The organism is Paraburkholderia adhaesiva, assembly GCF_021390575.1.
Taxonomy (GTDB): Bacteria; Pseudomonadota; Gammaproteobacteria; order Burkholderiales; family Burkholderiaceae; genus Paraburkholderia; species Paraburkholderia adhaesiva.
In genome coordinates, this window is sequence record NZ_JAJEJQ010000002.1 from 1 (window position 1) to 915496 (window position 915496).

Genomic DNA, 915496 nt, shown 5'->3' on the forward strand with positions numbered 1-915496 from the left:
ATGGCCACGAAGCGTGTGAAAAAAACCGATGTGGTAAGCCCCAGTTCGGCCGAATTACGCAAGGCCGTCGAGGCGATCGCGATTCAGCCGAAAAGCGGCAAGATCACGTTGCTGACCCGCAAGCTGTTCAACGTTCTCCTTGCAGTCGCCCAGCAGGCAGACGAGTCGGGGGATACCTATCGTGCCCTGTTATCCGACATCGTCGCGAATTCGGCATTCGACTCCAACGACACCGCCCTTGTGAAGGAGCACTTGCGCCGCATGGTGTCGGTGCAGGTCGAATGGAGTCAGGGGACGTCGAGTCAGAAGCCTGGCCGGAAGTGGGGTATTTCGACGCTGATTGCCGACGCCGAAATCCTCGAGGATCCAGCTACACGACGCGTCTGGGTCGAATTTTCGTTCGCGCCGAAGATCAAGAAAAAGCTGCTCGACCCGGTGCAGTATGCCCGGTTGAGCCTGCAATTTCAGAGCCAGTTGCGCAGCAGCGCAGGCCTTGCGCTCTACGAGATCTGTGTGCGTTACCTGACGAATCCCAGCCATCTCACGATGCGTGAGACCTGGGAATGGTGGCGCCCGATCCTCTCGGGCACGCCGGATACCGAGGCGGGCGACGAGGCCAAGCGCGAATACAAGTATTTCAAACGCGACTATCTTCGCCCCGCGATCGCGGAAGTCAACGCGGTCACGAACATATTCGTCGAGTTGATCGAACATCGCGAAGGTCGCCGGGTAGCTGAAATCCAGTTTCGCGTCACCGAGCGCAAGCAGCCCATGCTGGCGCTCGACGAGCATCCGAACGTATTCGACAGCACACTCGTCGACCGGATGGTGAAGATCGGTATTCCTCTGAAGGAAGCGCAGTCGCTTTACGCTGACAGTGAGGAGAACCGGATTCGCGCCGCGCTCCAGCTGACCGAGCAGCGTTTGCGCAGCACGAGCCTGCCGCCCGTCCGCAGTGCGGCGGCCCTGTTCAAGGATGCGCTCAAGAAAGGCTATGCGCCGCCCGTCGATGAGACGGCGTCGGGCTCGGCGGCTACCGGCAAGGGCGCCGTGGCCGTGCTGGGCGGGGACGATCCAAAAGCACGTCTACTCGACGAATACTCGGCTTATCGCCGCAAAGAGGCGCGCGCACTCTACGAGGAACAGGGTGAGATGGAAAGGCAGATTGCGCGCCAGTCGTTCGAGAGCGACGAACTGCCGGGTCTCGGTGCTCATATGCGAGACGACTGGCGTCGGCGCGGTCTCGAATCGAAACTGGCAGATACTGCATTCTTCGACTGGCTCGCGAGGAAGACCTGGGGCGAGCCGACCGACGGTGATCTGCTCGCATTCACGTTGGGCCAGTCGCGCGCGGCCTGAGCAAAATGTCGCCGGGCAATCCGGCGACGCGATCTTCAGCGGGATAGGCCGGAAATTGACTTCCGGAAATTCCCGCGAGTAATTATCTGGTTTGCAAAATCTGTTCGATCTGATGCAGGATTTCGTCGCGTCGATCCTTGGACAGTCCTTTGAGGCGCAGTTCGAGTCGATCGTCGCCGTATGACTTGAGATCGCCGACGGATACACCTTCCATCTTGATCTCGAGGCGCTGAGCGTAGCGTTGGCGTCCCGGTGTCTTGGCACTCTCCTGTGCGTTCGACCGTCCTTTGACGATATCTGCTACCTGGCGCGTGCTCAGGTCGTCCGCAAGAATCCGGTTGATCAAGCGCAGCGTAGCGTCGGTGCCACGGGCACCGTGGTAGCGGCCGACTTGATATGCCATGTTCGACCCGAAGCGGTCCGTGCGGGCAACCATTTCCTGCATCACGGATTCCGGTAACTTCGCAATCGACAGCGCGACAGCAACCGTCGATTCGTCGAGTCCGAGATGATCAGCGAGCTCACGCTGGCTCTGGAAGAACTTGTCGTCGATAAACCGTTTCCACACCACAGCGTTGTCGAAAACGGTCTGCGAATCCCGTTGGACGTTGAGATCGTAGCCAAGCTTGTAACTCTGAATACCGATGGGCAAATCAACGACGATTGCCTTGACCGTTTCCTTATTCGCTTCCTTCAGTGCACGTACGCGGCGTCCGCCGTCGCTCACGTAATAGCTGCCGGGCGTAACGTAATCGGGAATGACATGGATGGCCTGCTGCTGGCCTTGTTTCGCGAGGTTGACTGCAAGCTCTGCGATCGACGACTTCAGGTAAAAGTGGCGAGGATTGAACGGGCTCGGCTTGATAGCCTTCAACGGCAGTTCGATGATTTGTCCGGGCCGGTATCCATGTTCGACTCTCCAGGTACGATATTCGGACGATTCGTTTTCAACCGGATCAGGCACGGTGTCGGCCGGAATGTGGGCGTCGGCTGCTGGCTCGCGCGAATGGTCGGCGACTTCTTTGGTTTTCGACGTGTCCTGGACGAGTCCATCGATGGCATTGAGTCTGTCGAGCGCCGTGCGCTTTTCGCTGCTGGTCGTATCAGGCCTTGCCTGAAAGCCTTTGGCAAATTGGGAGGGTTTCATTCAGGGTCCTTTATGCGCATAAAGTCAGGGGAGCATCGACGCAATTTCGTCGGCGACGGCGCGCACCTCAAGCGCGGCTAGCCGCGCGCCACGGTCGTTCATCTGCAGGACCGTCTGGCCGAGGGCCATGGCTTGTTTGTACGCCTCGCGGGTAGGAATCTGCGTTTTGAGCAGCGGGAAGCCAAGGTCTTCGAGTGCGCGCTTTAGCTCACGTGTGAGCATGCGCTTCTCTTCCGTCTTGTTCAGCAGGAATACCGCACGCAAATCTTCGTTCATGACCTGCGCCTGCTGTATCAACTTGACCAATCCAACACTCGACCAATAATCGGCGGGCGATGACGAGGTGGGAACGATCGCGATCGAGGCAGCCAGCAGCACGACGCCAGAGACTTTCTCGGTTATTGACGGTGGGCAGTCGACCACGATGACGTCGTAATCGCCGATGAATTTTTTGATCTCCCGGTGGATCTGTCCGCCCGCTTCGGAGAGATTCACAACCGGGAACGGGATGCCGACTTCTTCGTCACCTGAAGCACTGGCCCAATGAACGAGGGTGTTTTGGCCATCGGCGTCCACGACGAGCACCCGCTTTCCTTTCTCGTGGAAGGCCGCGCCGAGATGCATCGCGATCGTGCTTTTACCGACCCCGCCCTTTTGTTGCGTGACTGCGATTATCTCTGCTGCCAATTGATTTTCTCCGTTTTCCTGATCGCTAGGAATTTTACCTGGAATGAATTTCAATTCAACGACTTTTGTCGTGATAACCCAGCGAATTGGCCATTTGACCAAGATTTATGCGCATAAAGCTGATCGCAGCGCCGGATCAGCACTGCCGGATTTGACTTAGGCGTCAATGGATGAGGCTGTCCTTCGCAACTGAGATGCGGTACTAGTGATCGCTTTATGCGCATAAAGTCCCGAGCTCTCGGACGCAACTGGCCAACCCAATGGGTCACGCCTCGGCTCATATCCATTGGCGGGTTCCTCGCGAAAGACGCCAATTTCCGGCCAACCTCTCGGATAGACCCGCAAACCGAGCTTCGGCGTGTCCGGGAGGCCCGGTAAAATCGGGTGATTCATCGGCAGCACAATGTGTGGCCGCACACCAGTTCTCTCGTCACTTGGTAACCATGATCACGATCTATCACAACCCTCGTTGCTCCAAATCTCGCGGTGCTTGCGAGCTCGTTACTCACGCCTACAACGCGGCCAATGAGGCTGTCGAGGTGATCGAGTATCTGAAGACTCCGCCAACAGTCGACCAGTTGAAGGCACTGCACGCGATGCTTGGATGTCCACTGCGCGAAATGATCCGGACTGGCGAAACCGAGTACAACGAACTCGGTCTTGACGCAGCCGACGTCACAGATGATCAGCTCTACGAAGCAATCTCACGTCATCCGATCCTGCTCCAGCGACCGATCGTGGTACGCAACGGCCGTGCCGTGATTGCCCGTCCGCCTGAGAATGTCGCCGCGCTTTTTGGCTGAGCGCACGCGGCCTCCGTGCTTGAACATTTGCATGCGCTGAGCGACCGCTATTTGAGGCCCGCGTCATGACTCGCGGCTAGATCTCACCGACCAGACGGCAGTGGGCTGCCACCACGGCCGGCTTTCGCTCGATCGAGACGTGTTCTGATCTATCGAGCGAAAGCAGCATCGAAAACCTCGAAATATAGAACGCCCAATATATGGGCAATCGAAATTCTCCTGTGCGATCCCACGCAAGGCCCCGTGGCATCGACCCTCACGCTAAATTGTCCACAAGGTTATCCAGAAAAAATGTGGATAAACCCGGTGACACTCGACTTATCCACAGCCGGCCCCGGGCGCACGGCTCAATGGCCATCGCCCGCTCATCAGATTGGTCTCGTGCCTATGATGAAGTTCTCTTTCATTGCGCTTCGCGCGCACTAGTGAGAGCACTGAGGAGGACACTGAGATGGCTTATCAAATCGCGGTCGTGGTCGGCAGTCTGCGCAAGGAGTCGTTCAACCGGCAGCTCGCACATGCGGTGACGTCGCTGGCTCCGCCCGACTTTTCGTTCGATTTCGTCGACATCGGCGTACTGCCGCTCTACAGCCAGGACTATGACGCCAACTTTCCCGAGGTCGCGCGCAAGTTCAAGCAGCAGATCGAGGCGGCCGACGCGCTGCTTTTCGTGACGCCCGAATACAACCGCTCGATTCCGGGCGTGTTGAAAAACGCAATTGACTGGGGATCGCGTCCGCGGGGACAGAGTTCGTGGCGAGGCAAGCCGGGCGCGGTGCTCGGCACATCGCTGAGCCCGCTCGGCACGGCCATCGCGCAGCAGCATCTGCGTACCGTGCTGGCTTGTCTCGATGTCGCACTGCTCGGTCAGCCTGAAATGTTCATCAAGCACGAAGGCGGCAAAATCAACGAAAAAGGCGAGATTATCAACGACGATATGCGTAAATTCCTGCAGTCATTCGTCGATCGCTACGTCGCGTGGATCCAGCGACAACTCGGCCGCTGACGCCGCTCGCAGAAAGACGCCCGGACGCGCGACGCCCGGACCTCCCGCGAGCCGCAATCATCCGGCACTCAATGCAGCGTCCGATGGTGTGCGGGCGTGTCGTCTTCGTACTCGAGAAATTCGTCGGGAATTTGTGGTGCAGCGTCTTTGGCTGGTCGGGTTGCTTCTGGCGCGGCGGGTACGTCGACGTGGTGACCCATCACAGCCCCCGCGCCCGGAGCGCTCGCCGCGGTCAGCACCGTGGCCTCGGCCTCGTTGCCGGGATTGCCTGAACCGGAGGTGTCCGCCGTCTTTCGCTCAGACGCGGGCATCGGCGAAGACGCGGTGGCAACACGCTGCCGCACTGCATTGGCCAATCCCGCGAGCCCCAGTTCCTCGAGTGCCGAGTGCTCGCGCGCGACAGGCGTGTCCTGCGTCACCCAGCCCCAGCCCGTGCCGCGTGTCGCGATGTCGATCGCGTGCTCCTGAAGTAGCGTCTCGCGGGCGAGCTCCGCGTGGTCTTCGTCTTCGACGTGCACGCCGACCAGCACCATATCGCCCGGCGCCATCGGCGCGTGCTCCGCGTCGTGCCCGCCTCGCGCCAGCGGATCGCTCGAGAAGAAGCTGCCGATGAGGCGCTCGATTCCCGCGAGGACGCCCGAGCTATGCACGGGCAATTCGATATCGCCCGCAGCAAAACCCTTCAGCATCAGTACGTCCTGCGCGTGCACCGCGTCATTCCAGGTCTTGAAGCGACCAGTCACGGTTTGTCTCATGGCGCCCTCCTCGACTGCAAAGCTCGGTGAGTGAGGATCACATGATGCGCTCAATCGTGCATCGTGCGTCGATCGGTGCTGCAATCGCCGTGCCGTGCCGGCGCGCCGCATCCACATCGGCCCTGCCTCAATCCGAATGCCACGCCGCCCGACGACCCGCGGCGCAACCCCACCTCAGAGCGTCGCGTCGCGCTCCCGCTGCGCCCGTTGCGACCGATCTCGCTGAATCTGCTCGAGCATCTTCTCGAGCAGTCCGATATCGAACGGCTTCGACAGCACGCGCACGTCGGCGTGACGCGCGCGCTCCAGCTCCTCGGCGTAGCCGGTCACGAGGATGATCGGCAGTTTCGGTTCGATGTCCTGCAGTGCCTCCGCGAGGTCGATGCCGTTCATCTCTCCCGGCATGTGAATATCGGAGATGACGAGATCGAAGCGCGAGGAGGTGGCGTCCCCGCTCGCATCCGCGGTGTCATGCCCCGCCTCCATAAGCGCGAGCGCGCTCGCCGCATCGTTCGCGCAGGTGACTTGATGACCCATCATCTGCAGCAGCGCTTCGGTGCCCGCTGCGACTTCGTCGTTGTCCTCCACGAGCAGTACGTGCAGCCCCTCTGGCGGGTTCACGTCAGCCTTGCGCGGCTCAGGCGGACGCTGCGCGGCGGGCGCTTGCAGCGTACGCGGGAGATACAGGTGCACCGACGTGCCGGCACCGATCGCACTGTCGATGGCTGCGAGACCGCCCGAGCGCTCGCAGAACGCGAACACCTGCGGCAGCCCGAGGCCGGTGCCCATGCCCTTCGGCTTGGTGGTGTAGAGCGGCTCGAAGGCGCGCGCGAGCACGTCGGAAGGCATGCCGACGCCCGTATCTTCCAGCGAGATCTGCACGAAGTCGCCGTCGAGCGGGAATCCTTCGCCCGGACGGAAGCTGATGTTGCGCGCGCGAACGGTGAAGCGGCCGCCGTTGGGCATGGCGTCACGCGCATTGACGGCGAGGTTGATGAGCGCGAGTTCGAATTCGGCGACATCGACGAGCACAGGCCACACGTCTTCGTCGACGTCGAGCACGAGCGACACCTTCGCGCCGAGCGACGCGCCCAGCAACTCGCGGCTGGCCGGCAGCCAGCGGCTGATCAGAATGGTCTCGTTGCGCAGCGGCTGCTTGCGCGCGACGCCGAGCAACTGGCGTGTGAGCGACTGCCCGCTCTTGAGCGCGCGCTCGATCGCCGAAAGTTCGCGTTCGAGGCCCGCAGCGCCGCGCCGCCGTGCGATCTGCACGTTCGCGGAGACGATCATCAGCAGATTGTTGAAGTCGTGGGCGACGCTGCCGACGAGGTTGCCGAGCGCCTCCATCTTGCGCGACTGCCGGTAGGCCGATTCGATGGAGCGTCGCATCGATGCTTCGGCTTGCCAGCGCTCCCACGCTTCTTCCTCGGCAGCGAGGCGGCGCAGCGAGAGCCAGATCACGCACCAGAGCGCGATCGACGGCGTGAACATCGAGATGAACAACACGCTCAGGTGTTGCCGCCACTCCGCCCAGATTGCCGAGGTCCGATAGCCGCACGATACGTAGACCGGATACGCGCCGACGCGCCGATACGCGAGGATCACATCGTCGCCCACGACCTGCGAGTGCATTCGCACGACGCCGGAATCGGCGCCGCGGGCTAGTGCGTCGACGAACGCGGTGTGCGGTGTGATGTGTGTCGCACCGGCGCGCGGCGGGGGATAGAACGCGAGGATCGAGCCGTCGCTGCGCACGAGGCCCAGGTCCATGGGCGATTGCGCGCCCAGCAGGTCGCGGTAGAACGCGCCGAAATACTCGGGCCGCAATGCGACCGAGACGAGGCCCGCGAACGCGCCCGTATTGCTCTCGCGAGCGACGCTGGTCGTGAACATGGGCTTGACGGTCACCTGGCTGACCACCACGGGCGAGACCTGATCGATCTTGCGGCCATCGCGGATGCCGACGAAGTCCGCGCGCGCGGCAATCGAAACAGGCGGCGGCGGAGACTGGCGGCTGCTCGCGAGCAGGTCGCCGTCGTGTCCGAAGATCGACAGGGACGCCACCTGCGGATAACCGCCGCCGAATGCGTCGAGTTTTTCGTGGATCAGGGGTTCCGTCGCGCGGATGCCGTCGTCGTCGAGGCCCTGCACGAGCTCGATGATGCGCGCGTTGAGCGCCTCGTTCATGTCGAAGACCTTCACCGCATGCTCTTGTGCGACACGCACCGTGCGCAGCGTTGCGTCAGTGGCTTCGGCTTCGCGCACGCGCAGGTCGTTGTAGGCCATGGCGGCGACGTAGACGCACGGCAGCACGATTGCCGCGATGAGGAGCGCGATCAGTGTGCGCCGGCGGACCTTAAAGTCGTGGCTGGGCGCCGCCGGTAGCGGCGCATCGTTGCGGGGTGGCGCGGGGATGCGATCGTCTGGCCGTGGGGGCCGATCAGGAGTCATTTTTTGGGAGGGCGAAATCCGACAGCAGAGGCTTCCGACATCATAAACGACCCCGCCCGTGCTCTGCGGCGACAAGAAAATGGTGCGAACCGGCACGGTAATGGGTGCAATGGCGCGGAACCGGCGCGTACAGCCGGTTTCTCTGCGTGCCGAATTCGCGAAATTCCGCGAAGCGCAAACGTACACAAAAGCGAAATCTACGCGACATTAGCAGCACGGTGATCGTTAGTTTTTCGTGGATCGGCGTATTTGAGTTAAATCTCTCGGATTACGCCTTTCTGCCGAGTTGCATTTGACTTCAATTGATTCGAGAATCAATCAAAACGCAAATAAAGGGCCATACATACTGGGCTTCGTTCACCGTGACGTTTCACGCACGGTGCCACTGCGGGGTGACTTCTCTCATGCGAACAGGAACGGCGCGGCTTACGGGCGGTGCCGCGCGGTAATGCGCCTTTTCGCTGCCCGAACCCTCCTCCGACAGCATCGGGCCTAAAGAAACCGCTAGCGCCGCCGTTATACCGTGGCAATGCAGTCCGTCCAACGCATATTTGTTTCGCATATACATGCTCGCGCCGTCCTTGCCTATCGTGATTGCCGACGATTCTCTGCTCGCCCGAAAGGTGCTCGCGAAAGCGCTGCCCGAGGACTGGCGTGTCGACATTTCATACGCGTCGAACGGGCGCGAAGCGCTGACGCTCTATCGCGCCGGCCGGGCGGCGGTGATGTTTCTCGACCTCACGATGCCCGACATGACGGGGTTTCAGGTGCTCGAGGAACTGCAGCACGAGGACCTGAATTCGTTCGTGATCGTCGTTTCCGCCGATATCCAGCCGCTGGCCAAGGAGCGCGTGCGCACGCTTGGCGCGGTGGCTTTCGTCGAGAAACCGATCACCCAGGAGGCGTTGCTCCCAATCCTGAAGGAGTATGGGTTGTATGGCTGATCCAGTCTTCACGGAAGTGCAGCGCGACGCCATCCAGGAGATCGCCAATCTGGGGATGGGGCAGGCCGCCACGCGGCTGTCGGGGCTGCTCGGCTCGTTCATCGAGCTGTCGGTGCCGCGCGTGCGCGTCGTCGAGGTGGCCGAGGCTGCGGCCGCGCTGCGCGAGATGACGGGCATCGACGGTCCGGTGACGGCCGTGCGCCAGGGCTTTCGCTCGGAGATCAAGGGCGAGGCGCTCGTGATCTGCAGAAGCGGCGAGATCATGGCGCTCAGCACGCTGCTGGGCGGTCCCTACGCCTCGTTTGCCTTCGAGCCGGTCGAGGAAAGAGAGCTGATGTTCGACGTGGCCAACGCGCTGACGGGCGCCTGCGTCTCGGCGATGCTCGACCAGCTCGGGCGACTGCCCGTCTTTACGCAGCCCGGGCTGCTCGGCGAGAACGTCATGCTCGACGAGGTGTTCCGACCGGGCCTTCTGGCCTGGGACCTCGCCTTGCTCGTCGAGGTGAACTTCGCGCTGGAGGACCAGCGCTTTCGCGCTCACCTCGTCATGCTGATGGCGGAAGAGTCGCTTGACCACGTCAGCCAGGCGATCGACGCCCTGCTGCTCAGCCTATGACCGGATCAGCGGATCTGCCGGTTCCGTTGCCGTCGCTGTCGGATCTCGTTGTCGAGCGGGTCGGTTTCGGCATTTTCGTGCTGGACCGGAACATGAACGTGCTGATGTGGAACCGCTTCATGCAGGACCACAGCGGGTTCGCGCCGGAGGCGGTGATCGGCCGCCCGGTTTTCGACATGTTTCCCGAGTTGCCGCGTGCGTGGCTTGCGCGCAAGGTCGAGAGCGTGTTCCAGCTAGGCAGCTTCGCGTTCAGTTCGTGGGAGCAGCGGCCCTGGCTGTTCCGCTTCGATCACGATCGGCCCATCACGGGCGGCGTCGACTACATGCAGCAGGACTGCACGTTCATGCCGCTGATGCATGGTCGCGAGGTGATTGCCGTCTGCGTCACGATTTCGGACGTGACACACGTAAGCATCATGCAGCGCGAGCGTGAAGAGGCCGTCGAAAAACTGCGCGAATTTGCGGACCGCGACGGCCTGACTGGCATCGCGAACCGCCGCTTTTTCGAGGCGCGGCTCACCGACGAATTCACGCGCTGGCAGCGCTACGGCGGCGAACTCTCGATGCTGCTGTTCGATCTCGACCACTTCAAACTCATCAACGACCAGTTCGGCCACGTTGCCGGCGATACAGTGCTGCGCGTGGTGGCGCAGCGCGTGTCGGACATGGTGCGCAAGCAGGATGTGTTCGGCCGTTTCGGCGGCGAGGAATTCGCGCTCCTCTTGCCGTGCACGCCGCTCGCCGATGCAATGGGCGTCGCCGAGAAGATCCGCCGCTCGATCGCCGATACGCCGATCGAGGTGCAGGGCGTGGCCGTCTGCGTGACCGCGAGCTTTGGCGGGGCCGCCGCACGTGTGGGCGTGCCCGACTACGAGGCCATGGTCAACGAAGCCGATGAGGCCCTTTATCGCGCCAAACGCGAGGGACGCAACCGCTCGGTTGCGCTCGGCTAAGGGCATCCGTCCCCTGTTTGTCCTGGACCGGTGGGTGCCCGACTGCGGTGCCATGCAAAGGTTGATATACTTTTGCCCGTTTCCGGCCGCAAATTGCATCCATGAGGTTGCGAGCGAACCGGCTGCCTCGTGCGTGTCCGCGCGCGCGGGCGACCCGCACGAGTGCAAGTCACCCGCGGGCCTGAATATCTGATAGCCCCCGTTGCGGGCGCCCCCTCAGCGGAGATCGTCTTGGCCGTTTCCAACCTCGTCGTGGACGATACACAACAAATTGATGCGGCTGCCGCTTCCTCGGGCAGTTCGTTTTATCTGGCGATGCGTATCCTGCCAGTGTCGCAACGCGACGCGATGTACCAGGTCTACGCGTTCTGCCGGGCCGTCGACGACATCGCCGACAGCGACCTGCCGCGTGCCGAGCGCGCGGCCGGGCTCGACCGCTGGCGCGCGGACATCGACGCCTGCTACGCCGGCACGCCGCCCGCGGCGCTCGCGGCGCTGACGCGCCACATCCACACGTTCGGTCTGCGCCGCGAGGATTTCCACGCGATGATCGACGGCATGGCGATGGACGCAGCGGCAGACATCTGCGCGCCCGACGAAGCCACGCTCGACCTCTACTGCGATCGCGTCGCGAGCGCGGCGGGACGTCTATCGGTGAGGATTTTCGGGATGGCCGAGGAGCCGGGGCGTGAACTTTCGCACCATCTGGGGCGCGCGCTGCAACTTACGAACATCCTGCGCGACATCGACGAAGACGCCGATATCAATCGAAGCTATCTGCCGCGCGAACTGCTCGCGCGCGAAGGCATCGCGATAACGGGCCCTCATCAGATTGCCGCCGATCCGTCGCTCTCGCGCGTATGCGAGACGCTCGCCGAGCGCGCGAAGCACTATTTCGCCAAAGCCGACGCGATCATGGACGCCGCGCCGCGCTCGCAGGTGAAGGCGCCGCGCATCATGTCGGGCGTGTATCGCGTGCTGCTCGAACAAACGCTGGACCGCGGCTTCGACCTGCCGCGCACGAAAATCACCAAGCCGAAAGCCCGGCTGATGTGGATCGTCGCGCGTTACGCGCTGTTTTGATGCCGAGGCTTGTCCATGTGATCGGCGCGGGGCTCGCTGGCCTCGCGACGGCGGTCCGGCTGCAGCGGCGCGGGGTGCAGATCGCGCTATACGAGGCGGCCGGGCAGGCAGGCGGACGCTGCCGGTCTTACTACGACAGCACGCTCGGCGCGACGCTCGACTGCGGCAATCATCTGATGCTGGCGTCGCACGCGAACACGCTGGCCTACGCACGAGCGATCGGCGCGGCCGACGCACTCGTCAGTCCGCCCGATCCTGGCTTCGCGTTCATGGATCTCGCGGCGCGCGCGCGCTGGACCGTGCGCTTCTCGCGCTCGCGCTTGCCGTACTGGATCGGAGATGCGAACGCGCGCGTGCCGGGCACGAAGACGGTTGATTACCTGGGTCTGCTGCCGCTCCTGTTCGCGAAGCCTGGCCGAACGCTGGCGCAGACCATGCGCTGCAACGGCACGCTGTGGGACAGGCTGCTAAACCCGTTGTTTCTCGCGGCGCTCAACGTCGAGCCGCGCATGGCGAGCGGCGAGCTTGCGGCGAACATGCTGCGCGAGGCGCTCGTCGCTGGCGGCGACGCGTTTCGCCCGCTCGTCGCGAAGAGCGGCCTGTCCAGTGCGTTCGTCGATCCGGCGCTGCGCATGCTGCAGCACGGCGGCGCGGCGATCCGGCTCAAGTCGCCGCTCGTGGAGATCGTGTACGACGACGCGGCGCGCCGCGTCGTCGCACTGGATTTCGCCAATGGCCGCGTGGTGGTGGGCGCCGACGAATCCGTCGTGCTGGCGGTGCCGCCCGAGGCCGCCCAGACGCTCGTGCCCGCGATCCAGACGCCGCGGCGTTTCACCTCGATCGTCAGCGTGCATTTCGCGATCGAGCCGCCGCACGGACTCGCGTCGCCGATGGTATTGCTGAACGGCACGGCCAACTGGCTTTTCGCCGCGCACGGACGCCTTTCCGCGACGATCCACGATGCGCACGCCGTGCTCGACGTGCCGCCCGAGGTGCTCGCGCGCAAGGTCTGGGCGGATGTGGCCGAAGCGGCGTCGCTGCCTGCCGACCGTCTGCCGCCGTGGCAGGTGGTCGAGGCGCCGCGCGCGACATTCGCGGCTGTACCCGATGAGGAATTGCGTCGCCCCGCGACGCGCACACGCTGGAACAATCTGATGCTCGCAGGGGACTGGACGGCCACTGGTCTGCCCGCGACTATCGAAGGCGCGCTCCGCTCCGCCCGCAAGGCAGCGGACCTGCTGCTTACAGAAAACATGGAACACCGATGACCGACCTATCCCAAGCCATGCCGACCGAAGACCTCGCGAGCGGCGTCGCCACCGCCGCCGACAGCACTCCCGCCGATCCGCTCGCCCACGCCGCGGCCACGGATCGCGCCGCTGCGCCGGTCGACGCGCTGGACGAGAGCATCACGCGTGCAACCGACGCGATCCTCGCGGCACAGCGGGCAGACGGCCACTGGGTCTACGAACTCGAGGCCGACGCCACGATTCCTGCCGAATACGTGCTGCTCGTCCACTACCTCGGCGAGACGCCGAATCTCGAACTCGAACAGAAGATCGCGCGCTACCTGCGCCGCATCCAGCTGCCCGGTGGCGGCTGGCCGCTCTTCGCCGAAGGTGCGATGGACGTGAGCGCGAGCGTGAAGGCGTATTTCGCACTGAAGATGATCGGCGATGCGCCCGACGCGCCGCACATGGTGCGCGCCCGCGAGGCGATTCTCGCGGCGGGCGGCGCGGAATCCGTGAACGTGTTCACGCGCATCCTGCTCGCGCTCTTCGGCGTGGTGACGTGGTATGCAGTGCCGATGATGCCGGTCGAAATCATGCTGCTGCCGAAGTGGTTCCCGTTCCACCTCTCGAAGGTGTCGTACTGGGCGCGCACGGTGATCGTGCCGATGCTCGTGCTGACTGCGAAGCGCCCCGTCGCGAGGAATCCGCGCGGCGTGCGGATCGACGAACTGTTCCATCGTGCGCCGGTCACGACCGGCCTGAACAAGCGCGCACCTCACCAGAGCAAGCGCTGGTTCGGCTTCTTCCGCGCCGTGGACAGCGTGCTGCGCGTGGTCGATCCGCTGCTTCCGAATTACCTGCGCCAGCGTTCGATCGACGCGGCGGTTGCGTTCGTCGACGAACGCCTTAACGGCGACGACGGCCTCGGTGCGATCTTCCCGGCCATGGCCAACTCCGTGATGATGTATGACGTGCTGGGCTATCCGGCCGATCACCCGCATCGCGCGATCGCGCGCCAGTCCGTCGAGAAGCTGCTCGTGATCCACAAGGACGAGGCGTATTGCCAGCCGTGTCTTTCGCCGGTGTGGGACACGTCGCTCGCCGCGCACGCGCTGCTCGAAACGGGCGAGGCGCGCGCCGAAGAAGCGGCGCGCCGCGGCCTCGAATGGCTGCGTCCGCTCCAGATCCTCGACGTGCGCGGCGACTGGATCTCGCGCCGTCCCGATGTGCGTCCTGGCGGCTGGGCGTTCCAGTACGCGAACCCGCACTATCCCGACGTGGACGACACCGCGGTCGTCGCGCTGGCGATGCATCGCGTGGACAAGCTTGACAAGACGAACAAATACGACGAGTCCATCGCCCGCGCGCGCGAGTGGGTGGTCGGCATGCAGAGCAGCAACGGCGGCTGGGGCGCGTTCGAGCCCGAGAACACGCAGTACTACCTCAACAACATTCCGTTCTCCGATCACGGCGCATTGCTCGATCCGCCGACGGCCGACGTGTCGGGCCGCTGCCTGTCGATGCTCGCGCAGATCGGCGAGATTCCGTCCGCGAGCGAACCGGCGCGCAGGGCGTACAACTACCTCCTCGAAGAGCAGGAAGCCGACGGCAGCTGGTACGGCCGTTGGGGCATGAACTACATCTACGGAACGTGGACGGCGCTCTGCGCGCTGAACGCGGCGGGCCTCCCGCACGATGACGCGCGCATGAAGCGCGCTGTGCAGTGGCTCGTGCAGATCCAGAACGCGGACGGCGGCTGGGGCGAGGACGGCACGAGCTACAAGCTCGAATACCGCGGCTACGAGCGCGCGGCGAGCACGGCGTCGCAGACGGCCTGGGCGCTGCTCGGGCTGATCGCTGCGGGTGAGGTGAATCATCCGGCGGTCGCGCGTGGCATCGAATGGCTGCAAAAGACGCAGTGCGAGGACGGCCTCTGGGATGAGACGCGCTTCTCGGCGACCGGCTTCCCACGCGTGTTCTACCTGCGCTACCACGGCTATCGCAAGTTCTTCCCGCTGTGGGCGCTCGCACGATATCGCAACGTCAAGCGCTCCGGCACGACGCTCGTGACGACCGGGCTGTGACGGTGTCCGCTACGCCATCGACGCGCGCAGGGCGCAACGACGCGCGGCCCGTGATCGCCGTCGCGGGAATGGCATTCGAGGCGCGCGTCGCGCAAGGCGACGGGCACGACGACGTCGTGGCGGTCTACGCTGCGCGCGCCGATCTGCTCGACCGCGCGCTGAAGTCCGCGCTCGAGCGTGGGGCTTCGGGTGTGATCAGCTTCGGCACTGCTGGCGGACTCGCACCCGATCTTGAACCGGGAACGATCGTCATTGCCGAGGCGGTGGACGGCCCATTCGGGCGCATCGAAACCGATGCCGCATGGTCTGCGCGGCTCGCCGCGGCGTTGCAGGCGTCACCGCTCGCGGCTCGCGTGCGGCGCGGCGTCGAGGCGGCCGTTGCGAAGCCGCTCACGGGCGCGGCGGACAAGGCCGCGCTCCACCGCTCGACGGGCGGCGCGCTGGCGGTCGACATGGAATCGCATCTGGCGGCGGTCGCCGCGGCCGCACGCGGCTTGCCATTCGCCGTGTGCCGCGCGATTGTCGATCCGGCGTGGCGCAGCCTGCCCAAGGCGGCTATGGCGGGCCTGCGCGACGACGGCTCGACGGCGATCCTTCCGGTCCTGCGTGAACTCGCGCGCGAGCCCGCGCAACTGGGCGGCCTGCTGCGCATCGCCGCCGACGCCCGCGCGGCTCGCCAGTCCCTCGCCGCCGCACGACGCGTGCTGGTAGCATCTGGAGCCCTTTTCCCTGCGTGATCCGCTCGGGCCATCGAGTGATGTAGGGAAAACCCTTATGTCTGGTAAAATCTAAGCGTTAACCCTAGGTTCAATCTGAGAACCGGGGACAAATCATTACCGCGAGATTTACCAGTCATGAATTTTCACACCCGCAAATGGGTCAAGCCTGAAGACCTGAATCCGAACGGCACGCTCTTCGGCGGCAGCCTGCTGCGCTGGATCGACGAAGAAGCGGCGATCTACGCGATCTGCCAGCTCGATAACCAGCGCGTCGTGACGAAGTTCATTTCGGAGATCAACTTCGTCAGCTCGGCGCGGCAAGGCGACATCATCGAACTCGGGATGAAGGCCACGGATTTCGGCCGCACGTCTATCACGCTGCGCTGCGAAGTGCGCAACAAGATCACGCGCAAGAGCATCCTGACGATCGAGAAGATGGTGTTCGTGAATCTGGGCGAAGACGGCAAGCCCGCGCCGCACGGGCGCGAGCGTATCCGTTACGCCGACGAGGCCTTCGAGCGTTATCGCCAGACCATGCAGACCACGGCCCGGACGGCTGAAGCGCCGGAAGAAGACGCGGTGCATTGATCCATTGCCGCCGCCCGGGCCTGTTATTTGTGTGAACAGGCCCAGGCCCCGATCAGCCGAACGTGAAGGCGAATGCGTCGACGCCGGGATCGAGAAAACGGATCTCGAACGTGTGCTCCTTCACCGGGCCGGATTGGCGCACGAGCTGGTAAAGGCGCGTTTCGGTGACGACACCTTTACCGTTGGCGTCGGTGTCCGTTCCATGATTTGCGCCCGGCGCGCTGCCATCGACCGTCACCTGGAATCGAACCGGACTTCGGCCGGCACCCGGTCCCAGGACAAGATGCAGATCGCGCGCGCTGAAGCGATAAACGATGCCGCCGCCTGCCCGGTTCAGGCTCGCGCGCTCCGCGCCGACCGTCCAGTTACCTGCAAAACTCCATTCATTGAGCCCCGGCGTGCTTGCCACGTAGTCGTGGGCAACGTCCTCCTTCAAGCCACCGCGTGAGACGTAATTCGACGCCTGCGCGTAACCGACATAGGTTTCGCCGGAGCCCAGGTGCGCGATGTCGGGCGAAGCCTGCTCGTCGCCGGCCTGCGGCGCGGTGAGCGCGCCCATCGCATCGTGCTTGCCGGCTTCGGCCAGCAGCGACTGGATCGCCTTCTCCACCTTGTCGTAATTCCCTTCGCCAACGAAGCGCGCTCGCACCTGTCCTTGCGCGTCGGCGATATAGAAGACCGGCCACGCGTTGTTGTGGAAGGCGTCCCAGATGCGATGGTCGCTATCGACCGCAATCGGGTAATCCAGCTGGAAACGGGCTATCGCTTTGCTGATATTCGCGGTGTCTTTCTCGAAGTCGAATTCCGGCGTGTGTACGCCGATCACGACCAGACCCTGGTCGCGGTACTTCTGCGCCCACGCGCGCACATGCGGCAACGTGCGAATGCAGTTGATGCAGGAATAGGTCCAGAAGTCGACCAGCACGACCTTGCCGCGCAATTGCGCCGCGTCGAGCGGGGGAGAATTCAGCCACGTCGACGCACCATCCAGCGACGGAAGAGGGCCCAGCTTCGGCAAATCGCTTCGATACGTCTGCATGGTTTTGTCTCCCGCCGCGCTGGCGGCGGGCAAGGTTGTGAACGTGGCCACACCGACGCCAAGCGCTGCGCAAGCACCGACTGCGATGCAGAGTTTTTTGAGCGTCGAGGTCATGAGAATTCTCCGCGCTGTGAAGTGATTTCAGCCGGACAAGCCGCAGAACGAGGGGCCGACCAGCGCCCGCTCGCCGCATCGCAGTCCGGATGGTTTCGACGATGGCTCATGCCAGCGCGATGGTCACGTCGATGTTGCCGCGTGACATCTTCGAATACGGGCAGAGCTGGTGTGCGGCCTCGATCAGCTCCTGAGCGACACCTCGCGGCAGGCCGGGCAGGCTCACCGTGAGACGCGCCTGCAGGAAGAACCCGCCATCGCCGGTACCGAGGTCGACTTCGGCATCCACAGCCGTGTCGGCGGGTACGGCGACACGCCTCTCTTTGGCAGCCCGTCCTATCGCGCCGATGAAGCAGGCTGACCAGCCCGCGGCGAAAAGCTGCTCCGGGTTCGTGCCCGTGCCGTTGCCGCCGGGCGGCGACAGCTTTATGTCGAGGCGGCCGTCGTCGCTTCGCGCGACGCCGTCGCGGCCGCCGGTGGTGTGGGTCTTTCCAGTGTAGAGGACGTTTACGATCGTGCTCATGATGTTTCCTTTCAGGTGTTGAACGATGGAGCGATATGTTTCGGATGACTTAATGACTGACGCTTAAAGCTGGCCGACTTCGATCACGGCATTGGCGAAGGCGCGCGGTGCTTCCTGCGGCAGGTCGTGACCCACACCGCCGGTGATCAGCTCGTGCTTGTACTTGCCGGTAAAGCGCTTCGCGTACGACGCCGGATCGGGATGAGGCGCGCCGTTCGCATCGCCCTCCAGGGTGATCGACGGGACCGTGATGGCAGGGAACTTCGCGAGCCGCGCTTCCAGTTCGTCGTACTGGGGCTCGCCTTTTGCCAGGCCGAGACGCCAGCGGTAGTTATGGACCGTGATGGCGGCCTGATCCGGATTGTCGAGCGCGGCGGCACTGCGCTCGAAGGTGGCGTCGTCGAAGTGCCATTGCGGCGAAGCCGTTTGCCAGATCAGCCTGGCGAAATCATGGTGATTCTTTTCATAGCCGAGGCGGCCACGCTCGGTGGCGAAGTAGAACTGGTACCACCATTGCAGTTCCGCTCCCGGCGGCAACGGCTGCTTGCCCGCGTCCTGGCTGCCGATCAGATAACCGCTCACCGAAACCAGTCCGTTGACACGCTGCGGATACAAGGCCGCCACGATATCGGCGGTGCGCGCGCCCCAGTCGTAGCCGGCGAGCGTGGCCTTGTCGATTTTCAACGCGTCCATCAGGGCGATCACGTCGGACGCGAGCGCTGCCGGCTGGCCGTCGCGCGGGGTATTGGCGTCGAGAAAGCGCGTCGTGCCGTAGCCGCGCAGGTAGGGAACGATCACGCGATAGCCTGCCTTGGTCAGGATGGGCACGACGTCGATGTAGCTGTAGATGTCGTACGGCCAGCCGTGCAGCAGGATGACCACGGGACCGTCGGCCGGACCTTCGTCCACGTAGCCGATGTTCAGCACGCCGGCGTCGATCTGCTTGATCGACTTGAACGTGGCGGGCGTCTGGCTTGCCGTCGTGGTCACAGTCGCAGCCGGTACGTCGTTTGCCGACTGGGCCTGCGCCGCGCCCGACAGGGCGAACTGTGCCCCGGCAAGAACGAGTGCCGCGACCATCCGGCGGGGACTGAGGTTGAGGTGCTTGCTCATCTGCTTTCTCCTGAAGTGGTGGATGCCTGACCGTGTGGATGTCTTCCGTTGTTTCTCTTGCGCGACGCTGGCGCGTCACAAACTTCATTTACTTATCGCGATAATCATTTGTGAGCGAACTATAGCCGAGCCATCTTCGACATTCAAGTACAATAATGATTATCGTGATAAATATTTTGAGAGGTGCCAGATGGGCAAGAACGGCGAACCCCGTAAGGAAACGGCAAAGCTGGGCGACTTCATGTGCTTCGCAATCTATTCCACGAACCTGGCCTACTCGCGGGTCTACAAGCCCGTGCTGGAGAGGCTCGGCCTCACGTACCCGCAATACGTGACCATCATTTGTCTTTGGGAAGAGGACAACCAGACCGTCAAGGGTCTGAGCGAAAACCTGTTCCTGGAGCCGAGCACGATGACGCCGATGCTGAAACGTCTGGAGGCGATGGGCTACGTGCGGCGCGAGCGTGACAGCGAGGACGAGCGCAGCGTGCGCGTGTTCTTGACCGAGGCAGGCCGGGCGTTGCGGGAAAGGGCGTTTGCCTTCCGCGAGGTGACGGCGAAGGCGGCAGGCCTGGCACCGGAGGAGTTTCGTGCGCTGCAGAAGGCCATCGTCAACCTGCGCAGCAATCTGATTGCTGCATCGGAAAACGTAGCCGACGCCACGGAGAGCGTCGTTTTGCACGACGAGTAAGGCGCGCCGGATCGGATGCGGGTCGCGCGGGGGCGATGGTCAACGAACCGCGCCGAGCGGCGCGCGCGAAGCGATCACGTCAAACGGCCGCCCGGTGCAGCTATTGCGGTTAAGGGCACGCTGCGGTTCGCGTGCGCGCTGCGGCGGCCAACGCGCACGAGCGGTCGCAGGCTGCGCGAACGGGCGTGAAGACGTGTTTCAGGTTGTCATCCCGCCGCAGCGGGGCGCAAGTCACTGGGCAGGCGCCGATGCAGGGACGGCAGGCCCTGGTGCGGTGAGAGCCGGCGCGGCAGGCGCTTGCGCTGGAACGGCAGACGCCGCCACCGCAGCGGATGCGGCCGCAGGCGCCGCTGGTGCGGCCATCCGAGCAGTCTCGGACGCGCTGGCTGGTGCAGCAGCGGCGGCGGACGCGTCATTCGCGACAGGGGCCGAAGCAGGCACCGGAACGGCGGGATTCGGCGTGGTCTCTGCCTGCGCTGCAGGCGCTTGCGCTGGAACGGCAGGTGCCGCAACCGCAGCCGATCCCGATGCAGCCACGGGCACCGCCGGAGCGGCCGCTGCAGCCGTTTCGGACGCGCCTGCGGGCGCGGCAACCGCAGCCGAGGCGCCATCCACCACAGCGGCTTCACCGGCCGCCCCTGCTGCCGTCGACGTGCCGTTAGCGTTGCCACTGTCGTCCGACGCGCCCGGATCTTCGTAATTCGGCAAGCCGTTACTGTCCGCGCCACCCTTGCCGCCCTTACCACCCGCTCCGCCGGAATCACCCGGATCCTCGTAATTGGGCACGCCGTTCGACTTGTCCGAGCCGTCCGGGTGGTCCGGGTCGCCGTAATCCGGCAGCGCCTGTCTGCCCGCCGCGCCGCGCAGCAGCGACTCGCGTTGCTGGCGGAACGCATCGCGCACGAATGAATATTTATCGAGCGCCGCCTGCTCGAGCAGATTGGTCGCGCCGAGCAGATCGGAACGCGTGCTGACGAACTGCGTCAGGTACAGCGGATTGCGCACTGCGGGCTCGATGTAGTTCAGCATGTTGAACTTCACATCGACCGCCATGCCGATCCCGTCGCGTACCGAACTCGGCCCGAACAGCGGCAGCACGAGGTACGGACCGGCGGGCATGCCGTAACGGCCGAGCGTGAGGCCGAAGTCCTGATGGTGCTTCGGCAGGCCAGCAGGCGTCGCGAAGTCGATCAAACCGCCGAGGCCGAACGTCGTGTTCATCGCGAGACGCATCAGGTCTTCGGTCGCGTCGACGATCTTCAGCTGCAGCAGGTTGTTGGCGAAGTTGCCGATGTCGCCGAGGTTCGAGAAGAAGTTGCTGATTGCCTGGCGCAGCGGTTGCGGCGTCACCTTCTGGTAGCCCTTGGCGACCGGCTGCGCGATGGTGCGATCGACCGCGTCGTTGAACTTGAAGATGGCGCGGTTCGCCGGTTCGAACGGATCGCCCGGCGTGCGATCGGGGCCGGTGGCGCAACCCGACGTCACGAGGAGCACGAGGCTCGCCGCGGCCATGATCAGCCCGGCTCGTTTAATTTTCATCGATTGATTCCCGACGTTGCGCCCCCGCGCGTTTCACGACGCGCGGCTTGCCCATCAGCACTGGCTGGAACACCACCGCGCCGATCAGCGTACAGAACAGCGAAAGCGCGAGCAGCTTGCCCATGCTCGACGTGCCCGGATGATGCGACAGCCAGAGGCTGCCGAACGCAGTGGCGGTCGTCGCAGCCGAAAAGAGCACCGCGTGCGTGAGGCTCGACTGGAGCAGGCCGGTCTGGCCCGCGCGCCACGCCATCACGAAGTAGATTTTGAACGCGACGCCAACCCCCAGCATCAGGGGAAGCGCGATGATGTTCGCGAAATTGAGCTGGATGCCGAACACGACGCACAGCTCCAGCGTCACGAGCGCCGATACCAGCAGAGGGATCAGCGTGCGCAGCACGTCGCCGAAATGGCGCAGCGTGATCCACAGGAGCACCGTGATGAGCACCACCGACCACGCCGCCGCCTGCAGGAACGAGAGGATGATCACGTTCGCCGAATGCAGGATCGAAATCGGCCCGCCGATTGCGCGAGGCTCCGCCGCCTTCACCGCATGAGAAAAGCGCGCGAGCATCCGGTCGTCGTTGGGATCGATGCCCGCCGGCACGCGCGGCGCGATGTCGACGAGCGCCTCGCCCGTCGGCGCCACCCAGTCGCGCACCATTTCGGGCGACAGGGACTCACGCGTGATTTGCGTCGGCTGCAGCAGGTTGGCCAGTTGCGAGAACGCGAGCTTGAGCGGCGCGCTGAAGGCCCGCTCGGCGCGATCGCGCGTGGCAGCGTCGGCGTTGGCGAGCTTTGTCAGCGCCTCGGACAGATGCTTCGCCTCTGCCGCGCCCGGGCCCGGATGATCTTCCGCCGCGAGCGAGAGCTGATTCGCAGTGCGCTTGAGCGTCGCTACGCGCACCTCGTCGGTCACCGGCGCGGACGGCTGCTGCGTGAGCGCGGGCAAGAGCTGCTGCGCGGCGCTGGAGATCAGCATGAGCTTTTGCTGCTGGTCGTCGGGGATCAGCGAACTCAACGTCGTCGCGCGGCCCACGTCCGGCAGCTTCGAGAGCTTCGCGGCGATCTTGTCCGCCTCCTCGAGCGACGGCGCGAGCACGTTCACATTGTTGATCGAGATGACCGGCGAATTCTTCAGCGCGATGAGCGTGGCCATCGACTCCGTATGCGGGTCCTTCAGGTGCAGCGGATTGAAGTCGAAGCGCAGATTGAACAGCAACGGCGTCGCACCGACCACGACGATGAGCGTGCCGATGAGCACTCTGTTGCGGTGCTCGGCGAGCCACGTGTCGATGGGCGCGAGGAACGCGAAGCCAGGCGAGTGCGCCTCGCCGTGCGGCTTTAACACGCTGATGAGCGCGGGCAGCAGCGTCATGTTCGCGAGGTACGCGACGAACATGCCCACGCCGGCAATCTGGCCGAGTTCGGCGAGGCCTCGATAGGCAGTGGGCAGGAATGAAAAGAAACTTTCGGCGACGGCGATGGCGGCGAGCGTGAGCGGCACGCCGATCATGCGCGCCGTCTTGAGGAGCGCGAAGTCGAGACGGTCGTCGAGATGGCGCGCCTCGCGGTACTTCACGCCGAACTGCACGCCGAAGTCCACGCCCAGTCCGACGAACAGCACCATGAACGCAACCGAGAGCATGTTCAGCGAGCCGACCATCATGAGGCCGAGCGCGGCGGTGATGACGAGGCCGATCACGAGCGTGATGAGCACGGCGCCGATCAGCTTGCCCGAGCGCAGCGCGAGCCACAGGATCACGAGCACGACGATGGCGGTCAGCACGCCGTTGAGCACGGCGCCGTCCTGAACCGAGGCGAATTCCTCGTCCGCGAGCGGCTGCTGGCCCGTCAGGCGCACACGGGCGCCGTAGTCGGCGTCGAGGTGCAGCGACGCGGCGGTCTCGCGGATCGCGTCCGACGCGCTCGCGCTCGCCTTGAGCGCCGCGAAGTTGAGCACGGGCCTCACGGTGATGAATGCGAACGCGGGCTTGACGGCCGAATCCTTGTCGACGAGCGCGCGCCAGGAGAACGCCGCCGGTTTGCCGGCGACGACCTGATCAACGACACCAGCGGCGCGGCCAAGCAGATCGGCCATATCGGGCAACTTCACCTGGCCGATCTGCAGCGGCAGCATCAGTGTCGTCGAGAGCGTACCGGCGAGGCCCGTGAGGCTCGGGTCTCGCGCGAGCTGGTTCACGAGCGGTCGTGCCTGCACGAGCTGGCCCGTGGTCGAAAGCACGGTCGATGTGGGGAGGAACAGCAGGCCGTTGTGTTCGAAGAACGGTCCGCCCGCCGGCTGCGTCACCGCGCTGAATTCGCGGGCGTTCTCCCGGAGTGCGGCGGCGAGCTTGTTGGCGGCGGCGTCGGCGAATTCAGGCACATCGGCTTCGACGACGACCAGCAGCGCCTGATCGCGCTGCGGGAAGGCCCGGTCGATGGCTTCGCCGAGCTCGGCCCACGTCCCTTTGTTCTCGACGAGTCCGCTGACGTCCGTGTTGATCTTGAAGTGCTGGACGACGTATACGCCGCACAGCGCGGCCAGCACGACCGCGAGGGAGATGACCCACGCTGCGCGTCGTACTGACCAGGCGACGAGGTGGATGATGAATGGCTTCAGCATACAGGCGAGGGAGCCCTGTCAATGACGTTATTCTTGGTGAAGCGCATAAGTATACCGGCGTCGACCGTTCGGACGCGGCTCGCGCACATAAGCGACGTCCGCAAAGCCGTTATACTGGTTCGCCCGTCCGGTATGCGCCACTGCGGCCCACCGTGGCCCGGCGCTTGAATCTTACTGTTCCGATGAGCGTATGAAACGTTATTTCACCGCATTTCTCGCAGCCGCCTTCGTGTCGGGTGCCGCCTTTGCCCAGAGTTCGCCGGATACCACGGTCAGAAACGCCGTGGAAGGCACCGTGAAGGCCATGCAGGCCGACCCGCAGGCACGCGGTGGCGACATGGCAAGGATCACCCAGGTGGTCGAAACCCATTTCGTTCCGGCCACCGACTTCCAGCGCACCACGCGTATCGCCATCGGCAAGGCATGGGCCACCGCCACGCCCGAGCAGCAACAGAAGCTGTACGAGCAGTTTCAACTGCTGCTGGTGAAAACCTATGCGGCGTCGCTTTCGCAGTTGCGCGATGCGCAGGTGAGCTTCAAGTTCCTGCCGTCCAGCACGGCCGCGGGCGCGAAGGACACGGTCGTGCAGTCGCACGTGATCAGCAACGGCGGCGACGATGCCATCGACTATCGCCTCACGTACACGCAATCCGGCTGGAAAATCTACGACATCAACATGATGGGCGCCTGGCTGATCCAGGTGTACCAGACGCAGTTCGCCGAACAGATCGCCAAGGGCGGCATCGACGGGCTCATCAAGTTCCTCGTCGACCACAACGCGCGCAGCTGACTAGCTGACTCAGCGTACCAGCAAGAACCGGGCACGGCCCTCGCGGCCCGCCCGGTCACTTCCTTCGGTTCTCCACCGCGAACTTGATCAACTCCGCCTGACCTTCGATATCGAGCTTGCGCTTGAGGTTGAGCCGGTGCGTCTCCACCGTGCGCACCGAGAGCCCCTCGCGCTGCGCGATCTGCTTGCTCGATAGCCCTTGCGCAAGCGCATCGAGGATGTCTAGCTCGCGCGGCGTCAGCCGCTCGACCGGCGTCGCCTTCGCCGAAGCCTGGATGATCCGCGCACCCAGGCCCGCACTGAAAAACGTCCGCCCCGCGAGCACCGCTTCGATCGCGCGCACGATTTCCGTCGACGGCGAATCTTTCAGCACGTAGCCGCTCGCGCCCGCGCGCACCGCTTCGGTCACGTATTCGACGTTGTCGTGCATCGAGAGCATCAGCACCCGGATGGCAGGAAAGCGCTCGTGAAAAATGCCCGCGAGCGCGATGCCGTTCATCCCGGCCATGCCGACGTCCATCAGCACGAGGTCGGGTTCGAGCGTGGCGGCGAGGGCGAGCGCCTCGTCGGCGTTGTCGGCCTCGCCCGCGACGACGAACCCAGCGACCGCTTCGAGCCGGGCTCGCAGGCCGTCGCGCACGAGCGGATGATCGTCGACGAGCACGATGCGCGCCTGCCTGGCTGTCTCATTCATGATGTCTCTTTACTTGTTGCCGTTACCGTTGCAGTTGCTTTCTTCGCCATGACCGGCACCCAGGCGGTCAGGACCGTGTGTCCGGGCTGCGAGCTGATCGTGAGCTGGCCGCCGAGCGATTCGAGCCGCTCGCGCATGTTCCGCAGCCCGAGCCCTGCCCGCAGATCGGACTGGGCGTGCGCGACATCGAAGCCGCGGCCGTTGTCGGCGATGGTCAGCGTGACGCCAGTCGCGTTCACGTCGAGCGAGAGTTGCGCGCGTGGCGCGTGGGCGTGGCGCACGATGTTCGTGAGCGCCTCCTGCGCGATGCGGAAGAGGGCTGTGTTCACGGCGTCGGGCAGTGCCCGGGCGCGGGCCTTCCGTTGTGGTGGCGGCGAGACGGTCTGCGTGAAGCCGATCGTGATGTCCGACTCCGCGCTGAGTTCTCGTGTGAGTTGTTCGAGCGCTGCGGCGAGGCCGAGGTCGTCAAGCATCGACGGACGCAGCGCGTGCGAGATGCGTCGCACTTCGCGCAGCGTTTGGGACAGGCGTGCGAGGCCCGTGGCGAGCGAGCTTTCGGCGGCCGGGTCGCGCGTCGTGCTGCCTTCGAGCCGTGCGAGCGCCGATTCGAGCATCAGCTTGACGGAGACGAGCATCTGGCTGATGCCGTCGTGCAGTTCGCGCGAGAGCCGTGCGCGCTCCTCTTCCTGCGACTCGACCACCTGCTGGGCGAGGCGTTTGAGCTTCGCATCGGTGCTGCGGTATTCCGTTACGTTGAGCACCAGCGCGCCGAGCGCGATTGCGCCGACGCCCGCGAGCGCGATCGCGCCGAGCCACCACAGCGTGTGTTCGATGTTGGCGGACGCACGTTCGTCGATGTGCGCGAGTGTGGAATCGACGTCGTCCATATAGATGCCGGTGCCGACCATCCAGCCCCAGCGTTTAAGCGGAATCACATAGCCGAGCTTCGGCGCGAGTTTGCCCGTGGTGGGCCGCCGCCACATGTATTGCACGAAGCCTCCGCCTTGCGAGGCTGCGGCGATCAGCCGCTGGATCGTGAGCGCGCCCTGCGGGTCGCGAAGATCCCAGAGATTGTGGCCTACGAGATTGGGCTCACGCGGGTGCATCAGCGAGCGGCCATGCATGTCATAGACGAAGAAATAGCCATCCGGGCCGAAGTCCATCTTTTGCAGCGTGGCGAGTGCCTCGCCCTGGCGTGCGGCGATATCGGCGGGCGAGGCATCGGCGCTCGCGTCGTAGAGCGGCTCGATGGCGCTCATCGCGAGTTCGACGTAGTGGCGCAACTCCTCCTGCTTGCTCGACAGATACGCGCCCTGCATTGTCGCGTGCTGCGTCTGCGCGAGCGTGGTGGCCTGGTGACGCACACCGATGCCGATGCCCGCGATCGCGGCAAGAAATGGCACAACGGCGAGCAGAAAAATCTTCGTCTTCAGGGTCATGGTGAACTGCCTGTATCTACGTAATTCCACGTAGATCACTTACGTAGTAGTCCGCTTGTAAGGTAAATGGCGAAAGCGAATACTACACGCCCAGAGCATGGCACACATGCGTCATGCACTGCGCTGCAATTCGCCGCGATTTTCCGTTGGGTGCATGCGCAATGGGGCCCGGTCCCCGTACCGGGTATGACTTATTCCGATAAACAAAAACAGGAGACGCCATGAATCGGGCATCCAGTTTTGTCGTCTGGACGTTGGTCGCGCTACTAGGCGCGTTTGCGTTCGGCACCATCGCGCTTGCACACGGCGAGCGAATCAGCGCACTGTGGATCGTGATCTGCGCGGTCTGCGTCTACTTGATTGCGTACCGTTTTTATAGCCGCTTCATTGCGAACACGGTGCTGCAACTCGATGGCCTGCGCATGACGCCGGCCGTGCGCCACAACGACGGGCTCGATTACGTGCCCACCAACAAGTTCGTGCTATTCGGCCACCATTTCGCGGCGATCGCGGGCGCGGGTCCGCTGGTCGGTCCGGTGCTGGCCGCGCAGATGGGCTACATGCCCGGCATGCTGTGGATTCTCGCAGGCGTGGTGTTCGCGGGCGCCGTGCAGGACTTCGTGGTGCTGTTCCTTTCAACGCGTCGTGACGGCCGCTCGCTCGGCGACCTCGTGAAGATGGAACTCGGCCCCGTACCTGGCGTGATCGCGCTGTTCGGCACGTTCCTCATCATGATCATCATTCTCGCGGTGCTCGCGCTGATCGTGGTGAAGGCGCTGACGAACTCGCCGTGGGGCACGTTCACCGTCGCCGCGACGATTCCTATCGCGATCTTCATGGGCCTGTACGTCCGCTACATCCGCCCGGGCAAGATCGGTGAGATCTCGATCATCGGCTTCATCCTGCTGATGGCTTCGATCGCGTTCGGCCAGCACGTGCACGATTCGCCGACGCTCGCCGCCTGGTTCACGTTCACGGGCACGCAGCTCACGTGGATCCTGATCGGCTACGGCTTCGTCGCTTCGGTGCTGCCGGTGTGGCTCCTGCTCGCGCCGCGCGACTACCTCTCGACGTTCCTCAAGATCGGCACGATTCTCGCGCTCGCGATCGGCATTCTGATCGTCGCGCCGGAACTGAAGATGCCGGCCTTCACGAAGTTCATCGACGGCTCGGGTCCGGTCTGGTCGGGCAACCTCTTCCCGTTCCTCTTCATCACGATCGCGTGCGGCTCGGTGTCGGGCTTCCATGCGCTGATCGCCTCGGGTACGACGCCGAAGCTGCTCGATAACGAAACCAACGCGCGCTTCATCGGTTACGGCGCGATGCTGATGGAATCGTTCGTCGCGATCATGGCGCTCGTCGCCGCTTCGGTGATCGAGCCGGGCGTGTACTTCGCGATGAACGCACCGCTCGCCGTGCTCGGCACGACGCCGGACGCCGTCGCGCAAACGGTCGGCCAATGGGGCTTCATGCTCACGCCTGACATGCTCACGCACACGGCGCAGGCCGTCGGCGAGACGACCATCGTCGCGCGCGCCGGTGGTGCCCCGACGCTGGCGGTCGGCATGGCGCAGATACTGCACCAGGTGATCGGCGGCGAGGCGATGATGGGCTTCTGGTATCACTTCGCCATCCTCTTCGAAGCGCTCTTCATCCTTACCGCTGTTGACGCTGGCACGCGTGCAGGCCGCTTCATGCTGCAAGATCTGCTCGGCACGTTCCATCCGTCGCTCAAGCGCACGGAATCGCTGCCGGCCAACCTGATCGCTACGGCGCTGTGCGTGACCGCGTGGGGCTACTTCCTCTATCAGGGCGTGGTCGATCCGCTCGGCGGCATCAACACGCTGTGGCCGCTCTTCGGCATCTCGAACCAGATGCTGGCGGGCATTGCGCTGATGCTGGCGACCGTCGTGCTCTTCAAGATGAAGCGCGAGAAGTTCGCGTGGGTCACCGCAGTGCCGACGGTATGGCTGCTCGTCTGCACGATGACGGCCGGCTGGCAGAAGATTTTCGACAGCAACCCGAAGGTCAGCTTCGTCGCGCATGCGCAGAAGCTCGCGGCGGCGGCTGCCGAAGGCAAGATCGTCGCGCCGGCGAAGTCGATCGAACAGATGCAGCGCATGATCTTCAACGACTACGTCGATGCCGCGCTCTCCGGGCTCTTCATTGTCGTGGTGGCGAGCATCGTCGTGTATGGTCTGATCGCGATTGCGCGTGCGCGTCGTATCGCCCATCCGACCGTGCAGGAAACGCCGTTCGAGCCGATGCCCGCCGACGCAGCAAGCCTGGTGGGACGCACGACCGCCGCTCACTAAAGACGATACTGCAGACGAGGTACATCATGTTCTCGGAACTTCGCGACAACGTGCAGACCGCAGGCCGGTATCTCGGTCAGGCGATGCGTCTGATGGTCGGTCTGCCGGATTACGATGGCTACGTCGCGCACATGCGCGCGACGCATCCCGATCGTCCGGTGATGACTTACGAGGAATTCTTCCGGGAGCGGCAGGACGCGCGGTATCGGTCCCGCACGGGCAAGTGCTGCTGACGCACTAAGATACGGCGCGTCGCGTTTGATGCACGCCATGAAGGCGCAACGGGTTACCGCCCGTTGCGCCTTTTTTGTCACTCCAGTCCGGAAGCGAACGCGGGGTTGAACCTGGGAATACGAAGCAAGGGATTGGGATCAGACGCGCCCGCGGTTTGCGTGGTCCCAGGTTTCGCGGCTGGACTTGCCTGACGCAACGGTTACTGTCCACCGCCGGCCGGTTCCCTGCTGTGACCTCACAGGCTTACGGATCAGGTACCGCGCGAGGGGCGAATTCCAGCGGGGACAACTCGTCGTCACGCACAAGGTCGGAGCCCGAACGCAAGCATTCGCTTTGCTCACCGCGACTGCTGCGCGATCGCCGGAGTGCGGATCAGCTTGTAGAGCAGCCACGTGCCGAGACCGCCGCTCGTCAGCGCAGCGAGCCACCACGACGCAGGCCAATCCGTGAGGGACGCGTCAGGCGACGCCCGCGGCACACCGAATACCACCGCCGTGTTGTAGCAGGCGTGCAGCAGTATGCCTGGGAGCAACGAGCGCGTGCGCTCATACAGTTTTCCGATGATGAGTCCGATACCGAACGCGACGACGAACTGATACACGTTCAGATGCGCGAGCCCGAATACTGCGGCTGAATTTGCGATGGCCGTTCCGGGGGGATATTGCCGCAGAAAGCTACGCAGAAAGATTCCGCGAAACAGCATCTCTTCGACTATCGGTGCAATCAGACAGACCAGCACGGTGGAACCGAGCCCCCCGGCAAGGAAATTGTCGTTGGCCCCTTGCGCCCAATCCCAATCACCCGTCGGGAAGAATCGGACCACAACGGATAGCAGCAGGTTCATTCCCATCAACAGGCCAGGCGTCAGCAGCAGAATGGGTAGTGCGAATAGCCCGATCGTGGTTGCCCATGAACTCGGGTTGTCGTGGAACAGATCGCGGTATGTCAGCTTGCTGTGGTGCAGTAGGACCGTAAACGCGAGTCCGTGTGCAAGTACGCGCCCGATGCTGAATCCCGCCATCGGCTGCAGACCGGCCTCACGCCCGATTGGCCCGATGACGGAGTTCATCAGGTATTCAACGAAAAACAGTACGACCACCACAAAAAACGCTTCCAGAAGATTTGGAAAGCAATATGGGTTGGTTCTGGATCTCATAATTTTTAGTCCAGCATAGGATGGCATGGCATCCGTCATCAGGCGGCTTGCGCCCCATCGCCTGACGCGTGGTTGATGGTCTCGATCGCGCTGCCTTTCAGGTCGCGCCGCGCTTCGCGTTGATCCGGAAGCTACGACAGTCCACCCAGGCACGAAGCTGCGAGTCTGCCAGACGACGCGTTCGGCCTATATTGATTTACATCGCATGACGAACCCGCTTCAGACCGACAGGTCTGCCGTCGCGCTCTACTGTTTCATGGCTGCGGTTGCCGATATCGTTCGTTGGCAGACAAATGATGAGTGGTCCCGATCTCGTGTGGCCGGTCACGCAGGTTGTCTCAAGCGAGCTAAGCCAATTGTTGGCTAGTCAATCAAGATTTTTGACAATCGCCTGATTCTTTTCTGTCGGGGGCCATCAAGCCAGAGTTGTTGATGGATATTGATTTCGGCGAAGCTTCGTCAGCGAAAACCCTGGTTCCCGCATCAATCCCTATCAAATATCTTGTATATACAACTATGCAGGCGTAGCGCCTCTTATTGGAAATGCCACCGGTCGCGGCGGCGCTGACGACCTACTTGAGACTCCAGATCAATGAAGAAACTTGCCTTTTGCCTGGCGATCCTTGCGATCGCAACCTCCGCCTTCGCGAAGGACTGGTCCACGGTCCGGTTCGGCGTCGATGCGAGCTATCCCCCGTTTGAATCGAAGAGCGCGGACGGCAAGCTGGTCGGCTTCGACATCGATCTCGGCAACGAGATCTGCAAGCGCATTAACGCGAAGTGCGTCTGGGTCGAGAACGCATTCGACGGCATGATTCCCGCGCTGAAGGCGAAGAAATTCGACGGCGTCTTGTCGGCGATGTCGATGACCCCGCAACGTAAAGAGCAGATCGCATTCTCGGACCGGATGTGGCGCACCCCGACCCGCCTCGTCGCGAAGAAGGGCTCGAATGTCCAGCCGACGGTGGCGTCGCTGCAAGGCAAGTCCGTCGGTGTCGAGCAGGGCTCGATCCAGGAAACGTATGCGAAGGCCAACTGGGCGACAAAGGGCGTGAACGTCGTGTCTTACCAGGACCAGGACCAGGTCTATACGGACATGCTTTCGGGCCGTCTGGACGCGGCGCTGCAAGACGGCGTGCAAGTCGAACTCGGCTTCCTGGCCAAGCCGCGCGGCGCGGGTTTCGCGTTCACGGGTGGCGAGCCGGACGATCTGAAGACGCTCGGCAATGGCGCGGCCATCGGCCTGCGCAAGGACGACGCCGATCTGAAGGCGAAGATCGACCAGGCGCTCGGCGATATGGTCAAGGACGGCACCTACAAGAAGATCGAAGCCCGGTACTTCCCGTTCGACGTGCACGGCAGCTGACACGCAACGGCGCGGGAAGCTTCCTGCGCCTGGCGCCTTGCGTTTTCCGGATGAAAAGCAGAAAAGGCTCCGCACATGACGGAGCCTTTTCTGTTTTCGAACCTGCCGGCTGCCTCCTTGGGTGGCCGGTCAGCGGATAATTGCCGGAACCCCATTTCCTCATACCGCTCGCTCACACAATCATGCAGACGCAAACCCATCCGTTGATTTACCCGGCGCTCGGCACCGAACGGCACCTGACGAGCTTCCACTACGGCCCCTCGGGCGGCCAGAAGATCTACATCCAGGCGTCGCTGCACGCGGACGAACTGCCGGGCATGCTGGTCGCCTGGGAACTGCGCAAGCGCCTCGCGGCGCTCGAGGCGGCCGGCAAGCTGCGCGGCGAAATTATCGTCGTGCCCGTGTCCAATCCGATCGGCCTCAACCAGCAGCTGCTCGGTCACATGCTCGGGCGCTTCGAAACGAGCACCGCCTCCAACTTCAACCGCAACTTCCACGATCTCGCCGAGCTTGTGTTGCCGCGCATCGAGTCCCGTTTGACCGGTGACGAGCAGCAGAACCTGCTCGCCGTGCGCGCCGCCATGCGCGAGGCGCTGGCCGAAGAGATGCCGACCACCGAACTGGAATCGCATCGCCTCGCTCTCCAGCGCCTGTCGTACGATGCGGACGTGGTGCTCGACCTGCACTGCGACTTCGAAGCCGCGATGCATCTCTACACCAATCCTGACTTGTGGCCGGATGTCGAGCCGCTCGCGCGCTACCTCGATGCGAAGGCATCGCTCTTCGCGCTCAATGCACTCGGCACTCCGTTCGACGAAATCCACAGCTTTTGCTGGTCCGAACTGCGCGCGCGCTACGGCGAGCGCTATCCGATTCCGATGGGAACGATTTCGGTGACGATCGAGCTACGGGGCCAGGCGGATGTGAGCTATGCGTTCGCGGAGAAAGACGCCCAGGCGATCGTTGATTACCTGACGCACCGTGGCGTCATCGACGGGACGCCCGCACCGTTGCCGCCGCTCGAGTTCGGGGCCACGCCGTTGTCCGGCACCGAGACGCTTCTCGCGCCGATCTCTGGTGTGCTCGTGTTCCGCGCGCCGGTCGGTGCGAGGGTCGAGCCGGGCGAGGCGATTGCCGACATCGTCGATCCGTTGACCGATCGCGTCGTCACGATTACGAGCTCCGTCGCCGGTGTGATGTTCGCGCGACAGCGCACGCGCTTCGCGACCGCGGGAATGGTGGTGGCGTGGGTTGCCGGTGCCGAACCGCTCCGGAGCGGCTCGCTGCTGACGAACTGAGCGCGTAGCGGCGCGCAAGCGCCGGTGCGGCCCGCGCAATCGCATAATCGCGCGATCGCACATTCGCGCAAAAGAGAAAGGGCGCAACGGTCTGAACCGTTGCGCCCTCGTGGAAGCTTCCGGGGCACCCTCATCGGGCGCCCGATATCGCGCGCGTCAGCTTGCGGCGACGGTGGCCGGCTTCTTCGTCTGCACGGCCTTCTGGATCTCTTCGAGCTTGATCTCGACGTGGCGCGAGAACACGTACTCGGCGGGACGCTGGCCGTCGAGCGGGATGTCCTTCGAGAACGCACCTTCGGTCTTCGGGCCCGCGAGCGCAACCTTCATCGCCTTGAGCGGATGCGCGACGGTGTCCAGAACGGCCGTCGCCTCAAAGCCGCAGTGGACCATGCAGTTCGCGCACTTTTCGTAGTTGCCGGTGCCGTACTTTTCCCACTCCGTGGTTTCCATCAGTTCCTTGAAGGTCTTCACATAACCTTCGCCGACCAGATAGCACGGCTTCTGCCAGCCGAACACCGTGCGCGCCGGGTTGCCCCACGGCGTGCATTCGTAGGTCTGGTTGCCCGCGAGGAAGTCGAGGAACAGGCTCGACTGGCTGAACGACCAGTTCTTGCCGTTGTTGCCGCGCTTGAAGATTTCGCGGAACAGCGTCTTGGTCTTTTCGCGGTTCAGGAAGTGCTGCTGGTCCGGGGCGCGCTCGTAGGCATAGCCCGGCGAGACCGTGATGCCGTCCACGCCGATCGGCTTCAACGTATCGAAGAACTTCGCGACACGCTCAGGCACGGCGTCGTTGAACAGCGTGCAATTGATGTTCACGCGAAAACCGCGGCGCTTCGCTTCCTTGATGGCCGCGACGGCCTTGTCGTAGGTGCCTTCCTGCGAGACCGAATGGTCGTGCGCTTCGCGGTCGCCGTCGAGGTGGACCGACCAGACGAAGTACGGGCTCGGCTCGTAGTCGTCCATCTTCTTTTCCATGAGCAGCGCGTTCGTGCACAGGTACACGAACTTCTTGCGCGCCATGATGCCCTTCACGATTTCCGGCATTTCCTTGTGCAGGAGCGGCTCGCCGCCTGCGATGGAAACGACCGGCGCGCCGCACTCGTCGACGGCTTCGAGGCATTCCTCCAGCGACAGGCGCTGGTTCAGGATGGGATCCGGATAATCGATCTTGCCGCAGCCGTTGCAGGCGAGGTTGCAGCGAAACAGCGGCTCGAGCATGAGCGCGAGCGGATAGCGTTTATTGCCGCTGAAATGCTGGCGAGCGATATACGCGCCAACGCGGACCTTCTGGAGCAGCGGAATAGACAAGACAGTCCTCCTTAAACTTCGCGCACGACGAGCGGTTGCAACAGCTTCGACGGCAGCTTGAATTCGACTTTTTCTTCGATGCCCGTCATCGTCGACACCTCGACGGGCCCCAACGCGCGCAGCGCGTCGATCACGTTCTCGACCATTTCCTCGGGCGCCGATGCGCCGGCCGTCAGGCCCACCGTCTTCGCACCGTCGAACCACTCGGCTTTGACTTCCGAGCCGTCGGCGACGAGGTAGCTCGCCACGCCCGACTCACTTCCAATCTCGCGCAGACGGTTCGAGTTCGAACTGTTAGTCGCGCCCACCACGAGCAGCACGTCCACCTGGGTGGACAGCTCGCGCACGGCGGCCTGGCGATTCTGCGTCGCGTAGCAGATGTCGCGCGTGTCCGGGCCGACGATGTCGGTGAAGCGGGCGAGCAGCGCGTCGATGATCCCGCGCGTGTCGTCCACCGAAAGCGTCGTTTGCGTCACGTAAGCCAGCGGCGCATCGAGCGGCAGGTCCAGCTTCGCGACTTCCTCCTCGCTCTGCACGAGCAGCACGGTGCCCGGAATCTGGCCGATCGTGCCTTCCACTTCGGGGTGGCCCGCGTGACCGATCAGGATCAGCGTGCGGCCCTGGGCGACGTACTGACGACCCTGCACGTGCACTTTCGTGACGAGCGGGCAGGTGGCGTCGAGCACTTCGAGGTTGCGGTCGTCTGCAGCGCGCTCGACCGTCTTCGCAACGCCGTGGGCACTGAAAATCGCAACTGCGCCCTCGGGCACCTCGTCGAGTTCTTCCACGAAACGCGCACCCTTGTTGCGCAAGTTTTCGACCACGTGACGGTTGTGGACGATTTCGTGGCGCACGTACACGGGAGCGCCGTGCTTTTGCAGGGCGCGATCCACGATTTCGATGGCGCGGACAACCCCCGCACAAAAGCCGCGGGGTTGGGCAAGGATGACTCGCATAAGGCGGCGAACTCCGACTGGCGCGGGCTTCGATCGAGCCGGTAAAAATGACTTGATCGCCGCGACCACAATATTAATTAAATACTTGGGTCCAGCCTGTCGGACCGGACCTAAAACCAGACGCGCATTTTAACCCCTTCGCCGTCCCTTTGCTGTGTGGCGCACCGCAGGATGGGGCATGCGCAACACCCGGCGCTGGCCGATTTCGTCCGACCGGGCTCTGACGCGTTGCCGGACGGCCATTACGCGATGTCGCGCTGCAACATACCGCCGGAACCCTTAAACTATCGGGTCCGCGCCCGGGCAGCCCGGCGCACGCGGATCTGACCTCATTCTGGACGCGTTGATGGAAGTCGCCCACTACGAAAACTTTCCGGTCGCGAGCGTGCTGCTGCCGCGCTCGCTAAGGGCGCCAGTCGGTGTGATCTATCACGTCGTCCGCACCGCCGACGACATCGCGGATGAAGGCGACTGGAGCCCCGCCGAGCGCCACGAGCGCCTCGCGGATTTCCGCGATGGTCTCGACGCGGTGGCCCACGGCCGCGAGGCGCGCGTGCATCCCACGCTGTTTGCGAAGCTTGCGGACGTGGTGCGGGAGCGCCGCCTTCCGATGCGGCCGTTTGACGACCTCGTGTCGGCGTTCGCTCAGGACATCGACACGGTGCGCTACACCGACCGCATCGATCTGCTCGACTTCTGCCGCCGGTCGGCCAATCCGGTCGGCCATCTGATGCTGCATCTGATCGGCGAGGCGACGCCGGAAAATTTTGCCGATTCCGACGCGATCTGCACGGCGCTGCAACTGGTCACGTTCCTGCAGGACGTGAGCGCTGACTACGGGCGCGGCCGCATCTACCTGCCGCAGGCCGACCGCGAGCGCTTCAACGTGACCGAGGCGCAGATTGCGGCGGGCATCGTCGACGATGGCTGGCGCGCGCTGATGCGCTACGAGGTGGGCGAGGCGCACGCACTGCTGGTGAGCGGCGCGCCGCTCGCGCTGCGCCTGCCGGGCCGCTTAGGGCTCGAGCTATGCGGCACCATCCACGGCGCGCTGCGCCTGCTCGAGCGCATCGAGCGCGCCGACTACGACGTATTCACCGGGCGCCCCACGCTTGCCGCCTCCGACTGGGCGGTGGTGCTGTACCGCACCGCCGCGATGTGGCTGTCGCGGCGCCTGAGCGGACGTGCGCCTTCAATCAAGAGCAACAACGCATGATGACGACAATCCTTTTTGCCCTGTCCTGTCTTTCGCTGCTGATCTGGCTCGTATTGCTGTTCGCGCGTGGCGGCTTCTGGCGCGCGCGTCCGCCGCTGCCGCTGCCGGTGGTCGAGCCGGCGTCCGGCTGGCCCGCCGTCTGCGCCGTGGTGCCGGCCCGCAACGAGGCCGACGCGATCGGCGAAGCGGTGACCTCGCTGCTCACGCAGGACTACGCGGGCGAGTTCCACGTCATCGTGATCGACGATCACAGCACCGACGGCACCGCCGAAGCCGCACGTGCGGCCGCGCTCGCGCTGCAGTGCCCGGAGAAACTCTCGGTTATCGCTGCAAAGCCGCTGCCTGCGGGCTGGTCGGGCAAGGTGTGGGCGCAGTCGCAGGGTATCGAGGCGGTGCGCACGCTCGGGCTACCCGCCGAATGGCTGCTGCTCACCGATGCCGACATCGGCCATCCCGCCGACGCGGTCGCTCAACTCATCGTGCGCGCGCGAGCCGAAGGGCGCGACCTGGTTTCGCTGATGGTGCGGCTGCGTTGCGACTCGTTCTGGGAGAAGGCGCTGATTCCTGCGTTTGTCTTCTTCTTCGCGAAGCTGTACCCGTTCTCGTGGGTCAACAATCCGCGCAACAAGACGGCGGCCGCGGCCGGCGGATGCATGCTCGTGCGCCGCGCGGCGCTGGAAGAGGCGGGCGGCATCGAGTCGATCCGCGCCGAGCTCATCGACGATTGCAGTCTCGCCGCGCGCATCAAGCATCGCGGTGATGGACACCATCCGATCCGGCTCGATGTCGCGGACAAGAGCGTGTCGCTGCGACCGTACGATTCCTGGAAGGACATCTGGAACATGATCGCGCGCACGGCGTTCACGCAACTGCACTACTCGGCCTGGCAGCTCGCGGGGACGATAGTCGGCATGACGGTCATCTATCTCGCGCCGCCCGTGGTGGCGCTCGTGCTCGGCGCGGCGGGGTGGCCCGCCTGGGTCGCGTGGGCGCTCATGTGCTGCTCCTACGCGCCGATGCTCGCGTACTATCGCCGCTCGCCGCTGTGGGCGCCGTTCCTGCCGCTCGTCGCGCTGTTCTACGTGGGCGCGACGTTCGCGTCGGCGTGGCGCTTCTGGCGCGGCAAGGGTGGGCAGTGGAAGGCGCGCGTGCAGGCGCCGGCGCAGGAGCGCTGAGCGCGTTTTTAACGGGGACGCTTGCAGAATTGCTCGCGTTCCCGGGCACATAAAAAAGCCGTCGCATGCGACGGCTTTTTTACTGGTGCGTGCGGCTGAAGCGCAGCTGCGCTTCAGCGCTGCGTCAGCATCATGTACATCTGGATGACCATGTCCGGCGAGAACGTGAACGGTACCCAGCCGTGACCCGTGTGCCGCATCACCAGCAGACGGTCGCCGTTCGACTGCTTCTGCACGGCCATCGCGGGATTTTTCGTCGACACGAATCGCCAGCCGGGCGGAATGCCGGGCGGCGGCTCAGGCTGCATCGAAGCGCGCGCGTTCGCGAGTTCCTCGATCAGTTGTCCGATCTGCAACGGATGCAGCGACACCGTCTGGCCGCCGATCGTCATCGTGATCACGTTCTGTGCCGGACGGCCGATCTCAAGCGTCGGTCCTTCCTCGACGGATTCGTCGGGCTGCGTTGCGCTCGCTGGTGCGGGCGTGGCGGCTTCGAGATCGTTCTCGACGGGTGCTTCGGTCGTGACCACTGTTTCTGCTGTATCGGTTGATTCAGCCGCTTCAACGTCCGCATTGACGTTGAGGGCAGGCTGCGCGTGGCCGACGTCTGCGCGGACTTCGGCTTGTGCTTGTGGCTGTGCGGTGGGCGCGAGCGCGACGTCGGTGGTATCGGCGTGTGCGACAGCGGGCTGGTTCGCGGACGCCGTCTCTGCCGCGCGCGAAGTGCTGGCGGTGGCGGCCACGAGGAGCTGATCGACGCCAGCTTCGAGCGCGCCAATCTGATCGTGTAGATTCATGCGAGGCTTCTCAGGTAAGACCGGCGATTTTACCCACAGCGCGTCGCGATTGCCTTTACGGCGTTGCTCTCAGGTCGCAAGAAAAGTTGTAACAAAATGCGAACCGATCACGCCAATCCGCTCGAGAAAAAAGGTGCCGGATAGCAGTGGTGGCGCGCGGCATGTGTGTCATGCGCGCGCCGTTGCGTTTTCGCTTACGCGTTCAGATAACCGGCTTCCCTGAACCAGGCGAGCGCGTCCTTAAGCCCCTCGCGATACGGCCGCGCGCGATAGCCGAGTTCGCGCTCCGCCTTCGCCGACGTGAAGTACATCTTGTTCTTCGACATCCTGAGGGCATCGACGGTGACGAACGGTTCGCGCTTCGTGAATTGCGCGACCGCTTCCGCACCGAGCGCGATCGGATAAAGCGGCCAGCGTGGGAGCGCGACAGTCGGCGGCTTGCGGCCGACCATTCCGGCGATGTCGGCGAGCATCTGCTGCAGCGGCAGATTCTCGCCGCCGAGGATATAGCGCTCGCCGATGCGCCCACGCTCCAGCGCGAGAAAGTGGCCGTGCGCGACGTCGTCGACGTGCACGAGATTGAGGCCCGTATCGACGAATGCGGGGATTTTGCCCGTCGCTGCCTCGACGATGATGCGGCCCGTCGGCGTCGGCTTGACGTCGCGCGGACCGATCGGCGTCGACGGATTGACGATCACGGCGGGCAGGCCGTCGCGTTCAATCATGCGCTCGACCGCGCGCTCGGACAGCACCTTGCTGCGCTTGTACACGCCGATGGCCTGATCCGCCGTGAGCGGCGAGGTTTCGTCGGCAGAGGCGCCCGAACTCGTCACCTTGAGCGTCGCGACGCTGCTCGTGTAGACGATGCGTTCGACGCCCGCGTCGAGCGCCGCGCGCATCGTCGCCTCGGCGCCTTCGAGATTCGCGCGCTCGATTTCGTGCGGGTCGGGCGCCCAGAGGCGATAGTCGGCGGCGACGTGGAACAGGTAGCGCACGCCCGCGAGCGCCGCGCGCATCGACGCGACGTCGCGCATGTCACCGGTGACGACTTCGGCGTCGAGCGCGGCGAGGTTGGTGCGCGGGCTCGTCGGGCGCACCAGCACGCGCACGGCATAGCCTTTCTCCTGCGCGATGCGGGCGACGGCCGAGCCGACGAAGCCGGACGCGCCGGTGATCAGCACGAGATCGCGGTGGTTGGCGGTCATAGGGGGTTCGCTTCCTCGTCGGTTGATTCTGTTGCTTTGGCTGCAAAAAAGAGGGCGGCAGTGCGGCCGGTGTGGCACGGATTGTACGTGGCGCGCCGGTTCTCTGGCGCCGCCGTCCGCGTGAAACGCACGGCGCGTGTCAACGATGCGCTACGCGAGCGCGCGATGGCGTCTACAATCCCGCGCAGATGGAAGGACAGCTTTGCATGGGACCCGAGTAAGTGCTGAAGCACTAACTCGGGTCGACAGCTTTGCATGGGACCCGAGTAAGTGCTGAAGCACTAACTCGGGTCGACAGACAAACGAAGGAGATTGAACGATGACCGGACCGGATCTGGATTCGCGCGTCGAAACGTATCACGTGCGCGTGCGCGGAACGGTGCAGGGTGTGGGCTTCAGGCACGCAACCGTGCGCCAGGCGCACGCGCTGCGCATTCGCGGCTACGTTGCCAACATGGAGGACGGGTCCGTCGAGGCCGTGATCCAGGGATCGGCCAATCAGGTCGACCGCATGCTGTCGTGGCTGCGTCACGGGCCGCCGGCGGCGCGCGTGATGGAGGTGATTAGCGAAGAGCAATTCACCGACAAGCGCTACGAGCGCTTCGAGCAACACTGAGCATCACGTCAGGAAACAGAGGTGGCCTCACTCGTTCGGACAGTCATCTGAGATTTTTAAGTGGAACGTCCGAGGCAATCATGCTGCCGATTTGATCGGAGGCAGCGTCGCGAAGTATGCCTCATCCGGGGTCTGATCCGCCAGGCTCGAATGGGGCCGTTTCCGGTTGTACAGCTCGACGTATTCGCCGATGGAGCGCCGGGCATGGCTGACCGACTCGTACGCTTTCAGGTAGACCTCTTCGTACTTGATGCTGCGCCACACCCGTTCGACGAACACGTTGTCGCGCCAGGCCCCTTTGCCGTCCATCGACAGCCGCACGCCCCGGCTCAGCACCGCCTCGGTGAACGCGCCCGCCGTGAACTGGCTACCCTGATCGGTGTTCACGATGTCGGGCAGTCCGTAGCGGGCGAACGCCTCTTCCAGCGCCTCGACGGCGTGCGTGGCTTCCAGCGTGATGGCGACCCGGTACGCGAGAATCTTGCGGCTCGCCCAGTCCACCACTGCCGTCAGGTACACGAAGCCGCGCGCCATCGGAATGTACGTCGTGTCGAGGGCGAACACCTGATTGGCACGCTCGATCTTCATGCCGCGCAGCAGGTACGGCCAGATCTTGTGCTGCGCGTTGCGGCGGCTCGTGTTCGGCTTGCAGTACAGCGCCTCGACGCCCATGCGCTTCATCAGCGTGCGTACGCGACGGCGACCCACCTCATGGCCTTCCCGGCGCAACAGGCGCGCCAGCATCCGCGCCCCTGCAAATGGGAACTCCATGTGCAGTTCGTCGATTCGCCGCATCAGCAACTGATCGACCTCGCTGACCGGCTGCGCCCGGTAATATGCGCTCGATCTCGCGATGCCAACCAGTCGCGTCTGTCGCGAAACCGGCAGCGCATGCGTACAGTCAATCATCGCTTTGCGCTCAGCAGTCCGGCTTTGCCGAGCGCTCCTGACAAAAAATCGTTCTCCAGCGTCAACTGCCCGATCTTCGCGTGCAGCGTTTTCACGTCCACCGGCGGATCGCTCGACGGTGCACCTGTCGCACCAAACACGTCTGCCGCACGCTCCTGCAACTGCCGCTTCCATTCCGTGATCTGGTTCGGATGTACATCAAACTGCTGTGCCAGTTCGGCCAGCGTGCGCTCACCTTTGACCGCTGCCAGTGCCACTTTCGCTTTGAACGCCGCTGAGTGCGTCCGTCGGGTTCTCTTCGTCATTTCCTCGGTTCCTTTGCCAGCATTATCGCTGGCTCAGGCCCCGGCCAAACCACTTATCCGACTGTCCGAATTTGCGCGGCCACCTCTAACGTCATGTCGCGGCGAGCAGGCTCTCCGCGAATCCCCATTCCTTCTCGACCCATTGCTGCACGCAGGTGAAGCCCGCATCGGCGGCAATCGCGGGGATCTCATCCGCGTGGTACTTGTGGCTGCTCTCGGTCCAGATCGTCTCACCCGCTTCGAGCGTGACGGCTAATCCCGCCACGCCCACGCGCGCCTCGACGTGCGATTTCGCGCGCAGGTGCATCTCGATGCTGCGGGCGTCGGGGTTGAAGCGCGCGACGTGCTCGAAGGCGGCGAGTTCGAAGTTGCCGTCGAGTTCGCGGTTGACACGCGCGAGCAGGTTCAGGTTGAACGCGGCGGTCGCGCCAATCGAGTCGTCATAGGCCGCGAGCAGCGTTTTCACGGGCTTCACGAGGTCGGTGCCGAGCAGCAGCGTGTCGCCGGGCTCAAGCATCGCCCGGATGTCGCGCAAAAAACGCGTGGCCGCGAGCCGCGCGAAATTGCCGATCGTGCTGCCGAGAAAGAGCACGAGCAGTTGCTCGCCGCTCGCCCGGTTGCGGCTCACTTCGGCGAGACCCGCGAGGTAGTCGCGTTCGTAGCCGACGATCGAGATGCGCTCGATATCGGCGAGTTCGCGGCGACACAGTTGCAACGCGGTGCGCGAAATTTCAATCGGACTGTATGACGTGGGGCGCTTGCGGCACAGCGCTTCGAGGATGCGCCGCGTCTTGCGGCCGCTGCCGCTGCCGAGTTCGGCGACGCTGACATCGGCGGGCAGTGCATCGACGATTTCGGTGGCGTAGCGCGTGAGCAGGCGCTCTTCGGCGCGCGTCACGCCGTACTCGGGCAGCACGGTGATCACTTCGAACAGCGCGGAACCAACTTCGTCATACAGATACTTTGAAGGCAGTTCTTTCTGTGGCGCGTGCGTGAGGCCGTCGCGGACTTCGGCGGCGAAAGTGGTAAGGGCGGGAGACAGGCGGGCGACAGCAGGGCGGGGCGCGGGACGGCTCATGCGGGCTCCAGTTGCACAGGACGGCTGGCAGTTCCGTTGCGAGACTTACGTTCTAGTCCATTGTGGCGCGATCTGCACGGACTAAATTGCCGAATGCTTCCGCTCTCGCAGGGGTCATGGACAGGAGCATCGTGCGTGCCTGCCCAGCCGGGCGCGTGCTAACCAGTGCTAACCAGACTAGAATGCGCGCTGGCGGCCGGGCACACCGGCCGCAGCCTTTTCCCCGACCGATACCAATGACAACGCCTTCACTCGCGTCCTGCCCGCTTGCGCCGGAGGGACGACGCACCGCTCGCCTTTCCCGACACTCTCGCAACGCCCGGACGGCAGCGCGCCGATGAACCAGTACGAACCTGGACGTGGCATTGCGCTTTCGACTGGCGCATCGGCACTGTTCGCGCTGCTGTCGGCTTATGCGCTGCTGCTCAAGCCGCTCGACGGCCTCGACATCTTTGCCTGGCGCGTGATCTGGACCGTGCCGGGCGCGCTCGCGCTGATCTTCGTGCGCGGGCGCGGCGCGCAATTGCGCGAGCTGGCCGTGCGCATGGTGACTCAACGGTACACGGCGCTCGCGCTCGTGGTGAGCGCGGCGCTGCTCGGCTCGCAACTCTGGGTATTTCTCTGGGCGCCGCTGCACGGGCGCTTGCTGGAGGTCTCGCTCGGGTATTTCCTGCTGCCGCTCATCATGGTGCTCGTCGGACGTTTCTACTACCACGAGCGGCTCGACGCGCTTCAGTGGCTCGCCGTGATGTGCGCGGCGGTCGGCGTCGCACATGAGCTTTGGGCCACGCACGCGTTTTCATGGCCGACGCTCCTCGTTTGCCTCGGTTATCCGCCGTATTTCGTGTTGCGCCGCAAGATCCACGCGGACTCGCTCACGATCTTTGCTGTCGAAATGATGCTGCTGCTGCCGGTCGCGTTTTTCTATGTCTGGGCGCGCGGTTCGCTCGCGCTACTCGACGCGCGCCCGGTTCTGGCGTTCGCGCTGCTGCCGGGGTTGGGCGCGATCAGCACGGTCGCACTCGCCTCGTACCTCAAGGCGAGCCGCCTGTTGCCGATGGCGCTGTTCGGCATCCTTGGCTACGTCGAGCCGGTGCTGCTCGTGATCGTCTCGGTGACGTTGCTCGGCGAACATCTCGGCGCGCGCCAACTCGCGACCTATGTGCCGATCTGGATGGCCGTCGCGTTGACGGCGCTGCATAGCGCGCGGCTCGTGCGGCTGTCGCGCTAGGGCGCGTCGCGAGTCGAGGTGTTCCGCACGGCGGCGGCGCGGCTCGGCACGGCGATGTGCGGCGGGGCGGCATTGGCCGCCTGCGAGCGCCCACTGGCCGCTTCGCGCGGCGGGTTGATGCGCGTGGGACCCGCTTTCGCCTCGATGGCCGCACGCAGCGCGGGGCGCCAGCCGGGGCCGAAGAGTGCCTCGGCGAGCACGAACAGCGGGCCGATGACGAGACCGATCACGTTGTCGACGAATGCGGGCTTGCGTGGAACGCGCACGCTTCGCCTGATGCTAATGGAGCAATCTTGATCGATATGAATAGATATTGATTCAAATGATCAATATATCCCGCGCATTTTGGACGACGCCCCATCCGGGCATTGCACCCATTTCAGGTTTACATCGACAATGACGCCGGTTTTGCCGCCCACCGCGGCATCGCCTCCTCCTAATTTATTCCACCGTCCGGCTCCTGATACATGAACGACCGCGTCGTCGCCGCTTTCGATTTCGATGGCACCATCACCACCACCGACAGCTTCCGCGCGTTCCTGCTGGACGCTGGGGGCCCGGTGCGCTTTGCGCTCGCCGCGCTGCGTTGCCTGCCGTGGCTGGCGGGCATTCCGCCGGGCTGGTCCGAGCGTGGACCCACGAAGGCGCGATTCATGTACGCGATGCTCGGACCTGTGCGACGCGACGCGCTCGAAGTGGCCGCGCAGCGTTTCGTCGACACACGACTGCCCGCGCTTCTGCGTCCCGAGATGCTGGCGCGTGTGCGCGAGCATCAGGCGTTGGGACATGAGGTCGTGCTGGTGAGCGCGTCGCCTTCTGTGTATCTGCGTAAATGGGCGGCGACCGTTGGTATCCAGACCGTGCTATCGAGCGAACTGGATTGGCGCGACGGCGTTTATACGGGACGACTGGCGGGCCAGAATTGCTGGGGACCGGAGAAGGTGGCGCGACTGCGTGCATGGTGGGGCGAGCGCGCCCCCGCCACGCTCTACGCTTACGGCGACAGCCGCGGCGACCGCGAAATGGCCGCGCTCGCGAATCATGCGTGGATACGCGGGACCTCGGCGCTGCCGCCGCTCGTGGCCGCCGGAGGTTTCGGCACGTCTTGAATGGGGCGTGAAAGGGGCTGAACCGTTCACGGGCTCGCGTATTGCTTCTGGTTGACGCTGGGCATCGACATGCGGCATCGACGGCTGATCGCGGATCAGTGGTTGGGGCCGCTGCCCATCCACCCGAACGGAAGGAGGCAGCCCATGAACGGACAGTGGACCCAGGTGAAATCGCGCGACGGTGGCACGTTTCGCGCCTACACGGCGCTGCCGGCGAAGGGCAACGGTCCCGGCCTCGTGCTGTTGCAGGAGATTTTCGGCGTAAGCGCGTACATGCGGTCGATGGCCGACCAGTACGCTGGAGAGGGCTACGTCGCGATGGTGCCGGACCTTTACTGGCGGCTTGAGCCGGGTGTCGATCTTGGCTACGAAGACGAGGACCTCGCAAAGGCGCTCGCGCTTCTGGAGCGTTTCGATAACGATCTCGCCGCGGACGACGTCGCCGCGACGCTCGCCGCGCTGCGGGCGCTCCCGTCACATCGCGGCAAGGCGGGCGTGCTCGGCTACTGCCTCGGTGGACGGATCGCGTTTCTGGCCGCCGCTCGCACCGACACCGATTGCGCGATCGGCTACTACGCGGTGGGCATTGAAAATTATCTCGGCGAAGTGCAGAAGATCCAGTGCCCTCTGATGCTCCATTTCGCAGCCGCCGACGCCTATTGCGATGCCGCCACGCGCGATCGCATTGCGAAGGCGCTCGCGGGCAAACCTGGCGTCGAGCTTTACACCTACGAAGGCTGTGACCACGCGTTCGCGTCGCCATCGCGGCCGCACTACGACGCGTCCGCAGCGGCGCTGGCGTATTCGCGCTCGCTCTCGATGCTGCACCGCGCGCTTGGCTAGGTCCAGGATTTCAACGCGCTGAGGGAAGCGCACTGCTGTCGCGAGTTCGTCGCGCAAACCGTACTAGCGCCTGCGGGACGCGTTCAACGGAACGGATTGTCGACGACGCCTGGCTTTTCGTCGGGTTCGTCGGCAATCCTTGCGGGCAGGTGCGGATCGGCTTGCAACTTCTGCACGACACTGTCCAGCGCCGCCTTGAGCGCGAGCGCGGCTGCGAGCCCGCGCTTGTCGCGCGTAAGTGCTAGCGTGCCAGAGAGCCTCACGCGCGTCGTGCCGTTCGTGACCGTGAGCGCGTCACCCTCGACGTTCAGGACGTCGTCGTCGTTTGCGTATGCGTCGAACACCTTGCGATCCTCCTTGAAGTGCCATCGTCGGCATTATAGATAGCCGGTCGCGATGGGCTCGACCGTCTTCTTCCTTCGTCCCGCGCTGCACGCATTGTCAAATCTTTGTTAGAAACACGAAGTTTCGCGGTTCGCCGACTGATATCGGTCAAAGTCCGCGCGCGTAGCACGGTGGGCCGTCGCGTAAAGCGACGATCATTTCGCACTTGTGCCTCGTGGCGCCGCGTGTGTGTCGCGTGTCTCGCAATTCGCAGGAAGAAGGAGTGTGTCGTGAGTTTTCTTGAAAAAGTAGCGGAACCTGTCGTGGTCGTCGCCTGTTTCAACTATGGTGGCACACCGGCCGCGCTCGCACGCGTCGCGCACCTGACTGAAACAGATCATTCGCATAACTGATGATGCGCGCACCGACTTGCGGGGCCGTGCGTCGCGGCTTCAGACTGGGTTTGACGACGCGAGGCGCTGCGTGTTCGGTCGCGTTGGCCGCGGCGCTGTGCGGCTGCACGTTCACGCCATGGCCTGCTTCTTCAAGCGATGCAAGCAACACGGCGTCCGCGTCCGCGAAGCAGGAGCAGCCACCGCTCCTGCCCACCGGATCTGCGTCGGCGGCGGCGCCCGACGCCGATGCGCCGGCGGGCTTCTACCGCGTCAAGCCAGGCGACACGCTATATCACGTCGCTACAACGCACGGCCAGCGCGTGGCCGACGTCGCGAGCTGGAACAAATTGCCCGACTCGGGGCTCGTGCAGGTGGGCCAACTGCTGCGCGTTTCGCCGCCCGGCACCGACACCACCTCCGGCAGCGCCCAGGCGCAGCCAGCGACGGCGTCTTCCACATCCACCGCCGCCACGAATCAGAGCAAGTCGCGCTTCGTGTGGCCCATTAACGGCGGCGTGAATGCGCCGTTCGTGACGGGCAAGTCGCGCGGTGTGGTGATCGTGGGCACGGCAGGCCAGTCGGTCAAGGCCGCTGCGGCGGGCCGTGTGGTTTACGCGGGCGATGGCATCAAGGCTTACGGAAATCTCGTCATCATCAAGCACGACACGCAACTGATCACGGCGTATGGCCGCAACAGCAAGCTGCTCGTGCATGAGGGAGCTACGGTGAAGCAGGGTGAAGTGATCGCGCAAAGCGGCACGGACCAGGCGGGCAAGGCGTCGCTCGTGTTCGAGATTCGCGAGGACGGCAAGCCGGTCGATCCGCTCCCGCGCCTTCCAACGCCGCGCCCGTAGATAAACACAAACACAAAAGCGATGTCGATGCATCGAATGGCGAACGAACAATGAACAGAAGGCAATTCCTTGCTGGCGGCCTGGTCGCCGCCGGTGTGCTCGCGGGCTGCACGACGACAAGCTTGTCCACGGACGCCGCGAGCCAGAACGCACAGGCACGCCGTGAAATCGATACCGGTTGCGACGCCACGCTCGCGCGACTGTACAGCACGGTGCCGGGCTCCGGCGAACTCATCGGGAAAGCGCGCGGTGTGCTCGTGTTCCCTTCCGTGATCGGCGCAGGATTCTTCGTGGGGGGCAATTACGGGCGCGGTGCATTGCGCATCGACGGACGCACCGCTGGCTACTTCAATTCGATCGGTGGCTCGTTGGGTTTCCAGTTTGGTGCGCAGTCGCGCGCTATCGTCTACGCGTTCATGACGCAGAGCGCGCTCGATCGCTTCATGCACAGCAGCGGGTGGAAGGCGGGCGCCGATGCGACGGTCGCCCTCGTCAAGATGGGTGCGAACGGGAAGGTGGATACGTCGACGGCGGTCAATCCGATCGAGGCGTTCGTGCTGACGAACACTGGCCTGATGGCGGGTGTATCGCTCGAAGGCGCGAAGGTTTCGCGCCTCGACATCGAAAGTCCGTAACTCACGCGAAGTCCGCGTGTGCGAGCGCCTCGCTCACCAACCCCACTTGCGCATGCCGAATGTGCGGCCGTTGAATGACACTTTCGTCGCCTCGGCGGCACTCGCCGGAATGCCAGGGAAACTGATCCCGCTCTGCTGTTCGAGTGTGCGCACTGAGCGCACGTCGTAGCGCTCGGCACTGGTGTTGTCGGCGACGATCGCGAACGCCAGCTGCTGAGACGGCACGTACACAACCTTGTAAATCTGCGTCGGTACCAGCACGCGTGACGGGCCGATCGTCTGCAACTGCGCGCCCGTGAAGAGCGGGCCAGTCACGACCCACGCTTCACCATATTTAGCAGCGAGCCGGCGCACGGCTGCTTCGATGCGTGCCCACAGACGTTCGTTGTTCTCGCGGTCCTGGGGCACGATGTTCGCGAGCGAGAACGACTCCGCCATCGCCTGCGGATTCCAGCGGTTGCCTGCGGGGCTCATATGACCGCGGTCGAAGCCACTGCGCCTGTAGTCGGCAAGCGTCGCGCCTTCCCCGGCGGGCAGCCGGTCGTCTTCGAAGAAGCGGTTCGTGCGCGTCATGTCCTTCGCTGCTTCGAGGTGTTCGCGCGTGAGATGCTCGGCGGACCACAACGGACCGTGCGTGACACCCGAATGCAGCACGGCGAAATCCGAATAGCAGAGCACGCGCGTCTTTGACGCCATGCGCGGATTCGTGAGCGTGGGGAACTGGCCGCCGGGAGCGAACCCGGCACAGTCCGGCGCGGCGAACGCATGGCTTGCGACAGCCATCAGGAGACAGGCAACGAATTTCTTCATCGGCGAGGCAGGCAAATTCAAACGGGGTGACGGCGGGCTGAAAGTATAGCGGGCGCGTTCGCACGCGGCCAGCCACGCCATTGCGCCGGGTTCATGCGGCGAGCATGAGCGGCCAATGGGTGGCACTGGAAATCGTCGAGTGTGATCGATACGATGTCCGCGCCTTCCGCGGTGGGTATATTCAGGAATGGAGCGGCCCTGCGCGACTACCTCTCAAGGGCATATCGCGCGCGTATCACGCATCCACGCGACCATCAACGCGCGACGCAACGCAACGCGGCGCCGGATGTACGGCGCCGCGTGCTTGCAAAAAAACTAAAGTGATTCCGGGTGGAACCGAAGCGGAACTGCGCGACGCGCTACGTCGTCAGCCCGCGAATAATGCGTGTTCGGCGTGCACGACCTGGCGGTCGACCGCTTGCAGACGCCATTTGCCTTCCATTGGCTCGTGCGACGACTCGCACGACCAGGTGGCGTCGCCGTACGACGAACTGATTTCCTGCCGGCGATTGACGTGCAGACCGCGCAATGTACAGAGCGGCGAGTCGTCGAGGGGTGCGCACAGCGATGTCACCCCGTCCGCGTCGTGCACCTCGCCCCACTTGGGCAGGTCGATGCCGTCGTGCGACTCGCGCGACCAACGGCGTTGGTCCGTATCGAGCCAAAGAACGGCGTAGTCGTGATTGACGGTCGGGTCAGAACCGTTGATCAGGATGGTAAGTCTCATGTCAGCTCCGATAGAGCGTGTTGAGGTGAGCAATTAACTGTAGAACGTTTGCGGGCGGCTGCAAGGGCGGAATGTGCATGTTGACCGGGGCAATTCGTCGCCGGTGAATATATTCGCGGCCCGCGCCTTGCTGCGCGCGGCCATCGGCGACGATCCGTGACTATCGGCGGGATTGAAAATCACAATTGGGAAGGTCCCAGCCGCCTCCTAGATTAATAGATGCGGTGTAACCGCGTCAGATCACTGTCCTGTTGCACTGCAAGGTTGCGGGTAGCGCTGCGTCCCCACAAATCACGCTGATGGATGGAGGAATCGATGACACAGCTAAAAGGCTCGAAGACGGAACAAAACCTCAAGGATGCATTCTCGGGCGAATCGCCGATACCTTTACTTCGCGGCAAAGGCCGATGTGGAAGGCCAGAATGACGTCGCCGCGCTGTTCCGTTCGACCGCCGAAGGCGAAACCGGCCACGCGCACGGTCACCTCGAATATCTGGAAGCCGTCGGCGACCCGGCGACGGGCCTGCCGTTTGGCTCTTCACGGCTGAACCTCCAATCGGCGATTGCAGGCGAAACGCACGAATACACCGATATGTACCCCGGCATGGCGAAAGTAGCGCGCGATGAGGGATTCGACGAAATCGCGAACTGGTTCGAAACGCTGGCGAAGGCGGAACGCAGCCACGCGAATCGCTATACAAAGGCGCTGGACGCGCTCGCGGACTGATCGCGCGCCTGTGATGTATCCGGCATTCGCGCGAGAAACGCCCACACGCATACAGTAGCGGTGTGCGTGGGTCGCTGTGCCGTGTGCGCGCGTTGAAAACGGGATGTGCCCGGGTCGGGCCGACTGGCGCGCCGGTTCCGCACCGGCGCGCGGCAAACGCATGGCTGGCCGCCCGCGCTCGCGCCCTCATAACTAGAACTGGAGACGTCATGCCCCACAAGGAAGGCAGTCTCGAAGCACCGACGCGGCATCCACTCGACTGGCAGTCTGAAGCGTTCTACGACAAAGAAAAGCTCGACATGGAACTGGCCCGCGTGTTCGACATCTGCGCGGGCTGTCGCCGCTGCGTGTCGCTGTGCGGCGCGTTTCCCGCGCTCTTCGATCTCGTGGACGAAACCGACACCGGCGAGGCGCACGACGTCGACAAGTCGAAGTTCGGTCAGGTCGTCGATCAATGCTACCTGTGCGACCTCTGCTACATGACGAAATGCCCTTACGTGCCCCCGCATCCGTGGAATGTGGATTTTCCGCATCTGATGCTGCGAGCTAAGGCCATCGACTATCGCAATGGCGAGGTGAAGTTGCGCGACCGCGTGCTCTCGAATACGGATGCGCTCGGGCATCTCGCGGGCATTCCGGTCGTCACGCAGACCGTCAACGCCGTGAATCACACGAGGGCAATGCGCGGTCTGATGGAGGACACGCTCGGCGTCGACCGAAAGGCGTGGCTGCCCGACTTCGCGGCGCGCAAGTTCCGCAGCGCGGCGAAGCGTGCGGCATCGAACGAAGTGCGCGACGGCGAGCGCACGCCGGGCAAGGTGGCGATCTACGCGACCTGCTATGTGAATTTCAACGAGTCCGGCATCGGCCACGATCTGCTCGCCGTGCTCGATCACAACGCCATTCCCTGGGTGCTCGTGAAGAGCGAAGCGTGCTGCGGCATGCCGTTGCTCGAACAGGGCAATCTGGAAGGCGTCGCGCTGAAGCAGGCGCAGAACATGCCCGTGCTCGCGCAGTACGCGCGCGAAGGTTACGCGTTGATCGGCGCTGTACCGAGTTGCGTGCTGATGTACAAGCACGAGCTTCCACTCATGTTTCCCGACGACCCCGACACGCGCGCGGTGAGCGAAGCGTTCTGGGATCCGTTCGAATACTTCGTTTCGCGGCATCGCGACGGCCTGCTCAACACCGATTTCCGGACGCCGCTCGGCAACGTTTCGTATCACGTTCCGTGTCACGCGCGCGTGCAGAACATCGGGCGCAAGACGTCCGATCTGCTGTCGCTCGTGCCCGAAACGAAGGTCAATGTCGTAGAGCGCTGCTCTGGGCACGCGGGTACGTTCGGCGTGAAGAAGGAGTTTCACGCGATGTCGATGAAGATCGGCACGCCCGTCTTCAAGCAGATGGCGCAGGGTGAGCCGGCCTTTATCTCGTCGGATTGCGCGCTGGCGGGGCATCATATTGCGCAAGGCATCGGCGAGAATCAGCTCGGCGATCCGCCGCTTGCGCATCCGCTCACGCTTCTGCGTCGCGCTTACGGTATATAAGGTATCCGAAGCAATTTGTGTACATATACGACTTCAGGAAATGACGATGACTATTGCGAGAATCGCGAGAAATTCGCTGCTGACGCTGGAGGCTTACGCCAAAGTTCGCGGCGACATGCGCAACCGCATCATCGAGCACAAGAAGCGGCGTGCGGTCACGCTCGGCAATCACTTGACGTTCCTGTTCGAGGACGAAACGACGATCCGCTATCAGATCCAGGAAATGCTGCACATCGAGAAGATTTTCGACGAGGACGGCATTCAGGGCGAGCTGGAAGCATATCTGCCGCTCGTGCCGGATGGCAGCAATCTCAAGGCGACGATGCAGATCGAGTACGTAAGCGACATCGAGCGCCGCGCGGCGCTGGCGCGGCTCATCGGCATCGAGGACCGTATCTTCGTGCAGGTGGACGGCGCAGCGCCGGTCTACGCGATCGCCGACGAAGATCTCGAACGCGAGAACGCCGAGAAGACCTCGGCGGTACATTTCGTGCGCTTCGAGCTAACGCCTGAAATGAAGACGCGATTGCGCGATGGCGCCGCGCTCATGATCGGCTGCGATCATCCGAACTATCGCGTGGCCACGCAGACGATCGACGGCGACACGCGCGCAGCGCTTGTCGCCGATCTCGACTGACGCAGTCTCAAACGTCCTTTCGGTACATGACGAAGCCGGGCTTGTCGGCGACGCCGTCGTAGAGGCGCATCGCCGTGTGGTTCGTCTCGTGCGTGTGCCAGTACACGCGCGACGAGTTCGCCGCCTTCGCGGCAGCATAGACACCTTCGATCAGCGCGCGCCCCACGCCTTTGCCACGTTCGTCCTCGACGGTGAAGAGATCCTGCAGATAGCAGATCGGGCCGTCGAGCGTCGTGCTGCGGTGAAAGATGTAGTGCACGAGGCCAACGACACGCCCCCCGCGCAGCGCGACTAGCGCGTGCATCGGCTCGATGCCGTCGAAGAAGCGTGACCATGTCGTGCGCGTGATCGATTCCGGCAGCGCGGTCGGCCCGAAGCGACCGTAGAAACGGTTGTAGCCATCCCACAGCGGCAGCCAGGCGTCGTAGTCGGCGCGCGTGACGGCGCGCACTTCGAGGGTGTCGGTCAAGATCGTTCTCCTTCGTTCGTATTGGAATGCCGAGGTGATCGGTGAGTCAGGGCGGTGAGCGAGCGCACGCGAAAAACCAGCGCCGCTCGGCCGACGACAGAACCAAGCGTAAGCGAACTGTGGCACCATTGTTAGTCCAACGACAGCGAGAATTCATGGAGCCACCGATTGGACTACGCCTTGATGATGGCGGCCTATGCGCGCCGCACGGCACGCAAGCTCACGCAACAGGACCTGCTGTACGAGAGTTTGCGCCGCGCGATTCTTGATGGCGATATCGGTGAGGGCACGCGGCTTGCGTCAAGCCGCGCGCTCGCCGAGCAACTGGACATCGCGCGCAATTCGGTGCTCTACGCGTACGAACGGCTCGTGGAAGAGGGATTCGTAACGGCCACGCGCCACGGTTCGATCGTCAATGCGGTGACGCACGGCGCTGTGTCGCTGCAAACGCATGCGGAGCGGGCCAGCGAAAGTGGGCCGATTCTTTCGCGCCGCGTGCGCGAACTTCCGCCGCGGCGCGGCAGCCCCGGCGGCGTCACGGCGTTGCGGCCCGGGGGCCCCGCGCTCGACGCGTTTCCGTTCGTGCAATGGCGCACGTCGGTCGAACGTGCGATGCGCCGTCTGCGCGCGAGCGATATGAGCTACGGCGACAGCGCGGGCCATCCGGCGTTGCGTCAGGCGATTGCGCAGTACGTGCGCGTGTCGCGCGGCGTGCGTTGCCAGCCGGAACAGGTGTTCATCACCGATGGCACGCAGTCGAGCCTCGACCTGTGCGCGCGCCTCTTTGCCGATCCGGGCGAACGCCTGTGGATCGAAAATCCCGGCTATCTCGGCGCGCGCGTCGCCATGCTGGCAGCAGGGCTGCAACTCGTGCCGGTGAGCGTCGATGCAACAGGTATGGCGCCGAGTGCGGCGGACTGGCGCGATGCACCGCCGCGGCTCGTGTATCTCACGCCGTCCCATCAGTATCCGCTTGGCAGCGTGCTGAGCCTCGAGCGCCGCCTCGCGCTCATCGAGCATGCTCGCGCGTGCGGCGCCTGGATCATCGAAGACGACTACGACAGCGAACTGCGCCACGACGGCCCGCCGCTGCCGTCGATCCAGGGGCTGGCCGACGACACGCCCGTGGTCTACCTCGGCACGTTCAGCAAGACGATCTTTCCGGCGTTGCGCATCGGCTTCATGGTGGTGCCGCAGGGCGTGGCGCAGCAGGTTGCGAAGGCCATCGGCACGCTCTGGCGGCAAGGGCGCGTGGCCGAGCAGATGGCGCTGGCCGAGTTCATCGAAAGTGGGCGTTTTGCGCGGCATTTGCGTCGCATGCGCAAGCTTTACGAGCAGCGCCGCGACGGTCTGGTTGCCGCAATTGAGCGGCATCTCGCGGGAATTGTGACGGTGTCCGCCGACGCTGGCGGCATGCATCTGACCGTGCGCCTCGACGTGCCTTTGCGCGATATCGACGTGAGTGAGGCCGCGCACGCGCACGGCCTCAATCTGTCGCCGCTTAGCGCATACTGCCTCCCCGGTCCGGGCATCGCGCGCTACAACGGCTTTTTGCTGGGTTACGCCGAGGCGCCGCCAGACGTTGCCGACACGCTGATGGCGACGCTAGCGCGCGTGGTGCGCGCGATGCTGGCCGGCGCCGTCTGACCGACGGGGCAGACTGACACGGCGGAGTCGCGGCTCACTCGTGTCCGGCCACCGGGTGCGGGACGTACGGTGCTTCGAGCGCGTCGACCTCCTCGTCGGTGAGATCGAGCGAGAGCGCCGCGACGGCGTCCTCGAGATGCAGCGGTTTCGAGGCGCCGATGATGGGCGAAGTCACCTCCTGCTTCTGCAGCAGCCACGCGAGCGCAACCTGCGCGCGCGACACGTTGCGCGCCTTCGCAACCGCCGAGACGGCACCGATAACCGAGCTATCGGAATCGGCGGTGGCTTCGTAGAGCCGCTTGCCATAGGCGTCGCTACGCTCGCGCTCGCTCGTTTCGTTCCAGTCGCGCGTGAGGCGCCCGCGTGCGAGCGGGCTCCACGGCATGACGGCGATGCCCTGATCGGCGCACAGCGGCAGCATTTCGCGCTCTTCCTCGCGATAAAGCAGGTTCAGGTGATCCTGCATGCTCACGAACGGCGTCCAGCCGTTCAGATACGACGTGTAGAGCGCCTTGCTGAACTGCCACGCGTACATGGACGAAGCGCCGATGTAGCGCACTTTCCCCGCCTTCACGAGATCGTGCAGCGCTTCGAGCGTCTCTTCGATCGGCGTGTAGTAATCCCAGCGATGGATCTGGTAGAGATCGACGTAATCGGTTCCGAGGCGACGCAGGCTGTTGTCGATCTCCGCGAAGATCGACTTGCGCGAAAGGCCCGCGCCGTTCGGGCCCGGACGCATGCGGTTGTAGACCTTCGTCGCGATCACGACGTCGTCGCGCTTCACGGAGTCGAGCAGCACGCGGCCCACGATTTCCTCGGATGTACCGTCCGAGTAGGTGTTGGCGGTGTCGAAGAAGTTGATTCCGGCGTCGAGCGCCTGGCGAATGAGCGGCCGTGCGGCGTCTTCGTCGAGCGTCCACGGATGCGTGCCGCGCCCGGGCACGCCGTAGGTCATGCAACCGAGACACAGCCGCGAAACTTCCAGGCCGGTCGAGCCGAATCTGACGTAGTCCATTGCTGTTGCTCCTTGTGCGAAAGCGGATGACTGAGGCGACGTTGCCGCGATGTCGTGCGCAGGCAATGCGTTTCCCGCCTGGCGCCTGGCGGCGATTTCGCCAGCGTATCTCAGCCGGAGCGATTGCGCAGCAAGGGCGTCACCCGCGGCGAGGAGGTATGGCGATCAAGCGTCGAATTTCGAGAAAGCGAGGTTGCCGAATTATGTGCTAATTTATGCCGGGTAATATTTATCCTGTGCAGGATAATCCAACCAATATGATTCGGAGTGCGTATCGGCCTTGGGCTATAGGTCCGATGCATTTTCGCCGTTTCGATCCAGCGGGAGCCATTGTGGGGCACAGCGATGTGGGGCACAGCGATGTTGACTACAGCATTCCGGTCGACGAATTCGGATTCATGTCCGACGATGAAAGGGCTCAGAGTGTCGCGCAACAAGACGCCGGTTGCATACAAAGTACAACTTACCGTCAAGCATGGGTGCTTCTTGAACATGTGTTGTTTATGGCGAAGATGAAAAAGCACCCGGAACACGCGAGACCGCGTTCGCCGGCTTCAAGTACGCCGTTGACGCGGGAACTAGACACGCCCGCAGCCGATAGCCGACGAATCACAAGCACGTTCTGGCTCGGAGAAGACGTTGCCGCAGCGCTTCGGGCGAACAGGCAGGGATCGATGGATCCCGCTCCGGGCAATCGCCGTGCGTGGTGGCGACGTCTCAGCCGCCTGTTTGCGTGCTTAAGACTCTACTAACTTCACCCATTTGCCCGATGCCGACTGACTACATCGCGCCTTTCGCCCTCTGGATCGTCGTGCGCCGCGTACATCGGCGTGACGGTTCGTATTTCGCCGAGCCCGCGTGTGCTGGGTGGGGCGGAAACGGCGGTCTCGCCGTATTCGTTTCGCGCCTTCATGCCTGCGTCTACGCCACGCTGCGCAATGTCCATCGTGCGCAGGACGACACGGACGACTGGCGGTGCATTCCGCTGCAGGCCTTCGATCTGCATAGCGATATCCGCGACGTGAACGGAGAGCTCAACTGCGCGATGACTTTCGCGTTCGCATGCGATTCCACAGGTGCGCTGACCGTTGCAAACGGTGCGCCGGGTCTTTGCTATATCGAAGCCACATTCGATCTGCCCGACCTCGGTCCGGAGCCGGTCTTCAACTTCAGCCAGTGGGCGTTCGACATCATGCGCGAGCTTTGGGAGCGCGTTGGCGCGCACGGCTACCCGGAATCGATCGATCGTACTGCGGTGATGGATGACATGACATTCGCGTGTGCGCTGAGCGTCGCGCTGGAGGTTGCTTCGCTAACACGCGCGGAGCCGGATGGCGATCACTGGACTGTCTACGACGCTGAAACGGTGCGCTGGATTTCGACGCCTGCGCGATCGTCCGGCGCATTGCAAACAATGCGGACGATCCACTGATAACGTGCGCAACGTGCACGATGCCGGGCAGAACGAGCGTGCTGAAACAGGTGTGGCCGCGCACATCGTTGCGTGGTCTATACGCGTTCAACGACTCGCTAATGCGACGCTACGTCCCTCGCTGTGAACCGTGTGCAGATCAAACCACGGCGTTCCGACGGAGGGCGCGTAAGTTTGAGGTAAGTGAATGCGGTTATCAATACGTGACGCGACACGCCATAAAAACAAGAGTCGCCTGCAGTTTAGATGTAACCAATAAATAAGGTAGCTATCGCTCACGCAGCGGTAGAACAGATGATGGAGACAATCAAATGTTGGAATCCGTACTGCGGGAAGACCGCGTTTTCGCGCCGTCCGCACAAATCGTAGCGAGTGCCACGGTGTCCGGCATGGACGCCTACCAGGCGCTGTGCGCGGAAGCCGAACGCGATTACGAGGGCTTCTGGGCGCGCCTCGCGCGCGAGACCCTGACGTGGCAGAAGCCGTTCACGAAGGTGCTCGACGAATCGAACGCACCGTTCTACACGTGGTTCGAGGACGGCGAACTCAACGCTTCATACAACAGCCTCGACCGTCACGTCGAAGCCGGCAATGGTGCACGCGTCGCGGTGATCTTCGAAGCCGATGACGGCACCGTCACCCACATCACCTACCAGGACCTGCTCGCCCGCGTTTCGCGCTTTGCCAATGCGCTGAAGAAGCGCGGCGTGAAGAAGGGCGACCGCGTGGTGATCTACATGCCGATGTCCGTCGAGGGCATCGTCGCGATGCAGGCGTGCGCGCGGATTGGCGCGACGCACTCGGTGGTGTTCGGCGGTTTTTCGTCGAAGTCGCTGCACGAGCGCATCGTCGACGTGGGCGCCGTGGCGCTCATCACCGCCGACGAGCAGATGCGCGGCGGCAAGGCGCTTCCGCTCAAGAACATCGCCGACGAAGCGCTCGCGATGGGCGGCTGCGAAGCGGTGCACAGCGTGATCGTGTACCAGCGCACGGGCGGCAAGGTCGCGTGGCACGCGGGCCGCGACTACTGGATGCACGAAGTCTCGGCAGCCGAGAGCGACACGTGCGCGCCGGTGCCGGTGGGCGCGGAGCATCCGCTGTTCATCCTCTACACGTCGGGCTCGACGGGCAAGCCCAAGGGCGTGCAGCACAGCACGGGCGGCTATCTGCTGTGGGCCGCGCAGAGCATGAAGTGGACGTTCGACTCGAAGCCGGGCGACGTGTTCTGGTGCACGGCCGACATCGGCTGGATCACGGGCCACAGCTACGTCGCGTACGGACCGCTGACGATCGGTGCGACCCAGGTGGTGTTCGAGGGCGTGCCGACGTACCCGAACGCGGGCCGCTTCTGGGACATGATCGCGAAGCACAAGGTCACCACGTTTTACACCGCGCCCACGGCGATCCGCTCGCTGATCAAGGCGTCGGAAGCCGATGCGAAGGTGCATCCGAAGAGCTACGACCTCTCGTCGCTGCGCATTCTCGGCACGGTGGGCGAGCCGATCAATCCGGAAGCGTGGATGTGGTACTACGAGAACGTGGGCGGCGCGCGCTGCCCGATCGTCGACACGTGGTGGCAGACCGAGACGGGCGGCCACATGATCACGCCGCTGCCGGGTGCGACGCCGCTGGTGCCGGGTTCGTGCACGCTGCCGCTGCCGGGCATCATGGCGGCGATCGTCGATGAAACGGGCCAGGACGTGCCCAACGGTCAGGGCGGCATTCTGGTGGTCAAGCGCCCGTGGCCGGCGATGATCCGCAACGTGTGGGGCAATCCGGAGCGCTATCGCTCGGGGTACTTCCCCGAGGAACTGGGCGGGCGTCTGTACCTGGCCGGTGACGGCAGCGTGCGCGACAAGGACACGGGCTACTTCACGATCATGGGCCGCATCGACGACGTGCTGAACGTGTCGGGTCACCGGCTGGGCACGATGGAGATCGAGTCGGCGCTGGTGGCCAATCCGCTGGTGGCGGAGGCGGCGGTGGTGGGTCGTCCGGACGACACGACGGGTGAGGCGGTGGTGGCGTTCGTGGTGCTCAAGGGCGCGCGTCCGCATGGTGACGACGCCGTGAAACTCGCCAACGATCTGCGTGCGTGGGTGGGCAAGGAGATCGGACCGATCGCCAAGCCGCGCGACATCCGCTTCGGCGAGAACCTGCCGAAGACGCGCTCGGGCAAGATCATGCGGCGTCTGCTGCGCTCGCTGGCGAAGGGCGAGGCGATCACGCAGGACGTTTCGACGCTGGAAAATCCGGCGATTCTCGATCAGCTCGTGGAAAACGTGTAACGGCTCGGGCCGTGAGCTTCAAAGCATAAAAGCGTTAATCACCGGGATGACAATCCCACAAGGAAGGAGACAGTAAGCATGGCAAACGAAATCAAAAAATTCCCCAATCCGGCGCCTCTCGGCCTTGCAGGCTTTGCGCTGACGACGTGGCTGCTCAGCATGGTCAACGCAGGATGGTATTCGGGTGAGGCAATGGGCATGGTGATGGCCGTCGCCCTCGCTTTCGGCGGCACTGCACAGATGATTGCTGGCGTGATGGAATTGCCGCGCGGTAACACGTTCGGTGCCACTGCGTTCACGGCTTACGGCGCATTCTGGTGGTCGTTCGCGCTCTTCGTGCTGTTCCTGCACGACAAGGTGCCGGCAACCTTCGTGGGCTGGTACCTCTGCCTGTGGGGTGTGTTCACCTTCTACATGTGGCTTGCCACGTTCCGTTCGCCGAAGGTTCTGCAGGCCATCTTCCTTGTCCTCTGGATCACCTTCTTCCTTCTGGCCGCTGGTGACTTCACGGGCTCTGCGACCCTGCACATGGCAGGCGGCTACGCAGGTATGCTCACCGCCATCCTGGCCTTCTATCTGTCGGCAGGCGAGATGCTGCTCGAAACGTACGGCCGCGAGATCCTTCCGATTGGACTGGGTCGCGCTGCTCCTATGCCCGTTATGGCACGCTGACATAACCTGGCGGTTCAGCTGGACTGCATCGAGCCTTCGCTGTCGATGGCATGACGCTTGATCCGGGCTGAACGGCCTGAACTTGCCAGTTGATCTCGGCCCGCGCTTTTCAAAAGCGCGGGCTTTTTCATTTCAGAGCGGGTTATCGGTGGCTGCTTGCGTCGAATTGAATGAAACGCCGACGCTCGTCACTCCGTGGTGCGTAACAACCCGTCTTTTGTCGTTGGCCGGCAACGCCATATTCCGGTAGCGGACGTGGCACTGCGGGATCGTGAAGAGGGCAAAGAAATTGAATGAGCCGCCGACGCTCGTCACTCGGTGGTGCGTAGCAACGCGTCTTTTGTCGTTGACCGGCAACGCCACATCCCGGCAGCGATCGTGTCATTGCGGGATCGTGAAGAGGGCAAAAAAATTGAATGAGCCGCCGACGCTCGTCACTTACTGATTCGTAGCAACGCGTCGTTTGTCGTTGGCCGGCAACGCCATATCCCGGTAGCGGACTGGCACTGCGGGATCGTAAAGAGATCAAAAAAAATCGGTCTTTTCCCGGAGGAAAAGACCGATGCAGTTAGCTGCCGGACTGGCAACCGGCGTACCGGTTGCCATGTCACGCAAAATTAGAACTTTTGCGTCATGCCGACCATTGCTGCGACTTGCTTGTTGTTGGCCGATGCACCCGAGCCCGAACCCAGTTGAGCGCGGGCCTTGGCGCCGGTCGAATCCGTGCCCGAAGCCAGCTCGTACCAGCCCAGTGCGTAGACCGAGGTGCGCTTGGACAGCGCGTATGTGGCACCCAGGTTGAACTGGTTGTAGTGCGCACCGTCAACCGCGTTGCTCGCACCGCTGTTATGGGTGTAGATGTACGCCGCGCCCAGTTGCAGTGCCGGGGTCAGGTTGTACGTTCCGTTGATTTCACCCGTGTTAAACGTTGCTTTGCCAGTCGCCCCCGCAGTGGCCTTCCCGCCTGTCGCAGTAACGTTACCGAGACCACCGAACTGCGTGTTCGTGTAGACGAGACCGATGTTTGCCGGACCGAATGCGTACGAACCGCCAACCGTTGCCACTTGCAGCGACGAAGCCGACGCATAGCCTTGCCAGATCGGGCTGGACATGTTGTTGCCCGAGGCCGTCGTCCCGACCGTCCCCGGCACCGAAGCACCGGCAACCGTGCCGAACGATGCGTAGTACGGATTCTTCGTGAAGGTGTAGCCTGCACCCGCCACGATCGGGCCATTGTTGTAGGCAAGGGCTGCTTCGAGGATCTGATTGCCGGTGAAGTTACCCGCTTGGCCACCGAGGCTGTACAGGAAGCCAGCTTGCAGACCCGAGTAAATCGGGCTTTGGTAGCGAATCGCGTTGTTCAGGCGGTTGGTCGTGTTCAGGTTGCTGACATCACCCACCGGCGTACCGAAGTTCGTGCCCGAGCCGGCCCACGTGTCACCCGACTGGAGGATACCGACCATGTCGGCGACCACCGAACGCTGGTGACCCAACGTCAGCGTACCGAACTGGTTGCTGCTCAGACCGACGAACGCCTGGCGACCGAAGAGCAGGCCGCCTTGAGCCGATGCGCCGGTGGCGGTTGTGAAACCGCTTTCGAGTGTGAAGATCGCCTTCAGGCCGCCGCCGAGGTCTTCAGCACCCTTCAAGCCGAAGCGCGACGAATTCGCCTGGCTCATAGCCACAAGCCCACTGCCGTGGGTGGGGTTAACGGTGGCGCTGACTTGCTTGTTATTCACATACAGCACGCCTGCATCGACGAGGCCGTAGAGCGTGACGCTGCTTTGCGCGTGAGCTGCACCAGCGAATGCGCTCAGTGCCAGAACGGCCGCGGTGGTCTTGGTGAATTTCATCTGTATATTTTTTCCAAATAACATCGGGCTATTGTGGACAGGCCACAATCAGCGTGAAAACCCCGATGATTCGATTAGTAATTGAATAGCCTGAACTCTCTGGCACAAGATGGTTTCATTGGATTCTCCAAACCTTTTTTGGCTTGCTAATGAACCTGTACCAGCGGCACGATGCTAGCAGCTACATGTCAGCTTCTGTATGACTGACTTACTTTGTGTTGCACCGATGCGACACGCTTGCTGGAACAACAATTCCGTTCAACGCGCAAACGTTTGGTTTGCGACGATGCGCGGCTAAGGCTGCGCAAAAAGTGACAATCCGCCGCGAGTTCGCGTCGTCTTCCAGATGGTCCTTATCCGGTCACAGGTCACCGGAAAGGTCACCAGCTATTTCACTAATTCGCTCATTTCATCAATTCGATTTTGAAATATCGAATCGACACTTCGCGCTGCCAGATTGCGCGCATCGCTCCAGATCGTTGACCGTATAAACGAGAATTCCCAGGCCCGCCGTTTTTAGCGTTGCGAGGCGCGACTCGTTCAGCGTGCTGAGGCCATTGCGTGCATCACTTCGTGTGGTTTATTCAGGGCGCTCATGAAGCACGCAAGCCGGTCGCCGAATCGAAAAAGTGCAAATGCTGAGATGGCAACGCCACTTCCATTCGTTCGCCCGCACGCGGCCGATGTGTGGCCGCAAGACGAACGACGATTTCCTGATCTCCGAATCGGCCATGCACGAGATTGTCTGCGCCCAGTAGTTCGCACGACTCGACCGTCAACGCTACCGATTTCGCACCTGGCACAGTGGCAATGTGCTCCGCGCGAATACCGAGCGTATATTCCCGTCCGGCGTCGAGTCGGCTGACGATGGAGTTCTCGTTCTGTGAACTTCGCTCCCCGACAGTGTGATCGAACCCTGAGTCGAGGGGCAGGCGTGGCCCGTTGCCACTAACCTCGAAGAAGCGGCTGTCCTCCGAGACGCGGCCCCGCAGCAGGTTCATTGCCGGAGAACCAATGAAGCTCGCCACGAACAAACTCGCAGGCTTTTCATACACTTCGCTGGGTACACCGATCTGTTCGATGTAACCACCGTTCATAACCACAACCCGATGCCCAAGGGTCATCGCTTCGATCTGATCGTGCGTGACATACAAGCTCGTAGTCTGCAGTCGCTGGTGCAGCCTCTGGATTTCGAATCGCATCTGGACGCGCAGTTTCGCGTCGAGATTCGAGAGGGGTTCGTCGAAGAGGAACACCGCCGGCTCGCGGACGATCGCGCGCCCCATCGCCACCCGCTGACGTTGCCCACCGGAGAGATCGCGCGGTAGACGTTCGAGCAGCGAGCCGAGTTCGAGGATCTTCGCGGCAGCGGTTACGCGTTCGTTGACCGTGCGCTGATCCACGCCACGAATCTTCAACCCGTACGCCATGTTCTGCGCCACGTTCATATGCGGATAAAGCGCGTAGTTCTGGAAGACCATTGCGATGTCGCGGTCTTTCGGTTCCAGCTTGTTGACCACCCGGTCGCCGATCGAAATGGCGCCTTCGGTCACGCTTTCCAGACCAGCGACCATTCGCAGCAGCGTCGACTTCCCGCAGCCCGATGGACCGACGAGCACCACGAATTCGCCGTCGGCAACGTTGAGGTCGACCGAGTGCAGCACCGTGGCTTTGCCGTCATAAGACTTGCGTACGCGGTCAAGAGTCAGGGTTGCCATCAGATGAACTCCCGTGTCGATCCGACATGAGTCGTTTGAAATCCAGATCCGCTAGTGCGACGAGCCTGTCGCGATGCCGATTCACCCATCATGAAAATCTCTTTAGCCATCATTTTTCGGAATCGACCAGCCCCCTCACGAACCACCGTTGCATGGAGAGCACGACGACGAGCGGAGGCAGCATCGCGAGCAACGTCGCCGCCATCACCAGATGCCATTGGGTGGCGGCATCGCCACTCGCAATCATGCTTCTGATGCCGACGACCGATGTCGTCAGCGTCTGTGAGCTCGTAATCAGAATTGGCCACAAATACTGATTCCACCCGTAAATAAACGTGATGACGAAGAGCGCCGCAATGTTCGTCCGGGACAACGGCAACACCACGTCCCAGAAGAAACGCAATGCGCTTGCACCGTCGATGCGCGCTGCTTCCAGAAGCTCGTCGGGCAGCGTCAAAAAGAACTGGCGAAACAGAAAGGTTGCGGTGGCCGATGCCGTCAACGGCAACGTCAGCCCGGCATAGGTGTTGGTCAGATGCAGCGCTGACACGACCTCGACGGTCGGAAATATCCGCACCTCGACCGGCAGCATCAATGTGGCGAAGATCAGCCAGAACGAAACTTTGCGCAGCGGGAAGCGGAAGAAAACAATCGCATAGGCCGAAATGACGGATACGGCGATTTTGCCGATCGCAATGGCCAGCGCCATGATCAGGCTGTTAGCCAGCATTCTCCCGAACGGCGAAGCGGCGTTTCCGGTGCCATGCGTCCACACCGTATGCATGTTTTCGAAGAGGTGCGTACTGGGAACGAGTGACAGCGGCACCGTGAATACTTCCGACTCGTTCATCGTCGCAGCACAAAAGGCGACGTAAACGGGAAACACGATGATCAGCACACCCACAACCAGCATCGCGTGGCAGAACAGGTCAAAACCTCGGCGATTCTCGATCATGAGTATTTCACCTTGCGCTCGACGAACCGGAACTGGATCACGGTCAAACCGACGACGAGCAGCATCATGACAACCGACTGGGCACCCGAGCTACCGATGTCGAGTCCCTGAAAACCTTCCGTGAAAATCTTGTAGACGAGTGTCTTGGTCGCCTGAGCCGGGCCACCGCCGGTGGCCGCATCGATAACGGGAAACGTGTCGAAGAATGCGTAGACGAGATTGACGACCACAAGAAAGAATGTCGTCGGTGATAGTAGTGGTAGCGCTATTCCAAAGAAGCGCCGTACCGGACCCGCGCCATCGATGGCGGCCGCTTCGATCAACGATCGCGGAATGGCCTGCAGACCGGTGTAAAAGAAAAGGAAGTTGTAGCTGATCTGTTTCCAGACCGAGGCCACGACAACAAGCGTCATGGCCTGAGTGCCATTCAGCGCGTGATTCCACGTAATGCCGACCTTCGACAACGAAAACGTCACGATTCCGATGCTCGGGTTAAACAAAAACGCCCAGAGGACCGCGGCAATTGCAGGCGCCACGGCATACGGCCAGATCAGCAACGTCCGATAGATGAGTTTGCCGCGGCTGATGCGATCGGCCATCGCCGCCAGGAACAGCGAGACGACGAGACCGATTGTCGTGACGAGCGAACTGAATACGACTGTCGTGCGAACCGAATCGAGGTAAAGCGGATCGGCAAACAGGTGCCGGAAATTCGCGAAACCGACGAACTCGGTTGAAATGCCGAACGCATCCTGAGACGACATCGACTGCCAGAGTGCGACCCCCGCAGGCCAGAGAAAAAAGACGCCCGTGATCAGGAGTTGTGGCGCAATCAACAGGAAAGGCAGCAATCCCGCGCCAAAATGCGTTCGACGTTCCATTCACCTGCCCGCAGCTTAGTTAGCGGTCTTTTCGAAGCGGCGCAGCAGTTCGTTGCCGCGCGTGTTCGCGTCATCGAGTGCCTGTTGCGGCGTCTTCTTGCCTTCCCAGACCTGTTCCAGATCTTCGTCGACGACCGTACGGATCTGCGGCATATTGCCAAGACGCAGGCCACGCGTGAACGGAAGGGGCGGCTTGTTCAGCATCTGGATCATCGCGGTATCGGCGCCCGGATGCGACGTGTAGAAGCCCTGTTGACGGGTCAGATCGTACGCAGCCTTCGTGACCGGCAGATAGCCCGTATCCTGGTGCCATTTCGCGGCGACCGGGGCAGAGCTCAGGTACGAGAGAAACTCGGCAACGCCCTTATACGTATCGGGATTCTTGCCGCCGAGCACCCAGAGGCTTGCGCCACCGATGATTGCATTCTGCGGTGCGCCCTTGATCGACGCATCGTACGGCATCATGCCGGTGCCGTACTGGAACTTCGCGTACTTCTGGACGTTAGCGAGCGTGCCCGACGAGCCCATCATGATGCCGCAATCGCCGCTATAGAACTTGGGCGTTGCTTCGTCTTTCCGGCCGACGTACGTGAACGTACCTTGTTCGAGCATCTTCTGCAGGAAAGCGATGTGCGCGACCTGCAGCGGCTTGTTGATTTCGAGCTGCGCGTCGAGGCCGTCGAAGCCGTTCTTTTGCGTCGCGATCGGGGCAGCGTGCCACGCGCTGTAGTTTTCGACCTGGATCCATCCTTGCCAGCCGGTCGTCAAGCCGCACGTCATGCCCGACTTCTTGAGCTTCGCGGCATCGTCGGCCACTTCGCTCCACGTTTTCGGCGGCGCATCCGGATTCAGACCGGCCTTCTTGAACGCATCCTTGTTGTAGTAGAGAACCGGCGTCGAGCTGTTGAACGGCATCGACACCAGATGGCCCGTCTTCGCGTCGCTGTAATAGCTTGCGATCGTCGGCACGAACGCCTTCTCGTCGAATTTGATGCCGGCCTTCGTCATGACGTCGTACACGGGAACGACAGCCTGCTTCGCGTTCATCATCGTAGCCGTACCGACTTCATAGACCTGCAGGATCGCCGGCGCGTCGCCACTGCGATAAGCGGCAATGCCAGCGGCCAGCGTCTGGTCGTACGTACCCTTGAAGACGGGAACGATCTTGTACTGGCTTTGCGTTGCGTTGAACTGCTGGGCGATGTCGTTCACGCGATCGCCGAGCGCGCCTTCCATCGCATGCCAGAACTGGATTTCCGTTGCGGCGTGGGCCGTGTGGGCCAGTCCGGCGAGCATCAGCATCATCGAGGCAGCGCGCAAGCGGGCGCCGAGTGCTCCATTCAACTTATCGATCTGTTTCATGAATACCTCTTGTTGTTGCTTTCAGTTAAAAATCCCGTAGCGGCGAAAATCGACGATTCAACCGTCGTGTTTCGACAGCGATTTCTTCTGCGACGTGGGTTGCGGCTCGACCATGAAATGCGGTAGAGATCCGCGCGGTCGATTTCATGACGCGCTACGCGCGGAACATTGCGACGGCGCTTTCCGGGCGTTCTGACGGGTACGATTCACGAAATGAGGGCGTTGCGACGGACCGTGCGGCCATTTTTCTGCCGGGCGAGTTGTCTGCGAGTCTCCAGTTGTCAGTCGCTTTTGATTCTTGAGTCGCATGGCAATTCGCCGCACTTCATTGCGCCGTATGGACAGAACGAAATAGTGAAGGACAGTTGCCCTCATCTGCGGAGGGATAAACGCACGCCTTCCATGCACTCTGATCTTCGCGCCACCACGCGTATGCGATGTCGTGCGAGCGACGCTCACACAGAATTCAATCCCGTGGGTGAATGCCGATCCGATTCGAAATTCTGATTGTTGTGTGCACAATGATCATCGGAAGGCGCGATGTTACTAAACGTATATTTCACGCCCGTGACGATGAAAAGTCAAAGCATGTGTTGGCCGGAACGTACAGTGGTGTTGCACACCAGGGAAAATCCGGAGTTCGTTCGGGTTGGAATTATTTTCCGCCAGGCGCTGTCCAGCGCCATTCCGGGTTTTATATTTCGCGTCGACCCAAAGCCGTACGGGCGTCACAGCCTGTTACCAATCTCGCATAGCCGTTTCACCTGCGTCCAGACCGCCACCCTAAACTCCGAGCCGTGTTCACGATGAACGCACTTGATCTGCGAGGAGCAGCACTATGAACAAGAAGCTTGTTGTGGCGGCACTCGGAGGTGCCATCCTTGTGGCATCGACTGCGGCGTCGGCCCATGTTGACGTGGGAATCGGCATCGGACTGCCGGGTGTCGTCTATGCCCCGGCGGAACCGGTTTATGTCGCGCCGCCGCCGCCCGTCGTCTATGCGCCGGCGCCTGTCGTGGTCGGATATGGCGACGGCGATTGGCGCGCGCGGGAGTGGCGTGAACATGAATGGCGTCGCCGCGAATGGCGAGATCACGAATGGCGAGATCACGGGTGGCACGGCCGTGACCGCGAAGACCGCGATTGAATTGATGTTCAACTTCAGGGCGGCGCCCCGGATTTGCCTGATCTTGTCGTCGGCTAATCAGGTTACGGGGCAGTCGCACCATTCTCGCGGCGAGCAATTCGTGCGTCAGGCCCATGCGGTACCGCTTGTACGGACCCTAACGCCGCTTCCCTGACGCTCCACGAGCGCAAACTCACAGCATGTCCATCACCCGGTGATAAAGCATGCCGATTTCGACCGCGGGCCGCCGCCATGCGGGGCCACCGGGGAAGCGTGCATGCCGCAACTGCGCGAACAGATCGAACGAAGCGCTTTCCCCCGCGATCGCCTGAGCGACGACGCGTCCGGCGATGCCAGTCAGCGCAACGCCGTGGCCTGAAAAACCCTGCACGTAGAAGTAGTTCGGATCGATCACGCCGAAGTCCGGTGCGCGATTGCGCGTGACGTCAACGAAGCCACCCCACGCATAGTCCACCTGCGTACCCGTGAGTTGCGGGAACACGTCAGCCATGCGCTTCTTCATCGTCTCGGTCAACTGCGCGGGCGACGCGCCCGTCGAGTCGGCCCGGCCGCCGAACAGCATGCGGTGGTCAGCGGAAAGACGGAAATAGTCGAGAAGGAAATTGTTATCGCAGACAGCGGCGCGCCCGGCAATCAGTGCGTCGGCGCGTTCTTTTCCGAGCGGTTCGGTCGCGATGATGTACGACGCGATCGGCGCAATGCGTGCGGCGACATCCGGCGGAAGCACGCCGCCAGGCACGGCGTTGCAGCACGATACGACAAAGCGGCAGCGCACTTCGCCACGCGCGGTCTTCACGACACGACGCACGCCGCGCACGACTTTCAGCGCGCGCGTATGTGCGAAGAGTTGTGCGCCTTCGCGGCGAGCTGCATCGGCGAGACCGAGGCAGTATTTGAGCGGGTGCAAATGGCCGGAGACCGGATCGAACACGCCTGCCAGATAACGCTGCGATGCGACGCGCGCATGCGTCGCATCGGCATCGAGCCATTCGAGCCGGTCATAACCCCAGCGCGAGCGCGCGGCGTCCATCCATGCGCGCAAGTCGGGTATGCGCCTGGTCCTGGTTGCGACTGTGACGTAACCGGCCGTGAAATCGCAGTCGATGCCGTAGCGTTCGATGCGCTCGCGCACGAGTCCGACGCCCTCAATCGAAAGCGCCCACGCGGCGCGCACACCTTGCGCGCCGAGTTGTTTTTCGAGCACTTCGTCCTTGGCAAAGCCGACGAGCGTTTGTCCGCCGTTGCGTCCGGACGCGCCCCAGCCGGGCCGGTGTGCATCGAGTACGACGACCGATAATCCGCGCGCGCGGCATTCCAGCGCGACGGATAAACCGGCGAAGCCAGCACCGATCACGCACACGTCGGCGTCGAGCGCGCCTTCGAGCACGGGATCGTCGTCAGCGGCTCGGGTGACCGTTGCTTCGTAGTAGGAGTTACGGGCGAGAGAACTCGCCTGGGCGTCGAGAGTTGCAGTCATTAAAGTAGGTCCTTCATTCGATACCACGCCATTGCGAGCACGAGGGCAGGGGTTCGCAACAGGGCTCCGCCGGGGAAATCGCGGTGACGGATCTTACCGAACAGGTCGAAGCGCGCGGCCTGGCCGTCGATGGCCTCGGCGATCAGCTTGCCCGCGAGCCCCGTCGTGTTGACGCCGTGTCCTGAGAACCCCTGTGCGAAATAGACGGTCGGCTTGAGCCGGCCGAAATGCGGCGCGCGATTCATCGTGATGTCGACGAAACCGCCCCACGCGTAATCGACTTTCACATCGGCAAGTTGCGGAAAGGTCTTCAGCATGTCGCCCCGCATTGCCTCACCGAGGTCGCGCGGCTCGAACGTCGAATAGCTCACCTTGCCGCCCCACAGAAGACGCGTGTCGGGCGCGGGCCGGAAATAGTCGAGCACGAAGCGGCTGTCGCACACGGCCGCTTGGGCCGGCATCAACGCGGCCATGCGTTCCTTTCCGAGCGGCTCGGTGGCGATCACGTAGGTGCCCACCGGCATGATCTTGCGCGAGAGTTGTGGCGCGAGCTTGCCAAGATAAGTGTTGCAGGCCAGTACGACGAATTTCGCTCGTACCTTGCCGCGCGCGGTTTCTACAACGTGGCCGCCTTGCTCGTCGTAAAGGCGCGTCACGGCGCTGTCCTCGAACAGGCGCACGCCCGCAGCGACTGCGGCGCGCGCGAGGCCCAGCGTGTAGTTGAGCGGGTGCAGGTGGCCGCTGTCCGGATCGTAGAGACCGCCTTCATACCGCGACGATTGCACGTACTGGCCGACGTCGTTCGCGTCGACATACTGGAACCGGTCGTAGCCGAAACGTGAAGCTGCTTCGTCGCACCAGCGCTTGAGGGAATCGACATCGCGCGGCTTGTTCGCAGCGGTGAAGTAGCCGTGCGTGAGCGCGCAGTCGATATTGTGTTTCGCCACGCGTGACTTCACGATGTCGAGCGTTTCGAGGCCCATGGCCCAGATCTGCTTCACTTCGTCCTCGCTCATGAACGAGGCGAAGGCGTCGATGTCACAGGCGAAGCCGCCAATCAGTTGTCCGCCGTTGCGTCCGCTCGCAGCCCATCCGACCTTCGACGCCTCGACGAGCGCAACGCTATAGCCGCGTTCGGCGAGGTTCAGTGCCGCCGAAACACCGGTCAGGCCCGCGCCGATCACGCAGACATCGGCGGTGATCGTGCCTTCCAGCACGGGATGACGAGTCGAATCGTTGGCGGTGGCCGCGTACCACGACGGGGCGTGAGACTGATTGGCGAATTTGAGCATAAGTGAGCGTCCAAACAAAAAGCGGACGGCGCCGCAAAGGCCGCCGTCCGCCACAGGCTCGTTAGAACGAGTAGATGAACTGCGCGCCGAGCAGGTCGTTGTTCTTGCTGTACGAGCCGTCGCTGCGCAGGAACACCTTCTGCGTAGCCCAGTCGTGGCGATACTCGACCTTGACCTGGATCTGCTGGGTCGGGAAGAACAGCAGATCGAGTGCTACGTCCTGACGCGTCGCGCCCTTGCACTCGGTGCCGAAAGTCGACGAATTGACAACGCAGTCTGCACCGATGCCAAAGCCGTTGTTGGTATCCATGCCGTTGCCATTGAGCGCGATGCCGCCGCCGCCGCCGCCGTTCTTGGTGTTGACGAGCACGTCATAGCGTGCGGTCACGCCCATCGGGCCCACCGACGGCAAGCTGAACTTGCGGTGCGCAAGCAGCGACAGACCGTACCACTGCGCGTTGCCGCCGTTGAACGCAGCACGCTGCTGCTGGCCGTAATCGACCTGGGCGTTGTATTGCAGGTCCGCGAGCGTGTAGGTCGCGTCCATCTGGCCGAAGAGGAAGTAGCCTCCCGAGCTCGTCGCAAAGCCGCCCGGACCAAAACCAGGGCCACCCGTAAGCGGATTGGTGCCGCTTGCCAGCGTCTGGCGTCCGATGTTGAACGAACCGCCGACATCCAGCGCGCTCGACCAGGTGTAATCAACACGCGCGGTAAACGTCGGGACCCTGTTGCTCACCGTGATCGGATCGCCCAGGGCGTTCGTGCCGGTCTGCGTTTGCGCGCCATACGTGCGGTACTGCTCGTTGGCGATCATGAACTTGTACGACCAGTTGCCGCTCGGTGCCCAGTTCCAGCCCACGCCTACGTAGCTGCCCGGATCGGAGAAATCGTAGAGCAGGTTGTGCGTGAGGGTCAGCATCAGGTTGGACTGCTGCACTTCATAGCCGCCGAAGCTCGGCATCAAACCTGCAACGAACGTTCCCGTGGAGGTAACCGGCACGGTGATGATCGCCGTGTTCAGGATGTTGTTGCCGATCTCGCCCTTATGGTTGGCCAACAGATTAATACCGTTGCCGCGGTTAGGCATGATCGAAACTTCTGCCGACGGTGCCATCGGTCCGACACCGAACGTCTTCTTGATGTCGAGGTACAGGTCGCCGAACGTACTGTTGAAGTAGTTGTAGTCGGTCGAGTGGTTCGCAAACAGGAACGACGACGTATTCTGCGCGCGATTGTAGATGTACGTCGGGTCGATGTAGCCCGTGATCGACAGACCCGAGAGCGGTCCGGTGTTCGCTGCGTCGGTGAGCGAATCAACCTTGAGCTGCTGGTTGGCGATCTGCTGCTTCATCGTATCGACCTGGTCGTTGGTCAGACGCGCCGGTGCACTGCCGTACTCGGGCGAGGTCACGTCCACAACCTGAGCGGGCGCTGCAGCCACCGGTGCCGGTGCCACTACCGCCGCGTTCTTCGTGGCGCTCTTCGCACCCTTCGATTCTGCCAGTTCGGACTTGAGCGATTTCACCTCTTTTTGCAGCGCGTTCAATTGCGCCTGCAGGGCTTTGATCTGGTCACTGGTCGTGTCCGCCATGGCGAGCCCCGGCAGCGCCCCGGCAACCAGCAAACAGATTAACTTCTTCCTCATCAGGATTCTCCTTGTGGGTCGTTATTGCAAAGACATCGGCGTGTGAATCAGGTACCCCGTTTGCGTACGGCTCGCCCCTGCGAGCCGTACGCCCCTCTACACGTTTGCCGCGTGATGTTGCTTCGCGTTGTGCGTCAGGTTGTATTTCCAGTGCTGCAGATCTGCTCCGCTCAGGCCGCTCTGCGGCCAAGCGGTTGGCCCACCGCGCCCACAGGTGCTGCGGGCTTAACGGACTCGGCGGGTTCGGGTTGCATGAACGCCAGCTGCATATCGCGCAGGCGCTTTTTCTCGCGGGCCGTCATCAACTGGTTCACGATGACCACCCCGATCGTCACCGCGCTGATAAAGAGCGTGGCCAGCGCGTTCATCTCGGGATTCAGGCCAAGACGTACGCGCGAGAACACAACGAGCGGCAACGTGGTCGAACCCGGGCCCGAGAGGAACGCGGAGAGCACGAGATCGTCGATCGAGAGCGTGAACGAGAGCAGCCAGCCGGAGAGCAGGGCCTGCGAGATCAGCGGCAGCGTGATGACGAAGAACACCTTCAGCGGCGTGGCGCCCAGATCGAGTGCGGCTTCTTCGAGCGAGCGGTTCATCTCCTTCACACGCGACTGAACGATGATCGCGACGTAGGAGACGCACAGCATCACGTGACCGATCCACATCGTGATGATGCCGCGGCCCTTCGGCCAGCCGAGCGTCTGCTCGAGCGCCACGAACAGCAGCAGGAGCGAAATACCCTGAATGACTTCGGGAATCACGAGCGGTGCGTTGATCATGGCCGTGTAGAGCGTGAAGCCCTTGAAGCGGCCCATGCGCGCGAGCACATAGCCTGCCCACGTGCCGATCGCGACCGACGCGAACGCGGTCATCAGGCCGATCTTCAGCGAGAGCCACGCGGCGGTGAGCAGTTCGTCGTCGTGTAGCAGCGCGGCGTACCACTTGAGCGAGAACCCAGACCAGACGGTAACGAGCTTCGACTCGTTGAACGAATAGACAATGAGGCTGATGATCGGGATGTAGAGGAACAGAACCCCGATCGTGAGCACGCCTGCCGAGAGTGCGCGGTTTGGCTTGATCATTTGCCTTCCTCCAGTTCCTTGACCTGGTAGTACTGAAAGACCGCCATCGGCACGAGCAGCAGCAGCACCATCGCGACCGTCACTGCGGACGCCATCGGCCAGTCCATGTTGTTGAAGAACTCGTCCCACATGACGCGGCCGATCATGAGCGTGTCGGCGCCGCCGAGCAGCTCGGGAATCACGTACTCGCCCACCGCCGGAATGAACACGAGCAGGCTGCCCGCGATGATCCCGTTCTTCGAGAGCGGCAGCGTGATCTGCGTGAACGCGACCCACGGCTTCGCGCCGAGGTCATACGCGGCTTCCAGCAGCGTGAGGTCCATCTTGACGAGGTGCGCGTAGAGCGGCATCACCATGAACGGCAGATACGAATAGACCATGCCGATCTGAACGCCCACGTCGCTGTGATAGAGCCGCAGCGGCGAAGAAATGAGGCCGATCGCCATGAGCGCGTGATTGAGCAGGCCGTCGTCCTTGAGGATGCCGATCCACGCATAGACACGGATCAGGAACGACGTCCAGAACGGCAGCATCACGCCCATCATGAGCACGTTGCGCGTGGCCGGATTCGAGCGCGCGATGAAGTACGCGATCGGATAGCCGATCAGCAGGCACAGGATGGTGGAGACCGCGGCCATCTTGAGCGAGCTGATATAGGTGGCGATGTACAGGTCGTCCTGCAGCAGGAACGCATAGTGCGAGAGCTGCAGCGCGAAGTGCACGACGCCGTCTTTGATCTGGACGATGCTCGTGTACGGCGGCACGGCCATCGCCTGGTCGGTGAAGCTGATCTTCAGCACGAGCAGGAACGGCACGGCGAAGAACAGCGTGAGCCACAGGAACGGGATGCCGATGACGGCGGTGCGGCCCGAGGGCACGAAGCGCGAGAGGAAGCGCACAAGCGCACCGCGCCTCACGCCGCCGGCCGCTACCGGCGCGCCGCTGGTGGGAATAGAGGTACTCATTTCGGCATCCTCCTCATTGCGTGAGCACGACGCCGCTGGCCGGCGCCCACGAGACGTAGACGTCGTCGTTCCAGGCGGGAGCACCCTCGTTCAGGAGGTGCGAACTCGAGAGGTTCGAAACGACCACCTTGCCGCCCGGCAGGCGCACGTGATAGAGCGAGTAGCTGCCCATGTAGGCGACGTCGGTGACCACGCCGCGCGCCCAGTTGGTTGTCGTGCCGGGTTTCTCGCGCGTGACGCGCACGCGCTCCGGACGCACGGAGATACCAACGGGCATGCCGAGAGGCCCGGTGATGCCGTGGCTCACGTACATGCGTGTTTCGAGTTCGTCGCTTTCCACGAAGATGTGATCGGGTTCGTCCTCGACCACGCGGCCCTCGAAGAGGTTGGTCGAGCCGATGAACTCGGCCGAGAAGCGGCAGTTGGGGAATTCGTAGACTTCGCTCGGCGAGCCGATCTGCATGATGCGGCCCTCGCTCATGACGGCGAGGCGGTTCGCCATGGTCATCGCTTCTTCCTGATCGTGCGTGACCATCACACAGGTGACATCGACCTTTTCGATAATGTTCACGAGTTCGAGCTGTGTCTTCTGGCGGATCTTCTTGTCGAGCGCGGACATGGGCTCGTCGAGCAAGAGCAGCTTGGGGCGCTTGACGAGCGAGCGCGCGAGCGCGACACGTTGCTGCTGGCCGCCCGAAAGCTGATGCGGTTTGCGCTGGCCATAGCGGCTCATCTGCACGAGGTTCAGGGCGTCGGCGACGCGCTCCTTGATCTCGTTCTTCGGGACGCCTTCCTGCTTGAGGCCGAATGCGACATTCGACTCGACGCTCATGTGCGGAAACAGCGCGTACGACTGGAACATCATGTTGACCGGGCGCCGGTACGGGGGCAGCGTCGCGAGGTCTTCGCCGTCGACGTAGATGCGGCCCGACGTGGCAGTTTCGAGTCCTGCGAGCATGCGCAGCAGCGTGGACTTGCCGCAGCCGGAGCTGCCGAGCAGCGCGAACAGTTCGTTCTTCGCGATGTTCAGGCTCACGTTGTCCACGGCGGTGCTGTCGCCGAATTTTTTGACGACGTTTTCGATTCGCACGAAAGCGTCATTGGAGCTGGCCCTGGTGCCCGATGCACCCACGGCTGGATTGGCGTTGACTTTTGACGTCGAATTCATGATGTAACCTTGGTTCCTTTCTGATCGCAGGCACGAGTCGACCCGCACGGGGCGCATGACGCGACTCGCGGACTTCTGCGAACGAGGCTCGGGGAAGGCTGCGCGGCCTTAGTGCAACTCACACAATTGAGGCGACCGAGGTGACCTGGGCGCGCGCAGCCGGACTACCACCGCTGACTTCAGGCGGAGAGGGGTCGAGCGATCCCTCTTCCGCAGTGTCTCCTTCGCTTCATTTCCAGACGGCTTCTGTCAATCAATGGCCCGTCTTGAGCTGAGCCCACAGACGGTTTTCCAGACGCAGGATGTCGGCCGGCATCGGCTTCATTAGCGTCATCTTCTTGAGAACTTCATCCGACGGGTACACGGTCGGATCCTGGGCGACGCCCGGCGTCACGAAAGTGCGTGCGGCCTTGTTTGCCGTCGGATAAAACACTTCGTTCGTGATCTGCGAGTTGACCTTCGGATCTTCGATGTAGTTGATCCACTTCATCGCTGCTTCGGGGTGCGGTGCATCCTTCGGCACGACCATCACGTCGAACCACAGCAGACCGCCTTCCTTCGGGTTCGTGAACTTGAGTTCATACGAACGCTTGGCTTCTTCGGCACGGCGGTGCGCGATGCCGACGTCACCCGACCAGGCCACTGCGACGCAGATGTCGTTGTTCACGAGGTCGTTGATGTAGCCCGACGAGTTGAACTGGGTGATGTACGGGCGGACTTTCTTCAGCACTTCAAAGGCGGCCTGATAGTCAGCCGGATTCGTGCTGTTCGGGTCCTTGTGCATGTATTGCAGCGTGGCGGCGAACACGTCCACGGCCTGGTCGAGGAACGACACGCCGCAGCCCTTCAGCTTCGAGAGATATTGCGGATCGAGCACGAGCGCCCAGCTGTCCAGCGGCGCGTTGTCGCCGAGTGCCTTCTTGACGGCCTGCACGTTGTAGCCGATGCCGTCGGTGCCGAAGGCCCAGGGCACGCCGTACTGATTGCCCGGATCGGCGTCCGCGATCATGCGCATGAGCGTCGGATCGAGGTTCGACAGGTTAGGCATGTGCGCCTTGTCGAGCTTCTGGTACACGCCTGCCTGAATCTGCTTGGCCATGTAGTTCGAGGTCGGCACGACGATGTCATAGCCCGAGCTGCCTGCGAGCAGCTTGGCCTGCAGCGTGTCGTCGCTGTCGTAGTTGTCGTACTTGACCTTGATTCCGGTCTGCTTTTCGAAGTTCGGAATCGTGTCCTTCGCAATGTAGTCGGACCAGTTGTAGACGTTCAGCACCTCATCGGCCGCGCTGGCCGTTTGGCTCGAAGTAGCCGTGAGACCCGCGCACAGGGCGAGGGCAGCTGTCGCGACCGCATGACGAAGATGACAAACACTCATGTTGGTTTCCCCTGAAGATGAAGATGGATCGGCAGTGCCTTTACCCCGAGACATGCCACCGACCCCTGACAAGTGGTATTACAAAAGACCCAGTTGCTGCGCCGTTGCGTCGATGGCCTTCTTCGCCTTCGACACGAGTTCGTCGATTTCGCTACGCGTGATCACGAGCGGCGGCGAGAGCAGCATCCGGTCGCCCGTCGCACGCATGATCAGATTGCCGTTGAAGCAGAAGTCGCGGCACAGCGTGCCGACATCGCCGCCGTTCGCGAAGCGCTTGCGCGTCTTCGGATCTTGAGCGAGTTGAATGCCTGCAACGAGACCGACGCCGGAGATGTCACCCACGATCGGATGATTGGCGAGCGCTTCGCGCAGGCGTTGCTGGAAGTACGGTCCGGTGTCGTGCTTCACGCGCTCGACAATGCCTTCGTCGCGCAGCAGCTTGAGGTTCGCGACCGCGACAGCGGCTGCCACCGGGTGACCCGAGTACGTGAGACCGTGATTGAAGTCGCCGTTCTCGATGATGGCCTTTGCGACGCGATCATGGAGGCCCACCGCGCCCATCGGCACGTAACCGCTCGTGAGGCCCTTGGCCATCGTGATCAGGTCAGGCTCGAAGCCGAAGTGCTGATGCGCGAACCATTCGCCGGTACGACCGAAGCCGCCGATCACTTCGTCGGCGCAGAGCAGGATGTCGTACTTGCGGCAGATGCGCTGGATTTCCGGCCAGTAGGTCGACGGCGGGAAGATCACGCCGCCCGCGCCCTGGAACGGCTCGCCGATGAACGCAGCGACGTTCTCCGCGCCGACTTCGAGGATCTTCGCTTCGAGCTGCTGCGCACGCGCGAGGCCGAATTCTTCCGGCGTCATGTTGGCTTCGGCTTCGCCGAAGAAATACGGCTGGTCGATGTGAACGATGTTCTCGACCTTCGACGGCATCTGTTCGTGCATGTACCCCATGCCGCCCAGCGTTCCGCCCGCGATGGTCGAACCGTGATAACCGTTCTTGCGCGAGATGACGATCTTCTTCGATGCCTTGCCCTGCGTGAACCAGTATTGATGCACGATGCGCAGCACCGTGTCGTTGCCCTCGGAACCGCTGTTGCAGTAGAAGAAGTGGTTGAACGGCGCCGGCGCGAGTTGCGCGAGCAGTGCCGACAATTCGATGACCGGCGGGTGCGTCGTCTTGAAGAACGTGTTGTAGTACGGCAGTTCCTGCATCTGCTTGTAGGCGGCGTCAGCGAGTTCCTTGCGGCTGTAGCCGACGTTCACGCACCAGAGGCCGGCCATGCCGTCGATGATCTGGTTGCCTTCCGAATCCCACAGGTACACGCCCTTCGCCTTCACGATCACGCGGCTGCCGTGCTTGTTCAGCGAGCCCATGTCCGAGAACGGATGAATGTGGTGCGCGGCGTCGAGGGCGCGATACTCGGCCGTCGAGCGCGCGGTTTCTGCGCGCAGCGTCGTCGGTGCGGCCTGGATCACGCTTGCGGGGGCATCGATTCGATAACTCATTGCTTGTCTCCTGTCGATGGGACTTGGCGCTTCAGCGCTTAGTCCCATCCCATGTAAAACGGTTGATGGGATGGGGCGCTTTAGCGCTTCGTCCCATCCCATGCAAAGTATTCAGTTACACGTGCAGCAGAAGATGCTTGCGTTCCCACGAACTTATCACGCGGAAATACGCTTCATATTCCGTTTCCTTGAGCGCCAGATACGCACGCACGAACTTCTCGCCGAGCATCTCCTTCATCGGCTCGCACGAACTCATCAGCGTGATGCCCTCTTCGAGGTTGCGCGGAAGTTGATACGGCAGCGCGTAGCCGTCGCTCACGAGCGGCTCGGTCGGCTTCAGATGCTGCGTGAGGCCGAGATAACCTGCGGCGAGCGTCGCGGCGATAGCGAGGTACGGGTTCGTGTCCACGCCCGGAATGCGGTTCTCGACGCGACGCGCGGCCGGCGACGAGTGCGGCACGCGGAAGCCCACCGTGCGGTTGTCATAGCCCCACGCGACGTTGATCGGCGCAGCCATAAAGCGCGACAGACGGCGGTACGAATTGATGTACGGCGCGAAGATCGGCATCAGCGCAGGCGTGTATTTCTGCAGGCCCGCGATGTACGCGTAGAACATGTCGGTGGCCTTGCCGTCTGCGCCGGTGAACAGGTTCTGGCCGCTTTCCGCGCTGACGAGGCTCTGGTGAACGTGCATGGCCGAACCCGGCTCGTTCTCCATCGGCTTCGCCATGAAGGTCGCGTACATGTGGTGGCGCAGCGCAGCTTCGCGGACCGTGCGCTTGAACAGGAACACGCGGTCGGCGAGATTCAGCGGATCGCCGTGCATGAAGTTGATTTCCATTTGCGCGGCGCCGACTTCGTGAATCAGCGTATCGACTTCGAGGTCCTGGACGTCACAGTACTCGTAGATGTCTTCGAAGAGCGGGTCGAATTCGTTGACCGCTTCGATCGAGTACGCCTGGCGGCCCGTCTCCGGACGCCCCGTACGACCGACCGGCGGCACGAGGGGAAGGTCCGGGTCCTTGTTCATGTCGACGAGGTAGAACTCCAGCTCCGGCGCGATGACCGGCTTCCAGCCCTTCGCCTCATACATTTCGAGCACGCGGCGCAGCACGCGGCGCGGCGAAATTTCGACGGGCGTGCCGTCGAAGTGGACGCAGTCGTGAATCACCTGGGCGGTGGGGTCGACGGCCCACGGAATGATGCGGATCGTCGAGGCGTCCGGCACGCAGACCATGTCGGGGTCGGTGACGCCAGTGAAGCTGTCGTCTTCCGGATACTCGCCGGTGACGGTCTGGATCATGACGGCTTGCGGCAGGCGCATGGATTCGCCCGATTCGAACTTGCTGCGCGGGATGATCTTGCCGCGCGCGATGCCCGCCATGTCGGGGATGATCGCTTCAACTTCGGTGATGTGATGCTTCTTCAGGAATTCGTCGATGTCATGCATGATCGTTCTCTCTATCTGTTGGGGCGCTTCAGGCGTGCACGGCGCAAGGCGCCTCGGCGTTCTGCCTGGTTGCCCCGCCCGGTATTCGGGCGAGCATGCGTGCACGGCAGGCTTCGCCGAACGCATGGAATATCGCGGTGGAAAGGGCGTTTTGTGCGTGCTCCCACTCGGGGTGCCACTGCACACCCAGGGCGAAAGTGCGCGCGTTGGCAACGCTCACGGCTTCGATGAGACCATCCGGCGCCTGTGCTTCGGCCACGAGGCCCGCGCCGAGCCGGTCGATCCCTTGACCGTGCAACGAGTTCACGTGTGCTTCGTGCGCGCCGCCTGCGAGCCGTTGCAGCAGACCGCCATCGACGAGCGAGATCGCGTGAGCCGGACCATATTGCTCAGCGAGCGAATCGGCCTTGTTCTCGCGGTGATCGTCGAAGCCTTCCACGGCGTGGACCTGTTGATGCAGCGTGCCGCCGTACACCACGTTCATTTCCTGGAAACCGCGGCAGATCGCGAGGACCGGCACGCCGGCCTCGATCGCGGCGCGCATCAGCGGCAGCGTCGTGGCGTCGCGGTGCGAGTCGTGCAGCGTGCCCGGCTCGCTTGGCGCACCACCATAACGATGCGGCTCGACGTTCGAATAGCTGCCGGTGAAGAGCAGTCCATCGACGGCGTCGAGCAGATCGGCTGCGGCCTGACGCTCGCCGAACGCAGGCACCAGTAGTGCCAGCGCACCGGCGCCATCCACCGCAGCGGCGATGTACTTCTCGCCGGTGACGTGCGACGCGTGCGGTCCCATCATGTTTCGATCGGCAGTGACGCCGACCAGGGGTTTCATTCGCATGGCTAAAGTTTCACTTCCTTAACCCGGGTGCCGCGTATTGACTTGTATTGCAGCGATACCACGGGCGTGACATGACCTTGCAACCCTGCATCAAGCAAGGCCGCAAACCTGAGGCACGGCAGGACGGGCGCTAACGCATCGCACTGCGCGTGGAGATCATGTAGGCGGTTCGTTTCCGGCCGTTGTGGGGCGCAACCGTGGTGAGGCGCGCGCAGCCACGTCGCTCGCGTAAGGCAGGCTTCGCGTGCGAACTACGGCAACTGCAACGGCAGCGGCAACGAACTACGCTGGAAGGGAAGGCGCTATGGCAGGAGCGATGCGACTTCGTCGGTGTGGACAGCGATGAAGGCGCGCGCGGAGACGGCGTTACGACGCCGGACCGACCGGCGCGAAAGTATCGTGATGGCGGAAAGGTGCAGGCGAGGGGCAAGCCTGCCGCTACTGCCATCGGCGATGGCAGCGCAGTCACCGCGAAGACACCTCGCATGACTACGTTTCCACCTGACCAGAGGGCCACGGACTCTCACAATTGCACTCGACTGAGTAATGTTGAAGTTGGGTCATTCCAGCGATAAAGATTCGCATGGCGAATGCTTCGTCAACCGGAATGCAGTCGCCGCCTGAAGCCCTTCACATTGCTACGCTTATTGCTGCGTTGCAGTGTGGCGGAGAGAACTCCATAACGTTCGACCTGTGATTGAGGATATACGAGCCAAAAAGGCCGTCAATTATTTTTTTACGCTTTTTTTGTTAGCACTTACCCGAATTCCAGAAAAAAGCCTGTCGCCATAAGCAGATAGGTACTAAATATTCGTCAATTTCAAATGGCTTGCACGGGTTTCTACTAACAGAAAAAAAAGCAAACTGATTAGAATATTCAACACGTTTCCCACGCCGTCCGCGTGAACGCTCTTATGTAAACGGTTCCTAACGTGTCCGATTCCGTGTCGTCGTCCACTGAAGTTGCTGTCCGCCTGCGCTGCGTTCGCAAGCGGTATGGTCTATCTCAGCGCGAGCTTGCGAAGCGAGCGGGCGTCACCAATGGTGCGATCTCGCTGATCGAACAAAGCCGGGTCAGCCCATCAGTTGGGTCGCTCAAGAAATTGCTCGAATGCATTCCGATGAGTCTCGCCGAGTTTTTTACGTTCGACCTTGACGAAGGGGGCAGCGTGGTCTCGCGGCGCGACGAGATGCCGAATCTCGGCAACGCCTCCATCGAGTTCTACCTCGCCGGCGCGAACGTGAAAGACCGCAACATGGGCATCATGCGCGAGGTGTACCAGCCGCTCGCCGATACGGGCCCCGAAATGCTGACGCATGCGGGGCAGGAAGGCGGCGTCGTGGTGTCCGGCCAGATCGAACTGACCGTCGACGGCACGACCTGGCTGCTCGACCCCGGCGACAGCTACTACTTCGAAAGCCGCTTGCCGCATCGCTTTCGCAATCCCAGCGCGAATGACATCTGCGAGCTGGTGTCGGCGAATTCGCCGCCCACGTTCTGATCTATCTTTCGCGCGAACCCCGGGCGTACGCCGCAATGTGCGCGGCGCTCACGGCCCATTGCACAACATTGAGGCATCCTGATGGAAAAGAAGACCCTCGCTTTCTGGCAAGACAAGGCCGCGACACTGTCGATTGAAGGCCGAGCATTCATCGATGGCGCGTATCGCGACGCTTACTCGGGCCGCACCTTTGATTGTGTGAGCCCGATCGACGGCCGCGTGCTCACGGCCGTCGCGGATTGCGGTGCCGCCGATGTAGATGCGGCGGTAGCCGCTGCACGCCGCTCGTTCGACGCGCAGGTGTGGGCCGGCCTGAATCCGCGAGCACGCAAGGCAATCCTGCTGCGCTGGGCCGCGCTGATGCGCGAGCACCTCGACGAACTATCGCTGCTCGAAACGCTCGACGCGGGCAAGCCGATTGGCGACACGACGACTGTCGATGTGCCGGGCGCAGCGTATTGCGTGGAATGGTTCGCGGAGGCCATCGACAAGGTGGGCGGCGAAGTCGTGCCCGCCGATCATCATCTCGTTGGCCTCGTCACGCGCGAGCCGATTGGCGTGGTCGCCGCTGTGGTGCCGTGGAATTTTCCGATCCTGATGGCATCGTGGAAATTCGGCCCGGCGCTCGCGGCGGGCAACAGCGTCGTGCTGAAGCCCTCGGAGAAGTCGCCGCTCACGGCCATTCGCGTCGCGCAACTCGCGCACGAAGCAGGCATTCCGGCGGGCGTGTTCAACGTGCTGCCGGGTGGCGGAGAGCCGGGCAAACTGCTCGCGCTGCACCGGGACGTGGACTGCATCGCGTTCACGGGTTCGACGGGCGTCGGCAAGCAGATCATGCAATACGCGGGCCAGTCCAATCTCAAGCGCGCATGGCTCGAACTGGGCGGCAAATCGCCGAATATCGTGCTGCCGGACTGCCCGGATCTCGACCGCGCCGCGAACGCCGCTGCCGGTGCGATCTTCTACAACATGGGCGAGATGTGCACGGCGGGTTCGCGCCTGCTCGTGCATCGTGACATCAAGGACGTGTTTCTCGCGAAGCTCGTCGAGGCCGCGCGCAACTACGTGCCGGGCAATCCGCTCGATCCGAAGACGACGATGGGCGCCATCGTCGACAAGATCCAGCTCGAGCGTGTGCTCGGCTATATCGAGGCGGGCCGCAAGGAATCGAAGCTGCTGCTGGGCGGCAAACGTGTGAACGAAGCAAGCGGTGGCTACTATATCGAGCCGACCGTGTTCGACACGCACCACGATTCGAAGGTCGCGCGTGAAGAAATTTTCGGGCCGGTGCTTTCGGTCATTACGTTCAGCACGATCGACGAAGCGGTGCGCATCGCCAACGATACCGACTACGGCCTTGCCGCCGCGGTCTGGACGTCGAACCTCACGCACGCGCACGATATTTCGCGCCGTCTGCGCGCGGGCACCGTATGGGTCAACTGCTACGACGAAGGGGGAGATATGAACTTCCCGTTCGGCGGTTTCAAGGAATCGGGCAACGGCCGTGACAAGTCGCTGCACGCACTGGAGAAGTACACCGAGCTGAAGTCCACGCTCGTGAGGCTGCGCTAAAGGATTCGCAAGCCAGCGCGGCGGCAGACACGGAAAGCCTGCCGCTGCGTTCCCAATGAATCCGACCGCCGCGGCGCGCTTTTATCGATTCGAGCGCTGCGGTCCTTTCAATCAGGTCATTGCATGAGTGCCATCATTCATGGCGACGGCGCAATTCGCCGTCCATCGCTTTACGGTTCATCCATCGAAAACACCTACGGCGGCGTGCTGTCGTTCATGCGACGCAACTACACGCGCGAACTCGACGGCGTCGATGTCGTCGTGTCGGGCGTGCCGCTCGATCTCGCCACGACGTTCCGCTCGGGCGCGCGACTTGGGCCCAGCTCAGTGCGTGCAGCCAGCGTCCAGCTGGCCGAGCTGCATCCGTACCCGTGGGGCTTCAATCCATTCGACACGCTCGCCGTGACCGATTACGGCGACTGCTGGTTCGACGCGCACAATCCGCTGTCGATCAAGCCGGCCATCATCGAGCACGCGCGCACGATCCTGCGCTCGAACGCAAAGATGCTCACGTTCGGCGGCGATCACTTCATCACGTATCCGCTGTTGATCGCGCACGCGGAGAAGTACGGCAAGCCGCTTTCGCTGATCCACTTCGACGCGCATTGCGACACCTGGGCCGACGATTCACCGGACAGCCTCAATCACGGCACGATGTTCTACAAGGCTGTGAAGGACGGCCTCATCGATCCGAAGACTTCGGTGCAGGTGGGCATTCGCACGTGGAACGAGGATTTTCTCGGCATCAATATGCTCGATGCGGCGTGGGTTCACGAACACGGTCCGGCGGCTGCGCGCCAGCGAATTCTGGACATCGTGGGCGACCGGCCCACGTATCTGACCTTCGATATCGACTGTCTCGATCCGGCGTTCGCGCCCGGCACGGGCACGCCGGTGCCCGGCGGACTTTCGTCGGCGCAGGCGCTTTCCGTCGTGCGCGGACTCGAAGCCGTCAACCTGATCGGCGCCGACGTGGTGGAAGTGGCGCCGGCCTACGATCAGAGCGAGATCACGGCGATCGCTGCCGCGCACATCGCGTGTGATCTGCTGTGCCTGTGGCGCCAGCGCAAGGTGGCGGGAAAATAACGGGCGTTAGCGTTCGACGAGCGGACCCAGATTGGCGCGCACGCGCTGAAGCATCTGGCTGAACTGCTCGGCTTCTTCAGGCGTGAAGCCCGAGAGGGCTTCCGCCTGCACTTCATCCCCCACGCGGCGCGCGGCCGCGAGCACGCTTTCCGCCTTTGGCGTGAGGCTCACCTGCAATTCGCGCCGGTCGTCCGGATTGGCCGTGCGCGCAACCCAGCCGTTTTCCTCCAGTCTTTCCAGCAGCCGTCCAGCCGAAATTGGCGCGACTTCGAGCCGCTCGGCAAGGCGCGCCTGATTCATGTCGCCGTAATGGGAAAGGTACGCGATCGTCCGGCATTGCGCGCGCGTGAGTTCCAACGACGACTTCGCGAGGTCGTCGTAGCGCTTGCCGTAGAGCCGGCCCACATCGGCGATCAAGAAGCCGAACCGTTTTTCGAGGTCGCTAGTCATGGGCGCGATTATACGGACGAAGGGTGCAAGCTCGGACAAAGCGCGGCCCCACATTCGGGCGATGCCCCGATTTCCCCCGAATTCTTCCCGCATTTCCCCCGATTGCACCGCGCATTGCTATCCGTATAATAAGCAGGCTTATTATTTCCCCCAGCAACCGTTCCTTTCACGATGACTGCAGTCGCCCAGGGCGGCAAGACCGCGCCGCTCAACCGGGGCATGATCACGCTGTCGATCATGCTCGCCACGCTCATGCAGACGCTCGACAGCACGATCGCCAACGTCGCGCTTCCGCACATGCAGGGTTCGATGGCGGCATCGCAGGACGAGATCACGTGGGTGCTCACGTCGTATATCGTCGCGGCGGCCATCGCCACACCGCTCACGGGGTGGCTCGCCGACCGCTTCGGCGTGAAGCGGTTGCTTGGTTTCGCGATTGCGGGCTTTACGGTGGCGTCGGCGCTGTGCGGCCTTTCGAACTCGCTCGGCGAGATCGTTGGCTCGCGGCTCTTGCAGGGCGTTTTCGGCGCATCGCTCGTGCCGCTCTCGCAGTCGATCCTTCTCGACATCAATCCGCGCGACCGCCAGGGCCAGGCCATGGCGGTGTGGGGCATGGGCGTGATGGTCGGGCCGGTGCTTGGCCCGACGCTCGGCGGTTGGCTCACGGACAGCTATAACTGGCGCTGGGTGTTCTTCATCAATGTGCCGGTCGGTGCGTTCGCGTTCTTCGGCGTGTCCACTTTTCTGCCGGCCCGCGATCCCGCACGCCAGACGCGATTCGATATGTTCGGCTTCGCCACGCTTGCGCTCGCCATTGGCGCGCTGCAGGCGATGCTCGACCGCGGCGAGCAGCTCGACTGGTTCAGTTCGCTCGAAATCCGCATTTACGCACTCGTCGCGGCGCTCAGCTTTGCGTTCTTCATCGTGCATACGGCCACCCACGGGCCGCACACGTTCTTCCGCTATCAGTTGCTCAAGGACCGTAACTTCGCGACGGGCACGTTCTTCATCTTCGTGATCGGCGCGGTGCTCTACGCGACGCGCGCGCTACTGCCGCCGATGCTGCAGGGCCTGATGGGCTATCCGGTGGCGCTCACGGGCCTCGTCACTGCGCCAAGTGGCGCGGGCACGATGGTCGCGATGCTGATCGCGGGGCGTTTGCTGAGACGCGTCGATGCGCGCGCACTGCTGCTGTTTGGCTTTGTCGTTTCCGCGTTTTCGTTGTGGCAGATGATGCAGTACACGATTGTGCTGTCGCGCTCGGACATCGTGTGGCCGGGCGTCATTCAGGGCTTCGGTCTCGGCTTTGTGTTTGTGCCGCTATCGGCGCTCACGTTTTCTACGCTCACGCCCGAACTGCGCGCGGACGGCACAGCGACATACAGCCTGATGCGCAATATCGGCAGCAGTATCGGCATTTCGGTCGTGCAGACGTTCTTCACGCGCGGCACGCAGGTCGCCCACGCGAATCTTGCGGAGCACATCACGCCGTTCGATCCCGCGGTCCAGGCGATGCTAGCGAACGGATCGCCGTACAATCTCGGCGTGCTCAATCAGACGATCACGCAGCAGGCGCAGATGATCGCCTACCTGAACGACTTCAAGATGATGTTCGTCGCGACGCTGCTCGTGATTCCGCTGCTCGTGCTGATCCGGCCTTCGTCCCACAGCGCCCCCGCCGCAAACTCGAGCCACGCGGCGATGGACTGAGCATCCGGCCGCAGTGTCGACCGCCTTTCAACAAAAACGCATGCTTTCCGCTGTCTCCATTCTGTTGCCCGTATTCGGGCTGATTTTCGCGGGCTTTGCGTGCCGTCGCTTCGGCGTGCTGGGGCCCGCTGCCGCTTCGGAACTGAACCGCTTCGTTGTGTGGCTCGCGCTGCCGGCGCTGCTTTTCGACATCGTCGCGCATGCCACATGGCACGAACTGTTCCAGCCAGCTTTCATCGTCACGTTCGGCGGCGCGTGCCTGCTCGTCTTCGCGGGCGTGGTGGCCGTGCGGCTTTTCCTCGGCCGTCCGCTTGCCGATGCGAGCATCGACGGTCTCGCCGCCGCTTATCCAAACACGGGCTACGTGGGCTTTCCACTGGGCATGATCGCGTTCGGGCCGTCGAGCCTCACGCCGACCACGATTGCGTCGATCATCGTCGTGTGCGTTCTGTTCGCGTTTGCCATCGTGCTGATCGAGACAGGGCTGCAAAGCGAGCGTCGGCCGCATCGGCTCGTGATGAAGGTGGGGAAATCGCTGTTGCGCAATCCGCTACTCGTTGTGCCTCTGCTCGGCGCGATCGTTTCGGGTGCACACATTACGCTGCCCGCGAGCGCGCAGACGTTCCTGAAGCTGCTGGGCAGCGCGGCGAGCCCATGCGCGCTAGTGAGTCTCGGTCTGTTCCTCGCGGAGCGCCGCAGCACTGAGACGGCGCCGCGCGAGTCGTCGTGGTGGATCACACTCACGAAGCTCGTCGCGCAACCCGTGCTGACGTGGTGGCTTGCGGTGCGCGTGTTTGCGTTGCCGTTTCCGCTCGCGCAGACAGCGCTGCTGCTCGCGGCACTGCCCACCGGCACTGGCCCGTTCATGCTGGCCGAATACTATCGGCGAGAGGCGCACGTCACGTCGCGGACCATTCTTCATTCGACGATCGGCTCACTGGCCACGCTTACGCTGATTCTGCTGTACCTCCACCGCTGAGGACGACCACGCGCGGCACGCGGCTTGCGGCAACAGGGTCATGCCATCGAAAGGGGGTTCGACGATGAAATGGCTTAAACGCAGTGGGGCGGCGCTCATGCTCGCGATCGTTGCCGTATCGGCCACTGGGGCGTGTACGCTCGGCGGTGCGGTCGCGGGTGGTTACGTCGGCAACAAGGCGACTAACGGCAGCGCGATCGGCACGGTGGGCGGCGCGGTGGCGGGTGGCGTGGTGGGGTACGAACTCGGGAAATAATCGCGATGCGGCTAACGAGCAATCGCTGCAGGGTGTCGAGCGCGTGATTAACAACGCGCTCGCACCCGTTTCCATCACTTGACCGCGCCGAGCGCGAGGCCCTTCACCATATACCGCTGCAACCAGGCGAACACCACCGAGACGGGGAGCGTCGCCGCGAGCGTGGCGGCCATCACGAGTTGCCATTCGACGGTGTATTTGCCAGCCACCATGTCGGTGACCTGCACCGTGAGCGTCTTGTTCTCGGGCGAGCGGATCAGCGTATAGACCACCGCGAATTCGTTCCAGGCGCTGATGAACGTGAAGATCGCGGTGACCACCACGGCCGGTACGGCAAGCGGCAGGAACACGCGAAACACCGCGCCCGTGCGGCTCGCGCCTTCGAGCCACGCCGATTCTTCGAGATCGCGTGGCACCGTCTGGAAGTACGACGACAGCATCCAGACGGCAAACGCGATATTGAACGCCGCATAAGAGACGATGACGCCGATCTTCGAATCGACGAGATTGCCGTCGCCCCACGGGATCATCGCGGCAAGCCGGAACAGGCCCACCACCAGCAGGATCGGCGAAAGCATCTGGGTGACGAGCAGGAACTGCCGGTACAGCCCGCGACCGCGGAACGGAAAGCGCGCGAGCGCGTAGGCGGCGGGCAGGCTCACGGCAAGCGCGAGGCTCGTGGAGAGCACGCTGACCACGATGCTGTTGCGCAGCGCGACGCCGAAGTTCGCGGCCTGCCACATGTCGACGTAGTTTTGCCAGCGCCACTGCATCGGCAGCCAGCGCGCCGGAAAGACGAACACTTCCGATGCGGGTTTGAACGACGTGAAAAACATCACGGCGAACGGAAACAGCACGACGACAACGAGCGGCAACAGTACGAGCCAGCAGATCAACGAGCGTTTGAGCTTCTGGTTCATGCGAGATCTCCTTCTGCATTGCCGCCGCGCTTCGCCTGCAGCTTCAGATAGGCGACCGAGAACGCGAACAGGATCACGAGCATGACGAGCGAAACCGCCGCGGCTTCGCCGGGGCGTCCGAGGCGGAAGCCCAGTTCGTAGAGGTACGTGACGAGAATGTGCGTGCTGTTGTCGGGGCCGCCCTGCGTCATGACCCAGATGATCGGGAACGAGTTGAACACGTAAATCACGTTCAGCAGGATCGCCATGTTGATAAACGGTTTGAGAAGCGGCAGCGTGAGCTGGCGGAACTGCTGCCAGGCGCTCGCGCCATCGATTCGCGCGGCCTCGTAGATGTCGCCCGGCACCGACGAGAGCCCGCCGAGCAGGATCGTCGTGGTAAAGGGAATCGACACGAGTATGCCCACGCAGATCTCCACCGGGAACGCGTATTCCGGGGTGGCGAGCCAGTGGATCGGCCCTGATATGAGGCCGAGACGCTGCAACGTCACGTTGACCATGCCGTAGTCGTCGTTGAATGACCAGCGCCACACCACGGCGGTCATCGTGAGCGAGACGGACCACGGCAGCATCACGATCGTGCGCGCGATGCCGCGTCCATAGAAGTCCTGATTGAGCACGAGCGCGACCGGCACGGAAATCAGCACGGTGCCCGTGACCACGAAGAACGTCCAGATCAGCGTGTTCTTCAGCGCGCTCATGAACACGGGATCGCTGAGCACGTTATAGAAGTTCTGCAGGCCGCTGAAATCGCGGATCTGTCCGAAGCGCGACACATCGTGCAGCGACTGGTACACGATGTTGAAAATCGGATAGCTGATGATGAACAGCGCGAGCACCAGACTCGGCACGATCAGGAGCCAGGGCGCGCGAGGCGTGGCGACGGCACGGTTGGAGCGGCTCATGCGGGTGGGTTCGCGTGTTCGGTCAGGGGTGCCGCCGGTCGCCGGACCGGTTGGCTGCGGTTGCCCGGATTGTCTCAGGGGACCGGAAGTCATGTCATTACATCCTCGGTGCTGCGATCTTTCAATGCTTTGTCGGACTGTCGCGCGCGTGAAATGCGGCGCGCGCGACGGTCCGTACCGGAGTCAGGCGGTCATTACTTGCCGAGCGCCTTGTTCGCTTCGACAGCGGCCTGATTCAGTGCGTCGGCGGGCTTGGCCTTGCCGAGGTAAATCGCCTGCATCGCGTTCGTCACGGCCTTCGCGGTGTCTTCCCAGCCCGTCACAGTCGGTGCGAAGCGTGCGTGCGGCAGGAGCGCGATGAATGCCTGCGTGTCCGGGTCCTGGAATTCCGGGGCAGTCGCTTCGGCCTTCGTCGTCGGCAGGAAGCCTTCCGTGCTCGTGAACAGCACGCGCGGCTCCTTCGTGAACAGGAAGTCGAGGAACTTCCAGGCAGTCGGCTTCACCTTCGAGTTCTTGAACATCATGATCGAGTCGGTCACCGCGTAGGTCGCCGGCGTCGTGGCCACCGGGATCGCGTCGATGCCGTACTTGATGTTCGGGGCTTCCTTCTTCAGCTGCTTCGCGAGGAACGGCGCCGAGATCATCATCGCCACGCGGCCCTGCTTGAAGAGGTTCTGCACGTCTTCGCGGCTGTAGCCCGTGACGCCCGGCTGCGTGAGACCTTCGTCGATCATCATCTTGTAGAGCGTCGCGGCCTTCACGCCTTGCGCCGAATTGAACGCCGCCTTGCCGTCCTTGCCGACCACGTCGCCGCCGTGGGTCCACAGCGCGTAGTAGAAGTACACGTCGGTTTCGATTTCCTTGCCTTGCAGACCGAAGCCGGCGATGCCCTTGGCCTTCAGCTTCTTCGACGCATCGACCACGTCGTTCCAGGTCTTCGGGCCGCTCGGATAGCCGACCGACGCGAGCATGTCCTTGTTGTAGTAGAGCGCGCGAGCCGAAGCGGCGATCGGCAGGCCGTACGTCTTGCCGCCGATCTGGCCAGGAGCCAGGAACGGACCGATGAAGCGGCCCTTGAAGTTCGCGTCCATGTAGCCGTCGAGCGGCTCGGCGATGCCGTCCTTCACGAAGTCGAGGAGCCAGCGCGTGCCGATGATCGCGAGGTCGGCGTTCGCGCCGCCGGCGATGTCCGTTTGCAGCTTCTGTTGCAGCGAGTCCCAGTTCACGTCTTCGATCTTGATCGTCGTGCCGGGATTGGCGGCTTCGAACTGCTTGGCCATTTTCTCGAAGTACGGTGCGGTGGCGTCGCTGTAGTGCGCGACGGTCACGCGAACCGTATCGGCGTGTGCCGCAATTCCGATGCCGGCAAAGGCGAGCGCGACGGCGACTTTGCCGAGCGCAGTGGTTGCACGTTGCTGAAACGACATTCTCACTCTCCTGTGTCGATGGGACTTGGCGCTTCAGCGCTGGGTCCAATCCCTTGCGGGTGGTTGCTGGGTGGTTATTCCTGCTTATGCCTGCTTACACCGCCGCCGGGACCCCGGCCGCTGGGTTGCGTTGTTTGAAAAAATCCTACAGGATGAAAAAAGCGTTGTCACCTGGTAAACGCGATATTGTTTTTCCCTCGGTGTTTTGCCTAACATGCTGTTAAACAGGGATAATTCATGCGCTGCAGCAGAATTCTATGTGCGTGTTAACCCGAATTTTGTCGCGTAGTATTTGGTATGTTTGTTGGAAATTTACAGGCTTGCGGGCATGGCTGGCGGGCCGATTCGGAGAGTCGAACATGAGCCGGGTGGTGCTGGTGACGGGCGCGAGCGGCGGCATAGGCCGCGCCCTGTGCAAGCGGTTTCTCGATGCGGGAGACACCGTTCTCGCGCTCGATCGCGACGAGGCGCTCGCAGAGTCGCTGCGCGTGGATTTCGGCGGCGAGCGGCTCGAGGCGCTAGTCGCCGACGTGAGCGATGCCGCAACGATGAGCGATGCCGTGTCAGCCGGGGTCGCCGCGCGCGGGCCGGTTGACGTCGTCGTGGCGAACGCGGGCGGTGCGCTTGGCACGACGCTCGCGCTCACCGACGCGGCCGGCTGGCGACGCGACATCGACCTGAATCTGAACGGCGCGTACTACACCGTCGAGGCGGTGCGCCAGTCGATGATCGCGCGGCGGAGCGGCGCGATCGTGCTGATCGGTTCGGTGAACGGGCTCACCGCGCTCGGGCATCCCGCCTATAGCGCGGCGAAAGCGGGCCTCGTGAGCTACACGAAAGCGCTCGCGATCGAGCTGGGCCAGTACGGCATTCGCGCGAATCTCGTCTGCCCGGGCACCGTCAAGACGCCCGCGTGGCAGGCGCGCGTCGATCGGCATCCGCAAATCTTCGAAGAACTGAAGAAGTGGTACCCGCTCGGCGACGTGGCGGCACCCGAGGACATCGCCGACGCCGTGCATTTTCTGGCGTCGCCGCAGGCGCGCGTGATCACGGGCGTCGCGTTGCCCGTGGACGCAGGTCTCATGGCCGGCAACCGGATGATGGCAAACGAACTGACGCTCGACCCGCTCTGACGCGTCGAGCCGATCACACGTAAAACACGCGCAATTCACACGCACGACAGCGTAACCAGCGAACGAGGACAGCATGGCAGCGGTACAACTGAACGGCATCTACAAGCGCTATGGCGAAACGCAGGTCGTGCATGGCGTCGATCTCGACATCGAGGACGGTGAGTTCGTCGTGCTCGTCGGCCCGTCGGGTTGCGGCAAGACCACGCTGATGCGCATGATCGCGGGTCTCGAGGACATCAGCGGCGGCGATCTCACCATCGGCGGCACGCGCGCGAACGGGCTGCCGCCGCAGCAGCGCAACGTGTCGATGGTTTTCCAGAGCTACGCGCTCTATCCGCATCTGTCCGTGTACGACAACATCGCGTTCGGTCCGCGCATCCGCAAGGAACGCGAGGACACGTTCAAGCCGCGCATCGAGGCGGCGGCGAAGATGCTCAATCTGTCGAGCTATCTCGAACGCTTGCCGCGTGCGCTCTCGGGCGGGCAGCGCCAGCGTGTGGCGATGGGCCGCGCCGTGGTGCGCGAGCCATCGCTGTTTCTCTTCGATGAACCGCTCTCGAACCTCGACGCCAAGCTTCGCGTACAGATGCGCACGGAAATCAAGGCGCTGCACCAGCGTTTGCGCAACACGGTGGTCTATGTGACGCACGACCAGATCGAGGCGATGACGATGGCCGATCGCATCGTCGTGATGAACGCGGGCCGCATCGAGCAGATCGGACGTCCGCTCGACCTCTACGACAAGCCGGGCAATCTGTTCGTCGCAAGCTTCCTCGGGTCGCCCTCGATGAACTTTGCTGCGGGCACGGTCATGAGCGACGCGCGCGGCACCGCGCTCGTGCTTGAAGACGGCGTGCGCATCGCGCTGCCCGAGGCGACGGCGCGCATGACGCAGGCGGGCGCACGTGTGACGCTCGGCATTCGCCCGGAGCACATCGAGGCGGGAGGCGACGTGCCATTCAACGTCGACGTGATCGAACCGACTGGCGCCGAGACCCACTTGTACGGGAAAATAGCCGATTCCACCTGGTGCGTTACCACGCGCGCGCGGCCGCAAGTCGCGCCGGGGCAGCGCATGACGCTCGGTCTGCCTCACGCGCATCTGCATCTGTTCGATACCGAAAGTGGCAAGCGGCTCGATCTGAACTGAATTCGAAGCTGAACGAGGCTTGAAAAATCGGGCGCATTGGTCAATCCACGGGATATTGAGCTTGCCGGTCTCCAACCTGATCCATCACATCCGCGACGTCGCCGAGTCGCTGCGGCCTGCCGAGCGCAAGGTCGCCGACATGGTGCTGGGCGACGTCGACTTCGCGATGCGCGCGAGCATCACCGAACTCGCGCTGCGCGCGGATGTGTCCGAGCCTTCGGTCACGCGCTTTTGCCGCGCGGTGGGCGCGCACGGCCTGCGCGACTTCAAGATGCGGCTCGCGCAGAGTGCAGCCGGTGGATTGCCGTATGCGTCGTCGCTGGCTGAAGTCGAGAGCGGCGACGAGATCGGCACGCTGCTCGACAAGGTGACCGAGTCGGTTGTGCAAGGCGTCACTTACGCGCGCGCGTCACTCGATCCCGCCGTGTTCGCGGCGGCCGTGGCGGCGCTCGGCAGCGCGCGGCGCGTGTACTTCTTCGGGGTGGGCGCGGGCTCCGGGCTCGTCGCGCAGGACGCGGCGCTGCGCATGCTGCGGCTCGACGTCGCCGCGAGCGCATTCACCGACGCGCATCTCCAGCGGCTTTATGCCGGCCTGCTCGAACCCGGCGATGTGGCATTCGCGATTTCGCATTCGGGGCGCAGCGTCGAAGTCAACGAGAGCATCCAGATCGCGAAGGAACGCGGCGCGACCACCATCGCGCTCACCAGTGCGGGTTCGCGGCTCGCGTGGGTCGTCGATATTCCGCTGCTGCTGCGCGTGCCCGCTGCCACGGAACCGCACGGGCCGGGCGTGTCGCGCATCGCTCATCTCGCGGTGATCGACGCGCTCGCGATCGGCGTCGCGCTCGGCCTCGGGCCGAAGACGCTCGCGAAAATGCGCGACGCACAGGCGCGCAGTAATGGGGATGTGGCTGAGGCGTCTGACGACGGGGCGAAATAGTCGCCTGGGCATTTCTGGCAGTGCAGTCGATTCGTGCACGGGACGTGCCTCCATCGCGCGCCCACCGCGCGCGAATCGAATGCGGTTATAGCGCTGCCGCCGCTTCTTCCACGTAGCTGAAGCGCCGCGAGAGCCGCTGTGTGGCGGCAATCCGCAACTGCGCGGGCGCACCCACTTCCGCGAATCGAATCCCGCTACAGCGCGGCGACCGTCGCCCCTTCCACATAGCCGAAGCGTCGCGAGAGCCGCTGTGCTGCGGCGATCAACAACTGCGCGGGCGTGCCCCCGAGCGCGGTGTCGATTGTGCCTGTGGGGCCCATCATTGCGAGCACGAGACACACGTTGCCGGTGTGATCGAAGACCGGCGCGGCGACCGTGCTGATGCCTGGAATCGGCTTGTCGAGCGCCGTATCGACACCCTCCGTTCGGATTTCAGCGAGTCGTTTGCGGTACGCGGCCGTCACAGCGGCACCGCGCGTTTCGCCCGCAAGGCGCAAGCCGTCCTGCGCGAGCAGCGTGTCGCGCACATCGTTGTCGAGCCACGCGGCGAACACGCGTCCGATCGACGTGTTCACGAGCGACATCACCGTGCCGGGCCGCAGGCTCACATGCAGCGGCAGTGCCGATTCCTCGAGCCGCACGACCGTCGGCCCGAGCGGCCCCGGCACAGCCAGCGCGACGCTCATGCCGGTCGCGGCGGCGAGCCCGACGAGTTCCGCATCGGCTTCACGCACCGGCGAAAGGCGCGCGAGGCCGAGCAGGCCGAGTTCGAGACTGAGTGGTCCCGCTTCGTAGCGGCCCGCCGCGTCGCGGCCGAGCAGGCCGATCTTCTGCAGACTCACCAGATGCGGAAATGCTTTCGCGCTCGCCATGCCCGCTGCCGCCGCGAGGTCGCGCAGGGAGAGCGGTGTGCCAGCCGCGACGAGCACGGCGAGCAGCTCACCCGTGACGTCGAGCGACTGGATGCCCCGTTGCGGTTTGTCGGCCGATCCCGCGGCAACGACTTCCGGTTCGGCGGGCGCTACGCGCGCAGGCTTGGAGCTTGTTCGGGGCATGGCAGAGTCGAAGTCGAGGGAAAGGCAGCCGCGCCGATCGCAGAGGCTGCATCGCGCAGCGCACGCACCACCGCACCGGACGCGCGCACGTCGAGCGAAGCGCTCGCGCCGATGGCGGTCAGCGTGAGGCGCAGTGCTTGCGCTTCGTCGAATACGGGCACGCAGACACTGCTTACGCCGGGGCTCGGCGCATCGACGCCGGTTTCGAAACCGCGCTTGCGAATGGTGTCGAGCGTGGCGGCGAACGCAGCGTCGGAGGCTGGTTCGAGCGCGGCATCGCGTTGTGCGTGCGTAGCGCGCTGGGTGGTCTGGGCGGCCTGGTTCGTCCACATTGCACGCATCGCGTCGGGTGCGAACCAGGCGCAGAACACGCGGCCCGTGGACGTTCCCGGCAGCGACATCACCGTACCGACGTGCAGGTTCACATGCAGCGGCAGACTCGCGTGCTCGTAGCGCACGATGGTCGGCCCTTGTGGTCCGGCGATACACAACGCGACGCTGCAGCCGAGCGTCTGGGCAAGCGCCGCCGCGCGCGGCACGGCCTCGCGCAAGGCAGGCTGTTGCGCGAGATGCAGGAGGCCGAGGCGTAGTGCGAGCGGCCCCGGCTCGTAGCGGCCCGATAGCGCGTCGCGCTTGATGAGGCCAAGGCGTGTGAGGCTCACCAGATAGGCATGCGCTTGGCTCGACGGCAACTCGCTCATAGTCGCGAGATCGGCGGGTGCAAGCGGGGCGCGTGCTTGCGCGAGCGCGAGCAACATCCGGCCGCCTACCTCCACACTCTGGATGCCGCGCTGCGTGCGCCCGGCGGCCGTCTCGGGCGGCGCGATCGCTTCGTGCTCGTTGCGACGTCTGTTCACACCTGGTCTCTGGCTGAAAAAGGGGTTCATGTTAACCGAACGGGCGGCCCATATCGGCTGCTTCGACTGCTGCCGTTCGTTAATTTATAGCGAGTATATTCGCTATTGACAAATTTTCTGGAGGGGGCCTAAGATGGCCTCACCCCAGCAGAACCACAATCGATTCATTCCAACACGGGGCGAGACATCCTGACTGACCGGCTGGCGCCGCTCGCGCGCTTCCGTGCGCCCTCTCGCCTCGCGTTCCGCAAAACGTCCCTCGATACGGAGACTCACGATGGCAAAGGCGTTCGCATCCCAGGCCGACCTCGAAGAGAAGCAGGTCACCTTTACGCAGCTCTCTGAAAACGCCTACGCGTACACGACGGAAGGCGATCCGAACTCGGGCGTCATCATCGGCGACGACGGCGTGCTGATCGTCGATACCACGGCGACGCCGGCCATGGCGCATGATCTGATCGCGAAGATCCGCAGTGTCACCGACAAGCCCATCAAGTACGTCGTGCTCTCGCACTATCACGCAGTTCGCGTGTTGGGTGCATCGGCGTATTTCAAGGAAGGCGCGCAGCAGATCATCGCGAGCCGCGGCACGTACGAGATGATCGTCGAGCGCGGCGAGGCCGACATGAAGTCCGAGATCGAGCGCTTCCCGCGTCTTTTTGCGGGCGTCGAGACCGTGCCTGGCCTGACCTGGCCGACGCTCGTGTTCGAAAAAGAAATCACGCTTTACCTCGGCAAGCTCGAAGTGAAGATCGCGCACCTGGGCGCTGGTCACACGAAGGGCGACACCGTGGTGTGGCTGCCGTCGCAGAAGGTGCTGTTCTCGGGCGACCTCGTGGAGTACGACGCCGCCTGCTATTGCGGCGACGCGCAACTCGCCGACTGGCCCGCCACGCTTGAAGCGCTGCGCGCGCTGAACCCCGAAAAGCTCGTGCCGGGCCGCGGCCCCGCGCTCCTGACGCCCGATGAAGTGAACAAGGGCCTCGATTACACGAAGGATTTCGTGACGACGCTGCTCGCGCAAGGCCACAAGGCGGTGGAACGCAAGCTCGATCTGAAAGCGTCGATGGCGCTCACGCGCGAAGCGATGGATCCGAAGTTCGGGCACGTGTTCATTTACGAGCACTGCCTGCCGTTCGATGTTTCGCGTGCTTATGACGAAGCCAGTGGCATCAAGCATCCGCGCATCTGGACTGCGCAGCGCGACAAGGAAATGTGGGACGCGTTGCAGGGGTGATGTAGCAGGAGGGGATGGGGCTGGAGTTGGCGCTTTGGCGCTGATTCCAGTCGACAGCTCTGCATGGGACCGGAGTAAGTGCTGTGCATGGGGCCGGTGTAAGTGCTTTGCATGGGACCGGAGTAAGCGCTAAAGCGCTAACTCCGGTCGACAGCTAAAGCGCTAACACCGGCCGACAGCTAAACCACTAACTCCAGTCGACACGACAAAAAGAAGAGACCGGGAGACACACCGATGATCGACTATCAGACGCTGACGTTCGACTACACACCCTGCTACGAACAGAGCGCGAACGCAAAGGCGAACACGCATCCGGTGGCCGTGATCGGTGCAGGGCCTGTGGGCCTCGCCGCCGCCATCGATCTCGCGCAGCAAGGCGTTAACGTGGTGCTCGTCGACGATGACTGCACGCTCTCGACGGGCTCGCGGGCCATCTGCTTCTCGAAGCGTTCGCTCGACATCTTCGACCGGCTTGGCTGCGGCGACCGCATGGTCGAGAAGGGTGTGAGCTGGAACGTCGGCAAGGTGTTCCGCAAGGACGAGCTTGTCTACACCTTCAACCTGCTGCCGGAGAGCGGGCATCATCGCCCGGCGTTCATCAATCTTCAGCAGTACTACGTGGAGGGCTTCCTGCTGGAGCGCGCGCAAGAACTGCCGAACCTGGAAATCCGCTGGAAAAACAAGGTGACGAGCGTCGCGCAACGCGGCACACCTGGCACGGCTGACGCGCACGTTGCACTGACCGTCGACACGCCCGATGGCCCGTATCAACTGCTCGCGCGCTACGTGGTCGCGGCGGATGGTTCGCGCAGCCCCGTGCGCACGATGATGGGCCTCGATAGTCATGGCCGCACGTTCAAGGACCGCTTCCTGATCGCCGACGTCAAGATGGAAGCGGACTTCCCGACTGAACGCTGGTTCTGGTTCGATCCGCCGTTCCATCCGAACCAGTCGGTGCTGCTGCATCGCCAGCCCGACAACGTCTGGCGTATCGACTTCCAGCTCGGCTGGGACGCCGATCCGGTGGTCGAGAAAACGCCCGAGCGCGTGATCCCTCGCGTGCGCGCGCTACTCGGTCCGGACGTGAAGTTCGAACTGGAGTGGGTGAGCATCTACACGTTCTCGTGTCTGCGCATGGACAGCTTCCGGCACGGCAATGTGCTGTTCGCGGGTGACTCGGCGCACCTCGTTTCGCCGTTCGGCGCACGCGGCGCGAACAGCGGCTTCCAGGACGGCGAGAACCTGGCGTGGAAGCTCGCTGCTGTGCTGGAGGACCGCGCACCCGACGCGCTGCTCGACACGTATGGCAGCGAACGCGAATATGCCGCCGACGAAAACCTGCGCAATTCCACGCGCTCGACCGACTTCATCACGCCGAAGAGTGCGGTGAGCCGTGTGTTCCGCGATGCCGTGCTCACGCTCGCTCGCGATCACGCGTTTGCGCGGCAGCTCGTGAACAGCGGACGGCTTTCGGTGCCGGCGGTATTGCGCGAATCGCCGTTGAACACGCCTGACGAAGATGCGTTCAGCTCATCGATGGAACCGGGCGCTTCATGCGCCGATGCGCCGGTGCTAAGCGGCGACGGACGCGAAGACTGGTTGCTCGCGCACCTTGGCGACCGCTTCACCGGACTCGTGTTCTGTCGTGGGGCTTCGCCATTGGATGCTCAATCACTCGATGCATTGCAGACGCTCGCGCGCGGACCGATGCCGCTCGCCTTCGTCGTGATACTCGAGGGCGATGCCGCGGTGCCCGCGGGCCTGCCGGAAACGGCTGTGATCCTTCGCGACGTGCGAGGGCTCGCGGCGCGGCGTTACGGTGCCGAAGACGGCGCGTTCTACCTGATCCGTCCGGACCAGCACGTATGCGCTCGTTTCAAACGCTTCGATGCGGCTCGCGTCGAAGCCGCGCTCAAGCGGACTTTGTGCGTGCAGGGCACGGCGTAAAACGAGAAGCGGACCACGGCCACGTGGTCCGCTCGAATGAATTAGCTTTGCATGGGACCAGAGTAAGCGCTAAAGCGCTAACTCTGGTCGACAGGAGACAACGATGCTCAATACTCAACCGAACCTGGCGCGCCCCGACGACTTCTACGAAGCGCTCATCGACATGCACCGCGATCTGGACGAGGCGCAAAGCCAGTCGGCCAACGCACAATTGATCCTGCTGCTGGCGAATCACGTCGGTGAGCATGCGGCGCTGATGGACGCGATCCGCCTGGCGCGTGCAGGCGTGGCGTCGGTGGAGGGCGCGAGCGCCGGCAAGATCGCAGCGTGAGCGTCTGAACGGCGGCGTTGAACACCAAACGCCGCGCCGTCATGTCGGTCAATGTCGGTCATCGGGCGCTTCGCGAATCAAGACGCGCCCGATGCCGACGCAGCCGATCGAGGCGTACCGGCTACACCTGCATCGACGGCACGTCCTTCATGCAGCGCAGCGCAAACATCGACCGGCTGTGCCGGATGCCTGCAATGCGATAAAGCTTCTCGCGCAGGAAGCGCTCGTAACCCGCGGTCCCGTCGACCGCAACCTTGATCCAGTAGTCGTACTCGCCCGAGACGAGATAGGCCTCCAGCACCTCGGGCAGCGCGGCGAGCGCTTCGCCAAAACGCGCGAGGGCGTCGTCCTCGTGGCGGTCAAGCGTCACTTCCAGAATCACGATGTCCGCGTAGCCCAACCTTTGCTGGTTCACGAGGGCAACGTAGCCATCGATATAGCCATCGGCTTCAAGCTGGCGGGTGCGATTCCAGCACGCCGTCGTCGACATACCCACCTGTTCGGCCAGTTCCGCGTTCGAGACGCGTGCGTTCTTCTGCAGTGCGCGCAGGATCTTGTGGTCCTGGCTGTCGAGCGTTCGGGTAGGGCGTTCGCGGGTGGTCACGGTGAAAAAGAATTTCGTTCAGTGAATTCGAATATTACCGGAAGGGCGTTCTGCACTGGGCGTCAATCTGCGCAAAAACGGAAGCCTTTACAGGGGGCTGGGCGGTATATTTTCCGACATGCCTTCACGCCCGGCACGACCCGTGCGGCCACCTCGCCGACGCGGGGCGCGCCGCCGCTGCCACGAGCAGCGGCGGCCCGTCAGGCCCGGATGCCGTCTTATCGCGGCGGCCGCCGGACGTTTCGCGCGAAATCCGCGGGACGAGGAGCGTCCGAAGGGCGTGAAGGCATGTAAATACGCCGATTCCATTGCCTTACGCACAAGAACAACGATGTCGATCCAGCTGTATCTGTCCTTTCTCGCCGCCGCGCTCGTACTTGTCTACACCCCCGGTCCCGTGAACGTGCTAACCATGAGTCAGGCACTGCGCGCCGGTTGGCGCCGGGCGCTGCCCTGCGTCTGGGGCGGGACGGCCGCCGTGCTGCTCCAGCTCGCGCTGACTGCGCTTTGCCTCAATTCGCTGCTTCTCATTAGTGAGCACTCGCTAACAATGCTGCGCTGGCTCGGCGCGGCTTATCTCGTCTGGCTCGGCTTCAAGCAATGGCGCAGCGGCGCACTCGCCGAGCCGGGCGTCGATGCGTCCGGTGCCAGCCAGCAGCGCGGCCTGTTCTGGCGCGGCTTCGCTACGTCGGGGCTCAATCCGAAGACGCTGCTGTTCTTTCCGTCGTTTTTTCCGCAGTTCATGAGCACCGGCGCGCAATGGAGCGCCGACCGTCAATACCTGGTGCTGGCGGCGACGTTTGTCGTGCTGTTTGCGCTTGGCGTGGCGTCGATGGCGCTTTTCTCGCATCGGCTGCGCCACGTGCTGCAACGGCCGAAGCGCGCTCGCGCGGTGAACCGGCTGATGGGCAGCCTGCTGGTCGGAATGGGGGCGATGATGGCGGGGCTGGGCTGAGGGTTCCGCACGACGCCATGCAGCGAAGGGCGCGTGAGCGAGCGCTCACCTCACACAGCGTTGCGGTGTTTCAGGTGTTTGGGGTACTTAAGGTGCTTAAGGCGCTTAAGGTTTAGCGGGCACCGTTGCTGACGATGCTGCGCTGCTGGCGTTGAGCGCCGGAGCCGGCGAAACCGCTGCCGAAGAGACAGTCGCCGAACTGGAAGCCGCAGGCGCTTCCGCCGGCGTTGCGGCGGTTGCCCTGCTTTCCGGCGATATCGCGGCAGGCGCGGTGCTGGTGGAATGTGCGACGGCGGCGGGCGCGAGTGTCGTCGCAGGCGCCGTGCTCGCTGTCGCGCCGGTTGCCGCCACACTGGGCTGCACGCCCGCTGCGACGGCAGGCACGACCGGCACAAGCACAGGCGTTGCCGCGCCCGGCACCGTCACCGGCTGTGGCGCCAGTGTGCTGACCGCCGCAGTCGCGGGCAAAACGATCGGCGGCAGTGGCGTGATCTTGATCGCACCCGTGTCCGGCACCGCCTCGCTGCGCGCGGCTGTGCCCAGATAGCGGCCGACCAGCTCGAAGAAACGTTCGTAAAAAACCTTCGACTGGATCGTTTCGCTGGAAATCTTGACCATCGAGTCGCTATTCGAGCGGATCGGCAGCGAAACCGACCCCAGAATCGACAGCCCCACGCTGGCCGAAGTGTCGCTCTTCTTCAACGCATAGCCGTTCTGCACGGCGTTCACGTAGACCACGCTCATGTTCGAGGCATCGCCGTCGGTGCAGACCACGTGCACTTCGACGACGATGTGCGAATCGCTCTCGGGCTGGAAGTTCTTGGTGGCGTCGACGGTGTCGTTGTGCGTCATCGTCGTCATGTAGCCCTGGCTCAGCAGGGCGCGGCGCGACGCTTCACAGGCTTCGGCACTCGCATAGTTGAAGTTGTGCGAGAACTGGTTCGGCGCGCTGCTCAGCAACTGATCGTCCGAAAATTTGGGCTTCGTCGACGAGCACGCGCTCACGGCGACGACAGCCGCCGCGAGAAGCGGACTCAGCAAATAGGGGGCGATTCGCGGAAAACGGGGCATGTTCGGAGCGGGCAGCGCAGCATTACATCGGACGGCATGCATTGTAGTTCGGTTCCGGTGCGCATGTCGGAAACGCCCTTTTTTGCTGCGACCCTTAAATCTGGCCCGCGTAGCGCGTGCCGCTCACTGCGCGCTCGATCGAAGTGGCGCGTTTGAGCTTGAGCGGTATTCGGCGCGTGAGATCACGGTGCGGCTCGATACTCGTTCGACACCGGACGTGCATGCAAAAAGTACCCCCGCGCGTTACCCGGCGTGAGATCGTGATCGGGGATGTTTGCGCTGATCATCGCATCCGGCACGCGCGACGGCGTACCAGGCTTTGCAGCACTCAGAACTCGACGAGCGCGAAATCTTCCTTGCCGACGTCGCAGAGCGGACAGCGCCAGTCGTCGGGCACGTCGGCCCAGCGTGTGCCGGGCGCGAGACCGTCGTCGGGGGCGCCGGTCTCTTCGTCGTAGACCCAGCCGCAGATCACGCAGACCCATTGCTTGAAGCCGTCGCCAGAAGACGCGGTGTTCGCGTCCGCGGTGACCTGGGGCGCGTCGGCATCGTTCGCGGGCGGCGTGTCGAGCGCGACGACGAGCGGCGCCGACGTGCCACCCTCGCGGGCGTCAAGTTGGGTCTGCAGCGTCTTCAGCAGCCGGGCGGCCTCGTCGGCGGTGAGGTCGATCCAGAAGGGATCGCCTGCGCCGTCATTCAGGCGTTCGGGGGAAAACTGGATTTCGAGGGCAACGCCTTTCTTGTACATGGGCAAAAACGGGGCGGGCTATCCGGAGGACTGCCGCGCTTAGAGAAAGTACCGGGCCGCGAGCGACACCGCGATTCCTGCTACGCCGATCAGCGCCAGAAACTGGAGCAGGGTGAGCGACTTGCTGGGCGTTGCGTTCGGGGTGGCCGGGAGAGGATTACGGGAAGTCATGTTCATGATGCGTGCGGTTGGACGGTGGGCGTCGTGGACGCGGCCCAGACAGGCGCGCGGCGCCAGAGTGTCGCACGATTTGGCTGGTGCGGGTGCGAATCGTTGCGAACTGCGCGCACGGGCCGCACCGGCGCGTGCGTGTTACTCACCGTCAATCATCGTCGCACTGCGGCCGAGATTATCGCCGCTAAACCGGCCCCGATTCGTGCACGAGCGCAGATGGACTGTTTCCCGATGGTTGATTCAGGCAAGCAGCCATCGGCGCTCCGCATACTCGAAGAGCCAGCAGACCGGCAGCGCGCACACCATGCCCAGCGCGACCTGGGCGACGCGGAACAGCGCGACGTCCCACACCGGACCGTGCGCCGGGACGAGCAGGACGATCGTCGTCGTGATGCCCGCGAGTCGGGCGGCCGTACCCACGTTCAGGCACCAGCACGCGGTGATCACGATCGCCACTGCGACGAGATATACGACGATGTTTTCATGGCCAAGCGTGGCGGCCGCGAAGCCGCCGACGCCGCCCGCGAACGCGCCGATGAGCTGGTCTCGCGACTGGCTGAGCGTGTCGGCGTAGTCGTGCTGGGTGACGGCGATGGCCGTAATGGCGGCCCAGAACGCCTGCTCCGTGTGCAGCGCGCGGCCGATGCTGTAGGCGAGACCCGCGCCGCATACGGCGCGCAGCGCCATCAGCGTGCCCTGTGCCGCGCGGCTCTTGAGCGGCAGGCGCTTGAGCGCACTCACGGCGGACTGCTGGAGCGAGGTGAGGTAGGCGAAGAGATTGTCTTGCGGATCGTGCATCGCGCGTGCCGGACGTGAGGGTCGAGCCCCGGGGCGGGCTCGCGTGCCGCCAAGGATACCAACTCTGAGGCTTGCGATCTTGCCCGTCTATAACGCTCGCTAACGTTTGATCGCGTGAAAGATTTTTTTAAGCGAATTATGGCGTCGATATTCGGCGACCGGCGTGCCAGCAAAACTTAGCCGGAAACCAGAGCGATCCGGCTGGAATTAACCAGATGGCATGAAAGCAGTGACAGGGGTGTTGCTACTGCAAACGTATGGTGGAAATTCGATTGAGGATTGCGAGAAAAAGGTGAGCGGTTCGATAATCGGGATTATTTCTTGTGGCGCAAAGGTTTCGTTCTCTATCGAGAAAAGCAATCGTAAGCCGGAATGAATAAAAATCGGGCGGCATCCCAATTTGGTGCATCACGTGTAATTTCTGATTGGTCCAGTATTTTTTGAGCTTTTGCGCCACTCTCTGCTCAGCAATGCAAAGCAAAAATCGTGCGTCTTTGGTGATGCATTTTGCTGTAAGTCTGGAGTCCAGCGAATTCGAGCCGCTCGGGAAGGCGTTGCGGAATCGGATGCGGAAACTATTGGCAATTCTCGATGTAATCAAACAAGCGTTGTTTGAATCGTCGAATATGCGGACTGATTGAAGTCCATTTTATAAACGGTAATAAAGTGTGTCTTTATTCCAACGCTTGTGGAATTTTTGTATGCGTGGCCCGCGCCGGATGAATAAACTGGCCGCCTGTGTGGTCGAGATTTGAATCCACGCGATTGCCGGGCACGCAGTTTCTGATACCGATTTAATGCTTTCCAGATTATTGCGTTTATTCGCCATTTCAGTCGCGAAAAAAGACAACAGATGACGGCGAGCGTCGTACGTCTGCGCACAAAAAAGTGCCCAAAAGAGCAATAGCTGAAAAGCGGCCGCTTCGGTTCTGTACAAACTGAGCCGCTTGAAACGACAAAGGAAACCACGGCGCCGCGCCTTTATGGGCGGTGGATTTCGAAACGTCGTCCTCTGGACTGTCTTGGAGTCAAGAAGCATGAGAAAGAAAATTCTGGCCGCAAGCCTGATGGGCTTCTTCGCTGCAAGCGCGGCTCACGCGCAGAGCAGCGTCACACTGTACGGTTCGCTCGACGCAGGTATCGTCTACGTGAACAACGTGGCTGGCGGCGGCCACGCCTGGGTGCAGAGTTCGAGCGCGTTATCCCCGACGTATTTCGGGCTGCGGGGCGTCGAAGATCTCGGCGGCGGGCTCAAGGCGATCTTCGACCTGGAGAACGGCTTCAACCTGAACAACGGCACGCTTGGGACTTCAAGCACGATGTTCAACCGCAAGGCTTTTGTGGGCCTGGCGAGCGACCAGTATGGCGCGCTCACGCTGGGTCGCCAGTATGACTTTGTGGCCGAAGACCTCGGGCCGCTGTCTTCGGCGGGGCAGAACGCCGGGGTCCAGGTCGCAGGTCATCCGTTCAACAACGACAACGTCGCCGCGCTTTACTCGCTCGCTAACACGATCAAGTACACCAGCGCGAACTATTCGGGTTTCCAGCTCGGCGGCATGTACGGCTTCAGCAACTCGACGGACTTCGCGAATAACCGCTCATACAGCTTCGGCGCGACGTATAACAACGGCCCGCTCAGCGTTGGGGCGGCCTATCTGCAGATCAACAACAATCCGAACGCCGTGTTCAATACGGCCGGCACGTTGAATGCAGCGTCGGCAACCATCCTTGCGGAGACGCAGCGTTCGTATGGTATCGGTGGCACGTACGCGTTCGGACCGGCGAAGGTCGGTCTTCTGTTCACGCGCTCCCAGTACTTCAACCTCGCCGGGATTGCGCAAGGCGGCGTCTCGCCGTCGATCACGACAGGGCAGGGGCTGAACATCAACAACTATGAAATCAACGGCACGTACAGCGTGACCCCGGCGATCGCGGTGCTCGGTTCGTACACGTTCTCGGACGGCAAATCGGGTGGCGGTGCGGTGACGGGCGGCAACCAGTTCCCGAAATGGCATACGGCGATGCTCGGCGGCGACTATGCATTCAGCCGCCGCACCGATGTGTATGTCGCGGCCGTCTACCAGCACGCGACCGGCTCGCTCGGTCTGAACCCCGATGGGACGGCGGCGCCCAACGTCGCGGCGATCAGCACGCTGCCGCCGTCGTCGACACAGAATCAGGTCGCCGCGGCGGTTGGGTTGCGTCACCGGTTCTGAGTGATGCGTTGTGCGGTGGATGTGGGGTGTCTGGTGATGCAAGATGTGACGCGCACGCGGGAAACTTCTCGTGTGCGCGTTTTTTTGGGGAACTGCGGATGCATGGGTGGACCGGAAATGGACGCGGTCCGCTTGAACATCTCTAACCGGACGATCAACTCCGCGGTTTCGCCTGAGACGAGCGACGGCGTACCGGTGTACGCACGCGCAGACCGCCTGGCCTATCGCCACATACATCGGATGCCTCAGGCAAACAGTGCTTGCGCAACTGCTGCGCAGCGTGCCGCAGGTCACGTTCAATCGCACGCCGCACGCCTTCCGCATCGCGGCGCTTGAGCCGCCGCATCAAGCCATCGTGGGCATCGTTGAGCGATGCCGCAAAACCGCTGTCGTCGAACAGCAGGTTCGAGATCGGGCCGACTTGCAGCCACACCGTCTCAATCAGCTCGACTAGCAGCGGCGATCCGCTCGCGCGGTACAGCGCGAGGTGAAAGTCTTCGTTGACGTCCAGATAGCGCGTGGGTTTGTTCTCCACCAGCGCATCGGCCATTTGCGCACACAGCGCGTCGAGTTGTGCGATTTCGTCGTCCGTGAGTCGCGCGGTGGCGAGACTCGCCGCCTCGCCTTCGAGCATGACACGCACGTTCAGCACGTCGTCGAATTGCGCGCGCGTGAGTTGCGGCACCAGCACGCCGCGGTTGGGCAGGTTCACGAGCGCCGATTCCGCCGCGAGCCGAACGAGTGCCGCGCGCACCGGCATTTCGCCCACGCCCAGTTGTTCGGCGAGGGCGTGGATGCGCAGCCGCTCGCCGGGCACGAAGCGTCCGAGGCTCAACCATCTGCGCAGCGTCGCGTAGGTCTCGTCCTGAAGCGACTGGTGTGCGCGCGTTTTCATCGCGATGTGTCCGGCGTAGCGGGGCTCATTTCAGTTCCGTCACGCATGCCTCGAATGCTTCGAGCAGACGGTCCACGTCGGCGGCCGTGGTGTCGGGGCACACGAGCATCATGTTGTGGAACGGCGTAATCAGCACGCCGCGGTTCAACAGATACAGATGCACGATGTGTTCGAGTTCGTCGTCCATCACGGCGCGCGCTTCGGTGCCATTACGCGGCGGAGCAGCGCAGAACTGGAACTCGGTGCGAGCGCCCACGCGCGTCACGCACCACGGCAGGTCGTGTCGTGCGATCGTCGCGGCAAGGCCATCGGCGAGCCGTTGCGCCAGCGCGAACATGTGTTGGTACGCGGAAACGGTCATCACTTCGGTCAGCGTTGCGCGCATCGCACTCATCGAGAGCATGTTTGCCGTGAGCGTCGTGCCGATGCCCGAATGTCCAGGCGGCGCGTCGTGCTTCGCCTGCTGCGCGCGCGCGGCGAAATCAGCGGAAAAGCCGTAGACCGCGCAAGGGACACCGCCGCCGACGGGCTTGCCGAGCACGAACAGATCGGGTTCGATGCCGTGCTCGCGCGCGTAGCCGCGCGGGCCGCTGCTGATCGTGTGCGTCTCGTCGATGGCGAGCAGCGTGCCGTAGCGGCGCATGAGCGCTTGCGCGTCGCGCCAGAAGCCAGGTTCGGGCAGCACCATGCCGACGTTGGTCATCGCTGGCTCGGCCAGCACGCACGCGACTTCGCCATCGGCGAGCGCCTTTTCCAGCGCGTCGAGATCGTTGAACTCCACCACGCGCGTGTACGGTAACAGGTCGTGTACCTGGCCGAGCAGGCTCGCGCGTTGCGTCGGTACGCCGTCGATGAGATCGACGAACACGTCGTCCACCGTGCCGTGATAGCAGCCGTTGAACACGACGATCTGTTTGCGTCCCGTCGCGGCGCGCGCCCAGCGCAGTGCGAAGCGGTTCGCGTCGCTGGCGGTCATCGCGAACTGCCAGTACGGCAGGCCGAAGCGGTCAGCGAGCGCTTCGGCCACCACCGCGGCGTCCTCGCCCGGCAGCATCGTCGTGAAGCCGCGCTGTGCCTGCGCCGCGATAGCGCGTGCGACGGGCTCCGGCGCGTGGCCGAACATCGCGCCCGTGTCGCCGAGGCAGAAGTCCGCGTAGCGGTGGCCGTCGGCGTCGGTGAAAGTCGCGCCGCGTGCCGCTTCGACGTAGAGCGAAAACGGCGTCGACCAGTCGTTCATCCAGTGCAGCGGCACGCCGAACAACAGATGCTGTGCGGCGCGCTCCGAAAGCGATTGCGATTTCGGGCGCGCCGCAATGAAGGCTTCGCGTTCACGTGCGAGAACGCGCTGCGCGCGGTCCCAGTTCACGCCTTGACGGGTTTGCATGGGGCGTCTCCTGTGTGCATTTTCCGGACGTGCGCCGCGTGTCAGCGGCGCGCGTCACGATTTGATCAAATCATCGCACGGGAGAGAGGAGAAAGTAAATTTGATCAAATTTACGGAAACGGGGCAGGGGTCGCCGGATCATTGCGTCGGTTTCTGTGCGTCGAGCAGCGAGCGCACGCAGACGTCCACGCTAAGTTCGTGCAACGCTTCGGGCGGTAGCGCCTCGGTCGTCGCGCGCGTGAGCACGCGCAGCGCGCGTGGCTTCAGACGCGCTAGAACAAGTCGCCGGCCGTCGCGTGCCATCTCGGCGGCGTAGGTCTGCAGCGCCTCGATCGACGATCCGTCGATGTCGCCCGATTCTTCGAGGCTGATGATCGTGTATCGCACGGTGTCGCCCTGCGACGCCGCGAGCGTACGCAGATACGCGAGCACGCGCTCGACGTTGGCGAAAAAGAGCGGTGCTTCGGGCCGCACGATCAGCATGCCCGGCACCGGCTGGGCGTCCTGGTGGCTGCGGGTATCGACGTAATCGTGGGTGTCGCCGAGCCGTCCCAGTACGCTGACGACGGGCTCGGAGAGATTGCGCAGCGTCCAGAGCAGGCTCACGGCGATGGCGAGCAGCAAGCCATCCAGCACGCCGAGCAGGAGCACGGCGAGGCAGGCGCCGAGCACGAGAAAGCGGTCCCGCCGCCACTTCAGGTAAGGCGCGAAAATGCGAGGGTCGATCGTATGGCCCACCGCGTGTATCACGATGGCCGCGAGCACGGGCTCCGGAATGAGTGCGATCTGCGGCAGCAGGAGCGCGACCATCAACGCGATGACGACGGCAGCGCCCCATGCGGACACGCGCGACTGGGCGCCCGCTGCCTCGTTGGCCGAGGTCGCCGAATAGCCCGCGCCCACCGGCATGCCGCCAAGCAGCCCGGAGAACAGATTACTCGCACCGAGCGCGGCGAGATCGCGGTTCGGCGAGAACGGGTCGTCGTGCTTCAAGGCGAAGCCACGTATCGAGCCATACGATTCGGCGTAGGTGATGAGCATCATCGCGAAGGCCAGTTCGCCGCAGCGCAGCCATTGGGCGCGATCGAGATCGGGTGGGCGGATGCCGACGTGAGCGAGGTCGATGTGACCCACCTGTGCGATGCCGTATTGCGAGAGATTTACGGCATAGCCGAGCCCGATGGCGAGCACGATGACGATGAGCGTTGCAGGCATGCGCGGCCAGCGCTTGAGCACACTGAGAATGACGAGCGCGACGATGGCGAGCACGCCGCCATAGATGTGCCAATGGCTCGACGCCTGCAGCAGCCCCCACAGATAACGCGGTGCGTCCGAGTGCGCGGGGCTCACCTGCAGCGCGAGACCGACCTGCTTGAGGACGATGGTGATGGCGAGCCCGAACGTGAAGCCGCGCAGAACGGGCTTGGCGATGAAGTCGGACATGTTGCCGAGGCGCGCGGCGCTCGCGGCGAGGAAGAACAGGCCGGTCATGATGACGATGCCCGCGCCGATCAAGAGCCGCGTGGCAGGGTCGCCGCCCGACGCGGAGAGCGTGACGGCGGCGAGCACGGCGGCCGACGAGGATGTCGACGATACAACGGCAAAACGGCTGTTGCCGATCACGCCATAGAGCACGAGGCCGACGAGCAGCGCGATGATACCGGCCTGGGGCGGGACGTTGCCGATATTGGCATAGGCAACGGCTTCGGGCAGCAGCAGGCCGGCGATTGCGCAGCCGGCGAGGAGGTCCTTCAGGTGGCGATTGAAGAAGCCGGGGGTGGCGTCTGGTGTGGCCGTGGACATGGTGTGCCTCCCATCTTTGTTTTGTCTGGCGTGTGACGTAGCAGGAAATGGTAGCGCAGACGCGGCGTGACTTGAGACATACGGATCAAGGCGGGTGGCGGATTAAGGCCGCGCCAGATGGGTGGACTGATCAGCCCGGCTGCCGCAGTGCAACAGCAACGAAAAAAGCGCGATGCGTTTATCGCATCGCGCCTGGTCGATGGCGAGCCGTTGCGCTCGCGATTCGCTTACTTCCGGTCGATCGAAAAGCGTCCGGGACCGGCCACGGCGAGCGCCAGCAGGCCGCCCGCGATGCTGACGTTCTTGTAGAAGTTGATCATGTTCATCATCTGTTCGGTGCCGGTCTGGTTCCAGAAGTGATGTCCGATGATTGCGGTGCCGACGGTATAGAGTGCGAGCAGCACGGCGAGCGGTCGTGTATAGAAGCCGACGACGATCAGGATCCCCACCACGAATTCCATGACGACCGCGATGATCGCCGACACCATGGGCACCGGTGCGCCGACGTGCGCCATGTAATCCACCGTGCCCGAAAAGCCGGTGAGTTTGGTCCAGCCGAACAGCACGAACAGCGCGGCGAGCAGAATGCGCGAGACAAGCAGGACAGAGTCGCTACCCGGGCCGAACAGGTTGTATCGCATGTTTTTCTCCGATTTGTTGATGTCGTTTGAAGTGTTTTTGCTGCGTTTGTTGAATATGCGCTGCCCGTATGAGAGGCCCACGTGGGCCTCTCATACAGAGTAGGCAATCTGGCGCGTTACGACCAGAGTTCCGAAACTTCTATGTTGCGAAGGTCGAAGACCAGCACTTCGGCGTCTTCGCCGTTGCTGAAGGTCAGTTCGCGTTCGTTGCGGATACGCGCACCGTCGCCTTCGCCCAAAGTCACGCCATTCACGCTCACGCCGCCGCGTGCGACGTGCACATAGACATAGCGGTTCGCGTCGACGTCGAGCTTCGCGGTCTCGGCGCCATCGAAGAGGCCGGCATAGACGCGCGTGTCCTGACGCAGCACGAGCGAGTCTCCGGCGCCGTCCGGCGAGAGCACGAGGCGCAGCTTGCCGCGCTTTTGGGCTTCGGGAATGTTCTTCTGGTCATAGCGCGGTTGCGCGTTCTTCACCGACGGCGCGATCCAGATCTGCAGGAAGTGCACCGGCTCGGTCGTCGAGTGGTTGAACTCGCTGTGCGTGACGCCCGTGCCCGCGCTCATCAACTGAACATCGCCGGGAACGATCACCGAACCCGTGCCCATCGAATCCTTGTGCTCGAGCGCGCCTTCCAGCACGTACGAGAAGATTTCCATGTCACGGTGCGGATGCTTGCCGAAGCCGCGTCCCGGGCTGACACGGTCGTCGTTGATGACGAGCAGGTCAGAGAAGCCGATCTGCGCCGGATCGTAGTAGTTCGCGAAAGAAAACGTGTGACGCGAGCTGAGCCAGCCGTGTTCGCCACGACCGCGTTGGTCTGCCTTGCGAAGTTCAATCATGTCGCCCTCCAGTGAAGTTGTCCGGTTGGATGAACAGCAGTTTAGGTCAATCCGGATGACTGTAATCGATGTAAAATCTGACTCACTGTCACATAACGGTGGACAATTGCCATGCAACTGGACGACATGCGGATCTTCGTGGCCACCGTGGAGGCGGGCAATTTCACGGCGGCGGCCAACCGGCTGCGGCTCTCAAAGCAGTTCGTGAGCCGGCGCGTGGCGGCGCTGGAGGCGAGCCTCGGCGTGCGGCTGCTCGTGCGCAACACGCGCAATCTGACTGTCACGGATCTCGGGCAGGATTTCGTCGAACGCGCGAAGCGCATTCTCGCGGACGTGGGCGACGCCGAGCGGGCCATGTCCGCACGCCGCACCGAGCCGCGCGGGCTCCTGAAAGTGAGCGCGCCGATGTCGTTCGGCATGTCGCATCTTTCGGTGCTCGTTGCCGAATTTCTGCGCGCGCATCCGGATGTCCGCTTCGAGATGGATTTGAGCGACCGCACCGTCGATGTGATCGGCGAGGGCTTCGACATGGCGTTGCGCATCGGGCGCCTGCAGGATTCGACGCTCATCGCGCAGAAGCTCATCGACGTACGCATGATCGCGTGCTGCAGTCCCGGCTACCGGCGCCGGCGTCAGGGGCTCGCCACGCCCGCCGACCTCGCTCAGCACGCCTGCTTGCCTTATGGACAGCAAGGACGTGCGTCGTGGGAATTCATCGTCGATGGAGCGAGAAAGCCGTTCGACGTGCAGGGCCCGCTGCGTTCAAACAACGGTGAAGTGCTGCGCGACGCGGCCGTCGCAGGACTCGGCATTGCGTATCTGCCGGACTTCATCGTTGCGGGTTCGGTCGATGCGGGGCTGCTGGTCGAAGTGCTCACGCCGTACATGCCGCCACCCAGCGCGCTGCATGCCGTGTATCCGCGACATCGCGAGGCTTCCGTGACGATTCGCGCTTTCACGCAATTTCTGCGCGAGCGCCTCACCGCGCGTGCGGCGACCGTGCGCGGAGGCGCACTCTGACGCGGCAGCCCTTGCGACGCCGCCATATCGTCCGCACGTGTTGATTTCGCACTGGCCTGATTCAGGCAAGCGGAACTGCTCGCAAGATCTCGCATCACATTCAATGTTTGCGCCGGTCGCAGCGGTGCCGCGCAATAGCGACACGCACCCGTCCCGGCACGGTTTGCATCGCAACACCTTATTAAGAGATGGGTAAATGAGGCGTAGTGTCGCAGTTTCGTTGTATGCTCTGCGCCCGCGATGGTTGCGCGGTCCCGCTCTCGCGTGCGCCCACAGGGCTTCGCGGGTCACTATGGGGCCCGATAGCGACAGACAATACCCGCGATCAAAGCAAACAATTTTTCAAGCGGACGCGATTCCCGTAAATTTCGTCCATACCTTTTCCACACCAGAGCAAGGAAACACTGCATGTCTCTCATCAACACGCAAGTCAAGCCGTTCAAGGCTACCGCTTTCCACAACGGCAAGTTCGTTCCGGTTTCGGAAGAAAATTTCAAGGGCAAGTGGTCCGTCGTCGTGTTCTACCCGGCCGACTTCACGTTCGTGTGCCCGACCGAACTGGGCGACCTGGCCGACCAGTACGCTGAATTCCAGAAGCTCGGCGTCGAAATCTACGGCGTCTCGACCGACACGCACTTCACGCACAAGGCATGGCACGACACGTCGGACACGATCGCCAAGATCAAGTACCCGCTCGTCGGCGACCCGACCGGCGCGATCACGCGTAACTTCGACGTGATGATCGAAGAAGAAGGCCTCGCACTGCGCGGCACGTTCGTGATCAACCCGCAAGGCGAAATCAAGCTGTGCGAAATCCACGACAACGGCATCGGCCGTGACGCGAAGGAACTGCTCCGCAAGGTGCAAGCCGCTCAATACGTCGCGTCGCACCCGGGTGAAGTCTGCCCCGCCAAGTGGACGCCGGGCGCAGAAACGCTGAAGCCGTCGCTCGACCTGGTCGGCAAGATCTAAGCGTTGCACCCGCAGTAAAGCTGAAGCGGCCATCGCGGCCGCGTCAGTTGCGTTATCACCGGGCCGCGCCCTCGCGGCTTGCGGCCCGGTAGCCCTATCAAGCATCCCCCCGCTTCATCTCTAGCCGGAAAACGCCATGCTCGACGACAATCTCAAGACTCAACTCAAGAACTATCTGGAAAAGATCACGCAGTCGATTGAGATCGTTGCGTATCTGGACGACGGCGAGAAGTCGCAGGAACTGCGCTCGCTCTTGCAGGACATCGCTCCGCTTAGCGATCGCATCAGCTACGAAGAACGCCGTGGCGCCGCAGCCGGCGACGCGCGTGTGCCTTCGTTCGAATTGAAGCGCGCGAACTCGGACGTCAAGGTGACGTTCGCGGGCATCCCGATGGGCCATGAATTCACGTCGCTCGTCCTTGCACTGCTGCAGGTCGGCGGCCATCCCGTCAAGCTCGAAAACGAAGTGATCGAACAGGTACGCGGCCTCGATGGCGAGTTCTCGTTTGAAGTGTATATGTCGCTGTCGTGCCAGAACTGCCCGGAAGTCGTGCAGTCGATCAACGCGATGGCTACGCTGAATCCGAACGTGAAGATCGTCACGATCGACGGCGCGCTGTTCCAGGACGAAGTCGAGAAGCGCCAGATCATGGCCGTGCCGACCATCTACCTGAATGGCGAAGTGTTCGGCCAGGGCCGCATGGGTGTCGAAGAGATTCTCGCGAAAATCGACACCGGCGCCTCGGCGCGTGCCGCCGGGAAGCTGAACGAGAAAGAGATTTTCGACATGCTCATCGTCGGCGGCGGGCCCGCTGGCGCCGCGGCTGCGATCTACGCAGCGCGCAAGGGCATTCGCACCGGCGTGCTCGCCGAACGCTTCGGCGGCCAGGTGCTCGACACGATGGCGATCGAGAACTTCGTGTCGGTGCAGGAAACGGAAGGGCCTAAGTTCGCAGCGGCGCTCGAGCAGCACGTGCGCGCCTATGACGTCGACATCATGAATCTGCAGCGGGCCGTTGCACTCGTGCCGGGTGACAAGGCGATCGAAATCCGCACGGCGAGCGGCGCGACGCTGCGCGCGAAGAGCGTAGTGCTGGCGACCGGCGCACGCTGGCGCAACGTCGATGTCCCGGGCGAGCAGGAATACCGCAACAAGGGCGTGGCGTATTGCCCGCACTGTGACGGCCCGCTCTTCAAGGGCAAACGCGTCGCGGTGATCGGTGGTGGTAACTCGGGCGTCGAGGCCGCGATCGACCTCGCGGGCATCGTGAGCCACGTGACGCTGCTCGAATTCGGCGCGCAACTGCGTGCGGACGAAGTCCTGCAACGCAAGCTGCGCAGCCTGCCGAACGTCACGATTCACGTGAATGCCCAGACCACCGAAATTTCCGGCGACGGCCAGAAGGTCAACGGTCTCGCGTATCTCGATCGCACGTCGGGCGAGAAGCATCACGTCGAGCTGGAAGGTGTGTTCGTGCAAATCGGCCTCGTGCCGAACACGGAATGGCTCAAGGGCACGGTGGCGCTGTCGAAGCATGGCGAGATCGAAATCGATGCGAAGGGCCAGACGTCGGTGCCGGGCGTGTTCGCCGCGGGCGATGTGACGACCGTGCCGTTCAAGCAGATCGTGATCGCCGTGGGTGAAGGCGCGAAGGCCTCGCTCGGTGCGTTCGAATACCTGATCCGCTCGTCGGCGGAGCAGGATGAAGATGCAAAGGCGGCCGCTGCGCTGGCGTAAGTGCACATGGCGCTGCGGTTTAAAAAAACGCCGGCTGAAGCCGGCGTTTTTCTTTTCCTCTGTGGAATGCGCGGGCCAGGTGATGGCGTGCAGCATTTTTGCCGTCGTGGCAGACTTCCTCGGACCGGGCGATGACACCGCCCGGGGAGGACTACGTAATGCAACGCGACGCATTCATCCGCAAACTGGCAGAGGAAGGCTTTCCAGAACCCATCGTCGTTACCCGCGAGGCGGGTGAACTCAACGAGCACGCCCACACATTCGAAGCGAAGGCGCTGGTCCTTGACGGCGAGATCCATATCCGCGTCGGCGGCGAAGAGCGACTCTATGGCGTCGGCGACGTGTTTCATCTGCGCGCCAATGAACGCCATGCCGAGCGCTATGGCCCGAACGGCGTGCAGTATCTCGTCGGCCGCAGGTGACGGCCGCACTGCGATTCACTTCATTCACACAGTGTCGATTTTCGCTGCAAGCCCGCCGGGACAATTCCCGGCATGGCGCTTGCGCGCATCCAGCGATTGCGACGCCTGTTCCGGGCAATGACCTGTATCACTTCGCGCACGCCACGCCAGTAGTGATTCGTCTGCCGCGGTGACTTTCGTGCTGCCGATCTTCGCATCTGCGGCAATGGTCGCGATCGCGCTTTTAACGCCGCGAATACAGGTTCACAAACTTGTCGTACCAGGGTCCGTTGGAGCTGTGCACTGTGCTCGCGCGCGGTGCACATTGCACCGTTTCGCACGGCTGTGGTGCACCAGGGCAAGGTGGGTCCTGAAGCGATCAGGATGTGGTGGACGGCGTTTGTCCGCGTTGCGCGGATTGCACGTTTATTGCTCGCAAATCCGTAGTGAGCGAGTGGTATGTCTGTTCGCATTGCCTAGAATGAAATGGCGCGCGGGTCCGACCCGCGATGGCGCCGCACCTTGCGCGTATCCCGACAAATCGATTTGAAAAGGAGGAGCGTCATGGGAACGTATGTAGTGCTCGCACAATTCACGGATCAAGGTATCCGCACCGTCAAGAACAGTCCGCAACGGGCTGACCAGACGGCAGAAATGGGCAAGGCATTCGGTTGCGAAGTGAAAGACATCTACTGGACGTTGGGCCAGTACGATCTCACGATCATTCTTGAAGCGAAGGACGACGAGTCCCTGACTGCCTTCGGGCTCGCGCTCGGTTCCGCAGGCAATGTCCGCACGCAAACCATGCGCGCTTTCAACAGGAGCGAATTCGGCTCGCTCATCAGCAAGCTGCCCTGATCGGCGGCCTGTCAACGGCATGATTCCTGTTACCTCGTCGGCGGGTACGGGCGATGCTTCGTATGATCTTTCTTGTGGAGGTCAGATGAACGCTAACGATAAAGGCGACGTGCACGCATTCGTGCAAACGGCCGAGCGGATCGGCGGCTGGGTATGGGTTATTACGCTTGTCGACTTCACCGCGCGCGAAGTGCGGCGCTCGTTGGTATCCGATGAGACGTACTCTACGCAACGTGCAGCGAAAGACGCGGGCGATGCACGTCTACAGGCGCTTTCACACGATCAGTAGTTAAGACGGGAGAATCCCCATGTCCAGTCCACAAGGTGCATCGGCATTCCAGGTATCCGTCGACGCCGGCAGCTATCGCGTTGCGCGTCCCGAAACGCCGCAACATATCATCGAGCTGCTACGCGAACACGCGATCCAGATCGTCGATCTCAAGTTCACCGATTTGCCGGGTCTATGGCAGCACTTTTCCATCACCCTTCCCGAAGTGCACGAAGGCTTGTTTGAAGATGGAATCGGTTTCGACGGCTCTTCGATTCGCGGTTTTCAGGAAATTCAGGAATCCGACATGTTGCTCAAGCCGGATCCGACTACCGCGTTCATCGACCCCGCAAGCGAGATACCCACGCTCTCATTGATCTGCGACGTGGTCGATCCGGTGCTGCATCAACCGTATTCGCGCGATCCGCGATACGTTGCGAAGAAGGCCGAAGACTATCTGCGCCAGACCGGCATCGCAACGACGTGCTACTTCGGGCCCGAGCTTGAATTCTTTATTTTCGATTCGATCCGCTTCGGTCAGGATTCGCATAGCGGCTACTACTACGTCGAATCGGCCGAAGGGGACTGGAATTCCGGTGCCGATGAAGGTGCGTATGGCGGCGGCAACCTCGGCTACAAGCCGCGCTACAAGGAAGGCTATTTTCCGGTGCCGCCGCATGACACGCTGCAGGACATCCGCTCGGAGATCGTGCTGATGCTGCAGCAGGCCGGTGTGCAGGTGGAGGTGCATCACCACGAGGTGGCGACCGCGGGACAGAACGAAATCGACATGCGCTTTTCGACGCTCAAGCGGATGGCCGACAACGTGATGATCTACAAATACATCTGCAAGAACGTGGCGCGCCAGCACGGCAAGGTGGCGACCTTCATGCCGAAGCCGCTTTTCACCGACAACGCGAGCGGCATGCACTGCCACCAAAGCCTGTGGAAAAACAGCGAGAACCTGTTCTACGACGCGCACGGCTGGGCGCTCACGTCGAACCTTTGCCGCTGGTACATAGGCGGCCTGCTGAAGCACGCGCCGGCGCTGATGGCGTTCTGTGCACCGACCACGAATTCGTACAAGCGGCTTGTGCCTGGCTACGAAGCACCGGTGAATCTTGCGATGTCGCAACGCAACCGCTCGGCTGCCGCGCGCATTCCGATGTACTCCGATTCACCGGGCGCGCGGCGCGTCGAGTTCCGTTGTCCGGACCCGTCGGCCAATGCCTACCTCGCGTTTTCGGCGATGCTGATGGCCGGCCTCGACGGCATCGAAAACAAAATGGACCCGGGCGATCCGCTCGACGTCAACATCTACGACCTGCCGCCGGAGCTGGCGAAGAACGTTCGCCAGGTGCCGGGTTCGCTCGAAGAATCATTGAACGCGCTCGAAGCCGACAACGAATTCCTGCGTAAAGGCGATGTGTTTACGGAAGACGTGATCGACACGTGGCTCGAATACAAGCGCACGCGTGAGCTCGATCCCATCAGGCTGCGGCCGCATCCATGGGAGTTTTATCTGTACTTCGATATTTGATGCTTTGCTGGCGGCGTCGAAGCCAGTTTCAAAATCGGCTTCATGGCCAGCTTCATAGCCTCAAGCCAGCCGCAGACGTTCCCCGCGCCGGGTAAACAGGATTAACCGGTGCGGATTTCTTCGCAGGGCGCGACACGTGCCTCGCCCTGAAGCCCCTGCCTGTTAGCTGCGCGCCGCGATTTCCTTCTTCCAGCCAGCGATGATTTTCGCGGCAAGCCCGGTGTAATCGCCGTCGAAGTGGTGATTGCCGGTCGTCTTGACCACGTCGATCCCGGTGTTCGCGAGTGCCGGGCACAGCGTTTCCTTTTCTTCCACGCCGTAGACGCACTGCACGATCGACGCGGGTACCTTCGCGATTTCCGGCTTCACGGGGAGGGCCTTGTCGCTCGCTGGCATCCCGAGCCATCCGGTCACGCGAATCTGGAAGTCGGCGTCCGGGGCGAAGCCCAGCAGCGACATGTACGACACTTTCGTGCGCAACGCGTCCGGCAGGCGGTTATACGCGAACGGCATCACGTCGGCACCGAACGAATAACCCACCAGTGCGATGTGCTTCGCGTGCCAGCGTGCGCCGTACGTTTTGATCACGCGCGCGAGGTCGTGGCTCGTCTGCGTGGGCGGCTTCTCGCTCCAGAAGTAGCGCAGGGAATCCCAGCCCACCACGGAGATGCCGTCTTTCTGCAGCGCCTCCGCGACCGACTTGTCGAGGTCGCGCCAGCCGCCGTCGCCGGAGATCACGATCGCGAGCATGTCAGTCGGATGCGCCGCGGGCAGTTCGACGAGCGGCAGGTCGGAGATGTCCTCTTCGTTTTCCGGCAGCACGCGCAGATGCGGCGTGGTCAGCGCGACGAGCTTGTCGGCGTCCGTGATGTTTGACGCAAAAGCGTGCGGAATCGAAGAAGCGCCTGCGGCCACCGGTGCGCCTGTTGCGCCGCGCGTCACGCCTTGCTCGAAGAAGCCCGGCAGGCCCGTGCCGCGGCTCAGCTTCGGATCGGCGGCACATGGCGCGAAGCGCGCGTCGAGCTGCGCCGTGGGATCGAGCGACACCGCGCCCGCGAGCGTGTTCGCCGGCGCCTGCGAGAGCATGCGGGCGGCGATCAGCGCGCCCTGGCCGGTGCCGATTGCGATCGGCGCGAAATACTGGCTCGATTCCTGTTGGCGCTCCAGTTGATGGCCAATCGCTTCGGCGTCGCTATAGAGCTTGTGGCAGGTCTCCGTTTTCACGGCTGCGAGGTTCGCCGCGTATTTCGACGTGTCCACGCCCACCACCATCGCGCCGTGCTTGGCGAGGGCGTTGGCGCGCGCCTGGTCGTTGTCGGTCCAGTGTTCGCCTGCCGAGAACAGCACGGCGAAACCGCGCATCGAGCCTGCGGGCTTCGTGAGTGCGACGTCGCCGTAACGGCCGCCGCTCACGTGGGTCACGGTCGACCCAGCCGTGTTGATCGTAGCGTGCGCCGGGACGCACGCGAAGGACGCGAGCAGGGCAGCGCCGGCCGCGATGACGCGCGGCAGCGTTGAAAATCGAATCGTCATGAACGCCGGCCTCCAGCCAGCAAGGAAAGATCGGCGAGTGTAATGAACACGCTGATCGAGCCGGAAGCGGCCAGATAGCGCGGTTCCCAGCGCGGCGCGAACTTGTTCTTGAAGCCGCGCAGCCCCCGGAAGTTGTAGAACTTGCCGCCGAAACGCCAGATCAGTCCGGCGAGGCGGTGCCAAGGCGAGGCAAGCGGCGTCGGCCCCATGCCCGAGAGCGGCGCCATGCCGAGCGACAGCGCCTCGTAGCCTGCGGCCTTCAGCTGGAGCGCGAGCTGCGTGAACAGATACTCCATCGCATACGGCGACGTGTCCGGCAGATGGCGCATCACGCCGACTGTCGCCTCGGTGTTGAGGTCGGTCGTCATGAACGTGACGAACGCGATCGGCTCGTCGTTCTGGCGCACGAGCAGCACCGACTGCGCCGCGAGATAGTCATCGTCGAAGGCTGCCACCGAGAAGCTCTTCTCACGCGCGTCGCGACTGTCGAGCCAGGCGTCGGAGATCGCGCGCAGCACCGGCAGATGCGCGCTAATCTGCGTGCTGTCGATGTGTTCGATCGTCAAGCCGTCGCGTTCGCCGCGCTTGAGCGCATAACGCAGATGCGCGCGCTGCGGGCCCTTGAGATCGAAGTCCTTGAGCATCACGCGCGCTTCTTCGCCGAGTTTCATCAGCGTGAGGCCGGCGTCGAGATAGAGCGGCAGCGCGTCGGCGCGGACCTGGTAGAACGCCGCGCGGCCGCCGTGTGCATGCGCGAGCGTGACGAACTGGCGCACGAGCGCGGGCCATTCTTCTCGCGGGCCGACGGGATCGTGCAGCGCGGCCCATGTGCGGCCGCGTTTCGCAAACATCAGGAACGCGTTGCGCTTTTCCGAGAACAGGAAGCTCTTGTCGCCCATCAGCGCGAGGCCTGCGTCGCTGCGTTCCTGCGCGCGCACGATGCGCGCCGCTTCCGCGAGATCTTCGCTCGGCGGCATCACGAAGCGGCCCTTCGCCGGACGCATCAGTTGCCACAGTGCGAGTGCTGCGGCGAGCATGCCGGCGCCGAGCGTCGCACGCAGTGCGCGCGGGGCGCGTTCGTCGAATGCGAACTGCCACCATAGATTGTGCGAGTACTGCACGTCGCGGAACGCGAACAGCAGGACCCACACGGCGAGCGCAATCACGCAGCCGACCGACGCGAGCCAGCCCGGGGTGAAGCGCTCGGCGAACAGCGACGAATGCCGGTTGAAACGGTGCCGCGTGGCGAAGAGGAGCACGATCAGCGCGCAGAGCACGCCAGCTTCGACAAACGCAAGTCCCTTCGCGAACGAGAGCACGAGGCTCGCGCAGGCGATCATCAGTGCGAGCCACCACGCGGCGTCGAGTCGGCGCAGCAGCCCGCGCGCGACGAACAGCAGCCCCACGCCGAGCAGGCTGCCGAGCAGTTGCGAGCTTTCGAGCACCCAGAGCGGCACGATGGTTTGCAGCACAGCGATGCGGCGTGCGAACGCGGGCGTCGCGCCCGAGATCACCAGCATGCTGCCGGTCACGAACGTCACGATCGCAAGAAAGAGGGGGGCGAGCTGGGAAACGCCGTCGGCGCCGCGGCGGGCTAGCTTCGCGCCGAGCGGCGTGGCGAGCGCACGGCCTTCGAAGACGGCGAGCAGCGCAGCTGAGAGCGCGAGCGGTGCACCGAAGTAAATCGCGCGATAGGCGAGCAGTGCGCCGAGGACCTTCGAGGCCGGCACGTCCGAGCCCAGTGCGAAGACCATTGCCGCTTCGAACACGCCGATGCCGCCCGGCGTATGCCCGATCAGGCCGAGCAGCATCGCCGCGGAATAGACGGTCAGGAATTCGGGGAAACCGATGTGCGCGCGCGGCATCAGCGCCCAGAGCGCGAGCCCGGCGCCTACGACGTCGAGCGCGGCGAGCAGCAACTGCGCAACGAGGTCGCGCCGTGCGGGCACGGCAAAGCGCAGCCAGGCGCGGCCGAACGGCACGATCTCCCGCGACTTCGCGGGGCACGCAGCGATCATCACGGCGCCGCATACGAGGAGCGCGCCACCGATCCAGCGCAGGGCGTCCGGCGCGGTGTGCAGCACACCGGCGAGCGTGTCCGCGGCGCAGACCATGCCGAGTGCCGTCATCAGCGCGAGGGCGAGCGCGAGCGTGACGCTCGTGAACACGGTCATGCGGCCGACCTGGGCGGGGGTGACACCGGCGCTGCCATAGACGCGGCAACGCACGGCACCGCCGGTCAGTGCGCCAAATCCGGTGACGTTGCCGAGCGCCGAACCGGCGATTGCGCCGACCCAGAGCGCGCCGCGCGAGACGCGCACGCCGAGATAGCGCAACCCGACGGCGTCACGCCCGACGAGCGCGGCGAAGCTCAGGGCCGTGGCGGCCATGGCGCCCAGCCACTCTTCCGGGGCCAGATGCCACAGGTGGCGGATCACCGATCGGTAGTCGACTGACTGCGAGATGTGCTGGAACACCAGGAGCAGCAACGCGCAGATGCCGAGCGCCAGGGCCGGAGCGACAAAACGCTTCAGGCGAAAGGCGGTCGCGCGACGCCGCAGTGCGGCGATAGCACGCATCACGCGAGAGGGTTGCGAGAGAGACATGGACCGGTCCGAAATTCTTCGATGCCGCCGTTTTGCGCACCGGGCTTCCCCGGGGAACGGCATCTCCCTTCATTTATGGCGTTTCGTGGCGGTCTCATGATCTTGCGACACACCGTGCAGCGGAACGTAAACGTTTGGTAAAGGACTGGTAAAACTCAGCAAACGTTCCAGACATCGATGTGGTTGACCACGCAAGGGAAAAATATGGCGAATGGGTGCCGGAGCAATTTGGCTTCCGATAAGCTGGATCTAATTCGAGTGGGCGCGATTATAAACATATGTTTGCAAATAAAAAAACACTAATTTCAGTATGTGATTTGTGTCGCCGGTATTCTCCTGATCATTCCGTTTGGATCGGGATCTGTCTGCAGAATACATGCGGCGGATATTCGGGCGAGTGCTTCCGGAGCCAGGAAGCGAAGCGCTGCTGGCGTATCACGGGGTCGGATTATTTATTTTCCGGCTTCAATTAATTAATAAAAATAAGAATAAAAGCGGGAGTGGCTGTTAACAAATTGAGACAGCACTTTTAATCCTTTTTACTTCGCCGCTCCGGAGGATTAGTCTCATTTGGTCAAGTGACGTTTTCTCAAGCCAGGAGAATGATGTGAACCGATTCGCCTTGACTTCCCTTTCACTGGCGGCGCTCGGCGCCGCAGGCGTGGCCCACGCTCAGTCGAGCGTGACGCTGTACGGCACCATCGACACTTCCATCACCTATGTCAACCATGCCGCCGGAAGTAACAGCCTGTGGTCGCTCGGCAATACGTCCAATGGCAATCTCTCGGGCTCGCGCTGGGGCCTGAAGGGCGCCGAGGATCTCGGCGGCGGTCTCAAGGCAATCTTCCAGTTGGAAAACGGCTTCAACCCATCGACTGGCGGGCTCGGCCAGGGCGGCCGGATGTTCGGCCGTCAGGCCTTCGTCGGACTGACGTCCGATCAGTACGGCGCGGTCACGCTCGGCCGTCAGTACGATCCGCTGATCGATCTGGTTCAGGGGATCACGGCGGATAACTACTTCGGTTCCGCTTTCGCGACCGCGGGCGACGTCGACAACTACGACAACAGCTTCCGCGTGAACAACGCGGTCAAGTACACATCGCCGGTGTGGAGCGGCCTTCAGGTCGTGGCGCTGTACGCTTTTGGCGGCGTGGCCGGCTCGACGGGCTCTGAACAGACCTGGTCCGCGGCCGTGGCCTACAACACCGGACCGTTTAGCCTCGCGGGCGGGTACCTCTATACGGCGAACACACAGGCTGGCGTCATTCCGCGGACTGGCTGGACGAGCACATCGGACGGCACCTTCAACGGCCCCATCAACATCGGCTACGAGACGGCGCGCTCGCTCGCGATCGCGCGGGTGGCGGGGCAATACGTGATTGGCGCGTTCACGATGGGCCTCGGTTACAGCAACGCGCAATACACGCCAGACGGCAGTTCGGTGTTCCGCGACAAGCAGAAGTACAACACGGGGCAGGGCTTCCTGAACTACCAGCTGAATCCGTCGATGTTGCTGGGCGTCGGCTACAGCTTTACGCGTGCGACCGGCGACACGTCGGCGAGCTACCACCAGGTGTCGATCGGCGCCGATTACAACCTGTCGAAGCGCACCGACATCTACATGACGGCGGCCTGGCAGCACGCCAGCGGCGAGACTGGCGACGGCGCGGGTGGCGCGATACCGGCGGAAGCGTCGGTCGGCTCGTATGGCTACGCGGGCACGAATACGCAGACGATCGTGAACCTCGGGTTGCGTCACAAGTTCTGAAGCAGTCCGCTTTTTCCCGACGCCGGGTGACCCGCAGGAGCGGTTCACCCGGCGTTGTCGTTTGGACGAGCGGCGGAAAGTACGCGGGTCCCCGGCTTGAATTCCGGCATGTGGACCAGTTTCGGGCGTCCGTGACACCTGGCCCTGACCGTTTGCCGCCGGGGTCGGGTACTATCCAGGATTGACGGTTTTAACGGCAGGTCCAGCCCGCACGGGGCCTGCCGCGTGTCTTTCGGGCGAAGACCATGGAGGCTGTGTTGCAGCGAAACGACGATATCTGATATATCACATACGAAATATTGCTTTTTGTCGCGACGCAGCATATGATTCAGTCATTGGATGACTCAATCATATGGAGCTTGAAATGGATCTCGTCTCTCTTGCACTCTTCAGCGTCGCTGTCGTTGGGTTAGGTGCCGCCGCCACTGCTATCTACGCCAAATGGCTGCCGAAGTCGGCCATCGAACAGGCAGCAGTACATGGCCGGTTTGTCGGTCTGGGCGAAGCACCGGTCGTGAAACAGCCGGCGTATCGTCCGCAGGTCCGCAAAGAGGTAATGAATGTCGTCAGAACTTCAAACTGAAGTCACCGCTAGTTCTTCTTCCGCATCGCTCAAGCTCGCGCTGCAACCGATCAACGCGACGCTGAGCCTGCGCGATCAGGCGTACGCGATGCTGCGTCAGGCCATCGCGGACGCCGACATCTACCAGTCGCGCGAGGAGATCCGTCTCGACGAGCGCGTGCTGAGCGAGACGCTCGGCGTGAGCCGAACTCCGGTGCGCGAGGCGATGACGCTGCTCGAGCAGGAAGGTTTTCTGCGCATGGTGCCGCGTCGCGGCATTTACATCGTGCGCAAGAACAAGCGCGAGATCGTGGAGATGATCCAGATGTGGGCCGCGCTTGAAAGCATGGCCGCGCGCCTCGCGACACTCAACGCCACCGACGAGGACATCGCGAAGCTGCGCCACATGTTCGACGATTTCCGCGACAGCACACCCGCCGAGCATATCGCCGAGTATTCGGACGCCAACATCGCGTTTCACCAGGCGATCGTCGAGCTTTCGAAGTCGCAGTTGATTCTCGACACGATCAAGAACATCTTCGTCCATGTGCGCGCGATCCGGCGCATGACGATCTCGCAGAGCGATCGCGCGTCGCGTTCGATCGTCGACCATCTGCGCATCATCGAGGCGCTTGAAAAGCGCGACACGGAGCTGGCGGAGACGCTCGTGCGTCAGCATTCGCTCGATCTTGCGGCCTACGTCGAGAAGCATTGCGACTTCCTCGATTGAGCGGCAGGGCGCACGCGCGCGCAATGCGGTAAACGTGAAACGGGAGACCTCCGGGCCTCCCGTTTCGCGTTTACGGCGTCTTGCTCGTCGCCCCGCCGGAGCGAGACTTTATGCGCATCAATTCCCGCCTTCTATTTTTGAGATAGCAGCGGTGCTACACGGTTTTTCGCGAGTTAGCCCCGAAACTTGCGCGGATTTCACCGATTCCGTCGTTTTTGCCACATTTTTGAAATGGCGCGACGCTGCACGTTTTTTCGCGATTTAGCCCCCCAAATCGCGCCGATTTCACCGATTTCGTCCTCGCCGCCACCAGCGCGCTGAGTCCAGCGTCCGCCGATCGCGCGAAAGTGCGCCCAAATCTCGGGGTTTTCCCGTCCCTGCACCGCAGCAATTCATGTCGAATCGCCGCAAAGCCTTACTGGATATGCCTTCGAGGCGATTGCGCGGGCATTGCCCCGGGGACAACTACCCCCTTGCCTCCTTGTGATATATCACATACCGTATTGCTAACCGACGCAGCCCTTCGCCACCCCATGCGAACGTTGGCGCGACAGCAGCCCACACCGATTTTCGATAACTCGCCCGGCCAGGACTAATAAGGAGACATGACATGGGCAAGGCACTGGATGGCGTGCGCATTCTCGATTTCACGCACGTACAGTCGGGTCCGACCTGCACGCAACTGCTGGCATGGTTCGGCGCCGACGTCATCAAGGTGGAGCGCGCCGGCGCAGGCGATATCACGCGTGAGCAGTTGCGTGACATCCCCGACGCGGACAGCCTCTACTTCACGATGCTCAACGGCAACAAGCGTTCCGTCACGATCGACACCAAGAATCCGCAAGGCAAGCTGGTGCTCGAACGGATGATCCGCGACTGCGATGTCCTCGTCGAGAATTTCGCGCCCGGCGCGCTCGACCGGATGGGCTTCAGCTGGGAGCGTATCCAGGAGCTGAATCCGCGCATGATCGTCGCGTCGGTGAAGGGCTTCGGACCGGGGCCCTATCAGGACTGCAAGGTCTATGAGAACGTCGCGCAATGCGTCGGCGGCGCGGCTTCGACCACGGGCTTCGACGACGGACCGCCCGTCGTCACGGGCGCGCAGATCGGTGACAGTGGCACCGGCCTGCATCTCGCGCTCGGCATCGTCACGGCGCTCTATCAGCGCATGCACACGGGACGCGGGCAAAAGGTGCTCGCCGCGATGCAGGACGGCGTGCTCAACCTGTGCCGCGTGAAGTTGCGCGACCAGCAGCGGCTCGATCGCACCGGCGTGATGAAGGAGTATCCCCAGTATCCGAACGAAGCCTTCGGCGACGCTGTGCCGCGCGCCGGCAACGCGTCGGGCGGCGGACAGCCGGGCTGGATTCTCAAGTGCAAGGGTTGGGAGACCGATCCGAACGCCTATATCTACTTCATTGCCCAGGCGCCGGTGTGGGATCGCATCTGCAAGCTGATCGGCCGCGAGGAATGGATCGACGATCCCCGCTACGCGACGCCCAACGCGCGGCTGCCGCACCTCAGGGACATCTTCGACGAGATCGAGCGCTGGACGATGAATCGCACGAAGTTCGATGCGATGGCCGTGCTCAATCGCTACGACATTCCGTGCGGTCCGATTCTCTCGATGAAGGAGATCGCATCGGATGACTCGCTGCGCGCGAGCGGCACGATCGTCGAAGTCGAGCATCCGGTGCGCGGCAAGTATCTGACCGTCGGCAATCCGATCAAGCTCTCGGACAGTCACACCGAAGTCACGCGCTCGCCGTTGCTTGGCGAGCATACGGACGAAGTGCTCGCCGAATTCGGCTACTCGGGCGACGACATCCGTTCGCTGCGCGCGGCCGGCGCGATCTGAACGCAGCGCGGGGCGTGCGAGTCGCATGACGCCCGCGTGCAAAGTGAACACGAAGGACCGCGCGCCGCACCATGGCGCGCGTCTTTGAGGGAGCGAAACATGAGTACCTGGATGCGCTTGATGGCGAACGACGGCAGCATCGTGTTCGGCCGCATCGAGAACGGATATCTGCACGAATACGAAGGGCTCGATCAGCCCGTGCCGACCGGCGCGGTGCTGTCGCTGCGCACGCTTACACCACTCGCGCCATGCGCGCCGGGCAAGGTAATTGCGCTATGGAACAACTTTCATGCGCTCGCCGCGAAGCTCGAGAAACCGGTGCCCGAGCATCCGTTGTTTCTGCTGAAGCCGGCGGAGTCGGTGATCGGATCGGGCGAGCCGATCCGTCGTCCTGCCCACTACGCGGGAAAAATCGTTTTTGAAGGCGAGCTCGGCATCGTCATCGGCAAGCGCTGCCGCAACGTGAGCGTCGAGGAGGCGGAGGCTGCGATCTTCGGCTACACGATCGTCAATGATGTCACCGCTGCCGGCGTGCTCACCGAGAATCCGCACTTCCCGCAATGGTGTCGCGCAAAAGGTTTCGATACGTTCTGCTGTATGGGGCCGGCGATCGTCTCGGGCTTCGACTGGAACAGCGCGCGTGTGGTGACGCGCCTCGACGGCGTCGAACGCCAGAACTATCCGATCGCCGATATGGTGTTCACGCCCGCGCAGCAGGTAAGCCTGATTTCGCAGGACCTCACGCTGGAACCGGGCGATGTGATCGCTTGTGGCACGTCGCTTGGCGTGGGGTCGATCGGGGATGGCGCAACGGTCGAGATCACGATCGAGGGAATCGGCACCTTGTCGAACACGCTCGCGGCGACGCGAGTCGAAACGCAAGCGGCTGACGCGGTGGTTGGGGCGGCCTGACGAGCTTGAAAACGCGCGCGGCGTGATCCGCCGGACGCGAGGAGGAACGATGCGGGAGCAACTGGCTGGCGACATCGTCTGGTTGGGCGGCGGTCTGTTCTATGCCTGGCTGACATGTGCACTCGCACAACTGGCGGCGCTCGCCCCGGTGTGGGCGCGTCGCGCGGCTGCGCCCGCCCGGGTGAAGCCGGGCTGTGCGCGGTGCACGTCGCCACGGCGCGAATACCGTGTCGCTTCGGCCATATGTTTTGCACTACTGCTGACCGTGCCGCCCGGTGTGCTGGCAGCTAGTGTCGCTCATGCGGCCGGCGCTGCTGCGGCGGTTGTCGTGGGCGCCTTCGCGGGCGTGTGGGCCGGCATCTTGCTCGATGTGCGCGCGCGCGTGCGTACTACCGCCGTGGCGGGCTGTGTCGGCGGCCTCGCGGCGCTTGGCGGCGGATTTGCCTGGTTTCTCGCGCGGCCCGAACCCGGGTTGCTCGCACAACGTGTGGCCCTCTATCTAGCGGTCGCACTGGGTGCACTGTTGCTGGGCGCCGCTGTGACTGCGTTGTGCGGCGCAGTGCGTGTGGGGCCGCGCCATCCGTTCACGGCGAGCGAGCGCGTGGTTCACTTCGTCGCGTTGCTGCTCGGCATCGCACTTGGCTGCGGATTTGCGACGGCATCTGCGGGGCACGAATCAGCGCTCTCGATGCTCGTCAGCGCGAGCGTGCTGGGTGCAGCGCTCGGCATGCGTGTCATGTCCGGTGCACAGCCGCAGCGCATGGCGCGGTTCGCCCTCGCGCGACATGCGAGCGGAGGGTGGCCTGCCACAGGCACAGGTGTGCTGCGGCCAAGCTTCGCCGGCGTGCCCGACGACCTGCTGGTCGAAGCGTGCGGCAGCGGCTCGTTCGCTCCGGAGTGTCTTTATGCGCGTGCTGCGCCGGAGGAAGGGGCAGTACACGCCGTTCATCACGTATCACGCGACTTGCCGAGGCGCCGGCGCAGCCGTCATCGCGCGCTGAGGCACAGGCAGGGGCCGCACTGAAGCGGTACGTCATCGAGGCGCCACGCCCGCGCGACTCTCGTCGCTCGATGAGCGGCAGACGACGTGGCGCTGCACAACGGCGGATTCAGGGGAAGGTGGCCCGAAGGTTGTCGCGGCAGATTTGCCCGAGCGGGCAACAGAGGGCTGTTTCGTGCGGTTACGGACGAAGGATCAGCTATGTCTAAAGGATCCGGGTCGAACCATAGCACCTTACTTATGAAAGCTAGCTTCCGTCACGCGCGTGATGTTTTCGATGAGGTGCGCGCCTTCCTCCATGAGGAAGTGCTTGAACGCGAGCGCGACGGGCGGAAGACGCTTGTTTTTGCGGTGTACGACGTACCAGTTGAGCATGACCGGAAAGCCTTCGACGTCGAGCACGGTCAGGTGACCGACCTGCAGTTCAAGGCCGACCGTGTGTGCGGAGAGGAAGGCGATGCCCATGCCCGCGATCACCGCCTGCTTGATCGTCTCGGTGCTCTTGATTTCCATGGCGATCTTCAGGTTCGTGATCTTGCCTGCGAACCCTTCTTCCATCGAATTCCACGTGTCCGAGCCGCGCTCGCGCACGATGAACGCCTCGTTGGCGAGCGTACTGAGCTTGATGCCGCGCTTGTTCGCGAGCGGGTGCGAGGGCGCCGCCACGATCACGTACGGGTGCGGTGCAAACGGCTCGTTGATCGCGTCGGTGGCGTGCGGCGGACGCACCATCACCGCGAGATCGGTCTGGTTCGTCGCGAGTTGTTGCAGCAATTGTTCGCGGTTGTGTACCGCGAGATTGAGCGAAACGCCCTTGTAGCGGCGCGTAAATTCGGCGAGCAGGCGCGGAAAGAAATAGTCGCCCGCGCTGATCACGGCGACATTGAGCTTGCCGCCCGAGACGCCCTTCAACTGGCTCATCGCCTCGTCGACTTCGTGGAACTGCTGGATGATCGCGCGGCTGTAGTGAAGCATCTCCGTGCCCGCGGGTGTGAGGTAGATCTTCTTGCCGAGCTGCTCGAAAAGCGGCAGTCCTGCGTGATCTTCAAGCTGGCGGACTTGTGTGGAAACGGCTGGCTGGGTGAGGTGCAGCTCTTCGGCGGCGCGCGAAAAACTGAGGTGGCGTGCCACGGTTTCAAAGACCTTCAGCTGCCGTAGCGTGGCGTTCCGCATTGTCATGGTCGATCCATAAAGGAACGTGAATCCACATAATAACAAAGTTTAATTATTAGTAATTCAGCAATGACCCTAGCATGACAATGAAAGGAGTCCGAATGCCCGCCATGAGGCCTTCGGGTAAACGAGACGGGGTAGGGAAAACGAGGGGATGTCATGGCAAGAATGGACTGAAAAACCCTTGTGTAGCGAGCTGATTAAGGGCAAGCGGCAATATCTCGAGTGGTCATGAATTGGTAAATTTTCATTCAGATTCCCGCATTGTCTGTGTAAGCAAAGTTGAAGGTGGAAGAAGGGCGAAATTCAAAACCATAAGTTGAAATTTATGAAGGCTGGCATACCGCTGGCTTTCGTGAATAGATAGCGGAGACAAGCGAGATGAGTGCAATCAGTCAAAAGAGCGAGGTCGGTCCGTTCTGGACCAATCGCTGGTTCCAGCTGGTCGTCGGTATGGTGTGCATGGCGCTCGTCGCCAATCTGCAATACGCGTGGACGCTGTTCGTCGCGCCGATGAATGCGCGTCACGGATGGGGCGAAGCGTCGATTCAACTGGCGTTCTCAATCTTCATCCTGACTGAAACGTGGCTCGTGCCGGTCGAGGGCTGGCTGGTCGACAAGTTCGGTCCGCGTCCGGTCGTGGCGGTCGGTGCAGTCTGCGCCGGGCTAGCGTGGGTCCTCAACTCGTATGCGACGTCGCTGACAACGCTCTATGTCTCGGCTGTGATCGCAGGTATTGGCGCAGGCGGTGTGTATGGCACCTGCGTTGGCAATGCGCTCAAGTGGTTCCCGGATCGCCGGGGTCTCGCAGCAGGCCTCACGGCCGCCGGTTTCGGCGCGGGCGCAGCCGTCACCGTCATTCCGATCGCGAACATGATCACGCGTTCGGGTTACGAGAGTGCGTTCTTCTTCTTTGGCATTCTGCAGGGCGTGTCGATTCTCCTGCTCGCGTTCCTGCTCGTGAAGCCGGCGCCTCGCGCAACGGCCGTGGCGGCTCGGCGTCTCGTATCGCGTGTCGATTACACGCCGGGGCAGATGGTCAAGCAGCCGGTTTTCTGGTTGATGTATGCGGCGTTCGTGGCCGTGGCCGCGGGCGGTCTGATGGCGACCGCCCAGATCGGCCCGATCGCGAAGGACTGGGGCCTCGCAAAGATGCCGATGACCGTGTTCGGCGCAACGCTTCCGCTCCTCACGTTGACGCTCTCGATCGACAACATCTGCAACGGCTTCACGCGCCCACTGTGCGGGTTTATCTCCGACAAGATCGGCCGTGAAAATACGATGTTCTTCGTGTTCTGCGGTGAAGGTCTCGCGCTGCTCGGCATGATGCAGTTCGGCACGAACCCGTACGCGTTCATGACGTTCGCTGCGCTCATCTTCCTCTTCTGGGGCGAAATTTTCTCGATCTTCCCGGCAATCTGCGCAGACACGTTCGGCAGCAAGTTCGCGTCCGCCAACGCAGGCACGCTGTACACGGCGAAGGGTACGGCGTCGCTGCTGGTGCCGGTGGCATCGATTCTCTCGGCCAGGGGCGGCTGGAGCGCCGTGTTCGTCGCGGCGGCGGTCATCACGATCACTGCGGGCATCAGCGCGAAATTTATCCTCGCGCCGATGCGCCAGCGCCTGCTCGAACGGCAGAGCGACGCACGCACGGCTGACCTTTCGCAGAGCGCGCCGTCGGGTCTCTCGCAGTTGTCGAACCAGACCGGCGAATAAAACGTCGCAACGAGGGCCGCGATGAACGTATCGCTTCAGCAGCTCAAGGTCTTCGTCGCGGTCGCGCGGTCGCGCAGCTTCACGCGCGCCGCGCAAGAATTCGGTCTCACGCAGTCGGCAGTCAGCCGCTGCGTGCGTGACCTCGAAGAGGTCATCGAACTGAAGTTGTTCGACCGCACCACGCGTCACGTCGAACTCACGCTCGCGGGCAGCGGCTTCGAGCGTCGCATCGGCCGCCTGCTCGACGAAATCGATATGGCGATCGCAGAGGGTCGCGAAGCGCATCAGTCGCATAGCGGCGTCGTGCTCGTGGCAAGCAATCCTGTGCTTTCCTCCACCTGGGTGCCCGCCGCCATGGCGCGTTGCGCCGCCGCCTTTCCCGCGCTCACGCTTCAGCTTCAGGATCTTCCGCAGACCGCGGTCGTGCGGGCCGTCGAGCAGGGGGAAGCGGACTTCGGCGTGATTGCCGAGACCGTGCCGTTTGCTAGCGGCAATCTCGACGTGCAGCCGCTCGCGGCAACGCCGCTGTGTGCCGTCATGCCGCCGTTCCATCCTCTCGCGCAGCGCGGCGCGCTCCAATGGGCCGATATCGCAGGCGAATCGCTTGTCACGCTCAATCGCGATGCCGGTTGCACGGGCGCCGTGACGCGTGCGCTGGCCGGACTGCGCGCACAAGCGAGGCCGTTGCAGGAGATCGCGCATGTGGCCGGCGTGGCGCGCATGGCGCAGCTCGGGCTCGGCGTTGGCGTACTGCCCGTGTGTCTCGACGGCGCGCAGGCGAGCGAGGCGGACGATGCCGCCTGCCATTGGCCTGTGCCTTCCGGATCACTCGTGGTGCGCGTGCTGCATCCGGTCGTCAATGTGACGACGATGCTCGTGCGCCGCCGCAATCGCTCGCTTAGGCCGTGTGCGCAGGTCGCGTGGTCGCAGTTCGTCGCGCAAGCAACGGGCGGCGGACAATCGCGTGTGCCGACGCGCGAGGCGTCGCGCGAATCGACGTCCGTTGAATCGTATGCATCGGTGGACGTGGGCTAGATTTTTCGACTTCGCTTCACACCAAAAAAAATGGACCACGTAGCGTGGTCCATTTTTATTTGCGCGGCCAGGAAATCCGGCCGCGCAGCGATTACGCTGCCAGCAGCGCCATGCGCTCGCGTTGCTTGACGAGGGCGAGCACGACGTCGATGGTCGGCGTGGGTTCGCCAACGAGGCGTCCCATTTCCTGCACCACCGTCAACAGCGGATCGATTTCCATCGGCCTGCCGTTTTCAAGGTCGACGAGCGTCGAGGTCTTGTGAGCACCGACCGCGCCCGCGCCGTTGATGCGCCGCTCCACGTCCACGCGGAAATGCACGCCGAACTGCTCGGCGATACCCTTCGCTTCGAGCATCATCGTGCGCGCAACGTCGCGCGTGGCCGGGTCGCCGGTGATGACATCGAGCGTGCCGTGCGTGAGCGCGCTGATCGGGTTGAAGCAGAGGTTGCCCCAGAGTTTCAGCCAGATTTCGTCGCGGATGTCTTCGCGGATCGGCGCATCGAAACCGGCGGCCTGCATGATTTCGTGCAGTTGCGTGATGCGCTGCGTGCGCTCGCCCGAAGGCTCGCCGATCGGAAACTTCTTGCCGTAGACATGGCGGATCACGCCGGGTGCTTCGATTTCGGCAGCCGGATAGAGCACACAGCCGATGGCGCGCTCGGGTCCGAGGCGGTTCCATTGCGAGCCGTCCGGATCGATGCTTTCGAGCCGCGTGCCCGCGAACTTGCCGCCGTGCTGATAGAAGTACCAGTAGGGGATGCCGTTCGTGCCTGTGACGATGGCTGTGTGCTTGCCGATGAGCGGCTGCATCGCGTCGATCACACCCGCCACCGAATGCGCCTTGAGCGTGATGATCACAACGTCCTGAACACCCAGCTCACGCGGATCGGACGAGCAGCGCACGTTGGCGACATATTCTTCGCCGTCCATCAAAAGACGTGCGCCGCGCTCGCGCATCGCGGCGAGATGCGGCCCGCGCGCGATGAAGCTCACATCGGCGCCCGCGCGTGCGAGTTGCACGCCCATCATGCCGCCTATCGCCCCTGCCCCAAAGATGCAGATTTTCATAACGAAACCCCAATGACGTTGAAAACCGCGTGTCCGTCGCCGCGCGAATCGCGCCGTAAAGCGCGCCGCTCGCTGTATCGACAGACGATGGGTCGAGCATAGGGGCATGCGTCGATTAACGACAGTTAAAGTTTCTCGGTAGAAGCATTAACAATAGTTTATGGAAGTCGCGCGACGTTCAGCTCCGCTTCACGAGCAGGAAACCCACGCCGATCACGCCGAGAAAGGCGCCGCAGCAGCGGTTGAACCAGCGGCGCACGGTGGCGCGCGTGAGCCATCGTCCGAGGTACATGCCCGCGAGCGAGTAGAGCGCGATGGCGATCCATTCGAGCACCAGAAAGCTCGCGCCGAGCACGGCGAACTGGGCGGTCATGGGTCGCGTCACATCGACGAATTGCGGCAGAAACGCCGTGAAAATCAGAATCGCTTTCGGATTTCCCGCAGCGACGAGACATTCACGCCGTGCGATGCGCGAGAGCGCGGCGTCGCCTTCGAACGTCATGCCGACCGGTGCTGCATCGCTGCGCCAGAGCTGGATCGCGAGCCAGACCAGGTACGCCGCGCCCGCAAGCTTGACGATGAAGAACACGGCCTCGGAGGCGCGCAGTACCACCGCGAGCCCCGTGGCCGCGAGCGCGATCATCGCGGCGAACGCAATGAGCCGTCCCGTGCCGCCCACGAATGCGCGCGTGAAGCCGTAACGTGCGGCTACGTTGATGGACAGCAGGTTGTTCGGCCCCGGCGCCATGTTGAGCGCGAAGCAGGCGGGAAGAAAAAAGAGCCAGGTGGTGAGGGACATGATGGATCTCTGCGCATATGGGGCGCGTCAGGCGGTCGATTTTATCCGAATATCGCGGTCCGTCCGGCGGCGCTCAATGGAATATCGGTAGCATGAGAAAAAGCTTGATGGCGATGGCGTTGGCGATATCGATGAAGAATGCTGCCACCAATGGCACGACCAGAAACGCGAGGTGCGAGTGCCCGAAGCGCGCGGTTATCGCCTGCATGTTCGCGATGGCCGTGGGTGTCGCGCCAAGACCGAAACCGACGTGGCCCGCCGTGAGCACGACCGCATCGTAGTCGCGGCCCATCACGCGGAACGTGATGAAAAGCGCGTAGAGCACCATGATGATTGTCTGCACGGCGAGGATCGAGAAGACCGGTAGCGCCAGATCGGCGAGATCCCAGAGGCGCAGCGACATGAGCGCCATCGCGAGAAAGAGTGCGAGGCTCACGTTGCCGATCAGCGCAACCGCTTGTTCGGCGACGGGGCGTCCGAGGAGGGCGAGCCCGTTGGTGAGCAACACCGCGACGAACAGCACGCAGACGAAGGTCGGCAACTCGTACACGGTGCCCGCAAGGAGATCCGCGATCTCGCTACCCGCAGCGAGGCTGATCACGATGAGCGTGAGCGTGTTGATGAACGCGCCCGGTGTGGTGGGTTTTTCCGCTTTCGGTTCTTCGAAGGCGTAGGCGTCAGGCGTGGCCTGGTCGTCGTCGCGTACCGGACCGTGGCCGATGCGCTTGAGCAGTCGCTGCGCGACCGGCCCGCCGAGGATCCCGCCCATCACGAGGCCGAACGTCGCGCATGCGATCGCAACCTCTGTCGCGGCCTCGAGGCCGTGATGCTCGGTGAAGATCGCGCCCCATGCCGCGCCCGTGCCGTGTCCGCCAGCGAGCGACACCGAACCGCCAAGCAGTCCGAAGAGCGGGTCGATGCCGAGCAGGAGTGCCATGCCAATGCCGACGACGTTCTGCAGCACAAGCAGCCCGACCACCACGATAAAAAAGCGTACGAGTATCGGGCCGCCCAACTTGAGGTTCGCCAGATTCGCGTTCAGGCCGATGGTGGCGAAAAAGGCGAGCATGAGCGGAGTCTGCAGGGCCACGTCGAAGCGAACGTCGACGTGAACGAGCGAATGCAGCCCGAAGGTGAGGAGCGCGGCAACGAGACCGCCCGCAACCGGCTCGGGAATGGTCCACCGGCGTAGTAGCGGCACGGCGGCGACGAGCAGTTCGCCGAATAGCAGCACGATCGATGCGGCAACCAGTGTTCCGTAGACGTCGAGGTGCATGTTGGGCCTCGCGGTGCCATGGACGGTAGGGGCGGGCGCCCCGCACGGGCGGCACCGTCGTCCACGGTACACGAGGGCGGCGCGTGTTGCGCCAGCGATGCGCGCTGTCGTCGATCGTGTTTCATGGACGACATCCGTTAACGCACTAGCGTCGCGCAGTTGCATGACCAGTCAGCGCCTGACGCCGGAGAATCGTCAGGCGTGAAAAATCCCGCTCCGCCATTAGCATCGAGCTGAAACTCGATGCCCATACTACTCTAATGCGCTTCCGTGCCGTTATGCACGCGCGCACGGCGTCACGCCCGAATTCGTCCTGATCCAGAGCGTGCGCGTTTTCATGGATACCTTTTCGCTTCGCCAGCAGCCCCCGTCGGATAACCGTCAGTAGCCAGTCAACGAATAAGCAACGAAAGGAGTCCCGGCATGACGCGCGCCTGGCTGATCGATCCGTTCACCTGATTAATCGCCACAGTCGCCAGATTTTGTCATTTGTCAGGGTTTGAGGTGTTTATGCGCACCACATGGTTTCTTTGACGTTTCCTGAAACTTCCTTGATTGCCGCATCGGCGAAACCCGTGAAACACTCACTAACTTGGTGTAGGTGTGTTTGGGGATTGCGCGGCAGGTACGACAGAATCCATCTTCAGGATTCCGATAGGCCGTATGCGACGGGAGTATTGTGCCACCGGAGTGACCTGCATCGGTGGGCCCGCGCTGGAATTCGCAACGCTGCGCACCGGTACGCGCAAGATCTTCTGAACGGTCCTTATCGCTTTTGTTTCCCTGCATGGAGTCTGCGATGTCGTGGTTCAAGCAGTCCCGCATTCTGGAGTTATCGGGCGCAGCGCTGCCCACCTGGCGCGAGATGCCGCTCTTTACGGTGTCGCGGCTCTCGGGCAAGGAAAAGCTCGGCCACCTGTACCACTACACGGTCGAGGTGGCGACCATCGAGGACATGATGTTCGGTGTGCGCGAGGCGCAGTCGCTGGTCGATGTCGACAAACTGGTTGGCAAGGAAGTGACCGTGAGCATCGCCATCGAGGGGCGTGGAGACGGTTTCATCGGTGCGGCCAATATCGGAGCGGACACGCGCACCATCACCGGCCTGATCGTCTCGGCGCGCTGTGTCGGGGCCGATGACCGGCGCGCGTTTTACCAGTTCCGTATACGCCCCTGGCTCTGGTTAGCGAGCCTGAAGATTGATTCACGCATCGACCAGGATAAAACGGTGATCCAGATCACCGATGCCATACTGGAAAAATACCCCTACCCGTATGAGAAGCGCCTGAACGGTCCAGGCTTCAGGCGCGGCTATCCGGCGCGCGATTATCAGCGTCAGGCATGGGAATCTGATTTCGCCTATTTGCGCAGGCTATGGCAGGAATGGGGCATTTCGTTCTTTTACGAGGACAGTACGCTGGTGCTGGTGGATTCGGTTGGTGGCTTCAGGAAGCATGGCCCGGCCTATGCCACGCTGCGCTATCTCGCGCCCGAGGGCCAGCGCATCGACGAGGAACACGTCTCGCAGTTCGAGATCGCCCGCACGCTCACGACTGGCAAGGTAAGCGTCACCGACTACGACTACACGCGCTCACGCGCGGATCTGGCCGCGAAAGACCAGGATTTCCAGAAGCGCGCATTCGACAACTATGAGGAATACGCGTGGGGCGACTACTCGCAGCCGCTCGCGGGGGCGATGGGTATCGAAGGTGAGCCCAACGATGCGTGGTTCGAAGGCGAGCATCTGGCGTGTGTGCGGCTCGAAGCGCACCGCGCGAAGAGCCTGCGCGGCAAGGGACGCGGCAACCTGCGCGGTCTCATGACCGGGCACATCTTCAGCCTTGAGGGCTACCCGCAGAAGCTGGGTAATGCCGGGTATCTGGTCGTCTCCACGCACATTGATATCCGCAACAACGACACCTCGACCCAGGCACCGGGAGCGGCGGCGCACTATAGCTGCGAGACGCGCTTTACGGTGCAGCCGGCCAACACCCCGTTCAGGACGCCGCAGAAAGCGAAAAAGCCTCGTCTGCACAGCGAGATCGCCGTCGTCACCGGCTACGACAACTCGCCAGTGTGGACAGATTCTTACGGCCGCGCACGCCTTCAATTCGTCTGGGACCGGCAGGGGCAGATGGACCAGAATTCGAGCTGCTGGATACGGGCGGTGTCGCCGTGGCAGGGCGAAAACTACGGCGCGATCTTCATTCCGAGGCCGGGACAGGAAGTGGTGGTGGGCTACTACCATGGGGACCCGGACAAGCCGTATATCGCGGGGCGGCACGTGAACCAGTTCAACGAGCCGCCATGGGTGCTGCCGCACAACGATGCGCTCTCGGGCTGGAGGAGCCAGTCGCTGGAGGGCCCGGGCTCGAACACGGTGGTCACCGACGACACGCCGGGCAAGCTGCAGGTGCAGGTGTCGAGCGACCAGGCGAACTCGCGGCTGGTGCTCGGCAGTAACACGCACATCGACGGTAACCAGGGACGCGCCCAGGCACGCGGTGAAGGCTTTGAGCTCGCAACAGAAGCGCATGGTGTCGCGCGTGCGAACAAGGGCCTGCTCATCACCACCGAGACTCGCGCGGGGGCCACCGCACCGATGAAGGACATGGGCGAGACGGTGCAGCGTCTCACGCAGGCACGCCAGCAGCATGAGGACCTGGGCGCGCTCGCACTGAAGCACCAGGCACAGACCACCGCCGCGGGCCAGCAGCCCGTGGCACAGACGGTCAAGACCCAGAACGACGCCATCAGGGGCGGTGCGGCCAGCACCGGCAACCCCTCGCCGGAAATGACGCGGCCCGATCTTGTGCTCGCAAGCGCCGCGGGCATTGCCACGACCGCCACTGACAGCACGCACCAGGCGAGTATCAACGACCACGCGGTAACCGCAGGCCGTGACTACAGCGGCTCGGCGGGGCGTCACTATCACCTCTCGGCGCGCGGTGCGGTGTCGCTGTTTGCTTACCAGGACGGCATGAGGTTCCATGCCGCGAAGGGCAAGGTCCAGATTCAGGCGCAGAGCGATGAGATGGCACTGGCGGCCCTGAAGGACCTCACCATCAGCAGCACGGACGGAAAAATCATTATCACCGCCGCGAAGGAAGTGTGGCTCGGCGCTGGCGGCTCGTTTATCCAGATCAACGCCAACGGCATCGTCAACGGCTCGCCGGGACCGATTCTGGAGCGGGGAGCGAAGTGGAGCAAATCTGAGCCGACAACGGGCAATTTACCCATGCCGGTATTTCCAATTGCTAATTTGTATGACCAGCAATTCAGGGCTTTAGATGAGTCTGCCAATCCGATTGCTGGTCTTGCGTACTACATTGAAACCGGAAAGGGTGACATCTACACGGGTATTACCGACGAAGAAGGGTTTTGCGACAGAATAATGACCAACTCCTCGGCAGATTCGCTGAAAGTTTGGTTTGGATCGGAAGCAATTCATAAGCAATACGGGGAAATACTAAATGGCTGAACTTGCACCACATGGAGTAGTCAATACAGACACCACGCCCGCATCGCACGCGCCAGTCACACTTCCCACGCCCAAATTTTGGCTCGACGGGCGTATAGCCGCAGGGTTCGTCGGAAATGTTGGTTATCTTTACGGTATTACAACTGATATCCAGCGCAGTGTCCGAGATACGGAGTGTCCGCTTTGTTCAATGATTGACCCGGATTATGAAAAGCGTTTAAATGATGAAATAAAGCGAAATGAGAAGCAGCGGCTGCCAGATTTGCATCTTACCTTAATCATTGAGGATGGGTTGGGATCAACGTGGGGGGTTGATGGTCAACCGGTAGTAGCGATGAGTAGATCTATTAAGACATTAAAGTCTAATTATTACATAAATAAAGAGCCGGGTGGTCTCGTGTTCAGAATTGAAATATTTCCACCTAAAAATATGAGTCCTCAGGTGTTCAGGCAAAAATTGATGGAAAACGCAAAGAATTTTCCAGAAGGCGTTTTCGATTATTCGGCGCCGGAAGGTATAACGGGATCAGTCATGAAGCCGGGGGAATACAATAGTAGCTCATACATGGCTGGATTGATTAATAGCGTGGCCGGCATGGATTATGTTAAATCCATTAAATTTCCGTCCGGCTACAAATCGCCTGGGTGGGAAAGCGTTATTCCGGAAAGTGCATTCGCGAAAAAATAGCGGAAATACTCATTGATGAAAAAATTCTTCTACTTGTCGCTAAAAATTTTAGCTTGGCTTGTGGCGTTGATTATATCGGTATTTCTTTTTCATTACGCTGGGAGTATGTCTGGAAAACAAACTCTCCTAATGATAATCGGATTATTTTTGTTTTACTTTTTTCTGGCTATATATATATATCGCGGAGTGGATGCGAGCGTTCTGTCTGGTGTGATATATTTTTCGGTGATGGCAGTTTTGTTTGCGTTTGGTTTGTTTGCCGGTGTGGTTGCCATTTTAGGTGTATTTGGGGAGTGAAATTGACTAGTCTTTATTGGTTCACTCACGCCAAATTTCGGCAAGGTTATCACCGCATCTGACCGCGCAACGGTGGTCGGAGCGAAAGAATTAGAAAGGAGAGGAAAATATGGGCAAGGCACTCGTATGTAACGGCGATGAAACGACGACGGGCGGACATGTGATCGCGAAGGCATCGACCATGTTCGACGGCGAGCGGCGCATTGCGTTAGACCTGGAAATGGCGACGTGCGGTATGTAAATGCAATAAATTTTGTCTTGAGAAAATATTTTCCCATCAACAAAATTAGGGTGAGCCACTTTTTGGGCCAAGTTGCCCATGAAACAGCAAGTCTTGATGGGCCGATGGTCGAGCGCGGGAATAATGCACTAAGCAGACGGTACGAAACTGCTACCAACTACTATACTGGGCCCGACACATATTCCTATTTCGTTATCGGTGAGGGTTATGAAAAATTGCATAATACGCTCGGAAATAAGTACAACTCTGGAGATGGAATTAAATTTCGCGGACGTGGTTCGCTCCAAATTACCGGCCGCGCGGCATATTCCGTTTATTGGCTTTACCGAGGTTGGATAGATGCAGGAGATTTCGATGCAAATTGGTGGAGTAAGTCAGGTTGGTGGTCTACTCCAGTCAATTCGTCAATTCGTCCGGCAATTATCGACTCGCCGCAATTAATTTCTGCCAGATCAAGCGGAAACGAATTCAATCCAATCGACGTTGGTGGCTGGTTTTGGGCGCTGCACAGTATCAACGCGATCTGTGACCCCGAAAATAACAGCGATTCCCAGGCGCCTCTATCCAACGGTGTCTCGGCTGTAATCAATAGATACGATACGCCAACCTTTCCAGGCAGGAAGGTCCACGTAGAATCCGCAAAGAAGATATTATGCGACGCAATTTAAGATTTCTTTGGATAATTTCATTTATTTTGTCATGCAAGCTCGCCCATGCAAATTGCATTGATGAGCAGTCGGTCGACGTTCAGCTTCCGCACCAAAGTGGTGGACACGTGCAAGTCCACACGTGCGGAAAGGATCAGGATCGTGGCATCGTCTACCTGAATATCGTCATCAACGGAGCGGCGGCAAAAACTGCAAATTTCGAATACGCCTCTCAAGCATATAGCTTATCGATTCAAACTGACATCTCATTTAACGGTAATCAAGGTATTGGTGTGTCGACGGGCGCCGGACGCAACGGAGACGGTATGCATTATTGGATGCTCACCAAGCCACAAGGCGACTTAATAGACTTGGGTGATGCGCCAGCTCTTCAACAAAGTCCATTTGCAGATAATAGCTATTCTGCATTGATGTCCAGCACTGATCCAAGATATCAGTCCATACGTTATTTTTATACGTTAAAAGATGAAAAAATTACCCCAACTACAGCAGTAGGATTCAATTCAGATGGGATAAACTATGTGGTAACAATAATGAGTGTCGACGCTGACGGACAATTCAAGGTGAAACATACCCGACATGTCTCTTCGAAAAACTACGTCTCCTGCCAGAATGGCAAGATCCTTTGCTGGTGAGAATCTGTTCAGGCCGAGATGACTCACTAACCAGAAAATTTTCATCATCAATGCGTCCTCCAGCCCAATCCTGGAGAAAACGCCCTGTGAAGCAAGAGCGCTGCCGATACGCAGCGCGTTCCCGTGCCGCAAGGAACAACCGAGAAATGAATTGGTAGAGGAACAAACGGAATGGGCAAGTCAGTAGTATGTGACGGCGACGAAACGACGATGGGCGGACACGTCATCGCGAAAGAGTCAACCATGTTCGACGGTGAACGACGCGTCGCCCTCGACCGGGAAATGGCGACGTGCGGCAACTGTCCCGGCGAGTATCCGATAGAGGGCAGCGGGACGAACGTGGGCGAGGGCGGCCGCGCTACTGTGCTCGACGGTGACCAGGTACTGTGCCCGTGTGGCAGGAATCACGTCAAGGCCCATCCCAATGCGGGCTGTGCGGCCTGATTTCATGGATTGCGTGAATGAGCGTCAAGGTTACCCTCGAGGACATACAGCGCGTTGCTTTCGCGCGAGGCGGCGTGTGCCTCGCGCAGGAGTATGTCCATGGCAGCGTTGCGGTCGAGTGGCAATGTGCTGAGCGCCATCGGTGGCACGCGACACCCAATGCCGTCAAAACGCGGACCTGGTGCCCGGTCTGCGCCCGGGCGAGAAAGCGCGATAACCTGGCAACCATGCAGCGGGTAGCCGCGGAGCGCGGCGGGCGATGTCTTTCCACTGTGTACGTCGACGGTGCTACGCCGTTGGAGTGGCAATGTGCCCGGGGCCACCGGTGGAAGGCGAAGGCGTGCCTGATCAAGCGCGGCGGATGGTGCCCGGAATGCGCGCGGCTCGCACGCCTCGGCCATACCATCTGGGAAATGCACGAGCTGGCCCGAACGCGGGGCGGACAGTGCCTGTCGGATACCTATGTGAATGGTCAGGCTGCGCTGCAATGGCGATGTGCAAACGGGCATGAATGGTCCGCTTCAGCCACACGCATCCTGAAGGGCAGTTGGTGCAGGCAGTGTTATTTCGACAGCATGCGCGACACCCTGGCCGACATGCAGGCGCTGGCGGCACCGCGTGGGGGGCGCTGCCTTTCCGCGCGCTATGTGAATGCGTGGACACATCTGCTCTGGCAGTGTTCGCGGGGCCATGAGTGGAAAGCCGTGCCGTACTCGATACGGGTAAGCTGGTGTCCGCAGTGTGCGATCCTGGACCGGATCAAGGCTTCGAACAGTTCGAAGCGAAAGCGGTATGAGACGACGGGCAAGCTGGTTGGTCTGTAAGGGGTGCCTTCAGGATTCGGGATTTATAGCCCGATAGCTGCAACGCACAATCGATGGAATCAAGTGCGTGGAGCCCTACAATGTCGCGAACCCCCAATGCGCCAGACGCAGGCGCAGGCCCCGAACCCGCGCTGAATGCGCGGCAAGCGCGCCTCGCCGCAGCCCTCGAAATCCGACACAGAGAGCCCAACCATGAACGAACCGCAGTCCGACGTGACTGGCAAGATCGCCCTCGTCACGGGCGCGGGTAGCGGCATTGGCCGCGCTTGCGCGCGCAAGCTGCTCGCAAACGGCTATACCGTCGTGCTGGCGGGCCGCCGTGCCGAACCGCTCGACACGCTCGCCGCCGAGGCAGCAGCGCTCGGCCAGCACGCGCTTGCCGTGCCGTGCGACGTGAGCGATGCGGCCGCCGTCGAAGCGCTCTTCGAAACGATCCGTACGCGCTATGGCCGCCTCGATCTGCTCTTCAACAACGCGGGCCGCAATGCTCCTGCCGTCGATATCGACGAACTCTCGGTGGACGACTGGCGCGGTGTCGTCGACACGAATCTCACGGGCGTGTTTCTCTGCACGCGCGCGGCATTCGCGCTGATGAAGCGGCAGACGCCGCGCGGCGGACGCATTATCAATAACGGTTCGATTTCGGCGCACGCGCCACGGCCGTTCAGCATTGCCTATACGGCGACCAAACACGCAGTTCCGCTAAGTATATCACAACCGAAAATCGCCCAAAGCCTTGCCCAGTAAGGTTTTGCGTCCGGTAAGGCAGCACCGTGCCTAAAGCGCAAAATCGTTTGTCGGCAGCTTGCTAGGCTGCCTAGTACGAAAAAAGACCGACCGTTCAGTTCGACTTTTCATGCAGTGTTCTCGCTTGTTGCCGACAGGTTCATGGACGAACATATGCTAAAGCACTAACCTCGCGCAGTTACATGACCAGCCAGCACCTGACGCCGGAGAAGCGTCGTGCGTAAAAAATGGTTCTTCGCAGATTTCCGGGGAAGGGCTCTGTTCGACCCGTTTCCCCCGTTTAGGCTCATCACTCCGTCCGGCCACTCTCGAATATGTAACAGCCATTCGTTCACGCGGGGTCAACCGCCGCGTACTGGCCAAAGTCGTCCAATACGGAGAGGCAGATATTTCGAGATATGAACCATCTAAAGCGTCCGACATCTTCTATGACCGAGATCAGCCATCCAACCATCAGTGCTTGCACGGTGGCCGTCAAATCTGTCGTCGTCACGACAACAAAATTAAGGGTGTTACTGTACGAGCCATAGGTCACTTGGCGTTCACTCGTCGCTTCCAGTCTTTCGGAATCAGCCCTTTCCCAGATGCCCGCGTCCATCGCTCCTTCGTCGCAGACACGTAGCGTGGATCTTGAGGGAAGTAGGCATGCTCGAGGAGTAGCACTTGCAAGCCGTCACGCGCCTCGACCTCATTGAACAGGAAGTCGATGTGCTGACGCATCGCCTCATAGTCTTCGTCGTCCGACTCAATCGAAACGACATCTTGACGCCCGTTTTCAGAGTCTTCGTCACGGTCTTCGTCGTCAAGGTCGCCGTCAGTGTCTTGCTCGCGGCCGCTATTGGGAAAATAGGGGCGACTGAGCTGGTCGAAAACGAGGACACCAGGAACGGGGCGACGCTCCTTTTCAAAGTGCCGCTGTAAACCAAATGCGAGCGCAACGTGCACCGCGAGCCAGTTCTGATCCGATCCGAGGTCAGCCATGGACAGAATAGCGCCGTCCGGACCCGGTTCAATCACGTTGGCTTGAGGCACCCGAGCCGAAAAAATTAGTTCCGCTTCGACGCAGGGTTCTACCTTCGGTAGCTGGGAGAATGCTTCTGACGCGAACTGGGATACAGCCGCTTCAGCTCGTTGCATGCGCACCCGCCTGTTGTCGCTATCAACCAGAGCTTCCAGTTCCGCAATCTCGGCTTGTTGTGCGTGCAGGTCCTTCGCTGGCAAAAGGAGTTGGTCGTCTAACGTCTCAAGAAAATAACTCGCTTTCCCACGAAAATAGGCCCGAATCTGAGAGAGATCGGCGAATCGCTTGCCTTCCGCCATCTGGCTGAGTGTTGAAGCGATACTCGCATCGAGCTCACGGAGCAATCCACTCAAATCGTCCGCACGCTTGCTAAGTACGCCTGCCGCCGAGTCAAGCTGAGGGCGGAGGCGACCCACTGCGCTCGCCTCGGCACGAATGGTTTCGAGTGAGCGCTTCATCCCCAATGAGAGGTGGCCTCACTCGTTCGGACAGTCATCTGAGATTTTTAAGTGGAACGTCCGAGGCAATCATGCTGCCGATTTGATCGCAGGCAGCGTCGCGAAGTATGCCTCATCCGGGGTCTGATCCGCCAGGCTCGAATGGGGCCGTTTCCGGTTGTACAGCTCGACGTATTCGCCGATGGAGCGCCGGGCATGGCTGACCGACTCGTACGCTTTCAGGTAGACCTCTTCGTACTTGATGCTGCGCCACACCCGTTCGACGAACACGTTGTCGCGCCAGGCCCCTTTGCCGTCCATCGACAGCCGCACGCCCCGGCTCAGCACCGCCTCGGTGAACGCGCCCGCCGTGAACTGGCTACCCTGATCGGTGTTCACGATGTCGGGCAGTCCGTAGCGGGCGAACGCCTCTTCCAGCGCCTCGACGGCGTGCGTGGCTTCCAGCGTGATGGCGACCCGGTACGCGAGAATCTTGCGGCTCGCCCAGTCCACCACTGCCGTCAGGTACACGAAGCCGCGCGCCATCGGAATGTACGTCGTGTCGAGGGCGAACACCTGATTGGCACGCTCGATCTTCATGCCGCGCAGCAGGTACGGCCAGATCTTGTGCTGCGCGTTGCGGCGGCTCGTGTTCGGCTTGCAGTACAGCGCCTCGACGCCCATGCGCTTCATCAGCGTGCGTACGCGACGGCGACCCACCTCATGGCCTTCCCGGCGCAACAGGCGCGCCAGCATCCGCGCCCCTGCAAATGGGAACTCCATGTGCAGTTCGTCGATTCGCCGCATCAGCAACTGATCGACCTCGCTGACCGGCTGCGCCCGGTAATATGCGCTCGATCTCGCGATGCCAACCAGTCGCGTCTGTCGCGAAACCGGCAGCGCATGCGTACAGTCAATCATCGCTTTGCGCTCAGCAGTCCGGCTTTGCCGAGCGCTCCTGACAAAAAATCGTTCTCCAGCGTCAACTGCCCGATCTTCGCGTGCAGCGTTTTCACGTCCACCGGCGGATCGCTCGACGGTGCACCTGTCGCACCAAACACGTCTGCCGCACGCTCCTGCAACTGCCGCTTCCATTCCGTGATCTGGTTCGGATGTACATCAAACTGCTGTGCCAGTTCGGCCAGCGTGCGCTCACCTTTGACCGCTGCCAGTGCCACTTTCGCTTTGAACGCCGCTGAGTGCGTCCGTCGGGTTCTCTTCGTCATTTCCTCGGTTCCTTTGCCAGCATTATCGCTGGCTCAGGCCCCGGCCAAACCACTTATCCGACTGTCCGAATTTGCGCGGCCACCTCTATGCAACCATTGCACCCGCCTCGGTTCGGGATTCACACACTGGACACGTGGTCGGGACGTCAAGCAGGTGAAGGTGCTCGGCAATGCGCAACTTCTCGCGCTGGCTGCTGACCGCGGAGTCGTAGTCCGCCGATTCCTGAACAGCCGCCGTCATCGCCCGGAGTTTACGTTTAGTCTGATCCAGTTCTCTAAGCGTGGCGCGTCGGCGTTCATGGAGCGAGTCGAGCTGTCCTTCACTTGGATACTGGAACGCGGCGACGTCTTGCGACATGGCCTCTTGCAGTAGCGAAAGCAACTCAAGTTCATCCGCGGATTCGGTGGGCGCCCTCGTAAGGCCTAGCTGCTGCGCCTCGCCCAGCAGCACACGTGTACGTTGCTTCAGCAAACTATCTTTCGACCGACGAGCCTCCTCGCGAGCCAAATCGATTTCAAGGGCCCTGCGCGCTTGTCGCAGACGTCTCTCGGCGGCGACCGTTGATTCTGTCGCAACGCCCAAGAAGTACGGCATGGTCGAAAGGATATGCCCAGCCTTGCGGTTGTCGTCAAGGCCATGCAAAAGAACAGTCTCGCTGTCAATAACCTCCTTGGTAACAAAAATATACGGAGTGAACTGGCGTACGGATGGGCGGTCACGAGAGTCACGATCGTGCGGTAATGTCTCAGCCTTCGCTGCGTCTCCGATCCCGAAGGCCTGTCCTAAACTGACCTTGCTGACCTCAACTGTCGCTCGGCCCTCGAACTCTTCGATAGATCGAGGAATGTTCAAATTTCGTCCCGTGGTGACATACATGTGAGCACTAGGCGCCTTGCCGACAGGAGGTACCTGGCGACAGGAGATCAGCTCGTCTTGCCCCCGTATCCACTTAACGCCGACTGCCACGCAACGACGGCGCACATACACCGGCAACTGGCACTCAGAAGAGCCGAGACAGTAGTCCAAGGCCTTGATCACCGCAGACTTGCCGGTTCCTGAGGCACCCGTAATGACGTTCACGCGTCCCACGTCTAGCTTAATCATGCGGAACTTACTTTCTTCACCGAAAAAAAAGATGCTCTCGATGTTCCACCTTTTCATACCGAAACTCCTAATGCTTCAAGCACCGCTCTCGGAGACCCCATGGTGGCGAACCATGCTCCGAGCAGCTTGGCTCGTTTGAGAGAGGCCCTGGCGACACCGCCCGAGACTGACGCGGGAAGCTTCTCTAATGAAGAGACCAGTTCACCTTCATGCGTCAGGCGGAGCATGCCTGTGAGGCATCCGAAGCGGATTGCCGCCGTAGTCATGTCCAGCGTCGCATTGGTCCTCTTAGCGAGATCTTCCAACACGCTAGGGCTACGATTCAGCCAAGCCAGCAGACCCGTGCTCTTGTTGCAGCCATCAAAAGTGGGCGCTAGGTCTTCAGAAAGGGCGATCGGCAACGCCAAGTAAACAATTGCGACGGTCGGAGCACGCCCCACAGCTCGGCCCTGAGCATAGGCCTTGCAGAATTGAGTGAGGATAGAGACACAATAGGCCGGATTCGTCTCGGCAAAAACGTCGCGCGCAGCAGTCATACCTTTTTCTCAGCGAGCAATTTCTCAAAGTCGGGATGCCAGCCAACTGTCAGTTGAACTGCCATGACTTGGTAACTTCCTCGGACGTAATATGACGCGCTCCAGTTTTGAGCGAAGGGCCGAACTTGTGCGTGAGCTTGGTTAAACGACCACCTGAACAACTCCAGACCGGAGGCTTGCTTCGTTTCATCGTCGGCCAACTCACAGGTTTCCGACATGACGCCGTGTTTGTCCTCCCAAGCCTCTCGAAGGAGCGCGTCGTACAGGTCTATGCGGACGGCCATATCAACGCGATTGGTCATCCATTTGTGTCGCTGGGATCGGGCTCGCCACTCTTCTCTCTCGGCAGACTGAATCTCGCGCTTTGTACCGCCAACGAGATCGATCTGGCGAGCGATCATCGAGTCTGGAATGTAGTCCCCGGGAGGCAGGGAAAGCTCGAAATCAGCGATTAATTCATCGCGCTCAATCTCGCCAGATAGCTCCGACACCTTTTGCTGAACTTCAAGCTTTGAGATGACTCTTTCCCGCTTGTCACACAGCGAGTAGACGACCTGAAGGTCCCACCATTCAATAAGCCTTGTGCCAATGGATTCGCGACGTCCCGGGGGGAAGTTGGTAAGCGTGTTCGAGATTTCGTTCGATATTCCGGTGATGTCGCTGACCCCCGGAACTACCGTGATACGCGAGATGAGCCGGCTGCGAATTGGTTCGCCGAGTTTCAGGAATGCAGCACAGCTACTTTGACGGTCTGCGTGAGGCGTAGGGCTTACGCCGCTCAACTTCCCTTGTTGATGTTCGTCCACTACGCGTTGAGCTTCCTCAACAAGCGAAACGATCAACGAAGTTCGGTCTGCCGACTCATTCAAAAACGCGCCGAGTGAATGCTCTATGCTGAGTGGTGCCACGGTAACGAGTTGGAAGCGGGTGTCCTTCAGTTCTACCTTCGGCAACACATCTATCCACGCCTTCAGCGTTTTCCAAAGCGCACGTGAACTTATGCTCACCGAGGTCGGCTTCTCACTCAAGGAGTGCTTGAGCTGCGTCAAAAGCGGTTGCCCGTTTGAAATCACCTCTACGTCATCCAGCCGTTCTAGGCAGACTGCCGCATCGTCGTGGGGAGCCTTAAGTACGGAGAGTAGCGCGTACAACGATTGAAAGTAGAAGCCCAAGGCCGCACTCGCGGCGGAGTGCGCTCCATCTTCGATATGTCCCGTCGAAGTCAAATCGATTCCCCCCTGATGCCGTTTGAAGCAATAGCGGTTGCGTGTTCTGATATCGGTTCGTGTCTTTTCGACACAGAATGTACCAGAGACGTCTCCGCAGGACATGTCAGTGCCAATCCTGCTTAACGGCAGTCAGACCTTCAACTTGAGATAGGTGGGATGGCCGTTTTCGGATAGGCCATCGACATTCGAATGTCCGAGTCGGCGTTCCTGTAGACGACTCATCATGGCCGACTAAAGCCTGTCCGCAAACGGTCTCCCCGGAAATCCGCGAAGAACCAGAAAAATCCCGCTCCGCCATTAGCATCGATCTGAAACTCGATGCCCATACCACCGACCTTCTGCGCCGCCATGCACGCACGGCGTCACGTCCGCATCCGTCCTGATCCAGAGCGTACGCGTTTTCATGGATACCTTTTCGCTTCGCGAGCAGTCATCCCCGCGCATAACCGTCAGGAGCTGGCCGACGAATAAGCAACGAAAGGAGTTCCGGCATGAGGCGGGCCTGGCTGATCGATCCGCTTACCTGATTAATCGCCATAACAGCTGGATCTTGTTGTTTGTCGAATCTTGAAGCGTTTATGCGCTTTGCGTTTGTTTCTAACTTTTCTTTAAACCTTGTCTGATTGTCGTGTCGGTGCAGTCCGTGAAACACTGAACAGTTAATAGGTGCGGATGCGTTCCAGCACTGCGCAACAGGTCAGGCGGAGCCCTCCTTGCAGGACTCCGACGGCTCCGACATGACTGGACCATCGCAGCGCCGGATTGGCCGGTATCGGTGAACCTGCGCTGGAATTCGCGGCGCTGCGCACCGGTACGCACAAGATCTTCTGAACGGTCCTTATTGTTTTCATTTCCCTGCATGGAGTCTGCGATGTCGTGGTTCAAGCAGTTCCGCATTCTGGAGTTATCGGGCGCAGCGCTGCCCACCTGGCGCGACATGCCGCTCTTTACGGTGTCGCGCCTCTCAGGCAAGGAAAAGCTTGGGCACCTCTACGACTACACGGTCGAGGTGGCGACGATCGAGGACATGATGCTCGGCGTGCGCGAAGCGCAGTCGCTGGTCGACGTCGACCAGCTCGTTGGCAAGGAAGTCACCGTGAGCATCGCCATTGAGGGGCGTGGTGACGGTTTCATCGGTGCGGCCAATATCGGCGCGGACACGCGTACCATCACGGGTCTGATTGTCTCGGCGCGATGCGTCGGGGCCGATGACCGGCGCGCATTTTACCAGTTCCGCATCCGTCCATGGCTCTGGCTAGCGGGTCTCAAGATCGATTCGCGTATTTTTCAGGATAAAACAGTCATCGGGATCACCGATGCGATACTGGAAAAATATCCCTATCCGTACGAGAAACGCCTGAACGGTCCAGGCTTCCGGCGCGGCTATCCACGGCGCGACTACCAGCGTCAGGCATGGGAATCCGATTTGGCCTATCTGCGCAGGCAATGGCAGGAATGGGGCATCTCGTTTTTCTACGAGGACAGCACGCTGGTGCTGGTGGATTCTATCGGTGGCTACAAAAGGCATGGTCCCGCTTATGCGACGCTGCGCTATCTCGCCCCCGAGGGCCAGCGCATCGATGAGGAACACATCTCGCAGTTCGGGATCGCGCGCACGCTCACCACCGGCAAGGTCAGTGTCACCGACTACGACTATACGCAATCACGCGCGGATCTCGCTGCCAAGGATCAGGACTACCAGAAGCGGGCGTACGACAACTACGAAGAGTACGCGTGGGGCGACTACTCGCAACCGCTGGCTGGCATGATGGGCATCGAGGGCGAGCACAACGACGCGTGGTTTGAAGGCGAACACCTCGCGTGCGTGCGGCTCGAAGCGCACCGCGCAAAGAGCTTGCGCGGCAAGGGCAAAGGCAATCTGCGTGGTCTCATGGCCGGGCATATCTTCAAGCTCGAGGGTTATCCGCAAAAGCTCGGTAATGCCGAGTATCTGGTGGTTGCCACGCATCTGGATATCCGCAACAACGACACCTCGACCCAGGCACCGGGGACGAACTCACTCTACAGCTGCGAGACGCGCTTCACCGTCCAGCCCGCCAACACCCCGTTCAGGACCCCGCAGAAGGCGAAGAAGCCGCGCCTGCATAGTGAAATCGCCGTCGTCACAGGCTACGACAACTCGCCCGTCTGGACAGATTCGTACGGCAGGGCGCGCCTCCAGTTCGTCTGGGACCGGCAGGGGCAGATGGACCAGAATTCGAGCTGCTGGATACGGGCCGTGTCGCCGTGGCAGGGGGAGAACTACGGCGCGATCTTCATTCCGAGGCCAGGCCAGGAGGTTGTGGTCGGTTACTACCATGGGGACCCGGACAAGCCGTATATCGCGGGGCGGCACGTGAACCAGTTCAACGCGCCGCCGTGGGTGCTGCCGCACAACGATGCGCTCTCGGGGTGGAGGAGCCAGTCGCTGGAGGGCCCGGGGTCGAACACGGTAGTCACCGACGACACGCCAGGTAAGTTGCAGGTTCAGGTGTCGAGCGATCAGGCCAACTCGCGGCTCGTACTCGGCAGTAACACCCACATAGATGGCAACCAGGGACGAGCGCAGGCGCGCGGTGAAGGCTTTGAACTCGCAACAGAAGCGCATGGTGTGGCACGCGCGAACTGGGGCATGCTGATCACGACCGAGACACGCGCGGGGGCGAGCGCACCGGTGAAGGACATGGGCGAGACGGTGCAGCGCCTGACGCAGGCGCGCGAACTGCATGAGGACCTGTCGCAACTGGCCGTCAGGCACAACGCCCAGACAACTGCTGCGAGCCAGCAGGACGCCATGCAGACGATCAAGGCGCAGAACACGGCCATCAAGGGTGGCGTGGTCTCATCCAGTAACCCGTCGCCCGAAATGACGCGGCCCGATCTCGTGCTGGCGAGCGCGGCGGGCGTCGCAACGACGGCCACCGACAGCACACACCAGGCCAGTATCAACGATCACGCGGTGACGGCGGGACGCGACTACAGCGTATCGGCGGGGCGTCACTATCTGATGTCGGTACGTGGCGCGATCTCGCTGTTTGCCTACCAGTTGGGGATCAGGTTTTTCGCGGCAAAAGGCAGGGTAGAGATTCAGGCGCAGAGCGACGAAATGGCACTCGCCGCACTGAAGGACATCACGATCAGCAGCACGGATGGCCGGATCGTCATCAATGCGGAGAAGGAAGTCTGGATCGGCGCGGGAGGCTCCTACATCCAGATCAACGGCAGCGGGATCATCAACGGCACACCGGGAGCAATCCTGGAAAAGTGCGCGACGTGGAGCAAGCAAGGCGCGGTGTCAGAGGCGATTCCGTTTGATGCGGTCAAGCCGGATTTTCAGGCCCAATACGTTCTGGTCAACGAAAAAAGCGGCCTTCCGCTGCCCCGGCGTCCGTACCAGCTCAAACTGCCGGACGGGCGCACTCTGAACGGTATCACGACGGACCAGGGTGAAACGATGCCGGTATTTACGGCGGCCTCGCAGCCAGTCCAGTTGCAGGTCGCCGGTATTGGCAAGACGCCGCCACCCGAGACGTGGCATCTGGTTGGCGGGGGCGACAGCATCTTTGCTGATCATAAAGATAGCTAAAAGGATAATTGAACATGGCAACGCCAATGACCCCTTTTGACGAGACGGTCACCATTACGGAAGACACGCGGACGTATGTCCGGTTGCCCGACCAGGCGATGGGCTATCTGGAGGAAAAAATCCGCTCGGCCATGTGGTGGCCGAATACCATCTTTACGGTGCCGAAAGGCGACGGGCTGGTGGGCGTCAGCCTGCTCAAGCAGGTCGCGATGAGCGGCGCAATCCGCAAGGACGAAACAGACCGCCAATTCCACTTCCCCTACAAGGCGGAAGTGTCGTTTGACATGCGACCATACATAACCAGCCTTGGAATAAATGCTCCGAGGCCATTTCTGAGCACGACGACCGATACCGGAAATCCGGGCCGTCGCCATAGCCAGAATCCGTTTCCCGTGCTGCGGCTTGCCGGCGCGGTGGTGCGCGCGGTCAGGGGCGATGTGCGTCGCCCGGATGTCATCATCGTGACAAACCCGGACAACCGGTGGCCGGGACGCGGTGACGTTGACGAGGATGGAAAGGATCAGGATCCGAACCTGAAGCGGCTGGTTGAGGTCAAGTTTCCGGGCGACACTTGGGGATGGAACCAAGAAGACGATTATGTTGCGATTGCGGGTGACCCCGGGCACATGACCTTGCTGAAGGTGGAAGGCGGCGACCAGCGGTCGAAGGAAGTGGTCGAAGCGGCCGTCCTGTCCGCCTTTCTCGTTCTGCTGGCAGGCAAGACGCGGATTCGGGGACGCCTCCGCGCCCCGAAACCGGTACCTAAACCTGCCTTTTTTGAAGCGTGGAGCGCGCTGGAGGCGGCTGCGGATTCGGCTGAAGGCAAGGTTGCGGCCTTGTGGGATACGACTAGGCAGGGTGTGCGCCAGCTCTCCGACGAAACCCAGGCGTGGTTGCGCAAGGGTGCCGGATGGCTGTTCGATGAGGGGCGCTGGGCTGCGGACTTCACAGGCAAGGAATGGCAGTATGTTTCCAGTCAGGGCCGCATCCTATGGCGCTATACCACTGAGGAACTGATCGCGGGCTGGCGACAGATACGCAGGCAGACCGATCTTGCAGCAGAACAGCTCAGGCAGATCAACTGGGGGCAGGTTCTGATTACTGCCGTCGAGGGCATAGCGACTGTCGCGCTGGTGGTGGCCGGCGTCGTCGTGGTCGTGGTACTGGCCGAAGCGCTGGTCTGCATACTCGCCGCGCTGGTCGCAATTGTTGTAACCGTAGGTGGGTCCGTGCTGATCGCCGAACTCGCCTAGATTGCCAAACTTGCCTCGCTTGTAGCTCCTGGATTTAACGACTTTTCAACGGGATGGATAATGAGTTCTAATGCGCCAAGACCAGTGCTGACACCGGAAGAAGCCCTGCAGCGCTATCGTGAGGAACTGTGCCTGCATGACAGAAAGGGAAGGCTTGTCGTACTGCCTGGCGTAATCGGCACGGTATTTTTCCGGGGCGGTTCAACGCTGGAAGTGCGCAAGGGTATCCTGGCCTGCTTTGACCGCTTCGCGGAACTCTTTGGCGAATACATGAAGGGCGGCAGGGGGCCGGAGGGGACTGGCAACTTTGGCCGCAGGACGCCTGCGGGGATCGAGTCGATCCGCCGTGCCATTGTCGAGACGCCGTCCTATGAAGCCGTCGAGGCGGTACTGTCGAGTACGGATGACCCAGACGCCGCACCAGCCTACCAAATCGGGACGTTGACCAGTCGGGCGCTGGCTGAGGACTACCAGATGCCGGGCAGCCCACTCGTTCACAAGAAGGGAACCGACCGGCTAATGTCCTACCTGAAATTCTGGATGCCGATGGATTTCGTCAATACGCCCGAAGGTGTCCGGCAGTACGAAGCCTTCCTGCGGTTCGTCTGCCAGCAGCTTCCGGTATGTGGTGGCTACGGCGGTCTGTCGGCCATCCTGCCATATGACATGCATGGCTACCTGTCGCAGGAATGGGTGATGGCGCAGCGGTTCCGGGGGCTGGAAATCGACAGCTACGCGTTCTTGCAGGGTAAGGAATATCTTGTCGGTTCGTATGAAGGCAAATCGATGGAACGTATGACGGCAATTTATGATGATCTTCATCCCGGAGCTAAAGTTGCCAGATACGGTTACGTCAAGAGTGTGAACTGGTACACGCTGATTGGCGACCTGTTTGTAGACCGCCTGGGCGGTGAGGAAAAGGTGCGTGCCGAACTCGCACGCCCGGATATCAATATCGAGCGGATCGGAAAGTGCCTGCTCATCCGGGCGGGAGATTTCCCTTGGCTGGGTGCGCCCGAGGAAGCATGGTCAGAGCCTTACCTGGTTGTCAACAGTGTGCTTCGCGTGCTACGCAATCCCGATCCGCAAGGCTTGCAGACCAATGTTCCAGGCGCACCCCATGCAGACAGGGAGGGTACGCGGCGATGGGAGGCACGGTTTGATTACCGGGACGCGCCCCCGCCTCCTCCTACGCCCTTAATTGTCCCCCTGAAAACCAATTGACGAGGGAAATCGCATGAGCAAGGCAGCAGTGTGTGATGGCGACGCAACCACCACGGGCGGACACGTGATCGCGAAGGCATCCACAATGTTCGACGGCGAGCGGCGCATTGCGCTCGACCGGGAAATGGCGACGTGCGGCAACTGTCCCGGCGAATACCCGATAGAGGGCAGCGGGACGAACATGGGCGAGGACGGTCGCGCGAGCGTGCTCGACGGTGACCAGGTGCTGTGCCCGTGTGGCAGGAATCACGTCAAGGCCCATCCGAATGCGGGCTGTGCGGCCTGATTTCACGGATTGCATGAATGAGCGTCAAGGTTACCCTTGAGGACATCCAGCGCGTCGCTTTCGCGCGAGGCGGCGTGTGCCTCGCGCAGGAGTATGTCCATGGCAGCGTTGCGGTCGAGTGGCAATGTGCTGAGCGCCATCGGTGGCACGCGACACCCAATGCCGTCAAAACGCGGACCTGGTGCCCGGTCTGCGCCCGGGCGAAAAAGCGCGATAACCTGGCAACCATGCAGCGGGTAGCTGCGGAGCGCGGCGGGCGATGTCTTTCCACTGTGTACGTTGACGGTGCTACGCCGTTGCAGTGGCAGTGTGACCGGGGCCACCGATGGAAGGCGAAGGCGACCGCGATCAAGCGTGGCCGATGGTGCCCGGAATGCGCGCGGCTCGCACGCCTCGGCCATACCATCGGGGAAATGCACGAGCTGGCCCGGACGCGGGGCGGACAGTGCCTGTCGGATACCTATGTGAATGGTCAGGCTGCGCTGCAATGGCGTTGTTCAAACGGGCATGAATGGTCCGCTTCAGCCTCAAGCATCCTGCGGGGCGGTTGGTGCAGGCAGTGTTATTTCGACAGCATGCGCGGCACCCTGGCCGAGATGCAGGCGCTGGCGGCATCGCGTGGGGGGCGCTGCCTTTCCGGGCGCTATGTGAATGCCTGGACACATCTGCTCTGGCAGTGTTCGCGGGGCCATGAGTGGAAAGCCGTGCCGTACTCGATACGGGTAAGCTGGTGTCCGCAGTGTGCGATCCTGGACCGGATCACGGCTTCGAACAGTTCGAAGCGAAAGCAGTATGAGACGACGGGCAAGCTGGTTGGCCTGTAAGGGTTGATCGGCTTCTGCGCGTCAGCCCCTCACTTTGTCGCCGGAGCTATCTGGCGAAAAACGCGCACCGGATGGTCCTGCGTGCGCACGGCCCCCGTCCTTCATGGGATGAAGGGTGTCCCCCTTCCACAGGTCTGCGAAAGTCTCCTGCGTGCTGGTCACGCGTGGGAGTGGTTGTGATCTCCCTCCTGCCGTAAATCCCCCTTTTTTCTATTGATGCGTGTGACACCTCACCACACGCAACTGCCGCACTATGCGTAGCCGTCTTAATCGTCTTAATCCATAATCAAGATGAAGGGAAAGGAAACAGACGGAACGGAGAAGGGCATGAAAGTCATCCTCAAGATCGGACTCGGTGGATACGGAGCGGTTCCGGTTGTGAAGGAACCCGGCGAAGTCCTCGAAGCACTCAAGGCGCACGGGATGGTGGTTCCCCACCATTACGTCGAGGTCGTGGAGTACGAGGGTCCCGAGGGTCCGGTCGCAGAGGGTGTGGTGGTCGCGGAAGTCAAGGGTGCACATCACGAAGCGATCTACGCGGTCGCAGAAGAACTCCACGAGGCGTGCATCGCAGTGGGTTACCTGCTCGGTGGTGCGCTGATCGGTGGCGAACTGATCGGACCGGATGCCGTAGCGTGGGGCGAGTTCAACCCCGAGTTCTTCCACATACCCGAAGAACTCGCGGTGGCCTAGTGGCCGGGTCGTACCCGTCTTAATCGTCTTAGGCCAGACTGATTGTGCAGGGTAGTTGAAGGAGAGGTGCGATGTTCAACGGACACAAAAACTGGAACCACTGGAACGTGAGCCTGTGGATCAACAACGATGAGGGGCTTTACAACATGGCGCGACGTGCCGTGCGCAAGTACCCGACGCGTGAGAAGGCGGCGCGGGCGGTGTTTGAGGAATTGCAGTTCCTGGACATCTCCCACACCCCGGACGGTGCGCCGTACAGCGCGACCACGATCCGCGCCGCGATGGTTGAGATGTAACTACAGCCCCCGCGAGGGGGCACAACCAAGTAGAGGAAACAGACCATGGCCAATGAAAGGATCACGCGCACGGCGGTGCCCGAGTCCACGCGACTCAAGTTCCTGCCGAAGTACTTCACCCCGCGTCTCATGATGCAGGCCGAGGCGATGGTGTACGGCAAGGCGGGCGAGCTGTCGCAGGACTACACGGGCGGCTACTGGGAGTTTTATGAACTCTCGAACGGTGGCTTCTACCTTGCGCCGACACCTACCGCCGCGACCCCCGCCTATAACGTGGAGGTGCACGGCAACGGGTACGAGGGCGAGATGGACGCGGACGCGTTCGGACTGACGGTGACCATGTTCGTGCTCGGTGCGCTCTGCTGGTTCGAGAACGAGACACTGCGCGAGCATTTTTCGGAGATGTACCACCGTCTGCGTGCGTACATCATTGAACAGGAGCACGGCGGTGAAGTACTTGCGGCGATTGACTGAAACCACGGGCGACATGTGACCTCATGGGCCATGCACTCGCAATGGTAGACTGGCTCGGCCTTGCGGTTGCGCCAGGTGACCACATGGACTTTGCTTTGATCAAGGGCGGATCGTGACCACGGGAAAAATCAGGTGCGGTATCTGCGGGAAGCCGTTCACCCCGGCGCACCACCGGCAGCAGTACTGCTCCGAGGTGTGCCGGAAAGAGGCGCGGCGCCTGCGCAACGAACGTTACTACACGTCACGCGACACCGGGAACGGCTGGAGTGACCCCGAGGTGCGGGCGCGTCGCAGCGTGAAACAGAAGTGTCGCGTGCTGCTGGAGAACGGCACCTGGACGCAGTATCGCAGTATCGGTGCGGCGTTCACCGATCTCCAGCTAGAGGGGTCCGCGAAGGCGTACCGGCTCGCGATGAAAGCCGCCTGGGAACAGGCGCGCACGGGTGCGGCGTATCTGGAAGGTGGTCGCCATCTCGTGTTCATGGTCGTGGAGGATGACGAGGGCTGACCCCGCGTCCCGCGTCCCGCATAACCCGCTTCGGCGGGTTTTTTTTCGCCCGCAGACCACGACTGTCGAAACACGCCTGTGGTGGTTTACCGGCGTGCTGGCTGACCTACCACGCCGGGAAAGGTCGACGAAGCCGCCACGGGCCCGGAATTCGAGTCGTGGGGCCGTTCCCGGCTTTCTGCCCAGGTGGATTGCCCAGTGTCCGTCCAGTCGATCAGGCGAGACCGGGTGTGTAGGTCACCCGGCCATTGCTGCTGAAGTGGGCGGTGAGCACCTGTCGCCGCGCACCCGCGTCCAGTGCGGGGACCGAAAAATGTGTCCACGTCCCCTCCATGATGAGTTGTTCGAACCGGATGGGCGACTGCGAGATCGCGCGACATACCTGCAGCGGAGTGCCGAACCCCGGACAGATGAAGTCCGCCGCGCGCCCGCTCATGTGGTCACTGTTCGCGGCACCGCCCACGAGCCGGTTCACACCGGGCGAGCGATAGCCCGACGAGATCAGGACCGGCAGATCGCCCAGCAGCGAACGCACCTGCTCAAGCTCGTCCGCGAGCCGCACGAGGTTATCCATCTCGCCGGGTCCTGGCTGGTTCGAGATGCCGTGCCGGGTTGCAGTCTCCGACTGCGTGAGTTCTTCGAGCGTGAAGTGTGGGGAGAGCTTCATCGTCTGCTCCTTCGACCGAGTACCGAGTCGGCAAACCAGAAGGTGATCACCCCGGCGAAGATCGCCGCGTCATCCTCGTTCCATACGATGCTCACGAGCGACGTGACGGTGGCGGTGGTGGCGGTGCTTTCGGCCTGCAGCACGGCGTCGCGGATCACGATCAGCTTGAACGCGATATAGAGCAGCAGCATGAGGTAGGTGGTGACCGGTCGCACGGACAGGGTGAGTGCGTCCGCCCACTTCACGCCCGAAAGTTGCGCCTGTCCCTGCTGGGCGATCACCATCGCTTCGGCTTTCGCCCGATCGAGCGCGGCGCGTCCTTCGGCTTCGATATTCGCCGCGCCGAGCTTCGCGATGTCGAGCCGGTTGGCGAGTTCAGCACGGACTGTTTCAAGATGGAGTTCCGCGAGACGCACCGCATCGTCCTTCTGCTGGCGCGTAGTCCATGCGCTGATCATCTCGGGTATCAGGCGAAGCGCACCTCCACCGAACGCGCCGATGAGCGTCATGATGGCCGAGATCATGGTGAGCCTCCCTTCGGTTGTGCGGTGCCTGTGACGAGCGCAAGCACATCGGGGTTCGCAGCAAGGAACAGACACAGCCTGTCGACGGGATCAATGGTGATCGGCGGTGTCGCCGCGCCGGATGCCGGAACGACGGGTGGCGGTGGCGACGTGAACCTGAACGGCATCGGCTCCGCACCGTCAGTCGGTGGCGAGACCGTACCGAGACCGGGCGGGGGCTTCTCGTACACCATCGGCGGCGGGTTAAACGAGGTGGTGGTCGGAATCTCATCCGGGACATTCAGCGGCGGCAGCACCGGTCCCTGCGACGGTTCATCGGGCACGGGCAGTTCCGCCACGCTGTCCGGTGACTCGTGCGGCGTGCGCGGGGCCTCCACCTTCGGGACCGTGGTGCTCGTGGTGCGCACCTCGGGATACGGGTCCGGCGTCTGGGAAACGGGCGTCGGCGGCAACGGTACGGTCTCGCTTGTTGCCCTGGTGGTCTTGTCCATGTCACTCCTTCGGCTTGTCGGGCCACTTGATCCGGTGCGGGAACCCCGTCTGCTGGGGAACATCACGCAGCGCTTTCCGGTAGTTCCGCCAGGCGCTTGCATCACCACCCCCGTCCTCGATCCGGTTGATGGTGGTGTCCACGTCCGACAACATGCTGTTGCGCTGCGTGCGGGCCTTGTTCGATGCGGCGATGTCGTTGTATTCCTTGCCGTGCTTCTGCCATAGCGCCTTGATGTCGGCGTCGCTCGGCACGGCAAGGTCGCCGCGCTTCCAGTCGATGATCGTGGCGGGTCCGGTCTGTTTCGCGCTGCCGTGGTCGACCCAGTGCGCGGTGAGGTAGTCCACGCCGTTCACGGTGCCGGGGTAGAGCTTCTGGAGCAGGAACGCCAGTTCCTCGTGAGAGAGCATGTGCTCGATGATGCTGGCCATGATGTTTACGCGTTCCGCAGGAGAATGAAACGGATGAACTGGCTGTTGGTGATCCAGTTGCCGTCCGAGGTCGAACGCCAGCCGACCGACACCCACGGCGCGGGCGCGTCGATGGTCTGCCGCACGCTGATCGGTCCTGCCTCCAGAATCCCCGAGTTCCACTGGCACGTGGCATAGATCGGCGCGCGGTCATAGGCGCTGCTGTAGGCTCCCCATGCGATGTTTTTGGCATCGAAAATGTGATCCCATACCCAGCCGTAGCCCGAGCACCAGATATTCGAATTCGCGCCCATCACGACAGCACCCCAGCCGTTATTGACAAATTCCAGGTAATCGTTACTGACGTTGTAATGGATGCGCCAGCGAAAATCCTGATCGCGCGTGCGTGCGAAGTCGGCATAAGCCCCGTAGCCCCAGTGAGCCATCTTGATTCCGCCGTGCATGACACGAGCGCTGCCACCGTTATAGTCAGCACCCCAGAATTCAACCTCATTCTTGATGCGCCCGTTAAACTGCAGGTTGCCGCCGTCGTCGATATTCGCGACGACGGCGTTATAGGCGTTATTGATGAACTCAACGCCAGAACCTGCCGTCGAATCGGGGCCGCGCAGGTACATGAACACCTGGTCGGGCAGACGCTTGAGCGCGATCTCGGGACGGTTGCCCGCACCGTTGCCCATCGTCAGCCGCCCGGTCATCGTGTCACCGGTGCGGGCGACCTTCTGGTTCGCTACGTCGATGGCGTAGTTCACGTTGCCCTTCACGTCACCGAGAAAGTCATCGAGCGGACCGATGTCGACCCAGCCATCGTTGGCGTTCGTGCGGCGATAGAGCCGGTGGTTCGAGGTGTTCCCCCACATCATGCCGGGGAACGTCTGGGTGGGCTCGGTGGGTCCCGTGTTATCCCCGATCAGCGCCAGAATGATCTGGTTTAACTGCGTGCGCATCTCCAGACCGGACGGGTGAGCGGGGACCTGATAGTTCGCGACCTGTGCCATGTTCAGTTCACTCCTTTCGGTGCGTTCGTGAGTGCGATGCGTTGCGCACGCAGTTGCGCGGTGCTGCCGCCGATGAGGGCGCGATAGCCCATGCCGTTCAGCTGCTGGTGCTCGTAGCCGTAGCCGCGCGCAATCCAGTCCGCAGTTCTCGCGACCGGGTTGCCGCCCGCCGCATAGAACGCGATGTGAAAGCCGGTGCGTGACTGCTGCGTGATCTCCCAGTAGTCACCCGTGCTCAACCCCTGGGCGATGATGTTGATGGCGGGGGTCTGCATGAACGGCACCGTGAAGGTCACGTCCGCACCTCCCACCGGCACCGGGATGTTGTTGCGCGATTCAATCCGGTCGGGCACGTCGACCTCCACGCCACAGTCGGTGATCCCCATGCCCCACGAACGGTCCTTCACGCTGATGAGCAGGGCGAAGCGCGCGGCACGGAACGTGAGGTCGGCCGAGATCAGCCGCTTCCACGGACTCCAGTCCTCGTCCCCGGCTTCCTCGGGCTTGACGTTCGTCATCGACACCACGATCTGTCCGCCGCCCTCGTCGATGCGTTCGCCGTCCACGTCGAGCCGCGCGTCCCAGTCGGGCCAGCGGTCAACGCTGTCGAACAGGCCGTACACCGCACCCTCCAGCATCGCCTGACACTTCACGGTGTAGACCTGTCCCATGTCGAGTGCCGGGTCCGGGTCGAAGTAGTAGCCCGCCTCGGTCGACACCGCGTAGTCGTTCTCGTCCTGTGCGATGTACAGCACGCCATAACGCACCGTGGTATTGACGCGTACCCCTTCCCATAGCGGCGGCTGGTCGAACGTGGCGACCACGTTGTAGTCGCGCAGGGTCCCCACGGTGCTGATGATGTACGCCGTGTTCTCCGAAAGTCGCCCGGACGAGTTCATGAACCTGCCCAGGTATGTGCCCCGCATGAGCGGCACGAAGCCGTTGGACTGCGCGCCCGCGAAGCGCATGATCTCGGTGGCTTCCTCCCACATCACCTCGGTCGACATGCGCGACGAGTAGCGGATGACCACCTGTCCGCCCACGATCACATCAAGGTTCTCGGCAGGACGCCAGCGCAGTTGCGCCGCGTCGTTGATGATGTCCAGTTGAAAGTCCTGCATGTCCTCGGGCGGACGATTCAGCGCCACGATCTCGACCGTGAGCGCCGACGCGACGCTTCGGATACCGAGCGAGTTCACCGCCACGACCGTGAAGAACCACGTGCCCGCCCGTGTGGGCTGGATGTCGATGCTCGACATGAAGCTCTGCGTAAATACCGGCGTATCGTCCTGGAACTGATGGCTGATCTCGAAGCGCACGGCACCGACCGGCGCGAGCCACGAGAAGGTCGCGCGGGCTGCGACCACCACCGGATTGACCTGATACAGCGACTCCATCACGCGCAGTTCGGTCGGCGGACCGACGAAGAACGGATTCAGGATGCCGGTGGGGATCGGCTGCAGCCGCAGGTTGTGTTCGATGGCGGCGAACTTGTCGGGGCGGTAGGCGACGCCCTGCATCTCGACGTTGCCCTCGTCATCCTCGGTGCAACTCACACATCGCCACTGTTCGTTCTCCGCAACGTTGGCCGAGAGTGCCCACATCGCCAGGCGATCGGGCAGCGCACGCAACGCCGAGGTGAGCCACACCGAGTCGGTTGTCGCCATCGGATTCAGGATGCCGACACGCTGCATCGATCCATCGGGCAGCAGGAGGGTGATGGAGTAGGACACACCGGGCAGGAATTCGACCGGGGAATCAAGCTGCAGCCACGTCGCCGTCGCATTGAGCACGCGCCCGCCGTTGCGGAAACCTGCGCGCACCGGGTCTGCCGTGTAGAACACATCGCCCGGTCGGGCGAACGCCCCGTTGATCGAGGTCTTGAACGTGACGGTCTCGGAGAGCATCTGCTCGGTGAGCAGTATCCATCGACCGGTGCGCGCGGCCTGTCCGCGTGAGGTACAGCCCGTCGCCACGACGCTGATCTCACGCAGCCCCCACTTGTCGATGCCGTCGCGGTCCTCGACGTATTCAATCTCCTGCTCGTACCGGTTAGCGGGATTGCTCCACGTGACGAGTGCGACCGTGTGCCGTTGATTAAGCGGCGTGCCCTGGTAGGTAAAGCGTCCGTCGATCACGTTGGCCGGGGTGAACGTCATCACCGGCTCGCCGGGGATGTCCGCACCGATGATCATCTGGCCGGCACTCCAGAACACGATGCCGTTGAAGATCGAGGCGAGGTTCTGCACGAGCGAGATGGCTTCCTCCCGGCTCTGCAGATAGATGTTGCAGGTGTAGCGCGGCTCCCATCCGCCGAAGCCATTCGGCACCATCCCGTCGCAGTACTGGCCGATGGAGTAGAGCGTCCACTTGTCGATCATCGCGGGTGACACGTAGTCACCGAGCCCGAAGCGTGACGTGGTGATGAGGTCATAGAGCACCCACGCCGGGTTATCCGTCCACGCAACCTTGAAGTCGCCCGCCCAGAAGCCGTAGTACGCCCGTGTCCACGGATCGTAGTTGCTCGGCACCTGTACCCGGCGCATCCGCATGTCGAAAGCGAGCTTGGGAATCTGCCGGAACGTCGACGCGTCGATCTGCACGCCGCAGATCGCGCTGTTGCTGTACATCAGGTTCGACTGCACGATCTCGGTGATGCTTTCCCACTGGAAAGAATCGACGAGATACACCGTGTTCGAATCGGGGGTGAGCCGCCTGATGCGGAAGTCATAGGACCCGCCACCGCCGAAGCGGGCAAGCTGGATGCGGTAACTGCGCTGGTAGCGGCTCGTGGTCTTGCCGCTCACCGTGTCGATCCACACCTGCTGCCAGCCGCCACCTTCGCGCTGCAGGTCAATCGCAAGCTGTACCGTGGCACCGGTCACGTCTCCCGTGCCCACATCGGTCGACGAGAGCGATGGAAAGCCGATGGTCAGTCGCACGGCGTCGAGGTTCGGATTCGTCACGCTGCGCACGACCGGCGCGTGAACGGTCACGGTGATACCGACCGACTGCTCGGACTCGACCTCACTGAAGCCGTTGATCGGTGCCTGTACGGGTGTGCCGCTACGCCATTCGATAGCCGCGCCGACAAAGTTGAACGTGCCGTCCGGGTTCTGCAGTGGCGTGTCATCGACGAACACGCTCTGCCAGCCGTTCACAAAACCCTCGAATTCGCCCTCACCGATGAGGTTGATCACACGGGCGAACTGGGTGGAGCGCAACGAGTCGGGTGACTCCTGCGGCGTGCGCGCACCGCCTCCGCTGCCACCTCCCTTGCCGCCACCACCGCCCCCCGCGCCGATAACGACCGGGAGCCGTTCGGTATCCATGACCGTCAGAGCAGCAGTTCGTTATTGGTGGAGAAGCCGACACTGATGATCGCGGAACCCACCCGCATCCGACCGTAGCCGAGCGGCACACACCCGCCCTGGCCCATCGTGTTCACGGCACCATCGAACGCGAGCGACGGCTCGTTCTCGGGCTTCTCGGGGGTGGGTTCGGCCTTCTGTCGTGGCGAGAGCAGCTGCGCGATACCGGAGAGCGCGAGCGCCGCGCCCATGCTCGCCATCGCGGTCGTGATCCCGGCCAGCGACGCAGGCAGCACGAACGCGAGTGCCACGAGGGCGATCCCGGCGAGAATCTTGCCGAACGCGCCCGCGCCCTGCACGAGCGGCACCACACACAGGGTCCCGGTCGACTGTGGATAGTGGAGGTCGCTCTCGTCATAGTCCTGGGTGTCACCACGCACGAGGAACGGGCGGTTGGCGTTGTCCTGAAAGTACGCGCGCAGTCCTGGTAGCTGCACGATTAGTGCGTGAAGCGCCTCGCGTGGCGAGTGGACATCAAGCGTCCACCCGTCACCGAAGCGGGTCCGCAGACCGCCGAAAAAACGCACGGTGAGCATGATCAGCCCTCCTGCATGAAATTCCGGTGACGAAGGATTGCGGTGGTGCGGCGCTGGTAGAACTCGCCGTAGTACTCGCGGCGCGACGGCTGGTCGATCAGGTGATGCAGCAGGACGTTCCCGCCGACATAGACCGCCGCATGGTTCTCGCGCGGTGTGCGGATGCGCATGAGGATCACGTCATGCGGGCGCAGCAGCCGGAGCGCGTCGGCGTCGATGCCTTCCGCCTCGGGTGATGCGTGGTCCCATACCGCCGTGAGTCCTTCGCGTGCGAAGTTCTCGCGGTAGAGGTCCGGCCCGTCGGTGTGTTCCCACCATCCCCACTTGCGCGGGTAGTCGGTGAGTGCGATCCCCAGTTCGGTTGCGTAGTAGTCGCGGATGATCCCGTAGCAGTCGTGAACCCCATGAACGAACGTGCGACCGGTAAGCGGCGCGATGAACGGCGCGGGATCGTTGATCGTGAACGAGCCGGTGGGGTGGTTCACGATCAGCCAGGGCAGACCGGTGCGTGACATCCAGTCCCGGTCCGCGTCGGTGGGGACCGGTGAGGTGTATACATGCGAATGCGCGTAGGCCACCGGGGTTCCGGCCTGTTCCGCGGCAATGAGGTCCTGCGGGTGCATCGCGAACCGGTCACGCTCATTTGCCACGTTGCGGCACGGCATGTACTGGAGTTCACCGTCGACGCGCCGCACGATCACGCCGCAGCACTCGTGGGGCGCTTCAGCCCCGGCGTGGATGCGCACCATCGGCACCATCGTCGAAAGATCACTGTTGCGTGCCATCGTGTGTTCCCGGTGCGGGCATCGGTTGCGCGTCGATGCCGAGCGGCTGGCCGACCGCCGCGCAGATAACATGACCGGCCTCGATCTGCTTCGGGGTCAGCAGCACATCAAAAATCTGTGCCTGATGCAGCCTGCAGAACGTGGTGAGAACGGCCTTCGCGGTGCTCCCCCCATCAGGGACGTTTTCACAGGCCGCGAGCAGCAGTGACGCGATCAGCACATAGCGCAATTTCATGGCGGTTCTCCTATCGGAATTCGCCTGCTCCGGGGAAGCCCCCGAATGGCAACCACGCGTGTTCACCGAAACGCAACTTGCACGACTGGAGACGCTTGCCGCACACGTCGAGGTGGTATTCAGTGACACGCGCATCGTTCACGTCTGCGACCGGCCCACCGCCGTAGCCGCACCCTTCGCCGCGATAACGCCACGGACACGAGTTGCGGATGATCTGGCGGCGTGGCAGCTGCACACCGTCAACGTCGAACCCCACGGCGAGGGTGAACTCGATCACCTCAAGGTCCTCGCGGGTCTTCTGCATCACGAAATAGATGTCATCGGGGAACTGCTCGTCGGGGTTCGCGGTGGGATTCCCCTCGGGGAAATTCACGGCGTCGAGATAGCGGGCGAGCGTGCGTTTGCGCACGACGCGTGCACCCACGAGGTCGTGATACATGCGGCACAGTGCGGAGATCACATACATGACGTTCGAGACAACGAGGGTAGGGCGCGGTAACGTGCCCTGTGCCTTCATCTCGAATCCTTCGGCCTTGACCGGGTAACGCGCGTACACACGGCCCTGCCACGTCACGTCACTGTCGAGCTTGTTGGTGCCCGCGTGGAAGTAGATCGGCTGTTCGTTGAAGCGCGAGAGGTCGAGCATGAAAAACTCCAGCACGGCACCCGGCGCAAGCGAGTTCGACGCGCCCCGGATGTTCACGAGTACACCTGGTGGAAAGTCGCGCTCACGTTCATCGTGAGTGAGAAGTCAACGAGGCGCTGGCCGTAGCTGGAGCCCCATGTCGGGCAGATCACGTCGAGCGTCCTGTCCAGCCGGGGAGGTGTCCAGTTGAATACATCGACTCCGTTGCGTGCCTCCAGAAAGGCGAGAATGGCCTTCGCGACAGGGATGCGGATGTCCGTGAATTCGAGGGACCACTCCTGCTCCCGCGTATTCAGACCGGCAGGGCGGCGCTGCGCGTAGCCGTCGAAGAACTGCACGACGATCACGCGCGGCTCAACGGTCATGTTCGCGCTCGTCGGACACCACCCGAAGATCGCACCCGAGGCACGTGGCGCCGCATCCGCGACCATGCGACGCCATATCTGTGCAGGTACGCTGTTCTGCCGGATGAGGTCGCGACCGGGCCGCGCCGCAATGGGCGCTTCGTAAATCAGGGTGTTCATGGGATTACGCTCCTGCGAGCAGGCCGCCTGCGCGTTTCTCGTTGGAGATGACCTGACGCGCGACTGCCGCCATGCGCTTGCCGAGTTCGACGGCGCGGGCGTTGTCGCCCTGTACATCGGTTTCGCCGGTCTGCGCGTACACGTTGATCTGCACGTTCATCGGCGTGGTGTCCTGCTGACGTTCGACACGTCCCGGCACGCTTGGGGTGAATATCTCGGGCGAGAGGAACGGGAACTCGTTCACGCGATATAGCTGGCCGGGATACACCGCGCCACCGGCTGCGCGCTGTCCGCCATACGTTGCTGGTAACGCTGCGCTGCTGCCGAACAGACCACCGAAGATTCCACCGCCGCCGCCGATCCCCTTGAACAATGGCTCGATGATGTTTTTGTAGACGAGCATCTTGGCGATATCGCGCAGGATCGAGGCGGTCATCTCACCGAACGACTTCGACGAATTGCTGGCCCCGCTGATGAAGTCGATGAACGTGTCGGTCGCCTGTTTGCCGTAGCCGAGAATGGCGTCCTTCAATTCGTCGAGTTGCTTCTTCATCGGGTCCATCTTTTTCCGCGCGTCCTCCAGCTTCTCCGCTGCCATCTGCTGTGCGGCGGCGAACTGCGCCGTGTTGAGGTAACCGGCCTCAAGCGCTTCGACAAGCTGTTCAATCGTGCGGGTGTATTCACGGGTCGGGTCCAGCGCGTCGAGCGTGGCGCTGGCGAAGTCCTTCATGTTCTCGACCTGCTTGCGGTAGTTCTCATCCGCAATCCGTTCGACTTCCGCCTGCCACTCCATCTCCTTGCGATAGCGGGCACGGTCATCGATCAGGTCATCGATCTGCTTGCGCAACGCGATGAGCGATTCCTGCTGCTGGTCGGTCATCGCGAGGAACTTGGGGTCGGTCAGCATCTCCATCATCTTGTCGCCGTCCGCCGCCGTCTTGCGTAGTTCGTCCTCCAGCGTTTTCAACATGCGCGCGAACTCGTCGACTGGCTGCTTCGCGGCGCGTGCCTTGCCGCCCGCCTTGTCGAGCGCATCCGAGAAGCGCAGGACCTTGCCCCCGGCTCCGGTCGCTGCGGTGCCCAGGTCCCCCACGCCCGCCATGAGGTCCTTGTAGCGCTGCCGCGAACGGTTCTTCATCTGTTCGACGGTTGAATCGAGTTCCGCGAGACCCTGCTTTGGTTTCTCCCAGATGTCTCCGATCGCCGCGCCCGCGCCTTTCCAGTCGAAATTGAATATCGACTTCGCGGCACGTCCATAATCTCTAAGGACTTCCGAGAAAATCTGCACGCGCCCGGTGATCTGCTGTATCTCGGCGGCGGTGAGGATTGCCGTCTCGGCTATCCAGTCGAACACCTTCTGGAGCACACTGCCCTTGCTCGCCCCTTCGAGAAACCACTTCGCGAGTTCTTCGAGCGCCGGGAGCAGTGCCACGGCAAGCTGGTTCCTCACGCCCTGCGAGAGCGCCGAGATGCGCGTCAACTGATTGTTGAATTCGACCATCGCCTGCGCGGCCTGATTCGTCAGCACGAGACCAAAGTTCTCCGCTTCGCGTGCGGCCTCGTCGAAGCCCTGGGCACCGGTATTGAGAAGCGGGATAAGCTCCTGCCCGCCACGCCCGAACAGGGTGGTCGCAACGGCACCTTTCTCCATGCCGTCCTGATACTGCGACATCGCCCCGGCGATGGAACGCATCGCCTGTGCGGGGTCCATGCGCCGCAGTTCGTCGACCGACAGGCCGATGGAAGTGATCGCCGCCGCTGCCTTCGACGAGGGGTCGCGCGCTTCGAGCAGCGCCTTGTTCAGAAAGCGGAAGCCGGTCGTGAGGGCTTCGGTGTCGACGTTCGAGAGCTTCGCGGCGTACTGCAGTTTCGCCAGTTCCTCGGCGGTGGTGCCGATGCGCTGCGAGAGGTTGTTCAGCGCGCTCGCCTGATCGTAGACGGCCTGCACGGACTCCGCGATGCTGCTCACGAGTCCCTTGATCATCGCGACACCGATGCCGATACCGATGAATCTCGCGGCCTTCTGGATGCCCTGCAGCGATTGCGTGATAACGTCCGACGCCTGCTTCATGTCCCGTCGCAGGTGTGCCACGTCTGCTGCGATGTCGAAAATGAGTGATCCCGCAGTTGCCATCTCTCATCCCCTCCACGCCGCGATCTCATCCTCGACGCTCAGTTCAACCGGTTCATCTCCTGACGCCTGTTTCATCGCGCGTTCGGTGGTGCTCGCGCGTTCGGTCAGAAGGTACTGCCAGCACATCAGTTCGTGCGCGCCCATCGTGTCGAGCACCGCCCCGGCGGTCATGTGCAGGTGTTCGGCCACTGCATAGACCAGACGGGCAACCGGGGCGCTCAGGCTTTTTCCACGTCAGCCTTGTTCAGCCCGTTCAGCCGCGCCGAGACCTTCATCAGCGCGGCGATGTCGCTCTGGCCGCGTGTCGGTATCGACTCCAGCACCTCGGGTGTGAGGCGTTCGCCATGCGCTCCGCGCACCGTCTCGCACAGGAGGCGGTATGCGAAGCGCAGGCCCGACACCTCGTCGGTGCCGTTCGGCGGCGCGTCGGCCATGATGGTTTGCAGCAGCCGACCGGGAAGTTCGGACACGGTGACCTTGCCGAACATCACCGTGTCGACTTCCTCGGAAAGAAAGTGCACCTCGAATACCGGTGCGTGTTGCGGCTGGGGCGTTCGTGCATTCATCATCGGGTCCTCTCACGCAATGGCCGCGCGAAGCCGCGCAACCGAAACCGTCATCTGCGCCGGGGTCGCGGGCGAGACCACCACGGCATTCGCGGTATAGGGGGGTGAAGCGTTCGCGCCGTGCATGGCGGTCACGACCGGCGCGAACGTGCCCGGTGCCTGATAGCGATGTTCCGCACCTGCGGCGGTGACCCCGGTCTGTATGGGGGAACCGTCGTCCCAGTCGACCGTGAACGAATCAGCGTGGCCGTTCACCTCGGTCACCACGAGCGTCACGTCGAGCGGTGTGACACCAAGCGTCGGCCACACACTTACGCTGAACGCGTAACCGCTCCCCGCGACGGTAATCGTCGGGGCGAGTACGGCATCGAGCCGTACACCTGAAACGACCGGCGACACCCGGATCGTGTACTCGCCTGGCTCCTCATACACGTGCGTCGCCACGGTCGCCGTGATGCGGTGTTCCGGCGAACCATCGTCCCAGTTGATATTGAAGGCTGACGCGTTGACGAAGCGACCGGCGATTTTCAGGTCGACGCGCATGCCGGTCTCTAGCGAGGCGGCGCGTCAGCCGGTAGTGGTGTGTTACCCGCTGCGAGCCAGCGCTCGTACAGATCGAAGAAGCGGTGACCACGTGGCACAAAACTCCAGACGATCCCGGTCTGCGGTTCGGTGTACTGGATTGCATCCGGGTTGATGTCGCCCGTCAGGCCATTACGGACCCGCTTGAACGCATCACTGCCGGGTAGCGGTTCGTCGTTAATATCGGACACGGGATAGCCTCCTAGACACGCGCATCGGCGGTTACGGTAGCCGTAGCGACGGAGCTGTTCGCTGCACTCTGGTAGCAGCCATTGTTCGCCGGGCCGAGGTTGGAAAATGCAGCGCCCGAGCCGCTATTGACTGATGCAGTCAATGCAGGAGCGCTGCGCATGACCACGGGGTAAGAAATCTGCTGCTCATTAATGGCGGTCGTGACATTGCACTGGAAAATGCTGTACTGACGCTGCACCCGTGCCAGTTCCGCCTGATGTCCGCGCCATTCAAACGCCGTTGGCGCTCCACCGTTGCCGTTAATGTCCGAGGACGAGAGCGGGCTGGATGCTTCAAGTTGCGCCTGTGCCGCGAAGATCGAAAATGTCACGCCTGGCGGAAGGAATATGCCAACCCCAAGCAGGTCGTCACCGTTAGTGCCAATGTTCCTGCCCGCAACACTGGGAATGTCGAGACGCACGCTAAAACGTCTCCATGCAGTCGTGACAGTCCAGCTAACCTCCTTGTCGCGCCTCACCATTCCAGCAGGAGATCCACCTGTGCCGAATGACTGCTCAACGAGAACGCCGGGTATCGTGATGGACACACTGGAACGCAGCCAGACAGAAAACGTTGCGCTGCGCCCGTGCAGTGTCCTGACGGATTCGACGGTCTGGAGCAGATTCGGCAGGGTACGCGATGCAAGCGTTCCGGTGCTCGCCGTGGTCTGGTTGTGTCGAAGGGCGTACCTGACCGGTGAGGTCATGCCCACGGGTTCGTTGCCATTAAACGGATCGGCCTGAATGGTGCCCGCGCCGGATGCGCTGCGGCTTGACCGCCAGATGGTTGAGGCCGTCCGGATACTTGTCGTTGGCATCGCGACCGGCCCCGTGTCGATCCAGCTATCGAAGTTGCCATCCACGAAGTAGTTGCGGTTTGACTGTGGCGCGGAGTCGCCCAGTAGCGCGCGGATTGCATCAAGCAACTGCGATACGTCCTGTTCCTCGGGCGTCATGCCTGCCGCGCGTATCACGTTGAGAATTTCATCGGTGACCGCATTGCCCCATTCGGCAACGATCAGCGAGCCGGGGATACCTTGCGCCGCGTCCTCGTTGACGAACCTGCCGTCAACGAGGTCGGTGTTCGACGGGAAGTCCACGCGCCTCTCCTGTGAACCCTGCATTGCTGAACCGGTCGCGCCCGAAGCGCGCCACACCAAAGCGCGCCCAGCGCGAGCGCACGACCACTTCACCCGCGAGTACCGGCGCGAGCGCCAAGCCGTTGCGCGTCGCCGTCACCGTGACCCCGAACGTGCCCGGTGTGCCATAGGTGTGCGTATAGGTGCCGGGTGCCAGCACGGCTTCACGGTCGCCGTTGCCCCAGTCAATCGTGAACGACTCGGCCGTGCCGTTCTGCTGGCTGATGGTCAGCGTCACCTCGTGCGGCACCGGTCCCGTGAGCGGCGCAACGCTGGCGCTGTAGCTGTACGGTGCGAGCAGCGTCACGGTGCCCGCAAGCACTTCCGGGCCGTAGGTTCCGCCGTAGAGCGCCTGCACGATGACCTGGCGGTTGCCCGTCGCGGTCCCCGTGTAGGTATGCGTTGCGGTGGTTGAATAAATGGTGTCGTAGGTGCCGTCTCCCCACTGCACCCGGAAGTTCCATCCAATGCCGTTGTGGTTGGTGATCGTGATGGTGACCGTGAACGGCAGGTTGCCCGACAGCGGCGCGACGCTCGCGGTGATGAAGAACGGCAGGAACGTCACAACCACGGTTCCTGCCACCACCGGGGTCTGCGCCACGCCGTCGAGATACGGCGTCACGGTCACCGTGAACGTTCCGCCCGTGGTGTAGGAGAACTGATGCACGAGACCGGTGAGCCCGGTCTGCACCGTGCCATTGCCCCAGTTCACCGTGAAGCTCTGCGCGGGCCGCTTCGGCTCGGTGAGCGTGAGCGTGACCACGAGCGGTGCGATGGCACTCGTGGTGCCGCTCGTGGGCGAAACCGAGGCTTCAAGCGCATACGGTGTTGTCACCACGACCGGCGCGAGCGTGTAGGGCACCTGGGCCACGCCGTTGTAATGCGCCGTGACGATGATCGTGAACGCGCCCGTGGTCGTATAGGCGTGTTCGTGCGTGAGGCCGGTCAGCCCGGTCTCCACGGTCCCGTCACCCCAGTTGATATCGAAGCTCCCGGCGCTGCCGTTCGCCTCGGTGATGGTGAGGGTCACCGGCAACGGTGGGTCACCCTCGGTGGGCGTGACGCTCGCGCTGTAGGTGTACGCCGGGGTCACCTCGACCGTACCTGCTTCCACGGTCGCGTCACGCAGGCCCGCAAAGACCGGCGTCACCGTCACGTTGAACGTGCCCGCACTCACGTAGGTGTGCGTCGGCGTCGTGGTCTGCACGATGTCGAGACCGCTGCCGTCCCCCCAGTCGACTTCGAACACATCGGCGGCATCCCACTGCTCGGTGATCGTGAGGGTGACCAGCAACGGGGCCTGCCCGCTGCTGGGGCTCACCTCGGCGGTGACCTCGTATGGCGGGATAACCACGACCACGACGCCCGCAGAAACCGGTGGCAATGATTCGCCGCGGAATGTCGCGGTGACCGAGACCTCGAACGTGCCGTCTCGCGTGTAGGTGTGCTCGTTCGGCGTGGTGGTGGTCGTGGTGGTGCTCGTGGTCCCGTCACCCCAGTCGATCCTGAATTCGCTCGCGACGCCGTTGCGCTGCGTGATGGTGCAGGTGACCGTGAGGGCCGGCAGTTCGCCGTGCTGCGGTTCGACACTCGCGCCATACGTGTAGGGGGGAAGCAGCGCCGTGACGGGTGCCAGCGTCACGGATTCTCTCGGGATGCCGAATACGACCGGCGTGACCGTGATCGAATACGTGCCCACCGACATATAGGTGTGGGCGTGCATGGGTCCGGTCAGCGTCGCGATGGGGGTGCTGTCACCCCAGTCAATCCGGAAGCTGTCAGCCTGTGTATCGGGTTCCTCCAGGGTAACGGTGACCGTGAACGGCACGGGTCCGCTCGACGGTGACCGGTCCGCGATCAGGACATAGGGCGCGGCGACGAGAACGGTCGGCGCAACGACATCAGGCATCCGCACGCCGCCCAGCATCGCGGCGACAGTGATGCGATAGGTCCCGGTATCGACATATTCATGGGTGACGGTCGGCGCAGGCGGTATCTGCTGTTCCGCGCTGCCGTCATCCCAGTTGATCCAGAAACTATCTGCGGTGATGCCGCCGATGCGCTCCGGTAGCCGCAGGGTGAACTTCACTTGCTGCCCTTGCTGCTACGCGCGGTCTGTTCGCTCTCGTTCATGGACAGCGTCACATCGAGCGGCGCCGTACCCGCCTTCGGATTCACGTCGACATCGAGCCGGTAGGTGCTGCCCACGCTGATCGTCGGACCGGTGACCTCGGGTGTCGCGCTCGCGTCCACGGTCGGCACGACCTTGATGAGATAGACGCCATCGACCGTGTACTGATGCGTATGCGTGAGACCGGTCACGCCTTCCGCAATCGCGGTGCCGTCGCCCCAGTCGATATCGAACGAATCCGCCGTGCCGTTGACTTCCGACATCGTGAGCGTGACGTTCAACGGTGCAGGACCGGCGCTCGGCTGGGCGGTCATCGTGAGCGTGTAGACGCCACCACTCATCGTCACCTCACCACCCGTCACGGCAGGCAGTTGTGAGCCGTCGACAATCGCAATGAGCGACGGCGTAAAGGTGCCGTTCGACATGTAGGTGTGCGTGCGCGGCGAGACCGGCGCGGGCGTCGTTTCGTCCGCTGTGCCATCGCCCCAGTTGATGATGAACGAGTCGGCAGGCCCGTTCGTTTCCGTGATGGTCATGGTGACCTGTGCCGGTGGTGTGCCGCTCGTCGGCGCGATATGGATTGCCACCGAGTATGGCGGACGCGAGACCACGACCGGCGTCGCGTTCACGAACGGCTGGCGTTCGCCATCGAGCGTGGCGATGACGGTCGGATTGCGGATGCCCTGCGAGACGTACTGATGGGTCGCGGTGAGTGCGGTGATGGTGTCCAGTGGCGTGCCATCGTCCCAGTTGATCTCGAATTCCTCGGCGGGACCGTTGGTCTCCGCAAGCGTCATCGTGACATTGAGCGGCGCGGCACCCGTGGTCGGCGTCACCGTCGCGACGAGCGTGTACGGCGGACGCTGTGCGGTCACGATGGTCTGCGCGTTGAACGGTGCGGTCTCGTTGCCTGCGATGGTGGCGACGAGGGTGGGGCGGTACTGTCCTGCGACCGTGTAGGTGTGGAGCGCCTGATGTGTCGTGATGGTCTGCGGTGCGCTGCCGTCCTTCCAGTCGATCACGAACTTGCTGGCCTGCGCGCCCACCTCGTTGATCGTCATCACCACGTTCAACGGGATGTTGCCGCTGCTCGGTGCGATCACGGCGATGAGGACATAGTGGGGGACTTCGCCACCCGTTACCGGCTGCGTGAGGACCGATGGTCCCGCCACGCGCATCGTCACGCTGCCCTGGATCGCCTGGTCGACGCCGCCGCTCTCGTTCACGGCCTGTACGATCACGGGCAGCGTGCGCACCGCACCGTTGCGGTAGTGAATCTCCAGCATCCGGGTGTCGCCGTTTCGCTGTGCCTCCATGAGATCGAGATAATCCGGGTCCGTGGGATCGATGAAAAACTCGAACGTGAAGGTGCCGGGGTCCCCGAAGCCCACGAGACTCGTGCGCTCGTCATCGCACAGGGTGGTGGTGTCGATGGTTGCCGCCTCGTTCTGGTTCAAGGCATAACTCACGACACACAGATCGATCAGCGCATGGAGAATCCACGCGCCGTTGTTGGAGAACTCGCCGGTCTCGCGTGAAGTGTCGCTATTGGCGAGAATGCAGGATTTTGTCTGCTCGTCGATGCTCTGCACGACCCATGTCTTGTTGTCGATGCTCGCGAAGCCGGTGCCGAGAATGTAGATCGCGTTGCCGTTTTTCAGTTTCGACACGTCATCCAGCACCACGGCAGTCGGCTGGGATTTGCTGATGCTGCGAATAAGCCCTGTGGCGGCTGCGGGCCGATCCGACCCGGCTTCGAGATACATGTGAGTCCGCTGGGCGGAGATGGCGCGCTTTGCCATGTCACTGCTCCTGTACGGGTTGATCGGGTTGCCATGACAGTGAAACGACCACGCTCACCCGATGTATGCGCGTGTCCTGTTCGTGCATCTCCTGCCAGTCCTCGTACATGGGGTCACCGTTGCAGGCGTCGATGATCCGCAGAATGCGTTTCATGATTTCCTTCGCGTCCTGATGGGTTCGCGCATACGAGTCCACGCGGTAGTTCATCTGCCACAGGGGAGTCGCACCGCACAGGGTCATGCGGGGCTGTGCGCTGATCACGGAGATAATCACGTAGGGTTCCCGAACATCCTGGGGAGCCAGGATGCGAAAGACGCGTCCCGGCAGGGCGGGGTTGAGCAGCGCGAAGAACTCGGCCTCGTTCATCACGTTCCCCGTTCCTCGAACCTCACGTTGTTTTTCTGGCACCACCGTTTCACGCTGGCGCGCAGGGTCTTGCGAAAGGCGTTGATTGCTTCGGGCGTCTTGGCCGTGATGCCGGGATTGAAGAACGGGTGTGCCCGCATCTTCGACGTGCCGTATTCGAGGTAACGACCGTAGGCGGACGGCCCACGCTTGACACGGCCCCCCTTGACCCGGCGCGCACGTACCGTCACGTCGATGCGCTTCGCGTATTGCGTGCGCCGGTTGGCGCGCGAGAGGATCGCGTCGTGGAGTTCCCCGGTGTAGTCCGCCGAGCTTCCGAACTGCTCCAGCACGTTGCGCCTGATTTCTTCGAGCATCGGCTTTCCCGCACTGCGCAGTGCGGCGCCGAGCATCCGTGTCGCCATCTCGGCAGGCATCTGCTTGAGGAACCGTTCAAGTTCGCTCAAACCCTGTACCTCCCTGATCTCGATCACGGCTGACCTCCTTCGGTGATGACGCCGCTCGTGCACATGAGCATGAGATCGGGACGGTTCGCCACCATGTTCGGGATCACGGCTTCGATGTTGTAGATCGTGTCGCCGTGAATCACACGGTTGGCCGTGGTGATGTCGTTGCGCCAGCGGATCGTGATGCGCGTGGTCACCTGCGGTCGCCACTCCTGCGACGCCAGCCACTCACGCCCGCTCATCGGTGAGATCGCGGCCCACACACGCCCGTCGTTGCGTGGTGTGGGTACGGGTTCCCACCCGGCCACACGCGGTTCACCCGTATCGAGCACTTCACGCTTCGGGCGTTCGAGCCGCACGCGGTACTTGAAGCGGCCTGCCTGCGCGCCCGAGGTGCTGGTCGAGGTCGCCATCACGCAAGCGTCGGCGTGCGACGCGGATAGAGGATGTTCATGACATGCTTCGGCAGGTAGCCCATCTCCAGCTGCGCGGCCTCCACACCATCGGGGTCACGGATCACGTAACCGACGCCCGCGAGCGTGGCGAGCTTCACCTCGGGGGGGATCGCGTCATCCCCGAAATTGCGGCGACGCTTGAGGTAGGTCATCACCATCTCGCTCACACCGGCAATGGCGACCTTGATGTTTAGCTCCATCTCGTCGGTGTCGATGCGCAGCCACTCCTTCGCTTCGTCGACCGTGCACAGCATCTGGACTTCACGCACGCCGCCTGGGTGGTCCTCGTCGGGGGGCATGTGGAAGTGAATCCACTGCTGCCCGCGCTCGTCGCCCCAGATGAACGGTGCGTACATCCAGTCGAGATAAATCCTGCGGTCGACGATCCACCAGGCCATCACCGTTCTCCTTCGCGCAGGTCGCGCCCGTCACGCCCGTGCTTCACGGCGAGCGTCCACGCACCACCGCCCGCGTCGGGCTTTACGGTGGTGGGCGCGTTGCAGTGCCACATCGAGCCGCCCCACGTCACCATGTCGCCGGGTTCGTACTCGTGGCCCGGTTCGAACACACCGCGATAGATCACGACCGGCAAGGTGAAGGTGTGAGGCTCGACCACGCCATCGGAGCGGTGAACCACGAACGTGAACCCGCGCGAGCCGTTGTGGATCATGTCGACCGACGAGGTGCCGGGCATCACGCAGCGCCACCCGGTCATGCCGCTCGTCTGGGTCTCGGCGCGCCACAATCCCCCCTCGTGCCACGCGAAGGTTCCGCGCGCATAGGTGTGCTCCGGCTCGATCCCCTCGATCACGACCATCGTTGCGGCGTCCCTGCCGTCCGCACCGTCGCGGCCATCCTTTCCGTCACGGCCATCCTTGCCGTCGCGTCCATCGCGCCCGTCGAGGCCCGGAGCGCCATCCCTGCCGTCCTCACCGTCTTCGCCGTCCTCACCGTCCTCACCATCACGACCGGGTGGACCGGGCGGACCGTCGACGCCATCACGGCCCGCAGGACCGGGGAGACCCTGCGGACCGGGAGGACCTTCGGGACCTTCAGAACCCGGCAGGCCATCCACACCGGCAGGACCCACCGCGCCGTCACGTCCTGGCTCGCCCTGCGCACCAGGAGGACCTTCAGGACCGGTCGGACCCGGCAGGCCATCCACACCGGCAGGACCCACCGCGCCGTCACGTCCTGGCTCGCCCTGCGCGCCGGGAGGACCTTCAGGACCGGTCGGACCCGGCAGGCCATCCACACCGGCAGGACCCACTGCGCCGTCACGTCCTGGCTCGCCCTGCGGACCCGGTGGACCGTTGACACCATCCCGACCCGGCTCACCATCACGACCGTCGACGGGTCTGCGTTCTTCGAGCACACGCATACGTGCGATCAGGGGAGCCAGCCCGTTGCGCACGCCTTCACCGATCAACTGCGTGACGACGCCCATGAATTGCCTTGCTTCAGCCGGTGTCATGGTGTGCGCGCTCCATCGGTGGGGGCGAGCGCTTCGCGCACGAGGCCCTCACGCCCGAGCCGCAACATGTCCTCGACCGACACGGCGTTCTGTGCGGGGACCGGTTCATCGGGCGGGTTCGACGCTGCGGGTGGTGCGGGCGCGGCGGGCGGGGTGATGGTGGTCGGCGCGGCACCCGTGCGATCGCGGGCGTCGAGTGCGGACAGTGAGTAGTTCTGCTGCTGCAGGTAGGGGGTCTGTCCACCGAGTACGGGACGAAGGTTCAACCGCCTGCGACCCTCGTTCGGCGCAAGCAGCCCGCCGGTCACGCCTTCCTTGAGCATGCTCATCAGCGCTGCGCTGTCCATGCGCAGCAGCCCGTCGAGATCGAGTTCCGTGCGGTAGTCGGTCGGCAGCGCCAGCCCTTCGTCCATGCACAGTTCGTATGCCTCGATCAACGACTGGAGGCATTGCGAGTAGTAGAACTGCAGCAATGCTTCGATGTTCTGATAACCGGGGATACGCCCCACGTCGAGCATGAAGCCGGGAACGTGGAACACACTGCAGACGATCTCGGCATTAAACTTGGCCTGCTCGACAAGCTGGGAGTCCGCCGCACTCAAACCCAGTTGCTCGAACTTCAGCCCGTCTCCCATCACGGCGATGCGGCCACGGTTCGGACCGGAAAACTTTTCCTCCCACTGACGCTTGAGCCGGTCCGCCGCCTCGTTGCTGATCGCACCGGGTGCCACGAGAATCCCGCCAGGGTACGCACCGTTTTCGAAGAAGCTCGCGGCGTTCCCTTCGAGCGCGAGACCGTGACGGGCGGCGAGCGCGCACGCGAAGATCGGGGAGGTGCCGACAAGCGGATGAAAGATGCAGTTCATCCGGTCGTGGATCATCTCGCTGGCGGGCACCGTGATCTGATGTTCCCAGTCGCGCCCTTCGATCTCCACCCCGGCGATCCAGTCAACATCCCAGTCGGCAATGCCCGACAGGTTGTCGGCGTTTAGCTGGTAGTACACGTCGCCACCCGTGGTCACCACGGGCGTCACGTTCTCGGGGTCGAGGATGTAGATGCGACGCACCACACCGCGTTCGTCGCGTTCCTTCAAACCGTATGTGTTGCCACGGGTGAGCTTCGAGACGATCCAGTTCTCGGTGAACTGGATGTGGTTCTGGTAGTGGTTCGGTCGACGCAGTACCGGCGAGTAGGCCGGGTTCGAGACGGGAAGCCAGATGCCGTCCTCGTCGCGCTCCATCAGCCTGATCTCCAGCTTGCCGATGTCGTTGCTGATCAACGTGATGCACGCATAGATCGCGTGGTACGCGAGCAGTGTTTCGGGGGCGAGTTCGACGTTCTGCTGCCACGCGCCGGAAAACGGTTCGCGGATGATGAGCGGCCACCATCCGCCCGTACCCCAGCCGCCGCCTGTCCAGTTCCATAGCCGCTCGTCGTTGTTGCCGCTGGATGTGACGGCACCACCACGCGGTGCGGCGCGCGTGATCTCCATGCCGAGAATGCGCATGGTCACGCTCCGTCATCGGTCGCGCGCATGTCGCGCCGGTTGTAGCGGCCTTTCTTCGGCTTCGCGCCGACACGCGCCACGGGTTGCTCCGCACGGTCCTTCGCACGGCGTTTCTTCTGCTGCCGGTCCTTCTCGCCCTGTGGTTTCATGTCGAACGCTCCCATGAAAAAGGGCGGACCCGGACAGGTCCGCCCCAGTTACGCGCGCTTCGTGTCAGCTTTTGTCCTTGTCCTTGTCCTCCTGTGACGTGCGACGTGAACGCCGTGCTTCTTCGGTTCCCGGCGTGACACCGGCAAGGGGACGCCCACCCACGCCGAGACCCGGCATCAGACCGGCATAGCCACCCGGTTCACCGGGCTCCGGTACGGTCGGTGAACCGGCAAGGTTCGGCTGGTAGTCCGCATCGCTGATATAGGCCGCGCACTCGGGGCGACGGGGAGCCCAGTTGATGAAGCGCTCCGCACGCACGCCGACCATGTTCTGCTGCCACAGGCTGACGAGACCCACGCCGTTACCGGTCGGCGCATCGTCCATCTGCACGGACGCTTCGCGCGAGATGTCGATGGTCACGCCACGGTCATCGGCAAGCAGGATGTCGCGCGGCTGCACGAGCACGATGAGGTTCTGCGCGGTCATCGACACGATCACCGGGAGTCCGAAGAACACGCCGCCGTTCTGGTTGATGCCGGGGAACTCCTGCTGACCCAGCGGGTTCTGCATCATGAAGATCGCCAGCGCGTTGACCGGACTCATGATCCAGTACGCACCCGCGAGCGACATGTTTGCGCCGACGAACATCCCGAGCAGCGCGAACACATCGGCGCGCAGCGAATACGGGTCGCTGCCCGTCGCGTCGATATGCGCCGCGCCGTAGGTGATCGACGCCGGGTGAACACCGGGCACCGGTCCCACGGTCGGATCGATGAACTGCTCGTCAAGGAACCGGGCGATGGTCTCGATCATGTCGCGGCGGACCACGGCTTCCGCCGAGGGGTCCGAGAAGCGCACGAGTTCTTCAGTCAGCACGACGATGCCTGCTGCCTTCGCGAAGCCGAGGGTGATGAGTTCGAACGTGAGCTTGCTGACGGGTTTGGGTTTTGCCTCACCGACCCACGATGCCGAACTCGGTGTTAGCTGGGCGGGCATCTTGACGTTGAACGGCACGCGCCGGAAACCTTCGATGCGCCCGATGATGGTCTCCGGTCGCAGCAGTTCGATGAACTCGTCGGCCATCGTGCGGTACGGCACGAGCGCACCGGCCCACTCGGGATCGGTGGTCGTGCCTGCCGCCACCGCCGCGCGCAGCACGATCTCGACCTCGGGTGTCGTGTCGCGCCACGACTGGGCGATCTCAGCAGCCTGCATGAGATTACCTTTCGAGCGGGCGATTGCCATCACGTACCGGGTGAACGCCGTGCCGCGTTCGACGTTGCGCTGCACGGTGATGATGGGTGACACGCTCGTGCTACGGGATGCGGTTGCGGCCTTCGGGTTCGCACCGGCAACGGGCTTGGCGCTTGCCACTTCCGACTGTTCGACGATGCGCAGCCGCTTGAGGTGTCCGTCGATCGCCTCGATCTCGCCCTGCAGGGTGTCGAATTCCTCCTGCTGCTCGGTGTCGAGGGTTTCACCCTTCTCACCAGAGAGCGCGATGATCTCGGACATACGGGCTACATGTGCCGCGCGCCTGGCTTCATACGCGGCGATCTGCTCCGCGATGTTCATGGCATTACTCCTTCACGTGAACCTTATGGATCACGAATGGTTTTGCGCCAGCGCGCGCAGGGTTCTGATCGAGCCGCACGACCACGCCACCCTCTGTGCCTGACGCGGCTCGGGTAGTGCGGTGCATGGATCGGATCGTGTGGATGGTGGCTTCGGGATTCGCGGGAATGGTCACGAGCGAAAGCTCGATCCACTCCCACTTGATGAAGCGCACACCGCCGTGTTCGAGGCGGGATTCTTCGAGCGGCAGGAAGCCGATGGAGACGGCGCGCACGAGATTGGCCTTGACGCTCTGCCATGCCTCGTCAAGCCGGTCCTTCAGCCTGCCGGGTTCATCGAGCCGTGCGACGCGCGCCCGGAACGGGATGCCCTTGTCATCGGGTTGTGCGAACTCGACGTGACCCACGGGCTCGTGGTGGTTGTGTTGCCAGAGCAGCGGCAGGGGCAGCTTGTAGAGCGCCCCCATCGGTTCCACGATGTCCTCGTAGCGGTCGGGCACGGGGGTAGTCGCCACGCCTTCCAGCACGCGCACGTCCTCATCGACGCTCCGGACTTCGAGCGCCCAAAAATCGCGGTTCATGGTGGACTCCTGCTTAGAGGATGAACATCTGGTACTCGGGCTCACGCTCGGTGGATTTGTTGAGCGCGAAACCGACGGCCATCGTGAGAGCCACGATGCCGTCAATGCGTCTGCCGTTTTCCTTGCGTTTCTTGAACATGCGGTTGTTCTTCGCGTCGGTTTCGATCACCGCACACGAGACGTTCCAGTGAAGGCACGGGTTGAACAGGACGCGCAGCTTGCCGTCGAAAATCAGCTGCTCGATGAGTTCGATGGAGCGCGGCATCCATAGCTGTGAATCGGACGCGCGGTAGAAGCCCTGTCCGTGGGACACCATGTCGACCGGGAGTGCCGCGGACTCCAGTTCGTCACGGAAGTACTTGATGCGGTACGGGTCATACGCGATGCCTTCGAAGTGCATCGTCTCCATGTGTTCACCGAGCCGTTTGACCGCCACGCCGTACTTGATGACCTTGCCCGGTGTCGTGTAGAGATAACCCTTGCGTACCCACGCGTCATAGGGCACGTGATCGTGCCGCGCCCGTTCGAGCATGGTGTCCTCGGGCGTCCAGAAGTCCACGAACGCATCGACCGAGCCATCGTCATTGCGCCTGGCGACGGCGAGCGCCGTGAGGTCGCGCAGTCCCGAGAGGTCAAGCCCGCCGTAGACCACCGCATCCTTGAAGTCATCAAGCGTGAGCGTGGTGCTTTCGCACGAGCGCCACACCTCGTTGGTGATCCACGGGTTCTCTGCGTCGACCCACTGGCAGAAATTCAGGCGCCGCACCACCGATTCGAGCGACGGCATCCCGCGTGCAAGTCGTACCTGTTCTTCGAGGTAGGACCGCTGGATCGTCACGCCGAGTGACGGGTTCGCCTTGAACCAGCAGCGCTCATCCTCGAACGGGTCCTCACCCTCGTCGAGTGCGCAGATGTAGGCAAAGAACGCATCGTCATCGAGCGTGCCGTCAGCGACCTTCGCGCCGTACTCGTGCTTCTCGTAGCACAGTGAGGTGCGGTCGACCCCGGAGTTGGTGATCTGGAAAATGAGCGGCTGGCGGCGACCTTTCTTGCCCGCCTGCATGATGTCGATGACGGTGCGATCCTTGTGCTCGTGCACCTCGTCGATCAGCGCGCAGTGGGGGCGCGGTCCGCTCTGGCCGCTGGAGTCGCTGGAGATCGGGCGAAAGAAAGAACCCTTGGCGAGATAGGCGAGGTTGTAGCAACGTTCACCCCGCCCGCTCTTGAGCAACCGGCGCGAGAGTTGTGGCGAGAGGTCGACCATCGCCACGGCATCACGGAACAGGATCATCGCCTGATCACGGCGCGTCGCCGCCGCATACACCTCGGCGCGCATCTCCTGATCGGACATCAGCATGTAGAGACCGACACCGGCTGCAAGCGGTGACTTGCCCGAGCCCTTGCCGCTTTCGATGTACGCCTCACGAAAGCGCCGGGTCCCGTCGACCCGCAGCCACCCGAACAGGGAGCCGACGATGAACGCCTGCCAGTCGAGCAGCACGAAGGCAAGCCCCTCGAACTCGCCACCGTTCAGCCGGAGTACGTCACGGAAAAATCCGACAGCACGTCGCGCGGCTTTCCCATCCCACACGAGCCCGCGTTCGTGACCGTGTTCAAGATCGTCGAGGTGCCGCACACACGCATCCCTGACGTGAGGACCCGCGACCACTTTCCCGGTTACCACAGCACGCGCGTAGCGCGCCACCACGTCAGAAGTAGTGCCGCGCCTCGTCCGGCTCGTCGCCATTGGGCACGCCCGGTTCGATACGGGTCCGCGCTGCAGGGGTCATGCCGAACTCGGACGCGAGTCTCGACATGATGAGCATCGCCCGGTTCGCCACGCCCACGAGCGGGTTCTGTATGGCGTTGCCGTTCGTGGTCTTGATCATCAGGGCGGATGTGAGCTGGTCGCGCACCTTCATGCGCTGGATCGCTTCCTCGGCGTCGATCCAGCGCGAGTACGCCATGCAGTACGCGGCGAGCACCGCGACATCGATACTCGTGAGAATTCCGGCTACGCGCAGTTCGGGCACGAGCCGATCCCACTCGGCACATGCGTTCGCGTCGAGGTGGCGCGGTCGACGCAGGACTCCCGTGCGTGGCTTCGGCTCACGTTCCGGCAACGGGCGTCCACCCGGATTGCCCGTGATCACCTTCAGGGCGGTGGGTTTTGGCCTGGTTCCCCTCGTGGGCATGGGCACCTCATCGGATTGAAATGAACTTGTGTGTCTGCAGTGACACGCGCCACCCGTAGCGTTGCGCGGCTTCAATGCAGAGCGCGGTCGCGGTGGGTGACTGGCTCAACGGCTGAAGCCACAGGGCCACGCCGTCGAACGGGGCGAGACGGTCACGCGCCCGGTCGATGTCCGCCTGCCTGCCTACCGGGACCTTGAACTCGTCGGCGCGACTGAGCGCCGCGTCGAGCACCGCACGGCCACCGGGCATGTGCCACTTCGGGCTCACGGTGAGAAACGTGGTGGGGCTCACCTGGGGGGCGTAGGTGCCGCTCGTCTCGACCTGTACCCGGCACCCCTGCGCTTCGAGCAGGGCGATGAGGGGACGAAGGTCGAACTGGCACGGCTCACCACCCGTGATCACCACGTGTCGTGCACGCGTACTGCCAACGATGCGGGCGACCGACTGGAGGTCGAACCATGTCCACGTCTCGACGGCTTCACCCGTTTTCGCGTTGATCACCTCCATGCTCACCATCGCGTCGATATCGCGTCGCCACGTGTGCTTCGTGTCACACCACGGACAGCCCACGTCACAGCCCTGCAGACGGATGAACACGGCAGGGGTGCCGGTGAAGCTGCCTTCACCCTGCAGCGATTCGAACGTCTCGTTGACGGGGTAGGCGATGGAGTTCACCGTCACCGGCTGTAGGTCGCGCTGCATTTGCGCGTCTCCTCGACGGTCACCTCGACGAGCCGCACACCGGTCCCGTCGAGCACCACCGGTCCCACAAGCATCACGAGGTGCTGGGCCATGTTCTCGGCGGTGGGGTTGAACGGGACACTCACGACCGTCGCATCGATCTCGCGCACGAAGGGGAGCCACGGGTCATCGCACCACAGGAGCATCCGGTGGTCCCACTGATCCTCAAGCCACCCGCACAGCCGTTCCTTGATCACACCGAAGTCGATCACACGACCGATGGCGTCGAGCGCAGCGGCTTCGCACGAGAAGTGCACCCGGTAGTTGTGGCCGTGGAGGTGAACGCACTTGCCTTCATGACCCACCACCCGGTGACCGCACGAGATGTCGTGGTAGCGCGTGGCGCGGATCACGTCAAAACTCCTGCCCGCGCACGATACGCATGAACTCGTCACGCGCGGCGTGTTCCCGGAGAAGGCCGCGCATCACGCTCGTGGTCATCGTCGTGTCGTGTTCGCGCACGCCCCGTGTGGTCATGCACGAGTGCGTGGCGCGGATGATCACACCGAGCCCCTGTGGCCGGATCGCCGCCTCGATCTCGTCAGCCAGTTGCATCACGGCTTCCTCCTGTATCTGCGGACGGGACATCACCCAGTCTGTGAGCCGGTTGAACTTCGACAGGCCGATCACCCGTTCGCCGGGGATGACGCCGATCCACGCACGTCCCGTGACACTGCACAGATGGTGGGAACACATGGAACGCACGCTCACCGGACCCACGGTGTATAGCTCGTCGAGCCTGCGAACGTTCGGAAAGTCGGTGAGGTCCGGTCGTGGCTCGTACCGACCACGGAACACCTCGTGCAGATACATCCGCGCCACCCGTTTCGGGGTGTCGGCGGTGTTGTGGTCGTGGTCGATCACGAGGGAGCGCAACAGTCCCTCCACCTTTTCCTCGACCTCGTGCTCAAGCGCCTCCAGTTCACCCGGATGGATAAACGCCGAGATGTTGTCGTGAGCCAGATGGGAAGCACCCGCACTGAGCAACCGGTCGCGGATGACTTCCGAGATCGCGGTCATGACATCACAGCCTGATCCTGAAACACCGGATCGGTGAGACCGTTACGCATGAACGCAATGCGTCTCATGTGACACGGGCCACACACCCCGCAGTGTTCGTCACCACCCCGGTAGCACGACCACGTGAGGCCGAACGGAACACCGAGACGGGTGCCCAGTGCCACGATCTCGTGCTTCATCAGGTTGCCCACGGGGGAGAGCAGTTCGACCTTGCGGTTGGCCTGGACGGCGAAGGGAAGCACCGCGTTGAGCAGTTCGGTGAACCGTTCCTCGTTGTCGGGGAAGGCACCACTTTCCTCAAGGTTGTTGCCGAGGGCGACCGCCCCGTAGTCGTTCGCCTCGGCGTAGGCCACGGCCCGTGCGACCATGAGAAGGTTGCGGGCGGGCACCCACTCATGGGCGAACTCCGCACCACGAACCCCGGTGGCGATCTCACCATCGGTGAGCAGGGGGGAGTCGCCGTCGCTGTCACCGTAGTCGAGCGACTGGAAGATCGCACGGCACCCGAGATCAGCTGCGATGTCACGGACCCGGTTGACTTCACGGGTCTGTGCGTGACACCCGTACATGAAGTGCACGAGGTCGACACTCCACCCGTCATGTCTGAGCACATACGCAACGGTCGTGCTGTCCAGTCCCGACGAACAGATGACGAGTGCACGGCGACTCGTGTGACGTGGGAGCATCACCGTCTCGTGGGTGGTGAGGTCAAGCACGCTGTACGGGTCGAGTGCCACGGGTCGACGCCCGAACGGTGCCAGTGACGAGAGGTGCCGCTCCATCGACGAGAAGTAGATCGAGCCGTCGATCTCCAGATAGTGCAGGGGCTTGTAGTTCGCCGCGAGAAAGACCGTGTGCGGACTGCGGACCGCGAGTGCGAAAGAACCCTTCAGGTGCCGGAGTGCATGGGCGAGTGACGAAACACCCGTCCGCCCCTCGTGCCGGTCGATCACCACCGGGATGATCCGGCTGTCTATCACCCCGTGCGGGTTACCCAGTTCGTGATCGTTGGCGATGGTGCCGTTGTGTACCACGCCGTCATAGGGCTGAAGGTCGGTGCCCGTGACGATCTCGGTGGTGGGTGTCGCCCTCCAGTTCCCGAGGACTGCCACCCGGTCACCGGAGAGGGGATACGCCTCCATCCGTCCACCGTCACGGCCCCGGTCCCGAGCCGCTTCACGGATGGCGTCGATGATCCCGTTGTCGACGTTATGACCGATGGCACCGAAGATCGAACACATGGCTAGGTTTCCTGATCAGTTGCGTTAAGGTAGGCTTCCCACGCGTGAGACAGCGCATCGACTGCACGGGAGGCGTTCAGACCGAGATACAGCCGGGTCCCGATACGTTTGAGCATGTCCTGCTGGAGTGTCACCCACGAGAACGCCGTGATCTGTTCGAGGATGCTTCCTTTCCCGTGCCAGTCCTGCTCCCGTCCGAGTCGTTTCGGGTCGAGTCCCGCACGGGTCACGTAACGGATGAACTCGTGAGACGGTGCTCTCATGAAGTCCTTTCGGGCGACGTTCTTCATCTGTCCGTGACCCACGTATATCTGGGCGTGTCCGTATATCCGCGCCGCGTCCCACGACGACGAGTCGGTGGAGTACGGTCGGTAGAACTTCACGACCGGCATACTCGTGACCCCGAGCAGGTGAATCTTTCGGTCTCCCACGTGTTTCATGACCCGGCCAAGGTAGGTCTTGCCGTAGTTCGAGTACTGTCCCGCCACACCCCCACACGCGATCCAGTCCGTCAACCCGTAGAGTTCGTCCATGTAGTCGAACGTGGCACCCGGTGTGAAGATCGGCATCGGGTCATAGCCCCTCGACCTCATCTCGTTGAAGTTCCTTTCGGTTTCGACCGCGTTCTCGATCACGTCGAGGGTGAAGTAACGCACCGGTTTGACCGGTAACGAATCGATGAACCGGCAGTACCCGTCGAGGGTCACTTTCTTTCCGAGGGTCCACGCCGTGAACGCACCCGAGTCGATCATCAGTTCCATCGTTCCCGGCCACCGTGTCTCGAACCCCACGAGGGCATCCATCAGTCGTTTGTCCGTGTAGGCATAACTCGCAAGAATCAACAGGGTTGGACGGTCACCGTCATTCAATTTTCACTCCCGGAAAACCCACAAGAGCGGCTTTGATTGTGTCCACAACCTTCGCCTTTTCGGTGTTGTCATCCCCCGTCACCTTGATTGCAAAACCGGGTCGGTCGGGGTCGGTCTCGTCGAACTTGAGGTCACTGTCCCACCCGTTGATGATCACCCCGAGTTCTTCGGTCGAGAACCCGACGAGAGCCATGTCAAAACCCATCTCCTGTAAGTCCGAAAGTTCGACCGCCAGTAATTCCTCGTTCCATTGACCGTTCAGCGTGAGCTTGTTGTCCGCGATCATGTAGGCGCGCTTCTGTCCTTCCGTCCATCCCTTCGCCACCATCACCGGGACCTCGGACAGACCCAGCAGCCTCCCCGCAAGCACCCGCCCGTGACCCGCGATCAACCCGCCCGCCTCGTCGACGAGCACCGGCATCGTCCAGCCCCATTCGCGGATCGAACCCGCGATCTGTGCCACCTGCGTGTCGGTGTGGGTCCGGGCGTTCCGGGCGCTCGGGATCAGCCGGTCGATGGGCCAGCGCCGCACCGAATCGGCCGGCCAGCCACGCGTCTCACGTTTCGGCGTCGGTGTGCGCTTCGGGGTGGTGGTCATGACCGAATCCCCGTGCTCACGTCCCGGAAGCCCCTGGGGGCTCTCCCTGCGTTTGCCTGCCGGTTTTGGGCGGCGCCCCCCCGCGTCGCAATGCGCGCTTCAGGAAGCAAAGGTTGGCTCTCGGTTTCCGGCGACGCCGCTTTGATCTGACGAATCCCCCCCGGCAACCGCCCCCGCAGCGCGCCGCCCGCGTCGCGTCAGCGGAACCACGGATGAAGCGGGTCGAGTGGCATCCCATCGGCATCACACCCGGTCGGATGTCCGCAGCCGTTCTCGCGTGCGGTCTTGTCCGCGTGGCATTCATGGCAGAGGCTCTGCAGGTTGCTCGGGTCATCGGTTCCTCCATCGGCCACGCGCACGATGTGATCCACTTCCGTCGCTTCGGTAACGTGACCGGCGCGCAGGCATCGGGCACAAAGCGGATGCCTCCGGAGTTGTCGCGCACGGATGCGCAGCCACTTCCGGCCACGGGTGCGCGGTGTGGTCTGCATGGTCGTGTGACTCCGGGTCGGGGAAAGCTCGGCGCGGCGGGCAGGGGCAGGGAGGTCGAGTGCCGCGCCGGGGAAGTCCGGAAAAGCTCGGGAAGCGAGGGTGCGGTCCAAAACAAAAAGCCCGCACCTGTGACGGTTGCGGGCTTTGCGTTTCCTGTGGACACACTGCTCCACTCGGAAAAGAATGCTAGGCGACGGAATTCCGGTTTGTCAAGCCTGTGTCACGGGTGAGGTCATCGACGGTGAGCAGTCCGCCCGTGACCAGCTTCGGTCCGAGCATATCTTTCGCGAGCGCGTAGTCCTCGTCCTGCGACTCCGGGAAGCGTGGATTGATCCACACCTCGAACCCGGCGTGGAGGTTCCGCACGGCGGTATTGACGGCAAGCCTCGGTCGCACGTCGAGTGCCATCACGAGGGGACCGACGATGCGCGCCGTCGCCTCCAGCAGCCCACGTTCCACCTCGTCATTCAAGTCGTCGAGACTCATCCATTGCCGCGAACTCTGGAACATCGCACACGTGGCGTCATCCCGTCCGTAGCCCGCGACGGGTTCCCAGCCGAGTTCCCACTCGTGCCAGTCGAGCAGCAGACGGTCAACCTTGTCCATTGCCCGACTTCCACGTGCGGTTGCGTTCGTGCGTGCGCAGCGCGATCCACATGCCACGTTGCGGTCCCTCCATGAACATCGCGCTCACGGTGTCATCGTTCGCGGAGAACACCACGGCCCTGATCCACCGGTCCGGTTCGAACGCATACGCCACTCGGATCGTGATCATGTCGCCGGGTTCGAGGGGGCGATAGGGCATGGCCGTTCATCCGCTCTGCTGGCGGTCCGCGTGCTGGGCGATCCACGCGAGCGCAGCCGTGTGAGCGTCGCGCCATGACTGGTTCGGATGACTACCGGTCATCTGCCCGTAGCGGTAGGCGCGACCGATCCACGCGCGCAGATCGTTCGGCAGAGCGCGCCAGTGCTGCGGACAGCCCCACATGGTCGACGGGACAGCCGTCCTGCATCCCGGCCACGGACAGCGGTGGCTCATCGCGTCATCTCCGGGTGCGGTGGCTGTGACGGCGCGAGTGCCGAGCGGGCGATCTGTGCGATGGTGCGCATCGACTTCGGGTCGGGACTCGTCGCGGCGATGTCCTCGATCACGTGCAACGCCTCACGCATCCGCTCGTTCTCGTGCTGCAGATGCACGCGCATCGCCAGCGCGTGACGTGTGAGGTGGTGGTGGGTTTCGTTGCTCATGCTTCGATCAGTTCGAACGGGTCAAGGGTTTCATCGAGCGCGAACTCAAGCTGCTGTGCCTCAAGTGGTTCGATGATGATGTGGGCGCGCGGGTTGTGCCGGTCGATGCCGTGGAGGATCACTTTCTGCCGAACCTGCCGGTCGTTGCGGTACACGCCGTGATGGACGAGCGTGCGGCGTTCACCCGTGCCGTGTGGCGAGAACGCATACCGGTCCTGCAGGCAGTCGAGGATCACCGACTCGTCGAGGTCGGGGCGCTCGCTCGCGTACCAGATGCGGATCGCCACCCGCACGGGACCCGTGAGACGCTGCCGCGCCTTCGGTGGTATCTGCCGCAGCATCGCTGTCTCGTAATCGCGTGCCTTGTCCGACTTGATGCTCATGGGTCGGGTCCTGAGTTCGCCGCTTTCCCGGTCGCGGGTGGTGCGTGCCACGATCTCGCGGCTGTTCGCTTTTGAAGCAGGCTCACCGAGGATCACGAATTCGATTCGCATGGTTTTGTCCTCACTCATCGTCGGAGCCGGGTTCGCGCACGTGGTTGTTTTCGTTCTTTCCGTGCGTGACGTTGAAGGCCGCGATAGCCTCATTCGCGAGTTGCAGCTGATGGATCGTGATGTGTTCACCGTTGCGGTAACGCCTGATGATCCGGTACGCCCATTCAACGCCGTTCTCACCGCTGTGCTGGTGAAGGGTGTCCGTCGCAAGATCGTGCACCTTCGCAAGCTGCTCGCGCGCCTGCTCCGGTGGGGTGCGCTGCTCGTCAGTGAGTGCAAGGGGAGACTGCCGGTACATCGCCGGGGTGGGCGAGCACAGTTCGATGAACTCGGGGAGGTTCGGCGGGCGCTTCGTGCGAAAGAGTGCGGCCACTCCGCGTCGCAGTCCTTCGTCCGTGAGGTTCGCGGCGCTCAAGCCCTGCCGCCATGTCGACTTCATCTCGTCGGCGTCGGCTGCGCGCCACATGTCCGCGAAGGGAGCACCGTAGATGGTGTCCATTTTCACGAACAGTTTTTCAACCCATGTTTCCGGTATTGCGTGGCCCATGATGAGCGATCTCCGGCATGTCAACATCGATCACATTCGGATCGGCTGACACGGCGTTACGCTTATCGCGGCCCGTGAGCTTCGAAACGAAATCCTTGCGTGCTCTCGCCTTTTCATCGACGGAACCACCACTGCCGTTCGGAACGGGTGGATGGAGTCCGGCTTCGATGAACCGGTCGATATGTTCGGCATCACGAAGGATCAATGCGATGCCGTTGTACTTCACACCACCTTCATTCACACCCATGTTGTACGGCGTGAGACTGCACCCATGTATCGCCTCACACAGCTGCTCGGCGTTATAGCCCATTGCGATTGCAGCGCGGATGACCTTGCACCGTTTCTCGTCGAGGACAGACCTCGGTGAGTTCATGGTCTGCTGCCAGCAGGTGAAAATTCCGGCGACCACATCGGCGTCGATGTTCGCGGATTTTCGCGAACTCGACAAGGGTTTTAGCCCGGAGGGCGAAGTATCAGAAGGCTTAGAAGGCTTAGAAGAAACAGAAGTATTAGAAGTATTAGAAGAAAGAGCCCGGTCAGTTCGCACCTGGGTATGAACCGGGTCATTACCGGGTGTGAACTGGCCCGCACCTATAAATTGCACCCTTGACTGACGGGCGTTTGCGGGCGGATCAGGTGGTGGGGCCAGTTCGCTCTTGGCTTCTTTCGGATGTGGGTGCTGATGGGTTTTCCACTTCGTGATGAATATGAGGGGGCGACCCTCAACCACGTAACGCAGGATCAGATCGCGGTGGTCGAGGATGTTGAGCAGGTCATCGACGTGCTGCTCGGTGATGTCAAAATCGTAAGGAAACGCCTCGTCGCGGATTTTTGACGGCAGGTCCTCAAGGCGTCCGTCACGGTCGGCCTGTGTCCACAATGAGATGAACAGCAGCCGGCAGTCGACGGGGGTGTGCTGGATATCAGGTGAACGAAAGAATCCACCCTTAACCGTGCGTGAGCGTGGCATGTCAGTTCCCCGGTCGACCTCACACATTGGTGTCCGGCAGTGCACGCACCGTCATCAGGTTGCGTGCCCGCATCTCCCGGTCGATGTCGACCGACACATCGATGGTCAGCCATGAGAATGGACGCTTGCGGTACGTTGCCTCACCGAAATATCGACCACATTGGGCAAGCATCGCGTCCAGTTTTTCCTCGTCGATCCCGATCCTGATCGTAGTCTCTGCCGGGCTCATCTTTCGTCTCCGGTTATGCGCGCCACGACACCGGCGCGCGTGGTCTCACTTCATGCCGTGTACGCGACGATGCGACTTCGCGTCATGCCTGTGATGACGTTCGAGGTAGTGCTCGATTGCTTCGGCCCGTTCCTCGGCGGGCAGGTCGATAAACTTCACACGGTGAGGGCTGGGCACCCTGAGAAGCCGTTCCGCGAGCTTGAGTGAGAGAAGCCCGCTCATCACGGCGCGCTCGATCATCACGTCACCGATGACGGTATGGGCACGGTAGTAGCTCGCCCGCGAGACATCACACGCGTGGAGAAACACGTCGAGGTGGTGACTGTTTTTCAGCCGCGTCGCCATCCCGAAGTCATAACGGTCGAGCCACCTGGGGCGCGCGAGAACGGCACGCACGAGCCGCGCACACACGATGGCGCGCATGAAGGTCGGGGGCTCGGGCTGACGCGCGGTCATGGCACGCGCGATGATCAGGGCAGGGTGATCGTCGCGTGTGGCGTTAAGGGTGATGCAGGGACACGGGATGTCCAGACTGATCGCCTGATGGATGCGCGCACGACCATCGAGCACCCAGCCGTCGACCAGCACGACCGGGTTCTGGATGCTGCCGCGCACGCTCACGTGATGGCTCGACGGTACAAGTTCCGCGAGCGGATGAGGTGAAAGGGTTTTCAGCGCCTCTCCCTCGACGAGCGTAACAACGCTTTCCACTTTTCGTCCTTTTCTGGAATAAACCGTATTGGCGGCACGTTTAAACGTGTTGCACGATGCTTTCCCGGTTGGTGCAATTGTGATATTTTCTGACGGCGTTCCACTTTAGTCCGGCATCAAGCCCGTGGCTAAACCTCGATCCTCAAGTTATCCGCTTGGGGATTTTTTTCGAGTGGAACGAACGCAAAAAAGCCCACATGGTTTCCATAAGACACCAAGCAGGTTTTTTGTAATTCACAAATGAAACCCGGTTCAAATGTCGGGTTTTTTACTCCAGCCGTTTCCGTCGCATCCGCCGTTCGGCGGCCAGTTGCCGGTCGAGCCGTCTCCAGCCCTGCGCGTACTCGGGACACAGCCGCAGGACGGTGACCCGGTTGCCCACCGCTTCGGCAATGAACGGGGCAATCAGCGGCGGGACGGCAGTGCCGTTACGCAGCCACCGGTCGATCCGGGCGGTATTGCACGGAACGTACTCGTTCACCCGCCGCGCAAGTTCACCAATCGATCCGCAGAGATCAATGGCGTCGAGCAGGGCAACGTGACCCAGGGGGATACCTGGTCCTCGCGCGCACGCCATGTTGGTTCCTGGGTTGTTCCGGGGGATGACGACAGAAGATCATGCTAGTCCGCGCTTTTGCCGAATTCAACACGTGAAACGCGACAGACGGTGCGTGTTCCCCGATAACCCCAGTGCTGGCAAGCCTTTCAGACATGAAGATTTTTTCTCAGGCGTCTGACGCCCTCGCTCCACCATCCGACATATTTTGTAGGCGTATACCCTTATGACTTCGGGTGGTGACCGGGAGACTGGCAGGAGACTACGGGGAGACGGGCGGGAGACTGCGGGGAGACTGGCGGGAGACTGACTGCTTCAAAGCCCCGTCAATAAAAGCATCAGGCTTTTTGTAAAAATAGATATTGATTAATAAAACCGAATCAGATTGTGCAAAATACAATCTATAGCTTGTTTTTTATTCACCCGACACATCCTTTTTTCGCCTGTTGCGTAATTCGAATTGAAGTCTATTCTTCACCGTCATTAACGCGGCGAAGGAAATGCGGGCATGTACACGACAATCCAGCGTGACATCGACGAGTGCGGTGCACCTCGTGTATGGGTGACCGGCGTGGATCGTGAGACCGTGTTCAACACTGCGCTCGACGTGAAGAACGCTACACCGCCCGAACAGTGCCCCGAGGTGTACGGTCCGAAGCTCGATCTCGACTCGGGCTACTGGCACGCGATGGTGAGCGTCCACAAGGCAGCGCCATGAGCACCCGCCGTGCCCGTCGCCGTCCGCGCGCCCTGGACATCGACGCACTGTGCTTCTCGCGCGCCATCGACCGGGGACTGCGTGAGGGCGGTGTCGAAACGATCCGTGACCTGTGCGCGAGCCGTCCGCGCGACCTGATGAAGCTCCCCCATGTCGGTCCTGCCGTAGTCGAGACCATCCGCTCGGTGCTGCAGATGTACGGGCTCGATCTCGTGATGGAGGACTCGTGATGGACTCCGATCACCCGGTCGACGTGCGGCACGAGAACTACACCGGTTCGCGCCGGGTGATCGTGACCGGTCTCACCCTGCAGTCCGTCGACGCCGCCGCGCAGGGCATTGTCGACACCGCACCGCCCGAGGCAGACGCCGAGCGTTTTCCCACCCAGTTCGACGCCACCACCGGGGGCTACCGCACGGTCGTGTGGCTGCGCACGGGACCCTCGGGATGACCGGCATATAGGCGTTCTGGAAACGTGCGGCACCGTTGTCCTCCCCGTCATCCGCTGCACGTGTCACCCCGTCGACGGGAGCAGGAGACTGCCATGACACTCACCGCCAAAGGTCGGGCACGCATCAAGCCGTCGAACTTCGCGCTGCCCGGTCGGCGTTACCCGATCAACACGACTGCCCGCGCCCGCAATGCGCTGGCCCGTGTTGCGCAGTTCGGCACCCGTGCCGAGCAGGTCAAGGTGCAGAACGCGGTTCACCGGCGCTGGCCATCCATCGATGTGACGAAAACCGGCAGGAGATAGGCCACTGAACGCGAGCGCCACCGCGCGCTCGCACTTGCATGCTTTTCGGAGGACACATGAACGCGGTAACGATGACGAACCTGCCGACCGTAGATGACGCACGCCTGCCCACGAACTACCAGGCAGCGGTCGTGGCGCTTGAACAGGTAAGCACGTGCGATGAGTGTCAGTCATGGGCCGACAAGGCGATGGCGATGGCGTCCTACGCACGCCAAGCGAAAGACGACGTGCTCCAAAAGATGGCGATGCGCATTCAGGCCCGCGCAATCCGGCGCTGCGGCGAACTGCTCGACACGGTGCCGCGCAATCCGGGTGGAAGTCCGGCGCACAAAGCTACTCAGGTGGACGCCAGCCCGAGTAGCCAATCAACCGGTTTCGTTACTAATGGCGTTAAGCGTGTCGATGGAATCTATGCCACAGGGCACGACGCCAACATGAGCACGGGCCAGATAAAAACGGCTTTGCGCGTTGCCGCCGTGCCGAAGGCCGAGTTCGAAAAACAGGTTGAGAGCAACGATCCGCCCACCGTAACGAAGCTCGCGAAGCAAGGAACGCAACCGAGAACGCGACCGCTTGTTGACCTCGAAGGCATCGCCCCCGAGGACTACAAGGCGGCGTCGGTGTTCGGTGGTGAAATCCGGCGTCTTGCCGACTACTGCCAGTCACACGATGCAGTGCATGTGGCTCGCGGCTTCAAGCAACACGAACGCGCCGCGCTTCGCGCGAATATCGCCACATGTGGCGAGTGGATTCGCGACTTTTGCTTGCACTTGCCGGAGTGACATCATGGGTTACAACGCCGAAAGCCTTACCGCCGAAATAAAGCAAATCATTCGCGACCTCGAAAGCAGGAACGAGCGCAAAGTACCCGACTGGATTACGAACGTGGTGTTGAAGAAACACCCGTTGCCCAAGAATATGCCCGACGACGACGCGGACTTTGCGCTGCTCTGTGAGCACGCACACGTTCGCTCGACGGTCGGACAAGTATTAGGCCGTCCGAAGCTGGAAGTGAACCCGACACCGAACCCGCAACTGATCCTTGAAGGTTTTGAGCATCTTCAAAAGGAATACGTCGTAACGGCGGAACACGGTGCAAAGGTATCGGTCCCCATCGAGCAAATCAGCGACGAGCAGTTACTTGAAAAAGCCGACGAACTGGACGCCACCTCATTAACCCTCGCCGCACATGCCGTTGAAATGCGGCGGTATGTTGCCGAGCGCGGTCAGAAGCGCGCTGCAGGGGGGCGCAATGAATACCTGTAACTCAGCACGAAAAATCGCGTTCTTTAACGTATTCCGCGATGCGTTTTCTCGCGTGGTGCCGCGTGAACGTATGCAGGTACTCGGCTACCTGGTGAATGCTGCCGAAAACGCCGAAACACGCGCCGAACGCGAACATGCAAGGCAGGTAATGGATACCTACGTTGAGATGTTGATCGAGCTTTACTCGGGAACGATGCTTTTGCGGGGAGAGTTGCCGGGGGCGTTCAATGAACGCGCGTGAAGAATGGCTGGCCGGTCGAAGGAAAGGACTTGGCGGCAGCGACGCGGCGGCGGCGCTCGGACAGTCACGTCACGTGACCGCTTTCCAGCTGTATCAGGAAAAGCTCGGGCTGATTCCCGACGATATGGTGGTGTCGCCCGAGGCGGCTGAACGCATGGAGTTCGGGCAACTCATCGAGCAGGTGATCGCGGACATGTACGCGAAGCGCTACGGTGTGAAGCTGCGGCGACACAACAAGCTCGCGCAGCACGCGCGCTTTCCGTACATGCTCGCCTCGTATGACCGGACCATCGACGGCAGGCATGAGGGTGTCGAATGCAAGAACGTCGACGCGCTCTCGTACCGTTTCGGTGAGTGGGGTGAAGAACACTCGGATCAGGTGCCGCAGGAATATCTGCTGCAGTGTCATCACTATCTCGCCACCTCTGGCTATGACGTGTGGCACCTCGCGGCGTGTGTCGGTGGTAACTCCCTCAAGGTCTACCACATCGAACGGGACCCCGAGATGATCGACCTCGTGGAACAGGGCGAAGCCGAGTTCTGGGAGCACGTAGAACGCCGGGACCCGCCGCCGCTCGACTACCGGCACAGGAGCGCCATCCCCCTGCTGAAAAAGATGTATCCCGGTTCGAACGGCGAAACCGTCAAGCTGCCATTCGAAGCCGAGACCATGCACTACGCGCGCCTGCAGTTCGAGGACGATGCCGCGCTCATGGAGACCGGCGCGAAAGCGGCGAAGGCACGCATCCTTCACATGATGGGCGAGGCGTCCGTGGGACTGCTGCCGAACGGTGGCGGTTACACGCGCAAGCTCGTCAAGCGTGACGGCTACACCGTCGAGCCCACCACTTACATCGATTTTCGTTTCTCAGCCCGTAAAGGAGAGAAGTGATGAACGACAGCAGCGACACCCCGCTCAGTCCGCAACGGGACCTCACCGAGACCTCGGGTTCACGCGCGGACTCGAACCGTGAACTGGCCGACCTGCAGGTGGTGTACGTCATGGCCGGGAAGAACCCGCGCGACGAGTTGCGGGCTATCGACCGGATCGAGAACGCGTTCACCCGGCTCGGTCTCGCGGAGAAAGCCCAGTACGCCTACTCGCGCGGCGGCACCGACATCCGTGGTCCGAGCATCAAGGCGATGGAACAGATCGCCGCCATCTGGGGGAACGTCGACGCGGCGTGGCGGGTGCGCTCGCGCGGGGTCGATCAGCACGGCATTGGCTACAGCGAGATCGAGACGGTGGCGGTCGATCTCCAGACCCGCACGCGCAAGCGCATCGGCTTCATCGTTCCGCACTGGCGCGACACGAACAAGGGCGGCTACATGCTGCAGGATGAGCGCGACATCTATGAACTGTGCGCGAATCAGGCCCAGCGCCGGGTACGCGCCTGTCTCGAAGCCATCATCCCCGGCGATGTGGTCGAGATCGCCATGCTGCAGGCGGACAAGACCCTGAAGGCCAAAGCCGACACCGGCCCCGAGGCGATGCTCAAGATGGTCGACGCATTCGCGGAGTTCGGTGTGACGAAGGAACAGATCGAGAAGCGCATCCAGCGCCATCTGAGCGCGATCACGGCAGCACAGGTGGTGGGTCTGAAACGCATCTACGCCTCGCTGCGTGACGGCATGAGTGATGCCGGTGAGTGGTTCGAGGCGACCGGACCGAAGTCCGCCGAGGGGACTGCTCCAGCCACCGAGGGAGCCGGGACCGCCGCGGTGAAGTCGCGCATGAAGGCGAGCGCGAAGAAGAAGGGTTCCACGGCACCGGCCGGCAAGGGTGCAACCGTGATGAGCTACGCGGAAGTGGTGGACGCGATCAACGACGCCACCACGCTCGATGCCGTGAACGATGCCGGTGACCTCATCAAGCACGTGGCGGACCCGCAGCAGCGTGCAGAACTGGAGACCGTGTACCGCGCCCGCGCCGCCGAGTTCGAGGGATGACCATCATGTACACCATCGAGGAACGCTGGATGAATTTCCGGTTGCACTGTATCGATCCCGAGGCATCCACCGTCCAGCTTCACGATATGCGGATCGCGTTCTACGCCGGATTCACGTCAATGCTCGAAGCGAATATGGAACTGGCCTCGCTTGAGCAGGCCGTGGCGATATCGCTGCTCAAGCGTCTGAGTATCGAAACGCTTTGCTTCGCTAACGATCAGGTGTAACGACAGGAGGATGTGATGCTGGCACTCAAGCGGCACACGGTCAAGATCGCCCATCTCAATCTGCGCACCGAGAAACACGGCGACAAGGATGTGAACGCGCTCGACATAAAGATCACGTTCGACGTGCCGAACGGACGGCTCGATGATCTCGCGGGCGGTCTGCGCGCCTCACTGTATGAGCAGTCGGGCAAGCCCGATCTGCTCGGGCCGGACAAGAACCATCTCACGCACCTGCGGTTCCCGCAACTGGGCAAGGTCAAGTGGGGCGGCGCGTGGTCACCGGTCGGTTTCCACCTTCACGTGGGCAACGGTCGCGGCAAGGGCGATCTGCTGTTCGTGCAGTCGAAGTTCGATCAGGTTGAACTCACTCCGAAGGAGGGCGGCACGTGCACATGCGTGGCCCGCGCGCAGGTGTTACCGACTCCCGACGAGACCGCCAGGCTCGTTGGGCTGCTCGGTCACGAGGTCCCGGCATCGACCGACTTCACGAACGCGGTCGGCAGCGACGAGACCGGTGATGACTGATGCGCCACGTATCTCCCGCGTCCGCATGAGCGTGACCGCACGTGTCTTTTTCGCGGCGCTGATGGGGATGCGCTTCGCGGTGGTGGCGCTCGTGATCACGGGTGCTGCCGCGCTGATCCTTCGCCTGTTCCGCTGGGCGATCCTCAAGTGCTGACATGGAGTGAACCATGAAGCTCACCACGACTTACCTGCTCACGCTTCGTAAACAGGGGGTGTTTAATTTTGTCGCGGAGCAACTGCTCCACCAGAACGCCCGCGCAATGGCACCCGGCACGGCGAAGTGCATGTACCGCGCACCGGACGGTCGACGCTGTGCGATCGGCTGGCTCATGCCCGACGAGGTGTACCGGTCCCGCCTCGAATACATCGGTGTGAACGAACTTGCCTCGGAGCTGCTCACGTCAACGAATCCGGAACACTTCCGCTTCGCGGAATTCCTCCTGCGTCACATGTGGCTGCTGCGTGAACTGCAGGGGCTGCACGATGCGCACACGCCCGATGCGTGGCCCGTGCGGTTGCGGATGATCGCCGCCGAGCATCGGCTGGACACCTTCGTGATCGACCACATGGCGCCGGTCATGACGTTGCGTCAGGAACGCCCCACGGACCTGCTGCAGCGCACTCTCGCTCCGTACATCAGTGACCACGAACCGGAAGCGGTGACATCATGAGACCCGGTTACCCCACGGTTCGCGAGCTTGTCGAGTGGAACGGACAGGAGGTGTTCAACCACGTCTCGTGGCACCTGCTCGCGCAGGGCCAGCGCTGCACGAAGGGCGCGACGCGCGTCTGTTTTTTTCGCAACGCACTCGGACAGGAGTGCGCGGTCGGGGCCGTCATCCCCGAAGCGCTCTATCACCCGGCGATGGAGGGGAAGAACGTTGCGGCGCTGATGTTGCTGCTCACAGAAAGACCGTTCGATAGTGGCGGATACGAGGTGCTGCGCATGTTCCTCTGTGCTCACGCGACACTGCTCATGCGCCTCATGCAAGTCCACGACGAGGTGACGCCGGTCATGTGGCCGGAAGCACTCGTCGATGTCGCGGAATCCATGAGGCTCGACACCACCGTGATCGGTGCGTTCGTGTTTGAGTCGATGCGCGACGGCCTGCCGGAACGGTTCACCGGAGCGCGCCATGTCATCACATAGCCGACGAGCCCGCGAGCGCATCGACACCATCGCGCAGTGGCTCGGTCCCGAGAACCCCGAGATCGACGCATGGGTGCCTGACTACGGGCGCAAATGCGAGGCATGTGGTGCGACGCCGTGTGTCACCGGGCTCTCGAACGGGCAGGTGGTGTATGAAGGGCCGAAGTGCGGTGCCTGCATGTGGGGCGAAGCCGTATATGTCGATCCGCTCAATTGGTGAGGCACGCCATGTCACGTCAGCCCATCTATCGCACCCACTGCGTTTCGTGTGGTGCGCGCTTCTCTGACGTGAACGTGTACAGCGACGCGGGATGGATCGAGACGCGGATATCCGGTCTGTGCGAAGCGTGCTTCGATACGTTTGTCGAACTGATGGTGGTGACGAGGACCGGTGATGAGCACGACGACGATGAAGCGGGCGATAGGCGGACCGGTGGCTGAACTCGACCTGTCCGGTGCGCGCCCGCTCGTACTGGTCGACGGTGAGCCTTTACAGGGAGTCGCCACGGCGCGCGTCGAGGTCAACCCGGATGACGCGCCAGTACACGTGCTGCGGATCGTGCGTTTCGAGGTCAAGGGCGGATCACTCCCGCACGGTGTACGCCTGATCAGCAGAAGGGAGAACGAGTGATGGGCACTACACGCAAGACATATACTCAAAACCCGGAGAGCGCACCTGTGCTGAAGCACTCGACCGTGACGGCCCTGATGTGGGAGAGATACAGGATCACAAGCGAAGACGGCAAGCCTGCCACGCTTGCCATCATTGATGAAAAGGGTAACGTGCTGGATGCTGGTCCTGAAGTCGCACGCGAGCTATGGGAGCTTGCGTTACTTGCGTATCGCCAATATCTGAGCGGTGAAGGTTTGCTACGCATCTACTCCACGCCAGATGGTTTATTGCAGGACCATGAATAAGCAAGGGCGACCTAGATGGATCGCCCTTTTTGATGCAGGCAGGGCCTTTACTTGTCAAAGTCTGGACTTGGTCGGCCGGAGGATGTCCGATAGTCTGGCTCAGTTCGGCCGAGGCTGTGTGAAAACTCGAAAGTAGCCGATTTTCGGGTGTCGCTTTACCCCTCCCGAACCGCTTCGAAGCCCATACGAGGCGATCTGGTGAGCCGACTTCGTCGGCTGGCGCGTTCGGCGCGAGTTTTCACACAGCCTCGACCATGAAGGGACGTTCGACATCGTCTCAGGGATCGTCGACAACTTGGGCCATATCCGCCGTAGCAAAGGCATTGGGCACCGACCAAATGGCTAATGTTCAGGCGCGCTCGCGCTGTGGTGCTGGCTCGTCATTCTTCGTCCACCACTGGTCGGCACGCTAGCTAGTTTGCCAAGAGAGAAACTAAAAAGCCCCTCGCAAGGGGCTTTCTTGATGTGGCGTCTGAGAGGTCAGTTGTAATGATGATCGGCTTGCAGCCGTACCCCGGGGATCGGCTTATAGCCATCGGGCACCGAATGAATGCCTTCCTGCAACGCGACGGTTGACTCAATTTCACCGTTGAAACGCTGATCTATTGCCCATACGGTCTGCTGGTCCAGCGCGTCTAGAAGTGCAATAGACCCATCCACCACGTGCGACAGCAACGCTTCGTCAGCACAAACTGCGAGATACCGCGTGAGTTGTTCCGACCGATCGAACGTGGACTCGTACACAAGGAGTGCGCATTCATGCCCGTGCGACGTAAACAGTTTCGGGCTGTCGTCTTCGTACAAGACCTCATCAATCTGGAGGCTTCCGAACTTCGACGGATCGACCGGCGTCCCGCGAGCTTTCCACATTGCTATCTCCATAGTCACTTGAATAGTGACACCCTATCTACTCCATCGCACGGCCACCATGTGTGATGGGAGGTCGCCATCTTCGGTGGCGTATGCGCAATATCGCCATCTTTAGCAGTTAGAACGGCTGTCGCAATGTACGTTCCACCACCATTCGGCCACGCTTGCTGCCGGTGCACCGCATCCCTGCGATCGGTGAACACGCTGATGCCGTAACTTTTGCAAACTGCACTTGGCGTGTTGTATTTCAGAGGACGCCCTTCCTCGGCGTACGTTAGTACGTCATCGGCAACAGGCGGATTTCCCTGAGTCAACCGATACACCGTATCGTTACACTGCCGCGCCGCGGCGAGCGGACAGTTTGCCGGAAGTCCAGAAAATCTGCTCATGTAGGTCGCTCTTGCGCTTCTTTCGGCCGAGTATAACAAGCTAAATATCTTCCGACGCGCACAGCGAGCGCACTCCGTTGTGGAAAAGCGAAGCGCGGGTAGCAGAAGGACCGGGATATGTCCGCACAAATCCGAGAGACGAAGTATGGGTCTCATTGTGGAGAGGCACAAAAGATAAATCCTGCTTATATAGCCACATCCTGAGCGGACTATTCTGACGGAAAGGGTGGTGCGCGAACGTTCGTTTCACAGAAAGCCGTAAGCCTCGTGTGGGTCGGTTTATGCGCTTCGCATATATCCTGCGATCACCGAACAATCGGTGTCTGCGTCGGACCGTGTTCAGCCAATAGGAACCAATCGATTTCGGGCGAAAAGGTGCCAAGGCGTTTCCGGTGCGCCCGTGTCAACCGGCTCCCACGATGCTGTCGAGACAACCCCTGCAAGCCCCTCGCACCGAGGCCAGCGCGGTCACGCCGGGTGGCTTCGCAAACCGAAGAGCACGAAACAGCCAAGGCCGTCACGCCGAGCAAGCGTCGTTTCGCGGAGACGCGGTCCCGCGCCGGCGGGCAATTTGAGCACCGCAGCATTAGAATACCTCGACTCGGCGAGAGCCAAGGCGGCGCATACACAAGACTCACCGGGGGAATCATGCAGATCAAGGCTATACGCCAACTGATTCATTGGATGTTCCCGTTGGCCATTGCGGCATGCGGTGTGGTTGCAAACGCCGACGAAGTGACACTTTTCAACGCGAGAGGCGCAGCCGAGGCATACATTGCTATAGACGACGAGCTGACAATTTACTTGTGGAGTGGCGAGCCCGTGGCATACCTTGAAAAGGCTGGCATTGGCGAAGGCTACAACGTCTACGGGTTCAATGGGAAGCACCTTGGCTGGTTTACAAAGGGGGCAATATATGCCCACGATGGGACCGCGGCATGCGCCACCGCTGAGGTCATGACCTCAGCCCCCCAACTCGAACCACTCAAATCGCTTAAGCGACTCAAGCCCCTTCAGTCTTTGACGGAGCTTGCACCTCTTCAGCCATTGCTTGCCAGCAGGTTCGGTGACACTCCGTGCGGTTTCCTATTAGGCGCCGGGGCGAAATAAAGTGATATCGGGCGTTGCTCACGCAGCGAAACTTGGATGAGGTTCGCGAACTCGCTTATCCGATCGCCACGGTCCTTGGCTATAGGTGGCCTGGGCCGTTCTGACGGCTCCGTGCTGATTCACGAGGGACCGCTTTAGGGCGATGCGTATGTCCCTTTTGGGTCGGGTGCTGCCAAAGATATCGCGCGGTCGTCGGCCAGGAGCCGTCATAAGTCAGCTTCACCACGTATGACCCTCTGGCGTCTGTATCAGTCGAGAAGCTGTCGTCGACCAAGGGGCTCAGCGAACGGCGGAGACGGGGCGGTCGCGACCCCTTGCCTCGAAAACGGTTGGAACCCGATCTGACTGTGACTGTTACACCGAGTCCCGACTTTTACACTTTTTACTTGAGGCGAGGCTTGCGCTCGACGTGCTTTCCTGCGGCCACCTTCTCGCGGCTCGGCACCTTTACGGCTTCGTCCACGAGTTCACCCGTGAGCCGATGAAAGTCAAAGCCGACTACCACGCCCCGCTTGGATGTAAGCCGCATATGCATAGGCTTGACATTCCCTTTATCCTTGACTGCTACCATAAATATATCGATGCGCTCAAAGGTCTCCGCAATGAGCTTGCGGACCTTCATGCGAGCGTCGTAGTCTAGGGCTAACACATCGTCGACTAGCGCTGCCCATGCTTTTGCTGTTGAGGGCTTTGCACGGTCATGTACTTTCAGTTCGCGCTCTAGTTTTACTGCAGCCTTCGTCGCCTCTCGTTTCTCTGCTTCCAGCTCACGCATCCCTTCCATGAAGGTATCCGGCAAGTCATCACTTTCCAGCATGATTTGCTTGAGCTTGCCGAGTTTAAGATCTAGCTTCGTAAGTACACTGCGCTTTGCAACAAGCTGCTTCATGAGCGGATCGGCCGCATTGTCGCTAGTCATGAGCTTGTCGAGGTTTACCTGATTCATGCAGTAGGTCATGAGGGCGCGCTCGACAGCTACAGCCGAGCAGCTTTCAACGTCGCTAGGACAGTACTGGCCTGTGCGGTAGTAATAGCCGCAGCGCAGGCGACGCCTGCGCTTCTCCGGGGGTGAATCTGGAATAGCTGTAGTTTTTCCGTTCGCAATCCGTTTACGCTGATTCATGTTCTGTGTAGCGAGCAGCGAGCCACAATAGCCACATCTGCCAATGAGCGTGCCAGTAACGATGGAAGGAATAGCGCCCTTTCCCTTCTTGTAGCCGCGCTTATTAACAATCATCTGCAGTTCATCCCACTCTGCTTCCGTTACGAGCGCAGGATAGTAGCCAGCAAGGGTGAAAGTCTGCCCATCTGCCTTTACAACTTTGTCGCCCCTGAGTGCCGGTGATCCGATAACACGGGTCACACGCGTAACAGGATACTTTTCACTGATCGCGAGACCTTCAGCCTCAAGGCGTCGTGTAATTTCTATTGCGCCGTAGCCGTCGAGGTAGAGCCCGATCATCCGACGCATAGCCTGAGCCTGCGGAACGTCGAGTTCAAAACGTTGGTGCACCTGGTCATAGAGCACCCATGAGGGATCAGTGCCGGACACAAGTTTGCCCTCTGCATTGATGTGTCGGGTAGCTCCCACGGTGCCCGTCTTGGTTTCGAGCCACCTTTTGCATTTTGCTGCATAGGCTCCCCTGATGCGTTTGCTTTTACTTTCACTTTCCTCGTTCGCGCGCTGCATGATAACGAGTGACTTCATGAGCTTCCAGGGATTTGCACGCACCTGTTCGCTGTTATAGATTTCACCGTCCGTGCCAGTAACAACCGTAATACCGGCGTTAATAATGTTGAGAAGCTGCGCCATTGCCACGTCAACGGTAGCGCGTGACAAGCGATCCAGCTGTTCGACAAATAGTACTGACTGCTCCGGCACATGTCCTTCCTCAATTTCCTTGAGAAAAGCGCCGAGAGCACCATTCTTTACGTGGTTACCGTGATAGGCCGAGCGGCCTTCATCACGCATGGCTAGCGACTCGTCGAGTTCGTAGTTGTTCTCAGTCGCCCATTCTTTCGCGATGGCAAGTTGGCGTTCGATGGAACTACCCTTCGCCTGCTCGGTATGGGAGTAACGAAGATAGCTGTAGACCCTGCGCGATGATGCAGGGCGGGCGGCTGGGGCCTTGGTTCGTGCGGCTTTTACTTGCATGGCGCGTATCCTTAACTGCTGGACGATTCGAGTATATACATAGGTGAACCGCGTACAAACATGCGATCACGGGCCTCACGAAGTCGGTTTCGCTCGATGGGCGGCGCTACGACATCGCGTGCGGGCAGATCGACATCGGCAATGCGGCGACGGAGATGGCCGAGCGCATGGCGCGCGGCGTGCCGCAGGCAAACGGCGAGATTGCCGTCGAACCGCTCATGGACGTCGAGCTCGTCGCCGATGCGGTCCTGAACATGGCGCAACTGCCGCTCGAAGCGAACGTACAGTTCATGACGATCATGGCGACCAAAATGCCGTTCGTCGGGCGCGGCTGAGCGTCCCGGGCGGCAGTCGCAGCGCGCGATGCGGCCCCGAACGCTCGCGCGCGACGTCCCGCGATGTCTCGTATACTGACCGACGACCCGTCACGACGCCAAAGCGCCCATGCCTTTGCCCACGCGCCCCGACGACGATCCGCGCCCTGACCCACCCGAGCGTCCGGACAACGACGCCTGCTGCCACTGCGGCTGCGATCCGTGCATCTTCGACCTGTACGACGCAGAGGTTGCGCGTTGGCGCGCCGAGATTGCTGCCTGGGAAAAGCGCAAGCCGGCTGCGGGCGGAACCCGGACGCACGCCCCACGCGACGTTGGGGACAAGCCTGAAGGCGCACGTGCGGAGAGGGCTGTCACAGGACGCGACCCGGCCGTCAACCGAGCCGGAAAGACTGCACCAGTGCCAGCCCACAAACCGGTCCGAAAGCCAAAGGCATAAGCGCATCGCGCGCGCGTCCCGATCGTTAACTCGAAGCCGTCATGACCGAATCCGCCCTGCTCAACGCTCCCGCTCTCACACCTGACACACTCGACGCACTTCACGCGTTCGTCGAGCGCCATCCGCGCCTGTTCGTGCTGACCGGCGCGGGCATCAGCACCGATTCAGGCATCCCGGGCTATCGCGACGAAAACGGCGCCTGGAAGCGCTCGCCGCCCATCACACTGCAGGAGTTCCTCGGCTCCGAAGCGTGGCGGCGACGCTATTGGGCGCGCAGCATGCTTGGCTGGCCGTCCGTGGGCCTCGCGCAGCCGAACGGCGCGCATCTCGCACTCGCGCGGCTCCAGAGCGCGGGTTATGTGACGACGCTCGTCACGCAGAACGTCGATGGACTGCATCAGCGCGCGGGCAGCCACGGCGTCATCGAACTGCACGGCAGCATCGGCCACGTCCATTGTCTCGATTGCGGCGCGCAGTACACGCGCGCGTCGATCCAGCCGCTGCTCGAAGCGAACAATCCCGAAGTGGCGACCGCGATCGCCGAACCCGCCGCCGATGGCGACGCCCATCTCGACTTCGACGGCAACCTGCCGTTCGCCGTGCCGGCCTGCGCTGCGTGCGGCGGGATGCTCAAACCGTCGGTGGTGTTCTTCGGCGAGAACGTGCCGCGCGAACGCGTCGCGGCGGCGTCGGAGGCGCTCGATGCCGCCGATGCGGTGCTCGTGGCCGGTTCATCGCTGATGGTTTATTCGGGCTATCGTTTCTGCGCCTGGGCGCAGCAGCGCGGCAAGCCCATCGCGGTCGTGAATCTGGGACGCACGCGCGCCGATCCGCTCCTCGCGCTCAAGGTCGAGGCGCCGTGCGCAGCGACGCTCGATGCGCTCGCCGGTCGCCTCGCCGCCTGATCCGTCTCGTCAACCACAACCGATAAACTCGACGCTCGCGGAACCCCAAGCCCCGATGCGATCCGTCACGAATCACGACAAACGCAAACCATGAGCGACCCGCAAACCGACGCACGCCTTTTCGCACCCGCCACTGACCGCAACGCAGCGCCGATTCTCGATGTCCTGCGCGGCGCGCTGCCCGCGCGCGGCACGGTGCTGGAAATTGCGAGCGGAACGGGCCAGCACGCAGCGCATTTCGCCGCCGCGCTGCCGGACCTGGAATGGCAGCCGAGCGACACCGATCCGCGAGCGCGTGCCTCCATCACGGCCTGGCGCGAGCACGTGGGCACGGCGAACCTGCCGAACCTGCGCTTACCGCTCGATCTCGACGTGTGCAGCGAGCCGTGGCCCATCGATGCCGTCGATGCGATCGTCTGCATCAACATGATCCACATCGCGCCGTGGGAGGCGGCCATCGCGCTCGTGAAAGGCGCGGGCAAGCGTCTGCCTGCGGACGGGGTGCTGGTGCTCTACGGACCCTACCGGCGCGGTGGCGCGCACACCGCGCCGAGCAACGAAACCTTCGATACACAGTTGCGCGAGCGCGACCCGCACTGGGGCGTGCGCGACATGGAAGCCGTCGAGGCGCTGGCGCAGGCAGAAGGGTTCGTCTGCGAGCGGGTCGTGACGATGCCGGCGAACAACTTCAGCCTGGTCTTCCGCAAGCGCTGAATCCACGCGCGGCGTGTTCGCATTCGCGCACCGCGAAGGCGTTTCCCTTATCCTTGCACGATCGACGCCGCGCGCGTCGCCTTCATCGCGAAGCGGAGAAACGACATGAGCAAACAGGCAATTGGCGTGGTGGGACTGGCGGTGATGGGCCGCAATCTGGCGCTCAACATCGAGAGCCGGGGCCACGCGGTATCGGTGTTCAACCGCACCCGCGAGAAAACCGACGAGCTGATCGCCGAATTCCCCGAACGCAAGCTTGTGCCGGCCTACACGCTGGAAGCGTTCGTCGAGTCGCTGGAGAAGCCGCGCCGCATCCTGCTGATGGTGAAGGCGGGCGAGGCGACCGATGCGACGATCGCGGCGCTCAAGCCGCTGCTGGACAAGGGCGACATTCTGATCGACGGCGGCAACACCCATTTCACCGACACGATCCGCCGCAACCAGGAACTCGCGAACGCGGGACTGCATTTCATCGGGACGGGCGTGTCGGGCGGCGAGGAGGGCGCGCTCAAGGGCCCGTCGATCATGCCGGGCGGCCCGCGCGATGCTTACGACCTGGTTGCGCCGATCCTCACCGAAATCGCAGCGAAAGCGCCGGATGGCGCGCCGTGCGTCGCGTATATGGGTCCGGACGGCGCGGGCCACTTCGTGAAGATGGTTCACAACGGTATCGAGTACGGCGACATGCAACTGATCGCCGAAAGCTACGCGGTGCTCAAGCAGGTGCTCGGCCTCTCGAACGAGGAACTGGGCGGTGTGTACACCGAATGGAACCAGGGCGAACTCGACAGCTACCTTATCGAAATCACCTCGAAGATCTTCGGCAAGAAGGACGAGGAGACGGGCAAGGATCTCGTCGATGTGATTCTCGACCGCGCAGCGCAGAAGGGCACCGGCAAGTGGACGAGCCAGAATGCGCTCGACCTCGGCGTGCCGTTGCCGCTCATCACCGAATCCGTGTTCGCGCGTGTGCTTTCGTCGCTGAAGACGCAGCGCGTTGCGGCGAGCAAAGTGCTCGCAGGTCCGTCCTCAGGCGCGCGCACGGGCGAGCGCGCGGCGTTCATCGAAGCCGTGCGGCGCGCGCTTTACTTCAGCAAGGTGATTTCGTACGCCCAGGGCTTCGCACAACTGCGCGCCGCCTCCGACGAATACAAGTGGGACCTGCAATACGGCACGATCGCGAAGATCTTCCGCGCGGGCTGCATCATTCGCGCGCGCTTCCTGCAGAAGATCATGGACGCCTACGCAAACGAGCCGCAGCTCGCCAACCTGCTGCTCGATCCGTATTTCCGCGACATCGCCGCGAGCTATCAGGCGGCGCTGCGTGAGGTGGTGATCGCGGCGGTGTCGGCGGGCGTGCCGGTGCCGGCGTTCTCGTCGGCGATTGCCTACTTCGACGGCTATCGCTCCGAACGCCTGCCTGCGAACCTCGTGCAGGCGCAGCGCGACTTCTTCGGCGCGCATACGTTCGAACGCATCGACAAACCCGGGAGCTTCCACGCCGACTGGGCCTGATCGCACGCGGGGCGCGGTCAGGGACCACTGGGTCGTTGCGGTCGCTGTTGAAATTGAAAGGTGAGTCTACGCGACTCACCTTTTTTATTGCTAATTCCGCAAAGGTGTTTTATCTATTAAGGGTTTACCCTAGATCAATCTAACTCCTACACTGTCATTAAGCGCTCACGAACAAGGTGTTCGAAGCGCACGTAAAAGTACACAGACGGAGGTTAGATCTTGAAGAAGCTCATTCCCGCAGTTGTCGTTGCAGCCGCCCTTGCCATTCCGGCAATCTCGTTTGCCCAGTCGAGCCAGCAAGGCTTGACCCGCGCTCAGGTGCGCGCCGAGTTGGTCGAACTCGAGCAGGCTGGCTACAAACCGGGAGGGGGTGACGAGAATTATCCGCAAAACCTGCAGGCCGCCCAGGCCCGTGTGAATGCGCAGAAGCTCGCAGCCGGCGAAACCAGCGGCTATGGCGCTCCGGCGGCTGGCACGGCGCAGGCAGGTGGTGCGGTGCAGCCGCAGCATCTCGCCCCGCATCAATCGGTGTATTTCGGAAACTAAGCGGTACGGCTCCGGCCGGGACAACGCTGAACGAAGCCGTCTCGCACGGCTTCCCGGTTCCGGCGACGGAAGTTGCAGTAGCGGTAGAAGTCGCAGTGCTGTGAAGCTGGAGTAGCAGTAGCGGTAGACGTTGTATTGCTGTGAAGTTGAACTAGCAGTGGTCGTAGACGTTGTAGCGCTGTGAAGCTGAAGTAGCAGTAGCCGTAGATGTCGTAGTGCTGTTCTGTTGAAGAAGCAGTGGCTGTTGCAGTGCCATGCCGTAGAAGTAGCGGTAGAAGTTGCAGTGCAGAAGTACCTGAGAGGTTGGACAAGAAGTAGCAGTACTTGTAGCACGTAGTTGAGCGCGGCCCGGTCGAAAACCGGTCCGCGCTTTTTTCATCTGGGGCCGCCGCGGCTATCGACGGCTAGCGCCCCGTCATGTGCGGCACGCCTTCGTTGGTCGTCATGCTGAGCTGGTGGATCGCCCGATGTGCCTTGTTCAGTTGCGCCTGAGCGGCAACGCGTTGTGCTTCCAGTTGCGCGACCTCTTTGCGCACCTGATGCTGGCGTCCAGTCACGCGATGTTCCTGCTCCGCATGGCGCTGCAGGTTGGCGCGCAACCGCTCGGCCAGCGCTTCCGATTCCTCGACCTGCCGCAGCAACTGCTCGTTCTGCGCGATCAGTTGCGCCCGGCGGGTCTCGCCATCCGTGAGACGGGTGGCTTGCTCTTCCAGGTGGTGGAATGCTGCGCCCGCGGCGTCGACGTCGTTTGCCTTTAGTGCACGCCAGAGCATGCCATCCTGATGCAGCGCCACGTAGTAGCTCAGTGACGGCGCGTGAAAGAACAGGCTGACCGTAAAGTCGAAACTGCGAAAAACCCGGAACGTTGCGAGTGATTTGCCGGCAGCGAGTGCCTCGAATGCAGCACCGTCGGCGATCTGCACCGGGCGGCCGTTGAACTGCGAAGGCACGACCGGTACCGCGCGCAGTGTCGGCACCGCACGCGCTGCATTCGCGACGTCGGCGTCGAGGCTGTCATGCGGCGTCTCCTCAACGACGGGTTCCGCCGGTTCCGCGGCGGCGGGATGAGTGGTGCGCGAAACGGCGACGAGGTGCGACGGGCCGCCCGAGAGCACGGCATTACGGCGATTCAGAAACGTTTTCACGGCGATTCCCCCAAATGGCACGCCGATGCGCGAACCGCGCCTGCTTAATGCAGGAGGCGCGGCCGGCGTGCAATATCGTTGAAGAGCGCGCGGCCGGGCTCGAGCGCGAAAAACCAGGTTTCGTCATAGCCGCTCAGCGTGTCGAGTGCGTCGCGCAGACGCTCGACCACCAGGGCGGGAATTTCGACCGTCGCCTCGACGCCACCCGACAGGCGCGCGACGCTCGCGTGCTGGACCAGTTCGTCGGCCGCTTCGGCGACGTCGGCTGCGAAAACGAGGTGGTTGTTCAGCAATTCGACGAGGCCCGGCGACCCTGCGATGTCTTCGACATTGAGCTGCACGGAAAGGAAGGTGGCTTTGTTCATCCTCGGATTCCTCACGAATGTGGGACCGCAGCGGGAGGCCTGTCGTTATTTTTATGGGGCAGCAGGACGCAGTATAGGCGAGCGTCGCGCGAAGTGAGTGCCGCCGGGTTCGCGAGGGCCTCGAGCATCGAACGATATAATGGGGCCGTTCGCCATTTCCGGGTCTGCTGTGTCACGAAGCGCGGCCCCGTGGCGTACGTCTGCGGACCGGCGCGCATCGAATGTACGTAGCATCTAGTGTACGTAGCGAGGCACCAGCGAGGAACTGCAAGATGAATCGACACCGGCGAAACCCGGGTGCGGCGGTAGTGCTTGCCGCCCTCACGCTCCTGATGAACGCCTGCGCGTTTCCCCCTTTGGGTGGAACGGCTGGCACGCCTGCTCCCGCCGCGGCCGGTGGTGTCCCCGCCGGCTATTACCGCGTCAATCCTGGCGATACCCTTTCGCGCATCGCGGCCGCATTTGGTCAGCGCACGCAGGACCTCGCAACCTGGAACCAGTTGCCGCCCAACGCGACCATCGTGGCCGGCCAGGTGCTGCGCGTGGCGCCGCCGCCGAGCTTCGCACCCTCTGTACAACAGCCGCTGTCGCCTGCGCCCGCTGCAGCGGGCGTCGCGATGCCGGTGCCGGTCGAACCGGGCATCACGCTCGCGTGGCCTGCTCACGGTCCGCTGCTGGAGAGGTTCGTGCCCGGCAAGTCGACAGGTATCGTCATCGGCGGCGTGGCCGGCGAACCCGTGAAGGCCGCTGCGGCTGGCCGCGTGGTTTATGCCGGAACCGGCATCGAGGCCTATGGGCCGCTCATTATCATCAAGCACAACGATACGGTCGTTACCGCCTACGGCCATAACAGCAAGCTTCTCGTGAAGGAGGACGATGCTGTGACGCAAGGTCAGCCGATCGCCGAAATGGGGGTCGATCCGCACGGTGTCGCTGGCGTGCAGTTCGAAGTGCGCAGCGGTGGAAAGCCGGTTGATCCGTTGCCGTTGTTGCAGCGTTAGCGCGACGGTGCACTTCGGGGATGCGTCGGGTATGCGTTATTTACAGAGCCGCCGCTGGCGCTAATTCATGAACGATGGCGCGTCGCGCGGAGCGAAGCTTCGACTGCGCCTCATCACCTCTGCCACCTGAATCGCGAATCAAATGAGGCGATGCGAATCGCGCCGCGTTGTTGTTGGCCGAGTGTGGTCATTTGCCTGCCCATGCGGTTCGAAACTACACTTCTGGATTCTCACGCCGCGTTGCGCGCGCCGATTCGCGCGCGCCGCCCGTAACGGCCGAACCACACACGCACACGCGCTACGCGTAGCGGCCAGGGCAGCATCGCGCGAGCGTCAACCACAAGGATTTCATCGCATGATCGACCTGCGTAGTGACACCGTTACCCGTCCAAGCCCTGACATGCTGGCCGCCATGACCCGCGCCGAAACCGGCGACGACGTCTGGGGCGATGACCCGACCGTGCTGCGCCTGCAGGCGCGCGTGGCAGAGCAGGCCGGCAAGGAGGCGGGTCTGTTCTTCCCGAGCGGCACGCAGAGCAACCTTGCCGCCTTGATGGCGCACTGCGCGCGCGGCGACGAATATATCGTCGGCCAGGCGGCCCACACGTACAAATACGAAGGCGGCGGCGCGGCAGTGCTCGGCAGCATCCAGCCCCAGCCGCTCGATAATGCCGACGACGGTTCGATCCCCCTCGATCGCATCGCGGCCGCAATCAAGCCCCTCGACGATCACTTCGCACGCACGCGGCTCCTCGCGCTCGAAAACACGATCGGCGGGAAGGTGCTGCCCGCCGCTTACGTCGCTGAGGCAACGCAGCTCGCCCACGCGCGCGGACTCTCCACGCACCTCGACGGGGCGCGCGTGTTCAACGCAGTGGTTGCCTCGGGGCAGCCGCTCGAAGCGCTGGCCGCAGGGTTCGATTCGGTTTCGATCTGCTTTTCGAAGGGGCTCGGCGCGCCGGTGGGATCAGTGCTGGTCGGCAGCAAGGCGCTGATCGACGTGGCGCACCGCTGGCGCAAGGTGCTCGGCGGCGGCATGCGTCAGTCGGGCTTGCTGGCGGCCGCCTGTCTCTACGCACTCGATCACAATGTCGAACGGCTCGCCGATGACCACGCGAACGCTGCGCGTCTGGCTTCGGGCCTCGCGCAGATCGCGGAAGTGTCGGTTCTCGCGCAGGCGACGAACATGGTGATGGCACGGTTCCCGCAGGAACATTGCGCGCCGCTCGAAGCGTGGCTCAAGGAGCGCGGCATCCTCACGCAGATGCTTTACGCGTCGCGCTTTGTCACGCACCTCGATGTGTCGGCTGCGGATGTCGATACGTTTGTCGAGACCGTTAAGGCCTATTTCGCGCGGTAAAACGTAACTGCGCGAACCGCAGTGGAAGGCACGCCAGCCGGCGTGCCGGCCCGCATCGCTTTACGCGCCGCGTGCGCCGCGATGCGTCGGCGCGAAAAGCCGCAACCCGCTCACCACACTCGCGGCGCCCGCGAATACCGCGCCGATCGTCACAGCCAGCGTCGGTCCGTGGCGCCCCACCAGCCCAAAGCAAAGTGCGACGAGCGCCGCCCCTGTGGTCTGTCCGAGGAGCCGCGAGGTCGCGATGATCCCGCTCGCACCACCGCTGCGCTCGGGCGGTGCGCTCGACATGATCGCCCGCAGGTTGGGCGACTGGAAGAAACCGAACCCGGCTCCGCAGATCGACATACGAATGGTGATGTCGAGCACGCCAGGATGCGCGGGCATCAGTGCAAGCGATGCCATGCCCGCCGACAATATGGCGAGCCCGATCGCGCCGAGCAGGCCGGGCGGATAGCGATCCGAGAGGCGCCCTGCAATCGGTGCGGCGGCAGCCACGACAACGGACCACGGCGTCATCAGGAAGCCCGTTTCCACCTGGCTGCGCATCAGCACGGTTTCAAAGTAGAACGGCAGCGCGACGAACGCGAGACCCTGAGCTGCGAACGAACAAACCGCCGTCAATGCCGATAGCGCGAACATCGGCCGCCTGAACAGATCGACGGGCAGCATCGGCGCGGGATGGCCGGCTTCGCGCCGGATCAGCAGCGCACCGAAAACGAGCGCGACGCCTGCGGCGATGACCACTTCCGTAACGCCAGCCTGCTGCGCCGATTCTCCGAGCGCGAAGATCAGCGCGGCGAACGCGATGATGTTGAGCAGCGCGGCAACGGGATCGAATGCGTGCTTGCCTGTCGCGGTGTGCGGCAGCGCGGGCAGGGCGAACACGAGCGCGATGACGCCGAGCGGCACGTTCACGCCGAAGAGCCACGGCCACGTACCCGCCGAGAGAATCAGCGACGCCATGGTCGGCCCCACCGCAAACGAAACGCCCACGACGAGCGCATTCATGCCGACTCCGCGGCCGAGTCGATGCGCGGGATACAGGAAGCGGATCAGCGCCGTGTTGACGCTCATGATCGCGCTTGCCCCGAGGCCCTGGAGCACACGCGCGCCGGCTAGCGCACCGAGGGTCGGCGCGAGCGCGCACGCGAGCGAGGCCAGCGTAAAGACCGCGAGTCCACTGATATAGATGCGCCGGTGCCCGATGATGTCGCCAAGCGCCGCGAGCGGCAGGAGCGTCGCGACCATCGCGAGCTGATAGGCGTTGATGATCCACACCGATGCGGCCGGCGCCGCGTGCAGGTCCGCCGCGATCGACGGGAGGGCAGTATTGGCGATGGCGGTATCGAGCGTCGCGAGCGCAACGGCGAGCATCACGGCGGCCATCGCACGGCGGTTTTTCGCGGACATCGGCGCGTCGGCAAGCTGGGCAACGCCCGGCGCGGAGGTGGTATCGGACAAGTTCTTCTCGTGTGATCGGCAGACGGTGCGGCTCGATGCCGCTAGACACGCGATTGTTACAGAGCCTGGGCGATCGTGCAGCGCACGCCTCGACGTGTGAGCTGACTGTAAGGTCGCGTTCGACGGCAGCTGGCGGACGTCCGAACGCAACTAACTGTGCACCCCTTCACGCGTCCCCAAACGCCCGTGTGTTGCACGGGCGAAGAATGTCCCCACTTTTCGCTTCATGCCGTGCTGCCGCAAGTGGCTAGAAAATGTCCTACTCTGCAAACTGATCTGCGTTGGAGCCCGGTCTGTCCTGCGGGCGTTCCGCACGCGCAGCCCAAGAACGCGCGGCGCGTGCGCCGCCTTTTGCGGGAGGCTCGCATGACCGCGCATCTCGAGTTCGACCAGTTGCAGAGCAGCGCCGAAGCGCTGCGCCGTTCCATCTCCAATCGCCTGATGTATGGCGTCGGCAAGGACGCTGTCACGGCTCTTCCGGCGGACTGGCTGCATGCCGCGGCGCTCGCCGTGCGCGATCGCCTCGTCCAACGCTGGATGGTCACCACGCGCCGCCAGTACGAGCAGGACGTGAAGCGCGTCTATTACCTGTCGATGGAATTCCTGATCGGCCGCACGTTCTCCAACGCGCTGCTCGCACTCGGCATCTACGATCAGATGAAAGAGGCGCTCGCCGATGTCGGTGTCGACATGGAATCGATCCTCGATCTGGAACCTGACGCCGCACTCGGCAACGGCGGCCTCGGGCGCCTCGCGGCGTGCTTTCTCGACTCGATGGCGACGCTGGGCATTCCGGGCTTCGGCTACGGCATTCGCTACGACTACGGCATGTTCCGGCAGCAGATCGTAGATGGCGAGCAGGTCGAAGCTCCCGATTACTGGCTGCGCGCGGGCAATCCGTGGGAGTTTCAGCGGCCCGAGGTGCAGTACAAGGTGCACTTTGGCGGACGTACCGTGCGGCGCGACGGTCACGTCGAATGGCTCGACACGCAACACGTCAATGCGATGGCCTACGACACCGTGATCCCCGGCTACGCGACCGACGCCACGAACACGCTGCGCCTGTGGTCCGCGCGCGCCGACGAAGAACTCGATCTCTCGGCGTTCAATCAGGGCGACTATCAGCGTGCGGTGGAGTCGCGCAACATCTCCGAGAACGTCTCGCGCCTGCTTTATCCCGACGATTCGACGGTGGCCGGGCGCGAGTTGCGACTTCGTCAGGAGTACTTCTTCGTCTGTGCGACGATGCAGGATCTGATTCGCCGCTACCTGCGCACGCACAGCACGCTGGCGCGCTTCTCGGACAAAGTCACCGTGCATCTGAACGACACGCACCCGGTGCTCGCGATCCCCGAGTTGATCCGCCTGCTCGTAGACGTCCATCGCATGCCGTGGGACGAGGCGATCGGCAATATCCGGCGCGTGTTCTCGTACACGAATCACACGCTGATGCCGGAAGCACTGGAAACCTGGGATGTCGAACTATTGGGGCGGCTTTTGCCGCGGCATCTGCAGATCATCTACGACATCAACGCCGCTTTCCTCGACGAGGCGAGCGACAAGGGCGCGCACGATCTCGACATGATTCGCCGCATGTCGCTCGTTGATGAATCCGGCCAGCGACGCGTACGCATGGCCCATCTGGCGATTGTCGCGAGCCATAAGGTCAATGGCGTTTCGAAGCTGCATTCGCAACTGATGCAGCGCGATATCTTCGCCGATTTCGCGCGACTCTATCCCGATCGCTTCACGAACGTCACGAACGGCATTACGCCGCGCCGCTGGCTCGGGCAGTCGAATCCGCCGCTCGCGCGGCTCATCGACGAGAACATCGGCACGAAATGGCGCACCGACTTGACTGAACTGGCGGGGCTGCGCGGGCTATGCGGCGATTCGGCCTTCGAAGCCGCGTTTCGTGCCGCGAAGCGCTGCAACAAGGTTCGTCTCGCGCAACGAGCCAAGCTGCGCACCGGCATGGTGTTCGATCCGGACGCGCTCTTCGACATGCAGGTCAAGCGTATCCACGAATACAAGCGTCAGCTGCTCAACGTGCTGCATGTGATCGTGCGTTATAACCGCATCGTCGCGGAGCCGCAGCGCGACTGGGTGCCACGCGTGGTGCTGTTCGCGGGCAAGGCGGCGTCCGCGTATCGGATGGCGAAGACCATCATCAAGCTCATCAACGACGTGGCCGCGAAGGTGAACAACGATCCCGTGGTGGGCGAACGGCTCAAAGTATTGTTCGTGCCGAATTACGGCGTGAGCATCGCCGAGTTGATGATTCCCGCCGCCGACCTTTCCGAGCAGATTTCGACTGCCGGCACGGAGGCGTCGGGCACGGGCAACATGAAGCTCGCGCTAAACGGCGCGCTGACGATCGGCACGCTCGACGGCGCGAACATCGAGATCGGCGAATCGGTGGGACAGGAGAACATCTTTATCTTCGGCAACACCGCGGAGCAGGTGAATGCGCTGCGCGCGGCGGGCTACCGGCCGCGCCAGATCTACGAGGAGAACGCCGAATTGCGCAACGCGCTGGACCAGATTCGCACGGGCTTTTTCTCGCCGGACGATCCCGCACGCTTCTCCGAAATCTTCCACACGCTAGTGGATTGGGGCGACCACTATCTCGTGCTCGCCGATTTCGCGGCGTTCGTCGCGGCTCAGGAGGCCGTCGATCGCCGTTTCGTCGACGTGCCGGGCTGGACCGCGAGCGCCATCGCGAATGTGGCGGGCGTGGGGCAGTTTTCGTCGGATCGCGCGATTGCTGAATACGCGCGCGATATCTGGAGCGTCAAGCCGATCAATATGGGCTAGGGTGCTGCCCGTCGCATTTACCGTCCGTTCGGCGCGCTGGAACGTGTCGTCGCGCTTTCGCCGTGACTTGCCTTTGCAAAGCGCACGGCCTTTTCGACGCGTTCGACGAACATGGGGTCGAGACTCGTCAGCGCTTCGCGCCGCTCCTTACCCGTCACGACGATCAGTCGATGCGTGATGTCCTGGCTGTACCACGTGAGTATCCCGATCACGAACACCATGAGCCCGCACACGAACGCGGTCGGCGAGTCGAGCAAGTAACCTCCCACACCGAGTATGGCGCCACTTGTGCTCAGGCAGATGGGTACGACGTGGTTGCGGCGGACGGTGACGATCTGCAGATCGTCGATGTCGCGAAGCGGGAAAACCTGGCCCGCAACCGAAAGTGCGGCGCGCGTGACTGAAACACCGGCCTCGTTAAAAGGTAGTTCCATCGATTCCAGAGATGCGAGGGGAATGTGGGCAGGTTAGCAGAAATCCGTCCCTGATCTCATCCCCGAACGAAAAGCGGATCCGCCAATGTCACGGCAACTTCGCGGTAACGTTTACGCGGTATAGATTCGCGATCTCACTCTTGCCGCTCCGGAACATCTGACAAAACCTGGTTTGACCGCTCAAGACTTCATGTTCGATAGAGAAGTTGCCTCCACAATATTCGGCGACGGCTTATGTGTTCATTTCCGGCTAGACGCGGAACCAGAACTCAAGTAGTTTGACGCTTCTGCCGGCCGTTACGATTAGTCCGCCTCGCAGTGAAGTGAAACATTGCCAGATTTTTGAAATGAGTTTGTTTTCATTTCTTTGAATTGCGTTGATGTCCTGCTTCACTGAACAATCCAGAATTATGCGAGGCATTATGGACAACAAAGAATTTTCGATTCATCAGTCGATAACGCCGGTACATAGCAAGGTCTTTTGCTATGGCTTGCTTCTCGCCTTTGGGTGCATTTCGTCTATCGATGCCTATGCCGCAGATGCGATCGGCATAATTAAAACAGAGGTGGCCTCACTCGTTCGGACAGTCATCTGAGATTTTTAAGTGGAACGTCCGAGGCAATCATGCTGCCGATTTGATCGCAGGCAGCGTCGCGAAGTATGCCTCATCCGGGGTCTGATCCGCCAGGCTCGAATGGGGCCGTTTCCGGTTGTACAGCTCGACGTATTCGCCGATGGAGCGCCGGGCATGGCTGACCGACTCGTACGCTTTCAGGTAGACCTCTTCGTACTTGATGCTGCGCCACACCCGTTCGACGAACACGTTGTCGCGCCAGGCCCCTTTGCCGTCCATCGACAGCCGCACGCCCCGGCTCAGCACCGCCTCGGTGAACGCGCCCGCCGTGAACTGGCTACCCTGATCGGTGTTCACGATGTCGGGCAGTCCGTAGCGGGCGAACGCCTCTTCCAGCGCCTCGACGGCGTGCGTGGCTTCCAGCGTGATGGCGACCCGGTACGCGAGAATCTTGCGGCTCGCCCAGTCCACCACTGCCGTCAGGTACACGAAGCCGCGCGCCATCGGAATGTACGTCGTGTCGAGGGCGAACACCTGATTGGCACGCTCGATCTTCATGCCGCGCAGCAGGTACGGCCAGATCTTGTGCTGCGCGTTGCGGCGGCTCGTGTTCGGCTTGCAGTACAGCGCCTCGACGCCCATGCGCTTCATCAGCGTGCGTACGCGACGGCGACCCACCTCATGGCCTTCCCGGCGCAACAGGCGCGCCAGCATCCGCGCCCCTGCAAATGGGAACTCCATGTGCAGTTCGTCGATTCGCCGCATCAGCAACTGATCGACCTCGCTGACCGGCTGCGCCCGGTAATATGCGCTCGATCTCGCGATGCCAACCAGTCGCGTCTGTCGCGAAACCGGCAGCGCATGCGTACAGTCAATCATCGCTTTGCGCTCAGCAGTCCGGCTTTGCCGAGCGCTCCTGACAAAAAATCGTTCTCCAGCGTCAACTGCCCGATCTTCGCGTGCAGCGTTTTCACGTCCACCGGCGGATCGCTCGACGGTGCACCTGTCGCACCAAACACGTCTGCCGCACGCTCCTGCAACTGCCGCTTCCATTCCGTGATCTGGTTCGGATGTACATCAAACTGCTGTGCCAGTTCGGCCAGCGTGCGCTCACCTTTGACCGCTGCCAGTGCCACTTTCGCTTTGAACGCCGCTGAGTGCGTCCGTCGGGTTCTCTTCGTCATTTCCTCGGTTCCTTTGCCAGCATTATCGCTGGCTCAGGCCCCGGCCAAACCACTTATCCGACTGTCCGAATTTGCGCGGCCACCTCTAACCGTCAAAGGCAGCGTGCACATCGAGCGAACCGGGCAGACGCAGAATGTCACCGTCGGCAGCGAGCTTTATAACAATGATCGTGTCGTGACCGGTCCCGCGTCGGCCGTCGGAATTACGCTGCGCGACAACACCTTGCTGACCGAGGGCGCCAATTCTCTTCTCGACCTCAACAAATTCGCCTTCGACACGACGACGCATGCGGGTGCGCTCGATGTGTCGATCAAGCGCGGCTCGCTCGCAGTAGTCGACGGCAAGCTCGCGAAAACAAATCCGGAGTCTGTGCGTTACAGCACACCCACGACCACATTGGGCGTGCGTGGCACGGAATTCATCATCGAAGTAGGCGGAGATGGGGAGGGGCATCGTTGAAGACGATAAGCGGGAGACGTCGCCTGAACGGCGCTACAGCGTGTGGCATGCTCGCCATCCTTGGCGGATGTAGTTCGGTTCAGGACAAGATCACCTTGTTGCCGGATCCCGATGGCAGCGTGGGCGGGGTCATCGTAACGAGCGGGAAGAACAAGCAAGTGATCGACGAGCCTTATGCGCGCGCCGAAGTCAAGACAAACGGCACCATCGAAAAAGCAGCCGACAACAAGTCCAGCGTGCAGACCCACTATGGCGATCTGCTGGCCGCTGCGCCTCCGCGGCCGCAGACGTTCACCATCAATTTCGTGTTCGACTCCGCCACCCAATTGGCGCCCGATTCCGCGGCAACGGTCGCAAAGCTTAAGGCTGTGCTCGCGAACTGGCCAGCGCCGCGCCTCATGGTCGTCGGGCATACCGATCTGGCGGGCTCGCAGGAATTCAATGACCAGCTCTCATTGCGCCGCGCACAGAGCGTGGCGTCATTTCTGGAAAAGCAAGGTATCCCTGCCCGACAAATCGAAGTCGCGGGACGAGGCAAGCGCGAGCCGCTCGTGCGCACGGCAGACGGCGTGCCCAATCAGATGAACCGGCGCGCGGTCATTACCATTCAATGAGCGGCGCGACCTCATCGAAATGAAACGCCACCGCGACGCCCTATTCACTGTCCTCAGGAATATGATGCGGGCGCAAAAGGGACGCCCCTGGGCGCTCGCGGTCCTGCTCGCCCTTGTCCTGTTCGACCTGTGCAGCGAATGGCCCAACAACTTACCGCGCCCGTTCTTTCTCAATACGATAAATGACGTGCTGCCGGATACGTTCGGATCGGCGCGCCAGCTTTTGTTTGACCAGTTTCAGCGCCGCAATCCACGCATTCCCGCGACGCAGCCGGTGACTATCGTCGAGATCGATGACAAGACGCTCGAATCGTTCGGCCAATGGCCCTGGCCGCGCAACCGGCTGGCAAAACTCATCGACATGATCGCCGCGAAAAAGCCGCTCGCCATCGGTATCGACGTGTACATGCCGGAACCCGATCAAACTTCGCCCGACAAAGTGGCCGACAATTTGCCGCCCGATGCAGCGGCGCTCGCCATGCAATTGCGCGCACTGCCGAGTCACGAGCGCATTCTCGCCACATCGTTGCGCGCGTCGCCGTCCATCCTCGGCGCGGCGGCGTTCGATCACGCTACCTCCACGACCAGCACGGACATGCTGAGCGCGCCGGTTCTCGTGCATGGTGCCGACCCGCTCGGCAGCGTGCACCGCTTCAACAACGTGCTGGCCAGCCTGCCGGAACTGCAGGGCGCAGCGCATGGCCAGGCCATGCTCAACGTGGCGCTGGAGCAAGGCACTGTGAGGCGTTTTCCGATTGTCATGGGCCTCGGCGACAAACTGGTACCGAGCCTGCCGATCGAGGTCCTGCGCGTAGCGACTGGCTCGCCGGCGGTCGACGTGTACGCCGATACGTCGGGCGTGCAGGCGGTAGGCGTCGCGGACGTACAGGTGCCCACGCAGTCCAACGGTGACATCTGGCTGCATTTCGCGTCGATCCAGTCGACCGGACAACGCTACGTGTCGGCAGGCGACATTCTGCGAGGTACCGTCGATGCGGATCGTATCCGCAACAAACTGATCCTGGTCGGTCTCACCGGCACCGGTCTGACCGATATGCGCACGACCGCGCTAGGCGAACTGGTGCCCGGCATCGAGATTCAAGCACAAGTCATCGAGACGATTTTTGAAGGCCGTTACCTGCGGCGGCCACTCTGGCTGATCTGGGTCGAGACGGGCTTTATTTTGGCGGCCGGATTGCTGTTCATCTGGTACGTGCCGCGCGGAGGCACCCGGTTTGCCGCCTTCATGCACACCGTGCCAAAGGCTTCCGCTGTCATCGGAATCAGCCTGAACGTGGTGACTCTTTCCGTCTGCTTTATCGCGTTCAAGTATTTCGGTTTTCTCGTAGATGCGGCGTCCATCTTCATCATTCTTTCTGCGGTCATGAGTAGCTTTTTCTCTATTACTCTGACCGACCCGTCAACCCAGAGCGGAACGCACGCGGCCAGTACGAAGGCCGCAGAGGCGTTCGATCACCGCGGTAATGTGGCTGGTGAAGCGTTGACCCGCGGACGGCCAGGGGTGCTTCCACTCGCTGAAAAGGCTTCCGATTTCGACGAGCGGTAGGGGCTGAACGTGCAAGTGGGCACCGCGATCGAGTGACCCGTCCGATGCGGGAAAACGAGCCTGACTATTCGGTGCATCGTGCACTAGTGTTTTTGCACACGGAGCAGATGTTTCGTCCGCACAAGTTGAGGCATCAAAGCGGCCTGCGTCATTGTATGAACGGTGGTGTGCCCGGGAAACGGTTTCTGATCCGTGTCGCCCTGAATCTGGCGCTGGCAACACGTTTCCAGTAAGCAGCAGATCTACCTGCGCGTCCGGACCGACGCCTGGCTTCCGTCATCAGGGGGCAGACTCCATGAACGCAACATTCAAGCGTATCGGTCTGAATACGCTCCTGGCCGGCTCATTGTCCATGTTCGTAGCGACCGTTCACGCAGCGGATATCGCGGTCATGAGCGACAGCCCGCTCGAGCCTGCATTGACGAAGGTGGTCGACCTTTATCGCCAACAGACCCATAACTCTGTGAGACTGGTGTTCGACCCATCGCCCGCTGTAAAGAAAAGGATTGAAGACGGCGAAGCAGCCGACGTGGTTATCGTCCAGCCGGACTTTGCGGACGATCTTGCGAAATCGGGCAAGGTCAGTGTCGGGGACAGGCCGATCATCGCTCACGTTGGCATCGGCCTCGGTAACCGCAAGGAGGCTCCGTCGTACGATATTTCGACCGTCGATAAATTCAGGAGTACTTTGCTAGGTGCTGATCTTATCGTCTTTAACAGCGTTAAATCCGGGCAAGCATTTGAAAACGCACTCGAGCGGCTCGGAATTGCAGAAACGCTTAAACCGAAGATTTTGCGCACGACACCCAACGGGATCTTTGAGCCGGTGCTAGAAGGCAAGGGCAACGATGTGGTGGCGGGTACGATACCGCTCATCGAAACAACACCCGGAATAAAGTTACTCGGCGCTCTTCCGGGCGATCTCCAGAGCACGCTCACATACACTGCGGTGATCATGGCGAACACGACGCAACGCGATACAGCTGAAGGGTTCATCAAGTTCCTTGTCTCGCAAGCGGCCAAGGAGGCTTTCGCCGCGAACGGCGCCAAGTGAATTAACGATTCGATGTATGACTCAGCCCCGAGCATCGTGCAGCACTTCGATTGCGAGGGTTTACCGCTCCACCGACAGGCAGGAGGCCATCGTCCTATGCACGAAATCAGCGGTATTGTTCGCGGGTTTATCGAGGAAGTCTTGAATGAAGGGCGGCTCGATGCCGCTGACCGGTTTTTCTGGGAGGACGCGGTCGAGGAGGTGCCGTTCCCGGGCCAGGGCCCCGGCGTCGAGGGCCTCAAGGACGTCGTGCGAGGGATGCGGGCCGCGTTCCCGGACATGCACTGGGTGATCGAGGAACAACTCACCGAAGGTGAGCGCGTGCTGACTCGCTTCGAGTGGACGGGTACTCATCGGGAAGCGTTCCTCGGCATACCGGCTACGGGGCGGAGCGTAAAGGTATGGGGTATGGTCATCGACCGCTTTCAGGAAAAGCGGATCAAGGAAACTCGCATCATCATGGACACGCTTGGATTGATGATGCAACTCGGTGCCGTTTCCGCTCCGGGGTGATGAAAAGCGGGATGGCTAGGCGCGGGTTGGCTGGTATGGCGGCGCGGATGAGCGCCGGCATACCCGAAGCTGTTGTCGAATGGGTGTGGGGCGAATTACCGAAGGGGGGCGACAGTCGCTACTCGTCCCCCACAAGTCCACTTAGAACCAAAAAAGTTCCTTGCGGCTTTCCGGGGGAGACAGCTTGCGGACAGGCTATAGCCGGCGGTGGATTCAACCGGTCGATGCAACGATTTGGTTAAATCGCTCCCGGCCTTCGCGGACGAAATACTCCGCGGGGCGGAACACGCTCGTCGACGCGCTCGATGCCCCCGTCACGGTGGGCAGCGCCCACCGCAGCATTTCGAATTGCCAAAACGCCGCTAGCGGCTCTCCGCGAGTGCGGCGGCGCGAATAAGGTGCGGCGCGCCAGTCGGCGAACACAGCACGACTTGCGCAAAGCACCTCACCCCGTCGGCACACCAGCAACCGGCGGCTCCGCGTCATCGTCGCTTGCCCGCCCGAGCGAAGGCAGATAACTACCGAAGTTCATTTCAAAGTCGCCAGGAACTCCATAGTCCAGCCTACGGAGCCTGGCACGCCGTGCCTGCCCACTCGGCGATGCCAGGGCCGGGAAAAACAGGTCGATGCTCGACTGAAGTTCAGCACTCGTCGGCGTTCCGAACCGATTGACCTGGGCCTTCGCCGCGCCGAGTGTTTCACGGTCGAATGACGCCAGACGTCGGGCAAGCGTCTCGACAAAGGCGTCGAGGTCATCATCGTCCAGCGTGCGGTTCACCCAGCCATAGCGCTCGGCGATGTCAGCGTTGAAGTCGTCGGCGCTGAGGACGATCTCAAGTGCCCGCGAGCGGCCGACCACGCGCGGGAGCCATTCCAGTGCTCCGCCACCCGGAACCAGGCCGACGCCGACTTCGGGGTTGCCGAACACGGCGCGTTCCCGGCTGGCGAAGCGCATGTCGCAGGCCAGCACGAACTCGTTACCGATGCCGCGCGTGCGGCCGCGAATCTTGGCGATGCTCACGATTGGCGCGGACGAAAGGCGCAGAACGATATCGCGCCAAAACCCCAGCACCTCGGGTCGCTCGGCTGCCTTGGCCACGTCGAGATGGGCGACGAAAAAAATGGGATTCGCCGACTGGAACACGACGACCTTCACGGACGGGTCCGCCTCCAGGTCAGTCATTAGCGTTCCCAATTCGTCGATCGTTGCAGGGACAAACATATTGATCGGCGGGTTGCTGAAGGTAATCGTCCACAGGCCTGGATAGCTGCGGTCGACGTCGAACTGCGAAGAGTCGGGCATGGTGCTTCTCCCAAGGCGATGGGTAGACCAGCGTTGCGCTCAAGGTGGTCCCGGATCCCGGCAGCGTGCGCATCGGGGACCTCTGGCGCGCGGATCAGCGGACTCAGGAAACAGCCCGCATCTCTCCGAGCATGGTCGGGATGAGTTCAGATACGGTCGGGTGTATCGGGACTGCCTGCTGGAGCGTCGTATACGGGATGTCGGCGTTCATCACGTCGAGGATGCCGTGGATCGCTTCGTCGCCACCGGTGCCCAGGATGGCCGCACCGAGGATTCTCGAAGTCTGCGCGTCCACGACCACCTTCATGAACCCCTGGGTCTCATCCTTCTCGACGGCTCGCCCGACACGGGTCATAGGCCGGCGGCCGACCAGCAGCGGTCGGCCGCTCTTCCGCGCCTCGGTCTCGGTCATACCGACGCGGCCAAGCGGCGGATCGATAAACAGGGCGTAGGCCGGGACCCGCTGGCTCACCCGGCGCGCCTGGCCATCGAGCAGGTTGGCGGCGACGATCTCGAAGTCGTTGTAGGACGTGTGTGTGAAGGCGCCGCGGCCGTTGCAGTCGCCCAGCGCCCAGATGCCGGGCACGTTGGTTGCAAGCTGATCGTCGACGCGGATGTAGCCGCGCGGGTCGGTCGCGACACCGGCCAGGTCGAGCCCGAGGTCGTCCGTGTTGGGGCGACGCCCCACGGCCAGAAGGACGTGGCTGCCCTCTATCTCCGGCTCGCCGGCCGTGCAGTCGACGCCAACAGCAACGCCTGCCGCGTGCGGCGCGAAGCGAATGCATTGGGCACTGGTCCGCACGGTGATGCCCTCGGCCTCCAGAATCTCCCGAATCGCAGCGGAGACCTCTTCGTCTTCGCGCATGACGAGGCGCGGCGATTGCTCGACGACGGTCACCCGGGCGCCGAACCGGCGATACATCTGGGCGAATTCCAGCCCGATATAGCTGCCGCCGATCACGACCAGATGCTCGGGCACATGGTCGAGCGCCAGTATCGACGTGTTGGTCAGCGTGCTCACGCGATCGACGCCGGGCAGATCCGGGATGTTGGCGCGCCCGCCAACATTGATGAAGATGCGCGGTGCGCGCAGGCGCTCGTCACCCACGGCGAGCGTGTCCGGCGACTCGAAGCGCGCGGCGCCTTGCAGCACCGTGCACCCCTTCATGCCGCGCAGCCATTTCTCGACGCCCGTGCGCGCGTTACGCGAGACTTCGTCGGCGCGCGCCTTCACTCGCGTCATGTCGATCCGGACGGGCCCATCGAGCACGACACCATAGTCGGCGGCGCGCCGCGCAAGGTGCGCGGCATAGGCGCTGGCGACGAGCGTCTTGGTCGGCATGCAGCCGGTGTTCACGCAGGTTCCCCCGAAGAGCTTGCGCTCGATGAGCGCGACGCTCATTCCGGCATCGGTCAGCCGGCCCGCGAGGGATGGACCGGCCTGGCCAGCGCCGATGATGATTGCGTCGAAGTCACGAGGCATGGGCGTCCTCCCGTTCCAGGGGTGTGAGGAGTATTGGCGGGATCAGGGCCAATTCACGCAATCGCGGCGGCGAAGTTTCGACCGCCGCGATTGAGACAGCGAGCGTCAGAACCGCTAGCTCTCACAAGGGTAGTTCCTTACCTCCCTGCTCGCTAATCATGTACGTTGCGTACCAGTCGGGCCAGTTCTCATCGCGTTGGCCGCCGGTCCGCTTCTCGTGCTCGCCGTGCGCGGCTTCCGCCCGACGGAGCGCGGACGCGAGATCGGCTGACGAGGTGAAGGTCGTGGCGTCCGTGTCCACGCGACCTGGCGCCCGCTGAGTGAGTTCCTGGAAGAGCCAGCCGTTGCCGTCCGGATCACTGAACGAGGCGAACGAGCGGTAGCTGCGATGCCCGGGGTCCGGACCGCTAACGCGGATCCGCCCGAACAGATAGGGATCATCCGAACCGGCGTACGTGCCAGCGGCGTCGTGGAACACGTCACTCATTGCCACGCCACGTCCCAGCAGATCCTTGCGAGCCGCCTCGACGTCGGAGACGATCAGGTACAGCCCCTGGCTGGAGCCGGGTGCAGCCGTGGTGACGTTCTTGCCGAAGATGACCGAGCACCCGGAACCGGGCGGCGCGAACTGGATTACGCGGAAATAGCCATCGTCAGAGGCATAGTCGGCGTCGAGCCTCCACCCCAGGCCGCCGTAAAACAGCTTGGCGCGATCGACGTCCGAAACAGGGATGACGATGACTTCGAGCTTCGTGTCCAGGGCCCGCTCGTTTGGGGTCCCGACTGCAGCGCTGCTCATGTGAACCTCCGATTGCCCTGGTCGCAACACGGCCTGCGAGAGTGGCGACAACAACACCTGGCGAAGGAAATGTCCGTGAATTGCCGGACAGGATCAGCTGGCACGAAGCATCGTTCGGATCGAGTCCCGCAGAGGGAGCACATCGTACCGGTGCTGGGCACCGGCGCCGTTGCCGCGGCTTACTGCCTATGGCAAGCAGCCGTCGACGATCTGGCTTCGTATTGGACGGACGCAGCGGCAACGCACAACCCATGCCCCGGCGCTGGAAACGCCCGCGGTTTGCAGTGTAGGTTGGCCTGATCACGAAATGCTTTCAGCGTGAGGTCGCGTTGCAGGTTTTGGAGCCGTCTTCGGCCGTGGTATCCGAAAGACGACAGCCAGGGGCCGTACGACTCCCGGCCGCAGCGCCCGGAATCCGAGACGTCATCTATCGCAGCGTTGCCTGGAAGAACTCCACGCGTCCTTCGGCATTGAGATGTCCATGGGCCGCGGTGTGGTCGAAACGCAGCAAAGCGGCGCGACTCTCGATTCGTCGGCGTCGGTTTTCAGTTCGTGCGAAGGTCCCTCTCGGGTCGAACAGAGCCCATCCCCGGAAATTCATTCAGAGCAAAAAAAAGCCCAGACCTAAGTCCGGGCTTTTCAGCCACCGCGCTAACGAAGCCCTAAGGCATCGCGATGCGGTGTGCGCTAAAAGCGCAATTAGCTGCCGTACACGTCGAAGTCGAAGTACTTGGCAGCAATCTTCTTATACGTACCGTCCTTGATCATGTCTGCGATGGCCTTGTCGATCTTCGCCTTCAGGTCCGTGTCTTCCTTGCGCAGACCGATAGCAGCAGCACCCGTCGGGATTTCTGCGCCAGCGAATGCGAAGCCCTTGCCGCGCGGCGTCTTCAGGAAGCCCAGGTCGGCTTGCACTTCGTCTTGCAGCGCAGCGTCCAGACGGCCCGACAGCAGGTCGGCGTAGACCTGGTCCTGGTTCTGGTAGGGAACGACGTTCACGCCCTTCGGTGCCCAGTTGGTCTTGGCGTACGTTTCCTGGATCGTGCCTTGCTCGACGCCAACCGACTTGCCCTTGAGCGCGTCAGCCGTCGGCTTCAGGGTCGAACCGGTCTTCGCGACCAGGCGCGTCGGCGTGTTGAACAGCTTGGCCGAGAAGGCGATCTGTTGTTCGCGCTCCGGCGTGATCGTCATCGACGACAGAGCGCCGTCGAACTTCTTGGCCTTCAGGCCCGGGATCATGCCGTCGAAATCCTGCTCGACCCACACGCACTTCGCGTTCAGGCGCTTGCAGATTTCGTTGCCGAGGTCGATGTCGAAGCCGATCAGCTTGCCATCCGGTGCTTTGGATTCAAAAGGCGCGTAGCTGGCGTCGACGCCAAAGCGCACGGTGGTCCAGTCTTTCGCGTGGGCGGCACCGGCCGATACGGCCAGCAGGGCAACCGACAGGGCGGCAAGCAGTTTCTTCACTCTGTGTACTCCTCGAGATGGTCATGGAGCGCCGCGTGCGTCATGGACGCCGCAGTGCATTTGTCCGGTGCGGATCGAGCCGGAGCTTTCGTTGGGTCCGCTGGCGCTACCGCCAACGGCGCGCGCCAAGATTACCCGGTCAAAATAAAAGCGTCGCTAGTGTAATACGAGATGCTGCAGGAGGGCGCACTCTAACGAATGATCTGAAAACGGGTGCTATGGCCCCAAAGCCGCGCTGGGTAAGGGGTTCGAGGCGGATGTGGGTCATGTATCGGGGCGTTCGCGAGACGCGTCGCGCGATGCTTCGCCGCAACACAAGGGGACATGTTCTGCCCCGTAGAAAGCAGGTGTATGGCAAATGAAATAAAAACGATGGAGTGTTGTCGGCTTCTCAATCCGTAGGTCGAGTGTTCGAGTCACTCATGCCCCCACCGATGAATTCAAGCACGTGGCCCATTCTTAGCCGGATGGGTTTTTTGCTTTCTGCGGTCGTGTAGGCACTGTATATAGGCAAATTCGGTCAACGCCCGATGCGGCCCCACGGCCTGGTCCCCAAGTTTCGACGACATGTTGGCCAAAGTGATGGGCAGGGCTGCACTGCTATGCCCGCGATCTTGCAGAGCGGGCGCTTGCGCATACGGTCGCGAACAAGGTTGAAGCGGCCTATCACCGAACTGATCTCCTTGAAGCTCGTGCCGCGATGATGGACGCGTGGTCACGGCACGTTATTTCGCTCGATTGGCAATCGCATGCAGACAACGATAGGCCAGCATTCGCGCGGGCCGTTTCGATCATTCCTTCGATGAAGAGCTATCCGGCTCCTTTAAGCGCTCGCTGTCCCACTTACCAAGCTCAATAGCGCGCTGGAGAATTCCCACTGTCAATGGCATCCGCGTGTACTCCGTATTGGCTTTGCGGAATATCAGCCGTGCAAAGGCGGAAAACGGATTGAACACACCTTCACCCTCGAAATATTGGATGCAATTGAAGTCCGCTGGCTCGACATCAAATTTCTTAAAAAATGCCTCCATAAAAATGATCGAATCGTCACCAGTTACACCCAGGTCATCCTCCACACTGGTTTCTGTCGTTATCGGATATTTCACTGGATACAATGTTCTCTTTCGGATGAATTCTATGAGCTCATCCGGAATGGGCAGCCTTTCCATTTTCAGCTTGACCCTTCTATTTCGTTGAAGAATTGCATAATTCAACCCAGGGTGCCTACTGTCATATCATTAATTTGGTCTTCCGGTTTAACCAATCTGTTATATCGCATAGTTGCTTTCACATTAATAACGATGGCATCGTATACACCAATAAGCCAGCCTAAATATGGAATTTTCCTCCCGATGAACCCACCGAGATTGGTTGTCCATCTAACCCTGAGGGTTGACAGCGTTCTTCCTGTAAGGGTAGAGGTGGCCTCACTCGTTCGGACAGTCATCTGAGATTTTTAAGTGGAACGTCCGAGGCAATCATGCTGCCGATTTGATCGCAGGCAGCGTCGCGAAGTATGCCTCATCCGGGGTCTGATCCGCCAGGCTCGAATGGGGCCGTTTCCGGTTGTACAGCTCGACGTATTCGCCGATGGAGCGCCGGGCATGGCTGACCGACTCGTACGCTTTCAGGTAGACCTCTTCGTACTTGATGCTGCGCCACACCCGTTCGACGAACACGTTGTCGCGCCAGGCCCCTTTGCCGTCCATCGACAGCCGCACGCCCCGGCTCAGCACCGCCTCGGTGAACGCGCCCGCCGTGAACTGGCTACCCTGATCGGTGTTCACGATGTCGGGCAGTCCGTAGCGGGCGAACGCCTCTTCCAGCGCCTCGACGGCGTGCGTGGCTTCCAGCGTGATGGCGACCCGGTACGCGAGAATCTTGCGGCTCGCCCAGTCCACCACTGCCGTCAGGTACACGAAGCCGCGCGCCATCGGAATGTACGTCGTGTCGAGGGCGAACACCTGATTGGCACGCTCGATCTTCATGCCGCGCAGCAGGTACGGCCAGATCTTGTGCTGCGCGTTGCGGCGGCTCGTGTTCGGCTTGCAGTACAGCGCCTCGACGCCCATGCGCTTCATCAGCGTGCGTACGCGACGGCGACCCACCTCATGGCCTTCCCGGCGCAACAGGCGCGCCAGCATCCGCGCCCCTGCAAATGGGAACTCCATGTGCAGTTCGTCGATTCGCCGCATCAGCAACTGATCGACCTCGCTGACCGGCTGCGCCCGGTAATATGCGCTCGATCTCGCGATGCCAACCAGTCGCGTCTGTCGCGAAACCGGCAGCGCATGCGTACAGTCAATCATCGCTTTGCGCTCAGCAGTCCGGCTTTGCCGAGCGCTCCTGACAAAAAATCGTTCTCCAGCGTCAACTGCCCGATCTTCGCGTGCAGCGTTTTCACGTCCACCGGCGGATCGCTCGACGGTGCACCTGTCGCACCAAACACGTCTGCCGCACGCTCCTGCAACTGCCGCTTCCATTCCGTGATCTGGTTCGGATGTACATCAAACTGCTGTGCCAGTTCGGCCAGCGTGCGCTCACCTTTGACCGCTGCCAGTGCCACTTTCGCTTTGAACGCCGCTGAGTGCGTCCGTCGGGTTCTCTTCGTCATTTCCTCGGTTCCTTTGCCAGCATTATCGCTGGCTCAGGCCCCGGCCAAACCACTTATCCGACTGTCCGAATTTGCGCGGCCACCTCTGGTTGGCATTCTGAAGGGCATATCAATATCCAATAATGCCCTGAAAATTGTTGATGCAACGGAAGTACCTTGAATGGCGTATTTAACCTTGGCTCTCGTAGATATGTTGGGGCGACCAAGGAGAAAGAATATCACGCCATATACATCCTGCACGCCTAGTTGTTTCATCGTCTCTTCAACCATCAGGCAAAAATATAATTCCTGAATAGTAAGATCCTGGTCGACGTATTTATAGAGGTTAATATTTTGTATGGACGCATTATGCGATGCTTCGCCGCAACACAGGGGAACGTGTTTTGCCCCGAAGAAAGCGGATGTATGGCAAATGAAATCAAAGCGGCGGCGTGTTGTCGGCTTCTTGCTCCGTGGGTCGAATGTTCGAGTCACTCACGCCACACCAATAAATTCCAGCACGTAGCCCAGCCCTAACCGGCTGTGCTTTTTGCTTTCTGCCCCCATGTAGGCGCTGTCTAGATAAATTCAGCGCAAAGGCGCGGTGTAGTCTCACGGCACTGCCTGCCTTAAGTCCATGGTTCGTGCACCCGAGCAAGTAGAATGCCCCGCCGAAGCGGCGCTTATCAGAAGCCGAATCGATGTCGCAATCTGCTCCACAGTCCTTCAACCTGTTGATTGCCCGTCTGAACATGGAGACCGTCCAGGCGAATCTGAGCCAGGGTGTTATCGTTCGCCACTCCGATCGCCAAGGTCGGGGCTATTGCGTACCAAGTTGAAATCTCGCCCCACGAAAGATAGAACGTGCCGCGAATCGGTTCATAGAACTCCGTTGGCTCTCCAGTGTAAGCACGTCCGTTTTCATCGAATTCCGCATCAATATGAGCGGTCGCGGGTACGGCTTCCTCAAAGCCGCGCTCCCCTCGAATCCATCGATTCGGGTTGGTATAGATAGACCAATCCACAATTCGCTTCTGTGGATCAAGCGCCATCGAAAAAAAACCACCGGTCAGAATATAGCTTTGCTCTATGATGTTGAATTGCCGATCCAGTTTCTCACTGAGAGTAGGCACCCTTGGCGGGTTCACGTCAATGTATCTGATATTGCACATTATGGAATGACCGTATGCATCCCATGTAGTTTCTGCGATAGCATCAATATGCTCTCCAATACGAACGGCGATGTTCTTCATTTTATAGGGCTATATTGGAAATGATAAATTATATAATCTTTTTCTTTAACGAGAACTTCGAGAATATATTTCTTGCCCACTTGATATCTCCCCAAACGAGTCACCGCAATTTTGTACATAAAAAACCCTGGTGTCCCTCTAGGATCAGGAGTGCGCTTACCATACTTTATGGCAAGTCGAAGAATATGAACTGGTACGAACCGGCCTGGCTCTTTCATGTGTGCGAGGGGTTCAGCGGCAAATCGTAACGGCTGCTGCATGAGCGCGTAATAACGCGCGCGCAGCCCGTACAACGTCGTTCGCTCAAGCGACGCTCCTACACCCTTCACACCCCACTCAGTCAAACCACGAAGCCCGCTCCGCCAGATTCCACCTACCATGAAGACAACATCAAGCGGATCAAAAAGCGGGGTTTCCAGTGGTCTTTCACTTACCGAAATGTCGCCGCCCAGAGAGTACGTTCGAAATACTCCAGCATCCTCTTTTTGATATCCAATGATGCAATCCAAGTCTGTATCGTAGACAGGTTTTGCATCAATCGGCACGCCTGGCGGACGAAGATCGAACAACCCTGCGCCTTTGGGCTTTAGGTGCACGTCCCATTCAAAAGACGGCTTATCCGCCGTATATGTCATCGGAGTAGACATATTTAGCTCGTCGTATTCGCCTTGATATCAATGATCGCGGTAATCGCGCCTTGGCTTCCACCAAACGCGTTTTGCACCAGGTACTCCTGTTTCATTCGTGAAAACGACAAAGCGACATGCTCCAGTGCCGAGCCGCTACCCGCAACGGGTTCAACGTGGGAAACAATCACGTCGTACATGGTGATTTTGAAATATTCGAGCGGCACAGTCCCGGCCTTGCGCATGGTAAGTACAGCTTTGGGTATATGCTGACCGCGAAAACAGTAGCCTGCGAGATTCGGGGTCGCCCGATCTATCGCATGAATAAAACGCAAATCCGACACTGAAGCCTTTGCGGCTCCGCCTCCCGAGCCGGAGTGCATACTGGAACGCTGCGTAACCGTCCAATTCCAGTTGCGTACTTCGATTTCGTTGGGATGCGTTGCATCCTGCGATTCACCATCAATGCCGTCGATCTTGATAAAAATGTCGTCCATCTTTGTATTTCAATCTGATTTGGGGATATTCAGCGTACCTCGCATTGGAGAGTGCAATTGAAAAAAATGGTCAAGATTATGAGCGCCCGAAATGCGCTCATTTATCGCACCGGCTTCAATCGGGTGACGACTGCAGCGCGTTTTCCCAGACTTACATTGCGCATATTGCAGGCGCTTCTTTGCGCGGGAATTCAGCGCCCTAGCCACGTGAATTCGCGTTTGGGGGCGTTCAGTTAACGTAATTGGGCCCGCAAATGCTGTGTATGGGCGCATTGCTAGCGGATAAAACCGTATTCGCGCGTGATCAGCGCGATCTATTTTACTTTTTATGGATCTTTACAAGGCCTCGCGGCCCGGCGGTCACGCCGTCGCCGCGAGGCGCGCTCGCCGCTCAGACCACCCGCTTGCCCGCCCGGTAGGTCGCGCGCGGCACCGGCAGCGTGTCGAGCATCGTGACGCGGACGAAGTCGGCGCGCAGTCCCGGCACGATCGCGCCGCGGTCGGTCAGCCCGGATTTGTGGGCCGGCTCCCACGAGACGGTCGTCATCGCGCGCGGCAGGGTCCAGCCGGCCTTGGTCACGAGGTCGAACGCTGCCGTGAGGAGGCTCGACGGCACGTAATCCGACGACAGGATGTCGAGCAGATCCGCCTGCGCCATTTCCAGCGCCGACACGTTGCCCGAGTGCGAGCCGCCGCGCACCACGTTCGGCGCGCCCATGATCGTCGCGATGCCGCGTTTTTTTGCTTCCGTCGCGGCGGCGCGCGTGGTCGGGAATTCGGCGAGCACGATGCCTTCGGCGGCGGCCTGCTCGACGTGCTCGATCAGTGTGTCGTCGTGGCTCGCGAGCGGGATGCCGCGTGCCTGGCAACGTTCGACGATCTGGCGCCGGTGTTCGTCGGCGAAACGCTGCTGTTCGTCGGCGAGTTCGGCGAGCGTCGTTGCGGCTTGCTCGTCGGTCCACTTGCCGTGACGCTCCTGGTATTTGCGCCATTGCTCGCGGTCGTGCCACTGACGCTGGCCCGGTGTGTGGTCCATCACCGAGGCGAGGCGCAGTAGCGGGTGCTCGCTCAGCGTGTCGAAAAGTTCGACGACGTCCTGGGTCGCGATTTCGCAGCGCAGGTGCAGGAAGTGGTCGGCGCGCAGGAGGTCGCGATCGGAAAAGCGCGAGAGCGCATTCGCACACGCGAGCTGGACTTCGCGGCCGCGCACGCCCACGTTCAGGCGCGTGCCGATGGCGAGCGCATCGAACACCGTCGTGATGCCCGCCGCGGCGATTTGCGCGTCGTGGATCACGAATGCGGCGTCGGTGTTCCAGTGCACGCCGGGGCGCGGCGCGAGGTGCTTTTCCAGGTTGTCGGTGTGCAGTTCGACGAGGCCGGGCAGCAGATAGTCGCCGTGCCAGTCTTCAGCGTCGAGGGCCGAGGTCGTGCCGCGCGAAAGCTCGCGGATCTGGCCGTCCTCGACACGCATCGTGCCGGTGAAAACCTCTTCGCGCGTCACGATGCGCGCGTTTTTGATCAACATCGTCAGGCTCCGTAATCAGGTCAGGTCGTTATTGCCGGTGGCAGTTTCAGGCGGCAACGCCCAGTGGTGTTTGTGTGCGCGGTGCGACGAGCGGCAGGCGCCGCGTCGCGACTCGCTCGCGCGTGTCTTCGTCGTGGAATACGCCGACGATCGCAGCCCCTTGCTCGCGCGCCTCGACGATCAGGCTCGATACGACTTCGCGGTTTTCCGCGTCGAGCGAGGCCGTCGGCTCGTCCAGCAGCAGTACGCGATGCCGGGCGATCAGTCCGCGCGCGATGTTCACGCGTTGCTGTTCGCCGCCGGAAAACGTCGCGGGTGCAAGCGACCAGAGTCGCTGCGGCACGTTCAGTCGCGCGAGCAGCGTTTCGGCGCGTGCGTGCGCTTCGTCCTCGGCGACACCGCGCGCAACGAGTGGCGCGGCGACGAGGTCACGCGTCGTCACGCGCGGAATCACGCGCAGAAACTGGCTCACGTAGCCCACAACGTTGCGGCGCAGGCGCAGCACATCGTGGGGCGCTGCACCCGTGATTTCGAGGTGTTGAAGCGGGGCGTTGTCGTCCCGGATCGCGATCGAGCCGCCGCTTGCCAGATAGTTGCCGTAGAGGCAGCGCAGCAGCGTACTCTTGCCCGCGCCCGACGGCCCCACGAGCACGACGCATTCGCCGCGCTCGACGTCGAGCGAGACGCCCGCGAGCGCCTCGATGCCGATAGCGCCCTGGCCGTGCAGCGTGAAGGTCTTGCGCACGTTTTCGGCGCGCAGCATCAGCGCGGCGCGTTCGACGAACGCGCGCGTCGCGTGCTTTGCGGCGTGAGTGGCACCGGCGTTGGCGGTGGAATTCATGTCGGTCATGTCGATCATCCTAGACCGGCAGCACGGAGGCCACCAGTGTCTGCGTGTAGGGATGCTGGGGGTCGTCGAGCACCTGGTCGGTGAGGCCCGATTCGACGACCGTGCCGCCCTGCATCACCATGAGCCGGTGCGCGAGCAGTCGCGCGACGCCAATGTCGTGCGTGACGATCAGCACGGAGAGATGCAGCGTCGTGGTGAGCGTGCGCAGCAGGTCGAGCAGGCGCGCCTGGACCGAAACGTCGAGGCCGGCGGTGGGCTCGTCCATGAACACGAGGCGCGGTCCTGTGACGAGATTGCGCGCGATCTGCAGACGCTGCTGCATGCCGCCCGAAAAAGCCGAAGGCAATTCGTCGATGCGCTGGGCGTCCAGTTCGACGCGCTGCATCCACTGTTGTGCAGTGTGGCGAATCTGGCCGTAGTGACGCGCGCCGACTGCCATCAGCGGCTCGCCGATGTTCGCGCCCGCCGAGACGCCCGCACGCAGCCCGTCACGCGGATTCTGCTGCACGAAGCCCCATTCGGTGCGCATGAGCAGGCGGCGGCGCGGCTCGGAGAGCGCGCGCAAATCGAGCGCTTCGCCGTTGGCGTTCATGTAGCTCAGCTCGCCTGAATCGGCTTCGGTGCGCAGCGCAAGCGTGTTGAGCAGCGTGGTCTTGCCCGAACCCGATTCGCCGACGATGCACAGCACCTCGCCCGGATACAGGTCGAAGCTCACATCGCGGCAGCCGTTGCGGCCGCCGTATTGCTTCGTCAGATGACGGGCGCTCAAGAGGGGCGTCATGCGTGTTCTCCGTTTTGCTGTGGCTGTGCGGCGTCATCGGTGTCGTCTGTGTTGTCGATGTTGTTGCGACGCTCGTGGCAATAGTCGCTATCCGAGCACACGAACATGCGCTTGCCCGAGTCGTCGACGATCATTTCATCGAGGAAGGTCTCGCGCGAGCCGCACAGCGCGCACGCGTGTTCCCAGCGCTGCACTTCGAACGGATGGTCGTCGAAGTCGAGGCTCTTCACCGGCGTGTACGGCGGAATCGCGTAGATGCGGCGCTCGCGGCCCGCACCGAACAGTTGCAGCGCCGCGTTCATGTCGAGCTTCGGATTGTCGAACTTCGGGATCGGCGAGGGCGCCGTGAGGTAGCGGCCGTTCACCGTCACGGGGTAATCGTAGGTCGTCGCGATGCTGCCGTGCTGCACGATGTCCTCGTAGAGCTTCACGCTGATGAGGCCGTAATCGGCGAGCGCGTGCAGCTTCTTGCACTCGGCGACGCGCGGTTCGAGGCGAAAGAGCGGCTCGGGCATCGGCACCTGGTAGACGAGGATCTGGTCTTCCGTGAGCGGCGTTTCGGGAATGCGGTGACGCGTCTGTACGATCGTCGCTTCGCGCGTGCGGCGCGTCGTCTTCACGCCCGTCGTGCGTGCGAAGAAGCGGCGGATGTTCACGGCGTTCGTCGTATCGTCGGAGCCCTGGTCGATGACCTTGAGCGTGTCGTCGGCGCCGATGATCGCCGCCGTCACCTGGATGCCGCCCGTGCCCCAGCCGTAGGGCAGCGGCATTTCGCGCGACGCGAACGGAACCTGGTAGCCGGGCACCGCGACGGCCTTCAGCAGCGCACGGCGGATCATGCGCTTCGTCTGCTCGTCGAGGTAGGCGAAGTTGTAGCCGTCGGCGGCCTGCGTCTCGTGGGACGCGATGGCGGTGGAGAGGTTGTCTGGCGCGTTCATTCGGCCTCCCGCCGGGCAGCGAACGAACGTGAGCGTGGGTAGTTCATTTTTCCTCCTCGTTCTGCTGGCCCTCTACCCGATGCTGCGCACGCAAGCGGCGCACGAGTTCGAGTTCGGACTGGAAATCGACGTAATGCGGCAGTTTCAGGTGCTGCACGAAACCGGACGCTTCCACGTTGTCGCTGTGCGAAAGCATGAATTCGATGTCCTGAGTCGGCGAGGCGAGCGTTTCGCCGAGTTCCTCGGCACGCAGTGCGCGATCGACGAGCGCCATCGCCATCGCCTTGCGCTCGGCATGGCCGAACGCGAGGCCGTAACCTTGCGTGAAAACCGGCGGCACATCTTTACTGCCGGCGAACTGGTTGACCATCTGGCATTCGGTCAGCTCGATTTCGCCGATTTCGACGGTCTCTCCGAGTTCGTCCAGCATCATTTCTACGGATACCGAACCAAACCGGATTTCGCCTGCAAACGGATGCGAGTGCGCGTAGCCGCGCTGCGTCGCATAGCCCATTGCGAGCAGGAAGCCTTCGTCGCCGCGAGCGAGGTTCTGCAGGCGGATCGGACGGTCTGCCGGGAACGCGAGCGGTTCGCGCGAGAGGTCGCCTGGTTCCAGCGTTTCAGGCGAGGGCGTTTCCTGTTCGATCAGACCTTCTTTGTCGAGCAGGGTAACGACACGCGGCATGGATTCACCAGCTGCACGCTCAGGCATGCTCGCTTGCGTGTCTTCACCGGACGTGTCGCCGTTTTCGGCGAGCAGCGCGAAATCCAGCAGACGCTGCGTGTAGTCGTAAGTCGCGCCCAGCACCTGACCGCCCGGCACGTCCTTGAACGTGGCCGAGATCCGGCGCTCTACCTGCATGTTTTCCGTTTCGACGGGCTCCGTGTAGCCGAAACGCGGCAGCGTCGTGCGATACGCGCGCAGCAGAAAGATCGCTTCGACCAGATCGCCTGCGGCCTGCTTGATCGCGAGCGCGGCGAGTTCCTCGTCGTAGACCGAGCCTTCGGCCATCACGCGCGCGACGGCGAGGCGCAACTGCTCGCGGATCTGCGCGACGCTCAGCTCGGGCACGCGCGTGTCGCCCCGACGTGCCTTGTCGAGCAGACGCCACGATGCTTCGATCGCACGCTCTCCACCTTTGACGGCGACGTACATCAGTTCATCTCCACGTAAGTCGTACGCGGCAGGCCGACCAACTGGTCGCCGCAGACGAGATAGAAGTCGATGCCGCACGGAAACTGCGCGGCGAGCGCAGCGCGTTCTTGCCAGAAACGCTCGGGCAGACCCGCGGGCGCGATGGTGTGCGCATCTTCGATGCCGGGGCCGCGCAGCGTGATGCTCGCGCCGCCCGTGAGCGAGTCGACGCGCACGAACACCGTGGCCGATTGCTCAGGCGATTCGGGCGTGCCGCTTGCGAGCGTTTCGAGCGGCGGCAGCGAAGCGGCGTCGTGGACATAGGCGAACGCGGCTTGCGCTGGGACGTCGGTAAGCGGCGCGCCTGCGTGAAAGCGCAGCGCGGCGGCCAGCGCCGCGTCGGGTTGCGCGAGCCACACAGGCGTTGCGTAGTCGCACAGCGCGAGCAGCGAAGCGAACGCCGCGAGACCCGCGCGTTCGACAGCATGTACGGCGTCGGCGGCGGGCAGCCTGGTTTCGATCACGCCGATGCGGCCCGGACGCGCGAGCGCATCAAGCAGCGTGCGGAATACCGCTTGTGTGTCGTGAACGGGATCGGCGAAGCCGGGCGCGAGCGTGTCGAGCGCGATGCCCGCGGCATTGGATGTCTGTCGTGAGTGGCTCATTAGTCACCTCGAACCATGGTGAAGAACTCGACTTTCGTGCTGGCGGCATCGTCGCGTCGAGCGTTGCGGCGTGCTTCGAGGCGTGCGGCCAGCGGTGCGATGAGTTGCGCGTGCAACTGGGCGTGGCGCTCTGGCTGCTGCAGGAGAGCGTCGACGAGCGCGGCGAGTTCAGCGCGGCGCTTGTCGCGTCCCAGGTGGCAAGCGACGCCGACCGTGCCGCCGTTCGCTGCGGAAAGACGCAGCGTGGCCCGCGTGAGCGTGGCTTCACCGAGATTGAAGGCGTCGCCGGTGCCGCCGATCCGGCCTCGCACCATTGCAAGGCCCGTTTGCGGTGGGCGCAGCCAGTCGAAGGCGGGCGCGGCGGCGCCATCGAGCGCGGTCGCGAGCGCGGCTTCCAGCTCGGAGCGCGGCGTGCGCGCGAGTACCGCCATCCATGCGCGCCGCGAGGCGGCCGGGGGCGTAGTGGGGGAAACGTTCATCAGGGTTCCTGTGGCGAAAGCGGGATGACGAGGCGAACGTCGGCATTGAAGCATCTATTCGTCTAAACGTCTAGACGTCTGGTGATACAGTTGTCGGAAGGCGACGAAGGAAACGTTTTCATATTTCCATCATGCCGCGCGAACTACAATGCGGAAAACGCTATTGAAACCGAGAGGAATGACAGCACCATGACATCCAGTGACGACGCGACGCGCGGTGCGTCGCTCGAGCGCGGCGCGGGCGTGGCGGTGTGGCGGCAGATCGAACAGATCCTTGCGGCCGAAATCGCGGCGAAAGGCTTTGGCGATGATGGACGCCTGCCGAGCGAAGGAGAGTTGGCCAAACGCTTCGATGTGAACCGCCACACGGTGCGGCGCGCGATGCTGGGCCTCGCGGCGCTCGGGCTCGTGAGCGTCGAGCAGGGGCGCGGCACGTTCGTGCAACCCGGCGCGATCGACTACACGATCGGCAAGCGCACGCGTTTCACCGAAAACCTCCAGCGGCACCAGCATTCGGCGGCGGGCAAGCTGCTCGCTTCGTCGCGCGTGAAGGCAGATCCCGCTGTCGCGAAGGCGCTTGGTATTCGCGCGGGCGCACTCGTCTACCGGCTCGAAACGTTGCACGAGTCGGATGGCGTGCCGCTCACGTATGCCCGCAGCTGGTATCCGGCCGCGCGGTTTGCCGATCTGCCCACGGTGATGGAGCGCGTGGAAAGCTCATCGAAGGCGCTCGCTGAATTCGGCGTGCGCGACTATCTGCGCAAGTGGAGCCGCATCGGCAGCGTGCTGCCCGAACCCGAAGTGGCGCGGCGGCTGAATATCAACCGGCAGCAGCCGGTGCTGTGGGTCGAGAACGTCGACGTCGATATGGACGGCGTGCCGATCAAATACGGTGTCACGCATTTTGCGGCGGACCGCGTGCAATTGATGGTGGAACACGACGTATGACCGCCGCTCACGAAAACTGGAATGGGCAGTCGCGCTTTGCGATCTACTATGCGCCGCCGCGCGAATCGGCGTGGTGGCGGGCGGGCTGTGCATGGCTCGGTCGCGATCCCGAAACCGATGAAACGTTGAGCGCGCCACAGCCTGATGGCCTTTCGCGTGCGCTCACTGATATAACGATCGCGCCGCGTCGCTACGGCTGGCACGGCACGCTAGTGCCGCCGTTTCGTCTCGCGCCTGGTGTGACGCCCGAAGCGCTCTACGCCGCCGCGAGGCAGTGGGCCGCAACGCGCGCGCGTTTTGCAGTGGCTGTGGAGGCCGCGACGCTCGGCAGCTTTGTCGCGCTGCGTCCCGCCGACGATGATGGCGAAGCCGCTCTGCGCGAACTCGCCGCCGACGCGTTGCGCACGCTCGCGCCCTTGCGCGCCGCGCAGACGAGCGCCGAACTCGCGCGCCGCCTGGACGCGCCGCTCACGGCGCAACAGCGCGCTCACGTCGAGGAATGGGGCTACCCCTATGTGTTCGACGAATTCCGCTTCCACATGACGCTCTCCGATTCGCTCGACGACGCGCAGGCACGCGAAGCGCTGGTCGCGGCATGGAATGCGCAGATGCGCGACGCAGGGACGTTGCCAGTGGACGGCGTTGCGCTCTTCGTCGAGCCACAGCCGGACGCGCCGTTTGTGCTGTGGCGTCGCGCGGCGTTTCTGAGTGAGGAGCGGCACGCATGAAAGCGCGATTGATCTATGTGATGGGACCGTCGGGGGCGGGCAAGGACTCGTTGCTCGGCTTCGCGCGAACTCGCCTCGCGACGGACGGCATCGTGTTCGCGCATCGCTACATCACGCGTCCCGAAGGCGCCGGCGAGAACCACATCGCGCTCACCGACGACGAGTTCGAACTGCGTTCGCGTCACGGTCTCTTTGCCATGCAGTGGCACAGCCATGCGATGCGCTACGGTGTCGGCGTGGAAATCGACCAGTGGCTCGCGCTCGGCTGCACGGTGGTCGTGAACGGCTCGCGCGCGTACGCCAATCAAGCGCTCGCGCGCTATCCGCAGATGATGTTCGTCCACGTCGAGGCCGCGCCTTTGGTGCTCGCAGCGCGTCTCGCGTCGCGCGGACGCGAAACGGCCGAGCAGATTGCCGCGCGCCTTGCGCGCCAGGCGCGGTTCGAGGCCCCGGCGGGCGCGAGCGTCGTGCATATCGACAACTCGGGGCGCCTCGCGGACGCGGGCAATGCGTTCGTCGACGTCGTGCATCGCGTGGCGGCCGGGGGCTGAGCGCACTGCAGACGCGCCAGTAAGCTGGAAGGGCGCGCGAAAGGAGCGCGAAGGCCGCGCGGATTTTCCTCGCGCGCTGCATCCGTGAGAACATGGACGCGCCCCGCGAACTCATACGAGAGAGCCATTGGACCGCTTCCAGCAGATGCAGATTTTCACGCGGATCGTCGAGCGCCACAGCTTCACGAAGGCGGCCGAGGACCTGAACCTGCCGCGTGCGACTGTCACGAACTCGATCAAGAGTCTTGAAACGCGACTGAACGTGCGACTCCTCGAGCGCACGACGCGCCACGTGAAGCCGACGGCCGAGGGCGACGCCTACTACAGGCACTGCGTGCGCCTGCTCGCCGACGTCGAAGAAACCGAGGGAGCGTTTAGCGAGACCGAACCGCAAGGGCGTCTTCGCGTGAACATGCAGGGCACGCTTGCCCGGTACTTCGTCGTGCCGCGGTTGCCGGAATTTCTGGCGCGCTACCCGCGCGTCGAACTGTTCCTCGGCTCGGGCGACCAGTACGTCGACCTGGTGCGCGAAGGGGTCGACTGTGTGCTGCGCGCGGGCGAACTGTCCGATTCGTCGATGATCGCAAGACGCGTCGCGCTGCTGGAGCAGGTGACGTGCGCGAGCCCGGCATATCTCGAACGCCGCGGTGAACCGGATTCGATCGACGCGCTTGCCGAGGGGCACGAGGCGGTCAATTACCTTTCGCCCGCGACCGGGCGCGCGCACCCGCTGGAATTCACGACGCCTCAGGGCGTGCGCAACGTGACGCTGCCTGGCCCCGTGGCGGTAAATGGCGCGGAGTTGTATACCGCCGCGGCGATCGCAGGACTCGGGATGGTGCAGGTGCCGCGCTACCGGGTTCACGAACAACTGGCGAACGGAGAACTGTGCGTCGTGCTGCCCGCGCACCCGCCGCCGCAGATGCCCATTTCGGTGCTTTATCCGCAGAACCGGCAGTTGTCGCTGCGCGTTCGAACGTTCGCGGACTGGCTCGTGCAGTTGTTTGCGGACGTGTCGTGATGGCGTGGTGAGGGCCGTGGGCGCGGGCCAGACGATTGGCGCGCGCTGCCGCCATGCTGTGCCCGCCGTGTTCCAGAGGCCGCCACGTGCGGCCAGTCGCGCTCAGGTGCGCAGCGCAACCATACTGGAGACGCGCTGGGCAGCTTGCTGAAGCGGTCCGAGGAACGTCTTGACCATCTGCTTCGCCGACGTGCGCTGCGCATTCCCGCTAATGTTCATCGCCGCGATCACGCGGCCTTGGCGGTTCCGGATCGGCGCGGAGATCGAGATCAGGCCGCCTTCCAGTTCCTGATCGACGATGGCCCAGCCCTGCGAGCCCACCTGCGCGATGATTTTCTTCAGCTTGTCTATGTCGGTGACGGTGTTCGGCGTGTGCGCGCGGAGCGGCGTGGCACTGAGCGTGGCGTCGAGCGTTTCCTCGTCGAGGGCGGAGAGCAGCACGCGCCCCATCGATGTGCAGTAGGCGGGTAGCCGGCTGCCGATCGAGAGGTTGATCGTCATGATCTTGTGCGTCGGCACGCGCAGGACATAGACGATTTCGGTGCGGTCGAGCACGGCCGCGGAGCAACTCTCGTGCACCTCGGCCGACAGTTCCTCCATGACGGGCTCGGCGAGATTCCAGAACGGCATCGACGTGAGGTAGGCGAAGCCGAGGTCGAGGATCTTCGGTGTCAGGCGGAAGAGCCGGCCTTCGGCTTCGACATAACCGAGCGTCTGGAGCGTAAGCAGGATGCGGCGAGCGCCGGCACGGGTCAGGCCGGTGGCGGTGGCGACGTCGGTGAGCGTCTGTGCGGGACTGTCGGCGTTGAACGCCCGGATGACCGAAAGCCCGCGCGCGAACGACTGCACGTAGGAATCGCCCGGTTTGTCGGGGATCTCTGCTGGCTCGGCGAAACGGTCGGGCGAGGCGCTGGATGCGGAGGTCATGGGCGACGGAAAGGGCCGACGGGGGCCTTATAAACCGTACACAATAACGCAAGCATCCTGTTTCGCCAACCTGCGGCCAGGCTTGCGTGGGGGCGGGCTGGGGAAGTCCCCGGCGCATGTCCGGGAAGTGCCTCCGGCGCGCCGCGACGGCCTGCGCGGACTGCAGTGCACGGTACGCGCGGCGCGCGCGAGGCGCTATGCTACTCGCCTTGCCGCGCCGGCGCCGGCGCATACGAACCGACTGAAAGGAGACCACGACCATGCCCCGCTTTGCGGCCAATCTGACGATGATGTACAACGAGCACGCCTTTCCCGACCGCATCGCGGCGGCGGCGCGCGACGGCTTCGCGGCGGCCGAGTGCCTGTTCCCCTACGACCTCGCTGCCGATGACCTGAAGTCTCGCCTCGATTCGAGCGGCATCGAACTGGTGCTCTTCAACGCGCCGCCCGGCGACTGGGCCGCCGGCGAACGCGGGATAGCTTCGTTGCCGGGCCGCGAGGACGAATTCCGCCGCGGCGTCGATCGGGCGCTCGACTACGCCCGCGTGGTGGGAACCCGCCGCGTGCATGTGATGGCGGGGCTGCGCGACGCGGCGACGCCGCTCGAGGCGCAGCGCGAGCTTTACCTGCGCAACCTGGCCTGGGCGACTGAGCAGGCGCGGTCCGACGGCATCACGATCCTGATCGAGCCGATCAACACGCGCGACATGCCCGGCTATCTGCTGAACCGCCAGGACGACGCGCAGGCGATCCGCACCGAACTCAACGCGACGAACCTGCGAGTGCAGTTCGACTGCTACCACTGCCAGATCGTCGAGGGCGACCTGGCGATGAAGCTGCGTCGCGACATCGCCGGGATCGGCCACGTTCAGATCGCGGGCGTTCCCGAGCGTCACGAGCCGGACACCGGCGAGGTGAACTATCCGTACCTGTTCGCGTTACTCGACGAACTCGGCTACGCGGGATGGATCGGCTGCGAATACCGTCCGCGTAAAGAGACGTCGGCGGGACTGGGTTGGCTGCAGCCCTGGTTGCCGCGTCGCGCGTGATATCAGTACAAAAAGACGCCGGGTGAAATTTATCCGGCGTCTTTTTTGATATAAGGCAAATTCAATAATTCTGAAATTATTGACGCGTGTTTTTGGGATTCGGTATTAGTCACATACGCCCAGTTTTTCCGCTATTTCAGCCGGCCATTCAAACGAACTCGCAAAATGTGAGATAACGGGCCGCTGAAATTTCCTGCTTCTGGCGCGGCAAATCGTCCGCTCGCGCCCAGTCCTGGCCGTCCTTCCTCGCTCCGTCGCACCGTGCCCTCCGGGCCTCGAAAGCACGTTGAAAGTTAATTGCGTCGTTCCGTCGCAGTTGCCCTTCTGACACCCGAGGCAACCGGGATTGTTTAGCAAAGATCAAATTTAGCGTTTGACTCCTTACGTAGAATTGCGCCGAATGCGACACGGGTGCATTTTGCGTCGCTTTTTGAGACGCAAATGTGGTTGAGCGTTTAAAAGGTGTTTAACGGAAAAACGTGCAAATATGACAAACAGAAAAGCCTTAAAAAGGTGGCTCATCCCCCTCGGCAGCGGGCTGACCGTATTACTTTCAGGCTGTAGCGGCAACTTTGCGCTGCTCGACCCGAAGGGCAGCATCGGAGTTGCCGAAAAGTCGCTGATCACCACTGCAACAGTGACCATGCTGGCGGTCGTAGTGCCGGTGATCATCCTCACCCTGTGGTTCGCTTACCGGTATCGCGCCTCGAACCGCAACGCCACGTATGCACCGAAGTGGGCCCACTCCACGGCCATCGAAGTGGTGGTCTGGGGCATTCCTGCCGCCATCATCCTTTTCCTCGCCATCCTCACCTGGCGCACCACGCACGAGCTCGATCCGTACCAGCCGATCCAGTCGAACGTGAAGCCCATCAACGTCGAAGTCGTCGCGCTCGACTGGAAGTGGCTCTTCATCTATCCGGACCTCGGCATCGCGTCGGTGAACCAGCTGGCCGTGCCGGTCGGTACGCCCGTGAATTTCCGCATCACGTCGGATTCGGTGATGAACTCGTTCTTCATTCCGCAGCTGGGCACGCAGATCTATGCGATGGCCGGCATGCAGACGCGTCTGCACCTGATCGCCGACCACGCCGGTCAATACGAAGGCATCTCGTCGAACTTCAGCGGCAAGGGTTTCTCGGACATGAAGTTCAACACGCTCGCAACGAGCCAGCAGGACTTCGACGCGTGGGTTCAGAAAGTGAAGGCATCGTCGACGCAGCTCTCGATGGATCAATACGCGACGGTCGCTCAGCCAAGCGAGAAGGCGCCGGTCCAGTACTTCTCGACGGTTGCTCCGAAGCTCTTCAATAACATCATCGCAAAGTACAACAACGGTCACGTCACCGAGTTCAACGACGCGTCGTGCGGTACTAAGGTGAAGGGGTAAAGCATGTTCGGAAATCTTACATTAGAGGCGATTCCGTTCGATCAGCCGATCATCATGGGCGCCACGGTGTTCATGGCGCTGCTCGTGGCCGGTGTGCTCGGTCTCGTGACCGTGATGGGGAAGTGGAAGTACTTGTGGACCGAATGGTTCACGAGCGTCGACCACAAGCGCATCGGCGTGATGTACATGATCGTCGCGGTGCTCATGCTCGTGCGCGGCTTCGCCGACGCTGTGATGATGCGTATCCAGCAGGCCATTGCCTTGAATGGTCCAGGCTATCTTCCGCCGCATCACTTCGACCAGATCTTCACGGCGCACGGCGTCATCATGATCTTCTTCATGGCGATGGCGATCATGGTCGGCCTGTTCAACCTCGTCATACCGCTGCAGATCGGCGCACGCGACGTGGCGTTCCCGTTCCTGAACTCGCTCTCGTTCTGGATGACGGCGATCAGCGCGATCCTGATTAACCTGTCGCTCTTCATCGGCGAATTCGGCCAGGTGGGCTGGCTCGCGTACGCGCCGCTTTCGGAGCTGCAATACAGTCCGGGCGTGGGGGTCGACTACTACATCTGGTCGATTCAGTTGTCCGGCGTTGGCACCTTGCTCACCGCGGTCAACTTCTTCGTCACGATCCTGAAGATGCGCGCCCCGGGCATGACGATGATGAAGATGCCGGTGTTCACGTGGACGGCCCTGTGCTCGAACGTGCTCGTCATGGCGATTTTCCCGATTCTCACGATCGCTCTCGCACTGCTCGGCTTCGACCGCTACATCGGCACGCACTTCTTCACGAATGACGGCGGCGGCAACGCGATGGTCTACCTGAACCTGATCTGGGCATGGGGTCACCCCGAGGTGTACGTCCTCGTGCTGCCCGCGTTCGGTATCTATTCGGAGATCATGGCCACGTTCTGCAAGAAGCCGCTGTTCGGCTACAAGACGATGGTCTACGCGTCGTGCGTCATCATGGTTCTGGCGTTCCTCGTCTGGGCACACCACTTCTTCACGATGGGTGCAGGCGGCGACGTCAATGCGTTCTTCGGCATCATGACGATGATCATCGGCGTCCCGACGGGCGTGAAGATCTTCAACTGGCTGTTCACGATGTACCGCGGCCGTGTGCAGTTCACCGCACCGGTGCTCTGGACGATCGGTTTCATGGTGACGTTCTCGATCGCCGGTATGACCGGCGTGATGCTGGCTATCCCCGGCGCGGACTTCGTGCTGCACAACTCGCTCTTCCTCGTTGCGCACTTCCACAACGCGATTATCGGCGGTGTGGTGTTTGGCTACCTCGCAGGCCTGCAGTACTGGTTCCCGAAGGTTTTCGGCATCAAGCCCAACGAGAAGCTCGCCAAGGCGTCGTTCTGGTGCTGGTTCGTCGGCTTCTGGGTCGCGTTCACGCCGATCTATGTGCTCGGCTTCATGGGTGCAACCCGTCGTCTGAATCACTACGACAACCCGGATTGGCAGCCGTACTTCGTCATCGCAGCGATTGGTGCGGCCATCATTGCCCTTGGCATCGTGTTCCAGGTGCTGCTGTGGGTGATGGCGTTCGTCAACCGCAACAAGGTGGAGTGCAAGGACCTGACGGGCGATCCGTGGGGCGGCCGTACGCTCGAGTGGTCGATCTCGTCGCCGCCGCCGGTCTATAACTTCGCGGTGATCCCGCATGTGCATGAACTCGACGCCTTCGCCCATATGAAGGAAACGGGCCAGGGTCTGGGGCTCCAGACGAAGTACAACGACATCCATATGCCGTCGAACACCGCAGCGGGCTTCCTGATCGGCGTGTTCAGCCTGGTGCTCGGTTTCTCGGGTGTGTGGCACATCACGTGGCTGGCTGTGCTGGCACTCGTCGCCATCGTGGTCACGGTCGCTGCCCGCAGCTTCAGCGACGACGAGGGTTACTACATCCCCGCCGCACGCGTGCGTGAGATTGAAGAAAAGCGTCACCGTGCAGTCGCCGGCGATCGCGAACTTGCCGCAGTGGAGGCCAACTGATGCTGCAGAAAACCAATACGGCGACCCTCGCCGACTTTGAGCACCACGATCACCCGGAGTCGCAGTCTGTTTTCGGCTTCTGGATCTACCTGATGACCGACTGCATTCTGTTCGCGGCGCTGTTCGCGACGTTCGGATGCTTCGTCCATCAGTTCGCGGGTGGCCCCACGGGCAAGGAACTGTTCGATATCCCGGGCGTCGCGCTCGAAACCGGCGTGCTGCTGCTTTCCAGTATCACCTACGGCTTCGCGATGTTGGGCGCGCACCAGCGCAAGTCGGGCACCGTGCTCCTGTGGCTCGCGGTGACTTTCTTGCTCGGCGCGATGTTCCTCACGTTCGAACTGCGTGAGTTCTCGCACCTGATCGCAGAAGGCGCGGGTCCGCAGCGCAGCGCGTTCCTGTCGTCGTTCTTCGTGCTCGTCAGCACGCACGGTCTGCACGTGTTCTTCGGTCTCGTCTGGATGGGTGTGATGATGCTGCAGGTGATCCGCCGCCCGAACCTGGGCGAGAAGGAACTCCGCCGCCTCACGTGCCTGAGCCTCTTCTGGCACTTCCTCGACATCGTGTGGATCTGCGTGTTTACGTTTGTTTATCTCGGGAGCGTGATCTAAATGGCTCATTCTCAGTCACAGGCTCACGGCAGTCTTGGCGGCTACGTCGCGGGCTTTATCCTTGCCGTGGTCCTCACGGCAGCCGCGTTCGGCGTCGTGCTGAACGGCACGTTCTCGTCGAGCAGCGCGCTGATGGTGCTCGGTGTCCTTGCGTTCGTGCAGGTTGTCGTTCACCTCGTGTTCTTCCTGCACCTGAATGGCAAGGGACAGGGCATGAATGTGCTGGCGCTTAGCTACACCGTTCTCGCTGCTGCATTCCTGATCTTCGGCACGATCTGGGTCATGAATAACGTCACGATGTTCATGATGTCGCGTTAAGCGCGAGTGCTGCGTCGCGGTGGTGGGTTGCCGCGATGCTGTCCTGAACGGCCGCACAGACTTTGTGTCTGTGCGGCCGTTTTCTTTTTGGTGCGCCGGTTGGCGTTAGGGGCACTGGTTCGGTATGTCCAACTGGCATCAGTCTTATTTTTGGTTCTTCGCAGATTTCTGGGGAGACCGCTTGCGGACAGGCGGTAGTCGGCCACGTAGAGACGGTGGTGGTTTCGCGCCAAACGACCGAAATCCGTGCGAAAGCGAACGTTCATCCTTCGCAACCATGCGGCACATTGAGGCCGATCGTTCGCCTGCTCAACCGGATCAGATTGCCGTCCCACCACAACGAGGAAAAAATGCGGCCTTTACGATCTTTCGTCACGCCTTTGGGCTTAATCGTCGCGCTTACATTTTGTGCAAGCTGGTCCGCGCGAGCAGAAACCTCTCCGGCGCACAACGCAGGAGGTTTAGTGGGCGCAGTCGCGCCAGTTTTCGATCAGATCGTATATTTTCGCGTACCTGTTAGCTTTGTATCTGTATTCGAAAAAGCGCACGGAGATCGCTACATCCATGAGTGGGTTTTGTCCGGCGAGAGCGCTTCGAACTGGACACAGATGGTCACACTTACGGGCGCACAAAATGTCAGCTCAAGGCACCCCGAGGCCACGCCTAAAGCGTTCGCCAGTGCCATCGCCAGTGGGTTCCAACGTGCGTGCCCGACATCGTTTTCAGCAAAAGGAATCTACGAGGGGCAATTGAACGCGCAAGGCACGTTTATTATGGTCGTCGGTTGCGGTAACACGCCGACTAGTGCCGGACACAGCGAGACAGCCGTTATCGCTGTGGTCAAGGGAGAAAAGGACTTCTATACGTTGCAGTGGGCTCAACGAGCTGACGCAACGCCGACGCCGAAGGACATCGACGTGAGCTTGTGGGCCGGGCGGATAAAAAGCCTCATGCCTTTGAAGCTATGTCCAATCGTAGCTGGAGAGCGGCCACCATATCCAAGTTGTGTTGGAAGTTGAGTGAGCGCTCATTCGTTTTCAGCGTCATTGCCATCGCTTCCGGCGAGCGACAGGTCTAAGTCAAAAAAGAGTCGTTCGCGAAAAGCAGTTGTGCGACCGAGAAGGGTCGAACAGAGCCCTTCCCCGGAAATCTGCGAAGAACCTTTTTGCGGCCAACGACCGCTGTTGCGCCCAGGATCGAAGCCGCAACATGCGCGGCGTGATCAGGTGCCTCTACACCATGCCGCGCGATAAACGTGCCTCCAAATAAAAACGCCGGTGCGCAGCGATAAAACCGCTACGCACCGGCGTTTTGCACAGGGCGCCCCGAGGGCGCCCGCTTTGCTTTACAGCCCGCCCATACACATGTACTTGACGACGACGTAATCGTCCACGCCGTAATGCGAGCCTTCGCGGCCGAGGCCCGACTGCTTCACGCCGCCGAACGGCGCGACTTCGTTCGAGATCAGGCCGGTGTTGATGCCCACCATGCCGTATTCGAGCGCCTCGGCGACGCGCCATACGCGGCCGATGTCGCGGCTATAGAAGTAAGCCGCAAGACCGAACTCGGTATCGTTCGCCATCTTGATCACTTCTTCATCCGACGAGAAGCGGAACAGCGGCGCGAGCGGGCCGAACGTCTCATCGCGCGCGACCTTCATCGCGGGCGTCACGCCCGTGAGGATCGTCGGTTCGAAGAAGCCGTGGCCAAGCGCATGGCGTTTGCCGCCCGTGATGACCTGCGCGCCCTTCGCAAGCGCGTCTTCGATGTGCGATTCCACCTTCAGCACGGCTGCTTCGTTGATGAGCGGACCCTGCGTCACGCCCGCTTCGGTGCCGAGGCCGACCTTCAGCTTCTCGACGGCTTCGCGCAGTTTGGCCGCGAACGTGTCGTACACCTTGTCGTGCACATAGAAGCGGTTCGTGCAGACGCAGGTCTGGCCGCTGTTGCGATACTTCGAGGCGACGGCGCCCGCAACGGCTGCGTCGATGTCGGCGTCCTCGAACACGATAAACGGTGCGTTACCGCCCAGTTCGAGCGAAACCTTCTTGACGGTCGGCGCGCACTGACCCATCAGCAGACGGCCCACCGGCGTCGAGCCCGTGAACGACAGCTTGCGCACGGTCGCGTTGCTCGTCAGTTCGCCGCCGATCGCCTTCGGGTCGCCGGTGATGACGCTGAAGATGCCAGCCGGCACGCCCGCACGCTGCGCGAGCACGGCCATGGCGAGCGCGGAGAACGGCGTGGCTTCAGCCGGCTTCACGACGATCGGGCAGCCTGCGGCCAGCGCCGGGCCGACCTTGCGGGTGATCATCGCGGCCGGGAAATTCCACGGCGTGATCGCCGCGCAGACGCCGACCGGCTCCTTCGTGACGACGAGGCGGCGGTCGTTCGCGACCGTCGGGATCGTGTCGCCGTAGATGCGCTTGCCTTCTTCCGCGAACCATTCGAGGAACGAGGCGGCGTAGCCGATTTCGCCTTTCGCTTCGGCGAGCGGCTTGCCTTGTTCGGTGGTGAGGATCAGCGCGAGGTCGTCGGCGTTTTCCATCATCAGGTCGTGCCACTTGCGCAGGATCGCGCCGCGCTCTTTGGCGGTCTTCGCACGCCAGGCCGGCCAGGCGGCGTTCGCGGCGGCGATCGCGCGTCGCGTTTCCGCCGCGCCCATGCGCGGCACCGTGCCGAGCAGCGCGCCCGTGGCGGGGTTCGTCACGTCGAGCGTGGCACCATCGTCGGCGCCTTGCCATTCTCCGGCGAGGAACGCCTTGTTTTGCAGCAGCGATGCGTCTTTCAGGTTCATGGATGAACTCCGGACAAGCTTCGATTCAATTGATCAGTGATGCGAACGGATATTAGTTTCGTGCCTTCGATGCGCGAACCTCTAAACGGCGGACGGCACAGCGGCGTGCGCCGGTGTGCCGTCCCGAGCGCGTAAGGTTACGCGCTTTCGCTCGATCAGGCAGCGACGCCGACCGCTTCCTTCAGCGATTCTTCGACGATCGCGAGCGCTTCGTCGAACACGTTGTCCGGCGTGGTCAGCGGGAACAGGAAGCGCACGACGTTCGAGTACACGCCGCAGACGAGCAGAATCAGACCGCGCTCGAGCGCCGCCGTCTGCACGCGCTTCGTGAAGTCGGCGTCCGGCTCGGTCGTGCCAGCCTTGCAGAGTTCGACGGCGATCATCGCGCCCGGGCCACGCACGTCGGCGATCTGCGGGACTTCCGCCTTCATCGCGTTGAGCTTCGCCTTGAGCTTGTCGCCGAGCTTCGTGGCGCGCTCGCAGAGCTTCTCTTCGTCGATGACGTCGAGCACCGCGTGCGCTGCCGCGACGGCCAGCGGGTTACCCGCGTAGGTGCCGCCGAGGCCGCCCGGCGCTGCTGCGTCCATGAGTTCGGCGCGGCCGACCACGCCCGACAGCGGCATGCCGCCGGCGAGGCTCTTGGCGATCGTCATCAGATCCGGCGCGACGCCATGGTGTTCCATCGCGAACAGCTTGCCGGTACGTGCGAAGCCGGTCTGGACTTCGTCGGCGATCAGCAGGATGCCATGCGTGTCGCAGATCTTGCGCAGGCCTTGCACGAAATCGGTCGGTGCCGGGCAGAAACCGCCTTCGCCTTGGACCGGTTCGAAGATGATTGCGGCGACACGCTTCGGATCGACGTCGGCCTTGAACAGCGTTTCGATGGCCTTCAGTGCGTCGGCGGTCGTGACGCCGTGGAGTGCGTTCGGATACGGTGCGTGGTAGACGTCCGACGGGAACGGACCGAAGCCGAGCTTGTACGGGGCGACCTTGCCAGTGAGCGCCATGCCCATCAGCGTGCGGCCGTGGAAGCCGCCTGCGAACGCGATCACGCCCGGACGGCCCGTTGCGGCGCGCGCGATCTTCACGGCGTTTTCAACGGCTTCAGCGCCGGTCGTGAAGAAGGTGGCCTTCTTCGCGAAGTTGCCCGGCGAGCGCTTCACGATCTTCTCGGCGAGCGAAACGTACGACTCGTACGGCACGACCTGGTAGCAGGTGTGCGTGAAGTGGTCGAGCTGCTCGCGGATGGCGGCGATGATCTTCGGATGGCGGTGGCCCGTGTTGCACACGGCGATACCGGCCGCGAAGTCGATGAAGCGGCGGCCTTCGACGTCCCACAGTTCCGCGTTTTCGGCGCGCGCTGCGTAGAAGTTGCACATCACGCCAACACCGCGCGGGGTGGCGGCGTCCTTGCGGCTTACCAGTTCAGCGTTCTTCACGGTTCATCTCCTTCACATTCGATTCTGAGTATGTGTGTATCGGTGGTCTCAGGCCGCCTGGCGGCCGATGGAGCGACTATACTCACCTTTGGCTCTAAATTTCAGAGCCATTTGATGAAATTCATAGGAGCCAATTTCGATGCGAGCGAGCGTCTTGTCCGACTGGCTGGCCCAGCGGCTCGAGCGCGGGAGCGGTCAGCCGGTCTACCGGCAACTGCACCGGCTGCTGCAACAGGCGATCCTGTCGCGCGAATTGCCTCCGGGGACGCGCGTGCCGTCGTCGCGGCTGCTGGCGGCCGAGCTGGGGATTGCGCGCAATACCGTCACGCAGGTCTACGAGCAACTGGTGCTCGAAGGGTACGTGAGTTCGGCGACTGGGCGCGGGACGTTCGTCGCGGATTCGTCGCCGGACGAGATCGTGGGGGCGAACGAGTCCGGCTACATGGGGACGGATCAAATGCCACTGGCGCGCGGTGTCGCCGCGAGCCTGGCCCCTGCCGCGGCGCCCTTGAGCAGCCCAGTGGCGCCCACGGCCGGCACGTATTCGTCGCGCGAAGCCGCGCGGGCGCTCTCTTCACGCGGCGCGCGGCTGATCGCGGGCGCGGGCGTCTCGAAGCGCCAGGGCGGGGCGTTCATGCCCGGCGTGCCCGACGTTTCCCGCTTCCCGTCGCGCGTGTGGACGCGGCTGCACAACAAATACTGGCGCAGCCTGCGCCCGGACCTGCTCACTTACGCGCCGGGCGGCGGCCTCGCGCTGCTGCGTCACGTGCTCGCCGATTACCTGCGCACGTCGCGTTCGGTGCGCTGCTCGCCGGAGCAGATCGTCATCACGACCGGCATCCACCAGTCGGTCGACCTGGCCGTGCGCCTGCTCACGGATTCCGGCGACGTCATCTGGACCGAGGACCCGTGCTACTGGGGCCTGCGCAGCGTGCTGCACGTATCGGGTCTGAAGTCGCGTCCGATTGCCGTGGACAGTGAAGGCATCAATCCCTCAGCCGATGACTTCGCCGCGCCACCCAAGCTGATTCTCGTCACGCCCTCGCATCAATATCCGCTCGGTATGGTGATGAGCCTCGCGCGGCGCCGCATGTTGCTCGAATACGCGCGCCAGCATCAGTGCTGGATCATTGAAGACGATTACGACAGCGAGTTCCGCTACGGCAGCCGTCCGCTCGCGTCGTTGCAGGGCCTCGATGACGCGGGCCAGGTGATCTACGTGGGGAGCTTCGGCAAGACGCTGTTTCCGGGGTTGCGCGTGGGCTATCTGGTCGCGCCCGAGCCGCTCGCCGAGAGCTTCGCGATGGCAAGTGCCGAGTTGTATCGCGAAGGGCAACTGCTCCAGCAGGCCGTGCTCGCGGAATTCATCGCCGAAGGGCATTTCACGTCGCATATCCGCAAGATGCGCGGGCTGTACGGGCAGCGTCGCGAGGCGCTGCTGCATGCCGCCGCGAACCGCTACGGCGACGCGCTGCCCGCGATGGGCGGCGACGCGGGCCTGCACGTCGTGATGCAGTTGCCCGAGAGCTGCGATGACCGTGCCGTGGCGGAAGCCGCGCTCGCGCGCAATATCGTCGTGCGGCCGTTGTCGGGCTATTACGCCGAGCGTTCGCGCGCGGCGTCAGGCTTGCTGATCGGCTATGCGTGCGTGCCCGACGAGGAAATCGCACCCGCGTTCAATACGCTCGCCGAAGCAATCGACGTGACGCTCCCGGCGATTGCCTGAAGCGAAACACGGCGCGACGCGTTCACAGCCGGATCAGCACGGCACCGCCCGTCACGAGCGCGCACGCGATCACGCGGCGCGCCGTGAGCTTTTCCTTCATGAAGAGCCAGCCGATCAGCACGGCAAAGATCGAGCTGAGTTCGCGCAGTGCTGAAACCGTCGCGAGCGGCAGATAGCGGAACGCTTCGATCACGAGGCAGTACGCGGTAAGCGCGATGAGGCCGGCCAGCATGCCTTTCGCGACCGCGGCCTTCGACGCGAAAAGCTGCTGCCTGCCGCCGCGCAGTTGCCAGACCATGACGAACTGCGGGATGTTCCAGAGCAGATAGACCCACATGATGTAGCTGAGGCTATTGCCCGCGAGCCGCGCGCCAAGGCCATCGACGACCGAATACGAGGCGATGAAAAAGCCCGTGAGCAGCGCATAGGGCACGCTTTCGCCGGAGAAACGCATGCCGCGCCGGAACGCGAGCGACATGATGCCGACCGAGACGAGCGCCACACCGGTTGCCGCGAGCGGCTTGAGCGCCTCGTGCGCGAACACGAGCGCGCCGATGAAAACGAGCATCGGCGAAAGCCCGCGTGCGATCGGATAGATTTGCCCGAAGTCGCCGCTGCGATAGGCGCGGATCAGCGTGATGCAGTAGGCGAACTCCAGCACCACCGATGCGGCGATATACGGCCAGCTCGCGGGCAATGGCGCGGGCAGCACCACCACGCCGATCGCGCCGACGACGATGTACGGAATCGACATCATGCCGAGCAGCCAGAGGCGGTCGCCGGACAGATGGAGAAAGGCGTTCCAGCTCGCGTGCAGAAGTGCCGAGAGCAGGACCAGCAGAACGACGAAGGTGGCCATCAGGGAAGGCGGGCGCGTTACGCGTCTTTGTTGTGTTGGGTTAGGACGCGATTATTCCAGCTTTTTCAACATGCGACGCGCGCCGCCAGCCTGGCTTCGCGACAGGCATCGTGAACACGTTCAGATAACGCGCTCGCGCAGCCAGGCGGAGATGAGATCGATCAGCGTGACCACGGCGATCACCATGATCAGCACGGCGCAGGTCTGCCCGTAGTCGAACGAACGGATTTCCTCGTACAGCACGACCCCGATGCCACCCGCGCCGACCATGCCCACCACCATGGCGGAACGCACGTTCGACTCGAAGCGGTAAAGCGCATACGAGATCCACAGTGGCATCACCTGCGGCAGCACACCGTAGATGATTTCATCGAGTGGTGTCGCGCCTGTCGCGCGCACGCCTTCGGCGGGACGCGGGTCGATGGCTTCGACGGCTTCGGCGAAGAGCTTGGCCAGCACGCCCGTCGTGTGGACCCACAGCGCGAGCACGCCCGCGAATGGGCCGAGCCCCACCGCGACGATGAACAGCATCGCGAACACCATCTCGTTGATGGCGCGGCACGCGTCCATTGCGCGGCGCACGGGATGGCGGATCCACGCGGGCGTGAGATTGCTCGCGGACAGCAGCCCGCACGGCACCGAACAGACGATCGAGAGCACTGTGCCCCACAGCGCGACTGCGAGCGTCACCCACATTTCGTGGACGTAGGTACGCCACTCCGTGAATTTCGGCGGAAAGAAATCGCTTGCGAACTGGGCCATGTTCCCGGAATCGGTGAACAGGTCGAGCGGACGCATGTCCGCGCCGCGCCACGCGGCGCCGAGCAGAATGAACAAGATGGCCCAGCCCACCAGCGAGGACCAGCTGCGCTTCGGAGGCTGGACCGCCACGACGCGCGGCGCGCGTGCATCAGCCGGCGCCGGGCGCGCCGGGGCCGTCGACTGTGCACCGGCGCCGCCAGGGGCGGCGCCGTCCTGCACGACGCGTGCGGCGTCGAGGTCCGTCATGTTCATTGCTTCGACGTTGCGGTGAGCGCGCTGATCTTCGCGTCGATGGCCGCGATCTGGCTCTTGCGGTCGCCCTCGGAGAGACTCGTGTCGGCGGCGATCTTCTGCTTTTGCTGGAACAGCGCGATCTGGCGGACCGGATCCAGCTGCGCATCCGTCGACGGCGCGAAGCCAGCGTAGCCCGTGATATCAGCCATGATCTTCTTCTCACGCGGATCGGTCTTGGCGTAGTGATAGAAGAAGTCGCGCAGCTTCTGCTTCGTCGCTTCAGGCAGATCCTTGCGGAAGACGAGCGGGTCCGACGCGATGAGCGGCGAAGTCCACAGCACGCGCACCTGCTTGAAGCCAGCGGGGTTCTTCTTCTCCAGCGTGGCGAGTTCGATCGTGTTGTTGGTGGCGATATCGACCTTGTTGTTCACCACGGCGAGAAGGTTCGCTTCGTGGCTCGACGGCAGCACCGTCTTGAACGACGTCGAGTTGACCGGCACGTTGTGCTGCGCGAACAGGTAGTAGCCCGGGACCAGCGTGCCCGAGGTCGAGTTCGGATCGCCCCAGCCGAGCGTCACGTCTTTCGTGTTTTTGAACACATCGTCGAGCGTCTTGAAACGGCTGTTGACGTTGGTGATCAGAATCGACTTGTAGCCCGTGTCGCCGTTTGTATACAGCACCTTCGCAAATACTTCGCCATCCGAACGATCAACGGCTTGCATCGCCGATGCATTCCCGAAATAGCCGATCTGCACCTTGTTGAAGCGCATGCCTTCGATGATGCCCGAGTAATCGGTCGCGAAGAATGCCTCGACGTGCAGGCCGGTCTGGCGATTCAGGTCGTCGATGAACGGTTGCCAGCGCTGTTTGAGCACCGCGGACGAATCCGTGGAGATGATGCCGAAGCTCAGGTCTTCGGCGTGTGCAGCGGTTCCGGCAAACGCGAGGCACGCGGCGCTCACGGCGAGCAGGGAGCGAAGCAGTTTCATGGGTTACGGTCCGTTTTCAGGGGGAGAAATTGTTCAGGCCACTTTCGGTTGCGTGCCGAAGTGGTGTGCAGTAGTCGGGGCCGCGGGGTCGAGCAGTTCACGCGCGGCGCTGCCGTAAAGCTGTTGAAGGAGCGCGGGTGTGAGCGCCGCGCTCGGGCCGTCGTAGACGACGCGGCCGTCGCGGAGCGCGATCGTGCGCGCGCAGTACTGCATGGCGATATCGACCTGATGCAGCGACACGACCACAGTCAGCTGGTGATTGCGGTTCAGCATGGTCAACATGTCCATCACGCGACGCGACGATTCGGGGTCCAGTGAGGCGATCGGTTCGTCGGCGAGAATGAGGCGCGCATGCTGAACGAGCGCACGCGCAAGCGCCGCGCGTTGCTGCTGGCCGCCCGATAGATTCGCGGCGCGTTCGTGCACCTTGTCGCCGATACCCACTTCCGCAAGCGCTTGCCGCGATAGTTCGCGTTCGCTTTGCGGAAAGCGTTTGAGCAGACGGCGCCACAGCGGCAGGCGCGCGAGCGCGCCGATCAGCACATTTGTCTCGACCGTCAACCGGTGCACGAGATTGAACTGCTGGAACACGAAGCCGACGTCGCGACGGATGCTGCGCACCTCGCGCACGATGCGCCCGTTTTGCTGGATGGGGCGGCCGAGAATTTCGATCTGCGAAGGTTGCGGGTCCGAAGCGGTGAAGCCCGCGATGTGGCGCAGGAGCGTCGACTTGCCCGAGCCCGATGCGCCGATCAGCGCAACCATCTCGCCGACGCCGACGCGCAGGTTGATTTCGTAGAGTGCCTTGCGGCCGCTCGAAAAGGTCTTCGACAGGCGTTCGATGCGTATGGCGTCCATTTCAATCCGCGACCGGAGTCAGGCGTAAGCCGTTGTGTCGGGGACATTCTAGAAAGGGAGTGTGACGGTTGAGTGAAGGTGTCGCGACGTCTAGACGACTATATGTTTTAGAGTGCTTTTAGAGCCGGGTTGTGACAGTCGCGTGACGCCGCGAATGTGTCACGCGCACGGCGCCGTTAAGGGGCTATATTGTGGTTTACAGATGTGCTGTCCCCTGTTTCATGGCCACGCGCGGCAGAGTCTTTTCATACAACTTTCGAACCGGCGCCGGACGACCACAGACTGAGGGGGTGACGCGCAGCAGCCGGTCACCCCTACAGGCCAACCAGCTTGCCCGTCGTCACATACTGCTTTCGCTTCGACCTGTTCGAAGCCGTGATCCGGTCCAGGATCGCACATTGCGGACACCAGCTTACCCGTATCGAGTACGGCACGGCTTTCCACTCATGGCCCCGCGAACACTGCCAGAGCAGATGTGTCCACGCATTCACATAGCGCCCGGAAAGGCAGCGCCCCCCACGCGATGCCGCCAACGCCTGCATGTCGGCCAGGGTGCCGCGCATGCTGTCGAAATAACACTGCCTGCACCAACTGCCCTGCAGGATGCGTGTGGCTGAAGCCGACCATTCATGTCCGTTTGCACATCGCCATTGCAGCGCAGCCTGACCATTCACGTAGGTATCCGACAGGCACTGCCCGCCCCGCGTTCGGGCCAGCTCGTGCATTTCCCCGATGGTATGGCCGAGGCGCGCGAGCCGCGCGCATTCCGGGCACCAACTGCCACGCTTGACCAGGGTCGCCTTCGCCTTCCATCGGTGGCCCCGGTCACACTGCCACTCCAACGGCGTAGCACCGTCAACGTACACATCGGAAAGACATTGCCCGCCGCGCTCCGCCGCTACCCGCTGCATGGTAGCCAGGTTATCGCGCTTTCTCGCCAGGGCGCAGACTGGGCACCAGGTCCGCGTTTTGACGGCGTTGGGTGTCGCGTGCCACCGATGGCGCTCAGCACATTGCCACTCCAGCGGTTCAGTGCCACGAACATATTCCGTTGCGAGGCACTGCCCGCCGCGCGCAAGCGCGATCTGCAGGACTTCTTCAAGCGTGACCTTCCTGCTCATTTACCTGATGCTCGAAACCAAGCTGCACCCACAGGTGCCGTGATGCCCATGGCGCGCGCAGGGCACACCGTGATCGGTAATCTTCGGATCGCCTTCGGTGATGACGTTCGGGTTCACATCAGGATGCTTCAGACACCTGATCTTGTCGCCCTTGCGAGCAACGCGCCTCCCGCCGTACTTCATGGTTTCGGAAGCGGAGATGACTTCGCCACCGTGGTCGGTGGTGTCGCCGAGTCTAATGAGGTCGATCATTGTTTCTTCGCGAGAGGGAACGGGTCAACGAGGTCCGATGTATGAATCCAGCCACTCGCAAAAGGCCCCGCGGTTGAACTTGGGCCAGTGAAATTTACATCAGGAAAGAGAATGTACGAATACATACCTCTTTTTTGCAAAACCAATACCGAATCCGATTTTACAAGATGCCCGCTCCTTTTTACAAAAACCCCATTCCTTTCGCTGTAAAAATGAGACGGACCTTTAACAACTCGAATTCCTATTGCAGGGATTCTTTTAATAACGTTATATTTTGCTGCATAGATGTCGTGAGCTGGTCGAGTAAAACCTCCGGCTGCGGTACCGCAGCCGGGCGGCTCTTGTTGGGTATTTATAATCCATTCATCCAGATCAACATAAATATGACCGGCCACATCAAACGACGAATCTCTTTCTGAAAAAGCAAGCGATTTATCGCCAAGAATGAATGTATTTATATTAAACGATGATTTCTCGCCGCCTTTAAAGTCAGATTCCAACTCTGACTTGTAAAATAAAAAATAGCATGAGAAATTTTCCGCCTCGGCCCTATAGTATCCATATACCCCACTGCGACTCTGAAATGCAATAAGATTCGGGGAGTCAAAAATCAATGCAGTTTGCGCATTCGCTCCCGCGGACAGCGAAAGCAAAATGACAATTATAAATTTATTTAAATTCCACATAATATTTCGCCAAATTAGTTGCATAGTGGGGGTTCTTCTTTTTCCAACCGCCGCCGTTGTAATATGTGGCAACTTTCTCCCATTCATGCTTCTTAAGGCCTTCAACAGCCTGCGGCTTTACATTTTTCATGAAGAGAATAAAAATATTCATCTGCCCGTCGGTTCCTGATAAGAACCGATCAGCAAATTCGATTGAGGAATTGCATCCGCATTTATCGTAGTTATCCCCCATTATCTGGAATCCCCCCCATGAGCACGACTGTATTGCTAGATCAAGATCCAGTTTTGCTGCTCTCGCAAGTTTTTCGTATTGGTGAAGCCCATCCCCGCCATATTCACCATCCGCATGTGTTTTAAAGCATAAATCCGGATACGCTGGATAAGGATTTTTCTCTGCACCAGTTTTTTTGGTCGCTCGAAGCTTTAATACCGCCAAACGATAAAAATACGTTCTTTCATATAGAATTGTAGGCAACCCGTTTTCCATAAATGGATGGCCTTGCGATTCCTGCTGAACAATCGCCTTGATTGCAGCAATTTCAACGCCGAGTTGGGTGGCCATATATTTGTATTGATCCTCAGAAAACGTCTCCGGCCTAGGATAATTCAACCTCGATCCAAGGACATTCAACGCTACCGTTTTAGGCTTACCGGTATCAATGATCCGGTAATGATGCTCTATCGTGATTTTCGTTTTTTTCTTATGGGTTTTTGCGTCTTCGGTTACATTTTTCTTTCGCTCTGGGAAATCTTTTCTGATCTCGCCTTGCTCGGTCACTTTCTGCGTCCATCCGATGTATGGTCCAAAGTCGTTCACCAAGCGTTCAATGGTCATGACTTCGCCATCCTGCACCACCGGCAGGTTGAGGTCCTGCTGAAACGCCTCGGTCGGCGTCAGTTTGGTTGTCGCCTCCAGGTGATATTCAGGGCTGACAATCGTAAAAGCGGCAATATCCTTCGTTGGTTTGACGGTCGCCTTCCAGACGTATTGTCCATGCCGGTTCTGCACCAGCACGTCTATCGGCTGGCCCCGTGCGGCATTCTGGATCGTTACGGCGTAGCCATCCGCATTAGTCGTTGCCTGCGTCTGGTTGCTGACCATCGGCTCGGCAGCCGATGTAGTACCAGGAGCCGATGCTGGCAAGTCACCAATGTCCGGAGCGGTTTTCCAAGCGGGGGCATCGGGTGCGCCTGCACCCGCCTTGATCTGTACTGCCAACCCTGCGATAGGCTTTTTCAGGGTGTCCCGGAAAACGAATGTTGCCTCCACAAAGGGAGACGGCGGAGTCTTGGGAGCCGCCGGGCGATGATGCGGATGTGCCATTTGTTACCTTTCGCAAGTGACTTTAAAAAGATCTGCCATCAGGCCGTTCCGGAATCGTCGTCGGACTCCTGATGATCATGGGCATCTTCGACTACCCCCCAATCACCGGCTCCGACTTCGCATCTGACCTCGACGGACTCCGGCGTATTGACCGTAATCGTGGCTCCATCACTCAGCATGCCCTGCTGCTTGAGCGTGCCGTCCGGCAGATAAATCCGGTACGGTTGATCCGCGAGTGTCAAACCGTCCCCCTGGTTTTCTGCAACGCTACTGACGTCGAAGGTCTGTGAGTACAACTCCTGCGGATTCTGCAGAATGGGCGTAACGGGCATGACCGGCAGGGGAATGCGTTGGGACGATGCACCCGGCACATCCCACGACGCGCCCTTCTCCAGGATTGGCCCCGGTGAGCCGTTGGTAATGCCGCTGCCGTTGATCTGGATATACGAGCCGCCCGCGCCAATCCACACTTCCTTGGCCGCGGTGATGACGACCTTGCCATTGGTGCTTGTGATGGTGAGATCCTTGAGGGCGGCGAGCGCCATTGCATCGCTCTGCGCCTGGATCTGGACCTTGCCCTGCGCGGCATGGAACTTCATGCCGTCCTGGTAGGCGAAGAGCGACACCGCACCGCGCGCCGACAGGTGATAGTGGCGCCCCGCCGAGTTGCTGTAGTCACGGCCCGCCGTCACCGCGTGATCGTTCACGCTTGCCTGGTGCGTGCTGTCGGTGGCGGTCGTCGCAATGCCTGCGGCGCTCGCCAGAACAAGATCGGGCCGCGTTATTTCGGGCGAGGGGTTGTCGGTGCTTGCCGCGCCGCCCCTGATGGCGTCGTTCTGGGTCTTGACCGTCTGTGCCACGGGCTGCTGGCCCGCGGCGGTGGTCTGTGCCTGGTGCTTCAGTGCGAGCGCGCCCAGGTCCTCGTGCTGCTGGCGTGCCTGCGTGAGGCGCTGCACCGTCTCACCCATGTCCTTCACTGGTGCGCTCGCTCCCGCGCGCGTCTCGGTGGTGATCAGCATGCCGCGGTTCGCACGCGCCACACCATGTGCTTCGGTGGCCAGCTCAAAGCCCTCACCACGCGCCTGCGCGCGCCCCTGGTTGCCATCGATGTTTGTGTTGCTGCCGAGCACCAGACGCGACTGCGCCTGGTCGCTCGACACCTGCACCTGCAGCTTGCCCGGCGTGTCATCGGTCACGACGGAATTCGAACCCCGGCCTTCGAGCGCCTGACTGCGCCAGCCCGAGAGCGCATCGTTGTGCGGCAGCACCCACGGCGGCTCGTTGAACTGGTTCACGTGCCGCCCCGCGATGTACGGCTTGTCCGGGTCCCCGTGGTAGTAGCCCACCACGACCTCCTGGCCCGGTCGCGGAATGAAGATCGCGCCGTAGTTCTCCCCCTGCCAGGGGGACACCGCCCGTATCCAACAGCTCGAATTCTGGTCCATCTGCCCCTGCCGGTCCCAGACGAATTGAAGGCGTGCGCGGCCGTAAGAATCTGTCCACACGGGCGAGTTGTCGTAGCCCGTGATCACGGCGATCTCGCTGTGCAGGCGGGGCTTCTTCGCCTTCTGTGGCGTCCTGAACGGGGAGTTGGCCGGCTGCACCGTAAAGCGCGTCTCGCAGCTATAGTGCGCCGCCGCTCCCGGTGCCTGGGTCGAGGTGTCGTTGTTGCGGATATCAATGTGCGTGGAGACGACCAGATACCCGGCATTACCCAGCTTCTGCGGGTAGCCCTCAAGGCTGAAGATGTGCCCGGTCATGAGACCGCGCAGGTTGCCGCGTCCCTTGCCGCGCAGGCTCTTCGCGCGGTGCGCTTCGAGCCGCACACACGCCAGATGCTCGCCTTCGAACCACGCATCGTTGGGCTCACCTTCGATACCCATCGCCCCCGCGAGCGGCTGCGAGTAGTCGCCCCACGCGTATTCCTCATAGTTGTCGAATGCGCGCTTCTGGAAATCCTGGTCTTTCGCGGCCAGATCCGCGCGCGAGCGCGTGTAGTCGTAGTCGGTGACGCTCACCTTGCCGGTCGTGAGCGTGCGGGCGACCTCGAACTGCGAGACGTGTTCCTCGTCGATGCGCTGCCCCTCGGGCGCGAGATAGCGCAGCGTCGCATAGGCGGGGCCATGCTTTTTGTAGCCACCGACCGAATCCACCAGCACCAGCGTGCTGTCCTCGTAAAAAAACGAAATGCCCCACTCCTGCCATTGTCTGCGCAGATAGGCGTAATCGGATTCCCATGCCTGACGCTGATAATCGCGCGCCGGATAGCCGCGCCTGAAGCCTGGACCGTTCAGGCGCTTCTCATACGGGTAGGGATATTTTTCCAGTATGGCATCGGTGATCTGGATCACCGTCTTATCCTGGTCGATGCGTGAATCGATCTTCAGGCTCGCTAACCAGAGCCATGGGCGGATGCGGAACTGGTAAAATGCACGCCGGTCATCGGCGCCGACGCAGCGCGCCGAGACGATCAGGCCGGTGATCTTGCGGGTGTCCGCACCAACGTTGGCCGGGCCGATAAAGCCATCGCCGCGCCCCTCGATGGCGATGCTTACGGTCACTTCCTTGCCCACAAGCTGGTCCACATCCACCAGTGACTGCGCTTCGCGCACGCCGAGCATCATGTCTTCAAGCGTTGCCACCTCGACCGTGTAGTCGTACAGGTGGCCGAGCTTTTCCTTGCCCGAGAGCCGCGACACCGTAAAGAGCGGCATCTCACGCCAGGTGGGCAGCGCTGCGCCCGATAACTCCAGAATGCGGGACTGCTTGAACCACGACATCGCAGACTCCATGCAGGGAAATAAAAACGATAAGGACCGTTCAGAAGATCTTGTGCGTACCGGTGCGCAGCGTTGCGAATTCCAGCGCGGGCCCACCGATGCAGGTCACTCCGGTGGCGCAATACTCCCGTCGCATACGGCCTATCGGAATCCTGAAGATGGATTCTGTCGTACCTGCCGCGCAATCCCCAAACACACCTAGACCAATTTATTGAGTGTTTCATGGGTTTCGCCGATGCGGCAATCAAGGAAGTTTCAGGAAACGTCAAAGAAACCATGTGGTGCGCATAAACACCTCAAACCCTGACAAATGACAAAATCTGGCTACTGTGGCGATTAATCAGGTGAACGGATCGATCAGCCAGGCGCGCGTCAGCCGGTACTCCTTTCGTTGCCTATTCGTTGGCTGGCTACTGACGGTTATCCAGCGGGGGCCGCTGGCGAAGCGGAAAGGTATCCATGAAAACGCGCCCGCTCTGGATCAGGACGGATTCGGGCGTGACGCCGTGCGCGTGTGCATAGATCGATGCTAATGGCGGGGCGGGATCTTTTTCACGCCTGACGCTTCTCCGGCGTCAGGCGCTGACTGGTAATGCAACTGCGCGAGGCTAGTGCTTTAGCGGATGTTCGTCCATGAACCAGTCTACCGCAAGCGAGAACAGGGCCGACCGGTTCAGGCCGCCGTGCCGCTTACGATATGCATCGATGCGATCCAGTACTTCGGGTGGAACTGTAATGCTGATCTTGATACGCGGGCCTTCTTCGTCCTCCAGCTCCCACGTATCCTCCACACGTTTCTTTGCCGGTGCCATATAAGCCTCGCCTCATTAGAGCTTTGGCACTATAGCAACCAATTTTATTAGTTTGATATCCGGTCATGCCCCGTACTCCCCTGACCCTACTCGGTGAGTAATTCGCCATACCTACGAGCCTTAAAAAAGGCGCATATGCGCCACCTGTTTTACCGTTTAAAACAACGTCGGGCGCTGATGCTACAGGAATGGTATAGCGCCGAATGCTTTGCAATGCACAAAAAATGTAGCTCGATCCGATATACCGATGGCTGTTGTGATCGCATTTGTTGGTCTCGACGCACCGGCCAACACTCCCGATGTACGGCAGTCATGTGGAGCGATTATATTGGCGGGAAGCGTGGCCCACTGTCACCGTGAACGCGGCCCTTCCATTGACCGACCAACGTTCCATGCAGGCTCTTAGCTTTCTACCTGATAGCTTCGAGGAATACGAAGACCTGAAAGCGCTGCTGGAGGAGGGGGCGCCGTGGTTCGACACGCGCAGTCTGGCGACTGTTGAGGTGCGAGGGCGCAGATTCGACCTTTACATGACATCGGTCGGCTCGCCGGATCCGCAGGCTCCGGCGGTGGCATTCTTCGGCGGCATCCATGGACTGGAGCGTATCGGCTCCCGCCTCGTGCTGGACTACATGCGGTCACTGATTTCGCGGTTGTCGTGGGACGATATTTTGCATCAACTCCTTGATTCTATAAGGATTTATTGCTGCCCAATCGTCAATCCCGGCGGCATGTGGCTTGCCACGCGCGCGAACCCGAACGGCATCGACCTGATGCGCAACGCGCCGCAGGACGCCGACGGTCACGTCCCGTTTCTCGCGGGCGGTCAGCGTCTGGGTTCCTGGCTGCCGTGGTATCGCGGACATCGCGGCGAGCCGATGGAGATCGAGGCGGCGGCCTTGCTGAGGATCGTCGAAGAGGAACTGACGCAGCGGCCGCTCAGTTTCGCGCTCGACTGCCACTCGGGCTACGGCTGGGGCGACAGCATCTGGTTTCCGTATGCCCGCACGCATCAGCTCATGCGTCATCTTCCCGAGATGTACGTGCTCAAGACGATGTTCGAGCACGCGCATCCGCATCACGGCTATACCTTCGAGCCGCAGAGCCATCAATATCTGCTGCACGGCGATCTCTGGGACTTCGCCTACGATCGCGCACCCGCGCAGAACGCGTTCTTGCCGCTCACGCTCGAACTGGGCTCGTGGCTCTGGATCAAGAAGAATCCGCGTCAGATCTTCTTGCGTCAGGGCATGTTCAATCCGTTGCTGCAGCATCGCACGGCGCGTGTGCTGCGGCGTCACGCGAATCTGTTCGAGTTTCTCACGCGCGCCGCGTATTCCTCGTCGCATTGGCTGCCGCAAGGGCGGTCGCGGCAGCAGTTGCTGCACCGCGCGATCGAACATTGGTATCGCAAGTCGGACGTATGAGCACGTGGATTCTGCTGCGAGGCCTCACGCGGGAAACCCGGCACTGGGGCCGGCTGCCGGTCCTGCTTCGCGAAGCGTCGCCTGCCGTGCGCGTGCTGATGCTCGACCTGCCGGGCAATGGGGCAAGCGCCGCGTTGCCCGCTCCGCTCTCGGTGGAGGACATGGTGACGTTCGTCAGGCGTGCCGCTTTGCAGCACGGTGCGACGCCGCCGTATCGCGTTCTCGCCATGTCGCTCGGAGGGATGGTGGCGACGGCCTGGGCTCAGGCTCATGCGGACGAGGTGGAACGGCTCGTTTTGATCAATACGAGCATGCGACCCTTCAGTCACGCATGGGAGCGGCTGCGTCCGCAGCGATGGCCCGACGTCATTCGACTCGCTATGTGCTGGCGCGACGCGCGTGCCGCGGAGACCATGATTCACCGCATCACCTGCAACAGCCGCGACGCGTTCGATGCCGACCTCGCGGAGTGGGTCGCGATTCGCGAAAACGCGCCGGTCAGCCGGGAGAATGCGGTCCGCCAGCTCATCGCGGCGGCGCGATTTCGAGCTTCGTCGAGCCCGCCCGCCTGCCCGTTGCTGCTGCTGTCTTCGCAGCAGGACCGGCTCGTGAACCCGGCATGCTCGGCGAGCCTTGCCACCGCATGGCGCGCACGCCACGTTCAGCACGCCTCGGCAGGGCATGATCTACCGCATGACGATCCTGACTGGACCTGTGCCATGGTCGGGCGCTGGCAGGCAGAACTGGCGGCGGACCCGGTGCGCAGCGCATGAAATCCGATAATTCGGATTATAAGATTAATCCAGATAATGGTTATTAAACGTTGCAGGTGATTATATTTGCAATTATTGTGTGCCAGAGCACGTAGCTCTTTGGCACCCGCCGTGACGTTTGTGTTAAATTGAATCGTATGGAAATGTCTTGGGTTTGATGTTTATTTACGTGCGCCGCCAGTTAAAATAAAGACGCGATGCCGGACGGGTGAGGTCGTAAAAGATACGTTTTTCGATAAGCGGTGTTTTTGGTTGAGAGGTCCTGTTTATAAGGTTCTTTAGCCGCTTTCCCCGATGCACCAAGGGCGTGCAGATGAATATATACATTAATGATATTAAACCTTGATGTAATTACTGATGTGGATCATGTAAAAAGAGAAACGTTTTTTGGCTGGTGATTTTAACGTCAGATGAAAAATATAATTAATTGAATTTAAAGGATTTTCCTGATTTACGTCGCGTGCTTGCCGGCGCGGCCCTGATTTACATGTTTCACTTCTGAAACATAAACAGCAGTCCGGGCACCAGGTTGCCTGGTCAACCCGTGGTTGACGCTGTTTTTCTCTGTAAATTCAATCACTTAAGTGCATGGCATCGCCTATGCGTGGAGTCGCCCGGATTGGCGCAGTCCGGCCAAGCCGCCCCCTTCATCAATAGGAGGATCCCATGCGAATGACAATACTGGCGACCGCTGCTGCCCTGGCCCTGGGTTTCAGCGGATACGCGATGGCAAATCCATGCAGTGGCAGTAGCGATTCATGCACTCAGGACGCGGCTGGTGGCTCGAACACGCTGACAAGCTCGGCAACTGCGACCCAGTCGGCGGGCACCGGTAGTAACGCCAATGAAGTTGCGGGTAACGTCTGGCAAGACAGCGGCAACAGCACCAAGGTTGTGGCGCTAAGCCGGCTCGATGGCACCGTCTCCAACGTCGGCGTTTCGGGCATCGGCAATTACGCTTCCAACTCCGGTAGCGTGGCTGGCGGTCGTGGCGGTCGTGGCGGTACGGGCTTTGGCGGCATTGGCCTAGGTGGTAACGGCGGTAAGGGCGGCGCAGGCGGTTCCGGTGGTTCAGGCGGCAGCGCGTCGATTGGCAACGCGTCGGCTGGCGACGCGACGATCGGCGATGCTACGGCCGGCAACGGCAACGCTGGCAATGGCGGTAAGGGCGGTTCCGCGCACGCAGGCGGCACGCAGGGCGGCAGTGGTACCGGTGGTGGCGGGTCAGCCGCAGGCGGTAGCGCAGCGCTGGGCGGCCTTGCTGCAGGCGCTGGCGGGACCAACGGCGGTGCCGGCGGCAGCGGTGGTTCTGGCGGAAGCGGCGGAGCCGGCGGCAACGCGAGTGGCGGCACGGTAGCAACGGTCACGTCGAGTGGTGGTGGCGCGGGCGCTGCAGGTGGAGCTGGCGCTGGCGGTGGCGGTACGGGCGGTGCTGGAAGCGGCACGGGCGGCGCGGCGACTACTGGCGCGGCTACCGGTACGGGCGGTGCAGGTACGGGTACCGGCGGCAATGGCGCGGCGGCGACGTCTACGGCTGGTGTCGGCGGAAACGGCGGCACGGGTACGGGCGGAAGCGCAACCAATGGTTCAGCGACTACCACGGCCTCGAACGGCGCGGCAACGGCAGGCGGCGGTGCTGGCGGCGCAGGTGGTGGTGCTGGCGGCATGGGTGGCACGGGCACGGGTGGCGTGGGCAATGGCGCAGCGGGCGGAGCAGGTGGAGCAGGCGGTACCGTCACAGTCGATGCCGGCACGTTCAACATGTCCAACACCATGACGGGCGCTGCGCAATCGGCAGCGGGCATCGTGGTGATGAGCCAGAACAGCGGCGCAGCTTCGCTCGTGCAACAGGCTGTTACGGTGCAGGCGAATCTGACTGTTGGCCACTAGCCATCGGGAGGCTCTTATGCAACGAACTCTGATGGCGGCAGCTGCAGCGCTGGCATTAGGCTTCAGCAGTTATGCAATGGCCAACCCGTGCAGCGGTAACAAGGACTCCTGCGATCAGACCGCGGCGGGCGGTTCCAATACCGCGATGGTCTCCGCGACCGGAAACCAGACGTCCACGACGTCAGGCAGCAATGCCAACGAAGTGGCCAGCGGTGCAAGTGTCACTCAGGACTCCTTTAACAGCAGTACGGCAGTAGCTGCGAGCAAGCTGAACGGCACGGTCAGCTACCTCGGTGTCACGCACATTGGCAACGTTGCCTCCAACACAGGCAGCGTCGCTGGTGGTAACGGCGGCTCAGGCGGCACGGGCTTCGGTGGCATCGGTATCGGCGGCAAAGGCGGCAAACCTGGCAGTAGTGGCAGCGGTGGCGACGGCGGTACGGCCACGGTTGGCAATGCCACTGCCGGCGATGCCTCGGTCGGCAACGCCACGGCCGGTAACGGCAATGGTGGCGCCGGCGCTGCTGGCGGTTCCGCGTCTGCAGGCGGTACGCAGGGCGGAAGCGGTCATGGCACGGGCGGTGGCGCGCTTGCTCTCAGCGGGGCTGCGGGTGGTCTAGCGGTCGGCCTCGGCGGTAGCAACAAAGGTGGTGGCGGAAGCGGCGGAAGCGGCGGGAGTGGCGGTGACGGTGGTGTAGCGACCGTTACCGGCACCGGCCCCGGCGTTGCCACGGTCTCGACGTCGCCAGGCGGCAATGGTGGTACTGGTTCAGCGGGCGGCACGGGTGCTGGGACGGCAGGCGCCGCCACAGCCACGGGCGGCACGGCGACGACCGGCACAACCACGGCCACTGGTGGGGCGGGCAGCGGCACCGGCGGTAATGGCGGTACGGCATCCGCCACTGCTGGCAACGGCGGTGCAGGCGGTATGGGCACCGGCGCTAACGGTAGCAATGGTTCAGTGTCGACGAGTGCGAGCAACGGCAATGCAACCGGAGGGGGAGGTGGAGCCGGTGCAGCAGGCGTTGCAGGTGCGACGGGTGGCGCCGGCGACGGCGGCACGGGCTCGGGCGGAGCAGGTGGTGCGGGTGGAGCAGGCGGCAGCGCGACGGTCAACGCTGGTACGTTCGATATGAGCAACACGATGACGGCGGCAGCACAGTCGGCAGCGGGCATTTCGATCATGACCCAGAACAGCGCAGCAGCAGCCCTCACGCAACAGACGGTCACCGTTCAGGCCAACCTGACCGTGGGCCACTGAGCCGTTTTTGTCGTGCATGAATGCCGGGGGATCCTCCGCGGGGCGTGCGCCAGTACGCCCCGCGGCTACCGCGCCGAGGTCTGGTGAACCGTTCCGTTTTACCGGTTCGCTCTTTCCCGACCGAGGTCCCGAACACGCCGTTTTTGCGCCCATCCAGGAACGTGGCGCACAAAGGCAAAGGAGACGCCCATGCAAGCGCGAAGGAGTATTTCGCTGCTGTTAGCATCAACCGTGACGGCACTGCTCGGTGTGAGCGCTTATGCGGACGACGATCCGCAGGCGAGTGCCGCGCAAACCGTTGCAACGGATTCCGGAGCGACGTCCACGGCGCCTGAGTCCGTGGTCACGCCCAAGGCGCCCGATACGCTCGCCGGGGTGACGACACCCGCGACACCCGCGACACCCGATAGCGACACTGCGACGCCCGCAAGCAATACGACGGCCGCAGCCCCACCGGAAAACAACGTTTTCGGTGTGGCAATGTCGCCGGATCAGCTCGACCAGCAGCGCGGTGGCGATGCTTTGGTCGGCCAGAATTTCTTGACGGGTGACGTGGCGAACAACGTCGCGTCGCGAGTCCAGACGGGTTCCAACACGATTACCGACGGCTCGTTCTCGGGTGCCAGCGGACTGCCAACCGTGATCCAGAATACCGGCGCCAATGTGTTGATCCAGAACGCGACGGTGCTCAACGTGCACTTCGGGAACTGAGGTCATGAAGTCCTTCGCTGTCATCGTTGCGCTAGTGGGCGGCCTCGCCGCGTCGGCGGCGCTGGCCGATCCCATCGATGTCACCGATCCGTCCGGCGGGTATTACGCGTTGCACGTGACGAGTCTGAAAGAGGCCCGGTTCAAACGGACCATCAGACAGCAATTCGACTTCAGTTGCGGCTCGGCGGCGGTGGCGACGCTGCTGACTTATCAGTACGACTATCCAGTCACCGAGCAGCAGGCCTTCGTCAACATGTACCAGAACGGCGATCAGGCAAAGATCCGCCGCGAAGGATTTTCGCTCCTTGATATCCGCAACTTTCTCGCGTCGCTCGGTTTTCAGGCCGATGGCTACGAGGTGCCGCTCGACAAACTCGAGCAAACCCATACCCCGGCGATCGTCCTGATCGTCGAGCATGGCTATCACCACTTCGTGGTCATCAGGGGCTTGCGCAATGGGCGCGTGCTGATCGGCGATCCGGCGACTGGAACACGGGCCATGTCGCGGCAGGCTTTCGAGGAGAAGTGGCAGGACCGTGTGGTGTTCGTCATTCACAACAAGCCTCAATTGGCCAGATTCAACGATGAGCGTGACTGGCATATCGCGCCGGATGCGCCGCTCTATACCGGCGTTTCGCGCAGCGGCCTGTTTAGCGTCGTGGTGCCGAAGCTCGGTCCAGGTGAATTCTGAGGACGATGATGAAACCTCAACCTCTAAAGCTCGCTGGCATGGTTGTCCTCGTGTTCGGCGGGGTGACATCAATCGGTGTGGGCGCGATCGAGCAGGAAACGCCCGCCGTAACCGTGGGCAGCGTGATGACGCCCGACGATGCGCTCGCCGCGCCTGCTCCGATGTCCGCGGACGATAGCGTGCCGCTGAAGGACGCCGCATCGCGCGACGACGACGTCGTTGCCGCCGAGTCGCTGCCGCTGCCGCCGCCGTTGCAGCCGCAGCCGGAACCGGAGCACAACGCCGATCCGCTCAGCGTAATTGCGCCGCTCGATCTTGATGTTTTACCCGTCAAGGAGACCGTGTTGTCCGCGGCGCCGATCGCCATGCCTGCGCAAACTGCGGACGCACCGGACACGTATGCTGCCAGCAGTGATCCCAACTGGCCGCCTCCCGGAACCATTGCCTTGACGTCCGAACGACTGGACACCATGCGCGGCGGCTTCGACCTGCCGACAGGATTGAAGGTGTCATTCGGTATCCAGCAGGTAGCGTTCGTCAACGGCAACATGGTGGCGTCGACCAACTTCAACATTCCCGATATCAGCGCGATGACGGCGCAGCAGGCGCAGGCCCTGGCATCGGCGAACACGAGCGGCCTCGTGCAGGTCGGGCATGGCAACACGGTGCAATCTGGCGCGTTGCCAGGACTGACTGGCGGCGTGATCCAGAACACGCTCAGCAACCAGCAGATCCAGGCGCTGACGACGATCAACACGTCGGTCAACTCGCTGGGCACGTTCAAGTTGCTCAATGTCAGCTCGACGATTAACAACGCGCTGGCGAACGCAGTGCGCCCCCGTTAGCGGTCGGGGGGCGTACTGCAGTTTGCGATTCGATGGTGGAGGCGGGGCGCGTGCTGCCGTTTCAGAGTGACATCGGTATACGCAGGGTCAGCGTCACGTCAGGCGTATCGCGCGTGAGGCCCGCGCCGATGGAGAAGTTCAGCGTCGTCGTGGGCGACAGCCGGTACGAATAGCCGATCAATAGCGTTCCGAGTACCACGCGCACGGATCCGGGCACCGTCTGGCCGTTCTGCGAGGTCGGCAATATGATGCTCTGGTCGTAGCCGATACTGACCGAGGCCTTCTCGTTCAGCGCGAGGCCCATGCCGATATTGAAGCCCCAGATGTCGCCAGGTTGAACGTTGCCGAGGAACTGGGTCGCACCGTTTCTCAGTGTCAGCGTTTCATCCTTGCCGAAGCTGTGCAGATAGCTGAAGTTGCCGAAGAACACCACCGGGTCAGTCGGGAACAGCCAGGTCAGGCCCGGCTGGATCGCCCAGAACCCGGAACCGGTCGGTTGCTGCAATGGCAGGCCGGTGCCGGTTGTGTTCGAAATACAGGTTGTCGTGCAGTCGGTGACGACGTCGAACGGGCTCTTTCCGGTTGCAGTCTTCAAGCGCAGCCAGCCGACGTAATAGAACTTGTCCGGGCCACCCTGATTGAACTGGTAGCGCATTGTCATCTCGACGTCGCCGATGCCATTGCCGTTGCTGCTGATCACGCTGTTGGCCGCAGCGCCCGTGAAGATCTGGCGTCCAACCGTATCGTTGGTCTGATAGACATACGGCACGCGCACTTCAAACTCCATCCGGTTCGTGATCCCGTAGCGCATCGCGACGCCACCCGTCAGCGTGGTGGTCTTGACTTCGCTTACGTTGATGAGGCCGATCAACAGCGCCGGGATGATCGTGTAGCCGACCAGCGAGAGCTGGTTCTCCGACGAATACGCGAACTCGAAGTATGGTTCGATTACAAACGTGTGCTTCGGCGTCAGCACGCCTGGCTGATCGAAGATCGGCGCGACCGCGGGAGGCCGGGTATCGACAACGGGGGCCTGGCCCACCGGTCCATTCTGAGCGGAGCCAGCCTGCCCGGTTTGCACCGGCGCAGACGTGACGCCGCCTGACGCAGTGCCCTGCACCGGCACGTTCTGACCGGGCGTCGCGGACTGTGCGTTGGTGGTCTGCGGATTGGTGGTCTGGCTGGGTGCCGCGGACTGCGCGCTCGTGGCCTGGTCGGTCGTCGCGCCTTCCGTGGTTGCGGTTGCGCCGCTCGTCGCCGCTGCGCCTACGGGGAGACCATTGGCGTCCGTTCCGCCCGTGCCGCGTTGTTGCTCGAGCTTGCCGGTATCGAGTGCGCGGCTCAGTCGTGCGAAATTCGCTTCCTCTTCGGCGAGCTTGTGTTTGAGTGCTTCGAGTTCCTTGACGCGCCGGTTGAGTTCCTGACGCAGAGTGCTGATGTTGTCCTGGGCCGTCTGGTCTTCCAGCGACTGCGCCTGGCCCGCTACGCTAAACAGCGCGAGCGTTGCATACGTGACCGCTCGCATCCGACGAAATGGCATGCGCTTCACGGAGTCTCTCCATGATTAGGCCTGCTGGTTTTCCCCCGAGAGGTACTACGGCAACAAGCCAACGTGCACGGCGGTGTTCGAAAGCCGCACTCCGGCGCTCACCTCCTGTCGCCATGAATACGTGGGACGGATGGTGGACTCGTCGGGGTACGCGCAGGCATTGGCGAGACGATGTCTCCGCGAAACCAGACGGTTCGATGTTTCGAATCGCTGTGCTGCGCGAAGTGGTTTTTATTGAGTACACCCGCTTCTGATCCGCTGCTTGCGGGACAAGTAGCAGGTTACTCGATAAGCGTAGCGCACGTACTTTCGCAGGCCAATAAGGTGAAGCCCGGCTTATGATCGTTACATAACAGAAGCGCCTATTTTCCAGAACGTTTTCATGCATTCATCACGATACGTTTCGCATGGCGCGTCTTCGCATTGACATATTTATCGAGGTCGCACATCAGCCTCTGTGCAAACGCACAGCACCGTGGTTAATTCGGCAGTTGGAGAAACGCTTCCTGAGCAACACGAGGCACGGGCGCTGAAGCGGTGTGAGGATGGTGCGGCGGCGCGACAGCCGCGCGCGTGCAGGGACTGCCGGGAATGGCGATAATAGCGGTTACGCAATTTTGTCACTCACCATCATGACCGATCCAGTCGTTGCTCCGTCCGCCGCTGTGCGCCTCACCAGTCTTTCGCATGGTGGCGGCTGCGGCTGCAAGATCGCGCCGGGCGTGCTTTCCGCGTTGCTCGCGCGCAGCACGCCGCTCACCGCTGCGTTCCCCAATCTGCTGGTCGGCACCGAAACCGCGGACGACGCCGCCGTCTACAAGCTCAACGATGAGCAGGCGATTGTCGCGACCACCGACTTCTTCATGCCGATCGTCGACGATCCGTACGACTTCGGCCGCATTGCCGCCACGAATGCGCTTTCGGACGTCTACGCGATGGGCGGCAAGCCGATCCTCGCGCTCGCGCTCGTCGGCATGCCTATCAACGTGCTGCCGCACGACGTGATCGCCGCTGTACTGCGCGGCGGCGAGGATGTCTGCGCAGCGGCGGGTATTCCGGTCGCGGGCGGCCATTCGATCGATTCGGTCGAGCCGATCTACGGCCTCGCGGCGATCGGCGTCGTGCATCCGGATCGGGTGAAGCGCAATGCGTCGGCGCGTGCGGGCGATGTCCTCGTGCTGGGCAAACCGCTCGGTGTGGGCGTGCTCTCGGCGGCGCTCAAGAAGGACCGGCTCGACGCCGCCGGTTATCGCGCGATGGTCGACGCAGCCACGCGGCTCAACACGCCGGGCGCGAAGCTCGCCGAGCTCGATGGCGTTCACGCGATGACCGACGTGACCGGCTTCGGCCTGCTCGGTCATACGCTCGAGATTGCGCGCGGTGCGAAGCTGACCGCGCGTGTGCGCTACGCCGACTTGCCGTTCTTGCCAGGCGTCGAGGCGTTTGTCGCGGACGGCGTCTTCACGGGCGCGTCAGGCCGCAACTGGACCTCGTATGGCGAAAGCGTGACGCTTGGCGCCGGACTGCCGTCCGTCGCGCAGGCGCTACTGACCGACCCGCAAACTTCGGGCGGCCTGCTGATCGCCTGCTCGCGCGATTGCGTCGCCGACGTGCTCGCGATCATGCATGCGGACGGCTTTGCCGATGCCCGCATCGTCGGTGAACTTGACGCGGGCCCGGCGCGCGTCGAGGTCGTATGAGCGGGGAGTCACCGAAAGCCATTTTCTATGCACTCGCTGCGAATATAGGCATCGCGGTGTGCAAGTACGCGGCGGCGGCGTTTACCGGTTCCGGCTCGATGTACGCCGAGGCGATTCACTCCACCGCCGACTGCGGCAATCAACTGCTCCTGCTGTTCGGACTGCGTCAGTCGCGCAAGCCGCCAACGCCTGTGCATCCGATGGGATCGGGCCGCGCGATCAACTACTACTCGCTGATTGTCGCGCTGCTGCTGTTCTTCGTAGGCGGCGCGTTTTCGGTGTACGAGGGCGTTCACCGGCTGTTCGCGCGCGAGCCGCTGCAGCATGTCTACATCGCGCTCGGGGTGCTCGGCATTTCGGTGGTGCTGGAGGCGCTCTCGCTTAGGGGCGCGCTCCGTGAGATACGTGCGGGCGCACCGAAGAAGTCGCTGTGGCGCTGGTTCCGCGAAACGCGCGAGTCCGATCTGCTCGTGGTGGCCGGTGAGGACATCGCCGCGCTCGCGGGTCTTGCCATTGCCTTCGCCGCCGTGCTGCTCACGCTTGTCACCGGCAATCCCGTGTGGGACGCGTGCGGTTCGATCGGCGTGGGTGCGCTGCTGATGTTCATCGCCTCGCTGATTGCGCGCGAGGTGAAGTCGATGATCGTCGGTGAATCGGCGAGTCCGGAAATGCGTCGCGACATTGAAGCCTTTTTGCGTGCGCGCAGCGAAATTCGCAGCATCATCAATCTCATCACGCTTCAATGGGGCAAGGAGATCGTTGTCGCCGTGCAGGCTGAGATGATCGACTACGCCGAAAGCCGTGCGATGGTCGAGGCAATCAACGTGATCGAAGCAGACCTGCAGGCGAAATTTCCGCAGGTGCGCTGGGTGTTCTTCGAGCCTGATTTCGCGGTACGGTGACGGCCTTCGTCACACGTGCTATGCCAAAGCCCGGTTCGGTATGCGGTTTCCCAAATACTCTTCATGCCCGGCAAGTTAAAGCTTGCCGGGCGTATTCCTGCTTCTTGCGTTCAGTGACGGAATGGCGTCCACACGGGCGTAGTTGTGTCCCAGTGGTCGAGTTCAGACGGTTGAACCGGTTTCATGATGAGCCCTCCTTCAATTCGAAATCCTGAATAAAAATCGATGCGTTGCCTTAGAGCCGCTAACACAAGTCATCAACGAAGCGTGAACAGATAACGGCAGCAGCGAGAGAAAGCAACGCAACATGGATGTCGAGACGACGCTCGAAACGAATTCGCAGTTTGCCGAAACCGGCGAACCAGGCATGCGTGCGCTCGACCACCCAGCGATGCCGTCCGAGCCGCTCCTTGCTTTCCACTGCGCGCCGGGCGATACGGGCCGTGATACCGCGCTGCTTCAGGTAACGACGACAGCGTGCGAAGTCATAGCCTTTGTCTGCATGCAACTTGCCGGGGCGTTTGCGAGGCTGGCCATTCAGGCCCGACACCGCCGGAATGGCATCAAGCGTGGGCTCGAATGCCATCGAATCGTGCCGGTTGGCACCGGTAACCTTGATGGCCAACGGAATGCCGCGCGCATCTACGACGATGTGCCGTTTCGACCCGAGCTTGCCCCGGTCTGTCGGGTTGGGGCCGGTTTCCTGGCCCCCCGGGGGCTGGAAACACTGGCGGCATCAAGACTCGCCCGTTCCCAATCAATCTGGTCATGTTCACGTAACCGGCGAAGCATCGCCAGATGCAGTTGCTCCCACACGCCTGCGGCCTGCCAGTCTCGCAGCCGTCGCCAGCACGTCATGCCGCTGCCGAAACCCAGTTCCTTCGGCAGGTATTCCCACGGAATGCCTGTTTGCAGGACGTACAGGATGCCATTCAGTGCTGCGCGGTCATCCACCGTTCGGCGTCGTCCGCCCTTGGGAGACGGTGTGAACACAGGAATTAGCGGCTCCAACGCCGCCCACAATTCATTACTGATTCTGCGCCTGGACATGCCGCCAGGATATGGCTTTCACGGCTTCATGTCCAGGTTGTGTTAGCCGCTCTTACTGGCCCGCGCGGGCGAGACGCGTGGCGTTGCCGCGGTTCTCTTCGATCGCGATGCGTTCGGCTTGCGTGCGGCCGATCAGGCTTTGCTCCGGATAGCTCGTCTTGTTGAGCGAGGGCAGCGTGCCGTCGCGATACGCTTCGACGATTTCGGCCTTCACTTCAGCACGCGTTTTTTGTGCGCCGCTATTCGCTTGCTGCGGTTGCGGACCATAGGTACCGGACAACCCGATCCCGCCAGCGAACGCGGCGGGGCTAGCGATGAGTGCGGCGAAAAATGCGGCGGCGAGAGTGCGTTTCATGATCTGCTCCTTAAATCGAAACGCCGCGCTGCGGTCTGGATACGAACGCGGCTTGGCAACAGGAGCAAATGTAGTTGTGCGATTGCCATAGGTTAATGAATATAAACCGCGAAAAGTTGCGCCAGCGCAACTGGGGCGGACCGGAGAATCCCGCCCGGCGGTGCCGCGAGGTTGCCATCAAGGGTGACGGGTCACTCCCTGCCTTCAAAGTCCCATTTGAGGCGCTTCACCCGGTTTTTTGTGGACCGAAGAATTGCGCAGTTCCGGCACCATTGCCCCCTGCTCTTCACGTTCGAGGGCGTCGCCTCCCAGACATGGCCCCAGTGACATTGCCAGGTCAGTTTCACATGGGCGCCCAGGTACTGCGTTGACAGACACAGACCGCCGCGCTCTGCCGCCAGCGCCTGCATGGCCTCAAGCGTGAGGCGACGCGCCAGACCGGCACATTGCGGGCACCAGTGGCCGCTCACCACCATCTGGCCCGAAGCCTCCCAGCGATGGCCCTGTGAGCACTCGAACCCGTAACGATCGCGGCTGCGCATGTACTCCGTTGCCAGACATCGCCCATGATGCTGCTGTGCAATTGCCTGCAGCCTTGCCAGTCCATCCGCCAGAATATTGCATCGTGCCGATTTTTCCCGCCCGCACTCAGGGCACCACTGACCCTTGCGAATCGCCTCGCCCGTGGTTTCCCACTCGTGGCCCACCGCGCAACGCAGGCGGTAACGTCCAGCCAGCCCCATGAACGGCCCGTTCAGAAGCTCTCCACTCCGGGCGGCAACCGTTGCCAGCCAGCGATCCCTGATCACCTCGCCCTCGCACACCTCGCAACGGGCATGCTCGCCGTGGTACAGCAATGCTGTCGCGTTACGCTGAAACTGGTGCCCGCTGGCACATTCGAATTCGTAGCTGCCGTAGCCCTGCCACGTGCCAGACAGGCATCGCCAGCCGAGCGCCGCAGCAGCAACGCGCAGGCGTTCGAGCGCCCCCACGTCCGCCTCGGCCTGCCGGCATTGCGTGCACCATCCTCCGTCGAGCACGGTTCCCGCAAAGGACTGCCACTCATGACCCGCAGCACAACGAAACCGGTATCGCGACATCCTGCCCGTATAGCGGTCATCCAGGCAAACCCCGCCACGGATCGCAGCCGCTGCCCGCAACTGCTGCAAGCCATCAGGCCTGCGAAACTTCTCGCCTTGCTGCAGGGACCGGCATCGTGGACACCAGTGACCATTCAGAATGATTTCCCCTTTCGTCTGCCAGCGATGCCCATGGGCGCATTCGAGTTCATAGGTCGCCGCCCTGCCGGCATATTCCGTCGACAGGCAGCGGCCACCCTTGTCCCTTGCCGCAGCCTGCAGACGCGCCAGACCGTCCTTGTCCATCAGGCGCGCGGATCTCGCTTCGGTTGCACATTGCCGGCACCAGCTTCCTGCAACGATCTTGTCGCCCTGCGCCACCCACTCGTGTCCTTTCGCACAGCGCAACCGGTAACGCGACCGCATTCCCGTAAAGGTCCCTTCGACAAGCGTGCCGCCTCGCTCCGCAATCGTCGTCATCAAGCGATCACGCAGCGCATCGGCTTCGCAGGCCTGACACGTGGGGTTCTTGTACACCACCGTCGTCCCACGGCAATCGAACCGGTGACCCTTTGAACATTCGAACGTGTAAGGGGTGTGGTAGCCAAACCAGGCATCCGACAGACATCGCCAGCCAAGCGCCTTCGCACGTTCGTGCAGCTTCGCCAGCGATGTGTTGCTCTCGCCCCCGGCACGCCGCTTTCGGCCGGACCTGAGCGCGCACGCTATCGGCATATCACGAGGTCTCCGCATGGCACCCCGTCAGAACTGCGCCGTCACCTGAAAGCCGAGTGTCACACTCGACGCCGGAAACCCGGACGGCGCGTAGATCGGCATGCCCGCGAAGACGTCGTAGCTGTACGCGCCGAAGCGTGTCGGTACCCCCCCGCGTATTCCCACGGCTGCGCCCGCCAGTTGTGTGCCCACCAGCAGCGCAGTAGACGGTCCCCATACGCGACCGTAGTCCAGCCCCGCATAGACCGCCTGCCCCGTCTGCCCGAGCGGATACTGCAGTTCGTTGCGCCAGTAGAAGCCTTTCTCCGCCGCGAGCATCGTTTCACCGCTGAAGCCGCGCACGGTGTAGCGGCTGCCGATGGTCAGGTCATCGATGTAGTTCAGCTCGTCGTTGGTGAACTGCCCGTGCAGCGTACCGACATAGCGGAACGACTGCCCCGCGAGCGCGAACGGCACCGAGAGGTTCGCGTCGAGCGTCGCCATCCTGAAGCGGTAGGTCGGGCCACCCGCCGTATCGGGCTGCGCACCGAGTCCACCGATGCCCTGCCGGTAAGCGAGCGTGCCGTCGAACTGCGACGCGCCGAAGTAATGACGGTTGGTCAGCCCCGCCTCGATGAAGGTGTTGTCGCGGTGCTGCTGCGGTATAGAGGTATCCGCGATAAAGCTCTCGCCCCACCGCTTGATGAGCTGGAACTCGACGCCCGTTACGTCGCTCTGGCTGCGGCGAATGACCCGCTCCAGCTTGAGGCCCACCGTCTGCGCGTTGCCGCTCGCTACGAAAATCTGGCTGGCCTGCGCGATCTGCTGGTAGTACGTATTCGTGTAGCCGTACAGCGTGCCGGTCCAGTAGCCCCACGGCACTGCATACGAGGCATTCCAGCCATGCGTGCCGAGATCGTGATTGCCGAACTGCAGATCCTGGTTCAAACCTGCCGAAAGCACATCATTCAGGCCCAGCAGGTTGTACAGGCCGAGCGACACGTTACCGATATAGCCGCCCGTCTCACGCGTGCCCGAGTTGTCTGCGGAGACCACGAGCGACCACGGTTTGGTGCGCTTTGCGGTAATGACCACATCGCTTTCACCCGGCACCGTACCGGGCACAATCTCCATGGTCGCGTCCTGGTTCGGTACGCGCTTCATCTGCTCCAGGCCCTGCTCCAGGTCGCGCAACTGGAGTACGTCGCCGTCCCGCGCCGGGAACGCGGTTTTGAGGGTGCCGCGCGTACTGGCGTCGGCAAACTTGAGATGGCGGATAACGCCCGGTATGAGGGCGAATTTAAGCGTTCCCTTCGAGAGGTCCTGCGCCGGCAGCAGGACGCGCGTCGTGATGTAGCCCCGGCTCAGGATGACGCCCTGCAGCCCCTTCGTCAGCACGTCGAGGCCCTGCTTGCCCACGCACTGCCCCTCGTAGTGCCGCAGCCAGTCGTGCAGGAATGCAAACGGGTCCATTGGCAGGGAAGACGCGCCCTTCACACGGGTCACCTCGGGCAGTGTGTCGGGCACCTCGACCGAGAAGGTATCGATGCGGAAACACGGCGTTTCGACCGGCAGGACCGGCCATTCTCCTGCTACCGGTGCGGCGGAGCGTACAACGGGCGCGGCAACGGTGGCCGCACGCTGCTGCGCGTCGCGCTGTTGCTGAACCTGCTGTTGCTGTTCGGCGTTCGCACGGGCCGCCGCTGCCTGTTCGGCGGGCGTCGGGGTCTGTGCAGCGGCGTCGAATGTGACAAGGGATGCTAGGAAAGGCAGGGTAAGACGCGCGTACATTTTCATTATCGTCAGCGCCCGAACATATATATACCGCCATCTGTGCCGCAGCCGACGTATCTATTGGAACAGCGTTTTCTCAAAGTTTCCGCTATCTTCGTCGCTACCATTACCCCATTCTCGCGGATGGCTACCTTTCCGGATATCACCTCCCCCGATCCAATGGCCTTGTCAGAGTTTAAATCAAACATATCTACACCCGTATAAACATATGGTACATATAAATTATTTTGAATTAAATTGTCGATTACAGGTTTGTGGATAAAAATTATGTATTTTGCACCAATATTATTGGCCGCATAATTTCTAACATCCTTGGGCGGAGCCGTAGCGCTATTTACATCTTTAACGATTGCTTTAATGCCAAATTTTTCAAGGGTAGATTCAATATTCGCCATGATTTCTACGCACAAACCACTCAGTTCTGGCATTTGATGACGCCGAGCCTCCAGGCTCAAATAAACGGCGGGGGACACATATTCCGCCAGCATGCCACGTAGATTGTAATCACATGACTCGACATAAACCACGGCCGGATTGATTTCTTCGTTATCCGGCAAGCCTTTTATTGGCCCCGCACAAGCTGCAAAAAACAAAGGGTAAATCAATAATGGGAGGATAAATTTTATTATATTTGAGAAATCCATAGTTTTGACTGGTTATTTTTTTCGTGCGCCGCATTAGTTGCGGTGGCGCATTAAATTTCAAGTGACATTATATGCAAATCTTCGGGGCGACTTGCTGCCAAACAAACATCATCGTCCCGAACGTATTTTTTCGTAATACCACAGCAAAGTACCAACCAGCAGACTGAACAGGATGACGAACACAGCCATACGCCCAGCCCGACTCCACGTTGGTAATTGATATGGAACATCGTAAAACAACCACTGCAAGGCTGGGCCTGCGATCAATTCGCTAATGGTTACAATCAGCGCGGCCCCGATAAACCAAAGCAGTACGTTATATACCCATCGGAACCATTCAAAGCTTGTCTTTGGTTTCATTTTTGAGCACCATTAACTTTATTTTGTACAGCTTCCCCAGCCTTTTCTTGTATTACGCCACCGCCGAAACCACCCATCCATGACGGAATCACACTCGGCGCAACATACTTAGAGATCCCCATACCGATATCCTGCCATTCCTGCCGATACCAAGGATTCAGTACGCTATTAAGAAGTCCCTCTATCTTCGCGCCTATCGGATATCCGATAGCCGTTCCTACTGCAGCCCCCGCCATTGCCCCGTTCGGGTTCTGACCTTGCAAGGCAGAACCAGTTAATGCCGAACCAGTTCCTATCAGCAGTACCGGAACAAATCCCATCCCAGTCGATACCGCACCTGTTCCGCCGGCCAGAGCAAAGCTCGTCCAGTCGAAAGGTTGGTTCCCGGCAAGCTGCACCCCTCCATTAGCAGCCCCTCCGATAATCGCACCTATGCTCATCATCCCTGCGGAGGCGAGTGGGCCGCCTGTAACTACACCTAACCCCATCATTCCGACCCCTGCCGCCGCAGAACTAACCGGATTGTTCTTGATGTTACTGGTGACAAGACCGTTATAGGTCTGCCCGGTTTTTTGCTGGCTCACCCCCAGGTTATATTCAGCCTGATTCGCCGCAATATACTGAGAATTATAATTGTGATTCCAGTAGTTCGGATCGGTGGATGATGCAGTGCATTCCAGCACTTCACAGCCGAGAACTGACCTCACCTGGTAATCATGTATGCCGCCCGCAGCTTGCGAAGTGGCTCCGTCAACGTTCCGCTGCATTTCGGCGACTATACGTCCCTCAGCATCTTCGACAGAGATACCAAGTTGTTGAGCGACTAGCGCCGCATATTTCTTCGCGGTGTTGTATTCGCTTTGATCAAGTTGCCGGTTGAAGACTTCATTGGCCGCCGCCGAGTTTGCGCCAGCCAGTGCGCCTGACGAGCCGCCGCCCGCCACTGCGCCACCGACAGCCCCCCCGGCAGTGGCAACAACTTCGTTCAGCGCATTTCGCATCGCGTCCTGATACTCCGCTGGAACCTTTGCAACGTATTGTTCGATGATTGGAGCGGCCAGCGACTGCAACATGTCACCCGCCAGCGAGCCACCGACTGCACCCGCAATGTTTCCGCCCCCAAGCGCCGCACCGATCGCAGCAACGGCAGCGTGCATCGCGTCGCGGGCCACGCCGCCCTCGGCGAATGGACTGTCTTTGCCGTACGCATCCACCAGTGCATCGGCAACCTTGCCCGCCGCATATGTTGCTACCTTCGAAAATGCCTGCTGGAACGCCAGGTCGTTCTGGACCTGTTGCAGGTTGAAGGTGTTCTGCACCGTCTGGTTCGCATTGGCCGTATCGCGCGACAGTCCCGCAGTGCTGTCCGTGCCGTTTTCTTCGTCGGACTTCACCGTGATCGTCGCAGGACTCACCGCTGCCTGCGTCACGCCGCTCGCGCTGTCGCTCGTCTGCGCAAAGCTTGGCCCGCCTGACAGCGAAAAGCCCTCCGACGAACCGGAGTACGACATCGAGTTCCGGATGTTCGAGAAGCCGAGGCTACCGGTCGTCAGGCTGTTGCTTGCCGCCGGCGCTGCGCTCGCAATCTCGGCGCCGTTGAGCTGCGTGTGGCCTGCTACATTCACGTCGAAACCGCCCGTACCGGCCACGATCCCCGTCTGCTGGTTCACAGACGCGTAATTGCTGTCGATGCCCGTATGACCGATCGAGGCGTCAACGTTGCTGCCGGAGCCAAATGTCAGCGTTCCACTGATGCCGCTACTGTGCTGGTTGCTCCCGTAGTTCGACGTATCCTGGAGACTCGTCATCGTCAGGTCGCCGCTCACGTCCGCCTTGACGGTATTGCCGGAAACCTGCGCGCCCGCGAGCGTCGTGTCGCCGCCCGACTTCATCGTCAGCGTGTCGCCCGCTGCAATCGTCGTGTTGTCCTGCGTGACGCTGCTGCCGTTACCCTGGCCGTGCGAGTTTGAGCCGTTCGCAAAGATGCTGATACCTGTGTTCTTGCCAACACCAATCCCCACGCCCGCATTCCAGCCAGTCGAACTGTTGGAGCTGGAATCCGTTTCCGTGCTCTGCGCGCTTTGCAGCGTGATCGCGTTATTCGCGTCGAGCCCCACATTCTTGCCAAGCACTGTCGCGCCGGTCATCGCGATGTCGCCGGTTCCAGCCTGTGCGTTGCCATTTGCATCGGGCGCGCCGGTTGCCGTGATCGACACATCGCCGTTGCCGATAATCGATGAGCCTTTTGCGGTCGTGATCGACGTGCCCGAATTGCTGCTGCTATGGCTCGACCCGATGCTGATCCGCAGCTGGATACCCTGGGTTGCAGTGCTGACATCGCCATTCGCCAGTCCGCTCGCTGCCGCTTCGAGCGCACCGCGGTCCTCGTAGGCCTGCTCGGCCGCGCCGACCGCCTGCACCGCAGCCAGACGCGAGTCTCCCGACTGGACACCCTGACGTACCGTGCCTGCCATCGCTTGACCGAGGCCGACCAGTCCGCCACCTAGGCCGATGGTCAGCCCTGACTGACTGAACTGCTGCGACTGCGAGCCGTTATAGGTGTCATACGCAGAATTGACCGTCACGTTCTGGCCGGTCAGCGCTACATTCTGGCCTGCAATGACTTCGCTACCTGTGATGCCGACGTTCTGGCCGGCCGTAATCGACACATTGCCGTCCGATGCACCCACGACACTGGCGTTGTTCGTGACGGTCGAGGTTTGAGTTGTATCCGCCTGCGACTGCTTGCCGATCGTCACGCTCAGACCGCTTGCCATCAGGCCGGACTTGCTGTGATGGTAGTAGTCGCTCTCCGATGCCGTGTTCTGCGTGGTCGTGATATTGACGTTGTTGGTCGCAACCAGGTTCACATCATTCGTGCCGACCACCGCGCTACCCTGAATGTTCAGGTCATGTCCGGCGCTCGCCGTGACGGTGTCCCCCGATATCAGCGAACCATTTGCGTTCGTACCCGCATACTGCCGTGCCGTGTCGGTACTCGAATGCGAGAGGAACCCGCTCGATTCGGAATGGCTCGTATAGTCGCCCGCCGCCTGCGTATAGGTTGCCCCGAGGTTCACGTCGCCGGTCGCGCCGAGCTGGACCGCACCGTTGCCCTGACCATTCGTGCCCGCCACGATGCTGGAGCCCAGCACCGACAGGTTGCCGGGCGTCGCCGACTGGCCGGCCAGCACGGTCGCGCTGTCGCCCGCCGACAACTGGCTCCCCACATTGGTCTGCACCATCCGGTTATCGACTGCCCAGTCGTCGCCACTCCGGCCTTTCCCATTGAACGTGGACGTATCCGTCGCGCCCTGGATCGTCACGTTACCCGCACCGACGAGCGCCATGCTGCCGCCGGAAGTGAGGTTGCTGCCGGTGACGGTGATATCGCCGCCGCTCGCCGCCGCGAGGGTGCCACCGGCCGATACCGTGCTGCCGACGTTGTGGGTATTGCCCCACTGCGACGCGTTCTGGCTGTCGGTCGCGGTTGCGATCGTATCGCTCGTCTGTACCGTACCGATGTTCACCGCATGACCTGCCGCCATGCTGATATTGCCGCTCGCGCTGGTCTGTGCGCCCCGGACCGTCAGGTCGTGGCCAGCCTGCATCGTCAGGTCGCCGCCGGTCGCCGTGATCTGGCCGGGTGCCGACACCACCGTATGTGTGGACGTCCCCGTCGCGAACTGGTCCACCTGTGTACGGGTCGTGGACTGGTCGACGATGTCGTGACCTGCCGCGAGCGCGACTGTTCCTCCGGAAATCTGTCCGCCGAGATTGGTGATGTCGCCGTTCGAGACCATCACGACATTGCGGTTGCCCTGGATCGTGCTGTCGCTGTTGGTGATGCTGTTCGCGCCAAGCGCAACGGAGTCGCCCGCGATCAGCGCGCCGTTCGCCTGGAGCGTCGCGTTGCCGGACGATGCAAGATAGACCTGTGGGACGAGCACCGTCTGGGTGGTGCCATCGGGCAGCGTCACGGTCTGGTTGACCATCCAGACGATATCGCTCGTGAGCGCCGCCATCTGTGCGTCGGTCAGCGCCACGCCCACTTCCAGCCCGAACTGCTGTGCCACCGTGACGCCCGAATTCATCAGCGCCGTGTATTCGGACATGTTGTCCGAATAGCCCTGCAGGTACACCTTGCCGGTCAGTTGCGTGATCTGGTTCTGCACGAGCTGTTCTTCGTATAACCCGTCACCGAGACGCTTTTCGGTGCTTTGCGGGTTAAGCCCAAGCTGTTGCAGCATGTAGTTGCTGCTGATGAACTGCGTATAGCTCGTGAAGCGCGGATCGGTCTCGACCAGATATTGCGCCCCGGGTGCGGGATGCAGCGAGTACAGGCCGCTCGTCGGCAACGTGAGAACCGGCGTACCAGCGCGTACACCGTCGACCGTGCGTACCGCACCCGGCCCGTTGCCGGTGAAGCTGACCGAGGACAGTCCGAGCGCCTGCGCGCTCGTGCCGGTCGGCACGTTGCCCCCGACCACGGCGGTGTTGCTGATCGAGCCGCCCGTGATCGTCACTGCCGCGTTGGACGTGATCGTGCCGCCCGCCGTGCCCGTATTGAGCGTGATCGACGGATTGGTCCATGTCGTCCAGGTGGTCGGCACGAACGTCTGCGCGTTGCTGCCAACCGGGCCGTAGCCCGAACGGTTCACGAACGAGTACGTTGTCGTCAGTTGTGTGGCCGTGTTCTGGATGACTGCACTGCTGCCGCCATCCGCCTGCGCCTGACCATTCACGTTCAGGTTGCCGCCCGCGGCAATCGTGCCGTTATCGTTATTGAGCAGCGAACCGATGGCGAGGTTCATCGCGCCGCCCGAGGTCAGCACGGCGGGCGCACCACTCGACGCGGAGAGTGTCGTGCTCGTGACCGTCTCGGTTGCATCGCGCTCGATTTCGAGCGGGTTATTCGGGCTGGCCGTGCGCCGTTCCGAGCCCTTGATAATCTGCGTGTTCGGGTCGGTGTAGTCCAGGTACGTTTCAAGCCGCACGCAGTTGGTCGTGCAGTCGCCATACTGGCTGTCGTAGGTGACGGTCCCCAGCTGGTTCACCACGGTCGTCACCGAGGCAATCGGCCAGGCGCCCGACGTACCCGCGACCTGGTCCGGGTTCGACTGGTCCGCGGTATAGTTGGTCACGTAAAGCGTGACCTGCCCCGCAGAAGGGGTCAGGCGCGACTGCTGCCCGTACTGGACCTGCTGGCCGCCGTTCGGTTCCGAATAGCTCAGGCCGCTCTGTTCCCATTCGAACGCGGAAACATTGGCAGGCAGGTTGACGACCACCTTGCTGAGGGCATAGCCGTCCGGCGTGACGATAGTTGTGATCGACACGATATCGGCCGGATTCACGTAGTACGCGTTCGAGATGACCGTGTTCGCGTCGGTGAACGGCGCGCTTGAGCCAGGCGCGGACGTATTCCACCACGGCAGCTCGCGCATCACATAGGTCTGCGAAGTCGACGTGGTGTCGGTCTGTATGTTCTCGCGGACGTTGTTCAGCACGTTCGCCGCGATGTTGAGTGCACCCTGTGCCTGGATGGTCGAAGACAGGTTGTTCACCGTGCCGGTCTGGTTGACCAGATTGCCATCCGCGTCCGTGGCGCCGTTCGCCGCGATGTTCACGTCGCCGAGGCTGTACACCATCGCGCCGTTGCTGTTCGTGAACGTACCCGGCACCCACAGGTTCACCTGGCGCGCGCCCGCAATGATCGCGGCCGCTCCGACGTTCGTCAGCGTACCGGCGTTCGCCGTTACCGTGTCCCCGATCATCGAGCCGGCATTTTCGAGGGTGGCGCTGTTCGTCGTGACCGCGTTGCCCTCGATGGCGCCAGCGTTGCTGATGTCGTATGTCACATTGACGGTGGTCGCGCCGGCGGACAGATCGCCCGGATTACCCGACGCGATGGTCGCGCCGGCTGCATTGATCACGTTCGCAGCCGTGATGGTCGCGTTGCCGGCCGCGCCGAGCATGCCGTTATTGGTCAGCGTGCCGGGGATCGTAAACGACAGGTTGCGGTTTGCCGTGATGAGGTTGGCCGCGTCGTAGGTGTAGTCCCCGCCCAGGCTCACATTCGCGTCACGTCCGCCGATGATCTGGCCGTCACCGCCCAGCGACGCGGCATTCAGGTTCAGGTCCGTGGTGCTGCCGATCATGCCGCCGCCGTTGGCGAGTGCACCGGTCTGGATGGTGATGTTGCCGGTGCCGCCCGCAGAATTGGCAATCTGGCCGTTGCTGTTGTCCAGACTCGCGGCGTCCAGCGACACGTCTGCGCCGCTGATGGAGCCGTTTACGTTCGAGGCCGATGCATTGGACCCGTTCAGCGCGAGCGCGCCGCCGGACGCCAGCACGCCGCTGTTGTTGTTCAGGGCCGCCGAGACATTCAGCGCGAGCGCTCCGGCAGCGGACACCGTAGCGCCCTGGTTCACGAGGTCCGGCGTACTGATTCCCACGTCGCCGTTGCCTGCGATCAGGCCCGCGCCCGCAGCGCCCGACGTGTTCGCATTGGTGACCGTATCTGTGGCCGTGACGTTCAGCGGGCCGGTCCCGGCATTCGTGATCGAGCCGTCCGTATTGTCAATGGACGACGCGGAAACGTTTGCCTGACTGGCCGCACCGAGTGCTTCGATATGGCCTTTCTGGTTCGACAGCGTGCCGCCCGCCGTCACGTCGACATTGCCGCCTGCCTCCGCTGTCGCGTTGTCATTGGTCAGCGTCGTGTCCGAACTGACCGTGAGATTTTTTGCAGCAGCAACACTGCCTGCGCTGTTGTCAATCGAACCGCCGTGAACCGTCAGGTCGGCGTTGCTGCTGATTTCGCCGTTGCGGTTCGTGAGCGCCCCGCTCGCGTTGACGCTGACGGGCGATGACCCGAACGCGCGGATTGCGCCGCCGTCGTCGTTGATCGTCTGGGCGGTCACGTCGAGCGCCGTGTTCGACTCAATGGTGCCTGACGCGTTGTTGATCGCGCCGGTCCCGGTGATGGCCACCGCGTTCGCACCGACATAGCCGCCCGCGCTGTTGTCGAGCGAACCGGCATTGATCGTCGCGGACGACTGCGCGGCCATCTGGCCGCCCTGGTTCGATACGGTATCAGCCTGTATGCCGAGCACACCATTGGTCGCGATCTCGCCGCCCTGATTCGACAGCGACGACGTATTGATGGACAGCGTGCCGGTGCCGGCGTTTGCGATCGTGCCACCGTCGTTCACCAGGACGGCGGGCGTCAGCGACAGGTCCGCGCTGTTGGTCTGGAGACTGCCGCCGGTATTGTCGAACGTGCCAGTAACCGCCACCGAAACCGGCCCGGTTCCCGTCTGCGTGATACTGCCCGCGCGGTTCGACAGGTTCGCTGCGCGGATGGCGAGCTGCGGCGCGTTGAACGACCCGCTGTCGTTGATGAACGTACCGGCCGCGCTTGCCGTAATCGACGTACCGGCGCCGGTCGTCGCGGCCGACAGGTTCAGGTTGCCCCCCGTTGCGGCGAGCGTGAGTGCCGTTCCGGCCCACGTCTGCGCGTTCGACAGATCGAGCGTGGCGCCGTAGAGCGTCGCCGCTCCCGCCGCAAGGTTGTACCCGTTGGCGGACAACGTCCCCGCAGACGTGATGCTCAGGTTGCCGCCCGTACCGGCCGTGCCATCGGGATTGATTCCGGCAGCAAGCGTCCCGGACGACGCGACTGACCCGGCGTTTATGGCCGTGTTCTGCTGCGCGGCGAGCGTTCCGCTGTTGCTGAAAACGCCGCCCGCTGTCACGGCGGTATTCTGCTGCGCGTAGGTGGAACCGCTGTTCGCCACGCCTGCCGCGCCGTTAAGCGTGACGTTACCGCTCGCGCTTGCCTGACCGGACTGCTGGATCTGTCCGCCCGTCGTCAGCGTGAGGTCGCCGCCCTGGGCGGAGAGCGTGCCACTGCTGGCGAGCGTGCCGCTACCCGACGCGAGCGCGACGGCCTGCTGCGCAACGATGGAGCCGGCATTGCCTGTGCCGCCTGCGGCGTTCACATCGATGTTGCCGCTGGCGTTCATCTGGCCGGTCGATGCCTGGACGAGCTGGCCCGAGGTCGTGAGAATGAGGTCGCCCGCCTGCGCGGCAATCGTCCCCGCATTCGCGACTCCGACGCCGTTCTCGTTGCCCACCAGGGTAATGCGGTTAGCGTACATGCCGCCGAGCTGCGCGACGTCGATGGCGACAGACGGGACTGCGCCCGTACCGGCAACCGGCGTCGGCGTCAGGCTCGCGTAGTCGATGTTGTTCGAACCGGTTGTAACGTTCAGGGTATTGGCGTAAATCGCCGCGTTCACTTCCAGGGCACGGGACAATAAATCAACCTGGTCAATATTCGACGCATTCAGGCCCGCACCCTGGACCGTAATCGTACCTGCGATAACATTAAACCCGGTAAGATTTCCGCTGGCATCAAACAGCGGATTGCCAGTCGTGAGAATACCCCGGGACGTATTGATAAAACCGCCGCCGTCGACCACAATCCCCGAACCGTTCGCGATGACAACAGCGGCCTTCTGGCCCGCGACCTCGACGTAGCCTTTCAGAACGGATGGATTATTGCTGTTGACCTGATTAACGATGATCTTCGCGGCGTCGTTGGCTCCGAAATTCGGATTGCCATTGATCTGTCCAGCGAGATTCGTGTTCGTTATGACAGGGGAATTATTCAGTATAACTCCCTGTTTTTGCACGTCGAACTGCGAGTACGTATTCATGGATACGCCCGCGCCCGACGGCTTCGTCACGTTCACCTGTTGCAGGCCATTGGCCGTACTGATGACGTTCGGCGCGTGCGCGCCCGAGGGCACAATCTGCGCATCCGCGAGGACAGGTGCAAGTCCGAAAAACGCCAGCGCGGCAAAGGCAGCGTGACGCATGGCGAAAAGCGTGAAGGACCGAAGTACGGGTGAAGGCCCGGTTTCACCATGACCTGTGCTGTGACCGATGGCTGTTTCAGAAACGGCCACCAGCATACCCCGGAGCTTGCTGAAGACAAGCCGGTAACAATTGTTATTCATTCTTATCCACCTTGTGATACCGGATGAAACCCCGCCTTTGCAGGGTGCTATCCAGCGACTTCACACAATGCCAAGCGTGGCCTCGCCTCGACAATAGACCGCGCGCGCCATTAAGACTGAATATTCGCGTATGCCGACTAAAATATCTGTCAACAAAGGTCAGATTCGCCTGAATAGCGTTGTCTAACCGCAAGAGAGCCTGAACAGGGTACTTCCAGGGCTCTTCGCGAGGGCATCTGACGCCTGGAGCCCGCGCAAGGCGGGCTCCGTCGTTTCTGGGTAACTCCCCGAATCTCCTCACCATGGGCGACTTCGACACGGCCCCCCCCGCTGGCGCAGCGCCTCAACGATGAGCACGGCATCCTCGCGCGCACAGGATTCGGCCTGCTGGCTGACCTGCCGGAACACGTCCATCAATGCCTGACACTGGGTTTCGGCGGTGCCCGGCCACACGCTGCTGCGCGTGACTGGCCGCGAGCATCGCGAAGCTTTCGAGGCGGTCGTTCTCGCGCTGCAGGGCCTGGACCTGATCGGCAGGAAAAAGATCACTCCAAGCCGTCAATATTGTTAGATATCCATATTAACCATCACAAAATGATAAAGCAGCAGAACAGCGGAAACATACGGGAGAGGAGATTCCGGCGTTCTGCGGGAACAGCCCGCAGCACCGGCCAGGACGGGAAAGCGGACGAATGCGAGGGTTGGACGACCGGCGTAGAACCAGACCGGCGAGCCCGAAGGCTCCCCCCGACATCACCCGCCCGTAGAGCAATACAGGGACGAGCCGTTGACTGTCAGACCTCGCGAACGAGGATGACAAAAAACGACACGCTTTCGGTTCTGTCGCATGATGGTGCCCGCCGGATATCCGGATGTGACCACCCCGCCCGGCTACCGCACTCACTGCGCTGCGTTCTTCGGGCGACGCAGGACTGGCGGATGCCGCGCGAACAGCAGTCCACCAAGCAGCAGGCAGCACGCGACGGTAATCACCGGCTCGCCGGGCCAGTCACGCGCGTTGTGCAGCCAGATCAGGCCGGTCAGGTTCCACCACGCGCCCGCGAGAATCAGCCCGAACACGATGCGCCAGTAACGCGGCTGCGCGGACAGCATAACCAGCCACGCCGCTGCCACACCCAGCACGACGTACAGCGCAGCATGCAGGATCATCATCTGTCATCTCCCGGCTCATGTCCGGCACGGTCCCCGAAGCGGCGTGCAAACCGGTCGGCCATCCGGTCCGCCACACTGTCGCCGCGCCGCTGCACGAGGTGAATCAGGATCTCCACGATGAGCGGCCCGAGCGCACCGATCGCGAACGCCACGGCGCGCTGCATTTCAAGGCTGTCGGTCGACAGCCAGTGCAGGTCAATGGCGGGTGCGACGAACAGCGCCATCAGCGCACCGGTTGCGAGATGCGCGATACGCATCAGCGTGCCCGGCGGCGCCATCACCACCACACGCACGAGCGCGCCGGAGATACCCGCCGCGAACACCCATAGCGGCTCATGGTAGAACGGCTGGACGTCCATCATGCGAGCGCGAAGGCGCTCTTTGCCGCAGTCCAGTACGTTTCGCGCTTGGCCTGCTGGTCCATGGCCGGGCCGTTGATGAGGCGCGTGGTCTGCGCGAAATCGCCCTTGTCGGCCGCTTCATTACAGCCGTGCGCGCTCCAGAACCACGCCGCGGAGCGGGCCGCGAGCGTGTCGTCGGTTACCAGCCCGTCAGGATTGCTGACGAGATCGACGCCGAGCGCGCGAGCGCAGTCGCGGTAGTTGTCGCGAAAGGTAATCTGCTTGAGTCCCCGCCCGCGAAAACGCCAGCCATCTCCGCTCGCGGCATCCCCATTGCCATAGCGGCTCGCGTAGGCCAGATTGGCGATCTGCTGCTGGCGTGCCAGCGGTACGGTCGTTTCGTTGGGTCGCCGTCCGAGCGTCGCGCGCATCGCCGCCGGGACGCGCGAGAAGATCGCAAGGGCTTCGGGTCGATAGTTGAACGATTCGGTGAGTTGCGTCAGGCCTCCCGATTCGTGGCGGATCTGCGCGAGGAAAGCTGCCCGCCGGGCTGGGGTGTTAATGGCGAATTCGGTCATCGCCGCCGAGACCGGCGCGAACCATCGCATCGTCAGCGTATCAGTGAGCGCGAGCGCGCGCTGGAAGGTATCGCGGTCCATGGTGCCTCCGGACGAAAAAAAACCGCCACAAAAGTGGCGGTCGGTTCGGGATGGGTGCGGCACGTCCAGAGCGTGCCCCTGTCACGGCTACGGCGTGCCCCAGTAACCCTTCTGGCTGGCGTAAAGCGTGGTTTGATCTGAGGCGCTCAATAGCGCGCCGAACTGGATAATTTCGCTAAAGGTGGCGCTCGCGCCCGCGATTTCGGTGAGCACACCAGCGAGGCAAAGCTCGGCGCCGTCACCACCGGAGCCGGTCGAGCCGTTCGTGACCGTGCCGTTGACGACGAGGCTGCTCAACGCGGTGTTGTAGTGCTCCGTGACGCTGTTGATCGCGCCCGCCGTGACGGCGTTGCCTGAGGTGAACCCCACGTTGTAGTCGACCATCTGGTAATGGAGGTTCACCGCGTTAAGGGCAATGACTGAATCATTCGCACTGCCCGTCATGATCGTATAGCTGCTGCTGGTTGCGCCGGCCGGAATGCCCGTCACGCTCGCGCGACTGAACGGCTGGTTGAGCGTGAGCTTCGCTGCGCTCGCCAGCAGGTTCTGAAGCGAATTTGCCGACCCGGCCATGAGCATGGCGGGTCGTGCCGATCCGGTCGCGGCGGTATTGAGTACGCCATTCGCGACGATCTGCGGCTGCTGGCTGGCGGTGGTACGCGCGAGGTTCGAGGCCGTTGACGCGTTCGCGCTCTGGTCGTAGAGGGTCGTGACAAACCCGTTCGCGGTCCCGGTGAAAGCGAGCAGGCTCGCCATGTCGAGGTCCCCCGCCGCCGTAAAGCCGATATCCTGCGTCGCGCTATCGCTGTCCCGCCGTACATTCAGGCATGGGCCGGTGTAGCCGCCGCGCAGCCGCCGCAGACTCCACGCGCCGACGACCGGCGTCGCCAGACCGTCGAGTATGGCGGTCCGCGAAGCGATACCCGCTGCATAGTGGGCCGCGACCTGGGACGCCGTGAGCGCATAGTTGTAGAGGGCGACCTCGCCGATCACGCCCTGCAGTGCGCCGAAGTTCCAGCCGATCGAGCCAATCTGCAGGATGCTCTGGATCGTTGGCGCATTCAGCAGGTTCGCGTTCCCGGCGTTCGTCACCAGGTTGCCGTTGACGTAGATCGACGGGGGGTGCGAGAGGCCCGTGCCATTCATCACGTAGACGTAATGCGCGGTCGTCCCGGGCGGTGCAACGGTCTTGTTGGCGGAAAAATACTGGGCGTTATTGCCCGTCCAGTAGTAGATCACGTCCGCCTGGCCACCCTGGTTCTGGTGCTGGATGCCCAGGTCCAGCCCATTCTGACGGCTGCTGCCGCCAGTCCAGGTCGAGTTACCGAGAAAGCGCACGCCGGTACAGGGCGGATACGAGCCGTTCGCGCCCGCTGCCGGATAGGCTGCCACATTGACCCAGCATTCGATACTCCACGGTGTACTGGCGCAGAAGCTGGCGGCAGCGCTGACATCGACATACGCATTCGACGCGCCGTTCAGCGTCACGTAGGCCGCGCCCATGCCGGGCAGGAGCAGACCCGATGCGAGCTGTGCACCGGCCTGGTAGGTGCCATTGCGGCCATTCCCCGAGATATCCGCCGCGACCGTACCGCCCGTCTCGTTGAGCGGCCAGTACGCATAGGGACCGTCCGCGAGCACAACGCTGCGGTAAGGGGATGGCGTCTGCCAGTAGCTGCACTGATCGTTCAACAGTGCGCCCTGGTCGCTGGCAGAGAGCCTCTGGGCAAATACGATGGCTTCGCCATACAGCGCCAGGAAATTCCGGTAGCCGCCCCATCCGTACCCCCCCACGGCCATCGCGCCTGAACCGAGCGCGCCTGATCCGACTGAGCCTTTTGTGGTCGCGGAGTTGAACGCGCAGGAACTGGCGGCTGCGTTGAACAGTTCGAGAATCGTCCCTGACGAACCCGCCGTAATCCCGTTGATCGCCACAAAGCCCGCATTGGCGTACATCGTCAGCTGGCCAGATCCGGTGTCGTACAGCTCGACCGAAGTGGAATTGCTGTTCAGCAGGACTGGATTCGGATACACACCGGTCGGTGCGATCGGAAACGACACGACGGACGATCGGGTAAGCGGTTGCGCAAAGGTCAGCGAGGCCACCGAGGCAGCCGTCGAAAGCACCTGCCCGTTGGTCGGCGATGCGCCCACGGTGCCACCATTGGTTGACACGGCAGGCCGCGCGGCAGGCGTGAGCAGGGTCACGACTGCGCCCGCATTCACGATCTGCGGCTGAAAGGCCGTGGTCGTTTGCGTCAGCGACGCCTTGTTGCCGGTCTGGTCATACCATGCCGTCACGTATCCGTTACCGCTTCCGACGAACGAGAGGAGCGCGGTGACGTTCAGGTCGCCCGAGACGGTGAAGCCGATATCCTGGGTCGCGCTGTCCGAATCGCGCCGCACGTTCAGGCACGGTCCCCCATAGCCGCCGCGCAGCCGCCGCAGACTCCACGCGCCGGCTGCAACCGTCGCGAGCTGGTCGAGGATGCCGGAATACGGCGGCGTCGTGACCATCAGCAGCCGCTTCGCAAGCCTGCTCACTGATCCTGGCCCGCGACGAAACCGCAGTACGTCGCGCCACCGTCCTGCGTGTAAATGATGAACGTGTCGAGCTTGCCCGCCGCCCCCGAGAGCGACGGCGCAATGCCTTGCGGCCACTTGATCGTCGAGGGCCAGGTGATCGCCGAACTGGCGCTGTTGTGGACGACGAGTACGAACTCCGCGAGGACACCCGCCGCGGGCGGATTCGTGATCGAGAGCGTGGTGCTGGTGCTCGCGGCCACCGGCAGATTGAAGAGGATTTCGGGCGCGCCGTGCGCAAGCGGTGTGAGATCAAGCGCCACGTTCGCCGCGCCGCTCAGGTTGATGATCGTCGTACTCGTCGCGCCCACCGAGAGCGTGCCGTCCGGTGCCACCGAGAGGCCCTGACCGGCGATGACACCGCCCAGCGTCGTGGCCGTCGCGGCCGGCAGCGTGTAGTCCACCGGGATGCGCGTGACGAGCACATCGTATTCGCCGTTCACGCGCGCGAGACAGACCGCGAACTCGCCGGGCTGCAGGACCACCTCCGCCACCGCGGTCGGCCCGCCCATCCAGATGAAGTCGCTACCCTGCGCGACCAGGTTCAGCACGCCCGCGCCGTGGTTGTAGATGAGAAACGCAATGGCGCTCAATGGCAGGGTCGAGGTCGGCGCGAGCGTCAGGGTGCCGCCATCCGGACCCGCCCACTGGATCGCCATGCCGGCATCGGTCGCATTCAGTCCGGTATCCTCACCATAGGTCACCTGGCCCGCGTAACTGCCGAGCGCGCGCTGCACGAAGGCGCTCGTCGCGGCAGCGGTGCTGACATCAAACTGCGGCGGCGTGGTGAACACCGGCTCGCCGGTCAGGTCGCTGTACTGCCCGGTCGTCGCAACCGCCGCCAGATCGGGGCGGTTGAGGATCCGCGCGGGGCCGCTGGCAGCGTCCCAGTCGGCGTTGATCTGGGCAGCGGGAATCTCCGGCACATCCGTGAGATCGTCATAGCTGCCGCTGGTCGCCACCTTCGCGAGATTCGGGCGATGGAGGATCTGCGCGAGGCCCGAGGTGGCGTCCCAGTCGGCATTGGCGGGCGCGGGGGGCGTACCGGTGAGGTCGCCATATTGTCCGCTGGTTGCGACTTTCGCGAGATTGGGGCGGTTGAGGATCTGCGCGGGGCCGCCCGTGGCATTCCAGTCGGCATTCAGGAGCACCCACCCGCTCGCACTGCCGTCGTTGGTGATATCTGCGGCGTCGGGATCGATGGTGTTGTCATCCCGCAGGTTCAGCCACAGCCCCTGGCCATTCGCGCGCAGCAACACCACGCCTGCCGGATAGCCGCCGATGTTCGGGTCATTGGCGAACGTCGCATCGTAGACGAGCGGGCCACCGGCCATCAGCCACCGCACGGCCTGCGAAAGCACGAACAGGATGCCGTTCATGTCCACGCCGAACGGCGGGATGCCCCCCTTGAGCGGGTCGGTCATCGTCAGCGGCGGGAAGCCGTCATTGAACGAGGCCGCGCCTTTCGTCATGCCGGTCTGCGAGGCGACCGGGATCGTGTTGCGGTTGCCGTTCTGCGCGAACGGCACCGTGACCGGCGGCGGGCTATCGGTGAGGCGCATGGTGGTGACTCCGCTAACGTGTCAGGTCGCCTGCCAGGTGATGGCCTCGACATCGGCGACCGTGGTGGCCACCATCACCGCGCCGATCTTCGCGAGCAGTGATGGATAGTCAGGCGGCGTGCGATTCGTGATGGCCTGCGCGAGTCCCTCCAGATCGCCCCACGTGAAGGGCGTCACGGGCTGGTCTGCCGCGTTCAGCCAGAGGTCCGGCAGCCAGGTGCACGTTTCGGCGTGGGCTGCCCGCATCGCGTCGAGATTCGCGATGCTCGTGGCATCGCACGCGTACAGGTCGGTCTGGCCTGCGGCGGTCGTGAAGCTGACCGGGGCTTCGCCCGCCGATTGCCAGGCCGCGCGCAGTTGTGCGATTCGCGCGGCCTGCGCTTCGGCCAGGCTCATCGAGGGTTCGGGCGGTGCCGCAAACAGCGCGTTTTCGGGTGGCGTCTCGCCCAGCGCCGTGATGCGGTGTGCGCTGCCGTCCGCCAGCCAGTACGCTGTGTCGCGCCAGTCGGCGACCACGGCCCACTGGCCGTCAACGATCACCGCCGTTTCATGCGTGCCGGTGACGGGCCGGTTCTGCGGTGTCGGCACGATGCCGGACGGCGGGACGGGCGACACAGTGTCGTCGGGCGTGGCTGCGGCGGCGGGCAGATCAGGCAACGGGAGATCGTGCACGGCCCATGTGCCCTCTTGCCAGACGGCGGTCTGCGACACCGGTTCGAACGCGGGCGGCGCATGCAGCACGCAGCCCGGCGGCAGCAGAAACGTGCCCGGCGTCAACGGGTCCTCCTGGACGATCGTTTCGCCAATGAACACGCCCTGCGCGTCGCATTGCCAGGCAGTCCGGATTGTCATCCTGCGCGCCATCGACGCGTCAGTACGCGATGAGGAAGTTGACGGCGAGGTTCTTGCCGCGCGTTTCGGTGCTGCCCGCCGCGGCGATGCTGATGCCCGTGCCATTGCTGTAGATCCCTATGCTGGTGACGGCACCGTAGATGCCGATACCCGTGCCCGAGCCGCCGATATAGATGCCGGTACCGTTTGCGCTGGTGTTGTTGCGCGTGCCGTTGTAGGCCCCGTACTGATTCGGCGGGCTGACCGCACACGCCCCGCCGTTGTCCTGGCCCGCCTGCACCCAGCCGCCTGCGGGCATCGCGTGCGCGTGACCCGGGTCGCCCACGCCGTGCGCGTGGCCGGGGTCCGCGACGCCATGCGCGTGTCCCGGATCGGACACGCCGTGGGCGTGGCCGGGGTCCGAGACGGTGTGCGCGTGCGAGGCGTAGGCGTCGGCCTGGTAGCTGCCGAGCGCGCGGCCCGAATCGAGCCCGCGCCCGTTATCGAGTCCCCGCAGACACACGCCGCGCGTGTCGGGCAGGTTGAAGGTCGTTGTGCCGTCGCCCGCGCCGTAGGTCGTGCCGATCGCGAGAAAGAGCGACGCATAGGTCGCGCGCGACACCGCTGCACCGTTCGCGAGCAGAAAGCCCGCAGGCACTGCGCTACCCGTGAAGGGCAGCAACGCACCTGGCGGGATGAACGAGCCCGGCACACCGGTCAGGTCGCGGTACTGGCCGGTGGTCGCCACCTTTGCGAGATCCGGCCTGTTGAGGATCGCGCCCGGCCCGCCCGTCGCGTTCCAGTCGGCGTTCAGCGCCAGCCAGTTGCGTGCCGCATTGGGGTCATTCGCATCGGTCGCGTCGGGGTTCGTCGTGTTGTTGTCGGCGCAGTTGAACCAGAAGCCGGTGAGGTCCGCGCGCAGCACCACCGCCCCCGCCGGATAGCCGCCGAGGTTCGGGTTGCTGGTGAACGCGGCGTCGTAGACGAAGGAGCCGCCCGCCTGCATCCAGCGCGCCACCGCTGAAATGACGAACAGGATGCCGTTGAAGTCGAGGCCGTCCGGCGGTATGCCCCCCTGGGTCTTCGGCTGCATCGTGAGCGGCGGGAAACCGTCGTTCAGCGACGCCGCCCCTGCGGTGATGCCCGCCTGCGACGCCTCGGGGATGCTATTGCGCAGGCCGTTGGCGGCGAACGGCAGCGTGACGAGGGCCGGTGACTGGTCAGCCTGCACTGAGCACTCCCGTCGAGAACACCCCCTGGTTGAACGGCTGGAAGTCGTCGACCGCGTTGGCGAAGCCGAACACCTCGTGCGAGGCCTGCACGAGATTGCACAGCACGCCGGTCGGGCGCGGCAGCACGCCCGACTGCGTAAGAAACGCCACTTCGAGAATCGTCAGGTCGAACTCGAACACGTACAGCATCGTCATCGCGCCGGTGTCGAGCGCATAGCAGCGACCACGGCCCGCGAAGAGGTACTGCAGCATCTGGTTGAGCGACGCGCACGAGCCCGCCGTGATGTTGCCCATCGCTTTGGTCATGATGAGCGTGCGATAGGTGGTGTCATCGAGCGCGACGTTGCGCACCACGGGCGGCGAGCCGTCGCTGAACACGCCGTAGTTGAACGGCTGCACGCCTTCGGTCGGGTTGGCCGCATCGAACGCTTCGGCAAAGCCGAACCCGGCGGGCGGCAGGGCCGCCGCCACACCACGCGTCACGTTGACGATCCTGCCCCACACGTCCAGCCCGTTGCCGATGGCGGTCGCGACATTCCAGATCGTGTCGTAAAAAGCGTCGAGGTCCGCGTGCGGCTCGATGTCCTGGTTGAGACACCCGATCAGCGCCGTAATCGTGGGGCTGTTCGCATACTGCGCGAGCAGCGTGGCGGTCCAGTCTTTCATGACGTGCTTACCTGGATCACCGCCACGTTGGTCGGATCGAGCGTCGGGTACTCATCGATGCCGAACGCAAGCGACGTTTGCGACACGTCCAGCGGATCGGTGCCGAGCGCAATCGAGAAGATGTTCACGTTCGCGTCGGTCGCGGCGACGCCTGCGTAGTAACGCCCTGCATAGGTGGTCGAGCCGATGCGCGCCCTGATGCCTCCACCCGCCCCGCCGTCCTCGCCATTGAAGGCCGACACGATGGCCGCCTGGATCAGTGAGGTGATGTCGTCCGGGAGCTGGTCGTTCGCCTGGATCGTCACGGTAAGAAAGCACTGCACCGGCGCGGGCGTCTCCCAGCTCACCGTGTACTGCGGCTGCGGCGGCGTGTAGCTCGTGTCATGGAGCGTGTACGAGGTGTTGCCGTTGTAGTCGCAGCCGGGGGCCTTCCTGCTCCAGATCGCCTGAGCGATGGCGGCGGGGTCGCCGCCAATGGCCGAGACGAACAGCGAATGGCCCGCGAGCGGATAGTTCGTCGCGCCGTAGTTCACCACCGCACTCGTGGGGTTGTCGATCACGAACGCATCGAGCACGTTCGGCACGTTCAGCACCGCGCCGTAGACCGCCTGCACGCTGTTCACCGAGTTGATCGCCACCGACAGGCGCCGCCGTGCCTCGAACGCGGCGCGGCTCTCGGCAAGCTGCCCCGGCGTGCCTGCTGTCGTGTTGGTGACGCGGTCCCACCCCTGCGCTGCGGTGTAGATCGTTGCGAGCGCTCCGATCGGACAGGCGACCGGCCCCATCGTCTGGCACTGGAACGGCACGTCGACCGAGCCTGAGGCGGGGATCGTTGCGGCGGCCAGCGATGCGTACAGATAGCCGTTCACATCCTGTGCGACGGAGCCTGCCGGGATCACCGCCCCGACGAGACCGATACAGGTCGCGGTCACCACCGTGCCGGAGGCCGCGATGCGGTTCAGGAAGTAGATGCGCCCGATCGCATCCTGCCAGCGACCCGAGGCGACATCGGGATCGATCTGGTTCGCGACCTCGAGGATGTCGGCGTTCTTGTCGCCGATGATGGCGGTGAGCGACTGCGCGAGCTGTCCCTGCGGCGAACTGAGCTGCGGATTGACGCCGCCGCCGAAGGCCGCGTCGATATCGGCCTGCACACCCGCGAGGATCGCCGATTCGGCAGGCACGACCGGCCCCTGATCCGTGAACTGGATCGGCGGGACACTGGTCTGCATGGCTGCGCGGGCAGCACGAAAGACAGCAATTCGACGGCAATCTAGAAGGTTACGGTCTGCGTATTACCGCTGGTATCGGTCACGTCGATCTCGCCGGCGAGCTGCCGCCCGTTGAGCACGAGCTGCGTGACGGTGGCCAAGGCGACGTTCGGCACCGTGAGTGCCGCGTTGACGAGTTCGGAGCGGATGAACGAGGCCGGCGGCAACTGGCCTAGTACCGCCTGCCAGTACGGGACGCCGAGCGTCGTGTCGTAGAAACACTCGCTACGAAACGTGCGAATCGCACTCGCCACGTCCTGTGCGACCTGGTACGGATCGGACGCGCAGGCGATATCGCCGGATGTGTCGAGCACGAGATCCAGGGCCGTGCGGTCGAGCAGGAGAGTTTTCATGAAAATTAGTCTGATATGATTAGGACATTATGGATTTCGCGCTCGACGCATGTTCTAGCTCGGCGCCGGTCCACCAACAGACATTCGGATTTCCCAGAAAGGGAACGCTGCGTAATACCAAGCGCCATCAGAAACAGGTGACTTTCCTCACGCAAGGCCAAATTCTAGAACGATCTTTATATACCTTCCCGGATCAACGGGGTGCGCATTGACCAAGAAATCAGAAATCAACAAAAAATCCTTCAACGGGAAAGCCGTGTTGCCGTTCGAGTTGCGCATCAGCGACTTTGAGCACGCGATGCAGGACATTTACGACTTCTTCTATGATGTCAACACACTCCTCTCCGAGAAGGGTCTTCATCGGCTAGATGACATGATGCGGCCCGCCGCCATGTCAGGACTTATCTCTGACATGGTGACAGCTTCGCTCGCGAAATTCTCGCGTTCACTCGTGGAGAATAAACACTTCAATGGCCACCCCGACCTGATCCTGCGTGGCAAATATCCAAACGACTCGGTTGCGGCGGGCACGCATGGGATCGAAATCAAAAGCACCCGCAAGGCGGGAGGGGCCGTGGACACCCACGGTGCGCGAAAGCAATGGATGTGTGTGTTTGTCTACGAGGTAGACAACACGACCGAGCCAGCCTCCGAAAGAAGGGCCATGCGCTTCACAGAGATTTATCTCGGCGAAGTCGAAGAAGCCGACTTCCGCAAAAACGACCGTGGCGATCTGGGAACCAGGACGGCGACCCTCCACAAGGAGGGCATTGCAAAGCTACGCAAAAGCTGGATCTACAAGGAACAGCGCGACGAGGAGTAACCCAGTGTCGCGCCCCTTCTAAAACATTGAGATCTCGCTATCTTTTGTAGAGAGAGCTGTGAGCTGTGGCAGTGCCTTTGCAGCCAAAGCAAAAAATTCCTTGTCCAGCTCTACCCCACAACTGTCATAACCAACCGCGTTGGCCGCTGCGAGCGTGGAGCCAGCCCCCATGAATGGGTCAAGCACAGTTCCCTGACCGAGCGGCAGTACCGCGCGCACAACCTGACGCATGAACGCCTGTGGCTTAAGCGAAGGGTGCGGCGCAATCTTCCTTTCACTCGCATGCGTCGGATGCGAACGAATCAGGTCACCAAACGGGCGCTCTTTCGAAGGGCGGCGGAAACCACCTGTACCCCAGCGCCGAAGATTGTCTTGTACTCGGCCATCAAGCGGTGCGCGCAACACGACCCATGGCTCCCACTGGGAGCGCGGCATCACAGACACATCGTCGAATTCCAGATGAGCATTTTTCGGTCGATCCCCGCCGCGCATCGTCATTACCTGACGCGCAATATAACCTCGCAGTTCCAGTCCCGCCTGCCCCATCGCTTCCGCCACAATGTGTGCAAGGAGTGGATTTGATGCAACTACGACATTCGCACCTGGCACTACGACCTTGGCTACGAGCGTGCCGAATCGTTTAAAAAAAGCATGAAGGGCTTGTCGGTCGGTATCCGTTAGAACAGTGAAGCGCGGCAGCGGCGCACGTTGATGACCATCAAACGAGGGTGGGATACGCCAGACCCCGCCTTTCCCCGCTCGCAGCTTCGCCGTTTCCTTGGCTGTGTACTCAACCAGGCCATAAGGTGGATCAGTGACTACTGCATGAACAGAAGCGGGCTTCTGGCTCGCAAGCCATTCAAAGCAGTCGTCTTGATACAAGTAAGCGCGTCCTACTTTCAACGACTTCTTTTCAGTAGCCGTACGAGAGTCATGCAATGAAGAGCTTTGAAGCCGATATCTCCCCCGGCCTACACGCTCGAATGTGTTCGGTGTATTCAAACTCAAATACGATCGCACCGATGAGGTCGGGACAGATGGGCCGATCGCGCGCCTTACTGCTGCCACGATCTCGTCTGTTGACGCATCATTTCCAACCATCGCCAGATACTCGACGATTGAATCCCGTATTAAACCTGGAGCCAGCGACATGAATTTTGGGTTCTTGTTGAGTTGGCAAAGTTTAGGTTTTTGACGTCTGGACGTCAAGAGAATTCGCCAACGACACGAACTTCAGCGACTCCGGTCTCCAGGACCTGTCAGGCGTGACATCAACGACTTAAAAACCATCACAATGGAGAACTAGTTGTGCCGCCCATCGAGTCGCGGTGCTCGTGGCCATGCACGCTCGTCCCGGCAGCGGTCACGTCCTGCTGCACCGTCAAGGGTCCCGCCATGCTCGCGTCGCCGCCCTGCGGCCCTTCGCCCTGCGTGACCGCCCCGTCGAGTTCGATGGCCGGAGCCGAATCGGTGATGCCGCTGCCTGCCGTCAGACCGATCGTGCTGTCGGCCTGCAGCACGATGGTGGGAGCCGAGAGGCGAATCTGCACGGGCGACACGATATCGATGCCGTCCGGCGCGAACGCCACGTACTGCTGCGGGGCTGCGCCCAACACGGTCGTGACGTACACCGAATCCGACAGGTCGTGGCGACGCAGGCTGCCCGGTGCCGCCGGTCCCGCGTTCGCGATCACCGACGAGCTGTCACGGTCGCACACGGCCACCAGGCCAATGTCGCCCGCCTGCGGATCGAGAATCACCGCGTTCGCCCCACCCGCCAGGCGCAGGTACGGGATGCCGTAGATCACGCCGTGGGCGATGACGTTACCCGCGCCGTCGAGCTGGCCCGCGAGCGGCTGCACATCAACCGTGCCTGCGCCTTGTACTGCACCGTTCTGGCGGGCCACGATCACCTTGCCGAGATAGGCCGTGCGCACGCGCGTGAGCAGCTGCTCGACCACCGTCCTCTGCCGCGCGTACTCGCCCGCGAGCGACCACGGACGGATGCTCGTGACGGCGGCGCTAGTTGGGGCTGACACCGAGATATCCCACAGGAGACAGGTTGAGCGTGCTGAACCAGGGCCCGTCCGGCGTGAGCGTCGAGAGTTCGTGGCTCGCGCGCATCACCTGCCAGGTGCCCGAGGCCATCGGCACGACCGACTGCACGTTCGCGGTGGCACCGAACAGAATCGCCGCATTCCACTCGCAACTGACCTCGATGCCGGTGGGCGTGAAGGTCGGATAGCCGCGCATGCCGGTCGAGGCCGACAGTGTGACGGCGGGAAAATCCGGTGCGCCACCGTTGGGCCATATGTGCAGCACGCCCTGGTCGAGCAGCACGAGCGTCTGCGTCGCCCCCGCCACCTTTTCGATCTGGTCCATCAGCGTGCCGGCCAGATACTGCCCGGAGATCTTCGCGGTGACGCCGTGATTCTGGAAGGCATAGCCCGCCTGTTTCGCCAGCCCGCCAATGATGCTCGCGACATCCTGCGGCCCTGGGTACGTGTTCGGCGGCGCGGCCTGGATGCGCTGCAGGAAGCCGCTCGACGCATTGACCACGAACGACACTTCGGGGCTGCCGCTGAAGTCGGTGACCGCCGACCAGATCGTGCCCACGAAGATGGTATTCATGAGGCCATTGCCGGAGCCGCCCACCGAGCCCGCCTCGATCGTCACCTGGTCGCCGTTCACGGCGAGGCCCGTGAGGCCCCGCGTGGCCAGCGCCCCCATGTCGGCGAGCGGCATGCCGTAGATGCGCAGCGAGAGCGTCGGCAGCGCCAGGCCTCCGCCGTTGTTGGCGAGGCTGACCTGCACACGATGCCCTTCGAGGTCGAGGATCTGCGAGCCATCGGGAAACGTCGTCTTCGCCAGCGCAAATGTCACGTTGATGCGGCGCTGTGCGAACGGCATGGCGCACCTTCACGCGCTCGCAACCGCGCTGGCCTGAACGTACAGCAGCGGCCAGCGCGCGCCGAGGCCCGTGTAGTCGGGATCGTCACTGCCCGCCGTATCGGCAAACACTAGGTCCCCGGCAAAACCCAGATACGCCTCGCGCACCAGGTACACGCCTGTGCGGCACAGCACGCCCGCCATGACGAGGTTGCCCGCGACGTACAGATCAAGGTACAGGCCCGTACGTTTCTGGTAGAGCGCGAGACCGCAGTTCTGCTGCGCCAGCGCCACCGACAGGCGCTGCGAGGGCACCGCCGCCAGCGGTACGGTCTGCATCGGATCCGCCTACGCGAAGACGCCCGAAAAGGCGGTCTCGAGTGACGCAGCCACGCCCGAGAAACCCTGCGTGAGCTGCGTCGAGATGGCCGCCTCGATCTGTGTGACCGACTGCTGCGCATTCGCGAACATTGCCGCGACGCTCGCCGACGCCTGCTGCAGCGGCGTTTGCTGGTTTGTCGGCGCGGGCAGATCCGCCGCCGTGCACACCCACCCCTGGCTCTGCGGATCCGCGCCCGAGGGCTGTGCCGTGTTCGAATACGATGCCTGGGCGCTCGTGCGGATCTCGGCGAAGTGGACCTCCGCCGTGATCAGCGACAGGCCCGTCGAGCTTTTGCGCGCATAGTCGACCCGGTCGACGTTGTAGCTGCGATAGGTGATCTCGGGCGTCACGATGTTCACGAGCGTAAGCGACGTGCGCAGGAACCCGAGTTCTGCGAGGAAGGTGTCGCGACCCATGTTCTTCCCGCCGCACGACAGGCGCAGCGTCAGCTCCTGCGGCTGTGTGGTCTTGTTGTAGGAGGCGAACGAGCCCTGCTCGACCGGATAGGTGGCCACGCGCCCCTCGCCGCGATAGCCGAGGTCGACCAGCGAATCGGGCGTAATGAGCGCGTTGCCCTGGTCGTCGGCGAGGATCCACTGCGGCGTATCACCCGGCAGGAATCCGAAATAGTCGAGCCCCTGCAGCGTCTGCGCAGCCTGCACTGCACCGGTCAGCACACCTATGGCAAGCGGCACGCGGGCGAGGTCCGGCACGCCCGCCACGGCTGGCACATCGGGAAACGGGATCAGCGGCATCACCTCACCTTCAGCTCATGCCGTAAGCCGCGCCCGCGATCAACCCGTTCTGGTTCAGCTCGTCGCGCATGTCCGCCACCATGGCGTGCCCATCACGCGTGTCCGAACCATAGACGTTCACCGTGCCGATATGGGTGTCGGTGCGGTTGTGGCTGTTGACCATCGATGCGCCCGCGCTCGCCTGGTACGCCGCGCTCATCATCGGGGCCGCGGCGGGCAGCGCAGCGCCAACCCCGCCGGGCAGCGACGCATACAGCGCGCTTGCTGCCGCCGAGCGTTTGCCGATCTCCTTCTCGACATTCAGGGGCCGCTCGTATTTCGCCGACACGATCGCGCCCGCCTCGCCTGCGGATCTCGCGCCTCGCAGCGCACGGCCTGCGGCCTGCTCCTGGCCGCGCGTGAGTTCATAGTTGACGAACTGCAATTGCTCCTCGAGCGACGAGCCGCGAATGTCGTGACCAAACACGCGCTTGAATTCGGCCTGCCGGTCGGCGTGCCACTGGCCGATGCCATAGGCGGCACCGCGATCGCCCACGATGTTGGGCCGCAGTCCACTCTCGATATTGAGGTTCGCTGCGATGCCCGCTGCCTGCTCGCGCGACCAGCCCATCTTCATGAACGCCGCCGCAGCGGACTTCGCACTTCCGGTCACGACCGACCCGGGAGCCGCCCCTGCGCCTGCCGGTAGCTCAGCCGCAGCGGCGTTCGTCGACACTGCACCGGCGAGATCCTGCGCCGCATCGATAAGCGCCTGCGAGGCCGCCTTTGCCCCATCAAGTTGTGACTGCGCGGCCTTGTCCTGCGCTTTGGCTGCCGTCTCGAGCGGATTCGCGCCCTTCGCGATGGCCGCGGCAATCTGCTCGTTCGTCCGCCCCCCGGATCGGGCCGTCAGCGCGCGCATCAGATCGAGCGGGTTCATCTCGGCGGAGGCCGTCCACCAGTTGCCCTTGCGGATATCCTCTGCGGCCTTCCTGCGGTCCACATCCGGCAGGCCTGCCGCTTTCGCGACCTGCAGGCCGCCATAGGCCGCGAGACCGGCAATGCCCAGCGTGGAAGCGAGACCGCCCCCCGCCGCCGCCGTGGCGGCCCCTTCAGCGGCGGCTGCACCGCCCGCTGCACCACCGAGCCCCAGCATGCGACCCACGCCCCCCAGCACGGTTTTCAGGCCACCGAGCGCCCCCGTGAGCTTCATGATGCCGCCGAGCGTTGAAGCCGCCATCAGCGTGCCGAAGAGGCCCGCCGTCAGATCCGGGTGCGCCTGCATGAAGGTATTCAGGCCACCGAGCGCGGTATTGAGGCCCCCGATCGCGGGCGTCAGGTCCTGGAACAATGTGTTCTTCACGTTGTCCCACGTGGTGGCCAGCCGCGCCCAGGCGCGGCGGGTCTCGTCGGCCTGCTTCGCGCTCGCTTCGCTGACCGCCGAATTGCGGTAGCTCTCGTCATAGAGGGCCGACAGCGCGCCGCGCCCCTGGCGCAGCATGTTCAGCGTCCCCTCGTCGATCCCCAGACGCCCGGCCCACACGATCTGGTCCTGGCGGTTCGGCATCTTCTGGAACGCCGCCGAGAGATCGAGCAGCACGTCCTTCATCGGACGCATCCGGCCCGACGCATCAGTCACCTTCACGCCCAGTTGCTGCAGCGAGGCGACCACCGTGTTCGACACGTCGCCCGCCTTGAACGCCTCGATGCCGCCGAGGATCGACTGCACCGATTTGTCGAAGCCCTCGGCGGTGCCCCCCAGGGCCTGCTTTGCGCTCTGGTGCCACGCGTCGAGTTCGCGCGCGGACAGGCTGAAGTCTTTCGAGGTCTGCAGCAGCCGCGACTGCCCGCCCACCACCGACGTGAAAAAATCCTTGATGGCCGACGCGCCGAACGCGGCGGCGGTCATGCCGAGGATCTCGTTGCGCACCTTCTCGTACTGGCGCTCGAGCTTCTTCGCCTCGGCCCCGGCGGCCTTCGCCGCGCGCACCTGTTCGGCGGCGGCCTTCTTCGCCGCCTTCTGGGCTTCGGCTGCCGCCTTCTTCGCGGCCTTCTCCTGTTCAGCACCGGCCTTCTGCGCGGCTTTGGCTACGGCCTGCGCGGCCTTGTCGGCGCTCGCCCCCTGGTCGTTCGCGAGCGCCTTGCCCGTGGCACTCGCCTCGTCGACCCCCGCCTTGTAGGCCGCCGTGTCGAGGCCGAGCCTGACGATCAGCGTATCGATGACGGTCGGCATCATGGACTCCGCTGCGCTTTGGCGGCTTCGGCTGCGTTATGACAGTTCACGGCGTGGATCTCGATCAGGTCCCACAGGTCCTCAACGCCATAGACGCTCTGCAGTTCAGCCAGGCTCGCCAGACCGCTCGTGACCACGAAGCCGATCGAGGGCGGCACGTTCAGGTAGTCCATCCGGCGCGCGGGTTGGCCATGAACCGGGCCGTCAGGAATGCCGAAGTCGAGAACCTGACGGCCCGTCAAAAACCCGTGTGCAGGCGCATCACCTCGCGCCGCAGCGCCAGGCGCGTGGCGATCTCCTCGATGTCCTCGGGCACCAGCTCGCGCACGATCGCCGGATTGGCGGGATTGGGCTGGAAGCGCACGCACGCCATCATCTCGTCGAGCAGCGGTCCGGCGTCGCTGAAATCGATGCGCATGAGCGCCGACAGGCCAATGCGCGCGAGCGCTGCCATGCCTTCGTGCTCGATGCCGGGCGGCAGATCGACACCCGCGCGACCGATCGCCAGCAGCACGCGGATCGCCCACCGCTCGCCCGCGTCGGCGGGCATCTCGGTGAGATGAAACACCTTGCCCCTGTCGCGGCCTTCGGCCTGCACGGTATAGGCGAGGGTCTTTCTCATGATGTGCTTTCGCCCACGATGCGCTCGAACGCGATCACATACGAGACGTATTCGAGCACGCGCTTGGCGTTGACGATCGGGTTGCCCGAACGCAGGATGCCGTTGAGCAGCGTGTACTTGCGCGAGATCGACGGCACCGCGATCGATCCGTTCGCATAGAACACCTCGCGCGCGGTGCGCTGGTAGGTCATCCAGTTTTCGAACACCGGCATCGACGGCGAGTCGGGCATGATCGCCACCTTCAGCAGCGTCGGATTGAAGATGAACCCGCCCGACATGTGGCCGTCCACGCCCATGACGATCTCGGCCAGCTCGATCGCCTCGGCGCTGAACGCGTCGTCGGCGGCGTAGCCCTGGATCGACTGCGGCGCGGGATAGAGGTTGGTCACCGCGAGACTGAAGGCCGAGTTGGCGGAAGTGATGGTGGACATGCCGTGCCCCCCTTGTCGAATGACCGTGCCTGTCACCGCTGTGCCGTCACCGGTGTGTCATCACCGCTGTTTCGTCACATCACGCAGATGCTCGCGAGCGTGAGCGTCTGGATGCTGCCGCCGTCGGTGTAGTACAGCGTCATCGAGGGGCTCGCGCGCGCTGCGCGGATGGCGGCGGTGGCCGGGGCGATCTGCAGATAGAAGCCCTTGGCCTCAATCGACGGCGAGGCATCGAAACCGAGTGCGTTCTGGATGGCGCTGACTTCGCTGTCCGAGAGTTCGATGCCGGTGCGGATCGCGCCGAAGTTCACGGCATTGCCGATCGGGTCCATGCAGGCCGCCTCGACCATCGCGTAGCCCGCGTCGTTGTACGGCAGCGACCCCACGTTCATGAGCAGCGTGATCATCGCGAGCTGCAGGTTCGCGTTCAGCCAGATCTGGTCGAGGAACGAATCGAGCCACGCCCACTGGCCCGAGATCGAGCCGGGGTAGGCGAAGTTGAACGATTGCGTCGCGGTGGCCCACGCGCCGAAGAAGTTGTAGCCGTTGGCCTGCAGCGCCAGTGCGTCCGAGGCGTTGGTGACGCCTGGCACGAGCCCACCCTGGTTGCGAAACGCGAGCGTCGTGCGGCCATTCAGGCGGTCGAAGTCGAGCGAGGCCGCAAAGCCCAGCACGAAGGCCGCGTGCGTCGCATCGCCAAAGAGCGGCACCGAGCCGTCGAGCGCGTCGGCCTTGAGCACCGCGCCCCAGCAGGTGGTCGACCCCGAGACCTTCGCGCCCGGATCGGAGTCGTAACCCACGTAGCCAAAGCGGTACGACGTGCCGTTGGCCCACTGCGAGAACGCGAGCTTGTCCGCCAGCGGCGGCTCCCACGTGGTGGCGAAGAGCGCCCAGTTCTGCGAGACGTTCGTGATGAGGTCATCGAGAAACGTGGCCGGGTCAGCGGCGTCCGCACCCGGCGAGACGGTCGCGCCCGAGGCCGCGTCGAGCGCGAGCGCCGTGGCTGCCGGGCCAGTCGCTGCGGCGATCGTCGAGGCCGCGCCCGTCGTGGCCGAGGTAATCACGAACGCCTGGCGCTGCGCATCGAACGTCACGTCCGCGCCAAGGTCGGTCGCAAGCGTCGCTGCCGCATCCGAAAAGCTCGTCGCGCTGGAGAGGTCCACCGTGGCGTCCAGAACCACGCCGTCAACCGTGACGCTGAGGTCCCCTGCGACGGCCTGCAATGCGCTGAGGCTCATCGACGCGAGCGACGCCCCGCACAGCCACGCCGCCACCGGCACTTCGTTGTACTGCGCGAAGTACAGGGCACCCGGTGTCTTCGTGCAGTTCGTGTAGCCCGCGAAATAGATCGTCGCCATCGCAGCCTCGGTCGAGGCCGCGCCGAAGGTCGAGATCACGTCCTGCTTGTCGGCATACACCGGTGCCTGGCCGATGGGGACCGACGCGGAGTGCGTCAGAACCAGACCGTTGAGGTTGACGGCATTGCCCGCCGCCGCGAGCACGCCCGGGTTGACCCGGACGATCTGTCCAATGGGAATACTGCCGGGAATCGTGTTCGGCATGACCGCACCTCAACGGTGAGGGTTTTCGGGAGTCCGGAGCAAAACGCTGTCGACCAGTCACGCGGGTTTGTGTCGACCTCGCGTGTCGATCTCGATGAGGCCATCCCAGGGCTGGACGGTCGTGGTTGTGGCGGTCGCGGGGTGGCCGGCGTTGCCGATCTCAAGCGAGGCGGCGAAGTCCTGCGGCACGGCGACGGCGGGGTTGACCTGCAGGACGAGGTCGACGCTCCAGCGCGTCTCGACCTGCTGCTCGCCGTTCGCGAACGGGATCTGGCGGGCTTCGCTCGCATAGAGCGGTGCCAGGTCCAGGCCCTGCGTCTGTCCATCCCCCGCAAGCGCCTCACACGCCGTCGTATCGCGCCACAGCGTGGTCACGAGCTGGGTGGCATCGGCGCCCGCCGGGCCGTGGAGGTCGAGCTGCACGGTGAGCTTCGTGGCCTGGCGCACGGCCTTCTCACAGGGTGCATCCGGGTAACCGTCGCTGTACGTGGTAACGTTGGTCGACAGCCGCTCGCGCAGCACCGGCGTCATCACGACGAAGTCCACGCCGACCGGTGGAGGCACACGATTGTCCTGACCGGCGATGACCTCCGTGCCCTCCGGCAGCACCGCCAGCAAAAACGCGCGCAACACCGCCAGCGCCTGACTTTCGTTCAGGCTCAGCAGCGGGCGAGGCATGATGCAAACTCAGGCGATCAAGGGTGGGCGTGCGATGAGGCGTGCTCAGTGGCCGGGTTCAACTGTCGGGTACAGCAGACCTTGCACCAGCCATCGGTGAGCCACCAGTTCTCCAGCACGAGCGCCACGAGCCACAACGAGCCCGAATCTGATCCATCGGGCAGCGTGACGAGGTCGCCGCCCTTCACCTCGGGGCGCAGCACGCCCTGCCAGTTGCCGTTCAGGTACAGCGCGCGACGCTCGCCCTGCAGGTTCAATCCGTCGAGCTGCAGCAGGTCGCGCCAGGTGAGCGCCTGCACCTGGGCCAGTACCGGCACCGGGTCGGCGTAGGCCGGCGTGCGCCGTCCGTCCGGCCCGGTCGTGTAGCCGGTCGACGCAGCCAGCGTCACGGTCAGCCACGGATTGACCGCCGCGACGCAGGGGCCGACCACGCCGTGAAGATTCATGACTCACGCCCCGGTGCCACCGGGGTCGATGCGCCAGGTGGTGCCCCTGAGCATCGTGCCGCTGTCGACGAGCGGGTCGTCGACACCCTTCTTCGCGATGGTCGAGGGCGCGTTGGGCGGGTCCGTGAAGTTGCGGATCGACTCGATCAACTCGCCGTTGATGGCTTCGCCCATCAGGTCGAGCGCACGACCGGCGTCGTAGTTCACGGCGACGAGCACGCGGCCGAGGTCACCGCCCCAGTGCGGACTCTCCTTCGCGACCATCGAGCGGAAGAACGGCCGCGGCGGGATCGTCACGGTGTAGGCCGGCACCTCGTGCGTGGTGCCGAAGTTCGACTGTTTTGCCTTCACGAAGCGTCCACCGCGCAGCAGCGCCCCTTCGCGACCGAGCTTGCGGTAGACGGTGGTCTCGTGCGCGGGTACGTTCACCGTGCCGCCGAATTCGTTCACGGTGGCCACCTCGACCACCGGGGTGTTGTCCGCTTCGGTGGCGCGGCTCATGAAGCCCACCTCGAGCGTGCCCGCTGCCGCGAGCTTCGCGGTGGCCGCGCGCAGGACCGCCTCGAGCTTCGCGCCGCCGGTGATCGTCGCCGCCATGTTGCTGACCTCATCAACGTGTGATGAAGGGTGCATAGGGATCGAGGTTGCGCGGCGGGGGTGCCGCGATGTAACGCATGGTGCGGTACGCGGCAGTGGCGGCCCAGAACTCGGCGCCATACGGCGTCTGGTTAAACCACTGCGCACTGCCCGGCGGCACGTCCATCTGCGTGGCGACCGACACGCTGCCTTCGGTGGCGCTGGTGATGCGCCCCACCAGCGGTGAAGGCCCTGCCGAAGCCGCACTGGTCGAGCCGCCCGACGTGGCACCTGACGCCGTGCCCTGGGGCATATTCAGCATGGCCAGGTGTGCGACGAGCAGGTTCAGGAGCGTCGCGCGGATCGCAAGGTTGCGCACGGGACTCATCGGTGTGTTGTCGCAGAACAGTTGCGCCTCGCCGAAATACGCCTGCGCCTGCTTCGGCTTGACGCTTGCCGCCAGCGACGGATAGCGCGCGGCCCACGTGCGGTACGAGAACACCCCCCCCCCGGTCGGCATGATCCTGCTCACTCTTTCGACAGCGGCGCGAGATCCTTGCCGGGCTTCTTCGGGTCCATCGGATCGAGCCCGCTCTTCACCTCGCCGCGCTCGCCGGCCTGGTCCTCGACCGATGCCTTCTGTTTGTGCGCGAAGATCAGGCCGTGCTTCACGGCGGGCAGCTCCGCATGGTCCGCCAGCCACTGCTCGAAGAATGCGCGCGGCACGTGCTCGGTGATGCCGAAGCCCGCCACCGCATGCGGTGAATTCGCGCCATTCAGGGTCACGCGACGGCGCAGCTCGCCGTGCTTGACGATGTCCAGATGCAGGCCCTGCGGCAGGCGGCACGCCACCGTCACGGTGTCGCTGGAGGCTGCCGGTGCGACCGGGGGCGTAGCGGCAGCGGGCTGCAGGACCGGTGAGCCGGGTGTCTTGTCGGGTGATGGTTCAGCTTTGCCTGCAGTGGTGGTCGCGGATTTGCTGCCGCTGGTACGCGTAGCCATGTCGTGCTCCTCAGACGCCGAGCATTGAGGCGATCGCGAACGGCTGGAACAGCACCGTGCCCCACGAGCCCTGCGACTTCTTCTGCTTGAAGCTGCTGGAGTCGCGCACGATGCCATGCGCGCGCAGCTTCTCGGTGAACGCGCAGTAACCGGTCTTCTGCCCGTCGATGGCCTCGGCGATCAGTTGCAGCAGGTTGCCGCCCGCCGGGTTCTGGTACTGCACCGCCGTCTCGATCTTGAGGTTCGGGAAGTTCTTCTTCAGCAGGTCGGTCACGTTGACGTTGTACATGTTCGTCGTCGTGAGCGCGACGCTTGAGGACGGGGCCATCGCCAGCGTCATGCGCGCGTCCATTTCGATGAGCCCCCCCGACTGCAGCACCAGCTCGTTAAAGAGCGTCTGGATGTCGGTGTAGATCTCGTTCGCGCTCGCGGTCACCGCGCCGTTGGTGATCCATGGTCCCGAGGCGTTGTCGTTGAACGCCTTGGCTCCTGGTGTGAGCGAGGCCGCCAGGCGCGGGTCGTTCAGGAGGCCGTAGTTCTGCAGGCCCGCCACGCCGAAGAAGTACGTGTTGTTCTGGAACTTGTCGAGCACGATGGCCGAGGCGATGTTCACGCGCGACACGTAGTCGATCTTCGCGAGCGAACTCATCTCCAGTTGCCGTTCGCCCCACTGCGTCATGGTCTGGTAGTGGTACGACTGCCGCTGCGGGAAGTCGGCGTTCGCGCTCACCGAGCCGTTCTCGTTGTAGTCCCCATAGCTGGAGACCTCGCCGGTCGATTCGATCACCGGGAAGGTGGCGGTCAGCGTGGTCCAGTTACCCTTCTTTGCCTCGCCGAGGATGGCGGCGGCCTTGTTGGGCGTGACCAGGATCTCGATGAACTCCGGGTCGATGAAGTTGGCGAGCCACGCGGGAATGCCGGCGTTTGGCGCGGTGACGAGCGGCCCCTGCGCGTCCATGGCGAGCAGCGCCGTGGTGTAGTCGAGCACCTCCGGCATGACGATGCCGAAGGTGCGCTCGAGCTGGTCGAAATCGCTATGTCGCATGATGGCCTCGCGCGTTAAAAAGGAAGGCCCGCGACTGCCGGGTCAACACACCGGTGTCAGTCGCGGGCCTTCAACGGGGACGTTTCGCTGGGCGTTGGGCGCTGGGCGATGGCCACGCCTTTATCCGGGCGGCCAGGACGAGATCTTCATGAGTTCGCCAGGCGCTGCCGCCGACATCACGAACCACTTGGTTTCGACCGCCCCGGCCACGCTCGCGCCCGCAGCACCCGGCGAGGCCGAGCCATCGGTGGTGCTGGCGAACGCCTTGTCGCCCGCCGCAGACGGTGCGCTGCCCGCGTTGCGCGCCCAGAAGTCGCCCGCGCTGTGCAGCGTCACCGGCAGTCCTGCGGGCACGAGCAGCGTCGATTCAGCGAGCCACTGCGTGATAAGCGCCTGCTGCTCGCGGTGCACGAATCCGGCGGGCACACCGGTGCCCGCGTTCGATACGAGGTTGTAGAAGTCGACCTCGCCGGAACTGGCGTTCTCCTCACCGTTCGACGCGGCCCAGGCAAAGCGCCCCACCATCACGCCGTCGGGTCCGGCCACCAGCGACCCCGGGCCTGCCAGCACCGAGGCGCGCGGATTGGCCGAGGCGAAATCGCCCTCAACGGCGGGCGAAGGCTGCACATAAACCTGCTGCTGGAATCCCATGACTGTCTCCCGGGTCGAGCTGCTTCAGCCAAGCTGTTTCACATTGGCCGCATGCGGGAAGCGCTCGGCGAAGCTCTTCATCGAGGCCGCGTCCATGGCGGGTTGGCCACGATTCAGCGGGCGCTGCAGGCCGGGCTTCGCTTGTGCTTCGAGGATCGCGCGGTACGCGCTCGGGTGAACGCCGTCCAGCCGCACGCCGAGCGTCGTGAGCGCGGCGCGGTAGACCTCCTCGGCACTGTCCTGCGCGAGCGCCAGGTGCCCCACCCACGGCTGCACGAACGTCTCGGCATCGGCCACCGCGCGCATGCGCCGGATCGCGGCGGTCTCGGCATCCTTCGCGGCCTGCTGGGTGGCCTGCCTGACCGCCTCGCGCATGGCCGCGTCCATCGCCACGCGTGCGTCCCGTCGCACCTGGGCGATGGCCGCATCCATCGCGGGACGGCTCACCGGATCGGTGTCCTTCGCGGCCGCAGCAGATCCTGTGGCTGGCACGGGCGGCGCGGGCGCACCCGGCGTCGGTGGCGGCGTGTCGAGCGCTGACATTTCGTCCTCCTGATCGCCCGCGAGCTTCAGCGCGCGCAGCTTCGGCTCGATCGCGGCCAGATCCTCGTCGCTGAGCTTGCCGCGCAGCGCGCCGAGAATCTCCGCGATCGGGTCCGCGTCCTGGGTGCTGCCCGGCACGGGCGGCGCCGGTGGCCCATCCGGCTTCGTCGTCGGGTCTTCGTCCCCTGCATCCTCCGTGTCGAGGCTGTCGAGCAGCGACACGAGGTTCTCGATGTCGGCGTCGGTGGCCAGCTTCGGCTTGAGCGCCGCAAGAATCGAGGTCTTGCCTGCCGCCCAGTTCGCGCACGTGAGACCCGAGAGCGTCGGACCCAGACCGCTACAGGCGTCGGCGGCCAGCGCGGGGCGAAAGCCCAGCAGCGCGCCGCGCACGAGCGCGCCACGGCGCGAGAGTTTCGGCCCCTTCGGTACCACTGCGGTTGTGCTGCCCATGATCGTCTCCAGTGCTGACGGTTTTGCATCCCCCACCGCCACGTCGGGTCCGGCGCGGCCCGCGCGCACCAGCGCCACGTGGTTGCCGCGGATGTCGCGCATCACGCCGTCGTAAGGCTCGCCCCCGTACACGCCCGGCGTCATGTCGGCGCGGTAGTAGTAGGCCGACGAGATCTCGCGGCGCGTGTCGGTTTCGATCCCGCGGATCGCCTTCGCGTCCCACACCACGAGGCTGTTGCGCAGATACGGGGCCTCGAACACCGCGTCGCTGCCGGTGCTGCCGACCACGATCTCCTTGCGCGGCACAGCGGCGCTGACCTGGAGGTGCTCGCGCCCGGTCTCGTCGAACGCGTCGATCAGCGGGATGCCGTTGAAGGTCAGGGCCGCGCGCGCGAGTTCGCCGGGATCGCGCAGGAGGCGATAGGTACGCTGCGCGTCCAGACCCAGCGCGTCGCCCTCCGGGATCTCGCTGCCGAGGTACGGCGAGACGTTGGCCTTGCTGATCGGCGTGATGGCGACATGCAGCCGCCCGTCCTGATCGTAGGTGCGCACCGACGCGCGGTCGAACGCGAGGTGCCGAGCGTTGCGGGTCTCGCACCGCGCATCGCCGGCGCAGTCACCTCGATAGCCATGTGCATGGGCCGCAGCGCCCTGACGCTCGGCGTCGGAGCGCTCGCGATAGCAGTGGCCATGCGCACCCCACCGCCAGCCCTCGCCACCCTCGGGCAGCGTGCAGCGTTCGACCGGCATGGGGCGTTCTCACAAGACGGCGCGACTTATCCACATTTCTGGTGGATAAGCCTGGGGACAAACTGAAGGGGACGGGTTAGGATGCCCAGTACTGCGCGGCGCCGGTTATGCTGTTACTTGAGGCACCATGCGTGTTCCTTGAAGAAAATCTTCCACCGGTTGCTACTGAGGTATGTTGACCATGACCACGCCGATTTCCCGACAGGAACCAAAACCTTTTGGAGAGGACGTGGTGAGCGCCGCCTTTCTCGGCGCATGTGCGGGTGTAGTTACATTTGTGGTTTTCGGTTTCGTCATTGAGTCGATAACACTTTCATTCTTCAATGGCGCGCTTTTACGCAATATCGGTTTCGGAATAGTGTGGGTACCAATAACTCTCCTGATTTTTGGGCTGCCTGTAACGATCGTGGCCATGGTCCTGCTTGGAGTTGCCGTCGCTACTGGATACCAGTTTGAGATTCGGCGCGCGACGTTCTACTGCGCCGCAGGCATTGCGACTAGCACGACAATCGTGCTTCCAATATTTTGGAAGGTGGCCGTTGGTCGTCACGGAACCGGCGTCGTCGGGCAGGTAGACCTCGGATTCAAAATCATATTAGCCGGGCTCCTGGCGGGGCTCGTACTCTGGAAACGGGCAAACAAACGGTTCGCAAGTCAGCGCTCGAACATGCGCACTAACCAGGCAAGTCCGCGCTGAGCCCTGGGATCACCGAGCGACTCACGCAGCGGCAGTTAGGCTCCCGTCCCGGCCACGTCCACACGCCATCCAGATACAGGCCCTCGCTGATCGTGTAACGCTGGCCGTCTGCCGCCACATGAGAGGGCCTCGGATGCCTGCCGCCATGGCTGTGCAGCCAGATCGCCTCGGTAATGCCGAGCCCCGCCTGCCTCACCCGCACCACGGTCGCCGTCGCCTTGCTGTTCTGGTCGCGCGCGATGAACGCCGCACGCCGGCGCGTGAGCGCATAGCGCTCCTGCAGCTCCTTCGTGAGACCGCCCACGTCCTGGCCGGTCTGCACGCTCCTCATCACGATCCCCTGCACGTCCGCCAGATGCGTCTGCGCGACCGAGCGGATCAGTCCGATGTTCTCGCCGATGGTGGCCTGCAGCGCGTCGTTGGCCTCGCGCGTGAGGCGAAAGTCGACCGCAAAGCCCTCGCGTTTGAGCGAGGCCGCGAACGCGCCATCGGTGTGGCCCAGCGCACTGCCGGCGAAGCGTTGCGCCAGCGTCGGCGCGATCTCGTCGAAGCGGCGCTGCCAGCGGCGCGCCAGCTTCGCCATGGTCCGGCGCAGCAGCCTCGCGGGGCTGGCATCGTAGGCCAGCGTCATGGCGACATCACCCGCCAGCTCGGGCTCGTTCGCGCGGTAGCACGCGCGCAGCCAGTACACGAGGCTCGCGTGCATCAGGTCGATCGGGCGCTCGAGCCGCCGCCGGTAGGCTGCCTCGAGGCCCGCGTTCGGGCGCACCGGCACGAGCGTCACCGGCTTCGCGGTCGGCGCCACGATAGAGTGGCCCATGATTCGCCCGCCCCATCACCCATCACGACGCGTGCTGGAACTCCAGCTCCGCGCCGCCCGCACTGCGCAGCGTCTTGAGCGGCGGCTCGGGCGGCTCGACGTTCAGATCGAGCGACGCATACGGGCCGTCCTCCTGGTCCGCCAGCCGCACGCGCGCTTCGTCGGGGCTGATCACGCCCGCGTTGATCAGACCGATATCGGTGTCGGCCTCGACCTTGCGCATGTTCGCGAGCTGCTCCTCCGAGAGCGTCCACAGCGGCACATAGCTGAAGCCGATGTCCGGATCGATCCCGCCGAACAGCGACAGCTGGATCACGTTCAGCAGGCGCGTGAGCGGCGCGGTAAACAGCGCCTCCTGCTGCGCCTCGATCCATGCATAGAAGGTGCGAAGCTCCCCCTCGCTGGTGGCGTTCAGGCCCGAGGGCGTGATGCCGAGCAGCACGATCAGCGGGATGCCGGTGACCGCCGCCATGTGCTCCTGCGACTGCGCCTGCAGGCGGTCCAGACTGCCGAGCGGCGCGGACACGTTGGCGAAGTCCTCGGTGTCGCGGTCGATCATCATCAGGTGCCGGTTGTCGCGCGCCTGGTTGAACAGCACCGCGCGGCGCAGCATCTGCTCGGCGCCTTCGGCGTTCAGGACCGCCGCCAGGTTCGTCTTGAGCACCATGGTCGAGAACGAATGCAGCAGATCCGACACGCTCTGGCGCGTGCGCAGCCAGTTGTCGACGTAGGGCTTGGCGATCTGCGAGAGGCTCAGGCCCCCGAACGCATAGGCCGGTTTCAGCATGTCGGGCAGCGGGCGCGACACGAACGTGAGCAGGCGGCTGGCATGCACCTGGCGGTTCATCACGAACCAGGTCTGCGGCTGGTAGAAGTCGGCAGCGAGCGGATCGGTCGAGTTGTACACGCCCGGGTAGGTCCAGACCGGCTCGACCACCTGCAGACGCCTGAGGCCCCCGGGGCCGATCTTGGTGCGGCTGTCCGCGAGCGGCGCCACCAGCTCCTCGGGGCGGTCGTCGCCCATGTCGAGAAACAGTTGCGCGCGCCCGAAAAAACCGTCCTGCTCGGCGGCGCGGCGAAACGCCGCCTGCACGTTCAGGCGTTGCATCTCGGCGTCGATCTGCGCGATCTTCTCGCTGCGGTCCTCCTCGCCCGCACTGTGCAGGCGGATCCACTTGCGCGTCATCTCCTTGGCGAGAATCTCGGCGGGCCGCCGGTACTCGGGGCGCTGTGTGAGTTCGGCCAGATACGGATAGCCGAGAAAGCCCAGCCCCTCGGCGAACGCACTGCCCAGGGCCCAGCGGTAGTTTGCATCGCACGCCGCGTCGCAGGCGAGCTTGGTGTCCTGCGCAATGACACCCGGCGCAGCCGGCGGCAGCGTGAACGCCTGTACGCGCGGGGCGGGCGCGCCCAGCACGCCGAGCGCCGACTCGCGGATATGGTGGGGCCCGGGGCCATCACGCGCCGGCGCGTGCGGCGGCAATGCCTGCGGCGTCGCCTGGACAGCCGTGCGCCTGCGCCAGCGCTGCAGGAACGAGATGCCAGCCATGACAGGAGATGCCGGGTTTGACGCAGATCACAGACCAGGCGGGATTGACCTCACCGCAGTCCGCCATTGCGGTCTAATGACCATCTGATTTCCTGCGGCAATAACACGCATGCATCTGACAGTCCTCGAGCGCAACAGGTTAAGAATGGCGTCCCGGATCAGCCTCGCAGCCATCGAGACGGTCACGGCGCAGTTGCATGAGAGCAATCCCCTGGCGTTTCACACGGCCCACACCATGGCCCTGCGGTTTTTCCTCCACAGGCCCCGACACATTATCCCGATGGCAGGCTACGTCTATCTGGCGCGCCGGCAGGAATGCGACGGGATCGCTATACCGCTGCCAGCGCCGCATCCGAAATCCGCATCGGACGACGGGCAATGAGCAGCGCGAAGGCGCGCGAGAGCGCATCCACCTGGTCATCGTGCGTGCCGAACGGGAAGCCGCGCAGCTCGGCAACGAGCGCCGCATTCCAGTCGCCCCGCAGCATCAGCACGTTACCCACGTTGACCTGCGCGGCAAAGGGCTCCGCGCGTGTGACCTTGTCGCCAGTCTCGGGCGACGAGGTAACGCGATAGCCCTCGAGTTCGCGCGTCAGATACAGCACCTGCGTGCGGCCAGCCTGCCCGGGATCCTGGGGCAGGCCCACGCGCGTGCGCGCGCTGTCGAGCGCTGCGGTGGCCGCGATGATCGCGTCACGCCGGTCCGGTCCCCAGCGACCCCGCGTCATATCGCCGATCACAAACCGTCCATCCGCGAGGCGTCCGAGCTTCGCGCCCGCCGTCCAGTCGCCATCGCCCTCGACGCTCGCCAGATCCCAGCCGCGCACCCAGTCGATCCATGTCGACGGGACGATGTCGACGACCGCGATCTGCTCGGGTTTGAACAGGTCGCCCTCGGGCGGCACCGGACGCTGCTGGTAGAGCGACGCCCACGTGCGTGGGTTGGCCTCGTACTGCGCCCAGTGCCGCGCGTCGAACCACTCCGGCCACAGGTACTCGCCCGCCGCACGACCGAGCGGATCGGTGTCGGTCTCGCAGCGCGCCTGCAGGCACAGCACCTCCCATGTGTTGCCGTCGCGGCACGCAATCTGACCGCTCTCGCCCGTCCAGCCTTCGGGGAGGATGCGGCCCGCCAGATCGTCCTCGTGCCAGCGAGTCATCACCAGAATGATCGAGCCACCTGGACTTAGCCGCGTCTTGATGTCATTCTCGTAGACATCCCACACATTTTCGCGAACGACTTCGGACTCTGCCTGCTCCCGTCCCTTTACAGGATCGTCGATGACGACGCAGTTGTGGACGAGGATGCCGTTCGCGAAAAGACAGCGGGTTCCAGCCACCTGGAGGTCGTAGACCGTGGCTGCGCTGCGTACGCACTCAACCAGGACCACAGGATCCGCTTCGGTTTCGAACGCTCGCCTGCATGCAACTGCTCGTGACAGGTCTTGCACAGCGTCACGAGATTGCTCCAGCGATTGTTGGTGGGGTTCAGGTCGATATGATGCACCTGCAACGGCCCGGTTGAAGCACAGACCACACACCGGTTGCCGTCGCGCTCCCGGATATGAACGCGGACCTTGCGAAACGAGCGCGCCCCACGAGGGTCCCTTCGCGCCGGATATAAACCATGTCGCCAGCCCGGATTGGCCTGCCCCAGCATCTGCATTGCATGACCGTGATCCGCGCATTCGCGCGAGCAGAACCGTCCCGGTGTTTTCGAGGTCTTCGGCCTGAACAGCCGGTTGCAGACTTCGCAGGGCCGCAGCGCAATCGCCGAATGCTCGCGCGCATGTGCCCGCCTTTGTACCCGCGCCTGCGCCCGACACGCGTCCGAACAATACCAGTGGTGAGGTGCAAGCCCCGTACGCCCACACTGCCTGCAGGTCGATTCGGCGAAACCGCGCGCGTGGTTCACTGCCCTCTGCTGGCACGCGTGACCGCAATAGATCCCCTTCAATCCGTTGCGCCTTGCCTTGTTCAGCATGTACGCCGGGCGCACCAGGCTCGCATGGCACCAATCGCAGCAGACGATCACCTTTGGCCAGAAAACGCGCCTCGACCCATCCCCGCGTGGTCCAGAACCGATGATCTCCTGTAGCTTCGACCACTGCTCCAGCGTAACTGACGATGCGATAGAAACCTCGCGCCTCACGCCGAGCCACGGCCTCGACGCGTCGATAAACCACGCGTCCGGTATCGTGTTCGTAGCTGAGCACGTCACCGGAGTAGTTCCTGTCAAACAGCGCTTCGATCGCTAGTGGTCCACCACGCGTGTGAATCATCGTGCCTGTACACAGACAGTTAGCACGGTTACCCGTCAGGCCGGACAGAATCCCGCACGCCAGATACTCGCTGCCGTTCGTCAAGGCGAACGCGTGCGCGGCGTGCGAGTCGGCGGTCAGCTCCGTGCCCCAGATGCGCTGGTATCGCACCTGCCGCACGATCGAGCGGGTGCGCCGTCCCATGCGGCTGGCGAGCGCATCGCCATAGCTCGCGAGGATCAGGCGTCGGTCGGGCGCGGCTCCGAGGTAGTACGACGGGAACACCACCGAGGCATACGAACTTTTACCTGCGCCCGGCGGCGTGAAGATCATCAGCCGTCCATGCGGCGTACGGCTCGTGACCTCCACGCGAGTGAGGATCAGCCGGTGGTGCGCGGCCAGCGGCGCGGATACCGGCTCGAACTGCTCATCCTCGTCGAACTGCGCGTCGGGGTCGGCATCCTCGCCAGCGGCGTCGCCCACCGGGCGGCCCGGCACCTCGATCGCGTTGGCGTAGTCGAGGATGTTCGCGCGCGCACGGCGGCGCACCAGCAGCTCGGCGGCGGCGGCATCCGGACCGACCGCCTGCGGGCCACCGCGCTCCCCCTTCATGGCATCAGGACCCCGCCAGCACGACATTCATGGCGACTCTCCCGAGGGACCCGGCAGTCTGCGCCGCCGCTGACGCGCTTTCGCGACAATGGCTTCGAGTTGCGCATCGGTCATCGACTGCACGATCAGCGGCCCGCCGCCCGGCCCCGTCAGCTCCAGCGCCTGGGCGCTCTCGCGCCAGTGCGCGCGGCACTTGAGCCAGAAGATCGCCGCGATGGTGTCGCCGCCGGTCGCCTTGCTGTAAAGCGACTGCGCGACGTTGCTGTTGGCGCGCACCGCGCCCTCGAGCAGCTCCTGCGCGAAGTGTAAGCGCAGCGTCGTCTCGGTGACGGGCCGTCCGCGCGCGCCGTTAACCAGCGCGCAGATCTCGCGCACCGGGGTGCCGCACGCGGCCAGCTTGAGCACGAGCTGGCGCTGCGCGAGGGCGGGCGTGAACTGGCTGCGCGGCATGATCGAACCTGTCGTCCACCTGTCAATCCGTCAGTATTCCTGTTCGATACACCGCTCAAGTCCTGCGCACGATCATCCCGTGCCGGTCACGTGGCGCGACCCCGCAGAAAGGACTGGATGATGTGCGCGCAGTACGCGTAAATGGCTTCACCGCCATGCACTCCGGAGTGACACGATGAACATCAGCACGAACCCCACACGCCAGGACACTCCCCAGCCAGTCCCCGCGCCGCTGAAGCCCGGTGCAGCCTGCTACGGCTGGATGGACCAATACGCCGCGCAGACCTGGCCGCTCGCGATCCGCGCGGTGGCGCGCGCCACCGACGGTTCGTTCGAGAACGCCCGCGCGTTTCTGGAAGGCAGCCTCGGCGAAAAATTCGCGCATGGGATCTACGGCGCGATAGCCCAGGGCACCCCGGCGGACGAGGCAATCACGCAGGCCATGCGGCACTGGTTCAGGCACCCGGGCTGCTGAGCCCCACGCACACCCTGCTCACGATCATGCAATCGCCTGCCAGGACGCAGAATTGACTCGATTGATCGACAGAACAGAGCGTTAATGGTCCCATCGCAATGCAGCGGAAACACATCATGACCATGCCCCTGCACCAGGTCCACCACCGCGAACTGCGCGAAGGCGATGTGCTCTACGACGCGCAGGGCCGCGAGGTCGACGAGGTGCTGTGCTTCAGCTATGGACTGAAGCACAGCGAGCGCATCGTCCATACGCGCGCAGGCTACGCCTGGGCCACGCGCGGCGGGTACCTGCAGGGCCTGTCGAACCGCAAGCCCGAATAAACCCGCCCGCACTCCCCATGCTCACGATCATTTCATCGCGCACCGGGTTGCAGGATTGACTGGATTGCTCAGGAAACCAGAGCGTTAATGGGTTCACCGCAACACACCCCGAGCGGCTAACCCAACGAAGGAAACCTGATCATGAACACCAGCACGCTGCCCACCACGCACAACGCCGGTCGCGGCTACTACGGCACGCTGTGCGGCTACTACGCCGCGATGTACGGCGCACAGACAAATTTCGGCGGCGTCGAGCGCGATACGAACGAAGCCTGGGCGCTGGCGCTGCGCACCCTCAGTGCGGTCACCGGCGAGTCGCCCGAGGCGGTGCGCGCGTTTCTCGACGGCGAGCACGGCCAGCCCTTCGCTAACGACGTGCTCGATTACATCGAACTCGGCCAGCCGGTGTACGACGCGGTCGGCAACGCGGCGTGGCGCTGGCAGCGCCACCCCACCACGCAGTACCGGCCCCTCGCCGGGGTGATCCTCGAAGCCTGGGGCGTCGCATGAACACCCCCACGCTCCCCGCCCCGCGCAACCCCGCCTGCGGCTTCTACGCCGCCATGGGCACACACGCCGCCGAGGCATGGCCGCTCGCCATCCGCACCGTCTCCAGGCGCGCGCGCATCAGCGTCGAAGCCTCGCGCGAGGTGCTCGAGTCGGTGATCGGCGAAGTCTTCGCGCAGCGCGTGCTGCTCGCCATGTCCGGCGGCAGGCTACTCGATGAGGCCATCGACCTCATGGCGCGAGGCTGATACGCCCGACCCCACCCGCCCGCACCGGCTCCCCGCCGGCGTGCTTGCTGCCGCCACCCGTGATCTGCGCACGATCATGCCCGTGCGAGCACGCCGGAAAGACCGCCCGAATCGACTCGATTAATCCGGAGAACAGAGCGTTAATGGGTTCACCGCAGCACACCGCAGCGACTCACCAGCAGGACCCGGCAACAGGACCCACGAACATGAACGCCAGCGCAAAAGCCCTCCCGACCCGCAACGAAGCCTGGGGCTTCTTCGGCACCATGAACGAACACGCCGCCGCAGCCTGGCCGCTCGCGATGGCCGCGATCGCGAAGGCCACCGGCGAGCAACCCGAGGCGGTACGTGCCTTTCTCGACGCGGTGCCCGGCCGCCACTTCGCCGACGAGGTGCACAACGGCCTGCAAGCGGGGATGACGCTCGCCGCCGCGATCGACGCCGCCACCCGCAAGTGGATGGGCTGGCGCATCGGTGCGAACACGCACCGCCACTACGGCATCCCGCGCGGCCTGCCCTGGCTCACCGGCTTCGTGATCCACTGCGACAGCGTCGCTGACAACGAATAAGGCGCGCGGCGCGGTCGCACCCTGAAAGAACGAACCGATTGATTCGCAGGACTACGCGTTAATGCACTCGCCGCGGCGCACCGCCAGCGGCCCCACTCACCCCCGAAGAAAAGGAGCAGCAACCATGGCCACCAGGACCACCCCCGCAGCGAAGAAGACCACCCGCAAGGCCACCACCCAGGCCCCCGTGAAGGCAGGCGTCAAGACCGCCGCGAAGCCTGCCGTCAAGGCCGCCACGCGGGCAGCCACGAAGGCCCCCGCAAAACGCGCCGCCACGAAGGTCGCGGCGAAGGCTCCAGCGAAGAAGACCGCCGCGAAGCCGACCGCCAGCAAGGCCACCCCGCCAGCGGCCACGCGCACCTCTCGCACGCCGAAGGCCGATACCGCCGCAGCCTCTTTCTTCGCCACCTTCACGCCCGGCACCGGCGAGGCCGCACCCGCTGCCACACCGGCCAGCGCCGCGCCCCAGGCTCCAGCCGCCCCGGCAGTCACCGCCGCGAAGGTCCACGCCCCGCGCGAGAACAGCGCCCAGGCGCGCGTGATCGCGATGCTCAAGGCACCCGAAGGCGCGACGCTCGAGGCGATCATGAAAGAAACCGGCTGGCAGGCCCACACGGTGCGCGGCTTCATCAGCGGCACCGTCGGCAGGAAGCTGGACCTGACGGTCGAGAGCACGCGCGTGGACGGCAAGCGCACCTACCGGGTGGCCACCGCATGAGCTGCCTCCCGACCGTCACACCTGTCACGCCCGGGCACGCGCAGCTCGCTGCGCGCCGCCGCCCGGATCTGGTCATCGAGCGCGAAATTCTCGCGATCATGTGGCAGCGCGCCACGCTGCGGCTCGCGCTGGCCAGCGCCCGGGCGCTGCAGGACGCGAGCGTGCCCGGCACACCCGGGCACGACGAGGCGGGCAGACACATCGGGCGCCTGCATCGCGAACTGCGTCTGATTGCCGAAGCCCTGCGCGTCGCGAGGCAGTACCACACGCAGAACGAGTTCATCATCCGGCTGTTCAAGATGCACCGCGGCCGCTCGTGTATCGCGAAACGGCGGTGGCGGGACCTCATTGCCGAGGCGCGGGAGGCACACCGCGCCCAGGACTGCGAGACGATCCTCGCGCAGCTGGACGATCTGCTCGGCGTCAGGCAGGAGACCGGGCTGACGCGGTAGCCGCCCCGTCGAACAGCGCGCCGTCCGCCTCACGGACGGCGAGTTCGCCCGTGAACGCCTCCCAGCGCCGCACGCTCACGTCGCAGTAGCGCGCGTCGATCTCCATTAGCCTCGCCACGCGTCCCATCTGCACGCACGCAATGAGCGTCGAGCCGGATCCGCCGAACGGGTCGAGCACCACGTCGCCAGCCTGGCTGCTGTTCATCGTGAGGTACGAGAGCAGCGCCACCGGCTTCATGGTCGGATGCAGATCGCTGCGCACGGGCCGCTCGAAGGCCCACACCGTCGACTGGCTGCGGTCGCCGTACCAGCGGTGCGCGGCACCGGGACGCCAGCCATAGAGCACCGCCTCGTGCTGGACATGGTAGTCATGGTGACCCAGCACGAACGTGGGCTTGATCCACTGGCAGCACTGCGCCAGGCGAAATCCGGCCGCAACGAGCGCACGCTGGAAATTTACCGACTCCCGGTCCGAGTGAAACACATACACGGGTGCGCCCGCCTCGCAGACCGCGAACAGGTTTTCGAACGCCGCCAGCAGAAAGCGGTAAAACACCTCGCTCGGCATGGAGTCATTGACGATGGACGCGCGATGCTTCGACTTGCCCTCGTAGTCGACGTTGTACGGCGGGTCGGTCAGCACCAGCGCGGCGGTGCTGTCGAGCATCAGCCGCGCCATGTCGGGCGCGTCGAGCGCGTCGCCGCACATCACCCGGTGCGGCCCGCACTGCCACACGTCGCCACGTTGCGACACGGGTGCCTCAGGACAGGCCGGGGCGTCGTCCTCGCCGGTCAGTCCCGGCAGTCCCTCCGGGCCGATGAGCCGCTCCAGCTCGCTCGCCTCGAAGCCGGTGAGCGCGAGATCGAAGCCGTCGTCGCGCAACGCGCCCAGCTCGAGTGCCAGCAGTTCGCGGTCCCAGCCCGCGCGCTCGGCGAGCTGGTTGTCGGCGAGAATGTAGGCGCGCCGCTGCGCGTCGGTCAGGTGCGAGAGCACCACGCACGGCACCTCGGCCAGCCCCAGGGCGCGCGCCGCAAGCAGCCGCCCGTGGCCCGCGATCACGCGATCCTGGTCGTCGATCAGCACCGGGTTGGTAAAGCCGAACTCCTGCAGGCTCGCCACCAGCAGTGCGACCTGCGCGGGCGAATGCGTACGCGCATTGCGCTCATACGGCACGAGGTCCGTGACCGCGCGTTCGACGATCTGCACAGGCGTCACCGGGTTTGCTACACGTGCAAAACAGCCGCTGCCACTCCCGGTAGTGTTGTGATAGCTACCGGAGTGCGCGAGCCGGTTCTATGCGCCTGTATCAGCCTGAATCTCGCAATCCTGCCCGCAGGAAGCAATGGGCTTGGGTCCGAGGCCTCGTCTGGCCGTCATCCAGAAACCGGCCTGGTTGAGCGTCATGCCTTTCGCGCGCATCTCGTCCACCGTCAGGCAGCGGCGTCGCGAAGGCTCGCCCTGTGCACCACCGAATGGGCCGGTGCGATGCGCATCGAATGCGTAGGTGGAGTTGAAAAACGCCCCACAGGTCGGGCACTGGTTACGGTCGCCGGTGAGGTGCCGTCGTGTGGCTGGTCGTGCATTCGTGTCCATGCTGGCTCCCGAGGGTTCACGCCGGCTGCGTTTCGGTGTCGCTCACGACGATGCCGGCTTCGTGGAGGTGCTCGTCGATGCGCGCGAACGCGGCATCGAACGCACCGCCCGTGGTGCGCGTACCGATCAGCGCCGTCGACAGCACGCTGCTATGCTCGGCCACCGTCGTGCGGTGTGCGCCGCAGCGCTGTGCGAGCGCGACCTGCGTCTCGGCGGTATGGGTGAGCAGGTTGGCGACCAGCGCCTCGCGCAGCCGCACATTCGGCACATGGCTGATGAACAGCGCGGCGGTCGTGGCCACCACGAAGTTGAGCGCGTTGGCCCACTCGGGATTCGGATAGTGGCCCGCGCAGCATGGGCGGCGGCAGTTGCAACGCAGCCAGCGCGGCGCATACGAGACGACGAGGATTGCCTGCTGGGCGAGCGGCAGGCGTTCGAGCTGGCGACGGATGCGGGCAGCCTGCACGCTCGCGTCCGTGCCCTCCAGCGTCACGCCCGCGCCCGCCGTCTGGTGCAGCGGCGCGAGTGAGGACACGCTGCCCGCCTCGATCGTGTGGCGCAACGCATCGCGCAGGGCCTCGGCGGTGCTGGTGTAGGAGTGCTTCATGGCAAAACGCGAACAGGACGTGCCCGAAACAAGAAACCCGCCTCGTGGGCGGGTCTCTGGATACATTACGGCACATACCGTTCAATGGCCCAGAATAGACCGAAAATGTCGGTTGTCAAGTTCCGGGATCCCAAGTGGGTGAAAATGCGCTCCCTCGCGTGTCCTTTCGCCGCCACTGCACTCCCGCACGCCCCCGTGCGGCCCTCTCCAGTGTAATAAAGTCAACCCGACCGACATTTTCTGCCGGTTTCAGATCCGACCAATAGAGGCGTGACACGCACACTTTCGCGCCTCGAATGAGACATAAAACCTGTTAGCAGAAAAAACCCGTGTGGATAACTAATTTCATCACCTCCGCACACCCGCCACCGTGGCCCCACACACGCCCACCGCCCCGCCGCCCAACTTTCACGCACCACCCGCACGCTTCAAATACGTCGAGTTATCCCCTCAGTTGTCCACTGTCGACTTCTCGCGACACCCGCTTGCGTTCGCACGCTTTTTGCCGAGCCGCTCCGCAACAGCCCCGGTTACGTGGCACGCACAACGAAGAGGTCAACAGCGTGCAATGCTGGCTAACAGCCCAACCGGCGCTCACGCCGGTAGAATTTTTAACATTTTCGAAGCCCCCTCGTGCCGCGACCTTTGAAGGGTTCGCAGGCCTGCAGGACTATCGCTCCGCTCAACTCTCGTTGAGCCAACGCAAGAGCCGACGTGGGATCGGAACAGATGCGAAACGCGCGGCCATACAATGGCGTCGCCGTGTCATCCGCTGCCGGCAATCTGGCACTGGACCGCAGTACGAACGGACATGCAACGATCATTGCCGACGAGCTGGCAGTGCTCCCGAGGCCATCGGCCCGCCAGGCTTCGACGCCGAAAGTCCGACCTGTTCCCCGTGGCTCTTTACAGCCGCCAATTTTATGCACGATACCCCTACCATGAAATCCCTGAGATACCTGGCGCTCGTCGGCAGCCTGTGCGCGACATTTGCCCATGCCGCCGCGCCGAATGCAGACGCACCGCACTGGTCGTACCATGGCGACAGCAGCCCCGCGCACTGGGGTGACCTGTCCCCATCGAATGCGGCTTGCCGCGAAGGCCAGTCCCAGTCACCGGTCGATCTGCATCCCTCTGCCGCGATGCACGAACACGCCCGCGAATTCTTGATCCACTATCACCCTGCGACCTTCACGCCGCTTAACAACGGGCACACGATCCAGGCGAGCGCCGACGATGCATCGAACGTGCTGGACCTGCGCTCGGATACGTACACGCTGAAGCAGTTTCATTTCCATACACCCAGCGAGCACGAACTCAACGGCAATCGCTATCCGATGGAGCTACATCTCGTTCACCAGGACAGTCACGGCAATCTGACAGTGCTCGGGGTTTTCATCAAGGAAGGCAGGGCGAATGCGGCGCTGGCGCAACTGTTCGCGCATCTGCCTGAGGAAGGCGCGTCCATGCAGCCGGTCGCGATCGACCTCGACGCACTGCTGCCACGCAAGCGGCGCGCGCTGGTCTATTCGGGCTCGCTGACAACGCCGCCGTGCACCGAGCGGGTGAACTGGATCGTGCTGGAAGAGCCAATAGAGCTCTCGAAAGTGCAGATCGATGCATTCCGCCAGCGGTTCCCCGACAATCACCGCGATGTCAATCCGCTGAACAGCCGCGAAGTCGACGAGGAATAAGAAAAGCCAGCACAAGGAGAACTTTCGTTCGCCCGTCAGCTGGCTTGATCACAACACCGGCGACTCTGTCGGCGTGCCAGGGCCCACGGCAGCCATCTTCACTTGTGATCGTCTTCGGTGTCGCCAGCCACCGGCCCTGCAAAGGACGGCGGAAAGCCAGAATGGTTTATCGCCTCCTGTACCCCACAGCCAACGGCTGAAGTGAGCGCATGCCAGTTGTGTCGCTCGCACGTTTCACCTTCGCAACCGCACCGCAGGATGATTTGTCTTCAGGGCGGGGGGTTCGGGTGGACAACCGGCCCGAAAAGACAGGCCTGCCAACACCGCTTATCCCCGCAGTGGAAGCGGTGGAAGCTGTGGAAGCCAATCCTATTCTCTGACATGACGCGCGCGCATAGCAGCAATATATAGGAAAGGCTTCCACGGCCTCCACCGCTTCCACCTTCGCGGTCCTCGCGCAAGTCCCTCAGGTCTCCGCGGACCGCAGACGCACTCCACGAAAGAAGTTGCCGCGATTCAGCGTTTCGAAACCCAGTCCGTGCTCGCCGAGCAGCCGCGCCTTGAAATCCGCCGTGCCGATGCGGTGGCCGTCGATACTGTTGCGCGCGAACCAGTCCGCGTAGGCGCGGTAGAGCACGCTCGACTGCGTCGAGAAGAGCGCGTCGAATTCGAGCGCTTCGTCCGCCCACTGTGCAAACGAGTCGTTGTCGTCGAAGTATCCGGCTGAGGCTTCGCGCACTGCCGGCGGCATGTCGCCCAGCCCCGAGGCCCACACCTGACGCGCGCCATCGATCATCCACGCGAGGATGGCGGGATACTCGACGCGCAGCTTGTCACCGAGATCAGGATCGCGCTCGGCCTCAGGCACCCGGTGTGCAAACGGAATCAGCCGGAAGCGCCGCCGCTCGGCCTCATCCACGGCGCGCAGGCGAGGCTTGTGGTTGCCGCAGAAGCACAGCTTGCACACCGGCTCGTAGGTAAAGAAGTTCTGGTGCATGAAGCGCGCGGCGATACGCTCTCCCGAGGCGATATCCTTGATACGCGTGCTGTTCCACTCGCGGCCCTCGGGCAGCTCGGTGCAGGCCACGAGCCGCGCACCGTCGAGCATGGCCAGGCCCGCCGGATGCTGGTCGTGATACGAAGCCAGAAAGATGTCCACCGGCGCCGCACAGTAGTAGTCGCCCATGATGTCGCGCAACGCGCGCAGAAAGCAGGTTTTGCCGTTGCTGCCGGGACCGTACAGCATGAACACCAGTTCGTACTTCGTGCTGCCGCTCAGGAAGTAGCCGCAGACGCGCTGCAGCCACGCCGCGAGCGCATCATCGCCCTGCACAGAGGTGCGCAGAAAGTCGGTCCAGCGCGGACACGCCGCGTCGAAGTCCGGAGTCACCGAGGTAAGCCGGCTGATCAGGTCAATGGGTCGCGCTTCGCGCACCTTGCCGGCGGGCAGCACCACCACACCGCCTGGTGTGCCAAGCAGTGAAGCGACAGCATCGAATGGGCCAGCCGGACACAGCCGCTCATCCGAACGCGCAAGGTGCTCGACATTGCTGACGGCCTTCGCTGAAGCCCAGCGCGCGCTGCCCTGCAGGTTATAGGCGCGCAGCAGCGCGCGTATCCATTCCTGAACAATGCGCCCCGCGTCCGGCTGCCAGCGCGCACCATCCCACATCAGCCAGCAACCCCGCGAGTAGTCGTACAGGAGTTCGCCCTCGTGGATTGACGCGAACGCAAGGGCGAGCGCATCCTCGGTCAGGTCGACAAAGGCGGGTACCTTGTCGCGCACATTCACCGGCACCATTTCCAGCCGCGCGCGATGTGGGCCTGGCTTGCGGGAAGGCTTGCCGGTCCTCTCCGGCGTGTCAGCCATGGCATCGTGCCTCGGCGTCGAGAATGCGCGCGACCGAGCGCACCAGACGTGCATGCTCGCTGGCGGTGACTGAGCCGCGCCGCAGGATCGCCCCGACCACCACCATCACCTCGAGCAGTTCGAGCGTGAGCGCGGGCAGCCACTGCGCGTCGGTAAAGCGCCGCCCATGACATGTTGCGGGCCGGGCGAGGTGAACGTCGTACCCGTCGGGTTCGCGCGGCGGGAACAGGTCGGCGAGATCGAGACCGAGCGCCGCCGCCACCGCGTCGACACCGCAGCCGGCAAAACAATGCAGTAACACCCGGCGATCGTCACATTCGGTGATGGCCAGCGCCGGTCGATGGCCGTCATGTGCCGGACACCGCGCGCGCCAGCGGCCCGGTGCGACCTCGCGCACGCCTTCGAGCCGTACGAGCAGCGTCGTGACGGGCCGTGCCGCACAAGCGTTCATTGCCAGGTCCGCCGGTACGCGGCCCGCTCGAGCATGATGAGGCACCCCTCGTCAGGCCCGGCTGCGAGGCGCGCGCCGATCCGCTCGTCGTCCAGCCACACGACCACGGCAGGCGTCTCGCGCATGCCTTCGAAGGCGTGCATCCGGACCACCCCGATCACCTCGCCGCACTTCGCCTTGTCCCGCGTCGCACGCATCGCGCTCACCCCCGCCCAATCACATCGCCAAACACATCGCTGAACATCACGCGCAGCTCCTCGCCGTGCACGGGCCGACAGCCATAGGCACGCTCGGCCACCGCCGCGTAATGATCGGCGTTGCGCGCAAAGTGGCCGCCGCGCCGGTGCGCCTCGGCGCGCACCAGCTCGCCCGGCGTCGGTAGCCGCCGCGGGTGCAGCGGGCGGATCACGTACAGCGCTTTCATGCTGGCCTCCTCGCGCGGGCCATCAGCGGTGGTCGGTATCCGGCCCGCCGTCCTCGTCGGGCGGGCTCGACACCACCAGCGCCGCGTGCGCGAGCTGTTCGATGTGTCGCAGCGCGCGGGTCGGATGACTGAGCACTTCGCGCGCGGCGATCTCGCCGATCAGGTGCAGCGCGCCACGCAGCCGCGGCACATCGTGGACCGCGCGGCGGCGCTGCTGCTCGGCGTGCGCGGCATGCAGGGTCTTGCAGAACGGGTTCATCCCTGGTACTCCTGTGGGTTCGGCCCCGGCTTCACCGAGTGGCTCGACCCGCACCTCGATGCGCGGATCGCGCCGGTCGATACAATGAAACACATGTTTCTCGCGCACGCAGCGGTCATTGGTGATCACGCCGCGCTGTGCGAGTTCGCGTGCGCCCCCGCTGCCGTTCGGTACCTTCACCCAGCGGTCCTGCAGGCAGTCGAGCACGAGCGATTCATCGAGATCGCTGCGCTCGCTGGCGTAAGCCATCACGAGCGTGACGCGTACCGGCACGTCCAGACGCACCCGGCAGCGCGGCGGGATCTGTGCCAGGGCCATGCGTTCGAACGCGAGCGCCTTCGCGCTCTTGATCAGGCGCGGGCCTCCGGTCGCCTCGCCGGTGAGCGGATCGCGCGCACCGCATCGCACCAGGCGGCGGCTGTTGCTTTTCGACGCGGCCTCGCCGCGGATCGTGAAGGCGATGGCGCTCATGCGCCGCCCCTGAGCAGCAGCATCACCGCCCAGGCACCGAGCACGGCCTGCAGCGCCACCGTGACGGCGCGCGTGCGGTCCGGGGGCGGTCGTGCCGGTACATGCCGCGCGAGATCGGCGAGGTTGCCGAGCGCCCCGATAAAGAACAGCACCGCGTTGACGATGAGATAGAGGTTCATGATCCCGACCACTTCCAGCCGGCCAGCGCCAGCGCCCGCAGCTTCGCGATCTCTTCGGGCGTCATCCGCGCGAGTGTCGCGGGCGGCACGCCCATAAGGCCCACCAGCAGGGGCGGCGGCAGCGGGATCGTCCGGCGCTGTGGGCGCCACAGGTGCAGGCACCAGGGATGGTTGTTCACGTACTGCGCGCGCGCTGGATGCAGCTGCATCACCGTCTCGTCGGCCTCGAAGCACTGCTCCTTGACCCACGCCATCTCCTCCCAGGTCGGACAGCGCGCCTCGCCCGCCACCGTGATGCTCACGTGATCCCAGCTGTCGCCGTCCGAGACGATCACGTGCAGCACCACGCCCGTGGGCGCATGCAGATGGAACGCGCCGTTGTGCGCGTCGCCACCGAGGTGACGGAAGCGTCCGGCCTCCAGATGCGCAAGATCTCTCATGGCTGTCTCCACATTATTAGTTTTCCTTATTTCATGAACTAGTCCGCTCCGGTCCGCCCGTCACGATCCGGCAGTCCTGCTGCGCGAGCCACCACCATGCCAGCGCCAGAAACGCCGCGTTCGTGGTGCACTGCTGCCCGTAGCCGCGCCGCGCGTCGTAACACGGCAGCGTCCCGATCCCCTGCCGCATCAGCACCTGGGCACGCGTGTAGAGATCGCGCGTATGCACGGCGGCCCAGCTCAGGAGCCGCTCGTCCTCCATCCCGACGTAAGCCTGGACCGTCAGTGCCGGATACAGCCACCCCTGCTCCGGATGTCCGATCGCGTAGAGGCGCTTGGCGAACTCGGTCGCGCTGCCGCTCGCCCGTTCGAACCGGATCGTGAAGGTGTCCCAGGGCGTCTGGTCGGGCCGCATCCACTGCACGCGCGAGGCGATGCCGCGCATCGCGCCGTCCTCGCGGGTCTGCCAGGCATCGATACCGGCCAGCGCATCGAGCCGCCAGGCGAGATCCGTGCCGCTGACGGCCTCGACCGGCACCAGCTCACCGCCGCCGCACGCCGGTGCAACGATCGGCCACACCACCGCGCTGAACACACGGGCGCTGCGCGACAGGTCGTGAGCCACGTCAGGCGTCAATTTCGCATCCCCTTGTGCGGGCGATCTCGAGACAGCCGCGATCGATCTCGCAGCCGCGCCCGATGCGCCCCAGTCGGCCCGCCGCCAGCACGAACGTGCCGGTCCCGGCGAACGGATCGAACACCAGATCGCCCGCGCGGCTCGCGTGCCGGATGAACCGCTCGGCCAGCGCATCGGGTTTCTGCCAGGGATGAAAGCGCTCGCCATGCCGCCCGTCCGGCGCGTTGATGCAGTGCAACGCGAAATGCTCGGTCAGCAGCGGACAGTCGAGCGGCAGCGCATCCGGCCCCCGGTAATAAAGAATGGGGGTGCAGTTCTGGCGATAGTCGAGCGACGGGGCCGGACCGATCTCGTTGGTACAGCCCCAGAAGAGCATCTGCCCCTCCATCCCGTCCGGCACCTTGACTGACAGGTAGGCGCGCAGCTCCCGCAGATAGGCCCCGATGAAGATGTAGGCACGCCCGCTGCGCTTGAGCTTCGCCAGCGCCAGCGGCAGCCAGGTGCGTGCGAACGCACCGATGTCGCGGACATCGGTGCAGTACGGCGGATCGGTCAGGATCAGGTCGCAGGCGGGCTGCGCGGGCAGCCACGCGCAGCAGTCGCCGGCATGGATACGCGGCGTACTCGCCATGCCGGCGCGCGGCACTTCGAGCGCCTCGAGCGCGAGCAGCCGCCCGATGCCGCGCACCTGCTTTGCCACCGTGGCCGCGTCGCCCGTGACCAGTTGCTTCTGCTGTTCGCGGTCTTGCAGTCTGGCGACGCGCACCGCCGTCCGCAGTGCTACGAGACCCTGCTCGCACGCCTCGACGACTTCCGGCACGGCTCTCGCGCGGACCTCCACCGCACGCTGCACCGTCCGGCGAGATACGCCCAGCAGTTGCGCCGCGCGCTCCTGCGAAACGGCGTAATCAGGGTATACCCCAGAAACTGCGCCCATGGGCGCAGTTTCTGGGGTATACCCTGGATGCGAATCGGCCTGCATACCCGCCGTTTTCGGTGGGTGGCCTTCGCCCAGGTTGGCCAGTTTTGCCGCACTCATCGCAAGCTGCGACTCGTTCAGATGGCGGCGCAGAATGTTAAGGGCGACGATCACGCCAACCGGATCGTCGCCGCGATAGATGCGGCACTTCAGCGGTGCATGCTGCTGCTGGCGCGCGCGCAGGCGGCTGCGCCCGTCGATCAGCTGGCCGTTACCATCGAGCCACACCGCCTCGAGCTGGCCCTGCCGTTCGATGTCCTCGCACAGCGTCTGAAATTGCGCTTCGCTCATCGACGGCGGTAAGGAGGCGAGCGGATGAAGCGGCGGGTAGTCGAGCGTCTCGAACACGCCGTCGTCCGCGACGCGGGCAGCCTCGCGCAGAGAATGGATCGTCATGGCGATCCGCCCCTGCGCGCTGTCTCCGCTGCCGTCCGCGTCAGCGCGTCGTCAACAAGGGCGATGCGCCGCCCGATCCACGCCAGCACCGGCACCGCGATGCTGTTGCCGAGCGCCCGGTAGCGCGGCCCGTCCGCGGCAGGCCTGCCGCGGTACGGCACCTGCGTGTAGTCATCGGCGAACCCCATCAAACGCTCGGCCTCGCGGGGCGTCAGCCGCCGCACCTGCAGGGCCGGGGTCACGAGCGCGCCGACGCCGATCCCGTCGCACCCGCCACTGGGCGTCACCAGCGCGTTCGCGAGATCATCGCCGTGTACCTCGAGCCGCCGGCCTTCGGCGCGTCCGCGCACGGCCAGCACCCAGGGTGCCGCGTCCTGCGCGTCGTGCAGGATCGCCACCTGGCCGCCGCCGTTCGCGTGCGAGGCGGCATGATTCATGCCGCGCAGCGTCGGCGCGATCGCGTCCGCGCGGACGGAGCCGTGCGAGGTCTTGCTGTCGAATGCGACCGGCACCAGCGGCGTACCGCGACCCGTGCCGTCCTCGCTCGCGTCGAATCCTTCGCCGTTAAGGGCATGCGCAACGAGCAGCGTCTCGGACTCCGCGTCGATGCGCTCGTTGCTCGAGGTCAGCACGCGGGCGATGCCGGGGATCAGCGCGCCATCACACTCGGCATCGGTGCCGAGGCCGCCACCGCCGCGAGTGCGCGCGCTAACGGTGGGGGCAAGGTCTTGCCCCGTTTCGCGGCACGGCGCAGGATCCCCGCGCACGCTTTCGGGCTCAAGCAGTACCGCGGCGGCAGCGGCGGCGTTTCCAGCACAGCCGACAACGAACACACGGCGGCGTCGCTGGGCCAGGCCGAAGTACTGAGCATCCAGCACCCGCCAGGCGATGCCGTACCCGAGGTCAGCCAGCGTCCCGATGAAGGCGCCAAAATCCCGTCCGCCGTTCGAGGACAGCACACCGGGTACGTTCTCCCAGACGAGCCAGCGGGGCGCAAACTGGCGAGCAGCGGCAAGCCAGACAAGCGCGAGCTGGCCACGCGGATCATCCAGTCCGGCCCGCTTTCCGGCCACGCTGAATGAAACGCAGGGCGTACCGGCCACGAGAAGGTCAACTGCTCCGACACGCCAGGCCTCGTAACCGTGGATATCGCCAAGATTGGGCACACCTGGATAGCGATGCGCGAGCACCGCGCACGCGAACGGCTCGATCTCGGCGAACGCGACCGGCGTCCAGCCCAGCGGCAGCCAGGCGGCGCTCGCGGCTTCGATGCCGGAGCACAGCGACAGATAGTGCATGACGGCCCCGCCTCAGGCGGGTCCGTTCCACTGCGCCATCTGCGTCATGTGCGCGAGCAGCACCTCGCCGGGACGCAGCCCCGAAGCGTCGCACTGCAGCGCACGTCCGCGCTGCTCCATCTCGACGGCCTCGCGCAGATAACGCGCGAGCAGCGCCCCCAGTCCATCGCCGGTCAGCGGGTGCACCATCACCCGCATCGGAGTCCCGCCGTGCCGCGTGCCGGCCTCTCGCGTCGGCATGTTGCCGCCGCACCCAGTCGTGCTGTTCATGTCCGCTCTCCCGATCCAGGCGTCAACGACAGCGCCGCGCGCGGCGCGAGCCGCACGCACGCACACCGCGCCGGAGCACGGTCTGCCCTATCTGTCGTGACTCAGGTTGATGACGGGCGGGCGCTTAGCGCCCCCGCTCGGTGGGGATGGCGGCGGCGGTCGTGAGACCGCAGCAGCGTGCAGGGATGACAGCGGACGGCGCGATGCCGGTGCCGCGCGATGCCTGCGCTCGCGCTCCGGTACGCGTGGGAGAAGGACTTCTTCGCGCGTTTCGCGACGCGCGTCAGAAATGAAAGGGAGGACATTGCTGTTCCCGGCAGGTGAGCCGGGCTGCGAGAAAAGTTAACGCGGTGAACCCCATCATCGCGCGTCGCCTGTCATGACACGCATCGCGACAGGCGCCGTGATGCGCATTCCGCCGTAATGAGCTTGCAGGCGTGTGGTGGCGGTAGAACAGGTTGAATGAAAGCGTCATGGAACACAAGCGTAGTGCGAAAAAACGGGAAGTCAACCGGATGCACCGAATCTGCACCGCACGCAGAAATGCCCTGAAACAGGGGGTGAAATGCAGATCCTGAAAGGTCACGTCGTGGGCGACGCGCGCACGACCTGTCGCGATTACCTCGCCGCGCACGGAAACAATTTCGTGCTTGGGAAACCATCTTCCGTGTCCTATCGTTCCGTTCCACACGCTGCACGAACGCTGCTCCTTCCGTCATGAATCATTCAGGTTTCCTTCCCATCTCCGCGCCCGCTGCCGCGAGGCTGGTGTGAGCATGGACATCCCTGCCCACGGTCGCCTCGACCATCTGCCTGCCACCGAGTATTTCTCGCGCGAGGCGTTTTCCTCGAGCGGCGTGAAGCACCTGCTGCGCTCGGCGGCGCACTATGACGCCTGGCGCACCGCGCCGCGCGAGCCCTCATCCGAGATGGCCTTCGGCACCGTGGTCCACGCGCTGGTGCTCGAACCGGACCGCGCGCCGCCCGTCGCGATCGCGCCGGAGTGCGAACGGCGATCAAATGCTGACAAGGCGACGTGGAACGCCTTCGAAGCGGGTCTCGAAGGCCGCATTGCCCTGAAGCAGGCCGAGTTCGACCGCGCGCAGCGCGTGCGCGACGCCGTGCAGGGTCATCCCGCCGCGCGCGAGCTGCTGGCCGGTATCACGAGCGAGGTGAGCCTGTTCTGGGAGGACGACGAATTCGGCATCCCGTGCAAGGCCCGGCTCGATGCGCTGCGTGGCGACGGCGGCATCGTTGACCTGAAGACCACGCGTAACGCGTGCGCCGATGAGTTCGCACGCTCGGTCGCCCGCTATGCCTATCACGCCCAGGCCGCGCATTACAGCAGCGGCTGCGAGCATGTGCTCGATGCCTCACCCCGGTTCTACGCATGGGTCGCCATCGAGACCGAACCGCCGTTCGGCTGCGCCTGCTATGTGGCCGGTACCGACGCGCTGTGCGCGGGCCGCGACCTGGTGGTTGAAGCCGCACGCATCTATGCCCGCGCGCGGCGCGAGGGTCGCTGGCGCGGCTATCCCGACACGCTCCAGCCGCTCGTCATGCCGTCCTGGGCGCTGCGTCTGCCCACCCTTGCGCAGGAAGACTGATCATGCCGATCCCGCATCACATCCAGGCGTTCCGCGCCGATATTCTCTCCGACCGGCAGATCGGACAGATCGCCCTCGTGCTGCCGCCCGGCATGGATCCGCGCGCCTTCGCGCGGGTGGCCGCGACCGCCGTGCTGTCCACGCCGGATCTCTACGAGATCGAGCAGACCTCGCTGCTCGCCGCGTGCATGGAGGCCGCCCAGGACGGCCTGCTGCCCGATGGCCGTGAAGGCGCGATCGTGCCGTTCACCGACACGAAGCATCACGTGAAGCGCGCCAGCTGGATTCCGATGATCGGCGGTCTGCTCAAGCTCGTGCGTCAGAGCGGCGAACTGCTCGATGTGGCCGCGTACATCGTGCGCACGAACGATCTCTTCGAATACGAGGTCAATGAGCACGGCGTGCATTTCCGGCACCGCCCGGATGTCCTCCATCCTGGCGCCCCGCCGCTGCTCGTGTACGCGTTCGCCCGCACGAAAGAGGGCGGCGTGTATTTCGAATCGATGCCGTGGAGCGAGATCGATCACTTTCGCGAACTCACGAAAGCGCACGCGCCGGACGCGCCGTGGCAGCAATGGCCTGACGAGATGGCGAAGGTCAGGCCGCTCAAGCGCCTCGCCAAGCGCCTGCCGATGAGCGCGGCAGCGCATGACGCACTGCGCCGCGACGACCAGCGCGACGCCCGTTATCTCGGCCAGTCGCCCGGGCCGGGGGCCGATGATCCGGTGGGCACGATCAATGCCGCGATCCGCGAGGCCACCGCCGCGCAGTCTGCCGACCCGCCACCGTCCGCTGACGAAGCCGCCGATGCCCAGCCGGCATCGGGCGAGGAGCCCGCGACGCGCAACCCGCCGCCCGGAACTGACGGTGACGAAGCCGCCGACGCAAAGCCGACGCTTGCCTTCACCTATGCCCAGGTTGCCGAGCGGCTGAACCGCGCGAAGAACCGCGCGGCGCTCGCTGCCGCCGCGAAGCTGATCGACGCGATGACCGACGACGCGCAGCGCGAGGAGCTGCGCGCGCTGGCCGGTGAGATCGGCGCGGAGCTGGCCGCGAAGGCCAAAGGCAACCCGACGTAATCGCACTCGCGCGTCGCGGCCCGCGCGTGATGGCCGCATCCAATTAAGGAGTCCACAATGTCAGACGAAGCCCTGCTGGCGGCCGATTTCGCCGCCTTCGAAGCACAGCATCCGGTCCCCGCCGACCAGCGCGAGCTGGCCCGCACGCTCTTCTATTTCGGCGCGGCCTGTGTCATCGACATGCTCCGCATGACCGGCAGCGGCCAGCCCGCGCCCGGCGAGGCGCAGGCCGTCTTCGACCGCGTGCGCCGCGAAGTGAATGCGTTCGCCATGGAGCAGATGGTGGCCCACCTGTTCGAGGGCCTCACCGTGGAGGTCATCCACGTGGACGCAGCGTCGTCCGGCGCGCACTGAGGCGCACCCCGCCCTCACGATTCGTGCAGGAGTCCTGTCATGACCGACTATCCAACGCTCTCCATGGTGCTGGCGATGGACGCGCAGGCGCTCTTCGACCACATCGCATGCCATCTCATCCTGCAGGACTGCGTCTGCCGGCACGTGAGCCCGGACGGCGACGTGACGTGCCTGTATCGCGATGCCCAGGGCCGCGCCTGCGCAATCGGCGCCATAGTTCCCGATTCGTTGTATGCACAAGAACTTGAAGGCCGCAGCCTCGGCAACCTGATCCCGTTTCTGAGTTACACGGGACCGCAGGCGGCCCGCATGCTCGCACAGTTCATGGAGCGCCATCTCGGTCTGCTCGCGCCGCTGCAGGGGATTCACGACACGCACCCGCCCAGCCAGTGGCCCGATGAACTCAGCCGCCACGCCTGGCGGCTCGGGCTCGATACGGCAGCGCTGCAGGCGGCCCTGATCCTGCGCGAGGCGCACCGGCCCTCGCGCGTGTGCGAGGAGCCCGCCGATGCCTGCGCGTAGTCATCGCGCGTCTGGAGGTCATGAACGGGGGCCGAGATGAGGTGTTTCATCCCGGACAAGAACCTGCGCCGGCTGCTCGGACGCTATCCGGAGCTGGAGGTCAGCCGCACGCGTCGGCATCTGCGCGTGGTTCGCCCGGATACGGGCGACTTCATCATCCTGTCGCTGACCAGCTCCGACTGGCGCAGCCTGCGCAAGGTGCGCCGCGACCTCGAGCATCTGCGCACGGGCGACGGCTATCTGGGCCGGGCGGCAAGGCAGCGGGCCTGAGAAGGGACGGAGAGCAGGGGCATCATGAAAACGCCAGCAGAGGACCAACCGGTCACGGCGTTGGTCGACACACGCTATCAGTCGATGTGCCGCGCCATCGCTGAATGTCATGCGGTCGACGAGATCAAGGCGCTACACGACCAGGCGCTCGCACTCGAAATCTATGCCCGCCAGGCGCAGAACTTCGAGGCTGAGCGCAAGGCGACCGAGATCCGCATCCGCGCCGAACGGCAGGCGGGCGAGCTGCTGCATCGCATGGCGCGGGCCACTCCGAGTGGCAACAACCAGCACGTCAGAAAAGAGGATGTGTCACGCGACGTGACACATCCTCCCCGGCTGGACGAACTCGGCATCAGCCGTAACCAGTCGAGCCGCTGGCAGCAGTTGGCCGATGTACCCGATGAGACCTTCGAAGCCGTGCTGGCTGACAAAAGCGAACCCGTTTCGACCACGCGGATCATCGAGGCGCACCTGCCGCCGGTGATCATCCACAGACCGCTCAAGCCCGAACAGCTGGCGATCCAGTTTCTGGAATACCTGTATGCGTTTGAACGGCACGGTTATTTCGAGCGCGACATGGGTGCCGCGCTTGCTGCCACGACCCCCACCGTGCGCCGGGAGATCCTGGACCTCGCCGCACGTATCGGTGCTTTTCTTGTCTCAACCGGAGCAAGGCATGACGACTGAACACGCGCAGATCATGGCCATGATCGATCAGGTTTTTAACGACATGCGTCATCGCAACGAGGTGAGCATTAATCCGGTCGCCGTCGGCGACAAGGTCGCCGCGCTGCTTGATCCAGCACGACGCGCACCGGCCCTTGCGTATTACACCTCCAGCATGAAATGTCGCGACTATGCCCGCGAGCGCGTACGCCAGCGCGTGGCCGAACTGCATGCGCTCAGCCAGGGCGAGTTCGAACTGGAGCCCTACTGTCCCACCGGACGCGGCGACGAATACGTGCTGCGCGAAGAGATGACGCTCGATGAACGCACCGCGTTCTCCGAATCGCTCGGGCGCGAAATCGGCACCAAGACGGTTCACAAGATGGCATTCGATGAGGAGACGAACGATCTGATCGCTGCCGGCCACTTCGACGAACGGGGCCGCCCGCGCCACACCCGTCGCGTGTTCGACGATCAGGACCCGACGGCATGAGAGACAACCCTGCAGTGCTGGCCGAAGCCCTGGCGCTTGCGAGCGCAAGCGACGATACAGGCTGGGTCAACGATGCCGCCGTGCTGGTGCTGTTCGACCGCACGCCGGGCGACTTCAGTTTCGTGCCCTGCGCCTTTGCGGTGCTGGTGGAGGTCGATGTCGGGAGCAAGATACTCCGGCACCGGGCCTTCGCGCTCGATGCCGGACGCCGCTGCGTGCGCGAGCTGGAGCCGGATGAAGCCCTCGCGCTGCGCGTGCTGTATCACACGCAACTGATCCAGGCGTGCAAGAGCCGCGAAGCGCGCGAGCGGCATCGGGTGGCCTTCAGCGAAGCCGGATACCGTCTGCCTCACCTGATGCGACAGGACAGCCCATGAAGGCCCGACGCGGCACCAGCCCACCCCCCATCCCGGCCCCACCAGTCGTCGACCCCGACGATCCGTCCATGGGGCTGCTCGCTGGCGTCATCATGAGCGCGAACGGCCAGCCGGGGCTAACCGTGACCACTGTCGACGGACATCCCGCGACGCTCGCCGTACTCGACGAGACCGGTCACGTCCTGCACAGCGGGCCCGCCGTGGGCGAGGAAGCATGGAGCGTCGTCGTCCATGCCTATCGCCTGTTCTGGCAGGGCCAGGGCTATCTGAAGGTCTATGGGACACCCGAGGGCTTCACGCAGGACCCAACGCGCGAAGATTGAGTGCTCAGGCCACCCGCCGCACGCTCTTCGTGTGGGCTCGCGGTTTCACCGTTTCATCAGACCGGTCGATGTGTCCGTTGAGTACGGCGCGCAGGTTCACCGCCGAGCCTGCCCGCCACGCTCCCGTTTTGCGGTCAACGTGAAGCAGCCGGGAAACGCCTGCCTTCGACACCAGCAGCATGTCGATAGTCGGACTGCCCGCCTGCCGCCTGAAGCCATGGTGGTAAATCGCGATCCGCTCGAACGTGTCGGCCACCAGTTGCCGGGCCTGCAGCCGCGCTCCGGCGTCGAGCATCTCGACACCCTTCACCAGATTCGCCCACGCCTTCGCCGCCGTGGGTACTGCAGACTTGCGCGTGGTCGCCAGTTCGTGCTCCAGCGTCGCGACCGCCTCCTGCTCAACGACGAGTTGCGCCTCCAGTTGCCGGGCCTTGCGCGTAAACGAGGCCGGTGCCGCCGCCTCGTCCTCCAGCAGCGCCTCGGTGAGCCGGTCGATCTGCGCCTGGGTTTTCGCCACGCGCTCACGTGCGAGCGCGAGTTTGCCCGCCAGCGGCGAGATCCTGTCGCTCCCCTTGAGCAATGCGTCCAGGTTCATCTGGTCGGCGCAGTAATTCATCAGCGCCCGCTCGATTGGCACAATGCTGCAACTACCCGCGTCGCAACGATCCGCCTTCAGATGTCCCGAGCAGATGATCCGCCGGTGCCCGTCCTGCGGCAGCCCGTTGGCCTGACGGTTTCGTTTGTTCGAGTTCTGGGCCGTCATGGGTCCGCCGCAATAGCCGCAGTGCGCAATCCGCAGTCCGGTTACGATGCCCGGGATTTCTCCCTTGCCGGCGCGTCGCCCCCGCTGGCGCATCATGTGCTGCAGTTCGGCAAACTCGGCTTCGGTCAGCAGCGCCGGATAGTAATCCTTGAGGACATAGCTCTTGCCATCGACCATTAGGGTTTTTTCGCCGATCAACGCACGATTCTCCATGATCCGGTGAATGCGCGGTGCCGCGCTCACGCCCGCCTCCGCGAGCAACGCCTGCGGCCCGGCTATCTGCATGATTTTCGTCGTGCCATATCCCTGCCGGTAGTAGCCGATCACCGACCGGATCACGGTAGCATGGCGCTCTACAAGGACGTAGCCTTTCTCAGGCACCCATTCGATCCAGCGCGGATCGTGGCCACCAGCGAAAACGGTTCGTAAGTCACCATTGACCCAACCTTCGCACCGCCGTCTGATGGCCGCTCTTACCCGTTGGCTTTTTGTTTCCGACTCCTCGTGCGCGCGGATCATCACCAGCAGGCTGTAGACGAGATCCATCGGCTGGGCCTTGAGGGTGCGCGCATTGTATTCACGGTTATCGCACGCCGTGACCACCGTCACGTTGCCATTGATGATCTGTGCAAGCTGGCCCTGCGCGATAAGCGGCTCGGCACGCGAGAGCCGGTCCAGCCCCTCGACGATCAGCACCGAACCGGCGGGAATGCGCCCCTCCTCGACGGCACGCAGAAAGGTGCCCAGCGCGCCCTGCTTGACGTGTCGCTGACGATAAGCCGACAAACCTTCATCACGTAGTGTAAAGGACGCATCGAGCGTCAGGTCGTGGTCGGCAGCCCAGCGGCTCGCATATTCCATCTGCCGGGCGGCACTGGTGCCGTTGGCCTGCTTGGGGTCGCTGAAACGAAGGTAGCTGTAGACACGCGGCTTCATGATTCCGTTTACTATAGACGTTGTGGAATCCTGAGGTTATATCCATTTACCCTCGGCTTGCCGTGGATAAACATCCCGGAAACGAAATGAATTGTCGAAATCGCGGAACAATGCTGGAACGGTTGTCGCGCGCGATGGCGTGACGAGGCGAGGCGCTGGCGCTCCTGGCGAGCGCCAGCGTGTCAGAATCCCGCGGTGCGCAAGACGTGCTTGCCGCGCTTATCGCACGGTTATGCGACCCACTCCGAAACGACTGGCGTTTCGAGGGCCGGTCCCGATTCGCGCTCTTCGAGCGTGCGCAGCGAGCAGGCTTTGTCGAGCGAAGCGCGCCCGCTCAAAAGTGGGCAGCGGTCGAACACTTCGGCGATCCAGTCGACGAACACGCGTACTTTCGGCGACAGATGCCGGCTGTGCGGATAGACGGCTGAGATCGGCATCGGCAGCGGCTTGAAGTCGGGCAGCACCTCGACGAGTTCGCCCGATTTCAGATGAGGCAGCACCTGGTAACGCGCGGGCTGGATCAGTCCGAAACCTTCGACGCCACAGGTGACATAGGCATCGGCGTCGTTCACCGAGACGAGGCTCTTGAGCTTGACTTCCACTTCCTTGCCCTCGACGAGGAACGCCCAGTCGATCACACGGCCGGTGCGGCTCGAGAAGTAATTCACCGCGCGATGGCCTTCGAGATCCTCGAGCGTTTGCGGCGTGCCGTGCCGGTCCAGATAATCCGGCGACGCGCATGACACGCCTTCGAAAATGCCGATTCGGCGCGCCACGAGCGACGAATCCTGCAGCGCGCCCACGCGCACCACGCAATCGACACCTTCCTGCACGAGATCGACCGGCCGGTCGGTCAGCCCGAGTTGCAGATCGATATCCGGATAACGCGTGTGGAATTCGCACAGAGACGGAATCACGATCAGCCGGCCAATTGAACCCGGCATGTCGATACGCAGCTTGCCGTGCGGCTTGCGATTGCGGTCCTGGAACGTCTGTTCGGTTTCATCGACATCCGCGAGGATCCGCACGCAGCGTTCGTAATACGCGGCGCCGTCCGGCGTCAGCGCGAGGCGCCGCGTTGTGCGATGCATGAGACGCACGCCGAGAAACGCTTCGAGATTCTGGATGATCGTCGTGACCGAGGCGCGCGGCATGTCGAGCGTTTCGGCTGCGCGAGTAAAGCTGTTCGTATCGACAACGCGAGTGAACACCTGCATGGCCTGAAGGCGGTCCATTAACACTCTCCAAAAGAGTTCGGCCACACCGCGCGACACGCAAAGAGGAGCGCCGCGCGCAAAAAACGAACCACATTGTTCAGGTGCGCCGAATTGTGTTGCCCGATTATAGGCATTTATTCGAAGGTCTGCCGAACGCACAATTCGCTCAATCAAACTTACTCTCGCGCATTGCGCGGTTTCGACATGGAAGCATTCAAGCCTTCGACTTCGCGTGATGTGGCCGACGATGCGGCTCAAAATGCCGCTGCGCCAGCCGCCGGCACGGGTACAGATGCGGCGGCGGGCGAGCTGATCACGACTGATGTGATGATCGAGGGCTACGCGCAGCGGATTGCCTTGCGCCTGTATCGACCCGCCGGTGCGAGCGGGTTGCCGATCCTGCTTTATTTTCACGGCGGCGGTTTCGTGCGCGGCACGCTCGACGACGCGGACGCGGCGGCACGCAGTCTCTCGGCGCGTCTGCCCGCACTCGTCGTTTCAGTGGACTACTCGCTTGCGCCGAAGTTTCCGTTTCCAGCCGCACCGGAAGACGCGTATCGCGCAGCGCTGTGGAGCATGACGCTGGGCCGCGCATTCGGCGGCGATGCGAAACGTGTGGTCGCAGCCGGTCATGACGCCGGTGGCCAGATCGCCAACGTGCTCGCGTTCATCGGACGCGATCGCGGTGACGTGCGGCTCGTGGCGCAGGCGCTTTTTGCGCCGATGCTCGATCCGAGTCTCACGCGACTCGGCGACGAGCGCCGCCTCGGCTCGGACATCACAGCGGGCGAATGCGCCGCGTGCTATCGCGCCTATCTGCCCGATGCGGCCCAGCGCGTGCACCCGTACGCGGCGCCGCTCGAATCGATGCGGCTTGCTGGACTGCCGCCGACGCTGATCGTCACCGCGCAGAACGACGTCCTGCATATCGAAGCCGAGAAATACGCAAGCCGTCTGATCGACGCTGGCGTGCGTACCCAGGTGGTGCGCTATCCGCGGATTTCGCACGCGCAGATCGCGAACTACGAGGCCGCGCTCAGCGAAGCAGTGCGCTTCTTCAAAGGCTGTTTCGAGGCCAGTGCATAACGATAACGAACATTGAACACTTCTCCTGGAGCCCGACATGTCACTCAAATCGATTTCTCGTACCCGCATCGCGTTGGCGGCGCTGGCCGTTGTCGCGATTGCGGGGTTCGGCACACTCGTCGCAATGCGGCTCGACGGCCATCCGGCTGTCGCGGCTGAAGCGCCGCCCGCGCCCGAAGTGGACGCCGCGGCCGTGGTCCTGCGTACCATCACCGACTGGCAGACTTACTCGGGGCGTCTGGCCGCCGTCGAGAAAGTCGATATTCGCCCGCAGGTGTCGGGCACGATCGTTTCCGTGAATTTCCGTGACGGCGCGCTCGTGAAGAAGGGCGATACGCTCTTCGTGATCGACCCGCGTCCGTACCAGGCCGCCGTCGATCAGGCCGCCGCGCAGCTTGCCGCTGCCACGGCGCGCACGGGCTACGCGCAGAGCGACTGGGAACGCGCGCAACGCCTCATCGGCGATAACGCCATCGCGAAGCGCGACTACGACGAAAAGCAGAACAGCGCCCGTGAAGCGAGCGCGAACCTGAAGGCCGCACAGGCGGCGCTCGAAGCCGCGCAAATCAATCTCGGCTTCACGCGCATCGTCGCGCCGGTGTCAGGCCGCGTGTCGCGCGCGGAGATTACCGTGGGCAACGTGGTGTCGGCGGGTGCAAGCGCGGCGCCGCTCACCACGCTGGTTTCGGTCTCGCCGATCTACGCCGAGTTCGACGCCGACGAGCAGACCTATCTCGACTACATCAGCCGCATGAAGGAAGGCTCGAAGGTGCCGGTGGAACTGGGGCTGGCGAACGAATCGGGCTACTCGCGCAAGGGAACGATCGAATCGGTGGACAACCGGCTCGACACGACGTCGGGCACGATCCGGGTTCGCGCGCGCTTCGACAACGACGACGGCGCGCTCGTGCCGGGCCTTTACGCGCGCATCAAGGTGAGCGGCAGTACCCCGCATCCGGCGCTCCTCGTCAACGACACCGCGATCGGCACCGACCAGGACAAGAAGTTCGTCTTCGTGCTCGACAAGGAGAATCACGTTGCGTATCGCCCCGTGCAGATCGGCTCGCAGCAGGGCAACCTGCGCGTGATCGTGGGTGGCCTGCAGCCGGGCGAGCGCGTTGTGGTGAATGGCACGCAGCGCGTGCGGCCTGGCGCAGCCGTGCGCGTGCACATGGTCCCGATGAATGGCGACCCGAACGGCGACGCGAACTCTTCGCTCGCAAAGAACCACGACGCCGACACGCTTGCCGATGCGCCGAAGGGCGGCTCTTCCGCGAAACCTGCGCAGCCCGCGGCCGTTGCCGGACAGGGGCACGCCAGCACGAAGAACAACAAGACCTCCTGACGCAGGAAGCGCGGCGCAGAGAACGAAAAACGAGCGCCGACCAGGCAATCAGACAGTTAGCTGGTTAGTGATACTAAGCGTCTACTTAACGAGCAACCCATGAACATATCGAAATTCTTCATCGACCGGCCAATCTTCGCGGGCGTGCTATCCGTGGTGATTCTGCTGGCCGGGGTGATCGCGCTGTTCCAGTTGCCGATCTCCGAATACCCTGAGGTCGTACCCCCTTCGGTGGTCGTCCACGCGCAGTATCCCGGCGCCAATCCGAAGGTGATCGCCGAAACCGTGGCCGCGCCGCTGGAAGAGGAGATCAACGGCGTCGAAAACATGCTGTACATGCAGTCGCAGGCGAACAGCGACGGCAATCTCACGCTCACGGTCACGTTCCGTCTGGGCACCGACCCGGACAAGGCCACGCAGCTCGTACAGAACCGGGTGAACCAGGCGCTGCCGCGTTTGCCGGAAGACGTGCAGCGTCTGGGCATCACGACGATCAAAAGCTCGCCGACGCTCACGATGGTCGTGCACTTGATCTCGCCGAACAATCAGTATGACATGACGTATCTGCGCAACTACGCGCTGCTCAACGTCAAGGATCGTCTGGCCCGAATCCAGGGCGTGGGCGAAGTGCAGTTGTGGGGCGCGGGCGACTACGCCATGCGCGTCTGGCTCGATCCGCAGAAGATCGCGCAGCGCAATCTCACGGCAACCGATGTGGTCAATGCAATCCGTGAGCAAAACGTACAGGTCGCAGCGGGTGTGATCGGCGCATCGCCGAGCGTGCCAGGCACGCCGATCCAGCTCAACGTCAACGCACGCGGCCGTCTCTCGACCGAAAATGAATTCGGCAACATCATCGTCAAGACGAATCCGGACGGCGGCGTGACGTATCTGCGCGATATCGCGCGCGTCGAACTCGCCGCGTCCGAGTACGGGTTGCGCTCGCTGCTCGATAACAAGCCCGCCGTGGCGCTCGCGATCAACCAGGCACCGGGTGCGAACTCGCTTGCGATTTCCGATCAGGTGCGCGCCGCGATGAAGGAGCTCAAGCAGGACTTCCCCGCTGGCGTGGATTACCGCATCGTCTATGACCCGACGCAGTTCGTGCGCGCGAGCATCGAGGCGGTCGTGCATACGCTGCTCGAAGCGATCGCGCTCGTCGTGCTGGTGGTGATCGTGTTCCTGCAGACGTGGCGTGCGTCCATCATTCCTTTGATTGCGGTGCCTGTGTCGATCGTCGGGACGTTCTCGCTGTTGCTTGCGTTCGGCTTCTCGATCAATGCGTTGTCACTGTTCGGCATGGTGCTGGCCATCGGGATTGTGGTGGACGATGCGATCGTCGTCGTGGAGAACGTCGAGCGCAACATTGCGAGCGGACTCTCTTCGCGAGACGCGACCTACAAAGCCATGCAGGAAGTGAGCGGACCAATCATCGCCATCGCGCTCACGCTTGTTGCCGTGTTCGTGCCGCTTGCGTTCATGAGCGGTCTCACGGGCCAGTTCTACAAGCAGTTCGCGATGACAATCGCGATCTCGACGGTGATCTCGGCGTTCAACTCGCTGACGCTTTCGCCTGCACTCTCCGCGCTGCTGCTGCGCGGTCACGGCGAGAAGGAAGACTGGCTCACGCGCTTGATGAACCGCGTGCTGGGCGGTTTTTTCCGTGGCTTCAACAAGGTGTTTCATAGCGGTTCGGAGGCATACGGACGCGGCGTGCATGGCGTGTTGCGCCACAAAGGCGCGATGCTGATGGTCTACGTCGTGCTGGTCGGTGCAACGGCGCTGATGGCGCATATCGTCCCGGGCGGTTTCGTTCCGGCACAGGACAAGGAGTATCTGATCGCGTTTGCGCAATTGCCGAACGGCGCTTCGCTCGACCGGACCGAGAACGTGATCCGTGACATGGGGGCGATTGCACTGAAGCAGCCGGGCGTGGAAAGCGCGGTTGCGTTCCCGGGTCTTTCCGTCAATGGCTTCACGAATAGTTCGAGCGCGGGCATCGTGTTCGTTACGCTCAAGCCGTTCAAGGAACGCAGCGGCAAGGCGCTTTCGGCCGGGGCGATTGCGGGTGCGCTGAACCAGCAGTACGCGCAGATCAAGGACTCGTTCATCGCCGTGTTCCCACCGCCACCAGTGCTTGGACTCGGCACGCTCGGCGGATTCAAGATGCAGCTTGAGGATCACGGGGCGGTGGGCTACGAGGCGCTCAATCGCGCGACGGAAGACTTCATCAAGCGTGCGGCGGCGACGCCCGAACTCGGCCCGACGTTCTCGAGCTATCAGATCAACGTGCCGCAACTGAACGTCGATCTGGACCGCACGAAGGCGAAACAGTTGGGCGTGCCCGTGACGGACGTATTCGACACGATGCAGATCTACCTCGGCTCGCTCTACGTGAACGATTTCAATCGCTTCGGTCGCGTGTACCAGGTGCGTGCGCAAGCGGATGCACCGTTCCGCCAGAAGGCTGACGACATTCTGCAGTTGAAGACGCGCAACGCCGCTGGCGACATGGTGCCGCTCTCATCGCTCGTGACGGTGACGCCTACGTATGGCCCCGAGATGGTGGTGCGATACAACGGCTTCACCGCAGCCGATATCAATGGCGGACCGGCGCCCGGTTATTCGTCGGGCCAGGCGCAGGACGCGGCGGAACGCATCGCCGCGGAAGTCTTGCCGCACGGCGTGAAGTTCGAATGGACCGACCTCACGTACCAGCAGATACTCGCCGGCAACTCGGGCATCTGGGTGTTCCCGATTAGCGTGCTGCTCGTGTTCCTCGTGCTGGCCGCGCTGTATGAAAGCCTGACGCTGCCGCTCGCGGTGATCCTCATCGTGCCGATGAGCGTGCTCTGCGCGCTAACCGGCGTATGGCTCACGCGGGGCGACAACAACATCTTCACGCAGATCGGTCTCATGGTGCTCGTGGGGCTCGCTTCCAAGAACGCGATCCTGATCGTCGAATTCGCGCGCGAACTCGAACACGATGGCCACACACCGCTCTCGGCCGCCATCGAGGCGAGCCGGATGCGTCTGCGGCCGATTCTGATGACGTCGATCGCGTTCATCATGGGCGTCGTGCCGCTCGTGCTTTCGACGGGGGCCGGTTCGGAGATGCGTCACGCGATGGGTATCGCGGTGTTCTTCGGGATGCTCGGTGTGACGGCGTTTGGTCTGATGCTGACGCCTGTGTTCTATGTGGTGCTTCGGACGATGGCGGGCGGCAAGATTCACGTCGCGCAGAAGGATCGCGGACACACGTCGTTGCCGGCAGTCGATGCCTGAGGGAGAAAAAAAGCATGACTAACTATTCACTCGCTATAGCGACGCCGGGCAACGCAGGCACATTCTGGCGCCGCACGCGGCTCGCGGCGGCTGTTGCGCTCGTCGCATGGCTTGCCGCGTGCTCGGTCGAACCGACGTATCACGTTCCCGACGCGGCAGTCCCGCGCGCATTCAAGGAGGCGCAACCCACGTCCACGAACCCGCACGACGTGGGCACCTGGGCGCCTGCCCAACCGGCCGACAACGCGAATCGCGGCCAATGGTGGGAGGTGTTCAACGACCCGACGCTGAACGCACTCGAAAGCCAGGCAGAGGCTGCGAACCAGGACCTGAAGGCCGCCGCAGCGCGCGTGCAGCAAGCGCGTGCGGTAACGCAGGCGGCGCGCGCGGCGTGGTTCCCGTCGATCGACGCGGGCTTCGGGCCGACCTACGAGCGTGAATCGCCCGCTTCGCTGTTACTGCCGCAGAACGCCAACGTACCGACACAGACGATCTGGCGTGCGCAGGGCACGGTGTCGTATGAGGCGGATCTGTTCGGCCGGGTGAGTTCGAACGTTAATGCTGCACGCGCGGATGCGCAGCAAAGCGAGGCATTGTTCTTCTCGGTGCAGTTGGCGTTGCAGGCAGACGTCGCGCAGAACTATTTCCAGTTGCGCCAGTTCGACTCGGACGTCGATCTGTATCGCCGCACTGTGGTGCTGCGCGAGGACGCGCTCAAGCTCGTCGAGCGGCGTTTCAAGGAAGGCGAAACCAGCGAACTCGACGTGGCGCAGGCGCGCAACGAACTGGCGAGCGCGCGCGCCGATGCGGTGGGCGTCGCGCGCCAGCGCGCGGCTTCGGAGCACAGTCTCGCGATCCTGCTCGGCAAGGCGCCCGCGGACTTCACGTTCCCCGAGACGCCGCTCGCGCCCGTAATCGCGCGCGTGCCACCCGGCCTGCCGTCGACGCTACTGGAACGCCGCCCCGATATCGCGGCTGCGGAGCGCGCCATGGCCGCCGCGAACGCGCGAGTTGGACTCGCGAAATCGGCGTTCTTTCCGAAGCTCGATATCACGGGCGCGTTTGGCTTCGAGTCGGCGACGCTCGGCGATCTGTTCATGTGGTCTAGCCGCGCGTTCCTGCTCGGACCGTTCGCGGGCACGATGCTCACGGTGCCGCTCTTCGACGGCGGTCGCCGCCGCGCGAATCTGGCGCAGGCGCGCGGGAAGTACGATGAGGACGTCGCACAGTATCGCCAGCAAGTGCTCATCGCCTTCCGCGAAGTGGAAGACAACCTCTCCGACTTGCGGCTGCTCGACGATCAGATCCGCGAGCAGGGCAATGCCGTGACCGCGTCGCAGCGCTCGGCGCATCTTTCGCGCACGCAGTATGAGGAAGGCGAGGTGAGTTATCTGAACGTGATCGATAGCGAACGTTCGGTGCTGGTCGCGCAATTGCAGGCGAGCCGGTTGCAGGGCTCGCAGGCGGTCGCGACGGTCAACCTGATCCGCGCGCTGGGCGGCGGCTGGGGTGACATAAAGGCCGATGATCCGAAGCGCGACCCCAGTGGTGCGGCGGTGGCGCCGCTGGCTTCGCGCTAAGGGCGTTGTACGCGTTCGCGGTGCTACCCGGTTGCGCCACGGCGCGAGCCGGGTGGTGCTGACTCGGTTGAGCGTGCAGGCGACGTTGGTGCGCTGGCGTGCCGAAAGAGCCCGTGGCGCGCCTCGCAGATGTTCAGTGGGAATCGAAACAGGAAGAGAAGGGAAATGCGCTTTGCCGTCCGGCGTGGTCTCTCGCCGGACGGCTTCGCGTCTTTATTTTAGGTCCGGGTGGGCCCGGATCTTCTCTCCTCGCTCACGCAGCCGCGGCGATGCCATCCGGCGTAACCGGAAGGTCGCTTTTGGTCTGCATGGCGCCCCGCCGCGCCGCAGCCGCCTTTTTCGTCTTGCCGGCGCGCGAAGGCGGCTGGCAGGCGCCACACACGACGTTGTGCTGCAGGTCGTGTCGGTGCGCGACGAATTTGCCGCCGCAGCGGCAGCAAGGCGTCAGCTGCAGAATATCTGCATCAAAAAATCGAACCAGGGTCCACGCACGCGTGAGATCGAGCACGGGCTCGGTCCCGCCGTGGCGGCAGTGTTCCAGATACAGCCGGAACCCCTTGGTCAGCGCGTCGAGATGCGAGCAACGCGCTTCGTTCTTCAGGAAAAGGTACGTGTTGTAGAACAACGAGGCGTGGATGTTGGCAAGCCACGTCATGTACCAGTCTGCCGAGAAAGGCAGCATTCCCTTGGGCGGCGACACGCCGCGGATCTCGCGATAAAGGCGAATCATGCGGTCGCGCGACAGAGTCAGCTCGCTTTCGAGCACCTGCATGCGCGCGCCCAGCTCGATCAGCGCAATCGCGCGAAAAACTTCCTGAGCGTCTTCCGTGAGGCTGCGCCGCGTCATGGAGGTGGTTCCTCAGGCGAATTGCGCGGCGGACTGTCCTGCTAGCAGGATAGCCGTGTGCGTGGTCGCCACGTCGGCATGCTTTGCGGTCTGCGTAAGCGCGGACAACATCCCATGGTCGTCGAAGCGGAAAAGACAAAGAATCTGGTCGGAAGCGGCCAGCCTGACGATCTGCGCGAGCGACAGACCGGCGAGCAGATCGGCCAGTTCCGACGACAGACCCAGCCGGAACATGCCGACTGGCTTGTCCTCGCGCAGCATGCGCTGCGCGAGCATCAGGTACGACAAATTAATTTCGCGGATAGAATCCAGCGTCTCGCTGCTACGGTCCATTTCTCTCTTTTCCGAAGCCCCGAATTATTAGCCCCCAGCGTTTTTTGTCGCCGTTGTCGGTCTGGTCTTGTTGTGCCGGCCGTCGCTCTTGTGTTTCCTGGCGTGGCCTTGCAATTGAAACAAGGTGTTACAACTCGTAACACCTTGGATCAAATTGTATGAGGGCCTATCTCGGAAATCAATCCCCGCTGTCAAGATTTTATTGTTCGCCGGCAAACATTTTCGGTAAATTTTTCTTCTATTTCATGTCGGTTGTATGACAACCGCCCGGGAGCCGGTGCCTGGCGTGCGTTTGGCGGGACAGCCAATAGAATTAAGGCTCTGAGAAATTTCGGTTGCATACACAACAAGTTATCCGCGCACTGTTGGCCGGATGAGACATATTCACAGTTGGAAAGATTTTCCCGAGTCGGTAAGAAATGCAAGAAGCGGAATCGACCGGTGAAAACGCGAAATGTAACAAACGATCGAACCCCTTTGATACAAATTCAACGAAATGCCGAGCGGACTTAACCGGCGTCATGTAATAAAACGCCGAGCGTATAACGCTTTCCGTCGCGAATACGGCTCACGCCGTGACGCAGTGTCGCGCGAGCCGCGCCGCGTGCGCCTTGCAGCGGGCGGTGCCGGACCGCGAACAGTACGGCGTCGCCTTTGCCGAGCGGTACGACTTCGACTCGAGATTGCCGGCGCGCGCGCTGCTCGGTCAGGACAAACTCCCCGCCACGGAAGTCGGCGCCGGGCGCGCTGAGCAGGATGGTCGCCTGGACCGGAAATACGTGCTCACCGTAGAGATCCTGATGTAGGCAGTTGTAATCGTTGTAGCCGTAGCGCAGCAGGAGCGGTGTAGGGCGCGTCTGGCCGGCTTCGTGGCAGCGCGCGATAAATGCGTCGTGGGTGGGTGGGAAATCAACGCCGGTGCCGAGCCAGTTGGCCCAGCGGTTCGCTAGCGCCACGAGTCGGGCGTACAGCAGCCGGCGCATTTCTGCGACAGTCTCCGGAAGCGGATACGCAAAGTAACGATATTCGCCGCTGCCGAACCCGTGGTGCGCCATCACGACCCGGCTGCGAAACGGCGTGTCGCGCTCGTAGAGCGACGCGAGCGCGTCGCATTCGGCGTCGTCGAGCAGGCCAGGGATCAACGCGTAGCCGCGCTGATCGAGATCGTTTTCGATGGCGGACCACAGTTGGGCGTCGAGGCGGGCCGCGATCCCATGGGAGGTCGCGGCGCGCGTACCCGGTCGAAGGGCGGTGAGGGGCATGGTGGCTCCATGGCGGTGTCAGATGGCGACAGTGTTGCGCCGGCCCGGCGCGTTCGCACTCCGGGGCTTGCGCTCCAATTCGCAGACCGCGTAGACCGGCTCGCTGCGACGTCCTCACCCGGAGCCTACGCGCGCCAGCCCGCGACAGGCGTGGCAGCCGGGTCCACGCCGCCGATTTTCCGGACACTCGCAAGCACGGCGATGACCTCGCGGGTAAGATGCAAGAGACGCAGCGTGCACTGCGCAGCCCGGCGGACTTTCGGGCATGCAGCATGCGCACGCCGGCGTCGGGAGCCGGGGCAAGCTTTATCGGTGAACGTGCGATCGCCTAGAATGAAAGCGTCACAATGTGGCGTCGCGGCGTGGAGATTGCCATGAGGGAAACCGTAGTTGCTTATCTTCTGGGCCCGGCCGTGATGCTGGCGGTGTGCGCCGTCATGTGGGCGGTGTCGCGCCGCAGCCGGGGCGTGCTCGAAGCGCGCCTCACCCGCTGGTTCGACGCCCATCGCGGCCACGGTATGCGCCACCGGCACTGAGCGTGGCCGTCAACACGCTTCCAGGCGGAGCCTGCGCGGGACGTAGCGCGGGTGCACAGAGCCCGCCGCAGTCGTTGTGTGGCGATCCAGTCGCCGGGAAGCGGCCAGTCTGCTTTAAATTCTCCGTTCTATATCAAGCACTCCGAATCAATGTTGTTGGTGACGGACAAGACGTCCACCGCGCAGGCGTTGCCGTACCACGATGGATGGCGTGTGTCGTCGCGGGAACTGTGCGCGGGTCGCACGGTCAGTTCCATATTGCACACCGGAGCCCTTCATGATGAGACTCGCCGATTCCTTCATCATCTTCATCGCACGCCTCGCTCTTGCGGTCCTGTTCCTGTGGGGCGGCGCAATGAAGCTGCTGGGTTACGCGGGCTTCATCAGCTATCTTCAGAGCAAGGGTGTTCCCTATGTGCACATCGCAGCGCCTATCGCCGTGGCGGTGGAACTGCTTGGCGGCATAGCGCTCGTGATCGGAGCGCGCACGCGGATAGTGGGTTTCCTGCTGGCCGCGTATGTCATCGTTACGGCGATTTTCGGCCACGATTTCTGGAACATCGCCGACGTCGCGCTCCAGCACGACGCGGTCGTTCACTTCTGGAAGAACGTTGCGATCGCAGGTGGCTTGCTGCTACTGGCCGTGACGGGCGCTGGGCGCGCTTCTATCGACGGAATGCGCGCACCGCGCGGCGGGCTGCGCGGCTGAGACAGCACCGGCGACGTAGCGAGGGAGCGTGCCTTGATACAGGACTTCGATTTCGTCGTGGGCGGCAAGGCCGAGCGTTTCAGCGCGAGCCTCGCAGAGGACGGTTCGCGCCGCGTGCTGATTAGCTACGCGGATACGGCGACGACACTGGTGATACTCGATGCGTCGGGTGTCCTTGGCGCGTTGATGGCCGGCCTGGAAGAGCCCGACCGGCTGATTGCCCATGCGATTCACAAGGCGCAGAGCGAGGGTCTCATCGAACGCGCGGTTACCACTGGGACGATTCAGGAAGCGTCGCTGTAGCTGGCTTACGCTTCGAGGTAACGTTTCCTGGCGTGTGCACGGCGTTCGTTCAGCGCGTGCCGTCGAGTTGTGGCGCCGTAGCCGTGCGCCTCGGGGCGTGCGCCGTGTCCGGGCGTACGTACCACGCAAGCACAACTGCCACGAGTAACAGCGCCGTCGAGATGACGGTATCCGCATGAAGGCCCGCAACCACGTGTGAGGCGGTGCCCGTGGCCGTGAGCGCTCCGAATGCCGCGACACCCACAGCGCCGCCCGTCTGCCGCGCGGTGTTGAGCAATGCTGACGCTGTGCCCGCGCGCGCCGGTTCAACCGAGGCGAGCACGGTCGTCGTCATGGCGGGGACGGCGAGGCCCATTCCCAGTGGTATCAGCAGGAACGGCACCAGCAAGGCGGCGAGCGGTGTCGCCGCATCGACGAAACTCAAGAGCGCGTATCCCGTCGCGGCGACCAGTGCGCCGACGATCATCGGCGCGCGTGTACCGTAACGTGCCACCGCATGACCGCTCGCAAGATTGGAGAGCAAGAACCCGCCGGTCAGCGGTACGAATGCGAGCCCTGCCTGCAACGGCGACTCGCCGCGTGCGTGCTGCAGATAGAGCGCGAGTACGAAAATCGTCCCGTAGTACGCGAGATTCACGCAAACCCCGAACAGCACCGCCGCACTGAATGTCCGGTTGCGCAACATGGCGAGCGGCAGCATGGGATCGGCGACGCGGGATTCGAGCAGGATGAACGCGCAGCCCGCGATGAACGCCACGACGAATCCGCCGGCCACGGCCGGGTGCGTGAAGCCGAGCGGGCGCCATTCGATCACGGCGCCGGTCAATGCCGTGAGCGCGACGATGGCGAGTAACTGGCCGCGCACGTCGAGGCTACGCGCGGCGCGCGGTTGAGTTTCGCCTGTTCTCGTATTGGCGGCCGGGTGCGGCGCGGGTATCCATGCGAGCGTCGCGGCGAGTCCTGCGGCGCACAGCGGAAGGTTGACGAGAAAGATGCTGCGCCAGCCGAACGCGGCGATCAGCAGACCGCCCGCGACAGGGCCCATGGCGATCGAGATCGCGCCCGCCGCGGTCCACAAGGCCACGGCACGCGCGCGCAGCGCGCCGTCGTGACGGCACGCTTCGTTAAGCAGCGCTAGCGAATTGGGCAGCATCATCGCTGCGCCTGCGCCCTGCACCGCGCGTGCGGCGATCAGCGCTACGGGCGCGTTTGCGAGACCGCAGGCGAGCGAAGCGAGCGCGAAGACGACGAGTCCCATCGCGTACATCCTGCGCGCGCCATAGCGTTCGCCCAGCACGCCGCCGAGGAGCATTAGCACGGCGAAGGCGAGCGTATAGGCATCGACGATCCATTGCAGGCGGTCGACGCTCGCGTTCAGCTCGGTGGCGATCCGCGCTAGTGCGATGTTGACGATCGTCACGTCGAGTTGCGTGACAACGAAGCCCACGCTAACGGTCGCGACGATGCGGGCGAGCGCGGGCGTGAACGGGGCAGGGGTAGGGTGTGCGGGTTTCATGCGCCCATTCTGGGGCGCGGATTGGCTTCGACGTTTCAGGGTGACGTGAAGTGTCGTCTGCGTGCGCGCGAGGTGACCCGCGCGAAGATGACGAGGTCGCGAGCAGTGCGTGCGCTGCGGGGGGCGTCGGATCGAGCGTTCTGAACGCGCCGCACGTGGGCAGGTGTTAACGCTGTTTAACCGCATCCCGACATATGCGCCACGCATCGTCGTAGGTTTTATAGGGTGCCGCTGTCGGATTGCGAGTGTTTGCTCGGCAATTAAGACTTTTCTGATTTGCGATTTTTGCACTTCTCCACAAAATTGCGCCGATTTCCCCACCAGATCGAAGCGAGGGTTCTAATGCGTATTGCGATCCTGCAACGTGACACGGCGCAACGCGGAAATATCGAACGCGTGCTGGCTCAGGGAGGCCACACGTGTATGCCGTTTAGCGACGAGGTTGTACTAACCAAAGCGCTTGCTGCGTCAACGGTCGACATGCTGGTGCTCGACTGGCACGGCGCGCGCTTGTCGGGTGTCGACGTGCTCCGAAACTTGCGCGCGCTGAGCGGCGACCATATACCGGTCCTGTTCGCATCCGAGGACACGTCGGATGACAGCGTCGTTCACGCGTTTGCCGTGGGCGCCGACGACTACGTAAGCCTCCCGGTTTGTCCTACCGTGTTCCGCGCGCGTGTCAATGCATTGCTCCGGCGCGCGTTTCCCGATCGTTACGATAACGTGACGATCGACGTCGGTCCTTACCACTTCAACATGCGTCGCCAGTCCGTGACGTTGAACGGAAAGCCGGTCGTCCTTTCGGGCACGCAATATCGGCTTGCGTCGCTCTTCTTTGCGAACATCGGGCGGGTATTGTCGCGCGACCACATCTACGCGATGGTCTGGGGGCGCGAACTGCACACGCTTACGCGAACCATCGACAGTCATGTGTCCCGGTTGCGGGTGCTGCTGGAACTCGATGACTGCAATGGTTTTCGTCTGCAGCCCGTCTACAAGAGCGGCTATCGGCTGCTGCGCTTGCACGACAGTGAGGAGGCTTTCGATCGCGAAGCGGCCTGACGCTTACCGCCCCTCGATCAGGGGCAAAAAAAACGGCGGCACGCATTTGCGTGCCGCCGTTTTTTTGTGCCTCTCTAGTTGCGCCTTTTGCCCTGAACGCACGCTCGCGTCAGCGCGCGAGACCGAGCCCCTCGAGAACGGCGCAACCGGCCGACGTGAGGCGGATCTTCCCGGCACTGCCGGTATTGTTCGGTACCTGCTCAACGAGACCCGCTTCCTGAAGCATCGGGATTTCGGGCTTGGCCTGCGCGTCGATCGGCGCGTGCAACAGCAGCAACAGCGTGGCGAGTTCGTGATGGCTTAGCAGTCGTCGCAAGATGGTTCGTTTCGGTGCCTTCGCCGCCGTCGTACGCTTCGGATTCAATGCTTCCTGGATCATCGGATCAGGTGTCGTCACGGATACCCCCTCCTACGTATCTTTTCGATCCCCCGATCATGCGGACGAAGACTTAAGCGATTCTTAAAACGGGTCCTGAAAATGTGTCGTCTTGCTACACGCTGTTACGTTGCGTAAAAGTGCGTGCGCGGCGTCTCGCTTCCGCATGGTCGATCCGGGGAGCGGGATATGCACCTTGATGACATTCGAATCCCCGAAATAGCGCATTTCGCCCTGTGGCGGCGGTGTCGTATCGAAGCTTGCACTATGCCTGCGTACCTTGACGGTCAGGCACTCGACCACGTCGCGGACCGACCGGTTGGTCGTGGTATCGATTACGGATCGACCCGAAACAGGGCTGCTCTGGAACCACGCTACGGGTGTGCGCGCCAGCACGCCGCTGGCGATTTCCACAGGTTGTGCGGGCACGAGTGTTGCGCCTTCGCGACTATGAGACGTGCACCGCTAAGCGGCCAGACAAACTCCTGCAGAGAGAGATAGACTATCTGACAGATGCCACTCCGTAATCTGGCGAAAAGTCAGGGAGGATACGCATGAACCGCCCGTCGATCCGGTTTCCTTTTCGCACCTTCGGCGTGGGTGTGTCCTCCCTGTGGCGGTGGATCAAGTGGGGGGCGTTCATCGTTTTGCTCGCCGCCGCCGTCATCATCGCGCGTATCGTCCAGATCGAAATCGATACGTCGCGGCTGCAGGCACACTATCTTTCCGAACTTACGCGCGACATCGGTTTCGCTGTAGACAGCGGCCCGAGCCACAACATCCGCTTCCCCACGACGAACGGGCCGTACGACTTGAGGCTCGGCTATGTGCAATTGCCTTCGTTCGAACAGCGGCTGGAGGCGCATGGCTTTGCTGTCGCGTCGCAGGCGCGTGATTCTGAACGCATGATTGCGCTTGCGGACCAGGGCCTTTTCCTGCCGTATGAAGAAAAGGATCAGGCGGGTCTCGTGCTGCGCGACGCGGACGGCACGACGCTGTTTCACACGCGTTATCCGCAGCGCGTCTACGAAAACTTCAACGCAGTGCCGCCGCTGGTGCGCGACTCGCTGCTCTTCATCGAAGACAAGTATCTGCTGGCCGAAGATCAGCCGAACCGCAATCCGGCGATCGACTGGGGCCGCTTCAGTCGCGCGATCGTCGATCAGGGCGCGCGCCTCGTGAACCGGCAGCAGCAGACGCCGGGTGGCAGCACGCTCGCCACGCAAATCGAAAAATTCCGCCACTCGAACGGCGGCCGCACCGCGACGCCGCCCGAAAAACTGCGGCAGATCGCGTCGGCTTCTGTGCGTGCCTATCTCGACGGCCCGCAGACCATGCCCGCGCGCCAGCAGATCCTGGTCCGCTATCTGAATTCGGTGCCGCTCTCCGCGAAGCCGGGCATCGGCGAAGTCAATGGTATCGGCGACGGCCTTGCCGCCTGGTATGGCCGCGACTTCCGCGATGTGAACCGCATTCTGCGCGACCCGGTGTCGGCTGCGACGCTCGATGAGCAGGCGCTGGCGTTCCGCCAGGTGCTCTCGCTCCTGATCGCGCAACGCGCGCCGTCGTATTTCCTGCAGCATGACAATCCTGCGCTTGCGAAGCTCACTGATAGCTACCTGCGCCTGCTCGCAAGCGGTGGCGTCATCACGCCTGCGCTGCGCGATGCCGCGCTCGCGACGTCACTGACGCTCGACCGCTCGAAGCCGCAGCGCGCACTGGCGCCGTATGTCGAGCGCAAGGCGGTGCTGTCGCTGCGCACGCAATTGATGCAGACGCTCGGTTTGAAGACGCTCTACGATCTCGACCGCCTCGACCTCAGCGCGACCGCGACGCTCGACGACAACGTGCAGCAAGCCGTGAACGCGCGTCTCGCCGACGCGACGACGAAGGACGGTGCACGCCAGGCCGGGATCGTGGGGTACGAGATGCTGAAGCCTGCCGACGATCCTTCGAAGATCGCCTACAGCTTCACGCTGTTCGAGCGGCGCAACGGCGAAAACCTCGTGCGCGTGCAAACGGACAGCGTGAATCAGCCGTTCGATATCAACTCTGGTGCGCGCCTGAATCTCGGCTCGACGGCCAAACTCCGCACGCTGATCACGTACCTGCAGATCGTGAGCGACCTGCACACACAATACGCAGAGCTCGACACGAAGGAACTTCGCGCGATCAAGCCCGATCCGTCCGATGCGCTCACCCGCTGGGCGCTCGACTATCTTTCGAAGACGCGTGACCGTTCACTGCCTTCGATGCTCGATGCGGCGGTGGAGCGCAAATATTCCGCCAGTCCGGGCGAAACGTTCTACACGGGCGGCGGCGCGCAAAGCTTCAACAATTTCGAGTCGAGCGACAACGCGCAGATCCTCACGGTGCATCGCGCATTTCAGCATTCGGTGAATCTGGTGTTTGTGCGGCTGATGCGCGACATCGTTCACTACGAGATGATCCAGACGTCGGGGCCGCCATCGCAATGGCTCGACGATCCGGCCGTGCGCAAGGCATACCTCACGCGCTTCGCGGACGGCGAAAGCCAGGTTTACATGAAGCGCTTCTACACGCGCTACCAGGGCAAGAGCGCCGACGAACAACTGGCGACGCTGCTTCAGCACACGCGCAAAGGTCCGGCGCGGATCGCAACGGTGCTGCGCAGCGTGGTGCCGGACGGCTCGCAGACCTGGTTCGACGCGCAGATGCGCGTGCAGCTCAAGGGAACCAAATTCGAGTGGCTCGACGACGAGGACCTTGCGAAGGAGTACGACAAGTACGCGATCGACCGCTTTAACCTCAACGACCGTGGCTATATCTCGGGCGTGCATCCGCTCGAACTGTGGCTGCTGAACTATCTGCGCGCGCATCCCGCTGCAACGCTCGATCAGGTTCAGCACGACAGCAAGGATGTTCGGCTGTACACCTATAGCTGGCTCTTCAAGACGAAGTATTACGCGACGCAGAATCGCCGCATCCGTCACATGATCGAACTTCGCGCCTACGATGCGATTGGGCAGTCGTGGCGCGCGCTCGGCTATCCGTTCGCGAGCATTACGCCTTCGTATGGTGCGGCAATCGGCGCATCGGGCGATCGACCCGCGGCACTCGCGCAATTGATCGGCCTCGTGGCGAGCGACGGCGAAAAGCTGCCGACGCACAGCTTCGAATCGCTCGAATTCGCGCGTGGCACACCCTACGAGACACGTTTCGTGCACGCGGAGTCGAAGCCGCAGCCGCTGGTTTCGCCGGAGATTGTTCAGGTCGTGCGCGGGATGCTGACTTCGGTCGTAGAAGGCGGTACGGCCAAGCGTCTCGCCGACGGCATGACGTTCCCGGACGGCCACACGATGCCGGTGTACGGCAAGACCGGCACGGGTGACCAGCGCTTCAACGTCTATGCGCCGGGGGCCCGGCTTATCGTCTCGCGCAAGGTGAACCGCAGCGCGACCTTCGTGTTCGTGATCGGCGACCGGTTCTACGGCACGCTCACGGCGTGGGTGCATGAACCTTATGCGGCGCGCTATTCGTTCACGAGTGCGTTGTCGGTGCAGTTGCTCAAATCGCTTGCGCCCGTATTGCAGCCGTTGCTGGAGCAACGCGCGTCACCGGGCGACGGAACCAAGCCCGATCTGAAGCACGGGGCGCTGAAGATGACGCTGATCGATCCGCAGACGGGTGAGGCGCACGATGTTTCGTGGCAGCCTTCCGTGGACGGTGGAACCATGGGTCAGTAGCGCGATGCGTTTGTACTTCGACGGTTAGGATGGGCACCACGTGGTGCCCATTCTTCATTTTCGCCAATAAATATGGATAACTAAGTAATCACGCCGCAATAAAAAAAATGTCTCAACGCTAACGGATGAGCCCCGCGGACCATGCCCGGTCTGCCTTGTACTTATCACGCCTTGTCGCGGTCGGGCCTTTCGGCCGCGGCCGCGACAAGGCGGTGGGTCACTGCATGGCGGGAGGCGGTGGAGGCGGCGATCCCGGCGGCGGAGGCGGCAGATAGCGCGGAGGCGTGCTCGCCACAGGGGGCGGCATTGTCATCATGCGCCCCGAGATGGGAATGCGGTTGCCTTGCGCGTACATGCATTGCATGTACGCGAAGTCGAAGCGGCGCTGCACGTCGAAGGAGGAACCTTGGGCCTGGTTCATGCCGACAGCACTGCCGGTGAGAAGCCCGGCACCCGCGCCGATGGCTGCGCCCTGGCCGCCGCCGAACGCAGCGCCAGCCGCCGCGCCGAGCGCCGTACCGAGCGCAGCGCTGCCAACTGCCGCATTGGTGGCTGCCTGGTTGGTCGTATGGCCGCCGACCTGCTGGAAGGCGAACGCGCGGCACATGGCGTCGTCGGAGCGGAACTGGTCGAAGGTTTTGCCGGTGCCCGGCAGCGCCATCACGCTCGGCCCCTGGGGGACGACGGCGCAGGCGCTGAGCAGACCCGCAGTGGCGAGTAGCGCGAGGTGAGTGGTTTTCATTTGACGCTCGATCAGGTACGGAGGTTTAGTTCTGAGGAGCCGGTTGGGCGGGTACCGCGCGCCAGCCCGACGCACACTCCTTCACATAAGGGTAGTAGGTCTTCGACGCATCGCAGAAATACCACGTGCTGCCGGCGTCGCCCTGGTCGTCGGCGGCAGCGTATCCGGGGCCTTGCGCATATGACGGATCGTTCTGGCCGGATTCCGGTTGTCCCTGCTCGATGTAGTCGGGCGGCTCGGGCGGGGGCGCGACGATCACGGGCCCCGGCGGCCCATAGTAGTAAGGCCCCGGAACGACCGGGTAGTACCACGGCCCGCCGACGCCGACCACGACTCCAACATGCGCATGGGCCACGCCGCTCGCGCACGCGATTGCCGCCACGGCGACCCCGAGTAATATTTTTGACCTTCTCACAGCAATCTCCAGAACTGATGGCCCGGGCGCGCGTGCGCCCACTTGTGGATTATCGAACGCTACGACATCGCCGGAGCCAATGCAATTACGTGAATTGCACTGTTCTTTCGAGTTGTTACAACATGCCCCATGTGCGTCTGAAATAGGGGGCGGATTAATGGCGAATCGGCATGGAACCTCGTGCTACACGCTTGCATTGGTCGCGGTTCGCGTTGCGTCGGATCATCGGCTGTCAGCTGTAAGCATACCTTCGGTAACAAATCAACGACGGTTGCGCGTCGATTTCCGATGCTCACGGGCTCGCTCCGGAATTTGCGACGCACCAATCGACAATTTTTTCGCAGTCGTGCATCAATCAGAACGTTCCTAATATCCCGCGTATTCCCGTCCACCAGATATTTCGGTCAAGGATGCGTCGTTGCGCTAGCCATTGCGGTCTTCGAGGCGCGACGCTTGTCGGTTCAACGCCCCTGGCGCCCTTGATACAAGGCACCCCGGCTGTCTCCATATCGCAAAAAAAGCGCGAGAAAAAAGCGAATTGTCATTTCGACAGGATTCGCTAAAGAAGCGCGTGCCCCGCCAGTAGACTCACCGCGCGCTGCGCAATCGCCGCGGTGCGATTCCTCCGCAAACAATCAGGACTGCAACGTGAAAGAGAGACTGATTTGCACCGGCGTCGCGGCACTGCTCGCGTCTGTACCGGCGTGGGCCGCGCTCGGTGGTTCACCTTCGTTTCATGGCGTGCGCAGCACGCCGTCTTCTTCCGTTCGCGTCATGGCCGCCAGCGGTACAGCCGCCGCGCCGTGGACGGTTAACACGACCACCCAGGACGGCGGCGCGTTGATCCGCGAGTACCTCGACAGCAGCGGCACAGTGTTCGCGGTGTCGTGGAGCGGACCGCGGGTCGCGTCGCTCGACACGTTGCTGGGAAGCTATTTCCCTGCCTGGCAGAAAGGCCTCGCAGCAGCGCACGCCGCACGCGGTGGCGGACACGGACCCGTCACGCTTCGCGAGTCGGGGCTCGTAGTGGAGTCGGGTGGGCACATGGGTGCGCTCGTCGGCCGCGCGTGGCTGCCACAGGCGCTGCCGCAAGGCTTCACGACCGATCAGATCCAGTGAGCGGGGAACTCATCATGCGCAAGATCACCTTGGCCTCAGCATTGTGCCTGGGCCTGATTCTCTCGGCTTGCGGCGGGGGCGGCAGTGACGGCGATTCCGCCGACAGCGGCACGTCCGCAACCGTGTCGAACACTGGATCGAGTTCAGGCGGCAGTGGGACAGGCAGCTCAAATGCGTCGGGGTCGTCTTCGAACGGCAATGCGTCCGGGGGGACTGGCGCAGGTACGTCAGGTTCCGGCAGCTCCGGTTCCGGTAGTACCGGCACTGGCAGTTCAAGTTCTTCGGGTACCGGCAGTACCGGCACCGGCAGTTCGGGTTCTTCCGGGACCGGCAGTACCGGTACCGGCAGCTCCAGCTCGTCCGGTTCCGGGAATTCCGGCTCGGGTAGCTCAAATTCGTCAGGGTCCGGTACGTCTGGTTCTAGCGGGTCTGGTTCCTCGGGTGCTTCGGATTCTTCGGCATCCTCAGGTTCGTCCGGATCCTCGGGTGCTTCAAATTCCTCGGGCTCCGGCAGCTCCGGATCGGACACGTCCTCGGGCGGCGCCAGCGCGGACACCGGCAACACGATTCCCGTTGTCGTGTCGTCGGCGAGTTCTGTGCGCAATTTCCCGCTCGTGAGCGTGACGATTTGCAAGCCTGGCAGCAGCGCGCAAACCAGTTGCTCGACGATAGACAAAGTGCTGCTCGACACGGGTTCCTTCGGGTTGCGTCTTTACGCATCCGTGATTCCGTCCGCGACGCTGGCAGCGCTGCCCATCCGGACCGACGCCACCAGCGGCAACAACGTAGGGGAGTGTGCCGCGTTCGGCTCCGGTTACACATGGGGCAGCCTGCGTAGCGCCGACGTCAAGCTCGGCGGCGAGATGGCGGCGTCCGTACCGATCCAGGTCATGTCGGATCCAGCGATCGTGTCGAGAGTTCCGACCGCCTGCGTGTGGAATACGCCACTGAACAGTCCGGCCGCGCTGGGCGCCAACGGCGTACTCGGCGTGGGCGTGTCGCGCTACGACTGCGGTACTGCTTGCGCGGGCACCACGGCGCGATGGGGCTACTACTACGCGGACAATAATCCGGCGACCGCGGTCGTGATGCCGCTAGTCAATCAGGTGACCAATCCCGTTTCGCTGTTCACGGTGAACAACAACGGCTTGATCGTGGATATGCCAACGATTCCCGGTGAGGGGGCGGCTACGGCCACTGGCACCGTCACCTTTGGTATCGATACGCAGGCGAACAACATGCTCGCGGGTGCCGGTGCGACCGTGTTCAATACGGATTTGCACGGCGATTTCACCGGTAGCTACAACGGCGCGAGCACGGTGTCCGCGTACCTGGATTCGGGTTCGAATGCCCTGATCTTCGACGACTCAACGATTCCGCAAGCAGGTGGGTTTTTCGCGCCAGCCAGCACGCTGACGCGTTCGATTGCGTTGAGCAGCACCAACGGCTCGGCTGCAACCGCCAGCTTCAACATTGCCAATGGATCGTCGTTGTTTGCGTCGATCAACTATGCGTTCAACAACCTTGGCGCATATCTGGCGCAGACCATTGATCTCGGTCTTCCGTTCTTTTACGGCCGACGTGTCTATTACGGCATTGCCGACAAGACGTCGGCTGGCGGCGGAACAGGTCCGTACGTTGCGTTCGTTTCCAAATGAAGATTTAGTCAACTGACGGCTGGACCTACGGAAAGCGCACCTCGCGGTGCGCTTTTTTTTATCAAGGCGCTCACGCCTCGAGCGCGAGCGTCGCGAACGAAGCGAGCCAGTGTTCGCCCATGTAGTCCCCCGCGACGTGGTTCAGCGCGCTGTGCAAATGCTTCTGCGCTGCTTCGCGCAAAACGTCTGCGCGCACGTCGCCCACTGGCAACGCGCGCGCCAGGGTGCGCTGGCACCACGCGCGGCTCAGGTTGAGTCCGTCGAGGTGCGCGATTTTGCCATCGGTGCGGTCTGTAACCGTCGCGGGGGTGAAGAGGGTCGCGGGCATGCGCGCGGCGACGTCCGGCAGAAAACGTCCGAACCACGCGTCGAATTCGTCCGCAGGCAGCACACGACTCATCAACACGGCTTCCATCAAGGATGGCGAAAGAAAGTCGTCGCCCGATGGCTCCCACGCCTGGCATGCCGCGTCGCTCTGATACCAGCGTCGCGCGGTTTCCTCGATCTGCATCGCCAGCGCGCCATGCGCGGTCTGGCGCGCGAAATCCAGTGCGAGCGTCAACGCAAACGCGGTGTTGAAGTGCGTGCCGACACGCACCGGGTACGTGGCCTTCGGCAGAAATTCCGCGAAACGTTCGACAAAAATCTCCGTGAGCGAGGCAAGCGCGCGTGACCAGCGCGCAGCCTCGGGCGTCTTCATCGTGTCGAGTTGCGCGGCGAGTGCGAGAAGCCAGGCCCAGCCATATGGCCGCTCGAAGCCGCGGTTCTGGGGCAGGTCGAGATAGGCGCGCTCGCCGGCCATCTTCTCGTCGGTGAAGTGTTCGTCGACTACGGCGATGATGCGCGGTGCTTCGGGCAAATCCGGAAAGCGCGATAGCAGACGTGAAATCAGCCAGTAGCCATGGACACACGAGTGCCAGTCGTAGCTGCCGTAAAACACCGGGTGCAGTGCGCGCGGCGCCTGCACGTCCTGCGGACCGGCCAGCGAATGCGTGAGTTTGTTCGGATACTCGCGCGTGAGATGCGCGAGCGCGAGTGAGGCGAAACGGGAAGCGATCGGGGCGGTGAGCGTATCGGTCATGGCGACGGTGCGCGGCGGCGAAAGCGAAGCCGTCAGCGTATCGCGGAATCAGTCGGGTGTGGCCGCTGCACCCGGCTTGCCCGTGGCGCGCTCCCGTTCGAGGCGGCGTACCGCATCGCTCACATCCTGGCTGAATTGCGCGAGCGCTGCCAGTTCGATATTGGGCGGTTGCAGCGCGGTCCACAGCACGTCGACGAGTCGCTTCGCCGTGGCGTCGATATCGGTTCGCCGGTTGCCGAGCGTTGCGTCCCAGAGAACATGCTCCATCGGCCCGAAGACCAGCGAGCGCAAAAGGCGCAGCGGCATGTCGTTGCGGATCTGGCCGCTCTCCTGTCCGCGAGCGAGCACGCGCATGAGCGGCGCCGTGTAGCGGCGCTGCATTTCGGTGAGCGCTTCGCTCAGGTCGTGATGACGCGTGCGGCCCTCGGACAGCACCAGCTCGCAGATGCCCGTTCCGCTTTCGAGCATCAGCCGCAGATGCATACGGACGATGAATGCAAACTGCTGTCGCACGGTGCCGTCACGCGGCAGGCCGGCCTCGATCGCCCCGATCGATTCGTCATACCAGTCGCCGATCACGCGCGCGCAGAGTTCACGCTTGCCGCGAAAGTAGCTGAACACGGTGGCCTCGGATACGCCGAGCCGCTGTGCGATCTCAGCGGTGGTCGCGCGCGCGTAGCCCTTTTCGGAGAACACGTCGCGGCCAGCCTGAAGGATCTCCTTCACGCGCTGCTGCGATTTGCGCCCCGCGGGCTGCCGGCGGGAGGCGGGCAGGGCGGTACTGGTAGCGGCTGGCATTTTGAGTAAGGGTCAGTTAGTGGTGGGGCGTCGTTTCATTATCGGTGAGTTAAGGCCGTGGAGACAAGGAATTTGCTCAACCATGGGAATCTGAGCGTTACTCAATAAAACCTATTGACGTATACGTAAATGTGGCGTGAAATGGGCGTCCATAGGGCGAACGACGTGGACGTGCCCGTATCGAACTTTGCATAGGACCGGAGTAAGCGTTAAAGCGCCAAGGCTGGCCGACCGCCCTGACGGGCATGGGGCCGGAGTAAGCGCTAAAGCGATAAAGCGACAACGCCGGCCGACCGCCCTATCGGGCATGGGACCGGAGTAAGCGCTAAAGCGACAACACCGGCCGACCGCCCTCACGGGCATGGGGCGGGAGTAAGCGCTAAAGCGCTAACTCCCGCCGACACAGGAGACACTCATGAGCAATGTACCCGGACTGCAGTTCCCGCTTGGCGAAGAAGTCGAAATGCTGCGCGACAGCCTCGCCGCCTTCGCGGCAAAGGAAATCGCGCCGCGCGCGGCCGAAATCGACCGCACCGACCAGTTCCCCATGGACCTGTGGCGCAAGTTCGGCGATCTGGGCGTGCTCGGCATGACGGTTTCCGAGGAGTACGGCGGCGCGAACATGGGCTACACGGCGCATATGGTCGCGATGGAGGAGATTTCGCGCGCGTCGGCGTCGGTTGGACTTTCCTATGGTGCGCACTCGAACCTGTGCGTGAATCAGATCCACCGCAACGGCACCGAAGCGCAAAAACGCAAGTACCTGCCGAAGCTCGTGTCCGGCGAGCACGTCGGCGCGCTCGCGATGAGCGAGCCGAATGCAGGTTCGGACGTCGTCAGCATGAAGCTGCGCGCCGAAAAGAAGGGCGACCGCTATGTGCTCAACGGCACGAAGATGTGGATCACGAACGGCCCGGATTGCGACACGCTCGTCGTCTATGCAAAGACCGATCCGGAAGCGGCGTCGCGCGGTATCACGGCGTTCATCGTCGAGAAGGGCATGAAGGGCTTCTCCGTGGCGCAGAAGCTCGACAAGCTCGGCATGCGCGGTTCGCATACGGGCGAGCTCGTATTCCAGGACGTCGAAGTGCCCGAAGAGAACATCCTCGGTCAGCTCAACGGCGGCGTGAAGGTGCTGATGAGCGGCCTCGACTACGAGCGCGCCGTGCTCGCGGGCGGTCCCACCGGCATCATGGCCGCCGTGATGGACGCCGTCGTGCCGTACATTCACGACCGCAAGCAGTTCGGTCAGGCGATCGGCGAATTCCAGCTCATCCAGGGCAAGGTCGCCGATCTCTACACGACCTTCCAGGCGTGCCGCGCGTATCTCTATGCCGTGGGCCGCCAGCTCGACACGATCGGCACTGACCACGTGCGTCAGGTGCGCAAGGATTGCGCGGGCGTGATTCTCTACACCGCGGAAAAGGCGACGTGGATGGCCGGGGAGGCGATCCAGATTCTCGGCGGCAACGGTTATATCAACGAGTATCCGGTCGGGCGTCTCTGGCGCGATGCCAAGCTCTATGAAATCGGTGCGGGCACAAGCGAGATCCGCCGCATGCTGATCGGCCGCGAGCTGTTCGCGGAAACGATGTAACGCCGACGACCGTCACGAAAGGAAGCACGCGATGCCGATCATCGAATCGAAGCTCAACCCGCGCTCGGACGATTTCAGGGCGAACGCCGCCGCGCTCGAGGCGGTCGTTGCGGACCTGCGCGAGAAGATCCAGAAACTGTCGCTTGGCGGCGGCGAGGCGGCGCGCGACAAGCATCTCTCGCGCGGCAAGCTGCTGCCGCGCGATCGCGTCGCGCAGCTGCTCGATCCGGGCACGCCGTTCCTCGAGTTTTCGCAACTCGCCGCTTACGGCATGTACAACGACGATGCGCCCGGCGCGGGCATCATCACCGGCATTGGCCGCATTGCGGGCCAGGAGTGCGTGATCGTCTGCAACGACGCGACCGTGAAGGGCGGCACGTACTATCCCGTGACGGTGAAGAAGCACATCCGCGCGCAGGAGATCGCGCAGGAGAACCGCTTGCCGTGCGTGTATCTCGTCGATTCAGGTGGCGCGAACCTGCCGAACCAGGACGAGGTCTTTCCCGATCGCGACCACTTCGGCCGCATCTTCTACAACCAGGCGAATCTCTCGTCGCAGGACATTCCGCAGATCGCGGTCGTGATGGGCTCGTGCACGGCGGGCGGCGCATACGTGCCCGCCATGAGCGACGAGTCGATCATCGTGAAGAACCAGGGGACGATTTTCCTCGGCGGCCCGCCGCTCGTGAAAGCCGCGACTGGCGAAGAAGTCAGCGCCGAAGATCTCGGCGGCGGCGATGTGCACACGCGCCTTTCGGGCGTAGCCGACCATCTCGCGCAGAACGATGCCCACGCGCTCGCGATTGCGCGCAGCATCGTCGGCAATCTGAATCGCGCGAAGACGCCGCCTGTCGTGTTGCGTGATCCGCTGCCGCCGCGTTATGACGCGAAGAGCCTGTATGGCGTGATTCCCGTCGATACGCGGAAGCCCTTCGACGTGCGCGAAGTGATCGCACGCATCGTGGACGACTCCGCCTTCGACGAGTTCAAGGCCCGGTATGGCACGACGCTCGTGACCGGATTCGCGCACATATGGGGCCACCCGGTCGGCATCGTCGCGAACAACGGCATCCTGTTTTCGGAATCGGCGCTCAAGGGCACGCACTTCATCGAACTGTGCTGCCAGCGCAAGATCCCGCTCGTGTTCCTGCAGAACATCACGGGCTTCATGGTCGGCCGCAAGTACGAGAACGAAGGCATCGCGCGCAATGGCGCGAAGATGGTGACCGCAGTCGCAACAGCGAAGGTGCCGAAGTTTACGGTGATCATCGGCGGGTCGTTCGGCGCGGGCAATTACGGCATGTGTGGTCGCGCGTATTCGCCGCGCTTCCTGTGGATGTGGCCGAACGCGCGTATTTCGGTGATGGGCGGCGAGCAGGCCGCGTCTGTGCTCGCGACGGTTCGCCGTGACGGTATCGAAGCGAGGGGTGGCGCCTGGAGCGCGGAAGAGGAGGACGCGTTCAAGCAGCCGATCCGCGAGCAGTACGAACGCCAGGGGCACCCGTATTACGCGAGCGCGCGGCTGTGGGACGATGGTGTGATCGATCCGGCGCAAACGCGCGATGTCCTCGGGCTAGGTCTTTCCGCATCGATGAACGCGCCCATCGAGGACACGCGCTTTGGCGTGTTCCGCATGTAAGCGCCGGCAGCAAGGAGACCTTGACGATGCAATACGAAACGCTGCTGGTCGACATCACGGGTCATGTCGCGACGGTCACGTTGAATCGGCCCGACGTGCGCAATGCATTCAACGAGACGATGATCGCGGAAGTGACAGCCGCGTTCACGACGCTCGGCGCGCGCGACGATGTGCGCGCGATCGTACTAGCGGGCAACGGGAAGGCATTTTGCGCAGGTGCGGACCTGAACTGGATGCGCAAGATGGCGGGCTATTCCGACGACGAGAACCGCGCCGATGCGATGCGTCTCGCGCTTATGCTCTCGGCGGTCTATCGCTGCCCGAAGCCCGTCGTCGCGCGTGTGCACGGAGACGCTTACGCTGGCGGCATGGGCCTCGTCTGCGCGGCCGATATCGTGGTCGCCGTCGAGACCGCTCACTTCTGCCTCTCGGAAGCGCGCCTCGGCCTGATGCCGGCGACCATCGCGCCTTATGTGATTCGCGCACTGGGCGAGCAGGCGTCGCGCCGCTATTTCGTCACTGCCGAAGCGTTCGATTGCGCGACGGCGCAGCGCCTCGGCCTCGTGAGTGAGGCGGTGAGCGCCGACACGCTCGATGCAACCGTTCAGCGCATCACCGACGCGCTCGTCGCGAACAGCCCGAACGCCGTGCGCGAGTGCAAGCAGCTCGTTCAGGATATCGCGGGTCGAACGCTCGACGACGCGCTGATCGAAGATACGGCCATTCGTATCGCGCGCATCCGGGCAAGCGACGAAGGGCGCGATGGCGTTTCATCGTTCCTCGAAAAACGCACGCCACGTTGGCGCGGCTAAGCCGCTTTTGTGAAGCGCAGGGTTCACCCGAACGACAGCGAGACCAAACATGTTCAACAAAATCCTGATCGCCAACCGGGGCGAAATTGCGTGCCGCGTGGCGGCGACCTGTCGCCGGCTCGGCGTGAAGAGCGTAGCCGTTTACTCGGATGCCGATGCCAACGCGAAGCACGTCGCGGCGTGTGACGAAGCCGTGCATATCGGCGAGGCTGCGGCGGCGCAGAGCTATTTGCGCATCGAACGCATCATCGCTGCTGCACGCGCGACCGGTGCGCAGGCGATTCATCCGGGTTATGGATTTCTTTCGGAGAACGAAGATTTTGCGCGAGCCTGCGATGAAGCGGGCATCGTCTTCATCGGGCCGCCGGTCGGGGCGATTGCCGCGATGGGTTCGAAGGCGGCTGCCAAGGCGTTGATGCACACGGCGTCGGTGCCGCTCGTGCCGGGCTATCACGGCGACGATCAGGACCCGGCGCTACTTCAGCGCGAAGCCGACGCCATGGGCTATCCGGTGTTGCTCAAGGCGAGCGCGGGCGGCGGCGGAAAGGGCATGCGCGTCGTCGAGCGCAGCGAGGACTTCGCTGCGGCGCTGGCATCGTGCAAGCGCGAGGCCGCGAGCAGCTTCGGTAACGATCGCGTCCTGATCGAAAAGTATCTGCTGCGTCCACGTCACGTCGAAGTGCAGGTGTTCGCCGACACGCATGGCGGAGCGGTCTATCTGTTCGACCGCGACTGCTCGGTACAACGCCGACATCAGAAGGTGCTGGAAGAAGCGCCCGCGCCGGGGCTCGACGCGAGCGTGCGGCGCGCGATGGGCGAAGCGGCCGTGGCGGCGGCGCGTGCGGTGCAGTACGTGGGTGCGGGCACGGTCGAATTCATCATGACAGGCGCGCACTTCTACTTCATGGAAATGAACACGCGCCTGCAGGTCGAACACCCGGTGACCGAAATGGTCACGGGCCTCGATCTCGTCGAGTGGCAGTTGCGCGTGGCCTCGGGCGAGCCACTGCCGCTCGAACAATCGCAACTCGCCGTAGAGGGACATGCTCTCGAAGCGCGTATTTACGCCGAAAGTCCCGCGCGTGGCTTCCTGCCTTCGACGGGTACGCTCAAGCATCTGCGCATGCCGGAAGGCGTCGAGTTTACGATCGGCGAGGCAGGGCGGCGCGCTGCAGTGCGTATCGATAGCGGCGTGCGCGAAGGCGACACGATCACACCGTTCTACGACCCGATGATCGCGAAGCTGATCGTCCACGGCTCGACGCGCGAAGACGCGCTCGCGCGCATGCAGCGCGCACTGGAAGCGTGCGAGGTGGTGGGGCCGCATACGAACGTCGAGTTCCTGCACCGGCTTGTGACCTGCGAGCCGTTCGCCGCCGCCGACCTCGATACGGGTTTGATCGAGCGTCATCACGATGCGCTTTTCGCGCCGCACCGCAAGCCGGTCCGCGAAGCGCTCGCGCTGGCTTGTGCGGCGCTGCTCGTTCGCGAGGGCGCGTCGGCAGTTGACGCGTCGCCGTGGACCTCACTCACGCACTGGCGCCTGAACGGCGGCTACACGCAATCGCTCGGCTGGCGCGATATCGAAAGCGACACCGCGTTTTCGGCGACGTTTGCGCAGGACGGCGGCGCACAGACGCTTGCCTGTGCGGGCCGCGTCGATTCGTATTCGTGGTGGCGCGGGCACGGCGCGGACGAATACGGCGCGACCATCGGCGACACGCGTGTTACGGGGCGCGTGTTTGTCGACGGCGATGTGTTCCATGTGTTCTGCCTCGGTACCGCCATGTCGTTCGAATGGCAGAACCTGCTCGCGCATGCCGCCGACACGGAGCACGGCGAAGGGCGTCTCACGGCGCCCATGCCTGGCAAGGTCATCGCGGTGCTCGTGGAACCGGGCGCGACGGTGGAAAAGGGTACGCCCCTCATCGTCATGGAGGCGATGAAGATGGAGCACACGATCGGCGCGCCGTTCGCAGGCAAGGTGACTGAGTTGCTGTATGCAGTGGGCGATCAGGTCGCCGATGGCGCGCAACTGCTGGTGCTCGAAGCCGATTGACCGGAACTTGACCGTTGTACCCTGTTGGGCGTTTTGCGTAGGCAGAACGCCCTTTTTTGTTTGTCGTGGAATGCCGGGGCGCGTGGCGGGGGTGCAGAATGCGTTAGAGCGGTCACGCTGTTGGAGCACTTTGCAGCGAACAACCCACTGGGCGGCTATCTGGTTGAGGCGAGCCGACGAGGCGCGCTTCGTGAAAGCGGTGAGTAGTTGTTGGAGGAGTGAGCGCCATGAATCAATTCGCAAATGTCGAAGTTTTGTTCATTGCGGGCTTTGGTCCTATCGTCCGCGACACGGAGGCGAGCCGCAAGCTCTACGGCGAGAACCTCGGTATTCCATTCAAAGAAGAGACTGGCGGCTACCTTCACACGGAGGCTCTGAAAGGCGCAAACGCCTTTGCGCTTTGGCCGCTTTATCACGCAGCCCAGTCGTGCTTTGGCAACGACGCCTGGCCCGACGATATTCCTGCTCCGCAGGCCTGGCTCGAGTTCGATGTCGATAGCGTCGAGGAGGCGACGGCGGAGCTTGAGTCGCGAGGATATCGAATGCTTGTCAGGAACAGGACAGAACCGTGGGGGCAGAAGGTCAGCCGTTTTCTTTCACCGGAAGGATTGCTGGTTGGTATTACTTTCACTCCGTGGTTGCGCACGGACAAATAGCACGGCTATGGCGGACGGCGAGCACCGTTCGTCCGCTCGTAAATCAATGAGGAATCGCAGGGCGTCGATCGCGGTGCCATCCGCCACAGCGATCTCCGGCGGTACGAAGCCGATTGCGAGCGTCAGCAAGGGAGCGATGACCGTCTGCCATGTCGGGCGACATTCGGTCATCCAGTGAAATTCGATGTCTCGACCGTGAATGGCCGAATTGCGAATGCTTTCGGGCGTTTGATCTGGCGCGGCAGGCAACGTCCAGGATCATTGTTACCTCTGCTTCAAGCGTCCACGTAACGCCGCGATCACGCTCGCAGGCATTGACTTGATGTATCGCATTCGCAAAGGTCGATTCGATCTCACGAGGCGCGGCCAATGATATCGGCTGCGCCCGTCGTCTGCGTGGATAGTCTATTTATAAAGCAGGAATCCTTTGTATTTTTTGCTATTCATTCAAGACCGTCTATCTGCGCCAGGACCGGCAAACTTGCCCACCCCTCATCTCATGCCACAAGACAGGCGCGTCCACCTTCACCGCTGCGTCGAGTCAGGATTGCCCATTACGGGTTACTCCGGGCTATTACTTAAATCTTACGATTTCTATACTGTCTGGCCGGATAACCGGTCCAGCGTAATGGTGCGTACGCAACGTCGGGCGTTTGCCCAGTCGCGCGGCTCGCATCGAGCTGGTAAAAAAGACATGCTACGGAGACGATCATGGAATTACGCTTGAAGAGCGTTGTGGGTGCGCTCGTGCTTTGTGCTTTCGCGAATGTCGGGCAGGCTGCCGAGCCGATCAAGATCGGCGTTGACGGGCCGTTCACGGGTGGGTCGTCTTCGATGGGCGTGAGCATGCGCGATGGCGTGCGCCTTGCCACGGCGGAAATCAACAAAGCGGGCGGCGTGCTGGGGCACCAGATCGTTCTGGTCGAGCGCGACGATGAAGCGAAGAACGAACGCGGCGTGCAGATCGCGCAGGAGTTGATCAACAAGGAGAAGGTCGTCGCGGTAGTGGGCTACGTCAACACCGGCGTGGCGCTCGCGTCGCAACGCTTCTTCCAGGAAGCGAAGATCCCCGTATTCAATAACGTCGCGACCGGCAGTATCGTGACGAAGCAGTTCACCGACCAACCCGACAACTACGTCTTCCGTAACGCCGCCGCGGACCGGATCCAGGCGCCGATGATCGTCGAGGAAGCGGTCACGAAGCGAGGCTTCAAGAAGGTCGCAATCCTTGCGGACTCAACCAATTACGGCCAGCTGGGTCGCGAAGACCTGGAGAAAGCGCTTGCTGCTAAAGGCGTGAAGCCGGTAGCGGAAGAGAAATTCAATATCAAGGACGTCGATATGACGGCCCAGCTGCTCAAGGCCAAGGAGGCCGGCGCTGAAGCAGTGCTCACGTACGGCATCGGACCGGAACTCGCGCAGATCGCAAACGGCATGGCCAAGCTCGGCTGGAAAGTGCCGCTGATCGGCAGCTGGACGCTCTCGATGGCGAATTACATCGACAACGCGGGGGCGAACGGCGAGGGCGCACGCATGCCGCAGACCTTCATTCAGGTACCGAATACGCCTAAGCGCAAGGCATTCGTCGAGGCCTACCTGAAGGAGTTCAAGCCGAAGAACGACCGCATCGACTCGCCGGTATCGGCTGCACAGGGTTACGACTCGGTCTACCTGCTGGCTGCCGCAATCCGCCAGGCCGGCTCGACGGACGGTCAGAAAGTGCGTGCGGCGCTCGAGAACCTCAATTCCCGTGTGGATGGCGTCGTGATGGTGTACGACAAGCCGTTCACGCACGACGACCACGAAGCGATCAGCGCGAACGTGCCGGTGGTCGGCGAGGTCAAGGGTGGACGGGTCGTGTATGCCTACGATGCGGACCTGAAGGGCGGTAGCCAGGTGCGCACGAAGCAGGCCTCGAACGCATCGAACTAAGCCGCAGGGGATGTCCCGAAGCCGCGTCCGCCTGCCCGGCGGACGCGGCATTGTTCTTCTATTGCGCGAATCATCTCGCGGTCGACCATGGCCATTCTTCTGCAACTGATCTATAGCGGCATCGCGCTCGGCATGATCTACGCCGTGATCGCGTTTGGTTACCAACTCACGTTTTCCACCTCCGGCACGCTGAATTTCGGGCAGGGCGACGCGCTGATGCTCGGCGCGCTCGTCGGCCTCACGCTCGTGACGCTCGGCGTCAATTACTGGCTGGTGATTCCGATCGTTTGCGTGTTCGGTCTTGTGCAAGGAGCGTTCGTCGAACGGATCGGCGTGCGGCCGGCGATCAAGATCAAATCCGAGTTTGGCTGGATCATGTCGACGATCGCGCTCGGTATCATCTTCAAGAACGTCGCTGAGAACGTCTGGGGCCACGACGATCTGCGTTTCCCTTCACCTTTGCCGGAGACGCCGCTCAAGGTGTTCGGCGCCAATGTGCTGCCGATGGAGCTGCTGGTCGTGGCCGGCGCAATTGTGATGATGCTCGCCGTCGAATTTTTCAACCGCAAGACGATCTTCGGCAAGGCCGTTGTCGCCACCGCTAACGATCGCGATGCCGCGGCGCTGATGGGCATCAACACAGGTCTCGTCATCACGTTTTCGTATGCACTGTCTTCGTTGACTGCTGCATTCGCCGGCGTGCTGATCGCGCCGCTCACGCTAACAGGCGCGACGATGGGCGCAGTACTGGGTCTCAAGGCGTTTGCCGTGGCGATCATTGGCGGCCTGTCGAGCGGGATGGGCATCCTTGTCGGCGGCGTGATCCTCGGGATCGCAGAGACGACGACCGGCTTTTATATCTCCACCGGATACAAGGATGTGCCCGGGCTCGTGCTGTTGCTGATCGTGCTCGCGGTGAAGCCGGCCGGTCTGTTCGGCAAGACTGCGATCAAGAAAGTTTGAGGACAGCCATGAACAAGAAGAAGCTCGTCGCGGCGGCCGTTGGGCTCGTCGCACTTGCGGTGTTTCCTGTGCTCTCGGGAAATCCGTACTACATCCATCTGGTCGAGACCATCATGATCTACGCGATCCTGTTGTTCGGTCTCGACATCGTCGTAGGCTATACCGGACAGGTGTCGCTGGGGCACGCCGGTTTGTTCGGCGTGGGTGCCTATACGGCTGGCGTGCTGTTCATCAAGCTCGGCGTGCCGTTCTTTGTTACCGCACCGCTTGCGATCCTGGTCACAGCCGGCTTCGGCGCGATTCTGGCGTTGCCGGCGCTGCGCGTGTCCGGCCCGTATCTCGCGATGGTGACGCTCGCGTTCGGCACGATCATCCAGATCCTCATCAACGAGATGGATTTTCTGACCAATGGCCCGCTCGGCATCAAGGTGCCGAAGCCGTCGTTTGCAGGCCATACGCTCAACGAAACCGAGTACTACTGGCTCGTCGCGGCGCTGATGGTGGTGTCACTGATCGTCGTGCACCGGGTGCTCAAATCGCATCTCGGCCGTGCCTTCGAAGCGCTGCGCGACAGCCCGATTGCGTCGGACTGTATGGGCGTATCGGTGTATCGCTACAAGGTCTACGCGTTTGTGATCAGCGCAGGATTCGCCGGTCTGGCAGGGTGCCTTTACTCGTATTCCGAGCAGTACATTTCGCCCAACACCTATAACTTCGAACTGACGATCCTGTTTCTTCTCGCGATCATCATGGGCGGCCGCAAGACCCGCACGGGTGCACTCGTCGGTTCGACGATCATCGTGATGCTGCCGAAACTGCTCGACGATATCGACATGTTCCGCACGGTGGCGACGACGCTGGCAGTGGTGGTCGCAATCGGCTCGGCGATCGCCATCGCGCGCAAGCTCACCTCGCCGCGCAAGGTCGTCATTCCTCTCGGCGGCACCGTGGGCCTCGCTGCCTTTTCGTATCTGATCGATACGCTTGCCGACTGGCGCCTGACGATCTTCGGGCTGATGATCCTGCTCGTCGTCTACTATCTGCAAGATGGGGTCGTTGGCTTCGTGCGCAAGATCGTGACGCACGGTCGCGTGCGCACTGTCACCTTCGAGATCCCGGAACAAGAGGATATCGGCCCCGACGCGCTTCATGCCGTGCACGCCGAAGGCACGGAGAACATCCTCGAGCTGCGCGGCATCCTGATGCAGTTCGCCGGACTGAAGGCGCTGAACAACGTCGATCTGACTGTCCGGCGAGGCACGATCCACGGCCTGATCGGACCGAACGGGTCCGGCAAGAGCACGATGATGAACGTGCTGACCGGCATTTACGTTCCGACCTCTGGCACGGTCGACTATCTGGGTCAATCACTCGCGGGGCGCACGTCGTCGCATATCGCGTTGTCCGGCATTGCGCGCACCTTCCAGAACGTGCAGTTGTTCGGCGAATTGACCGCGCTCGAAAACGTGCTGGTGGGCCTGCATCACACCTTCAAGTCGCAGTTGGCAGACGTGGGCCTGATGTCGTCGCGCTACCGCCGTGAAGCGAGCGCCGCCCGCGAGCGGGCGTTCAGGATGCTGCGCTTTGTCGGGCTGGAAAACGTCGCCGGGGAAGAGGCGCGCAATCTTCCTTACGGCAAGCAGCGCCTGCTCGAAATCGCACGGGCACTCGCACTCGATCCGCAACTGTTGCTGCTTGACGAACCGGCCGCCGGCCTCACTGCGCCCGACATCAAGGATCTGATCGCGATCATCCGCAAGGTGCACGATCACGGCATCACAGTTGTGCTGATCGAACATCACATGGACGTGGTGATGAGCGTCTGTGACACGGTCTCGGTGCTGGACTTCGGGCAAAAGATCGCGGAAGGCAAGCCGGCCGAAATCCAGTCGAACGAAAAGGTCATCGAAGCCTATCTCGGCTGCCAGGCCGCGTAGACCGGGCGATTCAGTGCATAAACGGTGCGCCTCCACAGGGCGCATCTACGGGGACACGACATGTTATCGATCAGAAACCTGCATGCAGGTTATGGCAAGGTCAAGGTGCTGCACGGCATCTCGATGGATGTACCGAAGGGTTCGGTCGTCACGCTTATCGGCTCGAACGGCGCAGGGAAGACGACCACGATGCGCGCGATCTCGGGCATGATCCGGCCCACGGACGGCGAAATCACGATGGGCGACAGCGGCAACGTAAAGCGGATCGACGCAATGGATTCGCATCGCATCGCGCGACTCGGACTCGCCCATTCGCCGGAAGGCCGGCGCGTGTTTGCGACGATGACCGTTACCGACAATCTCATCCTCGGCGCGTTTCCGCGGCTGACGTGGGCGCGTCCGCGCGGCGACGTCAACGCCGATCTGGAACGTGCGATCGAACTGTTTCCGCGACTCAAGGAGCGTCGCAATCAGCTGGCAGGCACGCTCTCCGGGGGCGAACAGCAGATGCTCGCCATGGCGCGCGCCATCATGCTGAATCCGGACCTCGTACTGCTCGACGAACCGTCGATGGGGCTTGCACCGATTCTCGTCGACGAGGTGTTTCGCATCATCGCGAATCTGAAGAGTCAGGGCGTGACGATGCTGCTCGTCGAGCAGTTCGCGGCTGCGGCGCTCAATGTGGCCGACTATGGCTACGTGCTGGAAAACGGCAGGATTGCGACGCATGGTCCGGCCGCGAAATTGCAAAACGATCCTTCAGTGAAGGCAGCGTATCTCGGGGCCAGTCACTGAGGTCTGGGCGCGCGGGGACGAAGGCTATTTCCCGATATCCATTCGCTAACGGACATGGCGGCGTTTGTATCGATCGACTTTTGTGGGTCGGCCAGGCGCCCTTCGTCTTCCGCAATCCGAGGGGTGAACGTCACCTCGGTCGCGCAACCCCACAAGCGTGATCGAGCAAGCCTTCGGCGGTACCGGTGCCACCTTCAACATCACGTCCGCTGTTGACGATCAGCCAACCGTAGCGGTCGGCATCGGGTCCGGCACCCGTCACGAGGATCGTTTGCGCGCCCATCGTCTGCTGGGCTTCAAGATCGCGTGCCACCACCCGGAACGGATTGCTGCGGTCCTGCAGGCTCGTGACGCGCGTCACACGATAGCGCTTGCCGTCCAGGGTAATCCAGCTCCACTCGCCGGGCGCGTCGGCGCGATGCGCAGCGAGGGCATCGGTGATATCGGTTCGCATGCAATCCACGTGGATGTGTAGTTGATTCTGCGAGCGCTGCACGGAAGAGTTGATTTCGAGGCCGAGCTGGTTCGCGGCGAGTTGCATGTCGATCCTCGCATTGACGTGGTGCCCGGCATTCCATGCACCGACCCAGTATTCCGGCGAGCCCGCGTAAAGAATCTGGGGACTTTCGATGCCCGGTACGCGGTCGGTCGGGATCAGCAGATATTGGGCCCGGCCCGAGATGTCTTTGAGCACTGCATAGCGATTCTGCAAATCGACGCTCGTGCAAGGCGCGGGCTTGCCGGTGTCGCGTACGTTCGGGACGCACTGGCCGCCTACGATTTTCCAGAGTGCGTCAGAGTCGACCGTCGAAAGGCGGGCGCAGCCTCCGACGGAAAGCAGCGCGGCGGCGCTGGTTGCGAGAAAGACGTTCCGTATCAGGTTGGTGTATCGCATCGGCTCGGCGCAATCGTGACAGGGGAGCGGGCCACGCCGCCGCCGCTACGTCGCGTAGGCGGGTGGCTGGATGTTGCGGCGAGTGTAGCCGAAAGCGTGTGTCACGCGTGTGAGTACGAGTCGGCGCCGGGCTGCAAGGCATCCGTTTCCGCAATCAAGAGCAAGTGCGGATTAGTCCCGGCAAGCGAAGGCACTCGAGCCCGCTTCGGCGCGATGGCTGTGTACCAACGTAACGTTGCGGACAGGCCACGAACGCGCACCGCTTACTTACGCGGTGGATGAAACGTGAGAGGACGCTCGCTTTTTTCGCCTTCGGCGGCGGGCGTCGGACCACACGAGCCGCATGTCCCGCATCCATCGGCGCAATTACCGGTCGCACCGCGCGGCTGCAGCGCACGACCAACGCGTTGTGCGAATGGCCCGCGTCCCGGCCTGAGCAGGCTGGCGGCGAGAGCGGCCTGGCGCTGCACTGCCAACGTCGGGGCGAGCTTGCGAAGCGTATAGAGCAGGCTCGCGGCCACGAGTGCCGCGATCACCGCATATTGGATGACGAGTCCGGCACTCATGCGAAGCGACTCGCGATCTGATAGGTGATAAATGACGCGACGTACGCCACCGCAAACATGTAGCTGAACGAGATCACCACTGCACGCCACGAGCGCGTTTCGCGGCGGATCACGGCGAGCGTCGACATGCACTGCGGCGCGAACGCGAACCACACCATCAGCGAGAGCGCGCTCGCGAGCGAGAAGTTCTGCGCGAGCGTGTGGCCGAGTCCGGCGATATCGGAGTCGCCGGTCGCCACCGAATAGACCGTGGCGAGCGCGGCCACAGCGGTTTCGCGCGCGGCGAACGCCGGAATCAGCGACAGGCTGATCTGCCAGTTGAAGCCGAGCGGCGCGAACGGATACTGCAGCACGCGGCCGATATAGCCTGCGAAGGAATAGTCGATGGCGGGACCGGTCGCGCCGGCTAGCGGCGAGGGGAAAGTCGAGATGAACCACATCAGCACGGTCAGCGCGAGGATGATGCCGGTGAGACGCTTCAGGAAGATCATGCCGCGCTCCCACAGACCGATCGCAACGTCACGCGCGCGCGGCATACGGTAGGACGGCAGTTCCATCAGCGGCGCGTGCTCGCGACGGTCGCGGCGCAGATGCTTCATCACCCAGCCCACCACCATCGCGCCCACGATGCCTGCGAGATAGAGCGCGAACAGCACGAGTCCCTGCAGGTTGAACACGTCGAAGACCATGCGCTGAGGAATGAACGCGCCGATGAGGAGCGCGTAGACGGGCAGCCGCGCGGAGCAGGTCATGAGCGGTGCGACGAGGATCGTGGCGAGACGGTCGCGCGGATCGGTGATGCTGCGCGTGCCCATGATGCCGGGAATCGCGCACGCGAAGCTCGAGAGCAACGGAATGAACGAGCGTCCGGTGAGCCCGACCGACACCATGATGCGGTCGAGCAGAAACGCCGCGCGCGGCAGATAGCCCGATTCCTCCAGGACGAGGATGAAGAAGAACAGCACGAGAATTTCAGGCAGGAAGCCGAGCACTGTGCCGACACCGCTGAGGATCCCGTCGGTGAGGAGGCTGCGCAGCGGCCCCTCGGGCAGCAGCGTGCCGGTCATCGCACCGAGCCAGGTAAAGCCGTCGCCGATCGCATCCGTGAGCGGTTTGCCGAGCGAATACACCGCCTGGAACACGAGGAACATCACGACTGCGAGGATCAGCGGACCGAAGACCGGGTGCAGCGTCCAGCGGTCGATGGCGTCGTCGCGCGCGTCGGTGGCGCGCGGTATCGTCACGGCCGCGGCGAGGATGCTTCGCACGGTGGCATGCAGGTCTTCGGCGTCTTCGGGACGGGCGTCGGTGTTCGCGGTCTGCTTGTCCGTTTGCTCGTCGCTGCGGTCGAGCAGATCGATCAAAGCGTGGGCGCCGCCGCGCCGCACGGCCACGGTTTCGACCACGGGCATGCCGAGCTGGCGCGAGAGCTCCGCCACATCCACGGTGATGCCGCGGCGCTTCGCGGCGTCCATCATGTTCAGCGCGAGGACCGCCGGGCGCCCCAGCCGCTTCACTTCGAGCACGAAGCGCAGGTGCAGGCGCAGATTCGTCGCGTCGGCGACGCAGACCACGAGGTCGGGCACCGCTTCGCCGGGATAGTGGCCGAGCAGGACGTCGCGGGTGACGCGCTCGTCGGGGCTCGTCGAATCGAAGCTGTACGCGCCCGGCAGGTCGAGCAACTGGACCTTGCGGCCCGAGGGCGTCACGAAGCGGCCTTCCTTGCGCTCGACGGTGACGCCCGCGTAGTTGGCCACTTTTTGCCGCGCGCCGGTGAGCAGGTTGAAAAGCGCGGTCTTGCCGCAATTGGGATTGCCGACGAGGGCGATACGCAGTGGTGCCTGATTCACGACGCGCAAGCCTCCGCGACGCTCACGCGAAGGGCTTCGGCGCGGCGCAGCGCGAAGCGCGTCGAGCCGATCTGGACGAGTAGCGGGTCGGCGCTCCAGGGCGCACGGGCGACGACGCGCACCGGCTCGCCCGGCACGAAGCCGAGATCGCGCAGACGCTTCGCAATGGGGTCGTGCTCATGCGCATCGTCGACGCGCTCGACGTAGGCGGTGGCACCTCTGGAGAGGTCAGTCAGACGCATGGCAGTGAGGGTAATCAAATGCGAATGGATCTCATTGTACGCCCACGCCAAAACGATGCGTGGGCAACGATTGGGGCAATATGTCGCAATGATCTGGGATAAGAACGGCTCAGTGCGCCGAATGCCCCAAGTGGCGGGACTTCGCGCGCGGGACCGCCACGCGGGGCGCGGCGCGGCGGGCGGCGCAATGCCGCACGCCGTGCGGTCAGGCGAGCGGATCGACGACCGCCCGCAACTGACGATTCAAGCGGCGCCGCGCTTCAAATCGCGGGTGCGGGCAGCGTGCCGAGAATTTCCTCGAACGCGAGCCCGATCGCGAGCAGACGCCGGTCGCTGCCGAGCGGTCCGTCGAGTTCGAGCCCGACCGGCAGTCGCCCGTCTACCAGCCCGGCAGGCAGCGAAAGGCCTGGAATGCCGGCGTTGCTGGACGGGTCGGTATTGCGCAGGAAGGCACTCATTTCGTCGATGGGCGGAGCCCCGTCGATCGAGACGCGCGAGGAGCCGTTCAGTTCGTCGATGGGTACTGCGACGAGACGCGTCGTCGGGAAGAGCAGCGCGTCGACTCCGCACCCCGCGAACGTATGCGCGTAAAGCTGCTGCAGACGCGGCCGCCATACGGTGAGCGCAGTCTGGTAGTCGCCGCCGAGTTCGTCGGCGAGCACGGCGTCGTAGGTGGCGTGCACGTCCGGGCTCGCAATGCGCGCCACGACCTCGGCGACGCTTTGCACAGGCGCATGGTTCGCGACGAGCCACGCGTGCAGGTCCTCGAGCGGCTCGTGCAGCGCGATCGCCGTGCTCACGCGCGCGTTGAGCGCGAACAATTCGCTCATTTCGACGGGTACGAGCGTGACGCCCGCCGCCTCCAGCTTGTCCAGCGCTTTGCGCGCCACGTCTTCCAGCGCCGCTTCGAGCCCTTGCCAGAACGGTGCGGGCAAGCCAATGCGCAGATTCGCGATCGACGCCTGCGTGAGCGGGCCGTGGCCGGTGATGACGCCGTCGAGCAGTGTCAAGTCGGCGACAGTACGTGCCATCGGCCCGACTGTGTCGCGCGTGTGGCTGATGGGAACGACGGCTTGCGGGTCGTGATAGCGCCGCTGCGTCCCGCCGTCGCCGACGGACGGCCGCAGGCCGACGATGCCGCACAGCGCGGCTGGAATGCGCGTCGAGCCGCCCGTATCGGTGCCGAGTCCCGCCGGCGCGATGCGGGCGGCGATCGCGGCGGCCGTGCCGCCCGACGATCCGCCGGGAATCAGCCCGGGATCGTAGGGATTGCGGACAGGCCCCGCACCGGGGCTCAGATTCGTGCTCGTGATGCCGAACGCCAGTTCGTGCATGTTGGCCTTGCCGAGCAGGATGGCGCCCGCATCGACGAGCCGTTGCACCGAAGGCGCATGCCGGGCGGGCGTGAACCCTTCGAGCGCGGGCGTTGCCGCCGACGTCTGCAGGCCGCGTGTGTTGATGTTGTCCTTCACGACGATGGGCAGCCCGGCGAGCGGCAGGCGGGCCCGTTCGTTTTCGCCGAGCGCGTCGATGCGGTGCGCGGCAGCGAGTGCGCCTTCGACGTCGAGCACGGTGAACGCATTGAGGTTCGCGAGCGCCTCTGCACGCGCGAGCAGTGTCGCGACATATTCGGCGGCCTTCAACTGGCCGGACTGGATCGCCTTGACGGCTTGCGTCGAGGTAAGGGCAAGCTGCTTGTCGACAGTCCACGTCATGGAGACGTTCTCCTTATACGGCGGCCTCGGACGCGTTTGGCGGTGATGGAGTCATCAAGCGCAACACGAAAAGGCTCGACCGCTGGCATGACAGCCGGACGCGGGAATCGCGGATCCTGGCCACGCTCGTTCCGCGGTTCGCGATCGGGAAGCCGGCGTCGCGCGTGCTGCCGTCAGCATCAATGCTGCTCGCGATAGCGAGGCGCTTCCATGCCAGGAGAAACCCTGTCGTGCATGCGCGGCGAATGCCAGGGCGGACACCCCCAGACAGCGGCTTGCGACAAGCACGCCAATCCGTTCACGAAGAGCCGGATGCGTCGGTGCTTCCGGCGTGGCGCACAGTTGTCCGGTGACGTGGATCGTATTCTGTCACAACCGTAAGGAAGCCCGCTCCTTCAAGCGCAGTGGCGCTGTTCGTCGATCCACATGCGCGCCCAGCGGTACGCGTAGGCGAGCGCGTGTTCTTCATCGAAGAAGTAGTCGAGGGCGTAAAACGATCGGCTGTTGTCCGGCGGCGTGCCGATGGTCAGGTTGGCGGCGTAAAGGCCGTTCGGCAGTCGCTGCGCTGCCGTGGCGACGTCATAGCCTTTGTAGCGGAAGGGTGCGTTCATGGCGAATGGATCTCGGCTTGCGTTCCAGGTGGCGCGCAATTTCGGTGGCGCGAGCAAGAGCCAAGCGTAGTTGCAGGCGCGTGCTGGCGGAACCAATCTTTCGTCGCAAGCAAATCACGGGCGGCCTGGAACGGTCAGCAGAATGATCCGGATGAGGCGAGTTGCGTGTCCGGTTTCAATGTCGTCTGCTGGCTTTCCATTGTCTGTGGGGTGACGCACGAGAGCGGGCCGGCCGTCGCGCCGGCTATGTGCGGTGGCGGACGGTTGCTCGGCTTGCGCCGCTCGCGCGCCTCGCGCGGTGCCCCTCAGTCGGACGTGCTCGTGCGGTAACCCACCTGCAGCACATTGCCGTCGGGGCCGATCTGCGGCGTAATGAGCGGCGAGCGGTTGTGGCCGGGCGCCGCGTTGCCCGGTGTGGCCGGGACGGTCGGCGGGTTTGCGCGCAACGCGGGTTGAGCGACCATGCGGGGCGTGGGGTGATCGGCAGAAGCCACCTTGCGTTTTGTGTCGTGGTGCGGACGAGCCTTCTTGCCGGCCTGGGGGGAATGCACCCCGGGCGTGCGCGCCTCCGGAGGATTCCAGATCTCGACGTAGCGCTCCCCGGCAATTACTGGGGCCGCGACGACGCACAGCAAGATCCCCGTCGTGATGAATCGCACTTCGTCTTCTCCGTATCGATGAACGTAGCCGGCTTGCACGCTGCGGCGGGAAACGCTTGTTCCCGTCGAGGATCGTGCCGGTTGCGGCGCTGCGCCGGGCGCGCGCCATGGACGGAACACTTCCGGATGCGGCATCGGCCAGCGCGTTGGCGATGCGGCACGGATGGCCGAGTGCACGCACTGTACCTTCGCGCAGTCGCTAACGCAAACGTTTGCAGTCGAGTGTTGGGGCGATGTTGCACGCATGGCACGGGCGGTTGATCGGACGCTAGCGTTGCCGGGTTTCAGCAATGTGGCAACTACAGAAATGGTGATCGCGCGGCCAGGGTGGCCCGTGACCGCGTGGAGTAGCGCACGGCAGGTCCGCAGGGCGTGTGAATCGCGTGCGCTACGGCCGGTCAGGCGGCGCTTGTGCGCGATCCGAATGCTACGGATTAGCGAATCGCCCCAGTAGCACGACGCGGCATAGACGTACTCCAGCGAGTCTCCCTCTAAAGCGACATCGCGATGTCGGGCCGCTTCGCCGGTGCGATGTAACCGACGGGGGCGCTGCGCCAGCGTCAGCGCGTTGGTGCCCGATGTATCGGCGGAGTTGGGGTCGCTACGTCTCGTGCGGTCCGATTTTGCATCGAGCAAAGGATGACGTAAGACCCGCGTTGTTTTCGGATGAAATGGACAACTAAATATATGCGCGTCTAAAGCGATACACCTCAGATCGGGACGGAACGCTTGCGCAGTTCTTGGGACGCTGCAAGCGGAATGCGCGCGTCGTCCCAGGTCGCGAGCCATTCCACTTCCTTCGACGCGAAAACGTCTCCGTGATTGCGCAGCGCGTACTGCAATGAATCGATGATGTGATTGCGGATAATTTCGGGCGTGTGCCGGTCGTCGAGAACGGCGCGGAAGGCTTCGAGCGTGGCCATCGCGTGGCTCCAGCAACTGTTGCGATTACGTCGTTATCACACGACAAAAATACTCGCGCCACGCTACAAAAAATCGTCGGAGAAATTAGCCGAAGCGCTCGGCACGCCAGGGACGCGGATCGGTGAAGGTGGGGGCGCCCGTCATCATGTCAGCGAGCAGGCGGCCCGTCACGGGGCCGAGCGTGAGTCCGTGATGATTGTGGCCGAACGCGAACCAGAGGCCCGCGTGACGCGGCGCAGGACCGATCACGGGGCGCATGTCGGGCGTGCAGGGCCGCATGCCGAGCCACGGTTCCGGGTCGACGCGTTCGCCGAGTCCGAACAGCGGCTTCGCAATCGCCTCGGCACGTTCGATCTGGACGCCGGTCGCAGCCGCGCCTCGCCGGGCGAGTTCGACGCCGGTGGTGAGCCGCACGCCCTGTTGCATCGGCGCGACGGCGTAACCCATTTCGCTGTCGACAACCGGCGCGGATAGCGTTCCGCGCTCGGGCCGGTAATGCATGTGATAGCCGCGCTTCGCGCGCAACGGAATGCGATAGCCGAGCGGCTCGAACACGGTGTCCGACCACGGACCGAGCGCGACGACCGCGTCGCGCGCGGCAATGAGGCCTTGCCCGGTCTGCACGGTCCACGCGTCGCCTGTCCGGCGCAACGTGGCCGCGTCTCCTGTCGCGAGCGTGCCGCCCTCGGCCGCGAACAGCCGCGCGTAACGCGCGACGAGCGCGCCGGGATTGATCACAGTCTTCGGGTCGAGCCAGTGCAGCGCGCCGGCAAATCCCGGCGCAAGACTCGGCTCTCTTGCGCGCAAGGCCGTTTTGTCGAGCACGCTCACCTGCAGCCCGTGATCGCGCGCCGTGCGTTCCGCCTGTGCGGCTTCCCGCTCGAAGCGCTGGGGTGTGTGATACGCCTGCAGCCAGCCGCTCGCCCGAACGAGCGATGCCGCATCGGCACGCGCGACGAGCGCGTCGTGCTCGGCGACGCTGCGCTCGATGAGCGGCAGCATGTCACGCGAGGCGGCGGCGTGGCGCTGCGGCGACGATTCCCACCAGAAGCGTGCGAGCCACGTTGCGTATGAGGGCAGGGCGCGATAGTCCCAGTAGAGATCCGTCGAGCGGTTGCGCGCATAGCGCAGCAGCGTGCCGGCGTCGCGCGGAAAGCCGTATGGCACCACCGACGATCGCTCGATGAGGCCCGCGTTGCCAAAGCTCGTTTCTTCGCCGGGACCGCGTCGGTCCACGAGCGCTACACGTCGGCCACGATCTTGCAGATGCAGCGCCACACTCACGCCGACAATGCCGGCTCCCAGAACGATGACGTCAAAATCCATAGATGTGCGCGAAACAGGGTGCAGTGTGAGGTTGAGTGGCGCGTTGCGCGGGGAGGGGCTGCTGCCCGCGGCGTGGGGCGGGCGCTTCAAACTGTAACGACGGCGCGTCCAGTTCGCAAGCGCGTGAACCGGACTGCGGCCAGCGGCGCATCGCGCGTTTGCTCGCGAAGATTTCGGGTATGCCGACGCGCCGCTCGATCTTGCTGCGGGCGTAATGCATCACGGACTAGTCGATGTGTTTCACTAGCACCAGCGCGAAAACGGCCTTGTGAAGTTCGGTGTTGATGAAACCGGGCCACTGCTGCGATCGCGCACGCTCACGCGTACTCGCTGGCAACGCGCCTGATGCGACGGCGCAAAGCGCAAACGCAAGCACGACGCGGCAGTTAGAGGATGTCTGCGTCCGTTGTTAAACTAGGAAGGTCGCGCAAGCACGCCATGCGCTAACCACGAGGGGAACACAATGGTGCGGTACCGGCATTACAAGGGTGGCATCTACGAACTGGTCTGCGAGGCGACACTCGAAGCGGATCCGTCGGTCACCATGATCGTGTACCGCGCCTCAAACGGCACGATCTGGACGCGGCCTGCTGCGGTGTTCTTCGAACTCGTCGAACACGAAGGTGCGCTGGTCCCGCGGTTTGCGCCCGTCAACTGAATCCTGAAACCCTGCCTGTGAGGCTCTGAGGCCATGCGTCTCCTGATTGCGATTCTTCTCCCCTGGTTGCTCTTTTTCACGATTGGACGTCCGCTGGCGGGAATCATCTGTCTGATTCTGCAGATCACGCTGATCGGCTGGATTCCGGCCGCCATCTGGGCCGTCTATTCGCTCAGCCAGTTTCATACCGACCGCAAGATCGACCAGGCGCTGGGCAAGCGTCCGTGAGTGACGGGGTCGGAACATTGCCGTTACGCGCGTAACAAAGAAATGTAATTTGGCACGAACTTAATTACACCTCTGCTTTCTTACAAATGGAAAGGAGAGGTGTGCAATGCCGAGGAACATTTTTATCGCAGGCGCGGTTGCGCTGCTGGCCGGGTGCGTGGCGGTCCCGGCGTACGACTCCGGTTATGGTTACGGGTATGAACAGCCGTACTCGACCGGCTACTACGGCTACGGGCCGGCCTACGTACCCGCATACGGGGCCGTGAACATCGGTATCTGGGGCGGCGGAAGGGAGTATGACCATCGCGGTGGCGAATGGCATGGCGGCCCGCGTGGGCCGGGCGGTCATGGACCCGTTGCCCAGGGTGGTCACGGCGGGGGCGGGGGCGGCCGCGGCCCTGGAGGTCACGGCGGCGGAGGTCACGGCGGCCCCGGTGGTCCCGGCGGTGACCGGTAGTGATCGATAGTGACCGGCACTGACCGGATGAAATCGCTCTGAGCGAATCCAGAAGCTGGAAACAATCAGGCCCGCTCCTCTCTCGAGGGCGGGCCTGATGTGTTTATCGAACCCGTCAGCCGTTCAGGGCTGCGGCAAACTGAATCACTGGCTGGATTGCGACGTTCCGGTCGTCGACGGGCCGTACGCTTGTGCATCCTTCTGCGCGTGGATTTTTGCCTCCGCGGCCTGAATGTTTTCGGGATAGTGCATCCAGTCGGCTGGATCGTACCCGGCGGCGCGTAGTTGTACGAGTTCTTCGCGCACCTGAGCACGCGTCAGCGGTTGCTGCTGCTGTTGCTGGGCGAACGAAACGGCCGGGGCGGCGAGGACAGCGGCGACCGCGACGGCCTTGAGAAACGATTTCACGACGTTACCTCCAATATCTCTTGTGAGGGCGGCAACGCGTTGCACTGCCCGTCCATACAATTTAGGTGCTTGCAGGATCAGGGTAAATACGCAAATTGCAAACTTAATGTTGTCGTTGCGACAATAGTCGCTGTTCCTGTTGTTCCAACGAATTTTTGCGCGAAGTGCTTAAGTGGCGAGGTAAACCCGGCCGGTGCGGCGTTATTGTGGGTGCTTCGATTATTGCAAATCATGCAACTCGAATTCACCGATAAAGGTATATATCCGGGTCGGGTGCTTACCTAGAATCCAGTCACTTGCTGCGAGCACCATTACCGCAGCAGGCAACACAAAAAGACCAGGAGGTTGCAATCATGAAATCGCTTGTTCAAGCCGTTGTCGTCGCTGTTGCCTTCGCGGCGCCAGTTGCTGTCTTCGCCCAGTCCGCCGATCAAGGCCTGACCCGCGAGCAGGTGCGCGCACAGCTCGTCGAATTCCAGCAGATGAGCCGCAACCAGGTCGCAGGTAGTGACGCCGCTGTCGGCGCGCCGGCCGCTCAGGGCGACACTTCATACGGCGGCGTGAGTGGCTCGTCGTGGATGGCGGGTCATGGATTTGTTCCCGAAGCGGCCCGCAGGGGCCCACAGGCTGTGTATTTCGGCGGCGCGTAAGCGAGGCCGGGACGTTCGCGTCCGCAGACTGCTTTTCAGGGAAAGCCCGCGGCGAATGTCGCGGGCTTTTTCATTTGCCGGATTGTATCGGTATCCCGATGATCGTTACGACGATGCCGCCTCGGGCACGTCGAGTACGAGATCGGTCTGCGCGATCGCCACGCACGTCAGCACGTAGCCTTCTGCCTTCTCCTCACGGCTTAGCCCCGGCCATTCGATCGTGAAGCGCACTTTGCCACTCACGACACGGCAGATGCACGTCCGGCACGTTCCGTTGCGGCACAGGCGCGGCAGGTGGATGCCAGCGAACCCGGCCGCCTCCAGCAACGTGAGTTCCGGCGGCGCCTCGAACGTGACGCCGAGCGGCTCGACGCGCACGCGCGGCACCGTACTTTCCAGCTTGTCCGCACTCACGAAATCGATACTCCCAGCAACCGGCCCGCGCCCGCGGTGAACCCTGCCGCAACGAGCCCGATTGCGATCTGCCGGAACGCGGAAAACGCGGCGCTGCGTCCGTTGAAGAGCGACGTGAACACGCCGACGGTCGCAAGTCCGATCGCGCTCAGCACGACCGACTGCACGATCGCCGTCGTGCCGTGCGCCCAGAGGAACGGCGCAGTGGGAAACGCCGCGCCGAGCGCAAACAGACAGAACGACACCGCCGCCGCCGACCACGGGTTGCCGCCCAGTTCCTTCGGATCGATGCCGAGTTCCTCGCGCGCGAGGGTGTCGAGTGCATGATCGCGGTCCCGCATGATCTGCGCGGCGACACGCCGCGACTCCTCGACGTCGAGGCCCTTCGCCTGATAGATCAGCGCGAGTTCGTGGCGTTCGGCATCCGGTGTGTGCTCGATTTCGTCGGCCTCCTTGGCGAGCTGCGTGCGCGCGAGTTCGCGCGCATTGGTGACCGAAAGCCATTCGCCGAGCGCCATCGAACAGGCGCCCGCCACGAGTCCCGCGAGACCGGTGAGCAGGATCGCGCGGTTGGCGCTGCCCGCGCCCGCGACGCCCATGATGAGACAGAAGTTCGAGACAAGGCCGTCATTCGCGCCGAGCACCGCTGCCCGCAGGTCGTTGCCCGAGGTCGCGCCCTTGTGCCACGACTCGGCGGCGGCGATCTGCTCGCCTTTCGAGCGGCCGCTCTCGGCCCTGCTCGCGACGATCGACTGCACGATTGCCGCGTGCTGCTGCTCTTGCGCAGAGAGCGCTTCGGCACCCGGTTCGTGCGCGTAGCGGTCACGGTCGGCGAATTCGGCTGCCGCGACGGTTGGCAGTACGATCGACGGGCCGAAAAAGCGCGTGAGCGTCTGCAGCAGTCGGGTTTTCGCGCTGCGTCGATGCCGTCCTGGCTCGATGCCGTTCGCCACGAGCTTGTCGTGCCAGACGCGCGCATGCTCGCGCTCGGATGCCGCGAGTTCGGCGAAGATCGTACGGCGGTTTGCGTCCTGCTCGGCCGTGGCGAGCGTGTCGTAGACGGCAGCGCTGTCGAGTTCGTCGGCGAGGTTGCGCCGGAAGCGTTTGAGTTCCTGGGCAGAGGCCATGGGGCACGAGATGAATAGAACTGTGCAAGCTTAACCTGGCGTGCCGCGCAAGCGCTTGCGACTCACAAGCGCTAGCGCCAGCGCCGGGATCGTCGGTCAACGAGGTGTCGTGTGCGTGGCCTTGTTCGTGTGCTGTGGTCACGACACTGAAGCTGCAGCAGCGCCGACCAGATTTGCAGGCGGGCAGGGCGTCAGGTTGCGTCCGTCTGCGGTTGTTCTGAGCGGATTGAGCGCGCGGTGACGGTATATCGCGCGCAGGTTTCTCGTTGCGCCGCAGCGTGGCGCGGTATTGACGTGCGCGGATTTGCGCGTCGCTTCCCGATCGCGGATTGGCGGCCAGCTCTAGACCGCATGGCACGCTGCAGATTCCGCTTGCGTTCGTCCGCGCCAGTGCCAGGATGGTAACGAGGGCGCAACGCGTCTCGCGCCCCGGCAGCGGCCGACGGACCGCGGCCGGCTCCGTTTTGCGGAGTACATCATGGTGCAAAGCGAATTCAGGATCTTCGTGGCGACGCTCGCCACTTTCGTCTCGCTGTTCGGCCTGGCGGTCGTGATTCACGGACTGTTCTTCGACTTGAGCAACGTCGTGCTCTACGGCGTGGCTACGATCGGGGCTGGCGTCGTTGCGTTCGTGGTGATGCTGACCCTGCATCCCCACGATGTCGAGCAGCACTGGCATCGCGAAACGTAACGCGCTGCCCACGTTTTGCGGCAGCGCAGCAGTCGCGCGCGCGGACGGGGATAGTCTGTGCGCACGCAACCGGTGCATGCCAGAAATGGTGCCGGACGTGTGTTTTCGCGCATGCGGCTACGTCGACCTTGCGGCCTGCCAGAAGTCGTCTAAAGTGAATCCAATCAATCGCCGCAAACGTGTCACGTAGTACATCAATGGACGGCGGCTGATGAGAATTCCGCGCGTGCGCCGGGGAGGGGCAACGGTAGCGCGGCCCGCTCACCCTCAACCGAAGGCCATCCCCATGCAGATCATTTTTCCGAACGAAGTTCCCGAATATTCGGGGGGCGAATTGACCCTCGCATTTCCGGCGATGGTCGATGGGAAGAGGGTGGAATGCACGATTACCGCTGAGGCGCTGGAAGATCACTTCGGCGCGGCATCGCCGCGCGCTGAAGACATGCTCCACGCGTTCGACAGCCATCGCGAGCGGATCGAAGCCGTCGCGCGTCGGCTGCTGTCGGATACGCGTGCGCAGTGCCTTGTGCTGCGTAGCGGCTATGTCCGCTTCGCGCAGGCCCACGGCGCCGCTTCCTGAGTGCTGGCACCCGCGTGCCGGGCGCGTTACCTGTGTCGTTCGTGGAAGCCGGGCCTCATGCCCGGCTTCGCGTTTTCACGCTCAGATCATGCGACGCAGCGTGTTGTCGCGCAGCACGAAGTGGTGCGCGATCGCTGCCAGCGCGTGCAACCCCACCACCCAGTAAAAGACATTGCCGATCAGTTCGTGCGCGTCCTTGAAGATCTGGCGCGCGATCGGATCGGCGCCGATCAGCGTGATCTGCAGGTCGATGCCCTGGAGCACGACGGGCCGACCCCCCGCGTTGATCATCAGAATGCCGAGCAGCGGCTGCACGAAGATGAACAAATAAAGCATGAGATGCACGAGCCGCGAGAGGAACGCGAACAGGCGGTTCGAATCGATTTCGGCGGGTGCGCCATCCCATAGCCGCCACAGGAGGCGCAAGGTGGCGAGCGAGAGCACGAGCGAGCCCGCCCAGAAGTGCACGTTGCTCCAGAACACACGGCTGTCCGAGCCTTTCGGACCGCGCACTTCGATCGAGAGCCAGGCGAGCGCAACGAGCAGAAAAATGAGCCAGTGAAAGAATTTCGCGGGCTTCGAATAGTGGTCGGCGGTGGCGGCGTAGGTGGCCAAGGGAACTCCTGTAATCGGTAACGTATTGCGGGCAACCCCATATGATAAGGACGGTGAGCTGCGGCGTGGGTTCGGACGTTGACTGATTTTGACGCGGCGCGGTATTGATGCACGTCAATCGCTCTTGTAGTGCATCCAGCGAGCGTGTTTGGGCGGCGTTGCGTGAAGTGTGCCACGACCGGGAAGCGATGCGACGCGCTAATGAGCCGTGGTTTGTGTGAGGCGAAGTCGCGGGAAGGGTGCGGCGGGCGCGCAGCGACCGGGAAGACAGCGGGCGGCGCAAGGCCGCCCGCTCAGCGCTTATTCGGCGCCCAGATAGAAATAGCGGAACAGGAACAACGCCGCGACGATCCACACGATCAGCTTCACCTGGCGTACGCGGCCGGTCAGCAGCTTCAGTCCGGCGTATGAGATGAAGCCGAACGCCACGCCGTTCGCGATCGAATACGTGAACGGCATCGCGAGCGCGGTGAGCATGGCGGGCACGGCCTCGGTGGCGTCGTCCCAGTCGATGCCGGCGATCTCGCGCATCATCAGGCACGACACATAGAGCAGCGCGGGCGCTGTAGCGTAGCCGGGCACGACGCCCGCGAGCGGCGCGACGAACAGGCACGCGAGGAACAGCACGGCCACGGTCAGCGCGGTGACGCCCGTACGGCCGCCCGCCTGCACGCCCGAAGCACTTTCGATATACGCCGTGGTCGATGACGTGCCGAGCACCGAACCCACGAGGATCGCGGTGCTGTCCGCGAGCAGCGCGCGGTTCAGGCGGTGCATCTTGCCGTGCACGAGCAGGCCCGCGCGATTCGCGACGCCCATCAGCGTGCCGGTGGCGTCGAACAGTTCAACGAGGAAAAACACGAGGATCACGTGCAGGATCCCTTTCGAGAGCGCGGCGCGGATGTCGAGCTGCATGAAGGTCGGCGCGAGCGATGGCGGCGCGGCGAACACGCCGTGAAATTCGTTGCCGCCAAAGAAGAACGAGAGGACCGTGACGCCCACGATGCCGATCAGAATCGCGCCGCGCACGCGCAGGGCGTCGAGCGTGACGATCGCGAAGAACCCGATGATCGCGAGAATCGTGTGCGGATCGTGCAGGTTGCCGAGCGCGACGAGCGTGGCCGGGTTGCCGGTGATCACACCGGCGCTCTTGAGCGAAATGATCGCGAGGAAGAGGCCGATACCGGCCGTGATCGAGACGCGGATCGAATGCGGAATGCCGTTGATGATCGCTTCGCGCACGCGCAGCAGCGTCACGACGAGGAACAGACACCCCGAGACGAACACGGCGCCGAGCGCCGCTTGCCAGGTAAAGCCCATTCCTTTGACGACGGTGTACGCGAAAAAGGCGTTCAGGCCCATGCCCGGCGCGAGTGCGATCGGGTAGTTTGCGTAGAGACCCATGACGATCGACGCGAGCGCGGCGACGAGACAGGTGGCGACGAACACCGCGTCCTTCGACATGCCGGCATCGGCGAGGATGGCCGGGTTGACGAAGATGATGTAGGCCATCGTGAGGAATGTCGTGAAACCGGCGAGCAGTTCGGTGCGCAGGTTGGTTCCTGCTTCTTCGAAGCCGAAATAGCGTTGGATCGCGTCCATGAGGATCGGGCCCTTGGGTATCGAGCGAAATGTTTCGTTGGGGGGATCGACGGCGTCGCAGAGAACGCAAACGCGCAGCGTCCGCAGTGTCTGCAGCGTCGCTTACGGCGCGATTGTAATCAGGCCAGCGCGCAGACGTGCGCGAAGGTGGCAGCGGCCGTGGAGCAGGTGCACCAGCGCGGACGGGCTGAGGAGTCCGCCTTGGTGCCGCTCGCAGGTGTCGAAAGGGGTGCGCGTCCACATTGCGTGCGCAGCAATGCGTCCGCAAGGGGCGAGTATTTCAGGATGTGTCGGCGCGAAGCGGGAACTCCGTGCCGGCGACAACAGGCCCGGCGTTCAGGGCCGGCGCGTGAGCGTTACTGCGATTGCGCCGGCTGCTGGCTCATGCCTGCGGCGGCGCGTTCCGCGCGCCGCTGCGCCACGATGACGCTGGCACGCTGTGCGTTTTCCGGGTACTCGATGTAGTTGAGCGGATCGAAGCCGGCCTCGAACCAGTCGATCATGTCGGCGCGGACCTGCGCACGTGTGAGGGGACCTTGCGGGTTGTACGTCTGGCCTTGCGCCAGCGCCGAAGCCGAGGTGACCGAGCAAGCCGCCACGAGCGAGGCGACTGCGATACGAGAGAACGTGGTCATGGTAATGCCTTTCGCGCCAGGGATTACCCGAAGAAGTATAGGTGCTATATCGATAAATTGAAGGCACGCCGATACAACCGGAGACGGTAGCCGCTATTGCCGCTGTGGCGTCGTTTCACAGCGAGCGTCCGCGACCTGTCGCGCCGTGGGCTGTGCGCTGCGCTTCACGAACGCCCGGGTCATTGCGCAGTTTCCCGCTGGCGGGCAAGCCGATAGTCGGCGGGCCGCATTCCGGTCCACTTGCGGAAGGCCCGGTGAAATGCGCTCGGCTCGGCGAAACCCACTGCCGCCGCGACGTCCGCGACTGACCGGCGCGCATCCTGCAGCGCGGCGATCGCCAGGTCGCGCCGCAATTCGTCCTTGATCGACTGGCAGCTATGACCCTCCTGCTTGAGCCGCCGTCGCAGCGTAGCGGGCGCGACGTTCAGGCGATGAGCGATCGTATCGGCGTCGGGCCACGCTGCGGCCGGGAGCGCGCGCAGCGTCCGGCGCACGCGCGCGGCGAACGAGCCCGGATTGCGGTACTTCACGACGAAGTTGCCCGGCGCATTGCGCAGGAATGTGCGCGCCGAGTCCGACGTCTGGATCACCGGCAGGTCGAGAAACGCGGGCGACAGATCGACATACGACGCGTCCTGGCCGAATGCCATGTCGTCGCAGAACATGAGCCGGTACTCGTCCACCGCAGCGGGCGCCGCGCAGCGAAACCGCGCCGCGACGAGTGGAATGCGCCGCCCCACCAGCCAGCACACGAGCCCGTAGACGAGGATGAGCCACGTCGCGTAGGCGAACATCGTCGGCGCGGGCGTGCCGTCGCGATGGGCGAAGGTGAGGCGTACGCGCGTCTCGTCGATGTCGATGTGCGCGGCCAGGTCGTCGAGCACGAGCCGCATGAAGTCCACCGCGCGCTGCAGCGCGCGGCGGCCCGTGCGTGCGCCCAGCGCCGCATGCGTCATGGCGACGAAGCTGCCGCTCTTCATCGCGTGCGAGTCCTGGCCGAAGAATTCGTCGTCGAGCGCGCGTGCGATCGCCAACCAGAGCGCGCCATATTGGGCCGCGCTCACGCGCGCGCCCGGTGTCACGAGCGTGGCGCGAGCGATGCCTGCGGCTTCCAGCAGCGGCGTGGCGTCGAGCTTCCGGGCTCGCGCCAGCGCAAGCGTTTCGTTGACGAGGCTCATCGCGATGGTGCCTTTTTCGCTCAGCCTGCCGGATTTCGTGTGTTGCAAGGGACGCCTCGCCAGAGGGGTTGCCGGGACCTATATGGTAAATCCGATCAGTGACTTTGATCGTGGCGGACATAGAACGCCGCTCTCCGGATGCCTACACTTTTTGCAGGCCTTGCAGCCGCGAGCGCGGGGCGCGACAGTGGCAATGAAAGGTATCGCGGGTACCGCGGGCACAGCGCGCCTCGCTGCAACGCAGCATGCGGGCTTCGCGCGACAGACAGGAAGGGGACACAGATGGACGAGTTCTACACCGACGATCAACGGATGATCCGCGACGCGGCACGCGACTTCGCGACCGAACGCCTCGCGCCGAACGCCGCCCAATGGGACCGCGACGGCAAGCTGCCCGACGAGGTCGTGAGGCAGCTCGGCGAACTGGGCTTTCTCGGCATGATCGTGCCGCAGGAACTGGGCGGTTCGTACACCGACTACGTGGCTTACGCACTCGCGATGGAGGAGATTGCGGCCGGTTGCGCGTCGTGCGCGACGCTCGTGAGCGTTCACAACTCGGTGGGCTGCGGGCCGATCCTGCAGTACGGCACCGAGGCGCAGAAGGACGCCTATCTGGGCAAGCTCGCTACGGGCGAGATGATCGGCGCGTTCTGCCTGACTGAGCCGCAGGCCGGCTCCGAGGCCAACAACCTGCGCACGCGCGCCGAGTTGCGTGACGGCCAGTGGGTGATCAACGGCAGCAAGCAGTTCGTCACGAACGGCTCGCGCGCCAGCATTGCGATCGTGTTCGCCGTCACCGACCCCGGCGCGGGCAAGCGCGGCATCTCCGCTTTCATCGTCCCGACCGGCACGCCGGGCTTCAACGTCGGACCGCCCGAGAAAAAGATGGGCATTCGCGCTTCCGACACTTGTCCGATCGCACTCGACAATTGCGCGATCCCTGAAGCGAACCTGCTCGGCCAGCGCGGCGAGGGCTTGAAGATTGCGTTGTCGAATCTCGAGGGCGGACGCATTGGCATTGCGGCTCAGGCGCTTGGCATCGCGCGTGCGGCGTTCGATGAGGCGCGCGCCTACGCACACGAGCGCGTGCAATTCGGCGAACCGATCGTGAAGCACCAGAGCGTGGCGAACATGCTGGCCGATATGCACACGCGCATCAACGCCGCGCGCCATCTCATTCACCACGCGGCACGGCTGCGTACGATCGGCAAACCGTGTCTTTCCGAGGCGTCGCAGGCGAAGCTCTACGCGTCCGAAATGGCCGAGGAAGTGTGCTCGCACGCAATCCAGATTCACGGCGGCTATGGCTTCCTGAACGATTATCCGGTGGAGCGTCACTACCGGGACGCGCGTATCACGCAGATCTATGAAGGCACGAGCGAGGTGCAGCGCATGGTGATTGCGCGCCAGCTTTGAAATAGAACAGGATTGCCAGGTATTCGAACGATGAACAAGTAGGGAACACGCGCCGACAGTTCTACGTGGTATCGCACAAGGCGCGAAACACAGGAGACGACGATGACCGGGTTCACCCCTTCCGCGCAGGCCTTTCTCGACGCACGCGACCTGCTGCTGCGCCACCGCACCGACTACGCTCGCGCGTACAACGAATTCGCGTGGCCGAAGCTCGATACGTTCAACTGGGCGCTCGACTACTTCGACGTGATGGCGCGCGGCAACGACAACCCGGCGCTCTGGATCGTCGACGACCCGGCAGGCGGCGGCACGCGTCTTTCGTTTGCGCAGATGTCCGAGCGCTCTTCGCGCATGGCGAATTTCCTGCGTGAACAGGGCGTCGTGCGCGGCGACCGTCTGCTGTTGATGCTGCCGAACCGCGTCGAACTATGGGATGTGATGCTTGCGGCGATGAAGCTCGGCGCGGTGGTGCTGCCCGCCACGACGCAGCTTTCCCCCGACGACGTGCGCGAGCGCGTGGAGGCGGGCGGTGCGCGTTACGTCGTCGTGGATGCGGCGGAAACGGCCAAGTTCGATGCACTCGATATTCCCGTGACGCGCATCGTGGTCGGCGCGCAACGCGACGGCTGGATAGATCTCTCGCGCGCCGCCGAAGCGAGCGCCGCGTTCGAACCCGACGGCCCGACACGCGCGAGCGATCCGCTCCTGCTCTACTTCACCTCGGGCACGACGTCGAAGCCGAAGCTCGTCGAGCACACGCACGAGAGCTACCCGGTCGGCCATCTTTCGACGATGTACTGGATCGGCCTCATGCCGGGCGACGTGCACTGGAACATCAGCTCGCCGGGCTGGGCCAAGCACGCGTGGAGCTGCCTCTTTGCGCCGTGGAATGCGCAGGCCTGCGTGTTCGTCTACAACTACGCGCGCTTCGTGCCGAAGGACACGCTCACCGCACTCGTGAAGTGTGGCGTGACCACGCTCTGCGCGCCGCCCACGGTGTGGCGCATGCTCGTGCAGGAACCGCTGGCGGAGTATCCGGTGAAGCTGCGTGAAATCGTCGGCGCGGGCGAGCCGCTCAATCCCGAGGTCATCGAACGCGTGCGCCACGCCTGGAACATCACGATCCGCGACGGCTACGGCCAGACCGAAACCACCTGCCAGATCGGCAATTCGCCGGGTCAGGCCGTCGTGCCCGGTTCGATGGGCAGGCCGCTCCCGGGCTATCGCGTCGAGCTGGTCGATCCCGACGACCACAGCGCCACCGAAGGTGAGATCGCGCTCACGCTCGCGCAGCGGCCGCTCGGGCTCATGACGGGCTATGCGAACAACGCAAAGGCGACCGAATACGCAATGCGCAACGGCTACTACCACACGTCCGATGTCGCCATGCGACGCGACGATGGCTACTTCGTCTACGTGGGCCGCGCCGACGATGTGTTCAAGTCGTCGGATTACCGGCTGAGCCCGTTCGAACTGGAGAGCGTGCTGATCGAGCATGAGGCGATTGCCGAAGCCGCTGTCGTGCCGAGCCCCGACGAGCTGCGTCTCAGCGTGCCGAAGGCCTTCGTGATCGTGCGCAACGGCTATGAAGCCGGGCCCGATCTTGCGCGCGAGGTGTTCCGCTTTTCGCGCGAAAAGCTCGCGCCGTACAAGCGGATTCGCCGCCTGCAGTTCAGCGACCTGCCGAAGACGATCTCCGGTAAGATCCGCCGCGTCGAACTGCGCCGCCGCGAAATGGAGCGTCCGGCTGACACCGCGCGCATGCCCGGCGAGTATTGGGAAGAGGATTTTCCCGAACTGCGCTGAATTCGACCGGCGTGCTACACATGATTTAATTCGAATACGTGCACGACGGCGCGGTGACTGCCCGCGCACGTCGTCGCGGCCGGCCCGGCGCGTGAAGCAGCGTTCGCGCTGGAGCGTGAACGCTTCGTCGATCTGTCCAGTTCGGCTGATTGGCGCGAAGGCGTCAATGCGTTCGACGAAAAAGCGCCAGGCTTATAAATTGAAACGGAGAACTAATCAATGAGTGCATCACCCGCTTCCGTGCCGACGTCCCAGGAAGCCGAAGTGTTGTATCGCGTCGTCAACGGTGTCGCGATCGTGACGCTAAACCGGCCCGGCGCGCTCAATGCGCTTTCGCACGCAATGGTGCGGGATCTCGCGGTGGTGCTCGAACGCGTGCGCGCGGACGACAATATCGTCGCAATCGTTCTCAACGGCGCAGGCCCCAAGGGCTTTTGCGCGGGCGGTGACGTGCGCGCACTCTACCAGCTGGCGGTGCGCGGCGAAAAGCTGGGCGCGACGGGCTGGCAGCAGTTTTTCATCGATGAATACCGGCTCGACTATGCGCTGCATACGTTCTCCAAGCCCGTTGTCGCGCTGCTCGACGGCGTGACGATGGGCGGCGGCATGGGGCTCGGACAGGCGGCGACGCTGCGGGTCGCGACCTCACGCACGAAGATTGCGATGCCCGAGACGCGAATCGGCCTGCTGCCGGACGTGGGCGCGACGCATTTTCTCGCGACGATGCCGGTGGAAATGGAACTCTACGTGGGGCTAACCGGCGTGACACTGTCCGGCGCGGATGCGCTTTACTGTGGACTCGCAAACGCCTGCGTGTCAGGCGAATGGCTCGACGGATTCGAAGCGCGGCTCGCTCAAACGCCGATGCAGGCGGGCGACGTGAACGCCGCGCTGCGCCGCGTGTTCGATGCGCCTTGCCACGTTGCAGAGACAGGTACGCTCGAAGCGCACGCGCCGCTGATCAAGCAGTACTTCGAGCGGAGCAGGACGGTGGAGCAAATCGTTCATGCGTTGCAGGTGGGCCTCGCCGATGAAGCTGCGTCCGGGCAAACGCAGGCATGGCTCAAGGCGACGCTCGACGCGCTCACGCAATACTCGCCGACGATGCTCGAAGTCACGCGCGAGGCGCTTTTGCGCGGCCGCAACATGACGCTCGCGGAGAGCTTCCGCATGGAGTTGGGCATCGTGACGCGCGCGATCGAAGAGGGGGACTTCTGTGAGGGCGTGCGCGCGCATCTCGTGGACAAAGACCGCACACCGCGATGGGTTCCGGCCAGGCTGCCCGAAATGCGAACCGAGCGCGTACAGCATTTTCTCGCTTCACCGTGGCGCAGCGAAGCCCATCCGCTCGCGGATCTGGGCATCTGATAGCGGGCGCGCCGTAGCCGTCAGGGCTGCGGCACCGCGGCCTGCGTCGCCTGAACCTCGAACGGCTCGCCCGTCGAGAAGAACGTGCCGCCCGCTACGTAGTGGCAGGTGCGCAGCCCGGGCTCATCGTCGAAGTGCCAGCGGTTGTCCGAATACACGCGGCGGTCCGCATACGCCGCCACCACCTCCGCGAGGATCAGGTCGTAGCGCTGGCTCTCGTCCGGGATCACCTTGCATTCCATCCACGCGGTGCACGCCGAAAGCATCGGCACGTCGATCTTCTGCGCGCGGAAGGTCTGAAGCCGGAATGCCGCGAATTTGTCGAGCTCGAGGCCGGCACTCGTGCCCACCGCGAGCGTTTCTCTCGCGAACGCCACGCCCGGCACCTGCAGGCCGAACACACCGCTCGCTTCGATGAGCCTGCGCGTGAGCGTGCTGTTGTCGATCACCACGACGACCTTCGGCGGCGAGAAGTCGAGTGGCATGGCCCACGATGCGGCCATCACGTTCGTGCGCCCTTCGTGCTGGCTCGTGATGATCGTGACAGGGCCGTGATTGAGCAGGCGCGTGCAGTGCGCGAGATCGACGGTTTCGCGGAAATGTCCGGCGGTCATGATGCGGTCCTCGGATTTGATGCGAGGGCGCGGCACGCGCAGCGCCCGGATGTCATTGCCTGGGCGGCCGCCGCCGCCCGGCCGGCCATACGGTCACTCGGTCACAGATAGCTGCAGACGTAGTCGAGCGTTTCGATCACATCGATGTCGAAACGGCTCTTGCCCGGCACCGAAAACGATTCGCCTGCGCTGTACGTTTGCCACTCGCTGCTGCCGGCGAGACGGATGCGGCACTTGCCCGCCTGCACTTCCATCAGTTCGGGCGCGTCGGTGCCGAAGTTCAGCGTGCCAGGCAGGATCACGCCGAGCGTCTTGCGGCTGCCATCGGCGAAAAGCACGGTGTGCGAGACGCACTTGCCGTCGAAATAAACGTTGGCACGTTTGATAACGGAAACCTGGTCGAATTGCGTTGCTGCCATCATGGGGGTCTTCCTCTAGGTCGTCGTGAATGGAATTGTGGGGCGCGCGGGCAATCCGGCGTCGGGCGTCGGGTGTGCCCGTCCTGGCGATGCCGCGCGCCGCGAGCCCGACATGATACCGGCAGTGTGCGCCGTCTGCGATTTTTCCGCAGCGCATGGGTAAATCCGTTTGCCGGCCTCCAGGCGCCGGTCTCCGTTGCGATGAAGGCGTCGTCCGCACCCTTTGCGCATCGTTTCGATCCCGTATTTCGCTGAACTTGCTAGGATGTTTGGGACGGTATGTCCTGTTCCGTCGCCACGTCGTTTTTCCCATCGCTTTGTTTCATTCGCCTTTTGCGATTTTTCGCCGAAGCGGTGACTTCTGTCGCCCGGGCGCCGGATCACGATGACCGGCTGTCGCCCGAATAACGTCAAAGGAGCATGACCATGCCGTACGTTATGACGAAGGACAATGTCGAAATCTTCTACAAGGACTGGGGTCCGAAGGACGCCCAGCCCATCGTCTTCCATCACGGTTGGCCGTTATCTTCAGACGACTGGGATACACAGATGCTCTTTTTCGTCCAGAACGGCTACCGCGTAATCGCGCATGATCGCCGCGGGCATGGTCGTTCAACACAGGTCTCGGATGGGCACGACATGGATCACTACGCCGCCGACGCCTTTGCGGTTGTCGAAGCACTGGATCTGCGTAACGCGGTGCATATCGGCCATTCGACGGGCGGCGGTGAGGTGGCGCGTTATGTGGCGAAACACGGGCAGCCCGCTGGGCGCGTAGCCAAGGCCGTTCTGGTGAGCGCCGTGCCGCCGCTCATGCTCAAGACCGAGGCTAATCCTGAAGGACTCCAGATCGAAGTATTCGATGGTTTCCGGAAGGCGCTTGCCGACAATCGAGCCCAGTTCTTCCTCGACGTTCCGGCCGGCCCTTTCTACGGCTTCAACCGTCCGGGCGCGACGGTCCATCGTGGCGTGGTCCAGAACTGGTGGCGGCAGGGCATGATGGGTAGTGCGAAAGCGCATTACGAGGGCATCAAGGCGTTTTCGGAAACGGATCAGACGGAAGATCTTCGGTCGATTACGGTCCCCACGCTCGTGCTGCATGGCGAGGACGATCAGATCGTACCGATCGCCGATTCGGCGCTGAAGTCGATCAAGTTGTTGAAGAATGGGACGCTGAAGACGTATCCGGGTCTTCCGCACGGCATGCTGACGCTCAATGCCGATATTCTCAACGCCGATCTGCTTGCCTTCGTGCGGGCGTGAAGGCGAGGACATGAGCCCGCTTCGGCGGGTTTTTTCATGCCCCGGTGGTGGCGATCGCGCTTTGACGCAGCGCCTGAGCAACGACGACGAACGCAGGAGTCGGTTGCCGGCGGCTCGGATAGTACAGGTGAAAACCGGAAAACGACGGACACCAGTCGGATAGCACGCGCAGCAGTTCCCCGCTCGCGAGTTGTGACTGCACCCTTTGTTCGGGAACGTAGGCGAGGCCGACGCCAGCAAGGGCGGCCTTTACGGCCATCGTCGCCGTGTTGAACACGAGTTGTCCTTCCACGCGCACGTGCAGTTCGCGCGCCCCTTTCCTGAACTCCCACGCGTAAATGCCACCGGCCGTTGGCAGCCGGATGTTGATGCAGTTGTGCGCGGTCAGGTCCTGCGGCGTCTTCGGCTTCGCGTGCCTCGCGAAATACTTCGGCGTACCGACTACGGCCATGCGCACATCGGGTCCGATGCGAACGGCGACCATATCCTTGGCGACCTGCTCGCCAAGCCGCACACCGGCATCGAGCCGTTGTTCGACGATGTCCGTGAGTCCATTGTCGATGACGATCTCGATTGTGATGTCCGGGTAGTCGGGCAGAAGGCGTTCGATCACGGGCCACAGCAGCATTTCCGCCGCGTGGTCTCCAGCGGCGATGCGCACCGTGCCCGCCGGCGTGTCACGCAGCGCGGTGAGCGCATTCAGCTCGGCCTCGATCTCATCCAGGCGGGGGCCGACCGACTGGATCAGCCGTTCGCCGGCTTGTGTCGGCGAGACATTGCGAGTGGTTCTGGTCAGAAGCCGGAGCCCGAGCCGTGCTTCCAGATTGCGCACAGTCTGGCTCAGCGCGGACTGGGACACGCCTAGCTTTGCAGCCGCCCTGGTGAAACTTCCCTCGCGAGCGACCGCAAGGAATGCCGTGATATCGGATAGATCGGAGCGCGCCATTTATAAGCCTGCCTTCTAGCATCATGCGGATTTTAGCTCTTTATCGCTGGCAGACGCGTTGCTAAATTGACGGTCGAGATACCAACGCAAGGAGCGTCCATGGAAATCACGAGAAGCGGCTCGCAGCCTTCGGCGAAAGGGCCCGCGGAATACTTCACGGGAACAGTCCGGGTCGATGCGCCGTTCGCAGGCGAGCAGCCGGCCCGGATCGGCGGCGCGACGGTGACGTTCGAACCGGGTGCGCGGACTGCCTGGCATACACATCCGCTCGGTCAGACGCTGATCGTGACCGCAGGCCTCGGTTGGGTGCAACGCGAGGGCGGTGCACTTCAGGAAATCAGGCCTGGCGACCTCGTCTGGATCGCACCCGGCGAAAAGCACTGGCACGGCGCGACCGCGACGACGGCGATGACACACATCGCTATCGCTGAAAAGCTCAACGGCAGCCCGGTCGACTGGATGGAAAAGGTTACGGACGAGCAATACCTGGCTGGCGTGAGCGATCAGGGAGTTGGGGCATGAATAAACGTATTCTCGGAAAGAGCGGGCTGGAAGTCTCTGCGATCGGTCTCGGCTGCATGGGTCTGAGCTACGGCTATGGGCCCGCAACGGAGAAGGCCGACGCAATCACACTGATCCGGTCCGCCTTCGAACAAGGCGTCACATTTTTCGATACCGCCGAAGCGTATGCGCAGGGCGCAAACGAAGAACTGCTGGGTGAGGCGCTGGAGCCGTTTCGCGATCAGGTCGTGATCGCGACCAAGTTCGGCTTCGAAGGCGGAGACGTTCAGAAGGGCGTCAATAGCAAGCCGGACAATATTCGCGCGGTGACCGAGGCGGCACTCAAGCGGCTGCGCACGGATCGCATCGATCTGCTCTATCAGCATCGGGTCGATCCCAATGTGCCGATGGAAGACGTCGCAGGCACGGTCAAAGACCTGATTCAACAAGGCAAGGTCAAGCATTTCGGCATGTCCGAAGCGGGTGTCGAGTCGATTCGCCGTGCGCATGCAGTGCAGCCCGTTACTGCGCTGCAAAGCGAGTATTCGCTGTGGTGGCGCGAACCGGAAAAGGACATCCTGCCGCTGCTCGAAGAACTCGGCATCGGCTTCGTGCCGTTCAGCCCGTTAGGCAAGGGCTTCCTGACCGGCGCAATCGACGCAAGCACAGGCTTCGACAAATCCGACTTCCGCAATGTCGTGCCACGCTTCGCTGAAGAGAACCGCAAGGCCAATCAGGCGCTCGTCGACGTGCTAAAGGCGATTGCAGCCAGTCTGAACGCGACGCCGGCGCAAGTCGCGATCGCGTGGCTGCTCGCGCAAAGGCCGTGGATTGCGCCAATTCCCGGCACGACGAAACTGCATCGACTCAAGGAAAACATCGGCGGCGCTGCGATTGAACTGACGGCAGGCAACCTCGGCGATATCGATGCACAACTCGCGAAGATCACGGTGCAGGGCGACCGCTATCCCGCTCATCTGCAAGCGCGCGTCGGCAGGTAACTTCGATAGAGGCAACGCGCCATCTGGCGCAGGGAAGGACACATGTCAGAAAACATTGCAGGCAAGGTTATCGTCATCACCGGCGCCAGCAGCGGACTGGGTGAGGCCGCGGCCCGGCGCCTCGCGGCAGACGCCGCGAAGCTCGTACTTGGCGCTCGCCGGGTCGACCGCCTCAAAGCGCTCGCCGCCGAACTGAAGCTCCCCGAAGACGCGGCAGTCGAAATGGACGTCACCGATGCCAAACAGGTCAAAGCGCTAGTCGACGGCGCTGTTGCGAAATACGGCCGCATCGACGTGATGATCAACAACGCAGGCCTGATGCCGCACTCGCCTCTGGAGCGCGGAAAGATCGAGGACTGGGACCGGATGATCGACGTGAACATCAAGGGCGTGCTGTACGGCATCGCCGCCGCGCTTCCCCACATGACGCGTCAGAAGAGCGGCCACATCATCAACGTGTCGTCGGTGGCGGGCCATAAGGTCGGCAAGAACAATGCCGTGTATTGCGCGACGAAGACAGCCGTGCGCGTACTTTCCGAAGGACTGCGCCAGGAGGTGAAGCCGTACAACATCCGCACGACGATCATTTCGCCGGGCGCGGTGCAGTCGGAACTGCCGCAGAGCGTCACGGAAGCGGACGTGGCGGCAGGTATCGCCGATTTCTACGAGAAATTCGCGATTCCCGCGGACAGCTTTGCCCGCATGGTGGCCTTCGCGATCCAGCAGCCCGACGACGTGGATGTGAACGAGATCCTGTTCCGGCCAACGGCGCAGGAGCTGTGAAGCGAAGACCCGCTCAATCGCCTTCCGGCATCTTCGACGAATGGTGGCTGGTAATCAGCCACTTATGTCCGTTCCACCCATAGGTGAACGTATAGCGCGCTTTGACCACGGTGCCGTCCGCGTACTTGAACGTGTACAGTCCTGCGTCGATCGCCGTGTTGCAGTCGATGATGACAAACCGGAAGTCGATCGTGCCAACGGGTTTGTGTTCGAGGAAATGCCTGAAATAGTCTTCCTTCTCCTCGACGGTCAAACGCACCTTGTTCGAGACAGTCGGAATAAGGATCGAACGCGGCGCGTAGTTCGCCGCGACCTTCGCCGGGTCACCCGTCTTCAGCGAATCGTTCCAGCGATCGAACAGTGCGGAAATCTGCTTCTCCGATGTGGGATGGCAGGCTTCGGTCTTCGCGACTGCGCTCCCATGGACGGCAACACCCAGCACTGCAGCGACCGCGAACGACCTCGACAGGCGGACCTTCATGATTCACCTCGCTGGTAACGGAACGACGTGTGACGAGCGCTAGTGCGTTACGTTACTCCTTGTCGCGATCGGGCACCTTGCTCCAGCCCGCGCCCGGGTCGAACGATTTCGTGGCTCGCGCTTTCTCCGCGCTGTTCGGCCCGAGGTCGCGCTCATAGACCTGACCGGAATGACTCACCATGAACGTCTTGATTCCGGTCTCACCGTACTTCACCGGCCAGGCGATGACCGCGAAGCCCCCAAACAGCTTGCCTTTCACGACGTAGTCATAGGCGCCACCAGGCGCGTTTGGCCCCTGGGACTCCAGCAGTTTGAAGTGGTACCCGTAGTAGCCGGCGCTCTTCGCGTTACGCGAACTCGCATCGACGAAGGCGGCACCGAGTGGACTCGGCGTGTCATCCGGCCCGGTCGGCCAGTAAAGTCCGTCGTGCTTGCCAGGCGAGCTCACCATCTTCGAGGCATAGGCGAGCACCCCTACGCCATCGTGATTGGTCTGCGCGTATTCGCGCTGCGCATCGAAGATCGCCAGCATCGTCTGGATGACGGCCAGCTCGTTGCGGCCGATGCGTTGCACGCGCATGTCTTCTGCGCCAGCCCGCGTGTCGAAATGCCATCCCTGATCGTTCTGGACGAGCGGGACCGGGAACGTCCAGCCATCGTCGCCCACGACGATGTGCGCGCGCCCGGCTTCGCCGGTCTCGATGGTGTGGGACTTCGCCCACTCGGCAATGAATGTATCCCTCACCGGCGCGCCGAAAGGTGGAATCAGCTCGCGAAAATTGTTGCCGAAGATCGTGCGCAACGCGTCCTCGCGATCCTTCACGATGGCGTCACCAAACGCATTCATCGCGGCCTCGGGCGAGCTGAAGCTCTTCTGTGCGTGGGCCACGGGCACGGCCGCAACCGACAGCGCAACGGCGGCCGCGAGGTTCGCGAACGTCAGCGTCAGCAGTTTCTTCACTTCTTGCAGATGAACGTTCATGGTTCACTCCCTAGCGTCTGCCACCACGTCCACCACCACCACCGCGCATGCCACCGCCCGAGGGCCGGCTGAAGCCTGAACCCTGCATGCTCCGGCTGCCCCGGTCGAAGTTGCGCTGCGAGGCACCGCCGCCTCCTCCGACGCCTGAAAACGCGCCGTCACGTCCGCCGCTGTATCCTCCGCCGCCGTAGCTCGCGCGATTGCCGTTATTGACCCGATTCACATTGCCCGCGGAACCGCGATTACCCACGCCGCCCGCGGATCGGTCTGCTACCGACGCTCGATTGCCCGCGCCACCCCGATCTGCGGTGGCCACGCGGTTACCCCCTTCGCCACCGCGCCCGCGATACTGGGAACGCCTGTCGGCTCCCGACGAACCGGCGAACTTGTCGCGCGTGGCGTTATCCCGGTAGGCGACGCCTTGACGATGGCCCGCATCGTGCTGCCAGCGGCCGCCTCTCTCTCCGCCATTCTTGAGTTTCGAACTGTCGAAGTTGCGATCGACGTTCCGGGCCCTGTCGGAGTTGATGTTGATGTCACCTCCGCCCCAGCACGAGTTGCAGTCGCTGAAGATCGCACCGGCAGCGGCAAGGCCGATGCCCCACGCAAATCCCGTCGCGAGTGCCGCGCCGGGATAATAGCCGGGGTAATAGGCCGGGTACGGCGGCCAGTAGTAGGGCGGATAGGCCGGGTAACCCCACGCGCCGTACACGACTGCCGGGTCGTAGGCGGGCACATAGATCACTTGCGGATTCGCCGGCTCGATCCGCACGATGGACGTCTGGCCACCGGCCGCTGGCTCTTCGATCACCTGTTGTTGCTCGTTCGACTTGAGGTTCCCCGCCTCCTTCGCGCGCGAGCGCAATCGCTGCACTGCGGCGAACACGTCTTGTTGCTGTGCGAGGAACGCATCGCCGAGCTTCTGTGTCCAGTCCAGCTTGTCGTACATCGGCTCGAGAATCTGGGGGAATGCCACCATCGACTTCACACTGGCGTCCCACGGCTGATCCTGGACCGCCTTCACCGCGGCATCGCCCTTCACGTCCGGGTGCGCTTTCACCCATCGCGCCGCATGGACGATTTCGAGCGGATACGTGGACGCCATCAACACCTGAGCCAGAACCGAATCCGGATAGAGCGCGATCGGCGCAACCAGCGCCTCTATCTGCTCTGGCTTGTATGGCGAAGGTCCGTCAGGTCCAGAATCCGCGAAGGCGGGAGCTGCTACCAGCAGGACCAGCCACAAAAGCGCGGCCTTCACCCATCGTTCGTTGCAGTTGCTCATGTCCCCTCCGTACGGCGGATGTCGATGCGGACAACGATGCGTTCTTTCTAGTCATGCCACCGCGGAACATCAAACTGAGGAACACCCTTTTTGATTGAGGCGTCTTTGGGGTCGTGCGGCCGGGCGCAGGTTCGTGACCGGTTTCGCCCGGTGTTGGCCGTTCATGGAATTCGGGGGTATTTGTCGGATAGGTCGTCTTATGCTTTTGTATCGTAGTTCGGGTTGCGCACAAAACAAAGATCGTTCGTGAATGATTGCGCTTCGTTGTCGGCCCACATTGACGCAAGCGGCGAAGGGTGCGTCTGTGCTTTCGGCGCTGAATGACTTAACGCCATGCACTTCCAAACTGTATGTAAAACGCGTTCTGGTCTTTGCTATGGGCGACATCGATGCCAATGGACGCACCCAGCTTGCGTGCGATGAGATAGCGAAACCCCGTCCCAACGCTCGTTACGTTCTGTGCCTGAGAAAAGCTTTCCAGCCGACCATAGGCTTTGCCTAGCCCTGTGAAACCGAGCAGTGACCATCGCGGCGTCACGTCCCAGCGCAGTTCCGCCTCAGTGGAGATGGCATTGCGGTTCTGGTAGCGACCCTTCTGCACGCCGCGCAGATCGACATAGGGCTGTGCGAAGAACGGGATGTCGCCTGTCGAAAATTTTGTGTCTACGCGCAGCCCCAGAATGATCGTGCGCGTGAGAGGAATCCACTTGAAGGCACGAGCGGCATACACGTCGTAGTTCTGGGTACCGCCAAAGCCTGTCCTTGCAAACTGCGTTTCGAATTCGGCGAAGCTGCCCGAGGCGGGGTAGAAGATGTTGTCGCGTGAGTCGTAATCCAGAATGAGGCTTCCGGCGCCGATGCGCACGTTCTTCTGAAAGTTGAGCACATCGGCCGGTATGTTGCCGCCTGAGAAACTGGACGTTGAATCGAAGAAGACATAGCGCACGCCCGCATACCATCGGCTGTTACCGAGGCGCACCAGAAACTGCTGGAGCAGCGCATTTCCCTGCAGGGTATAGGCGCGCGGCTGACCGGAAACGCCGAAATAGTCGAGGTTCGCGTCGACCTTTGCTATCGCGCCGAGGTAGCGGTAGCGGTCGTCATCCCAGGTATGGAAGTGGGCGGCTGCTGCGGCCCACGTACCATTTTGCGTATACAGGCCGCCCACTGCCGTGACGTTTGGGGGCGTCCGGCTGGGCTGGTCGGCGGACGAATTCGCCGCGGCTTCAGCGATCGGCCCGGAAAAGAAGAGCAGGGCCAGCCCAAAGCCGTAGCCGACTGCCGGTTCGGTAATCACCACCGGTACCGGCAAGGCGCCCTTGTGCTTGAGAAGGAAGTCGCTCAGGTCCAGCTGGCCGTCTTCCGGATCGAAGAAACTGAGCCGCTGGCCCTCATCGGCGCGCGCGTCGATGCACGCTGTGACGGCCGTCGCGACCATCGCCGCAGTCACCGTCACAAGTGCGGTATGACAACGCATCGCCGGGTTCCCTTTTCTGATCAACGGGTGCGCGTTCAATCGTCTGCGAATTGAATCTCGGGTAACGCTCATGCAGTCGCGTGCACCTGGCGTTCCCGTAAATCAAATAGGAGTATTGATTTGTAGGTCCGCGACTATGTGCTCCGGTCTAAAGGCAAGGCCCCATGTTTGCAGGGAACATCTTTCGTTATCAAGCTCTGCTCGATCCGTCGACGGCGGCGATGGCGACGCGTCTTTGAGGCGGAGACTTGATGGTCGGCCGCCTGAAGGCGGGATAGCCGTCACTCGTGCAGGCTTCTTCCGACCGATGACTTGAAGGCGGCACGGTGTGGTCATCCGTGGCGAGCGCAGACGTCCATCGCGCGTAGCGCCGCCAGATCTACATTCGGCCAGTGGGAAGCCGTACCGGCGGCGCCCTCAGCGCTCCTTATACCCCGTCCCGCGGCACCTATTCCGGCCTCACCGCCACGCAAGCCTCGGACGTCAGCATCAGGAACGTAAAGCTCTCCTGAAGATAAAGATGCACGCTGTGTTCATCGTGGCTCTGATACCCGATCGACACGTCCTGCCCAAGGTGAAGCGCGAAGTCGCCGCCACGCGTGCTGAGAATGCAGCCACCGGCGATGGCAGGTGTCCAGATGATCTCGCCGCTCACGAAGCGACGGATGTGTTCGAGCACAGGATAGCCCTGGTCGTTCGCCTCGCTCACGGCCGTGTAGGCATCCGAGCCGAGCAGCACGGTGTAAGGGCCGTCCACGCCCTGCAGGCGCAGCTCTTCGAGCGCTTTCGCGATCACGGCCGGGTAGCCGGCAGTCTCCGCGGGCAGCAGCAGCACGGGGTTCGACGCACCTTCGCGGATGCCTGTGATCTGCGCGGCCCGGTAGCCGTCGAAGATCGCGCGGTCTTCCGCGAACGCGAGCCGCATGGCCGCATCCTTCGCGGGCTGCCAGTCGGAGTCCTCGGCGCCGTGTTCGACGTCGTCGATGGCGTCGCGCGACAGCGCGAACGGTACGTGCAATTCGACAAGCGGTTTCACTTCGCGCTGGCGCGCACGGATGCCTTCGAGCGGCGCTTCGATGCCGTTCTGGTGCCCCGTGCCGACGCCCGCGAGATCGGCGCCGCCCGGCCCCGTGACGTCCACGACGCGGCGGCCCGCGACGAGGCGCTTGAACGTGCGCGCGACTTCATCTTCGATCTGCGACCAGGCCGCGCTGGAAATGGGCGCCAGCTCGCGATGGAGATTATTCATACCGTGGTGCTCCTTTGAGGGATCCGATGGCAAGCGAACCATCGCTGGCTGGCGGGTCGAGTTTTGTCCGGGCGTCGGCGGTGTCCAGCGCGGACGCGACAGCAACGGTTTGCGCAGCACCGGGCTCGCGCCCGGCGAGCGCATCGAGCAGCGGCTCGGATGGCACGAAGAAGAGTCCACCCGTCACGGCGCGGCTGAAGTCGAGCAGGCGGTCGTAGTTGCCGGGCGGCAGTCCGACGAACATGTTTTCGAGCATCTGTTCGATGGGCTGCGGAGAGCGTGCATAGCCGATGAACCACGTGCCGAATTCGCCATTGCCAGGGTGGCCGAACGACATGTTGTCGCGCAGGATCTTGATCTCGTCGCCATCGGCGTCTTCGAGTGTGGTGAGTGCGCTGTGCGACCAGCTCGGTTTCACCGCGTCGTCGAGTTCGATGTCCTGGAGCTTCGTGCGGCCGATGATGTGCTCCTGTGCTTCCACGGACAGCGCATTCCAGCCCTTCATGTCGTGCAGATACTTCTGCACCAGCACGTAGCTGCCGCCCGCGAAGTCCGGGTCCGCATCGCCGATCACCGTGAAATGCACGGCCTCGTCGCCGACCGGATTTTCCGTGCCGTCGACGAAACCGATGATCGCCCGCATGTCGAAGTTGCGGAAGCCGTGAATTTCGTCCACGGTCGTCACGGCGCCTTCGAGGCGGGTCATCAGTTGCGTGGCGAGTTCGAAGCAGAGGTCGGTCTGGTCGGCGCGAATGTGCAGGAGCAGGTCGCCGGGCGTCGCCACCGCGACGCGCTCGCCCGTGCCGAATTCGCGGAACGGATGCAGTTCGGCGGGACGCGGAGCGCCAAAGAGCACGTCCCACGCCTGCGAGCCGAACCCCACGACGCACGAGAGATTGCCCGACGGCACGCGCTTGCCTATGGCGCGCGTGAGATTCGCCACATCGGCGCACCAGGCGCGCACGGTGGCGCGGCTCGCGTCGTCATCGTTGACGGTCGCGACGATGAAGAAGGCGTTGCGCGTGACGGGAGAGGAGACGGCCTGGGGGGCGGGCGGTGCTGAGGATGGCGTCATGGTCTGATGTATCGCTCGGCGTGTACCGGTGTACCGGGAAGGGGCAATCTGAGCGCCTAGTGTAGCCAACTGGCGAAATGGACGTTTGCAGCCTGGGCGGGCGGCGTGCGACGATAGTCGCTATCCTGGCAACGGAGATGCAACATGTGGGACCACACCGAGCACGAAGGCTTCGAGATCTGGGTACTGCCGATTCCGGCCTTCGGGCCGCGCTCGCCGGAACCGCTGTTCCACTACAGCGGCTACATCTGCCGGCACGGCGCGGATGCGCATCTGGACGGGCAAAGCATCCGCTTTCACGACATGATGCGCAATTTCACCGGCTCCGACGCGGCGCTCGATGCCGCGTATGCCGACGCCCGCAAGCGTATCGATCGCTTTCAGGCCACCGGGAGCTGGGCGGAACACGCGGGTTGACTGGCGGGCGCGCTGCTTCCAATCGCGCCTTTCACGGCGTCACGCGGGCCGCTTGCTGCACTGCGACGAATGCAGGCGGCTAGGGCTTCTCCGAAACGATCAGCGTCACAGGCCGGCCCTGGCAGCCGCTGCCGCCAGGCACGGTCAACACGCGCCATTGTGGGGGTTCGCCCGGCGCCAAAAGGTCGAGCGGGCTACCGTCCTCTTCGGGGATGGCCGTGAGCACGTTGAACGGCCACGATCCGCGCCGCAGCCGCTCGTGAATCAGCGAGCCCGTCCAGATTGGCACCGCAACGCCGCCGTTTTCGGGCCTCAGCGCATAGCCTGTCGGCCAGAAGCGCAGCACGTCGCGCTGGTCGTCAGGGCGTGTGGAATCGCCACGATGCGGCACGCGCGCGAACACGAGCGGCGATGGCATGCCATTGTTCAGCTTCGGCAGCAGCGGCAGCGTCAGCACGTTGACCTGCGGCGCTACGAGCGAAAGCGCGTCGCGCATCGTGAAGTGCGCGCCCTCGCTCCAGCCCGCGTCGCGCAGCGTGTCGCGCATGCCGTCGGCAGTGGCGGCCCACTGGAGCGTCATCGGCTCGCGGCGCTCGCCTTTCATGTCGAATCGATAGCACGCGAGCGTTTTCCAGAGCGCGCCGGTCCACTCCGTCTGCGAAACGACGACCGGCGGTGTTTCCACTGGCGCGGCACCGCGTCGCACGGTACCGGGCTGCAGCGCGAACGATATGGCCAGCACGGCCAGCACCACCAACGGCATGAAAGGGCGTGGCATCGGCCGGTTCGGATAGCGCCACAGCGACATCAGCACGATGGCCGCGATCCAGATCGAGGCGAGCGCGGCGCCGCCGATCGCATCGGAGAACAGGAAACGGTCGAAATAGAGTCCCGCGAACGTCGCGGCCACGATGATGACGTTCCCGAGCGAGGCGACCATGGCTCCCTGCAGCCTGCTCACGCGACGCACGAGCAGGAACATCAGGAATCCGTAGACGATCACCATCGTCGCCACGCGGTCGCTCGGGAACACGAACGCTGCGACGCTTTCGCCGCCGCGCGGTGCGTGACGAACAACGAGGCGGATCGAGAAAATCAGCACCTGCGAAACCGCCGCCGCGATGATCCAGTACGCGATGGTGCGCCAGTGCCGCTCGAACGCCATCCAGATGATGCCGGTCACGATGAGCGCCGCGAGCGTCCCGGTGCTGCCGAGCGTTTCGATGCGCGCAAGCGCGGCGTCGGCCCAGACCGAGTGGATCGAATGCAGGAACTGGCGCACGGAATGGTCCACCTGTGCGAGCAGATTGCCGTGCAGCAGGTTGCCCAGCACGTACGAGAAGATGGCCGCGCTGATCGGGAGGAACGCTGTGATCGCAATGACGGCGCCGAGCGCGGGCTGCGCCGGGTCGAGCAGGCGCGCGATCCGCCGTCCCGCTGCGCCGTGGTGCTCCTGCGCCCAGCGCGCGGCGCTGCGGCGCGAAGCGCTGGCCCATGCGTCGAGGTGCTGCAGGAGGATGCGCGTGAAGCGCCAGATGAGCCAGCCCACGATCGCGAGTATCACGACGATCACAACGAGCCGGAACGACACCGCGCCCGCGATCTGCAGCGAGGCGCCGAACACGACGCCAGGCAGGATATGAGCGGGCGCCCAGATGAGCGCGGAGATGACGTTCATCACGAAGAAACGCATCGGCGTCATGCCCGCCATGCCGGCGACGATCGGCACGACCGCACGCAGCGGCGCGACGAAGCGTGCGAGGATCACGCTGCGCGCGCCATTGCGGAGGAAGTACTCGTGCGCCTTCGCGAACATGTCGGGATAGCGCGAGAACGGCCACCGCTGCGCGAGCGCATCGCGATAGCGATGACCGATCCAGTAGCTGAGGGCGTCGCCGCCCACGGCACCCGCGATGGCCACGGCGAACAGCCAGCTGAGATTGACCGTGCCCGTGCCCGCGAAGGCGCCCGCGATGAACATGGCCGTGCTGCCCGGAATGAACGTGCCGATGAGCGCCATCGATTCGAGGAACGACGCCGCGAACACGACAGCGAGCGTCCACTGTGCGTGCGCGGTGAGCAGTTGCAGCAACTGGAGGTAGGCGTACTCCATCGACAGGCGGGCTGGGTAGCGGTTGGGTCGGGTGTCACGCGCGAGGCGGCATCCGCAAAATATACCCGTACGCAGTCCGGAGCGTGCTGCGGGGCGTCAAGTCGCGCCTGTCGATCGGGAGGCTGTGAGTCCGCGCCACGCGCCTCGAGGCACCAGGGCGGCGTGCAACCCGGCGTTGCGCCGGGTGCCGCGATGCACATCACATCGGCATTCAGTCCGCGCTGCGGCCAAACGCGATGTAGCGCGCGAGATGATGATCTTCGTCGCCGAGCTGATGATCGATCATGACGAGGCGCTTCGCGTAATGCGAGAGCGGTAGCTCCCATGTCATGCCGATGCCGCCGTGCAGCTGGATCGACTCTTCGGCCACGCGTGCGCCGATGCGTCCAGCCGTGTATTTCGCCGCCGAGAGCGCGCGTTCGCGTTCGGCACGCGGGGCGTCGATTGCCGCCGCCGCGTTGATGACCGACGAACGTGCCTGCTCGATTTCGAGCAGCAGGTCGGCCATGCGATGCTGCAGTGCCTGGAAGCTGCCGATCGGCGCGCCGAACTGCTTGCGCGTGCGCAGGTAGTCGAGCGTGTAATCGCGCGTGACGTCCATCGCGCCCAGTGCTTCGGCGGCGAGGGCGAGAAGGCCGTAGCCCGTCGCGTGTTCGAGCGTGGCGAAGCCGCTGCCTGCCGTGCCGACGAGTGCTTCTTCGCCGAGCGTCACATTGTCGAATGTGACTTCGGCTGCGCGCCCGCCGTCGATCTTGCGATAGCCGCGCACGTTCACACCTTGCGTGTTGCGCGGAACGAGGAAGAGCGAGATGCCGGCTTCATCGAATTCGCTGCCCGGATGTTCGACGCTGGTGCGCGCGGATACGAGCAGCAGGTCCGCTTGCTCGGCGTGCTGCACGACGCCCTTGGCGCCATGCAGTACCCAAGCGTCGCCGCGCTTTGTTGCGCGTGTCGTCACGCGCGACGCTTCGTAGTGCGAACCCGGTTCGTCGTGCGCCAGCGCAACGATCTGCGATCCATCGATCAGTGCAGCAATCTTCTCCTGCTGCGCGGCGTTGCCCGCGTGGGCGAGCGCGCGTCCGACGATGAGCGTATCGAGGAACGGTTCGACCACGAGGCCTCGTCCGAGCGATTCGAACACGACGGCCACGTCAAAGCCCTTGCCGCCATATCCGCCGTGCGCTTCATCGAACAGCGCGCCGATCACGCCGAGTTCAGCGAAGCGGTGCCACATGTCGAGGCTGAATCCCTCCGCCGAACGCGCGATCTTGTCGCGCGTATCGAATCCGTATTGCTCGGCGATGAAACGGTTGAGCGAATCCGCGAGCATCCGGCGGTCTTCGGTGTGCTGGAAATTCATGACGTCGCCCTTTACAGACCGAGAATCATCTTCGAGATGATGTTCTTCTGAATTTCATTGGAGCCGCCGAAGATCGACAGCTTGCGGTTGTTGAAGTAGAGCGACGCGGCGCTCGCGGCTTCGTCCGGCCCGATGGGTTCGCCTGTGTAGCCCTCTTCAAGCGCTTCCTCGACGAACGGCGCCGCGTACGGCCCCATCGCGCGACGCAGCAGCGATGAAATCTCCTGGCGGATCTCGGTGCCGCGAATCTTGAGCATCGAGCTTTCCGCGCCCGGCACGCCTCCACCTGCCACGGCTGCGATTACGCGCAGGTTCGTGGTCTTCATGTTTTCGAGGTCGATTTCGACTTTCGCGAGGCGCGCGGCGAACTGCGGATCTTCTGCGAGCGGTTTGCCGTTGCGTGTGATCTTTTGCGCGGCGCGCTTCAGGCGCGCGAGCGCTGCAACGGAAAAGCCGACGCCTGCGATGTTCGTGCGCTCGTAGGTGAGCAGATACTTCGCATACGTCCAGCCCTTGTTTTCCTCGCCGACGAGATTTGCCACTGGCACGCGCACATCGGTGAAAAACACCTCATTCACTTCGTGCTCGCCGTCGAGCGTGATGATGGGCCGCACTTCGACGCCCGGCGTGTTCATGTCGATCAACAGGAAGCTGATGCCTTCCTGCTTGCGCACGTCGGTTGCCGTGCGAACGAGGCAGAAGATCATGTTCGCGTAATGGCCGAACGTGGTCCACGTCTTCTGGCCATTGACGACGTAATGATCGCCATCGCGAACAGCAGTAGTGCGCACCGCTGCGAGGTCCGAGCCAGCGCCGGGCTCCGAATAGCCCTGGCACCACCAGTCGGAACCGTCGAGAATGCGCGGCAGCCAGTGGCGCTTCTGCGCAACGCTTCCGTATTTGATGAGCACAGGCCCGAGCATGTTCACACCGAACGGCACGATGCGTGGCGCGCCCGCAATCGCGCATTCGTTCTCGAAGATGAACTTCTGCACGGCGTTCCAGCCAGGGCCGCCGTACTCCTTCGGCCAATGGTTCGCGAGCCAGCCTTTCTCGTTGAGCGTGGCGTGCCAGGTCGCCATGTCGTCGCGCGTGAGGTGGCGGCCGTTGCGCACCTTGTCGGCGATGCGCTGCGGCAGACGTTCGCGCAGAAAATCCAGCACTTCGGCGCGGAAGGCTTCTTCTTCCGCTGTGAATTTCAGGTCCATGCTCGTCTCACCTCCTCACTGCATCGCTTTATCGGGCGGGCCCGAAGGCCCGCGCATGTTCACGCCGATTTCATGCCGATTGATCGAGGCTCGCGAAGTTCGCGCCGCGCTCCACCAGTTCGACGATGAGCGGCGACGGACGCCAGAACAGCGGGTCTTCCTTCGCGAACTCGCGGATGTCGGCCAGCACGTTCTCGAGGCCCACCATATCGGCGTACTTCATCGGGCCGCCGCGATAACGCGGGAAGCCGTAGCCGTAGAGCAGGGTCACGTCGACGTCGAGCGGACGCAGCGCGATCTTTTCGTGCACGACGTTGGCACCTTCGTTGATCATCGCGGCCATGTAGCGGCGGATGATCTCTTCGTCGGTGAAGCTGCGCGGCTTGATGCCGGCGCGTTCGCGCTCGGCGTCGATGATGGCCTCGACTTCCGGATCGGGCGTGCCGGTGCGCGCACCTTCCGGGTAGAGGTAGAAGCCGCGGCCCGTCTTCTGGCCGAACCAGCTACGCTCGCAGAGGCGGTCGGCGATCTGCACGTAGCGTGCGTTGGGATCGCGCGTCGCGGCGCGGCGTTTGCGCGAGGCCCAGCCGATGTCGCCGCCCGCGAGATCGATGACCTGGTACGGGCCCATTGGGAATCCGAAATCGCGCACGGCCTTGTCGATCTGATACGGCGAGGCGCCGTCTTCCATCACGTGATCGGCAGCCGCGCGATACACGGCGAGCAAGCGGTTGCCGATGAAGCCGTCGCACACGCCTGCGCGCACGGGCACCTTGCGCAGCTTCTTCGCGAGTTCGAAGGCCGTTGCGACGACGTCGGCCGTCACCTGCTTCGGCACCACGACTTCGAGGAGCTTCATGATGTTCGCAGGCGAGAAGAAGTGCAGACCCACGACATCCTGCGGTCGCGAGACGCTCGCCGCGATGGCGTCGATGTCGAGATACGACGTGTTGGTGGCCAGCACGGCGCCCGGTTTGCAGACGCGGTCGAGTTCGGTAAAGACGGCCTGTTTGACGCCCATCTCTTCGAACACGGCTTCGATCACGAGGTCGGTCTGCGCGAGCGCGTCGTACGACGTGCTGCCGCTGAAGCGGGCGAGGATTTGCGCCTTCGCGTCCGCCGTCATGCGGCCCTTCGCGATGAGGCCGTCATAGACCTTCTCGACGTGCGCGCGACCGCGTGCGAGCGAGACGTCGTCGCGCTCGATCATCGTGACGGGCAGGCCCGCGTCGAGTGCCGCGACGGCGATGCCCGCACCCATCGTGCCGCCGCCGATCACGCCGATCGTGTTGATCGCGCGCGGCGTTGCGCTCTTCGTTTCGGGGGCTTTCTGCACTTCCCGCTCGGCGAAGAACGCGTGCACGAGGCCCGCGCGCTGCGGGCTGTCGAGGCATTCGAGGAACTGCTTGCGCTCGAAACGCAGGCCATCGTCAAAGGATTCGTTCAGCGCGGCTTCGACGCAATCGACGATCTTCATCGGCGAGAAAAGTCCGCGCGACTTCTTGGCGGTGTCGGCGCGTGCAGCCGCGATGGCAGCCTGCGCGGCCTCGCGGTTGGCGAGACCTTGCGCGTCGCGCGTGCGGCGCGCCGGTGCTTGCGCGGCGAGCAGTTCCTGCGCGTAGGCGAGGCCTTCGGCGAGGACATCGTCGCTGGCGCCCACGCGGTCCACGAGGCCGAGCTTGAGCGCTTCCTGCGCGCTCGCATGGCGGCCGCTCAGGATCAGCGAGAGCGCCGCTTCGGCACCGATCAGGCGCGGCGTGCGCTGCGTGCCGCCCGCACCGGGCAAGAGACCCAGCTGGACTTCGGGCAGGCCGAGCTTCGCGCCCGCCACGGCGAGCCGGTAGTGCGCGCCGAGCGCGACTTCGAGCCCGCCGCCGAGCGCCGCGCCGTGGATCGCGGCGATCACCGGCTTGCGGCACGCCTCGATGCGGTTGCAGACGTCGGGCAGCGCGGGCGGCTGCGGCGGCTTGCCGAACTCGCGGATATCGGCGCCCGCGATGAAGTTGCGACCCGCGCCGACGAGCAGCACGGCCTCGACGGCATCGTTGGCGTCGGCGTGCTCGATCGCGGCGGCGAGGCCGCGGCGCACATCGACGCCCAGCGCGTTGACGGGCGGATTGTCGATGGTGACAAGCAGCACTTTGCCGCGCAGTTCATACGAAACGGGGGAAGGATGGATGCTGTCGGATGCCATGTCTCGTGTCTCCAGAGGGCGGGCAAGGGGCGCGCTGGACGCGCCGGGTGGTCGCCTGGTGGTGGGATGATCGCCGGATTGTGGGCTCGCCAAGGTTTATTGACAATTGCATTGGAGGTTGACAGACTGTCAAAATATCCTTGACAGTGAGCCGGCCGTGGACGTCAACGCGCTAACCCTGCTGGTGGAGATCCTCGACGCGGGCAACCTGAGCGAGGCCGCGCGGCGGCTGAAGATGAGCCGCGCGAACGTCAGCTACCACCTCAACCACCTCGAAAAATCGATCGGGCTGCAACTCGTGCGGCGTACCACGCGCCGGGTCGAGCCGACCGAGATCGGCCTGAAGCTCTACGAGCACGGCCGCGCGATCCAGAACGCGATCCTCGCCGCGCGCGAATCGGTCACGACGCTCGGGCAGACGCTGCAGGGCCGCGTGCGGCTCTCGGTGCCGAGCGGCTATGGCCAGCTCGTGATGTCCGACTGGCTCATCGAGTTCAAGCGGCTTTATCCGGGCATCGTGCTCGACGTGATGTTCGAAAATCGCGTGGAGGACCTGATGCGCGACGAAATCGATATCGCGGTGCGTGTGATGTCGGAGCCGCCGCAGAATCTCGTCGCGCGTGACATGGGGCCCGTGAGGTACGTGGCGTGCGCTTCGAAAGCATGGGGGGAGACGCACGGCATGCCGCAGCGGCTGGAGGATCTCGGCACCGCGCCGGTCATTACGGCAGCCGTGGTGGGCAGGCAGTTGCGCCTCGCAGGCTATCTCGGCGACGCGCGGCACGAAGTGCTGCTGGAGCCGACGATCATTTCGGAGAACTTTCTTTTTCTGCGCCAGGCGGTCCTGGCTGGGCTGGGTGTCGGCATTCTGCCCGACTACGTGGTCCACGACGACTTGCGGCGCGGCGATGTCGTGACATCGCTCGATCCGTGGCGGCTCAGCATATTCGGCACGCAGATGTACATGCTCTATATGCCGAACCGCCATCACACGCGGGCCGCTTCCACGTTCATCGAGTTCGTGCTTGCAGAAGCGCGCAAGGCAGGGCGAGGGGCCGGCGCCTGAATCACGTTCCCTTTTTCTGCGCCGTCGTGAAATCCGTTCGCCGGACGTTTTTCACATCGTCGTCCCAGAGGGGATTGACCGGGAAATGGTAGCCGTAGTCCTTGGCCTCCTGTATCAGTTCCTTGAGTTCATTCTGGTTGTGGACAACGCTGATTTCGTCGAATTTTCCCATCTTGAAGGGCAGCACGAACGTTGCGGGATAGTTGGCACTCGGGTCGGTCGCCGGGCTTCCGGAGTCTGCATTGTGGTGGACGACTTTCGCACGCGGCGCCTCGACTTCCAGCATCAGATCATTGTTGATGACCGGAATCAGGTTGCGAATGCGCTCCGTGGCGTTGCCGATATCGGCGTCTTCTTTCTGGTAGAACGTATTCGGATCGTTATATAAGTCCTGCAGCGAAGGATTGAGTCCGTTCGAATTCTTGTAGCTGTCGATGCGTCGGCGAAACACCTGGTGCGACACATCGGATACCGGCAAATTGTCCTGAGGTCCGAGGTCGCTGATATGGGGGCCGACGACTAACAGATCGTAGTCGGCGGTCAGGGGCTTTGCGCCGGGCGTGGTGGGGGCCAGCACGTCGATTGGCTTGCCGTGACTCGTGATCGTGAATCGTTTTTCGCCTCTACCTTTCACGGGCGTTGCTTCGAAGTGGTATTGCTTTCCACTCGGCGCGGTGGCCGTAAAAAGACGAATCCCTTTTGCGTCGGGCGCCGACATCGCCGAGACAGCTCCGAACTCGTTCAGCGTTTCCAGCCTGCTCGACGACAACTCCAGTGGCACTTCTACGACTTCCTTGTTTTGAAGGCTCTTCTGAACCTCCGCATTGAATTTACCGATACGTGCCGGATCAGCTCCTTCGAGTTTGCTAAAACCTTGATCGACACAGATCAGCCCCGCCTGCGGTCCCCACGATGCGCTCTTCCCTTTGACGTGAAAGCCTTTGGTTTCGTAGCCTTCTTCAATCAATCCGGTCGCAAACTTGTCGACAGGCCTGATGCCGATGATGGTGTTGTACTGATACGAAAGTTTCTGCAGTTTGGGCAGATCGCTAACGACGACACCCGTGTCGTCTTCCAGTTTCAACGCCATGGCTTCCAGTCGCGCGGGATAGCTCGCCGACGTTGGGTCGGGCAAATGTTCGCTCCGTATATGAAGGTCACGCTCGGCCACGCTGGCCGCGCCAGGCGTAATCGCCTGGCGGTTGGGCACAGGTTCGGCATCGAGATACGGTAAATCCAGATGCTTGCCAAAGGCCCAGTGAATTTCCGGCTTGGTCGAACCGATCGACGAGCCAGCATTTTTCTGCTGAGGTAGCTGAAAAGCGAATTCACTCGTTTGCGGATCGTATCGCCATTTTGAACCCGGGATGCCGGAGGGGCTCCACATCGAAGGCGGTTGGCCAACGCCCATTTCTGCACCGCTGGACGCGAGATCGTGCATCAGTTGCAGGGTCGACACTGCCGCCGCGACATTGCCCCCGATGCGGTCGTTCGCCGTCATGCCGTGGAGGCTGTCATGAGCGCCAAAAACCATATTGCCCACGTTACCGACCAGCGGCAGGTAGCCGAATGTGTTGCCCCAGATTTCCTTTGCCGATTTCCAGTTTTGCTCGTCGGCGCCGAACACCTGTGTCTGGTCTGCCCATTTGGCGTTTTTCGCATTGACGGCCTTGTATTGTGAGGCGATGCCAGAATCCGATTTCAAATCGCCATACTTCAACTGATACTCGCTGCTCCGCGCCCGGGTGTAGTTAAAAAGTTCTCGGGCAGGAATGGATTGGTCGGAAAAGGCATTTTTGTAGCCGGGGTACGTGGTGTCGTTTCCCGCGATTAAATTGTCCAGGACGTCATCCGCTTTGGGCCAATGGGCATCCAGGCCGCCTTGCCTGTCGCTGGCATTGAAACTCTGACGCACGCTGTCGTAGTTATTCTTTGCCCATTTAGCAAAATCGTCGTCGCCTTTTATTTCGCTGACGGTGCCTCGATTCAGGTCGATCATCAAGCCCTGGTTGGGGCGATTCTCGTAGTTTCCGTCATAGGGCGTGTAAGGAACAAACGCGTGTCCTGCTATTGGATAGCCGTATACGTTGGGCACAATAATTTGCCCATCGTGGTCCAGTGTCTGGTCGACGGCCTGCTGCCCTTCAGGGCTTAATTGCTTGAAAGCAGTCTCGTCGGAACGCAGGCTTTGCAACGTTGCCTGCGTACTGTATGCATCTGCTTTGCCGGAGCGTGCAGCGAGGATTTCCGAAACATCGCGCATCGGCGCCGCCACGTCTTGTTCCCACCGGGACTGTAGCGTTTGACCAATGGACTCCAGATCGTTGACCTTCGCCTGGTCCGCCGGGTCGATCTGCATGGACTCGAAATTGATGATGCCGCCTGATGCCGGCTCGTCATGCTTGAGCACGCCCGCGGCGATTTCCCATGCCTTATAGGTGCGTTCGGTGCTGTCGGTCTGCGATTCAGGGTGGCCGAGTCCTGTGTAGCGGTTAAATTGCACTTTGATATCTGCGTCGGGCGAATAACCGGCGGCCAGCAAACCCCCGCTGAAATAACCCGAAGGTGTTGTGAACGGCCGAGCGTTCAGGAATTTGATGTTTCGTTCCGCTTCGGTGCCGCTTTCCACATTTGCCATCTGCGTTTTCACGCGGTCGCTATAGTCCGCCACAAGTTGTTCGCGTTGCTGCAGGGAGCAGTTCTCATCGGGTAACGACGCGGTGTTCGCACCGAAGATCGTGGAAATCGGGGTAGGGCCCACGTCAAGCCCAGGAGTGGAAAGCGCCTGCGAACTGCGGGCTGGCTGCCCCGCAGCAGTGGCGCGCCGGTTTGAACCAGCGGAGCCGCCGGACGCACTACGCGTGTTGTCGGCACGAGCTCCGTTGGCGGGCGCAGGCACCGGCGTGGTGGCCCGACTATCGCGCGCCGGATCGTAGGACAGATCGTAGGTTGGATGCGGAGTGATGTTGTCGACTTGCATTTCTCGATGTCGATGGTTGGATCGAAATCGAGTATCGGTGCGCCGTTCTATATCGTGGAGATACCCGCGTGTAGTCAGGCAAACGCACGGGCCCCAATCCTGAGCCTGTTTGTCTTGCGTGCATCGGGCCGAAACCACGCCTTCCGTGCCACACACCCGCACCGTATGTTCATACAGTACGCCGCGAAACCCGCCGCGAAGCCGCCGCAATCAACCCGCGAACGCTCCGCACGCTGCAGAAGTCAGCGACTCGCGACGTACTCGCATCACGCGTAGGCACGTCCCCTACCGCAAGTGTAGGAGGGTGACCCATCCACTCCTGCGTCGCGTGCAACCACAATTCGTGCAGGGCCGGGTTCGGTCTGGCCGCGGCGTGCCGGCGTGACAGCAACGGCAAGATAGTTGACGTTGTGTCCGCCGCCCCCCCGGGGAGGAGGTCATATGTTCAGTCATGCCTGTCTGCGGAGCGGCGCGCTCGCGGTGCTCCTGATGCTGTCTGCGATGCCGTCTTTCGCACAGTCCTTCCGCGTGCAGTGTCCCAGCACGACGACCTTGCATCCGTCCGCCACGGCGGGCACGAGCGAGCCGGCGTACACCGGGCCGTCGTACACGGGGCAGAATTCCACGGCGACCGGCGTCGTCAACGGCGCCATCAAGTGCCAGCAGATTTCCGGCGGCGACGGCTACGCGACGATGGCAGACGGTACGCAAACGTACATGTTCTCGTTCGGTCCGCTGTCGGGTCTCGCCGATATTCGCAACGGCCTGCCGGGCACGGAGTTCGCCTCCGTCTTCAATGTGGTCGGCGACCCGAGGACTAGCCCGACGTACAACGGCGCGGTCGGACTCGCGCCGGACCCCGATTCGACGCCTGCGGGCGCGCTCGACGGACACGTCGATCCGCGACCGATCATGGACATCGGCGTCATGAATGGCAACATTCCGGCGCCTACGATGGCAATCGATGAGGATGACGAATTTTTCCTGACGTTGACAAACGTCGGGATGATCATGCGTCCGGACCTCTTCGAGCAGCACACGGTCCACTTCCACGGCTATCCGAACGCCTCGTCGTACTACGATGGCGTGCCTGATGCGTCGGTCGCCATCAACATCGGCGCGAGCTTTACCTACTACTATCTCGCGCCCGATGCCGGCACCTACTTCTGGCACTGCCATATCACGCCGCCCGAGCACCTGCAGATGGGCATGGTCGGCCAGATTTTCGTGAGGCCGCGCCAGAACCGGGTGCCGGCCGGCGCGAGCCTCTATACCGCACTGGGTCAGCAGCAGAATGACCCGCGCACGATGTGCGGCACGGACGTTCTCTGCTCGACGCCGCTGCCGCCGTCCAACGGCGTGCTGCATGCGAACAACAAGAGCGGCACACCGACGCTTTACGCCTACAACGATGGCGACGGTTCGACCGCCTACGACGTCGAGTATCCGGTCCAGATTCACGGCTTCGATCCGAACTTCCACTTCGTCGGGATGACGTTCAATCCGGAGCCCTTCACCGACATGAAGGACAAGTACTTCCTGCTGAACGGCCGCAGCTATCCGGACACGGTGACGCAAGGGCCGATGCAGACGCCGGTCGCCGACGGAACCCCGCATTACTCGCAGCCGTTGCCCGCGCTGATCAACATCCCCGCGGGCGGCCGTGCGCTGTTGCGCATTTCGGACCTCGATGTCACCGAGTTCCAGACGCTCGCATCGCTGGGCATTCCGATGCACGTGATCGGCGTGAACGCACGCTTGCTGCGTGATCTGTCTGGCAACGACATGACGTACTTCACGAACTCGGTGACGCTTGGCGGCGGTGAATCGGTTGACGTGATTCTGGACGCGAGCGATACGACGCGCTACGCGGCGGGTAACGTTTTCTATCTCTACACGCCGAATCTCGACCATCTGTCGAACGATGCCGAGAATTTCGGCGGGCTGATGACCGAAGTTCATATCTGCCACGCGGTCGATCCGACCACGAAGGCGTGCAGCTAGGAGAACGAACGTGAGCTACATCCTGTATGGCTACCGTATCGTGTGCCGCGCACGCTTTCTGCTGGCAGAACGCCTTGCGCGCGCAACCTGTGGCGCTCTTTTCGCGCTGACGCTTGGATTGCCGGGTTCGTATGCATTCGCGGCGACGCCTGGTATCACGGGACCGACCTTCGACCTCGTCGCTTCGGCGGACCGCATTACGCAACCGGACGGCAACAGCGTCTACTCGTGGGGATACGGCTGTAATACCCCGCCCGCGGGATTTTTACCGGCCGCAATCACCGGTGCGAATTGTCCGCTCATGCAGATTCCCGGACCGACGCTGATCGTCAAGCAGGGCGACACGGTGACCATCACGCTGACGAACAACCTGCCGGCGGCGGCAGGCAATACGTCGATCCTGTTTCCGGGCTTCCAGGTCTGCGCTGCGAAATTCAATCCGGACGGCACCTGTCCCACCACCCCGACCGGTGTGCCGGGACTGCTGACGCGCGAGGCGCAGCATGGCGGCACGGTGACATACAGCTTTATCGCCACCACGCCAGGCACGCATGCGTACTACAGCGGCACGCAGGGCGATCTGCAGATCGAGATGGGGCTGTCCGGCGCGTTGATCGTGCTGCCGACGACTGCCCCTGGTACGCTCGCCACGCCAACCGCCGCCACGTGCCACCCAATGTCGGGGACACTGCCGGACGGGCAGCCCGATTACCGTAACGCCATTGCCGCGTACAACCTCCCCTCGGCGTGCTACGACCGCGAATATCTGTTTCAGTTTTCCGAAATGGATCCGAACATCCACAGCCAGGCGGAGCAGGAAGCCCAGAAGACGTGTACGCAGCAAACGGGCTGCATGCTCGTGCAGACCGAGCCGTACCATCCGGCGTATTTCATGATCAACGGCCGTTCGATGCCGGACGACATGGATCCGAACTACGCGTCGCAGTATCCGCATCAGCCGTACAACGGCAATCCGCACATGCATCCCGGCGAATTCGTGCTGTTGCGGGTGATCGGCGACGGTCGCTGGCAGCACCCGTTCCACGAACACGGCAACCATGTACGCGTTCTCGCCCGCGACGGTAACCTGCTGTTGAGCAAGACGGACCCGACCAAGCTCGCCGGCCCGCTCCTGTTCACCACGACGACCACGCCTGGTCTCGCGATGGACGGAATCTTCTACTGGACGGGCAAGGGCCTGAACTGGGACGTCTACGGACACAAGCCAGGCGACGGCAGCGTGTGCATACCCGATGCGAACGGCTACTACACGTCGAACCCCTCGGCGCCCAACTACTACGAGTGGTGCGCCGACCACGGGAAGGCGCTCGAGGCGCACCCATTCGGAAACGTGGCGAGCGGCGGACCGGTGACGTTGCCGGATGCGCGCGTGCTGACCAACGGCACGTGGTACGGCGGCAGTCCCTACCTCGGTCCCGACGCGACCATGCGCGCCACCAGCTTCACGGGATCGACGCCGCCTTCCGGCACCGTCGTCAACCCGCCATCGTCCGAAGCTGGCTTCGCGTTCATGTGGCATTCGCACAATGAACGCGAGATCACGACGAACAACACGTTTCCGGGCGGGATGATGATGATGATGCTCGTCGATCCGCAGGCGTACACGATCAACGAAGGCAACTAGATCGGGGAGACTCGCGATGAGAACCGCACACGTGACAAGAGTGCTTCGCGGCCTCGTTCGGGCCAGTGCAGCCGCGATGTTGATGGCTGCAGCGAGCCACGCGGCCTATGCCCAGACCGTCGTCAACCTGACGGCCCAGGCCTCGGTCATCGCACTGCCCGATGGTCAGTCGGTGCCGATGTGGGGCTACACATGCTCGTCGGCAGCGACGCCCGCGACGGCCTGCGCGTCGGCCAATCCAGCCGCGAGCTCGAGCTGGTCGCCGGTCGTGATCACCGCGCAGACCGGCCAGTCGCTGCAGATCAACCTGACCAACAACCTGCCGGGCACGGTGCCGACCTCGCTCGTCATCGTCGGCCAGCTGGGCGGCGGACTCGGCTCGACGGCCACGACCACGCCGAGCCCCGTACACGCGACGCAGACTGCCACAACCTGGCCGATTGCGAGTTCTTCAAGCGGCGCGTCGTTCACGCCGCCCACTCAGGGGGCACGCGTGCAGTCGTTCGCGACAGAAGCGGCGCACAGCGCGATGGTCACGCTGACGTGGAGCAACCTCGCAGCCGGCACCTATCTGATCGAGTCCGGTACGCACCCGTCGATCCAGGGTCCCATGGGTCTCTACGGCGTGCTGATCGTCAAAACGCCCGCGAACGGCACGACGCGCGCGCTGGCCTATCCGAACGTCAGCTACGACGCCGATGTGCCGCTCGTATTGAGTGAGATCGATCCGGCGCAGAACGCAGCGGTTGCATCGGCGGTCGTGACGTCGGGGTTCAGCGAAACGAAAGTGTGGTCCGGGCAGTCGGGGCAGTGCGGCGATCCCAAGGCGTCTTCATTTGGCACCTGCTATCCGCCGGCGGTTAATTACGACCCGCGCTATTACCTGATCAACGGCGTGGCTTTCGACCGCACGAACACCGCAGCATCGACGTTCCCGGCCACCGCGACCGCCGGCACCGGGCAAGTGCTGCTTCGCTTTGTCAACGCAGGCCTGCGCATGCACGTGCCCTCGGTGGTCGGTGCGCAGACAGGCCCTACGCCGACCAACGGTTTTTCGCTCGTCGCGGAAGACGGCAACGTGCTGCCCGGCAATATGCGCGTGCAGACGGTCGCGTTTCTTGCCGCCGGAAAAACCTACGATGTCCTGATCAATGCGCCGGCCACGGGATCGCTGGCATTGCCGGTTTTCGACCGGCAGCTCAGTCTCTCGACGAACAATCAGCGTGACGGCGGCATGCAGGGCTATATCAGCGTGAACGGCGGGGCCACGCCGACGTCGCAGGCCGGTAACGCGAGTGCGGTCGCGAATCCTGACACGTACTACCTTGTGCCGGGCAATACGCTCAGCGTCACGGACCCGATCAAAGGTGTGATTGCCAACGACGTCGGCGTATACGGCGTACAGGTGAAGACACAGCCGACTGGCGGAACACTGACGCTCAACTCCAACGGCACATTCACCTATGTGCCGAATTCGGGCACGACGAGCGACAGTTTCGTCTACCAGGCCAACGGCAATCCTGCGATTACCGCGCTGGTCACGCTCGCGCCCTGCACGAGCGGATCCGGCTGCTTGTCGGGCAAGCCCGTCGCGAACGCCGCCGCCTATACCAGCAATATCGCGTCGCTCTACCACTCGGGCGCGCCGGGCGTACTCGCGAACGCGAGCGATCCGGGCGGCCTGCCGCTCACGGCGGCGTTGTCCGGTACGCCGGCGGGCGGTACGGTGACGCTGAACAAAGACGGCTCATTCAATGCCGTCCCGACGACACCCGCGAAAGCGGGCGCCACCGCGCAGGTGACGTTCAGCTATACGGCAGTCAACTCGCAGAACAGTGCCAGCACTCCGGCACCGGTGACTGTGACGTTCCAGGGGGGCAGTGGTCTGGTCGTCGCCGTCAAGGACGCGCCAACCGGCACTGCGATCACCGACTACCGCTGGATCATCGAGGAAGATCGCACATTCCAGATCGACCCGGCGTGCCAGGTCAATTCGGCGACGCGCCCGTCCACGTGTCCGCCGCTTCCCGTTCCGAGCCTCGGTACGAGCTTCCATACCAGCTACATGCCGGTCGTGGCCGCGGGGTGCGTCGGCGCGGTTTCGTGCGAGTCGGGCCAGACCGTCTACGATCCGACATCACAGAGCCACCTGCCGGCCGTCTGTGACGTCGGCGACGGCCAGTGCCGCATCACTGCCGGGCAGCAGACGCCGGTCGACCCGTCGCAGGTCGTGCTCAATCCTGCGAAGCACTACTACATCTCGATCCTGCCCGGCGATGCGGGCAACACGTTCACGAACGGCGCAGGCGCGCCGCAGCCGGTCAATCCGAGCAATCCGACCGGGGCGCAGCGCCAGTTCGACATCTCGAAGGATTGCCCGTCCGGTCCTGGCGGCGCGGACTTCGCGCCGGGCACCGGCAAGTGCGGTCACGCGATCGGTGGGGCGATGATCGCGGCTAACCAGTTGGCCGTGAACGTGCTCCTGCAACAGACGCCGCTGCAGACGGCCAAGATTTCGGTGTTCGTCTTCGAGGACGATTCACCGCTCAACGGCGAAGTCGACGTGAGCGGCGGCACCGACGTGTTCGGCACGGCGCACGAGCCCGGCCTCGGCGGTTTCGAAATCAAGCTGTTCGACGATGCGGGCGGCACGGGCGACGCGACGGGGCAGATGACCTACGACATGTTCAACATGCCGCTGTCGAATTCGCTGCAGAACATGACCGATCCGCTGACCGGGCTGAACGCTTGCCCGATTTCGGTCAAGACCACGAACGGGATCGTCGGCATGATCCCGACCTGCCCGCAGTACGAGTCGGATGGCAAGACGCTGTCGCCGCTCGTTGGCCAGGCGATCATCGCGAACCTCATGCCGGGGCGCTATGGCGTTGTGGCCTATCCAGCTGCCGACCGCATCGCACGCGGCGAAGAATGGCTGCAGACCAACACGCTCGACGGGCAGAAGGCACACGATGCATTCATCCGGATCGGCGGACCCTCGTACTTCCAGGAGTTCGGACCGGCCGGCTTCCACGTGACGATCGGCTTTGCGAATCCGAAGATCATCAATGCGCGTCTGCCGGCGTTGTGCCCGACGGGCACCGCGTGCAACAACTCGGTGAGCGGACGCATCACGAATCTGCACTACAGCCGTCCGCCGAATGAGAATCTGTATGGCAGCGGCACGCGCGATTCGTTGAGTTTCACGCAATGCTACGTGAGCGTTGGTGACCCCGACGGCGACGATATCTCGTTCACGAAATGCAATCAGGACGGGTCGTTCAGCTTCAGCGGCCTGCCCGACGGCACGTACCGCATCACCGTGTTCGACCAGTGGAACGACCAGATCGTCGACGGGCTCGCAACCGCCGTGCAACTGAAGGGTGGCGTGAACATGAGTGTCGGCGAACTGTCGGTTCTGCAATGGCACACGAACCTCTATACGCGCACGTACCTGGATAACGACGGCTCGCACGTCTCGAGCGCCAGCCAGCCCGGTTTGGCGTTGGTGCAGACCAACATTCGCTATCGCGACGGCAGCTATTCGAATTTCAACAATACGGATCTGAACGGCTATGCGTCGTTCAACGAAGTATTCCCGCTGTTCAACTGGTACGTTGCTGAAGTGGATACGACGCGCTTCAAGCAGACGGGCGTGCACGTAGTCTATGACGCCGGCGGTCCAGTCGATGGAACCAATAAGGGCGGCGGCAATTCGACGATCGCCGCGCACTACGCGAACACGCTGGAGACGTTCCACGTGCCAAACAACCTGCGCGTACCGGGAGCCGTCTACTGCAACGACGCGGACTGCAAAGACCGCTCCGGAACCAACCCCTCGACGGGCCGCATCGACCCGCCGTGGGTCACGACGATGGGCTGGCAGGGATTCTCGGGACAAAGCTCGTTCATCGAATTCGGCAAGGCGCCATTCGCGTCAGGCGAAAACGGTGGCATCACCGGCGAGGTCGTCTACGCGTCGACGCGCCCGTTCGACGATCCGACGTTGCTCGTCCACGCGAGCTGGACGCCCAATGTGCCAAACGTAACGGTCAACCTGTATCAGGAGGGCACCGCGGCGGACGGTACGACAAGCCTTCAACTGGTGGACTCGACGAAGACGAGCAGCTGGGACGACTGGGCGCAGGGCTTCCGTTCGGACGGCATGCCGAACATGAACTGCCCGGGCCAGGACCCGAAAGATCCGTTCTTCTACACGTTGCAGAACACGACGCAGTGGCTCGATGCCCAGAATCGTCCGCTGCCGGCTCAATCGCAGTACAAGTGCTACGACGGCATGCACATGTTCAACCAGTTGCAGCCTGCGCCCTATGACGGCATGTATCAGTTCCCGAGCGTCACGGGCCGCGATCCCTCGAACGGCAAGCCGACCGGCACGAACTGCACGGTTTGCGTGGCGAACCCGACGGATGCCAGCGCGAAAATGCTGCCTGCCGGCAAGTATGTCGTCGAGGTGATCGTGCCTCCCGGCTACGAGCTCGTTAAGGAAGAGGACAAGAACATCCTGATCGGTGACAACTACATTGCGCCGGTGACGCAGCAGTTCGGCAGCCTCGGCAACATCTTCATCCTGCCCGACCAGGCGGCCGTGAACGAGGCGTACAACCCGAACAATGCGCAGAACCCGACGACCAATCTGGGTTCGAATCCGGAGACGGACTCCGGGAAGCAGGGCAACGAGCAGCTCTGGCCGTGCGTGGGTACGCTGCGCATCGTGCCGGACTACATCAGCCTGTTCCCGGGTTCGAAGGAAGTGGCGCCGTTCGCCGGAGCGTCGCGCCATCTGTGTGACCGCAAGGAGGTCACGCTGACCGACCAGATGCAGGCGCGCGCGAAGTTCTGGATCTTCAGTTCGACGCACGTCGCCGCGCACTTTACGGGCTTCATGCTCGACGACTTCTCATCGGAGTTCGATCCGTACTCGCCGCAATTCGGCGAAAAGTTCGCGGTTCCGAACGTGCCGGTATCGCTGAAGGACTTCGCGGGTAACGAGGTCGAGCGTGTGTACTCGGATCAATGGGGCATCTTCAACGGACTCAACTACTCGACGTGGGAAGTCAATCCGCCGAATCCGACCGGCTATGCGCCGACCATGATGATCGCCTGCATGAACGATCCGGATAAGCCCGACCCGGCACATCCGGGCCAGACGATCCGCGATCCGCTCTACAACCCGGCATACAGCCAGTTCTGCTATGAGATTCCGTTCATGCCAGGACAGACCCAGTACATGGACACGCCGGTGGTCCCGGTGCAGGCTTTCGCCGATGGCTATAACCCGCCCGACTGCGCGTATCCGGACGGCACGCCGGCGATTTCGTCGGTGACGGGCGACACAGTCGGCACCGGCGCGGGTCCGTGGGTGCAGGCCGCCGGTCGTACGCTGACGATCAAGGCGCTCGGCGATCAGGTTGTGCCCAACCATGCGTACAGCGGTCCGAATGCGTCGACGGCCCCGTACAACCAGAAGTTCGTGACGCGGCACTACGGATTCGGCACCACGAAGGGTACGGGCTCGGTCACGATCGGTGGCGTGAACGCGACGGTCACGGGCTGGAGCGACACGCAGATCACCGTGACGGTACCTACCCTGAACTTGCTGCAATCGACTTGCACGATACCGCAGCGCGGCGTCTTGACGCCAATCCGTTGCGGAGAGCTTGTCATCACGTCGGGCAACGGCAAGAAGTCGATCGACACCGTGACCGTCACGATTGGCGGCAAGGCGCCGACCTATGTCGCGGGCGAGAACAGCACGAGCAATGCGATCCAGAAAGCGATCGACGCCGCGACGCCGGGCGACATGATCATCGTCGGGCCGGGCACGTACAACGAGATGCTGCTGATGTGGAAGCCTGTGCGGTTGCAGGGCGTCGGTGCGCCTTCGGTCGTCGTGAATGCGAACACGCATCCGTCCGGCAAGATGGATCCGTGGCGGCGTCAGGTCGACTGTCTGTTCGGCGTATCGCTCAATGGCGGGCTGATCAGCAGCACCAATCCGTACGACTCGACCGGCACGTACACCTGCTCGCCGGCGATGCAGCGCCACGTTGATGCCATCCCGCTGGAACCGACCGTCGGGTGGGACTACTCGCTGAACGGCAATATCAGCGAGCTGCTGATGGAGCCGTCGCTGATGGGCGCATACGAAGGCGCGGGCATTACCGTGCTCGCGAAGGGTGTGCGCGACGTGAACGTGGGCGGCGTGCTGCAAGCCGACGCGAACTGCACGGCCAACGGCATCTGCACGCCGCTCACCCTCCTGGACTGCGCGAATTATCCGAGCAACTTCCTGTGCAATCCGTCACGTATCGACGGCATGTCGTTCCAGAACAGCTCGCAGGGCGGCGGCGGGATTTTCCTGCACGGCTGGAACCACTGGACCGAGGTGTCGAACAACCGCGTGTCGAGCAACGCAGGCACGCTGACCGGCGGCATCACGGTGGGCCAGGTCGAGGTGCCGGACGGCACGATCGCGGCGGACGGCCTCACGCAACTGCCGTTCGGTTACAACAGGAACGTGAACGTGCACCACAACTCCGTTACGTCGAATTCGTCGTATGGCGACGAAATCAACTCGACGACGCCATCGTCCGCGGCAGGCGTGACGTTCTGCTCGGGCGCGGATAACTACAGCTTCAACTACAACTTCGTGTGCGGCAACATGAGCAGCGGCGACGGCGGAGGCGTCGCGCACTTCGGCTTCAGCTACAACGGCGATCTGTCGCACAACTGGATCATCTTCAACCAGAGCAACAACCCGACGCTGCCGACCTACGGCGGCGGCCTGATCGCCCAGGGTGTACCGCCGGACGGCACGTACTGCGAGAACGCGACGGTGGACACGGACTGCGCGCCTCAATTGTCCGATGGCGTTGGGCCGGGCCTCGTGATCAACGGCAACCTGATCATCGGCAACACGGCGGAAAGCGGCAAGGGTGGCGGGCTGCGGTTGCAGAGCGTGAACGGCACAGACGTACAGCGCAACCCGACCAACGCCAACCGGTGGTACCAGGTGACCGTGACGAACAACATCATCGCGAACAACGTGGCAGGTTGGGCCGGTGGCGGTGTATCGCTGCAGGACGCCGTGCGGGTGAATTTCGTCAATAACACCGTCGTGTCGAACGATTCGACCTCGACCGCCGGCGTGCTCTTCAACACGGCGCTCGCTGCACAGGCGAACGTCGGGCCGCCGAACTGCGTAACGGTCGGTGGGCAGACCACCTGCAGCCCGATCACGACGTCGACGTTCCAGCCTGCGGGTCTGGAGGTGGCGGCGCACACGCAGAACCTGCTGAGCGCGTTCACAACCGCGCCCGTCACCTGTCCGTCGAACCTGGCCGGCTGCAAGAAGTTCTCGGTGCCGGTGCTGACGAACAACGTGTTCTGGCAAAACCGTTCGTTCTACATCACGGTGAGCAGCACGCCGAACCCGAGCATTCCGGGCCTGCAGAACGCGGTCACGCTGAACCCGACGCTGAACCAGGCTAACCAGGCGACCGGCTACTGCGCATCGGGTGCGACGTACTGGGACATCGGCGCGTTTGGCGACTCGAAGCCGTCGTTGCATGAATCCGGGATCACGCTGTCTCCGCATTTTTCGATCATCACGGATGCAACCGACTACCCGAACGCCAACAACAGTGGAGCGAACCCGAATCTGATCAGTCAGTACTGCAACGGCTCACGCGTGCCGCCGGAAACGAAGAATCCGCTCGCTGTCTACGGCTACGCAGTGCCACCCGGAATTGCCGACACGGTGTTGCCGAATCCGTTGTTCAGCCTGCTGCCGTCGGCCACGCCGGACGAGGGCAACAACTGGATCAACATGTCCTATGGGCCGCTTTCGTTGTCCAACGCGACGATCGTGACCGGGAGCGCAGGATACGGCACGCCGCTCGGCGATTACGCGATCCAGACGGGGTCGCCGGCGGTGAATGCCGGCACCGCGGTCGGCGCGCCGAGCTACGACTTCTTCGGTACGCCGAGGCCGCAGGGACTGCGCGTGGACATCGGCGCGGTCGAATTGCCGACGTCGACAGGTGGACTCGCGACATCGTTCAATAACCTGTTCGGTCCGGGCGCCATTGCGGAGGTGCTGCCGTGAGGCGCGGGATGATTCGGGCACGTTATGCAGGGTGCCTGGTTGCACTCGGGTGCAGCGCCGGACTGGCTGCGCTCGTGGGGCAACCGGCCACCGCGCAGCAGGCGGCCACCGAACAGCAGGCGGCCACGGCCAGCAAGTCGCCGTATGTGCCGGTCATGATGCCGCTGCAGGCACGCGAGCTTTACGGCGCGAGCCGCGGTGTCGATTCGCTGAGCGTACGGCGTACCGCATCGGGCAACCTGCTGCGTTTCAGCTTCCGGGTGACCGACCCGAACGTCGCGAAGGTGATCGGCGACAAGAGCGCGACGCCCTATCTGTTCGGGCACATGAGTCACGCAGTGCTGGAAGTGCCGGTCATGGAAAACATCGGCCAGTTGCGGCAGGCGGGCACGCTCGAAGTGGGCCGCGAGTACTGGATGGTGTTTTCAAACAAGGGCAATCTCGTGAAGGCGGGCGAGCGGGTCGATGTGTTCATCGGCTCGTTCCATGTCGATGGTCTTGTCGTCGAGTGACCGTGCAACGCGCTGCCGGGGCGGCTGATTGAACAACGGACGGGACAACACAGGTGCGGAGGTGACAGATGAAACGAGTAACGGGATGGGGGAGCCTGTTCGTTGCCGGCCTGCTGGCTGGAAGCGCGTTGACGGCCGCAGCGGCGGGGATGAGCGGCGCGCAGGTGGCCGACCGCAATGCCGAAGCGCGCGGCGGCTTGCAGACATGGCGATCCGTCAACACGCTGACGATGACCGGTCAGATCGATGTCGGCGGCACGAAGCCCGTTCAGTTGCCTTTCACGCTGACGATGAAGCGGCCGCACAAGAGCCGCTTCGAGCTGCGCTTCAACGGTCAGACCTCGTACCAGGTCTTCGACGGCGCGCAGGGCTGGAAGGTCAGGCCGTTCCTGGGACGCACGGAACCGGAACCGTATTCGCCCGCCGAGCTGCATTCGGCAGCCAGCACCGCGGATCTCGACGGTCCGCTCATCGACTATGCGGCGAAGGGCAACCGTATTGATCTGGTCGGCACGGATTCGATCGACGGTCACCGCGCGCTGCAGCTGAAGGTGACGCTGAAGGATCACACCGAGCGGCATGTGTGGGTCGATGCGTCGACGTTCCTCGAAACGAAAGTGGAAGGCGACCCTCGCAAGCTCGACGGCAAAATGCACACGGTCTCCGTGTTCTACCGCGACTACCGCAAGGAAGGCGGCGTGATGATGCCGCATGTGATCGAGACGGTCGTCGCGGGGGTGAAGCAGGTGCATCGCATCACGATCGATAAGGTGACGGTCAATCAGCCGGTCGATGATTCGCTGTTTGCGAAGCCGCTGCCCGCTGCCACGAGAGTGGCTGCGAAGTGACGGATTTGTCATCGCGCCAGCATCACGATTGTGACGAGGCGAACGACGGGGACAATGATGACGTGGACCACAAGATGGACAACTCGATGGATAACAGCGGGCTGCATGAGCCTGCTGGCCGTCGCAATGGGCTGCGCGACCGACATGAACATGACGGCTGCGCAGATCGTGTCTAAAAACGTCGATGCCCGAGGTGGCGCCGAGGCCTGGCGGAAGGTGCAGACGATGGTGTGGAAGGGCCACGTCGACAGCCCCAATTCGCCTGCGCCGGGCATGCCGTTTTCGGTGACGCTGGCGCGCCCGGACAAGACGCGCTTCGAAGTCACCGCGATGAACCAGATGATCGTCCATGCGTTCGACGGCAAGGTGGGCTGGAAGGCGCGGCCATCCAGTGGCGGCGCGCCCGACGTGCGCGAATACAGCCCGCAGGAAGTCCGGTTCGCTCGCGACGAACAAGTCATCGACGGACCGCTCATCGACCACGAGCGCAAGGGCATCGCGGTCGAGCTGGAGGGCATGGATCAGGTCGATGGCCACGATGCCTGGCGGCTGTCGCTGAAGCTGCCGTCCGGCGCGATTCAGCACGTATGGATCGACGCGCACAGCTATCTCGACATCAAGTACACGCGCGAAGGACAGGGCGTCGGCGGACAGCCCGCGACGACCGAGGTCGTTTATCGCGATTTCCGCGAGGTCGATGGTGTGCGGATGCCGTTCGTTATCGAGAGCGGTCCGGCTGGCGGCGAGCGCCGCGACCGGCTGGTGATCGACACGATTGCGCTTAACGTTCCGCTCGACGCGCTGGCGTTCGCGAAGCCGGTCGCCGTGGCGCGGCATCACACGATCGACATCGGCACGGGCGCTGCGCCGATGAACGCCGCGAGCGTACCGCCACCGTTTCCGGGTATCCGCAGGCCGGTGCGTTGACCATGACGGCGCGAAGCCATGCCGCGCATAGGCTCGCACGCTGCGCAGTCGTGCTGTTCGCGGCCTTTGTCGTATCGACGACGCCAGCGCGCGGCGCGCCGCCCGCCGATGCGGGCGAGGCGATCTACCAGCGCGGCATCGCCGGGTCGGGCGAACCGGTCGAGGCGATGCACGACGGCGCGGTCCGCATGCACGGGGCCGAGGCGGCCTGCGTTAACTGTCACCGGCGCAGCGGACTCGGCGCGCGCGAAGGCAACAACCTGATACCGCCGGTCACTGGCGAGTATCTGACGCACGCGCGCACGCGCGACCCCGACGCGGGCGAAGGAAGTAACGCGAGCGACATCCCGTTCATCGACGGTATGCGTACCGCACGCGATCCGTACACGGACGCGACGCTGGCGAGGGCGATCCGCGAGGGCGTCGATCCGAACGGCCGGCAGCTCGGCTATCTGATGCCGCAGTTCGCGTTGAACGATGCCGACATGGCGGCGCTGATCGCGTATCTGAAACGTCTCGATCATGGACGTGCGCCGGGTGTGGCCGACACCACGCTGCACTTCGCGACCATCATCACCCCCGACGCCGACCCGGTGAAGCGACGCGGCATGCTCGCCGTGCTCGAACAGTACGTCGCGGACAAGAACGCTACGCCGTTGGGCGCGACACCGGCGCTGCGCAGTTCGCGCAAGATGATGTTCATGGTGAACCGTCGCTGGGAGCTGCACGTGTGGGAACTGCACGGCCCGCCGTCGACATGGCAGGCGCAGCTCGCAGACGACATGGCGCGTCAGCCGGTGTTCGCGATTCTCTCCGGCCTTGGCGGCAGCAACTGGGCGCCGGTTCATGACTTCTGCGAAGCGCAGCGGGTGCCGTGTCTCTTTCCGAATGTCGAAGTGCCTGTGACGTCGCCGGGCGACTTCTACTCGCTTTACTTCTCGAAAGGCGTGCTGCTTGAGGCGGAACTCATCGCGCAACGTATCGCGGATGCGGCTCGCGAGCCTCCCGACACAACGCATCACACGGCGACGAGGGTGCGCCAGATCTATCGCAAGGGCGATAGCGGCGAGGCCGCCTCCGAGGCGCTTGCGGCCGCGTTGAAGGGAAAGCCGTTCGAGGTGGCCAATGTTGCGCTGGCGCCTGGCGAGAGCGTCGCGCACGCGTTGCGCGGCGTTGCTGCGGGCGATGTGCTCGTGCTCTGGTTGCGCCCGAACGATCTCGAGGCGCTACGCGGTTCGCCGCCTCCGCCGCGCGTGTTCGTTTCTGGCCTGATGGGCGGACTCGATCGTGCGCCGCTCCCGGACCGCTGGCGCGACGTTGCTTCGCTGGCCTATCCCGTCGACCTTCCGGATGGCCGCCGCGTTCGCGTCGACTACGCGTTCGGCTGGTTCGCGATTCGCCATATTCCCGTCGTCGATGAACGCGTGCAGGTGGACACGTGGCTCGCGTGCGGGTTGCTCGCGGAAACGTTGAGCCATCTGGTCGATGCGTTCGTGCGCGACTATCTTGTCGAGCGCGTCAACGACATGCTCGAACACCGCGTGCTGACCGGTTTCTATCCCCGGCTTAGTCTGGCGACGGGGCAGCACTATGCGTCGAAAGGAGGCTACATCGTGCGGTTTTCCCAGCCGGATTCTCCGCGGGTAGTCGCCGACGGTCCATGGACCGTGCCGCAATCCACGTTTCCTTGAGCGACGGTGCACCAATCGCGACACTCACTTGCCGCTGGCGGCCAGCAAAGCCCGATAGCGGGAGAGCACACGTGGCACATAACCGCGCGTTTCCGGATAAGGCGGGATTCGATAGCCAGCGCGAATCACGGCGTCCTCACCGGCGTTGTACGCCGCAAGCGTGAGTTCCATGTCGTTGTTGAAGAGATCGAGCAGGAAGCGCAGATAACGGGCACCCGTCAACACGTTTTCGCGTGGATTGAGCATGTCGCCGCCCGCGAAGCGGCGTGCAGTATCGGGCATCAACTGCATGAGGCCCAGCGCGCCTTTATCGGACACCGCAGCAGGATCGTAGCGCGATTCGACGTCGATGACCGCACGTATCAGTTCGGGTTGAAGCCGAAATTGCCGGCTCGCTTCATCGATAACGTTAGAGACGAGTACGGCATCCGCCCTGTTATGCGACAGAGCTGACCGCTTTGCCGCGATGCGCGCGGGGGCGTATGCCTCGACGATGATTCTCAGCCCTGCTTTGCCGGGTGTATCGGTGAGCGTTATCGTGCCGTCCGTTCCAACCGCGCCGAATATCGCGCCGTCCGCGTGGGCGCCTGTCGCCGCAACGAGACCGATCGCAGCCACCAGAGCACGACGCTTGCAGACAGACGAGATTCGATCGCGAACACACATCGTCGCTTCCCTCCGCATTCTTATTCTGGAGTCCGCAACGTGTACAAAGCAATGGGGAATCGTCCTCTTTCGTGTTGCATGCGGGGAAGCAAAACACCCGCCTACATGGGGATGTTACATAGGCGAACCCAATTGAGTCAGGCTTTCTTAAGGCATTCTTCAAGCCTTAAGAAAACCTGAAGAAGGTCCGGGAGATTATTTTTTTGGTTTGCCGGGATCCGAAATTTACCGAGCGGAATGTCAGTATGGCGGAAAAAAATTACCGAATACGGGATCTTACTTACCATTACAAACGACAGGAAGTGTTCACGCCTGAATCGTTTTATTCGAATTTCGATGGAGCTTGTCAGGGTCGATTTAGTCGCGCGCAATATCCATGGCGCTAGCGCGACATTGGCTCGGACCTTGCAGCACAACACACGAGGCCTGGCGCGGCAGAATATCGGTAGTTCGTGTCAGTAAATATAAAACAAATCGTAAATAAAAGGAAAGAAATATTTGAAAGGGTGGGAAGGTGCGAATTAAGCAGTGAATGAAAGCCGGTACATCGGAGTAATGTAGCCGAAAGGAGAGCACCGTGAACATCAAATACCGTGTGTTGATTGTCGAAGACCACGATCTTCTGCGTTCCGGGTTGCATTCAATGATCGCCGTGCACGGCGAATATGACGTAGTAGGCGAAGCGAGAGATGGCAAGGAGGCGCAGCAACTCGCGGCGCGGCTTTGCCCCGATCTGATCCTCATGGATTTGTCGATGCGCGGCATGAACGGCATCGACGCAACCGCGCTGATCAAAAGCCGCATGCCGCAGGTCCGCATCATCGCGTTGACCGTCCATCAGAGCGAGGAGTACGTGCGCGAAGCACTGCGGGCCGGTGTCGACGGGTACACGCTCAAGGATGTGTCGTTCGATGAACTGCTCACGGCAATGCGTACGGTCATGCAGGGGAAGAAGCACTTCAGCGCGGACGTCTATGGCTTCATGGTCGATTCGTTCGTCATGGGACGCGAGGCCGCTGGACCGAAACGGGCGTGGGACGTACTGACCGCCCGCGAACGTAGCGTGCTCAAGCTGATCGCCGAAGGGCACACGAACCGCCAGGTCGGTGAATACCTGAACCTGAGCCCGAAGACGATTGAAAAGTATCGCGCAAGCATGATGCACAAGCTGTCGATAGAGAACATGACCGAGCTGGTTCTCGTTGCGATCAGTATGGGGCTGCTGACTTCGCTTGCCTCGCGGTGTGCGGAGCGGGAGACCAGCGGCATGCTTGCACGGTCGCTCAGCGAGCCGCTCGTTGACGCGCCGGCTGGGCCGGCTGGCAGCAGCGAGCCCATGCAGGACGCCCGCATCGGCGACGCGACATCGGGCTGAATGAACGCGTGGCGACGCGACGCCGGATAAGCGTCACAGCACCCATGTAGCGACGAGCAGCGTGCCGTTCTGCCCGGACGCGTCGATCGAGAAGTGACCGCCTTGCGCCTCGACCCGATGCTGCATGTCGACGAGGCCGAACCCCGATGCGCCGATTTCGTCCGGGTGCATCGGACGGTTCAGGTAGCCGGTGCCGTTGTCGCTGATCGACAGATGCAGCGTATTGCCGCTCAGTCTGAGTTCGAGTTCCGCTTCGGTCGCCGACGCGTGCTTCACGATGTTGTTCAGTGCCTCTTGTACGATGCGAAAGATATCCGTCTTCAATGGCGCTGGTATGTCGTTATCCTCAACATTGCAGAGAAACCGGATCGTCAGGTTTTGCGCGCCGTGCGCGAACCGCTGGCACAAGGTGGACAGCGCTGCCGGAAGGCCGAGACGATCGAGCGCAAGCGGGCGCAACTCCCCACAGATTCGGCGCATTTCATCCATCGTGTCGCGCACCTGCTTGACGGCGGTGTCGAGCAGTTGCACTGCTTCGTCGGTGCGACCGGCGCCCAGCCGTATCCTGGCGTCTTCGACCATCAGCTTGATCAACGTGAGATCCTGACCCAGACCATCGTGCAGGTCGGCAGCCAGACGCTGACGTTCCGTGTGCTGGCCGAGTTGTAGCAGGGCCGCGGAACGATACGAAGAGTCGGACGGCTCGGCATGGTAGTTCGCAGGTGAGCGCGCGACGATTACGATCGGCTCGCAGAACAGCGTGAGTCGAGGCCGGTTAGCGATAGCAACGCCTGAAATTGCATGCTGATGCAGTGTCATCTCGACAGGCCGGCCGGTGCGTCCGATCAGAAGCGCGTCGATCGAGCGGTATTCGTTCAGAGCCGGCGCGGACAATTGCGCCTGTAACGCGGTGCGCTCGTGACTCGGCGCAAAGTCGACGAGCCAGCGGCCTGTGAGTTCCCCGCACTCCTGGCCGAGCAGCGCCGCGACGCGGCGATTCGCGCATAGCACAACACCATCGGCGGAAAGAACGGCAAGCGCCGCGCCGCGTGCGTCGGGAACCTGGACCGGCTCGGCGCCGTGCAAGTGAACGGCTCGGTCGAGTTCGCGCATGGCGTTGACCAGGTCTCGCAAACTCACCGGCGCACCAACGGTTCGTCCAGCAGTCATGGCCTGGTTACTCCAGGTGAGCCGAGGGAGAAGCACCAATTTGTGCCGATTGTAGGCTGCGCGATGACGGGCGGGCAACCGGGTAAATGCCTCCACATGCCTGGGGAGATTAAGGAACATCGAAGGTGGGGATCTACGCTGGTGGAGATACCCGCAAGGGTTTTGGGTACTTTCATCCAGTGACGCGTGGCGCGCGGTTCGCAAGACTAGAATGCACGCAAAGGCGTAAGGCGTGGCGGGGGGTGTGCAACCGCGACGCAGCCAGCGTGCATGAGGAGGCGAGCATGAAGACCATCCGCAATCTGCCGCTCAAGGTGCTGTGCGTGTTCTCGGCAGGACTGCTTGGCGCTATCGCGACACCCTTGTACGGCGCAGACAACGCCGATGACACGACCGGCAACGCAACCGCAGAACATGCCGCGACGGACGACGGCACGACGAACAGCCCCGCGCCCGACCATCACGCCATGAACGGCATGGCGATGAACGACGAGGCGATGGACGCCATGGACGCTGCGGCGCCCGCGACGCAGGACGATACGGCGGCGCACGAACACCACCACATGATGGGCAGCGGCACGATCAAAACGACGGTCGACTACACCGTGCCCTCCGTGACGCTCGTGCGGGAAGACGGCAAGCAGGTATCGCTCACCGATGAATTGAACGACGGGCGCCCGGTCTTGCTGACCTTCATCTACACGACCTGCACGACGGTCTGTCCAATGGTCAGCCAGACCTTCCAGGAGTTTCAGGAAAAGCTGGGCAGCGAGCGCGACAAGGTGCATCTGGTGTCCATCTCGATCGACCCGGAGGAAGACACACCCGAGCGCTTGAAAGCCTATGCAGCGCGTTTTAACGCTGGTCCGGAATGGCAGCTTTACACGGGTACGGTCGAGGCGAGTATCGCTGCGCAGCAGGCGTTCAACGTCTATCGCGGCGACAAGATGAACCATACCGCAGCGGTATTTTTCCGCGCTGCACCAGGGCGGCAGTGGTTGCGCATCGACGGGCTTGCATCGCCGGCGGAACTGCTCGACGCGTATCGTCAAGTGATTACGGCCCAATAGCGAGTCGTCTTCGGAGAACGGACCAATTGGGCTTGCGACATCGCGTCCTCATTGCGGAAGACCAGCACCTGCTGCGCGGTGGACTGTGCGCAATGGTCTCCGCGCTCGACGACTTCGAGATCGCGGGCGAAGCGGGTGATGGTCGCGAGGCGTGTCACCTCGCGGCGAAACTGGACCCCGATCTGATCCTCATGGACCTGTCCATGCCGGCGATGGGCGGTCTCGATGCGATCGCCAGCATCAAGCAGATGCGTCCGGCGATACGCATCATCGCGCTCACCGTTCACTTCACCGACGACCACGTCGATGCCGTGCGAATGGCAGGTGGAGACGGCTACGTCGTCAAGGATGCCGCGTTTGCGGACATCGTGGACGAGATGCGGCGCGTGATGACCCGGCTGCCTCGCGTGCCGGCGCACGCATCGCGGGGGACGCTCTGGATTTCCGGCGTCGAACCGGCAGAGGGCGTGCCCGACGACCGCGCCACCGCGTGCGCGCCGGCACGGGCGTTTCTCACGCAACGCGAACGCACGGTTTTGCGGCTCGTGGCACAAGGCCACACGAACCGCGAGATCGGCGCGTATTTGCGGCTCAGTTCCAAGACGGTCGAAAAGCACCGCGCCAGCCTGATGCGCAAGCTCGATGTGACCAACGTGACGGGGCTCGTTCGCGCCGCGCTCGACATGGGCATGGTTGCCCTGCCGGATCGCACGCGCACGCTCATCACGTTCCTGTGATTTCCGCTCGCGAGCAAGCCGGAACCGGGAGGGCGATTACCCATCGCGATGGACGGAACTCCCTACTTATTGCGGGCGTTTTCATGCTCAAGAATGGTAGCAACGGGCCGTGTATGTGGACAGCGGTCAGTCGGTAAAGGAGTAAAGGAGGCGCCGTGCAATACGAACGAGGCTCCACCACAGACGCCGTTCGAATCCGCACTGCGGCGGCGCAATCAGCGGGTCGGACGCGATCATGGCGCATGGCACGCGGCTTCACGCTGCTCGAGCTGCTCGTCGTCATGGTCATCATCGGTTTGCTCGCAGGCCTCGTTGCGCCGCGCTACTTCGAACAGATCGGCAAATCGAACACCCGCATCGCGAAAGCGCAGATCGATTCCCTCGGCAAGGCGCTCGATCAGTACCGTCTCGACGTCGGTGAATATCCGACCACCGAGGAGGGGCTCGATGCGTTGATGACGAAACCCCAGGACGCGCCGCACTGGAGCGGGCCCTATCTGCAAAAGGCCGTGCCACTCGATCCGTGGGATCGTCCCTACCACTATCGCTCGCCCGGAGAGCACGGCGATTACGACCTGTACTCACTCGGCAAGAGCGGCCAGGGAGGCGGCACGGGCGAGAACACCACCGTCTCGTCCTGGTAGTGCGCGAAGCGAGGAGACCGGCGTGAAATATCTGCTCCATGGATTCGATGCCTCGGGCGAACTGCAGACGCTGCGGATCGACTGTGACACGCCGCGTGCCGCCGAGGCGCTTGCCCGGTCGCGCGGTCTGCGCATCGTCTCCTTGAGGCCCGCGCGACGCACGCTGCCGGCCCTGCTGCCCGGACTGCGGCCCAGGGTGTTACGGTTCGACGTCGATCTGTTCGCACGCGAACTCGCGGCTTTGCTCGATGCCGGTGTCGGCGTGATTGAAGCGCTGCGCACGCTGGGCGGCAACGAGCGGCGCGATGCGTCCGCCGCCGTGTATCGCGATCTGCTGAGGTACCTGGAGGAAGGGCATTCGCTTTCCGCGGCACTCGAACATGCGGGTAGCGTGTTTCCACCCGTGCTCATTGCCTGTGTGAAGGCGAGCGAGCAGACGGGTGGACTCGCCGACAGCCTCGCCCGCTATTCCCGCAATAGCGCGATGTTGCGTGAGTTGCGCAGTCGCGTCGTGTCCGCGGCCATTTATCCTTCCGTGTTGCTGCTCGTAGGCGCTTGTGTCGTCCTGTTCCTGCTCGGCTTCGTTGTGCCGCGGTTCGCGACGCTTCTCGAACACAGCGGGCGCGAGTTGCCGTTTCTGTCGCGCGTTCTGATGGCGTGGGGTGTCGTCGTGCACGCACACGGCACGGCCCTCGCTGTGGGCACGTTTGTTTGCATCGTTGCGGTCGTGGTGGCCCTGCGCCGTCCCGCAACACGCGACTGGGTGGTGGACCGTCTCGTCACGCTGCCCGGAATCGGCCCGCATTTTCACGTGTTCTGCCAGTCGCAGTTCTTCAGGACTACTGCAATGCTCGTCGATGGCGGCATTCCCGCAGTGCGCGCCTTCGAGCTTGCACGCGGTCTCGTGGGGCGCGCCGATCGCGCGGCACTCGCCGAAGCGATGCAGCGTATTCGCAATGGCACGCGCATGTCGGAGGCATTTCAGCAGACTGGCCTCGCGAGCGCCATCACGTACCGGCTCCTGACCGTGGCGGAAAAGACGGGGGCGCTTGGCCCCGTGCTCGACCGGATCGCCGGTTTCCAGGAGGCACAGGTGTCGCGGACGATCGACTTCGTGTCGCGGCTCATCGAGCCGGTCATGATGATCGTGATTGGTGTCGTGATCGGCGGCATCGTGGTGCTGATGTACATGCCGATCTTCGAGATTGCTTCGAGCATCGGGTAACGCCGGAGCCACGGGATGGACACGAACGCCGCCGAAGACCGCTATGCCGATGGCCCCGAAACGCTCCGGACGTTGCGGGCGGTTCATGACTCGGGCGTGCGCGCGATGGACGCATGGCTGACACGGCCGGGCATCGACGTCGATGTGGCGCTCTCCCGGCTCGCCCACGCATTCGGCATGCAGTCGATCGGCATGCAGGAGCTCAATCACCTGGAGCCCGACTTCGAAGTGCTGACGTTCGTCGAGGCAACCACGCGCCTGTGCATCTGCTTCCATGCTGCCGACGGCGTCGGCCGGCTGTTCGTGACCGCCGATCCGCTCGACGGCCGCACGCGCGGCATGATCGACCACCGGATGCGCACGCATCCGTCCATTCCTTACTCGTGGATGCTCGCGAGCCCAGGCGATCTGAGCGCGTGGCTCGCGGTGCGCGAGAAGGACGTCCGCGCGATGGATTCGCTGGCGCTCGAAGGACAGTCGTCGAACGCAACGGACCCCGCGTCGCTCGCACTCACGCTGCAAGGCATCAGCAACGACGACAGTCCGGTCGTCCGTCTGCTCAATTCGACGATCTACGACGCGCTGAAGATGGGCGCAAGCGACATTCACCTCGAGTGCCGCACGGCGGGTCTGTTGATCAAATGTCGTGTCGATGGCGTGTTGACGGTGGTCGGCCGGGTCGAGGGGCGCGACGTCGCGGATCAGGTTCTGTCGCGCGTGAAGGTGATCTCGGAGCTGGACATCGCGGAGCGCCGCGTGCCCCAGGATGGACGCTTCAAGGCGATTTACGCGGGACGCGAGATCGACTTCCGCGTGTCGATCATGCCAAACCAGTTTGGCGAGGATGCGGTGCTGCGTATTCTCGACCGCTATCAGCTCTCGCAGACGAGCGGCGGATTGACGCTCGAAGCGTTGGGTTTCCAGCCGCACGACACACGCTTCATGCGTTCGGTGGCGGCGATGCCGTATGGAATGCTGCTCGTCACGGGCCCCACGGGAAGCGGCAAGACAACCACGCTGTACGCCATCCTCACCGAAATCAACGACGGGCTGGACAAGATCATCACGATCGAAGATCCGGTCGAGTATCAACTGGGCGACGTCCTGCAAATTCCCGTCAACGAGGCGAAGGGTCTGACGTTCGCGCGCGGGCTGCGTTCGATTCTTCGGCACGATCCCGACAAGATCATGGTCGGTGAAATCCGCGACCCGGAGACCGCGCAGATTGCCGTACAGGCTGCCCTGACCGGTCACCAGGTCTTCACGACGGTCCACGCGAACAACGTGTTCGACGTGATAGGACGCTTTACCAACATGGACGTAGACGCGTACAGCCTCGTGTCCGCGCTCAATGGTGTCGTCGCGCAGCGGCTTTTGCGCAAGTGCTGCAGCGAATGCGTGGCCGACGATGACACCGTCGATGCCGATATGCTCGCGCGCTCGGGCATTGAGCCGGAGCAGGCAGCGGCGTTCCGCTTTCGACGTGGAATCGGCTGTGCGCTTTGCCGGGGTAGCGGGTATCGCGGGCGCCGCGCTATTTCGGAAGCGCTGCGTATGAACGATGAACTGCGCGAGCTGTTGTCGGAGCGCGCTCCGCTCGCTCGCATCAAGGAGGCAGCGGCCCGCAGCGGCATGGACAACCTGCGTGCCGCCGCGGTGCGGCTCGTGATGAACGGCGAGACGACGCTCGAGGAAATCAATCGTGTCACCATGGTTGAATGAACCCGTCACCATCGGCATCGCGACCGATCATGTCGCGATCGGCCCGAGTGTGTGGCCGCGTGACGGGCTACTGCAGCGGTTCGAACGGCACCTTTACGGGGCGCGCGTCGAGGACGCGCTCGTGTCGTTCGACATCGCGCCGCAGCAGTCAGCAACGGAGGCTGGCGTCATCGACGCGTTGGGGACGGCGCTCATCCATGCAGCGACGAATTCCGGGCCGCAGGCGCGGCTACCGTCGAAGCGCCGCGTCTTCATCGTGCTCGACGATTTCTGGGGATATCACACGATACTGCATGGCGATTTCCGCTCGCTTCGGACACACGAAATCGAGGAGATCGTGCTCGCGCATTTCGCCGACGTGAACGACCTCGATGCTGCCTCCGTGCTCGTCCGCTTCGACGTTCAGCGCGGTGGACGGGCGGTCTTTGCGAGTGCGCTGGCGCGATCCCTGTATGACGCGATTCATGATGCGGTCAACGCGGCGGAGATGAAAATCGCCAGCGTGACGCTGTGGCTGCCGGTGCAATTGCAGACACTGCGCGGACAGGTTGCTTCGCGCGAGGCGATGCTGTTGTTCGTTGGCAGCACGTTGCTGCAGGCGGTGCTGGTCGATGGCAATGGATGGTCCGGCTATGACGCTCAACGGCGTTTCCCCGGCGACACGGTGAACTCTGCGTGGATTGCCGGTTTCGCCGAACAGGTTTTCGAACGCGCCGCGCTTCACGCCGGTGCCGTGCGCGAAGACTACGACGTCTATCTCTTTGGTGAAGCGGTCGACACGGCGGCATTCGAAGGCCGTTTCCGCTCGGTGATCGGTCCCGCGCAGTCCACTGTCGACTGGTTGTCGACCCGCCAACCGGTGGAGGCCGTGCAATGATGCCCGACCTTCACATCGATTTCGGACAGCGGCAACAGCGTCCGGCGCGTGCGGGCATCGCACTCCTCGGCGTCGCGCTCGCGCTGACCTTTGTCGCCGTCTTGCACTTCTGGTTCGCGCAGGCTACGCGCGAGCGCCAGGACGCGGCACTCGACGCTCAACGGCACGCGACCTTCTTCAAGTCTCACGCACCGAAAGCCGTACTCACGCCCGCGCAGAAGCTCGCGCAGACGCAAGGCGCAGCGGTCCTGCGGGAGCTTACGGTGCCGTGGCAGGACCTGCTGTCGATCGTCGAGGACTACCGCAACCAGGACGTAGCGTTGATCGGCATCGACCAGAACCCGGCGCTCAGTCAGATCCGTATCACCGCGGAGGCGAAGAATCTGGATGCGATGGTCGCTTACCTGCGCTATCTGCAGACGAGCGTGCTGCTGCGTCAGGCTGTCCTGAACGGGCATCTGGTCGAGACGAACGTGCCGGGTAACCCCGTTCGCTTCCAGATCACCGCAGTGTGGGGCAAGTCATGAAGCCCGCCCAGGCCATGTTCCGGCGCGAACTCTGGCGCGATCGCTGGCTCACGTGGCGGTTCGAATCCCGTCGAACACTCGGCATGCCCGGGCTGCTGGGCATCGTGCTGCTTTTAACGGCGGTGTTGATCGTCACGACGACGCCCGCGACCGACACCGAAGACATCGCATCGACGACACGACCTGCAAAGAGGGCGGGGCACGCGTCCACCGACCGGTCGAGTGCCGAGCCCATCGCGCTCAGCACCTTGCCTGATCTCTTCCCGGCGTTCGGCCAGAGCGCGGACGACATCGAGTCGATTATCGGTTTCGCGCGCGACAGCAACCTGACGCTAGGCTCGGCGGAATACCAGATGGGCAACGCCGAGCCGGGTGCAGGTTTTCTGCACTATCAGGTACTCATACCTGTGAAGGATCAGTATGCGTCGATCCGCAAGTTCATCGCGCTCGTGCTGAATAGCATTCCGAATGCCGCGCTACGCGAGATCCATGTCGAGCGTCCCGCCGTCAACGGAGAAGTGCTCGACGCGCGTGTGCGGTTCGAACTGATCTATCGGAGGGCGGGGCCATGAGAGCGCGACGCATCGAGTACCTCGTCGTCGCGCTGTGCGGGCTGGCTGCCAGTACGTACGGATTGCGCGCACTGACGATGACGGATCACGCGCCTGGCTCTTCGTCGCTGATCGGTGCGCCGCTTCGCGCCGCGCAACATCTGGCGGCCGGTTTCATGCCGATCGAGAAATCAGCAGGCGGCAACGTGCCGAAAACTGTGGCCGCGAGGCACCGCGCGAAGACGGTACCTTCTACGCCCACGGTTGCCGCTGCACCGGCGGCCGGCGCACCGCAAATGGATCGCTCCAGCGCTGCATCGTCCGAACTCGTGAACATGGATCGCATACCAGGCGCGGACGTGGCGACTGATGCGGAAGCCGCATCGGATGCTCATATCGACACCGCGACACAGGTTCAGCATGACGAAGCCGCGTTGCTGGTAGACCGTGTCGCAGGCGCCGGAGTGGCGCCCGATTCCGAAGCGCCATCCGTGACGCACGACGAACCCGCGCGTCCAGTCGCAGCGCCTGCCCGGTCTGCGCCGCGCAGTCGGCTTGCGTCGTTGCGGGCGCCGCTATCGCTAACGGCGGCCAACAATCCGTTCATCTCATCGTCGTGGCTTCCGCCCCCGCCGAAAGTCGAGGTAACTGAGGCGCCGCCTCCTCCGCCTCCGCCACCCACAGCGCCGCCGCTGCCATTCGCCTATCTGGGCCAACTTGATGCGCAGTCGGCAAAACCGCAGGTGTTCTTGAGTAAGGGGGACGATCTGCTGATTGTTTCGCCCGGCGACGTGATCGATGCGAGTTACCGGGTCGAATCCATATCGGATGCGGAAATCGTGATGGTCTATCTGCCGCTGAACCAGCGCCAGGTTATCTCCATGCGGTCCGAAGGGAACTAAATGAGACCCGCACACAATGGCAGTGGTCGCAAGGACGCTCCGTGCGATCGGCCCGTCGCCCAACCGCCTCGCCGTGATGAAGCGAGCAGCGGGCGCGCCGCTGTGCGCAGAGTCGCACTTGCGGTCGCAGTCGTGTTCGCGTTGACTTCATGCCAGATGCCAGTGAAACAGCCGTCGCCTACCGACGCAGAGTATCAACTCAGCCTGATGCATGACCGCGATCAGAAGGTGAACGCACTGCTCGACGAGGCGGACTCGCTGCGCCAGACCTATCGGTTCGATCTCGCCACGCAGAAGCTTTTTCAGGCGTGGCAGATCGATCCGACCAGTGAACGTGGGCGCAAGATCGCCGCGGAGGTCGAGCGGGACCGGCGCGACCTCGCGACGCTGCAGGAGGCGGATCGCATGATGAAGCGCGGTTCGTATGCGCTCGCTGACGAACGCGTGGAACGCGTGCTCGCGCAGAATCCGTCCAATCCGCTCGCGCTGCAGATGCGCGCGGAGATCGAAGACAAGCGTCGGGCGCAGCGCGAGGCAAAGGAGGAGTCCGTTGCCGCGTCGTCGATCATGCACAAGCCGGTGACGCTGCAATTCCGTGATGCGAACGTGCGCATGGTGTTCGAGGCCCTGTCGCGCACTACGGGGCTGAACGTGATTTTCGACCGGGACGTGCGCGCGGATCTGAAGACGACCATCTTCGTCACGAACGCGACGCTGCAGGATACGGTCGACATGATCCTGATGCAGAATCAGCTCGACAAGAAACAGATGAATGCGACCACGTTGTTCATCTATCCGGCGACGCCCGCGAAGCAGCTCGAATATCAGGAACTGAAGGTACGTACGTTCCAGCTCTCCAACGTCGATGCGAAGCATATCGCAACGCTTTTGAAGAGCCTCCTGAAGATCAAGGAAGTCGTCGTCGACGAGCACGCGAACACGGTCACGATCCGCAGTACGCCCGATACGGTGCGCGTCGCGGAGCAGATGATCGCCGCACAGGATCTCCCCGAGCCGGAAGTGATGCTGGAAGTCCAGGTGTTCGAGGTGTCGCACGACCGCTTGACCGATCTCGGCATCGAGTGGCCCAACACATTCACGATGTCGACGCCATCGACCGTCACGACGTGGGGCCAACTGCACCATCTGCCGCTCAATGAGTTCAACGTCAGTGGACTATCGGCGACCGCGAACTTCAAGCTGAGCGACGTCGATGCCAACCTGCTCGCGAGCCCACGTATCCGTGCGCGGAACAAGGAGAAGGCGCGCATCCTCATCGGTGACAAGGTGCCGGTCATTTCGAGTTCGAGTACGCCGAGCACGAGTGGTCCTTCTTTTACACAGATGATTCAGTACCTGGATGTGGGCATCAAGCTCGACGTCGTGCCGCAGGTGTACCGCGACGGCGACGTCGGAATCCAGCTCAATCTGGAAGTCAGCAACATCACGAATACGATTTCGAACAGTAACTCGACGACCGGCTTGACCTCGCTTGCTTATGAGATCGGCACGCGAAGCGCATCGACGAGCCTGCGCCTGCACGATGGCGAGAGCCAGATCATGGGCGGCCTGATTCAGGACGAGGATCGCGTCACGGCCGACAAGATTCCCGGTCTCGGACAGTTGCCGGTGCTCGGGCGACTGTTCTCGAATCACAACGGCGATCACCTGAAAACCGAAATCGTGTTGCAGATCACGCCGCATATCGTCAGGCCGCAACTGGCTGCCGACGCCGATACACAGGAATTGTGGACGGGCACCGACACGAAAGTGCACACGGAACAGTTGCGGCTCGATCCGGTGATAGCCGACGCATCACAGGCAGCGCAGGTCCCGACGACGCCTCGCGCACAGGGATTCGTCGGAGGTGGTACGACTGCTGCGAACAGTGCAGCGGCAAATCGCGCCGCGGCCGCGACCACTGCGCCGCCGACGAGCGCGTTCGGACAGCCACCACCCGCGCCACGCACGACGCCGCCACCGGCACCCTATGGCGGACGCTATTCGACCTTCCCGGCGGTGCCGGCCACTCCACAAGGCGCTGCACCCGCGCCCGTACCCGCGCCCGCGCAGCCGGACGCGACAGGTACCGGCGAGACCGAGCAGCAAAGTGGCGAAGCGCCGGCTGCCAACGTGCCCGCCGCACCTGCGGCGCCCGCGCCAGCACCTGCACCAGCGGCTGCACAGCCGGCCGCGCCGCCGCCGGTACTCGTCATGCCGCCAGGCGATATGCCGAGCGACAACCCGTTACGTCCAATCCAGAACGGCTACTGAGCGTCATGAAGGGGTTTCTGCACGAACGATTGCGCGGCCGGGGTCACTCAGGACCCCGCCGCCGTGCGCGCGGATTCACGCTCATCGAACTGGTCATCACGCTTGCGCTTGTCGGCATACTGGCGCTCGCGGTCGTGCCGTTTTCGGAGCTGATCGTGCAGCGGCAGAAGGAACAGCAACTCAGCACCGCGCTGCGCGAAATCCGCACTGCGCTCGACGCCTACAAGGAAGCGAGCGATACCGGCTTGATCGACAAGGAAGCCGATGCATCTGGCTATCCGCCCACATTGACCGTGCTGGTGACGGGCGTCGCGAATGCGAAGGACCCGAAAGGCGGCCTGCTGATGTTTCTACGTCGTGTGCCGCGCGATCCGTTCTATCTGGGCGATCCGCAGGTCGACGCGGAGGACACCTGGAACCAGCGCGCTTATGGCGAGCCGCCGCCGCGCGCCGCGAACCCGGACAATCCGGACAGCCCCGACACTACCGACAACACCGACAACGCGGGCGCACCGGACGACGTTGCGAGCCGCGCAGGCAAGGACGTTTTCGACGTGACGTCGAAAAGCAATCGCGTCGGCATCAACGGTATTCCGTATAACCAGTGGTGAACACGATGAATAGTCGCCAACCCGACCGCACACGCGGCTTTACGCTGATCGAGCTGGTGGTCGTGATGGCGATCATCGGTCTCTTGCTCAGCATTGCGCTGCCGCGCTATATGCACAGCATCGACCAGGGCAAGGAGCGGGTTCGTCAACAGAACCTCGCGGTAATGCGCGACGCGATCGACAAGTTTTACGGTGATAGAGGGCAGTATCCGGAAACGCTCGACGATCTCGTGACGCAGCACTATCTTCGCGCGATCCCGGTCGATCCAGTCAACGGCGATGACAAATGGGCGACGGTAGCGTCGCCGAACGAAGACGTGGCGGGCGTCTACGACGTTCTGCCCGCGAGCAGCCCACGGGCCGCCAAAGGGCAGGGGGAGGCGCAGTGAAAGGCTGTGCTCGCGGCAAGGTCCGGCGTGGTCCACACAGGCGCTACGGCGCGCGTTACCGCGGCAAGCAGCGGGGACTCGTACTGCTGACGTTTCTGATCGCGTTGATGATGATGTCGATTGCGCTGGCCGCCGCACTCGATGTGTGGTGGTTCGAGCGGCGTCGGGAACAGGAGACGCAACTGCTTTTCATCGGCGACCAGTACAGGCTCGCGATCTTGCGCTATTACCGCGTCGGCCGAACGCTGCCGGCATCGATCGACGATCTGCTCGACGACAGGCGCTTCCCAACACCGCTGCATCATTTGCGCCGTGCCTGGCCCGACCCGATCACCGGCCGCAACGACTGGGAGCTGATGATCACCGGCGGCCGCATTTATGGCGTGCACAGCCGGTCGGAGCAGGAGACGATCAAGCGCAGCGGCTTTCCGCCTCGCTACGAGGATTTTGAAAATCAGACAACCTATTCCGGCTGGTTGTTCTTTTTCATGCCGACTGTCGTGCGCAGCTATGACAACACGGGAAGCGCGACAAGTGGCATTGCGGGGTCGAGGCCGACCTCCCCCACATCGTCGTTCGATCCGCTGAACTCGAACCTGCCACAGTTCACGCCGAAGCCGATGCGTTAATACGCCTCGCGAGGCGAGTTGATGAAACTGCTGCTCAGGCTTCGTGCGAGCTGCCGCCTCCATCCGCATACAGCGCTTGCGGATGGTGAGACGGCCGGGCGCGGCGCAGGCGCCCGATAGTGTGGCTAGCTTATCGTCCGGCTGCCCCGGACCGACTCGCTAGTCCACGGTTGGTCGTGGCATTAGAAAATCTGACGCAGACCGATCGCAGCACCAACATTGTTGGTACGGCCGAGCCTGTCAACCTGGCCGGCGGCGTTGGTCGAACCCGCATAATCCGCTGCAAACGCACCGTTGCCGCGTGCGAAATCTACCGTGCCATAAACTTCCGTGTGCTTGGACAGCGAATATTCGGCGAGCACGGTTGCCGAGTAGTTAATACCCGATCCAAGTTGTCCGTCGAGCAATTCGGCGTTCCGCGTGTGGCCGTAATAAGCCGCGACGGTGATCAGCAGCGGATTGGTGGCTTGCCAGTTGCCGCCCAGATAAAGCGTGTCGTCGATCCGGTTCGGGCTGCTTCCCGGCAACTTCGGCGCGCCGGATTGCTGCATGTTGGAGTCGGTCGTACCGGTCTGATCCTGGGCGTGCAGCCAGCCTGCCAGCAGTCTGACCGAGGGCGTGATCTGATACGCGCCGCTGACGTGCAGCATGTTGATCTTCGCGCCATTGGCGATGCTGCCTCGAGCGGACGAGACGGACGTCTGCTGGAAGCCCGTGTCCAGCTTCGCGGGCCCGCGCTCGTAGGTGACTTCCACGCCATACGTGCTGTCGAGACCCACCGAGCCTGCCTGATTGCCAAAGCCGTAGATCGCGTCAATGCTCAAGCCGTTCACGGACAGCTTGTACTTGACCGAATTCGGGACAGTCAGGTACGGACCCATCCCATTCCACATCCAGCTGTCCTGCCACCAGTTGCCGACTTCGAGCGGATCGAACACATCGCCCATCGTGTCGTAAAGCGGCGAATGCTGATTGCCGAAAGTCAGCGATCCGTATTTGTTGCTCGAAAGGCCGACATAGGCTTGCCGGTTAAATATCGTGTTGGACGAACTGAAATTTCCGTTGTAAAGACGGAAGCCATTTTCAAGGCGGAAAATGGCCGACAGCCCGCCGCCGAGGTCCTCGGTGCCACGCAATCCCCAACGGCTGTTTGTTTCTGGGCCGACGGTCATGCCCACCATGTCTTTACCATCCGGGCCAGCGTTGGTCTGATAGCGAATTGCGGTATCAACGAGGCCGTAGAGCGTGACGGAGCTTTGTGCAAGCGCTGGTGTAGATGCGACGGCGAAAAGCGTAGCCGCTGCCCCTGAAATCGCGATTATTTTCATATGATCCTGCCTGTCCTGGGAGAGCTGTGTCGATGTAGGCGGCTCCATGCAGGGTCTGGATGCATGGATACCCGGGCGGCAGAATAGTGTTTATCTTTTGTGTCACATATCGCACTACTTTGAAAGGTCCTTTCCATATCAGGCAAGAATGGAAGACCCCCGTCAAATGCATGGAATTGCAGTGACGTTTATGTGTTTCTTGATTTTGTGCTGTTGGGAATAGGCGACAGGCGGGCAAAGTGTCGAAGAGAGATCATCCCGGCTGCGGTGTGATCTGACGGATTACCGCTGTCGAGCGTTTCGACGAGCAGGTTTTCGGAAGTCACGCTTCCAGGAATGGCTTGGCGTTCGCTGGAAGCATCGAAAAGAAGAGGGCGACTGGTACCCCGTCATTCACGTATTAATGATGCCGGTACAGCGTCTTGTCTATGGCCGTGGCGACGGCGTGCCCGCCCGCTTCCGATGTGCCATCCGCTACACCGCCGACGGCTGGCGCATTATTCATTTCTGCGACCCTGGCCTGTGCTGCCTGAATATCATCAGGGTAGTTGGGGCCTCCGAATCGTGCGGGGGTGTATCCGGCCCGTTGCACCTGGACCAGGTCTGAACGAACCTGTTCGCGCGTGATCTGCGAGCCCGATTGTGCGAATACGGCGACAGGGGCCGCAAGTGCGGCGGCGAGCACAACGGATTGAATTACCGATTTCATGACGACTATCTCCAGACAGCGTTTCGTTTTGCTACGAAGAACGAAGCGCGTATTCAGTGACGCTAGTCTAGGGACGTCGATGTTCAAGATTAAGGTGGATCTTTGAAACAGACCTTTGGTGCATGGCCGGTCTGTTCACGAGGCGTATCGCGATGTCGCGATCAGGCGCCGGGCGTGTCGCTACCGCTATCGCGATCCGTGCGTGACACCTGCGCTCCGCTCTGCTCCGCGTATGCGTCCGTCACGGGCGGCTGCCCGCGCGTGACGGGTGAAAGCGGCACACGCTGCTGGGTGCCAGCCTTCGCGAGCATATGCGCGCTGATCGGCGCCGTCAGGAACAGGAACGCCGGAATCAGCAGTTCGTGCAGGCTCGCGAAGTTGTTGTGCGCGGTGAAGTAAACCACCGACGCGAGCACGACGCCGCCTACACCGAGCGTCGTGGACTTGGTGGGGCCATGCAGGCGCATGAAAAAGTCTGGCAGGCGCGCGAGCCCGATCGCGCCGATCAGCGTGAACAGGCTGCCGAGCAGCAGCAGCGCGCAGACGATTGCTTCGATGACGGTTTGCATCCGGTGGCCTCCTGTCGCCTGGATCGCTTGGATCGCGTGGGTTGATCGTGTCAGTTCAGTTCGATGATGTCGCCGCGCTGCAGATACTTCGTGAGCGCGACAGTGCCGATGAATCCCATCACGGCGATCAGCAACGCGACTTCGAAGAAGATGGTGGAGCGCAGGCTAATGCCGTACACGACGATCAGCGCGATGGCGTTGATGTTGAGCGTGTCGAGCGCGACGATGCGGTCGGGCAGCGCCGGGCCGCGCACGAGGCGCACGAGCGTGAGCAGGCACGCAAGTCCGAGGATGGCGAACGAAACCGGAATGACGATGGCTAGCATGCGAAGATCTCCATCAATGGGGCTTCATAGCGGGTCTTGATTGTGACGACGATCGCGGCTTCGTCGACGAGGTCGAGCACGTGGACGATGAGGCGCGTGCGGTCGTCGGAGAGTTCCGCGCACAGCGTGCCGGGGCTCAGCGACACGATGCTGATCAGGGCTGTGAGTGCGATTTCGTGAGTGCTGTCGAGCGGCACTTCGATGAATGCAGGCCGCAGGCGATGCGTGGGGCCGAGCACCAGCAGCGCGACCTGAACGTTCGCGACGATGATGTCGACGAGGACGTGCATCGCGAGCCGCATAAGAAGCCACGGCCGGCCGAAGTGCACCGGCGTCAGCCACAGTCCTTCGCCGACGATGAAAGCAATCGCGCTGCCGAGCACGGCCCCGAGCAGGATGTTGCCGGCCGAGGCGTCATTCATCATCAGCAGCCAGCTCAGCAGCAGGATGAGTGTGAGCCAGGGGTGAGGGAAGATCCGTTTCAGCATGGGTCACCCGTTTTCCGGTGCGTTCAGGATCGCGTGAACGTAGGCCGCGCGATCGAGCAACTGTGCGGCGGTAGCATCGAGGTAGTTCTTCAGCGGGCCCGCGCCGATCGTCACCGCCAACACGCAGGCAAGCAGCAACGCGCACGCGGCGAGCTTCGCGGGCGTGCCGCGCGGTGCCGTGGGCGCTGCGCTCGCGAAGGCCTGCGAGGCGGGCACAGCCCAGAAGATGCGCGTGCCGGTGCGGCTCAGCGCGACGATCAGCAACAGGCCGGAGATCAGCACGGCGGGCCACAGGACGACGGCCTGCGCGGGGGGCGTGGCCGCGAGCACCATCGCCTTGCCGAGGAATCCGGAGAGCGGCGGCAAGCCCGCCGCGCCGACGGCGAGTGCGAGATAGAGCAGGGCGGCGGCTTTCGAGGGCCAGGGCTTCGGGGCGCGCGCGGGCGATGCGGCCTGGACGACGGCGGTGACGGCAGCGATGGCAACGGCATTGGTCACTTCGGCCACAGCCGTCTCGCCGTCCGGCCCGGACGAGATGGCGGGTGCTGTGGTGTCGTCGAGCGCGGCGTGCGAAGTGGGCTCGGAAGCTGCGGCGGCTGGGTCTGGCGCTTCGGGCTCGAGCGTGTCGGCGAGCAGGAACAACGCCGCGGAGCATAGCGTCGTGCTGATGAGGTAGTAGAGCAGCGCGCTCCACGCCGTCGCATTTTGCAGGCTGGCCGCCGCAATCAGGAGGCCCACGGAGACGAGCACGAGATACGCGGTCGTTGTCTTGAGGCTCGACACGGCGAGCGCGCCGAGCGCCCCGAAGGCGATCGTCACAATGGCGAGCCACCACGCCCAGTTGTGCATGAACCCTTCGAGCGCGCCGCCTGCCGCGCCGAAGACGAGTGCGTCGCACCGGAGCATCGCGTAGATGCCGACCTTCGTCATGATCGCGAACAACGCGGCGACCGGGCCGATCGCACTGCGATACGCCTGGGGCAGCCAGAACGAGAGCGGAAAGACCGCGGCCTTCAGGCCAAACACGAGCATCAGCATCGCACCCGCGAATTGCGCGAGCGGAAGCGAGGCGGCGTCGAGGTGCGCGAGCCGCTCGCCCATATCGGCCATATTCAGCGTGCCGGTGAGGCCATACAACACGCCTATGGCGACGAGGAAGAACGACGAGCCCACCAGGTTGAGCAGCATGTAACGCAGACCGCTCATCACGCGGCGGCGGCCGCCGCCGTGCAGCAGCAGCGCATAGGAAGCGATCAGCAGCAGCTCGAAGAATACGAACAGGTTGAAGAGATCGCCCGCGAGAAACGCGCCATTGAGGCCCATCAGTTCGAACTGGAACAGCGCGCGGAAGTAGCGGCCGCGCCGCACGTCGGCGCTCGACGTGCCGAGCAGGCAGCAGCACGCAAGCACCGCGGTGAGCAGCAGCATGAGCGCGGCAAGCCGGTCGAGCTGCAGCACGATGCCGAACGGCGCGGGCCACGCGCCGAGCGCATAAGTGACGACCGCGCCCGACGACGCGAGCCCGGCGAGCCACACCGCAACCGGCAGCAGCGCGAGCGTCGCGATCACGCTGAGCACGCGCTGCAGGCGCCGCGCGCGCAGCGGCAGCGCGACGATGGCGCCCGCCGCAACGAGCGGGATCACGATGGGGAGGACGAGGCTGTGATTCATTCGCCTTGTGTCTCCTTCTCGTTGTCCTGGCCGTCCTGGTTTCCCTGGTTGCCCAGCTTGTCCCGGTCGATGCGATCGGTCCCGTTGATCGCGAGCGAGCGCAATGCGAGCACCACGGTGAAGGCGGTCATCGCGAAGCCGATCACGATGGCAGTGAGCACGAGCGCCTGCGGCACGGGATCGGCGTATTGCGCGCCATCGGCGATTACGGGCGGCTTGCCCGTCGAGAGCCGGCCCATGGCGAGCAGGAACAGATTGATCGCGTACGAGAACAGCGTGATCCCGAAGATCACGGACAGCACGCGCGCGCAGAGCAGCAGGTAAAGACCGCATGCGCAGAGCACGCCGAGCGTCACGGCATAAGCGGCTTCCATCAGCTTTTCTCCACCGATTGCAGGTCTTTGTCGCGCACGCCGAGGTGCGAGACTATCGTGAGCGTCGTGCCGACCACCGCGCAGAAGACGCCGAGGTCGAACAGCATCGCCGTGCTCAATTCGATTTCCCCGACGAGCGGCACATGGAAATGCCCGAACGCGGTTGTGAGGAACGGCTGCCCGAATGCAAGGCTGCCGAGCCCGGTGCCCGCGGCCACGAGAAGGCCGAATCCCGCGAGTGCGCGATAGTTGATGCGGATGCGCGATTCGGTCCACAGCACGCCGCTCGCCAGGTACTGCAGCAGCAGCGCCACGGAAAAGATCAGCGCGGCGATGAAGCCGCCGCCCGGCAGGTTATGGCCGCGCAGGAACACGAACACGGCGACGAGCGTCGTGAGCGGCAGCATGAGCCGCGCGAGGATGGCAAGCAGCAGGGGATGCGACTGCGACGTCCACGGCAGGCCGCCCGGCCCCGTGGAGGGCGCCGCGAGGCGCAGGCCGCGCAGCAGCGCCTTCACGGCAATGCCGGCGACCGTGAGCACGCTGATCTCGACCATCGTGTCGAAGCCGCGGAAGTCCACGAGGATCACGTTCACCACGTTATGTCCGCCGCTGCCCGGCAGCGCGTTCGCGAGAAAGAACGGCGCGATGCCCTGGCTGGGCGCGCGGGTCATCACGGCCCAGGCGACGACGCCTATCAGCGCGCCGCCCGCAACCGCAATCACGCCATTGCGAACGCGCGCGCCCGAGCGCTCGACGACGCGCTGCCTGTTCGGCAGGAAGTAGAGCGCGAGCACGAGCAGCAGGACCGTCACGATTTCGACCGACATCTGCGTGAGTGCGAGATCGGGGGCGGAGAAGCGCGCGAACGCGAGCGTGACGAAGAGGCCACAGGTGCCGAGCAGGATGAGCGCGAGGAGCGGGTTCGCGCGCGTGCGCACCACGGCGAGCGCAAGCAGCGCGAGGAATCCGAGACCCGCGAGCGTGATTACATCGATCGGCGTGGGGGCGAGCGGACCGCCGATCTGGTCGAGCGCGAGCAGCGCGGAGCCCGGCACGACGATCATCGCGGCGATCATCCACGTCAGATACGTCGGCAGCGAGCCGTTTTCAAACACGCGCACGACGACGGCGGCGGCCTGCTCGAGATGCTGCACGAAGCGGTCGAAGCCTTCGCTCGCATTCATTTCGGAGAGCCGCGAGCGGTGATGGCGGAACGCGTCGCGGCGCATGAAAAACAGCAGCGCGCCCGCGCAGAACGACACCGCGCTCATGACGAGCGGCAGGTTCAGGCCGTGCCAGATGCTCAGGCTGTATTCGGGCACGGTGCCGCCCAGCGCGAACCACGCCGCCGATTCGAGCATGCGTCCGATCGTCTGCTGCGGAAAAAGGCCGACGGCGAGGCACAGCACCACGAGAATCTCGACGGGCAGCCGCATGAAGCGCGGCGGTTCATGCGGCGGGAAGTGCGGCAGGTCGCGCGGCGTGGCACCGTCCCAGAACACGCCATAAAAGAAGCGCAGCGAATACGCCACTGAAAGCCCCGTCGCCACGACGGCGAGCGCCGGAATCACCCAGTTGAAGTCGCCGAACAGCCCTTGTGCGAGTGTCTCGCCGAAGAACATTTCCTTCGAGAGAAAGCCGTTGAGCAGCGGCACGCCGGCCATCGCGAGCGAAGCGACGCCCGCGAGCGCGGCCGTATGCGGCATGTAGCGGCCCAGCCCGCGCAGGCGGCCGAGGTCGCGCGTGCCGGTTTCGTGATCGATGATGCCCGCCGCCATGAACAGCGACGCCTTGAACACCGCGTGATTGAACGTGTGGAACAGCGCGGCGACGGTGGAAAGATCCGTGTCGAGGCCGAACAGCAGCATGATGAGGCCGAGGTGACTGATCGTCGAATAGGCGAGCAGGCCCTTGAGGTCGCGTTGCACGAGCGCCAGCGCCGCGCCGCCCGCGAGCGTCACGAGGCCGACGAGGCTCACCGCGTAGCCCCACCAGTTCGTGCCCTCCAGCACCGGATAGAGGCGCGCCAGCAGGAACACACCGGCTTTCACCATCGTCGCCGAGTGAAGGTATGACGAAACGGGCGTCGGCGCGGACATCGCGTGCGGCAGCCAGAAGTGGAACGGGAACTGCGCCGACTTCGTGAACGCGGCGAAGAGGATCAGCAGCAGGATCGTGGGATAGAGCGGATGTTGCTGCACCTGGCCCGCGTGTGCGAGCACGTCGGTCAGTTCATAGCTGCCGCAGACGCGACCAAGCAGCAGCACGGCCGCGAGCAGTGCGAGGCCGCCCGCGCCCGTGATCGTGAGCGCCATGCGGGCGCCGCGCCGCGCGTCGGGGCGCGAGGGCCAGAAGCCGATCAGCAGGAACGAGACGAGGCTCGTCAGCTCCCAGAAAACGACGAGCAGCAGCAGGTTGTCCGAGAGCACGACGCCGAGCATCGCGCCCATGAAGAGCAGCAGGAGCAGGTAAAGGCGTGGCAGCGACTCACTGCCGGCAAGGTAGTAATGCGCGTAGATAAAGATGAGCACGCCGATCGCGAGCACGAGGAACGCGAACATGAACGAGAGCCCGTCGAGCCGCAATGCAAGCGAAAGGCCGAGCCCCGGTACCCAGTCGTGGCGCCATGACAGGACGCCGAAGGTTGCCATGCCGATGCGCTCGCTCGACAGCAGTCCGAGGCCGATCAGCGCTGCCCCGAACGCGATCCAGGTGGTGAGCGGCCGCGCGAGCTGTGTCGCCAGCGCGACGAGCGCCGCTGCTGCGAACGGTAGGACGACCAGCCACGCCAATGCCATTCGACTCTCTCCGGTAACGCCTGCATGAAAGAAACGGGGTGCCGGAATGTCGCGCACCGAAGACAACGATCATAGCTGCAAATGACGACGCTGCCGCTTATCCTGAAAATGCTTTGAAGCCGGCCGACTGGGAACCGCGGAGCCGCGCGCACGAAGGCTCAGGCCATCTGGCTCAGCGTCTTGCGAAACCGCATGAGCGAGAGCGCAAACAGCACGCTGCCGATTACCACGAGCCACAGGAACGACGGCCAGACGACGCCGATGCCCGCGCCCCGATAGAGGATCGCCTGGCTCAGTTCGACGAAATGCGTGGTGGGCGCAACGAGCATGAGGTCCTGCGCGAACTGGGGCATGGACTCGCGCGGCGTGTTGCCGCCCGAGAGCATCTGCAGCGGCAGCATCACGAGCACGAGCAGCATGCCGAACTGCGGCATGCTGCGTGCGAGCGTCGCCATGTAGATGCCCATGGAGGTCGTGGCGAACAGATGCAGCGCCGCGCCGGTGAGAAAGAGCGGCACCGACCCTTCGATGGGTACGCGCAGGGCGCCGCGCACGATGAAGGTCACCGAACACGCGGCCGCCACGAGCACGACGAGCCCCATCGACCAGATCTTGGCGAGCATGATCTCGGTGGGCGTGACGGGCATGACGAGCAGATGCTCGATGGTGCCGTGCTCGCGCTCGCGGATGAGCGCCGCGCCCGTGAGGATGATCGAGAGCATCGTTACGTTGTTGATGATTTCCATGAGCGAGCCGAACCACGCCTGGGTGAGATTCGGATTGAAGCGCATGCGTACCGCGAGATCGACAGCCGAAACCGCCGACGTGCGATAGCGGTTCGCGAACGTGCTCACTTCGTCGCTGATCATCTGCTGGATATAGCCGCTGCCCGTGAACGCCTGGCTCATGCGCGTTGCGTCCACGTTGAGCTGTACCTCGGCGGCGCGGCCTGCCAGCACATCGCGCTGCAGGTTCGGCGGAATGCTGAGCACGAAGGTGTAGCGGCCCGCGTCCATGCCCGCATCGGCTTCGGCGGGCGTGACGTGCTTTGGCACGATGAAATGCGGCGGGAAAAACGCCTCGATGATGCGCTGCGAAAGCGGCGAAACGTCGTAGTCGATCACGGCGATGGGCGCCAGATGCAGCGTCTCGGGCCGCGCGGTCGCCGAGGAGTAGATCATCGCCGTGAACGAGAAAATGATGAAGATCAGCAGCATGGGATCGCGCGCGAGGCTCCAGAGCTCTTTCACACCCAGGCGGTAGATGTTGGCGAGCGTGCGGCCCATGTCAGGTCTCCTGCTTCTTGAGCAGCAGGGCGGTCAGGCCGATCACGATGGGCGAAGCAATGGCGAGCGGCCAGAACGACGCGTAGAGGTCGGGGAAATGCAGCCCCTTGTTGAACACGCCGCGGCTGATCGTGAGCATGTGGCTCGCCGGATAGATCTGCCCGATCACGCGTCCCGCGCCCTCCAGCGACGAAACGGGCGTGAGCATGCCCGCGAACTGCACGGTGGGCACCATCGTGCCGATCATCGTGAAGAAGAGCGCGGCGATCTGGCTCTTCGTGAACGTCGAGGCGAGCAGGCCGATCGCCGTCGAGCACAGGGCGTAGAGCACCGCTGCGGCGAACAGCGTCAGGAAGCTGCCCTTGATCGGCACGTCGAACACCGTGACCGCGAGCAACGTCATCAGCAGAAAGTTGACGAGCGCGAGCAGCACATAGGGCGCCTGCTTGCCGAGCAGGAATTCGAGGCGCGTCACGGGCGTTACATATAGATTGATGATCGAGCCCAGCTCTTTTTCGCGCACCACGGCGAGCGCGGTCAGCATGGCCGGCATCATGAGCAGCAGCATCGGAATCACGGCGGGCACCATCGCGGGCAGGCTGCGCACGTCGGGGTTGTATCTGAAGCGCGTTTGTACGGTGACGGGCGATTGAACGGTGGTGCCGAGCCGTTGCGATGCCTGTTGCAGCAGCCACACCGCGTGCAGGCCTTGCACATAGCCGCGCACGGTTTCCGCGCGCTGCGGCATCGCGCCGTCGATCCATACGCCGATCTGCACGGGCCTGCCGCGTGCGACGTCGCGCGCGAAGCCGGGCGGAATCTCGATGGCGAGCGCGAGTTCGCCGCTGCGCATGCGGCGGTCCATGTCCACGTGGTTTGCAATGGGCGGCCGCTCGATGAAATAGCGCGAGCCCACGATGTTCAATTCGTAGTTCTGGGAAAGCGTGGTCCGGTCGTGGTCGAGCACGGCGAAGCGCAGATCCTCCACGTCCATGCTGATGCCGAAGCCCATCACGAACATCAGCAGCAGCGAGCCCGCGAGCGCGAGCGTCGCGCGCACGGGGTCGCGTCGGAGTTCGAGCGCCTCGCGCCACATGTAGCTGTATGCACGCTGGAAGTTGAAGCCGCGATGCCGCGCATGTTCTGCGCTCGCGTCCGCGTGAGTGCCGAGAGCCGCGAGTTCGCCGGTCGCAGTCGCTTCCGTGCCCGCACCCGCATCGACGAGATACGCGATGAACGCTTCTTCGAGCGTCGCCGCACCGCGCCCCTGCGTGATCGCATCGGGCGTATCGCTGACGAGCACGCGGCCCGCGTGCATCAACGACATGCGATCGCACCGCTGCGCTTCGTTCATGAAGTGCGTCGAGATGAAAATCGTGACGCGGTCGTCGCGAGCGAGTGCGATGAGCAGGCGCCAGAAGTTGTCGCGTGCGACGGGATCGACGCCGGACGTCGGTTCGTCGAGGATCAGCAGTTCCGGCTTGTGCACCATCGCGACCGCGAGCGAAAGCCGCTGACGCACGCCGAGCGGCAGATTCGCGGGCAGCGTATCGAGTGCTTCCGCGAGATCGAAGCGCTCGACCATCTCGGCGACGCGCGCGTCGATATCCGCTTCCGGCACGTGAAAGAGCCTCGCATGTAGTACGAGGTTCTGACGCACGGTCAGCTCGCCGTACAGCGAGAACGCTTGCGACATGTAGCCGACACGACGCCGCGTGTCGAGGTCGCGCGGATCGACTTCGTGCCCGAAGAGCCAGGCCTTGCCGTCCGAAGCGGGAAGGAGGCCTGTGAGCATTTTCATCGTTGTGGACTTGCCGCAGCCGTTCGAGCCGAGAAAGCCAAATATCTCGCCGCGCCGGATGCGAAAGCTCACGTGATCGACTGCGACGAAATCGCCGAAGCGCATCGTCAGGTCCTTCGCCTCGATGGCGATTTCGGCGCTTTCGTCGGCTTGCAGCGGGACGATCACCACGGGTTCGTGGCCGCGCTTCTTCGATTCGGGCAGCAGCGCGATGAACGCCTCTTCGAGCGATGTCGTTTGCGTGCGTTCGAGCAGTTCATCGGGTGTGCCGGTGGCGAGGATCGCGCCGTCGTCCATCGCGATCAGCCAGTCGAAGCGTTGCGCCTCGTCCATATACGCGGTCGCTACGATCACGCTCATCGAGGGCCGTTCCTTGCGGATGCCGTTGATGAGATCCCAGAACTGCGCGCGCGCGAGCGGATCGACGCCCGTCGTGGGTTCGTCGAGGATCAGCAGGTCGGGGTCGTGAATGAGCGCACAGCACAGGCCGAGCTTCTGCTTCATGCCGCCAGATAGCTTGCCGGCAGGACGCGCGAGGAACGGGTCGAGTCCCGTCGCGCGCGTCAGTGCGTCGATACGGCGGCGGCGCTCGTCTTCGTCGTGGCCGAAGAGGCGCCCGAAGAATTGCAGGTTCTCTTCAACCGAGAGCGTGGGATACAGATTCTTGCCGAGGCCTTGCGGCATGTAGGCGATGCGCGGGCACACGTCGTCGCGATGCTTCTTGCTCGACATGTCGCCGCCGAGCACCCAAACCTTGCCTTCCTGCACCGCGCGCGAACCCGCCACTAGCGCGAGCAGGCTCGACTTGCCGACGCCGTCCGGTCCGATCAGCCCGACCATGAGGCCGGCCGGCACGTCCTGCGTGACGTCGTTGAGCGCGACCGTTTTGCCGTAGCGCAGCGTGACGTGTTCGACGCGGACCGCGGGCTCGCTCATCAGGGCATCCTCACCTGAAGATTCGCGGGCCATTCTTCATCGGATTCGAGCTTGATCCATGCGACGCCAGGCAAGCCGGTCTTCACATACTTGAGATGCTGTTGCAGCAGATCCGGATCGATCTGCGCCCTGATGCGGAACATGAGCTTCTCGCGCTCGCTCTGCGTTTCGACTGTTTTCGGCGTGAATTGCGCCGTCGAGGAAACGAATGTCACCTTCGCGGGAATCACCCATTGCGGCGCGGCGTCGAGCACGATGTGCACGTCCTGGCCTATCGCCACGCGTCCGGCGGCCTGCGTGGGCAGGAAGAAAGTCATGTAGACATCCGAAAGATCGACCATGTTGAGGACCCGGCCGCCTGCGGCGAGCACCTCGCCCGGCTGTGCCACGCGAAACTGCACGCGGCCCGCACGCGGGGCCTTGAGGTCGCTGTCGGTGATATCGGCCTTGACTCGGTCGATGGTGGCCTGCGCGGCGGCGATAGCTGACGTCGCGCCCGTCTGTTGCGCGCGTGCAGCGGTCACCGCAGCGGCGGCTGCCGTGACCTGTGCGCTGGCGGCAGCGACGGCGGCCTGCGCGCTCTTCACGCGCGCGCGGTCGTCGTCGAGTTCCTGCATCGACGAAGCACCTTCCTTCGACAGCTTTTCCGAGCGCGCGAGACGGCGGCGCGCGGCGTCGAGTTCGCTCTGGCGCTGCGTGACGACCGCTTCGGCTGCGCGCTGGTCGCTCTCGCGCAGCGCGATCTGCGCCTTCGCGCTCGCTTCGCTGTTGATGGCCTGCTGGTGCTGCGCCTGAGCTTCCCGGCTCTGCGCCTCCAGTGTGTCGACCTGCATGTGCGCGAGCGTCTGGCCTGCCGAGACGAAATCGCCTTCTCTCACGAGCACATCTTTCACGCGGCCGCCGAGCTTCGTGGCGATGTCGATTTCGGTGGCTTCGATGCGGCCGTTGCCGTTGACGAAACCCTCTCCGGGACCGCGATTCGCGATCATGCGCCAGCCGAAATAGCCGCCCGCCGCGACCACGATCACGACGAGGGCAGGTATCAGTTTGCGGGCTGTGATCTGCATGACGGGAACCTCGGTCAGGGATTGTGCGTGCTGGGAGCGGGCACGTCGGCGCTCGTAGCGAAGGCGCCGCCGCCGAGCGCGGAATAGAGCGAGACGCGGCTCGACAGCAGCGCGCGCCGCGTTTGCACGAGTTGTTGTTGCGCGTCGAGCAGATCGCGCTGCGCGTCGAGCACTTCGAGGAACGGCGAAGCGCCGTGTTCATAGCGCAATTGCGCGAGGCGCGCGCGTTCGGCCTGGGCGTCGACGGTCTTGCGCAGCGTGTCCACCTGTTCCGCGAGCCATTCGCGTGCCGCGAGCGCGTCGGCGACTTCGCGGAATGCCTGCTGGATGGCCCGTTCGTAGGACGTCACCGCCTGGTCGCGCTGGGACTTCACGACGTCGAGGTTCGCCTCGCGGCGGCCCATGTCGAAGATCGGCAGCGACACGCTCGGGCCGAAACTCCACGCGAGGCTCGGGCCCGTGAAGAGGTTGCCCAACTGGGTGCTCGCCGTGCCGGCTGAGCCGGTGAGGGTGATCCGCGGGAAAAATTCGGCGCGCGCCGCGCCGATGTTGGCGTTGGCCGCGCGCAGCTGATACTCCGCGGCGATGATGTCGGGCCGGTTGATGAGCAGGTCCGAAGGCAAGCCCGCGGGCAGGTCGCTCATCACGGCGTTGTCGTCGAGCTTGACGTCCGCCTGGGGCAGATCGACGGGCTTGCCCACCAGCACTTGCAGCGCATTGAGGCGCGTCGCGCGCTCCTGCTGTAGCTGCGCGCCGAGCGCGACGGCCTGGCGCCAGAGCGTTTCGACCTGCTTGACGTCGAGCTTCGCAATCGCCCCTTCTTCCTGGCGGCGCTTGAAGATGCGAAACGACTTCTCGCGGGTCGCGATCGTTTGCTCGGTGAGCAGGATGCGTTCGTCGAGTTCGCGCAGGCTCAGATAGCTGTTGGCCACCTGATCGATGAGGGTGAGCGTGGCGGCCTGGCGGGCCGCATCGGTGGCGAGATAGTTCTGCAGCGCCACATCCCTGAGGTTCGCGACGCGGCCCCAGAAGTCAAGCTCCCACGACGCAATGCCGACGCCCACCTGAAACTGGTTTGCCGTGACCGGACGGCCGAATCCCGAGAGATCGGCGGGTACGCGGGCGCGCGCGAGATCGGCTTCGACGCCGATCGTCGGAAACTGGTCCGCGCGGCGGATGCCGTACATCGCGCGCGCTTCGTCCACGCGCTGGATCGCGAGGCGCAGGTCGCGGTTATAGGCGAGTGCGTCGGCGATCAGGCCTTGCAGCGTGGGGGACTTGAAATAGTCTTTCCAGCCGATTTCGGCGGCGGTCACGGTGCTCTGTGTCGCGGGCGCGTAGTTCGGGAAGGTCTGCGGCACCGGCATGGGCGGCTGCTCGAAAGGCGGGGCGAGCGAAACGCAGCCGGCCAGCGCGGCGACGAATATCGCCGGCGGCAAATGACGGACGGGCCGGACGGGCCGGACGGCCGAGGCGGCTGATGAGGCAAAAGCGGCGGCGGAAAGCACCATACGTTTCTGGCCGCAATTCATCGCTGTTTTCTCCTCTCGCGCTTGCCGGCATGGTCCGCTGCGGACCGGAATCGGCGCGATGCCTTGAGCTTTGCGCTCGACGCCGTTGCTCAATGCGGGCGGCGGACCGTGTCGGCGACAGGTTCAACGCAAACGGGCGCAACAAGGGCCACGGGCTGCGATGCTTGAGTGCAGCACGGGCGCAATGCGCACGGCCCAATCGGGAAATGATGCTAGCGCGATGGCGAAAATCGTGACGGCGCGGTGTGCAATGGTATGACCCCATATAACGGTGGCCTGCAAGTGTTCGCCACATCGTGGGGCAGGAGGGGCGTTCGGTATCCCAAGCATGAGCATCGGGGTTCTAAACAGTTAAAAAATGCAGGGTCGAGGGGATTGAGGCAGATTGTTAATTCTTTCGGAATGCTTTCGGAAAAATCTTATTTGAATCTTCAGATAATTTCGTACGAGTCCCATTCATTTCGCAGGGGCCGCAAAAACATAATCCCATCGTCGCCAAAGTAACTATCGGGGTGATCGTTATCTAAACGGCGAAAGCGCAAATCCATTTGCTGTAGCAGGAACAGCGATGCACGGTTTTGCCGCCATCCCCATTGGGGTTCGTTTTTCTTTTTCTCTACGGGTTCAATTGTGAAAAAACATCTTCTCGCCCTTGCGATCGCTGCCGTGCCGGTTTTCGCGTTCGCCGCACCGAGCACCAACACGATCAATTTCCAGGGTGAAGTCACCGACCAGACCTGCGACGTCACGATCAACGGCAACGCGTCCAACCCGACCGTGCTGCTCCCGACCGTGTCGACCCAGGCGCTCGCCGCCTCGGGCGATACGGCTGGCCAGACCTCGTTCACCATCGGCGTGAGCGGCTGCATGGCGCCGACCACGACGGCTCAAGCTATCGGCACGGTGTTCGTCGGCAACCAGGTCACGGCCTCGGGCAACCTCGGCAACACCGGCACCGCTACGAACGTTGCGCTGCAACTGCTCGACCCGCAGGCGCCCACCACGCCGTTCGATCTGAGCAACAGCGCAGGCTATACCGCAGCGGGCATGTCGCTCCCGGTTGGCGCAACGTCGACGTCGTATGACTTCGCCGTCCAGTACGTCGCTGAAAACGGCGCCGCCACGGCGGGCTCGGTGCTCGGTAGCGTGCAGTATGCAGTGACCTACCGCTAAGCGCCTGGGTTGCTCGCGGCGCCGGGCCCGTCATTCCTGACGGGCTCGGCGCCGCGGCATCTGCTTCAGATTGATCCGGCTCTCATCCTGTAAGTTTGGTGTACTAATGAACTGGCGCTATACCACTGTCCTTTCCGTGTTCCTCGTTGCCGCGCAGGTGGCCGTCATGGGGACCGCAGCGGCCAGCGTGAAGCTTCCCGCTACACGCGTTGTCTACGATGCGGGTCTTCCGGAGCGCACCTTGCAGTTCACGAACCAGGACGACGGGCCAAGCGTGATGCAGGTGTGGGTCGACTCGGGCGACGAGAAGTCGACGCCCAAAACAGCGGACGCTCCGTTCATTGTTACGCCGCCGGTCTTTCGCATCGAACCGAAAGCGGGGCAGACAGTGCGCCTTGTCTTCACCGGAGCGAACCTGCCGCAAGACCGCGAATCGGTGTTCTACCTGAACACGTTGCAGATTCCATCCGTCAATGCCGCGTACGCCGACCAGAACCAGATGATGGTCATGCTGCGTAACCGGCTGAAACTTTTCTATCGTCCTGCCGGAATCGAAGGTGGCGTGCAGGACGCGTACAAGAAACTCACGTTTCGCCTTCTGGCGGGCGCCAAGGGAGCGCGTATCGCGGTCAGCAACGGTTCGGGCTATTACATGTCGCTCGTCGATGGTGCCCTGACCTGCGGCACGCACGCCGCTACGTTTGCGGCCGATATGGTCGCGCCGCGCGCAGACGCGCAATGGGACGTGAAGGGTGACTGCCCGGCAGGTGCCGCGCAAGCCAGCGTGAAAATTCACTACGTGGATGACTACGGCGCGATCCGGCCGGCGGAGTATCCAGTTTCCCCGCCTGGAGCGAAATGACATCGCGCCGCCTCGTCGCCGTACCAGGCTCGCGCCCTGGTACGCGCAAGCCTGCATGGCCGGTTCGTATGTCGCTCATCGGCGCCGCGCTCGGGTTCGCGGCGCCGCTGTGCCATGCCGCTGCCGCACCGGTCGGCGATGCAAGCCCGCCCGGCGACACGACGCTCGCGTACAGCTTTGACAGCAAGCTGCTGCTCGGCACGCCGCTCGGCGTGGCCGATATCGAGCGCTTCAACAAGGCGAACACGGTCGAGCCGGGAACCTATCGCGTCGACATCTATGTCAACGACGTATTCATCACGCGCGAGGCGATCGAATTCCGCAGTGCGGGCGGCGATGTTCATCCCTGTCTGAGCGACCACTTCCTCGCTACGGCGGGCGTCGATCTCAAGGATGCCGCCGCAGGCGGCGTGGCTCCAGTCGCATCCGGCGATAGCACGCACGGCGATGCTCCCGCCAAGGGCGCTTCAACAGACACATCCGCCTCAGGCACTTCCGGCGGCGAGGCGGCTCTGCAATGCGGGCCTATAGCGCAGCGCGTGCCGGGCGCATCGACGGCATTCGATCTGCCGCGTCTGCGTCTTAACATCACCGTTCCGCAAGCCCAGATGAAGCATGTGGCTCGCGGCGCAATCGACGCGTCCAGCTACGATGCCGGAGAAACCGCTGCCTTTCTGAACTATGACGTGAACTACTTCACGGCATCGGCATCGGGCTATAAATCCGACTCGCTGTACACGGGCATCGATGCCGGCCTGAACATCGGCCTGTGGCGTGTGAGGCAGCAGTCCACCTACAACTGGAGCAGCAGCGCCGGGATCACCCGAAGCAAGTGGAATAACATCCGCACGTATGCGGAGCGGCCGCTGGTGTCGCTCGGCAGCAAGCTCATGGTCGGGCAGAGCTACACGGGCGGTACGCTGTTGAGCTCGGTCGCCTACACGGGTTTTCATCTCGAAACCGACGACCGCATGCTGCCCGATTCGATGCGCGGTTATGCGCCGGTCGTCAACGGTGTCGCGAACACCAACGCACGCGTGGTGGTCAGCCAGAATGGCAACGTGATTTACCAGACCACGGTTGCGCCTGGCCCGTTTTCGATCACCGACCTGAACCCGACCAGCTTTCAGGGCGACCTGAGCGTTCAGGTGTTCGAAGCGAACGGTCAGGTGTCGACATTCACCGTGCCGTTCTCGGCGGTGCCCAACTCACTGCGCCCCGGTCTTTCGCACTGGAGCACGACGGTGGGCCAGGTGCGCCAGATCGAAGGCTCGGATGCAAAGTTCGCCGACCTGACTTACGAGCGCGGTCTGACCAATGCAATCACCATCAATGGCGGCCTGCGCGTTTCGCCCGACTACCAGTCGCTGATCTCCGGCGCCGTGCTCGCAACGCGAGCCGGTGCGATCGGGACGAACGTGGCCTGGTCGAACGCGCTCGACGTGGGCGGCCGTCGCGTGAACGGCTGGCTCGGCTCGATCAACTACAGCAATACCATCCAGCGGACCGGCACGACCTTCACGCTGGCCGGCTACCGCTATTCGACAGGTGGTTATCGCGATTTCGTCGATGCGCTGAGCGCGCGCGCGGCGGCGGCGCGTGGTCAGGACTGGTCGTCGACGACCTACAAGCAGCGCGACCAGTTCCTCGTCAACGTCAACCAGAACTTCGGCAGTTACGGTTCGCTGTCCGGGTCGGCTTCGACTAGCAGCTATTACGGCGGGCATGCGCGCGATACGCAATTCCAGCTTAGCTACAACAACCACTTCAAGTCGATCAGCTACAACCTGTCGCTGATCCGTCAGCAAACGGGCACGCTGTACGGCTCCAACACGCCCGGGTTGATCGGCAATACCACCGGGCAGGTCAATACGATCAATTCCCGCTCGACCACCGCGTTCATGGCGACCGTGTCGATTCCGCTCAATTTCGGAACGCGTTCGGCGTCGGTCTCGGGCAGCTTCTCGCACAGCAGCGATCAGGGAGCGATGTACCAGGCGTCGGTGAGCGGCATCGCGGACGAGGCGCAGACGCTCAGCTACGGGCTCACTGCGTCCGGGCAGACACAGGGCGGATCGAGGAGTGTCGCCGGCAACATTCAGAAGAACCTGTCGATGATTACCGTCGGTGCGAACTATTCGAACGGCAATGGCTTCTGGCAAGCCGGTGCGAATGCGCGCGGCGCGGCGGTCGCGCACTCGGGCGGCGTCACGCTCGGGCCGTATCTGAGCGACACCTTCGGCATTGTCGAAGCCAAGGGCGCGGAAGGGGCGACCGTACGCAACACACAGGGCACGAAGGTCGACGGGTGGGGGTATGCGATTGTTCCGTCGCTGACGCCGTATCGGTACAACGAGGTCGCGCTCGATACGAAGGGCATCAACCCGAACGCGGAACTGACCGGCGGTCAGGTGCGCGTCGCGCCTTACGCGGGCTCGGCCGTGCGGCTGAAGTTCGAGACGCGGATCGGCCATGCGCTGCTGATCGGTGCGACCGGTCCTGACGGAGAGCCGCTGCCGCTCGGCGCGGACGTGCTCGACAGCACGGGCGCGGCGATCGGTGTGGTCGGTCAGGGAAGTCAGGTGTACGCGCGTGTGGCGTCGGAACAGGGGGCGCTCATGGTGAAGTGGGGTAGTAAGGCATCCGAACAATGCTCGATCTCCTATCACGTCAAGGAGCAAGACCGCACGGCGCCCATTTCGCGGTTCGATGCCCAGTGTCTGGCGGTGCCGGCGGCACCCGCAGCACCGGCGGCGCCGACAGCATCCGCAGCACCGGCGGATGTTGTCAAAACCATTGTCCGGTGAGCCTTATGAATCACTCTGCCAGTCTGTTAAGTCCTATGTCGAATCCGGCCACTATCAGGAGTTTCCGGCTCGTGTCCGCACGCCTGTTGAACGTCCTGCGGTCTATGCCGCGTCAAGGCGCGAACGTCTTGCTTTCGGTACTGCTGATCGCGGCTTGCATCGCCCTGCCGATGCGGGCGAACGCGCAGTCGACCTCCAAGGGATGCTTCAAGATCACGACCACCACCAGCAGCACGACTTCGGCGTATTACACGGACCCCGGCACGATCACGACGAGCTGGGCTGGCTCGACCGACACTGCGGGTAAAGGCGCCTACCCGATGACCCTCGCGATCAATGCGCCACCGTTCGTCCCCGATGGAACGTTGCTCGGCAGTGCCATTTCGCCTGTCTATAACCTGGGCGACGCCGGCGTTGGGAGTTACAGCCCGGAGCAGGTTCTGTTTCGGTGCTCGCCCGATTCCGCAGGAACGATGTACGAGTATTACGCGACCAACGGCGATAACACCTATGCCGGCAACGTAAGCGTGAGCGGTACGACCGGCATCGACGGCACGTACGAAACCTATTACGGCGGAATGGCATCCCGGATTACGAACATCACGACCGGGGAATACCTTACGCGATACTACAAGGGGCGCCAGCTCACCGGACTCGACACGGACAGCCAGGGGTGGTTTCTCGTCAAGGCGAAGAACTTCAGTCAGTACAAGCTGGAAATCTTCCAGTGCTCGACCTGCCCAAGCGCCGACACGAGCACGACCGGCACGTGGGCGTATTCCCAGCCCATGGGCTACGTGGCGTTCGCCGGGGGGGCGAGCGGCAACATCCTCTCGTCTGGCCTCACCGCCGGACTCGACTCTGCGTCAAACTGGCAGGGCTGGTATGCCTACTGGCCCGGCTCGATCAACGCCTATTACACGGTCATCATAAGACGGGCCGCAACCTGCGCGGTGACGAATGCGACGCCAAGCGTGCTGTTCCCGACAGCTACGATTGCCGGGCTGAACCAGGGGCAATCGACGCAGGTGCCTGTCACGATCCAGATGCAGTGCCAGACGACCAAGCCGTCCAACTTGAGTGCGTTCGCGAGCGGCACCGCGGCGAACCAGACTGCGCTCGGCGTGCTTGCGCAGCCAGCCAATGCGCAAAGCGCGGTTAGCGCTGGGCTCACGACCACGGGAAGCGGTGTCACCTACCTGCTTTCGGACGGTTACGGCACCGATACGAGTGTAGCGACTGGCGTGGGCGTGGCGCTGTCGAGGCCGAATGGCACCGCGCTGAATTTCCTCACCAACCAGTACGTGACGACTGGCGGTGCGCCAGACGGCTGGGACCCGGTGCTGAACGACGCCACCGCCAACGGGGCGGCGACCGGCGGCATCACCACCTACACGCGCACGATCAATGCGACGTTCAAGGCATTTGCGCCCGGCGTAACGCCTGTGACCGCGGGACGCTATAACGCGACCGCGCAGGTCATCGTGCGGGTGCAATAGGAGTCGTCGATGGGCAAAGCCGTCGCTCGCCTTGCAGATATCCACGCGCGATCACCGTCAGCGCGCGGGCGCTGTGCATCCCTTGCCGTGTCCTGGTGGCGCACTGGTGTGCGTCACATCGCTCGACGCAGCAGTCTGCCGGTCCTGCTGGCCGGGCTGGCGTGCTGCGTTCATGCCGTCGCTGGCGTGACGCCGGAAACGTCGCGTGTCATTTTTAGCGCCGGTGCTGTCGAGCAGTCGGTGCAGGTCTACAACCTGAACAAGTATCCGGTGCTGGTGCAGGCGTGGGTGGACGATGGCCGGCTCGACGTTCTGCCGCAGGATTCGAAGTCGCCGGTGGTGGTGCTTCCGCCGGTCTTCCGGATCGGCATCGGGGACCAGACGAACCTGCGCATGATCAGCGCTGGCGCGAATCTGCCGACGGACCGCGAGTCGGCGTACTGGCTCAATCTGTACGAGATACCGGCGACGCCGACGCGCACGAAGAGCGCCGACGTCGTAGACCTGACGGTCACGATGCGCACCCAGATCAAGGTGTTCATGCGGCCCGACAAGCTTCCGTATCCGGCGGCCGACCTGCACAAGCATCTCGCGTTTTCGTTGAATCGAACCGGCGATGCACTCGCGCTGACCATCGACAATCCCACGCCTTACTACGCGACGATCGGCGTTGTTCAAGTCACAATCGGCGACCGGTCGCAACAGCGTCAGGTGGACATGATCGCGCCGTTTTCCAGCGCGACGGTGAAACTCGATGCGTTGGGCAATGCCCCTGGAGACAGCGCGAAGTTGAACTACACGTTGATTGGCGACGACGGCAACACGATCGTGGATGATCGCCGGGTGTCGATCGGTAGCGCCGGTGCATCGGGCGGCGCTACGTGATTAGTGCGGCTTGATGGCGGGACGGCCTGCTGCATGGTGCTGACCGGCGCGGCGCATGCCGATGCCGTGCGGCGTTGTATCGACCAGATGAACGCTTCGTGAACGTGCGCCGCCTTTCCGATCTCAACGGCGCGCCGTTGCGGATCGCCGTCGTGGCGAGCGGTCACGATATCCGGGATGCCTGGGGACGGCCGGCGCGATAGATATGACGCTTTGCAGGTTTACTGGACGATCGCAATTTCAAGTCAGTGCCGGTTCGCGAATCCGCGATCTCTTGCCCTCAAGCCAGGCTAGTGTCGGCTTCTCCAGGTACAAGTGAATGCCGAGCGCAAATACCACCGCAAGGACCGCCACGCAGGAGGCCGTTAGATAGAGGCTGAGCGGCTTGTGAAACGCCCCGGATTTGATGGCCTTGGCGAATGCGATCATCCAGAGGCCATGAGTCAGATAAAGGACATACGACGAGTCGCCGAGCACCGTCAAGGCACGCCCGATCCGGCGGCCTCTGTCCTCCGTGTGCACGTACGCGGACACGAGAAGCGCCGCCGGAAGTCCCCAGGCCCACCATCTGAATGAAGGAGGCAGGCCAAAGGTTGCTGCATCGGGTGAGGCCACAGCAGCCCACCCGAATAGCACGATACATGCCGTCAGCACTGTCCACCTGACACGGCGGCCCGGTGTGGGCAGCCATACGCTCAACAAGCCAAGAAAGACGCCGAAAAGAAATTCAATTACGAGTGGATTTCCATAATATTGGGCTTGTGCAGCGGCCCCGACCATCTTGAGCGCTACAGGCACGCCGGCGATCAGGGCAACAATCGACACCACACGCAACCTTTGCCACGGCAGACAGAGTACGGCGGCGCAGACAAGGTAAAAGTAAAGCTCATAGACAAGCGTCCACGAAACGCTGACGATCAGTCCGGCCGATGTCGTGGGTGGAAGCAATAACACCGATTCGGTAAGGTCAACGGCGCCAATCTGCCTGTGAGTAAACGCGATACCACTGAAAGACAGTGCGACCACGAAGGCCAGATACGTCCAATACGGCGGAATGATTCGCGTGAGGCGACGGCCGATGAACCGCCTCGCAGACGTTTGCGAGGAGAAGCCCTTCGTCGTATGCCACATCACCAGCCCGCTGATCACGAAAAAAATATCGACACCGCATGCCCCGATACGTTGCACTGCCGGAGCGATGTGCGCCAGCGGACTTCCCGAAGCCTCTTCAAGGATATGGTGTGCCAATACCGCGAAGGCCGCGAAGAAGCGAAGATGTTGCAGCCCGCAAAGTCTAGGTTGGTGTGCTGTACGCATTTGTCTGACTCAGGGCACCCGGCAGCCGATTCTGGAGATTCGGAAAATTATAGAAATTTGCGGTCTGCGCACGTCAATTCACTGCTGCGGAATGTGATTTGGGCCACATTGTCGGGGTGCTTGCTAGCCTGTTCTGTTGTTTCCGCGTGTCGGCGGACCGCCGGACGATGATCACAGATGTTCGTCGGCACTCGCCCTCCTGCCAACGGGAGCTAAAACGGCGAGTTGGGGGCGCAACCAGGTACGCGTCGATGGCGGTGCCGGAGGTTCGCCGTCGGCAAATGGCTGGTCCGAGATCGCGAGCGAGCACGTCAACGTCGATGTGCGAATGGTCGCTTTGGCCGATGACCAGTACGACCTGATGTGAGCTGAAGGTCTGCTTCTTGAGCGCTACGCCCGCTTCAATAGCGATGCGGTGACGTTGCCTATCGGCGGCAATTGTCGGAACTGCGGCACGCCAGCAGGTACCCAACGGCCGTTTCGCCGTCACTGACCGTGAAGTCTGCAAACTCATCCCAAAGGGCGAACATCGCATCGTCAGACTGTCTGTCCGCCGTCGACGGGAGGGGCGCCGTCGGCACTGGCAGGGCTGGACTTACACGATCACCTATTCAGGTTATTTTCGGGCGCCTGGGATCAATCTACGATCCAGTCGAAGATCCAGGCCGCCATTGCATTGCAGTGTGGCCATCACAACCACAGATCCAGGGACCAGACCTTGTCGTCGAAGGAAGGAGATCACGCCATGATTTCTGTACCGAAAACGGGTCGTCAGGCAGCGAAGCGTCATGCCGCGTATCTCGCTGGACTCGCTGCAATTGCAGGCGTCGCTGTGGCCACGCTCTATGGGCTGCAAACGCAGCCGATGGAGGGGGACGCTGCGGGACAGGCTGGCGGGGGCTACGAGAAGGCTTGGGCTGTGGTGGCGGCCTCGGGTGACGCCGGAACGTTTGTCGCCTCGAACTATCGGACGTGCATCGAAGCCCGGGACACAGGCTACACCGCGACGGATTGGTGGCTCACCCTCGTGCACTCGCGCTTGAACACGGCGGCGCAGTGCGGCCTGAAAACCGTCTCGCTTGCATCGGTGAAGGGTGACGCGTTTGTCGCTCAGGTGAAGGGCGTGATCAGCGGCCTGCCCACGCAAATTGCCGTGCCTGACCAACCGGCTCGTACGCTCAGATGGTTCGTCATTGACGATCGGCCAACGTGATGCGCTGATCTCGCGCGCTATTTTGATTTACTCACGGAGCAGTCTGCCCGGCTTCCGGCTTCACAAAAGGAAGGTAGCGCTCAACGAGTTGCCACGCTTAAGGAGTCGCGACATGAGCTACCCGAGTCGGGTCATAACCGTTCTAACCTGCTGCGTGGTCACGACAATGGCGACCGCCGGATTTCAACGCTGTATGGCCGCGACCGGTAACGCCGATTTCGATTCCGGGCTGGATGACTCCGCCCAGGTGCCACATGCCTTGGGAAACACGCCGTTTCCGCACTTCGATCCATCGCAGATCTTGTTTGCAATGCAGCCAGCGTCGGATGACTCGATTGCTCTTTGCATTCCGGACCTCTTTTGCTCACTCGAAGTTCGATAGCGCGGGCGGCCTGAGCACACTTAACGATTAGACGAGCCCATTAAAGGGGGGGCTTTGCACAAAGGGCGGCGGCCCAATCCGCAATTGAATCAGTTTGTGGAATCAAGGCGCCTCAGCACCGAGCGGTCCGCTCGGGGCCAGTTCGCGCGATGGGAGCTCCCAATGAGGACCTGTCGCGACACGTCGAAGGAGCAACCATGCTCGCCCGCCACATCATGAAGACGTCAGTCGTCACCGCAGCACCGAACATGACGATCCACGAGGCCGCACAACTGCTCGTCGTCAACAGTATCAGCGGCATGCCGGTCGTTGATGCGATCGGAAGGGTCGTCGGCATGATCTCCCATGGCGACCTGCTGCACAGGGTAGAAAACGGGACCATTCATGGCAAGCGTCAGTGGTGGCACGAGTTATTGTGGTCATCGTCTCGCGGGCAGGCCGCGAGGTATGTGAAGGAGCACGGACGTTTTGTAAAAGACGTAATGTGCGATGAGGTGATATGGATTACTGAAGACATGCGACTCGCGCAGATTGCGGATCTCATGGAGCGTCGGCATCTGAATCTCGTGCCGGTGCTGAAACACGGCAAGCTGGTCGGAATCGTCAGTCATGCAAACCTGCTCTGTACGCTCGTTTCTGCTAGAGCAACCATTGACCCGGCGTCGCCCGACGATGCAAGTCTGCGCGACGCGATAGCCCGGGAAATGCACGGGCAGCGCTGGGGGCTTCCGAAGCAGTGCGTGCTCGTCAAGGAAGGCGTCGTACATCTATGGGGCGTGATCGAGAGCATGGAGGCGAAACGCGCCATTCAGATTGCTGCCGAGGGCGTGGCGGGCGTCAAGCGGGTGGAATTTCATGCGGAGGTTCCGAGCGTGATTCCGGCGGTGTAGATTCCATACAGCGGCAGCACGTGTACGATCGATTCTTGATGGGTGAAGGTCCGGCGACATGGTCGTGGCGGATAAGTCGAAAAATGCACAGATGTGCTTGTCTCGATGTCGCTATAGCTTGAACGTCGCCGCTGTGTCTTGCGTTGTGGGGAGCGCGTTGCTACTCCGGGCCGGGTGGCGCCTAGTGCACTCGGCATACGCTGCCTGCGCATTACATGGCGGCGATTGGCGGCTCGCGACCCGCAGCGGAAATAGCCAGCCTGGAAAAGCTGACGGTCAGGAGCGTCCAGTGGACTGGCCACTACTTTTTTTGCACATCTGCGGCCTTCTTCCGAAGCTCTGTCATTAGCGTCGTCAACTCATCCGCGCCAAGCTCTTGAACGGTTTTTTGCAGGTCGGTGCTGGCTTGTACCTTGGTCTTTGCGTCTTCGGATTGGTTCTTGCAGTTTGTGAGCCACACCTCCTTTGCCTTGGCCATGTCGGAGGATGCTCCCGCTTCTTCCAGCACTTCACGCGTTTTTTTGTACGGAGGTGTTGGATTAGATACGTAATAAGGCTGTGTTATCAATATCGGCACAAACTTGAACGGATTGCCGACTATTGCTGGATTGCATGCCCACAAGCTCTGCCTCATAGACAGATTCGAGGCGATCCACGGTGTTACACCCATTTCGTCGGCGTCATTGATATGGGCCCTTACGAGACTCGATGTGAGCAGCGCCGCTACAACGTTTGGGTAGCCCATGTAGGCAGCGGTCGCTAGAGGGGATTGCTTGCCTTTGTCTTTTGCAAGAAGTCCGTCGGTCGAGCCCCCCACAACATACTGGCGGACTTCCTCGGCCGCGTTTGCTTCAGCCGCGATCATATCGTCGACTTTGCCGGTTGTTTCTCCCAAAACGTATATGCGGTCGGCCAGCGAGGTGAGCACGGCGGTAGGATCGCGTTGCGTATCTGCGGCGGTTGCCGCGCACGAAATCAATGTCGGAACCAGCAAAACGGCAGTATGCGCGAATAATTTTCTGGCAAGGTTATTCATAATTTTTGTTGACCGTTCCTTTGAGTCGCTTGGGATAGTCGCCGCCAGTACAGCAATGCTTCGAGGGTCAAAGTCATCATGCGCGGCTGTTTTGGAGATGTACGATTTACCGATTGCTCCTGGCCAATTCCAGGCACGCGGTCAGCGCCGAAAATGCGCGACCGCCATTGCCGGAATTATCACGGCGACGATGCAAATCACCCATCCTCATCTTCGATGACGGCAAGTTAGCGTTGAACCCTTCGGCGGTATTTGGCAGCAGAAAAACAATGCCGATGGCACCGATGCCCCATCGGCCCACCATCGCGAACGTTGCGTCCAAATGATGTCGTGTAACTCCCGGACGATCAGGGCCCGCTTCAGCTCTGCTACCACACCAGACCGGAAGCAGGCGCCCGCCACGCCGTCACTGCTTGCCGAGACTGTGGAAATACGCCGCCAGATTGGCGACATCCTTGTCCGACAAGCTTTTTGCCATGATCGACATCATCTCGTTCTGACGCGCGCCCGAGCGGAAGTCGTTGAGCGCCTTCGTCAGATATTGCTCCGTTTGACCGGCGAGATTGGGTGCGTCAGGCTGCTTCGATATGCCATCGATGCCATGACATGCCGCGCATTGCGCCGCCTTCGCACGCCCCGCAGAGGCATCGCCCTCTGCGAGCGATGCGTGCGAAGCGACGGCGAGCGCACCCGCGATCAGCATCCCCGTCGCCACGCGTGTCACTTCGCGCCGGTGTAGGAGATGCGGTAGATCGCGCCCGCATAGTCATCGGAGACGAGCAGCGACCCGTCCTGCAGCGTCTGCACGTCAACCGGACGCCCCATGTACTCGCCGGTCGACGTGAGCCAGCCTTCCGCGAAGACTTCGGCCTGGCCCGCCGTGCCATCGGCCTTGACCGGTATGAACATGAGGCGCGCGCCAATCGGCGTGGTGCGGTTCCACGACCCGTGCTCCGCATCGAAGATGCCGCCTTGATACTTCTGAGGGAACATCTTGCCGTTGTAGAACGTCATGCCCAGATCGGCGGCGTGCGCGGCAAACTCGACCTGAGGAAACACGATGCCGGCAGGTGGCGTCTCATCCTTGTAATCGGCCGTGCGCACCTTCCCGCCGCCATACCACGGGAAGCCGAAGTTCTCACCCATCTTCGTCGCGTGGTTCAACTCACCGGGCGGCGTGTTGTCACCCATGCCATCGACCTGGTTGTCGGTAAACCAGAGCGTTTTGTCCTTCGGATTGAAGTCGAGGCCGACTGAATTGCGAACGCCATGGGCGTAGATTTCACGGTTCTTGCCGTCCTGATCCATGCGAATGATGCCGGATAGCCCGGCTTTGCTGAGCTCCGGCAACTTGTCCTTCGGCGGCACATTCCACGGCTGACCCAGCGCGATGTACAGCTTCTTGTCCGGCCCGATACGGCAATAACGGGCGCCGTGATTGAAGCTTTCGAACTGCGTCGGAATGAGCTTGCCTTGCGGAACGACGACGGCAGCCGCGACGTCCGGCCCGCCCTCGCCGAAGAACTGCGCGGCCGGAAAGGCGAGCACGCGGTTCTGCTCGACCACGTAGAGCACGCCGTCGGGCGAGAAGCAAACGCCGTTGGGCACCTTGAAATCGACCGCTGCGGCGAACTGGGCTACATCGCTGGCCACACGCTGATGCGTGCGGTCCGTGACCTGCCACACGCGGTTCTTGCGCGTGCCGACGAACACAACACCCGTCGACGGCTCGATCGCCATGGCTCGCGCTTCGGGCACTACGGCATACAGTTCGATTTTGAAGCCCGGTGGCAGCTTGATCTGACTGAGGTTCTTGCGCAATGCATCGGCGGTCGGGCCAGTCTGCGGGACGTTTTCAACCGGTGCACTGGTGCCTGTGGTGTGGAAGTTCGATAACGTGGTGACGTTGTCCTGCGCCGCGTTCGCGTGCGAGGCGCAGGCGAGGATCGCGGCCAGGGCCACCGGCAAAAGCTTGAGCGTTGTGTTCATCGGGTTGCCTCCTGTTGTTAGGAACTTGAAAGGGCATTTGAACAAAACAGCCAACTGCTTCAATCGCGGAAGCACGCCACCGGTCAACGATGAACATGAGGATGCGGAAGCCGCGACGCGCACGGTGGCAGAGCGGGATCGACCAACGAATTCCGCTCGCCAGTGCCGGGTGCCTGGCGTACGAGATAATCGAGATCCTGGTTTGAATTGCGCAACAACTTCCGTTATTCGCCAGGACCGGGATCTTCTACATCACAACGATGTGCCAGCATCGGACAAGTATAGGAACTCTGAATAAAAAGTGTGTACGGTGAAACACTGACCAGGTGGACCGGAAGGCTGTTTGAGGTTGATGGCTGTCCGATGGGATTGGCCGTAGCAGACTGCGTGCGAATTCAACCCGTGGATGCAACACACTGGTCACCGCGCAAGCGGTGACGGTCCTTCGAAAGCAGCATCGCCGTGAAGCCGCGTCATTCCAATGTGTGCGCCTGCAACGGAGTCTGCGAGCAGTGCCGGCTCATTGCAGAAACCCTGCGTTACGCAGTGCCTCCTCGGCGGCCTCGTGGTCCTGAATGGACGTTCCGCCAGAAACCCCGATACCACCCACCAGACGCCCTTCATGGAAGAGCGGTACGCCGCCGCCTATCGGCATCAGGCGCGGATGGTGCGCCAGCGGGGCAACAGTGGGCTCCGCCATGTACTGATTCCATCGATGCGTGGCCATGCCGAACGAGGCGGCGGTCCAGGCCTTGTCGATGGCGACATCGACGGTAAGGAACGGCGCCGAATCCGCGCGCTCGAAAGCGCGCAGGTGGCCGCCTGCATCGGTAATGGCGACTGTCGCGGCGAATCCGCGCGCCGCGCAGGCGCGGCGCGCTTCTGCCAGCAAGGCTTGCGCGGCTTCCAGGCTGATGGTTGTCGTGCCGATGATCTGCGATGTCATGTTTATGCCCGTTGTCCGAATGAGAATGAATTAGCGATTGGCGACGACGACTTTGCCGATCATGTTGCCGGCCTCGACCAGCGCATGTGCCTGAATCAGACCTGCGGCGTTGATGCCATCGATGCGATGGGTCAGGGTGTGCTTGACGATGCCCTGATCGACCAGTTCCGCCACGCGGCGCAACAACGCGTGTTGGCGTGCGATGGTGCTGGTGGTGAACATCGCGCGGGTGAACATGAGCTCCCAGTGAATCGAAATGGATTTCCCCTTGAACGGTCCGATATCGAGGCCCACCGGGTCGTCGATCAGCGCGAACTGGCCTTCCGGACGCAGCACGGCGGCGATTTGCGGCACATAGGCGGCGCTTTCGTTCAAACCGGCAACGTGAGTGACATGTTCGATCCCGAGCGCGGCCAATTGGGGCCCCCATGGTTGATGGTGATCGATGACGTGATGAGCACCATGCGCGAGCACCCACTCGCGAGTTTGAGTCCGCGAGGCCGTGCCGATGACGGTCAAACCAGTCAGCTCGCGCGCCAGTTGGGTAAGAATGGAACCGACGCCGCCAGCCGCTCCGATGACCAGCAGCACGTTATTGTCGGTCGGGTCGGCAGCCTGAACGCGCAGACGCTCGAACAGCAGCTCCCACGCGGTGATCGCGGTCAACGGCAACGATGCGGCTTCGGCGAAGTCCAGCGACTTCGGCATGGGTCCGACGATGCGTTCGTCCACTGCGTGCAGTTCGCTGTTGCAACCGGGCCGCGTAATGTCACCGGCGTACCACACACGGTCGCCCGGCTTGAAGCGCGTGGCCAACGGACCGGTCGCGCGGACGATTCCCGCGGCGTCCCAGCCGCCGATGCGCGCATTGCCTTCAGGAATATCTCCACCGCGCCGGATTTTGGTATCGACCGGGTTGACCGACACAGCTTTGACTTCCACCAGCAGGTCGTAGTCGCGCAGTTCCGGCGTCGGCAGCTCGATGTCTTGCAGTGCCTGCGGATGGCTGATGGGGTGGTTCTGATAGAAGCCGATGGCCTTCATGGGAAAAACTCCTTCGGGGGACAGGCGATGATGCGAACGCGGAAGGCCACCCGCAGCGGGGCGGGACCTTCCTCCAGAGCAGCAAGGACACCATGGTATCTTTCGGCAATATGCGAATAAATGCCCACCAGGACCAAACACTTTCGGCGTTTCAATGAAAATAATCCGGCTTGATGACGTTCAGATCTTCGTGCACGCGGTGGACTTCGGCAGCTTCTCGGAGGCGGCACGCCAGCTGAACATCGCGCCTGCGCAGGCGAGTGCTTCGGTGCAGCGGCTCGAAAAGGCGTTGGGCGAGCGTCTGTTCACGCGATCCACGCGCAGTATGCAACTATCGGAGGCGGGGGAGCGCTACCTGCCGCATGCGCGGGTCATGGTCGGTGCGCGGGAGCAGGGCGAGCAGGCCCTGGCAAACGGTCGGGGAGCGCTGTCCGGCCCTCTGCGACTGTCCGCTCCGTCTGACTTTGGTCGAAACCTGCTGTTGCCGTGGCTCGACGATTTTCAGCACCAGCACCCCGGTTTGTCGCTGCACCTGAAAATGAGCGACCGCGCGGCCGACCTCATCCGCCAGCCGCTGGATGCAGCCGTGCGCTACGGATCGCTGCCGGATTCGTCGCTCCTCGGCATGAAGTTGGTCGACGACAACCGACGCGCATTGTGCGCCGCGCCGTCGTACATCGAACGGCATGGTGCACCGGCCAAAGTCGACGATCTGCGTCGACACAACTGCCTTCGGTACGTATGGAGCGAGCAGATACACGAACGCTGGCGCTTTACGCTTCCCGGCGGCGAGCGCACCGTGGCCGTCACAGGAAACCGCATCAGCGACGATGCCGATGCGGTCCGTCGCTGGGCGATAGCCGGCGAAGGCCTCGTCTATAAGTCGCGACTGGACCTCATCGATGACCTGAAGGCCGGGCGACTGATCGAGTTATTTCCGCCGGAGTATTGCGAGCCTGCGCCGTTGCACTTGATGTGTGCCCATCGTGCGCAACTGACGCCGACGATCAACGCGTTGCATGCCTTCTTGCGAGAACGTTGCTCTGCGTTGCTTGCCTGCCACCCGCCGCGTGGTTCCCAATCTGCGTAACGAAGTGCGCGTCTTCCCAATTCGGCCTTCGAGATTGAACGAACAGTAAAGCAGCCGGCCACCGGGACGGCGGCTTTTCTCAACGCACGGGTCGAGAAAACAGGTTGACGAGATTCCCATCGGGGTCACGCAGCAGGAGCGAGCGATTGCCCCACGGCATTAATGTCGTCGGCATCACGATGGGCGTTCCGGACGCATTCATCCGTTCGAACACCGCGTCAACGTCGTCCACTTCGAACTCCAGGATTGCCGATCGATTGGCAGCGGCAGTGGCAGCACCGACGTTGAAAAGCTTGATCAGATGCTCAGATGAAATCGCTAGCGTCGAGCCCTCGAATCGTATTTCGGCAAACCCATCGGCCAGACGTACAGCCTCGATCCCGGAAAGCCTCTGATAAAACGCGACCAGCCTTTCGACATCCGGGGTAACAACGCGAACCGATGCGAACTTCATTTTGAGCTCCTCGTCAAGAAAGGAGCTTTAGTCTAGCGATCGATGCTGTCAGATTCTGGCAGTATCGTGCGACTGGCGACCTGATTTAATTTGCGCCACTCACGAAGCAGTGTGGAACGCCTCTTTGGGTAGCGCTCCTCCATCTGCTCGACGCTCAAGATCCGATCCGAACGGAAATTCCGAAAATCAGCTCGAAGCTCGCACCAGCACATCAGTACTCGCGCCTGGTCGAAATACACCAGGGCAAAAGGCCAAACGATACGCCGGGAGTGAATGCCAGCGCCGTCCACGTAAGCAATGTCGAGCTTTTGCTCCGCACGGACCGCGGCACGTAGAAGGTCCGGCGAGATTGTGTGGGTAGGTCTCGTCAACGGTGCGCCGACGAGCAGCGAAGATTCCTCCAGTTCGCGACGCAATTCAGTGGGCAGTACGGCGGCTATCTTCGCAAGCGCGCCTAGCGCGCCGGACGACAGCGTCTTGTCGCAGCGATCGGCCACCCAGCGCATGCCAAGCACCAGGGCATCGAGTTCCTCTGAGCCGAACATGATGGGTGGGAGCATGAAACCCGGTTTCATCACGTAGCCAATGCCTGGCTCCCCCTCGATCATTGCTCCCTGTGTCTGCAAACTGGCGATGTCCCGGTATAGCGTGCGGATGCTCACGCCGAGCTCATCAGCGAGGGCCTGGCCGCTCACGGGACGTCGATAACGACGTAGCACTTGCAGGAGTTGAAGCAGACGTTCGGCACGGGACATACCTGAATCCGGATATCGATACTGAAGAGAATCAACGAGGCGACCCGTTACTTCAGAGCGAATGCATCTGGTGCGTTCGGGCCGGCGTTGCATTGTTGACGATCTATGCGGCTTTGTCGAACGGCTCAATATGGCCGACCTCTGACGCATAGCGGAAAGGTGGGCCACGCGTGGGGGCTCAATGCCGGCCGCTGAAACTTTACTTCCTGTTGACGCGGCAGCCCGGCAAGTGGTGAAGTGGGAAAGCCGATCGACGGTCAACGTGAGTGCTGAGGATGTGCGCTGCTTCCGGTTCGCCATTGCAGGTTGTCAAGCGATTGGTTCCGCACCCTGGATTCACGCCCCTGTTGGCCACAATCGAGCATTGATAGTGAGCGATTGGACGCTGTGAAAAGGATTGCGCCATGACTGCATACCTGATTGCTGATGTCGATGTAAAAGACCCCGCTCTTTTTGAAGAGTACAAACGAGAAGTGCCCGCTACTGAGGCGCGCTATGGCGGGAGATATCTGGGCCGTGGTGGTCTGACTAAAGTTCTCGAAGGTGATTGGCAACCGCACCGCCTCGTCATCGTCGAGTTTCCTGACATGGAGTCCTTAATGGCCTGGTATGACTCGCCAGAATACACCCGCCTCAAGGCGATCCGTGAAAGATGTGCGACGACACGGATTATTGCGCTGGAAGGGGTAGCCGCAACCTCATAGCGCGTGATTTTTGTGGAAGGTCGGTCGGTTTCAGCGGCACGCCGGGCGATTGACGCCGGTGCGGACGGCGTCGAAATTCACGGCGCGAATGCGTATCTGGTCCAGCAGTTTTTCGCCCCAAGCGCAAACGCGCGCGCGGATGAATACGGCGGCTCGATCGAAAATCGAGCACGCTTCGCCATCGAGGTAGCGAAGCCATCCCTCGCTGAGGAGGCAATCAGGTTCATAAGCCGGCCGCTTACAAGTTGAAGCGCGAATGTCAGATGATGTCACCCCAATGCGTCATTCGACTGCCCATCTGGATATGCCGCGGCCGGCTGAAACTGGCCGCTAGCCCGCTTCACCCGCGGCGCGTGCATACGGGTCTGATCCCATCTCTGTGACGCGCAGAAAACTACACGCAGACATGCGCTAGCGCAAATGACGCCCAAAAAAACGCTGGTACTCTTACAGGTTTTTTCCAGCACGCCTACGCCATGAAGCGCCCACAACTCCTCAGCCCCGCCGGCTCGCTGCGCGCCCTGAACTACGCTCTCGCATACGGCGCCGATGCGGTGTACGCGGGCCTGCCACGCTACAGCCTGCGTGCGCGCAACAACGAGTTCCGCAACACGGGCTTCCTGGCTGAAGGGATCGAAGCCTGCCGGGCCGCCGGCAAGAGTTTCTACCTGACCGTCAATCTGATGCCGCACAACCGCAAGGTCGACACCTTCATCAAGGACTTGCGCGACGCGGTGGCCCTTGGCCCGGATGCACTGATCATGGCCGACCCCGGACTGATCATGATGGTCCGCGAGACGTGGCCCGACATGCCGGTCCACCTTTCCGTGCAGGCCAATACCGTCAACTACGCCGCCGTCCGTTTCTGGAATTCGATCGGTGTATCGCGCGTGATCCTGTCGCGCGAACTCTCGCTTGACGAGATCGCTGAAATCCGCCAACGCTGCCCCGACACCGAACTCGAAGTCTTCGTGCACGGCGCGTTGTGCATGGCGTATTCCGGACGCTGTCTGCTCTCCGGCTACTTCAATCATCGCGATTCGAATCAGGGCACGTGCACCAACGCCTGCCGCTGGAGCTATCGCATGACCGAGTCCGCGGTGACGCCTGAAGGCGAACACGTGCCGCGCCACGCGGCAGCGGATCGCGTGTATATGCTGGAAGAAGAAGCGCAGCGCAGCGGCGAATGGATGGAGCTGTCCGAAGACGAGCACGGCACGTATCTGATGAATTCGCGTGACCTGCGCGCGATCGAGCATGTGCAGCGACTGGTCGATATCGGCGTCGATTGCCTGAAGATCGAAGGCCGTACCAAGTCACATTACTATGTCGCGCGTACTGCACAACTCTATTCTCGCGCCATCGACGACGCGGTCAACGGCCGCCCGTTCGACGCGGGTCTCCTCGGTCGCCTCGAAGGCCTCGCGAATCGCGGTTACACCGACGGCTTCCTGCAGCGGCATCACTCCGAGGAATACCAGAACTACTTGAGCGGAGCCTCGGGCAGTGCGCGTCAACAGTTCGTCGGCGAATGGCTGGCTTATGACGCGGTGACGGGGCTTACGACGCTCGACGTGAAGAATCGCTTTGCTGTTGGCGACGCGCTGGAGATCGTCACGCCGGACGGCGCGCGCGACATGACCTTGAGCCGCATGGAAAACTTGGAAGGACAAGCCTGCGATGTTGCGCCTGGCAGCGGTCATACGGTCCAAGTCGACATCGGAGAAACCGGGCCGATGACGCTTGTGGCCCGATATGTCGCGGATGATCAGTAGGCTCCCCTCCGTCCGTACCGCACTCTTCGTTAGAAGGCGAAGTTCACGTTTGTCTGGCTTCCGCCCGTAATGTTGACGGCGGTCGATTGCGTGGCGCCCGAGGCCGCATCGGCTTCGATCGTGTATTGTCCCGCCGAACTCGCCGCTGCGGCCAGGCCGACGGGCAGCGTGCCGTTATACGTGCCGACCATCGGTGCCGCGACGGGCAGGCTCGTCGTATAGGCGCCCGTATCGAGGTTCGCATTTGCCGATGCGATTTCGTACGTGCCCGTCGACGTGGCCTGAAGCGCACGCAGGCTCGCATCCGCCGACGCTGTCACAGTGCCGCTAACCGCATTCATCGTCGAGGCGGGCAGCACGATCGGCTGGCCTGCCGTGGAGACGTGCGTCGTAGCACCGACTACGACAGGCACCGATGTAACGATCCCCGTCGTCTCGTTGGGTTGCGCGATCACGATGTCGTAGTTGCCGTTGGTCGAGCTCTGGACAAGCGTCGAGAAGACGAAGTGGCCCGTGCTGTCCGCCACCGTGCCGCTCACCACCTTGCCGTTCTGTTCGGCATACACAGTTGCGCCGGCTTCCGCCACGGCGACAAACCCGTCGATTGTGCCGGCGACGGTCATCGGCGTGGCAGTGATGACAGGTTTGAGGGCGTACGAGCCGTTGCCCTGCTGGACGACCGACTTGCAGGCGTTGAAGTCGAGCACGAGATCGACCGTTGAGTTCGCAGCCACTTCAAACGGACGAATGATCTTCAGGCCGCTTTGCGTCGCGCTCGGTGTTGCGAGCGCCTGTTCATTGGTCGTTCCCGACACGACGACCGAATTGGACGGGGTGTTACCCTGGTTCGGTGCGAGCACGAGCCGCACCTGCTGATATTGGCCGGCGGGCAGGGTGGCCTGGCCGAGTGTTGCCATCGTGCCGTTCGTGAGCGAAAGGAGGTCTACCTTCTGCGGAGTCGCAAGCGTGATACTGGTCCATCCGCTGTCGCTATCACCCGCGCTCGAACTCGCGTTGATTCGCACTTCGTTCACCGTCACGAACACGTGGTCGAAGCCGCACGAGGGGGCATCGGTCATCTGGACGTTCACGGTGCCGGTCGGCGTGGCTCCGCCGCTACTTCCGCCTCCGCCTCCGCCACCGCACGCCGCGAGCGTGATCGACGCGAAAATTGCGCACGCCAGGGTTTTCCGCAAGCTGCTCATTGCACACCTGATTGTTTGGTCTCGGATGTACAAAGGATACGTATGGCGGGGCAGTAGCGATCGTCGTGTTTGCAACAGGACGTAACCATTCGAGTAGCACCACGATGCGTTCCGGAAAGTGGCCGTCGCTCGAGCGTGATGCATCTACCGGCAGGAGCGAGTCCGGTTAGTCGGCGCCAGTCAATCTCCGATCCGATGACAGCAAGGACTCCGCCCAGAGGGAAAACCCGCAGGTTCCGCCGCTTCGCTGGAGCACGTCCCACGAAGGCATTGCAACTGCGTTGATGCGAACTACCCGTTGCGGACATGCGGGTCTCGGCCCCGACGACGGCCGCTCTCTGAGGTCCAACGGATATCGGCTCACGCGAGGTTGCCCGCCCCTTTTCAGCCTTTGCTGCCATTCGATTTTCGGCGTAGATCAGATGAATACGAATTGCCTTCCGGGCGGACGGCTAGCGAATCCTCAGTGGATAAATCGCCTATATTGGTGCAGGTGATTCATCGCGTTCCGGCTTTCGCGAAGACGCGGCATCCGTCCGCCGGACCCCGCATCTTGTACGTCCCGCACTGGCAGGCGGGACACATCGACCAGGAGCATAAAATGGCGAGGGTACTTGTTCTGTATTACTCGATGTACGGACACATCGAAACGATGGCCAACGCAGTCGCCGAAGGCGCCCGCTCGGTGCCCGGTACCGAGGTGACACTCAAGCGCGTCCCTGAAACGATCCCCGACGAGCAGGCAAAAGCAATCGGCGTCAAGATGAATCAGCCGGCGCCGGTTGCGACGCCCGGCGAACTGGCCGACTACGACGCGGTCATCTTCGGTACGCCGACCCGCTTCGGCAACATGGCTGGGCAGATGCGCACGTTCCTCGACCAGACAGGCGGCCTGTGGATGAAAGGCGCCTTGGTTGGCAAGATCGGCAGCGTATTTGCATCAACCGGTACGCAGCATGGCGGCCAGGAGACCACCATCACCTCGTTTCACTCCACGTTGCTCCACCAGGGCATGGTGATTGTCGGTGTGCCCTATGCATGCGCCGGGCTTGTGAACATGCAGGAGATCACTGGCGGCACGCCTTATGGTGCGACGACACTTGCTGGTGCCGATGGAAAGCGACAACCGTCGCAGAACGAACTCGACATCGCACGTTATCAGGGAAAGCACGTTGCCGAGTTGGCCGCCAAACTGTTTAGCTGATGCGCTCATCTGCAAACGGTGAAACAGCGATGCGCCACTTCTCGATTGAATAACGCAAGGATGAGCGCTTCCTGTTCGCGCGCGCACGGCTGATGGTCTTGTTCGTTCTGTGTGGCTGGCAGAAACTGACGGGATTTTCAGGCACTGCTGGCTACATGATTTCGGTCGGCGCGCGCGCTCGCGCTTTCTGCGGTGGTCTTCATCGTGGTGGATTTGTCGTGGGCATCACCATCGTCATCGGCTTCTACGCCCATCCGCTCGCCTTCCTGCTCGCGCTATATACACTCGGTATCGCGTTCATGGGCCACCACTACTGGCCCATGAATCGAAAAAAAACCACCGCGCCGTTTAGCCCGCCATCTCGGCAAGTACCCATTCCGCGGCCTGCGCAGTGATATCGGACACGTCTTTCGCTGCGAGTTTTCCTTCCAGTACGGGCAGCATTTCGAAATCGGCTCCCTGGCCTGACTCGACCATTTCGGCGAGCATCAAAAGATTGCCGAGTGTTCCGCATCGAAGAATGACGGCATCGCGAACGTCGGGGGCAACGGATAGTTGTCCCATGAGGTCCTGCGCGCTCATGCCCAACATGAGGTGCATGAGGGAGAAGATTCCGACCTGGTATGCCCGGTCCGAGAGGTCCGAGTCACACGTCCGCACCAGATCCGCAGCGAGTTCGAGAAACCGTGCCCGCGTGGCAACGAGCTGGAAAAGCGGATTGGACCGCAATGGTACGTCGCCCACTCCAGAATAAAGCAGCAGTTGGACCCAACGCACCAGAGTACGCGTTCCAATGCGAAGAATAGCCTCGCCGATAGTCGAGACCGGCTTTGCCGAACTAAAGAGGCCGCTACTGGCGAGCTTGATCAGATGCATCAACAGCGGCGGGTTCCGTTTGATGATCGGCTCGATCATTTCGAGCCGATCATCGGAAGATAACGCGCGCACGAGGTCCATCAGATCGGACATCGCGAAATTGAGCTTTCGTTGGCTCAGCATTTCCGGGTGAGCGAAAAAGTAGCCCTGAAACATGTCGACGCCGAGTGCATGGAGTTCGCGATACTCCTTCGCCGTCTCGACCTTCTCTGCGAGAACCCGAACACCGGCCCGGTGGGCGGTATCGACAAGCTGGCGAAGGTTTCGCGGATCGATGTGCGGATAATCGATCTTGACCACTTCTACGAGCTTGAGGATGCTCGCGGGCATTTGCTCGATGGTAGTCACATCATCGAGCGCGAGTCCGAATCCCGCGCTACGCAGACGTTTGCATTGAGATTCGAGTGCTGCGTCGCGCGGAATCGTTTCGAGGATCTCAAGGACGAATTTCTCCGGCGACAGCAAAGCCAGCACGTCGTCCTCCAGCAATTCCTTGCCGACGTTGACGAAGCCCCGCTGATCGCCGAGGACCTTCTGGACTCCGAATTCGCCGATCGCATTGACGATGACTTGCCCCGTGGCTGCGGTATCGTCGATGACGCTCGCTGCGTTCGTGTCGCCGCGCCGGAAAAGCAACTCGTAGGCAATGAGCTCACCCGATCGACCGACAATCGGCTGTCGACCGATATAGGCGGCATGCGGCGCGTTCATGGATTCGCGGTCATACGAGGACATATCGACTCCCCCAGTGTATTTCCTTGCGCTGGTCCAGATGCTCGAACAACTTCGCGCGAGCGATTAGATCGGTTTTGTGCTTGTGCGCGACTGCATTGAGAATTTCAAGCGCACCAACGGCCACGCCATACCGATGCAGCGAAAATTCAGACCCGGTTAGATAAAGAAAGGCATTGTCGAGCGACAGGTTCAGCCCGATCGTGATTCGTGACGGTCCACATCAGCTTCACTTACTTTTTTCCCCTCGTACCGCGGTTGTTTTTGAAACTGATGGCTTTGAAGTGCGTTCCGGGTATTTCGGGCAAGGCATTCTAGCGTGACGCAATGTCGCACGACAATGCGCAACGTCATAGCTATCTGCGCGCAAACGATTGCGACGGCGCTTGACGATTTACTGCCGTCACTCAAGCGGCAAGTACCGCAGTAAAGCTCGGTAAAAAAAGCTTTTCGCTGATTTCCGGGGAGACCGATTGCCGACAGCCTGTATGCAGTCGGTCACTCGTGCTGTTCTTCGCGTATTCGAGGGGCGCCTTTTTCCCATAAACGAGTCGGTCAGCCCCGGAAGGAATGTCGACGTGGCGATCTTGCAGCAGTTGAGCTACTCCAGGTAATGCGCGCGCAATTCCTCGACATCGACGGCCAGAGCTTCGTTGACGAATCTCTCAGTGCTGCCCCATTGCTGCCGCATTATCTCCAGCGCCGCTTGCAAGTAGGCTGGCCGAACTTCCAGCAGCGGCATAGCTACGTCAGGCGAAATTTCTAGCGAAGCCAGGCGAGTAAGTAGCCCTTGAACGAGTCCCCTGTTCCTTCGATTTGATTCCATGTAATTGGCAAAAATCACGTCGGGCGCCACATCGAGTGCGGACAGCAACAGAAGGGTTGCGAAGCCGGCTCGGTCTTTGCCTGTGCTGCAGTGGTACAGCAGCGTACGACCCGTCTGCGCCTCTTTCATGAAACGGCCAAAGGCAGCCTGGTGTTTGATCGGAAAATCGCGGTACAACTGCAGCATGAAGTCGTCCATTTCCTGCCGTGTCGCACTCCTCAAGCGCGGCACCAGCTCGGTCATGCTCATGCTGCCTTCCAGCACAGGCAGCGCCATCCAGTCGAACGCATCGGCAAACCTGCATTCTTCATCGCTCTTTTCTTCGGCCGCGCGAAAGTCAATGACGACATCCAGGCCAAGCGTCCGAAGCTTGTCAATGTCGTTGGAACTGGCCATCCCTGGGTTACCGCTGCGGAAGAGTCGCCCCGCGCCTATGCGTCTGCTCTTGTGGCCATGCAGCCCCCCAAGGTCGCGCAGGTTATGGATGTTGTCGAAAAGAAGCGGTGCACCGGAGGAACCCAGTTTCAAAGACGGGTCCCCGTCGCGCACCTCATCGGAGGCGACGCCAGAGAGAAGTGACGAGATTTGGCTTGACATACCCAATTCAGGATTCGGCCGCCGAGGCGTTGCGGTTCTTCGAGAGTGAGGAGAGCGCCTATTTTTTATCGAGTCGGTACGGTTCGTTTTTCATTTCACGCCAAAATTCCCCAGGGTTGACCACTACGTTGCATGACAAGCATGGGTCGGGATAGTTGCCTCTGCTCGCGAAAGCCGTCTTCGGGGGCGAAGCAGGGCGCGTGGCCGGAGAGGTTCGAACAGAGTCCTCCCCCGGAAATCTGAGAAGAGCCAAAAAAAAACGCCGCCCGCAATAAGCGGGCGGCGGCCTCACACATCAGGCGCGAAGGCCTGACTGCTTACTATGTATTACTGCGGAATCATGCCGGTCAGCACATACGCCTGAATCATCGTGACGATGCCGACGATTGCTGCGAAGAACAGGCTATGACGCACGGTGAAGCGGAACAGCGACGCTTCCTTGCCGACGAGCCCGGTCGCCGCGCACGCCACGGCGATCGATTGCGGCGAGATCATCTTGCCGCTCACGCCGCCCGAGGTATTGGCCGCGACGAGCAGCGTATTCGACACGCCGATCTGGTGCGCGGTGGTGTTCTGCAGCGAGCAGAAGAGTGCGTTCGACGAGGTGTCCGAACCGGTCAGGAATACGCCGAGCCAGCCGAGGAACGGCGAGAAGAACGGGAACGCAGCGCCGGTGCCGGCGAGCGCGAGCGCGAGCGTCGAGGACATGCCCGAGTAGTTCGCAACGAACGCGAAACCGAGCACGAGACCGATCGTGAGCACGGGGCGGCGCAGTTCGCTGATCGTTTCGAAGAACGCGGCGACGGCGGCGGCCGGCTTCATGCGCAGCAGGACTGCCGAAATAATGGCGGTCAGCATGATTGCGGTGCCGGTCGCCGCGAGCCAGTCGATCTTGAACACGGCCGCATACGGCGTCGCTTTCGCGACGATCGGCGCGCTACGCACGACGAGCTGGTCGAGGCCAGGGACGTGGTAGCTCGTGATCGTCCCTTCAAGCGCACCCTTCGCGGCGAAGAGCACCTTGAACGACTTCGTGCTCCAGATCGTGACGATGCCCGTGAGCAGCAGGAACGGCGCCCATGCGAGCACGGTCTGCCCGACGGTGTACGGCGAGGCCTTGCGGCTCGACGCAGCGGCGCGTGCGCCCTGGTTGCCGCCGCCGAATCCGCCGAGCGTAGCGGCGCCGCCGTTGACGTTCACGCCCTGCGATTGCATTGCGCGCTTCGGTTGCCAGACCTTGAGGAAAGACGCGAGCGCAACGAGGCTCACGAGCGCCGAGGTGATGTCCGGGAGTTCGGGTCCGATGTGGTTCGACGTGAAGTACTGCGTCACGGCGAAGCTGCCGCCCGCGACGAGCGCGGCGGGCCACGTTTCCTTGAGGCCGCGCTTGCCGTCCATGATGAAGACGAGCCAGAACGGCACGAACAGCGACAGCAGCGGCAACTGGCGTCCAGCCATCGCGCCGATGACGAACGGGTCGATGCCCGTCACCTGACCCGCGACGATGATGGGGATGCCCATCGCGCCGAATGCCACGGGCGCGGTGTTCGCGATGAGGCACAGACCAGCGGCGTAGAGCGGCTCGAAGCCGAGGCCGACGAGCAGTGCCGACGTGATCGCGACGGGCGCGCCGAAGCCTGCTGCGCCTTCGAGGAACGCGCCGAACGAGAAGCCGATCAGCAGCAACTGGAGACGCTGGTCGTCGGTGATGGAGAGCACCGACGCGCGAATGATCTCGAACTGCCCCGTCTTCACGACGATCTTGTAGAGAAACACCGCGGTGATGATGATCCACGCGATCGGCCACAGGCCGTAGGCGAAGCCGAAGCCCGCTGCGGTGAGCGCCTGGCGCACGGGCATGCCGTACTCGAAGATGGCGACGCAAAGCGCGAGCACGAGCGTGATCGCTGCGGCGACGTGGCCTTTCATGCGCAATCCGGCGAGCGCGACGAAGAAGAACAGGATGGGGATGGCGGCTACGAGCGACGATAGCCACACGCTGCCGAGCGGCGTGTAAATCTGATTCCAGGGTTGCACTGAGGTCTCCTCCGGGGATGCGGGTCGAAATCTGTGTTGATCAATTTGAAAAACTGACACACGCGGCGGCGCCCGAACCGGTTCGTTCGGGCGCCGCGCGGGGCTTTTTTTGCTTTTATTCCGGCTGCTTGCGTTCGCGCAGCAGCTCGTGCAGGCTGCGCGGCGCGGGCGTGAGCGGTGTCCGGTGCTTCGTCCAGCCCATCTGCTGGGAAGGTGCGAGCGCGCGCAGCCGCGTCGCGGCCCAGCGCAGCGCGCGATACGCACGCGGATGCGCGAACGCGCCGCTCCAGAAACGCCAGATGAACTGCTCACGCTTGCTGTGCTTCGCGCCCTGGCCACGCATCGGATGCGCGACGGCCTCGTCGGGCGCGCGGTTCGCTTCCGTGCGCAGGCGCACGAGCAGTTGCGGAATCGGGATGCGCACGGGGCAGACTTCGCCGCACGCGCCGCACAGGCTCGACGCAGTGGGCAGATCGGCGGTCGCTTCGAGTCCGAGCAGATGCGGCGAAATGATCTTGCCGATCGGCCCCGGATACGTCGTGCCATACGCGTGTCCGCCGATGCGCTCGTACACCGGGCAGTGATTCATGCACGCGCCGCAGCGAATGCACTGCAGCGTCGCGCGCAGTTGCTCGTCGGCGTAGGCCTGGCTGCGGCCGTTGTCGAGCAGCACGAGGTGCACTTCGCGCGGGCCGTCTTTCTCGCCTTCGCGGCGCGGGCTGCTGATGAGATTGAAGTACGTCGTGATCGGCTGACCGGTCGCGGATCGCGTGAGCAGGCTCGACAGCGGCACGAGATGCTCGAGCTTCGCGACGACCTTCTCCATGCCCATGATCGCGATGTGCACATCGGGCACGGTGGTCGAAAGACGGCCGTTGCCTTCGTTTTCGACGAGCCAGAGCGTGCCGGTATCGGCGGCGGCGAAGTTCACGCCGGACATGCCGATGTGCGCATCGACGAACGCGCGGCGCAGCGCGCGGCGACCCGTCTGGATCAGTTCGTCGACGTCTTCGGTGTAGGCCGTATTGGGGATGTGCTCTTCGAACAGATGCCCGATGTCGCTCTTCGTCTTGTGAATCGCGGGCATCACGATGTGCGAGGGCTTTTCGCCCGCGAGCTGGACGATGTATTCGCCCATGTCCGACTCGATGCAGTCGATGCCGCGCTCGCCGAGGTAATGATTCAGCTCGATTTCCTCGCTCGCCATCGACTTGCCCTTGATGACGCGCGAGGCACCGTGCTTTTGCGCGATGCTGTGGACGATGCGGTTGGCGTCGTCGGCGGTTTCGGCCCAATGCACCTGGATGCCGTTTGCGCGCAACTTCGTTTCGAGTTGCTCCAGCAGTTCGGGCAGTCGCGCGAGTGCGTGCTGGCGCACCGCTTCGCCGAGATCGCGCAGCGTTTCGAGTTCGTCGGCGTCGGGAAACTGCGCGGCGCGTTTGCTCTGCAGGAAGTCCATCGCGCCACGAAAGCTCTTGCGCAACTGCGGATCGTTGACCGCAGCGTGGGCGCGCTGGCGGAATTCGGCCGTCGGCACGAAATGCAGCGGGTTTTCCGCGTGCTTGCCGCCCTGGGCGTGCGTCTCTTTGCTCATTGGGCGGCTCCGGCTTCGCTGGCGTTGTTTGCTTCGTCGTCGGTCACGACGACGACCCACATCGCGCGCGGTCCGTGCGCGCCATAGGCCGTGGTCTGCTGGATATCGGACGTCTTCGAGGGGCCCGAGATCATGACGAGGTTGGTCGGCATGCCGTCGCGCCAGCGCTCGGCGGCGACAGCGGCGTGCAGGTCCGCGTGCAGCGTGCGCGCGTGGATCAGTGCGACATGCAGCGGCGGCGCGAGCGAGACGGTGCGCGGCGCGTTCGCGTCGGGCACGACGATCAGCGTGCCCGTGGCCGCGAGGCCCGAGCGCGCCACGGTGAAGCCTGCGTCGATCGTCTCGAAGAGTTCGGACTTCCACGCTTCGATGGGTCGTGCATACGGCAGCGCCTCAACGGCGGACGGCAGCGCGCCCACGAGCGCCGCGCCTTCCGCGCTCGACGTGTCGAGCAGCAGACGCCGCACGCCTGCGGCCGCGAGGCGGCGCGCAACTTCAGCGGGCCATGCGTCGGCGCTCGCGCAGAACACTTCGGCGTGCACCGCTTCGAGCATCTGCTGGAACTGCTGCACGTTTTGCGCGAGCGTTTTCTGCGCCTGTGCGCGGCGCTGTATGAAATGCGTGTCGATGCGCTCGTCGAGCGCTTCGACCGCGCCGACCTTCGCAGCGGCGGGCGCGCTGGCGCGCAGCCGCCCGAGGATGCGCTCGCGTGAGTTCAGGGTTTCCATGCTCATGCGGCGTCTCCACCGGTGCGGCGCCAGAGGAACGACGCGAGATGTTCGACGGAGAGCGGTGCGCCCTTGTGCTTCGCAGCATGGCCGATGTTCAGCAGGCAGCCGCAATCGGCGGACACGAGGCGGTCGCACCCGGTCGCGCACGCGGAGGCGATCTTGTCGGCGACCATCGCGCCCGAAATGTCGGGATGCTTCAGCGAAAACGTACCGCCGAAGCCGCAGCATTCGGACTCGCGCTCGTGCTCGACGCGCGTGACGCCGGGCAGCGCGTCGACGGCTTCGACGCCATGCACGCGCGTGCCCATTTCGCGCCGCGCGCCGCATGAGGTGTGCAGGACGACGCGCTCTTCGGCGGGCACAGCAGTACCCAGCGCGCTGAAATCGACGTTCAGCACGCGCACGAGAAACTCGGTGAGTTCATAGATGCGCCCGGACAGTTCGGTCGCCTGTGCGGCGGCTTCGGGCTCGTCTTCGAACAACGCCGGCCAGTGCTGGCGCATCATGCCGCCACACGAACCCGACGGCACGATGACGGGCCAGGGCTCGGAGAACAGGCCGAGCTGGGCACGGGCGACCTCGCGTGCTTCGCGCGGGTTGCCGCTGCTATAGGCGGGTTGGCCGCAGCAACTCTGGCCGCGCGGAAAGTGGACCGTCAGTCCTTCGCGTTCGAGCAGCTTGACCGCGTCGAGGCCGGCCTGCGGCATGAACAGATCGACGAGGCAGGTACCGAAGAGGTAGACATCGGTCGGGCGTTTGCCGCTGGGGTATTGGCGTGGCTTCATGTCTCGCTTGGCATTGGTATGGCGCCGCGCGCGGGCGGCACGGCAAGTTTGTGGCGCATAATTCCCGTTTTGGTTGCGAGGTTCAAACTGGTTGGACCAGTTGCCGATCGAACGTGATGAAACCGGGGACGAATCGATGAGGGACAGAGGTCAGACGCGCGGACGGGTCGAGGCGGTGATGCGGCAGATGGAGACGGCGCTGCTCGACGGCACGTGGCGCGCCGGCACGAAGCTGCCCGCGGAGCGGGTGCTGGCCGAGCGCTACGACGTCGCGCGCAATACGGTGCGCGAGGCGATCCAGCGGCTTGCGGCGCGCGGCCTCGTGCAGAGCCGGCCCGGCGCAGGTGTGTTCGTGACCGACCGGTTGCGCACGGGCATCGCATCGCCGTGGGGGCAACTGGTGGCCGATCATCCGGCGCTGCGCGACGATATCCTCGAATTTCGCCGCGTGCTGGAAGGCGCGACCGCGTATTTCGCAGCGCTGCGCGCAAGCGACGAAGACTTCTCTCGAATCCGCGAGTTGCTGGGCGTACTGGAGCGCACGCGGGACGCCAATGACAAGACCGCTGAAGCGGAAGCCGACGCCAGACTCCACGAGGTGATCGCGCAGGCTTCGCACAACGCGATGTTCCTGCATCTGCACACCAGCGTGGTGGGCGTGCTGCGCGAGCACATTACGCTCAACCTGTCGGGGTTGCGCGAGCGGAACGATGACGCCTCCGACCTGCTGCTGTTGCAGCACCGCACGCTTTGCGACGCGATTCTCGCGCGGCGTCCCGAGGAGGCCCGCACCGCGATGCAGACGCATATCGACTTCGTGCGTGCGCGGGTCGGCGATGACGCTGATGTGCCCGAAAGTGGTTGGACCAATGCGCCGGATGTGAAGGGGGTAAAGAGCCGGGCCGTGCGTACTGGTGAAAGTGCTGCCCCGGCTCGGGTAGCGGGCGGAGCGGCGGGTTCCAGCGCTGGCGGCCGCCGCCGCGGTCGCGCGGCGACCTCGCGCGGCACCTGAGTCTGCGCGGCCGGACGGACCGGTTGCGGAGTGCCGCGCCGTCTGAGCGGCGAACGGGCGCCGGACGCCGCTGAAGTCGCCCGGATGGAGCCGGAATACCCGCCGAACCGGTGCGATGAGGGAGACAACAGCATGGACGAGGTTGCCGCACAGATCGAAACGTTGAGCGCCGTGACGCTGACCGTGAGCGAGATCGGGCGTTCGGTGCGGTTTTACGAATCGCTCGGTTTCCGGCAGCGGCCGGGCCACGTCGTACCGGGCTTCGCGTCGTTCGTGCTGGGTGGCGCGGTCCCGGGCTATCTGAACCTGCTGGAAGGCGAGCCAGGCCCGGTCGACGGATGGGGGCGCGTGATCGTCTACGTCTCCGACGTGGATGCGTTCTACCGCCAGGCGCTGGGCGTCGGCGTGGTGCCCGAATTTGCGCCTCGCGATGCGCCGTGGGGCGAACGTTACTTTCACCTGCGCGACCCGGATGGCCATGAACTCAGCTTCGCGAAACCGCTGTGATGAGGCCTGAGACCTGAGGCTGCTCCAGGCCGGCACATCAATGCTTCTGAAATATGAATGACACCTGCAGCGCCGATAGTGGGGCGATATCGCCGCTGCCAGGGCGGCCCGGATCGCCATTCCATCGCTAGAGGAGCGCTTCAATGAAAGAATTCGACCGCGAAATGGGCGACGAGAAACATCGCCGTCGACGTCTCGACGAAGAGTTGATCGACGCCTACGACGAAGAAATCGAAATGGAAGTCGACGACCGTCTTCAGGAATTCGGTCTTTACGTTTCCGACGAATCGCGGGAGCTTCGCCGCACCTATTTCCGCGAACTGATCCGCCTGCAGGGCGAACTGGTGAAACTGCAGGACTGGATCGTCGCCACAGACCACCGGCTCGTCGTGATCTTCGAGGGGCGTGACGCGGCCGGCAAGGGCGGCGTGATCAAGCGCATCACACAGCGCCTGAATCCGCGCATGTGCCGTGTCGCCGCGCTGCCCGCGCCGAACAACCGCGAGCGCACGCAATGGTATTTCCAGCGCTACGTGCAGCATCTCCCAGCGGGCGGCGAGATGGTGCTGTTCGATCGCAGCTGGTACAACCGCGCGGGTGTGGAGCGCGTGATGAATTTTTGCACCGATGAGGAATACGAAGAATTTTTTCGCTCGGTGCCAGAATTCGAAAAGATGCTGGTGAGAAGCGGCGTCCAGATCATCAAGTACTGGTTTTCCATCACGGACGATGAGCAGGAGGTCCGCTTCCACAGCCGCATCGACGATCCGCTCAAACAGTGGAAGCTGAGTCCGATGGACCTCGAAAGCCGAACCCGCTGGGAACAGTACACGCAAGCGAAGGAAGTGATGCTGCAGCGCTCGCACATTCCCGAGGCGCCGTGGTGGGTCGTGCAGGGCGTGGACAAGAAGCGCGCGCGCCTGAACTGCATCCATCACCTGCTGAGCCAGGTGCCGTACCACGAGGTCGAGCACCCGCAAGTGATGTTGCCCGCGCGCGTTCACCATCCGGATTACATCCGGCAGCCAGTACCGCAGAGCATGATCGTGCCGGAAGTTTACTGATCTGCTCCACTGACCCTGGACGGCACTGACGAAAACGCCGCGCCCAACACGTGAAGGGCGCGGCGTTTTCTATTGCAGCGGCGCAACCCGGTGCTCAGCGGATTCACAACACGTGGCGGAACACCCAGTAGAGCAGCGCTGCGAGGGCAATCGACACGGGTAGTGTGAGCACCCACGCCAGCACGAGGCTGCGCACCGTGTTCATTTGCAGGCCAGACCCATTCGCCGCCATCGTGCCCGCCACACCGGACGAGAGCACGTGCGTCGTCGAAACGGGCAAGCCGTACACGTCGGCGGCACCGATGGTCGCCATCGCGACCAGTTCCGCGCAGGCACCCTGGCCGTAGCTCAGGTGCTGCTTGCCGATGCGCTCGCCCACGGTGACCACGATGCGCTTCCAGCCGACCATCGTGCCGAGTCCCAGCGCGATCGCCACGGCCACTTTCACCCATGTCGGGATGAACTTCGTCGCGTGGTCGGTCTGCGTGCGGAAGTTTTCGATGGCCTTTGCGTCAGCGGGGGCGAAGGCAGGGTGATTCGCCTTGATCATCAGACGGATCGCTTCGGACGTGACGTACATGTTGTTGCGCACGTTATCGACGAGCGACTGCGGCACCGCCGACATCGACCCGTAGCTGCCGACCTGCTCGCCCACCTGGCTCGCGAGCGCGGAAAGCGCCGGAACGGTGTCCGGCGTGAGCGTGCGCGTGCGGATGAAGCGCTCCAGTTCGCCGCGCGAATCGGCCGGCGCGGCGACGCCGCCCGCGTACTTGTCGAGCGTGCGCGAGGCTTGCTGCGCGACGGCGAGGAAGGTCTGCGTTTCGGCGGGCGTGACGGCCTTGTTGAGCGCGTAGGCGGTGGGCACCACGCCGATGAGGATCAGCATGATGAGGCCCATGCCTTTCTGGCCGTCGTTTGAGCCGTGTGCGAACGACACACCGGTACAGGTGAGGATGAGCAGCGCGCGGATCCAGAATGGCGGCGGCTCTTTACCTTTCGGCGAGGCGTAGAGCGTGGGCACGCGCACGATGAACTTGAGCGCGAGCAGCAGCAGCGCCGAGGCGAAAAAGCCGACGACCGGCGAGAACAGCAGCGCCTTGCCGACGCCGGCGGCCTGACTCCAGTCCACGCCGCTTGTCCCCGTCGTTCCGTGCATCAACTGGTTCATGATGCCCACGCCGATGATCGAGCCGATCAGCGTGTGCGAACTCGATGACGGCAGGCCGAAGTACCAGGTGCTGAGGTTCCAGACGATCGCCGCGATCAGGAGTGCGAAGACCATCGCGAAACCGGCACTGCTGCCGACCTGCAGGATCAGCTCGACGGGTAGCAGTTGCAGGATGCCGAACGCGACGGCGCCCGTCGACAGCAGCACGCCGAGGAAATTCCACGTGCCCGACCAGATCACCGCGAGGTTGGGCGAAAGCGAGTTCGTGTAGATGACCGTCGCGACCGCGTTCGCGGTATCGTGAAAGCCGTTGACGAACTCGAAGCCCAGCGCGATGACGAGTGCGATTCCAAGCAGGAACCAGGGCACCACGGAGCTTTCGTGAATGGGCGCGAGATCGTCCCGCAGATGCATGGCCACATAAAGGACGCCGGCGACCATGATCACGGCGAATGCGAGTATGCCGACGTTGCGTTGGCGCGATTGGGCGGTGTCCGGCGGTGGGGACACGGAAATGTCTGGCATGGGCAGTGCGCTCCTCTTGCGAAAAAAAGGGCGAATGCAAGGTCTCGATCGTGGCTGGCATTTGTGTCGTGTTCGTGACAGTTGCGTCGAGCAATGGCAGGAAACTCGCGCGGAATTCAGGGCGGGGCGGCTCGTGGTTCGCGGCGCGTTTCCGATAATGGTCAGTCGTATAGACTCGCATAAGAACGGAAACACGGGAAACACGGCGAATTCGGTAGCGCACACAAGTTGACGACGGAATGGCGCCATGCGCGGGCAATCGCTGGCATGGCAATAGCCACGGAGGATCGCGTAAGTGCCGAAACGGGTTCTTTCCCTGCGCCATCGCGCGCAGCATTGGCTTCTGGCACGCGGCAGGGCTGCGACGCTGTGGATCGGCAACTGGCCGGTCCTCGGCGGCCTGTCGGGCACGCTCGTTGCCACCGTGATGGCGGGCGTAACCTTCGCGGCGATTTATAGCGGCTACGCGGAGGAACTCGACCACGCCGCAGAGAATTCGCGCAACATCGTGCGGCTCCTCAGCAGCGACATCGGGCGCAACGTGGAGCTGTACGACCTGTCGCTGCAAGCGGTGGTGTCGGGCGCGCAGCAGCCCGAGACCTGGCAGTTGCCGCCGGGAATGCGCCAGCGCGTGCTGTTCAACCGGGCGACGGCGGCTTCGTCGCTGGGCGGCGCGTATGTGCTCGACGCGAACGGTTACGTGAAGGCCTGGCAGAGCGGGGCACACGTGCCGGATGTCTCCTTCGCCGATCGCGACTACTTCCTCGCACAGCAGCAAAGCCCGTCCGTGGGACTCTTCTTGTCGAAGCCCTTTTTCTCGCGTCTGCGTGGCGGCGTGCCCACCATCGGATTGACGCGGCGCATCAATGCACCCGATGGGTCGTTTGCAGGCGTCGCGCTGCTCGCCGTGCAACTCAACTACTTCCAGTATCTGCTTGACCGCATCGACGTGGGCCCCAACGGGCGCGCGTTCATCCTCACGCAGGACGGCACGATGCTCGCGAGCAAGCCACCGGGTGCGCTCGTGGTCGGCGCAAACTACGCCACTTCGCCGAGCTTCGCGTTCGTTGCGAAGAGTCGCTCGGGCACGCATACGGGGCGCTCGATCGTGGACGGCAAGTCGCGCATGTACTCGTTTGCGCACGTGGCCAATGCGCCGCTCGTCGTGGTCGTCGCCCCTGCCATCGACGACATACTCGCTCGCTGGCGCAAACGCAGCGCCTTCGCCATCGCGATGACGACGCTGATTGGCGCCGCGTGGGTCGTCGTGTCGTGGGCCCTGGCGTTCGCGCTGCGCGGCAAAGTGGCGGCCGAAGGCGAACTGATGCGGCTCGCGATGACCGATGGGCTTACGGGCCTCGCGAACCGGCGCGCGCTGGACCGCCGCCTCGCGGTCGAATGGCAGCGTGCGGTGCGCGAGCGCGAGCCGCTGTCGGTGCTCTTCTTCGATATCGATCACTTCAAGCTGTTCAACGACACCTACGGCCACGCCGCAGGCGACGCCGTGCTGGAACTCGTGGCAGGTCGCATCGCCTCGGGCGCGCGGCGCGCGACGGACATGGCGGCGCGCTACGGCGGAGAGGAATTCACGTTGATATTGCCGGACACATCGCTGCCGGCCGCGGTCAAGATCGCTGAGAAGATCCGCAAAAAGGTCGAATCCGCGGACCTCGAGCACTCTGCCTCCAGTCACGGCTGCGTGACGATCAGCGTGGGCTGCGCCAGTTGTGATCCGCCCGTCGGCGGCAGTGGCGCTAACCTGCTCGCCGCTGCCGATCGCTTGCTCTACGACGCAAAGGAAGCCGGCCGCAACCAGGTGCGGGCACAGCAGTGGACCGGCGACGAGGGCGAGCCGCCGGCGCCACAGGGCTCCGGGACAGGCTTGCCAGCGGGCTCACAGGCAGGCTCCCAAACGGGCTCACAAGCAGACTCACAGGCCGCGACCTGATGGCCGACGGCCTGCGCGTTTCGAACTTCAGAGGGCAAGCATCAGCGGTCGAGTATCAGCGGGCGGACATCACCGAGCCGATTTCGACAGACGATGGCCGAGGCCGAGGTTCGAGACGATCTGCCACGTATAGACGCGCGAGTAATGAACGCCGAACTGGCGGCCGATCAGCTCGCGCACGCGGCTGTTCGTCCACGCATCGCTCGGAAAGCCATGCTCTCGTGCGGAGCCATGCAGTGCGCCCGCAATCCAGATCAGCGCGGCATGGTCGAGCACGGAAGGGCGCCCGCCTACGCTCATCTGCTTGAGCGCGGCAAGGCCGCCGTCCTCAACGATTGTTTTGTACCGGCGCACAGTCTGGGCGGACAGGTGCAGAGAATCCGCGACACTGTTCACCGTCGCGCCATCCATCAGCATCTGGCCAGCGGCCATCCTTCTCGTGACACTCGGCAAGTCTTCGGTTCGGGTAAGCATGTGATCACTCGTCGACGATAGATTCCGGACATGCGGCATTGCGGATACGCCGCTCCTTAAACCCTGGTTTCTGCATGCGGGTCTTCTCGCTTGCCATAGCCCTGCGCCAGTAATTCTTGATACGAACACGCAGGCAATGGCGGACGGCGAAATGCGCGCCATCGGCAGGCGCGTGCGTCACGCATTCGCGTGCCGCAGCGAATATTAATAATTGTTTTTGTAGAGAATGTGTATAGCCTGGAGAAAAATAGTCTTCTTGACTTGTGCAGTAACGTGGACTATCGGAAAAAATGAACTGGCCCGAATCGATGAACAATAGCGTCGAGCGTTTCGCGATTGGTGTTTCGGTTTTATCGCCATGTGTCTCCTGTCGCGGAATCCATTTTGGCCGTCGTCTCGTCTGATTAATTCCCGATGCGGAACGCACGCCGGGCCTTGCTCGCCGAATTGCCCTTCGATTTGTCACAGTCAATCGCTATTAATGCAAATCAGATACTGTCGCGCCGACACTTGTTGGTCGCTGAAATGAAAGGTTATGCAGAAACTCTGTGACAAAACGTTGTATTTTGTCCAGCTCCGCATTTTAGGGGAATGAACAGGAATTATTGTGCGACTTGCGGATTCCGGATTGTGGTGAATCGTTTCGAATGACGACTTGAAAGGCAGAAAATGGAATGAACGTGCAAATCGACCGGATAGCTGAACGTATGCTGAAGCAGGTGGCGAGCAACGGCCGGTAACCGTGGATGTTGTCGTGGGTGATAGGGGAAATTCACACCGCGAGACGAGGTCGACATCGTCAACAGGCAGGCAGTGAAAGCGGATCCGAAGGCCGCGCGCGCAGACGCCAGGACGATACCAGCGATGCCTGCGTCGGGCGGCGCGACGGCGAGAGAGTGTACGGTGCAGTGCGTCAATCGACGCGATCGCGGTCGCGCACGAGGATCGTGACGTAGACGATGGTCGACACCACGATCATCGCAACGCCAGTGATCACTTTGGTCTTGTTGAACTGGACGAGCCCGTACACCGCGATGGCGATGCCCGCTGCCGAGCAGAGCGTGCCCATGGCGGCGATGAAAATGCGCAGTTGGCTCCACATGCGATGGCGCCGTTCAGCGCCGGTATCTTGCCGGAGTCGATCGAAAGTCATGGGCGGCTCTTCGAGTGAGTGGGCGAGCGGTAGTGCGCCCGCAATGCATCCGCGATTTTTGCACACGTTTACGTGTGGCTTGATTTTACGTCGCCATGATGGGGTTCACGGGGCGATTCGCCAGTTCCGATCTACCAGGTCTTACCAGGTGGTTACGAGCTTGTACTGGTCGTTATTTCTCGCGATTCTCATATTACACGCATCGACCACACGCCGATATTGCTGCACCGATCGGCGGTCGCTGGCATGCTCTTTGAAGACTGTGCGGTGCGTTCGTCGTCACCATTCCCGATCTCTTTGTCCGGCAATCGCACCACAAAATCTGCGGTCATATTGCCGTCATTTTTCGCGCTCGCGTTTGCGCTCACGGTCTACGACCTTATTCCGACAGTCAGCCGGCATACTCACATACTCGACGATTTGTCCGGCATCATCTGCATATGCGCGCAGCGGCTTGCACTCTTGAACAGCGTGCTATTCTCGTTTCGGCAAGCTCCGGCGTCGTGCAATTCGCCATGCGGCACACTTTCCCGCGGCGGCGAGAATCATCCGCCACACTTCCTCACGTTACCTGCACGCCCGGCGCTACGCATCGTCTCGCCGCACACTCGGCACACTCGGCGGCGTCCATTTTGTAGCAACGAGGAGATTCGTCATGAAAGCACTGGTGTTCAAGGGACCGGGTCAGAAGGCGCTGGAGGACAAGCCAGAGCCTAAGCTCGAGAAGCCGTCCGATGCGATTGTGCGCATTACGAAGACCACGATCTGCGGCACCGATCTCCACATCCTCAAGGGCGATGTACCTGAAGTGAAGCCCGGCACGACACTCGGCCACGAAGGCGTCGGTATCGTCGAGGCGGTGGGCGAGGGCGTGTCCAACTTCAAGGTTGGCGATCATGTGCTGATCTCGTGCATCACCGCATGCGGCAAGTGCGAATATTGCCGTCGCCAGATGTACTCGCACTGCACGACGGGCGGATGGATTCTCGGCCATCTGATCGACGGTACGCAGGCCGAAAAGGTTCGCATCCCGCACGCGGACACGAGCCTTTATCACATACCCAAGGGTTCCGACGAAGAAGCGCTTGTCATGCTGAGCGACATCCTGCCTACGGGTTTCGAAGTCGGCGTGCTCAACGGCAAGGTGCAGCCGGGGCAGACGGTAGCGATCGTCGGCGCGGGACCGATCGGGCTCGCGGCGCTGATGACCGCGCAGTTCTATGCGCCGGGACGCATCATCATGATCGACCTCGACGACAACCGGCTCGAAGTCGCGAAGAAGTTCGGCGCGACCGACGGGGTCAACAGCAAGGGCGGCGACGCTGTCGAGCGCGTGATGGCACTCACGAACAATCGTGGCGTCGACGTGTCGATCGAAGCCGTGGGTATTCCGGCGACGTTCGGGATCTGCGAGTCGATCATTGCACCGGGCGGCACGATCGCGAACGTTGGCGTGCACGGCACGAAGGTTGACCTGCACCTCGAGCGGCTGTGGACACACAACATCACGCTTACCACGGGTCTCGTCGACACCTATACGACGCCCATGCTGCTCGCGACCGTCGAATCGAAGCGGCTCGAACCGGCCAAACTCGTGACGCACCGCTTCACGCTCGACCAGGTCATGGATGCGTACGCAACGTTCGGCGAAGCGGCGCGCACGCAGGCGCTGAAGGTCATCATTTCAGCCAGCGCGAAGTAAGCGCCAGGCGGGGCACGGCACCGTGCGGTGCCGGTTGCCTTAGTCGTGCTCCGGGAAGCCCGCGCGGCCTTGGGTGAGGTCGCGCAGGGCGTCGCGTGCCGCATTGACGGCGGTGGCCGGCAACTGGATCGTCAGACGGACGGTCATGGTGTAGCGGCTGTCGACGAGCGTCGCCTGTGTCTCTCCAATCCAGTGCCGCACACGCGTTTCGTCGGGGTAGCCCACCTCGATAGTCAGACGTGCCTGCGCAATGCGTTCGATGCGCGTCGCGCCCTGCAGGGCGCTGGCGATCGCATCCGTGTAGGCTCGCACCAGCCCGCCCGCGCCGAGTTTCACGCCACCGTAGTAGCGCACCACGGCGCCGAGCACGCTATCCAGATCGTGATGGCGCAGAACCTCGAGGATCGGACGCCCGGCGGTGCCTGACGGTTCGCCATCGTCGGACATGCCCGACTGGCCACCCGCGAGCAGTGCCCAGCAGACGTGCGTGGCGGCGGGGTGGGTATCGCGCAGACGGCTCAGTTCGGCCATGGCCGCTTCACGGTCGGCGACCGGAATCGCGTGGGCGATGAAGCGGCTTTTGCGGATCTCGAGTTCCGCGCTAACGGGGGCGGCAAGCGTAAAGGTGGGCAAAACAGACGGGATGGCACGGGCGAAAACACCATGTTACCCGATGACGCCCGCGAGCTTGAGCGTCGATCCGAAAATCATGTCAGTTTCCGTAATGGATTCTTGCGGGGATGGCTAGTGACGCATCAGGCGTAAGCCATGACAATGCTCGCCATGACGGATCTAGCTCTGGCTGGGGCGATGCCGAACTCCTCATTCGGTGATCCGTCATTTTTCTTTTCGGTCTTTGCGGTACGCAGCGACTGCGCCACTGAAGCACCACTGAATGCGTGCGGGAAAAAATCCCCGGTCGGGATGTTGTCCAGCGACCGGGGGCACGAGGCTCGCCTGTTCTCAAGAGGCGCCTTAACGTTACGCGCGCCAAAATCAAACGGCAACGCGAAAAAAATATCCTTCGGCAGGAAAAAGAGCGGGCGATGTCGTCGTGGATTTTCGCCTGGCCATTCCACCACGATATGGCCTTGACGGTTCTATTTCCAGAGTGTGTTAGCCGCTGTTGGGTCACACATTCTTTAACGATCTTTCGATCCTCTAATTGATATTATGTTTCGGGAGCACTACAGGGAGAATATTCTCCCTTTTCATTTTTTCTGTTTATGAAACAGGTCGTCGATATGAAATCAAAAGCCGTTGCCTCACTCGTTGTCGTTTCGCTGCTTGGGTCTTCAGTGGCAGCATTTGCGCAGCCGCATGACCGTGATGGCCATGATCGCCACGCGCCCGCATACGGTCGCGCTGATCAGTCACCGCCGCCGTCCATGGAGCGGGCCAACCGTCCCGTTGGCGCGATTCCGCACCGCGACTGGCACCGCGGCGACCGTCTGCCGATGGAATACCGTGACCGGAACTACACGGTCGATGACTGGCGTCAACACGGTCTCTCGGCGCCGCCGCGTGGGTACCAGTGGGTCGGTGTGAACGGCGACTACGTGCTCGCAGCAATTGCGACTGGTGTGATCACAAGCATTATTATGTCCGGCGCGCGTTAAGCACTTCCCCTTTGCCGTGCGTGCGCGATATTTGCAGTGCACGCTCGGGGGGAATTCGCAGCCCGTCGTTCGACGGGCTCTAGACGCATATCGCTGGCCGGTAGCGTCTCTGACCAACAAGTCGTGCGGACCACGATGTTGCGTTCGTGGACGCCTACTAGATCCATCGCCGCTGCCGTCATCGACTCACGCTTCATGGATTTCCTGTGTGGCGGCCCTAAAGCACTCGCCTGCTGGGAAACGACGTGTTCAGATCACGCGTTGTTCCTTACTCGCGACTGGTTGGAATCTGGAGCGTGACACCGTGTGCGAGATACGTTCCATTGCACGTGTGATTCAACACGAATTCCAGATCAATCTGCAACCGTGTCATCGAAAAACACAGAGGCCGGATTTCCTCAAGGAAACCCGGCCTCTGTGCGGGCCACTACATCACGCAGCGGCCTCTGGGCATTCACCCGATCAGTAACGCGACTGGGGCGGCGGACGGTGCTCGTCGCCGTGCCAGTGCTGCGGACCCGGATCGTGCGGGTGACGGTGCATCCATTCGTCGTGTTCCCAGTAGCGGTGGCCGTCCCAGTAACGGTTGTCGTGCCAACCAACCGTCAGTCGCACGTCCACCGGAACCATGTGTACCTGGCCGTATTGGGGTTGCGAATCGGCGTGCAGCATATACGGACTGGACTGTGCAAAGCTGCTCGTGGCGCCCATCAGTGCCCCACCAGCGATGAGTGCCGTAGCAAGTACGCGTGCAGGGGTCTTCCAGCTCTTCAAGTTCATTTCGTTCCTCCTCTTCGATTACAACGTCACGGCGTAACTTCGAAATGTGCAGTGCCGTAACTCATGGAAGTCAGCTTATCGGTGCGAAGGTCGTTAATACGTGAGGACTTGTAAGCGCAGATTTCATCGGCTCGGAAACGCAAAAAGGGCCAACTTTGCAGTTGGCCCTTGATCTGAAAAGGATAAGCGGAAAAACCGGACAGGCTTATTGCGGAAGCGAAGCCGTGAGATTGTCAATTCGCGTTACATAACCGTTGCGGCTATCGCGGCGATCCGCCGATGGACCGCCGCGGGAGTCACGAAGAAGACGCGCTTACTTATTCTGCTTCGCCGCCGGCGCTGCGCTCAGATCGATTGCACTTTGCGAGCCCACCTGCGAGCGCAGTTCGAACTTCTGGATCTTGCCCGTCGCCGTGCGGGGCAGTTCACCGAACTTCACCACGCGCGGCACCTTGTAGTGCGCGAGAAAGAGTCTGCAATGCGCGATGATTTCTTCCGCGGTAGCGCTGGCGCCCGGGCGCAGTTCGACGAATGCGCACGGAACTTCGCCCCACTTCGCATCGGGCATGGCCACCACGGCGGCCAGCGCGACGGCCGGATGCCGGTACAGCGTGTCCTCGACCTCGATGCTCGAAATGTTCTCGCCGCCCGAGATGATGATGTCCTTGCTGCGATCGGTGATGCGCACGTAGCCGTCGGGCGTCATCACGCCGAGGTCGCCCGTATGGAACCAGCCGCCGCGCAGCGCTTCCTCGGTCGCGCGTTCGTTCTTCAGGTAACCCTTCATGCAGATGTTGCCGCGGAACATGATTTCGCCGAGCGTCTGGCCGTCGTTGGGCACGGGCTCCATCGTCGCGGCATTGCGCACGCTCACGCCCGTTTGCAGGTGATAGCGCACGCCCTGGCGCGCGGCGAGACGGGCTTGCTCCTCGGCGTCGAGTGACTGCCAGCTTTCCTGAACCGCGCACACTGCCGCAGGTCCGTAGGTCTCGGTCAGCCCGTAGACGTGCGTCAGCTCGACACCGATCGCCTTCATCTTCGCGATGACGGCAGGGGCGGGTGCAGCGCCCGCAACCATCGTGTGAACCTTGTGCGTGATGCCTTCGCGACATTCGGCGGGAGCATCGGCAAGTGCGGCTTGCACGATCGGCGCGCCGCAATAGTGCGTGACTTGCTCGTTGCGGATCAGGTCGAACACGAACTTCGCGTCGAATTTGCGCAGGCACACGTTGACGCCGGCGCGCGCCGCGACCGTCCATGCAAAGCACCAGCCGTTGCAGTGAAAGAGCGGCAGCGTCCACAGATACACCGGGTGCTTCGGCATATCCCACTCCAGGATGGCGCTCACCGCGTTCAGGTACGCGCCGCGATGGTGATAGACCACGCCCTTCGGATCGCCCGTCGTGCCCGAGGTGTAGTTGAGCGCGATGGCGTCCCATTCATTCTGCGGTGGCACCCACTCGTAAGCGGGGTCGCCCTGTTCGAGGAACGCCTCATAGTCGATCGAGCGCGGGAAGTGCTCGGGGTCGGCCTCGGCAATGTCGGCCACGGTGATGATCTTCAGCTCTGGAAACGCGATGGCCGCGCGCTGCGCGAGCGATGCGTATTCGGTGTCGACGATCAGCGCTTTGGCTTCGCCATGGCGCAGCATGAACAACATGGTTGCGACGTCGAGCCGTGTGTTCAGCGCATTGAGCACCGCGCCGGCCATCGGCACGCCGAAGTGCGCCTCGACCATCGCGGGGATATTGGGCAGGAGTGCCGCCACGGTGTCGCCGCGCCCGATTCCCGCTTTCACCAGCGCGCTTGCCAATTGTCGCGTGCGTGCGTAAGTTTCCCGCCAGTTACGGCGCACGTCGCCATGGACCATCGCGAGGCGGTCACCATAGACTTCCGCGGCGCGTGCGATGAAGTCGATCGGGGTGAGCGGCACATAATTGGCTTCGCGTTGCGCGAGCCCTTCTTCGAACGGGTGCAACATGCGCTGTCTCCTGCAGGGCTCGAGGCCCGAAGCGTTTACGGTTTATGGGTATGATTCCCGCTAAGCTAGCAGGACGCGCCTGTGCGTGTCTGTCGCTCGCACGACAGAGCGGCTTTGCCCAATGACCTTCCTCAAATTCCGCGCGATGACGCAGTCCATTACGCCCTCGGGCAGCGATGTGCCCCCCGATCTGGTTCCCCGCAAATGCGCGACGGGACGCATTGATGCGTCCGATCCGCAGGCGCTCGCCGCGCTGTTCGAGCGCTGCTCGTGGTTTCGCGCGCTCGAACCCGCGCATCGCGCGTGGGTGCTCGCCGAATCGCACGCGCAGTTCTATGAGGCGGGCGCGATCGTCGCCGCGCGCGATGTGAGCGCGGCGTACTGGCTTGGCGTGAGTTCAGGGCTCGTCAAGCTCGCGATTTTCAACGCGTCAGGACGCGGTTGCACCTTTTCGGGTGTGCCACATGGCGGCTGGTTCGGTGAAGGCAGCGTGATCAAGCGCGAGCTGCGCAAATACGACGTGATCGCGCTGCAGCCTTCGCTGGTGATGGCCGTGCCTGCCGATACGTTCCATCGACTCGTGGACAGCAGCCTGCCGTTCAACCGGTTCGTGATTCATCAATTGAACAACCGCATGGGCGAGTTCATCGCGCTGATCCAGAACAGCCGGTTGCTGGACATCGACGCGCGCGTTGCGCAGTCGCTCGCGCAATTGTTCAATCCCGATCTCTATCCTGAGACCGGACTTGCGCTCGAAATCTCGCAGGAAGAAATTGGCATGCTGGCGGGGGCTTCCAGACAGCGAATCAATCAGGCGCTGCAGACGCTCGAGAAGGCGGGGCTCGTTGCGCTGTCGTACAACCGCGTCGATGTGCGCGATCTCGCGGGGTTGCGGGCGTTCGGGCGCGATCAGATCTGAAGTCGTGGGCTCGTTGGCCCGAAGACAAGCCGGGTGAGTGAGCGCGTCGCTATCGCCGTTCGCCGGCCCCGCGTCGTCCGGTGAGACTTAGTGATCGAGGGCGAGTCGCGCGCCGAGCGCGACGAGCACGCTGCCCATGACGGCATCCACCGGGCGGCGCAGCTTCTGGTAACCGCGTTGCACGCTGCGCGTCGAGAAGAGCAGGGCCATCGCGCTGAACCAGCAGATCGACACCGATGCGACCGTCACGACCGTCGCACCGTGCACCCACATCGGCGCATGGGCGGGCAGCAACGTCACGAACAGGCTGCCGAAGAACGCCGCGGCCTTCGGGTTAGTGAGGCCGACGAGCAGCCCTCGGCGATACGAATGTGCGCTGCCTGTCGATTTTGCGGCATTGGGGGCGGCCACGGCGCCCGACGACTGGCGCAGGCTCATCAGCGTTTTCGCGCCGAGATACACCAGATAGACCGCGCCCGCGATGCGGATGCCTTCATAAAGCCAGGCAAGCTGCGCGAGGATCAGCCCGAGACCGAACACGGCGAGCATCGCCCAGAGCGCATGCGATGTCGCGATGCCGGCGGCGGCCGCGAGACCAGCGCGTCTCTTCGCGAACGCGTGCGAAGTGACGGCGAGCATATCGGGGCCGGGGCTCGCGCAGGCGAGCAGCATGACACCGGCGATGGCGGCAAGTTGAGGCAGGAAGTTCATTGCAGTCGATGTGCGGCGGCACGCGCCGGAAGGGGCAAAGTGCAGAGGATACCGTGAAAGGGCGCTAGCCGCGGCTCATGGATATTGCGACACCCCCGGTCATTGCAGCGTGTCGGCAGTCACGCTGCCTTCGCAATCGAAGAGAGCAACGGACTTAAGCGCGATTTCCACCCACCGTCCCGACGATGTGCAGACTCGGCGGTTGCGCCGCAATGGGGCGCAGGTAATCAGAAGAAGTGGTGAGGCATCCGCCATGGCGCGCCGTCTGGCACGGCGCGTTCGCGGCCACGCACACGATCCAGCTCGTGCGGGTGGCCGCGCGCGGCGTCGCTACTGTGCGATTGTCTCGATTGTCCGCACGCCGGATTACGCTTGCGCCGGCAACTTGAAGCTTGCGATCGCGTCGCGCAGCACCGTCACCTGATCCTTGAGCGAGTGCGCGGCGGCGGCGGCCTCTTCAACAAGTGCCGCGTTCTGCTGCGTCACCTTATCCATCTCGCCGACGGCGCGGTTCACCTGCTCGATGCCCGCGCTCTGCTCGCGCGAGGCGTGGCTGATTTCCTCGAGGATGCCGTGGACGCGCCGCACCGACTGCACGATCTCGGTCATCGTCGAGCCCGCATCGGTGACGAGTTGCGCACCTTCCGCGACGGTGCCCGTCGACTTCTCGATCAGGGCCTTGATCTCCTTGGCGGCCGTTGCCGAACGCTGCGCGAGGCTGCGCACTTCCGCGGCCACCACGGCAAAGCCGCGGCCCTGTTCGCCTGCGCGTGCCGCTTCGACGGCCGCGTTGAGTGCGAGGATGTTCGTCTGGAACGCGATGCCGTCGATCACGCCGATGATGTCGCCAATCTGGCGCGAGCTGGTCGTGATTTCGCCCATCGTGCGAACCACGTTGTCGACCACGTCGCTGCCGCGCGTCGCGACATTCGCGGCCTCGCTCGCGAGTTCCGCCGCGTGCGACGCGCTATCCGCGTTCTGGCGCACGTTGGTCGTCATCTGGTCCATGCTCGACGCGGTCTCGACGAGCGCCGCTGCCTGCTGCTCGGTGCGCTGCGAGAGGTCGGTGTTGCCCGCGGCGATTTCGTTCGCACCGACGTTGATGTTTTCCGCGCCGGTGCGCACACGCGAGACGGTCTGCACGAGTTCCGCCTGCATCGTCGAGAGCGCGTGCATCAGGCTGTTCGAGCCGCCGCCGGTGACCTGCACACGCGACGTGAGGTCACCCTGGGCAATGCGGTTCGCCGTATCGACGGCCACCTCGAGTTCGCCGCCGATGCTCGAACGCACGCTGCGCACGACAAACACCATGACGATCGTAGCGGCTGCGCCCAGCACGAAGGTTGCGGCGAGCCAGATCCCGAGGCTCACGAAAAATGCCTCGCGCACGTCGTCCATGTACATGCCCGTGACCATGCACCAGTCCCACGGGGCAAAGCGGCCGCTGTAGCCGGTCTTCGGCACGGGTTCAGTGTGGCCGGGCTTTGCCCACAGATAGTCGACGAAGTCGCCGCCGGGCCGGTTGGCTGCTGCTGACAGTTCCTGGAATACATGGGTGCCGGCGGGGTCGGTGAAGTTCGAGAGGTCCTTGCCGACCAGTTCAGGCTTGATCGGATGCATCAGCATCACTGACTGCGAACTGTTGATGCTGATATAGCCGTCGGTGCCGTAGCGGAACGAGCCGATCACCGCGAGCGCCTGCGTTTGCGCTTCGGCCTCGGGCATCTTGTTCTGCTGCGAGAGCGTGTAATAGAAGTTGGCGACGCTCATGGCTTCTTCGACGAGCGTTTTCAACTGCGCTTGACGCTCGCGAATCATCGACTGCCGGCTCTGCCACGCGCCGAACGCGACGATCAGCAGCAGGCCGATCCAGAGGATCGCGATCATCGAGCGGAGTTTTCTGTTGAGGGTCATCTTGTGCATGTTCGGTCGTGTTTTGTCTGATTCGACTCTTAGTGTTAACGGCGTGACCGGGAACGCTCGTGACCCCAGGGAAAACCCTTTTTCGGCCCTAAATCAGAGGTTTTTGTCTATTGACAAATTTTGCGGCGACTTTGCGGATGTCTGACAGAAAAAATGCAAACGTTTCAATATGCGACGTATTGTCGCGGCTAGTCGCGCAGCAAGTGGGAATCGCTTCCAGAATAATCCCGGTTTGGGACATTGTTTGACGGGGGAGAGCGACTCAGAGTGACGCATCGGGCATGCGATTGCCAGCGGTTATGCGTGCCCGATGCGTCGCTCGTCGCGGGGGCGGTGGGTATCGACTGCCTTCTGAGCAACTGCGAAGCCGGAACCGGCGGTGAGTCGGTGACGCTTTGGAGTGCTACACGATTGACAGGCGGGCCGATTTTTCCGTGGAAACGAGACCGGGGTGCAGATCGTCGCGAGCTAAACGGGGTCTTTATTCGGCGGTCCTTCGGGACGCTGGGGTTCTTCGCCGTGATGGCCGTGCGTCGGCGGCGGAGTCAGCGGGTCGCGCTCGGGATCGCGCGTCGGGTCGGCGAGCGGATCGGGTAGCGGATTCGTGTGCGAGCAGATCATCGCGGGTACCTCTTGAGCAGGCGCGTTGTCCGTGCCGGCGGGCAACGTCTTTATATAGCGTAGGCGATCGCAGCGGGTCGTGCGGAGTTTCGAATGCGCTTTCAATCACCGGCGACGATGCGTCGATTGTCTTGTGATTGAACGTAATTCTGGCTGACGCTGTCCATGGCTACGTTGATTGTTGCGATCAAGGCAACGGTGTTTGTTTGTAAAGGTCGTTTTACGATTTCGATACAACCCTTAGACTTCATCCTTTCTCAGAAACGGGATGCCACAGCGGCGTCCCGGTTTGTCCAGTTGGAGTTCAGTCATGGGTGCGGCGGTAATTGCGGTGGTTTTCGTAGCGGGTTTGATTGGTGTGCCGTCGATGTTCGGCCACGGAAATGCACACGCGGCGCCGCAAGTACAGCAACAAGAGATCGCGTCGGTGCAGACGCCCGCGCAGAGCGTGGACACGGACGCCGCCAACGCTCGTCCGTAAGTGGGCGCCACGCGGCGCTTTACATGCCGCTCAGGTCGGCCGGTGTGTCGACATCGCGCAGGATGCCGGGGTCGTCGACGACGATGCGCGTGAGCGCGTGAGCCGATAGCAGCGCCCGTGCGCCGGCATCGCCGTCGAGCGCGAGCAGCGCGTCGCGATGCTCGAGGCCGAATCCCACCGGGTGGCCGCGCTGTCCTTCATAAAACGGCGCCGCGAGCGAGGCACCCTCGTCGATTGCGCGCGCCACGGCCTCGATGGTCGCGACGGCGATGCGCGGCATGTCGGCGAGCGCGACGATCCAGCTTTCCGATTCGTGCGCCGCGCCGACGCCGACCGCCAGACTTGCGCCCATGCCTCTCGCCGTGTCGGCGGAAAACACCACGTCACAGCCCGCTTCGTTGAGCACGTGCGCGAGCGCGTCCGCGCCGGGACGCACGACGGCGATCACCTTCGGAACGACGAGGAGCAGCCTGTGCGCGGCTTCGTGAGCGACACTCCTGCCGTTGGAAAGCGGGGCGAGGAGCTTGTTGCGCAAACCTTCGGGATCGAAGCGCGATCCGGTACCGGCAGCGAGTAGCACGCCGGTGGCAAACGACGCATAGGCCATGGGGTGTACCGCGCGCAAAAGGGGGGGACGCGTCGATTGTGCGGCGCAAGCGCGCCCGAGGCAAGCCCTGTGCACGCGGTTTGCTCATGCGGGATGGGGGGGGCCTGCGTGACGTGTACTCCGGGTCATGCAGTCGTGTTTGTTTGAGGCGCTAGCTTGTGGAGCGTGATCGGCAGGTCGTGCACTCGCATGCCCGTCGCGTGGAAGGCCGTATTCGCGATCGCCGCCGGTACGCCGGTGATGCTGACTTCACCGATTCCGCACACGCCCAGTGCATTGAAATGTGTATCTGGCGACCCGGCGAACTGCGCGTCCACCTCATCGATATCGGCATTCGCGGGTACGCGATATTCGGCGAAGTTGCCCTTCGTGATGCGCGCGAAGCGTCGATCGACATCGCGCGACCGAATTACGCGCGATGCGACGTGGGCACGTAGCCGGCGAAAGCGACAGAAACGGATGGTCGGGATGATCCGTTTGGTTTCGACGCTCAGGCCTCGAACCCATGGATCGACGGATCGTTCTGTCCGCGCAGGCGTCGGATATAGTAAGTTATCCAGATCAAATAAAGAATCTTCGAACGTTCGTGAACGGGGTGCCGTTATCCGTCGCGGCACGGCGGCATACGTCGCCTGCATGCAAAAAGGCCGGGAAACTTAGCTTCCCGGCCTTTTTTTTAGACGCCTCCGTACAACAGCGTCAGTCGATACCGTGGAACACCGCGTCGTCCGGGCCGAGATAAACAGGCGGGCGCCACGCGGCGTCGCGCATCGAGTGCTGGACCAGCGTATCGACGCCCAGCAGCACCGCAAAGATCGCCATGCGCACCGGAATGCCGTTGTCGGTCTGGCGGAAGATCGCGAGGCGCGCGTCGTGGTTCAGGTCCGTCGACAGATCGTTCGCGCCAGGACGGCTGTCACGCGGCAGCGGGTGCATGATCAAGGTGTCCTTGCCGCATACCGTGTCGACGAGCGCCTGATTGATCTGGAAGTCGGGCGAGTAGCCTTCGAACGATTCGTCGGCGAAGCGTTCCTTCTGGATGCGCGTCGCGTACACGACATCGGCGCCTTCCAGGCCGGACTTGAGGTCGTTCGTCTGCTCGACGACATGGCCGTTGCGCGAGATCCGGTCGACGATATAGGCGGGCATTTCGAGCGTCGGCGGCGAGATCAGCGTGAACTTGATGCCGCGATAGAGCGCGAGCAGCTTGACGAGCGAGTGCACCGTGCGGCCGTACTTGAGGTCGCCGACGAGCGCAATATGCGCACCGTCGACGATCTTGCCGAGGCGCGAGAACTCACGCTGGATGGTGTAGAGGTCGAGAAGCGCCTGGCTCGGATGTTCGCCCGGACCGTCGCCGCCGTTGATCACAGGGATGTTCACGGCGCGCGCGAACTCGGCCACGGAGCCTTGATCCGGATGGCGGATCACCATGGCGTCGACGTAACCGGCCATCACGCGGCTCGTGTCGTAGATCGATTCGCCCTTCGCCATCGACGAAAACGTGAAGCCCGTTGTATCGCACACTGAACCACCGAGCCGGCAGAACGCGGCGCCGAAGCTCACGCGCGTACGCGTGCTCGCTTCGAAAAACAGGTTGCCGAGCACGGCGCCTTCGAGCACGCGCGAGATTTTCCGGCGGCGCGCGATGGGCTGCATGATGTCGGCCACGCGGAAGAGCGCTTCAACGGAGTCGCGCGAGAACTGGTCGACCGAAAGGAGCTGCGGCTTGCCTTCGAACTGGATCTGGCTCGCGAGCGACTGGGTGTCTACGCTTTGCGTATAGCCTTCGCGCGGCTCGGCGTTGCCGACGATCTCCGAGACGAAGCGTTCGACGATTTCGGGCATGGCGCGCGATTCCTGCGACTCTTCCGGCAGGAGCCACGTGTCGAGCGCCCGGCGCGACACGCCGATGCGGCTCGCAAACGCGTCGCGGGTCATGTTCAGACGCCGCATGGCGTCGCGGAGGAAGGCTTGCTGCGGAACGCTCATGCTGGCACCTATGAGTCGGGGTTGATGTACGCGGTGCGTATATTAGTATGGTCGTTGGAGAAGTCAAGGGGTTTTCATTAGGGGCAGTATCTTGAGCGCGTCTGGATTCGCTTCGACACCGCTCGATCGATCGTCCTGGTTATTGAGATGTGGGGTGCTGAACCGCCGTGATAATGGAAATCCCCCGTTTCTCCCAGCTGGGCGTTACCCGGCGCCATCAAGTTGATCTCTGCTCTCTTTTCTCCCTCAAGCCTTACGTGTCTATCGGCGCGCGTTGCCATGAACCGCGGGAGCCAGCCATGAAAATGCCCTGGTCGGCTTCCATCGATGATCTCTCGAAGAGCGGTACGCGATTCGTCACGCACCGGGCTGCGCGCCGCATCGCCATTGCCGCGTCGCTCGGGGTGGGCGTCGTCGCGCTGGCCGGCGGCATCGCGATCGGGCGTCACAGCGGCGAAACGCCGGTAGCCGAAGTGGGCGCCGGCACGCCGCTCCCGCGTCACTATGTCGTGGGCGAACTCGGGCGGCTGAACGCTTCGCTCGCGTTGCTCGATCCGCGTATCGAACGGTTGACAGACCGGCTCGCGGCACTGCGCGAGTTCGATCAGCGTCTGCGGGCGTTGACGCCACGCGTCGCGCGGACCACGCCTGCGCCCGCGCGCTCCGCGAGCGGCAACGAGGCCGGAGAGAGCAGCGAGGATGGCGAGGGCGGTCCGGAACTCCCGCCGCGGCGTTGCTCCACGTCGCCGTCGGCGAACCCGAACGAGCGCGCGATGAAGGGCACGATCGACTGCATGACGGCGACGCTCTCGGCGCTGGAACGTGAGGTCGCGGTGCACGAAGCGGCCTGGGATGCATTTCCAGGCCGGCAGCCGGTAACGACCGGCCGCGCCGGTTCGCCGTTCGGCAACCGGGTCGATCCGTTTACGCATCGGCTCGCCTTTCATCCGGGGGTGGATCTCGTTGCACCGTCCGGCACGCCGATCCTCGCCGCCGCAGGCGGTCGCGTGATCTACGCAGGGCCGAAGTCGGGCTACGGCAACGCAGTCGAGATCGATCACGGCAACGGATTCATCACGCGCTATGGGCACGCGTCGAAGATTGAGGCCCACGTCGGGCAGATCGTGCTGCCGCTCGAACACATCGCCGATGTGGGCTCAACGGGCCGTTCGACCGGACCGCATCTTCACTTCGAGGTGATCGTCGGCGGGACGCAGGTCAATCCGTCCGAGTACCTCGCGCTGTTTGCGGCGTTCCAGCATGGCTAAGCGGCAGCGCTTCGCGCGCGCCAGTCCGGACGCCACGCGTGCTTACACGCTGCAGCCGGTGCGTTCGAAAGTCGCGCGGTTGGGCGTGGCGCTCGCGTGGACCGTTGTCGCTGCGGCGTCTGGCGCAACCGTGGCGGTCTGGGCGCTCGTGCCCAAGGGACCGGCGCATTGCCCGGCGACTTCGCCCGACGCGCTGCACGCGGAACTGGCCGACGCACAGCTCAAGCTGGAGCAGGAGCGCGCGGCGCGGGCCGCGCTGCAGAAATCGGCGGATTCGGCGCAGGCCACAGTCGCGAAGCTCGAGGCCGACCTGGTCTTCCTGCGCAGCCAGCGCGGCGGCACACGATAGCGCCAGGCGAACGGCGAACGTTCGACGAGACAACACTAATCAATAAGACGGTGGCATTCATGTTCGGCAAGAAAAACATCCAGGCAGGCATCCAGCAGACCAAACTCGCGACGCTGATCGCGCAGGACGTACGCATCACGGGCGATGTCGAATTCGCAGACGGACTGCGGCTCGACGGGCAGGTTTGCGGCAACGTCACGGGCAAGCCGGGCGCAAAGACGCTGCTCGTGCTGAGCGAGTCCAGTGCTATCGAAGGCAACGTGCATGGATACGATATCGTTGCGAACGGGCGGATCGTCGGCGACGTGATCGCCGAACATTTCGTCGAACTGAAAGCGAATGCGCACGTGACCGGCAACATCCGCTATCTGCAACTGCAGATGGAATGCGGTGCGGTGGTGGAAGGCCGGCTGACCAAACTCGACGGCGGCACCGCGCCCGACCTGTTGCTCGCGGCGCCGGAAAGGGCAGTGGAGGACGTGTCGGCCGCGTGACGTTATACGTGCCCACCCGATCACGGTTACGGTTACACTAAGCGCCATGTCACGCCATCAATCCTGCCGATCCGTCTCGAACGCCGTCGCTTCTTTTGCGATGCCGGTTTTCGTGCGCGCGTCGTTGCAGGTCAGCGTGAAATCCAAATCCAAAAAACAGCCGCTCATCTGACCGGAGCAAGCTGTTCCGTCGGATGTGCGACGGAACAGCTAGTCGACGGCACCTGCCTCCCGCTTCTTCCCCGACTCGTTTTTCTCGTGCGCACCGCTGGACGGATCTTCCATTCGGTCGAACTCAAGGGAAATTCATGTCTCTCTTTTCAGGTATCTGGATTCCGCTCGTTACGCCATTCAACGCGGACGAAGTCGATCACGCAGCGCTCGATGCACTTGTGCGCCACTACGCGCGCGCTGGCGTGGCTGGGTTAGTCGCGCTCGGCACCACAGGCGAGCCCGACGCGCTCGACGACCGCGAGCGCGACGCGGTGCTCACGACAGTGCTTGCTGCAGCGGACAGCTTGCCCGTGGTAGTGGGTGTGAGCGGCAACCACACGGTGTCGGTCTGCGAACGCGTGGCTGCGCTCAGCGAGTTGCCGGTCGCGGGCGTGCTGGCGAGCGCGCCTTACTACATCAGGCCGTCTCAGGCGGGCGTCATCGGCCATTTCGCGGCAATCGCCGACGCGAGCCAAAAGCCCGTGATTCTCTACGACATCCCCGCGCGTACCGGCGTGCGCCTCGAATTGCCGACGCTCCTTGAACTCGCGGGACACGAGCGGATTGTAGCGGTGAAGGATTGCGGCGGCTCGCTCGACAAGACACTGGCGCTGATCCTGGACGGGCGACTCGATGTGCTATGTGGTGAGGACATCGAAATGTTCGGTTTGCTGTGCGCGGGTGGAAGCGGGGCGATTGCGGCGTCGGCGCATCTGTTTCCCGAGCGCTTTGTCGCGATGGAGCGTCTGCTGCGCGACGGGCATCTCGCCGATGCGCGCGCGATCTGGCATGCGTTGGTGCCGTGGGTGCGCGCCGCATTCGGGGAGCCGAATCCGGCGCCGGTGAAGGCGGCGCTCGCACAGCGCGGGCTCATTCGCAACGAACTGCGCGCGCCGATGACGCGTGTGAGCAAGGAATTAGAGCCAACGCTCGAAAGGCTGGCGGCGTGAGCGAGGCGCGCGCGTGCGCGATTTCAGCGGCGTGCTGCGCGCGTACCGGTGGAGGCACGCGTGCGGCGGCGTGCGCGGCCGCGTCCGGCTTCGGGTTCGCCGGGCTCGCCGTTGAGCATGATCCGGCGACCGGGCACGTGGGACGCGACAAGCCGGGCGATGTCGAGTGCGGTGCTTTCCGCGGGCACGACCTGGCGGCGGGCGCCGTCGTCGAGCGGCGTCGTCCATTCCACCAGCAGATACTGGCGGCCCCACGGATTCTGGTGCGGCGCAAAGACGCGACAGCTTGCGACGTTTGATTGCGCACTTTCGCCCAGCAGGCTTTGCAGATGCATCAGTACGTCGTTTTCAACCATGTCGCGGCTCCTTGACTCGTCTTCGCTCGTTGCGCGGCGCCGCCAGAGTGGCGCGCGGCATCGTTCAAAAAAAAGCCGCCAATGCTCCGGCGGCCCAACAGGGGTGATCGTATGGTTGCAGTGAATAATTAAAAGAACCTTAAGAGCTTGAAAGGCGCGGGGATATGGCGCGCGAGAGGAAGGCGGCGAGCGAGCGCTCACGCGGACCGATACGGTCCGCGTGAGCGCATTTATTGCGGGGGAAATAACGGGCGTCAGTGCCGGTTGGTATTGGCGCCGCGCAGCGTCGCCCTTACTTTGCGTTCTGCGAAGAGCAGGAGATAGTCGTGGATGCGCGCGTCGGCGCGGTAGCTGTCGAGCGTGTCGGCGTACATTCGCGCGACAGTTTCCTCGGGGGTGTTGGTCTCGACGGCAATGGTATGCACGATCTGTGCAACATCGGCGTGACGCATGAGGGGTCTCCGGTCGGCTGGGTGAGCAATGTTCCGAGACGAGCAGACAGGGTTTGAATTACAGAACAGACTTCCCGCAGATGCCAATTGAATCGGCCTATGGAAAATCGTGTGAAAGCATGGTGTTTTCGTCTGACGTGCAACGCGTCAGTTGCGGGATCGATTACCCGGACATGTTTGCGGGGGAGCCGTGATCATACGAAAAGGCCGTGACCGGCAATGGCCAATGCCATCGCCGATCACGGCCCCAAGGCGCAAGGTGCGCGAGTGCGTCCTGCCTGATTACGCCGCGCTTTCGAGCGACGGATAGTCCGTGTAGCCCTCTTCGCCGCGCGCATAGTAGGTCGACGGGTTCGGCTGGTTCAGCGCCGCGTTCAATGCGAAGCGCCGCGGCAGATCCGGGTTCGCGATGAAGAGCTGGCCCCACGCCACGGCGTCGGCTTCACCGGACGCAAGCAGCGTCTGTGCCGATTCGAGCGTCAGCTTCTCGTTCACAATGAACGGGCCACCGAATTCGGCCTTCAGTTGCGGGACAAGACGGTTATCGCCGAGCGACTCGCGTGCAAAGATGAACGCGATCTTGCGCTTGCCGAGTTCGCGCGCGACGTAGCCGAAGGTCGCTGCGGGGTTCGAGTCACCCATGGTGTGTGCGTCGCCGCGCGGTGCGAGATGCACGCCCACACGGTCGGCGCCCCAGACGTCGATACACGCATCGGTGATTTCCAGCAGCAGGCGCGCACGGTTCTCGATCGGACCGCCATACGCGTCGGTGCGATGGTTCGTACTGTCCTGGAGGAACTGGTCGATCAGATAGCCGTTCGCGGCATGGACTTCGACGCCGTCGAAGCCCGCAGCTTTCGCGTTGACGGCGCCCTGGCGGAACGCGGCTACGATGCCCGGAATTTCGTCGGTTTCGAGCGCGCGCGGCGTAACGTAGGCGCGCTGCGGACGCACATGGCTCACATGGCCTTCCGGGGCGATGGCGCTCGGTGCGACCGGCAATTCGCCGTCGAGAAAGATCGGGTCAGAAACACGGCCCACGTGCCACAATTGCAGGAAAATGCGGCCGCCGGCGGCGTGCACCGCTTCGGTCACGAGCTTCCAGCCTTCGACCTGCTCCTGCGACCAGATGCCCGGCGTATCGGCATAGCCGATACCCTGCGGCGTTACCGAGGTCGCCTCGCTGAGGATGAGACCTGCCGAGGCGCGTTCGGCATAGTATTTCGCCATCAGTGCGTTGGGCACGCGTGCAACGCCTGCGCGCTGCCGCGTGAGCGGTGCCATGATGACGCGGTTGGGCAGCGTGAGATCACCAATCTTGACGGGGTCGAATAGTGTTGCCATGTGTTCACCTTTTGCGGGGACGCCCGCAGCCTTGAAACTGTGCATTCGATTAAGGGACGAGGCGCGCCGTCACAACTGCGCGTTCATGTGGGCAAGAAATGCCTCGATGACCGGTTCGTTGCGCTTGAAGAAAGCCCACTGGCCGACGCGCTTCGTGCACACGAGGCCGGCTTTCTGCAGCGCGGCCAGATGAGCGGAGACGGTCGATTGCGACAGCCCGCAGCGCGCGTCGATTTTGCCGGCGCACACGCCCTGATCCAACGGGAAGTCCTGGTCGGGGAAATAGACCTCGGGATCGCGCAGCCACGCGAGAATCTCGCGCCGGACCGGGTTGGCGAGCGCCTTGTGGATGGCATCGATGTCGATTTCGACGGGATCGGAAGTGGGTTTCTTCATACGGGTAGCATCGTGTCTTGGCGAAGTATATATCGCACTTTTACGATATGGGCGATGACACTGATTTCAATAGGGGTGATAGGCCATCCGCAAAATGATGTTCGCTTACCTTGAGTGACTTTGCACCATGAACCGCTTCCTCATTCTTGTTGGCGTGCTGTGCCTGGTTGGCGGCCTCGGATGGCGCTGGTTCGCGCGCATTCCTTTCGGCCGGCTGCCTGGCGATATTCATATCGTTCGTGGTGGGATCAACCTCCACTTTCCGATCGTCACGTGCATCGCGATTTCGGTCGCATTGTCGGTGCTGTTGTGGCTCTTGCGGCGCTGAGTTCGGCTTTATGGCGGCGCACATCTGCAGCAAAAACCGCTGTGGCCATTTCAAGAGGTGGCCGCGCAAATTCGGACAGTCGGATAAGTGGTTTGGCCGGGGCCTGAGCCAGCGATAATGCTGGCAAAGGAACCGAGGAAATGACGAAGAGAACCCGACGGACGCACTCAGCGGCGTTCAAAGCGAAAGTGGCACTGGCAGCGGTCAAAGGTGAGCGCACGCTGGCCGAACTGGCACAGCAGTTTGATGTACATCCGAACCAGATCACGGAATGGAAGCGGCAGTTGCAGGAGCGTGCGGCAGACGTGTTTGGTGCGACAGGTGCACCGTCGAGCGATCCGCCGGTGGACGTGAAAACGCTGCACGCGAAGATCGGGCAGTTGACGCTGGAGAACGATTTTTTGTCAGGAGCGCTCGGCAAAGCCGGACTGCTGAGCGCAAAGCGATGATTGACTGTACGCATGCGCTGCCGGTTTCGCGACAGACGCGACTGGTTGGCATCGCGAGATCGAGCGCATATTACCGGGCGCAGCCGGTCAGCGAGGTCGATCAGTTGCTGATGCGGCGAATCGACGAACTGCACATGGAGTTCCCATTTGCAGGGGCGCGGATGCTGGCGCGCCTGTTGCGCCGGGAAGGCCATGAGGTGGGTCGCCGTCGCGTACGCACGCTGATGAAGCGCATGGGCGTCGAGGCGCTGTACTGCAAGCCGAACACGAGCCGCCGCAACGCGCAGCACAAGATCTGGCCGTACCTGCTGCGCGGCATGAAGATCGAGCGTGCCAATCAGGTGTTCGCCCTCGACACGACGTACATTCCGATGGCGCGCGGCTTCGTGTACCTGACGGCAGTGGTGGACTGGGCGAGCCGCAAGATTCTCGCGTACCGGGTCGCCATCACGCTGGAAGCCACGCACGCCGTCGAGGCGCTGGAAGAGGCGTTCGCCCGCTACGGACTGCCCGACATCGTGAACACCGATCAGGGTAGCCAGTTCACGGCGGGCGCGTTCACCGAGGCGGTGCTGAGCCGGGGCGTGCGGCTGTCGATGGACGGCAAAGGGGCCTGGCGCGACAACGTGTTCGTCGAACGGGTGTGGCGCAGCATCAAGTACGAAGAGGTCTACCTGAAAGCGTACGAGTCGGTCAGCCATGCCCGGCGCTCCATCGGCGAATACGTCGAGCTGTACAACCGGAAACGGCCCCATTCGAGCCTGGCGGATCAGACCCCGGATGAGGCATACTTCGCGACGCTGCCTGCGATCAAATCGGCAGCATGATTGCCTCGGACGTTCCACTTAAAAATCTCAGATGACTGTCCGAACGAGTGAGGCCACCTCTTCAGTCCGGGATAAACGGCAAACGCGCGAAAGCGTCGAAGCCTGGACGAGGTGAGCCGGGTTGTGTGTGCGGACTTTCCTTCGGCATAAAAATCGGGGTGCTTAGTGATGGGCTGTCAGGAAGTCAGGCCTGGCTTGCCCGACGCACGACCACTCAGTTCTGCAAGTCCCGCTTCGCGAAAAGCAGGGACGCCGATTGCTTTTCCGTCGAACTCGATGGATGAGTAAAGCAGCGGCATCGGTCCCGCTATTTCGTGTGCGCTCACGCGTGGTCTATTCGGCTTCCCGCGCTTTCTCTCCTCAATTTACAGTTCCTTCTGTATAGATTGCGCTTTCGATACGCCCGCGTTCGAATTCGCCTGAATCACCAGCTTTCCGGCCTGACCGATCACGCACAAGGCGGACCGGCGGTCAGTCCGAATTTGCAAATGCGCCTCGCTGCGCTTTTGAGTCCAGGCATCGTCGTTTCCTGAGTGTTGTGCTGTACGTCGTATTCGTTTGGGCGCAATGCAAACGAAGGCGCGTACGTGTACGGTATGGAAGCCAGAGTGATGCCGGGTGAAGCCTTCACGGAGAATTTAAATTTTGATGCAATCGGGCCACTCGACATTCCGGATTCGCGTCAAATCTTGAACCGTAGCGCCTGGTTGCTTCCGTTTTGCCCGCTTCAAAACTTGATTCGTGGAAACCCGGGGATGCCGAACATCCAGTTCAGCGACTGAATTCAAAACACGCCAAAACACGCTTTCTACCAGCGTGGCGTCGTTGAACGATGGATTACGTTCACCCGAAAATTCGATCGAGCCGCAGACATTTTTGTCTTGAGTCGGTCGTGTTACCAGAAAAGACATCAATTCAGTGCAGTTTATTTGCACGTGTCGTGGATTTGACGCCATAATCTCGGGAAATCGCCGGCGTCGATCATTCGTGCTGTACTGAACGTCGGTTTTGGTGGGGTATTTAGAGGCGTTCGCCTGGTTGTGCAATTCTGACAGTGGGAGGAATAAATGGTTACGTTGGATGCGATCAAGGTAAAGATAGCAAAACTGGAAAAGCAGGCTTTGGCGATCGCCGAGAAGCAGTCTGCGGTCGGGCTTGAAAAAATTCGTGGGTTGATGCACAAACACGGATTGAATGTTGCAGATATTGAAAGTTTTGTCGGGAAAAAGCGTGGCCGGAAGCCTTCGGCGAAAACGGCAAATGGCGCTGCGAAATCCGCGCGCGGCGCAACAAAGTCAGTTGCACCCAAATATGTCGATCCGAAATCGGGCGCGACGTGGAGTGGTCGCGGCAGGGCGCCGGCGTGGATCAAGGACGTAAAGGATCGCTCGCGATTCCTGATCGACGCGGGCGCAGGTCAAAAGGCAGCCGGTACGAAAGCGGCGGCGAAAAAGGCTCCTGCAAAACGCGCGGCAGTAAAGAAGGTTGGCCGTAAGGCGGTGGTCGCGAAGAAGGCCTCGGCTCAGGGCCGCGCGGCGGCACGCAAGAAGGCTGCACCTGCGAAGAAAAGTGCGACTGGCCGTAAAGTTGCAGCGAGAAAGGGTGCAGGCGCTGCGGTGAATGCCGCGACGCCCGCGGCAGAGTCGCGATAAGCGAGGCGATTTCGACTGGCGAGACGCCCGAATATCCGGATTCGGAGCGTCTGCCGCGACGATTATGTGAGGCCGTTCAGGCCGAATGTGAGACGTCGTTAATCGAGTATCTGGACGCTTGCGCCGATCGCGTCGCGAGCGTCCATTCCCTGAGTCTGTTCACTCCACCTTCGAGGCGTTCACGCGGGTCATGCGTGAGTATGCCCTCGCATTCAATCGCATCATTCGACGATGTCGCGCGCGGTTTCCCCGTAAAACGTCTCATACAACTCACGCGTTTCGCGTCCGCTCACTCACGTGTGTGCCGATCGCCGGAAATTGGGCGGTCGAGAATGATGCTTCGTTGTGGACCGGTTGCGCGTCTTTCTATTCCGTGCGGAACTACCAGGTTCTGGCTCCGGGAAATCAATTTATCGTGAACGCGTGGGCGGTAACGCCGATCGACAAGTCGTCATGGTCGATTTCGGGGCTATTCGATGTGTCGGCTGCTGACCACGCCGGTTGTTGAGGATGTCAATTTAACCGGTCCAATCGTTCCCTCGCACTGCGAGCCTTCACTGGCGGCTCTGCGGATCGGTCAAGAATCCGAGCTGTGTGATGCCTGCTTCGTGCGCCCGAGCCATCACGTCCGCGACGCGCTCATAGCGTACGCTTCGGTCCGCGTGCAGGCGCAGCTCGGGCTGCGGCTTCGCAGCCGCTGCGGCAAGCAGCTTCGCGGCAAGCGCGTCCTCGCTGACGTGCTCGCCGTTCCAGAGCAGCGACCCGTCGGCGGCCACGCCCACATCTACGTGTTGCGCGGCTGTCGACACCGGCTGGCTCGCAACATGGGGCAGATCGATTTTCAGCGCGTGCTGCATCGCGGGGATCGTCACCATGAACACGATCAGCAGCACAAGCATGACGTCGACGAGCGGCGTCATGTTGATTTCGTTCATCAGGGCGTCGTCGCTTGTATCGTCACCGAAAGGGCCGGTCATTGCCATTCGACTGCTCCTTCACCTGTAGTGCCGTTTTGTCGACCGAGCGTCACGACCGGGCTGCGCGAGGCCGGCTGCGCGCCCGCCACCAGGTACGCGTGCAAATCGTGCGCAAAGCGATTGAGCTTGCGCACCAAAGCCCGGTTTGTGCGCGTGAGTGCGTTGTATCCGAGCACTGCGGGGATCGCCACGAAAAGGCCGAACGCGGTCATGATCAGCGCTTCGCCGACGGGGCCGGCCACGTGGTCGAGCGAGGCCTGTCCGCTTTCACCGATTGTGATGAGCGCGTGATAGATACCCCAGACGGTACCGAAGAGGCCGACGAATGGCGCGGTACTGCCGATCGAAGCGAGCATTGCGAGGCCACCTTGCATGTGCGCGATGCACTCATCGAGCGTGTCTTTCAGGCAGCGCGTGATCCACTCTGAAACGCCGATACGCTCGCTTAACTGGGCGTGTGTATCGCGATGATGGGCTGCTGCTTCGCGACCGGAGAGCGCAAGGGCAAGCAACGGATTTTGCTCGGGCGATTTCTTCGCTTCAACGAGGCCCTGCACGCCGGCCTCGAACGAGCCCGCTTGCCAGAATGGCGCGGCGGCGCGATCGACGAGGTGTGTGAGTTGCGCGATCCGCCAGAGCTTGACGACGATTACCACCCACGAGAGCACGGACATGGCGAACAGCACAATGAGGATGGCGCGCGTGATGGTGTCGCCCTGTTCCCAGACGTTTGCAAGACCGTAATGCTGCATTTCGCGTTCTCCATGACCGCACGTGCGGTCGATTCGTTCAATCATCCAGTCAGTTAACGAGCCCGAACACGAACGGCTGCTCGAACACCACCCGCACCGGCACGCCCGAGTCGAGCGAGGGGCGGCACGTGCCGTTTCGCAGCGCATCGAGTGCAGCGTTATCGAGGCGCGCGTACCCGCTGCTTCGCACGATCTGGGCACTTTCGATGCGGCCGTCCACGTCGACGACGAAACGCACGATCGCCGTGCCCGCCTCGCCGCGTCTTTGCGCGGCGTCGGGATAGTCGGGTTGCGCGATGTTGCAATCGACGTGCGAGACGGGCTTCGGCGCACGCATCGTCTGCGGCGGTGCGGCGGGCGTGGGCGTTGGCTGCGCAGCGACTGGTGCAACGGTTGTCGGCGTACCGGCGAGCGGGGGCGAAGAAAGCGTTGGCGCGACTGCCTCTTCGTGACGCGTGAGCGTACTCGGCCGCTGCGCGGCTTGTGGCGGCGCGGCGATTTTCTTGCTTGTGTCGGGTATTTCACGCGGTTGAGGCGGTGTGTGCGCCGGCGTCGGCACCGCGGTGCGCGGCGGTGCCGTTAGCGCAGGCGAAGTTGGCGTGCTCAACAGACGCGCTACGATCGTACGCGGTATCTCGCGCGGCTCGACGCGCGCCCGTCCCTCGCGTATCAGCCACAGCGCGAGCGCTGCGTGCAGTGCGAGTACAGCGGCGAGCGCTACGGCGACTTCGCGCGTGGCGCGAATCCGTGCATCGTCTCGAGCGGGTTCAGCGGTGGCCATCGCTTGCGTCGCGAACGTTGAGGCGGCGCGTGCCGCCTGGAATCGATCCGTTTCCCGGCGATTTTCCTCCGCGCGGCCCCGCCTTGCACGCCCGAAGGTCCTGGTTGCGCGTATCGCCGATGTTTTTTCGGCTGCCGTGTATTCCGAGGCTGCTTCGCAACGGGCGCGATCGGTTCGCGCCGGGCGATTGGCGCGACGCTGGCGCAGCAGGCACGATGCGTATCGCCCACACGCATCTTCTCATCAGGGCGTCAGTTCCACGCATAGCGCAGTCCGACCCACGCGCCGCGCGGCGCTCCCACACCGACGAACTGTTCGTTCACGGGATTCGTAGCGTCGAACGTGTGGCCCGGCCCGTTGAAGAAGTTTTCGCCGAGTACGCCGAAGCTCGCATATTGCCTGTCGAGCAGGTTGGTTACTGTCGCGAAGATCAGCAGTTGCTTCGTCACGTTCCAGGTGGCGTCGAGGTCAATCAGAAAGTAGCTTCCGATCGTGCCGTTCACGTCCTGATTGTTCTCGTCACCGCGCGCGAAGATGCTGCCGCGCCACGTGAGATTCGCGCCGAAATTGACCCGCGAAACCGGCGTGTAATCGAAGCGCACTTTCACCGTGTTCGCGGGAATGCCCGGAATGCGGTCGCCAGGATGCACGACGATATTGCCATTCGCGTCGGCGCTCGAGTTGCTCGGGCTGCTCGAGACGAAGGTCGATTGATAGGTTGCGTCGACATAGCTGTAGTTCGCGCCGATGCCGACCGGCCCGAATTTTGTGTGCGTGCCGACTTCGAAGCCCTGGCGGCGTGTTTTGCCGACGTTCTGGAAGAAGCCCTGACTGCTTGCACCGGCGCTGATGAACTGGATGTCGTCGGAGAGCATGGTGCGCCAGGCCGCCGCGTTCCAGGTTGTCGCCGGGCCGATTCGACCGCGCGCGCCGATTTCGAACGTTTTCGCGATCACAGGCTTGAGATCCGGATCCGCGAGAAAGTCGTTCGGCAGCGAGCAGGGCGCGTTCGGGTCGGCGCAGGCGAGCTCGATTACGGTCGGTGAGCGCATGCCCTCGTTGTAGCTCGCGTAGGCCGTGAAAGCGGGTGTGGGGTTCCAGTTCAGGCCCACTGCCGGATTGAAGCGCGAGAACGTGTGACGTCCGTCGAGTGCGGGCTGCTGCCCTGATTCATCGCCGATGTCGGCACGCGCCCAATCGTAGCGACCCGAGACCGTCGCGGATAACTGCTGAGTGAACGAGAGCGTATCGCTGAAATAAAGCCCGTAATTTGCGCTGTGTGTATTGGCGTCGGTCTGGACCTGGAAATCGCCGACGCCGACCGTCGCGCGCGTCGGCGTAAAGAACGCGTCCTGCTGCGATTGAAGGAATCGCGAATTCGCGAGATCCGCGCTTGCGCCGAGCACGAACTGGTTCTTCATGCCGAGCAGCTTGCCGAGCAGCGTTAGCTGCAGGCTTGCGCCGTAGCTGTCAGTCGTGATGTCCGATTGCGCGTTGGAACCGGGAAACGAAGCAGGGTTCGCCGGATCGAAGTCGCTGTTGGTATTGCTGCTGATATTCGTGTTGTCGTAGTGGCGGTAATACACATTGCCGCTAAGCTCGACGTTGTCGCTGAAGTAGTGGTCGCCCGAAAGCGTCACCCAGGCGACGCTGTTTTTGTTCTGATCCGGGAACGTGTAGGCTTGCCGCGGGTTGTCGAGGAACGAGCGGGGGATCGTCTGCGAACCCTGCAGGGTGTTGTCCGCACCGCCCGAGGAGAGCGACAGTGTTGTATCGGCGTCGGTGTAGCGCAGCTTTCCGAAGCCCTGGCGCACCCTGCTCGAGTTGTGGTCGGCCCAGCCGTCATCGTTGGCAACGTTGCCGGTTACGTAGTAGTCGAGGTTCGAGCCGATCGTGCCGCCCTGTTCGAGCTGCGCGGTCTTGCGCCCCCATGAGCCGCCGCTCACCTCGGCGTTGCCACCGGGGTGGTCGCGGCCGTTTTTGGTCGTGATCGCGAGCGCACCGCCGAGTGTATTGAGGCCATAGGTCGGGTTCGAGCCTGGAATCAGCTGGATCGTGTCGATGGCCTGCTGTGGAATCAGGTCCCAGTTGACCACGTCGCCGAAAGGCTCATTCACACGCACGCCGTCGAGAAACACCGAAAGCCCCTGCGGCGTGCCGAGCAGCGGTGAAGCCGTAAAGCCGCGATAGTTCACGTCGGTCTGATAGGGATTCCCCTGAGCCTCATTGATATCGACGCTCAGCAGGTTCTTCTCGAAGTAGTCGCTAAGCGTGGGGCGGTGCTGCTGCGCGAGGTCGCTGGCGTGTACGGTTTGCACGTTCGCTGGAACCTGCGTGAGCGGCGTGCCGATACCGAGAAGCGGAGTTGTGCCGATCACGACGATAGGTGCGAGCTGCGTGGCCGGGCTGGAGGCGGGCGCGGTGGCCGTGTCCGCAGGCGGTGCAGACTGTGCAGTCTCCGCCCGGACGGCGAGCGGCATGCCTGCGATCGCGGAGCTGAAGCATAGGACGAGGCGGGCGCAACGACTGATGCGCGGCGAGGGGCGAGAGGTTCCGGCGATATACATTCTTTTTGTGCCTGGCGGACTCGGGAGCATGTTTTTGTCGGCGTCACCCGCAGACGCGATGGGTCTGCCGGAGCGTTACACAGACAATGCTGCTTGTCTCCTGGAGGATTTACTGAAGTAAGTGGAACCGCATCTGAAGTGCATGCTGAATTGCTGGAATGTGCGCTTCATTTTGGGTGAGGACGCGTCAATTCTTTCTGCTTACACGGAGCTTGCTCGAGATTGTTAACAAACGACATCCGATCAAAAGAAGCCGTGTTTTCGTATGTCTGATAGCGTCTGCATTTATCCAGGAGCATGAACAGGCGAAATTCCGGAAGCTACGGCCTATGGTTCAAGCGCTAGTTGGGACGGACGGGGATGTCGCAATGTTAATAAACGAATACCGCGGTTGCCGCGCCCCGGTATGTCTCATTGGGGCGACTTCAATGTTGACAGCTTTAATGAAGTTGCCCTAGCCTTGCACTGGAATTAAACGGATATGCGAGGCTGGCTTTAGGAATGATTAAAGCGGAACGTTGATATTAGATTCGTATTCCTTATTTAATTATCCGTCAAATCCACAACACGATCGAGCCTGCCACGCGACACTATATGCACCTCGATGTGACGAATAACCCGGGCCCGTGTGTGTTTTTTTTGCGGTATGGCGGGTTACGTGTGCGATGGCTGCCACTCGGATTCGTCGTGTTCACGAAGCCACCTGGCACGGCGCCCACGAGGAATCCGCTCGTCGTCCAATCGCGGGTCGCGACCTGTGTCGGTGTGATGCACAACTTTTGAGTCGGGGCTGGTCAGACGGTCTGAAATAGTTGGACGTTATTTGCCGACGCTGCGGCACTGAAAAATTCTAGAGCCGTAACGATAACCACAACCAAAACGGAAAAGATCACCGATGATCGGCAAATGGCAGCACAGACGGCGCTGTTTACGACGGGTGCGGGGTTTTGTCGCGCTGGGTGCGTTACTCGTTGTGACGCCGTGCGCCTGGGCGCAGGCTTCGGTGACGCTATACGGCGTGATCGACACAAGTGTCGAGATTACGAATCCGGGCGGCGGGTGGGTGACGCGAATGGATTCGGGCGCGTATCGCGGGTCGCGGTTCGGCATGCGGGGAAGCGAACCGATCGGCGACGGAACGAGCATCCTGTTCGCGCTCGAGAACGGCTTCAACTCGGCCAATGGCGCGTTATCGACGGCGGGCACGCTGTTCAATCGCCAGGCCTGGATCGGTGCGGGCGGCCCATGGGGCGAGGTGCGGGTGGGGCAGCAATACTCGCCGATCTATATCCCGTTTAAAGGCGAGATCGATGCGTTTGGCGCTGGGACGATCGCGTCGGGGCTGAACAATTTTTCGAAAATCACGCCCTATGTTAGCAACGCGGTCACGTATCTGCTGCCTCATATCGCAGGACTGGATGCGACCGTGATGATGGCGCTGCGTGCGCCGTCCGACAACAATGGCAATGGACTTGCGGGCAACTTCGAGACCGTTTCGTATCGATACGGGCCGCTGCGGATTGCGTACGCGCATCAGCAGACACACGGGAGCGGCGCGCTACGCGCGAACATGGGCGGCGTGACGTATGAAATCCAGAAAACAACATTGTTTGCGGACTGGTTCAATGGCGCGGGAAGCGGTGCATCCGCATTTCACAACGACGGGATTGCCGTATCGTTGCGCTACGCATTCACGGTGCAGTGGAACGCTTCGCTAGGCTACGCATACGTGCGCGACCTCTCGGGAAAAGATAACGACGCCGACCAGTTCAGTGCGATGTGCGAGTACAACTTCTCGAAGACTTTGCTGTTCTACGCGAGCGCGGGTTGGCTGCGCAACCGTAACGACGCGACGTTCACGCTGCGCGGTGTGAATGTGGTGGGCCTGCCGCCGACCTGGCCTGGCGCGCCGGTGCGTGGTGTGCAGCTCGGCATGATCGATCGTTTCTAGGCCGTGGCGTTGGAACGTTCGCGGGAGTGACGGGAGTCGGCGGCAGGGTACGTAAATTGTGCCTTTGGTAACCAGCGCTACATCGCCTGGCCTTTCTTGTAATTCAAATGAGTGATCCCTATGCTTTTTTATGGGGATCCGGTTCCTCGCCTGTTTATTCCCGATGTTTGTCGTGAATCTCCACGACTAGCCTCCACCAGTTATCAAACGACTCCGCCGGGCGGGGCTCTTCTTCAGACGGCCACTTTTTTTCCGGTCGTGCGGTTGACCTTCTTCTGGAGAGGGAAAATGCGAAATACGTCCGAAAGGAAAAGCGCATCGCGGCATACACGGTTGCGCTGGCGGAATCCGGCGGTCGTGGCCGTCGTCACGGTGATAGGGGGCGTCATTGCCGCCGATCCGGCTACAGCGCAAAGGGCGGGCGACTGGCCGATGGCGGGCCAAAATCTCCGTAACACCCGTAGCGCCGCGACAGAGCGATCGATCGGGTTGGACAACGTGGCGAAGCTGATTCCGCGCTGGTCGCTCGATACCGACGGCAATGTGTCTGCCACACCCACGGTGGTCGATGGCGTTGTCTATTTTCCGGACTTCGGTGGCACGATGTGGGCGGTGGATGCCGCGAACGGACAAGTGAAGTGGAAAAAGAAGGTTAGCGATTACACCGGAATTCCCAATGACGCTTCGCGTACCAGTCCCGCGTACTGGAAGGGCATGCTGGTGATCGGCCAGGGCACGCAGCTCGCCAACAACCCGTCAGGTGCCTACCTGATCGGAATAAAGGCCGGCGATGGCTCGATGCTGTGGCATACCCAGGTCGAGTCGGAGCCGACCGCTATCATCACCGCCTCGCCAGTCGTCGACAACGGCGTCATCTATGGCGGAGTATCGTCGCGGGCCGAGGCGCTCGACGAACCGGCCAGGTATCGTGGCAGCGTCGTGGCGCTCGATGCGAAGAGCGGCAAGCTGCTCTGGAAAACATACATCGTACCCGAGGGCTATACGGGTGGCTCGGTCTGGGGTAACACGCCGGCTGTCGATCACGAGACCGGCCTGCTTTATGTCTCGACCGGCAACAATTTTTCTGTCCCCGAAGGTGTTTGCCGGTATCCGACGCAAAACGACTGCAAGCCGGCGGTCCCTGAAAATCACATCGACAGCATCGCTGCACTCAACCTGAAAACCGGAAAGATCGTCTGGGCAACCCCCACGTTGCCAGCGGACATGTCGACGAACTACGACCACAAGGATGGCCCAGACTACGATTTTGGTAGTGGTCCTAATCTATTTACAACGTCGATTGGCGGTCACAAGCGGACCTTGGTCGGTGCTGGCCAGAAGAGCGGGGTCTACTGGGCACTCGACCCGAAAACGGGAAAGGTCGTCTGGCACGCGCAGATCGGGCCTGGTAGTCTGCTTGGTGGTGTGCTGTGGGGTACTGCGGCTGACGGCAAGCGGATTTACGCATCGATCGGCAACCTCAATCACGAGACGATCACCGTCAATTCGCCCACCGGTCAGGCAACGACAACAGGCGGAGTCTGGGCAGCGGTTGACGCAGCGACGGGCAAGGTGCTCTGGCGCACGGCCGATCCGCAGAACATGATGGACACGGTCGCGATGTCCGAGGCCAACGGGGTGGTCTATGCCGGATCGCTCGCGGGTAGTGGCACGAATATGTATGCGCTCGATGCAGCTACGGGTGCCATCAAGTGGGGCTTCGAGAGCGGCGGCGCCGTCGTGTCCGGCGCAGCGATTGTCGACGGGTCGGTGTACTGGGGAAGTGGATATCACACCAAGATCCTCGGGCTGCCGTATGCCGGAGACAATCACAAGATTTTCGCGTTTGCGGCAGCGAAACAGTAAGCCAGCGAGAGGCCCCCTTCCTGACCGGAACCGCTATTGTTTGTTATTGCGGACATATCGAGCGAGAGCGATCGTGCAGGCTGGGTGGATCTTTGAAGGCCCGGTGAAAAACGACCGGGCCGTTTGCTTTTTTTCGCGCGTCGGTGCGAAGGGGCGCCGTGCTAGACGCAATCGACGAGGCTACGCACATCGATTCAAGGCGGGACAGTCTGCAATATGCAGGCGGTAGATGCGTCGTTCAACCGTTCGCCGACCACAGGTAGTCTTTACCCGGAGGTTTCGAAATGTCGCTTGCGCTCTATGGCCATCCTTTTTCCTCGTACACGCAAAAAGTGCTCATTGCGCTGTACGAAAACGGCACGCCGTTCGAGTTCCGTTGTCTCGGGGCAGATATGCCGCAGCACTCCGCCGAGTGGCAGCGGCGCTGGCCACTGCGCAAATTCCCGCTGCTGGTGGACGGCGAACGCAACATTGCTGAATCGAGCATCATCATCGAATACCTGCAACTTGCGCATCCCGGACCGGTTCGCTTATTGCCCGCCGACCCGGTGGTAGCGCTGGATGTGCGTTTCCTCGACCGCTTCTTCGACCTGCACGTCATGAGCCCGGGTCAGCGTGCCGTGAACGGCGCCTTGACCGGAGATCCGGCGAGGCGTGCGGAGGGGTTGGCTTTTGCGACGAAGAAGCTGGAAATCGCCTACGCATGGCTCGAAGAGCAACTGGCGGGCCGGACCTGGGCCGCCGGCGAGGACTTTACATTGGCGGACTGTGCGGCTTCGCCATCGTTGTTTTACGCCGACTGGATATGCCGGATTCCCGAGACCTTTCCCGTGCTGCGTGCCTATCGTGCGAGGTTGCTCGGCCGACCGTCCTTCGCCCGGGCAGTCGAGGAGGCTCGGCCGTTCAGGCCGCTGTTCCCGCTCGGCGCGCCCGAGCGAGATTGATGCCTCGCCCCACAAATCATTGCCCGATGATCGAATTGGTAGTCGTGTGATACGGACTGCTTATCAAATATCGCGAGCGAAAGAACTGCAGGGACGGCGCGGGGCTGCCTCCAGCCGCGCTCTCGCGGCGGAGGCGGCCAGAATCAGCGGTTGCCGTCCAGCAGATCGTTGAGCATTTCGTCGAACGCAGCCTGCGCGTCTTCCAGTTCCTGGAGCGCGGCGTCGAATGTCGTCAGCGCGAACTGCGAGGGGTGGCCGTCGCCGGTCGGGGGAAACTGCGACTGCAGTGACGAGAACGCCGTCTTGACCCGCTGCGTAGCGGTCAGGACGCGCTCCATGGCCAGGGACTCTTCGGCTCGCGCCTTTTCTGGATTCATCGAAAGCTCCGGTGTGAGATGGGGTTTATCGGTGAGGACAACGCTCACGGTAATGGCAGGCCGCCGTCGGCTTTCACTTCGCGCAACGACAGCGATGATTCCACGGACGTCACACCCGGGAGGCTACGCAATTTGTCGAGTACGAACGTGCCGTAGTCGTCCAGATCGCGAGCGACGATCTGCAGAATGTAGTCCGCGGAACCGGAAACGTTATGGCACGACACGATACGCTCAATCGCGCGAACTTCGCGATCGAAGCGATCGGCAAGCGCCCGGTCGTGCACGGCGAAGCGCACGTACGCAAACGCCACCACGCCATAACCGAGCGCCCGACGCGAGAGCACGGCGCGGTACCGCTCGATCACGCCGTCTTGCTCGAGACGTTTGAGGCGGCGCGCGCAAGGCGTTTCGCTCAGGCCGACCGTTTCGGCGAGTCGCGCGTTCGAGATTCGTCCGTCTGTCTGCAGCGCACCGAGTATCGCCCGGTCCAGTTTGTCGAGATCGCTCATGGGGTAGGAGTGCCTTTCCTCTTGATTGGATCTGATTTTAGTGCATTGCTCTAAAAGTGGAGTTGCGGAGGTGGAAAATAGTCGGAAATCGCCTCGCCAATGGCGCGAACATAGAGCCACTTTCTTGCGAGGCCGTCATGATCTCCGCCCACCTGATGTTTATGTTCATCGTCGCCCTGATAATCGTGTGCGCGTTGCCCGGCGCAGACATGGCGCTCGTGATGCAGACCAGCATGAGCCGCGGGGCGAAAAGCGGTTTCGCGGCTACATGCGGGTTGGGCGTTGCGCGTGCGACGCATGTGACGCTATCCGCATGCGGCCTGGCGGCGTTGCTGCACAACGCGCCATGGCTGTTTGAAGTCGTGCGCTATGCCGGGGCGGTTTATCTAACGTGGGTGGCCGTGCAGATCTTCAGGGCACCGGTGTTCATGCTGCCCGAGAATGCGCCGGCGCCCGCGACGCGCTCGCACCGCGCCGACTTTGTGAAGGGCTTGCTGACTAGCCTGCTCAACCCGAAGGCGCTGTTGTTCTGCTCGGTGCTGCTGCCGCAGTTCATCCGGCCGCATGCGGGCTCGGTGTGGGTTCAGGTGCTCCAGCTAGGCGTCGTGCTCGTGATCGTATGCGCGCTGTTCGACGTGATTTACGCACTTGGGGCGGCACGCATTGCGGTGTGGTTGCGCAAGCACCCGCTTGCCCAGACCGTGCAGAAGTGGGCGTTTTCGTCGGCACTGGTCGCCTTCGCCGTGCGGCTTTCGCTCGACTGAAGGGGCGGCGCGCAATGCGCCGCTATTTTTCGGCACAAACCAGGCCACGCATGAATCGGCGGGCTGCCACGACACGGCAGCCCGTTTTGCACTTGCGAACGCGCTTTATTTCCCGCCGAGGTAGTCGGCCTTGCCGAGTTCCACGCCGTTGTGACGCAGGATGTCGTACGCCGTCGTGATGTGGAAAAAGACGTTAGGCAGCACGAAAGTCAGCAGGTAGGTCAAGCCGTTGAACTCAATCGGGCCGGAGCGCATTTTCAGCGTGATGCTGCGCGTTTCGGTGCCGTCAATCTGCTCGGGCTTGAACGTGTTGAGATAGTCGATGGTCTTCTGGATGCGTGCGTGGAGTTCGTCGAACGTCACTTCGACGTCTTCGTACTTCGGAGCCTCGACGTCCGCGAGACGTGCGACACAGCCCTTGGCGGTGTCGGTCGCGATGTGGATCTGACGCGCGAGCGGGAGCATGTCGGGGAACAGGCGCGCTCCGGTCAGCACGGTCTGGTCAATCTGCTTTTCCGCTGCATGTGCCTGTGCCTTGCCGATGATTGTCTGCAGGTTGGTGAGACCGCGGACCAGGACAGGTACCGAGGCTTGAAACATGGTGATAGACATGGAAATTCCTCGTTTCTTCGAATGTGCGCGTCGCGCTCCGGGCAGGAGCTGACTGTCGATCATTATGCGCTATCGAACGCGCTGCTGCCATTGGCCGAACGGCCGATCTTGTGCGAACATCGACCTGCTGCGAAAGTGTCCATCGAGTGTTGCATCGGCGTGACCGTGGCCCGTTCGCTCACATGATTTTTCATTCACCTGGCATTCCGAATCGAATTCTGTTCCTTTAATATCGGCGATGGCGCGCGATGACTTCAATGAACGGTCCGGGCGTCCGTCGACGCAGACATACGCCGCGCCGCTCGCGGTGAAGCCAGAGGAGTTGCATCACGTTTGCCACTATTTGCCGTCGTTTGTCATCCTTCGCCACGAGAGATTTTGAATGTGCTGTAATCCGACGTAGACCATCCAGTTCGCATCGCGTGGTGCGCCTTCCCATGAACTCAGAAAAGGTAGCAAGACGCGGCCTCGCCCGTCGCCAGCGTGCGTCGCGCGTTGTGCTGGTGTTACTCGCGGCTGGCAGCGCGAATCTGCTGGCGGGCGTCGCGCAAGCTTCGCCATTGCTTGATTCGCGTGTGAACCAGCAGTCGATTGGCGAAACGATTTGCCGTCCGGGCTATGCCGATACGGTCGCGCTTCCGTTCGAGCAGGCGATGGCGCACAAGCACCGCCTGCTCGCGCAGCACGGTATCGATGTCGACGACGGCCCGTCGTACGCCCTCGACCAGCGCGTGCCCGTCGTTCTCGGTGGTTCTCCTCACGCCGAAGCGAATCTGGACCTTCTGCCCTGGGCCGGTCACGCCGGCGAGCGCCGCAAGGTGCGGCTCACGGTCCAGCTAAAGCGATGCGTCTGTGGGGGACAAATCTCGCTGGCCACGGCGCAGGCCGTGATCTCGGGCGACTGGGTGCACGAATACGAACGTTTTACGCGAATGGCGTGCGGCGCGAACACCGCTTCGAAGCTCATGACCAAGAGCGACGACAGCCACTAAATCGCCCCCACTTGTTTGAGCCACGACTGTGTCGCTTGAGCGGGGGGAACTTCTTCACGACAATATGACGCAGTGCAGTGAGCTTGCGTTGAGAATATCCTGACGAATGTCAAGAATAAGGAGGTGCAAATGATTGTGTCCACGCTGTCTCTCGTGTCGTTCGCGGCCTTGCTCGGCCACGCCGTATGGACTCGTGCTCGCGCTCGCGCCAGCCTGCAACCCGTCCGCGTGCGTGCGCAAGGCACGCGATATCCCCGGTAAGCTGTCGTGCACCTCACCGTCTGGAATGTCCCCGAATCCTGTAGCGAGCAGGAGGTGCGGGTGTTTTTCGAGCACGAACTCGGCCACCTTGCGAAAGGCGTAACCGTCTACGACGCCGGCACGCCGAACGCGCACGCAGACCTCGAACTGAAGGCCGACGTCCCGTACGTCGCCGAGGCGGTCGCGCGCGAGCTTCAGGGCCGCAGGCTCGCGGGCGTGGCATTGCGGGTCAGCGCCGCACCATTCGACGATGAGGCCTCGCAGCACCAGCGCTGATCGTTTTCCCGTCGTTTCAGGCAGCCGGCGGTAGCGGATCTTGTGGCGTAAAGGGCAGCGCCCGTTTGTGGTGTGTGCTGTCGTAAAAGCGCAGGATCGTCGCGCAAGCGTTCTCGCTAACGGGCTTGCCTTCCAGTAAATCGTCGATCTCCTCGTAGCTCACGCCGTACGCGTCCTCGTCGGGGCGTAGAGGGCGCAGACTTTCCAGATCGGCCGTCGGCGTCTTGTCGACGAGGCGCGGCGGTGCGCCTAGCGCCTTCGCGAGCGCACGTACGCGGCGCTTGTTCAGGCCCGCGAGCGGCAGCACGTCCGCTGCGCCGTCGCCGAACTTCGTAAAGAACCCCATCAGCGATTCCGCCGCGTGATCGGTGCCGATCACGAGACCTGCACGCGCGCCCGCTACCGCGTATTGCGCGATCATCCGTTGCCGCGCCTTGATATTGCCGAGCACGAAATCCTGTTGCGCGGCGTCGGCGACGGAGAACCCACCGGCCAGTAACGATGCGAGCATCGCGTCTGCGGCGGGACGGATATCGACTGTCAACGTTTCGTCCGGGCGGATGAATGCCAGCGCTTCGGCGGCGTCCGCTTCGTCGTGCTGGACGCCATACGGAAGCCGCATCGCCACGAAACGCGCGGCGTAGCCCGCCTCGCGCAGTCGTTCTGCGCATAGCTGGCAGAGTCGCCCCGCCGTGGCCGAGTCGATGCCGCCGCTGATGCCGAGCACCAGTGTGCGCAGCCCGTTCGCGCGCAAGTGGGCGCAGAGGAAATCGACGCGGCCCGCGATTTCTGCTGTGGCGTCGAAGACCGGGGCGACGCCGAGCGCCGCGGCGATCTGCTGATGAGCGAGTGCGGGTCTGGCGTCGGAGGTGGATTCCATTGGCGATTTCCAATGCGATCTGCGACAACGTCATACGGCGGTGACACGTTGTCTGGTTTAATGGTGAGTGATTGCGCGTCGGGCCCACGAAGGGACCCGAACGTCGCGCGCGGCGCTCCTCAATAGTCACGATGCAGCCGATTTCACACGATACGCGTAATCAAGCCAAACTCCCGATGGACAAAAAAATCTGGCGCCCGGTCGGAGCAAACATGGATGTGGGCAGTTGCGGTGGTATTCCGAACTTCTTTCATCATCGCAAGCTGAAGTGGCCGCTGCTCAAGCGCCTCGCCCTCTGTGCCGCCGCTTGCCTCTGGTTGGCTGCGGGCGCTACGTGGGCCGCGGACGGGACCGCTACCCAGGCCGTCAACGAGGCGTCGGACGAGGTGTCGGACGCGGCGTTGGACGTCGCGGACGCCGTGCCCGAATCAGCGGCGTCGGCGTCTCAATCCACGTCCTTGCCGGCGTCGCCGCCCACTGCTGCTTCTGCTGCCGCGCCGTCAGCCAGTGAGCCCGCGTCTGCGCCCACCGTGCTCACGCTCCCCGAACATCCGCAGCTCACCGAAGAGCAAGCCGTCGAAGAAAACCACCGGGCGCTGGAAATGCGCGCCGTCTTTGCGCGTGAGGTGACGCGCCGCCTGCATGTGCCGCTCGCGGACCAGCGAGCTTACGGCCAGCGTCTGCAGGCGGCGCTGGACGAGCACGACCTCGGCGAGCTGGCGGGCGAATTCGTCATTCTCGTTGATCGCGCCGCGACCGTTCAGGCGCTCTTTATCTACTTTCGCGCGATGCCGGACGAGCCGTGGCTGATGATCGGCGCGTCGCCGGTGGCGACGGGTAGACCCGGCGAGTTCGACCATTTCCTGACGCCGCTCGGCGTGTTCCTGCACACGCCGGACAACATGGACTTCCGCGCGGAAGGCACGATGAACCAGAACAACATACGCGGCTACGGCAAACGTGACATGCGTATCTACGATCTCGGCTGGGTGGATGGCGAGCGCGGCTGGGGCAAGGGTGGCTTCTCGCCGATGCGGTTCCAGATGCACGCCACCGATCCCGACCGGCTCGAGCCGCTGCTGGGCATTCGCCACTCGAAGGGGTGTGTGCGGATTCCGGCCTCGCTGAATGTGTTTATCGACCACCACGGCATCATCGACGCCGAATACGAGGCGCTCGTCGCGTCGGGCAAATCGCTCTGGGTGCTGCACTCGGACCGGCAGCCCACGCCGTGGGCCGGCCGCTTCATCGTCGTGGTCGATTCGGAGCGCAAGACGCGTCCGGCATGGTCGCCTGCGCCCGGCAGCAAGGCGCGCGCGAAGGTGCCGGCAGGCGGCGACAAGGCGGATTGAGCGCCGCCGGCGGGCCTATGTCGGCCGCACGGCTCAGGCGCGGCGCGGTACGGTGCTGAGCGCAACGCCTCGCCGTGCGATCAGCACACCGGCAAGCGCTACGCCAAAGCCCGCAAGTTGCACGGGCAGCAGGACTTCACGGAATAGCACCCAGCTTTCGAGTGCGGCGAGCGGCGGCGCGAGAAAGAGCAGCGCGGTAGCGCGTGCGGCTTCGCCGTTGCGGACCATCCAGACAAGCAGGGTCACACCGGCCCCCGACAGCATCGCGATCCCCCACGCGAGCGAGATCCAGAGCGTCGCTGAAGTGTTCCATCGATGTTCGCCCAGCGCGAGCGCAAGCAGCGCCGCGACGATGGCCGCGCCTGCGTTCTGGATGGCACTGGCGCTGCGGATATCGGCAAGCGCCAGCGACGTCTTCTGATAGAGCGTGCCCGCGGTGATCGAGCCGACGGCGACCACGGCGACGATCACCACGAGGAGCGGGTTCGCCTGACCGTGCGCCGACGGGGTGCCATGCACGGCGGCCTGCAGTTTCGGCATGAGGACGAGCACGACGCCCGCGAGCCCGAGCGCCATGCCCACCCAGCGTTGCTGTGAGAGCCGTTCGCCGAAAAGCCGTGCGGCGAATGCGGCCGTGAGGAGCGGCTGCAGGGCGCCTAGCAGTGCCATCACGCCCGCGCTCAAACCCTGCACGACGGCCCAGTAACCTGCGCCCAGATAGACGCCCTGCAGCAGTGCACCCGCGATCAGATGCTTGCCGAGTTCTCGCCCGCGCGGCCAGGGGGCGCGAGCGATCAGTGCGACGGCCGTGAAAAGTGCCGCCGTCCCGCCGAATCGGGCAAGCAGGAACAGATTCGGATCGGCATAAGGGGCGATCGCACGGGCGACTACGAATCCCGTCGACCAGAGGACGACGAAGAGGGCTGGGGCAAGGGCGGCGAGCATGGGTGTTGGTTGTGGGGGCAGTTCAGCGCGCAGGGAAGACGCGAATGGCGCGCAGTGTCGCGCGGCTCGCCGGTGCCGGTCTTGTTCAGGACTGCACTGGCCCGATGAGCGAATTGCTTCCGCGCCGCGTGGGTCTCTTCAGTGCAGGATCACGATCGCCGCCGCGCCCAGCACGGCGCCGCACAGCGCACACGCGATGAGCAAGTTGCGCGTGCGCCGGTGCTCGTTGCGCAACGCACCGATAAGGTCGGTTGGCGGACCGTGCGCGCCTTGTGTCGTCGCCTGCTGTTGCAGGTAGCGAAAGAGCATTTGCGGCACGCGTGGTCCGATCTGCGCTAAATGCGGCAGTTCCTCGGAAAGCCGCCGGATCCAGCCGCGATGATCGAGATCGCGCTGCGCGATGCCGGCGAGCGTGCGCTCGGCGATACCCCATGCATCGACGCCCGGATGAATCGTGCGCGCGAGGTCTTCCGCCTGCGCGAAGGCGCGCTGCGCGGCGGCGAGCCTCGGCGACACCGCGCCACCGAATGGCTGCACGGCATGCAGCAGATCGTGGAAGAGCGCGCCCGCGCTACGCGTGTCGACGTCGCTGGCGAAGTGCGCCTCGCCGCGCGTGCGCAACTCCGCTTCGATCTGTTCGCTGCGTGCGTGAGCGCCCACGTGTCCGGCGGCCTGGTGCAGATCGGCGAGCGCGCCGTAGTCCTGCCGGAAGAGCGCCGTTGCACCGTGGACGAAGAACGCGCGCTCGGGCGACGAGAGGCTCGTCATCAGCGACGAACCTGCCAGCACGAGGCGGCCGAGCGTCGTCGGTTCGACGCTGACTGCCACGTGGCGCGCATCGAGCGTCGCGTGAAAGAAGCCGTGCTCGAACGCCTGCTGCGTGACCACTTCGACCAGATGGGTGGCCACGCGCGTCGCGTTGATGTGATGTTCTGCGAGACCTGCGACATCGGTGATGCTCACCGTGTCGATGTGCTGAACGGCGAGCGTGTGCGGTGTGCAAAGGTCCCAGATTACGTCGGGGACGACGACGCGCGGATTCTTCTCGAGGTGGTGGCTCGCCTGGCTCAGGTTTGCCGCTTGCGCGCGCAGGTCGAAGCGGCGCTGCAGGTCTTCGCGTAGTTCGAGCGCCAGCTTGTGCAACTGCAGCTGGCGGGCGGCACCCGAGAACCGTTCCATCCAGCGCGCGACGCCGCAGAGCAACGCGGCATCGTCGTTCACTTCCTCGATGTGGTCGGTGCGCAATACGCGCAGCGTCACCATCTGATGGCCGCCGACCGGCAGTGCCAGCCGCGCGATGTGCGTCTCTTCGCACCAGCCGTGGTGGACGGGCGTCGGGGCGATCCACGAGAAGAGCGTCTTCGGCGGCTTGCCGAGCGCAGCATAGAGCGCCGCTTCGAGCGCATCGGGCGCGAGCGGGGCCTCGAAGTGTTCGAGCGCGTTGATGCTGTCGTGCAGCGTGATCGCCGCGAGTTCGGGCCGCTCGGCGAGCGTCTGTCCGAACGCAACCGCGAGCGGCGCGAGACGCGGCAGCGCGCCGTGCAGGCTCGCAACGAGGCGCTCATCGTCGCGCATGCGCACGGCGAGTGAGACGAGCCAGTGCAGCTTGTGATGCTCGGGCGCCGCGAGCCAGATCAGCCTGACGCCATAACGCAGCGCACAAAACAGCAGCTTGAGTTGACGAAATGTTGAACGCATTGGCGCAGCAGTCGAGGGAACGCGCGCCGCCCGCGCGACGGACGGCCAAGCGCGAGAGTAGCAGGGATGCTTCCGCGATGGCAGTGCCGCGGAACCCGGATGTCCTGCCCGATGCGCGCGATCGGCGTGCGGCGCGATCCGCATGATGCACGTGTTCGCGCAATACGCGTAATACAATACGGCGGCCTTTTCGAACTCGCGCGCTTTGCGCATTCACCGAGATGCTCGCAGAACAACGTCACCAATACATCCTTTCGCAGGTCAACAGGAACGGCGCGCTTTCGGTGGCGGAACTCGTCCGCGAGCTGCATGTGTCGCGCGAAACGATCCGGCGCGACCTGAATACGCTCGCCGAGCGCGGGCTGCTCGTTACCACCCACGGCGGCGCACTGTCGAGCGACCGGCGCGAACCCGACCTCGACGTGCGAGAAGCCGCGAACTCCAGCGCGAAGCGCGCCATCGGCGAGCGAGCTGCCGGGTTGGTGCCAGACGGCGCGTCGGTGATCATCGACTCCGGCAGCACGACGCACGCCGTCGCGCGCGCGCTCATCGACCGCCACCGGCTGACCGTCTACACGAACGACTGGCGCATTGCACTTCTGCTCGGCCGTCGTAACGAGAACCGCGTGACACTGCTCGGCGGCGAACTCTCCGATCACGAAGAAGCGACGTTCGGTCTCGACACCGTGCAGCAGCTCGATCAGTACCACACCGATTTCGCGTTCGTTGGTGCGGGCGGCATCACCGCAGACGGCTGGCTGACCGATTATTCGCGCATGGTCGCGGAGGTTCGCAGCCGCATGCTGCTGGCGACGGGCTGCGCGATCGTCGTCGCCGATCATTCGAAGTTCGGGCGCGTCACGCCGGTGCGCATCAATGGATTCGAGCGCGCCCGCTACGTCATCACCGAACTCGCGCCGGAAAAGTCGATCGCGCGCGCAATTGCGGCGCGTGGGCCGGAGTTGCTGGTCGCGTGACTCCGGCGCTTCGGCGCTCGTTCGCGGGCTGTCGCGTCCCGGCGCGCCCGTTTTGTCTGGTCCTGTACTCACTCCGCCTCATTTTTGTCGCCATAGTATTCAGGTGAGTGAGGCTATTCGTACTTTCTCTTCCTCCAGAGTGTGCACGCGCAACGTTCATTGTGCGGTGCGAAACATCGCCGATTGGCAATTTGTGGATTTATTTTGCAAAACGCCACATAGTCATGGCGTTGTCACGGAAATCTGTAATTCTTGCGATGCCCGTTCAGACGGGGCTTGCACGTCGTGCGGACAGCGTTCCCGCGCGGCGGAGCAGTGGTCGTTTGGAAGCAGGCCCGGCGGATTGTAGACAATCTGCACTCCTCGCTGCACGGGTGGCGAAGCAGGCGGTATAGTCCGCCGACATTCGATCACACACGCATCGGGACATCCCCGAGCAATCCGGTTTTTGCCCTGGAGATTGACATGAACCACAAGAATCCCCTTCGCGCGGGTTTCAAGCGCAAGCTGCTGCCGATGCTCGCCGCCGCGATGCTGCTGGAAGGCTTCGCGTTCTCCGCTCATGCCGCCGACGCAGTCGTTCTCTACACGGCTGACGGTCTCGAAAACCTCTACCGCGACGTGCTGCCGGCCTTCGAGAAGAAGGAAGGCGTCAAGGTCAATATCGTGACGGCCGGCAGCGGCGAAGTTGTGAATCGCGCCAACGTCGAGAAGGATTCGCCCAAGGCCGACGTGATCGTCACGTTGCCGCCGTTCATCCAGCAGGCGCAACAGAGCGGTCTGCTGCAGGCGTACCAGAGCGCGAACTACAAGAATGTGCCGGCCATCGCCAAGGCGCCGGACGGCGCGTGGGCAACGTTTGTGAACAATTACTTCTCGTTCGCGATCAACCCCGACGTCGTGAAGAACGAACCGAAGACGTTCGCTGATCTGCTGCACCCGGACTACTCGGGCAAGATCGCGTACTCGAACCCGGCAACGGCAGGCGACGGCATGGCCGTCATCATCCTGACGACTTCGCTGATGGGTGAAGACAAGGCGTTCGACTACCTGAAGAAGCTCGAGCAGAGCGCCAAGTTCCACACGAAGGGCACGGGCTATCTCGACGTGCTGCTCTCGCGCAACGAAATCTCGGTGGCCAACGGCGACCTGCAGATGGACCTCGACGATGCAGCCAACGGCGGCCTCTCGCTCAAGCCGATCTTCCTCGCAGTTGACGCGAGCAGCCATCCGACCACGTTCCAGCTGCCGTACGCAATCGGCCTGATCAAGAACGGCCCGAACCAGGCGGAAGGCAAGAAGCTGATCGACTACCTGATGTCGACTGATGTGCAGTCGAAGGTGCCGGACATTTTCGGCATCCCGGCTCGCACGGACGTGGCGCTTACGGGTAAGAACGGTGAAGCGGTCAAGAAGTCGATCGCCGGCGTGAAGGTCATCCCGGTGGACTGGAATCAGGTGATGGCGAAGAAGGCCGACTGGTCCGCGCGCTGGAAGAACGAAGTGATCGGCTCGTCGGGCAAGCAGATCGAAGTCGTGAAGCCGAAGTAAGCATTTAAGCCGTATCGGTGTCACTTTGTTTGGGCCGGGGTGGGTGCCGAGGCGCTTACCCCGGCCCACAGTTTTGCATCGGATGGGACCGTGAGCGCTGATGTTCCGACTCTGGCCGCCACGCCAGGTCCCACCGGCAGTTTTGCATGGGACCAGAGCCAGCGATGAAGCGCTGGCTCTGGTTCACATAGGAGATGAACCGGTGAATACCGCAAGCCTCGCGCCGGCCGGCATGGCCCGCGCGCAGCCGGAAGTGTCCGGCATGACGGGCAAGGAGACCGCGGGCGTCGCGGGTGTGCAGATCGACCATCTGAGCGTTCGTTTCGGCACCCGCACGGTCCTCGACGATCTGTCGCTCACGATTCGTCGCGGCGAGCTGTTGACCGTGCTCGGCCGCAGCGGATGTGGCAAGACCACGTTGCTGCGCTTTATCGCCGGTTTTATTGAAGCCGATGGACTCTCCGGCTCGCTTTCCGTGGCGGGCCACGATCTGACTCACGTGCCGCCGCACCGGCGCAACCTGGGTCTGCTCTTCCAGAGCTATGCGCTGTTCCCGCATCTTTCGGTGTTCGAGAACGTGGCGTTCGGGCTCAAGGCGCGGGGCGTGCCGGCGCGCGAAATCGCGCGACGCGTGGCCGACGCGCTCAAGCTCGTGCAGCTCGGCGATTCGGGTCACGTGATGCCCGCCCAGCTCTCGGGCGGCATGCAGCAGCGTGTGGCGCTCGCGCGTGCGCTCGTGATCGAGCCGGATGTCCTGTTGCTCGATGAACCGCTTTCGGCGCTCGACGCCAATCTGCGCGCGTCGGTGCGCTCCGAACTCAAGGCGCTCCACGAGCGCCTGCCCGACCTCACGATTGTGTGCGTTACGCACGATCAGGATGACGCGCTGGTGCTCTCAGACCGCACGCTGCTGATGCGCGATGGCCGCATCGCACAACTCGGCACGCCGCAGGAACTCTACGACGCGCCGGCCGACGCTTACGTCGCCCGCTATCTCGGCGCCGCGAACCTGCTGCCGCCGAACATCGCGTTCCCCGTCGGCGATCCGCGCCACGATGTGCGCGACAAACTCGCGTGCCTGCGTCCGGAAAGCCTGCGCATCGCGCCGCTCGGCGACGGGTCGCTGCACGGCACGATCGAATCGGTCGAATGGTATGGCTCGGTGCTGTCGGTGCCGGTGCTGCTCGACGCGATGCCGAACGAACCGGTGCTGGTCACCATGCAGCGCGGCCACGGCATGACGCCGGAAAAAGGCATGCGCGTGTCCCTGCGTTACGAGGCAGACGATGTCGTCCTTATCAACCCCTGACTCCGCGGGGCTCGCGCCGCACACCGCCGGCGCGCACGCGGCCGCCGTGCGTCGCCGCGAGCGGCGTGCGCAGTGGCACATCGCGTTCCTGCTCGTGTTCGTGCTTGGGCCGATCGTGGTGTATCCGCTCGTGCGTCTCGTGCTGTTGAGCCTCACCGGCGCGCACGGCCTGAGCTTCCACGCCTATACGTCGTTTTTCTGCAATCCCGAATCGCGTGGCGTAATCGGCACGACGCTGCTGATCCTGTTCGTGAGCGGGAGCCTCGCCTCGGTGCTCGGCGTCGCGCTCGCCGCGATCCTGTTCTTCAAGCCGTTTCCGGGCGCGCGCCTCGTCACGCGCTTTCTCGAACTGTTCGTGGCGTTCCCGTCGTTTCTCGTCGCGTTCACGCTGATCTTTCTGTATGGCTCACAGGGCTCGGTCAGCATCGGTCTGCAGCGCCTCTTCAATCTGCAAGCGCCGCCGCTCGACTTTCTGTTCGGCATGGGCGGCGTGATTCTCGCGGAAGTCGTGTTCTACGCGCCGTTCGTCGTGCGCCCGACGCTCGCCTCGTTCGCGTTGCTCGACATGCGTCTGATCGAAGCCGCACGCAGCCTCGGCGCGAATACGTGGATGGTCGCCGCTCGCGTGATCCTGCCGCTCGCATGGCCGGGCATCGCAGCGGGCACGATCCTCTGCTTCCTGCTGACGTTCAACGAGTTCGGCATTTTGCTCGTGCTTGGCAGCGCACACCTCGTCACGCTGCCGGTAGCGATCTATAGCTCGGCCACCGTCGACCTCGATCTGCCGACTGCTGCCGCTGGCGCGGTCGTGATGCTCGCCATGTCACTTTCGCTTTATGCGTTGTACCGGCGCGTGAACCGCCGTAACCAGGGAGGCGCTCGCAATGTCCGCTGATCCCGATCAAATCGCACTGCCCCCGCAGCATCACCGCGCTCGGCCGGTGGAGCGCGGTCTTGTTGCCCGGATCGCTGGCGGCGTGCTGCTCGGCCTCGCCGCGCTCCTGTGTTTCTGGTTGTTCGTGTTGCCCGTGATCGTCGTCGCGCTGTCGAGCGTCGCGTCGCACTGGTCCGGCACGATTCTCCCCGATGGCTTCAGCATGCGCTGGTTCGAGCGCCTCGGGTCGAGCGACTTCGACGCGCTTGTCACGAGCCTCGAAGTCGGCTTCGGCGTGGCTGTGCTCGGCACGGCACTGGGGCTCTGGCTTGCGCTGGCGCTGGAAGGGCGCGACCGGCGCGGCCTCGGCGCGATCGTCGACACGCTCGCGATGGTGCCCAACGGCGTGCCGAGTGTCGTGCTCGGCCTTGCGGTGCTCATCGCTTATCACAAGGCGCCGCTCGATTTGTCGAGTTCCGCTGCGATCGTCGTGTTCGTGCAACTCGCGCTCGTGCTGCCGTTCTGCTACCGGTGTGCGTCGGCCGCGCTGCGCCCGGAGTTGACCGTTCTGCGCGAAGCGGCGGCGAGTCTCGGTGCGCCGCCGTCGATGGTGTTGCGCCGGGTCGTGCTGCCGCAACTCGTGCCGGCCATCCGAGCCAGTCTCGCGCTCGGCTTCGCACTGTCGCTTGGGGAACTCGGCGCGACGCTCACGGTATATCCGCCTGGCTTCGCGACGGTGCCGATCGTGGTGGTGGGAGCCGTCGAGCGCGGCTATTACCTGCCGGCATCGGCGCTGTCGCTGATTCTGCTCGTCGTGTCGCTCGCGGCACTGCTGATGATCGCGGCGCGCGTGCCGCGCCGCCGTGCGGACTGAGCACATGCCCAGTGCGCTGCGCGCAGCGCAAGAACGCAACGACGCGACAACGCCCGACCGGGACGTTGTCGCGCCGATCGCGATGGTGCGCGACCATTCGCTGACCGAACTCGTGCGCGACGAGATCGAGCGACGTATCGAAGCGGGCATGCTCGCGCCAGGAGACAAGCTTAACGAGGCCGATTGGGCCGCGCGTCTGCAGGTCTCACGTGGACCGGTGCGCGAGGCGTTTCGCGTGCTGGAGCAGGCGGGGCTCGTGCGCAACGAGAAGCATCGGGGTGCGTTCGTGCGTAGCGTGTCGGCGCGTGAGGCCGCGGAACTGGGCGTGGTGCGCACGATTCTCGAAGAGGCGGCGTGCCGGACGCTGGCGACGCGGATAGACGCAGCTCAGGTGGCGGCGCTGCGTGAGTGCCTGGATGCGATGCGCGACGCGCTCGCTCTCGACGATCGCAGAGCATACGGCGACGCACGCGATGCGTTTCGTGACGTGCTTGTGATGGCCGCGGGCAACGGAAAGCTGCACGAGGCGTATCGACGGTGCGTGAGCGAGTTGCGCCTCGCCGCGCGCGCGAAGCTGCCCGGCGCTGAGGTGCTGCATGCGTCGTATGCGGCTTACCGCGCGATCCTGAGCGCGTTGGCATCACGCAAGGCGGACGAAGCCGCTGCACTGATACACGCGCAGAACGGCTGACGCGGATTTGGCGCGGCTTGGGCTGTGATGAATGCAGGCGGCGATGGGCGCCGCCGCGATCGAAACAACGAGGGGGAGCGATGCCACTGAGTCTGGCGGATATCAAAGGACTGTTCGACAGCTACGGCGATGTTGCATACAGCGGCGAGCCGGTTACGCAGTTGGAGCACGCACTGCAGAGCGCGGACCTTGCCGAGAAGGACGGTGCGGGCGAGGAGTTGATCGCGGCTGCGTTTCTGCACGATCTGGGGCATTTGCTGAACCGCCAGGGCGAGACGCCGACGGTACGGGGTATCGACGATCTCCACCAGTACTTCGTGCTTCCGTTTTTGCGTGCTGTAATGCCGGACGCCGTGTTGGAGCCGATCAAGTTGCACGTCGATGCCAAGCGTTATCTGTGTGCTGTTGATGATGCATATTTTGGCCGTCTTTCTGCTGACTCGGTGCGCAGCCTGGAATTGCAGGGGGGGATTTTCAGCGCGGAGCAGGCGCGTGAGTTCCAGGGGCGGCCATTTGCAGAAGACGCAGTGCGCCTGCGTCGGTGGGACGATCTCGCCAAAATTGCGGGCAAACCGACACCGGACCTCAACCACTACCTGTGGATCGTCGAGCGCGTAATGCAGCGTCACTCGTGATCCGGTTTCACCCGATCGACGCTTGAAGCCGTGTTTGGTGGGGCGAGTGTTCTCGCCGTGGACCTTTCGCGACGCTACTGCCTTGTTGAAGGCGCGATGGTGAAGTGGAACATGTCATGTGGATATACGTAATCCGACATTGACATTAATTCGTACTCCAGATCATAAGAGCGGTGTGTGGACCGGGATGGCTGGCATGCATGGGGTGCCTTGGTGACCTGCGGTTGCGCGCAAATCCCGGGCCCTAGCCAAACCGACGCGGCTCGCGCGCCCGTATAACCCGTCTATTGAGTCTGGCTTGGGTATATATGCATGAGACTTGGAGCTTTGCTGGCTAGCCCATGCCGGCCAGCTTATGAGCTGGCACCAGTTAAGCAGGGAGTTGGCTTCGTTAGTGTAAGAGTGGGTCGGACAGCCCCCCGCTGAAAAACCGCTTGCAAGAACGCCCGGTGGTCACTAGAATCCCGGTCTTTCGCGCTTTCGGATGAAGGCGCGGGGAAGCGGGAAGCCCTTGTGGGTGGGAGTAGGCGGGCGGCAGCGGTAGTGCCGGACAGGTTGATCGAAGTAAAAAACCTGTTGACAGAAAGCCCGGCAGTCTTCATAATCTCGTTTCTCTGCTGCTGACGCAGCGACGCAGGAAACGCCGGGTAGTGAGTGGTTTAACGGCGTTTTCGCGAACGATCTTTAAAAATTTACAGCCGATAAGTGTGGGCGCTTGATGTGCTGACGCGGCTCATCCGGTTCTTCGGAGCGGGATGGGAGTAGCGAAAGTATCAAGAGTCTCACACTAAAGTAAGTCAGGTTTTTGAATTTATTCAGAACCTGTCAGCTTTGAGTGAGCGACCTGTCCCGAGAGGGACAGAAACAAGTAACAGGTATTGAACTGAAGAGTTTGATCCTGGCTCAGATTGAACGCTGGCGGCATGCCTTACACATGCAAGTCGAACGGCAGCACGGACTTCGGTCTGGTGGCGAGTGGCGAACGGGTGAGTAATACATCGGAACATGTCCAGTAGTGGGGGATAGCCCGGCGAAAGCCGGATTAATACCGCATACGATCTATGGATGAAAGCGGGGGATCGCAAGACCTCGCGCTATTGGGGTGGCCGATGGCGGATTAGCTAGTTGGTGGGGTAAAGGCCTACCAAGGCGACGATCCGTAGCTGGTCTGAGAGGACGACCAGCCACACTGGGACTGAGACACGGCCCAGACTCCTACGGGAGGCAGCAGTGGGGAATTTTGGACAATGGGGGCAACCCTGATCCAGCAATGCCGCGTGTGTGAAGAAGGCCTTCGGGTTGTAAAGCACTTTTGTCCGGGAAGAAATCCCCTGAGCTAATACCTCGGGGGGATGACGGTACCGGAAGAATAAGCACCGGCTAACTACGTGCCAGCAGCCGCGGTAATACGTAGGGTGCAAGCGTTAATCGGAATTACTGGGCGTAAAGCGTGCGCAGGCGGTGATGTAAGACCGATGTGAAATCCCCGGGCTTAACCTGGGAACTGCATTGGTGACTGCATCGCTCGAGTATGGCAGAGGGGGGTAGAATTCCACGTGTAGCAGTGAAATGCGTAGAGATGTGGAGGAATACCGATGGCGAAGGCAGCCCCCTGGGTCAATACTGACGCTCATGCACGAAAGCGTGGGGAGCAAACAGGATTAGATACCCTGGTAGTCCACGCCCTAAACGATGTCAACTGGTTGTCGGGCCTTCATTGGCTTGGTAACGTAGCTAACGCGTGAAGTTGACCGCCTGGGGAGTACGGTCGCAAGATTAAAACTCAAAGGAATTGACGGGGACCCGCACAAGCGGTGGATGATGTGGATTAATTCGATGCAACGCGAAAAACCTTACCTACCCTTGACATGTACGGAATCCTGCTGAGAGGCGGGAGTGCCCGAAAGGGAGCCGTAACACAGGTGCTGCATGGCTGTCGTCAGCTCGTGTCGTGAGATGTTGGGTTAAGTCCCGCAACGAGCGCAACCCTTGTCCCTAGTTGCTACGCAAGAGCACTCCAGGGAGACTGCCGGTGACAAACCGGAGGAAGGTGGGGATGACGTCAAGTCCTCATGGCCCTTATGGGTAGGGCTTCACACGTCATACAATGGTCGGAACAGAGGGTTGCCAAGCCGCGAGGTGGAGCCAATCCCAGAAAACCGATCGTAGTCCGGATCGCAGTCTGCAACTCGACTGCGTGAAGCTGGAATCGCTAGTAATCGCGGATCAGCATGCCGCGGTGAATACGTTCCCGGGTCTTGTACACACCGCCCGTCACACCATGGGAGTGGGTTTTGCCAGAAGTGGCTAGTCTAACCGCAAGGAGGACGGTCACCACGGCAGGATTCATGACTGGGGTGAAGTCGTAACAAGGTAGCCGTATCGGAAGGTGCGGCTGGATCACCTCCTTTCCAGAGCTCATCGCTTCAGCGCGTTGAAGCGCTCACACTTGTCGGCTGTAAAGAAGACAGACTCAGGGGTCTGTAGCTCAGTCGGTTAGAGCACCGTCTTGATAAGGCGGGGGTCGATGGTTCGAATCCATCCAGACCCACCACTTTGTCTGCATAAGGCGAAAGCGGATCCCTCGAGTATGTATGACTGGGGGATTAGCTCAGCTGGGAGAGCACCTGCTTTGCAAGCAGGGGGTCGTCGGTTCGATCCCGTCATCCTCCACCAATCCTCAATGCTCAGTGTCCGGTACACACCGGATATTTAGCATTGGCGATTGAGCCAGTCAGGGCGATGTGAGTAAAAACCATATCGGCTGTCGTTCTTTAACAATCAGGAAGAAGTAGTAAAGAGATTCATCCAAAACACACTTAGAGATGGGTGTGGAGTAGGTGAATCAGGGTTGTGATTGTATCGATGTATTTTTAAGTTCCTCGAAAGAGGGCTTTGGAATACGGCACAACGCTAAAACTCAACCTGTAGCGAGTGTGATCAACGCGGGAAACTGCGAAGAGACATACCCGTTATAGGGTCAAGCGAACAAGTGCATGTGGTGGATGCCTTGGCGATCACAGGCGATGAAGGACGCGGTAGCCTGCGAAAAGCTCCGGGGAGCTGGCAAACAAGCTTTGATCCGGAGATGTCCGAATGGGGAAACCCACTCCTTATGGAGTATCCGTAGCTGAATACATAGGCTACGTGAAGCGAACGCGGTGAACTGAAACATCTAAGTAACCGCAGGAAAAGAAATCAACCGAGATTCCCAAAGTAGTGGCGAGCGAAATGGGAAGAGCCTGTACTCTTTATCTGAACTGTTAGCCGAACGCTCTGGAAAGTGCGGCCATAGCGGGTGATAGCCCCGTAGGCGAAAACAGATTGGAAGAACTAGGTGTACGACAAGTAGGGCGGGACACGTGAAATCCTGTCTGAAGATGGGGGGACCATCCTCCAAGGCTAAATACTCGTGATCGACCGATAGTGAACCAGTACCGTGAGGGAAAGGCGAAAAGAACCCCGGGAGGGGAGTGAAATAGATCCTGAAACCGCATGCATACAAACAGTCGGAGCCTCGCAAGGGGTGACGGCGTACCTTTTGTATAATGGGTCAGCGACTTACATTCAGTGGCGAGCTTAACCGAATAGGGCAGGCGTAGCGAAAGCGAGTCCGAACAGGGCGTCCAGTCGCTGGGTGTAGACCCGAAACCAGGTGATCTATCCATGGCCAGGTTGAAGGCACGGTAACACGTGCTGGAGGACCGAACCCACTAACGTTGAAAAGTTAGGGGATGAGCTGTGGATAGGGGTGAAAGGCTAAACAAACCTGGAAATAGCTGGTTCTCTCCGAAAACTATTTAGGTAGTGCCTCGTGTATCACCTTCGGGGGTAGAGCACTGTCATGGTTGAAGGGTCCATTGCGGATTACTTCGCCATAGCAAACTCCGAATACCGAAGAGTGCAATCACGGGAGACAGACATCGGGTGCTAACGTCCGGTGTCAAGAGGGAAACAACCCAGACCGCCAGCTAAGGTCCCTAAATATTGCTAAGTGGGAAACGAAGTGGGAAGGCTAAAACAGTCAGGAGGTTGGCTTAGAAGCAGCCACCCTTTAAAGAAAGCGTAATAGCTCACTGATCGAGTCGTCCTGCGCGGAAGATGTAACGGGGCTAAGCAATATACCGAAGCTGCGGATGCGAGCTAGTCTCGCATGGTAGGAGAGCGTTCCGTAAGCCTGCGAAGGTGCACTGTAAGGTGTGCTGGAGGTATCGGAAGTGCGAATGCTGACATGAGTAGCGATAAAGGGGGTGAAAGGCCCCCTCGCCGTAAGCCCAAGGTTTCCTACGCAACGTTCATCGGCGTAGGGTGAGTCGGCCCCTAAGGCGAGGCAGAAATGCGTAGCTGATGGGAAGCAGGTCAATATTCCTGCACCATTGTTGAATGCGATGGGGGGACGGATCGCGGAAGGTTGTCCGGGTGTTGGAAGTCCCGGTCCTTGCATTGGAGAAGGCGCTTTGGCAAATCCGGGCGCGGAATTCAAGGGTGTGAGGCCATCCACTTAGGTGGAGAAGCAACTGGAAGTGGTTCCAAGAAAAGCCTCTAAGCTTCAGTTCAACAGTGACCGTACCGCAAACCGACACAGGTGGGCGAGATGAGTATTCTAAGGCGCTTGAGAGAACTCGGGAGAAGGAACTCGGCAAATTGGTACCGTAACTTCGGGATAAGGTACGCCCCTGTAGCTTGACTGGCCTGCGCCAGAAGGGTGAAGGGGTTGCAATAAACTGGTGGCTGCGACTGTTTAATAAAAACACAGCACTCTGCAAACACGAAAGTGGACGTATAGGGTGTGACGCCTGCCCGGTGCCGGAAGATTAAATGATGGGGTGCAAGCTCTTGATTGAAGTCCCGGTAAACGGCGGCCGTAACTATAACGGTCCTAAGGTAGCGAAATTCCTTGTCGGGTAAGTTCCGACCTGCACGAATGGCGTAACGATGGCCACACTGTCTCCTCCCGAGACTCAGCGAAGTTGAAGTGTTTGTGATGATGCAATCTCCCCGCGGCTAGACGGAAAGACCCCATGAACCTTTACTGTAGCTTTGCATTGGACTTTGAACCGGTTTGTGTAGGATAGGTGGGAGGCTGTGAAGCGGGAACGCTAGTTTCCGTGGAGCCGTCCTTGAAATACCACCCTGATCTGTTTGAGGTTCTAACCTTGGTCCGTGATCCGGATCGGGGACAGTGCATGGTAGGCAGTTTGACTGGGGCGGTCTCCTCCCAAAGGGTAACGGAGGAGTACGAAGGTACGCTAGGTACGGTCGGAAATCGTGCTGATAGTGCAATGGCATAAGCGTGCTTGACTGCGAGACTGACAAGTCGAGCAGGTGCGAAAGCAGGTCATAGTGATCCGGTGGTTCTGTATGGAAGGGCCATCGCTCAACGGATAAAAGGTACTCTGGGGATAACAGGCTGATACCGCCCAAGAGTTCATATCGACGGCGGTGTTTGGCACCTCGATGTCGGCTCATCTCATCCTGGGGCTGTAGCCGGTCCCAAGGGTATGGCTGTTCGCCATTTAAAGAGGTACGTGAGCTGGGTTTAAAACGTCGTGAGACAGTTTGGTCCCTATCTGCCGTGGGCGCTGGAAGTTTGAGGGGGCCTGCTCCTAGTACGAGAGGACCGGAGTGGACGAACCTCTGGTGTACCGGTTGTGACGCCAGTCGCATCGCCGGGTAGCTATGTTCGGAAGAGATAACCGCTGAAAGCATCTAAGCGGGAAACTCGCCTCAAGATGAGACTTCCCCGGGGACTTGATCCCCTTGAAGGGTCGTTCGAGACCAGGACGTTGATAGGTCAGGTGTGGAAGCGCAGTAATGCGTTAAGCTAACTGATACTAATTGCCCGTAAGGCTTGATCCTATAACAGGTATGCCTCCCTCCCCTGATGGAGAGAAGCGCGTACAGGTTGAGATCACGTGTTGTGCCTGAAACAACACAACCCCAATTCAGCAACACACACTCTTTACGCTTCTTCCCGATTGGCTGTGGCGCGATAACACCGCGACGCAGCAACCCGTCATGCCTGATGACCATAGCGAGTTGGTCCCACCCCTTCCCATCCCGAACAGGACCGTGAAACAACTCCACGCCGATGATAGTGCGGATTGCCCGTGTGAAAGTAGGTAATCGTCAGGCTCCTTATGCTGTAAAGTTCGAAACCCCGGTGTCTCCGAAAGAGCGCCGGGGTTTCGGCGTTTATGCGCCGGTGAAGCCACTCCGGAGCGATACGCTGAAGCGCAAGACCGTAGCGGACGTACCGCGGCGCAAGCCCGGGACGCTGGGCCTGCCGGTCGCGCCGTGAAACCGGAAACGGAAGCCGCAATAAAAAGCCGTCCCGAAGGACGGCTTTTTTATTCACTTCATCGTCTGCTGCACGCCGGTCTGCCGACGGGGCTCCTTTACGGTCCGCGCTCGCCGAAGTCCGGCACGGATTAACCGGAGTTCTCACTCGCTAAACTACCGACGACGCATCAGTGCGGGACCCTATCAGTCGCTGTCGACACAATTTTCGATATCGACAAATCGCACGCCTAACCGGCGAACTGCTCCTGCGTCAATTCTTCGAGTAGCGCCATATCCCGAGCAATGACCTCCGGAAGATGCGCACGCAGAAACTCCACCCACGTCTTCGTCTTGGCATCGACGAATTTGCGTGACGGATAGAGCGCGTACACGTTTGTCTTGTGCAACTTGTGCTGCGGCAGCACGCGTACGAGGGTCCCGTTACGCAACCCTTCAATCGCTGCATATACCGGCAGGACGCCGATTCCCATGCCTTCGCGAATCGCGACCGCAAGCGATTCCGCAATGTTCACCTGCACCGGGCCGTCGACGTGCATCTCCACACTACCTTCTGGTCCTTCAAGCGTCCATTCGTGCGCCGGAGACGCGGGAGTCTTCAGTATCAGACAGTCATGGTGCGCGAGGTCCGCAGGCGTGCGCGGGGAGCCGTGCATATGCACATAAGCCGGTGACGCGCACAGGATGCTGTAGGTCGAGCCCAACTGATGTGAAACCAGTTCGGAATTCGGCAGTGACGAAGCCGTCACAACCGATACGTCGCTGCTGCCCTCGAACAGGTCCGGCATGTTTTGCGAGAGCGTCAGATCCACTGTCACTTCGGAATGCAGCGCGCGATAGCGTGAAATGGCCGGCAGTACGTATTGTTGTCCGATGCTGGCGAAGCTATGCATGCGAAGCGCGCCAGCAGGCCGTTCGTGAGCACAACTCGCTTCTTCTTCGGCGCTGTCGACGTCGGCGAGAATCTGCGTGCTGCGTACGAGATACCGTTCCCCAGCGGGCGTCAGCGCGAGGCGGCGCGTCGAACGATTGAGCAGCCGCGTGCGCAGATGCGCCTCCAGTTCCGACACGGCGCGTGACATTGCACCGGTCGTGGAATTAAGCGACTGGGCCGCTGCGGTGAAACTGCCAGCTTCGACGACGCGGACGAATACCCGCATGTTTTGTAGCGTATCCATCAAACCTTCTTGTTCGACACAGAAACCATATTGTCCGCCGCACAGACGTCGACATTGTTGAGTGATCTGGAACGCACGTTACCGGTCGATACCATTAATTCACCCGGATGACGCTCCTACAATCGGCGCATCAATCTCTGTCTGCGCAAGCAGCATTCTTCATCACAGCCCGAGCCTAGTGCACCTTTCATGAGTGGCCACCAAGCGATTCATCGAGCGTTCGATTCACCTCGCAGTGCGAAAGTGTTTTGGCGCGCTGCGAGGCGCGCACTGCGCGAATGGCCGTCCGCGGAAGGTGCAATCTGGCTGCATCTCCTTAAGACAGTCATGGCGGGCTTGCTCGCGATGGGCATGGCGATGCTACTCGACCTGCCGCAGCCGCGTATTGCGATGACCACGGTGTTCGTGCTGATGCAGCCGCTTTCGGGCATGGTGTTCGCGAAGAGCGTGTACCGGATCGTCGGAACGGTCGTCGGGATGATCGCGGCGGTCGTGCTGGGGGCAGTGTTTGTCCAGCAGCCCGAACTTTACATTCTCGGCATGACCGGATGGGTGGCCGCCTGTACTGCGGCTGCCATGAGGAATCGACATTTTCGCTGGTACGCTTTCGTGCTCGCGGGCTACACCGCCGCACTGATCGGCATTCCGTACGTGACGCAGCCCAACGGGCTCTTTCTTGCGGCACTCGGACGAGGGGCCGAAGTGGCAGTCGGCATTCTCTGTTCGGGGATGGTCAGCGCCGTGATCGTGCCCCGCCAGACCGGTACGCTGCTCGAGCAAACGTTGCGCACACGGTACGTCAATTTTACTGCGTTTGCCTCAGGCGTGCTGTCGGGCGGGTTGGAGCGCCGTGCGTTCGAAGGGCGCTTTGCAGGTCTTGTCGACGATGTCGTTGGTTTCGAGGCGACGCGTGCGTTTTCGTTCTTCGAAGATCCGACGATGCGTTCGCGCAGTCAACTGCTCGCGCGTCTGAATAGCGAATTCATGGACGCGTGTGCGCGTTTGCATGCGCTGCGCCAGTTACTGAAGCGCGTGCATCGCGGTACCACCTCGATAGCGCCGCTAGCACCCTGGTTCTCTGAGCTTGCGGCATTACTCGCACAACCACAACTTCACAACGAGAGTGATCGCGCCTGGGTGCTGCGTCTGGCCGATGCATTGGAGACATGGCAGCGAACCTTGCCGAGGAATGTGCGTGAGGCACGGCGCCCGCTAGAAGCAGCGTCACCTGACGCGCTGCAGGACTTCGATACCTCGGCCGAACTCATGTACCGGTTCACGACCGAGATCGTGTGTTACAGCCGCACCTACGCATCGGTCATGCACCCGGCTCTCACGAAAGAGCCGCCCGCTACGCGCTACGTGCCGCGCACGAGCTGGTACGTGGTGGGGTTCACGTTCCTGCGCACCGCGGCGGTGATGGCGGCGGTCGGATGGTTCTGGGTCGAGACGGACTGGCCGAGCGGCGGTATGGCGATGATCGCAGCGGCGCTGACTTGTGCGCTCACGTCGTCGGCATCGAGCGCGACACGTCTCGCCATGCAGATGGCCGTCGGCGCTATGTGCGCCGCGATCGTGGGCTATCTCTTTATTTGCTACGTGTACCCGAACGTCGACGGGTTTCCACTGCTCTGCGCGACGCTCGCGCCAGTGTTGGCAATTGGTGCCTTTTTGGCCACGCGGGGGCGCATCGCTGGCTACGGCGTGGGTTTTTCGGTGTTTTTCTGCCTGCTTGCGGGTCCCGACAATGTGATCGCCTACGCGCCCGATCTGCTGATCAACAACGGCATTGCGATTGTCGCGACGATGCTGTTCGCGTCGCTCGTGTTCGCGGTGTTGTTTCCTGCAGACACGAAATGGTTGATCGAGCGCATCTGTGGCGAACTGCGCGGCCAGGTTGTGATCGCGTGCAGGGACGAGCTGCGTGGCCTCGGTCAGCGATTCCAGTCGGGTACACACGACCTGATGCATCAGCTACGCCTGCTGTTGAACGGCAGGCAGCACGAGCATCGGCGGGCGCTGCGCTGGATGTTGCTCACGCTCGAAGTCGGACACGCGATGGTGGATCTGCGTCAGGAAGCGCAGTCGGCAATCTGGCTGGCCGAACTCGATGCGCGATGGGAGCCAGCTCTTGCACGCGTGCAAGCCGATATCGCTGGGCTTTTCGAGCGCCCCGACGTGGAGATGGTTGATCGAGCATTGATATCGGTGCGTTCCGCGACATGGGTGGCTCAGGAGGCGCACGGTGCCGTCCGCCACGAGCGCGATTGTCGTCATAACGTCGAGCGGCTCCTGAGCTATCTCCATTTCATCAGAAGTGCGCTGCTCGATCGCGATGGGCCGCTCGGTACGTTAGCGCGGCGTCGAATGCGTATTGACGCGCAATTGTGCAAGGTGGCTTGAATGGTTTGGGCAAAAGTTCCGCCCAATTGTGTCTGGATTTGGAAGGGTCCCTTCCAACCTGGCGTGTTAATCAATTTGACGCGGGGTCATATATTCGGGCTGCTACCAGTCCAGCACCCGCGTGTACTGGAGAGAAAAATGAAGTACGTGAAGATCGCCGTTCTGGCTTGTTCGTTGTTTGCTGCGGCTGCGGCCCAGGCGCAAAACGAAGTTCCAGCAGCGAGCGCTCCTCCGCAGGGGACGCAAACCGCAGCTTCGCAGGCTGTGGCGACACCTTCCCAGGGCGAAATCTCCAAGCCGGCGCGCAAAGATGATTGCGTCGGCCCCGCAGGTTTCTGCATCAATTACTTCGGTAGCTGAACTTGACGGCGCGCCGACATTGTGACCGCGCAGGCCGGCTTTTTGCCGCGACATCTTCATAAAAGGCGTCGCGGCGTTTGTGCATGAGGGCGCGTGCCGTATATCCCGGCCGCGCATCGCTACGACTGCCGCCTGAGCAAGATCCAAAAAATAGCATTGGCGGACGGGCATTTCTGGAGACTTGGATGTACGAAGATCGTATTCGTTGTGCCGCACTGCGCGGAAAGATCACTACGGCCAAAGAGGCAGCGCAGCTTGTGCGCAATGGCATGCGTGTTGGCGCGAGCGGCTTCACGCGCGCGGGCGACACGAAGGCTGTGCCGATCGAACTGGCACGCCGCGCGCGAGAAGAAAAAGAGCCGCTGCGCATTACGTTGATGACGGGCGCGTCGCTCGGTCACGACGTGGACCGCCTGCTCACGGAAGCGGGCGTGCTCGAGCGCCGTCTGCCGTTCCAGGTCGACACCACGTTGCGCAAGGCCATCAATCGCGGCGAAGTGATGTTCGTCGACCAGCACCTTTCCGAAACGGTCGAGATGCTGCGCGCGAATCTGCTCGGCAAGCTGGACCTCGCCATCATCGAGGCCGCTGCGATCACGGAATCGGGTGGCATCGTGCCGACCACGTCGGTCGGTAATTCGGCCAGCTTCGCCATCCTCGCGGAGAAGGTGATCGTCGAAATCAACCTCGCGCAGCCTCTCGGACTCGAAGGTTTGCACGATATCTGGATTCCGGGCCGCCGTCCGCATCGTGAACCGCTGCCGATCATGAGCCCGGAGGACCGCGTTGGTTCGTTCACGATCGACATCCCGCCGGAAAAGATCGCCGCCATCGTCATCACCGACCAGCCGGACAGCCCGTCGACAGTGCTGCCCGCCGACGAAGAGACGGCGCGCATCGCCGGACACCTCATCGAGTTCCTCAAGCACGAAGTCAAGCATGGCCGCATGAACGCGCAGCTGCCGCCGCTGCAGGCTGGCATCGGCACGATCGCGAACGCGGTGCTCTCGGGCTTCGTTGATTCGCCGTTCGAAGCACTCACGATGTACTCGGAAGTGCTGCAGGACTCCACGTTCGATCTCATCGACTCGGGCAAGATGGTGTTCGCGTCGGGCGCGTCGATGACGCTCTCCGCGACGCGTCAGGCTCAGGTGCTCTCCGAACTCGACCGCTATCGCGACAAGCTCGTACTGCGTCCGCAGGAAGTCAGCAATCACCCGGAAGTGATCCGTCGCCTCGGTCTGATCGCGCTGAACACCGCGCTCGAATGCGACATCTACGGCAACGTGAATTCGACGCACGTGGGTGGCACGCACATGATGAACGGCATCGGTGGTTCGGGCGACTTCGCGCGCAATGCTTCGTGCGCGATTTTCGCAACGAAGGCCATTGCCAAGGACGGCTGCATTTCGAGCATCGTGCCGATGGTGCCGCACGTCGATCACAACGAGCACGACGTGGACGTGATCGTGACGGAGCAGGGTCTTGCAGACCTGCGCGGTCTCGCACCGCGCGAGCGCGCCACGCTGATCATCGATCGCTGCACGCATCCGCTCTATCGCGATGTGCTGCGCGACTACTATCGCGACGCGCTCAAGCACGGTGGTCAGACGCCGCACGATCTCGCGAACGTGTTCGCGATGCATTTGCGCTACAACGCGACGGGCTCGATGTTGCCCGAAGGCGCAGGCGGTAACGTAGCGAACGCTTGACGCTTCAGATACGCAACGTAAGCGGATAAAAAAACGGGCGTGCCGGTAACGGCACGCCCGTTTTGCTTTTGCGGGCTACACCTGTTGCGTGCCGGAGCTACGCACGCCGGAATAGCCGGATGATAAAGAGCAGAATCACCGCGCCGATGATGGCCGTGATGATCGAACCGATCCAGCCGCCGCCCAGGGAGATTCCGAGGACTCCCGCAAGCCAGCCGCCGATGAACGCACCGACAATCCCTACGATGATATCGACGATCAATCCGAAGCCGCCGCCCTTGACGAGCACGCCGGCGAGCCAGCCCGCGATTGCACCGATGATGAGCCAGGCGATTAGTCCGTGTTGCATGGTTGAGTACTCCTCTTGTTAGCGTGAAACGTCCACGGTGAGTGCAGCTTAGACCAAGGCCAGGAGAGCGTCCACGTTAAGCGGCCAGAATTGACACTTATTAAACACCGCGGCCTGTCGTTTAATGAAACGCAATAATCTGGAAGCCAAAACGTAAGCAAACGATTCGGCGTGTCACTCCGGCGCGACTTCGGTTTCCCTGGCGATCCAGCTCACGCTCGAAACGCCTTTTTCCATGCTGAGCCGGCTCGCCATCAGTTCGAGCTTCGACTGGTATTTCGGATGCAGCCGCATGGTCGCGGTCACACGCAACCGTGGCGGGTCGCCGGGCAAATCTTCGCTGGTCAGGCTCTGGAAGGAGAGCGGCGTCGAGTACAGTGAGTTGGAGAGCACGGTTCGGATATGGATTTCGTCCTCTTCGCGGCAGATCACTGTGAGTACGTACTCGCGCACGAGATCGGCCGCCGACACCGGGGTTGCGTTGATCACGCGGCTCACCTCGCGCAGCACGGTATTGATGATCAATACGACGACCGTGCCTGCCAGCGCGGGGCCGTAATGGCCCGCGCCGCATAGCACCCCCACTGCCGCAGCGCACCACAGCGTTGCCGCGGTGTTGATCCCCTGGATCGACCCCTTCTCGCGCATGATCACGCCGCCGCCGAGGAAGCCGACCCCCGAGACTACATAGGCCGCGATCTGCGTGATGCCGGATGTGCCGTTGCCGGTCAACACGCCGAGCGTCACGAACAGGCAAGCGCCGGTCGCCACAAGCGTGATCGTGCGCAGACCCGCCGTGCGCTGGCGAATCTGGCGTTCCAGACCGATGGCGACGCCGCACGCAAACGCCGCGAGCAGGCGCAGGGCGAATTCGAGTGTCATTGTCTTGTCACGAAAGCAGCACGTTTGCAGCCGCGCGGCCCATGGCAACGCGGCGCGCTGGGGTCGCCGGGAATAATATGCGGCGAGATCCCGTTAGCCAAGCTGTCGGCACTGCCATTGGGAAGTCAGCGTTTGGCCACGGCCTTTCCCTCACACTAAAGGCGTTCGTGCGTCGCTGAGCAAGTCGGGTTGAAAGGAAAGGAGCAATCGATGGACACGCTGCGCAATATGCGGATCTTCGTGAGGGTGGTGGAGTCGGGCAGCTTTACGCGTGCTGCCTCGAGCGAGACCATGACGACTGCGCAGGTTTCGCGCGCGGTCACAGACCTGGAGTCGCGTCTGCGTGCGCGGCTTCTGAACCGGACCACGCGGCGCATGTCATTGACGGAGGCTGGCGAGCGCTATCTGGCAAGCTGCAAACGCATACTCGCCGACATCGAGCAGGCCGAGGCTGAGGCCGCGGCGGCGCTTGCGAATCCCGTGGGCAAGCTGCGCGTCTATGGCGGCACGAGCTTCGGACAGCACTATGTCATGCCGCTGATTGCGCGATACCAGCAGCATTTGCCTGAAGTGTCGGTCGACCTGACGATCGCGCAGGCGATGCCCGATATCATCGAGGAAGGCTTCGATGTGGCGGTGGTCGTGGCCTCCGAACTCGACGATTCCGCGCTGATTTCCCAGCATCTTGGCAGCACGGCTGCCATTCTGTGTGCCTCGCCGGACTACCTGCGCACGCGTGGCGTGCCGCACTCGTTCGATGACCTCGATGGCCACACCTGCCTGCATCTCACCGATGCGAGTCTGCCGGCGTGCCATTGGATCTCCGAAGGGCCGCACGGCGAGACGTTCCACCATACCGCGGTGACACCGTTCCAGGTCAACAATCCCGAGGCGCTCGCACTGGCGATTCGCGAAGGCATGGGTATCGGGCCGCTGCCGGTTCCGGTGGCGTTGCCTGGCCTGGCCGACGGCTCGCTCGTGCGTGTCTTGCCGGCTCATCGTCTGCAGAAATTGAACATCTATGCGCTCTATGCGTCCCGGCGTTATGTGGACGCGAAGATTCGCACCTTCGTCGAGTTTCTGCGCGAGAAGGTTCCGCTCGTACTCGCCGAGCAGGAAGCCGCGTTGAGCGCGTGCGATGCCGAGGCGCCGCGCAGGCACACCGCGTCTCAGTTGCGCGTACGTGGCACGCGCGAACTGGAGCGGCTGCAGCTCGTCAACTGAGGCGCGCGGTTGACGCCGTCGTCGCAGTTGTCACCCGCCGCGCGAGAGCAGTTGGTTGTTTATTTCGGCGCCCGTTTGAGGCGCTCGGGCGTTGATTTGTCCGCGCGTTCAACGGGTCCGTCCCCAGCCTGACAATTTCGCCATATTGGCGCCACCAGAGCGCCACCCCCGTTGCCTATCATTCCGCACCATCCCGAAAATACGTCCGGGGTTCGTGTCCTTCGCCGGACGTCCGTCAAGCCTGTCTGAAGCAGTCGTATGTGGATTGTCAATCTCGCCCTGAAGCGTCCGTACACGTTCATCGTGATGGCCATCATGATCGTGCTGGCCACACCGTTCGCCCTGATGTCGATGGCGACGGACGTGTTACCGAACATCAACATCCCCGTCATCAGCATCATCTGGTCGTATACGGGTCTTTCCGCGAAGGATGTCGCGGGCCGCATCACGTCGGTCAACGAGCGCGGCCTCACCACCACGGTCAGCAACATCGAGCACATCGAGTCGCAGTCGCTGCCCGGCATCGCCGTCATCAAGCTGTTTTTCCAGCCTGGTGCGAGCCTGCAGACCGCGATCGCGCAGACGGTCGCGTCGGAGCAGGCGCAGCTCAAGCAGATGCCGCCGGGCGCTACGCCGCCGCTCGTAATCAGCTACTCGGCGTCCAGCATTCCGGTGATCCAGCTCGGCCTCTCCAGCAGGATGATGAGCGAGCAGGCGCTGGGCGATGTCGCGCTGAATTTTCTGCGGCCGCAACTCATCACGATTCCGGGTGCGCAGGTGCCGTATCCGTACGGCGGCAAGTCGCGTGTGATATCGGTCGACATCGACACGCGCGCGCTCATCTCGAAGGGGCTCACACCCGCCGACATCGTCAACGCGGTCAACACGCAGAACCTTATCCTGCCGACCGGCACGGCGAAACTGGGGCCGACCGAATATCGCGTGGATACCAACGCGTCGCCGGAGACGATCGCGGGCTTGAACCGCATTCCGGTGCAGACGGTCAATGGAGCGACTACTTATCTCGGCGATGTCGCGCACGTGCGCGACGGCTTCACGCCCCAGACCAACGTGGTGCGCCAGGACGGCACGCGCGGCGTACTGATCTCGATTCTCAAGAGCGGCGACGCCTCCACACTGCAGGTGGTGAACGACCTGAAAGCGCTGTTGCCAAAGGTACGCGACACGCTGCCCGCCGACCTCGTCATCAAGCCGCTGTTCGACCAGTCGATCTTCGTGGCGGCCGCTGTGCAGGGCGTGGTGCGCGAGGCGCTGATCGCTGCCGCGCTAACGGCCGCGATGATCCTGCTCTTCCTCGGCAACTGGCGCAGCACGGTCATCATCGCAGTGTCGATTCCATTGTCGATTCTCGCGTCGCTGCTGGCGCTCTACGCGCTCGGCGAGACGATCAATATCATGACGCTGGGTGGACTCGCGCTCGCGGTGGGCATTCTCGTGGACGATGCGACCGTGACGATCGAGAACATCGAGCGTCACCTGCATCTGGGCGCGAACCTGCACGACGGCATTCTCGAAGGGGCGGGGGAGATCGCGGTGCCCGCGCTCGTCTCGACGATCTGCATCTGCATCGTGTTCGTGCCGATGTTCTTCCTCACGGGCGTCGCGCGCTTCCTGTTCGTGCCGCTCGCCGAGGCGGTGGTGTTCGCGATGATCGCGTCGTACATCCTCTCGCGTACGCTTGTGCCGACGCTCGCCATGCTGCTCTTCACGCACGGCGGCCCGGATATCGGCCATCAGCACGCGGGGCCGGCAAGCTCGCCGTTCGCTCGCATTCATGAGCGCTTCAACCATGCGTTCGAGCGCGTGCGCGCAAACTACATTGCATTGCTGAGCTTGCTGCTTGCGCGACGGCGCGTGTTCGGCAGCGCATTTCTCGCGTTCTGTCTGCTATCGCTCGTGCTTGTCTTTTTCCTCGGCCGCGACTTCTTCCCGTCCGTCGATGCGGGCAATATTCGCCTGCATATGCGTGCGCCGACCGGCTATCGCATCGAGGAAACCGCGCGTCTCGCGGACGAAGTCGAACGGACGATACGCGAGGTCGTGCCGCCGGACCAGCTGGAAACGATCGTCGATAACCTCGGTTTGCCGTACAGCGGCATCAACCTCTCGTACAGCAATGCGGGGACGATCGGCACGCTCGATGGCGAAATCCAGATCGCGCTCAAGCCCGATCACGACCCGTCACGTATCTATACCGACAAGCTGCGCGAACTGCTGCCACAGCGCTTCCCCGGTGTGGAGTTCTTTTTTCAGCCTGCGGACATCATCACGCAGATCCTGAACTTCGGGCAGCCCGCCGCGATTGATGTGCAAGTGGTCGGTGCGAATCTCGATCAGGACATGACGGTCGCAAGCCATCTGCTCAAAGCGGTGCGCCAGATGCCTGGCGCCGTCGACGCGCGTATCCAGCAGCGCAACGACGAACCGGCGCTGATGCTGGCGATGGACCGCACGCGCATGCAGCAGTTGAGCCTGAGCCCGCAAACCGTCGCGCAGGACGTGCTGATCGCGCTGTCCGGGAGCTCGCAGACTTCGCCTGCGTTCTGGGTGAGCCCGCAGAATGGCGTCGAGTATCCGGTCACAGTGCAGACGCCACAGTATCGCGAGGCCTCGGTGAACGAGGTCATGGGCACGCCGGTCTCGGCGCGCACCAACGCGCCGCTGCAACTCGTGAGCAACCTCGTGCAATTGCAGCCGCACGTAGGGCCGGCGATCGTCACGCACTACAACATCCGGCCTGTGATCGACGTGCTCGTCAGTGTGGAGGGCAGCGACCTCGGCTCGGTGGGTTCGCGCATCGACGGTCTCATCAAGTCGGCCCAGGCGAGCGCGCCGCGCGGCACGACGATCACGATGCGCGGACAGATCGGCACCATGCGCTCGTCGTACATCGGCCTCGGCGTGGGCATCGCCATGGCCATCGTGCTCGTCTATCTGCTGATCGTCGTGAATTTTCAGTCGTGGGCCGATCCGCTCATCATCATCAGCGCGCTGCCGGCCGCGCTCGCGGGCATCGCGTGGATGCTGTTCATCACCGGCACGCATCTGAGCGTGCCCGCGCTGACCGGCGCGATCATGACGGTCGGGGTTGCGACGGCCAACAGTATTCTCGTCGTGGCGTTCGCGCGGCAGCGCCTCGCTGCGGGCGTGACCCCGCTCGCGGCGGCGCTCGAAGCAGGTGCGACGCGGATCCGCCCCGTGCTGATGACCGCGTTCGCCATGATGATCGGCATGGTGCCGATGGCACTCGGCTTGGGCGAGGGCGCCGAACAAAACGCGCCGCTTGGCCGCGCGGTGATCGGCGGTCTGCTGTTTGCCACGGTTTCCACGCTACTTTTCGTTCCTCTGATGTTCGCGACCGTGCACGGCCACCTCGCGCGCCGCGCCGCTGCGAAGCGCGAACGCGAGGCAAGCCGCGGTCGCCACTGAAGCGGGACATTACGCAATCCGGTTACGTTTATTCTGGTCGATGACATGGAAGAACCTCATCATCACTCATCCCTCGACATCGCCGTGGGCGGTGGACAGCACGGCATGGATCTGCCGGGGCGAAATCAGGCGGGCAAGCGCGCGCGGCTGGCGGTGATCGCCGTTGCGCTGCTGCTCGCAGCGGGCGCGGCTCGCACGATCGTCTCGAGTCTGCAGAACACGCATCATCTCGCCGATGTCACGAAGCGCAACGCAATACGTCAGCGTCGTGCAACCGGTCGCCGCCGGTTCGGATGGACGCATCGTACTGCCGGGTAGTTTGCGCGGCTTTGTCGAGGCGCCGATCTATTCACGCGCAAACGGCTATGTGCTGCACTGGTATGCCGATATCGGCGCGCACGTGCAGCAGGGTCAGCTGCTCGCGCAGATCGATACGCCCGAGATCGATCAGGAACTCGCACAGGCGCAGGCGCAGCGCGATCAGACTGCTTCGACGCTCGCGCTCGCCAGGACCTCGTTCGATCGCGCACAGCAATTGCGGCAGCGCGATGCGGTTTCGCAGCAGGAACTCGACGATCGCCAGGGCGCGTACAACCAGGGCGTCGCGAGTCTGGCCGCCGCTGATGCCAACGTGCGCAGGCTCACGGAAATGAAGGGCTTCCAGCGTATCGTCGCGCCTATCACTGGCGTCATCACGCAGCGCAACGTCGATATCGGCGACCTCGTGAACGCGGGCAACGGCGGTTCGGGTCGCGCGCTCTTCGCGATTGCGCAGTCCGATCAGTTGCGGCTTTACGTCGACGTGCCGCAGACCTACGCGCATCAGGTCGCGGTGGGGCAGCAAGTGAGCGTCACGCAGCAGGAGATGCCGGGCGTGACGTTCGCGGGCACGGTCACGCGCACGTCGCAGGCAATCGACGTCGCGACGCGCACGCTGCAAGTGGAAATCACGCTGCCGAATCACGACGGCAAACTGCTGCCGGGCGCATATGTCGAGGCTGCGCTCAAGACCGATTCGACGGGGCTCTTGAGCGTGCCGGGCAACACGCTGCTCTTCCGCGCGGAAGGCCCGCACCTCGCCGTCGTGGGGGCGGACGGGAAAGTGAAGCTCAAGCGCGTCGAGATCGCGCAGGATCTTGGGCAGACGCTTGTGATCGGGCATGGGCTCGACGCGGCGGATCGCGTGGTGCTCAATCCGAGCGATTCGATCGCCGATGGTGACAGCGTCACCGTGGTTGCACCAGGCCCGAACCCGGCGGGCAGCGCGGGCGCAGCAGCGAAGCGGAGCACGACTTGAAAACCGTGTGCAAAGCGAAGGTGCACCTCCGCGCACCCGTTCGCGGCAGCCTTGCAGCGATCGCCGCAATCGGTCTCGCGGCCTGCATCGTTGGCCCTGATTACCGCGCGCCGCAGACCGAAAGTCCAGCGGCGTGGCGCGTCGATTCTGCCGATGCGTACTGGCGAGCGGCACAGCCTTCGCACGCGCCGCTCGATCCGCAATGGTGGAAGGCGTTCGACGACGCGCAACTGAACGACCTCGAACAGCAGGCGCTAGCCGAAAACCAGACGCTTCGCGTCGCCGCCGCGCACTACGCACAGGCGCGTGCGACGCTGGCTTCGGTGTCGTCGCAACAGGCGCCGCAAGTGGCGCTCGATGCGAGCGCTGCACGCGCGCGCGTCTCTGCGAACCGCCCGCAAATGAGCTACGCGACGCCGAATATGTCGACCGTGCAGAACGATCTGAAAATCGGCCCCACTGCGAGCTATGAGCTGGACCTGTTCGGGCGCATCCGGCGCATGGTCGAATCCGCGCAGGCATCGACGCAGCAGGCCGGCGATGATCTCGCTAACGCGCGCCTCGTCCTCACTGCGGAACTCGCGACCGATTATTTCGCGCTGCGCGAGCTCGACGACGAAATCGACGTTGTGAACCGCTCCGTGGCATTGCAGCAGAAAGCACTCGATTTTGTGAACGCGCAGCACGATCTCGGCGCAGTGTCGGGGCTCGATGTATTGCAGCAAAAGGCGCAACTCTCGGCGACGAAGACTCAGGTGCACTTGCTGGAGAATCAGCGTCAGCAGGACGAGCACGCCATCGCCGTGCTGATCGGTAAGGCGGCGCCTGAGTTCACGGTTACGCAGATTGTCACGCCACTGCCGGTGCCGGCGCTGCCCACGGGCTTGCCGAGCGAGCTGCTGCAGCGGCGGCCAGACGTCGCCTCCGCCGAGCGCGCCATGGCGGCGGCTAACGCGCAGATCGGTGTGGCTCGCACGGCGTACTTCCCTGACGTCACGCTTTCGCCCAGTATCGGCTGGGAATCGACACGTTTTGCCAATCTGTTCAGCGTACCGAGCCTCATGTGGTCGCTCGGCGCGACGGCGGGCGAAGTCCTGTTCGACGGCGGCAAGCGTGCGGCAGGCGTCGATTTTGCACAGGCTGGTTACGAGTCGGCACAGGCCACGTACCGGCAGACCGTGCTGACCGCGTTTCAGGAGGTGCAGAATGCGGTGACGGGTCTCTCCGTGCTGGATCGCGCATCGGGCGATGGGCAGGCGGCCGTGGACGACGCGCGCCAGTCTTTCGAACTCGCGAACGCACGCTATCAGGGTGGGCTCGTCGCGTTCATCGACGTGCTGAATGCCGAGCAGCAATTACTTGCCAGCGAGCGTCAGGAAGTGCAGATTCATGGTCAGCAGGTGGCGACGGTGGTTTTTCTGGCGAAAGCGCTGGGCGGCGGATGGAGTGTCGAAGAAGGCGCGCTGGCAGCGGGGGCTCGGAATACGAACGCCAACGCAGCGAACGCCAACGCAGCGAACGTAAAAGCAGGTGCAAACAACACAGCGGACGCCGCAACGCGCGATGCCTCGCTGGCTGCGGCGCTCGAAACGCGCTAGCGCGCGGGGCGTTTTGGCCATCGCCGTTGCGTGTGGCACACGCGTGGCGCGCGCAAGCAGACACAAGCAGCCGCGCGAAGAGGAGGAACGGGCATGAAGGTATTGGTAATCGAAGACGAGCGCAAGGTCGTGGACTACCTGCGCAGCGGGTTGAGCGAGCAGGGCTGGATCGTCGATGTCGCGCTGGACGGTGAGGAAGGCGCGTGGATGGCCACGGAGTACGACTTCGACGTGATCGTGCTCGATGTGATGCTGCCGAAGCTCGACGGCTTCGGCGTGCTGAGCGCGGTGCGCGCGAAGAAGGACACGCCGGTCATCATGCTGACTGCGCGTGATCGTGTCGACGACCGCGTGCACGGTCTGCGCGACGGCGCCGATGACTATCTGACGAAGCCGTTCTCGTTCCTCGAACTCGTCGAGCGGCTGCGCGCGCTGACGCGCCGCGCGCGCGCGCAGGAGTCGACGTTGATCTCGGTGGGCGATCTCCAGGTGGACCTCATCAGCCGGCGCGCGACACGCGACGGCGTGCGGCTCGACCTCACGGCGAAGGAATTTCAGCTGCTGTCCGTGCTTGCACGACGGCGCGGCGAGATTCTCTCGAAGACGCTCATTACCGAACTCGTCTGGGATGTTAACTTCGAGAGCAACGCGAACGTCGTCGAAACGGCGATCAAGCGCCTGCGCGCGAAGCTCGACGGCCCGCATGCGGCGAAGCTGCTGCACACCATTCGCGGAATGGGCTACGTGCTCGAAGTGCGCGAGGACGGAGGCCAGTCATCATGAAACGCTCGATTTCGCTGCGGCTTTCGGCGATGTTCGCAGCGGTGTCGCTCGTCGTGTTCACGCTCACGGGAACGGGCCTGTTCCTGTTGATGAAGAATCAGCTCTTCAATGAGGCGCGCGAGACGCTTGATACGCGCGCGCGCATCGCGGCGCTGATCGTGGCGCACGCGCCCGATGTCAAAAAGTGGGCGTTCGTGCAGGAGAAACTGCGCGACCTGTCTCCCGCCGACAGCCGCATGCATTACTACGTCGAGGGACCCGATCCACGGTTTCGCTTCGGCACACCGATCGTCGGCGAGGTGGTCGACACTCTGGGAGCGAATCACCAGCGCGTGCGGCCGCCCGGCAGCGATTTCGACGTGCTCATGACGAGCGCCACGGTGCCCGCCAGTGGCGACCGGCCCGAGGTGAGGCTCGTGGTCGCGAGCGACTGCGAGCGTACGCAGTTGATGCTGAGGCGTTTCGGCATCGTGCTTGGCTTGCTGATCGCGATGTCCACGATCGCAGTCGCGCTCCTGAGCCGCGTGGTCACGCGATTCGGCCTCGCGCCGCTGACGCGGCTTTCGCGCGAGGCGGCGCAAGTGAGTCCGTCGAACCGGCGGCAGCGCCTGCGCACGGACGAACTGCCCGAGGAACTGCACGACCTGGCGAGTTCGTTCAACGGCGCGCTCGAACGACTCGACAAGTCGTACGGGCGCCTCGAATCGTTCAACGCCGACGTGGCCCACGAACTGCGCACGCCGGTCAGCATCCTGATCGGACAGACGCAGGTTGCGCTCACGCGAGACCGTTCGGTGCTGCAACTGCGCCAGACACTGCAATCGAATCTGGAGGAGTTCGAACGATTGCGCGTGATTGTCAACGACATGTTGTTCCTTTCGCGCAGCGATCGGGGAGAGCGCGCGACGGATCTTGCCGAAGTGTCGCTGCGTGCCGAAGTGGAACGCATGCTGGACTTTCTGGAAATGCCGCTTGAAGAAGCGCAACTGCGCGTCGAGGTGCAAGGCGACGCGCGTGCGTGGGTCAACACGTCGCTAATTGGGCGCGCCGTGAGCAATCTTTTCGTCAACGCCATTCAGCATTCGGCGCCTGGCACGACGCTGCAGGCGACCATCGCGCCGCAGGACGGCCATGTCGAAATCGCCGTGTCGAATCCGGGCCAGCCGCTCGATCCGATTGTGCGCGAGCACATTTTCGACCGCTTTTACCGCATCCAGGAGGCACGTTCGAACAGCCACGAGAATCACGGGCTCGGTTTGTCGATCGTGAAAGCGGTGGCTGAAATGCATGGCGGCACGGTGTTCGTGCGTAGCGCGAACGGCGTGAATACGTTTGGCTTCTCCGTGGCCGTCGATGGCACGCCGGTCGCCGCGGCGATCGAGTCGGAAAAGGAGCGCCGCGGGCGCGCGGGACTGCCGTTGCACGTCTCGCCGTGATACACGCGCTCGCGTGGCTCAGTCGGGCTTTTTGTCGACGTCGGTGCTTTCTTGCGCGTGCAGGTCACGGCGCAGCAAATCCCAGCAACTGATAAAGAGGGCGGCGATCAGCGGCCCGATCACGAAGCCGTTTACGCCGATGAGCGAGATGCCGCCGAGCGTCGAGATCAGCACGACCCAGTCGGGCAGTCGCGTGTCCTTGCCCACGAGCACGGGGCGCAGGATGTTGTCGATCGTGCCGATCACGAACACACCGAAGATCGCGAGGCCGAGTGCCCTCGCGATCGCACCCGTCGAGAAGAGGTAGATCGCCACGGGTCCCCACACGAGGAACGCACCCACGGCGGGCAAGAGCGACAGCAGCATCATCACGAAGCCCCACAACACGGCGCCCTGAATCCCCACCACCCACAGCGCGATGCCGCCAAGCGCGCCCTGCACGAACGCCACCGCGAGATTGCCTTTCACCGTCGCACGGATGACCGTGGTGAACTTGCGGATCAGATGCTGCTTGTGCAGTTCGTCGAGTGGGATGGCGTCGCGCACGTACCGTGAAATTTCGCGTCCGTCACGAACGAGAAAAAAGAACATGTAGAGCATCACGAAGAAGCTCACCACGACCTGCAACGTGATCTGTCCGACGCTCAGCGCGCTCGTCGCGACGAACTGGCTGATTCGCGCGGCACCGGCCGAGAGACGCTGCTGCAGTCCGGGCAGATCCATCAGGTCATAACGTTCGAGCAGATTCTGCACCGACTGCGGCAACGCATGGACGGCCTGGCTGAAGAATGCACCGACGTCGAGACTGCCCGACCTCACCAGCGCATACGCTTGGGAAATCTCCCGGATCAGCGTGCCTGTAACAAAAGTGAGCGGCAGGATCACGATCACGACGCAGATCGTGAGTGTGAGCAGGGCAGCGAGATTGCGGCGGCCGCCGAGCCGCGCGACGAGCCAGCGTTGCACGGGCTGGAAGATCACCGCGAGTATGGTGCCCCACAGCACGGTGCTAAAGAACGGCGCGAGGACGAAGCAAAGCGCGATGGAAACGGCGAGCAGCAGAAGATAGAACGACGCCTGGTGGAGATTCTTGTTGCCGTTCATGGGCAGTGGATTCCTGTCGGGCCGGACAAGGGGCGAATGGGTGACGTTGCCGCCCATGATAGCGGGTGACCCACGCGGCCCGTCGCAGAAACGCGCACGCGGGATACGCAGCGCGATTTACGGTCCCTCTGCTATTCAGTTCGCACCGACGAGCCGTACGCGCGTAATCTCCGATGGCGCGCCGAGCCGCTTCGGCGGCCCCCAGTATCCCGTGCCGCGGCTCGTGTAGACCCACAGGCTGCCGAGCTTCGCGAGCCCCGCCGTGAACGGCTGCTGCAGGCGCACGAGGAAATTCCACGGAAAGATCTGGCCGCCATGCGTGTGGCCGGACAGTTGCAACGTGAAGCCCGCATCGGCGGCTGCGTGGGCCGAGCGCGGCTGGTGAGCCAGCAGCACGCGTGTATTGATGTCTTTCGGCGCGCCCGCGAGTGCCGCCGCCGGGTCGCTGCGCTGCGCAGGATCGAAATGGTCCGCGGTGTAGTCGGTGACGCCTGCCAGCACGAGGCGCGCGCCACCGTGCTCGATCACGACGTGCTGGTTCATCAACACAGTGAGGCCGATGCGGCGGAACTCGGCGACCCACGCGTCGGCGCCGGAGTAGTACTCGTGGTTGCCCGTGACCGCGTAGACACCGTGGCGCGCAGCCAGCCTGCCGAGCGGCGCCGTGTGGTGCGCGAGCCGTGCGACGCTGCCGTCCACCACGTCGCCCGTGATCGCGACGATGTCCGGGTCGAGCTGGTTCACCGCGCGCACGATAGCGTCGACGTAATCGTGCTTGATGGTCGGACCGACATGAATATCGCTCAACTGGACGATCGTGAAGCCGTCGAGCGCAGCGGGCAGACCGCGGATCGGCACGTCGACAGTACGCACCGGTGCGCGCCGCCGTGCGTTGAAGAACCCGAACGCGCTCGATAGCAGCGCAAGGCCGATCACCGTTGCCGAACTACCCGTTCGCCAGGCCGCGAGATTCACGCTGTGCGGCCAGAGCGCGTCGATGCTCATCAGCGAGGCCAGCACGATGTCGCGCGCGATCGTCAGCATGAGCAGGGACGAAAAGAAACCCATCGCGAGCATGCCGGCCCAGGCGAGGCGGTCGCCGAGCGGGTGCTTGATCGCTCGCGCGAGCATGCCCGGCGGGATCAGCAGGCACGACAGCACCAGCCACAGCGCCGCGAGCCACTTGCCCGATGCGGGCGTGGGCAGATCGGGGATCAGACGGAGGCCAACATAGACGTGCAGCAGCACGCCGATGGTGATGAAGCGGACGAAGAATGAGAGTCGTGGCATGGCTGGCCAAAGGACGCAAAGGCGCGAGAAAGGCGGCGTGCGAAATGCCGGGCAGCGCCGGCTGCGAAGCATTCTACCGGCAAGTGCGTTCACGTGCCGGAGCCGGCCAGGCGGCTGGCGGGAGGCGTGCCGCGACGCGGTTTAATTGCAACTAACGGTCCGCCGCTCAGGGCGCTGGTATCACACGTCCTCGAAAAACTAGCGAGCCGTGTGGTGTGTGCGGCGCCGCATCGGCATGACAGCGTGACCTTGGGAAATGCCGTGGAAGCTGATCTCGCGAACATTGTTTGCAGACTGTAAGTCAGACTATTAAACGTCCATTGAGTGGCTGCTCTCCATGAACTATCCTCGAATCGACGCCCGCGCAGTGTCGGGCGCTGTAGGGGAGACAGGTCATGAGAATTACGAAGCCTGTTGAGCAGGGGCACCATGGTCGTCATGTCGGTTACGAGAGCAGCCATGTCATGCTGCCGATGGTCGTGTTGTCGTTGATGGCGCTGGCGCTGTATCTCGCCGTGAGGAGCATCGACATCTCCGAGCTTGGCCGAAGTGCGCTGTTCTACGTCGTGATGGTGTTCGTCACGCTGGGCATTGCGGGGCTGTTCGGCTTTGTGGGCGGCTGGCTGCGCTCTCGCACCAACGACGCCACGCCCGAGGGGTTCTGCTTTATTGGCGCTGTGATCGGCGCAGTGGTGTTCTACTTCGCTCTCTTCACCTGAGCGCGGCGCGTGCCGGTTCTCCAGCTTTCGCGCGCCGGGGCGGGGCGCCTGGCGTGCTTGTCACGCTTGCCGTGCGACACTGCACGTACTTCCTTAATTGCTCTCGAGTCAGCGCTTCCAATGTTCGATCTCTTCGACGACGCCCCGCAGCCCGACGTCGCCTGGCATCCCGCATGGCTCACGGCTGAACAGGCGACAACCCTGCTTGCGCGCATAGTCGCCGAAACGCAGTGGCGGCAGGAACGGATTCGCACGCCCGGCGGCTGGGTTGACCAGCCGAGGCTCACGGCGTGGCTCGGCGAACCGGACGCCGTCTACATTTACTCAGGAATCCGAAACATGCCGCAGCCGTGGACGCCTGCGGTGGCCGAATTGCGCGATGCAGTCAATGCCATCTGCGGCGTACGTTTTAACAGCGTGCTGCTGAACCGCTACCGGACAGGGGCGGACAGCATGGGCTGGCACGCCGACCACGAACCCGAACTGGGCGTGGAGCCTGTCATCGCGTCGGTGAGTCTCGGCGCGACACGGCGTTTCGACCTGCGCCATAACGCGACCGGCGTCGTGCGCTCGTTCCGGCTCACGAGCGGCAGCCTGCTCGTGATGCGCGGACAAACCCAGGCGCAGTGGCGTCATCGTGTGCCGAAGGAACCTGTCGTGAGCGGGGAGCGCGTCAATCTGACGTTTCGGGTCGTTATGCCGGAATTGAGGAAGAAGTGAGCTATTTGTCGCCAGTTTGGCGGAAAACGGTGTGAGTTGGTGCCGTTTGCCAGATTGGTAATCGTGCCCCCGTTCCGGCCCTTGAAGAAATATAAAAATTTATGCGCATAAATGCGCACTCGTCGGCGTGGATTCAGATGGCCTCGGCAAGGCGCCGATGCACGATGGCCGTCAATCGCTCGAACGGCAAGGTGGACGCGGCCAGCGCGGTGACGTCCGGAAACTGGTCGCGGGTGATGTCGGTGAGGACCTGCGAGGGCGGCGCCTCGACGAGCACGCTCGCACCCGATTCGATCATCACCGTGATCGCATCGAACCAGCGCACCGTGTGGCGCATGTTGGTGGCGAGGTCGGCGCGGATCGCTTCGCCGTCGTGGAGTGGGCGGCCGCCCCGGTTGTCGACATAGACGCTGTGCGGCGCGCGAAACGGGATGTCCTTCGACCATGCCACTAGCTGGTCTGCAGCAGAGGCTAATAGTTCGCAATGCGAAGGAACTGCGATGTCGATTCGTTGTGCCTTGCGAGCGCCGGCTGCGAGTGCGCGGGCGGCGAAGGCATCGAGCGCGGCGTCTGCACCCGCGACGACAATCTGGCGCGGGGCGTTGACGTTTCCGATGTACACGCGTGATCCGTTGTCCTTGACCAGATCGGTCGCGAGCATTTCGATCTGTGTTTCGCTGAGTCCGGAAATCGCTGTCAACCCGTAGCCCGATGGGCACGCGGTCTCCATGAGTTCGGCGCGCTTCTTCACCATACGCAGTGCGTCGTCGAACGCGATTGCGCCGCAACTAACGGCAGCCGGATACGCGCCCACCGACAGGCCGGCGCAGAAGTCCGGCACGAGCCCTTCGCTAGCGAGCGCGCGCGCAACGGCGACGCCGGCGACAGTCAGCCCGATTTGGACGGCCACGGTGGATCGCAAGGCGTCCGCGCTGTCGAGCGCGAGCACGTCCATGCCGAGCGTCGCGGATGCTTCTTCGATCGTCGTGCGCACGGCCTCGTGCGAAGGCAGCCGATGCAGAAAGCCGGGACTTTGCGCGCCCTGGCCGGGAAAGAGGCAGGCGAGTGTCATGGTGTGCGCCAGGGATCTTCGACTAGCCGCGGGTTGTCGCTGGCTCGCACGAGCACGAGCGGTTTGCGCGCGGCTAGCTCGACAAATGCGACGCCGCCCGCCGGTGTTTCGACCTGGGCATCGACGCGTGTGCCAGCGCGCTCGGCCGCACGGGCGAGCAGATCCGCGAGCGCGCCGATTGCGGCAGGAGCGGGGCGGTCGGGCATACGGATCAGCAGATCGAGATCACTCGACGCAGAAATCGTCGGCGTGCCGGTCGCGAGTTCAAAGCCTGCGCTACCCGTTGGGCCCCACGCATAAATGTCCAGCGCGGACGGCGATGCACGCAGCACCGCGAGCGCAGCGAACGCGGGCAACGCGACACGGTCGTCCACAGGCGAAACGCCCAATAAATCTTCGGGCGAGCAGATTGCTTCGATGTCCTGATGATGCAGCCACGTTCCGAACCGTTGCGCACGCGTCGCCCCGCGTATGCCGACGGCGACGAATCCATCCGCCGCCTGCGCGCGTCGCACAACGGCCCAGGGCGCACGCACAAGCGCTTCGCGCACCCAGTCGGGTTCGTTGTCCACCCGGGCGAGCCGCGCAACGCGCAGCAGATCGTGCGCGCGCCAGCGTGCATCGTCGACGCGCGGTGCGTCGGCGGCGAACGGCGGTGCGGCGCACTCGCGCATCAGTTAGCGTCCCATTGCTGCGCAAGGCGCTGGCGGACCTCGATCGAGGCCGCGCGCGTGCGCTTTGCCGCATCGTTTCGCAAGCGGTGCGAGAGATCGCGCTTGTCCGCGCGTGCCTCGCGCGCCATTTGTGCAAGAACGTGCTGTACGTGTGCGACTTGCTCGGCGTTCGGCGCATCCGCATCGACGTCTTCGATCAACTGGTCGAGCAAACCGAGCTTGCCGAACGAGGTCATCGTGTACGACATCGGCACGATCTTTTCGCCGAGCGCGTCGAGGCTTTCCACGCTGCGACGCGTGACGCGCGCGGCAGCTTCCTTGCCCATCGCATGAACCATCGTGCCTTCGGCGTCGAGCGCGACGATGCGGTTTGCCTGATAGCCGTGCGCCAGAAACGCACCCGACATCGCAGGTCCGACGATCAGCGCGATCACCGGATGCCCCGCGAGCCGCGCGCTTGCATACGCATCGACGGCAGCGGCGCAGGCGAGGTGGATGCCCAGCATTTCCTCGCGATAACCGTATGCCTGGCTCTTCACGTCGACGATCGCGACGATGGGCCGGCGCGTTTCACCGGCGGAATCTTCGGCGATGGCCGAGCGCACGGCCTGCGCAAGCCGCCAACCCTGTTCGAGGCCCACGACGTTGTCGCGCGCGCGCACGAAGCGGTTTTCGGGGGCCGGCACGACAGCGATGAAGCGCGCCGTTTCGCCGCCGAGCGGCGCATCGGCGTAGCGCACGGGGCCGCGTTGTCCTTCAAGAGCGCGCTCGCCTGCGAGGGTGCGCAGCCAGCGCGCGCCGCGGGTCAGAGTCATATCGTTCATACCATTTCTCCGCGGGACGTGAGGGGCGTGGCGTCGAACGTGGCACGCATCGTTTCGGGTGCGACGGTGGCAGGATCGATCTGCGCGAGCTTCGCGAGCCACGCCTCGACCTGCTCGGTGCGGTGGGCTTCGGGCACACCGCATGCGAACGCTTCGCGCACGGCCCGATGCACATCATCCACCGCGTCTTCTACGAGCGCATCGGCAAAACCGGTCTCAGAGCGCTGCTCACCGCCGATCAACTGCCACACATGGCGTCGGTCGCTTGCATCGAGTTCTTCGATGCCGGCTTCCTGCTCGATCACCTCGGGGCCGTTCATGCCGAGTCGTCCCTGCTTCGTCATCACGAGATACGAGCATAGACCCGCCGCGAGCGACATGCCACCGAAGCACCCCACCATGCCCGCGATCACGCCGACGACGGGAACGTGGCGGCGCAGCGCGACGATCGCAGCCTGGATCTCGGAGATCACCGCGAGGCCGAGGTTGGCTTCCTGCAGGCGCACACCGCCGGTTTCGAACAACACGACGGGGCGCACGATCTTGCCGCGCTCGCAGTCGGCGAGCGCGAGTTCGAGCGCCGCAGCGATCTTGCTGCCCGACACCTCGCCGATACTGCCGCCCTGGAACGCCGATTCGATGGCGGCGACCACGGCGGGCTCGCCGCCGATGGTGCCGCGTGCGATCACGACGCCGTCGTCGGCCTGGCAGACGATGCCCTGCAGCGGCAGCCACGGCGATTCGATGCGGTCGAACGGGCCGAGCAACTCACGGAATGAGCCCGCGTCGAGGACGGCGCGGGCGCGCTCGCGCGCGGTGAGTTCGATGTAGCTTTCGCGCAGCAGGGCACGGGTCGGGATTTGCGCGGTTTGCTGTCGAGCATTCATGACTGTGCTCCTTGCGCCGCGTCCTGCGCCGCTTCAACAGCTTCCGCGAGCCGTAGCGATACGACGCCCGGCGTGGCGCCGAAGTCATTGATTTCGATTTCTGCGGCACCGTCGTAGCGGGTGAAGAAGCGGTCTAGCACGCTCTTCCAGATGTGCCCGTAGCCATCCACACTCGTATGCACGACGACGCGCGCGCGCATCGTGTCCGCTGGCTGAAGCAGCACTTCGAGATCTCCTGAGCCGACGACGCCCACATGCGCACGCGTCGTCACGGCGCGTTGCGCCGGATAGTCGAATGTCAGTTGTTCCATGATGTCTCATCCCATGCAAAGCCGCCGATGCGGTGCTGAACCAGTCTGTCGATGAATAGCGTCGCGGCAAGCAGATCGGCTGCACCGCCCGGCGATGCGTTGAGCGCGAGCAGCGAATGTTCGAGTGCGTCGAATGCTGCGCGGCCCGCTGGTGTGGCGATGCCGCCCGCGTCGCGCACACGTTGTGCGCCCGCCTGTGCCGCGTCGCGGCCCGTGAGCCCGGCGCGATGCAGCACGCAGGTATCGTCGAGTGACGCCATGATGGCGAGCAGGGCTTCCACGCGAGCCGTGCTTTCGCTGTGGCCTTGCGCGCGCGCCGCGTGGAGTGCGGGCAGGCCCGCACGCATCACATGGGGGAAACCGTCCTGCGCTTCGCGTCGCGCTCCGCCCACGTTGTACTGAAGACGCACGCGCTCGCCGTTGCTGTTGGACGGGCGTGCGAGCAGGTCGTCAAAACGGGCGATCTGCGCGCCCGTTTCGCAGATGAGCGCCGCGTGTGCGTATGCACTGCCATCGGCGGCGAATGGCGTATGCACGATCGCCGCGCCCGCCACGAGCAAGCCGACAATCCAGATCGCGCCGCGATGCGCATTGCTGCCGTTCGTCGCGTGCATCATCGCGACTTCGCCATAGCGGCCGATACGTGCGAGATCGGTGCGCAATGCGACGCCCGGCGCCGCGCCGCGCGAAGCGCGCGCGAGTGCGCGGAACGTCGGCTCGAGCGCGTGAGCGGAACGCAGCATCGTCGCGAGATCGAGGTCGTTATGCGCGCCGCTGCCGCGCGCGTCCACGAGCGCGGGCTTCGGCGTGAGTCGTGCTTCGTCGATCAGGGCATCGCGCGCGAAGCGTGCGAGTTCGGCGTCGGCGCAGGACGTGGCATCCAGCGTATCGAACCGCGTGTGCGGATCGCGCGCAAACGGAACGGCGGAACCTTCGGTGTGTGTGTCCAGCGCAAGCGTACGCATCGCGCTCACCAACTGCGAAAACGCGCGGGCGGCGTATAGAGCCCGCCCGACCACGTCACGAGATCGTCGATGCTGCGCGCCGCGAGCAGCGAGCGCTTCGCATCGCCGCGGCGGATGCCGAGATCCTCGGGGAACTGCACGATGCCGCGGCGGCGCAATTCCTCGGTCTTTTGCGCCTGCGCGCGCAGACCGATCGGTGTCACGCCCGCGACAGCCGCGAGTGCCGCGCGCCGTTCGTCGATACCTTCTGCGCGATGCAGATGCGCGATGCCTTCCTCGGTGACGACATGGCTCACATCGTCGCCATAGATCATCACCGGCGCGACCGGCATGCCGCTTTTCTGGCCGACGGCGATGGCATCGAGTTCATCGACGAACGTCGGCTCGCCGCCTTTTTTCCACGTCTCCGCAAGCTGGACAACGAGCTTGTGGCCGCGCGATACGGGGCCGGTGTTCTTGAGCAGCTTGAGCCACGCCTCGCTCGCGTGACGGCGGCCGCGCGGATCGTGGCCCATGTTCGGCGCGCCGCCGAAGCCCGCGAGCCTCCCGCGCGTGACAGTGGAAGAATTGGCGTCAGCATCGATCTGCAGCGTCGAGCCGATGAACAGATCCACGGCGTATTGCCCGGCAAGCTGGCACAGCACGCGGTTCGAACGCAGGCTGCCATCGCTGCCCGTGAAGAACACGTCGGGGCGCGCGGCGATATACGCCTCCATGCCCACCTCGCTGCCGAAGCAATGCACGCTCTCCACCCAGCCCGATTCGATGGCGGGAATCAGCGTGGGATGCGGATTGAGCGTCCAGTTGCGGCAGATCTTGCCTTTGAGTCCGAGCGATTCGCCGTACGTGGGCAGCAGTAGTTCGATCGCGGCTGTGTCGAAGCCAATGCCGTGATTGAGCGCCGTGATGCCATACGGCGCGTAGATGCCCTTGATGACCATCATCGCAGTGAGCACCTGCAGGTCGCCGATGTGGCGCGGATCGCGCGTAAAGAGCGGTTCGACCGCGAACGGACGATCGGCCTCTACGACGACATCGACCCACGAGCCGGGAATATCGACGCGCGGCAGTTCATCGACGATCTCGTTCACCTGCACGATGACGATGCCATGGCTGAACGCGGCGGCTTCGGCGATGGTCGGCGTGTCCTCGGTATTCGGGCCCGTGTAGAGATTGCCGTGGCGATCGGCTTTTTCGGCGCAGAGCAGCGCGACCTGCGGAGTCAGGTCGACGAACATGCGCGCGTAAAGCTCGACGTAAGTATGAATCGCGCCGATTTCAAGCTGCCCGTCTTCGAGCAGTTGCGCGACACGCAGACTCTGCGTCCCGGCGAAGGCGAAATCGACGCGGTGCGCGATGCCGCGCTCGAAGAGCGTCAGGTGTTCGGGGCGGCTGATGCTCGAAATCAGCAGATGCACATTGTTGAGCTTCGCCGGGTCCGCCTTGGCGAGCGATCGCGAGAGGAAGTCGGCCTGCTTCTGGTTGTCGCCTTCGAGCGCGACGCGGTCGCCCGGACGGATCAGCAGTTCGAGTGCTTCGGTCATGCGCGAGGCGGGCAGCACACCGTCTTCGAGCCAGCCGGCGACGGTGGCGAGGCGGCGGTTCTTTTCGTCGCGGCGCGTGGTCCACGAGCGCGGTGTGAATTCAGGTTGGTCGATCGTAACGGCGAGAGGCTTCATCGGCGGTTCAGCTCCGTGAGCGGGAAGACTTGGCGCGCGGCTTCTTTGTAGCGGGCCTGGCCGCGGCGCGTTCGGTAAGGAAACGATGGAGCAGTTCACCCGTGCCTAGCAGATGCGCGGCCGCGAGCGCCTGAGCGGCCGCGACGTCGCCGCGCTTCACCGCGGCAAGAATTTCGGCGTGCTCGGCATCGGACTCGCCCTTGTACTCGGGAAAGCCGAATTTCAGACGTAGGTAGCGCTCGCCGCGACGGTGCAGCGACGCGAGCATTTCAAGCAGTTGCGGGCGCCCGCAAGGCGCGTAAAGCGCCATGTGGAAGGCCTCGTTGCGCGCGACGTAGAGCGAAGGATCGCGCTCGCCTTTTGCCGCCGTGGCAAGCGCACGCACTTCGCGCAGCGACTGCGCAGTGTGATTGGGCATCGCGAGTCCGAGCGCGAGACTCTCCAGCGCCGAGCGGATCTCGTAGATCTCGCGCGCTTCGTCCGCGGAAAGCGACGCAACGCTCGCGCCTTTGTTCACTTCGATCTTCGCCCAGCCTTCGCTTGCGAGCTGGCGCAGCGCTTCGCGCACAGGAATTGCGCTGACCGAAAAGTGTCGCGCGATGGCGTCCTGGCGCAGCGGCGCGTCGGGCGCGAGCGCACCCGACACGATGGCGTCGCGCAGGGCGTCCGCGATCATGCGCGTCGTGCTGGTGCGCGGCGCTGCCACGGCCGGCAGACCGGTCGCCGTATCGTCGCCGTCCAGGGGAAAACCATTCGTTGTGTCGCTCATGAGATCACATATTATATATAAAAAAGAGATTAGGAAAGCCGTCAAGCCGAACGAGAAGGTGCCGTAAACCGGGGAACAGGGAGTTCTTCATACAAATAGACGTGCAGATAAATCTGCGCTGCCGCCAGATGCCAGGCGGCCTGCGCAAAGGAGAGAGAGGACCACATGAATTCAGTATCCGAGGTAGTAAGGCGAACGTCTGGCAAGACGCCGCTTAACCGTTCGCAGATCGCGGGCTTCTGGGGTGCCTGGGCAGGCTGGACGCTCGATGGCATGGACTCCTTCATTTACGCGCTCGTGCTCACGCCGGCGCTTACCGAGCTGCTGCCGCGCTCGGGCTATGCGGCCACCCCCGCCAACATCGGGCTCGCGGGCTCGATTCTTTTTGCGCTGTTCCTGGTCGGGTGGGGTCTGTCCTTCATCTGGGGGCCGCTCGCTGACCGCTTCGGGCGCACGCGCGTGCTGGCCGGCACGATCTTCATGTTCGCGATCTTCACCGGTCTCGCTGCGACCGCGCACAGCGTGTGGGAGCTCGGCATCTATCGCTTTCTCGCGGGCGTAGGCATCGGCGGCGAGTGGGCGCTGGCGGGTACGTATGTCGCTGAATCGTGGCCCGAGGACCGGCGCAAGATGGGCGCGGGTTATCTGCAGACGGGCTATTACGCCGGCTTCTTCATTGCTGCCGCGCTGAACTATACGGTCGGCGTGCATTTCGGCTGGCGCGCGATGTTCCTGACCGGTGCGCTTCCGGTCGTTGTTGCCATTCTCGTGCTCACGCGCGTCGAGGAGCCGGCCAAGTGGAAGAAGTCGGAGGCGAGCCACGTGCATCGCGGCAGTCCGCTGCGCGAGATCTTCAGTGCTGAGTATCGCAAGCGCACCTTTGTGGCCTGCACGCTTCTGACCATCGCGATCATCGGTTTGTGGGCGGGTGCCGTCTACGAGCCGTCCGCGGTCATTCAACTCGCGACGAAGGCTGGTGCGAGCAAGGCCGACGCAATGCGCACGGCGTCAATCGCGACGGGCCTCCTGTCCATCGGCACGATTCTCGGTTGCCTCGCGCTGCCGCCGATGGCCGAACGAATCGGCCGCAAGTGGACGCTTGCGATCTATTTTGCGGGCATGGCCGTGTCGATCGCGGCGAGCTTCGGCTGGGCCTTTTACCTCGAAAACGGGCTCGTGCCGTTCATGGCGCTGCTCTTCGTGCTCGGCTTTTTCGGCGGAAATTTCGCGCTGTTCAGCCTCTGGCTGCCGGAGCAATTCGCGACGCGCGTGCGTGCCACGGCGTTTGCTTTCTGCACGTCGGTTGGGCGTTTCGTCGGGGCGGGCGTGAACTTCGTGCTCGGCGCTGCGGTGTTGAACATGCACACGCTGGGCGTGCCGGTCGCACTCACGGCAATCGCGTTCGTCGTGGGGCTGTTCATCATCCCGTTCGCGCCGGAAACGAAGGGTGAGGTACTGCCGGGCTAAGTGTCTGCGCGCGGCGCCTCGCGCCGCGCTTTCGCGAGCATCGGCGGAAACAGGCGCCAGCCGAGATTGACGCCGAGGCTCGCAACTACGATCAACACCATGCCCGCGAGTTGGGCGACGCTCAGCGCGCGTCCATACACGAGCGCATCGACTGCGATCGCCGTGAGCGGATAGACGAACAACAACACTGCGATCACGGGTGTCGTGAGCTTCGGCAGGGCGCCGTAAATCAGCACGTACGAAAGGCCGGTATGCAGGACGCCCATACCGATGAGCCAGCCCCACTGCGCAGCCGAAATATGCGTGAGTTCGAGCGCGGCGAAGAACGGCGCAATGAGTGGCAGGCAAACCGTGCCAACCGCGCATTGCGTGAGCGCGAGCAGATGCGGGCGCAAGTCGCGGAGATGTTTCGCGATCAGCGTGACGCTCGCGTAGAGCACCGATCCGCCCAGCGCCTCGCCAATGCCGATCAAATAGCGCTGATGGCCTTGAAGACTACCTTCGGCAAGCACGCCTGAAGCGAGCACGAGCCCCACGAACGCGATGCCGATCCAGCCAAGACGGTCCGCGCCTAGCCGCTCGTTGAAAAGTGCGGCGCCGATCAACACAACCCAGAACGGCTGCACATGGAACACGACCGTCGCAACGGCGATGCTCGTGCGATGAATCGAGTCGAAGAACGCCACCCACTGCGTGACCATGAGCACGCCCGTCACGAGTGCGAGCCCCAGCGTGCGGCGCGTGAAATGACGTGGCGAGAGCCATCCCTTGTACTGGCAGTACGCGGCGAGCGCGAGCATCCCGAAGAGGCAGCGAAAGAATACGAGCGTCATCGCGCCGAGCCGGGCTTCTTCGACGAACACGCCAATCGTGCCCATCAGCAGCCCACCGCTCGCGAGCATGAGGACGCCCTGCTTCTGGCTGGCGTGGTGGTCGGTTTTCATGGCTGGCATCGGTGACGCAAAGGGGGAGTGGAAACCGGGCCAGTATTCGTCAGTTGCGGGGCGTCGGCAAACGAATTAAATTGAAGAATTCCATCAACGCCGCTGATGAATCAGGAGCCGCGCATGAACCCCGAATTCGACCTCGACCTGCTGCGCAGCTTCGTCGCCGTGGCCGACGCGGGCAGCTTTACGCGGGCCGCAGTCACAGTGCATCGCTCGCAGGCGGCGGTGAGCATGCAGATCAAGCGGCTCGAACAGATGCTCGGCACAACGCTTTTTACGCGTGATACGCGCAATCTGGCGCTCACGCGGCCGGGCAATACGCTGCTCGAATACGCGCGGCGCGCGCTCGATCTGCAGGAGGAGGCGTGGTCGGCGCTGGTGCGACCTGAAGTGACGGGGCGCGTTGCGCTCGGCGCGCCCGACGACTACATGGCTTCGTTGTTGTCGCCCGTTCTGCGGCGTTTTTCGACGCTCTATCCGCATGTCGAGATCGAAATTGTCTGTGCGCAGAGCGTCGCGCTCGGGCCGATGCTGGCGGACAACAAGATCGACCTCGCGCTCGTCACGCGCGACCGCAAGCTGCGCGGCGAATTCGTGCGCAGCGAGGACATGGTGTGGGTCGGTTCCGCGACCGACCCGGCGACGGCGACGATGTCGCCACTGCCCGTCGGCCTCTACGAGCACGGCAGCGTGGCGCGCGCTCATACCGTGGCCGCGCTCGACGCGGCGCGCATCCGCTATCGCGCGGCCTATAGCAGCGCGAGCCTGATGGGTCTGATGGCGACCGTCGAGGCCGGCATTGCCGTGGTGGCGCTCACGCGTTGTAGCGTGCCGCCACGTTTCGCCGTGCTCGGCGAGGCGCAAGGGCTGCCGAAGATCGAACCGCTCGATATTGTCGTCGCGCGCAGCGTGAAGTCCAACCGGCCGATCTGCGATTACCTTGCGCAGCAGATGGCGCAGGATCTCGCGGTGCCGCGTCAGCGCGGGTAGACGCTCACTTCGCCGCCGACCGTGAGTCGCACGCGTTCGCCGCGGCGCGGCGTGCGGTAGCCGGGCACGCGCGCGCGCACGGTTGTCTGCGAATCGAAGAGCCGCAGCGTGAGTGCCGCGTCCTGCCCCTGGAACGTGATGTCGTGCACGAGTGCATCGAGCGCGCCTTCGCGCTGCGCAGTTTCCGGCAGGACTTCGATCTGCTCGGGGCGCAGCATTACGTCGACGGCGCCATCGGCATGACTCAGACCATCGGCCACGGGCAGTGCGCCGAGCACGCATTGCGCGCGTCCATTGACGATGCGGCCCGGCAGCAGCACCGATTCGCCGATGAACGCGGCGAGCTCCGGTGTGGCCGGACGCCGGTAGAGTGTCTGCGGGGCGGCGGTCTGCAATAGCCGGCCACTCCACAACACGGCGACTTCATCACCGAGCGAAAGCGCTTCGGCCTGGTCATGCGTGACGAGCACGGCGGTCGCGCCGGCGGCGGCGAGTGCGCGCGCCACGGCTTCGCGCGTCTCGACACGCAATGCGGCATCGAGCGACGAGAACGGTTCGTCGAGCATGACGAGGCCCGGCGATGGCGCAAGCGCCCGCGCGAGCGCGACGCGTTGTTGCTGGCCGCCAGAAAGCTGCTGCGGCGCGCGGGTTGCATAGGACTCCGGAAGTCCGACTAGTTCGAGCAGTTCCGCCACGCGATGACGCGCACGACGCTGCGCACGCGGCAGGCCGAACACGATGTTGTCCGCGACCGAGAGGTGCGGAAAAAGTGCGCCTTCTTGCGGCAAGTAGCCGATGCGGCGCTGCTCGGCCGGAAGATGGAGGCCAGCGCCTGCGACGCGGCGGTCGTCGATTTCGATGGTGCCCGCGTCGGCGTGCTCGAAACCGCACAGCACGCGCAGAAGTGTGGTCTTGCCGCTGCCCGAAGGACCGAGCAGCGCGACGAGTGAGCCCGACTTCACGGAAAGATCGATGCCGTGCAGCACCGGGTGGCCGTCGAACGACTTTTGCAGGCCGGAGATTCGTAGCGTGCTCATGATGGCGATTCCGTTTGGGCGATCAGGAGGCGTCGGGCGGCGCACTGGTGTGCGCGGCCAGCGCCGATTTGCCCGCGAACGTGAACAGGAGGCCCGAGGCGACGAGCGAAAGCGCCGTGAGCAGCGCGGCATAGGGCGCGGCAGCGGCGAATGCGAGCGTAGACGTGTCGCTCCAGACCTGGGTCGCGAGCGTGTGGGTGCCGATGGGCGAGAGCAGCAGCGTCGCGTTGAGTTCGGTGACGACGGCGATGAATACCATCGAAGCCGCCGCGCCAAGCCCCGGCCCCGCGAGCGGCAGCACGACGCGCCGCATCGTCTCGAACCAGCCGAGGCCGAGCGAACGTGCCGTGTCTTCGAGACGAAGCTGCGCTTGCAATAGCGCTGCACGCACGCTCACCAGCGCGAGCGGCAGGAACAGGATCGCATAAGCCACGATCAGGAGCGTCGTGCTTTGATAAAGCGGCGTGAGGGCGCGCACGGCGAGCGACACGATCGCGAGCGCAATCACGAGTCCCGGCACGCCTTGCGCAACGAATGCCGCGCGTTCGAGCAATGCCGCGAGACGGCCTGGATAGCGTGCGAGCAGAAACGCGAGCGGCAGGGCGAGCAGTGTCGTGGAGACGGCGGCGATGAGGCCGAGGCGCAGCGAGGCGAACGTCGCCGAGAAGAGCAATTCAGGCGAGACGTCGGCGGGCGTGATCGCAGCGGCGCCGGGCTGCGTGAGCCAGTAGCCGATCATCGCGAGCGGCACGCCGAGCGTCGCGACGTTAAGAGCGATAAAGGCCGCCGCGACGGGCCAGCGCCAGCGGCCGAGCGCGAGGCGCACAGCCGCGCGCCGCGTGCCGCGATCGACGCGTTCATAGCGCGCACGTCCGCGCACGCGAAACTCGAGCGCAAGACAGACGAGGCACAGCACGATCAGCACGCACGCGAGCAGTGACGCGCCGCCGCCATCGAAGCTCGTGCGGTATTCGGCGTAGATCTCGGTCGTGAAGGTGCGAAAGCGCAGCATCTGGAACGCGCCGAACTCGGAGAGCACGCCGAGCGCGACGAGCAGCATCGAGCCGAAAAGCGCGGGGCGCAATTGCGGCAGCACGACGCGCACGAAAGTCGCCCAGCGATTGCAGCCGAGCGCGCGCGCGGTTTCTTCGAGCGCGGGGTCGAGCCCGCGCAGCGCGGCGGCAACCGGCAGATAGACGAGGGGGAAATAGGCGCTCGTGATGACGATGAACGCGCCGAGGAAGTCCTGCAAGTCGAGGCTGAGCGACACCCACGCGTAACTCGTGATGAACGCGGGCATGGCGAGCGGCGCGGCGGCGAGCAGGGCGAACGCGCGGCGGCCGGGCACATCGGTGCGTTCGACGAACCACGCGATAGCGGTGCCGAGCACGGCACTGGCGAGCGTCGCGCAGACGGTGATCGTCAGCGTGTTGACGAGCAGTTCGCCGACTAGCGGCCTGAAGATCAGATCGGCTGCATCGGCGAATCCGAATGAAAACGCACGCCAGAACGTCAGCGCGACCGGCAGCAGCACGAGGAGAGGGCCGAGCAGCGCGGCCGCGAACAGCGCGCGCGGGGCTCGTCGACGCGCGGCGGCGTGCGTTGTTGGGGGACTCGGCTCCTCTATGGCTGGCGCCGTGGTGATGGCTTCACTCACGATCAGGCTGGCTTTTTACAGTATCGATCAAAGGAGCCCGGCTTCGCGCAGCAGCTTGCCGGCCTGGCTGTCGTCGCCGAGTTGCTGGATCGTCAGTGACGGCGGCTTCAACTGGTCGAACGGCTTGTTGATCGGGTCGCTGGCGATGCCCGGGCGCAACGGATACTCGTAGCTGATGTGATCTTCCGCCATCAGCTTCTGTGCTCGCTCGCTCACCAGATACGCGAGAAATTTCTGCGCGCCGTCCGGGTTATGCGCCGATTTCATCGCTGCCGCGCCCGAGACGTTCACCAGCGCGCCGACATCGCCGTCCGCGAAGTGCGCCACAGCGCTGCGCGTCTTGCTGTCGCCGATCTCGGCGTGCAGGCGGTCCCAGTAGTAGTTGTTGATGATGCCCGTCGCGACCGCGCCGCGGTTCACAGCGGCCACGACGCCTTCTTCGTCGTCGAAGATCTGCGCGTTGGTCTTGAGGCCCTTTAGCCATTGGAGCGTCGCGGCTTCGCCCTTCATGGCCAACACCGCGTCGACGAGCGGCAGGAAGTCGGCGTCGGAAGGGGCGATGCCAATCTTGCCCTTCCATTCCGGCTTCGCGAGGTCGAACAGCGAATGCGGTAATTGTGACGACTGCACCTTCGTCGTGTTGTAGACGAGCACATTCTCGCGTGCAGTCACGCCTACCCACTGACCGGTCGGCGAGCTATAGCGCGCGGGCACGACGGAAAGCGTCGCGCTCTGGACCGGAACGAGCAGGGCCTTTTCTTCGAGCAACATCAGCTCGGGAGAATTTTCGGTGAAGTAGACGTCGGCGGGCGTCTTGTTCCCTTCGGCGACGAGCTGGGCCGCGAGTGCTGGACCTTCGCCGCTGCGGATCTTTACGTCGATGCCGGTCTGTTGTTCGAAGTCCTTCGCAAGCTGGTTTACGACCTGCTCGTGTTGTGCGCTGTACAGCGTGATCGACGCAGCGTGGGCCGCGAGCGGAAGCGTCGTGACGGCCATCAGCGCAACGTTCAGGGCGGCTCTGCGCAGCGGCGCGCCGGGGATCGAGATTTTCATGATGAGTGGTTTCCGTTGATGAAAAGCACCGGCTATTCAGGCATTCAGTTATTCAGGCTGCGAACAGTTCCGCGCCAATGAACGAACCCGGCTTCGCGCCCGGCGGGCACGCGAAGATCGCGCTGCCCACGTGGGTCGTGAACTGGTTCATCATGTCGAACTTCGCGAGCTTTTCGTTGATCGGAATGAAGCCCGTGCGCGGGTCGCTCTGGTGGGCGACGAAGATGAGGCCCGCGTCATATTCCGTCTCCTGGCGCCACGGCGGCCAGCGCTCGATGTAGAAGTTCGTGCCGTCGTTGTACGAGTACGAGCGGCGCAGGATCTGTGCGCCGTTGTTCGACGCGCGATTCGACAGACGCACATGCGAGTTCTCGGGAATCTGCGGATTGCCGTCCTTGTCCTGCGCGTCCAGATCGACCGCGTCGAATTCCTTTTGCTTGCCGATCGGCGCGCCGCTGTACTTGTGGCGGCCGAACACCTGCTCCTGAAAACCGAGCTCCATCTGGTCCCAGTGCTCGAGCGTGATACGGATGCGGCGCACCACCGTGTACGTGCCCCCCTGCATCCACGGTGCGTCGGCGGCGGTGGCCCAGACGAACTGGTTCATCAGCTTCGGGTCGGCAGTCGGCGGATTGTTGGTGCCGTCCTTGAAGCCCATCAGGTTGCGCGGCGTCTGGGCGCGCGGGCCTGAGAGAAAGCCCGCCTGTCCCCAGCGCATGTGCAGGATGCCGTAGCCCTGGCGTGCGAGTTGGCGCACCGCGTGGAAGGCCACTTGTGCATCGTTCGCGCAAGCCTGGACGTACAGATCGCCACCGGTTTTTTCGGCGATCAACTGGTCGCCGTTAAAGCGCGGCAGATCGACGAGCGCGGCGGGGCGCCTGTGCGCGAGGCCGTAGCGGTCCTTGCCTTCGGACATAAAGAGGCCGGGGCCGAAGCCGAACGTCACCGTTAGCCCCGCGGCTCCTAGGCCGAGCGCATCACCCGAGTCGGGCGCGGGGTGATCGTCGCCGACGCCGTCGAGCTTTGCTGCGGGTTGCGCCTGCGTCATACGCGCGGCCGCTTCGGTCCACTGGCGTAGCAGGTTGATCACGTCGTCACGCGAAGTCGTCGTGAGGTCGAATGCGGCGACATAGGTGTGGGCCTGCTGCGGTGTGACGATGCCGCCCTGGTGCTCGCCGTAGAACGGCTCGACGGCGAGCATCGGATCGGCCTTTGCCGCGTCCTGCTTCGCGTGCACGGCCGCGTGGGCGATGTTCGTCGCGCCGAGCGTTGCACCAGCGGCAACCGCAGCGCCGCCGGCCTTCAGAAAACCCCGCCGCGCGGGGCGTTCGGGTGTGTCATCGAAGTGGTTGGAGGACATGATCACTGGGCCAGAACGAGGGTATTCACGTCGTCTTCCACGTAGTAGAAGCCATCGCCAGCCGGCGTCAGGGCGATGCCGAACAGGTCGCCGTTGCCCGGAGGCGTTTGCGCTTTGTCCGTATCGATCCAGCGTGCGTAGAGCTGCTTTGCCTCGACCGGGTCGATCTCGACGACCTGACCGTTGAGCGCGTTCGTGACGAGCAGGTGACCCTGCGGCGTCGCGATCATCGCGAGCGGACGATGCAGCAGGCCGTCCGCGGTGAGCTGGCGGCCGACGCCCGCGCTCGTGTCGCGCGTGAGCGGATCTTCGATCACGTTGATGCGGTTGCCTATCGCGTCGGAGACGTAGAGCAGCTTGTTGTCGGCGGACAGCGCGAGGCCCGTCGGCCCGACGAGGAACACGCCCTTGTCGGCTTGCGCGCCGAAGCCGCTCGCCACCACCGTTTCGCGCTTCACGACCGGCGCCTGGCCGCTCGGGATGTCGAGATCGAGACGCAGCACCGTGGCCTGCTTGAAGACGGGCGGGTTGTCGCTTGCCGCCCCCACGCCGAAGCCCGCGTTGCTCACAAACAGCGTGGCATGGTCGCCGTTATCGACGACGGCCATGTTGCCCCACGGATCGTTGATATTCGTAGTACTAATCGTTGTGGCGATTTTTCCGTTGCTGTCGAGGACGATCAAACAACCCGCGCCTTTGGTGGTCGTCGTGCCGTCGTTGCTCGGTGTGCTGCCGACGATCACCCAGCCCGACTTCAGCATGGTCATCGCAGTCGAAAGACCGACGCCGCCCGGGCATTCCTTGAGGTCGCGCGGGATCGACGCGAAGAGCGACATCTGCTTCGTGTCGGGGTGATAGTCGACGATCGTGCTGCCGGCGCCCTGCAGATTGGCGGCGTTGTTGAAGTTGTCGACGAGCACGTCGCCTTGCTTCACCGTACCGGCGCTGACCGGCGCGACGACGATCGCGTACGGGTTCTGGTCGCTGTTGTCGGGGACGGTGTTGATGAGCGTGCTGTGGTGATGGATGGATTCGAGCAGGCCCTGCGGATCGGCGTGCGCGGTGAGCGGCGCGGTACTGAGCGTGGCAGCGGCGGCGAGCGCGAGCGCCGCGCGGGCGGCGTGAGTCGCGCGCAGCAGGAGCATGCGCGTTGCGTGTTTCATTGTGACTCTCCGTGCCTCGCGAGGGTAGCGTTCAAGCCAGCAACGACTCGCGAGACCTGTTGTTGGAAATTGACTGCGTATCGATCGTTTGTCCCGGCGCGGGCTTAGAACGTGATGTTGGTGCGCATACCGATCACGAACGTATTGCGCAACGGTGCCTGCGGATTCACCGGGTTCTGGCCCGCGCCCGCGTTAAACGTGTACTGGGCGTCGGCCTGCAATATCCACCATGGGGTGACCTGATACTGATAGGTCGCCTCGAGGGTCGTTTCCTGCGTGCGCACGCCGTACGGGGTGTTCAGGAAAAAGCGGTTGTCGAGGTCGAGGCCGTTGACCGAATTGCTGACCTTGATATAGGTGGCGGCGAGGCCGATGCTGTCGTCGTCGCGGCCTGCGAACGGCGCTTTCATCACGACGCCGAGGTTCGCTGCGAAATCGACCAGGTTGCGGTCGCCCGGCGCGCCCATCACGCGCGCAAATACGCCGATGCTGCGCGGCTCGTCGGGGTTCGGCCGCCACACGGTCTGGTCGGCGACGGCGTAGATGCTGTAGTTGCCGCGGTGCTGGGCCGGAATGCCGGTCGTTGCAGGATTGGCCAGCGAGAGGCCGGTGTTGTCGAAGCGCTTGTCGTCGAACGAGTTGCTGTTGTACCAGAAGCCGAGCTTGTAAGTGCCCGGCAGACCGCGACCCGACGTACGCACGAGGTCGCCTTCGGCGGGCTGGTTGATCGCGTACTGCAACTCGCCGATCAACAGCGTGCCGTTGTGAAGATTGAAATTCGTACCACTAAGGTTATCCGGATCGTTGCCGAGGGGATCGCCGGAGAACACGCCGAAGAGGCCGGTGAGCGAGTTCGTGATCTTGCCGCGCACGCGCACGCCGAGACCCGCGAGCGGATAAGCGGGACCGCCCGACGGCATGTTGTACGAGGGCAGTGCGGGCCAGCCGAACATCGTATTGACGAAGAGCGCCGAATACTGGCTCGTGATGAATTCCTGGTCGATACTCTGCTGACCGATCTTCACGTCGACTTTGTTGTCGAGGAAGGATTGCTGGTACCACATCTCCCAAAGGCGCGTGGAGGCCGGCGCTTCGATCCCGCTCGCGGTGTTCAGCGTGCCGAGGTTCCGCTCGCTCAGGTTGGAGCCGTGAATCTGCAGCGCGCTGATATTGAAGAGGCCGCCCGGAATCCCGAGCGCCTTGCTCGTGTCGACCTGGACGGTCGCCGTGGTGAGGCCGTCATACGTGCCGCCACGGTTCAGGCCACCGCGCACGTTCGCGAGATATTCGCTGGTCTCGGTCAGCTGGAACGTAACACCGTACTTGCCGAGCCACGGCCGCAGGCCGCCCATGTCGCCGAGCATATTGTCGCGGGTCCAGAAGCCAGTCCAGAAACCGGACGGCTGCGCCTTGATGGCGAGATCCGCTTCGGGAGCTTCGGGGGCGGCGTCGGGCGTGGATTGCGCCTGCGCGGCGCCGCTTGCGAGCGTGGCGAACGCAACCGACAACGCCAGCCTGCGCAGCGCCGGCTGGCGGCGCTGGCCCCCGTGGCCGTGCGATGCGGCGGGACGAGCGGAAGAGGAGAACTTCATCGAGATCCTTATTGGTTATGTCGATGCCGCCGACGCAGGCACCGCTGCATATGAATTCTCTGGTCGCTCAGCGGGATCACGGGAGCGAACGAAAGGCATTGTAGTCGCCAGTTTTAACGCGCGCAATGCAAATGAGAATGATTCGCATAAATAATACGGCGAGCCGTCCGGAAACTGACGAAAGCCTGTCTGAAAATTTTTCCAGGCCTTGATCGTCGGAAAGCGGGGCATTCGTTTGGCCGGCGGAAGTCTAATATCGTTGAGTGACGAATGGTTGTGCTTGCGGTGTGCGACCAAATTGCGCGGGATCGGGTGTCGAGGGCTGATGCCGGTGTCCCCTGCGATGCCGGTGAACACTTCGCGCACACCGATTGCGACGTCCCGTGCTGTGCTAGTGCATCGGCGTCGGTGCGTCGGGCTTGGACACAGGCGCGCGCGTTGCGCGAGCGGCGTGACACACCGAGGTCCACTGAGTGCCGTTGCAGGCGTGACGCGGACCATCAGGGAGGAAACGATGATCGGACGCATGATCTGGCTGACGGCTGCCTGGTTCGCGTGGATGGGCGTGTTGCTGTTCGGCTCGGCGGGGACGCTCGCGTGGCTCGCGGCATGGCTCTGGCTGCTCGAATGGGCCGCGTGTGGTATCTGGATCGGCGTGTGGCTCCAGCGCGTCGATCCGGGGCTGCTCGCCGAGCGTATGTCGCCATTCGCGCAGCGCGGCCAGAGCCGTTGGGACCGGGTGTTCATGATGGCCGTGACGGTCGGCTGGTGCGCGTGGCTGTGCCTGATCGGCTTTGACGCCGTGCGCTTCGGCTGGTCGCACGTGCCGCTCTGGCTCAGGGTGTTGGGCGCGGTCGGCGTGTTTCTCGACATCTATTTCACGCGCGGCGTATTCGCGGCGAATCGCTTCGCGTCGCCTGTCGTCGCGATTCAGCGCGAGCGCGGGCACACGCTCAGCGACTCCGGTCCGTACGCGCACATCCGCCACCCGATGTATTCCTACGCGATCCTGCTGCTGGCCGGGACGCCGCTCATGCTTGGCTCGTGGTGGGGACTCGCGTGCGTGCCGTTCATGGTGGCCGGTATCGGCTGGCGCGCGGTCAAGGAGGAGCGCACGCTCGCCGAGGGACTGCCCGGCTATCGCGAGTATCTGCAGCGCGTGCGCTATCGATTCGTGCCGGGGATCTGGTAGTGCGGTGACCTCGTCCGAGGCGTTGGCAAGCACAGCCGCGTAGCCGGACAAAAACCTCATCGGCTTGAGGGAATTGCATCGGCTTGCAGGTGAGCGCGCCGCACCGGTATACGCATCGCCGATTGCGCAGCCGATCCGGGCTACGGTTTCGGTACGCGGCAGCCTCCGGCTGGCCGCATCAAGCTTCGGGCGGCGCGGGTAGCCGGTCGGCGTAGCGTCGGTAGAGCAATGCGAGCGACGCTGACGTGATGAGCGCGAACGCGATGTTCCCTACGCTCTGACCGGCTGCAAGCAGCAGGAGCCATGACGGCGACGCGATGGCCGCGGGCGTGATACCGGCAATGCCGAGGATGATCAGCGCAACGATCCCGCATCCCACGAGCGGCAGCACGGCGACGAACGGCACGCCGAAGAGGGTCCAGAAGTGGCCGCTGCTGTCATGCCAGGCGCCGCGCAGATCGATACGGCTGCCGGTGGAGATCGCAGGAAAGAGCAGGCTGAGCCTCACCGCGACGAAGATCCAGACGACGCCGACGACGATTCCGATAAACGCGAACCCCCCTGCATAGTGCGGCCGCAGCACGGCATAGAGGACAAGCGCGCTCGCGACGAGCGAGAGCGTAATGAGGAGCCCCACGCCGAACACGCGTGCGAGCGGTTTGCCGCCGAGCGGAAGCAGCGGCACGGCGCCTTCGCGCAGCAGCACGAAGCGGTGGATCTTGACGATGAACCCGATATAGATGATCGAATTGAGGATCGACGCAATGTTGGCCGCGAACACGAGACCGCCCGATGGCATTTCGCCCTCGCCGGGCACGGGACGTCCGGCGAACGCCACGCAAGCGAGCACCGTATAAACCACGAAGGCCCCGAGCATGAGGAGGGGCATCTGCGTGGCGGCTTCCCGGGCGCTGGCCCATGTGCGCTTCACGGATTCGCCGAAGGTCATCTGTTGCATGGTTGTTGTCGTGGGAGTGGCGGGTGGTCAACAGTCTAGCGCGGGCGCGGCATGGCCGCGTAGGCGTTTGCGCTCAGTTCAGCACAAATAGCGTGAGGTGCCTCTAGACCGCGAACGGGTCGCGAGGCGCCGCCGCGCCGGCTAGACGCCGGTCATGGATAGTGGCGGGTATCGCCGTGACGTGCCTTGCCGCGCAGGGCCCGGCAGCCCAACGTCGTGTACGACAGCACGACGGGAAGCATGACGAGTGCGCCAGACAGCGCGAATATCTCACTCGAGTGCGGCGCGGCGGCATGCCGGAGGGTGATGCTCTGCGCAGTTGCATACGGCCAGACGCTGGCGAGCATCCCCAGATAGCCGAGTGCCACGAGACCGAGCGCTGCGAGGTACGGTGTGCTGAGATGGCGCGCGCGAATGGCGCGGTGCATCCAGTAGCCGCAGACGAGCACGAGCAACGGCACCGGCGTGAGCCGCAAGAAGAGCCGCGCGTCGAACCAGCGCGTGTCGATCGATGCGTGCGCAAGCGGTGTCCACACGCTCACGAGCACGACGAAGCCGAGCAGTAACATCGTGAGCGGCCAGACGAGCCGGTGCAGGCGGCGCTGCAGATCGGCTTCGGTTCTGGCGAAGAGCCAGCAACTGCCGAGCAGCGCATAGGTCGTGACGACCCCAAGCCCCGCGAGCAGGTTGAATGGCGTGAGCCACCCCGTGACGATGCTGCCGTGCGTGCCGGCATCGACGGAAACACCTCGCACGAATGCGCCCAGCGCGATGCCCTGGAAGAGCGCGGCGCCTGCCGATCCACCGATGAACGCGCGGTCCCACAGTGGCTTCGTACGGTCGGCCTTCGCACGGTTCCTGATCGAAACGCCGCGGAGAATCAGGCACGCGAACATGATCGCGAGCGGTGGATAAAGCGCGGAGAGAAGCGGCGAGTACATGACCGGCAATACGGCGAACAGCACCGCACTGCCCGGTACGAGCCAGGCCTTGTTGCCGTTCCAGACCGGAGCGACGGCGTTCGTCATGCGATCGCGATCGTGCTCGTCGGGAAAGAACGGAAACACGATGCCGATGCCCAGATGGAAGCCGTCCAGTACGACGTACGTGAACACGCCGAGCGCGATGATCGCGGCCCAGATGACGGTCACATCCATTCTGGCTTGCCTCCTTATGGGCGGATGGGAGGGGTTTGTGTGTCGAGTTGCTGTGGGAAGTCCGAGAATGCCGTGTACATGTCCATGCCTGATGCTTGCTACCGGGAAAACCCTGCGCTGCCACCGATGTCTGGAGCGCGGGCGGTGCAACGTATTACAGATACGCGTAAGGGTAGGTGAACTGCAAGCGTTTTGTTGTGCGCAGGCATGTGCCAGGTTGCCGCATGAGTCAATCTTCTGGTCGTGATGGTCTGCGATAACGCATTGATAGCGATCAGTTTATTGTGGAATGCTCGACGCGAGGCGAAACGGACTATGTGGCAATCCGCCACGCGGCGGTATAGGGGGATCCATCTACCTTCGCGGCATCGGACCCTGTTGAGGTGGTCACTGGCGAGTCGCACCCGCTGATGAGTTGCGCAGGGCTCTGGCATGCCGTTGGAATATGTTAGGAATACTGCTTATATAAATACGCGCCGCGCCCGCCGCCAGCGCCAGCGGCATGCGACTCATTCTCAGCAGGCGTGAACGCTGACCCTCATGGTCGGGCCACGGCAGTCAACGGCACAAGCACGGCACGTGTTGCGCGGTGCGGCGCGTCGTGAGCTACGATAAGCGCGGCACGGCCAACGAGGAGACAGACGATGCGCCACGTGCGTTGGGAATCCGAGGAGGGCGAGGGCATCGAGCATCTGGCGTTCGATGCGAGCGGCGACGCGATCCGCGTCGAGAGCGTGGTGGTCGGGCAGCGCTATGGCAAGGCTTACGGCCTGTGCTACACGATTCATTGCGATGCACAATGGCGCGTGACTTACGCGGCGTTTCGTGTGATGGGCGGTGCGGCGCTCGCGATCCACGGCGACGGCAAGGGCCATTGGCGCGACGGCAAAGGGCGCACGCTCGACGCGCTCGAGGGGTGCATCGACATTGACATCGCCGCCACGCCGTTCACGAACTCGCTGCCTATCCGCCGCCTCGGTCTGAAGCGCGGCGAGCGCCGTCCGATCCACGTGGTGTACATCGCCGCGCCCGGGTTGCGGCCTGTGCGCGTCGAGCAGGCCTACGTCTGCATCGAACCCGATCGCGTATATCGCTACGAAGGCATCTTCCGTAATTTCACGGCAGACCTGCGCATCGACGAGGACGGTCTCGTGATCGACTATCCCACGCTCTTTCGACGTCTGCCGCCGCCCGCCCGGAAGCGTTGACGTTGCGGACCGCCCTCAGGCGGAAGCGTTCGGCGGCGTCGAGGCGGCTGCGTGAGCGCCGGACTTGCCGAACAGCAGATGCTCGATGAGGTCGTTGTCGATGGTTTCGTTGTTGAGCGTGCGCGCGAGCAGTTCGCCCGCGAGCAACTGCGGCGAGAACACCATGTCCGGTTGCAGCAGGCGCAGCCGTTGCAGGTTGCGGCTGTCGTTCACGAGCGCCACGGTGCGCACCTTCGGCGCCAGGTCCTTGATCGCGAGAATCACGAAGGCGTTCTCGGCATCGTCGAGGCGAAGCGCAAGCACCGCGAGCGCGCCCTCCGCGCCAGCGTTGTGCAGTATCGCGGTGTCGCTCGCATCGCCGACGACGAGATCGGCGCTCTCGGGGTACGTGTGCGTCGTGTTCGCCGAGACGATGACGGTGACCGCATAGCCGCGCTTTTTCAGTCCCGCGTAGACGTTATGCGCGAGCGGCGAGGTGCCGACGATCAGGTAATGGTTCTTGCGGGTCACGTTTGAAATCCCTCCCTTCACGATGTGCTTGAGCCTGCCTCCGATCACGGGGCCGATCACGGCGGTGATCGACGTGGCGAAGATCGTGATGCCGAACACGATCACCGATACCGTGAAGAGCCGCGCGGCGTCCGAGTGTGGCGTGATATCGCCGAATCCGACCGTGGACATTGCCACCATCGAGAAGTAGAACGCCGTGATCATGTTGCGGATCGGCGGCGTAAAGTCTTCGCCCAGGTAGAGCGAGCCGAACACGGCATAGGTCATCAGCGAACCAATGCTAAGTATTGCGAACAATGTGCTGGCGGCGAGGCTCGTGCGATCGAATTGACGCCAGTAGTAGAGCAGCGCAGCAGCCAGCGCCAACGTGTAGGCCAGGAGCGGCAGACTGCGATAGTCACCGCGTACGCTGATGAAAGATGCGGACACGAGCAATATCAGCGAGAGTACCCACGCGAGGCGTGCGCGCAACGCGATGCCGATCGCCATGATCGTGAGGCCCATGGCGATCACTGCCTGAGGCAGCGCGAGCAGGCCGAACGCGTCGAAGAGTGCGACCCAGTCATGGAACCAGCCGCCGCGCGTGTGGCGCAGCGCCTTTTCGGCAACCGGACGCAGCAGCAACAGACCGTTGATCACGAGCAGCACCGCCAGATAGCCGTGCGGCGCGGCGTGCACGGCGAAGCGGCGCAAGCGGCGCACGAGCGTGCTCATCGCTTTCGGGCCGCGTGTGCGGCGGGCGGTGCCGCGTCCGGCTGGTTCGGCAGGGGGATTGGGTTCATCGAAGGTATCGCTGAGGGCTTGCCGGTTCGGTACGAATGCGAATACGTGGAAGACGTAGGGGCGGCGCGCACAGGCGCCGGGCTGTCTCGATATTAGCAGCCCGGCCTGCAGCGGTCAGCCTTGCATCGTGCGCTGCGTCAGGGGAGAGCGCCTCATTGAGTCTGTTGCGCCTGCACGATATGCAGTTCGCGCGTGCGAAGCGGCAGCGCGCACTGCGCGTCGTTGAGCGCCTGGCGCACCTTGCGCGACAGATCCCAGCGCAGGTCCCAGAACACGTCCGTATTCGACCACACGCGTATGTTGAGCACGGCGGTGCTGTCGTCGAAGCGCATCACCATCACCTGCGGCGCGGGCGAGGGCAGCACGCGCGGGTCGGCGTTGGCGAGCGCGCGCAACACATCGATCGCGTGGTTCACGTCATCGCGCACCGAGACCTCGACTTCGAGGTCGAGGCGGCGCGTGCGGTTGCGGCTGAAGTTGCGGATCGAGTTGCTCCAGAGGGCGCTGTTCGGCACGTATTCGCAGATACCGTCGGGTTTCGTGAGGCGCGTCGTGAAGAGATTGATCTCCTCGACGGTCCCCGCGACGTTGCCGCCGCCGCCGTCGATGAAATCGCCGACCTTGAACGGCCGCAGCAGCAAAAGCATGATGCCGGCCGCGATGTTCTGCAGCGTGCCCTGCAGCGCGAGGCCGATGGCGAGACCGGCCGCGCCGAGCACCGCGACGATGCTCGCGGTCTGGATGCCGAGTTGCGACAGCGCGCCGATCAACGCGACGATGCGCACGCCCCAGGCGGCGGAGTCCCGCGCGATCGGGCGCAGCGTGGCGTCGATGCCGTTCTGTCCGGCGAACCAGCGGCCAATGCGGCGGGCGATCCACCAGCCGATCCACAGGATCGCCAGAGCCGCAGCGAGGCGCAGCCCGAAGGCGCTGAGCGCGTCCCACAGGAAGCTCCAGTTGGACGGATGAACCTGGTTGAGGAGGTGGACGTATTCCATCGGTGTGTCCTTGTCGTCGGCGCTCGCTCGCGGGCGCAAGGTGGGGGAACGTGCCGGCGTGCGGCCGGCACGGGACGAGCGGACTATTCTAGCGGCGCGAGCCGCGGCTCAGGACCTCGGCGTGCGGGTCAGACGTCGGGCATCGTGGCGGAGCCAGCGCCCAGCGCGCGCTGCATGAGCGTCGTGTCGCGCCATTGGCCGTGCTTGAATCCGACTGAGTGCAGCGTGCCGACCATCTCGAAGCCGAGGCTCCCGTGCAAGGCCACCGAGCCGCCACGCGGGTCCGCGATCACGGCGATCATCTGACGCCACGGTCCGGTTTCGCAACGCTCGATCAGCGCCTTGAGCAGCGTGCGACCGAGGCCGCGCCCTCGGCACGATTGATCGATGTAGATCGAGTCTTCGATGGTGTAGCGGTACGCCGAACGCGGCCGGTAGGGCGTGGCGTAGCAGTAGCCCGCCACCTTGCCTGCAACTTCCGCGACGATCCACGGCAGGCCGTGGCCGCGCACGGTGGCGTGGCGGCGCAGGAGTTCGTCGGGGTCGGGCGGCGTTTCCTCGAACGAGGCCGATCCGTGCAGCACGTGATGCGCGTAGATGGCGGCAATCGCGGGGAAGTCGTCGGGTGTGGCGTCGCGCAGATGCGTTTCGTCGACGGTAGAGGGAGTCATGACGTCGAAAGTCCAGTGGCAGGGGCGCCGGTGCGCTGAGTCACACCGGCGCCGTCCACTATGCCTTGCGTGACGGCAGATTCAAAGCGCGCCAAAAATATCGCCCGATCCCGGACAAAGGCTCAGGCACGCGGCACTACGGCAGCCACCGGCGACGCGCGGCCGAAGCGGCGCGCGCCAGCCACGCAGCCAATCACGGCGACGGTCGCGCCGATCATCTCGGGCGGCACCGTTTCGTGCAGCACGAGCGCTGCGAGCACGAAGCCAAAGAACGGTTGAAGCAGTTGCAGTTGCCCGACGCCCGCGATGCCGCCGAGTGCGAGTCCGCGATACCAGAACACGAAGCCGATGAGCATGCTGAAGAGCGACACGTAGGCGAGTCCCCACCACGCGGCGGCGGTCACCGTGTCGAACGACGCGGGCTGCGTCCACCACGCCAGCGGGACCATGACGGGCAGCGAGATCACGAGCGCCCAGCAAATGACCTGCCAGCCGCCGAGCCGCCGCGAAAGCCGCGCGCCTTCTGCATAGCCGAGCCCGCAGACGACGATCGCGCCGAGCATCAGCGCGTCGCCGACCGGCGAAGCATCGACGCCGTGGCGCACGGCGAACGCGACCACGGCCGCGCTGCCGAGCGCGGAGAAGATCCAGAACGCGGGCTGCGGACGCTCACCGGCGCGCATCACGCCGAAGATCGCGGTGGCAAGCGGCAGCAATCCGATGAAGACGATGGCGTGCGCCGAGCTGACGTGGCGCAGCGCGAGCGCGGTGAGCAGCGGGAAGCCCACGACCACGCCGAGCGCTACGACGACGAGCGGCACGATTTCGCCGCGCTCGGGCCGCGCGGCGCGAAAGAGGGCGAGCATGAGCGCGGCGAGCGCGCCCGCGATGGCGGCGCGCGCTCCGGTGACGAAGAGCGGCGCGAGGCCGAGCACGGCGACGCGCGTGGCGGGCAGCGATCCGCTGAAGATCAGGACACCGGCGAGGCCGCAGAGCCAGCCGTCGGTCGTGGAGTTGAGAGGTTTGCGCATGGTCCCTTGGGGCGGTGCAGTCGTCCGGAAGTGATGGAGCGTGCCGACGATGATGCGCGAAGCTCGCGCCGGATGTAAGCTACAGATCAGTACAATTTGTTCAAACTGTATTGGACACGGAGCAGTACAGATGGAAGACACTGCGACCGGCGCGGCTACGCGCGTCGGACACGTCATGGAAACGCTGCGCTTGCGCATCGCCGCCCGCTCGCTGGCGGCAGGCGCGCGCGTGCCGTCCATTCGCGCGATGAGCGAGCAACTGGGCGTGTCGAAATCGACGGTGGTCGAGGCGTACGAACGGCTTGTCGCGGAGGGTGCGCTGGTCGCGCGACGCGGTTCCGGATTCTACGTCGCGGGCCACGCGCCGCCGCTTGCGCTCGGCGCGTTCGGGCCGCGTATCGACCGCGCGATCGATCCGCTGTGGCTCACGCGCCAGTCGCTCGAAACCGATACGCGCGCGCTGCGTCCCGGCTGCGGCTGGCTACCGGCATCGTGGCTGCCGCAGGACGCCGTGCGGCGTGCGCTGCGCGCGATCGCCCGCGACCCGCAGGCGCCGCTCACGGACTATGCATCGCCGCTCGGACTGCCCGCATTGCGCCAGCAATTGTCGTGGCGACTCGCGCAGCATGGCGTCGAGGCCGGCCCCGCGCAGATCGTGTTGACGGACGGCGGCACCCAGGCACTCGACCTCGTGTGCCGTTTCCTGCTGGAGCCGGGCGATACGGTGCTCGTCGACGACCCGTGCTACTTCAACTTTCAGGCGCTCCTGCGCGCGCACCGCGTGCGTGTGGCGAGCGTGCCTTACACGCCCACCGGTCCTGATCTCGCCGCGTTCGAGCACGCTCTGATCGAGCATCGCCCACGGCTCTACGTGACCAACTCGGCGATCCACAATCCCACCGGCGCGACGCTTGCGCCCACGGTTGCGCACCGGCTGCTCAAGCTCGCGGAAGAGCACAACCTGCTGATCGTCGAAGACGATATTTTCGCCGACTTCGAGACCGATCCCGCGCCGCGTCTCGCGGCCTTCGACGGCCTCGCGCGCGTCGTGACGATCGGCAGTTTTTCGAAGACGATGACGGCGGCGGCGCGCTGTGGCTTCATCGCCGCGCGCGCCGACTGGATCGAGGCGCTCGTCGATCTGAAGCTCGCGGTGTCGTTCGGCAACGGGGAACTCGCTTCCGATCTCGTTTACCGGCTCCTCGTGGACGGCACCTGGCGTCGCCATCTCGACACGCTGCGCACGCGGCTCGCCGATGCGATGGGCGATTCGCTGCGGCGTCTGCGTGCGCTGGGTGTCACGCCGTGGACGCAGCCGCAGGCGGGAATGTTCGTGTGGGCGCGTTTGCCCGACGGGCTCGACGCGGCCGAGGTAGCGCGTGAAGCGCTGGAGCAGGGCGTCGTGTTCGCGCCGGGCAATGTGTTCAGCGTCGCGCACAGCGCGGGCGATTTCCTGCGCTTCAACGTCTCGCAGTGCAATCGCCCCAAGGTGTACGAAACACTGCAGCGCGCGATGGAGCGATGCGCACAGGCGGCCTGACGACGAGGCACAGGCCGCTTTTCGTCAGTGCTTCTTGCGCAACGGAATGTCCTGGAGCAGCCAGGCGAGTGCGAAAGCGAACACAACGACGCACGCCGCCAGGAGATAGACGGTGTGCAGTGCACCCGCGAAGGCGTTGAGATAGTCGGCATGCAGCGCGGGCGGCAAATGATGGATCACGTCGGGCGTGAGTGGCTTCGGTAGTTCGACATCGGGCCCGAGCACTTTGTCGAGCCGCGACTGAAGCCCGTGCGAGAACACGGCGCCAAACGCGGCCACGCCCATCGATCCACCGATCGAGCGGAACAGCGTCGCTCCCGACGTGGCCACGCCCATATGGCGAAACTCGACGGCATTCTGCACGGCGAGGATCAACACCTGCATCACCATGCCAAGCCCGCAGCCGAGCAGGGTGAGATAGAGATACATGCGTTCGACGGGCGTATCGATGGAAAGCCGCGCGAGCAGCATCATCGCAATGGCGATGAGCGCAGTCCCCACGATCGGAAACACGCGGTACTTGCCGATCTTGCTGATGATGCGCCCGGTGGCGATCGACATCACGAGCAGTCCGCCCATCATCGGTGACATCTGCATGCCGGCCACCGAAGGCGTCGAGCCCTTCACGACCTGCAGATAGAGCGGCACGAACGTGACCGAACCGAACAGCGAGACGCCCACGATGAAGCCGATCACGCTCGATAGCAGGAACGTGCGATGGCGGAACAGTTCGAGCGGAATGATGGGCTCGACGGCGTGCTTTTCCTCGTGAATGAACCCTGCCACGGAAACGCAGCCGAGCGCGAGCGTGAACCACAGTTGCGGCGAGGTCCACGGCAGGATGGTGCCGCCCTGGCTCGTGAAGAGGATCAGGCAGGTGAGGGCGGCGGCGAGCCACGCTGCGCCCATATAGTCGATCACGTGCTTGATGTGTGCGGTGTGCGGCCGGAACACCGCGCCGATCACCACGAGCGCCACTGCGCCGAGCGGCAGGTTGATATAGAAAATCCAGCGCCACGACAGATGCTCGACGAGAAAGCCGCCGAGCAGCGGCCCGATCACCGTGGCGAGGCCGAATACGCCGCCGAACAGGCCCTGGTACTTGCCGCGCTGTGCGGGCGGGATCACATCGCCGATGGCGGCCATCGTCACGACAAGTAGTCCGCCGCCGCCGATGCCCTGCACCGCGCGCAGCACGATCAACTGCATCATGTCCTGCGCGATGCCGCACAGCGCCGAGCCGACCAGGAAGATGACGATCGCGGTCTGCAGCACGATCTTGCGGCCGAACAGGTCGCCGAACTTCCCGTAAAGCGGAACGACGATGGTCGAAGTGAGCAGATAGGCCGTGACGACCCACGAGAGCCGGTCGAGCCCGCCCAGTTCGCCGACGATGGTCGGCAGCGCCGTCGAGACAATGGTCTGGTCGAGCGCTGCGAGCAGCATCACCAGCAGCAGCGCCGGAAAGAGAAGCCGGATCGGTGGATGGCCGGAAGCAGTTGCGGCGTCTTTCGGGTGCGGCATGGGGCGTTCCGGGGTGGTTTCCATCGACTGGGCTAACTTGAAATTAATTAACGCAAAAGTTAATATTAGTCGAATTCCCCTATGCGGTCAAAGGCCGCGGTGTTACGAGCGAGTTACACGATGAGCGAGTCCGATACGTCCGCTAGCGCAAGCGCAGCACCCGAAGCACCCGCCGCGCGCCGCCCCGGTCGGCCGACTGGCGGCGTGGGCGGTGCGGAGCAGCGTACGCGTCTGATCGATGCGGCGCTGGCACTGTTCGCTCGCCAGGGCATCCTGGACACCTCGCTCGCTGCGATTGCCCGCGAGGCGGGCGTCACGCCCGCGATGGTGCACTACTACTTCAAGACGCGCGATCAACTGATCGACGTGTTGATCGACGAGCGCTTCGTGCCGGTGCGCGCGGCGATGGGCGGTATCTTCGAGGCCCATCCCGACGATCCCGTGGCCGCGCTCACGTTGCTCACGCAACGCTTCGTCGAGGTCGGCGAGCGGTATCCGTGGTTCGCGCCGTTGTGGGTCCGCGAAGTGATCAGCGAAGGCGGTCTGCTGCGTCAGCGGATGCACGAGCGCTACGGTCAGTCTAATCAGGAGGCGGCGCACGCCGCGATCGCGCGCTGGCAGCGCGAAGGGCGGCTCAACGCAGCGCTCGAGCCCACATTGCTGTTCCATTCACTGCTTGGTCTTACGCTGCTGCCGCTCGCGACATCGAGCGTCTGGCGAAACGATCCGGCCCGCCGCGAGCTGGGCGCACGCGAGATCGCGCGGCATGCGGTGGCGCTGATCACGCAGGGTGTCGGTCCTGCCCGCGATGCGGGAAGCGCGCAGGATCAGTAACTGGGCGGTTTTCGGATTTCGTGTTCGTGCGCAACGACAGATAGCGACCCAGTTCGTCGCCGCCGTGCCGAGTCTATCGCTCGGGTCGCGCGCTTTCCCATTTCGTGCGCTGCGCGTCAGTACCTGCTTCTCGACCGGGTAACCGTGCGCAACCGGAATGTGCCGCCGCTTTGACTGCCTGTTCGCAATCCGTCGCCATCGGCCATTTCATGCGGAGCACCTGTTTCAGCGCAGACGCGCCCTCCGGAAGTCGGTCCACAGCAGTTCTTTCGGCAGCACCCGCGTTATTGCCTCGTACCAACCGCTAATCGCGCGGCGCGGCTTGCAGTGAGACAAACCTCGTGACGCGCCAAAATGCCGCGCCGTTCGCTGATTTGGGCGTTCCCTTTAACCACGCGGGTCTTGCGCGTGCCATGCGCGAAATGGCAGGCATCCGTCTACGGCACGGTACCCCGCTAACTCTTGTGGGCTGACCCCGGGAGTAGCTTGTTATTACCGATCCTGGTAATAGGAGTTACGACATGGGTATCCCTCCGCTTCCTTCGCATAGTTTTAGTTATCAAACTTCTCCGAATTCCAGTTCGCCGCAAGTAGCCAGCAATAGTGCTTCAGTCCGGCCGTCGCCCTCATCGGTCGAGAAACCGTCCTCAACCGTGGCGAAGCCGGCGAACCTCGACACGCTCAGCGAGACAATGCGCGCGAGTTTTCCCGATATCAACGGGATGGCACGCGATTTCGCACGACAGCAAGTCAAGCAGGCAACCGGCCGTGACGTCGACCCGGACCATACCTATGTCCATTTCAACGGAGACACCATTCCGGGCATGCCCCATGGCACGACCATCCCGCCCAAGGACATTTCGTTGACGCAGGCAGCGTTGCGCAACTTCGACATCGATTCGCGGGAAGGTGTCGACTGGTCGAACCAGGACAATGGCTCGCTAGACCACCTTTTCAGTGTCCCAGGCCTGCCCATTACCGCTTCGGCTCTGCGCGACCAGTTCTATCAAGGTGATCTGCAATCCCAGGTATCTAAAAACCTCAACGACTTCTGGACGGACCATGGAGCCGATTATCGGGCGGCGGCAAAGGGCAACCTGATCGGCAACGCGAGATTGGCTCTGCAGGGCGGGGAGCTTTCCGCAAACGACTTCAACACAGTGATGCGTGGTTCTGCACCGGATATCCAGCCGGACCAGCAAGTTACGATGGATCAGCTATACCGTGAAGCGGCTCCTGATCCATGCGTGAGCGTAAAGCGTTTTGACATCAACGGTTATCCATCCAGTGACATCCTGCGATTCACCGACCAGAAGACTGGGCGCGAAGTGATGTACATGCCAGGCAGTTCGCAGCCTTTTCACGCATTCGATAACGAAGACCAGATGAAGCAATGGGTAGCGGATCAGTGCGGGGACCCGCAGAAACGGGCAGCGCTGGCCAGTCATTTCTCTCTGTACAACCTCCAGGACGGGACCTTTTATTACGGTGTGGGCAGCAGCCTCGATAAACTCGGCGATGGGACGTGGAAACCATCGGATGAGGTCATCGACCGCAGCGACGGAAAAGATGCGATCGGAGGAGACGTCTTCACCGACATGCAGAAACAGGCTCAGGAGCGCACAGTCAGCGATGCGGGGACGCTGATCAAGTCCAATGGCGAGGTGAAGGAGGACAACGCGCTGAAGTGGCTGCAGAAGATCAATCCGTACCTGGGGCCACTAGCGCTCGTAGGCGAACCACTTGCCGCTGCAGTGCAGGGCGGAATGGATCTGGCCCAGCTAGGGCTGAGCGCCAACAAGGCAGTCAATGGCGACACTGAAAACGATCGCAAAGCCGGCGTTGCAGGCGCTGTTTCCGCTGGCATCGGCCTCGCTCCTTTGCCTGCGTCATTGGCGCAGCTTATCCGCAACCCGGCCGGATATGTGAAAAACGGTTTGTCGTCGTCAACCCTGTCCAGGATTGGCCCCCAGGATCCTGTCCCTGAAACGACAACTACACCAGGTGTTGTAACGTCCAGCAACCGGAGCGCTACTCCGGCCAGTTCGGATGTCAAGCCCCAGGCGCCGAGTGGACAATCGCCCAAAGTAGCGGCATCAGGCGAACCATCAGGACAGCAGACCACTCCCATTAAGCTGACACAAGAAAACGTCAAAAAACAGCTGCCAGGCCTCACACCAGAGGGCCACCAGAATGCCTTGCAGCAAATCGGGAACGGACAAAAGCTGCCTGCACTTCGCCATCAGACTGACGTGAACAATGCCACGAAGTATTTCAACGAAGGCACTCGCCCCGGTCTTGCTGGTGGTTCGCCTCCGGCAGAACAAATCGGAAGGACCAATTCCGACAACAGGTTAAATCTTTCCAGCAGGGTGTCGCAGTCACCCAGTTCAAGCCAGCCTGGCTCTTATCCACAAACCGTCGGCCTCGTTAACGATTTGTTGCATAGAACCGGGTTCAAGCTATCAGATAGTTCTCTGAATAACATCCGGCGAAACATGGATAACGTCGATTCTGGACACCTTACGCACGCACAGGCGTCCTTCAGGGAGAGTGGCAGCTTCAGAAAGGATGCAATGAATAGCAACCTTTCCCGGAAAGATAGAACTGCCGCATTCACTGGATCGGTTATTAACGCAACCCTTGGTCCCACTTTTATGGCTGAAAGAGACGTATCCAATTACCTCAAGAACCCATCATCGGCGAACAGCGAGAACAAAGCGATCATACGTGGCTTCATGGTCAATGATCCCTTATACAACTCCTGAAAGTTTTTCAGAGTTGCTTACAAGCGATTTCAAAACGAGTTCGTAGGGGCTGCTCATCCGTAACGCAATATGCTGGCTTCGACCGACGTGACAACAGGGTCGAGGAGATGGGAAAGCCAGTCATTGACGACAAACTGTGGTCGCTGATCGAGCCACTGCAGCCGCCAGCGAAGCTACGCCGATTCAAGTATCCGGGCCGCAAGCCAGTACCGGATCGGGCTTCGCTGGCCGGCATCCTGTTCGTGATGAAGACCGGTATTCAGTGGCAAGATCAACGGCGTTTATGAAACCGTCGTTTAACCGGGAGCGTATTTCCTCGGGCTCTACACCGTCGTCTCATCCGGATCCGGATTTCGGCATACTACTCTGCGGATTCGTTGCTCGTTGTCCCGCGTCGTTTTCAGTCTCCGACTATCGACGTGGTCTACGTTCAAGGGGGCGTCATGTCCTGGCGGAAATACGGCGGAACCACGGCGGTCAGTTCATCCCAATGGTGCCTTTGCACGCAGTCGCAGGCGCAGTACGCGAATCGACGCATTAGTGCCGACCTGTCCCGGCGCGGATTCGTCACCGGCATGGCGGTGTCGATGTTGAGCCTCATATTGCCGGGTCTCAGCAAAGCTCAAAGTGGCGGCCCGCCTGCTGCACCGTCCCGTCCCGTCCTCTTCACGAACTTTAGACTTTTCGACGGCAAGTCGTCCACGTTGCGGGATGGACTGTCCATGTCCATCGACGGAAACCGGATCGGCCATATCGGGAGCGGACAACCGGCTTCAACCGACGCAAGGCTCACCATCGACTGTGGCGGCAGAGTCATCATGCCCGGCCTCATCGACATGCACTGGCATGCGCTGCTGGCGGCGCTTCCAGTCCAGGCCATCCTCCAGGCGGACATGGGCCTCGTCTACCTTGCAGCGAGCGCCGAAGCCGAGCGAACGTTGTTGCGAGGCTTCACGACGATCCGCGACGTGGGTGGGCCCGCGTTCGTTCTCCAGCAGGCGATCGACGGCGGCATGATCTCCGGACCACGCATCTATCCGTCCGGTCCGATGATCACCACGACCGGCGGGCACGGCGATTTCCGGGCGCTCGCGGACATTCCGCGAACCGGCGGCCAGCTCAGCAGACTCGAAAAGGAAGGCGGCTTTGCGATCGCCGATACGGAAGACGAAGTCCGGCTTCGCGTGCGCGAACAGTTCCTGCAAGGGGCCACCCAGGTCAAGCTGGTTGGATGCGGGGGCGTGTCCACGCCGCGCAGCCCGCTCGACATGCTGACTTTCACCGAGTCCCAATTACGCGCCGCTGTCGAGACGGCGGGGGATTGGGGCAGCTATGTCCTCGTGCATGCGTACACGCCGGAGGCTGTTCAACGTTCCGTTTCGGCCGGCGCTCAGTGCATCGAACATGGTCATCTGATGGACGACAAGACCGCTGCCTTGTTGGCGAAAAATGGAACGTGGCTCAGTACCCAGCCATTCGTCAACGAAAACGATGCAGGCACGCTGACCGGATCAAGCCTCGAAAAATTCCGGGAAGTCATTGCGGGTACGGACACGATGTTCAAGCTCGTGCGCAAGCACGGCGTCAAAACGGCCTTCGGGACGGACCTGATTTTTTCGCCGGCGCTGGCCCAACGTCAGGGCGTCATGCTGACCCACATGGCCCGCTGGTATTCGTCGGCCGAGTTGCTGAAAATGGCGACCGCCGGTAACGGGCAGCTACTTTCCCTCTCGGGCAAGCGCAATCCGTATCCGGGCAAACTGGGCGTTCTGGAAGAGGGCGCTTACGCGGATCTATTACTCGTCGATGGCAATCCGCTCGAAAATCTCGACCTGATCGCCAGTCCGGACAAAAATCTGCGGATAGTCATGAAGGACGGACGGTTCTACAAGAACACGCTAGCGGTGTAACGCCTGGTTCCCCGCGAACGCGATTATGGGCACATTGCGTGCGCAGCATGTCGCGCGGATTTGCTCTGATCAATCCCCGTCGCAAACGGAGGCGACGAGCCCCGATCCGCCCGTGGATGTGGCACCGTATTTCCACGTATCCAATGCAAATCTGCAGAGCCCGAAGCATGGTCGGCTCGTTTGAGCCCGGTTGAGCCCACTTGCGACGCGCGAGCGGCAGTCGGTGACGGCCCCAGCAGTTCCGCCCGGCGCGCTGATCCATCGGACATGGAACGCGAAAGCACAGTTTTTCGGCGTTGCAGGCGTGCGCTTCGGGAACGACTGGCCGTGTCCGGTCGTCGAAGCACTGGTGCGTCCGCCAGGGCACTCGAAGCATTGGCTTCGACAGGAAAACCTGCGGGCGAACAAGGTTGCCGCGCGCATTCGCGTCGATCCGAAGCGGTGAGGGCGCGTTTCATCCGCGTGACTTATCTCCGGATTATCGTGCGCGGCGCGTGTCGAACCTGGACACAGCGCGGAACCCAGCGTGCCGCGAGCGGCGGCATTAATATTGCGCATGGAGGGCGGCCCGCGACGGCGTTAGCGCACGGCGCGGCTACCTACACAGTTAGAACGGTATTCAAGCGAACACAATGAACGCAGTACTCAAACTCGACCGGGCGACGATCGTCCTCGTCGAAGACGACCCGCAAAGCAGGGCGTCACTTACTTCGCTGCTCGAATCGGAAGGGGCGCACGTCGTGGCGGTGGGAGACGCCGAAACCGGCGTCGAAGCGGCACTCGAATTACACCCCGATGCAGTGGTTTGCGATCTCGATCTGCCGGCGATGGACGGCTTCTATCTGATCCAGCGTCTGCGCGACCACGAAATCCGCAGCGATCACTCGCCGGCCGTCGCCGTCGCACTCACCGGACACACCGACGAAAGCTGGCGTCTGCGCAGCATCGGCGAAGGTTTTCAGCACTTCATGACAAAACCCGCACGGCCCGACGAGCTCGTGGCATTGCTGAGCGACGCGATCGAGTCGCGGCAAGCGTAGGCATCAGCGTGCGGGAATCGTGCCGCGCCGCGCGAATGGGCGCGGTCGAGGCGTCAGGACTGCGCGGCGGCTTCTGCCGGCGACGGCTGAGCGGCCTGGCATTGCGCACAGACCCCCTTGAGTTCGATCCCGTCACCCGAAAGCCGGTAACCGGCCGCCTCGATCTGCGCGACGAGCGCCTGACGCAGCTTCGGCTCGTGGAGTTCGGTGACGTTGCCGCATTGCTGGCACACGACGAGAATGCCGTGCTGGCACTGCGTGAGATCGTGACAGACGGCAAACGCGTTGATCGACTCGATGCGGTGAATGAGTCCGGCCGACAGCAGGAAGTCGAGCGCGCGATAAACCGTGGGCGGCGCCGATCCGGGATGGATTTGGCGCATTTCGTCGAGCAGCGAATAGGCCTTGGTGGCCCGGCCCGACGTGAGCAGCAATTCCAGCACCTTGCGGCGGATCGGCGTGAGCTTTTCGCCGCGTTCGCGGCAGTAGGCCTCCGCCATTTCGAGCGCGGCATCCACCGACGCGGGCGAACCTGGCAACACGGCCTGCACATTCGCATGGGTATGCGCGTGATCGTCGTCGTGATGGTGATCGTGTGGGGTCGCCATTTCCGGGGACGGTTTTGCTGTCTTCATCCTGCGATTATACGGGGCGCGTCGGCGACGCGCCCGGCCCCCTTTTACCGGAGATCGATCAGGTGAGGGGCAGATCGATGTACTTGCGAAAGCCCGGGCGTTCCGCGAGGCGCTGATACCAGCGTTCCAGATTCGGCAGCGCCGGACGCTCGATCCCGACCAGACCGAACCAGCGCCTCGCCAGTGAGCCGATCACGATGTCGGCGAGCGAGAAGCGCTCGTTTTCGAGGAAGAAGCGGCCTTGCAGATGGCGGTCGAGCAGCTTCCACAACGGCGTGAGGGCGTCGAGGTCGGTGGCGAGCTTCGCCATGTCGCGCTGGTCGGCGGGCGTGCGCACGAGCGCGTGGAAAACCGGACGCTCGGTGGGCGCGAGCGTGCCGAGGGTCCAGTCGAGCCAGCGTTCGATCAACGCGCGCACTTTCGGGTCGATGGGGTAGAGCAGGCTCGACGGGCCGTATTCCATCGCCAGGTAACGCAGGATGGCGTTCGATTCCCACAGTGTGAACGTGCCGTCGACGAGCGTCGGTATTTTCCCGTTGGGGTTCATGGCCAGGAAGGCCGGTTCGTCGAGCCGGCCGAATTGCCCGCCTGCGTCGACGCGCTCGAACGGCAGCACCAGCTCGTCGCAGCACCACATGACTTTCTGGACGTTGACCGAATTGGCGCGTCCCCAGATCGTAATCATCGGATGCACTCTCCTTGAAGTGAAAAGGGCGCAACGGCGGCGCCGGGCGACACGGATCTGCGATTCGTCGCGGCTATTAACGGACGCTCCATCTCTTAGGATAGCCGCTGCCCCCCGGAACGCTAATCGACGCGATCCGCCGATGGCCCGCATTGTCCCCTGCGGATGGCCGCACCTCGAAGCCACCTGAGCCGCCCCGCGCGCACGCTGACGCAACGCGAGGGCGTGGAAGCGCTGTACCGCAAGCCGAACGCGAGTCCCCGCAACGCACAGCGCGAGATCTGGCGCGTACCGGTTGCGCGGCATGAAGATCGACTGGATCAATCAGGTTTGGGCGCTCGACACAACCTGCATTCCGATGGTGAGGGGGTCGTGCACGTGACGGCAGTGGTGGACTGGTCGAGCCGCAAGGTGCTCGCGCACCGCGTGGCGATCGCGCCGGAAGCGGTGTACGCCGTCGAGGCGCTGGAGGAAGCGTTCGCGCGCTATGGTCTGCCCGCCATCGTGAACACCGATCAACGCAGCCACTTCACAACGGGCGCGTTCACCGGGGCCGTGCCGGGCCCCAGGCGAAAATATCCGAAACCTGTCCGAACGCGCGAAGCGCGCTTCTCTGCGCCAGGACAGGCCTGTTTTCTTGCGAGGGAACACTGTTACACTTCGACGTTCCGGCAGGCAACGGGATATCTGATGGTCGTTCGGGGCGTACGGTCCCGGTCCGCCCGATTCTCCTTTGCCTACCCCCGCAATCTTGGAGGCAGGACACGCAATGGAAGCCAAGCACTACCGCTCCTGGCATCTGGCAAAATCGGAAATGGAATTTCAGGCGACCGAGTTCGAGTGGGCGCTGATTCGCTTCGCTGAATCTTTTTCGCGTTTCGTGCTCACCACCGGAATCGTCTCGATCTCCGCCAACGTCGATCTGAATTATCAGGAACATGTGATCCTGCATGTGATTCGCATGCAGGACCGTCCCAAGAGCGGCGCGATGATCGCGCGGCTGATGAATCGCGACGATATTCCGAACATCCAGTACAGCCTGCGCAAACTCGAGGCCGCTGGCCTGATCGAGAAGAGCAAGGACGGCAACGGCAAAACCTATTCGTACATCGCGAGCGAGCTGGGCGTAAGGCTCACGGACGAGTACTACAAGGTGCGCGAGGAGATCCTGATCCGGCGTCTGGCCGAGATCAGCGATGTGGAAGAGAAGTTCGAACGCAGCGCGCGTTTTCTGTCGATGCTGACTGGCGTCTACGAAGAGGCCGCATGCGACGCGGCCACCATTACCCCGCAGACCGAGGCCGCACCCCCCGAGCCGGCGCCGCGCAAGCGTCGCAAGCGCGGCGAAGGCTGAGCCACGGCGCTTACGGCAACGGATGCGCGCGGTGCCAGTCGGTTGCGTGCTGGAATGCCATCCCCGCCCGGCACAGGACGGCTTCGGCGCCGTGCCGTGCGATGAGCTGGAAACCGATCGGCAGGCGATTCCCGGTCGAGCCGCACGGCAGCGCCATGCTGGGGTGGCCCGTCGAATTGAATGGCGCGGTGTACTGGATCAGACGCGCATTGAGTTCGGGATCCTGAGCAAGCGCGTCGAGCTGTGCGTGTGTCGGCGCCGCGAAGGGCTGGACGGGCGCAATCAGCAAGTCGATATCGCTCATCATGTGGTTGACCTGTCCACGCAGCGCGGCGCGGTTGCGTAGCGCGCGTTCGTAGGTGAACGCATCGGTTTCGCGGCCGATCCCGATCAGATGCGTGAGCGCCGGACCATATTCGCTGGAGAGCCGCGGGAACGTGGCTTCATGGGCAAGCGCCACCTGTACGCCGCAGTCGATCAACCACTCGTCCACCACGGTTCGCACGGGTGGCATCTTGACCTCGCGGATTTCACCGCCGAGATCCTTCACGATCCTCACTACCTGTTCGAGCGCGCGCACGATGACTTCATCCGTGCCTTCGCTGTTCCAGCGCATGTCGATGCCGATTCGCAGGCCGCGCAAATCGGTTGCCTGATCCGGCAGTTCGATTCGCAATTCCGGCAGCGTGGTCGGATCGCGCGGATCGTAGCCGGCGATCACGCCGAGCAATAGCGCGGCGTCGGTGGCGCTGCGGGCCATCGGGCCAACATGGTCGAGGCTCGCGCCAAGTTCGAACGCGCCATGGCGGCTGACGCGTCCCCATGTCGGTTTGATGCCGGTCAGGCCATTGGCCGCGCTCGGGAAGCGAATCGAGCCGCCGGTGTCGCTGCCGAGCGATGCATAGCAGAGACCGGCCGCGGTGGCCACGCCGGAGCCGCTCGACGACGCGCCAGCCCAGTGGTTCGCATTCCACGGGTTCTGCGGCGACGGCAGGTCGGGATGGTGGATTGCGAATGCGCCTTCGGTCATGCGCAGCTTGCCGAGGATGACCGCGCCCGCTTCGCGCAGCCGGGTGACCACGCTCGCATCCTCTGTGGGGACAAAATTGCGGTGGATTGTTGTGCCGGCCGTAGTCGGGTGTCCGGCGACCCAGAACAGATCCTTGATGCCGACGGGCACGCCATGCAGCGGTCCTGTCGGTTCGCCCGCCGCGAGTTTGCGATCGGCCTCGCGCGCCTCTGCGAGCGCATCATCGGCGGTTACGAGGGCATAGCTGTTGAGTGTGCCGTCGAGCTGCGCGATGCGTTCGAGCATCGCGGTAACGACTTCGACCGACGAGAGTTCACGCGTGCGGATCAGGCACGCGATCTCGCTGGCTTCAAGGTAGTGGAGGCTGGAATGTGACATGGGTTCGCTCCGGTATGTCTTCTTCTGTGCGTCAGAGTCCGAGTTCTTCGCGCTTGCGCGTCAGGGTGTCGATGACCGCGTAGACGATCTTGTGCGCGCACGGCATCAGGTCCGGCACATAGGTAGCGCCCATGCCGCCGAGCCCTTCGGCGAGCGGCTCCGGGCTGCCTTCGGCCGGCCAGGGCCAGCCAAGGCGTGCGGTGGGGATGCCAAAACGGCGCAGCGCGGCGCCGTCGGTCTGTCCGCCCAGCGGCGAGGGCTCCGGATGCGCGCGCTGTTCCACATGCTCCCAGCCGCGCAGGGCGGACTGGACGATCCAGTTGTCGGGATCGGTCGTGCCGCCCGGCACCGAACCGTACATCTCCCAATCGAGATCGAGGTCGGGGTGGCGTGCGCGCAGATCGGCAACGAAAGCCGCGAATTGGGCCTTGACCTCGCCGGGCGACGTGCGCGGATTGATACGGACATCGAAGAAAATTTCCGTTACAGCGGACGGGAACGCGGGTCTTTCGGGCCAGCCGGAGCGAACGCCCGCAATCCAGCCATGCGGCTTCACTACGCCCGAGGCGTTGTGCTCGGCATACTCGATCAGCCATTGTTCGAGTTCGAGAATCACATGCGCGGCCGGCACGACCGAGCTGCGGAAGCCCGGCGTTCCGCGCGGCACGCCGGCGTAGCCGAGCGTGCCCTTGACCTGAAGTTTGAACCAGCCCATGCCGGGCTCTTCGTGATAGACCGTATTCCACGGTTTCATCACGATGGCGAAGTCCGGCGCGACACCGCGGCTCAGCAGGTGGACCACCCCATTCGACATGCCGGCGTTATCGCGTTCGGCGACGTTGACGGGCATGCCGCCGTCGGCCATCGCAAGAATCAGATCGCCGACCAGCGGAACGCCAGCCTCGATCACGGCGGTTGCGACTTCAGTCAGCGTCGCAATCATGCCTTTCGGGTTCGAGGCCCCGAGGCCGTAGACCCAGTCGCCCTCGCTGCGCGCACGCGGTTGAAGGTCGACGAAATCAGCGGGACCGACCCATGGGCGATCGCGTTCGTCGCCCTCGAGGTGCGTGTCGATCGGCGCGTAGAGCATCAGCGACGCGCCGCCTCCGCTGCCGCGCATCTCCCCGACCACATTGCCGCTGATTTCATTCATCGGCCGGTAGCTTGCATTCAGGCCGATGCTCGCCATATGGCGTGCCATGAATTCGCTTGCCTCACGTGCCGCGCCGGTCGGGCTGTGAATGTCGGTGAGTTCGAATAGCAGCGTTTGCAGGCGCTTCGGGTCGAGCTTCGCGCAGACCTGTTCATACCAGGATTGCTGTTCGGCCGACAATGGCAGAGGGGTCGTGGTTCGCACGGTACGGGTCTCCGGATTCGTTGTGGACGCGCTGGTTCAGTTCGAGGGCAGGAACTGTTCCGCGAAGATGTTTTCGCGCTTCATGCCGAGCTGGGACAGCTTTTCGGTTGCAGCCTCGATCATGCGCGGCGGGCCGCACAGATACGCCACCGCATCCGGATGATTGAGGTCGTCCGCCGTGATGGCCGCGACCGGGTTGCCACTTAGAAGGCTTCCCGTAGCGCCGCGATCCACGGAGATGCGCGAGGCCAGTTGCGGCATCAATTGTTGGCGCAGTTCGATATCGTCGAGGCAGAACAGCTGCTCGGGTGTCGCGCAGCCGAAGCTCAGCAAAACTGACGATTTGCGTCCGGATTGACGACGGATGGAATCGATCATCGAGAGGATCGGCGCGAGGCCGGTGCCGCCCGCAATCATGATGTGAGGCACCGGACGCTTCTCGCGCAGGAAGAAGCTGCCGAACGGGCCTTCGAGTTCGATGACATCGTCAGGCTTCGCAACATTGCGAAGCCAGTTCGACATCACGCCGTCGTCGAGCAGACGGATCAGCAGCTCGATTCGCGGCAGATCCGCCGATGTGCTGGCGGGCGAATAACTGCGCGTGGCGTCGGTGCCCGGCACCCGAACCTGAACAAACTGGCCCGGCCGGAAATCGAGCCACGCATCTTCCGCCAGTTCAAGCACAAGCTTGACCACGTCAGGTGCCACCTTCTCCACGCTGTCGACGAATGCATGCGCCTTCGTTGCCTTCACCGAGCCCGCATCGTGCTCGTAAGCGAGCTGGAACGTGCAGTCGGTTTCGGGTTCCGCGAGACAGAGCAGACGGTCGCCCGCTTCGTATTCGCTGCGCATCAGTGTCGAGCTTGCCCCTGCGCGCATGTTCGCCTGCCCGTCGACGAGACGGGCCATGCAGGACGAGCACGAGCCCGATCGGCATTGATGCAGCAGCGGGATCTCCGCCGCAATGGCGGCGTCGAGCACGCTTTCGCCGGGCTGGACCTGTAGCGAGGTCGAGACGCCATCGCTGAAGGAGAGGGTGACTTGTCTGACGGTGGTCATTGCATTACCTTGCTTCTATGGGGATTACGCGTCTTCTTCTTCGATCTTCTCGACGAAGTAGGCGGGGGCCTTGCCTGCTGCCGTGCGCTTCATGCGGATCGCGCCCGCCTTGATTGCGCCGTCGACGCCACGGCCCGGCTTGGCGATGCCGCGATTCCAGCGCGATGCAACCTTGCGCCAGGTGATCGGCGAGACATCGGTGGAAACCAGTTGCTCGTCGTCCCAGCCGGTTCCATCGGCATAGAAGTCGTGCATGGCTTCGCGCGCGTACAGGTCGCAGTCGTTGAAGCCGTGCAGGCACAGCGGCTTGTAGAAGTAGTCGTAGCGGTACTTGAAGTCCTTGCGCTCTTTCTCGGTCGGGCAGACGCGGACCATGATTTCCCAGTACTCGTAGGTGTCGTCGGTGATCGGCACGTACCACTCGTACTGCACAACATGCTCTTCCGGCCAGTTTTCGACCATCAGCACGCCCGGCAGAAACACCGAGGTGCGGTACGGGCGCGCCACCGGGTTGGTGATCTCCAGATCGACCTTTTCGTTCTTGAGGATGGGAGCCCACTTCTCGGTGAACAGCCACTGCACCATACCCTTCGGGCCATTGTCGTTTTCCACGGTGGCAATCGCGTCGTCGGCGGTCGGCACGATACCGAGCGGCAGCACCCAGTCCTTGGCGTGAATGATCGCGTTGTCCTTGTGGACCAGGATGTGGGCGTTGTCGAAGCCGTTTTCGCAGGCGATGCGCCAGTTCGCGAAGCCCGTGCGATGCATGCCGTGCGCGACGGCGTCCTTGTCGAGGATGCTCGGCGCCGCGGGCCACAGCGGGTGCGGGAAGCGCTCGTCGTTGTCCGGGAAGCGGATCGGCAAATCTTCGGACAGCGGCGGCACGTCTTCGAGCGGGAAGTCGTCTTCGCGCACGAACACGAAAATCATGCCGCACACTTCCTCGACCGGATAGGTCGTCACGCCGGTGGTGCCGATCAGCTTGTCGTCCGGGTTCCCCGCAATGGTCGCGAGCTTGCCGGTCTCGAGGTCGAACGTGAAGCCGTGATACCAGCAGCTGATGGTGTCCTTGGTCAGGCACATCGGTTTGGCCGACATGCGCACGCCGCGGTGGATGCACTGGTCCTTCAGTGCATAGATCTTGCCGTCGACGCGACGCAACACGATCGGAATTCCGCAGATCTGGATGCCTTCGACCTTGTCTTCAGGCAGTTCCTTGCTGAACAGCGCGGGGTACCAGTGGTTCACAAAGCCCCAGGCTGCATCCTTGTAGGGCTGGTACTGGCTCTGAACCTTCGCGTCGTTGACGCGCGCGTCGCTGATGCCGTTAAGGCGCTCTTTGCTGCGCCGGCGGATGACGGGGGTGTCGCTCATCTGTGTCTCCAGGAAAGATTGTTTGCTTGCGAAACGGGGTTCACCGCTGTGCATCGGTGCATGTCTCGTTTGCGACGCGCCGGACGAAACGGGGACGGCGTATCGCACTGGAACAACGCCGAACGGCCGAAGGTCATGCGTCGTAGTTCGCGAGCAGGTTATTCAAAAATGAATTGACAGTCAATTTAATTTCAATCAATCTTCGGTCTAAATTTGGTTGAAGGTCGATCTTTCCGGCGGTTGACAGCCCTCTCCGGTTCATCTAGGGAATAACCATTAGGTGTTATCCCGGCCATCCGCGTGCGATGGGCGCGATGGGGTCGGGGTCGATCTGGACTGTGAGAAATAAGCAGTACTAATCCGTCGCAGCGGATTTTCATCAAAAAAAGGAGGAGACAGTGCCTGAGGTAATTGAACTGGTAGGCGACGATGAAGTGGCTATCCCGGCTGTACGGATACGGGAGCCGTCACGTATGTCGAAGTGTTTGCCGGCACGTGTCGACGTGGTTGACACAATGCTGGCCAACGCGCTGATTTCCAATTTTATTTAGTTCATCAAACAGTAATCCGGTGTTCTGGCGAGGTGCGCGTCGGCCGTTGAGCGCGTGTTTTTCCAGCTACGTAAGGATGCTCCAACTGTTTGATCAGGAAACGATTGCAGTGGCTGAGACCGCCGCAATCTCTCAGGTTTACAACAACGATCGGGACGATGATGAACAAGATTGCTTGCATGGGCCTCGCAGTCGCCTCTGCCTGTGCATCTACCGCAGCAACGGCACAAAGCAGTGTGTCAATGTATGGCCTGCTCGATACGGGCGTGATGTACGTGAACAATATCGGTGGGCACAGCGTAGTGAAGGCCGATCCGGGCGAGGCCGCTCCGAATCTCTTCGGGATCACGGGGAAGGAAGATCTCGGCGGCGGGCTGAAGGCGATCTTCAAGCTCGAGGGGATGTTCGACATCAATACCGGCACGCAGTCGAGCAGCCTGTTCGCGCACCAGTCGTATGTCGGTCTGGCGGACGACCGTTACGGCGCGTTGACGTTCGGTCTCCAGATGGATGCGATGTTCACCTCGATGATCGTCGACCACTGGGGGCCGTCATTCCCGTTCATCAGCTCGATGACGCTGCGCCAGGGCTCGTTCGGTTTCGGCTTGCCGGCATCGAACCAGCTGAACGCCCCGGGTCCGAACCCGTCATTCGACCCGGACCGCGGGCTCGGCATTCCGATCGCCAACGCGGTCAAGTACACGAGCCCGACCATTGACGGTCTGACCGGTACGGCCATGTACAGCTTCGGTGGCGTTGCCGGCTCGTACAGCCAGAACAGCGGCGAGAGCTTCGGTGTCAATTACCACGTCGGCGGCCTCGTTCTCAATGGTGCGTACACGTACCTCAAGAGCCTGTTCAACAACATCGGCGATGGAAACTTCGGGATACGAAACGTTGGCGTGGGCGCTGCCTACAACTTCGCGAACGCGCAAGTCTCGGCCATGTACACGAGTTCGCAGAACACGATGAACGGCGCGCGTGTCGGCACGATCGAGGCGGACGCGACCTATGCGTTCAGCCCGTTCTTCCACGCGAACTTTTCCTACCAGTACATGAAGGGCAACAGTGTGCTCGCGAACCAGCATGCGCACCAGGAAACGCTCTCGCTGAACTATGCGCTGTCGAAGCGCACCAGCATCTATAGCGGCATCGCCTATCAGCAGGCCACGGGCATGCCCGCCTGGATCTTGCTGACGTCGTATGGCCCCGAAGGGTCGAGCACGGGCAGGCAGTTCACGGCGGATATCGGCATTGAGCACGTGTTCTGAGTTGATCCGGGCAGTTTATGCCAGGCATGAATGCGTCGTTTTCCCTTGGCGACGTATGCGTGCATGGCTTCTCTGCGACCGGTTCGGGACCGGCCGGCCGCGGACCTATTCCTAAAATCAGGAGACAAGCATGAATGCAGTGACCCAGATGAAAGCGATGCGCGTGCACGAACCGGGTGGCCGTTTTCAACTCGACGTGCTTCCCCGTCCGAAGCTCCTGCGCCCGACCGACGTGCTGGTCGAGGTCAAGGCGTCAGGTGTTGTGCCGAACCTGCGCAACGTGATGAGCCATTACGGCGAGCGCTCGTATCTCACGGTGCCGGATTTGCCCGCGATCTATGGACTCGACACGGCTGGTGTCGTTGCCGAGGTCGGTGCAGCGGTGACGGGCATCGTGCCGGGGGACCGCGTCTACATCAACCCGGGCCGCTCGTGCGGTTCGTGTCACGCGTGCCGGATCGGTGAGCCGACCAATTGCGTCGCGTACACGTTTCAGGGGTATTTCGGTTTCGGTCCTCGTTCGAAGCAGATCTACGAACAGTACCCGTACGGCGGCTTTGGCCAGTATGCGACCGCGCCCGCCGACGGCCTCGTCAAGCTTCCGCAGTCGGTCAGCTTCGAGCAGGCTGCGCGCTTCGGCTACCTGGGCACGGCGTACTCGGGCTTGCGCAAGGCCGGGACAGGCGCGGGCAAGACGGTGCTGATCAACGGCGCGTCCGGAACGCTCGGCCTTGGTGCAGTACAGCTTGCACGCGCGATGGGCGCAGTGAAAATTCTGTGCGTCGCGCGCAACCCCGAATTGCTCGAGCGTGTGCGTGCGCTCGACCCGCAGCGGATTCGCACGTTCTCGCACGGTTCTGGCGACCTCGGTGCCTGGGCCCGTGGTGAGACGGACGGTGTGGGTGTTGACGCGGTGCTCGACGCAATCGGCCCTGGCGCGCCGCACCAGGCTTCGCTCGACTGCCTCCATGCATTGCGTCGCGGTGGCCGGATGGTGGAGGTTGGGGCCATGTCGGACCCGTTGCCGCTGAATCTGCACGAGTTCATGTGCTCTCAGCTCAGCGTGATCGGGTCACTGTGGTTTTCGGTGGCCGAAGGCGAGGATGTCGCCGCGATGGCTGGCGCCGGCACGCTTGATCTGGGCGTTTTCGACCATCACCGCTACACGCTCGAACAGGCCAACGAGGCACTGGCCGATGCGGAGCAGCGCAAGGGCGGTTTCGTCAACGTGGTGATCGTCCAATAACGGCGTGATCTGTCAACAAGAGAGTACGAGGAGCCTGAAATGGTGAGACGCGTTGTAACTGCAGAGCGCAATGGCAAGTCGGTGGTGGTGGCCGATGCCCAGGTCGCGAACACGCATGACTACAAGTCGGTGCCCGGTTTTCAGACCACGCTGGCATGGGCCACGACGCAGGCCGTTCCCACGCTGCCGTTCGATGGTCGCGATCCGGCGGTCGGGATCGAGTCGGTGGTGCCGTCTCCGCACGGTACGCGCCTGATCGTCGTGCAGTTTCCGCCCGACAGCGTGATGGCTGCGCCGGATTTCGACGGTGCTGCAGCCGGCGCCGAATACGCGCAGCATCTGCCGGGCCTCGCCGAAACGTTCGATGCAGACGGTTCGGGCTTCCATCGCACGTCGACCGTGGATTACGACGTGATCCTGTCCGGAGAGCTGTGGCTTGAGCTCGACGATGGCGAGGTTCGCCGTCTGAAGGCAGGTGACATCGTGATCCAGAACGGTACGCGACATGCCTGGCGCAACCGTAGCGAGCAACCGGCCGTCATGCTGTCGGTTCTGATCGGCGCCTGAGCGCGCCTTGAATAGTCCATCGCAGGAGATTCCCATGTCCCATTCCCACGCGCATGTTCATGCTGCCCAGAGTGGATTCGATGAGCATGCCGCCGAAACGCTCGCGTGGAGTGACGCGATGCTGCTCGGCCACGCTCCCATGGACGACGCGCACGAGGAATTCGTGGTCGTCGTCCGTGCGCTGGCGGCATGCAATGTGGCGACCGCGCTTGGTTGCCTGCAGGCGGTCGAGGATCACCTTCTCGCGCACTTCGGAACAGAGCGTGAGTGGATGGAGCGCACGGAATTTCCGGCGATGGAGTGCCATCTGGACGAACACCAGAAAGTGCTGGATACGGTACTCGAAGTGAACCAGCTCGCGAAAGCGGGGGAGGTCGGGTTGCGCGATGTGCACCGTCTTGCCGCCGCGCTCGCGGACTGGTTTCCAAAACACGCGACCTATCTGGATTCGGCGCTATCGGCATGGATCAACAAGCGCATGCACGGAGGCGCACCGGTCATCCTGCGGCGCGATCTTGGGACGAGCGCGTTTCAGGAAGAGCTGGCTGCCTGAGCGGCGCTGTTTGCGCGAATCGAACGGTCAACGGGATCATTGAAAGGAGCGGTCATATGCTGATGCAGGGCAAGGTGGGGCTGGTGACGGGCGGGGGCTCCGGCATGGGGCGCGCGGCAGCGCTGGCGCTCGCCGGACAAGGTGCGACGGTGGTGCTTGCAGGACGCTCGGAGGACAAACTCGCCACCGTGCGCGATGAAATCGTGAAAGCAGGTGGCAGCGCCGAGATCAAGTCGATGGACGCATCGCGGAGCGAAGACAACGAGATGCTGGTCAAGTTCGTCGAGTCACGCTTTGGGCGACTCGACTTCGCATTCAATAACGCTGGCGGCCACGCGGATTTCAAGCCGATCGACCAGACCCCGGTCGAAGAATCGGAGTGGGTGATCGACCTGAATTTCAAGGGTGTCTATTACGGCGTGAAGTATCAGGTCGAGGCAATGCTGCGCGCGGGCGGCGGTGCGATCGTCAACAATGCGTCGATTTTCGGGTTGCGCGGCATGGACGGTATCGCGCACTACGTGGCAGCCAAGCACGCGGTCGTCGGTCTAACGCGCGCGGTCGCCAAGGAATACGCCGGACGGAACATCCGCATTAATGCAGTCTGTCCAGGGGCCACCGAAACACCGAACTACATGCGCTCGACGGGCGGTGACGTGCACCTGCTCGATGACATGATTCCGATGCGTCGCATCGGTCAGCCGCAGGAGGTCGCTGAAGCGGTGGTTTTCCTGTTGTCGAATAGTTCGGCTTATGTGACGGGCGCGACGTTGTCGGTCGATGGCGGCATGACAATCTGAGCGAGTTGGGCGGGTGTGTAAGCGCGATCTGTGGGGCGCGCTGACCGAATCAGTTCAACATCGGTGCCTCTACAGCGGAAATTCCGACGTGTCGGCTCGCTTCGAATAGCCGGTCCATCACACGGACGAGAAGAACGGTGGATTGCTCAGCACGCAAAGCAGTTCTAAATAAGCAGGAATTTCCGCTGGCTCCCGGCGGAACGCCGCGGAAGATCGGAGCGGCTAGACGGATAAAAACAATGTTCAAAAAACTGACTGTCTTGCAAAAGCTACTCGGTACGTTCGGCATCGTCGCGGTTGTCGGCGCGGCTTCGGGTGGCGCGGGGATCATGGCGCTTTCGCGCATGTACAGCATCACCGACGAAATTGCCCAGCACCATATGCGCGGCGTGGCGTTGCTGGGCGACATCTCGCGTAGCAAGCTCTCCGCAGATCTTGATGGGGCGAATTTCGGCTACATGCACGATGACGAGGGCAAGCAGCGCGTCGCGGCCGATACTCACGAGAAGATCGCCGCGACGGAGGATTTCATTCGCCAGTACAGCGCGATTAGCGGGGAAACCCCAGAAGGGCAGGCACTCCTCGACGAACTGCAGCGCACCGAAAAGGCCTGGGGGCCACTGATCGCGCAGGCTGTTGCCCTCATCCCGCACGAAGCTCAGTACGTCGGCCGCGACGATCTGCTCGTGAAGGACGCCATTGCGACCAGCGCAAAAATGATGGCAGAGATCACCGCGCTCACCGAGTACCGCAAGACTCGCGCGATCGCGGCCACGAAGGAAGCCGCCGACCTGCACGAGACCATGTTCGTCGTTCAGATGCTCTTCGTGCTCGCGGGTTTTGTCGCGAGCCTCGCCTTCGGGTTTTTCATCGCGCGCGAGCTACAACGTCAACTGGGCGGCGAGCCGCATGAGGCCCAGGAACTCGCACGCAAGATCGCCGCGGGTGATCTGACGAGCCGGGTTTCGCTACGCCGGAGCGACAAAACCAGCGTGATGGCCGGGCTGGCCGACATGCAGTCACATCTGCGTGAGATTATCGGCTCCATCCAGGTCGCCAGCGATGCGATCCTGATTGCCTCGAACCAGATTGCACGCGGCAACCTCGACCTTTCCCAGCGCACCGAGGAGCAGGCTGCCTCACTCGAACAAACGGCGGCCAGCATGGACGAGCTTACGACAACCGTCAATGCGAACAATGCCTTCGCTGGCGACGCGCTGCGGCTGGTCGATCAGTCGTCGCAGTCGGCAGCGCAGAGCGGCACGGCGATGGAGGAGCTCTCGGGCAGCATGCAGTCGCTCGTGGGCCATGCGAGCAAGATCACCGAAATCATTGCGACAATCGAGGGCATCGCATTCCAGACGAACATTCTGGCGCTCAATGCCGCCGTGGAAGCCGCGCGTGCGGGCGAGCAGGGTAAGGGCTTCGCGGTCGTGGCTGGCGAGGTGCGTACGCTTGCCCAACGCGCCGCTGCTGCCGCGAAGGAGATCAAGGAACTGATCGATACCACCACACGCGACATCCGAAGCGGTTCGGAGATCACCCGGAAGACTTCTGAGTCGCTGGTGACGGTGCAACAGGCCGTCGAGCAGGTGGCTGGACTCATGCGCGAACTCACCGACGCGTCGGACCACCAGAGCACCGGCATTACACAGGTCAATCAGGCCGTGCGGCAGATGGATTCGGTCACGCAGCAGAACGCGGCGCTTGTTGAAGAGGCTGCGGCTGCTGCGCAAAGCATGAGCGAGCAGGCCGGAGCGCTAAGACAGAGCGTTGCGGTATTCCGCTTGAGTTGAGTCGGCACGCGGCGAGGGGGGCGGTCCGGCTGGTGGCTGAGGTGCTCGCGTGCGCCGGGTCAGGCGCAGCAGGAACCGGACTGCTGCATCGGAGGGCAATGGTTGGTGCCATACGAGCAGTACACGCAGCAATCGCCTGGTTTGGGTCGCAGCACTGTCCTGCAATGCTCGCATTCGTAAAACCACACACAGGCGTCGGTGGGCATCGTCTCTTCTTTCCTGTGCCCGCAGACAGGACACGTGATCATCGTATCCAGCACGATTGCTGCCATCACTGCACCTCCTTCACTTGAGGCAGAAAAATGGCTTCTCCACGGGAATGGCGGCTACCACACCATCAGAGGCCTCACGCCCGCCACTTCGGTAATCATGTTGACCAGCGCGTAGACCGTTTCTGCCTCGGCGAACATATCGATTTCGATGTTCCCGGTTCTCCAGTCATCAGCAAAATAATTCCGATGAGGGAGTCGCCACTTCTGGTATCGCCAGTCATTTTCGGAGCAGCCGGAGCCCGTTGCCGACGACCAGCAAGCTCGCACCGACGTCAGCGAATACGGCCATCCACATCGTGCCAAGACCGGCAAGCGTCAAGGCGAGGAATATGGCCTTGATTCCAAGCGCAAGCGTGATGTTCTGCACCAGAATGCTGTGCGTGGCCTTTGACAGACGGATAAACGCCGGAATTTTCCGGAGGTCGTCGTCCATCAGTGCGACATCGGCCGTTTCGATTGCCGTGTCGGTTCCCATGGCGCCCATCGCGAACCCAATATCGGCGCGAGCCAGTGCTGGCGCGTCGTTGATGCCGTCGCCCACCATGCCGACCACGGCTTGCGTTCCGGCCAGTTGCTCCACCGCACGCAGCTTGTCTTCCGGCAACTGATTCCCTTCGACCCTATCGATTCCAACCTGGCGCGCGATGGCCTGTGCCGTATGAGGATTGTCGCCAGTCAGCATGGCGGTGCGCACGCCGAGCTTGTGAAGTTCGGCAACCGCGTCGCGGCTGCTGTCCTTTACCGTATCGGCCACGGCGAAAAGTGCAAGCACCCGGTCTTCGTCAATCAGCATGACGACGGTTTTGCCTTCCCGTTCGAGCACATCCAGTCGCGCTTCCAGTTCCGGCGAGCAGCGCCCCAGCTCTTCGACGAGGCGGTGGTTTCCAATCGAATAGCGCCTTCCGTCGATGACGCCGCGTACGCCTCGCCCGGGAATCGCCTCGAAGTGCTCGACAGGGTAGTGCGTCAGGCCCTCGACGTCTGCCGCTCGCGAGACGGCCATCGACACCGGATGGTCCGAGCGGCCAGACAGGCTCGCGGCGAGCGACCGTACATGGCGACTATCGGCGTCCGGGGCGCGCAGCTCGAACTCGGTCTGAACCGGCTTGCCATGGGTGATGGTGCCGGTCTTGTCCAGTGCCAGCCAGCCGAGTTTCCTCCCCTGTTCGAGGTACGAGCCGCCCTTGATGAGAATCCCGCGACGCGCGGCGGACGTCAGTCCGCTCACGATGGAAACCGGCGTGGAGATGACGAGCGCACACGGGCAGGCGATAACCAGAAGCACCAGCGCCTTATAAATCCAGTCGAACCAGCTTCCTGAAAATACGAGCGGAGGCACGAGCGCAACGGCCAACGCTACCGCGAACACGATGGGTGTGTAGATGCGGGCGAACTGGTCGACGAATCGCTGGGTCGGCGCTTTCGAACCCTGTGCTTCCTCGACTGCATGAATGATGCGCGCGAGCGTCGTATTGGTTGCCGCCGCCGTGACCTCATACTCGAACGAACCGGATTCGTTGATGGTTCCGGCGAACACGGGGTCGCCCTCGGCTTTTTCGACGGGAAGGCTCTCGCCGGTGATGGGGGCCTGGTTCACCGTCGAGCGGCCGCTCACGATTGTGCCGTCAAGGCCGATGCGCTCGCCGGGCCTCACGCGCGCGATCGCGCCGGGCGTCACGGAACGGGCGTCCACCTCGAGCCACGAGCCGTCGGCCTGCCGGACGGTCGCCTTGTCGGGCGCAAGCCTCATCAAACCTTGAATGGCGTTGCGGGCCCGGTCGAGTGATCTGGCTTCGATGAGTTCCGCTATCGTGAACAGCACCATGACCATGGCGGCTTCCGGCCACTGGCCAAGAAGCAGCGCGCCAGTCACGGCGATGCTCATCAGGGCGTTGATGTTCAAGTTGCCATTGCGGATGGCAATCCAGCCCTTCCGGTACGTAGTGAGCCCGGAACCCGCTATGGCGAGCAAGGCGAGCGCGGCCACCAGCCATGTAGGCTGTCCGAGCCAGTGAGCGATTTCGGACGCGGCCGCGATGGTGCCGGACAGCGCAAGTGGCCACCAGGGCTTGTGCGCGACTTCCGGCCCTTTGTCGGTCCGGTCTTCCGCGTGTGCGAGTTCCGGCGTAAAACTTAGCGACCGGACGGCTTCCAGTATCTGCGCAAGTGCATCGGCGCGATGAGTCACCGTCAGGACGCGCTGAATCAGGTTGAATTCCATTCCCGCAACGCCACGCATGCCCGTCAGCTTCTTGCGGATCAAGGCTTCCTCCGTCGGGCAGTCCATCTGCAGGATGCGGATCGGGGTCCGGATCATATTGCCGGCCACTTCCGGTTTGGGCAGGGCGTCGAACGACACGGCTACGGGCGCACAGCAGCTTTCACCGCCTTTGGGGCCGTGATCGTGATCATGGTGGCCACCGTGCTCGCGATTGTGATCGTGGGCCGGTTCAGGGCTCGTGCCGTGTTTGTGTGAGCACGTACAGTCGTGGTCGCGGGCGCCGTCCGTCCCGCACGTAGTGCCGCTTTTTGAAATATCTGCTTCCGACATGGTGGTATCCGTCTTCGATATGTGCTCTAGTTAACACCTTGGAGTGGCTCCAAGGTCAAGACGGAAGGAGAGGCTATGAGAATCGGCGAACTGGCCCGGCTTGCCAATTGCACCACCGACACAATCCGGTTCTATGAGAAGGAAGGCTTGCTGCCTGAAGCGGACCGCACAGACGCGAATTACAGGAACTACACCGAGCGTCACGTCGACCGGCTCCGGTTCGTTCGCAACTGCCGCGCGTTGGACATGACACACGATGAAGTGCGGGCACTGCTAAGGGCAGCCGACGAATGCGCTTCGAACTGCGGAACGGTCAATGCGCTGGTTGACGAGCACATCGAGCACGTGAACAGGCGCATCGACGAACTGCTTCAACTTCGGGAGCAACTGGTCGTCCTGCGCCAGCGATGCACCGGCGAACGACACGTCGCCGAGTGCGAAATCATGCACGGACTCGCGTCGATGGAGACGCACCCGGCGGGAACGAAATCATCACATCTCGGATAGCCGACGTGTCTTGATCGTCGACGACGGACAGGTTTTCAAGCAGGCGTGGGTCGGCGCGCCGGAGCGGCTGCTGCGGCCGCGCCGCGGCTTCAGCTCCAGACCGAGGCGCCGATCAGCGTGCCGGTGCGTGTATGCGCATTCCACCAGATCACGCGCAACAGCGGCGCGCTCTGGGCGATGAAGATCGCCTGCATCGGATCGCTTTCGATGAAATGCGTCACGCCGCAGCGAATCGCCGCCGCGGCCTTGTGCGCGGCGGCGCCCGACGGCGTGTCGTCGTGCTCGTCGACCGCGCGCATCACGAGTTCGAGATGGCCGTAGCCGTGGCGTTCGAGCCACGCCTCGGTGCGCGCACGGTCCATCTCGGGGCGCCCCGTGATGATCGCGCGCGTGTGCTGCATATCGACCTTGGGAATGCGCTCGAACGGCAGCAGCGCGTCGCGTTCGGCGAGCGCCGCGCCGAGGTCTTCCTCGTAGCGCGAGAGCGGGATGTCGGGCAGCAGCACGCCGTCGAGGTCGATTGCATACACCGCGTATTCGTGGTCGTCGGCCATCAGCGCGCCGTCGCGTGCGCCTTCGCGGGCCCAGTCCGCGCGATAGCGGGCCGTGTACGCCTGGCGCTCCCACGGGAACAGCGTGAAATAGCCGCTCGCGTCGATCGAATAGTCGGGGCGCAGGCGCGAGAGGTCGTCGTAGGCGCCCGTGAGCGTGCGCACGATCAGGCCGTGCTCGCGCAGGAATGCGATGCAGTCGACGAGCGTGTTTCCGCGGCCCGCGATGTCCTCGCACAGCAGCACTTTCGAGCCGGGCTCGGGCAGCGGGAGCGTCGAGTCCCAGCGGACCTCGCGCGTCGCGCGCTCGTAGCGCAGGAACGCGACGCTTGCGCCAGTCGCGTGCGACACCATCAGGGCAAGCGGCGCGCCGCCACGCAGGATGCCGATTACCGCGGCAAATTCCTCGCCGGCCAGCACAGGCTGCAGCGACTCGATCCACTGGTCGAGTTGTTCGTAGGTGAGCGGCACGACGGGTTTGTTCATCGGGTCGGAAACGGGAATAGCGGGGCAGGTAGGGTTCGCCGCAGGTATCCCGCGACGAAGACGGCTATTGTCGGTTCAAGGTTTGACGATATTATGCCTATGCTCGCGCGCACCTGCTGGCCGCGCCGGGCGAGGCTGGCGCCGGACGGGGGAGGTCCGCGTCGTGCCCGCGACTATAACGAATCGATTCGATAAATCCACGCACGAGGGGGTGAAAGCGATGTCGGAACCTTCTGGCTGGCGGCGCTTTTCTGCCGCCCTGGCCGTGGCAGCCAGCGCAACCGTCGCGCACGCCGGCGACGTCGTGCCTGCCACGCCGCTCTCACTCGATATCGATGGCGAGGTGCACGTCACGAATAACCCCGCGCACACCGCGTATCACTTCACCGAAGCGCAGTTGCTGAAGCTGCCGGTTCACGCGATTTCCACCTCTACCGCCTGGACGCCGCGCTCGACCTTCACGGGCCCGCTGCTTTCCGATGTGCTCAAGGCCGTGGGCGCGTATGGGCACGAGATAGAGATCCACACCCTCGACGACTACGTCTGCGACGTGCCGGTCGCCGACGCCGAGCACTACGGCGTCGTGCTCGCCTACGCCATGAACGGCCAGCGCCTCAAGGTGAGCGACTACGGGCCGTTGTTCCTGATCTATCCGCGCGACCAGTATCCTCAGGAACTGGACGGCGCTGCCGGCGACGCCAAGTTCGCGTGGCAGATCAAGTCGATGACCATCAAGCGGTGAGCGGCCGGTGATGCGTGGTCCGCTGCGACGGTTCGTGCTCGTGCTGGTCTGGTTCATTGCGCTGCTGCCGCCGGTGGCGGGGGTCGGCTATCTGCTGTACGCGAACCTGCTCGATCCGCGCGTGGTCCAGCGCCTCGGCGGCAGTTACGACGGCCTGTACTGGGACGCGGCCCAACTGCAGATCGCCTATGCGCGTTTCGAGAGCCAGCTGTTGCTGTACGCGGACGGCGCCGACCGTGACATCGAAAGGGTGCGGCTGCGCTACGCCTTGTTGCAGTCGAAGCTCAACATCGTGAAGGGCTCCACGCACGAACTGCGCGGGCTGCCCGGACTCACCGAGCGCCAGCAGGCCGATCTCGTGGCGCTCGATGCCGCCATTTCGCAATTGGAGTGGCAAATACCGACGCTCGCCGACGAGCCGTGGCGCGCGTCGCCGATGGTGGACTCGCTGCGCGAGCACTGGTCCGAGGTCAACGATCTCGCGTTGAACCGGCGTTTCGCCGACGTCACCGAACGCGACGCCATCCGTCGCGACTTCATCGCAAAGCGCCGTGAATTGTTCGCTGCCGGGATCGTGCTGCTGGTGCTCTCGGCCGCGGCGGCGGTGCTGCTCGTGATGAACGGCTACCGGCGCTCGCGCCTCATCAGTCAGCAGCGGGCGCTGCTCGAAGCCGAGCACCAGGCGAGCCGCGCCGCGCGCGAGGCCAGCACGGCGAAGGATGCGTTCCTCGGCATGATCAGCCACGAGTTGCGCACGCCGCTGCACGCGATCGTTTCGTCGATCGAACTGCTCGGCTTCAACTCACACTCCGAGGCCGACCGCAAGGTGATTCAGCGCCTCGAAACGGCCGCGCGCCAGCTCGAAGCGCAGATGAAGGACCTCACCGACTACGCGCGGCTCGGCGCGGGCAAGCTCGAACTTCGCGAGGAGCCGTTCGATCCGCGCGAGTTGCTGCAGTCGATCGTCGACGAAAACGAAAGCGCCGCGACGGCACGTGGTCTTGTGCTCGAACACGCATGGCACGGGGCCGCGCACCCGGTCGTGGCCGATCCGCATCGCATTCGTCAGATCGCGAACAATCTCGTGACTAACGCGATCCGCTACACCGAACGCGGCAAGGTGAGCATCGAGTTTACGCTGGGCGCGCAATTGCTTTCGATCGTCGTCAGCGACACGGGGCCGGGCGTGCCGCCATCGCAGATTCCGCTCATTTTCAAGGAGTTCACGCAACTCGACACGTCGCGCTCGCGCCGCTACGAGGGCGCGGGGATGGGGCTCGCGATCGTGCGAGGTCTCGTCGATCTGTTCGGCGGGGCGATCCAGACCGACAGCCGCGTGGGCGAAGGCACGACGTTCACGGTGACCGTGCCCGTCGTGCCGGTCCCCGCGCCGCTCACAGGCGGCACGGCGCAGCAGGTGGACGGCACGGGCGAGCGTCCCCGGGTGCTCGTGGTAGACGACAATCCGCTCGTTCGCGATTCGCTTGGCGAGATGGTGACGCACATGGGCTACGCGGCGCTCATGGCGGGCGATGTCGATGGCGCGCTTGCGCTGGCGGCCACGCATCGGTGCGACGTGGTGCTACTCGACCTGCACATGCCGGGCCGCGACGGTTACGCGTTTATCGCGGGACTCGACGCGGGCGCCGCGGCGGGGCCGCGCCCACCGGTGATCGCCGTGAGTGCGGACGTTGCGGCAGTCACTTCGTGTGACGCGGACGGCCCCTTCTTCGAGTGCCTCACGAAGCCGGTTCACTACGAGGTGTTGCGCGCCGCGGTGCAGCGCGCGTTGTCGGCCCCGCGCTCGACTGAGGCGTGATAGGCGTATCGGGAATTACGAGGCCGAACGTGCGGCCGGATGGGCGGCGCGGCATGGGGCGCGCCAGGCTGCGTCAGCTGCGCTTGAGCCGCTTCGACAAATCGGCGACGAGAATCGCCATGCGTGCGGGTTTCTCGTAGCACGCGACGTCATAGTGACGGACGACCTGGCTGATCTCCGATTCACTGGCCTTGCCGGTCAGCAGTTCACCGGTCAGCACGAAGATCGGCGCATCGGGGTTCTCGGACGAGCGCACGCGGCGGATCGAATCGGCGGCCGTCTGTGGGCCGAAGAGCCAGTCGATCACCACGCCGTCGAATACCTGGCTCTCCAGCGCCTCGTCGAAGGCAGTAAGGCCGTAGAGTGCCTGGGCCGCGTAGCCGCTGTGTTCGAGGTAGTCGCGCAGGTTGTCGGCGGACGCGCGGTCGTCGTCGACCACGGCGATCACCGGCTTGTCGGCCTCGGCGCGGCGCGGGTAGATCTCGATCTTGTGGACTTCGTGGGCGTTCTGGTACAGCGAGCCATCGGGCCGCACGACGCGCCACTGACCCTGTTTTTCATACGCGACGAATTCGGGCCGGCTGCCCGCTTCGGCCGGCGCACCGATCCACGCGGTGCAGGGCAGTTCGGCCACGCTCACGCAGAGCAGCGCTTCCTGCGCGCTGGCGCCGAGCACGCCCGGATCGAGCAGTTGCCCGGCGAAGAGCTGGCCGACAGGCTCGCCGAACGCCTCCGCGACTCGCTTGATCTGGGTGAGCGTCCACGGGCTGTTGCCGCGCAGCTTGCGATGCCCTTGCGAGAAGCTCAGATCGAGGATCCGGCAAAGCTCGGTGGTTTGCTGGCGCTTGCCGATGCCGTGACGGTTCATCAGCTCGCGCACGCGCTCCGCGACCGTGGTCGAGTCGGTTGGGTGTGCAACGTTCGACATGCCTTGGGGGGATCGAAAACTCAGTGTCTGGCTGATTATGGTGTGCGGTTGAGGGCTTGTCACGAGCCGAAAGTCCGCGATGCGAACAGTATTCTAATCGCATCAATTAATCATGTTGTGACAATTTTGGGGGACGGAAAGCGGTTGCGTGAAGTTGCGTGAAGGACGGTCGGCCCGCGTGCTGGATCACAGCCGGCGGTGCATGACTGACCGGCCGGTTTAACGCACTACGACTAGAGAGCGATCAGTGGTGTTCGCGTGGCGCGCTTTCCAGACCAAGCTGCACGAACATGAACGCGTCGATTGGGAGCGGGCCAGCATCGCCGTGTTCGGCGTGCCCTGGGGAGTGTGTGGAGTGGACTGCGGAAAACTGGCCTTCGTGACGAAGCTGCTTACCGGCGGACCGCTCGCAGGGTGTCTCGCGGAAGTGACGGCCCGTATTGAAGAATCGATGGCGCCGGCACTGCCAGATGAGATTCAGTCTGGCAGTTGGCCGGCGCGTACTGCATGGAGTGTTGCGAGCTACACGTCGATAGAAGATCAGAACTTGTAGTTCACACCCACGGAGACGGCCATCGGATGCCCGCCGGCGAAGCAGAATGGCGCGCCCTGCGAGATGGAACTGCCGTCGTGGCAATCGTAGGTCACGCTTCGCCCACCCGCGCCGAGCGCATAGTGCGCATTGGCTTCGTTGATCACGAACGCGTAGTTGGCATAGACGGACAGATACTTGTCGAACTGGTGCCGGTACAGGAACGTGAACATGTTGGCCGCGTTAGGCGGATTGGCAATTCCGATTGCGTTGGGGTCCGCGGGTGCCGTGTTGTGCTGGCCAGGGTCGCCTGGCGTGCTGCCCGCGTGCGCCCAGCCGAAGCTCGCGGAATCCTTCGGCGAGAACACCTGCGTGATCGCAAGCCAGAACCCGTTGCGGCTACGCTCGTTTTGCGCCTCCAGATAAGCAGGAATCTCCCGGCGCATCCATTCGTAGATGCCGCTGATCGTGGTGGCCGTCGAGAACGTATATTGCGCGCCGACCTTGAACGCCCATTCGTTGCCCACGTCGTTGGGATCGGTACCGTCCGCGGAAGCGAGTGCCGCGGGCGTGTTCATGACGTCGCTGGTCCGGTTGACGTTGCGGTGCAATTCATACGCCGCGGTTACGTAGAGCGGGCCATGTGTGTACGCGATGTTCGCGCTGTATGCCGTTCCATAGCTGCCATCGTTACACGCAGCCGGGGTGCCGCCGCTACCCGGGACGTTGCCACCGGTACAGTCGGATTCGCCCATGGCCTGCGTCGAGTTATCCCATCCGCGATTCTGGCCGGGAGAAACGAGCGCATTGAACGTGAAGCCGTGGATATTCGGCGATTCATACCAGATCGCATGATCGAGGCGAGTGCCGAACTCCACGCGATTGTCGCCCCCCGTGTTGCCCATGATGGTCGCGTAATCGCCGGGCATGCCGGAGAACGGGTTCATGCGTTGCGTCGAGTTCTTGTAGGGCGCGTCGGTCTTACCGATTTTCACCGCGCCCCACGTCGGCGACGAGAATCCGACAAAGCTGTTTCTCGATGTCAGCGCACCCTTTACGGTCGTATCCTGCGCGGAGTTCGAGTTGGCCGAGCCCGCCGTCGCCGAGACATCGAGCTGCGTTTCCAGCTGGTAGATGAACGAGAACTGGGGCGATCCGAAGTCGTGCTTTCCGCGTACGCCGATATACGACAGGTTCGACGAAACGTCAGGCATCCAGCCCATATTGCCTTGCGGGAAGACGCGGGTTCCGTCGGGACGCACGTATGAGCTTTGCAGGCCTTTGGTCGCATAGTCGACCGAGAGGTCAAGATTGCCGTAGAACTCCATGTTGCCGAGTGCGGCGAGGACCTGCTTCACACGCGGCGGCATGTCGTGGCCCCAGTCGGAGCTGCCCTGTTCGGCGGCGGCGCCCGGCGCTGCCTCAGTCGCTTGTGCGTAAGTAGTCGCGGGCAGGGCAGGTGCGGGCAACGCTTGCGCGCTCTGCATGGACGACGTTTTCTGGATTTGAGCTGTGCCCTGTGCGGTTGACCGGGACTGGTTCGCGGTCAGTTCGTCCAGCCGCTTGCTCAAGGCGGCTAGCTGCTGGCGAAGCTCCTGAATCTCCGTCTTGTTCGAGTCGGGTAAAGCCTGTGCATAAGCGAGGCCGCCGCCCCACGTTGATAAACCCGCAAGCAAAACAATGCCTTCACCTATTAATAGGCGAGAAGATTTCATATTGTCTCCAACTCTATTTTTATGTCATCAGGACAACGAATCAACGTTGATGTTGGCGCAACAGAAAGCAGACAAGCCTTTGCATTACTTTCCGTTACTGGGGATTGCGGTTGCTGACTCTACGGGGATGGGGGGCGGGAGAAAATTAAATGTTTTTTATAGTAACGATCATCAGACAGAGAAAAGCTTTCTATTAAATGCTAGTAAACATTTCAGCAATATTACTTTTTCTGACAAACCCTGTACTGCAGCCAAGCCGCTGCGCGAGATGAATCTGGCCCGGAGCGCCGCCCCGTGGGCGCTGGCCTGTTTCGTCCCGGCGCGCGCTTACGCGCGGCCGGGCCCTCACGCCGGCTGCAGTCCACCCAACAATTGCCTGACGCGCGACAGATCGCGATTCATTGCTCCGGTGCCTTCAAACAACGCCGCGAGCCAGTCGATGAACACGCGTACACGCGGCGACACCTGGCGCGTCTTCACGAAGGCGACCGAAACCGGCGTCGGCAGGGGCTTCCACTGGGGCAGCACCTCGACGAGCGCACCGCTGTCGAGATACGGCTGCGCCGCGAGCAGCGGCGGCTGCACAAGGCCGAGTCCTTGCAGACCACAGGTGAGATAGGCCAGTTCGTCGGATACGTTGACGAAGCCATCCACCTTCACCTTCGTTGGGCTGCCGTCCACCTCGAAGTCGAATTCGAGCGGACGCCCCGACAGCGGCGAAAGGAAATTCACCACGGGATGCCGCGCGAGTTCGTCGAACGACGCCGGTGCGCCGTGGCGCTCCAGATAAGCCGGGCTCGCGCACGTCACGTGCTCGAGCACGCCGAGCCGCCGCGCGGCGAGACCCGAGTCGGGCAACTCGCCGAGCTGGATGCTGCAATCGACGCCTTCCCCGACGAGATCGACGTTGCGCAGGCTCACGCCAATTACGAGGTCGATCTGCGGATAGCGAGTGTGGAAGTCGTCGAGTTCGGGCAGCACGATCGCATTCGCGATCAGTCCTGGCATTTCCACGCGCAACCGGCCGGCCACGCCGCCGGGTGTTTGCCGCACGCTGGCCTCGGCATCGTCGATGTCGGCGAGGATTCGCGCGCAGCGTTCGTAGTAGGCGGCGCCTTCGGACGTGAGCGAAAGACGCCGCGTGGTGCGCACGAGCAACTGCGTGCCAAGCAGTGCTTCGAGGTTCTGCAAAATCGTCGTCGCGCTCGCGCGCGGCATGTCGAGTGACTGAGCGGCTTTGGTGAAACTGTTGGTGTCGACGATGCGGATGAACGTGCGCATCGCCTGAAAACGGTCGATCACGGGGAAGCTCCTGTCTTTGTGCTGACTTGAGAGATCCGCAGTGCTGCGAAAAAGGGGTGAGCCGTGAAACCGCCGAAGCGGATCGCGGTGCCGGCGTCTGCGGAGAAGGGCGCGCGGCGATTGAGAGAGACGGACACTGACGCGGCGCGTCAGCGCGGTGCGGGAGGCAGATGGGCCGTCAGGAACCGACGGCCCGGCAGGTCGGGTAGCGTCGGTGTCTTAGCGGGCAGCGTTGCGCAGTGTGTCGATGTCGATCACGAAGCGGTATTTCACATCGCTCTTGAGCATCCGTTCGTAAGCGGTGTTGATGTCCTGCATCTTGATCATCTCGATGTCCGACGTGATGCCGTGCTGCCCGCAGAAGTCCAGCATTTCCTGCGTTTCTGCAATGCCGCCGATCAGCGAGCCCGCGAGACGCCGGCGCTTGAAAATCAGGTTGAACACCTGCGGTGACGGGTGATCGTGTTCGGGCGCGCCCACGAGGACCATCGTCCCGTCAAGCCGCAAGAGTCCGAGGAACGGGTTCAGGTCGTGCTTCGCGGCCACCGTGTTCACGATCAAATCGAAGCTGTTAGCGTGGGCATTCATCTGTTCGGAATCCTTCGAAATCACGACTTCGTCTGCGCCGAGGCGCTTGCCGTCGTCGATCTTCGAGGGCGACGTGGTGAACAGCACGACGTGCGCGCCCATTGCATGCGCGAGCTTGACGCCCATGTGGCCGAGGCCGCCGAGACCCACGATGCCGACCTTTTTGCCCGGTCCCGCGCCCCACGTGCGCAGCGGCGAGTAAGTGGTGATGCCCGCGCACAGCAGCGGCGCGACGCCGGCGAGGTCGAGATTCTCGGGCACGCGCAGCACGAAGGCCTCATCGACGACGATCTGGGTCGAGTAGCCGCCGTAGGTGACTTCGCCGTTCACGCGGTCGATGCCGTTATAGGTGCCGACGAAGCCGTTTTCGCAATACTGTTCGAGTCCTTCGGCGCAGCTTGCACAGGTGCGGCACGAGTCGACGAGACAGCCCACGCCGACGATCTGCCCGACCTTGAAATTCGTGACACCGGAGCCCACTTCGGCCACGCGGCCGACGATCTCGTGGCCCGGCACGACCGGATAAACCGTGTTGTGCCATTCGTCGCGCGCCGTGTGCAGATCGGAATGACACACGCCGCAGAACTGCACGTCGATGCGCACGTCGTTCTCGCGCAGTTCACGACGATGGAATTCGAACGGTACGAGCGGGGTTTCCTTGTCGCGGGCGGCATATCCGTAAGTTGGGTACATGTTTGCTCATCTCCTGTTCGGTTGCGTGCCGGCCAAACCTGCGAAACCTGCGAAACCTGGAATGGCGGCAAGGTTCACATCCTAAGGACCCGGCCTTACCCAGGGAATACCTGAATCTATCGAAGACTTGCCTGATTCTCCTGGCCGTCAGCACGCCCGGCCGATCGGTGCTAGATTTCAAGCCTGTTTCTCTCTATCGCCTTTCCAGACGGGGCGCATACGACATGTCACACGTCCTCAGTTCCGCTTTTCCAGGCAGCGACGAAGCGAGCCAGCCTCGCCTGAACGGCAACGAAACCCAGCGCCGCATGGCCGAGCTGCTCATGCAGCTCACGTGCCAGGACGGCCCGAATCCCTCGGCGCTCGACTGCGTGAGCCTCATGCGTGCGAGCGTCGCGCGTCCGCGCACGCCCGTCCTGTACGAGCCGAGCATCTTCATCGTCTGCCAGGGCCGCAAGCGCGGTTTTCTCGGCGACGAGGTGCACGTCTTCGATGCGCAGCACTACCTCGTCCTCTCTGTACCGCTGCCGCTCGAATGTGAAACGGAGGCCAGCCCGGAGGAGCCGCTGCTCGGTGTTTCGATTCGCGTCGATCTCACGATGGTCGCCGAACTGTTGATGGCGCTGAACGAGTCGCGCGGCCACACCGTTTCCGAGCCGCGCGGCATTTACGCGACGCCGCTGGACGCACCGCTTTCCGGCGCCGTGTTGCGGCTGCTCGAAGCGCTTGCAACGCCTTACGATGCGCGCATTCTCGGACCGTCGATCGTGCGCGAGATTCTGTATCGCGTGCTGACAGGCGTGCAGGGGGACGCGATGCGCGCGGCGCTCGCGCATCAGCATCACTTTGGCCGCATCGCGAAGGCGCTGTGCCGCATCCACGCGGACTATGGCGCCGAGCTCGACGTCGATACGCTCGCGAGCGAGGCCGGTATGAGCCTTGCGGTCTTTCACGCGCACTTCAAGGCCGTGACGTCCACGTCGCCGATGCAGTACGTCAAGACTACGCGCTTGCATCACGCGCGACTGTTGATCGTGCACGAGGGGTTCAACGTGAGCGTGGCGGCGAGGCGGGTGGGCTACGAGAGCGCGTCGCAGTTCAGTCGCGAATTCAAGCGCCTGTTCGGCATGAGTCCCACCGACGAGATGCGGCGTGCGCGCGGCGAAACCGAGCCTCCGGCGCTGCGCGCGGTGCCGCCCGCTCAGCAGTATGTGACGGCGGTGTGACGGGCGTACGGCAAGCTGTCACTAATTCGTAGACCGAAGGGACGGCAACGCGATCAAGCCGCGCCAGCGAGTCTTGATCCTGCGCCATTTCTCTGGCGTGGCTACAGCCGACTGGCGGCATCGACCGGTCAAACGGCCGCGCAGACGTAGCGCGAGCACCGCCGCGCTGCCTTATCATTTCATACGAGTCGTATGGAGTCGGAGTCGTTCCGCGCAGCACGCGATTGCGCTGCCTCACCGCCAGACGGGACACAGCAGGTTCGACGAATGCAAACATTGATCTCGGCGCTACACGAGAATGCGGGTCTCGTGGTGAACCGGTTCTATGAGGAACTGTCGCGTTTGCCAAAGTCCCGGCGCATCCTCGAAATGCTGTCGGCAGACGAGCTCGCCCATCTGAAGGAAAAGCAGATTCAGAATCTGCTTTCGCTCGCCAACCCCCGCCTGTCCACGAAAGGCCACGCCGAGATGGCGCAGCGTATCGGGCGCATCCATGCAATCGTCGGCCTCGACAAGGAAGAACTCGCGCGCAGCCGGGGCATCCTTCAGGAAGCGCTCCACAAGCTGATCGGCAAGAAAGTGAGCGGCGACGCGCTCTCGCTCTACACGAACCGCCTCACGACGGATCTCGCGTGGCAGCTCAAGGCGTATCAGGAGCTGCAGGACTCACAGCAGGAAGTCTTGCTGCGAGTCACGCGCCTCGTGTGGGAAGCGGACAGCTACACCAATTTCATTGACGGACTGACCAAAGCGCTTTCTGGCCACGACGAGATTGCGGCCTGCGTCATCGGGCGGCCCGACGACCACGGCATCTTTCACCACGAGGCCGGAGAAGGCGGCAAGGCCGGCGCCGGTCTGGTCGATGTGTTGACCGCTCAGGGCATACCGATCAGCGTGCGCGCCGATCTTGCCAGCGGGCAGGGGGCGGTCGGGCGCGCGTGGCGCAGCGGCAACCCTGAGCGCGTGGTCAACTACCAGACTGATCAGCACGTCGAGGGATGGCGCTGCGTCACGCAGCAGCAGGGATTGCGCTCCGCGGTGGCGATTCCGCTCGCGGCGCCGGGCCAGCCGCCCATGGCGATTCTCGTGATTTTCAGCGCGCTTCCTGGCGGCTTCGTCGGCCCGCACCAGGTGGCGTTCATCGATCTGCTGCAGGCGCTGCTAGGTTGCGCCGCGATGCGCATCCAGTCCCTGGACGGCAAGAGCGAAACGGTGCCGGTCAGCGTCCGGCAACACTGGGCCGCGCTTTTGCGCGCGGGCGCGGTGCAGATGCACTATCAGCCGCTGCTGAACCTGCACACCTGGCAGGTGGGCAAAGTGGAAGCGCTCGCGCGGCTGCGCGACGGCCAGCGTATGCTCAGGCCGGACGAATTCCTTTCTGCGCTCACCTCGGATGATCTGCTCGTGCTGTACGAGTGCGGCGTCGACGAAGCGCTCGCGGACCGCAAGCGCTGGCTGATCGACGGATTCGATCTGGAAATTTCGGTCAATCTGCCGCCTGCGGCGCTCAACGATATCCGCTACTTCGAAGCGACCCGTTCCGCGCTCGCGGAACACGGGTGTCCGCCTGCGAAACTCACGCTGGAAATCCTGGAAAACGAAGCGTTGTCGCTGAGCCAGGGACGACGCGCGCTTCTCGCGCGCTTTCGCACGCTCGGCGTGCTGCTCGCGCAGGACGATCTGGGCTCGGGCCATAGCGGACTCGCCCGGTTGCGCGAACTACCGTTCGACTGGATCAAGATCGATCGCGAAATCGCGCGGATCAGCGGGGACGGCGCGCTCGACGTGCTGCGCTTCATCTATCAGCTCGCCCACCTTGGGCACGCTCTCGGGAAACTGGTGCTGGCGGAGGGCATCGATACGCTCGACGTGCTGCGCGCACTGACGATACTCGGCGTCGATGGCGCGCAAGGCTATGTGATTGCAAAGCCAATGGAGTCTGTGCGTTTGCGCGAGTGGATGGCGAACTGGCCGGACCATTCCTTCGCGCCACAAGGCGAGAGTCTGCTGGCGCGCCTCGCGCGCTTCGTGGTGTGGGAAGAGCGCGTAGCGCTGATTTCGGGGGTGCCTGGCGTGACGCAGCGGCTCCTCGGCACGCCTCCGGCGCGGCAGGCGTCTGATCCAGCGTCCGAAGAGTTTGTTCGCACGCTCGCCGGGTTCGACGGCATTCTGCCGGCGAGCGATGGGCGCGATGCCCTGCGCCGCGGATTACTGCGTGCCATGCTGACCGATGGCCGCAACAGCGACGCCTATCATTCGGCGGTGCGCCAGTTGATGGTCGCGGCAGCGGGGGCTACGCCGGTCGGACGAGACGGGTGATGTTGCGGCGCGCGTGCCTCGCGCCGCAACACCCCCGCCGCAACACCGTTATCCGCACGCCCCAATCTCGCCGCACGCCGTGCAGAAATCGCAGCCGTCTTTACGGATCACGGCATTCGCGCCGCACGATCCACACTTGCGCCCGAGCATCGCGTGCGGCGCGCCGAACGTGGCGTCGGACGGGAGGGCGTTCGCGCCGTCCAGCACCTGCTCGCCGGATCGCGCCAGCGTGTCGCGCGCGGTCGTCTGCGCGAGCACCGGGCGGTCGGCTCGCCGCACTTCGTTGTACTGGTGCGCGAGCAGCCGTGTCGGCACCTGGCGCCCTTCAGCGTCGAGAAAGCCACGCCGATGCAGGATCTGCTGGATCGCGTAGGCGATCGCCGCCACTTCCGAGTCGTGCCAGAGCGGCGTGCGCTGTCCGTCGAGGCGCTGCGTTTCGCCGTAACGCACCTGGCCGCGATCCCACGACACCTTGCGCAGGTCCTGAAGGTTGCGCGCGACGAAGCCACCGCGCGCAGCGAGCGACAGCGAGCGCATGGTCGCCGTGATCCACTGCTGCGACTCGTCGCGCTGGCCGACCGGGATGAAGAACTCGATGGGGCGCTCGATCGTCACAGTTTCGCCGCCCACCTGGCCGGTCACTTCGAGGAACGATACCGCCACGTAGAGCGATACCTTGCCGGTCTGCGTGAGGTACTCGATTTTTTCGATCACCGCTGGCAATTCGCCTTTGGGCCGGTGATCGATCGCCACGCGCAGCGGATCGTGCAGCGGCTCGCCGAGCGTGTCCTCGGCGGCAGGCAGCGTCTGCAGCACGGCACCGAGCGTCTCATTCGGCCGGTACGTGGCGAGTCCCTTCAGGCCGCGCCGCCACGCGTCGAGGTAGAGCCCTTCGAACGCCTCGAACGGATAGTCGGCGGGCACGTTGACGGTCTTCGAGATCGACGTGTCGACGAACGGCTGCACGGCCGCCATCATCGCGATGTGCTCCTGCGCGCTCATCTGCAGCGCGCTCACGAAGTAGCCGGGCAGCGCGTTCACGTCGCCGCCGAGCGTGTGATACAGACGCCACGCGTGGTCCTCGACGGTGAACGTCTCGTTCGTGCCGTCGTTCATGCGGCGCGTGCGTTGATACGTCCACGAGAACGCGGGCTCGATACCGTTCGAAGCGTTGTCGGCGAAGGCAAGGCTCACGGTGCCCGTCGGCGCGATCGACAGGAGGTGGCTGTTGCGGATGCCGTGCGTGCGGATGGCGTCCTTGATGTCATCGGGAAGGCGCGATGCGAAGGTGCCCTCCTCGAGGTAGGTTCTGGCGTCGAAAAGCGGAAACGCGCCGCGCTCGCGCGCGAGTTCGACCGATGCGCGATAGGCCGCGTCGCGCATCGTGCGGCCCACGCGTGCTCCGAACGCGCAACCGTCCTCCGTGTTGTAGCGGATGCCGAGCATCACGAGCGTGTCGCCGAGCCCCGTAAAACCCACGCCGATCCGCCGCTTCGCCGCGGCCTCGGCGCGCTGTTCATCGAGCGGCCAGAGCGTGACGTCCAGCACGTTGTCGAGAAAGCGAACCTGCGTGGCCGTGCGCTCTGCGAGCGCGTTCCAGTCGAACGACGGCGTGCCACCCTTTAGCTGTGCAAACGGATCGACGACGAAACGCGTGAGATCGAGCGGTCCGAGATTGCAGCAGCCATACGCCGGCAACGGCTGCTCGCCGCACGGATTCGTCGCGCGGATCGATTCCAGCGCGCGCAGATTGTTGTCCTCGTTCATGCGCGAGATGAACACGACGCCGGGCTCCGCGATGTCGTAGGTCGAGCGCATGATCGTGTCCCACAGATCCCGCGCGCGTTTCTGTGCGTAGATCCACAGGCCGTCTTCGCGCTGGTGCACGTCGGCGGCGGCGCGCAGCGCGGGTGAGGGTTCGGCGCGATGCACGAGCTGCCACATTTCGTCGTTTTCGACGGCGCGCATGAACGCGTCCGTCACGGCCACCGAAACGTTGAAGTTGTTCCAGCGCCCCTTCGAGTGCTTCGCCTCGATGAACTCGGGCAGATCGGGGTGATCGCAGTCGAGCACGGCCATCTGTGCGCCGCGCCGCGCGCCTGCGCTTTCGACGGTGCGGCACGAGGCGTCGAACACGTCGATGTAGCTGCACGGCCCCGAGGCGCTCGATCCGGTCGAGTGGACGTGCGCGCCGCGCGGTCGGATCGCCGAGAAGTTGTAGCCCACGCCGCCGCCGCGCCGCATCGTTTCAGCGGCTTGCAGGAGCGCGACGTAGATGCCCGGACGGCCTTCGGTGTCGGTGCCCTGGATGCTGTCGCCGACGGGCTGCACGAAGCAGTTGATGAGCGTCGCCGCGATACCGGTGCCCGCCGCGCTCATGATGCGCCCCGCGCCGAGTGCGCCGTGGCGAAGGTTGTCGGCGAAACGCGCCTCGATTTCGGTGCGGCGCTCGGGCGGCTCGGCCTGCGCGACGCCGCGCGCGACGCGCAGGTAAATATCGTCGACGGTACGCTCGTCGCCTTTGGCGTACTTCTCGAGCATCACGTCAATTGAAAACTGCTGCGGGGCGACTCGCTGCGGGAGATGCGGCTCGTTCTCGGCCATATGCCTGGTCCCTGGGTTGCGCCGGGCGCAAACGCCGCGCGGCGGTTGACGGGCATCGGTGGCCGACCGTACCGGACACCGTGCGTGTGGGATAAACCTTACCGCAGCGGAGGGCGGCGTGCACGGCAGTACGTAGCCGCATTGACATTGCTCTACGGTTACACTGCTGGCGAAAAGGGGGAGGCAGGATGGCGGAACAGGAACGGGCGGCTGACGAGGCGCCGGTGGTGTATCGGGACACCGTGCGTGCGGAATGGGTGGACTACAACGGCCATCTGCGCGACGCGTTCTACATGCTGATCTACAGCTACGCAACCGATGCGCTGCTCGACGCGATCGGACTCGATGCAGGGCAGCGCGACGCGCGCGGCCGGTCGATGTACACGCTCGAGGCGCATTTGAACTATTTGCGTGAAATCAAGGAGGGCGCGCGCGTTCGCGTCGACGTGCGCGTGCTGGAGCACGACGCGAAGCGCGTTCGGGTCTATCTGGAGATGTATTCCGATGAGGGCGTGGAGCCGGTGTCTGCGAGCGAGCAACTGTTGTTGCACGTTGACCGGTCGGGCCCGCGCGCTGTGGCATTCGATGCCGATGTGCTGGCGCGCGTGGCTGCGCTGCAGACCGCCGACGCCAGATTCGAGCCGAAGCACGCGGCCCGGCCCATCAAGCTGACGTCGGCCCGTTCGCAGTAGGTACGGGACCGCGTGTTCCGGTTCCGCGGGAAACCGATGAAGTCTGTGGGCGGAGCCAGTGCGCCGTTGCGGCGGACTGGCGGGCGCAAGCGACTTATTTGGCCACGAGGTCGCCGAACACTTCGGCTGCGATCATCACGGACGCGTTGAGCGGGGCAGGACGTTCGGCCGGCTTGAACACGGCGTCGCCGCGGCGGATCTTGCGGCGCGACACCGCGCATGTCCCCGACGTGTGCGCCGAACGCCGACGCCAGCGTTGCTCGCCATAATGACAGCGCCCCGGTTCGACCCAGCGGATCACGAGCGCTCCGTCGATCTGTTCGAGCACTTCGATGCGCTCACCGTTGGCACCGTCTAGCGCGAGGCACGCTTTGGATTTCATTCTCGGCTCCGTGATGGGGGTGCCGGGACTGTAGTCCTGTGCGACGACAAGTACCATGTTGTCGCGGTTGAAACACTATTCCGGAATTAGCAACAATGTGGGTGCGGCACGTTGCAATTAACGAAGGAATGGGGCTTCGAGCGGAATTGGGGTCAATATCCTGAATTTGTGCAACGCAGTGTTGTCCCTGGTGCGACATGAAATGCGCGGCCGGGGGCAGAGGGGACAGATTAAGATACGCGCGACTCGGAGAACGATGCCGGCGCGGTCAAAATGGTCCGGGCGGGCTGTCGGCAGTGGGCCGCCAGGCGCTGACCGCGTTCCGTCGCTGCCTGCAACTCCGGGTGCGTCCGGCGCGACGCACTGATCGCACCCAATCCGGCAGATAGACAATCGCACCGATTCGCATCAATCGCGCACGAACTGGCTGGGCGCCGGTCCGTCGAATTTCAGCGAGGTTACATGATTCAACGCCCGCCTGCTCCGAACCCGGCAAACGAACACAAACTCCAGCATGCCGCCTCGGCGGCGCTTTTTGCAGCGCTGGTTCTCCTCGCGCTGTGGGTCGTGCGCGAGTTCATTCCCGCCGTCGCGTGGGCCAGCGTCGTCGCTATCGTCTTGTGGCCCGCCTGGCAGGCCATCGAGCGGCATCCGTGGTTCAAGTGCCGCACGACTGCGGTCGCGACGTTGCTGACCGTGGCGATCGCGCTGCTGGTCGTGTTGCCGATCATGCTTGCCGTCATTCAGGCAGGCGGCGAGGCGCACGAGTTCTATATCTGGTTCCGGGCGGCGCAGGAAAATGGCGTGCCGGTTCCCGATTTCGTCGCGCATCTGCCCGTAGGCAGCCAACAGGTCGCCGACTGGTGGCAGGCCAATCTCGCGCAGCCGCTCAGGGGCTCGCCCGCGATGATGGGGCTGCACTCCGACACGCTCATGTCCTTCGGGCGGCACTTCGGTGTACGCGCGGTGCAGGCATCGATGACGTTCGCGTTCATGCTGGTGACGCTGTTCTTCATCTTCCAGGCGGGGCCGCGTCTGTCCAGCACGCTGATGCGTGGCGCGCGCCGCGCGTTCGGCGCCGACGGCGCCCATCTCCTGCAGCGCATGGCCACCGCGGTGCGTTGCACGGTCGCCGGGCTCGTGATCGTCGGGCTTGGCGAAGGCGTGCTGCTCGGCGGCGCGTATCTTGTCACCGGCGTGCCGCATGCAGCGTTGCTCGGCACCGTAACCGCCGTCGCGGCAATGCTGCCGTTCTGCGCGCCCATCGTGTTCATCCTCGCCGCGCTGTGGCTACTCGTGCAGGGAGCATCGTCGCTGCCGTCGGGCTTGCTGTGTGGGGCTTCGTGGTCGTCGCCGTCGCCGAACATTTCGTGCGTCCCGTGCTGATCGGCAATTCGACGCGGCTGCCGTTCCTGCTCGTGCTGTTCGGCATCCTCGGTGGGGCAACCACGTTCGGGCTGATCGGGATTTTCATCGGCCCCGCGCTGATGACCGTGCTCATGGTGCTCTGGAACAACTGGGCGCAGTGAGTTGGGAGCCGGGTGGGAAGGCGCTGTCTCACGGGCGGCTGGGTTCGCGCGCCAAGGCGCTACGGCACTAAGGCACCAAGGCACCAAGGCACCAAGGCACCAAGGCGCTACGGGCGGTTTCTCGCGCGCGCTGTTTTGCGCTTCAGTGCACGCACGCCAGCGTGTACTTGAGTGCCGGGGGCAGTAGTTCTCGCCAGACCGGCCAGACGTGTCCGCCATCGATGATGCGCAGCGACGCCGGATTGCCCGCCGCGCGAAGCCGCGTGTAGAGCAGCGACGACTCGGCCACGATCACGAGGTCATCGTTGCCCGAGGCGATGAAGAACGGCACGCGCACGGCCTGCGAGAAGTAGCGGTCCCACAACGCCGGGTAGTTGAGTTCGTGCCAGATGCGCGAATCGAACTGGTGCTCGCCGAATACGCCGACGCGCCGCGCCGAGGAATCTGGCGGCGGATCGTTCGAGTAGATCGCAGGCGAGAGCAGGAGCGCACCGCAGAACGCGTCGGGATGTTCGAGCGCGAAGCGCAACGCGCCGAAGCCGCCCATCGACACGCCGCCGATTGCGCGTCCGCCGCGTTCGTTCGACACCGCGAAGTGTGTCGCGATCTCCGGCATCAGGTCCTCGACGAACGCCGTTTCCATTTTCTCTTTGCGGTCGACGTACCAGTCCGTGCCACCCTGCGGCATCACGATCACGACCGGCGCGATCTCGTGGCGTGCGATCAGCCCATCGGTCGTGGCCTGCAGGTCGCCGTGCGTGACCCAGTCCATCGCGTCGCCGTTGTTGCCGTGCAGCAGATAGAGCACGGGATAGCGCGTGCTGTTCGCGGAATAGCCGGTCGGCAGATAGACGACGTATGACCAGTCGCGTCCAAGCGCCGCCGAATGGAATGTGCGCGTGGCGATGGTGCTGGCCGAAGCGGGCAGCGACAGTGCGGCGCCGAGTGTCGACAAAGCCAGCAGCACCGTTCGAAGGACTCTGCGCATCGCGGGGTAGCAAGACGAGGTGAGGCGCCGTGGGCGCGGGGTCATCATGCTAGCAGTCCTACGGCGCGACGGGCCAGCGCAACGTTACGCGCAGGCCTTGGCTTTTGCAGGCAGCAGACGCTTGAGCGGGTCAGATGCGCGCACGACGAGCAGCAGACTGCCGAGCGCGACCGCATCTGCCGTGAGGCCGAGCGGCACGTTCAGGTAGCCGTCGGTGTACCAGTAGAGCATCGAGTCGATGACGAGCGAGATCACCGCGCCCGCCACGAACGAGAGCAACCCCTTGCGGCCGACGAGGCCGACCCACGGCAGCGCCCGCGCGAGACGCTTCGCCCAGCCGAGGCGGATCAGATGCGCCGTCAGCCACGCGATGCCGAGGAAGTTCAGGACGCGGAACCAGGCGAGATTGCGCTTGAATTCGGCGTCGAGTCCGACGTTACCCAATTGCAGCCGATACGCCGCAGCCGCCGCGACGACGCCAAACGCGGCGAGAGTCACGATCCAGCCGAACCGGTGCGCGCTCACGCGCTGAAAGACCGGTTGCGTCCGCGCGATGACGCCCAGCACGAACAACAACTGCCAGCCGAACGGGTTGAAGTCCCACTGCATGTCCTCGACGTGCGGCAGATGCGGGGCAACGAGCGGCGCGAGCGCCCACAGTGCCAGGCTCCCGGCGAGCAGCAGCCACGGCTTCGTGCGCGCGAGCGGCAGCGCCAGCGGCGCGCCGAGCGCGAACCACGCGTACATCGGCAGCACGCCGGCCAGATAGGGCTGGCGACGCAGCAGCACGATGTCGCCCAACGCGGCGATGGGGGCGAGCGTCAGGTCGTCAAGGTCGTCGACGGTGAGGTTGGGGGCGTCCACGTTGCAGGCGAGCAGGATCGCGGAGACGACCAGCATGAGCAGCGCGGTGATGACGAAGGCGCGATAGATCTCGAACGAGCGGCGAATGAAGCGCCGACGCGCGACGGCCTCGGTTTTGCGCGCGCAGAGCGAGGCCCAGGCGGTGGCAGTCGCGTAGCCGCCTAGAAAGACGAAGACTTCGGCAGCGTCGCAGAGCGCATAGGCGTGGAGCGTCACGCGCGAGAGGATGCTGCCGCCGATGTGATCGACGACGATGATGAGCAGGACGAGACCGCGGAAAAAATCGAGTTCTACGAGACGACTGGAGGACTGTGACATGGATCTGGCAAACGGGCCGTGTCTATCGGCGATGGGCGGCGGCCGTCAGGCGCCGGGGACCGCGATGGACTGGCTGGTTTGGCCGTAAAACGAACAAGAGAAGACAAATGACCGGGATGCGACGAAAGGGTTCCGGAGAACTGGCTCATCGCTTGAGCCGTGTTAAGTCGATGCTACATTGATTTCGAGAAGCTTTCAGTGTGGCGCACGTCTGTTCAAGTTCCGTGGACTTGTGCCGATAACGAATAAATGCGGGTACGCGCCGCGTCTGCCGGCGTGCTGTCGCGATCGGCAGATTCCGGTTTGTGGCGTTTGTATCAGTGGTATCAGAGTGTTGTTGGTTGTCTGGGCAATGTGAAATCTGCTTTACAATGCCGAGTCAATTTTGAGATTGCAGTCGCTTGTTCGATTCGGGTGACTTTGCGGTGGAAGAGGCCTTTTTTTTGAAAAAAGAAGGCAATTTGGATGCAGATAGATGCGGGCCGGGTAGGGGTGAACACCGGATCGACGTCACGACGGGAGCGCGCCAGACGCTGCACACCGTACCGCGACTACCCGCCCATCGCGCACCGTCCGCCGCTTTTACAGCAGGAGGCGAACATGTTCAAAGATCGTAGCGGTCAGCGTGCCAACGGTCTGAAGACTTTCTGGGCCGGCATTGGAATCGCGGCCCTGCTGGCTGGTTGTGCCAATGTCGACCAGCAGCAACAGCCGCCGCAGCCACAGCCGGACCCGACTGCGTCGGCCGATCCGGCTTCGGGGCCAGTGGCTGACGCGGCGTCCGCTGCGACGCAGACGGACGGAGCCGCGCCTGCGTCGGGTCCGACCACGAAGGTCGTGATGAAGACGACCATCTATCACGTGCGTCACGGCGATTCATTGCCAAAGATCGCGAAGAATCACGGCTGTTCCGTGAAGGACCTGCAGGCCTGGAACCATATCAAGTCGGGCCATGTGCGTACGGGACAGTCGCTGAAGATCGTGTCGAAGCAGACCATTACCGTGCAGGCCGCGGTTGCGGCCGGTGCGTCCACGGGCGGCGCTTCGGCGAGCCCGGCCGAAAGCCGCGCAGTGGCGGCCGAGGTCAACCGTCATGCGCGCACCGTCGTGCTTGTGTGGCCCGCACAGGGGCAGATCGTCGAGGGGTTCCAGGCCGGTACGACGCGCGGCATCGAGATCGCGGGCAAGTCGGGAGACCCCGTGCGCGCCGCGGCCGACGGCAAGGTGATGTACGCCGGTACGGGCCTCAACGAGTACGGCAGCCTCATCATCGTCGAGCACAACAAGGACTTTCTGACGGCGTATTCGCACAACCGCCGCCTGCTCGTCAAAACCGGCGACACCGTGCGTCAAGGGCAGCAGATCGCGGAGATGGGTAGCGAGAATAACAATCGCGTTGCCGTCCTGTTCGAAGTGCGCCGCGACGGCAAGCCGGTTGATCCGATGACGTATCTGCCGCCAAAGGGTTGATCGTCGGGCGTCGGACCTTCAGTCCCGGCGCGCGAAACCGTTCCTGAATACGAAAACGCCGCCCCCGCGATAACCCGCGGGGGCGGCGTTCGTTCGCCTCGCGACCGGGGCGCGTCAGAACGCGCTACCCGGCACGCCTTAGAGCAGGTCCCCTTGAGGGACGCGCACCGAGCCTTCCATCAGCACACGTGCGCTACGGCTCATGATGGCTTTCTTGACGACCCATTCACCGCCTTCTTCGCTCGCCTCGGCGCCGACGCGCAGCGTGCCCGACGGATGGCCGAAACGTACCGCGCTGCGTTCGCCGCCGCCCGCCGCCAGATTGACGAGCGTGCCGGGAATCGCCGCCGCCGTGCCGATCGCCACGGCGGCCGTGCCCATCATGGCGTGGTGCAGCTTGCCCATCGACATCGCGCGCACGAGCAGGTCGGCGTCTTCGACGCCTACGCGCTTGCCACTCGACGCCGTGTAGGCCTGCGGCTTCGCGACGAACGCGATTTTAGGCGTGTGCTGGCGCGTGGCGATCTCATCGAGCTGCTTGATGAGACCCATGCGCAGTGCACCGTAGGCGCGGATCGTCTCGAACTTCTTGAGCGCTGCGGCGTCGCTGTTGATCGCGTCCTGAAGCTCGGTGCCGGTGTAGCCGATTGCCTCGGCGTTCACGAAGATGGTCGGGATGCCCGCGTTGATCATCGTCGCCTTGAGCGTGCCGACGCCCGGCACTTCGAGGTCGTCGACGAGATTGCCGGTGGGGAACATCGCGCCGCCTGCGCCTTCTTCTTCGGCCGCGGGGTCCATGAATTCGAGCTGCACTTCGGCGGCGGGGAAGGTCACGCCGTCGAGTTCGAAGTCGCCCGTTTCCTGCACCTGGCCGTTCGTGACGGGCACATGCGCGATGATGGTCTTGCCGATATTCGCCTGCCAGATGCGCACGACAGCGACGCCATTTTCAGGTACGCGGCCCGGGTCGACGAGGCCGTTGCTGATCGCAAACGGACCGACTGCCGCCGAGAGATTGCCGCAGTTGCCGCTCCAGTCGACGAATGCGCGGTCGATGGCGACCTGGCCGAACAGGTAGTCGACGTCGTGATCGGGCCGGCTGCTTTTCGCGACGATCACCGTTTTGCTCGTGCTCGATGTCGCGCCGCCCATGCCATCGATCTGCTTGCCGTAGGGATCGGGGCTGCCGATCACGCGCATGAGGAGCTTGTCGCGCGCGGCGCCGGGTTGCTGTGCCGCTGCAGGCAGGTCTTGCAGACGAAAGAACACGCCTTTGCTGGTGCCGCCACGCATGTAGGTGGCGGGGATTTTGATCTGGGGCTGGTGTGCCATGTCGAGTCCTGAAATAGGAGGGGCGGTACGTTGCCGTACCGCCCGATCTTTCCGTCTAAGGCCAGAGCGCGCTTACGCGGCCGACTTCGACGATTCGAGGAAGTCCTGAGCGAAGCGTTGCAGCACGCCGCCCGCTTCGTAGATCGAGACTTCTTCCGCCGTGTCGAGGCGGCAGGTCACGGGGACTTCGACGCGTTCGCCGTTCTTGCGCTGAATCACAAGCGTGAGGTCGGCGCGCGGCGTGCGCTCGCCGGTGACGTCGAAGGTTTCCGTGCCGTCGATGCCAAGCGTCGTGCGGTTCGTGCCCGGCTTGAACTCCAGCGGCAGCACGCCCATGCCAATGAGGTTCGTGCGGTGAATGCGCTCGAACCCTTCCGCGACGATGACTTCAACGCCCGCAAGACGCACACCCTTGGCCGCCCAGTCGCGCGACGAACCCTGACCGTAGTCCGCACCCGCGATGATGATGAGCGGCTGCTTGCGGTCCATGTAGGTTTCGATGGCTTCCCACATGCGCGTGACCTTGCCTTCCGGCTCGATGCGCGCAAGCGATCCCTTTTTCACGGCTCCGTCAACGACGGCCATCTCATTGATGAGCGTCGGGTTCGCAAAGGTCGCGCGCTGCGCCGTGAGGTGGTCGCCGCGGTGCGTCGCGTACGAGTTGAAGTCCTCTTCGGGCAGGCCCATCTTCGCGAGGTACTCGCCCGCCGCGCTGTTCAGCAGGATCGCGTTCGACGGCGAAAGGTGATCGGTCGTGATGTTGTCGCCGAGCACGGCGAGCGGACGCAGGCCCTTGAGCGTGCGTTCGCCCGCGAGCGCGCCTTCCCAGTACGGCGGACGGCGGATATACGTGCTCTGTGCGCGCCAGTCGTAAAGCGGATCGGTTGTCTCGCCGTTCGAGGCAGTGGCCGCGAACATCGGCTCGTAGACCTTGCGGAACTGTTCAGGCTTCACGCTCTGCGCAACGATGGCGTCGATTTCCTCGTCGGTCGGCCAGAGGTCCTTCAGGTAGACGGGCTTGCCGTTCTGATCCGTGCCGAGCGAATCTTTTTCGATGTCGAAGCGGATCGTGCCCGCAATCGCATAGGCCACGACGAGCGGCGGCGACGCAAGGAACGCCTGCTTCGCATAGGGGTGAATGCGGCCGTCGAAGTTGCGGTTGCCCGAGAGCACGGCGGTCGCGTACAGATCGCGGTCGATGATCTCCTGCTGGATCTTAGGATCGAGCGCGCCCGACATGCCGTTACACGTCGTGCACGCAAACGCGACGATGCCAAAGCCGAGCTTCTCCAGATCGGGCAGCAGCTTCGCTTCTTCCAGGTAAAGTTCGACAGCCTTCGATCCCGGTGCGAGCGACGACTTCACCCACGGCTTGCGCGTGAGGCCGCGCGCGTTCGCATTGCGTGCGAGCAGGGCTGCTGCGATCACGTTGCGCGGATTGCTCGTGTTCGTGCAGCTCGTGATGGCGGCGATGACGACCGCGCCGTCCGGCATCTGGCCCGGCACTTCTTCCCACTGGCCCGCGATGCCACGCTCGGCGAGCGCGGAAGTCGGCAGGCGCTTGTGCGGATTCGACGGACCGGCCATGTTGCGCACGACGCTCGACAGGTCGAACGTGAGCGTGCGCTCGTATTGCGCGTGCTTCAGCGTATCGGCCCAGAGGCCCGCGGTTTTCGCGTAGGTCTCGACGAGCTGGACCTGTTGCTCGTCGCGGCCCGTGAGGCGCAGATAGTCGAGCGTCTGGCCGTCGATGAAGAACATCGCCGCCGTCGCGCCGTATTCGGGCGCCATGTTCGAAATCGTTGCGCGGTCGCCGAGCGTGAGGCTCGACGCGCCCTCGCCACGAAACTCCAGATACGCGCCGACGACCTTTTCCTTACGCAGGAATTCGGTGAGCGCGAGCACGACGTCGGTAGCGGTGATGCCCGGCTGACGCTTGCCCGTCAGCTCCACGCCGACGATATCAGGCAGCCGCATCCACGATGCGCGCCCAAGCATGACGTTCTCGGCTTCGAGACCGCCCACGCCGATGGCGATGACGCCAAGCGCGTCGACGTGCGGCGTGTGGCTGTCCGTGCCGACACAGGTATCGGGGTACGCGACACCGTCGGTGACACCGATCACGGGCGACATCTTCTCCAGATTGATCTGGTGCATGATGCCGTTGCCGGGCGGAATCACGTCGACGTTCTTGAACGCCTTCTTCGTCCAGTTGATGAAGTCGAAGCGGTCTTCGTTACGACGGTCTTCGATCGCGCGGTTTTTCGCGAACGCGTCGGGATCGAAACCGCCGCATTCCACGGCGAGCGAGTGATCGACGATCAGTTGCACCGGCACGACCGGGTTCACTTTCGCCGGGTCGCCACCTTGATCGGCGATCGCGTCGCGCAGGCCCGCGAGGTCGACGAGCGCGGTTTGCCCGAGGATGTCGTGGCACACGACGCGCGCGGGGAACCACGGAAAGTCGAGGTCGCGGCGACGCTCGATCAGTTGCTTGAGCGAGGCGGTGAGGGTAGCCGGGTCGCAGCGGCGCACGAGGTTTTCGGCGAGCACGCGCGAGGTGTACGGCAACGTGTCATAGGCGCCGGGCTGGATGGCCTCAACGGCTTCGCGCGCGTCGAAGTAATCGAGCCGGGTGCCCGGAAGGGACTTGCGGTAGGCGGTGTTCACGGCTTGGGGGACGAATGGAGTGTGGATCGGGGGACGCGATGGCGCCACTTTACGCCGCTTTGCATGCGGCTCCCACCTGGCCGGACGGCTAACGAGCCGTCCGGCCAGGTGGGGATCAGTACTGAACTAGCGCTTGCTTAGCACTTGCTTATCGCTTGCCAATAGGCACGAACTTCAGATTGTCCGGTCCGGTGTAATTGGCGCTCGGGCGGATGATCTTGTTGTCGACGCGCTGCTCGATGATGTGCGCGCTCCAGCCCGCTGTACGCGCGATCACGAAGAGCGGCGTGAACATCGCGGTGGGAACGCCCATCATGTGATACGACACGGCGCTGAACCAGTCGAGGTTCGGGAACATCTTCTTGATGTCCCACATAACCGTTTCGAGGCGCTCGGCGATGTCGAACAGCTTCAGATTCGACTGCTCTTTCGAGAGCTTGCGCGCGACTTCCTTGATGACCTTGTTGCGCGGATCCGAGATCGTATAGACCGGATGGCCGAAGCCAATCACGACTTCCTTCGCTTCCACGCGGCGGCGGATATCGGCTTCCGCTTCGTCCGGATTGCCGTAGCGCGACTGGATGTCAAACGCGACTTCGTTCGCGCCGCCGTGCTTCGGACCACGCAGTGCGCCGATCGCGCCGGTGATCGCCGAATAGATATCCGAGCCCGTGCCCGCGATCACGCGTCCCGTGAACGTCGAGGCGTTGAACTCGTGCTCGGCGTACAGGTTCAACGAGACGTGCATCGCGTCAACCCACGACTTCGACGGCTCGCGGCCATGCAGCAGGTGCAGGAAGTGGCCGCCGATCGAATCGTCGTCGGTTTCGACTTCGATGCGCTTGCCGTTGTGCGAATAGTGGTACCAGTACAGCAGCATCGAGCCGAGCGATGCCATCAGGCGGTCGGCGATATCGCGTGCGCCCGGCAGGTTGTGGTCGTCCTTCTCCGGCAGCACGGTGCCGAGCACCGACACGCCGGTGCGCATCACGTCCATCGGATGCGCCGAGGCCGGCACCCATTCGAGCGCTGCCTTCACGTTGGCGGGCAGGCCGCGCAGTGCCTTGAGCTTCGTCTTGTAGCCGGCGAGTTCGGCCGTGTTCGGCAGCTTGCCGTGCACGAGCAGGTATGCGACTTCTTCGAATTCGCACGCGGTGGCGAGATCGAGAATGTCGTAGCCGCGGTAGTGCAGGTCATTGCCGGTGCGGCCCACGGTGCACAGCGCCGTGTTGCCCGCCGTCACGCCCGACAGGGCAACCGACTTCTTCGGCTTGAAAGCGCCCGCTGCGGGTACGCTCTTGTCTGCTTCGCTCATGGTGTCTTCCTTCGTGTCTCTTGAATGGGCCAGATTTATTTCTTCGCGGCAAAAAGCGCGTCGAGCTTGTCTTCGTAGGCGTGATAGCCGAGGTACTTGTAGAGGTCGTCACGCGATTGCATCGTCGAAACGGCCGCCTTTTGCGTGCCGTCGCGGCGCACGGTTTCGTAGAAGTTCAGCGCCGCCGCGTTCATCGCGCGATACGCGCCGCAGCAATAGAGGACGATGTCCACGTCCGCGCTTTGCATTTCGTCGAGGGTGTAAAGCGGGGTCGAGCCGAACTCGGTCAGATTCGCGAGGATCGGCACCTTCACCGCGGCCTTGAAGCGGCGGTAGTCGTCGAGGGTCTTCATCGCCTCGGGGAAGACCATATCCGCGCCCGCTTCGACGTAGGCCACTGCGCGCTCGATGGCCGAATCGATGCCTTCCGCCGCTGCGGCGTCCGTGCGCGCCATGATCACGAACTGGTCATCGGTGCGTGCATCGACGGCGGCTTTCACGCGGTCCACCATTTCGTCGATCGCGACGACTTCCTTGTTCGGGCGATGGCCGCAGCGTTTCTGGCCGACCTGGTCTTCGAGGTGCACGGCTGCGACGCCTGCCTTGATGAACGACTTGATCGTGCGCGCGATGTTGAATGCGCCGCCCCAGCCGGTGTCGATGTCCACCATCAACGGGATGTCGACGGCGTCGGTGATGCGGCGCGCGTCGGTGAGCACATCGTCCATCGTGCTGATACCGAGGTCGGGCACGCCGAGCGAGTTGGCGGCTACACCGCCACCCGAAAGGTAGAGGGCCTTGAAGCCGGTGGCTTGTGCGAGCTTGGCGGCATACGCGGTGATCGCGCCGACCACCTGAAGCGGTTGTTCTGCAGCTACTGCGGCACGAAATTTCGCGCCTGCGCTGGCGGGGGTTCTGTTGGTCATTTGTACGTCTCCGGGAAAATCGCGCTCCGGTATTGCAGATACCGTGCCAGCGCGGAATGGCACGGGTAACCTGTTGATTTTGCGCCGGATTCGTCGGGGCGTATCCGGCGGTGGTATTTCTGCGGTGAAATGGTGATTTCAAATTTGAAATCGTCGAGCGATAATGAACCTCCCGTTTTGCCGCATCTGACAGCCATGAATCGCTTTCCGGCCCCATCCCAGTTTCGACCGCGCGTCTGGGCAATGGGCATCAGCCGCCTGCGCGACCTGTTCCGTGACATTGCCCGCGAATACGACGATCTCGCCGACGTGCGCGTCGTTGCGCGCGGCTTCGAAGAAGCGGCCGCCGAGATTGCTGCCGCGGCGCCTGGCCAGCGGCCCGACGTCGTTGTCGCGGCGGGCTCGAACGGGACGTATCTGAAGACGCGCGTCGACGTGCCTGTCGTGCTCCTGCAGCCGACCGGCTTCGATGTGATGCAGGCGCTCGCCCGCGCGCGCCGGGAGGCCGATCTCGTGGCGCTCGTCACCTACGGCGAGACACCCGTTGAAGCGCGTCGCTTCGCGAGCGCGTTCGGGCTCGACGTGGTGTTCGCGTCGTACCGCACCGTTGAAGACGCCCAGGCCTGCGTGCTCGACCTGCGCGATCGTGGCGTCGGTGCGGTGGTGGGGCCCGGTCTCGTGAACGATCTCGCGGCGCAGCACGGTCTCGTGCCGTTCTTCGTCTATTCGCGCCTTTCGGTGCGCGCAGCCTTCGACAATGCGCTCGAAGTCGTGCAGGCCACGTGGCGCGAGACCCAGCGGCGTCAGCGGCTCGACAGCGTGCTGCAGCATTTGCGCGACGGCGTCGTCGCGCTCGATGCGCAGGGCCGCGTTGAGGCGATCAACCAGCGGCTCGCGGCTGTGCTCGACATCGATCCCGCGGCGGCAGCGGGCCAGTCGCTCGCCGACCTCGCGCCAGATATGGCCTTTACGTTGCCCGAAGCCGACGGCGAATCGCTCGAAACCGTGCGCGGCGTGAGCTACGTCGTGCATCGCGGGCCGCTCGTCGACAACGGCGTGACGACCGGCGCCGTGCTGACGTTCCAGGAGTCGCGGGCCGTCGAGCGGCTCGACCGCACATTGCGAACGCGCCAGCGCGCGCCGCAGTTCGTGGCGCGTTATGCCATCGACGACCTGAGCGGCGCGACAGCGGGCATTGCCCGCGTGCGGCAGTTGGCGAAGCGCTATGCGAAGTCGGACGCGACGGTGCTGATTCGCGGCGAGAGCGGTACCGGGAAGGAGATGGTCGCGCAAGGCATCCATCGCGAGAGCGCACGGCGCGATTTCCCGTTCGTCGCGATCAATTGCGGCGCGTTTCCGGAAACGCTGCTCGAAAGCGAACTATTCGGCTACGAGGAGGGCGCATTTACGGGCGCGCGGCGTGGCGGCAAGGTGGGGCTCATCGAGGCCGCGCATCGCGGCACGCTCTTTCTCGACGAGATCGGCGAGATGCCGCTGCCGCTGCAAAGCCGCCTGCTGCGCGTGCTGCAGGAGCGTGAAGTGGTGCGGCTCGGCGCGACGGAGCCGACGCGCGTCGATGTGCGTGTGGTCGCGGCCACGCACCGCTCGCTCGGCGGGCAAATCGAGACCGGCGAGTTCCGCGCCGATCTTTACTACCGGCTGAATATTCTCAACCTTGTGATTCCACCGTTGCGCGAACGCGGCGCCGACGTCGTGCCGCTCGCGGGTGAATTGCTGCTGCAATCCGCGCGCCGCGAGCCGCGCGTGGCGTTGCGCGTGCGCACGGGCGATGCGGCTGCGCACGTGCTCGCGCCGGTGGGCGGCTTGCTCGCGCACTACGACTGGCCGGGCAACGTGCGCGAACTGCAGAACGTGGTGGAGCGGATCGTGGTTGAGCTGGCCGACACGGAAGACGACGCGCTGACGCCCGACGTGCTGCGCGCGATAGCGCCTGAAATCTTCGAATCGCGCGCGGCCGGCGATGCGGCGTTGACGCTGCGCGAGCGCAGCTTGAGCGTGGAAGCGGATGAGATCCGCGCGGCGCTGGAAGCCTGCGATGGCGATCGCGATCGCGTGTGCGCGCTGCTCGGTATCAGCAAGACGACGCTGTGGCGGCGTCTCTCCGCCGCGCGCGAGGTTAATGGCACGGCGGGCACGGCGGTGTCGGCCGTTCCGGCGAGGCGCAAGCGGACCGCGTGAAGCGGTCGGGCGGACCGGCTGCGTCAGGCGTCCTGCGCGCCGCGCAGTAGCGGCACGATCTGTCCGTGCAACTGCAGCACATGAGGGCTCGCCTGAAGCAGCGCCTGATAGTGCTCGAAGAACTCCGCTGACTCCTCGCCTGAGAACAGTGCGCGCACCGCTTGGGCGGCGGCGATGCGGTCGTCGGCCGTTGAGTCCTTCGCGTCGAGCGACTCGTCGATATTCGTGATCACGGTCGAAAGCGGCGCGATCCAGCGAAAACCCGATCCATTGATCAGCACCTGCAGGAACGCCGCGGGCGTCACCGGGCCGAACTCGCGCTCGTAGAGGGCGCGCTCGTGATCGAGGATCGCCTTGTGCACCGTGAGGAGCGGCTTGCGGACATCGTTGAGGAACTGAATCGCGCGTTGCTCGTTCATCTTGTGGCTCCTTCGCTGGGGACATTGGGCTGTGCGGAGGATGGTAACGCAATGGCCGCGCGCCCGTGCAAGCCGTGCGGGACAGGGCGGACGGCGTTCTGCGCACGCTCGGGGGCGGCGCTACACTCGACCGGTTATCGAGGGATGGGCGTGCGGGCAGTCGCGCGATGCGTTCGTATGTCTTGCGCATCGCGAAGCCGCGCGGGGAGACGCAGACAGCATGTTGACCGGGCTCGCACGATGACGGCGAATGCATTGAAGAAGGCAGGGTTGGCGGAGGGACGCGGGGCGGCGTCGCCGGATGATCGACGTGCGCGGGCATCTGTGTCCAACCCCGCGCCTGCACCAGCACAGCCGTCCGCATTGCCGATCATTGCACTGCGCCGCGCGGATCTGCCTGTAGATACCGTCGAACTCGCCCGCTTCATGGTGGGCAAGTATCTCGTCCACGATTTCGCGGATGGCCGTATCAGCGGCCGCATCGTCGAAATGGAGGCCTATCCGGTCGGCGACTCGACGGGGCACGCGTTCATCGGGCGGCGGACGTGGAATACATCGCTATTTCTCGAACGCGGCCATGCCTACGTTCGGCTGACTTACGGCAGCGCGTACATGCTGAACATGTCGAGCGAGGACGCGGGCGTCGGCGCCGGGGTGCTGATTCGCGCGGTGGAGCCACTCGAAGGTCTCGCGCAAATGGCGACGCGCCGTCCTGGCGTGGCGCTGCGCGACCTCGCGCGCGGGCCGGGGCGGCTCACGCGCGCGTTCGGCATCGGCGCGGCCTTCGATGGTGTCGATCTTTGTACGGGATGTGGTCTGTGGATCGGGCGTATCGACGAGCCCGCGCGGCGAGTCGGCGTGACCACGCGCATCGGGCTTTCTCGCGAAATCGAGCGCCCGTTGCGTTTTTTCGAGGTGGGCAGCGGGTTTGCCAGCGGGCCACGCAAACTGCTTGTCGAGGCTGGCTAGACGCTGGCGATACGCAGTGACGCGCACAGCGTCGGAACGTCCGACGTATTGTTGCCGCAAGCGGAACTGTATTTTGGGCAAATAGGTATTTGCCCTGGTCATTCACCTACTTAAACTTGCACCAGAGGTCCGGCCATTCGCCAGCGACCCGGCTAAGCAAGTGATGGAGGTAAGTGATCATGCAATCCCGCAAGCTGATTCAGGCCACGCTCGTGGCCGCCATGGTGGCTGCTCCGGCCCTCGCATTCGCGCAGGCCGACCCTGGTGCCAACGCACCCAAGACCCGTGCCGAAGTGAAGGCCGAGCTGCAGCAGCTCGAACAGGCCGGCTACAACCCGTTTAGCGGGGACGAGGTCAGTTATCCGCAAGACATCCAGGCCGCTGAAGCCCGCGTGGCGCAACAGCGCGCCATGGCGCAGACGACGACGCCCGCCGCCGACACGAGCGGCTACGGCACGGCGCCGGCCGGCAAGGTGCAGACCGGCCAGCCGGCAATGCCGAGCCCGTCCAACTAGCCCTGGTCCGGCGTTAGTTGATTTGACAGATTGAGGGGCGGCTCAAAGCCCGCTCCGATTGATGACCCGCGAGTACGCGACGCATCCCGCGATATTCACGCGCAGAACCTCCGCCGCTGCAAGGCGGCTTAGCCCAACCCTGCCGGATTGGGCTTTTTTTGTTGCATAGCGGCGCGGGGCGCGGGGTTCAAACCACGGGGCGGCCGGTGATGTAGTGCTCGAGTTGCTCGATCGTGAATTGCTGCTCAGCGATGATGTCTTTCACGAGGTCGCCGATCGACACCATCCCGATCAGCTTCCCGCCGTCCAGCACGGGCAGGTGCCGCATGCGGCGCTCGGTCATGAGCGCCATGCAGTCATACGTGGTCTGGTCGGGCTGCACGAAGCGCACGTGTGGACTCATGATGTCGCGCACGGCGGTCGTTTTTGACGACCGGTCCATCAGCACGATCTTGCGCGCGTAATCGCGCTCGGTGACGATGCCGACGATCGCATTGTCGTCGGTCACCACGAGCGCGCCGATCTGCTTTTCGGCCATCAGGCGTATTGCGTTATAGACCGAATCAGACGCGGCAATGGTGTAGACCACCTGTTCCGGCTTCGATTTGAGTACCTGTGCAACGCTTGTCATAGGGCGACTCCCTCCGGTTCGTCCTTCAGTCCTTCAGTCATTGCGTGGCGCAGCATGCCGGGCGAAACACCCTGCATGCCATCGGAAAGCTTTTCCAGTATAGGCGTGCGGCCCGCATCGCGGCGTCGGGGTCTGCACGGAGGGGCACATTGCGCCGGCCCGGCGGGGGAGGCCAAATGGCGGTAAACTTCGTGTCCGAACTTCAATACGGCCATGTGCCGCTTTTACAGTCCTTTGCACCAGAACATGCCTACGCTTGACCAGTCGTCCTGCGCGGACGGCGATAACGCCAATGAATGCGTCGAGCTCGACGCGACCGCCTCGCTGCCGACCCGCTATGGAACGTTCACGTCCTATGTGTATCGCGTGAAGGATGGCGGTGCGGAGCATCTCGCGCTAGTGATGGGCGACGTGGGGAGCGGCGAGCCCGTGCTGACGCGGCTCCACTCCGAATGCCTGACCGGTGACGTGCTCGGCTCGTACCGCTGCGATTGCGGCGAGCAACTCGATCTCGCGTTGCGCTACATCGCGGCCGAGGGCCGCGGCGTGCTGCTATACCTGCGTGGCCACGAAGGCCGCGGTATCGGCCTGTCGAACAAGATTCGCGCGTACGCGCTGCAGGAGCAGGGGCGCGATACCGTCGAAGCCAATCTCGACCTCGGCCTGCCCGACGACGCACGCGAATACGATTCGGCCGCGGCGATCCTGCGTCTGTTGAACGTCTCGTCGGTGCGTCTCATGAGCAACAACCCGAAGAAGTTCGACACGCTGTCGAAGCATGGCATCCCCGTGCACGAACGCGTCGCACTGGCCATTCCGACGCGTGAGGAAAACGAGCGCTATATCCGCACGAAGCAGGTCAAGTTCGGCCATTACTTCGAAGAAAACGAATAATACGGGCACGATACGTGCAGCTTCAGCAAACATGAAAGTGGTATTGGGGGAATCAATGTATAAGCGCAACACGATGCGCACGCGGGTGCTCGCCATCGCGGCGGCGTCAGCCTGTTTTGGTCCGGTGGCGCCCAGTGCGTTTGCGCAGCAACAGGCCTATACGACCGAGGTCGTCGATGTCTTCTCCGGACCTTCCGGGGACTATCCAGTCGTGTCTCAACTCGGGCCCAATGTGCCCGTCACCGTGATGGGTTGCGTGAGCGACTACTCGTGGTGTGACGTCGCGCTGCCGGATCTGCGCGGCTGGGTGTATGCCGACTACCTCGCTTACCCGTACCAGGGTAGCTATGTGCCGGTCTATGGCTATGGCGCAGCGATCGGGTTTCCGATCGTGACCTTCGCGCTCGGTGCGTACTGGGACAGTTTCTATCGCGGCCGTCCGTGGTATGGCGATCGCGATCGCTGGGCGCATGTGCCGCCGCCGCGCTTTGGCGAGCGCCCTCCCGGTCGGCCGCCGATGCACGGCGGGCAGCCGCCGGCGTATGGCGCGCCGCAGCCCGGAATGGGGTATCGTCCGTCGCCTTCAGCCGGTGGACCGCGTCCCGAGCCGCGTATGCCGGTGCCGCAAGGCGAGGGTGGGCGACCGCCCGCTCCGGCGCCCATGACCAACGTTCCGCGCCAGCCTGCGCCAGCGCCGGCCGCGACCCGGCCTGCCGCTCCGCCGCCGCAATATGGTGGCCGTCCTTCTGAGCCGCCTGCGGGCGCTTATGGCCGCGGGGCGTACGGACAACCTGGCGGTCAGCGTGCGCCGGCACCGGCACCGGCGCCCGGCGCCGAGCGCCCGCAAGGCCAGCCGCAGGGCGGGCACCCGTCAAGCCAGGGGAACAGCGGCCGCAACGACAATCGCCAGCAGTATTGACGCGGCAGCTTCCTTCATTTGCTTCACATGTGGGCCCCGGCAACGGGTGCCCATGCAGACTGAGCCACGCCGGGTGCCTTGACGTTGTCCGGCGTGCCGCGCTTTCGAGCGTCGATGACCCGTCATCGCGGGTTTTATATATTCAGGACTACGATTTATTTATCCGGGCGCGGATGTTTTGAACGCTGCTGCCAATTCGATGGAAACGGCGCGATGGGAGGGCCAACTTGCCGCCCAGGAGCACGTGCGCGTTCATCTCGCGGCGTCCCACATCGCGCGTCCTCGCGCGGCCGGTGACGAGTTCGCGCGGGAACAAGAACGCGCGCCGGGCAGGCTGGCAATTGTGCTCGAACGCGAAGGGAAGATTTCGCGATGACGTCCGTGGCGGCCCAGAGTCGGATAAAGATATTTTCGTCTACCATGGGCAAAACCCGATTCCTATTGCAACGAAAGTCGCGCTGCTCTTCCATTATTTTTAAGACGGGGCGACAGTCTCGCTTCGAGGGCGCATGGCATGCGGTGCATGCTTATTGGGGGACGGATACCCAGTGGTGCAGGAGCGGCGTGCGTCGCGGCACGATAGTGGGGAGGGGTGCGAACGTGCTCCGGAATTCGACGCGGCCAGAGTGTGAGCCCATCCCGAAAAAATGAAAGCGAATGTAGATGCGGGGCATGATGAGAATTGCGGTACTGGATGACGATCCGGCACAAACCGACTTCGTTTGTCAAACGCTAACGGCCGCTGGCCACACATGCCACGCGTTTGCGAAGGGCGGCGATCTCATGCGGCAGTTGCGGCGGGAGACGTTCGACCTGCTGGTGCTCGACTGGAACGTGCCCGACATGGCGGGCGACGAGATTCTTCACTGGGTGCGCCAGAGCCTCTCGACGCGCTTGCCGGTGCTTTTCATGACGAGCCGTAGCCGCGAGGTCGATATCGCGCAGATGCTCAACAGCGGCGCCGACGACTATGTGGTCAAGCCAGTTTCGCCGCTCGTGTTGCTGGCGCGCGTGGGCTCGCTGCTGCGCCGGGCCTATCAGCTTCATGCTCCTGCGGCGAAAGAAGTCTTCGGCGAATATGAATTCGACCTGAAGTCGCGCCAGGCTTCGGTGGGCGGCAATCCGGTCGCGCTCACCCAGAAGGAGTTCGATCTCGCCCTGCTGTTGTTCCAGCATCTGAGCCGGCCGCTTTCGCGCGCGCATATTCTCGACGTGATCTGGAAGCAGTCGGACGACATTCCCTCGCGCACAATGGATACCCACGTCTCGGTGCTGCGCTCCAAGCTCGGTTTGCGCCCCGAAAACGGCTATCGTCTGACGCCGATCTACGGCTACGGCTACCGTCTCGAACGTATCGAAGAGGACGACGCTTGATGCCCGCCCGCTCGATGCAGCCCGCCGGGGACGGGTGGACGGCGCGTGTGTCCGCCCGGGTCGTGCCGCGGATCGTTGGCGCATTGGTCTGCGCAGCCCTCTTTGCTGTGCAGGGTGTTGAGGCGGGGCAGTCCGCTACGCCTCAACGTGCCGCGCAGCAGACGGTTGTTTACGTCACGCACGCAGGGGACTCCCTCTACGATTTTGCGCAGCGCTATCTTCGCGATCCCGGCGACTGGGCACAGGTCGCACGTCTGAACAACGTGCGCGATCCGCGCCATCTACAGGCGGGCATCGAGTTGCGTGTGCCGGTCGCGCTGCTGCGCCGCGACACCCTCACCGCGAAGGTGATTGCCACTAGCGGGTCCGCAAAACACGCGTACCGCGCTACGCCAGCTTTGCCGCTCGTCGTCGGCGGGACGCTCACAGAGGGCGATCGGGTGCAGACCGGCAAGGACGGTTTCGCTACGCTCGAGTTTGCCGACGGCAGCCATCTCGTCATTCCGCCCAACACGACGCTCGAACTCAAGTCACTGCGCAAGACCGTGCTGACGGGCGCGACCGACCGCATCGTCGATCTGCAGCGTGGCGAAGTCGATAGCGAAGTCACCCACGCCACAAGGAAGGACGACCGCTTCCAGATCCGTTCGCCCTCGGTGGTCGCCGGCGTGCGCGGCACGCGCTTTCGCGTGAATTACGACGGCGGCAACGGCTCGACGGCGGTAGAAGTGCTGGACGGGGCCGTCGGCGTCGATGCGGCCGCATACGGCAAAGGCGCGCCCGCGCCGGGCGTCGCGCTCGCGGACTCGAGCCAGCTTGTCGCCGCGCGCCACGGCAGCCTGACCCGATCCGGAGGTGCAATCGGCAGTCCGGTGGCACTGCTCGAAGCGCCGTCCCTCGTGAATCCTTCGAAGGTTCAGGATGAACCCAGCGTGGTGTTCGACATCGCGCCAGCGCAGGACGCGCACGGCTACCGCGTGCAGATCGGGCGCGACGCGGCGTTGCTCGACATGATTCGTGATCTGCAGTCCGAGTCGCCGCACGTCAACGCAGGCCCGCTTCCCGACGGCACATACTTCGTGCGCATTGCTTCGGTCGATGCGAACGGTCTGCGGGGGATGCCGAACGTTTATGCATTCGAGCGCCGCAGCCTTGCGCTTGGCACGTCGGCGGGCCGGGTCGCGAACTCTCGCGCCTATGCTTTCCGCTGGTTCGTCGACCGCGGCGCGTCGGATACGCAGTTTCGCTTCGTGCTCGGCACGACACCTGACTTGCGCGAGCCGATCATCGACCGTACCGGCATCACGACGGGCGACATCGTGATCAACGATCTGCCGAAAGGCGTCTACTACTGGATGGTGGTCGCCGAGCAGTTCGAAAACGGTCGCTACTTCCAGAAGGCCAGTCCGGTCGAGTCGTTCCGGCTGGACTGGTGACGGAGCGGGTCATGAGAGTCAGGCCGAGTGTGCGTCTTGGCCGCTCGGTGGGGCGCCGGTTCCTGTATGAATGGGCCGGCGTCGGCTTCACCGGTATCGTTGTCGTGCTCCTTGGCATCGTCTGGCGCTGGACGGCGGGTCCGGACTATCTTGTCTACGACTTCTTTCTCGCGAAACGTTCGCATCCGGTGTCCTCGGACATCGTGATGGTCGAAATCGACAACGCGAGCCTTGCGGCGCTCGGGCGCTGGCCCTGGCCGCGCAGCGTTCACGCGCGGCTCGCCGATCAGATCGCGCGCGCGGGCGCAGCGGCGGTTGTCTACGATGTGCTGTTTACCGAACCGTCCCCCGACGATGAGACGCTTGCGCACGCATTCGCCGAGCGGCCCACCTACCTGCCGATCCTGCTGAGTCCCGCCGACGATTCGGGCATGCGCGTGGCCGACCTGCCCGTTGCACCGCTTGCGACAGCGGCGGCGGGTCTCGGGCACATCAATTTCGAAGTCGACAAAGATGGCATCGTGCGCAGCGTCGCGATGTTCGAAGGCGACGCGCATCAGCGCTGGCCGCAGTTGATGGTGACCGTCTGGCGCGACGTGTACGCGGGTACGATCAAACTCGCCAGCGGCGTGCCGAAGGGCATGCATGGCGCGGATCTCGCTCGCGCGGGCGGTCCGAATGGCGAGGCGCGCTTTCTCATCCCGTTCAACGCCAATGCGTCCGCGTATCGCCGGGTGTCGTTCGCGCAGGTGCTCGAAGGCCGTGTGCCGTCCGAGGTATTCCGCGGTCGTGTGGTGCTGGTCGGCGTCACGGCGTCGGGTCTCTACGATCGTTTCGCGACGCCGCTCTCGGGCACGCTCGGCACGTTGCCGGGCGTCTACATTCACGCGCACATCCTGGACGCGCTGCTGAGCGGCACCGCGATCAGGCCAGCGTCCACGCCGTGGATCGTGTTTGCGTCGCTCATTCCGCTGGCGCTGGTGCTGGCGGGCTTTCTGGTGCTGTCGCCGTGGCGTGCGCTGCTGCTGTCCGTGGGGCTCGGTGCTGCGGCGCTTGCCGCGAGCGCCACGCTGCTTTACGGCGCACGCGTATGGCTGAGCCCCGTGCCCGCCGTGTCGGCGCTGCTGGTGGTCTATCCGATGTGGAGCTGGCGGCGCCTGGAAATGACGATGGCGCATTTGCGCAAGTCGTTGCACCAGTTAGCCGATGAGCCCTATCTGTTGCCCGAGGCGCCGACTCCTGGCCGGGAATACGCGGGCGACGCACTCGCGCAGCAGATGGCACTGATGGCGCAGGCCGCGCAGCGGCTGCAGGACATGCGGCGCTTCGTGTGGGACAGCCTCGACTCGGTGCCGGAGCCGATTTTCGTCGCCGATCTGCGTGGTGTCGTGCTGATTGCGAACCATGCAGCGCGCGAGTCGCTTGACCGAATGGGCGTCGGCGCGGCGGAGGGGCGCTCCATCGCGGAGGTATTCGGCGGATTTTCGTTCGTCAAACCGATCGATCCGAATCCCGAGACGATGGCCCTCGCTCATGCCCACTGGCCTTTACCGCTCGATCCGGCGCGCAAGGAATATTCGGAACTCATGGAGCGCGGCGTCGAAGTGCGCTCGCCCGACGGCAGCGATTATCTGCTTCGCTACGCGTGCTGTATGAACGCGCAGGGTCAGGCGGTCGGCTGGATCGCGGGTCTCGTCGACGTCACTGCATTGCATGACGCAGAGCGGCAGCGCGAGGACGCGCTGCGACTTCTCTCGCACGATATGCGTTCGCCGCAGGCGTCGATCGTCGCGCTGGTCGAGACCGAGCGTGAGCGCGGCACGCTTGACGCCGAACCGGTGCGAGCCGTGATGGACCGCATCGAACGTTATGCCCGGCGCTCGCTCACGCTGGCCGAGGATTTCGTGCAGCTGGCGCGTGCGGAGTCGCAGACGTATGCCCTGGAGCCGACGAGTCTGGCCGACCTCGTGATCACCGCGAGCGATGAGGTGTGGCCGCAGGCGAGTGCAAAGCAGATTCGCATTGATACGGCGTTCGAAGGCGATGAGATGGGCTGGATCAACGCCGACAATTCGCTGATGACCCGTGCGTTGGTGAATGTCCTGAACAACGCCGTCAAATACAGCCCGCCGAATACGCGAATTGTTTGCACCATCCGCCAGGCGAAACTGGCAGCGCGCGTGATCTGTTCGATTCGCGACGAGGGCTACGGCATTTCGCTCGAGGACCAGGCGAATCTCTTCACATCGTTCCGGCGATTCCATGCAGCGCAACGGCCCGAGATAAGCGGCGCGGGACTTGGCATGGCGTTCGTGAAAACCGTCGTGACGCGTCATGGCGGCGAAGTCAGCGTCGAGAGCGAACCAGGTGCTGGCACCACCGTGACCATGAACCTTCCCGCGCTCGACGCGCCCGCCTAGTGTCTGTTTAGTACCCGTTGCCTGCACGACGGCGGTTTCGTGGCTGCCGTTACCGTGCGTGATTATGAGTAGTCCTGGCTGCAACCGACCGTGGTTGCCTACGAACCCGAAGGAGTTTTCCGTGACCTTTCCGCAGACGATCTGCGCTGTTCTGATGCTTGGCTCGCTGGCCGGTTGTGCGGGCGTGACCACCGACGTCAACGCGCGCGGCGGCCTGCCCGAGCCGACGCAGGGAACTGTGAACTACCGTTTCGCGCCATCGCCGGTAGACGGGGAGACGGGTGCGAGTTCGCCCGCCGAATCGATGCTGCGTGACGGCCTCGCAACGCGCGGTTTCGTGGAGGGCAAGCCGGACGCGGCGAGATACCTCGTTTCAGTGGCGTGGGCAACGCGCCCTGCCGAGGTGACGGCCGTAACTTCCGGCGATTGCGCGGAGGGTTGTGCGCCTGCCGGTCAGCCGTCGTTCCCGTGGTTTGGGAAGCCCTACGTGCATACGCTGACATTGCGCTTTTTCGCGCTGCCGGAGGGCACGGAGGCTTATCGCGTCAGCGTGATGAAGCGCGATCGCAAGGCTGACGCCCAGCGGGCGCTCCCTTATCTCGTAGCGAGCGCACTGGCGCGGCTGCCCTATGCGGGTGCGCCGCAATGGCGTGTGCAGTTGCGTGAGCCGGGTGCGGCGGGCGACGCTGCAGCGCGCGCGATGCCGGACGTCGTATCGGTCAAGCCAGTCCCGCAGCCGCAATAAGCTTCAGGCCGCCGAGGGCACGCAGTTCGCTGTCATGCCCGCCTGTGTCCGGGTGACATCGCGTTGTATGGATCCGGATGGCAGCCCTGTTCGGCGCTCAGGCGGTTGGGGGCTCACCCGGTGTGGGCGCTACCTCGCCCCAACGGTTTTCGTAGATGCAATCACCAAGCGCCTTGCGCTCGGCCCAGCGCTCCGTCTCCAGCATCGGACGCGGATAGAACGCCTCGACATGGCCAATGCAAAGAATAGCCACGGGCTTTGCGCCCGCAGGCATGGCGAGCAGCGCACGCACATCGTCGACGTCGAAGATCGACACCCAGCCCATGCCGAGCCCTTCGGCCCGCGAGGCGAGCCACATGTTCTGGATTGCGCACGCGACTGACGCGAGATCCATCTCCGGCAACGTCCGTCGTCCGAATATGTGCGACTCGCGGTGATCCATCAACGCGACCACCAGCACTTCGCCGCACTCGCGCAGGCCTTCCACCTTGAGCTTCATGAACTCGTCGTGCCGCTTGCCGAGTGCATCGGCGGTCGCAAGACGCTCGCGTTCCACCACTGCGTGGAGTTGCTCGCGCAGTGCCGCGTCGGTGATCCGGACGATTCTCCACGGCTGCATGAAGCCCACGCTCGGTGCATGGTGCGCTGCGTCCAGCAGGCGCTGCAGCGTCGCCGGATCAACGGGCCCGGGCACGAAGTGCCGCATGTCGCGTCGTTCGTAAATCGCGCGGTAGACCGCCGCGCGTTCGGCTTCGTCAAAAGGCTGTGCCATGGGAAAGTGAGTCGGGGAAAGCGGCGTGGGAACGAGCGTCAGTATACGTTCATCCACGTGAGCGGCCACAGTCGGGCCGTGCTGGTCGAGCAGCACGCAGCACCTTCGCGCGGGGCATGGAACGTGCGCTGTATCGACGCCGGAGCGCTGTTCGCCGCGCCTCGCGTCAGCGCTCCGAGTCCGTCCAGTACAACACGTCGTCCTGGCGGTCGAAGACGTAGGACTTCATGGCCATCTGCTCCGCGGCCGTGAGCCGGTCGAGTTCCAGGCCCAGCGTGGCCTGCGAATCGGGGCCGGCTTCGTGCTGCACGTTGCGAATGATCGCACTTGTGGTGATTGCCGTGTCGACTGCGCCAGAACGCAATTCGAACGCGATGGCGATCCGCTCGCCGACCTTGCCGAGCACCCATGGCGCGCAAATCGAAAGGCCGAACGTGCTGATCCCCCGTGCGAGCGCGATGCCATCGTAGCCGTCACCCGTCTCGGCGAGTCGGTAACGCACGGGGATGCGTGCGCGCACGCGGATCGACTTGCGCTCGCGCAGGCGTCGAATCGCGGCGGGCTCCGAGAGTACGAGACACTCGACTGGCGACTGGCAGATCGCCTCGACGGAAGACACGAAACGAAAAACAGCCTGGCTCGCGACGGCGATGACCTCGACGTTTTCGCCCTGTATCAGCGTGGCTTTGCGTCCGTCAACGACGGGCGGCGTGACGAACAGCATGTTGTTCGGGGCCATGCCAATGAGGCGGCATGGCTGCACGGGTGCGCCGCTACCGCCGATCTGCGTGCGCAGGCCCATCAGCGCACCAAGCGCCAGATGCATGTCGCGCGCGCCAGGCTCCGTGGCAGGGGCCGGGTCGTCCGCTTCCGCCGAGGCCGTGACAGGCGCTTCGAAATCGCCGCGCTGTGGCTGAAAATGCGCAAACAGGAACCGGCGCTCCGGCTCGCCCACGAGGATCGAGCCGCGTTCCATCAACAGCCTGCCGTCGTGGTCGACGACTGGCCATGCGAGCGGCTCGCCGAGCGGCAGCGCCTCAGGGGAAAGTGCGGTAGCGTGCATTACGGGCTCTTCGAGTGGCGTCATCGGCGCGCTCCGGATAGATGCTGGCTCTACTGCGTGTGCGGTACGTAGCGGAAATATTTTAATCAGTTGGGCGATGCTTCGTCCCTGACCGTTTGCGCACGCACACGATCGCGTAGTACGCGACCGGGTTTCCATGCGTTCCTGCAAGAAATCGGCTTGTGGAATGCCGTCACGAGATTGTGCAGCGCCGCGTATTTCAGGTGCTTTTCATGGCTGATCCGTGCCACATGTTGCTGCAACACGCAGATGTCATGGCAGGGCGGCGCACCGCCCTGCATCGCCGATATGACACACACGTGACTCGCACGAGGTGATCTCGCCGGACGCGCGACGCGCCAGGCGTTGGTCACCTTTTCAGTGCGCGCCTGCGTGCTCGCGATCCGCTTGCGTGCGCGGCTGCGTCAACGCGCTCACGGCCGCAAGCACGACGACGTTGACGCCGAGCGCGAGAAAGCCGATGTTGATGTCCTTGACCGCGTCGGGCGCGAACGGAATGAGCTGCTCGACGCTGACATGCAGAAGCGTCGTCGCTACGACGACCGCGACACCCGCCACGATCCCGCAGAACGCGCCTTGCTTCGTGGCGCGATTGCGTGCAAAGAGACTGCACACGAGCGCGGGAAATAGCTGCGTCACGAAGCTGTAACCCATCAGCAGCAGCGCAACGATGGTGGTGCCGCCATTGAGCGTGAAGCCCACCGCGACGAGCGCAACCACCGGGACCAACATACGCGCGAGCCGGGCGACGCGGACATCGTCGGCGTTCTTTGCCAGGGCGCCGCGATAGACGTCGTTGGCGAGCAGCGTCGAGGCCGTCGTGAGAATCATGGAGCCTGGCACGAGCGCGGTGAGCACACCCGCCGCGCCGATTACGCCGACGAACCACGGGTCGAAGGTCTGAAGCGCCAGACGGAAGAGCGAAAGGTCGATGTCGCCGCCCTTGAGACCCGGCACTTTCAGCACCGCGGCGAAACCGCAGAAGAACACGAACAGCAGGATCAACTGATAAAGCGGCAGGATCGCCGCGTTGCGGCGAAAGATGCGTTCGTCCTTCGCCGTGAAGACCGAGCCGAACGTATGCGGCCACATGAAAAAGCCGAGCGCCGTCAGCAGTACGGTGGACTGGAACCACGTCACGCCCTGGCCTCTCGCGGGGAGCGTGAGGAAGCCGGGCTTCGCGGCGTCGATGGCGCGGAACATCTCGCCGAGGCTGCCGTAGTGGTGGATCGGCATGTAGATGCCGAGGAAAATCGCGACCGCGAGAATCATCAGATCCTTGACGACCGAATTCCATGCGCAACCGCGCACGCCCGAGACGATCACGTATGCGGTCACAACCATCGCACCGATCCAGATGGCGACCGTGGACGGAATCGCGCCATACGAGGCGGTCGAAACGATGATGCCAAGGCCCTTCAACTGGAGCACGAGATACGGCACGAGCGCCGTCACGCCTACGATGGCGACCAGCACGCCGAGCGCAGGGCTCTGGTACTTGCGCGCGAAGAAGTGCGGCTGGGAGACGAGCCGGTGCGACTTCGCGAAGCGCCAGACGGGCGGCAGCAGCCAGTACGAGAGGATGTAGGCGAGCGTACCGTAGGCGAGGATGTAATAGACGGGGGCGCCTTTGCCATACGCGAAGCCGCTGCCGCCGAGGAACGTGAACGTCGTGTAGATTTCGCCGGCCATCAGCAGGAACACCAGCAACGTGCCGAAGCTGCGTCCGCCGACCGACCACTGCTCGAGACTCATGTCGTGCCCGCGTCGCGCCCGCATACCGAGAACGAGGGCGAGGAGCGTGATCGCCGCGATCAGGATCAGTGCGCTCATGATCGCACCTCCGTCTCGCTGGGACGATTCGCCGGATCGCGCCGGTAAATGACGGTCATGATCACGGAGGTCAGCACGACCCACATGACGATCCACGCTAGAACGAGTGGCATGCCAAGCACGAGCGGCTCGACACGGTTGACGAACGGCACGCCTAGCAGGATGCCGACGAAGGGTAGGGCAGCGAGCAACCTCAGTGACATAGACGACTCCTTTTTTTTATCAAAGGGAAACGTACGACCGGGCGCAATCGCTGCACTCTATGACGACCCGATGCGCGCCGTAAAGGGGTCAATATTGCTGACGGGGTTTTGAAAGCTTGATGCGACGCAACAAGTGAGGCGCGCGACAGACGGTTGCCATCGCAGCGAATACACAGACGCGGTACGCAGACAGCCAATGCAGTTACACTTCACGCAGCCCGGCGGCCGCCACCGGACATCACCAACACCGCCTCAACCGGATCGACTTCATGATCGAGAGCCTGATTTCAGACATCCTGTTCGGTTTCACCGGCCTGATCAGCATCATCAATCCGTTCAGCGTTGCGTTCGTCTTTCTCGACCGCACGCCGACGCTCTCCGACGAGGCGCGTCGCCAACTCGCGAGACGCATCGCGATCAACGCATTCATCGTGCTGCTCGTTGCGTTCTTTGCCGGTACGCCGATCCTGCATTTCTTCGGCATTTCGATGGAGGCGCTGCGTATCGGCGGGGGCCTCGCCGTTGCCGTGGCCGGCTGGCAGATGCTCAACGCACCTGAAGCTGCGCCACGCGAGGTCCGCGACACCGAAGTCAAGCCGTCGGTTGCCGAATCGGGCACCAGCAAGGCGTTTTTCCCGCTCACCGTGCCGCTCACCACAGGCCCCGGCTCGATCGCGACAGCCATCGCGCTGAACGCGAACCGCACGCACAGACTCTCCGATTGGGTGGTGTCGGGTATTGCGTCAATCGTGATCTCGGTGCTCGTGATGTTCGTGATTTACTTCGTCTACAGCCGTGCAGCGCGCCTGTCGAACTATCTGGGCGTGGAGGGCACGCGCGTCGCCATGCGGGTGTCGTCGTTCCTGCTGCTGTGTATCGGTGTGCAGATCATTCTGACCGGCTTGACCGGCTTCCTCACGCCGATTGCGGAACTGCGCGCGACGCCGTGAGCACGTGTTTTTGAAGGAGTGCATCATGTGCCGCTGGCTCGCCTATTCCGGCAATCCGATTCACCTCGAAACCGTGCTGTTCCGCTCGCGCCATTCGCTGATCGATCAGAGCCTGCATTCGAAGCTCGGCGTGACGACTACCAACGGCGACGGCTTCGGGCTCGGCTGGTACCAGCATCCGCATGACATTCCGTATCGCTATCGCAGCACTCAACCCGCGTGGAACGACCGCAACCTGCGCGAACTCGCACGCGCGGTGACGGCACCCATGTTCATCGCGCACATCCGCAGCGCGACGCATACGCCGGTGCAGGAGACCAATTGCCATCCTTTTCGCCATCGGCGCTGGTTGTTCGTGCACAACGGGCTGATCCAGAGCTTCCCGCTCGTACGCCGCGATCTGCTCGTCGCGATCGATCCGGGGCGCTTTAGCGCGCTCGAGGGTTCGACCGATTCGGAAGTGATGTTCTATCTTGCGATGACATTCGGCCTCGAACAGGAGCCCGTGCCTGCGCTCGAACGCATGGCCGGTTTCGTCGAGGCGACGGCGAAGAAGCACGGAATCGACGATCCGCTCAACATGACGGTGTGCGCGAGCGACGGTGAGCAACTCGTGGCCGTGCGTTACTCCAGCGAAGGTAATTCGCGATCGCTTTTTCACAGCACGTCGTTCAGGCATCTTCACGAACTCTATCCCGACGATCCGCGCATCACGGCGGCGGGGGAGGATGCCTATCTGATCGTCTCGGAGCCGCTTGTCGATTTGCCCGACGTCTGGGCCGAGGTGCCTGAGGCTACCGCCATCGTCGTGCGCGGCTCGCAGGTGGATTACCGGCAGTTCGTGCCTGCTGCGGCAATGTGAATTGGCTGTCTGGCTGGCTCACCGCGTGGCTCGCGGTTCGCGAGCATGTTGCAGTGCGTGCCGGTTATGGGCTACGTAGGCGGGCATTGCAGGCGAACACGTCGCCTACTTTTTGACCTGTTCGCGTTTGCCGTCGCGTTACGTTGCGCGAAACATCGGCGAAGTGCGGGGCGCCGTAAAGCGGCGAACCGTGTACGCGGGGGCCTGCTTACCAGGCGCTCTGCCCCGAGCGATCGTACTTTTCAGCCATCGCGGGAATGCCGACACGCACCTGGCGCTCGGCGCGTTTCACCTGGCGCGTGAGCACGACGACATGTGGCGGGACCACGCGGCGACGGCGCAGCGTCCAGAATGCGCCGCGCAGCAGCGCGAAACCGGCAGGACCGAGCGAGCGTTGACGTGCGAAGACGGCGAGCGCGCGACCGGTTGCGGCGAGCGCGTCGCGGACCGGCAGACGCATCCACGCGACCCACGCCGAGTTGCGTGCGAGCGTGCAATGCTGCGCGCGCGTGAACCAGCCATAGAGCGGCTCGCGATGCGCGAGCGCCTCCTCGCAATAGACGATGGCGTGACCCGCCGATAGCACGTCGAGCGCCGCAAGTTCTTCTGCGCCGCCGCGCGCGAGGCGCTCCTCGTAGCCGCCGAGTTCGCGGAAAACGCCCGCGCGGAAGATGCATGCGCCCGCCATGAAGTTCGCGAGCGTGGGGCCGGGCAGGCCGTCGCCGAGAGGTGATGGGGATGTCGCGCTCAACATCAGGCATGCAGGGTGGATCTCGTGTTCGCTATCGTCTGCCACGCGTGCGTTAAGCACGGCGACCTGCGGATGGTCGTCCAGCAGCTGGGCCGCTCGCGCGAGCGCGCCCGCGGCGAACCATGTGCTGTCGTCGCAGCACGCCACGTATTCGGTGCGCGCTAGCGCGACGGCACGGTTGAAGCCGGCCATGCCGAGATCTCGCAACCCCTGCACGATGCGCACCTGCGGAAACAGCGAGGCTAGCAGACTGACGGTTGTATCGGAGGAGCCGTTGTCGGCCACGATCACGTTCGGATGCTCCGGCAGCGCCACGAGGTGAGCCACGGTATCGACGGTCTGGCGGACATGGTTGCGTGTCAGCACGACCACAGTCACGCGTGGCACGGGCTGGGAACCAGAGGCATGAGCGGAGGCGTTCATCGCAGTCGAGCGGCGCGAGCCGGACGGAATGTTGTCGTGGTTCCCACCAGCATACGCCGTCGGCACGTGGCGTGCATCACGTGTACCTGCCCCAGCGGGGCCGGCAGACGATGCGTCTCGCCGGGGCAGATCAAAGCGCGTGACGCGTGTGGCAAACGTCGTGCCAGAGGCGGTTGCGGTATTGGTCCGGGACGGACGTTTGCCGCTGCTGCGCGCCACTCGCGCCGCTTTTCAGCGAACGTGTAATTCGCACAGGCCACATGTCGTGCGGCAGTGCGCGCCACGGCGGGCATCATCGCCGGACCCGCTTCATCTTTCCAGTCGCTCAAACTGCCTTGATTGCCCTGATCATTGCAACGCCCAGTTCTGCGGCGAGTTCGCCGAATCGTTTCTCAACGGAATCCGGCAGATCGATCGTCAGCGTGTGGCGGGCGCGATTCGCCGCTTCGTATTCGCCGGGGTATTGCACAGGCTCGGCGGGATTTTGCGGCGGACAGGCCAGCAGATACTCGAGGAACGTCTCCACCTCCTGCGAGCGCCACGTCTGGTTGAAATCGACCTGCGGATCGAGCACGATCGCGAACAGATTGTTGGTCGCGACGCTGTTGGGTGGATTACCCGCGTGAATCGTGCCGCCGCCCGATAGCACGCCGGCCAGCAGTTCCGCGACGAGCCCGAGCGCATAGCCCTTGTGCGCGCCGAACGGCAGCAGGGCGCCCGGGGGATCCTCGAAGAGCACGCGCGGATCGTTGGTCGGATTGCCGTGTGCGTCGATCACCGAGCCGGGTGGCGCCTTGCGTCCGTTTTCGGCGAGCACGCGCGCCTTGTTCACGGCGATGGAACTGGTCGCGATGTCCACGACGAATGGCGGCCGCCCGCCGGGCAGCGGTCCCGCGAAGCACAGCGGATTCGTCGTGAGGCGCGCCTCGCGACCGCCATACGGCGCGACGGTCGGCGGCCTGTTCACGACATTCGTGAACGCGAGCAGCACGTAACCCGCCTGCGCGACGATCTCGCCGTAATGGCCCATGCGTCCGAGGTGATGCGTGTCGCGCAACGTGACGATGCACTGGCCGTGCTCGTGCACGCGCGCGATGGCATCGTCGATCACCACCTTGCCCACGTGCTGCCCGAAGCCGCTGTGGCCGTGGTAGCCGATCAGCGCACCGCGGTCCACGATGCGCTCGGGGCGGCCGTCCGGCGTGACGAAACCGCCGGCCAGTCCGCGCCGGTAGTTCGGCAGGATCGACAGCCCATGGCTTGCGTAGCCCACGCGATCGGCTTCGATCAGGTGATCGGCCACGTCGAGGGCGATGTCCGCGGGCACCGAGAGCTTCGTCAGCACGTCCGTCGTGAAGCGGCGTGCTTCGTCGATTGCGACTTCCATCAGCAGCTCCTTGCCGGTTGCGCTTCGCGAGGAAGGCGCAGGGAAATCAGATCCATCCGAGCCAGCGCCACCACGTCAGGGCGAACACAAGCATCAGGATATAGCCGATGATCGTCAGCACGATGCCTATGCGAGCGAACTGCGTCGGCGTGAACGTCTCGGTGGCCATGCACACCATGTTTTGCGGCGCGTTGATCGGCAGGATGAAACCGAAGCTCACGGTGTACGCGAGCAGCATGGTCACGCCGAGCCGGTTGAAGTCGCCCGACATCGATTGCAGCACGGAGATCATGATCGGCAACATGGCCGAGGCGAGCGCCGTCGCGCTCGCGAAACCGAGGTGAATCACGATCAGGAAAGCCCCGAGCACGGCGAATGCGACGAACGGCCCGGCAGTGGCGAGGCCCGTGTGATAGGCGACCATATCGCCGAGCCACTGGCCGGCCTTCGTCGTGAGCAGCGCGGTGCCGAGGCTGATGCCGACCCCGAACACGATCACTGTGCCCCACGGAATGCGGCTCTGCAGCGTCTTCCAGTCCATGACGCCAATGCGAGGCATCATCAAAATCACGAGGCCGATGTAGGTGACCGAGGTGGTGTCGAACGGATGCAGCTTGCCTTCGGTGGCCCACAAGCACAGCAGGCCGATGGACACAGCCATCAGCCGCTTTTGCGGGCCTGTCATGGGGCCGAGATCGCGTAGCGATTTTTCGATGGCGTCCTTGCCTCCCCCGATGGCATCGGTTTCGGGCGGCAGCATTTTCAGCACCACCACGATCAGGATCGCCGACATGATGATCGCCCACGGCGCGCCAGCGATCAGCCAGTCGAGCCAGGTCACGCGCGCGCCGAGCATCTTGTCCATGAAACCCACCGTGAGCAGGTTCTGCGCGGCGGCGGTCTGGATCCCGACGTTCCAGATGCTCGTCGCGTTGGCGACCACGATCATGATCCCCGCGGCGATATTCGAGCGCTTGTCCACGCCGAACGCGGCAATCACGCCTGCCATGATCGGCACGACGCATGCGCTGCGTGCCGTCGCGCTCGGCACGACGAGCGAGAGCACGATGGTCACCGCGATCGAGCCGATCAGGATGCGCCGCGTCGTGGTGCCGATCCGTGCGAGCGTGACGAGCGCGATACGTTTGTCGAGCCCCGTGATGGTCATCGCCACTGAAATGAACAGCGCACCCGTGACGAGCGCGAGCGCCGAGTTCGAGAAGCCGGACAGCGCCATGTTGATGCCCTTCGACGTGCCGTAGGTGACGGAGGGATCGTCGACGGTGGGCGCGGTTCCGATAAGAAACGCTATCAACGTGGTGATCATGATGGCGCTCGCTTCGTACGACACGGCTTCTGTGAGCCATATCACGACCGCGAACGAGAGAATGGCGAGCATGCGATGACCGGCTGGCGGAAGGCTCTCGGGCAGCGGCACGAAGAGAACGGCGATCAGCACGATGGCACTGACGATCAGCCCGATTGGAATGCCTTTCTTCTGCGCGGACGCGGCGGCAGCGTCCGGTTTCGATGCGTTCATGACATGGGCTCCATGATGAACATGCGCGCGGACCACTCGGTTTTTCCGTGCGCCGTGTCGAGGGCAACGGTCTTCCCGCAACGCCTCGCAGGCGCGTGGCCCGCAAACGAAGCGGCTATTCCATCCGTGGCGCTTGCGTGGATCAGGCGAAGCGGCCCGCTGTGGCGCGAGATTTCCGCTCCACATGAACAGCGGCATACGCCGCCGGCGGACGCGAGATGTTCGCAGTCGTGTCTGTTGGCGTCGCGTAGTGTGCTGTCGATCTGTTAATACACGATTTTCGATCTCGATGAGAGCTTCGTGTCTGCCGCGTGCCTCGCGCGTGTCGAACGCGTGGTCGGTGGGCACGTGCGTGCAGGCGGGGCATTGCGCTGGTAATCGGCTTTGCGGGCGATGTGGAGCGATCGCCGACGCTGGATGCAACGAGTGCTGGCATCGATGATGCTGGACGAAGTTATCGAGCAGTCCGTCCTGGACTTTATATTGCTCGCTCAATGTCCGAATGGAGAGCCGCTAGACGCAGAGCGGCATGATGGGTGCAGGCGTCGCGTGAGCGATGAAAACGATACCGACGTGCGCGGTTTCCGGGCTGTGCGCCGATCGCCAGCCCGGATAGCCCGCCCGTTATTTGCGCGAACGCCGCTCACAGTCTCGCAGCCGCTTCCTCGACGATGCGCCGGCGCGCAGCGAGCGATGCGGCGTTCGCATCCCGCACGTGCTCGACCACGGCGCGCGGCGCGGTGTCGGGGCTGCCCGCGTTGAACGGAGGCGCTGGCGCGTATTCGAGTTCCAGCTGGAGCGCCTCGGCCCCCTCGACGCCGATCAGTTCGGCCGCGAGCGTCAGCGCGAAGTCGATACCCGCCGTGATGCCGCCGCCCGTCATCAGATTGCCGTCGCGCACGGGGATGGCACCGAACGGCGCGAGCAGTTCATGGAACCCCCAGTGCGTCGTAGCGCGTCGATCGCGCAGAAGGCCCGCAGCACCCAGCACGAGCGCCCCCGTGCAAACGGACGTGACGTAGCGCGCGTGTTTGGCCTGGCGGCGCACGAACGAGAGCGTGGCTTCGTCGAGGAGCAGGTCGCCGACGCCACTGCCGCCGGGGATGCAGAGCACGTCGACCTGAGGGCAGTCATCGAAGGTTGTGTCGGGCGAGAGCACCATGCCGGTGCTCGACGTGACGGGATCGCGCGTTTTCCAGATGAGCCGGACCGATGTGTCCGGCATCGATGCAAGCACGTCGTAGGGCCCCGCGAGGTCAAGCTGCTGCACGCGAGGAAAGAGGAGAAAGCCTATCTGTAGCGCCATGGCGAAGTCCTGGGGTAGCGAAGGCAGAGCGGGGTGCTGCTGCCCGTCGATGTCCACTGTATCGCCGCGCTACGACGCGCTTGTGCCAAAAGACGCGTAAAAGCTGCCACGACCAGCGCTGTGCGTGAGCGCCTGGTGGTCAGCGCGCATCATCGCAACGCTTCGCACATGCACCGTGAAAATGGGAACTGAGGATGAACCAGGCAGACACACGCGGCACGCTTTCAGGTGCCGCTTAAAAGGCGCCTCAAACGTGCTGCGCGTATAGGCACCTGATCGTCCAAATGCGCGCCCTGGTGCGCATCCTGCTGCGCACCAACGTTCTTACGCAGGCGTTTTGCGGAACGAAATAGCGATGCGGTTCCAGCCGTTGATCGCGATGATGAGCATGGTCAGATCGGCGATCTCCTGGTCGGTGAAGTGGGGTTTCACACGTTCCCAGACCTCGTCGGGGACGTGCGCCTGCGAAACGAGCGTGACCGCTTCGGTCCATTCGAAAGCCGCGCGCTCGCGTTCGGTGAAGAAAGGCGTTTCGCGCCATACCGATACCGTCGCGAGCCGCCGGTCGGTTTCGCCGCCCTTGCGTGCGTCGGCGGTGTGCATGTCGACGCAGAACGCGCAACCGTTGATCTGCGACGCACGCAGCCTCACGAGTTCCGCGAGCGGTTTCTCGATCGAGCTTTTGCTCACGCGCTCTTCGAGCGCAATCATTGCCTTCGTGCCCTCGGGGCTGACTTTGTAGAAGTCCAGACGTGCCTGCATGACCATTCACCTCATTGGAAACCGCGGGTTGAACTGCTATTCGGAAGACCACGGGAGTGACTTTAGGCTTGCGGATGGTGCGCTCATATAGCCATTCTGGCAATATTTCAGGTGACCACTTCGACAGCCACTTCGACCTGTTCGTCACCGCCTTCATGGAACTCCACATCACGGTCTCGGGCCGTCGCGATCTGGCTGGCCAGATCTATAAACAACTGCTCGCGGGTATCGTCGACGGGCGGCTCGCGGGAGGCACGCGGCTGCCGTCCACACGCGATCTCGCACTTCAGCTAGGCGTTTCGCGCAAGACGACGCTCGACGTGTTCGAACGGCTGCTAGCTGAAGGCTATCTCTGCGCGCGACGCGGCTCGGGTACGTTTGTCGCCGAAGCGCTCGAACGTCTGCCCGCGCGTGAGCGCGGCCACCCCAATGCCCAGATCCGCGCCGCGACCGAAGATGCTCGTGCGGCGAAGCCGTCGCGTTCAGCGCAGGCGCAACCGTGGTGGCAAGCGCAAGCGCAGGCTGCGCCAATGCCGCGTCCCAACGCGCGGCTTGCGTGCGATTTTGCGGGCGGTGTGACCGACAAATCGCGCTTTCCCTTCGACGTCTGGCGGCGCTGCATTACCGACGCCCTGCGCGTTCAGGCGCGCGGCCTCGGTATGTACCGCGATCCAGCGGGCGAGGAGAATCTTCGGCTCGCGGTGTCGCGCTACCTGGCGTTCAATCGCGCGGTGCAGTGCAACTGGGAGGACGTGATCGTCACGCAGGGCGCGCAGCATGCACTCGACCTGCTTGCGTGCGTGACGCTGCGTCCCGGCGACGTGGTTGCGGTGGAGGACCCAGGCTATCCGCCAGCACGCGTCGTGTTCGAGGCGCGTGGTGCGAAGGTGGTGTCCGTGCCGGTGGACGGCGAAGGGCTCGTCGTTGCACGGCTGCCGGATGCGGCGCGCCTCGTCTACGTGACGCCTTCGCATCAGTTTCCGCTTGGCATGCCGATGAGCCTCGCGCGTCGCGTTGCGCTGCTCGAATGGGCCCAGGCGCGCGGCGCCGTCGTCGTCGAAGACGACTACGACAGCGAGTATCGCTTCGAAGGCCGCTCGCTCGAGCCGCTCAAAAGCCTCGATAACGCGGGGCTCGTCGCCTACGTCGGCTCGTTTTCGAAGACCGTCTTTCCCGAGTTGCGCGTCGGCTACCTGGTGCCGCCCGCCACGCTCGCGGCACCGCTCGTGCGAGCGCGTCAGGTGGGCGACTGGCACGGCTGCGTGCTCACGCAGACTGCACTCGCGAACTTCATGCTCAATGGCCATTTCGCTCGGCACCTGCGCCGTATGCACCAGACCTATTCGGCGCGGCGCGAAAGGCTGCTGGCGCATCTGTGCGGCCCGCTTGCGCCGTGGTTCGAACCGGTGATGCCGAGCACGGCGGGCCTGCACCTCGCCGCGCGGCTCGACTCAACCGTCGACGAAGCGGCACTCGTCGAGGCCGCGCGTGCGGCGTCTGTCGGGTTGCACCCTCTCGCACCGTTTCATGTGAAGTCCCCTGTGCAGCGTGGTTTTCTGTTCGGCTATGGCGGTGTCGAAGTCGGTCAGATCGATGCCGCGATGGCGTCGCTCGCGTCGCTGATGCGCTCGGGCTGACCGTCGAGCGAGCGTAAAGCGCCATACGGTCGGCGTTTTTGCGATGAGCGCGGGCGGCGGTATGTCTCCCGGTCGGGGTATCCGGGTATGTCATGCGCACGTTTACCCCTGTAAACAGGTGTCAAAATGAGTCCGGCAGTCAGCGCCGCGCAACAAATTTGCATTGACGATGCAAAAGAGTCACGCAAAACGCTTGCACGCTTGTAGAATCCGCCGTTGAAGCACATGCATTCCGCGGTGCTTCGCTGATTCACTGACCAACACTGGTAGGAGAAACATGCCGACTTCCGCAAAGAAAGTGGCCAAAAAGGCAGCTGCCCCGGCCAAGAAGGTTGCCGCAAAGAAAGCCCCCGCCAAGACGGCTGCAGTTAAGAAGGTCGCCGTGAAGGCGTCCGGCGCCCCGTCGCCGATCAAGGACACCTTCACGAAGGCCTCGCTGGCTGCTCACGTCGCTGAGCGTGCAGGCGTCGAGCCGAAGGCCGCCAAGGCCGTCCTCGCCGCACTGGAAGACACGATCCTCGGTTCGGTCCACAAGAAGGGCGCAAAAGAGTTCACGCTGTCGGGCCTTCTGAAGATCGTCGTGCAGGACGTGCCGGCGAAGAAGAAGCGCTTCGGCAAGGATCCGTTCACGGGCGAAGAGCGCTGGTTCCCGGCCAAGCCGGCATCGGTGCGTATCAAGGCTCGTGCGCTGAAGAAGCTGAAGGACGCAGCCGCTGCCTGATTGCCGGGCGCCGCGGCCTTCGGGTTGCGGTGCACCTGAAGTACCCAGAAAATCCCCGCCGGTGTCATGCCCGCGGGGATTTTTCATGGGCGTTTGTTTCGCGATGCGCTGGGCGGAAGGGCGAATGGGCGCGAGATCTTCTGAGGGTGATCAACTCATACGCAAATGTTATGACATGTTGTCCGGTATGATGGTGCCTAATTTGTGCGCATTTTCTGAATATCTGCGCGGTGATTTGCTAACGATTTAATCGCATCGCAGATATTCATTCTCGAATGTTATGACCATCGTCGACCTCCACATTCGTCAAGTTGAAGCTTTTCGCGCCGTCATGCAGCAGCGCAGCGTGACACGCGCGGCTGTTTCGCTGGGCGTATCGCAACCGGCGGTCAGCCGTTTGCTGGCCGACTTCGAGGCTAGCGTTGGTTTTGCGCTATTCGCGCGCCGGCAAGGCCGGCTCGTGCCGACCGCCGAGGCCTACGTGCTGAACGAAGAAGTCGAGCGCGCGTTCATCGGACTCGAACGGGTGGCACAAGCGGCCGGACAGATTCGCGAGCGCCGGCGCGGTGCGTTGCGCATCGCTGGCACGTTCGATCTTGCCGCCGACTTCCTGCCGAGGGTGATCGCGATGTTCGCCCACGAGCACGATGGCGTCGATGTGACGCTGCTCGCGCTCGAACCGGCAGCCGTCGTCGAGCACGTCGGCGCGCAGCGCTGCGATCTGGGCTTCGTCATGCCGTCGATCGTGCATCCTCAGGTGCGGCTGGAGGCGCTCGGACAATGGCCGATGCGTTGCATCGTGCCGCGCGGACACCGGCTCGCGCGCAAGCGCATCGTGACCGCCGCCGACTGTGCCGGCGAAACGTTCGTTTCTTTTCTGAAGTTGAGTGAGCCACGCACGAAGATCGACCGCCTATTCGCGGACAGCGGCGTGACGCGGCAAATGGGTGTCGAGGCGGCGCTTGCCCAGTCGATAGTTGCGCTCGTGGAGGCGGAGGCGGGGATCGCGCTGGTCGATCCGTTGAGCGCCGCAGGCGCCGCGGCGCGTGTGGTGGTGAAACGCTTTTCGCCGGAGTTGCCGGAAACGGTTCACGTCGCGCGTCTTGCGGAGCAGCCGCAGTCGATGGTGGCCGACGCGTTCGTTCGTCACGTTGTGACCGTTCTGGGCCACCTGCGCTGACTTTCGCGCCTCACCGACGGTCTATGCGAGCGGACCGCACGGATCCGGAACCCGGGGCCAGCGCAAAAGTGCGCGGCCAATAAAAAACCAGCCCTGGCTTGCGCCGAGGGCTGGCTGGTACAACGTGTGGTTTTTAGCGGCCACGCCGTTTTCACACAACTGGAACCGGTCTGGGACCGGTTCCAGCACCGGTCCGAAGCCCGGCTGTGCCGTTCTATTAGAACTTGTGGCGGATACCGACGTTGACCAGGGTCTGGTTGTTCGACGCCGAGTCGATGCCGTACGAGCCGACCGATGCGCCTGCCGTCGTGCCAGCCGGTGCGCCCGGCTGCTGGCCGCTGGCGTGCTGGTACGTGGCCACAGCGTAGAAGTCGGTGCGCTTCGACACGGTGTAGTCTGCGCCCAGTGCGATCTGGTTGTACGTGTTCGACGAGTCGCCCGAACCGTGCGTCCACGTGTAGCCGAGGCCCAGCAGGATTGCCGGGTTCAACTGGTAGCCGAGATAGCCGCCGGCGACGTTGTAGCGCTGGGTCGACGTGAAGCCAGAGAGTGCGTCCGCCTTGTACTGGGCGTTGCTGTAACGCGCAGCAATCGTGAACGGACCTGCAACGTATTGCGCTGCAATCTGAGCGGTACCGACCGACTTCGCCGAGACGTAGTGGCCGTTCACGTTGGCCTGGCCGTTGAACACGCCGTCCGACGTCGCGCCAGTCCAATCCGAGGTACGCGTAGCTGCGGTGCGCGCTGCGGCCGAGCCATTGTCTTGCATCAGGTAACCAGCGGCGACGGTGAACGCACCAATGCCGTAGTTAGCTGCTGCGCCCCAGCTTTGGCCTGCGCCGGTCGAACCAGCGACGCCGCCGAGTGCGTACATGCCTGCGAACTGGAAGCCGTTCAGAACCGGCGACGTGTACTTGACGACGTTGCTGAAGCGCGCGCTGTTGTCGTTGTTGTCGACGTCACCCGGGGTCGCGAACTGGCTGCCGAAGTAGCCGTCGGCGGTGATGCCTTGAACCAGGTCGGTCGTCGTGTCGTACTGGCGACCCAACGTGATCACGCCGTACTGGTCGGAGCTAACGCCGACATAGGCTTGACGGTTGAACATCGTGCCGGCCTTGCCGAGCGCGCCAGTGTTGAGGCTAAAGCCGTTTTCCAATTGGAAAATCGCCTTCAGGCCGCCGCCCAGGTCTTCCGTGCCCTTCAGGCCCCAGCGGTTACCTTGCAGGTTGCCGCCACCCAGGCCGAACACGTTCTTGTTGCCAGTGGGTACGCCATTAGCGTCGACGCCGGTTGCCTTGTTGTTCACGAACTGGACCGATTCATCGATCAGGCCGTACAGGGTCACGCTGCTTTGTGCATGCGCCACGCCGGTTGCAGCCAGCATAGCGAGCGAAAGGGTCGAGAGTGCGACTCGTTTCATTCTGTTTTCTCCACGCAGATGTGTATTTAGTTGTTGCGCGGTGGAGAATAACGTAGCACCTACAGAGTTACGAAACGAAAATAAATGAGTGTCGCAAAAACCTGACACAAGACGCTAACCCCTTGTGCGACGGGGAATTGGGCGATTATTCGCAATTCCGCAATATTGGTTTGCTAACACCGCATTATTGTTGTTTTTGATACAAACTAAAGTCCGATCGCTTCCTGCTCCCTACCTGGCCGACGGGCTGTCGGTCTGTCCGTCGACTGGCTCAGTGCCGTGTTGTTTGCCGCGGCGCCGTCCTGCGGCGGTTGTCATGGCAATCGCTGCCCCGGCCGCGAGCAGCACCGAACGCCATGGATGACGCTTGACGTACCGGTCGGCTGCAACGACCGTGCGGCCCGCGTGGACCAGCGTCAGTGCGGCGGCATACGTCGCGCCATCCTCCATTCTTTCGCCAGGCGTGTGCCGGGTTGATGTCCCAGCGCCGTCACGCTGCGCCAACTGGGTCTTTGTTGCGTTGCCCGGTGCCGTGGCCTGCAGCAGCGTTTCCGATGGTGCGTCAATCTGTCCCGATTCCCTTGCGGCAGACACGGGCACTTCGCCGGCGCCATCTACCGTGTTTCCGATCGGAACGGACGGGGCAGGGCCGGGCGCTGCCTGCCGCTCGGGCGGTTTGGCAATAGTGGACGCGGCCAGCACCGACGCAAGCTTGGCGCGGCAGCCCGGCTGCGTTTGTGTGAGGAAGCCCCAGGCGCCGCGCGGGTCGTGCAGGCGAGCGCGTGCTGCCGCGAATTCCGCGCCGAGCAGCAGAACGGCTGCCGAAAAATACAGCCACATCAGCAGCACGGCGAGCGAGCCTGCAGCGCCGAACGCCGTCGCCATGCCCGCGTGGGCGAGGTAGAACGCAAATAGCTTCTTTCCCGTCGAAAAAAGCACTGCCGCGACGATTCCCCCTACCAGGGCGTTGCGCCAGGGCACCTTGGCGTCGGGGAGCAGGTGCAGCAGCGCGGCGAACGCGATGGTCAGCACGACCAGCCCGACGGCGAGTTGAAGCGGGTTTCCGATAATCAAAAAAGGCGAGTTGCCCAGCAGCCATCGGCCGACGAACATGACGGCGGTATCGAGCACGAGCGAGACAATCAGCAGGAACGCGACGCCGAGCACGAGCGAAAACGACACCAGCCGTGCCCGCATGAGTGAAAGGACGCTCGACGTGCGCGTTCTGTCGGGCGGCCACACGACGTTGAGCGCGGAATGCAGCGAGGAGAATGTCGCGGAGGCCCCGACTACGAGAATCGACAGGGAGATGAGGGTCGCGATGCCGCTCGCGTTGCCCGCCCGGTAGGCGTTCGCGAGGATCGTCGTGATGGCGGCTGCTGCGTCGTCGCCGAGCACCTTGTGGACCTGGTGAAAGAGCTCACCGCGCGCGGCATCGGCGCCAAAGAACCAGCCCGCCACGGCAATCACCATCACGAGCGTCGGTGCGAGCGAGAACGCTGAGTAGAACGCAATGCTCGCGGCCATCTCGGGGCAGCGGTTGGCGAAGAACTGGCGGCACGCGCCGACGACCCAGGATGCCTCCTTGCGCGCGGCGGAATGCAGTCGTTCAGGTGAAAGCGTAGTAGCCATGATGTCCGTTCCGCGATCGGCGTTTAAGGCGGTCCGCAGTCGCGTCGAGTAGCGCGGTGCGGGCCGGTTGCGGCGCAGCATGCCCCCCTCCAAGTCATCTCAATATAGCAAGCACAATTCCCGGCCGCACCGGCGGTGCCTGCCGGTGTCACGTTCAGTGATCCGGAGCCGAAATCTGCCTATACTTCTTAGACCCACAACTCGAATAGCCGAGGACACACCATGCTGCAAATGTCCCGGCGTCAGTTCCTCAAGGTCACGGCGACCTCGCTGGCTGGTTCCAGTCTTGCGCTGATGGGCTTCGCGCCCGACACCGCACTCGCCGAAGTCCGACAATACAAACTGGCGCGTAGCACCGAAACCCGCAACACCTGTCCGTATTGCTCGGTCGGTTGCGGCATCCTGATGTACGGTCTCGGGGACGGCGCGAAAAACGTCACCACGAGCATCTTTCACATCGAGGGCGATCCCGATCACCCGGTCAATCGCGGCACGCTGTGCCCGAAGGGCGCGAGCCTGATCGACTTCATCCACAGCGAGAGCCGCCTCAAATATCCCGAGTATCGCGCGGCTGGCTCGAACGAGTGGAAACGCATTTCGTGGGACGACGCGCTCGACCGCATTGCGAAGCTGCTCAAGGACGACCGCGACGCGAATTTCGTCGAGAAGACCGAGGATGGCAAGACCGTCAACCGCTGGCTGACCACCGGCATGCTGGCCGCCTCGGCGGGCAGCAACGAGGTCGGGTATCTCACGCATAAAGTGGCCCGCAGCATGGGCCTGCTCGCGTTCGACAACCAGGCGCGTGTCTGACACGGCCCGACGGTGGCAGGTCTTGCCCCGACGTTTGGCCGTGGTGCGATGACGAACCATTGGGTCGATATTCGCAACGCGGACGTGATTCTGGTGATGGGCGGCAATGCGGCCGAGGCACACCCGTGCGGTTTCAAGTGGGTCACAGAGGCTAAAGCGCACCGCAAGGCGCGGCTGATCGTCGTCGATCCGCGCTTCACGCGCACGGCGTCGGTGGCGGACTTCTACGCGCCGATCCGCAGTGGCACCGACATTGCGTTCCTGGGCGGCATAATCAATTACCTGCTCACGAACGACAAGATCCAGCACGAGTACGTGAAGAACTACACGGACTTTACGTTCATCGTGCGCGACGATTTCGCCTTCAATGACGGCATTTTCTCCGGCTTCGATCCGCAGAAGCATTCGTATCCGGACAAGTCGTCGTGGAACTACGAGATCGGCGAAGACGGTTTTGTGAAGACCGACGAGACGCTGCAGAATCCGCGCTGCGTGTACAACCTGCTCAAGCAGCACTATTCGCGCTATACGCCCGAAATGGTGGAGAAGGTTTGCGGCACGCCGAAGGACAAGTTCCTGAAAGTGTGCGAGATGCTCGGCAGCACCTCGGTGCCGGGACGCGCGGGCACGATTATGTATGCGCTCGGCTGGACGCATCACTCGGTCGGCTCGCAGATGATTCGCACCGGCGCGATGGTGCAATTGCTGCTCGGCAATATCGGTATTGCCGGTGGCGGAATGAATGCGCTGCGCGGCCACTCCAATATCCAGGGGCTCACCGATCTCGGGCTGATGTCGAATCTGCTGCCTGGCTACATGACGCTGCCGAACGAAGCCGAGCAGGACTACGACGGCTACATCAAGAAACGCGCGCCGCAGCCGCTGCGGGCGAACCAGTTGAGCTACTGGCAGCACTACGGTGCGTTCTTCGTCAGCTTCATGAAGTCGTGGTGGGGCGATAACGCGACGAAGGACAACAACTGGGGCTACGACTACCTGCCGAAGCTCGACAAGCCCTACGACCTGCTCCAGACCATCGAGCTCATGCATCAGGGCAAGATAAACGGCTACATCTGCCAGGGCTTCAACGTGATGGCGTCGTCGCCGAGCAAGGCGAAGACCGTGGCAGCACTCGGCAAGCTGAAGTGGCTCGTCATCATGGACCCGCTCGCGACGGAGACGTCCGAGTTCTGGAAGAAGGTCGGCGACTTCAACGACGTCGATACGGCCTCGATCCAGACCGAAGTGTTCCGTCTGCCTACCACGTGTTTCGCGGAAGAAAACGGCTCGCTCGTCAGTTCGAGCCGCGTGCTGCAGTGGCACTGGAAGGGCGCCGAGCCGCCGGGCCAGGCCAGGAGCGATCTCGAGATCATGTCGGGCCTCTTCCTGCGCATACGCGCCGCGTACCAGAAGGATGGCGGCAAGTATCCCGATCCGATCGTCAAGTTGAGCTGGCCGTATTCCAATCCGTCGAGCCCGACACCCGAGGAAATCGCGAGGGAGTACAACGGCCGCGCGCTCGCGGACCAGACCGACCCGAAGGATCCGACCAAGGTACTCCTGAAGAAGGGCGATCAGCTTGCGGGCTTCGCTCAGTTGAAGGACGACGGCACCACGGCGAGCGGCTGCTGGATTTTCGCCGGCGCGTGGACCCAGGCGGGCAACCAGATGGGCCGGCGCGACAATGCCGACCCCACGGGTATCGGCCAGACGCTGAACTGGGCGTGGGCGTGGCCGGCGAACCGGCGCGTGCTGTATAACCGTGCGTCGTGTGATCTCGCCGGCAAGCCATTCGACCCCACGCGCAAGCTGGTCGGCTGGAATGGCGCGACCTGGTCTGGCGCGGACATACCCGACTTCAAGGTTGATGAGGATCCCGAACACGGCATGGGTCCGTTCATCATGAATCCGGAAGGCGTCGCGCGTTTCTTCGCACGCGACGGCATGAACGAAGGGCCGTTCCCCGAGCATTACGAGCCGTTCGAGAATCCGCTCGGCTACAACCCGTTCCATCCGAACAATCCGCAGGCCACGAGCAATCCTGCCGCACGCGTGTTCCCGGACGACCGCAAGACGTTTGCGACTGCGCAGTCGTTCCCGCACGTCGGGACCTCGTACCGGCTCACCGAGCATTTCCACTTCTGGACCAAGCACGCGCGTCTTAACGCGATCATCCAGCCGGAGCAGTTCGTCGAAATCGGCGAGGAGCTGGCGCAGGAAATCGGCGTTGCACGCGGCGAGCGCGTGAAGGTTTCGAGTAATCGCGGCCACCTGGTCGCAGTGGCCGTGGTCACGAAGCGCATCAAACCGCTCATCATCGACGGCAAGAAAGTGCACACGGTCGGCGTGCCGTTGCATTGGGGCTTCACGGGACTCACGAGACCGGGCTATCTGACGAATACGCTGACGCCGCCAGTCGGCGACGGCAATTCGCAGACGCCCGAGTTCAAGGCGTTCCTCGTGAAAGTGGAAAAGGCGTAAGGGGCGAGCTATGGCACTTCAATCACTCGACATCCTGCGCATTTCGGCGACCACGACGCCGCCACCCGGCGTGCGCGAGCCGGGCGCGGGTCAGGTGGCGAAACTCATCGACGTCACCAAGTGCATCGGCTGCAAGGCTTGCCAGACAGCGTGCATGGAGTGGAACGACCTGCGCGACGAAATCGGCGTCAACACCGGTGTCTACGACAATCCGCACGATCTCACGGAGCATTCGTGGACCGTGATGCGCTTCACGGAGTACGACAATCCGAACGGCAACCTCGAATGGTTGATCCGCAAGGACGGCTGCATGCATTGCGCGGAACCGGGCTGCCTCAAGGCATGTCCTGCGCCGGGCGCGATCGTGCAGTACACGAACGGCATCGTCGATTTCCACGAGGAAAACTGCATCGGGTGCGGTTATTGCATCACCGGCTGCCCGTTCAATATTCCCCGGCTGTCGAAAAAGGATCATCGCGTCTACAAGTGCACGCTCTGCTCGGACCGTGTAGGAGTGGGGCAGGAGCCCGCGTGCGTGAAGACCTGTCCCACAGGCGCGATCGTGTTCGGCACCAAGGAGGACATGCGCGAGCACGCCGCCGAGCGCATCGAGGACCTGAAGGAGCGCGGCTTCGAGAACGCGGGTCTGTACGATCCGCCGGGCGTGGGCGGCACGCATGTGATGTACGTGCTGCATCACGCCGATCGGCCGTCGCTCTATCACGGTCTGCCGGACAATCCGCGCATCAGTCCGTTCGTGCAGCTGTGGAAGGGCGTGGCGAAGCCGATCGCGCTGGCAGGCATTGCGTTCGCAGCGCTGATGGGCTTCTTCCACTACGCCACGAACGGCCCGAACGAAGTATCGGCCGAGGACGAAGAGGCGGCACGCGAGGAAGCGCGTCGTATCAAGGGCACCGACGGCAAAGGCGAGGAGCGCAACGATGAAAGATGAACCGAATGTGATCGTGCGCTACACCGAAATCGAGCGCGCCAATCACTGGATTACCGCGATTGCGTTCATACTGCTTGCGCTATCCGGTCTCGCGCTGTTCCATCCAGCGATGTTCTGGCTCGCCGGGGTGCTGGGTGGGGGCCAGTGGGTCCGCACGCTGCATCCGTTCGTCGGCGTTGTGATGTTCGCGTCGTTCCTGGTTTTGGTGATGCGTTTCTGGCATCACAACTACCTCGACGAATCCGATATCCAGTGGCTCAAGCAGTACCGTGACGTGCTCGCCAACCGCGAGGAGAAACTACCGGCACCCGGCCGCTACAATGCGGGCCAGAAGCTGTTATTCTTCACGTTGGTGGTTTGTCTCGTGTTGCTGTTCGCGAGCGGCATCGTGATCTGGCGGCGCTACTTCTCGGTCTATTTTCCGATCGAGATTATCCGTCTCTCCTCGGTTGTGCATGCGATCGTGGCGTTCGTGCTGATTATCGCCATCATCGTTCACGCGTATGCGGGATTCTGGGTGAAGGGTTCGCTCGGCGCGATGACGCGGGGTACGGTGACGTGGGGGTGGGCGAGGAAGCATCACCCGCGCTGGTTCCGCGAGAGCATCAAGTAACAGGCACGGTGCGTGCAGCCGCCTCCCCGGGCGGCCGCGCGTGCACGCAAGCCGCCGGCCCCGCAGGGCACGGCGGCTTTTTGTTTTGGAGGCTATCAGTCGTGACGCAACGCATCCTTGATCCCGGTGAGATTCAGGCGCTCGATCCGTCGGCGATTCCGCGTATCCGTCTACCCGAGCGCGCGACGCATTTTGCCGAGCGCGCCGCAAGGCTGCGCAAGCTTGCGGACCACAATCCGATCGGCGGATATGTGCGGCTGATGGCGGCGCTCGTCGACGCACAGCACAATGCGCTGGAGCACTTGAATGCGCAGATGCCCGCGCGTGACGCGATTGAGCATGCGCAACGCCATTCGATGCCGATCGTGCCCGCGCTGTCCGGCGCGCGCGATCCACAGTGGCGCGACGTGCTGCGCCGGCTGATTGATCGCGTCGAAGCGGCAGGTGCGATTACGCCCGCGCTGGCCAAAGTGCTCGATACCCTGCGCGCAATGAGCGATGCAGAACTCGATACGCAAGCCGATGCGTTGCTCGCACAGCGCTACGCCGAAATCGCACCTGCGACTGCACCGTTCATCATGGCCGCGCTGCAGGTGGTCTGGACCGACCTCGCGAGCCGGCTCGACGTAGCGGACGTGCCCTACGTCGACGCGCCCGGCGTGTGCCCTGTGTGCGGCGTGCCGCCCGTTGCGAGCATCGTGCGCGTCGGCGGCGCATTTCAGGGCTATCGCTATACGCAGTGCAGCCTGTGCGGTACAGAGGCGCACGTGGTGCGCGTGAAATGCACGAACTGCGATTCGACCAAAGGTATCGCCTATCACGGCATCGAGGGCGGCAGTCCCGCGCTGAAGGCCGAATCGTGCGACGAGTGTCACACGTACCGCAAGATCGGCTATCAGGAGAAGGATTTCGAATTCGAGCCGCTCGCCGACGATCTCGCGAGCCTCACGCTCGACCTCTTGATGAGCGATGCGGGCTACCAGCGCGCGAGCCCGAATCCGCTGTTGTGGCCGGAAGTGTCTGCCGAACAATAAGTCAGCGAGCGCACGATGAGCGAAACCGTGGGACATGAGGCAGCGCGGGACTCGGAGGCGTTGAACGCACTGCTCGCGAAGATGCCGTCGGTCGAGCGCGTGATTGCCTCTGCGCCGGCGCAACCGCTGATTGCGCTGTATGGGCGTACGCGGGTGCTGGCGGCCATTCGCGCGACACTCGACGGGTGGCGGCGGGGAACGCAGGCAGGCACGCTGGACATCGCCGCGGACGACACCGGACAGTTCGCGCCCGAGCGCGTTCTCGATGACGTCGCGCGTCTTCTGGACGCGCAAGCACAAAACCGTCTGCGTCCCGTGTTCAACCTGACCGGTACCGTGCTCCATACGAACCTCGGCCGCGCGATATTGCCCGACGATGCCGTGCGGGCGGTGGTGCAGGCGCTCACGCAACCCGTGAATCTGGAGTTCGATCTCGCAACGGGAAAGCGCGGCGATCGCGACGATCTGATTGACGACCTGATCTGCGAGCTAACCGGCGCAGAGGCCGCGACGGTCGTGAACAACAACGCAGCGGCCGTGCTGCTCTCGCTTTCCGCACTCGCCACGCGCAAAGAAGTGGTTGTGTCGCGCGGCGAACTGATCGAGATCGGCGGCGCGTTCCGTATTCCGGACATCATGGCCCGCGCGGGCGCGAGGCTGCGTGAAATAGGCACGACAAACCGGACGCATCCAAAGGACTACGAAGCAGCTATCAATGCGCGCACGGCGCTGCTGATGAAGGTCCACTGCAGCAACTATGCGATCAGCGGCTTCACGAAGAGCGTCGAAGTCGATGAGCTTGTGCCGATGGCTCGCGCGCACGGCTTGCCGGTCGCCGTGGATCTTGGCAGCGGTACGCTGACCGATCTCACGCAATGGGGGCTACCCGCCGAGCCCACGGTGCGCGCGACCATCGAGGCCGGTGCAGACCTCGTGACCTTCAGCGGCGACAAGCTGCTCGGCGGGCCGCAGGCTGGACTGATCGTGGGCCGCAAGGAATTGATCGCCAGGATCAAGAAGCATCCTCTCAAGCGCGCACTGCGCGTGGGCAAACTCACGCTTGCTGCGCTGGAGCCGGTGCTGAAGCTCTACCAGGCTCCGGAATTTCTCGGTGAACGGCTCACGACGCTGCGTCTGCTGGCACGTCCCGCCACGCAGATGCACGAGGCCGCGACACGTGCGTCGCCGGTGCTGCAGCGCGCGCTGGGCGATGCGTATACGGTTGGCGTCGAACCGATGTTCAGCCAGATCGGCAGCGGCGCATTGCCCGTCGACGTGTTGCCGAGCAGCGGACTCGTCGTGCGTCACGCAGGCAAGGGCGGCAGCGGCCGCGCGCTAATGAAGCTCGAACGTGCATTGCGGGCGCTGCCACGCCCCGTGATCGGACGCATCGCCGACGACGCATTACGGCTCGATCTGCGCTGCGTGGAAGCTGCGGACGAAGCGGCCTTCATTGCGCAACTCGCGGAGCTGCGCCTGTGATCATCGGTACGGCAGGCCATATCGATCATGGCAAGACCACGCTGGTTCGCGCGCTGACCGGAGTCGATACCGACCGGCTCAAGGAAGAAAAGGCGCGCGGCATTTCGATCGAACTCGGCTATGCCTACGCGCCGCTGTCGAATGGCGATGTACTTGGCTTCATTGACGTGCCGGGTCACGAGAAACTCGTTCATACGATGGCCGCGGGTGCGTGCGGCATCGACTTCGCACTGCTCGTGATTGCCGCCGACGATGGCGTGATGCCGCAAACGCGTGAGCATCTCGCGATCCTGCGATTGCTGGGTGTGAACGCGGGCGCGGTTGCATTGACGAAAACGGATCGCGTGGATGTGGCGCGACTGGCTGAAGTGCGGGCGGAGATCGCTGCGTGGCTCGCGGCGGCGTCGTTCGCGGACATGCCGTGCTTCGAGACGAACGCCACGCAATCCGGTGACCAGGGCGTTGCGAGACTCGATGCGTATTTGCGCGAGCGTGCGATGGCGTGGCAGGGACGGCGCGATGATGGGTTGTTCCGGCTTGCAGTGGATCGCGTGTTCACGTTGACGGGGCAGGGCACAGTCGTGACCGGCACCGTGTTTTCGGGCTGCGTCCGGACTGGTGATTCAGTGCTGCTCGCGCCAGCAGGTTTGCCGGTGCGCGTGCGCAGCATTCACGCGCAAAATCGTGCGGCAGACTCCGGCCGTGCCGGGCAGCGCTGTGCGCTGAATCTTGCGGGCGTCGACAAGGACCAGATTGCGCGCGGCGACTGGATCGTCGATGCGAGGCTCTCGGCGCCTTCGATGCGGCTCGACGTCGAACTGACGTTGCTCGACGATGCGGACGTCACGCTGCGTCACTGGTCTCCGCTGCATGTTCACCTCGGCACGACGCATCGCGTGGCGAACGCCGTGCTGCTCGAAGGCGAGACGCTCGCGCCGGGCGAACGCTCGCGCGTGCAACTCGTATTCGACGCGCCGATCCACGCATTACCGGGCGATCGCTTTATCGTGCGCAACGCACAGGCGACGCGCACGGTGGGCGGCGGGCGCGTACTCGATCCGTTCGCACCCGCGCGGCGTCGGCGCACGGCAGAGCGGTTTGCGTGGCTGGATGCGCTGCGCGTTTGGATCGATGAAGGGCGTATCGAGCCACTGATCGCGCAAGCGCCGCGCGGTATCGCCAGATCGGCGCTGGCGCAACTGACCGGCTACGCTGTGGATGGGCTCACGCTGCCCGCCGACGCTGTCGAAATCGCGTCGCAGGGGCGCGCCGACGATGGCGTGGTCATGGCACGCCATCATTGGGAGCAGATCGCGGCGCGCGTGACCGAAACGCTGGCCGAATTCCACGCACGCATGCCCGATGAGCAGGGTCCGGACGCGGCGCGTTTGCGTCGCATTGCAGCGCCGCTCGCGAGCGATTCGGTGTGGCGCGCGGTTGTCGATTCGCTCGTGGAGGAGGGGCGCATTGCGCGTAGCGGGCCATGGTTGCATTCGCCTTCGCACGCTGTGCGGCTCGACGCCGATGAGGAAGCGCTGGCGGCGTTGTTGCGGCCGTTGATCGTGCAAGGACGCTACGATCCGCCGTGGGTGCGCGACCTCGCACGCGAGACGCGGCAACCCGAGGAGAAAGTGCGTGCGTTGTTGCGCAAACTTTCTCGTCTAGGGGAGTTGTATCAGGTTGTACGCGATCTGTTCTACGATCGCGCGGTGGTGTATGAACTTGCACGGCTTGTCGCGCAGATTGCGCAGGCGCACGACGGCACGGTGGGCGCCGCCGCGTTTCGCGACATGACAGGACTCGGACGCAAACGCGCGATCCAGATCCTGGAGTTCTTTGATCGCGTTGGATATACTCGCTTTCAGCGCGACCAGCACCTGCTTCGTGTGGATAGTCGGTTAAACGAAGTACTTTGAGTGTTGCGCCGCTGGTCTGGGCGTGTTCTCGTTGACGCAGGAAGGCATTCGTATCCGGTGGTACGGCTGGACTTCAAATCCAGTTGGGGACGTCAGCCGTTCCCAGGTCGGTTCGACTCCGGCTGCTTTCCGCCACAAGGCTTTCGTGGCGTTTTAATTTTCAAGTTGGAGGTCATCAATTAATGTCGTTTACGACACGAGTTGATTGTTCTCGTTACAGCGCTCGTCTCTAGTATCACGGCTGATGTGCGCCCGCAGCCGAATCCGTTCCGAGCAGACCGGTATGCCTACCGGACGTCTCAAGCTGGAAAAGATCCATGTTTTTCTTTATCGCGACCTGCTGAACCCTGTCAGCCTCCCGGTCACATTTCTGTGCCTGCGCATACCAATCTGGCTGACTCATTCCCGAATTGACCAGCCACGCGTTCTTGATTTCTCCAAGTTGACCGTAGTAGCGCGTCAGCGCAGCCGGGTTCATGCGCGCGAGCTTTGCGGAATCCATTGAGCCGCACTCCGCCGAGAATGCAGGAAGCGTCGTCAGCGATAGCAGCAGATGCAGCATCAAGTTCTTCTTGGTCATCGTTGGTCCGGGTTAATTGTTATAGGGGCGTGTTGCGCCGCTTTGAGTGCTTCAGCGAGCGCAGCCGCCAGGCGCGCGACTTGTCGTGTCAAAGTCGCGGGTCGCCGGTATCGCGTTCAGTGCAGATCGAATAGCGCCGATCCATCCGCCGCGACAACTATCTCGCAATTGTAGCGTTGCCTTTGGCTTGCGGTGTTTGCGTCCTCGACCAGGTGAAACAGTGCGCTGGAATGGTCGGAAACGAAGAGCCGACCGTTGCGAGTTGGCTTTTCATACCCGTCTCTCGGGACCCCCAGTCGTGCGGCGTTACGCCGATCCGATCAATGCGCGGAAAGTTGCTGCTTCCGTGGAACGCGCGCGACAGGACCTTCGCGCATATTCGCGAACATCGGCTTAAGGATCTCAAAGCAGTCGCTGCAACTGACCACCTCGTACTCGCGCACGCGGATTCCTGGGTCAGTCCTCAGCCTGAAGTCTAAAATGGACAGCCAACAAAGAATCTGCAATGCAGAATACAATTTTGGTATACGGCTCGCGTGATCGGGGTTCCGGTATACACTTTCTATGCGAGTCCGGATTTTGGACATTCGTCGCCCGACTGGGGCGGTGCTGACGATGTGCTGAATTACGAAAAACGCCTGATATGGGCGACATTTTATTTTGCGATCTATGGTAGATACCGAGAAGAAAAAAAACAGCACGCCCGTGCACAAAGAGGACCGTCACTTCGTGACGGCGCTCGCGCGCGGGCTCGAAGTGCTGGCCTGTTTTCGCGGGGGCGATACGGCGCTTACCAATCAGGAAATCGCACATCGCTGCAAGCTGCCGCGTTCGACGGTCTCACGTTTGACGATGACGCTGACGAAACTCGGCTATCTGATCCATCTCGAGGACACCGGCCGCTATCGCCTCGGTACCGCGTGCCTCGCGCTCGGAAGCTCGATGCTGGCGCGCCTCGACGTGCGCAAGATCGCCCGGCCGATGATGCAGGAGCTGGCCGATTTTTCGCAAGCCACAGTGTCGCTGGGTGTGCGCGACCGTCTGTCCATGCTCTATATCGAGAGTTGCCGCAGTTCGTCCGCGCTGGCGCTGACGCTCGACGTCGGTTCGAGGATTCCGCTCGCGACCTCGGCGATCGGTCGCGCCTGGCTCGCCGCCGTCGCGGAGCGCGAACGCACGGACGTCATGGAGCAGATCCGCGAACTCGATGACGTAGCGTGGCCCGGAATCAAGCGCGGTATCGAGCGCGGTATCGAAGACTATCGCACGCTCAACGTCACCTGCTCGTTCGGCGACTGGCAAGCCGACGTGAATGGCATCGCCCGGGCGTTCCAGCCCGGCGGCGGCTTGCCGGTGATGGCGATCAACGTTGGCGGTCCGTCGTTCAGTTTGTCAAAGGAATTTTTGCTCGAGGAAATCAGGCCGAGGTTGATGCGCGTGATCGCGCAGCTCGAAGACACCTTGAAAGACCGCTGAGCACCAACGTTATTTATGATCCTTAACGGGCCGCATCGACGCGGCCCTTTTCACTTGGGTGTGAAATCAGATCGTCAAAAACGTGCCGCTTGCATGCAACACTTCACGTTCGCCTACCTTCAGCGTGCAATCGACGAACATCATGCGCTTGCCGCGCCGCCGAATTCGCGTGTGCGCTTCAAGCCAATCTCCCATTTGCGCAGCAGACAGGAATTCACTCGACAAGGTGGTGGTCACGGCCGACTGTTTTATCCGTTCGCCGCTAGCCGACACATGCAGATTGAGCCCCATCGCGCTATCTGCGAATGTCAGCAGCATGCCGCCGTGCGCCACGCCGATCACGTTGGCGTGATCCTCGTTCACGCGCAGTGCGATGACGATGCTGCCGTCTTCGGCGCGGCGTTGATAGAGCGGTCCGAGCGCGCGGAAATACGCGCCGCCGCTTTCGAGATTCATATAGCCGGGCGGAACTGGCGCCGTTCGGGTCGGGCAGTCGGTTTCCGGCAGGATGCTAAGGGTGTCGGCTGTCATCGTGTGCTCGTCAGAACCAGTCGGGCGACATCGTCAATACCGTATCGTCGAGGCTGCGCAGCAGGGCGTGGTGCGTCTGCATGCGTGGCAACTCGTGCCTGAAGAACCAGCGGCAGGTGTGCAGCTTGCCGCGATAGAACGCTTCGTCGGCCGCATTCGGCAGGTTGGCCAGTGCGCGCGAGGCCGCAAGCCCCTGGCGCAGCCACAGCCACGCAACCGTCGCATGCCCGAACACTTCGAGGAAGGCGTTGGCCTGTGACAGCACCCGTGCAGTCTGCCCGGCGAGCACCGGGCGCAGCGTCGCGACCGTGGTTTCGATCTCGCGCCAGGCGTGGGCGAGCGCCTCAGCTTCGGCGGTGACGTTCGCGTCGTGGCGGGCGTCTTTCACGGTTGCGTCGATTTCGCGCGTTAGCAGCGTGAGCGCCATGCCGTCGTGCATCATCACCTTGCGGCCGAGCAGGTCGAGCCCCTGGATGCCATGCGTGCCTTCGTGGATCATGTTCAGCCGGTTGTCGCGGTAGAACTGCTCGACCGGATATTCGCGCGTAAAGCCGTAGCCACCGTGAATCTGGATCGCGAGGCTGTTCGCTTCGAGGCACCACTGTGACGGCCACGATTTGACGACCGGAGTCAGCAGGTCGAGCAGCAGCCCGGCTTCGTTGCGCGCGCTGTCCGAGTCCGCTGTGTGCTGTTCGTCGACGAGGCGCGCGGCGTACAGGCATAGCGCGTAACCGCCTTCGACATAAGCCTTCTGCGCGAGCAGCATGCGGCGGATATCCGCGTGTTCGATCAGCGGTACCTGCGGCGCATCGGGTCGTTTTTCACCGGGCAGACGGCCCTGCGCGCGTTCGCGGGCGTAGCGCAATGAGGCGAGATAGCCGCGATACCCGAGCATCGCCGCACCCATACCCACGCCGATACGGGCCTCGTTCATCATCTGGAACATATAGGCGAGGCCGTGGTGCGGTTCGCCGACCAGTTCGCCGATACATTCGCCACGCTCGCCGAACGACAGCATGGTCGAGGTCGTGCCGCGCCAGCCCATCTTGTGGATCAGTCCGGCCAGCGCGACATCGTTGCGCGCTCCCAGTGAGCCGTCGTCGTTGACGTGATATTTCGGCACCGTGAACAGCGATATGCCCTTGACGCCGGGTGGCCCGCCCGGAATGCGCGCGAGCACCAGATGGACGATGTTCTCGCTCAGTTCGTGATCGCCGCCGGAAATGAAGATCTTGTTGCCGGTGAGCGCATAGGTGCCGTCGGGGCGCGGCACGGCGCGTGTGGTCAGGTCGGCGAGGCTCGAACCGGCCTGCGGTTCGGTCAGCGCCATGGTCCCGAAGAAGCGTCCTGTTAGCAGTGCCTGCAGATACTTGCGCTTTTGCGATGGCGAGCCGAAACGTTCGATGACGTTCGCGTTGCCGATAGTCAGACCGACATAGGAACTGGTCGCAATGTTCGCGCTTTTGAAGAGCGAGTGGACCGCATGCCCGACGAGTGCGGGCAACTGCATGCCGCCAGCGTCGTAGTCTTTGCCAGCCGCCAGCATGCCCGCGGCGCAGTACGCCTGCAGCGCTTCGCGAACGGCCGGGATGATCGAGACGCGCTGGCCGTCGAATTGCGGCTCGTGGTCGTCGCTGGCCCGGTTGTGCGGCGCGAACTTCTCCTCCGCGATCGCCTGTGCAGCGTCGAGCGCAGCCATGAAGGTTTCACGGTTGTGCTCGGCGAAGCGGGGTCGCTGCGTCAGCGACCCGGCGTCGAAAAGTTCGAAGAGCTGGAATTCGAGATCACGCCGGTCAACGATCGTAGAGTCGCCCATATCGGTCATCCGTGGTGTTGTTTTTGGAATGATAATCTGCAATGCAGAATCGTTGATCGAAAACACATCGGCAGAGAAGTCGTTTTTCTGCGTTTTCCTTTGGAAATCACCTCGTTAGATCCGCTGTAGGGGTTTTCACCAGCCAGCACGCGCTTTGCCTGCCCGTTTTCGTGCGATAGCATCCTGCTATGCGGTTGTTGTGTCTGCAATGCAGAATTCACGGCCCACTGCAGTATCCGACGGGCTTATCGGGATTGCGCATTGCGACATCGCTCACTTTTCCGAAGGGGCTTCCATGTCGATGAATAGCGCTGCCGAGTACGCACAACGCGGTTCCATTGCTGTAATCACGATGAACCATCCTCCAGTCAACGGACTGGGGTTGGCCTTGCGTACCGCGATCCTCGCGCAGCTCGATCGCGCGCTCGACGATCCGCAGATCGAAGCAATCGTGCTGACGGGCGGCGAGCAGAACTTCAGTGCTGGCGCGGATGTTCGTGAGTTCGGCACGCCGAAATCGTCGAGTGCTCCGAATCTGCCTGCGGTGATTCGCGCGCTCGAGGAGTCACACAAGCCGGTGGTGGCTGCGATCGCGGGCAATGCGTTGGGCGGCGGGCTGGAACTTGCGCTGGGCTGTCATTTCCGCGTGGCGCGGCGCGATGCTCAACTCGGTCTGCCGGAGGTCACGCTCGGTCTGCTGCCCGGCGCGGGCGGCACGCAGCGTCTGCCGCGTCTCGTGGGCATCGAGACTGCGTTGAACATGATCGTGTCGGGACAGCGGGTGCCAGCGAAGCAGTTCGCCGGCACGACGCTGGTGGACGAACTGGTCGAGTCGAATGTGGTGGACACCGCTGTCGCGTTTGCCCGGCAGGCGGTGGCCGACAAGCGTCCGGCCAGGCGCGCACGCGACATCAAGATCAAGGACCCGCATGCCGAACCGTTCCTGCAGTTCGCGCGTGTGAATGTGGCGGCCGCATCGAAATCCTTCCCGGCGCCGCTAAAGTGTGTGGAAGCCGTCGCGAACTCGGTCGGCAAGCCGTTCGACGAAGGCCTGCGGCTCGAGCGGGAACTGTTCGCGAGCCTGCTGGCATCGCCTGAATCGCGCGCGCTGCGTCATATCTTTACGGCCGAGCGGGCCGCCACTAAATTGCCCGACGTGCCTGCCGACACACCGTTGCGTGAGATCGGCACGGTCGGCGTGGTCGGCGCCGGCACCATGGGCGGTGGTATCACGATGGCCTTCGTCGATGCCGGTGTCCCCGTTGTGCTGCTCGAAACCAGTCACGAAGCGCTTGATCGCGGTTTCGCCACAATCCGCCGCAACTACGAGACCACGATGAAGAAGGGCAAGCTCACACAGGAGCAGCTCGAAGAGCGCCTCGCGCGCATCACGCCGACGCTCGATTACGCGGCGCTGTCGCAGGTCGATCTGGTGATCGAGGCTGTGTTCGAGGAAATCAACGTCAAGCGTGATGTGTTCACGCGTCTCGACGAAGTCGCGAAGGCCGGCGCCATCCTCGCGTCGAACACCTCGGCGCTGGACCTCAATGAGATCGCCTCGTTCACGAAGCGGCCGAAGGACGTAATCGGTCTGCACTTCTTCAGTCCCGCAAACGTCATGAAGCTGCTCGAGATTGTGCGCGGGCGGCAGACGGCACCGGACGTGCTGGCGACGTGTATGAATCTGGCGAAGAGAATTCGCAAGACCGCAGTGGTGGCCGGTGTCTGCGATGGCTTTATCGGCAACCGCATGCTGGCGCGCTACGGCGCCGCCGCGAACCTGCTGCTGATGCAGGGCGCTCTGCCGCAGCAGATCGACGGCGCGCTTCAGCGTTTCGGGTTGGCGATGGGGCCGTTCCGCGTCGGCGATCTGGCAGGTCTCGATATCGGCTGGGCCGGCCGCAAGCGCCGGGCGGCCGAGCACCCGGGTGCCGTGCCGCGCGTGGCGGCCGATGCGATCTGCGAGGCGGGCCGCTTCGGGCAGAAGACGGGGGCGGGCTGGTATCGCTACGAAGCGGGCAAGCGCGATGCGATTCCCGATCCGGTGGTCGAGACCATCATCGAGCAGTTCCGCCGGGATGCCGGCATCACTCCGCGCAAGATCAGCGACGAGGAGATCGTCGAGCGGTGCATGTACGCGCTGGTCAACGAAGGCGCGCGGATTCTCGAGGACGGCATTGCCGCGCGGGCCTCCGATATCGACGTGGTGTACCTGTCGGGCTACGGCTTCCCGCGTCATCGCGGCGGTCCGATGCTGTATGCGGATACCGTCGGTCTCGCCAACGTGGTGCGCGCGCTCAAGCGCTTTGCGGCGGAGCCGGGCGCCGATGCCTGGTGGCAACCCGCGCCGCTGCTCGTGAAACTGGCCGAAGAAGGCAGCACTTTCAACTGACGGGATATCGACATGATTGACGCAGTGATTGTTTCCACCGCGCGTACCGGCCTGGCCAAGAGCTGGAAGGGTGCCTTCAACATGACCTACGGTGCGACGCTCGGCGCGCATGCCGTGCAGCACGCGGTGGCGCGCTCAGGCCTCGATCCGGCCGAGATCGAGGACGTGATCATGGGCGGCTCGCTCAGCGAAGGCACCACCGGAGGCAACGTCGCGCGCGCGATTGCGCTGCGCGCGGGGCTGCCGGTGACGACCGGCGGCGTGACCGTCAACCGCTTCTGTTCGTCTGGACTGCAGAGCATCGCGATGGCGGCGCAGCGCGTGATTCTGGAAGGCGCGCCGGCGATCGTCGCGGGTGGCGTCGAGAGCATCTCGTGTGTGCAGAACGAAACGAACCGGTATATGCGGCTCGACCCATGGCTGGTCGAACACAAGCCCGAGCTGTACTGGAGCATGCTGCAGACCGCCGAGACGGTAGCGAAGCGCTACAACATCTCCAAGGAAGCGCAGGACGAATACGGTGTGCGCAGCCAGCTACGCGCGGCAGCTGCGCAGGCCGCCGGCAGGTTCAACGATGAGATCGTGCCGATGACGACCACCATGGCAGTGGCCGACAAGGCGACCGGTCGCCTCACGACCCGGGAAGTGACCATTTCGGCCGACGAAGGCATCCGCGCCGACACGACGCTCGAAGCTGTTTCGAAGATCCGTTCGGCGCTGCCCGGCGGTGTGATCACGGCGGGTAACGCGAGCCAGTTCTCGGACGGCGCTTCGGCCTGTGTGGTGATGAGCAGCAAGCTGGCGGAGCAGCGCGGACTGCAACCGCTCGGCATCTTCCGCGGCTTCGCGATCGCCGGCTGCGAGCCGGACGAGATGGGCATCGGCCCGGTGTATGCGATCCCGCGCCTGCTTGAGCGTACCGGTGTGAAGATGGACGACATCGGCCTGTGGGAATTGAACGAGGCCTTCGCGGTGCAGGTGCTGTATTGCCGCGATAAGTTAGGGATTCCTGATGATTGTCTGAACGTGAGCGGCGGAGCGATCGCGGTCGGCCACCCGTACGGGGTGACGGGTTCGCGTCTGGTCGGCCACGCGCTGATCGAGGGCAAGCGGCGCGGCGTCAAGTATGTAGTGGTCACGATGTGCATCGGTGGCGGTCAGGGCGCCGCTGGCCTGTTCGAAGTCTGCTGATATCAACGAGGATGCCATGTCAGTGAAAGAACTTTTTCAACTCGATGGACGTGTTGCGCTCGTGACGGGCGGCTCGCGCGGTCTCGGGCTGAAGATGGCTGAGGCGCTCGGCGAGATGGGGTGCAAGGTTGCACTCTCGGCGCGCAAGGCCGACGAGCTGGCGGAGGCTAAGGCGCATCTGAAAATCCGTGGCATTGAAGCGATCACGGTCGTCAACGACCTGCAGAAATTCGACGGCATTCCGGCGCTGGTCGATGAAGTACTGGCCGCGCACGGGCATATCGACATCCTCGTGAACAATGCCGGTGCCACCTGGGGCGCGCCTGCCGAGTCGTATCCGGACGAGGCCTGGAACAAGGTGATGAACCTCAATATCAACGCACCGTTCTTCCTGACTCGCGAGATCGGCCGACGCAGCATGATTCCGCGCAGGAGCGGCAAGATCGTGAATATCGCGTCGGTTGCAGGCCTCAAGGGCATGGGGCGCGGTGTGAACACGATCGCGTACAACACCTCGAAGGCGGCGATGATCAATTTCACGCGCGCGCTGGCGACGGAGTGGGGCCATTACGGCATCAACGTGAACGCGATCTGCCCGGGTTTCTTCCCGTCGAAGATGTCGGCGGGCCTGCTTGATTCGATCGGCGAACAGGTGATCTCGCGCACGCCGCTGCAACGGCTCGGTGGCGACGAGGATCTCAAGGGCGCGCTCGTGTATTTCGCGAGCGAGGCATCGCGCCACGTGACCGGCCAGTATCTGGCCATCGACGGCGGGGCGTCGGCAACATGAGCGAAGACGTGCAAAGCAGCTTCAGCGGCACCCGCCCGGTCGCCGAAGCTCATGCATTCGATGTCGGGCGGATGCGCGACTTCATGCGCGCGCGCGTCGACGGCTTTTCGGGGGAGCTACAGGTCGAGCAGTTCAAGGGCGGGCAGTCGAATCCGACCTTCCTGCTCGAAGCTGGCGGCCAGCGCTACGTGATGCGCCGCAAGCCGCCGGGCGTGCTGCTGCCCTCGGCGCATGCGGTCGAGCGCGAGTACCGCGTGATCAGCGCACTGGCGGGGACGGACGTGCCGGTGGCGCGCACCTATGCGCTGTGCGAGGACGTCGATGTGGTCGGTACGGCGTTTTATATCATGGAGTACGTCGAAGGGCGGATCTTCTGGGACGCCGGACTGCCGGGACTTGCGAACCGCGAGCGCGGGGCGATCTACGACGAGATGAACCGCGTGATTGCGGCGCTGCATTCGGTCGATCCGGCTGCGGTCGGTCTCGACGACTACGGCAAACACGGCAACTATATCGGACGCCAGGTTGACCGCTGGACCAAACAGTACCGCGCGTCGGAGACCGAGCGGATCGAAGCCGCCGATTGCCTGATCGAATGGCTGCCGAAGCATATTCCGGCCGACGACGAGAGCCGCATCGTGCACGGCGACTACCGTCTCGACAACGTGATTTTCCATCCGACCGAGCCGCGGATTCTTGCGGTGCTGGACTGGGAACTGTCGACAATCGGGCATCCGTTAGCCGATTTCGCGTACCACTGCATGGCCTGGCGCATAGCAACGCATCAGGGGAGAGGTATGGCGGGCATGGATCTGAAATCGCTCGGCATACCGGACGAACGGGCTTATTTCGAACGTTACCGGCAGCGCGTGTTGTATTCGTCGATCGAGTCAGTTTCGGAGACGGACTGGTGGTACTACCTGGTCTTCAACATGTTCCGGCTGGTCGGCATTCTGCAAGGTGTGTACGCGCGCGCGCTGCAAGGGAACGCATCGAGCACGATGGCGCTCGAGGTCGGGAAGCGAACACGGCCGCTGGCCGAGCAGGCTTGGGAACTCGCACAGCAAATCGACGCGGCGCGCTGAACGGCGCACCGAGCGGCACACGATAACCACGGACCGGCATCGCTATCTCCTGCCCATACAGCGAAGGAAAATAGCAATGAATTTCGAATACTCGGACAAGGTAAAGAGTCTGCAGAAGCGCCTGATCGAATTCATGGACGCGCATGTGTATCCGGCGGAAGCGAAGTTCAAGGCCGAGATGGACGCGGCGCGCAAGGCCGGCAATCCCTGGCAGCCGACACCCGTGATGGAGTCGCTCAAGGAAAAGGCGAAGGCCGCGGGCCTGTGGAACCTGTTCCTGCCGGAATCGCAGTACGGCGCGGGGCTCACCAACCTCGAATACGCACCGCTCTGCGAGATCATGGGCCGCTCGATGATTGGCTCGGAGCCGTTCAACTGTTCAGCGCCCGACACCGGCAATATGGAAACGCTGGTGCGCTACGGCAGCGAGGAGCAGCAGAAGCAATGGCTGCTGCCGCTGCTCGACGGTACGATTCGCTCCGCTTTCGCGATGACGGAGCCTGGGGTGGCGTCGTCGGATGCCACGAATATTGCCGCCCGTATCGAGCGCGACGGTGACCACTTCGTGATCAATGCACGCAAATGGTGGACCTCGGGCGCCAACGATCCGCGCTGCAAGATCCTGATCTTCATGGGCAAGACGTCGCCCGATCATGCCGATCCGCATCGCCGCCAGTCGATGATCCTGGTGCCGATGGATACCCCGGGAATCACGGTGCTGCGTCATCTGCCGGTGTTCGGCTACGACGATGCACCGCACGGCCACGCCGAGGTGCTGTTCGAGAATGTGCGCGTGCCGGTCAGTAATACGCTGCTCGGCGAGGGGCGTGGCTTCGAAATCGCGCAGGGCCGCCTCGGGCCGGGCCGGATTCACCACTGCATGCGCGTGATCGGCCGTGCAGAACGCGCGCTCGAGGCAATGTGCCGCCGCGCTTCGTCGCGTGGTGCATTCGGCCGAAAGCTCTCCGAGCAGGGCGTGACGCGCGAGCGCATCGCCGAGGCCCGCATCATGATCGACCAGGCGCGTTTCCTCGTGCTGCATGCCGCCTGGAAAATGGACACGCTCGGCAACAAGGAAGCGCGCAAGGAAATCGCCATGATCAAGGTGGCGGCGCCGGCAATGGCGTGCCAGGTGATCGACTGGGCGATCCAGATGCATGGCGGCGGCGGTGTCAGCGACGATTTCGGTCTGGCACACGCCTACGCCAATGCGCGCACGTTGCGACTCGCGGACGGTCCCGACGAGGTCCACCGCAACGCGATCGCGAAGATGGAACTCGCCGCCTACCTGTAGCCCTTAATGCTTGACGAAGGACGGAATCCACCTATGTCTGTCGCTCAGTCGCCTTTCTGGCCATCGAATCTACCCGAGCAGATTACGCTGCCGGAGACGAACCTGTTCTATAACGCGGAAGTATCGGCCACGCGCTTTCCGCACAAACCGTTCATTCTGTTTTACGGCACGACTGTCACGTTCTCGCAGTTCAGGGACGAGGCAGAGCGTATCGCCGGCTATCTGCAGCAGCGCTGCGGCGTGAAGGCCGGTGACCGTGTGCTGCTGTACGCGCAGAACAGCCCGCAATGGATGATCGCCTACTACGGCATCCTGCGAGCGAATGCGGTGGTGGTGCCGGTCAATCCGATGAACATGACCGACGAACTGCAGCACTATGTCGAGGACAGCGGCGCGCGCACGGCGTTCGTTGCGCAAGAGCTGTATCCGCGCATTGCGCCGCTGGTCGGCGAGGCGGACGACCGGCTCAGGCATCTGGTGACGATCACGTATAGCGACTACGTGAAGCAGCCGACCAGTATTACGCCGCCCGATTTCGTGAGCGCGCCGCGCTCGGTCGAGGGTCCTGGTGTCGAACATTGGGCCGATGTGCTCGACGCGCGACTCGTGCCCGGGCCACTCACGGCCGGGCCCGACGACCTCTGCGTGATTCCGTACACCTCCGGCACGACGGGCAAGACCAAGGGCTGCATGCATACGCACCGTAGCGTGATGTGCACGGCGATCGGCGGTGTTCACTGGTTTGGTGGCATGCCGGAGTCGGTTTCGCTATCCGTGCTGCCGCTGTTTCACGTGACCGGCATGCAGGGCGGCATGAACAGCGCGATCTACAGCGCCGCCACCGTGGTGGTGCTGCCGCGCTGGGACCGCGACGCAGCCGCGCGTGCGATCGAGCACTATCGCGTGAGCGGGTGGCAGTCGATCTCGACCATGGTGGTTGATTTCCTGTCGAATCCGAAACTCGACGAATACGATCTCTCGAGCCTGCGCTGGATGCGCGGCGGCGGCGCGGCGATGCCCGATGCGATCGTCAAGAAACTCCGTGACAAGCTCGGCATCGAGTATGTCGAGGGGTACGGCATGTCGGAAACCATCGCGGCCACGCATATCAACCCGCCCGACCGTCCCAAGGCGCAGTGCCTGGGGATTCCGATCTTCGGCGTCGATGCGCGGGTGGTCGATCCGGAAACCCTTGAGCCGGTGCCGCAAGGGCAGTCGGGCGAGATCATCATGCATGGTGCGCAGCTCATGCAGGGCTACTGGGGCAATCCGGAGGCGACGCGCAACGCCTTTGTCGAGATCGACGGCAAGCGGTTCCTGCGCACCGGCGATCTCGGTCACGTGGACGAGGACGGCTATTTCTTCATCTCGGACCGACTTAAACGCATGATCAACGCGTCCGGTTACAAGGTGTGGCCAGCCGAGGTCGAGGCCATGATGTACCGGCATCCGGCGATCCAGGAAGTGTGCGTGATCGGCACGCGCGACGCGCATCGCGGCGAGACGGTCAAGGCCTGCGTGGTGCTGGATCCGAAGCAGGCGGCGGGCGTCACTGCCGAGAGCATCCAGGCCTGGGCGCACGAAAACATGGCTGCGTACAAGGCACCGCGCGTGATCGAGTTCGTGACGGCGCTGCCCAAGTCCGGCACGGGCAAGATCATGTGGCGCGTGCTGCAGGAGCAGGACGCCGCAAAAAATGCAGCCTCGGGAGACACCCAAGCATGAAGGCACTGCTATGCACCGCGTTCGGGCCGATCGAGACGCTGAAGGTCGATGAAGTACCCGCGCCCGAACCCGCCGCGGGACAGGTGCGCGTACGCGTTAAATCGGCGTCGCTGAATTTCCCCGATGCGCTGATCGTGCAGGGGTTGTATCAGATGAAGCCTGAACTGCCCTTCTCGCCGGGCGCGGAGCTGGCCGGCGTGATCGACGCGCTGGGCGAGGGCGTGCAGGGCTGGAAGGTCGGCGATGCTGTGATTGCCTCGACCGGGTTCGGCGCCTTTGCGCAGCAGTGTCTGGCCAACGTGGAGCGCCTGACTGCGCTGCCGGCCGGCATGGATTTCGATGCGGGCGCCGCGTTCGTACTGGCGTACGGCACTTCGCTGCACGCGCTCAAACAGCGCGCGCAACTGCGGGCCGGAGAGACGCTGCTGGTGCTCGGCGCCGCGGGCGGTGTCGGGCTGGCGGCAATCGAGATCGCCAAGGCGCTCGGCGCGCGCGTGATTGCCGCCGCCTCAACCGACGACAAGCTCGCGCTGTGCCGGGAAGCCGGTGCTGACGAAACCATTAACTATGCGACCGAGGATCTGCGCCGCCGCGTCGATGAACTGACTGGTGGCCGAGGCGCCGACGTGGTCTATGACCCGGTCGGCGGCAAATATACCGAAGCCGCACTGCGCGCGACCGCCTGGCGCGGACGCTTTCTGATCGTCGGTTTCGCGAATGGCGAGATCCCGCGCATCGCGATGAATCTCGCGCTCCTGAAGGAGCGCGACATCCTCGGCGTGTTCTGGGGCGACGCGATGCGTCGCGATCCGGCTCAGCACAAGGAGAATATGCGTTTGCTCGGCGAATGGTTCGCAGCGGGCAAGGTGACGCCGGCCATCACCGAGCGCGTGTCGCTGCTGCAAGCCACCGATGCCATTGCGCGCATGGCGAACCGGCAGATCAAGGGCAAAGTGATCGTGCATCCGGAGGGGTAATTCGTGGATTTGCTGTCTGTCGTTGCGGAAGTACCGTTTGTCAGTCTGCCCGACCTGATTCGCATGAGTGCTACTGCGCGAGGCGCACAGGCGGCGCTGGTCTGTGAAGGGCGGACCGTGACGTATGCCGAATTCGATGCGCTGGTCGAGCGGGTTGCCGCCGCGTTACAGCGCGATGGCGTCGAGCCAACGGACGTGGTTGCGATCTGCGCGGCGGGGTCGATCGACTATGCGGTGGTGTTTCTCGGCGCGTTGCGCGCCGGGGTGGCTGTGGCGCCGTTGGCTCCGTCATCGTCCCCGGATGCGCTGGCCGGCATGATCGACAACGCCGGCGCGCGTATCGCATTCGTCGATGCACAGGCGCGCGAACTGCTGGCCGCGGCGAAAGCGCCGCCGCCAGTCCGCATGATCGCGCTCGACACGCCTGATGGTTACGACACCTGGCTCGCGCCGCCGGGCGCAGTTGCACACCGCGTGGAAATCCGGCCCGAATGGGCCTTCAATATCATCTATTCGTCCGGCACGACCGGTACGCCGAAGGGCATCGTGCAGTCGCATGCGATGCGTTTTGCGTATACGCGGCGCAGCCTCGAGCGCGGCTACGGCCCAGGGGCGGTCACGCTGATCTCGACACCGCTGTATTCGAATACCACGCTGGTCAGCTTTTTTCCGACGCTGGCGCTCGGCGGCACGGTGCTGTTGATGCCGAAATTCGACGCGACGGCTTACCTCGAACTCGCAGCGCGGTACCGCGCCACTCACAGCATGCTGGTGCCGGTGCAGTATCAGCGCCTGCTCGCGCATCCCGAATTCGATCGTCATGACCTGTCGAGCTTCGTCGGCAAGTTCTGCACGAGCGCGCCGTTTGCGGCCAGCCTCAAGGCCGATGTAGTGCGCCGCTGGCCTGGCAAGCTGACCGAGTACTACGGCATGACCGAAGGTGGCGCGTCGTGCGAGCTGTGTGCGGACGAATTCCCGGACAAGCTGCATACGGTCGGACGGCCGATGCCGGGCCACGAGATGCGCCTGATCGATCCGGACGGCAAGGAGGTGGCGTCGGGCGAAATCGGCGAGGTGGTGGGGCGCTCGCCGGCGATGATGACCGGCTACTACCGGCAACCGGACAAGACCGCCGAAGCGGAGTGGTACAGCCCCGACGGGCAGCGGTTTATCCGTACCGGCGATGTCGGCCGCTTCGACGAGGACGGCTTTCTGATTCTGATGGACCGCAAGAAGGACATGATCATCTCGGGCGGTTTCAATATCTATCCGAGCGATCTCGAGCAGGTTCTGATGCAGCACCCGGATGTGGCCGAGGTGGCGGTGGTCGGTGTGCCTTCGGAGCGGTGGGGGGAGACGCCGGTGGGGTTCGTGATGCTGAAGGCAGGGGCTTCGTGGTCGGCGACGGAAATGCTTGCGTGGGCTAACGAGCGACTAGGTAAGACACAGCGGATTTCCGAGCTCGTTATGGTCGATACGTTGCCACGTAGTGCGATCGGCAAGGTGATGAAACGGGAATTGCGGGAGGGGTGGGTTAAAACTGTATGGGGTGACGCGCGAGCTGGCGGTCACGGGCAGATCGGCTCGTGAGCGGCTATTGGGACAGAAACGGCGGTAACCGACCTTGATTCGCCCTTTGACCCTGTGAGAATTCAGTGGCAGGTTTTGAGCGCGACGGACATTCGCATGTCTAATCTGATCGCACCTCACAACGCGGGCCATCAGAAACCGATTGCTTTCGCGATACCCCTGGTTTCGCTAGACTTAACTTCCATCTAAATGGCAGCGTGGCGGCTTTGGCTGTCAACGTGAACAACGTATTCGCGAAATGAGGATCGAATATGGATGAGGTCACGGACATCCTGGAGTGTGAAGAAGCGCTCCGGGCAGCAATGCTTGCCAACGATGTCGAAGCTCTCACCGGATTGCTGGATGATGAGCTTGTTTTCACCGGCCCTGATGGACAGGTCCTCTCGAAGGACGACGATCTCTCCGTTCATCGCAACAGGCTACTTCGTCTGGACCAGCTGGATTTATACGAAACCCAAATCCATCGTATCGGAGCGTTGATCCTGACAACCACGAAGGCCACACTTGCAGGCTCCTTTGGATCGATTCCGGTCGACGGTGCTTTTGCATACACACGACTGTGGAGATGGTCCGGTTCCCGCTGGCGAATCGTCGCGGGACACGCCTCCAGAATTGCGTAAGGCACTTCTATCTGGACGGCTGACTGGGTGGATAAAGCCGACACCCAAATACCCGCGAAATGGCGAACGCGAATGGCGCTTCTGGCCGCATAGCGCCCCACGACTGAGTGTGACGGTCGTCGAGGGCGCTCGCGCCACTCAATAGGCGCAACCCGTTGCCGCCGGTCGACCCGGTGTTCCCTCAACGGCAGTTTCAAAAGGCACAACGGCCGTTCGCGTGGTGAAAATCGGGCGGTCCGAGTACTCGATTGGCGCGGCAACTCGCCAGGAAGTCCGCCGTCTCATGGTTCTTGTCGGCCCCAACAGGATCCCAATCCTCGAAACCTGGCGCCTGGGGAATTGTAAACACAGCAGGGGGCGAGGCAGGTAGGATGCGGTGTGTTGTACTGCTTGCGAGTTCACGATCCATCTCCAGTTTTCTGAAGACGGACGACCTTTACGGTTTTGTGACTTCCAGACAGGGGTACAGAGAACACCATGGACACGATGTACTCGATTCCTGACAGTTCCCGATTCTCTCTCGTCCTCATCAAGCCGACCCACTACGACGACGACGGCTATCCGATCCAGTGGCTCCGCTCGGTCATGCCTTCCAACACACTCGCTTGTATGTATGCGCTCGCTGATGACGCGCGAAAGCGAAAGCTGCTGGGCCCTGGCGTTCATGTTGAGATCGAAACATACGACGAAACCAACCAGCGGGTATGGCCAGAGCGCATCATTCGTGACCTGAAGGCAAAGGGCGGGAGATCGATGATTGGTCTCGTCGGTGTCCAGTCGAACCAGTACCCGCGCGCACTCGACCTCGCCCGCCAGTTCCGGACCGCGGGCTTGCCGGTTGCGATTGGTGGCTTCCACGTTTCTGGCTGCATCTCCATGCTGCCCGAGATGCCCGCAGAGCTTAAGGAAGCGCAAGCAATGGGTGTAGCGCTCTTCGCAGGGGAGGCCGAGGAACGGCGTTTTGATGAAGTCCTTCTCGACGTGTGGAATGGTTCAATGAAGCCCTTGTATAACTTCATGGACACGTTGCCCTCGCTCGAAGGTGCTCCCCAGCCCTTCCTGCCGCGCAAGCATATCGAACGCACGGCAGGTACCTACACCTCGGTTGACCTCGGTCGTGGTTGCCCGTATCAGTGCTCGTTTTGTACCATCATTAACGTGCAGGGGCACAAGAGTCGCTTTCGCACCCCCGACGATCTCGAGAAGATCATCCGCGAGAACGCAACGCAGGGCATCGACCGGTTCTTCGTCACGGATGATAATTTCGCCCGCAACCACGACTGGGAAATCCTTCTCGACCGCGTCATCGAACTTCGGGAAAAGCAAGGCATTTACTGCGGCTTCACGATCCAGGTCGACACGCTCTGTCACAAGATTCCGAACTTCATAGAGAAGGCAACGCGCGCGGGTGTGCGTCGCGTGTTCATCGGGCTTGAGAATATCAATCCCGAGAATCTGATCGCAGCGAAGAAGCGGCAGAACAAGATCACCGAATACCGCGCCATGCTGCAGAAGTGGCGCGCCCACGGCGCGATTACCTACGCTGGCTATATCATCGGATTCCCGGCAGACACGAAAGAATCGATCCTGCTCGACATCGAGATCATCAAGCGTGAATTGCCAGTCGACATTCTCGAATTCTTCATGCTCACCCCGCTTCCGGGCTCCGAGGACCATCAGACGATGGTCAGAAACGGTGAATGGATGGACCCGGACATCAACAAGTACGACACCAACCACCGGGTCACGCACCACCCGAAAATGTCGGACGCTGAATGGGAAGAGGCGTATCGGTGCGCCTGGAGTGCGTTCTACTCGTACGAGCACATCCGCACGATCGTCAAGCGGGCAGCGCAGATCCCGAACGGCCGACCGAAGACGATCATGCGCACAATCGCCTGGTTCAGACTGATGATCGAACACGAGGGCGTGCATCCGCTCGAAGGGGGAGCACTGCGGATGAAACATCGCCGTGACCGCCGTTGGGGGCTGCCGCTCGAATCGCCGCTTCGCTTCTATCCACGTTACTGGAGTGAGACCGCTGTCAAGGTGACAAAATATCTGCGCTTCTACCTCAGGACAGAGGCTATGCTCAGGGAAGTCGTGAAGGCACCGGAACGTTACGCCTACACGGATATCGCCATCACGCCGCTGCAGGAAGAGGAGTTCGAGCAGCTTGGACTCTTTCACGCCACGAGCGGCGGCGAGGCGGCGCTGGCTGTCCACCACCGGCGTATTGCCATTCGGTCATCGGGCCCGTCTGCAGCGTGATATCGCTGACAATGTCATCCAGTTTTCCTCGGGTCACCGGCAGTCGATAGCGTCGAAATGCGGACGTCTCTTGTGCGTACGGATTCGATACTCGAATCAAAGCCGCAGTGCGGGCAGGTCAGTACGGATTCGAGAATGATGGCACTCATCCTGGCTTCACCGTTGCGTTTCAGACGGATAGCCCGCGTTCGTGGTGGCTTGCGTCAGAGCCTTCAGTTGGGCGTGTTCGGCGTCGTGCTTGCCGATGGCAGGCACACGACGTCACAGTAGCTCCGATTGTGGTCAAATTCTACGCGCAGGTCGAACGTCTCGAACTGGACGCATGCCGACTCAAGCAATTCGCTTGAGTCACGGCTCCGATGTAACTCCGCGACCGCCTGAGTGTGACCCCGAACTGGCATCCGAAAGCGGCCGCACAAAGGCCGCTGTGGATCGAGGCTGTGTGAAAACGTGCAGCTGCCTTTGGTCGATGCTTTACGGCAAGGGGCGCAGACGATCTATCGGACCCGCTCCACCTTGAGTTCGATAATGGGTTCGGCAGAGGCCAAAAATGTACTGACTTGTTCAGTTGCACCCGGATGGAGCCTCGGATGCTCGTCGTCGAGGTACTCGACCACCTCTTCAAGCGACCAAGGTCCCAGCGAGGCCATGTAATCAGCGATCTCATCTTGAATCTGTCGACACGATTCATACTGTCGGCGCGACAGGAGAATTCGATCATTTCGCGTGTAGATTACATGGAGGTCCACGAGCATTCTCGCCAATCAATTTGGGTCTTCATTCTCTCATGTGATCGCTTGGGCTGAATCAAGGCATTCCGGTCAGGTCTAAATACAAACAACGCAGTATCCCCCACGTTCGCGCATTGCTATCCACTCGAAAAAACAGGAATGAGGGCTCCGCTTCGGCCGTGCGCCATTTGAGAAAGTTGGTGCAAATTTTTGAATTTTGTGTGTTGGCGCACCGAACGACGACACACTGACGGCATCTACTGCGCAATCAGGATTCGGAAGGTACAGATGTCACGCAGCCGGAAACGCAAAGCAAGGCGAAAGCCTGATCGGCGGATGCTTTGATATTTTGCGGCCCCCCAAACGCAATCAAGAAAGCAACGACCCACGATAAAAAAGAACGCCTTGCGCTTGCGTAAGGTGAACACTACGAGCCGATCATGAGCCAAATAGAGTCGAATGGGGAATTCGTCGATGTCCGACCGCAAGAGGAGCCTCGCCGTTCTACGGACCGCCTGATCCTGCCGATTGCACTGGGTTCTCGCCTGCGAAAGGGCTGGGGCGTCGTTCGCGCCAGATCGTTTGAAAGCAAGGGCGAGATTCGCGTAACCGATGACACTGTGACAATCAACACCGCAGTCGCGCGTTTGCTGCGATCTGCGCTTCGCCATGAATTGACGTTGAGGTGTACAGACATCTACAACGTCAGAGCCGATGGGCGGATTGTGCAGTTCGACCTTTTGAATGGACCGGGGGAACTGGAACCAGTCATTCTGCGAACCAGGAATCGCTCCGACGCTGCGTTGCTAGTGACGGCATTGCCGGATCAGACTACGCACAAGTACGCAACTGAAAATCGCGAACGGCAGCTTTTCCTCGAAAGCATCCACAGGCGCGCTCCGCACACGTGGGCTACCTGGACGATCGTCGCGATTGCCTCGCTGGTATTTGCCGTGACGGCAACACAAAGCGCACAGCTTCTGCGCATCAAGCCAGATGTCCTGATTGCGGCGGGCAGCAACTTTGGGCCGTATACGCAAGGCGGGCAGTGGTGGCGGCTCTTTACAGCAATGTTCCTTCATCTAGGGCTGTGGCACATCGTTGTGAACATGACTGTGCTCGTCCAATGCGGACGCCTCGCCGAGAGACTCTACGGCAGTGGACGATTCCTCGCGCTCTATGTATTTGCGGGACTTACCGGAAGCCAGGCGAGCCTCCTGTGGCATCCAGGCATTCACAGCGCGGGCGCCTCCGGTGCAATATTCGGCGTACTGGGCGCAATACTTGCATACCTTGTGCGGTATTCGGGCGCCGTGCCGCGCGTCTTTGTCCTGCAACACTCCAGGGTCACGGCGGCGTTCATTGTCTATACCCTGATAAACGGCTTCACGCATCACGGCATAGACAACGGTGCACACCTTGGTGGATTGTTCGGCGGGTTTTTGCTCGGCCTCCTGCTCGCACCACCGACCGAGGCATCACGCGAGTCGCGCTTGCAACGCGCGATGGCACTGGGGACGGCCACGATTTTTGCGTGCGGGCTCACAGTCGGCATGACGTGGGTGCTCGCAGTTCTGGCAACGCGCCCAGACCGTCAGGAATTGCAGCAATTCGCCAAGGTAATGCGCGATACGAACGCGCTCGAACTGCGTTTTTCTTCCGACCTGAAAACCTACTCACAAGCGTTGGCGCGCAAGCCTCTAACGGCCGAGGACCGTGCAGCGCTTGCAACCATGATTCGCGCGACGCTGTTGCCCGAATGCGGGAAGCTTTATGGTTTGATCGCTGCGGTGCAGGTGCCGTACGATTCTCCCGAGTGGAAACTGCGAGCGAATCTCCTTGCCTACTTTGGCGATGTATCAAAGGTCCTGCAGATGACGGCGAGCGTGGCTGACGAGAATCGTCTGAACGACGCTGCTGCGAAGGCTGCTCTCTGGCCACTGGTGCAAAGCGTGCAGCGGGATAAGGCCGCGCTGCTCAAACTCCGCGGAAATCCGTAAGGACCCTGGCCGGCGACTGTTATGAGCAGGGCCGAAACCCACGACCGGTTGGGCGTCGCCAGTGTGGCGCTTGACGCACGCTGCATCTGGTTGATAAGCGCCGCACCCTGCGCCTGCGCGGCCATGATTGCGCTGGTGCTGAGCGCCGTGTAGATACTCGGCTGGTCGGGGCGATCAAAACCGGATGGCCAGGTGTGGACGCTGCATTCAGCAAACGAAAGCCGCGCCCAAAGAACAGAGCGTTTCCGCACAAAGGCCCGTGTCAGGCGAGGCCAGGATCACCGAAGATCCGTGAACAGCCCATCCTTTCCGGGGACGACATGCATCCATTCGCGAATTCCGCCAGTGCAGCAGTCCACGAAGACATCTTTGCCCTTTGGGATCGGCTGGCCGGGTTCTCCGCGGGCGAAGGCGATGCCGCGCTGACCCATTTGCTAACCACGCTCTGTTCGATGGTCGCGGCACAGAATGCACTTTGGGCCGTAGTTGTGCGATTGCCTTCGCCCGCGCCAAAGGATCCTATGTTCGGCTGGCGCCCACGCCTGGTTCGGCTGCTGCATCCGGTACCCGCGATGGTCGCTTCCGTGCAGGAGCAGTTCGACACGCTGTGGTCCGGCAAGGTCGACTCGTCACATATCGTGGCTGCGTCCGGGGACGAGCCGTTCCGCGCGAACTTGCTCTTCGAGGCGATGCCCGCCGAATGGTTTGAAGGTGAGCACTATCGCCGCCACTACCTCGAAGTCGGTCACGGCGACAGTATCCAGGTGCGTTGCGCGCTCAACGACGACGTGCGGATTCATCTCTTCGTGTTTCGCGATGTGCAGTCACCGCGCTTCTCTGCGCCGGATCTCGAGCTTCTGGGCTTCGTGATGCATGGGCTGAGATGGTATTACCGGCAGCAACTGCTAAGCCACGGCCTGCTTATTGCCGACGCTCCACTGACGTCGGTCGAGCGAAGCGTGCTACTGGGGCTGCTCGACGGACTCACGGAAAAGCAGATCGCGCAGAAGCTCCACCAGAGTCCGAACACGACGCATGTCCATATCAAGTCGATTTACAACAAATTCAACGTCCGGAGTCGCTCAGCGCTCACCGCGCTGTGGCTCGGCAAGTTGAGATAGCGAATGCGGGCGCTGGCGTTGCAGGCAACGATGCCGAGCCGCCGTCTGCTCGATGCAGTGGTGCACTGCTTTACGCCTGCCGGATTGCCGAATTGGCCATAGCTTCCGGAGCGGGAGCCGATCACTGTCGATAATCAGCCGCCGGCACCTCAACTCGCGTAAAGAGAATACGGCCTTCACCGCGCATGCCTTCAGCTTCGGTATATCCGGGCGCGGTGCAGAGGAACAGCGTGCGGCCGTCGTCGCCCCCGAGTGCGCAGGCAAAGCAGCCGGCATCGCCGGTGTTGACCACGTCCACGACACCACGACCTTCTACCACGCGCAATGCACGCTTGCCGCGGGCGTCTGCAATCCAGACGCCGTCTTCGGCATCGATGCAAATCCCGTCCGGTCCGCAAGCCTCTTCAAGTTCCGCGAAGACCCGATGGCCCGACAGCGAGCCATCTTCCGCCACGTCAAACACGCTGAGCCGGTGTGCGAACGTTTCTGCGACGATCAGCCTCCGGCGGTCGCGTGTCATGACGATTCCGTTCGGAAACATCAGATCATTCGCGACCACGCGAACCTGGCCATCGGGCATCACGCAGAGCAGATCGGTCGCGCGTGGCGCTTCCTGGCCGTATAGATCGAAGCCGAAATTGCCGATATAGGCCCGGCCCGCGTGATCGACAAGCATGTCGTTGCAGGGTCCAGGTACATAACCCGAAAGATCTGCGACAGTCTCCGTTTCGCCATCGACGCACGAGAGCAGCCGGCAGTCATGCATCGACACCATCAGCAGCGTGCCGTCCGGCCGCCAGCCGAGTCCGCTCGGTTTGGCGGGCACCGTTGCCACTACATCGAGATGTCCTTTGAGATCGACGCGCAGCACCTGATGTAAATAGAAATCGGAGAACCACAGCGCGCCATCGCGCCAGCGTGGCGCCTCGGTGTATCGCAGGCCTTCGACAAGAAGATTCAGCTCGCAAGTCATTGACGTGTCACCTTGATTGGTGCTCCCCGGCTTCGCGATTCTTCGGGGCAGGGGCGGCGCCGTCGAAGGAGAATCGACGTGCCGCCCCCTTGGCACATCAAAACGTGAACCGCTGAAACGCCGCTTAGTTCGACGTCACCGACCGGATCTGGCCGCCATCGACGACCGCCACCGGAGCGCGTCCGGTTACGAATCCGCCGCGCGCGTCCACGCCGGCCATGCCGTTCGGATTACCGTTCGCGGGCATCGACTTGATCGCCTTGTCGAACACGGAACGTATCGCGTTGGCGTCGGTGGTGGTGCCGGCCAGCTTCATCGCGGCTACGGTTGCGTAGACCGCTGTGTAGTTCAACGAGCTTTCCTGCGTCGGCACCCGGTCGCCGTACGCCGCATGGAAACGCTGGACCCAGGCTTTCGACTCCGGAGTCGGATCCTCGCTCACCGGCATCACGCCGATTGCGCCGTTGAGCGCGGGATAGCCGCCTGCGGTTTTCGCGACTTCATCGAGCTTGGCCTGATCCATCACGATAAAGCCCCCCTTGAAGCCGAGTTCGCGCGCCTGCTTGATGACCAGGCCAGTCGGTTCCGAGGGGCCGCCGACGAACATCACGTCAGGCTTCGACGCAATTACGCGGCTCACGCTGCTGTAGAAATCGGTGGCACGGTTGTAGGACATCGCGCTGTCCGCCACCACCGTTCCGCCCGCGGCGTTCCAGGCCGGCGTGAATGCTGCGGTCCAGGCCTTGCCGTAATCGGTATCGGTATTCGCGATCGCCACGTTCTTGCCGTATTTGGCCATCTCGTACTTGATGAACGGATTCATATACGAGGTGAATTCCGGCGGGATGCGAATCGTCAGCGGGTTGCCGCGCGCGCTGATCTGCGGCGTGCTCGAATAGGCGAGCAGCAGCACCTTCAACTGTTGATTGATCGTCTGCACGGCGAACACGCCGCCTGAATGCGGCACCAGCACCACCGGCGCATTCGATTCCTGTACTAGACGGCGCGTGTTGATGGCCGTCTCGCTCGGGTTGTACTTGTCGTCGAGCGCCACGATATTGAGCTTGTACTTCTTGCCGGCGACCTCGAAACCCGTCTGGTTGATCTCCGCCGCAGCCATCTGCATGCCATCCAGCACGTCCTTGCCGTAGCTCGCGGCACCGCCGCTCAAGGGACCCGAGTAACCGATGTTGACTACTTCCTGAGCAGCCACCGGACCGGCCGCAGACAGTGCCGCGACTAGCGAGAGGGACCAGGCTTTGATCGTCATGCGTATCTCCTTACTTGTTTTTCTTCGGAAATCCCGGACATCGCCTATCGCTGCGCCTCCGGGGAGGTACATCAACCGCCAACCATTAACCGTCAACCACCGACGTACGCGCGCCGCATCGCATCGTTGCCGGAAAGACTTTCGTAGGTGCCCTCGAGGACAACTCGTCCGCCTTCGACAACGTACGCGCGATCGCAGATTTGCAGTGCCGCGTGCGCGTTCTGCTCGGCGAGCAATACGGTGGTGCCGGCGCGATTGATGCGCTGGATCACGTCGAACATCTGCTTGACCACCAGCGGCGCCAGACCGAGCGACGGCTCATCGAGTAGCAGTACGCGCGGGCGGCTCATCAGTGCGCGGCCGATCGCGACCATCTGCTGCTGCCCGCCCGACAGCGCGCCGGCCGGATCGTTCATGCGGTTGGTGAGCATCGGAAACAGTTCGAGAATCTGATCGAGGCGGCTGCGGTTGCCGCCTTTGTCGCCGCGATGCAGGTAAGCGCCGAGCATCAGGTTCTTCTGCACCGACATGCCCGGAAACAGCTTGCGCCCCTCGGGACACTGAATCACGCCCGCACCCACCACGTCGGCAGGTTTCATGCGCGCGAGATCGGTGTCCTTGAGGCGGATCTGGCCGCCACTGATGCGGCGCAGCGCACTCGCGGCATTGAAGATCGAACTCTTGCCCGCGCCATTTGCGCCCAGCAGCACCACGAGTTCGCCTTCGTTGATCTGCAGGTTGACCTCGTGCAGCGCGCGGAAGCTGCCGTAGTCGAGGCTTACGTCAGTGAACGTCAGCATGCTCGCTCCCGAGATAGGCGTCGATTACCGCCTGGTTCGCACGGATTTCCGCGGGCGTGCCTTCGGCGATCTTCTCGCCGTGATCGAGCACCATGATCTTGTCCGCGAGTTTCATGATCATGTTCATCTTGTGCTCGACCAGGCATACCGTGATGCCGTTCTTCGCGATCTTGCGGATCAGTTCCGCGAGCCCATCGGTTTCTTCCGGGTTGATGCCGCCTGCCGGTTCGTCGAGCAGCAGCAGCGAAGGCCCGGTCGCCAGTGCGAGCGCGATCGCCACACGCTTGCGTTCCTCCTGCGTGATGCCACCCGCCGGACGCTCCTCGATATGTCCGAGGCCGACGAAGTCGAGCGCGTCGCGCGCCTTGTCGCGGCACATGCTTTCTTCCGCATGGAAGCGCCGCGTGCGCAGCAGCGCATCAAACAGGCCGGAACGCGTACGCAGCCGGTGGCCGACGATCAGGTTGTCTAGCACGCTCGCCTGGTCGAACAATGCGGTCGCCTGAAACGTGCGTGCCACGCCGCGTTGCGCCATCTGGTCCGCGCGCAGGCCGGTCACGTCGTCGCCGTTCAACCGGATCGCACCCGAACTTGGCCGATACATGCCGCTGATCAGGTTGAAGAAGGTGGTCTTGCCCGCGCCGTTCGGGCCGATGATCGCGTTGATGCAGCCCGGTTCGACGCGCGTGGTCACGTCACTGACCGCGAGCAGACCGCCGAAACGCCGGGTCAGGTTCTGGATTTCAAGCATGGCTGTCTCCGCTGGCGGCGCGGGGAATCGACGCGCTTTGCGAGGCGCGTTGCGCTTCGCGTCGCAGGGTGATGCTTCGGTAGAGCCCAACAATGCCGTTCGGCAGGAAGATCAGCAGCAGGATCAACAGCGGACCGAATACGAGGAAGCGGTAGGCCTGCATGAACTGCAGCGTCTGGGTCAGCCACGGCAGCGCGAGTGCGCCGATCAGCGGCCCCGCAAGCGTGCCGATGCCGCCCACTACCATGTACATGGTCATGTCGAACGTGTGATCGATGGCAGCGAGGTCGGGGCCGATGAAGCGCACGAAGCCCGCATACAAGCCGCCTGCCAGCCCCGCATAGAAAGTCGAGATAAGAAACGCGATCAGCTTGTTGGTCATCAGGTTGATGCCGAGCGACTGGGCCAGATTCTCGCTATTGCGGATCGCGATGAAAGTCCGGCCGAGCAGCGAGTCGACGATGCGGCGCATCAGCCACATACCCGCGGCCAGGAAAGCGAGCGTCAAATAGTAAAGCGGCACCGGATTCTCGAACGAGACCGGGCCGACCGACGGCGGCGCCGGAATGCCGATGACACCGACGACGCCGTGCGTGACGGCATCCCACTTCTCGATCACGAGGAAGATGATGTAGCCGACACACAACGTGAAGATCGAGAAATAATGGCCTTTTAGCCGCAGCGAGACGATCCCGACGAAGAAGCCGAGCACAGTCGTCACGATGCCGGACGCAACGAACGCGATCCAGAAGGGAACGTTATGATCGACAGTAAGGATACCTACGGTATAGGCGCCAACCGCGAGAAACCCGGCATGCGCGAGATTGAACTGGCCGGTATAGCCGGTCAGCAGGTTCAACCCGACCGTAGCGAGCGCGAAAATATACGCGGTGGACATCACAGTCAGCGAATAGTCGTTGCGGACCACCAACGGCAGCGCGATACCGAGCGCGAGCAGCGTCAGCCACCCGTAATTGCGCAGAATCCTCATGATGCGCGCATCTCCCTTGAAAACAGACCTTGCGGGCGCAACGACAGGATCACGATCAGCAGCACGAATGCGATCAGATCCTGATAGTCGGGCGACACGTAGAACGCGCCGAAGCTTTCTGCGAGACCGATGATGAGTCCGCCGACGATCGCACCGGGCACGCTGCCCATGCCACCGAGAATAATGATCACGAACGCCTTCAGGATCACCACGTCGCCCATGGTCGGATACACGAGGTTGATCGGCGCGTAGAGCGCGGCCGCAACTGCGGCGAGCGCGCCGGAGATCGCGAAGGTTGCCATCCCGACTTTCCGCGGATCGATTCCGACCAGCGCCGCGCCTTCGCGGCACTGGGCTACCGCGAGGATGGTCGAACCCATCACGGTGCGGTGCAGGAACAGTTGGAGGGCGACTACCAGCCCGAATGCGCCGGCAATGATCAGCAATCGCTGGATCGGTGCGATCACCCCGGCCATCTGGATCACGCCTGGATAAGGCGTGTCCATGTGGTGGAAGTCGGCGCCCCAGAGCGCCTGCGCGCCGGCTTCGAGAAACAGCATCAGACCGATCGCGGCGATCATCGGCGACAGTTCGTTGACGCCACGCAAGGGCTGGAACACCAGTTGTTCCGCGACGATCGCGAGCGCCGCGACACTGACTGCCGCGACCAGCATGGCCCACCAGTAGCCGAGGCCGAGCCGCGTGGTCAGATAGAACGACGCGAAGGCTCCGACCATGTAGAACGCGCCGTGTGCGAAGTTGGGAATCGCAAGAATGCCGTAGACGAGCGTGAGCCCGAGCGCCACCAGACTGTAGATGCTCCCCAGGGTCATGCCGTTGAGCAGTTGCTGCAAGAGCAGATCCACACTGATCTCCTGTACGCGAAAAAGCTGGTGAGCGTCGCCGCGCGTGAGGTCTGCGAGCGACGTTCGCTGGTCGCATACCCCTCGGGCGTAACACGTATTCCGGTCCGGGCCAATTTAGCAATAGATTCCGTCATGCAGTCACGTTAGGGAAACTACCAGACGGCCGATCTGGTTGCCAAATACACCAGGAATCACCCGTATAGCCTGAATTCATTCGTAAAAAATGGTTCGTTTCGTCTTGTTATCGCTCATGGAAACATCCATTGACGGCTCATTTTTGGGCCTGTAGATTCTGCAGTGCAGGCAACGATTCCGTAAAACAGAATGAACGATGGCGATGTGACCGGGTTGCGGCATATCGTCGGAGGAGACATCGATTGCGGGCTTTTGCACATCTTCGCGAGCTGGCGGACCACGTCGGACAACCGATCGGCGTGGGTGAATGGATGACCATCGATCAGCCACGCATCGACCGTTTCGCTGAGGTCACCGACGATCTTCAGTGGATACACATCGATCCGGTACGGGCTGCGGACGGCCCGTTTGGCGCGACCATCGCTCATGGATTTCTGACCCTGAGCCTGCTGCCGTCGCTATGCGCCAGCGCGTTTCGTGTCGATGGCACGGTGATGGGCGTGAACTACGGGCTCAATCGCGTGCGTTTCCCCGCACCGGTGCCGGTCGGAAGTCGAGTGCGCGCCAACTGCAAGCTGCTTTCTTATGCGCCGCTCGACAACGGCGCGCAGGTGACCATCGAGGCCACCGTCGAGCGCGAATCGTCTGGAAAGCCGGTGTGCGTCGCCGAACTCGTGTCGCGCCGGTATTGGTCTGAATCATGATTCGTAATCCTATTCAAATTTGATTTACTCGGGATGGTCAGAGTCGCACTAGACCGTCCCGGGAACCGAATCTTCGTCTGATCGACAGGAGAAGACCGATGCGTTTCAGGGACAAGGTCGCCGTCGTGACCGGAGCGGCCAGCGGAATCGGCCGCGCGACCGCGCAGCGGCTGTATCGCGAAGGCGCTTGTGTCGCGCTGATCGACCGCAACGCCGAGGCGCTCGCCGCGATCACGGCTGCCATGGAGCCAGCGCGTGTCTGGCATTGGGGCGTCGATGTGGCGAACGAGGACGAGGTGGTTGAATGCATCGACGAGGCCGAGCGCCGCTTCGGGACGATCGACGTGCTGTGCAACAACGCAGGCATTGCTGGCGGCGACTATTCGATCATCGCCGATACCGACACCGGGCTCTGGCCGAAGATCCTCGCCGTCAACCTGATGGGCGTCGTGCATTTCACCAAGCGCGTATCGCGCGGCATGATCGAGCGCCAGCGCGGTGCAATCGTCAACACGGCTTCGGTGGCCGGTGTGCGCTCGGGCGCGGGCGGCAATGCATACAGCGCATCGAAAGCCGCTGTGATCAATCTCACCCAGACCAGTGCTTGCGATCTCGGTCGGTGGGGCGTCCGCGTTAACGCGGTGTGCCCCGGGCTGATCGAGACCGGTATGACCGCACGCGTGTTCGAGCGCGCTCGGGAACTGGGCAAGGCGGACAAACTCGGATCGCGCTGCGAGTTGCTTCGCCCGGGGCGGCCGGAGGAAGTGGCGGCGGTGATCGCCTTCCTGGCTTCCGACGATGCCAGTTATGTGACGGGGCAGGCGCTGCCTGTCGACGGCGGGAATACCGCCTCGCTAAATCTGCCGGGCATGAAGGTTTGAAACGGAGCCGTCCGGCTGTCGTTGTCGACATGAACCCGGACCGGCCACTCCCGACGAGAGGAACCAGGTAGACATGGATCTGAATTTCACAGCCGAAGAAGAAGCGTTCCGCACCGAAGTACTGGATTTCTTGCGCACGTCGCTGCCCGAGAGCGTCGCCGCACGCATGCTCGCCGGCAAACGCCTCACTCGAGATGAGCTGATGCAATGGCACCACACGCTGAACCAGAAAGGCTGGCTGGCTAACCATTGGCCGAAGGAATACGGCGGCCCCGGCTGGACGCCGGTCCAGAAATTCATCTTCGAAAACGAATGCGCAATCGCGGGCGCACCGCGCGTGGTGCCGTTCGGCGTCAACATGCTGGGCCCGGTCTTGATCAAGTACGGCAGCGAAGCGCAGCGGCAGTACTGGCTGCCGCGCATCCTGAACGGCGAAGACTGGTGGTGCCAGGGCTATTCGGAACCGGGTGCGGGTTCCGATCTGGCCTCGCTGCGGACCACCGCGGTGCGCACGACCATCGACGGCAAGGATTACTACGTCGTCAACGGACAGAAGACATGGACCACGTACGGCCAATACGCCAACATGATTTTCTGCCTGGTTCGGACATCGAAGGATGTGAGCAAGCAGTCCGGCATCAGCTTCCTGTTGATCGACCTGAACACGCCCGGCATCGAAATGCGCCCGATCATCACGCTCGATGGAGAGCATGAGGTCAACGAGGTGTTCTTCACGGACGTCAAGGTGCCGGCTGATAACCTGGTCGGCGAAGAAGACAAGGGCTGGACCTACGCCAAGTATCTGCTGACTTACGAGCGCACGAACATTGCAGGCGTGGGCTTCTCAATGGCCGAACTGCATCGGCTGAAGACGATCGCGCAGAAGATCCGCAGCGACGGCCGCGACATCATCGACGATCCACTGTTTGCCGCGCGCCTCGCGCGTGTTGAGATCGATCTCGAGAACATGAAGACCACCAACCTGCGCGTGATCGCTGCCGTCGCGGGCGGAGGCGTGCCAGGGGCGGAAAGCTCGATGCTGAAGATCCGCGGTACCGAAATTCGTCAGGAACTTTCATCGTTATTGCGCCGTGCCATGGGGCCGTATGCACAGCTGGAGGCTGACGAAGCCGTGCAGACGCCGGGTGGCATCATGCCCGCGGGCATCGACGAGGCTGCCGGTGCCGCCGCGCAGTATTTCAACCTTCGCAAGCTGTCGATTTTCGGTGGCTCCAATGAAATTCAGAAGAACATCATCTCGAAGATGATTCTCGGACTCTAAAGGACTCGCACGATGCATTTCCAGCATACCGAAGACCGCCGGATGCTCGCGGATTCACTTGACCGCTTTATTTCGGAACAATATGGCATCGAGGCGCGCAACCGGATCGCGTACTCCGATCAGGGATTCAGCCGCGACATGTGGCAGCGCTTCTGCGAGCTCGGCATCGTGGGCGCTTTCTTCGATGAAACGGCAGGTGGTTTCGGCGGGCGAGGTTTCGATATCGCCGTGGTGTTCGAGGCGCTCGGGCGTGGCCTGGTGGTCGAGCCTTTCCTCGATGCACTTATGGTGGGGCGAGCGTTGGCCGAGTCGGGAAACGATAAGCAGCGCGAAGTGATTGAGAAACTGATCGAGGGTGCCACGGTGGCGGCGCTGGCGCACGACGAACCGGCCTCGCGTTACGAACTGACGAGGGTGACGGCGCGGGCACAACGGCACGGCGATGGCTGGACGCTGAATGGCGTCAAGGGCCTGGTGCAACAGGCCGAGGGTGCGGATCTGTTGCTGGTGTCGGCCCGCACGTCAGGCGCGGACAATGACCGCGACGGAATTTCGCTGTTCCTCGTACCGCGCGATGCACAGGGCGTGAGTGTGCGCGGGCATCGGAGAGTCGATGGTGGGCGCGCGGCGGAGGTCGTCCTCGACAAGGTCACGCTGGGAGCGGATGCGCTGCTCGGAGCCGAAGGCAAGGGTGCGGAAACGCTTGAACATGCAATTGGCTATGGTCTGCTGGCCCTGGTATCGGAAGCAGTTGGCGCCATGGAGGTGGCCAAAGCCCACACACTCGAGTATCTGCGCACCCGCGAACAGTTCGGCGTGAAAATCGGCACCTTCCAGGCGCTGCAGCATCGCATGGCCGACTTGTTGCTGGACATCGAGCAGGCGCGTTCGGCAGCCATTAATGCGGCTGCGGCTGTGGATGCGCCGGGAGTGGAGCGTGAACGGAGTCTGTCGGCCGCGAAATATTCGATCGGCCAGATTGGCACGCGCGTGGCTGAAGAAGCGATTCAGCTACATGGCGGCATCGGCATGACGTGGGAGTTGCCGCTCGCGCACTATGCAAAGCGTCTTGTCATGATCGACCATCAAATTGGAGATTCGGATCATCATTTGACCCGGTATATCGGGTTTGGTAAGCAGGTATAGTCTAAATAAGGATAGCGAAATGATAAAAAGGAAGCAAAGGGGGAGGTTACTTTCGTCCACGCTCGCTGTCGCTGGTCTGCTGGGCGCAGCCGGCACAGCGCAGGCGCAGAGTAGCGTGACGCTGTACGGTATCGTCGACGGCGGTTTTCTGTATACAAGTCATACGTCGAACATTCTTGGAACTCGTCTTCCCCACCAGTTCTCGTTCACCGAAGGCGGTACGACGCCTTCGAACTTCGGCATGCGCGGCAGTGAGGATCTCGGCGGTGGCATGCGAGCCGTCTTCCAGCTTGAGAACGGCTTCAGCGTCGCAAACGGCGCGCTTGCCAACTCGAACGGCAACCTGTTCGGTCGCCAGGCGTGGGTCGGCGTAGAGAGTCCCTACGGTAAGGTGAAGGCCGGCGTGCAGTACTCGCCGTTTTTTATCTCGCTGTACGAGACTGATGCGCGCGGCATGTCGTATTTCGGCAGCGCTCTCCTCGGGTACCTCAACAACGTCTTCGTAACGGGTCTTTTCAACAGCAACGCGATTAGCTACACGTCACCGGAAATCGCAGGCCTCGAGGGGTCCGCCATGATGGCGTTAGGCGGCACTGCGGGGAACTTCCAGGCTGGGCGTCAGTATTCGTTGAGCCTGACCTACCACCTGGGCGGCTTCATGCTCAGCGGCGCACTCTACAACGGCAACAACGCGACCACCCCCTTGACGACACCGACACCGAGCACGGTCGAATTCATCGGCCGCTCGCTCGGTGCGAGCTATCGCTTCGCGAACGACCTTTCGATTTACGCGTCGTATGCGCTATACAAGCAGGCCAGCACAGTCAACAACGCTTTGGTGGGCCAGTTCCACGGGTTTAGCAATAGTGTCTATTCGGGCGGTGCAAGCTACCGTATCAAGCCGTATCTCAACGTGAGTGCCGGTGTCTACTACACTCGTGACGGTAACAACGGCACTAACCACTCGTGGTTGACGTCCGCTGAGGCCCAGTTCTACCTCTCGAAGCGTACGACGCTGTACGGCCAGCTCGGCTACGTCAACAACCACGGCGCCATGAACACGGGCCTGTCGGTCAGCAACGCGCTGTTTGGAACCTCCGGCTCGACCGTGGGTGCGGGCCTCGGTATGCGACACATGTTCTGATGGCTACACCGGTGGACTGCCGTTCGATCACGCCGAACGCGTAGTCCGCTTCCGGGCGATCACGATCAACTATTTCGGCTGATCGTGATCGCTGATCACCATGACGCGAACGCGGTCGACGCTGTACACGTTTCAGGTCAGCGTTTCCGGCGCGGTCCAGTCGATGCGCGCACGACGAGTTCGGGCAGCGGACCCAGCACCATCGACGATTCGCGCTCCGGCGTCTGAGTCAAGCCAATCAATCTCTCGATCGACAACTCGGCGACGGCAGCCGTCTGGATCGCGACCGTCGTCAGCGCAGGATGCACCTGATGCGCGAGTTGAATATCGGTGATGCCGATCACCGACACGTCATCCGGCACCGAGTGGCCGAGCGTGATTAGCGCCTGCACCGCACCAATTGCGAGAAGGTCGTTGGTCGCGAAGATCGCGCTCAACTCCGGGTGGCTCGCCATCAGTCGCATGCAGGCGGCGTAGCCGGCGTCGATCGAATCGCGAATCTGCAACACCGCAGTCGGGTCGGCCTCGATGCCGGCCGCGAGCATCGCCGCGCGAAAGCCGTTTGAGCGCGCGTCTTGCAGACCGCCGCACCCGTCACCGATTAGCAGGCCGATGTCACGATGACCGAGTTCGAGTAAATGCTGAGCGGCCAATGCACCCGCGCGAGCGAAATCGACTGCGATGCACGGCAGGGTGGGCGGTGATTCAGGGTGCTCCCACATCGCAAGCAGAATCGGCGCGTTGTGCATTGCCGATGCGTAGAGATCGCTGATTGCAATGTCCGTGTTCATCACGAGCACGCCGTCCGCAAGCGTACCTGCGATCTGGTTCAGGTACGCCCGGCCGATTTCTGCATTATCGTCAGTATTGCAAACCATCAGAAAGTACCCGCTTTTGCGCGCCGCGCGCTCGGCAGCCAGCACAAACTCCGGGTAAAACGGATTCGAGATGTTCGATAACATCAAAGCAAGTGTTGACGATCGGCCCTCGGCAAGTGCGCGAGCGTTCAGGTTCGGCCGGTAGCCGAGGTCGTCGATGGCCTTCAACACGCGCGCGGCCGTATCGGGGTGAACTTTCTCGCGATTGCGCAGGACGTTGGAGACGGTGGCGGCGGTAACGTGCGCGCGCTTCGCGACTTCGGATAACGTGACCATATGCAGCCCGATCCCACATTTAGGGAATGTGATTCAAATGTTGCAGATGCCTCGCGAGGTTGCTAGTTTTTCGAAAAACGTCGCGAAGACATGCAGCATGTCTATGTCCGTCGAATTCGAATTTAAGCGGTTAAATGCGCCCGGCACAAGGGGCAGCCTTTTATATTCGACGGAAATTTAAGCGATTAAATCAAGGCGGAGACAGCATGGCGAAGATTCGTCTGATCTACGTGCAGAAGGTTTATGGCGATCGCTCGCCAGTGATCGCGCGCGTCAGTCCGGCGATCGCCCGGCACGACGTCCGTGTCTTTCCCAGCGGGTCGGGTTGCGGCAAGTCCACGTTGCTGCAGATGTTCGCCGGTCTCGAAGACTCCACGCCAAACGAGTTGCAAATTGGCGGACGTCTCGTCAACGACATACCCACCGCCGGGCGAAGCGTCGCCAGGGTATTCCAGCGCACTTCGCGGTTTCCGCATATTGCCGCCTGATCGATCGTCAAGGACGGGTCAATGGCTCGTCATGCCGAACTCCGCCACAGAGCGGGTCACACTTCCGGCCCAGCTTAGCCGGTCAACAAGGTAGATAAGGAGACATACGATGCTTGCTCTTCGCCTTCGCCGTCTTGCCCGGGTGTCGATTGCTGCCGCAATGGTAGCCGGCGCTCTCGTCAGCGCCTCGGTCGATGCGGCCACGCTCAACGTGATTGTGTCGGCGCGCGCTAATCAGCGCTCGACCTGGCAGGATGCGTTCGACCAGTTCAAGAAAGCCAATCCCGACATTGATATGAAAATCACGTACGTCACCGAGGAAACGTACAAGGTGCAGATGGGTGGCTGGCTGGCGACCGAACCGCCCGATGTCGTCTCGTGGCACGACGGCGAACGGATGGCTTACTACGCGCAGCGCGGGCTGCTCGAAGACCTGAGCCAGGACTGGGCGAAGAACGGCTGGTCGCAGCAGTACGCGTCGGTCAAGGAAGCGTCGACGTACAAGGGCAAACAGTACGCGGCGCCGCTAGGCTATGACGCGTACGGGTTCTTCTATCGCAAGGATCTGTTCGAGAAGGCTGGCATCAAGAGCGAACCGAAAACATGGGACGAACTGCTCGAAGCCAACCGGAAGCTTAAGGCGATCGGCGTCGCGCCGATCGCGGTGCCCGCACGCGATAGCTGGACGCTTGCCGCGTGGTTCGACTACCTCGATCTGCGGCTCAACGGCAATGAGTTTCATCAGAAGCTGATGGCCGGCGAAATTCCGTACACGGATCCGCGCGTGAAGAAGGTCTACACGACATGGAAGACGCTGATCGACAACCATGACTTCATCGATAACGCGCTTTCGTACGATGTCGATTCGATCGCACCGTTCCTCGTCAACGGCAAGGCCGCGATGATGCTGATGGGCACGTTTTTCTCGGCGAGCTTTCCGCCGTCCATCAAGGATCAGATCGGCTTTTTCCGTTTCCCGGTGATTGATGCAAACGTGCCGATGGCGGAGGACGGTCCCGTCAACGTGCTGCTGATTCCGGCAAAGGCGAAGAACAAGGCCGACGCGCGCAAGTTGCTCGCGTTCATGGAGCAGCCGAAGATCAACGCCGAACTCGCGAAGGGTTGGGGACAGCTGCCGTCGAACAGTCAGGCAGCCGAACCGGATGACGCGATTTCGAAAGTTGGTTTCCAGACGCTCGCAAACACGAAGGGCGGAATCGCGCAGTTCTACGATCGCGATATGCAGAAGGAAATGGCTGACGAAGGCATGAAGGCCATGCAGCAGTTCTACAGCGATCCGTCGCAACTCGATAACGTGCTCGCTCAGCTCGAAGCGACGCGCAAGCGCATCTATCAGAAATAAGTCACGCCGCGCCGGCCGTGTATCGACGGCCGGCGTTTGCACTCGACTTTCTCCCGCACATCTGGGCTCTATGCCTCACACAGGGTGACGACGCTGAACCGGTCACGGTGGGCGTCTTTTCATTGAAGGTCCAACGGACAACTGCACCGAATCTGGTCGCGGCGGGTTCGCTACTGGTCGCATTGCCTTCGACGCTGATGTTCTTCGCGATGCAAAGGCATTTCGTCACCGGGGCTGAATTTCGGCGTGAGCGAGGATAAACCGCAATCCTGCCCCGCGGGGTTGGCCGCCCATTTACGACGAGATGCTCACATGCAACTAGGTGTCTGCTATTACCCGGAACAGTGGCCGCGCGCGATGTGGGCCGACGATGCGCGACGTATGGTCGAGCTTGGCATCACGCACGTGCGGATTGCCGAATTCGCGTGGAGTCGTATGGAGCCGCGTGCTGGCGAGTTTGCGTGGGAATGGCTCGACGAAGCGATCGACACGCTCGCGAATGCCGGCCTGAAACTGGTGCTCGGCACCCCCACCGCGTCGCCACCGAAGTGGCTCGTCGATGCGTATCCGGAGGTTCTGCCGATGCGTGCGGACGGTACGCGCTGGAATTTCGGATCGCGTCGTCACTACGACGTTTCGAGCGAAATATACCGGCGCGAATGCGTGCGTATTGTGACCGCATTGGCGACGCGCTACGGGCGGCATCCGTCGATCGTGGCGTGGCAGACCGACAACGAACTCGGCTGTCACGATACGGTGCCGAGCTATTCGGACGCGGCTTTGGCACGGTTTCACGCATGGCTTCGGCGCCAATATGGAACCATCGATGCATTGAACGAAGCATGGGGCAACGTGTTCTGGAGCATGGAGTATTTGTCGTTCGATGCGATCGGGTTGCCCAACCTGACTCCCACGGATGCAAATCCGATTCATCTGCTCGAATTCCGTCGCTTCATGTCCGACGAAGTGGCGGGTTTCCATCGCGAGCAGATCGCTGTGCTTCGAGAGCACGCACCAAACGCGGACCTGCTTCACAATTTCATGGGTTTCTTCACGACTTTCGATCATTATCGGTTCGCCGCAGACAGTGCGATCGACGTCGCCGCGTGGGACAGCTATCCGATCGCCCGCACCGAATCGATCGCGCTGCCGGAGGAACAGAAGGCACGCTTTGCGCGCACTGGGCATCCCGACGTGTCCGCGTTCGATCACGACCGCTACCGGGGCATTGGTGCCGGGCGGTTCTGGGTGATGGAGCAGCAGGCTGGTCCGGTTAACTGGGCGTCATGGAATCCTGTGCCCGCGAGCGGCATGGTACGGCTGTGGGCGTACGAAGCGTTCGCGCATGGTGCGGAACTGGTGTCGTATTTTCGCTGGCGTCAGTGTCCCTATGCACAGGAGCAGATGCACTCGGGGCTGAATCTGCCGAACAACGAGTTGTCGCCCGGTGGTATCGAGGTGCAACGGGTGGCGCGCGAGATCGCCAGCAGTATCGCGCTATCTACGCTTGCCGCACCCGAAGGCGCGGCGACCGCACTCGTATTTGACTACGAGACGCAATGGATGTTCGAGATTCAGCGACACGGCAAGGACTTCGACTATCAGTCGCTCGTGTTCGACTACTACGAGGCGTTGCGCGAAATCGGTCTTGACGTCGATATCGTGTCGAGTCGCGCCGACTTTTCCGGATACAAACTTGTTGTCGTGCCGAGCCTTGCGGTGATCGATCACGCGCTAGTCGAGCAGATCGCGCGCAGCGACGCGCAGTGGGTGTTCGGACCGCGCAGTGGCTCGAAGACTGGCGCGTTTGCGATTCCGGACGATCTGCCGCCCGGCGCATTGCAGCGCGTGCTGCCGATCCAGGTGCTGGAAGTCGAAACGTTGCGGCCGACGCTGGCACCAACGCTGACCGTCGCGGGCGTGCAGGGCAGTGCGCTGCACTGGCGCGAGCACGTGCGGGCCAACGGAAAGACGCGTGTTGTCGCGCGCTTCGACGATGCATGGCCTGCGTTGCTGACGCTCGGCAACGTGCGCTACGTCGCTGGGTGGCTGTCGCATGAACTTCATCGTAAGGTGTTGCAGACGGCGGCGCGCGATGCGGACCTTGAAACGCAATTGCTGGCCGATGGGCTGCGGATTCGCCGGCGGGGTGGCCTCACGTTCGCGTTCAACTTCGGTGCGCAAGCTGTAGAGGCGCCAGCGCCGCGAGATGCTGTGTTCGTGCTTGGCGGCCCGAGCCTCGCGCGCGGTGATGTTTGTATCTGGAAGGAAGCGTGACGCCGTGTTGTTTTTCGGCTTGGCGGTCGCGGACTGATCTGGCGCCCGCGCGCAGACGATGAGCCGTATTGCGACGTTTCCACCATTGCGGTCGGCCCCGGCCGTAAGGGCGCGCTAGCTTCCTCTGCAGCGTACTGATCTTGTCGAGACAGCCAGGAGCGATCCCGGACGCTGGTGGAATGATGGTCCGCCAGATAGCACCCGCCTGTTTGTGATCGACCCATGGTTCGTCGCCGAGCGCAGGGAATGCTTGTCGGTCCGCTCCATTGCCGCATTTCGAAATGCGCCTCCGGAATTCAGCCTGTGAAATGCTGCCGGGAAATCAATACCCGGTATCGCTTTGACCGACGGCCCCGACAGCAAAGCATTCAAGCTTGTTTACGCGTGGCTTACGAGTCGAAATTTGCGAGTCGGGAATTTCCGCTGTTGCAAATTCCGTTTTTCTATGTCCAAAGCCACTTCGTTGCGAAGGGGAATAAACGTAAACACCTGGATTACAACTTGACGAAAGTACGCAAAAATTAGGAAATATCAAGTCGAGCGCTGTATTGGTTGGAATTGCAGTATGAAAGAGAGTGAATCGCGTTGCTACGGTTTCGGTTTTCCGGCAGCGATCATCAGTGGCGCCATGCGCTGCAGGGGCAAAGCGGCGCCAAAGCGCGTCAGCAGCCGGGGCTCGCACCCGGAAACCGCGAAACGCGTATTCGTCAAGGTCTCGACGTGCCTGGACCGTTGCGCCGACCACAATTCCCAGTCCACGCGTCGGCGCGAGCAGTTGATCCCCCAAGGGGACCCCCTTCGAGGCGTGTGTGCGCTTCGCGATCCTCGGCGCACACGGCTGTTTATCTCGCGTACTGGTCCAGTACGTCAACAATTCGCCTTGATCTGCAACCGGATGAAGGCAGCCTGTAATCGTGCATCGCTCAACGTGCGTCTCTTCGCAGCGTATGACCGGGCAGGCGGGCGATTCGCCCACGCAAGTTAATAAAATACTTTGACTTTATTGGATGCCTCAAACTATCCCCAACACCTGGCAGAACCCGAAGGACAAGTGCAGTGTCCCGAGGCGTTCGATGGTGGTGTGTGGGCATCTGGCACCATAGGGTCATTGATGTCGGCGGTTGCGTGGACCGACATTCGGCGTTTAGCGTAGGAGTGGCAGGAATGGGAACGTTGCAGTTGGCGACTGAAAATGGCAAAGCTGGAATTTGTTCGCGCGAACCGGTGGAAATCGGCGCGCGCTTTGCGTCGACCAGCAATCAGCCTCCCGTTGCGAGCGGCGGTGAACAGGGCGCTTCCGAATCCGCTGCTATACGTAGCCTGGACGGTGCCCAGCGTTCGCTCCGCGATAGCCTGCTGCGTCAGGGCGGGCTTGTACGGGCCGATTTGCGCGACCTGGCTGCCCATTTGTTGCTCTACCTCGATGAACCCGCAGAGTTGCTTACTGTCGTTCTGGACTGGCTTACCGATAGATTGAATGCGGATCGTGCCGATGCCGGGCTGATCGCTTTCGGATCGCACGGCTATCAACCGATGAAAGAGTGCATCCGGCCGGCGTTTGCTTCGATGCCGAGTGTCATCGGGATGAATTTCGATCTCTCCGATCCGACGCTGGAACTGAGCATCGCGTCGCGGATTCCCGTCGTGATCGATGACGTCGCAACGGATTTGAGGGTGAGCGCGCCGGTGCGTCTCCAGTTGGGAAATGCCGGAGTGCAACGCAAACTGACTATGGCCCTTCGACCCCTCGGACGCTCGGTCGGCCTGGTGTGTCTCGACCGTGGAATAGGGGCGCCCGCATGGTCGCCGACTGCGGTTGAAACGTTTGAGACAGTGGTGGAGCAGATCCTGAACCCCATTCTGCGTCCGATCACTGAAGGCAGCGAGACCCAACACCCCAGCACTAATCCTGCGCCGCAGGCGGTAGCCCTCACATCTGCCGAGAAGCGCGTTGCGCAACTGGTATTGAGTGGATGCAGCTACAAGGAAATAGCAAACAGGCTTGGACGCGCGCCCTCGACCATTGATCACCAATTGCGCGGTCTACGCGAAAAGCTCGCCGTCAATTCGACACCAAAACTGATTATGGCGCTGCAGAAACTGGGCAGTCAGCTTTTCGACGCTCAGGACTGAGGCCCAGTCCCCCAGTCCGTCTTGCACCGCCCTCAGCAGGGCGTGCGTAGTGATAGATCGCGCTAGTAATACGCGGAAGGGCTGGGTTTGCTGTGTTCGCCCAGATAGCGGATCAACTCCCCTCTCGTTTTCGCCGGATTGTCTAAAGCCGGAGTGCGCAATCGCGCCACTTCTTCCGCCGTGTAGGGTTTGAAGTTCTGGGGCAGGATGTCGTGGTTGAGATCCACCAGAATGTAATTCAGCACGCCTGCCAGTTCGTCGTCACTGAGCGACGCCGATGATGACCCCGGAACGCGCGCAATATACTCGCGCCCTTTAGGCGCACGCAGCAATTGCGCGGTGGTGTTTCGCAGTGGCGGAATGCGACCGATATCGCCGGCTCCGCCACTGTCGTGACAACCCATGCAGTCAAGCACGTAGTTCTGCCTGCCCAGTTGAAGATCTGTTGCGCGTGAGCCCGTTGGTTCGCTGGCACGTGCAGATCCACCGGACATCAGTGCGGCAAGTGCGAAGAGGGCGCAGGCACACGCCTGGCTAGCTGCGCGAAATCCCGAAGCCATGGCAGTAGACGGCTTGACTGACTGGATCGTCACTTTTGTGCGCCTCCGCCGGGCAGGTGAGCGCGCTCGGCATAAACGTCATCGGGTGTAAGCGTAGCTTTACGCGCCTTCGCGACGGCGTCGGGGGTAACAGGCTTGGTCGATGCCGGAGCCTTGTCGACGCCGAAAATCAGATAGTTGGCCACGTTGGCAATATCTGCATCGGAGAGCGCAACGAAGCTCGGCATCTTGAAGTTGAAATCGCCGCCATCCACCGTAATCGGTCCGACCATGCCGTTCAGCAGCGTGTGAAGCAGGTGCGCGCGTCCGGCTTCGCTCGACGCGAAGACTGCAGGCATTTTCGTCAGCGGCGGAGCCAGACCTTCCATGCCGGCAGCGCCGGCCTGGTGGCACACGACGCACTGGGATTCGAACACCGTGCTACCAGCGCTGGTGTTCACGGTTGCAGCGTTGCCATTCTGAATGGCAGCGAACATCACGACCGCTGCACACAGAGCGTGTTGCATTACTTTCATGACTTCTTGACTCCAATTACTGCAGCGACCGAGCAGTGATAGTTGACATTGGCCGTGCCCATGCACCAGTTGATGTCGTTGTCACGCGAGAGCTTGTACAGCGGCGTTTCGTTCTCGTTGGTATTGCAGAAGCAGCGTCCGCAAGAACCTTTACCGCAGCAGTCGTTATACGAAATGATGTAATCGGTGTTGTCGGCCGGATTGCGGCAGGTACCGATCCACGTAATGGGCGACGGGGTGGTGCCCGGCGGGCAGCTGCTCGACGATCCGCCGCAGCACTCGCACAGGAAGCCGTCGATCGCGCAGTATTTCCAGTAGTCGCAGCTCCTGGGGTCGCTGCCGGTGGCACCGGCTGGCGTTTGAGCGTTCGCAGTGCGGTCTACGGGAAGCAGCGATGTCATCGCCCCGCCGACGACCATTCCGCCGAGACGGGCCAACGCGCTTCGGCGTGAACTGGAGACTGCAACGCTTCGCGCGGTGCGCTCGAAAAGCTGGTTGAATATACTCATGGGAAGCACCAAGGAAATAGATCGAATCCGGGAGATCAGTCGGCTTGCGCGCGCAGGTATTCTTGCAGCGAGCCGACACCACGCTCATTGGCCACGAACAGGCTTTCGAGCTGTTCGCGCGAATTGACGAGACCCTTGGCACGGATCACGCCTTGGGCGTCGAACAGGATGGCGTAGGGGAGCTTGCCGATCTGGTATGCCATGCCGATGTCCTGCGAAAGCACGTACGGATGGGCCGAAAGACGTTGCTTTTCATAGAAGGCCTGATGCTCGCCGAGGTCGCCATCGCTGACCAGAACCAGACGGAGTCGCGGTCCTTCTTTGCGCACGATATCGTTGAGGAGCGGCAGCAGCTTCTTGCAGATCGGGCAGGTGGTCGAGAGGAAGAACACCAGCGTTGCGTTGCCATTGGCTTCGACGCCGCCGATCTTGACCGGCTTCGACGTGATATCGCGGACTTCGAACGACGGCCCGACGGTACCCACCGCGGGTCCCTTGTCGATCATCAGCGCGCCGACCGGCGAAATGCGTTCGTGCAGAATGCCAACCTGGCGAATGACGGCGAGCCCGACCAGCGCGACGAGAAGAAGACCGATCCACAGCAGAACGGACGAAACAATGAGAGCGGTAAGCATGATTAAACCTTAGCGGGAAGAGGAGTAGGGCACCGCGAGCACTGCGTCGACAGTCAGCGAAATCACAGTGAGTGTGGCGATACCGAAGAGCACGACGCAATCGTCGAGCAACGTCAGGTGGCGAACGGTGACGGACATCGTGGTTGCGGCAGCAATCGCGGCGACGGCCAGCGCGCGGGCGGCATGCCACCACGTGATGCGTTGAGCGTCAGCCGGTTGCGCGGCGGCGAATGGGCCGAAGCAACCGCAGTCGATCGACGTATTTCCCCGAAGCAGGTTGAACGCGATGGCGGCTGCAAAACACAGTGCCAGTGCCGTTAGCACCATGCCTCCGACCGCGCAGGTCGGACCATAGAGCACGAGCAGTGCGCCACCCGCTTCCGCGGCGGGAAAGAGTATCGAAAGTGGTGCGATCAACGAGTCCGGGAGCAGGCTATAGCCGCGCAGTGCGTCGGCGAATGCAGCCTGGTTCGAGAACTTGGCGATCGCGGCGGCGAGAAAGTAAATACTCATCGCGCCGACTGCGATGGCATGAGCCGTGGGATCCGAAGTAAACATAGCCGTCGGGTTCAGGGGTTAAACAGTTGCATGGTGCTGGAGCCGAACTGCTTTTCGACATGGGCAATCTTGCCCGTCGCGGCATCCATCTGGACCAGCGTCGAGTCGGCAGTGATGCCGAACAACAGCGGGTGATCGGCGACCTGGGAAACCTGAATGCCAAGGAGCGGCATAAGGCCAGCGTCCTTGAGCGATGCAGCCAGATCGAGCTTGCGCAGCAGGCGGTGCGAAGCGACGTCGTACACCCAGACCTGCGTTCCCGGTTCCTTGTGCATTTTCATTTCGCCCTGGTGCATCAGGACGAACAACTCGCCGGTCTTGTTGTTGAGCGCGCCAACCTGATAGCCACCCGGACGCCAGTTAGCGGCGACATCTTCCTGCGAGAGCAGCGACCACGTCGGCAAGAACGCCGCCTTGCCTTGCGAAAGGTCGACGGTGTGGATCACGCCGTTGAACGAGATGAAGTAGTACTTGTTGCCGCTGCGCAGGCCGTTGACGAACACCGGATCTTCATCGACCTTGAAGAACGGCGCGCTTTTTTGGCGTGAGCGTTCAGCGCCCTTATCGTCGAGTGCGAACTGGAGGATCGAACCGTCCGGGCACATCGAGAAGAATTCGTGCTGGCCGTACGGGTAGGCTTGCAGGCAGGCGGCGGTGTTGATTTCACCGACGAACTGACGCTTCGCGGTGTCCACAACCGAAATCGACGTTGCCGGCGTGACGTTCGACACATAAACGAACCGGCCATCGTCGCTGATGGTCGTGTCCTGTGCGGTCGGGATGGATTGCGCATGCTTGGTCGGCAGCGTGATTTCACCCAGGTGCGTCAACGTCTTGCGGTCGAAGATGTCGAGCACGTCGGTGCGCGTGCCGCGCGTCAGACGCGAATAGTAGATGCCCGGCACGTAGATCGTGTCGTGATCGGGCGAGATGGCCATTCCGTCCAGCGAAAATCCGGAATTGAGCTGGCCAACGAAATGTTGGCTCTGGCCGTCATAGACCTGGATCGTGCCAGCCGCCATCGTGTTGAAATTGTCGTCCATGCCGTAAATCCAGTTCGGATTCCAGTCCGGCACTTTATCGATCGTGATCGTTTCGATCTTTTCGGTTGCGCATGCGACCGGCGCGTGTGCTGACAACAGCACAGTGGCAAGCACGGCCACGCCTGAGATTAATCGTCGTGACATGGTTGTTCCTTATTACGCTCGGTCCGAGTTCGCGTGATTCGCCAGATAAGGCGTCGCGAATTGTCTCGAAGATGGAAATGGCGGGGCCTTGAGAGACGGTTCTCTGGCCCATCGGGGACCGAGTTTGCGTCGATGGTGGCCGCGCGCCAATCGCGTAGATACGCTATAGGGATAGCCCTGATTGATGCGATTTATTTCGTGATTCTGGTGATTTAATTACTGGTCTCCGTTTTATTCAGGGTAATCCCTATCGCGTATCTACGCGATTTTCCTTCTCTGCGCCAAAACCTACTCTCCATTCCGACGAAGCGGCCGCAGTCGATCGATTGTGCGACTCGCTATTCGTTGATTACGAAAATCAAAGCAGCGAGTGCGCACGCGTTTTAGTGCCCTGATCCGGCAAGCGAGTGATCACAGGGGCTGCAGGCGTTGTGCCCCCGAATGCGGCACCGCTCTGAACCTATTGAAGAGCAACTGAAAACCGGAGTGCAAGTGAAAGTTCTGCGAAATTTCATCGATGGGCGTGAGGTTGACGCTGTCCGTGGCGAAACGCTGCATTTGACGAATCCCGTCACCGCTCAACCGTTCGCCCGCTGCGCACGCAGCACGAAGGAAGACATCGATCTCGCGGTAGCCGCAGCACGGCGACAACTGGATGGCGGCGAATGGAGCAAGCTCGACGGCGCGCTTCGTGGCCAGCTGATTCACCGCCTTGCTGATCTCGTCGAACGGGATGCTGCGCTGATCGCGGATATGGACGCCACCTGCATCGGACGTCCGCCGATCGAGCCGCAGATTCTGGACTTGCCGAATGCGATTGGCACGCTGCGCACGGTTGCCGGCTGGGCCGACAAGATCGAGGGTCGGACCATCCCGACGCCGGGCTACATGGGCATGCCGACGCTATCTTACACGACGCGTGATCCGGTCGGCGTGGTCGGGGCGATCGTGCCGTGGAATACGCCTTTCATGATTACGTGCTGGAAGGTTGGTCCGCTGCTGGCAGCGGGCTGCACGGTTGTTATCAAGCCGTCCGAAGAAACGCCTTTGTCCGCGTTGCACCTGGCTGCATTGTGCAAGGAAGCCGGCATTCCGGACGGCGTGGTTAACGTCGTCTGTGGCTATGGCGAGGAAGCAGGCCAACCGTTGTGCGAGCACCCGGACGTCGACAAGATCACGTTCACCGGCAGCCCGGAAGTCGGTCGCATTATCCAGCGCACCGCGGGTCCTCTTTTCAAGCGTATTTCGCTCGAGCTCGGCGGCAAGAGCCCGCAGATCATTTTCGACGATGCCAATCTCGATGCAGCGCTGCAGGGCTGCACGCTCGGCCTGTTCTTCAATCAAGGGCAAGTGTGCGCGGCAGGTACGCGAATTCTTGTGCATCGCTCGATCGCGGAATCCTTTGCAGCAAAGCTGGCCGAGCGCGCGAATTCGATCGTGGTGGGCGATCCCCGCACGGAAGGCGTGACGATGGGCCCCGTCGCGAACAAGGCGCAGCACGAACGCGTGCGGCACTTCATTCAGGTCGGCATCGAAGAAGGCGCGAAGATGCTTGCCGGTGGTGAAGTTTCGGGTGACGGTTTCTTCGTGCGGCCTACGGTCTTCATGGGCCGTAACGACCATGCAGTCGCAAAGAACGAAATCTTCGGACCGGTTGGTGTCGTGATTCCTTTCGACACGGAAGAGCAGGCAATCGAGCTTGCGAATGACACGGACTATGGCCTCGCAGGAACCGTCTGGACGCGCGATGTGTCGCGTGCCCACCGCGTGGCGCGTGCAGTGCGTGCCGGTGCGATTGGTGTGAACTGCTGGGCGCCGATCGATCCGCGCCTGCCGTGGGGTGGCGTGAAGTCGAGTGGCCTCGGCCGCGAGTGCGGCTTGTCCGGCGTGCTTGCCTACACCGAGGAAAAAGTCGTAACGGTGCTGACCGCCTAATTGGCCTTGCCGGCATGCGCGATGGCCGGTGACGGAATCTGGCTGACCCGCTAACCCTTGCCTTCGTCTACCCGGACGAAGTCGACTGGGGCGGGTCTGTGCCGAAATCGTCCAGATCGTGTTTGTCGTTTCATATAGATATGTCTATTCAGGAGAACTAATTATGGGCAATCTGAAGAAACTGAAGATTTGCGAGGCGTTGTGCCTCGTTTGCGCCGCCTTGTCCGTGTCGGGCGCGCATGCCGCAAACCTGACGCCGCTTGGCGCCGATGCAACTGCCAGCGCCGATGGCAAGGTCCCTGCCTGGACGGGCGCGGACGGTATCGACCGCGGCTGGAAATACGGGCAGAACCGGGCTGAGTCGTGGAAGTACAACGGCGAAAAACCGGTTATGACGATCGATGCAGCGAACGCCGCCCAGTACAAAGACGCGCTGACCGACGGTGAGATGACGCTGCTGAAGACCATCCCCGGCTACAAGATGGAGATTTACCCCACTCACCGTGATTGCGGCGTGCCCGATTTCGTCGCAAAGAACACGAAGATGAATGAGGGCTATGCCGCGCTCGAGGCAGATGGGTGGGGTATGAAGCAGGCCTACACGCCGGGTATTCCGTTCCCGCAACCCAAAACCGGCGCGGAAGTCATGTGGAACGCCAAGCTGCGCTACCGCGGTCTTGCGGTTGATTTCCCTCATGTCAACACGGTCCTTTCGCCGGCGCCTGGTGGCGGCCAGTGGATCAACGCCGAGTCGACGCAGACCCTGTATTACCCGTGGGGTGTCGCCGGCGAGCACAAGACGTCGGACTATCCGTCGATCGAGTTCGCAACGTACTTCGCCTATACCGCGCCGGCTGCTCTTCAGGGGCAGTCGCTGATCGTCAAGTACTTCCTCGACAAACCGAGTTCCGAAACGTACTACTACTTCCCGGGACAACGTCGTGTGCGCCGCATGCCGTCGTACGCCTACGACGCGCCGCAAATCGGCTTTGAAGGGCAGTACACGATGGACGAGCCGCTGGTGTTCAACGGCACGCTCGATCGCTTCGACTGGAAGATCGTCGGAAAGCGCGAGGCTTACATTCCGTACAACTCGTTCGGCGCTTATGACTTCCAGACGCCTCTGAAGAAGATCACGGAAGACCACTACGTCAACCCCGACTACCGTCGTTACGAAATGCACCGCGTGTGGGTGGTTGAAGCGACGCTGAAGTCCGGTTTCCGTCACATCGCGCCGAAGCGCATCTTCTACGTCGACGAAGATAGCTGGACGTTGCTTGCGGCCGAGGATTACGACGCACAGGGCAAGTTGTTCAAGTACCGCGAGTCCTATCTGGTTCCCGTGTATGAGACCGGCACGTGTGATGCAACGGCATTCGCGCAATACAACGTCAGCGAAGGGCGCTACGTGTTCGATATGAACCCGGTTGGCGGCGGCAAGGACATGCACTGGATCACCAAGCCGGGAAGCCCGAAAACGACGGATGCCTTCTATACGCAGGACAACCTTTCCACGATCAGTGGACAGTGACAGGGCGCTGAGGGGACTAGATGAAGACAAAAATAAAGAAGTCGGCACTTCTCGTCGCCGGCTTGACATCGATCGGGTATGCGGGGGCGGCGAATGCATACACATTCAACCTCGATGACGGGAACATCAGCGGCGCGTTCAACAATACGTTCACGCTCGGAACGGGTATCCGCACGCAAAATCCGTCGTGCGGAGAGATCATCGGAACGAACGGCGGCCCGGGCAACCCGGCGCCGTCGTTTGGCTCGGGTCCGGTTCCTGGCTGTCTCGACGCGCTTTCGATGGTCAACGATCAGGGTAACCTGAACACCAAGGCTGGCCGCCTGTTCACGACTTACCTCGACGGCACCAGCGAACTCGCGTTGCGGTTTCCGGACAGCTGGCAGTTTTTCACGCGGGTGAATTACCTGAAAGACTTCTCGGCGATTAACCCTTCCGGCACGTTTAGCGGTGCCGGGATTGGTCAGTCGTTCCCACAGGGTGCGGAAAGCCAGCTTAGCTTCAAGGCGCGCTTGCTTGACTTGTGGGTGAGTCATTCGTTTTCGATCGCGGGTCAGCCGGCCAGCTTCAAAGTGGGTAACCAGGTGCTCAACTGGGGTGAGAGCCTCTTTCTCCCCGGCGGTATCAATGCCACGAACGCAGTCGACGTGATGCGACTGTCCGTGCCCGGAACGCAGTTGAAGGAAGCGGTGTTGCCGGCGCCGATTGCCGACGGCTCGGTATCGTTCGGTCACGGCGTTAGCCTCGAGTCGTATATCCAGGCCGGCTGGAACGGAGACTACTTCCCGCCCGTCGGCAGCTACTGGTCGACCGCCACGATTGGCGCGGGTGCGGAACACTACGGCAATTTCTCGGCGACGTCGAATTATCCGGCGTGGTCCGTCAACCAGGGTGGTCTTGCGCTGCGCTTTTCGCCGGAAGAGCTCCCGGCCAATTTCGCGCTATACGCGATGCAGTACACGGATAAAGCGCCGGTCATCGGTTACGCGGATCCTTCCACGTTTTCGGGCGCTTTCTACCACTACCTTCCGCATCGCGTCCTGTTCGGTGCGAGTACCAACTTCCAGGTTGGTGACTGGGCGCTCGGCGGTGAAGTTTCGTACCGTCCGCGCGATGCAGTCAGCCTGAACACGTTGGGCTCGAACAATGTGAACAACCTTGGCTGTCTTGCCAACGGTCAGTGCTACGTGGACGAGCAGAAGGTCCAGGTGAACCTGACTGCGCTGCTGAGCATGACGCCGAGTGACTACGGCTGGCTCCTGCGTTTGCTGGGTAATGCCAGCACGGCGACGCTGATGGCCGAGGCGGCGTTCATCGACTATCCGGGCCTGAAGAACTCGTATCAAGGCGTTCCGGTGGCTGCAGGTTATTGGGGCTGGGGCTTCGAAACGCCAGGCTCATCCGGCTTCGCGCCCGGAGGACAGGCTGGCCAGAAGGGGACGGCGTTCTCATGGGGCTACAACGTTGATTTCAGCTGGACCTATGACGGCAACTTGATGAAGGGCTGGCAGGTCACGCCGCAGATTTACTACTTCCAGGCAGTGGCAGGCTATACGCCGAACGCAATGGCGCTGTTCATGAAGGGTGCGAAGTCGGCCAACATCAGCGTGACGTTCACGCAGAATCCCGCGGACTGGTCGTTTGGCGTGAACTACGCGAAGTTCTGGGGTCCTGGTGTACTTGAGCAACCGTTGCTCGGTCGGGATTACGTCGGCTTGTTCCTGACCAAAAATCTCTGATAGATCCGTTCGAGGCCGGCCCTCCGATGGGGCCGGCCAAGCCAGGAAAAAGGTATGTCGAAGAATTCCAGTGCGAAGACCGTCGATGGCGTGTTGACCGCTCTTATCCGCCATCTCGAGGCAATCGTTTTTCGGCGGGGCAAGTTGATTCTTGCCCTGCTCGCGCTGTTTACGCTTGTGATGGCGTGGTTTGGATCGCAGCTTCGCATGGAAGCCGGATTCGAAAAGCAGTTGCCGGTTAATCACCCCTACGTCAAGGCTTACGAGAAATATCGTGGCGACGTGATCGGAGCTAACCGGCTCAGTATTGTCGTTCGTGCAAAAAATGGCACGATCTGGACGAAGGAAGGTTTGTCGCGCCTGTATTCGGTGACGCAGGCGGTCATGTTCCTGCCGAATATCACGCGGCTTGAAGTTCAGTCGCTCTGGACACCTAACACCTACGTCAACGAAATTACCGAAAGCGGTTTCCGTGCTGATCCCGTCATTTCAGAGTCGGTCATCCCGGAGAGCCTGACGCCGGACGCCATTGCGCGAATTCGTGACTCGGCGCGCGAAGGTGGCTATATCGGGACGCTGGTCGGCAATGACCAGAAGAGCGCAATGATCACCGCGGAAGTCCACGAGTTCGACGCCGCAGGCAAGCGCATCGATTACGTGGCCTATCACGACCTGATCGAGAAGACACTGCGCCAGCAGTTCTCCGACAAGGACTTCCAGATCGAAATCATCGGTTTCGCGGAAGAGGTCGGTGCGATTGCCCAAGGCGCCAAAAACGTCTTGTTGTTCTGCGGGATTTCGCTGTTGCTGACGGCGCTGGCGGTGTACTGGTACTGCCGCTCGGTCAGGCTGACTGTATTGGCGATTGCGTGTTCGCTGACCTCGCTGATCTGGCAATTCGGCACGCTGCATTTGATCGGATATGGACTTGATCCGCTTGCGGTTTTGATTCCGTTCCTTATCTTCGCGATCGGCGTTTCGCACGGTGTCCAGCAGATCAATTACATCGTACGCGAGATCGCGCACGGCAAAACGACCGCAGAGGCGGCACGTGCGAGCTTTACGGGTCTGTTGATTCCTGGTGTTCTCGCGCTGGTCACGGCTTTCGTTTCGTTCATTACGCTTGCGCTGGTCCCGATCGAAATGGTCCGGGAGCTGGCTATCACGGCGTCGATCGGTGTCGGCTACAAGATCTTGACGAATCTGGTCATGCTGCCGCTCGCGGCATCGATGATGAAGTTCGATTCGCAGTTTGCGGAGCGCGCAATGCAACGCGGCGAACAGCGTGGGCAGTGGTTGCGCTGGATCGCCTCGCTGGCAAAGCCTCGAAATGCCGCAGTCGTGTTGTTGGTTGCTGGCGTCGTGGTCGCTACGGCTGCATGGGAAGCGCGAGACCGGGTTATCGGCACGCTGCAGCCTGGTGCACCCGAGTTGCGAGTCAATGCGCTCTATAACCTGGATGCGGCGTCGATCGCCGGTGCATACGACACCGGACAGGACTGGCTGACCGTGTTCGTCGAAGCGCAAGGAGCCGATTGCTCCAACGTCAATGTCGGCCTTTATGTCGACCAGTTCTCGACGGCGATGCGTCATGTGCCTGGCGTCGTGTCGGTGAAGTCGTATTCCGACATGCTGAAGATTTATAACCAGGGCTACAACGAAGGCAATCCGATGATGGCCGTCGTTCCGACCGACCAGGGGAACTACGCGAGTTTGTCGGAGGAGATCAGTCGCTCCCGCGGTTACATGAACAAGACGTGCAGCATGGTGGCGGCCAATCTGTATCTGACCGACCATAAGGCGACGACGATCAACCATGTGATCGACTCGATCAATGAGTATGCTAACGCGCATCCGAGTCCGGACGCGAAAGTGCTGCTCGGCGCAGGCAATGCGGGCATCCAGGCTTCAGTCAACGATGCAGTGGCCCACAGCGAGCTGCCGATGATGCTGTACGTGTATGCCGCGATTATCGTGCTGGTGCTCGTCGTGTATCGCGATCTTCGCGCGGTGGTCGCCTGTTGCTTGCCGTTGTCGGCCGGTAGTCTGATTGGATACTGGTTCATGAAGGAATTGCAGATTGGCTTGACGGTCGCCACATTGCCGGTGATGGTGCTGGCCGTGGGGATCGGCGTCGATTACGCGTTCTACATTTACAACCGCCTGCAACTGCATCTGAGTCACGGCATGAACATCGTCAAGTCGCTCGAGAAATCGATCCTCGAGGTCGGGATGGCAACGATCTTCACCGCGCTCACACTGGCGGTTGGCGTGGCGACGTGGTCGTTCTCGGAACTGAAATTCCAGGCGGACATGGGCAAGCTGCTGGCCATCATGTTCGGCGTCAATCTGGTGATGGCGATGACCGTGCTGCCCGCGCTCGCTGTATGGCTGGAAAGGATCTTCCCGAGGCGAAAAGCCGTTTCGGTGCCGGGAATTCTTACTCATTGATAGGTGGCGCGATGAAAAGTATCAAGCAAGCAAATCGTCTGCGTCCCGCGTTGTCCGCATGGATGCTCACACTCGCGACGCTCGCCGGGCAGTCGGTCGCGGCGAATGCCGCCGATGACATCGCCGTGCTGCACGCTCCCGCCGTCGTGGTGCCCTATGCGAGCCAGGAGGCGATTCTCGGGGCCGCGGACACTGGCAAGCGTCTGGTCGCGGTGGGAGAGCATGGTGTGGTCCTGCTATCGGATGATGGCGGGCGCAGTTTCCGTCAGGCACGTAGCGTACCGACGCAAGCTCAGTTGAACGCCGTGACGTTTGTCGGTCAACAGGGTTGGGCGGTGGGTCAATGGGGTGTTGTCGTTCACAGCGCCGACAATGGAGAAACGTGGTCGTTGCAGCGCAGCGATGCGACTGTCGACCAGCCCTTGTATTCCACGTACTTTCTGGACGACCAGCATGGTTTTGCGGTTGGACTGTGGTCGTTGTTCCTGAAAACCGATGACGGTGGCAAGACATGGGCAGCGGTCAAGATTCCCGTCCAGCAAGGGATGAAAGTCAAGACGCCGAATTTCAGCCGTATTTTCGGCGATGGAAAGGGGGCATTGTTCATCGCTGCGGAACACGGCTACGTATTGCGTTCGCTGGATGGCGGCCAGACGTGGACGTATTTGTCGACGGGTTATGAAGGCTCCTTCTGGACCGGTTGTGTCGATGCCGCCGGCAATGTAGTGGTGGGCGGGCTTCGTGGCTCCATTTACGTCAGCGCGGACCGGGGCGAGACATGGAGCAAGGCCTCCACACCTGCACAAAATTCGATAACCGCGATTTCGGCGAGCGGTTCGCGTATTTTTGCAGTGGGTCTCAACGGGACGCGTCTTGTGAGTACCGACGGCGGAAAATCGTTCGAGCCGATGGGGCACGGTGGGGAGACGTCGTATACGGCGTTGTCCGTGGCAGGTGATTCGATCGTGTCGTATTCGACCGATGGTGTTGGCTCGCCGGAGAAGGTTGGTTCGACTGCGAAATAGGTCTGCCGATCGCCTGTTGTTTCAGGTTCGGCCTTAGGCCAAGGGGAAGGTGGCCGCGCCCGAGTCCGGCGCGGTCTGCCTTCAGGCGATTCGATCATCCGTGATGTAATTACGTTGTCGCCAGATTGCGGGTGATGCGTTGAGCGCAACGGCATATCAGCGTAGGGTGAACAGCTTTGCGTCCCGCATTCCTGCATCGGAATGAAGACGGCGAGGCCGACGCAGCTTTGGTACGAACGCCCGCTGTCTTGCAGTTCAGAACGCGCTAAAGACTTGCGTGTCGCTGCCGATCTTCAGGATTTTTTGCACTGTGTGCCGTCGCGTGTGGGTTGTCCGGCGGCACCGCCTCCAGAAAGCCACGCCCCATCTCCACTTCGAAGCGCGCCGCGCTGCCTTCCCAGATGATGCGCGCATGTTCCAGCACGTAGACACGATCCGCGTGGGGCAGGGCGAACCGCACATTCTGCTCGCCTAACAGCACGGTAATTGGCGTCGACTTCTGCAACGACTCCAATGCTTTCGATAGTTGTTCGAGGATGATGGGCGCGAGCCCGAGCGTCGGCTCGTCGAGAATCAGGAGCTTCGGCTGGGTCATCAACGCGCGTGCGATCGCCAGCATCTGCTGTTCGCCGCCGGACAGTGTTCGCGCCGTTTGGCTCTGGCGGGAGTCGAGTACGGGGAAAAGATCGAACAGCCATGCGAGCTGCTTCGCACGTAGCTTGTCGGGAAGATGATATCCGCCAAGCTCAAGATTTTCGCGGACCGACATGTCGCCGAAGAGCTCGCGCGTTTCAGGGCATTGCACGAGGCCCGCGCGCGCGATGGCCGCGCCGCTCGTGCCACGCAGATCGCGTCCCTCAAAGCGAATTGTTCCCTTGTACGGCACGAGACCTGAAAGGGCGTTGAAGAGCGTCGTCTTGCCCGCTCCGTTCAGCCCGACGACGGATACGAACTCGCCCTCGCGCACATGTAGACTGACGCCGTCGAGCGCGCATGCCTTGTCATACAGTACGCGCACGTCGGAGACATCGAGGATGTCCGGCTTCGCGTTCGCGCTCCCGCCAGTACGTTCGCGCAATTCCAGCTTGCCGCCCAGATAGACGCGGCGTACGGTCTCGTTTTGCATCACCTCTTCGGCCGTGCCTTCGGCGATGTGTTCGCCGAGGTACATCGCGAGCACACGGTCGGCGAGCGCCGCAAGACTCTTGACGTTGTGATCGACCAGCAGGACCGCGCAACCCTCCGCCCGAAAGCCACGAATCAGCTCGGAAAATGCCTCCGATTCTGCTACGGTCAGCCCGGCAAAGGGTTCGTCGACGAGTACGATCTTTGGGTCGCGCGCGATCGCTTTCGCCATTTCCATACGCCGCAGGTCCGCAAAAGGCAGCGTCGCGGGATGCCGATTCATGACGTTGCTCAGGCCGACACGCGCGGCGATTTCGCGCGCACGCTGGTGCACGTGCTGATCGGCGGCGAGTTTGACGAGCGAGTCCGGAAGTAGCGCGAGCTTGATGTGCTCAAGCACGGTCTGTCGATGGAGCGGGCGCGAATGCTGGAACACGATGCCCACACCCGCGCGTGCGATCCGGTGTGGTGCCCAGCCTGCCATGTCGACGCCATCGATCTTGATCGACCCCGCATTGGGCCGTTCGATGCCCATGATCAATTTCATCACGGTTGACTTGCCGGACCCGTTTGGGCCAATCAGGCCGAGAATTTCGCCGGGTGCAATGTCGAAGCCAATGTCCTTGACCGCGACGAGACCACCAAAGCGCTTGACCAGCCCGCGTACGGACAGAAGCGGCGTGTCGTTCATTGATCTTCCCTCGCACGCAGCAGATTGCCGAGCAGTCCGTCCGGAAAAAACAGGATGACCGCGAGCGCGATCGCCGCGACGACGAACGTGTTGAGCTGGCCGAGCGGACGCAAAAACTCGCCGGCGACGATCAGGAAAATGGATCCGAGTACCGCACCGAGAATGGTGCGGCGTCCGCCAAGCACGGCAGCGATGATGATCTGCACACCGACGCTTAGATCGATCACTGTGCTCACGGATGCCGTGCCTTGATAGAACACCAGCATCGCGCCCGCAACGCCCGAGAAAACGGCACTGACGCAGAACGCCACGAGCTTGTGGCGCGTTACGTTGAACCCGAGCGCCTGTGCGCCGATTGCGTCCTGCCCGCTTGCCTGCAAGATGAGGCCGATTGCCGACCGCGACAGACCGAAGAGCAGGATCGCGCAAACAATCAGAAAAGCGAGAGCGATCCAGTAGTTCTGTATTGCATCGATCGACATGACATCCGGCACCATCATGCCGATTTCCCCGCCTGTCACGCCCGCGAAAATCACGACTGCATTCTGAAGCAGCAGCACGGCGACTAACGTGACAAGTCCGAAGTACGGACCACGCAGCCGCAGCGCCGGCACGGCGAGCAGCAGTCCGCCAATCAACGCGACGAGGCCGCCTGCTACGACGCAGACAGGCAGGGGCAAGTTCCACCTTGCATCGAGTATCGCCGCTGAATACGCGCCGAGGCCGATCAGAAAGGTGGGTCCGAAGTTGACCTCACCGGCAAAGCCGAACAGCAGGTCCCACGACATGGCGAATACGCCGAAATAAAAAGCGACCGTCAGCACGCCGAGAATGTAGCCGGACAACCACCACGGCAACATCGCGGCCGCTGCGGCGAGCACGACGGCAACCCATACCGCACGCGAACGAAGAACACCGGTCATGATGATTCGCTCCGCTAACGCCGTCCAAGAAAGCCTTGAGGCCGCATATACACGACGAGCACCAGTAACAGCAACGCGGGCAGCGGCCGCAAGGTCGGCGCAATAAGATAGGCGGTGATGGTCTCCAGATATCCGACGACATACGCGGCCATCAGCGATCCGGATACGCTGCCCAGTCCGCCCAGCACTACGATCGAGAACGCGCTCGCCGTGAGCTGACCGGTGTTGTTCGTGCTCACACCGAGAAAAGAAGCGAGCAGCACGCCGGCGATGCCCGCCAGTACGCCATAAATACTCCACGCGAGCAGATAGATCCGCGAGAGTTCGAATCCGAGCAACGTCAGGCCACGCGGATTCATCGACGCCGCAAGGAGCGCCTTTCCGGACCGCGTACGGTTCACGAATAGCCATAACAGACCGATCACGGCCCAGCACACCACGGCGATCATGATTTCGTTGATCGGCACGCGTACGCTCCAGATGGTCACAACGCCGCTGATGAGCGGGCGGATCGTTACCGGGTTATCGGTGAAGAGCCACGCCATGCCTTGCTGGATCATGATGCCCCATAGCAGCGTGCCGGTGAGCACGAAGATTTCCTTTTCTTCGCCGGGAATGGCGGCTGAACGCTGGATAGGCCGCACGACCATCAGATAGGTGATGTAAGCCGTCACCATGCCGGCGACCACACCGAGCAGGGTGCCGAGGTATGTGCCGAGACCGGCTTCGCCCGCGAGCATCCAGCCGATCATGGCGGCTACGAGCATCACGCCGCCGTGCGCGAGGTTCAGTATGCCGGACACGCCGAATATCAGCGTAAAGCCGATGGCGCCCAGCGCGTAGAGAGAACTGATTGCGAAGCCGTCGACGAGTATCTGCAGTGGCAGCATGCCCGGCCTTTCGTGTGGGTTGGGGTGTCGTGCGTTCGATGTATGTGCTGTCTGCCCCGTCGCCACGCGTAGGGACAGACAGTTTCAAGCAAGGTCAGGCGGCTAGTTCGCGCTTGCCTGCTGCACCTTGATGAAGGCCGGGAACCTGATCTTGCCGTTGGCGACAGACTTGGGCCAAAGCGCGACCTGCTTGCCGTCCTGCCATTGAAGGTTGATACCGGTGATATAGCCAGGCCCGTACTTCAGCGCATGCGTGAACTGGTCGTTCTTGCCGTAGAACTGCCAGCGGCCGATGGTGCCGACATAGTCCGTCTTCTCGAGTGCGTCCACCATTTTGTCCGGATCGGTGGAGCCCTCGTTCCGCTTGATCGCGTCGGCGAGGATGTAGACAAGGTCGTAGCTCGTAAAGCCGCAATACGCCGGCGATACGCCGAACTTCTTCTGATACGCCTCGGTGAACGGTACGGTCCTCGGCGTCATCGCTACGCCGGGTGCCGCGGCCGACGCCGTGACCACGCCTTCCGTTGCGCCGTTGGTGTCCTTCCAGAAGCTCGTCGTCGTAGCCTGCGAACTTTGGCCGGTCATCGGAATCGGTACCTGCTGTTCGTGCCATTGCACGGTCGGTTGCACGCCGACATGGCTGATGCCCGTGGTGATCGTGTCGGGATGCTTTGCCTCGATTTCATTGAAGATCGGGGTAAAGTCAGTCGTATCCGGATTGAAGCGGATATGGCCGAGCACCTGAAGACCGGCTTTGGGCAGGCATTCCAGATAGCGTTCGTCGAGCGGCTTGGTCCATGCGGCGTCCTCGCTCATGACGACCGTCGTTTTCATCTTCAGCTGGTCGACAAGAATGTCGTGCGAAAAGTCGCAGATCGACTGCGCAATGAACGCCGATGTCATCCAGCCATGGAAGGTGTACTTGTAATGGTCGTAGTCGTCGTGGACGTACTTCGAAATGTTGTTGCTCGCCGCGCCGGGCGTAATGAAGGGCATCTTCAGCCGGGCGGACCACGGCTCCATCGCAAGCGCCACTTCGCTGATATAGCTGCCGATCACGGCAACGACCTTATCCTGGGTTGCGGCGCGCTGGAATGCGCGCACGCCGTCCGAGGCGGACGAGTGGTCGTCGTAAGCGATGATCTGGATGGGGCGGCCGTTGACGCCGCCGCTGGCGTTGATCTCGTTCGCGGCGAGCTGCGCCGCCTTGCTGATCGAGGCGCCCGCGACCGCCGACTCCTCGCTGATTACACCGATCTTGATCGGGTCTCCTGCCGCCCAGGCGCTGGCCGCGAGACCCAATCCTGCAGCTGCTGTACCCGTCGCGACGACGCGATACAGGTTTTGCCACACGCTGTTACTGGACATGATGCATCTCCGATTCGTTACGATCGTTGATAGAAATCTGCCCGCTACATTGCAGCTATTAATGGTGTGGCCACAACAGTATCACTTGTTTCCAAACGGTAAATCCGTACAAACGATACCGGTGGCGTGTGAAATTCATTGTGCAGAGCGGAATAAATCGAGTGGTTCGCTCCCCCGTTTTATTCGTTGCTCTAATCTGCTAAGCGTGATTCTTTCTTCGCGACGCTTGTGGGCATCGTATTCTGGCACTTCGGATCCGGCGGGGCGTCGCAGCTTCTGGGCCGGGTGGATATTGCTCATCGCGTCTGACTAGTTCCGTCCGGAATTCCATCGCATGGCTCGGAGCGAGCAATCGCTCTCAGACACTCCAGTACGGCACCGCAGTTCACCAAAACGTTACGGAGCGAATCGAATTTCATGCGAAGACACGGTTCGTTCGCGAAACGTGCCGCGTTGACCCCTTGGCAGTTAGCCGTGCGCGACCTCGAGTGCCTCGCTTTTTTTGAAATGATCTGCAATGCGAAGTATTGGATGAGCGATAGCGGTGCGGAGTGTATCGGGTGGATCGCGAACCGCGCTTACCGAGCGTCCATGTTCTCGGAGCCATCTGGGGCGAACGCAATATACGAGTCCCTGCCTGCCTGACTGTACGTGTCACCAACTCCGCTGCATTTGGCGTGTGCCACGCACCGAACTGCACGGTGGAATTTCTGCCCGATCGGCGTTCCTCGTGCCGATATAGTCACGTGCCAGAGCAGGCGTACTTCTGTCCCCAGTTATTTCGCGTCAATAGCAACGATCGGTAAATCTTTGACAACCAAAAGCCGGATGAGATGGAGTGGCGAACGACATTGGCGGCTCAATCGGGAGGCGTTCAAAAAGAAGCAGGAAATTTATCTGCGTGGATCGGATTCATTTGTCAGACAAAAACAAACGGGTCAAGAATTGCGCCATATGGCCGATATAGCATCTCGGACACTCTGAGATATATCGGGAAGTCCTGGCGGAATAGATAAAGTGGGGCCGGAATTGAAACGCTCGTTCGCGAAAATAGAAGTCTGCGTCCGGGAAAGGCGACGGTAGCGGCTGTTACTCTCGCGTCGTTCGTTCACGCGCTCATGAACAACTATTCAAGATTGATTGTCTGGCGAGGGCACGCGGGGTAAAGCCTTTGCTGAAACATCTGGCAGACGCTGCGCAGCGACACGTCGAACGATCTGCCCTGCAATAACGACGCGGAATTAGAAGGAGCAGTGCGATGAAAGTAGAAGACCTCATGACGAAGCGAATTGTGACAGTTGGCTTCGATGACACGCTGGGAACCGTCAGGGAGATCTTCGAGGAAACCGGGATTCATCACTTGCTCGTCGTCGAGGGCAGAGAACTGCAAGGCGTTGTGTCCGATCGCGATCTGTTGCGCGCGTTGAGCCCGTTCGTCGACAGCGTGGTGGAAACACATCGGGATAAAAGTACGCTCAGCAAACGTGTGCATCAGATCATGAGCCGTGCACCGAAAACACTGCGGCCGGACGCTGGGCTCGCCGAGGCGGTCCAGTTGTTTCTCGACCATAAGGTCTCGTGTATTCCGATTGTCGACAGCGAATTCAGGCCGGTGGGGATCGTAAGCTGGCGCGACGTCATGAAGACCTATGCCGACATGTTGAACGCGACGGACGCTACAGACACAGCCGTCCTGGCGGACGCAGCACAGGCGTGATAGCGGTCTGGGCGAACATCGCAAGCGCGCGCCGGGTGAAACGTAGCGTGAGGATTGCTGAATCCGGGGCGCCGCGCTGCGACCTCCAGCTGGGCCTTGACGATCAGCGAAATTTCGCCACTGAAAACGTTTGCCGGCACATTTTCTTGATTAGCGGCAAGAACTGAGGGTGTATGCGACAAGCTGAGAAATTATGCGATCGATTGTCGCATGGAATATTTGCCGTTCAAGAAATGCGAAGGCGAGTGTTATCTTACGCATATGTCAGCAGCATGAATTTCCGGCTGCTGAAGCGTCAAATGGTGCTGCCACTTCGCCGGTTTCAGGCTGGAGTTCGCGAGATTGCGGCTGCACGAGATGGTCACTCAAGTGCGCCGCGTTTCCGAGCCAATTACTAAAAGAACCATGAAGCTGTCGTTTGCGCAAAAGCTCTTCTTGCCTCTGGTGGCGATGCCCTCGATAGAACCGGCGACGAATGGGGATAACGTCGGTCACTTCGATGCTCCGGGCGACGTGCACCTCTTCCAGAAATTTGTCACTTTCGTCGAGCGAGACCGAAGCGGTCTTGCATCGCGGTTTTTCCTGCGCGCGAACGTGAACATGGGTCTGATTCGGGAGGAAGCGCGGCGATGCTGAACCACGTTTTTCCTTCCGTTCACGGCGGTGACGCGCCGCATGAAGCGGCGCAGCTTTACGGCCCGATGTGGGCAGCGACGCTCGCCTCTTTAAGCAAGGCGATGCGGCATCACGCTGCTGACATCGAGAGCAGCTTTTACGAACAGCTGGTCCGGTTGCCGGGATCGAAGCACATCGTAGATGCGCTCTCGGCGCCGGAAATCGAGCGTCTCAAGTCGCGACAGACCGAGTATCTGAGCGCCCTTGTCGCGCCGGATCTGACCGCGGAGGCACACCGGGCGATGGCGCTGCGGGCCGGCCGCATCCATGCCGCGATGGGGATAGACCCGGAAGACCTGATCCGTATTCGCGAAATATTGTTCGAGGCCCTTCACCGATACGTTGATGCGACCGCGCACGGGGAAGCAGTGAGGGTGTTCGCGCGCAGGCTCACCCGCGACCTGGCCTGGCAGGCAGAGGCATCGCAAAACCTCCAGAACGCGCGCCAGAATGTGTTGGTGCGCATCACCAGACTCGCGTGGGAAATAGACAGCTATACCGACCTGATCGGAAACGTCGTCGATATTCTCAGTGCGCACGATGAAGTGGCCGCCTGCTCGGTGGGGCGGCCGGACAGCCGGGGCGTATTCCGGTTCGAGGCCGCCTCGAAGAATATCGCGAAATTTCTCGCCGATCTCGAGCGTTCCGAAGAACTGCACATCACGACTACGGGCGATGGTCCGCGCAGTCAAGGTGCGATTGGCCGGGCGTGGCGCAGCGGGAAGCCGGAACACCTCCTCAATTTTCGGACGGACCCGCTAGGAGCGCTTTGGAAGGACGTCGTATTGAGTGAAGGCCTTCGCTCCGTCGTTGCGATTCCGCTGAGTCAGCCGGGCTGCGCACCGATGGCCGTTCTGACTTTATACAGCGCATTTCCAGGCGGATATGCAGGCGCTGAACAGCGAGCCTTTATCGAACTTTTGCAGACGCTTTTGGCGTTCGCCGTTGCGCGATTTGAAAATCAGGAAGGGGGAAGCCGGACCGTGCCATTAGCGACACGGAAAAACTGGGCGACGTTGCTCAGATCGGACGCGCTGCAAATGCATTATCAGCCGCTGCTGGACCTCAAAACAGGTCGGGTCACCAAAGTCGAAGCACTTGCCCGCCTGAAGGACGGCGATCGGCTTTTGACACCCGCCGAATTTTTTCCGGCGTTCTCCTCGGATGATTTTTTCGAACTGTATGTGCGGGGGCTTGGACAGGCACTGTCGCACCGGCAACTCTGGCTGCAAAGCGGAATCGACCTTGGGGTGTCCGTCAATCTGCCGCCCAGTGCATTGAGCGATAGCCGCTATTTCGAAGCCACGCAGCAGGCCATGAGTCAATTTGCGTGCGATCCAGGCACGTTGACGCTGGAAATGCTGGAAACAGATGCGCTTCTGTCCGGCGTGGACGGATCGAAAGAATTGGCGAAATTCAAGGCACTGGGCATCAACCTGGCCGAAGACGATCTGGGTTCAGGGCACAGCAGCCTGCACCGCTTGCGCGAGTTGCCGTTCGACTGGATCAAGATCGACCGGAGCATTGTGAGTTTGCACGGCCCGGATGCGCTCGACGTATTGCGTTTTATCTATCAGTTGACTCGCCTGGGTCATTCGCTGGATAAACGCGTGATCGTCGAAGGGGTCGAGGGCACGGAACTGCTGGAAGCCATTGCGATTCTCGGTGCCGATGCCGCTCAAGGTTATGGAATCGCTCGCCCCATGCCGGCGCATCAGATCGTTGCGTGGATGGGTCACCAGCCGGGCTTGCCAGCCACGCTGAATGCGAATGGTCCTTTGGCAAAACTGGCCCGCCTGTTGATCCAGGAGGAGCGCTTGCATCTGATTTCCGAAGACCAGCCTGCTTTTGACCGGCTGGTGGACATCGTCAAGGCTGCCGCCGATGCACAAGTTCCCGCATGCGCGTCGCCTGCCACCCAGGATTCGCGTTGCCAGGCTTGTCTGTTGACGGCGTTCTTTGTCGAAACGGAGTCCGTTCGGAGCTGCGATTTTGCCGATTCGACGCTGGAAAAGGACTTTATCGCGGCCACGGTGCAACATGGGCTGTGCAGTGCGGATTACCGCCAGGCACGGCAGCGGTTGATCGAATCGATCATGTTCGGGGCCGTTTAATACGGATTGTCAATCGCGGTGCAGGGACGAGAGCTTGCGTGGGATGTGGGAGCCGTCGGCTCCAGCGCAGGAGTGTCGCGCTTTTTTGGGATAGTCGATGCCGTGATTGCAGCATCGGACAACAGCACGAAACCGCAAGCTCTTTAACGAAAGCCATCTACAGCATTTAATAAATCGTATGGTACGACTGACCGACCTCATTCCGGGTGAGCTGGAATATACCGAATACAACTGGTTGGTATCGCCTTATCGTCATCTGGGTTTCCTGACGCGGCGACGAGCAAGCACGATCGTCAATCGCGTTCGTTTGCTTGCGTTTCTGTTTGCCGTGCTCACGGCAGTTTGGAGCGGTGTCGACCTGATCGTCTTTCCATTCGATCTCTGGTTCAACCTGGCGTTGATTCGACTGGTTTCCAGCGCGGCATTCGCGAGCTTGTTGCTGTACAGCCCCAACGACGGCAACCTTTTCGGCGCTTATCGGGCGATGGCGCAGTTATTTGCGATTCCAACGGTTTTTTTTGTCGCCTCCTATCTGCTTCTCGGCCATTACCAGCTCACGGGATTGTCAGCGGCGATCAGTGTCGGTTATGCATTCCTGCCTTTTGTTCTGCTGGCAGGGCTGTCCATCTTTCCCCTGACAATGATCGAAACCATCTGCTTTTCTGCACCAATCCTGATTGCGCAGCTTATCGCCGGCTTGTTTCGCTGGACCGGCATGGACTGGCCATCGGTCGCAGGCGAATTCTGGTTGCTCGTGCTGATCTCCGGCGTGTCGGTTCTGGCAGGCATGAGCCAGTTGGGGTTCATGATCGGGCTGGTACGACAGGCAGTTCGGGATGCACTAACGGGCGTTTTTTCGCGCAGCGGCGGCGAGGAAGTGCTGGAGCTGCAGTTCAGCATCGCCTCTCGCAGCGGCGCAAAGCTCTCTGTCGCGTTCCTCGATCTCGATCATTTCAAGAGCATTAACGATCAGTACGGTCACGAAGCGGGTGACACGGTCCTCGTCAACATGGCCAGTATCGTTTCCCGCCATCTGCGTCGTAGTGATGTGCTGGTACGCTGGGGCGGTGAGGAATTTCTGGTGATCATGCCCGACACCAGCGTGGCGCATGCGCAAGCAGCGCTGGTGCGACTGCTCAAGACCGGTTTTGGCGTGACGCCCCGCAACACTCCGGTAACGGCCAGCATTGGCGTGGCCGAGCTAACGGTCGACAAGGCCAGCGACTGGAAGTCACTGCTCGAGATCGCCGATCAGCGGATGTATCGTGCGAAACAAAATGGTCGCGCCCAGATTTGCGGATACGACGAAAAGGTTCGAGTAGAGCGGGCGGAACTGGCGCTGCAATAGGCAGAAAAAAGCGCGTGCCCGGGTCTGAGCCCGCAAGGGGCGAGCCTCCCCGTGCATCGATCTGAGGACGGGCGTGAACATGAAGATGTCGCGTGCTGCAAGCGGCTCGTGTTAATTCGTCATGCGCACGGCTGATAAAGATCGCTCCGCCACCGTAGACCCGCACGTAAAAATACGGCGAGTGATCGAAAGCGGATTCGCAGGACACGTCCTGGGCATTGGAAACAACCGGTGATTCGATCGCCAGTGCTATGAAAACCAGGTGTGACGACGAGAGCAGGCAATTGGGAAAATTATCAGCTCACGTCGCCGGTCGCGTGTTCATCTGAAGCCGGGGCGCTTCCTGTTCCGCCGAGTCCCGTTTCCCACGCATAGCGAAACAGTTCAGCATCACGCTCGATGCCGAGCTTGCGCATGGCAGTGACCTTTTGGGAACTGATGGTCTGCTTGCTGCGATTGAGCTTCTTCGCAATTTCGCCGATCGACATGCCGGAGACGTACAGCCTGATCACTTCGACTTCGCGCTTCGACAGTTCTGTGCGTTCGCCGGTGGCGCCGCTCGACGGCTTTACCGGCAGGTTCTGACGAATACCTTCATTCGGGAAATAGAGCGCGTGCGCATAGACGGCGTGAATCGCGGAGATCAGCCGGTCGAGGTCATCGGACTTGTTGATGTACGAATGCACGCCGAGCCGCGCGACTTCCCGCACGATGGCCGGGTTGTCGACGGTCGTGAATACGACGATTTTCAGATCGGGGTATCGCCGGCGCAGATAGGAGAACAGGCCCATGCCGTCACCATAAGCGCCATTCGGCATCGCGTAGTCGGTCACGAGGACATCGCACGGAACCGTTTCGAGCAGCGCGACGATCTCGCTCGAATTCTGCGCTGTGCCGGTAACCTTGATCGTGCTGACGGAATCAAGCGCGTACTTCACACCAGCGACGAGAGCGGGATGGTCGTCAGCAAGTACGACGTTGATTTGCATTACAGGTCCTTCTATGGGCATTCCGCATAATCATATTGAGACAAGTATAGCGGTTGCCCCAGCCGAAATCACGATAAGCACCCGGATTTAACGTTAGTTAACCTACGGAAATTGCCTTTCTGCAAAATATATATTGACAGTATCCGTGCCGGGCATGAATGGAACGGAAAGCCAAATGGCGTCCGGTCCTTGCGTTCTATTTATTGAGTGAAAGATGTACGGTCTGTGATGGTGTGTGAGGGGTTGTTGCCTTCAGGTGCATCCGCCGCCTGGTGGGCTTATTTTGTTGCGACACCACTCGCGCCGATTCGATAAGCGAACTGGCCTCTCTAATTTCGTTATTTCCCGATAAATCTCGCGGGTTCTGGCTTTCGGAATGGGGGGACGGCCGCGGATAGCGACGAGAATGTGCGTTCAGCGTACGCCGACGTCGATCAGACGGGCTGGCACTCAGACGTTTCAGCGTGTCGTGGTTAGCTGAGTGTTGTGGTCAGCTTGATTACGGGCGTTCTCGATATGTTGAAACGCCTGGACGTCGATGGCATGAAATCGACGAAGATCAGTACCCCACGGCGGCCATCGGTTCGCTCTGTCCCCCGGAGCGATCAGTAGCCGCGCTGTCGTGATGCGCATGCGACTTTAAGCGGCTCGATTCCGTTGTGGATTAGGACGTGTCCTAATTATCATTAAAACATATAGGACATGTCTGATTTATGGGCTTTGCTATTCCGTAACTGCTTAAAATCGCGTCCGTCGATCCACGAGGGAATGGGGAACAAGAGCATGCCGTCCACGCCATTGGGCCGTCTGCGGCGTTATCAGGACTTGCTGCTGCTGGGCGGCGGCGTCGTGATCACGTTCGTGGCGTTCCTGACGTTTTCAGTCACGTGCGTCTACGCGCTGCGCCAGTATGCGGCGGAGCAACGCCAGGCCCTCGTGGACCACCGGGGCCAGGTCGTGACAGTGACGCGCGCAGCCCAAACGGCACTGCGTCGCACCGTCAGCTTTTTCGAGCTGTCCTGGCCGACCATGCCGCAAGCCGATCGCACCCTCTATGACGCGTTTCGGCGCAACGGCAACCAGATCTTCATCGAAGGCCCGGGGCTGGGGGGCGGTGTGTATTTTGCGGCGTCGGAGCATGCCGTCGAAAACACGTCAGTCGTGCGCCAATATCTCTCGCTCGCGCGTCAGTTCGCGTTGAGTAACGCGTCGGCGACGTCCGCCACCAACATGGAGTTCGCCGGCTACGTCTACACCCCGGATGAGGAACTGATCATCATGCCGGCGTCGGTCATGAAATCGAATACCCAGCCTCGCGTGAGCGAACTCATCGACGCGCTGAGGATCGACTTCGCGAAGCTTGCGGCGCACGACCAGCGTAGTCCGGGCGACTTCCGTCCCGCGGTGCACTGGCTGCCGCCGTTCACTGACCCGCTTTCCGGTCAGAAGCGCTTGCGTCTCGTGGCACAGGCGGCGAGCCAGGGCCAGCCTTTCGCGGCGATCGTGATCGAATACGATCCGCAGACCTTTCTGCGACCGCTTACCGATCGCGGGAACGACATCTACCAGCTCGTAGCCGCCGACGGGCGGGTTATCGCGAGCACAGGGATTGGCGCCGACGACCATCGCCTCGCGCAAGTGGCCTTTGGGCAGCAAGCGCGGCACCCATTGTTTTTCGGCAGTGATGTGAGCTTTGGCAACGACTATTTCGTGATGAAAGAGTCGATTCCCGGCACGGACTGGACACTCCTCAGTGCGTTTTCGTGGCGCGATATCGTGGCCGCGATCGCGCCCCAGGTCGGCACGGCTGCGGCGGCGACGGCGGTGATGCTCGCTGTCGTGTGGACGCTGCTGCTCGTGTTTCGCGGTCGAATCTTCGCGCCCTTGCTCAAATACGCCGCGCGCGTATTCGAAAGTGAGCACCTGAGCCGCACGGTGGTTCATACGGTTCCCGTCGGCCTTGCGCTGGTATCGCGCGAGACCGGCGAGTGGCTGCTGGAAAGCCCGTACATACAGGAAATAGCGTCGCATGTCGTGGGGGAGTCGAAGGCGCTCGCCGATGCATTATTAGGCTGCTACGACACGTTCGAGCACGATCATCCGTCAAGCGCGCCGGCCGGCGTGATGCGTCACGACCTCATCTTTCCCACGCACAATGGCGGCCGGATCGAACTTGCGTGCAGTGCCTCGCAGGCGCGTTTCAATGGCATCGACGTGCTGGTGGCGGTCTTCATAGACGTAACGGAGAGGCGCCGCCTGCAGCGCGAACTCAACGCGGCCATGGTGGCGGCGGACTCTGCAAATCAGGCCAAGTCGGCGTTTCTTGCCGCCATGAGCCACGAAATTCGCACGCCGCTCAATGCGATCCTGGGTAACCTCGAATTGCTCGCGAACTCGCCCTTGACGCCTGTGCAGCGCGACCGTCTCACGACGGTTCGGACCGCATCGGACGGTCTGCTCGCCGTGGTCAGTGACATTCTCGACTTCTCGAAGATCGAGGCCGGCGAGATGGCGCTTGAGCATATCGAGTTCAACGTACTCGAGGTGATCGAGCGTGTGCTGGAGATTTTTGAGCCGCTCGCGAGCGCGCGGGGGCTCAGCCTCTACGCGCGGCTCGGCGTCGCAACTTCGCAGACGATGCGCGGTGACCCCACGCGCGTGGCTCAGGTTCTCAACAATCTGTTAAGCAATGCGATCAAATTCACCGAGCATGGCGCCATTACCGTGATCGCGAATGTCGAGCCCGCGGCAGTCGACAAACATCGGCTCGTTCTCGCGGTCGTCGATACCGGCATCGGCATTTCGCCGCAGCAACGGGATCAGCTTTTCAAGGCATTTTCGCAGCTCGATGTCTCGATCAACCGGCGCTTTGGCGGCACGGGGCTTGGGCTCGCGTTGTGCCAGCGGATCGTTCGCGCCATGAATGGGCGCATCGGTGTGTCGAGCACGCTCCACGCCGGCAGCCGCTTCACGGTGCAGTTGCCGCTCGGCGACGGCATCGCGGTGCACAGCGACGCTCGCATAACCGACGGGGCGCGCGTGCTGTTTCTGAGTTCGGCGCAGGAGTGGTGCGACTTTGCAGTTGGGCATCTCGAACGGTGGGGCGCGCAGGTGACCGTGTACCGGCATCCGGCGGCCATCACGGAGGCGGACCTCGAATTGGCCGCCGCGCTGGTGATCTGGGGCACGCGCGAGCAATGGCGGCCCGACGACGAAAATCGCCTCGTCGAGAGTGCGTGCTACGTCGTCGATGGCTATCCGGATGGTCCGGGCGTTGCCGTTCGCACGGGAAAGATCGTGAGCGTGTCGTGTCTGAGTCTGACCGGGCTGGCGGCCGGCATGCGCGCGACCTTGCTGGGCGAAACCTTGCCCACGTCGCTGGCGGCGGTGAGCCGCCTGCCGCGCACGTACACGTCGGCGCTCACGCGCGGTCTCAAGGTGCTGGTGGCCGAGGACAACGCGGCGAACCGGATGCTGCTGACCGAGCAACTCACGACGCTCGGCTGCGAGGTCGCGGCCGCGCCGAACGGCCGCCAGGCGCTCAACCTGGTGGACGATGATGACTGGGACGTTCTGCTCACCGACCTGAACATGCCCGGCATGAGTGGCTATCAGTTGGCCGAGGCCGTGCGCAAACTAAAACCGGACTTGCGGATTATCGCGGTCACCGCGCACGCCACAAAAGAAGAGCATCAGCGCTGCACAGCGGCTGGCATGGATCAGGTGATCACCAAGCCGGTTTCACTGCAGCAGCTCAACGATCTGATGGAGTCGATCGCGGCGGCCAAGGGTGTGAAGCTCGCAAGTGTCACGAGTGCGGCCGACGCGATGTTCCGCGGCGGCGCCATACCCAAGCCGCTCTGGGACACGTTCCTGAAATCGACTGCAGACGGCCTGTCGGCCATGGAGGCTGCTCAGGCGGTGGGCGATGTGGCGGGCACACTCGCACAGCTTCATTCCATGCGCGGCGCACTGGCGGTGTTCGGGCAGGCGTCGCTTGCGGCCGATTGCGCCCGCCTGGAAGCCGAAATCAAGCGGGACATGAGCGCGCCCTTGCCGGACGAGTTGAAGGTGCTCAAGCGTGCCTTGCAGGACTTGCTCAACGCGCAGGTGTAGGGAGCCGGTGCGATTTCGATGGCGATGAGGGTGGCGGCGCGTTACGGCCGGTATTCCCGGAAAAGGCACGCGGAACACGCAAAATGAGGCGCTAGCGCGCTGGTATCGCAATCGGCTTCTTTCAGTCCGGTGCGTGCGTCGAGCCGGTCTGGAACAGACTTCCCTGACCTGAAGTCACGGTTTCGAAGTCGTCGTCGAGGAACGCAAGGATTGCGTCCGCCACGGGCTGCAGTTGCCGGGTCAGATAGAACCCGTAGTCGATCGGCGACTGCAGCGTTTCCAGCGGTTCCGGCCCGCCGGACGTCATGACATAGCTGATCCACCCGCCGTTCTGGTACTGAAGCGGACGTCCCTTTTCGCGGTTGAACTCGTCGGCGCGGCGCGCGGCGCGCACGTGGGGGCCGACGTTGCGCTGGTATTCACTGAGCGGCCGACGCAGCCGCTTGCGATAGACGAGCTGGTCATCCAGTTCGCCGGCGAGCGTGCGCCGCACGTAATCGCGGATGTAGTCGGCGTAGGGCTGGCGGTTGAAGACAAGGCCGTACAGCTCTCTCTGAAACACCTGCGCAAGCGGTGTCCAGTCGGTGCGAACCGTTTCCAGTCCCTTGAAGACGAGCTCGTCGCGCCCGTCTGCCGCGAGGCTGACGCCGGCGTAGCGCTTCTTGCTGCCTTCCTCCATGCCGCGCACGGTCGGCATGAGAAAGCGCCGATAGTGTCTTTCGTATTGCAGTTCCAGCGCGCTGTCGAGGCCGAAGCGGCTCTGCAGATGTTGCTTCCACCAGCCGTTGATGTGCTCGACGAGCGCGCGACCTTTGCGGATCGCGTCGTCTTCGGCGTGCGGACCCTTGAGCCAGACGAACGTCGAATCCGTATCGCCGTAGATCACGTCGTAGCCCTGTGCCTCGATGAGTTCGCGTGTCCGATGCATGATTTCGTGGCCGCGCATCGTGATCGAGGACGCGAGCCTCGGGTCGAAGAACCGGCAGCCGGTGGAGCCCAGCACGCCGTAGAACGAATTCATGATGATCTTCAGCGCCTGGGACAGCGGCTTGTTGTTGTGGCGCTTCGCGCTCTCGCGTTCCTCCCAGACCTGACGCACGATCGCCGGCAGGCAATGCGCGGTGCGGGAAAATCGCGCGCCGAGAAAACCGGGCACCGACTGGTCGTCGCCGGGCGTGCGCATTCCTTCGATCAGCCCGACCGGATCAATCAGAAACGTGCGGATGATGGACGGGTACAGGCTCTTGTAATCGAGCACGAGCACCGAATCGTAGATGCCGGGTCGCGAGTCCATGACGAAGCCGCCCGGACTTGGCTGGCCGACTACATCGCCGAGATTGGGCGCGACATAGCCGAGGCGGTGCATCCTCGGCAGATAGAGATGGGTGAACGCCGCGACCGATCCGCCACTACGGTCTGCCTGCAAGCCCGTGACCGTGGCGCGTTCCAGCAGGAACGACAGCAGTTCGGTCTTTTCGAAAATACGTGAAACGAGTTCGCAGTCCTTAAGGTTGTAGCGGGCGAGGGCGGGTTTGTCTTCATCGAAGCGCCGCTGGATTTCGTCCATGCGCTGATAAGGATTGTCGACCGCCTTGCCTTCGCCCAGCAATGCCTGGGCGACGTATTCGAGGCTGAACGACGGAAAACTCCATGTCGCGGATCGCAGCGCTTCAATGCCGTCGATGATGAGCCGCCCCGGCGCCGACGCGAAGAAGTGGTTTTGTGTCTGGCCGTGCTCGCGCCATTCGAGTTCGCTGCCGCCGCGGCCAAGACGCAGCGGCACGCCGAGCTGTTCCGCGTGCCCGCGCAGAATGCGCAGATCGAACTGAACCAGGTTCCAGCCTATGATGGCGTCCGGATCGTGGCGCGCCATCCACTCGTTCAGGCGTTCGAGCATTGCGGCGCGACTTGCACAATATTCGAGTTGAAAGTCGATCTGCCGGTCGTCGTTATTCGCCGGGCCGAGCATATAGACCTGCCGCTCACCGCAGCCTTCGAGCGCGATCGAATACAACTCGCCGCCCGCACTCGTTTCGATGTCGAGGGACACGAGTCGGAGCGTTGGACGATAGTCACGGTCAGGCTTCATTTCGCCGTTGCGTAGCAGACCGGTTTCATCGGGTTCGCCTCTAAACGAAACCGGCGCCGTGATGAAACGCTCCATCAAGTAACGATCGGGCGGGAACACGTCTGCTTCGTAGACATCGACGCCGGTTTTGCGCAGACGCTTCACAAGGCCAAGCAATTGCCGATACTGGGCGCAGTAAACACCGAGCACCGGCCGTTGCTGAAAATCGGTCAATTCGAGCGCGCGCGTTTTTATCCGTGCCTCCGCGTTCAACACCGCCTGCGCACGTGGCGTTTGTTCACTCGCGATAAAACAGACCGATTCCTGCGGACGCAACCGGACCTGGCGCGGCCCGTCGTCGGTAGCCAGCCAGAATTCCACTTCGGTGTGGGTGGGCGTGTCGCGCCAATGGCGGGTGAGAATGAAACCCTGTTGAAACCCGGTCAAGAAAACAACCTCGTAGGCAGTGCTTTTGCCAGATTCTAGCGCGCAAGGGCTCGTTGAAGGGGAGCGAAAGGCAGCCTTTCCAGCAGCTATAACCTGAAAATATTAGAAAAACAGTTATTTCCACTGCTGCCTCTGCACTAGCATGGCCCAGAAGACAAATAATTGCGGCGGCGCGGCATCGCGTGAAAAGACGCCGACTTCGACCACTCGGGGGCAACGATGAGAACCGGCGCTATAAGCAGGCATTCCGTTATACCGAAGACAACGAGCAGAGTCGTCCACGCCCGCACTCGTCGCGGGCACTGAATCTCACCGGGTTTCCCGCGTAATTCACACTTGCACCCGGCCGCGCAGGTCGTCAAACAGCGCGCTCGGGTTCGATGCTCCTGCTACCAATAACAACATGGCTCAAACCTCCGTTACCGCCCGGCTTGCGCTGGGTTTTGGCACCGTGCTCGCGCTGCTCGTCATATTTTCCCTCGTCGGCATGGCCGGCATGGCGAACATGCGCGGCCGGCTCGACGAAGTAGTGCTCGTGCACGACGCGAAAATCACCCAGGCGACCAACTTGCGCGGCGCGGTCAGTGGTATCGCCATTGCGATACGCAATATGGCCGTGATGACGAAAGAGAGCGACGTGGCTGGCGAGCAGGCGGCCATCAAGGCGCTCGAAGCGGCCTACGCGGAGAACTATCAGGCGTTGGGGCACCTGTTGGACGCTTCGCCGTTGACCACTGACGAAGAGCGTCGTCTCTTCGAAACGCTCAAGCGAGAAGAGGCAGAGACATTGCCGCTAGTCGAGAAAGAGGTGGTCAACTGGGCGCTCGCGAATGATCAGGACGCGGCGTTGAAGGTGCTGATCAACGAAGTTCGCCCGAAGCAGGTTGAGTGGCTCGCGACGCTCGACGCGTTGCTCACGCTCGAACAGGGCCGTGCGCAAGTGGCTGCGAAGGACGCCGCGACGACGTGGTCGCGATTCGCCGTCATCACGGTGGTGGCGGTGGTGGCCGCGTTGCTTGCCGGCATCGCGGCGGCAGTCCTCATCACGCGCAGCATTCTGCGGCAGCTTGGGGCGGATCCTGCCGAGGCACAGCGCCTCGCGGGAGAAATCGCCGGCGGGAATCTTGCCGCGTCGGCGAATCTACGCGCGGGCGACAGACACAGCCTGATGGCTTCGCTCGAATCCATGCGTGTGCAACTGATGTCGATCGTCTCGCAGATCAAGACATCGGCGGAAACCATTGCGGTGCGCGCGGGCGAGATCGCGGGGGGCAACATCGACCTCGCACAGCGCACCGAGGAGCAGGCGGCGTCGCTTCAACAAGCGGCCGCAAGCATGGCGGAACTGACTTCGACGGTCGCGCAGAATTCCGACGACGCCATGCAGGCCCACGTCGTGGCCGACGCAGCTTCGCAGGCTGCCGTTCAGGGCGGACAGGTCGTCGGGCGCGTCGTGACCACGATGGCGGATATTGCTGGCAGTTCGGCGCGCGTGGCGGACATCATCGGCGTGATCGAGGGCATTGCGTTCCAGACGAACATTCTGGCGCTGAACGCGGCCGTTGAGGCGGCGCGTGCAGGTGCGCAAGGGCGTGGTTTCGCGGTCGTGGCGAGCGAAGTGCGCACGCTGGCACAGCGTAGCGCGGACGCAGCCAAAGAGGTCCGGGCGTTGATCGGCGAATCGGCGCGTCACGTGGAAGCCGGTTCGAAGTTTGTCGCTGACGCGGGCGGGTCGATAGAGGAGCTCGTTCGATCGGTACACGAATTGAATGGCTTCATGAACAAGATCGCGCTTGCGTCGGGCGCACAGAAGGCCGATATCGAACAGGTCAATCGCGCCGTCGCGGAGATGGACAAGGCTACGCAACGGAACGCCTCGCTCGTGGAGCAGGTGGCCGGTGCCGCACAGACGCTGGCGGGCGGCGCGACGGGACTGCGCGAAGCGGTGGCCGTCTTTACGATTGCTGGGGTAGACGCGTAGCAGAAGAGCAACCGGCAAGCCGGGGAACTGCATCGGCGCTTCTCCCATGCGCCCGGATCAGGACGACCGCCCCGGAAGGCGGGGCGGCGTGCCTGAACGGTCGGCTGGCCTGATCCCGGCGCAAGGCGGGACACCGCTTCAGTTGCCGAAGTACAGCGTGCAGAAGCTCTCTGGACCGACGCACCGCGAACCATCAACGCGCGGCCCCTGCATCGGCGCGCCCGATTCCGACAAACTACCCGAGGTGACGCCGCCAACCGCACTCACGGCCTGTTGTGCGTCGGAGTGAGCGGCGACCTTTGCTTCCGCTGCCTGAACGTCGGTGGGATAGTTGGCGTCTTCTCCGCCAGCGATGTTGTAACCCGCCTGTTCGAGTTGAATCAGTTCGGCGCGCACCTGTGCACGGGTGATGGGTGCCGTGTTTGATTGCGCGAAAGACAGTGCGGGAGCGGCGATCGTGGAGAGCGCAAGCGTGAATGCAGCGAGTTTGTTCATGATATGGACTCCTTATATAAAGGATGGCATCGGGTACAACGAAATCGTTTGTACTCAGTTGCCGGAGTGGATCGTGTGAGTGTTGACGGGGTCGGCTCAGTTATCCTGTGCCGTGCGACGGGCGGTCTGGGCGAAGTCGCTGCGCGCTGCAATTGAAGCTGACAGGGTGGGGCCGTAGCCGTCGGCCTGTTTCGCTTGCGCGATTCGCTGTTGATGTGCCCGGATGACGTCGGGCCAGGACGCGTTGGCGACGAGTCGCGGCCCATTGGCTTCGGCTTCGACCAGTTGCTGGCGCACCTCGGCGCGGGACAAATTGTGCGCCGACGCGGCAGACGCGAAGCCTGCAGAGGCGAGGGCGATGTGGGCGGCGGACACTGCATTGCGGATACGCATGGGTAGCTCCTGAGAGGGTGAGCCGATCAATCGACGCGAGCGCGGTTCGCTGTTTCGGCTCGCTTCATGTGCGTATACATCCGCCGTTGAGGATCTATTCCAGCAGTTTTCCAGCAAATGTCTCTTGCCCGGATGCCGCGCGGTGTTGCGTTCCCTATCCGTGAGAGCTCCGGTCCGATTTTGCCGACGCCCGGTGGTGGCGCACGATCGTTCAGGACAGCGTGTTGCGGCAGGCGTAGTCTCCGCTCAATCGACCGATACACAAGGAGCCGGAAATGAGCGACATAGCCGGGCAGGCGAGCGCGTCGCGTGGGCAGCGCATGACGATCAACCTGCTGGACAAGATTGCACGCATTGACGCGCACTGGCAGCCGCGTGTGGTCGCCGAGATGAATGACTACCAGTTCAAGGTCGTTAAGCTCGAGGGTGACTTCGTCTGGCATCACCACGCCGATACGGACGAGACATTCATCGTGCTGCATGGCGAACTGCGCATCGACTTTCGTGACGGTTCGATCGAACTGCGTGCGGGAGAAATGGCGGTTGTGCCGAAGGGCGTGGAGCACAAGCCCTACGCAGCGCGCGAAGTGAAGTTGCTGTTGATCGAGCCGCGCGGTGTCCGCAATACCGGTGAAGAGGCCAACGAGCGGACTGCCGACAACGATATCTGGATTTGAGTGAGCGGCAAGACGTGCGCGAAAAAGAAGGCCCGCGAGGTCGCGGGCCGATCCATGCTCGGGTGACATGGCAGGAAAACACTTGGTGCGTGCGGTCTTCGCTGGAAAGGCCGCTACGTTTCAGGCCGCGGTGTACACCCCGGTGGGTACCGCGCTGGCCTGGATACGTTCAATCTGGGTCATTAACCGGTCGACAGCGTAGAACTGCGATCGCGAAAGACACGCGCGATCCAGCAGATTCAAAAGACGCTTATGCCAGTAGGCTGGGGGCAGGATCGGGATGCCACTGGCTGTCTGCATCGACGGCATCATCACGCGCGCGATGTGCGCTATTTCCTCATCGATGAGTGTCATAGGTGCCCCCGTGGCGCCAGCCCAGCTTTATATGGTGCACTGCATGTGTACCACTGTAGTCATTTCGAAAAAGGGGCGTAGCTATCAGAACGGATAGGGCGCACCGCGGGCTGCCGTGTTTGCGTCAAGCCCTTTTATAGCCACGGGGAAAATGCGGAAGACAACGCGAGCTTAATGGTGCCACCCGTGGCCATAGCCGCCGAATCCGACACCGATATCGACAGACGGCGCAGCGTAGTAGTACCCCGGCGCATATCCATACGCAGGAGCAGGCGCAGGCGCATAGGCGTACGGAGGCGCGATTACGCAACCCGCAAGGCCAGCGGCTAGTGCCATTGCACAGAAGAGTTTGATCATTGTGTTTCTCCAATGATCGTATTGTGTGCGTCCGTGGTTTTCACGTGCGCAACGATATGTGTCAAAGCGTTACTGATTGCTTGCTTGTCGGCGTGACGTACCGGTTCGGCTACGGTGCGCATCCGGCCATCGCACGATCGTGTAATCGGGTTCAATCAGCGCGGCCGTAGGTAATAGCCGTAATTCGGCGTAAATATCGAGCGCTTTTCTTTCAAACAAATAACGATTCTTTCAGCCGCGTCGTTTTTTAGCCTGCCCACTGAAAAGCTGTGCGATAGCTGTCGCGTGGGGTTTTCTTCCCTCGGTGGGCCTCGTAGCAAGTGGTATTTGAAAACGCTGGCGAAGGCACTGCCGTTTCAACTGCCAGCCGGATTGGGGACATCAGGCACCGCTGTATTCGTTGCGCAAGCGACAATTCCTTCGATGCGCATTCACGCGCTGGGCGGCTTTGACGCCAATGCTCCTGCAAGCGTGGGTCTCACGACACCAAATCTCCCTTGCCTGACGTCATTCGAAGCACTACGTTGTTGATCAACGGGCTCATAGTGTCAGATGGTCTACACGTACTTTCACGTCCACTAATGGGAGGGTAGTGCAATGCGATACATCGTCCAGTTAGCGTTGGCAGCATGCATCACCGTGGCAACGATCGCCGAAGCGCAGACGCCCGCGTCACAGCCGTCCGCGGGCGGTACACCCGACAAGATGCCCTTCGATATTCCCTACGGCACGCCAATTGGCGTCGACGCAGCAAAACGGCTGATTGCGGCTGCGGAAGCAGAGGCGAAGAAGCGCGACTGGAAAATGAACATCGCGGTGGTCGACTCGCATGGCGATCTCGTTGCGTTCGAGCGCATGGACGGGGCGCAACTTGGGTCGATTACGATATCGCAAAGGAAGGCGCGCACGTCTGCACAGTTCCGTCGCGAAACCCGGGTCTTCTTCAATCAGTTCGCGAGCGGACAGACTTATGTGGGTACGTTCGGCCCGGATATGGTGGCCTCGCCGGGAGGTTTTCCGCTAGTCGCCGGCGGGACAGTCGTTGGTGCGATCGGTTGCAGCGGTGGCACCGGGGACCAGGATGCCGCCGTGTGCAAGGCTGCCGCCGACACGTTCAAATAGTGCAGCGCCTGGTGATTTGCCGGGGCTGGTCGCCGTCCTGATTGAAAGGCGCTAGTGGGCGAGCACGTGTTTTGCTCAACTCAACACGCGGCGTAGGCGATACGACGGGAAGGAGGCGGGCCGCCGCCTGCTTTATCCGACTTATTTGTCTAATCAATCCACGCCCGCGCAGGTCGGGTGACTGCCGCACGCCGGTCCGACGAGCATCCACCTGACAAACCATAACAAATACCAAAGTTGTTTGACAACAATTTGGGTGAATGCTACTGTGCGGTTTATTGACAACCCTCTTTCCCGCACGAGACCTCATGAACGTGTCCCCGATTGCCGTGAGCGAATTTGCGTCGACGGTGATGGCTGTGCCGCCGCTGGCACGCCGCCCCGATCTTTCGCTCGACGTCGAAGAAAACCGCCGGCTGATCCGCCACATGGAAGCGGGTGGCCTCCGCACGCTGCTCTACGGCGGCAATGCCAACCTCTACCACGTGGCCGTCAGCGAATACCGCGAGCTGCTCGATATGCTCGCCGACCTGACCGGTCCCGATACCCGCGTGATTCCCGCAATCGGGCCGGACTTCGGCAAGATGCAGGACCAGGCGCGCATTCTTGCTCAGACGTCATACAAGACCGCGATGGTGCTGCCGCTCGGTGGATTCACCACGCCGGCAGGCGTGGAGGCCGGTCTGACGCGCGTCTCCGAGGCAGCGGGCATTCCGCTCACGCTCTATATCAAGAGCGAAGCCTATGTGGACGTCGATACGCTCGCGCGTCTCGTCGATCGCGGCACGCTCATCGCCGTGAAGTACGCGATCGTGCGTCAAGACCCGGCGAACGACCCCTATCTGCGTCGCCTCCTGCAGAGCGTGCCCGCATCGAAGGTCATCTCGGGCATGGGTGAGCGCCCGGCGCTTGTCCACGTACGCGATTTCGGTCTCGCCGCCTGGACGACGGGTTCGGGCTGTATCGCGGCGAACGCCGTGATGGCGCTTCTCTACGCCGCCAAAGCTGGCCGTGCAGAAGAGGCGCAGCGCCTTTACGACGCGTTCATGCCGCTCGAAACGCTGCGCGACAACATCTCGTTGATTCGCGTGCTGCACGACGCGGTGACGCTGTCCGGCATCGCCGACATGGGTCCGATTCTGCCGCTCCTTTCGGGCACGCCCGACGCCGACATGCCCGCCGTCGAACAGGCCGCGAAGGCGCTGCTCGCGTTCGAGAACTCGCTCGTGCAGACAGCGCGCGCGTGAGCGCCGCTGACTTGTAAAGGTAATCACGGAGCGAACATGCAGATATCCGGAACGATGTTGTTGGGCGCCGATGCCATGCGTGGCACTCAAGGTGAAATGCGCGCCTTCGCACCCGCGCTTGGCAAGGAAATCGAGCCGGCATTCGGTCTTGGCGGTCCCGTCGATGTCGAGCGCGCGTGCGCGCTGGCCGCGCGGGCTTTCGATCCCTTCCGCGCGGCACCTCTCGAAACGCGGGCGCGTCTACTCGAAGCGATCGCAGATCGCATCCTCGATATCGGCGATGAACTGATCGAGCGCGCGCACCTGGAATCGGCGCTGCCGAAGGCGCGTCTCGAAGGCGAGCGCGGCCGCACGGTCGGTCAGTTGCGCCTCTTCGCGTCGCTCGTGCGCGATGGCCGCTGGTGCGGCGCCGTGCTCGATTCGGCGCTGCCCGAGCGCATGCCGCTGCCGCGCTCCGATCTGCGTGCACAACGTATCGGCCTCGGTCCTGTGGCCGTGTTCGGTGCAAGCAACTTCCCGCTGGCGTTTTCGGTCGCGGGTGGCGATACGGCTTCGGCGCTCGCCGCAGGCTGCCCGGTCGTCGTAAAGGCGCATCCGGCGCATCCGGGTACCTCCGAGCTGGTCGGCCGAGCGATCCAGCGCGCTGTCGCAGATGTGGGCTTGCCCGCAGGCGTGTTCTCGCTGCTGTTCGGTGGCGGCAATGCGGTGGGCGAGGCGCTTGTCGCGCATCCGGCGATCAAGGCGGTGGGCTTCACGGGTTCGCGCGGCGGCGGCCTCGCCCTCGCGCGCATCGCAGCGCAGCGTCCCGAGCCGATTCCCATCTATGCTGAGATGAGCAGCGTCAACCCGATGTTCGTGATGCCGGCGGCACTGGCTGCGCGCGGCGAAGCGCTGGCGAAGGGCTTCGTCGAATCGCTGACGCTGGGCGTCGGTCAGTTCTGCACGAATCCGGGTCTCGTGCTCGGCTTCGATGGTCCTGATCTGGACCGCTTCGTTAGCGTTGCCGCGGCGGCGCTCGAACAGAAGACGTCGCAGACCATGCTGACCGCGGGCATCGCCGCGAACTATCGCGATGCCGTGGGCGCGCGTACGCAGCTTGCAGGCGTCCAGCGCGTGGCGCAGGGCACTGAGTCCGAGGCCCATTGCGCGGCGCGGCCAGCGCTGTTCAAGACGGCGGCTGCGGACTTTATCGCGCAGCATGCGCTGGGCGATGAAATTTTCGGGCCGACGTCACTCGTCGTGGCATGCCGCGACGAAGCGGAGCTGCTGCGCGTAGCCGAGCATCTGGAAGGCCAGTTGACGGCCACGCTGCAGATCGACAGCGGCGACTACGCGCTCGCGCGACGTCTTCTTCCGGTGCTGGAACGCAAGGCGGGCCGCATTCTCGCGAACGGTTTCCCGACGGGTGTTGAAGTGTCTTACGCGATGGTCCACGGCGGGCCGTTCCCGGCGACGTCGGACGCGCGCACGACCTCGGTGGGTGCGATGGCGATCGAGCGCTTCCTGCGCCCGGTTTGCTATCAGGATCTGCCTGCCGACCTGCTGCCGCCCGCGCTGCAGGATGACAATCCGCTCGCGCTGTGGCGTCTGCGCGACGGGGAGCTGGTGCGCAACTGATAAGACAACACGGAGTGTGGACGGGCAGGCGGGCGTGAATAGCCGGCCCGGTCATCGACGAAGTGTGTTCATGCCGTACATGTCATGCCTAATGTTGCTTGACAACTTATTGTAGGGTTCGGCATCCTGCATTTGCGGCCGGGAAGCCGTAAGTGGGTGAGCAGGTAACCGGTCAGTGGGTCATAAAGAACCCATTCCATAAACGGATCAGATGCGAGGAGATGCGATGTTCAAAGGACGCTTGCCGGCCAGACTCCTGGCCCTGTGTGTGGCGGCTGCGGCTACAGCGGCGCTCGGCGTGAGCGCGGCGCATGCCGATCCGGTTTCTCTGAATATCGTGGACGTCGCGGGCAATCTGCAACTGACGCAGAAGGGCTTCGAGGCGTTCAAGGCGAAGTACCCGAACCTCGTCTCCAACATCACCTACACCAACGCGCCCGCACCGCAACTGCCCGGCAAGATCAAGGCGATGCAGGCCGCGGGCCGTGCTGACATCGATCTCGTGCTGACCGGCACCGACGCGCTCTCAGCCGGCATCGAGCAGAACCTGTGGGTCAAGTTGCTGCCTGACAACTCTGCCGCGCTGCCGGGCGTGCTCGATCACTACGCGCCGGGTCCGCGCAAGATGCAGGAGCTGGCGCAAGGCTATGGGCTCGAAGTGGCCTATATGCCCGCGGGTCCGCTGATCGAGTACAACCCGGCCAAGGTACCGAATCCGCCGCATACGCCGGAGCAACTGCTCGCGTGGTGCAAGGCGAATCCAGGCAAGCTGATCTACGCGCGTCCCGCCAATTCGGGCCCGGGCCGCACGTTCCTGATGGGGCTGCCGTACCTGCTCGGCGACAAGAATCCGCAAGACCCGATCAACGGCTGGGACAAGACCTGGGCCTTCCTCAAGGAACTGAACGCGTGCGTGCCTTACTACCCGGGCGGCACCTCGGCGGTGATGAAGGAGCTTGGCGAAGGCTCGCGTGACATGACTGTCACGGTGACGGGTTGGGACATCAATCCACGTGCGCTAGGCATCGTGCCCGCCGATTTCAAGGTGCAGTCGTTCGACAGCATGACCTGGGTAAACGACGCCCAGTTCATGGTGGTCCCGAAGGGTGTTTCCAAAGAGAAACTCGCCGTGCTGCTCAAGCTGATGAACTTCATGCTCGAACCGCAGCAACAGGCCATGACCTACGACGACGGCTATTTCTATCCGGGGCCGGCCGTGGCGGGCGTGACGTTGACCATGGCGCCCCAGGCGAGTCAGGACGTGATCGCAAAGTATGGCCGTCCCGAGTACGCAAAGTGGCTGGCGGCCTATCCGCACGTCGTGCCGCTTTCCGCGCAGGCGATGGTCGCCGCTTTCCAGAAATGGGACCGCGAAGTTGGGGCGACCAAGTCACAGTAACGCGGACAGTGTGGACGGCGGCACGCCTCTCACGCGCGCCGTCCGCTAACGCAGATCAGGAACGTCTCATGAAGCCTTCTTTCGATCGGCTGCGTCTTGATTCGGTGTGCCGTAACTTCACCAACACCGAGGGCGCGCAGCTTGCTGCGCTGCGCGGCCTCGACCTCGAAATTCGCCGCGGCGAATTCATTGCGCTGCTCGGGCCGTCGGGCTGCGGCAAGTCGACTGCACTCAACTGCATCGCCGGGCTGCTGTCGCTTACGAGCGGCAGCATCTGGCTCGACGACATGCGCATCGATGTCTTGCCGCCCGAAAAGCGCGGCTTCGGCATGGTGTTCCAGAACTACGCGCTCTTTCCGCATATGAGCGTGCTGGAAAACGTGGGCTTCGGGCTCAAGATGCGCGGCGTGCCGCGCGAAGAGGCGAAGCGCCGTGCGCGCGAGGCGCTGCAACTGGTGCAGCTCGTCGGCCATGAAAGCAAGCTGCCTGGCCAACTGTCGGGCGGGCAGCAGCAGCGCGTGGCGATCGCGCGTGCCATCGTGATTGAGCCTCCGCTCGTGCTCATGGACGAGCCGCTCTCGAATCTCGACACGAAACTGCGCATCGAAATGCGCGCCGAAATTCGCCGTATTCACACACAACTCGAGCGCGCGACGATTTACGTGACGCACGATCAGGACGAAGCGCTTTCGATGGCGGACCGCATCGTCGTGATGCGAGAGGGCGTTGTGCAGCAAGTTGCGATACCCAAGGAAATCTACGGTCGCCCCGCGAATCTGCATGTCGCACGTTTTATGGGCTATCGCAACGTGCTTCCGTTCACGCTGACCGGCGAGCGCGGCAACCACCTGGCACTGTCGGCTGGCGGCGTCACGTTGAGCGGTGTGGCGATGGGCGACGCGACCGGCACGGACGTTTCCGTTGCGATGCGTCCGGAGGACTTCGAGCGTGCGGCGCCGGGTGACCCGAACGCCTTCGACGTCGAAGTGGAACTGGTCGAATACGGCGGCCGGGATTCGCTGCTGCTCGCCAATGCGCCGTTCGGCAAGCTGTGGGTGCGGGTTCCCGGTGAATTCACAGCCGGCGAGCATGCGACCGTGCGCGTGGCGCCGTCGCGCGTGCTGGCCTACGCGGAGCGCGCGTCGTGAGCACGCTCGCGTCTTTGCTGCGAAAAGAGCCGCGCGACGCGCGCGGCTGGCTCGTCGCACCCGCGCTCGGCTTCATCGTCGCGATGTTTCTGTATCCGTTCGCGTATGGTCTCGCGCTCTCGTTCAGGCCGATGAACGGCGGTGGACTACTCGCGAACTACGTGCAGTTCTTCTCCGATCTCTCGATGTGGCCCACGGTGTTCGTCACATTGAAGCTGGCGGTGCCCGCGACGATCATCAACGTCGGGCTTTCGCTGCCGGTGGCTTTCGCGCTGCGCCGCAATTCGCCGTACCAGAAGCTCGTGACGATGCTGCTCGTGATTCCGGTGACGCTCGGCACCGTGCTGATCGCCGACGGCATGCTCAGCTATTTCGGCCCGAACGGCTGGTTCCCGCAAGCACTGCACGCGCTGCATCTGTACACGACGGAAGAAGTGCGGCTCACGCATAACTACTGGGGCGTGCTGATCTCGCTGATCATCTCGGGCTTTCCGTTCGCATTCCTTTTGACGCTATCGTACGTTACCGGCATCGACCCGACGCTCGCCCGTGCGGCCGCGACGCTCGGCGCTGGACCGTGGCAGCAGTTCCGGCAGATCTATCTGCCACTGCTCGTGCCCGGCATCACCATGGCAGCGTGCCTTTCATTTGTGCAGGCGTATTCGGTGTTTCCGTCCGCTGTGCTGCTCGGCGCGCCTGCTGGACCGACGCGCGTGATTTCGATCGCCGCGTCCGAAGCCGCATTCGAGAACTACGACTATTCGCTGGCATCGACCATCGCGATCGTGATGGGTTTCGTGCAACTGGTGGTCGTGGCCGCGATGCTCGGCGTGAAGCGCTGGTTCTATGCGGGACCGGTGAGCGGAGGGAAAGGCTGATGTCCGCTCATCAACGCAATACGGCGGGTCTGCACGGCGGCGCGTCGATGGACACGGAACGTCCCACGGTTTCGCCTTCAAGGGCGACCATGCGGCTGCCCGAGCGGCTGTGGAAAGGCATCGTTTGGGCTGGCGTCGTGTTCTTCCTTTTGAACGTGCTGTTGCTGATTGCGACGGTCGGCATGAACTCCATCGCGACGCGCTGGTTCGGCACCCCGCTGCCGCAGGGCTTCACGCTGCACTGGTACGCGCAGGCGTGGCGCGATTTTCAGCTTTCGAGCGTACTGTGGGTGACATTCGAAGTGGTGGGCGCCGTCGTGCTGCTCGCGGTTGTGCTGGGCGTGCCTGCCGCCTATGCGCTCGCTCGCGCGCAATTCCCGGGCAAGCGCATCGCGATGCTCGTGTTTCTGCTGCCGCTGATGGTGCCGCCCGTGACCTACGGCATCCCGATGGCGACGGCAATGTACCGGTTCGGCCTCGCGGGCACGCTGCCCGGTGTGATTCTCGCGAACCTCGTACCTGCACTACCGTTCGTGATCCTGGTGATGACGCCGTTCATCGAGCAGATCGACCCGAACCTCGAATCCGCCGCGCGCATTTTCGGCGCGAACACGCTGCGTTATTTTCGCTACGTGCTGCTGCCGCTGCTGGTGCCCGGCATGCTCTCGGCGGCGCTGCTCGTGCTCGTGCGCACGATCGGCATGTTCGAACTCACTTTCTTTACCGCCGGACCCGACACGCAGACCCTCGTCGTAGCGCTGTATTACGCCGTGTTCTCGACGGGTGTGCGCGCGCCGCAATCGATCGACGCCATGGCGATGATCTATATGGCGATCACGCTCGCATGGGTACTGGTGGCGCTGCAGTTCGTCAGCCCGACACAGCTTGTGTCGCGCGTGAAGGAGCAGCGCTGACCGGCGACGGCAGCCTTAACAGCATTAACGGATACACCTGGAGCAAAGCAACATGAGCAACAAGCGAAAGACCCCTGAAGAACTGCGCAGCCATCGCTGGTACGGCGTGAACGATCTGCGTTCGTTCGGCCACCGCTCGCGCACCGCGCAGATGGGCTATGACCGCGAGGAATACGCGGGCAAGCCGGTCATCGCGATCCTCAACACGTGGAGCGAAATCAATCCGTGTCACACGCACTTCAAGCAGCGCGTGGAAGAGGTCAAGCGCGGCATCTGGCAGGCAGGCGGCTTTCCGGTCGAGTTGCCGGTGCAGACGCTCTCCGAGCCGTTCCAGAAGCCCACGACGATGCTTTATCGCAACTTCCTCGCGATGGAAGCCGAAGAGACGTTGCGCTCGTATCCGGCGGACGGCGTCGTGCTGATGGGCGGTTGCGACAAGACCACGCCTGCGCTGCTGATGGGCGCGATCTCGGTGGATCTGCCCGCGATCTTTCTGCCGGCCGGCCCGATGCTCAACGGCAACTGGAACGGCGTGACGCTCGGCTCGGGCTCGGACACCTGGAAGTACTGGGCCGACCTGCGCGCGGGCAAGATCACCGAACAGGACTGGAAGGGCGTGGAAGGCGGCATTGCCCGTTCGCCGGGCCACTGCATGACGATGGGCACGGCGTCGACGATGACGAGCGCAGCAGAAGCACTCGGCTTCACGCTGCCGGGCTTCGCCTCGATTCCCGCGCCCGATTCGCGCCACGCGCAGTATTCGGCGAAGACAGGCATGCGTATCGTCGATATGGTGTGGGAAGACCTCAAGCCCTCGGACATCATCACGCGCAAGGCAGTCGATAACGCCGTCACGACCTGCCTCGCGCTTTCGGGCTCGACCAACGCGATCGTTCACATGATCGCGCTCGCGCGCCGCGCCGGTGTGGAACTGACGCTCGGCGACTACGACGACATCGCGCGCCGCACGCCGGTACTCGCGAACATCCGTCCGACCGGTAAGTTCCTCATGGAAGACTTCTTCTACGCGGGCGGTCTGATGGCGATGCTCAAGGAACTGGGCGACCTGATCGACGGCACGCAACGCACGGTGAACGGCAAGACGCTCGGCGAGAACATCGCCGAGGCGCAGATCTACAACGACGAGGTGATCCGTCGCCGCAGCGATCCGGTGATGCCGGACACGGGTCTCGCCGTGCTGCGTGGCAATCTCGCGCCGGATGGTGCGGTGATCAAACCGGGTGCTGCCGAGCCGCATCTGCACGTGCATACGGGTCGCGCTGTTGTGTTCAAGGACTACAACGACATGTCCGCGCGTATCGACAGCGAGGATCTCGACGTCGATGAAAACTGCGTGATCGTGCTGCAGCACGCGGGCCCGATCGGCGCGCCGGGCATGCCCGAGTGGGGCCAGTTGCCGATCCCGCAGAAGATCCTGAAGAAGGGCGTGCGCGACATGCTCCGTATCTCGGACGCGCGCATGAGCGGAACGAGCTACGGGGCATGCGTGCTGCACGTGGCGCCGGAATCGTTCATCGGCGGGCCGCTTGCGCTCGTGAAGGACGGCGACATGATCGAACTGAACGTGCCCGAACGCCGCCTGAACGTGCTGATCTCCGACGAAGAACTCGCGCGCCGCAAGGCCGCGTGGATCGCACCCGACCCGCGCTTCACGCGCGGCTACGGCGCGATGCACCAGATGCACGTCATGCAGGCGGACAAGGGTTGCGATTTCGATTTCCTGCAGCGTGACGGGGCCGGCGGCGGTTGCGGTGGAGGGGGCGAGCCCGAGATTCACTAAGGAGAACGGTTCGGCACCCGAGCATGAGGCGCGCGAGGCGCGTCTCATGCTGCAAAGAGCAGTAGTTTTCAACGAGCAGTAACCAAAGCGTTTTATAACCACAAAGACTAAAGGTAGGAGTACAGATGAAAAAAGCAGTCATTGCGTCGGCGCTCGGTCTTGCCGCGATGGGCGCACAAGCCCAGAGCAGCGTGACGCTGTACGGCATCATCGATACGAGCGTTGCATATCTGAATAACGTGAAGACCACGAGTAACGGTGTCACGAGCAGCGGCGCGTTCGTCGGCATGGGTCAGGGTGTCTGGGGTGGCAATCGCTGGGGCCTGAAGGGGCGTGAGGACCTCGGCGGCGGTACCGCTGCGATTTTCCAGTTGGAAAATGGTTTTAACAGCGCTAACGGTGCGACGGGCAAGACGGGCCTGATGTTCGATCGCGGCGCGTGGGTTGGCCTGACCAACGCGAACTACGGCACGCTGCAGGCTGGCCGCCAGTACACCCCGTACTACCTGCTGCTGTCGCCGTGGAGCCCGACCACCTGGCTCACCGGGTACTTTGGCGCGCACCCGGGCGATATCGACAATCTCGATACCGACTACCGTGTGAACAACGCACTGACGTACACGTCGCCGGTCTTCGCGGGTCTGACTGTTTCCGGAATGTACGCGTTTGGCGGCCAGCCTGGCAGCTTTAGCCAGGGCCAGTCGTGGAGCATTGCTGCCCAGTACAAGATGGGTGGTGCAGGCCTTGGTGTCGGTTACGAGCGTTTCAACAACGCGACGGTGGGCGGCGGCGCATGGAGCGCGAACTCGACGGCTTACTCGGGCACGGGCGAGCAGGGTAACAGCAGCCTGACCGCTGGCTACCAGACCGCAGCAGCGCAGAACCGCCTCGCGGTGACGGGCGGTTATACGTTCAACCAGTTCGACGTGTCGGCTGCGTACTCGAACGTCCAGTACGTTCCGGGCGTGAACTCGTCGTTCGTAACGAAGGCGATCTTCAACACGGCCGGCCTGGCACTGCACTACCACGCAAGCACCGTGTGGGATCTTGCTGCAGGCTACGCTTACACCCGTGCTACGACGGCTAACGGCGTGACGTCGGCAGCGAGCTACAACCAGTTCAACCTGACGCAGTTGTACAACCTGTCGAAGCGCAGCCGTATCTATGTGCTCGAAGCCTATCAGCGCGCCAATGGCCAGACGTTGAACTCCAGCGGCAAGGTGGTCAACGCTACGGCAAACCTGGGCGACCAGGGCGTCGGTTCGAGCGGCGGCCGCAGCCAGGTTGGCTTCACGGTTGGTATCAACCACCAGTTCTAATCGTTCAAATCAGGTCTCCGGAAACGGTGTTGCGGCGGCATCGCGAGAGGTGCCGCCGCTTTTTTCTTCGGTGAGGCCGGAGCAGGGCGACTGCGACAAATTGGCAAAAGTTGTCAATCAAATGCGGGGCAAATCAGATGGGTTGAGCCCCAATCGAGTGCATTTTTGTCAAAAATCTCATCTGGATGGGCCTGCGGCGTTGGAAATATCGCGCTGCGTGGAGTCGTCATGAGGGTATTCACTAGAATCCACCCGCCATCGAGGTCTATACAATCCGATGTTGTCATACAACAATGACGCAGCCGGGCGGGGGTAAGTACCAGCACCACTGGGTGGTTCCGGCCGCACATGATGGATCTACTTCAAGGAAGACTGAGACGATGAAAAAGTTTCCGCTGTGCCGCGTTTCGATGATCGCTGCCGCCATGGCGCTTGCACTCTGTGCGGGTAGCGCCGAGGCGCGCATGTTCCGCGCGGCGAACGTGCACGCCGACACGTTCCCGACGGTCGTGACGCTCAAGGCGATGGGCGACGAACTCGGCAAGGCGACGGGCGGACAGGATTCGATCAAGGTGTTTGGCAACAGCTCGCTCGGCTCGGAAGCCGACACGATCAGCCAGGTGCGCGTCGGTGCACTGGACATGGTCTGGGCGAACGGCTCCCTGTTCAATGAAATCGTGCCCGAGTCGGTGATTCCGTCGTTCCCGTTCCTGTTCCGCGATATCGACCATTTCCGCAAGGTCATGTACGGCCCCGTTGGCCAGCAGATCCTCGATGCCTTCTCGGCGAAGGGCATGGTCGCCCTGGCGTTCTACGAGAGCGGCTCGCGTTCGATCTACGCGAAGAAGCCGATCCACTCGCCGGCTGACATGAAGGGCCTCAAGGTGCGTGTGCAGCCGTCCGACCTGATGGTCGACGAAATCAAGGCGATGGGCGGCACGCCGACACCGATGCCGTTCGCCGAGGTCTACACGGGCCTCAAGACGGGTCTTGTCGATGCGGCGGAGAACAACGCCTCGTCGTACGCAGAGACCAAGCACTACGAAGTCGCGCCGGTGTATTCGGAAACGCAGCACGCGATGACGCCTGAAGTGCTGGTGTTCTCGAAGAAGATCTGGGACACGCTGAGCCCGCAGGAGCAGGCCGCAATCAAGAAGGCAGCGGCCGATTCGGTGCCGTACTACGTGAAGCTCTGGACCGCGCACGAAAGCGACGCGATGAAGGCCGTCGTGAAGGGCGGTGCGACCGACATTCCGGCTGCGCAGATCGACCGTGCAGCCTTCGTCAAGGCGATGCAGCCGGTGTGGGCGAAGTACGAATCGACGCCGCAGATGAAGAAGATCGTCGACCAGATCGAGGCGGTCAAGTAAAGGAACGGGCGGGAACGCCGCGCCGGAACGTCATTCCCGCAGCCATGCGGGCGGGCGTTCCGGCTTGTTGTGTTTCGCGCGGAGATACGCCAGCGACGCTGGCGCGGAAATCCGGCTCTTCGCGATGGAAGAGGATGTCCAGATGAGTTTCATGAAACGACCGAACGACTGGGTCGCCCGCGGACTGACGATTGTGTCGGCAATCTGCCTCGTCGTGCTTTGCGTGCTGGTGCTGTACGGCGTGGTCATGCGTTATGTGTTCGACAACGCGCCCGACTTCGTCGAGCCGATTGCGCTCCTGCTCGTGATCGCGATTGCGTTCTTCGGCGCTGCGCTGAAGGTGCGCGATGGCGGCCACATCGGCCTCGATTCGCTGGTTACGAGGCTGCCGTCCAAAGGGCGCCGCGCGGCTATGGCGTTCCAGCACGTTTGCCTGATTGCGTTCGCCATCGCAGCGATCGCGGGCTGCAATGAAATGGCGTCCACCACCGGCGACGATCCGATTCCGATCATCGGCCTGCCGGAAGCCGCGCGTTACTACATTCCGATGATCGCCAGTGCGTGCATCGTGCTCTTTTCCCTCGAACATCTGCTGAATATGTTCGCACGCAAGCGGACCTGATCGACCATGGAACTCGCCATCCTTTCCGTTAGTTTTATTGTTCTTCTCGTGCTCGGGGTGCCGGTTTCGTTCGCCCTCGGGCTTGCGTGCGTGCTGACCTATCTTCACGAGGGTTTGCCGATCGCGACCGCGATGCAGTCGATGATCTCGGGCATCAACGCGTTCTCGTTTCTCGCGGTGCCGTTTTTCATCCTCTCGGGCGAACTGATGCTGCATGGTGGCATCGCCGATCGAATTCTGAAATTTGCGCAGGCCACTGTCGGCCATTTCCGCGGCGGCCTCGGCATGGCCAACGTGGTGGCCTGCACGATGTTCGGCGGCGTGTCCGGGTCGCCCACGGCCGATACCTCGGCGATGGGCGGCGTCGTGATCCCGCTGATGAAGCGCGAGGGGTACAGCGCTGCGTATGCGGTCAACGTGACGACACACTCGTCGCTGGCTGGCGCGCTGATGCCGACCTCGACCAACATGATCATCTACGCGCTGGCCGCGCAGGGCATCACCGGCATGGTGGCCGGCAACTCGGTGAGCGGCGTGTCGATCGGCGATCTGCTGTTCTCGGGCCTGATTCCGGTGCTGTGGGTGATGGGCTTTGTGCTCTTGACCGCCTATTGGCAAGCCGTGCGCTTTGGCTTCCCGCGTCGCCCCGATGGATCCACCGTGCTCGCGAAATTTCCGGGCTGGGCCGAGGTCGGGCGCACCTTCATCGGCGCGTTGCCTGGTCTGTTCGTCATCCTGATCATTCTCGGCTGCGTGGCGAAGGGTATCGCGACGGCGACCGAGGCGGCCGCGATTGCGGTGGGATATTCGCTCGTGCTGACCTTGTTTGTCTATCGCAGCATGACGCGCGCAAAGCTCTTTACGGCACTATCGCGTGCTGCGCGGACGACGGGCGTTGTGTTGCTGCTGATCGGCGTGTCGAACATGCTTCGCTTCCAGATGGCGTACCTCTCGATTCCCGACGCCATCGAGGGCATTCTCGAACACGCGACCACGGTGCCATGGCTGATGCTGCTGTATATCAACATCATCCAGGTGTTTCTCGGCACGTTCGTCGATATGGCCGCGCATATTCTGATCACGACGCCGCTGTTTCTGCCGCTCGCGATGCACTATGACGTCGGCCCGGTGCAGTTCGGCATCATGATTCTGCTGAACTGCTCGCTCGGACTCGTGCACCCGCCGATTGGCTCAGTGCAGTTCATCGGCTGCGCGATCGGCGATGTGTCGATCGGCGAGACCACCAAAATCGCCTGGCCTTACTACCTCGCGATCTTTAGTGCGATCAATATCGTCACGTATTTCCCGGCGTTTTCGACGTGGCTGCCGAGTGTGATCAGCGGCCATCCGGTGTTCTAGATTCTAGAGGCGAGGGCGCGGCGCCGTGAGGGTGCCGCGCTTCTCAGCCAAACCGGACGCAATAAACCGGCGGTAAATGCGCCGAAATCAAATCCCAGCTTTCGCCGCCATCGGCGGACGTCCATAGCCCGCCGGTCGTCGATCCCATCGCGAGGCGCGTGCCTGATTCATCGACATCGAGTCCGTGCCGGTACACCAGGTCATACGCGGGTACTGGCGGCAACCCGTTCGAGAAACGCTCGAACGTGCGCCCACCGTCGCGTGTGCGTGTGACGACAAACTTTCCATCCACCGGGACACGGTACTGGTCTTTCACCGCGGGCACGAACCACGCGGTGTCCGGCTCGCGCGGATGCACGGCAACGGCGAAGCCGAAGCTCGATGGCTGCGCCTCGATCCTCTGCCAGTGCGTTGCGCCGTCCGTCGAGCGGAAGATTCCGCAATGGTGCTGAGTCCAGAGCACATCGGGGTTGGCCGGGCATTGCACGACGTGGTGCGGGTCCTGCACGTTGGGGTCCCCGCGACGCTCCGGCGGCATGTAGTCAGCCTCCATCCCATCGGAACCCTGGCGCCAGGTCGCGCCGCCGTCGGCGGTTTGCCAGACGCCGCCGGATGACACGCCGATCGTGATGTGGCGGCTGTCGCGCGGATCGACGAGCACGGAATGGATGCCCGGCGCGTCGTAGCCTCCACCGGCCCATTCGAGGCGTTCCGGGCGATCCCACAGCGCGCGGTTGAGTTCCCATGTGTCGCCGCCGTCGCCTGAGCGGAAGAGGCCGCCTGGAATTGTGCCGGCCCACAGGACACCGGGCTCGTCCGGGCCACCGGGTTCAAGTGACCAGATTTGCTGAAGCGTCCACGGAACGGGCGGGCGGGATGCGGCCGCATCGTCCGCACTTGGGTTTGCGCCGTCGTTCACGCGAGTTTCCTCCGGCGGCTGTGGCGGATAGACGGGGACCGCACACTCTTCCCAGTCAGCCGAGCCCGCGCGTCGGCGATGCAGTTTTACGCCGAAGTGGCCGAGATTTAGCGCGGCGTACAGCGACCCGTCGCGCGGATCGGCGAGCACCATGCTCACTGGCTCGCCGATGAACTGCGGTTCACCGAGCGTCCAGCGGCCCTGATCGTCGGCGTGGAGTTCGAATAATCCCTTTCGGGTTGCGACAAGCAATCGATCGGTCATGTCGGGTGTCTCCTGTGCAACGCGCCCATCTGGTGTGATGCAACGCTCAACAAGGGCTGACGCGCAATTAGCCGCCCGACAACGCCTGCACGACGTAAACGCGGCTTTCCTCGCCGAGCGTGTCGGACAGACGCTGGCGATCGCGTACCGGCCGTCCGTCGACAAATACGGCGAGATGCTTTCGCAGCGAACCCTGATCGTCGAGGATATAGCCACGCAGCCGGGGTTGTCCGGCGAAGACCGCCTCAAGCGCTTCGCCCAGCGTGCTCGCGACGATTTCACGTTCAGGCGTCGGGACATGCCGTTGAATCGAAGCAGCGAAGAGGATGTGTGCCATGGCGCACTGGCCGGGCGAAATCGCCGTATGAGGTGGTTCTGTAGTTTAGGCTGATATTCAGCTTGTTTCTTGTCTTTGACCTTTGTTGCGTCGCGATCAAGGGTTCGATCGCACTGGGCGGACGAGAAAAGAGGGACGCGAAGTCAACGATGACACAGGTTTCCGATAATCAACCCGGTGTGTAGAAAGTGCGTAACGGAAACGGCTGCCCGTCCAAAATGGCGTGGTAGCCGGACTCCGATACGCCTTTAACAATGGCGCCCGCCTCATCCGGCACGACGCGAGCCTGTTGTGCTCCGATGACAGGCAGTACGGTGTCATCGAATATCATGCGCCGCAGTTCTACGTTCGGCGCCGCGAAATAGCGGGCGCTTTTCAGCATGCGCCCCGCGGGTGGCTATCACCCGCGGCGCTTGCCGCGCGCTTCTTCTGGCGTGAAGTCAAAGCTCGCGAAGCTGCCGCCCTGGAAGCGTTGCGCGACGGCGTCGAGCGGATTCTGCTGCTTGAGGATCTCGTCGGCGTAGTCCTCGGCGTTCTGTTGCGGGCGATAGCCGAGTCGTTGGGCATCGTCATTCGCACCGGTCTGAATCCAGTAGCTGCGCGTGTTGTTCGACACGCCCCACACGACCGCAAAACCGATCTCCGGCACGTTAATGACACGGTCGACCAGGTGCATCAGATCCTCATGGCCGAACCACGTGCTCAGATGGCGGAACTCAGTGGGCCGCTGCACGCAGCTTCCGATACGCACACACACCGTCTCGATCCCGTGCTTGTCCCAATAGAGCCGTGCGAGCGATTCGCCCCACGCCTTGCTGAGGCCATAGAAGCCGTCAGGGCGGAATGCGCAGTCGAGCGTCAGCTTGTCCTCAACCGGATACATGCCGATAGCGTGATTCGAACTCGCGAACAGGATGCGCTTTACGCCGTTGCGGCGTGCGCCCTCATAGACCTCGACGAGTCCGCGCAGGTTGTTCTCGATGATCTCGGGCAGCGGGCGTTCGACGCTCGTGCCAGCCATGTGAATTAGCACATCGACGCCTTCGAGCAGGCGATCGACCACCTCGGGCTGGCGCAGGTCGCCGTGCATGACGTCCTCGCCCTCGACGATCGGCGTGAGCGGTTTCGAGCCGGCCGCGGAGCGCAGATTCACCCCGCGCTCGAGGAGCGCCCGGCGCAGCACGGTGCCTAGCTGGCCGGCTGCGCCGGACAATGCGACTTTCTTCACTGTGGTGTTTCCTTTCGTAAAAACGCCAGAAACCGGCGCCCCGAAGGGCCCCGGCCGAAAATTCATGCCTGCACGCTTAACGTGCTCACGATGGTGACGTCGGCGTTGTCGGCCTTCTCCTCTTCGCGGATGAGACGCCAGGCGACGATCGCACCAACCACGTCGAACAGCATCAGGCAGACGAACAGCGGGCTATAGCCGATGGTGCCTGCCACCGCGCCGACGATCAGCGAAAAGACCGTCGCGCCGAGGTAGCCGAACATGCCTGAGAGGCCGGTCGCGGTGGCCACCTCGTGTTGCCCGAACACGTCGGAGGCCAGCGTGAAAAGCGAGCCGGAGATGGTCTGATGGGCGAACGTGCCGACGCAGAACAGCGCGATCGCGGCATAGGGGCTCGCGACGAAGCCCACGCAAGCCGGACCGATCATCAGGCATGCGCCGGTCGTGATGACGAGCTTGCGCGACGTGACGAGCGAGCAGCCGAACCAGCGGATGAAGAGGGGGGCCAGATAGCCACCGACGATGCAGCCGAGGTCCGCGGCGAGGAACGGCATCCACGCGAACAGCACGATCTCCTTCAGGTCCATGTGGCGCACGGTGACCATATAAAGCGGAATCCACGCGCCGAAAGTCTGCCACGCCGGCTCCGCGAGCATGCGCGGGATGCCGATGCCCCAGAAGCGGCGCTGCTTGAGTACTTCCTTCCACGACGGTTTGCCCGCAGACGACTGCTGGGCTGCGGTCTGGCCCGCACGGATATACTCGGCTTCGTCGGCCGAGAGCCGCGGATGGTCGGTGGGCGAACGGAAAAACACGAGCCACAGGCCGACCCAGATCAGCGCTACGCCGCCGGTCAGCACGAACGCGAACTGCCAGTTGTATTTCAGAATGCACCAGACGACGAGCGGCGGAGCGATCATTGCACCGATCGACGTACCGGTATTAAGCCAGCCGGTCGCCACCGAACGTTCCTTCGCCGGGAACCACTGGCTGATCGATTTCATGCCCGCCGGGAAGATCGCGGCTTCGCTTGCGCCGAGCATCCCGCGGAAGAACGCGAGCGACGGCCAGCTGGTGGCGAGGCCGTGCAGCATGTTGGAGATGGCCCAGCCGAATGCGAAGATCGCGAAACCGATCTTGACGCCGACTGAATCGAGCACGAAGCCAGCGACCGGCTGCGCGAGCGCATAGGAGGCCTGGAACGCCGTGACGATGTACGCGTACTGCTGGGTGCTCATGTGCATCGTCTGCATGAGCGTGGGGGCGGCTACCGAGAGTGAACTGCGCGCAAGGTAGTTGAAGATGGTGCCGATCATGATGAGGCTGATGATCCACCACCGGAGTCCCTTGATTGGCCTGCGTTGCACTGCGTGTCTCCGACTGCTGGCGTGCTGCCAGGTAAGGCGTGATTCTATTTCCATAAAGTTGTAAAGCAAATCTGCTTCGAGTCAGTATCTTCCCTGGTGTGGTGCGGGGTCCATAGGTATCGCGTCCCCACTGAATACAGCCCGCGTTCAAGGGACGGAGCGGGAAGCCGCGCCGGAAGTGAGGCCGACTGGTATGAGGGCGGGAAACGCCCGGGGACAGGTTGACAATCCCATTGTTGTATTACAACAATGCTGATACACCCCATCGCACCTGAGGGACGTCGTGGCCCGCACGAGCCGCCCCTGATGACACTGGACGACGCACGATGAATTCACCCACCATCCCCGTGAGCGAGACTGCACTCGAGCAACTGCGCCACGTTTCCAATGCGACACTCACCACGCAGCTGTTCAAGCGGGGCCTGCGTAATGTTTTCCTGCAGGGTGTGAAACCGCTCGTTGCGCCGGCACCAGGAACGCCGAACCTCGTCGGCCCAGCCTTTACGATGCGAAACATCCCGGCGCGCGAGGACCTCGATCAGCTGAGCGCGTTCCAGAACCCCGAGCATCCGCAGCGCAAGGGCGTCGAGACCGTGCCGCCTGGCGCCGTGCTCGTGCAGGATTGCCGGGGTGAGCACACGGCGGCGTCGGTCGGCTCGATTCTCGCCACACGCCTGAAGGTGCGCGGCGTCGCAGGCATGGTTTCGGATGGGCCGGTGCGCGACAGCGCGACCATTGCCGCGCTCGGCCTGCCCATCTTCTGCGCGGGCGCATCAGCGCCGCTCAACCTGACGAAGCACCACACCATCGATCTGAACGTGCCGATCGCCTGCGGTGGCGTTGCCGTTTATCCGGGTGACATCATGGTCGGCGATGCGGACGGTGTCGTCGTCGTGCCGCGCCATCTGGCCGAAGAAGTCGCTCAGGCTGCGTGGGAGCAGGAAGAACTCGAGCGTTTCATCACGTCGCGCATCGAGGCGGGGGCGCCGCTGCCGGGCACCTATCCGCCGAACGAGGCGACGCTCGCGGCCTTCGCCGAGTGGCGCAAGACGCAGTCATGAACGCAGCGGGAACACCACGATGACGATGGAAGCAGGACACACGCCGGCTCGGCGACTGGAGGCGCGTGACGCGCGATGCTCGTCGGTGGGCGAATGCCCGGTCTGGCGAGTCGAGGAGAATGTGCTCTACTGGGAAGACATTCCGGCACAAACGCTCGTGCGTTACGAACTCGCAACGCAGCGGCGCACGGAGTGGCGCTTGCCGGAGCGTATCGGCTGTTTCACCTTCGCGCGTAACGGCAAGGTGCTGGCCGCGCTTGAGAGCGGTTTATTCGCGGTGACGCTGCATGAACCGGCGCCTGGCGACGCGCTCGTCAGGCAAGGTACGATCGATATGCGCCCGCTTGCGGCGGTTGAACACGAAGCCGGCAACATGCGTTTTAACGACGGCCGCTGCGACCGCCAGGGCCGTTTCTGGGCCGGCACGATGGTGCAGGACGCGACCGCGCCGAATCCGGCTGGCAAGCTCTATCGCTATACGGCGCACGATGGGTTGTCCGCGCCAGTGGTGGAGGGGCTGTGCACGCAGAACGGGCTGGCCTGGTCGCCGGACGGGCGCACGATGTATCTCTCGGATTCGCATGCTTCGTGCCGCGTGATCTGGGCCTTCGACTACGATACCGACGATGGCGTGCCTACCAACCGGCGCGTATTCGCCGACCTGCACGATTACACAGGCCGGCCCGATGGCGCAGCTGTCGACGCCGACGGTTGCTACTGGATCTGCGCGAACGATGCGGGCCTGTTGTTGCGTTTTACGCCCGACGGCCGACTCGATCGCAAAGTCGCGGTGCCGGTCTCGAAGCCGTCGATGTGCGCGTTCGGTGGGCCCGGCCTCGACTTGCTGTTCGTGACGACGATCTGTCCTCCGCAAGTGGGCAAAGAGGACGGCTTCGTTTTCGTATTGGAAACCGGCGTGCGCGGATTACCCGAGCCCGTGTTCGATGGCACGCTTTGATTTTTCTATTTCATCGATTAGCCATGCCGAAGTTTCAGAACCAGGACGTCATCGAACTTGTCAGCGGCGCGTCGCGCCTGCTGTTTGCGCCGCAAGCGGGCGGGCGGTTGCTGTCGTGGCATCTCGACGGGGCGTCCGTGATTCACTGGCCCGAGGTGGCCGACTGGAACCGGCCAGCCGGGGTTCGCGGCGGCAATCCGCTGCTGTTTCCGTTCCTCGGAAGGCATCGCGTGAACGGCGAAATCGGCTGGTGGAAAGACGCCGAGGGTGTTGTGCGCGCCGTGCCGGCGCACGGCTTCGCGCGCGATCTGCCGTTCGCGGCGCAAGTCTCGCCGCAAGGCGACGCCGTGTGCATGACGCTCGCCGATACCGACGCAACGCGTGCCGGCTATCCGTTCGGTTTCCGCTTCGAGGCGACGTACCGGCTCGTGGACGAGTCCACGCTCGACGTAGATCTGACGACGACGAACACGGGCACGTCCCGCGTGCCGTACTACGCGGGGCATCATTTTTATTTCGCGCTACCGCATGCGAAACGTAGCGAGTCGACGCTTACGTTGCCGCGTAACGTCGCCCGTCACCAGCGTCCGGACGGCACGATCACAGATCCCATCGAAGGGCAGCCGCGCTACACCTTCGACGACCCACAGATTCTCGACCGCTTTCATTGCCTCGACGGCACTCCGGACGCGCCGGTGCGCATCGACATTCCGGCCTTGCAGCGCACCATCGAGATCGACTTGCAGCGTCCTGGATCGGTGCCCTGGTATGCAGTGACCTCATGGACCGAAACGCCGGAGTCCGATTTTTATTGCGTCGAGCCGTGGCTCGGTTTGCCTGATGCGATCCACAACGGCCTCGGGCTGCGCTGGGTCGAACCTGGGGAGACAGAAATCGCATCGTTGCGTATCAGCGTGAGCGCGTTCCGCTAAACGCTGGTCTGCGCAAGGAAGTCGACGCCAGGCGAGCCTCGGCGTGCAATCTATGACTTACAATTGGGAACAATTCTGACAACTCTGAACGTACGCCTCACCATGGCTGAGCAAAAAGCGCCGAACATGCCGGCGCGAATTTACAGCGATATTCTGAATCGCATCATCGAAGGCGAATACAAGGAAGGGGAACGCCTGCCGACCGAGCACATGCTCGCGGAGCGCTTCTCGACCTCGCGTCCGACCGTGCGTGAAGCACTCGCGCAGCTGCGGGCGGACGGCATCATCGCGACGCGCCATGGTTCAGGAACGACAGTAATGCGGCGCCCCGATCCGGACGTGCGCCGCTTCGCGCCGCTCGAGACGTTGTCGGATATCCGTCGCTGCTATGAGTACCGTGTGGTGGTGGAGTCGGGCGCGGCGGCGCTCGCTGCGCAAAAGGCGGAAGACGTCGATGTCGAAGCCATTCAGCGCGAGTGGGACAACCTGCAGACGATCGTCGAGACCTCGGGGATCGGCGCGAAAGACGACTTCGCGTTTCACCTCGCCGTGACCCGAGCGTCGAAGAATCAGTTCTTTATCACCGCGCTCTCGGCGATCCAGGAGCAGATGGTGTTCAGCATGAACCTCTCGCGCAATCTGTCGCTCGTGAAGTCGATCGAGCGGCAGCGCATCGTCCAGCAAGAGCACCTCGAAGTGCTCGAAGCCGTGCGCGCACGCGATCCCGAACGTGCGTCGCGAGCGATGCGCGAGCATCTCGAACGCGCGGTCAACCGCATGTTCGGTTCCTGACGCGCGGTCTGTCGCGTTTCCGGCGGCGCTGTGCGCAGCGCTCTTCCCGCCACCTTCGGGCTGGGCCAACGTATAGCCTGAATCAGTCGATGCAGCTCATACCGGGCGTGGGCCGCGACGGCGGCCGCATGCCCGCGGACGCTTGCGCCTCAGCAACGATATTCGAAATGGGAAGCGGCGCGAAATTAGCTGCGATGGCTAATGCGTATGTCACGCCCCAAGGGCGTGATCCGGAGTGGGCAGATCGTCACGAGCCAGTTCCGCTTGCGCGGAGCTGGCTCGCCTTTGACGATGCCCGGTAACGCTGAGACTCAGGCAGACTTCGTAACGCGCGAAGCTTGCGCCACGGCCTTCGAAGCGGCATGTGCCGCGTTCTGGAAGTTGCTTTCGGCAATTTCGACAGCTTGCTTTGCTGCCTTGTTCACCGTTTCGTAGGCCGAGCCGGCTGCGTTGAACGCCGACTTGAATGCGGCCACGGCACTTTCCGAGCCAGCCGGCGCGTTCTTCGCAGCGTTGTCGACGAACGATTGTGCAGCGTGTTTTTGTTGCTCGAATTGGGCTTGCGCGGCGAGCGTGAACTCAGCTTGAGCGGCCGACACGACGTCGTAGACCGAGCGACCAAACACAACGGCCTTTTCCGCAGCGGACTGCGCGAAGCTGGCTTGCAGTGCCAGGACAGCTTGCGGATCTTTTGCCGACAGCACGGCTTGCGCGAGCTCCTGGCCTTCGGCGACGGACGAGCGGGCGGTCTGGAGATTCAGTTCGGCGAGTTTGATCGCGCCTTCGATGGCCGTGTTCGTGAGGCCGAAAAATGCTTCGAGGTTGGCTTTCTGGGTAGCGGCGAATTGTTCGGGGGTCGGCAGAGTCATGTCTTCGTTCCTGATGGCGAACCGGGGTGTCCGGTTCCGCTGGGAAAATGAGAAAACTTTCGTATCGATCACCGGTTCGCGGTTTTGTGCGTTGCAGCAATCTGAGGTCATGATAGCGCAATGAAGCAGCGTGTCAAGAAAAATTTGTGCGGCGCACCAAAATCGCAATCGATTGATTTGTATGGAAAATATACCGCACATCGCGACCGGTTTCGGATCGGAAACAGGGTCGAAAGGTGCCGCGCAACGCGGTGCGGATCGGGGGGGCGCCTGTACGCTGCGCGCGGAGCACGACTTCAGGGAAACCGGCGATCTCGCCAGTCGTTTGCTCACTCACGATCGGCGCACGGTACCCGTCAAGAAGGTAGTGGCCGGCCGTTTTGCAGTGACAACCCGCTGACGACGCGGGCCGCTGTGTCTAGCCCGGCCCGCCGCTGCTGTTCAATAGTTCGACCAGATACGGTTTCCACACTTCCGGATGGGCCAGCGTCTGGTGTCCATACGAATGCGCGCTTTCGGGCATTTCGATGTAGCGACCGTGCGGCACCTGCGCGACGAGCTTTTGCATCACGCCGAGATCCGTCGCGTTGATGAGGTCATCGGCGAAATTCACGGCGAAGAGTGGCGCGCGAATCTGCGCAAGCTGCGGTGACGGGTCGTAGTCCCACGACGATTCGAACCAGTAAAGCACGTCGTTGGCATCGTTTTTTGAGGCGTCGGCGTCGAGCGTGTCGTAGAGCTTTGTTGCGGCTGCACGGTTCGGTGCTTGTGTCTGCATGCGCGCGGCATTGCCCGTCATGATCGTGAACACGGGCATCACGCGGGTCCATTGTGTCGGTTGCGCGGTGTAGTCGCCGTCGTGCCAGCCCGGATCGTTCCGGATCGCGCCCGCCACCATCTGCCGCCACAGCCAGTTGCGTCCGGCCATCGGAATCGGCTGGCTCGCGATCGGCATGAGCGCATCGGCCATCGCCGGGTAGCGCTCGCCCCACATCCACGTTTGCATACCGCCCATCGAGGTTCCCAGCACGAGACGCAGATGGTCGATGCCGAGCCCTTCGACGAGCATGCGGTGGTTCGCCTCGATCACGTCGCCATAACCGTAGTTCGGGAAGCGCGCGTGCTGACCGTCGCTCGGCTTGGTCGAGCCGCCGCGCCCGAGGCCATCCGGCATCACGATGAAATAGCGGCTCGCGTCGAGTGGCGCGCCAGGCGCGAACAGTTCGCGCTGGAAGGCCGGCGCAAGATAGGCGCGGCCTGTTCCGGTCGTACCGTGCAGCAGCAGGACGGCATTCGTGGCGTGTCCCTGCGCATCGCGCTGCAGCGTGCCGAGCGTCGTGTAATGGATGCGTACCTCGGGCAATGTAGTGCCGTTCGAGAAGTGGAAGTCGTGCGCGACGAAGTCGCCGCTGACCGGTTGAGGCATCGCCGTATCCTGCGCGGCGTAGACGGGGGAAAGAAGCGTCGCGCAGACGGCGCCGCCGATTACAAACAGCCGGTGAATCACTATGACGTCTCCTTCTTTTTTGTGGTTGTCGTGCGTAGTGTGTGATGCGTTGCGCGTGCTGTATTGCAGTCGTTTTGCTCGAGCATTCCAGCAGATGAACCGCGGCTGGAGGACTTCTGCAGCGGCCGCCGCCACAGCGCATAATGCGGCCATTGCGGGACGCCGGGGAATAAATCACCACCGTCGCCCGTTATCCTCGCTGAATCGTTACGGCACGTCTACGTGAAAAATATCTTTTCCACTGTAAGCATCGACGATGAATCGGCCGCCGCGCAAAAGTACACGCGCGGCGCGATGCTGCTGCACTGGCTGATCGCGCTCCTGATCCTCGCGAATGTCACGCTTGGCCTGACCGTAGCACTGCTGCCGGACGGCACGCTCTCCGACACGGGGATCCGTTTCGTCATTGACACGCACAAGTCGATCGGCATCACCGTGCTGGGTCTCGCGATCGTGCGCGTGCTGTGGCGCATGACGCATCGGCCGCCGCCGCTACCGGCGCAATTTCCGGGCTGGGAACGCGCGGCTGCGCACCTTGCCCACGTCGCGCTGTATGTATTGATCTTCGCGTTGCCGCTCACCGGCTGGCTGCACGATTCCGCGTGGGTCGCGGCGGCCACGCATCCGATGTATCTCTTCGGGTTGGTGCCCTGGCCGCGCATCGGCTTCATCATGCAACTCGATCCGGCCACCAGGGAGCAGTTGCACACGCAGTTCGGCACGTTGCACACGGCGTGCAGCTACGCGCTCTATGGCGTGCTGGCGCTGCACGTGGCAGGTGCGCTCAAACATCAATGGATTGATCGTCATTCGGTGTTGCGCCGGATGATGCCGTGAGCAGTGAAAGGGTACGTCGTGAATAACACGCTTGAAGCAGCGCTCGCTCGCATTTCGCCGCGCATCGCGCCACCGCCTGTGCCGCTCGCGAGCGTCGTGATTCATCTCGGCGTCGTGGCGCTCTGGCTCGTGCTCTTCGCGCGCGCATTCTTTCTGCAGGGCGTCGTTGCGTGGTCAACGGGGATTGCCTATGTCTTCTACGATACCGTGCTGCTGGTGTTCGTTGCGTGGAAGGCTCGCGTGCTGCTGACGCCGGGCCGCATACCCGATGCGGTTGTTGAGGCGGCCCGCAAGCCGACGCTCGGTGTGATCGTTGCGGCGCACAACGAGGCGGCTGTTCTGCCGATCACGTTGGACGCGCTGTTCGCGCAGACGCATCCGCCGCAACAGATCGTGATCGCCGACGATGGCTCGACCGACGGTACGGCGGCGTTGCTCGTCGAGCGATATGGACTCGCCGATCCGGGCGAAGGGCAACTCAGCGCGCCATCTGCGCGATATCCAAATCTGCGCTGGCTGAAGCTTCCGCACGGCGGCAAGGCGCGTGCGCTGAACGCGGCATTGATTGCAGTCGACACCGATACGCTCATGACAGTCGATGCAGATACGTTGCTCGACCCCGATGCCTGCGCGGCGATGGTCGACGCTTTCGGCCGTGATCCCGCGCTCGTGGCAGCGGCGGGCCTGCTTTCGCCTGTGTGCAACAAATCGCTGAGCGGCCGCTTTTTCCAGTGGTTCCAGACCTACGAGTACATCCGCAATTTCATCTCGCGCTTCGCGTGGATGCGCGCGGACAGTCTGCTGCTGGTGTCGGGGGCGTTTGCGTGTTTTCGTCGCGACGCCGTGATGGCGGTCGGCGGTTTCGATCCGCATTGTCTTGTCGAGGACTACGAACTGATTCATCGCCTGCGCCTCTATTCTGCGCGCGAGCGACTCGGCTGGGACGTTCGCGTGATAGGGGCGGCCCGCGCGCGAACGGACGCGCCCGGAACGCTCGTGAGTTTCCTGCGCCAGCGGCGCCGGTGGTTCGCAGGCTTCCTGCAGACGCAGTACTGGTATCGCGACATGACAGGCAATCCGCGATACGGCAAGCTCGGCCTTATGATGCTGCCGGTCAAGGCGTTCGATACGATGCAGCCAATTTATGGACTCACGGCCTTTGCGCTACTGCTGGGCTTCCTCTTTGCCGGCGACTACACGATCGTGTTGCCGGTGCTCGGTGTGATTGTCGGGAAGATCGTCATCGATCTCGCGTTTCATCTGTATTCCGTGCACCTGTATCGGCGCTGGAGCGGCGACCGCGCGAGTTCAAGCTTCGGCATGGCATTGCTGGCCGCCATTGTCGAGCCGTTTTCATTCCAGTTGATGCGCCACAGCGGCGCGGCACTCGGCTGGTTCCACTTTCTGCTGGGTCGCCGCAAGTGGGGTGTGCAGGAGCGGACTGGCCTGAATGGGCGAGGCGACACCGTCCCGTTACGATGAGCCCGCACAGCCGGCGGGCGATGTCACGAGCGTGCTGAATCTGGCCTGCGTGCGGCGACTGCCGGGCATGGCAGCCATGGTTGCGCAAAGGAAACTTGCGATTCGACGCGGCGGGTGCAGGCACTAAAGTGCCAGTCCGATCAAGGAGTTGGCGCGATGGCGGTGCGGTTATCAACAGGCTTGTGCACGGAATCTGTGGACAACCTGGCCGGCACGGTCAGTGCCTGTCGCGGTGCATTCGGGAGGACTTCGTTTCCGATCAGGGACTTGGCCTCGCTATCCAGGTGTTACCCACAGGGCTGTCCAGAGAAACTGTGAATAACCTGGTCCGCCAGGTTCGCAATTGTCCCGGACACGCGACCACACTCCCGGACTTCGCAAAGCACCGCCGCGCAACGAGCACACGCTCCAGATACTGGCGTATCGTTGCGCTTCCTTGCACGATTTCACGATCCCACTCGATAATCGCGGTCGATAGGGCCTTCATGCGACACGGTGCGGGCCGACCACTCACTTCCCGCAACTCTCCGCCGCGCCGTGCTCAACAACTCGCGCTTTGCTGGTCTACTCCGTATCCCAGGCTTCCTTCCGCTCGCTGGCGCGACCCTCATGTTAGGCGTGGCGATGTCCTTTACGGCGCCTTATCTGTCGCTGTTCGGCATCGAGCGTGCAGGCATGACGCCGTTCAGGCTTGGCATATTCATGACCGCGATCGCGACGAGCGGCGTCATCGCCAGCACGGCCGCCGGCCGTTTCAGCGACGCGACCGGCAAGCATCGCATGCTGCTGCTCGTGTCACTCGGCGCGGCGACGCTTGGCTATCTGAGTCTGTGCGTCGTGCGCGACTACCGGTTGCTGCTCGCGGTTGGCGTCGCGTTTATCGGTGCGGGCGGCTGCGCGCTTTCGCTGGTTTTCTCGTTCAGCCGCGCGGCGCTGCCCGCTGCGGACGATGCCGAGCGCACGTTCGCCAGCGCAACATTGCGCACGATTCTCTCGGCGGCGTGGGTGTTTGGTCCGGCGGTCGGCGCGCTCGTTCTAGCGGCCGCCGGGTTTTACGGCCTGTTCCTGTTCGCCGCCGCGAGTTTTGCTGCGTGCGGTGCGATTGTGTGGCGCATGCGCGAGCCGCGCACCGACGAGCATGCTTCCCAGCACCTGATGCCACGTCCCACGGCCCGGTCGGTCGAGCTGGACACAGCCGACATGGCGCAGCACGCGGGCCAGCCGCTCACGCAGGCCGAAGTGCAGCCGGTCAATCCGCCGGACCTCGCACGCGCCGCACGGGGACAACGTGTGCGCGCGCCCGAGGAGGTGTCGTCGGACGGGATCATGCGCGCGGTCGTTGCGCTGACGCTGATTGGTCTCGCGGCTAATGCAACGATGATCGTGTTGCCGCTCTATATCGTTCACGGGTTGCACGGCACGCGGCTTGACGTCTCGATCATGCTGGGCCTTGGCGCGTTCATGGAGATTCCGATGATGCTCGCGCTGGGCGCGCGCGCCTCCGTGCTGAACAAGCCGCGCTGGCTCGCCGCGTGCGCGGTCGTGCATGCGGTTTACTTCGTGGCGATGTCTGCAGCGCCGGGCGTCAATGCGCTGATTCCGATGCAGATACTCAACGCGTTCGTCGTGGCCGTGACTTCGTGCCTTGGGATGACCTACGTGCAGGACCTCATGCCCTCGACGCCGGGACGCGCGACGGCGTTGTTTTTCAATGCGGCCCGGCTCGGGTCGATCCTGTCGGGCGTGCTTTCGGGGATGCTCGTGCAGGCGTTCGGCTATCGCGGCACATTCCTGTTCTGTGGCTTGCTCGCTGTATGTGCCCTCATATTGTTTGCCGTGCGAGGCGAACACTATCCGAAGATCGCGCGCGCCGCGCGGCAGTTTCTGCGCGAGCGTACCAGCCGCTAGTCCGTGCGCGGAATTGAGCGAGGTCAAATTTACCAATTTGCAGAATGGACCCTTCCTGGTGCGCTGGTTAATCCAGATTTTGGAAGGGGGTAAAGTCCCAACTACTTGCGTAATGCAATCCCTGACGCATAGTGAGAGTTCAGCCCCGGCCAGACGATGGCTGGGGCTTTTTTTCGCCCAGCGAGGCGATGAGCGGGGCGAATAGCAGTTGACTTTGCAAGTTATTTAACAGAAAGCAACAAGTAAGGTATTATTCGGCCCGCTCCGCGGCCACGGGTGCCTCGCGTGAGCAAGTTAGAACACTTGGACCGCCAGTCTGCTGGTACAAATTGCCGCGTAAGCGCGCAGATGTCGTTTTTCATGAACATGAGAAGTCAAATAAAAACAATGATTTGAGTCAACGTCTGATCTGGCTTGTATTGTTGCGCTGCAAAACTTCCCCATTCCGTTTACCCTCGTAAACCCTTGAGCGTGTGTGGTTCTTTGCCGCAAGGCTGACAAATTCATTTCAGCCTGTCTGGCCCGAATTTCATCCCTCGAATTCCTTTCATTTATCTTTCGCTCCTTTCGGCGCGAAGGCGCATTATTTGCTGAGCATTTGTAAGGTCTTGTGAAATGCAATCCGTCCCGTTACTGAGTCTGGCGATCTGGATTCCCATCCTGTTCGGTGCGGCCGTGCTGCGCCTCGGGTCCGATCGTCACCCGCAGCGCACGCGCTGGCTGGCGCTCATCGGCGCCGTCGTCGGTCTGCTGCTGACCCTGCCGCTGATCACCGGCTTCGACAACCATGTTGCGGCCATGCAGTTCGTCGAGTACCGCGACTGGCTGCCGGAGTTCGGCGTGGCGATGCGTCTCGGGATCGATGGCATTTCGCTGTGGCTCGTCGTGCTGACCGCATTCACGACGCTCGTGATCGTGATTGCGTCGTGGAAGTCGATCAACGTGCGCGTCGCCCAGTATTTCGGCGCGTTCCTGATCCTCTCGGGGCTGATGGTCGGCACCTTTGCAGCGACCGACGGCATGCTGTTCTTCGTCTTCTTCGAGGCCACGCTGATCCCGCTGTATCTGCTGATCGGTACGTGGGGCAACGAGCGTCGCACCTATGCTGCGGTGAAATTCTTCTTTTTCTCGCTCGCCGGCTCGCTGCTGATGCTCGTGTCGATGCTGTACCTCTACAGCCAGTCGCACACGTTCGACATGTCCGTGTGGCACGAACTGCAACTCGGCTTCCTGCCGCAGCTTTTCGTTTTCATTGGCTTCTTCGCGGCCTTCGCAGTGAAGGTGCCGATGTGGCCGTTCCACACGTGGCTGCCCGACGTCCACCTCGAAGCGCCGACCGGTGCCACCGTGATGCTCGCGATGCTCAAGCTGGGCGGCTACGGCTTTCTGCGCTTCACGCTGCCGATCACGCCGGATGCCGCGCACTTCTTCTCGCCGGCCATCATCGCGCTGTCGCTCGTTGCGGTGATCTACGCGAGCCTGCTCGCGCTGGCGCAAACCGACATGACCAAGCTGCTCGCGTACTCGACCGTCGCGCACATGGGCCTCGTCACGCTCGGTCTCTTCCTGTTCAACCAGATCGGCACCGAAGGCGCGATCGTGCAGATGATCTCGTACGGCTTCGTGTCGGGCGCGATGCTGCTGTCGATCGGCGTGCTGTTCGACCGCACGAAAACGCGCTCGATCGCGGATTACGGCGGCGTCGTCAACACGATGCCGCGCTACGCCGCGTTCCTGATGCTGTTCGCGATGGCCAACCTCGGCCTGCCCGGCACGTCGGGCTTCGTGGGCGAATTCATGGTCATCATGGGCGCGATCCGCGTGAATTTCTGGATCGGCGCGGTGGCCGCGACGACCGTCATTCTGAGCGCGGCGTACACCTTGTGGATGTACAAGCGCGCGATCTTCGGCGCGGTGGCGAACAAGACCGTGGCGAAGCTGACCGACATCGGCGCCCGCGAATCGTTGATCTTTGTTTCGCTCGCAGCGCTGGTGCTCGGGATGGGCGTCTATCCGAAGCCCTTCACCGATGCGATCGAAGTCTCGGCGGCGAATCTCGTCACGCAGGCGGGACGCTCGAAGCAGCCGTCGGATGGTGGTGCACCTGCCGATGCAGTGCGCGCCGGCACGGATATCCACGCGCAGCACTCGCCGACGACGTAATCACCCAGGTTTTACCGCGCACGCGCTATGCCGCATCGTGAGATGGGGCAGGGTACGTGTGTGTGCATAAAAAGGTTGCGAACGCAACTCTAAAAAATTGCCGCACTGAATCTGCGGCGAACGGACGCAGGACCCGGTGTGCTGGGGCTCGTCAGGTGCGGCGACGTGCGTCTGTTTTGTGCGACATAGTGTCTCAGCGTCGTTTTGGCAAGGATCAATTTACGCAATCGTTGATTGTTTTTTATCAAAGCGGCTGTATGATTCGGGCGCGCTTTCTTTGCGTGACGTCAGGGAATGTGCCCGAGACTACTCAATGAATTGAAATTCAGGCAAACGTGATGAAAAGAACGACCTTGAAAAGGTTATTGCTTCCCGTCGCAGCCGGACTGGCCGCGTGCCTTTCGGGGTGCAACATGGAAATTCTCGACCCCAAAGGCAGCATCGGGGTAGCCGAGAAGCAACTGATCGCAACCTCCACCTTCGTGATGTTGATCGTGGTGGTTCCCGTGATCCTGCTGACGCTGTGGTTCGCTTACCGCTATCGCGCGTCGAACCGCAACGCCACGTACGCACCGAAATGGGCGCACTCCACGGCCATCGAAATCGTGGTCTGGACCATTCCCGCGCTGATCATCCTGTTCCTCGGCATCCTCACCTGGAGGAGCACGCACGAGCTCGATCCGTACAAGCCGCTCGAGTCGAACGTGAAGCCGATCAACGTCGAAGTCGTCGCGCTCGACTGGAAGTGGCTCTTCATCTATCCGGACCTCGGCATCGCGTCGGTGAACCAGCTGGCTGTGCCGGTCGGTACGCCCGTGAATTTCCGCATCACGTCGGACTCGGTGATGAACTCGTTCTTCATTCCGCAACTCGGCACGCAGGTCTACGCGATGGCGGGCATGCAGACGCGCCTGCACCTGATCGCGGATGAGGCTGGCACGTACCAGGGCCTATCGGCGAACTTCAGCGGCAAGGGCTTCTCGGACATGAAATTCAACACGCTCGCGACGAACCAGCAGGATTTCGACGCGTGGGTCAAGAAAGTGAAGGCGTCGTCGACGCAACTGTCGATGGATCAATACTCGACGGTCGCACAACCGAGCGAGAAGGCACCGGTTCAGTACTTCTCGACGGTCGATCCGAAGCTCTTCACCAACATCATCGCGAAGTACAACAACGGCCACGTCACCGAATTCGACGACGCGTCGTGCGGTACGAAGGGGTAAAGCAAGCATGTTCGGCAAACTAACACTGGATGCGATTCCGTACCACGAGCCAATCATCGTGGTGACGGCGATCGCGATGGCGCTCGGCGGGGCAGGATTGTTCGGCCTGATCACTTACTTCGGTAAGTGGAAATATCTCTGGACGGAGTGGCTGACGAGCGTCGACCACAAGCGTCTGGGCGTGATGTACATCGTCCTCGCGATCGTCATGCTGGTCCGCGGTTTCGCGGACGCGATCATGATGCGCACGCAGCTCGCGCTCGCGTACAACGCGCCGGGCTACCTGCCGCCGCACCATTACGACCAGATCTTCACGGCGCACGGCGTCATCATGATCTTCTTCTTCGCGATGGCGTTCATGGTCGGCCTGATGAACATCATCGTGCCGCTGCAGATCGGCGCACGCGACGTGGCGTTTCCATTCCTCAACAACCTGTCGTTCTGGATGACGGCTGTTGGCGCGGTCCTGATGATGATCTCGCTCGTCATCGGCGAATTCGCGCAGGTGGGCTGGCTCGCGTATCCGCCGCTTTCGGAGCTTGCGTACAGTCCGGGCGTGGGGGTCGACTATTACATCTGGGCACTGCAGATTTCGGGCGTAGGCACGCTGCTGACCGGCGTGAACTTCTTCGTCACGATCATCAAGATGCGCGCTCCCGGCATGACGATGATGAAGATGCCGGTGTTCACGTGGACGGCGCTGTGCACGAACGTGCTGATCATGGCCTCGTTCCCGATCCTGACCGTGGCGCTCGCGCTGCTCGGCCTCGATCGTTACCTCGGCATGCACTTCTTCACGAACGATGCCGGCGGCAACCAGATGATGTACCTGAACCTGATCTGGGCTTGGGGTCACCCTGAGGTGTACATCCTCGTCCTGCCGGCGTTCGGTATCTTCTCGGAAGTCGTTTCGACCTTCGCCAAGAAGCCGCTGTTCGGCTACAAGACGATGGTGTGGGCGACCTGCGCGATCATGGTGCTGGCGTTCCTCGTGTGGCTGCACCACTTCTTCACGATGGGTTCGGGCGCCGACGTCAATGCGTTCTTCGGCATCATGACGATGATCATCGCGATCCCGACGGGCGTGAAGATCTTCAACTGGCTGTTCACGATCTACCGTGGCCGTCTGGAATTCTCGACGCCCATCCTGTGGACGATCGGCTTCATGGTCACGTTCACGATCGGCGGCATGACCGGCGTGATGCTGGCGATCCCGGGCGCGGACTTTGTGCTGCACAACTCGCTGTTCCTGATCGCGCACTTCCACAACGTGATCATCGGCGGCGTGGTGTTCGGTTACCTGGCCGGCATGAACTTCTGGTTCCCGAAGGTCTTCGGCTTCAAGCTCAACGAAAAGCTCGGCAAGCGCGCGTTCTGGTTCTGGCTCTCGGGCTTCTATGTCGCGTTCACGCCGCTGTATGTGCTCGGCTTCATGGGCGCAACCCGCCGTCTGAACCACTACGACAACGCTGCATGGCATCCGTGGATGGTCATCGCCTGGTTCGGCGCTGTGCTCGTGCTGATCGGTATCGCTCACCAACTGCTGCAACTGTACGTTTCGATCCGCGATCGCAACCTGCCGGAAAACCGCGACCTGACGGGCGATCCGTGGGGCGGTCGTACGCTGGAATGGTCGATCTCGTCGCCGCCGCCGTCGTATAACTTCCCGGTGATCCCGCACGTGAGCGAACTCGACGAATTCGCGCACATGAAGGAAACGGGCCGTGAAACGCCGGACGTGGCGAATACGAAGTACTTCGACATCCACATGCCGTCGAACACGAGCGCCGGCATCCTGATCGGTGCATTCAGCCTCGTGCTGAGCTTCGCAGGCATCTGGCACATCTGGTGGCTGGCTATCCTCGGTTTTGCCGGCATCATCGCCACGGCAATCGCGTACAGCTTCCAGAAGAACGAAGGCTTTTACATCCCGGCCGCCAAGGTCCGGGCAGATGAAGAACTGCGCAACCGCGCACTCGTCAAGGCGTTTGCGGGCAAGCAGCGCAGTGGCATGGTTGACGAAGAAGCACTGGAGGCCAACTGATGTTGCAGAAAACAAGTGCGGCCGCGCTGGCGGAGCACGATCACCACGATCACCCGCCGTCGCATTCGGTCTTCGGCTTCTGGCTGTACCTGATGACGGACTGCATCATCTTCGGCACGCTGTTCGCAGTGTTCGCCGTGATGCAGAACCAGTTTGCAGGCGGCCCGACGGGCAAGGACCTGTTCGATATTCCCGGCGTTGCGCTGGAAACGGCAGTGCTGCTGATTTCGAGCATCACGTACGGCTTCGCGATGATCGGCGCGCACAAGCAGCGCACCGGTCAGGTGCTGTTCTGGCTGGCCGTCACGTTCCTGTGCGGTGCGACGTTCCTGTACTTCGAACTGCATGAATTCGCAGGCCTGATCGCCGAAGGCAATGGCCCGGGCCGTAGCGCGTTCCTGTCGGCGTTCTTCACGCTGGTCGCGACGCACGGTATCCACGTGACGTTCGGCATGCTGTGGATGATCGTCCTGATGGTGCAGATCGTGAAGGCGCCGTCGCTGGGCGAGCGCGAACTGCGCCGCCTGACGTGCCTGAGCCTCTTCTGGCACTTCCTGGACATCGTCTGGATCTGCGTGTTCTCTTTTGTTTATCTTGCGAGCGTGATCTAAATGAGTGCTCATTCCATCCACGAAGAAGATAGCCACGGCAGCCTCGGCAGCTATCTGGCGGGTTTCGTCCTGGCAGTGGTGCTCACGGCCGCTTCGTTCTGGCTTGTGCTGCATGGCGGATTTCCGCGCGAGACGGCACTGCTCGGTCTCGCCGTGCTGGCTGCGGTGCAGATCGTGGTCCACCTCGTGTTCTTCCTGCATATGAACACGTCGTCGACCCAGCGCTGGAACGTGACCGCATTCGGCTTCACGGTGTTGACGGTGCTGATCGTCATCGTCGGTACGCTGTGGGTCATGCACAACGTCACCATGCAAATGATGTCGCGTTAAGCGTCATTGTTTCGGATCGTGCGCTTCGCGTTGGCGGAGTGCGCGAACGAAAAACGCCGCCTGGGCTGCTGCCCCGGCGGCGTTTTTCATTGAGGCGTGTCGTTTCGCTTCGGAAAAGGGGAAAAGTTTCAGGCGCCGAAGCGCTGGCGCAGGAGTTCGGCGATGACAATGCCCAGGCGGTGGTGCTGTTCGGCTTCGTAGTGGACGCCGTCGGTAGAGCTCACCGTGGCGATATCGCCGGCGTCGAGAAATGCCGAGCCGAACTTCACCGCGACGCGTTCGTAGAGCGGCCCGAGCAGCCGCGATTTCGCTGCGCCGCCGGTGAAGATTTCGCCGAGGAAACCCACTTCGTCGATCGGCGAAGGCGCCATCAACAGGACGTGCGGCGTGGTGCCGCCAGGACCTGCGTGGCAGGCAACCAGCGTTTCAAGCAGCAGTGAAACCGAGGCTGCGATATCGGCTGGCGTGACGGAGAAGCGCGCCTTGAGATCGTTGGTGCCGAGCATCAGCACGACGATGTCGACGGGCAACTGACTTTCGAGGCACGCGCGCAGGTAGTTGAGCCCATTCTTGTGTTGACCCTGGATCGGGTCGTCGTGGACGGTGGTGCGCCCGGGCAGTCCTTCTTCGATGACGCTCCAGTCATCGCCGAGCACTGCCTGAAGCACGCCGGGCCAGCGGTCCGTGGGGCCAAAGCGTTCGAATACGCCGGGCTGCGTGAGCGGTTTGGTGCCGTGTGTGTTGGAATCGCCGAAACAGAGCAGGGTGCGGGACGCCATGAGTTCCTCGCTTGCTAATGAGTTGACTTGCCGATCCGGAACCCAGATGGCGCATGACAGGTGCCGTCAGGTGCGGGAATGCGATGTCCGACTTTATGCGATTTTCTGGCGACTCGGCTAGTATGCGCATGCTGTAACCGATGGCCTGTTGATCACCAGGCAGAATTTGGCATCCTCGGAGCCTCGTGGACGAGGCTCTGTTCGCGGCACTGCGCCGCGCATGATCGTGTGCAAACGCGTCCGCTCCGGTACGGCTGCGTGTTCGCGCATTCAAGCGGACCAGTGCTTCGAGGCGCGGTACAAGGCCGCGGCCAGGAGCATTCTGCGCGCGCTACCGTCGAACGAATCAAAGGGCGAGATCGAATGCGCTGGGTGCGCACTATCTCGCCCGTTTTCCTTATTCCGATCGGCAACCTGTCGCTTCGCTCGTGAAGCGGCACAGCGGCTTTGCGCTGCCGAATGGAAATACCGGATTTTTTCAACCTGGCGCGGGCATCGCGTTTGCCGCGGCCTGCGTCCACCAGGAGGGCAGTTGATGTCCGCATTGTTCGAACCGTTCAAGCTCAAAGATGTATCCCTGCGCAACCGTATCGCGGTGCCGCCGATGTGTCAGTACATGGCCGTCGATGGCGTCATCAACGACTGGCACCATGTGCACCTCGCACAGATCGCGCGCGGCGGTGCGGGCCTCGTGATCGTCGAGGCTACTGCGGTGTCGCCGGAAGGCCGCATCACGCCGGGGTGTGCCGGTTTGTGGAATGACGCGCAGGGGCAGGCATTCGCGCCAACTGTGGCAGCAATCAAGGCAGCGGGCGCGGTACCGGGCATCCAGATCGCACACGCGGGCCGCAAGGCGAGCGCGAACCGCCCCTGGGAGGGCGACGACCATATTTCCGAAGGGGACCCGCGCGGCTGGCAGACGATTGCTCCGTCCGCGATCGCGTTCGGCGCTCATCTGCCGAAGGTGCCGAAGGCGATGACGCTCGACGACATCGCCCGCGTGCGCGACGACTTCGTTGCGGCGGCGAAGCGCGCGCTGGCGGCGGGCTTCGAGTGGCTCGAACTGCATTTTGCCCATGGCTATCTCGGACAGAGCTTTTTCTCGCCACACTCGAATCAACGCAACGATGCGTATGGCGGCAGCCTCGAAAATCGCAGTCGTTTCCTGCTGGAAACGCTGGCAGCGGTGCGAAAAGTCTGGCCGGAGCATCTGCCGCTGACTGCACGATTCGGTGTGATCGAGTACGACGGCCGCGATGAGCAAACGCTCGCTGAATCGATCGAACTGGCGAAGGGGTTCAAGCGAGAAGGGCTCGACATGCTGAGCGTGAGCGTGGGCTTTTCGACACCGACCGCACAAATCCCGTGGGCGCCCGCGTTCCTTGCGCCGATTGCGCAGAAAGTGCGCCGTGCCGTCGGCATGCCAGTCGCTTCCGCGTGGGGTATCGACACGCCCGCGCTCGCCGAACGGTCGGTGGCTTCGGAGCAGCTGGACCTGGTGATGGTGGGCCGCGCACATCTCGCGAATCCGCATTGGCCGTATTACGCGGCGCGCGAACTGGGCGTTGAGCGCGCGTCGTGGACCTTGCCCGCGCCGTACGCGCACTGGCTTGAGCGTTACAAGGTCGGCTGATCTTTGCCGATACGAAAAACTGAACCGGGCGGGCACCGCGAAGCGGCCCCGCGCGGTTTTCCATTCGCAAATAATCGCAGGCGGTTCAGCCGCCGGCCATGTCGAGCACCACGCGGCCCTCGATTTCGCCGCGCTCCATGCGGGCGAAAATGTCATTGATATTGCCGAGCTTGTCGGTGCTGACGGTCGCCTTCACCTTGCCTTCCTGCGCGAACATCAGCGACTCCTCGAGATCCAGCCGCGTGCCGACAATCGAGCCGCGCACCGTCACGCCGCCTAGGACCATGTCGAAGATCGGCAGCGGAAAATCGCCGGGTGGCAGCCCCGTCAGCGATACAGTCCCGCCACGGCGTACCATGCCGAGCGCCTGCGAGAACGCGACCGTCGAAACTGCGGTTACGAGCACGCCGTGCGCGCCGCCGATTTCCTTTTTAAGCCAGGCTGCAGGATCCGTCGTTTTCGCGTTCACCGTCACCGTGGCGCCCAGACGCTTCGCGAGTTCGAGTTTCGCATCGTCAACGTCCACCGCGGCGACGTTAAGTCCCATCGCGCGGGCATATTGAACGGCCATGTGCCCGAGGCCGCCCACACCCGAAATCACGACCCAGTTGCCGGGTCGCGTGTCGGTCATCTTCAGCCCCTTGTAAACCGTGACGCCCGCGCAGAGCACCGGCGCCACCTCAATGAAGTCAACGTTCTTCGGCAATAGCCCCACATAGTTCGCGTCGGCCTTTACATACTGGGCGAAGCTGCCGTTTACCGAATAGCCCGTGTTCTGCTGCTGTTCGCACAGCGTTTCCCAGCCACCGAGACAATGCTCGCAATGACCGCATGCTGTATAGAGCCACGGGATGCCGACACGGTCACCTTCCTTGACGCGCGTGACGCCGCTGCCGACGCCCACGACGTAGCCAACGCCCTCGTGTCCCGGGATGAATGGCGGTTGCGGCTTGACGGGCCAGTCACCGCTGGCCGCATGCAAATCGGTGTGGCAGACGCCACACGCCTCGACTTTCACGAGCAACTCGCCGGGTCCTGGTGTCGGGACTGCGACCTCCTCGAGGACAAGAGGTTGCCGGAAGGCGCGTACCACTGCGGCTTGCATCGTCTGGCTCATGGTCTGGCTCCTGAGTGGCGGCACGCGCGCGGGTGCAAGGCGCATCGGGTCAGGCGCGCGTCTGCCGGAACGTTTGATTCTGTCGGAAAGCGGTTTCGAGTGCGCCGACCGTGCTCACGTCGCGCAACGCCAGAAAACGTTTGTCAAAGATCTCGTCATATTGGCAATCGCGCTCGCGAGCGGTCAGCGGCGCGTTGCGAACCAGCGGATGGGAAACTGCGCGCGGGGAGCGATCGGTAGTGGGAAAAAAAGTGCTGTTGGTGTGTTTTTCGGGCGTGACGTCGATGTGCCTTATAGCGGCACGTCGCCTGTGTCTACGACACAAACCCGCGCCTCCTGGTCGGACAGACAACCTGTTCGGCGGCCTTGCACACTTACTGTTTCGCGATGGTCATAGGGTTCGTGGCACACGCCCGGCGTGCTGTATAGATATACAGTAGAATCTGAACCCGTCGGTGTGGAGCAGTCCGGGCGACGTCCCGCTGCGCCACGCTGCAAGTAGCCGGGCCGCGCCGCCCGGTCCCCGCCGTGTGATCAGCCGGAAAGCCAGCGCAAGTGAGCGAAAACCGAACCATCCGCATCCGTGGTGCCCGCCAGCACAACCTGAAGAACCTCGACCTCGATTTGCACACCGGCGAAATGACGGTTGTGACAGGGCCCTCCGGGTCAGGCAAGTCCAGCCTCGTTTTCGATACCCTCTACGCGGAGGGCCAGCGCCGCTACGTCGAGACGTTCAGCGCCTACGCGCGCCAGTTTCTCGATCGCATGGACCGGCCGCAGGTCGATCGCGTCGATGGCGTGCCGCCGGCCATCGCCATCGATCAGACCAACCCGGTGCGCAGTTCGCGTTCGACGGTTGGAACAATGACCGAGCTGAACGACCACCTGAAGCTGCTGTACGCGCGCGCTGCGAATCTGTTCGACCGCGTCACGGCCCAGCCAGTGCGTCACGACACGCCCGAAACGATCTACGCGGAACTGAGCGCGCGCACCGCGGAGGACGATCCGCGTCTGGTGGTGACGTTTCCCGTCGAACTTCCCGATACGACCACCGACGAAGAGGTCACGCAGTGGCTTTCCGCGAGCGGTTACACGCGCGTGCAGGCGCAGCGCGAAGTGAAGACGGCTGAGGGTTCGCGCAAGGTGCTCGATGTGGTCGCCGACCGGTTTCGCATGCGAAACACGGAGAAGAGCCGCGTCGTCGAGGCAATCGAAGCATCGCTCAAGCGCGGCGGGGGGCGCGTGAACGTCTACGTGTTGCCGGCCGCGGATGCGGATGCAAACGCGGAACCAGCGATCTGGCGTTTTTCGACTGGCCTGCATTGTCCGGACAGCGATCTACGCTATGCCGATCCGCAGCCCGCGCTGTTCTCGTTCAATTCAGCCTATGGCGCGTGCGACGCATGCCGCGGCTTTGGTCGCGTGATCGGTGTGGACTGGGGCCTCGTGATTCCCGATGCGCGCAAGACGCTGCGTGGCGGCGCGATCAAGCCGCTGCAGACGCCCGCGTGGAAGGAATGCCAGGACGACCTGATGCGCTATGCCGCCAAGGCCGATATTCCGCGCGATACGCCGTGGTCGGAACTGACCCAGACGCAGCGCGACTGGGTAATCAACGGCACGCCGGACTGGCGCGGCAACTGGCAGACGCAATGGTATGGCGTCAAACGCTTCTTCCAGTATCTGGAGTCGAAGGCGTACAAGATGCACATTCGCGTGCTGCTCTCGAAGTACCGCAGCTACACGCCGTGCGAAACCTGCGGCGGCGCGCGTCTGAAAACGGAGGCGCTGTTGTGGCGCCTCGGCACCAAAGAAAACGCGGATGAAGTTCTCGCGAGCACTGCGCGCTTCATGCCGCATGGCGTCGAGTGGACGCGCGCGCAACTCGAAGCAGCGCCTGGCCTGACGCTGCACGACGTGATGCTGCTGCCGATCGAGCGGATACGTCGCTTCTTCGATAACCTCTCACTTTCATCTGCACTGCTTGACGATGCGCTGAAACTGCTGCTCGCCGAAGTTCGCACGCGTCTTGCGTATCTTTGCGACGTGGGGCTCGGCTATCTGACGCTGGACCGGCAGAGCCGCACACTTTCCGGGGGCGAAGTGCAGCGTATCAACCTGACCACTGCGCTCGGCACCTCACTCACGAAGACGCTGTTCGTGCTCGACGAACCGAGCATCGGCCTGCATCCACGCGACCTGAACCGTATCGTCGAGGCGATGCAGAGGCTGCGCGACGCCGGTAACACGCTCGTCGTCGTCGAGCACGATCCCTCGGTGATGCTGGCCGCCGACCGCCTGATCGACATGGGTCCAGGGCCGGGCGAGCGTGGCGGCACGATCGTCTACGACGGCACACCCGACGACATCCGTTCGTCCGGCACGCTGACCGGCGCGTATCTGGGCGGCCATCGCGCTGTCGCCGACGCTTCGCACTGGGCGCGCCGCGCCGTCGATGCCGCTACGCCGAGCCTGCTGCTCGAAGGGGCCAGCGAGCACAACCTGCGCGACGTGACGGTGCAGATTCCGCTGAAGCGTCTCGTTGTCGTGACGGGCGTATCGGGCTCGGGTAAATCGACGCTCGTGCAGGACGTCCTCTATCCCGCGCTGGCGCGGCATCTCGGCAAGGCGACCGAGTCACCGGGTCTCTATCGCGATCTGCGCGGTGCGGAGCAGATCAGCGACGCCGTGTTCGTCGACCAGTCGCCGATCGGAAAGACGGCCCGCTCGAATCCGGCGAGCTACGTCGGCGCATTCGACGAGATCCGCAAGCTGTTTGCCAAGGCGCCGATCGCCAAAGAGCGCGGCTATACCGCGGGCATGTTCAGTTTCAACTCGGGCGAGGGCCGTTGCCCGACGTGCGGCGGCTCGGGCTTCGAACACATCGAAATGCAGTTCCTGAGCGACGTGTATCTGCGTTGCCCCGACTGCGACGGCAGCCGCTATCGCGCGGAAGTACTGGAGGTGAAGATCGAACGCGCGGGCCGGGCGCTTTCGATTGCGGACGTGCTGGATCTCACCGTCAGTGAAGCGACGCACTGTTTCAGTGAGGAAGCCGAAGTATTGCGCGTTCTGCAACCGATCGTCGATGTCGGGCTGGAGTACGTGAAACTCGGGCAGCCAGTGCCGACACTCTCGGGCGGCGAAGCACAGCGTCTCAAACTGGCGGGCTATCTCGCCGAAACCGCACAGTCGCGCGGTAAGGATGCGGCTGCAGGCGGGCGCCTCTTCATGTTCGATGAGCCGACCACGGGTCTGCACTTCGACGACATCGCGAAGCTGATGCGCGCGTTTGGAAAGTTGCTCGCTGGCGGTCATTCACTGCTCGTCATCGAGCACAATCTCGATGTGATCCGCGCCGCCGACTGGCTGATCGATCTCGGGCCGGAAGGCGGCGACGCGGGCGGCGAAGTCGTTTGCGTGGGCACGCCTGAGGATGTGATCGCCTGTCCCCGCTCGCACACGGGTGCCGCGCTGGAGCGCTACGAGATTGCGCTCGGCACGGCTGGGGCTCCGCTCATCGCGGAAGAGGAAGGTGTTGCCTTGCAGACGGCCCTGCGCGCGGCGCAGGCACGGCGGGAAGTGCAGGGCGAGGACGTGGTGCGTATCGTCAACGCGCGCGAGCACAACCTCAAGGCGCTCGACGTCGATATTCCGCACGGACGCTTCAACGTGATCACGGGCGTATCCGGCTCGGGTAAGTCCACGCTCGCGTTCGATATTCTCTTTCACGAGGGGCAGCGCCGCTACCTCGAATCGCTGAACGCCTACGCGCGTTCGATCGTTCAGCCCGCGGGGCGGCCCGAAGTGGACGCCGTGTATGGCATTCCACCGACCGTCGCAATCGAGCAGCGCCTCTCGCGCGGTGGACGCAAGAGCACGGTCGCAACGACGTCCGAAGTGTGGCACTTCCTGCGGCTGCTCTATGTGAAGCTCGGCGTGCAGCACTGCATTCACGACGGCACGCCGGTCACGTCGCAGAGCGTCGATGCCATCGTCGCTCAATTGATGCGCGAACATCGCGGGCAGCATGTCGGTCTGCTCGCGCCGCTCGTCGTGAATCGCAAGGGCGTCTATACCGATCTCGCGAAATGGGCGAAGGCGCGCGGCAACACGCATCTGCGTGTGGATGGCGAGTTCGTACCGGTCGCGCCTTGGCCGAAGCTGGATCGCTTTCGTGAGCACACCATCGAACTGCCCGTTGGCGATCTCATGATCGAGCCGGAAAACGAGGCGCAATTGCGTCAGTTGCTCGATGCGACGCTGGACGCCGGCAAGGGCATCGTCCATCTGCTTGCACCGCTCGACGGGCTTGAACGCGCGATTGGCAATGGTGGTTCGACGGCGCGCGTCGGAACAGTCAAGGTACTTTCGACGCGGCGCGCGTGTCCGGTCTGCGGCACGAGCTATCCCGAGCTCGATCCGCGCATGTTCTCGTACAACAGCAAGCATGGCTGGTGCACGACATGCGTCGGGACGGGTCTCGCACTGACGCACGAGCAGCGCGCGGCTTATGACGATACGATCGTCGCTGAGGACGGACGTGGTCGCGAGCAAACGCTGCCCTCGGATGAGCAGGAGCCCGAAGGAGTTGGCGATGTGCCGTGCCCGGACTGCTGCGGCACGCGTCTGAATCCGGCGGCGCGTGCAGTGACGTTCGATGCACATCCGATCGTTGACGTCGCGCAGTGGACCGTGGCTGACACGCGCCACTGGATCGATTCGCTGAAGCTCAGCGGACGCGACGCACAGATCGCGCGCGATGTGGTGAGCGAAATTCGCAGCCGCCTGCAGTTCCTCGAGGAAGTGGGTCTCGGCTATCTGAGTCTCGACCGTGCTGCACCGAGTCTATCCGGTGGAGAAGCGCAGCGCATCCGGCTTGCTGCGCAGCTCGGCAGCAACCTGCAGGGCGTGTGCTACGTGCTCGACGAACCGACGATTGGTCTGCATCCTCGCGACAACCAGATCCTTCTCAACGCGTTGCGCAGTCTCGGCGAAAAGGGCAACACGCTCGTCGTGGTGGAGCACGACGAGGACACGATTCGTCGCGCTGACCACATCATCGATATCGGACCCGGTGCGGGCAAGCGAGGCGGTCGCGTGGTCGCGCAGGGCAGTGTCGCCGATCTCGCGGCGCAGCCCGATTCGCTGACTGGCCGCTATCTCGCGCAGCCGATCGCGCATCCGTTGCAGGCGCGTCGCGAAGTGAAACTGGCACGCGCTGGCGCCGAGGCGGTGCCCGCACAATGGCTCACGGTACACGGCGCAAAACTGCACAACCTGCGTGACGTCAAGGCGCAGATTCCTCTCGGGCGGCTCGTGGCGATTACAGGTGTGAGCGGCTCGGGCAAGTCGACACTCGCGCGCGACGTGCTGCTCTCGAATCTGCTCGACGCCGTGGGGCGTTCTGTACTCTCGTCGCCGGCGGAGCGGCGTGCGCGCAAGGCCACGCAAAAGGACGCACCCTCTGCAGCTGCCAGGCGCGCCAGCGTGCTCGCGCGCAGCGCGGTCAAGCCGAAGCTCGAAGTCGCACACGCATGGCTCGGGTGCGATTCGATCACAGGATGGGAGAGCATCGATCGCGTGCTCGAAGTCGACCAGACGCCGATCGGAAAAACGCCGCGCTCGTGTCCGGCGACCTATATCGGCGTCTGGGACGCGATTCGTCGGCTCTTTGCCGACACGCTCGAAGCGCGCGCACGCGGCTATAGTGCATCGCGCTTCTCGTTCAATACGGGTGACGGGCGTTGTCCGGCGTGCGAGGGGCAGGGCGTGCGCACGATCGGCATGAGTTTTCTGCCGGACGTGAAGGTGCCATGCGATGTTTGCCACGGACAGCGCTTCAATCCGGAGACGCTGGCCGTCACGTGGCGCGGCCGCAATATCGGCGAAGTGCTGACGATGGAGATCGACGAAGCGGTGGAATTCTTCGCGTCGATGACGAACATTGCACATCCGCTTCAGTTGATGAAGGACGTGGGGCTTGGCTACCTGACGCTGGGCCAGCCGTCGCCGACGCTTTCGGGCGGCGAGGCGCAGCGTATCAAGCTCGTGACGGAACTGAGCAAGGTGCGCGATGACATCACGCGGCGCGGCCAGAAGGCGCCTCATACGCTATACGTTCTCGACGAACCGACCGTTGGCCTTCACATGGCGGACGTCGCGCGGCTGATCAGTGTGCTGCACAGGCTCGCGGATGCTGGCCATAGCGTGGTTGTGATCGAACACGACCTCGATGTGATTGCCGAGGCCGACTGGATCATCGACCTCGGCCCGGAGGGCGGTGTCGGCGGCGGAACCATCGTGGCTGCGGCCGATCCGGAAGGGCTCGTGAAAGTGGCGGCGAGCCATACGGGCGTCGCGCTTGCTCCGGTGCTCTCGCGTGTGGTGAGCGAAGCGGCCAGCCGGGGCGAGGAGACCCCGTCGCCGAACCGGCGCACGGCAGGGTACTCGGCGCGGTAAGTGGCAACTTCGCGTCAAATGGCGGCGCAGCCCCGCGCCATGGGGCTCGCCGCCATGAAACCGCTTGATCTGTGCGGCAAGCGCACGGTATGATGGGCTCCGCTTGCAGCAAGAGGCCGCTCATCTGTGGTGGCCAGTTCTGGCGAGCGGAGCAGTGGATACGCAGTTCCCCTCCGATCTGGTCACGGATTCGATTTCCCGGCCACCTCATCAGTGCAGCAAGGCTTCGCCATGTGGCGCGAAGCCTTTACTTTTCAGTGCAGACGTTTCGATTTGAACCGACTTCGCATCCTTGGCGAAGTGAGAGGGACTATCCGATGTTCGACCTCGATGGAGAGGCGCGCGAACGGCTCATCGTGTGGATTAAACGCCGCATGGAAGAGTACGGTATTACGCTAGAAGATCTTGAAACGGCGATCGCCGAAAGCGAACGGCTACCGAAATATCGCGATGCCTATGGGAATACGTGGAATGGCGAAGGCGAAATGCCGCCATGGCTCCTGCGTGCTATTCACGCAGGACAGGATATCGAGCATTTTCGCTGCTAGTCAGCACGCCGGGCAGGCCGCGGCCGCGAGTTAATCGTATGCGGGTTATGTGCCTGAGCGGCGAACTGCGCCTTTGCGCATTCCGTATTCTTTTCAGCGATGATTTAAAAGTTTCTTAACGCACGATATATGTGTGTCGATTAACTGTGCGCCGCACAAATCTGCTGTTCGCGTTTATACCGATTAAACATTGCATATGAGCGGCCTTTGACCATTTCGATTGGCCGCGCTATTCAGTTGCGCGACAATGCCAGCCATTCCAGTCCTTCCTGACACAAGGAGTCTGCAATGGCGATTCTCGTATTGGGGTTGATTCTCTTCATCGGCGTGCATTCCATTCGCATGGTTGCCGCGCCATGGCGCGCGGCGCAGATCGAGCGCTTCGGCATGCAGGGCTGGCGCGCCGCCTATGCGACGCTTTCCCTCGCGGGCATCGTGCTCACTGTGTACGGTTATGGACTCGCGCGCCGCGACCCCGTGGCGGTGTGGACGCCACCTTTCTGGATGGCCCATGTCACCGCGCTTCTCACCGCGATCGCTTTCATTTTTCTCACCGCGCCGTATGTTCGCGGCAATCATTTCAAGCGTGTCTTAGGCCACCCGTTTCTTTGTGGCGTGGCGCTATGGGCGTTCGCACACTTGCTCGCGAATGGGACGCTCAATGCCGTCGTATTGTTCGGCGTATTTCTCGTGTGGTCGCTGCTCGATGCCCGAAGCGAACGCCGCCGCGATCGCGAGGCCGGCGTAGTTTATCCGGAGGCGACTGTTTCCCGTGACGCAATGGTCGTCGTGATCGGGCTCGTGGCTTGGGCCATATTTGCATTCTGGTTGCATGGAATCCTGATCGGCGTGCGTCCGCTGGCCTGACGCGTGGCCTGGCAGCAATCTGCGCCCGCCAAAAAAGAAGCCTGCTTTTAGCAGGCCTCGTTGCGCACGACTACGGGTTCCACGACCGGATGGGAAACGCAAGTGGAACGCCTTGCAAGTCTCAGACGTCGAAAAACACAGTTTCGAGTTCGCCCTGCATGTGTATGTCGAAGCGATAGATCACGCGTCCTGCCTGCTCGCTGCGTCTGGCGATCAACGTCGCACGACGCGATTCGGGTACCGACGCGAGCACGGGATCCGATGCGTTGGCTGCTGCCTCATCATCAAAATAGATTCGCGTGAAGGCGTGCGTGAGCAGTCCGCGCATCGTGACGGTCACGTTTAGATGTGGTGCTTCGTCAGCTTGAGCGCGTCCGGGTTTGACCGTCCGGACGACGAAGCGCTGCTGCGGATCCGTGCCGGTGCCGACCCGTGCCATACCGCGAAACCCGCTCGCCGCAATTTGCTCGCTTGAGGCGGGATACTGGCCGTTCGCATCGACCTGCGTGAATTCCAGCATCGCATCCGAAACGGCGTTGCCTGCGCCGTCGTACACGTTTCCGATCAACGTGATGTGCTCGCCAGGCGTTTCCGGTGCTACGACATCGGGTGTAAACAGGCTCTTCAGATCGAAACCGTATTGCTGCGGGCATAGTCCATAGGCGAAATATGGGCCGACGGTTTGCGAGGGCGTTTCCTTGAGTGCCATCATTCAACGCTCCGTGGGGGTCTGATTCGGACCGCGCAGCACGATGTCGAATTCGTAGCCGAGCGCGTAGCTGTCTTCGGTGGTGTCGATCGAGAAACGCGAGATCAGTCGATCACGCGCATGCTCGGGCGTGCCCTGGAAGATCGGGTCGAGGGCAAGCAGCGGGTCGCCCGGGAAATACATCTGCGTAACGAGGCGCGAGCCGAAGTACTCGCCAAACAGCGAGAAGTGAATGTGATTCGGCCTCCACGCGTTGGAGTGATTGCCCCAGGGATACGCGCCCGGTTTGATCGTGAGGAAGCGATAGCGGCCTTCGTCGTCGGTCAGGCAGCGTCCCGCGCCGAGGAAGTTCGGGTCGAGCGGGGCGTCGTGCTGGTCCGTCTTGTGAACGTAACGGCCAGCGGCGTTCGCCTGCCAGATCTCAACCAGTGTGTTGCGAACCGGCTTGCCGCCGACATCGAGCACGCGTCCCGTGACGATGATGCGTTCGCCGAGCGGTTCGCCGTTGCGCGCCGCGTTGCGGGTGAGATCGTGGTCGAGCGGGCCGAGATCCTCTGCGCCGTACACGGGCGCGCGCTGATTGCGCAATTTTTCCTTTAGTGGAATGAGCGGCCGTGTGGGTCCGCGAGCGACCGACGAGCGGTACGCCGGGTGAACGTAGGCGGGGTGTGAATCGAAGTCGCGCGGCGACAGGACGGATTCGTCCACGGGTTGTCTCCTGGCTGGTTTTTGAGGATGGCCTGGCGCGGCGATCCGCCGCATCAAGCCGATGACGCGACTTTATCTGGGCCGGAAAGTTATGCAAAATGACGTTTTTTCCCGCTTCGTATAACGGATCGTTATGCAACATCGGCTCGCGGACGCTCGCGTCAAGTTTCGTCATCTGCAGTGCTTTCTGGCGGTCGCCCAGTTCGGCAGCGTTCAGCAGGCCGCTGAGAGTCTGTCGATCACCCAACCTGCTGTATCGAAGACGATTGCCGAGCTCGAGTCCGTGCTTGGCGTGAGGCTTTTCGAGCGCGGCCGGCACGGCGCCGTGCCGACGCGTGAGGGGCAGCTGTTCATGCCGCACGCGAGTGCTTGCGTTAGTGCGCTGCGCCAGGGTGTCGAACTGCTCGCGCGCGGCGAAGGGGCCGTGGCGTCAACGCTCGACGTGGGCGTGTTGCCGACCGTCGCGACCGAGGTGTTGTCGGCCGCATTGCGCCGCTTCGCGGGGCAATGGCCACGCGTGAGCGTACGGCTTTTGACGGCCGCCAATGCGGAGTTGCTCGAGCGGCTGAAATCTGGGGCGATCAGCGTTGCGATCGGCCGACTCGCGGACCCCGAGCGCATGGTGGGCCTGAGTTTCGAACTGCTCTACAACGAGCCGCTTGCGGTCGTGGTGCGGACAGGGCATCCGCTTGCGCAGGGCGGCGGGCTGCCGGCGCAACTGGCTCAATTTCCGCTCGTCTTGCCGCCGTTCGGCACGTTGATTCGCCAGGCCGCCGATAGCCTGTTGGTCGCGTGGGGCGCCCAGCCGTTGTCGGTTTTCGTCGAGATGCTGTCGGTTTCGGTCGGTCGGTCGCTAACACTTGAAAACGACGCGGTGTGGTTCGTGCCGGCCGGGGCAGTCGAATACGATTTGCGGCAAGGCGCACTGGTGCGCCTGCCATTGCCGCCCGCGGGCAGCGAGGAGCCAGTAGGGCTGATTTTGCGAAACGATACGCAGCCATCTGCGGCAGGCCGTGCGTTAATCGATGCGGTAAAACGCGCCGCACTCGAGCGTGAGGCACGGAGGGCAGCCGAAGCCGCCGCGTCGGACTCGCGGCACAACGGCCCGGCGGCACCGAAGCGGCCGCGCGGCCGCAAGCGCTAGCCGGTCGACGTTGTGCTGGGTGCCTACTTCGCGGACGGTTTCGATTTCGCGCGAGCGGGCTTCGTTGGCGGACGCGCTTGCTGCAACACGTCGCGTGCGGTTGCGCTCGTGGACATCCACAGCACTTCGGCGTCCTCCTTGCTCGTGGAAATGGCCGCGTGGCCGGTGCGGCTATCGAAGTAGAGGCTGTCGCCAGCTTCGAGTTCGGTAGGTGCGTAAAGCTCAGAGTAAAGGCACACGCTGCCGCTGATCACGTAGAGAAATTCTTCGCCTTCATGTCGTCCCCAGTCGTCGAATGCATCGAGCGAATGGGCGGTGATGCGGATGCGAAACGGCAGCATTGCCTTGTGAGCCAGGTCGGTGGCCAGCAATTCCATTTCATATCCGCGATAAGCGTGCCGCTGACCGGCGCCACGGCGTGTGAGCGCACGCCGGCCCCCTGCATTTTGCTTCGGCACCGAACCGAACAATTCGCCCAGGTCGATATTCAGGCCGACGACGATCTTCTGGAGAACGTCGAATGTCGGCGACATGATGCCATTCTCGATCTTCGAAAGCGTGGAGCGCGACACACCGCACAGGCGGCTCGCGGTATCGAGAGTCAGATCGTGCGCGACACGCGCAGCGCGAACGCGGCGCCCAAGATCGGCAGTCGACGATCCGGCCGGTTGGTTTAGCAGGGTGTCCATGATGAGAGCATCGGAAACGCAAGACGGGATCAGTGTTTCCGATCATATCAAACCGCTGACTTTCAGAAACCTCGTCCGTTTGGCTAACGTTTTGAGCGGATTGCTGGCCGACGACTTTCGAGTGGAACGTTGTCTGCTCGCGCTGCGTTTTCATCCAGTTCGACACTGGATTTTGTTAAGCAGCTTTTTGCATTGATCGTTTGCGTCGAAGCCTGCTGTTACGATGCGGGGCCCCGGGTTTACAGATCACTGTCGACACGGCGCAGGTAAAGCACGGAATCGACATGTTGAAACGATCGTTGGTAGTAGGTGCAGTTCTGGCTTTGACAGGCTGCGTGGTGGCTCCCGGCTATGGCGCGTATGAGCAGGGATACTATGGTGCACCGGTCTATGGCGCAGTACCGGCCTATGGCTATGCGCCTCCGTATGGCACTGTTGAATTCTCCGGCGGTGGGTATCGTGATGGTTACGATCGCCGCCGTGCTGATCCGCCGCCGCGCGACGGTGGCCATGCGGCGCACGTAGACGGCCAGGAACGTGGCGGCGGTCGCGGCGGTGCGCCGGGCGCGGGCAGCATGAGACAGGGACGGCAGGCGGACGTGGGCCGGGGCCACGATGATGCCGATGGGCAGCGCGGACACGGTGGTTAGTGCGTTCTTCGAACGCCGCGTATGCGGCGGTCAAGGTGGTTCTGCGGAGGGCGAGTTTGGCCCGGCTGTGCGACGAATCGAAGTCGCTCGAAAATTTCCGAAAGGAAATATGCCTGCGGCAAGTACCCCGCGAACCGTCGCTCAAGTTGCCACGTGATTCGCAACCCGCGCCTCGTAAGCGCTGGTGCAGTTGGGCTTTTCCCGCCTTGTAGCCGGGAAGGGCTGCGTGTATAGTCGGCGAACCTGAGTATGTTTCTTATCGGAAATTTGGGGGCTCGCCATGGACGCTTCACGCATTCTTGCCGATCTCGGCATCCTCGAACTGGCTCGCGCGGGCGATGTCGAGGTTCGATCGCCGATTTCCGGTGAGGTGATTGGCCACGTAGCGAGCCAGTCGCCTTCCGATGTCGACGCTGCGCTGGCTCGTTCGCACGCGGCGTTTCTCAAGTGGCGCGATGTTCCGGCGCCGCGCCGCGGAGAACTCGTTCGGCTGCTTGGCGAGCGGTTGCGCGAGCATAAGCAGGCGCTGGGCAGTCTCGTCTCGCTCGAGGCGGGCAAGATCCTCCAGGAGGGTCTGGGCGAAGTCCAGGAAATGATCGACATCTGTGATTTCGCGGTCGGTTTGTCGAGGCAGCTTTACGGCCTCACGATTGCCTCCGAGCGCCCCGGTCACCGCATGGCGGAAAGCTGGCATCCGATGGGTGTCTGCGCCATCATCTCCGCATTCAATTTCCCGGTGGCCGTTTGGTCCTGGAATGCCGCGCTTGCCCTCGTGTGCGGAGACTCTGTCGTCTGGAAACCCTCGGAGAAGACGCCGTTGACGGCACTCGCCGTTCAGCGCCTCATGGCCGATACGCTTGCAACGTTCGGCGATGCGCCTGAGGGACTCGTGTCACTTGTCATCGGGGGCCGTGACGTCGGGGCGAAGCTCGTCTCCGATCCTCGTGCGGCCATCGTCAGCGCGACGGGGAGCACCGAGATGGGGCGCGCAGTTGGCGTGGCCGTCGCGCAGCGGTTCGGCCGCGCGATTCTCGAACTCGGCGGCAACAATGGCGGCATTGTCACGCCGAGTGCCGATCGCGAACTCGCGCTGCGAGCGATTCTGTTTTCGGCCGTGGGCACGGCGGGGCAGCGCTGCACGTCGCTCCGCCGACTCTTCGTGCACGAGAGCGTTTACGACGACACCGTGAGCCGTCTCAAACAGCTTTACGCCAAGGTTCCGATCGGAAACCCGCTCGACGCGGGCACGCTGATGGGTCCGCTAATTGACGCGCAGGCATTCGAGCGCATGCAGGCGGCGCTGCAACGTGCTCAGGCTGAGGGCGGCAAGGTGACAGGCGGTCAGCGGATCAGCGTCGATGGTCAGCCGAACGGCTACTACGTGGAGCCCGCACTGGTCGAAATGCCCGCCCAGAGCGAGATCGTCCTGAAGGAAACGTTCGCTCCGATCCTCTACATCATGAAGTATCGCGATTTCGATGAGGCCATCGCTGCGAACAACAAGGCATCACATGGCTTGTCGTCGTGTGTGTTTACGACCGACCTGCGCGAAGCCGAGCGTTTCGTTTCCGCCTCCGGCAGCGATTGCGGCATCGCGAACGTGAACATCGGGCCGAGCGGAGCGGAAATCGGCGGTGCCTTCGGAGGCGAAAAGGAAACGGGTGGTGGCCGTGAGTCCGGCTCGGATGCGTGGAAGGGGTACATGCGCCGCGCAACGAACACGGTCAACTATTCGACTGCGTTGCCGCTTGCTCAGGGCATCGACTTCAAGCTCGATTGAACGGGTTTCTTATCGGAACTGGGGGGCGCGTTTGCGCGATCCCAGTTCCGACGCTCCGTGTACCCGTCGATCAGGATGCGTTCTATCCCGATGCAAATTTACAATATTCTCCGAATGGCGACAGGTGTCGAGCCGAACCTGGCAATTAAGTAACTTGTCTGCGCGTGTGCAATGTTCGCGCTGACAAGTCAGCGCGCATATCCAGATTACCTGGCATGACTGACGAATTGTCCTGGCGAATTGTCATGTTGATGCCAACAGCCGGAAGGGCATTGCAGCCTCGGTGTTCTGCACGCGCCCGGCCCGAATTTGTCACGCAATCCGTTAAGAGACCAGCCGTCGCAATGGTGTGAGCGGCAGGCCATGCGGTACTCCATGCACGGCGAAGAACCACGCGGCGACCCACGACGCGCCCACGACGATGAGATCGCAGCGTCCGCTTCTCCACCAGTTCAACGAATGCCGCTGGATGATCCACGGTACGCCAAGCGGATTCGGCCAGTCCGCGAGCAGATGAATCACGCCGCCACAGGCGAAGCCGAATGCCGGTGCTGCCACTGGCAGATGGCCAAGCCGGTGATACGACCAGACGAGCAGCGCAATCCAGCCGATGCCCCAATGCGTCAGGGTGCGATGGGTGATCCATAGCTGTCGCTTTTTGCGCCACCACGCAACTTCTAGCCAGTCGGGCGCTGATCCGCCTACCGCGCCCCCGAAGAACGCGAGGGCGACATGGAGATGCCATAAGCCATCCGCATGCAGATGCGTGACGATTGCTGCGGCGATGACGCCGGCGGCCCAGCCGGTCGCGTGATGTGCGGTGCCAGATGCCATGAGGCAGGGTGTGAGAAATCGAAAGGCCGCAATCTTCGCAGATGTAGTGCCGCAGCGACAGGGGAAAATCGACGATTCGCGCAGCACCGAACTTTACATAGCACTCCGCCACGCAATTCGAAACGCCGTGCCCGAAGCAATGCGCACGCGAACGTCAGGTAGTGCAGCGCGCTACGTCGAATCGCAGTTCCGGTTCGGGGGGATCGTCGGAGCGCGACGCCCCGTGTGTCACGCGAATCACCGATCCATTACCCGAAGGCGTCAGCGTGATGAAGTACGAAGCGTCCGAATCCGAGCCGATGCTCAACTCCGTTGCGCTGCCCGCCTTCGACTCGTGGACGCGCGGAAGCCGGTCTTCAAGGCAATTCGCGATCGATGACGGCGAACGTGCCGACGACGCATAGATCATCGGTTCGCCGTTTGCAGCAGCTTGAGGTGGAGGCGCCGATGAGCAGGCAGCAACGAGGGCGAGAGGGGATGCGGTGAGGAGGCGTCGAGCGAGTGTGTTCATGGTCGGCGAGTCGTCAAGACACAAGCGGTGAATGCGGGTGACTGCCGTTGAGTATACGCACGCTCGCGGTGCGGCGGACGTAAAAAGATGCAACAGTGCAACGCGGAGACGCGTCCGCGCGAACAGGAAATAAATGCGCCTGAAAGGAAACACGCGAAAAAAAGCGCACATGCGGTTGTGCCAACTGAACCGCAACGGCTTGATCGCGCAGGATTCGCCGGGAATGGCGTAGGGTAGGAAAAACGCCGCCCCCGGGGCAGGGGCGGCGCACATCAGGCTGGACCCGGTAAGGACAGACTTGCCAGCCTGGGCTGGCTTAGAAACGGTGGCGGATACCCGTCGTCACAGCCACCTGGCTTTGCGTCGACGACGACGGCAGGATGCCGCCGATCGATGTATTGGCGACATTAAGGCCGTTGCTGTTGTCATTCGACGACGAGTGTTGATAGACGCCCGCGAGATACACATCAGTGCGCCTGCTGAGCCCGTAATCAGCACCCAGCGTGACCGAGTGCCACTTCGGGCTGGAGCTGTTGCCGTTCTCTGTCATCCGGCTCCACGTGTAGGTGTACTCACCCACGAGAGCAAGTGCGGGCGTCAGCCCATAGGTACCGTTCAGCTCGATATTGTCGAACCGCGCGTTCAAATTTCCAACGGTCATATCCTGAAGACGCGAATGCGTCCAGAGCAGACCGACCGTGCCAGGACCATAGGCGTAATTCGCGCCTACACCGAACGTTCTCTGTACATCTGCGTACCCGAATCCGAGCCCCTGGACCGGAGCCGCGGTCGCATTGGCGTTCGCGCCCACGTTGTTCATCTGGTCATAAGCTGCGGCAACCTTGAACGGACCGTTCTCGTAACCCACACCGACGCTGTACTGGCGACCGGTCGCAAAAGCCCCCGGCGCATTGCTGAAGCCGTACTGACCGCCAAAGTGGAAGCCCGCGTAATTCACGCTTTCATACTTGATCGCGTTCGAGGTCGCGGACTGCGCGCCGATGTTGTCGTTGTTGAACGGGTGGGCCGCGAGGTTGATACCGCCTGCCTGGCCTGCCAGTGCCAGCGGCGTGAGGTAATCTGCAACCGAGTCAAACTGTCGGCCGAGCGTCAGCGTGCCGAACTGGTTGTTTTGCAGGCCAACGAAAGCCTGACGGGTAAACATGCCCGACGAGTTGCCGGTGAAATAGCCCGGGCTAAACGAACCGTTGTTCAGGTTGAAACCGGACTCGAGCTTGAAGATTGCCTTCGTGCCGCCGCCGAGATCTTCCGTGCCTTTCAGCCCGAAGTACGTGTTCGACAGCAGGCCGCTGGACTGCGCCCACAGGCTGCTGCCACCCGCGTTGTTGACGTAGGCGAGGCCTGCGTCGAGCGAGCCGTACAGGGTCACGCTGCTTTGCGCTTGTGCGCTCATGGCGAATGCGCCAAGAACGCCAGCGACCATAAGGGTTTTTTTCATGATTTATAACTCCGGATAGAACCTGTGAATCTCACGGATGCCTATCTGATTAATAGTCCGTGGTCTGGCAATTCGAGGCGGAGTGTAATCTGGTAATCCGGAAATTTTGCGATCTACGGTGCAACAATGCTTGATGAAAATCGAAATAAATGCGCGTGCTTCTGTAAGGTGCTGCATATAAAGAGATTTTCGTCCGGGTGAAATCGGCGAATAGGTACGCCGTTCACCAATCTGTTGCGCGGGTGCCACGGATCTGAAGAGCCCCATCAGACAAGCTTGGGATGACAGTATCTCGATATTAATCGCCGATTTGCTCCGTTTTCTGGAAGGTACTGTTCCAGATTTCATGCTCAGTGTGCGGAGGCCGTAGCGCTACAATTCGTGCACCTCTAAGCGAGAGGTGATCTTTTTCATCTGTTTTGCGCGGCCCTCGGGCCGCGTTTTTTTTATTTTGATATTGGAAAATATTGCGGTCTATTCAGGCGTCATATTTTTAATCTCGAAATCCTGAATGCGCCGGATTGTCGAAATAGTATTCGGGCGATATTAATATCCCATTAATCGGGTTTGCGTGACCAGGCGGGTGTCCGCCTCGCGCGCGCTTGCGGTTAAAATCCTGCGCCTGCCCTCGAACGGCAGGTCCTGCAGAACCAGACCGAACCCGCCATGACCGATTCTTCGCCCGTAACATCCCCCGAATCCGCGATCGATGAAGCCGAAGTGCTCCAGGACGCGCGCCTGTGGCGCAAAGACGGCTGGACGGCACGCGTCATCAAGAACGAAGACGATGATGGCTGGGCCGTCGAAATGATCAAGGACGGCGAGCCAGAGCCGGCGCTCGTCGGCCCCTGGACGATGGGGCGCGACAAGAAAAATCCCAAACCGCTCGACACGAATGCGTTCAACACCCTCGTGAAGACGGCGTCGGAGGTGTTGCGCCGTCACGAACAGCAACTGCATGCGATGCTGCACAAGCGCGTGAGTGTGTGCGTCGCGGCGGGCGACATCGACGTGACCCTCGAAATCGTTCCCGACGAATACGAACCTTATGCCGTTCTGACCGCGCTCGACGTCTTTGGCGAGCAATTGGGCCAGCAGCGCGTCACGCCGACGTTCAAACTGACGAAGGCGTGCGCGACTACATGGGCCGAGGGTGGTTTCGGCCGGATCGACTAGCGCTGCGGCGTCAGTCCTGCCGGCAGAAGATTGCCGTCAGCATCGGGCCTGCGTGATGGACGATCGCGGTATTGCCGGCTTCGGTGAGCGCGGCCTGAACCTTGGCCTGGCTGCCGACCACGACCGCGCCGTAAGCCGATCGTGCGATCGGCTTACCGCTGCCCCTCTGAAACAGTGGATCGTCCTGCTCGAAGGCGACGATCGCGAATACGCTGAAGCCGTAAGCCGTCATATGCTGGCCGTGCTCCGGCCAGAAAACGTTGATCGAATTGGGTTCGACCCTGGAAGGCTCCGGTCCGACCAGCTTCCGATCGATCAGGCCAGAGACGAAGTCGTGCGCGGACTCTTTGCAGGTCAGCGATTCGTCGAGGGCAGCCGCGTGGCCTGCAAGCGGTAATACCGCGAGTAAAAGGGCAAAAAGGAGCGAATTTTTCATTGTAATTCCGGCGAGTGGCCCGTGCCGGTACAGAACGTGCGTCACAATGCAAAGGGTTGAACTGTACGCGTGTTCGTGCAATCCCGCTCGCGGCACCGCCGCATTCATCCGTTTCCGATCCCGCCACATTCTCTCGCCATCGCTGCCCGCTGCCATTTTACGAGGCTTGGCGAGCCTCGTTCGCCTGCCGGGGAGTCTGCAGGTTTTTTGAAAGGGAGATATATTGCGCCCCCATGACTGGAACTAAAGAATCCGCAAAACCGGCGCCCCTGCCGCGTACATGGGATGCGCGCGCCGCGCGGTGGCTCGTGACGCCGCTCATCCGGACCCGCGTCACACCGAACCATCTGACCACGCTGCGCCTCCTGATCGGCCTTGGTGGCGCGTTCTATCTGGCACGCGGAGACTTTCTGCAAGTCAACATTGGCGCGTTCCTGATCGTTTTGTCGAATTTTGTTGACCATACCGATGGTGAACTGGCGCGAATCAGCGGCAAGACCAGCCGGAGCGGCCATTTCTACGATCTCGCCGCCGACGCCATCGTCACGATCCTGCTGTTCCTCGGCATGGGCCTGGGTCTCGGCGCCGGGCCTGAGGCTGCGGGCGAGTGGCTGGTGCCGCCAGTCGTGCTTGGCGGCATCGCGGGCGTTGCGGTCGCGGTGATCTTCTTTTTGCGCATGCGCATCGAGGAAATGGCGGGTAAGGCGGGCACGCAACAGGCGTTTGTCGGTGGCTTCGAGACGGAGGACGTTCTCTATCTGTTGCCACTCGTTACGTTGACGGGCGTGGTTTCTCCTTTCGTCCTGGCTGCGTCGATCGGCGCGCCGCTGTTCGCCCTATGGGTGGTGTTCGATTACTGGCGCGTGACGCGCCACACCCGCCTCGTCAAGGAAACAAATCAGGTCTGGACCAGCAGATGAACGCACACACAGAACAAGAACAGATCGCAACGTCCACCGGTTTCTCTTCGGAAACTGGGACCGCGTTGCACGGCTCGGCAGACGATGCGATCGGCCGCGCGCTGCAACCGATCGAGACGTCCCTGCAGCGTGACGAATACGTGCAGCAGGGCTCGTTCCTTTACCTTTCGGACTTCCTGCCGGCCGACGCGACGCAGCGGCTCATCGACGCCGCCAAAGCGCTGCTTCCGGAGGTCAACCGCAACTACCTGCCGGGGCACAAGGCTGGCGGCAGCGTGAGCCGCCATACGATCGATGAACTCGCGCCTTATATCGCCGAGCTTTATCGCTCGCCCCAGTTGATCGCGTGGCTCGAAAAGATCACGGGCGACCGTCTGCTGCTGTCGCCGGACGACGATCCGCACGCTTATGCGCTCTATTACTACACGCGCGCGGGCGATCATATTGGCTGGCACTATGACACCTCGTACTACGACGGACGCCGCTATACGGTGTTGTTCGGCGTAATCGACGAATCGTCGTGCCGGCTCGACTACGAGTTGCACACACGTGACGAGAACAAGCCCGACGAACCCGGTTCGGTGCAGTATCCGCCCGGCGCACTCGTGCTCTTCGACGGCGACAAACTCCGCCACCGCGTTACACCAAGCGCCGAAGGCGAGATCCGCGTTTCGCTCACATTCGAGTACGTGACCGATCCGAACATGCGTCCGTGGCGCCGCTTCGTGTCGAACATGAAGGACGCGATTGCGTACTTCGGTTTCCGCCAGGTGTTCCGCAAGACTGTCGGGTCCTCGCGCCGCACGGGAGGCAAGCCCGGGGAGTCCGCGTGAGTCGTGCCGCCGTCCTGCTGCTGTCGATCGGCGCGGCACTCTTCATCGCGCTACTCGCATGGCAAGGGTTCGGCGCCGTGACGGGCGCGCTCGCCGCCGCGGGCTGGGGGCTCGTGCTCGTCGCCGCGTTTCACTTCGTGCCGCTCGTGCTCGACGCGGCCGCTATTGCGGTGCTGTTTCGCAAGGATGAACGCGTCGGCCAGCGCGATGCACTGCTTGCGCGCTGGAGCGGCGAGTCGGTCAACAGCTTGCTGCCCGCAGGCCAGCTCGGTGGACCGGTCGCGATGGTTCGCCAGCTCGCGCAGCGCGGCATGGCCATGCGCGACGCTGCTGCGGCCATCACGGTCAGCACTACGCTGCAGGCTCTCGCGCAGATCGTGTTCGCGGTCTTCGGCATTGCACTCTTTTCCGCCTACGCGGCGCACGGTGCGCCGCGAAATCTCGGCGTGGCCGCGTCGATCGCTACGGCCGTGCTCACCGCTCTCATCGCGCTTTTCTACCTGGCGCAGCGGCGCGGCCTGTTCGGCCGCGCGCTGCGCGTTGCGTCGAAGCTATTCGGCAAGCGCGACTGGTCGGCACTGACCACGCGCGCCGATGCCATCGACGCCGCCGTCAAGTCGCTCTACGACGACGGACGCGGCCGCGCCGCCGCGAGCTTCATGCTCAGCCTGCTCGGCTGGCTCGTCGGCACCGTCGAGGTCTGGCTCGCGCTGCGTTTCCTTGGGCACCCGGTGAACTGGATCGATGCGCTGCTGCTTGAAAGCATCGGCCAGGCGATCCGCGGTGCAGCCTTCGCAGTGCCGGGCTCGCTCGGCGTGCAGGAGGGCGGCTATCTGCTGCTAGCGCCGCTCGTCGGCCTGCCGCCTGAGGCTGGGCTTGCGCTGTCGCTCGCCAAGCGCGCGCGCGAAATCCTGCTCGGTATGCCGGGCCTGTTGTATCTGCATTTCAGCGAAAGAAGCTGGCAACGTCAGCGCGCGGTTCGCGTGGGCGCAGCCGAAATCGCCGATTGATCTTTATCTCCGAAGGAAATTTTGCGCATGCGTGCCATCATTCTCGCAGCAGGCCTCGGCCTGCGCCTTCAGCAAAGCGCTGGGGAACAGTTTCCAAAATGCCTGCTGAAATTCGAGGGTGTGACGCTGCTCGAACGCCATCTGCAAATGCTGGAGCGGGTGGGCGTTACGGAGGTCGTGCTCGCGCTCGGCTTTCACCCTGAACTTGTCGAGGCCGAACTTGAGCGTATCGGTTGGCCGCATCGCATCGAGATCGTCCTGAATCCGCGTTTCGATCTCGGCAGCGTGCTGACTGTCCATTGCACGGCCGACGCGCTCACGCGCGGCGGCGACGTGTTGTTGATGGACGCCGATGTCCTCTACGACGAGCGCGTATTCGATCCGCTGGTTGCGGGCAACGCAAGCGCGAACCGTCTTTTGATCGACCGCGATTTCGAGGCCGGCGATGAGCCGGTGAAACTGTGCCTGCGCGACGGCGTGCCGATCGAACTGCGCAAGCAGCTCGCGGTGGGCCTGCAATACGACACGATCGGCGAATCCGTGGGCTTCTTCCGTCTCAAGGACGACACGGCCCGCCGTTTCGCGCAGATTGTCGAAGGCTATGTCGACACGGGCCGCGCGAATCTTCCTCACGAAGAAGCGCTTCGCGACCTGCTGCTGGAGCGCGGCAACGAGTTCGAAACCGCCGACGTCACTGGCGCGCCGTGGATCGAAATCGATTTCCCCAACGATGTGACGCGCGCTGCCGAAACGGTGTTGCCTCAACTTCGTCCGGTCGTTAGCCGCGCGACGCAGACGACTGACTGACTCATTGATTGGTCGCTGGCGCAACTGGAGCTTTGAGGTGCCGCTGTTATGCGACGGCGCTTCACGGCCTGGTTGCCCTGGGGCGCGGCTTCATCTGTTGCAGGGTCACCCACGTTTCGCAACACGGTGCGATAATGACAAATCGTCGCACCCAGCCGCGCTGACTGTCGTTACTGCCCATGCCTCTTGCCCTCGGCACCTTCATCGTTCCGCTCATCGTCGCATGCGCGATGTTCATGGAGAACGTAGACTCGACAGTCATCGTTACATCGCTTCCCGCGATGGCCCGCGATCTCGGCCATAGTCCGATTACCCTGAAGCTGGCCGTCACGAGCTACGTGATCGGCCTCGGCGTGTTTATTCCGGTCTGCGGTTGGGTGGCCGACCGCTTTGGCTCGCGCAAGGTCTTCAGCACGGCCATCGGCATCTTCATGGTGGGCTCGCTGCTGTGCGCCGCATCCAGGTCGCTCGAGATGTTCATCGCCGCACGTTTCGTGCAGGGGATCGGCGGCGCAATGATGGTGCCGGTGGGGCGCATCATCATCTTTCGTTCGCTGCCGAAGTCGGACTTCATTCGCGCCGTCAACTACCTCACCGTGCCCGCGCTGCTTGGGCCGGTCGTCGGTCCGCCGCTTGGTGGTTTCATCACGACGTATCTGCACTGGCGGCTCATTTTCTTCGTCAACATCCCGATCGGTTTGCTCGGCATCTGGCTTGCCAGACGACACATCGCGAACATGCACGAAGAGCATCCTGGCCCGCTCGACTGGTCTGGATTCATTCTTTCCGCAGGCGGCGCGTCGCTGTTCATGCTCGGACTTTCGCTCGTCGGCAGCGGACTCGTCTCGTTCGGAACGGCATTGGCGATGTGCGTCGTCGGCGCCGCGCTGCTCGCGGTCTACTGGCTTTACGCGCAGCGCGTCGAGCGACCCGTGCTCGATTTGGGCTTCCTGCGCATTCCCAGCTTCAACGCGAGCGTCGCGGGCGGCTCGCTCTTTCGCATCGGCCTCGGCGCTGTGCCGTTTCTGCTTCCGCTTGCGCTGCAGGAGGGCCTCGGAATGACGGCGTTTATTTCCGGGTCGATCACTTGCGCCTCCGCGTTCGGTTCGATCTTCATGAAGACGATCATCTCGCGCGTGCTTGGCCGCTTCGGATTTCGACGCACGCTGATCGTCAACGCCGCGCTCGCGGGTGCATCTATCGCTGTGTACGGGCTCTTTTTTCCCGGCATGCCCCACTGGCTCATCTGGCTGATCGTGCTCGTCGGCGGTGTGTTCCCGTCACTGCAGTTCGGGAGCCTCAATTCACTCGCATACGCCGATATTCCGTTGCGTGACATCGGCCGCGCGACCAGCGTCGCGAGCGTGATCCAGCAGGTGTCGCTCGGGCTTGGCGTGACCATTGCGGGCATCGTGCTGCAGATTTCGCACAAAGTGCAGGGCCACCCCGGCATCGTCTGGTCGGACTTCTGGCCCGCGTTTCTCGTCGTGGGGCTGTTCTCGATCGCTTCGATTCCCGTGACGATGCGCCTGCCCGCCAATGCGGGAGAGGAAATTGCGCGTGGACGGCGTGGCACGACGTGAGCGCCGCGCACTGCTGCGGAGTCGATCCGTTTGATCGCAAACGTTTGCTCGTCGTGCTATAAGGCCACGGCAGGTCGTTGGTTGATGAACCGGAACATGGAGATAGCGAATGACGCTGGTAGACCGAACGAAAATATCCGCCGCTGTTATTGCACTCGTATCGCTGGGCGCACTCTCAACAAGCTTCCTCGAAAACTCTCCCGCCTTTGCCAAAGCAACGCAGCAACCCGCCGTACTGACCGCTTCGGCCGTGGCGGTTGCGGACAAGTACGCGGCTGATGCCGCCGAGCAGATTTTCAAAGAGGGCGGTAATGCCGTCGATGCGGCCGTGGCGATCGCCTTTTCGCTCGCGGTGACGTATCCCGAAGCGGGCAACATCGGCGGCGGTGGATTCATGACGCTGTACGTTCATGGCAAGCCGTACTTCCTCGACTATCGCGAGCGCGCACCGCTCGCCGCCACGCGCACTATGTACCTCGACGATAAGGGCAACGTGATCGAAGGCAAGAGCCTTTATGGCGCTGACGCCGTGGGCGTACCGGGCACCGTCGAGGGCATGTGGGAAGCGCAGCGCCGCTTCGGCAAGCTGAAGTGGAATCAGGTGCTCGCGCCCGCGATCAAGTATGCGCGCGATGGCTTCGTGGTTGACGAGCAACTCGCGAAGCGTCGCGACGAAGCGTCGAAGGAATTCGGCGGCAAAACCAATTTCGACCACTACTTCGGCGATATGAAAGTGGGCGTGACGTTCAGGCAACCCGACCTCGCGAACGTACTCACGCGTATTTCCAGCGACGGCGCGAGAGACTTCTACGACGGAAAGACCGCCGAGCTGATCGTCTCCGCGATGAAGGAGGGCAACGGTCTCATCACGAGGCGCGATCTGCAGGAGTACAAGGCGGTGTGGCGTCAACCCGTCGAGGCGAAGTGGAACGGTTACAACATCATCACGGCGCCGCCGCCGAGTTCGGGCGGCGTAGGCCTCGTGCAACTGCTGAAAATGAAGGCGATGCTTGCACCGAAGTTCGAGGGCGTGCCGCACAATTCGGCGCAATACATTCATCTGATTGCGGAGATTCAGAAGCGCGTCTTCGCGGATCGTGCTCAATACCTCGGTGATCCGGACTTCTACAAAGTACCGGTTGCGCAGTTAATCGATGACGCGTATCTCGCGAAGCGAGCCGCCGACGTCAACCCCGAAAGTCCCTCCGACACGAAGAGTGTGCAGCCGGGACTCGGCACGTCGATGCCCGAGAAGGCGGAGACAACGCACTTCTCGGTGGTCGACAAGTGGGGTAATGCGGTGTCGAACACGTACACGATCAACGGTTACTTCGGCTCGGGCGTGGTCGTGCCCGGTGGAGGCTTCCTGCTGAACGACGAGATGGACGACTTCTCGGCCAAGCCCGGCGTACCGAACATGTTCGGCGTGGTGGGCAGTGACGCCAACGCGATTGCGCCGAAAAAGCGGCCGCTTTCCTCGATGACGCCGACCATTCTCACGCAGGACGGCAAGGTGGCGCTCGTGATCGGCACGCCGGGCGGCTCGCGCATCTTCACGTCGATCTTCCAGGTCATCACCAATATGTACAACTTCCAGATGCCATTGAAGGATGCAGTGGCCGCGATGCGTTTTCACCACCAGTTGCTGCCGCCGAACACGATTTTCTGGGAACCGTATCTGCCGATCGACGGCGACCTCGCGAAGCAGCTTGAAGCGAAAGGCTACGTCCTGAAGGGGCAGGACTTCAACGGCGATATTCAGGCGATCCGGATCGACGGTAATACACCGGAGCCGGTTTCCGATCCGCGCGGACGTGGTGTGACGCGTATGGTTCAGTGACCAGAAAAATTTCGTAGGCCACTGGAAAACGGGACGCGGTGCTTGCGCATCGCGTCCCGTTTCGCATGGGATAAAAAGTTTCGTTTAGTGCGGTGTGGGTGCGGCGAGGTCTTCGCACGCCGCATCGATCAGACTGAGCGCGGTCCGTGCGTTTCCGATGCGCTCGATCGCGAGCAGCGCGAAGCGAGCCAGAAACAGCGGCGTGTTGGGCTCACCCAGTTCGGTCATGGTTTTGCAGAGACGCGTGTAGACGGTGTCGAGTTCGCTGTCGGTCATGGGATTCTCCGGGTATGCGTGCGAGTCATGCCCGCAATGTGTGTTCGAGTGCAGCGAGGGCGCTGGCTGCAATAGCGTCGGCATTACCGTGCCAACGACCCAGCACGTGGCCGTCCGGCCGCACGAGATAGAGCGCCGGCTGAGTCGCGCCGTACATCGGAAACAGCCAGCCCGTGTGGTCCCAGCCGCCGGGGCGCGTGGCGTCGGCGGGTTGTTGCGCTGAGAGCGGCACGAGTGCAACCGGCACTGCGCGGCTGGCGAGCGTCGCCTCCATCGCGGTCAGTGCGCCCGGGAGCTCGCCGTCAACGCTAAACCAGAACGCCGTGAAGCGCGGTTCGACGAGATCGGTGAGGTGGCCTGCGCGCGAGGCTCCAGTTCCCACAAGGGTCAGTGGACACTCGGGCAGAACAGTGCCCGGCGCGGGACCGTTCGCGAACGCATCCGACGATGCGGCGTTCAGTGGCGAAGCAGTGTAGGCGATCGCCGAGGTTTGCCGCGGGTTGATCAGCGAACGCAATCCCGGATGTTTGACGGCGAGGCCGAGTACGGCCGTACGCATCAGATTGAACGCGAACGACGGCGGCGCCATGAATTCCGTACTCTTCGTGCCGTAGCTCAGGTTCTCGTGCGCGGCGTACACGCGCTCGTCGGAGTATGTGTCGAGCAGCGTTTGTGCTGCGAGTCCCTTCACGACGAAGGCGAGTTTCCACGCGAGATTGTCGGCGTCGTCAATGCCGGAATTCGCGCCCCGCACGCCGAAGATAGGCACGAGATGCGCCGCATCGCCGGCGAATAGCACGCGACGATGGCGATAGCGTTCGAGCGTCAGCGCGTTGGCTTTGTAGATCGTGATCCAGATGGGCGACCACGGCGCGGTTTCACCCATCATGTCGAGCAGACTCTGCACACGTGGCATCACGTTTTCTGGCTTGATGGCCTCGTCTGCGTCCTCGCCGTCGCGTAGTTGGTAGTCGATGCGCCATACGTTGTCGGGCTGCTTGTGCACGAGTACCGTCGAGCCTCGATTCGAGGCCGGATCAAAATATGCGAGGCGTTCGGTGGGACGCGCGCTATCGAGCAGGATATCGACGATCACATAACGTCCTTCGTAGCTCGTGCCGGCGAGCTTCAGGCCGAGCGCCTCGCGGATCGTACTGCGCCCGCCATCTGCGGCGACGAGCCAGTCGGTCTGTGCTTCGTAGTCGCCTTCGGGTGTTGAAAGCTTGAGGGTCGCGCCGTGCTCGTCCTCCCGCAAGGCCGTCACCTTCGTGCACCAGCGGATGTCGATGAGATCTGCGTGAGCCTCTGCAGCATCAAGCAGGAACTGTTCGATGTGGTACTGCGCGAGGTTGACCATCGGCGGCAGCTTCTGCTTCTCGTCCTGCGGCATGCTGAAGTGCAGCACTTCGTCGTTACGGTAGTAGCTGCGGCCGCCAGTCCACGGCAGGCCCTTCGCCAGGAATCCGTCGAGTGCGCCCAGACGCTCGATGATCTCGAGGCTGCGGCGTGAAATGCAGATGGCGCGGCTGCCGTAGCAGACCGACTCGTCGGCTTCGATCAGTACCGATCGCACGCCATGGCGGGCGAGGCCGAGCGCAACGGCGAAGCCCACCGGGCCGCCGCCGACAATCGTGACTGTGTGGCGCTGCGTCTCGCGACCGTTATCGAGTTCGGGTATCCGGGCAGCGTATTTCCTGGCCTCGAATGGGTAGGGTTTGAATTCAATGCTCATCGTGTGTTCCTGTTGAAGAGGGCGCGCGCGCCGTCGTCAGAAGAAAGGGCGAGGAGGGGCATAGGGGATGCGTCTCCGATACGAAATTTTTGCGATGCGTGCCGTCGCGAAGCGCGATTGAGCGGTATCGGCGGCTATGGCGGCAGTATCGGGCGCAGCAGGCGGCGCGCTGTCCTCAATTTGGGTACAGCGTGGGCTTATCGGAAACCCGGGTGGTCGCGGGGGAAGTCAGGTTTTGTCCGCGGCGAGGCACAACGCAAAAAGCTGCCTCTGGCTCGAGATGCCGAGCCGTTGATACGCGCGTTTCTGGTAAGTCACGACGCTGGTGGGTTTGATACCCATGCGTTCAGCGATCTCGATGGCGCTATGGCCTTCGAGCACGCCGCGCAACACATCGAGTTCGCGTTTGGACAGCGCGGGACAAAGGCTGCGCAACCGCGCGAACATCATCTGCGGAATGCCCATCTGGCGCTGGCCGCGCAACGCGTAGTGATGCCTGGTCGCTTCACCGATCAGCGGCGCCAACGATTCGACGAGTTCGACCTCGGCGGCGCGGAAATTGCCCGCGTCACGTTCCCGATAGAGGTTCACTGAGAGCCAGATGTCGGCGGAAGGTTGCAGCAGCAACGAGAGCCGGTCGGACACGTTGGGGTTCGCGTAGCAGACGGTGCGATAGGCATCGTGCGCGATGTCGTCGCTCGATTGCAGGTGCAGGACGAGCGACGAACCGAAATGCCCGGCAGCATTGCCGCCGACGATCTTCTGGTTGCCGTCGAGCGCGTAGAAGAGGCGCGCGTAAGTGTCGGCGACGTCGCGCAGGAAGCGTCCGCCGCGATGATCCGCCACCGAAACCGTCCGCGGCCGGTTGCCGAACTCATAGGCGAAGACCGTGCATTGCGAGACGGACGTCGCGGGACCGAGCAGGTTCAGTACTTCGGCGGCAAGTGAGTTGGTGTCGTCGCGGCCGATGGCCGAGACGAGGCTCGTGACGCGTGAAAGGTCGAATTGACCCGTCTGCCTCGGTCGGTCGAGATGCCAGTAACGCATGTTTCGTAGCGGAAAGTTGTAGCAAGAACGCTGCCGTTATGAGATTAGCATCTTTGCCACTTACGCGTGTGCGGTTGCGGGGTGCAAACAGCGAGGGTGCATGTCTGAAGATGCGTACGGCCACGCCAGGGCCCGGTGCGCGTGGGAAAGCCCATCGTGCGATCGGGCGCGCAACGCTAAACATGTGTTTGGGTTAATCTCCGCTGTCGGCGCGCGCAGGTGCGCCGTTTCGTTTCTTACTCAGTCCGGTCAAACGCAGGAAACATCTGAAATGTGGACTCTTTCGAGCGCCATTCCGCCCGATTTCGGCGCTGGGGTGGTTTTTCTCAGTGTGCTCGTGACGCAACTTGGCGTGCCGGTGCCGGCGGCGCCGGTTCTCGCGCTGGCGGGGACGATGGCGGCCGATGGCGAGGTGTCCTGGCTGCATCTGCTGATCGCGGCCGTGATCGCCACGTTGCTCGCGGATTCGCTCTGGTTCGCCGCAGGCCGCATGCACGGCCGGCGGCTTCTGAACGGGCTCGTGCGCTTTTCGCTGTCACTCGACACATCCGTTCGTGTTGCGCGCAACGTGTTTGAACGCCACGGTGCGCCGATACTTTCCGTGACGAAATTCGTGCCCGGGTTCGGGCTGATTTCCGCGCCGTTGCTCGGCACGACCTCGATTGATGTCCGCGTCTTTCTGCTGTGGGATGCCGTAGGGGCGGCGTTATGGGCCGGCACGTGGCTCTTCGGCGGAGCAGCTCTCAACGCGGAGATAGCACGCTTCATGCTGTTCGTGCACACCAACGGCGGCACGATTTTCGATGTGCTCGCCACGGCGGGCGTGCTGTTTATCGCGTACCGGTGGATTCGCCGCGTCCAGTTCCGGCGCTGGCTGGCAAACCATCGCATCACGCCTGACCAGCTCGACGAGATGATGAGATCGTCCGCGCCGCCGCACGTGCTGGACGCGCGGCCCCAGGACGTGCGCGAAAAGGAGGCGTATCGCATTCCCGGCGCGCGAGCGCTAAACCTCGATTCGCGTGAGGCGCTCGCACCTGAACTGCTTGCACGGCCGATTGTCGTGTATTGCGTCTGCCCGAATGAGGCGAGCGCAAAACGTGTCGTCGACCAGCTGCGCAGCAAGCGCATTTATCACGCACACGCGCTCAAGGGCGGACTGGATGCCTGGGTGCGCAGTGGCTATCCGGTCGAACCGTTAGCAGCGGACTTTTATGGCGCGCGTGCGCGCGACGACGAAACGCTGGAGGCGGGCGCCGATGCGGCATTCGAAGTGTGCGCGGATCCGTCGAAGTAGCGCGGCGACCGTTGGGGCGGTGCCGCGCCGTTGGTCGCAATTGGTGTCAGGCGCGCTGGCGTCGCGAACCGCCGCCCATGTTTTGTCCCGCGTCGTGCGCGAGACTCACGTATCCCCAGATCGAAAGCATCGTCACGATGCCGGCGAGCAGAAACGCGATCCGGAAGTCGTCGAGCGTGAATACGTGACCGGTGGTCTCACCGTTGAATGTGGCCGCCGCGCGCAGCGCGACCGCGCCGAACGCAATGCCAAGACCGATCGTCATCTGTTGTGCGGCACTCCAGAGCGTGCTGGCGGCGCTCGTTTGCGGCTGCGGGACGTCGGCGTAGGCGAGGGTTGCGAGCGTCGTGAACTGCATTGAACGCGTGACGCCGTAGATAAAAGCGACGATCAGCACGACGGCGCGCGGGATCTCGGGCGTGAGCAGTCCGCACACGATCATTGAGACGCTCACGATTGCGGCGTTCACGATGGAAACCTGGCGGAAGCCCCAGCGCTCGAGCACACGCGTAGTGAACGCTTTCATGCCGAGATTGCCGATCGCGCTGGCGAGCAGCAACAGGCCCGATCGGAACGCCGAGAGGCCGAAACCGATCTGGAACAGCAGTGGCATCAGATACGGCACGGCCTCGATACCGATGCGCGTGAACGAACCGGTGATGACCGTCACCGAGAACGTCGGAATTTTCAAAGTGGAAACGTCGATCAACGGATGCGGATGGCGTTTCGCGTGTACAACCGCAAGTACGCCCAACACGAGGCCCGCGGCGACGATGGCGCCGGCCACCCAGGGATTCTCGCCGGGCTGGCTGGCGAGTTCGGCGCCGTAGAGAATCGCCGTGAGCGTAGCGCCGCTCAGCACGAGGCCGACAATATCGAGCGGTCGGCGTTGTTCCCCGCGCAGATTCGGCATCAGCGCGACGACGGCGGCGAGTACCGCGATGCCGAACGGCACGTTAAGCAGAAAGATCCAGCGCCACGAAGCGTAGGTGGTGATGAAGCCGCCCACGGGCGGACCGACGACGGGCGCCGCAATGGCGGGCCAGGTGATCGTGGAGATCGCCTTCATGAGCCGGCTTTTGTCGGTGCTGCGCACGACGATCATTCGCCCGACCGGCACCATCATCGCGCCGCCGATACCCTGCAGCACGCGCGCGGCGATGAACTCTCCGACGCTTTGGGATAGTCCGCACATGACCGAGGCGATCGTGAACGTGACGACCGCGCTGAAGAACACGGTGCGCGAGCCACGCCGGTCGGCGACCCAGCCGCTCGCGGGGATGAAGATGGCGAGGGCAAGCATGTACGAGGTCATGCCGAGGCTCAGGCTATTCGGGCCCACACCGAACGAGTGTGCCATCTGCGGCAGCGCCGTGGCGATGACCGTCGTATCGAGGTATTCCATGAAGAAGGTTGCGGCCACAACGTAGGGCAACCAGCCCACTGAAGGGGCGTGCGCCGGATTGCCTTTCATTGGGCCTCCCGGTGCGGAGCAAACTTGATGGGGCGGGGCGTTGCGGACGTTCCGGAAGCGGCGAGGGGGCAAAGCATGGTCGGATTGCGCGTGGATTGCTGACTGGAAAATCGCCGACCGGAATGCCCTGTGCATACCGGGTCAGGAGAATGCGATAGTTTCCGATACGAAAGCGAAACTATACAGCGTTTGGCACCGTCTCGTTTCTGACAAAGGTATCGCGATATGCGTAGACTCGATTCGCTATTCGCTCACCACCAATCTGTGGAGGATACGTAATGGAACACCGCTTTCTGGGGGCATCTGGCTTCAAGGTGCCGGTTCTGAGTTTTGGTACCGGCACGTTCGGCGGCAAGGGCGAGTTTTTCGAAGCCTGGGGCGCGACCGACGTCGCCGAGGCGCGCCGCCTGATCGACATCTGTCTCGATGCGGGCGTTTCGATGTTCGACAGCGCCGACATTTATTCGGGCGGTGCATCGGAGTCGGTGCTCGGCGAGGCGCTCAAGGGGCGCCGTGACAAGGCAATCATTTCGACGAAAGCGACGTTCCGGTTCGATGACGGTCCGAACAGCGTCGGGTCATCGCGTATTCATCTGAAACGTGCCGTCGATGCCGCGCTCAAGCGTCTGCAAACCGACTACATCGATCTCTTTCAGCTCCACGGCTTCGACGCGAAAACGCCCGCCGAAGAAGTTCTTTCCACGCTGGACGATCTCGTGCGCGCGGGCAAAATCCTTTACACGGGCGTGTCAAATTTTTCGGGCTGGCATCTGATGAAGTCGCTCGATGTGGCCGACCGCTATGGTTATCCGCGCTATGTCGCCAACCAGACCTACTACTCGCTGATCGGTCGCGACTACGAATGGGAGCTGATGCCGCTCGGACTCGACCAGGGCGTTGGCGCGGTCGTGTGGAGTCCGCTAGGCTGGGGACGCCTGACCGGCAAGATCCGGCGCGGCCAACCGCTGCCCGAAACGAGCCGTCTGCACAAGACTTCGGACATGGGGCCGCCAGTGCCCGACGAGTATCTGTATCGCGTGATCGATGCCATCGACGAAGTTGCGCAGGAAACCGGCAAGACCGTGCCGCAGATCGCACTGAACTGGCTGTTGCAGCGGCCGACTGTGGCTACCGTCCTGATCGGGGCGCGCGACGAGGCGCAACTGCGTCAGAACCTGGGAGCCGTGGGCTGGAACCTCACGCCCGAGCAGGTCGCGAAGCTGGATGCCGCGAGCGCGGTGCGGCCCGCGTATCCGTACTGGCATCAGGAGGGGTTTGCGGAGCGCAATCCGTCGCCGGTGTGATACGGCCGGGCCTCGCGGCGCGCCACCGATTGAACGGCCGTGCGCCGCCGCGCTCAGGTCACATCCGCAGCCTGGAGGATCTGCTCTGCACCGAGGTGGATCGCGAGCGCGAAGAAGTCACGTTCGGCGAGATTGACCGCCTTGGCGATGTCGAGTGCACGGTCATGGTCGTGCGGGTGCAGGAGTAGCTTGACCTCGATCTTGGCTGGCGGCTTCGGCAGGTAATCCACAGGAGTTTTCCTCGGTTACTGGGTTTATTGCCCTCGGGGGGCGGTGCCCATTACCGGTCGCCGGCGCGCAGCAAGGCGCGGGCCGTTCGCCGCGGTGCTGTCTGCGGCTTCGAAAACGGCTAAGACGTGGAGTGGGCCTGCTATGCCTGCCATCGCCAGCATCGGGGCGACGACGGGCCTCAAGTGCCGCGAACGCGTTTTGCGTGCTCGCGCGCATTACTGCAACGGTATTGCGCTTGAAACTTGGGTGAGGCAAGAGGTACGGCGGAACGGCGCCCGTTTTTCTTCTGCTGCGATGGGGCCCCGAATTCACTACGGGGCGAAGTATAGCCGTGTACGCCCCTAGGGTAAATACCTACCCTGCAACTCATTGTTGCAAAATGTTGCATTAAGAGGCGAGATCGCCGTGAAGTGGCGCGGTAGCGCGGATGTACCGCTCGTTTGGGAGAAAGGGTACGCGGCGTCGCGCAGGACGCCGCAGCGCAATGCCCCGAAGCGGCCTCAACCCGCCGCGCGTTTGCGCAGACGGGCGCGCGCCTCACCGAGTGTCTGGAAATGTCCGTGTGTGTCGTCGAAGACCGAGACTTTGCCGTGACCGATGTCGTACACCCAGCCCTGCAATGCCAGGCGGCCCTGCGCGACTCGCGCTGCTACCGCCGGGTGGGTGCGCAGATGCGTCAGCTGCAGGCGCACGTTTTCCTCGACGAGTGCCTGCACGACCTGGTCCTCGTTCAGCTCGAGTGTCCGTACGACACTGCGTGCCGCCTCGGCATTGCGTAGCCACGCTTGCACCGTGGGCATGTCTGCAGTGGCCTCGGCGCCGGAGGCCAGGCCCTTCATCGCGCCACAGTCGGTATGGCCGCACAGGACAATCTGGCGCACGTTAAGCGCGAGCACGGCGAATTCCACCACGGCGGAAACACCGCCAAGCATTTCGCCATATGCCGGGACGATGTTGCCGATGTTGCGGCACACGAACAACTCGCCGGGGCGGGTCTGCGTGATCAGCTCCGGTGAAACGCGTGAATCGGCGCAGGCGATGAACAACGTGTGCGGCGCCTGATTGTGCGCGAGGCTGCGGAAGAGTTCCTTGTCGCCCGGAAAAACGTGATGAGTGAACTCGTCCACGCCGTCAAGCAGGTGCTGCAGATCGCAGCCGCACGATTCGGAGTGGTCGTCGTGCGAGTGGGTGTGTTCTGGCATGGATGTTTCTCTCGTGATAATGATTCGACACAATCGAATCGCAACAGTGGAAGTTTAGGTTGCCACGACGGCGGGCGGATCGGAAATACGCCAGTACCACGGTCGTTTTCCCGTTTTCCGATCGTCACTTCCAGTCTCTGGCGGGATATTTGAATCCGACGATACTGAAAGTCGAACATCGTGGAATCCCTTCCGCGGACTTTGACGGTTGCGCTCGGGGGCGCATTTTCTCACGTCGCCGGCGAGTTGCGATCTACACGTGCTTGAAAGTCGCGGTGAGGGCGTGCATCGAGGCGGGAACGCCATGTCAGACGGCCGACCAGCCGGTCGGTTAATCGATGGAACTCGTGCTTTGGTGCGCGGTCGTAGGCGTGGCGATTCGCCGCTTCGATCCGATGACGATGTCCGCGTCGTAGCAGATTGTTGCGGTCTCTGGTGTCGATCGCTGATCTGTTTGACCGCGAGGTATTGCAATGACACGCGCCGTGTGGGGACGGCGATGCCGGTGATGAACTGGGCTGTGCAACATGTCAGCCACGGCGCGCGTGCCACCGCGCTACGTACCGCTCGCCTTCGCTAACAGCGACGGTCGGTCAGACATTCTCATCGGCCTATCAATCAGTATTGCGAATGATTAAATTCGTTAGTGGCGCAGATGTGCCACTCACAGTATGCGATCGCAGACATCGCGGAAACGCTGCAGCTTGCCTGGCGGCTTCGAGCTCTGCGGCAAGCGGCACCTTCGCGTGGAAAACACCGCTACTGCACGCGCACGTCAGGGTTCTACGGTGCGCGGTTCGGTGCTCGCGCGCCGGGCAGGCATGAAGTACCAGGCGCCACCCAGCAGTTGCAGCGCGATCAGCCCCGCCCACACGGTTTGATGCGCAACGGCCGGATAGTGGCCGTCGAGCGCGGGCCAGTGTGCGAGCGCCGCGCCAATCGCGATCTGCGTAACGAAGATACCGACGAAGATGACGAGTGTGAAAGTCGTGTTCACGCGGCCGATCATGCGCGGCGGAAAGTATTCCGCGAGGACAGCGTAGGTGAGAATTCCAGTGCTGCCGAGTGCGCCGTAGGCCGCCCACAGCATCGACGCGGGGAGCGACACGCGAGCGGCGAGCAGCACCTGCACGAGCACGAACAATGTCATCGTCACACCCGAGAACAATTGCACGCTGACGCCACGCCGCTCAAATGCGCGCGCGAGCGCGCCGAAGCCAATGTTGCCGACAATGAACGCACCGCCCAGCACCGATACGAGCGACGCGGCGCGCGCGGTCACGTCCGTGGTGCCGGCCGGCACGACGTCACGCAGGAAGCTGCCGACCCAGAGCGACTGCATCGCGTAGAACACGGTCTGGGTCAGTGCCGAGAACGTCGCGGTTTTCCAGAAGACACGGCTTCGGAGGATATGGGCGGTGCCTTTGAACTGTTCGAGGACGCTGGCCTGATGATGGTTGTTACGCGTGCGCGGTCCGCCGATCCAGATGATCGACGCGACGGTGACAGTGAGGACGGCGAGGCCGACGCTCACTGCACGCCACGGCGCGACAGAAAGCAGCCACGAGAGCGGCGTACCCACGGCGACGCCGCCGAGCCCTCCCACGGCCATCACGAGTCCGTTGACGAGCGTGAGATGCGATACGGGGAAATGCTGGGCAGTGGCCTTGAATGCTCCTCCCAGGCAGACTGAGACGCCGACGCCAATCAAGAGTCGCCCCAGCATCATCATGCCGATGCTGTGAGAGAGTCCGAAGATCAGTGCGCCCGCGGCTGCAATCAGCATCACGCACGACGTCACGCGGCGAGGCCCGAAATGGTCGAGCAACACGCCGCCCGGAATCTGCGCGCCGGCGAAGCCGAGGGTAAATGGATATAACCTCAGGATTCCACAACGTCTATAGTAAACGGAATCATGAAGCCGCGTGTCTACAGCTACCTTCGTTTCAGCGACCCCAAGCAGGCCAACGGCACCAGTGCCGCCCGGCAGATGGAATATGCGAGCCGCTGGGCTGCCGACCACGACCTGACGCTCGATGCGTCCTTTACACTACGTGATGAAGGTTTGTCGGCTTATCGTCAGCGACACGTCAAGCAGGGCGCGCTGGGCACCTTTCTGCGTGCCGTCGAGGAGGGGCGCATTCCCGCCGGTTCGGTGCTGATCGTCGAGGGGCTGGACCGGCTCTCGCGTGCCGAGCCGCTTATCGCGCAGGGCCAGCTTGCACAGATCATCAATGGCAACGTGACGGTGGTCACGGCGTGCGATAACCGTGAATACAATGCGCGCACCCTCAAGGCCCAGCCGATGGATCTCGTCTACAGCCTGCTGGTGATGATCCGCGCGCACGAGGAGTCGGAAACAAAAAGCCAACGGGTAAGAGCGGCCATCAGACGGCGGTGCGAAGGTTGGGTCAATGGTGACTTACGAACCGTTTTCGCTGGTGGCCACGATCCGCGCTGGATCGAATGGGTGCCTGAGAAAGGCTACGTCCTTGTAGAGCGCCATGCTACCGTGATCCGGTCGGTGATCGGCTACTACCGGCAGGGATATGGCACGACGAAAATCATGCAGATAGCCGGGCCGCAGGCGTTGCTCGCGGAGGCGGGCGTGAGCGCGGCACCGCGCATTCACCGGATCATGGAGAATCGTGCGTTGATCGGCGAAAAAACCCTAATGGTCGATGGCAAGAGCTATGTCCTCAAGGATTACTATCCGGCGCTGCTGACCGAAGCCGAGTTTGCCGAACTGCAGCACATGATGCGCCAGCGGGGGCGACGCGCCGGCAAGGGAGAAATCCCGGGCATCGTAACCGGACTGCGGATTGCGCACTGCGGCTATTGCGGCGGACCCATGACGGCCCAGAACTCGAACAAACGAAACCGTCAGGCCAACGGGCTGCCGCAGGACGGGCACCGGCGGATCATCTGCTCGGGACATCTGAAGGCGGATCGTTGCGACGCGGGTAGTTGCAGCATTGTGCCAATCGAGCGGGCGCTGATGAATTACTGCGCCGACCAGATGAACCTGGACGCATTGCTCAAGGGGAGCGACAGGATCTCGCCGCTGGCGGGCAAACTCGCGCTCGCACGTGAGCGCGTGGCGAAAACCCAGGCGCAGATCGACCGGCTCACCGAGGCGCTGCTGGAGGACGAGGCGGCGGCACCGGCCTCGTTTACGCGCAAGGCCCGGCAACTGGAGGCGCAACTCGTCGTTGAGCAGGAGGCGGTCGCGACGCTGGAGCACGAACTGGCGACCACGCGCAAGTCTGCAGTACCCACGGCGGCGAAGGCGTGGGCGAATCTGGTGAAGGGTGTCGAGATGCTCGACGCCGGAGCGCGGCTGCAGGCCCGGCAACTGGTGGCCGACACGTTCGAGCGGATCGCGATTTACCACCATGGCTTCAGGCGGCAGGCGGGCAGTCCGACTATCGACATGCTGCTGGTGTCGAAGGCAGGCGTTTCCCGGCTGCTTCACGTTGACCGCAAAACGGGAGCGTGGCGGGCAGGCTCGGCGGTGAACCTGCGCGCCGTACTCAACGGACACATCGACCGGTCTGATGAAACGGTGAAACCGCGAGCCCACACGAAGAGCGTGCGGCGGGTGGCCTGAGCACTCAATCTTCGCGCGTTGGGTCCTGCGTGAAGCCCTCGGGTGTCCCATAGACCTTCAGATAGCCCTGGCCCTGCCAGAACAGGCGATAGGCATGGACGACGACGCTCCATGCTTCCTCGCCCACGGCGGGCCCGCTGTGCAGGACGTGACCGGTCTCGTCGAGTACGGCGAGCGTCGCGGGATGTCCGTCGACAGTGGTCACGGTTAGCCCCGGCTGGCCGTTCGCGCTCATGATGACGCCAGCGAGCAGCCCCATGGACGGATCGTCGGGGTCGACGACTGGTGGGGCCGGGATGGGGGGTGGGCTGGTGCCGCGTCGGGCCTTCATGGGCTGTCCTGTCGCATCAGGTGAGGCAGACGGTATCCGGCTTCGCTGAAGGCCACCCGATGCCGCTCGCGCGCTTCGCGGCTCTTGCACGCCTGGATCAGTTGCGTGTGATACAGCACGCGCAGCGCGAGGGCTTCATCCGGCTCCAGCTCGCGCACGCAGCGGCGTCCGGCATCGAGCGCGAAGGCCCGGTGCCGGAGTATCTTGCTCCCGACATCGACCTCCACCAGCACCGCAAAGGCGCAGGGCACGAAACTGAAGTCGCCCGGCGTGCGGTCGAACAGCACCAGCACGGCGGCATCGTTGACCCAGCCTGTATCGTCGCTTGCGCTCGCAAGCGCCAGGGCTTCGGCCAGCACTGCAGGGTTGTCTCTCATGCCGTCGGGTCCTGATCGTCGAACACGCGACGGGTGTGGCGCGGGCGGCCCCGTTCGTCGAAGTGGCCGGCAGCGATCAGATCGTTCGTCTCCTCATCGAATGCCATCTTGTGAACCGTCTTGGTGCCGATTTCGCGCCCGAGCGATTCGGAGAACGCGGTGCGTTCATCGAGCGTCATCTCTTCGCGCAGCACGTATTCGTCGCCGCGTCCGGTGGGACAGTAGGGCTCCAGTTCGAACTCGCCCTGGCTGAGCGCATGCAGTTCGGCCACGCGCTGGCGTACGCGCTCGCGGGCATAGTCGCGACATTTCATGCTGGAGGTGTAATACGCAAGGGCCGGTGCGCGTCGTGCTGGATCAAGCAGCGCGGCGACCTTGTCGCCGACGGCGACCGGATTAATGCTCACCTCGTTGCGATGACGCATGTCGTTAAAAACCTGATCGATCATGGCCATGATCTGCGCGTGTTCAGTCGTCATGCCTTGCTCCGGTTGAGACAAGAAAAGCACCGATACGTGCGGCGAGGTCCAGGATCTCCCGGCGCACGGTGGGGGTCGTGGCAGCAAGCGCGGCACCCATGTCGCGCTCGAAATAACCGTGCCGTTCAAACGCATACAGGTATTCCAGAAACTGGATCGCCAGCTGTTCGGGCTTGAGCGGTCTGTGGATGATCACCGGCGGCAGGTGCGCCTCGATGATCCGCGTGGTCGAAACGGGTTCGCTTTTGTCAGCCAGCACGGCTTCGAAGGTCTCATCGGGTACATCGGCCAACTGCTGCCAGCGGCTCGACTGGTTACGGCTGATGCCGAGTTCGTCCAGCCGGGGAGGATGTGTCACGTCGCGTGACACATCCTCTTTTCTGACGTGCTGGTTGTTGCCACTCGGAGTGGCCCGCGCCATGCGATGCAGCAGCTCGCCCGCCTGCCGTTCGGCGCGGATGCGGATCTCGGTCGCCTTGCGCTCAGCCTCGAAGTTCTGCGCCTGGCGGGCATAGATTTCGAGTGCGAGCGCCTGGTCGTGTAGCGCCTTGATCTCGTCGACCGCATGACATTCAGCGATGGCGCGGCACATCGACTGATAGCGTGTGTCGACCAACGCCGTGACCGGTTGGTCCTCTGCTGGCGTTTTCATGATGCCCCTGCTCTCCGTCCCTTCTCAGGCCCGCTGCCTTGCCGCCCGGCCCAGATAGCCGTCGCCCGTGCGCAGATGCTCGAGGTCGCGGCGCACCTTGCGCAGGCTGCGCCAGTCGGAGCTGGTCAGCGACAGGATGATGAAGTCGCCCGTATCCGGGCGAACCACGCGCAGATGCCGACGCGTGCGGCTGACCTCCAGCTCCGGATAGCGTCCGAGCAGCCGGCGCAGGTTCTTGTCCGGGATGAAACACCTCATCTCGGCCCCCGTTCATGACCTCCAGACGCGCGATGACTACGCGCAGGCATCGGCGGGCTCCTCGCACACGCGCGAGGGCCGGTGCGCCTCGCGCAGGATCAGGGCCGCCTGCAGCGCTGCCGTATCGAGCCCGAGCCGCCGGGCGTGGCGGCTGAGTTCATCGGGCCACTGGCTGGGCGGGTGGGTGTCGTGAATGCCCTGCAGCGGCGCGAGCAGGCCGAGATGGCGCTCCATGAACTGTGCGAGCATGCGCGCCGCCTGCGGTCCCGTGTAACGCAGAAACGGGATCAGGTTGGCGAGGCTGCGGCCTTCAAGTACGGCGCAATACAGCTCATTGGGAAGGACGGCGCCGATCGCGCAGGCGCGGCCCTGGGCGTCGCGATACAGGCACGTCACGTCGCCGTCCCGGCTCACGTGCCGGCAGGCGCAGCCCTGCATGATGAGATGGCATGCGATGTGGTCGAACAGCGCCTGCGCGTCCATCGCCAGTACCGCAGCCAGCGTGGGATAATGATTCATCATCAGGACTCCTTCCTGTAAAAAATAACCGTGCCTGCCTCGCCAGGCCTCACCCAACCCCGCCTAGCCAAAAGAGCCTCGCCGGATATGCCATGCCCAGCGCCGCCACGCCGCACCCAACCGCGCCTGCCTTGCCGTATCGCGCCGAACCGAACCGGGCCCTGCCTCAAGCGCCTATCCCAGCCGGTGAAGCCCAACCGTCGCAAGCCAAACCGTGCCTGCCTTGCCGAACCGGGCCCAGCCTGGCCTAGCCCCGCCATGCCCCGCAGAACCTTGCGGCGCCTTGTTATGCCCAGTCACGCCTGCCTGGCCGCGCCCAGCTCGGCCTTGCCACGCCGCGCCTTGTACTGTCCATCCTGGCCTTGTCGCACCGGGCCCCGGCTCAGGCTGCGACCCGCCCGGCGCGCGAGGCCAGGTCGGCCACCTCGCTGAGCAGGGTCTCGATCTCCTGTTCGAAGCCCAGCGCACTCGCCAGCGACCGGGCGCGCGCCAGCGCCCCGCGGATCGTCGCGAGTTCGGCCATCAGAGTCAGGCGCGCCTCGGCGCTGCGGCTGCGGACCTTCGCGATACTGACGTAGCCACTGCCGGTTCGCGGCGTATGGACCCACGCCGGCACCGAGAGCGTTTCGCGGCGCACGCGCACCTCGACGCGCACGCTGCGGATCAGCTCGCGTGCCTGATCGGTCCGGTAGAGTTCGGCAGCCCGCGTGTCGTCCCATTCGAACAGGTGGTGCAGCGGCGAATGGGCGCGCCGTGCGTCATGCAACACGGTCTTCGGCGTGAGCAGCTTGCCGTTGCTGTCATAGAGCTGCTGGAGGTGGTCGCGGATCGCGTCGCTGGTCGGCCTTCTGCGCATGGCGTTCTCCTTACGCGGCTTCACGCAGGCCGCGCCGGCGCAGCTCGACGTTGTACCAGGCGAGCAGTTCCTGCGATTCGCTGTTCCAGGCGACCGGTGCTTTCATCGCGGCAAGCTGCTGTTTGCGTGCGCCGGACTTCACCAGCCGCATGAGCACGGCGTCGTCGGCGTTGACGACCTCAAACTGGCCGTAGGAGCCCGAGCCCTTCTGCGGACGCCAGTCGCCGATCCCGCAGATGAGGCCTGCTGCATGCAGCAGGTTGAGGATCGACTGCGCGCGCAACTGGGGCGTGACGAAGGTGATCTCGGCCACTGCGGCCCATTCGGGCAGGATCACGCGCGTGCGGATATCGGGTGTGCGACCGGGATCGGCCATGCGCACGGTCGAGCACAGCACATGGGGGATGCCGAACACCGGGATCAGGTCGGCGCCGATGAAGGTCAGGCGTCCGATCTGGGCCTTGGAGGTGCCCTTCATCTCGAGCGCGGCGTCGCGCATGGCCCCCTTGAGGGCGGTGGCAGGAAACGCGAGCAGGGTCGGCGCATGCTCATCCACGAGCCGGTGCGCGGCGGCGGCGAACTCGGCGAGCGGATCGTGCTTGAGCGACTGGGCGCGCTCGGCGGCGTTCTTGCGCCCGCCGGGCAGCAGCAGTTCGTGCCGGGCCTTCTCGCTGAACCGGTTCAGGATCAGCGGCGTGCGTCCCCGGATGAAGACGCGGGCAATGCCATGCTCGACCGGAGCGATCTCGATCTCGACGGACGGCGGGTTGCGGGAGGTACGTGCAGGCATGATGGACTCCTTCAGTCGATACGGCCAGAGGGGCGCGCCTTAGTGCGCGCCGGAGGGCGCAGCGTCCACGCGGATGACCTCCACGGTGAGGCCCTCGAACAGGCTGGCGACCATCTGCTGCATGCTGAAGGTGCCCACCTCGCGACGCACGCTGTCGAACACGGCCTGCGCCTGTTCGGGCGTGTGCCGGCCGCTGCCGATAATGCGGACGATGTCGATGACGCAGGCCGCGCCGAAATAGAAGAGCGTGCGGGCCAGCTCGCGCTGGTCGGCGGGGACCGGATGCTGCGCTTCGAAGGCGGCGAAATCGGCCGCCAGCAGGGCTTCGTCTAACATTGTGGACTCCTTAATTGGATGCGGCCATCACGCGCGGGCCGCGACGCGCGAGTGCGATTACGTCGGGTTGCCTTTGGCCTTCGCGGCCAGCTCTGCGCCGATCTCACCGGCCAGCGCGCGCAGCTCCTCGCGCTGCGCGTCGTCGGTCACCGCGTCGATCAGCTTCGCGGCGGCAGCGAGCGCCGCGCGGTTCTTCGCGCGGTTCAGCCGCTCGGCAACCTGGGCATAGGTGAAGGCAAGCGTCGGCTTTGCGTCGGCGGCTTCGTCACCGTCAGTTCCGGGCGGCGGGTTGCGTGTCGCGGGCTCCTCGCCCGATGCCGGCTGGGCATCGGCGGCTTCGTCAGCGGACGGTGGCGGGTCGGCAGACTGCGCGGCGGTGGCCTCGCGGATCGCGGCATTGATCGTGCCCACCGGATCATCGGTCCCCGGCCCGGGCGACTGGCCGAGATAACGGGCGTCGCGCTGGTCGTCGCGGCGCAGTGCGTCATGCGCTGCTACGCTCATCGGCAGGCGCTTGGCGAGGCGCTTGAGCGGCCTGACCTTCGCCATCTCGTCGGGCCATTGCTGCCACGGCGCGTCCGGGGCGTGCGCTTTCGTGAGTTCGCGAAAGTGCTCGATCTCGCTCCACGGCATCGATTCGAAATACACGCCGCCTTCTTTCATGCGGGCGAACGCGTACACGAGCAGCGGCGGGGCACCGGGATGGAGGACATCCGGGCGGTGCCGGAAATGCACGCCGTGCTCATTGACCTCGTATTCGAAGAGATCGTTCGTGCGCACGATGTACGCAGCCACATCGAGCAGTTCGCCGCTCTGGCGCACGAGCTTGAGCAGTCCGCCGACCATCGGAATCCAGCTGGCGCGCTTCACGTGATGCTTCGTGTCGGTGAACGGCACGATCGCGCCTTCACGGCCATCGGGCAGCAGGCCGTCCTGGGCGGCCTCCATGCACGCGGCGAGCAGCGAGGTCTGCTCGATCTCGTAGAGATCCGGCGTGGACAGCACGGCGGTCGCGGCCACCCGCGCGAAGGCGCGCGGATCCATGCCGGGCGGCAGCACGAGGGCGATCTGTCCGATCTGCCGGTCGGAGAGAATATCGGCGCGGAACGCCTGGATGTGATGCGGGATCGGCATGATCAGTCTTCCTGCGCAAGGGTGGGCAGACGCAGCGCCCAGGACGGCATGACGAGCGGCTGGAGCGTGTCGGGATAGCCGCGCCAGCGACCCTCGCGCCGCGCGCGGGCATAGATGCGTGCGGCTTCAACCACCAGGTCGCGGCCCGCGCACAGCGCGTCGGTACCGGCCACATAGCAGGCGCAGCCGAACGGCGGTTCGGTCTCGATGGCGACCCATGCGTAGAACCGGGGTGAGGCATCGAGCACATGCTCGCAGCCGCTGCTGTAATGCGCGGCCTGGGCGTGATAGGCATAGCGGGCGACCGAGCGTGCGAACTCATCGGCGCACGCGTTACGCGTGGTCTTCAGGTCAACGATGCCGCCGTCGCCACGCAGCGCATCGAGCCGGGCCTTGCACGGGATGCCGAATTCGTCGTCCTCCCAGAACAGGCTCACCTCGCTCGTGATACCGGCCAGCAGCTCGCGCGCGGCGGGATGACCCTGCACGGCGTCGCGCACGCGCTGCGCGCGGTCGAACTCGGCCTGCTTCAGGGCAATGCGGCCTTCGAGACCCGCTTCGAAGGCGTTCCACGTCGCCTTGTCAGCATTTGATCGCCGTTCGCACTCCGGCGCGATCGCGACGGGCGGCGCGCGGTCCGGTTCGAGCACCAGCGCGTGGACCACGGTGCCGAAGGCCATCTCGGATGAGGGCTCGCGCGGCGCGGTGCGCCAGGCGTCATAGTGCGCCGCCGAGCGCAGCAGGTGCTTCACGCCGCTCGAGGAAAACGCCTCGCGCGAGAAATACTCGGTGGCAGGCAGATGGTCGAGGCGACCGTGGGCAGGGATGTCCATGCTCACACCAGCCTCGCGGCAGCGGGCGCGGAGATGGGAAGGAAACCTGAATGATTCATGACGGAAGGAGCAGCGTTCGTGCAGCGTGTGGAACGGAACGATAGGACACGGAAGATGGTTTCCCAAGCACGAAATTGTTTCCGTGCGCGGCGAGGTAATCGCGACAGGTCGTGCGCGCGTCGCCCACGACGTGACCTTTCAGGATCTGCATTTCACCCCCTGTTTCAGGGCATTTCTGCGTGCGGTGCAGATTCGGTGCATCCGGTTGACTTCCCGTTTTTTCGCACTACGCTTGTGTTCCATGACGCTTTCATTCAACCTGTTCTACCGCCACCACACGCCTGCAAGCTCATTACGGCGGAATGCGCATCACGGCGCCTGTCGCGATGCGTGTCATGACAGGCGACGCGCGATGATGGGGTTCACCGCGTTAACTTTTCTCGCAGCCCGGCTCACCTGCCGGGAACAGCAATGTCCTCCCTTTCATTTCTGACGCGCGTCGCGAAACGCGCGAAGAAGTCCTTCTCCCACGCGTACCGGAGCGCGAGCGCAGGCATCGCGCGGCACCGGCATCGCGCCGTCCGCTGTCATCCCTGCACGCTGCTGCGGTCTCACGACCGCCGCCGCCATCCCCACCGAGCGGGGGCGCTAAGCGCCCGCCCGTCATCAACCTGAGTCACGACAGATAGGGCAGACCGTGCTCCGGCGCGGTGTGCGTGCGTGCGGCTCGCGCCGCGCGCGGCGCTGTCGTTGACGCCTGGATCGGGAGAGCGGACATGAACAGCACGACTGGGTGCGGCGGCAACATGCCGACGCGAGAGGCCGGCACGCGGCACGGCGGGACTCCGATGCGGGTGATGGTGCACCCGCTGACCGGCGATGGACTGGGGGCGCTGCTCGCGCGTTATCTGCGCGAGGCCGTCGAGATGGAGCAGCGCGGATGTGCGCTGCAGTGCGACGCTTCGGGGCTGCGTCCCGGCGAGGTGCTGCTCGCGCACATGACGCAGATGGCGCAGTGGAACGGACCCGCCTGAGGCGGGGCCGTCATGCACTATCTGTCGCTGTGCTCCGGCATCGAAGCCGCGAGCGCCGCCTGGCTGCCGCTGGGCTGGACGCCGGTCGCGTTCGCCGAGATCGAGCCGTTCGCGTGCGCGGTGCTCGCGCATCGCTATCCGGGTGTGCCCAATCTTGGCGATATCCACGGTTACGAGGCCTGGCGTGTCGGAGCAGTTGACCTTCTCGTGGCCGGAACGCCCTGTCCCTCGTTCAGCATCGCCGGACGCCGCGCGGGACTGGATGATCCGCGTGGCCAGCTCGCGCTTGTGTGGCTTGCCGCTGCTCGCCAGTTTGCGCCCCGCTGGTTCGTGTGGGAGAACGTGGCCGGTGTGCTGTCCACGAACGGCGGACGGGATTTTGGCACCCTCATCGGGGCGCTGGCTGACCTCGGGTACGGCATCGCCTGGCGGGTGCTGGATGCTCAGTACTTCGGCCTGGCCCAGCGACGCCGCCGTGTGTTCGTTGTCGGCTGTGCTGGAAACGCCGCCGCTGCCGCCGCGGTACTGCTTGAGCCCGAAAGCGTGCGCGGGGATCCTGCGCCGTGCCGCGAAACGGGGCAAGACCTTGCCCCCACCGTTAGCGCGCGCACTCGCGGCGGTGGCGGCCTCGGCACCGATGCCGAGTGTGATGGCGCGCTGATCCCCGGCATCGCCCGCGTGCTGACCTCGAGCAACGAGCGCATCGACGCGGAGTCCGAGACGCTGCTCGTTGCGCATGCCCTTAACGGCGAAGGATTCGACGCGAGCGAGGACGGCACGGGTCGCGGTACGCCGCTGGTGCCGGTCGCATTCGACAGCAAGACCTCGCACGGCTCCGTCCGCGCGGACGCGATCGCGCCGACGCTGCGCGGCATGAATCATGCCGCCTCGCACGCGAACGGCGGCGGCCAGGTGGCGATCCTGCACGACGCGCAGGACGCGGCACCCTGGGTGCTGGCCGTGCGCGGACGCGCCGAAGGCCGGCGGCTCGAGGTACACGGCGATGATCTCGCGAACGCGCTGGTGACGCCCAGTGGCGGGTGCGACGGGATCGGCGTCGGCGCGCTCGTGACCCCGGCCCTGCAGGTGCGGCGGCTGACGCCCCGCGAGGCCGAGCGTTTGATGGGGTTCGCCGATGACTACACGCAGGTGCCGTACCGCGGCAGGCCTGCCGCGGACGGGCCGCGCTACCGGGCGCTCGGCAACAGCATCGCGGTGCCGGTGCTGGCGTGGATCGGGCGGCGCATCGCCCTTGTTGACGACGCGCTGACGCGGACGGCAGCGGAGACAGCGCGCAGGGGCGGATCGCCATGACGATCCATTCTCTGCGCGAGGCTGCCCGCGTCGCGGACGACGGCGTGTTCGAGACGCTCGACTACCCGCCGCTTCATCCGCTCGCCTCCTTACCGCCGTCGATGAGCGAAGCGCAATTTCAGACGCTGTGCGAGGACATCGAACGGCAGGGCCAGCTCGAGGCGGTGTGGCTCGATGGTAACGGCCAGCTGATCGACGGGCGCAGCCGCCTGCGCGCGCGCCAGCAGCAGCATGCACCGCTGAAGTGCCGCATCTATCGCGGCGACGATCCGGTTGGCGTGATCGTCGCCCTTAACATTCTGCGCCGCCATCTGAACGAGTCGCAGCTTGCGATGAGTGCGGCAAAACTGGCCAACCTGGGCGAAGGCCACCCACCGAAAACGGCGGGTATGCAGGCCGATTCGCATCCAGGGTATACCCCAGAAACTGCGCCCATGGGCGCAGTTTCTGGGGTATACCCTGATTACGCCGTTTCGCAGGAGCGCGCGGCGCAACTGCTGGGCGTATCTCGCCGGACGGTGCAGCGTGCGGTGGAGGTCCGCGCGAGAGCCGTGCCGGAAGTCGTCGAGGCGTGCGAGCAGGGTCTCGTAGCACTGCGGACGGCGGTGCGCGTCGCCAGACTGCAAGACCGCGAACAGCAGAAGCAACTGGTCACGGGCGACGCGGCCACGGTGGCAAAGCAGGTGCGCGGCATCGGGCGGCTGCTCGCGCTCGAGGCGCTCGAAGTGCCGCGCGCCGGCATGGCGAGTACGCCGCGTATCCATGCCGGCGACTGCTGCGCGTGGCTGCCCGCGCAGCCCGCCTGCGACCTGATCCTGACCGATCCGCCGTACTGCACCGATGTCCGCGACATCGGTGCGTTCGCACGCACCTGGCTGCCGCTGGCGCTGGCGAAGCTCAAGCGCAGCGGGCGTGCCTACATCTTCATCGGGGCCTATCTGCGGGAGCTGCGCGCCTACCTGTCAGTCAAGGTGCCGGACGGGATGGAGGGGCAGATGCTCTTCTGGGGCTGTACCAACGAGATCGGTCCGGCCCCGTCGCTCGACTATCGCCAGAACTGCACCCCCATTCTTTATTACCGGGGGCCGGATGCGCTGCCGCTCGACTGTCCGCTGCTGACCGAGCATTTCGCGTTGCACTGCATCAACGCGCCGGACGGGCGGCATGGCGAGCGCTTTCATCCCTGGCAGAAACCCGATGCGCTGGCCGAGCGGTTCATCCGGCACGCGAGCCGCGCGGGCGATCTGGTGTTCGATCCGTTCGCCGGGACCGGCACGTTCGTGCTGGCGGCGGGCCGACTGGGGCGCATCGGGCGCGGCTGCGAGATCGATCGCGGCTGTCTCGAGATCGCCCGCACAAGGGGATGCGAAATTGACGCCTGACGTGGCTCACGACCTGTCGCGCAGCGCCCGTGTGTTCAGCGCGGTGGTGTGGCCGATCGTTGCACCGGCGTGCGGCGGCGGTGAGCTGGTGCCGGTCGAGGCCGTCAGCGGCACGGATCTCGCCTGGCGGCTCGATGCGCTGGCCGGTATCGATGCCTGGCAGACCCGCGAGGACGGCGCGATGCGCGGCATCGCCTCGCGCGTGCAGTGGATGCGGCCCGACCAGACGCCCTGGGACACCTTCACGATCCGGTTCGAACGGGCGAGCGGCAGCGCGACCGAGTTCGCCAAGCGCCTCTACGCGATCGGACATCCGGAGCAGGGGTGGCTGTATCCGGCACTGACGGTCCAGGCTTACGTCGGGATGGAGGACGAGCGGCTCCTGAGCTGGGCCGCCGTGCATACGCGCGATCTCTACACGCGTGCCCAGGTGCTGATGCGGCAGGGGATCGGGACGCTGCCGTGTTACGACGCGCGGCGCGGCTACGGGCAGCAGTGCACCACGAACGCGGCGTTTCTGGCGCTGGCATGGTGGTGGCTCGCGCAGCAGGACTGCCGGATCGTGACGGGCGGACCGGAGCGGACTAGTTCATGAAATAAGGAAAACTAATAATGTGGAGACAGCCATGAGAGATCTTGCGCATCTGGAGGCCGGACGCTTCCGTCACCTCGGTGGCGACGCGCACAACGGCGCGTTCCATCTGCATGCGCCCACGGGCGTGGTGCTGCACGTGATCGTCTCGGACGGCGACAGCTGGGATCACGTGAGCATCACGGTGGCGGGCGAGGCGCGCTGTCCGACCTGGGAGGAGATGGCGTGGGTCAAGGAGCAGTGCTTCGAGGCCGACGAGACGGTGATGCAGCTGCATCCAGCGCGCGCGCAGTACGTGAACAACCATCCCTGGTGCCTGCACCTGTGGCGCCCACAGCGCCGGACGATCCCGCTGCCGCCGCCCCTGCTGGTGGGCCTTATGGGCGTGCCGCCCGCGCGGCTTGCGCGGATGACGCCCGAAGAGATCGCGAAGCTGCGCGCGCTGGCGCTCACCGGCTGGAAGTGGTCGGGATCATGAACCTCTATCTCATCGTCAACGCGGCGCTGTTCCTGATCGGGGCGCTCGGCAACCTCGCGGATCTCGCACGGCATGTACCGGCACGACCGCCCCCGGACCGCACGCGTGCCGTCACGGTGGCGCTGCAGGCCGTGCTCGGTGCCCGGGCGGTGATGCTGCTGCTCAGGGGCGGCGCATGAGCGCCATCACCTTCACGATCCGCGGCGAGGCCGCGTCGAAAAGCAACAGCCGACGCCTGGTGCCATCCGGTGCGCGCGATCCGCTCACCGGCGAGGCCACCGGAGGCCAGCGCCTGATCAAGAGCGCGAAGGCGCTCGCGTTCGAACGCATGGCCCTGGCACAGATCCCGCCGCGCTGCCGCGTGCGGCTCGATGTGCCGGTGCGGGTCACGCTGCGGATGGCGTACCGCACCGAGCGGCCCGACCTCGACCCGGCGCTGGTGCTCGACTGCCTGCAGGACCGCTGGGTGCGCGCGCCGGGCGGCCATGGGCAGACGCGTGTGCTGGCACAGCGCGGCGTGATCACCAACGACCGCGGCGTGCGCGAGCTGCATGTGTTTCACGCGATCGATGCGCGCGATCCGCGCGTCGAGGTCGTCGTGGAGCCGCTCGATGAACCGGAAGGAGTCCCAGGGATGAACCCGTTCTGCAAGAGTCTGCATGCCGCGCATGGCGAGCAGCAGCGCCGCCGCGCGGTGCACGATGTGCCGCGTCTGCGCGGCGCGCTGCACCTGATCGGCGAGATCGCTGCACGCGAAGTGCGCAGTCATCCGACACCCTCTGCCCATGCGCTGCGTCATATCGAACAGCTCGCGCAGGCCGCGCTGGTGGTGTCGAGCCCGCCCGACGAGGACGGCGGCCCCGACACTGATCATCAATGAAGGCCCGGGCGAGGAGGTCGCCATGAAAGCGCTGTATGTGGTTCGCCCCTGGCATGTGCGCAGCCTGCCGACCCCGGGCGAGCTGGTGCGCGCCGAGGCGCACCGGCGCGGCGGCCACTATGCGCGCAACGCCGACCATTATGCGGCGGTGGCCGAGCGCGCCTATGGCTGTCGGCCCGTGCACGGCGAGGAACTGCGCGTGATGTTCAGCGATGTGTTCGGCGACGTATGCGGCGATGCAGCCGGGCGGGAGTGACGATCATGCGCACGAGGCGAGACAGGGTGAGGCGGGGCGAGGTGATCGGCGTCGTGCGGATGCACGCGTTCGACGGTCTGCGCGAGACGCCTGCCGTGGTCGTGTGGCTGGACGACGAGCGGATCGGCGCGCGCCTCGCAGCCGGGCCTGACGAGGGGCGCCTCATCATGCTCGAGCGCGCCGCGTACCGGCGGACCTGGCAATGAACGCGGCTGCGGCACGGCCCGTCACGACGCTGCTCGCACGGCTCGAAGGCGTGCGCGAGGTCGCGCCCGGACGCTGGCGCGCGCAGTGTCCCGCGCACGAGGGCCGCCGTCCGGCGCTGGCCGTCACCGAGACGGGCGACGGCACGGTACTCGTGCACTGCTTCGCGGGCTGCGGCGTCGGCGAGATCGCCGCCGCGCTCGGCCTCGATCTGGCCGACCTGTTCCCGCCGCGCGAACACGATGGCTACGACGTTCACCTGGCCCGCCCCGTGATGCGGCGTTTCAGCGACGCGCAGTGGCAGCCTGCGCTCACGCTTGAGCTGCTCGAGGTCGTCGTGATCATCGGGGCGGTCCTGCGGCGCGGCTCGGTCACCACCAGCGAGCACGCGCGCCTGGTGCGTTCGCTGGCGTGCATCCTGGACGCGGAGAAAACCTGCCATGGCTGAGTCCCGCTCCGGCCTGCCGCGGCGGCGGCGCGCCCAGGACCTCGCGGGCGCCCCGGAGCCCGCCGAAGGCTACCGCTACGAGGACTTCTATGCGTACCTGCCCACGCACGGCTACCTGCACACGCCCACCCGCGAGATCTGGCCGGTCGCGAGCATCAACGCGAAACTGCCGCGCCGCGAGCACCTGAAACCGTCGACGTGGCTCGACCAGCACCGCCCGGTCATGCAGCTCGTATGGGTGCCGGGCGAGGCCGAGCTGGTGCGCGAGCGCGTCATGATCGTGTCGGGCTGGCAGCCGCACGCGGGCGCCTGCGTCTACAACCTCTACGCGCCGCCGCGCGTGCCGCCCGGCCAGGCCCGGCGCGCGCAGCCGTGGCTCGACCATCTGGCGCGCCTGTATCCCGATCACGTCGAGCAGCTCGCCGACTGGTTCGCGCACGCGGTGCAGCACCCGGGCGTGAAAATCAACCACGCGCTGATGCTCGGCGGCGCGCCCGGCATCGGCAAGGACACGCTGCTCGAACCGGTGCGCGCGGCAGTCGGCGCGCACAACTTCGCCGACATCAACCCGCGCATCATGCAGGGGCGCTTCAACGGCTGGGTGCGCAACGTGATCGTGCGCGTCTCCGAGGTGCGCGACCTCGGAGACCTCGACCGCTATGCCTTCTACGAGCACTGCAAGCCGCTGCTGGCCGCACCGCCCGATGTGGTGCGCGTCGACGAGAAGAACCTGCGCGAGTATTACGTCGTCAATGTCTGCGGCGTGATCTTCACGACCAACCACCTGACGGACGGACTCTACCTGCCCGCCGACGACCGCCGCCATTTCGTCGCGTGGAGCGAAGCCACTGCCGCCGACTTCGGCGACGCCTACTGGCAGGCGCTATGGGCCTGGTACGAGGACGGGGGCCTGGGCCACGTCGCTGCGTGGCTGCGCGCACGGGATCTGGCCCGCTTCGATCCGAAGGCTCCGCCGCCGCGCACGCCCGCCTTCTGGGCCATGGTGACGGCGGGCGAGGCCCCCGAGCGCGGCGAGATGCGCGACCTGATCGAACTGCTCGGCGATCCGCCCGCGTTGACCGTCGACGATCTGGTCAGCGGTGCCATGCGCTACAACATGCGCTCGGTGGAGAGCGAACTGACCGATCGCAGCCGCCGCCGTACCATCCCGCATCACATGGAGCGCGCAGGTTACAGCCTGGTGCGCAATCCCGATGCGGATGACGGCCTGTTCAAGGTGGCCGGGCGACGTGTCGCTGTCTATGCGCAACACCACCTGAGCTTCCCCAACCAGCTACGCGCTGCGCGTGAACGCGTGCGGACCGGCAGCCTGCCCTGATCCCTGCGCCGGTCAGTAGAATCAGTGAAGTCAGTGGTTTCCTATTTCCAGTAAACGCACTTTTGCGTTGTTCCTTTAAAATCAATCGCTTGAGATCATTTTTAGCTCCTTTTCAGCGTCATTTTTGCCCTGTTTATTGTTCATACCTACGCGCGCGCCTTTCGCGAAAAATTAATCAGGACTACGTTGCAAAATGAAATACTGGAAATAGAAGACCACTGACTTCACTGACTCTACTGACCAGCCGAACCCCACCCCGCGAACGTCCGATCGGGCGCGAAACGCCGCGCGACAGGGCCTGGCGGGGGGCGGGCGACAAAAAGTGTGCGAACGCAATAGCGTGTCGCGGGAGAGCGACAGTGAGTATCTCTGTGGATAACCGGGGATATTTTCGACGTGGCGGTGGTGCGTGAAAGTTGGGCGGCGGGGCGGTGGGCGTGTGTGGGGCCACGGTGGCGGGTGTGCGGGGGTGATGAAATTAGTTATCCACACTGGTTTTTGCTGCTAACGGGTTTTATGTCTCATTCGAGGCGCGAAAGTGTGCGTGTCACGCCTCTATTGGTCGGATCTGAAACCGGCAGAAAATGTCGGTCGGGTTGACTTTATTGCACTGGAGAGGGCCGCACGGGGGGCATGCGGGAGTGCAGTGGCGGTGAAAGGACACGCGAGGGAGCACATTTTCACCCACTTGGGATCCCGGAACTTGACAACCGACATTTTCGGTCTATTCTGGGCCATTGAACGGTATGTGCCGTAATGTATCCAGCGACCCGCCCACGAGGCGGGTTTCTTGTTTCAGGCACATCCTGTTCGCGTTTTGCCATGAAGCACTCCTACACCAGCACCGCCGAGGCCCTGCGCGATGCGTTGCGCCACACGATCGAGGCGGGCAGCGTGTCGTCACTCGCGCCGCTGCACCAGACGGCGGGCGCGGGCGTGACGCTGGAGGGCACGGACGCGAGCGTGCAGGCCGCCCGCATCCGTCGCCAGCTCGAACGCCTGCCGCTCGCCCAGCAGGCAATCCTCGTCGTCTCGTATGCGCCGCGCTGGCTGCGTTGCAACTGCCGCCGCCCATGCTGCGCGGGCCACTATCCGAATCCCGAGTGGGCCAACGCGCTCAACTTCGTGGTGGCCACGACCGCCGCGCTGTTCATCAGCCATGTGCCGAATGTGCGGCTGCGCGAGGCGCTGGTCGCCAACCTGCTCACCCATACCGCCGAGACGCAGGTCGCGCTCGCACAGCGCTGCGGCGCACACCGCACGACGGTGGCCGAGCATAGCAGCGTGCTGTCGACGGCGCTGATCGGTACGCGCACCACGGGTGGTGCGTTCGATGCCGCGTTCGCGCGCATCGACGAGCGCCTCCACGAAGCCGGCATCGTCGTGAGCGATACCGAAACGCAGCCGGCGTGAAACCCGTCAGGAGTCGACATGGAGCCGAACGCACGACCGGTGGCAGTACGCCGTCACCTCACCGGCGACCGTAACCAGTGCCCGAGCTGTGGCGAATTCTTCAATTCGACAGCGGCTTTTGATGCGCATCGCACCGGCCCATTCGGTGGCGCGCATGGCGAGCCTTCGCGGCGTCGCTGCCTGACGGTGGTCGAGATGCGCGCGAAGGGGATGGCACTCAATCGTGCAGGCTTCTGGGTGAAACATCCGTTGCCCGACGCAGGCATCGCGGCACGTGTTCATTCGCGGCCAAACGCGCCTGCTGCGTTGCCGAGTGACGCATAGAAGCCGCTCGTCGATCCGGCAGGTATCCAACATGGTATGTGGCCCGGCGACGGCTGTTTTGCCGCTATAGAAAGCCCGGCAAGGCATCACGCCTATGCAGATCGTCGAACGCGCGGTCACGGACCTCGTGCCGTATGCGCGCAACGCTCGCACGCATTCGCCGGCCCAGGTCGCGCTGCTGGTGGCGAGCCTCACCGAGTTCGGCTTCACCAACCCGGTGCTGATCGACGACCAGGACCGCGTGATCGCGGGCCACGGGCGGCTGCTCGCCGCGCGCGCCCTGGGGCTGGCCGAGGTGCCGTGCGTGGTGCTCTCGCACCTGACCGACGTACAGCGGCGCGCGTATATCCTCGCCGACAACCAGCTCGCCGAACGCGCAGGCTGGGACCGCGAACTGCTGGCGCTCGAGCTGGGCGCGTTGCGCGACGACGGCTTCGATCTGGCGCTCACCGGCTTCGAGGCGAGCGAGCTGGAGCGGCTCATCGGCTCGGAGGGACAGCCGGGACTGACCGGCGAGGACGACGCCCCGGCTTACCCGGGACCCGCCGATGCGCCGGTGTCGCAGCGTGGCGACGTGTGGCGGTGTGGACCGCACCGCGTGATGTGCGGCGACGCGCTCGACGCGGGCGACATGGCGCGGCTGATGCTGGACAGTGCGGCCTCGCTGGTGCTCACCGACCCGCCGTACAACGTCGACTACGAGGGCAAGACCCGCCAGCGGCTGAAGATCGTCAACGACGCGATGGCGGCGGCGGCCTTCTTCGCCTTCCTGCGCGATGCGTTCGCGCAGATGCTCGGGCATGCGGTACCGGGCGCTGCCGTCTATGTGTTTCACGCCGACACCGAAGGGCTGAACTTCCGGCGCGCGTTCACGGAGGCGGGCTGGCGCCTGGCGCAGTGCGGCGTGTGGGTGAAGCCCGGCTTCGTGCTGGGGCGGCAGGACTACCACTGGCGGCATGAACCCGTGCTCTATGGCTGGCGTCCGGGCGCGCCGCACCGCTGGTACGGCGACCGCAGCCAGTCGACCGTGTGGACCTTCGAGCGGCCCGTGCGCAGCGCCGAGCATCCGACCATGAAGCCGGTGGCGCTGCTCTCGTACCTCACGATGAACAGCAGCCAGGCGGGCGACGTGGTGCTCGACCCGTTCGGCGGCTCCGGCTCGACGCTCATTGCCTGCGTGCAGACCGGGCGCGTCGCGCGCCTGATGGAGATCGACGCGCGCTACTGCGACGTGAGCGTGCGGCGGTGGGAGGCGTTCACGGGCGAACTCGCCGTCCGTGAGGCGGACGGCGCGCTGTTCGACGGGGCGGCTACCGCGTCAGCCCGGTCTCCTGCCTGACGCCGAGCAGATCGTCCAGCTGCGCGAGGATCGTCTCGCAGTCCTGGGCGCGGTGTGCCTCCCGCGCCTCGGCGATGAGGTCCCGCCACCGCCGTTTCGCGATACACGAGCGGCCGCGGTGCATCTTGAACAGCCGGATGATGAACTCGTTCTGCGTGTGGTACTGCCTCGCGACGCGCAGGGCTTCGGCAATCAGACGCAGTTCGCGATGCAGGCGCCCGATGTGTCTGCCCGCCTCGTCGTGTCCAGGTGTGCCGGGCACGCTCGCGTCCTGCAGCGCCCGGGCGCTGGCCAGCGCGAGCCGCAGCGTGGCGCGCTGCCACATGATCGCGAGCGTCTCGCGCTCGATGACCAGATCCGGGCGACGGTGCGCAGCGAGTTTCGCGTGCCCGGGCGTGATGACCGGGCCGCCGCTCATGCGGCCACCCGGTAGGTGCGCGTGCCGTCGACGCGGGTGCTGGCCACCGTGAGGCCGAGCTTCTTCTTCGCGGTGCCGCTGATGAAGCCGCGCACCGTGTGGGCCTGCCAGCCGGTCTCGGCCATGATCGCCTCCAGCGTTGCGCCTTCGGGTGCCTTGAGCATCGCGATCACGCGCGCCTGGGCGCTGTGCTCGCGCGGGGTGTGGACCTTCGGCGCGGCAGCGACTGCCGGGGTGGCCGGAGCCTGCGGCGTGGCACCAGTCTTCGTCGCGGCGGGTGCGGCCTCGCCGGTGCCGGGCGTGAAGGTGGCGAAGAAGGCGGCGACGCCGGACCCGGTTTTCGCGGCGCGCGGCGCGCGTTTCGTTGCCGGCGGGGTGGCCTTGCTGGCGGTCTTCTTCGCTGGAGCCTTTACCGCGACCTTCGCGGTGGTGCGCTTCGCGGGGGCCTTCGCGGCAGCCCGCGTGATGGCCCTGGCGGCGGGCTTCGCGGCGGTCTTGACGCCTGCCTTCACGGGGGCCTGGGTGGTGGCCTTGCGGGTGGTCTTCTTCGCTGCGGGGGTGGTCCTGGTGGCCATGGTTGCTGCTCCTTTTCTTCGGGGGTGAGTGGGGCCGCTGGCGGTGCGCCGCGGCGAGTGCATTAACGCGTAGTCCTGCGAATCAATCGGTTCGTTCTTTCAGGGTGCGACCGCGCCGCGCGCCTTATTCGTTGTCAGCGACGCTGTCGCAGTGGATCACGAACCCGGTGAGGTAAGGCAGGCCGCGCGGGATACCGTACTGGCGCTGCGTGCGCGCGCCGATGCGCCAGCCCATCCATTTCTGCGTGGCGGCGTCGATCGCGGCGGCCAGGGCGAGGCCTGCGTGCAGGCCGTTGTGTACCTCGTCGGCGAAGTGGCGGCCGGGCGTCGCGTCGAGAAAGGCGCGCACCGCGTCGGGACTTTCGCCCGTGGCCTGTGCGACCGCAGCCATCGCGAGCGGCCAGGCACTGGCCGCGTGTTCGTTCATGGTGCCGAAGAAGCCCCAGGCTTCGTTGCGGGTCGGGAGGATTCTGGCGCTGGCGTTCATGTTCGTGGGTCCTGTTGCCGGGTCCTGCTGGTGAGTCGCTGCGGTGTGCTGCGGTGAACCCATTAACGCTCTGTTCTCTGGATTAATCGAGTCGATTCGGGCGGTCTTTCCGGCGTGCTCGCACGGGCATGATCGTGAGCAGATCACGGGTGGCGGCAGCAAGCACACCGGCGGGGAGCCGGTGCGGGCGGGTGGGGCCGGGCGTATCAGCCTCGCGCCATGAGGTCGATGGCCTCATCGAGGGGCCTGCCGCTGGACATGGCGAGCAGCACGCGCTGCGCGAAGACTTCGCCGATCACCGACTCGAGCACCTCGCGCGAGGCTTCGAAACTGATGCGCGCGCGCCTGGAGACGGTGCGGATCGCGAGCGGCCAGGCCTCGGCGGCGTGCCCGCCCATGGCGGCGTAGAAGCCGCAGGCGGGGTTGCGCGGGGCGGGGAGCGTGGGGGTGTTCATGCGACGCCCCAGGCTTCGAGGATCACCCCGGCGAGGGGCCGGTACTGCGTGGTGGGGTGGCGCTGCCAGCGCCACGCCGCGTTGCCGACCGCGTCGTACACCGGCTGGCCGAGTTCGATGTAATCGAGCACGTCGTTAGCGAAGGGCTGGCCGTGCTCGCCGTCGAGAAACGCGCGCACCGCCTCGGGCGACTCGCCGGTGACCGCACTGAGGGTGCGCAGCGCCAGCGCCCAGGCTTCGTTCGTATCGCGCTCGACGCCGCCGAAATTTGTCTGTGCGCCGTACATCGCGGCGTAGTAGCCGCACAGCGTGCCGTAGTAGCCGCGACCGGCGTTGTGCGTGGTGGGCAGCGTGCTGGTGTTCATGATCAGGTTTCCTTCGTTGGGTTAGCCGCTCGGGGTGTGTTGCGGTGAACCCATTAACGCTCTGGTTTCCTGAGCAATCCAGTCAATCCTGCAACCCGGTGCGCGATGAAATGATCGTGAGCATGGGGAGTGCGGGCGGGTTTATTCGGGCTTGCGGTTCGACAGGCCCTGCAGGTACCCGCCGCGCGTGGCCCAGGCGTAGCCTGCGCGCGTATGGACGATGCGCTCGCTGTGCTTCAGTCCATAGCTGAAGCACAGCACCTCGTCGACCTCGCGGCCCTGCGCGTCGTAGAGCACATCGCCTTCGCGCAGTTCGCGGTGGTGGACCTGGTGCAGGGGCATGGTCATGATGTGTTTCCGCTGCATTGCGATGGGACCATTAACGCTCTGTTCTGTCGATCAATCGAGTCAATTCTGCGTCCTGGCAGGCGATTGCATGATCGTGAGCAGGGTGTGCGTGGGGCTCAGCAGCCCGGGTGCCTGAACCAGTGCCGCATGGCCTGCGTGATTGCCTCGTCCGCCGGGGTGCCCTGGGCTATCGCGCCGTAGATCCCATGCGCGAATTTTTCGCCGAGGCTGCCTTCCAGAAACGCGCGGGCGTTCTCGAACGAACCGTCGGTGGCGCGCGCCACCGCGCGGATCGCGAGCGGCCAGGTCTGCGCGGCGTATTGGTCCATCCAGCCGTAGCAGGCTGCACCGGGCTTCAGCGGCGCGGGGACTGGCTGGGGAGTGTCCTGGCGTGTGGGGTTCGTGCTGATGTTCATCGTGTCACTCCGGAGTGCATGGCGGTGAAGCCATTTACGCGTACTGCGCGCACATCATCCAGTCCTTTCTGCGGGGTCGCGCCACGTGACCGGCACGGGATGATCGTGCGCAGGACTTGAGCGGTGTATCGAACAGGAATACTGACGGATTGACAGGTGGACGACAGGTTCGATCATGCCGCGCAGCCAGTTCACGCCCGCCCTCGCGCAGCGCCAGCTCGTGCTCAAGCTGGCCGCGTGCGGCACCCCGGTGCGCGAGATCTGCGCGCTGGTTAACGGCGCGCGCGGACGGCCCGTCACCGAGACGACGCTGCGCTTACACTTCGCGCAGGAGCTGCTCGAGGGCGCGGTGCGCGCCAACAGCAACGTCGCGCAGTCGCTTTACAGCAAGGCGACCGGCGGCGACACCATCGCGGCGATCTTCTGGCTCAAGTGCCGCGCGCACTGGCGCGAGAGCGCCCAGGCGCTGGAGCTGACGGGGCCGGGCGGCGGGCCGCTGATCGTGCAGTCGATGACCGATGCGCAACTCGAAGCCATTGTCGCGAAAGCGCGTCAGCGGCGGCGCAGACTGCCGGGTCCCTCGGGAGAGTCGCCATGAATGTCGTGCTGGCGGGGTCCTGATGCCATGAAGGGGGAGCGCGGTGGCCCGCAGGCGGTCGGTCCGGATGCCGCCGCCGCCGAGCTGCTGGTGCGCCGCCGTGCGCGCGCGAACATCCTCGACTACGCCAACGCGATCGAGGTGCCGGGGCGACCGGTGGGCGAGAACGCCGACACCGACGAGTGCGAGCAGTTCGAGCCGGTGAGCGCGCCGCTCGCGGCACATCACCGGCTGATTCTCGAACGCGTCGAGGCCACGAGCCGCACCCCGCACGGTCGCCTCATGATCTTTACGCCGCCGGGGGCCGGCAAGTCGACGTATGCGTCGGTAGTGTTCCCGTCGTATTACCTCGGCGCGGCGCCCGACCGGCGCCTCATTCTCGCGAGCTATGGCGACGCGCTGGCGAGCCGCATGGGACGGCGCACCCGCTCCATCGTGCGGCAGCAGCGCTGGCAGCGCATCTGGCACACGGAGCTGGCCGCCGACTCGCACGCCGCGCACGCGTTCGCGCTCGCCAACGGCAGCGAGTATCTGGCGTGCGGACTGTTGTCCGGGGTCACCGGCAATCGCTGCGGAGGGCTGGTTATCGACGATCCCATGAGAGGGCGCGAGCAGGCCGATTCGGAGGTGGTGCGCGACAAGGTGTTCGACGCCTATGAGGACGACCTGAAGACCCGGCTGATGCCGGGCGGCTGGATCGTCTACATCGGAACTCGCTGGCACGAGGACGATCTCGCCGGACGCATCCTGCCCGAGGGCTGGGCGGGCGAGAGCGGCATGATCGCCTGCCGTGACGGCAACACGTGGGAGGTGCTGTGCCTGCAGGCGCGCTGCGAGAGCGATACCGACCCGCTCGGACGCGCGGCGGGCGAGTACCTGTGGCCCGAGTGGTTCGACGCGCGGCACTGGGCGCAGTACGAGGCGAACCCGCGCACGTGGGCGTCGCTGTACCAGCAGCGTCCGGTGCCGCCCGAGGGTGACCTGTTCAGGCCCGAGCAGATCGCGATCGTCGACATCGTCCCGTCGACATGGATCGACTGGGTGCGCGGCTGGGATCTGGCGAGCGTCGAGGGCGATGGCGACTGGACGGCGGGCGCGAAGCTGGGGCGCCTCGCGGACGGACGCTATGTGATTGGCGACATGACGCGGGGCCGCTGGGGACCGGACCGGCGCGATGCGATCATCGCGGCCACTGCGGCGCTCGACAGCGCGCGCACGCGCGTGGGGCTGCCCCAGGACCCGGGCCAGGCTGGCAAGACGCAGGTGCTGTATCTGACGCGCGAACTCGAGGGCTACCGCGTCGCGAGCAGCCCCGAGACCGGCGACAAGGTCACACGTGCCGAGCCGTTCGCGGCGCAGGTCAACGTGGGTAACGTGCTGATGCTGCGAGGCGACTGGAATGCGGCCCTCATCGCCGAGCTGCGCGGCTTTCCGTTCGGCACGCACGACGACCAGGTCGATGCACTGTCGCGCGCCTTCGCGCTGCTGATCGCGCGCCGCCCGATGCGCATCTCCGACGCGGCGCTTACTGCGGTGTGATATGGCGGACTAGGGGCATCTGAACCGGCCCGTACGGATCAAGCGGCGCTGCTCGACCCTTGGCAGTATTTGTGTACGCTGTTTCAGCGATGGCAGCTCAGTTTAGCGTTCATGTTGAGCCGGTCGCGCCATGCTGATGCCAAGCAAGGGTTTAGTTTTCGCGGTGTTCCGCCATTCTTCGCTAAGCGACATTTCGTTCAAAGCGACGAAGGACAGCGGAATTCTCAATCTCGTTGCGGAAGGTCTCGATTAGACCAAGAACGTCGTCGTGCAAATTTAAGTATTCGTCGACGGTTAATTCTAATGCCTCGCCATGAGCAATATGATTTCGTGGATTCACGAGGTTTGTATCTATGAAGTGCAGGCGAGTTTCAAACTGTCCAAGATCGAGTCCTAGTGCAGTGAGAATATCCAAGAGGACCTTGGATGAAAGATTCGATTTCGTATCAACGACATTTTTGTAAGGAACGCGAGACTGGATGTCGAGCGAGGTACAAAAGAAATCGGCGAGTGCATTTGCGCTTGAGACCTTCTCGCTTGCTTTCATTTCGACGAACTTGGATCGAAGTGTCAAGGCCACGAAGTTGGGTGCAAGCTTACGATAGGGTATGCGGTGTGAGGCCACGTACTCTAGATAATGGGCGGCGGCTCCTTTCACGAAGCCTTCCCAATGTGCATACAGAAGTGCGACACCTGCCCGGATCGCCACTCTGCATCGGAGTTGACCGGAGGACTCTTGTACCAAAGCCCTCATGTCCGTAAGCTCCCTTCGCCGCCAGACCAGGTCTTCGGCGATGCGATCCACCAACTCGTTCGTTGTGCGGATCATGGCGGTCAAGCCACCTTGGAAAAAAGTTTCCGGCCAAGAGGAATTAACCGCGGTAGTCGGCGACTTGCATTTACCCCGGACGTCGCCCAATCGGTGAAAGCCTTGTCAGACCAGATCGACCTTGCCCGCTTGGGAATTTCTTTCGGTTCACAAAGCGTGCCTTCGGCGATGTTGTATGCCACGCCAAGTGCAACTACCTCAAACATCGAAAGAAGAAAACCACCTTCGTGCCTCTTCTTCTTAGTGCTGTAGCGCTTGAACGCATCATCTTCAAGGGTCTGTGCAAGCATGCCGAAGGTGTCTTCAAACAATTGCTTGGCTTCGCCTCGTCGGAATCGCTTGTCCTGCGCGACATCCGAGACGCGGTCAGTCAGGAATACTCCGACATCGCCAATCGACTTGATTTCGGCCTCTGGAATTCGAGCAAGGAGAACGAACCGGAGCGCGAGTTCGACATCGTAAGCTTCCTCAAGAGGACGGTCGCTAAGTGCTGTTGTGATGATGAACGGTTCGTAATTTGGTAGATCCTTCATCCACTCAAAGAACGACTTGTTGATCATTACCAAGAGACAGTTCCGAACTTCCTGCGGGCTGAGTTCGGAGCCACCAGTGTTCAGACGCTGAAATAGGTCATACTTTGCGGATTCATCGCTTTCCTTCAAGACAATACTTGCGGCAATCTTCGATCTTTTGATTACTAGCTGTAGTTCTTTGGGAAGAGCGCGCTTCGGGTTCTCCACATCGTCCCATAGAACGCTCTTCAGCGCCGGAAGGTATTTCGTACCTTCGAGGACAAGCGGTTCCATGCGCTTCCCGCGTTCATCGCGGAGAATTCCCATAAATTGAAAAATTGTCGAAAGTCGCTGCAAACCGTCTACGACATCCCACACACCGTCGGAGCGCTGACTCACGAATATCTGCGGCAAGGGAATGCCAAGGAGGATTGACTCGATTAATCCGGCCTTCTGCGCTGGGGTCCATCGGTAGAAGCGTTGGAACTCGGGATGTATATCTAGCTCTTCGCGCTCATACATGCTTACCCACTCCCCGATCGACATCGGATAGCCGTCCGTCTTAATCTCGCGGCGTTTCTTGTTGATTTGCTCAACCAGTGACATGTATAGATCCTTCGCGAATGTGCAGGTACGTGATGATAGCGGATATGTACCTCGTGCTCACCGAACTCGCTCTATCGGCCGAGCGGAGGGTACCCGCTGAACCGGCGGATGTTCTTGATCGAATGGGCCTGCGGACAGTCTGCTACGAGCCCATTTTGACGCACGCCTAACTCTGCCGTTTATCGCTGGCTGTTGTGTAAGGCGCGGTGTAAGCATGGCATGGCCTGAATTCCTGCGCCTCCGGCGCGTGTCAAAAGCGGCGTCACCGGAGCTGCCGTCCGCTCGCAATGGGCTCGACATTCGCGAGTCAGCGCTCGGAGTGCTCGGTGCGCCGCTACCGCGTGTGCAGGCATTCACGTTGCCGCAGGCCGCGCCGGGCGTGATCGCGCAGGACGCGAAGCTCACCTGCGATGCGGCGTGCGATGCGAACTACCGCTGGGCGCTCGGGAGCGCCTTCGCCGAGGGCCTGGGCTTTCTCGGCTATCCGTATCTGGCCGAACTCACGCAGCGCCCAGAGTACAGGCGGCCCGCCGAAATCCTTGCCAAGGAGATGACGCGCAAGTGGATCCGCCTGCAGAGTGCGGGCGAGGAGGACCGCAGCGAAAAGATCGCGCAGATCGACGCCGAGATGCAACGCCTGAACGTGCAGGCGGCGTTTCGCAAGGCCGCCGAGCAGGACGGGTTTTTCGGGCGTGCGCAACTGTTTCTCGACATGGGCGACGACCGCCCCGAGGAGCTGGTGGCACCGCTCGCGGACAGCGTCACAAAGATCGGCCCCGGGGGCCTCAAACGCCTTCAGGCGGTGGAGCCGGTCTGGACCTACCCGGGCGTGTACAACTCGACCGATCCGCTCTCTGCCGACTTCTACCAGCCGCAGACCTGGTTCGTGATGAACCGCCAGGTGCATGCCAGCCGCCTGCTGACTTTCGTGTCGCGCCCGCTGCCCGACATGCTCAAGCCCGCGTATGCGTTCGGGGGCCTGAGTCTCTCGCAGATCGCCAAGCCCTACGTCGACAACTGGCTCAGGACCAGGCAAAGCGTGTCGGACCTGCTGCACTCGTTCTCGACCATGGTGCTCAAGACGAACCTCGCGGCGGTGCTCAACGCCGAAGGCGCCGAGCAGATGCTGCGGCGCGCGGTACTGTTCAACCAGGCGCGCGACAACCGGCACCTCATGATGATCGACCGCGACACCGAGGACTTTGCCAACGTGTCCGCGCCGCTCGGCAGCCTCGACCGTCTGCAGGCGCAATCGCAGGAGCACATGGCGGCGGTCACCGGCATTCCGCTGATCGTGCTGCTCGGCATCACGCCCTCGGGCCTGAACGCCACCAGCGAGGGCGAGCTGCGCACCTTCTATGCGTGGATCGAGGCGCAGCAGGAGGCGCTTTTCACCGCGCCGCTCACGCGCCTGCTGAACGTGATCCAGCTGTCGCTGTTCGGTGAGATCGACCCGGACATCGGCTTCAGCTACGTGCCGCTGTGGACGCTCTCGGAGGAGCAGCTCGCCAACATGCGCAAGGTCGAGGCCGACACGGGCATCGGGCTCATCAACGCGGGCGTGATCAGTCCGGAGGAGGAACGTGTGCGGCTGGCCTCGCAGGAGGACGGCCCGTATGCGTCGCTGGATCTGAACGAAGAGCCGCCCGAGCCGCCGCTGAAAGCCCTGCGCAGTGCGGGCGGCGCGGGCCTGGAGTTCCAGCATGCGTCGTGATGGGTGATCGGGTGGGCGAATTATGGGCCGCGCCATCGTTGCACCGACCGCGAAGCCGGTGACGCTCGCTGCCGTGCGCCCGAACGTTGGCATCGAGGCGGCCTACCGGCGGCGGCTCGAGCGCCTGATCGATCTCATGCACGCGAGCCTCGTGTACTGGCTGCGCGCGTGCTACCGCGCGAACGAACCCGAACTGGCCGGTGACGGGATGGGTGCGATGGCGAGGGATGCGAGTCCCGCGAGGCTGCTGCGCCGGACGATGGCGAAGCTGGCGCGCCGCTGGCAGCGCCGCTTCGACGAGATCGCGCCGACGCTCGCACAACGCTTTGCTGACAGCGCGCTGGGCCACACCGATGGTGCGTTCGCGGCCTCGCTCAAACGCGAGGGCTTTGCGGTCGACTTTCATCTGACGCGCGAAGCGAACGACGCGCTGCAGGCCACCATCGGCGAGAACGTCGGACTGATCCGTTCGGTCGCGCAGACGCATCTGGCGGACGTGCAGGGGATCGTGATGAGGAGCGTGCAGACCGGCCAGGACGTGGGCGGTCTCACGAAGGAGCTGCAGGAGCGCTATGCGCTCACGCGCCGGCGCGCGGCGTTCATCGCGCGCGACCAGAACAGCAAGGCGACGGCAATGGTGGTGCGGGTGCGCCAGGCGGGTCTCGGCATCACCGAGGCGATCTGGCTGCACAGCCATGGCGGCAGGCATCCGCGGCCCTCGCATGTGGCGGCGGACGGCCAGCGTTACACGATCAGCGAGGGGATGTATCTGGACGGGGTGTGGACCTGGCCGGGGCGCGAGCCGAACTGCCGCTGTGTGAGCCGTTCGGTGATTCCCGGACTCGAGGCAGGACGCTAGAAGAAACAGGAATGTGCCGTGGATGTGATCCACGGCACGTCACAGTTCAGTCCTGGACAGCTCAGGCAGGCTCGATCTCAGGATCTGCCGAATCAGCCGCGCGCTGCTCGCGGATCAGTGCGCCCGATTGTTCCTTTGTATAGGCAGTCCGGGTCCGGTTCGCCTTGAAAAACTCGTCGATCACCAGGACTTTCGCTGCGGTGAACGTGATCGGGTCGTCCGGGTTGTTCTTCCTGCTGTTGAGCGTCAACTGCAAAGCGATCACCTCCGGGTCAACATTGTTTGCAAGCGACGAAGCAACCCGGGCAGCCGAGTCACGCGTTCGGCTCGCCTGATCTGACGCGACCCGTTCAAACAGATCGACAGTCCTGTCCGCCATTTGCTGCAATTTTTTCATCACACGCTCCATCGCTCACTGAAAGGTCTGGTTTGACTTTAGCGTGCGGGGAAAAGTTCGTGCGATCAGTCACCGTTCGGGGACGCCACAATGCACACGCCTGGCGGCCTGCGCCTCGCGTTCGACCGTGCGTCAGTGCGCACCTATGACCAGGATGGGCGCCTGCACGTGGCGGTCACGCCGATCAGCAAGGCCAACGTCTCGCCGTACCTCGGCAGCGAGATCCCGGAGGGGGACGCGCTCGGCCTCGACGCGCAGCGCACCTACCGGCTGCTGCGCGATCCCGGTGAACTCGAGCGCGCCGCGCCGACCTTCAACGGCATCCCGCTGATCGATGCGTTCGACGAGACCGGGCGCGAGCACATCCAGGTCAGCGCCGCCGTGCCGCGCAAGGAGATCGTGGTCGGCAGCACCGGCAGCGACGCGGTGTTCGAGGCGCCGTACCTGCGCAACAGTCTTGTGGTGTGGGACGCCAAGGCGATCCGCGGCATTGAGGACGACACGCGCCGCGAGATCTCGTCGGCCTATTACTACCGCGCCGACATGACGCCGGGCGTGTACGGGGGCGAGGCCTACGACGGCGTGATGCGCGACATCCGCGGCAACCACGTGGCGCTGGTGCGCGCGGGCCGCGCCGGACCCGATGTCGCTGTTGGGGATTCAGCACTGGAGACGATCATGGGCAGCACAACCGCAGTGGTACCGAAGGGTCCGAAACTCTCGCGCCGTGGCGCACTCGTGCGCGGCGCGCTGCTGGGCTTTCGCCCCGCGCTGGCCGCCGATGCGCGCCCGGGTCTCGCCCCCGTGCTGGCGGACCTCACGCGCGCGAACTGGGCGGCGGGCAAGGCGTCGATTCTTGCGGCACTCAAGCCGAAGCTCGCCACCGACGCCGACATCGAGAACCTCGTGTCGCTGCTCGACAGTCTCGACACCGAGGACGCCGGCGAGGGCGACAACGGAGACCCGGCAGCGAAGCCGGATGCGCCACCGGCGCCGCCCGTGCCGGGCAGCACCCAGGACGCGGACCCGATCGCGGAGATTCTCGGCGCGCTGCGCGGCAAGCTCAGCGACGAGGATCTGGCCGCGATCGAGCCGAAGCTGCGCGCGCTGAAGCTCGCGGGCGATCAGGAGGGCGAAGTGTCGGCGCTCGACGCGCCGCCGCCCGGACCTGGTGCAGCGGGTGCGCCCGCGCCGCCCGTGCCAGCCTCGCCCGCTGCGATGGACACCGATCCGGTGAGCCGTCCCGCGATGGATGCGGCCATCGCGCAGGTACGGCGCGATGCGCGCGTGGCGATGGACGCCGCCATGCGCGAGGCGGTCAAGCAGGCCACCCAGCAGGCCGCGAAGGATGCCGAGACCGCAGCGATCCGGCGCATGCGCGCGGTGGCCGATGCCGAGACGTTCGTGCAGCCGTGGGTGGGGCACCTGGCGCTCGCGCAGGACAGTGCCGAGGAGGTCTACCGCGCCGCGCTCACGACGCTCGGCGTGCGGCTGGACGGCATTCACCCGAGCGCGTACCGCGCGATCCTCGAAGCACAAGCGAAGCCCGGCCTGCAGCGCCCCCTGAATCGTGGCCAGCCTGCCATGGACGCGGCCTCGATGAAGAGTTTCACCGAGCGCTTCCCGCACGCGGCCAATGTGAAACAGCTTGGATGACGCAGCCCGGCAGACCGGAGGTAACCAGTCATGGGATTCCAGCAGCAGGTCTATGTGCAGCCCTCGCCCGCCGTTGAGGGCGATTTCGCCTCGGCCAATCCGCGCGCCTCGGTGCTCGCGGGACCGGGGTCGCTGGTGGCCGGACCCGACGGCGTGATGGTGGGGCGCTTTGCCTGGGCCGCGTCGAACGGTGAGGAGAACGCCAGTTCCGGCGAGGTCGACTTCTACAACCTCGTATCGAACGCGGGTACCGGTGTGCCCGCCGGATTCGTGCACCGCGAGCAGCAGGCGCTTATCACGCAGTGGCTCGCCGAATCGACGCTGCTCGTGCCCGCAGGACTGCCGGTGACGCTGCACAGCGCGGGCGACTTCTGGGCGCGCAACGCGGGCAGCGCACCGTCTGCGGCGGGCGACAAGGTGTTCGCCAGCACCACCGATGGCTCGGCCTCGCCGGGTGCGGCGGGCGCGAGCGTGGCCGGGGCGGTCGAAACCAAGTGGTTCGTGATGTCGGCGGCAGCGCCTGGCGAACTCATGAAGATCTCGTCCTGGCCGCCCGGATAAAGGCGCGGCCAGCGCCCAGCGCCCAACGCCCAGCGAAACGTCCCCGTTGAAGGCCCGCGACTGACACCGGTGTGTTGACCCGGCAGTCGCGGGCCTTCCTTTTTAACGCGCGAGGCCATCATGCGACATAGCGATTTCGACCAGCTCGAGCGGACCTTCGGCATCGTCATGCCGGAGGTGCTTGACTACACCACGGCGCTGCTCGCCATGGACGCGCAGGGGCCGCTCGTCACCGCGCCCAACGCCGGCATTCCCGCGTGGCTCGCCAACTTCATCGACCCGGAGTTCATCGAGATCCTGGTCACGCCCAACAAGGCCGCCGCCATCCTCGGCGAGGCAAAGAAGGGTAACTGGACCACGCTGACCGCCACCTTCCCGGTGATCGAATCGACCGGCGAGGTGTCGAGCTATGGAGACTACAACGAGAACGGCTCGGTCAGCGCGAACGCCGACTTCCCGCAGCGGCAGTCGTACCACTACCAGACCATGACGCAGTGGGGCGAACGGCAACTGGAGATGAGTTCGCTCGCGAAGATCGACTATGTGTCGCGCGTGAACATCGCCTCGGCCATCGTGCTCGACAAGTTCCAGAACAACACCTACTTCTTTGGCGTGGCGGGCCTGCAGAACTACGGGCTGCTCAACGACCCGCGCCTGTCGGCGTCGCTCACGCCGGGCGCCAAGGCGTTCAACGGCAACACCTCGGGGCCGTGGATCACCAATGGCGCGGTGACGGCGAGCGCGAACGAGATCTATACCGACATCCAGACGCTCTTTAACGAGCTGGTGCTGCAGTCGGGTGGCCTCATCGAAATGGACGCGCGCATGACGCTGGCGATGGCCCCGTCCTCAAGCGTCGCGCTCACGACGACGAACATGTACAACGTCAACGTGACCGACCTGCTGAAGAAGAACTTTCCGAACCTCAAGATCGAGACGGCGGTGCAGTACCAGAACCCGGCGGGCGGCAACCTGCTGCAACTGATCGCCGAGGCCATCGACGGGCAGAAGACCGGTTACTGCGCGTTCACCGAGAAGCTGCGCGCGCACGGCATCGTGCGCGACTCCAGCAGCTTCAAGCAGAAGAAGTCGCAGGGCTCGTGGGGCACGGTGCTGTTCCAGCCGTTCGCGATCGCCTCAATGCTCGGCGTCTGAGGAGCACGACATGGCTACGCGTACCAGCGGCAGCAAATCCGCGACCACCACTGCAGGCAAAGCTGAACCGTCACCCGACAAGACACCCGGCTCACCGGTCCTGCAGCCCGCTGCCGCTACGCCCCCGGTCGCACCGGCAGCCTCCAGCGACACCGTGACGGTGGCGTGCCGCCTGCCGCAGGGCCTGCATCTGGACATCGTCAAGCACGGCGAGCTGCGCAAACGCGTGACCCTGAATGGCGCGAATTCGCCGCATGCGGTGGCGGGCTTCGGCATCACCGAGCACGTGCCGCGCGCATTCTTCGAGCAGTGGCTGGCGGAGCATGCGGAGCTGCCCGCCGTGAAGCACGGCCTGATCTTCGCGCACAAACAAAAGGCATCGGTCGAGGACCAGGCCGGCGAGCGCGGCGAGGTGAAGAGCGGGCTCGATCCGATGGACCCGAAGAAGCCCGGCAAGGATCTCGCGCCGCTGTCGAAAGAGTGAGCAGGATTATGCCGACCGGGGTGGTGGTGTTCTCGTACCGCACGTGGGCCGCGCGCTATCCGTCGCTGGCGGCAAGCGTCAAGCCGAAGCAGGCGCAGGCGTATTTCGGCGAGGCGCAACTCTTTTGCGACAACACACCGATGAGTCCCGTGCGCAACCTTGCGATCCGCGCGACGCTCCTGAACCTGCTCGTCGCACACCTGGCCATGCTGAATATGCCCCAGGGCACGGCGGCATCGGGCGGCTCAACCAGTGCGGCTTCGGCAGGGCCTTCACCGCTGGTGGGGCGCATCACGAGCGCCACCGAAGGCAGCGTGTCGGTCGCCACGCAGATGGACGTGCCGCCAGGCAGCGCACAGTGGTTTAACCAGACGCCGTATGGCGCCGAGTTCTGGGCCGCCACTGCCGCGTACCGCACCATGCGTTACATCGCGGCACCCCCGCCGCGCAACCTCGATCCCTATGCACCCTTCATCACGCGTTGATGAGGTCAGCAACATGGCGGCGACGATCACCGGCGGCGCGAAGCTCGAGGCGGTCCTGCGCGCGGCCACCGCGAAGCTCGCGGCAGCGGGCACGCTCGAGGTGGGCTTCATGAGCCGCGCCACCGAAGCGGACAACACGCCGGTGGTCGAGGTGGCCACCGTGAACGAATTCGGCGGCACGGTGAACGTACCCGCGCACGAGACCACCGTCTACCGCAAGCTCGGTCGCGAAGGGGAGCTGCTGCGCGGTGGACGCTTCGTGAAGGCGCAGCAGTCGAATTTCGCGACCACGCACGAGGTACCGGCCTACACGGTGACGATCCCGCCACGCCCGTTCTTCCGCTCGATGGTCGCGAAAGAAAGCCCGCACTGGGGTGGCGATCTCGGCAAGGCGCTCGTCGCCGTGAACTACGACGCCGACCGCGCGCTCGACCTGATGGGCGAGGAGATCAACGGCGCACTGATCGAATCGATCCGCAACTTCACGGACCCGCCCAACGCGCCCTCGACCATCGCGAAGAAGGGGGGCGACGACCCGCTCGTCGACAGCGGCACGATGCTCAAGGGCACCACCTGGCGCATCGACCCCGGTGGCACCGGGACATGAGTCATGAATCTTCATGGCGTGGTCGGCCCCTGCGTCGCGGCGGTCAATCCGTGGCTGACCGTCACGCTGGCTGCGTCGACCGGCTACACGACCGGGCCGGACGGACGGCGCACGCCGGCCTACGCCGACCCGGTGCCGATGCTCGCCCAGGTGCAGGCGCTCACGTGGCGCGACCTGCTGCAGCTTGACGGCCTCAACCTGCAGGGCGAGCGTCGCGCGCTGTACCTGAACGGCAACTGGCAGGGCGTGCTGCGCCCCGAGGTGAAGGGCGGCGACCTCGTCACGCTGCCCGATGGATCAGATTCGGGCTCGTTGTGGCTCGTGGCGCTCGTGCTGGAGAACTGGTGGCTCACCGATGGCTGGTGCAAGGTCTGCTGTACCCGACAGTTGAACCCGGCCACCGGGCGCGTCCCGTCGAACGCCAGCCATTGAACGCCTGAGTTTTCATCATGCCTCGCCCGCTGCTGAGCCTGAACGAAAGTCAGGCGCTGGCGGTGTTGCGCGCGTTTTTGCTGGCGGTGCTGCCGGAGGGCACGGAGGTCATTGCCGGTCAGGACAATCGTGTGCCTCCACCGGTCGGCGTGGACTTCGTCGTGATGACGCCGGTGCTGCGCGAGCGGCTGTCGACCAACGTTACCACGTACAGCGACGGTTACCCGGATGCACCCTGTGAGAAGGCCGTGCGCCAGGCCACGAAGCTCACCGTGCAGCTCGACCTCCACGGCCCGGCGGGCGCCGATGCCACCCAGCTCGTGACCACGCTGTGGCGCGATACGACGGCGTGTGAGGCGCTTGCGGAGGATGGACAGACGCAGGGCCTGGACCTGGCACCGCTCTATGCGAGCGAAGCCCGCCAGATCCCGTTCGTGAACGGCGAGCAGCAGGTCGAGACGCGCTGGAGCGTCGACCTCGTCCTGCAGGTCAACCCCGCCGTCGCCGTGCCGCAGGACTTCGCCGCCTCGCTTGAGATCGGCAACGCCGGCCACCCCGCGACCGCCACAACCACGACCGTCCAGCCCTGGGATGGCCTCATCGAGATCGACACGCGAGGTCGACACAAACCCGCGTGACTGGTCGACAGCGTTTTGCTCCGGACTCCCGAAAACCCTCACCGTTGAGGTGCGGTCATGCCGAACACGATTCCCGGCAGTATTCCCATTGGACAGATCGTCCGGGTCAACCCGGGCGTGCTCGCGGCGGCGGGCAATGCCGTCAACCTCAACGGTCTGGTCCTCACACAGTCCACTTCGGTGCCGATCGGCCAGGCACCGGTGTATGCCGACAAGCAGGACGTGATCTCGACCTTCGGCGCGGCCTCGACCGAGGCTGCGATGGCGACGATCTATTTCGCGGGCTACACGAACTGCACGAAGACACCGGGTGCCCTGTACTTCGCGCAGTACAACGAAGTGCCGGTGGCGGCGTGGCTGTGCGGGGCGTCGCTCGCGTCGATGAGCCTCAGCGCATTGCAGGCCGTCGCAGGGGACCTCAGCGTCACGGTCGACGGCGTGGTTCTGGACGCCACGGTGGACCTCTCCAGCGCGACGAGCTTTTCGGATGCGGCAGCGGCATTGTCCACGGATCTCGGCGCGGACGTGACGTTCGACGCGCAGCGCCAGGCATTCGTCGTGACCTCGGCCACGACCGGCGCGACTTCGACGATCGCCGCAGCGACTGGCCCGGCAGCCACGGCGCTGGCGCTCGACGCGGCCTCGGGCGCGACCGTCTCGCCGGGTGCGGACGCAGCCGACCCGGCCACGTTTCTCGATGACCTCATCACGAACGTCTCGCAGAACTGGGCGCTCTTCGCGACCACCTGGGAGCCGCCGCTGGCGGACAAGCTCGCGTTTTCGCAGTGGGCCAACGGCACGTCCTACCGCTTCGGCTACGTCGGCTACGACTCCGACCCGAACGCGAAAGTCTCGGGGTCGACTGCCTGCTGGGGCGCAGTGCTCAAGGCCGACGCGATCGACGGCTCGGTGCCGCTCTTTGGCGATGCGACGCACGCGGCGTTCGTGCTGGGCTTTGCGGCCTCGCTCGACTTTGCGCGCCTGAATGGTCGCACCACGCTCGCGTTTCGCACCCAGGGCGGGCTGGTGCCAGGCGTCACCAACGCGTCGGACGCGCTGGCGCTGCAGGCCAACGGCTACAACTTCTTCGGCGCATGGGCGACCGCGACGCAATCGTTCAACTTCGCCTACCCCGGCTCGATCTCGGGCCAGTGGGCGTGGCTCGATTCGTTCCTCGACCAGATCTGGCTGAACGCGAACCTGCAGCTCGCGATGATCACGCTGCTCATGAACGTGGGGTCGCTGCCGTACAACGACGCGGGCTACGCGATGGTCGAGGCGGCCTGCATGGACCCGATCGGCAATGCCGTGAACTTCGGCGCGATCCGCACCGGCATCGAACTCTCGGACAGCGAAGTCAGCGCCATCCAGAACGCACTCGGTTTCGATGCCTCGCCGTCGATTGAGGCCAAGGGCTTCTATCTGCAGATCGCCCCGGCCACCGCCGCCATCCGCGCAGCGCGCGCGAGCCCCTCGATGACGCTGTACTACACCGACGGCGGCAGCATCCAGACGCTCACGCTCGCGAGCATCTGCGTGATGTGACGAAACAGCGGTGATGACACACCGGTGACGGCACAGCGGTGACAGGCACGGTCATTCGACAAGGGGGGCACGGCATGTCCACCATCACTTCCGCCAACTCGGCCTTCAGTCTCGCGGTGACCAACCTCTATCCCGCGCCGCAGTCGATCCAGGGCTACGCCGCCGACGACGCGTTCAGCGCCGAGGCGATCGAGCTGGCCGAGATCGTCATGGGCGTGGACGGCCACATGTCGGGCGGGTTCATCTTCAATCCGACGCTGCTGAAGGTGGCGATCATGCCCGACTCGCCGTCGATGCCGGTGTTCGAAAACTGGATGACCTACCAGCGCACCGCGCGCGAGGTGTTCTATGCGAACGGATCGATCGCGGTGCCGTCGATCTCGCGCAAGTACACGCTGCTCAACGGCATCCTGCGTTCGGGCAACCCGATCGTCAACGCCAAGCGCGTGCTCGAATACGTCTCGTATGTGATCGCGTTCGAGCGCATCGTGGGCGAAAGCACATCATGAGAAAGACCCTCGCCTATACCGTGCAGGCCGAAGGCCGCGACAGGGGCAAGGTGTTTCATCTCACCGAGATGCCCGCCGACGCGGGCGAGCGGTGGGCGATCCGCGTGCTGCTGGCGATCGGTCGCGCGGGTGTCGATCTGCCGCCCGGCATCGAGCACGAAGGCATGGCAGCGCTCGCGCGCATTGGCCTGTCGGCGCTCATGCGCATCGATTTCAGCGACGCCGGACCGCTGCTCGACGAGATGATGGCGTGCGTGCGCTTCCAGCCCAATCCCGCCAATCCGGCGATCGTGCGCGAGCTGGTGCCCGAGGACATCGAGGAGATCGCCACGCGCCTGGCGCTGCGGCGCGAGGTGATGCGCCTGCACACGGGTTTTTGACGGGCCGTCAGGTTCTCGACTTCGGCATTCCTGACGGCCCGGTTCATGGCCAACCCGCGCGCCGGATGGACTACCTGAACGTGCCGCCCTCGATCGGCTTCGTGGTCACCAGTGGCCTCGCCACGCTCGCCGAACTGCAAAGCCTCTACGGCACCGGCGACCTGTGGGACCTGATCGAGATCCACGCCGTGAACTGTCATAACGCAGCCGAAGCCGCCAAAGCGCAGCGGAGTCCATGATGCCGACCGTCATCGATACGCTGATCGTCAAGCTCGGCCTCGACACGGCGGCCTACAAGGCGGGGGTCGACGAGGCGAGTGCCACGGGCAAGGCGCTCGCGAACGACCAGGGGGCGAGCGCCGACAAGGCCGCGCAGGCGGTGGCGAAAGCCGCGCAGAAGGCTTCAGCCGACCAGGAGAAGGCCGCGAAGCGGGCGGCGTCGGAGGCGGAGAAGGCGGCGAAGAAGGCCGCCGCCGAACAGGTGCGCGCGGCGAAGGCCGCCGGGGCCGAGGCGAAGAAGCTCGAGCGCCAGTACGAGAAGGTGCGCAACGAGATCCTCGGCATGACCGCCGCCGCGTTCGGCGCGTCGGCCATCAAGGATTTTTTCACGTCGGTGGTGGGCGGGCAGTCGCGGCTGCTGCAGACCTCGAAAGACTTCAGCCTGTCCGCGCGCGAACTCGACGCGTGGCACCAGAGCGCAAAGCAGGCCCTGGGGGGCACCGCCGAGGGCTTCGACAAATCGGTGCAGTCGATCCTCGGCGGCATCGAGGCGTTCAAGGCGGGCGACGTGTCGAACACGGTGGTCGCCTCGCTGCAGCAACTGGGCGTGAAGGTGACTGATGCGTCGGGCCGGATGCGTCCGATGAAGGACGTGCTGCTCGATCTCTCGGCGGCGTTCCAGAAGATGCCGAACCGCCAGGACCAGATCGTGTGGGCCGGGCGTCTGGGGATCGACGAGGGGACGCTGAACATGCTGCGCCAGGGGCGCGGCGCGCTGTCGGCCCTCTATGACGAGAGCTACCGCAATTCGGCGGTCAGCGAAGCGAGCGCGAAGCAGGCCGACGAGACCCGCCGCGCCTGGGCGCGGCTGGCCACCACGTGGGACAACGTGAAGAACACATTGTTCCAGGACCTGACGCCCGCGATCGGGGGCCTCAATACCGCGCTCGGTGGCCTGAATACCTTCATGCAGGCGCACCCGGATCTGACGGCGGGCCTCTTCGGCACGCTGATGGCGGCTTCAACGCTCGGCGGCATCATGAAGCTCACGGGGGCGCTCGGTGGCCTGAAAACCGTGCTGGGGGGCGTGGGTCGCATGCTGGGGCTCGGTGGTGCAGCGGGCGGTGCAGCCGCCGCTGAAGGGGCCGCCACGGCGGCGGCGGGGGGCGGTCTCGCTTCCACGCTGGGCATTGCCGGTCTCGCGGCCTATGGCGGCCTGCAGGTCGCGAAAGCGGCAGGCCTGCCGGATGTGGACCGCAGGAAGGCCGCAGAGGATATCCGCAAGGGCAACTGGTGGACGGCCTCCGCCGAGATGAACCCGCTCGATCTGATGCGCGCGCTGACGGCCCGATCCGGGGGGCGGACGAACGAGCAGATTGCCGCGGCCATCGCGAAGGGCGCGAATCCGCTCGAGACGGCAGCCAAAGCGCAGGACAAGGCCGCGCAGTCACAACTTGATGGGGCAAAGGCGGCCTCGCAGGCGCTTATCGATGCGGCGCAGGATCTCGCCGGTGCAGTGTCGACGAACGCCGCTGCGGCTGAGCTACCGGCAGGCGCAGGGGCGGCTCCCGGGTCGGTCGTGACCGGAAGTGCGAAGTCCGCTGCGGCGGCGTTCATGAAGATGGGCTGGTCGCGCGAGCAGGCAGCGGGCATCGCAGCGAACCTCAATATCGAGAGTGGACTGCGGCCCAACATCGTGGGCGATCGCGGTGCCGCCTATGGCATCGGCCAGTGGCACGCCGACCGGCAGGCCGAGTTCCGGCGCGTGTTTGGTCACGACATTCGCGGCTCGTCGCTCGAGGAGCAATTGCAGTTCGTCAACTATGAACTCACGCGCGGCCAGGAGCAGGCCGCAGGCCGTGCGCTGCGAGGCGCGAGATCCGCTGGCGAGGCGGGCGCGATCGTGTCGGCGAAATACGAGCGGCCCCTGAATGTCGAGAAGGAGATCGGCAAACGCTCGGCGGCAGCAAGCGCGCTGTATGCGTCGCTGCCCGGCGGAGTGGGGACTGCAGGCGGCGGTGCTGCCGTGCCCGCGGGTTTGCCCACAGCGGCCCCGATGATGACCGCCGCATATCAGGCGGGCGCGGGCGCATCGATGGTCAACAGCCACAACCGCACCGACACCCATATCGGCACGGTGAACGTCTATGGTTCGGACACGAATGATGGCCACGCCGTGGTGGCGGACATGCGCGACGAGCTGGACCGCCACGGGCTGATCGCGGGCGCGGCTTATGGCATGAGCTGAAGGTGAGGTGATGCCGCTGATCCCGTTTCCCGATGTGCCCGCCGTGGCGGGCGTGCCGGACCTCGCCCGCGTGCCGCTTGCCATAGGTGTGCTGACCGGTGCAGTGCAGGCCGCGCAGACGCTGCAGGGGCTCGACTATTTCGGATTCCTGCCGGGTGATACGCCGCAGTGGATCCTCGCCGACGACCAGGGCAACGCGCTCATTACGCCCGATTCGCTGGTCGACCTCGGCTATCGCGGCGAGGGGCGCGTGGCCACCTATCCGGTCGAGCAGGGCTCGTTCGCCTCCTACAACAAGACCACACAGCCGCAGGAGCTGACGCTGCGCCTGTCGTGTGGCGGGAAGAACATGGGTCGCGACACCTTCCTCGCAGAACTCGGGTTCCTGCGCACGTCGCTGACCCTCGTGAACATCGTGACGCCCGAGATCACCTATCGCAGCTACAACGTCGACCGGGTCGACTATGCGCGCAAAAGCTCGACGGGCCTGTCGCTGATCACGGCGGAGGTCCACTTCGCCGAGATCCGCACGAGCGCGCAGGCGTCGTATTCGAACACGGCGCAGCCCTCGGGGGCCGATCCGCAGAGCCAGGGGTGGGTGTGCGCCGCGGCGGATCCGGGCGCGCCGACCAACCAGCAAACGCCGCTGCAGCAGGCCTCGGCCAGCATCGCGTCGATGTTCGCGAATGCGCAGCAGTCCGTGCAGCACATCGAGTCGGCCATCTCGACGCAGCTCACGCAGGGTTTCTCGGGCGTGGCTGCGTCACTCGAGACCGCCTTTTCGGGCGTCTTCGCGTAGGCGGATCCGATGCAGACCGTACCGCTGGCGGCGGTGCCCTCGCAGCGCCTGTCGGTGGCGCTGGCGCAGCAGAACTGCGGTCTCGCGCTCTACCAGAAACGCACGGGCCTTTATCTTGACCTGTACGTCGCGGGCAACCTCGTCATGGCGGGCGTGCTGTGCCGCACAGGCGTGTATCTGGTGCGCGAGGCGTATCTGGGCTTTGCCGGGGATCTTGTGTTTACCGATACGGCGGGCAGCGACGATCCCGACTACACGGGACTCGGCTCGCGCTGGCCGCTGCTGTACGTTCAGGCCAGCGCGGTTGCGAGCGCGTGAAGGTGCGCCATGCCGTTCGCACAGCGCCGCATCAACGTGACATTCGCGCTGGCGAAGACGACGTTTCCCGATGGCTCGCAGATCCTCGACCTCGAAGGGCATCGTGTGCAGGTCAGCCTCGCCAACAACGGCGGAGGCCTGGCGCTGCCGACGCTCTCGCTGCGCATCTACGGCATGCAGCTCGCCGACATGGGGGCACTGGCCACGCGGGGCCTCACGGGCCTTGCCGTGAACGGCGACCAGGTCACCATCGAGGCGGGCTCGGTGGACGGCTCCGCTAATGGGAGCAGCGCGGGCCTCATGAACACGATCTTTGTGGGCACGATCTATTCGGCGGTGACCGATTTCAGCGGCAGCCCCGAGGTGTCGTTCGTCGTGAATGCCTCGAGCGGCTTCCTGCAGCGCATCCAGGCCGCGCCGCCCAACACGTACCCCGGTCCGCAGGATGTCGCGAGCATCATCGGCGGGCTGGCGAAGCAGGCAGGTTATGCCTTCCAGAACCACGGCGTCACCGCGAAGATCTCCGGCCAGTATCTGGCCGGCACGCTGATGGACCAGATCGAAAAGGTGGCGGGTGCGACGCAGACGCTCGTGCTGCTCGACCAGGGCGTGCTGCATTGCTGGCCCAACGGCGGCGCACCAGATTTTCCTGCCGTGACCCTCTCGGCAGCGACCGGCATGCGCGGCTATCCGACCTTCACGCCCACCGGCCTCGAGGTCAGTTGCGAGTGGAACGCGGCGATCCTCTTTGGCGCGACCGCGAACGTGCAGTCGCTCGTGCCGATGGCCTCTGGCAGCTGGCAGGTGATGCGCGCGAGTCACGAACTCTCGACGCTCACGCCCGATGGTCCGTGGTTCAGCACGCTCAACCTGTCTCCTGTGGGATATCTCGGTGTCAGCCCCAACTAGCGCCGCCGTCACCAGCATCCGTCCGTGGTCGCTCGCGGGCGAGTACGCGCGGCAGAGGACGGTCGTCGAGCAGTTGCTTACGCGCGTGCGCACGGCCTATCTGGGCAAGGTGATCGCGGCCCGCCAGAACGGCGCGATCGAGGGCGCGGGTACGGTCGATGTGCAGCCGCTCGCCGGGCAGCTCGATGGCGCAGGCAACGTGATCGCCCACGGCGTGATCTACGGTATCCCGTACCTGCGTCTCGCGGGTGGGGCGAACGCGGTGATCCTCGACCCGCAGGCGGGCGACATTGGACTCGTCGCGGTGTGCGACCGTGACAGCTCGTCGGTCATCGCGAACGCGGGCGCGGCGACACCGGGCAGCCTGCGCCGCCACGACCTGTCGGATTCGGTGTACGTGACGACGGTGCTGGGGACCGCGCCGCAGCAGTACGTGGCGTTCTCCCCGGACGGCATCGACATCGTGTCGCCCGTGCAGATTCGCTTGGCGGCCCCCACCATCGTGCTGCAGGCCGATAACAGCATTGGACTGACGGCAGGCAACGGCATCACCGATTCGGCTCCGGCCATCGAACTCGACGGGGCGGTCACGCAAGGCGAGGGGCCGCAGGGCGGCGATGCGACGATGGCGGGACCCCTGACGGTGCAGCAGGACGTGAGGGCGGCAGGCACGAGCGTGCATGGCCACGAGCACCGAGATTCGGTGGGCGGCGTAACGAGCGCACCTCTTTGACCGTTGCGGCGGCTCACATCAGGTCCCTTTGCCTGCTGCTGCAACGTGGTTCTTGTTCACGTCGATCGTCCCGGTGTCGATCTTGTACTCTTCGTTCTTAAGGACTTTTCGAAGAAGATCAACTGCCGCATCCGTATAACGATGGCCCAACTGGCTTGACTTGTGTCCCATTTTGATAGCGATGTGGTACTTGTTGTCGGTGGCCTTCATATCGAAGCCAGTCTGATCGCGAAGAATCGAGATCAAATCGTCAGCCTTGTGCCACGTTGTGAAACCAAGCTCCTGTGCAACTCCGGTCAACGCATATTTGTAGTCGAGATTTACCTGCGAAGGATTTGCGATGGAGGTTACGCCGAACAGCTTGGCAAAAGTTTCACCCGATTCGACCGCATGCTCGAGCTGTTTGAAATCAATCTCGACGTGCTTTTTCGGAATGTCGGATCGGATTAGTTCGACGGAACGTGCCATGAGGGCGCGCAAGAGTTTCGTATTGATGTTTTCCAGGTTGCCTGCCTGACCAAACGCCTTGAATACCCACTCGAACGACGATGCGCTGATGCTCTTGATCCGGATGTTTACGTCTGGTGCGATCGAAATGACCTTGTCACGGGCAGGGTAAGACTTCTCATCCAGCTTGTCATTCCACTCCAGGATGTAGATGTTCGGCACAAGCTGGAAGTCGGCGCGTACCATGCGGTCGACATCGTACAGGATTGACTTGATATTCGGGTCCTCTGCCCGGTAGCCGATGAAAAGCAAAGGGTGCTCAATGAAGTAGGTCAGGAGCTTCGCGCTCAGGTATTTGTGATCTTCCTTGAAGCGCTCGTAGTCTTCTTCGTTGAAAACAATTGAGGACGGATTTGAACGGCAGCCATGGATCTTGAAGATCTCGCCAATCGACAGGTAGCCTTTCCGCAGGATTTGCTGTCCGATAATTCGCTCGTACTCGGGAAAGAGCGGCTCGATAATTTCGTCGTAGTTGGTGGTGATAATTGCATGGGCGCTAATATTCTTGAGCGCCTCGATTTCGGCATCTAATCCCGGAGAACCGTACGAGCCGTTCGCATCCGGGCCGAGCTTCTCGAGCAGTTCGCTGATCTTGTACTTGATGAATATGTCGCGCGGCGCGTCGTCGTGGAAGTATTCCGCGGGGAACTCAGCGATTCCCTCGGACCAGGCCCACTCTCGGTATAGATCGGTAAATACTGACCCAATCTTCTGGAGGTTGCCGTTGTAAGTCTGCTTGTAGTAGGCGAAATCTTTATCGATTTTTGGACACGCGTTTGCAAGCTTCCTGAGCAATTCTTCCCAATTGGGACCGCCAGCATAACGCCTCGTGAATCCAGACCCGACAAACAGGATGGGTTGGCACCCGGCACTGTTCAAGACCTCCGCGATGTCCGCGGTAACCTCTTCCTGGTACTGTTTGTAGTCCATCGGCATACGGAAGCCCCTCACAAGATCGCGTCGGTAGAGAAGCCATATTCTAGCCGCCGGTTAAATGCCGCAACTGTTCTGTCTGCCGCGTTATGAAGACACTGCTATTGGACAGGACAGCGTGGGACCTGGTGCTCGATGCCTCGGGCAACATCGCGTGTGCGACCGATCCGTACCAGGTCGCACAGGACGTGGCGAGTGCGATTCGCACGTTTCGTAGCGAGTGTTACTACGACACGACGCTCGGCGTCCCGTACTGGCAGGTGGTGCTGGGGCAGTTGCCTCCGGCCTCGTTCATCCGCAGCGAACTCGTCAATGCCGCACTGACGGTCCCGAACGTGGCGTCGGGCACCGTCACGCAGCTCGTGCTCAACGGGCGGCAACTCGCGGGCGAAATCGACGTAACGGATGCGAACGGCAACACACAGACCGTGATCTTCTAGCTGGGTCATACGCAGCAATCTGGAGTTGACCCACCCGTTGTCCTCGCGCTGTACGCGCGGCCATGCAGACCAATGTCCCGCCGATTCAGTTCACGGATCAGGGGCCGGTCGTGCCTGCCGAATCGGCGATCCTCGCCGGTGTGCAGGCCGATATCGACGCGGCCTTCGGCGGCGGCGTCAATCCGCAGCTCAGTTCGCCGCAGGGACAGCTCGCGCAGTCGCTCACCGCCATCATCGGCGACAAGAACGCCGACATCCTCGAGGTCGCGAACCAGATCGATCCCGATGTCGCCTCGGGCCGCTGGCAGGATGCGATCGGACGCATCTATTTCCTGAACCGCATCGCGGCCTCGGGGACGGTAGTGACCGCCACGTGCATCGGCCTCGTCGGGGCGGTGATCCCGGCAGGGTCGGTGGCCCAGGACGTGAACGGCTACCTGTACGCCTCGACCGTCGCCGCGACGATCCCCGCTTCAGGCTCGGTCGACGTGCCGTTCCAGTGCCAGACGATGGGGCCGGTGGCCTGCCCGATCGGGGCGCTCGCAACGATCTACACCGCCGCGCAGGGCTGGGACCGCGTCACCAACACGACGGCGGGCACGCCGGGGCAGCTCGTCGAGAGCCGCGCCGCGTTCGAAGCCAGGCGCCGCCTGTCGGTGGCGATCAACTCGGTCAACAGCGTGCAGGCGGTCTACGGCGCGGTGCTGAACGTGCCGAACGTGCTGGACGCGTTCGTGATCGACAACCCGACCAGCGCAGTGGTCAACTACGGCGCGACGAACTATCCGCTCGCCGGGCATTCGCTGTTCGTCTCGGCGATCGGCGGCGATCCTGCCGCCATTGCCGCCGCGATCTGGAGCAGGAAGGCCCCGGGCTGCGACTACAACGGCAACACCTCGTACACGCTCCATGACACGAGCTATACCCCGCCGCAGCCGCAGTACACGGTGAGCTGGGAAACGCCCGCGCCGGTGCAGTGCTTTCTTACCGTCACGATCCAGGCGAACGACCAGTTGCCTGACGACATCACCTCGCTGATCCAGGCGGCGATCGTGTCGGCCTTTAACGGCGAGGACGGCGGGGTGGGGGGTGGCATTCGCGCGCGCATCGGCTCGACCACCTATGCGGGGCGCTACTACGCAGGCGTGGCCGCCACCGACGCGAACGTGAACATCTTCTCGATTGCGCTCGGCACCGATCCGCTGGACGTGTCGCAAACGTCGCTTGCGTTCGGCATCGATGAGTACCCGACGCTCGATCCGACCAACGTGGCGGTGATCCAGGTAAGCACGTCATGAAAGACTGGACCGCCACGCTGCTCGCGCAGTATGCGAACAGCCCCACGATTACGGCGCTGATCGGGTGCCTGAATCAGGATATCGAGCCGCACGCCGATCTCGACGCTTTTTACGACACGATCTGGAATGTCGCGACCGCCACCGGCAACGGTCTGGACGTGTGGGGCAGGATCGTCAACGTGACGCGGGGCGTCGCGGCGGCGCTGCCACCCGCCGGGTTCGGCTTTGCCGAAGCGTTCGATGCGGCCAACCCGACCGAAGGCGTGCAGCCGTTCAACTACGGCGTCTTCAGCGACGGCTCGCCGCCCGTGGTGCGCAACGTCGCGCTCGACGACACCACCTATCGCACGCTCATCATGACCAAGGCGATGGGCAACATCACGGCGGGCTCGTGCGCGTCGCTGAAC

The 915496-nt window shown here is 63.0% G+C and carries 857 protein-coding genes, 3 tRNA genes, 3 rRNA genes and 13 pseudogenes (1 of these 876 cut by a window edge); 433 read left to right on the top strand and 443 right to left on the bottom strand.

Annotation, left to right across the window (positions count from 1 at the left end; genetic code table 11):
• Positions 1–1359, top strand: a 1359-nt coding sequence (locus L0U80_RS15355) for a replication initiation protein (protein WP_233866066.1), incomplete at its 5' end; no start/stop codon positions are given.
• An 82-nt stretch (positions 1360–1441) separates the two neighbouring features.
• Here the strand turns inward: L0U80_RS15355 and L0U80_RS15360 are convergent.
• Together L0U80_RS15360 and parA are read right to left on the bottom strand one after the other, a co-directional pair.
• Positions 1442–2506, bottom strand: a complete 1065-nt coding sequence (locus L0U80_RS15360) for a ParB/RepB/Spo0J family partition protein (RefSeq protein WP_233866069.1) — start codon at positions 2504–2506, stop codon at positions 1442–1444.
• Positions 2507–2530: 24 nt separating this feature from the next.
• Entirely contained in the window at positions 2531–3193 is a 663-nt protein-coding gene (parA, locus tag L0U80_RS15365) for a ParA family partition ATPase (RefSeq protein WP_233871336.1), read from the bottom strand.
• 443 nt (positions 3194–3636) lie between these two features.
• Here parA and arsC point away from each other — a divergent pair, with 443 nt between their 5' ends.
• Entirely contained in the window at positions 3637–3996 is a 360-nt protein-coding gene (gene arsC / locus L0U80_RS15370) for an arsenate reductase (glutaredoxin) (RefSeq protein WP_233866072.1), read from the top strand.
• Positions 3997–4447: 451 nt separating this feature from the next.
• Positions 4448–5002 (top strand): NADPH-dependent FMN reductase, encoded by a 555-nt coding sequence (locus L0U80_RS15375; protein WP_233866075.1) that lies wholly within the window; start codon positions 4448–4450, stop codon positions 5000–5002.
• Positions 5003–5070: 68 nt separating this feature from the next.
• Here L0U80_RS15375 and L0U80_RS15380 read toward each other — a convergent pair whose 3' ends face one another.
• Both L0U80_RS15380 and L0U80_RS15385 read right to left on the bottom strand, forming a co-directional pair.
• Entirely contained in the window at positions 5071–5757 is a 687-nt protein-coding gene (locus L0U80_RS15380; protein ID WP_233866077.1) for a hypothetical protein, read from the bottom strand.
• 174 nt (positions 5758–5931) lie between these two features.
• Positions 5932–8208: a hybrid sensor histidine kinase/response regulator family protein gene (locus tag L0U80_RS15385; RefSeq protein WP_233866080.1), complete on the bottom strand. Its 2277-nt coding sequence runs from the start codon at positions 8206–8208 to the stop codon at positions 5932–5934.
• Positions 8209–8774: 566 nt separating this feature from the next.
• Between L0U80_RS15385 and L0U80_RS15390 the strand changes: the two genes are divergently transcribed.
• The 8 genes from L0U80_RS15390 (at position 8775) to L0U80_RS15425 (ending at position 16427) form a co-directional block, all read left to right on the top strand.
• Positions 8775–9152 (top strand): response regulator, encoded by a 378-nt coding sequence (locus L0U80_RS15390; RefSeq protein WP_233866083.1) that lies wholly within the window; start codon positions 8775–8777, stop codon positions 9150–9152.
• Entirely contained in the window at positions 9145–9768 is a 624-nt protein-coding gene (locus tag L0U80_RS15395; RefSeq protein WP_233866089.1) for a chemotaxis protein CheC, read from the top strand. The genes L0U80_RS15390 and L0U80_RS15395 overlap by 8 nt, the downstream gene beginning before the upstream one ends.
• A complete protein-coding gene (locus tag L0U80_RS15400; protein ID WP_233866092.1) occupies positions 9765–10721 on the top strand; it encodes a sensor domain-containing diguanylate cyclase in 957 nt (318 codons plus the stop codon). Before L0U80_RS15395 ends, L0U80_RS15400 begins: the two co-directional genes overlap by 4 nt.
• A 231-nt stretch (positions 10722–10952) precedes the next feature.
• Positions 10953–11804 (top strand): presqualene diphosphate synthase HpnD, encoded by an 852-nt coding sequence (hpnD, locus tag L0U80_RS15405; RefSeq protein ID WP_233866104.1) that lies wholly within the window; start codon positions 10953–10955, stop codon positions 11802–11804.
• On the top strand, positions 11804–13072 hold the full coding sequence (gene hpnE / locus L0U80_RS15410; protein ID WP_233866117.1) for a hydroxysqualene dehydroxylase HpnE: 1269 nt from the start codon (positions 11804–11806) through the stop codon (positions 13070–13072). Before hpnD ends, hpnE begins: the two co-directional genes overlap by 1 nt.
• Complete coding sequence (shc, locus tag L0U80_RS15415) at positions 13069–15120, top strand: squalene--hopene cyclase (RefSeq protein WP_233866120.1); 2052 nt, start codon at positions 13069–13071, stop codon at positions 15118–15120. The genes hpnE and shc overlap by 4 nt, the downstream gene beginning before the upstream one ends.
• Positions 15117–15857 (top strand): phosphorylase, encoded by a 741-nt coding sequence (locus L0U80_RS15420; protein WP_233866123.1) that lies wholly within the window; start codon positions 15117–15119, stop codon positions 15855–15857. The genes shc and L0U80_RS15420 overlap by 4 nt, the downstream gene beginning before the upstream one ends.
• Before the next feature lie 117 nt (positions 15858–15974).
• Entirely contained in the window at positions 15975–16427 is a 453-nt protein-coding gene (locus tag L0U80_RS15425) for an acyl-CoA thioesterase (RefSeq protein ID WP_233866126.1), read from the top strand.
• A gap of 52 nt (positions 16428–16479) precedes the next feature.
• Here L0U80_RS15425 and L0U80_RS15430 read toward each other — a convergent pair whose 3' ends face one another.
• The 3 genes from L0U80_RS15430 to L0U80_RS15440 all read right to left on the bottom strand — a co-directional run bounded on the left by L0U80_RS15430 (position 16480) and on the right by L0U80_RS15440 (position 19216).
• Positions 16480–17580, bottom strand: coding sequence for a thioredoxin family protein (locus tag L0U80_RS15430; protein ID WP_373322203.1), 1101 nt, complete (start codon positions 17578–17580; stop codon positions 16480–16482).
• A 106-nt stretch (positions 17581–17686) separates the two neighbouring features.
• A complete protein-coding gene (locus L0U80_RS15435) occupies positions 17687–18103 on the bottom strand; it encodes an organic hydroperoxide resistance protein (RefSeq protein ID WP_233866128.1) in 417 nt (138 codons plus the stop codon).
• 63 nt (positions 18104–18166) lie between these two features.
• A complete protein-coding gene (locus L0U80_RS15440) occupies positions 18167–19216 on the bottom strand; it encodes an alpha/beta fold hydrolase (protein WP_233866130.1) in 1050 nt (349 codons plus the stop codon).
• Positions 19217–19406: 190 nt separating this feature from the next.
• Between L0U80_RS15440 and L0U80_RS15445 the strand changes: the two genes are divergently transcribed.
• A complete protein-coding gene (locus L0U80_RS15445; protein ID WP_233866133.1) occupies positions 19407–19907 on the top strand; it encodes a MarR family winged helix-turn-helix transcriptional regulator in 501 nt (166 codons plus the stop codon).
• Between the two features lie 471 nt (positions 19908–20378).
• Here the strand turns inward: L0U80_RS15445 and L0U80_RS15450 are convergent.
• Together L0U80_RS15450 and hpnN are read right to left on the bottom strand one after the other, a co-directional pair.
• Positions 20379–21446 (bottom strand): annotated as a pseudogene (locus L0U80_RS15450) (MlaA family lipoprotein); the annotation flags it as partial.
• Positions 21436–24072: a hopanoid transporter HpnN gene (hpnN, locus tag L0U80_RS15455; RefSeq protein WP_233866136.1), complete on the bottom strand. Its 2637-nt coding sequence runs from the start codon at positions 24070–24072 to the stop codon at positions 21436–21438. The gene hpnN and the pseudogene L0U80_RS15450, both read right to left, overlap by 11 nt.
• A gap of 190 nt (positions 24073–24262) precedes the next feature.
• Here hpnN and L0U80_RS15460 point away from each other — a divergent pair, with 190 nt between their 5' ends.
• Positions 24263–24862, top strand: coding sequence for an MlaC/ttg2D family ABC transporter substrate-binding protein (locus tag L0U80_RS15460; RefSeq protein WP_233866139.1), 600 nt, complete (start codon positions 24263–24265; stop codon positions 24860–24862).
• Positions 24863–24917: 55 nt separating this feature from the next.
• On the opposite strand, the gene L0U80_RS15465 is transcribed toward L0U80_RS15460, so the two are convergent.
• Positions 24918–25556 (bottom strand): response regulator, encoded by a 639-nt coding sequence (locus tag L0U80_RS15465; RefSeq protein ID WP_233866142.1) that lies wholly within the window; start codon positions 25554–25556, stop codon positions 24918–24920.
• Complete coding sequence (locus L0U80_RS15470) at positions 25553–26995, bottom strand: cache domain-containing protein (RefSeq protein WP_233866159.1); 1443 nt, start codon at positions 26993–26995, stop codon at positions 25553–25555. Before L0U80_RS15470 ends, L0U80_RS15465 begins: the two co-directional genes overlap by 4 nt.
• Positions 26996–27216: 221 nt before the next feature.
• Between L0U80_RS15470 and L0U80_RS15475 the strand changes: the two genes are divergently transcribed.
• Both L0U80_RS15475 and L0U80_RS15480 read left to right on the top strand, forming a co-directional pair.
• Positions 27217–29310: a carbon starvation CstA family protein gene (locus L0U80_RS15475; RefSeq protein WP_233866163.1), complete on the top strand. Its 2094-nt coding sequence runs from the start codon at positions 27217–27219 to the stop codon at positions 29308–29310.
• 26 nt (positions 29311–29336) lie between these two features.
• Entirely contained in the window at positions 29337–29543 is a 207-nt protein-coding gene (locus L0U80_RS15480) for a YbdD/YjiX family protein (RefSeq protein ID WP_124152808.1), read from the top strand.
• Positions 29544–29881: 338 nt separating this feature from the next.
• Here L0U80_RS15480 and L0U80_RS15485 read toward each other — a convergent pair whose 3' ends face one another.
• Entirely contained in the window at positions 29882–30700 is an 819-nt protein-coding gene (locus L0U80_RS15485) for a CPBP family intramembrane glutamic endopeptidase (protein ID WP_233871339.1), read from the bottom strand.
• Positions 30701–31292: 592 nt separating this feature from the next.
• Here L0U80_RS15485 and L0U80_RS15490 point away from each other — a divergent pair.
• Together L0U80_RS15490 and L0U80_RS15495 are read left to right on the top strand one after the other, a co-directional pair.
• A complete protein-coding gene (locus tag L0U80_RS15490; protein ID WP_233866166.1) occupies positions 31293–32066 on the top strand; it encodes an ABC transporter substrate-binding protein in 774 nt (257 codons plus the stop codon).
• 182 nt (positions 32067–32248) lie between these two features.
• Entirely contained in the window at positions 32249–33364 is a 1116-nt protein-coding gene (locus tag L0U80_RS15495) for a succinylglutamate desuccinylase/aspartoacylase family protein (protein WP_233866169.1), read from the top strand.
• 156 nt (positions 33365–33520) lie between these two features.
• Here the strand turns inward: L0U80_RS15495 and hpnH are convergent, their stop codons facing one another.
• Positions 33521–34672 (bottom strand): adenosyl-hopene transferase HpnH, encoded by a 1152-nt coding sequence (gene hpnH / locus L0U80_RS15500; protein WP_233866184.1) that lies wholly within the window; start codon positions 34670–34672, stop codon positions 33521–33523.
• An 11-nt stretch (positions 34673–34683) separates the two neighbouring features.
• Positions 34684–35628, bottom strand: a complete 945-nt coding sequence (ispH, locus tag L0U80_RS15505) for a 4-hydroxy-3-methylbut-2-enyl diphosphate reductase (RefSeq protein ID WP_233866188.1) — start codon at positions 35626–35628, stop codon at positions 34684–34686.
• A 346-nt stretch (positions 35629–35974) separates the two neighbouring features.
• On the opposite strand from ispH, the gene hpnC reads away from it, so the two are divergent.
• Together hpnC and L0U80_RS15515 are read left to right on the top strand one after the other, a co-directional pair.
• Positions 35975–36844, top strand: coding sequence for a squalene synthase HpnC (gene hpnC, locus L0U80_RS15510; RefSeq protein ID WP_233866191.1), 870 nt, complete (start codon positions 35975–35977; stop codon positions 36842–36844).
• On the top strand, positions 36841–38019 hold the full coding sequence (locus tag L0U80_RS15515; RefSeq protein ID WP_233866195.1) for a glycosyltransferase: 1179 nt from the start codon (positions 36841–36843) through the stop codon (positions 38017–38019). Before hpnC ends, L0U80_RS15515 begins: the two co-directional genes overlap by 4 nt.
• Before the next feature lie 113 nt (positions 38020–38132).
• Here L0U80_RS15515 and L0U80_RS15520 read toward each other — a convergent pair whose 3' ends face one another.
• Both L0U80_RS15520 and hpnA read right to left on the bottom strand, forming a co-directional pair.
• Positions 38133–38816: a hypothetical protein gene (locus L0U80_RS15520; RefSeq protein WP_233866198.1), complete on the bottom strand. Its 684-nt coding sequence runs from the start codon at positions 38814–38816 to the stop codon at positions 38133–38135.
• 194 nt (positions 38817–39010) lie between these two features.
• Positions 39011–40021: a hopanoid-associated sugar epimerase gene (gene hpnA, locus L0U80_RS15525; protein ID WP_233866201.1), complete on the bottom strand. Its 1011-nt coding sequence runs from the start codon at positions 40019–40021 to the stop codon at positions 39011–39013.
• Between the two features lie 319 nt (positions 40022–40340).
• Between hpnA and L0U80_RS15530 the strand changes: the two genes are divergently transcribed.
• Positions 40341–40637, top strand: coding sequence for an acylphosphatase (locus tag L0U80_RS15530; protein ID WP_233866204.1), 297 nt, complete (start codon positions 40341–40343; stop codon positions 40635–40637).
• Positions 40638–40715: 78 nt separating this feature from the next.
• Here the strand turns inward: L0U80_RS15530 and L0U80_RS15535 are convergent.
• Both L0U80_RS15535 and egtD read right to left on the bottom strand, forming a co-directional pair.
• Positions 40716–41851 (bottom strand): IS3 family transposase gene (locus L0U80_RS15535; RefSeq protein ID WP_373322205.1). Its coding sequence is split into 2 segments (ribosomal slippage): positions 40716–41596 and positions 41596–41851, totalling 1137 coding nucleotides; the frame shifts between segments, so codons are not numbered across the junction.
• A 91-nt stretch (positions 41852–41942) separates the two neighbouring features.
• Positions 41943–42929, bottom strand: coding sequence for an L-histidine N(alpha)-methyltransferase (gene egtD / locus L0U80_RS15540; protein WP_233866210.1), 987 nt, complete (start codon positions 42927–42929; stop codon positions 41943–41945).
• A 337-nt stretch (positions 42930–43266) separates the two neighbouring features.
• Here egtD and rarD point away from each other — a divergent pair, with 337 nt between their 5' ends.
• Entirely contained in the window at positions 43267–44160 is an 894-nt protein-coding gene (rarD, locus tag L0U80_RS15545; protein WP_233866213.1) for an EamA family transporter RarD, read from the top strand.
• On the opposite strand, the gene L0U80_RS15550 is transcribed toward rarD, so the two are convergent.
• Positions 44157–44426, bottom strand: coding sequence for a DUF962 domain-containing protein (locus L0U80_RS15550; RefSeq protein ID WP_233871575.1), 270 nt, complete (start codon positions 44424–44426; stop codon positions 44157–44159). The two genes, rarD and L0U80_RS15550, sit on opposite strands and share 4 nt — an antisense overlap.
• A gap of 201 nt (positions 44427–44627) precedes the next feature.
• Between L0U80_RS15550 and L0U80_RS15555 the strand changes: the two genes are divergently transcribed.
• Entirely contained in the window at positions 44628–45269 is a 642-nt protein-coding gene (locus L0U80_RS15555) for an HAD-IB family hydrolase (RefSeq protein ID WP_233866215.1), read from the top strand.
• Between the two features lie 144 nt (positions 45270–45413).
• Positions 45414–46112: a dienelactone hydrolase family protein gene (locus L0U80_RS15560; protein ID WP_233866217.1), complete on the top strand. Its 699-nt coding sequence runs from the start codon at positions 45414–45416 to the stop codon at positions 46110–46112.
• A gap of 83 nt (positions 46113–46195) precedes the next feature.
• On the opposite strand, the gene L0U80_RS15565 is transcribed toward L0U80_RS15560, so the two are convergent.
• Positions 46196–46456 (bottom strand): hypothetical protein, encoded by a 261-nt coding sequence (locus L0U80_RS15565; RefSeq protein ID WP_233866230.1) that lies wholly within the window; start codon positions 46454–46456, stop codon positions 46196–46198.
• A gap of 270 nt (positions 46457–46726) precedes the next feature.
• Between L0U80_RS15565 and L0U80_RS31520 the strand changes: the two genes are divergently transcribed.
• Genes L0U80_RS31520 through L0U80_RS15575 form a run of 3 tightly spaced genes read left to right on the top strand, consistent with a single transcriptional unit; the run spans position 46727 to position 48320 of the window.
• On the top strand, positions 46727–46849 hold the full coding sequence (locus L0U80_RS31520) for a hypothetical protein (RefSeq protein ID WP_267954834.1): 123 nt from the start codon (positions 46727–46729) through the stop codon (positions 46847–46849).
• Positions 46849–47685 carry a peptidoglycan DD-metalloendopeptidase family protein gene (locus tag L0U80_RS15570; RefSeq protein WP_233866232.1) on the top strand — a complete coding sequence of 279 codons (837 nt, stop codon included), beginning with the start codon at positions 46849–46851 and terminating at the stop codon, positions 47683–47685. The genes L0U80_RS31520 and L0U80_RS15570 overlap by 1 nt, the downstream gene beginning before the upstream one ends.
• A gap of 50 nt (positions 47686–47735) precedes the next feature.
• Complete coding sequence (locus tag L0U80_RS15575; RefSeq protein WP_233866234.1) at positions 47736–48320, top strand: BPSL1445 family SYLF domain-containing lipoprotein; 585 nt, start codon at positions 47736–47738, stop codon at positions 48318–48320.
• 33 nt (positions 48321–48353) lie between these two features.
• Here L0U80_RS15575 and L0U80_RS15580 read toward each other — a convergent pair whose 3' ends face one another.
• Together L0U80_RS15580 and L0U80_RS15585 are read right to left on the bottom strand one after the other, a co-directional pair.
• Entirely contained in the window at positions 48354–49130 is a 777-nt protein-coding gene (locus tag L0U80_RS15580) for a DNA/RNA non-specific endonuclease (protein WP_233866237.1), read from the bottom strand.
• A gap of 367 nt (positions 49131–49497) precedes the next feature.
• The gene (locus L0U80_RS15585) at positions 49498–49857 is read right to left on the bottom strand and encodes a DUF3564 domain-containing protein (RefSeq protein ID WP_233866240.1); all 360 of its coding nucleotides are present in this window, start codon (positions 49855–49857) and stop codon (positions 49498–49500) included.
• Between the two features lie 315 nt (positions 49858–50172).
• Between L0U80_RS15585 and L0U80_RS15590 the strand changes: the two are divergent.
• From L0U80_RS15590 to L0U80_RS15600, 3 genes and pseudogenes are all read left to right on the top strand, one after another.
• Positions 50173–50584 (top strand): annotated as a pseudogene (locus L0U80_RS15590) (rubrerythrin family protein).
• 209 nt (positions 50585–50793) lie between these two features.
• Positions 50794–52131, top strand: coding sequence for a heterodisulfide reductase-related iron-sulfur binding cluster (locus L0U80_RS15595; RefSeq protein ID WP_233866243.1), 1338 nt, complete (start codon positions 50794–50796; stop codon positions 52129–52131).
• A 46-nt stretch (positions 52132–52177) separates the two neighbouring features.
• The gene (locus L0U80_RS15600) at positions 52178–52768 is read left to right on the top strand and encodes a DUF3501 family protein (RefSeq protein ID WP_373322207.1); all 591 of its coding nucleotides are present in this window, start codon (positions 52178–52180) and stop codon (positions 52766–52768) included.
• Positions 52769–52775: 7 nt separating this feature from the next.
• Here the strand turns inward: L0U80_RS15600 and L0U80_RS15605 are convergent, their stop codons facing one another.
• On the bottom strand, positions 52776–53237 hold the full coding sequence (locus L0U80_RS15605) for a GNAT family N-acetyltransferase (protein ID WP_233866248.1): 462 nt from the start codon (positions 53235–53237) through the stop codon (positions 52776–52778).
• Between the two features lie 168 nt (positions 53238–53405).
• Here L0U80_RS15605 and pdxR (L0U80_RS15610) point away from each other — a divergent pair, with 168 nt between their 5' ends.
• Positions 53406–54884 carry a MocR-like pyridoxine biosynthesis transcription factor PdxR gene (gene pdxR / locus L0U80_RS15610; protein WP_233866251.1) on the top strand — a complete coding sequence of 493 codons (1479 nt, stop codon included), beginning with the start codon at positions 53406–53408 and terminating at the stop codon, positions 54882–54884.
• 34 nt (positions 54885–54918) lie between these two features.
• Here pdxR (L0U80_RS15610) and L0U80_RS15615 read toward each other — a convergent pair whose 3' ends face one another.
• The gene (locus L0U80_RS15615; protein ID WP_233866255.1) at positions 54919–55899 is read right to left on the bottom strand and encodes an aldo/keto reductase; all 981 of its coding nucleotides are present in this window, start codon (positions 55897–55899) and stop codon (positions 54919–54921) included.
• A 769-nt stretch (positions 55900–56668) separates the two neighbouring features.
• Between L0U80_RS15615 and L0U80_RS15620 the strand changes: the two genes are divergently transcribed.
• The 3 genes from L0U80_RS15620 (at position 56669) to L0U80_RS15630 (ending at position 60291) form a co-directional block, all read left to right on the top strand.
• Positions 56669–57331: a hypothetical protein gene (locus L0U80_RS15620; protein ID WP_233866258.1), complete on the top strand. Its 663-nt coding sequence runs from the start codon at positions 56669–56671 to the stop codon at positions 57329–57331.
• Between the two features lie 311 nt (positions 57332–57642).
• Positions 57643–59619 carry an acetate--CoA ligase gene (gene acs, locus L0U80_RS15625; RefSeq protein WP_233866261.1) on the top strand — a complete coding sequence of 659 codons (1977 nt, stop codon included), beginning with the start codon at positions 57643–57645 and terminating at the stop codon, positions 59617–59619.
• Between the two features lie 78 nt (positions 59620–59697).
• Entirely contained in the window at positions 59698–60291 is a 594-nt protein-coding gene (locus L0U80_RS15630; protein WP_233866264.1) for an acetate uptake transporter, read from the top strand.
• A 617-nt stretch (positions 60292–60908) separates the two neighbouring features.
• On the opposite strand, the gene L0U80_RS15635 is transcribed toward L0U80_RS15630, so the two are convergent.
• The 5 genes from L0U80_RS15635 to ugpB form a co-directional block, all read right to left on the bottom strand.
• Complete coding sequence (locus L0U80_RS15635) at positions 60909–62144, bottom strand: porin (RefSeq protein WP_233866267.1); 1236 nt, start codon at positions 62142–62144, stop codon at positions 60909–60911.
• A gap of 593 nt (positions 62145–62737) precedes the next feature.
• A complete protein-coding gene (locus L0U80_RS15640) occupies positions 62738–63862 on the bottom strand; it encodes a sn-glycerol-3-phosphate import ATP-binding protein UgpC (protein ID WP_233866270.1) in 1125 nt (374 codons plus the stop codon).
• Positions 63863–63971: 109 nt separating this feature from the next.
• Positions 63972–64817 carry a sn-glycerol-3-phosphate ABC transporter permease UgpE gene (ugpE, locus tag L0U80_RS15645; protein WP_233866272.1) on the bottom strand — a complete coding sequence of 282 codons (846 nt, stop codon included), beginning with the start codon at positions 64815–64817 and terminating at the stop codon, positions 63972–63974.
• On the bottom strand, positions 64814–65698 hold the full coding sequence (ugpA, locus tag L0U80_RS15650) for a sn-glycerol-3-phosphate ABC transporter permease UgpA (RefSeq protein WP_233866275.1): 885 nt from the start codon (positions 65696–65698) through the stop codon (positions 64814–64816). Before ugpA ends, ugpE begins: the two co-directional genes overlap by 4 nt.
• 15 nt (positions 65699–65713) lie before the next feature.
• Positions 65714–67003 carry a sn-glycerol-3-phosphate ABC transporter substrate-binding protein UgpB gene (gene ugpB / locus L0U80_RS15655; protein WP_233871342.1) on the bottom strand — a complete coding sequence of 430 codons (1290 nt, stop codon included), beginning with the start codon at positions 67001–67003 and terminating at the stop codon, positions 65714–65716.
• Between the two features lie 895 nt (positions 67004–67898).
• Between ugpB and L0U80_RS15660 the strand changes: the two genes are divergently transcribed.
• Positions 67899–68207 carry a hypothetical protein gene (locus tag L0U80_RS15660; RefSeq protein ID WP_233866278.1) on the top strand — a complete coding sequence of 103 codons (309 nt, stop codon included), beginning with the start codon at positions 67899–67901 and terminating at the stop codon, positions 68205–68207.
• A gap of 172 nt (positions 68208–68379) precedes the next feature.
• Here the strand turns inward: L0U80_RS15660 and L0U80_RS15665 are convergent, their stop codons facing one another.
• The 11 genes from L0U80_RS15665 to L0U80_RS15715 all read right to left on the bottom strand — a co-directional run bounded on the left by L0U80_RS15665 (position 68380) and on the right by L0U80_RS15715 (position 81538).
• Positions 68380–69684: an NAD(P)/FAD-dependent oxidoreductase gene (locus tag L0U80_RS15665; protein ID WP_233866281.1), complete on the bottom strand. Its 1305-nt coding sequence runs from the start codon at positions 69682–69684 to the stop codon at positions 68380–68382.
• The gene (locus L0U80_RS15670) at positions 69684–70976 is read right to left on the bottom strand and encodes an NAD(P)/FAD-dependent oxidoreductase (protein ID WP_233866283.1); all 1293 of its coding nucleotides are present in this window, start codon (positions 70974–70976) and stop codon (positions 69684–69686) included. The genes L0U80_RS15665 and L0U80_RS15670 overlap by 1 nt, the downstream gene beginning before the upstream one ends.
• 61 nt (positions 70977–71037) lie before the next feature.
• A complete protein-coding gene (locus L0U80_RS15675) occupies positions 71038–72621 on the bottom strand; it encodes a DUF3138 family protein (RefSeq protein WP_233866286.1) in 1584 nt (527 codons plus the stop codon).
• 170 nt (positions 72622–72791) lie between these two features.
• Positions 72792–73703: an ABC transporter permease subunit gene (locus tag L0U80_RS15680; protein WP_233866288.1), complete on the bottom strand. Its 912-nt coding sequence runs from the start codon at positions 73701–73703 to the stop codon at positions 72792–72794.
• Positions 73700–74668 carry an ABC transporter permease subunit gene (locus L0U80_RS15685; protein WP_233866290.1) on the bottom strand — a complete coding sequence of 323 codons (969 nt, stop codon included), beginning with the start codon at positions 74666–74668 and terminating at the stop codon, positions 73700–73702. The genes L0U80_RS15680 and L0U80_RS15685 overlap by 4 nt, the downstream gene beginning before the upstream one ends.
• 13 nt (positions 74669–74681) lie before the next feature.
• Positions 74682–75836, bottom strand: a complete 1155-nt coding sequence (locus tag L0U80_RS15690; RefSeq protein ID WP_233866291.1) for an ABC transporter ATP-binding protein — start codon at positions 75834–75836, stop codon at positions 74682–74684.
• Between the two features lie 253 nt (positions 75837–76089).
• Entirely contained in the window at positions 76090–77211 is a 1122-nt protein-coding gene (locus tag L0U80_RS15695) for a polyamine ABC transporter substrate-binding protein (RefSeq protein WP_233866293.1), read from the bottom strand.
• A gap of 78 nt (positions 77212–77289) precedes the next feature.
• The gene (locus tag L0U80_RS15700) at positions 77290–78723 is read right to left on the bottom strand and encodes an aspartate aminotransferase family protein (protein WP_233866295.1); all 1434 of its coding nucleotides are present in this window, start codon (positions 78721–78723) and stop codon (positions 77290–77292) included.
• 115 nt (positions 78724–78838) lie between these two features.
• Positions 78839–80173: a glutamine synthetase family protein gene (locus L0U80_RS15705; RefSeq protein ID WP_233866297.1), complete on the bottom strand. Its 1335-nt coding sequence runs from the start codon at positions 80171–80173 to the stop codon at positions 78839–78841.
• A 28-nt stretch (positions 80174–80201) separates the two neighbouring features.
• A complete protein-coding gene (locus tag L0U80_RS15710) occupies positions 80202–81011 on the bottom strand; it encodes a gamma-glutamyl-gamma-aminobutyrate hydrolase family protein (protein ID WP_233866299.1) in 810 nt (269 codons plus the stop codon).
• 302 nt (positions 81012–81313) lie between these two features.
• Positions 81314–81538 carry a hypothetical protein gene (locus L0U80_RS15715; RefSeq protein ID WP_233866301.1) on the bottom strand — a complete coding sequence of 75 codons (225 nt, stop codon included), beginning with the start codon at positions 81536–81538 and terminating at the stop codon, positions 81314–81316.
• A gap of 405 nt (positions 81539–81943) precedes the next feature.
• On the opposite strand from L0U80_RS15715, the gene L0U80_RS15720 reads away from it, so the two are divergent.
• The 3 genes from L0U80_RS15720 to speB all read left to right on the top strand — a co-directional run bounded on the left by L0U80_RS15720 (position 81944) and on the right by speB (position 85171).
• Entirely contained in the window at positions 81944–82513 is a 570-nt protein-coding gene (locus L0U80_RS15720) for a cupin domain-containing protein (protein WP_233866303.1), read from the top strand.
• Positions 82514–82594: 81 nt separating this feature from the next.
• Entirely contained in the window at positions 82595–84085 is a 1491-nt protein-coding gene (locus tag L0U80_RS15725) for an aldehyde dehydrogenase (protein ID WP_233866306.1), read from the top strand.
• 123 nt (positions 84086–84208) lie between these two features.
• Entirely contained in the window at positions 84209–85171 is a 963-nt protein-coding gene (gene speB, locus L0U80_RS15730; protein WP_233866308.1) for an agmatinase, read from the top strand.
• Between the two features lie 6 nt (positions 85172–85177).
• On the opposite strand, the gene L0U80_RS15735 is transcribed toward speB, so the two are convergent.
• Positions 85178–85621 carry a MarR family winged helix-turn-helix transcriptional regulator gene (locus L0U80_RS15735; protein ID WP_233866311.1) on the bottom strand — a complete coding sequence of 148 codons (444 nt, stop codon included), beginning with the start codon at positions 85619–85621 and terminating at the stop codon, positions 85178–85180.
• A 171-nt stretch (positions 85622–85792) separates the two neighbouring features.
• On the opposite strand from L0U80_RS15735, the gene L0U80_RS15740 reads away from it, so the two are divergent.
• The 3 genes from L0U80_RS15740 (at position 85793) to L0U80_RS15750 (ending at position 88566) form a co-directional block, all read left to right on the top strand.
• Positions 85793–87331 (top strand): DHA2 family efflux MFS transporter permease subunit, encoded by a 1539-nt coding sequence (locus tag L0U80_RS15740; protein WP_373322208.1) that lies wholly within the window; start codon positions 85793–85795, stop codon positions 87329–87331.
• Between the two features lie 40 nt (positions 87332–87371).
• A complete protein-coding gene (locus L0U80_RS15745; protein ID WP_233866314.1) occupies positions 87372–88310 on the top strand; it encodes an AEC family transporter in 939 nt (312 codons plus the stop codon).
• A 64-nt stretch (positions 88311–88374) separates the two neighbouring features.
• Positions 88375–88566 (top strand): glycine zipper 2TM domain-containing protein, encoded by a 192-nt coding sequence (locus tag L0U80_RS15750; protein WP_373322209.1) that lies wholly within the window; start codon positions 88375–88377, stop codon positions 88564–88566.
• A gap of 74 nt (positions 88567–88640) precedes the next feature.
• On the opposite strand, the gene L0U80_RS15755 is transcribed toward L0U80_RS15750, so the two are convergent.
• From L0U80_RS15755 to L0U80_RS15765, 3 genes are all read right to left on the bottom strand, one after another.
• A complete protein-coding gene (locus L0U80_RS15755) occupies positions 88641–89486 on the bottom strand; it encodes a carbohydrate ABC transporter permease (RefSeq protein WP_233866316.1) in 846 nt (281 codons plus the stop codon).
• Entirely contained in the window at positions 89483–90391 is a 909-nt protein-coding gene (locus L0U80_RS15760; RefSeq protein ID WP_233866319.1) for a carbohydrate ABC transporter permease, read from the bottom strand. Before L0U80_RS15760 ends, L0U80_RS15755 begins: the two co-directional genes overlap by 4 nt.
• A gap of 194 nt (positions 90392–90585) precedes the next feature.
• Positions 90586–91818 (bottom strand): ABC transporter substrate-binding protein, encoded by a 1233-nt coding sequence (locus L0U80_RS15765; protein ID WP_233866322.1) that lies wholly within the window; start codon positions 91816–91818, stop codon positions 90586–90588.
• Between the two features lie 359 nt (positions 91819–92177).
• Here L0U80_RS15765 and L0U80_RS15770 point away from each other — a divergent pair, with 359 nt between their 5' ends.
• From L0U80_RS15770 to L0U80_RS15780, 3 genes are all read left to right on the top strand, one after another.
• The gene (locus L0U80_RS15770) at positions 92178–92951 is read left to right on the top strand and encodes an SDR family oxidoreductase (protein WP_233866325.1); all 774 of its coding nucleotides are present in this window, start codon (positions 92178–92180) and stop codon (positions 92949–92951) included.
• A 73-nt stretch (positions 92952–93024) separates the two neighbouring features.
• A complete protein-coding gene (locus L0U80_RS15775; RefSeq protein WP_233866328.1) occupies positions 93025–94101 on the top strand; it encodes an ABC transporter ATP-binding protein in 1077 nt (358 codons plus the stop codon).
• Positions 94102–94162: 61 nt separating this feature from the next.
• Positions 94163–95041, top strand: a complete 879-nt coding sequence (locus L0U80_RS15780; RefSeq protein WP_233866330.1) for a MurR/RpiR family transcriptional regulator — start codon at positions 94163–94165, stop codon at positions 95039–95041.
• Between the two features lie 194 nt (positions 95042–95235).
• Here the strand turns inward: L0U80_RS15780 and L0U80_RS15785 are convergent, their stop codons facing one another.
• Together L0U80_RS15785 and L0U80_RS15790 are read right to left on the bottom strand one after the other, a co-directional pair.
• Entirely contained in the window at positions 95236–96096 is an 861-nt protein-coding gene (locus L0U80_RS15785) for an IclR family transcriptional regulator (RefSeq protein ID WP_233866332.1), read from the bottom strand.
• Positions 96063–96953 (bottom strand): IclR family transcriptional regulator, encoded by an 891-nt coding sequence (locus L0U80_RS15790; RefSeq protein WP_233866334.1) that lies wholly within the window; start codon positions 96951–96953, stop codon positions 96063–96065. Before L0U80_RS15790 ends, L0U80_RS15785 begins: the two co-directional genes overlap by 34 nt.
• A gap of 277 nt (positions 96954–97230) precedes the next feature.
• On the opposite strand from L0U80_RS15790, the gene L0U80_RS15795 reads away from it, so the two are divergent.
• The 3 genes from L0U80_RS15795 to L0U80_RS15805 all read left to right on the top strand — a co-directional run bounded on the left by L0U80_RS15795 (position 97231) and on the right by L0U80_RS15805 (position 100468).
• Positions 97231–98190: an MBL fold metallo-hydrolase gene (locus L0U80_RS15795; RefSeq protein WP_233866336.1), complete on the top strand. Its 960-nt coding sequence runs from the start codon at positions 97231–97233 to the stop codon at positions 98188–98190.
• A gap of 234 nt (positions 98191–98424) precedes the next feature.
• Entirely contained in the window at positions 98425–100137 is a 1713-nt protein-coding gene (locus L0U80_RS15800; RefSeq protein WP_233866338.1) for an FAD-dependent oxidoreductase, read from the top strand.
• Between the two features lie 103 nt (positions 100138–100240).
• On the top strand, positions 100241–100468 hold the full coding sequence (locus tag L0U80_RS15805) for a DUF2783 domain-containing protein (protein ID WP_233866340.1): 228 nt from the start codon (positions 100241–100243) through the stop codon (positions 100466–100468).
• Positions 100469–100589: 121 nt separating this feature from the next.
• On the opposite strand, the gene L0U80_RS15810 is transcribed toward L0U80_RS15805, so the two are convergent.
• The gene (locus tag L0U80_RS15810) at positions 100590–101072 is read right to left on the bottom strand and encodes an Lrp/AsnC family transcriptional regulator (RefSeq protein WP_233866343.1); all 483 of its coding nucleotides are present in this window, start codon (positions 101070–101072) and stop codon (positions 100590–100592) included.
• 331 nt (positions 101073–101403) lie between these two features.
• Here L0U80_RS15810 and L0U80_RS15815 point away from each other — a divergent pair, with 331 nt between their 5' ends.
• Positions 101404–102027, top strand: a complete 624-nt coding sequence (locus L0U80_RS15815; protein ID WP_233866359.1) for a LysE family translocator — start codon at positions 101404–101406, stop codon at positions 102025–102027.
• Between the two features lie 105 nt (positions 102028–102132).
• Here the strand turns inward: L0U80_RS15815 and L0U80_RS15820 are convergent, their stop codons facing one another.
• The 4 genes from L0U80_RS15820 to L0U80_RS15835 all read right to left on the bottom strand — a co-directional run bounded on the left by L0U80_RS15820 (position 102133) and on the right by L0U80_RS15835 (position 104818).
• Positions 102133–103098, bottom strand: coding sequence for a DUF2242 domain-containing protein (locus L0U80_RS15820; RefSeq protein WP_233866362.1), 966 nt, complete (start codon positions 103096–103098; stop codon positions 102133–102135).
• A 328-nt stretch (positions 103099–103426) separates the two neighbouring features.
• Entirely contained in the window at positions 103427–103846 is a 420-nt protein-coding gene (locus L0U80_RS15825; protein WP_233866365.1) for a rubredoxin, read from the bottom strand.
• A gap of 39 nt (positions 103847–103885) precedes the next feature.
• On the bottom strand, positions 103886–104023 hold the full coding sequence (locus tag L0U80_RS15830; RefSeq protein ID WP_233866368.1) for a hypothetical protein: 138 nt from the start codon (positions 104021–104023) through the stop codon (positions 103886–103888).
• A 237-nt stretch (positions 104024–104260) separates the two neighbouring features.
• Complete coding sequence (locus tag L0U80_RS15835) at positions 104261–104818, bottom strand: FUSC family protein (RefSeq protein WP_233866371.1); 558 nt, start codon at positions 104816–104818, stop codon at positions 104261–104263.
• Positions 104819–105038: 220 nt separating this feature from the next.
• Between L0U80_RS15835 and L0U80_RS15840 the strand changes: the two genes are divergently transcribed.
• Positions 105039–105194 carry a hypothetical protein gene (locus L0U80_RS15840; protein WP_233866374.1) on the top strand — a complete coding sequence of 52 codons (156 nt, stop codon included), beginning with the start codon at positions 105039–105041 and terminating at the stop codon, positions 105192–105194.
• 661 nt (positions 105195–105855) lie between these two features.
• The gene (locus tag L0U80_RS15845) at positions 105856–107034 is read left to right on the top strand and encodes a porin (protein WP_233866377.1); all 1179 of its coding nucleotides are present in this window, start codon (positions 105856–105858) and stop codon (positions 107032–107034) included.
• Positions 107035–107188: 154 nt separating this feature from the next.
• Here the strand turns inward: L0U80_RS15845 and L0U80_RS15850 are convergent, their stop codons facing one another.
• The 5 genes from L0U80_RS15850 to L0U80_RS15870 form a co-directional block, all read right to left on the bottom strand.
• The gene (locus L0U80_RS15850; protein ID WP_233866380.1) at positions 107189–107929 is read right to left on the bottom strand and encodes a GntR family transcriptional regulator; all 741 of its coding nucleotides are present in this window, start codon (positions 107927–107929) and stop codon (positions 107189–107191) included.
• Positions 107930–107954: 25 nt separating this feature from the next.
• Positions 107955–109313 (bottom strand): aspartate aminotransferase family protein, encoded by a 1359-nt coding sequence (locus L0U80_RS15855; protein WP_233866390.1) that lies wholly within the window; start codon positions 109311–109313, stop codon positions 107955–107957.
• A 138-nt stretch (positions 109314–109451) separates the two neighbouring features.
• A complete protein-coding gene (locus L0U80_RS15860; protein WP_233866393.1) occupies positions 109452–111116 on the bottom strand; it encodes a SulP family inorganic anion transporter in 1665 nt (554 codons plus the stop codon).
• Positions 111117–111343: 227 nt separating this feature from the next.
• Positions 111344–111757, bottom strand: coding sequence for a DoxX family protein (locus L0U80_RS15865; protein WP_233866396.1), 414 nt, complete (start codon positions 111755–111757; stop codon positions 111344–111346).
• A 116-nt stretch (positions 111758–111873) separates the two neighbouring features.
• On the bottom strand, positions 111874–112599 hold the full coding sequence (locus L0U80_RS15870; protein ID WP_233866399.1) for a pirin family protein: 726 nt from the start codon (positions 112597–112599) through the stop codon (positions 111874–111876).
• 111 nt (positions 112600–112710) lie between these two features.
• Here L0U80_RS15870 and L0U80_RS15875 point away from each other — a divergent pair, with 111 nt between their 5' ends.
• The 7 genes from L0U80_RS15875 (at position 112711) to glnA (ending at position 119396) form a co-directional block, all read left to right on the top strand.
• Positions 112711–113619, top strand: coding sequence for a LysR family transcriptional regulator (locus L0U80_RS15875; RefSeq protein WP_233866402.1), 909 nt, complete (start codon positions 112711–112713; stop codon positions 113617–113619).
• A gap of 408 nt (positions 113620–114027) precedes the next feature.
• On the top strand, positions 114028–114591 hold the full coding sequence (ahpC, locus tag L0U80_RS15880) for an alkyl hydroperoxide reductase subunit C (protein ID WP_233866405.1): 564 nt from the start codon (positions 114028–114030) through the stop codon (positions 114589–114591).
• A gap of 136 nt (positions 114592–114727) precedes the next feature.
• Positions 114728–116329: an alkyl hydroperoxide reductase subunit F gene (gene ahpF / locus L0U80_RS15885; protein WP_233866408.1), complete on the top strand. Its 1602-nt coding sequence runs from the start codon at positions 114728–114730 to the stop codon at positions 116327–116329.
• Positions 116330–116487: 158 nt separating this feature from the next.
• On the top strand, positions 116488–116751 hold the full coding sequence (locus L0U80_RS15890; RefSeq protein ID WP_233866411.1) for a cupin domain-containing protein: 264 nt from the start codon (positions 116488–116490) through the stop codon (positions 116749–116751).
• 543 nt (positions 116752–117294) lie between these two features.
• A complete protein-coding gene (locus tag L0U80_RS15895) occupies positions 117295–117588 on the top strand; it encodes a GYD domain-containing protein (protein WP_233866414.1) in 294 nt (97 codons plus the stop codon).
• Positions 117589–117673: 85 nt separating this feature from the next.
• On the top strand, positions 117674–117877 hold the full coding sequence (locus L0U80_RS15900) for a hypothetical protein (RefSeq protein WP_233866417.1): 204 nt from the start codon (positions 117674–117676) through the stop codon (positions 117875–117877).
• A gap of 19 nt (positions 117878–117896) precedes the next feature.
• Positions 117897–119396, top strand: coding sequence for a type I glutamate--ammonia ligase (glnA, locus tag L0U80_RS15905; RefSeq protein WP_233866429.1), 1500 nt, complete (start codon positions 117897–117899; stop codon positions 119394–119396).
• A gap of 162 nt (positions 119397–119558) precedes the next feature.
• On the opposite strand, the gene L0U80_RS15910 is transcribed toward glnA, so the two are convergent.
• Both L0U80_RS15910 and mprF read right to left on the bottom strand, forming a co-directional pair.
• Positions 119559–120929 carry a virulence factor family protein gene (locus L0U80_RS15910; RefSeq protein ID WP_233866431.1) on the bottom strand — a complete coding sequence of 457 codons (1371 nt, stop codon included), beginning with the start codon at positions 120927–120929 and terminating at the stop codon, positions 119559–119561.
• On the bottom strand, positions 120926–123508 hold the full coding sequence (mprF, locus tag L0U80_RS15915) for a bifunctional lysylphosphatidylglycerol flippase/synthetase MprF (RefSeq protein ID WP_233871353.1): 2583 nt from the start codon (positions 123506–123508) through the stop codon (positions 120926–120928). Before mprF ends, L0U80_RS15910 begins: the two co-directional genes overlap by 4 nt.
• Positions 123509–124142: 634 nt before the next feature.
• Here mprF and L0U80_RS15920 point away from each other — a divergent pair.
• From L0U80_RS15920 to L0U80_RS15945, 6 genes are all read left to right on the top strand, one after another.
• Positions 124143–125303: a porin gene (locus L0U80_RS15920; RefSeq protein WP_233866433.1), complete on the top strand. Its 1161-nt coding sequence runs from the start codon at positions 124143–124145 to the stop codon at positions 125301–125303.
• A 364-nt stretch (positions 125304–125667) separates the two neighbouring features.
• Positions 125668–125886: a hypothetical protein gene (locus L0U80_RS15925; protein ID WP_233866435.1), complete on the top strand. Its 219-nt coding sequence runs from the start codon at positions 125668–125670 to the stop codon at positions 125884–125886.
• Complete coding sequence (locus L0U80_RS15930) at positions 125864–126595, top strand: GntR family transcriptional regulator (protein ID WP_233866438.1); 732 nt, start codon at positions 125864–125866, stop codon at positions 126593–126595. The genes L0U80_RS15925 and L0U80_RS15930 overlap by 23 nt, the downstream gene beginning before the upstream one ends.
• A gap of 610 nt (positions 126596–127205) precedes the next feature.
• Positions 127206–128453, top strand: a complete 1248-nt coding sequence (gene frc / locus L0U80_RS15935; protein ID WP_233866442.1) for a formyl-CoA transferase — start codon at positions 127206–127208, stop codon at positions 128451–128453.
• Between the two features lie 99 nt (positions 128454–128552).
• On the top strand, positions 128553–129365 hold the full coding sequence (locus L0U80_RS15940) for a fumarylacetoacetate hydrolase family protein (RefSeq protein WP_233866445.1): 813 nt from the start codon (positions 128553–128555) through the stop codon (positions 129363–129365).
• A gap of 49 nt (positions 129366–129414) precedes the next feature.
• Entirely contained in the window at positions 129415–130389 is a 975-nt protein-coding gene (locus L0U80_RS15945; protein ID WP_233866449.1) for a hypothetical protein, read from the top strand.
• A gap of 210 nt (positions 130390–130599) precedes the next feature.
• Here the strand turns inward: L0U80_RS15945 and L0U80_RS15950 are convergent, their stop codons facing one another.
• Positions 130600–131544, bottom strand: a complete 945-nt coding sequence (locus L0U80_RS15950) for a LysR family transcriptional regulator (protein ID WP_233866452.1) — start codon at positions 131542–131544, stop codon at positions 130600–130602.
• A 375-nt stretch (positions 131545–131919) separates the two neighbouring features.
• Here L0U80_RS15950 and oxlT point away from each other — a divergent pair, with 375 nt between their 5' ends.
• Both oxlT and L0U80_RS15960 read left to right on the top strand, forming a co-directional pair.
• A complete protein-coding gene (oxlT, locus tag L0U80_RS15955; RefSeq protein ID WP_233866455.1) occupies positions 131920–133254 on the top strand; it encodes an oxalate/formate MFS antiporter in 1335 nt (444 codons plus the stop codon).
• Positions 133255–133275: 21 nt separating this feature from the next.
• Positions 133276–134289, top strand: a complete 1014-nt coding sequence (locus tag L0U80_RS15960) for a LysR family transcriptional regulator (RefSeq protein WP_233866458.1) — start codon at positions 133276–133278, stop codon at positions 134287–134289.
• A gap of 91 nt (positions 134290–134380) precedes the next feature.
• On the opposite strand, the gene L0U80_RS15965 is transcribed toward L0U80_RS15960, so the two are convergent.
• The 3 genes from L0U80_RS15965 to gltS all read right to left on the bottom strand — a co-directional run bounded on the left by L0U80_RS15965 (position 134381) and on the right by gltS (position 137433).
• Positions 134381–135358, bottom strand: coding sequence for a 2-dehydropantoate 2-reductase (locus L0U80_RS15965; RefSeq protein WP_233866474.1), 978 nt, complete (start codon positions 135356–135358; stop codon positions 134381–134383).
• Positions 135359–135536: 178 nt separating this feature from the next.
• Complete coding sequence (locus L0U80_RS15970) at positions 135537–136157, bottom strand: LysE family translocator (protein ID WP_233866477.1); 621 nt, start codon at positions 136155–136157, stop codon at positions 135537–135539.
• A 73-nt stretch (positions 136158–136230) separates the two neighbouring features.
• Positions 136231–137433 (bottom strand): sodium/glutamate symporter, encoded by a 1203-nt coding sequence (gene gltS, locus L0U80_RS15975; protein ID WP_233866480.1) that lies wholly within the window; start codon positions 137431–137433, stop codon positions 136231–136233.
• Between the two features lie 799 nt (positions 137434–138232).
• Here gltS and L0U80_RS15980 point away from each other — a divergent pair.
• From L0U80_RS15980 to L0U80_RS16015, 9 genes and pseudogenes are all read left to right on the top strand, one after another.
• Positions 138233–140914 (top strand): type VI secretion system Vgr family protein, encoded by a 2682-nt coding sequence (locus L0U80_RS15980; protein ID WP_233866490.1) that lies wholly within the window; start codon positions 138233–138235, stop codon positions 140912–140914.
• Positions 140907–141602 (top strand): hypothetical protein, encoded by a 696-nt coding sequence (locus tag L0U80_RS15985; protein ID WP_233866494.1) that lies wholly within the window; start codon positions 140907–140909, stop codon positions 141600–141602. The genes L0U80_RS15980 and L0U80_RS15985 overlap by 8 nt, the downstream gene beginning before the upstream one ends.
• A gap of 15 nt (positions 141603–141617) precedes the next feature.
• Positions 141618–141899: a hypothetical protein gene (locus L0U80_RS15990; RefSeq protein ID WP_233866497.1), complete on the top strand. Its 282-nt coding sequence runs from the start codon at positions 141618–141620 to the stop codon at positions 141897–141899.
• Positions 141900–142008: 109 nt separating this feature from the next.
• On the top strand, positions 142009–142140 hold the full coding sequence (locus L0U80_RS31525) for a PAAR domain-containing protein (protein ID WP_267954835.1): 132 nt from the start codon (positions 142009–142011) through the stop codon (positions 142138–142140).
• 50 nt (positions 142141–142190) lie between these two features.
• Complete coding sequence (locus tag L0U80_RS15995) at positions 142191–142808, top strand: hypothetical protein (RefSeq protein ID WP_233866500.1); 618 nt, start codon at positions 142191–142193, stop codon at positions 142806–142808.
• Positions 142809–142915: 107 nt separating this feature from the next.
• Positions 142916–143443: a hypothetical protein gene (locus L0U80_RS16000; protein WP_233866503.1), complete on the top strand. Its 528-nt coding sequence runs from the start codon at positions 142916–142918 to the stop codon at positions 143441–143443.
• A 171-nt stretch (positions 143444–143614) separates the two neighbouring features.
• Positions 143615–143887, top strand: coding sequence for a PAAR domain-containing protein (locus L0U80_RS16005; RefSeq protein ID WP_233866506.1), 273 nt, complete (start codon positions 143615–143617; stop codon positions 143885–143887).
• 17 nt (positions 143888–143904) lie between these two features.
• Positions 143905–144711, top strand: coding sequence for a hypothetical protein (locus L0U80_RS16010; protein WP_233866508.1), 807 nt, complete (start codon positions 143905–143907; stop codon positions 144709–144711).
• 192 nt (positions 144712–144903) lie between these two features.
• Positions 144904–145410 (top strand): annotated as a pseudogene (locus tag L0U80_RS16015) (SDR family oxidoreductase); the annotation flags it as partial.
• 579 nt (positions 145411–145989) lie between these two features.
• Here the strand turns inward: L0U80_RS16015 and L0U80_RS16020 are convergent.
• The 5 genes from L0U80_RS16020 to L0U80_RS16040 all read right to left on the bottom strand — a co-directional run bounded on the left by L0U80_RS16020 (position 145990) and on the right by L0U80_RS16040 (position 151114).
• Positions 145990–146937, bottom strand: coding sequence for a DUF3732 domain-containing protein (locus L0U80_RS16020; protein ID WP_233866510.1), 948 nt, complete (start codon positions 146935–146937; stop codon positions 145990–145992).
• Positions 146938–147006: 69 nt separating this feature from the next.
• Positions 147007–148142 (bottom strand): IS3 family transposase gene (locus L0U80_RS16025; RefSeq protein WP_373322092.1). Its coding sequence is split into 2 segments (ribosomal slippage): positions 147007–147887 and positions 147887–148142, totalling 1137 coding nucleotides; the frame shifts between segments, so codons are not numbered across the junction.
• Positions 148143–148227: 85 nt separating this feature from the next.
• Positions 148228–149304, bottom strand: a complete 1077-nt coding sequence (locus tag L0U80_RS16030) for a hypothetical protein (RefSeq protein ID WP_233866512.1) — start codon at positions 149302–149304, stop codon at positions 148228–148230.
• Positions 149301–149783, bottom strand: a complete 483-nt coding sequence (locus tag L0U80_RS16035) for a three component ABC system middle component (RefSeq protein WP_233866514.1) — start codon at positions 149781–149783, stop codon at positions 149301–149303. Before L0U80_RS16035 ends, L0U80_RS16030 begins: the two co-directional genes overlap by 4 nt.
• Positions 149780–151114 carry an ABC-three component system protein gene (locus L0U80_RS16040; protein ID WP_233866517.1) on the bottom strand — a complete coding sequence of 445 codons (1335 nt, stop codon included), beginning with the start codon at positions 151112–151114 and terminating at the stop codon, positions 149780–149782. Before L0U80_RS16040 ends, L0U80_RS16035 begins: the two co-directional genes overlap by 4 nt.
• Before the next feature lie 769 nt (positions 151115–151883).
• Between L0U80_RS16040 and L0U80_RS16045 the strand changes: the two genes are divergently transcribed.
• From L0U80_RS16045 to L0U80_RS16085, 9 genes are all read left to right on the top strand, one after another.
• Positions 151884–154598 (top strand): type VI secretion system Vgr family protein, encoded by a 2715-nt coding sequence (locus L0U80_RS16045; RefSeq protein WP_233866527.1) that lies wholly within the window; start codon positions 151884–151886, stop codon positions 154596–154598.
• Between the two features lie 14 nt (positions 154599–154612).
• On the top strand, positions 154613–155851 hold the full coding sequence (locus L0U80_RS16050) for a VRR-NUC domain-containing protein (RefSeq protein ID WP_233866530.1): 1239 nt from the start codon (positions 154613–154615) through the stop codon (positions 155849–155851).
• A gap of 60 nt (positions 155852–155911) precedes the next feature.
• Positions 155912–157075, top strand: a complete 1164-nt coding sequence (locus L0U80_RS16055) for a type VI immunity family protein (RefSeq protein WP_233866532.1) — start codon at positions 155912–155914, stop codon at positions 157073–157075.
• Positions 157076–157088: 13 nt separating this feature from the next.
• Positions 157089–157361 carry a PAAR domain-containing protein gene (locus tag L0U80_RS16060; RefSeq protein WP_233866535.1) on the top strand — a complete coding sequence of 91 codons (273 nt, stop codon included), beginning with the start codon at positions 157089–157091 and terminating at the stop codon, positions 157359–157361.
• Positions 157362–157378: 17 nt separating this feature from the next.
• Positions 157379–158185 carry a hypothetical protein gene (locus L0U80_RS16065; RefSeq protein ID WP_233866538.1) on the top strand — a complete coding sequence of 269 codons (807 nt, stop codon included), beginning with the start codon at positions 157379–157381 and terminating at the stop codon, positions 158183–158185.
• 327 nt (positions 158186–158512) lie between these two features.
• Positions 158513–158878 (top strand): hypothetical protein, encoded by a 366-nt coding sequence (locus tag L0U80_RS16070; RefSeq protein WP_233866541.1) that lies wholly within the window; start codon positions 158513–158515, stop codon positions 158876–158878.
• Positions 158879–158949: 71 nt separating this feature from the next.
• Positions 158950–159174, top strand: a complete 225-nt coding sequence (locus L0U80_RS16075) for a DUF7249 family protein (protein ID WP_233866544.1) — start codon at positions 158950–158952, stop codon at positions 159172–159174.
• Between the two features lie 45 nt (positions 159175–159219).
• A complete protein-coding gene (locus L0U80_RS16080; RefSeq protein WP_233866547.1) occupies positions 159220–159648 on the top strand; it encodes an antirestriction protein in 429 nt (142 codons plus the stop codon).
• 112 nt (positions 159649–159760) lie between these two features.
• Positions 159761–160156: a hypothetical protein gene (locus L0U80_RS16085; protein ID WP_233866550.1), complete on the top strand. Its 396-nt coding sequence runs from the start codon at positions 159761–159763 to the stop codon at positions 160154–160156.
• Between the two features lie 214 nt (positions 160157–160370).
• Here the strand turns inward: L0U80_RS16085 and L0U80_RS16090 are convergent, their stop codons facing one another.
• The 47 genes from L0U80_RS16090 to L0U80_RS16320 all read right to left on the bottom strand — a co-directional run bounded on the left by L0U80_RS16090 (position 160371) and on the right by L0U80_RS16320 (position 196435).
• Positions 160371–160823 (bottom strand): D-Ala-D-Ala carboxypeptidase family metallohydrolase, encoded by a 453-nt coding sequence (locus L0U80_RS16090; protein ID WP_233866553.1) that lies wholly within the window; start codon positions 160821–160823, stop codon positions 160371–160373.
• Entirely contained in the window at positions 160820–161347 is a 528-nt protein-coding gene (locus L0U80_RS16095; protein WP_233866556.1) for a hypothetical protein, read from the bottom strand. The genes L0U80_RS16090 and L0U80_RS16095 overlap by 4 nt, the downstream gene beginning before the upstream one ends.
• Positions 161344–161838 (bottom strand): hypothetical protein, encoded by a 495-nt coding sequence (locus L0U80_RS16100; protein ID WP_233866559.1) that lies wholly within the window; start codon positions 161836–161838, stop codon positions 161344–161346. The genes L0U80_RS16095 and L0U80_RS16100 overlap by 4 nt, the downstream gene beginning before the upstream one ends.
• Position 161839: 1 nt before the next feature.
• Positions 161840–162268: an XkdW family protein gene (locus L0U80_RS16105; protein ID WP_233866562.1), complete on the bottom strand. Its 429-nt coding sequence runs from the start codon at positions 162266–162268 to the stop codon at positions 161840–161842.
• 5 nt (positions 162269–162273) lie between these two features.
• Positions 162274–163266 carry a hypothetical protein gene (locus tag L0U80_RS16110; RefSeq protein WP_233866565.1) on the bottom strand — a complete coding sequence of 331 codons (993 nt, stop codon included), beginning with the start codon at positions 163264–163266 and terminating at the stop codon, positions 162274–162276.
• Positions 163267–163268: 2 nt separating this feature from the next.
• Positions 163269–166598 carry a TipJ family phage tail tip protein gene (locus L0U80_RS16115; protein WP_233866568.1) on the bottom strand — a complete coding sequence of 1110 codons (3330 nt, stop codon included), beginning with the start codon at positions 166596–166598 and terminating at the stop codon, positions 163269–163271.
• A 5-nt stretch (positions 166599–166603) separates the two neighbouring features.
• Complete coding sequence (locus L0U80_RS16120; RefSeq protein ID WP_233866571.1) at positions 166604–167173, bottom strand: tail assembly protein; 570 nt, start codon at positions 167171–167173, stop codon at positions 166604–166606.
• Between the two features lie 2 nt (positions 167174–167175).
• Entirely contained in the window at positions 167176–167958 is a 783-nt protein-coding gene (locus L0U80_RS16125) for a C40 family peptidase (protein WP_233866574.1), read from the bottom strand.
• Positions 167942–168193 (bottom strand): hypothetical protein, encoded by a 252-nt coding sequence (locus tag L0U80_RS16130; RefSeq protein WP_233866577.1) that lies wholly within the window; start codon positions 168191–168193, stop codon positions 167942–167944. Before L0U80_RS16130 ends, L0U80_RS16125 begins: the two co-directional genes overlap by 17 nt.
• A 10-nt stretch (positions 168194–168203) precedes the next feature.
• Positions 168204–168896 (bottom strand): phage minor tail protein L, encoded by a 693-nt coding sequence (locus L0U80_RS16135; protein WP_233866580.1) that lies wholly within the window; start codon positions 168894–168896, stop codon positions 168204–168206.
• Positions 168893–169363 carry a phage tail protein gene (locus tag L0U80_RS16140; RefSeq protein WP_233866583.1) on the bottom strand — a complete coding sequence of 157 codons (471 nt, stop codon included), beginning with the start codon at positions 169361–169363 and terminating at the stop codon, positions 168893–168895. The genes L0U80_RS16135 and L0U80_RS16140 overlap by 4 nt, the downstream gene beginning before the upstream one ends.
• Before the next feature lie 4 nt (positions 169364–169367).
• Positions 169368–171497, bottom strand: coding sequence for a hypothetical protein (locus tag L0U80_RS16145; protein ID WP_233866586.1), 2130 nt, complete (start codon positions 171495–171497; stop codon positions 169368–169370).
• A gap of 3 nt (positions 171498–171500) precedes the next feature.
• The gene (locus L0U80_RS16150; RefSeq protein ID WP_233866589.1) at positions 171501–171686 is read right to left on the bottom strand and encodes a hypothetical protein; all 186 of its coding nucleotides are present in this window, start codon (positions 171684–171686) and stop codon (positions 171501–171503) included.
• 29 nt (positions 171687–171715) lie between these two features.
• Positions 171716–172066: a hypothetical protein gene (locus tag L0U80_RS16155; RefSeq protein WP_233866592.1), complete on the bottom strand. Its 351-nt coding sequence runs from the start codon at positions 172064–172066 to the stop codon at positions 171716–171718.
• A gap of 9 nt (positions 172067–172075) precedes the next feature.
• Complete coding sequence (locus L0U80_RS16160) at positions 172076–172606, bottom strand: hypothetical protein (RefSeq protein ID WP_233866595.1); 531 nt, start codon at positions 172604–172606, stop codon at positions 172076–172078.
• 8 nt (positions 172607–172614) lie between these two features.
• Complete coding sequence (locus L0U80_RS16165) at positions 172615–172836, bottom strand: hypothetical protein (RefSeq protein ID WP_233866598.1); 222 nt, start codon at positions 172834–172836, stop codon at positions 172615–172617.
• Positions 172837–172847: 11 nt separating this feature from the next.
• Positions 172848–173975, bottom strand: a complete 1128-nt coding sequence (locus tag L0U80_RS16170; protein ID WP_233866601.1) for a hypothetical protein — start codon at positions 173973–173975, stop codon at positions 172848–172850.
• Positions 173944–176103 carry a PKD domain-containing protein gene (locus L0U80_RS16175; protein WP_233866604.1) on the bottom strand — a complete coding sequence of 720 codons (2160 nt, stop codon included), beginning with the start codon at positions 176101–176103 and terminating at the stop codon, positions 173944–173946. Before L0U80_RS16175 ends, L0U80_RS16170 begins: the two co-directional genes overlap by 32 nt.
• Positions 176100–177947 (bottom strand): phage tail tube protein, encoded by a 1848-nt coding sequence (locus tag L0U80_RS16180; protein ID WP_233866607.1) that lies wholly within the window; start codon positions 177945–177947, stop codon positions 176100–176102. Before L0U80_RS16180 ends, L0U80_RS16175 begins: the two co-directional genes overlap by 4 nt.
• A gap of 1 nt (position 177948) precedes the next feature.
• A complete protein-coding gene (gp17, locus tag L0U80_RS16185) occupies positions 177949–178314 on the bottom strand; it encodes a tail completion protein gp17 (protein ID WP_233866610.1) in 366 nt (121 codons plus the stop codon).
• On the bottom strand, positions 178314–178787 hold the full coding sequence (locus L0U80_RS16190; protein ID WP_233866612.1) for an HK97-gp10 family putative phage morphogenesis protein: 474 nt from the start codon (positions 178785–178787) through the stop codon (positions 178314–178316). Before L0U80_RS16190 ends, gp17 begins: the two co-directional genes overlap by 1 nt.
• Complete coding sequence (locus L0U80_RS16195; RefSeq protein ID WP_233866615.1) at positions 178784–179173, bottom strand: phage head closure protein; 390 nt, start codon at positions 179171–179173, stop codon at positions 178784–178786. The genes L0U80_RS16190 and L0U80_RS16195 overlap by 4 nt, the downstream gene beginning before the upstream one ends.
• Positions 179173–179613: a head-tail connector protein gene (locus tag L0U80_RS16200; protein WP_233866636.1), complete on the bottom strand. Its 441-nt coding sequence runs from the start codon at positions 179611–179613 to the stop codon at positions 179173–179175. The genes L0U80_RS16195 and L0U80_RS16200 overlap by 1 nt, the downstream gene beginning before the upstream one ends.
• Positions 179613–180689: a collagen-like domain-containing protein gene (locus L0U80_RS16205; RefSeq protein WP_233866639.1), complete on the bottom strand. Its 1077-nt coding sequence runs from the start codon at positions 180687–180689 to the stop codon at positions 179613–179615. The genes L0U80_RS16200 and L0U80_RS16205 overlap by 1 nt, the downstream gene beginning before the upstream one ends.
• Positions 180686–182197, bottom strand: a complete 1512-nt coding sequence (locus L0U80_RS16210) for a phage portal protein (RefSeq protein WP_233866642.1) — start codon at positions 182195–182197, stop codon at positions 180686–180688. Before L0U80_RS16210 ends, L0U80_RS16205 begins: the two co-directional genes overlap by 4 nt.
• A gap of 2 nt (positions 182198–182199) precedes the next feature.
• Entirely contained in the window at positions 182200–182346 is a 147-nt protein-coding gene (locus L0U80_RS16215; RefSeq protein WP_233866646.1) for a hypothetical protein, read from the bottom strand.
• Positions 182347–182410: 64 nt separating this feature from the next.
• On the bottom strand, positions 182411–183922 hold the full coding sequence (locus L0U80_RS16220; protein ID WP_233866648.1) for a phage major capsid protein: 1512 nt from the start codon (positions 183920–183922) through the stop codon (positions 182411–182413).
• A gap of 4 nt (positions 183923–183926) precedes the next feature.
• Positions 183927–184502, bottom strand: coding sequence for an HK97 family phage prohead protease (locus tag L0U80_RS16225; RefSeq protein WP_233866650.1), 576 nt, complete (start codon positions 184500–184502; stop codon positions 183927–183929).
• A gap of 13 nt (positions 184503–184515) precedes the next feature.
• A complete protein-coding gene (locus tag L0U80_RS16230) occupies positions 184516–186138 on the bottom strand; it encodes a terminase large subunit (RefSeq protein WP_233866653.1) in 1623 nt (540 codons plus the stop codon).
• Positions 186139–186211: 73 nt separating this feature from the next.
• Entirely contained in the window at positions 186212–186697 is a 486-nt protein-coding gene (locus tag L0U80_RS16235; RefSeq protein ID WP_233866656.1) for a phage terminase small subunit P27 family, read from the bottom strand.
• A 7-nt stretch (positions 186698–186704) separates the two neighbouring features.
• Positions 186705–187400, bottom strand: a complete 696-nt coding sequence (gene queE, locus L0U80_RS16240) for a 7-carboxy-7-deazaguanine synthase QueE (RefSeq protein WP_267954838.1) — start codon at positions 187398–187400, stop codon at positions 186705–186707.
• Positions 187376–187792: a 6-pyruvoyl trahydropterin synthase family protein gene (locus L0U80_RS16245; protein ID WP_233866660.1), complete on the bottom strand. Its 417-nt coding sequence runs from the start codon at positions 187790–187792 to the stop codon at positions 187376–187378. The genes queE and L0U80_RS16245 overlap by 25 nt, the downstream gene beginning before the upstream one ends.
• Position 187793: 1 nt before the next feature.
• On the bottom strand, positions 187794–188459 hold the full coding sequence (folE, locus tag L0U80_RS16250; RefSeq protein WP_233866664.1) for a GTP cyclohydrolase I: 666 nt from the start codon (positions 188457–188459) through the stop codon (positions 187794–187796).
• Positions 188456–189700, bottom strand: coding sequence for a 7-cyano-7-deazaguanine synthase (locus L0U80_RS16255; protein ID WP_233866681.1), 1245 nt, complete (start codon positions 189698–189700; stop codon positions 188456–188458). Before L0U80_RS16255 ends, folE begins: the two co-directional genes overlap by 4 nt.
• Positions 189701–189702: 2 nt before the next feature.
• Entirely contained in the window at positions 189703–190503 is an 801-nt protein-coding gene (locus L0U80_RS16260) for a hypothetical protein (protein ID WP_233866684.1), read from the bottom strand.
• A gap of 58 nt (positions 190504–190561) precedes the next feature.
• Positions 190562–191167, bottom strand: a complete 606-nt coding sequence (locus L0U80_RS16265; RefSeq protein ID WP_233866687.1) for a ParB/Srx family N-terminal domain-containing protein — start codon at positions 191165–191167, stop codon at positions 190562–190564.
• 197 nt (positions 191168–191364) lie between these two features.
• Complete coding sequence (locus L0U80_RS16270; RefSeq protein WP_233866690.1) at positions 191365–191658, bottom strand: HNH endonuclease; 294 nt, start codon at positions 191656–191658, stop codon at positions 191365–191367.
• 187 nt (positions 191659–191845) lie between these two features.
• Positions 191846–192265 carry a hypothetical protein gene (locus L0U80_RS16275; protein WP_233866693.1) on the bottom strand — a complete coding sequence of 140 codons (420 nt, stop codon included), beginning with the start codon at positions 192263–192265 and terminating at the stop codon, positions 191846–191848.
• Positions 192252–192464 carry a hypothetical protein gene (locus L0U80_RS16280; protein WP_233866696.1) on the bottom strand — a complete coding sequence of 71 codons (213 nt, stop codon included), beginning with the start codon at positions 192462–192464 and terminating at the stop codon, positions 192252–192254. Before L0U80_RS16280 ends, L0U80_RS16275 begins: the two co-directional genes overlap by 14 nt.
• 6 nt (positions 192465–192470) lie before the next feature.
• Complete coding sequence (locus L0U80_RS16285) at positions 192471–192698, bottom strand: hypothetical protein (RefSeq protein ID WP_233866699.1); 228 nt, start codon at positions 192696–192698, stop codon at positions 192471–192473.
• Positions 192695–192907: a hypothetical protein gene (locus tag L0U80_RS16290; RefSeq protein WP_233866702.1), complete on the bottom strand. Its 213-nt coding sequence runs from the start codon at positions 192905–192907 to the stop codon at positions 192695–192697. The genes L0U80_RS16285 and L0U80_RS16290 overlap by 4 nt, the downstream gene beginning before the upstream one ends.
• Complete coding sequence (locus tag L0U80_RS16295) at positions 192904–193401, bottom strand: RusA family crossover junction endodeoxyribonuclease (RefSeq protein ID WP_233866705.1); 498 nt, start codon at positions 193399–193401, stop codon at positions 192904–192906. The genes L0U80_RS16290 and L0U80_RS16295 overlap by 4 nt, the downstream gene beginning before the upstream one ends.
• A gap of 10 nt (positions 193402–193411) precedes the next feature.
• Positions 193412–193948, bottom strand: coding sequence for a hypothetical protein (locus L0U80_RS16300; RefSeq protein WP_233866708.1), 537 nt, complete (start codon positions 193946–193948; stop codon positions 193412–193414).
• Entirely contained in the window at positions 193917–194918 is a 1002-nt protein-coding gene (locus L0U80_RS16305) for a hypothetical protein (protein ID WP_233866710.1), read from the bottom strand. Before L0U80_RS16305 ends, L0U80_RS16300 begins: the two co-directional genes overlap by 32 nt.
• Positions 194919–194937: 19 nt before the next feature.
• Positions 194938–195147: a hypothetical protein gene (locus L0U80_RS16310; RefSeq protein WP_233866712.1), complete on the bottom strand. Its 210-nt coding sequence runs from the start codon at positions 195145–195147 to the stop codon at positions 194938–194940.
• Positions 195148–195192: 45 nt separating this feature from the next.
• Positions 195193–195858 carry a hypothetical protein gene (locus L0U80_RS16315; RefSeq protein WP_233866714.1) on the bottom strand — a complete coding sequence of 222 codons (666 nt, stop codon included), beginning with the start codon at positions 195856–195858 and terminating at the stop codon, positions 195193–195195.
• A gap of 268 nt (positions 195859–196126) precedes the next feature.
• Positions 196127–196435: a hypothetical protein gene (locus L0U80_RS16320; RefSeq protein WP_233866716.1), complete on the bottom strand. Its 309-nt coding sequence runs from the start codon at positions 196433–196435 to the stop codon at positions 196127–196129.
• 487 nt (positions 196436–196922) lie between these two features.
• On the opposite strand from L0U80_RS16320, the gene L0U80_RS16325 reads away from it, so the two are divergent.
• The 18 genes from L0U80_RS16325 to L0U80_RS16410 all read left to right on the top strand — a co-directional run bounded on the left by L0U80_RS16325 (position 196923) and on the right by L0U80_RS16410 (position 204163).
• Complete coding sequence (locus tag L0U80_RS16325) at positions 196923–197132, top strand: hypothetical protein (RefSeq protein WP_233866719.1); 210 nt, start codon at positions 196923–196925, stop codon at positions 197130–197132.
• Positions 197129–197362 carry a DNA-directed RNA polymerase subunit alpha C-terminal domain-containing protein gene (locus L0U80_RS16330; RefSeq protein ID WP_233866721.1) on the top strand — a complete coding sequence of 78 codons (234 nt, stop codon included), beginning with the start codon at positions 197129–197131 and terminating at the stop codon, positions 197360–197362. The genes L0U80_RS16325 and L0U80_RS16330 overlap by 4 nt, the downstream gene beginning before the upstream one ends.
• Complete coding sequence (locus L0U80_RS16335) at positions 197362–197583, top strand: hypothetical protein (protein WP_233866724.1); 222 nt, start codon at positions 197362–197364, stop codon at positions 197581–197583. Before L0U80_RS16330 ends, L0U80_RS16335 begins: the two co-directional genes overlap by 1 nt.
• Positions 197584–197676: 93 nt before the next feature.
• Positions 197677–197886, top strand: coding sequence for a hypothetical protein (locus L0U80_RS16340; protein ID WP_233866726.1), 210 nt, complete (start codon positions 197677–197679; stop codon positions 197884–197886).
• Between the two features lie 56 nt (positions 197887–197942).
• Positions 197943–198668: a hypothetical protein gene (locus tag L0U80_RS16345; RefSeq protein WP_233866729.1), complete on the top strand. Its 726-nt coding sequence runs from the start codon at positions 197943–197945 to the stop codon at positions 198666–198668.
• Between the two features lie 4 nt (positions 198669–198672).
• The gene (locus L0U80_RS16350) at positions 198673–199152 is read left to right on the top strand and encodes a hypothetical protein (RefSeq protein WP_233866732.1); all 480 of its coding nucleotides are present in this window, start codon (positions 198673–198675) and stop codon (positions 199150–199152) included.
• Positions 199139–199393 carry a hypothetical protein gene (locus L0U80_RS16355; protein WP_233866735.1) on the top strand — a complete coding sequence of 85 codons (255 nt, stop codon included), beginning with the start codon at positions 199139–199141 and terminating at the stop codon, positions 199391–199393. Before L0U80_RS16350 ends, L0U80_RS16355 begins: the two co-directional genes overlap by 14 nt.
• Entirely contained in the window at positions 199380–200285 is a 906-nt protein-coding gene (locus L0U80_RS16360) for a YqaJ viral recombinase family nuclease (RefSeq protein ID WP_233866747.1), read from the top strand. Before L0U80_RS16355 ends, L0U80_RS16360 begins: the two co-directional genes overlap by 14 nt.
• Positions 200285–201343: a hypothetical protein gene (locus L0U80_RS16365; protein WP_233871359.1), complete on the top strand. Its 1059-nt coding sequence runs from the start codon at positions 200285–200287 to the stop codon at positions 201341–201343. Before L0U80_RS16360 ends, L0U80_RS16365 begins: the two co-directional genes overlap by 1 nt.
• On the top strand, positions 201340–201570 hold the full coding sequence (locus tag L0U80_RS16370) for a hypothetical protein (RefSeq protein WP_233866749.1): 231 nt from the start codon (positions 201340–201342) through the stop codon (positions 201568–201570). The genes L0U80_RS16365 and L0U80_RS16370 overlap by 4 nt, the downstream gene beginning before the upstream one ends.
• A gap of 15 nt (positions 201571–201585) precedes the next feature.
• Positions 201586–202095 carry a hypothetical protein gene (locus L0U80_RS16375; RefSeq protein ID WP_233866751.1) on the top strand — a complete coding sequence of 170 codons (510 nt, stop codon included), beginning with the start codon at positions 201586–201588 and terminating at the stop codon, positions 202093–202095.
• Positions 202088–202249: a hypothetical protein gene (locus L0U80_RS16380; protein WP_233866753.1), complete on the top strand. Its 162-nt coding sequence runs from the start codon at positions 202088–202090 to the stop codon at positions 202247–202249. Before L0U80_RS16375 ends, L0U80_RS16380 begins: the two co-directional genes overlap by 8 nt.
• Positions 202250–202262: 13 nt before the next feature.
• Positions 202263–202766 (top strand): hypothetical protein, encoded by a 504-nt coding sequence (locus L0U80_RS16385; RefSeq protein WP_233866755.1) that lies wholly within the window; start codon positions 202263–202265, stop codon positions 202764–202766.
• Positions 202763–203245, top strand: coding sequence for a hypothetical protein (locus L0U80_RS16390; protein WP_233866758.1), 483 nt, complete (start codon positions 202763–202765; stop codon positions 203243–203245). The genes L0U80_RS16385 and L0U80_RS16390 overlap by 4 nt, the downstream gene beginning before the upstream one ends.
• On the top strand, positions 203232–203465 hold the full coding sequence (locus L0U80_RS16395) for a hypothetical protein (protein ID WP_233866761.1): 234 nt from the start codon (positions 203232–203234) through the stop codon (positions 203463–203465). Before L0U80_RS16390 ends, L0U80_RS16395 begins: the two co-directional genes overlap by 14 nt.
• An 8-nt stretch (positions 203466–203473) precedes the next feature.
• Positions 203474–203686 carry a hypothetical protein gene (locus L0U80_RS16400; protein WP_233866764.1) on the top strand — a complete coding sequence of 71 codons (213 nt, stop codon included), beginning with the start codon at positions 203474–203476 and terminating at the stop codon, positions 203684–203686.
• A complete protein-coding gene (locus L0U80_RS16405; protein WP_233866767.1) occupies positions 203640–203876 on the top strand; it encodes a hypothetical protein in 237 nt (78 codons plus the stop codon). Before L0U80_RS16400 ends, L0U80_RS16405 begins: the two co-directional genes overlap by 47 nt.
• Positions 203876–204163 carry a hypothetical protein gene (locus tag L0U80_RS16410; RefSeq protein ID WP_233866771.1) on the top strand — a complete coding sequence of 96 codons (288 nt, stop codon included), beginning with the start codon at positions 203876–203878 and terminating at the stop codon, positions 204161–204163. The genes L0U80_RS16405 and L0U80_RS16410 overlap by 1 nt, the downstream gene beginning before the upstream one ends.
• 480 nt (positions 204164–204643) lie before the next feature.
• Here the strand turns inward: L0U80_RS16410 and L0U80_RS16415 are convergent, their stop codons facing one another.
• Positions 204644–205033 (bottom strand): hypothetical protein, encoded by a 390-nt coding sequence (locus L0U80_RS16415; protein WP_233866772.1) that lies wholly within the window; start codon positions 205031–205033, stop codon positions 204644–204646.
• A gap of 1037 nt (positions 205034–206070) precedes the next feature.
• On the opposite strand from L0U80_RS16415, the gene L0U80_RS16420 reads away from it, so the two are divergent.
• Positions 206071–206532, top strand: coding sequence for a 4-fold beta flower protein (locus L0U80_RS16420; protein ID WP_233866774.1), 462 nt, complete (start codon positions 206071–206073; stop codon positions 206530–206532).
• 382 nt (positions 206533–206914) lie between these two features.
• Here the strand turns inward: L0U80_RS16420 and L0U80_RS16425 are convergent, their stop codons facing one another.
• Positions 206915–208687: a recombinase family protein gene (locus L0U80_RS16425; RefSeq protein ID WP_233866776.1), complete on the bottom strand. Its 1773-nt coding sequence runs from the start codon at positions 208685–208687 to the stop codon at positions 206915–206917.
• Between the two features lie 47 nt (positions 208688–208734).
• On the opposite strand from L0U80_RS16425, the pseudogene L0U80_RS16430 reads away from it, so the two are divergent.
• The 6 genes and pseudogenes from L0U80_RS16430 to L0U80_RS16455 all read left to right on the top strand — a co-directional run.
• Positions 208735–209022 (top strand): annotated as a pseudogene (locus tag L0U80_RS16430) (SDR family oxidoreductase); the annotation flags it as partial.
• Positions 209023–209131: 109 nt separating this feature from the next.
• Complete coding sequence (locus L0U80_RS16435; RefSeq protein ID WP_233866778.1) at positions 209132–209461, top strand: oxidoreductase-like domain-containing protein; 330 nt, start codon at positions 209132–209134, stop codon at positions 209459–209461.
• A 41-nt stretch (positions 209462–209502) separates the two neighbouring features.
• Positions 209503–210366: an NAD-dependent protein deacetylase gene (locus L0U80_RS16440; protein ID WP_233866780.1), complete on the top strand. Its 864-nt coding sequence runs from the start codon at positions 209503–209505 to the stop codon at positions 210364–210366.
• Positions 210367–210456: 90 nt separating this feature from the next.
• Positions 210457–211080, top strand: coding sequence for a DUF938 domain-containing protein (locus tag L0U80_RS16445; RefSeq protein ID WP_233866783.1), 624 nt, complete (start codon positions 210457–210459; stop codon positions 211078–211080).
• 105 nt (positions 211081–211185) lie between these two features.
• Positions 211186–212595 carry an NADP-dependent phosphogluconate dehydrogenase gene (gene gnd, locus L0U80_RS16450; protein WP_233866785.1) on the top strand — a complete coding sequence of 470 codons (1410 nt, stop codon included), beginning with the start codon at positions 211186–211188 and terminating at the stop codon, positions 212593–212595.
• 219 nt (positions 212596–212814) lie between these two features.
• Complete coding sequence (locus L0U80_RS16455) at positions 212815–213141, top strand: DUF4148 domain-containing protein (protein ID WP_233866789.1); 327 nt, start codon at positions 212815–212817, stop codon at positions 213139–213141.
• Between the two features lie 404 nt (positions 213142–213545).
• On the opposite strand, the gene L0U80_RS16460 is transcribed toward L0U80_RS16455, so the two are convergent.
• Entirely contained in the window at positions 213546–214286 is a 741-nt protein-coding gene (locus tag L0U80_RS16460; RefSeq protein WP_233866791.1) for a DUF2968 domain-containing protein, read from the bottom strand.
• Positions 214287–214330: 44 nt separating this feature from the next.
• Positions 214331–214651, bottom strand: a complete 321-nt coding sequence (locus L0U80_RS16465; RefSeq protein WP_233866793.1) for a hypothetical protein — start codon at positions 214649–214651, stop codon at positions 214331–214333.
• Positions 214652–214923: 272 nt separating this feature from the next.
• Here L0U80_RS16465 and L0U80_RS16470 point away from each other — a divergent pair, with 272 nt between their 5' ends.
• Positions 214924–215652, top strand: a complete 729-nt coding sequence (locus L0U80_RS16470) for a peptidoglycan DD-metalloendopeptidase family protein (protein WP_233866795.1) — start codon at positions 214924–214926, stop codon at positions 215650–215652.
• 355 nt (positions 215653–216007) lie between these two features.
• Positions 216008–217012 carry a low-specificity L-threonine aldolase gene (ltaE, locus tag L0U80_RS16475; RefSeq protein ID WP_233866797.1) on the top strand — a complete coding sequence of 335 codons (1005 nt, stop codon included), beginning with the start codon at positions 216008–216010 and terminating at the stop codon, positions 217010–217012.
• Positions 217013–217072: 60 nt separating this feature from the next.
• Here ltaE and L0U80_RS16480 read toward each other — a convergent pair whose 3' ends face one another.
• Positions 217073–218425, bottom strand: coding sequence for an MFS transporter (locus L0U80_RS16480; RefSeq protein ID WP_233871362.1), 1353 nt, complete (start codon positions 218423–218425; stop codon positions 217073–217075).
• A 417-nt stretch (positions 218426–218842) separates the two neighbouring features.
• On the opposite strand from L0U80_RS16480, the gene L0U80_RS16485 reads away from it, so the two are divergent.
• Positions 218843–221293, top strand: coding sequence for a glycogen/starch/alpha-glucan phosphorylase (locus L0U80_RS16485; protein ID WP_233866799.1), 2451 nt, complete (start codon positions 218843–218845; stop codon positions 221291–221293).
• Positions 221294–221310: 17 nt separating this feature from the next.
• On the opposite strand, the gene L0U80_RS16490 is transcribed toward L0U80_RS16485, so the two are convergent.
• Positions 221311–221727, bottom strand: coding sequence for a DUF6232 family protein (locus L0U80_RS16490; protein ID WP_233866801.1), 417 nt, complete (start codon positions 221725–221727; stop codon positions 221311–221313).
• A 623-nt stretch (positions 221728–222350) separates the two neighbouring features.
• A protein-coding gene (locus L0U80_RS16495; RefSeq protein ID WP_373322092.1) for an IS3 family transposase occupies positions 222351–223486 on the bottom strand; the annotation gives its coding sequence in 2 pieces (ribosomal slippage) (positions 222351–223231 and positions 223231–223486; 1137 coding nt in all).
• Between the two features lie 103 nt (positions 223487–223589).
• Here L0U80_RS16495 and L0U80_RS16500 point away from each other — a divergent pair.
• The 5 genes from L0U80_RS16500 to L0U80_RS16520 all read left to right on the top strand — a co-directional run bounded on the left by L0U80_RS16500 (position 223590) and on the right by L0U80_RS16520 (position 227694).
• The gene (locus tag L0U80_RS16500; RefSeq protein ID WP_233866813.1) at positions 223590–223946 is read left to right on the top strand and encodes a FecR family protein; all 357 of its coding nucleotides are present in this window, start codon (positions 223590–223592) and stop codon (positions 223944–223946) included.
• A 47-nt stretch (positions 223947–223993) separates the two neighbouring features.
• Positions 223994–224560, top strand: a complete 567-nt coding sequence (locus L0U80_RS16505) for an OmpA family protein (RefSeq protein ID WP_233866817.1) — start codon at positions 223994–223996, stop codon at positions 224558–224560.
• Positions 224561–224621: 61 nt separating this feature from the next.
• Positions 224622–226127: a CHASE2 domain-containing protein gene (locus tag L0U80_RS16510; RefSeq protein WP_233866820.1), complete on the top strand. Its 1506-nt coding sequence runs from the start codon at positions 224622–224624 to the stop codon at positions 226125–226127.
• Positions 226128–226422: 295 nt separating this feature from the next.
• A complete protein-coding gene (locus tag L0U80_RS16515; RefSeq protein ID WP_233866823.1) occupies positions 226423–227181 on the top strand; it encodes a molybdate ABC transporter substrate-binding protein in 759 nt (252 codons plus the stop codon).
• 96 nt (positions 227182–227277) lie between these two features.
• Positions 227278–227694: an ester cyclase gene (locus L0U80_RS16520; protein ID WP_233866826.1), complete on the top strand. Its 417-nt coding sequence runs from the start codon at positions 227278–227280 to the stop codon at positions 227692–227694.
• A 445-nt stretch (positions 227695–228139) separates the two neighbouring features.
• Here the strand turns inward: L0U80_RS16520 and L0U80_RS16525 are convergent, their stop codons facing one another.
• The 18 genes from L0U80_RS16525 to phnG form a co-directional block, all read right to left on the bottom strand.
• The gene (locus L0U80_RS16525) at positions 228140–228997 is read right to left on the bottom strand and encodes an enoyl-CoA hydratase/isomerase family protein (RefSeq protein ID WP_233866830.1); all 858 of its coding nucleotides are present in this window, start codon (positions 228995–228997) and stop codon (positions 228140–228142) included.
• 103 nt (positions 228998–229100) lie between these two features.
• The gene (locus tag L0U80_RS16530) at positions 229101–230480 is read right to left on the bottom strand and encodes an FAD-containing oxidoreductase (RefSeq protein WP_233866833.1); all 1380 of its coding nucleotides are present in this window, start codon (positions 230478–230480) and stop codon (positions 229101–229103) included.
• Between the two features lie 121 nt (positions 230481–230601).
• Positions 230602–231279, bottom strand: coding sequence for a VOC family protein (locus L0U80_RS16535; RefSeq protein ID WP_233866836.1), 678 nt, complete (start codon positions 231277–231279; stop codon positions 230602–230604).
• Positions 231280–231978: 699 nt separating this feature from the next.
• A complete protein-coding gene (locus L0U80_RS16540; RefSeq protein ID WP_233866838.1) occupies positions 231979–232746 on the bottom strand; it encodes an ABC transporter substrate-binding protein in 768 nt (255 codons plus the stop codon).
• Between the two features lie 791 nt (positions 232747–233537).
• Positions 233538–233915: a DUF1493 family protein gene (locus tag L0U80_RS16545; RefSeq protein ID WP_233866841.1), complete on the bottom strand. Its 378-nt coding sequence runs from the start codon at positions 233913–233915 to the stop codon at positions 233538–233540.
• Positions 233916–233956: 41 nt separating this feature from the next.
• Complete coding sequence (locus L0U80_RS31975) at positions 233957–234193, bottom strand: STM2901 family protein (RefSeq protein ID WP_505879814.1); 237 nt, start codon at positions 234191–234193, stop codon at positions 233957–233959.
• 31 nt (positions 234194–234224) lie between these two features.
• Positions 234225–235360, bottom strand: a protein-coding gene (locus L0U80_RS16550) for an IS3 family transposase (protein ID WP_373322092.1) whose coding sequence is annotated in 2 segments (ribosomal slippage) — positions 234225–235105 and positions 235105–235360 — 1137 coding nt in all. Because the reading frame shifts where the segments join, the coding sequence is not laid out codon by codon here.
• A 33-nt stretch (positions 235361–235393) separates the two neighbouring features.
• Positions 235394–235834: an STM2901 family protein gene (locus L0U80_RS16555; RefSeq protein ID WP_233866844.1), complete on the bottom strand. Its 441-nt coding sequence runs from the start codon at positions 235832–235834 to the stop codon at positions 235394–235396.
• 191 nt (positions 235835–236025) lie between these two features.
• Positions 236026–236592: a hypothetical protein gene (locus L0U80_RS16560; RefSeq protein WP_233866847.1), complete on the bottom strand. Its 567-nt coding sequence runs from the start codon at positions 236590–236592 to the stop codon at positions 236026–236028.
• Complete coding sequence (locus L0U80_RS16565) at positions 236589–237239, bottom strand: hypothetical protein (RefSeq protein ID WP_233866850.1); 651 nt, start codon at positions 237237–237239, stop codon at positions 236589–236591. Before L0U80_RS16565 ends, L0U80_RS16560 begins: the two co-directional genes overlap by 4 nt.
• Before the next feature lie 2 nt (positions 237240–237241).
• A complete protein-coding gene (locus L0U80_RS16570) occupies positions 237242–237715 on the bottom strand; it encodes an Hcp family type VI secretion system effector (protein ID WP_233866853.1) in 474 nt (157 codons plus the stop codon).
• Positions 237716–238106: 391 nt separating this feature from the next.
• Positions 238107–239240 carry an alpha-D-ribose 1-methylphosphonate 5-triphosphate diphosphatase gene (locus L0U80_RS16575; protein ID WP_233866856.1) on the bottom strand — a complete coding sequence of 378 codons (1134 nt, stop codon included), beginning with the start codon at positions 239238–239240 and terminating at the stop codon, positions 238107–238109.
• 46 nt (positions 239241–239286) lie between these two features.
• Positions 239287–240081, bottom strand: coding sequence for a phosphonate C-P lyase system protein PhnL (gene phnL, locus L0U80_RS16580; RefSeq protein ID WP_233871365.1), 795 nt, complete (start codon positions 240079–240081; stop codon positions 239287–239289).
• Positions 240082–240100: 19 nt separating this feature from the next.
• Positions 240101–240871: a phosphonate C-P lyase system protein PhnK gene (gene phnK / locus L0U80_RS16585; protein WP_233866866.1), complete on the bottom strand. Its 771-nt coding sequence runs from the start codon at positions 240869–240871 to the stop codon at positions 240101–240103.
• Positions 240868–241809 (bottom strand): alpha-D-ribose 1-methylphosphonate 5-phosphate C-P-lyase PhnJ, encoded by a 942-nt coding sequence (locus L0U80_RS16590; RefSeq protein WP_233866869.1) that lies wholly within the window; start codon positions 241807–241809, stop codon positions 240868–240870. The genes phnK and L0U80_RS16590 overlap by 4 nt, the downstream gene beginning before the upstream one ends.
• Positions 241810–241852: 43 nt before the next feature.
• Entirely contained in the window at positions 241853–242965 is a 1113-nt protein-coding gene (locus L0U80_RS16595; RefSeq protein ID WP_233866871.1) for a carbon-phosphorus lyase complex subunit, read from the bottom strand.
• Entirely contained in the window at positions 242965–243609 is a 645-nt protein-coding gene (gene phnH, locus L0U80_RS16600) for a phosphonate C-P lyase system protein PhnH (RefSeq protein WP_233866874.1), read from the bottom strand. The genes L0U80_RS16595 and phnH overlap by 1 nt, the downstream gene beginning before the upstream one ends.
• Entirely contained in the window at positions 243609–244088 is a 480-nt protein-coding gene (gene phnG, locus L0U80_RS16605; RefSeq protein ID WP_233866889.1) for a phosphonate C-P lyase system protein PhnG, read from the bottom strand. The genes phnH and phnG overlap by 1 nt, the downstream gene beginning before the upstream one ends.
• Positions 244089–244277: 189 nt before the next feature.
• Between phnG and phnF the strand changes: the two genes are divergently transcribed.
• The 4 genes from phnF (at position 244278) to L0U80_RS16625 (ending at position 247336) form a co-directional block, all read left to right on the top strand.
• Positions 244278–245036 (top strand): phosphonate metabolism transcriptional regulator PhnF, encoded by a 759-nt coding sequence (gene phnF, locus L0U80_RS16610; protein ID WP_233866892.1) that lies wholly within the window; start codon positions 244278–244280, stop codon positions 245034–245036.
• Positions 245033–245764 (top strand): DUF1045 domain-containing protein, encoded by a 732-nt coding sequence (locus L0U80_RS16615; protein ID WP_233866895.1) that lies wholly within the window; start codon positions 245033–245035, stop codon positions 245762–245764. Before phnF ends, L0U80_RS16615 begins: the two co-directional genes overlap by 4 nt.
• Positions 245761–246315: a phosphonate metabolism protein/1,5-bisphosphokinase (PRPP-forming) PhnN gene (gene phnN, locus L0U80_RS16620; RefSeq protein ID WP_233866898.1), complete on the top strand. Its 555-nt coding sequence runs from the start codon at positions 245761–245763 to the stop codon at positions 246313–246315. Before L0U80_RS16615 ends, phnN begins: the two co-directional genes overlap by 4 nt.
• 127 nt (positions 246316–246442) lie before the next feature.
• The gene (locus L0U80_RS16625) at positions 246443–247336 is read left to right on the top strand and encodes a LysR family transcriptional regulator (RefSeq protein ID WP_233866901.1); all 894 of its coding nucleotides are present in this window, start codon (positions 246443–246445) and stop codon (positions 247334–247336) included.
• Between the two features lie 102 nt (positions 247337–247438).
• Here L0U80_RS16625 and L0U80_RS16630 read toward each other — a convergent pair whose 3' ends face one another.
• On the bottom strand, positions 247439–248263 hold the full coding sequence (locus tag L0U80_RS16630) for an IclR family transcriptional regulator (RefSeq protein WP_233866904.1): 825 nt from the start codon (positions 248261–248263) through the stop codon (positions 247439–247441).
• 260 nt (positions 248264–248523) lie between these two features.
• Between L0U80_RS16630 and otnI the strand changes: the two genes are divergently transcribed.
• The 6 genes from otnI (at position 248524) to L0U80_RS16660 (ending at position 254657) form a co-directional block, all read left to right on the top strand.
• Positions 248524–249312 (top strand): 2-oxo-tetronate isomerase, encoded by a 789-nt coding sequence (gene otnI / locus L0U80_RS16635; protein ID WP_233866907.1) that lies wholly within the window; start codon positions 248524–248526, stop codon positions 249310–249312.
• A 487-nt stretch (positions 249313–249799) separates the two neighbouring features.
• Positions 249800–250702: a ubiquinol oxidase subunit II gene (gene cyoA / locus L0U80_RS16640; RefSeq protein WP_233866909.1), complete on the top strand. Its 903-nt coding sequence runs from the start codon at positions 249800–249802 to the stop codon at positions 250700–250702.
• A gap of 3 nt (positions 250703–250705) precedes the next feature.
• On the top strand, positions 250706–252709 hold the full coding sequence (gene cyoB / locus L0U80_RS16645) for a cytochrome o ubiquinol oxidase subunit I (RefSeq protein ID WP_233866912.1): 2004 nt from the start codon (positions 250706–250708) through the stop codon (positions 252707–252709).
• Positions 252709–253320, top strand: coding sequence for a cytochrome o ubiquinol oxidase subunit III (gene cyoC, locus L0U80_RS16650; RefSeq protein WP_233866915.1), 612 nt, complete (start codon positions 252709–252711; stop codon positions 253318–253320). Before cyoB (L0U80_RS16645) ends, cyoC (L0U80_RS16650) begins: the two co-directional genes overlap by 1 nt.
• Positions 253321–253638 (top strand): cytochrome o ubiquinol oxidase subunit IV, encoded by a 318-nt coding sequence (gene cyoD / locus L0U80_RS16655; RefSeq protein ID WP_233866918.1) that lies wholly within the window; start codon positions 253321–253323, stop codon positions 253636–253638.
• A gap of 464 nt (positions 253639–254102) precedes the next feature.
• Positions 254103–254657: a hypothetical protein gene (locus tag L0U80_RS16660; protein WP_233866921.1), complete on the top strand. Its 555-nt coding sequence runs from the start codon at positions 254103–254105 to the stop codon at positions 254655–254657.
• A gap of 326 nt (positions 254658–254983) precedes the next feature.
• Here L0U80_RS16660 and gabD read toward each other — a convergent pair whose 3' ends face one another.
• Both gabD and L0U80_RS16670 read right to left on the bottom strand, forming a co-directional pair.
• Positions 254984–256435 carry an NADP-dependent succinate-semialdehyde dehydrogenase gene (gene gabD, locus L0U80_RS16665; RefSeq protein WP_233866924.1) on the bottom strand — a complete coding sequence of 484 codons (1452 nt, stop codon included), beginning with the start codon at positions 256433–256435 and terminating at the stop codon, positions 254984–254986.
• Between the two features lie 155 nt (positions 256436–256590).
• Positions 256591–257874 carry a 4-aminobutyrate--2-oxoglutarate transaminase gene (locus L0U80_RS16670; RefSeq protein ID WP_233866928.1) on the bottom strand — a complete coding sequence of 428 codons (1284 nt, stop codon included), beginning with the start codon at positions 257872–257874 and terminating at the stop codon, positions 256591–256593.
• A 139-nt stretch (positions 257875–258013) separates the two neighbouring features.
• Here L0U80_RS16670 and pdxR (L0U80_RS16675) point away from each other — a divergent pair, with 139 nt between their 5' ends.
• Positions 258014–259600 (top strand): MocR-like pyridoxine biosynthesis transcription factor PdxR, encoded by a 1587-nt coding sequence (gene pdxR / locus L0U80_RS16675; protein WP_233866931.1) that lies wholly within the window; start codon positions 258014–258016, stop codon positions 259598–259600.
• A 22-nt stretch (positions 259601–259622) separates the two neighbouring features.
• Here pdxR (L0U80_RS16675) and L0U80_RS16680 read toward each other — a convergent pair whose 3' ends face one another.
• The 10 genes from L0U80_RS16680 to L0U80_RS16725 form a co-directional block, all read right to left on the bottom strand.
• Positions 259623–260459 carry an EamA family transporter gene (locus tag L0U80_RS16680; RefSeq protein ID WP_233866934.1) on the bottom strand — a complete coding sequence of 279 codons (837 nt, stop codon included), beginning with the start codon at positions 260457–260459 and terminating at the stop codon, positions 259623–259625.
• A gap of 120 nt (positions 260460–260579) precedes the next feature.
• Positions 260580–261467, bottom strand: coding sequence for a phosphonate ABC transporter, permease protein PhnE (gene phnE / locus L0U80_RS16685; RefSeq protein ID WP_233866937.1), 888 nt, complete (start codon positions 261465–261467; stop codon positions 260580–260582).
• A gap of 2 nt (positions 261468–261469) precedes the next feature.
• Positions 261470–262444, bottom strand: coding sequence for a phosphonate ABC transporter substrate-binding protein (gene phnD / locus L0U80_RS16690; protein ID WP_233866953.1), 975 nt, complete (start codon positions 262442–262444; stop codon positions 261470–261472).
• Between the two features lie 33 nt (positions 262445–262477).
• Entirely contained in the window at positions 262478–263302 is an 825-nt protein-coding gene (phnC, locus tag L0U80_RS16695) for a phosphonate ABC transporter ATP-binding protein (protein ID WP_233866954.1), read from the bottom strand.
• A 314-nt stretch (positions 263303–263616) separates the two neighbouring features.
• Positions 263617–264423, bottom strand: coding sequence for a hypothetical protein (locus tag L0U80_RS16700; RefSeq protein WP_233866956.1), 807 nt, complete (start codon positions 264421–264423; stop codon positions 263617–263619).
• On the bottom strand, positions 264424–264675 hold the full coding sequence (locus L0U80_RS16705) for a PAAR domain-containing protein (RefSeq protein ID WP_233866958.1): 252 nt from the start codon (positions 264673–264675) through the stop codon (positions 264424–264426).
• Positions 264672–265361 (bottom strand): hypothetical protein, encoded by a 690-nt coding sequence (locus L0U80_RS16710; RefSeq protein ID WP_233866960.1) that lies wholly within the window; start codon positions 265359–265361, stop codon positions 264672–264674. Before L0U80_RS16710 ends, L0U80_RS16705 begins: the two co-directional genes overlap by 4 nt.
• A complete protein-coding gene (locus L0U80_RS16715; protein ID WP_233866962.1) occupies positions 265345–266685 on the bottom strand; it encodes an N-acetylmuramidase family protein in 1341 nt (446 codons plus the stop codon). The genes L0U80_RS16710 and L0U80_RS16715 overlap by 17 nt, the downstream gene beginning before the upstream one ends.
• Positions 266686–266723: 38 nt before the next feature.
• The gene (locus L0U80_RS16720) at positions 266724–269465 is read right to left on the bottom strand and encodes a type VI secretion system Vgr family protein (protein ID WP_233866975.1); all 2742 of its coding nucleotides are present in this window, start codon (positions 269463–269465) and stop codon (positions 266724–266726) included.
• Between the two features lie 608 nt (positions 269466–270073).
• A complete protein-coding gene (locus tag L0U80_RS16725) occupies positions 270074–270277 on the bottom strand; it encodes a ribbon-helix-helix domain-containing protein (protein WP_233866977.1) in 204 nt (67 codons plus the stop codon).
• 392 nt (positions 270278–270669) lie between these two features.
• Here L0U80_RS16725 and L0U80_RS16730 point away from each other — a divergent pair, with 392 nt between their 5' ends.
• From L0U80_RS16730 to L0U80_RS16760, 7 genes are all read left to right on the top strand, one after another.
• A complete protein-coding gene (locus L0U80_RS16730) occupies positions 270670–271704 on the top strand; it encodes a M14 family zinc carboxypeptidase (RefSeq protein ID WP_233866979.1) in 1035 nt (344 codons plus the stop codon).
• Entirely contained in the window at positions 271701–272477 is a 777-nt protein-coding gene (locus L0U80_RS16735) for an alpha/beta fold hydrolase (protein WP_233866989.1), read from the top strand. Before L0U80_RS16730 ends, L0U80_RS16735 begins: the two co-directional genes overlap by 4 nt.
• Before the next feature lie 666 nt (positions 272478–273143).
• Positions 273144–274367: a hypothetical protein gene (locus L0U80_RS16740; RefSeq protein WP_233866992.1), complete on the top strand. Its 1224-nt coding sequence runs from the start codon at positions 273144–273146 to the stop codon at positions 274365–274367.
• A 16-nt stretch (positions 274368–274383) separates the two neighbouring features.
• Positions 274384–275628: a hypothetical protein gene (locus L0U80_RS16745; RefSeq protein WP_233866995.1), complete on the top strand. Its 1245-nt coding sequence runs from the start codon at positions 274384–274386 to the stop codon at positions 275626–275628.
• A gap of 189 nt (positions 275629–275817) precedes the next feature.
• The gene (locus L0U80_RS16750; protein ID WP_233866998.1) at positions 275818–276339 is read left to right on the top strand and encodes a hypothetical protein; all 522 of its coding nucleotides are present in this window, start codon (positions 275818–275820) and stop codon (positions 276337–276339) included.
• 4 nt (positions 276340–276343) lie between these two features.
• Positions 276344–277030, top strand: coding sequence for a C39 family peptidase (locus L0U80_RS16755; RefSeq protein WP_233867001.1), 687 nt, complete (start codon positions 276344–276346; stop codon positions 277028–277030).
• 5 nt (positions 277031–277035) lie between these two features.
• Complete coding sequence (locus L0U80_RS16760) at positions 277036–277875, top strand: hypothetical protein (protein WP_233867004.1); 840 nt, start codon at positions 277036–277038, stop codon at positions 277873–277875.
• A 61-nt stretch (positions 277876–277936) separates the two neighbouring features.
• On the opposite strand, the gene L0U80_RS16765 is transcribed toward L0U80_RS16760, so the two are convergent.
• Positions 277937–279424, bottom strand: coding sequence for an acetate kinase (locus L0U80_RS16765; RefSeq protein ID WP_233867007.1), 1488 nt, complete (start codon positions 279422–279424; stop codon positions 277937–277939).
• Positions 279425–280056: 632 nt separating this feature from the next.
• Between L0U80_RS16765 and selD the strand changes: the two genes are divergently transcribed.
• Together selD and L0U80_RS16775 are read left to right on the top strand one after the other, a co-directional pair.
• Complete coding sequence (selD, locus tag L0U80_RS16770) at positions 280057–281124, top strand: selenide, water dikinase SelD (protein WP_233867010.1); 1068 nt, start codon at positions 280057–280059, stop codon at positions 281122–281124.
• Positions 281121–282026 carry a cation diffusion facilitator family transporter gene (locus L0U80_RS16775; protein WP_233867013.1) on the top strand — a complete coding sequence of 302 codons (906 nt, stop codon included), beginning with the start codon at positions 281121–281123 and terminating at the stop codon, positions 282024–282026. Before selD ends, L0U80_RS16775 begins: the two co-directional genes overlap by 4 nt.
• Positions 282027–282270: 244 nt before the next feature.
• Here the strand turns inward: L0U80_RS16775 and L0U80_RS16780 are convergent.
• The 17 genes from L0U80_RS16780 to L0U80_RS16860 all read right to left on the bottom strand — a co-directional run bounded on the left by L0U80_RS16780 (position 282271) and on the right by L0U80_RS16860 (position 307719).
• Positions 282271–283076, bottom strand: a protein-coding gene (locus tag L0U80_RS16780) for an IS5 family transposase (RefSeq protein ID WP_233867024.1) whose coding sequence is annotated in 2 segments (ribosomal slippage) — positions 282271–282746 and positions 282746–283076 — 807 coding nt in all. Because the reading frame shifts where the segments join, the coding sequence is not laid out codon by codon here.
• Positions 283077–283128: 52 nt separating this feature from the next.
• Positions 283129–283431 carry a DUF4148 domain-containing protein gene (locus tag L0U80_RS16785; RefSeq protein ID WP_233867026.1) on the bottom strand — a complete coding sequence of 101 codons (303 nt, stop codon included), beginning with the start codon at positions 283429–283431 and terminating at the stop codon, positions 283129–283131.
• A gap of 191 nt (positions 283432–283622) precedes the next feature.
• The gene (locus tag L0U80_RS16790) at positions 283623–285047 is read right to left on the bottom strand and encodes a hypothetical protein (protein ID WP_233867029.1); all 1425 of its coding nucleotides are present in this window, start codon (positions 285045–285047) and stop codon (positions 283623–283625) included.
• A 225-nt stretch (positions 285048–285272) separates the two neighbouring features.
• Complete coding sequence (locus L0U80_RS16795; RefSeq protein ID WP_233867032.1) at positions 285273–287021, bottom strand: ShlB/FhaC/HecB family hemolysin secretion/activation protein; 1749 nt, start codon at positions 287019–287021, stop codon at positions 285273–285275.
• A 5-nt stretch (positions 287022–287026) separates the two neighbouring features.
• Positions 287027–287662 (bottom strand): hypothetical protein, encoded by a 636-nt coding sequence (locus tag L0U80_RS16800; RefSeq protein ID WP_233867035.1) that lies wholly within the window; start codon positions 287660–287662, stop codon positions 287027–287029.
• Between the two features lie 108 nt (positions 287663–287770).
• Positions 287771–288022: a hypothetical protein gene (locus L0U80_RS16805; RefSeq protein WP_233867038.1), complete on the bottom strand. Its 252-nt coding sequence runs from the start codon at positions 288020–288022 to the stop codon at positions 287771–287773.
• Complete coding sequence (locus L0U80_RS16810; protein WP_373322214.1) at positions 288019–297048, bottom strand: hemagglutinin repeat-containing protein; 9030 nt, start codon at positions 297046–297048, stop codon at positions 288019–288021. Before L0U80_RS16810 ends, L0U80_RS16805 begins: the two co-directional genes overlap by 4 nt.
• Positions 297049–297948: 900 nt before the next feature.
• Entirely contained in the window at positions 297949–298221 is a 273-nt protein-coding gene (locus L0U80_RS16815; protein WP_233867040.1) for a hypothetical protein, read from the bottom strand.
• Entirely contained in the window at positions 298218–298583 is a 366-nt protein-coding gene (locus L0U80_RS16820) for a hypothetical protein (protein ID WP_233867043.1), read from the bottom strand. Before L0U80_RS16820 ends, L0U80_RS16815 begins: the two co-directional genes overlap by 4 nt.
• Positions 298580–299221, bottom strand: a complete 642-nt coding sequence (locus L0U80_RS16825) for a glycoside hydrolase family 19 protein (protein WP_233867046.1) — start codon at positions 299219–299221, stop codon at positions 298580–298582. The genes L0U80_RS16820 and L0U80_RS16825 overlap by 4 nt, the downstream gene beginning before the upstream one ends.
• Before the next feature lie 87 nt (positions 299222–299308).
• Complete coding sequence (locus tag L0U80_RS16830; RefSeq protein WP_233867049.1) at positions 299309–301765, bottom strand: arabinofuranosidase catalytic domain-containing protein; 2457 nt, start codon at positions 301763–301765, stop codon at positions 299309–299311.
• A complete protein-coding gene (locus tag L0U80_RS16835; RefSeq protein WP_233867051.1) occupies positions 301762–303366 on the bottom strand; it encodes a hypothetical protein in 1605 nt (534 codons plus the stop codon). Before L0U80_RS16835 ends, L0U80_RS16830 begins: the two co-directional genes overlap by 4 nt.
• 21 nt (positions 303367–303387) lie before the next feature.
• Positions 303388–304218, bottom strand: a complete 831-nt coding sequence (locus L0U80_RS16840; RefSeq protein ID WP_233867053.1) for a hypothetical protein — start codon at positions 304216–304218, stop codon at positions 303388–303390.
• Between the two features lie 19 nt (positions 304219–304237).
• Positions 304238–305428, bottom strand: a complete 1191-nt coding sequence (locus L0U80_RS16845; protein WP_233867065.1) for a tail fiber protein — start codon at positions 305426–305428, stop codon at positions 304238–304240.
• On the bottom strand, positions 305418–306095 hold the full coding sequence (locus L0U80_RS16850) for a DUF2612 domain-containing protein (RefSeq protein WP_233867068.1): 678 nt from the start codon (positions 306093–306095) through the stop codon (positions 305418–305420). The genes L0U80_RS16845 and L0U80_RS16850 overlap by 11 nt, the downstream gene beginning before the upstream one ends.
• Positions 306092–307327, bottom strand: a complete 1236-nt coding sequence (locus L0U80_RS16855; RefSeq protein ID WP_233867071.1) for a baseplate J/gp47 family protein — start codon at positions 307325–307327, stop codon at positions 306092–306094. The genes L0U80_RS16850 and L0U80_RS16855 overlap by 4 nt, the downstream gene beginning before the upstream one ends.
• A gap of 41 nt (positions 307328–307368) precedes the next feature.
• Positions 307369–307719, bottom strand: coding sequence for a contractile injection system sheath initiator (locus tag L0U80_RS16860; RefSeq protein ID WP_233867074.1), 351 nt, complete (start codon positions 307717–307719; stop codon positions 307369–307371).
• A 208-nt stretch (positions 307720–307927) separates the two neighbouring features.
• On the opposite strand from L0U80_RS16860, the gene L0U80_RS16865 reads away from it, so the two are divergent.
• Positions 307928–308542 (top strand): hypothetical protein, encoded by a 615-nt coding sequence (locus L0U80_RS16865; protein ID WP_233867077.1) that lies wholly within the window; start codon positions 307928–307930, stop codon positions 308540–308542.
• An 18-nt stretch (positions 308543–308560) separates the two neighbouring features.
• On the opposite strand, the gene L0U80_RS16870 is transcribed toward L0U80_RS16865, so the two are convergent.
• The 18 genes from L0U80_RS16870 to L0U80_RS16955 all read right to left on the bottom strand — a co-directional run bounded on the left by L0U80_RS16870 (position 308561) and on the right by L0U80_RS16955 (position 323536).
• Positions 308561–309751 carry a DNA methyltransferase gene (locus L0U80_RS16870; protein ID WP_233867080.1) on the bottom strand — a complete coding sequence of 397 codons (1191 nt, stop codon included), beginning with the start codon at positions 309749–309751 and terminating at the stop codon, positions 308561–308563.
• A gap of 80 nt (positions 309752–309831) precedes the next feature.
• Positions 309832–310581, bottom strand: coding sequence for a Gp138 family membrane-puncturing spike protein (locus L0U80_RS16875; protein ID WP_233867082.1), 750 nt, complete (start codon positions 310579–310581; stop codon positions 309832–309834).
• Complete coding sequence (locus tag L0U80_RS16880; RefSeq protein WP_233867084.1) at positions 310565–311452, bottom strand: baseplate hub protein; 888 nt, start codon at positions 311450–311452, stop codon at positions 310565–310567. Before L0U80_RS16880 ends, L0U80_RS16875 begins: the two co-directional genes overlap by 17 nt.
• Before the next feature lie 9 nt (positions 311453–311461).
• A complete protein-coding gene (locus tag L0U80_RS16885; RefSeq protein WP_233867086.1) occupies positions 311462–311770 on the bottom strand; it encodes a phage baseplate plug family protein in 309 nt (102 codons plus the stop codon).
• 9 nt (positions 311771–311779) lie between these two features.
• The gene (locus L0U80_RS16890; RefSeq protein ID WP_233867088.1) at positions 311780–312568 is read right to left on the bottom strand and encodes a phage baseplate protein; all 789 of its coding nucleotides are present in this window, start codon (positions 312566–312568) and stop codon (positions 311780–311782) included.
• A 10-nt stretch (positions 312569–312578) separates the two neighbouring features.
• Positions 312579–314783, bottom strand: coding sequence for a phage tail tip lysozyme (locus L0U80_RS16895; protein ID WP_233867098.1), 2205 nt, complete (start codon positions 314781–314783; stop codon positions 312579–312581).
• Entirely contained in the window at positions 314780–315022 is a 243-nt protein-coding gene (locus L0U80_RS16900; protein ID WP_233867100.1) for a hypothetical protein, read from the bottom strand. The genes L0U80_RS16895 and L0U80_RS16900 overlap by 4 nt, the downstream gene beginning before the upstream one ends.
• On the bottom strand, positions 315019–315402 hold the full coding sequence (locus L0U80_RS16905) for a hypothetical protein (RefSeq protein WP_233867101.1): 384 nt from the start codon (positions 315400–315402) through the stop codon (positions 315019–315021). The genes L0U80_RS16900 and L0U80_RS16905 overlap by 4 nt, the downstream gene beginning before the upstream one ends.
• Entirely contained in the window at positions 315399–315833 is a 435-nt protein-coding gene (locus tag L0U80_RS16910) for a phage tail fiber protein (RefSeq protein WP_233867104.1), read from the bottom strand. The genes L0U80_RS16905 and L0U80_RS16910 overlap by 4 nt, the downstream gene beginning before the upstream one ends.
• A 74-nt stretch (positions 315834–315907) precedes the next feature.
• Positions 315908–317395: a DUF3383 domain-containing protein gene (locus tag L0U80_RS16915; RefSeq protein WP_233867107.1), complete on the bottom strand. Its 1488-nt coding sequence runs from the start codon at positions 317393–317395 to the stop codon at positions 315908–315910.
• 57 nt (positions 317396–317452) lie between these two features.
• Positions 317453–318073 carry a phage neck terminator protein gene (locus L0U80_RS16920; RefSeq protein ID WP_233867110.1) on the bottom strand — a complete coding sequence of 207 codons (621 nt, stop codon included), beginning with the start codon at positions 318071–318073 and terminating at the stop codon, positions 317453–317455.
• Between the two features lie 17 nt (positions 318074–318090).
• Positions 318091–318519 (bottom strand): hypothetical protein, encoded by a 429-nt coding sequence (locus L0U80_RS16925; protein WP_233867113.1) that lies wholly within the window; start codon positions 318517–318519, stop codon positions 318091–318093.
• 3 nt (positions 318520–318522) lie between these two features.
• Positions 318523–319116, bottom strand: a complete 594-nt coding sequence (locus L0U80_RS16930; RefSeq protein WP_233867116.1) for a hypothetical protein — start codon at positions 319114–319116, stop codon at positions 318523–318525.
• A gap of 13 nt (positions 319117–319129) precedes the next feature.
• Entirely contained in the window at positions 319130–319615 is a 486-nt protein-coding gene (locus L0U80_RS16935; protein WP_233867119.1) for a DUF4054 domain-containing protein, read from the bottom strand.
• Between the two features lie 8 nt (positions 319616–319623).
• Positions 319624–320097, bottom strand: a complete 474-nt coding sequence (locus L0U80_RS16940) for a hypothetical protein (RefSeq protein WP_233867122.1) — start codon at positions 320095–320097, stop codon at positions 319624–319626.
• Between the two features lie 10 nt (positions 320098–320107).
• On the bottom strand, positions 320108–321142 hold the full coding sequence (locus tag L0U80_RS16945; protein ID WP_233867125.1) for a major capsid family protein: 1035 nt from the start codon (positions 321140–321142) through the stop codon (positions 320108–320110).
• A gap of 120 nt (positions 321143–321262) precedes the next feature.
• Positions 321263–321793, bottom strand: a complete 531-nt coding sequence (locus tag L0U80_RS16950) for a structural cement protein Gp24 (RefSeq protein ID WP_233867128.1) — start codon at positions 321791–321793, stop codon at positions 321263–321265.
• A 24-nt stretch (positions 321794–321817) separates the two neighbouring features.
• Entirely contained in the window at positions 321818–323536 is a 1719-nt protein-coding gene (locus L0U80_RS16955) for a DUF2213 domain-containing protein (RefSeq protein WP_233867130.1), read from the bottom strand.
• A 181-nt stretch (positions 323537–323717) separates the two neighbouring features.
• On the opposite strand from L0U80_RS16955, the gene L0U80_RS16960 reads away from it, so the two are divergent.
• The gene (locus tag L0U80_RS16960; RefSeq protein WP_233867133.1) at positions 323718–324233 is read left to right on the top strand and encodes a hypothetical protein; all 516 of its coding nucleotides are present in this window, start codon (positions 323718–323720) and stop codon (positions 324231–324233) included.
• On the opposite strand, the gene L0U80_RS16965 is transcribed toward L0U80_RS16960, so the two are convergent.
• The 5 genes from L0U80_RS16965 to L0U80_RS16980 all read right to left on the bottom strand — a co-directional run bounded on the left by L0U80_RS16965 (position 324211) and on the right by L0U80_RS16980 (position 329925).
• Positions 324211–325053: a phage head morphogenesis protein gene (locus L0U80_RS16965; protein WP_233867136.1), complete on the bottom strand. Its 843-nt coding sequence runs from the start codon at positions 325051–325053 to the stop codon at positions 324211–324213. The genes L0U80_RS16960 and L0U80_RS16965 overlap by 23 nt on opposite strands.
• 22 nt (positions 325054–325075) lie before the next feature.
• Entirely contained in the window at positions 325076–326602 is a 1527-nt protein-coding gene (locus L0U80_RS16970; RefSeq protein ID WP_233867139.1) for a DUF1073 domain-containing protein, read from the bottom strand.
• A gap of 329 nt (positions 326603–326931) precedes the next feature.
• Positions 326932–327987 (bottom strand): phage terminase large subunit, encoded by a 1056-nt coding sequence (gene terL, locus L0U80_RS31810; RefSeq protein WP_373322270.1) that lies wholly within the window; start codon positions 327985–327987, stop codon positions 326932–326934.
• Positions 327870–328586, bottom strand: a complete 717-nt coding sequence (locus tag L0U80_RS31815; RefSeq protein ID WP_373322272.1) for an HNH endonuclease — start codon at positions 328584–328586, stop codon at positions 327870–327872. The genes terL (L0U80_RS31810) and L0U80_RS31815 overlap by 118 nt, the downstream gene beginning before the upstream one ends.
• Before the next feature lie 916 nt (positions 328587–329502).
• Complete coding sequence (locus L0U80_RS16980; protein ID WP_233867154.1) at positions 329503–329925, bottom strand: hypothetical protein; 423 nt, start codon at positions 329923–329925, stop codon at positions 329503–329505.
• 175 nt (positions 329926–330100) lie between these two features.
• Between L0U80_RS16980 and L0U80_RS16985 the strand changes: the two genes are divergently transcribed.
• From L0U80_RS16985 to L0U80_RS17015, 7 genes are all read left to right on the top strand, one after another.
• Entirely contained in the window at positions 330101–330400 is a 300-nt protein-coding gene (locus L0U80_RS16985) for a hypothetical protein (RefSeq protein WP_233867157.1), read from the top strand.
• Between the two features lie 116 nt (positions 330401–330516).
• Positions 330517–330723 (top strand): hypothetical protein, encoded by a 207-nt coding sequence (locus L0U80_RS16990; RefSeq protein WP_233867161.1) that lies wholly within the window; start codon positions 330517–330519, stop codon positions 330721–330723.
• A gap of 141 nt (positions 330724–330864) precedes the next feature.
• On the top strand, positions 330865–331233 hold the full coding sequence (locus L0U80_RS16995; RefSeq protein ID WP_233867179.1) for a hypothetical protein: 369 nt from the start codon (positions 330865–330867) through the stop codon (positions 331231–331233).
• Complete coding sequence (locus tag L0U80_RS17000) at positions 331230–331478, top strand: hypothetical protein (protein ID WP_233867182.1); 249 nt, start codon at positions 331230–331232, stop codon at positions 331476–331478. Before L0U80_RS16995 ends, L0U80_RS17000 begins: the two co-directional genes overlap by 4 nt.
• A gap of 206 nt (positions 331479–331684) precedes the next feature.
• A complete protein-coding gene (locus L0U80_RS17005) occupies positions 331685–332047 on the top strand; it encodes a hypothetical protein (protein WP_233867185.1) in 363 nt (120 codons plus the stop codon).
• A 124-nt stretch (positions 332048–332171) separates the two neighbouring features.
• Positions 332172–332765, top strand: coding sequence for a DUF3489 domain-containing protein (locus L0U80_RS17010; protein WP_233867189.1), 594 nt, complete (start codon positions 332172–332174; stop codon positions 332763–332765).
• A complete protein-coding gene (locus tag L0U80_RS17015) occupies positions 332762–333217 on the top strand; it encodes a hypothetical protein (protein WP_233867192.1) in 456 nt (151 codons plus the stop codon). Before L0U80_RS17010 ends, L0U80_RS17015 begins: the two co-directional genes overlap by 4 nt.
• Here L0U80_RS17015 and L0U80_RS17020 read toward each other — a convergent pair.
• From L0U80_RS17020 to L0U80_RS17030, 3 genes are all read right to left on the bottom strand, one after another.
• Positions 333189–334433, bottom strand: a complete 1245-nt coding sequence (locus L0U80_RS17020; protein ID WP_233867195.1) for a site-specific DNA-methyltransferase — start codon at positions 334431–334433, stop codon at positions 333189–333191. The two genes, L0U80_RS17015 and L0U80_RS17020, sit on opposite strands and share 29 nt — an antisense overlap.
• Positions 334434–334511: 78 nt before the next feature.
• Positions 334512–334811, bottom strand: coding sequence for a hypothetical protein (locus L0U80_RS17025; protein WP_233867197.1), 300 nt, complete (start codon positions 334809–334811; stop codon positions 334512–334514).
• Positions 334812–334827: 16 nt separating this feature from the next.
• Complete coding sequence (locus L0U80_RS17030) at positions 334828–335418, bottom strand: hypothetical protein (protein ID WP_233867199.1); 591 nt, start codon at positions 335416–335418, stop codon at positions 334828–334830.
• A 941-nt stretch (positions 335419–336359) separates the two neighbouring features.
• On the opposite strand from L0U80_RS17030, the gene L0U80_RS17035 reads away from it, so the two are divergent.
• A complete protein-coding gene (locus tag L0U80_RS17035) occupies positions 336360–337112 on the top strand; it encodes a carbonic anhydrase (protein WP_233867201.1) in 753 nt (250 codons plus the stop codon).
• A 466-nt stretch (positions 337113–337578) separates the two neighbouring features.
• On the opposite strand, the gene L0U80_RS17040 is transcribed toward L0U80_RS17035, so the two are convergent.
• From L0U80_RS17040 to L0U80_RS17090, 11 genes are read right to left on the bottom strand one after another with little or no spacing between them, the layout of a single operon-like run.
• The gene (locus L0U80_RS17040; RefSeq protein WP_233867203.1) at positions 337579–338982 is read right to left on the bottom strand and encodes a phage/plasmid primase, P4 family; all 1404 of its coding nucleotides are present in this window, start codon (positions 338980–338982) and stop codon (positions 337579–337581) included.
• Positions 338975–339433 carry a DNA primase gene (locus tag L0U80_RS17045; RefSeq protein WP_233867205.1) on the bottom strand — a complete coding sequence of 153 codons (459 nt, stop codon included), beginning with the start codon at positions 339431–339433 and terminating at the stop codon, positions 338975–338977. The genes L0U80_RS17040 and L0U80_RS17045 overlap by 8 nt, the downstream gene beginning before the upstream one ends.
• The gene (locus L0U80_RS17050; RefSeq protein ID WP_233867207.1) at positions 339430–339630 is read right to left on the bottom strand and encodes a hypothetical protein; all 201 of its coding nucleotides are present in this window, start codon (positions 339628–339630) and stop codon (positions 339430–339432) included. The genes L0U80_RS17045 and L0U80_RS17050 overlap by 4 nt, the downstream gene beginning before the upstream one ends.
• A gap of 5 nt (positions 339631–339635) precedes the next feature.
• Positions 339636–339857, bottom strand: coding sequence for a hypothetical protein (locus tag L0U80_RS17055; RefSeq protein WP_233867209.1), 222 nt, complete (start codon positions 339855–339857; stop codon positions 339636–339638).
• Between the two features lie 22 nt (positions 339858–339879).
• Positions 339880–340587, bottom strand: a complete 708-nt coding sequence (locus tag L0U80_RS17060; protein ID WP_233867211.1) for a RusA family crossover junction endodeoxyribonuclease — start codon at positions 340585–340587, stop codon at positions 339880–339882.
• Positions 340584–340766, bottom strand: coding sequence for a hypothetical protein (locus tag L0U80_RS17065; RefSeq protein WP_233867214.1), 183 nt, complete (start codon positions 340764–340766; stop codon positions 340584–340586). Before L0U80_RS17065 ends, L0U80_RS17060 begins: the two co-directional genes overlap by 4 nt.
• The gene (locus L0U80_RS17070) at positions 340763–341206 is read right to left on the bottom strand and encodes a DUF7694 domain-containing protein (RefSeq protein ID WP_233867217.1); all 444 of its coding nucleotides are present in this window, start codon (positions 341204–341206) and stop codon (positions 340763–340765) included. The genes L0U80_RS17065 and L0U80_RS17070 overlap by 4 nt, the downstream gene beginning before the upstream one ends.
• A gap of 31 nt (positions 341207–341237) precedes the next feature.
• On the bottom strand, positions 341238–341843 hold the full coding sequence (locus tag L0U80_RS17075; protein WP_233867220.1) for a hypothetical protein: 606 nt from the start codon (positions 341841–341843) through the stop codon (positions 341238–341240).
• A complete protein-coding gene (locus tag L0U80_RS31670) occupies positions 341833–343170 on the bottom strand; it encodes a DNA methyltransferase (protein WP_233867222.1) in 1338 nt (445 codons plus the stop codon). Before L0U80_RS31670 ends, L0U80_RS17075 begins: the two co-directional genes overlap by 11 nt.
• A gap of 44 nt (positions 343171–343214) precedes the next feature.
• Complete coding sequence (locus L0U80_RS17085) at positions 343215–344516, bottom strand: DNA cytosine methyltransferase (protein WP_233867227.1); 1302 nt, start codon at positions 344514–344516, stop codon at positions 343215–343217.
• Between the two features lie 12 nt (positions 344517–344528).
• Positions 344529–344786: a hypothetical protein gene (locus tag L0U80_RS17090; RefSeq protein WP_233867230.1), complete on the bottom strand. Its 258-nt coding sequence runs from the start codon at positions 344784–344786 to the stop codon at positions 344529–344531.
• A 776-nt stretch (positions 344787–345562) separates the two neighbouring features.
• Between L0U80_RS17090 and L0U80_RS17095 the strand changes: the two genes are divergently transcribed.
• The 9 genes from L0U80_RS17095 to L0U80_RS17135 are packed head-to-tail and all read left to right on the top strand — an operon-like array spanning position 345563 to position 350477.
• Positions 345563–346393, top strand: a complete 831-nt coding sequence (locus L0U80_RS17095; protein WP_233867233.1) for a PD-(D/E)XK nuclease-like domain-containing protein — start codon at positions 345563–345565, stop codon at positions 346391–346393.
• Positions 346394–346395: 2 nt separating this feature from the next.
• A complete protein-coding gene (locus L0U80_RS17100) occupies positions 346396–347472 on the top strand; it encodes a recombinase RecT (RefSeq protein WP_233867236.1) in 1077 nt (358 codons plus the stop codon).
• Between the two features lie 57 nt (positions 347473–347529).
• Complete coding sequence (locus L0U80_RS17105) at positions 347530–347826, top strand: hypothetical protein (RefSeq protein WP_233867247.1); 297 nt, start codon at positions 347530–347532, stop codon at positions 347824–347826.
• Positions 347827–347865: 39 nt separating this feature from the next.
• A complete protein-coding gene (locus L0U80_RS17110; RefSeq protein ID WP_233867248.1) occupies positions 347866–348348 on the top strand; it encodes a hypothetical protein in 483 nt (160 codons plus the stop codon).
• A 36-nt stretch (positions 348349–348384) separates the two neighbouring features.
• On the top strand, positions 348385–348618 hold the full coding sequence (locus tag L0U80_RS17115; protein ID WP_233867250.1) for a hypothetical protein: 234 nt from the start codon (positions 348385–348387) through the stop codon (positions 348616–348618).
• A 60-nt stretch (positions 348619–348678) separates the two neighbouring features.
• Complete coding sequence (locus L0U80_RS17120; protein WP_233867251.1) at positions 348679–349305, top strand: hypothetical protein; 627 nt, start codon at positions 348679–348681, stop codon at positions 349303–349305.
• Positions 349295–349777 (top strand): hypothetical protein, encoded by a 483-nt coding sequence (locus tag L0U80_RS17125; RefSeq protein WP_233867254.1) that lies wholly within the window; start codon positions 349295–349297, stop codon positions 349775–349777. The genes L0U80_RS17120 and L0U80_RS17125 overlap by 11 nt, the downstream gene beginning before the upstream one ends.
• Positions 349774–350154 carry a hypothetical protein gene (locus tag L0U80_RS17130; RefSeq protein ID WP_233867255.1) on the top strand — a complete coding sequence of 127 codons (381 nt, stop codon included), beginning with the start codon at positions 349774–349776 and terminating at the stop codon, positions 350152–350154. The genes L0U80_RS17125 and L0U80_RS17130 overlap by 4 nt, the downstream gene beginning before the upstream one ends.
• Positions 350151–350477, top strand: a complete 327-nt coding sequence (locus L0U80_RS17135) for a hypothetical protein (RefSeq protein WP_233867258.1) — start codon at positions 350151–350153, stop codon at positions 350475–350477. Before L0U80_RS17130 ends, L0U80_RS17135 begins: the two co-directional genes overlap by 4 nt.
• A gap of 4 nt (positions 350478–350481) precedes the next feature.
• On the opposite strand, the gene L0U80_RS17140 is transcribed toward L0U80_RS17135, so the two are convergent.
• Together L0U80_RS17140 and L0U80_RS17145 are read right to left on the bottom strand one after the other, a co-directional pair.
• A complete protein-coding gene (locus tag L0U80_RS17140) occupies positions 350482–352176 on the bottom strand; it encodes a recombinase family protein (RefSeq protein ID WP_233867260.1) in 1695 nt (564 codons plus the stop codon).
• Positions 352177–352406: 230 nt separating this feature from the next.
• The gene (locus tag L0U80_RS17145; protein ID WP_233867262.1) at positions 352407–353411 is read right to left on the bottom strand and encodes a LysR family transcriptional regulator; all 1005 of its coding nucleotides are present in this window, start codon (positions 353409–353411) and stop codon (positions 352407–352409) included.
• Positions 353412–353597: 186 nt separating this feature from the next.
• Here L0U80_RS17145 and L0U80_RS17150 point away from each other — a divergent pair, with 186 nt between their 5' ends.
• The 4 genes from L0U80_RS17150 (at position 353598) to L0U80_RS17165 (ending at position 360689) form a co-directional block, all read left to right on the top strand.
• Positions 353598–354479 (top strand): alpha/beta hydrolase, encoded by an 882-nt coding sequence (locus L0U80_RS17150; RefSeq protein WP_373322216.1) that lies wholly within the window; start codon positions 353598–353600, stop codon positions 354477–354479.
• A gap of 37 nt (positions 354480–354516) precedes the next feature.
• The gene (locus L0U80_RS17155) at positions 354517–355824 is read left to right on the top strand and encodes an efflux RND transporter periplasmic adaptor subunit (RefSeq protein ID WP_233867266.1); all 1308 of its coding nucleotides are present in this window, start codon (positions 354517–354519) and stop codon (positions 355822–355824) included.
• Between the two features lie 99 nt (positions 355825–355923).
• Positions 355924–359109 (top strand): efflux RND transporter permease subunit, encoded by a 3186-nt coding sequence (locus L0U80_RS17160; RefSeq protein ID WP_233867268.1) that lies wholly within the window; start codon positions 355924–355926, stop codon positions 359107–359109.
• Positions 359110–359123: 14 nt separating this feature from the next.
• Positions 359124–360689, top strand: a complete 1566-nt coding sequence (locus tag L0U80_RS17165) for an efflux transporter outer membrane subunit (protein WP_233867270.1) — start codon at positions 359124–359126, stop codon at positions 360687–360689.
• Positions 360690–360942: 253 nt separating this feature from the next.
• Here the strand turns inward: L0U80_RS17165 and flhC are convergent, their stop codons facing one another.
• From flhC to L0U80_RS17180, 3 genes are all read right to left on the bottom strand, one after another.
• Positions 360943–361536, bottom strand: coding sequence for a flagellar transcriptional regulator FlhC (gene flhC, locus L0U80_RS17170; RefSeq protein ID WP_233867272.1), 594 nt, complete (start codon positions 361534–361536; stop codon positions 360943–360945).
• Positions 361537–361548: 12 nt separating this feature from the next.
• Positions 361549–361869, bottom strand: coding sequence for a flagellar transcriptional regulator FlhD (gene flhD / locus L0U80_RS17175; RefSeq protein WP_233867275.1), 321 nt, complete (start codon positions 361867–361869; stop codon positions 361549–361551).
• Positions 361870–362378: 509 nt separating this feature from the next.
• A complete protein-coding gene (locus L0U80_RS17180; RefSeq protein WP_233867286.1) occupies positions 362379–363131 on the bottom strand; it encodes a 2OG-Fe(II) oxygenase in 753 nt (250 codons plus the stop codon).
• Positions 363132–363505: 374 nt separating this feature from the next.
• Here L0U80_RS17180 and L0U80_RS17185 point away from each other — a divergent pair, with 374 nt between their 5' ends.
• The 3 genes from L0U80_RS17185 (at position 363506) to L0U80_RS17195 (ending at position 364679) form a co-directional block, all read left to right on the top strand.
• On the top strand, positions 363506–363667 hold the full coding sequence (locus tag L0U80_RS17185; RefSeq protein ID WP_233867288.1) for a hypothetical protein: 162 nt from the start codon (positions 363506–363508) through the stop codon (positions 363665–363667).
• A gap of 277 nt (positions 363668–363944) precedes the next feature.
• On the top strand, positions 363945–364376 hold the full coding sequence (locus L0U80_RS17190; RefSeq protein ID WP_233867290.1) for a DoxX family protein: 432 nt from the start codon (positions 363945–363947) through the stop codon (positions 364374–364376).
• Positions 364377–364409: 33 nt separating this feature from the next.
• Entirely contained in the window at positions 364410–364679 is a 270-nt protein-coding gene (locus L0U80_RS17195; protein WP_233867292.1) for a hypothetical protein, read from the top strand.
• Positions 364680–364728: 49 nt separating this feature from the next.
• Here L0U80_RS17195 and L0U80_RS17200 read toward each other — a convergent pair whose 3' ends face one another.
• Complete coding sequence (locus L0U80_RS17200) at positions 364729–366195, bottom strand: MFS transporter (RefSeq protein WP_233867295.1); 1467 nt, start codon at positions 366193–366195, stop codon at positions 364729–364731.
• A 342-nt stretch (positions 366196–366537) separates the two neighbouring features.
• On the opposite strand from L0U80_RS17200, the gene L0U80_RS17205 reads away from it, so the two are divergent.
• A complete protein-coding gene (locus L0U80_RS17205; RefSeq protein ID WP_233867304.1) occupies positions 366538–367257 on the top strand; it encodes a response regulator transcription factor in 720 nt (239 codons plus the stop codon).
• A 109-nt stretch (positions 367258–367366) separates the two neighbouring features.
• On the opposite strand, the gene L0U80_RS17210 is transcribed toward L0U80_RS17205, so the two are convergent.
• Both L0U80_RS17210 and L0U80_RS17215 read right to left on the bottom strand, forming a co-directional pair.
• Complete coding sequence (locus tag L0U80_RS17210) at positions 367367–367636, bottom strand: hypothetical protein (protein ID WP_233871368.1); 270 nt, start codon at positions 367634–367636, stop codon at positions 367367–367369.
• Positions 367637–367717: 81 nt separating this feature from the next.
• Positions 367718–368062 carry a hypothetical protein gene (locus L0U80_RS17215; RefSeq protein WP_233867307.1) on the bottom strand — a complete coding sequence of 115 codons (345 nt, stop codon included), beginning with the start codon at positions 368060–368062 and terminating at the stop codon, positions 367718–367720.
• Positions 368063–368187: 125 nt separating this feature from the next.
• Between L0U80_RS17215 and L0U80_RS17220 the strand changes: the two genes are divergently transcribed.
• Positions 368188–371358 carry a transglycosylase domain-containing protein gene (locus tag L0U80_RS17220; RefSeq protein ID WP_233867321.1) on the top strand — a complete coding sequence of 1057 codons (3171 nt, stop codon included), beginning with the start codon at positions 368188–368190 and terminating at the stop codon, positions 371356–371358.
• A gap of 217 nt (positions 371359–371575) precedes the next feature.
• Here L0U80_RS17220 and L0U80_RS17225 read toward each other — a convergent pair whose 3' ends face one another.
• Both L0U80_RS17225 and L0U80_RS17230 read right to left on the bottom strand, forming a co-directional pair.
• Positions 371576–372100, bottom strand: a complete 525-nt coding sequence (locus L0U80_RS17225; RefSeq protein WP_233867323.1) for a YMGG-like glycine zipper-containing protein — start codon at positions 372098–372100, stop codon at positions 371576–371578.
• Between the two features lie 25 nt (positions 372101–372125).
• Entirely contained in the window at positions 372126–372515 is a 390-nt protein-coding gene (locus L0U80_RS17230; RefSeq protein WP_233867326.1) for a hypothetical protein, read from the bottom strand.
• Between the two features lie 648 nt (positions 372516–373163).
• Here L0U80_RS17230 and L0U80_RS17235 point away from each other — a divergent pair.
• Positions 373164–373634 (top strand): DUF2844 domain-containing protein, encoded by a 471-nt coding sequence (locus L0U80_RS17235; RefSeq protein ID WP_233867329.1) that lies wholly within the window; start codon positions 373164–373166, stop codon positions 373632–373634.
• Here L0U80_RS17235 and L0U80_RS31675 read toward each other — a convergent pair.
• Positions 373612–374325, bottom strand: a complete 714-nt coding sequence (locus L0U80_RS31675) for a hypothetical protein (RefSeq protein WP_233871578.1) — start codon at positions 374323–374325, stop codon at positions 373612–373614. The two genes, L0U80_RS17235 and L0U80_RS31675, sit on opposite strands and share 23 nt — an antisense overlap.
• Here L0U80_RS31675 and L0U80_RS31680 point away from each other — a divergent pair.
• Positions 374249–375292, top strand: a complete 1044-nt coding sequence (locus L0U80_RS31680) for a DUF3443 family protein (protein WP_233871371.1) — start codon at positions 374249–374251, stop codon at positions 375290–375292. The genes L0U80_RS31675 and L0U80_RS31680 overlap by 77 nt on opposite strands.
• 70 nt (positions 375293–375362) lie before the next feature.
• Here L0U80_RS31680 and L0U80_RS17250 read toward each other — a convergent pair whose 3' ends face one another.
• Positions 375363–376373 carry a DUF2891 domain-containing protein gene (locus L0U80_RS17250; protein ID WP_233867332.1) on the bottom strand — a complete coding sequence of 337 codons (1011 nt, stop codon included), beginning with the start codon at positions 376371–376373 and terminating at the stop codon, positions 375363–375365.
• Positions 376374–376421: 48 nt separating this feature from the next.
• The gene (locus L0U80_RS17255; RefSeq protein ID WP_233867335.1) at positions 376422–377171 is read right to left on the bottom strand and encodes a TetR/AcrR family transcriptional regulator; all 750 of its coding nucleotides are present in this window, start codon (positions 377169–377171) and stop codon (positions 376422–376424) included.
• A gap of 415 nt (positions 377172–377586) precedes the next feature.
• Between L0U80_RS17255 and L0U80_RS17260 the strand changes: the two genes are divergently transcribed.
• From L0U80_RS17260 to L0U80_RS17300, 9 genes are all read left to right on the top strand, one after another.
• On the top strand, positions 377587–378768 hold the full coding sequence (locus tag L0U80_RS17260) for an isovaleryl-CoA dehydrogenase (protein WP_233867338.1): 1182 nt from the start codon (positions 377587–377589) through the stop codon (positions 378766–378768).
• A 31-nt stretch (positions 378769–378799) separates the two neighbouring features.
• Positions 378800–380407, top strand: coding sequence for a carboxyl transferase domain-containing protein (locus tag L0U80_RS17265; protein WP_233867340.1), 1608 nt, complete (start codon positions 378800–378802; stop codon positions 380405–380407).
• 26 nt (positions 380408–380433) lie between these two features.
• The gene (locus tag L0U80_RS17270) at positions 380434–381219 is read left to right on the top strand and encodes an enoyl-CoA hydratase/isomerase family protein (RefSeq protein WP_233867342.1); all 786 of its coding nucleotides are present in this window, start codon (positions 380434–380436) and stop codon (positions 381217–381219) included.
• Between the two features lie 49 nt (positions 381220–381268).
• Entirely contained in the window at positions 381269–383278 is a 2010-nt protein-coding gene (locus L0U80_RS17275; protein ID WP_233867344.1) for an acetyl/propionyl/methylcrotonyl-CoA carboxylase subunit alpha, read from the top strand.
• Positions 383279–383505: 227 nt separating this feature from the next.
• Entirely contained in the window at positions 383506–383934 is a 429-nt protein-coding gene (locus L0U80_RS17280) for a VOC family protein (RefSeq protein ID WP_233867346.1), read from the top strand.
• A 711-nt stretch (positions 383935–384645) separates the two neighbouring features.
• On the top strand, positions 384646–385866 hold the full coding sequence (locus L0U80_RS17285; RefSeq protein ID WP_233867348.1) for an ABC transporter substrate-binding protein: 1221 nt from the start codon (positions 384646–384648) through the stop codon (positions 385864–385866).
• A gap of 87 nt (positions 385867–385953) precedes the next feature.
• The gene (locus L0U80_RS17290; protein ID WP_233867350.1) at positions 385954–386829 is read left to right on the top strand and encodes a branched-chain amino acid ABC transporter permease; all 876 of its coding nucleotides are present in this window, start codon (positions 385954–385956) and stop codon (positions 386827–386829) included.
• 8 nt (positions 386830–386837) lie between these two features.
• The gene (locus tag L0U80_RS17295) at positions 386838–388766 is read left to right on the top strand and encodes a branched-chain amino acid ABC transporter ATP-binding protein/permease (RefSeq protein ID WP_233867352.1); all 1929 of its coding nucleotides are present in this window, start codon (positions 386838–386840) and stop codon (positions 388764–388766) included.
• 60 nt (positions 388767–388826) lie between these two features.
• Positions 388827–389561, top strand: a complete 735-nt coding sequence (locus L0U80_RS17300; protein ID WP_233867354.1) for an ABC transporter ATP-binding protein — start codon at positions 388827–388829, stop codon at positions 389559–389561.
• Between the two features lie 130 nt (positions 389562–389691).
• Here the strand turns inward: L0U80_RS17300 and L0U80_RS17305 are convergent, their stop codons facing one another.
• From L0U80_RS17305 to L0U80_RS17345, 9 genes are all read right to left on the bottom strand, one after another.
• Positions 389692–390456, bottom strand: a complete 765-nt coding sequence (locus L0U80_RS17305) for a CDP-diacylglycerol diphosphatase (RefSeq protein ID WP_233867356.1) — start codon at positions 390454–390456, stop codon at positions 389692–389694.
• A gap of 263 nt (positions 390457–390719) precedes the next feature.
• A complete protein-coding gene (locus L0U80_RS17310) occupies positions 390720–391022 on the bottom strand; it encodes a DUF6587 family protein (protein WP_233867358.1) in 303 nt (100 codons plus the stop codon).
• On the bottom strand, positions 391019–392872 hold the full coding sequence (gene feoB, locus L0U80_RS17315; protein WP_233867361.1) for a ferrous iron transporter B: 1854 nt from the start codon (positions 392870–392872) through the stop codon (positions 391019–391021). Before feoB ends, L0U80_RS17310 begins: the two co-directional genes overlap by 4 nt.
• Positions 392869–393132 (bottom strand): FeoA family protein, encoded by a 264-nt coding sequence (locus L0U80_RS17320; protein WP_233867364.1) that lies wholly within the window; start codon positions 393130–393132, stop codon positions 392869–392871. The genes feoB and L0U80_RS17320 overlap by 4 nt, the downstream gene beginning before the upstream one ends.
• 242 nt (positions 393133–393374) lie before the next feature.
• Positions 393375–394829, bottom strand: coding sequence for an indoleacetamide hydrolase (gene iaaH, locus L0U80_RS17325; protein WP_233867374.1), 1455 nt, complete (start codon positions 394827–394829; stop codon positions 393375–393377).
• 395 nt (positions 394830–395224) lie between these two features.
• Positions 395225–395440, bottom strand: a complete 216-nt coding sequence (locus tag L0U80_RS17330; protein WP_233867377.1) for a transcriptional regulator — start codon at positions 395438–395440, stop codon at positions 395225–395227.
• A gap of 305 nt (positions 395441–395745) precedes the next feature.
• Complete coding sequence (locus tag L0U80_RS17335; RefSeq protein WP_233867394.1) at positions 395746–396099, bottom strand: hypothetical protein; 354 nt, start codon at positions 396097–396099, stop codon at positions 395746–395748.
• Positions 396100–396809: 710 nt separating this feature from the next.
• Positions 396810–397022, bottom strand: coding sequence for a hypothetical protein (locus tag L0U80_RS17340; protein ID WP_233867397.1), 213 nt, complete (start codon positions 397020–397022; stop codon positions 396810–396812).
• A gap of 85 nt (positions 397023–397107) precedes the next feature.
• Positions 397108–398349, bottom strand: coding sequence for an NAD(P)/FAD-dependent oxidoreductase (locus L0U80_RS17345; protein WP_233867400.1), 1242 nt, complete (start codon positions 398347–398349; stop codon positions 397108–397110).
• A 463-nt stretch (positions 398350–398812) separates the two neighbouring features.
• Here L0U80_RS17345 and L0U80_RS17350 point away from each other — a divergent pair, with 463 nt between their 5' ends.
• The 3 genes from L0U80_RS17350 to L0U80_RS17360 all read left to right on the top strand — a co-directional run bounded on the left by L0U80_RS17350 (position 398813) and on the right by L0U80_RS17360 (position 399692).
• Positions 398813–399007: a DUF1653 domain-containing protein gene (locus L0U80_RS17350; RefSeq protein WP_233867403.1), complete on the top strand. Its 195-nt coding sequence runs from the start codon at positions 398813–398815 to the stop codon at positions 399005–399007.
• Between the two features lie 33 nt (positions 399008–399040).
• A complete protein-coding gene (locus L0U80_RS17355) occupies positions 399041–399235 on the top strand; it encodes a YqaE/Pmp3 family membrane protein (protein WP_124151927.1) in 195 nt (64 codons plus the stop codon).
• A gap of 106 nt (positions 399236–399341) precedes the next feature.
• Positions 399342–399692 (top strand): hypothetical protein, encoded by a 351-nt coding sequence (locus tag L0U80_RS17360; protein ID WP_233867406.1) that lies wholly within the window; start codon positions 399342–399344, stop codon positions 399690–399692.
• Between the two features lie 144 nt (positions 399693–399836).
• Here L0U80_RS17360 and L0U80_RS17365 read toward each other — a convergent pair whose 3' ends face one another.
• On the bottom strand, positions 399837–400100 hold the full coding sequence (locus L0U80_RS17365; protein WP_233867409.1) for a DUF4148 domain-containing protein: 264 nt from the start codon (positions 400098–400100) through the stop codon (positions 399837–399839).
• Between the two features lie 353 nt (positions 400101–400453).
• Here L0U80_RS17365 and L0U80_RS17370 point away from each other — a divergent pair, with 353 nt between their 5' ends.
• Positions 400454–400750, top strand: a complete 297-nt coding sequence (locus tag L0U80_RS17370) for a DUF4148 domain-containing protein (protein ID WP_233867411.1) — start codon at positions 400454–400456, stop codon at positions 400748–400750.
• Between the two features lie 105 nt (positions 400751–400855).
• Here L0U80_RS17370 and L0U80_RS17375 read toward each other — a convergent pair whose 3' ends face one another.
• On the bottom strand, positions 400856–401164 hold the full coding sequence (locus L0U80_RS17375) for a 2Fe-2S iron-sulfur cluster-binding protein (RefSeq protein WP_233867413.1): 309 nt from the start codon (positions 401162–401164) through the stop codon (positions 400856–400858).
• Positions 401161–402291 (bottom strand): VIT1/CCC1 transporter family protein, encoded by a 1131-nt coding sequence (locus L0U80_RS17380; protein WP_233867416.1) that lies wholly within the window; start codon positions 402289–402291, stop codon positions 401161–401163. Before L0U80_RS17380 ends, L0U80_RS17375 begins: the two co-directional genes overlap by 4 nt.
• 478 nt (positions 402292–402769) lie before the next feature.
• Here L0U80_RS17380 and L0U80_RS17385 point away from each other — a divergent pair, with 478 nt between their 5' ends.
• Positions 402770–402982, top strand: a complete 213-nt coding sequence (locus L0U80_RS17385; protein WP_233867418.1) for a DUF2964 family protein — start codon at positions 402770–402772, stop codon at positions 402980–402982.
• Positions 402983–403268: 286 nt separating this feature from the next.
• Positions 403269–403562 carry a DUF1488 family protein gene (locus tag L0U80_RS17390; protein WP_233867420.1) on the top strand — a complete coding sequence of 98 codons (294 nt, stop codon included), beginning with the start codon at positions 403269–403271 and terminating at the stop codon, positions 403560–403562.
• 81 nt (positions 403563–403643) lie between these two features.
• On the opposite strand, the gene L0U80_RS17395 is transcribed toward L0U80_RS17390, so the two are convergent.
• The 4 genes from L0U80_RS17395 to L0U80_RS17410 all read right to left on the bottom strand — a co-directional run bounded on the left by L0U80_RS17395 (position 403644) and on the right by L0U80_RS17410 (position 407592).
• Positions 403644–404177 carry a cytochrome b gene (locus tag L0U80_RS17395; RefSeq protein WP_233867422.1) on the bottom strand — a complete coding sequence of 178 codons (534 nt, stop codon included), beginning with the start codon at positions 404175–404177 and terminating at the stop codon, positions 403644–403646.
• Positions 404178–404477: 300 nt separating this feature from the next.
• A complete protein-coding gene (locus L0U80_RS17400) occupies positions 404478–405779 on the bottom strand; it encodes an NCS2 family permease (RefSeq protein WP_233867424.1) in 1302 nt (433 codons plus the stop codon).
• 356 nt (positions 405780–406135) lie between these two features.
• Positions 406136–406414 (bottom strand): DUF4148 domain-containing protein, encoded by a 279-nt coding sequence (locus tag L0U80_RS17405; RefSeq protein WP_233867426.1) that lies wholly within the window; start codon positions 406412–406414, stop codon positions 406136–406138.
• A gap of 179 nt (positions 406415–406593) precedes the next feature.
• Positions 406594–407592, bottom strand: coding sequence for an AraC family transcriptional regulator (locus L0U80_RS17410; RefSeq protein WP_233871374.1), 999 nt, complete (start codon positions 407590–407592; stop codon positions 406594–406596).
• A 282-nt stretch (positions 407593–407874) separates the two neighbouring features.
• Here L0U80_RS17410 and L0U80_RS17415 point away from each other — a divergent pair, with 282 nt between their 5' ends.
• From L0U80_RS17415 to L0U80_RS17430, 4 genes and pseudogenes are all read left to right on the top strand, one after another.
• Positions 407875–409008 (top strand): acyl-CoA dehydrogenase, encoded by a 1134-nt coding sequence (locus L0U80_RS17415; protein ID WP_233867428.1) that lies wholly within the window; start codon positions 407875–407877, stop codon positions 409006–409008.
• A 102-nt stretch (positions 409009–409110) separates the two neighbouring features.
• Complete coding sequence (locus L0U80_RS17420) at positions 409111–410814, top strand: AMP-binding protein (RefSeq protein ID WP_233867430.1); 1704 nt, start codon at positions 409111–409113, stop codon at positions 410812–410814.
• Positions 410815–410901: 87 nt separating this feature from the next.
• Positions 410902–411012 (top strand): annotated as a pseudogene (locus tag L0U80_RS17425) (enoyl-CoA hydratase); the annotation flags it as partial.
• A 21-nt stretch (positions 411013–411033) separates the two neighbouring features.
• Entirely contained in the window at positions 411034–412182 is a 1149-nt protein-coding gene (locus tag L0U80_RS17430) for an enoyl-CoA hydratase/isomerase family protein (RefSeq protein WP_233867432.1), read from the top strand.
• 20 nt (positions 412183–412202) lie between these two features.
• Here L0U80_RS17430 and L0U80_RS17435 read toward each other — a convergent pair whose 3' ends face one another.
• Both L0U80_RS17435 and ppnP read right to left on the bottom strand, forming a co-directional pair.
• On the bottom strand, positions 412203–412796 hold the full coding sequence (locus L0U80_RS17435; protein ID WP_233867434.1) for a flavin reductase family protein: 594 nt from the start codon (positions 412794–412796) through the stop codon (positions 412203–412205).
• Positions 412797–412897: 101 nt separating this feature from the next.
• Positions 412898–413218, bottom strand: a complete 321-nt coding sequence (ppnP, locus tag L0U80_RS17440; protein ID WP_233867436.1) for a pyrimidine/purine nucleoside phosphorylase — start codon at positions 413216–413218, stop codon at positions 412898–412900.
• A 423-nt stretch (positions 413219–413641) separates the two neighbouring features.
• On the opposite strand from ppnP, the gene L0U80_RS17445 reads away from it, so the two are divergent.
• A complete protein-coding gene (locus tag L0U80_RS17445; protein ID WP_233867438.1) occupies positions 413642–414478 on the top strand; it encodes an alpha/beta fold hydrolase in 837 nt (278 codons plus the stop codon).
• 34 nt (positions 414479–414512) lie between these two features.
• Here the strand turns inward: L0U80_RS17445 and L0U80_RS17450 are convergent, their stop codons facing one another.
• Complete coding sequence (locus L0U80_RS17450) at positions 414513–415424, bottom strand: LysR family transcriptional regulator (RefSeq protein ID WP_233867440.1); 912 nt, start codon at positions 415422–415424, stop codon at positions 414513–414515.
• A 99-nt stretch (positions 415425–415523) separates the two neighbouring features.
• Here L0U80_RS17450 and L0U80_RS17455 point away from each other — a divergent pair, with 99 nt between their 5' ends.
• The 3 genes from L0U80_RS17455 to L0U80_RS17465 are packed head-to-tail and all read left to right on the top strand — an operon-like array spanning position 415524 to position 417709.
• Positions 415524–415946 (top strand): (R)-mandelonitrile lyase, encoded by a 423-nt coding sequence (locus L0U80_RS17455; protein ID WP_233867443.1) that lies wholly within the window; start codon positions 415524–415526, stop codon positions 415944–415946.
• Positions 415943–416926, top strand: coding sequence for an aldo/keto reductase (locus tag L0U80_RS17460; RefSeq protein WP_233867446.1), 984 nt, complete (start codon positions 415943–415945; stop codon positions 416924–416926). Before L0U80_RS17455 ends, L0U80_RS17460 begins: the two co-directional genes overlap by 4 nt.
• A 42-nt stretch (positions 416927–416968) precedes the next feature.
• Positions 416969–417709 carry an SDR family oxidoreductase gene (locus tag L0U80_RS17465; RefSeq protein WP_233867449.1) on the top strand — a complete coding sequence of 247 codons (741 nt, stop codon included), beginning with the start codon at positions 416969–416971 and terminating at the stop codon, positions 417707–417709.
• A 13-nt stretch (positions 417710–417722) separates the two neighbouring features.
• Here L0U80_RS17465 and L0U80_RS17470 read toward each other — a convergent pair whose 3' ends face one another.
• From L0U80_RS17470 to L0U80_RS17495, 6 genes are all read right to left on the bottom strand, one after another.
• Positions 417723–418190: an SgcJ/EcaC family oxidoreductase gene (locus L0U80_RS17470; RefSeq protein WP_233867469.1), complete on the bottom strand. Its 468-nt coding sequence runs from the start codon at positions 418188–418190 to the stop codon at positions 417723–417725.
• A gap of 52 nt (positions 418191–418242) precedes the next feature.
• Entirely contained in the window at positions 418243–419172 is a 930-nt protein-coding gene (locus tag L0U80_RS17475; RefSeq protein ID WP_233867497.1) for a DUF2950 domain-containing protein, read from the bottom strand.
• Positions 419173–419182: 10 nt separating this feature from the next.
• Positions 419183–420457 (bottom strand): DUF3300 domain-containing protein, encoded by a 1275-nt coding sequence (locus L0U80_RS17480; protein ID WP_233867500.1) that lies wholly within the window; start codon positions 420455–420457, stop codon positions 419183–419185.
• Between the two features lie 325 nt (positions 420458–420782).
• Entirely contained in the window at positions 420783–421895 is a 1113-nt protein-coding gene (locus L0U80_RS17485; protein ID WP_233871377.1) for a BamA/TamA family outer membrane protein, read from the bottom strand.
• Positions 421896–422382: 487 nt separating this feature from the next.
• A complete protein-coding gene (locus L0U80_RS17490) occupies positions 422383–423183 on the bottom strand; it encodes a family 1 encapsulin nanocompartment shell protein (protein ID WP_233867503.1) in 801 nt (266 codons plus the stop codon).
• Positions 423176–424258 (bottom strand): Dyp-type peroxidase, encoded by a 1083-nt coding sequence (locus L0U80_RS17495; RefSeq protein WP_233867506.1) that lies wholly within the window; start codon positions 424256–424258, stop codon positions 423176–423178. Before L0U80_RS17495 ends, L0U80_RS17490 begins: the two co-directional genes overlap by 8 nt.
• A gap of 144 nt (positions 424259–424402) precedes the next feature.
• On the opposite strand from L0U80_RS17495, the gene L0U80_RS17500 reads away from it, so the two are divergent.
• On the top strand, positions 424403–424675 hold the full coding sequence (locus L0U80_RS17500; protein WP_233867508.1) for a hypothetical protein: 273 nt from the start codon (positions 424403–424405) through the stop codon (positions 424673–424675).
• A gap of 79 nt (positions 424676–424754) precedes the next feature.
• On the opposite strand, the gene L0U80_RS17505 is transcribed toward L0U80_RS17500, so the two are convergent.
• The 4 genes from L0U80_RS17505 to L0U80_RS17520 form a co-directional block, all read right to left on the bottom strand.
• Positions 424755–426788, bottom strand: a complete 2034-nt coding sequence (locus L0U80_RS17505; RefSeq protein WP_233867510.1) for a VTT domain-containing protein — start codon at positions 426786–426788, stop codon at positions 424755–424757.
• Positions 426789–426999: 211 nt separating this feature from the next.
• The gene (locus L0U80_RS17510) at positions 427000–428148 is read right to left on the bottom strand and encodes an acyl-CoA dehydrogenase family protein (RefSeq protein WP_233867512.1); all 1149 of its coding nucleotides are present in this window, start codon (positions 428146–428148) and stop codon (positions 427000–427002) included.
• 11 nt (positions 428149–428159) lie between these two features.
• Complete coding sequence (locus L0U80_RS17515) at positions 428160–429356, bottom strand: acyl-CoA dehydrogenase family protein (RefSeq protein WP_233867514.1); 1197 nt, start codon at positions 429354–429356, stop codon at positions 428160–428162.
• A 70-nt stretch (positions 429357–429426) separates the two neighbouring features.
• Complete coding sequence (locus L0U80_RS17520; protein ID WP_233867516.1) at positions 429427–431550, bottom strand: 3-hydroxyacyl-CoA dehydrogenase NAD-binding domain-containing protein; 2124 nt, start codon at positions 431548–431550, stop codon at positions 429427–429429.
• 157 nt (positions 431551–431707) lie between these two features.
• On the opposite strand from L0U80_RS17520, the gene L0U80_RS17525 reads away from it, so the two are divergent.
• Positions 431708–432616: a LysR family transcriptional regulator gene (locus tag L0U80_RS17525; protein WP_233871380.1), complete on the top strand. Its 909-nt coding sequence runs from the start codon at positions 431708–431710 to the stop codon at positions 432614–432616.
• 1 nt (position 432617) lies between these two features.
• On the opposite strand, the gene L0U80_RS17530 is transcribed toward L0U80_RS17525, so the two are convergent.
• Positions 432618–435596 (bottom strand): anthrax toxin-like adenylyl cyclase domain-containing protein, encoded by a 2979-nt coding sequence (locus L0U80_RS17530; RefSeq protein ID WP_233867518.1) that lies wholly within the window; start codon positions 435594–435596, stop codon positions 432618–432620.
• Between the two features lie 441 nt (positions 435597–436037).
• Between L0U80_RS17530 and L0U80_RS17535 the strand changes: the two genes are divergently transcribed.
• The 7 genes from L0U80_RS17535 to L0U80_RS17565 all read left to right on the top strand — a co-directional run bounded on the left by L0U80_RS17535 (position 436038) and on the right by L0U80_RS17565 (position 451354).
• Positions 436038–437600, top strand: a complete 1563-nt coding sequence (locus tag L0U80_RS17535) for a multicopper oxidase domain-containing protein (protein ID WP_233867520.1) — start codon at positions 436038–436040, stop codon at positions 437598–437600.
• 106 nt (positions 437601–437706) lie between these two features.
• Positions 437707–439245: a multicopper oxidase family protein gene (locus tag L0U80_RS17540; protein ID WP_233871383.1), complete on the top strand. Its 1539-nt coding sequence runs from the start codon at positions 437707–437709 to the stop codon at positions 439243–439245.
• A 16-nt stretch (positions 439246–439261) separates the two neighbouring features.
• Positions 439262–447376: a choice-of-anchor Q domain-containing protein gene (locus L0U80_RS17545; protein ID WP_233867540.1), complete on the top strand. Its 8115-nt coding sequence runs from the start codon at positions 439262–439264 to the stop codon at positions 447374–447376.
• A gap of 8 nt (positions 447377–447384) precedes the next feature.
• Entirely contained in the window at positions 447385–447888 is a 504-nt protein-coding gene (locus L0U80_RS17550; RefSeq protein ID WP_233867543.1) for a hypothetical protein, read from the top strand.
• A gap of 68 nt (positions 447889–447956) precedes the next feature.
• The gene (locus tag L0U80_RS17555; RefSeq protein ID WP_233867546.1) at positions 447957–448736 is read left to right on the top strand and encodes a LolA-like protein; all 780 of its coding nucleotides are present in this window, start codon (positions 447957–447959) and stop codon (positions 448734–448736) included.
• 105 nt (positions 448737–448841) lie between these two features.
• Entirely contained in the window at positions 448842–449663 is an 822-nt protein-coding gene (locus tag L0U80_RS17560; protein ID WP_233867549.1) for a LolA-like protein, read from the top strand.
• Positions 449664–449665: 2 nt separating this feature from the next.
• Positions 449666–451354: a c-type cytochrome gene (locus L0U80_RS17565; protein ID WP_233867552.1), complete on the top strand. Its 1689-nt coding sequence runs from the start codon at positions 449666–449668 to the stop codon at positions 451352–451354.
• 24 nt (positions 451355–451378) lie between these two features.
• On the opposite strand, the gene L0U80_RS17570 is transcribed toward L0U80_RS17565, so the two are convergent.
• The gene (locus L0U80_RS17570) at positions 451379–451963 is read right to left on the bottom strand and encodes a lytic transglycosylase domain-containing protein (protein WP_373322273.1); all 585 of its coding nucleotides are present in this window, start codon (positions 451961–451963) and stop codon (positions 451379–451381) included.
• Between the two features lie 634 nt (positions 451964–452597).
• On the opposite strand from L0U80_RS17570, the gene L0U80_RS17575 reads away from it, so the two are divergent.
• Entirely contained in the window at positions 452598–453395 is a 798-nt protein-coding gene (locus L0U80_RS17575; protein ID WP_233867558.1) for a response regulator, read from the top strand.
• Between the two features lie 33 nt (positions 453396–453428).
• Here L0U80_RS17575 and L0U80_RS17580 read toward each other — a convergent pair whose 3' ends face one another.
• Positions 453429–454565: a sensor histidine kinase gene (locus tag L0U80_RS17580; protein ID WP_233867562.1), complete on the bottom strand. Its 1137-nt coding sequence runs from the start codon at positions 454563–454565 to the stop codon at positions 453429–453431.
• Positions 454566–455062: 497 nt separating this feature from the next.
• On the opposite strand from L0U80_RS17580, the gene L0U80_RS17585 reads away from it, so the two are divergent.
• From L0U80_RS17585 to L0U80_RS17645, 13 genes are all read left to right on the top strand, one after another.
• On the top strand, positions 455063–455635 hold the full coding sequence (locus tag L0U80_RS17585) for an SCO family protein (RefSeq protein WP_233871385.1): 573 nt from the start codon (positions 455063–455065) through the stop codon (positions 455633–455635).
• Positions 455636–455667: 32 nt separating this feature from the next.
• Positions 455668–456372 (top strand): response regulator, encoded by a 705-nt coding sequence (locus L0U80_RS17590; RefSeq protein ID WP_233867564.1) that lies wholly within the window; start codon positions 455668–455670, stop codon positions 456370–456372.
• A gap of 242 nt (positions 456373–456614) precedes the next feature.
• Positions 456615–457016 (top strand): type II secretion system major pseudopilin GspG, encoded by a 402-nt coding sequence (gspG, locus tag L0U80_RS17595; RefSeq protein ID WP_233867567.1) that lies wholly within the window; start codon positions 456615–456617, stop codon positions 457014–457016.
• A 22-nt stretch (positions 457017–457038) separates the two neighbouring features.
• Positions 457039–458241 (top strand): type II secretion system F family protein, encoded by a 1203-nt coding sequence (locus L0U80_RS17600; protein ID WP_233867569.1) that lies wholly within the window; start codon positions 457039–457041, stop codon positions 458239–458241.
• 15 nt (positions 458242–458256) lie between these two features.
• Positions 458257–459963 (top strand): GspE/PulE family protein, encoded by a 1707-nt coding sequence (locus tag L0U80_RS17605; protein WP_233867572.1) that lies wholly within the window; start codon positions 458257–458259, stop codon positions 459961–459963.
• Positions 459944–460840: a hypothetical protein gene (locus tag L0U80_RS17610; protein ID WP_233867575.1), complete on the top strand. Its 897-nt coding sequence runs from the start codon at positions 459944–459946 to the stop codon at positions 460838–460840. The genes L0U80_RS17605 and L0U80_RS17610 overlap by 20 nt, the downstream gene beginning before the upstream one ends.
• Positions 460837–461367, top strand: a complete 531-nt coding sequence (locus tag L0U80_RS17615; RefSeq protein ID WP_233867578.1) for a hypothetical protein — start codon at positions 460837–460839, stop codon at positions 461365–461367. Before L0U80_RS17610 ends, L0U80_RS17615 begins: the two co-directional genes overlap by 4 nt.
• Complete coding sequence (locus L0U80_RS17620; protein WP_233867582.1) at positions 461364–461939, top strand: hypothetical protein; 576 nt, start codon at positions 461364–461366, stop codon at positions 461937–461939. The genes L0U80_RS17615 and L0U80_RS17620 overlap by 4 nt, the downstream gene beginning before the upstream one ends.
• Positions 461936–462820 carry a hypothetical protein gene (locus L0U80_RS17625; protein WP_233867584.1) on the top strand — a complete coding sequence of 295 codons (885 nt, stop codon included), beginning with the start codon at positions 461936–461938 and terminating at the stop codon, positions 462818–462820. The genes L0U80_RS17620 and L0U80_RS17625 overlap by 4 nt, the downstream gene beginning before the upstream one ends.
• A gap of 156 nt (positions 462821–462976) precedes the next feature.
• Entirely contained in the window at positions 462977–465094 is a 2118-nt protein-coding gene (locus L0U80_RS17630; RefSeq protein WP_233867587.1) for a type IV pilus secretin PilQ, read from the top strand.
• A 5-nt stretch (positions 465095–465099) separates the two neighbouring features.
• Positions 465100–465705, top strand: coding sequence for a type II secretion system protein (locus tag L0U80_RS17635; RefSeq protein WP_233867589.1), 606 nt, complete (start codon positions 465100–465102; stop codon positions 465703–465705).
• Positions 465706–465710: 5 nt separating this feature from the next.
• A complete protein-coding gene (locus L0U80_RS17640; protein ID WP_233867592.1) occupies positions 465711–466094 on the top strand; it encodes a type IV pilin protein in 384 nt (127 codons plus the stop codon).
• An 83-nt stretch (positions 466095–466177) separates the two neighbouring features.
• A complete protein-coding gene (locus L0U80_RS17645; RefSeq protein ID WP_233871388.1) occupies positions 466178–466723 on the top strand; it encodes a type II secretion system protein in 546 nt (181 codons plus the stop codon).
• A gap of 182 nt (positions 466724–466905) precedes the next feature.
• Here the strand turns inward: L0U80_RS17645 and L0U80_RS17650 are convergent, their stop codons facing one another.
• The 12 genes from L0U80_RS17650 to L0U80_RS17705 form a co-directional block, all read right to left on the bottom strand.
• Complete coding sequence (locus tag L0U80_RS17650) at positions 466906–468051, bottom strand: porin (RefSeq protein WP_233867595.1); 1146 nt, start codon at positions 468049–468051, stop codon at positions 466906–466908.
• Between the two features lie 400 nt (positions 468052–468451).
• Complete coding sequence (locus L0U80_RS17655) at positions 468452–468760, bottom strand: DUF4148 domain-containing protein (RefSeq protein WP_233867598.1); 309 nt, start codon at positions 468758–468760, stop codon at positions 468452–468454.
• Between the two features lie 161 nt (positions 468761–468921).
• Complete coding sequence (locus L0U80_RS17660) at positions 468922–469329, bottom strand: Na+/H+ antiporter subunit G (RefSeq protein ID WP_233867601.1); 408 nt, start codon at positions 469327–469329, stop codon at positions 468922–468924.
• A 50-nt stretch (positions 469330–469379) separates the two neighbouring features.
• A complete protein-coding gene (locus tag L0U80_RS17665) occupies positions 469380–469655 on the bottom strand; it encodes a K+/H+ antiporter subunit F (RefSeq protein ID WP_124151974.1) in 276 nt (91 codons plus the stop codon).
• Positions 469649–470143: a Na+/H+ antiporter subunit E gene (locus L0U80_RS17670; protein ID WP_233867604.1), complete on the bottom strand. Its 495-nt coding sequence runs from the start codon at positions 470141–470143 to the stop codon at positions 469649–469651. Before L0U80_RS17670 ends, L0U80_RS17665 begins: the two co-directional genes overlap by 7 nt.
• A gap of 3 nt (positions 470144–470146) precedes the next feature.
• Positions 470147–471814 (bottom strand): monovalent cation/H+ antiporter subunit D, encoded by a 1668-nt coding sequence (locus tag L0U80_RS17675; RefSeq protein ID WP_233867607.1) that lies wholly within the window; start codon positions 471812–471814, stop codon positions 470147–470149.
• Positions 471811–472188 carry a Na+/H+ antiporter subunit C gene (locus L0U80_RS17680; RefSeq protein WP_233867610.1) on the bottom strand — a complete coding sequence of 126 codons (378 nt, stop codon included), beginning with the start codon at positions 472186–472188 and terminating at the stop codon, positions 471811–471813. The genes L0U80_RS17675 and L0U80_RS17680 overlap by 4 nt, the downstream gene beginning before the upstream one ends.
• Complete coding sequence (locus tag L0U80_RS17685; protein ID WP_233867613.1) at positions 472188–474989, bottom strand: monovalent cation/H+ antiporter subunit A; 2802 nt, start codon at positions 474987–474989, stop codon at positions 472188–472190. The genes L0U80_RS17680 and L0U80_RS17685 overlap by 1 nt, the downstream gene beginning before the upstream one ends.
• A 158-nt stretch (positions 474990–475147) precedes the next feature.
• Positions 475148–476275: an ABC transporter permease gene (locus L0U80_RS17690; protein WP_233867616.1), complete on the bottom strand. Its 1128-nt coding sequence runs from the start codon at positions 476273–476275 to the stop codon at positions 475148–475150.
• A 1-nt stretch (position 476276) separates the two neighbouring features.
• On the bottom strand, positions 476277–479012 hold the full coding sequence (gene rbbA / locus L0U80_RS17695; RefSeq protein WP_233867619.1) for a ribosome-associated ATPase/putative transporter RbbA: 2736 nt from the start codon (positions 479010–479012) through the stop codon (positions 476277–476279).
• Positions 479012–480079, bottom strand: a complete 1068-nt coding sequence (locus L0U80_RS17700; protein ID WP_233867622.1) for an HlyD family secretion protein — start codon at positions 480077–480079, stop codon at positions 479012–479014. Before L0U80_RS17700 ends, rbbA begins: the two co-directional genes overlap by 1 nt.
• Positions 480080–480093: 14 nt before the next feature.
• Positions 480094–481611: an efflux transporter outer membrane subunit gene (locus L0U80_RS17705; RefSeq protein ID WP_233867626.1), complete on the bottom strand. Its 1518-nt coding sequence runs from the start codon at positions 481609–481611 to the stop codon at positions 480094–480096.
• Between the two features lie 630 nt (positions 481612–482241).
• Between L0U80_RS17705 and L0U80_RS17710 the strand changes: the two genes are divergently transcribed.
• From L0U80_RS17710 to L0U80_RS17730, 5 genes are all read left to right on the top strand, one after another.
• Complete coding sequence (locus tag L0U80_RS17710) at positions 482242–482784, top strand: fimbrial protein (protein ID WP_233867629.1); 543 nt, start codon at positions 482242–482244, stop codon at positions 482782–482784.
• Positions 482785–482890: 106 nt separating this feature from the next.
• Complete coding sequence (locus L0U80_RS17715) at positions 482891–483646, top strand: fimbrial biogenesis chaperone (RefSeq protein WP_233867632.1); 756 nt, start codon at positions 482891–482893, stop codon at positions 483644–483646.
• Entirely contained in the window at positions 483643–486453 is a 2811-nt protein-coding gene (locus L0U80_RS17720; RefSeq protein ID WP_233867635.1) for a fimbria/pilus outer membrane usher protein, read from the top strand. Before L0U80_RS17715 ends, L0U80_RS17720 begins: the two co-directional genes overlap by 4 nt.
• A gap of 71 nt (positions 486454–486524) precedes the next feature.
• A complete protein-coding gene (locus L0U80_RS17725) occupies positions 486525–487952 on the top strand; it encodes a fimbrial protein (RefSeq protein WP_233867638.1) in 1428 nt (475 codons plus the stop codon).
• Between the two features lie 108 nt (positions 487953–488060).
• Complete coding sequence (locus L0U80_RS17730; protein ID WP_233867641.1) at positions 488061–488837, top strand: fimbrial biogenesis chaperone; 777 nt, start codon at positions 488061–488063, stop codon at positions 488835–488837.
• A gap of 240 nt (positions 488838–489077) precedes the next feature.
• On the opposite strand, the gene L0U80_RS17735 is transcribed toward L0U80_RS17730, so the two are convergent.
• The gene (locus L0U80_RS17735) at positions 489078–490154 is read right to left on the bottom strand and encodes an acyltransferase family protein (RefSeq protein WP_233867644.1); all 1077 of its coding nucleotides are present in this window, start codon (positions 490152–490154) and stop codon (positions 489078–489080) included.
• A 745-nt stretch (positions 490155–490899) separates the two neighbouring features.
• On the opposite strand from L0U80_RS17735, the gene L0U80_RS17740 reads away from it, so the two are divergent.
• The 3 genes from L0U80_RS17740 (at position 490900) to L0U80_RS17750 (ending at position 492639) form a co-directional block, all read left to right on the top strand.
• The gene (locus L0U80_RS17740; RefSeq protein WP_233867647.1) at positions 490900–491367 is read left to right on the top strand and encodes a hypothetical protein; all 468 of its coding nucleotides are present in this window, start codon (positions 490900–490902) and stop codon (positions 491365–491367) included.
• Positions 491368–491479: 112 nt separating this feature from the next.
• The gene (locus L0U80_RS17745; RefSeq protein WP_233867650.1) at positions 491480–491749 is read left to right on the top strand and encodes a hypothetical protein; all 270 of its coding nucleotides are present in this window, start codon (positions 491480–491482) and stop codon (positions 491747–491749) included.
• Positions 491750–491946: 197 nt separating this feature from the next.
• On the top strand, positions 491947–492639 hold the full coding sequence (locus L0U80_RS17750; protein ID WP_233867662.1) for a CBS domain-containing protein: 693 nt from the start codon (positions 491947–491949) through the stop codon (positions 492637–492639).
• Positions 492640–492940: 301 nt separating this feature from the next.
• On the opposite strand, the gene L0U80_RS17755 is transcribed toward L0U80_RS17750, so the two are convergent.
• The 6 genes from L0U80_RS17755 to L0U80_RS17780 form a co-directional block, all read right to left on the bottom strand.
• Complete coding sequence (locus L0U80_RS17755) at positions 492941–493675, bottom strand: hypothetical protein (protein ID WP_233867665.1); 735 nt, start codon at positions 493673–493675, stop codon at positions 492941–492943.
• Positions 493676–493781: 106 nt separating this feature from the next.
• On the bottom strand, positions 493782–493997 hold the full coding sequence (locus L0U80_RS17760) for a hypothetical protein (protein ID WP_233867668.1): 216 nt from the start codon (positions 493995–493997) through the stop codon (positions 493782–493784).
• 84 nt (positions 493998–494081) lie between these two features.
• Positions 494082–494378 carry a c-type cytochrome gene (locus L0U80_RS17765; RefSeq protein ID WP_233867671.1) on the bottom strand — a complete coding sequence of 99 codons (297 nt, stop codon included), beginning with the start codon at positions 494376–494378 and terminating at the stop codon, positions 494082–494084.
• A gap of 17 nt (positions 494379–494395) precedes the next feature.
• Positions 494396–495664, bottom strand: a complete 1269-nt coding sequence (locus L0U80_RS17770; RefSeq protein ID WP_233867674.1) for a PQQ-dependent sugar dehydrogenase — start codon at positions 495662–495664, stop codon at positions 494396–494398.
• A 520-nt stretch (positions 495665–496184) separates the two neighbouring features.
• The gene (locus tag L0U80_RS17775; protein ID WP_233867677.1) at positions 496185–496610 is read right to left on the bottom strand and encodes a GlcG/HbpS family heme-binding protein; all 426 of its coding nucleotides are present in this window, start codon (positions 496608–496610) and stop codon (positions 496185–496187) included.
• Between the two features lie 30 nt (positions 496611–496640).
• Entirely contained in the window at positions 496641–497654 is a 1014-nt protein-coding gene (locus tag L0U80_RS17780; RefSeq protein ID WP_233867680.1) for a zinc-binding alcohol dehydrogenase family protein, read from the bottom strand.
• A 160-nt stretch (positions 497655–497814) separates the two neighbouring features.
• Here L0U80_RS17780 and L0U80_RS17785 point away from each other — a divergent pair, with 160 nt between their 5' ends.
• Positions 497815–498744, top strand: a complete 930-nt coding sequence (locus L0U80_RS17785) for a LysR family transcriptional regulator (RefSeq protein WP_233871392.1) — start codon at positions 497815–497817, stop codon at positions 498742–498744.
• 79 nt (positions 498745–498823) lie between these two features.
• Here the strand turns inward: L0U80_RS17785 and L0U80_RS17790 are convergent, their stop codons facing one another.
• Together L0U80_RS17790 and L0U80_RS17795 are read right to left on the bottom strand one after the other, a co-directional pair.
• Positions 498824–499198 (bottom strand): VOC family protein, encoded by a 375-nt coding sequence (locus L0U80_RS17790; protein ID WP_233867683.1) that lies wholly within the window; start codon positions 499196–499198, stop codon positions 498824–498826.
• A gap of 32 nt (positions 499199–499230) precedes the next feature.
• Positions 499231–499953, bottom strand: a complete 723-nt coding sequence (locus tag L0U80_RS17795; protein WP_233867686.1) for a helix-turn-helix transcriptional regulator — start codon at positions 499951–499953, stop codon at positions 499231–499233.
• Between the two features lie 404 nt (positions 499954–500357).
• On the opposite strand from L0U80_RS17795, the gene L0U80_RS17800 reads away from it, so the two are divergent.
• The 3 genes and pseudogenes from L0U80_RS17800 to trhP all read left to right on the top strand — a co-directional run bounded on the left by L0U80_RS17800 (position 500358) and on the right by trhP (position 502432).
• A complete protein-coding gene (locus L0U80_RS17800) occupies positions 500358–500657 on the top strand; it encodes a DUF1330 domain-containing protein (protein WP_233867689.1) in 300 nt (99 codons plus the stop codon).
• A 33-nt stretch (positions 500658–500690) separates the two neighbouring features.
• Positions 500691–500870 (top strand): annotated as a pseudogene (locus tag L0U80_RS17805) (oxidoreductase); the annotation flags it as partial.
• A gap of 263 nt (positions 500871–501133) precedes the next feature.
• Positions 501134–502432: a prephenate-dependent tRNA uridine(34) hydroxylase TrhP gene (trhP, locus tag L0U80_RS17810; protein ID WP_233867691.1), complete on the top strand. Its 1299-nt coding sequence runs from the start codon at positions 501134–501136 to the stop codon at positions 502430–502432.
• Positions 502433–502461: 29 nt separating this feature from the next.
• Here trhP and L0U80_RS17815 read toward each other — a convergent pair whose 3' ends face one another.
• Entirely contained in the window at positions 502462–503637 is a 1176-nt protein-coding gene (locus tag L0U80_RS17815) for a DUF4382 domain-containing protein (protein ID WP_233867695.1), read from the bottom strand.
• Positions 503638–504238: 601 nt separating this feature from the next.
• Here L0U80_RS17815 and wrbA point away from each other — a divergent pair.
• Both wrbA and L0U80_RS17825 read left to right on the top strand, forming a co-directional pair.
• Positions 504239–504841 (top strand): NAD(P)H:quinone oxidoreductase, encoded by a 603-nt coding sequence (gene wrbA / locus L0U80_RS17820; protein WP_233871395.1) that lies wholly within the window; start codon positions 504239–504241, stop codon positions 504839–504841.
• A 71-nt stretch (positions 504842–504912) separates the two neighbouring features.
• Positions 504913–505236, top strand: coding sequence for a DoxX family protein (locus tag L0U80_RS17825; RefSeq protein ID WP_267954892.1), 324 nt, complete (start codon positions 504913–504915; stop codon positions 505234–505236).
• Here the strand turns inward: L0U80_RS17825 and L0U80_RS17830 are convergent.
• The 6 genes from L0U80_RS17830 to L0U80_RS17855 form a co-directional block, all read right to left on the bottom strand.
• On the bottom strand, positions 505190–506428 hold the full coding sequence (locus tag L0U80_RS17830; protein ID WP_233867701.1) for an EAL and HDOD domain-containing protein: 1239 nt from the start codon (positions 506426–506428) through the stop codon (positions 505190–505192). The two genes, L0U80_RS17825 and L0U80_RS17830, sit on opposite strands and share 47 nt — an antisense overlap.
• A gap of 622 nt (positions 506429–507050) precedes the next feature.
• Positions 507051–507872 carry a tyrosine-protein phosphatase gene (locus tag L0U80_RS17835; RefSeq protein WP_233867704.1) on the bottom strand — a complete coding sequence of 274 codons (822 nt, stop codon included), beginning with the start codon at positions 507870–507872 and terminating at the stop codon, positions 507051–507053.
• Between the two features lie 327 nt (positions 507873–508199).
• Complete coding sequence (locus L0U80_RS17840) at positions 508200–509909, bottom strand: lactate permease LctP family transporter (RefSeq protein WP_233867707.1); 1710 nt, start codon at positions 509907–509909, stop codon at positions 508200–508202.
• A 115-nt stretch (positions 509910–510024) separates the two neighbouring features.
• Positions 510025–511503: a LutB/LldF family L-lactate oxidation iron-sulfur protein gene (locus tag L0U80_RS17845; protein WP_233867711.1), complete on the bottom strand. Its 1479-nt coding sequence runs from the start codon at positions 511501–511503 to the stop codon at positions 510025–510027.
• A complete protein-coding gene (locus tag L0U80_RS17850) occupies positions 511500–512222 on the bottom strand; it encodes a LutC/YkgG family protein (RefSeq protein ID WP_233871398.1) in 723 nt (240 codons plus the stop codon). The genes L0U80_RS17845 and L0U80_RS17850 overlap by 4 nt, the downstream gene beginning before the upstream one ends.
• Before the next feature lie 11 nt (positions 512223–512233).
• Positions 512234–513019: a (Fe-S)-binding protein gene (locus tag L0U80_RS17855; RefSeq protein ID WP_233867715.1), complete on the bottom strand. Its 786-nt coding sequence runs from the start codon at positions 513017–513019 to the stop codon at positions 512234–512236.
• A 178-nt stretch (positions 513020–513197) separates the two neighbouring features.
• Here L0U80_RS17855 and L0U80_RS17860 point away from each other — a divergent pair.
• The 3 genes and pseudogenes from L0U80_RS17860 to ppk2 all read left to right on the top strand — a co-directional run.
• A pseudogene (locus tag L0U80_RS17860) lies at positions 513198–513860 on the top strand (FCD domain-containing protein); the annotation flags it as partial.
• Positions 513861–514163: 303 nt separating this feature from the next.
• Entirely contained in the window at positions 514164–514538 is a 375-nt protein-coding gene (locus tag L0U80_RS17865) for a VOC family protein (RefSeq protein ID WP_233867717.1), read from the top strand.
• A gap of 143 nt (positions 514539–514681) precedes the next feature.
• Positions 514682–515602: a polyphosphate kinase 2 gene (gene ppk2, locus L0U80_RS17870; protein ID WP_233867720.1), complete on the top strand. Its 921-nt coding sequence runs from the start codon at positions 514682–514684 to the stop codon at positions 515600–515602.
• Positions 515603–515705: 103 nt separating this feature from the next.
• Here ppk2 and L0U80_RS17875 read toward each other — a convergent pair whose 3' ends face one another.
• A complete protein-coding gene (locus L0U80_RS17875) occupies positions 515706–517295 on the bottom strand; it encodes an inorganic phosphate transporter (RefSeq protein WP_233867736.1) in 1590 nt (529 codons plus the stop codon).
• A 295-nt stretch (positions 517296–517590) separates the two neighbouring features.
• On the opposite strand from L0U80_RS17875, the gene L0U80_RS17880 reads away from it, so the two are divergent.
• On the top strand, positions 517591–519243 hold the full coding sequence (locus L0U80_RS17880) for a sensor domain-containing diguanylate cyclase (RefSeq protein ID WP_233867739.1): 1653 nt from the start codon (positions 517591–517593) through the stop codon (positions 519241–519243).
• A 69-nt stretch (positions 519244–519312) separates the two neighbouring features.
• Here the strand turns inward: L0U80_RS17880 and L0U80_RS17885 are convergent, their stop codons facing one another.
• The 3 genes from L0U80_RS17885 to L0U80_RS17895 form a co-directional block, all read right to left on the bottom strand.
• Positions 519313–519717 carry a helix-turn-helix domain-containing protein gene (locus tag L0U80_RS17885; RefSeq protein WP_233867742.1) on the bottom strand — a complete coding sequence of 135 codons (405 nt, stop codon included), beginning with the start codon at positions 519715–519717 and terminating at the stop codon, positions 519313–519315.
• A 4-nt stretch (positions 519718–519721) separates the two neighbouring features.
• Positions 519722–520144 (bottom strand): hypothetical protein, encoded by a 423-nt coding sequence (locus L0U80_RS17890; RefSeq protein ID WP_233867758.1) that lies wholly within the window; start codon positions 520142–520144, stop codon positions 519722–519724.
• Between the two features lie 486 nt (positions 520145–520630).
• A complete protein-coding gene (locus L0U80_RS17895) occupies positions 520631–520819 on the bottom strand; it encodes a DUF2964 family protein (protein ID WP_233867761.1) in 189 nt (62 codons plus the stop codon).
• A 706-nt stretch (positions 520820–521525) separates the two neighbouring features.
• Between L0U80_RS17895 and L0U80_RS17900 the strand changes: the two genes are divergently transcribed.
• Positions 521526–522572, top strand: coding sequence for a zinc-dependent alcohol dehydrogenase family protein (locus tag L0U80_RS17900; RefSeq protein ID WP_233867764.1), 1047 nt, complete (start codon positions 521526–521528; stop codon positions 522570–522572).
• Between the two features lie 39 nt (positions 522573–522611).
• On the opposite strand, the gene L0U80_RS17905 is transcribed toward L0U80_RS17900, so the two are convergent.
• Positions 522612–523205, bottom strand: a complete 594-nt coding sequence (locus L0U80_RS17905; RefSeq protein WP_233867767.1) for an IMPACT family protein — start codon at positions 523203–523205, stop codon at positions 522612–522614.
• A gap of 122 nt (positions 523206–523327) precedes the next feature.
• Complete coding sequence (locus L0U80_RS17910) at positions 523328–523651, bottom strand: hypothetical protein (protein ID WP_233867770.1); 324 nt, start codon at positions 523649–523651, stop codon at positions 523328–523330.
• 147 nt (positions 523652–523798) lie between these two features.
• On the opposite strand from L0U80_RS17910, the gene L0U80_RS17915 reads away from it, so the two are divergent.
• Positions 523799–524191, top strand: a complete 393-nt coding sequence (locus L0U80_RS17915) for an RcnB family protein (RefSeq protein WP_233867773.1) — start codon at positions 523799–523801, stop codon at positions 524189–524191.
• A 462-nt stretch (positions 524192–524653) separates the two neighbouring features.
• On the opposite strand, the gene L0U80_RS17920 is transcribed toward L0U80_RS17915, so the two are convergent.
• Together L0U80_RS17920 and L0U80_RS17925 are read right to left on the bottom strand one after the other, a co-directional pair.
• Positions 524654–524971: a hypothetical protein gene (locus tag L0U80_RS17920; protein ID WP_233867776.1), complete on the bottom strand. Its 318-nt coding sequence runs from the start codon at positions 524969–524971 to the stop codon at positions 524654–524656.
• A gap of 313 nt (positions 524972–525284) precedes the next feature.
• Entirely contained in the window at positions 525285–526952 is a 1668-nt protein-coding gene (locus L0U80_RS17925; RefSeq protein WP_233867778.1) for an acyl-CoA synthetase, read from the bottom strand.
• A gap of 121 nt (positions 526953–527073) precedes the next feature.
• Between L0U80_RS17925 and L0U80_RS17930 the strand changes: the two genes are divergently transcribed.
• Positions 527074–527871, top strand: coding sequence for a Crp/Fnr family transcriptional regulator (locus tag L0U80_RS17930; protein WP_233867782.1), 798 nt, complete (start codon positions 527074–527076; stop codon positions 527869–527871).
• Positions 527872–527958: 87 nt separating this feature from the next.
• Here the strand turns inward: L0U80_RS17930 and L0U80_RS17935 are convergent, their stop codons facing one another.
• The 3 genes from L0U80_RS17935 to L0U80_RS17945 all read right to left on the bottom strand — a co-directional run bounded on the left by L0U80_RS17935 (position 527959) and on the right by L0U80_RS17945 (position 531126).
• Positions 527959–528582, bottom strand: a complete 624-nt coding sequence (locus tag L0U80_RS17935; protein WP_233867785.1) for a LysE family transporter — start codon at positions 528580–528582, stop codon at positions 527959–527961.
• 366 nt (positions 528583–528948) lie between these two features.
• Positions 528949–530496: a methyl-accepting chemotaxis protein gene (locus tag L0U80_RS17940; protein ID WP_233871401.1), complete on the bottom strand. Its 1548-nt coding sequence runs from the start codon at positions 530494–530496 to the stop codon at positions 528949–528951.
• 477 nt (positions 530497–530973) lie between these two features.
• On the bottom strand, positions 530974–531126 hold the full coding sequence (locus tag L0U80_RS17945; protein WP_185219113.1) for a hypothetical protein: 153 nt from the start codon (positions 531124–531126) through the stop codon (positions 530974–530976).
• A 310-nt stretch (positions 531127–531436) separates the two neighbouring features.
• Here L0U80_RS17945 and L0U80_RS17950 point away from each other — a divergent pair, with 310 nt between their 5' ends.
• Positions 531437–531607: a hypothetical protein gene (locus tag L0U80_RS17950; RefSeq protein ID WP_233867789.1), complete on the top strand. Its 171-nt coding sequence runs from the start codon at positions 531437–531439 to the stop codon at positions 531605–531607.
• A gap of 19 nt (positions 531608–531626) precedes the next feature.
• Here the strand turns inward: L0U80_RS17950 and L0U80_RS17955 are convergent, their stop codons facing one another.
• From L0U80_RS17955 to L0U80_RS17965, 3 genes and pseudogenes are all read right to left on the bottom strand, one after another.
• Complete coding sequence (locus tag L0U80_RS17955; RefSeq protein WP_233867791.1) at positions 531627–532214, bottom strand: nucleotidyltransferase family protein; 588 nt, start codon at positions 532212–532214, stop codon at positions 531627–531629.
• Positions 532215–532339: 125 nt separating this feature from the next.
• Positions 532340–532609 (bottom strand): annotated as a pseudogene (locus L0U80_RS17960) (xanthine dehydrogenase family protein molybdopterin-binding subunit); the annotation flags it as partial.
• Positions 532610–532913: 304 nt separating this feature from the next.
• Positions 532914–534206, bottom strand: coding sequence for an aspartate carbamoyltransferase (locus L0U80_RS17965; protein WP_233867793.1), 1293 nt, complete (start codon positions 534204–534206; stop codon positions 532914–532916).
• Positions 534207–534505: 299 nt separating this feature from the next.
• On the opposite strand from L0U80_RS17965, the gene L0U80_RS17970 reads away from it, so the two are divergent.
• From L0U80_RS17970 to dapA, 4 genes are all read left to right on the top strand, one after another.
• The gene (locus tag L0U80_RS17970; RefSeq protein ID WP_233867795.1) at positions 534506–535474 is read left to right on the top strand and encodes a M23 family metallopeptidase; all 969 of its coding nucleotides are present in this window, start codon (positions 534506–534508) and stop codon (positions 535472–535474) included.
• Entirely contained in the window at positions 535467–535823 is a 357-nt protein-coding gene (locus tag L0U80_RS17975; RefSeq protein WP_233867797.1) for a hypothetical protein, read from the top strand. The genes L0U80_RS17970 and L0U80_RS17975 overlap by 8 nt, the downstream gene beginning before the upstream one ends.
• A gap of 59 nt (positions 535824–535882) precedes the next feature.
• Positions 535883–536317, top strand: a complete 435-nt coding sequence (locus L0U80_RS17980) for a bactofilin family protein (RefSeq protein ID WP_233867799.1) — start codon at positions 535883–535885, stop codon at positions 536315–536317.
• Positions 536318–536625: 308 nt separating this feature from the next.
• Positions 536626–537480, top strand: a complete 855-nt coding sequence (dapA, locus tag L0U80_RS17985; protein ID WP_233867801.1) for a 4-hydroxy-tetrahydrodipicolinate synthase — start codon at positions 536626–536628, stop codon at positions 537478–537480.
• A 23-nt stretch (positions 537481–537503) separates the two neighbouring features.
• On the opposite strand, the gene L0U80_RS17990 is transcribed toward dapA, so the two are convergent.
• The 4 genes from L0U80_RS17990 to L0U80_RS18005 all read right to left on the bottom strand — a co-directional run bounded on the left by L0U80_RS17990 (position 537504) and on the right by L0U80_RS18005 (position 540028).
• Positions 537504–537836 (bottom strand): DUF2866 domain-containing protein, encoded by a 333-nt coding sequence (locus L0U80_RS17990; RefSeq protein ID WP_373322219.1) that lies wholly within the window; start codon positions 537834–537836, stop codon positions 537504–537506.
• Positions 537837–538090: 254 nt separating this feature from the next.
• Positions 538091–538288, bottom strand: coding sequence for a DUF3562 domain-containing protein (locus L0U80_RS17995; protein WP_233867804.1), 198 nt, complete (start codon positions 538286–538288; stop codon positions 538091–538093).
• A 282-nt stretch (positions 538289–538570) separates the two neighbouring features.
• Complete coding sequence (locus L0U80_RS18000; RefSeq protein WP_233867807.1) at positions 538571–539632, bottom strand: alkene reductase; 1062 nt, start codon at positions 539630–539632, stop codon at positions 538571–538573.
• Between the two features lie 69 nt (positions 539633–539701).
• Complete coding sequence (locus L0U80_RS18005; RefSeq protein ID WP_233867810.1) at positions 539702–540028, bottom strand: ArsR/SmtB family transcription factor; 327 nt, start codon at positions 540026–540028, stop codon at positions 539702–539704.
• Between the two features lie 127 nt (positions 540029–540155).
• Here L0U80_RS18005 and L0U80_RS18010 point away from each other — a divergent pair, with 127 nt between their 5' ends.
• The 4 genes from L0U80_RS18010 to L0U80_RS18025 all read left to right on the top strand — a co-directional run bounded on the left by L0U80_RS18010 (position 540156) and on the right by L0U80_RS18025 (position 543284).
• Positions 540156–540356: a DUF2905 domain-containing protein gene (locus L0U80_RS18010; RefSeq protein ID WP_233867813.1), complete on the top strand. Its 201-nt coding sequence runs from the start codon at positions 540156–540158 to the stop codon at positions 540354–540356.
• 140 nt (positions 540357–540496) lie between these two features.
• Positions 540497–541632, top strand: a protein-coding gene (locus tag L0U80_RS18015; protein ID WP_373322092.1) for an IS3 family transposase whose coding sequence is annotated in 2 segments (ribosomal slippage) — positions 540497–540752 and positions 540752–541632 — 1137 coding nt in all. Because the reading frame shifts where the segments join, the coding sequence is not laid out codon by codon here.
• Positions 541633–542228: 596 nt separating this feature from the next.
• On the top strand, positions 542229–542414 hold the full coding sequence (locus L0U80_RS18020) for a hypothetical protein (RefSeq protein ID WP_233867816.1): 186 nt from the start codon (positions 542229–542231) through the stop codon (positions 542412–542414).
• Between the two features lie 285 nt (positions 542415–542699).
• A complete protein-coding gene (locus L0U80_RS18025) occupies positions 542700–543284 on the top strand; it encodes an H-NS histone family protein (RefSeq protein WP_233867819.1) in 585 nt (194 codons plus the stop codon).
• A 554-nt stretch (positions 543285–543838) separates the two neighbouring features.
• Here the strand turns inward: L0U80_RS18025 and L0U80_RS18030 are convergent.
• The 4 genes from L0U80_RS18030 to L0U80_RS18045 all read right to left on the bottom strand — a co-directional run bounded on the left by L0U80_RS18030 (position 543839) and on the right by L0U80_RS18045 (position 548361).
• The gene (locus L0U80_RS18030) at positions 543839–544267 is read right to left on the bottom strand and encodes an ExbD/TolR family protein (protein ID WP_233867822.1); all 429 of its coding nucleotides are present in this window, start codon (positions 544265–544267) and stop codon (positions 543839–543841) included.
• Entirely contained in the window at positions 544258–545013 is a 756-nt protein-coding gene (locus L0U80_RS18035; protein ID WP_233867825.1) for a MotA/TolQ/ExbB proton channel family protein, read from the bottom strand. Before L0U80_RS18035 ends, L0U80_RS18030 begins: the two co-directional genes overlap by 10 nt.
• 49 nt (positions 545014–545062) lie before the next feature.
• Positions 545063–545794, bottom strand: coding sequence for an energy transducer TonB (locus L0U80_RS18040; protein ID WP_233867828.1), 732 nt, complete (start codon positions 545792–545794; stop codon positions 545063–545065).
• Positions 545795–546045: 251 nt separating this feature from the next.
• On the bottom strand, positions 546046–548361 hold the full coding sequence (locus tag L0U80_RS18045; protein WP_373322220.1) for a TonB-dependent receptor: 2316 nt from the start codon (positions 548359–548361) through the stop codon (positions 546046–546048).
• A gap of 895 nt (positions 548362–549256) precedes the next feature.
• Between L0U80_RS18045 and L0U80_RS18050 the strand changes: the two genes are divergently transcribed.
• Complete coding sequence (locus L0U80_RS18050) at positions 549257–550312, top strand: porin (RefSeq protein WP_233867849.1); 1056 nt, start codon at positions 549257–549259, stop codon at positions 550310–550312.
• 233 nt (positions 550313–550545) lie between these two features.
• Here the strand turns inward: L0U80_RS18050 and L0U80_RS18055 are convergent, their stop codons facing one another.
• Entirely contained in the window at positions 550546–550701 is a 156-nt protein-coding gene (locus tag L0U80_RS18055; RefSeq protein ID WP_233867852.1) for a hypothetical protein, read from the bottom strand.
• Positions 550702–550744: 43 nt separating this feature from the next.
• Here L0U80_RS18055 and L0U80_RS18060 point away from each other — a divergent pair, with 43 nt between their 5' ends.
• On the top strand, positions 550745–552178 hold the full coding sequence (locus tag L0U80_RS18060; RefSeq protein ID WP_444544282.1) for an outer membrane protein assembly factor BamB family protein: 1434 nt from the start codon (positions 550745–550747) through the stop codon (positions 552176–552178).
• 284 nt (positions 552179–552462) lie between these two features.
• The gene (locus L0U80_RS18065) at positions 552463–553122 is read left to right on the top strand and encodes a glutathione S-transferase family protein (protein ID WP_233867858.1); all 660 of its coding nucleotides are present in this window, start codon (positions 552463–552465) and stop codon (positions 553120–553122) included.
• A 143-nt stretch (positions 553123–553265) separates the two neighbouring features.
• Here the strand turns inward: L0U80_RS18065 and L0U80_RS18070 are convergent, their stop codons facing one another.
• Complete coding sequence (locus L0U80_RS18070; RefSeq protein ID WP_233867862.1) at positions 553266–553499, bottom strand: hypothetical protein; 234 nt, start codon at positions 553497–553499, stop codon at positions 553266–553268.
• A 44-nt stretch (positions 553500–553543) separates the two neighbouring features.
• Positions 553544–554008 (bottom strand): Lrp/AsnC family transcriptional regulator, encoded by a 465-nt coding sequence (locus tag L0U80_RS18075; protein ID WP_233867865.1) that lies wholly within the window; start codon positions 554006–554008, stop codon positions 553544–553546.
• Between the two features lie 137 nt (positions 554009–554145).
• On the opposite strand from L0U80_RS18075, the gene L0U80_RS18080 reads away from it, so the two are divergent.
• On the top strand, positions 554146–554772 hold the full coding sequence (locus L0U80_RS18080) for a LysE family translocator (protein ID WP_233867868.1): 627 nt from the start codon (positions 554146–554148) through the stop codon (positions 554770–554772).
• Between the two features lie 105 nt (positions 554773–554877).
• Here the strand turns inward: L0U80_RS18080 and L0U80_RS18085 are convergent, their stop codons facing one another.
• The gene (locus L0U80_RS18085) at positions 554878–555384 is read right to left on the bottom strand and encodes a DUF1993 domain-containing protein (RefSeq protein ID WP_233867871.1); all 507 of its coding nucleotides are present in this window, start codon (positions 555382–555384) and stop codon (positions 554878–554880) included.
• Positions 555385–555821: 437 nt separating this feature from the next.
• Here L0U80_RS18085 and L0U80_RS18090 point away from each other — a divergent pair, with 437 nt between their 5' ends.
• Both L0U80_RS18090 and L0U80_RS18095 read left to right on the top strand, forming a co-directional pair.
• Positions 555822–556376, top strand: a complete 555-nt coding sequence (locus tag L0U80_RS18090) for a hypothetical protein (protein WP_233867874.1) — start codon at positions 555822–555824, stop codon at positions 556374–556376.
• 267 nt (positions 556377–556643) lie between these two features.
• Positions 556644–556913, top strand: a complete 270-nt coding sequence (locus L0U80_RS18095; protein ID WP_233867877.1) for an RNA-binding protein — start codon at positions 556644–556646, stop codon at positions 556911–556913.
• A 16-nt stretch (positions 556914–556929) separates the two neighbouring features.
• On the opposite strand, the gene nadE is transcribed toward L0U80_RS18095, so the two are convergent.
• Positions 556930–557793 (bottom strand): NAD(+) synthase, encoded by an 864-nt coding sequence (gene nadE, locus L0U80_RS18100; protein WP_233867895.1) that lies wholly within the window; start codon positions 557791–557793, stop codon positions 556930–556932.
• A 212-nt stretch (positions 557794–558005) separates the two neighbouring features.
• Between nadE and L0U80_RS18105 the strand changes: the two genes are divergently transcribed.
• Positions 558006–559145 (top strand): L,D-transpeptidase, encoded by a 1140-nt coding sequence (locus L0U80_RS18105; protein ID WP_233867898.1) that lies wholly within the window; start codon positions 558006–558008, stop codon positions 559143–559145.
• 33 nt (positions 559146–559178) lie between these two features.
• On the opposite strand, the gene L0U80_RS18110 is transcribed toward L0U80_RS18105, so the two are convergent.
• Both L0U80_RS18110 and L0U80_RS18115 read right to left on the bottom strand, forming a co-directional pair.
• Positions 559179–560090 carry a DMT family transporter gene (locus tag L0U80_RS18110; RefSeq protein WP_233867901.1) on the bottom strand — a complete coding sequence of 304 codons (912 nt, stop codon included), beginning with the start codon at positions 560088–560090 and terminating at the stop codon, positions 559179–559181.
• A gap of 138 nt (positions 560091–560228) precedes the next feature.
• Entirely contained in the window at positions 560229–561788 is a 1560-nt protein-coding gene (locus L0U80_RS18115; RefSeq protein WP_233867918.1) for an ABC1 kinase family protein, read from the bottom strand.
• Positions 561789–562009: 221 nt separating this feature from the next.
• Here L0U80_RS18115 and L0U80_RS18120 point away from each other — a divergent pair, with 221 nt between their 5' ends.
• The 12 genes from L0U80_RS18120 to rrf all read left to right on the top strand — a co-directional run bounded on the left by L0U80_RS18120 (position 562010) and on the right by rrf (position 574834).
• Entirely contained in the window at positions 562010–562765 is a 756-nt protein-coding gene (locus L0U80_RS18120; RefSeq protein WP_233867921.1) for a DeoR/GlpR family DNA-binding transcription regulator, read from the top strand.
• 465 nt (positions 562766–563230) lie between these two features.
• Positions 563231–564316, top strand: a complete 1086-nt coding sequence (phnS, locus tag L0U80_RS18125) for a 2-aminoethylphosphonate ABC transporter substrate-binding protein (protein WP_233867925.1) — start codon at positions 563231–563233, stop codon at positions 564314–564316.
• 202 nt (positions 564317–564518) lie between these two features.
• Entirely contained in the window at positions 564519–565625 is a 1107-nt protein-coding gene (phnT, locus tag L0U80_RS18130) for a 2-aminoethylphosphonate ABC transport system ATP-binding subunit PhnT (RefSeq protein ID WP_373322221.1), read from the top strand.
• On the top strand, positions 565603–566520 hold the full coding sequence (locus L0U80_RS18135; RefSeq protein WP_233867929.1) for a 2-aminoethylphosphonate ABC transporter permease subunit: 918 nt from the start codon (positions 565603–565605) through the stop codon (positions 566518–566520). Before phnT ends, L0U80_RS18135 begins: the two co-directional genes overlap by 23 nt.
• The gene (gene phnV, locus L0U80_RS18140; RefSeq protein WP_233867932.1) at positions 566510–567373 is read left to right on the top strand and encodes a 2-aminoethylphosphonate ABC transport system, membrane component PhnV; all 864 of its coding nucleotides are present in this window, start codon (positions 566510–566512) and stop codon (positions 567371–567373) included. The genes L0U80_RS18135 and phnV overlap by 11 nt, the downstream gene beginning before the upstream one ends.
• Before the next feature lie 82 nt (positions 567374–567455).
• Positions 567456–568064, top strand: a complete 609-nt coding sequence (locus L0U80_RS18145) for a GntR family transcriptional regulator (protein ID WP_233871407.1) — start codon at positions 567456–567458, stop codon at positions 568062–568064.
• Between the two features lie 80 nt (positions 568065–568144).
• On the top strand, positions 568145–568699 hold the full coding sequence (locus L0U80_RS18150; protein WP_233871410.1) for a phosphonate degradation HD-domain oxygenase: 555 nt from the start codon (positions 568145–568147) through the stop codon (positions 568697–568699).
• Between the two features lie 880 nt (positions 568700–569579).
• Positions 569580–571110, top strand: a 16S ribosomal RNA gene (locus tag L0U80_RS18155).
• 66 nt (positions 571111–571176) lie between these two features.
• Positions 571177–571253, top strand: a tRNA-Ile gene (locus L0U80_RS18160).
• Positions 571254–571299: 46 nt separating this feature from the next.
• Positions 571300–571375: transfer RNA gene (locus L0U80_RS18165), tRNA-Ala, on the top strand.
• A gap of 302 nt (positions 571376–571677) precedes the next feature.
• Positions 571678–574558 (top strand): 23S ribosomal RNA (locus L0U80_RS18170).
• Positions 574559–574720: 162 nt separating this feature from the next.
• Positions 574721–574834, top strand: a 5S ribosomal RNA gene (rrf, locus tag L0U80_RS18175).
• Together the 16S, 23S and 5S rRNA genes with 2 tRNA genes alongside form the textbook arrangement of a ribosomal RNA operon.
• 395 nt (positions 574835–575229) lie before the next feature.
• Here the strand turns inward: rrf and L0U80_RS18180 are convergent.
• Positions 575230–576177: a LysR family transcriptional regulator gene (locus L0U80_RS18180; RefSeq protein ID WP_233867935.1), complete on the bottom strand. Its 948-nt coding sequence runs from the start codon at positions 576175–576177 to the stop codon at positions 575230–575232.
• Positions 576178–576366: 189 nt separating this feature from the next.
• Here L0U80_RS18180 and L0U80_RS18185 point away from each other — a divergent pair, with 189 nt between their 5' ends.
• From L0U80_RS18185 to scpC, 3 genes are all read left to right on the top strand, one after another.
• Positions 576367–578580: an FUSC family protein gene (locus L0U80_RS18185; RefSeq protein ID WP_233867938.1), complete on the top strand. Its 2214-nt coding sequence runs from the start codon at positions 576367–576369 to the stop codon at positions 578578–578580.
• Between the two features lie 138 nt (positions 578581–578718).
• Complete coding sequence (locus tag L0U80_RS18190; protein WP_233867954.1) at positions 578719–578940, top strand: hypothetical protein; 222 nt, start codon at positions 578719–578721, stop codon at positions 578938–578940.
• A gap of 185 nt (positions 578941–579125) precedes the next feature.
• Positions 579126–580652 carry a succinyl-CoA:acetate CoA-transferase ScpC gene (gene scpC, locus L0U80_RS18195; protein ID WP_233867958.1) on the top strand — a complete coding sequence of 509 codons (1527 nt, stop codon included), beginning with the start codon at positions 579126–579128 and terminating at the stop codon, positions 580650–580652.
• Between the two features lie 97 nt (positions 580653–580749).
• Here scpC and L0U80_RS18200 read toward each other — a convergent pair whose 3' ends face one another.
• Together L0U80_RS18200 and L0U80_RS18205 are read right to left on the bottom strand one after the other, a co-directional pair.
• Positions 580750–581001 (bottom strand): GlsB/YeaQ/YmgE family stress response membrane protein, encoded by a 252-nt coding sequence (locus L0U80_RS18200; RefSeq protein WP_233867961.1) that lies wholly within the window; start codon positions 580999–581001, stop codon positions 580750–580752.
• 174 nt (positions 581002–581175) lie between these two features.
• Positions 581176–581883 (bottom strand): MgtC/SapB family protein, encoded by a 708-nt coding sequence (locus tag L0U80_RS18205; RefSeq protein WP_233867964.1) that lies wholly within the window; start codon positions 581881–581883, stop codon positions 581176–581178.
• A gap of 210 nt (positions 581884–582093) precedes the next feature.
• On the opposite strand from L0U80_RS18205, the gene L0U80_RS18210 reads away from it, so the two are divergent.
• From L0U80_RS18210 to L0U80_RS18235, 6 genes and pseudogenes are all read left to right on the top strand, one after another.
• The gene (locus tag L0U80_RS18210; protein ID WP_233867966.1) at positions 582094–583107 is read left to right on the top strand and encodes a LysR family transcriptional regulator; all 1014 of its coding nucleotides are present in this window, start codon (positions 582094–582096) and stop codon (positions 583105–583107) included.
• Positions 583108–583365: 258 nt separating this feature from the next.
• Positions 583366–586557: an efflux RND transporter permease subunit gene (locus L0U80_RS18215; protein WP_233867968.1), complete on the top strand. Its 3192-nt coding sequence runs from the start codon at positions 583366–583368 to the stop codon at positions 586555–586557.
• A 105-nt stretch (positions 586558–586662) separates the two neighbouring features.
• Positions 586663–587854 (top strand): annotated as a pseudogene (locus tag L0U80_RS18220) (efflux RND transporter periplasmic adaptor subunit).
• A complete protein-coding gene (locus tag L0U80_RS18225) occupies positions 587851–589452 on the top strand; it encodes an efflux transporter outer membrane subunit (protein WP_267954844.1) in 1602 nt (533 codons plus the stop codon). The pseudogene L0U80_RS18220 and the gene L0U80_RS18225 overlap by 4 nt, the downstream one beginning before the upstream one ends.
• Positions 589453–589545: 93 nt before the next feature.
• Positions 589546–590235 (top strand): heavy metal response regulator transcription factor, encoded by a 690-nt coding sequence (locus L0U80_RS18230; RefSeq protein ID WP_233867970.1) that lies wholly within the window; start codon positions 589546–589548, stop codon positions 590233–590235.
• On the top strand, positions 590232–591671 hold the full coding sequence (locus L0U80_RS18235) for a heavy metal sensor histidine kinase (protein WP_233867973.1): 1440 nt from the start codon (positions 590232–590234) through the stop codon (positions 591669–591671). Before L0U80_RS18230 ends, L0U80_RS18235 begins: the two co-directional genes overlap by 4 nt.
• Before the next feature lie 18 nt (positions 591672–591689).
• On the opposite strand, the gene L0U80_RS18240 is transcribed toward L0U80_RS18235, so the two are convergent.
• Together L0U80_RS18240 and L0U80_RS18245 are read right to left on the bottom strand one after the other, a co-directional pair.
• Complete coding sequence (locus tag L0U80_RS18240; RefSeq protein WP_233867976.1) at positions 591690–592775, bottom strand: AI-2E family transporter; 1086 nt, start codon at positions 592773–592775, stop codon at positions 591690–591692.
• 135 nt (positions 592776–592910) lie between these two features.
• Positions 592911–594065, bottom strand: a complete 1155-nt coding sequence (locus tag L0U80_RS18245; RefSeq protein ID WP_233867979.1) for a metallophosphoesterase — start codon at positions 594063–594065, stop codon at positions 592911–592913.
• A 395-nt stretch (positions 594066–594460) separates the two neighbouring features.
• Between L0U80_RS18245 and L0U80_RS18250 the strand changes: the two genes are divergently transcribed.
• Positions 594461–594784 carry a hypothetical protein gene (locus L0U80_RS18250; RefSeq protein ID WP_233867982.1) on the top strand — a complete coding sequence of 108 codons (324 nt, stop codon included), beginning with the start codon at positions 594461–594463 and terminating at the stop codon, positions 594782–594784.
• A gap of 120 nt (positions 594785–594904) precedes the next feature.
• On the top strand, positions 594905–595504 hold the full coding sequence (locus L0U80_RS18255) for an alpha-ketoglutarate-dependent dioxygenase AlkB family protein (RefSeq protein WP_233867984.1): 600 nt from the start codon (positions 594905–594907) through the stop codon (positions 595502–595504).
• Between the two features lie 133 nt (positions 595505–595637).
• On the opposite strand, the gene L0U80_RS18260 is transcribed toward L0U80_RS18255, so the two are convergent.
• From L0U80_RS18260 to L0U80_RS18295, 8 genes are read right to left on the bottom strand one after another with little or no spacing between them, the layout of a single operon-like run.
• Positions 595638–596576, bottom strand: coding sequence for a malonate decarboxylase subunit epsilon (locus L0U80_RS18260; RefSeq protein ID WP_233867986.1), 939 nt, complete (start codon positions 596574–596576; stop codon positions 595638–595640).
• Positions 596573–597250: a malonate decarboxylase holo-ACP synthase gene (locus L0U80_RS18265; protein WP_233867988.1), complete on the bottom strand. Its 678-nt coding sequence runs from the start codon at positions 597248–597250 to the stop codon at positions 596573–596575. The genes L0U80_RS18260 and L0U80_RS18265 overlap by 4 nt, the downstream gene beginning before the upstream one ends.
• Entirely contained in the window at positions 597250–598074 is an 825-nt protein-coding gene (gene mdcE / locus L0U80_RS18270; protein WP_233867989.1) for a biotin-independent malonate decarboxylase subunit gamma, read from the bottom strand. Before mdcE ends, L0U80_RS18265 begins: the two co-directional genes overlap by 1 nt.
• On the bottom strand, positions 598071–598961 hold the full coding sequence (locus tag L0U80_RS18275) for a biotin-independent malonate decarboxylase subunit beta (protein WP_233867991.1): 891 nt from the start codon (positions 598959–598961) through the stop codon (positions 598071–598073). The genes mdcE and L0U80_RS18275 overlap by 4 nt, the downstream gene beginning before the upstream one ends.
• Positions 598958–599272: a malonate decarboxylase subunit delta gene (locus tag L0U80_RS18280; protein ID WP_233867994.1), complete on the bottom strand. Its 315-nt coding sequence runs from the start codon at positions 599270–599272 to the stop codon at positions 598958–598960. The genes L0U80_RS18275 and L0U80_RS18280 overlap by 4 nt, the downstream gene beginning before the upstream one ends.
• Positions 599260–600237 carry a triphosphoribosyl-dephospho-CoA synthase gene (locus L0U80_RS18285; protein ID WP_233867997.1) on the bottom strand — a complete coding sequence of 326 codons (978 nt, stop codon included), beginning with the start codon at positions 600235–600237 and terminating at the stop codon, positions 599260–599262. Before L0U80_RS18285 ends, L0U80_RS18280 begins: the two co-directional genes overlap by 13 nt.
• Positions 600238–600242: 5 nt before the next feature.
• Positions 600243–601916: a malonate decarboxylase subunit alpha gene (mdcA, locus tag L0U80_RS18290; protein WP_233868000.1), complete on the bottom strand. Its 1674-nt coding sequence runs from the start codon at positions 601914–601916 to the stop codon at positions 600243–600245.
• A 7-nt stretch (positions 601917–601923) separates the two neighbouring features.
• Positions 601924–602685 (bottom strand): GntR family transcriptional regulator, encoded by a 762-nt coding sequence (locus L0U80_RS18295; RefSeq protein ID WP_233868004.1) that lies wholly within the window; start codon positions 602683–602685, stop codon positions 601924–601926.
• Between the two features lie 165 nt (positions 602686–602850).
• Here L0U80_RS18295 and L0U80_RS18300 point away from each other — a divergent pair, with 165 nt between their 5' ends.
• Positions 602851–604152, top strand: a complete 1302-nt coding sequence (locus L0U80_RS18300) for an MFS transporter (protein WP_233868008.1) — start codon at positions 602851–602853, stop codon at positions 604150–604152.
• Here the strand turns inward: L0U80_RS18300 and L0U80_RS18305 are convergent.
• The gene (locus L0U80_RS18305) at positions 604149–605105 is read right to left on the bottom strand and encodes a DMT family transporter (RefSeq protein ID WP_373322222.1); all 957 of its coding nucleotides are present in this window, start codon (positions 605103–605105) and stop codon (positions 604149–604151) included. The genes L0U80_RS18300 and L0U80_RS18305 overlap by 4 nt on opposite strands.
• Positions 605106–605219: 114 nt before the next feature.
• On the opposite strand from L0U80_RS18305, the gene L0U80_RS18310 reads away from it, so the two are divergent.
• A complete protein-coding gene (locus L0U80_RS18310) occupies positions 605220–606089 on the top strand; it encodes a LysR family transcriptional regulator (RefSeq protein WP_233868014.1) in 870 nt (289 codons plus the stop codon).
• Here the strand turns inward: L0U80_RS18310 and L0U80_RS18315 are convergent.
• The 6 genes from L0U80_RS18315 to L0U80_RS18340 all read right to left on the bottom strand — a co-directional run bounded on the left by L0U80_RS18315 (position 606077) and on the right by L0U80_RS18340 (position 613951).
• Positions 606077–607126, bottom strand: a complete 1050-nt coding sequence (locus L0U80_RS18315; RefSeq protein ID WP_233868017.1) for an ABC transporter ATP-binding protein — start codon at positions 607124–607126, stop codon at positions 606077–606079. The genes L0U80_RS18310 and L0U80_RS18315 overlap by 13 nt on opposite strands.
• 22 nt (positions 607127–607148) lie before the next feature.
• Complete coding sequence (locus L0U80_RS18320; RefSeq protein WP_233871416.1) at positions 607149–608771, bottom strand: ABC transporter permease; 1623 nt, start codon at positions 608769–608771, stop codon at positions 607149–607151.
• A gap of 39 nt (positions 608772–608810) precedes the next feature.
• Positions 608811–609836 (bottom strand): iron ABC transporter substrate-binding protein, encoded by a 1026-nt coding sequence (locus tag L0U80_RS18325; RefSeq protein ID WP_233868020.1) that lies wholly within the window; start codon positions 609834–609836, stop codon positions 608811–608813.
• Positions 609837–609888: 52 nt separating this feature from the next.
• Positions 609889–611196: an iron uptake transporter deferrochelatase/peroxidase subunit gene (gene efeB / locus L0U80_RS18330; RefSeq protein WP_233868022.1), complete on the bottom strand. Its 1308-nt coding sequence runs from the start codon at positions 611194–611196 to the stop codon at positions 609889–609891.
• Between the two features lie 2 nt (positions 611197–611198).
• The gene (locus L0U80_RS18335; protein ID WP_233868024.1) at positions 611199–612359 is read right to left on the bottom strand and encodes an NHL repeat-containing protein; all 1161 of its coding nucleotides are present in this window, start codon (positions 612357–612359) and stop codon (positions 611199–611201) included.
• A 104-nt stretch (positions 612360–612463) separates the two neighbouring features.
• Positions 612464–613951, bottom strand: coding sequence for a carbohydrate porin (locus L0U80_RS18340; RefSeq protein ID WP_233868026.1), 1488 nt, complete (start codon positions 613949–613951; stop codon positions 612464–612466).
• Between the two features lie 514 nt (positions 613952–614465).
• Here L0U80_RS18340 and L0U80_RS18345 point away from each other — a divergent pair.
• Complete coding sequence (locus L0U80_RS18345) at positions 614466–615143, top strand: methyltransferase family protein (RefSeq protein WP_233868028.1); 678 nt, start codon at positions 614466–614468, stop codon at positions 615141–615143.
• A 178-nt stretch (positions 615144–615321) separates the two neighbouring features.
• On the opposite strand, the gene L0U80_RS18350 is transcribed toward L0U80_RS18345, so the two are convergent.
• Complete coding sequence (locus tag L0U80_RS18350) at positions 615322–616101, bottom strand: hypothetical protein (RefSeq protein WP_233868030.1); 780 nt, start codon at positions 616099–616101, stop codon at positions 615322–615324.
• 152 nt (positions 616102–616253) lie between these two features.
• Positions 616254–617258 (bottom strand): cytochrome d ubiquinol oxidase subunit II, encoded by a 1005-nt coding sequence (locus tag L0U80_RS18355; protein WP_233868032.1) that lies wholly within the window; start codon positions 617256–617258, stop codon positions 616254–616256.
• Between the two features lie 644 nt (positions 617259–617902).
• On the opposite strand from L0U80_RS18355, the gene L0U80_RS18360 reads away from it, so the two are divergent.
• Positions 617903–618466, top strand: a complete 564-nt coding sequence (locus tag L0U80_RS18360) for a putative glycolipid-binding domain-containing protein (RefSeq protein WP_233868034.1) — start codon at positions 617903–617905, stop codon at positions 618464–618466.
• A 15-nt stretch (positions 618467–618481) separates the two neighbouring features.
• On the opposite strand, the gene kch is transcribed toward L0U80_RS18360, so the two are convergent.
• From kch to L0U80_RS18380, 4 genes are all read right to left on the bottom strand, one after another.
• A complete protein-coding gene (gene kch / locus L0U80_RS18365) occupies positions 618482–619690 on the bottom strand; it encodes a voltage-gated potassium channel protein (protein ID WP_233868036.1) in 1209 nt (402 codons plus the stop codon).
• 221 nt (positions 619691–619911) lie between these two features.
• Complete coding sequence (locus tag L0U80_RS18370) at positions 619912–620757, bottom strand: mechanosensitive ion channel family protein (protein WP_233868039.1); 846 nt, start codon at positions 620755–620757, stop codon at positions 619912–619914.
• A gap of 128 nt (positions 620758–620885) precedes the next feature.
• Entirely contained in the window at positions 620886–621428 is a 543-nt protein-coding gene (locus tag L0U80_RS18375; protein ID WP_233868042.1) for a GNAT family N-acetyltransferase, read from the bottom strand.
• A gap of 122 nt (positions 621429–621550) precedes the next feature.
• Positions 621551–622459 carry a DMT family transporter gene (locus L0U80_RS18380; protein WP_233868050.1) on the bottom strand — a complete coding sequence of 303 codons (909 nt, stop codon included), beginning with the start codon at positions 622457–622459 and terminating at the stop codon, positions 621551–621553.
• A gap of 130 nt (positions 622460–622589) precedes the next feature.
• On the opposite strand from L0U80_RS18380, the gene L0U80_RS18385 reads away from it, so the two are divergent.
• Entirely contained in the window at positions 622590–623999 is a 1410-nt protein-coding gene (locus tag L0U80_RS18385) for an aminotransferase-like domain-containing protein (RefSeq protein WP_233868053.1), read from the top strand.
• A 24-nt stretch (positions 624000–624023) separates the two neighbouring features.
• Here the strand turns inward: L0U80_RS18385 and L0U80_RS18390 are convergent, their stop codons facing one another.
• The gene (locus tag L0U80_RS18390; protein WP_233868056.1) at positions 624024–625523 is read right to left on the bottom strand and encodes an MDR family MFS transporter; all 1500 of its coding nucleotides are present in this window, start codon (positions 625521–625523) and stop codon (positions 624024–624026) included.
• A 120-nt stretch (positions 625524–625643) separates the two neighbouring features.
• Here L0U80_RS18390 and L0U80_RS18395 point away from each other — a divergent pair, with 120 nt between their 5' ends.
• The 6 genes and pseudogenes from L0U80_RS18395 (at position 625644) to L0U80_RS18420 (ending at position 632075) form a co-directional block, all read left to right on the top strand.
• Positions 625644–626357 (top strand): TetR/AcrR family transcriptional regulator, encoded by a 714-nt coding sequence (locus L0U80_RS18395; RefSeq protein WP_233868059.1) that lies wholly within the window; start codon positions 625644–625646, stop codon positions 626355–626357.
• Positions 626358–626878: 521 nt separating this feature from the next.
• Positions 626879–629125, top strand: a complete 2247-nt coding sequence (locus L0U80_RS18400) for a dermonecrotic toxin domain-containing protein (protein WP_233868062.1) — start codon at positions 626879–626881, stop codon at positions 629123–629125.
• Between the two features lie 107 nt (positions 629126–629232).
• Positions 629233–629391: pseudogene (locus L0U80_RS18405) on the top strand (transposase); the annotation flags it as partial.
• A gap of 177 nt (positions 629392–629568) precedes the next feature.
• Complete coding sequence (locus tag L0U80_RS18410; RefSeq protein ID WP_233868066.1) at positions 629569–631035, top strand: metal-dependent hydrolase family protein; 1467 nt, start codon at positions 629569–629571, stop codon at positions 631033–631035.
• A 190-nt stretch (positions 631036–631225) separates the two neighbouring features.
• Complete coding sequence (locus L0U80_RS18415; RefSeq protein WP_233868069.1) at positions 631226–631480, top strand: FAD-binding domain-containing protein; 255 nt, start codon at positions 631226–631228, stop codon at positions 631478–631480.
• A gap of 187 nt (positions 631481–631667) precedes the next feature.
• On the top strand, positions 631668–632075 hold the full coding sequence (locus L0U80_RS18420) for a response regulator (RefSeq protein ID WP_233868086.1): 408 nt from the start codon (positions 631668–631670) through the stop codon (positions 632073–632075).
• Positions 632076–632128: 53 nt separating this feature from the next.
• Here the strand turns inward: L0U80_RS18420 and L0U80_RS18425 are convergent, their stop codons facing one another.
• Together L0U80_RS18425 and L0U80_RS18430 are read right to left on the bottom strand one after the other, a co-directional pair.
• Positions 632129–632710 carry a Fur family transcriptional regulator gene (locus L0U80_RS18425; RefSeq protein WP_233868089.1) on the bottom strand — a complete coding sequence of 194 codons (582 nt, stop codon included), beginning with the start codon at positions 632708–632710 and terminating at the stop codon, positions 632129–632131.
• A 58-nt stretch (positions 632711–632768) separates the two neighbouring features.
• On the bottom strand, positions 632769–633395 hold the full coding sequence (locus L0U80_RS18430) for a glutathione S-transferase family protein (RefSeq protein WP_233868092.1): 627 nt from the start codon (positions 633393–633395) through the stop codon (positions 632769–632771).
• A gap of 225 nt (positions 633396–633620) precedes the next feature.
• Between L0U80_RS18430 and L0U80_RS18435 the strand changes: the two genes are divergently transcribed.
• Both L0U80_RS18435 and L0U80_RS18440 read left to right on the top strand, forming a co-directional pair.
• A complete protein-coding gene (locus L0U80_RS18435; RefSeq protein WP_233868095.1) occupies positions 633621–634259 on the top strand; it encodes a DDE-type integrase/transposase/recombinase in 639 nt (212 codons plus the stop codon).
• Positions 634210–634749 (top strand): winged helix DNA-binding protein, encoded by a 540-nt coding sequence (locus L0U80_RS18440; RefSeq protein WP_233868098.1) that lies wholly within the window; start codon positions 634210–634212, stop codon positions 634747–634749. Before L0U80_RS18435 ends, L0U80_RS18440 begins: the two co-directional genes overlap by 50 nt.
• Positions 634750–634759: 10 nt before the next feature.
• Here L0U80_RS18440 and L0U80_RS18445 read toward each other — a convergent pair whose 3' ends face one another.
• From L0U80_RS18445 to L0U80_RS18460, 4 genes are read right to left on the bottom strand one after another with little or no spacing between them, the layout of a single operon-like run.
• Complete coding sequence (locus L0U80_RS18445; protein WP_233868100.1) at positions 634760–636157, bottom strand: amidase; 1398 nt, start codon at positions 636155–636157, stop codon at positions 634760–634762.
• Positions 636158–636188: 31 nt separating this feature from the next.
• On the bottom strand, positions 636189–637514 hold the full coding sequence (locus L0U80_RS18450) for a M20 family metallopeptidase (RefSeq protein ID WP_233868102.1): 1326 nt from the start codon (positions 637512–637514) through the stop codon (positions 636189–636191).
• A gap of 36 nt (positions 637515–637550) precedes the next feature.
• Positions 637551–638573, bottom strand: coding sequence for an FAD-binding oxidoreductase (locus L0U80_RS18455; RefSeq protein WP_233868104.1), 1023 nt, complete (start codon positions 638571–638573; stop codon positions 637551–637553).
• A 24-nt stretch (positions 638574–638597) separates the two neighbouring features.
• Entirely contained in the window at positions 638598–639947 is a 1350-nt protein-coding gene (locus L0U80_RS18460) for a Rieske 2Fe-2S domain-containing protein (protein ID WP_233868106.1), read from the bottom strand.
• 709 nt (positions 639948–640656) lie between these two features.
• Between L0U80_RS18460 and L0U80_RS18465 the strand changes: the two genes are divergently transcribed.
• From L0U80_RS18465 to L0U80_RS18490, 6 genes are all read left to right on the top strand, one after another.
• The gene (locus L0U80_RS18465) at positions 640657–641769 is read left to right on the top strand and encodes a porin (RefSeq protein WP_233868108.1); all 1113 of its coding nucleotides are present in this window, start codon (positions 640657–640659) and stop codon (positions 641767–641769) included.
• A gap of 130 nt (positions 641770–641899) precedes the next feature.
• A complete protein-coding gene (locus tag L0U80_RS18470) occupies positions 641900–643015 on the top strand; it encodes an alcohol dehydrogenase catalytic domain-containing protein (protein ID WP_233868110.1) in 1116 nt (371 codons plus the stop codon).
• Between the two features lie 39 nt (positions 643016–643054).
• The gene (locus tag L0U80_RS18475) at positions 643055–643582 is read left to right on the top strand and encodes a cupin domain-containing protein (RefSeq protein ID WP_233868112.1); all 528 of its coding nucleotides are present in this window, start codon (positions 643055–643057) and stop codon (positions 643580–643582) included.
• A gap of 34 nt (positions 643583–643616) precedes the next feature.
• The gene (locus L0U80_RS18480; protein WP_233868115.1) at positions 643617–644135 is read left to right on the top strand and encodes a bacteriohemerythrin; all 519 of its coding nucleotides are present in this window, start codon (positions 643617–643619) and stop codon (positions 644133–644135) included.
• Positions 644136–644191: 56 nt separating this feature from the next.
• Entirely contained in the window at positions 644192–644935 is a 744-nt protein-coding gene (locus L0U80_RS18485) for an SDR family NAD(P)-dependent oxidoreductase (RefSeq protein WP_233868116.1), read from the top strand.
• A 239-nt stretch (positions 644936–645174) separates the two neighbouring features.
• Positions 645175–646731 carry a methyl-accepting chemotaxis protein gene (locus L0U80_RS18490; RefSeq protein WP_233868119.1) on the top strand — a complete coding sequence of 519 codons (1557 nt, stop codon included), beginning with the start codon at positions 645175–645177 and terminating at the stop codon, positions 646729–646731.
• Between the two features lie 59 nt (positions 646732–646790).
• Here the strand turns inward: L0U80_RS18490 and L0U80_RS18495 are convergent, their stop codons facing one another.
• Both L0U80_RS18495 and L0U80_RS18500 read right to left on the bottom strand, forming a co-directional pair.
• Positions 646791–647003, bottom strand: a complete 213-nt coding sequence (locus L0U80_RS18495) for a GDCCVxC domain-containing (seleno)protein (protein WP_233868122.1) — start codon at positions 647001–647003, stop codon at positions 646791–646793.
• A 217-nt stretch (positions 647004–647220) separates the two neighbouring features.
• On the bottom strand, positions 647221–649554 hold the full coding sequence (locus tag L0U80_RS18500) for a heavy metal translocating P-type ATPase (RefSeq protein WP_233868125.1): 2334 nt from the start codon (positions 649552–649554) through the stop codon (positions 647221–647223).
• Positions 649555–649629: 75 nt separating this feature from the next.
• Here L0U80_RS18500 and cadR point away from each other — a divergent pair, with 75 nt between their 5' ends.
• Positions 649630–650061 (top strand): Cd(II)/Pb(II)-responsive transcriptional regulator, encoded by a 432-nt coding sequence (gene cadR / locus L0U80_RS18505; protein ID WP_233868128.1) that lies wholly within the window; start codon positions 649630–649632, stop codon positions 650059–650061.
• Positions 650062–650150: 89 nt separating this feature from the next.
• Here cadR and L0U80_RS18510 read toward each other — a convergent pair whose 3' ends face one another.
• The gene (locus L0U80_RS18510) at positions 650151–651098 is read right to left on the bottom strand and encodes a phosphoribosyltransferase (RefSeq protein WP_233868131.1); all 948 of its coding nucleotides are present in this window, start codon (positions 651096–651098) and stop codon (positions 650151–650153) included.
• A 220-nt stretch (positions 651099–651318) separates the two neighbouring features.
• On the opposite strand from L0U80_RS18510, the gene L0U80_RS18515 reads away from it, so the two are divergent.
• On the top strand, positions 651319–651840 hold the full coding sequence (locus L0U80_RS18515; RefSeq protein ID WP_233868134.1) for a putative pterin-binding protein: 522 nt from the start codon (positions 651319–651321) through the stop codon (positions 651838–651840).
• Positions 651841–651850: 10 nt separating this feature from the next.
• Positions 651851–653659 (top strand): ATP-binding response regulator, encoded by a 1809-nt coding sequence (locus L0U80_RS18520; protein WP_233868137.1) that lies wholly within the window; start codon positions 651851–651853, stop codon positions 653657–653659.
• Between the two features lie 73 nt (positions 653660–653732).
• On the opposite strand, the gene L0U80_RS18525 is transcribed toward L0U80_RS18520, so the two are convergent.
• Complete coding sequence (locus L0U80_RS18525; RefSeq protein WP_233868140.1) at positions 653733–654587, bottom strand: helix-turn-helix domain-containing protein; 855 nt, start codon at positions 654585–654587, stop codon at positions 653733–653735.
• Between the two features lie 247 nt (positions 654588–654834).
• Here L0U80_RS18525 and L0U80_RS18530 point away from each other — a divergent pair, with 247 nt between their 5' ends.
• Positions 654835–655140, top strand: coding sequence for a hypothetical protein (locus tag L0U80_RS18530; RefSeq protein WP_233868143.1), 306 nt, complete (start codon positions 654835–654837; stop codon positions 655138–655140).
• Here the strand turns inward: L0U80_RS18530 and L0U80_RS18535 are convergent.
• The 3 genes from L0U80_RS18535 to L0U80_RS18545 form a co-directional block, all read right to left on the bottom strand.
• A complete protein-coding gene (locus L0U80_RS18535; RefSeq protein WP_233868145.1) occupies positions 655128–656834 on the bottom strand; it encodes a porin in 1707 nt (568 codons plus the stop codon). The two genes, L0U80_RS18530 and L0U80_RS18535, sit on opposite strands and share 13 nt — an antisense overlap.
• A 345-nt stretch (positions 656835–657179) precedes the next feature.
• Positions 657180–658136, bottom strand: coding sequence for a LysR family transcriptional regulator (locus L0U80_RS18540; RefSeq protein WP_233868148.1), 957 nt, complete (start codon positions 658134–658136; stop codon positions 657180–657182).
• Positions 658137–658355: 219 nt separating this feature from the next.
• Complete coding sequence (locus L0U80_RS18545) at positions 658356–659417, bottom strand: NAD(P)-dependent alcohol dehydrogenase (protein WP_233868164.1); 1062 nt, start codon at positions 659415–659417, stop codon at positions 658356–658358.
• Positions 659418–659725: 308 nt separating this feature from the next.
• Here L0U80_RS18545 and L0U80_RS18550 point away from each other — a divergent pair, with 308 nt between their 5' ends.
• Positions 659726–660643 carry an AraC family transcriptional regulator gene (locus tag L0U80_RS18550; RefSeq protein WP_233871419.1) on the top strand — a complete coding sequence of 306 codons (918 nt, stop codon included), beginning with the start codon at positions 659726–659728 and terminating at the stop codon, positions 660641–660643.
• Positions 660644–660910: 267 nt separating this feature from the next.
• On the top strand, positions 660911–662962 hold the full coding sequence (locus L0U80_RS18555; RefSeq protein WP_233868167.1) for an EAL domain-containing protein: 2052 nt from the start codon (positions 660911–660913) through the stop codon (positions 662960–662962).
• 48 nt (positions 662963–663010) lie between these two features.
• On the opposite strand, the gene L0U80_RS18560 is transcribed toward L0U80_RS18555, so the two are convergent.
• Positions 663011–665566 (bottom strand): adenosylcobalamin-dependent ribonucleoside-diphosphate reductase, encoded by a 2556-nt coding sequence (locus L0U80_RS18560; RefSeq protein ID WP_233868170.1) that lies wholly within the window; start codon positions 665564–665566, stop codon positions 663011–663013.
• A 188-nt stretch (positions 665567–665754) separates the two neighbouring features.
• On the opposite strand from L0U80_RS18560, the gene L0U80_RS18565 reads away from it, so the two are divergent.
• On the top strand, positions 665755–666258 hold the full coding sequence (locus L0U80_RS18565; protein WP_233868173.1) for a thioesterase family protein: 504 nt from the start codon (positions 665755–665757) through the stop codon (positions 666256–666258).
• A gap of 94 nt (positions 666259–666352) precedes the next feature.
• On the opposite strand, the gene L0U80_RS18570 is transcribed toward L0U80_RS18565, so the two are convergent.
• Entirely contained in the window at positions 666353–666640 is a 288-nt protein-coding gene (locus L0U80_RS18570; RefSeq protein ID WP_233868176.1) for a DUF3331 domain-containing protein, read from the bottom strand.
• Positions 666641–667102: 462 nt separating this feature from the next.
• Between L0U80_RS18570 and L0U80_RS18575 the strand changes: the two are divergent.
• Positions 667103–668169: pseudogene (locus L0U80_RS18575) on the top strand (AI-2E family transporter).
• A 142-nt stretch (positions 668170–668311) separates the two neighbouring features.
• Here L0U80_RS18575 and L0U80_RS18580 read toward each other — a convergent pair.
• Positions 668312–669157, bottom strand: a complete 846-nt coding sequence (locus L0U80_RS18580) for an alpha/beta hydrolase (protein WP_233868179.1) — start codon at positions 669155–669157, stop codon at positions 668312–668314.
• 84 nt (positions 669158–669241) lie between these two features.
• On the bottom strand, positions 669242–670339 hold the full coding sequence (locus L0U80_RS18585) for an OpgC domain-containing protein (protein WP_233868182.1): 1098 nt from the start codon (positions 670337–670339) through the stop codon (positions 669242–669244).
• Between the two features lie 600 nt (positions 670340–670939).
• On the opposite strand from L0U80_RS18585, the gene L0U80_RS18590 reads away from it, so the two are divergent.
• Positions 670940–671809 (top strand): peptidoglycan DD-metalloendopeptidase family protein, encoded by an 870-nt coding sequence (locus L0U80_RS18590; RefSeq protein WP_233868185.1) that lies wholly within the window; start codon positions 670940–670942, stop codon positions 671807–671809.
• 138 nt (positions 671810–671947) lie between these two features.
• Here the strand turns inward: L0U80_RS18590 and prpF are convergent, their stop codons facing one another.
• The 5 genes from prpF to L0U80_RS18615 form a co-directional block, all read right to left on the bottom strand.
• Positions 671948–673141: a 2-methylaconitate cis-trans isomerase PrpF gene (prpF, locus tag L0U80_RS18595; protein ID WP_233868188.1), complete on the bottom strand. Its 1194-nt coding sequence runs from the start codon at positions 673139–673141 to the stop codon at positions 671948–671950.
• A gap of 72 nt (positions 673142–673213) precedes the next feature.
• Positions 673214–675811: a Fe/S-dependent 2-methylisocitrate dehydratase AcnD gene (gene acnD / locus L0U80_RS18600; protein WP_233868191.1), complete on the bottom strand. Its 2598-nt coding sequence runs from the start codon at positions 675809–675811 to the stop codon at positions 673214–673216.
• Positions 675812–675959: 148 nt separating this feature from the next.
• A complete protein-coding gene (gene prpC / locus L0U80_RS18605; protein WP_233868194.1) occupies positions 675960–677126 on the bottom strand; it encodes a bifunctional 2-methylcitrate synthase/citrate synthase in 1167 nt (388 codons plus the stop codon).
• A gap of 35 nt (positions 677127–677161) precedes the next feature.
• The gene (gene prpB / locus L0U80_RS18610; protein WP_233868197.1) at positions 677162–678052 is read right to left on the bottom strand and encodes a methylisocitrate lyase; all 891 of its coding nucleotides are present in this window, start codon (positions 678050–678052) and stop codon (positions 677162–677164) included.
• Positions 678049–678249, bottom strand: coding sequence for a hypothetical protein (locus L0U80_RS18615; protein ID WP_233868200.1), 201 nt, complete (start codon positions 678247–678249; stop codon positions 678049–678051). Before L0U80_RS18615 ends, prpB begins: the two co-directional genes overlap by 4 nt.
• A 46-nt stretch (positions 678250–678295) precedes the next feature.
• Here L0U80_RS18615 and prpR point away from each other — a divergent pair, with 46 nt between their 5' ends.
• Complete coding sequence (gene prpR / locus L0U80_RS18620; protein ID WP_373322223.1) at positions 678296–680251, top strand: propionate catabolism operon regulatory protein PrpR; 1956 nt, start codon at positions 678296–678298, stop codon at positions 680249–680251.
• A gap of 23 nt (positions 680252–680274) precedes the next feature.
• On the opposite strand, the gene L0U80_RS18625 is transcribed toward prpR, so the two are convergent.
• The gene (locus L0U80_RS18625) at positions 680275–680670 is read right to left on the bottom strand and encodes a hypothetical protein (RefSeq protein WP_233868206.1); all 396 of its coding nucleotides are present in this window, start codon (positions 680668–680670) and stop codon (positions 680275–680277) included.
• Between the two features lie 240 nt (positions 680671–680910).
• Here L0U80_RS18625 and L0U80_RS18630 point away from each other — a divergent pair, with 240 nt between their 5' ends.
• Both L0U80_RS18630 and L0U80_RS18635 read left to right on the top strand, forming a co-directional pair.
• A complete protein-coding gene (locus tag L0U80_RS18630) occupies positions 680911–681639 on the top strand; it encodes a DNA-3-methyladenine glycosylase (RefSeq protein WP_373322224.1) in 729 nt (242 codons plus the stop codon).
• Positions 681640–681818: 179 nt separating this feature from the next.
• Entirely contained in the window at positions 681819–682154 is a 336-nt protein-coding gene (locus L0U80_RS18635; protein ID WP_233868212.1) for a DUF4148 domain-containing protein, read from the top strand.
• A 187-nt stretch (positions 682155–682341) separates the two neighbouring features.
• On the opposite strand, the gene L0U80_RS18640 is transcribed toward L0U80_RS18635, so the two are convergent.
• Positions 682342–682785 carry a CBS domain-containing protein gene (locus L0U80_RS18640; protein ID WP_233868215.1) on the bottom strand — a complete coding sequence of 148 codons (444 nt, stop codon included), beginning with the start codon at positions 682783–682785 and terminating at the stop codon, positions 682342–682344.
• A 246-nt stretch (positions 682786–683031) separates the two neighbouring features.
• Between L0U80_RS18640 and ribA the strand changes: the two genes are divergently transcribed.
• The 6 genes from ribA (at position 683032) to L0U80_RS18670 (ending at position 690573) form a co-directional block, all read left to right on the top strand.
• The gene (gene ribA / locus L0U80_RS18645; protein ID WP_124149629.1) at positions 683032–683679 is read left to right on the top strand and encodes a GTP cyclohydrolase II; all 648 of its coding nucleotides are present in this window, start codon (positions 683032–683034) and stop codon (positions 683677–683679) included.
• 55 nt (positions 683680–683734) lie between these two features.
• Positions 683735–684598 carry an SH3 domain-containing protein gene (locus L0U80_RS18650; RefSeq protein ID WP_267954846.1) on the top strand — a complete coding sequence of 288 codons (864 nt, stop codon included), beginning with the start codon at positions 683735–683737 and terminating at the stop codon, positions 684596–684598.
• A 675-nt stretch (positions 684599–685273) separates the two neighbouring features.
• A complete protein-coding gene (locus L0U80_RS18655) occupies positions 685274–685972 on the top strand; it encodes a response regulator transcription factor (protein WP_233871422.1) in 699 nt (232 codons plus the stop codon).
• Positions 685972–687408, top strand: a complete 1437-nt coding sequence (locus tag L0U80_RS18660) for a FecR domain-containing protein (protein WP_233868218.1) — start codon at positions 685972–685974, stop codon at positions 687406–687408. Before L0U80_RS18655 ends, L0U80_RS18660 begins: the two co-directional genes overlap by 1 nt.
• An 11-nt stretch (positions 687409–687419) precedes the next feature.
• Positions 687420–689828, top strand: a complete 2409-nt coding sequence (locus tag L0U80_RS18665; RefSeq protein WP_233868221.1) for a CHASE2 domain-containing protein — start codon at positions 687420–687422, stop codon at positions 689826–689828.
• A 121-nt stretch (positions 689829–689949) separates the two neighbouring features.
• Positions 689950–690573 (top strand): DUF4136 domain-containing protein, encoded by a 624-nt coding sequence (locus L0U80_RS18670; RefSeq protein ID WP_233868224.1) that lies wholly within the window; start codon positions 689950–689952, stop codon positions 690571–690573.
• A gap of 97 nt (positions 690574–690670) precedes the next feature.
• On the opposite strand, the gene bluB is transcribed toward L0U80_RS18670, so the two are convergent.
• The 4 genes from bluB to L0U80_RS18690 form a co-directional block, all read right to left on the bottom strand.
• Positions 690671–691345: a 5,6-dimethylbenzimidazole synthase gene (gene bluB, locus L0U80_RS18675; RefSeq protein WP_233868227.1), complete on the bottom strand. Its 675-nt coding sequence runs from the start codon at positions 691343–691345 to the stop codon at positions 690671–690673.
• Between the two features lie 166 nt (positions 691346–691511).
• Complete coding sequence (locus L0U80_RS18680; RefSeq protein WP_233868230.1) at positions 691512–692432, bottom strand: flagellar brake protein; 921 nt, start codon at positions 692430–692432, stop codon at positions 691512–691514.
• A gap of 354 nt (positions 692433–692786) precedes the next feature.
• A complete protein-coding gene (locus L0U80_RS18685) occupies positions 692787–694262 on the bottom strand; it encodes a sodium:solute symporter family protein (protein WP_233868233.1) in 1476 nt (491 codons plus the stop codon).
• Positions 694259–694465: a DUF3311 domain-containing protein gene (locus tag L0U80_RS18690; RefSeq protein ID WP_233868236.1), complete on the bottom strand. Its 207-nt coding sequence runs from the start codon at positions 694463–694465 to the stop codon at positions 694259–694261. The genes L0U80_RS18685 and L0U80_RS18690 overlap by 4 nt, the downstream gene beginning before the upstream one ends.
• Before the next feature lie 269 nt (positions 694466–694734).
• Here L0U80_RS18690 and L0U80_RS18695 point away from each other — a divergent pair, with 269 nt between their 5' ends.
• Together L0U80_RS18695 and L0U80_RS18700 are read left to right on the top strand one after the other, a co-directional pair.
• Positions 694735–695415, top strand: a complete 681-nt coding sequence (locus L0U80_RS18695) for a MarC family protein (RefSeq protein WP_233868239.1) — start codon at positions 694735–694737, stop codon at positions 695413–695415.
• Between the two features lie 25 nt (positions 695416–695440).
• Positions 695441–696277, top strand: a complete 837-nt coding sequence (locus L0U80_RS18700) for a class II glutamine amidotransferase (RefSeq protein ID WP_233868242.1) — start codon at positions 695441–695443, stop codon at positions 696275–696277.
• Between the two features lie 208 nt (positions 696278–696485).
• Here L0U80_RS18700 and L0U80_RS18705 read toward each other — a convergent pair whose 3' ends face one another.
• The 5 genes from L0U80_RS18705 to L0U80_RS18725 form a co-directional block, all read right to left on the bottom strand.
• A complete protein-coding gene (locus L0U80_RS18705; RefSeq protein WP_233868245.1) occupies positions 696486–697451 on the bottom strand; it encodes a glycosyltransferase family 2 protein in 966 nt (321 codons plus the stop codon).
• 325 nt (positions 697452–697776) lie between these two features.
• A complete protein-coding gene (locus L0U80_RS18710) occupies positions 697777–698838 on the bottom strand; it encodes an Ldh family oxidoreductase (protein ID WP_233868248.1) in 1062 nt (353 codons plus the stop codon).
• A gap of 46 nt (positions 698839–698884) precedes the next feature.
• Positions 698885–700378, bottom strand: coding sequence for a DASS family sodium-coupled anion symporter (locus L0U80_RS18715; RefSeq protein ID WP_233868251.1), 1494 nt, complete (start codon positions 700376–700378; stop codon positions 698885–698887).
• A gap of 643 nt (positions 700379–701021) precedes the next feature.
• Positions 701022–701684, bottom strand: a complete 663-nt coding sequence (locus L0U80_RS18720; RefSeq protein ID WP_233868253.1) for a DJ-1/PfpI family protein — start codon at positions 701682–701684, stop codon at positions 701022–701024.
• A 324-nt stretch (positions 701685–702008) separates the two neighbouring features.
• A complete protein-coding gene (locus L0U80_RS18725) occupies positions 702009–702446 on the bottom strand; it encodes a carboxymuconolactone decarboxylase family protein (protein ID WP_233868256.1) in 438 nt (145 codons plus the stop codon).
• 155 nt (positions 702447–702601) lie between these two features.
• Here L0U80_RS18725 and pdxR (L0U80_RS18730) point away from each other — a divergent pair, with 155 nt between their 5' ends.
• From pdxR (L0U80_RS18730) to L0U80_RS18740, 3 genes are all read left to right on the top strand, one after another.
• Positions 702602–704083 (top strand): MocR-like pyridoxine biosynthesis transcription factor PdxR, encoded by a 1482-nt coding sequence (gene pdxR, locus L0U80_RS18730; RefSeq protein ID WP_233871425.1) that lies wholly within the window; start codon positions 702602–702604, stop codon positions 704081–704083.
• 277 nt (positions 704084–704360) lie between these two features.
• Complete coding sequence (locus L0U80_RS18735) at positions 704361–704804, top strand: HU family DNA-binding protein (RefSeq protein ID WP_233868259.1); 444 nt, start codon at positions 704361–704363, stop codon at positions 704802–704804.
• Between the two features lie 280 nt (positions 704805–705084).
• A complete protein-coding gene (locus tag L0U80_RS18740; RefSeq protein ID WP_233868262.1) occupies positions 705085–705984 on the top strand; it encodes a LysR substrate-binding domain-containing protein in 900 nt (299 codons plus the stop codon).
• 217 nt (positions 705985–706201) lie between these two features.
• Here L0U80_RS18740 and L0U80_RS18745 read toward each other — a convergent pair whose 3' ends face one another.
• Together L0U80_RS18745 and L0U80_RS18750 are read right to left on the bottom strand one after the other, a co-directional pair.
• Positions 706202–707404 carry a porin gene (locus L0U80_RS18745; RefSeq protein WP_233868270.1) on the bottom strand — a complete coding sequence of 401 codons (1203 nt, stop codon included), beginning with the start codon at positions 707402–707404 and terminating at the stop codon, positions 706202–706204.
• 231 nt (positions 707405–707635) lie between these two features.
• On the bottom strand, positions 707636–709039 hold the full coding sequence (locus L0U80_RS18750) for a YhjD/YihY/BrkB family envelope integrity protein (RefSeq protein ID WP_444544284.1): 1404 nt from the start codon (positions 709037–709039) through the stop codon (positions 707636–707638).
• A 219-nt stretch (positions 709040–709258) separates the two neighbouring features.
• Here L0U80_RS18750 and fdnG point away from each other — a divergent pair, with 219 nt between their 5' ends.
• The 7 genes from fdnG (at position 709259) to L0U80_RS18785 (ending at position 718462) form a co-directional block, all read left to right on the top strand.
• Entirely contained in the window at positions 709259–712330 is a 3072-nt protein-coding gene (gene fdnG / locus L0U80_RS18755; protein ID WP_233868276.1) for a formate dehydrogenase-N subunit alpha, read from the top strand.
• Positions 712331–712340: 10 nt separating this feature from the next.
• A complete protein-coding gene (gene fdxH, locus L0U80_RS18760; RefSeq protein ID WP_233868279.1) occupies positions 712341–713282 on the top strand; it encodes a formate dehydrogenase subunit beta in 942 nt (313 codons plus the stop codon).
• Positions 713272–713895, top strand: coding sequence for a formate dehydrogenase subunit gamma (locus L0U80_RS18765; protein ID WP_233868282.1), 624 nt, complete (start codon positions 713272–713274; stop codon positions 713893–713895). The genes fdxH and L0U80_RS18765 overlap by 11 nt, the downstream gene beginning before the upstream one ends.
• Positions 713896–713996: 101 nt before the next feature.
• The gene (gene fdhE / locus L0U80_RS18770) at positions 713997–714929 is read left to right on the top strand and encodes a formate dehydrogenase accessory protein FdhE (protein WP_233868285.1); all 933 of its coding nucleotides are present in this window, start codon (positions 713997–713999) and stop codon (positions 714927–714929) included.
• A 15-nt stretch (positions 714930–714944) separates the two neighbouring features.
• Positions 714945–716411, top strand: coding sequence for an L-seryl-tRNA(Sec) selenium transferase (gene selA, locus L0U80_RS18775; protein ID WP_233868289.1), 1467 nt, complete (start codon positions 714945–714947; stop codon positions 716409–716411).
• The gene (gene selB / locus L0U80_RS18780; RefSeq protein WP_233868292.1) at positions 716408–718327 is read left to right on the top strand and encodes a selenocysteine-specific translation elongation factor; all 1920 of its coding nucleotides are present in this window, start codon (positions 716408–716410) and stop codon (positions 718325–718327) included. The genes selA and selB overlap by 4 nt, the downstream gene beginning before the upstream one ends.
• Positions 718328–718366: 39 nt before the next feature.
• Positions 718367–718462 (top strand) — tRNA-Sec (locus tag L0U80_RS18785).
• Positions 718463–718562: 100 nt separating this feature from the next.
• Here the strand turns inward: L0U80_RS18785 and L0U80_RS18790 are convergent.
• The gene (locus L0U80_RS18790) at positions 718563–718907 is read right to left on the bottom strand and encodes a hypothetical protein (RefSeq protein ID WP_233868295.1); all 345 of its coding nucleotides are present in this window, start codon (positions 718905–718907) and stop codon (positions 718563–718565) included.
• A 669-nt stretch (positions 718908–719576) separates the two neighbouring features.
• Here L0U80_RS18790 and L0U80_RS18795 point away from each other — a divergent pair.
• Positions 719577–720383, top strand: a complete 807-nt coding sequence (locus L0U80_RS18795) for an IclR family transcriptional regulator (RefSeq protein WP_233868298.1) — start codon at positions 719577–719579, stop codon at positions 720381–720383.
• A 66-nt stretch (positions 720384–720449) separates the two neighbouring features.
• Here L0U80_RS18795 and L0U80_RS18800 read toward each other — a convergent pair whose 3' ends face one another.
• Both L0U80_RS18800 and L0U80_RS18805 read right to left on the bottom strand, forming a co-directional pair.
• Entirely contained in the window at positions 720450–720914 is a 465-nt protein-coding gene (locus tag L0U80_RS18800; RefSeq protein ID WP_233868301.1) for a PaaI family thioesterase, read from the bottom strand.
• A 10-nt stretch (positions 720915–720924) separates the two neighbouring features.
• Positions 720925–722730: an acyl-CoA dehydrogenase gene (locus L0U80_RS18805; RefSeq protein WP_233868304.1), complete on the bottom strand. Its 1806-nt coding sequence runs from the start codon at positions 722728–722730 to the stop codon at positions 720925–720927.
• A 301-nt stretch (positions 722731–723031) separates the two neighbouring features.
• Here L0U80_RS18805 and L0U80_RS18810 point away from each other — a divergent pair, with 301 nt between their 5' ends.
• From L0U80_RS18810 to L0U80_RS18865, 12 genes are all read left to right on the top strand, one after another.
• Positions 723032–725122 (top strand): 3-hydroxyacyl-CoA dehydrogenase NAD-binding domain-containing protein, encoded by a 2091-nt coding sequence (locus L0U80_RS18810; protein ID WP_233871428.1) that lies wholly within the window; start codon positions 723032–723034, stop codon positions 725120–725122.
• A gap of 12 nt (positions 725123–725134) precedes the next feature.
• A complete protein-coding gene (locus tag L0U80_RS18815) occupies positions 725135–726313 on the top strand; it encodes an acetyl-CoA C-acyltransferase (RefSeq protein ID WP_233868307.1) in 1179 nt (392 codons plus the stop codon).
• 16 nt (positions 726314–726329) lie between these two features.
• Complete coding sequence (locus tag L0U80_RS18820) at positions 726330–727103, top strand: SDR family oxidoreductase (RefSeq protein WP_233868310.1); 774 nt, start codon at positions 726330–726332, stop codon at positions 727101–727103.
• On the top strand, positions 727100–728188 hold the full coding sequence (locus L0U80_RS18825) for a phosphotransferase (RefSeq protein ID WP_233868313.1): 1089 nt from the start codon (positions 727100–727102) through the stop codon (positions 728186–728188). Before L0U80_RS18820 ends, L0U80_RS18825 begins: the two co-directional genes overlap by 4 nt.
• Before the next feature lie 76 nt (positions 728189–728264).
• On the top strand, positions 728265–729482 hold the full coding sequence (locus tag L0U80_RS18830) for an acyl-CoA dehydrogenase family protein (RefSeq protein WP_233868316.1): 1218 nt from the start codon (positions 728265–728267) through the stop codon (positions 729480–729482).
• A 33-nt stretch (positions 729483–729515) separates the two neighbouring features.
• Complete coding sequence (locus tag L0U80_RS18835; RefSeq protein WP_233868319.1) at positions 729516–731207, top strand: long-chain fatty acid--CoA ligase; 1692 nt, start codon at positions 729516–729518, stop codon at positions 731205–731207.
• Positions 731204–732184: an NADPH:quinone oxidoreductase family protein gene (locus L0U80_RS18840; RefSeq protein ID WP_233868322.1), complete on the top strand. Its 981-nt coding sequence runs from the start codon at positions 731204–731206 to the stop codon at positions 732182–732184. Before L0U80_RS18835 ends, L0U80_RS18840 begins: the two co-directional genes overlap by 4 nt.
• A 63-nt stretch (positions 732185–732247) precedes the next feature.
• Positions 732248–733774 (top strand): class I adenylate-forming enzyme family protein, encoded by a 1527-nt coding sequence (locus L0U80_RS18845; RefSeq protein WP_233871431.1) that lies wholly within the window; start codon positions 732248–732250, stop codon positions 733772–733774.
• A 251-nt stretch (positions 733775–734025) separates the two neighbouring features.
• The gene (locus L0U80_RS18850) at positions 734026–734394 is read left to right on the top strand and encodes a nuclear transport factor 2 family protein (protein WP_233868325.1); all 369 of its coding nucleotides are present in this window, start codon (positions 734026–734028) and stop codon (positions 734392–734394) included.
• Positions 734395–734871: 477 nt separating this feature from the next.
• Entirely contained in the window at positions 734872–736665 is a 1794-nt protein-coding gene (locus L0U80_RS18855; RefSeq protein WP_233868327.1) for a B12-binding domain-containing radical SAM protein, read from the top strand.
• A gap of 1171 nt (positions 736666–737836) precedes the next feature.
• The gene (locus tag L0U80_RS18860; protein ID WP_233868330.1) at positions 737837–739396 is read left to right on the top strand and encodes a rhomboid family intramembrane serine protease; all 1560 of its coding nucleotides are present in this window, start codon (positions 737837–737839) and stop codon (positions 739394–739396) included.
• Positions 739397–739590: 194 nt separating this feature from the next.
• Entirely contained in the window at positions 739591–740517 is a 927-nt protein-coding gene (locus L0U80_RS18865; protein WP_233868333.1) for a helix-turn-helix transcriptional regulator, read from the top strand.
• A 121-nt stretch (positions 740518–740638) separates the two neighbouring features.
• On the opposite strand, the gene L0U80_RS18870 is transcribed toward L0U80_RS18865, so the two are convergent.
• The 6 genes from L0U80_RS18870 to L0U80_RS18895 form a co-directional block, all read right to left on the bottom strand.
• Positions 740639–741490, bottom strand: a complete 852-nt coding sequence (locus tag L0U80_RS18870; RefSeq protein WP_233868336.1) for an SMP-30/gluconolactonase/LRE family protein — start codon at positions 741488–741490, stop codon at positions 740639–740641.
• Positions 741491–741614: 124 nt separating this feature from the next.
• Positions 741615–742760 carry an ABC transporter substrate-binding protein gene (locus L0U80_RS18875; RefSeq protein ID WP_233868339.1) on the bottom strand — a complete coding sequence of 382 codons (1146 nt, stop codon included), beginning with the start codon at positions 742758–742760 and terminating at the stop codon, positions 741615–741617.
• Positions 742761–742852: 92 nt separating this feature from the next.
• Positions 742853–743560 carry an ABC transporter ATP-binding protein gene (locus L0U80_RS18880; RefSeq protein ID WP_233868342.1) on the bottom strand — a complete coding sequence of 236 codons (708 nt, stop codon included), beginning with the start codon at positions 743558–743560 and terminating at the stop codon, positions 742853–742855.
• Positions 743544–744311, bottom strand: a complete 768-nt coding sequence (locus L0U80_RS18885; RefSeq protein WP_233868345.1) for an ABC transporter ATP-binding protein — start codon at positions 744309–744311, stop codon at positions 743544–743546. Before L0U80_RS18885 ends, L0U80_RS18880 begins: the two co-directional genes overlap by 17 nt.
• A complete protein-coding gene (locus L0U80_RS18890; RefSeq protein ID WP_233868348.1) occupies positions 744304–745302 on the bottom strand; it encodes a branched-chain amino acid ABC transporter permease in 999 nt (332 codons plus the stop codon). The genes L0U80_RS18885 and L0U80_RS18890 overlap by 8 nt, the downstream gene beginning before the upstream one ends.
• The gene (locus tag L0U80_RS18895; RefSeq protein WP_233868351.1) at positions 745299–746168 is read right to left on the bottom strand and encodes a branched-chain amino acid ABC transporter permease; all 870 of its coding nucleotides are present in this window, start codon (positions 746166–746168) and stop codon (positions 745299–745301) included. Before L0U80_RS18895 ends, L0U80_RS18890 begins: the two co-directional genes overlap by 4 nt.
• A gap of 377 nt (positions 746169–746545) precedes the next feature.
• On the opposite strand from L0U80_RS18895, the gene L0U80_RS18900 reads away from it, so the two are divergent.
• From L0U80_RS18900 to L0U80_RS18920, 5 genes are all read left to right on the top strand, one after another.
• Positions 746546–747007 carry a MaoC family dehydratase gene (locus L0U80_RS18900; RefSeq protein ID WP_233868354.1) on the top strand — a complete coding sequence of 154 codons (462 nt, stop codon included), beginning with the start codon at positions 746546–746548 and terminating at the stop codon, positions 747005–747007.
• A gap of 98 nt (positions 747008–747105) precedes the next feature.
• Positions 747106–747888, top strand: a complete 783-nt coding sequence (locus L0U80_RS18905) for an SDR family NAD(P)-dependent oxidoreductase (protein ID WP_233868357.1) — start codon at positions 747106–747108, stop codon at positions 747886–747888.
• 73 nt (positions 747889–747961) lie between these two features.
• Positions 747962–749170, top strand: coding sequence for an acyl-CoA dehydrogenase family protein (locus L0U80_RS18910; RefSeq protein ID WP_233868360.1), 1209 nt, complete (start codon positions 747962–747964; stop codon positions 749168–749170).
• 12 nt (positions 749171–749182) lie between these two features.
• Positions 749183–750316, top strand: a complete 1134-nt coding sequence (locus tag L0U80_RS18915; RefSeq protein ID WP_233868363.1) for an acyl-CoA dehydrogenase family protein — start codon at positions 749183–749185, stop codon at positions 750314–750316.
• A gap of 19 nt (positions 750317–750335) precedes the next feature.
• Complete coding sequence (locus L0U80_RS18920; protein ID WP_233868366.1) at positions 750336–751460, top strand: porin; 1125 nt, start codon at positions 750336–750338, stop codon at positions 751458–751460.
• A 137-nt stretch (positions 751461–751597) separates the two neighbouring features.
• Here the strand turns inward: L0U80_RS18920 and L0U80_RS18925 are convergent, their stop codons facing one another.
• A complete protein-coding gene (locus L0U80_RS18925) occupies positions 751598–752614 on the bottom strand; it encodes a LacI family DNA-binding transcriptional regulator (RefSeq protein ID WP_233868369.1) in 1017 nt (338 codons plus the stop codon).
• 206 nt (positions 752615–752820) lie between these two features.
• Between L0U80_RS18925 and L0U80_RS18930 the strand changes: the two genes are divergently transcribed.
• The 5 genes and pseudogenes from L0U80_RS18930 to L0U80_RS18950 all read left to right on the top strand — a co-directional run bounded on the left by L0U80_RS18930 (position 752821) and on the right by L0U80_RS18950 (position 758875).
• Positions 752821–753102 (top strand): ATP-binding cassette domain-containing protein, encoded by a 282-nt coding sequence (locus L0U80_RS18930; RefSeq protein ID WP_233868371.1) that lies wholly within the window; start codon positions 752821–752823, stop codon positions 753100–753102.
• A 160-nt stretch (positions 753103–753262) separates the two neighbouring features.
• Entirely contained in the window at positions 753263–754465 is a 1203-nt protein-coding gene (locus L0U80_RS18935) for an ABC transporter substrate-binding protein (protein ID WP_233871434.1), read from the top strand.
• A gap of 56 nt (positions 754466–754521) precedes the next feature.
• Positions 754522–754725, top strand: a pseudogene (locus tag L0U80_RS18940) (carbohydrate ABC transporter permease); the annotation flags it as partial.
• Between the two features lie 52 nt (positions 754726–754777).
• Positions 754778–756742: a beta-galactosidase gene (locus L0U80_RS18945; protein ID WP_233868373.1), complete on the top strand. Its 1965-nt coding sequence runs from the start codon at positions 754778–754780 to the stop codon at positions 756740–756742.
• 1164 nt (positions 756743–757906) lie between these two features.
• Positions 757907–758875: a helix-turn-helix domain-containing protein gene (locus tag L0U80_RS18950; RefSeq protein ID WP_233868375.1), complete on the top strand. Its 969-nt coding sequence runs from the start codon at positions 757907–757909 to the stop codon at positions 758873–758875.
• 62 nt (positions 758876–758937) lie between these two features.
• On the opposite strand, the gene L0U80_RS18955 is transcribed toward L0U80_RS18950, so the two are convergent.
• The 6 genes from L0U80_RS18955 to L0U80_RS18980 are packed head-to-tail and all read right to left on the bottom strand — an operon-like array spanning position 758938 to position 762839.
• On the bottom strand, positions 758938–759468 hold the full coding sequence (locus L0U80_RS18955) for a c-type cytochrome (RefSeq protein ID WP_233868377.1): 531 nt from the start codon (positions 759466–759468) through the stop codon (positions 758938–758940).
• Positions 759465–759950, bottom strand: a complete 486-nt coding sequence (locus L0U80_RS18960; protein WP_233868379.1) for a c-type cytochrome — start codon at positions 759948–759950, stop codon at positions 759465–759467. Before L0U80_RS18960 ends, L0U80_RS18955 begins: the two co-directional genes overlap by 4 nt.
• Positions 759947–760459 (bottom strand): methylamine dehydrogenase light chain, encoded by a 513-nt coding sequence (locus L0U80_RS18965; RefSeq protein ID WP_233868381.1) that lies wholly within the window; start codon positions 760457–760459, stop codon positions 759947–759949. Before L0U80_RS18965 ends, L0U80_RS18960 begins: the two co-directional genes overlap by 4 nt.
• Before the next feature lie 35 nt (positions 760460–760494).
• Positions 760495–761097 carry a methylamine dehydrogenase accessory protein MauD gene (gene mauD / locus L0U80_RS18970; RefSeq protein ID WP_233871437.1) on the bottom strand — a complete coding sequence of 201 codons (603 nt, stop codon included), beginning with the start codon at positions 761095–761097 and terminating at the stop codon, positions 760495–760497.
• A gap of 6 nt (positions 761098–761103) precedes the next feature.
• Positions 761104–761652: a MauE/DoxX family redox-associated membrane protein gene (locus L0U80_RS18975; protein ID WP_267954849.1), complete on the bottom strand. Its 549-nt coding sequence runs from the start codon at positions 761650–761652 to the stop codon at positions 761104–761106.
• Positions 761653–761663: 11 nt separating this feature from the next.
• Positions 761664–762839 carry an amine dehydrogenase large subunit gene (locus L0U80_RS18980; protein WP_233868386.1) on the bottom strand — a complete coding sequence of 392 codons (1176 nt, stop codon included), beginning with the start codon at positions 762837–762839 and terminating at the stop codon, positions 761664–761666.
• Between the two features lie 441 nt (positions 762840–763280).
• Here L0U80_RS18980 and L0U80_RS18985 point away from each other — a divergent pair, with 441 nt between their 5' ends.
• The 5 genes from L0U80_RS18985 (at position 763281) to L0U80_RS19005 (ending at position 771520) form a co-directional block, all read left to right on the top strand.
• Positions 763281–764774, top strand: coding sequence for an aldehyde dehydrogenase family protein (locus tag L0U80_RS18985; protein ID WP_233868389.1), 1494 nt, complete (start codon positions 763281–763283; stop codon positions 764772–764774).
• Between the two features lie 163 nt (positions 764775–764937).
• Entirely contained in the window at positions 764938–766305 is a 1368-nt protein-coding gene (locus L0U80_RS18990) for a DUF1329 domain-containing protein (RefSeq protein WP_233868392.1), read from the top strand.
• A gap of 20 nt (positions 766306–766325) precedes the next feature.
• Positions 766326–768044 (top strand): DUF1302 domain-containing protein, encoded by a 1719-nt coding sequence (locus tag L0U80_RS18995; RefSeq protein ID WP_233868395.1) that lies wholly within the window; start codon positions 766326–766328, stop codon positions 768042–768044.
• Positions 768045–768098: 54 nt separating this feature from the next.
• Positions 768099–770495, top strand: coding sequence for an efflux RND transporter permease subunit (locus tag L0U80_RS19000; protein ID WP_233868397.1), 2397 nt, complete (start codon positions 768099–768101; stop codon positions 770493–770495).
• An 11-nt stretch (positions 770496–770506) separates the two neighbouring features.
• Complete coding sequence (locus L0U80_RS19005) at positions 770507–771520, top strand: WD40/YVTN/BNR-like repeat-containing protein (RefSeq protein WP_233868406.1); 1014 nt, start codon at positions 770507–770509, stop codon at positions 771518–771520.
• 265 nt (positions 771521–771785) lie between these two features.
• Here L0U80_RS19005 and L0U80_RS19010 read toward each other — a convergent pair whose 3' ends face one another.
• From L0U80_RS19010 to L0U80_RS19025, 4 genes are all read right to left on the bottom strand, one after another.
• On the bottom strand, positions 771786–773336 hold the full coding sequence (locus L0U80_RS19010; protein ID WP_233868408.1) for an ATP-binding cassette domain-containing protein: 1551 nt from the start codon (positions 773334–773336) through the stop codon (positions 771786–771788).
• Positions 773333–774259 carry a branched-chain amino acid ABC transporter permease gene (locus L0U80_RS19015; RefSeq protein ID WP_233868411.1) on the bottom strand — a complete coding sequence of 309 codons (927 nt, stop codon included), beginning with the start codon at positions 774257–774259 and terminating at the stop codon, positions 773333–773335. Before L0U80_RS19015 ends, L0U80_RS19010 begins: the two co-directional genes overlap by 4 nt.
• Before the next feature lie 14 nt (positions 774260–774273).
• Positions 774274–775149 carry a branched-chain amino acid ABC transporter permease gene (locus L0U80_RS19020; RefSeq protein ID WP_233868414.1) on the bottom strand — a complete coding sequence of 292 codons (876 nt, stop codon included), beginning with the start codon at positions 775147–775149 and terminating at the stop codon, positions 774274–774276.
• A gap of 102 nt (positions 775150–775251) precedes the next feature.
• Entirely contained in the window at positions 775252–776517 is a 1266-nt protein-coding gene (locus tag L0U80_RS19025) for an ABC transporter substrate-binding protein (protein ID WP_233868417.1), read from the bottom strand.
• Positions 776518–777775: 1258 nt separating this feature from the next.
• On the opposite strand from L0U80_RS19025, the gene L0U80_RS19030 reads away from it, so the two are divergent.
• The 4 genes from L0U80_RS19030 to L0U80_RS19045 all read left to right on the top strand — a co-directional run bounded on the left by L0U80_RS19030 (position 777776) and on the right by L0U80_RS19045 (position 782371).
• Positions 777776–778234: a CBS domain-containing protein gene (locus L0U80_RS19030; RefSeq protein ID WP_233868420.1), complete on the top strand. Its 459-nt coding sequence runs from the start codon at positions 777776–777778 to the stop codon at positions 778232–778234.
• 342 nt (positions 778235–778576) lie between these two features.
• On the top strand, positions 778577–778870 hold the full coding sequence (locus L0U80_RS19035) for a hypothetical protein (protein ID WP_233868423.1): 294 nt from the start codon (positions 778577–778579) through the stop codon (positions 778868–778870).
• Complete coding sequence (locus L0U80_RS19040) at positions 778864–781023, top strand: EAL domain-containing protein (protein ID WP_233868424.1); 2160 nt, start codon at positions 778864–778866, stop codon at positions 781021–781023. The genes L0U80_RS19035 and L0U80_RS19040 overlap by 7 nt, the downstream gene beginning before the upstream one ends.
• Before the next feature lie 178 nt (positions 781024–781201).
• The gene (locus tag L0U80_RS19045; RefSeq protein WP_233868426.1) at positions 781202–782371 is read left to right on the top strand and encodes a GGDEF domain-containing protein; all 1170 of its coding nucleotides are present in this window, start codon (positions 781202–781204) and stop codon (positions 782369–782371) included.
• Between the two features lie 296 nt (positions 782372–782667).
• Here L0U80_RS19045 and L0U80_RS19050 read toward each other — a convergent pair whose 3' ends face one another.
• The gene (locus L0U80_RS19050) at positions 782668–783360 is read right to left on the bottom strand and encodes a response regulator (protein WP_233868428.1); all 693 of its coding nucleotides are present in this window, start codon (positions 783358–783360) and stop codon (positions 782668–782670) included.
• A gap of 783 nt (positions 783361–784143) precedes the next feature.
• On the opposite strand from L0U80_RS19050, the gene L0U80_RS19055 reads away from it, so the two are divergent.
• Positions 784144–787476 carry a response regulator gene (locus L0U80_RS19055; protein ID WP_233868430.1) on the top strand — a complete coding sequence of 1111 codons (3333 nt, stop codon included), beginning with the start codon at positions 784144–784146 and terminating at the stop codon, positions 787474–787476.
• Positions 787477–787597: 121 nt separating this feature from the next.
• Here L0U80_RS19055 and L0U80_RS19060 read toward each other — a convergent pair whose 3' ends face one another.
• Positions 787598–789991: a DNA polymerase II gene (locus L0U80_RS19060; protein ID WP_233868432.1), complete on the bottom strand. Its 2394-nt coding sequence runs from the start codon at positions 789989–789991 to the stop codon at positions 787598–787600.
• 403 nt (positions 789992–790394) lie between these two features.
• Here L0U80_RS19060 and L0U80_RS19065 point away from each other — a divergent pair, with 403 nt between their 5' ends.
• Positions 790395–791972: a methyl-accepting chemotaxis protein gene (locus L0U80_RS19065; RefSeq protein ID WP_233868434.1), complete on the top strand. Its 1578-nt coding sequence runs from the start codon at positions 790395–790397 to the stop codon at positions 791970–791972.
• A gap of 138 nt (positions 791973–792110) precedes the next feature.
• Here L0U80_RS19065 and L0U80_RS19070 read toward each other — a convergent pair whose 3' ends face one another.
• Both L0U80_RS19070 and L0U80_RS19075 read right to left on the bottom strand, forming a co-directional pair.
• On the bottom strand, positions 792111–792467 hold the full coding sequence (locus L0U80_RS19070; RefSeq protein WP_233868436.1) for a DUF4148 domain-containing protein: 357 nt from the start codon (positions 792465–792467) through the stop codon (positions 792111–792113).
• A 96-nt stretch (positions 792468–792563) separates the two neighbouring features.
• The gene (locus L0U80_RS19075) at positions 792564–792860 is read right to left on the bottom strand and encodes a DUF4148 domain-containing protein (protein WP_233868438.1); all 297 of its coding nucleotides are present in this window, start codon (positions 792858–792860) and stop codon (positions 792564–792566) included.
• A gap of 275 nt (positions 792861–793135) precedes the next feature.
• Here L0U80_RS19075 and L0U80_RS19080 point away from each other — a divergent pair, with 275 nt between their 5' ends.
• On the top strand, positions 793136–793537 hold the full coding sequence (locus L0U80_RS19080; RefSeq protein WP_233868440.1) for a cupin domain-containing protein: 402 nt from the start codon (positions 793136–793138) through the stop codon (positions 793535–793537).
• 120 nt (positions 793538–793657) lie between these two features.
• Here the strand turns inward: L0U80_RS19080 and L0U80_RS19085 are convergent, their stop codons facing one another.
• Entirely contained in the window at positions 793658–793891 is a 234-nt protein-coding gene (locus tag L0U80_RS19085; RefSeq protein ID WP_233868442.1) for a hypothetical protein, read from the bottom strand.
• Positions 793892–794062: 171 nt separating this feature from the next.
• Positions 794063–794248 carry a hypothetical protein gene (locus L0U80_RS19090; protein WP_233868444.1) on the bottom strand — a complete coding sequence of 62 codons (186 nt, stop codon included), beginning with the start codon at positions 794246–794248 and terminating at the stop codon, positions 794063–794065.
• A 597-nt stretch (positions 794249–794845) separates the two neighbouring features.
• On the opposite strand from L0U80_RS19090, the gene L0U80_RS19095 reads away from it, so the two are divergent.
• The 12 genes from L0U80_RS19095 to L0U80_RS19150 all read left to right on the top strand — a co-directional run bounded on the left by L0U80_RS19095 (position 794846) and on the right by L0U80_RS19150 (position 809044).
• Complete coding sequence (locus L0U80_RS19095; protein WP_233868447.1) at positions 794846–795370, top strand: GlcG/HbpS family heme-binding protein; 525 nt, start codon at positions 794846–794848, stop codon at positions 795368–795370.
• Positions 795371–795678: 308 nt separating this feature from the next.
• On the top strand, positions 795679–796617 hold the full coding sequence (locus L0U80_RS19100; protein WP_233868450.1) for a dihydrodipicolinate synthase family protein: 939 nt from the start codon (positions 795679–795681) through the stop codon (positions 796615–796617).
• 36 nt (positions 796618–796653) lie between these two features.
• Positions 796654–798234, top strand: coding sequence for an aldehyde dehydrogenase (NADP(+)) (locus L0U80_RS19105; RefSeq protein ID WP_233868453.1), 1581 nt, complete (start codon positions 796654–796656; stop codon positions 798232–798234).
• Between the two features lie 226 nt (positions 798235–798460).
• A complete protein-coding gene (locus L0U80_RS19110; RefSeq protein WP_233868455.1) occupies positions 798461–799633 on the top strand; it encodes an extracellular solute-binding protein in 1173 nt (390 codons plus the stop codon).
• Positions 799634–799701: 68 nt separating this feature from the next.
• Complete coding sequence (locus L0U80_RS19115; RefSeq protein WP_233868456.1) at positions 799702–800781, top strand: ABC transporter ATP-binding protein; 1080 nt, start codon at positions 799702–799704, stop codon at positions 800779–800781.
• Positions 800778–801659, top strand: a complete 882-nt coding sequence (locus L0U80_RS19120) for an ABC transporter permease (protein WP_233868458.1) — start codon at positions 800778–800780, stop codon at positions 801657–801659. The genes L0U80_RS19115 and L0U80_RS19120 overlap by 4 nt, the downstream gene beginning before the upstream one ends.
• Entirely contained in the window at positions 801659–802573 is a 915-nt protein-coding gene (locus L0U80_RS19125) for an ABC transporter permease (protein ID WP_373322228.1), read from the top strand. Before L0U80_RS19120 ends, L0U80_RS19125 begins: the two co-directional genes overlap by 1 nt.
• 52 nt (positions 802574–802625) lie before the next feature.
• Positions 802626–804374: an L-arabinonate dehydratase gene (gene araD / locus L0U80_RS19130; RefSeq protein ID WP_233868459.1), complete on the top strand. Its 1749-nt coding sequence runs from the start codon at positions 802626–802628 to the stop codon at positions 804372–804374.
• Positions 804375–804499: 125 nt separating this feature from the next.
• The gene (locus L0U80_RS19135; protein WP_233868460.1) at positions 804500–805693 is read left to right on the top strand and encodes a porin; all 1194 of its coding nucleotides are present in this window, start codon (positions 804500–804502) and stop codon (positions 805691–805693) included.
• A 380-nt stretch (positions 805694–806073) separates the two neighbouring features.
• Positions 806074–807063, top strand: a complete 990-nt coding sequence (locus L0U80_RS19140) for a TRAP transporter substrate-binding protein (protein ID WP_233868461.1) — start codon at positions 806074–806076, stop codon at positions 807061–807063.
• Positions 807064–807205: 142 nt separating this feature from the next.
• Positions 807206–807685, top strand: coding sequence for a TRAP transporter small permease (locus L0U80_RS19145; RefSeq protein ID WP_233868462.1), 480 nt, complete (start codon positions 807206–807208; stop codon positions 807683–807685).
• Positions 807686–807691: 6 nt separating this feature from the next.
• Complete coding sequence (locus L0U80_RS19150) at positions 807692–809044, top strand: TRAP transporter large permease (protein WP_233868463.1); 1353 nt, start codon at positions 807692–807694, stop codon at positions 809042–809044.
• Positions 809045–809087: 43 nt separating this feature from the next.
• On the opposite strand, the gene L0U80_RS19155 is transcribed toward L0U80_RS19150, so the two are convergent.
• The 5 genes from L0U80_RS19155 to L0U80_RS19175 all read right to left on the bottom strand — a co-directional run bounded on the left by L0U80_RS19155 (position 809088) and on the right by L0U80_RS19175 (position 813108).
• Positions 809088–810227 (bottom strand): WD40/YVTN/BNR-like repeat-containing protein, encoded by a 1140-nt coding sequence (locus tag L0U80_RS19155; RefSeq protein WP_233868464.1) that lies wholly within the window; start codon positions 810225–810227, stop codon positions 809088–809090.
• A gap of 67 nt (positions 810228–810294) precedes the next feature.
• A complete protein-coding gene (locus tag L0U80_RS19160; protein WP_233868465.1) occupies positions 810295–810564 on the bottom strand; it encodes a MoaD/ThiS family protein in 270 nt (89 codons plus the stop codon).
• A gap of 169 nt (positions 810565–810733) precedes the next feature.
• Positions 810734–810946 (bottom strand): MBL fold metallo-hydrolase, encoded by a 213-nt coding sequence (locus tag L0U80_RS19165; protein WP_233868466.1) that lies wholly within the window; start codon positions 810944–810946, stop codon positions 810734–810736.
• Between the two features lie 18 nt (positions 810947–810964).
• Entirely contained in the window at positions 810965–811792 is an 828-nt protein-coding gene (locus L0U80_RS19170; protein ID WP_233868467.1) for an NAD-dependent epimerase/dehydratase family protein, read from the bottom strand.
• Positions 811793–811854: 62 nt separating this feature from the next.
• Positions 811855–813108 (bottom strand): MFS transporter, encoded by a 1254-nt coding sequence (locus tag L0U80_RS19175; RefSeq protein WP_233871443.1) that lies wholly within the window; start codon positions 813106–813108, stop codon positions 811855–811857.
• Positions 813109–813485: 377 nt separating this feature from the next.
• On the opposite strand from L0U80_RS19175, the gene L0U80_RS19180 reads away from it, so the two are divergent.
• From L0U80_RS19180 to L0U80_RS19195, 4 genes are all read left to right on the top strand, one after another.
• On the top strand, positions 813486–814220 hold the full coding sequence (locus L0U80_RS19180; RefSeq protein ID WP_233868468.1) for a ribonuclease activity regulator RraA: 735 nt from the start codon (positions 813486–813488) through the stop codon (positions 814218–814220).
• A gap of 25 nt (positions 814221–814245) precedes the next feature.
• A complete protein-coding gene (locus L0U80_RS19185; RefSeq protein ID WP_233871447.1) occupies positions 814246–815178 on the top strand; it encodes an SMP-30/gluconolactonase/LRE family protein in 933 nt (310 codons plus the stop codon).
• A 23-nt stretch (positions 815179–815201) separates the two neighbouring features.
• The gene (locus L0U80_RS19190; protein ID WP_233868469.1) at positions 815202–816110 is read left to right on the top strand and encodes an aldose epimerase family protein; all 909 of its coding nucleotides are present in this window, start codon (positions 815202–815204) and stop codon (positions 816108–816110) included.
• A gap of 126 nt (positions 816111–816236) precedes the next feature.
• Positions 816237–816902, top strand: a complete 666-nt coding sequence (locus L0U80_RS19195) for a FadR/GntR family transcriptional regulator (RefSeq protein ID WP_373322230.1) — start codon at positions 816237–816239, stop codon at positions 816900–816902.
• 311 nt (positions 816903–817213) lie between these two features.
• On the opposite strand, the gene phaP is transcribed toward L0U80_RS19195, so the two are convergent.
• On the bottom strand, positions 817214–817771 hold the full coding sequence (phaP, locus tag L0U80_RS19200; protein WP_233868471.1) for a phasin family protein: 558 nt from the start codon (positions 817769–817771) through the stop codon (positions 817214–817216).
• A 418-nt stretch (positions 817772–818189) separates the two neighbouring features.
• The gene (locus tag L0U80_RS19205; protein WP_233868474.1) at positions 818190–819278 is read right to left on the bottom strand and encodes an alpha/beta fold hydrolase; all 1089 of its coding nucleotides are present in this window, start codon (positions 819276–819278) and stop codon (positions 818190–818192) included.
• A 222-nt stretch (positions 819279–819500) separates the two neighbouring features.
• Between L0U80_RS19205 and L0U80_RS19210 the strand changes: the two genes are divergently transcribed.
• The 8 genes from L0U80_RS19210 to cyoD (L0U80_RS19245) all read left to right on the top strand — a co-directional run bounded on the left by L0U80_RS19210 (position 819501) and on the right by cyoD (L0U80_RS19245) (position 829879).
• Positions 819501–820115, top strand: a complete 615-nt coding sequence (locus tag L0U80_RS19210) for a cytochrome b (protein WP_308444870.1) — start codon at positions 819501–819503, stop codon at positions 820113–820115.
• A gap of 18 nt (positions 820116–820133) precedes the next feature.
• Positions 820134–821597 (top strand): glycosyltransferase family 2 protein, encoded by a 1464-nt coding sequence (locus L0U80_RS19215; protein WP_233868477.1) that lies wholly within the window; start codon positions 820134–820136, stop codon positions 821595–821597.
• 537 nt (positions 821598–822134) lie between these two features.
• Positions 822135–823505 carry a sugar efflux transporter gene (locus tag L0U80_RS19220; RefSeq protein ID WP_233868480.1) on the top strand — a complete coding sequence of 457 codons (1371 nt, stop codon included), beginning with the start codon at positions 822135–822137 and terminating at the stop codon, positions 823503–823505.
• Positions 823506–824120: 615 nt separating this feature from the next.
• On the top strand, positions 824121–825668 hold the full coding sequence (locus tag L0U80_RS19225; RefSeq protein WP_233868482.1) for an NADH-quinone oxidoreductase subunit M: 1548 nt from the start codon (positions 824121–824123) through the stop codon (positions 825666–825668).
• Between the two features lie 338 nt (positions 825669–826006).
• Positions 826007–826894 (top strand): ubiquinol oxidase subunit II, encoded by an 888-nt coding sequence (gene cyoA, locus L0U80_RS19230; RefSeq protein ID WP_233868485.1) that lies wholly within the window; start codon positions 826007–826009, stop codon positions 826892–826894.
• A 7-nt stretch (positions 826895–826901) separates the two neighbouring features.
• The gene (cyoB, locus tag L0U80_RS19235; RefSeq protein WP_233868487.1) at positions 826902–828938 is read left to right on the top strand and encodes a cytochrome o ubiquinol oxidase subunit I; all 2037 of its coding nucleotides are present in this window, start codon (positions 826902–826904) and stop codon (positions 828936–828938) included.
• Complete coding sequence (cyoC, locus tag L0U80_RS19240; RefSeq protein WP_233868491.1) at positions 828938–829549, top strand: cytochrome o ubiquinol oxidase subunit III; 612 nt, start codon at positions 828938–828940, stop codon at positions 829547–829549. The genes cyoB (L0U80_RS19235) and cyoC (L0U80_RS19240) overlap by 1 nt, the downstream gene beginning before the upstream one ends.
• The gene (cyoD, locus tag L0U80_RS19245) at positions 829550–829879 is read left to right on the top strand and encodes a cytochrome o ubiquinol oxidase subunit IV (RefSeq protein WP_124149733.1); all 330 of its coding nucleotides are present in this window, start codon (positions 829550–829552) and stop codon (positions 829877–829879) included.
• 128 nt (positions 829880–830007) lie between these two features.
• Here the strand turns inward: cyoD (L0U80_RS19245) and L0U80_RS19250 are convergent, their stop codons facing one another.
• On the bottom strand, positions 830008–830658 hold the full coding sequence (locus L0U80_RS19250; protein WP_233868494.1) for an SGNH/GDSL hydrolase family protein: 651 nt from the start codon (positions 830656–830658) through the stop codon (positions 830008–830010).
• A 535-nt stretch (positions 830659–831193) separates the two neighbouring features.
• On the opposite strand from L0U80_RS19250, the gene L0U80_RS19255 reads away from it, so the two are divergent.
• Entirely contained in the window at positions 831194–832291 is a 1098-nt protein-coding gene (locus L0U80_RS19255) for an NADH:flavin oxidoreductase/NADH oxidase (RefSeq protein ID WP_233868497.1), read from the top strand.
• Positions 832292–832376: 85 nt separating this feature from the next.
• On the opposite strand, the gene adhP is transcribed toward L0U80_RS19255, so the two are convergent.
• Complete coding sequence (gene adhP, locus L0U80_RS19260) at positions 832377–833408, bottom strand: alcohol dehydrogenase AdhP (RefSeq protein ID WP_233868500.1); 1032 nt, start codon at positions 833406–833408, stop codon at positions 832377–832379.
• Positions 833409–833963: 555 nt separating this feature from the next.
• Here adhP and uvrA point away from each other — a divergent pair.
• From uvrA to L0U80_RS19275, 3 genes are all read left to right on the top strand, one after another.
• Entirely contained in the window at positions 833964–839870 is a 5907-nt protein-coding gene (gene uvrA, locus L0U80_RS19265; RefSeq protein WP_233868504.1) for an excinuclease ABC subunit UvrA, read from the top strand.
• Between the two features lie 317 nt (positions 839871–840187).
• Positions 840188–840418 carry an H-NS histone family protein gene (locus tag L0U80_RS19270; RefSeq protein WP_233868507.1) on the top strand — a complete coding sequence of 77 codons (231 nt, stop codon included), beginning with the start codon at positions 840188–840190 and terminating at the stop codon, positions 840416–840418.
• A gap of 288 nt (positions 840419–840706) precedes the next feature.
• The gene (locus tag L0U80_RS19275) at positions 840707–841285 is read left to right on the top strand and encodes an NnrU family protein (RefSeq protein ID WP_233868510.1); all 579 of its coding nucleotides are present in this window, start codon (positions 840707–840709) and stop codon (positions 841283–841285) included.
• A gap of 121 nt (positions 841286–841406) precedes the next feature.
• Here L0U80_RS19275 and pcaG read toward each other — a convergent pair whose 3' ends face one another.
• Both pcaG and pcaH read right to left on the bottom strand, forming a co-directional pair.
• Complete coding sequence (gene pcaG / locus L0U80_RS19280; protein ID WP_233868513.1) at positions 841407–841997, bottom strand: protocatechuate 3,4-dioxygenase subunit alpha; 591 nt, start codon at positions 841995–841997, stop codon at positions 841407–841409.
• Positions 841998–842702 (bottom strand): protocatechuate 3,4-dioxygenase subunit beta, encoded by a 705-nt coding sequence (gene pcaH / locus L0U80_RS19285; protein ID WP_233868516.1) that lies wholly within the window; start codon positions 842700–842702, stop codon positions 841998–842000.
• Positions 842703–842835: 133 nt separating this feature from the next.
• Between pcaH and pcaQ the strand changes: the two genes are divergently transcribed.
• On the top strand, positions 842836–843846 hold the full coding sequence (pcaQ, locus tag L0U80_RS19290) for a pca operon transcription factor PcaQ (RefSeq protein ID WP_233868519.1): 1011 nt from the start codon (positions 842836–842838) through the stop codon (positions 843844–843846).
• A gap of 23 nt (positions 843847–843869) precedes the next feature.
• Here the strand turns inward: pcaQ and L0U80_RS19295 are convergent, their stop codons facing one another.
• Together L0U80_RS19295 and L0U80_RS19300 are read right to left on the bottom strand one after the other, a co-directional pair.
• Entirely contained in the window at positions 843870–844535 is a 666-nt protein-coding gene (locus L0U80_RS19295) for a helix-turn-helix domain-containing protein (protein ID WP_233868522.1), read from the bottom strand.
• Between the two features lie 239 nt (positions 844536–844774).
• Entirely contained in the window at positions 844775–845176 is a 402-nt protein-coding gene (locus tag L0U80_RS19300) for a hypothetical protein (protein WP_233868525.1), read from the bottom strand.
• A 289-nt stretch (positions 845177–845465) separates the two neighbouring features.
• On the opposite strand from L0U80_RS19300, the gene amaB reads away from it, so the two are divergent.
• On the top strand, positions 845466–846965 hold the full coding sequence (amaB, locus tag L0U80_RS19305) for an L-piperidine-6-carboxylate dehydrogenase (protein WP_233868527.1): 1500 nt from the start codon (positions 845466–845468) through the stop codon (positions 846963–846965).
• 324 nt (positions 846966–847289) lie between these two features.
• On the opposite strand, the gene L0U80_RS19310 is transcribed toward amaB, so the two are convergent.
• The 3 genes from L0U80_RS19310 to L0U80_RS19320 all read right to left on the bottom strand — a co-directional run bounded on the left by L0U80_RS19310 (position 847290) and on the right by L0U80_RS19320 (position 849769).
• Entirely contained in the window at positions 847290–847799 is a 510-nt protein-coding gene (locus L0U80_RS19310; RefSeq protein WP_233868530.1) for a metal-dependent hydrolase, read from the bottom strand.
• A gap of 154 nt (positions 847800–847953) precedes the next feature.
• Positions 847954–848310: a sugar ABC transporter ATPase gene (locus L0U80_RS19315; RefSeq protein ID WP_233868533.1), complete on the bottom strand. Its 357-nt coding sequence runs from the start codon at positions 848308–848310 to the stop codon at positions 847954–847956.
• Between the two features lie 316 nt (positions 848311–848626).
• Positions 848627–849769 (bottom strand): porin, encoded by a 1143-nt coding sequence (locus L0U80_RS19320; protein WP_233868536.1) that lies wholly within the window; start codon positions 849767–849769, stop codon positions 848627–848629.
• 666 nt (positions 849770–850435) lie between these two features.
• Between L0U80_RS19320 and L0U80_RS19325 the strand changes: the two genes are divergently transcribed.
• Entirely contained in the window at positions 850436–850945 is a 510-nt protein-coding gene (locus tag L0U80_RS19325; protein WP_233868538.1) for a hypothetical protein, read from the top strand.
• Positions 850946–850955: 10 nt separating this feature from the next.
• On the opposite strand, the gene L0U80_RS19330 is transcribed toward L0U80_RS19325, so the two are convergent.
• Entirely contained in the window at positions 850956–851381 is a 426-nt protein-coding gene (locus L0U80_RS19330) for a hypothetical protein (RefSeq protein WP_233868541.1), read from the bottom strand.
• A 233-nt stretch (positions 851382–851614) separates the two neighbouring features.
• On the opposite strand from L0U80_RS19330, the gene L0U80_RS19335 reads away from it, so the two are divergent.
• From L0U80_RS19335 to ggt, 6 genes are all read left to right on the top strand, one after another.
• Positions 851615–852301 carry a CDP-alcohol phosphatidyltransferase family protein gene (locus L0U80_RS19335; RefSeq protein ID WP_233868544.1) on the top strand — a complete coding sequence of 229 codons (687 nt, stop codon included), beginning with the start codon at positions 851615–851617 and terminating at the stop codon, positions 852299–852301.
• The gene (locus L0U80_RS19340; protein WP_233868547.1) at positions 852298–853134 is read left to right on the top strand and encodes a HalD/BesD family halogenase; all 837 of its coding nucleotides are present in this window, start codon (positions 852298–852300) and stop codon (positions 853132–853134) included. The genes L0U80_RS19335 and L0U80_RS19340 overlap by 4 nt, the downstream gene beginning before the upstream one ends.
• Entirely contained in the window at positions 853131–854144 is a 1014-nt protein-coding gene (locus L0U80_RS19345) for a flippase-like domain-containing protein (protein WP_233868550.1), read from the top strand. The genes L0U80_RS19340 and L0U80_RS19345 overlap by 4 nt, the downstream gene beginning before the upstream one ends.
• 27 nt (positions 854145–854171) lie before the next feature.
• On the top strand, positions 854172–854951 hold the full coding sequence (locus L0U80_RS19350; protein ID WP_233868553.1) for a phosphocholine cytidylyltransferase family protein: 780 nt from the start codon (positions 854172–854174) through the stop codon (positions 854949–854951).
• 179 nt (positions 854952–855130) lie between these two features.
• On the top strand, positions 855131–856534 hold the full coding sequence (locus tag L0U80_RS19355) for an MFS transporter (RefSeq protein WP_233868555.1): 1404 nt from the start codon (positions 855131–855133) through the stop codon (positions 856532–856534).
• A 109-nt stretch (positions 856535–856643) separates the two neighbouring features.
• Positions 856644–858374, top strand: coding sequence for a gamma-glutamyltransferase (ggt, locus tag L0U80_RS19360; RefSeq protein WP_233868558.1), 1731 nt, complete (start codon positions 856644–856646; stop codon positions 858372–858374).
• 84 nt (positions 858375–858458) lie between these two features.
• On the opposite strand, the gene L0U80_RS19365 is transcribed toward ggt, so the two are convergent.
• The 3 genes from L0U80_RS19365 to L0U80_RS19375 all read right to left on the bottom strand — a co-directional run bounded on the left by L0U80_RS19365 (position 858459) and on the right by L0U80_RS19375 (position 861429).
• The gene (locus L0U80_RS19365; RefSeq protein ID WP_233868560.1) at positions 858459–858650 is read right to left on the bottom strand and encodes a hypothetical protein; all 192 of its coding nucleotides are present in this window, start codon (positions 858648–858650) and stop codon (positions 858459–858461) included.
• Between the two features lie 25 nt (positions 858651–858675).
• Positions 858676–860382, bottom strand: a complete 1707-nt coding sequence (locus L0U80_RS19370) for an FAD-dependent oxidoreductase (protein WP_233868563.1) — start codon at positions 860380–860382, stop codon at positions 858676–858678.
• 228 nt (positions 860383–860610) lie between these two features.
• On the bottom strand, positions 860611–861429 hold the full coding sequence (locus L0U80_RS19375; protein WP_233868566.1) for a LuxR C-terminal-related transcriptional regulator: 819 nt from the start codon (positions 861427–861429) through the stop codon (positions 860611–860613).
• 271 nt (positions 861430–861700) lie between these two features.
• Between L0U80_RS19375 and L0U80_RS19380 the strand changes: the two genes are divergently transcribed.
• A complete protein-coding gene (locus tag L0U80_RS19380; protein ID WP_233868568.1) occupies positions 861701–862726 on the top strand; it encodes a VTT domain-containing protein in 1026 nt (341 codons plus the stop codon).
• Positions 862727–862772: 46 nt separating this feature from the next.
• Here L0U80_RS19380 and L0U80_RS19385 read toward each other — a convergent pair whose 3' ends face one another.
• On the bottom strand, positions 862773–864200 hold the full coding sequence (locus L0U80_RS19385; RefSeq protein WP_233868572.1) for a DHA2 family efflux MFS transporter permease subunit: 1428 nt from the start codon (positions 864198–864200) through the stop codon (positions 862773–862775).
• Between the two features lie 278 nt (positions 864201–864478).
• Here L0U80_RS19385 and L0U80_RS19390 point away from each other — a divergent pair, with 278 nt between their 5' ends.
• The gene (locus L0U80_RS19390) at positions 864479–865504 is read left to right on the top strand and encodes an aldo/keto reductase (protein ID WP_233868575.1); all 1026 of its coding nucleotides are present in this window, start codon (positions 864479–864481) and stop codon (positions 865502–865504) included.
• A 53-nt stretch (positions 865505–865557) separates the two neighbouring features.
• Here the strand turns inward: L0U80_RS19390 and L0U80_RS19395 are convergent, their stop codons facing one another.
• From L0U80_RS19395 to L0U80_RS19405, 3 genes and pseudogenes are all read right to left on the bottom strand, one after another.
• The gene (locus tag L0U80_RS19395; protein ID WP_233868592.1) at positions 865558–865734 is read right to left on the bottom strand and encodes a hypothetical protein; all 177 of its coding nucleotides are present in this window, start codon (positions 865732–865734) and stop codon (positions 865558–865560) included.
• Between the two features lie 501 nt (positions 865735–866235).
• Positions 866236–866937: a carbonic anhydrase gene (locus L0U80_RS19400; protein ID WP_233868595.1), complete on the bottom strand. Its 702-nt coding sequence runs from the start codon at positions 866935–866937 to the stop codon at positions 866236–866238.
• Between the two features lie 775 nt (positions 866938–867712).
• Positions 867713–868807 (bottom strand): annotated as a pseudogene (locus L0U80_RS19405) (MFS transporter); the annotation flags it as partial.
• 45 nt (positions 868808–868852) lie between these two features.
• On the opposite strand from L0U80_RS19405, the gene L0U80_RS19410 reads away from it, so the two are divergent.
• The gene (locus L0U80_RS19410) at positions 868853–870547 is read left to right on the top strand and encodes a recombinase family protein (protein ID WP_233867260.1); all 1695 of its coding nucleotides are present in this window, start codon (positions 868853–868855) and stop codon (positions 870545–870547) included.
• Between the two features lie 4 nt (positions 870548–870551).
• Here L0U80_RS19410 and L0U80_RS19415 read toward each other — a convergent pair whose 3' ends face one another.
• The 11 genes from L0U80_RS19415 to L0U80_RS19465 form a co-directional block, all read right to left on the bottom strand.
• Positions 870552–870878 carry a hypothetical protein gene (locus L0U80_RS19415; RefSeq protein WP_233867258.1) on the bottom strand — a complete coding sequence of 109 codons (327 nt, stop codon included), beginning with the start codon at positions 870876–870878 and terminating at the stop codon, positions 870552–870554.
• The gene (locus tag L0U80_RS19420) at positions 870875–871255 is read right to left on the bottom strand and encodes a hypothetical protein (RefSeq protein ID WP_233867255.1); all 381 of its coding nucleotides are present in this window, start codon (positions 871253–871255) and stop codon (positions 870875–870877) included. Before L0U80_RS19420 ends, L0U80_RS19415 begins: the two co-directional genes overlap by 4 nt.
• Entirely contained in the window at positions 871252–871734 is a 483-nt protein-coding gene (locus tag L0U80_RS19425) for a hypothetical protein (protein WP_233867254.1), read from the bottom strand. The genes L0U80_RS19420 and L0U80_RS19425 overlap by 4 nt, the downstream gene beginning before the upstream one ends.
• Complete coding sequence (locus tag L0U80_RS19430) at positions 871724–872350, bottom strand: hypothetical protein (RefSeq protein ID WP_233867251.1); 627 nt, start codon at positions 872348–872350, stop codon at positions 871724–871726. Before L0U80_RS19430 ends, L0U80_RS19425 begins: the two co-directional genes overlap by 11 nt.
• Positions 872351–872410: 60 nt before the next feature.
• Positions 872411–872644: a hypothetical protein gene (locus tag L0U80_RS19435; protein WP_233867250.1), complete on the bottom strand. Its 234-nt coding sequence runs from the start codon at positions 872642–872644 to the stop codon at positions 872411–872413.
• 36 nt (positions 872645–872680) lie between these two features.
• Positions 872681–873166, bottom strand: a complete 486-nt coding sequence (locus L0U80_RS19440; RefSeq protein WP_233868598.1) for a hypothetical protein — start codon at positions 873164–873166, stop codon at positions 872681–872683.
• A 379-nt stretch (positions 873167–873545) separates the two neighbouring features.
• Positions 873546–874019, bottom strand: coding sequence for a hypothetical protein (locus L0U80_RS19445; RefSeq protein ID WP_233868601.1), 474 nt, complete (start codon positions 874017–874019; stop codon positions 873546–873548).
• Positions 874020–874029: 10 nt separating this feature from the next.
• The gene (locus L0U80_RS19450) at positions 874030–874809 is read right to left on the bottom strand and encodes a hypothetical protein (RefSeq protein WP_233868604.1); all 780 of its coding nucleotides are present in this window, start codon (positions 874807–874809) and stop codon (positions 874030–874032) included.
• A gap of 39 nt (positions 874810–874848) precedes the next feature.
• Complete coding sequence (locus tag L0U80_RS19455; RefSeq protein WP_233868607.1) at positions 874849–875145, bottom strand: hypothetical protein; 297 nt, start codon at positions 875143–875145, stop codon at positions 874849–874851.
• Positions 875146–875202: 57 nt separating this feature from the next.
• On the bottom strand, positions 875203–876279 hold the full coding sequence (locus L0U80_RS19460; RefSeq protein WP_233868610.1) for a recombinase RecT: 1077 nt from the start codon (positions 876277–876279) through the stop codon (positions 875203–875205).
• 2 nt (positions 876280–876281) lie between these two features.
• Positions 876282–877112, bottom strand: a complete 831-nt coding sequence (locus L0U80_RS19465; RefSeq protein ID WP_233867233.1) for a PD-(D/E)XK nuclease-like domain-containing protein — start codon at positions 877110–877112, stop codon at positions 876282–876284.
• A 776-nt stretch (positions 877113–877888) separates the two neighbouring features.
• Between L0U80_RS19465 and L0U80_RS19470 the strand changes: the two genes are divergently transcribed.
• The 14 genes from L0U80_RS19470 to L0U80_RS19535 all read left to right on the top strand — a co-directional run bounded on the left by L0U80_RS19470 (position 877889) and on the right by L0U80_RS19535 (position 888115).
• Positions 877889–878146 (top strand): hypothetical protein, encoded by a 258-nt coding sequence (locus tag L0U80_RS19470; protein ID WP_233868613.1) that lies wholly within the window; start codon positions 877889–877891, stop codon positions 878144–878146.
• Between the two features lie 12 nt (positions 878147–878158).
• A complete protein-coding gene (locus L0U80_RS19475; protein WP_233868616.1) occupies positions 878159–879460 on the top strand; it encodes a DNA cytosine methyltransferase in 1302 nt (433 codons plus the stop codon).
• 44 nt (positions 879461–879504) lie between these two features.
• Entirely contained in the window at positions 879505–880842 is a 1338-nt protein-coding gene (locus L0U80_RS31685; protein ID WP_233867222.1) for a DNA methyltransferase, read from the top strand.
• On the top strand, positions 880832–881437 hold the full coding sequence (locus tag L0U80_RS19485) for a hypothetical protein (RefSeq protein ID WP_233867220.1): 606 nt from the start codon (positions 880832–880834) through the stop codon (positions 881435–881437). The genes L0U80_RS31685 and L0U80_RS19485 overlap by 11 nt, the downstream gene beginning before the upstream one ends.
• A gap of 31 nt (positions 881438–881468) precedes the next feature.
• The gene (locus tag L0U80_RS19490; protein ID WP_233868619.1) at positions 881469–881912 is read left to right on the top strand and encodes a DUF7694 domain-containing protein; all 444 of its coding nucleotides are present in this window, start codon (positions 881469–881471) and stop codon (positions 881910–881912) included.
• A complete protein-coding gene (locus L0U80_RS19495; protein WP_233868622.1) occupies positions 881909–882091 on the top strand; it encodes a hypothetical protein in 183 nt (60 codons plus the stop codon). Before L0U80_RS19490 ends, L0U80_RS19495 begins: the two co-directional genes overlap by 4 nt.
• Positions 882088–882792 carry a RusA family crossover junction endodeoxyribonuclease gene (locus tag L0U80_RS19500; RefSeq protein WP_233868624.1) on the top strand — a complete coding sequence of 235 codons (705 nt, stop codon included), beginning with the start codon at positions 882088–882090 and terminating at the stop codon, positions 882790–882792. Before L0U80_RS19495 ends, L0U80_RS19500 begins: the two co-directional genes overlap by 4 nt.
• Before the next feature lie 22 nt (positions 882793–882814).
• On the top strand, positions 882815–883048 hold the full coding sequence (locus L0U80_RS19505; protein WP_233868629.1) for a hypothetical protein: 234 nt from the start codon (positions 882815–882817) through the stop codon (positions 883046–883048).
• Between the two features lie 5 nt (positions 883049–883053).
• The gene (locus tag L0U80_RS19510) at positions 883054–883254 is read left to right on the top strand and encodes a hypothetical protein (protein ID WP_233868631.1); all 201 of its coding nucleotides are present in this window, start codon (positions 883054–883056) and stop codon (positions 883252–883254) included.
• Positions 883251–883700, top strand: coding sequence for a DNA primase (locus L0U80_RS19515; RefSeq protein ID WP_233868634.1), 450 nt, complete (start codon positions 883251–883253; stop codon positions 883698–883700). The genes L0U80_RS19510 and L0U80_RS19515 overlap by 4 nt, the downstream gene beginning before the upstream one ends.
• Positions 883693–885039, top strand: a complete 1347-nt coding sequence (locus L0U80_RS19520) for a primase-helicase family protein (RefSeq protein ID WP_233868637.1) — start codon at positions 883693–883695, stop codon at positions 885037–885039. The genes L0U80_RS19515 and L0U80_RS19520 overlap by 8 nt, the downstream gene beginning before the upstream one ends.
• Before the next feature lie 822 nt (positions 885040–885861).
• Positions 885862–886452: a hypothetical protein gene (locus L0U80_RS19525; RefSeq protein ID WP_233868640.1), complete on the top strand. Its 591-nt coding sequence runs from the start codon at positions 885862–885864 to the stop codon at positions 886450–886452.
• An 18-nt stretch (positions 886453–886470) separates the two neighbouring features.
• Positions 886471–886776: a hypothetical protein gene (locus tag L0U80_RS19530; RefSeq protein WP_233868643.1), complete on the top strand. Its 306-nt coding sequence runs from the start codon at positions 886471–886473 to the stop codon at positions 886774–886776.
• A 94-nt stretch (positions 886777–886870) separates the two neighbouring features.
• The gene (locus tag L0U80_RS19535) at positions 886871–888115 is read left to right on the top strand and encodes a site-specific DNA-methyltransferase (protein WP_233868645.1); all 1245 of its coding nucleotides are present in this window, start codon (positions 886871–886873) and stop codon (positions 888113–888115) included.
• On the opposite strand, the gene L0U80_RS19540 is transcribed toward L0U80_RS19535, so the two are convergent.
• The 7 genes from L0U80_RS19540 to L0U80_RS19570 all read right to left on the bottom strand — a co-directional run bounded on the left by L0U80_RS19540 (position 888087) and on the right by L0U80_RS19570 (position 891179).
• Positions 888087–888533 carry a hypothetical protein gene (locus L0U80_RS19540; protein ID WP_233868648.1) on the bottom strand — a complete coding sequence of 149 codons (447 nt, stop codon included), beginning with the start codon at positions 888531–888533 and terminating at the stop codon, positions 888087–888089. The two genes, L0U80_RS19535 and L0U80_RS19540, sit on opposite strands and share 29 nt — an antisense overlap.
• The gene (locus L0U80_RS19545; protein WP_233868660.1) at positions 888530–889108 is read right to left on the bottom strand and encodes a DUF3489 domain-containing protein; all 579 of its coding nucleotides are present in this window, start codon (positions 889106–889108) and stop codon (positions 888530–888532) included. Before L0U80_RS19545 ends, L0U80_RS19540 begins: the two co-directional genes overlap by 4 nt.
• A gap of 124 nt (positions 889109–889232) precedes the next feature.
• Complete coding sequence (locus L0U80_RS19550) at positions 889233–889595, bottom strand: hypothetical protein (RefSeq protein WP_233868663.1); 363 nt, start codon at positions 889593–889595, stop codon at positions 889233–889235.
• A 206-nt stretch (positions 889596–889801) separates the two neighbouring features.
• Positions 889802–890050 carry a hypothetical protein gene (locus L0U80_RS19555; RefSeq protein WP_233868666.1) on the bottom strand — a complete coding sequence of 83 codons (249 nt, stop codon included), beginning with the start codon at positions 890048–890050 and terminating at the stop codon, positions 889802–889804.
• Positions 890047–890415: a hypothetical protein gene (locus L0U80_RS19560; protein WP_233867179.1), complete on the bottom strand. Its 369-nt coding sequence runs from the start codon at positions 890413–890415 to the stop codon at positions 890047–890049. The genes L0U80_RS19555 and L0U80_RS19560 overlap by 4 nt, the downstream gene beginning before the upstream one ends.
• A gap of 141 nt (positions 890416–890556) precedes the next feature.
• Positions 890557–890763: a hypothetical protein gene (locus L0U80_RS19565; RefSeq protein WP_233867161.1), complete on the bottom strand. Its 207-nt coding sequence runs from the start codon at positions 890761–890763 to the stop codon at positions 890557–890559.
• A gap of 116 nt (positions 890764–890879) precedes the next feature.
• Positions 890880–891179, bottom strand: a complete 300-nt coding sequence (locus tag L0U80_RS19570) for a hypothetical protein (protein WP_233867157.1) — start codon at positions 891177–891179, stop codon at positions 890880–890882.
• 175 nt (positions 891180–891354) lie between these two features.
• On the opposite strand from L0U80_RS19570, the gene L0U80_RS19575 reads away from it, so the two are divergent.
• Entirely contained in the window at positions 891355–891777 is a 423-nt protein-coding gene (locus tag L0U80_RS19575) for a hypothetical protein (RefSeq protein WP_233867154.1), read from the top strand.
• The gene (gene terL / locus L0U80_RS19580; RefSeq protein WP_233868681.1) at positions 891778–893316 is read left to right on the top strand and encodes a phage terminase large subunit; all 1539 of its coding nucleotides are present in this window, start codon (positions 891778–891780) and stop codon (positions 893314–893316) included.
• A gap of 181 nt (positions 893317–893497) precedes the next feature.
• Here the strand turns inward: terL (L0U80_RS19580) and L0U80_RS19585 are convergent, their stop codons facing one another.
• Positions 893498–894145 (bottom strand): MAE_28990/MAE_18760 family HEPN-like nuclease, encoded by a 648-nt coding sequence (locus L0U80_RS19585; RefSeq protein WP_233868684.1) that lies wholly within the window; start codon positions 894143–894145, stop codon positions 893498–893500.
• A 5-nt stretch (positions 894146–894150) separates the two neighbouring features.
• Positions 894151–895263: a DUF262 domain-containing protein gene (locus L0U80_RS19590; protein ID WP_233868687.1), complete on the bottom strand. Its 1113-nt coding sequence runs from the start codon at positions 895261–895263 to the stop codon at positions 894151–894153.
• Positions 895264–895477: 214 nt separating this feature from the next.
• Between L0U80_RS19590 and L0U80_RS19595 the strand changes: the two genes are divergently transcribed.
• Together L0U80_RS19595 and L0U80_RS19600 are read left to right on the top strand one after the other, a co-directional pair.
• Complete coding sequence (locus tag L0U80_RS19595; protein ID WP_233868690.1) at positions 895478–896977, top strand: DUF1073 domain-containing protein; 1500 nt, start codon at positions 895478–895480, stop codon at positions 896975–896977.
• A gap of 22 nt (positions 896978–896999) precedes the next feature.
• The gene (locus tag L0U80_RS19600) at positions 897000–897836 is read left to right on the top strand and encodes a phage head morphogenesis protein (RefSeq protein WP_233868693.1); all 837 of its coding nucleotides are present in this window, start codon (positions 897000–897002) and stop codon (positions 897834–897836) included.
• Positions 897837–897897: 61 nt separating this feature from the next.
• Here L0U80_RS19600 and L0U80_RS19605 read toward each other — a convergent pair whose 3' ends face one another.
• Positions 897898–898233, bottom strand: coding sequence for a hypothetical protein (locus L0U80_RS19605; RefSeq protein ID WP_233868696.1), 336 nt, complete (start codon positions 898231–898233; stop codon positions 897898–897900).
• A gap of 90 nt (positions 898234–898323) precedes the next feature.
• Between L0U80_RS19605 and L0U80_RS19610 the strand changes: the two genes are divergently transcribed.
• The 17 genes from L0U80_RS19610 (at position 898324) to L0U80_RS19690 (ending at position 911911) form a co-directional block, all read left to right on the top strand.
• Entirely contained in the window at positions 898324–899889 is a 1566-nt protein-coding gene (locus L0U80_RS19610; protein ID WP_233868699.1) for a DUF2213 domain-containing protein, read from the top strand.
• A gap of 30 nt (positions 899890–899919) precedes the next feature.
• Positions 899920–900450: a structural cement protein Gp24 gene (locus L0U80_RS19615; RefSeq protein WP_233868702.1), complete on the top strand. Its 531-nt coding sequence runs from the start codon at positions 899920–899922 to the stop codon at positions 900448–900450.
• A 120-nt stretch (positions 900451–900570) separates the two neighbouring features.
• A complete protein-coding gene (locus tag L0U80_RS19620; protein ID WP_233868705.1) occupies positions 900571–901605 on the top strand; it encodes a major capsid family protein in 1035 nt (344 codons plus the stop codon).
• A 10-nt stretch (positions 901606–901615) separates the two neighbouring features.
• Entirely contained in the window at positions 901616–902089 is a 474-nt protein-coding gene (locus L0U80_RS19625; RefSeq protein ID WP_233868708.1) for a hypothetical protein, read from the top strand.
• Positions 902086–902574, top strand: a complete 489-nt coding sequence (locus L0U80_RS19630; RefSeq protein WP_233868711.1) for a DUF4054 domain-containing protein — start codon at positions 902086–902088, stop codon at positions 902572–902574. Before L0U80_RS19625 ends, L0U80_RS19630 begins: the two co-directional genes overlap by 4 nt.
• 13 nt (positions 902575–902587) lie before the next feature.
• Entirely contained in the window at positions 902588–903181 is a 594-nt protein-coding gene (locus L0U80_RS19635; protein WP_233868714.1) for a hypothetical protein, read from the top strand.
• A gap of 3 nt (positions 903182–903184) precedes the next feature.
• Positions 903185–903613 (top strand): hypothetical protein, encoded by a 429-nt coding sequence (locus L0U80_RS19640; RefSeq protein ID WP_233868717.1) that lies wholly within the window; start codon positions 903185–903187, stop codon positions 903611–903613.
• Between the two features lie 17 nt (positions 903614–903630).
• Entirely contained in the window at positions 903631–904251 is a 621-nt protein-coding gene (locus tag L0U80_RS19645) for a phage neck terminator protein (RefSeq protein ID WP_233868721.1), read from the top strand.
• Between the two features lie 57 nt (positions 904252–904308).
• Positions 904309–905796 carry a DUF3383 domain-containing protein gene (locus L0U80_RS19650; RefSeq protein WP_233868724.1) on the top strand — a complete coding sequence of 496 codons (1488 nt, stop codon included), beginning with the start codon at positions 904309–904311 and terminating at the stop codon, positions 905794–905796.
• Positions 905797–905870: 74 nt separating this feature from the next.
• Positions 905871–906305 (top strand): phage tail fiber protein, encoded by a 435-nt coding sequence (locus tag L0U80_RS19655; RefSeq protein ID WP_233867104.1) that lies wholly within the window; start codon positions 905871–905873, stop codon positions 906303–906305.
• On the top strand, positions 906302–906685 hold the full coding sequence (locus L0U80_RS19660; protein ID WP_233867101.1) for a hypothetical protein: 384 nt from the start codon (positions 906302–906304) through the stop codon (positions 906683–906685). Before L0U80_RS19655 ends, L0U80_RS19660 begins: the two co-directional genes overlap by 4 nt.
• The gene (locus tag L0U80_RS19665; RefSeq protein WP_233868728.1) at positions 906682–906924 is read left to right on the top strand and encodes a hypothetical protein; all 243 of its coding nucleotides are present in this window, start codon (positions 906682–906684) and stop codon (positions 906922–906924) included. The genes L0U80_RS19660 and L0U80_RS19665 overlap by 4 nt, the downstream gene beginning before the upstream one ends.
• Entirely contained in the window at positions 906921–909152 is a 2232-nt protein-coding gene (locus tag L0U80_RS19670) for a phage tail tip lysozyme (protein ID WP_233868731.1), read from the top strand. The genes L0U80_RS19665 and L0U80_RS19670 overlap by 4 nt, the downstream gene beginning before the upstream one ends.
• Positions 909153–909162: 10 nt before the next feature.
• Positions 909163–909951 (top strand): phage baseplate protein, encoded by a 789-nt coding sequence (locus L0U80_RS19675; protein WP_233868733.1) that lies wholly within the window; start codon positions 909163–909165, stop codon positions 909949–909951.
• Between the two features lie 9 nt (positions 909952–909960).
• Positions 909961–910269 (top strand): phage baseplate plug family protein, encoded by a 309-nt coding sequence (locus L0U80_RS19680; RefSeq protein ID WP_233868735.1) that lies wholly within the window; start codon positions 909961–909963, stop codon positions 910267–910269.
• Positions 910270–910278: 9 nt separating this feature from the next.
• On the top strand, positions 910279–911178 hold the full coding sequence (locus tag L0U80_RS19685; RefSeq protein ID WP_233868738.1) for a baseplate hub protein: 900 nt from the start codon (positions 910279–910281) through the stop codon (positions 911176–911178).
• Positions 911162–911911 (top strand): Gp138 family membrane-puncturing spike protein, encoded by a 750-nt coding sequence (locus L0U80_RS19690; RefSeq protein ID WP_233868741.1) that lies wholly within the window; start codon positions 911162–911164, stop codon positions 911909–911911. The genes L0U80_RS19685 and L0U80_RS19690 overlap by 17 nt, the downstream gene beginning before the upstream one ends.
• 18 nt (positions 911912–911929) lie before the next feature.
• On the opposite strand, the gene L0U80_RS19695 is transcribed toward L0U80_RS19690, so the two are convergent.
• A complete protein-coding gene (locus tag L0U80_RS19695; RefSeq protein WP_233868744.1) occupies positions 911930–913348 on the bottom strand; it encodes an SIR2 family protein in 1419 nt (472 codons plus the stop codon).
• A 107-nt stretch (positions 913349–913455) separates the two neighbouring features.
• On the opposite strand from L0U80_RS19695, the gene L0U80_RS19700 reads away from it, so the two are divergent.
• From L0U80_RS19700 to L0U80_RS19710, 3 genes are all read left to right on the top strand, one after another.
• Positions 913456–913791, top strand: a complete 336-nt coding sequence (locus L0U80_RS19700; protein WP_233868747.1) for a contractile injection system sheath initiator — start codon at positions 913456–913458, stop codon at positions 913789–913791.
• A gap of 62 nt (positions 913792–913853) precedes the next feature.
• Positions 913854–915089 carry a baseplate J/gp47 family protein gene (locus tag L0U80_RS19705; protein ID WP_233868749.1) on the top strand — a complete coding sequence of 412 codons (1236 nt, stop codon included), beginning with the start codon at positions 913854–913856 and terminating at the stop codon, positions 915087–915089.
• A protein-coding gene (locus L0U80_RS19710) for a DUF2612 domain-containing protein (RefSeq protein WP_233868752.1) crosses the window boundary here: on the top strand, positions 915086–915496 show its 5' portion. Its footprint extends 267 nt past the window's final position; only the first 411 of its 678 coding nucleotides appear in the window; it begins with the start codon at positions 915086–915088; its stop codon lies beyond the right edge, outside the window. The genes L0U80_RS19705 and L0U80_RS19710 overlap by 4 nt, the downstream gene beginning before the upstream one ends.

Coding starts and splice junctions, on each gene's coding strand:
- L0U80_RS15360 (WP_233866069.1), bottom strand. CDS start 2,506: ATGAAACCCTCCCAATTTGCCAAAGGCTTTCAGGCAAGGCCTGATACG.
- arsC (WP_233866072.1), top strand. CDS start 3,637: ATGATCACGATCTATCACAACCCTCGTTGCTCCAAATCTCGCGGTGCT.
- L0U80_RS15375 (WP_233866075.1), top strand. CDS start 4,448: ATGGCTTATCAAATCGCGGTCGTGGTCGGCAGTCTGCGCAAGGAGTCG.
- L0U80_RS15380 (WP_233866077.1), bottom strand. CDS start 5,757: ATGAGACAAACCGTGACTGGTCGCTTCAAGACCTGGAATGACGCGGTG.
- L0U80_RS15385 (WP_233866080.1), bottom strand. CDS start 8,208: ATGACTCCTGATCGGCCCCCACGGCCAGACGATCGCATCCCCGCGCCA.
- L0U80_RS15390 (WP_233866083.1), top strand. CDS start 8,775: ATGCTCGCGCCGTCCTTGCCTATCGTGATTGCCGACGATTCTCTGCTC.
- L0U80_RS15395 (WP_233866089.1), top strand. CDS start 9,145: ATGGCTGATCCAGTCTTCACGGAAGTGCAGCGCGACGCCATCCAGGAG.
- L0U80_RS15400 (WP_233866092.1), top strand. CDS start 9,765: ATGACCGGATCAGCGGATCTGCCGGTTCCGTTGCCGTCGCTGTCGGAT.
- hpnE (WP_233866117.1), top strand. CDS start 11,804: ATGCCGAGGCTTGTCCATGTGATCGGCGCGGGGCTCGCTGGCCTCGCG.
- shc (WP_233866120.1), top strand. CDS start 13,069: ATGACCGACCTATCCCAAGCCATGCCGACCGAAGACCTCGCGAGCGGC.
- L0U80_RS15425 (WP_233866126.1), top strand. CDS start 15,975: ATGAATTTTCACACCCGCAAATGGGTCAAGCCTGAAGACCTGAATCCG.
- L0U80_RS15430 (WP_373322203.1), bottom strand. CDS start 17,580: ATGACCTCGACGCTCAAAAAACTCTGCATCGCAGTCGGTGCTTGCGCA.
- L0U80_RS15435 (WP_233866128.1), bottom strand. CDS start 18,103: ATGAGCACGATCGTAAACGTCCTCTACACTGGAAAGACCCACACCACC.
- L0U80_RS15440 (WP_233866130.1), bottom strand. CDS start 19,216: ATGAGCAAGCACCTCAACCTCAGTCCCCGCCGGATGGTCGCGGCACTC.
- L0U80_RS15445 (WP_233866133.1), top strand. CDS start 19,407: ATGGGCAAGAACGGCGAACCCCGTAAGGAAACGGCAAAGCTGGGCGAC.
- hpnN (WP_233866136.1), bottom strand. CDS start 24,072: ATGCTGAAGCCATTCATCATCCACCTCGTCGCCTGGTCAGTACGACGC.
- L0U80_RS15460 (WP_233866139.1), top strand. CDS start 24,263: ATGAAACGTTATTTCACCGCATTTCTCGCAGCCGCCTTCGTGTCGGGT.
- L0U80_RS15465 (WP_233866142.1), bottom strand. CDS start 25,556: ATGAATGAGACAGCCAGGCAGGCGCGCATCGTGCTCGTCGACGATCAT.
- L0U80_RS15470 (WP_233866159.1), bottom strand. CDS start 26,995: ATGACCCTGAAGACGAAGATTTTTCTGCTCGCCGTTGTGCCATTTCTT.
- L0U80_RS15475 (WP_233866163.1), top strand. CDS start 27,217: ATGAATCGGGCATCCAGTTTTGTCGTCTGGACGTTGGTCGCGCTACTA.
- L0U80_RS15480 (WP_124152808.1), top strand. CDS start 29,337: ATGTTCTCGGAACTTCGCGACAACGTGCAGACCGCAGGCCGGTATCTC.
- L0U80_RS15485 (WP_233871339.1), bottom strand. CDS start 30,700: ATGAGATCCAGAACCAACCCATATTGCTTTCCAAATCTTCTGGAAGCG.
- L0U80_RS15490 (WP_233866166.1), top strand. CDS start 31,293: ATGAAGAAACTTGCCTTTTGCCTGGCGATCCTTGCGATCGCAACCTCC.
- L0U80_RS15495 (WP_233866169.1), top strand. CDS start 32,249: ATGCAGACGCAAACCCATCCGTTGATTTACCCGGCGCTCGGCACCGAA.
- ispH (WP_233866188.1), bottom strand. CDS start 35,628: ATGCGAGTCATCCTTGCCCAACCCCGCGGCTTTTGTGCGGGGGTTGTC.
- hpnC (WP_233866191.1), top strand. CDS start 35,975: ATGGAAGTCGCCCACTACGAAAACTTTCCGGTCGCGAGCGTGCTGCTG.
- L0U80_RS15515 (WP_233866195.1), top strand. CDS start 36,841: ATGATGACGACAATCCTTTTTGCCCTGTCCTGTCTTTCGCTGCTGATC.
- L0U80_RS15520 (WP_233866198.1), bottom strand. CDS start 38,816: ATGAATCTACACGATCAGATTGGCGCGCTCGAAGCTGGCGTCGATCAG.
- hpnA (WP_233866201.1), bottom strand. CDS start 40,021: ATGACCGCCAACCACCGCGATCTCGTGCTGATCACCGGCGCGTCCGGC.
- L0U80_RS15530 (WP_233866204.1), top strand. CDS start 40,341: ATGACCGGACCGGATCTGGATTCGCGCGTCGAAACGTATCACGTGCGC.
- egtD (WP_233866210.1), bottom strand. CDS start 42,929: ATGAGCCGTCCCGCGCCCCGCCCTGCTGTCGCCCGCCTGTCTCCCGCC.
- rarD (WP_233866213.1), top strand. CDS start 43,267: ATGAACCAGTACGAACCTGGACGTGGCATTGCGCTTTCGACTGGCGCA.
- L0U80_RS15555 (WP_233866215.1), top strand. CDS start 44,628: ATGAACGACCGCGTCGTCGCCGCTTTCGATTTCGATGGCACCATCACC.
- L0U80_RS15560 (WP_233866217.1), top strand. CDS start 45,414: ATGAACGGACAGTGGACCCAGGTGAAATCGCGCGACGGTGGCACGTTT.
- L0U80_RS15570 (WP_233866232.1), top strand. CDS start 46,849: ATGATGCGCGCACCGACTTGCGGGGCCGTGCGTCGCGGCTTCAGACTG.
- L0U80_RS15575 (WP_233866234.1), top strand. CDS start 47,736: ATGAACAGAAGGCAATTCCTTGCTGGCGGCCTGGTCGCCGCCGGTGTG.
- L0U80_RS15580 (WP_233866237.1), bottom strand. CDS start 49,130: ATGAAGAAATTCGTTGCCTGTCTCCTGATGGCTGTCGCAAGCCATGCG.
- L0U80_RS15585 (WP_233866240.1), bottom strand. CDS start 49,857: ATGAGACTTACCATCCTGATCAACGGTTCTGACCCGACCGTCAATCAC.
- L0U80_RS15595 (WP_233866243.1), top strand. CDS start 50,794: ATGCCCCACAAGGAAGGCAGTCTCGAAGCACCGACGCGGCATCCACTC.
- L0U80_RS15600 (WP_373322207.1), top strand. CDS start 52,178: ATGACTATTGCGAGAATCGCGAGAAATTCGCTGCTGACGCTGGAGGCT.
- L0U80_RS15615 (WP_233866255.1), bottom strand. CDS start 55,899: ATGGACTACGTCAGATTCGGCTCGACCGGCCTGGAAGTTTCGCGGCTG.
- L0U80_RS15620 (WP_233866258.1), top strand. CDS start 56,669: ATGCCGACTGACTACATCGCGCCTTTCGCCCTCTGGATCGTCGTGCGC.
- acs (WP_233866261.1), top strand. CDS start 57,643: ATGTTGGAATCCGTACTGCGGGAAGACCGCGTTTTCGCGCCGTCCGCA.
- L0U80_RS15630 (WP_233866264.1), top strand. CDS start 59,698: ATGGCAAACGAAATCAAAAAATTCCCCAATCCGGCGCCTCTCGGCCTT.
- L0U80_RS15635 (WP_233866267.1), bottom strand. CDS start 62,144: ATGAAATTCACCAAGACCACCGCGGCCGTTCTGGCACTGAGCGCATTC.
- L0U80_RS15640 (WP_233866270.1), bottom strand. CDS start 63,862: ATGGCAACCCTGACTCTTGACCGCGTACGCAAGTCTTATGACGGCAAA.
- ugpE (WP_233866272.1), bottom strand. CDS start 64,817: ATGATCGAGAATCGCCGAGGTTTTGACCTGTTCTGCCACGCGATGCTG.
- ugpA (WP_233866275.1), bottom strand. CDS start 65,698: ATGGAACGTCGAACGCATTTTGGCGCGGGATTGCTGCCTTTCCTGTTG.
- ugpB (WP_233871342.1), bottom strand. CDS start 67,003: ATGATGCTGATGCTCGCCGGACTGGCCCACACGGCCCACGCCGCAACG.
- L0U80_RS15660 (WP_233866278.1), top strand. CDS start 67,899: ATGAACAAGAAGCTTGTTGTGGCGGCACTCGGAGGTGCCATCCTTGTG.
- L0U80_RS15665 (WP_233866281.1), bottom strand. CDS start 69,684: ATGACTGCAACTCTCGACGCCCAGGCGAGTTCTCTCGCCCGTAACTCC.
- L0U80_RS15670 (WP_233866283.1), bottom strand. CDS start 70,976: ATGCTCAAATTCGCCAATCAGTCTCACGCCCCGTCGTGGTACGCGGCC.
- L0U80_RS15675 (WP_233866286.1), bottom strand. CDS start 72,621: ATGAGGAAGAAGTTAATCTGTTTGCTGGTTGCCGGGGCGCTGCCGGGG.
- L0U80_RS15680 (WP_233866288.1), bottom strand. CDS start 73,703: ATGATCAAGCCAAACCGCGCACTCTCGGCAGGCGTGCTCACGATCGGG.
- L0U80_RS15685 (WP_233866290.1), bottom strand. CDS start 74,668: ATGAGTACCTCTATTCCCACCAGCGGCGCGCCGGTAGCGGCCGGCGGC.
- L0U80_RS15690 (WP_233866291.1), bottom strand. CDS start 75,836: ATGAATTCGACGTCAAAAGTCAACGCCAATCCAGCCGTGGGTGCATCG.
- L0U80_RS15695 (WP_233866293.1), bottom strand. CDS start 77,211: ATGAGTGTTTGTCATCTTCGTCATGCGGTCGCGACAGCTGCCCTCGCC.
- L0U80_RS15700 (WP_233866295.1), bottom strand. CDS start 78,723: ATGAGTTATCGAATCGATGCCCCCGCAAGCGTGATCCAGGCCGCACCG.
- L0U80_RS15705 (WP_233866297.1), bottom strand. CDS start 80,173: ATGCATGACATCGACGAATTCCTGAAGAAGCATCACATCACCGAAGTT.
- L0U80_RS15710 (WP_233866299.1), bottom strand. CDS start 81,011: ATGCGAATGAAACCCCTGGTCGGCGTCACTGCCGATCGAAACATGATG.
- L0U80_RS15725 (WP_233866306.1), top strand. CDS start 82,595: ATGGAAAAGAAGACCCTCGCTTTCTGGCAAGACAAGGCCGCGACACTG.
- speB (WP_233866308.1), top strand. CDS start 84,209: ATGAGTGCCATCATTCATGGCGACGGCGCAATTCGCCGTCCATCGCTT.
- L0U80_RS15735 (WP_233866311.1), bottom strand. CDS start 85,621: ATGACTAGCGACCTCGAAAAACGGTTCGGCTTCTTGATCGCCGATGTG.
- L0U80_RS15740 (WP_373322208.1), top strand. CDS start 85,793: ATGACTGCAGTCGCCCAGGGCGGCAAGACCGCGCCGCTCAACCGGGGC.
- L0U80_RS15745 (WP_233866314.1), top strand. CDS start 87,372: ATGCTTTCCGCTGTCTCCATTCTGTTGCCCGTATTCGGGCTGATTTTC.
- L0U80_RS15750 (WP_373322209.1), top strand. CDS start 88,375: ATGAAATGGCTTAAACGCAGTGGGGCGGCGCTCATGCTCGCGATCGTT.
- L0U80_RS15755 (WP_233866316.1), bottom strand. CDS start 89,486: ATGAACCAGAAGCTCAAACGCTCGTTGATCTGCTGGCTCGTACTGTTG.
- L0U80_RS15760 (WP_233866319.1), bottom strand. CDS start 90,391: ATGAGCCGCTCCAACCGTGCCGTCGCCACGCCTCGCGCGCCCTGGCTC.
- L0U80_RS15765 (WP_233866322.1), bottom strand. CDS start 91,818: ATGTCGTTTCAGCAACGTGCAACCACTGCGCTCGGCAAAGTCGCCGTC.
- L0U80_RS15770 (WP_233866325.1), top strand. CDS start 92,178: ATGAGCCGGGTGGTGCTGGTGACGGGCGCGAGCGGCGGCATAGGCCGC.
- L0U80_RS15775 (WP_233866328.1), top strand. CDS start 93,025: ATGGCAGCGGTACAACTGAACGGCATCTACAAGCGCTATGGCGAAACG.
- L0U80_RS15785 (WP_233866332.1), bottom strand. CDS start 96,096: ATGCCCCGAACAAGCTCCAAGCCTGCGCGCGTAGCGCCCGCCGAACCG.
- L0U80_RS15795 (WP_233866336.1), top strand. CDS start 97,231: ATGGCAAAGGCGTTCGCATCCCAGGCCGACCTCGAAGAGAAGCAGGTC.
- L0U80_RS15800 (WP_233866338.1), top strand. CDS start 98,425: ATGATCGACTATCAGACGCTGACGTTCGACTACACACCCTGCTACGAA.
- L0U80_RS15805 (WP_233866340.1), top strand. CDS start 100,241: ATGCTCAATACTCAACCGAACCTGGCGCGCCCCGACGACTTCTACGAA.
- L0U80_RS15815 (WP_233866359.1), top strand. CDS start 101,404: ATGTCGATCCAGCTGTATCTGTCCTTTCTCGCCGCCGCGCTCGTACTT.
- L0U80_RS15820 (WP_233866362.1), bottom strand. CDS start 103,098: ATGCCCCGTTTTCCGCGAATCGCCCCCTATTTGCTGAGTCCGCTTCTC.
- L0U80_RS15825 (WP_233866365.1), bottom strand. CDS start 103,846: ATGTACAAGAAAGGCGTTGCCCTCGAAATCCAGTTTTCCCCCGAACGC.
- L0U80_RS15830 (WP_233866368.1), bottom strand. CDS start 104,023: ATGAACATGACTTCCCGTAATCCTCTCCCGGCCACCCCGAACGCAACG.
- L0U80_RS15835 (WP_233866371.1), bottom strand. CDS start 104,818: ATGCACGATCCGCAAGACAATCTCTTCGCCTACCTCACCTCGCTCCAG.
- L0U80_RS15840 (WP_233866374.1), top strand. CDS start 105,039: ATGAAAGCAGTGACAGGGGTGTTGCTACTGCAAACGTATGGTGGAAAT.
- L0U80_RS15845 (WP_233866377.1), top strand. CDS start 105,856: ATGAGAAAGAAAATTCTGGCCGCAAGCCTGATGGGCTTCTTCGCTGCA.
- L0U80_RS15850 (WP_233866380.1), bottom strand. CDS start 107,929: ATGAAAACGCGCGCACACCAGTCGCTTCAGGACGAGACCTACGCGACG.
- L0U80_RS15855 (WP_233866390.1), bottom strand. CDS start 109,313: ATGCAAACCCGTCAAGGCGTGAACTGGGACCGCGCGCAGCGCGTTCTC.
- L0U80_RS15860 (WP_233866393.1), bottom strand. CDS start 111,116: ATGTCCACGGCCACACCAGACGCCACCCCCGGCTTCTTCAATCGCCAC.
- L0U80_RS15865 (WP_233866396.1), bottom strand. CDS start 111,757: ATGCGATACAACCTGTTCGGCCCGGGTAGCGACTCTGTCCTGCTTGTC.
- L0U80_RS15870 (WP_233866399.1), bottom strand. CDS start 112,599: ATGATTGAACTTCGCAAGGCAGACCAACGCGGTCGTGGCGAACACGGC.
- L0U80_RS15875 (WP_233866402.1), top strand. CDS start 112,711: ATGCAACTGGACGACATGCGGATCTTCGTGGCCACCGTGGAGGCGGGC.
- ahpC (WP_233866405.1), top strand. CDS start 114,028: ATGTCTCTCATCAACACGCAAGTCAAGCCGTTCAAGGCTACCGCTTTC.
- ahpF (WP_233866408.1), top strand. CDS start 114,728: ATGCTCGACGACAATCTCAAGACTCAACTCAAGAACTATCTGGAAAAG.
- L0U80_RS15890 (WP_233866411.1), top strand. CDS start 116,488: ATGCAACGCGACGCATTCATCCGCAAACTGGCAGAGGAAGGCTTTCCA.
- L0U80_RS15895 (WP_233866414.1), top strand. CDS start 117,295: ATGGGAACGTATGTAGTGCTCGCACAATTCACGGATCAAGGTATCCGC.
- L0U80_RS15900 (WP_233866417.1), top strand. CDS start 117,674: ATGAACGCTAACGATAAAGGCGACGTGCACGCATTCGTGCAAACGGCC.
- glnA (WP_233866429.1), top strand. CDS start 117,897: ATGTCCAGTCCACAAGGTGCATCGGCATTCCAGGTATCCGTCGACGCC.
- L0U80_RS15910 (WP_233866431.1), bottom strand. CDS start 120,929: ATGACGATTCGATTTTCAACGCTGCCGCGCGTCATCGCGGCCGGCGCT.
- mprF (WP_233871353.1), bottom strand. CDS start 123,508: ATGCGTGCTATCGCCGCACTGCGGCGTCGCGCGACCGCCTTTCGCCTG.
- L0U80_RS15925 (WP_233866435.1), top strand. CDS start 125,668: ATGGATCTCGTCTCTCTTGCACTCTTCAGCGTCGCTGTCGTTGGGTTA.
- L0U80_RS15930 (WP_233866438.1), top strand. CDS start 125,864: ATGTCGTCAGAACTTCAAACTGAAGTCACCGCTAGTTCTTCTTCCGCA.
- frc (WP_233866442.1), top strand. CDS start 127,206: ATGGGCAAGGCACTGGATGGCGTGCGCATTCTCGATTTCACGCACGTA.
- L0U80_RS15940 (WP_233866445.1), top strand. CDS start 128,553: ATGAGTACCTGGATGCGCTTGATGGCGAACGACGGCAGCATCGTGTTC.
- L0U80_RS15945 (WP_233866449.1), top strand. CDS start 129,415: ATGCGGGAGCAACTGGCTGGCGACATCGTCTGGTTGGGCGGCGGTCTG.
- L0U80_RS15950 (WP_233866452.1), bottom strand. CDS start 131,544: ATGACAATGCGGAACGCCACGCTACGGCAGCTGAAGGTCTTTGAAACC.
- oxlT (WP_233866455.1), top strand. CDS start 131,920: ATGAGTGCAATCAGTCAAAAGAGCGAGGTCGGTCCGTTCTGGACCAAT.
- L0U80_RS15960 (WP_233866458.1), top strand. CDS start 133,276: ATGAACGTATCGCTTCAGCAGCTCAAGGTCTTCGTCGCGGTCGCGCGG.
- L0U80_RS15965 (WP_233866474.1), bottom strand. CDS start 135,358: ATGAAAATCTGCATCTTTGGGGCAGGGGCGATAGGCGGCATGATGGGC.
- L0U80_RS15970 (WP_233866477.1), bottom strand. CDS start 136,157: ATGTCCCTCACCACCTGGCTCTTTTTTCTTCCCGCCTGCTTCGCGCTC.
- gltS (WP_233866480.1), bottom strand. CDS start 137,433: ATGCACCTCGACGTCTACGGAACACTGGTTGCCGCATCGATCGTGCTG.
- L0U80_RS15980 (WP_233866490.1), top strand. CDS start 138,233: ATGTCGTGGTTCAAGCAGTCCCGCATTCTGGAGTTATCGGGCGCAGCG.
- L0U80_RS15985 (WP_233866494.1), top strand. CDS start 140,907: ATGGCTGAACTTGCACCACATGGAGTAGTCAATACAGACACCACGCCC.
- L0U80_RS15990 (WP_233866497.1), top strand. CDS start 141,618: ATGAAAAAATTCTTCTACTTGTCGCTAAAAATTTTAGCTTGGCTTGTG.
- L0U80_RS31525 (WP_267954835.1), top strand. CDS start 142,009: ATGGGCAAGGCACTCGTATGTAACGGCGATGAAACGACGACGGGCGGA.
- L0U80_RS16005 (WP_233866506.1), top strand. CDS start 143,615: ATGGGCAAGTCAGTAGTATGTGACGGCGACGAAACGACGATGGGCGGA.
- L0U80_RS16010 (WP_233866508.1), top strand. CDS start 143,905: ATGAGCGTCAAGGTTACCCTCGAGGACATACAGCGCGTTGCTTTCGCG.
- L0U80_RS16020 (WP_233866510.1), bottom strand. CDS start 146,937: ATGAAGCGCTCACTCGAAACCATTCGTGCCGAGGCGAGCGCAGTGGGT.
- L0U80_RS16030 (WP_233866512.1), bottom strand. CDS start 149,304: ATGAAAAGGTGGAACATCGAGAGCATCTTTTTTTTCGGTGAAGAAAGT.
- L0U80_RS16035 (WP_233866514.1), bottom strand. CDS start 149,783: ATGACTGCTGCGCGCGACGTTTTTGCCGAGACGAATCCGGCCTATTGT.
- L0U80_RS16040 (WP_233866517.1), bottom strand. CDS start 151,114: ATGTCCTGCGGAGACGTCTCTGGTACATTCTGTGTCGAAAAGACACGA.
- L0U80_RS16045 (WP_233866527.1), top strand. CDS start 151,884: ATGTCGTGGTTCAAGCAGTTCCGCATTCTGGAGTTATCGGGCGCAGCG.
- L0U80_RS16050 (WP_233866530.1), top strand. CDS start 154,613: ATGGCAACGCCAATGACCCCTTTTGACGAGACGGTCACCATTACGGAA.
- L0U80_RS16055 (WP_233866532.1), top strand. CDS start 155,912: ATGAGTTCTAATGCGCCAAGACCAGTGCTGACACCGGAAGAAGCCCTG.
- L0U80_RS16060 (WP_233866535.1), top strand. CDS start 157,089: ATGAGCAAGGCAGCAGTGTGTGATGGCGACGCAACCACCACGGGCGGA.
- L0U80_RS16065 (WP_233866538.1), top strand. CDS start 157,379: ATGAGCGTCAAGGTTACCCTTGAGGACATCCAGCGCGTCGCTTTCGCG.
- L0U80_RS16070 (WP_233866541.1), top strand. CDS start 158,513: ATGAAAGTCATCCTCAAGATCGGACTCGGTGGATACGGAGCGGTTCCG.
- L0U80_RS16075 (WP_233866544.1), top strand. CDS start 158,950: ATGTTCAACGGACACAAAAACTGGAACCACTGGAACGTGAGCCTGTGG.
- L0U80_RS16080 (WP_233866547.1), top strand. CDS start 159,220: ATGGCCAATGAAAGGATCACGCGCACGGCGGTGCCCGAGTCCACGCGA.
- L0U80_RS16090 (WP_233866553.1), bottom strand. CDS start 160,823: ATGAAGCTCTCCCCACACTTCACGCTCGAAGAACTCACGCAGTCGGAG.
- L0U80_RS16095 (WP_233866556.1), bottom strand. CDS start 161,347: ATGATCTCGGCCATCATGACGCTCATCGGCGCGTTCGGTGGAGGTGCG.
- L0U80_RS16100 (WP_233866559.1), bottom strand. CDS start 161,838: ATGGACAAGACCACCAGGGCAACAAGCGAGACCGTACCGTTGCCGCCG.
- L0U80_RS16105 (WP_233866562.1), bottom strand. CDS start 162,268: ATGGCCAGCATCATCGAGCACATGCTCTCTCACGAGGAACTGGCGTTC.
- L0U80_RS16110 (WP_233866565.1), bottom strand. CDS start 163,266: ATGGCACAGGTCGCGAACTATCAGGTCCCCGCTCACCCGTCCGGTCTG.
- L0U80_RS16115 (WP_233866568.1), bottom strand. CDS start 166,598: ATGGATACCGAACGGCTCCCGGTCGTTATCGGCGCGGGGGGCGGTGGT.
- L0U80_RS16120 (WP_233866571.1), bottom strand. CDS start 167,173: ATGCTCACCGTGCGTTTTTTCGGCGGTCTGCGGACCCGCTTCGGTGAC.
- L0U80_RS16125 (WP_233866574.1), bottom strand. CDS start 167,958: ATGGCACGCAACAGTGATCTTTCGACGATGGTGCCGATGGTGCGCATC.
- L0U80_RS16130 (WP_233866577.1), bottom strand. CDS start 168,193: ATGAAATTGCGCTATGTGCTGATCGCGTCACTGCTGCTCGCGGCCTGT.
- L0U80_RS16140 (WP_233866583.1), bottom strand. CDS start 169,363: ATGAACACCCTGATTTACGAAGCGCCCATTGCGGCGCGGCCCGGTCGC.
- L0U80_RS16145 (WP_233866586.1), bottom strand. CDS start 171,497: ATGGCAACTGCGGGATCACTCATTTTCGACATCGCAGCAGACGTGGCA.
- L0U80_RS16155 (WP_233866592.1), bottom strand. CDS start 172,066: ATGATGAATGCACGAACGCCCCAGCCGCAACACGCACCGGTATTCGAG.
- L0U80_RS16160 (WP_233866595.1), bottom strand. CDS start 172,606: ATGCGCGTCGACCTGAAAATCGCCGGTCGCTTCGTCAACGCGTCAGCC.
- L0U80_RS16180 (WP_233866607.1), bottom strand. CDS start 177,947: ATGGCAAAGCGCGCCATCTCCGCCCAGCGGACTCACATGTATCTCGAA.
- gp17 (WP_233866610.1), bottom strand. CDS start 178,314: ATGAACGAGGCCGAGTTCTTCGCGCTGCTCAACCCCGCCCTGCCGGGA.
- L0U80_RS16195 (WP_233866615.1), bottom strand. CDS start 179,173: ATGGCGACCTCGACCAGCACCTCGGGCGCGCAGGCAGGCCGCTTCAAG.
- L0U80_RS16200 (WP_233866636.1), bottom strand. CDS start 179,613: ATGGCCTGGTGGATCGTCGACCGCAGGATTTATCTCGACTGGATGTAC.
- L0U80_RS16205 (WP_233866639.1), bottom strand. CDS start 180,689: ATGACACCGGCTGAAGCAAGGCAATTCATGGGCGTCGTCACGCAGTTG.
- L0U80_RS16210 (WP_233866642.1), bottom strand. CDS start 182,197: ATGCGCATTCTCGGCATGGAGATCACGCGCGCCGCACCGCGTGGTGGT.
- L0U80_RS16215 (WP_233866646.1), bottom strand. CDS start 182,346: ATGAAACCACAGGGCGAGAAGGACCGGCAGCAGAAGAAACGCCGTGCG.
- L0U80_RS16220 (WP_233866648.1), bottom strand. CDS start 183,922: ATGAACATCGCGGAGCAGATCGCCGCGTATGAAGCCAGGCGCGCGGCA.
- L0U80_RS16225 (WP_233866650.1), bottom strand. CDS start 184,502: ATGAACCGCGATTTTTGGGCGCTCGAAGTCCGGAGCGTCGATGAGGAC.
- L0U80_RS16235 (WP_233866656.1), bottom strand. CDS start 186,697: ATGCCCACGAGGGGAACCAGGCCAAAACCCACCGCCCTGAAGGTGATC.
- queE (WP_267954838.1), bottom strand. CDS start 187,400: ATGCAGCGCGACCTACAGCCGGTGACGGTGAACTCCATCGCCTACCCC.
- folE (WP_233866664.1), bottom strand. CDS start 188,459: ATGACCGCGATCTCGGAAGTCATCCGCGACCGGTTGCTCAGTGCGGGT.
- L0U80_RS16255 (WP_233866681.1), bottom strand. CDS start 189,700: ATGTGTTCGATCTTCGGTGCCATCGGTCATAACGTCGACAACGGGATC.
- L0U80_RS16260 (WP_233866684.1), bottom strand. CDS start 190,503: ATGGATGCCCTCGTGGGGTTCGAGACACGGTGGCCGGGAACGATGGAA.
- L0U80_RS16265 (WP_233866687.1), bottom strand. CDS start 191,167: ATGACCACCACCCCGAAGCGCACACCGACGCCGAAACGTGAGACGCGT.
- L0U80_RS16270 (WP_233866690.1), bottom strand. CDS start 191,658: ATGCAGACCACACCGCGCACCCGTGGCCGGAAGTGGCTGCGCATCCGT.
- L0U80_RS16275 (WP_233866693.1), bottom strand. CDS start 192,265: ATGGACAAGGTTGACCGTCTGCTGCTCGACTGGCACGAGTGGGAACTC.
- L0U80_RS16280 (WP_233866696.1), bottom strand. CDS start 192,464: ATGCCCTATCGCCCCCTCGAACCCGGCGACATGATCACGATCCGAGTG.
- L0U80_RS16285 (WP_233866699.1), bottom strand. CDS start 192,698: ATGAGCCACCGCTGTCCGTGGCCGGGATGCAGGACGGCTGTCCCGTCG.
- L0U80_RS16290 (WP_233866702.1), bottom strand. CDS start 192,907: ATGAGCAACGAAACCCACCACCACCTCACACGTCACGCGCTGGCGATG.
- L0U80_RS16295 (WP_233866705.1), bottom strand. CDS start 193,401: ATGCGAATCGAATTCGTGATCCTCGGTGAGCCTGCTTCAAAAGCGAAC.
- L0U80_RS16300 (WP_233866708.1), bottom strand. CDS start 193,948: ATGGGCCACGCAATACCGGAAACATGGGTTGAAAAACTGTTCGTGAAA.
- L0U80_RS16305 (WP_233866710.1), bottom strand. CDS start 194,918: ATGCCACGCTCACGCACGGTTAAGGGTGGATTCTTTCGTTCACCTGAT.
- L0U80_RS16310 (WP_233866712.1), bottom strand. CDS start 195,147: ATGAGCCCGGCAGAGACTACGATCAGGATCGGGATCGACGAGGAAAAA.
- L0U80_RS16320 (WP_233866716.1), bottom strand. CDS start 196,435: ATGGCGTGCGCGCGAGGACCAGGTATCCCCCTGGGTCACGTTGCCCTG.
- L0U80_RS16325 (WP_233866719.1), top strand. CDS start 196,923: ATGTACACGACAATCCAGCGTGACATCGACGAGTGCGGTGCACCTCGT.
- L0U80_RS16330 (WP_233866721.1), top strand. CDS start 197,129: ATGAGCACCCGCCGTGCCCGTCGCCGTCCGCGCGCCCTGGACATCGAC.
- L0U80_RS16335 (WP_233866724.1), top strand. CDS start 197,362: ATGGACTCCGATCACCCGGTCGACGTGCGGCACGAGAACTACACCGGT.
- L0U80_RS16340 (WP_233866726.1), top strand. CDS start 197,677: ATGACACTCACCGCCAAAGGTCGGGCACGCATCAAGCCGTCGAACTTC.
- L0U80_RS16345 (WP_233866729.1), top strand. CDS start 197,943: ATGAACGCGGTAACGATGACGAACCTGCCGACCGTAGATGACGCACGC.
- L0U80_RS16350 (WP_233866732.1), top strand. CDS start 198,673: ATGGGTTACAACGCCGAAAGCCTTACCGCCGAAATAAAGCAAATCATT.
- L0U80_RS16355 (WP_233866735.1), top strand. CDS start 199,139: ATGAATACCTGTAACTCAGCACGAAAAATCGCGTTCTTTAACGTATTC.
- L0U80_RS16360 (WP_233866747.1), top strand. CDS start 199,380: ATGAACGCGCGTGAAGAATGGCTGGCCGGTCGAAGGAAAGGACTTGGC.
- L0U80_RS16365 (WP_233871359.1), top strand. CDS start 200,285: ATGAACGACAGCAGCGACACCCCGCTCAGTCCGCAACGGGACCTCACC.
- L0U80_RS16370 (WP_233866749.1), top strand. CDS start 201,340: ATGACCATCATGTACACCATCGAGGAACGCTGGATGAATTTCCGGTTG.
- L0U80_RS16375 (WP_233866751.1), top strand. CDS start 201,586: ATGCTGGCACTCAAGCGGCACACGGTCAAGATCGCCCATCTCAATCTG.
- L0U80_RS16380 (WP_233866753.1), top strand. CDS start 202,088: ATGACTGATGCGCCACGTATCTCCCGCGTCCGCATGAGCGTGACCGCA.
- L0U80_RS16385 (WP_233866755.1), top strand. CDS start 202,263: ATGAAGCTCACCACGACTTACCTGCTCACGCTTCGTAAACAGGGGGTG.
- L0U80_RS16390 (WP_233866758.1), top strand. CDS start 202,763: ATGAGACCCGGTTACCCCACGGTTCGCGAGCTTGTCGAGTGGAACGGA.
- L0U80_RS16395 (WP_233866761.1), top strand. CDS start 203,232: ATGTCATCACATAGCCGACGAGCCCGCGAGCGCATCGACACCATCGCG.
- L0U80_RS16400 (WP_233866764.1), top strand. CDS start 203,474: ATGTCACGTCAGCCCATCTATCGCACCCACTGCGTTTCGTGTGGTGCG.
- L0U80_RS16405 (WP_233866767.1), top strand. CDS start 203,640: ATGAGCACGACGACGATGAAGCGGGCGATAGGCGGACCGGTGGCTGAA.
- L0U80_RS16410 (WP_233866771.1), top strand. CDS start 203,876: ATGGGCACTACACGCAAGACATATACTCAAAACCCGGAGAGCGCACCT.
- L0U80_RS16415 (WP_233866772.1), bottom strand. CDS start 205,033: ATGTGGAAAGCTCGCGGGACGCCGGTCGATCCGTCGAAGTTCGGAAGC.
- L0U80_RS16420 (WP_233866774.1), top strand. CDS start 206,071: ATGCAGATCAAGGCTATACGCCAACTGATTCATTGGATGTTCCCGTTG.
- L0U80_RS16425 (WP_233866776.1), bottom strand. CDS start 208,687: ATGCAAGTAAAAGCCGCACGAACCAAGGCCCCAGCCGCCCGCCCTGCA.
- L0U80_RS16435 (WP_233866778.1), top strand. CDS start 209,132: ATGCCTTTGCCCACGCGCCCCGACGACGATCCGCGCCCTGACCCACCC.
- L0U80_RS16440 (WP_233866780.1), top strand. CDS start 209,503: ATGACCGAATCCGCCCTGCTCAACGCTCCCGCTCTCACACCTGACACA.
- L0U80_RS16445 (WP_233866783.1), top strand. CDS start 210,457: ATGAGCGACCCGCAAACCGACGCACGCCTTTTCGCACCCGCCACTGAC.
- gnd (WP_233866785.1), top strand. CDS start 211,186: ATGAGCAAACAGGCAATTGGCGTGGTGGGACTGGCGGTGATGGGCCGC.
- L0U80_RS16465 (WP_233866793.1), bottom strand. CDS start 214,651: ATGAACAAAGCCACCTTCCTTTCCGTGCAGCTCAATGTCGAAGACATC.
- L0U80_RS16470 (WP_233866795.1), top strand. CDS start 214,924: ATGAATCGACACCGGCGAAACCCGGGTGCGGCGGTAGTGCTTGCCGCC.
- ltaE (WP_233866797.1), top strand. CDS start 216,008: ATGATCGACCTGCGTAGTGACACCGTTACCCGTCCAAGCCCTGACATG.
- L0U80_RS16480 (WP_233871362.1), bottom strand. CDS start 218,425: ATGTCCGCGAAAAACCGCCGTGCGATGGCCGCCGTGATGCTCGCCGTT.
- L0U80_RS16485 (WP_233866799.1), top strand. CDS start 218,843: ATGACCGCGCATCTCGAGTTCGACCAGTTGCAGAGCAGCGCCGAAGCG.
- L0U80_RS16490 (WP_233866801.1), bottom strand. CDS start 221,727: ATGGAACTACCTTTTAACGAGGCCGGTGTTTCAGTCACGCGCGCCGCA.
- L0U80_RS16505 (WP_233866817.1), top strand. CDS start 223,994: ATGCTCGCCATCCTTGGCGGATGTAGTTCGGTTCAGGACAAGATCACC.
- L0U80_RS16510 (WP_233866820.1), top strand. CDS start 224,622: ATGATGCGGGCGCAAAAGGGACGCCCCTGGGCGCTCGCGGTCCTGCTC.
- L0U80_RS16515 (WP_233866823.1), top strand. CDS start 226,423: ATGAACGCAACATTCAAGCGTATCGGTCTGAATACGCTCCTGGCCGGC.
- L0U80_RS16520 (WP_233866826.1), top strand. CDS start 227,278: ATGCACGAAATCAGCGGTATTGTTCGCGGGTTTATCGAGGAAGTCTTG.
- L0U80_RS16525 (WP_233866830.1), bottom strand. CDS start 228,997: ATGCCCGACTCTTCGCAGTTCGACGTCGACCGCAGCTATCCAGGCCTG.
- L0U80_RS16530 (WP_233866833.1), bottom strand. CDS start 230,480: ATGCCTCGTGACTTCGACGCAATCATCATCGGCGCTGGCCAGGCCGGT.
- L0U80_RS16535 (WP_233866836.1), bottom strand. CDS start 231,279: ATGAGCAGCGCTGCAGTCGGGACCCCAAACGAGCGGGCCCTGGACACG.
- L0U80_RS16545 (WP_233866841.1), bottom strand. CDS start 233,915: ATGGAAAGGCTGCCCATTCCGGATGAGCTCATAGAATTCATCCGAAAG.
- L0U80_RS31975 (WP_505879814.1), bottom strand. CDS start 234,193: ATGACTGTCCGAACGAGTGAGGCCACCTCTACCCTTACAGGAAGAACG.
- L0U80_RS16560 (WP_233866847.1), bottom strand. CDS start 236,592: ATGAAGAACATCGCCGTTCGTATTGGAGAGCATATTGATGCTATCGCA.
- L0U80_RS16565 (WP_233866850.1), bottom strand. CDS start 237,239: ATGTCTACTCCGATGACATATACGGCGGATAAGCCGTCTTTTGAATGG.
- L0U80_RS16570 (WP_233866853.1), bottom strand. CDS start 237,715: ATGGACGACATTTTTATCAAGATCGACGGCATTGATGGTGAATCGCAG.
- L0U80_RS16575 (WP_233866856.1), bottom strand. CDS start 239,240: ATGTTGATCAAAAACGCGCGCATCGTGACGCGCGAAGAGGTTTTCACC.
- phnL (WP_233871365.1), bottom strand. CDS start 240,081: ATGAATTCCACCGCCAACGCCGGTGCCACTCACGCCGCAAAGCACGCG.
- phnK (WP_233866866.1), bottom strand. CDS start 240,871: ATGACGCCCCTCTTGAGCGCCCGTCATCTGACGAAGCAATACGGCGGC.
- L0U80_RS16590 (WP_233866869.1), bottom strand. CDS start 241,809: ATGAACGCGCCAGACAACCTCTCCACCGCCATCGCGTCCCACGAGACG.
- L0U80_RS16595 (WP_233866871.1), bottom strand. CDS start 242,965: ATGTACGTCGCCGTCAAAGGTGGAGAGCGTGCGATCGAAGCATCGTGG.
- phnH (WP_233866874.1), bottom strand. CDS start 243,609: ATGAGCCACTCACGACAGACATCCAATGCCGCGGGCATCGCGCTCGAC.
- phnG (WP_233866889.1), bottom strand. CDS start 244,088: ATGAACGTTTCCCCCACTACGCCCCCGGCCGCCTCGCGGCGCGCATGG.
- phnF (WP_233866892.1), top strand. CDS start 244,278: ATGACATCCAGTGACGACGCGACGCGCGGTGCGTCGCTCGAGCGCGGC.
- L0U80_RS16615 (WP_233866895.1), top strand. CDS start 245,033: ATGACCGCCGCTCACGAAAACTGGAATGGGCAGTCGCGCTTTGCGATC.
- phnN (WP_233866898.1), top strand. CDS start 245,761: ATGAAAGCGCGATTGATCTATGTGATGGGACCGTCGGGGGCGGGCAAG.
- L0U80_RS16630 (WP_233866904.1), bottom strand. CDS start 248,263: ATGACCTCCGCATCCAGCGCCTCGCCCGACCGTTTCGCCGAGCCAGCA.
- otnI (WP_233866907.1), top strand. CDS start 248,524: ATGCCCCGCTTTGCGGCCAATCTGACGATGATGTACAACGAGCACGCC.
- cyoA (WP_233866909.1), top strand. CDS start 249,800: ATGACAAACAGAAAAGCCTTAAAAAGGTGGCTCATCCCCCTCGGCAGC.
- cyoB (WP_233866912.1), top strand. CDS start 250,706: ATGTTCGGAAATCTTACATTAGAGGCGATTCCGTTCGATCAGCCGATC.
- cyoC (WP_233866915.1), top strand. CDS start 252,709: ATGCTGCAGAAAACCAATACGGCGACCCTCGCCGACTTTGAGCACCAC.
- cyoD (WP_233866918.1), top strand. CDS start 253,321: ATGGCTCATTCTCAGTCACAGGCTCACGGCAGTCTTGGCGGCTACGTC.
- gabD (WP_233866924.1), bottom strand. CDS start 256,435: ATGAACCTGAAAGACGCATCGCTGCTGCAAAACAAGGCGTTCCTCGCC.
- pdxR (WP_233866931.1), top strand. CDS start 258,014: ATGCGAGCGAGCGTCTTGTCCGACTGGCTGGCCCAGCGGCTCGAGCGC.
- L0U80_RS16680 (WP_233866934.1), bottom strand. CDS start 260,459: ATGGCCACCTTCGTCGTTCTGCTGGTCCTGCTCTCGGCACTTCTGCAC.
- phnE (WP_233866937.1), bottom strand. CDS start 261,467: ATGACGGACCTCGACGCCGCACGCGTCGTGCAGGACGGCGCCGCCCCT.
- phnD (WP_233866953.1), bottom strand. CDS start 262,444: ATGAAACTGCTTCGCTCCCTGCTCGCCGTGAGCGCCGCGTGCCTCGCG.
- phnC (WP_233866954.1), bottom strand. CDS start 263,302: ATGGACGCCATACGCATCGAACGCCTGTCGAAGACCTTTTCGAGCGGC.
- L0U80_RS16700 (WP_233866956.1), bottom strand. CDS start 264,423: ATGAGCAGGAAGGTCACGCTTGAAGAAGTCCTGCAGATCGCGCTTGCG.
- L0U80_RS16705 (WP_233866958.1), bottom strand. CDS start 264,675: ATGATCGACCTCATTAGACTCGGCGACACCACCGACCACGGTGGCGAA.
- L0U80_RS16710 (WP_233866960.1), bottom strand. CDS start 265,361: ATGTGGAATTTAAATAAATTTATAATTGTCATTTTGCTTTCGCTGTCC.
- L0U80_RS16715 (WP_233866962.1), bottom strand. CDS start 266,685: ATGGCACATCCGCATCATCGCCCGGCGGCTCCCAAGACTCCGCCGTCT.
- L0U80_RS16720 (WP_233866975.1), bottom strand. CDS start 269,465: ATGTCGTGGTTCAAGCAGTCCCGCATTCTGGAGTTATCGGGCGCAGCG.
- L0U80_RS16725 (WP_233866977.1), bottom strand. CDS start 270,277: ATGGCACCGGCAAAGAAACGTGTGGAGGATACGTGGGAGCTGGAGGAC.
- L0U80_RS16730 (WP_233866979.1), top strand. CDS start 270,670: ATGCAGGCTCTTAGCTTTCTACCTGATAGCTTCGAGGAATACGAAGAC.
- L0U80_RS16735 (WP_233866989.1), top strand. CDS start 271,701: ATGAGCACGTGGATTCTGCTGCGAGGCCTCACGCGGGAAACCCGGCAC.
- L0U80_RS16740 (WP_233866992.1), top strand. CDS start 273,144: ATGCGAATGACAATACTGGCGACCGCTGCTGCCCTGGCCCTGGGTTTC.
- L0U80_RS16745 (WP_233866995.1), top strand. CDS start 274,384: ATGCAACGAACTCTGATGGCGGCAGCTGCAGCGCTGGCATTAGGCTTC.
- L0U80_RS16750 (WP_233866998.1), top strand. CDS start 275,818: ATGCAAGCGCGAAGGAGTATTTCGCTGCTGTTAGCATCAACCGTGACG.
- L0U80_RS16755 (WP_233867001.1), top strand. CDS start 276,344: ATGAAGTCCTTCGCTGTCATCGTTGCGCTAGTGGGCGGCCTCGCCGCG.
- L0U80_RS16760 (WP_233867004.1), top strand. CDS start 277,036: ATGATGAAACCTCAACCTCTAAAGCTCGCTGGCATGGTTGTCCTCGTG.
- selD (WP_233867010.1), top strand. CDS start 280,057: ATGACCGATCCAGTCGTTGCTCCGTCCGCCGCTGTGCGCCTCACCAGT.
- L0U80_RS16775 (WP_233867013.1), top strand. CDS start 281,121: ATGAGCGGGGAGTCACCGAAAGCCATTTTCTATGCACTCGCTGCGAAT.
- L0U80_RS16785 (WP_233867026.1), bottom strand. CDS start 283,431: ATGAAACGCACTCTCGCCGCCGCATTTTTCGCCGCACTCATCGCTAGC.
- L0U80_RS16795 (WP_233867032.1), bottom strand. CDS start 287,021: ATGAAAATGTACGCGCGTCTTACCCTGCCTTTCCTAGCATCCCTTGTC.
- L0U80_RS16800 (WP_233867035.1), bottom strand. CDS start 287,662: ATGGATTTCTCAAATATAATAAAATTTATCCTCCCATTATTGATTTAC.
- L0U80_RS16805 (WP_233867038.1), bottom strand. CDS start 288,022: ATGAAACCAAAGACAAGCTTTGAATGGTTCCGATGGGTATATAACGTA.
- L0U80_RS16810 (WP_373322214.1), bottom strand. CDS start 297,048: ATGAATAACAATTGTTACCGGCTTGTCTTCAGCAAGCTCCGGGGTATG.
- L0U80_RS16815 (WP_233867040.1), bottom strand. CDS start 298,221: ATGATGATCCTGCATGCTGCGCTGTACGTCGTGCTGGGTGTGGCAGCG.
- L0U80_RS16820 (WP_233867043.1), bottom strand. CDS start 298,583: ATGATGGACGTCCAGCCGTTCTACCATGAGCCGCTATGGGTGTTCGCG.
- L0U80_RS16825 (WP_233867046.1), bottom strand. CDS start 299,221: ATGGACCGCGATACCTTCCAGCGCGCGCTCGCGCTCACTGATACGCTG.
- L0U80_RS16835 (WP_233867051.1), bottom strand. CDS start 303,366: ATGCGCCTCACCGATAGCCCGCCGCCGGTCACGGTGCCGTTCGCGCAG.
- L0U80_RS16840 (WP_233867053.1), bottom strand. CDS start 304,218: ATGACAATCCGGACTGCCTGGCAATGCGACGCGCAGGGCGTGTTCATT.
- L0U80_RS16850 (WP_233867068.1), bottom strand. CDS start 306,095: ATGAAAGACTGGACCGCCACGCTGCTCGCGCAGTATGCGAACAGCCCC.
- L0U80_RS16855 (WP_233867071.1), bottom strand. CDS start 307,327: ATGCAGACCAGTGTCCCGCCGATCCAGTTCACGGATCAGGGGCCGGTC.
- L0U80_RS16860 (WP_233867074.1), bottom strand. CDS start 307,719: ATGAAAACTCTCCTGCTCGACCGCACGGCCCTGGATCTCGTGCTCGAC.
- L0U80_RS16880 (WP_233867084.1), bottom strand. CDS start 311,452: ATGCCGTTCGCACAGCGCCGCATCAACGTGACATTTGCGCTGGCGAAG.
- L0U80_RS16885 (WP_233867086.1), bottom strand. CDS start 311,770: ATGCAGACCGTACCGCTGGCGGCGGTGCCCTCGCAGCGCCTGTCGGTG.
- L0U80_RS16890 (WP_233867088.1), bottom strand. CDS start 312,568: ATGCCGCTGATCCCGTTTCCCGATGTGCCAGCCGTGGCGGGCGTGCCG.
- L0U80_RS16895 (WP_233867098.1), bottom strand. CDS start 314,783: ATGATGCCGACCGTCATCGATACGCTGATCGTCAGGCTCGGCCTCGAC.
- L0U80_RS16905 (WP_233867101.1), bottom strand. CDS start 315,402: ATGAGAAAGACCCTCGCCTATACCGTGCAGGCCGAAGGCCGCGACAGG.
- L0U80_RS16910 (WP_233867104.1), bottom strand. CDS start 315,833: ATGTCCACCATCACTTCCGCCAACTCGGCCTTCAGTCTCGCGGTGACC.
- L0U80_RS16915 (WP_233867107.1), bottom strand. CDS start 317,395: ATGCCGAACACGATTCCCGGCAGTATTCCCATTGGACAGATCGTCCGG.
- L0U80_RS16920 (WP_233867110.1), bottom strand. CDS start 318,073: ATGCCTCGCCCGCTGCTGAGCCTGAACGAAAGTCAGGCGCTGGCGGTG.
- L0U80_RS16925 (WP_233867113.1), bottom strand. CDS start 318,519: ATGAATCTTCACGGCGTGGTCGGCCCCTGCGTCGCGGCGGTCAATCCG.
- L0U80_RS16930 (WP_233867116.1), bottom strand. CDS start 319,116: ATGGCGGCGACGATCACCGGCGGCGCGAAGCTCGAGGCGGTCCTGCGC.
- L0U80_RS16935 (WP_233867119.1), bottom strand. CDS start 319,615: ATGCCGACCGGGGGGGGGGTGTTCTCGTACCGCACGTGGGCCGCGCGC.
- L0U80_RS16940 (WP_233867122.1), bottom strand. CDS start 320,097: ATGGCTACGCGTACCAGCGGCAGCAAATCCGCGACCACCACTGCAGGC.
- L0U80_RS16945 (WP_233867125.1), bottom strand. CDS start 321,142: ATGCGACATAGCGATTTCGACCAGCTCGAGCGCACCTTCGGCATCGTC.
- L0U80_RS16950 (WP_233867128.1), bottom strand. CDS start 321,793: ATGGGATTCCAGCAGCAGGTTTATGTGCAGCCTTCGCCCGCCGTTGAG.
- L0U80_RS16955 (WP_233867130.1), bottom strand. CDS start 323,536: ATGCCGGTCGAACGCTGCACGCTGCCCGAGGGTGGCGAGGGCTGGCGG.
- L0U80_RS16960 (WP_233867133.1), top strand. CDS start 323,718: ATGACCACGCCGATTTCCCGACAGGAACCAAAACCTTTTGGAGAGGAC.
- L0U80_RS16965 (WP_233867136.1), bottom strand. CDS start 325,053: ATGGGCCACTCTATCGTGGCGCCGACCGCGAAGCCGGTGACGCTCGTG.
- L0U80_RS16970 (WP_233867139.1), bottom strand. CDS start 326,602: ATGGCTGGCATCTCGTTCCTGCAGCGCTGGCGCAGGCGCACGGCTGTC.
- L0U80_RS31815 (WP_373322272.1), bottom strand. CDS start 328,586: ATGCTGAACAAGGCAAGGCGCAACGGATTGAAGGGGATCTATTGCGGT.
- L0U80_RS16980 (WP_233867154.1), bottom strand. CDS start 329,925: ATGCCGCGCAGCCAGTTCACGCCCGCCCTCGCGCAGCGCCAGCTCGTG.
- L0U80_RS16985 (WP_233867157.1), top strand. CDS start 330,101: ATGAACATCAGCACGAACCCCACACGCCAGGACACTCCCCAGCCAGTC.
- L0U80_RS16990 (WP_233867161.1), top strand. CDS start 330,517: ATGACCATGCCCCTGCACCAGGTCCACCACCGCGAACTGCGCGAAGGC.
- L0U80_RS16995 (WP_233867179.1), top strand. CDS start 330,865: ATGAACACCAGCACGCTGCCCACCACGCACAACGCCGGTCGCGGCTAC.
- L0U80_RS17000 (WP_233867182.1), top strand. CDS start 331,230: ATGAACACCCCCACGCTCCCCGCCCCGCGCAACCCCGCCTGCGGCTTC.
- L0U80_RS17005 (WP_233867185.1), top strand. CDS start 331,685: ATGAACGCCAGCGCAAAAGCCCTCCCGACCCGCAACGAAGCCTGGGGC.
- L0U80_RS17010 (WP_233867189.1), top strand. CDS start 332,172: ATGGCCACCAGGACCACCCCCGCAGCGAAGAAGACCACCCGCAAGGCC.
- L0U80_RS17015 (WP_233867192.1), top strand. CDS start 332,762: ATGAGCTGCCTCCCGACCGTCACACCTGTCACGCCCGGGCACGCGCAG.
- L0U80_RS17025 (WP_233867197.1), bottom strand. CDS start 334,811: ATGGACACGAATGCACGACCAGCCACACGACGGCACCTCACCGGCGAC.
- L0U80_RS17030 (WP_233867199.1), bottom strand. CDS start 335,418: ATGAAGCACTCCTACACCAGCACCGCCGAGGCCCTGCGCGATGCGTTG.
- L0U80_RS17035 (WP_233867201.1), top strand. CDS start 336,360: ATGAAATCCCTGAGATACCTGGCGCTCGTCGGCAGCCTGTGCGCGACA.
- L0U80_RS17040 (WP_233867203.1), bottom strand. CDS start 338,982: ATGGCTGACACGCCGGAGAGGACCGGCAAGCCTTCCCGCAAGCCAGGC.
- L0U80_RS17045 (WP_233867205.1), bottom strand. CDS start 339,433: ATGAACGCTTGTGCGGCACGGCCCGTCACGACGCTGCTCGTACGGCTC.
- L0U80_RS17050 (WP_233867207.1), bottom strand. CDS start 339,630: ATGCGTGCGACGCGGGACAAGGCGAAGTGCGGCGAGGTGATCGGGGTG.
- L0U80_RS17055 (WP_233867209.1), bottom strand. CDS start 339,857: ATGAAAGCGCTGTACGTGATCCGCCCGCTGCACCCGCGGCGGCTACCG.
- L0U80_RS17060 (WP_233867211.1), bottom strand. CDS start 340,587: ATGAGCGCCATCGCCTTCACGATCCGCGGCGAGGCCGCGTCGAAAAGC.
- L0U80_RS17065 (WP_233867214.1), bottom strand. CDS start 340,766: ATGAACCTCTATCTCATCGTCAACGCGGTGCTGTTCTTTATCGGGGCG.
- L0U80_RS17070 (WP_233867217.1), bottom strand. CDS start 341,206: ATGAGAGATCTTGCGCATCTGGAGGCCGGACGCTTCCGTCACCTCGGT.
- L0U80_RS17085 (WP_233867227.1), bottom strand. CDS start 344,516: ATGCACTATCTGTCGCTGTGCTCCGGCATCGAAGCCGCGAGCGCCGCC.
- L0U80_RS17090 (WP_233867230.1), bottom strand. CDS start 344,786: ATGAACAGCACGACTGGGTGCGGCGGCAACATGCCGACGCGAGAGGCC.
- L0U80_RS17095 (WP_233867233.1), top strand. CDS start 345,563: ATGGACATCCCTGCCCACGGTCGCCTCGACCATCTGCCTGCCACCGAG.
- L0U80_RS17100 (WP_233867236.1), top strand. CDS start 346,396: ATGCCGATCCCGCATCACATCCAGGCGTTCCGCGCCGATATTCTCTCC.
- L0U80_RS17105 (WP_233867247.1), top strand. CDS start 347,530: ATGTCAGACGAAGCCCTGCTGGCGGCCGATTTCGCCGCCTTCGAAGCA.
- L0U80_RS17110 (WP_233867248.1), top strand. CDS start 347,866: ATGACCGACTATCCAACGCTCTCCATGGTGCTGGCGATGGACGCGCAG.
- L0U80_RS17115 (WP_233867250.1), top strand. CDS start 348,385: ATGAGGTGTTTCATCCCGGACAAGAACCTGCGCCGGCTGCTCGGACGC.
- L0U80_RS17125 (WP_233867254.1), top strand. CDS start 349,295: ATGACGACTGAACACGCGCAGATCATGGCCATGATCGATCAGGTTTTT.
- L0U80_RS17130 (WP_233867255.1), top strand. CDS start 349,774: ATGAGAGACAACCCTGCAGTGCTGGCCGAAGCCCTGGCGCTTGCGAGC.
- L0U80_RS17135 (WP_233867258.1), top strand. CDS start 350,151: ATGAAGGCCCGACGCGGCACCAGCCCACCCCCCATCCCGGCCCCACCA.
- L0U80_RS17140 (WP_233867260.1), bottom strand. CDS start 352,176: ATGAAGCCGCGTGTCTACAGCTACCTTCGTTTCAGCGACCCCAAGCAG.
- L0U80_RS17145 (WP_233867262.1), bottom strand. CDS start 353,411: ATGGACCGCCTTCAGGCCATGCAGGTGTTCACTCGCGTTGTCGATACG.
- L0U80_RS17150 (WP_373322216.1), top strand. CDS start 353,598: ATGGAAGCATTCAAGCCTTCGACTTCGCGTGATGTGGCCGACGATGCG.
- L0U80_RS17155 (WP_233867266.1), top strand. CDS start 354,517: ATGTCACTCAAATCGATTTCTCGTACCCGCATCGCGTTGGCGGCGCTG.
- L0U80_RS17160 (WP_233867268.1), top strand. CDS start 355,924: ATGAACATATCGAAATTCTTCATCGACCGGCCAATCTTCGCGGGCGTG.
- L0U80_RS17165 (WP_233867270.1), top strand. CDS start 359,124: ATGACTAACTATTCACTCGCTATAGCGACGCCGGGCAACGCAGGCACA.
- flhC (WP_233867272.1), bottom strand. CDS start 361,536: ATGACGCGGCGCAGCCTCACGGAAGACGCTCAGGAAGTTTTTCGCGCG.
- flhD (WP_233867275.1), bottom strand. CDS start 361,869: ATGGACCGTAGCAGCGAGACGCTGGATTCTATCCGCGAAATTAATTTG.
- L0U80_RS17180 (WP_233867286.1), bottom strand. CDS start 363,131: ATGCCCCTCACCGCCCTTCGACCGGGTACGCGCGCCGCGACCTCCCAT.
- L0U80_RS17185 (WP_233867288.1), top strand. CDS start 363,506: ATGAGGGAAACCGTAGTTGCTTATCTTCTGGGCCCGGCCGTGATGCTG.
- L0U80_RS17190 (WP_233867290.1), top strand. CDS start 363,945: ATGATGAGACTCGCCGATTCCTTCATCATCTTCATCGCACGCCTCGCT.
- L0U80_RS17200 (WP_233867295.1), bottom strand. CDS start 366,195: ATGAAACCCGCACACCCTACCCCTGCCCCGTTCACGCCCGCGCTCGCC.
- L0U80_RS17205 (WP_233867304.1), top strand. CDS start 366,538: ATGCGTATTGCGATCCTGCAACGTGACACGGCGCAACGCGGAAATATC.
- L0U80_RS17210 (WP_233871368.1), bottom strand. CDS start 367,636: ATGATCCAGGAAGCATTGAATCCGAAGCGTACGACGGCGGCGAAGGCA.
- L0U80_RS17220 (WP_233867321.1), top strand. CDS start 368,188: ATGAACCGCCCGTCGATCCGGTTTCCTTTTCGCACCTTCGGCGTGGGT.
- L0U80_RS17225 (WP_233867323.1), bottom strand. CDS start 372,100: ATGAAAACCACTCACCTCGCGCTACTCGCCACTGCGGGTCTGCTCAGC.
- L0U80_RS17250 (WP_233867332.1), bottom strand. CDS start 376,373: ATGACCGATACGCTCACCGCCCCGATCGCTTCCCGTTTCGCCTCACTC.
- L0U80_RS17255 (WP_233867335.1), bottom strand. CDS start 377,171: ATGCCAGCCGCTACCAGTACCGCCCTGCCCGCCTCCCGCCGGCAGCCC.
- L0U80_RS17260 (WP_233867338.1), top strand. CDS start 377,587: ATGAGCAATGTACCCGGACTGCAGTTCCCGCTTGGCGAAGAAGTCGAA.
- L0U80_RS17265 (WP_233867340.1), top strand. CDS start 378,800: ATGCCGATCATCGAATCGAAGCTCAACCCGCGCTCGGACGATTTCAGG.
- L0U80_RS17270 (WP_233867342.1), top strand. CDS start 380,434: ATGCAATACGAAACGCTGCTGGTCGACATCACGGGTCATGTCGCGACG.
- L0U80_RS17275 (WP_233867344.1), top strand. CDS start 381,269: ATGTTCAACAAAATCCTGATCGCCAACCGGGGCGAAATTGCGTGCCGC.
- L0U80_RS17280 (WP_233867346.1), top strand. CDS start 383,506: ATGAATCAATTCGCAAATGTCGAAGTTTTGTTCATTGCGGGCTTTGGT.
- L0U80_RS17285 (WP_233867348.1), top strand. CDS start 384,646: ATGGAATTACGCTTGAAGAGCGTTGTGGGTGCGCTCGTGCTTTGTGCT.
- L0U80_RS17290 (WP_233867350.1), top strand. CDS start 385,954: ATGGCCATTCTTCTGCAACTGATCTATAGCGGCATCGCGCTCGGCATG.
- L0U80_RS17295 (WP_233867352.1), top strand. CDS start 386,838: ATGAACAAGAAGAAGCTCGTCGCGGCGGCCGTTGGGCTCGTCGCACTT.
- L0U80_RS17300 (WP_233867354.1), top strand. CDS start 388,827: ATGTTATCGATCAGAAACCTGCATGCAGGTTATGGCAAGGTCAAGGTG.
- L0U80_RS17305 (WP_233867356.1), bottom strand. CDS start 390,456: ATGCGATACACCAACCTGATACGGAACGTCTTTCTCGCAACCAGCGCC.
- L0U80_RS17310 (WP_233867358.1), bottom strand. CDS start 391,022: ATGAGTGCCGGACTCGTCATCCAATATGCGGTGATCGCGGCACTCGTG.
- iaaH (WP_233867374.1), bottom strand. CDS start 394,829: ATGACGTGGACTGTCGACAAGCAGCTTGCCCTTACCTCGACGCAAGCC.
- L0U80_RS17330 (WP_233867377.1), bottom strand. CDS start 395,440: ATGAACGCACCCTTCCGCTACAAAGGCTATGACGTCGCCACGGCAGCG.
- L0U80_RS17340 (WP_233867397.1), bottom strand. CDS start 397,022: ATGGCCACGCTCGAAGCCTTCCGCGCCGTTCTCGACGACCGGCACACG.
- L0U80_RS17345 (WP_233867400.1), bottom strand. CDS start 398,349: ATGGATTTTGACGTCATCGTTCTGGGAGCCGGCATTGTCGGCGTGAGT.
- L0U80_RS17350 (WP_233867403.1), top strand. CDS start 398,813: ATGGTGCGGTACCGGCATTACAAGGGTGGCATCTACGAACTGGTCTGC.
- L0U80_RS17355 (WP_124151927.1), top strand. CDS start 399,041: ATGCGTCTCCTGATTGCGATTCTTCTCCCCTGGTTGCTCTTTTTCACG.
- L0U80_RS17360 (WP_233867406.1), top strand. CDS start 399,342: ATGCCGAGGAACATTTTTATCGCAGGCGCGGTTGCGCTGCTGGCCGGG.
- L0U80_RS17370 (WP_233867411.1), top strand. CDS start 400,454: ATGAAATCGCTTGTTCAAGCCGTTGTCGTCGCTGTTGCCTTCGCGGCG.
- L0U80_RS17380 (WP_233867416.1), bottom strand. CDS start 402,291: ATGGCCTCTGCCCAGGAACTCAAACGCTTCCGGCGCAACCTCGCCGAC.
- L0U80_RS17385 (WP_233867418.1), top strand. CDS start 402,770: ATGGTGCAAAGCGAATTCAGGATCTTCGTGGCGACGCTCGCCACTTTC.
- L0U80_RS17390 (WP_233867420.1), top strand. CDS start 403,269: ATGCAGATCATTTTTCCGAACGAAGTTCCCGAATATTCGGGGGGCGAA.
- L0U80_RS17400 (WP_233867424.1), bottom strand. CDS start 405,779: ATGGACGCGATCCAACGCTATTTCGGCTTCGAAGAAGCAGGAACCAAC.
- L0U80_RS17405 (WP_233867426.1), bottom strand. CDS start 406,414: ATGACCACGTTCTCTCGTATCGCAGTCGCCTCGCTCGTGGCGGCTTGC.
- L0U80_RS17410 (WP_233871374.1), bottom strand. CDS start 407,592: ATGAGCCTCGTCAACGAAACGCTTGCGCTGGCGCGAGCCCGGAAGCTC.
- L0U80_RS17415 (WP_233867428.1), top strand. CDS start 407,875: ATGGACGAGTTCTACACCGACGATCAACGGATGATCCGCGACGCGGCA.
- L0U80_RS17420 (WP_233867430.1), top strand. CDS start 409,111: ATGACCGGGTTCACCCCTTCCGCGCAGGCCTTTCTCGACGCACGCGAC.
- L0U80_RS17430 (WP_233867432.1), top strand. CDS start 411,034: ATGAGTGCATCACCCGCTTCCGTGCCGACGTCCCAGGAAGCCGAAGTG.
- L0U80_RS17435 (WP_233867434.1), bottom strand. CDS start 412,796: ATGACCGCCGGACATTTCCGCGAAACCGTCGATCTCGCGCACTGCACG.
- ppnP (WP_233867436.1), bottom strand. CDS start 413,218: ATGATGGCAGCAACGCAATTCGACCAGGTTTCCGTTATCAAACGTGCC.
- L0U80_RS17445 (WP_233867438.1), top strand. CDS start 413,642: ATGCCGTACGTTATGACGAAGGACAATGTCGAAATCTTCTACAAGGAC.
- L0U80_RS17450 (WP_233867440.1), bottom strand. CDS start 415,424: ATGGCGCGCTCCGATCTATCCGATATCACGGCATTCCTTGCGGTCGCT.
- L0U80_RS17455 (WP_233867443.1), top strand. CDS start 415,524: ATGGAAATCACGAGAAGCGGCTCGCAGCCTTCGGCGAAAGGGCCCGCG.
- L0U80_RS17460 (WP_233867446.1), top strand. CDS start 415,943: ATGAATAAACGTATTCTCGGAAAGAGCGGGCTGGAAGTCTCTGCGATC.
- L0U80_RS17465 (WP_233867449.1), top strand. CDS start 416,969: ATGTCAGAAAACATTGCAGGCAAGGTTATCGTCATCACCGGCGCCAGC.
- L0U80_RS17470 (WP_233867469.1), bottom strand. CDS start 418,190: ATGAAGGTCCGCCTGTCGAGGTCGTTCGCGGTCGCTGCAGTGCTGGGT.
- L0U80_RS17475 (WP_233867497.1), bottom strand. CDS start 419,172: ATGAACGTTCATCTGCAAGAAGTGAAGAAACTGCTGACGCTGACGTTC.
- L0U80_RS17480 (WP_233867500.1), bottom strand. CDS start 420,457: ATGAGCAACTGCAACGAACGATGGGTGAAGGCCGCGCTTTTGTGGCTG.
- L0U80_RS17485 (WP_233871377.1), bottom strand. CDS start 421,895: ATGGTCGCGACGGCCGTCACAGCGTGCATCGACGCGCGCGCCGATGAG.
- L0U80_RS17490 (WP_233867503.1), bottom strand. CDS start 423,183: ATGAATAATCTCCATCGCGAGCTGGCGCCCATTTCCAGCGCGGCCTGG.
- L0U80_RS17495 (WP_233867506.1), bottom strand. CDS start 424,258: ATGACGCCATCCTCAGCACCGCCCGCCCCCCAGGCCGTCTCCTCTCCC.
- L0U80_RS17500 (WP_233867508.1), top strand. CDS start 424,403: ATGTGGGACCACACCGAGCACGAAGGCTTCGAGATCTGGGTACTGCCG.
- L0U80_RS17505 (WP_233867510.1), bottom strand. CDS start 426,788: ATGGAGTACGCCTACCTCCAGTTGCTGCAACTGCTCACCGCGCACGCA.
- L0U80_RS17510 (WP_233867512.1), bottom strand. CDS start 428,148: ATGAATTTCCAGCACACCGAAGACCGCCGGATGCTCGCGGATTCGCTC.
- L0U80_RS17515 (WP_233867514.1), bottom strand. CDS start 429,356: ATGGACCTGAAATTCACAGCGGAAGAAGAAGCCTTCCGCGCCGAAGTG.
- L0U80_RS17520 (WP_233867516.1), bottom strand. CDS start 431,550: ATGGCATCCGACAGCATCCATCCTTCCCCCGTTTCGTATGAACTGCGC.
- L0U80_RS17530 (WP_233867518.1), bottom strand. CDS start 435,596: ATGCAAGTCGACAACATCACTCCGCATCCAACCTACGATCTGTCCTAC.
- L0U80_RS17535 (WP_233867520.1), top strand. CDS start 436,038: ATGTTCAGTCATGCCTGTCTGCGGAGCGGCGCGCTCGCGGTGCTCCTG.
- L0U80_RS17545 (WP_233867540.1), top strand. CDS start 439,262: ATGAGAACCGCACACGTGACAAGAGTGCTTCGCGGCCTCGTTCGGGCC.
- L0U80_RS17550 (WP_233867543.1), top strand. CDS start 447,385: ATGATTCGGGCACGTTATGCAGGGTGCCTGGTTGCACTCGGGTGCAGC.
- L0U80_RS17555 (WP_233867546.1), top strand. CDS start 447,957: ATGAAACGAGTAACGGGATGGGGGAGCCTGTTCGTTGCCGGCCTGCTG.
- L0U80_RS17560 (WP_233867549.1), top strand. CDS start 448,842: ATGAGCCTGCTGGCCGTCGCAATGGGCTGCGCGACCGACATGAACATG.
- L0U80_RS17565 (WP_233867552.1), top strand. CDS start 449,666: ATGACGGCGCGAAGCCATGCCGCGCATAGGCTCGCACGCTGCGCAGTC.
- L0U80_RS17580 (WP_233867562.1), bottom strand. CDS start 454,565: ATGACTGCTGGACGAACCGTTGGTGCGCCGGTGAGTTTGCGAGACCTG.
- L0U80_RS17585 (WP_233871385.1), top strand. CDS start 455,063: ATGGACGCCATGGACGCTGCGGCGCCCGCGACGCAGGACGATACGGCG.
- gspG (WP_233867567.1), top strand. CDS start 456,615: ATGGCACGCGGCTTCACGCTGCTCGAGCTGCTCGTCGTCATGGTCATC.
- L0U80_RS17605 (WP_233867572.1), top strand. CDS start 458,257: ATGGACACGAACGCCGCCGAAGACCGCTATGCCGATGGCCCCGAAACG.
- L0U80_RS17615 (WP_233867578.1), top strand. CDS start 460,837: ATGATGCCCGACCTTCACATCGATTTCGGACAGCGGCAACAGCGTCCG.
- L0U80_RS17620 (WP_233867582.1), top strand. CDS start 461,364: ATGAAGCCCGCCCAGGCCATGTTCCGGCGCGAACTCTGGCGCGATCGC.
- L0U80_RS17625 (WP_233867584.1), top strand. CDS start 461,936: ATGAGAGCGCGACGCATCGAGTACCTCGTCGTCGCGCTGTGCGGGCTG.
- L0U80_RS17630 (WP_233867587.1), top strand. CDS start 462,977: ATGCCAGTGAAACAGCCGTCGCCTACCGACGCAGAGTATCAACTCAGC.
- L0U80_RS17635 (WP_233867589.1), top strand. CDS start 465,100: ATGAAGGGGTTTCTGCACGAACGATTGCGCGGCCGGGGTCACTCAGGA.
- L0U80_RS17640 (WP_233867592.1), top strand. CDS start 465,711: ATGAATAGTCGCCAACCCGACCGCACACGCGGCTTTACGCTGATCGAG.
- L0U80_RS17650 (WP_233867595.1), bottom strand. CDS start 468,051: ATGAAAATAATCGCGATTTCAGGGGCAGCGGCTACGCTTTTCGCCGTC.
- L0U80_RS17655 (WP_233867598.1), bottom strand. CDS start 468,760: ATGAAATCGGTAATTCAATCCGTTGTGCTCGCCGCCGCACTTGCGGCC.
- L0U80_RS17660 (WP_233867601.1), bottom strand. CDS start 469,329: ATGCAAACCGTCATCGAAGCAATCGTCTGCGCGCTGCTGCTGCTCGGC.
- L0U80_RS17665 (WP_124151974.1), bottom strand. CDS start 469,655: ATGCTAGCCATCGTCATTCCGGTTTCGTTCGCCATCCTCGGACTTGCG.
- L0U80_RS17670 (WP_233867604.1), bottom strand. CDS start 470,143: ATGCTGAAACGGATCTTCCCTCACCCCTGGCTCACACTCATCCTGCTG.
- L0U80_RS17675 (WP_233867607.1), bottom strand. CDS start 471,814: ATGAATCACAGCCTCGTCCTCCCCATCGTGATCCCGCTCGTTGCGGCG.
- L0U80_RS17680 (WP_233867610.1), bottom strand. CDS start 472,188: ATGGAAGCCGCTTATGCCGTGACGCTCGGCGTGCTCTGCGCATGCGGT.
- L0U80_RS17685 (WP_233867613.1), bottom strand. CDS start 474,989: ATGGCATTGGCGTGGCTGGTCGTCCTACCGTTCGCAGCAGCGGCGCTC.
- L0U80_RS17690 (WP_233867616.1), bottom strand. CDS start 476,275: ATGGGCCGCACGCTCGCCAACATCTACCGCCTGGGTGTGAAAGAGCTC.
- rbbA (WP_233867619.1), bottom strand. CDS start 479,012: ATGAGCGAGCCCGCGGTCCGCGTCGAACACGTCACGCTGCGCTACGGC.
- L0U80_RS17700 (WP_233867622.1), bottom strand. CDS start 480,079: ATGCAGATCACAGCCCGCAAACTGATACCTGCCCTCGTCGTGATCGTG.
- L0U80_RS17705 (WP_233867626.1), bottom strand. CDS start 481,611: ATGAATTGCGGCCAGAAACGTATGGTGCTTTCCGCCGCCGCTTTTGCC.
- L0U80_RS17715 (WP_233867632.1), top strand. CDS start 482,891: ATGAACTGGCGCTATACCACTGTCCTTTCCGTGTTCCTCGTTGCCGCG.
- L0U80_RS17720 (WP_233867635.1), top strand. CDS start 483,643: ATGACATCGCGCCGCCTCGTCGCCGTACCAGGCTCGCGCCCTGGTACG.
- L0U80_RS17735 (WP_233867644.1), bottom strand. CDS start 490,154: ATGCGTACAGCACACCAACCTAGACTTTGCGGGCTGCAACATCTTCGC.
- L0U80_RS17740 (WP_233867647.1), top strand. CDS start 490,900: ATGATTTCTGTACCGAAAACGGGTCGTCAGGCAGCGAAGCGTCATGCC.
- L0U80_RS17745 (WP_233867650.1), top strand. CDS start 491,480: ATGAGCTACCCGAGTCGGGTCATAACCGTTCTAACCTGCTGCGTGGTC.
- L0U80_RS17750 (WP_233867662.1), top strand. CDS start 491,947: ATGCTCGCCCGCCACATCATGAAGACGTCAGTCGTCACCGCAGCACCG.
- L0U80_RS17755 (WP_233867665.1), bottom strand. CDS start 493,675: ATGAATAACCTTGCCAGAAAATTATTCGCGCATACTGCCGTTTTGCTG.
- L0U80_RS17765 (WP_233867671.1), bottom strand. CDS start 494,378: ATGCTGATCGCGGGTGCGCTCGCCGTCGCTTCGCACGCATCGCTCGCA.
- L0U80_RS17770 (WP_233867674.1), bottom strand. CDS start 495,664: ATGAACACAACGCTCAAGCTTTTGCCGGTGGCCCTGGCCGCGATCCTC.
- L0U80_RS17775 (WP_233867677.1), bottom strand. CDS start 496,610: ATGACATCGCAGATCATCGGCACGACAACCATCAGCCTGGAAGCCGCG.
- L0U80_RS17780 (WP_233867680.1), bottom strand. CDS start 497,654: ATGAAGGCCATCGGCTTCTATCAGAACCACCCCATCAGCCATCCGCAG.
- L0U80_RS17790 (WP_233867683.1), bottom strand. CDS start 499,198: ATGAAGTTCGCATCGGTTCGCGTTGTTACCCCGGATGTCGAAAGGCTG.
- L0U80_RS17795 (WP_233867686.1), bottom strand. CDS start 499,953: ATGTCCCGTGCCGAACGTCTGCTTCAACTCCTGCAAGTGCTACGTCGT.
- L0U80_RS17800 (WP_233867689.1), top strand. CDS start 500,358: ATGACTGCATACCTGATTGCTGATGTCGATGTAAAAGACCCCGCTCTT.
- trhP (WP_233867691.1), top strand. CDS start 501,134: ATGAAGCGCCCACAACTCCTCAGCCCCGCCGGCTCGCTGCGCGCCCTG.
- L0U80_RS17815 (WP_233867695.1), bottom strand. CDS start 503,637: ATGAGCAGCTTGCGGAAAACCCTGGCGTGCGCAATTTTCGCGTCGATC.
- wrbA (WP_233871395.1), top strand. CDS start 504,239: ATGGCGAGGGTACTTGTTCTGTATTACTCGATGTACGGACACATCGAA.
- L0U80_RS17830 (WP_233867701.1), bottom strand. CDS start 506,428: ATGAACGCGCCGCATGCCGCCTATATCGGTCGACAGCCGATTGTCGGT.
- L0U80_RS17835 (WP_233867704.1), bottom strand. CDS start 507,872: ATGTCAAGCCAAATCTCGTCACTTCTCTCTGGCGTCGCCTCCGATGAG.
- L0U80_RS17845 (WP_233867711.1), bottom strand. CDS start 511,503: ATGAGCAAAGAGACGCACGCCCAGGGCGGCAAGCACGCGGAAAACCCG.
- L0U80_RS17855 (WP_233867715.1), bottom strand. CDS start 513,019: ATGAAGCCACGCCAATACCCCAGCGGCAAACGCCCGACCGATGTCTAC.
- L0U80_RS17865 (WP_233867717.1), top strand. CDS start 514,164: ATGGACGAGGTTGCCGCACAGATCGAAACGTTGAGCGCCGTGACGCTG.
- ppk2 (WP_233867720.1), top strand. CDS start 514,682: ATGAAAGAATTCGACCGCGAAATGGGCGACGAGAAACATCGCCGTCGA.
- L0U80_RS17875 (WP_233867736.1), bottom strand. CDS start 517,295: ATGCCAGACATTTCCGTGTCCCCACCGCCGGACACCGCCCAATCGCGC.
- L0U80_RS17885 (WP_233867742.1), bottom strand. CDS start 519,717: ATGCTTACCCGAACCGAAGACTTGCCGAGTGTCACGAGAAGGATGGCC.
- L0U80_RS17895 (WP_233867761.1), bottom strand. CDS start 520,819: ATGTGGAGCCAACTGCGCATTTTCATCGCCGCCATGGGCACGCTCTGC.
- L0U80_RS17900 (WP_233867764.1), top strand. CDS start 521,526: ATGAAAGCACTGGTGTTCAAGGGACCGGGTCAGAAGGCGCTGGAGGAC.
- L0U80_RS17915 (WP_233867773.1), top strand. CDS start 523,799: ATGAAACAGGTCGTCGATATGAAATCAAAAGCCGTTGCCTCACTCGTT.
- L0U80_RS17920 (WP_233867776.1), bottom strand. CDS start 524,971: ATGAACTTGAAGAGCTGGAAGACCCCTGCACGCGTACTTGCTACGGCA.
- L0U80_RS17925 (WP_233867778.1), bottom strand. CDS start 526,952: ATGTTGCACCCGTTCGAAGAAGGGCTCGCGCAACGCGAAGCCAATTAT.
- L0U80_RS17930 (WP_233867782.1), top strand. CDS start 527,074: ATGACCTTCCTCAAATTCCGCGCGATGACGCAGTCCATTACGCCCTCG.
- L0U80_RS17935 (WP_233867785.1), bottom strand. CDS start 528,582: ATGAACTTCCTGCCTCAACTTGCCGCCATCGCCGGTGTCATGCTGCTC.
- L0U80_RS17940 (WP_233871401.1), bottom strand. CDS start 530,496: ATGACCCTCAACAGAAAACTCCGCTCGATGATCGCGATCCTCTGGATC.
- L0U80_RS17945 (WP_185219113.1), bottom strand. CDS start 531,126: ATGATCTGCTCGCACACGAATCCGCTACCCGATCCGCTCGCCGACCCG.
- L0U80_RS17950 (WP_233867789.1), top strand. CDS start 531,437: ATGGGTGCGGCGGTAATTGCGGTGGTTTTCGTAGCGGGTTTGATTGGT.
- L0U80_RS17955 (WP_233867791.1), bottom strand. CDS start 532,214: ATGGCCTATGCGTCGTTTGCCACCGGCGTGCTACTCGCTGCCGGTACC.
- L0U80_RS17965 (WP_233867793.1), bottom strand. CDS start 534,206: ATGAGCGTTCCGCAGCAAGCCTTCCTCCGCGACGCCATGCGGCGTCTG.
- L0U80_RS17970 (WP_233867795.1), top strand. CDS start 534,506: ATGAAAATGCCCTGGTCGGCTTCCATCGATGATCTCTCGAAGAGCGGT.
- L0U80_RS17975 (WP_233867797.1), top strand. CDS start 535,467: ATGGCTAAGCGGCAGCGCTTCGCGCGCGCCAGTCCGGACGCCACGCGT.
- L0U80_RS17980 (WP_233867799.1), top strand. CDS start 535,883: ATGTTCGGCAAGAAAAACATCCAGGCAGGCATCCAGCAGACCAAACTC.
- dapA (WP_233867801.1), top strand. CDS start 536,626: ATGTCTCTCTTTTCAGGTATCTGGATTCCGCTCGTTACGCCATTCAAC.
- L0U80_RS17990 (WP_373322219.1), bottom strand. CDS start 537,836: ATGGTTGAAAACGACGTACTGATGCATCTGCAAAGCCTGCTGGGCGAA.
- L0U80_RS17995 (WP_233867804.1), bottom strand. CDS start 538,288: ATGCGTCACGCCGATGTTGCACAGATCGTGCATACCATTGCCGTCGAG.
- L0U80_RS18000 (WP_233867807.1), bottom strand. CDS start 539,632: ATGGCAACACTATTCGACCCCGTCAAGATTGGTGATCTCACGCTGCCC.
- L0U80_RS18005 (WP_233867810.1), bottom strand. CDS start 540,028: ATGAAGAAACCCACTTCCGATCCCGTCGAAATCGACATCGATGCCATC.
- L0U80_RS18010 (WP_233867813.1), top strand. CDS start 540,156: ATGAACCGCTTCCTCATTCTTGTTGGCGTGCTGTGCCTGGTTGGCGGC.
- L0U80_RS18020 (WP_233867816.1), top strand. CDS start 542,229: ATGGAAGCCAGAGTGATGCCGGGTGAAGCCTTCACGGAGAATTTAAAT.
- L0U80_RS18025 (WP_233867819.1), top strand. CDS start 542,700: ATGGTTACGTTGGATGCGATCAAGGTAAAGATAGCAAAACTGGAAAAG.
- L0U80_RS18030 (WP_233867822.1), bottom strand. CDS start 544,267: ATGGCAATGACCGGCCCTTTCGGTGACGATACAAGCGACGACGCCCTG.
- L0U80_RS18035 (WP_233867825.1), bottom strand. CDS start 545,013: ATGCAGCATTACGGTCTTGCAAACGTCTGGGAACAGGGCGACACCATC.
- L0U80_RS18040 (WP_233867828.1), bottom strand. CDS start 545,794: ATGGCCACCGCTGAACCCGCTCGAGACGATGCACGGATTCGCGCCACG.
- L0U80_RS18045 (WP_373322220.1), bottom strand. CDS start 548,361: ATGTATATCGCCGGAACCTCTCGCCCCTCGCCGCGCATCAGTCGTTGC.
- L0U80_RS18050 (WP_233867849.1), top strand. CDS start 549,257: ATGATCGGCAAATGGCAGCACAGACGGCGCTGTTTACGACGGGTGCGG.
- L0U80_RS18055 (WP_233867852.1), bottom strand. CDS start 550,701: ATGACGCCCCCTATCACCGTGACGACGGCCACGACCGCCGGATTCCGC.
- L0U80_RS18060 (WP_444544282.1), top strand. CDS start 550,745: ATGGCGGGCCAAAATCTCCGTAACACCCGTAGCGCCGCGACAGAGCGA.
- L0U80_RS18065 (WP_233867858.1), top strand. CDS start 552,463: ATGTCGCTTGCGCTCTATGGCCATCCTTTTTCCTCGTACACGCAAAAA.
- L0U80_RS18070 (WP_233867862.1), bottom strand. CDS start 553,499: ATGAATCCAGAAAAGGCGCGAGCCGAAGAGTCCCTGGCCATGGAGCGC.
- L0U80_RS18075 (WP_233867865.1), bottom strand. CDS start 554,008: ATGAGCGATCTCGACAAACTGGACCGGGCGATACTCGGTGCGCTGCAG.
- L0U80_RS18080 (WP_233867868.1), top strand. CDS start 554,146: ATGATCTCCGCCCACCTGATGTTTATGTTCATCGTCGCCCTGATAATC.
- L0U80_RS18085 (WP_233867871.1), bottom strand. CDS start 555,384: ATGTCTATCACCATGTTTCAAGCCTCGGTACCTGTCCTGGTCCGCGGT.
- L0U80_RS18090 (WP_233867874.1), top strand. CDS start 555,822: ATGAACTCAGAAAAGGTAGCAAGACGCGGCCTCGCCCGTCGCCAGCGT.
- nadE (WP_233867895.1), bottom strand. CDS start 557,793: ATGGAATCCACCTCCGACGCCAGACCCGCACTCGCTCATCAGCAGATC.
- L0U80_RS18105 (WP_233867898.1), top strand. CDS start 558,006: ATGGATGTGGGCAGTTGCGGTGGTATTCCGAACTTCTTTCATCATCGC.
- L0U80_RS18110 (WP_233867901.1), bottom strand. CDS start 560,090: ATGCTCGCCGCCCTTGCCCCAGCCCTCTTCGTCGTCCTCTGGTCGACG.
- L0U80_RS18115 (WP_233867918.1), bottom strand. CDS start 561,788: ATGCGTTCAACATTTCGTCAACTCAAGCTGCTGTTTTGTGCGCTGCGT.
- L0U80_RS18120 (WP_233867921.1), top strand. CDS start 562,010: ATGCTCGCAGAACAACGTCACCAATACATCCTTTCGCAGGTCAACAGG.
- phnS (WP_233867925.1), top strand. CDS start 563,231: ATGAACCACAAGAATCCCCTTCGCGCGGGTTTCAAGCGCAAGCTGCTG.
- L0U80_RS18135 (WP_233867929.1), top strand. CDS start 565,603: ATGTCGTCCTTATCAACCCCTGACTCCGCGGGGCTCGCGCCGCACACC.
- phnV (WP_233867932.1), top strand. CDS start 566,510: ATGTCCGCTGATCCCGATCAAATCGCACTGCCCCCGCAGCATCACCGC.
- L0U80_RS18145 (WP_233871407.1), top strand. CDS start 567,456: ATGGTGCGCGACCATTCGCTGACCGAACTCGTGCGCGACGAGATCGAG.
- L0U80_RS18150 (WP_233871410.1), top strand. CDS start 568,145: ATGCCACTGAGTCTGGCGGATATCAAAGGACTGTTCGACAGCTACGGC.
- L0U80_RS18180 (WP_233867935.1), bottom strand. CDS start 576,177: ATGGATACGCTACAAAACATGCGGGTATTCGTCCGCGTCGTCGAAGCT.
- L0U80_RS18185 (WP_233867938.1), top strand. CDS start 576,367: ATGAGTGGCCACCAAGCGATTCATCGAGCGTTCGATTCACCTCGCAGT.
- L0U80_RS18190 (WP_233867954.1), top strand. CDS start 578,719: ATGAAGTACGTGAAGATCGCCGTTCTGGCTTGTTCGTTGTTTGCTGCG.
- scpC (WP_233867958.1), top strand. CDS start 579,126: ATGTACGAAGATCGTATTCGTTGTGCCGCACTGCGCGGAAAGATCACT.
- L0U80_RS18200 (WP_233867961.1), bottom strand. CDS start 581,001: ATGCAACACGGACTAATCGCCTGGCTCATCATCGGTGCAATCGCGGGC.
- L0U80_RS18205 (WP_233867964.1), bottom strand. CDS start 581,883: ATGACACTCGAATTCGCCCTGCGCCTGCTCGCGGCGTTTGCGTGCGGC.
- L0U80_RS18210 (WP_233867966.1), top strand. CDS start 582,094: ATGGACACGCTGCGCAATATGCGGATCTTCGTGAGGGTGGTGGAGTCG.
- L0U80_RS18215 (WP_233867968.1), top strand. CDS start 583,366: ATGTGGATTGTCAATCTCGCCCTGAAGCGTCCGTACACGTTCATCGTG.
- L0U80_RS18230 (WP_233867970.1), top strand. CDS start 589,546: ATGAAGGTATTGGTAATCGAAGACGAGCGCAAGGTCGTGGACTACCTG.
- L0U80_RS18235 (WP_233867973.1), top strand. CDS start 590,232: ATGAAACGCTCGATTTCGCTGCGGCTTTCGGCGATGTTCGCAGCGGTG.
- L0U80_RS18240 (WP_233867976.1), bottom strand. CDS start 592,775: ATGAACGGCAACAAGAATCTCCACCAGGCGTCGTTCTATCTTCTGCTG.
- L0U80_RS18245 (WP_233867979.1), bottom strand. CDS start 594,065: ATGCCACGACTCTCATTCTTCGTCCGCTTCATCACCATCGGCGTGCTG.
- L0U80_RS18250 (WP_233867982.1), top strand. CDS start 594,461: ATGAGAATTACGAAGCCTGTTGAGCAGGGGCACCATGGTCGTCATGTC.
- L0U80_RS18255 (WP_233867984.1), top strand. CDS start 594,905: ATGTTCGATCTCTTCGACGACGCCCCGCAGCCCGACGTCGCCTGGCAT.
- L0U80_RS18260 (WP_233867986.1), bottom strand. CDS start 596,576: ATGACACTCGCCTGCCTCTTTCCCGGCCAGGGCGCGCAAAGTCCCGGC.
- L0U80_RS18265 (WP_233867988.1), bottom strand. CDS start 597,250: ATGCGCGAGTGCGCCGCACCGCCGTTCGCCGCCGACGCACCGCGCGTC.
- mdcE (WP_233867989.1), bottom strand. CDS start 598,074: ATGAACGATATGACTCTGACCCGCGGCGCGCGCTGGCTGCGCACCCTC.
- L0U80_RS18275 (WP_233867991.1), bottom strand. CDS start 598,961: ATGAATGCTCGACAGCAAACCGCGCAAATCCCGACCCGTGCCCTGCTG.
- L0U80_RS18280 (WP_233867994.1), bottom strand. CDS start 599,272: ATGGAACAACTGACATTCGACTATCCGGCGCAACGCGCCGTGACGACG.
- L0U80_RS18285 (WP_233867997.1), bottom strand. CDS start 600,237: ATGCGTACGCTTGCGCTGGACACACACACCGAAGGTTCCGCCGTTCCG.
- mdcA (WP_233868000.1), bottom strand. CDS start 601,916: ATGAAGCCTCTCGCCGTTACGATCGACCAACCTGAATTCACACCGCGC.
- L0U80_RS18295 (WP_233868004.1), bottom strand. CDS start 602,685: ATGAGCGACACAACGAATGGTTTTCCCCTGGACGGCGACGATACGGCG.
- L0U80_RS18300 (WP_233868008.1), top strand. CDS start 602,851: ATGAATTCAGTATCCGAGGTAGTAAGGCGAACGTCTGGCAAGACGCCG.
- L0U80_RS18305 (WP_373322222.1), bottom strand. CDS start 605,105: ATGCCAGCCATGAAAACCGACCACCACGCCAGCCAGAAGCAGGGCGTC.
- L0U80_RS18310 (WP_233868014.1), top strand. CDS start 605,220: ATGAACCCCGAATTCGACCTCGACCTGCTGCGCAGCTTCGTCGCCGTG.
- L0U80_RS18315 (WP_233868017.1), bottom strand. CDS start 607,126: ATGAGCACGCTACGAATCTCCGGCCTGCAAAAGTCGTTCGACGGCCAC.
- L0U80_RS18325 (WP_233868020.1), bottom strand. CDS start 609,836: ATGAAAATCTCGATCCCCGGCGCGCCGCTGCGCAGAGCCGCCCTGAAC.
- efeB (WP_233868022.1), bottom strand. CDS start 611,196: ATGTCCTCCAACCACTTCGATGACACACCCGAACGCCCCGCGCGGCGG.
- L0U80_RS18335 (WP_233868024.1), bottom strand. CDS start 612,359: ATGAAACACGCAACGCGCATGCTCCTGCTGCGCGCGACTCACGCCGCC.
- L0U80_RS18340 (WP_233868026.1), bottom strand. CDS start 613,951: ATGAAGTTCTCCTCTTCCGCTCGTCCCGCCGCATCGCACGGCCACGGG.
- L0U80_RS18345 (WP_233868028.1), top strand. CDS start 614,466: ATGATCGGACGCATGATCTGGCTGACGGCTGCCTGGTTCGCGTGGATG.
- L0U80_RS18350 (WP_233868030.1), bottom strand. CDS start 616,101: ATGCAACAGATGACCTTCGGCGAATCCGTGAAGCGCACATGGGCCAGC.
- L0U80_RS18355 (WP_233868032.1), bottom strand. CDS start 617,258: ATGGATGTGACCGTCATCTGGGCCGCGATCATCGCGCTCGGCGTGTTC.
- L0U80_RS18360 (WP_233868034.1), top strand. CDS start 617,903: ATGCGCCACGTGCGTTGGGAATCCGAGGAGGGCGAGGGCATCGAGCAT.
- kch (WP_233868036.1), bottom strand. CDS start 619,690: ATGAGCACGCTCGTGCGCCGCTTGCGCCGCTTCGCCGTGCACGCCGCG.
- L0U80_RS18370 (WP_233868039.1), bottom strand. CDS start 620,757: ATGGAATACGTCCACCTCCTCAACCAGGTTCATCCGTCCAACTGGAGC.
- L0U80_RS18375 (WP_233868042.1), bottom strand. CDS start 621,428: ATGACTCCCTCTACCGTCGACGAAACGCATCTGCGCGACGCCACACCC.
- L0U80_RS18380 (WP_233868050.1), bottom strand. CDS start 622,459: ATGCGCAAACCTCTCAACTCCACGACCGACGGCTGGCTCTGCGGCCTC.
- L0U80_RS18385 (WP_233868053.1), top strand. CDS start 622,590: ATGGAAGACACTGCGACCGGCGCGGCTACGCGCGTCGGACACGTCATG.
- L0U80_RS18390 (WP_233868056.1), bottom strand. CDS start 625,523: ATGCCGCACCCGAAAGACGCCGCAACTGCTTCCGGCCATCCACCGATC.
- L0U80_RS18395 (WP_233868059.1), top strand. CDS start 625,644: ATGAGCGAGTCCGATACGTCCGCTAGCGCAAGCGCAGCACCCGAAGCA.
- L0U80_RS18400 (WP_233868062.1), top strand. CDS start 626,879: ATGGGTATCCCTCCGCTTCCTTCGCATAGTTTTAGTTATCAAACTTCT.
- L0U80_RS18410 (WP_233868066.1), top strand. CDS start 629,569: ATGTCCTGGCGGAAATACGGCGGAACCACGGCGGTCAGTTCATCCCAA.
- L0U80_RS18420 (WP_233868086.1), top strand. CDS start 631,668: ATGAACGCAGTACTCAAACTCGACCGGGCGACGATCGTCCTCGTCGAA.
- L0U80_RS18425 (WP_233868089.1), bottom strand. CDS start 632,710: ATGAAGACAGCAAAACCGTCCCCGGAAATGGCGACCCCACACGATCAC.
- L0U80_RS18430 (WP_233868092.1), bottom strand. CDS start 633,395: ATGATTACGATCTGGGGACGCGCCAATTCGGTCAACGTCCAGAAAGTC.
- L0U80_RS18440 (WP_233868098.1), top strand. CDS start 634,210: ATGGAATTTCAGGCGACCGAGTTCGAGTGGGCGCTGATTCGCTTCGCT.
- L0U80_RS18445 (WP_233868100.1), bottom strand. CDS start 636,157: ATGTCACATTCCAGCCTCCACTACCTTGAAGCCAGCGAGATCGCGTGC.
- L0U80_RS18455 (WP_233868104.1), bottom strand. CDS start 638,573: ATGACCACCGTCAGACAAGTCACCCTCTCCTTCAGCGATGGCGTCTCG.
- L0U80_RS18460 (WP_233868106.1), bottom strand. CDS start 639,947: ATGAGCGACACCCCCGTCATCCGCCGGCGCAGCAAAGAGCGCCTTAAC.
- L0U80_RS18465 (WP_233868108.1), top strand. CDS start 640,657: ATGATGAACAAGATTGCTTGCATGGGCCTCGCAGTCGCCTCTGCCTGT.
- L0U80_RS18470 (WP_233868110.1), top strand. CDS start 641,900: ATGAATGCAGTGACCCAGATGAAAGCGATGCGCGTGCACGAACCGGGT.
- L0U80_RS18475 (WP_233868112.1), top strand. CDS start 643,055: ATGGTGAGACGCGTTGTAACTGCAGAGCGCAATGGCAAGTCGGTGGTG.
- L0U80_RS18480 (WP_233868115.1), top strand. CDS start 643,617: ATGTCCCATTCCCACGCGCATGTTCATGCTGCCCAGAGTGGATTCGAT.
- L0U80_RS18485 (WP_233868116.1), top strand. CDS start 644,192: ATGCTGATGCAGGGCAAGGTGGGGCTGGTGACGGGCGGGGGCTCCGGC.
- L0U80_RS18490 (WP_233868119.1), top strand. CDS start 645,175: ATGTTCAAAAAACTGACTGTCTTGCAAAAGCTACTCGGTACGTTCGGC.
- L0U80_RS18495 (WP_233868122.1), bottom strand. CDS start 647,003: ATGGCAGCAATCGTGCTGGATACGATGATCACGTGTCCTGTCTGCGGG.
- L0U80_RS18500 (WP_233868125.1), bottom strand. CDS start 649,554: ATGTCGGAAGCAGATATTTCAAAAAGCGGCACTACGTGCGGGACGGAC.
- cadR (WP_233868128.1), top strand. CDS start 649,630: ATGAGAATCGGCGAACTGGCCCGGCTTGCCAATTGCACCACCGACACA.
- L0U80_RS18510 (WP_233868131.1), bottom strand. CDS start 651,098: ATGAACAAACCCGTCGTGCCGCTCACCTACGAACAACTCGACCAGTGG.
- L0U80_RS18515 (WP_233868134.1), top strand. CDS start 651,319: ATGTCGGAACCTTCTGGCTGGCGGCGCTTTTCTGCCGCCCTGGCCGTG.
- L0U80_RS18520 (WP_233868137.1), top strand. CDS start 651,851: ATGCGTGGTCCGCTGCGACGGTTCGTGCTCGTGCTGGTCTGGTTCATT.
- L0U80_RS18525 (WP_233868140.1), bottom strand. CDS start 654,587: ATGTCGAACGTTGCACACCCAACCGACTCGACCACGGTCGCGGAGCGC.
- L0U80_RS18535 (WP_233868145.1), bottom strand. CDS start 656,834: ATGAAATCTTCTCGCCTATTAATAGGTGAAGGCATTGTTTTGCTTGCG.
- L0U80_RS18545 (WP_233868164.1), bottom strand. CDS start 659,417: ATGTACCCAACTTACGGATATGCCGCCCGCGACAAGGAAACCCCGCTC.
- L0U80_RS18550 (WP_233871419.1), top strand. CDS start 659,726: ATGGCCGAGCTGCTCATGCAGCTCACGTGCCAGGACGGCCCGAATCCC.
- L0U80_RS18555 (WP_233868167.1), top strand. CDS start 660,911: ATGCAAACATTGATCTCGGCGCTACACGAGAATGCGGGTCTCGTGGTG.
- L0U80_RS18560 (WP_233868170.1), bottom strand. CDS start 665,566: ATGGCCGAGAACGAGCCGCATCTCCCGCAGCGAGTCGCCCCGCAGCAG.
- L0U80_RS18565 (WP_233868173.1), top strand. CDS start 665,755: ATGGCGGAACAGGAACGGGCGGCTGACGAGGCGCCGGTGGTGTATCGG.
- L0U80_RS18570 (WP_233868176.1), bottom strand. CDS start 666,640: ATGAAATCCAAAGCGTGCCTCGCGCTAGACGGTGCCAACGGTGAGCGC.
- L0U80_RS18580 (WP_233868179.1), bottom strand. CDS start 669,157: ATGCGCAGAGTCCTTCGAACGGTGCTGCTGGCTTTGTCGACACTCGGC.
- L0U80_RS18585 (WP_233868182.1), bottom strand. CDS start 670,339: ATGTCACAGTCCTCCAGTCGTCTCGTAGAACTCGATTTTTTCCGCGGT.
- L0U80_RS18590 (WP_233868185.1), top strand. CDS start 670,940: ATGTTCAAAGATCGTAGCGGTCAGCGTGCCAACGGTCTGAAGACTTTC.
- prpF (WP_233868188.1), bottom strand. CDS start 673,141: ATGGCACACCAGCCCCAGATCAAAATCCCCGCCACCTACATGCGTGGC.
- prpC (WP_233868194.1), bottom strand. CDS start 677,126: ATGAGCGAAGCAGACAAGAGCGTACCCGCAGCGGGCGCTTTCAAGCCG.
- prpB (WP_233868197.1), bottom strand. CDS start 678,052: ATGACCAACAGAACCCCCGCCAGCGCAGGCGCGAAATTTCGTGCCGCA.
- L0U80_RS18615 (WP_233868200.1), bottom strand. CDS start 678,249: ATGGCTGTCAGATGCGGCAAAACGGGAGGTTCATTATCGCTCGACGAT.
- prpR (WP_373322223.1), top strand. CDS start 678,296: ATGGGCATCAGCCGCCTGCGCGACCTGTTCCGTGACATTGCCCGCGAA.
- L0U80_RS18625 (WP_233868206.1), bottom strand. CDS start 680,670: ATGAACGAGCAACGCGCGATTCAGTTCCTCAACGATGTCCGCAAGCCG.
- L0U80_RS18630 (WP_373322224.1), top strand. CDS start 680,911: ATGACGGCGAATGCATTGAAGAAGGCAGGGTTGGCGGAGGGACGCGGG.
- L0U80_RS18635 (WP_233868212.1), top strand. CDS start 681,819: ATGCAATCCCGCAAGCTGATTCAGGCCACGCTCGTGGCCGCCATGGTG.
- L0U80_RS18640 (WP_233868215.1), bottom strand. CDS start 682,785: ATGACAAGCGTTGCACAGGTACTCAAATCGAAGCCGGAACAGGTGGTC.
- ribA (WP_124149629.1), top strand. CDS start 683,032: ATGCCTACGCTTGACCAGTCGTCCTGCGCGGACGGCGATAACGCCAAT.
- L0U80_RS18650 (WP_267954846.1), top strand. CDS start 683,735: ATGTATAAGCGCAACACGATGCGCACGCGGGTGCTCGCCATCGCGGCG.
- L0U80_RS18655 (WP_233871422.1), top strand. CDS start 685,274: ATGAGAATTGCGGTACTGGATGACGATCCGGCACAAACCGACTTCGTT.
- L0U80_RS18660 (WP_233868218.1), top strand. CDS start 685,972: ATGCCCGCCCGCTCGATGCAGCCCGCCGGGGACGGGTGGACGGCGCGT.
- L0U80_RS18665 (WP_233868221.1), top strand. CDS start 687,420: ATGAGAGTCAGGCCGAGTGTGCGTCTTGGCCGCTCGGTGGGGCGCCGG.
- bluB (WP_233868227.1), bottom strand. CDS start 691,345: ATGGCACAGCCTTTTGACGAAGCCGAACGCGCGGCGGTCTACCGCGCG.
- L0U80_RS18680 (WP_233868230.1), bottom strand. CDS start 692,432: ATGACGCCACTCGAAGAGCCCGTAATGCACGCTACCGCACTTTCCCCT.
- L0U80_RS18685 (WP_233868233.1), bottom strand. CDS start 694,262: ATGAGCGCACTGATCCTGATCGCGGCGATCACGCTCCTCGCCCTCGTT.
- L0U80_RS18690 (WP_233868236.1), bottom strand. CDS start 694,465: ATGTCACTGAGGTTGCTCGCTGCCCTACCCTTCGTCGGCATCCTGCTA.
- L0U80_RS18695 (WP_233868239.1), top strand. CDS start 694,735: ATGATCGAGAGCCTGATTTCAGACATCCTGTTCGGTTTCACCGGCCTG.
- L0U80_RS18700 (WP_233868242.1), top strand. CDS start 695,441: ATGTGCCGCTGGCTCGCCTATTCCGGCAATCCGATTCACCTCGAAACC.
- L0U80_RS18705 (WP_233868245.1), bottom strand. CDS start 697,451: ATGAACGCCTCCGCTCATGCCTCTGGTTCCCAGCCCGTGCCACGCGTG.
- L0U80_RS18710 (WP_233868248.1), bottom strand. CDS start 698,838: ATGGAAGTCGCAATCGACGAAGCACGCCGCTTCACGACGGACGTGCTG.
- L0U80_RS18715 (WP_233868251.1), bottom strand. CDS start 700,378: ATGAACGCATCGAAACCGGACGCTGCCGCCGCGTCCGCGCAGAAGAAA.
- L0U80_RS18720 (WP_233868253.1), bottom strand. CDS start 701,684: ATGGCGCTACAGATAGGCTTTCTCCTCTTTCCTCGCGTGCAGCAGCTT.
- L0U80_RS18725 (WP_233868256.1), bottom strand. CDS start 702,446: ATGCAGGCACGTCTGGACTTCTACAAAGTCAGCCCCGAGGGCACGAAG.
- pdxR (WP_233871425.1), top strand. CDS start 702,602: ATGGAACTCCACATCACGGTCTCGGGCCGTCGCGATCTGGCTGGCCAG.
- L0U80_RS18735 (WP_233868259.1), top strand. CDS start 704,361: ATGCCGACTTCCGCAAAGAAAGTGGCCAAAAAGGCAGCTGCCCCGGCC.
- L0U80_RS18740 (WP_233868262.1), top strand. CDS start 705,085: ATGACCATCGTCGACCTCCACATTCGTCAAGTTGAAGCTTTTCGCGCC.
- L0U80_RS18745 (WP_233868270.1), bottom strand. CDS start 707,404: ATGAAACGAGTCGCACTCTCGACCCTTTCGCTCGCTATGCTGGCTGCA.
- fdxH (WP_233868279.1), top strand. CDS start 712,341: ATGGCACTTCAATCACTCGACATCCTGCGCATTTCGGCGACCACGACG.
- L0U80_RS18765 (WP_233868282.1), top strand. CDS start 713,272: ATGAAAGATGAACCGAATGTGATCGTGCGCTACACCGAAATCGAGCGC.
- selA (WP_233868289.1), top strand. CDS start 714,945: ATGAGCGAAACCGTGGGACATGAGGCAGCGCGGGACTCGGAGGCGTTG.
- L0U80_RS18790 (WP_233868295.1), bottom strand. CDS start 718,907: ATGACCAAGAAGAACTTGATGCTGCATCTGCTGCTATCGCTGACGACG.
- L0U80_RS18795 (WP_233868298.1), top strand. CDS start 719,577: ATGGTAGATACCGAGAAGAAAAAAAACAGCACGCCCGTGCACAAAGAG.
- L0U80_RS18800 (WP_233868301.1), bottom strand. CDS start 720,914: ATGACAGCCGACACCCTTAGCATCCTGCCGGAAACCGACTGCCCGACC.
- L0U80_RS18805 (WP_233868304.1), bottom strand. CDS start 722,730: ATGGGCGACTCTACGATCGTTGACCGGCGTGATCTCGAATTCCAGCTC.
- L0U80_RS18810 (WP_233871428.1), top strand. CDS start 723,032: ATGAATAGCGCTGCCGAGTACGCACAACGCGGTTCCATTGCTGTAATC.
- L0U80_RS18815 (WP_233868307.1), top strand. CDS start 725,135: ATGATTGACGCAGTGATTGTTTCCACCGCGCGTACCGGCCTGGCCAAG.
- L0U80_RS18820 (WP_233868310.1), top strand. CDS start 726,330: ATGTCAGTGAAAGAACTTTTTCAACTCGATGGACGTGTTGCGCTCGTG.
- L0U80_RS18825 (WP_233868313.1), top strand. CDS start 727,100: ATGAGCGAAGACGTGCAAAGCAGCTTCAGCGGCACCCGCCCGGTCGCC.
- L0U80_RS18830 (WP_233868316.1), top strand. CDS start 728,265: ATGAATTTCGAATACTCGGACAAGGTAAAGAGTCTGCAGAAGCGCCTG.
- L0U80_RS18835 (WP_233868319.1), top strand. CDS start 729,516: ATGTCTGTCGCTCAGTCGCCTTTCTGGCCATCGAATCTACCCGAGCAG.
- L0U80_RS18840 (WP_233868322.1), top strand. CDS start 731,204: ATGAAGGCACTGCTATGCACCGCGTTCGGGCCGATCGAGACGCTGAAG.
- L0U80_RS18845 (WP_233871431.1), top strand. CDS start 732,248: ATGAGTGCTACTGCGCGAGGCGCACAGGCGGCGCTGGTCTGTGAAGGG.
- L0U80_RS18850 (WP_233868325.1), top strand. CDS start 734,026: ATGGATGAGGTCACGGACATCCTGGAGTGTGAAGAAGCGCTCCGGGCA.
- L0U80_RS18855 (WP_233868327.1), top strand. CDS start 734,872: ATGGACACGATGTACTCGATTCCTGACAGTTCCCGATTCTCTCTCGTC.
- L0U80_RS18860 (WP_233868330.1), top strand. CDS start 737,837: ATGAGCCAAATAGAGTCGAATGGGGAATTCGTCGATGTCCGACCGCAA.
- L0U80_RS18870 (WP_233868336.1), bottom strand. CDS start 741,490: ATGACTTGCGAGCTGAATCTTCTTGTCGAAGGCCTGCGATACACCGAG.
- L0U80_RS18875 (WP_233868339.1), bottom strand. CDS start 742,760: ATGACGATCAAAGCCTGGTCCCTCTCGCTAGTCGCGGCACTGTCTGCG.
- L0U80_RS18880 (WP_233868342.1), bottom strand. CDS start 743,560: ATGCTGACGTTCACTGACGTAAGCCTCGACTACGGCAGCTTCCGCGCG.
- L0U80_RS18885 (WP_233868345.1), bottom strand. CDS start 744,311: ATGCTTGAAATCCAGAACCTGACCCGGCGTTTCGGCGGTCTGCTCGCG.
- L0U80_RS18890 (WP_233868348.1), bottom strand. CDS start 745,302: ATGAGGATTCTGCGCAATTACGGGTGGCTGACGCTGCTCGCGCTCGGT.
- L0U80_RS18905 (WP_233868357.1), top strand. CDS start 747,106: ATGCGTTTCAGGGACAAGGTCGCCGTCGTGACCGGAGCGGCCAGCGGA.
- L0U80_RS18910 (WP_233868360.1), top strand. CDS start 747,962: ATGGATCTGAATTTCACAGCCGAAGAAGAAGCGTTCCGCACCGAAGTA.
- L0U80_RS18915 (WP_233868363.1), top strand. CDS start 749,183: ATGCATTTCCAGCATACCGAAGACCGCCGGATGCTCGCGGATTCACTT.
- L0U80_RS18920 (WP_233868366.1), top strand. CDS start 750,336: ATGATAAAAAGGAAGCAAAGGGGGAGGTTACTTTCGTCCACGCTCGCT.
- L0U80_RS18925 (WP_233868369.1), bottom strand. CDS start 752,614: ATGGTCACGTTATCCGAAGTCGCGAAGCGCGCGCACGTTACCGCCGCC.
- L0U80_RS18930 (WP_233868371.1), top strand. CDS start 752,821: ATGGCGAAGATTCGTCTGATCTACGTGCAGAAGGTTTATGGCGATCGC.
- L0U80_RS18935 (WP_233871434.1), top strand. CDS start 753,263: ATGGTAGCCGGCGCTCTCGTCAGCGCCTCGGTCGATGCGGCCACGCTC.
- L0U80_RS18945 (WP_233868373.1), top strand. CDS start 754,778: ATGCAACTAGGTGTCTGCTATTACCCGGAACAGTGGCCGCGCGCGATG.
- L0U80_RS18950 (WP_233868375.1), top strand. CDS start 757,907: ATGGGAACGTTGCAGTTGGCGACTGAAAATGGCAAAGCTGGAATTTGT.
- L0U80_RS18960 (WP_233868379.1), bottom strand. CDS start 759,950: ATGAAAGTAATGCAACACGCTCTGTGTGCAGCGGTCGTGATGTTCGCT.
- L0U80_RS18965 (WP_233868381.1), bottom strand. CDS start 760,459: ATGAGTATATTCAACCAGCTTTTCGAGCGCACCGCGCGAAGCGTTGCA.
- L0U80_RS18975 (WP_267954849.1), bottom strand. CDS start 761,652: ATGTTTACTTCGGATCCCACGGCTCATGCCATCGCAGTCGGCGCGATG.
- L0U80_RS18980 (WP_233868386.1), bottom strand. CDS start 762,839: ATGTCACGACGATTAATCTCAGGCGTGGCCGTGCTTGCCACTGTGCTG.
- L0U80_RS18985 (WP_233868389.1), top strand. CDS start 763,281: ATGCGGCACCGCTCTGAACCTATTGAAGAGCAACTGAAAACCGGAGTG.
- L0U80_RS18990 (WP_233868392.1), top strand. CDS start 764,938: ATGGGCAATCTGAAGAAACTGAAGATTTGCGAGGCGTTGTGCCTCGTT.
- L0U80_RS18995 (WP_233868395.1), top strand. CDS start 766,326: ATGAAGACAAAAATAAAGAAGTCGGCACTTCTCGTCGCCGGCTTGACA.
- L0U80_RS19000 (WP_233868397.1), top strand. CDS start 768,099: ATGTCGAAGAATTCCAGTGCGAAGACCGTCGATGGCGTGTTGACCGCT.
- L0U80_RS19005 (WP_233868406.1), top strand. CDS start 770,507: ATGAAAAGTATCAAGCAAGCAAATCGTCTGCGTCCCGCGTTGTCCGCA.
- L0U80_RS19010 (WP_233868408.1), bottom strand. CDS start 773,336: ATGAACGACACGCCGCTTCTGTCCGTACGCGGGCTGGTCAAGCGCTTT.
- L0U80_RS19015 (WP_233868411.1), bottom strand. CDS start 774,259: ATGACCGGTGTTCTTCGTTCGCGTGCGGTATGGGTTGCCGTCGTGCTC.
- L0U80_RS19020 (WP_233868414.1), bottom strand. CDS start 775,149: ATGCTGCCACTGCAGATACTCGTCGACGGCTTCGCAATCAGTTCTCTC.
- L0U80_RS19025 (WP_233868417.1), bottom strand. CDS start 776,517: ATGTCCAGTAACAGCGTGTGGCAAAACCTGTATCGCGTCGTCGCGACG.
- L0U80_RS19030 (WP_233868420.1), top strand. CDS start 777,776: ATGAAAGTAGAAGACCTCATGACGAAGCGAATTGTGACAGTTGGCTTC.
- L0U80_RS19040 (WP_233868424.1), top strand. CDS start 778,864: ATGCTGAACCACGTTTTTCCTTCCGTTCACGGCGGTGACGCGCCGCAT.
- L0U80_RS19045 (WP_233868426.1), top strand. CDS start 781,202: ATGGTACGACTGACCGACCTCATTCCGGGTGAGCTGGAATATACCGAA.
- L0U80_RS19050 (WP_233868428.1), bottom strand. CDS start 783,360: ATGCAAATCAACGTCGTACTTGCTGACGACCATCCCGCTCTCGTCGCT.
- L0U80_RS19055 (WP_233868430.1), top strand. CDS start 784,144: ATGCCGTCCACGCCATTGGGCCGTCTGCGGCGTTATCAGGACTTGCTG.
- L0U80_RS19065 (WP_233868434.1), top strand. CDS start 790,395: ATGGCTCAAACCTCCGTTACCGCCCGGCTTGCGCTGGGTTTTGGCACC.
- L0U80_RS19070 (WP_233868436.1), bottom strand. CDS start 792,467: ATGAACAAACTCGCTGCATTCACGCTTGCGCTCTCCACGATCGCCGCT.
- L0U80_RS19075 (WP_233868438.1), bottom strand. CDS start 792,860: ATGCGTATCCGCAATGCAGTGTCCGCCGCCCACATCGCCCTCGCCTCT.
- L0U80_RS19080 (WP_233868440.1), top strand. CDS start 793,136: ATGAGCGACATAGCCGGGCAGGCGAGCGCGTCGCGTGGGCAGCGCATG.
- L0U80_RS19085 (WP_233868442.1), bottom strand. CDS start 793,891: ATGACACTCATCGATGAGGAAATAGCGCACATCGCGCGCGTGATGATG.
- L0U80_RS19090 (WP_233868444.1), bottom strand. CDS start 794,248: ATGATCAAACTCTTCTGTGCAATGGCACTAGCCGCTGGCCTTGCGGGT.
- L0U80_RS19095 (WP_233868447.1), top strand. CDS start 794,846: ATGCGATACATCGTCCAGTTAGCGTTGGCAGCATGCATCACCGTGGCA.
- L0U80_RS19100 (WP_233868450.1), top strand. CDS start 795,679: ATGAACGTGTCCCCGATTGCCGTGAGCGAATTTGCGTCGACGGTGATG.
- L0U80_RS19105 (WP_233868453.1), top strand. CDS start 796,654: ATGCAGATATCCGGAACGATGTTGTTGGGCGCCGATGCCATGCGTGGC.
- L0U80_RS19110 (WP_233868455.1), top strand. CDS start 798,461: ATGTTCAAAGGACGCTTGCCGGCCAGACTCCTGGCCCTGTGTGTGGCG.
- L0U80_RS19115 (WP_233868456.1), top strand. CDS start 799,702: ATGAAGCCTTCTTTCGATCGGCTGCGTCTTGATTCGGTGTGCCGTAAC.
- L0U80_RS19125 (WP_373322228.1), top strand. CDS start 801,659: ATGTCCGCTCATCAACGCAATACGGCGGGTCTGCACGGCGGCGCGTCG.
- araD (WP_233868459.1), top strand. CDS start 802,626: ATGAGCAACAAGCGAAAGACCCCTGAAGAACTGCGCAGCCATCGCTGG.
- L0U80_RS19135 (WP_233868460.1), top strand. CDS start 804,500: ATGAAAAAAGCAGTCATTGCGTCGGCGCTCGGTCTTGCCGCGATGGGC.
- L0U80_RS19140 (WP_233868461.1), top strand. CDS start 806,074: ATGAAAAAGTTTCCGCTGTGCCGCGTTTCGATGATCGCTGCCGCCATG.
- L0U80_RS19145 (WP_233868462.1), top strand. CDS start 807,206: ATGAGTTTCATGAAACGACCGAACGACTGGGTCGCCCGCGGACTGACG.
- L0U80_RS19150 (WP_233868463.1), top strand. CDS start 807,692: ATGGAACTCGCCATCCTTTCCGTTAGTTTTATTGTTCTTCTCGTGCTC.
- L0U80_RS19155 (WP_233868464.1), bottom strand. CDS start 810,227: ATGACCGATCGATTGCTTGTCGCAACCCGAAAGGGATTATTCGAACTC.
- L0U80_RS19160 (WP_233868465.1), bottom strand. CDS start 810,564: ATGGCACACATCCTCTTCGCTGCTTCGATTCAACGGCATGTCCCGACG.
- L0U80_RS19165 (WP_233868466.1), bottom strand. CDS start 810,946: ATGCTGAAAAGCGCCCGCTATTTCGCGGCGCCGAACGTAGAACTGCGG.
- L0U80_RS19175 (WP_233871443.1), bottom strand. CDS start 813,108: ATGATCGGCACCATCTTCAACTACCTTGCGCGCAGTTCACTCTCGGTA.
- L0U80_RS19180 (WP_233868468.1), top strand. CDS start 813,486: ATGAATTCACCCACCATCCCCGTGAGCGAGACTGCACTCGAGCAACTG.
- L0U80_RS19185 (WP_233871447.1), top strand. CDS start 814,246: ATGGAAGCAGGACACACGCCGGCTCGGCGACTGGAGGCGCGTGACGCG.
- L0U80_RS19190 (WP_233868469.1), top strand. CDS start 815,202: ATGCCGAAGTTTCAGAACCAGGACGTCATCGAACTTGTCAGCGGCGCG.
- L0U80_RS19195 (WP_373322230.1), top strand. CDS start 816,237: ATGCCGGCGCGAATTTACAGCGATATTCTGAATCGCATCATCGAAGGC.
- phaP (WP_233868471.1), bottom strand. CDS start 817,771: ATGACTCTGCCGACCCCCGAACAATTCGCCGCTACCCAGAAAGCCAAC.
- L0U80_RS19225 (WP_233868482.1), top strand. CDS start 824,121: ATGCAATCCGTCCCGTTACTGAGTCTGGCGATCTGGATTCCCATCCTG.
- cyoA (WP_233868485.1), top strand. CDS start 826,007: ATGAAAAGAACGACCTTGAAAAGGTTATTGCTTCCCGTCGCAGCCGGA.
- cyoB (WP_233868487.1), top strand. CDS start 826,902: ATGTTCGGCAAACTAACACTGGATGCGATTCCGTACCACGAGCCAATC.
- cyoC (WP_233868491.1), top strand. CDS start 828,938: ATGTTGCAGAAAACAAGTGCGGCCGCGCTGGCGGAGCACGATCACCAC.
- cyoD (WP_124149733.1), top strand. CDS start 829,550: ATGAGTGCTCATTCCATCCACGAAGAAGATAGCCACGGCAGCCTCGGC.
- L0U80_RS19250 (WP_233868494.1), bottom strand. CDS start 830,658: ATGGCGTCCCGCACCCTGCTCTGTTTCGGCGATTCCAACACACACGGC.
- L0U80_RS19255 (WP_233868497.1), top strand. CDS start 831,194: ATGTCCGCATTGTTCGAACCGTTCAAGCTCAAAGATGTATCCCTGCGC.
- adhP (WP_233868500.1), bottom strand. CDS start 833,408: ATGAGCCAGACGATGCAAGCCGCAGTGGTACGCGCCTTCCGGCAACCT.
- L0U80_RS19270 (WP_233868507.1), top strand. CDS start 840,188: ATGTTCGACCTCGATGGAGAGGCGCGCGAACGGCTCATCGTGTGGATT.
- L0U80_RS19275 (WP_233868510.1), top strand. CDS start 840,707: ATGGCGATTCTCGTATTGGGGTTGATTCTCTTCATCGGCGTGCATTCC.
- pcaG (WP_233868513.1), bottom strand. CDS start 841,997: ATGATGGCACTCAAGGAAACGCCCTCGCAAACCGTCGGCCCATATTTC.
- pcaQ (WP_233868519.1), top strand. CDS start 842,836: ATGCAACATCGGCTCGCGGACGCTCGCGTCAAGTTTCGTCATCTGCAG.
- L0U80_RS19295 (WP_233868522.1), bottom strand. CDS start 844,535: ATGGACACCCTGCTAAACCAACCGGCCGGATCGTCGACTGCCGATCTT.
- amaB (WP_233868527.1), top strand. CDS start 845,466: ATGGACGCTTCACGCATTCTTGCCGATCTCGGCATCCTCGAACTGGCT.
- L0U80_RS19310 (WP_233868530.1), bottom strand. CDS start 847,799: ATGGCATCTGGCACCGCACATCACGCGACCGGCTGGGCCGCCGGCGTC.
- L0U80_RS19315 (WP_233868533.1), bottom strand. CDS start 848,310: ATGAACACACTCGCTCGACGCCTCCTCACCGCATCCCCTCTCGCCCTC.
- L0U80_RS19320 (WP_233868536.1), bottom strand. CDS start 849,769: ATGAAAAAAACCCTTATGGTCGCTGGCGTTCTTGGCGCATTCGCCATG.
- L0U80_RS19325 (WP_233868538.1), top strand. CDS start 850,436: ATGACCGATTCTTCGCCCGTAACATCCCCCGAATCCGCGATCGATGAA.
- L0U80_RS19330 (WP_233868541.1), bottom strand. CDS start 851,381: ATGAAAAATTCGCTCCTTTTTGCCCTTTTACTCGCGGTATTACCGCTT.
- L0U80_RS19335 (WP_233868544.1), top strand. CDS start 851,615: ATGACTGGAACTAAAGAATCCGCAAAACCGGCGCCCCTGCCGCGTACA.
- L0U80_RS19340 (WP_233868547.1), top strand. CDS start 852,298: ATGAACGCACACACAGAACAAGAACAGATCGCAACGTCCACCGGTTTC.
- L0U80_RS19350 (WP_233868553.1), top strand. CDS start 854,172: ATGCGTGCCATCATTCTCGCAGCAGGCCTCGGCCTGCGCCTTCAGCAA.
- L0U80_RS19355 (WP_233868555.1), top strand. CDS start 855,131: ATGCCTCTTGCCCTCGGCACCTTCATCGTTCCGCTCATCGTCGCATGC.
- ggt (WP_233868558.1), top strand. CDS start 856,644: ATGACGCTGGTAGACCGAACGAAAATATCCGCCGCTGTTATTGCACTC.
- L0U80_RS19365 (WP_233868560.1), bottom strand. CDS start 858,650: ATGACCGACAGCGAACTCGACACCGTCTACACGCGTCTCTGCAAAACC.
- L0U80_RS19370 (WP_233868563.1), bottom strand. CDS start 860,382: ATGAGCATTGAATTCAAACCCTACCCATTCGAGGCCAGGAAATACGCT.
- L0U80_RS19375 (WP_233868566.1), bottom strand. CDS start 861,429: ATGCGTTACTGGCATCTCGACCGACCGAGGCAGACGGGTCAATTCGAC.
- L0U80_RS19380 (WP_233868568.1), top strand. CDS start 861,701: ATGTGGACTCTTTCGAGCGCCATTCCGCCCGATTTCGGCGCTGGGGTG.
- L0U80_RS19385 (WP_233868572.1), bottom strand. CDS start 864,200: ATGAAAGGCAATCCGGCGCACGCCCCTTCAGTGGGCTGGTTGCCCTAC.
- L0U80_RS19390 (WP_233868575.1), top strand. CDS start 864,479: ATGGAACACCGCTTTCTGGGGGCATCTGGCTTCAAGGTGCCGGTTCTG.
- L0U80_RS19400 (WP_233868595.1), bottom strand. CDS start 866,937: ATGCCAGAACACACCCACTCGCACGACGACCACTCCGAATCGTGCGGC.
- L0U80_RS19410 (WP_233867260.1), top strand. CDS start 868,853: ATGAAGCCGCGTGTCTACAGCTACCTTCGTTTCAGCGACCCCAAGCAG.
- L0U80_RS19415 (WP_233867258.1), bottom strand. CDS start 870,878: ATGAAGGCCCGACGCGGCACCAGCCCACCCCCCATCCCGGCCCCACCA.
- L0U80_RS19420 (WP_233867255.1), bottom strand. CDS start 871,255: ATGAGAGACAACCCTGCAGTGCTGGCCGAAGCCCTGGCGCTTGCGAGC.
- L0U80_RS19425 (WP_233867254.1), bottom strand. CDS start 871,734: ATGACGACTGAACACGCGCAGATCATGGCCATGATCGATCAGGTTTTT.
- L0U80_RS19435 (WP_233867250.1), bottom strand. CDS start 872,644: ATGAGGTGTTTCATCCCGGACAAGAACCTGCGCCGGCTGCTCGGACGC.
- L0U80_RS19440 (WP_233868598.1), bottom strand. CDS start 873,166: ATGATGAATCATTATCCCACGCTGGCTGCGGTACTGGCGATGGACGCG.
- L0U80_RS19445 (WP_233868601.1), bottom strand. CDS start 874,019: ATGCGCAGAAGGCCGACCAGCGACGCGATCCGCGACCACCTCCAGCAG.
- L0U80_RS19450 (WP_233868604.1), bottom strand. CDS start 874,809: ATGCCTGCACGTACCTCCCGCAACCCGCCGTCCGTCGAGATCGAGATC.
- L0U80_RS19455 (WP_233868607.1), bottom strand. CDS start 875,145: ATGTTAGACGAAGCCCTGCTGGCGGCCGATTTCGCCGCCTTCGAAGCG.
- L0U80_RS19460 (WP_233868610.1), bottom strand. CDS start 876,279: ATGCCGATCCCGCATCACATCCAGGCGTTCCGCGCCGATATTCTCTCC.
- L0U80_RS19465 (WP_233867233.1), bottom strand. CDS start 877,112: ATGGACATCCCTGCCCACGGTCGCCTCGACCATCTGCCTGCCACCGAG.
- L0U80_RS19470 (WP_233868613.1), top strand. CDS start 877,889: ATGAACAGCACGACTGGGTGCGGCGGCAACATGCCGACGCGAGAGGCC.
- L0U80_RS19475 (WP_233868616.1), top strand. CDS start 878,159: ATGCACTATCTGTCGCTGTGCTCCGGCATCGAAGCCGCGAGCGCCGCC.
- L0U80_RS19490 (WP_233868619.1), top strand. CDS start 881,469: ATGAGAGATCTTGCGCATCTGGAGGCCGGACGCTTCCGTCACCTCGGT.
- L0U80_RS19495 (WP_233868622.1), top strand. CDS start 881,909: ATGAACCTCTATCTCATCGTCAACGCGGCGCTGTTCCTGATCGGGGCG.
- L0U80_RS19500 (WP_233868624.1), top strand. CDS start 882,088: ATGAGCGCCATCACCTTCACGATCCGCGGCGAGGCCGCGTCGAAAAGC.
- L0U80_RS19505 (WP_233868629.1), top strand. CDS start 882,815: ATGAAAGCGCTGTATGTGGTTCGCCCCTGGCATGTGCGCAGCCTGCCG.
- L0U80_RS19510 (WP_233868631.1), top strand. CDS start 883,054: ATGCGCACGAGGCGAGACAGGGTGAGGCGGGGCGAGGTGATCGGCGTC.
- L0U80_RS19515 (WP_233868634.1), top strand. CDS start 883,251: ATGAACGCGGCTGCGGCACGGCCCGTCACGACGCTGCTCGCACGGCTC.
- L0U80_RS19520 (WP_233868637.1), top strand. CDS start 883,693: ATGGCTGAGTCCCGCTCCGGCCTGCCGCGGCGGCGGCGCGCCCAGGAC.
- L0U80_RS19525 (WP_233868640.1), top strand. CDS start 885,862: ATGAAGCACTCCTACACCAGCACCGCCGAGGCCCTGCGCGATGCGTTG.
- L0U80_RS19530 (WP_233868643.1), top strand. CDS start 886,471: ATGGAGCCGAACGCACGACCGGTGGCAGTACGCCGTCACCTCACCGGC.
- L0U80_RS19535 (WP_233868645.1), top strand. CDS start 886,871: ATGCAGATCGTCGAACGCGCGGTCACGGACCTCGTGCCGTATGCGCGC.
- L0U80_RS19540 (WP_233868648.1), bottom strand. CDS start 888,533: ATGAGCGGCGGCCCGGTCATCACGCCCGGGCACGCGAAACTCGCTGCG.
- L0U80_RS19545 (WP_233868660.1), bottom strand. CDS start 889,108: ATGGCCACCAGGACCACCCCCGCAGCGAAGAAGACCACCCGCAAGGCC.
- L0U80_RS19550 (WP_233868663.1), bottom strand. CDS start 889,595: ATGAACGCCAGCGCCAGAATCCTCCCGACCCGCAACGAAGCCTGGGGC.
- L0U80_RS19555 (WP_233868666.1), bottom strand. CDS start 890,050: ATGAACACCCCCACGCTCCCCGCCCCGCGCAACCCCGCCTGCGGCTTC.
- L0U80_RS19560 (WP_233867179.1), bottom strand. CDS start 890,415: ATGAACACCAGCACGCTGCCCACCACGCACAACGCCGGTCGCGGCTAC.
- L0U80_RS19565 (WP_233867161.1), bottom strand. CDS start 890,763: ATGACCATGCCCCTGCACCAGGTCCACCACCGCGAACTGCGCGAAGGC.
- L0U80_RS19570 (WP_233867157.1), bottom strand. CDS start 891,179: ATGAACATCAGCACGAACCCCACACGCCAGGACACTCCCCAGCCAGTC.
- L0U80_RS19575 (WP_233867154.1), top strand. CDS start 891,355: ATGCCGCGCAGCCAGTTCACGCCCGCCCTCGCGCAGCGCCAGCTCGTG.
- terL (WP_233868681.1), top strand. CDS start 891,778: ATGTCGTGCTGGCGGGGTCCTGATGCCATGAAGGGGGAGCGCGGTGGC.
- L0U80_RS19585 (WP_233868684.1), bottom strand. CDS start 894,145: ATGATCCGCACAACGAACGAGTTGGTGGATCGCATCGCCGAAGACCTG.
- L0U80_RS19590 (WP_233868687.1), bottom strand. CDS start 895,263: ATGTCACTGGTTGAGCAAATCAACAAGAAACGCCGCGAGATTAAGACG.
- L0U80_RS19595 (WP_233868690.1), top strand. CDS start 895,478: ATGGCATGGCCTGAATTCCTGCGCCTCCGGCGCGTGTCAAAAGCGGCG.
- L0U80_RS19600 (WP_233868693.1), top strand. CDS start 897,000: ATGGGCCGCGCCATCGTTGCACCGACCGCGAAGCCGGTGACGCTCGCT.
- L0U80_RS19605 (WP_233868696.1), bottom strand. CDS start 898,233: ATGAAAAAATTGCAGCAAATGGCGGACAGGACTGTCGATCTGTTTGAA.
- L0U80_RS19610 (WP_233868699.1), top strand. CDS start 898,324: ATGCACACGCCTGGCGGCCTGCGCCTCGCGTTCGACCGTGCGTCAGTG.
- L0U80_RS19615 (WP_233868702.1), top strand. CDS start 899,920: ATGGGATTCCAGCAGCAGGTCTATGTGCAGCCCTCGCCCGCCGTTGAG.
- L0U80_RS19620 (WP_233868705.1), top strand. CDS start 900,571: ATGCGACATAGCGATTTCGACCAGCTCGAGCGGACCTTCGGCATCGTC.
- L0U80_RS19625 (WP_233868708.1), top strand. CDS start 901,616: ATGGCTACGCGTACCAGCGGCAGCAAATCCGCGACCACCACTGCAGGC.
- L0U80_RS19635 (WP_233868714.1), top strand. CDS start 902,588: ATGGCGGCGACGATCACCGGCGGCGCGAAGCTCGAGGCGGTCCTGCGC.
- L0U80_RS19640 (WP_233868717.1), top strand. CDS start 903,185: ATGAATCTTCATGGCGTGGTCGGCCCCTGCGTCGCGGCGGTCAATCCG.
- L0U80_RS19645 (WP_233868721.1), top strand. CDS start 903,631: ATGCCTCGCCCGCTGCTGAGCCTGAACGAAAGTCAGGCGCTGGCGGTG.
- L0U80_RS19650 (WP_233868724.1), top strand. CDS start 904,309: ATGCCGAACACGATTCCCGGCAGTATTCCCATTGGACAGATCGTCCGG.
- L0U80_RS19655 (WP_233867104.1), top strand. CDS start 905,871: ATGTCCACCATCACTTCCGCCAACTCGGCCTTCAGTCTCGCGGTGACC.
- L0U80_RS19660 (WP_233867101.1), top strand. CDS start 906,302: ATGAGAAAGACCCTCGCCTATACCGTGCAGGCCGAAGGCCGCGACAGG.
- L0U80_RS19670 (WP_233868731.1), top strand. CDS start 906,921: ATGATGCCGACCGTCATCGATACGCTGATCGTCAAGCTCGGCCTCGAC.
- L0U80_RS19675 (WP_233868733.1), top strand. CDS start 909,163: ATGCCGCTGATCCCGTTTCCCGATGTGCCCGCCGTGGCGGGCGTGCCG.
- L0U80_RS19680 (WP_233868735.1), top strand. CDS start 909,961: ATGCAGACCGTACCGCTGGCGGCGGTGCCCTCGCAGCGCCTGTCGGTG.
- L0U80_RS19685 (WP_233868738.1), top strand. CDS start 910,279: ATGCCGTTCGCACAGCGCCGCATCAACGTGACATTCGCGCTGGCGAAG.
- L0U80_RS19695 (WP_233868744.1), bottom strand. CDS start 913,348: ATGGACTACAAACAGTACCAGGAAGAGGTTACCGCGGACATCGCGGAG.
- L0U80_RS19705 (WP_233868749.1), top strand. CDS start 913,854: ATGCAGACCAATGTCCCGCCGATTCAGTTCACGGATCAGGGGCCGGTC.